The 922,746-nt window shown below is 35.2% G+C and carries 891 protein-coding genes, 7 tRNA genes, 1 other RNA gene, 5 pseudogenes and 1 riboswitch (2 of these 905 cut by a window edge); of the genes and pseudogenes, 477 read left to right on the forward strand and 427 right to left on the reverse strand.

Features of this window, described 5'->3' with window-relative positions; all coding sequences use genetic code 11:
- Positions 1-202 carry the 3' portion of an RNA recognition motif domain-containing protein gene (locus tag CEY12_RS02350; RefSeq protein WP_089026162.1) on the forward strand. The gene continues 164 nt to the left of window position 1, outside the view, so only the last 202 of its 366 coding nucleotides appear in the window; its start codon lies off the left edge, out of view; its stop codon occupies positions 200-202.
- Between the two features lie 97 nt (positions 203-299).
- Here CEY12_RS02350 and CEY12_RS02355 read toward each other — a convergent pair whose 3' ends face one another.
- Both CEY12_RS02355 and CEY12_RS02360 read right to left on the reverse strand, forming a co-directional pair.
- Positions 300-767 carry a BlaI/MecI/CopY family transcriptional regulator gene (locus tag CEY12_RS02355; protein ID WP_089026163.1) on the reverse strand — a complete coding sequence of 156 codons (468 nt, stop codon included), beginning with the start codon at positions 765-767 and terminating at the stop codon, positions 300-302.
- Between the two features lie 8 nt (positions 768-775).
- Entirely contained in the window at positions 776-1,378 is a 603-nt protein-coding gene (locus CEY12_RS02360; RefSeq protein ID WP_089026164.1) for a phosphatase PAP2 family protein, read from the reverse strand.
- Between the two features lie 125 nt (positions 1,379-1,503).
- On the opposite strand from CEY12_RS02360, the gene pdhA reads away from it, so the two are divergent.
- The 11 genes from pdhA (at position 1,504) to CEY12_RS02415 (ending at position 13,661) form a co-directional block, all read left to right on the forward strand.
- Complete coding sequence (gene pdhA, locus CEY12_RS02365; RefSeq protein WP_089026165.1) at positions 1,504-2,505, forward strand: pyruvate dehydrogenase (acetyl-transferring) E1 component subunit alpha; 1,002 nt, start codon at positions 1,504-1,506, stop codon at positions 2,503-2,505.
- A 94-nt stretch (positions 2,506-2,599) separates the two neighbouring features.
- Positions 2,600-4,216, forward strand: a complete 1,617-nt coding sequence (locus CEY12_RS02370; RefSeq protein WP_089026166.1) for a pyruvate dehydrogenase complex dihydrolipoamide acetyltransferase — start codon at positions 2,600-2,602, stop codon at positions 4,214-4,216.
- Positions 4,217-4,356: 140 nt separating this feature from the next.
- Positions 4,357-5,025, forward strand: coding sequence for an ABC transporter ATP-binding protein (locus tag CEY12_RS02375; RefSeq protein ID WP_089026167.1), 669 nt, complete (start codon positions 4,357-4,359; stop codon positions 5,023-5,025).
- Between the two features lie 14 nt (positions 5,026-5,039).
- Positions 5,040-5,609, forward strand: a complete 570-nt coding sequence (locus CEY12_RS02380; RefSeq protein WP_089026168.1) for a murein L,D-transpeptidase catalytic domain-containing protein — start codon at positions 5,040-5,042, stop codon at positions 5,607-5,609.
- Between the two features lie 37 nt (positions 5,610-5,646).
- Positions 5,647-6,324 carry a RadC family protein gene (radC, locus tag CEY12_RS02385; protein WP_089026169.1) on the forward strand — a complete coding sequence of 226 codons (678 nt, stop codon included), beginning with the start codon at positions 5,647-5,649 and terminating at the stop codon, positions 6,322-6,324.
- Positions 6,321-7,241: a hypothetical protein gene (locus CEY12_RS02390; RefSeq protein ID WP_089026170.1), complete on the forward strand. Its 921-nt coding sequence runs from the start codon at positions 6,321-6,323 to the stop codon at positions 7,239-7,241. The genes radC and CEY12_RS02390 overlap by 4 nt, the downstream gene beginning before the upstream one ends.
- Positions 7,242-7,406: 165 nt before the next feature.
- Positions 7,407-8,255: a phytanoyl-CoA dioxygenase family protein gene (locus tag CEY12_RS02395; RefSeq protein WP_228409773.1), complete on the forward strand. Its 849-nt coding sequence runs from the start codon at positions 7,407-7,409 to the stop codon at positions 8,253-8,255.
- Between the two features lie 95 nt (positions 8,256-8,350).
- Positions 8,351-9,526, forward strand: coding sequence for a hypothetical protein (locus CEY12_RS02400; RefSeq protein ID WP_089026172.1), 1,176 nt, complete (start codon positions 8,351-8,353; stop codon positions 9,524-9,526).
- Positions 9,527-9,549: 23 nt separating this feature from the next.
- Positions 9,550-10,062, forward strand: a complete 513-nt coding sequence (locus tag CEY12_RS02405) for a hypothetical protein (RefSeq protein ID WP_089026173.1) — start codon at positions 9,550-9,552, stop codon at positions 10,060-10,062.
- Positions 10,063-10,084: 22 nt separating this feature from the next.
- Positions 10,085-10,696: an inorganic pyrophosphatase gene (locus tag CEY12_RS02410; protein WP_089026174.1), complete on the forward strand. Its 612-nt coding sequence runs from the start codon at positions 10,085-10,087 to the stop codon at positions 10,694-10,696.
- Between the two features lie 235 nt (positions 10,697-10,931).
- On the forward strand, positions 10,932-13,661 hold the full coding sequence (locus CEY12_RS02415) for a sodium-translocating pyrophosphatase (protein WP_089026175.1): 2,730 nt from the start codon (positions 10,932-10,934) through the stop codon (positions 13,659-13,661).
- Positions 13,662-13,727: 66 nt separating this feature from the next.
- Here the strand turns inward: CEY12_RS02415 and CEY12_RS02420 are convergent, their stop codons facing one another.
- A complete protein-coding gene (locus CEY12_RS02420) occupies positions 13,728-14,867 on the reverse strand; it encodes an aminotransferase class I/II-fold pyridoxal phosphate-dependent enzyme (RefSeq protein ID WP_089026176.1) in 1,140 nt (379 codons plus the stop codon).
- 88 nt (positions 14,868-14,955) lie between these two features.
- Here CEY12_RS02420 and CEY12_RS02425 point away from each other — a divergent pair, with 88 nt between their 5' ends.
- The 4 genes from CEY12_RS02425 to CEY12_RS02440 all read left to right on the forward strand — a co-directional run bounded on the left by CEY12_RS02425 (position 14,956) and on the right by CEY12_RS02440 (position 17,426).
- The gene (locus tag CEY12_RS02425; protein ID WP_089026177.1) at positions 14,956-16,011 is read left to right on the forward strand and encodes a M28 family metallopeptidase; all 1,056 of its coding nucleotides are present in this window, start codon (positions 14,956-14,958) and stop codon (positions 16,009-16,011) included.
- 204 nt (positions 16,012-16,215) lie between these two features.
- Positions 16,216-16,551: a GNAT family N-acetyltransferase gene (locus CEY12_RS02430; protein WP_228409774.1), complete on the forward strand. Its 336-nt coding sequence runs from the start codon at positions 16,216-16,218 to the stop codon at positions 16,549-16,551.
- A complete protein-coding gene (locus CEY12_RS02435) occupies positions 16,548-16,916 on the forward strand; it encodes a VOC family protein (protein ID WP_089026178.1) in 369 nt (122 codons plus the stop codon). The genes CEY12_RS02430 and CEY12_RS02435 overlap by 4 nt, the downstream gene beginning before the upstream one ends.
- A 60-nt stretch (positions 16,917-16,976) precedes the next feature.
- Positions 16,977-17,426, forward strand: coding sequence for an endonuclease V (locus CEY12_RS02440; RefSeq protein ID WP_410493965.1), 450 nt, complete (start codon positions 16,977-16,979; stop codon positions 17,424-17,426).
- A gap of 136 nt (positions 17,427-17,562) precedes the next feature.
- Here the strand turns inward: CEY12_RS02440 and CEY12_RS02445 are convergent, their stop codons facing one another.
- From CEY12_RS02445 to CEY12_RS02455, 3 genes are read right to left on the reverse strand one after another with little or no spacing between them, the layout of a single operon-like run.
- Positions 17,563-19,152, reverse strand: coding sequence for an MFS transporter (locus CEY12_RS02445; RefSeq protein WP_089026179.1), 1,590 nt, complete (start codon positions 19,150-19,152; stop codon positions 17,563-17,565).
- Positions 19,153-19,157: 5 nt separating this feature from the next.
- Positions 19,158-20,201: an HlyD family secretion protein gene (locus CEY12_RS02450; RefSeq protein WP_089026180.1), complete on the reverse strand. Its 1,044-nt coding sequence runs from the start codon at positions 20,199-20,201 to the stop codon at positions 19,158-19,160.
- Between the two features lie 9 nt (positions 20,202-20,210).
- Entirely contained in the window at positions 20,211-21,530 is a 1,320-nt protein-coding gene (locus CEY12_RS02455; RefSeq protein WP_089026181.1) for a TolC family protein, read from the reverse strand.
- A 167-nt stretch (positions 21,531-21,697) separates the two neighbouring features.
- Here CEY12_RS02455 and CEY12_RS02460 point away from each other — a divergent pair, with 167 nt between their 5' ends.
- The 10 genes from CEY12_RS02460 (at position 21,698) to CEY12_RS02500 (ending at position 32,300) form a co-directional block, all read left to right on the forward strand.
- Entirely contained in the window at positions 21,698-22,486 is a 789-nt protein-coding gene (locus CEY12_RS02460) for an AraC family transcriptional regulator (protein WP_089026182.1), read from the forward strand.
- A gap of 329 nt (positions 22,487-22,815) precedes the next feature.
- Positions 22,816-22,959: a hypothetical protein gene (locus CEY12_RS22185; RefSeq protein WP_157676741.1), complete on the forward strand. Its 144-nt coding sequence runs from the start codon at positions 22,816-22,818 to the stop codon at positions 22,957-22,959.
- A gap of 299 nt (positions 22,960-23,258) precedes the next feature.
- On the forward strand, positions 23,259-24,158 hold the full coding sequence (locus CEY12_RS02465) for an aminotransferase class IV (RefSeq protein ID WP_089026183.1): 900 nt from the start codon (positions 23,259-23,261) through the stop codon (positions 24,156-24,158).
- Positions 24,151-25,833: a dihydroxy-acid dehydratase gene (gene ilvD / locus CEY12_RS02470; protein WP_089026184.1), complete on the forward strand. Its 1,683-nt coding sequence runs from the start codon at positions 24,151-24,153 to the stop codon at positions 25,831-25,833. The genes CEY12_RS02465 and ilvD overlap by 8 nt, the downstream gene beginning before the upstream one ends.
- Positions 25,834-25,843: 10 nt before the next feature.
- Positions 25,844-27,583, forward strand: coding sequence for a biosynthetic-type acetolactate synthase large subunit (gene ilvB, locus CEY12_RS02475; protein ID WP_089026185.1), 1,740 nt, complete (start codon positions 25,844-25,846; stop codon positions 27,581-27,583).
- Positions 27,584-27,592: 9 nt separating this feature from the next.
- On the forward strand, positions 27,593-28,132 hold the full coding sequence (gene ilvN / locus CEY12_RS02480; RefSeq protein WP_228409775.1) for an acetolactate synthase small subunit: 540 nt from the start codon (positions 27,593-27,595) through the stop codon (positions 28,130-28,132).
- A gap of 70 nt (positions 28,133-28,202) precedes the next feature.
- Positions 28,203-29,264: a ketol-acid reductoisomerase gene (ilvC, locus tag CEY12_RS02485; protein ID WP_089026187.1), complete on the forward strand. Its 1,062-nt coding sequence runs from the start codon at positions 28,203-28,205 to the stop codon at positions 29,262-29,264.
- The gene (gene ilvA, locus CEY12_RS02490; protein ID WP_089026188.1) at positions 29,248-30,519 is read left to right on the forward strand and encodes a threonine ammonia-lyase IlvA; all 1,272 of its coding nucleotides are present in this window, start codon (positions 29,248-29,250) and stop codon (positions 30,517-30,519) included. The genes ilvC and ilvA overlap by 17 nt, the downstream gene beginning before the upstream one ends.
- A gap of 193 nt (positions 30,520-30,712) precedes the next feature.
- Positions 30,713-31,522 (forward strand): T9SS type A sorting domain-containing protein, encoded by an 810-nt coding sequence (locus CEY12_RS02495; RefSeq protein WP_089026189.1) that lies wholly within the window; start codon positions 30,713-30,715, stop codon positions 31,520-31,522.
- Between the two features lie 340 nt (positions 31,523-31,862).
- A complete protein-coding gene (locus tag CEY12_RS02500; RefSeq protein WP_089026190.1) occupies positions 31,863-32,300 on the forward strand; it encodes a GNAT family N-acetyltransferase in 438 nt (145 codons plus the stop codon).
- A 56-nt stretch (positions 32,301-32,356) separates the two neighbouring features.
- Here CEY12_RS02500 and CEY12_RS02505 read toward each other — a convergent pair whose 3' ends face one another.
- Positions 32,357-32,929, reverse strand: coding sequence for a 5' nucleotidase, NT5C type (locus CEY12_RS02505; protein WP_089026191.1), 573 nt, complete (start codon positions 32,927-32,929; stop codon positions 32,357-32,359).
- A gap of 82 nt (positions 32,930-33,011) precedes the next feature.
- Between CEY12_RS02505 and CEY12_RS02510 the strand changes: the two genes are divergently transcribed.
- A complete protein-coding gene (locus tag CEY12_RS02510; RefSeq protein ID WP_089026192.1) occupies positions 33,012-33,761 on the forward strand; it encodes a DeoR/GlpR family DNA-binding transcription regulator in 750 nt (249 codons plus the stop codon).
- Positions 33,762-33,816: 55 nt separating this feature from the next.
- On the opposite strand, the gene CEY12_RS22190 is transcribed toward CEY12_RS02510, so the two are convergent.
- Positions 33,817-33,993, reverse strand: a complete 177-nt coding sequence (locus tag CEY12_RS22190) for a hypothetical protein (protein ID WP_157676742.1) — start codon at positions 33,991-33,993, stop codon at positions 33,817-33,819.
- An 85-nt stretch (positions 33,994-34,078) separates the two neighbouring features.
- Positions 34,079-35,026: an MBL fold metallo-hydrolase gene (locus CEY12_RS02515; RefSeq protein ID WP_089026193.1), complete on the reverse strand. Its 948-nt coding sequence runs from the start codon at positions 35,024-35,026 to the stop codon at positions 34,079-34,081.
- A 267-nt stretch (positions 35,027-35,293) separates the two neighbouring features.
- Between CEY12_RS02515 and CEY12_RS02520 the strand changes: the two genes are divergently transcribed.
- From CEY12_RS02520 to CEY12_RS02535, 4 genes are all read left to right on the forward strand, one after another.
- Complete coding sequence (locus CEY12_RS02520; RefSeq protein ID WP_089026194.1) at positions 35,294-36,292, forward strand: WG repeat-containing protein; 999 nt, start codon at positions 35,294-35,296, stop codon at positions 36,290-36,292.
- A gap of 418 nt (positions 36,293-36,710) precedes the next feature.
- Positions 36,711-37,685, forward strand: a complete 975-nt coding sequence (locus tag CEY12_RS02525) for an NAD-dependent epimerase/dehydratase family protein (protein WP_157676743.1) — start codon at positions 36,711-36,713, stop codon at positions 37,683-37,685.
- Positions 37,648-38,157, forward strand: coding sequence for a YdcF family protein (locus CEY12_RS02530; protein ID WP_157676744.1), 510 nt, complete (start codon positions 37,648-37,650; stop codon positions 38,155-38,157). Before CEY12_RS02525 ends, CEY12_RS02530 begins: the two co-directional genes overlap by 38 nt.
- 168 nt (positions 38,158-38,325) lie before the next feature.
- Entirely contained in the window at positions 38,326-38,850 is a 525-nt protein-coding gene (locus tag CEY12_RS02535; RefSeq protein ID WP_089026197.1) for a hypothetical protein, read from the forward strand.
- A gap of 69 nt (positions 38,851-38,919) precedes the next feature.
- On the opposite strand, the gene CEY12_RS02540 is transcribed toward CEY12_RS02535, so the two are convergent.
- Positions 38,920-38,991 (reverse strand) — tRNA-Arg (locus CEY12_RS02540).
- Positions 38,992-39,156: 165 nt separating this feature from the next.
- Between CEY12_RS02540 and CEY12_RS02545 the strand changes: the two genes are divergently transcribed.
- Positions 39,157-39,954, forward strand: coding sequence for an SDR family oxidoreductase (locus tag CEY12_RS02545; protein WP_089026198.1), 798 nt, complete (start codon positions 39,157-39,159; stop codon positions 39,952-39,954).
- A gap of 75 nt (positions 39,955-40,029) precedes the next feature.
- Positions 40,030-40,944 carry a helix-turn-helix domain-containing protein gene (locus CEY12_RS02550; RefSeq protein ID WP_089026199.1) on the forward strand — a complete coding sequence of 305 codons (915 nt, stop codon included), beginning with the start codon at positions 40,030-40,032 and terminating at the stop codon, positions 40,942-40,944.
- Positions 40,945-40,981: 37 nt separating this feature from the next.
- Here the strand turns inward: CEY12_RS02550 and CEY12_RS02555 are convergent, their stop codons facing one another.
- Positions 40,982-41,548, reverse strand: a complete 567-nt coding sequence (locus tag CEY12_RS02555) for an AAA family ATPase (protein ID WP_089029758.1) — start codon at positions 41,546-41,548, stop codon at positions 40,982-40,984.
- 33 nt (positions 41,549-41,581) lie between these two features.
- Positions 41,582-42,568 (reverse strand): GlxA family transcriptional regulator, encoded by a 987-nt coding sequence (locus CEY12_RS02560; RefSeq protein ID WP_089026200.1) that lies wholly within the window; start codon positions 42,566-42,568, stop codon positions 41,582-41,584.
- Between the two features lie 118 nt (positions 42,569-42,686).
- Here CEY12_RS02560 and CEY12_RS02565 point away from each other — a divergent pair, with 118 nt between their 5' ends.
- Positions 42,687-43,136 carry a DUF1569 domain-containing protein gene (locus CEY12_RS02565; RefSeq protein WP_089026201.1) on the forward strand — a complete coding sequence of 150 codons (450 nt, stop codon included), beginning with the start codon at positions 42,687-42,689 and terminating at the stop codon, positions 43,134-43,136.
- Between the two features lie 72 nt (positions 43,137-43,208).
- Positions 43,209-44,357: a hypothetical protein gene (locus CEY12_RS02570; protein ID WP_089026202.1), complete on the forward strand. Its 1,149-nt coding sequence runs from the start codon at positions 43,209-43,211 to the stop codon at positions 44,355-44,357.
- 33 nt (positions 44,358-44,390) lie between these two features.
- Here CEY12_RS02570 and CEY12_RS02575 read toward each other — a convergent pair whose 3' ends face one another.
- Positions 44,391-46,247 (reverse strand): helix-turn-helix transcriptional regulator, encoded by a 1,857-nt coding sequence (locus CEY12_RS02575; protein ID WP_089029759.1) that lies wholly within the window; start codon positions 46,245-46,247, stop codon positions 44,391-44,393.
- 232 nt (positions 46,248-46,479) lie between these two features.
- On the opposite strand from CEY12_RS02575, the gene CEY12_RS02580 reads away from it, so the two are divergent.
- The 5 genes from CEY12_RS02580 to CEY12_RS02600 are packed head-to-tail and all read left to right on the forward strand — an operon-like array spanning position 46,480 to position 49,561.
- Positions 46,480-46,803: an import component protein gene (locus CEY12_RS02580; protein WP_089029760.1), complete on the forward strand. Its 324-nt coding sequence runs from the start codon at positions 46,480-46,482 to the stop codon at positions 46,801-46,803.
- Positions 46,804-46,826: 23 nt separating this feature from the next.
- Positions 46,827-47,300 carry a hypothetical protein gene (locus CEY12_RS02585; RefSeq protein ID WP_089026203.1) on the forward strand — a complete coding sequence of 158 codons (474 nt, stop codon included), beginning with the start codon at positions 46,827-46,829 and terminating at the stop codon, positions 47,298-47,300.
- A gap of 12 nt (positions 47,301-47,312) precedes the next feature.
- Entirely contained in the window at positions 47,313-47,804 is a 492-nt protein-coding gene (locus CEY12_RS02590; protein ID WP_172821002.1) for a hypothetical protein, read from the forward strand.
- Positions 47,805-47,847: 43 nt separating this feature from the next.
- Entirely contained in the window at positions 47,848-48,831 is a 984-nt protein-coding gene (locus CEY12_RS02595) for a hypothetical protein (protein WP_089029761.1), read from the forward strand.
- Positions 48,832-48,835: 4 nt separating this feature from the next.
- Positions 48,836-49,561 carry a hypothetical protein gene (locus tag CEY12_RS02600; protein WP_089026205.1) on the forward strand — a complete coding sequence of 242 codons (726 nt, stop codon included), beginning with the start codon at positions 48,836-48,838 and terminating at the stop codon, positions 49,559-49,561.
- Between the two features lie 321 nt (positions 49,562-49,882).
- Here the strand turns inward: CEY12_RS02600 and CEY12_RS02605 are convergent, their stop codons facing one another.
- Positions 49,883-50,992, reverse strand: a complete 1,110-nt coding sequence (locus tag CEY12_RS02605; protein WP_089026206.1) for an epoxide hydrolase family protein — start codon at positions 50,990-50,992, stop codon at positions 49,883-49,885.
- A 362-nt stretch (positions 50,993-51,354) separates the two neighbouring features.
- On the opposite strand from CEY12_RS02605, the gene CEY12_RS02610 reads away from it, so the two are divergent.
- A complete protein-coding gene (locus CEY12_RS02610) occupies positions 51,355-51,993 on the forward strand; it encodes an NAD(P)-dependent oxidoreductase (RefSeq protein ID WP_089026207.1) in 639 nt (212 codons plus the stop codon).
- Positions 51,994-52,071: 78 nt separating this feature from the next.
- On the opposite strand, the gene uvrA (CEY12_RS02615) is transcribed toward CEY12_RS02610, so the two are convergent.
- A complete protein-coding gene (gene uvrA / locus CEY12_RS02615) occupies positions 52,072-54,864 on the reverse strand; it encodes an excinuclease ABC subunit UvrA (protein ID WP_089026208.1) in 2,793 nt (930 codons plus the stop codon).
- Between the two features lie 639 nt (positions 54,865-55,503).
- Between uvrA (CEY12_RS02615) and CEY12_RS02620 the strand changes: the two genes are divergently transcribed.
- Entirely contained in the window at positions 55,504-57,312 is a 1,809-nt protein-coding gene (locus CEY12_RS02620; protein WP_228409776.1) for a TonB-dependent receptor plug domain-containing protein, read from the forward strand.
- A gap of 52 nt (positions 57,313-57,364) precedes the next feature.
- Complete coding sequence (locus CEY12_RS02625) at positions 57,365-58,081, forward strand: DUF2490 domain-containing protein (protein ID WP_089026210.1); 717 nt, start codon at positions 57,365-57,367, stop codon at positions 58,079-58,081.
- Here CEY12_RS02625 and CEY12_RS02630 read toward each other — a convergent pair.
- The 10 genes from CEY12_RS02630 to CEY12_RS02675 form a co-directional block, all read right to left on the reverse strand.
- Positions 58,078-58,524, reverse strand: a complete 447-nt coding sequence (locus CEY12_RS02630) for a phosphohydrolase (RefSeq protein WP_089026211.1) — start codon at positions 58,522-58,524, stop codon at positions 58,078-58,080. The genes CEY12_RS02625 and CEY12_RS02630 overlap by 4 nt on opposite strands.
- Positions 58,525-58,604: 80 nt before the next feature.
- Entirely contained in the window at positions 58,605-58,940 is a 336-nt protein-coding gene (locus CEY12_RS02635; protein WP_089026212.1) for a YegP family protein, read from the reverse strand.
- A gap of 110 nt (positions 58,941-59,050) precedes the next feature.
- Entirely contained in the window at positions 59,051-60,832 is a 1,782-nt protein-coding gene (locus CEY12_RS02640) for an acyl-CoA dehydrogenase family protein (protein ID WP_089026213.1), read from the reverse strand.
- Between the two features lie 113 nt (positions 60,833-60,945).
- Entirely contained in the window at positions 60,946-62,124 is a 1,179-nt protein-coding gene (locus CEY12_RS02645; RefSeq protein ID WP_089026214.1) for a thiolase family protein, read from the reverse strand.
- Positions 62,125-62,170: 46 nt separating this feature from the next.
- Complete coding sequence (locus CEY12_RS02650) at positions 62,171-62,533, reverse strand: four helix bundle protein (RefSeq protein ID WP_089026215.1); 363 nt, start codon at positions 62,531-62,533, stop codon at positions 62,171-62,173.
- 52 nt (positions 62,534-62,585) lie between these two features.
- Positions 62,586-64,991: a 3-hydroxyacyl-CoA dehydrogenase/enoyl-CoA hydratase family protein gene (locus CEY12_RS02655; RefSeq protein WP_089026216.1), complete on the reverse strand. Its 2,406-nt coding sequence runs from the start codon at positions 64,989-64,991 to the stop codon at positions 62,586-62,588.
- A gap of 60 nt (positions 64,992-65,051) precedes the next feature.
- Entirely contained in the window at positions 65,052-65,501 is a 450-nt protein-coding gene (locus CEY12_RS02660) for a MarR family winged helix-turn-helix transcriptional regulator (RefSeq protein WP_089029762.1), read from the reverse strand.
- Positions 65,502-65,667: 166 nt separating this feature from the next.
- Positions 65,668-66,591 (reverse strand): ABC transporter ATP-binding protein, encoded by a 924-nt coding sequence (locus tag CEY12_RS02665; RefSeq protein ID WP_089026217.1) that lies wholly within the window; start codon positions 66,589-66,591, stop codon positions 65,668-65,670.
- Positions 66,592-66,767: 176 nt separating this feature from the next.
- Positions 66,768-67,739: a FecCD family ABC transporter permease gene (locus CEY12_RS02670; protein ID WP_089026218.1), complete on the reverse strand. Its 972-nt coding sequence runs from the start codon at positions 67,737-67,739 to the stop codon at positions 66,768-66,770.
- Between the two features lie 26 nt (positions 67,740-67,765).
- The gene (locus tag CEY12_RS02675; RefSeq protein WP_089026219.1) at positions 67,766-68,329 is read right to left on the reverse strand and encodes a TlpA family protein disulfide reductase; all 564 of its coding nucleotides are present in this window, start codon (positions 68,327-68,329) and stop codon (positions 67,766-67,768) included.
- A 29-nt stretch (positions 68,330-68,358) separates the two neighbouring features.
- Here CEY12_RS02675 and CEY12_RS02680 point away from each other — a divergent pair, with 29 nt between their 5' ends.
- Positions 68,359-69,483, forward strand: coding sequence for a ferredoxin--NADP reductase (locus CEY12_RS02680; protein WP_089026220.1), 1,125 nt, complete (start codon positions 68,359-68,361; stop codon positions 69,481-69,483).
- A 14-nt stretch (positions 69,484-69,497) separates the two neighbouring features.
- Entirely contained in the window at positions 69,498-70,097 is a 600-nt protein-coding gene (locus CEY12_RS02685; RefSeq protein ID WP_410493966.1) for a vancomycin high temperature exclusion protein, read from the forward strand.
- On the opposite strand, the gene CEY12_RS02690 is transcribed toward CEY12_RS02685, so the two are convergent.
- Entirely contained in the window at positions 70,094-72,706 is a 2,613-nt protein-coding gene (locus tag CEY12_RS02690) for a BamA/TamA family outer membrane protein (RefSeq protein WP_089026222.1), read from the reverse strand. The two genes, CEY12_RS02685 and CEY12_RS02690, sit on opposite strands and share 4 nt — an antisense overlap.
- On the opposite strand from CEY12_RS02690, the gene CEY12_RS02695 reads away from it, so the two are divergent.
- Positions 72,692-73,423, forward strand: a complete 732-nt coding sequence (locus CEY12_RS02695) for a TrmH family RNA methyltransferase (protein WP_089026223.1) — start codon at positions 72,692-72,694, stop codon at positions 73,421-73,423. The genes CEY12_RS02690 and CEY12_RS02695 overlap by 15 nt on opposite strands.
- 25 nt (positions 73,424-73,448) lie before the next feature.
- Here the strand turns inward: CEY12_RS02695 and CEY12_RS02700 are convergent, their stop codons facing one another.
- The 5 genes from CEY12_RS02700 to porQ all read right to left on the reverse strand — a co-directional run bounded on the left by CEY12_RS02700 (position 73,449) and on the right by porQ (position 76,510).
- Positions 73,449-73,946, reverse strand: a complete 498-nt coding sequence (locus CEY12_RS02700) for a phosphoribosyl-ATP pyrophosphatase (RefSeq protein WP_089026224.1) — start codon at positions 73,944-73,946, stop codon at positions 73,449-73,451.
- 3 nt (positions 73,947-73,949) lie between these two features.
- A complete protein-coding gene (locus tag CEY12_RS02705) occupies positions 73,950-74,258 on the reverse strand; it encodes a phage holin family protein (RefSeq protein ID WP_089026225.1) in 309 nt (102 codons plus the stop codon).
- 80 nt (positions 74,259-74,338) lie between these two features.
- Positions 74,339-74,686 carry a YtxH domain-containing protein gene (locus CEY12_RS02710; RefSeq protein WP_089026226.1) on the reverse strand — a complete coding sequence of 116 codons (348 nt, stop codon included), beginning with the start codon at positions 74,684-74,686 and terminating at the stop codon, positions 74,339-74,341.
- A gap of 95 nt (positions 74,687-74,781) precedes the next feature.
- On the reverse strand, positions 74,782-75,456 hold the full coding sequence (cmk, locus tag CEY12_RS02715; RefSeq protein WP_089026227.1) for a (d)CMP kinase: 675 nt from the start codon (positions 75,454-75,456) through the stop codon (positions 74,782-74,784).
- 64 nt (positions 75,457-75,520) lie between these two features.
- The gene (porQ, locus tag CEY12_RS02720; protein WP_089026228.1) at positions 75,521-76,510 is read right to left on the reverse strand and encodes a type IX secretion system protein PorQ; all 990 of its coding nucleotides are present in this window, start codon (positions 76,508-76,510) and stop codon (positions 75,521-75,523) included.
- A gap of 167 nt (positions 76,511-76,677) precedes the next feature.
- Here porQ and pyrH point away from each other — a divergent pair, with 167 nt between their 5' ends.
- Positions 76,678-77,385, forward strand: coding sequence for a UMP kinase (gene pyrH / locus CEY12_RS02725; RefSeq protein WP_089026229.1), 708 nt, complete (start codon positions 76,678-76,680; stop codon positions 77,383-77,385).
- 124 nt (positions 77,386-77,509) lie between these two features.
- Complete coding sequence (frr, locus tag CEY12_RS02730; protein ID WP_089026230.1) at positions 77,510-78,064, forward strand: ribosome recycling factor; 555 nt, start codon at positions 77,510-77,512, stop codon at positions 78,062-78,064.
- A gap of 205 nt (positions 78,065-78,269) precedes the next feature.
- Here the strand turns inward: frr and CEY12_RS02735 are convergent, their stop codons facing one another.
- The 3 genes from CEY12_RS02735 to CEY12_RS02745 form a co-directional block, all read right to left on the reverse strand.
- Entirely contained in the window at positions 78,270-79,727 is a 1,458-nt protein-coding gene (locus tag CEY12_RS02735) for an LptF/LptG family permease (protein ID WP_089026231.1), read from the reverse strand.
- 66 nt (positions 79,728-79,793) lie between these two features.
- On the reverse strand, positions 79,794-80,441 hold the full coding sequence (locus CEY12_RS02740; protein WP_089026232.1) for a LolA family protein: 648 nt from the start codon (positions 80,439-80,441) through the stop codon (positions 79,794-79,796).
- A gap of 66 nt (positions 80,442-80,507) precedes the next feature.
- A complete protein-coding gene (locus CEY12_RS02745) occupies positions 80,508-83,003 on the reverse strand; it encodes an FtsK/SpoIIIE family DNA translocase (RefSeq protein ID WP_089026233.1) in 2,496 nt (831 codons plus the stop codon).
- Positions 83,004-83,428: 425 nt separating this feature from the next.
- Here CEY12_RS02745 and CEY12_RS22720 point away from each other — a divergent pair, with 425 nt between their 5' ends.
- The 9 genes from CEY12_RS22720 to CEY12_RS02785 all read left to right on the forward strand — a co-directional run bounded on the left by CEY12_RS22720 (position 83,429) and on the right by CEY12_RS02785 (position 95,080).
- Positions 83,429-83,560 carry a hypothetical protein gene (locus CEY12_RS22720; protein ID WP_262484914.1) on the forward strand — a complete coding sequence of 44 codons (132 nt, stop codon included), beginning with the start codon at positions 83,429-83,431 and terminating at the stop codon, positions 83,558-83,560.
- Between the two features lie 254 nt (positions 83,561-83,814).
- A complete protein-coding gene (locus tag CEY12_RS02750; RefSeq protein WP_157676745.1) occupies positions 83,815-86,874 on the forward strand; it encodes a hypothetical protein in 3,060 nt (1,019 codons plus the stop codon).
- Between the two features lie 14 nt (positions 86,875-86,888).
- Entirely contained in the window at positions 86,889-87,389 is a 501-nt protein-coding gene (locus tag CEY12_RS02755) for a hypothetical protein (RefSeq protein ID WP_089026235.1), read from the forward strand.
- 212 nt (positions 87,390-87,601) lie between these two features.
- Positions 87,602-88,249, forward strand: a complete 648-nt coding sequence (locus CEY12_RS02760) for a cysteine hydrolase family protein (RefSeq protein WP_089029763.1) — start codon at positions 87,602-87,604, stop codon at positions 88,247-88,249.
- Positions 88,250-88,320: 71 nt separating this feature from the next.
- Entirely contained in the window at positions 88,321-88,902 is a 582-nt protein-coding gene (locus CEY12_RS02765) for a Crp/Fnr family transcriptional regulator (RefSeq protein WP_089026236.1), read from the forward strand.
- A gap of 196 nt (positions 88,903-89,098) precedes the next feature.
- Entirely contained in the window at positions 89,099-92,368 is a 3,270-nt protein-coding gene (ccsA, locus tag CEY12_RS02770; RefSeq protein WP_089026237.1) for a cytochrome c biogenesis protein CcsA, read from the forward strand.
- A gap of 152 nt (positions 92,369-92,520) precedes the next feature.
- The gene (locus CEY12_RS02775; protein WP_089026238.1) at positions 92,521-93,387 is read left to right on the forward strand and encodes an SPFH domain-containing protein; all 867 of its coding nucleotides are present in this window, start codon (positions 92,521-92,523) and stop codon (positions 93,385-93,387) included.
- Positions 93,388-93,463: 76 nt separating this feature from the next.
- On the forward strand, positions 93,464-93,658 hold the full coding sequence (locus tag CEY12_RS02780) for an Arc family DNA binding domain-containing protein (protein ID WP_089026239.1): 195 nt from the start codon (positions 93,464-93,466) through the stop codon (positions 93,656-93,658).
- Positions 93,659-93,910: 252 nt separating this feature from the next.
- The gene (locus CEY12_RS02785) at positions 93,911-95,080 is read left to right on the forward strand and encodes a hypothetical protein (RefSeq protein ID WP_157676746.1); all 1,170 of its coding nucleotides are present in this window, start codon (positions 93,911-93,913) and stop codon (positions 95,078-95,080) included.
- Between the two features lie 102 nt (positions 95,081-95,182).
- Here the strand turns inward: CEY12_RS02785 and CEY12_RS02790 are convergent, their stop codons facing one another.
- The gene (locus tag CEY12_RS02790; RefSeq protein WP_089026241.1) at positions 95,183-95,377 is read right to left on the reverse strand and encodes a hypothetical protein; all 195 of its coding nucleotides are present in this window, start codon (positions 95,375-95,377) and stop codon (positions 95,183-95,185) included.
- A 133-nt stretch (positions 95,378-95,510) separates the two neighbouring features.
- On the opposite strand from CEY12_RS02790, the gene CEY12_RS02795 reads away from it, so the two are divergent.
- From CEY12_RS02795 to CEY12_RS02850, 12 genes are all read left to right on the forward strand, one after another.
- A complete protein-coding gene (locus CEY12_RS02795; RefSeq protein ID WP_089026242.1) occupies positions 95,511-97,061 on the forward strand; it encodes an aldehyde dehydrogenase family protein in 1,551 nt (516 codons plus the stop codon).
- Between the two features lie 101 nt (positions 97,062-97,162).
- A complete protein-coding gene (gene lat, locus CEY12_RS02800) occupies positions 97,163-98,488 on the forward strand; it encodes an L-lysine 6-transaminase (protein WP_089026243.1) in 1,326 nt (441 codons plus the stop codon).
- 62 nt (positions 98,489-98,550) lie between these two features.
- Complete coding sequence (locus tag CEY12_RS02805; protein WP_089026244.1) at positions 98,551-98,781, forward strand: DUF2007 domain-containing protein; 231 nt, start codon at positions 98,551-98,553, stop codon at positions 98,779-98,781.
- 154 nt (positions 98,782-98,935) lie between these two features.
- Positions 98,936-99,448: a GNAT family N-acetyltransferase gene (locus CEY12_RS02810; protein WP_089026245.1), complete on the forward strand. Its 513-nt coding sequence runs from the start codon at positions 98,936-98,938 to the stop codon at positions 99,446-99,448.
- A gap of 116 nt (positions 99,449-99,564) precedes the next feature.
- Positions 99,565-100,020, forward strand: coding sequence for a transcriptional regulator (locus tag CEY12_RS02815; RefSeq protein WP_089026246.1), 456 nt, complete (start codon positions 99,565-99,567; stop codon positions 100,018-100,020).
- Position 100,021: 1 nt separating this feature from the next.
- A complete protein-coding gene (locus CEY12_RS02820; RefSeq protein WP_089026247.1) occupies positions 100,022-101,206 on the forward strand; it encodes an efflux RND transporter periplasmic adaptor subunit in 1,185 nt (394 codons plus the stop codon).
- Complete coding sequence (locus tag CEY12_RS02825; RefSeq protein WP_089026248.1) at positions 101,206-104,352, forward strand: efflux RND transporter permease subunit; 3,147 nt, start codon at positions 101,206-101,208, stop codon at positions 104,350-104,352. Before CEY12_RS02820 ends, CEY12_RS02825 begins: the two co-directional genes overlap by 1 nt.
- Positions 104,353-104,429: 77 nt before the next feature.
- Positions 104,430-105,845 carry a TolC family protein gene (locus CEY12_RS02830; protein ID WP_089026249.1) on the forward strand — a complete coding sequence of 472 codons (1,416 nt, stop codon included), beginning with the start codon at positions 104,430-104,432 and terminating at the stop codon, positions 105,843-105,845.
- A 145-nt stretch (positions 105,846-105,990) separates the two neighbouring features.
- Positions 105,991-106,488, forward strand: coding sequence for a GNAT family N-acetyltransferase (locus CEY12_RS02835; protein ID WP_089026250.1), 498 nt, complete (start codon positions 105,991-105,993; stop codon positions 106,486-106,488).
- Positions 106,485-106,964, forward strand: coding sequence for a MarR family winged helix-turn-helix transcriptional regulator (locus CEY12_RS02840; RefSeq protein ID WP_089026251.1), 480 nt, complete (start codon positions 106,485-106,487; stop codon positions 106,962-106,964). Before CEY12_RS02835 ends, CEY12_RS02840 begins: the two co-directional genes overlap by 4 nt.
- Positions 106,965-107,530: 566 nt before the next feature.
- Positions 107,531-107,604 (forward strand) — tRNA-Ala (locus tag CEY12_RS02845).
- Positions 107,605-107,630: 26 nt separating this feature from the next.
- Positions 107,631-108,005, forward strand: a complete 375-nt coding sequence (locus tag CEY12_RS02850; protein WP_089026252.1) for a membrane lipoprotein lipid attachment site-containing protein — start codon at positions 107,631-107,633, stop codon at positions 108,003-108,005.
- A gap of 67 nt (positions 108,006-108,072) precedes the next feature.
- Here the strand turns inward: CEY12_RS02850 and CEY12_RS02855 are convergent, their stop codons facing one another.
- Positions 108,073-108,723 carry a hypothetical protein gene (locus tag CEY12_RS02855; RefSeq protein ID WP_089026253.1) on the reverse strand — a complete coding sequence of 217 codons (651 nt, stop codon included), beginning with the start codon at positions 108,721-108,723 and terminating at the stop codon, positions 108,073-108,075.
- A 153-nt stretch (positions 108,724-108,876) separates the two neighbouring features.
- On the opposite strand from CEY12_RS02855, the gene CEY12_RS02860 reads away from it, so the two are divergent.
- The 14 genes from CEY12_RS02860 to hisIE all read left to right on the forward strand — a co-directional run bounded on the left by CEY12_RS02860 (position 108,877) and on the right by hisIE (position 121,868).
- Positions 108,877-109,446, forward strand: a complete 570-nt coding sequence (locus tag CEY12_RS02860) for a C40 family peptidase (RefSeq protein WP_089026254.1) — start codon at positions 108,877-108,879, stop codon at positions 109,444-109,446.
- Between the two features lie 456 nt (positions 109,447-109,902).
- The gene (locus CEY12_RS02865) at positions 109,903-110,715 is read left to right on the forward strand and encodes a 2,3,4,5-tetrahydropyridine-2,6-dicarboxylate N-succinyltransferase (RefSeq protein ID WP_089026255.1); all 813 of its coding nucleotides are present in this window, start codon (positions 109,903-109,905) and stop codon (positions 110,713-110,715) included.
- A gap of 21 nt (positions 110,716-110,736) precedes the next feature.
- Positions 110,737-111,912 carry a glycosyltransferase family 87 protein gene (locus tag CEY12_RS02870; protein WP_089026256.1) on the forward strand — a complete coding sequence of 392 codons (1,176 nt, stop codon included), beginning with the start codon at positions 110,737-110,739 and terminating at the stop codon, positions 111,910-111,912.
- Between the two features lie 4 nt (positions 111,913-111,916).
- A complete protein-coding gene (locus tag CEY12_RS02875) occupies positions 111,917-112,846 on the forward strand; it encodes a glycosyltransferase family 2 protein (protein WP_089026257.1) in 930 nt (309 codons plus the stop codon).
- On the forward strand, positions 112,847-113,623 hold the full coding sequence (locus CEY12_RS02880; RefSeq protein ID WP_089026258.1) for a polysaccharide deacetylase family protein: 777 nt from the start codon (positions 112,847-112,849) through the stop codon (positions 113,621-113,623).
- A complete protein-coding gene (locus CEY12_RS02885; protein WP_089026259.1) occupies positions 113,620-114,717 on the forward strand; it encodes a glycosyltransferase family 4 protein in 1,098 nt (365 codons plus the stop codon). The genes CEY12_RS02880 and CEY12_RS02885 overlap by 4 nt, the downstream gene beginning before the upstream one ends.
- A 249-nt stretch (positions 114,718-114,966) precedes the next feature.
- On the forward strand, positions 114,967-115,824 hold the full coding sequence (gene hisG / locus CEY12_RS02890; protein WP_089026260.1) for an ATP phosphoribosyltransferase: 858 nt from the start codon (positions 114,967-114,969) through the stop codon (positions 115,822-115,824).
- Position 115,825: 1 nt separating this feature from the next.
- Entirely contained in the window at positions 115,826-117,109 is a 1,284-nt protein-coding gene (gene hisD / locus CEY12_RS02895) for a histidinol dehydrogenase (protein WP_089026261.1), read from the forward strand.
- A complete protein-coding gene (hisC, locus tag CEY12_RS02900; RefSeq protein WP_089026262.1) occupies positions 117,109-118,140 on the forward strand; it encodes a histidinol-phosphate transaminase in 1,032 nt (343 codons plus the stop codon). The genes hisD and hisC overlap by 1 nt, the downstream gene beginning before the upstream one ends.
- Positions 118,137-119,231 carry a bifunctional histidinol-phosphatase/imidazoleglycerol-phosphate dehydratase HisB gene (gene hisB / locus CEY12_RS02905; RefSeq protein WP_089026263.1) on the forward strand — a complete coding sequence of 365 codons (1,095 nt, stop codon included), beginning with the start codon at positions 118,137-118,139 and terminating at the stop codon, positions 119,229-119,231. Before hisC ends, hisB begins: the two co-directional genes overlap by 4 nt.
- Before the next feature lies 1 nt (position 119,232).
- Positions 119,233-119,811, forward strand: coding sequence for an imidazole glycerol phosphate synthase subunit HisH (gene hisH, locus CEY12_RS02910; RefSeq protein WP_089026264.1), 579 nt, complete (start codon positions 119,233-119,235; stop codon positions 119,809-119,811).
- 2 nt (positions 119,812-119,813) lie between these two features.
- Positions 119,814-120,536 (forward strand): 1-(5-phosphoribosyl)-5-[(5-phosphoribosylamino)methylideneamino]imidazole-4-carboxamide isomerase, encoded by a 723-nt coding sequence (gene hisA / locus CEY12_RS02915; protein ID WP_089026265.1) that lies wholly within the window; start codon positions 119,814-119,816, stop codon positions 120,534-120,536.
- Entirely contained in the window at positions 120,529-121,284 is a 756-nt protein-coding gene (gene hisF / locus CEY12_RS02920; protein WP_089026266.1) for an imidazole glycerol phosphate synthase subunit HisF, read from the forward strand. Before hisA ends, hisF begins: the two co-directional genes overlap by 8 nt.
- On the forward strand, positions 121,281-121,868 hold the full coding sequence (gene hisIE, locus CEY12_RS02925) for a bifunctional phosphoribosyl-AMP cyclohydrolase/phosphoribosyl-ATP diphosphatase HisIE (RefSeq protein ID WP_089026267.1): 588 nt from the start codon (positions 121,281-121,283) through the stop codon (positions 121,866-121,868). Before hisF ends, hisIE begins: the two co-directional genes overlap by 4 nt.
- Before the next feature lie 102 nt (positions 121,869-121,970).
- On the opposite strand, the gene CEY12_RS02930 is transcribed toward hisIE, so the two are convergent.
- From CEY12_RS02930 to thrS, 9 genes are all read right to left on the reverse strand, one after another.
- The gene (locus CEY12_RS02930) at positions 121,971-123,149 is read right to left on the reverse strand and encodes a M28 family peptidase (RefSeq protein ID WP_089026268.1); all 1,179 of its coding nucleotides are present in this window, start codon (positions 123,147-123,149) and stop codon (positions 121,971-121,973) included.
- A 142-nt stretch (positions 123,150-123,291) separates the two neighbouring features.
- Entirely contained in the window at positions 123,292-124,476 is a 1,185-nt protein-coding gene (locus CEY12_RS02935) for a M28 family peptidase (RefSeq protein ID WP_089029764.1), read from the reverse strand.
- 142 nt (positions 124,477-124,618) lie between these two features.
- A complete protein-coding gene (locus tag CEY12_RS02940; protein ID WP_089026269.1) occupies positions 124,619-125,794 on the reverse strand; it encodes a M28 family peptidase in 1,176 nt (391 codons plus the stop codon).
- A 109-nt stretch (positions 125,795-125,903) separates the two neighbouring features.
- Entirely contained in the window at positions 125,904-126,248 is a 345-nt protein-coding gene (rplT, locus tag CEY12_RS02945) for a 50S ribosomal protein L20 (protein WP_089026270.1), read from the reverse strand.
- Positions 126,249-126,369: 121 nt separating this feature from the next.
- Positions 126,370-126,567: a 50S ribosomal protein L35 gene (gene rpmI / locus CEY12_RS02950; protein ID WP_089026271.1), complete on the reverse strand. Its 198-nt coding sequence runs from the start codon at positions 126,565-126,567 to the stop codon at positions 126,370-126,372.
- Positions 126,568-126,751: 184 nt separating this feature from the next.
- Positions 126,752-127,315: a hypothetical protein gene (locus tag CEY12_RS02955; protein ID WP_089026272.1), complete on the reverse strand. Its 564-nt coding sequence runs from the start codon at positions 127,313-127,315 to the stop codon at positions 126,752-126,754.
- A 192-nt stretch (positions 127,316-127,507) separates the two neighbouring features.
- Entirely contained in the window at positions 127,508-128,329 is an 822-nt protein-coding gene (locus tag CEY12_RS02960) for an alpha/beta fold hydrolase (protein WP_089026273.1), read from the reverse strand.
- Between the two features lie 202 nt (positions 128,330-128,531).
- Positions 128,532-129,062, reverse strand: coding sequence for a translation initiation factor IF-3 (infC, locus tag CEY12_RS02965; protein WP_089026274.1), 531 nt, complete (start codon positions 129,060-129,062; stop codon positions 128,532-128,534).
- Positions 129,063-129,133: 71 nt separating this feature from the next.
- The gene (gene thrS, locus CEY12_RS02970) at positions 129,134-131,053 is read right to left on the reverse strand and encodes a threonine--tRNA ligase (protein ID WP_089026275.1); all 1,920 of its coding nucleotides are present in this window, start codon (positions 131,051-131,053) and stop codon (positions 129,134-129,136) included.
- Positions 131,054-131,146: 93 nt separating this feature from the next.
- Here thrS and CEY12_RS02975 point away from each other — a divergent pair, with 93 nt between their 5' ends.
- Both CEY12_RS02975 and CEY12_RS02980 read left to right on the forward strand, forming a co-directional pair.
- Entirely contained in the window at positions 131,147-132,337 is a 1,191-nt protein-coding gene (locus tag CEY12_RS02975) for a DUF4932 domain-containing protein (RefSeq protein WP_089026276.1), read from the forward strand.
- A gap of 19 nt (positions 132,338-132,356) precedes the next feature.
- The gene (locus CEY12_RS02980; RefSeq protein ID WP_089029765.1) at positions 132,357-133,325 is read left to right on the forward strand and encodes a dipeptidase; all 969 of its coding nucleotides are present in this window, start codon (positions 132,357-132,359) and stop codon (positions 133,323-133,325) included.
- A gap of 61 nt (positions 133,326-133,386) precedes the next feature.
- Here the strand turns inward: CEY12_RS02980 and CEY12_RS02985 are convergent, their stop codons facing one another.
- Complete coding sequence (locus CEY12_RS02985) at positions 133,387-134,931, reverse strand: hypothetical protein (protein WP_089026277.1); 1,545 nt, start codon at positions 134,929-134,931, stop codon at positions 133,387-133,389.
- Between the two features lie 146 nt (positions 134,932-135,077).
- Here CEY12_RS02985 and CEY12_RS02990 point away from each other — a divergent pair, with 146 nt between their 5' ends.
- The 4 genes from CEY12_RS02990 (at position 135,078) to leuB (ending at position 139,504) form a co-directional block, all read left to right on the forward strand.
- Positions 135,078-136,241, forward strand: a complete 1,164-nt coding sequence (locus tag CEY12_RS02990) for a 2-isopropylmalate synthase (protein ID WP_089026278.1) — start codon at positions 135,078-135,080, stop codon at positions 136,239-136,241.
- A gap of 34 nt (positions 136,242-136,275) precedes the next feature.
- Positions 136,276-137,664 carry a 3-isopropylmalate dehydratase large subunit gene (leuC, locus tag CEY12_RS02995; protein WP_089026279.1) on the forward strand — a complete coding sequence of 463 codons (1,389 nt, stop codon included), beginning with the start codon at positions 136,276-136,278 and terminating at the stop codon, positions 137,662-137,664.
- 126 nt (positions 137,665-137,790) lie between these two features.
- Positions 137,791-138,390 carry a 3-isopropylmalate dehydratase small subunit gene (gene leuD / locus CEY12_RS03000; RefSeq protein WP_089026280.1) on the forward strand — a complete coding sequence of 200 codons (600 nt, stop codon included), beginning with the start codon at positions 137,791-137,793 and terminating at the stop codon, positions 138,388-138,390.
- The gene (gene leuB, locus CEY12_RS03005) at positions 138,380-139,504 is read left to right on the forward strand and encodes a 3-isopropylmalate dehydrogenase (protein ID WP_089026281.1); all 1,125 of its coding nucleotides are present in this window, start codon (positions 138,380-138,382) and stop codon (positions 139,502-139,504) included. Before leuD ends, leuB begins: the two co-directional genes overlap by 11 nt.
- A 68-nt stretch (positions 139,505-139,572) precedes the next feature.
- Here the strand turns inward: leuB and CEY12_RS03010 are convergent, their stop codons facing one another.
- The 9 genes from CEY12_RS03010 to CEY12_RS03050 form a co-directional block, all read right to left on the reverse strand.
- Entirely contained in the window at positions 139,573-139,758 is a 186-nt protein-coding gene (locus tag CEY12_RS03010) for a hypothetical protein (RefSeq protein WP_089026282.1), read from the reverse strand.
- An 11-nt stretch (positions 139,759-139,769) separates the two neighbouring features.
- Positions 139,770-140,375, reverse strand: a complete 606-nt coding sequence (locus CEY12_RS03015; RefSeq protein ID WP_089026283.1) for a DUF4230 domain-containing protein — start codon at positions 140,373-140,375, stop codon at positions 139,770-139,772.
- A gap of 3 nt (positions 140,376-140,378) precedes the next feature.
- Positions 140,379-140,945 carry a TlpA family protein disulfide reductase gene (locus tag CEY12_RS03020; protein ID WP_089026284.1) on the reverse strand — a complete coding sequence of 189 codons (567 nt, stop codon included), beginning with the start codon at positions 140,943-140,945 and terminating at the stop codon, positions 140,379-140,381.
- Between the two features lie 3 nt (positions 140,946-140,948).
- A complete protein-coding gene (locus tag CEY12_RS03025; protein WP_089026285.1) occupies positions 140,949-141,416 on the reverse strand; it encodes a nucleoside triphosphate pyrophosphohydrolase family protein in 468 nt (155 codons plus the stop codon).
- Positions 141,417-141,649: 233 nt separating this feature from the next.
- The gene (locus CEY12_RS03030) at positions 141,650-142,069 is read right to left on the reverse strand and encodes a hypothetical protein (RefSeq protein WP_089026286.1); all 420 of its coding nucleotides are present in this window, start codon (positions 142,067-142,069) and stop codon (positions 141,650-141,652) included.
- Positions 142,070-142,078: 9 nt separating this feature from the next.
- Entirely contained in the window at positions 142,079-142,789 is a 711-nt protein-coding gene (locus CEY12_RS03035; RefSeq protein ID WP_089026287.1) for a glycohydrolase toxin TNT-related protein, read from the reverse strand.
- A 497-nt stretch (positions 142,790-143,286) separates the two neighbouring features.
- Positions 143,287-145,482 carry a reprolysin-like metallopeptidase gene (locus CEY12_RS03040; RefSeq protein ID WP_089026288.1) on the reverse strand — a complete coding sequence of 732 codons (2,196 nt, stop codon included), beginning with the start codon at positions 145,480-145,482 and terminating at the stop codon, positions 143,287-143,289.
- A 250-nt stretch (positions 145,483-145,732) separates the two neighbouring features.
- Positions 145,733-148,663: a reprolysin-like metallopeptidase gene (locus CEY12_RS03045; RefSeq protein WP_089026289.1), complete on the reverse strand. Its 2,931-nt coding sequence runs from the start codon at positions 148,661-148,663 to the stop codon at positions 145,733-145,735.
- A 276-nt stretch (positions 148,664-148,939) separates the two neighbouring features.
- A complete protein-coding gene (locus CEY12_RS03050; RefSeq protein WP_089026290.1) occupies positions 148,940-150,079 on the reverse strand; it encodes an acyl-CoA dehydrogenase family protein in 1,140 nt (379 codons plus the stop codon).
- 193 nt (positions 150,080-150,272) lie between these two features.
- Here CEY12_RS03050 and CEY12_RS03055 point away from each other — a divergent pair, with 193 nt between their 5' ends.
- From CEY12_RS03055 to CEY12_RS03080, 6 genes are all read left to right on the forward strand, one after another.
- On the forward strand, positions 150,273-152,156 hold the full coding sequence (locus tag CEY12_RS03055) for an endonuclease (protein ID WP_089026291.1): 1,884 nt from the start codon (positions 150,273-150,275) through the stop codon (positions 152,154-152,156).
- Between the two features lie 203 nt (positions 152,157-152,359).
- Positions 152,360-152,965 (forward strand): SatD family protein, encoded by a 606-nt coding sequence (locus tag CEY12_RS03060; protein WP_089026292.1) that lies wholly within the window; start codon positions 152,360-152,362, stop codon positions 152,963-152,965.
- Between the two features lies 1 nt (position 152,966).
- Entirely contained in the window at positions 152,967-153,662 is a 696-nt protein-coding gene (locus tag CEY12_RS03065; protein ID WP_089026293.1) for a DUF3307 domain-containing protein, read from the forward strand.
- A gap of 33 nt (positions 153,663-153,695) precedes the next feature.
- Positions 153,696-154,415, forward strand: a complete 720-nt coding sequence (purC, locus tag CEY12_RS03070; RefSeq protein ID WP_089026294.1) for a phosphoribosylaminoimidazolesuccinocarboxamide synthase — start codon at positions 153,696-153,698, stop codon at positions 154,413-154,415.
- Positions 154,416-154,520: 105 nt separating this feature from the next.
- The gene (purF, locus tag CEY12_RS03075; protein ID WP_089026295.1) at positions 154,521-156,014 is read left to right on the forward strand and encodes an amidophosphoribosyltransferase; all 1,494 of its coding nucleotides are present in this window, start codon (positions 154,521-154,523) and stop codon (positions 156,012-156,014) included.
- Positions 156,015-156,173: 159 nt separating this feature from the next.
- A complete protein-coding gene (locus tag CEY12_RS03080; RefSeq protein WP_089026296.1) occupies positions 156,174-157,121 on the forward strand; it encodes a glycerophosphodiester phosphodiesterase family protein in 948 nt (315 codons plus the stop codon).
- A gap of 110 nt (positions 157,122-157,231) precedes the next feature.
- On the opposite strand, the gene CEY12_RS03085 is transcribed toward CEY12_RS03080, so the two are convergent.
- From CEY12_RS03085 to aroB, 4 genes are all read right to left on the reverse strand, one after another.
- On the reverse strand, positions 157,232-157,939 hold the full coding sequence (locus CEY12_RS03085) for a porin family protein (protein WP_089029766.1): 708 nt from the start codon (positions 157,937-157,939) through the stop codon (positions 157,232-157,234).
- Positions 157,940-158,401: 462 nt separating this feature from the next.
- Positions 158,402-158,965, reverse strand: a complete 564-nt coding sequence (locus CEY12_RS03090; protein ID WP_089026297.1) for a porin family protein — start codon at positions 158,963-158,965, stop codon at positions 158,402-158,404.
- Between the two features lie 249 nt (positions 158,966-159,214).
- Positions 159,215-159,871, reverse strand: coding sequence for a porin family protein (locus tag CEY12_RS03095; RefSeq protein WP_089026298.1), 657 nt, complete (start codon positions 159,869-159,871; stop codon positions 159,215-159,217).
- A gap of 379 nt (positions 159,872-160,250) precedes the next feature.
- Positions 160,251-161,297, reverse strand: coding sequence for a 3-dehydroquinate synthase (gene aroB, locus CEY12_RS03100; RefSeq protein ID WP_089026299.1), 1,047 nt, complete (start codon positions 161,295-161,297; stop codon positions 160,251-160,253).
- Between the two features lie 365 nt (positions 161,298-161,662).
- Here aroB and CEY12_RS03105 point away from each other — a divergent pair, with 365 nt between their 5' ends.
- Positions 161,663-162,583: a pseudouridine synthase gene (locus CEY12_RS03105; protein WP_089029767.1), complete on the forward strand. Its 921-nt coding sequence runs from the start codon at positions 161,663-161,665 to the stop codon at positions 162,581-162,583.
- A gap of 364 nt (positions 162,584-162,947) precedes the next feature.
- Here CEY12_RS03105 and CEY12_RS03110 read toward each other — a convergent pair whose 3' ends face one another.
- Together CEY12_RS03110 and pncA are read right to left on the reverse strand one after the other, a co-directional pair.
- Complete coding sequence (locus CEY12_RS03110) at positions 162,948-164,513, reverse strand: amidase (RefSeq protein ID WP_089026300.1); 1,566 nt, start codon at positions 164,511-164,513, stop codon at positions 162,948-162,950.
- A gap of 351 nt (positions 164,514-164,864) precedes the next feature.
- The gene (pncA, locus tag CEY12_RS03115; RefSeq protein ID WP_089026301.1) at positions 164,865-165,470 is read right to left on the reverse strand and encodes a bifunctional nicotinamidase/pyrazinamidase; all 606 of its coding nucleotides are present in this window, start codon (positions 165,468-165,470) and stop codon (positions 164,865-164,867) included.
- A 266-nt stretch (positions 165,471-165,736) separates the two neighbouring features.
- Between pncA and CEY12_RS03120 the strand changes: the two genes are divergently transcribed.
- The 5 genes from CEY12_RS03120 to CEY12_RS03140 all read left to right on the forward strand — a co-directional run bounded on the left by CEY12_RS03120 (position 165,737) and on the right by CEY12_RS03140 (position 169,079).
- Positions 165,737-166,879, forward strand: a complete 1,143-nt coding sequence (locus CEY12_RS03120; RefSeq protein WP_089026302.1) for a DEAD/DEAH box helicase — start codon at positions 165,737-165,739, stop codon at positions 166,877-166,879.
- 244 nt (positions 166,880-167,123) lie between these two features.
- Positions 167,124-167,660, forward strand: coding sequence for a YfiT family bacillithiol transferase (locus tag CEY12_RS03125; RefSeq protein ID WP_089026303.1), 537 nt, complete (start codon positions 167,124-167,126; stop codon positions 167,658-167,660).
- A complete protein-coding gene (locus CEY12_RS03130; protein WP_228409778.1) occupies positions 167,654-168,115 on the forward strand; it encodes a DUF1569 domain-containing protein in 462 nt (153 codons plus the stop codon). Before CEY12_RS03125 ends, CEY12_RS03130 begins: the two co-directional genes overlap by 7 nt.
- A complete protein-coding gene (gene ytxJ / locus CEY12_RS03135) occupies positions 168,112-168,492 on the forward strand; it encodes a bacillithiol system redox-active protein YtxJ (RefSeq protein ID WP_089026305.1) in 381 nt (126 codons plus the stop codon). The genes CEY12_RS03130 and ytxJ overlap by 4 nt, the downstream gene beginning before the upstream one ends.
- Positions 168,489-169,079, forward strand: coding sequence for a Crp/Fnr family transcriptional regulator (locus CEY12_RS03140; protein ID WP_089026306.1), 591 nt, complete (start codon positions 168,489-168,491; stop codon positions 169,077-169,079). The genes ytxJ and CEY12_RS03140 overlap by 4 nt, the downstream gene beginning before the upstream one ends.
- Here CEY12_RS03140 and CEY12_RS03145 read toward each other — a convergent pair.
- The gene (locus tag CEY12_RS03145) at positions 169,076-170,500 is read right to left on the reverse strand and encodes a PLP-dependent aminotransferase family protein (RefSeq protein WP_089026307.1); all 1,425 of its coding nucleotides are present in this window, start codon (positions 170,498-170,500) and stop codon (positions 169,076-169,078) included. The genes CEY12_RS03140 and CEY12_RS03145 overlap by 4 nt on opposite strands.
- Before the next feature lie 93 nt (positions 170,501-170,593).
- Between CEY12_RS03145 and CEY12_RS03150 the strand changes: the two genes are divergently transcribed.
- The 16 genes from CEY12_RS03150 to CEY12_RS03225 all read left to right on the forward strand — a co-directional run bounded on the left by CEY12_RS03150 (position 170,594) and on the right by CEY12_RS03225 (position 183,912).
- The gene (locus CEY12_RS03150) at positions 170,594-171,478 is read left to right on the forward strand and encodes a DMT family transporter (protein WP_089026308.1); all 885 of its coding nucleotides are present in this window, start codon (positions 170,594-170,596) and stop codon (positions 171,476-171,478) included.
- A gap of 234 nt (positions 171,479-171,712) precedes the next feature.
- Positions 171,713-171,952, forward strand: coding sequence for a hypothetical protein (locus CEY12_RS03155; RefSeq protein WP_089026309.1), 240 nt, complete (start codon positions 171,713-171,715; stop codon positions 171,950-171,952).
- Positions 171,953-172,205: 253 nt separating this feature from the next.
- On the forward strand, positions 172,206-172,802 hold the full coding sequence (locus CEY12_RS03160; protein ID WP_089026310.1) for a Crp/Fnr family transcriptional regulator: 597 nt from the start codon (positions 172,206-172,208) through the stop codon (positions 172,800-172,802).
- A 41-nt stretch (positions 172,803-172,843) separates the two neighbouring features.
- Positions 172,844-173,458 (forward strand): Crp/Fnr family transcriptional regulator, encoded by a 615-nt coding sequence (locus tag CEY12_RS03165; protein WP_228409779.1) that lies wholly within the window; start codon positions 172,844-172,846, stop codon positions 173,456-173,458.
- Positions 173,459-173,752: 294 nt separating this feature from the next.
- Positions 173,753-174,055 carry a hypothetical protein gene (locus tag CEY12_RS03170; RefSeq protein WP_089026312.1) on the forward strand — a complete coding sequence of 101 codons (303 nt, stop codon included), beginning with the start codon at positions 173,753-173,755 and terminating at the stop codon, positions 174,053-174,055.
- A gap of 11 nt (positions 174,056-174,066) precedes the next feature.
- A complete protein-coding gene (locus tag CEY12_RS03175; RefSeq protein ID WP_089026313.1) occupies positions 174,067-174,453 on the forward strand; it encodes a hypothetical protein in 387 nt (128 codons plus the stop codon).
- 40 nt (positions 174,454-174,493) lie between these two features.
- The gene (locus tag CEY12_RS03180) at positions 174,494-174,994 is read left to right on the forward strand and encodes a CinA family protein (protein ID WP_089026314.1); all 501 of its coding nucleotides are present in this window, start codon (positions 174,494-174,496) and stop codon (positions 174,992-174,994) included.
- 27 nt (positions 174,995-175,021) lie between these two features.
- Positions 175,022-175,774, forward strand: a complete 753-nt coding sequence (locus CEY12_RS03185) for an SDR family oxidoreductase (RefSeq protein ID WP_089029768.1) — start codon at positions 175,022-175,024, stop codon at positions 175,772-175,774.
- A 24-nt stretch (positions 175,775-175,798) separates the two neighbouring features.
- A complete protein-coding gene (locus tag CEY12_RS03190) occupies positions 175,799-176,455 on the forward strand; it encodes a DUF6766 family protein (protein ID WP_089026315.1) in 657 nt (218 codons plus the stop codon).
- Between the two features lie 102 nt (positions 176,456-176,557).
- On the forward strand, positions 176,558-177,235 hold the full coding sequence (locus tag CEY12_RS03195) for a response regulator transcription factor (protein ID WP_089026316.1): 678 nt from the start codon (positions 176,558-176,560) through the stop codon (positions 177,233-177,235).
- 147 nt (positions 177,236-177,382) lie between these two features.
- Positions 177,383-178,669, forward strand: a complete 1,287-nt coding sequence (locus CEY12_RS03200) for a sensor histidine kinase (protein ID WP_089026317.1) — start codon at positions 177,383-177,385, stop codon at positions 178,667-178,669.
- A 141-nt stretch (positions 178,670-178,810) separates the two neighbouring features.
- Positions 178,811-179,554, forward strand: a complete 744-nt coding sequence (locus CEY12_RS03205; RefSeq protein ID WP_089029769.1) for a hypothetical protein — start codon at positions 178,811-178,813, stop codon at positions 179,552-179,554.
- A 67-nt stretch (positions 179,555-179,621) separates the two neighbouring features.
- Entirely contained in the window at positions 179,622-180,050 is a 429-nt protein-coding gene (locus CEY12_RS03210) for a PepSY-like domain-containing protein (protein ID WP_089026318.1), read from the forward strand.
- Between the two features lie 4 nt (positions 180,051-180,054).
- On the forward strand, positions 180,055-182,478 hold the full coding sequence (locus CEY12_RS03215; protein WP_089026319.1) for a TonB-dependent receptor domain-containing protein: 2,424 nt from the start codon (positions 180,055-180,057) through the stop codon (positions 182,476-182,478).
- Positions 182,479-182,489: 11 nt separating this feature from the next.
- Positions 182,490-183,083 (forward strand): HD domain-containing protein, encoded by a 594-nt coding sequence (locus CEY12_RS03220; protein WP_089026320.1) that lies wholly within the window; start codon positions 182,490-182,492, stop codon positions 183,081-183,083.
- Between the two features lie 16 nt (positions 183,084-183,099).
- A complete protein-coding gene (locus CEY12_RS03225) occupies positions 183,100-183,912 on the forward strand; it encodes a phosphatase PAP2 family protein (protein WP_089026321.1) in 813 nt (270 codons plus the stop codon).
- A gap of 53 nt (positions 183,913-183,965) precedes the next feature.
- Here CEY12_RS03225 and CEY12_RS03230 read toward each other — a convergent pair whose 3' ends face one another.
- A complete protein-coding gene (locus CEY12_RS03230; RefSeq protein WP_089026322.1) occupies positions 183,966-185,399 on the reverse strand; it encodes a PLP-dependent aminotransferase family protein in 1,434 nt (477 codons plus the stop codon).
- 101 nt (positions 185,400-185,500) lie between these two features.
- On the opposite strand from CEY12_RS03230, the gene CEY12_RS03235 reads away from it, so the two are divergent.
- From CEY12_RS03235 to CEY12_RS03245, 3 genes are all read left to right on the forward strand, one after another.
- The gene (locus CEY12_RS03235; protein ID WP_089026323.1) at positions 185,501-185,956 is read left to right on the forward strand and encodes a cupin domain-containing protein; all 456 of its coding nucleotides are present in this window, start codon (positions 185,501-185,503) and stop codon (positions 185,954-185,956) included.
- A 492-nt stretch (positions 185,957-186,448) separates the two neighbouring features.
- Positions 186,449-187,333 (forward strand): dihydrodipicolinate synthase family protein, encoded by an 885-nt coding sequence (locus CEY12_RS03240; RefSeq protein WP_089026324.1) that lies wholly within the window; start codon positions 186,449-186,451, stop codon positions 187,331-187,333.
- 4 nt (positions 187,334-187,337) lie between these two features.
- Entirely contained in the window at positions 187,338-187,571 is a 234-nt protein-coding gene (locus tag CEY12_RS03245; RefSeq protein ID WP_089026325.1) for a thioredoxin family protein, read from the forward strand.
- A 639-nt stretch (positions 187,572-188,210) separates the two neighbouring features.
- Here the strand turns inward: CEY12_RS03245 and CEY12_RS03250 are convergent.
- On the reverse strand, positions 188,211-188,717 hold the full coding sequence (locus CEY12_RS03250; RefSeq protein WP_089026326.1) for a pyridoxamine 5'-phosphate oxidase family protein: 507 nt from the start codon (positions 188,715-188,717) through the stop codon (positions 188,211-188,213).
- A 270-nt stretch (positions 188,718-188,987) separates the two neighbouring features.
- Between CEY12_RS03250 and CEY12_RS03255 the strand changes: the two genes are divergently transcribed.
- Positions 188,988-190,226, forward strand: a complete 1,239-nt coding sequence (locus tag CEY12_RS03255) for a Na+/H+ antiporter (RefSeq protein WP_089026327.1) — start codon at positions 188,988-188,990, stop codon at positions 190,224-190,226.
- 5 nt (positions 190,227-190,231) lie between these two features.
- Here CEY12_RS03255 and CEY12_RS03260 read toward each other — a convergent pair whose 3' ends face one another.
- Positions 190,232-191,389, reverse strand: a complete 1,158-nt coding sequence (locus CEY12_RS03260) for a helix-turn-helix domain-containing protein (protein ID WP_089026328.1) — start codon at positions 191,387-191,389, stop codon at positions 190,232-190,234.
- 252 nt (positions 191,390-191,641) lie between these two features.
- Here CEY12_RS03260 and CEY12_RS03265 point away from each other — a divergent pair, with 252 nt between their 5' ends.
- From CEY12_RS03265 to CEY12_RS03300, 7 genes are all read left to right on the forward strand, one after another.
- On the forward strand, positions 191,642-194,554 hold the full coding sequence (locus tag CEY12_RS03265) for a TonB-dependent receptor (RefSeq protein ID WP_089026329.1): 2,913 nt from the start codon (positions 191,642-191,644) through the stop codon (positions 194,552-194,554).
- A gap of 16 nt (positions 194,555-194,570) precedes the next feature.
- Entirely contained in the window at positions 194,571-195,398 is an 828-nt protein-coding gene (locus CEY12_RS03270) for a tyrosine-protein phosphatase (RefSeq protein ID WP_089026330.1), read from the forward strand.
- Between the two features lie 81 nt (positions 195,399-195,479).
- On the forward strand, positions 195,480-196,274 hold the full coding sequence (locus CEY12_RS03275; protein WP_089026331.1) for a helix-turn-helix domain-containing protein: 795 nt from the start codon (positions 195,480-195,482) through the stop codon (positions 196,272-196,274).
- Between the two features lie 494 nt (positions 196,275-196,768).
- Complete coding sequence (locus CEY12_RS03285; RefSeq protein ID WP_089026333.1) at positions 196,769-197,725, forward strand: nitrilase family protein; 957 nt, start codon at positions 196,769-196,771, stop codon at positions 197,723-197,725.
- A 74-nt stretch (positions 197,726-197,799) separates the two neighbouring features.
- Positions 197,800-199,227, forward strand: coding sequence for an amino acid racemase (locus tag CEY12_RS03290; protein WP_089026334.1), 1,428 nt, complete (start codon positions 197,800-197,802; stop codon positions 199,225-199,227).
- Positions 199,228-199,310: 83 nt separating this feature from the next.
- Positions 199,311-199,919 carry a Crp/Fnr family transcriptional regulator gene (locus tag CEY12_RS03295; protein WP_089026335.1) on the forward strand — a complete coding sequence of 203 codons (609 nt, stop codon included), beginning with the start codon at positions 199,311-199,313 and terminating at the stop codon, positions 199,917-199,919.
- A gap of 90 nt (positions 199,920-200,009) precedes the next feature.
- On the forward strand, positions 200,010-200,654 hold the full coding sequence (locus tag CEY12_RS03300) for an NADPH-dependent F420 reductase (protein ID WP_089026336.1): 645 nt from the start codon (positions 200,010-200,012) through the stop codon (positions 200,652-200,654).
- Positions 200,655-200,830: 176 nt separating this feature from the next.
- Here CEY12_RS03300 and CEY12_RS03305 read toward each other — a convergent pair whose 3' ends face one another.
- From CEY12_RS03305 to CEY12_RS03320, 4 genes are all read right to left on the reverse strand, one after another.
- Complete coding sequence (locus CEY12_RS03305; protein WP_089026337.1) at positions 200,831-201,187, reverse strand: rhodanese-like domain-containing protein; 357 nt, start codon at positions 201,185-201,187, stop codon at positions 200,831-200,833.
- A complete protein-coding gene (locus tag CEY12_RS03310) occupies positions 201,184-201,486 on the reverse strand; it encodes a DUF3817 domain-containing protein (protein ID WP_089026338.1) in 303 nt (100 codons plus the stop codon). The genes CEY12_RS03305 and CEY12_RS03310 overlap by 4 nt, the downstream gene beginning before the upstream one ends.
- Positions 201,487-201,488: 2 nt before the next feature.
- Positions 201,489-201,947, reverse strand: a complete 459-nt coding sequence (locus CEY12_RS03315; protein WP_089026339.1) for a hypothetical protein — start codon at positions 201,945-201,947, stop codon at positions 201,489-201,491.
- Between the two features lie 68 nt (positions 201,948-202,015).
- A complete protein-coding gene (locus tag CEY12_RS03320; RefSeq protein WP_089026340.1) occupies positions 202,016-202,609 on the reverse strand; it encodes a TetR/AcrR family transcriptional regulator in 594 nt (197 codons plus the stop codon).
- Positions 202,610-202,806: 197 nt separating this feature from the next.
- Between CEY12_RS03320 and CEY12_RS03325 the strand changes: the two genes are divergently transcribed.
- The 3 genes from CEY12_RS03325 (at position 202,807) to CEY12_RS03335 (ending at position 206,050) form a co-directional block, all read left to right on the forward strand.
- The gene (locus tag CEY12_RS03325; protein ID WP_089026341.1) at positions 202,807-204,039 is read left to right on the forward strand and encodes an MFS transporter; all 1,233 of its coding nucleotides are present in this window, start codon (positions 202,807-202,809) and stop codon (positions 204,037-204,039) included.
- 362 nt (positions 204,040-204,401) lie between these two features.
- The gene (locus CEY12_RS03330; RefSeq protein WP_089029770.1) at positions 204,402-204,980 is read left to right on the forward strand and encodes a nucleosidase; all 579 of its coding nucleotides are present in this window, start codon (positions 204,402-204,404) and stop codon (positions 204,978-204,980) included.
- Positions 204,981-205,159: 179 nt separating this feature from the next.
- Positions 205,160-206,050 carry an MBL fold metallo-hydrolase gene (locus CEY12_RS03335; protein WP_089026342.1) on the forward strand — a complete coding sequence of 297 codons (891 nt, stop codon included), beginning with the start codon at positions 205,160-205,162 and terminating at the stop codon, positions 206,048-206,050.
- 20 nt (positions 206,051-206,070) lie between these two features.
- On the opposite strand, the gene CEY12_RS03340 is transcribed toward CEY12_RS03335, so the two are convergent.
- Both CEY12_RS03340 and CEY12_RS03345 read right to left on the reverse strand, forming a co-directional pair.
- Complete coding sequence (locus tag CEY12_RS03340) at positions 206,071-206,526, reverse strand: PPC domain-containing DNA-binding protein (RefSeq protein WP_089026343.1); 456 nt, start codon at positions 206,524-206,526, stop codon at positions 206,071-206,073.
- 21 nt (positions 206,527-206,547) lie between these two features.
- Positions 206,548-207,141, reverse strand: coding sequence for a Crp/Fnr family transcriptional regulator (locus CEY12_RS03345; RefSeq protein ID WP_089026344.1), 594 nt, complete (start codon positions 207,139-207,141; stop codon positions 206,548-206,550).
- 507 nt (positions 207,142-207,648) lie between these two features.
- On the opposite strand from CEY12_RS03345, the gene CEY12_RS03350 reads away from it, so the two are divergent.
- Complete coding sequence (locus CEY12_RS03350; protein WP_089026345.1) at positions 207,649-207,990, forward strand: helix-turn-helix transcriptional regulator; 342 nt, start codon at positions 207,649-207,651, stop codon at positions 207,988-207,990.
- Between the two features lie 6 nt (positions 207,991-207,996).
- On the opposite strand, the gene CEY12_RS03355 is transcribed toward CEY12_RS03350, so the two are convergent.
- Both CEY12_RS03355 and CEY12_RS22790 read right to left on the reverse strand, forming a co-directional pair.
- Positions 207,997-208,578: an MBL fold metallo-hydrolase gene (locus CEY12_RS03355; RefSeq protein WP_317043951.1), complete on the reverse strand. Its 582-nt coding sequence runs from the start codon at positions 208,576-208,578 to the stop codon at positions 207,997-207,999.
- Positions 208,526-208,714: a hypothetical protein gene (locus CEY12_RS22790; protein WP_317043952.1), complete on the reverse strand. Its 189-nt coding sequence runs from the start codon at positions 208,712-208,714 to the stop codon at positions 208,526-208,528. The genes CEY12_RS03355 and CEY12_RS22790 overlap by 53 nt, the downstream gene beginning before the upstream one ends.
- 159 nt (positions 208,715-208,873) lie before the next feature.
- Here CEY12_RS22790 and CEY12_RS03360 point away from each other — a divergent pair, with 159 nt between their 5' ends.
- Positions 208,874-209,395 (forward strand): GNAT family N-acetyltransferase, encoded by a 522-nt coding sequence (locus tag CEY12_RS03360; RefSeq protein ID WP_089029771.1) that lies wholly within the window; start codon positions 208,874-208,876, stop codon positions 209,393-209,395.
- 7 nt (positions 209,396-209,402) lie between these two features.
- On the opposite strand, the gene pdeM is transcribed toward CEY12_RS03360, so the two are convergent.
- The 4 genes and pseudogenes from pdeM to CEY12_RS03380 form a co-directional block, all read right to left on the reverse strand.
- The gene (gene pdeM, locus CEY12_RS03365; protein ID WP_089026346.1) at positions 209,403-210,047 is read right to left on the reverse strand and encodes a ligase-associated DNA damage response endonuclease PdeM; all 645 of its coding nucleotides are present in this window, start codon (positions 210,045-210,047) and stop codon (positions 209,403-209,405) included.
- 162 nt (positions 210,048-210,209) lie between these two features.
- The gene (locus CEY12_RS03370; protein WP_172821062.1) at positions 210,210-212,615 is read right to left on the reverse strand and encodes a ligase-associated DNA damage response DEXH box helicase; all 2,406 of its coding nucleotides are present in this window, start codon (positions 212,613-212,615) and stop codon (positions 210,210-210,212) included.
- 49 nt (positions 212,616-212,664) lie between these two features.
- Positions 212,665-214,244: pseudogene (locus tag CEY12_RS03375) on the reverse strand (ATP-dependent DNA ligase).
- Positions 214,245-214,380: 136 nt separating this feature from the next.
- On the reverse strand, positions 214,381-215,397 hold the full coding sequence (locus CEY12_RS03380; RefSeq protein WP_089026348.1) for a ligase-associated DNA damage response exonuclease: 1,017 nt from the start codon (positions 215,395-215,397) through the stop codon (positions 214,381-214,383).
- Positions 215,398-215,612: 215 nt separating this feature from the next.
- On the opposite strand from CEY12_RS03380, the gene CEY12_RS03385 reads away from it, so the two are divergent.
- From CEY12_RS03385 to CEY12_RS22555, 4 genes and pseudogenes are all read left to right on the forward strand, one after another.
- Complete coding sequence (locus CEY12_RS03385) at positions 215,613-216,401, forward strand: SDR family oxidoreductase (protein ID WP_089026349.1); 789 nt, start codon at positions 215,613-215,615, stop codon at positions 216,399-216,401.
- A 70-nt stretch (positions 216,402-216,471) separates the two neighbouring features.
- Positions 216,472-216,873 (forward strand): GlcG/HbpS family heme-binding protein, encoded by a 402-nt coding sequence (locus tag CEY12_RS03390; RefSeq protein WP_089026350.1) that lies wholly within the window; start codon positions 216,472-216,474, stop codon positions 216,871-216,873.
- 18 nt (positions 216,874-216,891) lie between these two features.
- Positions 216,892-217,491: pseudogene (locus CEY12_RS22825) on the forward strand (AraC family transcriptional regulator); the annotation flags it as partial.
- 65 nt (positions 217,492-217,556) lie between these two features.
- A complete protein-coding gene (locus CEY12_RS22555) occupies positions 217,557-217,694 on the forward strand; it encodes a helix-turn-helix domain-containing protein (protein WP_228409780.1) in 138 nt (45 codons plus the stop codon).
- Between the two features lie 149 nt (positions 217,695-217,843).
- Here the strand turns inward: CEY12_RS22555 and CEY12_RS03400 are convergent, their stop codons facing one another.
- Positions 217,844-218,299 (reverse strand): PPC domain-containing DNA-binding protein, encoded by a 456-nt coding sequence (locus tag CEY12_RS03400; RefSeq protein ID WP_089026351.1) that lies wholly within the window; start codon positions 218,297-218,299, stop codon positions 217,844-217,846.
- Between the two features lie 177 nt (positions 218,300-218,476).
- Positions 218,477-219,322, reverse strand: coding sequence for an NAD(P)-dependent oxidoreductase (locus CEY12_RS03405; protein ID WP_089026352.1), 846 nt, complete (start codon positions 219,320-219,322; stop codon positions 218,477-218,479).
- A 393-nt stretch (positions 219,323-219,715) separates the two neighbouring features.
- Here CEY12_RS03405 and CEY12_RS03410 point away from each other — a divergent pair, with 393 nt between their 5' ends.
- The 5 genes from CEY12_RS03410 (at position 219,716) to CEY12_RS03430 (ending at position 224,440) form a co-directional block, all read left to right on the forward strand.
- Positions 219,716-220,342 (forward strand): chloramphenicol acetyltransferase, encoded by a 627-nt coding sequence (locus tag CEY12_RS03410; RefSeq protein WP_089026353.1) that lies wholly within the window; start codon positions 219,716-219,718, stop codon positions 220,340-220,342.
- Positions 220,343-220,454: 112 nt separating this feature from the next.
- Positions 220,455-221,636: an MFS transporter gene (locus CEY12_RS03415; RefSeq protein ID WP_228409781.1), complete on the forward strand. Its 1,182-nt coding sequence runs from the start codon at positions 220,455-220,457 to the stop codon at positions 221,634-221,636.
- Between the two features lie 124 nt (positions 221,637-221,760).
- Positions 221,761-222,459, forward strand: a complete 699-nt coding sequence (locus CEY12_RS03420) for a DsbA family protein (RefSeq protein ID WP_089026355.1) — start codon at positions 221,761-221,763, stop codon at positions 222,457-222,459.
- A gap of 117 nt (positions 222,460-222,576) precedes the next feature.
- Positions 222,577-223,371 carry a helix-turn-helix domain-containing protein gene (locus CEY12_RS03425; RefSeq protein WP_089026356.1) on the forward strand — a complete coding sequence of 265 codons (795 nt, stop codon included), beginning with the start codon at positions 222,577-222,579 and terminating at the stop codon, positions 223,369-223,371.
- Positions 223,372-223,441: 70 nt separating this feature from the next.
- Positions 223,442-224,440 carry a S41 family peptidase gene (locus tag CEY12_RS03430; protein ID WP_089026357.1) on the forward strand — a complete coding sequence of 333 codons (999 nt, stop codon included), beginning with the start codon at positions 223,442-223,444 and terminating at the stop codon, positions 224,438-224,440.
- Positions 224,441-224,518: 78 nt separating this feature from the next.
- Here CEY12_RS03430 and CEY12_RS03435 read toward each other — a convergent pair whose 3' ends face one another.
- Complete coding sequence (locus tag CEY12_RS03435) at positions 224,519-225,616, reverse strand: TauD/TfdA family dioxygenase (RefSeq protein ID WP_089026358.1); 1,098 nt, start codon at positions 225,614-225,616, stop codon at positions 224,519-224,521.
- Between the two features lie 213 nt (positions 225,617-225,829).
- Between CEY12_RS03435 and CEY12_RS03440 the strand changes: the two genes are divergently transcribed.
- Genes CEY12_RS03440 through CEY12_RS03480 form a run of 9 tightly spaced genes read left to right on the forward strand, consistent with a single transcriptional unit; the run spans position 225,830 to position 239,553 of the window.
- Positions 225,830-227,356 carry a pyridoxal phosphate-dependent decarboxylase family protein gene (locus CEY12_RS03440; protein ID WP_089026359.1) on the forward strand — a complete coding sequence of 509 codons (1,527 nt, stop codon included), beginning with the start codon at positions 225,830-225,832 and terminating at the stop codon, positions 227,354-227,356.
- Positions 227,328-229,754 carry a GNAT family N-acetyltransferase gene (locus CEY12_RS03445; RefSeq protein WP_089026360.1) on the forward strand — a complete coding sequence of 809 codons (2,427 nt, stop codon included), beginning with the start codon at positions 227,328-227,330 and terminating at the stop codon, positions 229,752-229,754. Before CEY12_RS03440 ends, CEY12_RS03445 begins: the two co-directional genes overlap by 29 nt.
- Positions 229,747-231,066 carry a lysine N(6)-hydroxylase/L-ornithine N(5)-oxygenase family protein gene (locus CEY12_RS03450; RefSeq protein ID WP_089026361.1) on the forward strand — a complete coding sequence of 440 codons (1,320 nt, stop codon included), beginning with the start codon at positions 229,747-229,749 and terminating at the stop codon, positions 231,064-231,066. The genes CEY12_RS03445 and CEY12_RS03450 overlap by 8 nt, the downstream gene beginning before the upstream one ends.
- Before the next feature lie 8 nt (positions 231,067-231,074).
- Entirely contained in the window at positions 231,075-232,889 is a 1,815-nt protein-coding gene (locus CEY12_RS03455) for an IucA/IucC family protein (RefSeq protein ID WP_089026362.1), read from the forward strand.
- Positions 232,886-234,289 (forward strand): MATE family efflux transporter, encoded by a 1,404-nt coding sequence (locus CEY12_RS03460; RefSeq protein ID WP_089026363.1) that lies wholly within the window; start codon positions 232,886-232,888, stop codon positions 234,287-234,289. The genes CEY12_RS03455 and CEY12_RS03460 overlap by 4 nt, the downstream gene beginning before the upstream one ends.
- Position 234,290: 1 nt before the next feature.
- Complete coding sequence (locus CEY12_RS03465) at positions 234,291-234,536, forward strand: acyl carrier protein (RefSeq protein ID WP_089026364.1); 246 nt, start codon at positions 234,291-234,293, stop codon at positions 234,534-234,536.
- Between the two features lie 4 nt (positions 234,537-234,540).
- Positions 234,541-235,929 (forward strand): AMP-binding protein, encoded by a 1,389-nt coding sequence (locus CEY12_RS03470; RefSeq protein WP_089026365.1) that lies wholly within the window; start codon positions 234,541-234,543, stop codon positions 235,927-235,929.
- Complete coding sequence (locus tag CEY12_RS03475) at positions 235,916-238,354, forward strand: TonB-dependent receptor (protein ID WP_172821003.1); 2,439 nt, start codon at positions 235,916-235,918, stop codon at positions 238,352-238,354. Before CEY12_RS03470 ends, CEY12_RS03475 begins: the two co-directional genes overlap by 14 nt.
- Positions 238,355-238,356: 2 nt before the next feature.
- Positions 238,357-239,553: a PepSY-associated TM helix domain-containing protein gene (locus CEY12_RS03480; RefSeq protein WP_089026366.1), complete on the forward strand. Its 1,197-nt coding sequence runs from the start codon at positions 238,357-238,359 to the stop codon at positions 239,551-239,553.
- 459 nt (positions 239,554-240,012) lie between these two features.
- On the opposite strand, the gene CEY12_RS03485 is transcribed toward CEY12_RS03480, so the two are convergent.
- Positions 240,013-241,500 (reverse strand): PLP-dependent aminotransferase family protein, encoded by a 1,488-nt coding sequence (locus tag CEY12_RS03485; protein WP_089029773.1) that lies wholly within the window; start codon positions 241,498-241,500, stop codon positions 240,013-240,015.
- A gap of 65 nt (positions 241,501-241,565) precedes the next feature.
- Here CEY12_RS03485 and CEY12_RS03490 point away from each other — a divergent pair, with 65 nt between their 5' ends.
- The 21 genes from CEY12_RS03490 (at position 241,566) to CEY12_RS03590 (ending at position 268,074) form a co-directional block, all read left to right on the forward strand.
- Positions 241,566-242,183, forward strand: coding sequence for a hypothetical protein (locus tag CEY12_RS03490; RefSeq protein ID WP_089026367.1), 618 nt, complete (start codon positions 241,566-241,568; stop codon positions 242,181-242,183).
- Positions 242,184-243,299 carry an aminotransferase class I/II-fold pyridoxal phosphate-dependent enzyme gene (locus CEY12_RS03495; RefSeq protein WP_089026368.1) on the forward strand — a complete coding sequence of 372 codons (1,116 nt, stop codon included), beginning with the start codon at positions 242,184-242,186 and terminating at the stop codon, positions 243,297-243,299.
- A 204-nt stretch (positions 243,300-243,503) separates the two neighbouring features.
- Positions 243,504-244,121, forward strand: a complete 618-nt coding sequence (gene bioD, locus CEY12_RS03500; protein WP_089026369.1) for a dethiobiotin synthase — start codon at positions 243,504-243,506, stop codon at positions 244,119-244,121.
- A complete protein-coding gene (gene bioB, locus CEY12_RS03505; protein ID WP_089026370.1) occupies positions 244,114-245,112 on the forward strand; it encodes a biotin synthase BioB in 999 nt (332 codons plus the stop codon). The genes bioD and bioB overlap by 8 nt, the downstream gene beginning before the upstream one ends.
- Positions 245,113-245,310: 198 nt before the next feature.
- Positions 245,311-246,594 (forward strand): adenosylmethionine--8-amino-7-oxononanoate transaminase, encoded by a 1,284-nt coding sequence (bioA, locus tag CEY12_RS03510; protein ID WP_089026371.1) that lies wholly within the window; start codon positions 245,311-245,313, stop codon positions 246,592-246,594.
- Positions 246,595-246,849: 255 nt separating this feature from the next.
- Positions 246,850-247,776: a helix-turn-helix domain-containing protein gene (locus CEY12_RS03515; protein ID WP_089026372.1), complete on the forward strand. Its 927-nt coding sequence runs from the start codon at positions 246,850-246,852 to the stop codon at positions 247,774-247,776.
- Between the two features lie 113 nt (positions 247,777-247,889).
- Positions 247,890-248,630: an SDR family oxidoreductase gene (locus CEY12_RS03520; RefSeq protein WP_089026373.1), complete on the forward strand. Its 741-nt coding sequence runs from the start codon at positions 247,890-247,892 to the stop codon at positions 248,628-248,630.
- Between the two features lie 221 nt (positions 248,631-248,851).
- On the forward strand, positions 248,852-249,607 hold the full coding sequence (locus CEY12_RS03525; protein ID WP_089026374.1) for an SDR family oxidoreductase: 756 nt from the start codon (positions 248,852-248,854) through the stop codon (positions 249,605-249,607).
- A gap of 108 nt (positions 249,608-249,715) precedes the next feature.
- Positions 249,716-250,555, forward strand: coding sequence for an SDR family oxidoreductase (locus CEY12_RS03530; RefSeq protein WP_089026375.1), 840 nt, complete (start codon positions 249,716-249,718; stop codon positions 250,553-250,555).
- Between the two features lie 136 nt (positions 250,556-250,691).
- On the forward strand, positions 250,692-251,612 hold the full coding sequence (locus CEY12_RS03535; RefSeq protein WP_089026376.1) for a helix-turn-helix domain-containing protein: 921 nt from the start codon (positions 250,692-250,694) through the stop codon (positions 251,610-251,612).
- 39 nt (positions 251,613-251,651) lie between these two features.
- Positions 251,652-252,767, forward strand: a complete 1,116-nt coding sequence (locus tag CEY12_RS03540; protein WP_089026377.1) for a serine hydrolase domain-containing protein — start codon at positions 251,652-251,654, stop codon at positions 252,765-252,767.
- A gap of 86 nt (positions 252,768-252,853) precedes the next feature.
- The gene (locus tag CEY12_RS03545; RefSeq protein ID WP_089026378.1) at positions 252,854-253,561 is read left to right on the forward strand and encodes a DUF421 domain-containing protein; all 708 of its coding nucleotides are present in this window, start codon (positions 252,854-252,856) and stop codon (positions 253,559-253,561) included.
- A 562-nt stretch (positions 253,562-254,123) separates the two neighbouring features.
- Complete coding sequence (locus CEY12_RS03550) at positions 254,124-255,971, forward strand: chloride channel protein (RefSeq protein WP_089026379.1); 1,848 nt, start codon at positions 254,124-254,126, stop codon at positions 255,969-255,971.
- A gap of 44 nt (positions 255,972-256,015) precedes the next feature.
- A complete protein-coding gene (locus CEY12_RS03555; protein ID WP_089026380.1) occupies positions 256,016-256,696 on the forward strand; it encodes a response regulator transcription factor in 681 nt (226 codons plus the stop codon).
- A complete protein-coding gene (locus CEY12_RS03560; RefSeq protein WP_089026381.1) occupies positions 256,696-258,063 on the forward strand; it encodes a sensor histidine kinase in 1,368 nt (455 codons plus the stop codon). The genes CEY12_RS03555 and CEY12_RS03560 overlap by 1 nt, the downstream gene beginning before the upstream one ends.
- A 73-nt stretch (positions 258,064-258,136) precedes the next feature.
- Positions 258,137-258,862, forward strand: coding sequence for an MgtC/SapB family protein (locus CEY12_RS03565; protein WP_228409782.1), 726 nt, complete (start codon positions 258,137-258,139; stop codon positions 258,860-258,862).
- 120 nt (positions 258,863-258,982) lie between these two features.
- Entirely contained in the window at positions 258,983-261,688 is a 2,706-nt protein-coding gene (gene mgtA, locus CEY12_RS03570) for a magnesium-translocating P-type ATPase (protein WP_089026383.1), read from the forward strand.
- Positions 261,689-261,755: 67 nt separating this feature from the next.
- The gene (locus CEY12_RS03575) at positions 261,756-262,895 is read left to right on the forward strand and encodes an efflux RND transporter periplasmic adaptor subunit (protein ID WP_228409783.1); all 1,140 of its coding nucleotides are present in this window, start codon (positions 261,756-261,758) and stop codon (positions 262,893-262,895) included.
- Between the two features lie 8 nt (positions 262,896-262,903).
- Entirely contained in the window at positions 262,904-266,002 is a 3,099-nt protein-coding gene (locus CEY12_RS03580; protein WP_172821004.1) for an efflux RND transporter permease subunit, read from the forward strand.
- 1 nt (position 266,003) lies between these two features.
- Positions 266,004-267,302: a TolC family protein gene (locus tag CEY12_RS03585; protein ID WP_089026386.1), complete on the forward strand. Its 1,299-nt coding sequence runs from the start codon at positions 266,004-266,006 to the stop codon at positions 267,300-267,302.
- Between the two features lie 10 nt (positions 267,303-267,312).
- Entirely contained in the window at positions 267,313-268,074 is a 762-nt protein-coding gene (locus tag CEY12_RS03590; protein WP_089026387.1) for a porin family protein, read from the forward strand.
- Positions 268,075-268,600: 526 nt separating this feature from the next.
- On the opposite strand, the gene CEY12_RS03595 is transcribed toward CEY12_RS03590, so the two are convergent.
- The 8 genes from CEY12_RS03595 to CEY12_RS03630 all read right to left on the reverse strand — a co-directional run bounded on the left by CEY12_RS03595 (position 268,601) and on the right by CEY12_RS03630 (position 274,767).
- Positions 268,601-269,677 carry an NAD(P)H-dependent flavin oxidoreductase gene (locus tag CEY12_RS03595; protein WP_089026388.1) on the reverse strand — a complete coding sequence of 359 codons (1,077 nt, stop codon included), beginning with the start codon at positions 269,675-269,677 and terminating at the stop codon, positions 268,601-268,603.
- A 30-nt stretch (positions 269,678-269,707) separates the two neighbouring features.
- Positions 269,708-270,082, reverse strand: coding sequence for a nuclear transport factor 2 family protein (locus CEY12_RS03600; RefSeq protein WP_228409784.1), 375 nt, complete (start codon positions 270,080-270,082; stop codon positions 269,708-269,710).
- A gap of 68 nt (positions 270,083-270,150) precedes the next feature.
- Positions 270,151-270,885, reverse strand: coding sequence for an SDR family NAD(P)-dependent oxidoreductase (locus tag CEY12_RS03605; RefSeq protein WP_089026390.1), 735 nt, complete (start codon positions 270,883-270,885; stop codon positions 270,151-270,153).
- 4 nt (positions 270,886-270,889) lie between these two features.
- Entirely contained in the window at positions 270,890-271,108 is a 219-nt protein-coding gene (locus CEY12_RS03610; protein ID WP_089026391.1) for a tautomerase family protein, read from the reverse strand.
- A gap of 18 nt (positions 271,109-271,126) precedes the next feature.
- Complete coding sequence (locus CEY12_RS03615; RefSeq protein ID WP_089026392.1) at positions 271,127-271,672, reverse strand: YceI family protein; 546 nt, start codon at positions 271,670-271,672, stop codon at positions 271,127-271,129.
- Between the two features lie 82 nt (positions 271,673-271,754).
- A complete protein-coding gene (locus CEY12_RS03620) occupies positions 271,755-272,330 on the reverse strand; it encodes a Crp/Fnr family transcriptional regulator (protein WP_089026393.1) in 576 nt (191 codons plus the stop codon).
- A 103-nt stretch (positions 272,331-272,433) separates the two neighbouring features.
- Positions 272,434-273,210 (reverse strand): class I SAM-dependent methyltransferase, encoded by a 777-nt coding sequence (locus tag CEY12_RS03625; RefSeq protein ID WP_228409785.1) that lies wholly within the window; start codon positions 273,208-273,210, stop codon positions 272,434-272,436.
- 9 nt (positions 273,211-273,219) lie between these two features.
- The gene (locus CEY12_RS03630) at positions 273,220-274,767 is read right to left on the reverse strand and encodes an MFS transporter (protein ID WP_089026394.1); all 1,548 of its coding nucleotides are present in this window, start codon (positions 274,765-274,767) and stop codon (positions 273,220-273,222) included.
- A gap of 92 nt (positions 274,768-274,859) precedes the next feature.
- Here CEY12_RS03630 and CEY12_RS03635 point away from each other — a divergent pair, with 92 nt between their 5' ends.
- The 3 genes from CEY12_RS03635 to CEY12_RS03645 all read left to right on the forward strand — a co-directional run bounded on the left by CEY12_RS03635 (position 274,860) and on the right by CEY12_RS03645 (position 278,177).
- Positions 274,860-275,201: a winged helix-turn-helix transcriptional regulator gene (locus CEY12_RS03635; RefSeq protein ID WP_089026395.1), complete on the forward strand. Its 342-nt coding sequence runs from the start codon at positions 274,860-274,862 to the stop codon at positions 275,199-275,201.
- A 220-nt stretch (positions 275,202-275,421) separates the two neighbouring features.
- Positions 275,422-276,963, forward strand: coding sequence for a DHA2 family efflux MFS transporter permease subunit (locus CEY12_RS03640; RefSeq protein ID WP_089026396.1), 1,542 nt, complete (start codon positions 275,422-275,424; stop codon positions 276,961-276,963).
- A gap of 35 nt (positions 276,964-276,998) precedes the next feature.
- Positions 276,999-278,177, forward strand: a complete 1,179-nt coding sequence (locus tag CEY12_RS03645) for an acetyl-CoA C-acyltransferase (protein ID WP_089029775.1) — start codon at positions 276,999-277,001, stop codon at positions 278,175-278,177.
- A gap of 86 nt (positions 278,178-278,263) precedes the next feature.
- On the opposite strand, the gene CEY12_RS03650 is transcribed toward CEY12_RS03645, so the two are convergent.
- Positions 278,264-279,130, reverse strand: coding sequence for an alpha/beta fold hydrolase (locus CEY12_RS03650; RefSeq protein WP_089026397.1), 867 nt, complete (start codon positions 279,128-279,130; stop codon positions 278,264-278,266).
- Between the two features lie 94 nt (positions 279,131-279,224).
- On the opposite strand from CEY12_RS03650, the gene CEY12_RS03655 reads away from it, so the two are divergent.
- The gene (locus CEY12_RS03655; RefSeq protein ID WP_089026398.1) at positions 279,225-280,091 is read left to right on the forward strand and encodes a LysR family transcriptional regulator; all 867 of its coding nucleotides are present in this window, start codon (positions 279,225-279,227) and stop codon (positions 280,089-280,091) included.
- Positions 280,092-280,155: 64 nt separating this feature from the next.
- Here the strand turns inward: CEY12_RS03655 and CEY12_RS03660 are convergent, their stop codons facing one another.
- Complete coding sequence (locus CEY12_RS03660) at positions 280,156-280,689, reverse strand: carboxymuconolactone decarboxylase family protein (RefSeq protein WP_089026399.1); 534 nt, start codon at positions 280,687-280,689, stop codon at positions 280,156-280,158.
- A gap of 156 nt (positions 280,690-280,845) precedes the next feature.
- Between CEY12_RS03660 and CEY12_RS03665 the strand changes: the two genes are divergently transcribed.
- Positions 280,846-281,703, forward strand: coding sequence for a helix-turn-helix domain-containing protein (locus CEY12_RS03665; protein ID WP_089026400.1), 858 nt, complete (start codon positions 280,846-280,848; stop codon positions 281,701-281,703).
- A gap of 282 nt (positions 281,704-281,985) precedes the next feature.
- On the opposite strand, the gene CEY12_RS03670 is transcribed toward CEY12_RS03665, so the two are convergent.
- A complete protein-coding gene (locus CEY12_RS03670) occupies positions 281,986-282,330 on the reverse strand; it encodes a mannan-binding lectin (protein WP_089026401.1) in 345 nt (114 codons plus the stop codon).
- A 372-nt stretch (positions 282,331-282,702) separates the two neighbouring features.
- Positions 282,703-284,115, reverse strand: coding sequence for a PLP-dependent aminotransferase family protein (locus tag CEY12_RS03675; protein WP_089026402.1), 1,413 nt, complete (start codon positions 284,113-284,115; stop codon positions 282,703-282,705).
- A gap of 312 nt (positions 284,116-284,427) precedes the next feature.
- On the opposite strand from CEY12_RS03675, the gene CEY12_RS03680 reads away from it, so the two are divergent.
- Complete coding sequence (locus CEY12_RS03680; protein WP_089026403.1) at positions 284,428-285,351, forward strand: DUF3078 domain-containing protein; 924 nt, start codon at positions 284,428-284,430, stop codon at positions 285,349-285,351.
- 89 nt (positions 285,352-285,440) lie between these two features.
- Here the strand turns inward: CEY12_RS03680 and CEY12_RS03685 are convergent, their stop codons facing one another.
- Together CEY12_RS03685 and CEY12_RS03690 are read right to left on the reverse strand one after the other, a co-directional pair.
- Positions 285,441-286,661, reverse strand: coding sequence for an MFS transporter (locus CEY12_RS03685; RefSeq protein WP_089026404.1), 1,221 nt, complete (start codon positions 286,659-286,661; stop codon positions 285,441-285,443).
- Between the two features lie 77 nt (positions 286,662-286,738).
- Positions 286,739-287,629 (reverse strand): helix-turn-helix domain-containing protein, encoded by an 891-nt coding sequence (locus CEY12_RS03690; protein WP_089026405.1) that lies wholly within the window; start codon positions 287,627-287,629, stop codon positions 286,739-286,741.
- Positions 287,630-287,878: 249 nt separating this feature from the next.
- On the opposite strand from CEY12_RS03690, the gene CEY12_RS03695 reads away from it, so the two are divergent.
- The 6 genes from CEY12_RS03695 (at position 287,879) to CEY12_RS03715 (ending at position 295,766) form a co-directional block, all read left to right on the forward strand.
- The gene (locus CEY12_RS03695) at positions 287,879-288,919 is read left to right on the forward strand and encodes a sensor histidine kinase (protein ID WP_228409786.1); all 1,041 of its coding nucleotides are present in this window, start codon (positions 287,879-287,881) and stop codon (positions 288,917-288,919) included.
- Positions 288,916-289,680 (forward strand): LytR/AlgR family response regulator transcription factor, encoded by a 765-nt coding sequence (locus tag CEY12_RS03700; RefSeq protein ID WP_089026407.1) that lies wholly within the window; start codon positions 288,916-288,918, stop codon positions 289,678-289,680. The genes CEY12_RS03695 and CEY12_RS03700 overlap by 4 nt, the downstream gene beginning before the upstream one ends.
- Positions 289,681-290,044: 364 nt before the next feature.
- Positions 290,045-290,353: a biotin/lipoyl-binding protein gene (locus CEY12_RS22560; RefSeq protein ID WP_228409787.1), complete on the forward strand. Its 309-nt coding sequence runs from the start codon at positions 290,045-290,047 to the stop codon at positions 290,351-290,353.
- The gene (locus CEY12_RS03705) at positions 290,335-291,165 is read left to right on the forward strand and encodes an efflux RND transporter periplasmic adaptor subunit (RefSeq protein ID WP_262484919.1); all 831 of its coding nucleotides are present in this window, start codon (positions 290,335-290,337) and stop codon (positions 291,163-291,165) included. The genes CEY12_RS22560 and CEY12_RS03705 overlap by 19 nt, the downstream gene beginning before the upstream one ends.
- A 38-nt stretch (positions 291,166-291,203) precedes the next feature.
- Positions 291,204-294,344 carry an efflux RND transporter permease subunit gene (locus CEY12_RS03710; RefSeq protein WP_089026408.1) on the forward strand — a complete coding sequence of 1,047 codons (3,141 nt, stop codon included), beginning with the start codon at positions 291,204-291,206 and terminating at the stop codon, positions 294,342-294,344.
- A 6-nt stretch (positions 294,345-294,350) separates the two neighbouring features.
- Positions 294,351-295,766, forward strand: coding sequence for an efflux transporter outer membrane subunit (locus CEY12_RS03715; RefSeq protein WP_089026409.1), 1,416 nt, complete (start codon positions 294,351-294,353; stop codon positions 295,764-295,766).
- 45 nt (positions 295,767-295,811) lie between these two features.
- Here the strand turns inward: CEY12_RS03715 and CEY12_RS03720 are convergent, their stop codons facing one another.
- Complete coding sequence (locus CEY12_RS03720) at positions 295,812-296,276, reverse strand: SRPBCC family protein (RefSeq protein ID WP_089026410.1); 465 nt, start codon at positions 296,274-296,276, stop codon at positions 295,812-295,814.
- A gap of 216 nt (positions 296,277-296,492) precedes the next feature.
- Between CEY12_RS03720 and CEY12_RS03725 the strand changes: the two genes are divergently transcribed.
- Positions 296,493-298,298 (forward strand): hypothetical protein, encoded by a 1,806-nt coding sequence (locus CEY12_RS03725; RefSeq protein ID WP_089026411.1) that lies wholly within the window; start codon positions 296,493-296,495, stop codon positions 298,296-298,298.
- A 281-nt stretch (positions 298,299-298,579) separates the two neighbouring features.
- On the opposite strand, the gene CEY12_RS03730 is transcribed toward CEY12_RS03725, so the two are convergent.
- The gene (locus CEY12_RS03730) at positions 298,580-299,182 is read right to left on the reverse strand and encodes an FMN-dependent NADH-azoreductase (RefSeq protein WP_089026412.1); all 603 of its coding nucleotides are present in this window, start codon (positions 299,180-299,182) and stop codon (positions 298,580-298,582) included.
- A 174-nt stretch (positions 299,183-299,356) separates the two neighbouring features.
- On the opposite strand from CEY12_RS03730, the gene CEY12_RS03735 reads away from it, so the two are divergent.
- The 4 genes from CEY12_RS03735 to CEY12_RS03750 all read left to right on the forward strand — a co-directional run bounded on the left by CEY12_RS03735 (position 299,357) and on the right by CEY12_RS03750 (position 303,466).
- Positions 299,357-299,737, forward strand: coding sequence for a winged helix-turn-helix transcriptional regulator (locus CEY12_RS03735; RefSeq protein WP_089026413.1), 381 nt, complete (start codon positions 299,357-299,359; stop codon positions 299,735-299,737).
- A gap of 324 nt (positions 299,738-300,061) precedes the next feature.
- Entirely contained in the window at positions 300,062-301,006 is a 945-nt protein-coding gene (locus CEY12_RS03740; RefSeq protein ID WP_089026414.1) for an aldo/keto reductase, read from the forward strand.
- 536 nt (positions 301,007-301,542) lie between these two features.
- On the forward strand, positions 301,543-302,547 hold the full coding sequence (locus tag CEY12_RS03745; protein ID WP_089026415.1) for an aldo/keto reductase: 1,005 nt from the start codon (positions 301,543-301,545) through the stop codon (positions 302,545-302,547).
- Between the two features lie 16 nt (positions 302,548-302,563).
- On the forward strand, positions 302,564-303,466 hold the full coding sequence (locus CEY12_RS03750; protein ID WP_089026416.1) for a helix-turn-helix domain-containing protein: 903 nt from the start codon (positions 302,564-302,566) through the stop codon (positions 303,464-303,466).
- A gap of 66 nt (positions 303,467-303,532) precedes the next feature.
- Here CEY12_RS03750 and CEY12_RS03755 read toward each other — a convergent pair whose 3' ends face one another.
- A complete protein-coding gene (locus CEY12_RS03755) occupies positions 303,533-304,147 on the reverse strand; it encodes a ferritin-like domain-containing protein (protein ID WP_089026417.1) in 615 nt (204 codons plus the stop codon).
- Between the two features lie 287 nt (positions 304,148-304,434).
- Between CEY12_RS03755 and CEY12_RS03760 the strand changes: the two genes are divergently transcribed.
- Positions 304,435-304,866, forward strand: coding sequence for a low affinity iron permease family protein (locus CEY12_RS03760; RefSeq protein ID WP_172821005.1), 432 nt, complete (start codon positions 304,435-304,437; stop codon positions 304,864-304,866).
- A gap of 4 nt (positions 304,867-304,870) precedes the next feature.
- Here the strand turns inward: CEY12_RS03760 and CEY12_RS03765 are convergent, their stop codons facing one another.
- A complete protein-coding gene (locus CEY12_RS03765) occupies positions 304,871-306,136 on the reverse strand; it encodes an NAD(P)/FAD-dependent oxidoreductase (RefSeq protein ID WP_089026418.1) in 1,266 nt (421 codons plus the stop codon).
- A 217-nt stretch (positions 306,137-306,353) separates the two neighbouring features.
- On the opposite strand from CEY12_RS03765, the gene CEY12_RS03770 reads away from it, so the two are divergent.
- Positions 306,354-307,349, forward strand: coding sequence for an aldo/keto reductase (locus CEY12_RS03770; protein WP_089026419.1), 996 nt, complete (start codon positions 306,354-306,356; stop codon positions 307,347-307,349).
- A gap of 54 nt (positions 307,350-307,403) precedes the next feature.
- On the opposite strand, the gene CEY12_RS03775 is transcribed toward CEY12_RS03770, so the two are convergent.
- On the reverse strand, positions 307,404-308,876 hold the full coding sequence (locus CEY12_RS03775; protein ID WP_089026420.1) for a PLP-dependent aminotransferase family protein: 1,473 nt from the start codon (positions 308,874-308,876) through the stop codon (positions 307,404-307,406).
- Positions 308,877-309,055: 179 nt separating this feature from the next.
- Between CEY12_RS03775 and CEY12_RS03780 the strand changes: the two genes are divergently transcribed.
- The 8 genes from CEY12_RS03780 to CEY12_RS03815 all read left to right on the forward strand — a co-directional run bounded on the left by CEY12_RS03780 (position 309,056) and on the right by CEY12_RS03815 (position 315,737).
- Complete coding sequence (locus tag CEY12_RS03780; protein ID WP_228409788.1) at positions 309,056-309,487, forward strand: carboxymuconolactone decarboxylase family protein; 432 nt, start codon at positions 309,056-309,058, stop codon at positions 309,485-309,487.
- Between the two features lie 4 nt (positions 309,488-309,491).
- On the forward strand, positions 309,492-309,923 hold the full coding sequence (locus CEY12_RS03785) for a GNAT family N-acetyltransferase (RefSeq protein WP_089026422.1): 432 nt from the start codon (positions 309,492-309,494) through the stop codon (positions 309,921-309,923).
- Between the two features lie 27 nt (positions 309,924-309,950).
- Entirely contained in the window at positions 309,951-310,358 is a 408-nt protein-coding gene (locus CEY12_RS03790) for a GNAT family N-acetyltransferase (RefSeq protein ID WP_089026423.1), read from the forward strand.
- A gap of 98 nt (positions 310,359-310,456) precedes the next feature.
- A complete protein-coding gene (locus tag CEY12_RS03795; RefSeq protein WP_157676747.1) occupies positions 310,457-311,035 on the forward strand; it encodes a TetR/AcrR family transcriptional regulator in 579 nt (192 codons plus the stop codon).
- 56 nt (positions 311,036-311,091) lie between these two features.
- Complete coding sequence (locus CEY12_RS03800; RefSeq protein ID WP_089026425.1) at positions 311,092-311,928, forward strand: oxidoreductase; 837 nt, start codon at positions 311,092-311,094, stop codon at positions 311,926-311,928.
- 10 nt (positions 311,929-311,938) lie between these two features.
- Positions 311,939-312,349 (forward strand): DoxX family protein, encoded by a 411-nt coding sequence (locus CEY12_RS03805; protein WP_157676748.1) that lies wholly within the window; start codon positions 311,939-311,941, stop codon positions 312,347-312,349.
- 131 nt (positions 312,350-312,480) lie between these two features.
- Positions 312,481-315,252, forward strand: coding sequence for an aconitate hydratase AcnA (acnA, locus tag CEY12_RS03810; protein ID WP_089026427.1), 2,772 nt, complete (start codon positions 312,481-312,483; stop codon positions 315,250-315,252).
- Positions 315,253-315,278: 26 nt separating this feature from the next.
- Positions 315,279-315,737, forward strand: a complete 459-nt coding sequence (locus CEY12_RS03815; RefSeq protein WP_089026428.1) for an NUDIX hydrolase — start codon at positions 315,279-315,281, stop codon at positions 315,735-315,737.
- 5 nt (positions 315,738-315,742) lie between these two features.
- On the opposite strand, the gene CEY12_RS03820 is transcribed toward CEY12_RS03815, so the two are convergent.
- From CEY12_RS03820 to CEY12_RS03825, 3 genes are all read right to left on the reverse strand, one after another.
- Complete coding sequence (locus CEY12_RS03820) at positions 315,743-316,354, reverse strand: alpha-ketoglutarate-dependent dioxygenase AlkB family protein (protein WP_089026429.1); 612 nt, start codon at positions 316,352-316,354, stop codon at positions 315,743-315,745.
- Between the two features lie 74 nt (positions 316,355-316,428).
- Entirely contained in the window at positions 316,429-316,599 is a 171-nt protein-coding gene (locus tag CEY12_RS22195) for a lmo0937 family membrane protein (protein WP_034684968.1), read from the reverse strand.
- Between the two features lie 70 nt (positions 316,600-316,669).
- A complete protein-coding gene (locus tag CEY12_RS03825; protein WP_089026430.1) occupies positions 316,670-317,440 on the reverse strand; it encodes an XRE family transcriptional regulator in 771 nt (256 codons plus the stop codon).
- Between the two features lie 61 nt (positions 317,441-317,501).
- On the opposite strand from CEY12_RS03825, the gene dinB reads away from it, so the two are divergent.
- Both dinB and CEY12_RS03835 read left to right on the forward strand, forming a co-directional pair.
- Positions 317,502-318,665 carry a DNA polymerase IV gene (gene dinB, locus CEY12_RS03830; protein WP_089026431.1) on the forward strand — a complete coding sequence of 388 codons (1,164 nt, stop codon included), beginning with the start codon at positions 317,502-317,504 and terminating at the stop codon, positions 318,663-318,665.
- Positions 318,666-318,670: 5 nt separating this feature from the next.
- Complete coding sequence (locus CEY12_RS03835; RefSeq protein ID WP_089026432.1) at positions 318,671-321,727, forward strand: DNA polymerase III subunit alpha; 3,057 nt, start codon at positions 318,671-318,673, stop codon at positions 321,725-321,727.
- 8 nt (positions 321,728-321,735) lie between these two features.
- Here the strand turns inward: CEY12_RS03835 and CEY12_RS03840 are convergent, their stop codons facing one another.
- A complete protein-coding gene (locus tag CEY12_RS03840; RefSeq protein ID WP_089026433.1) occupies positions 321,736-322,551 on the reverse strand; it encodes a DUF2490 domain-containing protein in 816 nt (271 codons plus the stop codon).
- Positions 322,552-322,776: 225 nt separating this feature from the next.
- On the opposite strand from CEY12_RS03840, the gene CEY12_RS22200 reads away from it, so the two are divergent.
- The 7 genes from CEY12_RS22200 (at position 322,777) to CEY12_RS03875 (ending at position 331,466) form a co-directional block, all read left to right on the forward strand.
- Positions 322,777-322,935, forward strand: coding sequence for a hypothetical protein (locus CEY12_RS22200; protein ID WP_157676749.1), 159 nt, complete (start codon positions 322,777-322,779; stop codon positions 322,933-322,935).
- Between the two features lie 188 nt (positions 322,936-323,123).
- Positions 323,124-326,081 carry a SusC/RagA family TonB-linked outer membrane protein gene (locus CEY12_RS03845; protein WP_089026434.1) on the forward strand — a complete coding sequence of 986 codons (2,958 nt, stop codon included), beginning with the start codon at positions 323,124-323,126 and terminating at the stop codon, positions 326,079-326,081.
- A gap of 6 nt (positions 326,082-326,087) precedes the next feature.
- Positions 326,088-327,551: a RagB/SusD family nutrient uptake outer membrane protein gene (locus CEY12_RS03850; RefSeq protein ID WP_089026435.1), complete on the forward strand. Its 1,464-nt coding sequence runs from the start codon at positions 326,088-326,090 to the stop codon at positions 327,549-327,551.
- A gap of 240 nt (positions 327,552-327,791) precedes the next feature.
- Positions 327,792-328,448, forward strand: coding sequence for a phosphatase PAP2 family protein (locus tag CEY12_RS03855; protein WP_089026436.1), 657 nt, complete (start codon positions 327,792-327,794; stop codon positions 328,446-328,448).
- A 246-nt stretch (positions 328,449-328,694) separates the two neighbouring features.
- Positions 328,695-329,387 (forward strand): MgtC/SapB family protein, encoded by a 693-nt coding sequence (locus tag CEY12_RS03865; protein WP_089026438.1) that lies wholly within the window; start codon positions 328,695-328,697, stop codon positions 329,385-329,387.
- Between the two features lie 148 nt (positions 329,388-329,535).
- A complete protein-coding gene (locus tag CEY12_RS03870; RefSeq protein ID WP_089026439.1) occupies positions 329,536-330,723 on the forward strand; it encodes an MFS transporter in 1,188 nt (395 codons plus the stop codon).
- On the forward strand, positions 330,717-331,466 hold the full coding sequence (locus CEY12_RS03875; protein ID WP_089026440.1) for a DeoR/GlpR family DNA-binding transcription regulator: 750 nt from the start codon (positions 330,717-330,719) through the stop codon (positions 331,464-331,466). The genes CEY12_RS03870 and CEY12_RS03875 overlap by 7 nt, the downstream gene beginning before the upstream one ends.
- Before the next feature lie 29 nt (positions 331,467-331,495).
- On the opposite strand, the gene CEY12_RS03880 is transcribed toward CEY12_RS03875, so the two are convergent.
- The 3 genes from CEY12_RS03880 to CEY12_RS03890 form a co-directional block, all read right to left on the reverse strand.
- On the reverse strand, positions 331,496-332,170 hold the full coding sequence (locus CEY12_RS03880) for a succinate dehydrogenase cytochrome b subunit (protein ID WP_089026441.1): 675 nt from the start codon (positions 332,168-332,170) through the stop codon (positions 331,496-331,498).
- Positions 332,171-332,426: 256 nt separating this feature from the next.
- On the reverse strand, positions 332,427-332,714 hold the full coding sequence (locus tag CEY12_RS03885; RefSeq protein WP_089026442.1) for a DUF6150 family protein: 288 nt from the start codon (positions 332,712-332,714) through the stop codon (positions 332,427-332,429).
- A gap of 112 nt (positions 332,715-332,826) precedes the next feature.
- Positions 332,827-333,675 carry an AraC family transcriptional regulator gene (locus CEY12_RS03890; RefSeq protein ID WP_172821006.1) on the reverse strand — a complete coding sequence of 283 codons (849 nt, stop codon included), beginning with the start codon at positions 333,673-333,675 and terminating at the stop codon, positions 332,827-332,829.
- A gap of 87 nt (positions 333,676-333,762) precedes the next feature.
- Here CEY12_RS03890 and CEY12_RS03895 point away from each other — a divergent pair, with 87 nt between their 5' ends.
- Positions 333,763-334,953, forward strand: coding sequence for an MFS transporter (locus CEY12_RS03895; RefSeq protein ID WP_089026443.1), 1,191 nt, complete (start codon positions 333,763-333,765; stop codon positions 334,951-334,953).
- A 116-nt stretch (positions 334,954-335,069) separates the two neighbouring features.
- Here the strand turns inward: CEY12_RS03895 and CEY12_RS03900 are convergent, their stop codons facing one another.
- On the reverse strand, positions 335,070-335,336 hold the full coding sequence (locus CEY12_RS03900; RefSeq protein ID WP_089026444.1) for a hypothetical protein: 267 nt from the start codon (positions 335,334-335,336) through the stop codon (positions 335,070-335,072).
- Positions 335,337-335,462: 126 nt separating this feature from the next.
- Between CEY12_RS03900 and CEY12_RS03905 the strand changes: the two genes are divergently transcribed.
- Positions 335,463-336,296 carry a helix-turn-helix domain-containing protein gene (locus CEY12_RS03905; RefSeq protein WP_228409789.1) on the forward strand — a complete coding sequence of 278 codons (834 nt, stop codon included), beginning with the start codon at positions 335,463-335,465 and terminating at the stop codon, positions 336,294-336,296.
- Positions 336,297-336,349: 53 nt separating this feature from the next.
- Positions 336,350-337,483 (forward strand): FAD-dependent oxidoreductase, encoded by a 1,134-nt coding sequence (locus CEY12_RS03910; RefSeq protein ID WP_089026445.1) that lies wholly within the window; start codon positions 336,350-336,352, stop codon positions 337,481-337,483.
- 85 nt (positions 337,484-337,568) lie between these two features.
- Here the strand turns inward: CEY12_RS03910 and CEY12_RS03915 are convergent, their stop codons facing one another.
- Positions 337,569-338,894, reverse strand: coding sequence for a hypothetical protein (locus tag CEY12_RS03915; protein WP_089026446.1), 1,326 nt, complete (start codon positions 338,892-338,894; stop codon positions 337,569-337,571).
- Between the two features lie 312 nt (positions 338,895-339,206).
- On the opposite strand from CEY12_RS03915, the gene CEY12_RS03920 reads away from it, so the two are divergent.
- The 20 genes from CEY12_RS03920 (at position 339,207) to CEY12_RS04020 (ending at position 361,175) form a co-directional block, all read left to right on the forward strand.
- Positions 339,207-339,833 (forward strand): TetR/AcrR family transcriptional regulator, encoded by a 627-nt coding sequence (locus CEY12_RS03920; protein ID WP_172821007.1) that lies wholly within the window; start codon positions 339,207-339,209, stop codon positions 339,831-339,833.
- A 102-nt stretch (positions 339,834-339,935) separates the two neighbouring features.
- Positions 339,936-341,222, forward strand: coding sequence for a TolC family protein (locus CEY12_RS03925; RefSeq protein WP_089026448.1), 1,287 nt, complete (start codon positions 339,936-339,938; stop codon positions 341,220-341,222).
- A 14-nt stretch (positions 341,223-341,236) separates the two neighbouring features.
- Complete coding sequence (locus CEY12_RS03930; protein WP_089026449.1) at positions 341,237-342,166, forward strand: HlyD family secretion protein; 930 nt, start codon at positions 341,237-341,239, stop codon at positions 342,164-342,166.
- Positions 342,167-342,404: 238 nt separating this feature from the next.
- The gene (locus tag CEY12_RS03935; protein ID WP_089026450.1) at positions 342,405-343,346 is read left to right on the forward strand and encodes an ABC transporter ATP-binding protein; all 942 of its coding nucleotides are present in this window, start codon (positions 342,405-342,407) and stop codon (positions 343,344-343,346) included.
- Positions 343,336-344,079, forward strand: coding sequence for an ABC transporter ATP-binding protein (locus CEY12_RS03940; protein WP_089026451.1), 744 nt, complete (start codon positions 343,336-343,338; stop codon positions 344,077-344,079). Before CEY12_RS03935 ends, CEY12_RS03940 begins: the two co-directional genes overlap by 11 nt.
- Positions 344,080-344,204: 125 nt before the next feature.
- Positions 344,205-345,311, forward strand: a complete 1,107-nt coding sequence (locus CEY12_RS03945) for an ABC transporter permease (protein WP_089029779.1) — start codon at positions 344,205-344,207, stop codon at positions 345,309-345,311.
- The gene (locus tag CEY12_RS03950; RefSeq protein WP_089026452.1) at positions 345,308-346,432 is read left to right on the forward strand and encodes an ABC transporter permease; all 1,125 of its coding nucleotides are present in this window, start codon (positions 345,308-345,310) and stop codon (positions 346,430-346,432) included. The genes CEY12_RS03945 and CEY12_RS03950 overlap by 4 nt, the downstream gene beginning before the upstream one ends.
- Before the next feature lie 117 nt (positions 346,433-346,549).
- Positions 346,550-346,876: an ArsR/SmtB family transcription factor gene (locus CEY12_RS03955; RefSeq protein WP_089026453.1), complete on the forward strand. Its 327-nt coding sequence runs from the start codon at positions 346,550-346,552 to the stop codon at positions 346,874-346,876.
- Between the two features lie 54 nt (positions 346,877-346,930).
- The gene (locus CEY12_RS03960; RefSeq protein ID WP_089026454.1) at positions 346,931-347,404 is read left to right on the forward strand and encodes a DUF6428 family protein; all 474 of its coding nucleotides are present in this window, start codon (positions 346,931-346,933) and stop codon (positions 347,402-347,404) included.
- A gap of 32 nt (positions 347,405-347,436) precedes the next feature.
- The gene (locus tag CEY12_RS03965) at positions 347,437-348,051 is read left to right on the forward strand and encodes a protein-tyrosine-phosphatase (protein ID WP_089029780.1); all 615 of its coding nucleotides are present in this window, start codon (positions 347,437-347,439) and stop codon (positions 348,049-348,051) included.
- A gap of 1 nt (position 348,052) precedes the next feature.
- Positions 348,053-349,081: an ACR3 family arsenite efflux transporter gene (gene arsB, locus CEY12_RS03970; protein WP_089026455.1), complete on the forward strand. Its 1,029-nt coding sequence runs from the start codon at positions 348,053-348,055 to the stop codon at positions 349,079-349,081.
- A gap of 84 nt (positions 349,082-349,165) precedes the next feature.
- Positions 349,166-349,555, forward strand: a complete 390-nt coding sequence (locus CEY12_RS03975; RefSeq protein ID WP_089026456.1) for a DoxX family protein — start codon at positions 349,166-349,168, stop codon at positions 349,553-349,555.
- Between the two features lie 87 nt (positions 349,556-349,642).
- Entirely contained in the window at positions 349,643-350,716 is a 1,074-nt protein-coding gene (locus CEY12_RS03980) for a sensor histidine kinase (protein ID WP_089026457.1), read from the forward strand.
- Complete coding sequence (locus CEY12_RS03985) at positions 350,697-351,398, forward strand: LytR/AlgR family response regulator transcription factor (RefSeq protein WP_172821008.1); 702 nt, start codon at positions 350,697-350,699, stop codon at positions 351,396-351,398. The genes CEY12_RS03980 and CEY12_RS03985 overlap by 20 nt, the downstream gene beginning before the upstream one ends.
- A 136-nt stretch (positions 351,399-351,534) precedes the next feature.
- Positions 351,535-354,552, forward strand: a complete 3,018-nt coding sequence (locus CEY12_RS03990) for a SusC/RagA family TonB-linked outer membrane protein (protein ID WP_089026458.1) — start codon at positions 351,535-351,537, stop codon at positions 354,550-354,552.
- A 10-nt stretch (positions 354,553-354,562) separates the two neighbouring features.
- Complete coding sequence (locus CEY12_RS03995) at positions 354,563-356,002, forward strand: SusD/RagB family nutrient-binding outer membrane lipoprotein (RefSeq protein ID WP_089026459.1); 1,440 nt, start codon at positions 354,563-354,565, stop codon at positions 356,000-356,002.
- A gap of 814 nt (positions 356,003-356,816) precedes the next feature.
- Positions 356,817-357,692, forward strand: coding sequence for a DUF3347 domain-containing protein (locus CEY12_RS04005; RefSeq protein ID WP_089026461.1), 876 nt, complete (start codon positions 356,817-356,819; stop codon positions 357,690-357,692).
- 63 nt (positions 357,693-357,755) lie between these two features.
- Positions 357,756-358,400, forward strand: coding sequence for a DUF3347 domain-containing protein (locus CEY12_RS04010; protein WP_089026462.1), 645 nt, complete (start codon positions 357,756-357,758; stop codon positions 358,398-358,400).
- 1 nt (position 358,401) lies between these two features.
- On the forward strand, positions 358,402-358,851 hold the full coding sequence (locus tag CEY12_RS04015; RefSeq protein WP_089026463.1) for a heme-binding domain-containing protein: 450 nt from the start codon (positions 358,402-358,404) through the stop codon (positions 358,849-358,851).
- Between the two features lie 23 nt (positions 358,852-358,874).
- Positions 358,875-361,175 carry a multicopper oxidase domain-containing protein gene (locus CEY12_RS04020; protein WP_089029782.1) on the forward strand — a complete coding sequence of 767 codons (2,301 nt, stop codon included), beginning with the start codon at positions 358,875-358,877 and terminating at the stop codon, positions 361,173-361,175.
- Between the two features lie 89 nt (positions 361,176-361,264).
- Here CEY12_RS04020 and CEY12_RS04025 read toward each other — a convergent pair whose 3' ends face one another.
- Both CEY12_RS04025 and CEY12_RS04030 read right to left on the reverse strand, forming a co-directional pair.
- On the reverse strand, positions 361,265-361,528 hold the full coding sequence (locus tag CEY12_RS04025) for a hypothetical protein (RefSeq protein ID WP_089026464.1): 264 nt from the start codon (positions 361,526-361,528) through the stop codon (positions 361,265-361,267).
- Positions 361,529-361,542: 14 nt separating this feature from the next.
- The gene (locus CEY12_RS04030) at positions 361,543-362,388 is read right to left on the reverse strand and encodes a glycosyltransferase family 2 protein (protein WP_089029783.1); all 846 of its coding nucleotides are present in this window, start codon (positions 362,386-362,388) and stop codon (positions 361,543-361,545) included.
- A gap of 274 nt (positions 362,389-362,662) precedes the next feature.
- On the opposite strand from CEY12_RS04030, the gene xth reads away from it, so the two are divergent.
- Positions 362,663-363,442, forward strand: coding sequence for an exodeoxyribonuclease III (gene xth / locus CEY12_RS04035; protein ID WP_089026465.1), 780 nt, complete (start codon positions 362,663-362,665; stop codon positions 363,440-363,442).
- Positions 363,443-363,507: 65 nt separating this feature from the next.
- Positions 363,508-363,927, forward strand: coding sequence for a hypothetical protein (locus CEY12_RS04040; protein ID WP_228409790.1), 420 nt, complete (start codon positions 363,508-363,510; stop codon positions 363,925-363,927).
- Positions 363,928-363,994: 67 nt separating this feature from the next.
- Here CEY12_RS04040 and CEY12_RS04045 read toward each other — a convergent pair whose 3' ends face one another.
- The 3 genes from CEY12_RS04045 to CEY12_RS04055 form a co-directional block, all read right to left on the reverse strand.
- Positions 363,995-366,862, reverse strand: coding sequence for an AsmA-like C-terminal region-containing protein (locus CEY12_RS04045; protein ID WP_228409791.1), 2,868 nt, complete (start codon positions 366,860-366,862; stop codon positions 363,995-363,997).
- Between the two features lie 219 nt (positions 366,863-367,081).
- Positions 367,082-367,309: a glutathione synthase gene (locus tag CEY12_RS04050; protein WP_089026467.1), complete on the reverse strand. Its 228-nt coding sequence runs from the start codon at positions 367,307-367,309 to the stop codon at positions 367,082-367,084.
- Between the two features lie 131 nt (positions 367,310-367,440).
- Positions 367,441-367,758, reverse strand: a complete 318-nt coding sequence (locus CEY12_RS04055; protein ID WP_089026468.1) for a DMT family transporter — start codon at positions 367,756-367,758, stop codon at positions 367,441-367,443.
- A gap of 384 nt (positions 367,759-368,142) precedes the next feature.
- Between CEY12_RS04055 and CEY12_RS04060 the strand changes: the two genes are divergently transcribed.
- The 3 genes from CEY12_RS04060 to mug all read left to right on the forward strand — a co-directional run bounded on the left by CEY12_RS04060 (position 368,143) and on the right by mug (position 370,627).
- Entirely contained in the window at positions 368,143-369,048 is a 906-nt protein-coding gene (locus tag CEY12_RS04060) for a helix-turn-helix domain-containing protein (RefSeq protein WP_089026469.1), read from the forward strand.
- A gap of 74 nt (positions 369,049-369,122) precedes the next feature.
- Positions 369,123-369,959, forward strand: coding sequence for an SDR family NAD(P)-dependent oxidoreductase (locus tag CEY12_RS04065; protein ID WP_089029785.1), 837 nt, complete (start codon positions 369,123-369,125; stop codon positions 369,957-369,959).
- A 164-nt stretch (positions 369,960-370,123) separates the two neighbouring features.
- Positions 370,124-370,627, forward strand: a complete 504-nt coding sequence (gene mug / locus CEY12_RS04070) for a G/U mismatch-specific DNA glycosylase (RefSeq protein ID WP_089026470.1) — start codon at positions 370,124-370,126, stop codon at positions 370,625-370,627.
- 20 nt (positions 370,628-370,647) lie between these two features.
- Here the strand turns inward: mug and CEY12_RS04075 are convergent, their stop codons facing one another.
- On the reverse strand, positions 370,648-371,253 hold the full coding sequence (locus tag CEY12_RS04075; RefSeq protein WP_089026471.1) for a DNA-3-methyladenine glycosylase: 606 nt from the start codon (positions 371,251-371,253) through the stop codon (positions 370,648-370,650).
- A 144-nt stretch (positions 371,254-371,397) separates the two neighbouring features.
- Between CEY12_RS04075 and CEY12_RS04080 the strand changes: the two genes are divergently transcribed.
- Positions 371,398-372,003, forward strand: coding sequence for a hypothetical protein (locus tag CEY12_RS04080; protein WP_157676750.1), 606 nt, complete (start codon positions 371,398-371,400; stop codon positions 372,001-372,003).
- A 27-nt stretch (positions 372,004-372,030) separates the two neighbouring features.
- On the opposite strand, the gene CEY12_RS04085 is transcribed toward CEY12_RS04080, so the two are convergent.
- The 3 genes from CEY12_RS04085 to CEY12_RS04095 form a co-directional block, all read right to left on the reverse strand.
- The gene (locus CEY12_RS04085) at positions 372,031-373,494 is read right to left on the reverse strand and encodes a PLP-dependent aminotransferase family protein (protein ID WP_172821009.1); all 1,464 of its coding nucleotides are present in this window, start codon (positions 373,492-373,494) and stop codon (positions 372,031-372,033) included.
- Positions 373,495-373,593: 99 nt separating this feature from the next.
- The gene (locus CEY12_RS04090; RefSeq protein ID WP_089026474.1) at positions 373,594-374,028 is read right to left on the reverse strand and encodes a carboxymuconolactone decarboxylase family protein; all 435 of its coding nucleotides are present in this window, start codon (positions 374,026-374,028) and stop codon (positions 373,594-373,596) included.
- Positions 374,029-374,172: 144 nt separating this feature from the next.
- A complete protein-coding gene (locus CEY12_RS04095; RefSeq protein ID WP_089026475.1) occupies positions 374,173-374,619 on the reverse strand; it encodes a DoxX family membrane protein in 447 nt (148 codons plus the stop codon).
- A gap of 192 nt (positions 374,620-374,811) precedes the next feature.
- Here CEY12_RS04095 and CEY12_RS04100 point away from each other — a divergent pair, with 192 nt between their 5' ends.
- Together CEY12_RS04100 and CEY12_RS04105 are read left to right on the forward strand one after the other, a co-directional pair.
- Positions 374,812-375,360 (forward strand): TIGR00730 family Rossman fold protein, encoded by a 549-nt coding sequence (locus CEY12_RS04100; RefSeq protein ID WP_089029786.1) that lies wholly within the window; start codon positions 374,812-374,814, stop codon positions 375,358-375,360.
- A 54-nt stretch (positions 375,361-375,414) separates the two neighbouring features.
- A complete protein-coding gene (locus CEY12_RS04105; RefSeq protein WP_089026476.1) occupies positions 375,415-375,837 on the forward strand; it encodes a lipocalin family protein in 423 nt (140 codons plus the stop codon).
- A gap of 66 nt (positions 375,838-375,903) precedes the next feature.
- On the opposite strand, the gene CEY12_RS04110 is transcribed toward CEY12_RS04105, so the two are convergent.
- The 4 genes from CEY12_RS04110 to CEY12_RS04120 are packed head-to-tail and all read right to left on the reverse strand — an operon-like array spanning position 375,904 to position 380,109.
- Positions 375,904-376,338, reverse strand: coding sequence for a carboxymuconolactone decarboxylase family protein (locus tag CEY12_RS04110; RefSeq protein ID WP_089026477.1), 435 nt, complete (start codon positions 376,336-376,338; stop codon positions 375,904-375,906).
- Between the two features lie 49 nt (positions 376,339-376,387).
- Positions 376,388-376,525 carry a hypothetical protein gene (locus CEY12_RS22205; RefSeq protein ID WP_157676751.1) on the reverse strand — a complete coding sequence of 46 codons (138 nt, stop codon included), beginning with the start codon at positions 376,523-376,525 and terminating at the stop codon, positions 376,388-376,390.
- A 5-nt stretch (positions 376,526-376,530) separates the two neighbouring features.
- Complete coding sequence (locus CEY12_RS04115; protein WP_089026478.1) at positions 376,531-378,702, reverse strand: S9 family peptidase; 2,172 nt, start codon at positions 378,700-378,702, stop codon at positions 376,531-376,533.
- Positions 378,703-378,720: 18 nt separating this feature from the next.
- Entirely contained in the window at positions 378,721-380,109 is a 1,389-nt protein-coding gene (locus CEY12_RS04120; RefSeq protein WP_089026479.1) for an aminopeptidase P family protein, read from the reverse strand.
- A 187-nt stretch (positions 380,110-380,296) separates the two neighbouring features.
- On the opposite strand from CEY12_RS04120, the gene CEY12_RS04125 reads away from it, so the two are divergent.
- From CEY12_RS04125 to CEY12_RS04155, 7 genes are all read left to right on the forward strand, one after another.
- Positions 380,297-381,175: an AraC family transcriptional regulator gene (locus CEY12_RS04125; RefSeq protein WP_089026480.1), complete on the forward strand. Its 879-nt coding sequence runs from the start codon at positions 380,297-380,299 to the stop codon at positions 381,173-381,175.
- Positions 381,176-381,268: 93 nt separating this feature from the next.
- The gene (locus CEY12_RS04130) at positions 381,269-382,174 is read left to right on the forward strand and encodes a dihydrodipicolinate synthase family protein (protein WP_089026481.1); all 906 of its coding nucleotides are present in this window, start codon (positions 381,269-381,271) and stop codon (positions 382,172-382,174) included.
- 15 nt (positions 382,175-382,189) lie between these two features.
- A complete protein-coding gene (locus CEY12_RS04135) occupies positions 382,190-383,671 on the forward strand; it encodes an aldehyde dehydrogenase (NADP(+)) (RefSeq protein ID WP_089026482.1) in 1,482 nt (493 codons plus the stop codon).
- 4 nt (positions 383,672-383,675) lie between these two features.
- Entirely contained in the window at positions 383,676-384,674 is a 999-nt protein-coding gene (locus tag CEY12_RS04140; RefSeq protein WP_089026483.1) for a 4-hydroxyproline epimerase, read from the forward strand.
- Positions 384,675-384,682: 8 nt separating this feature from the next.
- On the forward strand, positions 384,683-385,948 hold the full coding sequence (locus CEY12_RS04145) for an NAD(P)/FAD-dependent oxidoreductase (RefSeq protein ID WP_089026484.1): 1,266 nt from the start codon (positions 384,683-384,685) through the stop codon (positions 385,946-385,948).
- A gap of 28 nt (positions 385,949-385,976) precedes the next feature.
- On the forward strand, positions 385,977-386,957 hold the full coding sequence (locus tag CEY12_RS04150; protein ID WP_089026485.1) for an alpha/beta hydrolase family esterase: 981 nt from the start codon (positions 385,977-385,979) through the stop codon (positions 386,955-386,957).
- A 257-nt stretch (positions 386,958-387,214) separates the two neighbouring features.
- A complete protein-coding gene (locus CEY12_RS04155) occupies positions 387,215-387,709 on the forward strand; it encodes a GNAT family N-acetyltransferase (RefSeq protein ID WP_089029787.1) in 495 nt (164 codons plus the stop codon).
- 625 nt (positions 387,710-388,334) lie between these two features.
- On the opposite strand, the gene CEY12_RS04160 is transcribed toward CEY12_RS04155, so the two are convergent.
- The gene (locus tag CEY12_RS04160) at positions 388,335-389,666 is read right to left on the reverse strand and encodes a hypothetical protein (RefSeq protein WP_089026486.1); all 1,332 of its coding nucleotides are present in this window, start codon (positions 389,664-389,666) and stop codon (positions 388,335-388,337) included.
- Between the two features lie 589 nt (positions 389,667-390,255).
- Between CEY12_RS04160 and CEY12_RS04165 the strand changes: the two genes are divergently transcribed.
- The 12 genes from CEY12_RS04165 to CEY12_RS04220 all read left to right on the forward strand — a co-directional run bounded on the left by CEY12_RS04165 (position 390,256) and on the right by CEY12_RS04220 (position 405,273).
- Positions 390,256-390,672 (forward strand): RrF2 family transcriptional regulator, encoded by a 417-nt coding sequence (locus tag CEY12_RS04165; protein ID WP_089026487.1) that lies wholly within the window; start codon positions 390,256-390,258, stop codon positions 390,670-390,672.
- Between the two features lie 79 nt (positions 390,673-390,751).
- The gene (locus CEY12_RS04170; protein ID WP_089026488.1) at positions 390,752-391,465 is read left to right on the forward strand and encodes a phosphoadenylyl-sulfate reductase; all 714 of its coding nucleotides are present in this window, start codon (positions 390,752-390,754) and stop codon (positions 391,463-391,465) included.
- A 10-nt stretch (positions 391,466-391,475) separates the two neighbouring features.
- Positions 391,476-392,384, forward strand: coding sequence for a sulfate adenylyltransferase subunit CysD (gene cysD / locus CEY12_RS04175; protein ID WP_089029788.1), 909 nt, complete (start codon positions 391,476-391,478; stop codon positions 392,382-392,384).
- 97 nt (positions 392,385-392,481) lie between these two features.
- Positions 392,482-393,720 carry a sulfate adenylyltransferase subunit 1 gene (locus CEY12_RS04180; RefSeq protein WP_089026489.1) on the forward strand — a complete coding sequence of 413 codons (1,239 nt, stop codon included), beginning with the start codon at positions 392,482-392,484 and terminating at the stop codon, positions 393,718-393,720.
- 3 nt (positions 393,721-393,723) lie between these two features.
- Positions 393,724-394,554 carry a serine O-acetyltransferase EpsC gene (gene epsC, locus CEY12_RS04185; RefSeq protein ID WP_089026490.1) on the forward strand — a complete coding sequence of 277 codons (831 nt, stop codon included), beginning with the start codon at positions 393,724-393,726 and terminating at the stop codon, positions 394,552-394,554.
- A gap of 26 nt (positions 394,555-394,580) precedes the next feature.
- On the forward strand, positions 394,581-395,492 hold the full coding sequence (cysK, locus tag CEY12_RS04190; RefSeq protein ID WP_089026491.1) for a cysteine synthase A: 912 nt from the start codon (positions 394,581-394,583) through the stop codon (positions 395,490-395,492).
- Positions 395,493-395,517: 25 nt separating this feature from the next.
- On the forward strand, positions 395,518-396,363 hold the full coding sequence (gene cobA, locus CEY12_RS04195) for a uroporphyrinogen-III C-methyltransferase (RefSeq protein ID WP_089026492.1): 846 nt from the start codon (positions 395,518-395,520) through the stop codon (positions 396,361-396,363).
- A complete protein-coding gene (locus CEY12_RS04200) occupies positions 396,353-398,062 on the forward strand; it encodes a sulfite reductase flavoprotein subunit alpha (protein ID WP_089029789.1) in 1,710 nt (569 codons plus the stop codon). The genes cobA and CEY12_RS04200 overlap by 11 nt, the downstream gene beginning before the upstream one ends.
- 37 nt (positions 398,063-398,099) lie before the next feature.
- On the forward strand, positions 398,100-399,773 hold the full coding sequence (locus tag CEY12_RS04205; RefSeq protein WP_089026493.1) for an NADPH-dependent assimilatory sulfite reductase hemoprotein subunit: 1,674 nt from the start codon (positions 398,100-398,102) through the stop codon (positions 399,771-399,773).
- A 794-nt stretch (positions 399,774-400,567) separates the two neighbouring features.
- Positions 400,568-403,444, forward strand: coding sequence for a TonB-dependent receptor (locus CEY12_RS04210; RefSeq protein WP_089026494.1), 2,877 nt, complete (start codon positions 400,568-400,570; stop codon positions 403,442-403,444).
- Between the two features lie 4 nt (positions 403,445-403,448).
- Positions 403,449-404,969 (forward strand): TSUP family transporter, encoded by a 1,521-nt coding sequence (locus tag CEY12_RS04215; protein ID WP_089026495.1) that lies wholly within the window; start codon positions 403,449-403,451, stop codon positions 404,967-404,969.
- A 115-nt stretch (positions 404,970-405,084) separates the two neighbouring features.
- Positions 405,085-405,273, forward strand: coding sequence for a hypothetical protein (locus tag CEY12_RS04220; protein WP_089026496.1), 189 nt, complete (start codon positions 405,085-405,087; stop codon positions 405,271-405,273).
- 117 nt (positions 405,274-405,390) lie between these two features.
- Here the strand turns inward: CEY12_RS04220 and CEY12_RS04225 are convergent.
- The 3 genes and pseudogenes from CEY12_RS04225 to CEY12_RS04235 form a co-directional block, all read right to left on the reverse strand.
- Positions 405,391-406,181 (reverse strand): annotated as a pseudogene (locus tag CEY12_RS04225) (PhzF family phenazine biosynthesis protein).
- 102 nt (positions 406,182-406,283) lie between these two features.
- Positions 406,284-406,769: a DoxX family protein gene (locus tag CEY12_RS04230; RefSeq protein ID WP_089026497.1), complete on the reverse strand. Its 486-nt coding sequence runs from the start codon at positions 406,767-406,769 to the stop codon at positions 406,284-406,286.
- Between the two features lie 137 nt (positions 406,770-406,906).
- A complete protein-coding gene (locus CEY12_RS04235) occupies positions 406,907-407,278 on the reverse strand; it encodes a hypothetical protein (RefSeq protein WP_089026498.1) in 372 nt (123 codons plus the stop codon).
- A 168-nt stretch (positions 407,279-407,446) separates the two neighbouring features.
- Between CEY12_RS04235 and CEY12_RS04240 the strand changes: the two genes are divergently transcribed.
- From CEY12_RS04240 to CEY12_RS22725, 3 genes are all read left to right on the forward strand, one after another.
- Positions 407,447-408,244 (forward strand): hypothetical protein, encoded by a 798-nt coding sequence (locus CEY12_RS04240; protein WP_089026499.1) that lies wholly within the window; start codon positions 407,447-407,449, stop codon positions 408,242-408,244.
- A gap of 149 nt (positions 408,245-408,393) precedes the next feature.
- Positions 408,394-408,894 carry a hypothetical protein gene (locus CEY12_RS04245; protein ID WP_089026500.1) on the forward strand — a complete coding sequence of 167 codons (501 nt, stop codon included), beginning with the start codon at positions 408,394-408,396 and terminating at the stop codon, positions 408,892-408,894.
- A 105-nt stretch (positions 408,895-408,999) separates the two neighbouring features.
- The gene (locus tag CEY12_RS22725; protein WP_262484922.1) at positions 409,000-409,134 is read left to right on the forward strand and encodes a bacteriocin-like protein; all 135 of its coding nucleotides are present in this window, start codon (positions 409,000-409,002) and stop codon (positions 409,132-409,134) included.
- Between the two features lie 87 nt (positions 409,135-409,221).
- Here the strand turns inward: CEY12_RS22725 and CEY12_RS04250 are convergent, their stop codons facing one another.
- Complete coding sequence (locus CEY12_RS04250) at positions 409,222-410,397, reverse strand: MFS transporter (RefSeq protein ID WP_228409792.1); 1,176 nt, start codon at positions 410,395-410,397, stop codon at positions 409,222-409,224.
- Positions 410,398-410,487: 90 nt separating this feature from the next.
- Between CEY12_RS04250 and CEY12_RS04255 the strand changes: the two genes are divergently transcribed.
- A complete protein-coding gene (locus CEY12_RS04255) occupies positions 410,488-410,865 on the forward strand; it encodes a winged helix-turn-helix transcriptional regulator (RefSeq protein ID WP_089026502.1) in 378 nt (125 codons plus the stop codon).
- A 22-nt stretch (positions 410,866-410,887) separates the two neighbouring features.
- Here the strand turns inward: CEY12_RS04255 and CEY12_RS04260 are convergent, their stop codons facing one another.
- On the reverse strand, positions 410,888-411,355 hold the full coding sequence (locus CEY12_RS04260) for a hypothetical protein (protein WP_089026503.1): 468 nt from the start codon (positions 411,353-411,355) through the stop codon (positions 410,888-410,890).
- Between the two features lie 267 nt (positions 411,356-411,622).
- Between CEY12_RS04260 and CEY12_RS04265 the strand changes: the two genes are divergently transcribed.
- Positions 411,623-412,945 (forward strand): phosphatidylserine decarboxylase family protein, encoded by a 1,323-nt coding sequence (locus CEY12_RS04265; protein ID WP_089026504.1) that lies wholly within the window; start codon positions 411,623-411,625, stop codon positions 412,943-412,945.
- A gap of 211 nt (positions 412,946-413,156) precedes the next feature.
- Here CEY12_RS04265 and CEY12_RS04270 read toward each other — a convergent pair whose 3' ends face one another.
- The 6 genes from CEY12_RS04270 to CEY12_RS04295 all read right to left on the reverse strand — a co-directional run bounded on the left by CEY12_RS04270 (position 413,157) and on the right by CEY12_RS04295 (position 418,093).
- Positions 413,157-414,311 (reverse strand): T9SS type A sorting domain-containing protein, encoded by a 1,155-nt coding sequence (locus CEY12_RS04270; RefSeq protein ID WP_089026505.1) that lies wholly within the window; start codon positions 414,309-414,311, stop codon positions 413,157-413,159.
- An 83-nt stretch (positions 414,312-414,394) separates the two neighbouring features.
- The gene (locus CEY12_RS04275; RefSeq protein ID WP_089026506.1) at positions 414,395-415,000 is read right to left on the reverse strand and encodes a Crp/Fnr family transcriptional regulator; all 606 of its coding nucleotides are present in this window, start codon (positions 414,998-415,000) and stop codon (positions 414,395-414,397) included.
- Between the two features lie 117 nt (positions 415,001-415,117).
- Entirely contained in the window at positions 415,118-415,849 is a 732-nt protein-coding gene (locus CEY12_RS04280; protein ID WP_089026507.1) for an alpha/beta hydrolase, read from the reverse strand.
- Between the two features lie 4 nt (positions 415,850-415,853).
- Positions 415,854-416,405 (reverse strand): TetR/AcrR family transcriptional regulator, encoded by a 552-nt coding sequence (locus CEY12_RS04285; RefSeq protein ID WP_157676752.1) that lies wholly within the window; start codon positions 416,403-416,405, stop codon positions 415,854-415,856.
- A 215-nt stretch (positions 416,406-416,620) separates the two neighbouring features.
- On the reverse strand, positions 416,621-417,505 hold the full coding sequence (locus tag CEY12_RS04290; protein ID WP_089026509.1) for an alpha/beta fold hydrolase: 885 nt from the start codon (positions 417,503-417,505) through the stop codon (positions 416,621-416,623).
- Between the two features lie 30 nt (positions 417,506-417,535).
- Positions 417,536-418,093 carry a TetR/AcrR family transcriptional regulator gene (locus CEY12_RS04295; RefSeq protein WP_089026510.1) on the reverse strand — a complete coding sequence of 186 codons (558 nt, stop codon included), beginning with the start codon at positions 418,091-418,093 and terminating at the stop codon, positions 417,536-417,538.
- 415 nt (positions 418,094-418,508) lie between these two features.
- On the opposite strand from CEY12_RS04295, the gene CEY12_RS04300 reads away from it, so the two are divergent.
- On the forward strand, positions 418,509-418,778 hold the full coding sequence (locus CEY12_RS04300; RefSeq protein WP_089026511.1) for a bacteriocin-like protein: 270 nt from the start codon (positions 418,509-418,511) through the stop codon (positions 418,776-418,778).
- A gap of 67 nt (positions 418,779-418,845) precedes the next feature.
- On the opposite strand, the gene CEY12_RS04305 is transcribed toward CEY12_RS04300, so the two are convergent.
- Together CEY12_RS04305 and CEY12_RS04310 are read right to left on the reverse strand one after the other, a co-directional pair.
- The gene (locus tag CEY12_RS04305; protein WP_089026512.1) at positions 418,846-419,640 is read right to left on the reverse strand and encodes a CPBP family intramembrane glutamic endopeptidase; all 795 of its coding nucleotides are present in this window, start codon (positions 419,638-419,640) and stop codon (positions 418,846-418,848) included.
- 204 nt (positions 419,641-419,844) lie between these two features.
- Positions 419,845-420,624: a T9SS type A sorting domain-containing protein gene (locus CEY12_RS04310; protein WP_089026513.1), complete on the reverse strand. Its 780-nt coding sequence runs from the start codon at positions 420,622-420,624 to the stop codon at positions 419,845-419,847.
- A gap of 235 nt (positions 420,625-420,859) precedes the next feature.
- On the opposite strand from CEY12_RS04310, the gene CEY12_RS04315 reads away from it, so the two are divergent.
- Positions 420,860-421,354 (forward strand): cupin domain-containing protein, encoded by a 495-nt coding sequence (locus CEY12_RS04315; RefSeq protein WP_089026514.1) that lies wholly within the window; start codon positions 420,860-420,862, stop codon positions 421,352-421,354.
- Between the two features lie 67 nt (positions 421,355-421,421).
- On the opposite strand, the gene CEY12_RS04320 is transcribed toward CEY12_RS04315, so the two are convergent.
- Positions 421,422-421,814, reverse strand: a complete 393-nt coding sequence (locus CEY12_RS04320; RefSeq protein ID WP_089026515.1) for a RidA family protein — start codon at positions 421,812-421,814, stop codon at positions 421,422-421,424.
- A gap of 75 nt (positions 421,815-421,889) precedes the next feature.
- On the reverse strand, positions 421,890-422,579 hold the full coding sequence (locus CEY12_RS04325) for a helix-turn-helix transcriptional regulator (protein ID WP_089026516.1): 690 nt from the start codon (positions 422,577-422,579) through the stop codon (positions 421,890-421,892).
- A gap of 160 nt (positions 422,580-422,739) precedes the next feature.
- Between CEY12_RS04325 and CEY12_RS04330 the strand changes: the two genes are divergently transcribed.
- Together CEY12_RS04330 and CEY12_RS04335 are read left to right on the forward strand one after the other, a co-directional pair.
- Positions 422,740-423,456: a hypothetical protein gene (locus tag CEY12_RS04330; RefSeq protein WP_089026517.1), complete on the forward strand. Its 717-nt coding sequence runs from the start codon at positions 422,740-422,742 to the stop codon at positions 423,454-423,456.
- Between the two features lie 249 nt (positions 423,457-423,705).
- Positions 423,706-424,110, forward strand: a complete 405-nt coding sequence (locus CEY12_RS04335) for a GNAT family N-acetyltransferase (protein ID WP_089026518.1) — start codon at positions 423,706-423,708, stop codon at positions 424,108-424,110.
- Positions 424,111-424,180: 70 nt separating this feature from the next.
- On the opposite strand, the gene CEY12_RS04340 is transcribed toward CEY12_RS04335, so the two are convergent.
- Together CEY12_RS04340 and CEY12_RS04345 are read right to left on the reverse strand one after the other, a co-directional pair.
- Positions 424,181-425,158, reverse strand: a complete 978-nt coding sequence (locus CEY12_RS04340; RefSeq protein ID WP_089026519.1) for a zinc-dependent alcohol dehydrogenase family protein — start codon at positions 425,156-425,158, stop codon at positions 424,181-424,183.
- A 57-nt stretch (positions 425,159-425,215) separates the two neighbouring features.
- Complete coding sequence (locus CEY12_RS04345; RefSeq protein ID WP_089026520.1) at positions 425,216-425,521, reverse strand: ArsR/SmtB family transcription factor; 306 nt, start codon at positions 425,519-425,521, stop codon at positions 425,216-425,218.
- A gap of 139 nt (positions 425,522-425,660) precedes the next feature.
- Here CEY12_RS04345 and CEY12_RS04350 point away from each other — a divergent pair, with 139 nt between their 5' ends.
- From CEY12_RS04350 to CEY12_RS04370, 5 genes are all read left to right on the forward strand, one after another.
- A complete protein-coding gene (locus tag CEY12_RS04350; RefSeq protein ID WP_089026521.1) occupies positions 425,661-426,515 on the forward strand; it encodes a helix-turn-helix domain-containing protein in 855 nt (284 codons plus the stop codon).
- Between the two features lie 88 nt (positions 426,516-426,603).
- Positions 426,604-426,825 carry a hypothetical protein gene (locus CEY12_RS04355; protein ID WP_089026522.1) on the forward strand — a complete coding sequence of 74 codons (222 nt, stop codon included), beginning with the start codon at positions 426,604-426,606 and terminating at the stop codon, positions 426,823-426,825.
- 50 nt (positions 426,826-426,875) lie between these two features.
- Positions 426,876-427,784 carry an NAD(P)/FAD-dependent oxidoreductase gene (locus tag CEY12_RS04360; RefSeq protein WP_089026523.1) on the forward strand — a complete coding sequence of 303 codons (909 nt, stop codon included), beginning with the start codon at positions 426,876-426,878 and terminating at the stop codon, positions 427,782-427,784.
- A gap of 28 nt (positions 427,785-427,812) precedes the next feature.
- Entirely contained in the window at positions 427,813-428,406 is a 594-nt protein-coding gene (locus CEY12_RS04365; RefSeq protein ID WP_089026524.1) for a short chain dehydrogenase, read from the forward strand.
- Between the two features lie 131 nt (positions 428,407-428,537).
- Positions 428,538-429,209, forward strand: a complete 672-nt coding sequence (locus CEY12_RS04370; RefSeq protein WP_089026525.1) for a hypothetical protein — start codon at positions 428,538-428,540, stop codon at positions 429,207-429,209.
- Between the two features lie 117 nt (positions 429,210-429,326).
- Here the strand turns inward: CEY12_RS04370 and CEY12_RS04375 are convergent, their stop codons facing one another.
- The 5 genes from CEY12_RS04375 to CEY12_RS04395 all read right to left on the reverse strand — a co-directional run bounded on the left by CEY12_RS04375 (position 429,327) and on the right by CEY12_RS04395 (position 434,119).
- The gene (locus CEY12_RS04375; protein WP_089026526.1) at positions 429,327-430,391 is read right to left on the reverse strand and encodes a hypothetical protein; all 1,065 of its coding nucleotides are present in this window, start codon (positions 430,389-430,391) and stop codon (positions 429,327-429,329) included.
- Positions 430,384-432,078, reverse strand: coding sequence for an AAA family ATPase (locus tag CEY12_RS04380; protein WP_089026527.1), 1,695 nt, complete (start codon positions 432,076-432,078; stop codon positions 430,384-430,386). Before CEY12_RS04380 ends, CEY12_RS04375 begins: the two co-directional genes overlap by 8 nt.
- 57 nt (positions 432,079-432,135) lie before the next feature.
- The gene (locus CEY12_RS04385; protein WP_157676754.1) at positions 432,136-432,936 is read right to left on the reverse strand and encodes a hypothetical protein; all 801 of its coding nucleotides are present in this window, start codon (positions 432,934-432,936) and stop codon (positions 432,136-432,138) included.
- A 116-nt stretch (positions 432,937-433,052) separates the two neighbouring features.
- Positions 433,053-433,610, reverse strand: coding sequence for a DUF6932 family protein (locus CEY12_RS04390; protein WP_089026529.1), 558 nt, complete (start codon positions 433,608-433,610; stop codon positions 433,053-433,055).
- Between the two features lie 260 nt (positions 433,611-433,870).
- On the reverse strand, positions 433,871-434,119 hold the full coding sequence (locus CEY12_RS04395; RefSeq protein ID WP_089026530.1) for a helix-turn-helix domain-containing protein: 249 nt from the start codon (positions 434,117-434,119) through the stop codon (positions 433,871-433,873).
- Between the two features lie 487 nt (positions 434,120-434,606).
- On the opposite strand from CEY12_RS04395, the gene CEY12_RS04400 reads away from it, so the two are divergent.
- From CEY12_RS04400 to CEY12_RS04465, 14 genes are all read left to right on the forward strand, one after another.
- A complete protein-coding gene (locus CEY12_RS04400; protein WP_089026531.1) occupies positions 434,607-435,137 on the forward strand; it encodes a hypothetical protein in 531 nt (176 codons plus the stop codon).
- 498 nt (positions 435,138-435,635) lie between these two features.
- Positions 435,636-438,137, forward strand: coding sequence for a PIG-L family deacetylase (locus CEY12_RS04405; protein ID WP_089026532.1), 2,502 nt, complete (start codon positions 435,636-435,638; stop codon positions 438,135-438,137).
- A gap of 100 nt (positions 438,138-438,237) precedes the next feature.
- A complete protein-coding gene (locus CEY12_RS04410; protein ID WP_089026533.1) occupies positions 438,238-439,929 on the forward strand; it encodes a sodium:solute symporter in 1,692 nt (563 codons plus the stop codon).
- Between the two features lie 23 nt (positions 439,930-439,952).
- Complete coding sequence (locus tag CEY12_RS04415) at positions 439,953-440,471, forward strand: DUF2911 domain-containing protein (protein WP_089026534.1); 519 nt, start codon at positions 439,953-439,955, stop codon at positions 440,469-440,471.
- A 401-nt stretch (positions 440,472-440,872) separates the two neighbouring features.
- Positions 440,873-442,366, forward strand: a complete 1,494-nt coding sequence (locus CEY12_RS04420) for a BspA family leucine-rich repeat surface protein (RefSeq protein WP_089026535.1) — start codon at positions 440,873-440,875, stop codon at positions 442,364-442,366.
- Between the two features lie 291 nt (positions 442,367-442,657).
- Positions 442,658-443,053: a VOC family protein gene (locus tag CEY12_RS04425; RefSeq protein WP_089026536.1), complete on the forward strand. Its 396-nt coding sequence runs from the start codon at positions 442,658-442,660 to the stop codon at positions 443,051-443,053.
- A gap of 195 nt (positions 443,054-443,248) precedes the next feature.
- On the forward strand, positions 443,249-444,115 hold the full coding sequence (locus CEY12_RS04430; RefSeq protein ID WP_089026537.1) for a DMT family transporter: 867 nt from the start codon (positions 443,249-443,251) through the stop codon (positions 444,113-444,115).
- A gap of 298 nt (positions 444,116-444,413) precedes the next feature.
- Positions 444,414-445,292, forward strand: a complete 879-nt coding sequence (locus tag CEY12_RS04435; protein ID WP_089026538.1) for a YDG/SRA domain-containing protein — start codon at positions 444,414-444,416, stop codon at positions 445,290-445,292.
- Between the two features lie 108 nt (positions 445,293-445,400).
- The gene (locus CEY12_RS04440; RefSeq protein ID WP_089026539.1) at positions 445,401-445,718 is read left to right on the forward strand and encodes an ArsR/SmtB family transcription factor; all 318 of its coding nucleotides are present in this window, start codon (positions 445,401-445,403) and stop codon (positions 445,716-445,718) included.
- Between the two features lie 191 nt (positions 445,719-445,909).
- Positions 445,910-446,386 carry an SRPBCC domain-containing protein gene (locus tag CEY12_RS04445; RefSeq protein ID WP_089026540.1) on the forward strand — a complete coding sequence of 159 codons (477 nt, stop codon included), beginning with the start codon at positions 445,910-445,912 and terminating at the stop codon, positions 446,384-446,386.
- A gap of 167 nt (positions 446,387-446,553) precedes the next feature.
- The gene (locus tag CEY12_RS04450) at positions 446,554-447,132 is read left to right on the forward strand and encodes a YdeI/OmpD-associated family protein (RefSeq protein ID WP_089026541.1); all 579 of its coding nucleotides are present in this window, start codon (positions 446,554-446,556) and stop codon (positions 447,130-447,132) included.
- 26 nt (positions 447,133-447,158) lie between these two features.
- Positions 447,159-447,587 carry a DoxX family protein gene (locus CEY12_RS04455; RefSeq protein ID WP_172821010.1) on the forward strand — a complete coding sequence of 143 codons (429 nt, stop codon included), beginning with the start codon at positions 447,159-447,161 and terminating at the stop codon, positions 447,585-447,587.
- A 240-nt stretch (positions 447,588-447,827) separates the two neighbouring features.
- Positions 447,828-448,385: a GNAT family N-acetyltransferase gene (locus CEY12_RS04460; RefSeq protein ID WP_089026542.1), complete on the forward strand. Its 558-nt coding sequence runs from the start codon at positions 447,828-447,830 to the stop codon at positions 448,383-448,385.
- 17 nt (positions 448,386-448,402) lie between these two features.
- Positions 448,403-448,960, forward strand: a complete 558-nt coding sequence (locus CEY12_RS04465) for a DUF4256 domain-containing protein (protein WP_089026543.1) — start codon at positions 448,403-448,405, stop codon at positions 448,958-448,960.
- A 266-nt stretch (positions 448,961-449,226) separates the two neighbouring features.
- On the opposite strand, the gene CEY12_RS04470 is transcribed toward CEY12_RS04465, so the two are convergent.
- Positions 449,227-450,198 carry a hypothetical protein gene (locus CEY12_RS04470; protein WP_228409793.1) on the reverse strand — a complete coding sequence of 324 codons (972 nt, stop codon included), beginning with the start codon at positions 450,196-450,198 and terminating at the stop codon, positions 449,227-449,229.
- Between the two features lie 239 nt (positions 450,199-450,437).
- On the opposite strand from CEY12_RS04470, the gene CEY12_RS04475 reads away from it, so the two are divergent.
- Both CEY12_RS04475 and CEY12_RS04480 read left to right on the forward strand, forming a co-directional pair.
- Positions 450,438-450,938 carry a hypothetical protein gene (locus CEY12_RS04475; RefSeq protein WP_089026544.1) on the forward strand — a complete coding sequence of 167 codons (501 nt, stop codon included), beginning with the start codon at positions 450,438-450,440 and terminating at the stop codon, positions 450,936-450,938.
- Positions 450,939-451,036: 98 nt separating this feature from the next.
- Positions 451,037-451,366: a hypothetical protein gene (locus tag CEY12_RS04480; RefSeq protein WP_089026545.1), complete on the forward strand. Its 330-nt coding sequence runs from the start codon at positions 451,037-451,039 to the stop codon at positions 451,364-451,366.
- Between the two features lie 49 nt (positions 451,367-451,415).
- Here the strand turns inward: CEY12_RS04480 and CEY12_RS04485 are convergent, their stop codons facing one another.
- Complete coding sequence (locus tag CEY12_RS04485) at positions 451,416-452,444, reverse strand: threonine aldolase family protein (RefSeq protein WP_089026546.1); 1,029 nt, start codon at positions 452,442-452,444, stop codon at positions 451,416-451,418.
- An 85-nt stretch (positions 452,445-452,529) separates the two neighbouring features.
- On the opposite strand from CEY12_RS04485, the gene CEY12_RS04490 reads away from it, so the two are divergent.
- Entirely contained in the window at positions 452,530-453,183 is a 654-nt protein-coding gene (locus CEY12_RS04490; RefSeq protein WP_089026547.1) for a metal-dependent transcriptional regulator, read from the forward strand.
- A 64-nt stretch (positions 453,184-453,247) separates the two neighbouring features.
- Here the strand turns inward: CEY12_RS04490 and CEY12_RS04495 are convergent, their stop codons facing one another.
- Both CEY12_RS04495 and CEY12_RS04500 read right to left on the reverse strand, forming a co-directional pair.
- Complete coding sequence (locus CEY12_RS04495) at positions 453,248-455,677, reverse strand: TonB-dependent receptor (protein ID WP_157676755.1); 2,430 nt, start codon at positions 455,675-455,677, stop codon at positions 453,248-453,250.
- 186 nt (positions 455,678-455,863) lie between these two features.
- Complete coding sequence (locus tag CEY12_RS04500; protein WP_089026549.1) at positions 455,864-456,763, reverse strand: DMT family transporter; 900 nt, start codon at positions 456,761-456,763, stop codon at positions 455,864-455,866.
- A 116-nt stretch (positions 456,764-456,879) separates the two neighbouring features.
- Between CEY12_RS04500 and CEY12_RS04505 the strand changes: the two genes are divergently transcribed.
- Both CEY12_RS04505 and blaIND read left to right on the forward strand, forming a co-directional pair.
- Positions 456,880-457,362 (forward strand): Lrp/AsnC family transcriptional regulator, encoded by a 483-nt coding sequence (locus CEY12_RS04505; protein ID WP_089026550.1) that lies wholly within the window; start codon positions 456,880-456,882, stop codon positions 457,360-457,362.
- 176 nt (positions 457,363-457,538) lie between these two features.
- Positions 457,539-458,261, forward strand: coding sequence for an IND family subclass B1 metallo-beta-lactamase (gene blaIND / locus CEY12_RS04510; RefSeq protein ID WP_089026551.1), 723 nt, complete (start codon positions 457,539-457,541; stop codon positions 458,259-458,261).
- A 146-nt stretch (positions 458,262-458,407) separates the two neighbouring features.
- Here blaIND and CEY12_RS04515 read toward each other — a convergent pair whose 3' ends face one another.
- Genes CEY12_RS04515 through CEY12_RS04525 form a run of 3 tightly spaced genes read right to left on the reverse strand, consistent with a single transcriptional unit; the run spans position 458,408 to position 461,448 of the window.
- Positions 458,408-459,547 carry a hypothetical protein gene (locus CEY12_RS04515; RefSeq protein ID WP_089026552.1) on the reverse strand — a complete coding sequence of 380 codons (1,140 nt, stop codon included), beginning with the start codon at positions 459,545-459,547 and terminating at the stop codon, positions 458,408-458,410.
- Positions 459,548-459,573: 26 nt separating this feature from the next.
- The gene (locus tag CEY12_RS04520) at positions 459,574-460,476 is read right to left on the reverse strand and encodes a TssN family type VI secretion system protein (protein ID WP_089026553.1); all 903 of its coding nucleotides are present in this window, start codon (positions 460,474-460,476) and stop codon (positions 459,574-459,576) included.
- 54 nt (positions 460,477-460,530) lie between these two features.
- The gene (locus CEY12_RS04525) at positions 460,531-461,448 is read right to left on the reverse strand and encodes a type VI secretion system baseplate subunit TssG (protein ID WP_228409794.1); all 918 of its coding nucleotides are present in this window, start codon (positions 461,446-461,448) and stop codon (positions 460,531-460,533) included.
- Positions 461,449-461,780: 332 nt separating this feature from the next.
- Between CEY12_RS04525 and CEY12_RS04530 the strand changes: the two genes are divergently transcribed.
- From CEY12_RS04530 to CEY12_RS04550, 5 genes are all read left to right on the forward strand, one after another.
- Positions 461,781-462,572, forward strand: a complete 792-nt coding sequence (locus CEY12_RS04530) for a S1/P1 nuclease (protein WP_089026555.1) — start codon at positions 461,781-461,783, stop codon at positions 462,570-462,572.
- 272 nt (positions 462,573-462,844) lie between these two features.
- Complete coding sequence (locus CEY12_RS04535; RefSeq protein ID WP_055859010.1) at positions 462,845-463,711, forward strand: RNA polymerase sigma factor RpoD/SigA; 867 nt, start codon at positions 462,845-462,847, stop codon at positions 463,709-463,711.
- Positions 463,712-463,872: 161 nt separating this feature from the next.
- Positions 463,873-464,469, forward strand: coding sequence for a hypothetical protein (locus CEY12_RS04540; protein ID WP_089026556.1), 597 nt, complete (start codon positions 463,873-463,875; stop codon positions 464,467-464,469).
- Between the two features lie 34 nt (positions 464,470-464,503).
- The gene (locus tag CEY12_RS04545; RefSeq protein WP_089026557.1) at positions 464,504-465,004 is read left to right on the forward strand and encodes a GNAT family N-acetyltransferase; all 501 of its coding nucleotides are present in this window, start codon (positions 464,504-464,506) and stop codon (positions 465,002-465,004) included.
- Positions 465,005-465,017: 13 nt separating this feature from the next.
- A complete protein-coding gene (locus CEY12_RS04550; RefSeq protein ID WP_089026558.1) occupies positions 465,018-466,136 on the forward strand; it encodes an FAD-dependent monooxygenase in 1,119 nt (372 codons plus the stop codon).
- Between the two features lie 99 nt (positions 466,137-466,235).
- Here CEY12_RS04550 and CEY12_RS04555 read toward each other — a convergent pair whose 3' ends face one another.
- The 8 genes from CEY12_RS04555 to CEY12_RS04590 all read right to left on the reverse strand — a co-directional run bounded on the left by CEY12_RS04555 (position 466,236) and on the right by CEY12_RS04590 (position 480,226).
- Positions 466,236-466,709, reverse strand: coding sequence for a DUF3347 domain-containing protein (locus CEY12_RS04555; RefSeq protein ID WP_089026559.1), 474 nt, complete (start codon positions 466,707-466,709; stop codon positions 466,236-466,238).
- Positions 466,710-466,819: 110 nt separating this feature from the next.
- Positions 466,820-467,197 carry an HYC_CC_PP family protein gene (locus CEY12_RS04560; protein ID WP_089026560.1) on the reverse strand — a complete coding sequence of 126 codons (378 nt, stop codon included), beginning with the start codon at positions 467,195-467,197 and terminating at the stop codon, positions 466,820-466,822.
- A 198-nt stretch (positions 467,198-467,395) separates the two neighbouring features.
- Positions 467,396-469,627: a TonB-dependent receptor plug domain-containing protein gene (locus tag CEY12_RS04565; RefSeq protein WP_089026561.1), complete on the reverse strand. Its 2,232-nt coding sequence runs from the start codon at positions 469,625-469,627 to the stop codon at positions 467,396-467,398.
- A gap of 44 nt (positions 469,628-469,671) precedes the next feature.
- Positions 469,672-470,481 carry a 3-deoxy-8-phosphooctulonate synthase gene (gene kdsA / locus CEY12_RS04570; protein WP_089026562.1) on the reverse strand — a complete coding sequence of 270 codons (810 nt, stop codon included), beginning with the start codon at positions 470,479-470,481 and terminating at the stop codon, positions 469,672-469,674.
- Between the two features lie 133 nt (positions 470,482-470,614).
- The gene (locus CEY12_RS04575; protein WP_089026563.1) at positions 470,615-471,145 is read right to left on the reverse strand and encodes a DUF1697 domain-containing protein; all 531 of its coding nucleotides are present in this window, start codon (positions 471,143-471,145) and stop codon (positions 470,615-470,617) included.
- A gap of 209 nt (positions 471,146-471,354) precedes the next feature.
- Entirely contained in the window at positions 471,355-472,839 is a 1,485-nt protein-coding gene (locus tag CEY12_RS04580) for a hypothetical protein (protein ID WP_089026564.1), read from the reverse strand.
- Positions 472,840-472,941: 102 nt separating this feature from the next.
- Positions 472,942-476,427, reverse strand: a complete 3,486-nt coding sequence (locus tag CEY12_RS04585) for a DUF2723 domain-containing protein (RefSeq protein WP_089026565.1) — start codon at positions 476,425-476,427, stop codon at positions 472,942-472,944.
- A 313-nt stretch (positions 476,428-476,740) separates the two neighbouring features.
- A complete protein-coding gene (locus CEY12_RS04590) occupies positions 476,741-480,226 on the reverse strand; it encodes a DUF2723 domain-containing protein (RefSeq protein ID WP_089026566.1) in 3,486 nt (1,161 codons plus the stop codon).
- 224 nt (positions 480,227-480,450) lie between these two features.
- Here CEY12_RS04590 and CEY12_RS04595 point away from each other — a divergent pair, with 224 nt between their 5' ends.
- From CEY12_RS04595 to CEY12_RS04610, 4 genes are all read left to right on the forward strand, one after another.
- Positions 480,451-481,488: a PLP-dependent cysteine synthase family protein gene (locus tag CEY12_RS04595; protein WP_089026567.1), complete on the forward strand. Its 1,038-nt coding sequence runs from the start codon at positions 480,451-480,453 to the stop codon at positions 481,486-481,488.
- A gap of 79 nt (positions 481,489-481,567) precedes the next feature.
- Positions 481,568-482,839, forward strand: a complete 1,272-nt coding sequence (locus CEY12_RS04600) for an aminotransferase class I/II-fold pyridoxal phosphate-dependent enzyme (protein ID WP_172821064.1) — start codon at positions 481,568-481,570, stop codon at positions 482,837-482,839.
- 139 nt (positions 482,840-482,978) lie between these two features.
- Positions 482,979-483,440 (forward strand): glucosaminidase domain-containing protein, encoded by a 462-nt coding sequence (locus CEY12_RS04605; protein WP_089026569.1) that lies wholly within the window; start codon positions 482,979-482,981, stop codon positions 483,438-483,440.
- Positions 483,441-483,521: 81 nt separating this feature from the next.
- Positions 483,522-485,711, forward strand: coding sequence for a B12-binding domain-containing radical SAM protein (locus CEY12_RS04610; RefSeq protein ID WP_089026570.1), 2,190 nt, complete (start codon positions 483,522-483,524; stop codon positions 485,709-485,711).
- Positions 485,712-486,646: 935 nt separating this feature from the next.
- Here CEY12_RS04610 and CEY12_RS04615 read toward each other — a convergent pair.
- The 3 genes from CEY12_RS04615 to atpD all read right to left on the reverse strand — a co-directional run bounded on the left by CEY12_RS04615 (position 486,647) and on the right by atpD (position 489,397).
- Positions 486,647-487,471, reverse strand: coding sequence for a hypothetical protein (locus CEY12_RS04615; RefSeq protein WP_089026571.1), 825 nt, complete (start codon positions 487,469-487,471; stop codon positions 486,647-486,649).
- An 80-nt stretch (positions 487,472-487,551) separates the two neighbouring features.
- Positions 487,552-487,833 carry a FoF1 ATP synthase subunit delta/epsilon gene (locus CEY12_RS04620; RefSeq protein WP_089026572.1) on the reverse strand — a complete coding sequence of 94 codons (282 nt, stop codon included), beginning with the start codon at positions 487,831-487,833 and terminating at the stop codon, positions 487,552-487,554.
- A gap of 55 nt (positions 487,834-487,888) precedes the next feature.
- Positions 487,889-489,397 (reverse strand): F0F1 ATP synthase subunit beta, encoded by a 1,509-nt coding sequence (gene atpD, locus CEY12_RS04625; RefSeq protein ID WP_089026573.1) that lies wholly within the window; start codon positions 489,395-489,397, stop codon positions 487,889-487,891.
- Positions 489,398-489,717: 320 nt separating this feature from the next.
- On the opposite strand from atpD, the gene CEY12_RS04630 reads away from it, so the two are divergent.
- Positions 489,718-490,638 (forward strand): bifunctional riboflavin kinase/FAD synthetase, encoded by a 921-nt coding sequence (locus CEY12_RS04630; RefSeq protein ID WP_089026574.1) that lies wholly within the window; start codon positions 489,718-489,720, stop codon positions 490,636-490,638.
- On the opposite strand, the gene CEY12_RS04635 is transcribed toward CEY12_RS04630, so the two are convergent.
- Both CEY12_RS04635 and CEY12_RS04640 read right to left on the reverse strand, forming a co-directional pair.
- A complete protein-coding gene (locus CEY12_RS04635) occupies positions 490,635-490,988 on the reverse strand; it encodes an MmcQ/YjbR family DNA-binding protein (protein ID WP_089026575.1) in 354 nt (117 codons plus the stop codon). The two genes, CEY12_RS04630 and CEY12_RS04635, sit on opposite strands and share 4 nt — an antisense overlap.
- A 95-nt stretch (positions 490,989-491,083) precedes the next feature.
- The gene (locus CEY12_RS04640) at positions 491,084-492,568 is read right to left on the reverse strand and encodes a carboxylesterase/lipase family protein (protein ID WP_089026576.1); all 1,485 of its coding nucleotides are present in this window, start codon (positions 492,566-492,568) and stop codon (positions 491,084-491,086) included.
- A 201-nt stretch (positions 492,569-492,769) separates the two neighbouring features.
- Here CEY12_RS04640 and CEY12_RS04645 point away from each other — a divergent pair, with 201 nt between their 5' ends.
- A complete protein-coding gene (locus tag CEY12_RS04645; RefSeq protein WP_089026577.1) occupies positions 492,770-493,426 on the forward strand; it encodes an NAD(P)H-binding protein in 657 nt (218 codons plus the stop codon).
- A gap of 178 nt (positions 493,427-493,604) precedes the next feature.
- Here the strand turns inward: CEY12_RS04645 and CEY12_RS04650 are convergent.
- The 12 genes and pseudogenes from CEY12_RS04650 to CEY12_RS04705 all read right to left on the reverse strand — a co-directional run bounded on the left by CEY12_RS04650 (position 493,605) and on the right by CEY12_RS04705 (position 503,876).
- Positions 493,605-494,029, reverse strand: a pseudogene (locus CEY12_RS04650) (VOC family protein).
- Positions 494,030-494,203: 174 nt separating this feature from the next.
- A complete protein-coding gene (locus CEY12_RS04655; protein WP_089026578.1) occupies positions 494,204-494,779 on the reverse strand; it encodes a glutathione peroxidase in 576 nt (191 codons plus the stop codon).
- A gap of 58 nt (positions 494,780-494,837) precedes the next feature.
- Positions 494,838-495,500, reverse strand: coding sequence for a histidine kinase (locus tag CEY12_RS04660; RefSeq protein ID WP_089026579.1), 663 nt, complete (start codon positions 495,498-495,500; stop codon positions 494,838-494,840).
- 146 nt (positions 495,501-495,646) lie between these two features.
- The gene (gene kdsB, locus CEY12_RS04665) at positions 495,647-496,372 is read right to left on the reverse strand and encodes a 3-deoxy-manno-octulosonate cytidylyltransferase (RefSeq protein WP_089026580.1); all 726 of its coding nucleotides are present in this window, start codon (positions 496,370-496,372) and stop codon (positions 495,647-495,649) included.
- Positions 496,373-496,429: 57 nt separating this feature from the next.
- On the reverse strand, positions 496,430-497,398 hold the full coding sequence (locus tag CEY12_RS04670; RefSeq protein WP_089026581.1) for a phosphatase PAP2 family protein: 969 nt from the start codon (positions 497,396-497,398) through the stop codon (positions 496,430-496,432).
- A 128-nt stretch (positions 497,399-497,526) separates the two neighbouring features.
- Positions 497,527-498,780 (reverse strand): pyridoxal phosphate-dependent aminotransferase, encoded by a 1,254-nt coding sequence (locus CEY12_RS04675; protein WP_089026582.1) that lies wholly within the window; start codon positions 498,778-498,780, stop codon positions 497,527-497,529.
- Positions 498,781-498,832: 52 nt separating this feature from the next.
- Entirely contained in the window at positions 498,833-499,189 is a 357-nt protein-coding gene (locus CEY12_RS04680; protein ID WP_089026583.1) for a four helix bundle protein, read from the reverse strand.
- Between the two features lie 31 nt (positions 499,190-499,220).
- Entirely contained in the window at positions 499,221-500,936 is a 1,716-nt protein-coding gene (locus CEY12_RS04685) for a phospho-sugar mutase (protein WP_089026584.1), read from the reverse strand.
- Between the two features lie 86 nt (positions 500,937-501,022).
- Entirely contained in the window at positions 501,023-501,379 is a 357-nt protein-coding gene (locus CEY12_RS04690) for a four helix bundle protein (protein ID WP_089026585.1), read from the reverse strand.
- A 174-nt stretch (positions 501,380-501,553) separates the two neighbouring features.
- Complete coding sequence (locus CEY12_RS04695) at positions 501,554-502,264, reverse strand: GIN domain-containing protein (RefSeq protein ID WP_089026586.1); 711 nt, start codon at positions 502,262-502,264, stop codon at positions 501,554-501,556.
- A gap of 65 nt (positions 502,265-502,329) precedes the next feature.
- On the reverse strand, positions 502,330-503,280 hold the full coding sequence (locus CEY12_RS04700; protein ID WP_089026587.1) for a glycosyltransferase family 2 protein: 951 nt from the start codon (positions 503,278-503,280) through the stop codon (positions 502,330-502,332).
- A gap of 17 nt (positions 503,281-503,297) precedes the next feature.
- Positions 503,298-503,876 carry a DUF4199 domain-containing protein gene (locus CEY12_RS04705; RefSeq protein WP_089026588.1) on the reverse strand — a complete coding sequence of 193 codons (579 nt, stop codon included), beginning with the start codon at positions 503,874-503,876 and terminating at the stop codon, positions 503,298-503,300.
- Between the two features lie 132 nt (positions 503,877-504,008).
- On the opposite strand from CEY12_RS04705, the gene ffs reads away from it, so the two are divergent.
- Positions 504,009-504,106: signal recognition particle sRNA small type (gene ffs, locus CEY12_RS04710), an RNA gene on the forward strand.
- A 15-nt stretch (positions 504,107-504,121) separates the two neighbouring features.
- Here the strand turns inward: ffs and CEY12_RS04715 are convergent.
- From CEY12_RS04715 to gyrA, 6 genes are all read right to left on the reverse strand, one after another.
- Entirely contained in the window at positions 504,122-504,808 is a 687-nt protein-coding gene (locus tag CEY12_RS04715) for a metal-dependent hydrolase (RefSeq protein ID WP_089026589.1), read from the reverse strand.
- A 341-nt stretch (positions 504,809-505,149) separates the two neighbouring features.
- The gene (locus CEY12_RS04725; protein ID WP_089026591.1) at positions 505,150-505,599 is read right to left on the reverse strand and encodes an SRPBCC family protein; all 450 of its coding nucleotides are present in this window, start codon (positions 505,597-505,599) and stop codon (positions 505,150-505,152) included.
- Between the two features lie 13 nt (positions 505,600-505,612).
- Positions 505,613-506,542: a 1,4-dihydroxy-2-naphthoate octaprenyltransferase gene (gene menA / locus CEY12_RS04730; protein ID WP_089026592.1), complete on the reverse strand. Its 930-nt coding sequence runs from the start codon at positions 506,540-506,542 to the stop codon at positions 505,613-505,615.
- A gap of 70 nt (positions 506,543-506,612) precedes the next feature.
- A complete protein-coding gene (locus CEY12_RS04735) occupies positions 506,613-507,449 on the reverse strand; it encodes a 1,4-dihydroxy-2-naphthoyl-CoA synthase (RefSeq protein WP_089026593.1) in 837 nt (278 codons plus the stop codon).
- 176 nt (positions 507,450-507,625) lie between these two features.
- On the reverse strand, positions 507,626-508,651 hold the full coding sequence (locus CEY12_RS04740; RefSeq protein WP_089026594.1) for a tetratricopeptide repeat protein: 1,026 nt from the start codon (positions 508,649-508,651) through the stop codon (positions 507,626-507,628).
- A gap of 23 nt (positions 508,652-508,674) precedes the next feature.
- Positions 508,675-511,275, reverse strand: coding sequence for a DNA gyrase subunit A (gyrA, locus tag CEY12_RS04745; protein ID WP_089026595.1), 2,601 nt, complete (start codon positions 511,273-511,275; stop codon positions 508,675-508,677).
- 148 nt (positions 511,276-511,423) lie between these two features.
- Between gyrA and CEY12_RS04750 the strand changes: the two genes are divergently transcribed.
- On the forward strand, positions 511,424-511,738 hold the full coding sequence (locus CEY12_RS04750; RefSeq protein ID WP_089026596.1) for a DUF4286 family protein: 315 nt from the start codon (positions 511,424-511,426) through the stop codon (positions 511,736-511,738).
- 52 nt (positions 511,739-511,790) lie between these two features.
- Here CEY12_RS04750 and CEY12_RS04755 read toward each other — a convergent pair whose 3' ends face one another.
- From CEY12_RS04755 to CEY12_RS04765, 3 genes are all read right to left on the reverse strand, one after another.
- Complete coding sequence (locus CEY12_RS04755; RefSeq protein WP_089026597.1) at positions 511,791-512,033, reverse strand: hypothetical protein; 243 nt, start codon at positions 512,031-512,033, stop codon at positions 511,791-511,793.
- Between the two features lie 167 nt (positions 512,034-512,200).
- On the reverse strand, positions 512,201-512,701 hold the full coding sequence (locus CEY12_RS04760) for a GNAT family N-acetyltransferase (protein ID WP_089026598.1): 501 nt from the start codon (positions 512,699-512,701) through the stop codon (positions 512,201-512,203).
- A 5-nt stretch (positions 512,702-512,706) separates the two neighbouring features.
- Entirely contained in the window at positions 512,707-513,219 is a 513-nt protein-coding gene (locus tag CEY12_RS04765) for a DUF421 domain-containing protein (protein ID WP_089026599.1), read from the reverse strand.
- A 165-nt stretch (positions 513,220-513,384) separates the two neighbouring features.
- On the opposite strand from CEY12_RS04765, the gene CEY12_RS04770 reads away from it, so the two are divergent.
- The gene (locus CEY12_RS04770) at positions 513,385-513,930 is read left to right on the forward strand and encodes a hypothetical protein (protein WP_089026600.1); all 546 of its coding nucleotides are present in this window, start codon (positions 513,385-513,387) and stop codon (positions 513,928-513,930) included.
- Positions 513,931-513,979: 49 nt separating this feature from the next.
- Here CEY12_RS04770 and CEY12_RS04775 read toward each other — a convergent pair whose 3' ends face one another.
- From CEY12_RS04775 to uvrA (CEY12_RS04790), 4 genes are all read right to left on the reverse strand, one after another.
- Positions 513,980-514,114, reverse strand: a complete 135-nt coding sequence (locus CEY12_RS04775) for a bacteriocin-like protein (RefSeq protein WP_089026601.1) — start codon at positions 514,112-514,114, stop codon at positions 513,980-513,982.
- Positions 514,115-514,253: 139 nt separating this feature from the next.
- The gene (locus tag CEY12_RS04780; RefSeq protein ID WP_089026602.1) at positions 514,254-514,649 is read right to left on the reverse strand and encodes a hypothetical protein; all 396 of its coding nucleotides are present in this window, start codon (positions 514,647-514,649) and stop codon (positions 514,254-514,256) included.
- A 219-nt stretch (positions 514,650-514,868) separates the two neighbouring features.
- Complete coding sequence (locus tag CEY12_RS04785; protein WP_089026603.1) at positions 514,869-515,603, reverse strand: hypothetical protein; 735 nt, start codon at positions 515,601-515,603, stop codon at positions 514,869-514,871.
- 155 nt (positions 515,604-515,758) lie between these two features.
- A complete protein-coding gene (uvrA, locus tag CEY12_RS04790; RefSeq protein ID WP_089026604.1) occupies positions 515,759-518,587 on the reverse strand; it encodes an excinuclease ABC subunit UvrA in 2,829 nt (942 codons plus the stop codon).
- 158 nt (positions 518,588-518,745) lie between these two features.
- Here uvrA (CEY12_RS04790) and CEY12_RS04795 point away from each other — a divergent pair, with 158 nt between their 5' ends.
- The 3 genes from CEY12_RS04795 to CEY12_RS04805 all read left to right on the forward strand — a co-directional run bounded on the left by CEY12_RS04795 (position 518,746) and on the right by CEY12_RS04805 (position 520,451).
- A complete protein-coding gene (locus CEY12_RS04795; RefSeq protein ID WP_089026605.1) occupies positions 518,746-519,321 on the forward strand; it encodes a Crp/Fnr family transcriptional regulator in 576 nt (191 codons plus the stop codon).
- 128 nt (positions 519,322-519,449) lie between these two features.
- A complete protein-coding gene (locus tag CEY12_RS04800) occupies positions 519,450-520,130 on the forward strand; it encodes a type 1 glutamine amidotransferase domain-containing protein (RefSeq protein WP_089026606.1) in 681 nt (226 codons plus the stop codon).
- A gap of 21 nt (positions 520,131-520,151) precedes the next feature.
- Entirely contained in the window at positions 520,152-520,451 is a 300-nt protein-coding gene (locus tag CEY12_RS04805) for a putative quinol monooxygenase (protein WP_089026607.1), read from the forward strand.
- A gap of 53 nt (positions 520,452-520,504) precedes the next feature.
- Here the strand turns inward: CEY12_RS04805 and CEY12_RS04810 are convergent, their stop codons facing one another.
- The 3 genes from CEY12_RS04810 to CEY12_RS04820 all read right to left on the reverse strand — a co-directional run bounded on the left by CEY12_RS04810 (position 520,505) and on the right by CEY12_RS04820 (position 524,485).
- On the reverse strand, positions 520,505-522,388 hold the full coding sequence (locus CEY12_RS04810; RefSeq protein WP_089026608.1) for a type VI secretion system baseplate subunit TssF: 1,884 nt from the start codon (positions 522,386-522,388) through the stop codon (positions 520,505-520,507).
- 22 nt (positions 522,389-522,410) lie between these two features.
- Positions 522,411-522,851 carry a GPW/gp25 family protein gene (locus CEY12_RS04815; protein WP_089026609.1) on the reverse strand — a complete coding sequence of 147 codons (441 nt, stop codon included), beginning with the start codon at positions 522,849-522,851 and terminating at the stop codon, positions 522,411-522,413.
- A gap of 218 nt (positions 522,852-523,069) precedes the next feature.
- Positions 523,070-524,485 carry an APC family permease gene (locus CEY12_RS04820; protein WP_089026610.1) on the reverse strand — a complete coding sequence of 472 codons (1,416 nt, stop codon included), beginning with the start codon at positions 524,483-524,485 and terminating at the stop codon, positions 523,070-523,072.
- Positions 524,486-524,628: 143 nt separating this feature from the next.
- Between CEY12_RS04820 and CEY12_RS04825 the strand changes: the two genes are divergently transcribed.
- Positions 524,629-525,144 carry a DUF4920 domain-containing protein gene (locus CEY12_RS04825; RefSeq protein WP_089026611.1) on the forward strand — a complete coding sequence of 172 codons (516 nt, stop codon included), beginning with the start codon at positions 524,629-524,631 and terminating at the stop codon, positions 525,142-525,144.
- A 59-nt stretch (positions 525,145-525,203) separates the two neighbouring features.
- On the opposite strand, the gene CEY12_RS04830 is transcribed toward CEY12_RS04825, so the two are convergent.
- On the reverse strand, positions 525,204-526,313 hold the full coding sequence (locus CEY12_RS04830) for a M14 family zinc carboxypeptidase (RefSeq protein ID WP_089026612.1): 1,110 nt from the start codon (positions 526,311-526,313) through the stop codon (positions 525,204-525,206).
- 832 nt (positions 526,314-527,145) lie between these two features.
- Between CEY12_RS04830 and CEY12_RS04835 the strand changes: the two genes are divergently transcribed.
- On the forward strand, positions 527,146-527,685 hold the full coding sequence (locus tag CEY12_RS04835; protein ID WP_089026613.1) for a helix-turn-helix transcriptional regulator: 540 nt from the start codon (positions 527,146-527,148) through the stop codon (positions 527,683-527,685).
- A 55-nt stretch (positions 527,686-527,740) separates the two neighbouring features.
- Here CEY12_RS04835 and CEY12_RS04840 read toward each other — a convergent pair whose 3' ends face one another.
- The 34 genes from CEY12_RS04840 to atpB all read right to left on the reverse strand — a co-directional run bounded on the left by CEY12_RS04840 (position 527,741) and on the right by atpB (position 562,501).
- Positions 527,741-528,760 (reverse strand): T9SS type A sorting domain-containing protein, encoded by a 1,020-nt coding sequence (locus tag CEY12_RS04840; protein ID WP_089026614.1) that lies wholly within the window; start codon positions 528,758-528,760, stop codon positions 527,741-527,743.
- Positions 528,761-528,945: 185 nt separating this feature from the next.
- A complete protein-coding gene (locus tag CEY12_RS04845; protein WP_089026615.1) occupies positions 528,946-530,118 on the reverse strand; it encodes a proline dehydrogenase family protein in 1,173 nt (390 codons plus the stop codon).
- 63 nt (positions 530,119-530,181) lie between these two features.
- Positions 530,182-531,111 carry a UbiA family prenyltransferase gene (locus CEY12_RS04850; protein ID WP_089026616.1) on the reverse strand — a complete coding sequence of 310 codons (930 nt, stop codon included), beginning with the start codon at positions 531,109-531,111 and terminating at the stop codon, positions 530,182-530,184.
- Positions 531,112-531,122: 11 nt separating this feature from the next.
- Positions 531,123-532,049, reverse strand: coding sequence for a mevalonate kinase (locus CEY12_RS04855; protein WP_089026617.1), 927 nt, complete (start codon positions 532,047-532,049; stop codon positions 531,123-531,125).
- Positions 532,050-532,227: 178 nt separating this feature from the next.
- Positions 532,228-534,396, reverse strand: a complete 2,169-nt coding sequence (locus CEY12_RS04860; RefSeq protein WP_089026618.1) for a T9SS type A sorting domain-containing protein — start codon at positions 534,394-534,396, stop codon at positions 532,228-532,230.
- Between the two features lie 212 nt (positions 534,397-534,608).
- Positions 534,609-536,099: an MFS transporter gene (locus CEY12_RS04865; protein ID WP_089026619.1), complete on the reverse strand. Its 1,491-nt coding sequence runs from the start codon at positions 536,097-536,099 to the stop codon at positions 534,609-534,611.
- Between the two features lie 170 nt (positions 536,100-536,269).
- On the reverse strand, positions 536,270-537,127 hold the full coding sequence (locus tag CEY12_RS04870) for an SDR family oxidoreductase (protein WP_089026620.1): 858 nt from the start codon (positions 537,125-537,127) through the stop codon (positions 536,270-536,272).
- Positions 537,128-537,229: 102 nt separating this feature from the next.
- A complete protein-coding gene (locus tag CEY12_RS04875) occupies positions 537,230-537,808 on the reverse strand; it encodes a Crp/Fnr family transcriptional regulator (protein ID WP_089026621.1) in 579 nt (192 codons plus the stop codon).
- Positions 537,809-537,959: 151 nt separating this feature from the next.
- On the reverse strand, positions 537,960-539,138 hold the full coding sequence (locus CEY12_RS04880) for an acetyl-CoA C-acyltransferase (protein WP_089026622.1): 1,179 nt from the start codon (positions 539,136-539,138) through the stop codon (positions 537,960-537,962).
- A gap of 64 nt (positions 539,139-539,202) precedes the next feature.
- The gene (locus CEY12_RS04885; protein ID WP_089026623.1) at positions 539,203-539,625 is read right to left on the reverse strand and encodes a hypothetical protein; all 423 of its coding nucleotides are present in this window, start codon (positions 539,623-539,625) and stop codon (positions 539,203-539,205) included.
- Complete coding sequence (locus CEY12_RS04890; RefSeq protein ID WP_089026624.1) at positions 539,612-540,007, reverse strand: hypothetical protein; 396 nt, start codon at positions 540,005-540,007, stop codon at positions 539,612-539,614. Before CEY12_RS04890 ends, CEY12_RS04885 begins: the two co-directional genes overlap by 14 nt.
- Positions 540,008-540,367: 360 nt before the next feature.
- Positions 540,368-541,750 carry a nucleoside permease gene (locus CEY12_RS04895; protein ID WP_089026625.1) on the reverse strand — a complete coding sequence of 461 codons (1,383 nt, stop codon included), beginning with the start codon at positions 541,748-541,750 and terminating at the stop codon, positions 540,368-540,370.
- 21 nt (positions 541,751-541,771) lie between these two features.
- The gene (locus CEY12_RS04900) at positions 541,772-542,371 is read right to left on the reverse strand and encodes a bifunctional nuclease family protein (RefSeq protein WP_089026626.1); all 600 of its coding nucleotides are present in this window, start codon (positions 542,369-542,371) and stop codon (positions 541,772-541,774) included.
- Between the two features lie 107 nt (positions 542,372-542,478).
- Entirely contained in the window at positions 542,479-543,426 is a 948-nt protein-coding gene (locus tag CEY12_RS04905) for an electron transfer flavoprotein subunit alpha/FixB family protein (RefSeq protein ID WP_089026627.1), read from the reverse strand.
- 44 nt (positions 543,427-543,470) lie between these two features.
- Positions 543,471-544,217, reverse strand: coding sequence for an electron transfer flavoprotein subunit beta/FixA family protein (locus tag CEY12_RS04910; protein ID WP_089026628.1), 747 nt, complete (start codon positions 544,215-544,217; stop codon positions 543,471-543,473).
- Positions 544,218-544,367: 150 nt separating this feature from the next.
- Positions 544,368-545,075, reverse strand: a complete 708-nt coding sequence (locus tag CEY12_RS04915; RefSeq protein WP_089029792.1) for an SDR family oxidoreductase — start codon at positions 545,073-545,075, stop codon at positions 544,368-544,370.
- 79 nt (positions 545,076-545,154) lie between these two features.
- The gene (locus tag CEY12_RS04920) at positions 545,155-546,162 is read right to left on the reverse strand and encodes a T9SS type A sorting domain-containing protein (RefSeq protein WP_089026629.1); all 1,008 of its coding nucleotides are present in this window, start codon (positions 546,160-546,162) and stop codon (positions 545,155-545,157) included.
- 465 nt (positions 546,163-546,627) lie between these two features.
- Entirely contained in the window at positions 546,628-547,494 is an 867-nt protein-coding gene (locus tag CEY12_RS04925; RefSeq protein WP_089026630.1) for a T9SS type A sorting domain-containing protein, read from the reverse strand.
- A gap of 295 nt (positions 547,495-547,789) precedes the next feature.
- Complete coding sequence (locus tag CEY12_RS04930) at positions 547,790-549,169, reverse strand: dipeptidase (RefSeq protein ID WP_089026631.1); 1,380 nt, start codon at positions 549,167-549,169, stop codon at positions 547,790-547,792.
- 166 nt (positions 549,170-549,335) lie between these two features.
- Positions 549,336-549,611, reverse strand: coding sequence for a hypothetical protein (locus tag CEY12_RS04935; protein ID WP_089026632.1), 276 nt, complete (start codon positions 549,609-549,611; stop codon positions 549,336-549,338).
- A gap of 140 nt (positions 549,612-549,751) precedes the next feature.
- Complete coding sequence (locus CEY12_RS04940; protein WP_089026633.1) at positions 549,752-550,900, reverse strand: THUMP-like domain-containing protein; 1,149 nt, start codon at positions 550,898-550,900, stop codon at positions 549,752-549,754.
- 5 nt (positions 550,901-550,905) lie between these two features.
- Positions 550,906-551,346, reverse strand: a complete 441-nt coding sequence (locus tag CEY12_RS04945; protein WP_089026634.1) for a DinB family protein — start codon at positions 551,344-551,346, stop codon at positions 550,906-550,908.
- Entirely contained in the window at positions 551,346-552,509 is a 1,164-nt protein-coding gene (locus tag CEY12_RS04950) for a methylmalonyl-CoA mutase family protein (RefSeq protein ID WP_089026635.1), read from the reverse strand. The genes CEY12_RS04945 and CEY12_RS04950 overlap by 1 nt, the downstream gene beginning before the upstream one ends.
- Positions 552,510-552,559: 50 nt before the next feature.
- Entirely contained in the window at positions 552,560-552,913 is a 354-nt protein-coding gene (locus CEY12_RS04955) for an FtsB family cell division protein (protein WP_089026636.1), read from the reverse strand.
- 1 nt (position 552,914) lies between these two features.
- Complete coding sequence (gene udk, locus CEY12_RS04960; RefSeq protein ID WP_089026637.1) at positions 552,915-553,529, reverse strand: uridine kinase; 615 nt, start codon at positions 553,527-553,529, stop codon at positions 552,915-552,917.
- A 136-nt stretch (positions 553,530-553,665) separates the two neighbouring features.
- A complete protein-coding gene (locus CEY12_RS04965; RefSeq protein ID WP_089026638.1) occupies positions 553,666-555,507 on the reverse strand; it encodes a T9SS type A sorting domain-containing protein in 1,842 nt (613 codons plus the stop codon).
- A 131-nt stretch (positions 555,508-555,638) separates the two neighbouring features.
- Entirely contained in the window at positions 555,639-555,944 is a 306-nt protein-coding gene (locus CEY12_RS04970; RefSeq protein ID WP_089026639.1) for an ATP-dependent Clp protease adaptor ClpS, read from the reverse strand.
- A gap of 11 nt (positions 555,945-555,955) precedes the next feature.
- Positions 555,956-557,314, reverse strand: a complete 1,359-nt coding sequence (locus tag CEY12_RS04975) for a hemolysin family protein (RefSeq protein ID WP_089026640.1) — start codon at positions 557,312-557,314, stop codon at positions 555,956-555,958.
- 104 nt (positions 557,315-557,418) lie between these two features.
- On the reverse strand, positions 557,419-558,282 hold the full coding sequence (atpG, locus tag CEY12_RS04980; protein ID WP_089026641.1) for an ATP synthase F1 subunit gamma: 864 nt from the start codon (positions 558,280-558,282) through the stop codon (positions 557,419-557,421).
- Between the two features lie 86 nt (positions 558,283-558,368).
- Positions 558,369-559,946: a F0F1 ATP synthase subunit alpha gene (atpA, locus tag CEY12_RS04985; protein WP_089026642.1), complete on the reverse strand. Its 1,578-nt coding sequence runs from the start codon at positions 559,944-559,946 to the stop codon at positions 558,369-558,371.
- Between the two features lie 18 nt (positions 559,947-559,964).
- Positions 559,965-560,504 carry an ATP synthase F1 subunit delta gene (gene atpH, locus CEY12_RS04990; protein WP_089026643.1) on the reverse strand — a complete coding sequence of 180 codons (540 nt, stop codon included), beginning with the start codon at positions 560,502-560,504 and terminating at the stop codon, positions 559,965-559,967.
- A gap of 2 nt (positions 560,505-560,506) precedes the next feature.
- Positions 560,507-561,001 carry a F0F1 ATP synthase subunit B gene (locus CEY12_RS04995; protein ID WP_089026644.1) on the reverse strand — a complete coding sequence of 165 codons (495 nt, stop codon included), beginning with the start codon at positions 560,999-561,001 and terminating at the stop codon, positions 560,507-560,509.
- A gap of 104 nt (positions 561,002-561,105) precedes the next feature.
- Positions 561,106-561,324 (reverse strand): ATP synthase F0 subunit C, encoded by a 219-nt coding sequence (locus CEY12_RS05000; RefSeq protein ID WP_007844726.1) that lies wholly within the window; start codon positions 561,322-561,324, stop codon positions 561,106-561,108.
- Positions 561,325-561,373: 49 nt separating this feature from the next.
- Positions 561,374-562,501: a F0F1 ATP synthase subunit A gene (atpB, locus tag CEY12_RS05005; protein ID WP_089026645.1), complete on the reverse strand. Its 1,128-nt coding sequence runs from the start codon at positions 562,499-562,501 to the stop codon at positions 561,374-561,376.
- A gap of 460 nt (positions 562,502-562,961) precedes the next feature.
- On the opposite strand from atpB, the gene ffh reads away from it, so the two are divergent.
- Positions 562,962-564,323: a signal recognition particle protein gene (gene ffh / locus CEY12_RS05015; protein WP_089026647.1), complete on the forward strand. Its 1,362-nt coding sequence runs from the start codon at positions 562,962-562,964 to the stop codon at positions 564,321-564,323.
- A 51-nt stretch (positions 564,324-564,374) separates the two neighbouring features.
- Here the strand turns inward: ffh and CEY12_RS05020 are convergent, their stop codons facing one another.
- The 4 genes from CEY12_RS05020 to CEY12_RS05035 form a co-directional block, all read right to left on the reverse strand.
- Entirely contained in the window at positions 564,375-565,031 is a 657-nt protein-coding gene (locus CEY12_RS05020; RefSeq protein ID WP_089026648.1) for a porin family protein, read from the reverse strand.
- An 87-nt stretch (positions 565,032-565,118) separates the two neighbouring features.
- The gene (locus CEY12_RS05025) at positions 565,119-565,775 is read right to left on the reverse strand and encodes an outer membrane protein (RefSeq protein ID WP_089026649.1); all 657 of its coding nucleotides are present in this window, start codon (positions 565,773-565,775) and stop codon (positions 565,119-565,121) included.
- Positions 565,776-565,987: 212 nt separating this feature from the next.
- A complete protein-coding gene (locus CEY12_RS05030) occupies positions 565,988-566,485 on the reverse strand; it encodes a hypothetical protein (RefSeq protein ID WP_089026650.1) in 498 nt (165 codons plus the stop codon).
- 149 nt (positions 566,486-566,634) lie between these two features.
- Positions 566,635-567,594 (reverse strand): PhoH family protein, encoded by a 960-nt coding sequence (locus tag CEY12_RS05035; RefSeq protein WP_089026651.1) that lies wholly within the window; start codon positions 567,592-567,594, stop codon positions 566,635-566,637.
- Positions 567,595-567,974: 380 nt separating this feature from the next.
- Between CEY12_RS05035 and CEY12_RS05040 the strand changes: the two genes are divergently transcribed.
- From CEY12_RS05040 to rplI, 6 genes are all read left to right on the forward strand, one after another.
- Positions 567,975-568,802: an S-adenosyl-l-methionine hydroxide adenosyltransferase family protein gene (locus CEY12_RS05040; RefSeq protein ID WP_089026652.1), complete on the forward strand. Its 828-nt coding sequence runs from the start codon at positions 567,975-567,977 to the stop codon at positions 568,800-568,802.
- 63 nt (positions 568,803-568,865) lie between these two features.
- Positions 568,866-570,176, forward strand: a complete 1,311-nt coding sequence (locus CEY12_RS05045; RefSeq protein ID WP_089026653.1) for a dihydrolipoamide acetyltransferase family protein — start codon at positions 568,866-568,868, stop codon at positions 570,174-570,176.
- Between the two features lie 600 nt (positions 570,177-570,776).
- Complete coding sequence (locus CEY12_RS05055; RefSeq protein ID WP_089026655.1) at positions 570,777-572,132, forward strand: chloride channel protein; 1,356 nt, start codon at positions 570,777-570,779, stop codon at positions 572,130-572,132.
- A 246-nt stretch (positions 572,133-572,378) separates the two neighbouring features.
- Positions 572,379-572,720, forward strand: a complete 342-nt coding sequence (rpsF, locus tag CEY12_RS05060; RefSeq protein ID WP_089026656.1) for a 30S ribosomal protein S6 — start codon at positions 572,379-572,381, stop codon at positions 572,718-572,720.
- Between the two features lie 30 nt (positions 572,721-572,750).
- On the forward strand, positions 572,751-573,053 hold the full coding sequence (gene rpsR / locus CEY12_RS05065; RefSeq protein WP_007844708.1) for a 30S ribosomal protein S18: 303 nt from the start codon (positions 572,751-572,753) through the stop codon (positions 573,051-573,053).
- A 136-nt stretch (positions 573,054-573,189) separates the two neighbouring features.
- The gene (gene rplI, locus CEY12_RS05070; RefSeq protein ID WP_089026657.1) at positions 573,190-573,708 is read left to right on the forward strand and encodes a 50S ribosomal protein L9; all 519 of its coding nucleotides are present in this window, start codon (positions 573,190-573,192) and stop codon (positions 573,706-573,708) included.
- A gap of 164 nt (positions 573,709-573,872) precedes the next feature.
- On the opposite strand, the gene CEY12_RS05075 is transcribed toward rplI, so the two are convergent.
- Positions 573,873-574,673 (reverse strand): helix-turn-helix domain-containing protein, encoded by an 801-nt coding sequence (locus CEY12_RS05075; protein ID WP_089026658.1) that lies wholly within the window; start codon positions 574,671-574,673, stop codon positions 573,873-573,875.
- Positions 574,674-574,810: 137 nt separating this feature from the next.
- On the opposite strand from CEY12_RS05075, the gene CEY12_RS05080 reads away from it, so the two are divergent.
- The 4 genes from CEY12_RS05080 to CEY12_RS05095 all read left to right on the forward strand — a co-directional run bounded on the left by CEY12_RS05080 (position 574,811) and on the right by CEY12_RS05095 (position 580,368).
- Positions 574,811-576,148, forward strand: a complete 1,338-nt coding sequence (locus CEY12_RS05080) for a TolC family protein (protein ID WP_228409795.1) — start codon at positions 574,811-574,813, stop codon at positions 576,146-576,148.
- 4 nt (positions 576,149-576,152) lie between these two features.
- Complete coding sequence (locus CEY12_RS05085; protein WP_089026660.1) at positions 576,153-577,199, forward strand: HlyD family secretion protein; 1,047 nt, start codon at positions 576,153-576,155, stop codon at positions 577,197-577,199.
- A 199-nt stretch (positions 577,200-577,398) separates the two neighbouring features.
- The gene (locus tag CEY12_RS05090; RefSeq protein WP_089026661.1) at positions 577,399-578,961 is read left to right on the forward strand and encodes a hypothetical protein; all 1,563 of its coding nucleotides are present in this window, start codon (positions 577,399-577,401) and stop codon (positions 578,959-578,961) included.
- 45 nt (positions 578,962-579,006) lie between these two features.
- Entirely contained in the window at positions 579,007-580,368 is a 1,362-nt protein-coding gene (locus tag CEY12_RS05095; RefSeq protein WP_089026662.1) for an aldehyde dehydrogenase, read from the forward strand.
- A gap of 31 nt (positions 580,369-580,399) precedes the next feature.
- Here CEY12_RS05095 and CEY12_RS05100 read toward each other — a convergent pair whose 3' ends face one another.
- Positions 580,400-580,966, reverse strand: coding sequence for a thioredoxin family protein (locus CEY12_RS05100; RefSeq protein WP_089026663.1), 567 nt, complete (start codon positions 580,964-580,966; stop codon positions 580,400-580,402).
- A 79-nt stretch (positions 580,967-581,045) separates the two neighbouring features.
- Between CEY12_RS05100 and CEY12_RS05105 the strand changes: the two genes are divergently transcribed.
- The 3 genes from CEY12_RS05105 (at position 581,046) to CEY12_RS05115 (ending at position 583,603) form a co-directional block, all read left to right on the forward strand.
- Positions 581,046-581,930: a lysophospholipid acyltransferase family protein gene (locus CEY12_RS05105; RefSeq protein WP_089026664.1), complete on the forward strand. Its 885-nt coding sequence runs from the start codon at positions 581,046-581,048 to the stop codon at positions 581,928-581,930.
- A 5-nt stretch (positions 581,931-581,935) separates the two neighbouring features.
- A complete protein-coding gene (locus CEY12_RS05110; RefSeq protein ID WP_089026665.1) occupies positions 581,936-582,913 on the forward strand; it encodes a glycosyltransferase family 2 protein in 978 nt (325 codons plus the stop codon).
- Positions 582,914-583,048: 135 nt separating this feature from the next.
- Positions 583,049-583,603: a 3'-5' exonuclease gene (locus CEY12_RS05115; RefSeq protein WP_089026666.1), complete on the forward strand. Its 555-nt coding sequence runs from the start codon at positions 583,049-583,051 to the stop codon at positions 583,601-583,603.
- Position 583,604: 1 nt separating this feature from the next.
- On the opposite strand, the gene apaG is transcribed toward CEY12_RS05115, so the two are convergent.
- The 7 genes from apaG to glgB all read right to left on the reverse strand — a co-directional run bounded on the left by apaG (position 583,605) and on the right by glgB (position 594,127).
- On the reverse strand, positions 583,605-583,991 hold the full coding sequence (gene apaG / locus CEY12_RS05120; protein WP_228409796.1) for a Co2+/Mg2+ efflux protein ApaG: 387 nt from the start codon (positions 583,989-583,991) through the stop codon (positions 583,605-583,607).
- Between the two features lie 82 nt (positions 583,992-584,073).
- Positions 584,074-585,330: a 2-oxoglutarate dehydrogenase complex dihydrolipoyllysine-residue succinyltransferase gene (gene odhB, locus CEY12_RS05125; protein ID WP_089026668.1), complete on the reverse strand. Its 1,257-nt coding sequence runs from the start codon at positions 585,328-585,330 to the stop codon at positions 584,074-584,076.
- A gap of 39 nt (positions 585,331-585,369) precedes the next feature.
- Positions 585,370-588,186 carry a 2-oxoglutarate dehydrogenase E1 component gene (locus CEY12_RS05130; RefSeq protein WP_089026669.1) on the reverse strand — a complete coding sequence of 939 codons (2,817 nt, stop codon included), beginning with the start codon at positions 588,184-588,186 and terminating at the stop codon, positions 585,370-585,372.
- A gap of 123 nt (positions 588,187-588,309) precedes the next feature.
- The gene (locus tag CEY12_RS05135; RefSeq protein ID WP_089026670.1) at positions 588,310-589,350 is read right to left on the reverse strand and encodes an SRPBCC domain-containing protein; all 1,041 of its coding nucleotides are present in this window, start codon (positions 589,348-589,350) and stop codon (positions 588,310-588,312) included.
- A gap of 69 nt (positions 589,351-589,419) precedes the next feature.
- On the reverse strand, positions 589,420-590,688 hold the full coding sequence (locus CEY12_RS05140; protein ID WP_089026671.1) for a glucose-1-phosphate adenylyltransferase: 1,269 nt from the start codon (positions 590,686-590,688) through the stop codon (positions 589,420-589,422).
- 81 nt (positions 590,689-590,769) lie between these two features.
- Positions 590,770-592,176 carry a glycogen synthase gene (locus CEY12_RS05145; protein WP_089026672.1) on the reverse strand — a complete coding sequence of 469 codons (1,407 nt, stop codon included), beginning with the start codon at positions 592,174-592,176 and terminating at the stop codon, positions 590,770-590,772.
- 1 nt (position 592,177) lies between these two features.
- Positions 592,178-594,127: a 1,4-alpha-glucan branching protein GlgB gene (gene glgB / locus CEY12_RS05150; protein WP_089026673.1), complete on the reverse strand. Its 1,950-nt coding sequence runs from the start codon at positions 594,125-594,127 to the stop codon at positions 592,178-592,180.
- Between the two features lie 213 nt (positions 594,128-594,340).
- On the opposite strand from glgB, the gene CEY12_RS05155 reads away from it, so the two are divergent.
- The 9 genes from CEY12_RS05155 (at position 594,341) to CEY12_RS05195 (ending at position 603,863) form a co-directional block, all read left to right on the forward strand.
- Positions 594,341-595,465, forward strand: a complete 1,125-nt coding sequence (locus CEY12_RS05155) for an alpha/beta hydrolase-fold protein (protein ID WP_410493888.1) — start codon at positions 594,341-594,343, stop codon at positions 595,463-595,465.
- A gap of 5 nt (positions 595,466-595,470) precedes the next feature.
- Positions 595,471-596,886, forward strand: coding sequence for a M17 family metallopeptidase (locus CEY12_RS05160; protein WP_089026675.1), 1,416 nt, complete (start codon positions 595,471-595,473; stop codon positions 596,884-596,886).
- Between the two features lie 140 nt (positions 596,887-597,026).
- A complete protein-coding gene (locus CEY12_RS05165) occupies positions 597,027-598,238 on the forward strand; it encodes an acetyl-CoA carboxylase biotin carboxylase subunit family protein (protein ID WP_089026676.1) in 1,212 nt (403 codons plus the stop codon).
- Between the two features lie 128 nt (positions 598,239-598,366).
- Positions 598,367-599,080: an alpha/beta hydrolase-fold protein gene (locus CEY12_RS05170; RefSeq protein ID WP_089026677.1), complete on the forward strand. Its 714-nt coding sequence runs from the start codon at positions 598,367-598,369 to the stop codon at positions 599,078-599,080.
- A 53-nt stretch (positions 599,081-599,133) separates the two neighbouring features.
- The gene (locus CEY12_RS05175; protein ID WP_089026678.1) at positions 599,134-600,087 is read left to right on the forward strand and encodes a RimK family alpha-L-glutamate ligase; all 954 of its coding nucleotides are present in this window, start codon (positions 599,134-599,136) and stop codon (positions 600,085-600,087) included.
- A 36-nt stretch (positions 600,088-600,123) separates the two neighbouring features.
- Positions 600,124-601,242 carry a carboxylate-amine ligase gene (locus tag CEY12_RS05180; RefSeq protein ID WP_089026679.1) on the forward strand — a complete coding sequence of 373 codons (1,119 nt, stop codon included), beginning with the start codon at positions 600,124-600,126 and terminating at the stop codon, positions 601,240-601,242.
- 31 nt (positions 601,243-601,273) lie between these two features.
- The gene (locus CEY12_RS05185; RefSeq protein WP_089026680.1) at positions 601,274-602,107 is read left to right on the forward strand and encodes a type 1 glutamine amidotransferase; all 834 of its coding nucleotides are present in this window, start codon (positions 601,274-601,276) and stop codon (positions 602,105-602,107) included.
- A gap of 76 nt (positions 602,108-602,183) precedes the next feature.
- Positions 602,184-603,368 (forward strand): hypothetical protein, encoded by a 1,185-nt coding sequence (locus CEY12_RS05190; protein ID WP_089026681.1) that lies wholly within the window; start codon positions 602,184-602,186, stop codon positions 603,366-603,368.
- Between the two features lie 3 nt (positions 603,369-603,371).
- Positions 603,372-603,863, forward strand: coding sequence for a hypothetical protein (locus tag CEY12_RS05195; protein WP_089026682.1), 492 nt, complete (start codon positions 603,372-603,374; stop codon positions 603,861-603,863).
- Between the two features lie 49 nt (positions 603,864-603,912).
- Here the strand turns inward: CEY12_RS05195 and cphA are convergent, their stop codons facing one another.
- Complete coding sequence (gene cphA, locus CEY12_RS05200) at positions 603,913-606,540, reverse strand: cyanophycin synthetase (protein WP_089029793.1); 2,628 nt, start codon at positions 606,538-606,540, stop codon at positions 603,913-603,915.
- A 202-nt stretch (positions 606,541-606,742) separates the two neighbouring features.
- Here cphA and CEY12_RS05205 point away from each other — a divergent pair, with 202 nt between their 5' ends.
- From CEY12_RS05205 to CEY12_RS05215, 3 genes are all read left to right on the forward strand, one after another.
- A complete protein-coding gene (locus CEY12_RS05205) occupies positions 606,743-607,630 on the forward strand; it encodes a cyanophycinase (RefSeq protein WP_089029794.1) in 888 nt (295 codons plus the stop codon).
- Between the two features lie 131 nt (positions 607,631-607,761).
- Positions 607,762-608,604, forward strand: coding sequence for an isoaspartyl peptidase/L-asparaginase (locus CEY12_RS05210; protein WP_089026683.1), 843 nt, complete (start codon positions 607,762-607,764; stop codon positions 608,602-608,604).
- Positions 608,605-608,702: 98 nt separating this feature from the next.
- Positions 608,703-608,939: a YtxH domain-containing protein gene (locus CEY12_RS05215; RefSeq protein ID WP_089026684.1), complete on the forward strand. Its 237-nt coding sequence runs from the start codon at positions 608,703-608,705 to the stop codon at positions 608,937-608,939.
- Between the two features lie 48 nt (positions 608,940-608,987).
- On the opposite strand, the gene CEY12_RS05220 is transcribed toward CEY12_RS05215, so the two are convergent.
- Together CEY12_RS05220 and CEY12_RS05225 are read right to left on the reverse strand one after the other, a co-directional pair.
- Positions 608,988-609,785 (reverse strand): class I SAM-dependent methyltransferase, encoded by a 798-nt coding sequence (locus CEY12_RS05220; protein ID WP_089026685.1) that lies wholly within the window; start codon positions 609,783-609,785, stop codon positions 608,988-608,990.
- A 52-nt stretch (positions 609,786-609,837) separates the two neighbouring features.
- Positions 609,838-610,500, reverse strand: a complete 663-nt coding sequence (locus CEY12_RS05225) for a GNAT family N-acetyltransferase (protein WP_089026686.1) — start codon at positions 610,498-610,500, stop codon at positions 609,838-609,840.
- Positions 610,501-610,657: 157 nt separating this feature from the next.
- Here CEY12_RS05225 and CEY12_RS05230 point away from each other — a divergent pair, with 157 nt between their 5' ends.
- Positions 610,658-611,602 carry a ketopantoate reductase family protein gene (locus tag CEY12_RS05230; RefSeq protein WP_089026687.1) on the forward strand — a complete coding sequence of 315 codons (945 nt, stop codon included), beginning with the start codon at positions 610,658-610,660 and terminating at the stop codon, positions 611,600-611,602.
- Positions 611,603-611,652: 50 nt separating this feature from the next.
- Here the strand turns inward: CEY12_RS05230 and hisS are convergent, their stop codons facing one another.
- The 4 genes from hisS to CEY12_RS05250 all read right to left on the reverse strand — a co-directional run bounded on the left by hisS (position 611,653) and on the right by CEY12_RS05250 (position 614,752).
- Positions 611,653-613,020: a histidine--tRNA ligase gene (gene hisS / locus CEY12_RS05235; RefSeq protein WP_089026688.1), complete on the reverse strand. Its 1,368-nt coding sequence runs from the start codon at positions 613,018-613,020 to the stop codon at positions 611,653-611,655.
- Positions 613,021-613,113: 93 nt separating this feature from the next.
- Complete coding sequence (locus CEY12_RS05240) at positions 613,114-613,746, reverse strand: MgtC/SapB family protein (RefSeq protein ID WP_228409797.1); 633 nt, start codon at positions 613,744-613,746, stop codon at positions 613,114-613,116.
- Between the two features lie 201 nt (positions 613,747-613,947).
- Positions 613,948-614,403: an HRDC domain-containing protein gene (locus tag CEY12_RS05245; RefSeq protein ID WP_228409798.1), complete on the reverse strand. Its 456-nt coding sequence runs from the start codon at positions 614,401-614,403 to the stop codon at positions 613,948-613,950.
- A 13-nt stretch (positions 614,404-614,416) separates the two neighbouring features.
- The gene (locus CEY12_RS05250; protein WP_089026689.1) at positions 614,417-614,752 is read right to left on the reverse strand and encodes a single-stranded DNA-binding protein; all 336 of its coding nucleotides are present in this window, start codon (positions 614,750-614,752) and stop codon (positions 614,417-614,419) included.
- 170 nt (positions 614,753-614,922) lie between these two features.
- Here CEY12_RS05250 and CEY12_RS05255 point away from each other — a divergent pair, with 170 nt between their 5' ends.
- The 12 genes from CEY12_RS05255 to CEY12_RS05310 all read left to right on the forward strand — a co-directional run bounded on the left by CEY12_RS05255 (position 614,923) and on the right by CEY12_RS05310 (position 624,195).
- Positions 614,923-615,819 (forward strand): arginase family protein, encoded by an 897-nt coding sequence (locus CEY12_RS05255; RefSeq protein WP_089026690.1) that lies wholly within the window; start codon positions 614,923-614,925, stop codon positions 615,817-615,819.
- Between the two features lie 10 nt (positions 615,820-615,829).
- Positions 615,830-616,426 carry an HPP family protein gene (locus CEY12_RS05260; RefSeq protein ID WP_089026691.1) on the forward strand — a complete coding sequence of 199 codons (597 nt, stop codon included), beginning with the start codon at positions 615,830-615,832 and terminating at the stop codon, positions 616,424-616,426.
- A 5-nt stretch (positions 616,427-616,431) separates the two neighbouring features.
- Complete coding sequence (locus tag CEY12_RS05265) at positions 616,432-616,782, forward strand: hypothetical protein (protein WP_089026692.1); 351 nt, start codon at positions 616,432-616,434, stop codon at positions 616,780-616,782.
- 9 nt (positions 616,783-616,791) lie between these two features.
- A complete protein-coding gene (locus CEY12_RS05270) occupies positions 616,792-617,697 on the forward strand; it encodes a TIGR01777 family oxidoreductase (RefSeq protein ID WP_089026693.1) in 906 nt (301 codons plus the stop codon).
- Between the two features lie 79 nt (positions 617,698-617,776).
- The gene (locus tag CEY12_RS05275) at positions 617,777-620,032 is read left to right on the forward strand and encodes an ATP-binding cassette domain-containing protein (protein WP_089026694.1); all 2,256 of its coding nucleotides are present in this window, start codon (positions 617,777-617,779) and stop codon (positions 620,030-620,032) included.
- A gap of 117 nt (positions 620,033-620,149) precedes the next feature.
- Positions 620,150-620,731, forward strand: coding sequence for a Crp/Fnr family transcriptional regulator (locus CEY12_RS05280; RefSeq protein ID WP_089026695.1), 582 nt, complete (start codon positions 620,150-620,152; stop codon positions 620,729-620,731).
- A gap of 67 nt (positions 620,732-620,798) precedes the next feature.
- Complete coding sequence (locus CEY12_RS05285) at positions 620,799-621,155, forward strand: DUF4406 domain-containing protein (RefSeq protein WP_089026696.1); 357 nt, start codon at positions 620,799-620,801, stop codon at positions 621,153-621,155.
- Positions 621,145-621,726 carry a GDP-mannose pyrophosphatase NudK gene (nudK, locus tag CEY12_RS05290; protein WP_089026697.1) on the forward strand — a complete coding sequence of 194 codons (582 nt, stop codon included), beginning with the start codon at positions 621,145-621,147 and terminating at the stop codon, positions 621,724-621,726. The genes CEY12_RS05285 and nudK overlap by 11 nt, the downstream gene beginning before the upstream one ends.
- A 136-nt stretch (positions 621,727-621,862) precedes the next feature.
- The gene (locus CEY12_RS05295) at positions 621,863-622,444 is read left to right on the forward strand and encodes a hypothetical protein (RefSeq protein ID WP_089026698.1); all 582 of its coding nucleotides are present in this window, start codon (positions 621,863-621,865) and stop codon (positions 622,442-622,444) included.
- 19 nt (positions 622,445-622,463) lie between these two features.
- A complete protein-coding gene (locus CEY12_RS05300; protein ID WP_172821011.1) occupies positions 622,464-622,952 on the forward strand; it encodes a hypothetical protein in 489 nt (162 codons plus the stop codon).
- Between the two features lie 35 nt (positions 622,953-622,987).
- Complete coding sequence (locus CEY12_RS05305) at positions 622,988-623,533, forward strand: hypothetical protein (RefSeq protein WP_089026699.1); 546 nt, start codon at positions 622,988-622,990, stop codon at positions 623,531-623,533.
- Between the two features lie 128 nt (positions 623,534-623,661).
- Positions 623,662-624,195 (forward strand): Crp/Fnr family transcriptional regulator, encoded by a 534-nt coding sequence (locus CEY12_RS05310; RefSeq protein WP_228409799.1) that lies wholly within the window; start codon positions 623,662-623,664, stop codon positions 624,193-624,195.
- Between the two features lie 11 nt (positions 624,196-624,206).
- Here the strand turns inward: CEY12_RS05310 and CEY12_RS05315 are convergent, their stop codons facing one another.
- Entirely contained in the window at positions 624,207-624,668 is a 462-nt protein-coding gene (locus CEY12_RS05315; RefSeq protein ID WP_089026700.1) for an Lrp/AsnC family transcriptional regulator, read from the reverse strand.
- Positions 624,669-624,822: 154 nt separating this feature from the next.
- Positions 624,823-625,009: riboswitch (cobalamin riboswitch) on the forward strand.
- Between the two features lie 396 nt (positions 625,010-625,405).
- On the opposite strand from CEY12_RS05315, the gene metE reads away from it, so the two are divergent.
- Both metE and CEY12_RS05325 read left to right on the forward strand, forming a co-directional pair.
- The gene (gene metE / locus CEY12_RS05320; RefSeq protein WP_089026701.1) at positions 625,406-627,727 is read left to right on the forward strand and encodes a 5-methyltetrahydropteroyltriglutamate--homocysteine S-methyltransferase; all 2,322 of its coding nucleotides are present in this window, start codon (positions 625,406-625,408) and stop codon (positions 627,725-627,727) included.
- 341 nt (positions 627,728-628,068) lie between these two features.
- Positions 628,069-628,515, forward strand: coding sequence for a KTSC domain-containing protein (locus CEY12_RS05325; RefSeq protein WP_089026702.1), 447 nt, complete (start codon positions 628,069-628,071; stop codon positions 628,513-628,515).
- 459 nt (positions 628,516-628,974) lie between these two features.
- On the opposite strand, the gene CEY12_RS05330 is transcribed toward CEY12_RS05325, so the two are convergent.
- The 4 genes from CEY12_RS05330 to CEY12_RS05345 form a co-directional block, all read right to left on the reverse strand.
- On the reverse strand, positions 628,975-632,160 hold the full coding sequence (locus CEY12_RS05330) for an efflux RND transporter permease subunit (RefSeq protein WP_089026703.1): 3,186 nt from the start codon (positions 632,158-632,160) through the stop codon (positions 628,975-628,977).
- Between the two features lie 4 nt (positions 632,161-632,164).
- Positions 632,165-633,229, reverse strand: a complete 1,065-nt coding sequence (locus CEY12_RS05335; RefSeq protein WP_089026704.1) for an efflux RND transporter periplasmic adaptor subunit — start codon at positions 633,227-633,229, stop codon at positions 632,165-632,167.
- Between the two features lie 5 nt (positions 633,230-633,234).
- Positions 633,235-634,587, reverse strand: coding sequence for a TolC family protein (locus CEY12_RS05340; RefSeq protein WP_089026705.1), 1,353 nt, complete (start codon positions 634,585-634,587; stop codon positions 633,235-633,237).
- 97 nt (positions 634,588-634,684) lie between these two features.
- The gene (locus CEY12_RS05345) at positions 634,685-635,278 is read right to left on the reverse strand and encodes a TetR/AcrR family transcriptional regulator (RefSeq protein WP_089026706.1); all 594 of its coding nucleotides are present in this window, start codon (positions 635,276-635,278) and stop codon (positions 634,685-634,687) included.
- Positions 635,279-635,525: 247 nt separating this feature from the next.
- Here CEY12_RS05345 and CEY12_RS05350 point away from each other — a divergent pair, with 247 nt between their 5' ends.
- Positions 635,526-638,783: a T9SS type B sorting domain-containing protein gene (locus CEY12_RS05350; RefSeq protein WP_157676756.1), complete on the forward strand. Its 3,258-nt coding sequence runs from the start codon at positions 635,526-635,528 to the stop codon at positions 638,781-638,783.
- 38 nt (positions 638,784-638,821) lie between these two features.
- Here the strand turns inward: CEY12_RS05350 and CEY12_RS05355 are convergent, their stop codons facing one another.
- Complete coding sequence (locus CEY12_RS05355; protein WP_089026708.1) at positions 638,822-639,646, reverse strand: S1 RNA-binding domain-containing protein; 825 nt, start codon at positions 639,644-639,646, stop codon at positions 638,822-638,824.
- Positions 639,647-639,788: 142 nt separating this feature from the next.
- On the opposite strand from CEY12_RS05355, the gene CEY12_RS05360 reads away from it, so the two are divergent.
- Positions 639,789-640,244, forward strand: coding sequence for a hypothetical protein (locus tag CEY12_RS05360; protein WP_089026709.1), 456 nt, complete (start codon positions 639,789-639,791; stop codon positions 640,242-640,244).
- 29 nt (positions 640,245-640,273) lie between these two features.
- On the opposite strand, the gene CEY12_RS05365 is transcribed toward CEY12_RS05360, so the two are convergent.
- The 7 genes from CEY12_RS05365 to recQ form a co-directional block, all read right to left on the reverse strand.
- On the reverse strand, positions 640,274-641,152 hold the full coding sequence (locus CEY12_RS05365) for a DUF4476 domain-containing protein (protein WP_089026710.1): 879 nt from the start codon (positions 641,150-641,152) through the stop codon (positions 640,274-640,276).
- A 116-nt stretch (positions 641,153-641,268) separates the two neighbouring features.
- A complete protein-coding gene (gene lpdA, locus CEY12_RS05370) occupies positions 641,269-642,672 on the reverse strand; it encodes a dihydrolipoyl dehydrogenase (RefSeq protein ID WP_089026711.1) in 1,404 nt (467 codons plus the stop codon).
- A gap of 126 nt (positions 642,673-642,798) precedes the next feature.
- Complete coding sequence (locus CEY12_RS05375; RefSeq protein WP_157676757.1) at positions 642,799-643,140, reverse strand: hypothetical protein; 342 nt, start codon at positions 643,138-643,140, stop codon at positions 642,799-642,801.
- Between the two features lie 416 nt (positions 643,141-643,556).
- Complete coding sequence (locus tag CEY12_RS05385) at positions 643,557-643,958, reverse strand: cupin domain-containing protein (protein ID WP_089026714.1); 402 nt, start codon at positions 643,956-643,958, stop codon at positions 643,557-643,559.
- A 59-nt stretch (positions 643,959-644,017) separates the two neighbouring features.
- Positions 644,018-645,100, reverse strand: a complete 1,083-nt coding sequence (locus CEY12_RS05390) for a glycosyltransferase (protein WP_089026715.1) — start codon at positions 645,098-645,100, stop codon at positions 644,018-644,020.
- Positions 645,101-645,199: 99 nt separating this feature from the next.
- Positions 645,200-645,625, reverse strand: a complete 426-nt coding sequence (locus tag CEY12_RS05395) for a hypothetical protein (RefSeq protein ID WP_089026716.1) — start codon at positions 645,623-645,625, stop codon at positions 645,200-645,202.
- A gap of 108 nt (positions 645,626-645,733) precedes the next feature.
- Positions 645,734-647,938: a DNA helicase RecQ gene (gene recQ, locus CEY12_RS05400; protein ID WP_089026717.1), complete on the reverse strand. Its 2,205-nt coding sequence runs from the start codon at positions 647,936-647,938 to the stop codon at positions 645,734-645,736.
- 161 nt (positions 647,939-648,099) lie between these two features.
- On the opposite strand from recQ, the gene CEY12_RS05405 reads away from it, so the two are divergent.
- The 5 genes from CEY12_RS05405 to CEY12_RS05425 all read left to right on the forward strand — a co-directional run bounded on the left by CEY12_RS05405 (position 648,100) and on the right by CEY12_RS05425 (position 654,969).
- Positions 648,100-649,059, forward strand: coding sequence for an SIS domain-containing protein (locus tag CEY12_RS05405; RefSeq protein ID WP_089026718.1), 960 nt, complete (start codon positions 648,100-648,102; stop codon positions 649,057-649,059).
- 189 nt (positions 649,060-649,248) lie between these two features.
- Positions 649,249-649,935 (forward strand): type 1 glutamine amidotransferase domain-containing protein, encoded by a 687-nt coding sequence (locus CEY12_RS05410; protein WP_089026719.1) that lies wholly within the window; start codon positions 649,249-649,251, stop codon positions 649,933-649,935.
- Positions 649,936-650,121: 186 nt separating this feature from the next.
- On the forward strand, positions 650,122-650,949 hold the full coding sequence (tatC, locus tag CEY12_RS05415) for a twin-arginine translocase subunit TatC (protein WP_089026720.1): 828 nt from the start codon (positions 650,122-650,124) through the stop codon (positions 650,947-650,949).
- 306 nt (positions 650,950-651,255) lie between these two features.
- The gene (locus CEY12_RS05420) at positions 651,256-652,887 is read left to right on the forward strand and encodes a M1 family metallopeptidase (RefSeq protein WP_089026721.1); all 1,632 of its coding nucleotides are present in this window, start codon (positions 651,256-651,258) and stop codon (positions 652,885-652,887) included.
- Between the two features lie 225 nt (positions 652,888-653,112).
- Entirely contained in the window at positions 653,113-654,969 is a 1,857-nt protein-coding gene (locus tag CEY12_RS05425; RefSeq protein WP_089026722.1) for a peptidase M61, read from the forward strand.
- Positions 654,970-655,108: 139 nt separating this feature from the next.
- On the opposite strand, the gene CEY12_RS05430 is transcribed toward CEY12_RS05425, so the two are convergent.
- Genes CEY12_RS05430 through pepE form a run of 4 tightly spaced genes read right to left on the reverse strand, consistent with a single transcriptional unit; the run spans position 655,109 to position 658,985 of the window.
- Positions 655,109-656,278 carry a sensor histidine kinase gene (locus CEY12_RS05430; RefSeq protein ID WP_089026723.1) on the reverse strand — a complete coding sequence of 390 codons (1,170 nt, stop codon included), beginning with the start codon at positions 656,276-656,278 and terminating at the stop codon, positions 655,109-655,111.
- Between the two features lie 7 nt (positions 656,279-656,285).
- Positions 656,286-657,668: a D-alanyl-D-alanine carboxypeptidase/D-alanyl-D-alanine-endopeptidase gene (gene dacB, locus CEY12_RS05435; protein ID WP_089026724.1), complete on the reverse strand. Its 1,383-nt coding sequence runs from the start codon at positions 657,666-657,668 to the stop codon at positions 656,286-656,288.
- 53 nt (positions 657,669-657,721) lie between these two features.
- On the reverse strand, positions 657,722-658,321 hold the full coding sequence (locus CEY12_RS05440) for a hypothetical protein (RefSeq protein ID WP_089026725.1): 600 nt from the start codon (positions 658,319-658,321) through the stop codon (positions 657,722-657,724).
- Positions 658,293-658,985: a dipeptidase PepE gene (gene pepE, locus CEY12_RS05445; RefSeq protein WP_089026726.1), complete on the reverse strand. Its 693-nt coding sequence runs from the start codon at positions 658,983-658,985 to the stop codon at positions 658,293-658,295. Before pepE ends, CEY12_RS05440 begins: the two co-directional genes overlap by 29 nt.
- A gap of 196 nt (positions 658,986-659,181) precedes the next feature.
- On the opposite strand from pepE, the gene CEY12_RS05450 reads away from it, so the two are divergent.
- A complete protein-coding gene (locus CEY12_RS05450; protein WP_089026727.1) occupies positions 659,182-659,730 on the forward strand; it encodes a tetratricopeptide repeat protein in 549 nt (182 codons plus the stop codon).
- A gap of 64 nt (positions 659,731-659,794) precedes the next feature.
- Here the strand turns inward: CEY12_RS05450 and CEY12_RS05455 are convergent, their stop codons facing one another.
- Positions 659,795-660,283, reverse strand: a complete 489-nt coding sequence (locus tag CEY12_RS05455) for a YdeI/OmpD-associated family protein (protein WP_089026728.1) — start codon at positions 660,281-660,283, stop codon at positions 659,795-659,797.
- A gap of 261 nt (positions 660,284-660,544) precedes the next feature.
- Here CEY12_RS05455 and fsa point away from each other — a divergent pair, with 261 nt between their 5' ends.
- On the forward strand, positions 660,545-661,198 hold the full coding sequence (fsa, locus tag CEY12_RS05460; protein WP_089026729.1) for a fructose-6-phosphate aldolase: 654 nt from the start codon (positions 660,545-660,547) through the stop codon (positions 661,196-661,198).
- Positions 661,199-661,283: 85 nt separating this feature from the next.
- On the opposite strand, the gene CEY12_RS05465 is transcribed toward fsa, so the two are convergent.
- The 3 genes from CEY12_RS05465 to CEY12_RS05475 all read right to left on the reverse strand — a co-directional run bounded on the left by CEY12_RS05465 (position 661,284) and on the right by CEY12_RS05475 (position 664,492).
- Positions 661,284-662,192 carry a GLPGLI family protein gene (locus tag CEY12_RS05465; RefSeq protein WP_089026730.1) on the reverse strand — a complete coding sequence of 303 codons (909 nt, stop codon included), beginning with the start codon at positions 662,190-662,192 and terminating at the stop codon, positions 661,284-661,286.
- Positions 662,193-662,256: 64 nt separating this feature from the next.
- Positions 662,257-664,125, reverse strand: a complete 1,869-nt coding sequence (locus CEY12_RS05470) for a M56 family metallopeptidase (protein WP_089026731.1) — start codon at positions 664,123-664,125, stop codon at positions 662,257-662,259.
- 1 nt (position 664,126) lies between these two features.
- Entirely contained in the window at positions 664,127-664,492 is a 366-nt protein-coding gene (locus CEY12_RS05475; RefSeq protein ID WP_089029799.1) for a BlaI/MecI/CopY family transcriptional regulator, read from the reverse strand.
- A 332-nt stretch (positions 664,493-664,824) separates the two neighbouring features.
- Here CEY12_RS05475 and CEY12_RS05480 point away from each other — a divergent pair, with 332 nt between their 5' ends.
- Complete coding sequence (locus tag CEY12_RS05480; RefSeq protein WP_089026732.1) at positions 664,825-665,406, forward strand: hypothetical protein; 582 nt, start codon at positions 664,825-664,827, stop codon at positions 665,404-665,406.
- 56 nt (positions 665,407-665,462) lie between these two features.
- Here CEY12_RS05480 and CEY12_RS05485 read toward each other — a convergent pair whose 3' ends face one another.
- Positions 665,463-666,035 carry a hypothetical protein gene (locus CEY12_RS05485; protein WP_089026733.1) on the reverse strand — a complete coding sequence of 191 codons (573 nt, stop codon included), beginning with the start codon at positions 666,033-666,035 and terminating at the stop codon, positions 665,463-665,465.
- A 146-nt stretch (positions 666,036-666,181) separates the two neighbouring features.
- Between CEY12_RS05485 and CEY12_RS05490 the strand changes: the two genes are divergently transcribed.
- Complete coding sequence (locus CEY12_RS05490) at positions 666,182-666,634, forward strand: carboxymuconolactone decarboxylase family protein (RefSeq protein WP_089026734.1); 453 nt, start codon at positions 666,182-666,184, stop codon at positions 666,632-666,634.
- A gap of 67 nt (positions 666,635-666,701) precedes the next feature.
- On the opposite strand, the gene CEY12_RS05495 is transcribed toward CEY12_RS05490, so the two are convergent.
- From CEY12_RS05495 to CEY12_RS05510, 4 genes are all read right to left on the reverse strand, one after another.
- Positions 666,702-666,774 (reverse strand) — tRNA-Met (locus CEY12_RS05495).
- 41 nt (positions 666,775-666,815) lie between these two features.
- Positions 666,816-666,888: transfer RNA gene (locus tag CEY12_RS05500), tRNA-Met, on the reverse strand.
- A 38-nt stretch (positions 666,889-666,926) separates the two neighbouring features.
- A tRNA-Met gene (locus tag CEY12_RS05505) sits at positions 666,927-666,999 on the reverse strand.
- 41 nt (positions 667,000-667,040) lie between these two features.
- A tRNA-Met gene (locus CEY12_RS05510) sits at positions 667,041-667,113 on the reverse strand.
- A 101-nt stretch (positions 667,114-667,214) separates the two neighbouring features.
- Here CEY12_RS05510 and CEY12_RS05515 point away from each other — a divergent pair.
- The 6 genes from CEY12_RS05515 to CEY12_RS05540 all read left to right on the forward strand — a co-directional run bounded on the left by CEY12_RS05515 (position 667,215) and on the right by CEY12_RS05540 (position 671,553).
- Positions 667,215-667,826: an L-threonylcarbamoyladenylate synthase gene (locus tag CEY12_RS05515; protein ID WP_089026735.1), complete on the forward strand. Its 612-nt coding sequence runs from the start codon at positions 667,215-667,217 to the stop codon at positions 667,824-667,826.
- Between the two features lie 163 nt (positions 667,827-667,989).
- Positions 667,990-668,748: a peroxide stress protein YaaA gene (gene yaaA, locus CEY12_RS05520; protein WP_089026736.1), complete on the forward strand. Its 759-nt coding sequence runs from the start codon at positions 667,990-667,992 to the stop codon at positions 668,746-668,748.
- Positions 668,749-669,597, forward strand: a complete 849-nt coding sequence (gene prmC, locus CEY12_RS05525) for a peptide chain release factor N(5)-glutamine methyltransferase (protein ID WP_089026737.1) — start codon at positions 668,749-668,751, stop codon at positions 669,595-669,597.
- A gap of 46 nt (positions 669,598-669,643) precedes the next feature.
- Entirely contained in the window at positions 669,644-670,027 is a 384-nt protein-coding gene (locus CEY12_RS05530; protein WP_089026738.1) for a 5-carboxymethyl-2-hydroxymuconate Delta-isomerase, read from the forward strand.
- A 112-nt stretch (positions 670,028-670,139) separates the two neighbouring features.
- Complete coding sequence (locus CEY12_RS05535) at positions 670,140-671,186, forward strand: serine hydrolase domain-containing protein (protein ID WP_089026739.1); 1,047 nt, start codon at positions 670,140-670,142, stop codon at positions 671,184-671,186.
- Between the two features lie 7 nt (positions 671,187-671,193).
- Complete coding sequence (locus tag CEY12_RS05540) at positions 671,194-671,553, forward strand: DUF4180 domain-containing protein (protein ID WP_089026740.1); 360 nt, start codon at positions 671,194-671,196, stop codon at positions 671,551-671,553.
- Here CEY12_RS05540 and CEY12_RS05545 read toward each other — a convergent pair.
- The 7 genes from CEY12_RS05545 to CEY12_RS05575 form a co-directional block, all read right to left on the reverse strand.
- A complete protein-coding gene (locus tag CEY12_RS05545) occupies positions 671,504-672,520 on the reverse strand; it encodes an NAD-dependent epimerase/dehydratase family protein (RefSeq protein ID WP_089026741.1) in 1,017 nt (338 codons plus the stop codon). The two genes, CEY12_RS05540 and CEY12_RS05545, sit on opposite strands and share 50 nt — an antisense overlap.
- Positions 672,517-673,302 carry an SDR family NAD(P)-dependent oxidoreductase gene (locus CEY12_RS05550; RefSeq protein WP_089026742.1) on the reverse strand — a complete coding sequence of 262 codons (786 nt, stop codon included), beginning with the start codon at positions 673,300-673,302 and terminating at the stop codon, positions 672,517-672,519. Before CEY12_RS05550 ends, CEY12_RS05545 begins: the two co-directional genes overlap by 4 nt.
- A gap of 144 nt (positions 673,303-673,446) precedes the next feature.
- Positions 673,447-674,547, reverse strand: coding sequence for a helix-turn-helix domain-containing protein (locus CEY12_RS05555; RefSeq protein ID WP_089026743.1), 1,101 nt, complete (start codon positions 674,545-674,547; stop codon positions 673,447-673,449).
- A gap of 33 nt (positions 674,548-674,580) precedes the next feature.
- Positions 674,581-675,234, reverse strand: coding sequence for a rhomboid family intramembrane serine protease (locus tag CEY12_RS05560; protein ID WP_089026744.1), 654 nt, complete (start codon positions 675,232-675,234; stop codon positions 674,581-674,583).
- 14 nt (positions 675,235-675,248) lie between these two features.
- Entirely contained in the window at positions 675,249-677,831 is a 2,583-nt protein-coding gene (locus CEY12_RS05565; protein WP_089026745.1) for a DNA gyrase/topoisomerase IV subunit A, read from the reverse strand.
- Positions 677,831-678,256 (reverse strand): hypothetical protein, encoded by a 426-nt coding sequence (locus tag CEY12_RS05570; RefSeq protein ID WP_228409800.1) that lies wholly within the window; start codon positions 678,254-678,256, stop codon positions 677,831-677,833. The genes CEY12_RS05565 and CEY12_RS05570 overlap by 1 nt, the downstream gene beginning before the upstream one ends.
- Before the next feature lie 142 nt (positions 678,257-678,398).
- Positions 678,399-680,282 (reverse strand): DNA topoisomerase IV subunit B, encoded by a 1,884-nt coding sequence (locus tag CEY12_RS05575; protein WP_089026747.1) that lies wholly within the window; start codon positions 680,280-680,282, stop codon positions 678,399-678,401.
- A 222-nt stretch (positions 680,283-680,504) separates the two neighbouring features.
- Here CEY12_RS05575 and CEY12_RS05580 point away from each other — a divergent pair, with 222 nt between their 5' ends.
- The 6 genes and pseudogenes from CEY12_RS05580 to CEY12_RS05605 all read left to right on the forward strand — a co-directional run bounded on the left by CEY12_RS05580 (position 680,505) and on the right by CEY12_RS05605 (position 688,257).
- Positions 680,505-683,354 carry a histidine kinase gene (locus tag CEY12_RS05580; protein WP_157676758.1) on the forward strand — a complete coding sequence of 950 codons (2,850 nt, stop codon included), beginning with the start codon at positions 680,505-680,507 and terminating at the stop codon, positions 683,352-683,354.
- Positions 683,323-684,051 carry a LytR/AlgR family response regulator transcription factor gene (locus tag CEY12_RS05585; protein WP_089026749.1) on the forward strand — a complete coding sequence of 243 codons (729 nt, stop codon included), beginning with the start codon at positions 683,323-683,325 and terminating at the stop codon, positions 684,049-684,051. Before CEY12_RS05580 ends, CEY12_RS05585 begins: the two co-directional genes overlap by 32 nt.
- Before the next feature lie 225 nt (positions 684,052-684,276).
- Positions 684,277-684,987: a hypothetical protein gene (locus tag CEY12_RS05590; RefSeq protein WP_089026750.1), complete on the forward strand. Its 711-nt coding sequence runs from the start codon at positions 684,277-684,279 to the stop codon at positions 684,985-684,987.
- Between the two features lie 51 nt (positions 684,988-685,038).
- Positions 685,039-685,653: a YiiX/YebB-like N1pC/P60 family cysteine hydrolase gene (locus CEY12_RS05595; RefSeq protein WP_157676759.1), complete on the forward strand. Its 615-nt coding sequence runs from the start codon at positions 685,039-685,041 to the stop codon at positions 685,651-685,653.
- A gap of 126 nt (positions 685,654-685,779) precedes the next feature.
- Positions 685,780-687,000, forward strand: a complete 1,221-nt coding sequence (locus CEY12_RS05600) for a T9SS type A sorting domain-containing protein (RefSeq protein ID WP_157676760.1) — start codon at positions 685,780-685,782, stop codon at positions 686,998-687,000.
- Positions 687,001-687,109: 109 nt separating this feature from the next.
- Positions 687,110-688,257, forward strand: a pseudogene (locus CEY12_RS05605) (methionine aminotransferase).
- Positions 688,258-688,329: 72 nt separating this feature from the next.
- Here CEY12_RS05605 and CEY12_RS05610 read toward each other — a convergent pair.
- Both CEY12_RS05610 and CEY12_RS05615 read right to left on the reverse strand, forming a co-directional pair.
- Positions 688,330-689,094 carry an SDR family NAD(P)-dependent oxidoreductase gene (locus tag CEY12_RS05610; protein WP_089026753.1) on the reverse strand — a complete coding sequence of 255 codons (765 nt, stop codon included), beginning with the start codon at positions 689,092-689,094 and terminating at the stop codon, positions 688,330-688,332.
- Between the two features lie 87 nt (positions 689,095-689,181).
- Positions 689,182-690,120 carry a helix-turn-helix domain-containing protein gene (locus CEY12_RS05615; RefSeq protein WP_089026754.1) on the reverse strand — a complete coding sequence of 313 codons (939 nt, stop codon included), beginning with the start codon at positions 690,118-690,120 and terminating at the stop codon, positions 689,182-689,184.
- 151 nt (positions 690,121-690,271) lie between these two features.
- Here CEY12_RS05615 and CEY12_RS22430 point away from each other — a divergent pair, with 151 nt between their 5' ends.
- From CEY12_RS22430 to CEY12_RS22210, 5 genes are all read left to right on the forward strand, one after another.
- On the forward strand, positions 690,272-690,427 hold the full coding sequence (locus CEY12_RS22430) for a hypothetical protein (RefSeq protein ID WP_172821012.1): 156 nt from the start codon (positions 690,272-690,274) through the stop codon (positions 690,425-690,427).
- Positions 690,428-690,609: 182 nt separating this feature from the next.
- The gene (locus tag CEY12_RS22435; protein ID WP_172821013.1) at positions 690,610-690,765 is read left to right on the forward strand and encodes a hypothetical protein; all 156 of its coding nucleotides are present in this window, start codon (positions 690,610-690,612) and stop codon (positions 690,763-690,765) included.
- Between the two features lie 703 nt (positions 690,766-691,468).
- Positions 691,469-691,639 carry a hypothetical protein gene (locus tag CEY12_RS22440; protein ID WP_172821014.1) on the forward strand — a complete coding sequence of 57 codons (171 nt, stop codon included), beginning with the start codon at positions 691,469-691,471 and terminating at the stop codon, positions 691,637-691,639.
- An 81-nt stretch (positions 691,640-691,720) separates the two neighbouring features.
- Positions 691,721-691,918, forward strand: a complete 198-nt coding sequence (locus CEY12_RS05620; protein ID WP_089026755.1) for a bacteriocin — start codon at positions 691,721-691,723, stop codon at positions 691,916-691,918.
- A gap of 65 nt (positions 691,919-691,983) precedes the next feature.
- A complete protein-coding gene (locus CEY12_RS22210; RefSeq protein ID WP_157676761.1) occupies positions 691,984-692,136 on the forward strand; it encodes a bacteriocin in 153 nt (50 codons plus the stop codon).
- Positions 692,137-692,183: 47 nt separating this feature from the next.
- Here the strand turns inward: CEY12_RS22210 and CEY12_RS05625 are convergent, their stop codons facing one another.
- From CEY12_RS05625 to CEY12_RS05660, 8 genes are all read right to left on the reverse strand, one after another.
- A complete protein-coding gene (locus CEY12_RS05625; RefSeq protein ID WP_089026756.1) occupies positions 692,184-693,263 on the reverse strand; it encodes a hypothetical protein in 1,080 nt (359 codons plus the stop codon).
- An 83-nt stretch (positions 693,264-693,346) separates the two neighbouring features.
- On the reverse strand, positions 693,347-694,438 hold the full coding sequence (gene ychF, locus CEY12_RS05630; RefSeq protein WP_089026757.1) for a redox-regulated ATPase YchF: 1,092 nt from the start codon (positions 694,436-694,438) through the stop codon (positions 693,347-693,349).
- Between the two features lie 136 nt (positions 694,439-694,574).
- Complete coding sequence (locus CEY12_RS05635; protein ID WP_089026758.1) at positions 694,575-695,126, reverse strand: ferritin; 552 nt, start codon at positions 695,124-695,126, stop codon at positions 694,575-694,577.
- Positions 695,127-695,357: 231 nt separating this feature from the next.
- Positions 695,358-696,956 carry a glycoside hydrolase family 10 protein gene (locus tag CEY12_RS05640; protein WP_089026759.1) on the reverse strand — a complete coding sequence of 533 codons (1,599 nt, stop codon included), beginning with the start codon at positions 696,954-696,956 and terminating at the stop codon, positions 695,358-695,360.
- A gap of 130 nt (positions 696,957-697,086) precedes the next feature.
- On the reverse strand, positions 697,087-698,892 hold the full coding sequence (gene typA / locus CEY12_RS05645) for a translational GTPase TypA (RefSeq protein ID WP_089026760.1): 1,806 nt from the start codon (positions 698,890-698,892) through the stop codon (positions 697,087-697,089).
- A 187-nt stretch (positions 698,893-699,079) separates the two neighbouring features.
- Positions 699,080-699,337: a DUF1294 domain-containing protein gene (locus CEY12_RS05650; RefSeq protein WP_089026761.1), complete on the reverse strand. Its 258-nt coding sequence runs from the start codon at positions 699,335-699,337 to the stop codon at positions 699,080-699,082.
- 95 nt (positions 699,338-699,432) lie between these two features.
- Positions 699,433-699,714, reverse strand: a complete 282-nt coding sequence (locus CEY12_RS05655) for a GIY-YIG nuclease family protein (RefSeq protein ID WP_228409844.1) — start codon at positions 699,712-699,714, stop codon at positions 699,433-699,435.
- Positions 699,715-699,939: 225 nt separating this feature from the next.
- Positions 699,940-700,617 (reverse strand): YceI family protein, encoded by a 678-nt coding sequence (locus tag CEY12_RS05660; protein ID WP_089026762.1) that lies wholly within the window; start codon positions 700,615-700,617, stop codon positions 699,940-699,942.
- Between the two features lie 277 nt (positions 700,618-700,894).
- On the opposite strand from CEY12_RS05660, the gene CEY12_RS05665 reads away from it, so the two are divergent.
- The 3 genes from CEY12_RS05665 (at position 700,895) to CEY12_RS05675 (ending at position 704,355) form a co-directional block, all read left to right on the forward strand.
- Positions 700,895-701,560: an O-methyltransferase gene (locus tag CEY12_RS05665; protein ID WP_089026763.1), complete on the forward strand. Its 666-nt coding sequence runs from the start codon at positions 700,895-700,897 to the stop codon at positions 701,558-701,560.
- A 79-nt stretch (positions 701,561-701,639) separates the two neighbouring features.
- Positions 701,640-703,763: a Tex family protein gene (locus tag CEY12_RS05670; RefSeq protein ID WP_089026764.1), complete on the forward strand. Its 2,124-nt coding sequence runs from the start codon at positions 701,640-701,642 to the stop codon at positions 703,761-703,763.
- A gap of 10 nt (positions 703,764-703,773) precedes the next feature.
- Positions 703,774-704,355, forward strand: a complete 582-nt coding sequence (locus CEY12_RS05675; protein WP_089026765.1) for an RDD family protein — start codon at positions 703,774-703,776, stop codon at positions 704,353-704,355.
- 43 nt (positions 704,356-704,398) lie between these two features.
- Here the strand turns inward: CEY12_RS05675 and CEY12_RS05680 are convergent, their stop codons facing one another.
- The 3 genes from CEY12_RS05680 to CEY12_RS05690 all read right to left on the reverse strand — a co-directional run bounded on the left by CEY12_RS05680 (position 704,399) and on the right by CEY12_RS05690 (position 707,666).
- Positions 704,399-705,970, reverse strand: coding sequence for a M20/M25/M40 family metallo-hydrolase (locus CEY12_RS05680; protein WP_089026766.1), 1,572 nt, complete (start codon positions 705,968-705,970; stop codon positions 704,399-704,401).
- A gap of 194 nt (positions 705,971-706,164) precedes the next feature.
- Positions 706,165-707,244, reverse strand: a complete 1,080-nt coding sequence (locus tag CEY12_RS05685; protein ID WP_157676762.1) for a hypothetical protein — start codon at positions 707,242-707,244, stop codon at positions 706,165-706,167.
- 245 nt (positions 707,245-707,489) lie between these two features.
- A complete protein-coding gene (locus CEY12_RS05690; RefSeq protein WP_089026768.1) occupies positions 707,490-707,666 on the reverse strand; it encodes a histone H1 in 177 nt (58 codons plus the stop codon).
- A gap of 329 nt (positions 707,667-707,995) precedes the next feature.
- Here CEY12_RS05690 and CEY12_RS05695 point away from each other — a divergent pair, with 329 nt between their 5' ends.
- The 6 genes from CEY12_RS05695 (at position 707,996) to CEY12_RS05720 (ending at position 716,148) form a co-directional block, all read left to right on the forward strand.
- Complete coding sequence (locus tag CEY12_RS05695) at positions 707,996-711,337, forward strand: DEAD/DEAH box helicase (protein WP_089026769.1); 3,342 nt, start codon at positions 707,996-707,998, stop codon at positions 711,335-711,337.
- An 84-nt stretch (positions 711,338-711,421) separates the two neighbouring features.
- Positions 711,422-712,336 (forward strand): helix-turn-helix domain-containing protein, encoded by a 915-nt coding sequence (locus tag CEY12_RS05700; protein ID WP_089026770.1) that lies wholly within the window; start codon positions 711,422-711,424, stop codon positions 712,334-712,336.
- Positions 712,337-712,427: 91 nt separating this feature from the next.
- Positions 712,428-713,633 (forward strand): MFS transporter, encoded by a 1,206-nt coding sequence (locus tag CEY12_RS05705; RefSeq protein ID WP_089026771.1) that lies wholly within the window; start codon positions 712,428-712,430, stop codon positions 713,631-713,633.
- 245 nt (positions 713,634-713,878) lie between these two features.
- Positions 713,879-714,937: a sensor histidine kinase gene (locus tag CEY12_RS05710; RefSeq protein ID WP_089026772.1), complete on the forward strand. Its 1,059-nt coding sequence runs from the start codon at positions 713,879-713,881 to the stop codon at positions 714,935-714,937.
- A 3-nt stretch (positions 714,938-714,940) separates the two neighbouring features.
- Positions 714,941-715,690 (forward strand): LytR/AlgR family response regulator transcription factor, encoded by a 750-nt coding sequence (locus tag CEY12_RS05715; RefSeq protein ID WP_089026773.1) that lies wholly within the window; start codon positions 714,941-714,943, stop codon positions 715,688-715,690.
- Positions 715,691-715,746: 56 nt separating this feature from the next.
- Positions 715,747-716,148, forward strand: a complete 402-nt coding sequence (locus CEY12_RS05720; RefSeq protein ID WP_089026774.1) for a hypothetical protein — start codon at positions 715,747-715,749, stop codon at positions 716,146-716,148.
- A gap of 324 nt (positions 716,149-716,472) precedes the next feature.
- On the opposite strand, the gene CEY12_RS05725 is transcribed toward CEY12_RS05720, so the two are convergent.
- The gene (locus CEY12_RS05725) at positions 716,473-718,002 is read right to left on the reverse strand and encodes a tetratricopeptide repeat protein (protein WP_089026775.1); all 1,530 of its coding nucleotides are present in this window, start codon (positions 718,000-718,002) and stop codon (positions 716,473-716,475) included.
- Positions 718,003-718,751: 749 nt separating this feature from the next.
- On the opposite strand from CEY12_RS05725, the gene CEY12_RS05730 reads away from it, so the two are divergent.
- Positions 718,752-719,276: an SRPBCC family protein gene (locus CEY12_RS05730; RefSeq protein WP_089026776.1), complete on the forward strand. Its 525-nt coding sequence runs from the start codon at positions 718,752-718,754 to the stop codon at positions 719,274-719,276.
- A 217-nt stretch (positions 719,277-719,493) separates the two neighbouring features.
- Here the strand turns inward: CEY12_RS05730 and CEY12_RS05735 are convergent, their stop codons facing one another.
- The gene (locus CEY12_RS05735) at positions 719,494-719,886 is read right to left on the reverse strand and encodes a hypothetical protein (RefSeq protein ID WP_089026777.1); all 393 of its coding nucleotides are present in this window, start codon (positions 719,884-719,886) and stop codon (positions 719,494-719,496) included.
- Complete coding sequence (locus CEY12_RS05740; RefSeq protein WP_089026778.1) at positions 719,879-721,249, reverse strand: MFS transporter; 1,371 nt, start codon at positions 721,247-721,249, stop codon at positions 719,879-719,881. Before CEY12_RS05740 ends, CEY12_RS05735 begins: the two co-directional genes overlap by 8 nt.
- An 82-nt stretch (positions 721,250-721,331) precedes the next feature.
- Between CEY12_RS05740 and CEY12_RS05745 the strand changes: the two genes are divergently transcribed.
- Entirely contained in the window at positions 721,332-722,177 is an 846-nt protein-coding gene (locus CEY12_RS05745; RefSeq protein ID WP_089026779.1) for a helix-turn-helix domain-containing protein, read from the forward strand.
- Positions 722,178-722,203: 26 nt separating this feature from the next.
- On the opposite strand, the gene CEY12_RS05750 is transcribed toward CEY12_RS05745, so the two are convergent.
- Both CEY12_RS05750 and CEY12_RS05755 read right to left on the reverse strand, forming a co-directional pair.
- Positions 722,204-723,007 (reverse strand): SDR family oxidoreductase, encoded by an 804-nt coding sequence (locus CEY12_RS05750; RefSeq protein ID WP_089026780.1) that lies wholly within the window; start codon positions 723,005-723,007, stop codon positions 722,204-722,206.
- 18 nt (positions 723,008-723,025) lie between these two features.
- Positions 723,026-724,687 (reverse strand): FAD-binding dehydrogenase, encoded by a 1,662-nt coding sequence (locus CEY12_RS05755; RefSeq protein WP_089026781.1) that lies wholly within the window; start codon positions 724,685-724,687, stop codon positions 723,026-723,028.
- A gap of 169 nt (positions 724,688-724,856) precedes the next feature.
- Between CEY12_RS05755 and CEY12_RS05760 the strand changes: the two genes are divergently transcribed.
- Positions 724,857-725,345 (forward strand): GNAT family N-acetyltransferase, encoded by a 489-nt coding sequence (locus CEY12_RS05760; protein WP_089026782.1) that lies wholly within the window; start codon positions 724,857-724,859, stop codon positions 725,343-725,345.
- A 152-nt stretch (positions 725,346-725,497) separates the two neighbouring features.
- On the opposite strand, the gene CEY12_RS05770 is transcribed toward CEY12_RS05760, so the two are convergent.
- The 3 genes from CEY12_RS05770 to CEY12_RS05780 all read right to left on the reverse strand — a co-directional run bounded on the left by CEY12_RS05770 (position 725,498) and on the right by CEY12_RS05780 (position 728,641).
- Entirely contained in the window at positions 725,498-725,902 is a 405-nt protein-coding gene (locus CEY12_RS05770) for a GNAT family N-acetyltransferase (RefSeq protein WP_089029800.1), read from the reverse strand.
- 453 nt (positions 725,903-726,355) lie between these two features.
- Positions 726,356-727,174, reverse strand: a complete 819-nt coding sequence (locus CEY12_RS05775; RefSeq protein WP_089026784.1) for a helix-turn-helix domain-containing protein — start codon at positions 727,172-727,174, stop codon at positions 726,356-726,358.
- Positions 727,175-727,225: 51 nt separating this feature from the next.
- The gene (locus tag CEY12_RS05780) at positions 727,226-728,641 is read right to left on the reverse strand and encodes an aldehyde dehydrogenase family protein (RefSeq protein WP_089026785.1); all 1,416 of its coding nucleotides are present in this window, start codon (positions 728,639-728,641) and stop codon (positions 727,226-727,228) included.
- A 488-nt stretch (positions 728,642-729,129) separates the two neighbouring features.
- Between CEY12_RS05780 and CEY12_RS05785 the strand changes: the two genes are divergently transcribed.
- Positions 729,130-729,780 (forward strand): HD domain-containing protein, encoded by a 651-nt coding sequence (locus tag CEY12_RS05785; RefSeq protein ID WP_089026786.1) that lies wholly within the window; start codon positions 729,130-729,132, stop codon positions 729,778-729,780.
- A 567-nt stretch (positions 729,781-730,347) separates the two neighbouring features.
- Positions 730,348-731,238 carry a T9SS-dependent choice-of-anchor J family protein gene (locus CEY12_RS05790; protein WP_089026787.1) on the forward strand — a complete coding sequence of 297 codons (891 nt, stop codon included), beginning with the start codon at positions 730,348-730,350 and terminating at the stop codon, positions 731,236-731,238.
- Positions 731,239-731,403: 165 nt separating this feature from the next.
- Here the strand turns inward: CEY12_RS05790 and CEY12_RS05795 are convergent, their stop codons facing one another.
- The 19 genes from CEY12_RS05795 to gndA form a co-directional block, all read right to left on the reverse strand.
- On the reverse strand, positions 731,404-731,958 hold the full coding sequence (locus CEY12_RS05795; protein ID WP_157676763.1) for a hypothetical protein: 555 nt from the start codon (positions 731,956-731,958) through the stop codon (positions 731,404-731,406).
- Positions 731,959-732,181: 223 nt separating this feature from the next.
- Positions 732,182-733,303 (reverse strand): lactonase family protein, encoded by a 1,122-nt coding sequence (locus CEY12_RS05800; protein ID WP_228409801.1) that lies wholly within the window; start codon positions 733,301-733,303, stop codon positions 732,182-732,184.
- A 310-nt stretch (positions 733,304-733,613) separates the two neighbouring features.
- Positions 733,614-733,760, reverse strand: coding sequence for a DinB family protein (locus CEY12_RS22830; protein WP_410493890.1), 147 nt, complete (start codon positions 733,758-733,760; stop codon positions 733,614-733,616).
- Positions 733,726-734,118: a DinB family protein gene (locus CEY12_RS05805; protein WP_228409802.1), complete on the reverse strand. Its 393-nt coding sequence runs from the start codon at positions 734,116-734,118 to the stop codon at positions 733,726-733,728. The genes CEY12_RS22830 and CEY12_RS05805 overlap by 35 nt, the downstream gene beginning before the upstream one ends.
- A gap of 59 nt (positions 734,119-734,177) precedes the next feature.
- Entirely contained in the window at positions 734,178-735,059 is an 882-nt protein-coding gene (locus CEY12_RS05810) for a helix-turn-helix domain-containing protein (protein WP_089026789.1), read from the reverse strand.
- Positions 735,060-735,132: 73 nt separating this feature from the next.
- Positions 735,133-736,449, reverse strand: a complete 1,317-nt coding sequence (locus CEY12_RS05815) for a M20 family metallopeptidase (RefSeq protein WP_089026790.1) — start codon at positions 736,447-736,449, stop codon at positions 735,133-735,135.
- Between the two features lie 112 nt (positions 736,450-736,561).
- Entirely contained in the window at positions 736,562-737,191 is a 630-nt protein-coding gene (locus tag CEY12_RS05820) for a hypothetical protein (protein ID WP_089026791.1), read from the reverse strand.
- Between the two features lie 3 nt (positions 737,192-737,194).
- The gene (locus CEY12_RS05825) at positions 737,195-738,100 is read right to left on the reverse strand and encodes a hypothetical protein (protein ID WP_228409803.1); all 906 of its coding nucleotides are present in this window, start codon (positions 738,098-738,100) and stop codon (positions 737,195-737,197) included.
- Between the two features lie 82 nt (positions 738,101-738,182).
- A complete protein-coding gene (locus tag CEY12_RS05830) occupies positions 738,183-741,044 on the reverse strand; it encodes a hypothetical protein (RefSeq protein WP_089026793.1) in 2,862 nt (953 codons plus the stop codon).
- Positions 741,041-741,505 carry a DUF4280 domain-containing protein gene (locus CEY12_RS05835; protein WP_089026794.1) on the reverse strand — a complete coding sequence of 155 codons (465 nt, stop codon included), beginning with the start codon at positions 741,503-741,505 and terminating at the stop codon, positions 741,041-741,043. The genes CEY12_RS05830 and CEY12_RS05835 overlap by 4 nt, the downstream gene beginning before the upstream one ends.
- A 26-nt stretch (positions 741,506-741,531) precedes the next feature.
- Positions 741,532-742,518, reverse strand: coding sequence for a hypothetical protein (locus tag CEY12_RS05840; protein ID WP_089026795.1), 987 nt, complete (start codon positions 742,516-742,518; stop codon positions 741,532-741,534).
- 28 nt (positions 742,519-742,546) lie between these two features.
- On the reverse strand, positions 742,547-743,305 hold the full coding sequence (locus CEY12_RS05845; protein ID WP_089026796.1) for a hypothetical protein: 759 nt from the start codon (positions 743,303-743,305) through the stop codon (positions 742,547-742,549).
- Between the two features lie 71 nt (positions 743,306-743,376).
- Positions 743,377-744,288, reverse strand: a complete 912-nt coding sequence (locus tag CEY12_RS05850; RefSeq protein WP_089026797.1) for a hypothetical protein — start codon at positions 744,286-744,288, stop codon at positions 743,377-743,379.
- Between the two features lie 5 nt (positions 744,289-744,293).
- Positions 744,294-746,735, reverse strand: coding sequence for an HET-C-related protein (locus CEY12_RS05855; RefSeq protein WP_089026798.1), 2,442 nt, complete (start codon positions 746,733-746,735; stop codon positions 744,294-744,296).
- Between the two features lie 11 nt (positions 746,736-746,746).
- The gene (locus tag CEY12_RS05860; RefSeq protein WP_089026799.1) at positions 746,747-748,684 is read right to left on the reverse strand and encodes a type VI secretion system Vgr family protein; all 1,938 of its coding nucleotides are present in this window, start codon (positions 748,682-748,684) and stop codon (positions 746,747-746,749) included.
- 300 nt (positions 748,685-748,984) lie between these two features.
- Positions 748,985-750,496 (reverse strand): argininosuccinate lyase, encoded by a 1,512-nt coding sequence (argH, locus tag CEY12_RS05865; protein WP_157676764.1) that lies wholly within the window; start codon positions 750,494-750,496, stop codon positions 748,985-748,987.
- A gap of 391 nt (positions 750,497-750,887) precedes the next feature.
- On the reverse strand, positions 750,888-751,598 hold the full coding sequence (gene pgl, locus CEY12_RS05870) for a 6-phosphogluconolactonase (RefSeq protein ID WP_089026801.1): 711 nt from the start codon (positions 751,596-751,598) through the stop codon (positions 750,888-750,890).
- Positions 751,599-751,624: 26 nt separating this feature from the next.
- Positions 751,625-753,106, reverse strand: a complete 1,482-nt coding sequence (gene zwf, locus CEY12_RS05875; RefSeq protein ID WP_089029802.1) for a glucose-6-phosphate dehydrogenase — start codon at positions 753,104-753,106, stop codon at positions 751,625-751,627.
- Between the two features lie 11 nt (positions 753,107-753,117).
- A complete protein-coding gene (gene gndA / locus CEY12_RS05880) occupies positions 753,118-754,536 on the reverse strand; it encodes an NADP-dependent phosphogluconate dehydrogenase (protein ID WP_089026802.1) in 1,419 nt (472 codons plus the stop codon).
- A gap of 359 nt (positions 754,537-754,895) precedes the next feature.
- On the opposite strand from gndA, the gene CEY12_RS05885 reads away from it, so the two are divergent.
- The 3 genes from CEY12_RS05885 (at position 754,896) to CEY12_RS05895 (ending at position 758,564) form a co-directional block, all read left to right on the forward strand.
- Positions 754,896-755,255: a prevent-host-death protein gene (locus tag CEY12_RS05885; RefSeq protein ID WP_089026803.1), complete on the forward strand. Its 360-nt coding sequence runs from the start codon at positions 754,896-754,898 to the stop codon at positions 755,253-755,255.
- A gap of 446 nt (positions 755,256-755,701) precedes the next feature.
- Entirely contained in the window at positions 755,702-756,790 is a 1,089-nt protein-coding gene (locus tag CEY12_RS05890; protein WP_089026804.1) for a helix-turn-helix domain-containing protein, read from the forward strand.
- A gap of 118 nt (positions 756,791-756,908) precedes the next feature.
- The gene (locus CEY12_RS05895; protein ID WP_089026805.1) at positions 756,909-758,564 is read left to right on the forward strand and encodes a serine hydrolase domain-containing protein; all 1,656 of its coding nucleotides are present in this window, start codon (positions 756,909-756,911) and stop codon (positions 758,562-758,564) included.
- A gap of 176 nt (positions 758,565-758,740) precedes the next feature.
- On the opposite strand, the gene CEY12_RS05900 is transcribed toward CEY12_RS05895, so the two are convergent.
- From CEY12_RS05900 to CEY12_RS05910, 3 genes are all read right to left on the reverse strand, one after another.
- Entirely contained in the window at positions 758,741-759,331 is a 591-nt protein-coding gene (locus CEY12_RS05900; protein ID WP_089026806.1) for a hypothetical protein, read from the reverse strand.
- Between the two features lie 107 nt (positions 759,332-759,438).
- Positions 759,439-759,843 carry a nuclear transport factor 2 family protein gene (locus CEY12_RS05905; RefSeq protein WP_157676765.1) on the reverse strand — a complete coding sequence of 135 codons (405 nt, stop codon included), beginning with the start codon at positions 759,841-759,843 and terminating at the stop codon, positions 759,439-759,441.
- Positions 759,844-759,925: 82 nt separating this feature from the next.
- Positions 759,926-760,324, reverse strand: coding sequence for a nuclear transport factor 2 family protein (locus tag CEY12_RS05910; protein ID WP_089026808.1), 399 nt, complete (start codon positions 760,322-760,324; stop codon positions 759,926-759,928).
- 149 nt (positions 760,325-760,473) lie between these two features.
- Here CEY12_RS05910 and CEY12_RS05915 point away from each other — a divergent pair, with 149 nt between their 5' ends.
- Positions 760,474-761,502 carry an AraC family transcriptional regulator gene (locus tag CEY12_RS05915; protein WP_089026809.1) on the forward strand — a complete coding sequence of 343 codons (1,029 nt, stop codon included), beginning with the start codon at positions 760,474-760,476 and terminating at the stop codon, positions 761,500-761,502.
- Positions 761,503-761,659: 157 nt separating this feature from the next.
- Complete coding sequence (locus tag CEY12_RS05920; protein WP_089026810.1) at positions 761,660-762,673, forward strand: OmpA family protein; 1,014 nt, start codon at positions 761,660-761,662, stop codon at positions 762,671-762,673.
- A gap of 182 nt (positions 762,674-762,855) precedes the next feature.
- Here CEY12_RS05920 and CEY12_RS05925 read toward each other — a convergent pair whose 3' ends face one another.
- Positions 762,856-764,655: a hypothetical protein gene (locus CEY12_RS05925; RefSeq protein WP_089026811.1), complete on the reverse strand. Its 1,800-nt coding sequence runs from the start codon at positions 764,653-764,655 to the stop codon at positions 762,856-762,858.
- Between the two features lie 326 nt (positions 764,656-764,981).
- Here CEY12_RS05925 and CEY12_RS05930 point away from each other — a divergent pair, with 326 nt between their 5' ends.
- On the forward strand, positions 764,982-765,467 hold the full coding sequence (locus CEY12_RS05930) for a hypothetical protein (RefSeq protein ID WP_089026812.1): 486 nt from the start codon (positions 764,982-764,984) through the stop codon (positions 765,465-765,467).
- Positions 765,468-765,597: 130 nt separating this feature from the next.
- Here the strand turns inward: CEY12_RS05930 and CEY12_RS22215 are convergent, their stop codons facing one another.
- Positions 765,598-765,765 (reverse strand): bacteriocin-like protein, encoded by a 168-nt coding sequence (locus tag CEY12_RS22215; RefSeq protein WP_157676766.1) that lies wholly within the window; start codon positions 765,763-765,765, stop codon positions 765,598-765,600.
- A 315-nt stretch (positions 765,766-766,080) separates the two neighbouring features.
- Here CEY12_RS22215 and CEY12_RS05935 point away from each other — a divergent pair, with 315 nt between their 5' ends.
- Complete coding sequence (locus CEY12_RS05935) at positions 766,081-767,451, forward strand: T9SS type A sorting domain-containing protein (RefSeq protein WP_089026813.1); 1,371 nt, start codon at positions 766,081-766,083, stop codon at positions 767,449-767,451.
- A gap of 101 nt (positions 767,452-767,552) precedes the next feature.
- Here CEY12_RS05935 and CEY12_RS05940 read toward each other — a convergent pair whose 3' ends face one another.
- The 3 genes from CEY12_RS05940 to CEY12_RS05950 all read right to left on the reverse strand — a co-directional run bounded on the left by CEY12_RS05940 (position 767,553) and on the right by CEY12_RS05950 (position 770,285).
- Entirely contained in the window at positions 767,553-768,284 is a 732-nt protein-coding gene (locus tag CEY12_RS05940; RefSeq protein ID WP_089026814.1) for a type 1 glutamine amidotransferase domain-containing protein, read from the reverse strand.
- A 114-nt stretch (positions 768,285-768,398) separates the two neighbouring features.
- Positions 768,399-769,310 carry a helix-turn-helix domain-containing protein gene (locus tag CEY12_RS05945; protein ID WP_089026815.1) on the reverse strand — a complete coding sequence of 304 codons (912 nt, stop codon included), beginning with the start codon at positions 769,308-769,310 and terminating at the stop codon, positions 768,399-768,401.
- 24 nt (positions 769,311-769,334) lie between these two features.
- Positions 769,335-770,285 (reverse strand): NAD-dependent epimerase/dehydratase family protein, encoded by a 951-nt coding sequence (locus tag CEY12_RS05950; protein ID WP_089026816.1) that lies wholly within the window; start codon positions 770,283-770,285, stop codon positions 769,335-769,337.
- 553 nt (positions 770,286-770,838) lie between these two features.
- Here CEY12_RS05950 and CEY12_RS05955 point away from each other — a divergent pair.
- Positions 770,839-771,801: a HEPN domain-containing protein gene (locus tag CEY12_RS05955; protein ID WP_089026817.1), complete on the forward strand. Its 963-nt coding sequence runs from the start codon at positions 770,839-770,841 to the stop codon at positions 771,799-771,801.
- 227 nt (positions 771,802-772,028) lie between these two features.
- Here CEY12_RS05955 and CEY12_RS05960 read toward each other — a convergent pair whose 3' ends face one another.
- The 4 genes from CEY12_RS05960 to CEY12_RS05970 all read right to left on the reverse strand — a co-directional run bounded on the left by CEY12_RS05960 (position 772,029) and on the right by CEY12_RS05970 (position 774,511).
- Entirely contained in the window at positions 772,029-772,433 is a 405-nt protein-coding gene (locus CEY12_RS05960; protein WP_089026818.1) for a hypothetical protein, read from the reverse strand.
- Between the two features lie 79 nt (positions 772,434-772,512).
- A complete protein-coding gene (locus CEY12_RS22835; RefSeq protein WP_410493967.1) occupies positions 772,513-772,665 on the reverse strand; it encodes an N-acetylmuramidase domain-containing protein in 153 nt (50 codons plus the stop codon).
- A 482-nt stretch (positions 772,666-773,147) separates the two neighbouring features.
- Positions 773,148-774,068 (reverse strand): energy transducer TonB, encoded by a 921-nt coding sequence (locus CEY12_RS22500; protein WP_185117049.1) that lies wholly within the window; start codon positions 774,066-774,068, stop codon positions 773,148-773,150.
- A gap of 2 nt (positions 774,069-774,070) precedes the next feature.
- Positions 774,071-774,511, reverse strand: a complete 441-nt coding sequence (locus tag CEY12_RS05970; protein WP_089026819.1) for a hypothetical protein — start codon at positions 774,509-774,511, stop codon at positions 774,071-774,073.
- 218 nt (positions 774,512-774,729) lie between these two features.
- On the opposite strand from CEY12_RS05970, the gene CEY12_RS05975 reads away from it, so the two are divergent.
- Together CEY12_RS05975 and CEY12_RS05985 are read left to right on the forward strand one after the other, a co-directional pair.
- Positions 774,730-775,011: a hypothetical protein gene (locus CEY12_RS05975; protein WP_089026820.1), complete on the forward strand. Its 282-nt coding sequence runs from the start codon at positions 774,730-774,732 to the stop codon at positions 775,009-775,011.
- A 457-nt stretch (positions 775,012-775,468) separates the two neighbouring features.
- The gene (locus CEY12_RS05985; RefSeq protein WP_157676767.1) at positions 775,469-775,711 is read left to right on the forward strand and encodes a hypothetical protein; all 243 of its coding nucleotides are present in this window, start codon (positions 775,469-775,471) and stop codon (positions 775,709-775,711) included.
- Between the two features lies 1 nt (position 775,712).
- Here the strand turns inward: CEY12_RS05985 and CEY12_RS05990 are convergent, their stop codons facing one another.
- The gene (locus tag CEY12_RS05990) at positions 775,713-776,216 is read right to left on the reverse strand and encodes a hypothetical protein (protein ID WP_089026823.1); all 504 of its coding nucleotides are present in this window, start codon (positions 776,214-776,216) and stop codon (positions 775,713-775,715) included.
- 475 nt (positions 776,217-776,691) lie between these two features.
- Here CEY12_RS05990 and CEY12_RS06000 point away from each other — a divergent pair, with 475 nt between their 5' ends.
- The 16 genes from CEY12_RS06000 to CEY12_RS06080 all read left to right on the forward strand — a co-directional run bounded on the left by CEY12_RS06000 (position 776,692) and on the right by CEY12_RS06080 (position 786,565).
- A complete protein-coding gene (locus tag CEY12_RS06000) occupies positions 776,692-777,021 on the forward strand; it encodes a hypothetical protein (RefSeq protein ID WP_089026825.1) in 330 nt (109 codons plus the stop codon).
- Between the two features lie 336 nt (positions 777,022-777,357).
- Positions 777,358-777,537, forward strand: a complete 180-nt coding sequence (locus CEY12_RS06005) for a hypothetical protein (protein WP_089026826.1) — start codon at positions 777,358-777,360, stop codon at positions 777,535-777,537.
- A 211-nt stretch (positions 777,538-777,748) separates the two neighbouring features.
- Positions 777,749-778,273, forward strand: a complete 525-nt coding sequence (locus CEY12_RS06015; RefSeq protein ID WP_089026828.1) for a Rad52/Rad22 family DNA repair protein — start codon at positions 777,749-777,751, stop codon at positions 778,271-778,273.
- Positions 778,270-778,947, forward strand: coding sequence for a YqaJ viral recombinase family protein (locus CEY12_RS06020; RefSeq protein ID WP_089026829.1), 678 nt, complete (start codon positions 778,270-778,272; stop codon positions 778,945-778,947). Before CEY12_RS06015 ends, CEY12_RS06020 begins: the two co-directional genes overlap by 4 nt.
- The gene (locus CEY12_RS22220) at positions 778,944-779,120 is read left to right on the forward strand and encodes a hypothetical protein (RefSeq protein ID WP_157676768.1); all 177 of its coding nucleotides are present in this window, start codon (positions 778,944-778,946) and stop codon (positions 779,118-779,120) included. Before CEY12_RS06020 ends, CEY12_RS22220 begins: the two co-directional genes overlap by 4 nt.
- Before the next feature lie 192 nt (positions 779,121-779,312).
- Positions 779,313-779,585, forward strand: coding sequence for an HNH endonuclease (locus CEY12_RS06030; protein WP_089026831.1), 273 nt, complete (start codon positions 779,313-779,315; stop codon positions 779,583-779,585).
- A 22-nt stretch (positions 779,586-779,607) separates the two neighbouring features.
- Entirely contained in the window at positions 779,608-780,063 is a 456-nt protein-coding gene (locus CEY12_RS06035) for a hypothetical protein (RefSeq protein ID WP_089026832.1), read from the forward strand.
- Between the two features lie 11 nt (positions 780,064-780,074).
- On the forward strand, positions 780,075-780,449 hold the full coding sequence (locus CEY12_RS06040; protein WP_089026833.1) for a hypothetical protein: 375 nt from the start codon (positions 780,075-780,077) through the stop codon (positions 780,447-780,449).
- A 211-nt stretch (positions 780,450-780,660) separates the two neighbouring features.
- Positions 780,661-781,623, forward strand: a complete 963-nt coding sequence (locus tag CEY12_RS06045; protein ID WP_089029803.1) for an RNA-directed DNA polymerase — start codon at positions 780,661-780,663, stop codon at positions 781,621-781,623.
- A complete protein-coding gene (locus CEY12_RS06050; protein ID WP_089026834.1) occupies positions 781,610-781,906 on the forward strand; it encodes a hypothetical protein in 297 nt (98 codons plus the stop codon). Before CEY12_RS06045 ends, CEY12_RS06050 begins: the two co-directional genes overlap by 14 nt.
- Positions 781,907-781,919: 13 nt before the next feature.
- A complete protein-coding gene (locus CEY12_RS06055; RefSeq protein ID WP_089026835.1) occupies positions 781,920-782,231 on the forward strand; it encodes a hypothetical protein in 312 nt (103 codons plus the stop codon).
- A gap of 163 nt (positions 782,232-782,394) precedes the next feature.
- Positions 782,395-783,675, forward strand: coding sequence for a DEAD/DEAH box helicase (locus tag CEY12_RS22445; RefSeq protein WP_172821015.1), 1,281 nt, complete (start codon positions 782,395-782,397; stop codon positions 783,673-783,675).
- Complete coding sequence (locus CEY12_RS22450) at positions 783,642-784,508, forward strand: DNA-methyltransferase (RefSeq protein ID WP_172821016.1); 867 nt, start codon at positions 783,642-783,644, stop codon at positions 784,506-784,508. Before CEY12_RS22445 ends, CEY12_RS22450 begins: the two co-directional genes overlap by 34 nt.
- A 140-nt stretch (positions 784,509-784,648) precedes the next feature.
- Complete coding sequence (locus CEY12_RS22505; RefSeq protein WP_185117050.1) at positions 784,649-785,380, forward strand: DUF6291 domain-containing protein; 732 nt, start codon at positions 784,649-784,651, stop codon at positions 785,378-785,380.
- On the forward strand, positions 785,352-786,272 hold the full coding sequence (locus tag CEY12_RS06075) for a hypothetical protein (RefSeq protein ID WP_089026837.1): 921 nt from the start codon (positions 785,352-785,354) through the stop codon (positions 786,270-786,272). The genes CEY12_RS22505 and CEY12_RS06075 overlap by 29 nt, the downstream gene beginning before the upstream one ends.
- Before the next feature lie 50 nt (positions 786,273-786,322).
- Positions 786,323-786,565 (forward strand): hypothetical protein, encoded by a 243-nt coding sequence (locus CEY12_RS06080; protein ID WP_157676769.1) that lies wholly within the window; start codon positions 786,323-786,325, stop codon positions 786,563-786,565.
- Here the strand turns inward: CEY12_RS06080 and CEY12_RS06085 are convergent.
- Positions 786,552-786,767, reverse strand: coding sequence for a hypothetical protein (locus CEY12_RS06085; RefSeq protein ID WP_089026839.1), 216 nt, complete (start codon positions 786,765-786,767; stop codon positions 786,552-786,554). The genes CEY12_RS06080 and CEY12_RS06085 overlap by 14 nt on opposite strands.
- A gap of 100 nt (positions 786,768-786,867) precedes the next feature.
- Between CEY12_RS06085 and CEY12_RS06090 the strand changes: the two genes are divergently transcribed.
- From CEY12_RS06090 to CEY12_RS06160, 15 genes are all read left to right on the forward strand, one after another.
- Positions 786,868-787,221 (forward strand): hypothetical protein, encoded by a 354-nt coding sequence (locus CEY12_RS06090; RefSeq protein ID WP_089026840.1) that lies wholly within the window; start codon positions 786,868-786,870, stop codon positions 787,219-787,221.
- Between the two features lie 71 nt (positions 787,222-787,292).
- Entirely contained in the window at positions 787,293-787,538 is a 246-nt protein-coding gene (locus tag CEY12_RS06095) for a hypothetical protein (protein ID WP_089026841.1), read from the forward strand.
- A 26-nt stretch (positions 787,539-787,564) separates the two neighbouring features.
- A complete protein-coding gene (locus CEY12_RS06100; protein WP_089026842.1) occupies positions 787,565-787,975 on the forward strand; it encodes a YopX family protein in 411 nt (136 codons plus the stop codon).
- Between the two features lie 5 nt (positions 787,976-787,980).
- A complete protein-coding gene (locus tag CEY12_RS06105; RefSeq protein ID WP_089026843.1) occupies positions 787,981-788,250 on the forward strand; it encodes a hypothetical protein in 270 nt (89 codons plus the stop codon).
- A 21-nt stretch (positions 788,251-788,271) separates the two neighbouring features.
- Complete coding sequence (locus CEY12_RS06110; RefSeq protein ID WP_089026844.1) at positions 788,272-788,643, forward strand: hypothetical protein; 372 nt, start codon at positions 788,272-788,274, stop codon at positions 788,641-788,643.
- A gap of 3 nt (positions 788,644-788,646) precedes the next feature.
- Entirely contained in the window at positions 788,647-789,150 is a 504-nt protein-coding gene (locus tag CEY12_RS06115) for a hypothetical protein (RefSeq protein ID WP_089026845.1), read from the forward strand.
- 50 nt (positions 789,151-789,200) lie between these two features.
- Positions 789,201-789,539, forward strand: coding sequence for a hypothetical protein (locus CEY12_RS06120; protein WP_089026846.1), 339 nt, complete (start codon positions 789,201-789,203; stop codon positions 789,537-789,539).
- A gap of 2 nt (positions 789,540-789,541) precedes the next feature.
- The gene (locus CEY12_RS06125) at positions 789,542-789,985 is read left to right on the forward strand and encodes a hypothetical protein (RefSeq protein WP_089026847.1); all 444 of its coding nucleotides are present in this window, start codon (positions 789,542-789,544) and stop codon (positions 789,983-789,985) included.
- The gene (locus CEY12_RS06130; protein WP_089026848.1) at positions 789,979-790,320 is read left to right on the forward strand and encodes a hypothetical protein; all 342 of its coding nucleotides are present in this window, start codon (positions 789,979-789,981) and stop codon (positions 790,318-790,320) included. The genes CEY12_RS06125 and CEY12_RS06130 overlap by 7 nt, the downstream gene beginning before the upstream one ends.
- 12 nt (positions 790,321-790,332) lie before the next feature.
- Positions 790,333-790,731, forward strand: coding sequence for a hypothetical protein (locus CEY12_RS06135; protein WP_089026849.1), 399 nt, complete (start codon positions 790,333-790,335; stop codon positions 790,729-790,731).
- Entirely contained in the window at positions 790,728-791,162 is a 435-nt protein-coding gene (locus CEY12_RS06140) for a hypothetical protein (RefSeq protein WP_089026850.1), read from the forward strand. The genes CEY12_RS06135 and CEY12_RS06140 overlap by 4 nt, the downstream gene beginning before the upstream one ends.
- Positions 791,163-791,165: 3 nt before the next feature.
- Positions 791,166-791,447 carry a hypothetical protein gene (locus tag CEY12_RS06145; RefSeq protein ID WP_089026851.1) on the forward strand — a complete coding sequence of 94 codons (282 nt, stop codon included), beginning with the start codon at positions 791,166-791,168 and terminating at the stop codon, positions 791,445-791,447.
- Positions 791,448-791,493: 46 nt separating this feature from the next.
- Positions 791,494-791,853: a hypothetical protein gene (locus tag CEY12_RS06150; RefSeq protein WP_089026852.1), complete on the forward strand. Its 360-nt coding sequence runs from the start codon at positions 791,494-791,496 to the stop codon at positions 791,851-791,853.
- Positions 791,854-791,864: 11 nt separating this feature from the next.
- Positions 791,865-792,092, forward strand: coding sequence for a hypothetical protein (locus tag CEY12_RS06155; protein WP_089026853.1), 228 nt, complete (start codon positions 791,865-791,867; stop codon positions 792,090-792,092).
- A 9-nt stretch (positions 792,093-792,101) separates the two neighbouring features.
- Positions 792,102-792,320, forward strand: a complete 219-nt coding sequence (locus CEY12_RS06160; protein ID WP_089026854.1) for a hypothetical protein — start codon at positions 792,102-792,104, stop codon at positions 792,318-792,320.
- 23 nt (positions 792,321-792,343) lie between these two features.
- On the opposite strand, the gene CEY12_RS06165 is transcribed toward CEY12_RS06160, so the two are convergent.
- Both CEY12_RS06165 and CEY12_RS06170 read right to left on the reverse strand, forming a co-directional pair.
- Positions 792,344-792,583 carry a hypothetical protein gene (locus CEY12_RS06165; RefSeq protein ID WP_089026855.1) on the reverse strand — a complete coding sequence of 80 codons (240 nt, stop codon included), beginning with the start codon at positions 792,581-792,583 and terminating at the stop codon, positions 792,344-792,346.
- Between the two features lie 87 nt (positions 792,584-792,670).
- Positions 792,671-792,964 carry a hypothetical protein gene (locus CEY12_RS06170; RefSeq protein ID WP_089026856.1) on the reverse strand — a complete coding sequence of 98 codons (294 nt, stop codon included), beginning with the start codon at positions 792,962-792,964 and terminating at the stop codon, positions 792,671-792,673.
- A 413-nt stretch (positions 792,965-793,377) separates the two neighbouring features.
- On the opposite strand from CEY12_RS06170, the gene CEY12_RS06175 reads away from it, so the two are divergent.
- Positions 793,378-793,962: a hypothetical protein gene (locus CEY12_RS06175; protein WP_089026857.1), complete on the forward strand. Its 585-nt coding sequence runs from the start codon at positions 793,378-793,380 to the stop codon at positions 793,960-793,962.
- A gap of 53 nt (positions 793,963-794,015) precedes the next feature.
- Here the strand turns inward: CEY12_RS06175 and CEY12_RS06180 are convergent, their stop codons facing one another.
- The 18 genes from CEY12_RS06180 to CEY12_RS06265 form a co-directional block, all read right to left on the reverse strand.
- Complete coding sequence (locus tag CEY12_RS06180) at positions 794,016-794,573, reverse strand: N-acetylmuramidase family protein (protein ID WP_089026858.1); 558 nt, start codon at positions 794,571-794,573, stop codon at positions 794,016-794,018.
- A gap of 103 nt (positions 794,574-794,676) precedes the next feature.
- Positions 794,677-795,372 carry a DUF6808 domain-containing protein gene (locus CEY12_RS06185; protein WP_089026859.1) on the reverse strand — a complete coding sequence of 232 codons (696 nt, stop codon included), beginning with the start codon at positions 795,370-795,372 and terminating at the stop codon, positions 794,677-794,679.
- Complete coding sequence (locus tag CEY12_RS06190) at positions 795,369-795,680, reverse strand: hypothetical protein (protein WP_089026860.1); 312 nt, start codon at positions 795,678-795,680, stop codon at positions 795,369-795,371. The genes CEY12_RS06185 and CEY12_RS06190 overlap by 4 nt, the downstream gene beginning before the upstream one ends.
- A gap of 17 nt (positions 795,681-795,697) precedes the next feature.
- Positions 795,698-798,439, reverse strand: coding sequence for a phage tail protein (locus tag CEY12_RS06195; protein ID WP_089026861.1), 2,742 nt, complete (start codon positions 798,437-798,439; stop codon positions 795,698-795,700).
- Entirely contained in the window at positions 798,439-801,429 is a 2,991-nt protein-coding gene (locus tag CEY12_RS06200; RefSeq protein ID WP_089026862.1) for a hypothetical protein, read from the reverse strand. Before CEY12_RS06200 ends, CEY12_RS06195 begins: the two co-directional genes overlap by 1 nt.
- Before the next feature lie 18 nt (positions 801,430-801,447).
- Positions 801,448-802,470, reverse strand: coding sequence for a hypothetical protein (locus CEY12_RS06205; RefSeq protein ID WP_089026863.1), 1,023 nt, complete (start codon positions 802,468-802,470; stop codon positions 801,448-801,450).
- Positions 802,467-802,958, reverse strand: coding sequence for a hypothetical protein (locus CEY12_RS06210; RefSeq protein ID WP_089026864.1), 492 nt, complete (start codon positions 802,956-802,958; stop codon positions 802,467-802,469). Before CEY12_RS06210 ends, CEY12_RS06205 begins: the two co-directional genes overlap by 4 nt.
- Positions 802,958-807,391 carry a tape measure protein gene (locus tag CEY12_RS06215; RefSeq protein ID WP_089026865.1) on the reverse strand — a complete coding sequence of 1,478 codons (4,434 nt, stop codon included), beginning with the start codon at positions 807,389-807,391 and terminating at the stop codon, positions 802,958-802,960. Before CEY12_RS06215 ends, CEY12_RS06210 begins: the two co-directional genes overlap by 1 nt.
- On the reverse strand, positions 807,391-807,588 hold the full coding sequence (locus CEY12_RS06220; RefSeq protein WP_089026866.1) for a hypothetical protein: 198 nt from the start codon (positions 807,586-807,588) through the stop codon (positions 807,391-807,393). Before CEY12_RS06220 ends, CEY12_RS06215 begins: the two co-directional genes overlap by 1 nt.
- 17 nt (positions 807,589-807,605) lie before the next feature.
- The gene (locus tag CEY12_RS06225) at positions 807,606-808,052 is read right to left on the reverse strand and encodes a hypothetical protein (protein WP_089026867.1); all 447 of its coding nucleotides are present in this window, start codon (positions 808,050-808,052) and stop codon (positions 807,606-807,608) included.
- Between the two features lie 67 nt (positions 808,053-808,119).
- A complete protein-coding gene (locus tag CEY12_RS06230) occupies positions 808,120-808,623 on the reverse strand; it encodes a hypothetical protein (RefSeq protein WP_089026868.1) in 504 nt (167 codons plus the stop codon).
- 14 nt (positions 808,624-808,637) lie between these two features.
- Positions 808,638-809,045 carry a hypothetical protein gene (locus tag CEY12_RS06235; protein WP_089026869.1) on the reverse strand — a complete coding sequence of 136 codons (408 nt, stop codon included), beginning with the start codon at positions 809,043-809,045 and terminating at the stop codon, positions 808,638-808,640.
- Complete coding sequence (locus CEY12_RS06240) at positions 809,042-809,437, reverse strand: hypothetical protein (RefSeq protein ID WP_228409804.1); 396 nt, start codon at positions 809,435-809,437, stop codon at positions 809,042-809,044. Before CEY12_RS06240 ends, CEY12_RS06235 begins: the two co-directional genes overlap by 4 nt.
- Before the next feature lie 14 nt (positions 809,438-809,451).
- On the reverse strand, positions 809,452-809,781 hold the full coding sequence (locus CEY12_RS06245; protein WP_089026871.1) for a hypothetical protein: 330 nt from the start codon (positions 809,779-809,781) through the stop codon (positions 809,452-809,454).
- Positions 809,772-810,092, reverse strand: a complete 321-nt coding sequence (locus tag CEY12_RS06250; RefSeq protein WP_089026872.1) for a DUF6706 family protein — start codon at positions 810,090-810,092, stop codon at positions 809,772-809,774. Before CEY12_RS06250 ends, CEY12_RS06245 begins: the two co-directional genes overlap by 10 nt.
- 2 nt (positions 810,093-810,094) lie before the next feature.
- A complete protein-coding gene (locus CEY12_RS06255; protein WP_089026873.1) occupies positions 810,095-811,165 on the reverse strand; it encodes a major capsid protein in 1,071 nt (356 codons plus the stop codon).
- Between the two features lie 17 nt (positions 811,166-811,182).
- Complete coding sequence (locus CEY12_RS06260; protein ID WP_089026874.1) at positions 811,183-811,551, reverse strand: hypothetical protein; 369 nt, start codon at positions 811,549-811,551, stop codon at positions 811,183-811,185.
- Entirely contained in the window at positions 811,538-812,212 is a 675-nt protein-coding gene (locus CEY12_RS06265; RefSeq protein ID WP_089026875.1) for a hypothetical protein, read from the reverse strand. The genes CEY12_RS06260 and CEY12_RS06265 overlap by 14 nt, the downstream gene beginning before the upstream one ends.
- A gap of 130 nt (positions 812,213-812,342) precedes the next feature.
- On the opposite strand from CEY12_RS06265, the gene CEY12_RS06270 reads away from it, so the two are divergent.
- The 4 genes from CEY12_RS06270 (at position 812,343) to CEY12_RS06285 (ending at position 813,966) form a co-directional block, all read left to right on the forward strand.
- Positions 812,343-812,648: a hypothetical protein gene (locus CEY12_RS06270; protein WP_089026876.1), complete on the forward strand. Its 306-nt coding sequence runs from the start codon at positions 812,343-812,345 to the stop codon at positions 812,646-812,648.
- 25 nt (positions 812,649-812,673) lie between these two features.
- Positions 812,674-812,955: a hypothetical protein gene (locus CEY12_RS06275; protein ID WP_089026877.1), complete on the forward strand. Its 282-nt coding sequence runs from the start codon at positions 812,674-812,676 to the stop codon at positions 812,953-812,955.
- 7 nt (positions 812,956-812,962) lie between these two features.
- Positions 812,963-813,532 (forward strand): hypothetical protein, encoded by a 570-nt coding sequence (locus tag CEY12_RS06280; RefSeq protein ID WP_089026878.1) that lies wholly within the window; start codon positions 812,963-812,965, stop codon positions 813,530-813,532.
- 176 nt (positions 813,533-813,708) lie between these two features.
- Positions 813,709-813,966, forward strand: a complete 258-nt coding sequence (locus CEY12_RS06285; protein WP_089026879.1) for a hypothetical protein — start codon at positions 813,709-813,711, stop codon at positions 813,964-813,966.
- 44 nt (positions 813,967-814,010) lie between these two features.
- On the opposite strand, the gene CEY12_RS06290 is transcribed toward CEY12_RS06285, so the two are convergent.
- From CEY12_RS06290 to CEY12_RS06300, 3 genes are read right to left on the reverse strand one after another with little or no spacing between them, the layout of a single operon-like run.
- Positions 814,011-814,730, reverse strand: coding sequence for a hypothetical protein (locus CEY12_RS06290; RefSeq protein WP_089026880.1), 720 nt, complete (start codon positions 814,728-814,730; stop codon positions 814,011-814,013).
- A gap of 30 nt (positions 814,731-814,760) precedes the next feature.
- Positions 814,761-815,171, reverse strand: a complete 411-nt coding sequence (locus tag CEY12_RS06295; RefSeq protein ID WP_089026881.1) for a hypothetical protein — start codon at positions 815,169-815,171, stop codon at positions 814,761-814,763.
- Between the two features lies 1 nt (position 815,172).
- On the reverse strand, positions 815,173-815,523 hold the full coding sequence (locus CEY12_RS06300; RefSeq protein WP_157676770.1) for a DUF4160 domain-containing protein: 351 nt from the start codon (positions 815,521-815,523) through the stop codon (positions 815,173-815,175).
- Between the two features lie 116 nt (positions 815,524-815,639).
- Here CEY12_RS06300 and CEY12_RS06305 point away from each other — a divergent pair, with 116 nt between their 5' ends.
- Complete coding sequence (locus tag CEY12_RS06305; protein ID WP_089026883.1) at positions 815,640-816,179, forward strand: hypothetical protein; 540 nt, start codon at positions 815,640-815,642, stop codon at positions 816,177-816,179.
- On the opposite strand, the gene CEY12_RS06310 is transcribed toward CEY12_RS06305, so the two are convergent.
- The 12 genes from CEY12_RS06310 to CEY12_RS06365 all read right to left on the reverse strand — a co-directional run bounded on the left by CEY12_RS06310 (position 816,180) and on the right by CEY12_RS06365 (position 824,541).
- Positions 816,180-817,223 carry a hypothetical protein gene (locus CEY12_RS06310; RefSeq protein ID WP_089026884.1) on the reverse strand — a complete coding sequence of 348 codons (1,044 nt, stop codon included), beginning with the start codon at positions 817,221-817,223 and terminating at the stop codon, positions 816,180-816,182.
- Positions 817,220-818,605: a phage portal protein gene (locus tag CEY12_RS06315; RefSeq protein WP_089026885.1), complete on the reverse strand. Its 1,386-nt coding sequence runs from the start codon at positions 818,603-818,605 to the stop codon at positions 817,220-817,222. Before CEY12_RS06315 ends, CEY12_RS06310 begins: the two co-directional genes overlap by 4 nt.
- Positions 818,605-819,945: a PBSX family phage terminase large subunit gene (locus CEY12_RS06320; protein ID WP_089026886.1), complete on the reverse strand. Its 1,341-nt coding sequence runs from the start codon at positions 819,943-819,945 to the stop codon at positions 818,605-818,607. Before CEY12_RS06320 ends, CEY12_RS06315 begins: the two co-directional genes overlap by 1 nt.
- Positions 819,926-820,402: a terminase gene (locus CEY12_RS06325; RefSeq protein ID WP_228409805.1), complete on the reverse strand. Its 477-nt coding sequence runs from the start codon at positions 820,400-820,402 to the stop codon at positions 819,926-819,928. The genes CEY12_RS06320 and CEY12_RS06325 overlap by 20 nt, the downstream gene beginning before the upstream one ends.
- A 4-nt stretch (positions 820,403-820,406) precedes the next feature.
- Complete coding sequence (locus tag CEY12_RS06330) at positions 820,407-820,619, reverse strand: hypothetical protein (RefSeq protein ID WP_089026887.1); 213 nt, start codon at positions 820,617-820,619, stop codon at positions 820,407-820,409.
- Between the two features lie 179 nt (positions 820,620-820,798).
- Positions 820,799-821,590 carry a DNA methylase gene (locus CEY12_RS06335; protein WP_089026888.1) on the reverse strand — a complete coding sequence of 264 codons (792 nt, stop codon included), beginning with the start codon at positions 821,588-821,590 and terminating at the stop codon, positions 820,799-820,801.
- Positions 821,574-822,287 carry a phosphoadenosine phosphosulfate reductase family protein gene (locus CEY12_RS06340; protein ID WP_089026889.1) on the reverse strand — a complete coding sequence of 238 codons (714 nt, stop codon included), beginning with the start codon at positions 822,285-822,287 and terminating at the stop codon, positions 821,574-821,576. The genes CEY12_RS06335 and CEY12_RS06340 overlap by 17 nt, the downstream gene beginning before the upstream one ends.
- A gap of 142 nt (positions 822,288-822,429) precedes the next feature.
- A complete protein-coding gene (locus tag CEY12_RS06345; RefSeq protein ID WP_089026890.1) occupies positions 822,430-822,774 on the reverse strand; it encodes a hypothetical protein in 345 nt (114 codons plus the stop codon).
- A complete protein-coding gene (locus CEY12_RS06350) occupies positions 822,761-823,180 on the reverse strand; it encodes a recombination protein NinG (RefSeq protein ID WP_089026891.1) in 420 nt (139 codons plus the stop codon). The genes CEY12_RS06345 and CEY12_RS06350 overlap by 14 nt, the downstream gene beginning before the upstream one ends.
- Positions 823,181-823,321: 141 nt before the next feature.
- On the reverse strand, positions 823,322-823,669 hold the full coding sequence (locus CEY12_RS06355) for a hypothetical protein (protein ID WP_089026892.1): 348 nt from the start codon (positions 823,667-823,669) through the stop codon (positions 823,322-823,324).
- Positions 823,670-823,671: 2 nt separating this feature from the next.
- A complete protein-coding gene (locus CEY12_RS06360) occupies positions 823,672-824,085 on the reverse strand; it encodes an SH3 beta-barrel fold-containing protein (RefSeq protein WP_089026893.1) in 414 nt (137 codons plus the stop codon).
- A gap of 204 nt (positions 824,086-824,289) precedes the next feature.
- A complete protein-coding gene (locus tag CEY12_RS06365; RefSeq protein WP_089026894.1) occupies positions 824,290-824,541 on the reverse strand; it encodes a hypothetical protein in 252 nt (83 codons plus the stop codon).
- Positions 824,542-824,718: 177 nt separating this feature from the next.
- Here CEY12_RS06365 and CEY12_RS06370 point away from each other — a divergent pair, with 177 nt between their 5' ends.
- Entirely contained in the window at positions 824,719-824,967 is a 249-nt protein-coding gene (locus tag CEY12_RS06370; RefSeq protein WP_089026895.1) for a helix-turn-helix domain-containing protein, read from the forward strand.
- A 44-nt stretch (positions 824,968-825,011) separates the two neighbouring features.
- Here CEY12_RS06370 and CEY12_RS06375 read toward each other — a convergent pair whose 3' ends face one another.
- The 4 genes from CEY12_RS06375 to CEY12_RS06390 all read right to left on the reverse strand — a co-directional run bounded on the left by CEY12_RS06375 (position 825,012) and on the right by CEY12_RS06390 (position 831,178).
- Positions 825,012-826,139, reverse strand: a complete 1,128-nt coding sequence (locus CEY12_RS06375) for a tyrosine-type recombinase/integrase (RefSeq protein WP_089026896.1) — start codon at positions 826,137-826,139, stop codon at positions 825,012-825,014.
- Between the two features lie 95 nt (positions 826,140-826,234).
- Positions 826,235-826,306, reverse strand: a tRNA-Arg gene (locus CEY12_RS06380).
- A 69-nt stretch (positions 826,307-826,375) separates the two neighbouring features.
- A complete protein-coding gene (locus CEY12_RS06385; protein ID WP_089026897.1) occupies positions 826,376-828,142 on the reverse strand; it encodes a TonB-dependent receptor in 1,767 nt (588 codons plus the stop codon).
- Between the two features lie 72 nt (positions 828,143-828,214).
- Positions 828,215-831,178, reverse strand: coding sequence for a tetratricopeptide repeat protein (locus CEY12_RS06390; protein ID WP_089026898.1), 2,964 nt, complete (start codon positions 831,176-831,178; stop codon positions 828,215-828,217).
- A 237-nt stretch (positions 831,179-831,415) separates the two neighbouring features.
- On the opposite strand from CEY12_RS06390, the gene CEY12_RS06395 reads away from it, so the two are divergent.
- The 3 genes from CEY12_RS06395 (at position 831,416) to CEY12_RS06405 (ending at position 836,652) form a co-directional block, all read left to right on the forward strand.
- A complete protein-coding gene (locus CEY12_RS06395; protein ID WP_089026899.1) occupies positions 831,416-833,656 on the forward strand; it encodes a CocE/NonD family hydrolase in 2,241 nt (746 codons plus the stop codon).
- 113 nt (positions 833,657-833,769) lie between these two features.
- A complete protein-coding gene (locus CEY12_RS06400) occupies positions 833,770-835,452 on the forward strand; it encodes an APC family permease (protein WP_089026900.1) in 1,683 nt (560 codons plus the stop codon).
- 888 nt (positions 835,453-836,340) lie between these two features.
- Entirely contained in the window at positions 836,341-836,652 is a 312-nt protein-coding gene (locus CEY12_RS06405) for a DUF962 domain-containing protein (RefSeq protein ID WP_089026901.1), read from the forward strand.
- Between the two features lie 58 nt (positions 836,653-836,710).
- On the opposite strand, the gene CEY12_RS06410 is transcribed toward CEY12_RS06405, so the two are convergent.
- Positions 836,711-837,187, reverse strand: coding sequence for a hypothetical protein (locus CEY12_RS06410; RefSeq protein ID WP_089026902.1), 477 nt, complete (start codon positions 837,185-837,187; stop codon positions 836,711-836,713).
- A 98-nt stretch (positions 837,188-837,285) separates the two neighbouring features.
- Here CEY12_RS06410 and CEY12_RS06415 point away from each other — a divergent pair, with 98 nt between their 5' ends.
- Positions 837,286-839,295 carry a M43 family zinc metalloprotease gene (locus CEY12_RS06415; protein WP_089026903.1) on the forward strand — a complete coding sequence of 670 codons (2,010 nt, stop codon included), beginning with the start codon at positions 837,286-837,288 and terminating at the stop codon, positions 839,293-839,295.
- Positions 839,296-839,464: 169 nt separating this feature from the next.
- Here CEY12_RS06415 and CEY12_RS06420 read toward each other — a convergent pair whose 3' ends face one another.
- Positions 839,465-841,486, reverse strand: coding sequence for a hypothetical protein (locus CEY12_RS06420; RefSeq protein ID WP_089026904.1), 2,022 nt, complete (start codon positions 841,484-841,486; stop codon positions 839,465-839,467).
- Between the two features lie 150 nt (positions 841,487-841,636).
- Here CEY12_RS06420 and CEY12_RS06425 point away from each other — a divergent pair, with 150 nt between their 5' ends.
- A complete protein-coding gene (locus tag CEY12_RS06425) occupies positions 841,637-841,981 on the forward strand; it encodes a DUF4377 domain-containing protein (protein ID WP_089026905.1) in 345 nt (114 codons plus the stop codon).
- A gap of 73 nt (positions 841,982-842,054) precedes the next feature.
- Here CEY12_RS06425 and CEY12_RS06430 read toward each other — a convergent pair whose 3' ends face one another.
- On the reverse strand, positions 842,055-842,987 hold the full coding sequence (locus CEY12_RS06430; RefSeq protein ID WP_089026906.1) for an SPFH domain-containing protein: 933 nt from the start codon (positions 842,985-842,987) through the stop codon (positions 842,055-842,057).
- A gap of 289 nt (positions 842,988-843,276) precedes the next feature.
- Here CEY12_RS06430 and CEY12_RS06435 point away from each other — a divergent pair, with 289 nt between their 5' ends.
- From CEY12_RS06435 to CEY12_RS06450, 4 genes are read left to right on the forward strand one after another with little or no spacing between them, the layout of a single operon-like run.
- Positions 843,277-845,478 (forward strand): peptidase domain-containing ABC transporter, encoded by a 2,202-nt coding sequence (locus tag CEY12_RS06435; protein ID WP_089026907.1) that lies wholly within the window; start codon positions 843,277-843,279, stop codon positions 845,476-845,478.
- Positions 845,479-845,488: 10 nt separating this feature from the next.
- Positions 845,489-848,143, forward strand: coding sequence for a lantibiotic dehydratase (locus CEY12_RS06440; protein WP_089026908.1), 2,655 nt, complete (start codon positions 845,489-845,491; stop codon positions 848,141-848,143).
- 5 nt (positions 848,144-848,148) lie between these two features.
- Complete coding sequence (locus CEY12_RS06445; RefSeq protein ID WP_089026909.1) at positions 848,149-849,021, forward strand: thiopeptide-type bacteriocin biosynthesis protein; 873 nt, start codon at positions 848,149-848,151, stop codon at positions 849,019-849,021.
- Positions 848,999-850,912, forward strand: coding sequence for a lanthionine synthetase LanC family protein (locus tag CEY12_RS06450; RefSeq protein ID WP_089026910.1), 1,914 nt, complete (start codon positions 848,999-849,001; stop codon positions 850,910-850,912). Before CEY12_RS06445 ends, CEY12_RS06450 begins: the two co-directional genes overlap by 23 nt.
- Positions 850,913-850,969: 57 nt before the next feature.
- Here the strand turns inward: CEY12_RS06450 and CEY12_RS06455 are convergent, their stop codons facing one another.
- From CEY12_RS06455 to CEY12_RS06480, 6 genes are all read right to left on the reverse strand, one after another.
- Positions 850,970-851,164 (reverse strand): pinensin family lanthipeptide, encoded by a 195-nt coding sequence (locus CEY12_RS06455; protein WP_089026911.1) that lies wholly within the window; start codon positions 851,162-851,164, stop codon positions 850,970-850,972.
- 99 nt (positions 851,165-851,263) lie between these two features.
- On the reverse strand, positions 851,264-853,453 hold the full coding sequence (locus CEY12_RS06460; RefSeq protein ID WP_089026912.1) for a TonB-dependent siderophore receptor: 2,190 nt from the start codon (positions 853,451-853,453) through the stop codon (positions 851,264-851,266).
- An 11-nt stretch (positions 853,454-853,464) separates the two neighbouring features.
- On the reverse strand, positions 853,465-854,913 hold the full coding sequence (locus CEY12_RS06465; protein WP_089026913.1) for an ABC transporter permease subunit: 1,449 nt from the start codon (positions 854,911-854,913) through the stop codon (positions 853,465-853,467).
- Positions 854,903-856,336: a DUF3526 domain-containing protein gene (locus CEY12_RS06470; protein ID WP_089026914.1), complete on the reverse strand. Its 1,434-nt coding sequence runs from the start codon at positions 856,334-856,336 to the stop codon at positions 854,903-854,905. The genes CEY12_RS06465 and CEY12_RS06470 overlap by 11 nt, the downstream gene beginning before the upstream one ends.
- A gap of 219 nt (positions 856,337-856,555) precedes the next feature.
- The gene (locus tag CEY12_RS06475) at positions 856,556-857,257 is read right to left on the reverse strand and encodes an ABC transporter ATP-binding protein (protein WP_089026915.1); all 702 of its coding nucleotides are present in this window, start codon (positions 857,255-857,257) and stop codon (positions 856,556-856,558) included.
- Positions 857,258-857,510: 253 nt separating this feature from the next.
- Positions 857,511-858,866 carry a deoxyguanosinetriphosphate triphosphohydrolase gene (locus CEY12_RS06480; protein WP_089026916.1) on the reverse strand — a complete coding sequence of 452 codons (1,356 nt, stop codon included), beginning with the start codon at positions 858,864-858,866 and terminating at the stop codon, positions 857,511-857,513.
- Positions 858,867-858,936: 70 nt separating this feature from the next.
- Between CEY12_RS06480 and CEY12_RS06485 the strand changes: the two genes are divergently transcribed.
- Complete coding sequence (locus CEY12_RS06485) at positions 858,937-859,671, forward strand: DNA-formamidopyrimidine glycosylase family protein (RefSeq protein WP_089026917.1); 735 nt, start codon at positions 858,937-858,939, stop codon at positions 859,669-859,671.
- 25 nt (positions 859,672-859,696) lie between these two features.
- Here CEY12_RS06485 and CEY12_RS06490 read toward each other — a convergent pair whose 3' ends face one another.
- Together CEY12_RS06490 and CEY12_RS06495 are read right to left on the reverse strand one after the other, a co-directional pair.
- The gene (locus tag CEY12_RS06490) at positions 859,697-860,422 is read right to left on the reverse strand and encodes a LytR/AlgR family response regulator transcription factor (protein ID WP_089026918.1); all 726 of its coding nucleotides are present in this window, start codon (positions 860,420-860,422) and stop codon (positions 859,697-859,699) included.
- On the reverse strand, positions 860,419-861,492 hold the full coding sequence (locus CEY12_RS06495; protein ID WP_089026919.1) for a sensor histidine kinase: 1,074 nt from the start codon (positions 861,490-861,492) through the stop codon (positions 860,419-860,421). The genes CEY12_RS06490 and CEY12_RS06495 overlap by 4 nt, the downstream gene beginning before the upstream one ends.
- Before the next feature lie 183 nt (positions 861,493-861,675).
- Between CEY12_RS06495 and CEY12_RS06500 the strand changes: the two genes are divergently transcribed.
- The 4 genes from CEY12_RS06500 to CEY12_RS06515 all read left to right on the forward strand — a co-directional run bounded on the left by CEY12_RS06500 (position 861,676) and on the right by CEY12_RS06515 (position 864,674).
- Entirely contained in the window at positions 861,676-862,104 is a 429-nt protein-coding gene (locus CEY12_RS06500; RefSeq protein ID WP_089026920.1) for a hypothetical protein, read from the forward strand.
- 3 nt (positions 862,105-862,107) lie between these two features.
- Entirely contained in the window at positions 862,108-863,073 is a 966-nt protein-coding gene (locus CEY12_RS06505) for a DUF6268 family outer membrane beta-barrel protein (protein WP_089026921.1), read from the forward strand.
- 165 nt (positions 863,074-863,238) lie between these two features.
- Complete coding sequence (locus CEY12_RS06510; protein ID WP_089026922.1) at positions 863,239-863,949, forward strand: glycosyltransferase family 32 protein; 711 nt, start codon at positions 863,239-863,241, stop codon at positions 863,947-863,949.
- A gap of 122 nt (positions 863,950-864,071) precedes the next feature.
- Positions 864,072-864,674, forward strand: coding sequence for a DapH/DapD/GlmU-related protein (locus CEY12_RS06515; protein WP_089026923.1), 603 nt, complete (start codon positions 864,072-864,074; stop codon positions 864,672-864,674).
- A gap of 222 nt (positions 864,675-864,896) precedes the next feature.
- Here CEY12_RS06515 and CEY12_RS06520 read toward each other — a convergent pair whose 3' ends face one another.
- A complete protein-coding gene (locus CEY12_RS06520) occupies positions 864,897-865,232 on the reverse strand; it encodes a DMT family transporter (RefSeq protein ID WP_089026924.1) in 336 nt (111 codons plus the stop codon).
- A gap of 663 nt (positions 865,233-865,895) precedes the next feature.
- On the opposite strand from CEY12_RS06520, the gene CEY12_RS06525 reads away from it, so the two are divergent.
- From CEY12_RS06525 to CEY12_RS06535, 3 genes are all read left to right on the forward strand, one after another.
- On the forward strand, positions 865,896-866,396 hold the full coding sequence (locus tag CEY12_RS06525) for a MepB family protein (protein ID WP_089026925.1): 501 nt from the start codon (positions 865,896-865,898) through the stop codon (positions 866,394-866,396).
- 84 nt (positions 866,397-866,480) lie between these two features.
- Positions 866,481-867,203 carry an AAA family ATPase gene (locus tag CEY12_RS06530; RefSeq protein WP_089026926.1) on the forward strand — a complete coding sequence of 241 codons (723 nt, stop codon included), beginning with the start codon at positions 866,481-866,483 and terminating at the stop codon, positions 867,201-867,203.
- Positions 867,200-867,934, forward strand: a complete 735-nt coding sequence (locus CEY12_RS06535; RefSeq protein WP_089026927.1) for a YggS family pyridoxal phosphate-dependent enzyme — start codon at positions 867,200-867,202, stop codon at positions 867,932-867,934. The genes CEY12_RS06530 and CEY12_RS06535 overlap by 4 nt, the downstream gene beginning before the upstream one ends.
- A gap of 475 nt (positions 867,935-868,409) precedes the next feature.
- Here the strand turns inward: CEY12_RS06535 and gcvP are convergent, their stop codons facing one another.
- Positions 868,410-871,268 carry an aminomethyl-transferring glycine dehydrogenase gene (gene gcvP, locus CEY12_RS06545; protein WP_089026929.1) on the reverse strand — a complete coding sequence of 953 codons (2,859 nt, stop codon included), beginning with the start codon at positions 871,266-871,268 and terminating at the stop codon, positions 868,410-868,412.
- A 458-nt stretch (positions 871,269-871,726) separates the two neighbouring features.
- On the opposite strand from gcvP, the gene CEY12_RS06550 reads away from it, so the two are divergent.
- Positions 871,727-872,914, forward strand: a complete 1,188-nt coding sequence (locus CEY12_RS06550) for a DcaP family trimeric outer membrane transporter (protein ID WP_157676771.1) — start codon at positions 871,727-871,729, stop codon at positions 872,912-872,914.
- 277 nt (positions 872,915-873,191) lie between these two features.
- Here CEY12_RS06550 and CEY12_RS06555 read toward each other — a convergent pair whose 3' ends face one another.
- The 5 genes from CEY12_RS06555 to CEY12_RS06575 form a co-directional block, all read right to left on the reverse strand.
- Complete coding sequence (locus CEY12_RS06555) at positions 873,192-873,839, reverse strand: J domain-containing protein (protein ID WP_089026931.1); 648 nt, start codon at positions 873,837-873,839, stop codon at positions 873,192-873,194.
- A 291-nt stretch (positions 873,840-874,130) separates the two neighbouring features.
- Positions 874,131-874,391: a hypothetical protein gene (locus CEY12_RS06560; protein WP_089026932.1), complete on the reverse strand. Its 261-nt coding sequence runs from the start codon at positions 874,389-874,391 to the stop codon at positions 874,131-874,133.
- Positions 874,392-874,482: 91 nt separating this feature from the next.
- On the reverse strand, positions 874,483-874,824 hold the full coding sequence (locus CEY12_RS06565) for a hypothetical protein (protein ID WP_089026933.1): 342 nt from the start codon (positions 874,822-874,824) through the stop codon (positions 874,483-874,485).
- Positions 874,825-874,842: 18 nt separating this feature from the next.
- The gene (locus CEY12_RS06570; RefSeq protein ID WP_228409806.1) at positions 874,843-875,442 is read right to left on the reverse strand and encodes an RNA polymerase sigma factor; all 600 of its coding nucleotides are present in this window, start codon (positions 875,440-875,442) and stop codon (positions 874,843-874,845) included.
- A 444-nt stretch (positions 875,443-875,886) separates the two neighbouring features.
- The gene (locus CEY12_RS06575; protein ID WP_157676772.1) at positions 875,887-876,855 is read right to left on the reverse strand and encodes a retropepsin-like aspartic protease; all 969 of its coding nucleotides are present in this window, start codon (positions 876,853-876,855) and stop codon (positions 875,887-875,889) included.
- A 147-nt stretch (positions 876,856-877,002) separates the two neighbouring features.
- Here CEY12_RS06575 and CEY12_RS06580 point away from each other — a divergent pair, with 147 nt between their 5' ends.
- Positions 877,003-878,373, forward strand: coding sequence for a sensor histidine kinase (locus CEY12_RS06580; RefSeq protein WP_089026936.1), 1,371 nt, complete (start codon positions 877,003-877,005; stop codon positions 878,371-878,373).
- Entirely contained in the window at positions 878,366-879,061 is a 696-nt protein-coding gene (locus CEY12_RS06585; RefSeq protein ID WP_089026937.1) for a response regulator transcription factor, read from the forward strand. The genes CEY12_RS06580 and CEY12_RS06585 overlap by 8 nt, the downstream gene beginning before the upstream one ends.
- A gap of 303 nt (positions 879,062-879,364) precedes the next feature.
- Here the strand turns inward: CEY12_RS06585 and CEY12_RS06590 are convergent, their stop codons facing one another.
- The 20 genes from CEY12_RS06590 to tpx (CEY12_RS06685) form a co-directional block, all read right to left on the reverse strand.
- Positions 879,365-881,368 (reverse strand): alpha/beta hydrolase family protein, encoded by a 2,004-nt coding sequence (locus CEY12_RS06590; protein WP_089026938.1) that lies wholly within the window; start codon positions 881,366-881,368, stop codon positions 879,365-879,367.
- 158 nt (positions 881,369-881,526) lie between these two features.
- Positions 881,527-881,985, reverse strand: a complete 459-nt coding sequence (locus CEY12_RS06595; protein ID WP_089026939.1) for a DoxX family protein — start codon at positions 881,983-881,985, stop codon at positions 881,527-881,529.
- An 87-nt stretch (positions 881,986-882,072) separates the two neighbouring features.
- Positions 882,073-882,513, reverse strand: coding sequence for an SRPBCC family protein (locus tag CEY12_RS06600; RefSeq protein ID WP_089026940.1), 441 nt, complete (start codon positions 882,511-882,513; stop codon positions 882,073-882,075).
- A gap of 28 nt (positions 882,514-882,541) precedes the next feature.
- A complete protein-coding gene (locus tag CEY12_RS06605) occupies positions 882,542-882,970 on the reverse strand; it encodes an SRPBCC domain-containing protein (RefSeq protein ID WP_089026941.1) in 429 nt (142 codons plus the stop codon).
- Positions 882,971-883,022: 52 nt separating this feature from the next.
- The gene (locus tag CEY12_RS06610; protein WP_089029805.1) at positions 883,023-883,856 is read right to left on the reverse strand and encodes an SDR family oxidoreductase; all 834 of its coding nucleotides are present in this window, start codon (positions 883,854-883,856) and stop codon (positions 883,023-883,025) included.
- Positions 883,857-883,902: 46 nt separating this feature from the next.
- On the reverse strand, positions 883,903-884,760 hold the full coding sequence (locus CEY12_RS06615) for a VOC family protein (protein WP_089026942.1): 858 nt from the start codon (positions 884,758-884,760) through the stop codon (positions 883,903-883,905).
- Between the two features lie 216 nt (positions 884,761-884,976).
- A complete protein-coding gene (locus tag CEY12_RS06620) occupies positions 884,977-885,216 on the reverse strand; it encodes a hypothetical protein (RefSeq protein WP_228409807.1) in 240 nt (79 codons plus the stop codon).
- Between the two features lie 33 nt (positions 885,217-885,249).
- Positions 885,250-885,663, reverse strand: a complete 414-nt coding sequence (locus CEY12_RS06625) for an SRPBCC family protein (RefSeq protein WP_089026944.1) — start codon at positions 885,661-885,663, stop codon at positions 885,250-885,252.
- Between the two features lie 79 nt (positions 885,664-885,742).
- Entirely contained in the window at positions 885,743-886,174 is a 432-nt protein-coding gene (locus tag CEY12_RS06630) for a VOC family protein (RefSeq protein WP_089026945.1), read from the reverse strand.
- Between the two features lie 73 nt (positions 886,175-886,247).
- Complete coding sequence (locus CEY12_RS06635) at positions 886,248-887,024, reverse strand: alpha/beta fold hydrolase (RefSeq protein WP_089026946.1); 777 nt, start codon at positions 887,022-887,024, stop codon at positions 886,248-886,250.
- Positions 887,024-887,548: a hypothetical protein gene (locus CEY12_RS06640; RefSeq protein ID WP_089026947.1), complete on the reverse strand. Its 525-nt coding sequence runs from the start codon at positions 887,546-887,548 to the stop codon at positions 887,024-887,026. The genes CEY12_RS06635 and CEY12_RS06640 overlap by 1 nt, the downstream gene beginning before the upstream one ends.
- Before the next feature lie 63 nt (positions 887,549-887,611).
- Positions 887,612-888,073 carry a hypothetical protein gene (locus CEY12_RS06645; RefSeq protein WP_089026948.1) on the reverse strand — a complete coding sequence of 154 codons (462 nt, stop codon included), beginning with the start codon at positions 888,071-888,073 and terminating at the stop codon, positions 887,612-887,614.
- Positions 888,074-888,096: 23 nt separating this feature from the next.
- Complete coding sequence (locus CEY12_RS06650; RefSeq protein WP_089026949.1) at positions 888,097-888,507, reverse strand: VOC family protein; 411 nt, start codon at positions 888,505-888,507, stop codon at positions 888,097-888,099.
- Between the two features lie 77 nt (positions 888,508-888,584).
- Positions 888,585-889,175: a Crp/Fnr family transcriptional regulator gene (locus CEY12_RS06655; protein WP_089026950.1), complete on the reverse strand. Its 591-nt coding sequence runs from the start codon at positions 889,173-889,175 to the stop codon at positions 888,585-888,587.
- A 385-nt stretch (positions 889,176-889,560) separates the two neighbouring features.
- Entirely contained in the window at positions 889,561-890,772 is a 1,212-nt protein-coding gene (locus CEY12_RS06660) for a DUF763 domain-containing protein (RefSeq protein WP_089026951.1), read from the reverse strand.
- A 130-nt stretch (positions 890,773-890,902) separates the two neighbouring features.
- On the reverse strand, positions 890,903-891,307 hold the full coding sequence (locus CEY12_RS06665; RefSeq protein ID WP_089026952.1) for a glyoxalase superfamily protein: 405 nt from the start codon (positions 891,305-891,307) through the stop codon (positions 890,903-890,905).
- Positions 891,308-891,319: 12 nt separating this feature from the next.
- Positions 891,320-891,667, reverse strand: a complete 348-nt coding sequence (locus CEY12_RS06670) for a VOC family protein (protein WP_089026953.1) — start codon at positions 891,665-891,667, stop codon at positions 891,320-891,322.
- 80 nt (positions 891,668-891,747) lie between these two features.
- On the reverse strand, positions 891,748-892,437 hold the full coding sequence (locus CEY12_RS06675; protein ID WP_089026954.1) for an alpha/beta hydrolase: 690 nt from the start codon (positions 892,435-892,437) through the stop codon (positions 891,748-891,750).
- Between the two features lie 66 nt (positions 892,438-892,503).
- Entirely contained in the window at positions 892,504-893,079 is a 576-nt protein-coding gene (locus tag CEY12_RS06680; protein WP_089026955.1) for a Crp/Fnr family transcriptional regulator, read from the reverse strand.
- Between the two features lie 92 nt (positions 893,080-893,171).
- Positions 893,172-893,669, reverse strand: a complete 498-nt coding sequence (tpx, locus tag CEY12_RS06685) for a thiol peroxidase (protein WP_089026956.1) — start codon at positions 893,667-893,669, stop codon at positions 893,172-893,174.
- 168 nt (positions 893,670-893,837) lie between these two features.
- Here tpx (CEY12_RS06685) and CEY12_RS06690 point away from each other — a divergent pair, with 168 nt between their 5' ends.
- Positions 893,838-896,057 (forward strand): NADP-dependent isocitrate dehydrogenase, encoded by a 2,220-nt coding sequence (locus CEY12_RS06690; RefSeq protein ID WP_089026957.1) that lies wholly within the window; start codon positions 893,838-893,840, stop codon positions 896,055-896,057.
- A 325-nt stretch (positions 896,058-896,382) separates the two neighbouring features.
- Here the strand turns inward: CEY12_RS06690 and CEY12_RS06695 are convergent, their stop codons facing one another.
- A complete protein-coding gene (locus tag CEY12_RS06695; protein WP_089026958.1) occupies positions 896,383-896,718 on the reverse strand; it encodes a winged helix-turn-helix transcriptional regulator in 336 nt (111 codons plus the stop codon).
- An 87-nt stretch (positions 896,719-896,805) separates the two neighbouring features.
- Here CEY12_RS06695 and CEY12_RS06700 point away from each other — a divergent pair, with 87 nt between their 5' ends.
- The 7 genes from CEY12_RS06700 to CEY12_RS06730 all read left to right on the forward strand — a co-directional run bounded on the left by CEY12_RS06700 (position 896,806) and on the right by CEY12_RS06730 (position 902,377).
- Positions 896,806-897,552: an SDR family oxidoreductase gene (locus CEY12_RS06700; protein WP_172821017.1), complete on the forward strand. Its 747-nt coding sequence runs from the start codon at positions 896,806-896,808 to the stop codon at positions 897,550-897,552.
- A 166-nt stretch (positions 897,553-897,718) separates the two neighbouring features.
- Entirely contained in the window at positions 897,719-898,711 is a 993-nt protein-coding gene (locus tag CEY12_RS06705; RefSeq protein WP_089026960.1) for a heme-binding domain-containing protein, read from the forward strand.
- Entirely contained in the window at positions 898,708-899,145 is a 438-nt protein-coding gene (locus tag CEY12_RS06710; RefSeq protein ID WP_089026961.1) for a hypothetical protein, read from the forward strand. Before CEY12_RS06705 ends, CEY12_RS06710 begins: the two co-directional genes overlap by 4 nt.
- Positions 899,146-899,261: 116 nt before the next feature.
- A complete protein-coding gene (locus CEY12_RS06715; protein ID WP_089026962.1) occupies positions 899,262-900,275 on the forward strand; it encodes a sensor histidine kinase in 1,014 nt (337 codons plus the stop codon).
- The gene (locus CEY12_RS06720; RefSeq protein ID WP_089026963.1) at positions 900,256-901,023 is read left to right on the forward strand and encodes a LytR/AlgR family response regulator transcription factor; all 768 of its coding nucleotides are present in this window, start codon (positions 900,256-900,258) and stop codon (positions 901,021-901,023) included. The genes CEY12_RS06715 and CEY12_RS06720 overlap by 20 nt, the downstream gene beginning before the upstream one ends.
- A gap of 117 nt (positions 901,024-901,140) precedes the next feature.
- A complete protein-coding gene (locus CEY12_RS06725) occupies positions 901,141-901,920 on the forward strand; it encodes a DUF1223 domain-containing protein (protein ID WP_089026964.1) in 780 nt (259 codons plus the stop codon).
- Between the two features lie 58 nt (positions 901,921-901,978).
- A complete protein-coding gene (locus tag CEY12_RS06730) occupies positions 901,979-902,377 on the forward strand; it encodes a DoxX family protein (protein ID WP_089026965.1) in 399 nt (132 codons plus the stop codon).
- 284 nt (positions 902,378-902,661) lie between these two features.
- On the opposite strand, the gene CEY12_RS06735 is transcribed toward CEY12_RS06730, so the two are convergent.
- The 4 genes from CEY12_RS06735 to CEY12_RS06750 form a co-directional block, all read right to left on the reverse strand.
- On the reverse strand, positions 902,662-903,657 hold the full coding sequence (locus CEY12_RS06735; RefSeq protein WP_089026966.1) for an MBL fold metallo-hydrolase: 996 nt from the start codon (positions 903,655-903,657) through the stop codon (positions 902,662-902,664).
- A gap of 2 nt (positions 903,658-903,659) precedes the next feature.
- A complete protein-coding gene (locus CEY12_RS06740; protein ID WP_089026967.1) occupies positions 903,660-904,850 on the reverse strand; it encodes an MFS transporter in 1,191 nt (396 codons plus the stop codon).
- Between the two features lie 73 nt (positions 904,851-904,923).
- Positions 904,924-905,925 carry an aldo/keto reductase gene (locus tag CEY12_RS06745; protein WP_089026968.1) on the reverse strand — a complete coding sequence of 334 codons (1,002 nt, stop codon included), beginning with the start codon at positions 905,923-905,925 and terminating at the stop codon, positions 904,924-904,926.
- A gap of 88 nt (positions 905,926-906,013) precedes the next feature.
- Entirely contained in the window at positions 906,014-906,919 is a 906-nt protein-coding gene (locus CEY12_RS06750; RefSeq protein WP_089026969.1) for a helix-turn-helix domain-containing protein, read from the reverse strand.
- A 544-nt stretch (positions 906,920-907,463) separates the two neighbouring features.
- Here CEY12_RS06750 and CEY12_RS06755 point away from each other — a divergent pair.
- On the forward strand, positions 907,464-907,751 hold the full coding sequence (locus CEY12_RS06755; RefSeq protein ID WP_089026970.1) for a GNAT family N-acetyltransferase: 288 nt from the start codon (positions 907,464-907,466) through the stop codon (positions 907,749-907,751).
- 2 nt (positions 907,752-907,753) lie between these two features.
- Here the strand turns inward: CEY12_RS06755 and CEY12_RS06760 are convergent, their stop codons facing one another.
- Positions 907,754-908,851 carry an MBL fold metallo-hydrolase gene (locus CEY12_RS06760; RefSeq protein ID WP_089026971.1) on the reverse strand — a complete coding sequence of 366 codons (1,098 nt, stop codon included), beginning with the start codon at positions 908,849-908,851 and terminating at the stop codon, positions 907,754-907,756.
- Positions 908,852-909,024: 173 nt separating this feature from the next.
- Here CEY12_RS06760 and CEY12_RS06765 point away from each other — a divergent pair, with 173 nt between their 5' ends.
- From CEY12_RS06765 to CEY12_RS06780, 4 genes are all read left to right on the forward strand, one after another.
- Positions 909,025-910,524, forward strand: a complete 1,500-nt coding sequence (locus CEY12_RS06765) for a S41 family peptidase (RefSeq protein ID WP_089026972.1) — start codon at positions 909,025-909,027, stop codon at positions 910,522-910,524.
- Between the two features lie 12 nt (positions 910,525-910,536).
- Positions 910,537-911,097, forward strand: a complete 561-nt coding sequence (locus CEY12_RS06770) for a YdcF family protein (protein WP_228409808.1) — start codon at positions 910,537-910,539, stop codon at positions 911,095-911,097.
- 301 nt (positions 911,098-911,398) lie between these two features.
- Positions 911,399-911,971 carry a helix-turn-helix domain-containing protein gene (locus CEY12_RS06775; protein ID WP_228409809.1) on the forward strand — a complete coding sequence of 191 codons (573 nt, stop codon included), beginning with the start codon at positions 911,399-911,401 and terminating at the stop codon, positions 911,969-911,971.
- 61 nt (positions 911,972-912,032) lie between these two features.
- The gene (locus tag CEY12_RS06780; RefSeq protein ID WP_089026973.1) at positions 912,033-912,596 is read left to right on the forward strand and encodes a DUF417 family protein; all 564 of its coding nucleotides are present in this window, start codon (positions 912,033-912,035) and stop codon (positions 912,594-912,596) included.
- A 37-nt stretch (positions 912,597-912,633) separates the two neighbouring features.
- On the opposite strand, the gene CEY12_RS06785 is transcribed toward CEY12_RS06780, so the two are convergent.
- Together CEY12_RS06785 and CEY12_RS06790 are read right to left on the reverse strand one after the other, a co-directional pair.
- Entirely contained in the window at positions 912,634-913,227 is a 594-nt protein-coding gene (locus CEY12_RS06785) for a hypothetical protein (protein ID WP_089026974.1), read from the reverse strand.
- Between the two features lie 16 nt (positions 913,228-913,243).
- Positions 913,244-913,744: an RNA polymerase sigma factor gene (locus CEY12_RS06790; protein ID WP_089026975.1), complete on the reverse strand. Its 501-nt coding sequence runs from the start codon at positions 913,742-913,744 to the stop codon at positions 913,244-913,246.
- 173 nt (positions 913,745-913,917) lie between these two features.
- Between CEY12_RS06790 and CEY12_RS06795 the strand changes: the two genes are divergently transcribed.
- Entirely contained in the window at positions 913,918-914,652 is a 735-nt protein-coding gene (locus CEY12_RS06795) for an SDR family oxidoreductase (protein ID WP_089026976.1), read from the forward strand.
- 134 nt (positions 914,653-914,786) lie between these two features.
- On the opposite strand, the gene CEY12_RS06800 is transcribed toward CEY12_RS06795, so the two are convergent.
- The gene (locus CEY12_RS06800) at positions 914,787-916,415 is read right to left on the reverse strand and encodes an NADP-dependent glyceraldehyde-3-phosphate dehydrogenase (RefSeq protein WP_089026977.1); all 1,629 of its coding nucleotides are present in this window, start codon (positions 916,413-916,415) and stop codon (positions 914,787-914,789) included.
- A 170-nt stretch (positions 916,416-916,585) separates the two neighbouring features.
- Here CEY12_RS06800 and tpx (CEY12_RS06805) point away from each other — a divergent pair, with 170 nt between their 5' ends.
- Positions 916,586-917,158 carry a thiol peroxidase gene (gene tpx / locus CEY12_RS06805; protein WP_089026978.1) on the forward strand — a complete coding sequence of 191 codons (573 nt, stop codon included), beginning with the start codon at positions 916,586-916,588 and terminating at the stop codon, positions 917,156-917,158.
- A gap of 85 nt (positions 917,159-917,243) precedes the next feature.
- Positions 917,244-917,420 carry a bacteriocin-like protein gene (locus tag CEY12_RS22840; protein WP_410493893.1) on the forward strand — a complete coding sequence of 59 codons (177 nt, stop codon included), beginning with the start codon at positions 917,244-917,246 and terminating at the stop codon, positions 917,418-917,420.
- Positions 917,421-917,535: 115 nt separating this feature from the next.
- On the opposite strand, the gene CEY12_RS06810 is transcribed toward CEY12_RS22840, so the two are convergent.
- The 6 genes from CEY12_RS06810 to CEY12_RS06830 all read right to left on the reverse strand — a co-directional run.
- Positions 917,536-917,973, reverse strand: a complete 438-nt coding sequence (locus tag CEY12_RS06810) for a hypothetical protein (protein WP_089026979.1) — start codon at positions 917,971-917,973, stop codon at positions 917,536-917,538.
- Between the two features lie 558 nt (positions 917,974-918,531).
- Positions 918,532-920,517, reverse strand: coding sequence for a urocanate hydratase (locus CEY12_RS06815; protein WP_089026980.1), 1,986 nt, complete (start codon positions 920,515-920,517; stop codon positions 918,532-918,534).
- A gap of 330 nt (positions 920,518-920,847) precedes the next feature.
- Positions 920,848-921,141, reverse strand: coding sequence for a hypothetical protein (locus CEY12_RS06820; RefSeq protein ID WP_089026981.1), 294 nt, complete (start codon positions 921,139-921,141; stop codon positions 920,848-920,850).
- 54 nt (positions 921,142-921,195) lie between these two features.
- On the reverse strand, positions 921,196-922,173 hold the full coding sequence (locus tag CEY12_RS06825; RefSeq protein ID WP_089029807.1) for a 2-hydroxyacid dehydrogenase: 978 nt from the start codon (positions 922,171-922,173) through the stop codon (positions 921,196-921,198).
- Positions 922,174-922,247: 74 nt separating this feature from the next.
- A complete protein-coding gene (locus CEY12_RS22225; RefSeq protein WP_157676773.1) occupies positions 922,248-922,409 on the reverse strand; it encodes a hypothetical protein in 162 nt (53 codons plus the stop codon).
- Between the two features lie 104 nt (positions 922,410-922,513).
- Positions 922,514-922,746 carry the 3' portion of a DUF1801 domain-containing protein gene (locus tag CEY12_RS06830; RefSeq protein WP_089026982.1) on the reverse strand. 163 nt of this gene lie beyond the right edge of the window, so the window shows 233 of its 396 coding nt (coding positions 164-396); the start codon falls outside the window, past its right edge — the gene reads right to left on this strand; the stop codon is at positions 922,514-922,516.

Below are 922,746 nucleotides of genomic sequence, written 5' to 3' on the forward strand. Positions count from 1 at the left end.
GCAAGCTATTGAAGCTCTTAACGAGAAAGAATTCAACGGAAAAACACTTAACGTTTCAGAAGCTAAACCAAGAGAGGAGAAGCCAAGAAGAAGTTTCGATAACAACAGAGGTGGTGGTTATGGAAACAACAGAGGTGGAAACGGTGGTGGATACGGCGGTGGTAACAACCGTGGTGGAAACGGCGGTGGAAATCGTTGGTAAAAAATATAAGCGGCTTTTAAGCCGCTTTTTTTATATCCTTTATTCTGATTATATCTTTAAATGTGTTCTTCCAAAGGGAGAATTTTTTTATTCAAGGCTAGTCTTTTTTCTTCTTTTTCTTTTTATCCCGAGATTTTTTCTCTTTTTTCGGATTAAGAATCTCGTTTGCTATTTCCAGTTTTGGTGCTTTAGCTTTTACCGGTTTCATTTCAATCTTAAGATCAAAATACTCTTTTAAATCCTCCTGGGATATTAATTTTTCATTAAATAGAAATTGTAAGATCTCTTTTCCTGAATCGTGGAAAAAATTATGTGAAAGTTCTTTTAAAAGAAACTTCTTATAATTTTCATGAGGTATTGTTACTGTGTATTTAAAAATTCTGCCTTCTTTCTGTGTAGAAAGATATCCTTTTTCAACCAGGATCTTCAAATAAGTTGATACTGTATTTTGATGGGGCTTAGGTTCCGGATGCTGCTCCATAACATCTTTCAAATAGAATGAATCGAGCTTCCAAAATAGCTTCATTAAATTTTCTTCGGCAGTAGTAAGATGATTTATTTTCATAAGATATTCTAAGGGTGAAAGTGTATATTGCAATAAAGATAGAGAAAAGAAATTAAAAATGCTATTCCTGCACCCATAAATACTTCTTTTACTGTATGCCTCTTAAGGATTACTCTTGTTATTCCTACAATAGTTGCTATACCCAACCATACAAGCCCCATTTTCCAGTTTGATGAATAAAATAAAGCTGCAACGAATACATTGAAAGAAGTATGCATCGAACTTTTAATGAAAAAGTTACTTATCTGTAAGGCAAAAAGTAGGATCAATATAAACAACATTAAGAAATCTATAGACCCATTTTTAATGTAATGGAAAAGAAGATAAACAATTACCGTGATCGCAGCAAAAATATAAAAGGTCTTTCTCTGGACTCTGTTTGAAACATCCATATTAGTATACCGCCCAGTTTTTACATTCCAGATCAGCCAGGCAATTACGGGAACTATAATGATCAGTAAAATCGGAAGAAAGTATGTAATTGATTCTTTAAGGGAATATTCTTGAGTGCTTTTATAAATGAAGAATAAAAATAAAGACACCAGAGGACTGAAAAATTCAGAGATAATTCTTGAAATTTTGTGTATAGGTGATGTTTGTTTTTCTTCCATGTTTAAATTAAAAACTCAAATATAACATTATAAGTAAAAAAACAATTGGTCGGTATACAATAAAAACAAAGTTTTTTTTATAATTTTGCTCAACTATTTCATAATAAATAAGCAAGAGCTAGCACATGAAAGAATTTTCTAAAGAGGTATACCTTAAATGGTATGAAGATATGACAATGTGGAGAAGGTTTGAAGACAAATGCCGTTCTCTTTATCTAAAACAAAAAATCAGAGGTTTTTTACATTTGTACAATGGTCAGGAAGCTATTCCTGCAGGTTTTACACATGCAATGGATTTAACCAAAGACAGTATGATTACGGCTTACAGATGTCATATTCATCCAATGGCAATGGGAGTAGACCCAAAAAGAATCATGGCGGAACTTTGTGGAAAAGCTACCGGGACGTCAGGAGGTATGGGTGGTTCTATGCATATTTTTAGTAAAGAACACCGTTTTTACGGAGGACATGGTATTGTAGGAGGACAAATTCCTTTGGGAGCAGGTATTGCTTTCGCAGATAAATACTTTGACAGAAAAGCAGTAAATATCTGTTTCTTCGGAGATGGAGCAGCTAGACAAGGTTCATTGCATGAAACATTTAATATGGCTATGAACTGGAAGCTCCCTGTAGTATTTGTTGTTGAAAATAACCAATATGCAATGGGAACTTCTGTAAAAAGAACTGCTAACCACGAAGACATCTATAAATTAGGATTAGGATATGAAATGCCTTGCCTTGCTGTAGATGCGATGGATCCTGAAAAAGTAGCTGAAGCAGCTTATGAAGCTGTAGAAAGAGCAAGAAGAGGGGATGGTCCAACTTTTATCGAAGCAAGAACTTACCGTTACAGAGGTCACTCTATGTCTGATGCTGAGCCTTACAGATCTAAAGAAGAAGTAGCTATCCACAAAAAGGATGATCCAATTGAATTGATAAAAGAGAGAATTTTAGCAAATAACTGGGCTACTGAGGCAGAATTGGAAACTATTGAAAATAAATCTAGAGATTTTGTTGACGAATGTGTAGAGTTTATGGAAAATTCTCCTTATCCAACTGAGGAAAAAATCTATGAATATGTGTATGCACAGGAAAATTACCCATTTGTAGATAAATTAGAAAACTAAAAAATAATATGAGATATGTGATAATGTACTAATTAGTTAATTATCATGTTCCCAATCAAATTATCAAATTAATTCATTATCATATTAAAAAATTATGGCAGAAGTAATTACAATGCCTCGTCTTTCCGACACGATGACGGAAGGGAAAGTGGCGAAATGGCATAAAAACGTCGGAGATAAAGTAAAAGAAGGAGATATTTTAGCTGAAATTGAAACAGATAAAGCTGTTCAGGATTTTGAGTCTGAAATTGAAGGAACCCTTTTATACATTGGTGTAGAAGAAGGCGGTGCTGCAGCTGTAGATTCTGTTCTTGCAATCATTGGTAATGAAGGTGAAGATATATCTTCATTGAAAGGAGGAGCTGCTCCCGCAGCTGGAGGTTCTGAAGAGAAAAAATCTGAAGAAGAGGCTAAAACCGAAAATAAAGAAACCAGCGTAGAACAAGCATCTGCTGAAGTTCCTGCTGGTGTAGAAGTTATTACAATGCCTAGGCTTTCTGATACCATGACAGAAGGAAAGGTAGCAAAATGGCACAAAAACGTTGGAGATACAGTAAAAGAAGGAGATCTTCTTGCTGAGATCGAAACCGATAAAGCTGTTCAGGATTTTGAATCAGAATTTAATGGAGTACTATTAAAGCAGGGTGTTGAAGAAAACGGGGCAGCTCCTGTTGATTCAGTATTAGCAATTATAGGACCTGCAGGAACTGATGTTTCAGGCGTAGGTGCTGCAAAACCAGCTGCTCAGACTTCTGAGAAACCAGCTGAACAAAAAGTGGAAACTCAATCAGAAGATAAACCTGCTGCTCAGCCGGTAAGTTCATCATCTACAGATAGAGTTGCTATTTCTCCTCTGGCTAAAAAAATAGCACAGGAAAAAGGGGTGGATATCCATGGTGTTCAGGGTTCAGGAGAAAACGGAAGAATTGTAAAGAAAGATATTGAAAATTATCAGCCTTCTCAGGCAAAACCTGCTGCTTCTGCTCCGACTGCAAGTCCAGCCGCTCAGGTAGCATTAAGTTTTGTTCAGGGGGAAGATACAGAAACTCCAAACTCTCAGGTAAGAAGTATTATTGCAAAACGTCTTGCTGAAAGTAAGTTCTCTGCTCCTCATTACTACCTTATGGTAGAGATCAACATGGATAAAGCAATTGAGGCCAGAAAAGAAATCAATTCTTTACCGGATACTAAAATTTCTTTCAATGATATGATCATTAAAGCAACTGCAGTTGCTTTAAGAAAACACCCGCAGGTAAATTCTAGTTGGGCTGGAGATAAAATCATTCACAGAGGGAATATCAATGTTGGTGTAGCAGTTGCAATTCCTGACGGATTGGTAGTTCCTGTTCTTAAGAATACAGATCAGATGAACTATACCCAGATTTCTGCAGCTGTAAAAGATATGGCTTCAAGAGCGAAATCTAAAGGTTTAAAAGCGAACGAAATGGAAGGTTCTACATTCTCGATCTCTAACTTGGGAATGTTTGGAATTGAAACATTTACTAGTATCATCAACCAACCGAACTCTGCAATCCTTTCTGTAGGAGCAATCATTGAAAAACCGATTGTTAAGAATGGAGAGATTGTTGTTGGAAACATTATGAAACTTTCATTAGCATGCGACCACAGAGTGGTAGATGGTGCTACAGGAGCTCAATTCTTACAAACTTTAAAAACATATCTGGAAAGTCCTTTGACTTTGTTACTGTAACAGATCCGGATTATGATATCATAAAACCTCTCTAAACGAGAGGTTTTTTATTTTTTAGACCTTGGAAACGAATGTATCCCTTGTGATAAAAAAAAGTATAACATTATTAGAGTTTTATTTATATTCACTATTTTTGAAGCATGATTATAGCAAGAAATATCCATAAATCTTATGGAAATTTAGAAGTATTGAAAGGCGTTGATATCCACATCAAAACAGGAGAAGTCATCTCTATTGTCGGGGAATCGGGAGCTGGAAAATCTACTCTTTTACAAATTTTAGGAACGTTGGATTCACCGACAAATTCGAAGAATTACAATACTGAAATTACACTGGCAGGAGAATCATTTATCAATATGAATGATAAACAACTTTCTAAATTCAGAAACCAGAATATTGGTTTTGTATTTCAATTTCATCAATTGTTACCCGAATTTACGGCACTGGAAAATGTTTTATTGCCTACTAAAATTGCTGGAGCCAATGAAAAAGAAGCTTTAGAAAAAGCATATGCATTATTTGAAGACTTAAAAATTGAACAAAGGCTACATCATAAACCTAATCAATTGTCTGGCGGAGAGGCTCAGAGGGTAGCTGTTGCGAGAGCATTGATCAATTCTCCTAAAACTATTTTCGCTGATGAACCTACCGGTAACCTTGATTCAAAAAATGCAGATGATCTGCACCGTTTATTTTTTGATTTAAGAGATAAATATAATCAAACCTTTGTAATCGTTACCCATAATCCAAATCTGGCAGAAATTACAGACAGGAAGTTGATCATGAAAGATGGAATGATTATAGAGTAAACCTGCTTTTAATCATGCATAAAAGTATAGTTTTTCTCCTATTGCTTTTTTTATCTTGTGGCTTTCGTTCACAGACTGCTCTTAGTTTGCCTGAATTTAGAATTAATGAGCTGAAAACTTTTTTAAAAGGGAAGAATTATAATCAGGATCTTGCTGTTTTCATTAATTTTAAAGTCCATTCTGGACAATACCGTTATTTTATTTATGACCTTAAAAAGGATAAAATAATTTTACGGGCAATCGTTTCTCATGGTTCGGGTTCAGTGAATAAAAATTCTGACGCTCTTACTTTTAGTAATAGTGAAGGATCTCATCAATCTTCTTTAGGTAAATATGAGATCAAGGAAAGCTATGTAGGAAAGTTTGGAAAAGCATACCGATTAAATGGTCTTGATATTACCAATAATAATGCAATGAACAGAGCTATCGTTCTTCATTCTTATGGGTGTGTTCCAGATAAAGAATCACAAACTCCAGCATGCTTAAGCTTAGGTTGTCCAATGCTTTCATTCAATGCTCTGCAACAAACGGCTCGCTATATTGATTCATCAAAACAGGCTGTTATTTTGTATGCCTTCTATTAAAATTTCGTATTTTGTACTTTTAATTTAAACTTTAATTATGTCCATCAAATTTCTTGCAGAAGATGACAGACCCAGAGAGAAATTTTTACAGAAAGGTAAGGATTCGCTCTCGGATTCTGAACTTTTAGCAATTGTAATGGGAAGCGGAAGTAGAGATGAGACAGCCCTTGAACTGGCGAGAAAGATTTTATCATCCGTAAATAATAACTGGCATGAGTTAAGTTTATTATCCATTAAAGAACTGATGAAATTTAAGGGAATAGGGGAGGTAAAAGCCCTTTCTATTGCTACATCTTTAGAAATAGGGCGAAGACGGAGTCGACAGGAAATTTCTGATAAACCGGTGATATCAAACAGTAATGATGCTTATGTAATTTTTAAAAATCATTTATCTGATTTAAGGACCGAGGAGTTTTGGGCGGTATTTCTTAATCAAAGTAATAAAGTTGTGCAGATTTCCCAGCTAACTCAGGGAGGCATAAGCCAGTCTATAGTTGATGTCAGAGTTTTATTTAAAATAGCACTGGATAATTTTTCTACGGGAATTATTATAGCCCATAATCATCCTTCCGGAAGTTTAAAACCTAGTCATGAAGACTTGAAAATTACTCAAAAAGTAAAAGAAGGCGGTTTGTTCTTAAATATTCAGCTTCTCGACCATTTGATCATCACCCAAAATACTTATTTTAGCTTCTCAGACGAAGGATTAATATGATTAAGAGAGTACGCTATAACGAAATCGATTTTAATAAATATACGCAGTGTTTGGATCATTCCGAACAGAGGAAATATTCAGCTTCCAAAACTTTTTTAGACGTCACTTCTAAAAAACAATGGGAAATATTGATCTATAATGATTATGAGGCAGTAATGCCGATTCCTTATGTGAAAAAATATGGGATAAAGATTGTACATAATCCTATGCTATGTCAACAGTTAGGTATATTTTCAAAAAAAGATGATGCATCTGTTAATCAAGCTTTTTTAGAATTTTTGACTAAACATTATCTGATACGGGTTTATAATTTCAATGACTGCAATCAGTTTCATTCTAAGCTTGGATTGAAAAAAAACTTCCTTATTCTGCCTGATTCTTATGAGAAGGTATATGCAAGATATTCTCCTAAAAGAAAAAGAAAATTGAGACTGGATCTTGATACCCAGAATGTTTCTGAAATTAAAATACTAAGCTTTAATGAAGCTAAAAGCTTTATAGAGGCTAATATGTTGGGGCTTAATAAAGAAGAAGATTTAGGAGGGTTTTTAAGGATCTTTGAATCATTTTATAAACTTGGCCATGTACAGTTTTCTGCTTTTTATTATCGTGATCGTATTATTAATATGATAGCTGTTTATGAAGATGCAAGTACCATGGTATTATTGGGAACATTTAATGACAAAGAGCATGTGAGAATTTCAGGTGCATCAGTTCTCATCGATAAAGCGATTAAGGACCATATAGAGACTAAATTATTTGATTTTGAAGGTGGAGAGCTTCCTAATATAGAAGAGTTTTTTAGAGGATTTCGCCCGGAATTCAGACCTTATGGCATTTTAGAGAGTTCTGTAAAAACACTTGCTAAAAATTTAATACAATTATTAATCAAAGGAAGGTTATCTGCACTAAAGTAAGGAGAAGATCAGGTATTATTTAGACTGGTTCTAGATATTATTTGTACCTTTATAAGGTTATTTTAACAACATATCTCACCTATGTTTAAACAGATTCGAAATTACAAGTTACCCTACGTTATCTATAATTTTTTCAATAAGAATAAATTAAAACATAATATTCCGTTGTACAAGAAATACGGTGTCAATAAAAGCTATTTTTCAAGTATTTCAAGTAAAGATTTTTCTCACCTTCCACCAACCAAGAGAGAGGTTTATGATGAAAAATTAAAGAATACTGAGTTCTTTAAAAATTTATCAGAAGAAAATAAGAAAAGTGTATCTGATTACAATGATAATGGATATCTTATTCTAAGGAATTACCTTTCTTCTGAAACAGTAGATCAGATCAACAATGAAATCGATAAATTAATGAACGATGGTACCCTCAAATTCCGGTATGGGGGAAAGCTAATGTTTGCTATTCATCATTCGGAGATTATCCGGCAGATAGGGAATAATAAGAATTTTCTGGACTTTCTCTCAGTATTGCTTGATGGGCAGCCTAAACTCTTTCAAAGCATTAATTTTATTAACGGAAGCCAGCAAAAAACGCATTCAGATAGTATTCATATGACAACATATCCTTTAGGGGGACTCTTAGGTGTATGGATTGCTTTAGAAGATGTAGATGAAAATAATGGAGCCCTTCACTATATTCCAGGAAGTCATCAACTCCCTTACTTTTTAAATTCAGATTATGATAATGAAGGAAATGCCTTCAAGATCGGAAAACAGAGCTATAAAGCTTATGAAGAATTTTTGGAAAAGAAGGTGCAGGAGCTGGGTTTAAAGAAAGAAATCTTTAGAGCAAAAAAGGGAGATCTTTTGGTATGGCATGCAAATATTTTACATGGCGGTGAACCTCATTTAGATAAGAACAGAACCCGTAAAAGTCTTGTCTATCATTATTTTGACGAAAATAGTGTTTGCTATCATGAAGTAACCCAAAGACCTGCCTTATTCGAATTATAATTTCAGAATAATTAAAAGTTATTTATTGCAAAACCTTCTATAGAAGACATTATCACAAGAATAGTTTTTTTACATTTGCCTTTTTATAAGTGTATATGAAAAGACAGGAAAAGATTATAGCTTTTATTTTTTCAATTTATGTAGGCTTTATGTCTTACTTTCTGTATACCCATCAATATTATAATGTTGATATGGAGGCTTATATGGGACTGATTTATAAAACAGAGTTTCCCAATATGAAGATTGAAGAGATTCATCAAAAAGTGTATAGAGAGCTCAGAGCTAAAAATCCTGATTTTTCCGGAGAGGCTCCTGTAAATCCTAATATTGAAGAAGTCGCAAAAGGAGAAAGTACCTATTATAAAACTCTGGCAGAACATCCCAAAGCTTATGAAGAGGAACTGCAATTATTCGTAGTAAAACCTTTTTATAATTTTATCAACTGGAGCTTTTTTAAGCTTGGCTTTAAGGCTTCTACTTCCACATTTCTGATTTCAATTATTTCATATGCAGCGATTCTCATGCTGGTTTTATGTTTTCTCATGAGAATTTTAAAAAATAATACACTTGCTGTTATAATTACACTTTTGTTTTCATTATTCAAGCCGCTTTTAGAAGCAAGCAGGCACGCATCTGCAGATTCTTTATCGTGTTTGTTGCTCCTTTTAAGTTTTTATGCATTTACAATTAGGAAAAGTTTTTTCTTAGCTACGATTTTTGCAATGCTATGTGTTTTGGCGAGACCTGAGTATTTTATTTTTTATTCTTTGTTATATGCTCTTATCTTTTTATACAAGACTCAGCTTCATATTAAGACACCTTTATTAATTTTATCTTATGGATACATATTTTTGTCCTTCTTTTTAGTCCAGTATTTTAATCAGGTTGCATGGTCTACACTGTTTATGAACCAATTTACACAAGTTCAGATTTATCCTGTATCACGACCTGATGCATTTGATTTTTCTGCTTATTTGCACTATATTAAAAGTAAAGTTTTGTTTGAATTCAATACTTCCTATTTTCCAATTTTATTACTGTTTTTAGTGATTTTGTTAGCCAATAACCTCTCTTTAAGCAATAAAAAGAACCAGGCACAGTATTTATTTTTTACAATAATTTATGGTTCTGTCTTTTTAAGATTTTTGGTTTTTCCGTCATTGGTGAATAGAATGATGATTGGTTTTTACCTGTTAATCATCCTTGCTATGATTTATATCCAGAACTCTAAAGTGGATATCTTTAAAAACTCTTTAGAACACGGAAAATAATTAGTAATTTTGCACATCGAATTATGACAAGTTTTTCAGAATATCTGCCGTATGCTTTTGCCCTTATTATAGCAATTCCGTTTTTGGTTTTGTTGAGACAATTTGTACACACTTATATTACCCTTAAAAATCAGGAAATAAAACTTCTGTCTGTAAAATCAAACTCTGAGAACAAGACCCATTCTTACGAAAGAATGACCCTTTTTCTTGAAAGAATAAAACCATCTAATGTTATCCAGAGGTTTGATAAAAACTTAGCAGTTCATGAATTTATATTCCTTACTGAAAAGACGATCAACGAAGAATTTGATTACAATTCATCTCAACAGCTATATTTAACAAAAAATTCATGGAAAAATATTGTTGATTGTAAAAATGCTATTATAGATTTGCTTCACAAAACTTATGAAGGTTTGAATAATAACCCGGATCTTAATGAGTTTAAGACTGTTTTTATCATGAATTATATCAATGATGAAGATTATATTGCAACTACGATAGAGGACTTAAGAAGAGAAATTTTAATAATATCATAACAAAAAAATTAAAGTATAAATAATGATTCCAAATTTTAAAGCACATCCGTGGCATGGAATTTCTGCAGGAGAAGATGCGCCAAATGTTGTAAATGTATTTGTGGAAATCGTTCCTTCAGATACTATTAAGTATGAAGTTGATAAGGAAACAGGATATTTAAAAGTAGACCGTCCTCAGAAATTTTCAAATATTATACCTGCTTTATATGGTTTTGTTCCAAGAACATATTGCCATAATGAAGTAATGAAATTAGCGATCGAAAGTGGTGCTGATGATGTAACTATGGGAGATCATGACCCGCTAGATATTTGTGTTTTAAGTTCACACAATATTCATTCAGGAGGAATGCTTATGGAAGCTATTCCAATTGGTGGTTTCAAAATGATTGACGGTGGTGAAGCTGATGATAAAATTGTGGCAGTAATGGTGGGTGACCATGCATTCGGACATTTCAGAGATATCGCTGAATTACCTGAGGCTGAAGTAAGAAGATTAATGCACTATTTCCTAACTTATAAAAACTTACCTGATGAGCCTGCAAAATGCAGAATTCAGGAAGTATATGGAGTAGAGCATGCCAGAAAAGTAATTAAAGCATCTCAAAAGGATTATGCAGAAAAATTCGGAGGATAAATAAGACCTTCTTTCGATAAATAAATAAAAGCAACTGAAATTTTCAGTTGCTTTTTTCTTTAGGTAGACTAAATTAAAAAAATCTGTAAAATATTCAAGTCAATTATAATTCATTCATAAGTGATGATTTTATTTGTAATAATATATTTAATTAGTATTGGTTTTCTAAATCATTTAGAATTTTTGTTATATTTATAAAACTAATTACAATTTTTTAATACAAAAATAATAAACTATGAATTTGTTCTATTTGGTTCCGGTTTTTGGTGTTATCGCTTTACTCTATACTTTTATCCAAAGTAATTGGGTGCGAAAACAGAATGCCGGAAATGAAAAAATGAAAATAATCAGCGGGCATATCGCTGACGGTGCTATGGCTTTTTTAAAAGCAGAGTACAAGATTCTTACTTACTTCGTAGTCGTTGTAGCGATCTTACTGGCCGTGATGGGAATGAGCAATTCTAATTCTCATTGGAGTATTGGGATAGCCTTTGCTGTTGGAGCTGTTTTTTCAGCTTCAGCTGGTTTTATAGGAATGAAAATCGCTACCAAAGCCAACGTGCGAACAGCAGAAGCTGCAAAAACTTCACTCTCGAAGGCTTTAAAAGTTTCATTTACAGGTGGTTCTGTGATGGGGATGGGAGTTGCCGGATTAGCTGTTTTAGGTTTGGGAGCTCTTTTCATCATTATAAAACAGATTTTTGCTCCTGATGCAACAGTAGATTCTCATGAAATGGAAAAAACGATTGAAATTCTTACCGGATTTTCTTTGGGAGCAGAATCTATAGCATTATTTGCAAGAGTGGGTGGAGGTATCTATACCAAAGCAGCTGATGTAGGTGCTGACCTGGTAGGAAAAGTAGAAGCCGGAATTCCTGAAGATGATCCAAGAAACCCGGCTACAATTGCTGATAACGTTGGAGATAATGTCGGTGATGTTGCGGGAATGGGAGCTGATTTATTCGGGTCTTATGTGGCAACAGTTTTAGCGACAATGGTATTGGGTAGGGAAACGGTTTCAGTTGATTCTTTTGGGGGTTTTGCACCTATTCTTCTTCCGATGCTTATTGCCGGAACAGGAATTATTTTTTCTATGATAGGAACTTTATTCGTTAGAATTAATGATAATGAAGGAGCATCGACTTCGAGTGTACAGAATGCTTTAAACCTTGGAAACTGGGGAAGTATTGTGATCACTGCGATTGCTTCTTATTTTCTGGTAACCTACGTTTTACCTGAAACCATGGTGTTAAGAGGGCACGAATTTACTAAAATGGGTGTTTTTGGAGCTATAATGGTTGGATTGGTTGTAGGAACCTTAATGAGTATTATAACCGAATTTTACACTGCAATAGGAAAGAGACCGGTTTCCAGTATTGTAAGACAATCTTCTACCGGTCATGCAACAAATATTATTGGTGGCCTTGCAGTAGGAATGGAGTCTACCTTACTCCCAATTATTGTTTTGGCAGGAGGGATTTATGGATCTTACTTATGTGCAGGTCTTTACGGCGTTGCAATTGCAGCAGCAGGAATGATGGCCACAACAGCTATGCAGCTGGCGATTGATGCTTTCGGTCCGATTGCTGATAATGCAGGGGGTATTGCAGAGATGAGTGAGCTTCCAAAAGAAGTTCGTGAGAAAACAGATATTCTTGATGCAGTAGGAAACACAACTGCAGCGACTGGAAAAGGCTTTGCTATCGCTTCGGCAGCGTTAACGGCTTTGGCATTATTTGCTGCATTTGTCGGAATTGCAGGAATTGACGGTATTGATATTTACAGGGCCGACGTTTTAGCAGGTTTGTTTATCGGAGGTATGATCCCGTTTATATTTTCATCATTGGCCATTACTGCAGTTGGACAGGCTGCGATGGCGATGGTAGAAGAGGTGAGAAGGCAGTTTCGTGAGATCCCGGGGATTTTGGAGGGTACTGCAGAACCTGAATATGAAAAATGTGTTGCCATATCGACAGATGCATCTATCAGAAAAATGATGTTACCAGGGGCAATAGCTATTATATCTCCATTGTTAATCGGGTTTATTTTTGGACCTGAAGTACTGGGAGGATTTTTAGCCGGAGCTACTGTATGTGGTGTTTTAATGGGAATGTTCCAGAATAATGCCGGTGGTGCATGGGATAATGCTAAAAAGTCCTTTGAAAAAGGAGTTGATATCAACGGGCAAATATATTATAAAGGGTCAGAACCACATAAAGCATCTGTAACTGGTGATACGGTTGGAGATCCATTTAAAGATACTTCAGGACCATCTATGAATATTTTAATTAAATTAATGTCTATCGTATCGTTGGTAATTGCGCCAACACTCGCAACGTTGCATAAAGATAAAATTGAAGCCGAAAGAAAAGCTACGATTGAAAATCTTTTGAGTAAAGAAGGAGTGCATTCTGAGTTAGGAACTGTTGGAGCAACAGCTGTAACACCAAAAGAGATTAAAGGGCATTTAAATGAAAATGGAGATTTTGTGTATGAAACCGGAAATATTCAGGAAATAAAGTTGAGTAATGGGAATACCATTAATATTGGAGAAAACAGCCGTTTATTGGAGATGTACAATAATATCAAAAATAAAAACCAGTCTGTTTTGGATCCTAGTAATTGGTATACTATTGAAAACCTTTATTTTGAGAGTGGATCAAGTGATCTAAAGGCAGGTTCTGAAGCGCAGTTGAATATTCTGGCAGAATTGTTAAACGCCTTTCCTGATCTTAAAATAAAACTGGGAGGTTATACTGATAATACCGGAAATCCAGACAGTAATAAAAAATTATCCAATTTAAGAGCTCAAACCGCTAAATTGAAACTCTTAGAGATGGGTATTTCTGGAGATAGAATAGAAGCTGAAGGCTATGGTTCCCAATTTCCAATTTGTGAAGAAAATGACACAGATGAATGTAAAGCAAAGAATAGAAGAATTGATGTGAGGGTTCTTTCCTTATAATTCAAGAATATATTAAAAAAAAAAGCACCACAATCTGTGGTGCTTTTTTTATGAAGTCTGGAAATGCTATAAATTTTTTCTCAAATGTTCCATGGCCTGAATGATTACATCATCATTTTTAACAAAGCTAAACCGTATATAATCCGAGTTTTGTTTCGAATTATAAAATGCTGATAGTGGAAGGCAGGCTACTTTTTTTTCGATCGTCAGCCATTTTGAAAATTCGACATCAGTCATGGTTGTTGATATATTTCTGAAGTTAACGATCTGAAATACACTGCCTTCGGATTGATGTTCAACTTCTAAAGGAGTGTTTTTAATTAATTCATTAAAAAGATCTCTTTTCCTTTGTATGACCATTTTGTTTTCAGAGGGGTCAAATACTTCTAAAAATTTAGCTATAGCGTACTGAGCAGGAGCATTAGCGCTGTATGAGATATATTGCTGATGGCATCTGAATCTGGAGGTTAATTGATTCGGAGTTAATAAATAGCTAACCTTCCAACCTGTGGTGTGAAACATTTTACCAAAAGAAAAAATACAGAATGTTTTGTTCTTCAACTCGGGATGAATAAATGAACTGTAATGTTCTTTATCATCATAGCAGTAAGTATCATAGATTTCTTCCGAAATTAAATAGATTTCCTGATGTTTGATCAAATCGTATAATTTATTCCAATCATTCTGTGACCATATTTTACCTGTTGGATTTTGAGGCGAATTAACGATAATTGCCTTAGTCTTTTCTGAAATACATTGTTGAAGTTCTGCCCAATTGATATTAAAATCCTTATCCAGGTTATAATAGACAGGAATACCTCCATTAAGGACTACAGATGGACCATAGGTATAATACGAAGGTTGAATAATAATAACTTCATCTCCCTGATTTAAAATGCTTTTAAGAGAGGTATGTAAAGCAAAGGTTGCGCATGGGACAATCGTGATTTCATCTTTTGTCAGGTGAATTGGATTTTTTCGTTTTACATTATAATTGATTATAGATTCTATAAGGAGTGGGCTTCCGGCAAGCGGTTCATATTGATGATGACTGAGGTCAGCAGACTCTTTAAGGTAGTATTTTAAACGTTGGTCGATATCGAAATCAGGCAATCCCAATGATAAATCAAAGCTGTTATGTTTAGACGCGAGCTCCGACATATCTGTAAAAAAAGAATAATGATTAAATCCGTATATATTTTCCATCTCATGTGCTTATAGATCAAATATAGGGAAAATTCGAATCTGAAATAAATTAAATAAATTTTGCTACTTTTAGGAAAATTATATTATTATGAGAAAAATACTCATTCCACTATTTGCCCTCGCGGTGTTTGTTAGCTGTGAGGCTACCAAAGCCGTTACTGACGCACAGAATAAAGGAGTGTCAGCTTCAAAAGCATTAACTAAATCTGAGAAAGCCTTTCAGTCTGCTTATAAGGAGATTAGCCTTGATGATTTAAAGAAAAACTTATATGTTATTGCTTCAGATGAAATGGAAGGCAGAGATACTGGAAGTCCCGGACAGAAAAAAGCCGGTGAGTATATGGTTAAGTTTTATAAGGATTTAGGGATTCCCTATCCGAAAGCTTTAGGTTCTTATTATCAGAAAGTTCCGGCTTCTTATATGCAGCAAAGAGGAGGAAGGAATCTCCCTGATTCAGAAAATATTTTGGCATTTATTGAAGGTTCTGAAAAGCCCGATGAAATTGTTGTGGTTTCAGGGCATTACGATCATGTAGGAACCCGAAATGGGGTTGTATACAATGGTGCTGATGACGATGGCAGTGGAACGGTAGCAGTTATGGAGATTGCCAAAGCTTTTCAAAGCGCTAAAAAAGCGGGTAATGGACCAAAAAGATCTGTTTTATTTTTACATGTAACAGGTGAGGAGCATGGATTATTTGGTTCCGAATATTATACGGATAACCCGGTATTTCCTTTAGCTAATACAGTAGTAGATCTTAATATTGATATGATTGGTAGGGATGATCCTGAAAACAGAGGGAAAAGCTACGTTTACGTGATTGGTTCGGAAATGTTAAGTTCACAATTGAAGGTGATTAATGAAGCAGCCAATAAAAAAACAAATAATTTAGAATTGAACTATAAATATGATGATCCAAACGATCCGGATAGATTGTATTACAGATCTGACCATTATAATTTTGCAAAAAATAATATTCCGGTGGCATTTTTCTTTGATGGGATTCATGAAGATTATCATAAACCAACGGATGATGTAGAGAAAATTGATTTCAGTTTGCTGCAAAAAAGAGCACAGTTGGTATTTACAACTGCCTGGGAAATTGCTAACAGACCGGATAGGATTATAGTAGATAATAAGTAATAGATAACAAAAAAATACTAGGTATTTTACTTTATATAAATTGTGTAAGTGTTTAGTATATAGTTTTTTATTTATTTTTTTGTTAAAGTGTCGGATTATGATAATTAGGGAGGCGGAATCAAAAGATATTTTTCAGGTTCAGATCGTAAGAAATGCAGTAAAAGAAAACAGGTTGTCAAATCCTGATCTTGTAACAGATAAAGATTGCGAAGAATTTTATTTGAAAGAGGAAAAGGTTGGGTATGTGAAGTCGACAATCAGGTTATTGGTTTTTCAATTGTTGATTTGAAAGAAAATAATATCTGGGCACTATTTGTACACCCTGATTTTGAAAGCCATGGAATAGGACAAAAGCTTCATCGTGTTATGCTGAATTGGTATTTCGGGCAAACCAAACAAAATGTCTGGCTGGGAACCGCTTTTGATACAAGAGCCGAAAGATTTTACAGAAAAATGGGATGGGAAGAAATAGGAACCCATGGAAAAAACGAAATTAAATTTGAAATGACTTATAATACCTGGAAAGAAATAGAATCATGAAACAAAAAATGAGATCAATCCGTCCATTTATTGGAGCCCAAAATTTTAATGAAAGCAGATCTTTTTACACAGATCTTGGATTTGAAGAGATTCTTCTCGAAGAAAAATTATCTTTATTTAGAAAACAAGATATTGTATTTTATCTTCAGGATGCCTATGTGAAAGACTGGATCGATAATACCATGATCTTTATGGAGGTTGAAAACGTTGATCAATATTGGCAGGAACTGTTAAGTCTAAACTTGACAGAAAAATATGACAATATAAAGCTTACACCTATTAGAACCTTAAATTGGGGAAAAGAATGTTTTGTACATGACCCTTCCGGTATTTTGTGGCATTTCGGAGAGTTTTTCACCCGTTAAGTAAAGATGATTTACGCTTTTGATACGTACTATTATGAAAGCTATGCCTAAACCATTTGTCTGGCATTTGAGAACTGGGAGGATGCTGAAGAAATAGCTGTATATAATGAGAGAACAGATATAACCGCCGACTATGAAAGCGGTGCCTTTTACAAAAGGGAGCTTCCGTGTATTTTGAGTTTATTAAAACAAATACCACTTAAGGAAGGAGATGTTATCGTAGTAGATGGCTATGTTACCCTAAATGATGAAGGTAAAATGGGATTGGGAGGATATTTGTATGAAAAACTTAATGAAAAATATCCTGTTGTTGGAATTGCAAAAAATGAGTTTGCATCACCTGACAACCTGCGTAAAAGTATATATAGGGGAGAAAGTAAGACTCCATTATTTTTGACATCCAAAGGAATTGATCCTGATCTTTTAAAAACTAAAATCAAACATATGCATGGGTTGTACAGAATGCCAACATTGCTTAAAAAACTAGATCAATTGACAAGAGTTATTTAATCCCACTGTCGTTGAAAATTCGTCTGGGAATGTTTATTGGAACTTTTTGGTTTGTGATCTGGTTATCAATAAAATAGGAAACAGGGTGATTCATTCTGCTTCCTATTTTTATTAAGATAGTATGTACATAAGATTGCTAATAAGGGACACTGCCTTTTCGAAGTTTGAGAACAATATTTTGAATTCCTGGTAAGCAGATTAAAATAAGAATTACAATCAAGATACCTGCCAGCATAATATCATAATAATCTTTAGTGGAGCGTATTAATATTTGTTGTTTGACAAAATAATTCAGATACGCATTGGAAGCTCCCTTTGAAACATATAGATCATTACCAGCGGTCAGGTAAACCTGTTGAATATTCTGTAAAGTGAGTGATAACTGAGGATTGGTTTCTGTCAGTGATTCTCTTACTCTGTCGTTTGCTTCAGCTCTGGTATATAATTGCGTATAGTTATTAATAGCCATACTGCTGCTAAATCCTAAAAATCGGGCAAAAATACCAAGAAAAGCCGCATTGAAAGCAACCTTGGGAGGTGCCGAAGAAACCATAAAGGATACAATAGGAACAAATAATACCCCTGTAGAAACACCATAGATAAACATCGGAAGTATAAAGTCTTTAGTTTCACCAGTAGAAGATACAAAATGCAGCATATAGAAATAATAACCAGCCATGATGATAAATCCAGTGATAATAATCCGTATTAAAGAAGTTCCCATTAAAATAAAACGGGAGGTAATGAACATGCTCATGGCCGTTCCCAGGATAACAGCGATCCAAATAGGAATAATATGAAGAGGATCGGTGGTAAGAATAATCTCTAAATAACCGTAGGTGAGCCCTGTTGTTCCTTTAAAAATATAAAAGACAAAAAGTAATAATAAACCGATCACAAAGTTTTTTGCTTTAAAAATCTGTAGATTGATCAAGGGATGTTTCAACTTGTTTTCTCTGATTATAAAAAGAAATAACAGGATAATAAAAAGTATTGTTAACGATACGATAACAGGACTGTCAAACCAATTGAGTTCCTGTCCGTAGATCAAAATATATCCGATCACAGAAGAAAATGTAAGGTAATATAAATATCCAAACCAGTCTACCCTGTAAAGTGGGATCTTTTTTTGAAATCTGGCTCTGGAATTCATGGTTATCAAAATCACAAAGGCCAAAATGATCAACATGATAATCAATCCGAAGAATAACCAGTTAAAATCTGAGATGTCAAGCAGAATACTGCTGTAAATAGCATATACAGGTACAGAAATCTGTATGGCTGCATAGAAGATACTATAGCCTATAACTCTCGCTCTGGTAGAGGCCAGGCGGGAAAATACCATATTGAGGATAATGCTGCAGATAAGGGCGCAGGCAATTCCCTGAACGATTCCACAGATCAGAAAAATACCCCAGTTTTTAGAATAAAAACACACGATCGAGCTTACCGCATTGATCGCTAATCCTGCAATCAGATATTTACGGGGTGCAAAAAATTTAGTAATCCGAAAATCTAAAGCTAAAAATGTTACTGCAGAAGCATACGTAAGTACCATAGCATATTGTACATCAGTGGGCTGGACTCCATAATACCCCGCCATATTTATAGGCCGCCCATATAAAGCAAAGCTGAATAATGAGATCATCAATATCATAAAAATGATGCTTCTGGCCAGCCATTCGGGGATCCAGCTTTTAAAGATGGGGATGTTGTGCGCTTGCATGGGATCTAATTTTTAATATAAACATTAGCATTCATTCCTGCAGATAATCCGGATAGTTTTTCTTTGCTTCCTGAAAGCTTGATCCTTACAGGAATACGTTGTATAACTTTAACAAAATTACCGGTCGAATTATCGGGAGGGAGTAAGGAATATCGGGAACCTGTAGTAGGAGAAAGAGACTCTATAATACCGGAGAAAGTTTCATCGGGAAAGGCATCCACTTCTATATTCACACTTTGCCCGATCCTGAATGATTTGATCTGAGTTTCTTTAAAATTGGCTACCACCCATTTCTCCACAGATTTATTAACCATGAAGGCTAGAGTTTGCCCTGGCTGGATCAACTGGCCTTCCTGAATGTTTTTTTTACCTATCTGACCGTCAAATGGAGCAGTAATTACTGTATAATGTATATCCAGATTTTGCCTTTCAATCGATGCTTGTTTTACTTTTATTTCAGCATGGATCGCTAAACGCTGAACCTTCAGGTCATTAAGTCTCGACTCAGCTACCCGGAGTGATGCGACGGTTTCATCATAATCCGATTTGCTGGTCACCAACGAAGTATGCACATTATCGAATTTCTGTTGGGTGGTCGATTCATCCGCCAGCAGGTTTTTATATCGTTCGTATTCTTTTTGCTGCTGATCCAGCTTAGCTTTAATTCCTGATATATGGGCTTTTATAACATCAATACTTCTGATTTGGGTTTCTTCATTAGCACTTAAAATGGGAAGCTTTGCCTCAGAAGTAGCTAATTCGGCTAAAGCAGTTTCTTTTTTTAGGTCATATTCATCCCGTTCAATCCGTACAAGAGTATCACCCTTATGGACTTCCTGATTATCCTGATAATATATTTTGCTGATGTATCCACCCACTTTGGAACTGATAGGCGATAAATAGGCTTCTATCTGTGCATCATTCGTCTGTTCGTATCCAAATCCTTTACGGAAATAGACGATCCCCCAGATGATAAGGACAACCAATAACAGGATTCCTAATCCTTGTGTTGCTTTTACAATAATGCGATCTGTTTTATTTGTATTCATAATTTTATTTTAAAGAGTTCCGGTGATGATCAATAATTTTATTTGGCTTAATCTTAAATTGGCTTGTGCAGAGGTAAGACTGAATTTCGCTTGTAGCAGAACATTCTCAGCATCTAAAAGATCGGTAAGGAGAGATTGTTGATTGAGATAGCTGTTTCTGATGACTCTTACGCTCTCCGTACTTTGCCTGATGGTTAGTTTTGCCGTTTCTACACTTTCCTTCGCCTGTTCTTTTTCAAGAAATGCATCCCTGACCCTGATTGATATTTCATCCTGTTTCATTTGGATTTTTTCCTGTTCCTGCTTGTTCAGATTATTTGCGTGGGCAATTGTATGTTTGCTCTTGTATAAATTATCTACAGAGTAGGTCACTTTTAAACCAACCTGCCCAAAACCCCAGAGGTCATTGGAATAGGGATAAAATGAAATTTGAGGATAGGTATAGTTGTATCTGGAGTATAAAGAAACTTTCGGTAAACGACTTGATTTCAGCTGTTTAATGTTAAGCTCACTTATTGCCTGATTGGTATTATTGATCTTGAGGTCCGGTGAATGGGTGATTGCTGCTGTCAGATAATCCTCATAATCTGATTCCTGAAGATCATTGGCTTCCAGGCTATCTTGGGAAGAAATATCCAATGGTTCTATGCTTTCCCGTCCCATCATTATATTGAGACGTTGTTTGGTAAGGTCAATTTTCTTTTTGACCTCAGAAGAGCTGAGTTCCAGTTGGGATAGTTTTACTGATATCCTTAACACATCACTTTTCAGAACAATACCATTCCGGTTAAGGTTTTCGATGGTCGAAAGCTGTTTCTTTTCGGTGGAAATTTCTGTTGAAATAAATGATTGAAATTCCTGGAATTTATACAGATCATAAAAGGAAGCAGCAATTGCATATTTTACGTTATCTTTCTGTAATTCAAATTCATATTGCTTCCTTATTTTCTCTTCTTTTTTGATTTCAATATTTCTTTTTTCTTTTCCTCCGCTGTAAATATTAAAATCCATATTATACCCTAATCCGTAACCGTAACCTTTGATTGGAACGCTTTGAGGAGCGGAAAATATGCCGTTGTCATAAAGAAGAAACTTGGTATTGAGGCGAAAATCACCCATCACAGATAATTCCGGTAATAGTTTGTCTTTCGCTTCTAAAATACCTATTTCACTTTCTTCTCTTGCCAGGTCAGCAAGTTTCAATTGTTTATTCTGTAACTCTGATAAAGCCCAGATTTCTTTCAATGTCAATACAGATGGACTGTACTGGTTTTGTCCCTTTGTGCCTGCTGAAATGACCAGGTATAAGAGGAGGATATATCTTTTCATTTTATATGATTACATTTTATAATGCAAAATTATTGACCAATACAATGAGTCTTTTTATAATATTAGCCTTATTTTTGTTTATTCTGGCCAATAGATTTTTCTTTATCACTTTATTGATAAGCCATTATCGTATCTTTTTTTTAAAATTTAATAAGTAATTTATCTCCATGAAAAACATAAAAGAAGTAAGAGAAAAAGTAGACGCCCATCCCGAATCGATATTGGTGATCCGCCAGCAGTGGGAACAAAGGCTTCCTATGCATAAACATCAGAAAGGCCAGCTGTTATTGGTTATTGGAGGGATGGCGAAGCTGAGAACAAAGGAGAAAGATCTTTATATTCCCCGTAACCACTATATCTGGATGCCGAAAATGTATTCACATAATTTGATGTTCAATTCTAAAGACCTTGATATTATTAATATTTATTTTCCGGAAGAAGAGAAGTTTGATCATCTTTTTTATGATGATTTGGGAATATATCCTGTCAGTAATTTACTTTCCGAGCTTTTGAACTTTGGAAAGGACTGGAATGGTGATTTCTTTCCCGATTCATGGGAGTATGAATTTTTGCTGACACTGAAACACCTGCTTCCTAAAGAAAATTTGAAAAAATTTACGATACAGCTGCCTACCACCACTGATGAGCGTCTCAATACAATAATTAAATTCATTAGGAGCAACCTGGAAAATCCTCTTACACTGAAAGAAGTTGCTGTAAAATTTGGATTTAGCGTAAGAAGCTTAACCCGTTTCTTTACGAATAAACTGGGGCTTTCATTTATTCAATACGTGAAAATGGTCAGGATCATTAAAGCAATGGAGTTGCTTAAGGACACGCAATTAAGTATGAGTGAGATTGCTTACGAAATTGGGTATTCCAATATTTCTGCATTTAGCAATACATTTTTACAATTGACCAATATGAGGCCAACAGAGTTTAAATCGATGCTTTAAATAAATGTTAAAATTATCTGGTCTGTAATTTCATTCTGAACCCGATGATCACTGGTTATAGATATGATTAATTAATTTCCTTTTTAATGAGATTTAATTAAAAAAATGACAAATTATTTTTTTAATTAAAAAAAGTTTATACATTTGTCACATCAAAAAATAAAAATGAATAGAACATTCAACAATATTATTACTATCGTTATTGTCATTATCGGATTCCGGTGATGAGCGATGGTATTGTTGAAACTCTATAAAAATAATAGTAAGCCATCCTCATCAGGATGGCTTTTTTTGTGCCTTAATTTTAAAATTAATCTAAAAACAAAAATATGTATCACAACAAAAAAATGACACCCCACGACAATGAGTATTTTTTGAAATCTCACCCGGTTTGTATTGACAATTATCCTCAGTTGAAGAATCACAGAACAGGAAAGACATCTTCATTTATAACCGGATTAATGATTTTATAAATGCAAATTTGAAGACTTTCTATAATTCTGCTGTTGTAGAATTAGTTAATTTAAATATTTGATTACTAGATCTTTGTATTTGTTTTTTGATTATTTGAATATTGTAATTTTAATTAAAATATGAGAGATAAAAAATATACAAGCCTTAGTTTTGAATCAAAATTAGAAAGAACTTCATGTATCGCTTTTGTAATCGGGACAGGTTAAATGTTAAACAGGTTTTGTTAACCCATATTTTACCAGACTGATGAGAATAGCTTTTTTTATGCCTAAACTTTAAAATAATTTAAAAAATAAATATGTATTACAACGAGAAAACGATGCTTTATCATGACGGAAAGTTTCAGGAAGCTTCAACAGCTTCTACCGGACTTTACGGACAATCACTTCATTATGGATATGCGGTCTTTGAAGGAATTAAATCTTATAAGACGAAGAATGGAACGAAAATTTTTAAAGCAAAAGAGCATTATGACCGTTTGAGAAAATCAGCTGAACTGATGATGATTCCCTTCGAATATTCGACAGAAGAGATGATTGATTTGACGTATAAGCTTTTAGAAATGAATAACCTGGGTAATGCATACATCAGACCATTAGTAATCTGCTCACCTAATATGAGCTTGTCAAAAGGAAACAAAAGTTCTTTAGTAATCGAAGCCTGGAGCTGGGACAATGGATACTTATCAGATCACGCCAGAATCATGACCTCATCTTTTGAACGTCCCAATCCTAAAGCATTCAGGATAGAAGCAAAAGCGAGCGGACATTATGTAAATTCTATTTTAGCGGCTCAGGAAGCAAAGGATAAAGGATTTGATGAAGCGATGCTTTTAGATGGAAATGGAAATGTAGCGGAAAGTTCAGGAGCCAATATTTTTTATGAGAAAGATTTAAAACTGTATACTCCGGCAAAAGGAAGTATTCTTCCGGGGATAACGAGAGCTACTATGTTTGAGATATGCGATCAGTTAGGGATATATTATGAAGAAAAATTCTTCAAGCCAGAAGAGATGGAAGGGGCTGATGCTGCATTCTTTTGTGGAACTGCTGCAGAAGTAGTTGCATTAAAATCGTTAAATAATACACCATTCAAACTGAAGTGGGAAGACAGTGTTTCTGCCTTGATCCAAAAGGCTTACAGACATCTGGTTTTCGAAGAGGATTATTCTTATTTAAAACAGGAACTCTATGTGTGAGACCTTAAATAAATATTCACGGGTTCTAACCCAGGATCCTACCCAGCCAGCAACTCAGGCTATGTTTTACGGAATCGGCTTTAAGAAAGAGGATTTCGAAAAAGCTCAGGTGGGAGTGGCAAGTATGGGATACGATGGAAATACCTGTAATATGCATCTCAATGGACTAGCTGAACTGGTAAAAAAAGGAGTGAACAGAGAAAATCTTGTCGGATTGATGTTTCATACCATCGGAATCAGTGATGGGATGACTAATGGTACTGATGGAATGCGATATTCTCTGGTCAGCAGGGATATTATCGCCGACAGTATAGAAACAGTGTGTGCCGGACAATATTATGATGCATTGATTACAGTACCCGGATGTGATAAAAATATGCCAGGATCACTGATCGCAATGGCAAGGCTTAACAGGCCATCCATAATGGTTTACGGGGGAAGTATAGAAGCAGGTCATTATAAGGGGAACGATCTTAATATCGTATCTGCTTTTGAAGCTTTGGGTAATAAAATTGCCGGAAAGCTTTCAGATGAAGACTATGATGGGATTATCAAAAACTCCTGTCCAAGTGCCGGAGCCTGTGGGGGAATGTATACTGCCAATACAATGGCTTCTGCTATTGAAGCATTGGGAATGAGCTTGCCTTATTCATCTTCTTATCCGGCTTTAAGTAAAGAGAAAAAAGAGGAATGTGAGTTTGCCGGGCATTATGTAAGAATATTATTAGAAAAAGATATCAAGCCATCAGATATCATGACTCCTGAAGCTTTTGAAAATGCATTGAGGATCATTATGGTTCTTGGAGGAAGTACCAATGCAGTTCTGCATTTTATTGCAATAGCGAAAAGTATAGGGCATAATCTGACTCTGGATGATTTCCAAAAAATAAGTGATACTACACCTTTATTGGCAGATCTTAAACCCAGTGGAAAATACCTGATGAAAGACCTCCACGAGGTAGGAGGCGTACCGGCGGTCATGAAATACCTTTTGGATCTTGGTCTTCTTCACGGAGATTGTCTTACGGTAACAGGGAAAACTATTGCTGAAAACCTTAGAAATGTGACCTCTATTATAGAGCGGGAGCAGGATATTATCAGAGATATTACCAATCCTATTAAAGAAACCGGTCATATCCGGATCATGTATGGTAATCTCGCTGAGAGAGGCTGTGTTGCTAAAATTACAGGAAAGGAAGGAAATTTCTTTAGAGGAAAAGCTAGAGTTTTTGATGGTGAGAAAGAATTTATAAAAGGAATTGAAGATCAGATCATCCAGGAAGGTGATGTGATCGTGATCAAAAATGAAGGCCCTAAAGGTGCGCCGGGAATGCCTGAAATGCTGAAACCAACTTCTGCTTTGATGGGATCGGGGTTAGGAAAAAATGTAGCCTTAATTACTGATGGCAGATTTTCAGGAGGAACCCATGGTTTTGTAGTAGGACATATCACTCCGGAAGCTTTTGAGGGGGGATTAATTGGTTTGGTGAAAGATAATGATGTGATCGAGCTGGATGCGGTAAAGAATACCATTAACCTCATGATATCGGATGAAGAATTAAAAGAAAGAAAATCCACATTTAAACAACCGGATTATAAAGTAAAAACAGGTGTTTTATATAAGTATGCAAAACTTGTATCGGATGCTTCTCATGGATGTATAACAGATTTTTAAATTGAATACAATGGAATCAACATTTAATGCATTAGAAACAGAAAGGTCTTCTCGGACCGCAAAGAAATTGAAAGGGGCAGAAGTTATTTTGGAAATCCTAAAAGCAGAAAACGTCAATACGGTCTTCGGATATCCTGGTGGAGCTGTCATTCCAATTTATGACGCATTATATGATTACAAAGACGATTTAAAGCATATTCTCGTAAGACATGAACAGGGAGCTATTCATGCAGCACAGGGGTTTTCAAGATCTTCAGATAGTATCGGGGTTGCCATTGCAACCAGCGGTCCCGGAGCAACGAATCTCGTAACCGGTCTTGCAGATGCGATGATCGATAGCACTCCGGTTGTATGTATTACAGGACAGGTATTTGCTTCCCTTTTAGGGTCTGATGCCTTTCAGGAAGTAGATGTAATTAATGTTACTGCTCCTGTTACCAAATGGAACTGTCAGGTAACCAATGCTGAAGATATACCAACAGCGCTCGCGAAAGCATTTTATATTGCCAGATCAGGCCGTCCAGGCCCAGTATTGGTGGATATTACTAAAAATGCCCAGCTTCAGGAAATTGATTTTAAAGGATATGAAATCTGTAATTCTATCCGGTCTTATCATCCTAAACCAAGAGTTAGAAGTGAATATATAGAGCAGGCTGCTTTATTAATTAATTCGGCCAAAAGACCGTTTTTATTATTTGGACAAGGGGTTATTATCGGACAGGCAGAAGAAGAGCTTAAGGCATTGGTTGAGAAAACAGGTATTCCGGCGGCATCTACAGCCTTAGGGCTGGGAGCCCTTTCTACAGAACATCCTTTCTATGTAGGGATGTTGGGAATGCATGGCCACTATGCCCCTAATAAACTAACCAATGATTGTGATGTGTTGATTGCGGTAGGAATGCGTTTTGATGACCGTGTGACTGGGAAATTAGATCAGTATGCCAAACAGGCTAAAGTCGTTCATCTTGATATTGATCTTGCTGAAATTGATAAAAATGTAAAAGCTGATGTTCCTGTTTTAGGAAACTGTAAAGAGACACTTCCTTTGTTAACCCAGGCATTGAATGAAAATTCACATGAAGAATGGCTTAATCAGTTCAAAGAGCTTCATCATAAAGAGCATCATGAAGTAGTACAAAAAGAGCTGAATCCAACAACTGAAGAACTCACAATGGGTGAAGTTTTGAAATATCTGAATCAATTAACCCAGGGTGAATACATCATTTGTACGGATGTAGGACAACACCAGATGATCTCCTGCAGATATGCAGAGTTCAAAAAATCAAAAAGGAATGTTACTTCAGGTGGACTGGGAACGATGGGATTTGGCCTGCCCGCAGCAATAGGTGCAAAAATGGCAAATCCTCATCAGCATGTGATCTGTATCGCCGGAGATGGTGGTTTTCAGATGAACATTCAGGAGCTTGGAACGATTTCACAATTTGGAATCGGAGTGAAGATGATTATCCTTAATAACTCTTTTCTGGGCATGGTTCGTCAATGGCAGGAACTTTTCCATGATAAGCGGTATTCTTTTGTAGACATTACCAGTCCTGACTTTTCTGCGGTTGCAGAGGCTTACGGGATAAAAGGAAAACATGTAAAGGAAAGAGCATCATTAGAATCTTCATTAAAGGAAATGCTTGACACAGAGGGAGCCTATCTGTTAGAAATAAAAGTTGGAAAAGAAAACAATGTTTTCCCTATGGTTCCACAAGGATGTAGTGTAAGTGAAATCCGTTTAAAATAAAAAACAAATATGATGAATAAACAGGAATATACCCTAAGTGTTTTCACAGAAAACCAGGTAGGGCTGCTTGCGAGAATAGCAATGGTTTTTTCAAGAAGGGGAATCAATATAGAAAGTCTGAATGTTTCTCCAACAGAGATTGAGGGCATTTCGAGGTTTACCATTGTGGTACAGGCTCCACAGGAAACGGTAAGAAAAGTATCAAGACAGATTCAAAAGCTGGTTGAGGTCATTAAAGTCTATTATAATACCAATGAGGAGATCGTTTGGCAGGAACTGGCTCTTTTTAAAATAGAGACCAATATTGTTTCTGAGAAGTTTTATGTTGAAAGGATTTTAAGACAATATGGAGCTACCATTGTAAGCGTAAGAAATGATTATACGGTTTTTACTATTGTAGGACATCATGAAGAAATCGATCGTTTTCTTGAACTTCTGGAACCTCATGGTTTGATAGAATTTATAAGAAGCGGAAGAGTAGCGGTCATTAAATCCAATGAAGCCTTTCATAAAAAACTCACAGCCCTTGAAAAAATGGCTTATCAATAAAAAATAACACAAATTCAATATATAGACGATCTAAAGAAGATCAGAAAAAATAACATTTAAAAACAAAATTATGGCATTAATTAAATTTGCAGGTGTAGAAGAAAGCGTAATAACAAGAGAAGAATTTCCTGTAGAAAAAGCTCAGGAAGTTTTAAAAGATGAAACTGTAGCGGTTTTAGGATATGGAATTCAGGGGCCTGGTCAGGCGCTTAATCTTAAAGATAATGGCATCAATGTAATTGTAGGGCAGCGAAAAAATTCTAAAAGCTGGGACAAAGCAATACAGGATGGATTCGTTCCAGGAGAAACATTATTCGAACTGGAAGAAGCTGCAGACAGAGGAACAATCATTTGTTATTTGTTGAGTGATGCTGCACAGATCGAATTTTGGCCAACTCTTGAAAAATATCTTACCCCTGGAAAAACATTATATTTCTCTCATGGTTTCGGAATTACCTATAATCATCAGACCAACATTGTTCCTTCCAAAGAAGTGGATGTTGTTCTTGTAGCTCCTAAAGGTTCAGGTACATCGTTGAGACGACTTTTTGTTGAAGGCAAAGGACTGAACAGCAGTTTTGCGATCCATCAGGATGCGACAGGAAATGCAAAAGATAAAGTGGCAGCATTGGGAATTGCGGTAGGTAGCGGGTACCTGTTTGAGACCAATTTTAAAAAAGAAGTATACAGTGACTTAGTAGGAGAGAGAGGTTCTTTGATGGGGGCTATTCAAGGGCTTTTTGCGGCTCAGTTTGAAGTATTGAGGGCTCAGGGACATTCCCCGTCAGAAGCATTTAATGAGACAGTGGAGGAACTAACCCAATCGTTAATGCCTTTGGTTGCAGAAAATGGAATGGACTGGATGTATGCCAATTGCTCTACTACTGCTCAAAGAGGAGCATTAGACTGGTGGAAGAAGTTTTATGATGCTACTAAGCCTGTGTTTGAAGAATTGTATCAGAGTGTGAAAGAAGGAAATGAATCACAGAAATCAATCTCCAGCAACAGCAAAGAAAACTACAGAGAAGGTCTTAATAAAGAGCTTGAAGAATTAAGAAACAGTGAATTGTGGCAGGCTGGTAAAGTCGTAAGATCGCTTCGCCCAGACAGACAATATGAATATGAAAAATAGAACGGTTGATTTTCCTTCATTATATGGTGTAGAAGAGGCGAGAAAGACATTGGAAAATGTTATTCATACCACTCCTTTGCAGAAGAGCTTTAGACTTTCTAAACAGTCCGGAGCGGATATTTTTCTTAAAAGGGAAGATATGCAACCTGTGCGTTCTTATAAAATAAGGGGAGCTTACAATAAGATATATAACCTATATAAGGAGGATAAAACTGGGAATGGTATTGTTTGTGCCAGTGCTGGCAATCATGCGCAGGGAGTTGCCTTTGCATGCAGGAAGCTAAAGATCAACGGGACGATCTTTATGCCTGTAACCACTCCTAAACAAAAGCTGGAGCAGGTTGCCATGTTTGGTGAAAAGTATGTAGAGATCAAGTTGATCGGTGATACTTTTGATGATTCAAAAAATGCGGCGATACAGTATAGCAAAAGTTACGGAGCTGAATTTATTCATCCTTTTGATGATGTAGAAATTATTGAAGGACAGGCCACCTTAGCCATGGAAATCCTGGAGCAGACAGAAGATCCCATAGATTTTGTATTCGTACCCCTTGGCGGTGGAGGATTAGCAGCAGGTATCATTACTGTATTTTCGGTTTTATCCCCAAAGACGAAGATTATTGTCGTAGAACCTAAAGGTGCGGCTTCAATGAAAGCTTCGCTGGAGGCAGGGGTCAACACTGAACTTTTGCATATTGATAAATTTGTGGATGGAGCTGCCGTTCAAAAGGTAGGTGATCTTACTTTTGAGATCTGTAAAGATCATATCCATGAATGCCTGGCCGTTGATGAAGGAAAAGTTTGTGAAACTTTATTAGAGGTATACAATAAAGATGCAATGGTTCTGGAACCGGCGGGTGCCCTGACAATAGCAGCTTTGGATCTGTATAAGCAACAGATTGCAGGCAAAAATATTGTCTGTATTGTAAGTGGTAGTAATAATGATATTACCAGAACAGAAGAGATCAAAGAACGAGCAATGCTTTATAAAGGACTGAAACATTACTTTATTGTTAAGTTTCCACAACGTCCCGGTGCTTTGAAAGAGTTTGTTCTGCATGTTTTGGGTACATCTGATGATATTACATTCTTTGAATACACCAAGAGAAATTCCAGGGAAACCGCTTCTGCTATCGTTGGCATTGAGGTGCCGTCATTTTCTGATTTTGAAGGATTACTTCGGAGAATGAAAGAGGCAGGGTATTACGAATCCTATCTCAATGATTCACCCAATATGATGAACATTTTAATCTAAATAATCAATTAAGCCATTTATTTATAAGTGGCTTAATTATTTTTAATATTTTATCGTGTTGATTTATAGATAAATATGGTATTTTAATTGATCGCAGATCATAAAATAGTGATAAACTGATAAATGTCATTGCTTTGTTATTTTTATTAAGTCTAAATAAATATAAATTTGTCTCAATAAAATTAACAAATAAATGAAGAAGATATCTATCCTTTTAAGTATTTCAGTTTGTTCTTTAATGAGCGCACAGTACTGCTTACCTACATTTGAATACAGTGGTAATTTGGCCATAGGTGAGGCAATTATGAATGTCACATTTGGAAATATCAATAATACTTCGCCTTCTGTTACAAATGGAACTGCTCCTCCTAACTACGAAGATTTTACATCAATATCTACAGATATTCAGGTCGGAAATGCATATCCGATTTCTGTAAAAGGTCCTTCAGGGACATTTCCTAGCGATGTTGTTGTATTTATTGATTTTAATAAAAATGGAAACTTTGATGATGCCGGAGAACGTTTTTTTATTGGACGTTTAGAATCAGCCAATCCATTCAATGCAAAGACGGTTACGGGCAGTATCAGTATTCCAGGAACTGCTTTAATAGGAGCAACCAAAATGAGGGTTTTAAAAAATACCAATATAGCGGCCTATTCCGATCCGAATGCATCTACTTCAATTAATTCGGCTTGCGCCAGCTTAAGATCAGGACAGGCGGAGGATTATTCTGTAAATATAGTAGCAGCAAACCTTTCAACCAAGGATCAGGATATTCATAAGGAAGCCCTTGCATTATATCCTAATCCAAGTACCGGAATGGTACATATAAAGGCAACCGAGCCCATTGAAAAATACGAGATGTTCAGTAGTACCGGTCAGAAAGTAATGGAAGGGAAATCTGCTTCATTGAATATGGGTCCACTGGTTCCCGGAACTTATTTAATTAAAATTCAATTAAAGAATAATAAAGTGATTACCGAAAAGATCATTAAGAAATAAACACAACTAATCATATCCATATCAATTTTTGTTTTTTAACCGGTGAGGCCATATCTCACCGGTTTTCTTTTTGATAAGTGTTCATGTCCAGCAGTTAAAAGCAAAGTTCTCACAAGGAGAACTCTGCGGTGTTAAATAAAAAGTAAATAACCTTTATCAGGCTATCTGATGAGTGTACAAAAATACCGGAAGGTGAGTGCCATTTAATGCCCCAGGTACAATAAATGATGTAGTCCAGATCAATATTTTTATTGCTCGAATCTTGGGCTATACTGAATTTTAAAAGTGGAATAGAATGTTCTCGATGGTCCTTTTTAATTTTGTATCAAATAAATAGAATATGAAGATTGAATATACGATTTCAAATATAACAACAGATTCAGAGATTCAGCAATGCTGGGAAGTGATTTCCCTGCTTCGACCTCATCTCAACAAAAACAATTGGAAAGATATCATTGGTGAAATGATGGCAAATGAAAAATATTATATTGCCGGAATTATTGAGAATACCCAGTGTGTTGCATTTGCGGGATACCGTATTATGAATTCTTTACACAGTGGGCATATTATTTACATCGATGATCTTTGTACATTGGAATCTCACAGAGGAAAAGGTTTGGGCTCCCAATTACTGAAATATGTAGAACGTATAGCCAGATCCGGTGACATGGATGCCGTAATTCTCGACACTGATTTTACAAATAATACCGCACAGAAGGTATATTTAAAATCGGGTTTTCAGCTTGCTGCACTTCATCTTGCTCATATTTTGAAATAACAAGATGTTTTTTTCAAATAAAAAAGGTAACCGAGATGTAGGTTACCTTTTTTGTATTAATTGGATTCGGTGATTAGAGTTTCTTTTGCTGTTTTAATATCGGCAAATAAAACTTTGACCTCGTCCCAGCTGTGTACCCTCTGATGATGGTCTATCTTCGAATTGTGCCCGGCATTAAACATGATGGGTCTTCCCTTACAAAAATCAAGGTTTTTGATGTGGTCATCAATAAGATAATCGGTATCTATGATACTTTTATCACCACACATGATGATATTTTTCCAGGAAATAAAAGGGAAATGTTCCTGAAGCCATTCATATTTTTCATACAATGAAAGTGGGAATTCCATAGCGGCTGTCACTATATAGATATCATAATCATTCATTAATTCTTTTACGACTTCTATTGCGTTGGGCATGACAGGCAGGGTACGGAAAAATCCGGGAGTCTGTAAAAATTCCAATACAGCCTCTCTATTTGGGAAAGCTTCCGGTTCCGGTTTACCAAGCATATCCTCTCGGGTAATCAAAACACCATAATCCCTGTGGTACCAATCGATCAGTTGTGCCTCTACATCAGCTATTACACCATCCATATCTATCGCAATCGTTTCTCTTTTATTTCTCATTTTGCAATTATTTGCAACAAAGATATATAATATTGCATAAAGTTGCATATTTTTTGCAATAAATATTTTCTATATTTGTTTTATGATTAAAGCCGAAAGACAGAATCTCATATTGGAATACCTTGCCAAGGATAAGAAAGTACTGCTGGACCAGTTAAGTAAGATCCTTAAAGTATCGGAAGATACTGTACGCAGAGATATTAAGGAATTATCAGATAAAGGATTGCTTAAAGCAGTTCGTGGCGGTGCACTTCAGCGGTCCTCGATGCCTTTACACTTTAAAGACCGGCAGAATATTGATGTTCCCTATAAAAAAATCATTGCTGAAAAAGTATTGGAATATATCAAACCGGGAATGGTATTGCTGGTAGATTCGGGAACCTCAGCATTGGCTGTAGTAGCCAATTTACCGAAGGATATCGCTTTAACAGTAGTCACAAACAGTTTTCCGGTAGCTTCCCTTTTAGAGGATCATACTGAAATTGAAGTTTTATTTATGGGCGGGATGCTTAACAAAATTTCTTTTTCAACCACTGGCTATGAGACGATTCAGAGCATAAGAAACATCAGGGCAGATATCTGTTTACTGGGTGTTTGTAGTATTGATCTGGAAGTAGGAGTCACAGGGGATGATTATGAAGACAGCCTTGTCAAAAGAGTGATGATAGAAACTTCAAAAAGCACGATTGCATTGTCTACTACTGATAAACTGGGGACATCTGAATCTTTTTATATCTGTGCAGCAAATTCACTTACTACAATTATCACAGAGGCTGATCCTACCTCTGATTATTTAAAACCCTATATCGATGCAGGGATCGAAATCAGATAATTGGAGATATAAAAAATCAGGCAAAGAGTTTATGATCTTTGCCTGATTTGAAATTTTACTCGATAGGTGGTGCCATACATAATCCATTTGGACCTGCCTGAGATCTTGGACGGCAAGCTCCATTGATGCAGCACCAGTCGTTACCACATTCCAGATTTTCAGGACATGCAGGATATCCGCCATTAATTACTTTTAACTGATTTCTTTCTAATGATTTCAAATTGTTTTTCATAGTACATTATTTAGTTGTAAAACAAATGTAATGAATTAACTTTATAGGAAATTAAGTGTTATTTTAAATTGATCATTTTATGTCCTTATAAAGTGATTTTTTCTCCTTGTACAGGGAAAATATATTTCATTTTTAAAGTATTTTTTTCTTTAAGCTGGGTTTTGATTTTTTCAATGTTATGATCCACCAGTTTTAAATGGGTAATGATTACAGGGACCTGGGCCAGTTTTCCAGGTTGACAGAAGCTATTCAGAACATTCAGCTCCTGTTCCAATAAATTCGGGGTAAGGTGGCCAAACAATGATTTATCCGGCTGTTCATTGGGAAAAGAAACTTCGATTAATATTCCTTTTAATTTTTGCTGATCTACATAAGGGGAAATCTGCTTCCACAGATTCTCCAGCTTATTGCTTTTTTCAATGCGGTCACTTCCGGTATCACCCAGATATAAGAGATAATCACCATCGTGTCTTACAAGAAATGCGGTACTCTCATAGGGATTAACATGGCTGAGCGGAAAAGCAGTCACATTCATTTCGGTATCTGAAATAGGAATTTCTTTGCCTTCATCCAGACTGATCATCTTGTATTTGTTTAAACGGGGAGCTTCACCTGAATCTGTAAAATTGGCCCAGCTTTCCCATGAGAAATATTTATCAGTAATGATCTTTCCTACAGTGGGGAGCGTGTAAACAGATTTTTTGGAATCATCCGGGCTGTTCAGGATCATTCCACTTACGTGATCCAGATGGGCATGGGAGATGAGGTAACCTTTGATATTCTGTTGTATCACCTGTAAAGGAGGACTTTGCTTGAAATTTCCTTTCTCAATGGCTTTTTCAACTCCTGAACGGATGGTTCCCGCATCCAGAGCGATATAATTTTCAGAATTGACAGGAGCAGCCATATAACTGGATAAATTACTCTCCTCTCCACCACCATAAATTCCTAAAGGAATCACCTTAAAACTATTTTGTGCTGAACAAATTGTCGCTGACAATATGATCGTCAGATTAAAAAAACGTTTTGTCATATCAAGTTAATGCTATTATATAAAAGAATTAATGAGGATACAAATTTAATTAAAAAGATCATCCGATTTTCCAACCATTAATAGTTATCCGCTGTTCGGACTTTGTAATATCAGATTGTCAGATCTTAAAAATTACTATATCAAAGGAATTGCTGTAAAAGAGATCTGATAGATGAGAAAATACTGATCCTTATCCTCATTTTTATAAAATTATTTACAGTCAGCTACTGCCAATGAATAAATGTATATTTGTTTTATTTTTTTGTTATGAAAACATATTTATTAGCATTACTGATTGGTACGGGTTCATGGGTCTCTGCTCAGGATAATTTAATACCTTATAATAAAAACGGAGTGTTTGGATTATGTGATATTAAAGGGGATATTAAAGTAAAACCTCAATATTCTAACATTTCATTTTTTAATGAACGAACTGGAGGTTACATAATACGGAATTATGAGAAATATGGACTTATTAACAAACAATTAAAAGAGGTAATTCCCCCAAATTCTAGTGAACCTATTTTTTCTGCGGGAGAAAATCGTGTGGGTGCTGTAATAGGGAACGAAATTATTTTTTACGATAAAAATAGCTTTCAAGAAGTAAAAAGACAGAAAATAGAACCGTCCAATCAGGAGCCTGGAATGCCTATTACAGCTCAGTATCCAGATAGGACAGGGCCTTCCCGAGAAGAAGTTATAGCTCTTTTCAAGAAGAAATACGGAAATAAATATAAAGCAGAACGCTTCAATGCTGTTTCAGCAAACGAAACCTATTTTGATTTAGAAGTTTTTGCAGAAGGTAAATCAAAATCGATTGGTTTGTTTTTGCCCAAGACAAATACCTTTTTATTGGATGAAGGAGATAATACCTACAGCTCAGCTGTCTGGATACCTTCAAAGAACTCTTACTATATTACTGTTATAGACACCACTAAGAGAAAATCTGTTATTACAGAAGATAAAAAAGTGATTTTCGAGCCAAAAGAATATAAGCGTCTTTACGTAATGCCTACTTATATCGGGTACAGTGAACCCAATGAATCCAGTGATAAAGCTGCAAATTACTATATTATTAATTCTGGAAAAGCAATTAAAAATCAATTTAGTGATTTCAGGTCTTCAGGTTTACTTACTGTCGATGGTAAGGGTTTTCAAGTGTTTTCTGCAGACATAGAGAATCCGGACCTTCATAAAAGTCAAAAAATATATATTGGTGAAAATGGAGAACAGTACTTTGAAGTAGATTTCAAATATGGCAATTAACCCTTTTATACAGAAAGTCTATTCCTTGTAGGCTAAGGTATATGGTTTGCGTATTATTTTGCTATGAAAATTTATAGTTCAAGATATAATCCCTCAGGTTGAGGGATTTTTTTTGCTTTGAATAGTACAGTTTTCTTTTCAGCTTTTTACAATCCTTTCAATTATACTTTTATCTATTTTCTGGATTTTGTTAATTAAAAAAACAGTAAGAAATCCCACTTGCAGTATAGTGTCTTCTTTTTATTTACCTATTGATAATCAGTATTGTAATAACTTAATAAATATTTTTTTCGGTTTTGATTTTTTGTATTAATATAATTTGTATTATTGTTTAATTATAATTCACCTACAGATGAATTATAATTTTAACTATTTAAAAACTAAAAATCATCTCATATTAATCAAAAAAACTTCAATTATGAAAAAAATCGCCATCACAGGTGGTAGTGGATTTGTTGGTTCTGCTATTTACAGAGAATGCCTTAAAAGGAATGATTCCCAAATCTTTTTATTTGACAAGACAAAGCCGGATTATATCCTTCCCAACAATGTTTCCTGGGTTGAATGTGATACGACAGATTTTAATCTGGTAAAAAAATGTTTAACCGAAATTAACCCTGATCATATTTATCTTATCGCTGGTGTTCTCGGAACAACTGAACTTAATTTTCACCCATTAAAAGCTGTACAAAATAACAGTGTTGGCATTTCCACATTTATTGAGGTTTTGCTTACCATGGAAAAGAAACCCAGATTATTCTATGTGACCAAGCCAAATGTTTGGGAGAATATGTATACCATTACAAAAGAAAACGCAGAGCGCATCATTAAACTATATATGAAAGAGTATGCGATTGAAGGATGTATTCATAAATGGTTCAATGCGTATGGACCTGGGCAGCATACACATCCTATCAGAAAGGCGGTCCCTTATTTTATTTTAAATGCCCTGCACGGTAAGCCTCTTGAAATATGGGGAAATGGAAAGCAAACCGTTGATCTTATCCATATTGAAGATATCGCATATCTTGCTGTTGAGGCCATGAATAAAGAAGTATGTACTAATGAGAATGTGGTTGACATAGGAACCGGAGTATCGGTGACCGTAGAAGATCTGGCAAAGCTGATTATTAAATTAACAGGTTCTTCTTCTGATATTGTGTATAAGAACATGAGAGCCGGTGAGGTGGAAGAAACTATTTTGGTTGCCAATACAACAGGAATTGATAATCACATTGTATCCAATTACAAGTTTAAGGATCTGGAAAAAGGAATGAAAGATACCATTGAATATTATCGAAATGTATCTGATGAACACAAAGAATCCTTCTTTACTTACTATAACAGTAATCAACATGAAAAGTATTATTCTCATTCTGGGAGCGCCCAATGATGCAAACGGAAATCTAAGCACAACAGCAATTGACCGATTGAATGCTGCTTATGAACTTTATCAAAAAGATAAAAAATTAAGTTTTTTATGCTCCGGTGGGTTTGGTGAACACTTTAATACATCACATTTGCCTCATGCCCACTATGCAAAGGAGTATCTTATTAAAAAAGGAGCCTGCGGAAATGATTTTTTGCCCCATTTGATCACTTCAAATACAGTTGATGATTTCAGAAAGGCAATTCCAATACTCACAGAAATAGATCCGGAAGTCATTTATGTGGTTACCTCTGATTTTCATGTGGCAAGGGCAAAGATGATCTTTAATATCGTGACCCAGAACAAGGAGATCAATAAAAAAACAGTCTTTATTTATGCTCAGTCATCGCATGCTTCCGGTGAACTTAAAAGGTTGGAAGAGCATGAAAATAAAGCGATTAAAGTTCTAATCAACAACAATTTTACTTTGTATTAAAATAAACGTTTTTGCTTTTTTATGATAGTTATTAGGCCTCTTGTTTGTATGAGAGGCTTTTATATAATGATATTTAGAGGATATGTATGAAAAGTATTTTATCATTAATTATAATCACTAATAAGAGATATATTTTTATATTTGCTAATTATATAAATAAATTATTTTATGAAAACAAACCTTTTATTAATTGGTGCTTTAATCGCTATCCTATTTTCTACTAGTTGTTCTAACGATTCAATAAGTACCGACGATGTTGTTGGAAAAGAAGCTAACAAATCAAAACTTATTCATGGTCAGGCAAAATTTGATTTTGAAGGAAAATTTCTGAAAGTTACACAAAATGGGACTGTGTTCTATATGTGGGGCTATAGAGGAAAGTTAAGACATATTGATTCACAAGCCACTTGGGATGGTCTATTCTCATCAAAACCATTTACATTTGAGGTTAATAGTTTTGCTGAAGCTACTGAAAGAACTGGTTATTCAATTGGCAATCCATTATTTATTGATAATGGTCTGGTTCGTTATGTACCAACAGGGAGAGTTTATTTTAGAGAAGGAAATAAACTAGTTTATATTACTAGTGAAGCTGCATTTAACAGATATCATTTTAGTTGGGATGCTGTACAAAATATCAATTCTTTTGATGGCTTAGAATATACACCTTTTGATGACTTAAGTTGGAATTAAACTTTAGTGTATTTTAACTATTTATAGCCTGTCTTCGGATAGGCTTTTTTAATTAGCAACTACCAATTGTAGCCCCACCAGGGATCGAACCTGGATCTAAAGTTTAGGAAACTTTTATTCTATCCATTGAACTATGAGGCCTCTTTCATTCAAATATATTAATATCATTTAAAAAACAGACTATATAAGGTACATTTTCTGGTTGTAAAATAACAATTCCATTTTGGCTACATCAATACCCATTTTGGCAACTCTAAGCTTTTTGGAACGACGGACATTTGTATTGTAATTTTAATACAACAAAAAATGAAAACAATTTTTATAACAGGTGCCTCTACAGGACTTGGAAAAACAACCGCTAAATTATTTCAAAGCAGAGGATGGAATGTAATTGCTACAATGAGAAATCCAGAAGCTGAAACCGAACTTCAAACATTAGACAATGTAACCTTGCTTCCATTAGATGTGACGAACCCTGAGCAGATCAAATCAACAGTAAAAAATGCCCTTGAGATTAGTGATATCGATTTAGTCTTTAATAATGCAGGCTACGGGTTAATCGGGCCTTTGGAAGCTTTAACGGATGATCAAATCGTTAAACAATTAAATACCAATTTATTAGGGGTTATCCGTGTGACCCAGGCTTTTATTCCTTATTTCAGAGAAAAAAGAGAAGGGATGTTTATCACAACGACTTCTATCGGTGGATTAATTGCTTTCCCATTAGGATCTACTTACCATGCTACCAAATGGGCATTGGAAGGATGGAGCGAAAGTCTTGCCTTTGAACTGAATACTTTTGGAGTGGATATAAAAACAGTATCTCCTGGTGGGATCAAGACCGACTTTATCAGCCGTTCCCTGGATATGGGTACACAACCGGAGTATGAACCTATGATCAATAAGATGTTCTCCAATACTGAAGTAATGATGGAAGGGGCTTCTGAACCTGAGCTGATTGCTGAAGTGGTATATGAAGCAGCAACAGACGGTAAAAAACAATTGAGATATGTTGCAGGCGCAGATGCTAATGCATTATATGCACAACGTCTTGAGTTGGGAGCAGAAGCATTCAGAGAACAATTCGGAAAGCAGTTTATCTAAAATCTATCTAAAAACAGCACAAATGTGAAAGAACTTGTGCTGTTTTTAACCTAAAATAATTCATACATTTATATTATGGAAAAGAAAGATAATGCTCCTTTTAAAATCTCATCCATATCCGAGCTGCATCAGATATTGAATGTTTCAAAACCTTTACATCCATTGATCAGTCTGGTTGATAACAGGGCAATGAGCGTTAATAAAGAAATGCTCAACCGGAATTTTGTTTTAAATTTTTATAAAATTTCCTACAAATTTTCTGAGAATGGTAAAATGGGATATGGTCAGGGTTATTATGACTTTAATGAAGGCGGAATGATGTTCACTGCTCCTAATCAGATTCTGTCTACTGAAGAGAATGCAGAATATCATGGCTATACCTTGTTTATACATCCGGATTTTATAAGAAACTATTCCCTTGCAAAGAATATTAAAAAGTATGGTTTCTTTTCCTATGATACCAATGAAGCGCTGCATTTATCTGATAAAGAAAAGAACCTTATCGTAGGGCTTTTGGATAATATTCAGGGCGAACTTAATACGGCTATCGATGAAATCAGTCAGGATGTGATCATCTCTTATATAGAAGTGTTACTGAATTACAGCAATAGATTTTATAAGCGACAGTTTATAACCCGTAAATCGGTGAACAGCGATCTGCTATCCAAAATGGAATATCTTCTGAATAATTACTTTGATGAACAGGAAACTTTGAACAAGGGTGTTCCGACAGTAGAATTTTTGGCATCAGAACTGAATCTTTCTCCACACTACTTAAGTGATATGCTTCGTAATCTTACCGGGCAAAATGCTCAGCAGCATATCCACACAAAACTGATTGAAAAAGCAAAAGAGTATCTCACTACAACGGGTCTCTCTGTTGCAGAGATAGCCTATCAGCTGGGATTTGAACATTCACAGTCTTTTAATAAATTATTCAAAAAGAAGACGAATACCACACCGTTACTCTTTAAACAGTCTTTCAATTAGCATCTAAAATAAGGAAGACATAAAAAATATTAATTAATTACGGTATGTCATTTAAATCATTAATATGATTTAAAATAAATGCTGCTCTTTTTTCAACGGAATCTAAAGGCACATCTACAACCTGATAACCATAAATAGAGTAGGTGTTTTTCATGCTGCTATAGGTTTCAAAAGCTTCTTCCCATGTTTGCTTTCTTTCTGCGTCGGTTTCATAAATTTCGGGCCATGGAGGAAGAATAAAGACAGTTGGATTATATTGATGGGTATCCACAATATTTTTCATCTCATTAGAAATTGCTAAACCTATCATATCAGCATAGCAATAGGCATCAATAATCCCGCGATCAAAGAAGATGAGGTTATTTTGATCCTGTGAAATGTTTTTAAAACTATTTACAGATGTATTGATCATAAGATGGGTGTAGAGTTCTTTATCTCTCCACGGTAGCCCTTCACCATTACTTTGCATCTGTTCTTTTATGATTTGCCTGGCATCTTCGTCTACGGTCCGATAGCCCATTTTTTCAAGTTGTTTCAGAAGTGTTGTTTTTCCAACACCAGGTCCTCCTGTAATAATATAAAAATTGTTCTTCTGATTCTTCATTACCATATTAAAAAGTTCTTTGCAGGAATTTTTTTATAACAGTTCCTGGCTTTTGTATCTGTTTCTATAATCTATAGGAGTCAGGCCCGTAATTCTTTTGAATACGGTTCTGAAAGATTTAAGATCATTGTAGCCTATACTGTAAGTGACATCAGCGATATTGGTTTCTCCGGCTTCGAGAGCCTTTTTGGCAGCTTCTACTTTTACCCGTTGTATATATTCTGTGGGATTCAGTGAGGTCGCATTTTTAAAGCGGCGGATGAAATTCCTCCTGCTCATATTCACCTGGTTGGCAATCTGCTCCACAGAGAGCTCTGTAGTAAATTCTTTTTCTATATAACTCTGTGCCTTATGAATGTCGTTATCATCATGACGGCGCTGACCTGAGAATATTGTAAAGACATTTTGGGAAGTCCTTCCATAATCTAATGCGTAATATTTGCTTAAAGATACAGATATTTCCTTACCACAGTTTTTTTCTATAAAATACAATACGGCATTCAGGGAAGAGAACCCTCCACCACCGGTAATGATTGCTTTTGAATGAGTAACCACATGATCAGGTTTAAAATCAATTAATGGATATCTCTGCTCAAGATCTTCCATTGCATCCCAATGGGAAGTGGCAGGCATATGGTCGAGAAGTCCACTTTCAGCTAAGAAATAAGCACCGGTACAAAGGCTGATGATTTCAGCTTTTTGCTTATATTTTTCTTTGATCCAGTCAACCAGTTTATAGTTCTTTAATAATAGGGTACGAATATCTTCTGATCCTGCTTTTATGGGAGGGACAATCACAACATCTGTGTCAAATTGTTCAGATAGTGTTTTGCTGCAGGTAAACTGCATATGAAGACTTGATTGTACATTGTTGAGATCTATACCGATAAGTTCGATATCGAAGGGAGGAGGAAATCCTTTTACGATGGCTGCATCATTAGCGCTGGAAAGCAATGCCGTTGTCGTAGAAATAGCTGTAGGCATTGCATCTTCATATACAAGTATTGAAATATGTTTCATGGATCGTGAGTTGGTATATCAAAATTACATAATAAATGGCACAAACTACACTGTTGATTGTCATTTATACGTTGTCTGCCTCTTTTGGAAAGTCTCTAATTTTACATAAAAATAAGTTATGAAAACAATATTTGAAACTACAACCAGAGAAGAATTGATCAGCCGGATCAATGCGCTTACAGATAAAAATACAGCCCAATGGGGAAAAATGAATCTCTATCAGATGACAAAACACTGCACAGTCTGGAACGACTGGGTTTTAGGAATCACCAAACATAGGTACAGACAGGAGTTACTTGGGAAGATATTTGGAAAAATGGCTTTGCGTAGTTTAATGAAAGAAGGAGCCATTATGGATAAAAATGTACCTGCCGGTGATTTTGCAATTAAAGAGCTTAATGGTGATACTGAATTGCAGAAAAAGATATGGTCTGAACAGATTGCTGCGTATGAACATTATTCAAATCCGGATTTTATTCATAGTTTTTTTGGTAAAATGAAAACTGATGAGCTGGGTATTTTTGTATATAAACATATGGATCATCATCTGCGCCAGTTTAATGCATGATTTCCTCAATCCGAAAGCTTACTCATTATTTATTCTTATATTGGTATTCTAATAATACAATTAATTGGAACCATGAAATATATATCTTCTATCTTTTTTTCATTTTTGATGATCGCCTGTAATGGCCAGGAGAAAATAGATTTAGCAAAACTGAACCTGAATGAACCCATCGAAAATATAATTGATTTTAAAGATAAAAATACGCTTGAAGTAAATACAGTCGAATATCCATTTTGTTTATTGACAGAAGGTCAGGATTCAGGGAAATTTACATTTGACGGAATTGATCTAAAGGGGCAGAAAATATTTTTTCAGATTAATTCTGAACGATTGAAAACAGACAGTATTACTAAGTTCGGGGGAGGACATTTTGATATGCAGGGGTTTAAAAACAAAACTGAACTTACCAGGATCCTAAAAGATTATAAAGCAGATCCGACCATCTATGGATTCAGAATGGAAATGAAAACACCCAATCTTAAAAAGGAAGTCCTGAAAAAGCTTGAAAACAAATATGGTAAAGGAATTAAAAATCCAAATACAGATCATGGATTCTATTGGAATTTGAAAAAAGAAAATAAATACATTTTCTATGCACCGGATTATGACAGACTCATTGTATTGAACAATACCAATTTATCAAAGAAATGCTATTGGGACAGTATGAATGGATTGATAGATTTTGGCGGATGTGACAATGAAGCATATACGAAGGACCTAACAAAAAATAGGACCGATTCTAAAGACATAAAGAATAAGCCGGTTTTAACCATTGATAAAAACTGGAATATCAGTGGCCTTACACTGGGAACTTCAAGTGAAGCTGATTTTGTTAAATCTTCTCTCAATAAAAATTTCGAAAGGATGATCACGACAAATCCAAAAGGAGAAATACAGGAATTGATGCAGCAAAATACCTACAATAATTTTCATTTCTATTTTACACCCGGTAAGAACGGAGAGAATGATCCTAAAAATAACATATTAAAAGGCTATGCTATCAATGATTTTGATGCAGTAGAGTTATCGTTTGAAAACCAGTTGAAAAAAGGAATGAAAGGAGCTGACGTCGTAAAGGTTTTAGGTGGAAATAATATTGAAGGGGATCCGGCATTAAGAAATTCTAATTATTTGGAGATTAAGAATGCTACCTATAAGATCAATTTAATATTCGATGACAATAAATTATTTTCAAGCATGTATGTGCTTAAAAAAGAATAGGAAAGATGGGCGGAAACTTTTTGGCTTTTTGTTTTAATTCCCTAGTTTCTGTAAAAAAAGATTAAGGTCTTCTTCTTTTTCTAACCCAAGTTTCTGTTTAACCCTGTAACGGCTCATTCGGACACTTTTAGGTTCGATATGCATTAATTGTGAAATTTGCCGGGTATCCATTTTAAGATAGAGGTAGGCACAAAGCTTCATATCCAGAAGGGTGAGCTTCTTTTGGGACTTTTCACTGATGAGGTTAAAGAAGTCCGGATGAATCTGTTGGATCTGTAATTTTGCATCTTCAAAATCATTGTCGAGAACCATTTCCTCTTTCACGATCTTTTGCATATTTAAAGAACTATCATCCGCCAGCTTGTCTTTTATGGTGTGCAGCATTCGGTTTTTATGTTCCAGCTGAAGGACGTTAGCCATTGCTTCTTTCTGCAATTGCTGTTGTTGGGCTTCCAGCAGTTGTTGCTCTGCTTTTAAACGGGCCTGTTCCTCCTTTTCTAATTTCATCTGCATTTCAGATTCCTGCTTTTCTAATTGAAGCTGCTTTTCGCGTTCTAATGACAGACGCAGTTTGAAGTGATAAGAACGGAACATAAAAAGGAGCCCAATGACACAGGCAATCACAATGCATATATATAAATAGTTCTGGACTTTACGGCTCGCTTCTCTTTCTTTTAAAATCCTGACTTCATTATTTTTTTTCTCTGTTTCAAATTGTATTTCCAGCTTTTGAGCATTGAGAGCTTGTTTTTGATTAAAATTCTTATTGCTATACTCAGTTACTTCCTCCTGGTAGCTGAAAGCTTTCTCGAAGTTACCCTGCTTTTTGTAAAAGTTGGATAAAGATTGGGCAATGTTGATCAGAGTATAGTAATAGGGGGCTTTGTCTGCCTTCATCAAATCATAGGCTTCTAATAAATAAGTTTCTGCCATGGCAGTATTCCCGTTTCTGGAAGCGTATTCGCTCAGTAAGCCCAAACTGCTTGCTTTAACCTCCGAAGAATTAGGATTGTCTTTTAAAATATTCCCAGCTGTTTGTGCATAAGAAATAGCAGTCTTTTCTGCATTTTTATCATTATTGGGAAAATATTTGAAATATACGTCGGCGATATTAATACAGGTTATTGCATAGGTATAATTTGATATTTGTGTTGGGTGTTTAAAGTAAAGAGCCTCCGATTTTTTTAGATAAAATAGAATACTGTCGAGTTCTTTTTTATCTTGAGAAGCATTGTAGTTGTATTCATGAGCTACTGACAAGGCAGCATAGGAATTACTCAGTAGGTTATAATCCTTTGTTTTTAATGCATTTTCAGTTGCTTTACGTGCATAGTTGTTGACCTGAGCCACGTTGTTCCAAGTGGAATGAGCGGCATAAAGCTGGTAATACAGTTTAGAGGCAATATAGGGATCAGGTGATTTTTCCAATTCTTTTAATCCCAGTTGGCAAAATTTGATTTTTTTTTCAGGATCATCCAGTGTTTTATAGAGAAAAGCCTTTGCGTAATAAGCAGATGCCATTGCTACAGGATTTTTAGCTTGTTGGGCGATGACAATCGCAGAATCACTTAGTGGTTTCAAAGATGCTATTTGCTGATTATTGGCTTTTATAACGGTGAGAACGGTATATGCCTTGGTTGCCTCAAGATAATTTTTATATCGTAAAGCTATGCGTGCGCTTTCTCTTGCAGTATTTTCCGCCGCAGAATAATTCCTGTTTATTCTATAAGCCTCTGCGAGACGATTTAACAAGGCTGGTTTGTACTGTTCATCCAGATTGGTATTGTTAATAACCGACTGTAAACTGTCTGTATACAAACCTTGGGAAAAACCACTGATGCTGATACTAAAACAGAGACAAATAAATAATTTATAGAATACAGATTTCATATACTTAAAATTAAGATAAATTGTTAAATCCATGTATAAAACTTCATAAATATGACAAAGTATAACTGTTTGTAAAGTGTTGGAAACCAATTTTATTCAAATCTTGTAGTCGTATTGTAGATGCTTTTTACAGGAAGGTAGATGCTTTGTAGCATGGGAAGGTTAGGAAATCACAGTGGATTAATTGAATATTTGTAACAGCAATACTGCTATACAATTAAACATCAAATTTATGAACAACAAAACTTTATCCATCATTTCCTATATTACCCCTCTAGGCTGGATCTTAGCTTATTTTTTAGGAAGAGACAATGCAGATTCACTGCTTAAATACCATTTAAGACAATCATTAGGGCTTATGCTTATTAGTATTATTTTCAATATTATCATGAGAATCCTGGTTTCTATAACACCTCTTTTATCATTTTTAGGAATTGCAGGGCTTCTGATTATTATATTCTGGATATTAGGAATGATCAACGCAGCCAATGGTGCTGAAAAACCGGTTCCTATATTGGGTAAAATGTTTGAGGACAAATTTGCTTTTATAGGGTAAGAATGTAGGCTAATAAAATTGAGATGAAAGATTATAAATATTTTATACAGGAAGGGAGCAGGTTTCATTTGAAAACCAAAATGTCAACTGCTGTTTTACGGGTGATTGCCTGCCTGATTATAGGTATTGCCTTATATTGTCTTATTCCTGCTGAAAAAAAGATTGGTCTATGGGCAGCATTACTGTTTGTATTTTTTGCTTTGGTGAATCTATTAAAGACAACAAAAAGACTGGTTATCGATACACAGGCTAAAACAATAACCCATAAAAACAACATACTCAGTGGAGAGGTTGTTTATCGTTTTGAAGATTTTATCCAGTTTTATGTATTGGTAGGAAAGTATTTATTTATCACAATGGATAGTACAGCCTTTTTTATATTCGATCAAAATGGTAAAGAAAAAAGAGTTCCAATTATTGTAGGATTATTTGGATCCAAAACAGTACAGGCTGCTATTAATGAGATCAGTGAAATCATGAATATTGAAGAAAGATAACTGAAAACTGAAATGGAAAAATATAAATTGCACATAACCCCAACAGAGCTTAGTATAAAACCCTATTTTGCCTATATGCCAAAAATTATAGTTTTTGCAGTTTTAGCGGTTTTGATATTTTGTTTTGTACCCTTTTTACATCAAGTCAATTATAATATCAGATATACCTCTTATGGTATCGGTGGGGTTATGCTTTTTTATTCCATATATGATTATATTTTCCATGCCAGTGTGGAATTTTTATTTGATAAAAAAACAAACAGCATCTACAAAGTTTATTTATTTTCAATTAAAAAAAGACTGATGGCATTGGATGAAATGACCATTATTAATACAGCAGAATATGGTGATATGACCTATGCCATAGGTAAAAAGAGAGAACAGTTTTTGAAAAACTATCCGATTAGTGATGCTTTTTCGGGAAGTAAAAGAAGTATAAAGCGGGAAACAGAATATGCAGAACATATACTCAGTCCCTTACTTCAGTTTGTAAATAGTCCGTAACTTTAAGAATAAGTAAAATTCATAATACCAGATCAATATGAATATGAAAAAAGGCTTTGGCATATTTTGGATGCTTTATATGTTGTTTTTTGCAATTCCATTTCCTATGATTTTGTATTATAACATCAAGAGTGATGGCCCAGCTAATCTGAACCTCATTAATCCATGGCTTGCTTTGGGGGTTCTGGCACTGTCTGTTGTTTTGTGGATCATTACTCTGGTCGGTTATTTTCGAAAATGGGTCTTATCTAATTTTACAGCAAAAAAAAATATTGAATATTTAAATAAAAATGGAATACACAGAAAAGCCGAAATAAAAGAAGCGGTAAAAGTATCCAAAGATGGAAGTAAATATGATTCCTACGAATTAAAGCTTTTATTTAAAAATTTAGTAGACACCGAAATCCTTCAAAAAGCATTTGTAAACGATTCGAAACCTCAACAGCGTCGTTTCGAGTCCGGAAAAAAGATAGACATCCTTATTGATAAAGAGGTGAAAAGGATACCTTACTTCATTTTTGCGGGAACAGAAGCAACAATAAATGTCCCTGTTATTTTTCTTATCTGTTTGGGATGGCTCACGCTTGTTGTTCTTGTTTCAGGCTATTATATGTACTCATATCTTACAGAAAATATGGGAATGGGATGGCGTTTTATAGCCTTTTGGCATCCTCTGGTTCTTTGCCCCGCCATACTTTTATTATACAGAGTAGGTTTGTCATTTATTTTCAAGCTCGCAGGTGGTGGTAAGAAAGGGGAAGCAGAACTTATTAAGTTTAAGGGAATCAAAACTACTGCAAATTTGCTCAGTGTCAACCAAACCGGAACCTATATCAATGAACAGCCTATGGTTCTTTTTAAAATAGAATATGTTGACTACCAAAATCGGACAAGAAGATCAGAACTGAAAAAAATTGTAAATCTCCTTGAGCTTGATGTTGTAAGGCAGCCCACCATCGATATTTTTTATTTGAAAGAAAACCCGGATCGGATTGCTTTCGCGTCAGATCTGAATGAAATAAGTTAACGCCATGAAAAAATCAATCATCATAAGTATCAGCGGTATTCTTTTAATAAGTTGCGACCAGATTTCTAAGAGTATAAAAGATACGCTTAAATCTGCTCCCGTAGACAGTACAGCCTATGTGGAAAGAGAAGAAGAAGCTCCTAAAAGTCCATTTGATCCTGCTGTAGAGCGACAGATTGATCAGGCACAGCGTCTGGTTAATACCATAATGGAAAAGAATCATCCAACCCATGTTCAGCACCCGAAAGAAGGTAAAAACACTAATTTTCTAACCAATGAACAAAAATTAAATAAAGCTGAGGAAGCATTGAAAAAACTTCCTCAGTACATGGGGAAAGAGATTTTTGTTTATTCAACAATCAGTTTTTATGATGATGGCAGGATTCACCTTATGCTTCAGCATCCTAAAAATCCTGAATATGTGGATAATTATGACTATAAAGATGGTAACTGGTCTGAACCAACACCAGAACAATTATCTGTAAAAGATGATATTAAAACCAGATTAGTCTCTTTAAATAAGATACCATTTAGCAATATAGCAAGGGCTGCAACAATCTATAAGGAGAAATCCTCAAAAATAGAGGGGGCAGAACCCATTACAAACATCTATATTTCCGTCTGGAAAAATACATTAAGGTGGTATCCTTCCAGTATCAGTGGAAGTAGGGAGCGCTATTCTATTGAATTGAACGAAAATGGAACGTTAAAGAAGTTTGAGAATAAATAAAGCTGCATTAATAAAAGAATCCGCTCTTTAGAAGCGGATTCAGTAGATAAATACATCTCATTTTTTTAATTAGACAACAATAAAAAGCACAGCCGACAATGCTGTGCTTAAATTTTTATAAATTTAATTGCAATTTCAAAGCTGAAAAAAGCAAAAAATGATTTCATTTCAGTTGTATTACATAGTAAATGTAGGAATATTTTTAATACAAAACATGAATTAAATGTTAAAATTCACAAGTTATCCACATTTTTTTGTGGATAACTCTGTGTTCCAATTTTTTAGAGGTATTTATTTATACAATTGTTTAATATTTACATATTATTTCAAAGAATAAAAGAAAGATCTTATTTCATTTGCAAAGATATCAGGGACCTCCAATGCTGCAAAATGACCTCCTTTATCCAGCTTTTTAAAAGACACGACATTTACAAAACGTTCTGCCCATTCACGAGGAAATTGAGCTTCGCGAGGAAGAACTACGATTCCTGCAGGAACATTGCTTTTTTGCAAAGGCTGAGAACCTCCCCATTGTGCAATAGCATCAGCTTTATACATTCTCATGGATGAGCCGATTGTTTGGGTGATCCAATAGATCATGATATTAGTTAGAAGTTCATCTTTTCCACCAAAAGCTGTTTCAATAAGCTCGGGTGGAGCACCGGCATTTCCAAAACTGATGATCCAGGATGCTAAGCCAACAGGGGAGTCATTGAGGGCGTAGGCCAGAGATTGAGGTTTTGTGGCATGAACCATTGCATATGCTCCTTCTGAATACCACCATTGCTGTACAAACTGTGCGAATTTTGTTTCTTCTTCGCTCATAGTAGATGGATCTTCCTGTCCCATCGGATAACCGATATCTGTGAAATGTACACCTTGAAGAATATCCGGATATTTTGAAGCCAAAGCTTTGGTAACTCCCATTCCTACATCTCCACCCGCTGCACAGAATTTTTTGTATCCTAATGTTTCTGTCATTAACTTAACCCATAAATCCGCAACAGCCTCACTGCTTACGGCAACTTTATCTGAAAAGCCAAATCCAGGAATAGAAGGGATAATGAGATCAAAACTTTGCTCTCCTTCGGTAAGCAAAGGGATAATTTTATGGAACCGGTAAAAGCTGTCCGGCCAGCCATGAGTTAATAATAAAGGGATAGAACTACTTCCTTTCCCTTTTATGTATTGGAAGTGGATATGAATTCCTTCTATTTCAGCAATGTATTGCGGATACAGATTCAATTGGTTTTCATATTTTTTCCAATCATATTCATTGATCCAATAATCAGCAAATTCTTTCAGGTATTTTTCACTTGTCCCAAAGTGCCAGTCGGAGCCTTCTGCTTCACCCGGCCAACGGGTACCTTGAATACGCTGTTTCAGATCGTTGAGAACAGCATCTGAAATATTTACAGTAAATGGTTTCATAATATTTGAGTTTTGGTTTAAAAGAATAAATACAAGCGGAAAGGGTACATTTATTTTGCTGTAATACCTACTTTAATGTTCTGCCTTCCAAGTAGTAACAAATATAATATAATTCTTCATTGATTGAATAAAACCATAATAATTTGAAGTTTAATTGCTATGCTATTTTAAATTAAATAGTTATATTTACATCATCAAAATCTCTTTATAAATATCAGATATCATTCAAATGTAATTCTATATTTGGAAACTTTGGGTTCAAACTCCTGAACCTATAATCATTTATATTTTAAATCTAAAGACAAACCGGTAATCTCATATTTTAACCTGTTTGTGTATACAATAACATTAAAGAGATTTCTATGAAAACAAATACAATAGCCATCATTGGCGGAACCGGAAAATCCGGAAAATATCTTGTACAGCAGCTTTTACAAAAAGGATATCCTATCAGTGTACTATTAAGAAATCCTGAAAATTTTAAAATTGAAAACCCGTTAATTGAAATAGTAAAGGGAGATGCGAGAGATTATAATTCGATCAATACTTTAATCAAAGATTGTGATGTTGTCATAAGTGCTTTAGGCCAACCCATTGGAGAGGCATCTATTTTCAGTGATGCGGCGAAAAATATTACTCAATCTATGATTTCACATGGTATAAAGAGGTATATCGTCATAGCAGGATTAAATGTAGATACTCCCTTTGATAAGAAAAGTATCAGAGTACAACAGGCTACGGACTGGATGTATAAGAACTATCCTGAAACAACTGCAGACAGACAGGCAGAGTACGAAATTCTTACAAAATCTGGTCTGGATTGGACGTTGGTGAGGCTTCCTTTAATAATCCAAACCAGTGAACGCTTTAATATGCAAACTAGCCTGGAAGATTGTAAAGGAGAAAATATCAGTGCAACCGATCTGGCGGAATTTTTAATTTCTCAAATTGAAGATAGAGATTATATTAAGCAAAGTCCTTTTTTGTATAATATATTTTAAGCCCCTTAAAGAAGAAAGTTTGATTCAAATTAGGGATTAAAAAAACAGAGAGTCAATTTTTGACTCTCTGTTTATATTTTAGCCTTCCAGCTTTTCTTTAATATATTTTGCTGTATGTGATTTTTTATTTTTGGCCAATTCTTCCGGTGTTCCGGCGAAAACCACTTCTCCACCGTATTTCCCGGCTTCCGGGCCAATATCGATAATATGATCGGCAGATTTAATGATATCAGGCTGATGCTCGATTACGATTACAGAATGTCCAAGGTTAATAAGAGCTTGAAGAGATTTCAGTAATTTCTGAATATCATGGAAATGAAGTCCAGTAGACGGTTCGTCAAAAATGAATAAGGTCTTATCCGTGGTCACTCCTTTTACCAGGAAAGAAGCAAGTTTCACACGCTGTGCTTCACCACCTGAAAGGGTAGAAGAGCTTTGTCCCAGTTGTAAATATCCTAAACCAACTTCCTGTAATGGTTTTAATTTGGTTACAATTTTTTCTTCGTGATTCTCTTTGAAGAACTCTAAAGCTTCATCCACTGTCATGTGAAGGATATCAGAAATGTTTTTCTCATCGAATTTCACTTCAAGGATTTCATTCTTGAAACGGGTTCCTTTACACGTTTCACATTCCAGTTCGATATCCGCCATAAACTGCATGGAAACATTGATGACCCCTTCTCCTTTACATTCATCACATCGCCCGCCATCTACGTTGAAAGAGAAGTGTTTGGGTTTATACCCCATCATTTTAGACATTTTCTGCTTAGCAAACAAATCTCTTATGTCATCATAGGCTTTAAGATAGGTAACAGGGTTTGAACGGGAAGACTTTCCAATTGGATTCTGGTCGATCAGTTCAATATTCTTAATCAACTTTTTAGGAAACTCTACGGAATCATAATCACCTTTTTTTCCACCCATGCCTAACTGTATCTGGATGTCGTTGGTCAGAATTTCTTTCATCAAAGTAGATTTACCACTTCCTGAAACCCCCGAAATCACTACAAGGCTTTCTAAAGGAACATCTACATCAATATTTTTAAGATTGTTTTGTCTCGCTCCTTTAATGTGGATCCATTCTTTGGCCTTTCTTCTTTTTTCAGGAACTTTGATTTCCAATCTTCCTGTTAAATATTTTGAAGTGAGTGTATCTGCATTTTTTAATTCTTTATAGTCACCTGCAAAAACAAGCTCTCCACCAAGATAACCAGCTTCCGGGCCAATATCAATAATATAGTCTGCCGCTCTCATTACATCTTCATCGTGTTCAACAACGATAACAGTATTGCCGAGGTCACGGAGATTTTTCAAAACACCGATTAAATTTTCAGTGTCTCTGGAATGTAATCCAATAGATGGTTCATCAAGAATATAAATAGAACCGACCAATGAACTTCCTAAACTTGTGGCAAGATTGATTCTCTGGCTTTCCCCTCCGGAAAGCGTGTTTGAAGTCCTGTTGAGGGTTAGATATCCTAATCCAACTTTTAATAAGAATTCCAGGCGGGTGGTAATCTCATATAAAAGCCTTTTAGCTACTTCCTGGTCATGCTCTGAAAGTTTTAAAGTATTGATTAAAGGGAAAAGTTCATCCAATGGTAATTCAATGGTGGATTGAATGTTATGTCCATCAATCTTTACCCAACTGGTTTCTTCACGAAGCCTGAGCCCTTCGCAAGTCGGACAGAGTGTTTTTCCACGATAACGCGAAAGCATTACACGATATTGAATCTTATATAAGTTTTCCTCAAGCATTTTGAAGAAATTATTGATCGATGGAAAGCTGTTGCTGCCATCTCCCTTCCACAAAAAACTTTTCTGTTCTTTTGTTAACTGATGATAAGGCTTATGGATCGGGAAGTCACCTGCTTTTTTTATAAATGATTTTTTCCACTCGCTCATTGTTTCTCCTCTCCATGAAACCACAGCATCTTCATAAATAGAAAGTGTTTTATTCGGAATGACAAGATCTTCATCAATTCCAATTACTTTCCCATAACCCTCACAGGTTGGACACGCTCCATATGGGTTATTAAAGCTGAAGAAATGAACATTTGGCTCAAGAAATTCTATTCCATCCAATTCAAATTTGTTGGAAAACTCTCTTACCTTGCCTGTTTCAATATTTTTAAGAGAACAATATCCGCGACCTTCATAAAAAGCCATTTGAATAGAATCTGCCAATCTTTGAAGAAAGCTTTCATCTTCTTCATAAGCAAAACGGTCGATGACTAGATTAATGACCATTCCTTTTTCCGGAGTAAAACCAAAGCTTTCTAAATCCTCAATTCCGGCTACATTCTCATTGATCTCAAGTCTTGTAAAACCTGCCAGTTTTAAGACATTTAAATTTTCAGTAAAATTGTCGATATCATATTCTAAAGGAGCCGTTAGAAGAAAAGAAGCGTCTTTCTTTGAAGCTTTAATAAAATCCACTACATCAGTAACTGAATCTTTTTTCACTTCTTCCCCCGAAACAGGAGAAAATGTTTTTCCGATCCTTGCGAATAAAAGCTTCATATAATCATAGATCTCTGTGGAAGTTCCTACTGTAGAACGGGGATTGGATGAAATTACTTTTTGCTGGATCGCAATCGAAGGAGCCAGACCTTTAATATCATCCACTTTCGGTTTCTCCAGTTTACCTAAAAACTGCCGTGCATATGAACTTAAACTCTCAACGTATCTTCTTTGTCCCTCAGCATAAATGGTGTCAAACGCTAATGAAGATTTTCCACTTCCGGATACTCCAGTAATGACGATCAGTTTATTTTTAGGAATTAATACATCGATGTGCTTCAGGTTGTTAAGATGTGCGTTTTTAACAAATACCTGTTTTTTTATATCTATTTCTGTAATTGATGCCATAGTAAAATTAAGACCAACAAAAATACGAATTTTTAACTGATTTTTTTATTATAAATGTGTCCTTTACCATTCAAAAAATCTATTAAACAGTCTGTTAATATTTTTATAATTAAATAAACAAAAGGAGTCAACAGGCTTCACATTTAACATAAAATACATTTCATCAGGCTTATGAAAAAATGTAATCGATTTTTTCAATAATTACAAAATCGCTGGCTTATTTTGTAGAGTACACTGAATATAATATTTTTAAACAATACTGAATTATCTTTAAATAAAGGATTTTTGTAAATAGAAAGAATTGAATAATTACAGCTAAAAAGATTAAAATTGTTGAATATTATTTACTTTAATTCGGAATTGTTAAGATTTTTTATGTTTTTTTAAGTTAACCTATTGTTTCGTATTTCAAAATTATTTAAAATTGCATTGTAAATATGTAATATAGTAATGGTAAAATTATTCAGAGACCTTGTTACACATTTAATGAGAAAAAGATAATTCCCCCGCACAGATGCAGTATTCACTGCATCTTTTTTTATGTGATATAATAAGACTATGATAATAATCATTTGTGAGAGTTGTTGAAGTCATCTATTTTTGGAATTCTTAAAAAAATCTTAAAAAATTAAGGATATAATGAAAAAGCTGGGAGTACTATTCTTTCTGGGAGTGATTGTAAATATGCAGGCACAGGAAAAAACAACCGATATTGATACGATAGAATTTCAGGGTAAATTCATTTCCACTCCCTATAAAAATGCCAATCAGAATATCACAATAATTTCTAAAGATGAGATTGCCAATTCTCCGGCAAAAAGTATCGATGAAATTCTACAGCAAGTTCCGGGAATGGACATCAGAAGGAGAGGAGCGAACGGGGTACAGAGTGACGTTGCTTTTCGGGGAAGTTCATTTGAGCAGGTTCTGATATTATTAAATGGAATCCGGATGAATGATTCACAAACCGGGCACAACTCCATGAATATTCCTGTGAGCCTTGAAGATGTAGAAAGGATCGAAATTGTAAAAGGTCCTGCAGCAAGAAGATTTGGACAAAATGCGTACGCAGGTGTTATTAATATCATCACCAAAATAACCCCAGGTAAAAGAGTTAAAATAAGTGCTGAAGGAGGAGATTATGAAACCTATGGATTCGGAATGAATGCACAGTTGGGAAATGAAAAGTTTTCTAACTCTTTACAGGCTAACTCTGCTGCTTCTCAAGGGTATATGTACAACACGGACTACGAAATAAGAAATGTTTTCTATCAGAGTCGATTAGGAATTAAAAATGGGGATTTAAGACTACAAGCCGGTTTTTCAGAAAAGAAATTTGGAGCCAATGGATTTTACTCATCTCCAAAAGCTACAGAACAATATGAAGAGATGCAGGCTTCTATAATCAGTTTAGCCCATCAGCAAACTTTTGGAAAGTTAAAGCTTAATTCTAATCTGTACTGGAGAAGAGGTCAGGATATGTATTTATTTAACAGACAAAATCCTGGGATATATAGAAATATGCACATTGGAAATAATGTTGGAGGTGAAGTTAATTCAAGCTATTCCTGGGGATTAGGAACAACAGGAGTTGGAGTAGAGCTAAGAAAAGAGCTCCTGGCGAGTAATAATTTAGGAAATAGAAACCGCTTTGTATCACAGGTCTTCTTTGAACATCATTTTTCATTATTGGATAAAAAACTGAATATTACTCCTGGAATTTCCTGGGCCAATTATTCTAAAGAAGGGAATTTCTTTTATCCAGGTTTAGATGTTGGATATAATTTCGATTCAAATAATAAGATCTATGGTAATATAGCGAGAGTTCACAGAGTTCCAACGTTCACAGATCTTTATTATAAAAGTCCAACGGAGCAGGGAAACCCTGATTTACTTCCAGAAAATGCAGTTTCTACAGAAATAGGATATCAATATCAGAATAAAGGTTTACTTGCTAAAGTTAGTGGGTTTATGAGAAATTCCAATAATTCTATTGACTGGGTGAAAAAATCATTAAAAGACCCTACCTGGTATGCTCAGAACGTTGGAAAAATAGATACAAAAGGTATTGAAGCAGAGCTTGATCACAGAGTATTTAACTGGTTGAAATATTCTGTTGGATATACTTATATTGATACGAAATCCAAACAGCCTAATGATGCTGTTTCAAGATTTGTTTTAGATAACTTAAAACATCAGTTTATAGCCAAATTAGAAACCCGTTTCCTGCAATATTTTACTAATGAGCTGGTATATCATTATAATGACAGGGTGAATCTGGGAAGCTATAATCTATTAGACGAGAAAATTAGTTTTGCTAAAAATGACTTTTCTGTTTATATCTTGATCAACAATATTACAAATACGAAATATACGGAAACATTTGGTGTTCAGATGCCTAACAGATGGTTTCACGTAGGATTCACTTATAATATTAATATTAAGTAAACTTAATATCAAGAGACCGTTAATAAACTTTATTTTTGCAAAAATTTTTTTCATGAAACTTTTTTTAGGTTTAAGTCTGCTTTTTAGTATTACTTTTTTTAAGGCACAAGAGCATGTTTCCAGCTTTAATGCAGTAACACTGACCTATAAATTTCATCCAAAATTTTTCCTTTATGCCGAGGGACAGCTGAGAGGCAATGCAGAATATTCATATCCTGATTATTATGAGATTAAAGGAGGAGTAGGATATAACCTGACAAAAAACCATAAACCGTTTGTCGGTTTAGGAAGGTATGTGAATTATAAAGACCATAGCCTAAGCAAAGAAGAATTCAGGGTCTGGCTTCAGGATGTAATTGACATAAAAAAAGGGATCGTTAAGTTTGAAAACCGTTTTCGGGCAGAAAAGAGCTGGTTCTATGAGCCTCAGACTGATAATACTTCACAAAGGATGCGTTATCGCTACCGTTTGAATATAAGTGTTCCTTTAAACGCTAAAACGATAGAAAAAGGGACCGTTTTCACCAATGTATACGATGAAGTATTCTTGGTAAGCCCAATGAAACCAACATTTGCCCGAAATAGGGTATATGGAGGTTTTGGTTACCAGGTGGATGAGTATTTTGGTGTTCTTTGTGGTTATCTGTGGCAGAGAGAGTTTGAAGCAAGTGGTAATAGGAATTTACATTTTATTTACCTTGCCTTGAACATTAACATAGATGGAACAGATCACCATACAAAAACCTTCGATTTCCCGGGAGCGGATTAATATTTCTCAATCAAATAATGATAAGCTTTAAGGTATTTATTGAATCTTTTAATGTCTTTAGCTGTCAATTCCCTGTTTACTCTGCGTAGATCCATGTTGTCGCGAAGATCATTTAACTTTACAGCTACAGCAAGTGGAGATCTTTCTGTTCTTTTTACGAAATCGTCATAATCCTCTTCAGGATCAAATTTGGTAAGGCAGCTTATAGCGAATAATACATATTCCGGAAAACCTTCATTTCTCAGGTAATCAAGGCTAAATTCGGACGGATGGTCCTCAACTACATCATGAAGGGCTCCTACAATTTTTTCATCTAATGTTTTGCCATATTCCATTACGCGCATTACATGGGCAATGTATGGTGCGTGGTATTTGTCTGTTTGGCCTTTATGTGCTTTATCAGCAATTTTTATCGCTTTACGTAAAAGTTCTTCCTTTGTCATTTTTTCAAGAAAAGATTCGGTGCAAAAATAGAAAATGCCTTACATAAATAAGACATTTCTTTTAATTATTTTAGAATATTTTATCCGTTGGTTTCGTCTTCGATTGTAGCGATTGGAGCATTACTTTTTACGGATTCAATTCCATTTTCCATCCCATTTTCAGACTCATACATCTGGCTGGTTCCGATGATTTGTCCGTTCCCTGCTTTTAGATTGAAATAAGATTTTTCATTGGAAGATGTTTTTCTTTCAAATTTAGAATCATCTTTAGAATTGACTCTTACGGATTCGATACCGTTTTCACAGCCAGACTTTGAATTGTACCCTTGGCTGGTTAAAATAACCTGACCATTTCCAGCTTTCAGATTAAATTGATAATCTCCGTTTGTTCTTTTAGAAATAATAAATTTTCCCATAAATTAAATGTTTTATGATTTTGTTTCTGTTCTTAAATTTAGAAAAAAATTACAAAATAAAAAAGCATCTCATTTTTGAGATGCTTTAAAATCAAATTATTTATAAAAGACTAATAAGCTCCTTTAGCAATATAGTGAGCGGCAACTTTTTCAGTTAAAGCTACTACATTAGGATTATTGGTATACTTTGTGAACCTTCTTAATCCAGAAAGCATCATTCTTTGTTCGTCACCTTCAGCAAAAGAAATAATTCCTTCTTTAGCCGCTACGATGATTTTTTCAACTGCCTTGTATAGGTTAAGCTGAGCCATAGCCGCTTCTACTGAATCAGGTGAGAAATTTTTCTCCGCTCTTAATATCGTAGATTCTGCCATGTAGATCTGATTAAGGATCTCAGAAGCATTTAACAATAAGTGTTGTTGCTTCTCAATATCCATCATGAATTTTTGAAGGGCAGCCCCGGAAACCATTAAAAATACTTTTTTAAGATTGGCAATAATTGCTTTTTCTTCACTCATGAATGCAGAATAATCAGGAACTTCAAATGAAGGAATACCCATTAATTCTTTGCTGATTGCCATTGCAGGAGATAATAGATCCAATTCTCCTTTCATCGCTCTTTTAATCAACATTCCTACGGCTAATAATCTATTGATTTCATTAGTTCCTTCATAAATCCTTGCAATTCTTGAATCTCTCCAGGCTGCTTCCATTGGCATGTCTTCAGAGAATCCCATACCTCCGTACACCTGAATTCCTTCATCAGCTGTATGCTGTGTCAGATCTGAAACAAAAACTTTCAAAATAGAAGCTTCAACAGCAAATTCTTCAACACCTTTTAATTCTGCCTGTTGGTGATTCATTCCACCGGCAACCAATTCATTAATTTTATCTTCAACATCTTTTGCCGCTCTGTAAGAACCAGCTTCAGCAACGAAAATTCCAGTTGCCATTTCTGCTAATTTCTTTCTGATAGCTCCAAAAGTAGAAATAGAAACGCCAAACTGTTTTCTTTCGTTTGAATACTGAAGAGAGTGGTTTAGGATTCTTCTTTGCCCATCAAGATTAGCAGCAGCTAATTTAATTCTTCCAACATTCAAAGCATTTAAAGCGATTTTGAAACCGTTGTTTCTTTCACCTAAAAGGTTTTCAACCGGAACTTTCATATCATTAAAGAAAACCTGTCTTGTAGAAGACGAACGGATTCCTAATTTATGTTCTTCCTCACCAAAAGTAAGGCCTGTTGTTCCTTCTTTTTCTACGATGAAACCTGTAATGTTTTTATTATCATCAATTTTAGCAAAAACAATGAAAATCTCTGCAAAGCCTGCATTGGAAATCCACATTTTCTGTCCATTGATGATATAATGTTTTCCATCCTCAGAAAGTTTAGCTCTTGTTTTCCCAGAGTTTGCATCAGAACCTGCATCCGGTTCAGTAAGGCAATATGCCCCAAACTTTGTCCCAGTAGCCAAATCCGGAAGATATTTTTTCTTTTGTTCCTCAGTTCCGTACAATAGGATAGGAAGCGTTCCGATACCTGTATGTGCTCCATAAGCAGTTGCTAAAGATCCATTAGCCCCTGAGCAATAATCACAAGCCAGCATCGTATTCACAAAGCCCATTCCAAGACCACCATATTCTTCAGGAACAGCAACTCCTAAAAGTCCCATTTCCCCTAACTGGCGCATTTTCTCTTCAGTTAAAGCATAATCCTTTTTCTCAAATCTTTCTTTTTGAGGAATTACCTCTCTGTCAATAAATTCTTTCGCAGAATCACGAAGCATTTTTTGCTCCTCTGAAAGTTCTTCTAAAGAGAAGATCTCATGAGCAGGAATTTCTTTAATTAAGAATTCACCGCCTTTTAATGTTTTATTAAGTGTATCACTCATTGTTTTTGTTTTTTAAGATTAATTGTTTGTACTAAAGTATTTAAGTACAATGTATTTATGATTTTAATGCATATTATAATGAATACATTGTACATAGATACCTGAATACATTTTTAAAGTAATTCAAAGATCGATGCTGCTCCCTGGCCTGTACCTACGCACATAGAAACCATTCCATATTTGTTTCCGCGTTTTCTCATTTCGTCAAGGAGCTGAACGGTTAATTTGGTTCCGGTACATCCCAGTGGGTGACCAAGAGCAATTGCACCTCCGTTTACATTCAGGATATCAGGATTTAAACCAAGCTCTTTTTTGATCGCAACAGACTGTGATGCGAAAGCTTCGTTTAATTCGATTAATTCGATATCTTTTAATTCTAAACCTGCTTGTTTAAGGGCTTTTGGAATTGCGTAGATAGGACCCATACCCATAATTCTTGGCTCAAGACCTGCTGCAGCATAAGCAACTAATCTTGCTTCAGGCTCTAAACCTAATTCTTTTACCATTTCTTCACTCATGACGATTACAAAGGCTGCTCCGTCACTCATCTGAGATGAATTTCCAGCTGTTACGCTTCCTCCATTTGCAAATACAGGTCTTAATTTAGCTAACCCTTCTAAAGAAGTATCTTTTCTTGGACCTTCATCCACAGAGAAGTCAAACTTTTTAGTCTGCATTTTCTGATTTTCATCCAGGAAATTATATTCAACAGGAAGAGAAACAATCTGGTTCGCAAATTTGCCTTCAGCATTTGCTTTTAAAGCTTTCATATGAGATTCAAAAGCAAACTGATCCTGTTCTTCTCTTGAAATATTATATTGTTTTGCAACTTCTTCTGCCGTGTAACCCATTCCCCAATAATAATCGGGGTTTGTTTTGGCAATATCTGTTTCAGGAACTGGTTTATAACCTCCCATTGGGATGTAAGACATCGATTCTGTTCCTCCTGCGATAATACAATCGGCCATTCCCGCCTGGATTTTAGCAGAAGCGATAGCTATAGCCTCACTTCCTGATGCACAATATCTGTTTACTGTTACCCCTGGAACTTTGTCCGTATTCAATCCCATCAAAGAGATCAAACGCGCAACGTTTAGACCTTGCTCAGCTTCAGGCATTGCATTTCCTACGATAAGATCGTCAATCCTGTTTTTATCCAATTGTGGAAGCTCGGCCATTAATTTTTCAATAACGGTAGCCGCCATGACATCGGGTCTTGTAAAACGAAGGGAGCCTTTAGGAGCTTTTCCTACTGCTGTTCTGTATCCTTTTATTATATATGCTTGTTTCATTTTAGATTAGAGATTTTTAGACAAGAGATATGAGATTCTTGTCTGTTTAAATAATTTTTTTATTAATATTTTCTTTAAAAACATAAATCATTTTTTGAACTTCATCAAGCTTACATTGTAAGGATTGATTTGTTTCCTCAGAAATAAAACTCAATTTTTCACAAAGTATTAGTTGAGTTTGAAGTTCATAAGATGAACCATATGCAATATTTAAAAAATAATAAAATTCTTTTTCTCTTTCTCTTCCAGCTCCTTCTGCTATATTGGAGGAAATTGAGACTGCGGCTCTTTTAATTTGTGAAGAAAGTCCATATTTCTCATCATTTGGCATATTAGCTAATGCTTTATAGACATCAACACACAAATTAATTGATTCATTCCAGATTTTCAATTTTTTAATATTGTGCATGATTTAATCAGATTTATTTTATCTCTTAGTCTCAAGTCTTATAGTCTCAAGTCTAATTCCTAAGCGGTTTTCCATTCTGTAACATATACTGGATTCTCTCCAAAGTCTTTCTCTCTCCACAAAGCTGTAAGAAAGTTTCTCTTTCAAGGTTCAATAAGTATTGCTCCGTAACTATGGTTGGTTCAGAAAGATTTCCACCGACCATTACGTTGGCTAACTTGTCTGCAATTTTCTTGTCGTGTTCAGAAATAAATTTCCCGGTAAGCATCTGATCTGTTCCTACATAGAACATTCCTAGTGCGTCTTTTCCTAAAACTTTTACTTTCTGTTCAATGGGTTGGGTATATCCTTGTTCTGCCAATAATTTTGCAATTTTTTTAGCTTCAGCAATTTGTCTGTTTTTACTCACGGAAACGATATCTTTTCCTTTTTCAAGGATTCCCATATCATAGGCTTCGTAAGCAGATGTTGCCACTTTACCCATAGCGATATTCATGAATGCTTCACGGAGTCTGTTATTTTTAACATCATCAGCATGGAATTCTCTGGAAGTTCTTAAAGTTAATTCTTTAGTACCACCACCACCAGGAATTACACCAACTCCGGTTTCTACCAATCCTATGTAAGTTTCAGCGGCAGCAACTACACGGTCTGCATGCATGGTCATTTCGCAACCACCACCAAGAGTCATTCCGTGAGGAGCAACGACTACTGGAATTGAAGAGTAGCGTACTCTCATCATTGATTTCTGGAAGTAAGCGATTGCCATATTCAGATCATCCCAATCCTGCTCAATCGCCATCATGAGGATCATAGCTAAATTAGCTCCAACAGAGAAGTTAGTTCCCTGGTTTCCGATAACAAGTCCGTCGTATTCTTTTTCAGCTAGATCGATGGCTCTGTTTAATCCATCAAGAACTTCGCCACCCAGAGAGTTCATTTTTGAACGGATTTCAAAGTTGATGATTCCGTCTCCTAGATCTTCAATAGCAGCTCCGGAATTACTCCAAAGTGTTTTGTTCTTTCTGATGTTATCTAAAATAATGAATGCATCCTGTCCAGGAATGTTATTATAATTTCCTGAGTTTTTGTCATAGTAAATGCTTTGTCCTTCATCATTTACTTTATAGAAAGTTCCTCCTTTTTCTGCTAAAGCTTTAGCCCAGTCAGAAACTTCATATCCTGTATCTTTTGCTAATTCCACACCTTTTTGAATACCTACAGCATCCCAAATTTCAAAAGGTCCGTTTTCCCATCCGAAACCGGCTCTCATCGCATCATCAATTTTATAGATGTCATCAGAAATTTCAGGAACTTTATGAGAAACATAAGCGAATAATGCGCCTAAAGATTTTCTGTATAATTCTCCTGCTTTATCTTTTCCACCGATCAGAACTTTAAATCTGTCGATTGGTTTATCAATGGCTTTTGTTAGTTCAAGGGTAGGGAAAGAAGATTTGCCCTGAAGCTCATATTCTAAAGTATCAAGATTTAATCCGTGAATTTCAGATTTTCCATCTGCACTTTTCACCTTTTTATAGAATCCTTGTTGAGTTTTAGAACCTAACCATTTATTATCCATCATTTTCTGGATATAGTCTGGCAAAGCAAAAACATCATTAAAGTTATTGGCTTCAGCACCGCTCTGACGAACACCATTAGCCACCATAACCAAAGTATCCAGACCTACAACATCAGCTGTTCTGAAGGTTGCAGATTTTGGTCGGCCAATTACCGGACCTGTTAATTTATCTACATCAGAAACAGTGAGACCTAATTTCTGAACATTATGAAGGAGATCCATCATCGAGAAAACTCCGATTCTGTTGGCGATAAATGCTGGGGTATCTTTTGCTAAAACAGTTGTCTTTCCTAAAAATTTAGCTCCATAGTTCATATAGAAATCTACGACTTCAGGATCACTGTCATTTGTAGGAATAACTTCTAAAAGAGGAAGGTATCTTACAGGGTTGAAGAAATGGGTTCCTGCAAAGTATTTTTTGAAATCTTCGCTTCTTCCTTCAATTAATAAATGAATAGGAATTCCAGATGTATTAGAAGAAATGAGTGTTCCCGGCTTCCTGAATTGTTCAATTTTTTCGTAAACTGATTTCTTGATGTCAAGTCTTTCAACCACCACCTCAATAATCCAGTCTGTATTTTTTATTTTCTGTAAATCATCATCAAAGTTTCCAACCTTAATTCTATCTGCAAATTTGGGAGAATAGAGTAGAGCTGGACTCGCCTTTTTCAGTTTTTCAAAGTTTTCTGCAGCAATTCTGTTTCTTACTGCTTTATCATCCTTTGTCAAACCTTTTTTTTGCTCTGTTTCAGTCAGTTCAAAAGGAACAATATCTAAAAGCAAAACTTCTACACCAATATTGGCGAAGTGAGCCGCAATACCGCTTCCCATGATTCCTGAACCAAGAACCGTTACGTGTTTGATTCTTCTTTTCATCTGTAAACTATTTATTATTTATTTTTTGGGTCACATGGAACCGAAAGGTTCCATTTTAATTTATTTTCTGTTGTTCAGGTCGTTTGCAATCTTCATGATTTCATGCATGACCTCTTTAAAGGTTTCCATTTTTTCAGGAGCAATTTTTTCCATGACCCTTTTGTTAAAGCTCACGACTACTTCTTTTGAAATATTTCTGGAGTTTAGTCCTTTATCAGTAAGTTTTATGATAACTTCTCTTTTATCAGTCGTTGTCTTTTCCTTATAGATATAACCGTTATCTTCCAGCAGTTTTATAATTCTTGTTAAAGAGGTAGGTTCAATGGCCATTTTTGGTCCTAGATTGGTACTTCTTGTCCCTTCTTTGGGATCTATTTTAAGAAGGGTGAGTGCTTGAACAGCTGTAGAATCGTGCTCCTGAGCAAGCTCTGTGTACATTTTTGACACGGCAAGCCAGGTTTGTTTTAACACCAGATCTACGTTTTCTATTTTTTCCTTGTTATTATCCATCATTTTTGTGGTAATAGGTTTTTATCAAATTTAGTAAATATTATGCATGCATAGTATTTATTAACGTTAAAATTTGTTAACAATCTGATGGTGAATGGATTAAATTGTATGACAAGCATAATACTATGCATGCATAGTATGTGAAATATCTAAAGAAAAATGAGTATTAATGAATGTTTCTGATGAAATCTATAATTTCTTCGAATGATTCGCATTGTTGTTTGATGTTGCGATGAGAAATTAACCAAATGTTGTTCTGAAACTCAAATAGAAAGGCAGACAGGTCTTTTTGAAAGTTTTTTTGAAGAAGTGAATACAGCATTTCCTTATGGATAGGGGGTGCTGAAATTTCCGGAGCTACAAAACTTTCATTTACCTGAAATAAAGAAACGTTGACTAGTTCTTCATGCTGGAGAAGTACATCTTCCACAATTCCGGAATAGAGCTGATTGTCTTTTACATACCAGATTTTATCTGCAAATTCTTTTGCCAATCGCCAGTCGTGGGAAGAAAATAAAATAAGCTTATTTTGCTCTTTTGCCAGTTTACGGAGCGTTTTAAGGATGATAATCTTATTTTTTTCGTCAAGATGAGTGGTGGGTTCATCTAAAATAATAACCGGAGAATTTTGGGTTAAAGCTCTACCTATAAATGCTTTTTGAAGATTACCGTCTGAAAGGTTTTTAAGAAGGACATGTTTATATTGATCTAGAGCCAGTTCACTTATAGTCCGTGAAACTTCCTGACGATCTTCTTTTTTTAATTCAAAATAATAAGGATAGTAAATGTACTTGCCTAAAGAAATAAGATCTTCAACCGTATAATTTTGAGGAATAACAGCTTTTGAAAATACAATAGCGATATTTTCTGCAATCTCCTTAACGGAAAGATTTTTAATGTTTTTATTATGTAACAGAATTTCTCCACCCAGTAAAGGAACCTGATGAAGAATAGATTTGATCAGAGTGGTTTTTCCTACACCATTGTTTCCAATCAGCAAGCACACATCACCTAGCTTCAAATTGGCATTGGCATTTGAAATTAGGGTTGTATTATATCCTATGTTGGCTTGCTTGATTTGTAGGTGCATATTATATTATTGATCTCAATTTTGATATTACAAATTTATTTATCTGAGATTCTTTCAGAATGACAAGTGATAGTGGTTATTGTGATATTTGTCATTCCGTGGGAATCTAACCCGTATTTTCATAGTATTTATTACATTGTAAACCCTTTACTATTCTTCTTTAATTAAATTATATCTTAAACTTTATGCTGTTTCAAAAGCATTACCAGAATCACAGGAATTCCAAAGATGGAGCTTATCACATTCAAAGGAATCTGACTTTTTTCCGCGACAATTGAAAATAGAAGCATCATTAACATTCCTAACATCATGTTTAATACCCATTGCTGCCAAAGCTTTGCCGGGTTATAAATTAATCTGCAAAAGTGGGGTACAATAATTCCTATAAACAATATAGGTCCTAAAAATGCTGTAATAGAAGCTGACAGGAGAGAAGATGCTACGATTATGAACAGTTTCAAATGATTTAAATTGACTCCCAAGCTTTGTGCATACGAATGGCCCAATGAGTTTCCTATAAGCGGCTTAATCGTCTTAAATGACATGAATAATCCAGCTAGAACCAGAACAAATAATACCAAAATCTGATTTCGGGTAACCATATTATTGGCTCCGAAGGACCATAGTATATAATTTTTTAAATTTTGATTTTCTGCATACAGCTGAAGCAAAGATACAATAGCTCCCGCTAAAGCGGAAACAAGAAAGCCAAAGATGATCAGATAGGATTTATCCTGAAATTTATTGGAAATAGATAAAAGAATCAACATTAACAATAAGCTTCCCGTAATCGCTGATAAGCTTAAAAAACTATTTTGCAGAAAATCGGGTAGGAGAAAATCGTGTGAAAAGAAAATATAAAATGAAACCGATAAACTTGCAACAGAAGTTATTCCCAATATATCTGGCCCTGCTAATGGATTTTGAAAATATTCCTGCATGAGGAAACCAGAAGTAGGAATGGAAACTCCCGCTAAAAGCATTACTAAAACCCTGTTAATCCGGATATCTGCAATTTGATTGTTGGGGGAATCATTAAAAAAGTCTTGAAGCTCTAAGCTTAAAAATCCTGTATTCATATTAATAATCGCGGTAAGAATAATTGCGATTACAAATAGTGAACACAGGATTTTAAATTTTTTTGACATTACTCAGAAATAATTCTGTGAGGTTTTTATTTTAAAAATGAATTGATCTTAGAATTTAAAAGTTCTTCACTCATCATTCCCAAATATTCATCAGTTTTAGCTCCTTTTCTCATATGAGTAAAGGGGATAGATCCGCCATCCCATTGCTTGAAATTTTTTGGATAAAAATTCTGATCCAGCTTTTGACCATCCAATAAAATGATATTTTCCGTCAGTCCATTTTCAGATGCGAATTGCTTGACTGCTTTATTCCATTCTGATTTGTTATCTAAATTCACGAAAGTAAATTTAACGGGCTTTCCTTTCAACTCCTGCATCTTTTTCTTGAAATGTGGGATTTCCTGAATACATGGTCCACACCATGTTGCAAAGAAATTGGTGACATACAAAGTGTCATTATCTTTAGCCAGATAATCTCCCATATTCTCTGGAGAAACCTCTTTGAAAGCATATGCTGTTTTGTCAGATTCAGGGGCACTGGTAACAGCAACCGAGTCTTTAGGGACTGCAGTATCAGTTGCCGTCTGATTTTCCTTTTTGCAGCTGGCAAGTGTTATGATAACAAGGGTTGATAAAATGATCTTCTTCATAATTATTTTAGTATTTTTGAATTTGAAGTATGGAACAACAAATCTATAAAGGGAAACTTACACAGTTTCATTGGTTAAAAATAGCGAAAAAGGAAGAACTAACCAAAAATACTTTTTCTCTGGAGTTCGAGATTCCAGAGAGTTTAGAGGAAAATTTTACATTTGAAGCAGGGCAATTTGTAAGCATTAAATTTCAATCTCATGGAAAAGAAGTCATTAATGATTATTCCATGACATCTGCTCCCTTTGAGAAAAAAATAAGTTTAGGAATAAAGATTAATTCTTCTGAGGGAACGCCTTCCGAGCTATTTAAAAACTATAATGAAGGAGATCATTTATTAGTAAGTGAGCCGGCCGGAAGATTTACTTTGGTTTCTAAACCGAGTGAATTCAGAACTATTATTGCATTTGCTGCAGGTATTGGTATAACTCCTATTTTGAGCCATTTTAAAAATATTCTGCATAATGAACCAAGGACCAGATTGTTTTTATTTTTCGGAAACAAAAATTCCGAAGAATTAATTTATAGAGATGTGCTGGATAATCTGGCCCGAACTTACGGCGATAGATTACAGCTGTTTTATTTTTTTTCGCAGGAAAAAACACCGGATCAATTTTTCTACGGAAGACTGGATGCAAAAAAATTAAATTTGATTATCAATCAGATTTTACATCTGGATGATACAGATGAAGAGTCTACCATTTGGGATGCTGTAGATGGGGTTCTGATCTGCGGAAAAGGAGAAATGATCAAGACCCTTGCAAATGCATGTTATCATCACGGGATTCCGAAAAAGAATATCCATTTTGAACTTTTTGAAGCGTTTAATGATGATATTTATCCAATAGAAAAAGAATTTCCATTAATTGAAAATGTGGAAATAGACTTTAAGATGTTAGGACAAAGTTATCATACAGAGCTTCCTGACAATAGAGAAAAGATTCTCCAGCAACTATTGGCTCAGAAATTCTCTGTTCCCTATTCCTGTAAATCGGGAATTTGCGGAAGCTGTGAATGTTATCTGGAGGAAGGGCAGGTTGAATTGTTGGAAAATGAATATTTGACTGAAAAAGAAGAATTGCAGGGAAAAATATTAGCATGTATGTCTATAGCTAAAACTAAGAAAATAAAGCTTAACTTTGATCTCATTTGAGAGTTGTAAGAAACATATTTAGCTTTATTGTAGCATCACTGGAAATTGGAATTCTAGTGTTATGCCTTGCTAATGCTTGGGTTTTTGCACTCACCAATGGAAGAACTTATACTAAAATTTCAAAAATACCACCCCGTGAGGTGGCCTTGGTTTTAGGAACTTCTCCAAAAATGCGGTCAGGATTGTCCAATCCCTATTTCACCAAAAGAATGGATGCGACGGCATTACTTTATCATCACGGGAAAATCAAAAAAATAATTGTAAGTGGTGAAAAAAGCAAGGGTTATAACGAACCCGAAGCCATGAAAAACTATCTGATTTATCAGGAAGGTGTACCTGAAGAAATTATCATAGAAGATCCCAAAGGTTTTAATACCTATAAAAGTATTTTACGTTGTAAAGATGTATATAAAGAAGATAATGTGATTATTGTCTCCCAGGGATTCCATAATCTGCGCGCTCTTTTTTTTGCAAGAAATAACAATATGAACGCGCTGGGTTTTGATGCACAGGATGTGAGCAAACCTGAAAGTTACTACAGAAATCAATTTAGAGAAATATTTGCCAGAATGATCGCTGTAGCCTATTTCCTGTTGGGCATTTCTCCCGATTAAAAAGGATAACCAAAGGCGACGTTTAAAGTAGGCTTAAACGGCTGAAAATCTTTAAATCTCCATCGGTCACCATTAGGTTTGTTAGGATCATAAATTTTATAGGCAAAATCAAGTCTTAAAGTAATATACGCCACATTGACCCTTAATCCGAATCCACTACCTATACCTACTTGGCCTAGAAATTTATTGAGTTTAAATTCATCACCATATCCTGTATTTCCGTTCCTAAGACTCCATGTGTTACCTATATCCGTAAAGAGTGCACCCTCATACATATCACTGAAAGGCAAACGGTATTCTATATTTGTTGTCAGTTTTAAATTGTCAGTCATATAGGTTCGAACCCTTTCATCAACCTGAGAGTCTGACGGACCTAAACCTCCGAAAGCTACCCAAGCTCTGATATCATTGGATCCCCCATTAAAATAAGACCTGATAACCGGCATAGAACTTGAATTTCCATAAGGAATTCCTAATCCAATAAACTGGCGGAGAACCAGGGTTTGATTACCATTGAATTTAAAATATTTTCTGATATCAAAGTCAAATTTTACAAACTGAGCATATGGTACTCCAAAAATAGTCCTTTGCGGGCTCGTTACAACTCCTCCGCCATCATCTCTTCTTTGGTTAAATATACTGAGTATATTACCTGCCAATTCTACTTTTCCATTAAAATAAAATGCGTTGGGATATTCTTTTTTTCCGATCTCATTATATACATAATTATAAATCATAGAAGAAATAAGAACATCCTGAGTTTGTCTGTCTTTATTAATTAATGTTCCTGTGAAGGCTGTAAAAAGATCAGCTCCTTTTTGATCAAGATTATTGAGGTACGCCTCATCAGTTACAATCTGTTTTGAAACTTCATCGATGGTGAGTTGCCCGGCCAAAAACTTAGTTTCAGTATCCTGACCTACCTGACCACTTTGAAAATAGCTGTCAAATATTTCTTTTCTTACTTCTTCATCACTGGTGAAATAGCTGTAATAGGCTGATTTATTCTTTGTTAAACTCAACTGTGTATTAAAGAGTGTAAGCCTGTGAGACACTCTGTCATTTACTGTTGCAAGATAATTAAGCCCCGTGTTAAAATTGACTCTTCCTAAACCAATATTGTTTTGGATTGCTGCTCCTAAAACAATTGAAGAAGTAGGACTGTATCTTTTAGGAATCAATTTATAATAATCAAAAGGAAGCAGAAGTCTTGGGAAATTCAAAGAAGCCTGTGCAGATAATTCATAGGCTAAAATCCGCTTGCTGAGATCCTTTGGATCTCTAATCGAACCAAATGTTCCTGCAAGACTTGTAGAAAGGTTTTCAGCTCCTTTAAAAATATTTCTTGTAGTAAGATCCACAGAGGGTGAAATCCCAAGATTTAACAGCTGGGAATAATTAACATCCGTTCCTACCTTGAGTTCATATTTTGGAAGTGGCTTTAATATATATAAAACATCAACAATACTATCGTTGGGAGAATGCTCCCCGCCTTGTCTTAAAGAGTCTTTAGCCTTCAGAATACTGAAGTTGTTCATGGATAAAATATTCCTTTTTGTAAGATCGAGTTTCTTCTGGTCATAAACCTGCTTGTTCCCGACAATAATATTTCTCCATATTGAACGTGTGGTATACTTATCATTAATTTTATGAAACCGTATTCCTCTTAAGCTATCTTTCTTGGTGTTTTTATGATATTGACCTGCTTCATTTACAATAGCAACATCTATATTACCTATGGTAGCTACCTTATAAGGACTGTTGATGGAATCCTTATGGATTTCTAATGTCAGTGGGACTTGTTTTCTGCTTTTTAATGAATCAGCAACAAAATAAATCTCATCATTAAGATTATTAAATTTATAATAGCCGTAGTCTTTCATAAACTCATTGATCCTTGTCACTTCCTTTTCGAGAATCGTCTGATCCAGTACCTGTCCGGATCTTATAAGAGTTCCCTGGATTTTTTGCTGATAAAGGTTATGGATAACAGGATCCGGAATATTGTAGTAATATTCTTTAATATAAGTAGGATCGTTATGCTTAATAAAATACGTAACAGCCGCTTTTTTTGCTGCGGAATCAATTTTTGTTTTAAACTTAACTTCTGAATCCCAATATCCTCTGTAGGTTAATCTTTTATTAATTGATTCAGCTCCTTTTTCTGCTTTCGTTTGATCCAGAATAACCGGAGGGGAGCCCCAATTATGATACAGCCTATCCAACAAAAGACTTTTTCCTACACTGCTCTTCATATTATACTTGATGAAAAGAGAATCTCTTAATTTTTGAGTTCGCATTTCACTGGGGTACGTCATATATTCGTTCAGAATTGTATCGTACTTTGGATTAGCTGCATTATAAAGCAGTAACCCCAATGGCATAAAAAGAAACTGTTTCTTATTGGGTTTTTGTTGAACGTAGCCTTTCAGTTCACTATCAAAAGGCTGTTTTTTATCTTCAAAGTTAAATTTGTTCTCTGTAAGCAAATATTCCCCATCTGGAACTTTTTTTGTCGTACTACAAGCATAAAGAAGAGTGACAAATGTTGCAAATGATATAATTTTATAATATTTTTGAGGAGAATTCTTATAATGCTTACAGCTCATACAATAAAAATTTTACAGTCTTTAGATAAAAAGAAGTTCAGGCAAAAATACAATTTGTTTTTGGTTGAAGGTAATAAAATCATTTGTGAACTTCCCAATTCTAACTTTAAAATTAAAGAAATATTATCCATAGATCCACAGAAGTTGGATTTTTCCGGGGTACCCATAACTCATATATCTGAAAATGAGTTAAAAAAAATTAGTTTTCTAAAAACACCAAAAGATTCTGTTGCCGTTTGTTATATAGAACCTGAAAAAAGGGTGGAAGATCAAAGTATTCAGCTTGTACTGGATGGGATTCAGGATCCGGGTAATTTAGGAACGATCATCCGTTTAGCTGATTGGTTTGGGATAGAGCAGATCATCTGCAGCGAAGATACTGTTGACTTCTATAATCCGAAGGTGATTCAGGCCAGTATGGGATCATTCACAAGAGTTAATATGATATACTGTGATCTGGTTGATTATCTTTCGAAAACGGAGAATATAAATATTGGAACCGATATGGAGGGAGAAAATATATACCAATTTCAGAAACCTGAAAAACTAAATTTGATTTTAGGGAACGAAGGAAATGGGATGAGAGCAGAAACGGAAAAGTTACTCCATAAAAGTTTAAGTATCCCAAGGTTCGGAAAGTCGCAGTCTACAGAGAGCCTTAATGTTTCAATGGCGGCAGGAATAATATTAGGGCAGCTGTTTTCCTCAGAAAAATAAAAACCGCTGAAACGCGGTTTTAAATTTATATAAGTTGTTCCATACTGGATACACTTTTATTCTTTTGATAGCTTTCAAGCTTCTTTCTTACAAACTTTAAAGCAATTGGAGCAAGATAAATCATTGCTGCACCCAGCAGTTTTTTCTTCCAGCTGGAACTGCGCATATTTTTCTTTGCATAGTTTCCTACCAAGGCTGTAGTCCCTAATCTGACAATACTGTCTAAAGCATTTCCGGATAATGCAGAACTTGCAATTCCCATTGCAGTATTTTTGCTAATGAGCATGTCTTTGACTTCGGAAGTCAGCTGTTTTGCGATGACATCTTTTCTCAGGACTATTTTTTCATCACCATCTGCGTCTACTTTTTCCTGTAGGTATTGGTCCGTTAAACCGTTGGTAAATGCACTTAAGCTTTCTTTTGTATTTTTAAAGGTAAGAAGGTTTTCGAGATCATTAAGTTCCTCCTTCAATAATTTCTTTTTTATCCTTAACTCTTTTAAACTCTCATAGTTTCTGCTCATAGTTTAATGATTTAAAAATTTAATAACCTGATCTGCCACGGAGTTTACAATTCGTTTTTTAAACACAATAACAAGAATCATTACCAATAAATAAAACGCAGCAACAATTAAAAAACCATAAGAATAGTTGTCTAATGCTTTGCCTATAAGAAATGCTATTCCAAAGTTGAAAAGAATAATGAAAAATGCGAAAGCAACGAGTAGTACAACCAGATAGGTAATCATACCTGCGGACAGTGATGACTTTTCGGTAGCTTCTATTTTAAGCAGATCTATTCTCTTAGATGCATATTCTTTAATAGTTTCTATCATCTGTTTTTTTTTAAAGTTACAAAAAAAGGACTTTAATGCAAAAAGTCCTTTTCATAATTTAAAATTAATTGAAATTATTACTATTTAAGATCATTTAATTCTGCTTCTACATCTTTTACTACTTCAGTAGTTTTAGAAACAATCTGATCTTTATATTTATCGTATCCATCTTTTACGGTATGAGCAACGCTATTTGCTGTTTCTTTGAATGTAGAAGATATATTACCGTACTGGTCTTTTACTTTTTCAGAAACTTCACCGTATTTGGTTTTAGCCTGATCTTTAAGATCATTAGCTTTTGTTTTGATCTTTTTTCTAGTTTCTTTTCCTTCTTCTGGCGCATAAAGCATTCCAAGTACTACACCTGCTGCTGCTCCTGCAAGAAGTCCTGCTAATATACCTGCTGTATTGTTTCCTTTTCTAGACATTTTTACGTTTTTTTAATAGTTAATAATATTAGTTTTTACTGTGTTAAATATTACAATTAATATACCAAATGGGGCTTTGTTCCTATTAAAAATTGTTAAATCTTTTGGATATAGGCCAATATAGCTTCGATTGTTTCTTTTTTAGAAAGGTTCGTATTATCAATGACAATAGCGTCTTCGGCTTGCTTTAATGGAGCAATTTCTCTTTCGCTGTCAATTTTATCCCTTTCAATAAGATTTTCTTTTACCTGCCGCTCATTAGCCTCGATATTCAGACTTAAAAGTTCATTATATCTTCTTTTGGTTCTTTCATCAATACTTGCAGTTAGGAAGAATTTAAAATCCGCATTGGGAAGGACAACGGTTCCGATGTCACGCCCATCCATTATGATACCGCCTTTTTCTGCCAAAGAACGTTGAGACTGCAATAAAAAATCCCTCACTTCTTTCTGTTTGGCAACCAGGCTCACATTATCGGAAACTTCATTACTGCGAATCTCCTTTGAAATATCGTTGTGATTGAGATAAAGAACAAGTTCTCCTTCATCATTTTTAAATTCAAGCTGAATCTTATCCAATGATGAGAAAAGTTGGTTCAGGTTAATAGAACCATTATTGTCCATACAGTTTTGTAAGGCAAACCAGGTAACTCCTCTATAAAGCGCTCCGGTATCTAGATGAATAAGTCCCAATTTATCAGCGATCACCTTTGATATTGAACTTTTTCCGGTAGACGAGTATCCATCGATAGCTATTACAGGTTTTTTCATACTGCAAAGTTCAAGATTTTTTTTAAAAAATCAATGAAATGGAAAAGTAAATATTGAAAAAAATTTAATAACGATGTCCGCTAAGGTCCATGGAGATCCCTATTTGATTCACATTGGATGAGTTATGATATCTTACATGAGCATAGTCTATACGGAATTTTGAAATTTTGATTCCAAATCCTCCAGATAAACCTGAAAAGTTTCGTTGATCTGCTACAGCAAGTTCATTTCCTCGTTTTACATTATACCCCAATCTGATATTAAAGTTCTTTTCAGGAAACAATTCGGCTCCGATAGAGAAGTGATCTGCAATTTTCCTCCCTACATTAACCTCCTGCCCATCTACATTAAACGGGGAAGAGATATCAAATTGTTGTAAGTCATGTGCTGTAATGGTAATCGCAAGAGGAATTGCTTTTAAAATTCTTGTATATCCTAAATCAATTCGGAAGGGTAGGTTCTCTCTTGTTCCATTAAAGGATTTAAATTGATATCCGAAATTTCTGGCAACGATAGAAAGAACTTCTTTATTCTTTTTATTATGATAGGTAATTCCTGCAGTACCGGAAATAGCAGAAGAAGTATAAGTATCAATTTTTGAAGTGATAAAATTAATTCCCCCTCCAATGGTCCAGTCTTCTTCAAACTGATAGGCATAGCCCGCTCCGACAGCAACATCTGATGCTTTAAACTGTCCGTTTTCGAAACCACTTTCATCTGTTCTCGGAATATCGCCATAGCTCATGTACCGGGCATTGATCGTTGCCATATGGCCGTTATCAAAATCCTTAGCAAAGGCTATGGTTCCATATTTAGAATCTGCCAGATAGGCAGCTCCATTCACAGAAAGCTGTTTGTCTGAATCTTTATTAAGTAAAGCCGGGTTTGCTATAGCAAAGGAAACATCATAATCTCTTATAGTAATTGCATCGCCACCTAATGCAGCCTGTCTGGCAGATACGGGAATGTTTAAGAAAGGATAAACATTTGTTCCCGTTTGTGCATAAGAAACAATTCCTGACAGAAATAATGAAAGAATGATAATTTTCTTCAATTCAATTTATAATTATTGCAAAAATAATCCTTTTTTGTAGTTGTCAAAATATTTCTAACATTATTTACAGGTAAATATTTTTCTTTCTCCAATATTTTTAATGATTATATTTGCAAAATCAAATTTCAGGGAAATAAGCCCTATTAAAAAAGTTATAAAAATTAAAGATGAAATATAAAAGAATCCTTCTAAAACTTAGTGGTGAAGCCTTAATGGGGAACAGACAATACGGTATTGACAATGACAGGTTACAGGAGTATGCTACTGAAATAAAGAAAGTAGTAGATAAAGGCTGTGAAGTTGCCATTGTAATTGGAGGAGGAAATATATTCCGTGGAGTAGCGGGTGCTGCAAAAGGAATGGACAGAGTTCAGGGTGATTATATGGGAATGCTGGCTACAGTGATCAACGGAATGGCTCTACAGGGGGCATTGGAAGATGCAGGAATTAAAACGAGACTTCAATCCGCTATTGAAATGGATAAAGTGGCAGAACCTTTTATTAAAAGACGTGCTGTAAGACATTTGGAAAAAGGAAGAGTAGTTATTTTTGGAGCTGGAACAGGAAATCCTTATTTTACAACCGACACTGCTGCAACATTAAGAGCAATAGAAATTGGTGCTGATGTTATTTTAAAAGGAACCCGAGTGGATGGAATTTATGACAGTGATCCGGAAAAAAATGCAGATGCCGTAAAATATAATTCTTTATCTTTCGATGAAGTTTTTGAAAAAAACCTTAAAGTAATGGATATGACTGCATTTACTTTAAGTCATGAAAATAAATTACCTATTATCGTGTTTGATATGAATAAAGACGGTAATTTGGTAAAAATTGTAGACGGAGAAAATGTAGGTACTTTAGTTGATTTATAATCGGGTAATAAACAAGTGGTAATTAAAGTATGTAAAGATTATTAATTACTATTTTAGTTATCATTTATAAACTTATCAATCATCATTTATAATTTTGTGTAACTTATCAAATTTTAGATATATAATGGAAGAATTAGATCTTATAGTAGAGACTGTAAATCAGGACATGGACGCAGCACTTAAACATTTGGAGCATGCATTTCAAAGAATCAGAGCAGGACGTGCTTCTACTTCAATGGTTCAGGATGTAATGGTGGAATATTATGGAGCTCCAACTCCTATCAACCAGGTTGCTAACGTTTCAGTTCCGGATGCAATGACGATTTCTATTCAACCTTGGGACAGAACAGCTATTGGTGCTATTGAAAAAGCTATTATTAATTCTAATTTAGGTTTTGCCCCTTCTAACAACGGAGAAAATATTATTTTGAATGTTCCGCCTTTAACAGAGGAAAGAAGAAGAGATTTGGCAAAGCAGGCTAAAGGAGAAACTGAACAGACAAAGATCGTAGTAAGAAATGCAAGACAAGAGGGTTTGAAAGAGCTTAAAAGACTTGACGGTATTTCTGAAGATGTTGTAAAAGGAATTGAAGAAGATATCCAGGCACTTACAGATAAATATGTAAAATCTTGTGATGAGCATCTTAAGACAAAAGAAGCTGAAATTATGAAAGTGTAATTTTCAGTTTTTTACATATAAAAATAGGCTTCATAAAAGAAGCCTATTTTTTTTATCTCTATTTTTAGATTGAATAACATCTTCTAATGATAGCAAAAGAGGGGAAAGTATCTTCTATTTTAGAAATGCTAATCTTGAATAATTCATCATATGAAAAGATCATTTGAATGACAAAAAAAGACCCGGATAATTCCAGGTCTTTTTATTATTGATATCTTTTATGTTCTTTATTTTTAGTGAAATATTTGGTAATTGGTTTGAGGAATGCTTTATACTTTTCAGCATCAAATAATTGAGAATCTGTAAGTGCTTTATAGGTCATAATGACTCCAAACGGGAAAAGTATAATATTGGGAAGCCAGGCAGCTAAATAAGGGTTTAAAGTTCCTGCCCAGGCTAAGTTTTCCATTCCAACATTGATTACGTAGAAAACGATGAATATAACGATCGCAATGATTACAGGAACACCCATTCCTCCTTTTCGGATAATGGATCCTAAACTCGCACCAATAAGAAAGAATATGATACAGGTAAACGAATAGGAGAGTATTCTTTGCTGATAAATAACCACTTTGCTAAAATACTTAACGTTAGGCCTGAAATCATTAGCTTTTCCATCAAGGGTAGATTTTAAATTTTCCAGTCTTGTATAAGCATTATAAATGATCTCCATTTTTTTATTTCCTTTTACGGTATCCAGTTTGAGCTGTTGCTTAACAGGGGATTTCTTTTTGTTGTTTTTATCCATGTAATTCACTGCGGAATTCGTCTGGTTTAAAACATCATCTGTGATGGTTGAAAAGAATCTTTCGTTATCTTTTTTATTGAGATCAATTGTTTTATTAAGCTGATTAAAAGTCTGGAAACGGTAATCATCTGTAATCTGCTCTTCTTCAATTGCTTTGTTGATGATTTCACTGATATCAAAGTGAGAAACTAAGGTGTCAAATTTAATCGCCTGATCGGGCTGTTTTAACCTTACATTTTCGCCCTTACCTGCAAAATTATCTTCAAATACATATCCGTTGTATAAAACAAGTTTCAAATAGTTTTTATTGGCAGCAGGGATAAATTTCCCTTTTTCCGCAACAATAGACTGTTGATTTTCAAATGTGCTTGCTTTTCTGTGGACAAAAACACCTTCAATATTTTCTCCATTATCCCCATAAATTTTGTCAAACTTTACCATATATCCAGGAATCTGATCGATAAACTGACCTGGGGTAAAGTTCAGTGCAGGCTTTGTTTGTGCAATATTGAAAAGCATATTCTTTGCTTTTCTCTGGAAATCAGGAATGATATTATTAGAGAAAAAGAAAAGCATTATTGAGAGAAGGGTCGTTACACCAAGAAGAGGAACCATTACTCTGGTTAAAGAGATCCCTGCAGCCTTCATGGCGGCAAGCTCATACCGTTCCCCGAATTCACCAAAGGACATGATACTCGCCAAAAGAATGGTAAGCGGAAGTACCATACTTATAACGCTTACTCCGAGATAAAAAAGAAGTTTAAGGATTTGCCAGTAGCTTAATCCCTTTCCCATAAATTGCCCTAATTGAACCCAGATAATGTTTACAATAAATATGAAAAACAATACACTGAATATAAAGAAAAATGGTCCGAAAAAGGTTTTTATGATATATCGGTCTAGTATTTTTAACATTCGCCAAAATTAATGAAAAAGCCACAAAGTTTACTTTGTGACTTTATAATTTATTACTTTTTAATATTACAGTTCTGTAACAACGTAATTTTTAAATTTATTTCTATCAAAAACAAACATATTAGGATCTAATTCCTGATTCTCTTTGTATTCTTTAATGGCAATTACAGCAACATCTTTGTTACTTCCATGCTGTTCTAATTTTACCATTTGTTTTTTTGCAGAATCCACAAACAGATAAACGTAGCTCAATCCGTTAGGCTTTACAGGAGTAAGTTTAATAAGATCTGCACTTACACCATTCACTGTTTTCTTACCACCATATGCTACATTATAATCATTTCTATAAGTAGAAAGATAATTGATAGGGGAGAACATGGTGCCGCTTCCGTTTGGTTTGGCAATCGTTACTTCCATATCATCAGCATTAATGTTATAAATCTTACTTCCATCGAAAATCTGTTCAGTATCCATGATTTTCAATTTATATTTATCTCCCGAAGAGTAATAGATTCCAGGTTCTGTTTTAGCAACCTGCCCATTTACGCCACTTCCAAAAGAAAATTTAAAATAGGTATTCTTTTTAGAGTTATAATTTGCCGTGATATCATCCAATATCTTTTTTGCCTTTGCATCTATTTTTTGAGCATTGGATAATCCTACTGCTCCCACTACAAATCCTCCTAATATAATTTTCGAAATAATATTTTTCATTTTTTTATTTTAATAATCTTTAGACATTTCCTTAGTTAAAAAGTTAAACACCATGAATGTTTTCCTTTATTTACGCAGGTCTTCCAAAAACTGTTCCAAAGAATGAAGATCACTGATGATCACCTCTCTTGCTTTTGCTCCGTTAAATCCACCTACAATACCACTTGCTTCCAATTGATCCATAATTCTTCCTGCTCTGTTGTATCCTAATTTAAGCTGTCTCTGAAGCATTGAAGTAGAACCTTGCTGTGTAGAAACTATAATTCTTGCAGCTTCTTCAAATAGGGCATCCTTTTCATTAGGATCGAATGAGCCTACCGTACTTGTAGAATCTTCAGAAGTATATTCAGGAAGGAGAAATGCTGAAGCATATCCTTTTTGTTCTCCAATAAACTCTGCAACTCTTTCCACTTCCGGAGTGTCTACAAATGCACATTGCAGTCTTAAAATTTCATTTCCATTAAAGTAAAGCATATCCCCTTTACCAATCAATTGATCTGCACCCGTAGAATCCAAAATCGTTCTGGAATCGACACTTGATATAACCCTGAATGCTGCTCTTGCAGGGAAGTTGGCTTTGATCATCCCTGTAATTACATTAACGGAAGGTCTTTGTGTCGCCACAATTAGGTGAATTCCTACTGCTCTTGCCAGCTGGGCCAGTCTTGCAATTGGTAATTCCACTTCTTTTCCTGCAGTCATAATTAAATCAGCAAACTCATCAACGACCAAAACGATGTATGGTAAATAGCGATGTCCATTTTCAGGATTTAATTTTCTTTCAACAAATTTTTTGTTGTATTCTTTTAAATTCTTACAGAAAGCATTTTTTAGTAAATCATATCTGTTGTCCATTTCAATACAAAGAGAATTCAGAGTATTGATCACTTTATTAGTATCAGTTATGATAGCATCATCCGTATCGGGAAGTTTAGCCAGGTAGTGTCTTTCAATCTTTGAATACAAAGAAAGCTCTACTTTTTTAGGATCCACCATTACGAATTTCAATTCGCTTGGATGTTTTTTGTATAAGAGGGAAGTGAGGATAGCATTAATACCTACTGATTTACCTTGTCCTGTTGCACCAGCCATTAGTAGGTGTGGCATTTTAGATAAATCAGCCATGAAGATTTCATTGGAAATGGTTTTTCCGAAAACTACAGGCAGATCCATATCGGTATTCTGGAACTTGTGAGAAGCAATTACAGAACGCATAGAAACCATAGTAGGGTTTTTTCTTGGAACTTCAATTCCAATAGTCCCTTTTCCTGGCATAGGAGCAATAATTCTGATCCCTAATGCGGAAAGATTTAAGGCAATATCATCCTGCAACTTCTTAATTGCCGATACTCTGATCCCTGCTTCAGGTACAATTTCATACAACGTAACTGTGGGTCCGATAGTCGCTTTAATTTCAGCAATCCCAACATTAAAGTTCTTTAAAAGTCCAACAATTTTATTTTTATTTTCTTCTAATTCCTCTTTGTTAATGGAAATTTCTTCATTTCCATAGTCTTTTAATAATTCCACCGTCGGCATCTGGAAATTGGCAAGATCAAGCTTATGATCATAAAGACCATGTTTCTCAATAAGCTCCTGAGATTTTTTTTCAGTGTCGTCTAAAACATCAATAACCGGAGCGATCTCCACATTAAATTTAATGTCTCCCTGTGGAGGAGTAGATGGAGTCAGATCAAAAGCCTGTTCTGGCGTTGATACCGGAATCGTAGGCTTAGTATTAAGATTTAGATTGATTGATTTATTTTCTTCACTATCTTCAAATGACGTATGATTTGGAGTTGTAATTGTTTCCAGATTTGATGATACAGGAACTTCAGGAAAACCTTTAGGGGCTTTAACAGGTTCGGTTGTATCAGTAACCGAAATATTTGGATGATCTTCATGTTCCTCCGCCTCCAGTTCTTCGTCAGATTCAAAATTCTCATCTGAACTAGGCATCATCGATTTTACTTTTCCAATGGTATTTTCATTGATGTTATTCAATTTAGCCTTGATAGAACTTGGGCGCAGATTGAATTCAAGGATAAAATACAAAGCTATACTTGAAGCCAATACGAGCCAAAGACCAACCGTTCCAATGATTGCATTAAGAGAGTCCATAATTTGGTAGCCATAAACTCCTCCTAAAACACCTTGACCTTTTGTAACAGCTCCCATAAAAATGGGAACCCAGCAAATGAAAAACAAAGAGTGACCAATGGTTTTCCAAGGCTTAAATATTTTCTTTTTTAAGATCAATGTTCCAACAACCAGGAATAGAAATGCAATAATAAAAGAAGCAACACCTATACTTTCAAATATAAAGATGTTTCCAAGCCAGTCACCAACCTTGCCAAAAATATTAGAGGATTGAATACTTTTGTCCAACATCGTACCCGCCTGGCTTTGGTCTGCTTTCCAGTTCATCAGATAAGAAATGAAAGAGAAAATCAGGACGACGGAAAAAAGGATGAAAGTAAGCCCGAAAAATATACGGGGTTTAGATAGGATTTTGCCTTTTTCAGATATGTCTTGCTGCTTTGTTTGTGTCTTTTTGTCCATAATGTCAATGAGGGCAAATTTAGTGTTTTTTCAATACTAAAGAATATTTTTTAACTAACTTTTCAAAATTAGCTTTAATTAAAATAAGTGTTTTTATAAGCTAAGAATAATGATTGTTATGTGATCGTAAATAAATGTTTTTAACAGGGAGTTTTATCAATTCAGGTTAAACAAAAGGATATTTCTTACAACAAATTTATAATCTTTCTTAAAATAGAACAAACATAAAGCTACCTTAGGTGATGAGTTGATTTTTTATTGAGATCACTAATTCAAATTTAATAAATTTCCGTACTTGCATTGTATTGCTAAAATCTTATGCATATCCTGTTTAATTAATTCTTTGTATTATTGCAATCTACTTACGTTTAGACGTTATTTCAATAAACAGTGATCGCTGATCAATGAACTTTAAACACACAAATATGAAAACAAACACAAGTATTTCCCAAAAATTAGAACTCAACCCTATTTTAGGTCTGGGTCTTCTAAAAAGATTTCTGATTACACTAAAAACTTACTTTACAACAGGGTCAATAAGTTTAATTACCACTTAAAAGCAAAATCTCAAAGAGAAAGGATTATTGAATAACTAATCCATTTTTTAGAAGATTATTCGATTATTACATGCGTATATAGGGATTAGAACTGTAGGCGCAATACATTGTTTTTATCGTCAATAAAAGCAATAGGATGGTATGCACTTTTTTTACTGTTTTATTACTTCTTAAACGCATTCATTCTATATACAAGGGCACTTTATAAGATACTCAAATGATCTAATTATACATACAATTAAAACTACACAAAAATGAAAAAAGTATTTATTTTTATCTTCTCTGTACTATGTTGTTACATGGTATGGGGACAATCACCGGGTGGTGTTAATAATGGTTTAAGAATCTGGCTTAAAGCTAATGACGGATTTTCACCAAGTTCCTGGACGGACCACTCTGGTTCGGGTAATCATTTCACGCAATCAAATGGTAGCAGACGACCATCTTTAATTACAGCATCTCCAAAACAAAATTTCAATTCATTTGCTGATTTTGGAAGTAGTACCCGTTCTGATGGCAGATTTATGGTGGTTCCGGATGGCAGACCTTATACGAATATAACAGCCAATACCGTATTGATAGCAGTTAGTGCCAAAAATCTTAGAGGTTATCACGATTACCTGGGGTTTGGAGCTACTACTACAGGAAGTGCAGTTAGGCAAGCTAATAGACCAGTCATTACAAATAACAACCAGAGTGATACCTCAGTAAGACTTTACCCATCAAAAGCCTATACATCAAGGAGAACGCTGAATAAAACTCATTTAGCTGATTTTTCTTATACTGTAGGAGGAACTATAAGAGGTGGGTTAGATGGGCAAAATACTTCAGGGGGTAGCGAACGTTTATCAGCTAGTAGAAGCAGGCTTAGCCGTGGTGCTATTCTTGGTTCTCAACGTGAAGTAGCTGCTGCTGATATAGGAGAAGTGATCGGTTTTCAGCGTGAGTTAACACAACCAGAAAAAGACAGGGTACGTTCATATTTAGCGGTTAAATATGGTGTTACTTTGTCTCAACCTCAAAATTATATTGCATCCGATGGATCTTCGATAATTTGGAACTCTTCACGAAATTCAAGTTTTAATAACAACGTGTTTGGTTTGGTTAAAGATGATAATAGTGCATTGGATCAAAAGATATCAAATAGTATTAATAACGGGGCAATTCTTACAGTTGCAACGGACAATGATTTTACTTCTGCAAATTCTACCAGAAACAGAAGGTCTTTTACAGTAGATAAAACTTTCCTGATGTTTGGAGATAATAACGCTACAACAACGAGTCTTACTAATGTTCCTGCGGCAGTGAACCCTACCGGTGAACGAAAGAGAATTCAAAGGGTGTGGCAGGTAGAGAGAACCAATGATAGCGGTTCCGTCTGGCTTCAGGCAGACCTCTCCACCTATGCGATAAATACGAATATTTTTATGATGGTTGCAGATGATGCAAATTTTCAGACGAATTTAGTTCTTGTTCCTGGAGTAATTAATAATGATGGGAAAGTTGTATTTAATTATAATTTCCCCCAAAACAAATACATTACTTTTGGAGGGGAGATAACTGAGGGGAATTGTGTACAGTGTACAGGTGGAAAAACTTTTAAATTCAGAACAGGATTCTCCTGGCGACAAGCTGGTGCGTCTGGCAGAAATACCAATATGATCTCTGATATTTTATTAGGGAACACAACACAGGGGCCTCTTAAAGTGGTAAGAATGGTTTCTGATTACACAGAGAACCCTTCTATGGAATATCGACCAAGAGTATTTCCTAGTATATACAGGGGGACCTGGGTAAGAACAAGAAGATATGATAATACGGATGCTGTAGCAAGGCATTTTGTTGAGTTTAATCAATCGGTAAAAGCCAGATTTCAGATATCCAATATTAATACGTATTTGCGAAACGGTAATTTATTTACAGTAAAAGGATATTGTGACGGCAAAGTTGTGTATCCTAAAGTTACCTATGCTTATCCTGTAAACAATAGAACAACGTTTAAGATTGATGCAAATTTACTTACAGGTATACGACCATTTAGAGGTTTTACCTATCTGTATTCTACTGCTAATATTGTATTTGACCGCCCTGTACAAAAAATTGAAATTGAATGTAGAGTAAACAGAGTAAATGCCAGAAGAACCCTGAGGTCTCTTACGTGGGGAGACATGGCTATTGAATGTGCCGCAAATCCTGAACCATCGGCCGATAATATGCACGTGTATCAATCCTTTACCACGAATCCTGTTTATTCTTGTAATGAAACTACAATGATCATGAAAATTGTTAATAGTAATTCATCTGATAAAACAATTAATATTGTAAATAATCTTCCTGCAGGACTACATTATATTCCGGATAGCTATAACGATGTGGAATTGCCTGGAAATCCACAGCCAACCTACGGAGGGCAGGCATTTACATTAAATAATCTGGTTGTTCCTCCAGGAGAGCATACACTTTATATTAATGTGAAATCCTCTAATAACATTGCTAATACTTACGAGACACAAGCTGATTTTACCGTCCTGGACAGTGGAAATGCCTATAAAAGTGATGGAGATGCATCAGTGCCGGGTTATCAGACTTCTCCTTTGGAAGTTTTAGAAGGACAGGGAGTAGATGTTTCAAAATTCAAATTGAAAAAAACAGTCAATGCATCATGTGGGACAAATAATAAGAAAGTAACCTATACATTAACAGTAGAAAACAACTCGGGAGCAGCTATTACAGGAGCTAATTTAGAAGAAAACCTGGAAGACGGTCAGACAATAGACAGTTACACCCTTAACGGAATTACTGGGACCCCTGCTGTGGATCCTATCGGATCAACAATATTTCATTTATATGATGTTAATATACCAGTGGGCATCAGTACTATTGATATGGTAGTGGATTTACAAGATTCATACACTACTAATAATAACTCAGAGATTGCGAGTCAGTTTATTGTTGAAATAGATCCTGAGAGCCCTTGTAGTGAAAGTTCTACAATCTCTTCAAATCTATTGATTTTACCTTTCTGTGGAGACGGAGGTGTATGTACCAAAGATCCTGCAACAGGAACACCAAATGATATCACAAGAATAGGAATAAGTGGACATACTAATTTACAAACAAACTGGCCTGCAACTGTGCCCAATGGATTTATAGCATTGGAATCTAAAGATAAAGGTTTCGTCATTACCAGAACAACTTCAGATAAGATTGTCCGGCCTGTGGAAGGAATGTTGATTTTCGATACTGCAGATAAATGTTTTAAACTGTACAATGGTACGTCCTGGAAATGTATATCCAGAAGCTGTAATGATTAATAAAAAATACAAATATGAAATCAATAATAATGATAATAGCATTGTCCTGCATGGGATCAGTGCACGCACAAATAGCAATAAATAAAGAAATGGCTGATGGTGATGGTCTTTTAGATTTTGCCGCCAATACCACCAATGGAATTCTGTTACCTATTGTAGAGACTCTTCCCAATAACGCTGTAGGAGGAACTCTTTTGATGGACAAGAATGATAAGATTTTAAAAATGCACACCGGGTCCGATTGGGTTCAGTTGAGTGATCCCGGATCAATCAGTAATGTTACTTTTAATACAAACCCTGAATTGCCGGGGCCCAACAGAATAATTATGGGAGCTTCCAGTACTGATGCCCCAGGGGTATTGGTTCTGGAGTCTACTAATAAATCATTGATATTGCCTAAAATAGCAACCCCGCATACTTCTGTAAAAAGTCCTTATCCAGGAATGATATGCTATGATACTACCAGTAAAACTCTGGCAGTATTTGATGGACTGAAATGGAGCTATTGGAAATAAAATAGCTTTAATAAAAACCAAAGAAGGCGATCTAAAAGCCGGTTTTGAGTATTGGATAATTTATGCCCCTATCCTTTATCATTACCTGGCTTTGGATCGTTTTTTTTTAACCTGAAAGAAAAAATAAACTGAACTCGATTTCATTTTTTGAACTAGTTCAAATGTCAGCAATTGAGGGTGCTTTAATTTTGTACTATAAATTTTTACAGAAAATGAAAAACACTTACAAAAACACTTTGGCTATATGTCTGACTTTTATAGCAACTTTATTTACAAACGCACAACAAAATTATAAAACAATGGAAAACACCGCATTATTAATCATTGACATACAAAACGATTATTTTCCCGGAGGAAAAATGATATTGCAAGGAGCAGAGCCGGCAGGAAACAATGCAAAACAAATAATAGAGTATTTCAGGAGAAATAAGCTTCCTGTTGTTCATATCAAACATATTGCAGTGAATGAAGGGGCTGATTTTTTTCTTCCCGATACCCAAGGAGCAGAAATTAATAATCTGGTATTTCCAAAAAGTGATGAAAAAATAATTGTTAAGCATTTTCCTAATAGTTTCAGAGAAACGGAACTATTAGAATATTTAAAAACTAAAAACATTAGAAACCTAGTTATTACCGGAATGATGACAGATGTATGTGTAGAATCAACAACAAGGGCCGCTTTTGATTTAGGCTTTAAAAATACAATTATCGGAGATGCCACAGCGACAAGAGATCGGGAACTGAACGGAAAGGTGATCAGTGCAGTGGAAATCCAAGGATCATTCTTAGCAGGAATATCTGCCTTAGGAAATTTATATGCTGCGGTCATAAATACCAGTGAGTTTTTAAACAGAAAATAATTTCAATATCATAGTCAGTGTAAGGATACCAATACTAATATTGGTATCTTTATATTGTTAAAATTTAAATAGTGTTTGATCTGCTTTACCAAAACATCAACAGACATGTTGATATTTCTACTGATGAATTTAGACAATTCACCGAATTGTTTAAATTATGCCGGTTTCAGAAAAATGATCTTGTTCTAAAAGAAGGAAGTTATTGTCTTTTTGAAGGCTTTGTTTTGAACGGTTGCTTTAAAGTATATTATCTGAATGAAAAAGGCTGGGAGCAAACTTTATACTTTGCAGTAGAAGGATGGTGGATTACAGATATAGATAGCCTCGTTAATAATGTTCCGAGTATATTGAATATTGAAGCACTTGAAGATAGTGAGGTATTGATGATTTCAAAAGAAGATAAAGAGCATCTCTACAAAACGATACTTTGGGTAGAAAAGCTTTTTAGAATGATGAATCAAAGATCATCCATCGCTTTACAGAGACGAATTCTTTCATTAACGGGTAAAACAGCAGATAAACGGTATCTTGAATTTCTTGAAAAATATCCGGGATTGGAACAGAGGCTTACCCAACAGCAGGTTGCTTCTTATCTGGGAATAACTCATGAATTCTTAAGCAAAATAAGAAAGAAAATGACACTTGGGAAATAGATGAGCTCAATGATATATATAGCTATTTTTCATTCTTATTATTGAGGTTTTTGGTTTTAAATTTTCTTCAATATTTCCCGGCTTATTAAGAATAATTCAAAATAACTAATATAGGCTTTAAAATGATAAAAAACATCTTTTTTTATCGACCTTTTACTTAATCATGCTTATTTTTGCATGTCAAGTAAAATAAATCATGAAGAAGATCCAAGATATTCTTATTTCAACCAGAACAATGGCTGTGTTGCTGCTGGTGTTTGCATTCTCTATGGCTTATGCAACGTTTCTCGAAAACGATTATGGAACCCCTACAGCAAAGGCATTAATTTATGAAGCATGGTGGTTTGAACTGATCATGGTGTTGCTGATCTTAAATTTTATCGGAAATATCGGAAGATATAGACTTTGGAAAAGAGAGAAGTGGCCCGTTTTAGTTTTTCACCTCGCTTTTGTTTTTATCTTTATTGGGGGTGCAATTACAAGATATGTAAGCTTTGAAGGGACAATGCATATCAGAGAAGGTGAAACTTCCAACGAAATTGTCACTGATAAAAACTTCTTTAAAATTCAGATCGAAGAAAAAGGAGATGTTTTGAACTATCAGGATATTCCTTATCTGATGTCCCCTTTACATAAGGATTTCAGCGCAACTTACGATTTCCATGGAAAGGAAGTAAAGATTTTTGCCAAAGAATATATTCAAAGAAAAAAAGACAGTCTGGTGGCTGATCCCAATGGTGCTGAATATTTGCATCTGGTTTCAACAGGGCAGACCGGAAGACAGAACATCTACATCAAACCGGGAGAAACAAAATCAATCAACGGAACTCTTGTTACTTTTAACAGGGCTATTGAGGGGGCTGTAGAATTTAAAAATGAGGGAGGAAAGCTATTCGTTAAAACTCCGGTTGATGCAACCTATATGACGATGGCAACTCAAGCGACCGGAAATACGAAGAAAGATGAATTTCAACCATTAGCGTTAAGAAGCTTATACAGTATTAATGATTTAAAACTGGTTGTTCCTGAAGGGTTAAGAAAAGGAAAATTATTAGCTATCGAAGGGGACAGAAAGAAAGATCAGGCTGTTCCTGATATGTTGAAAATAGAAATACAAGGCCCTAAAACTAAACAATTGGTTGAACTGTCTGTAGAAAAAGGAAATCCAAATGCCTATAAGCAAATCACCATGGATGGCCTGAATATTATGGCTGGCTTTGGTCCTAAAGTATACAATACTCCTTTTGCATTAAAACTGGACGACTTCATCATGGAAACTTATCCTGGAAGTTCTTCACCAAGTGCTTATGAGAGTCATGTGAAAATCATCGATGGAGGTAAACAAATTCCTTATAAAATCTATATGAACCACGTTCTTAATCATGGTGGATACCGTTTCTTCCAGGCAAGTTTTGATCCGGATAGGATGGGTACAGTATTATCTGTAAATCATGACTTCTGGGGAACATTGGTTTCTTATATTGGATATACCCTTTTATTTGGAGGACTATTTGTGATTTTCTTCTGGAAAGGGACTCACTTTTGGAAATTAAATAAAATGTTGACTGATGTTAACAAGAAAAGAGCAGCAACCATTGTTTTATTACTATTAAGTTTAGGGTTAAATGCTCAAAAAATTGAAACTCACGGAACTACTGACGGAAGCAGGGAACATATTCATGTAGAAGGGGATGACCACACTCATGCACAGCCCTCTCAAATGGGACCGACAGAAACTGCTCCACAAAAACAAAATTCTCTGGCAGCTCCGTTTTCTAAAATGAGATTAATTTCTGCTGATGAAATCATTGCCAGAAACAAAATAAGCGCAGAACATGCAGATAAATTTGGATATCTTTTAGTTCAGAATTTTGAAGGAAGAATTGTTCCGATCAATACAGAAGCTCTGGATGTATTAAGAAAACTATATAAGAAAGATGAGTTCAAAGGAACGGATGGAAAATCCCTTACAGCTAATCAGTGGTTTCTTTCTGTAAATACAGATACGCCAAGCTGGACAATGGTTCCTATTATTAAAGTAGGTACCAAAGGAGGAGATGAACTAAAAAATAAGACAAAAGCAGATGATGAAGGGTATACTTCATTAATGAATCTTTTCCCTGCAGATGCAAACGGAAATCTTACCTATATTCTGGAACACGATTATAACATTGCTTTCCGTAAAAAACCATCTGAACAAACGAATTATGATAAAGAAGTTATTTCCGTAAATGAAAGAGTTCAGATCTTCAATGAGTTTTTTAGTGGACAGTTTATGAGAATTGTTCCTGTGAAAAATGATCCCAACCATACTTGGCATTCTTGGTTAGACCAAAAATTCGAACCGGATATGGAATCTCAACAGGTAATGGGACCTTATTTTGCTGAAGCTTTAGCGGCTCAGAAATCAGGAGACTGGAGAAAAGCAGATACTCAATTGGCAAGACTTTCAGAATACCAGCAAAAATGGGGTAAAAGTGTTGTTCCTTCTCAATCTAAAGTTGATCTTGAGGTCTTCATGAATAAAGTGAACTTAAACTTTAAATTATTAATTTTCTATACAATAATCGGAGGTTTATTACTGATTTTAGGTTTTGTTGAGTTATTCAAGCCAAATAAAATGTTAAACAAGATCATCAAGGTGATTATTGTATTAGGTTTAGTAGGATATATCTTTCACTTCCTTGGATTAGTTGCAAGATGGTATATTTCAGGTCACGCTCCTTGGAGTAACGGATATGAGGCTATTATCTTTATCTCTTGGGTGGGTATTTCTGCCGGATTATTATTATATAGAAATGCCAATGCACTGATTCCTGCAGCCGGATTTATGGTAGCAGTTATTATGATGGGATTTGCTCACGGTGGATCTGCACTTGATCCACAGATTACACCATTGGTACCTGTTTTAAAATCATATTGGTTGATTGTTCACGTAGCTATTATTACTTCAAGTTACGGGTTCTTCGCTCTATCTATGATCATAGCGGTGATATCACTCGTGTTTTATATTATTTCAAGTAAAAAGACTTATAAAACTCATCACGATACCACTTTGAAAGAATTAGTGATTGTTTCAGAAATGTCTCTTACTATCGGGTTGTTTGCTTTAACAGTTGGAAACTTTTTAGGAGGAATCTGGGCAAATGAATCATGGGGTAGATATTGGAGCTGGGATCCAAAAGAAACATGGGCCTTTATCTCTATTATGGTGTACGCTTTTGTATTACACATGAGATTGGTTCCTGGATTGAGAAGCAAATGGGCTTTCCATGTAGCAACGATGTTTGCCTTCTGCTCAATGGTAATGACGTATTTTGGAGTTAATTATTATTTAACAGGACTTCACTCTTATGCTGCAGGAGATCCTGTTCCGGTTCCGGCTTGGGTTTATATAGGACTTTCAGCGATGATATTATTGGCAGCAGCTTCTTTCTATAAGTTTAAAATATTGAACAAGAAATAAAGTTTTATTTTAACATAAATTGAAATCCCGGAAATTATATTTCCGGGATTTTTTTATTTGACAGTAAAAACTCAAAACTTATAACTAATAATTCAAAACTTATTCATAGCTTTATGATATCAAAATAATATCATTTTAAAATTTAAATTTATATGGAAAAAATCTTAAAACCCATGTCCGGCTACATAACACTGGTTATTTGTCTTGTGTTGTTTGCAGCTGCTGTTTATTTTTTTGTAAGCGGAGTAGACCAGAGTATTACCTATGTTGTTTTAGCCATGTTGTGCTTTCTTATCTCTTGTTTCTTTCTGAAAGGACTGATGATCATTCAGCCAAATCACTCAAGAGTATTGAATTTCTTCGGAAAATATGTAGGAACAGTAAAGGATAACGGATTGTTCTTTATCAATCCATTATATTCATCACAAAAAATATCACTTCGTTCTGAAAACCTGCAAGGACAAACTTTGAAAGTAAATGACAAGATGGGTAATCCTATTGAGATCGCAGTCGTTATTGTGTGGAAGGTAGGAGACACCTATAGAGCTGCTTTTGATGTTGAGCGCTATTCTGATTTTGTAAGAATGCAAAGTGAAGCAGCTGTACGCCATTTAGCAATGAGCTTCCCTTATGATAATCTTGAAGATGATCATGCACCGATTACTTTAAGAGAAGGAGGAGATAAGATCAATTCGATCTTAGAACAGGAATTAACAGACCGTCTTTCAAAAGCAGGAATTGTGATTCAGGAAGCAAGAATATCGCACCTGGCTTATGCCTCAGAAATTGCAGGAGCCATGCTTCAGAGACAGCAGGCTACTGCTATCGTAGCGGCAAGAACCAAAATTGTAGAAGGTGCAGTAGGAATGGTTGATCTGGCATTGAAAAAATTGTCTGAAGAAAACATCGTTGAACTGGATGATGAGAGAAAAGCTGCAATGGTAAGCAATCTTATGGTGGTCCTTTGTGGTGAAAAAGCAGCGCAGCCAATTTTGAATGCGGGAACTTTATATAATTAAAATTCCTGACTTTTTTAAATAATGAGACTTTGAAATTAAATGAAAAGTCCCTGTTTGAAATTTTTAAAAATAGAAAATGAAACCTCAAAAATCTCAAAATTCTTCCGAAAACACTCCAAAAGGCAAAAAATCCTTTGTGATAAGGATCGAAGAATCTACTTACAAACTTCTTGAAAAATGGGCGAATGATGAGTTCAGAAGTGTAAATGGACAAATTGAGTATTTGCTTCATCAGAACCTTATTGAGTCGGGGAGAAAGAAAAAAGAATAGTTTAATGGGCAAAAGGGCTAAAATGCGGAAAAGAGAATTGAAAATGGAAAGTTGAAAGTTGAAAGTTTGAAAATCTTTGATTTTCTCGCACTGAAAAAAAGCATCGGTCTACAGAAAGTAAAATAGGGTAAAGAATACATATGTCTAAATTGTAAAATATAAATCTTGCAGACGTATAAAAATACTATCTTAGACTGATAAACAGCTTAAAAATAACAAGACCTATTTTATTCTAATACAGAAAGCAACATGGTGAAAAAAGCATTTTTCTTATTCATAGTGATATTTTCAACAAAAACTTTTGCCCAGGAGCAATATAAATTTTCAAATGATATTGAAAATGAAATCAATAATGATAAAAACGGAAATGATTACAAATATCAATTAGGAGCAATGAAATATTCCGTTTCAAACTATTATTTTAAGGGTTTGCAAACCTGGGATAAACTTGGTCGGAAAAGAAAAAAAATATCTAAGGATGACAGTTTGAAATTAGTAAAGCATAAACTTGTAAATGCTAAAGATTATATTTTAGATCAATCAAAAAAAAATGAAATAGTGATTCTTAATGAAGCACACCATTATTCAAGTCATCGAACATTTGCAACGTCTCTGTTAAAAGGACTTTATGAAAATGGTTACCGTTATTTAGGTTTGGAGGCTATTGGTGATGATTCAATAAATGTTAGAAAATTTCCCACAACGCAAAGTGGTTTTTACACCTCAGAGCCACAATTTGGTAGTTTTATAAAAACAGCTTTGGATCTAGGCTTTACTATATTTAAATATGAAGCAATACAAGGAGAAAACGGAAAAGAGAGAGAGATAAAACAAGCTGATAACATCTATAAATTTATGCAGGAAAATAAAAAGGGAAAATATTTTATTTACTGTGGATATGGGCACGCGTATGAAGGGAAAGACCCGCATTGGGAAAAAACTATGGCCGGAAGACTTTCAGACTTAACAAAGATCAACCCCTTTACCATTGACCAAACAGAGTTTTCTGAAAAAAGTAATACCGAACTTAATAGTCCATTATTACGAATTATAAAAGGGAAGTATCCTGTTGTTTTATTGGACGAAAATAATATGGAATCCAAAGGAGATCCAAAGGAACCTTTTACTGATATAAAAATTGTACATCCAATTACAACATCTATTAAAGGAAGACCTAGTTGGATGCTTAGTGAAGGTCGAAAGCTTTATGAAGTACCAAAATCGAAAATTAAAAGCTATCCATCTTTAATTTTTGCCTACAGAAAAGGAGAGTCTGACAATAAAGGTGTTCCAGCGGATATGATAGAATTGCAGACTGAAAAGGACTCTGGATATCTTATTTTGGATAAAGGAAGTTATGATATAATAGTAAAAGATAAAACATATACCATAGCCAACAAGTTTGAAAAATCTATAGAATAAGTGCTGATTGGATTAAGTTTCCGGGTTCTAGCTAAACATTATAAAAAATAAAGCAGAGAAAATTTCTCTGCTTTATTTTTTATTGTAAATACTAATTTTGTTTTAGTCAAATAAAGTGGTAAAATAAGTGCTGATAACACTCCAGAAATTTTTCCCGAGGAAATAGATAAGCGTGGAAGTGATAATACCTTTTACGGTAAAGAATATAATTCCTCCGATCCCAAAACGCTTCACCCATTGTCTCCACTTTGAAGTATTTTCTTTTACCGGTTCGTTTACTGGTTTATTATTTTCCATTTCTGAAATTAAAATATTGATTCTACAAAGATAACCATGTTTATAATTAGTCCAAATAAAAAGATAACGAAAATTAAAATTTTGCGTTTCGCATAATATTTTTATCTTTAGAGAAAACGAAAAGGAATATTTTATGTCTAAAAAAGTCAAGGATTTCGGTATCGAGAAATCCCTTAAAAATCTAGGTATTAAAGAGGATAACAAAGGAACTTCTGTAGGAGGAAAATACTTTGCATCAGGAAAGGTAATTGAAAGTTATTCTCCTGTTGATGGAAAATTAATTGCTAAAATAAAAACTTCTAATGAAGCTGATTATGAAAAGGTAATTCAATCTGCTCAAAAGGCATTTCAGGAATTCAGAATGATCCCTGCACCAAAAAGAGGGGAAATTGTGAGACAACTAGGTCTAAAACTAAGAGAATATAAAGATGATTTAGGGAAACTTGTTTCTTATGAAATGGGAAAATCCCTTCAAGAAGGTCTTGGTGAAGTTCAGGAGATGATCGATATCTGTGACTTTGCTGTTGGATTATCAAGACAACTTCATGGATATACAATGCATTCTGAAAGACCAGGTCACAGAATGTACGAACAATATCACCCACTAGGGATTGTAGGAATTATCACTGCATTTAACTTCCCGGTTGCAGTTTGGGCATGGAATACTGCTTTATCATGGATCTGTGGAAATGTAACGATTTGGAAACCTTCTGAAAAAACACCTTTCTGTGCAATTGCTTGTCAGAACATTTTAGTAGAAGTGCTTAAAGAAAATAACCTTTCCGAAGGAATTTCAAGTGTTATGGTTTCAGATCATGAGATCGGACAGAAATTAGTAGAAGATAAACGTGTATCTCTTATTTCTTTTACAGGTTCTACGAGAGTAGGAAGATTAGTTTCTACGAAAGTTGCTGAAAGATTTGGTAAATCGATCCTTGAATTAGGTGGAAATAATGCCATCATTATCTCTAAAGATGCTGATCTTGACATGTCGATCATTGGAGCTGTATTTGGAGCTGTAGGAACTGCCGGACAAAGATGTACATCAACGAGAAGATTGATCATTCATGAAAGCGTTTATGATGAAGTGAAGAACAGATTGGTTAAAGCTTACGGTCAGTTGAAAATAGGAAATCCTTTAGATGAGAATAACCACGTTGGACCGCTAATTGATACCGGAGCTGTTACTCAATATGAAGAATCAATCAAAAAATGTAAAAAAGAAGGAGGTAAATTCATTGTTGAAGGAGGTGTTTTAAGTGGTAAAGAATATGAATCCGGATGTTATGTAAAACCATGTATCGCTGAAGTGAAAAATTCGTATGAAATTGTACAGCACGAAACTTTTGCTCCGATTTTATACTTAATAAAATACAAAACGCTTGATGAAGCTATTGCTATCCAGAATGATGTTCCTCAGGGATTATCTTCAGCAATTATGACTCAAAACTTAAGAGAAGCAGAGTTATTCCTTTCTCATTCCGGTTCAGACTGTGGAATTGCAAACGTAAATATTGGAACTTCAGGAGCTGAGATCGGTGGTGCTTTCGGTGGTGAAAAAGAAACCGGTGGGGGTAGAGAGTCTGGCTCAGATGTGTGGAAATACTATATGAGAAGACAAACAAATACAATCAACTATACCACAAGCCTTCCATTGGCACAGGGAATCAAGTTTGATATCTAAAAAACATTTAAATCATTTAAAGATTTAAGAATTGAAAAATTAATATCCATGAATGCTTAAATCTTTTAATCATTCAATTTTTAAATCACATCAAAAATATTATGGAACAAACAATTGATATAAAAGCAAATAAAGTTAAAGAAACAGTAGGAAGACATGTACTTGCAGATGGTTTCGATTTCGTAATGGACATCGAAAAGTCTCATGGTTCATGGTTGTATGACAGACTTACTGATAAAGAATTTTTAGACATGTTTTCGATGTTCGGTTCAGCATCTATCGGATACAATCACCCTTACCTGGTTGGTAAATCAGACTGGTTGGGGAAAATGGCTGTAAACAAACCAACGCTGGCTGACGTATATTCAGAAGAGTATGCTCATTTTTTAGAAGTCTTTGAAAGAGTAGTTATTCCAGAAGAATTACAATTGGCTTTCTTTATTGAAGGAGGAAGTTTAGGAGTTGAAAATGCAATGAAAGCATGTTTTGACTGGAAAACCCGTAAGAATTTTGAAAAAGGTCTTCAGGTAGAAGCAGGAATGTGTATTCATTTCAGACAGGCGTTCCACGGAAGAAGTGGTTATACTTTAAGCTTAACCAACACTTCTGATCCTAGAAAATATCAGTATTTCCCAATGTTTGAATGGCCAAGGATTCTTAATCCTAAACTGACTTTCCCAATTACGGAAGACAATTTAGCAGAAACGATCAAAAACGAAAAATTAGCATTAATACATATTGAAGAAGCTATTATTTCTAATCCTGATAAAGTAGCTTGTATCATTATTGAGCCAATTCAGGCTGAAGGAGGTGATAATCATTTCAGAGATGAGTTTTTTGTGGAATTAAGAAAGATCTGTGATCAAAATGAAATCTTACTAATTTTTGATGAAGTACAAACAGGAATCGGAATTACAGGGGAAATGTGGGCTTTCCAGCATTTCACAGCAAAGCCGGACATTATTTCTTTTGGTAAAAAAGCACAGGTTTGTGGGGTTTTAGCAAACAAAGAAAAATTTGACGAGATTCCAAACAATGTATTCAGAGAGAGTTCAAGAATCAATTCTACGTTTGGAGGGAATTTTATTGATATGCTTCGTTTCCAATTGGTAATGGAAGTTATCGAAAAAGAGAACCTTGTTGAAAACGCTAAAATCGTTGGCGAATATCTCTTAGAAGGTCTTCAAAAATTAGCTCAGAAATATCCTGAAAAAATTTCCAATGCAAGAGGAAGAGGATTAATGTGTGCAATAGACTTGCCTTCTGGAGAACAAAGAAATCAGCTGATCAACGAGCTTTTCAAAGATGGCTTGATCATTTTGTCATGTGGTGATCAATCTGTTCGTTTTAGACCACACTTGAATGTTTCAAGAGAAGAAATTCAATTGGCTTTAGACAAAATTGAAAATAATATTAACAAAATTTAAAACCGCGGATTTGTGATTTAGGAAAAATCTTACTATATTTAGATATTCAAAAAGGATAAAATATGGAAAGAAGTACGCGAGTATCAGTTTTTGAAAGTGATAATCCTTCAGAAATTCAATTGATCAAGTCTAAATTAGACGACGCCCAAATCACAAATACGGTTGAAAATAATTATCTCACTTTTACAACAACACCAACGGCAACATCGTTAAAAGTTATGGTGGATTTAGAGGATGAGAAAAAAGCATTTGAAATTATTGACACTTTTATACAACAAAGTGCAAACCAATAAAACAATTTCATAATTTTAAATTTTACTACTTCAAACCGAAAATTAATTTAATTAGTTTTCGGTTTTTTTATTTAAATTTAATGCTAAAGAAATATAAAAGATTTAAAATAATACTAATTTCCATCTTTTAATTCTTTTCAATAATTAAAGACATATGACGCAGCAAATTAAGTTCAGAAAGGCCGAAATTAAAGACAGAAATATTATCTGGGAAATTATTCAACAGGCTATTGAACGGAGAAGAGCAGATGGAAGTACGCAATGGCAGAATGGATATCCTAATGCTGATACCGTAGAAAGTGATATCGCCAAAGGTTTTGGTTTTGTCCTTACCATAGATAATGTTGTTGCTGTGTATGTCGCTTTAATATTCAATGATGAACCTGCTTATAGTACCATTGAAGGTGCCTGGTTAAGTGACGGAGAGTTTGTCGTTGTCCATCGGGTAGCTGTTTCTGAAGATTTTGCAGGGCAGGGTCTGGTAAAAAAGCTATTTGATTATATTGAAGAATATACAAAATCTCAGGGAGTGCAAAGTGTAAAAGTAGACACTAATTATGATAATATTGCGATGTTAAAAATTCTTGAAAAGCAAGGATATTCCTATTGCGGTGAAGTAGTACTGGCAGGAGGTGTCCGCAAAGCCTTTGAGAAGATTATAATTTGAGTAAAAAGTTAAATCCTTTTTCATTGAATTTTTAAAACGCTATATATTTATAAACTCTATTGGGTTTGTTCGTTTAGTTCTGAACTAATTTATACTTTTGCTCAAATTTGTATATTATGCATAAAAGTATAGAAGTTGATGAAAAAATTTTTCAGGATGCCGTAAAATTCTATGGTACAAACCTGAATATACCACCATTAGCTTCAAAAATCTATGCTTATCTTATTTTCGATTTTGATAAAGTAGGAATTACTTTTGACGAATTTGTAGAAGTGCTTTCAGCCAGTAAAAGTTCCGTTTCCACCAGTATTTCATTATTGCTAAACTCACAGCTTATTATTGATCATAATAAGATGGATGAGAGGAAGAGGTATTTCTTTATCAATGATGAGCACATAAAGATAAGATTTAAAAAAATAGTCCAAAGACTACAGGATGAATTAAAATTATTAGACGATTTAAATAACTTTAGAAAAGTACACGATGAACAATACAAAGAAAAGCTTACCATTTATAAGGCGCTGTTAAACAAAAATATTTCAAATATTCAAGAATCTCTTAATAAACTTTAAAATGACAAATAAACTAATCATACTTTCTGTTGCAGCTCTTTCATTAACAGCCTGCAAAAAAGAAGCTCCGAAACAGGATGGTGCAAAGCCTTATCCAGTGATTTCGGTAGAACAAAAAAATATCATCGGATATCAAACATTTCCAGCCAGTATCCAGGGTAGAGTGAACAATGATGTGAGAGCTAAAATTCAAGGGTATATTACTCAGCTTTTAGTAGATGAAGGACAATATGTGACAAAGGGACAGCCTTTATTCCGTTTGGAAACCAACATATTGACTGAAAATGCAGCTGCAGCAAAAGCAGGAATCGGCGCTGCCGAATCTACCATTGCAGCAGCACAGGCTTCGGTAAATGCCGCACAGGTAGAAGTGAACAAATTGAAACCTCTTGTAGCAAAGAATATCATCAGTAACGTTCAGCTTCAAACAGCACAGGCTAATTTAGCCCAAGCTCAAGCTCAGTTACAACAGGCAGTTGCCTCAAAACATCAGGCAACAGCTAATTATAAAGGAGTAGAAGCGAATATTGAATATTCTATTATTCGTGCCCCAATCTCTGGGGTTGTCGGAAAACTTCCTTTAAAAGTAGGGAGCTTGGTGGGACCAACGGATCAGACTCCATTAACGACGATTTCGGATACTTCTCAGGTATTTGCTTACTTCTCAATGAACGAAAAAGAGTACTTCAACTTCTTGGAAAAATCTGTAGGAGCTACCATGCCGGAGAAAATTAAAAATCTTCCAATGGTTGATTTACAATTGGCTAATGGAAGTATCTATCCTGAAAAAGGAAAAATCGAAGCTATTACAGGGCAAATTGATCCTACGACAGGAACCATTCAGTTCCGAGTAGCATTCTCAAACGCTCAAAAATTATTAAGCAATGGGAACAGTGGAACAATAAGATTACCGAAAGCATATGATAATGTTTTAGTAGTTCCTGAAAGTGCAACATACGAACAACAAGGAATTGTTTATGTATATAAAGTTGAAAAGGATACTGCTAAGAATGTAGTAGTGAATGTAATTGACAGAATTGATAACATGGCGTTATTAAAATCAGGAATAAATAAAGGTGAAACTATAGTTGCAGCGGGTATCGGTGGATTGAAATCCGGAACTCCTGTAAAACCAAAACCTATAAAAATGGATAGCCTGGTTCAATCTATAAAACCGAAATTCTAATGATAAAAAACTTTATTAACAGACCGGTTTTATCCACTGTTATATCAATATTAATTGTTATACTCGGTGTTTTAGGCCTTATTTCATTGCCTGTCACCCAATATCCGGATATTGCGCCCCCAACAGTAAGTGTTACAGCAAACTATACGGGAGCCAATGCGGAGACAGTAATGAAAAGTGTAGTTGTTCCTTTGGAAGAACAGATCAACGGGGTAGAAGGAATGGATTATATCACTTCTTCTGCAGGAAATGACGGTTCTGCCAATATTCAGGTTTTCTTTAAACAAGGAATTGATCCTGATATTGCAGCCGTAAACGTGCAGAACCGTGTAACGAGAGCAACTCCATTACTTCCAAGTGAAGTAACCCGTTCAGGGGTTGTTACTCAGAAACAGCAGACCAGTGCTTTGATGTATATGTCTTTCTATTCTGAAAATAAGGATCTTGATGACGTATACCTTCAAAACTTCCTGAATATTAATATTATTCCTAACATTAAAAGGATTAACGGTGTTGGGGATGCTCAGGTTTTTGGTGGGAAAAACTATTCGATGAGAGTATGGTTGGATCCTGCGAAAATGGCAGCTTACGGAGTAACACCGGATGACGTTACAGGAGCTATTAATGAGCAGAGTAGAGAAGCAGCAGCTGGGTCTATCGGACAAAACAGCGGTAGTTCTTTTGAATACATCATTAAATATGTAGGGAAGTTCAACGAAAAATCTCAATACGACAACATCATTATCAAGTCCCTGAAAGACGGACAGAATTTGATGCTGAAAGATGTTGCTAAAGTTGAACTAGCTGGACAATCTTATACAGGAATCGGGGAGAATGGAAACAATCCTTCTATCAGTATGGGATTCTTCCAGACACCAGGTTCTAACGCTCAGGACATTATTAAAAATATTAAAGCTTATTTAAAGGCATCAGAAGGAAGTTTTCCTAAAGGGATAAAATATACTTTTAACTTTGATACCAATGAATTCTTAGATGCCTCTATTGATAAGGTTGTTCATACCTTAATCGAAGCATTTATCCTGGTATTTATTGTGGTATATATTTTCTTACAGGATTTCAGATCTACTTTGATTCCGGCCATTGCGGTTCCGGTATCGATTGTAGGAGCATTCTTCTTCCTGAATTTATTTGGATACTCACTCAACCTTTTAACCTTATTCGCATTAGTACTTGCCATCGGTATTGTGGTGGATGATGCTATTGTCGTCGTCGAGGCCGTTCACGCCAAAATGGAGCATGGTATTTCCGATGCTAAAAAGGCTACTGTAGAAGCTATGGATGAGATTACAGGAGCGATTATTTCAATTACATTGGTAATGGCATCTGTATTTATTCCGGTAACTTTTATTACTGGTCCTACAGGGGTATTCTATCAGCAGTTTGGTATTACGCTTATTGTAGCAATCATCATTTCTGCGATCAATGCATTAACGTTAAGTCCTGTTTTATGTTCATTATTCCTTAAGCCTCATTCTGAGCATCATAAGGAATATAAAAACATGAATATCCTTAACAAGTTTTTCTACAAATTCAATATTGCTTTCAGAACAACTACTGAACGTTACGGAAGAGGGTTTGTTTTCTTATTAAGACATAAATGGGTTACCCTGATCATCTTTGCCGTTACCGGAGGAATTTTATTCTGGGCAAGTTCAACGATGAAAAAAGGGTTCGTTCCTACTGAAGACCGTGGAATTATCTTTACCGATGTACAGCTTCCTCCTGGATCTTCTATGGAAAGAACATATAATGCATTGAAAACACTACAGGCTAACGCAATGAAAATTCCGGGAGTACAGAACGTTACCATTTCTACAGGTAGAGGTTTCTTGTCAGGAAACGGAAGTAACAATGGTCTTGCCTTTATTAAATTAAAACCTTTCGACGAAAGGAAAAAAGACAATTTAACATCTGAAGATATTACGAAAAAGCTATTTGGTATTTCAGGGAAAGTACCGGATGCTAAAGTGGTATTCTTCCAGCCTCCAAGTGTACCAGGTTTTGGTAACAGTGCCGGGTTTGAGATGGTATTACTGGATAAATCCGGAGGTGAATATACAGCACTTGACGACAAAACAAATGAGTTTATTGGTAAGCTTGTTGAAAGACCTGAAATAGAATTTGCACAGACTTCGTTCAATACAAAATATCCGCAGTATCAGATGGAAATTAATGTTCCTCTGGCTAAGCAATTGGGAGTTTCTGTAAGTGATATCTTGAGTACAATGCAAGGGTATATCGGAGGTATTTATACCGCTGACTTTACGAAATATGGGAAACAGTTTAGGGTAATGGTTCAGGCTCTTCCTGAAAACAGAAAGAACATAGATAACTTAAATGACCTCTATGTAAAAACAGGTTCAGGTATAATGTCTCCTATTTCACAATTTGTAACCTTAGACAAAACATACGGACCACAGTCTGTAAGTCGTTATAACCTATTTACATCAGTAAAAATTACCGGTGGTAATTCCCAGGGATACAGTTCCGGGGATGCTATTACTGCAGTACAGCAGGTAGCGAAAGAAACGCTGAATCAGAATTATGATGTTGAGTTTACCGGATTAACAAGAGAGGAATTAAACTCAGGATCTCAAACACTGTTGATCTTCGGATTAAGTTTGATCTTCGTTTACTTTATCCTTTCTGCACAATACGAAAGTTATATTCTTCCGTTAATTGTTGTGATCTCACTTCCACTAGGGGTAATGGGAGCTTATTTCGGACAGAAGATTATGGGCTTGGAAAACAATATCTATTTCCAGATTGCCTTGATCATGTTGGTCGGATTGTTGGCGAAAAATGCCATCCTGATCGTTGAATTTGCGGTCCAGAGAAGACATCATGGTGAAACTATAGTAATGTCTGCGATCAATGCTGCAAAAGCAAGATTAAGACCTATCCTGATGACCTCATTTGCCTTTATCTTTGGTTTATTGCCATTGGTACTTGCAAGTGGAATTGGAGCAGTAGGTAACAGATCTATTGCGACAGGTGCAGCAATCGGGTTATTAATAGGAACTGTATTGGGACTTATTGTAATTCCGGTATTGTATGTGATTTTCGAAACACTGCAGGAAAAGATCAAACCTATTAAGAGAGAAGACATCAATTTAGCTGAATAAAAATAAAGATCAGAGAGTTAGAAGTTAAAATTGTAAATCTAGCTTCTAACCTCTGATTTCTAACTTCCAATTTTAAAATGAAAAGTTTATTAAACATCATAAAAGGAGTAACTTTTTCAGTTTTCATACTGGCTGCCATTTCATCTTGTATGGCAAGAAAAGATTATGAAAGACCGAAGAACGTTGTCGACGAAAAGCTTTTCCGTACGGATATGCTTCCTAAGGATAGTGCAAATATTGCCAACATTTCCTGGAAAGAAATTTTCACGGATCCTATATTACAGGGACATATCTCAAAAGCTTTAGAGAATAATTTAGATATCAGAATTGCTTTGCAGAGTATTGCATCAGCCGAAGCTTATTTAAAGCAAAGTAAGGCAGCATATCAGCCGACAGTATCCATAGGACCTAACTATACGTTTCAGACACAGTCTATCAATACACAGTTTGGTCAGATCATTGGAGAAAGACGTTATGTCAATCAATTTGATATTACGGCAAGCATCGGTTGGGAAGCTGATATCTGGGGTAAACTGAAAGCTCAGGAGAAAGCCCAGTTAGCTACTTATTTAGGAACTGTTGCTGCTCATAAAGCAGTAAAGAGCAGCCTGGTTGCTTCTGTGGCTTCTGCTTATTATCAGTTGCTGACATTTGATTCACAGAAAAGAATTATCCAGGAGACAATCGATGTACGTGAAAAGAATTTAGAAACAACAAAAGCTTTAAAAGTAGCGGGAACTGTTACTGAAGTTGCCGTTCAGCAAAGTGAAGCACTTGTTTTTAATGCAAAATCATTGCTTATTGATATTGACACTCAGATCCAATCTCTTGAAAATACAATGAGCCTACTAATGGGTGAGCCATCTCATGCTATTGAAAGATCAACATTGGAAAATCAAAATCTTCCGACCGACATAAAGCTTGGATATCCTGCACAGTTGCTGGCCAACCGTCCTGATGTAATGCGTGCTGAATATAACCTGATGAACGCTTTTGAATTGACAAATTCTGCAAAAGCACAGTTTTATCCTACCCTAAAATTAACGGGAACAGGTGGAGTTCAATCGGTAGATATTGACCATTTATTCAGTGTCAATTCACTATTTGCGAATGTTGTTACAGGTTTGGCACAACCGATCTTAAATAGAAGAACGATCAAAACAAACTACGATGTAAGTTTGGCGAATCAGGAAACTGCTTATTTGAACTTTAGAAAAACGGTGCTTACAGCTGGTAAAGAAGTTTCAGATGCCATCCGTGTTTATAGTGTTCAGGATTCTTTTATTGATTTAAAGAGAAAAGAACTGGATGCTTACAAGAAATCAGTAGATTTCTCTCAGGAATTGGTTAACTATGGTATGGCCAATTATCTTGAAGTATTGAATGCAAGCGTCAACTCATTGAATGCTGAATTGAACATTTCAAATGCTCAGTACAATAAGATGAAGGCAAGTGTAGATTTATATCAGGCTCTCGGAGGAGGCTGGAAATAAGTATAATATAGACCAAAGATATGAGGCGTATGTAAATTTTACATGCGTCTTTTTTTATTAATAGATAGAACAAGTAGTATCGATAGTATAAATAGATTTGCATATATGTAGTTAACTACGTAGTTTTGTACATTAAATAAAAGTTATGACATTAGAAATTCGGCCTATTGGTAATACGTATTCAGATCAGGTAATAGATTTGATTTTGAATATTCAGCAGAAAGAGTTTAATATTCCCATCACCATTGAAGATCAGCCAGATCTTTTGAAGATTGAAAGTTTTTATAGGGAAGGAGGTGGAGACTTTTGGGGAGCCTTCATCAATGATGAGTTGGTCGGAACGATTGCTTTGGTTAAATTTGACGAAAAGGCAGCAGCTATCCGAAAAATGTTTGTTAAAAAAGAATTCAGAGGAAAGGAACATCAGATTGCACAAAAATTACTGGAGGTGCTTATCTCGTATTGCCGGAAAACTGGAATTAACGAAATTATGTTGGGTACAGTTTCCGTTCTGAATGCAGCAATGCGTTTCTATGAGCGTAATCAATTTCAAAAAATTGAGAAAGAAAAGCTGCCATCTAAATTTCCTTTAATGAGTGCTGACAATGTATTCTATGTTTTAAATTTAAACCCAACTTCATGAATGTTATCAACGAATCAGGTATCCTTGCCATATCCACGAGATTACAAAGACTTAGTGAGCAACTCCGTAAAGATGGAGCTTTAATTTATAAAGCTTTCGATATTGACTTTGAGCCTAAATGGTTTCCCGTTATATTCACGCTGCATCATAAACATGTACTTAGTGTAGTAGAAATTGCCAATGAAATCGGGTATACACATCCTTCTACCATAAGCTTGCTTAAAGAACTTGAAAAGCAGAAAATGATTATCTCCAAAAAGGACAAGCAGGACGAAAGGAAGCGCCTGATTGAGCTTGCTCCCAAAGGTCTTGAACTTATCGAGAAAATGAAGCCGGTTTGGGAACTTATATCGACCGTATTAGGAGAGATTGCAGATAATGAGAATCATTTACTGAAAGCGATTGATGAAGCCGAAGAGAAATTAGCCAATCAATCATTTTTACAGCGTGCATTGCAATTGAAAAATACAAAATAATACTTTGGAGGTAACAATTACGATCTACTTTTTGAAATAATCATCAATCTCACATCAGCTGGGATTTTTTTGTCATTTACCCTCATTTTCTTTTTTTGGCTATTAATTGGCAATACCATCCATATTTTAGGCCATTGACATTGTAAATTTAATTTGTTGATACTGCATGAGTTGAAAAAAAACTTAAAATTTTATTAAAGAATTTTCTTTCTAGGGTACAGTATTTGTAGATAACAGAAACACACACGCAAAGTATGCTTTAAATACGATAAATAGTAAGATTTTCCTTACGATTGATTATATAAAAAAGCAACGCACACCACATCATTTTTTATATATTATTTAAGATAAATCTCTGGCACATGCCGGAGATTTTTTTGTCATATATAATACAACTGTGCTAAAAAAAATACAATTTGAATTGGTTATCAACTAAAAAATAATAAAATTTGTAACTATTATCCAGTTAATTGCGAATCTTATTAAATAAAATTCAACAAACTATTTGTATATGTGCGATAAATACTTACTTTTGTACCGCTTCAGAAAATAGAAGTCAATAAATAGGGGAATTAGCTCATCTGGCTAGAGCGTTAGACTGGCAGTCTAAAGGTGACGGGTTCGATCCCCGTATTCTCCACTTATACCTGTAAAACTATTAAAACTATGAAGAAACTTTTTTTTCTTTTATTAGCAACTTTTGCGCTTATAGGATGTAGTTCAGATGATGATACAATCTATGATTATATCGGAACATGGTCCGGAACTTATGATGGAAGTGACAAAGGAGTTTGGAATGTGGTAGTTGCAAGTGACGGAACTGTTAATGGAACAATGCATTCTGATGTAAATAATGAGAATTATAAGATCACAGGTCGCCTTAATGAATCAGGGGAACTAAACGCTTCCGTGGGATTACCATCAGATGGAGATTTTAGAGGAAACCTGGGTACTGATAAAAAGGGAAGTGGAAGCTGGACTAATGCGGTTCCTACTCCTACCAGATCCGGATCATGGACCGGGGAAAAAGATAAAAAGTAAATTAAATTACTTACTATATAAAAAAGGCGACCAATAGGGTCGCCTTTTTTATTGATAGTTTAGTTTGTTATACAAATCCCATTTTTAAGATCGTTTCCCCATTTTTCAACACGACAAAATAAATAAGAAGGTCGTTATCCGAAAAATGTTTCTCAAACTTAATACCTCCCATCTGTTGTTGTAAGGAAGTGGTCTCTTCAAATTTTTCAGCGGAATACATTTCAGTATCTACTTTTATAGTTAGAATAATAATTTCATTACCCTCCAGATTTTTATTAACCAAAAGGTTATTTTCCCAAAGCCCGAAAGTAACTGAAAAATCATTTTCTACATTTGGAATTTGTCCAAATTGAAACCTTCTAAGCATCTCCTTACCATGTTCTAAGGAGATCCCATTCTTTACATTACGCTTTCCTCTCACTGAGATCTGATCAAGGTCTTTTATTTCTGTCATCAGTTTTGCGAAACTTTGATAGAGTAGAGGATCTTCAGCCGCCTTTATATAAGGATCAAGAGCTAGACGAATCGTTTTACCCACTTTAGAACAGTGTCCGAACTCTGAACTGTTCTGCCTTACTTTTTCATAAGTAGGACTCTTTTTGAAAGCAGTTTTATTAAATCCACTTTTTTTCCGAACGACATTTTTTCCGTTCAGCGTGTAAAAAACAAGATCACCAACAGATCCTGTTATTTTAATTAAGCTTTCATATGTGGCCATTTGAATGAAATTAGATCCAAATATAATGATAATTAATGAAATACAAAATTTTAACATAACTTTATAATATAGTTGTAGTATAGATTATATATAATTAAAATATAAAATGTATATTTGTTGATAATTACATACATCGGTAAAAATCAGACAGATATGAAAGCAGGATTATTTATTGAAAAAATGAAAATAAAGCAGTTGGCCGCTTTACTGATTGCAACTTCATTTGTGATTTCGTGTGGAAGCAGTAAGAATGTCTCTTCAAAAAAGAATACAACGAAAACAGTAGCTAAATCTGAAAACCTGAGACGCCTGGATTCTAATTTCAATGGAAAGGTTTCAAGTTCGATCAATAACGTTCTTAAAGATGCCGAAAAATACATTGGTACTCCATACAAATTTGGGGGGAATACTTCTTCAGGATTTGACTGTTCTGGTTTTACAGTCAAAGTATTTGAAGAAAATGACCAGAAATTACCCAGAAGATCTTCGGATCAGGCAGATGCCGGACAAAAAATTGACATTAGTGACGTAAAGCCCGGAGATCTGTTATTCTTTGCAACGGCCGGTGGAAGCAGAGTATCTCACGTAGGTATCGTCCATGACATTGGAAGTGATGGGGAAATTAAATTTATCCATGCTTCTACTTCAAAAGGAGTCATGATTTCTTCTTTAAATGAAAAATACTGGAATAAAGCCTATTTACATGCAAGAAGAGTTTTGTAACGGAGATATAATCAGGAGCTAAATAATCAGCAGCCCTTACGGGAGAATAAAACCTTTGCTTTATCAAAACAGATAAAAAGCTGATTATGCTTTTATTTAATGCGATTATGGCTATAAAAGGTTAATATCAAAGTTTGTATTCCGGTTGATGACACTTCTTACTCCTTTAACTAATCTAATTAATCAGGCTTATTTGACAAGGTACAGTATTAAAAAAATATGCAAAGCTAATAACTGAGCAAAAGTATGTTGAGAAAACAATGAAGTTTATTATTTTGGAATAGAAAAATTATCTTTCAAATTATGATTAGCCCAAATGATTCACGGTGTTAATTTCATCATATTTGTCATTGTCCTTAACTTGTATACTACAACAAACTTTTGTACTTTTATCGCCGGAAATAACGTTCCAAAAGGTCGTTGTTTATATTTGAAAAATTAATTTAAATTAGAAGCATGTCATTACAACAAACTATTGAAAACATCTGGGATAATAGAGATTTATTACAAAATGAAGAAAGTAAGAAGACGATAAGAGAGGTAATTTCTTTATTAGATTCTGGAGAACTTCGTGTTGCTGAACCTACAGAAAACGGATGGCAGGTAAATGAATGGGTGAAGAAAGCTGTGGTAATGTATTTCCCAATTCAGAAAATGGAAACTATTGAAGTTGGTCCGTTTGAATTTCATGATAAAATGCCTTTAAAGAGAAATTACGCTGAAAAAGGAGTAAGAGTTGTCCCTCATGCTGTTGCAAGAGAAGGATCTTTTATTGCTTCAGGAGTAATTTTAATGCCGTCATATGTAAATATCGGAGCTTACGTTGATTCAGGAACAATGGTAGATACATGGGCAACCGTAGGAAGCTGTGCACAGATCGGTAAGAATGTTCACCTAAGTGGTGGAGTTGGTATCGGTGGTGTTTTAGAACCTTTACAGGCTGCACCGGTAATTATTGAAGATGACTGTTTCATTGGATCAAGATGTATCGTAGTAGAGGGAGTGCATGTAGAAAAAGAAGCGGTATTGGGAGCAAATGTTGTGTTGACGGCTTCAACAAAAATCATTGACGTAACAGGAGATCAACCTGTTGAAATCAAAGGAAGAGTACCTGCACGTTCAGTGGTTATTCCAGGAAGCTATACCAAGCAGTATCCTGCGGGGGAGTATCAGGTTCCATGTGCATTGATCATTGGTACAAGAAAGGAATCTACAGATAAGAAGACTTCTCTTAACGATGCTTTAAGGGAAAACAACGTAGCTGTTTAAGCCTTAACTTACCTAATACGCATAATTTTGAAAGAAAAAGTTTTAAAATTCATATTAAACCCTAAATATATATTTGGGGTTTATCTTATTATATCAGTAGTTACAGCAATTTCCAAATACTTGAGAGGAGATTATGCCATTAATAATTATCTGATTTTTAAACATGTATTTTTTAATACCATTCATCAGAAAAATTTATTTATTCACTATCCCGACCTCTATTTTGATTTGAATCATTATGGAGTTTTTTTTAGTTTACTGATCGCTCCTTTTGCTGTCATGCCAGACTGGCTAGGGATTTCCCTTTGGAACCTGATCAATACATTTGTATTTGTATTTGCCATCTATAAATTACCATTTTCAGATTCTAAAAAAGCAATTTTCGGTTTGCTCTGTCTTCAGGAGTATATTACAGCAGCGCTAAGTTTACAGTTTAATGTAGCACTGACCGGACTTTTAATACTTTCGGCAGTGTATATTTATGAAAGAAAAGAAGTACAGTCAGTTACCGCGATATTAATCGGTGTTTTTGTAAAAATATATGGTATTGTTGGACTCACTCAATTTTTCTTTATCAAGAATAAAATGAAGTTCATTCTTTCAGGAATAGTGATTGCAGGATTGTTTCTTGTAATTCCGATGATTTATTCAACCCCTCAGTTTGTTTTGCAGAGTTATGCGGACTGGTTTCATTCTATTATAGAAAAGAATAATGAAAATCAGGTGTTAGGGAATATGCAGGATATTTCATTAATGGGTTTTGTGAGGAGAATTCTTGGAGATGCTTCAATATCCAATCTGGTGTTTTTAGCTTTTGGGTTGCCTTTATTTGCTTTACCTTACATAAGAATAAAGCAATATAAAAATTATGCATTTCAACTGATGATTCTGGCTTCAACACTGTTATTTCTTGTGTTATTCAGTTCAAGTTCGGAATCTCCAACCTATATTATTGCGGTAGTAGGGGTGATGATCTGGTTCTTCCTTCAGAAGGAGAGAACGCCGTTCATTATTGGCTTGTTGGTTTTTGTTATTATTTTCACTTGTTTTTCAACCTCTGATTTATTTCCAAAGTCTGTTAAAAATGACTACATCATTAAATATTCATTAAAAGCAGTACCTTGTATCGTCGTTTGGTTGAGAGTGGTTTATGAGCTTTTAACTAAAGATTTTGAAAAGAATTATAGTCTGAACTAATCCTATGAAAAAAATTTCTATTGTAATTCCTGCCTATAACGAAGAAGGAAATGTGGCAATGATCCATCAAAAGATCAAGGAAGTTTTTTCTGGATTGAATACCTATGATTTTGAAATTATATTTGTAAATGATGGAAGCCGTGATAGTACACAACAAAAACTTGAACAACTTTCTGAACAATATGATGAAGTGAAATTTATTGAGTTTTCAAGGAATTTCGGGCATCAGCCTGCTGTAAAGGCTGGTATGGATCAGGCCCAGGGAAACGCTGTAATTTCTATGGATGGCGATCTTCAACACCCGCCGGAACTCATTCCCGAAATGATTAAAAAATGGGAGGAAGGTTATGATGTGGTATTAACCGTTCGGACCTATCCCAAAGAGATCTCTCTTTTTAAAAGAAAAACCTCAGATTTTTTCTATAAATTATTATCCAGTCTTTCAGACGTTAACCTTACCAAAGGTGGTGGATCAGATTTTAGACTATTGGACGCCAGTGCTGTGGAAGTGATGAGACAGTTCAATGAAGATGATTTGTTTCTGAGAGGGCTGACCAGCTGGATGGGCTTTAAACAAACAGCTATTGATTTTACAGCTAATGAAAGAGTGGCCGGCCAAAGCAGTTATAACCTTAAAAAAATGATTACTTTTGCCTTTACAGGGATTACGGCATTCAGTGTAAAACCTCTTTATATTGCAGCTTATCTGGGATTTTTATTCTCGGCAATTTCTGTAATCGGATATGGGATATATGTGATCCATTCTTTTGTAACCCATACCGAAATCTCTGGTTGGGCATCTTTAATTATGACCATTGTATTTTTTGGTGGTTTACAACTGATTATCCTCGGAATTATCGGAATCTATTTAGGTAAAATATTCAAACAGGTTAAAGAGAGACCTAATTATATTATTAAAAACAAAAAATTATAAATGGTTTTATTAAGTTTTGACATTGAAGAATTTGATATGCCATTAGAATACAAAGGAGAAATTCCCTTTGATAGGCAGATTTCCATTTCCCAGACCGGGTTGGAAAGGATTCTTGATCTTTTGAAAAAACACCAGGTAAAGGCTACTTTTTTTTCGACGGTAGTTTTTGCAGAGAACAGTAAACATTTAATTGAAAGATTATTGAAAGAGGGGCATGAATTAGCTTCTCATACCTGGTTTCATTCAGAGTTCGAAGAAAAGCATTTGCAGGAATCAAGAGAAAAACTTGAAGATTTATTTTCAACGAAAGTCACCGGGCTTAGAATGCCCAGAATGATGCCTGTGAATGAAACTGCCGTTGAAAAAGCAGGATATTCTTACAATTCTTCTGTTAACCCGACTTTCTTACCTGGAAGATACAACAATTTAAAAGTATCAAGAACGTATTTCAAAGAAGGAAATGTTACTCAGATTCCGGCGTCGGTTTCACCCAATTTCAGGATACCTTTATTCTGGTTGAGTTTTCACAATTTTCCTTTATCAATTTACAAAAAAATAGCTTCAGACAGCCTTAAAAAAGACGGTTATCTTAATGTTTACTTTCATCCCTGGGAGTTTGCTGAAATTAAGGATGAAGCATTTAAACTTCCCGGATTTACAGTGAAAAACTCAGGTAGCGATATGGTGGAAAGATTTGATGAATTTATAGGCTGGCTTAAAAATAAAAAATATAGCTTTGGAACATTCCAGGAATTTCAAAAAAAGATAGAATCATGAAGATTGCTTTTGACGCGAAACGTTTTTTCCATAATACTTCCGGGTTAGGAAATTATTCGAGAGATCTTGTAAGAATTCTTGCAAAATATTTTCCTCATGATCAATATCTTTTGCTGAATAAAAATAAATCTGAGAGAGGAAAAGATATTCTGGAAAATCCTAATGTTCAGTTTGTTGAAACTTCTAAAGGAAGTATGTCCCGCCAGTTTAAGATGGGAAAAGATGCACAGAAACAGGGAGCAGATATTTTTCATGGTTTATCAGGGGAGTTACCTTTAAAATGGGATAAAAGACCCATTAAAAAAGTAGTAACCATCCACGATCTTATTTTTGTAAGATACCCCCAGTATTATTCCTTTTTTGACCGTAAAATCCACTTATGGAAATTTAAAAAAGCAGCTCAAAACGCAGATAAAATAATAGCCATTTCAGAGCAGACGAAAAGTGATATTATCAAGTATTTAAAAGTACCGGAACATAAAATAAGAGTTATTTATCAGGGGTGTCATAAGGCTTTCAAAGAACAGCAATCGGAAGGGCTGATTCAGACGACCAAGGAAAAATTCAACCTTCCTCAACGGTTTATTTTGAATGTTGGGACGATCGAAGAGCGAAAGAATCTATTGAACGTCGTAAAAGCGGTAAGTGGCACGGGAATTCCTTTGGTTGTCGTGGGGCGAAAAACCAATTATTATAAAAAGGTGGAAGCTTTCATCAGGAAAAATAAATTGGAGAATCAGGTTCATTTTCTGGAAGGAGTTTCTATGGATGAATTGGCCGTTATTTATAAACTGGCAGATATTTTTATTTATCCGAGTTTGTTTGAAGGATTTGGAATTCCCATTATTGAAGCTCTTTTTTCTAAGATTGTTACGATCACAAGCAACACGAGCAGCTTACCAGAAGCGGGTGGAAAAGATTCTGTTTATATCAACCCTGAAAATCACCGGGATATTCAATCCAAAATACAATTTTTGTGGGATAATGAAGCCGAAAGAAAACGTCGTGCTGATAAGGGTTTCGAGTTTGTTCAAAAGTTTAATGACGAACCAATTGCGAATGAATTGATGAATTTATATCAAGAAATTATTTGAAAAAAATTTTGATATTTAAAAATAAGTCCTACATTTGTACCACAATTTTCAAAAATGAAACCGAATTTTTTAACACTACATCATTATTATCATCATCTCTGCTAAGACGGAATTGATTGATAATGACCTGTGTTAAAATCAAAAAATAATTAAAAACCGTCTGAGTAACAGACGGTTTTTTTGTTTCTAAATTCTTCCCGGAAATTTTTCAAAAATACTTTTTATTTACTCAGACCCAATAAATACAAAATGAGTAAATTAAAAATTGCCATCCAGAAAAGCGGCAGACTGTATGAAGATTCTTTGCAGCTTCTAAAAGATTGTGGGATTTTCGTCAATAATGGGAAAGACCAACTAAAAGTTTCGGTAGATAACTTTCCTTTTGAGATTATGTATCTCAGAAATTCTGATATCCCACAGTATCTTGAAGATGGGGTTGTAGATATCGCTATTGTTGGCGAAAACCTGTTGGTTGAAAAAGAAAAGCAGATTGAAATTGTTCAGAAACTTGGATTTTCAAAGTGTCGGGTTTCGCTGGCAGTCCCTAAAGAGATAGAAACTGATGAACTGAGTTATTTTCAGGGGAAGAAAATTGCCACTTCCTATCCTAATACACTGAAAAGATTCTTAGCTGAAAATGCTGTTTTGGCAGATATCCATGTAATCTCAGGGTCTGTAGAAATTGCGCCCAATATCGGATTGGCAGATGGGATCTGTGATATTGTGAGCTCTGGCAGTACTTTATTCAAAAATGGATTAAGGGAAACCATTACCTTGTTGACGTCTGAAGCCGTTCTGGCTAAAAATCTACAGCTGGATAGCGAAAAAGAAATTATTCTTGAGAAATTTTTATTCCGAATTAAAGCGGTATTAAAAGCTAAAAAATCCAAATATATCCTGATGAATGTTCCGAACGAGAAGATTGCAGACATTACGAATGTTCTTCCCGTTCTTAAAAGTCCTACCGTACTTCCTTTAGCAGAAGAGGGGTGGAGCAGTATTCATTCTGTAATCGCTGAAGAAAGATTCTGGGAGGTCATTGATGAGCTTAAGGATAACGGAGCCCAGGATATTTTAATAATTCCAATCGATAAAATGGTCATCTAATATGTTTGTACACAGATATCCTCAGAGAGAAACATGGGCAGAGCTTGTCAAGCGTCCCGTCCTAAAAAAAGAAGAAATTTCAGGAATAATTTCAGAGATCTTCAGGGAAGTTGAAGAAAACGGAGATAAAGCCTTGCTTGAGTTCACGAAAAAATTTGATTCTGCAGAACTGGACAATATTGAAGTTGTACAAAGTGAGATCGATCGGGCAATAATTTTGGTTACCGAAGAACTAAAAACAGCTATTCAGACAGCCAGGAATAATATTACTAAATTTCATGCTTCACAACAATCAGGAATTGAAAAGATTGAGACTACAAAAGGTGTCATCTGCTGGAGGGAAAACCGGGCTGTTGAAAAAGTAGGAATATATATTCCCGGAGGAACAGCTCCCTTGTTTTCTACAGTTCTGATGTTAGCGATTCCTGCCCAACTGGCCGGATGTAAAGAAATTATTTTATGTACACCTCCAGATAAAAATGGGAATGTAAATCCTGCTATTCTTTATGCTGCAATGCTTTGCGGAGTAACCAGAATATTTAAAACAGGAGGGGCACAGGCGGTCGCTGCAATGGCTATAGGTACAGAAAGCATCCCGAATGTATATAAAATCTTCGGTCCTGGAAACCAGTTTGTAGTTGCGGCGAAAGAATATGCACAAAACTATGGCGTTGCTATCGATATGCCCGCCGGGCCCAGTGAGGTTTTGGTTATCGCAGATCAGCAGGCAATTCCTTCTTTCTGTGCTGCAGATCTCCTTTCCCAGGCCGAACACGGAAGTGACAGTCAGGTGGTTTTTATTTCCACGGATTTGGAGGTTTTTAGTGATACTATGGAGGAAATAGACAATCAGCTTAAAAAACTTCCGAGAAATCAATTTGCTCAGGAATCATTGGATAACAGCCACTTTATTTTGCTCAATACTGTAGAGGATGCTATAGAATTTAGCAATGCATATGCTCCTGAACACCTTATTCTGGCAGTGGAAGATTTTACAAAATATATTCCTTCTGTTCAAAATGCGGGTTCGGTGTTTCTGGGGAATTATTCATGTGAGAGTGCCGGAGATTATGCAAGCGGAACCAACCACACGCTTCCCACCAATGGATATGCCCGAAACTACAGCGGAGTATCATTAGACAGCTTTGTTAAGAAAATCACTTTTCAGGAGCTTTCGGTAAAAGGATTACAAAATTTAGGAAAAACAATAGAATTAATGGCAGAGGCAGAAGGATTATTCGCTCATAAGAATGCCGTTTCAATACGATTAAAAAATAAAAGATAATGGAGCAATTAACAATTACACAGTTTGTACGAAAGAATATTTTGGAATTACAGCCTTATATCAGCTTTAGGGATCATAATGAATTTGAAGCGCCCGTTTTAATGGATGCTAATGAAAGTCCTTTTGGAACGTTTAACCGATATCCGGATTCTACCCAAAAAAAGCTTAAGAGAAAAATAGCTGATCTGAAAAATCTGTCTCCTGGCCAAATTGTTGTGGGAAATGGAAGCGACGAGCTTATTGATCTGATCATTAAAATCTTTTGTGAACCGAAAAAAGATGCGATAATGATGATGAATCCTTCTTTTGCCATGTATGCCTTTTATGCTGCCATCAATGAAAATAAAGTTATTAAGGTAGATCTTGATGAAAATTTTGAGATGGTAAAAGAAAATTTCTTAAAAATGTCTGAAGAGAACCAGCCTAAGATTTTTTTCCTTTGTTCGCCCAATAATCCTACAGGAAACAGTGTAGATGACATTGAATTTTACCTTCAGAATTTTAATGGAATTGTAGTGGTAGATGAAGCGTATATTGAATTTTCTGATAAGAAATCAAGCCTGGAGCTGCTCATAAAATATCCTAATCTTATTGTACTGCAAACCTTTTCTAAAGCCTGGGGGAAAGCAGGAGCAAGGGTAGGAATTGCTTGTGCAACGGAGGAGATCATCAAGCTGATTAATACAGTAAAAGCTCCTTACAATGTCAATTCTTTAAGCCAGGAGCTTATTATAAAGAGTATTGACCAACTGGATGAATTTCAAGAGAATGTAGAAAATATTTTAATTGAAAGAGATTGGCTGGAAAGTGAGCTTAGACAAATGGAATGTGTTTCTAAAATTTTCCCTACGGATGCTAACTTCTTTCTCGTTAAATTCAATAATGTGGATCAGGTATACCAAAAGTTGCTTGAAGAAGAAGTGCTTACGAATAAGAGATCTCCGGCAATTCCTGATTGTATAAGAATCAACATTGGAACAAGAGAAGAAAACAAAAGTTTAATTGCTGTTTTAAACAAATTAAAATCATGAAAAAAGTACTTTTTATAGACCGTGATGGAACTCTGATTATCGAACCACCCACTGATTTTCAGGTTGATTCTCTTGAAAAGCTGGAATTCTATCCTGGTATTTTCCAAAATCTTTCTAAAATTGTAAAAGAACTGGATTATGAATTGGTGATGGTAACCAATCAGGATGGATTAGGAACTGAAAGTTTTCCTTTTGAAGATTTCATCAAACCCCAGGAAAAAATGCTCAATGCATTTAAAAATGAGGGAATTATTTTCACTGATATTTTGATTGATAAAAGCTTTGAAAGTGAAAATTTACCCACCAGAAAACCTGGCGTAGGAATGCTTGGAAAATATATGTATGGAAATTATGATCTTGAAAATTCATATGTTATCGGAGACCGGATCACAGATATTCAGTTAGCGGAAAACTTAGGATCAAAAGCAATCTTCATCAATGAAAAAGCCAATGAAAGGGCTGAACTAATCACAAAAGACTGGTCAGAGATCTACCAGTTTTTAAAGAAAAAGCCAAGACGGGCAAAAGTGTCGAGAAAAACAAATGAAACAGATATTGAAATTGAGGTGAATCTTGATGGTAAAGGGAACTCTGAGATTTCAACAGGTCTCAATTTCTTTGATCACATGTTGGAACAAATCTCAAAGCACGGAAATTTAGATTTGAATATAAAGGTGAACGGAGATTTGCAGGTGGATGAACACCACACCATTGAAGATACTGCCATTGTTTTAGGTCAGGCTATTTTAAAAGCCTTAGGAAGCAAAAAGGGGATAGAAAGATATGGTTTTTTACTGCCGATGGATGATTGTTTGGCTCAGGTTGCCTTAGACTTTGGCGGAAGACCTTGGCTGGTTTGGGATGCTGATTTTAAAAGAGAAAGAATAGGGGATGTTCCAACTGAATTATTTTCACATTTTTTTAAATCATTTACGGATTCATCTCAATCCAATTTGAATATTAAAGTGGAAGGAAACAATGAGCACCACAAGATCGAATCTGTTTTCAAGGCTTTTGCAAAAGCTTTAAAAATGGCAGTGAACCAGACCGATCAGAGTTTTAATGTACCCTCAACTAAAGGAAGTTTATAAGATGGTTACTATTATAAAATACAATGGAGGAAATGTTCAATCCGTTCAGAATGCGCTTAGTAGATTAAACGTAGAATCTATTATTACAGATGATTTTGATCTCATTAAAAATGCAGAAAAAGTTATTTTTCCGGGGGTTGGTGAAGCATCTTCAACAATGAAGTTATTGAAAGAAAAAGGGCTGGATCAGTTTATTCCAACTTTAGAACAACCGGTATTGGGTATTTGTCTGGGAATGCAGCTGATGTGTAAGAATAATGAAGAAGGAGATACTGTGGGAATGGGAATTTTTGATATCAATGTTAAAAAGTTTCCATCGAGAGAAATAGTTCCTCATATGGGATGGAATACAGTTGCCGAGACACAATCACCTATTTTTTTAGATATTGAAAAAGAAAGCGATGTCTATTTTGTTCATAGCTATTATTGTGAATTATCAAAGTATACGACATCGATATGTGATTATATATTGCCATTTAGTGCGTCCTTGCAAAAGGATAATTTCTTCGCTACTCAGTTTCACCCTGAAAAATCAGGAAAGGCTGGAGAGCAGTTACTTCGAAACTTTTTAAACCTTTAATTATGAAGATTATTCCTGCTATTGATATTATTGATGGGAAATGCGTCCGTCTTTCAAAAGGAGATTATAACACCCAAAAGATATACAATGAAAATCCTCTGGAAGTTGCTAAAGAATTTGAGGATTTTGGAATTCAATTTCTACATGTAGTAGATCTGGATGGGGCTAAATCCAAACATATTGTCAATCAGAAAGTATTAGAATCCATTGCTACAGGAACTTCTTTGCATATTGATTTTGGAGGAGGATTGAAAACACCAGAAGATATTGAAATCGCTTTTAATGCGGGAGCCAGGCAAATAACAATAGGAAGCATTGCAGTTCAGGATCCGGATTTTTGTTATCGTCTGATTGAAAAATATGGTACTGAAAAGATTATTCTTGGTGCAGACTGTGAAAACAGGAAAATAAAAACTTCGGGATGGTTGGAAGAAAGTGATAAAGATGTTATTGATTTCATCCTTCAATATAGGAATAGAGGAATACAACAGGTAATCTGTACAGATATTTCCAAAGATGGAATGCTGGAAGGTCCTTCAACAGAATTATATAAAGATATCCTGGCAAATACTTCGGTTCAACTTGTTGCCAGTGGTGGAATTTCAGGAATTGAGGATGTGTATAAGATGAGAGAGATTGGTTGCGAAGGAACGATTATAGGAAAAGCCATTTATGAGGGGAAGATAGACTTAAGAGAACTTCAAAAATTTATTGAAAATGCTTAAAAAGAGAATTATTCCATGTTTGGATATTAAAGATGGAACAACGGTAAAGGGGGTTAATTTTGAAGGGTTGCGAAATGCCGGAGATCCCATAAGTCTGGCAAAAAAGTATGAGAAGGAGGGTGCGGACGAATTGGTTTTCCTTGATATTACAGCAACTATTGAACAAAGAAAAACCTTTGTGACGCTTGTGAAAGATATTGCTAAGGAACTGAGCATTCCCTTCACGGTAGGAGGTGGAATTTCATCTGTTGAAGACGTTAGAAAGTTGTTGGAAGCCGGAGCTGATAAGATCAGTATTAATTCTTCAGCGGTTAAAAATCCTCAGTTGATTTCAGATCTGGCTTATGAATTTGGAAGTCAGTGCATTGTAGTTGCTGTTGACACAAAATCTGTGAATAATGAAGACTGGGTACACATTAAAGGAGGAAGAGAAATTACAGGATTGAGAACCTTGGAATGGGCGAAGAGAGCTGAGTTGCTAGGAGCAGGGGAAATTTTACTGACATCTATGGATGGTGACGGAACAAAAAAAGGATTTGATCTCAGGATTACAAAAGCGGTATCTGAGGCCATTAATATTCCTGTGATTGCTTCAGGAGGAGCGGGAGCTATAGGGGACTTTGAAAGCGTATTTCAAAAAACAAAGGCAACAGGTGCATTAGCTGCAAGCGTATTTCATTTCGGAGAAATTCATATTCAGGATTTAAAACAGAATCTATTAATTAATAAAATTCAGGTAAGACAATGATTGATTTTAATAAAACAAATGGCTTGGTTCCTGTAATTATTCAGGATGACATCACCCTGCAGGTTCTGATGCTTGGGTATATGAATGAAGAGGCTTTTAATAAAACTAAAAATGAAGGCATCGTTACTTTTTTCAGCCGGTCTAAAAATAGATTATGGACAAAAGGAGAGGAGTCCGGTAACTTTTTAACGGTTAGAAATATCGATATTGATTGTGATCAGGATACCATTCTTATTAAAGTAATTCCTACAAATGTAGTGTGCCATACCGGAAGTTTCAGCTGTTTTGGAGAAAAAGACTCTAAAGGATTTATATATGAGCTGGAAGGAAAGATTTCTCAGAGGATCGATGAAAAAATAGAAGGATCTTATACCTATTCACTTTATCAGAAAGGAATCAATAAAGTGGCACAGAAAGTAGGAGAGGAAGCAGTAGAAGTCGTTATAGAAGCTAAAGATGATAATGCTGATTTATTTAAAAATGAGGCTGCTGATCTTTTATATCATTTCTTAATTCTTCTGAAGGCAAAAGGCTTTTCTTTTACAGAAATTGAGGAAATTTTAGAGATGAGAAATCAAAAATAGAATCCAGGCTTCTTAATTTCAATTATTAATGAATTGAACTGATAAAACAACAAAAGCTTTCTATTTCCAGAAAGCTTTTGCATTGATATATAGTATAAGTGATTATTCAATCATAATTTTTCTTACAACTGTATGTTCATCAGCTTTAAGGTTTCCTAAATAAACTCCTTTTGGTAAAGAAGAAACATTGATTCTTGTTTGATTTTCCTGTTTAAGTAAAGAACGGCCAAGCAGATCTGTAATTTCAAAACTGAAATTTTTCACAGAAGATGGTACTTCTAATGTAAGGATATCTTTTGCCGGATTAGGGTACATTTTTACAGATTCTAAAGCATTAATAGAGGTTTCCTTCGTATTTAAAACAATAGATGATGTTGTTGATGCCACTGCAAAATGCTGAAGGGCTCCAACGGTTGCTTTTCCTACATTGAAAATATATACCGGATCAGTGTTGGCAAAAGTATCATTTGCAGTATGTGGGTAATTACTTCTCTTGTATTCAAAATATCCTGTAATTACTTCTCCTTTTTGCTCGAAAGGGATATAGTCTGTGTCTTCTGCCGGATCAATACCTGTAAGAAGCGGGGAATACAGTGTCGTGCAGTTTACCAATTGCTGAGTAACAGCGGTGGATGCAGCATTATTACTGCTAAGACCTCCCTGATCTTCATCACAATAAATCCTATTATTGGTATTACCCATTTTACCCCCTACCTGGTCAAGATTGAAAACGAGTTTTATATCTAGCTTGCGAACTCCATTTTGATAAGCTACATTATTAGCATAATGGGAACTGCCTCTCAGTCCCTGTTCTTCTCCTGAAAAATGGATAAACTTTATTGAATATTCTGTAGGAACATTTTTAAGAATTCTGGCTGCTTCCAGAATAATGGATGTTCCGCTGCCATTATCATTGGTACCGGGACCAACTATACTATCGAAATGCCCACAAATAATAACAAATTTGTTAGGATATACTGTTCCTGTCTTTGTAATTACTAAATTTTTTGAGCTCGTACTTCCAAAAGTAAAAGGATCTTCTACGATCTGGCTTGCTGTATAGCCATATCCCAAATATTTATTCTTAATCCATGTGAGGGCATTGGCATTGTTGGTGGAGCCAGTTGTTTTTACTCCAAGATTCTGAAACTGTTGTAAGTTGGTAGTAATATTGGTTTGAGTAACCTGATTAGCTCTATCCTGATAAGCTTGAATAAACGATTGTGATTGTAATTGCTGGCTTAGAAAGCCACAAAGAAGAAAAGTAATTATATTTTTCATTAGTGGGTGATTTTTGTAAAAGTAATAATAAAATCACAATGAAAGAAGAAAAATTTTATGTTATAAATAAAAAATGCTCTTATATTCAGTAATAAAAGCATTTTTTAAGGCTATCTATGTTTATTTTTTAATATAAATTAAATTATTTTTCAATAACAACTTTTCTTACCGCAGTATGATCCTTGGTTTTTATAATGACTAAATAAGCCCCTTCTTTCAAACCTGAAACATTTATTTTTGTTTGGTTTTCTTTTTTAATCAGAACATTTCCAAGAAGATCTGTCAACTCAAAATTGAAATCCTTAGTGCCGTCTGGCAAATCAATAGTCAGGACATCTTTTGCGGGGTTAGGGAAAACCCTCACTGATTCTAATGATGCCTGTTCCTTAGTTTCTTTAGTATTTAAAACTAATTGAGCCGTTGTACTGGCAACAGCAAAATGTTGAAGTGCTCCTACTGCTGCTTTACCTACATTGAAAACATATACAGGATCTATATTGGCAAAAGTATCATTCACCGTATGTTCATTATTGCTTTTGATGTTTTCATAGAAACCAGTGATAATATCTCCGTTCTCTTCAAAAGGAATATAATCTGAAGCATAAGCGGTAGCCATTACTGTCTGAAGCGGTGAATACAAACTTGTACAGGTAGCCAGCTGTTGAGTAAAAGAGCTCGATGCAGCATTATTGGCGGAACTCCCGTTCACTCCCTTTTCGCATTTTATCTTATTGTTATTATTTCCCAACTTGCCACCTACCTGATCGAGATTGAAGACCAATCTTATATTGAGTTTACGAACTCCGTTTTGAAAAACTACATTATCAGCATAGTGATAGCTCCCATAAAGTCCCTGTTCTTCTCCAGAAAAATGAATGAATTTTATTGAATATTGAGTAGGGATATCTTTTAAAATTCTCGCAGCCTCTAATAAAATTGAAGTTCCACTTCCGTTATCACTTACCCCAGGGCCTGTTATAGTATCATAATGTCCGCAAATGATTACGTAAATATTGGGATATGTAGTACCTGTTTTTGTAATGATCAGGTTTTTGGAGCTCTTATTTCCAAATGTAAAAGGGTCTTCAACGATCTGGCTCGCTGTATAACCATATGAAAGGTATTTATTTTTGATCCACGTAAGGGTATTCGCATTATTAGTGGAGCCAGTTGTTTTTACCCCAAGGTTTTCAAATTGCTGTAAATTTGTTGTAATATTAGTTTGGGTAACCTGGTTGGCCCTGTTCTGATAGGCCTGAATAAATGATTGAGATTGTAATTGCTGGCTTAGCAGGCAAAAAAGTAGAAGATTAATTATATTTTTCATTGGTCGGTGATTTTTTGTAAAAGTAATAATAAAATCATAATGAAGTAATAATAATTTTATGATATGAATAAAAAATGCTTTTATTACATGTAATAAAAGCATTTTTTAAAATAAGAAGATTTATTTTTTAATATAGATTAAATCATTTATCAATTACAATTTTCCGTACAGCAGTGTGATCTGCTGTCTTTATAATAGCTAAGTAAGCACCCTCTGATAAAGAAGAAACATTAATTGTTTTCTTATTATCCTGCTTTATTAAGGTATGACCCAAAAGATCCGTTAATTCAAAATTGAAATTATTAATCGTATCGGGTAGATCAATGGTCAAAAGATCCTTCGCTGGGTTTGGATAAATTTTTACAGACTCGAGTGAATGCTGTGCTTCGGTTTCTTTAGTTCCCAAATTTAAAGAGGTGGCAACAGCAAAATGCTGAAGAGCTCCAACGGCTGCCTTACATACATTATAAACATATGTAGGATCTATATTAGCAAAAGTATCATTCACCGTATGTTCATTATTACTTTTTATATATTCATAGAATCCTGTGATAATATCTCCGTTTTCTTCAAAAGGAATGTAATCTGAAGAATAGGCTGTAGTAGTTGCTGTCTGAAGTGGCGAATACAGGCCTGTACAAGTAGCCAGCTGTTGGGTAAATGCACTGGAAGCAGCATTATTGGCAAAACTTCCGTTGACTCCTTTCTCACATTTTATCGTATTGTTATTATTTCCCAGCTTTCCGCCTACCTGATCAATATTAAATACCAATCTTACATTCATCTTTCGAATATCATTTTGAAATACCACATTGTCTGCATAATGATAACTTCCATACAGTCCCTGTTCTTCTCCGGAAAAATGGATAAATTTAATAGAATACTCAGTGGGAATATCTTTTAAAATTCTGGCAGCTTCCAGAAGAATTGAAGTTCCACTTCCGTTATCACTAACCCCAGGCCCCGTAATGGTATCATAGTGTCCACAAATAATCACATAGGTGTCTGGATAAACAGTTCCTGTTTTTGTAACGATAAGGTTCTTTGAGCTGGTATTTCCAAATGTAAAAGGATCTTCAACCATTTGGCTTGCGGTGTATCCATACGATGTGTATTGATCCTTAAGCCAGTTTAAAGCAGTGGTATTATTCACAGAACCTGTTGTTTTTACACCCATATTTTCAAACGTATGGAGATTTGCTGTGATATTGGTTTGCGAAACCTGAGATGCCCTGTTTTGATAAGCCTGAATGAAACTCTGTGCCTGTATGTTATAAGAGGCTATAGAGAGGAGAAGTAGAGTAGTTTTTTTTTTCACTTTGTAAAAGAATTACAGAATTATTATATTTTTAATAAAACAAATGTATATAATAAAAAAATCCTGAGCAAAAAACTCAGGATTTATATTGATAACAAAAAATTTTACATTATTTTACTTGATCTACAACTGCTTTGAAAGCTTCAGGGTGATTCATTGCTAAATCTGCTAAAACTTTTCTGTTAAGTTCGATCTCATTCTTTTTAAGAGCTCCCATAAATTGAGAGTAAGACATTCCATGTTCTCTAGTTCCCGCGTTGATACGAGTGATCCAAAGTGATCTGAAGTTTCTCTTTTTCTCTTTTCTTCCACGGTAAGCATATTGCATTGCTTTATCTACCGCGTTTTTAGCTACAGTCCAAACGTTCTTTCTTCTACCGAAAAAACCTTTAGCTTGCTTCATAATTTTCTTTCTGCGAGCTCTTGAAGCTACTGCATTTACTGATCTAGGCATAATTTAAATTGTTTTTTTGAAAAGGGCGGTAAACTGTTTCATTACACTTATTTGCTCCATTTCAGGGTTAAAAATTCTGAATTGTTTTAATTCCTATAAACCGAATATAGATTTATAAAAACTACTTAATTGCTAATTGACGTTGAACGCTTTTTACATCCACTTTAGCTACGTAAGAAGTAGTAGTAAGATTTCTCTTCTGCTTAGTTTCTTTCTTAGTTAAGATGTGGCTTTTGTAAGCGTTTTTTCTTTTGATCTTACCAGTACCAGTAAGAGCAAAACGTTTCTTAGCACCTGATTTCGTTTTTAATTTTGGCATTGTCTTGCTTTTTTATTATTTTGTTATCAATATCTGATTTGCTTTTATTCCTAAAGACACTTAAGAATAATAGTGTGCAAAGATACAAAAAATATCAATTCGAACTTTCAAAAATTGTGATTTTATCGTATTTTCAAAAAAACCGCTCCTGTAAAGAAGCGGTTATAATTCATTAAAGTGTTTACTAGATATCTTTATAAGTTATTTCTCTCCTTTCTTCATTATTTCCACCCAGAATAACTTTAACTCTAAAGCCATTACCTATTAAATAGCCAGTTCTTGAATAAAGCTGAAGTTTAATATGTGGATTGGACACGTTGCCTGTAACTGCACTGTCTGAATTCCAAAGAGCATCGTTGTTATTATAGATAACAAGATTTCCATCATTTTGTGCAATAAGTCTTGGAGTGCCTCCGCTTCTCACGGTATTAGATGCCCATAATACTCTGTAACTGCCTGGTGTTTCAGCATATAGAACGAGATTGCTATCTCCTTGCATTACAAGTCGGTAAATCACACCATTATTTTCTAAACTAATTGATTCACCAGCATTTAGTACCTGAGGATGATTAGTCGTTTCCGAAATAAACTTTAAAGTGGTAAGACCACCACCAGGAATTGATTTACTTGCATTTGTAGTTGTCTGCACTTTTCCATTTTCTACAGTTACATTGTCAAGGGTATCATCCTGACCACAAGATGCTAAAAGCATCGAAAGACTTACAAAAGTCAATAATTTTATCTTCATAACTTATTTTTGAGCTGCAAATATAAATATTTCCATATTAAGTCACAATTTAAAGACTTAATAAAATAAGTTAATCTCTTTATTAATCGCATTTTCAGTTGATTAAAATGACACTGTTAAGTGAATTTAATATTAAAACCCCAATTGTTAAAATTGGGGTTTTGTTATAGTATCTATTATATTATATAGGATTTAGGATTGAAAAAATGCAAGAAGATCTTTATTAATAGTTTCCGCTTCAGTCGTAGGCATACCATGAGGGAATCCAGGGTAGGTAATTAATTTACTGTTTTTGGCCAATTGAGCAGCCACCACACCCGTAATTTCATAAGGTACAATCTGATCATCCTCTCCATGCAATACCAATACAGGGACTTCTACACTTTTTAGGTCTTCCGTGAAATCAGTTTCAGAAAATGCTTTAATACAGTCATAATGCGCTTTAATTGATCCCATCATTCCTTGTCTCCACCAATTATCACGAATACCCTGAGAAACTTTTGCTCCCTCTCTGTTATATCCATAAAATGCTAATGAAAAATCTACAAAATACTGTTGTCTCTGCGTAGCAGTATTATGACGGATTTCATCAAAAATGGACATAGGAACTCCATTGGGGTTATTTTCTGTCTTCAGCATGATAGGAGTAACAGCACTAATTAAAACGGCCTTAGCAGCTCTGCCTTTACTGTGTTGAGCCACATATCTGATCACTTCACCACCGCCAGTAGAGTGGCCTACATGAATGACATCTTTTAAGTCAAGGGCAGTAACAATTTCTTCTACATCGGATGCATATGTATCCATATTATGTCCCTCAGCAGTTTGTGTAGATCTCCCATGTCCTCTTCTGTCATGAGCAATTACTCGGTATCCTTTTTCTAAAAAGAATAACATTTGTGCATCCCAGTCATCACTTGATAAAGGCCAGCCATGATGAAAGAATACAGGTTGTCCTTTTCCCCAGTCTTTGTAATAAATTTCTGTTCCGTCTTTTAATTGAATAGTGCTCATTGTTTTTGTTTTTTAATATGATTAATAATTGAACTATTGTCTGAAATAATAGATTATTTATCTATTATTTCCATGTCAAAGTTAAATTTAATAATAAATATGACTCTTAACATAGGATATTTTATTACAAAAATGAACATAAAAAAAACCTCAAATTTCTTTGAGGTTTATATTGATGAATTAAATACGAAATTTAATTAAATTATTTTGCTGGTTTTTTAGGACTCATCATCATAATCATCCTTTTACCTTCCAGTTTAGGAAGCTGATCTACTTTACCTACATGCTCAAGTTCCTGTGCAAGTTTCAAAAGTAAAATTTCTCCCTGATCTTTGAAGATAATTGAACGTCCTTTAAAAAATACGTAAGTTTTAAGTTTCGAACCTTCTTCAAGGAATTTCTCAGCGTGTTTCTTCTTAAACTCATAATCGTGGTCATCAGTCTGAGGTCCGAAACGGATCTCTTTTACAACTACTTTTATTTGTTTCGCCTTAAGTTCCTTTTGTTTTTTCTTTTGCTCGTATAGAAACTTCTTATAGTCTAATACTCTTGCAATAAAAGGTTCTGCTTTGTCTGAAATCACAACCAAGTCTAATTCCTGATCCTTGGCTATCTGCAAAGCCTTATCTAATGGGTAAACACCAGGCTCCAGATTGTCACCTACTAAACGAACCTCTCTGGCTCTGATTTTACCATTAATTTGATGCAAATCCTCCTGTACTGGACGACGCATTGGGCCTCTGTTGTTAAATCTTTGTGCTATTGTCTTAAATTTTATTGGTTAACTTTCTATTGGCAGCCTTCTTATATAGCTGCTTCTTTTTTAAAATAATTGACGAAATCCTCCATGTTCATTACGCCAAGATCTCCTTCTCCACGTCTTCTCACTGAAATAGTTCCATCTTTTTCTTCATTTTCTCCGATCACGATCATGAAAGGAATCTTCTTTAATTCTGCATCACGGATTTTTTTCCCGGTCTTCTCATTTCGGTCATCAATCAGACCGCTAATATCGTGATTTTCTAAAAATTGTGAAACTTTTTTTGCATAATCTACATATTTTTCACTAATCGGTAGAATTATATACTGATCAGGGCTTAGCCATAAAGGAAAATCTCCGGCAGTATTCTCTAATAAAATAGCGATAAAACGCTCCATAGAACCAAACGGTGCTCTGTGGATCATTACCGGTCTATGTTTCTCATTATCGTTTCCGATATAATGAAGATCGAATCTTTCCGGTAAATTATAATCTACCTGAATAGTACCTAACTGCCATTTTCTACCTAATGCATCCTTCACCATGAAATCCAGTTTAGGACCGTAGAATGCAGCTTCACCGTATTCTACAACTGTTTTCAATCCCTTTTTCTCTGCAGCATTGATAATTGCACTTTCTGCTTTCTCCCAATTCTCATCGGATCCGATATATTTTTCTTTGTTATCAGGATCTCTTAAAGAAACCTGAGTTACAAAATCTTCAAATCCTAAAGATTTAAATACATATAAAGTTAAGTCTATAACTTTTTCGAATTCTTCTAAAAGCTGATCCGGAGTACAGAACAGGTGAGCATCATCCTGAGTAAATCCACGAACTCTTGTTAAGCCGTGAAGTTCTCCACTTTGCTCATATCTGTAAACAGTTCCGAATTCTGCATATCTTTTTGGAAGATCTCTGTAGCTCCATTGTGATGTCTTGTAGATCTCACAGTGGTGTGGACAGTTCATCGGCTTTAATAAAAACTCTTCACCTTCATTTGGTGTTTTTATAGGCTGAAAGCTGTCTGCGCCATATTTATCCCAGTGTCCCGAAGTTACATACAATTCTTTTGAACCGATGTGAGGGGACATTACGAATTCATAACCTCCTTTTTTCTGAGCATCACTAAGAAAATTTTCTAACTTTCTTCTCAAAGCAGTCCCTTTTGGAAGCCATAATGGAAGGCCGGCACCTACTTTTTCAGAAAATGCAAAAATTCCTAATTCCTTTCCAAGTTTTCTGTGATCTCTTCTTTTTGCCTCTTCTAATCTTTCCAGATATTCAGTAAGTTCCTTTTGTTTTGGGAAAGAAATACCATATACTCTTGTTAACTGAGGATTTTTTTCATTTCCTCTCCAGTAAGCTCCAGCTGCGTTTAATATTTTTACAGCTTTTACAATTCCTGTATTTGGAATGTGTCCTCCACGACATAAGTCTGTGAAATTATCGTGAGTTACGAAAGTAATTTCTCCATCATTCAGATTAGAGATCAATTCTACTTTATATGGGTTGTCTGCGTACGTTTTTAAAGCCTCTTCTTTGGAAACAGGGTATAATGAGAACGTAGAGCCTTTTTTGGCGTTCTCTAAAACTTTCTTTTCAATCTTCTCAAAATCCTTTTCAGATAAACTTTCGCCTCCAAAATCTACATCATAATAAAACCCATTTTCTATGGCCGGGCCGATAGTAAGTTTAGCATCAGGATAAAATTCCAGGATTGCCTGCGCCAAAAGGTGTGCAGAAGAATGCCAAAAAGCTTTCTTTCCAAGATCATCATTCCAGGTCAATAGCTGTACTGTAGAATCCGTCGTTATAGGTGTGGTAATCTCTACTTGTTTGCCGTTAACAATTGCGGAAATGGTATTTCTAGCCAATCCTTCGCTTATAGATTTTGCCACATCTAGAGAAGTTACTTCTCCTTCGAATTCTTTGACACTATTGTCTGGAAGTGTAATTTTTATCATTGTTTACTATGAAATTTTAAGATGCAAAAATACGCATTTTTTATTTAAAATAGTATATTAACGTATATTTGAATAAAGAAATAATCCAAATTAATGAAAAACATATTGACGCTTTTTAGCATTTTATTTTTCATCCAATCATTTTCTCAAAAAAACACCTCGAAATTTCAGGTTACTTATAACAGGAATATAGAAACATATTTTCTTGCAGAAATCCTTTCGGCTGAGCATAGGAAGATAAATAAGGATTTTGAACTTTTTAAGATTAAAGAATGTTCAACCTATCAGCCCATTGTAAAAAGAGCATTAGCGGAGTATGGAAAATTAAATAATTCAAAAATTGCATTATTAACAGCGGAACTGAACGATAGATTGATTCAAAAATATGGTATCGGAAATGATGTGATGATGAAACCTCTTTTATATCACAGCGAATTTCCGTCAAATGAATGGATTAATGATTATACATTTACCAGCAGTACCTTAACATCAGAACAGGAAAAAGAGGTGACTGTCCTGATAAAGACCTATATGGCAGAATTGCGGCAATTTTATATCAGTGAAAATATTGGTTCCTTTTTTAGCCAAAACAAGAGTTTTTATGAAGGAGGGACAAAAGAATATTATGAACAGATTCCAGCCAATTTCACAGAAGCTATGGAACAATTTTATGGAGAACATTTCAGTAGCTATACTGTTCTTATTTCACCTATGATGATGTGGCCAATTGACGGTAATGAAGGCCGGGGGATAGGAACAGATATAATAAATCCATCAGGAAATAAAAGTATTTACGAAATTACCAGTCCTTTTGTAGAAGTAGAAGATCATTCAGGTTTTGGATATAACAATACATTTCAGGCTCAGTTTCTTACGGTACATGAATTTGGACATTCTTTCGTAAATAAAGAAGTGTATAAACAAAAGGATAAGCTGGGAAAATTTAAAGAGCTATTTGAAAAATCAAAATTAAAGGAAATTATGATTAAGACAGGGGGATATGGTGATTATCAAACCTGTGTTGCGGAACATCTTGTCAGATTGGGTGAAATTCAAACGACGAAAATTCAAAAAGATTTTACAAGAGCAAAAAGACTGGAGGATTATCATCTTAAAAATAACTTTATTTTTCTCCCACAACTGGAAAAAAAGATATCTGAGTATAATTTGAACAGAGCAAAATATAAAACATTCGGAGATTTTGTTCCTCAACTTTTAGAGGTCTTTGAAAACAGTAATATCGAATTCATTAATCATGAATTAAGTGAAACCAAAAAAGACTAAAAATATAAATTCAATTTTTATGAATAGATTCAATATCGATTTACATTGTGATCTACTATATTATTTATTGCGGCCTGATGCAAGGGCTGACGATAAACAATTAGGTTGTTCGTTGCCCTATTTAAAAGAAGGAAACGTAAAGCTCCAGACTATGGCTATCTATACTGCTACCGGCAAAAACAGTATAAGTGAAGGTCTAAAACAAAGTGAGTTATTTAAAGGATTATTAAATAGCGATGATTTTTTTCTGTTTGATGTAGAGGATAGAGTAGCAATGGATGATCCGAACAGAGTAGGAATACTTGCTTCTATAGAAAATGCTTCATCATTCTGTGAAGAGGATACCCATCTGGATGTTGGCTTTAAAAATCTGGAAACGATTATTGAGAATGTTGAGAAAGTCTTTTATATAGGAATTACACATCATACTGAAAATCGATTTGGAGGAGGAAACAATTCTGAAGCAGGATTGAAAGAAGATGGAAAAGTTTTAATCGATTATATTTCAGATAAAAAAATTGCCATTGACTTCTCGCACACCAGTGATCAGTTAGCTTACGGGATTCTTAATTATATAGATCAAAAAAGTTATACCATTCCTATTCTGGCAAGTCATTCCAATTATCGGAATATTTATGAAAAAAACAGAAACCTTCCTGATGAGTTAGCAAAGGAAATTATTAAAAGAAAAGGTTTGATAGGACTTAACTTTATAAGGAATTGTGTTGATGAAAAAAATCCCGAAAAACTTTTCGAGCATATCCAATATGGACTGGATTTAGGGGCAGAAGATGCTGTTGCGTACGGTGCTGATTTTTATTATTGTAAAGATTACCCTGATAAATCACGTTTGCCCATTTTCTTTGAAGGATATGATGATGCATCAGCGTTTAATTCCATTAACGATAGGTTTGAAAAAGATTTTTCTAAGGAGATTATGGAGAAGATCAGCCATAAAAATGCGTTGAATTTTATAAAAAGATTATAAAATAACAGGATAATAGGATAGTAGGAAGGTGGCTTCGAGAGCCTCAGCCACCTTCCTATCATTATTTCAATCTCTTATACTTTACTTTTTTCTTTATAATTTCAATAACATCCACATGTTGAACCTTCGATTGTATCCAACCGTGGATATCTATATAAAATAAGGATCTTCTGTAATATTCATTGGTTTCATATTGCTCAAGTTTTTCGTCAAACGTTTCAAAAGCTTTTTGCCTTTCATCCAAAACCAGATTGTTGAGATTTTTAAAGAATTCAATGCTTTCAAAGTGGAATTCCTCTGGCTTTTTCATTTTTAATGCAAACTTGAGAGTTGCTTTTATAAATTCGTCATAATCTTCATCATCGCCGGATTCGTGCTTTGACATCAGAATAAGAATTCTTGTATGAAACAAAAGATCTTCCTGTACATTCCCTTTAGATTCAATAATCTTCATAGAGTAGTACATGGATTCCTTGTATTTCTTACTTCCAAAAAGCATTGCTGCCATCTTAAGATACAGGATCATAAAATGGTGTTCATCAATTTTGTCCCGTAGCTTATCCATCTTCATTTCTATTTCGGGAATAAGCTTTGTTCCACTGAAAAACTCTCCTTTTACAAAATGGATATTCATTAAAGTATTAGAATAAGTAAGGAAGGTAAGTGCCTGTAAATTTTCATTTTGAGCAAAACTTGGTGAATAAACAGTTTTACTGAAATTTTCGAATTGCTTTTCTAAAATATCAATATTACCATACAGGAAAAGAATCTTTAATAAATAAGTATTTCCTTTGATATACCATACAGGATGACTAAAGATCATCTCCGGTTTCTGGTGAAATAATTCGACCCATTGATAAGCATATTTTAAGGTATATTTATAATCCTGTAACAACTGATTTTTCCAGACATGGGCTTTATAATACCATAATTTTTCTGTGAAATTAAGTTTTGAGGGTTGTATATTTTTAATCTGAGAATTGAAAATTTCCAAAACTTCCTGTCGATCCGTATCATTTTTTACATATCCATGGGTTAGCATTTCACTGTATAGCTTTAATGATAGATTTGAAAGGACTGTCGTATACTGATTTTGTGTGCTGATCGCTTTGGACTCCCTAATAAGTTCTTCAGCTCTGCCATCTATACTCCGGGTTATAAACTGTGACTCGATTACTTTTTCAAGGTCTATGATCTCGGAGGCAATACTCTTTTCATCCAATTCCAATGCTGACTGTTTTGTTTTGTCGAGTATTTTCAGGGCCTGTTTATACAATCCTTTCTGGTAAAGGATATTGGCAAAATCCAACTGCTCACGAAGTTGGATTCTATAATTTTGATGACTTGGGTTCATCCGGAGACTTACCAAAATCTGTTTATAAAGATGTGCTTTCAGATTCGAAAGCTGTTGCTTCGTGGAAATTTTTTTCTCTATGATAACAGACTCATTATATTCACTCATTTTGTCAAGCTCTGAAAAAAGCAAGAGAAATTTAGCATCAACATTAATTCCCAGTCGATTGACATACAGCTTAAACTGTCGCTTTTCGGAAGTGGTTAATGATTTAATGAGTACAAATAAGAAGTCTTTCTGCAATTCAGCCATTGTAAAATTTAGTCATTTAAATATTTGATTTTCATTGTATTATATTCGTTTTTTTATTATTTGAATATTGTAATTTTCATTAAAGCTGGAAATATAAAAAATATGCAAGTCTTAGTTTTGGATCAAAATTAAGTAAAAACTTCATTATGAATTCCGAAAAAATTGAAATTTTTGATACCACTTTGCGAGATGGGGAACAGGTTCCGGGATGTAAGCTGAATACAGAACAAAAATTAATTATCGCCGAAAGGCTTGATAAGCTAGGGATTGATGTAATTGAAGCCGGATTTCCTGTATCAAGTCCTGGGGATTTCCATTCTGTTTCTGAAATTTCGAAGCTCGTGAGAAATGCAAAGGTTTGCGGACTAACCAGAGCGAATAGAAAAGATATAGAAATAGCAGCTGAAGCATTACAGTATGCAAGAAGACCTAGAATTCATACAGGAATAGGAACTTCTGATTCTCATATTAAATATAAGTTCAATTCTACCAGAGAAGATATTATAGAACGAGCTGCCGATGCTGTAAAATATGCAAAACGTTATGTTGAAGATGTAGAGTTCTATGCAGAAGATGCCGGAAGAACCGATAATGAGTTTCTTGCCCGGGTTTGCGAAGCGGTTATTAAAGCAGGAGCTACTGTTTTAAATATTCCTGATACAACGGGTTATTGCCTGCCAGAAGAATATGGACAGAAAATTAAGTATCTGAAAGAAAATGTCAAGGGAATTGATAAAGCTATTTTATCATGTCACTGTCATAATGATCTAGGATTGGCCACAGCCAATTCTATTGCGGGAGTTATGAATGGAGCGAGACAAATTGAATGTACCATCAACGGACTTGGAGAAAGGGCTGGAAATACAGCATTGGAGGAAGTGGTAATGATTTTAAAACAACATAAAGATTTAAATCTGTACACGGATGTTAATTCAAAGATGCTGAATACAATGAGTTCTTTAGTATCAGACCTGATGGGAATGCCGGTGCAGCCTAACAAAGCAATTATTGGAGCTAATGCTTTCGCGCACAGCTCTGGAATTCATCAGGACGGGGTTATTAAAAACAGGGAAACCTATGAGATTATGAACCCTGAGGATGTCGGGGTCAATGAATCGTCCATCATCCTTACAGCACGAAGCGGTAGATCAGCTCTTGCTTATCGTTTCAAACACATTGGTTTTGATGTTACTAAAAATGAGTTAGATTTTTTATACGGAGAGTTTTTAAAAGTGGCAGATCTTAAAAAAGAAGTAAATAATGAGGATCTTAATCTGATGATGACAACGTTAACGAGAAAGATCAGTTAAGGAACTTATTATTTTCAAATCAAATCAAACTAAAATGGACAATAATAAAAAAACGCTTTTTGATAAGGTCTGGGATGCTCATGTTGTTGAAACTATTCCTGATGGACCACAAATTATTTATATAGATAAACATCTTATTCATGAGGTAACAAGCCCACAGGCTTTCGCAGAACTGGAATCCAGGAATCTTGAAATATTCAGACCTGAACAGATTGTTGCTACGGCAGATCATAATGTTCCAACATTGAGTCAGGAATTACCCATTCGTGATGAATCATCTAGAAATCAGGTAGAACAGCTAACAGAAAACTGTAAGAAAAATAATATTGAATTGTATGGATTAGGTCATCAATATCAGGGGATCGTTCATATTATTGCTCCTGAACTGGGAGTGACCCAACCCGGGATGAGTATTGTTTGTGGGGATAGCCATACTTCCACTCATGGTGCTTTTGGAACAATTGCTTTTGGAATAGGAACCAGCCAGGTTGCGCAGGTTTTTGCCAGCCAATGTTTATTACTCAACAAACCAAAGTCAATGCGGATAACCGTAAGTGGAAAACTTCACAATCATGTTCAACCCAAGGATGTTATTCTCTTTATTATTTCTAAAGTGGGAACCAATGGGGGAACCGGATATTTCTGCGAATATGCTGGAAATGTTTTTGAGGAAATGTCCATGGAAGGAAGAATGACGGTTTGTAATATGAGTATTGAAATGGGAGCCAGGGGAGGAATGATCGCTCCCGATGAAACAACTTTTGAGTATGTGAAAGGAAAACCTTTTGCTCCGAAAGGAGAGGAATGGGAAGAGAAATTAGCTTATTGGAAGACCTTAAAGACCGAGGAGGATGCTGTTTTTGATGCTGAATTTACGTTTGATGCTTCAGAAATAAAACCGATGATCACCTATGGAACCAATCCCGGAATGGGTATTCCACTGGATGATGTGATTCCTGTTCCGCAAAGTGAATCTGAAGAAAAAGCGTTGCAGTATATGGGGCTAAAAGCAGGACAGTCTCCTTCGGATATCAAAGTGAATTATGTATTCATAGGAAGCTGTACCAATGCCAGAATCGAAGATTTTCGTTCGGCAGCGCAATATATTAAGGGAAAAAATAAGTCTCAGAATGTTGTAGCATTAATTGTCCCGGGATCTCAGCTTGTCGTTAAACAAATCTATGAAGAAGGCCTTGACAAGATATTTAACGATGCCGGTTTTCAAATCAGACAACCAGGATGTTCAGCCTGTCTTGCTATGAATGACGATAAGATCCCTGATGGAGAATATTGTGTATCCACATCAAACAGAAATTTTGAAGGGAGACAGGGCCAGGGCGCAAGGACTATTTTAGCAAGTCCTCTTACCGCAGCTAAAGTGGCTATAGAAGGAAGAATTACGGTCTTTGAAAATTTAAATTGAAATAAAAAAGATATAAATACAATAAATCATGTTAAGACGGCTGCTTTTGTTAGAATTGATTAACCGTCATACTCTCAAAGGCAGTTTTTAAAGAAAGCATATTATAAAATGTACTAAATCAAACAAATGCAAAAGCTAACAATTATAAAATCCAGCGCAATTCCATTGCCTGTAGAAAATATAGATACAGATCAGATTATTCCTGCAAGGTTTCTGAAAAGTATAGACAAAAAAGGGTTTGGAAATAACCTGTTCAGGGATTGGAGGTATGACGTTCATACTGATCAGCCCAACAGTGATTTTATTTTAAATAAATCCCAGTACCACGGTGAGATCCTGGTAGCAGGTAACAATTTTGGTTGTGGAAGTAGCCGTGAACATGCTGCCTGGTCTCTAACCGATTATGGTTTTAAAGTAATTGTATCGAGTTATTTCGCAGATATTTTCAAAGGAAACGCTTTGAATAATGGGTTGCTGCCCGTAAAAGTATCTGAAGTATTTCTAAAAGAGATTCTAACTGATATCACAGAAAACCCTGAAAAAGAAATTACAATTGATGTAGAGAAGCAGACAATAAGCTTTAATGATAAGACAGAGCATTTTGAACTGGATTCTTATAAAAAAATATGCCTTCTAAACGGATATGATGATATTGATTTTTTAATCAGTAGGAAAGATGCAATAAAAGAATTTGAATTAAAAACACAAAAAGTATATGAGCAATAATTATTTCAAAATAGCAGTACTTCCCGGTGACGGAATCGGTCCGGAAGTAGTCGATGAAAGTGTAAAAATTCTTAAAGTAATTGGAGAAGTTTTTCAATACAACTTCCAGTTCACTTATGGATTGATGGGTGCAGAAGCTATTTATCAGACAGGTGAGCCATTACCGGAAAAAACATTGGAAATCTGTAAAGATTCTGATGCCGTTCTTTTTGGGGCAATTGGAGACCCTTCATTTGATAATAACCCTGATGCAAAAGTAAGACCTGAGCAGGGATTGCTAAAACTACGTAAGGAACTGGGGCTATTCGCTAATATCAGGCCTTTAAAAACTTATTCTTCCCTTATTGAGAAGAGTCCTTTGAAAAAGGATATCATAGAAGGTACAGACATTCAGATATTCAGGGAGCTGGTAAGTGGAATCTATTTTGGAGAAAAATTTACAGATGAAGAGGGAGCTTATGCTTATGATGTATGTAAATATAGCAGGGAAGATATTGTACCTATTGTCCATATGGCTTTTCAGGAAGCACAAAAACGGAAAAAGAAAGTTACCCTTATTGATAAGGCTAATGTCCTTGACACTTCAAGACTATGGAGAAAGATCTGTAAAGAAATTGCACAGGAATATCCTGATGTCCAGTTGGATTTTATGTTTGTAGATAATGCTGCGATGCAGCTAATTCTTAATCCTAAGCAATTTGATGTGATTGTAACAGAGAATATGTTTGGAGATATTATTTCTGATGAAGCAAGTGTGATCGGAGGTTCTATTGGCTTACTCCCTTCAGCTTCAATTGGTAATGAGAATGCATTATTCGAGCCTATTCACGGGTCCTATCCACAGGCAAAAGGAAAGGGGATTGCCAATCCGATAGCATCCATTTTGAGTACAGCAATGATGCTGGATCATTTGCAGTTAGAAAAGGCTGCCAAAAAATTAAGAGAATCCGTGGAGCATGCTATTGAAAATAAGTATGTAACCATTGATCTTAATGCCAATCAACCTTATTCTACAAGTGAAGTAGGGGATTTTATTGCCGACTATATTAAGTTTTCTGAAAAATCATATTATAATTTTGAGAATATCAAAATCGGAAAATCCACTATTGTCTAACTAAGCGTTTGATTTTATTTTTTTTATATTGAAATAGTCTGCTTCAAATGAGGCAGACTATTCTTATTTTAAGGCTTCGTATTATCTGTTTTTCCAGTTTTATTTTTAGAAGATTTTTCAATATCCTCCTTGTCAATATCTGGTGGATTCGTCTTTTTTGACGCTGCAGGAATATCAGGGAAATCCTGATTTTGTTTTTTTGATTCCGCTGCGTTTGTAGATTCTGTTTTTTTGTTAGTGTCTTTTGAATTCATAGCTTTAAATTTTAAAGTGTCAAAATACCGAGTTGACCTGTTTTGTCTTCTATAGTATAATTCAAAGCCTTTGCCAAAACAAAAATATTATTAAGATTATCCATTAATTGTTTATGCCCCTCATTTCTTAATCTGTTTTCATCAATTCCCTTAATCGCTGTTTCTTTAGCTTTCTGGGTAACGTTTTTGATGTCTTTCTCAGAAATTCTGTTAAAAAAGGAATCATCCAGGGATTGTATTTCTACACTGGGAGTAATTCGGATATCAGCATTGGGTAGCTCGGTAATGATCAGTTTTTTGCGGGTAGAATCTACTTCGATCTTCATTTTGTTCAGATCATAAGAAACCTGGGCATTGGTTTTCGTATAGGTGATGATACTATTACTGGAGACTTCGTTTCCCAAAACCTCATAGCCCATTTTCGTTTTCTGCATGCTTGAGATATTTTGCTCTAAAACCACCATTTTATTCATCTTGGAAATCTGGTTGGTCAGAATATAATAATCTGATTTTTCCGTTTTACCACCAAGGTTAAAACATGATTTAAGACCAAAAAACAGAAGCAGCATTACAAGGATTCCTGCTGCAAAAGACAGTATGAGTTTATTATTTTTCAATATTTATTTTTTAAATATTTCCTGAAGTACCGATTTATCATCCTTTTTTAAAATGTCTACCAGATCTCTTTCAACATAACCTGTTTTGGGCATTTCTATCATTCTTCCAATCTCTTTTCCATATTTTTCAACAATAATTGTTGGAACTTTTTGGATATTATAAAGACCTTCTTCTCCGGATGGAGATTCTTTTTTACGATTAACTGCAATGATAGTTAGTTTATTGTCCGGAAACTTTACTTCCTCCAGAATTCTCATTAATCTTGGAAAATCCCTGTGGCTGTCCTCGCACCATGTTCCCATGAAAACGGTAATATTATAAGAGGTAATCTTGGCTTTTTTCAGTTCGGCAATAGCCTTTTGATCCAAAGCATACTCGTCATGTTCTTTTACATACCAATTAGCGTAAGGTTCTTTTAAAAACTGATCTTTTAGCTGATTTCCCAAAAGCATTTTACCATCATTTTTGGTTTCTACCTCACGGTTCATTACCACTTTCTGGGCACTGAACTGTTGGGAAGCCAGAAATAGACTTGAAACGGCAACAATATTTGTAATAAATTTTTTCATATGTTATTTCTCAATGATCGTTTTTAAATCAGCAGGAGAGTAGTATTTGTTTTTTAATACTTTATGATCTGCCTGTCTGTAAACATTGAATTTTTCACCTGATTTTTCATAGAAGGATTCTACTTCTTTTTCTTTGTAAAATTCAACAGTTTCATTGGCCTGTTCTTCATTATCACATGCTTTCGACATATTAGAACGCTGAACTTCGTTGAATAGCTCTACAAATTTGTTGCCAAGTCCAAATTCCAAAACAGCACCGCTAAGGACATACTGTAAGTCGCATAAAGCATCTGCAATTTCTACAATATTGTTATCAGCAATTGCTTGTTTCAACTCATTTAATTCTTCCTGTAAAAGCTCAACTCTAAGATTACATCTTTCTTGTGAAGGGATTTGTGGTGTTTCTAAAATAGGGGCTTTAAAAGTAGTATGGAATTCTGCTACTTGGTTCAAACTATCAATTTTATCCATGAATTTTTTTATTTAAAGCAAAGATAGAAAACGAATTGTAAATTGTAAAATGTATAATATAAAATGTATTAATAAAGGGAAGGATTTACCTATTACTATTGAATATGATTTTATCACAGATTTTGCCGATAGTGCAGATTTTTTTTCTTTTAAACATAATTATTTGTTCAATCTGCAAAATCTGCGAGAGAATAAATGATCAATCTATTTTATCAATAACTTTAGAAGATAAATTATTCCAGTTCTTCATATTTCCAAACACCCGAAATAGTCAGAATTGTTAATCCAGGTTGCTTTTCTCCATAGCTGAATACACAAATGTATTTTGAATGACATGAGGAACAGTCTGTCCCAAAATATAAGGTGGGTAAGTTATTAACGGTTAATTCTCCAAAATGCGACATTCCCTGCGAAGTTTCAGTAACGGCAGCATTAATCAATAATTCATTTTTTGAGAGGACTTTGTTATTCTCATAAATCTGAAGGATAGGAAATCCTGATTGATAGGGAACAATTTCAATAGCATTCTCATGACTGCAGTCACAACAGGTAAATGCTGTGACTGCAGATGGAATGATTTCGTCATTGGTAAAAGTAGTTTTTGCTACAAGAGCTTTTTTACGAATGTTTATTTTCTTTGATATCGAATACATTTGAATTATTTATTGCTGGATTACTGTACCCACAAGGTTATTGTAATGGCCACTTGGACTTTTTTTAATGGTGATTTTTACATATCCTTCCTCTGCCAGCTTATTCCATGTTTTCTGAAAACCGGTTGCCGGGTCAATTGGGATTTTCCACATCGTTTGTTTACCATTACCTGACTGGTTGAACCAGGGAATTACATCAGCCGTTTGGGACTTGAAAGGTAATGAATTATTCAAAACATCGATCTCGTAATAAAAATCATAAGCATTTTCAGGTTGATTAAGTGCTCTTTGTGTGAAAGTGTAAACATATCCATTAATTATGGGACTAGTAAAACTTCCTCCCAGAGTAGGTATCCCTGTTCCGCTATAGTTAATAGCCCCGCTATATCTGTCAAATTTTTGCCCGGCCTGAAAAGGAACGTCATCAACGATATTGTATCCGCCATTAGCTGGTGGCCATCCACCATTCAGATTATTAGCTTTGAAAAGAGCCTCAAGCTCACTCCATTTCCCTTGTTTGTACAGATCGAAAGCCTGATTTCTGATGGTTTGATTCACCAACCCTGCTGTATCATAGGTTAAAGCAAACTCGTCCGCATTTTTGTAAAATACGTGGGTGACACCGTTTGTGTTGTCAATTTCATCATCCCTGTCTGAACTACAGGCAATTGAAAAGAGAGAAATTGTTACAATAAAAATGTACTTAAATAAATGTTTCATAATAATTAGTTTTTATATAAAAATTGAGTCAGTAATATCAGGTGTAATCATTTTCCAGAAATGATCTGTTTCGTTGTCCTTTCAGCTTTTCTTAAAGGTTTTGGTACCGGATAATGGTTGGACCATATTTTTTGGTGAAACCTGGATTGCAAATTATTATTGCCGATTTTCCAAAGAAATAGGACCAAAAGAAACAATACACGATCAATCGCTGATAACGATGGATGGTGTATCTCGAATACACATTCGACAAACAGTACAATAGAGCGATAAATTTAAATTAAAAAACTTAAATACTAGTAATATTTATTTAAATAATATATTATATGTGAATTATATACTTTTATAATTTGTTATTGATAAAAAATAATTAGATGATTTATTGCTTTTATGAAAATTATAAAATCAAATTTTCTGATTTATCATGTTTTCAGGATGTACGATAAAAAAAGACCGCTTATTTCTAAGCAGCCTTTCTAAATCTGAACGATGTGTAACTAAATCTTGATGAATTTTTTAGTGATTTGTCCAATCTGTATCATATAAGTACCTTTTACAAGATGATTTACATTCACAGAACCTCTATCAAGTTTTCCTGAACTGATTACTTTTCCACTCATATCAAAGATTTTGTATTCTTCTGAGGTAGTGCCTGAAATATTCAAGACATCCTTTACAGGGTTAGGGAATAATTTAATCTCTGAAATCGGGTCTTTTGTAATATCTTTCTCTTTTGCCTTAGATGCGGTAACTTTTATATTAGCATTATTGACGTCAAAAAAGATATGATTAGAGCCTTTAACCATGATTCTTCCTGTTGTAGTTGCTGCATTAGGAATGGTTACTGCCTGAGTACCATCATTTGGAGTTCCGGCTAATAGAGTAGTCCAGGTCGCTCCGCTATTCGTTGACCATAAGATATCTACATTTGCAGCATTTACATTATTTGCAGTAGTTCCCGCGACATCCCATGTTATTGTTTGAGAACTTCCTCCCATATATGTTGTTGCAGAGTTTTGGGAACTTACTTTAAATGGTCCTGCTGTTTTGTTTACAGTGATTACTGCATCATCCGAATTGTTTCCCGACCCTCCGGCTCTGTTATCGCGAACGGTAAACCTGAAGTTTAAGGTTCTTGCAACATTAGATAATGCCTCTACTGTTATATCGGTGCCTGCAGTGGTAGTTGCACCAGCGAGAATAGAAGCCATCCTGGGGAAATATCTCGTCGGTGAAGTAGTTGGTGTCCATGATCTGAAAGTAGGGCCGGAAGCTTTTGTTGCACTGGCCGCAGAACTTGCACCTGTTTGAGAGGAAGAAGCTTTATCCATTTGTTCCCAGATGTACGTTAAAGAATCTCCATCGGCATCAGTACCTGTTCCTGTTAACATAAATGGCGTGCCTTTTGGGATGGTATAGTCAAGACCTGCATTAGCTGTAGGTATTGAATTCCCTGTATTCGTATTTACTGAGCAGGTCTTGTTTTTAATGTTATTAGTGATTTGCTGAATACTTATAGCGTGAAAAAAAGCATCGGAATGGGGCTGTACATCCTGGCCTGTAATTCCAGCATATCCCATAATTGTAGATCCAGACCCTGGCTCCATATTTACATTATAAGATTCTACTTTGTGGGAGAACGTGTGATTTCCTCCAAATTGATGTCCCATTTCATGTGCAACAAAATCAATATCAAAATTATCTCCTGATGGAATTCCATCTAAAGGAGAAGTATAGCCACTTCCTTTTGATCCATTTGTACATACACAACCGATACATCCCGCATTTCCACCACCTCCATCATCTCCAAATAAATGTCCTATATCATAATTTGCCTCCCCGATTACAGAAGTTAATGTGTTTTGAAGCTGAGAGTTCCAGTTATCCAAATTCGTAGAATCGGAGTAAGGGTCGGTAGAAGCATTCGTGTAAATCACGTCATCATTATTAGAAATCAGCACCATTCTTGCAGCAAAATCCTTTTCAAATACTCCATTTACGCGAGTCATTGTATTGTTCATAGCTGCCAATGCATTTGCTTTCGTTCCACCAAAATAAGAGGTATACTCACCTGTGCAGGAAAGGGCTAACCTAAAGGTTCTTAATTTTGCATCGTCAGCATTAGGTTTAGCAGAGCTATTATTAATCCCTTTCTGTGCAACATCAATCACTTTACATTCAAATTTGTTAAGGTCAGCCTTCTTATCTGATTTCTTATAAACAACATAAGTAGACAAGTCTTTTGTATAAGGTTCAATGAATACTGCAGATTTGTCGCCATAGATTTCCATTGAAGAAAGTCCTAGTGAGGAAATACTAAAATACACTGTTGAACTTGAGTTTTCAGAACCTTGGCCTACATAAGATTTGATATCGGGATATCTTGTAGCCAATTGAGGATCAAAGTTAGAGTTCTCTCTTACTCTAAAGTTTTCCATTTCCCCCTCAGAATTAGGAAAAGAGATAATGACTTCTGATTTCTCTCCGTTAATCAGTCTTTTCGGAGCTTTTGAAAGTACATTTTTTAAGGTATTAATATCCAACTTGTACAATTTTGGATCATTAATGTTTGTTTTGTTTTCAAAAACATTTTTTACTTGTTTTTGTGAACTTTGAGACCATAGACGATCGGTCTGCGCGAAAGAGATGCCCGAAATCAAAAGCACCCCAATCAGGACTAATTGTTTTTTCATATAAAATATTGTTTAATTGTGGTATTCCAAAGCTAATATTTTTTTTATTACGAAAAATGTATTTTTTGTATATTTTCAATATGTATTAATTATTAATTTACTTTGTATGTTGTAATATTGTTAATTGAATTAATTAAGGAGAATAAAATAAATTAAAATATGAAAAATGTATAATACTTTTCTTATTTCACTAATAGAAAAAGCTACCTGTTGTAAGGTAGCTTTTCCATTAAATTTTAAATTAAGGTTATTAATTTTTAATGAACCTCTTGGCTGTTTCACCAATCTGTATCATATAGGCACCTTTTATAAGATGATTAACATTTACCGCTCCTCTTTCAAGTTTTCCTGAACTGATCAGCTTTCCACCCATATCGAAGATCTTATAGTCCTCAGATGTTGTATTTGAAATATGCAGCATATCTTTTACTGGGTTAGGGTAGATCTTAACATCCGTCAATAAGTTGTTTGTGTTAAGTACATCTCCTTTTGCAGTAGAACCGATATTAAGGGTATAATCCTCAACTTGACCGTAGGTATAAGTTCCACAAGATGATGATGGTATTGAGCTGTACTGCATCATTACTCTCATTCTTGTTGATCCTAGTGTTGCAGAAGCAGGAATGGTAATACTTCCTGTTACCGGAGTTGTGGTAGAACCTGATTTAGTCCAAACTAACTCTCCGCTATCTGTAAAGTCACCATCCTGGTTATAGTCAATATACACAGCGTAAGCCTCACTATACACTGTTGAAGTCCATACAGGAGTTATAGAGATTGTATAAGCGTTTCCTCTTGTTACATTAGTAGAAACAGATGTGAAATTCTCATATCCGGCGGTTCCTGTAGAAGTATTATTAATCGTTCCGAATTTTACATTTCCGATTCTCTCATCAGCGGTGTTATTTGCGCTTGCTGAGCAATAAGTTACAGTGCCTCCGGCAAGAGTAGTTACACTTACTGAATTGCTCGAAACGGATGTGTTTCCTGCGGCATCTTTTGCTTTAACTGTAAAGCTGTAGGTTGTTGATGGACTTAAACTTGTTACGGTATAGGTGGTAGATGCTGTAGAACCTATCAATGAAGCTCCCTGATATACGTCATATCCTGTAACGCCTACATTATCTGTAGCTCCGCTCCATGATAAATTAGTACTTGTAGCTGTTGTTCCTGAAGCAGCAAGGGTAGGTGCTGTTGGAGCTATAACGTCTGTTCCTCCTGATCCAGCATTTACTGTGATGTTGGCGTTATTGACATCAAAGAAGATGTGACCGGAACCTTTAACCATAATTCTTCCGGTTGTAGTAGAAGCATTCGGAATCGTTACAGCCTGAGTACCGTCGTTTGGTGTTCCTGCTAATAAGGTTGTCCATGTGTTGCCGCTATCTGTAGACCAAAGGATATCCACATTGGCTGCGTTAACATTATTTGCGGTAGTTCCGGCAACATTCCATGTTACAGTCTGAGAAGTCCCTCCTGTATATGTTGTCGCTGAATTCTGAGAAGAAACTGTGAATGGTCCTGCGGTTGCATTAACCGTGATGACAGCATCGTCAGAATTATTTCCTGAACCTCCGGCTCTGTTATCACGAACAGTAAATCTGAAATTAAGTGCTCTTGCAACATTAGACAAGGCTTCAACAGTGATATCCGTGCCAGCTGTTGTAGTTGCTCCGGTTAGGATAGAAGCCATTCTTGGGAAATATCTTGTTGGCGAAGCAGTTGGAGTCCATGATCTGAAAGTTGGTCCGGAAGCTTTTGTTGCACTTGCTGCAGAACTTGCTCCTGTTTGAGAAGAAGAAGCATTGTCCATTTGCTCCCATACATAGGTTAATGAATCACCATTAGCATCGGTTCCTGTCCCCGTCAGCATAAATGGTGTGCCTTTAGGAATGGTATAGTCCAGACCTGCATTTGCAGTAGGAATAGAGTTTCCTGTTGCAGTGCTGACCGGACAAGTTTTAGCTTTAATATTGTTGGTGATCTGTTGGATGCTTATGGCATGGAAAAATGCATCAGAGTGGGGTTGTACATCCTGGGACGTGATTCCTGCATACCCCATAATAGTTGATCCTGATCCAGGTTCCATATTAGCGCCTGTTCCTTCATTACTCATAGAGAAAGTATGATTCCCTCCGAATTGATGTCCCATTTCATGGGCAACATAATCAATATCAAAGTTATCACCTGAAGGAATTGCATCTGCAGGAGAGGTGTATCCACTTCCTTTTGAACCATTTGTACATACACAGCCAATACAGCCAGCATTACCACCCCCTCCGGTAGCTCCAAATAAGTGTCCGATATCATAATTAGCCTCACCAATCACAGATGTCAGAGTGCTTTGAAGTTCTGAATTCCAGTTGTTCATACTTCCGGAAGGAGAATAAGGATCCGAAGAAGCACTGGTGTAAATTACGGCGTCGTTGTTAGAGATCAGAACCATTCTTGCTGCAAAGTCCTTTTCAAAAACACCGTTTACACGGGTCATTGTATTGTTCATTGCTGCTAAAGCATTGGCTTTTGTTCCTCCGAAATAAGTTGTGTATTCTCCTGTACAAGAAAGAGCTAGTCTGAAAGTTCTTAATTTTGCGTCATCTGCATTGGGTCTTGCTGCAAGGTTGGTGTTATCAATCCCTTTTTGGGCAACATCAATGACAGTACATTCAAATTTGTTTAGGTTATCTTTCTTATCGGATTTTTTGTAAACCACATATGTAGAAAGATCTTTTGTGTAAGGTTCGATGAAAACAGCAGATTTGTCACCGTAGATTTCCATAGAAGAAAGTCCAAGTGAAGAAATACTGAAGTACACGGTAGAACTGGAATCTCCTAAGCCTTCTCCCACATAAGATTTAATGTCAGGATATTTGGCAGCCAGTTGAGGATCAAAATTTGAATTTTCTTTTACCTTAAAGTTTTCCATCTTTCCTTCGGAATTAGGAAATGAAATAATGACTTGTGATTTTTCGCCAGCAGCCAGTCTTTTGGGAGCTCTTGAAAGTACATTTTTTAAACCATTAATATCCAGTGTATAAACCTTTGGATTATTGATCGTGGTTTTGTTTTCAAAAACATTTTCGGATGTTTTTTGTGAACTTTGAGACCAAAGACGATCGGTCTGCGCGAAAGAAATGCCCGTCATAAAAAGCACTCCGATCAGAGTTAATTGTTTTTTCATAAAAATATTTATTTGATTGTGGAATATCAAAGCTAATAAAAAATTTATAATGAAAAATAAAATTTTTTAAGAAAAATTCTGACTATATTTTTATCATATCAATGAATATGTTGAAAAAATACTAATTTTCATTGTATCAAAAAAAGAAAATAGCATACGTAAAACACGTATGCTATTCACTTGTAGATGATATAATTCTAAAATTATCTTATTTCTGGTATTGGCAGTTTATTGCCAAAAGTTTTTATATGCTAAGAATAATAAAATTATTTATAACTATTGAGTAATATCTCTTCCGATAACTAATCTTTGAATCTCAGAAGTTCCTTCTCCAATTGTGCAAAGTTTTGCATCTCTATAGTATTTTTCGGCAGGGAAGTCTTTTGTATACCCGTAGCCTCCAAAGATCTGAACCGCATTGTTGGCAATTCTTACACAAGCTTCAGAAGCAAACAATTTAGCCATTGCTCCCTCTTTAGTCATCTTCTGTTTTGCATTCTTTAATGTACAAGCTCTTTGAATAAGAAGTTCAGCAGCATCAATTTCCGTTGCCATATCAGCCAACATAAAGTTGATCGCCTGGAAATTAGAAATAGACTTTCCAAACTGATGTCTTTCTTTAGCGTACTTTAAAGCAGCTTTATAAGCACCTCTGGCTGTTCCTAAACTTAAAGCGGCAATTGATATTCTTCCTCCGTCAAGAATTTTCATCGCTTGTTTAAAGCCTTCTCCAACTTCTCCTAAACGGTGAGAATCGGGTACACGAACATTATCAAAGATTAATTCTGCGGTTTCAGATGCACGCATTCCTAATTTATTTTCTTTTTTTCCTGAAGTAAAACCAGGCATTCCTTTTTCTAAAACAAAAGCTGTAGAATTGTTTTTAGCTCCTTTTTCTCCGGTTCTTGTCATTACAACCGCAATGTCTCCAGAAATAGCGTGAGTTATAAAGTTTTTAGCTCCGTTGATAATCCATTCGTCACCATCTTTTACTGCTGTAGTAGACATTCCTCCTGAATCAGAACCTGTATTATGTTCTGTTAATCCCCAAGCACCAAGTACTTTTCCAGTTGCTAACTGAGGAAGCCACTTGTGTCTCTGCTCTTCATTTCCAAATTCATAAATATGATTGGTACAAAGTGAATTGTGCGCTGCTAAAGAAAGTCCGATAGAAGGATCCACTTGAGAAATTTCATCAAGAATGGTAACATATTCATGATAACCAAGGCCAGAACCGCCATACTGCTCAGGAACAACAATTCCCATAAAGCCCATTTCTCCAAGCTGATGAAATAATTCTTTTGGAAAAGTTTGGCTCTCATCCCACTCCATAATATTTGGTCTGATGTTTTTCTCAGCAAATTCTTTAGCTGTTTCTGCTATCATTTTAATGTTGTCAACAATCTCGGTATTCATATAAGTAAAATAGTTAGTGCTCAAAGATACTTAAATTGTGGAAATACGAAAAAAAATTATCCCCGGTGCCATGTTACATTTACAATAATTTAAGTATCAGTTTTTTACAAGTTAGAATTTAATAATTTTTTAATGATCATTGTAAAGAGATGAGTAAATAATTTCTCTACTTTACATCACCAATTTTTAAAATATGAAAAAAGTTTTACTTCCTGTCATTTTAATTTCGTCTTTTATTTTTTCCCAGGCACCAGCGGGATATTATGACGGAACAACGGGACTTACGGGATATGCGCTTAAGTCTAAATTGCACGATATTATTTCAGTAAAGAATATCAGCTGGCATTATGGTGATCTTCCTGCTTATTATAACCAGACTGATCTCGATATTTATTATGATCATGATGCAAGTAACACGACCTTACTGTTGGATATGTATTCTGAAATTCCAACAGGACCTGACGCTTATGAATACACTTCAGCTCAGTTAATATCCAGTGCTGCCACAGAAGGATTGGGGTACAACAGAGAGCATATGATGCCCCAAAGTACTTTCTATAGCAACTATCCTATGTATTCTGATTTGTTTTACGTGATCCCTACAGATGCAAAGATTAATCAGCTGCGAAGTAATTATCCATACGGAATTTCTTCTACAACTCCTTCTAATGTATATAACATATTTACGAATTCGTCCAAAATAGGAAAGAGTGCTATTCCTAATTACGTATATACAGGTCGTGTTTACGAGCCAATAGATGAGTTTAAAGGAGATATAGCAAGGAGTTTATTGTATTTTGCAGTTCGGTATGAGGGTAAACTAGGGACATTTAAATACAACAATAATACGAATCCGGTATCGGATTCCAATCCTTTAGATGGAACAGAAGAAAAAGCTTTTGATGATGCTTATATTGCAATGCTTCTTCAGTGGAATGCACAGGACCCTGTTTCACAGAAGGAAATCGACAGAAATAATTCGGTGTATTCTATACAGAAAAATAGAAATCCGTTTATTGATCATCCACAGTGGGTAAGTGATATCTGGGGGCAGGTTCCTGATAATATCGCTCCTCAGACACCAGGCAATTTAACCGCAGTACAAACCAGTGCTTATTTTACGACATTAAGCTGGTCTCCAAGTTCCAGTTCTGATGTCATAGGCTATAAAATTTATCAAAATGGAATATGGATAGCATCTACAAGAAATACTTCGATAAGTATTGACCATCTTTCTCCTTCTACCAATTATACATATACTGTTAAAGCATACGATAATGGATATTTGCTTTCTCCCGATAGTAACATTATTTCAGTAAACACCCTTGCTTCCGATATCTATGCTAAAGATCTTTTTGTTTCTAAATATTTAGAAGGAACATCCGATAACAAAGCAATAGAAATTACCAACAGGACGGGACATGAAGTGAATTTAAACGACTACAGGTTATCGATCCAGTTCTATTCCAGTACAGGTCAGGGGTATTATTACTTTCCTGCACCTTATGAGCTGGAGGGTTCTGTTGCGAATAATCAAACTTTTATTATTGTAAATCCAAATGCAAATTTCTCCTGTTTTACGAATAATGAAGCTAAATTTGTTACGGCAGCTCCTCAAATGACTTATACAGGAAGTCAGTATATTGAACTTAGATATAAACAGGCAACTGTTGATGCAATAGGAGAAAAATCTCAATTTAATTCTTCACAACTAAGTAATGTTTCTCTTTATCGAAAAACAGGAATTAACCAACCGACTTCTACTTTTAATATCAACGAATGGAATACTTATTCTGCTGATTATTGTGAAGATGTTGGAGTTTTATCTGTTCCTGATGTCCACTATGTAGATCATGAAGGATCTAAAATTTATCCTAATCCTGTTGATGAAAATATTTTTGTCAGTGGAAGAGCGGAAGATATTGAAGTTGCAAAAATCATAGATTGGTCGGGTAGGCTTTTGAGAACTGAGAAAATTCCGTTTAAAAACAAAAGAAGTATCCCTGTACAAGACTTGCAGCCCGGACAGTATCTATTACAGTTAGATCATAAAACCTATAAGTTTATCAAAAAGTAGGTGTAGATAATTCTTAAAAATTAGCTTTTTTGACAAAAAATATTTTATTTTAAGGGAATGTAAGTTTTTTTTGTAAGCTCCACCTCTTGTCAAATCTTCTGTTTAAGAGGTAATTGATATAAGCAGATTCACTAATAATTAATATCTATAAGTGTTTCTGCTTATATCTTTTATTTATAAGTAATTATGCTTATATTTGCAAAATGATAGCGGTCATTACCGGTGATATTATAAATTCGCAACATGCAGACACAGAAGTTTGGATCACCAAACTCAAGAATCTCCTGGAGAATTGGGGGAGCTCACCCCTCACATGGGAAATTTACAGAGGCGATGAATTTCAATTTAAATGTACTATCGATGAAGTTTTCTGGCGCTTTCTAGCCATAAAATCTATTATAAAAAGTCAGGAAAATTTAGATGTAAGAATGGCCATTGGCATTGGAGAAGAAAATTTTTCGTCTGAAAAAATTACTGAATCCAACGGAACCGCCTATGTGAATTCCGGAAGATTATTGAATGGATTAAAGAGTGACGGAGATACCGTTGCTATTAAAACATCCAATGAAACTGTGGATAGAGACCTTAATATTCTCTTGAAATGGTCTTCAAAAGACTTTGATAACTGGACGATGGCAACAGCCGAAATTATTCATGAGATGATCATGAATAAGGATATCACCCAGGAAGATCTCGCCAGGAAGTTTGCCATATCGCAATCCTCGGTAAGCCAGAGACTGAAGCGTGCAAACTATGATCTTATCATAGAAACTAATCAATATTTTAGAAAGAAAATTTCAGAATTATAAAATGATCTTCACTAAACTCATATTGGCACATCTACTCGGAGATTTTATTCTTCAGCCAAATTCATGGGTTGCTGATAAGGAAAATCGTAAACTGAAAAGTAAATATCTATACCTGCATGTTCTCATACACACTGTTTTAACTTTTATTTTCCTGTGGGATATACAGCTTTGGTGGGTCGCAGCACTGGTAGGAGTATCTCATTTTATTATCGACGCATGTAAACTCACTTTCCAAAAAATAAAAACAAAAAAGAGATGGTTTTTTATTGATCAAGTTCTCCATGTTTCAGTAATTTTGGGAATAGCATTTTATTTTAAAGAATTTGACTTTAAGATTTTAGAAAATCCAGATTTCTTAAAGGTTTTGATGGCTGTATTATTTTTAACGACACCATCATCTATTATTATAAAAATACTATTGTCTTCATGGACTCCGGTTGCTGAAGCACAAAATAATATACAAACCGAATCTTTAACTAGTGCAGGAAAATATATAGGAATCCTAGAGCGTTTACTGGTATTTATTTTTATTCTGGTAAACCACTGGGAGGGTGTAGGTTTTATGGTGGCTGCCAAATCTGTTTTCAGATTCAGCGACCTGGCACAGGCCAAACAACGAAAGTTAACCGAATATGTACTTGTCGGGACACTTTTAAGTTTTGGAATGGCTGTATTAATTGGAATTTTAATAAAATAATTATAAATCTAACTATAAAAGACAATTTAGAAAATGGAAAAGAAAGAAATGTTGTACGAAGGTAAAGCTAAACAAGTGTTTGCTACCGATAATCCTGACCAAGTAGTAGTACGTTTCAAAGATGATGCTACCGCTTTTAATGCTCAGAAAAGAGGACAGGTTGATTTGAAAGGCGAAATGAACAACGCGATCACTACTTTGATTTTCGAGTATTTAAATGAAAAAGGGATTAAAACTCATTTCATTAAGCAATTGGACGAAAGAGAACAATTGGTAAAAAAAGTATCCATTATTCCTTTAGAGATGGTTGTAAGAAACTATTCTGCTGGAAGTATGGCTCAAAGATTAGGGGTAGAAGAAGGAATTAAGTCTCCTGTAACGATCTTTGATATTTGTTATAAAAAAGACGAATTAGGAGATCCTCTAATCAATGATCATCACGCAGTTTTCTTAGGAGCAGCTACTTATGAAGAACTTGATGAGATGTATGAGTTAACTTCAGATATCAATGAAATTCTGATCGACTTATTCGATAAAATGAACATTATCTTAGTCGATTTCAAAATCGAATTAGGTAAAACTTCTGATGGTGAAATCATCTTAGCAGATGAAATTTCTCCTGATACTTGTAGATTATGGGATAAGGATACAATGAAAAAGTTAGATAAAGACAGATTCAGAAGAGACTTAGGTGAAGTAACTGAAGCGTATGTTGAGATCTACAACAGACTGAAAACATTACTTAATAAGTAGTAGTATAGATGAATAATTAGAGGTGATTTGTATTTAACATAATATGTAATTTACCATCTAATATAGGAATCTACCAAAATAAAATCTAGATTAGAAAAAATAGAAATGAAAAGTTTAGACATTCATAAAAGTGAATATTTAAAACAGTTTAAAAGCCAGACATACGGCAGAAATCTTTTCAGAACACAAGAAGAGGAAAGACTTGACGCTCCTAATGAAGAGTGTGGTATTTTCGGATTATATTCTGATAATGATCTGGATACATTCTCTCTTTCTCAGTTCGGGCTTTTTGCATTACAGCACAGGGGCCAGGAAGCTTGTGGTATTTCCGTTCTTAAAGATGGAAAAATCAACAATCTGAAAGACGAAGGACTGGTTTTAGACGTTTATAAAGATATTGAGAATCCTGAAGCTTTTATGGGAAATTCTGCAATTGGGCATACTCGTTATACCACTGCAGGAGACAAAAAGAAGTACAATTTTCAGCCGTTTTTTGCGAAAAACGAATATGATCAGATAATACTTTCGATTGCACATAATGGTAACTTAACCAATGCTAAAGAATTGAAGGCTGAATTGGAAGCAGAAGGCGTGGTTTTCAGGGCTACATCTGATTCTGAGGTAATATTGAGATTAATTCAAAAAAATCTTGATTTAGGCTTAAGAGGAGCAATTAAAGCAACTATGGAAAAGATCGAAGGAGCTTATTCTGTAGTAGGAATGACAAGAAATAAATTCTTTGCATTCAGAGATTTCAACGGAATCAGACCTTTGGTTCTAGGTGCTATAGATGAGAAATCATATGTGGTAGCTTCTGAATCTGTAGCTTTAGATGCTGTAGGAGCTCAGTATGTACGTGATATCTTACCTGGTGAGATCGTTTACACCAATGAAAGTGAAACAGGATTACATTCTTATATGGTAAATGACAAAGGCAGACAAAGAATCTGTTCTTTTGAATATATTTATTTTGCAAGACCTGACTCAACTTTAGAAAACATTAATGTTTACGAAATCAGAGAAAAGTCGGGTGAAAAAATTTGGGAACAAGCTCCGGTAGAAGCTGATTTGGTAATTGGAGTTCCGGATTCCGGTGTACCTGCCGCTATTGGGTTCTCAAAAGCATCAGGAATCCCTTTCCGTCCTGTTTTAATTAAAAACAGATACATTGGAAGAAGTTTCATTGTTCCTACTCAGGAAATGAGAGAAAGGATCGTTAATTTAAAACTGAACCCTATCATTTCTGAGATCAAAGGAAAAAGAGTAGTGATCATTGATGATTCTATTGTACGTGGAACTACTTCAAAAAGATTGGTGAAGATATTAAAAGAGGCAGGTGTAAAAGAAATTCACTTCAGAAGTGTTTCTCCGCCGATTATTGCACCTTGCTATTTGGGTATCGACACTCCTTCAAAAGATGATCTGATCTCTGCAAATATGACGACAGAAGAACTTAGAGAGTACTTAGGAGTTGATTCTTTGGAATTTCTGAGTACGGATAACCTGAAAGAAATTTTAGGATCTTCTAATCACTGCTTTGGATGTTTTACAGAAGAATATCCTGTAGCTAAAGGAGAAGAAGTAGAGTTATTTAGTTAATATTAAATAAATTGATAAACAAAAGGTCAGGTATATTATTATATCTGACTTTTTGTTTTACAGCTTTCCGGAAATTATGAAATGTAGCAAAAGCTTAATATTCCTTTATTATACTCTATTTCAGTAAACTTTAATTTTGTAGGATTAAAATTTACATCTATGAAAAATGTATTTTTCACCGGGATCTTTTTTGTAGTTACCCAGCTTTATTTTGCACAGTCTTTTGACAAGCAGGCGCATCGGGGAGGAAAATCTTTATACCCGGAGAATACAATTCCGGCAATGAAGAATGCTTTAAAAATGAATATCACGACGCTGGAGATGGATTTAGCGATAACAAAGGACAAAAAAGTAATTCTTTCCCACGATTCTTTTCTTTCACCGGAATTGGTCACAAAACCTGATGGGACTTATATTCCTAAAGACTCTGGCTTTTACTATAAGATTTATGAGATGCCTTATTCGAAGATCCAAAAATTTGATGTAGGCTTAAAGGAACTTAGTCACTATCCTGATCAGAAGAAGATGAAGGTTCAGAAACCACTTTTCTCAGAGGTTATAGATGCTTGTGAAAGCTATTCCCGAGAACTGAAAAGACCATTACCTTTTTATAATATTGAAACGAAAACACGTCCTTTTTCGGATCATATCTTTCATCCGGAACCAAAGGAGTTTGTAGATCTGATGATGAAGATTATTTTGGACAAGAAAATTCAGGATCGGGTTATTATTCAGTCATTTGATCCTAGGACGTTAGAAATTATTCATAAAGAATATCCTAAAATAATGACCGCTTTACTGGTCGAAAAAGTGGATGATAAAAAGCTTGCTCAACAACAGACTTATTTCAAAAATATACCTGTAGAGAAATTCAGGCTGTATCCTAATCATCTTAATGGAGTAGCAGGAGATATGAAATTTCTTAGCTTTACGCCAACCATTTACAGCCCTGAACATACTCTTGTAACGCCAGATCTTGTAAAAGAATGTCATAGATTGGGAATGAAAGTTATACCATGGACGGTTAATAGTAAAGAACGATTACAAGAATTAAAAGAAATAGGAATAGATGGGGTCATTAGTGATGATCCCAGAATATTTGAATAAATCCTTGCATAATTTTAATTTATTGGTTCAAAAGAAATGGCTGGGAGAAATTCTCCCAGCCATTTAATAATGCAAAAATGCATTTATGGTTAAAAAATTGGTTGTGGTTATTAAAACTTATAGTTCAAACCTAACTGAAATACTCTGTTGTTATTATCAGCTGCTGGTCTGCTTTTTTCAATTTTAGTCAAGCTATTCACATATCTTGCATTGATCCCTAAGTGAGGCGTAAAGTAATATCCTAAACCAAGACCTAATCCAAAGTTGAATCTGTTGATATCATCTTTATTGATCGTTTCAGAAACTGATGTTTTCTGAGTAGTTGCGATACTATTGGTAGTACTTGTAACCGTCGTTTCACCTTTGTTTTTTCCATCGATGAAATAACTGAATTCAGGACCTGCTTCAATGTAGAAATTATCCACTGGCTTAAATTGAACCATCACCGGTACTGAAATATAATTCAACGTTGTTTTAAAGTCACGTTGAGTTTTTACAGTGGTAGCACCTGTTGTTACCTCACTAGAAGAAAGAACGCTTTTTGCTCCCAATTGGTTGTATAATACTTCAGGCTGTACGCTGAATTGTTTAGAAAGTGGGATATTTACAAAAGCACCCGCGTTAAATCCTATTTTCTGATTGTTTGCACTTAATTGCTGCTCACTAAATTGAGCGGAGTTAGCACCACCTTTAATACCAAATGTAATTGGATCCTTTTCCTTATTAACCGGAGTAATAGTAGCAGTTGTTGTTTGTGTTTCCTGAGCAAAAGCTAATGAACCAGCAACTATCGCTAGTCCTAGAAATAACTTATTCATAATTTTATTTTTTAATTGTACTATTTCTTTGTCTGAATTATTCATTCGGACTTGATGTATTTTGCAAAAGGCTTGCCACAATTACAATTTCATGATTTGCAGAAAGATAAGCTAGGAGGCACTTATTTAAAAGAAACATTGATATTCCACTTGTGTGGGATTTTATTAGTTAAATTTAAACATATGCTTAAATTTTTAAGTTAAATTGAATAAAAAAAAATGTGCATTTTTTTGATTTTTAATTTTAAAATTATCAGTATTCATGGCAAATCAGGATCCTTTTTTATTAACACTTCCCTGATTATCTCTTATAAACCTGCGGTGCCAACTTTCTAATTTTGATATTTTTCTGCTTTTTAAGAATAAAATGGGTGAAATTGAAGTGTTTTTATGTGCAGAAAATAAGACAAAAAAAAGGTTAGATCTATTGAATCTAACCTTTATATTACATTAAGTATACTATTATTTGTTGAATTTGTAAGCTAAACCAACCTGGAATACATTGTTTTTTCCGTCTGCCTGAATTCCTCCAATTTCTTTGAAAACATTAACCACACCAGCAACATATCTTACATTAACACCAATATTCTTTGTAAAGAAATATCCGGCACCCAAGCCAACACCAAAATCAAAACCTTTTATAAGATCTTTGGCATCTACTGATACTGAATTTCTTTTGAGTGTAGAATCAATCAGAAAACTGAATTGAGGTCCAGCTTCCAGATAAAATTGTGGAGTTGCATTATATTGAAACATTACTGGAACTGAAATATAACTTAAATTTAATTTTCCGCCATTATTTCTGTCTTCTTTAACTCCTACACCATTATACAAGATCTCAGGTTGTATACTAAAGCTTGATGCAACAGGTACATTCATTAATACACCACCATAGAATCCTGCTTTTGCTTTAGTGTCTCCACCTCCAGAAATGGTTGAAATGTTAAGACCTGCTTTTACCCCAAATGTTTGAGCAAACGTTAATGAACTTGCAATGACTGCTAAGCCTAATAATAATTTTTTCATAGTTTAGTTTGTTTTTTGATTTTAACTGTTTGTACAAATTTCTTGCCAAAATATGTTAAAATTGTTAAAATATTCATAAAACCAGTTCGTGGAATATTGAATATTAACAGTATGTTTGGTTTTAAAGAATAGGAGTAAGATTCCAGCATGAACAATTTATTATTCAGAACAAGAAAAAGGCTAGATTTAATTACTAAATCTAGCCTTTCATTGAAATCAAAATTTGTTTATCTGAATGTGTTCTTACGCTTATTTGAATTTATAAGCTAAACCTACCTGGAATACATTATTTCTTACTGCATCACCATTATTGTTTTTGTAGATATCTGTTAATCCTGCAGTATATCTAGCTGTAACTCCAAGGTTTTGAGTGAAGTAATATCCAGCTCCAATACCTATCCCAAAGTTAAATGTATTAAAGTTGTCTTTGTTAAGGCTTGTAGTTCGTGTACTTGTATTGTTATTGGTTGAGCTTTTAAATTTATCTTTAGCACTAACAAGGAATCCAAATTCCGGACCTGCTTCTAAGAAAAATTCAGGTGTTGCGTTATACTGGAACATTACCGGTACAGCAATATATCCTAAATTTCTAGAAGATTCATCTTTGAAGTTGTTTCCTAGTACTGAATATTCTCTGGTTACTTTTGAACCTAAGTCGTTATACAATACCTCTGGTTGAATACTAAATGAACTTGCTAAAGGGATGTTTGCAAAAACACCTGCATTAAAACCGATCTTAGATTTAGAATCACTTAGATCAGCTCCTTTTGAAAGAGATGAAACGTTCATACCACCTTTTACCCCAAATGTAACCGGGTTAGAAGATGAAGTAGAATTTGAAGTTGTTTGTTGAGCAAATGCTAATGAACTCGCAGTTACTGCTAATCCTAAAATTAACTTTTTCATAACTTAATTTTTTAATATTTTACTTTCTTAATTTTAAATTTTACTACTTGTCAACTTTCGTTTGACGCAGAGTATCTTTCAAATTGAATGCCAAAAATTGAAATATGATAAAAATCAGGTGTCTTGAAATCAAAAGAATTATTTTTAAATCACTGTAATTGAGTATATTGTGATAAATAAACAAACATTTGTTTAACACATCTTAAAAATATCTTAAATTAAGTTAAGGCCATATTTTGATGATAAAATATTATTGATTATCAAAATTGGTTGCAAATTTACAGCGGTGGTGTGCTAGAAATCACAGGGAATTTTTTAATTCAAAAAAAATCCTGACTTTGGAAAATCAGGATTCTTATTTTATACGTTCAGAATAGATTTAAGCATCATTCAATTTTCTGTAAAAATGCAATGATTTTTCTATATTTTCCTGGCTGCATTGATGATCAAAAACACATGATCCTATTGCGGAAAGTAACGAAAAATTAATTTTCTTTTCGGTATTCTTTTTATCATTTAATAATAATGCCAATAGATTTTCGTCTTTAAAGTCACTGATATCTAAATAAGGATAATACCTTCTCACATTATCGATGATCATTTCTGAATCCTCTTTTGAAATTAAACCTTCAAGATGAGAAAGATGGGCTTCACAAATCATTCCTGCAGCAACAGCTTCACCATGAAGGATCGGATTACCCTGTTCCAGGCAGGAACTTTCAATAGCATGACCAATAGTATGTCCAAAGTTCAGAGTTTTTCTGATATTTTTTTCATGGAAGTCCTGATCCACCACATCTTGCTTTATAGCCATTGAAGTCTGAATATGGGGAAGAAGTGATTCTACATCCAGCTTTTGGATCTTTATTAAATTATCCCAATGGAGCTTATCTGCAATTAATCCATGCTTTAGCATTTCTGCAAATCCGCTTCTTAACTCTTTAAAGGGAAGGGTTTCTAAAAACTGAGGATATACAAAAATCTGTTCCGGAAAAGTGAATGTTCCTACCATATTTTTATAATGCATCAAATCGATTCCTGTTTTTCCTCCAATAGAAGCGTCGCACATGGATAAAAGAGTAGTCGGTATATTGATAAACTGAATTCCTCTTTTATAAGTGGAAGCTACAAATCCACCCATGTCTGTAATAACACCACCACCAAGATTAATGACTAATGCTTTTCTGTCGGCCTGCATCTCTGTAAGAATCTCCCAAAGCTGATTAGCGGTTTGGATATTTTTCATTTCTTCACCAGCTTCTATTTCTAAAATTTCGAAGGCAAGATCCGTTTCCATATTGCCTAAAAGAACAGGAAGGCAGTATTCGTGTGTGTTTTCGTCAACTAAAATAAAAATTTTACTGAAAGATCTTTCATGTAAAAAGGTATTTAACTGAGAAAACTGATTATTTAATAGTGTTATCATTTCCTGAATAATATATAATTAAGTATACAACAATATTGCAAAGTTATGATTCTTAATTTTTAACTCGTAACTAAATTACTATCTTTGCAAAAATATTTAGAATGAGCAGAGATAATAATAATTCAGGAAAACCACAAAGACCAAGAATTTCAACAAGGAAAAATTCTGATGATTCTCGTGCTTCTAAATCTGGAAATTCTTCAGGATCAAATTCTTTCAAGAAATCTTTCCCTAAAGCAGGAGAAAGAAATAGTGACCATAAAGGGAGTAATTCGAAGTTTGAGAAGAAACCTTTTAATAGAAGTGAGAGAAGTTTTGAAAGTCGTGATGAAAACGGCGGTTCAAAATCAGAAAGAACACCCTATATCACTAATGCAAGTGAAGGGAGAGAAAGAAAAACTTTTGGAAAATCAGCCCCCAAAAGAGGCGGGAAAAGTTTTGATACGAGAGATAAATATGAAAGAGGAAGCTTAAAGTACGGCAGAAGACCTTCTTCCGGAAATGAGAAAGCTGAAGATAAGACCAGATCTTTTGTACAAAAAAGAAGACTGAACAAAATAGATAAAGATATCCATAAGGATACGATCCGCCTTAATAAATATATTGCCAATTCAGGAATATGCAGCAGGAGAGAAGCAGATGAACTGATCACACAAGGATTGGTGGAAGTAAACGGAAAAGTAGTTACAGAAATGGGCTATCAGGTTCAGAAAAGTGATAAAGTAATTTTTGACGGACAAAATATTACTCCGGAAAAACCTGTTTATGTACTTTTAAATAAACCGAAAGGATATATTTCTACAACAAAAGATGATAAAGCGAGAAAAACAGTAATGGATCTTGTTTCCAATGCTTCACCTTATCGTGTTTTCCCAGTGGGAAGATTAGACCGTTCTACAACTGGTGTTATTCTTTTGACAAATGATGGACATATGACAAAGAAATTGACTCATCCATCTTTTGATGCCAAAAAAATCTATCATGTCACTTTAGATAAAAAATTAACTGGTGAAGATATGAAACTGATTGCCGAAGGGATCCGTCTTGACGAAGGAGTGGCTACTGTAGATCAGATTTCATACATCGAAGGAAAACCTAAGAATGAGATTGGTATTGAAATTCATATCGGATGGAACCGTGTGATCAGAAGAATCTTCCAGAGATTAGGATATGAAGTAGAAGCTCTGGACAGAGTAATGTTTGCAGGATTAACGAAGAAGAATATTAAGAGAGGACACTGGAGAATTCTTTCGGAATTGGAAGTGAATAACTTGAAAATGCTTTAAGAGTTATAAGTTTTGAGTGATGAATGATGAGTTTTTAAATCACTCGAAAACAATTTTAGCATTTAAAAATATAAAGCGTGATAATTTGATTATCACGCTTTTTTTATATGATCATTTTGCTTTTTGACTGATAGAGTTAGGCTTTACCTTGAATGCATCAATAAAATTCTCCTAGGCTTTATAAAACCATTTGTATCTAAATCTTTTTTTGTTTTTGTCATTCCGTAGGAATCTCAATTTATCCTATGAAAGCTATAACCTACATTTCTACGGTTAAGTAAGTTTTGGCTGAAGCCAATAGTAGATCGTATTTTATGTAACGGGCTAAAGCCCGTTTCTATTGATAGGCTTGATTAGTTGATATCTATTTTCCACTTAAGAACTGAGGTACTTTCCTCTGTGGATTCATTTGTTCAAAGGTATAGGCCATTGTAATCAGTTTTCCTTCCTGCCATTTTTCAGCAAAAAATGAAATACCAACGGGTAATTCATCAATGTATCCCATTGGTAAAGTGATGCTTGGGTATCCTGCAATAGCAGCAGCATCTGCACTTCCAAAGGTATAGTGGTCACCATTTTTCAGATCTGTTTTCCAGGCTTCTGTAGTTGTGGGAGCAATGATGGCATCAAGATTATATTTTTTCATAGCTAAATCAATTCCTTTTTCCTGACTTCCTTCCTGTGCTGTTTTTACGGCTTTTACATAGTTTTCATCTTTGGTCCCTTTACTTTTAGCTGAAAGTTCTAAAAATTCCTGCCCGAAATATTGAAGCTCTTCTTTACTGTTTTTATTGAAAGCAATCAGTTCATCAATATTTTTTATGGCTGCATTTGGACCTAAAGAAGCAAAGTAATCGTTGAGACCGTCTTTATATTCATCAACCATTAGTTTAAAAGAACTCTCATGTACGTCATCGGAAAGTAATTCATTCTCTATTTCAACAAGTATAGCACCATGATCTTTTAAAACCTGTAATGTCTGCAAAAATAGCTGATCCACTTTTTTGCTTGCTCCATTGGTGATACTTTTCACATATCCGAATCTTTTGCCTTTGAGTCCATTTAATGTTAGAAATTGGGTGTAATCTTTATGTAAAAAATGAGTAGAGCCTACCGTTTTAATGTCATTTTTATCTTCACCAACCATTGTTCCAAGACTGATGGCAATATCTTTTACTGTTCTGGCCATTGGTCCGGCCGTATCCTGTGTGCTTGAGATGGGAATAATTCCTTTTCTGGAAATTAATCCAACCGTAGGTTTCAAACCTACAACTCCATTAAGACTTGAAGGACAAACGATAGAACCATTGGTTTCTGTGCCAATTGCTATAATTCCAAGATTGGCAGAAATAGCAGCTCCTGAACCAGCACTTGAACCACACGTATTCCTATCCAGGATATAAGGGTTTTTAGTTAATCCGCCTAAACCGCTCCATCCACTGGTTGATTTTTTACCCCGGAAATTAGCCCATTCACTCAGATTGGTTTTCCCAATAATTACTGCACCTGCTTCTCTTAATTTTTTGGCAAGATAACTATCCTGTAACGGAAAAGAATTTTTCAAAGCAAGGGAACCCGCAGTATTAGGCATTTTGTCATGGGTGTCAATATTGTCTTTCAACAAAACAGGAATTCCAAACAAAGGCTTATCCTTCAATTTTGCTTTGAGATGATCGAGAGAATCTGCAATTTTCAGAGCATCAGGATTAATGGTAATGATCGAATTTAATTGAACTCCATTTTTGTCAACCTCGTTAATACGTTTCAAATAAGCTTCAACAACTTCTTTTACGGAAGTTTTATTGCTTTTGTATAAGCTTTGAATCTTTTGAATATCATATTCCAGATATTTGAACTCATTAGCCGATTTGTTTTGGGCCTTCCCAAAAAATGCATAGAGAAAAGCAGCTGATAGAATGATTTTTTTCATTGAGGAGTTTTTTTCAAATGTAGATAATTATCTTAAAATGAGAGTGCTTTAAAAGTTATAAGTTTTGAATGATGAGTGATGGGTCTTTTGGATAACCTAGAATTAAAATTCAAGGATGAAATTTAGGAGGTATTTGTTTGAGATTTCTGAGGAATGACAAAGTTTAGAAAAAGTGTCGATGCAAGTTTTGTATTTTAAGTTTTGGCTAAAGCCAATTGTGTATTGTATTTTATTTAACGGGCTAAAGCCCGTTCGTATTGATTGATTGCATACCAATTTAATCTAAGCTACAACAAAAAAGCACAGTAAATGATGTACTGTGCTTGTCTTATATTTTTTGAGATTAGAAAACTATCCTAAAATAGTCACTCCCTTCTGAATCATTTCATAAATAGCATCCCTGCCGTTATCGGGCTTTACATTAACAGCTCTTGTCCCGTTAAAATGCAGGCAAGTGACATATCCATTAGCCACAGCATCTGTACAGGTAAATTTCACGCAATAATCCATTGCTAAGCCTACGATTTCCAGTAATTGGATGTCGTGGTATTTCAAGAAATCATCGAGTCCTGTTTTCATAAAATGATTGTTATCCTGAAAACCGCTGTATGCATCGATCTCGGTATTTTTACCTTTTTGAATAATGTGTGTTACCTTATCTCTGTTAAGATCTTTGTGAAATTCTGCTCCAAAAGTTCCCTGAATACAATGATCTGGCCACATAAATTGTGGAACGCCTCCTAAAATAATACTTTCTCCTACCTTTTTCCCATTATTGCTGGCAAAGCTTTTATGATCCGCAGGATGCCAGTCTTGTGTCAGAACAATTTGATCATATTCATTTTCTTCCATCAGAAGGTTGATATAAGGAATAATTTCATTAGCTCCCGGAACAGCTAAGGCTCCGCCTTCACAAAAATCATTCTGTACATCTACTATTATTAATGCTTTTTTCATATTTAGATTTCTCGAATTTTGATAAATTTACGAAAACTAATCCTCAAAAAACCGTCCAAAAACGAATTATCGGACAAAACGACACTTTATGAAAAAATTCATAACTGTTCTCGGATTGTTTGATCTCTTATCCGGGATTATTCAAATAAACAGGTAAGATATCCTACAATAAATTAAAAGCGCCAAAATTCGGTGGCTGGCTCTAATTGTGTTACCTGCTACCTTATCAACTCAATAGCGTATCTTTGCCATAAATAAATATTTTTATGTCATTTGAGTCTTTAGGATTATCACACAATATTATTCGTTCCGTTAATAAATTGGGCTATTTGAAGCCGTTTCCCATTCAGGAGCAGGCAATCCCTGTTATTCTTCAGGGAAAGGATCTGATGGGAATTGCGCAAACAGGTTCGGGGAAAACAGCTTGTTTTGTGATGCCTATTTTAGAAAAACTTCAAAATCAGGAAGTTAAAAAAGACCGTAATATTCAGGTTTTAATATTGGTTCCTACGCGTGAGTTAGCGATTCAGATTGATGAAGTTTTCAGGACTTTTACAGAGAATTTAAAACGAGATATCCGTACCATGGCAGTTTATGGTGGAGTTTCTATCAATCCACAGATGAAAGGAATGTTTGGCGTGGAAGTTCTTATAGCGACACCAGGACGTTTATTAGATTTAATTGATCACAAGGCATTAAGTATTTCAGGAATCAAACATTTAGTGATTGATGAGGCCGATAAAATGTTTCAGTTGGGTTTTGGGGAAGAAATGAATAAGCTTTTTGCCCTCATGCCTGTAATGAAACAGACAACCTTGTTTTCAGCGACTTTAGATGATAAAGTTTCCGAGATGAAGAAACGTCTGTCAATTAATCCTGTATTTATTGAAATCAAAAAAGAGGAAGTTGAAATTGATCATATTGAACAATTAGCCTATCATGTTTCTCCGGAAGATAAAGGACCTTTTTTACGTTACTTAATTAAAGAAAAAAAAGTTGAAAAAGCTTTGATCTTTGTTTCCTCCACGAAATCCGCAGATAATTTAGTTCAGAAACTTAAGAAAAATAAGATTAAGGCGGTCGCTATTCATAGTCAGAAATCACAAGGTGCCCGTAGAAATAATCTGGAGGAATTTAAAGTTAATGGCGCCCAGATCCTTGTGGCTACAGATTTAATTGGTCGTGGTATTCATATCGATTCTTTACCTTGTGTGATCAATTACGAATTGCCACGTTCTCCATTGGATTATATTCATCGTATAGGAAGAACGGGTCGTGCCAATGAAAAAGGAACTGCGATTAGCATTCTTACAGATGATGAATTGCAACATTTTAGAGTCATTCAAAAAAAGATGGGAAAAAAAGTGACCTTACAAAGAACAGAGGGAATAGATCTTCATGGATATTAAATAGGTCAATTAAAATTATAAAAACTTCAATTCTTTTAAAATTGAAGTTTTTTTTATCATAAACTCCTCGAAGGAAGTGAATTACAAATACAATGGCCTAAGGAAGTGATATAAATATCTGATTGATATTTTTTATTGGTTTGTTGATTTTCTTGTAGTAATTTTAGAACGGGTTTTCAGAACAACGAAAACTTCTGTTACTTCCTTACAAATACACAGGACACTAAAAACAAGATAACTAATAATGAGTAATTTAGAACAAAAGAAATATCCAATTGGACAGTTTGATAAGCCTGATCACATCTGTGATATTGAACTGGATAAATATATGAAGGTGATTAAAAATTTTCCCGACAAGTTAAAAGACCTCATTGAAAATTTCACCGACGATCAGTTGGATACTCCTTATAGAGAAGGAGGGTGGACTGTAAGGCAGCTTGTTAATCATATTGCAGATAGTCATGCCAATAGCTACATCCGTTTTAAATTAGCTTTAACTGAAGATAATCCAACCATAAAACCATATGAAGAAGCAAAATGGGCGGAACTTCAGGATAGTATCAATATCCCTATAAAACCGGCTATGAGAATGATCAAGGGAACTCACCAGAGATGGCATGTTTTACTGAAAACCCTTACGAATAAGCAATTTGAGAGAACATTTCATCATCCTGAAAACCATACGGATTATGATCTGAGGTATTACCTCGCATTCTATTGCTGGCATTGTCACCATCATTTCGCCCACATTGACAACCTGAAGAAAGAAAAAGGTTGGTAAAAAAGAGTCTCCATAATCCCATTTATTTTGGTGAAATCATTACCAGGATTTCAATGCTTACCGAAAGTTCCGTACGGAAGTGGGGGAAAATGGATGTTGCTCAGATGCTCAGGCATTGCGATCTGGTTCTGGGTATTGCGTTAAAAAAAACAGAGCTCGACCCTGTCAATCCTCTTTTTGGGACAATAGGTGTTCTCACAAAAATAGAAATGCAGGTTTTTAATAATGGAATTCCCCGGAATATGCCTACTTTTAAAAAACTAATCGTTAATTTTGAATGTGATTTTAACGAGGCCAGAGTAGGGCTTTTAAAAACAATGAATGAGTATTGGGAAAGCTTCACCAGTCATAATCTGCCGGAAAAACATGTGCTTTTCGGTAAAATGGATGACAAAGACTGGGGTTTTTTAGAGTATAAGCATCTCAATCATCATCTTAAACAATTTAGTGTATGAGTTTTTTTGATAAAATATTTGGTGGAAAAGAAGAAAAACCAGAACAGAAGTCTTTCTGGAAAAAGATTGAATCTGAAGAAGATTTAGCAGCGGCTATTGAAAAGTCATACAAAAATAGAATTGCAATATTCAAGCACTCTACGAGCTGTTTTATCAGCAAAACAGTATTGAGGAATTTTGAATCAGAAATCAATGATCTGGGTACCGATGTAGACCTTTATTTTTTAGATCTACTTGCATACAGGTCAATTTCCAATAAAATCGCTGATGATCTGGATGTCAACCATCAGAGTCCTCAGTTAATTGTCATAGAAAACGGAAAAGCGATTAATAACGCTTCACACCAAAATATATCCGTAACCCAAATCACACAATGAAGAATATTAATAACTATTTAGCTCAGGTTTTAAATGTCCCCACGGAACAGGTGAATAACTGTAGTTTGCATTACGAAGTGAAAAAGATCCCAAAGAATCAGTTTCTTTTGCAATACGGTGAAATTTGCCGTTATGTTTTTTTTGTAGAAAAAGGACTTTTGAAGATGTATTCCATTGATAAAAATGGGAAAGAGCATATCATCCAATTTGCTCCTGAAAACTGGCTGATTTCTGATAGAACCAGTATTTATTTTAATGAACAGTCGGTATATTATATTGAAGCTGTTGAAGATTCAGAAGTTTTGTTTTTACATCCGGATTTCTTTAATAAGCTGGTTTCCCAGTTTCCGGACAGTCTGGAAAGAAGAGATATTCTGCTGCAGAAACATGTAAAAAGTCTTCAGGACAGAATCAACTCTTTATTGGGAGAAACTGCTGAAGAAAGATACCTGAAGTTCATTAAAATGTATCCGGATCTGTTATTAAGGGTTCCTCAATGGATGATCGCCTCTTATTTAGGAATAACACCCGAAAGTTTAAGCCGTGTACGAAAAGAATTAGCAAGAAAAAACTTTGTAGTAGACTAGGATTCCCTTTCAATCATTTTTGCAAGTCTTCCAACCTCTATCAGTTTCTTTTGGGTTTCTTCTGACCAGGGAAGCCCAATACATAAGCGCATGCAATTTTCAAACTGATCCTGAAGACTAAACATTCTTCCGGGTGCAATACTGATATTCTGTTTAATAGCCAGATCATATAACTTCCGGGTCTGTATTTTTTTATCAAATTCTACCCACAGGGAAAGCCCTCCCTGGGGTCTGCTGGTTTTTGTTCCCTCAGGGAAATATTCTACAATGGTTTGTACGTAATTCTGATAATTGCTCTGTAGCGTACGGCGCAGCTCCTGAAGGTGTTTTTCATATCTTCCTGTCTTTAAAAAATTGGCAACAGCTTCATTTACAATAGAAATAGATGAAGTAGAATGAAGAAGCTTCAGTTTCAATATTTTATCCTTATACTTTCCCGGAGCAATCCATCCAACGCGATACCCTGGAGCCAGCGTTTTTGATACGGAACTGCAATAGACAACATTTCCTTCTTTATCAAAGGATTTGCAGCATTTAGGACGATGGGAACCGAAATAAATGTCTCCATAAACATCATCTTCAATAAGCGGAATATTATTCTCTGAAAGAAGCTTTACTACTTCTTTTTTATTTTCATCTGACATGCAGCTTCCCAGAGGAGTATTGAAATTTGGGATCAATAAACAGATGTCAATTTTAGGGATTGCTTTTTTAAGGGCCTCAATTTCAATTCCATGAGCCGGGTGGGTGGGTAATTCCAATACCTTTAATCCAAAACCAGTTGCCAGCTGTAGTATTCCCGGATAACAAGGGCTTTCTATTGCAATGGTATCCCCGGGCTTACCTAAAGCCATTAAGCAAAAAGATAAAGCATTCATTCCTCCGTTTGTGGTTACGAGATCATTTTCGTTAAAATTTCCTCCCCATGCTAATGATCTTTGGGCAATTACTCTCCTTAATTTTAGGTTTCCCTGAAGTTCTTCATATCCTGCGCCTCCGTCTTTCAGTTCACGTGTTGCAGTAATAATTTCTTTTTTGAGCTTGGCCTGAGGAAGCAAATCGCCGGATGGAATAGCAATTGAAAAAAGGGTAAGATCATCTTTACCCATATTTTCATATACTTTACTGATCAGTTCATCAGGTTCATTATTATTGGCGATTAAAGAGGGACGACTTACCTCGGGAAGTGGCAATTTTACAGAAAGCAGTTGGCTGACAAAATATCCTGATTGTGGTTTAGACTGAATCAGCGACTGGGATTCTAATTCGAGAAACACCCGTTTAGCTGTATTCATACTTATTTGGTGTTCCAGGCAAAGCTTTCTCACTGATGGAAGTTTATCTCCAGGCTTTAAAACCCCGTTTCTAATCTGCGAAGCTAATCCGTTGGTAATCTCTGTGTATATAAATTCTTTATTCATATTTCTAAACTGTGCTCATGCAAATATACAAAACTGAGACTGTGTTTATTTGTTTTTCCTTTCTAATTTTGACCTATTAAAAAAAAATATAAGATGATTACAAATACAATTTCAAAAGATCAGGCTCTTAGCGGATGGATCAATGGCTTCATTGGGGTGTTGTTGTTCAGTGGATCTTTGCCAGCGACCAAGTTAGCTGTAATGGATATGAGTCCTATTTTTGTAACAATAGCAAGAGCGGCAATAGCAGGGGTACTTGCTTTAGCGGTTCTATTAATTTATAAAGAAAAACGTCCTGTAAAAGAACAGATATTTCCTTTAGTTTTAGTTTCTGTAGGTTGTGTTATTGGCTTTCCTTTACTTTCTTCTTTAGCGCTTCAATATATTACTTCAGCACATTCTATTGTATTTTTAGGTATGCTTCCTATGGTTACAGCGGTATTTGGTGTATTGAGAGGAGGCGAGCGTCCTCATCCGGTTTTCTGGTTCTTTTCGATTGTTGGTAGTCTTTTGGTAATAGGTTTTGCAGTTTCCCAGGGAATTTCAGCTTCTCCTATTGGCGATATATTGATGCTGGCTGCTGTGATCTTATGTGGATTGGGCTATGCTGAAGGGGCTAAATTATCCAAAACATTAGGCGGATGGCAGGTGATTTCCTGGGCATTGATCCTGGCTCTACCATTAATGATCCCATTATTCTTCATTTATTTCCCTGCTCATGTTGAAACTGTGAGTACTCAGGGATGGCTTGGTTTAGCCTATATTTCTTTATTTAGCATGTTTATCGGATTTATCTTCTGGTATAAAGGATTAGCACAGGGAGGGATTACAAGTGTGGGTCAGTTACAGCTTTTACAACCGTTTTTTGGGTTGGCACTCGCTGCGTATTTACTTCATGAGCCGGTAAGTATCGGAATGGTTGGTATAACGATTGGGGTTATTCTGTGTGTTGCCGGTACAAAAAAGTTTGCAAAATAATTACTTTTTCTCAATAAAGATAAGACCATCGCAAGATGGTCTTTTTGTATTAAATACTCTATAATGTAAGTTACTCTTTAAAAGCACAAAACTTATGACCTCGGTCATAAACTTACCAATATTTTATCTGTAGATTTGAAATATAATTATGGAATATTCGTTTAAATAATAATATGAATGTTATTTAAATAAAATAAATTCATAAAAACCACACACACCACAAAATAAAATCATATGAAAATCATCTTATCACTAAGTCTTTTAGGATTACTTGTCCTGAGCTGTAAAAAAGAAAAGGAAAATCAGATTAATACCAATGTAGACACCATTGCTCCAGTTGATACCATGGCGGTACCACCTGTGACATCTGATACGATGACTACGGCAATTCCTCCAAAAGACAGCAACAGTACATCAAGAGGTACTAATATGCCTGCAGCTTCAAAAAAAGATTCTGTTGCAAAGAAAAAATAAAATTTAATTTCATTTTAAAGATTGTTTCTGATAAGATAGGTATTCGTGACATTATACGGATACCTATCGCTATTATAATTACGTGAATTAACTGAGTGTAAAAAATTGAAATTCAACAAGTTAATTAACTAAGTTTAACATCTCATCTACCAAAGACGGTGTAATTATTGCACTAGTACCGTACCAATATTTTTACTTAGATCTGTTTTTGTGATTTTTTGTTTGACATTTTCAACACCAAAAAACTATTATTATGGTAATTAGCGAAAATATACTATACAATATGGGAGCAGAAATAAAGCAGTATGCCCCCACTGAACTTATTTTTAATGAAGGAGATCCTGCCCAGTATTATTATCAGATTATAACGGGAGAAGTAAAACTCAATAATTACGGGGAGGATGGAAAAGAATTTATACAGAATATCCTTACAGAAGGGCAGTGCTGTGGAGAATCAATTCTTTTTATCGATAAGGCGTATCCCATGAATGCACAGGCAATTACAGAATGTCAAATTGTAAGACTGTCTAAAAACCTGTTTTTTGAATTACTGGCACAATCTCCTGAATTGTATTTTGAAATCAGCAGTTTTCTGTCTCAGCGTTTGTATTATAAATACATTATGATGCAAAACATATCTTCACTGAATCCTATTATACGACTTACAGGACTGATGGATTATCTGAAAAGTTTTCAGATTGAAAAGAGTAAGTTTTCTTTTTCTATTCCTTTGACCCGTCAGCAAATGGCTAACCTTACCGGATTATGCGTAGAGACGGTAATCAGATCCTTTAAAAAAATGGAAAAAGAAGATATCGTCCAGATTGAAAACAGAAAAATTTTGTATTAAGACTTGGTTTTAGTAATTTTCTGCTTGCAAAGACCAGAATAATGAAAACAATTAGTTGTATGAATATTGATCAGGAGCTTTTATATGCTTTTGGTGCAGAAAATAAAACCTACAAAAGAGGGGAATTAGTTTTTAAAGAAGGAGATCATGCACTTTATTATTTTCAGATTGCAGAAGGAAAGGTAAAACTGAACAATTACAATGAAGAAGGTAAGGAATTTATCCAGAACATATTAGGTAAAAACCAAAGTTTCGGAGATTCATTGCTTTTTTTAGATAAGGCTTATCCTACAGATGCAACAGCTTTGACCTCTTTAGAAATTATCAGAATTACAAAAGATAATTTCCTGAAACTGTTAGAAAAAAAACCGGATGTTTCTTTAACGATGAATGCCTGTCTTTCCCAAAGATTATATTATAAAATTTTAATGACTCAATATATGGCCTATCAAAACCCTGTATTCAGGTTAAAAGGTTTAATGGAGTATCTGAAGAGCTATTCCGAAAATGACTGCCAGTTTGGGTTTCCTATTGAGCTCACCAGACAGCAGATTGCCAACCTTACCGGACTGCGTGTGGAAACGGTTATCAGGACTTTGAAGAAAATGGAAAAAGACAAGACTATTAAAATAGAAAACAGACGAATCTTATTTTAGAAACATGATCGAGGTCATAAGAATTTGGGATTTCTTATTCTATATTTGAGATAACCAATTTACAATCCACTTAGATACATAAAGCTTTAGGAATAAGCGAAATACACTTTTATTTTTACTGTCCAATTTGCCTTAAGACATCAAATTGATTATTTGTTGTTCTATATCATGTATTTGTAATTATTCATTTAACATAATAATTGCATAATACTCCGACTATAAAACTTATTAACCATCTACATAAATAGATACTAGTAAATAAAGAATTTATTAGGACCACTAAAAAATGATAAAATGAACTACCAGACAATAATCAAGTTAATACAATGTGATCAATTCACAAAAGTCACCAATGAAGGAAAGTGCTTCGAGGATGCGACTTCGATTTACGCAAAAGAAATAGGACAGAATATTTTTCTGGTATTCATTACCTTACAAAATGACACAACGGAAAATATAAGGGCTATGATCGCACATTTTGAAGATTTAAATAGTATAGGATTAAGGGAACCGAAACAGATCATGTTTTACCTGTCTATTAAAGATAAGAACGATCTTCATTATTTTGATAAATATTTAAAAGTTCCTGAACTCTAAAAATTTTGATTATGATATTTGAAAATGACACTTTAAAATTTTCAGGCTTATATAGCAAAAACAATGTTCTTGAAAATGAGTCTTTATTTCCAAGTATAATTAATTCTTATGGAGTTTCAGCGCTTTTAATGAAATCTTTGGAGAAAATAAAAGATAATGCAACCAATAATCAGATGAAACAAATATTGGATCACCATACCAAAGATTATCTTTTTTCCATTACTGAATATCTTCATGATGGTTCAGAAAAAATGGAGAAAACAATTTCTGAAGATCCAGCCTTAGATCTGAACTTTACATTATATGCAAAAACGGCTTATTATAAAGTATTAAAAGAGCAAGAATATTTAAAAAAACTAATAAACACTCTTGAAGTAGAAAGAAATTATACAGAATAATTTTTTACGATCAATTTACCAATCACTAAAATATACACTCATGAAATTTCAACAAAATTTACTCAAATATATTAGTCAGTCTCTGCTTACAACTGGTGAGACCATCTCTGTCGCTGAAAGTGTGACTTCAGGATTGATACAACTTGCATTTTCTCAAATGCCTAATGCTTCTCTATTCTATAATGGTGGTATTACAGCTTATACAATGTCCGAAAAGATCATTTTTTTGAATGTAGATAAAGAGGAGGCCGATTTATGTGACTCTGTTTCAGAAAATATAGCAGAAACGATGGCATTAAACGTTGCAAAATTATTTGACACTGACTGGTCAATTGCTACAACCGGTTATTGCACGCCGGTGAAAAAGTCATTGTATAAAATCTTTGCTTATTTTTCATTTTCATATAAAGGAGAAATTATTCTCTCCAAAAGGTTAGAATTGCACCACAAAACCCAGGCATTAGATGCTCAGCTTTATTATACAGAATTTATTTTAGGATGTTTTAAAAGTGAATTGAATCAAATATTAATTCTAAAATAAGCATAATCAGGAAAAACAATGATCACCATGGGAGAATTAAGATTAAATAATAAATCAGTTCTCATTACGGGTGCTGACAGTGGAATTGGTAAAGCAGTAGCTTTATTATTTGCACAGGAAGGAGCCAATATTGCCATTGTGTACCATACGGATGATGAGGATGCTGAACAGACTAAAAATGAGATCATGCTTACAGGCAGGAAATCAATTATCCTGAAAGGGGATATTAATGATTATGAATTCTGTGAAAAGGCGGTTGCAGAGGTTGTAGAAGAATTCGGGGATATAGATGTTTTAGTCAATAATGCGGGAGTACAGTTCCCCTCAGACAATATTGAGCAATTGGAGGAAAAAAATATCAGGAAGACCTTTGATTCCAATATTATAGGAATGATCTTACTGACAAAAGTTGCTTTTCCTTATTTAAAAGAAGGAAGCAGTATTATTAATACAACTTCTGCTGTAGCTTATCAGGGGCATGAAGAGCTTTTGGATTATTCTGCAACAAAAGGTGCCATTGTATCATTTACCCGATCTCTGGCATTGCAATCGAAATCTAAAGGAATCCGCGTAAACGCCGTAGCACCGGGACCGGTGGCCACTCCATTAACCAAAGAAACTTTTGGAGAAGAGGAAGATGACTCCACTAAGCCTCCATTTGAGCGTAATGCAACTCCTGAAGAAGTAGCTGCCTGTTTTTTATTCCTTGCAAGTACTGATTCAGCACAAATTACAGGACAAGTATTACATCCAAACGGAGGACTGATCGTAAATGGATAATAGAAACTTTAATCCTTAATTGAAATGAATAAACAAAGTTTCATGTACCGTAATAGTTTAAGCATCGTTTTAATTACGTTAATGCTTATCTGTCTTTTAGGTCAGTTTCTAACAGGTTGGAATACCCAGAATAAAGAACTGCTTGAAAATGGTGAAACCGCCCTCAGTGTAGGTGAATATGTCTACAGCGGGCATTTTATCCAGGCTACCTTTGAAAACTGGGAGAGTGAGTTTTTACAAATGATGATTTATGTTTTACTTACTATTTCACTAAGACAAAAGGGTTCAAGTGAATCTAAATCGTTGGAAGAAAAAGAAGATGTTGATAGAGAACCTGTGCCTCATCCAAATGCACCATGGCCGGTAAAGAAAGGAGGAATATGGCTGAAAATTTACAAACATTCGCTGTCTATTGCTTTTGCTATTTTATTTCTCTTAAGCTTTATGCTTCATTTTTATGGAAGTCTGAAAGAATATAATACGGAACAGATTTCTAAAGAAAAACCTACTATTACGGCATTGGAATATATATCAGAATCCAGATTCTGGTTTGAGTCATTTCAGAATTGGCAGAGTGAATTCCTTGCAGTTTTTTCCCTTGTGATACTCTCCATCTGGCTCAGGGAAAAAGGTTCTCCGGAATCTAAACCGGTGGATATGCCACATGATAATACACCTTAACTATTTGTACTATTTCTATTATTCTAATAAATATTTTTCAGATTTAAAAGCTATTTTAGTGTATTCAAAATTTCTTCAAAATTGGATATATAAATTTGCCTGATGAAAATATTGATCATAGAAGACGAAGCAGAACTTGCCAAAAGCATCTCCGAATATCTTTCGGAAGAAGATTATCTGTGTGAATTTGCGTCCTCATTTCTTGAAGCAACCAATAAAATAGAAATGTTTCAATACGATTGTATCTTATTAGACATTATGCTTCCTGATGGAAACGGACTTAAAATTTTAGAGGAATTAAAAAAGCAGAATAAACAGGATGGTGTAATTATCATTTCGGCGAAAAATGCATTAGATGATAAGATCAATGGGTTACAAATGGGAGCAGATGATTATCTTACAAAACCATTTCACCTTTCTGAACTTTTGGCTAGAATCTATTCTGTGATCCGTAGAAAACAATTTAATAATTCAAATACGGTACAACAGGGTGAACTGCAAATTGATCTTTTGGCTAAAAAAGTATCTATCAATCACCAAACAGTAGCGCTTACCAAAAAAGAATTTGATCTTCTTATATATTTCATCGGAAATAAAAATAAAGTAATTTCCAAAAGCACATTAGCAGAACATCTTTCTGGAGATTTTGCTGACATGCTGGATAATCACGATTTTGTATATGCTCATGTAAAGAATTTGAAAAAGAAGTTATATGATGCGGGATGTGATCATTATTTAAAAACGGTTTATGGGACAGGATATAAATGGGAAGGGAGTTAAAAGTTGAAAGTTGAAAATGGAAAATTAAAATTTTGTGTAGAAAGAATAAAGAAAAAAGAGAAAAGACCGATGTAGTCAATAATCTGTAATTTTGTCCTGTAAACCCGTAACCCGTAACCCGTAACCCGTAACCCGTAACCCGTAACTTTGAAACCTCTATTAAGCAAAACAACGAAACCTTTTCTGATCTATGTTCTTATCATATTGATCATCAGTATCCCTGTCTATTATTGGGTAGTGGATGCCATTTGGAAAGGAGAGTTGGATGAGCATAATAGGACCATTGTGGAGAAAACAGCATATGAGTTTGGGCGGTTAAAGCTTTCAGAGGAAGAGTTTGAAAAGAGTATTCTTTTGTGGAATAAAATTCAGCCTGGGACAAATATTGAAAAAATTCCCTTTAATTCTTTGAAAGGAGATCAGGCTTTTACTGTTGAGAAACAAAAAACCTATGCTCATCCACCAGAACTAGAGCGTTACAGATGTCTGAAAAAAGTAGTTTATATTAATCAGAAACCTTATCTTTTTACTGTAGAAACGAATATTGAGGAATCTCATGAGACCATTGCTGTTATTGCAGTTATTACAATTTTCTTCTTTTTATTGATTGTATTAGGATTATTATTTTTAAACAGAAAGCTTTCTGCTTCTATTTGGGAACCGTTTAGAAATACATTAGGAAAATTAAAGACCTTTAATCTTAACAGTCAGCATAACATTGATTTTACCCCTACTGATATCACTGAATTTGAGGAACTCAATCAGTCTTTGAAAAAATTGATAGAGCACAATATTTCTGTATACAAAACTCAAAAAGAATTTACTGAAAATGCCTCACATGAGTTACAGACTCCATTAGCTATTATTAAAAATAAACTAGATGTTCTATTGCAAAATAAAGATCTTACGGAAAAGCAATATCAAATTGTGGAAGAAATAAACCGGGCTCTAACAAGAAGCTCAAGAATTAATCAAAATCTCTTACTCCTCGCCAAAATCGAAAACCAACAATTTGCTCAAAATGAAGTTTTACCAATGAGTGAACTTCTTCATCAGAGTTTAGAGGTGTTTCAGGAACATTTTAATCAAAAACAGATTCTTGTTGAAACCCAAATTGCTGAAGGAATTTATATTAATGGCAACAAAGTATTAACAGAAACCCTGATTAATAATTTATTGGTCAATATTGTAAGACATACCATGAACAATGGAACTGCACACATTGAGCTTTCTCAAAAGCAAATGATCATTTCTAATTCAGGATCCACGATTTTAAAAGAAGAAACGCTGTTCAAAAGATTTTCAAAAGCTTCCACAGACACCAATGGAAGTGGACTGGGACTATCTATTGTCAAAGAGATCTGCATCCACCAACATTGGAATTTGTCCTATCATTTTCATAATAATCATCATGTTTTTTCTATTAATTTTTAATCATTAAACTTTTCTGAACTACTCTTTTTATAAGAAAGATCTACTTTCTATATCCATTTTACAGATGATACAGGCTTTGTATATTGAGCGTTTTTTCATTCTAAATTTCTACCAAATTGATGAGGAACTTTGAATGAAAAAATGAAAGCAATCAATAAAGTAGCTTCTGTTACTCTTCTTTTCTGGTTAATGAAAATAACTGCAACAACCTTGGGAGAAACCTTAGGAGATTTCATTTCTATGACTCTTAATCTTGGATATACAATAGGTATTTTGGTTACTTTATTGTTTTTTATCCTTTCCATATCTATTCAATTAAAAGTAAAAAAATACATTCCTGTTGTATACTGGCTTGTGATTGTGGGAACAACAACATTAGGGACAGAGATTTCAGACTTTATAGACAGAACATTAAAAGCAGGATACCTGTTGGGAAGTTTACTCTTAATTACAGGACTTCTGACAACGCTGCTTCTGTGGTACAGAAAATATAAAAATCTTGAAGTTTATCCTATTTTTGAAAGAAATAAAGAAGTGTATTACTGGGTTGCTATCCTTTTTTCTAATAGCCTCGGAACAGCATTTGGTGATTTTTTGAGTGATAATCTGGGATTAGATTATCTGACCGGAGCATCTGTTACCGGAATTATTATACTTATTGTTATTCTTCTGCATTACCTTACAAAGATTAACCATGTCCTTTTATTTTGGATTGCTTTTGTTTTTACAAGACCTTTTGGAGCAACCTTCGGAGATTTTCTTACTAAACCTGTTGTAAAGGGTGGTCTTGATCTCGGGACTCTAAATGCATCATTAGTATCATGTGGATTATTACTTTTTATGATTCTCATTTCCCATAAAAAAATCAAAAATTTAAGCTCTTAGAGTTTCATCTTCTAAATTTCTTCTAAATCGTACCCGATCATTGTACTATAAATTAAAATATAATACAATGAAAAAATTAGCAGTATTAGTAATAATGATTTCAGGTGCAACTATAGTACACGCACAAAAAATCCAACAGGCAAAAGTTCCTGCCTCAGTTCAAACTACTTTCAAAACTCAATTTCCTGAAGCAAAAAAGGTAAAATGGGAAAAGGAGAAAGATAATTTCGAAGCTGAATTTCAATCAAATGGGATTGCTTACTCTGTCTTATTTGGTGGCGGAGGAGACATCATTGAAAAAGAGGTTCCTATAAAAGTTAATACTCTTTCTACCTCGATCAAGCAGTTTATTACTGATAAATACCCAGATCAGAAAATAAAAGAAGCTGCTAAAATAACAGATTCAAAAGGAGTGATGACTTACGAAGCAGAAGTAGATGGGAAAGATTTGATCTTTGACATGAATGGAAAATTCTTAAAGGAAATTAAAGACTAACATAATGATCAGATTCAAGCTATTACTATTCTCACTAACTCTGTTTTTCACCTCTTTGGTTGTGGCTCAGGTTTCATCCGTGACCGTTTCGGGGATGGTAACTAATACCAGTAAATCTGCATTACCTTACACTAACATCGTTTTAAAATCAACTAAAGACAATGCATTTATCTTCGGAACCATCAGCAATGAAGAAGGCAGATATTCCCTTACAGAAGTGAAACCTGGAAATTACCTTGTAGAAGTTTCTATTTCCGGATATGATACCCACATAGAAAATCTTTTTGTAGGAAGTCTTTCTGAATTCCTGGATATTCCACCAATAGAACTGGGAATAAATAATAGCCCAAAAGAAACAAAAATTGAAGAAGTTATTCTTACAGGTTCTAAAAAGAATGAAGTAAGCAATCAACTTGATAAGAAAACTTATGCGTTGTCTGATAATATCAGCCAAAGTGGAGGATCAGTTCTTCAGAGCATGCAAAATCTTCCAGGAATTACAGTACAGGATGGCAAGGTTCAGCTCCGGGGAAATGATAAAGTAACTGTTTTAATCGATGGAAAACAAACAGCATTAACAGGTTTTGGAAGTCAGACAGGATTAGATAATATCCCAGCTTCAGCGATTGATAAAATTGAAATTATTAATAATCCATCTTCAAAATATGATGCCAACGGAAATGCAGGGATCATCAATATTATCATGAAGAAAAACAAACAGAATGGCTGGAACGGAAAAGTAGGATTAACACTGGGATTAGGATCTCTTTGGGAAAGAAAACAAAACCTGCCTACCATACGACCACAGTATACTGCTACTCCAAAAGTAAATCCTTCCGTTTCCCTGAATTACAGAAAGAATAAAATAAATGTCTTTTTGCAGGCGGATGACCTGTATACAGAAACTCTGAATAAAAATGAATATGTTACCAGAACTTATGATGATGGAACAGTAATCAATTCTCAGTTAAAAAGAAACAGGAATACCAATTTTCTCACTACAAAAGGAGGAGTAGACTGGAATATTGACAGCCAGAATACCTTGACTGTTTCGGGTCTTTACGGAAGTGAAAAAATTACGGATCATGGGGATCAGCCATTTTTCAATGGAGATCTTTCTCAACGTCTTCGTTTATGGCAGTTTTTAGAAGATGAATTGAAAACAACGGTGATGGCTACAGCCTCTTATCAGCATAAATTTAAAGAAGCCGGACATTTATTAAATGTTGGTTTTAATTATACATTCCATAGAGAAGATGAAAAGTATTTCTATGACAATTTCTTACCAACAGCCGCTGGTACTGATGCTTTTAAACTTCTATCTGATGAACAGGTGTATGATTTTACTGTTGATTATGTAAAACCCCTTAAATATGGCAGAATTGAAGCAGGAATTAAACTGAGAAACAGGAGTATTCCTACCAATATGAACTTTATACCAGGAATAAATTCTGTAATCGATGCTAATGCAGGTGGTTGGGCAAATTATAAAGAACTCATTCCTGCAGTATATGGAAACTATATTTTTGAAAATGAAAAATGGGAAGCAGAATTAGGATTAAGAATGGAATATGTAAAGATCCAATATGATGTAAATCCTAATCATCCGACTTACTCAAGCAGTGGATACAATTATACCCAGCCATTTCCTAACCTGAGAGTGGGTTATAAATTAAATGACCATAATAAGTTCTCTATATTTTACAACAGAAGGGTAGATCGTCCTAATGAAGTAGATATTAGAATATTTCCTAAATATGATGATGCAGAAATCATTAAAGTGGGTAATCCCGGATTACGCCCTCAGTTTACCAACTCTATAGAACTTGGACATAAATACAATTGGAACAATGGTTATTTATATTCTTCTCTTTATCATCGCTTTTCGAATGGAACCATTACCAGGATCTCAAGCATCGTTCCCGAAAGCACATTGATCTATGCCATATTTCAGAACGCGGGAAAAAGCTATAATTCAGGAATTGAGGCCATCTGGAATCAGAAAATATCATCGGTTTATTCATTGAATATCAATGGAAATATGTACAGAAATCAGATTAATGCATTCGCCGTCGAAAACCTATATCCACAACCCAATACTTTTTCAGCAGATCAACAAACAGCCATATCCGGAAATATAAAAATGAATAACATTTTCAAATTCTCAAAGGGAATCAATGCCCAACTTACCGCAGTATATCTAGCTCCGGACATTATTCCTCAGGGAAGGATTGGCAGTCGTTTTTCAGTGGATCTGGGAGTAAAAAAATCAATTCAAAATGGTAAGGGCGAAATATTTTTGAATGCCTCTGATCTACTCAATACAATGGTGATCAAAAAACAAATCCAGGGCTCTGGATTCAGATATACAAGTGACGATTATTATGAAACCCAGGTCATAAGATTAGGGTACAGTTATAAGTTCTAAAAACAATAACAATGAACAATTTATTGGAAACCGTAAGCAATTACATCCTATCGTATCTTACAGAAAACCTTTCAGTTCAACTTTCCTTTCACCATATTCAGCATACGCGTGAAGTCGTAAATGCAGCAAAAGAAATTGGGGAACAAAGTAATCTTTCTGAAGATGAAATGCTCGTTCTTCAAACTGCAGCCTGGTTTCATGACTGTGGATATGCAACTACATATATTGGTCATGAAGAGGAAAGTAAAAAGATTGCAAATAGCTTTCTCATTAATTATGGATGTGAAGAAAGTTTTATACAATCAGTTTTACATTGTATTGAGTCTACCAAATATCCTCAAAAACCAACTTCTCTGGTTGATAAAATACTTTGCGATGCCGATTTATATCACCTGGCATTACCCAGCTATCCTAAGTATGGAAAAGCGATAAGAAAAGAATTTGAAATATATCTTGGCCAATACTATACAGATGAAGAATGGCTGATAAATAATTGTCAGTTCCTTACTAACCACTCTTATTATACCGATTATGGTAAACAAATACTGGAAGAGTTTAAAAAGGTGAATATCCAGCTCATGAATTGTAAACAGAATAAATTTTAAATAAAAAATAAATAAAATGTTTAATTACCATCGAAAAACATTCATTTATCTTATCGTTTTACTGTCAGCTTCAGGCAAATTTATTGCCCAGAATAATAACGATAGCATTTACATTCAAAAAGATATAAAACAAGATAGTGTAGTGGTTCCCCATGTAGAAACTGATGATCATACACACCAGTTCAATTATAAAAAACTTATTATTCCGACAGCACTTATTTCATATGGAGTCGCCAGTTTAAGTATAAAAAGTTTAAAAGAACTGAATTCTTCTACCCAATATGAAATCAGCGAGCATAAGCCAGATCAGATTAAACTGGACAACTATGCCCAATTTGCACCTGCAGTACTGGTTTATGGTCTTAATGCTGCCGGAATTAAGGGAAAGCATAATTTCAGGGACAGAAGTATTATTTATGGTACCTCTATGTTAATCACTTCCGCTATAACGCTTCCTTTAAAACATATTGTTAAAGAGGAAAGACCTGATGGCTCAAATAATCTGTCTTTTCCTTCTGGCCATACAGCAATTGCTTTTGCTTCTGCCCAGTTTATGTTTAGAGAATATAAAGACACTAATTTCTTGCTGGGAATTTCAGGGTATTCGTTTGCTGTTTTTACCGGGGTTTACAGGATGCTGAATAATAAACACTGGTTTGGAGATGTAGTAGGAGGTGCTGGTTTTGGGATCTTATCTACTGAATTAGCATACTGGTTGTATCCTAAAATCAACAAACTTTTGGGAGGTAAAAATGAAAAATCACAAACGATGGTAATGCCTTTTTATCAGCAGGGAAATGTAGGAATTGGTTTGGTAAAAAACTTTTAACAGCATATTTTTAATGACTACAATAATTAAAAGCTTTCCATAAAAGAAGGCTTTTATTGTTGATGACTCAGGATTTCTCCAATTACTTTTATACTCTGCTCCAGGTGTTCTTCTGAGAGTGAACCATAACTTAACCTAAATCCATTGACAGTTGCATTAAAACTATAGTGCTCCGGATGAATTATATTAACTTTGTTAATTAATAATAAACCTGTTACTGTATCCCAATTCAATTTTACTTTAGGTACGATCCAAAAAGCCAATCCACCCTCAGGTAAAATAAAATCAGCCCAATCGTTCAAATGTTCCTTTAGAAGTTCATGAACAAAATCCCTTTTATTTCTGTAATGAATTGTTGCTTTTTTAATGTGCTTCTTAACAGCTCCTTCTTTTATCAATTGCAGAACCGCCTGTTCCATGATTACATCACCCTGGACATCAATGATTTTTCTCAAAGCTCCAATCTTATCGAGTAAAGAAAGGTTTTTAGTGGCCAGATAACCAATCCTTAAAGCAGGAGCAACTACTTTACTCATCGTTCCGATATACACATAATTTTGCAGTTCAGCGAAACTGGAAAGGGGAAGTATAGGGCGATATCCAAAATGAAACTCATTATCATAATCATCTTCAATAATGGTAATGCCGTAAGTATTTGAAATTTCAATCAATTTTAACCTTCGGGCTAAACTTAAAGTAACGGTTGTAGGATACTGTCTATGAGGCGTTACATAGATTGCTTTTATCTTTTTATTTGTATCTAAAAGTTGAATAAGATTTTCGATAATAAGACCTTCATGATCCACAGATATTGGAAGCAATTGAGCTCCTGTATGTTCGATGGCTTTCCATGCCGGTTTATAACCAGGATTTTCAACCACTACATAATCGCCGGGTTTTAACAGGCTTTTTGCAGTCAGGAACATCGCCATCTGGCTTCCGCGAGTGATTGATATTTCATTTTCATTGGTATCCATTCCTCTTTGATGATTGAGCATCTGAGAAATAGCTTTTCGAAATTCGACATCTCCATGAACATCTGTATATCCCATCATTTGCCATTTGGCTTTGCGGTCAAATATTTGTCGGTAAGCTCTGGCTAATTGTGTGATGGGAGCAATTTTACTATCAGGATGACCATCATCAAAATTGATTAGAAATGGATCTGCTGAATGACTATTTTTCTGCGCTTCTGATTGATTATTCTTTGATCTGATTTCTAATGGCGGTAATTTCTCTGAGACAAAAATACCCTTTCTTTCTTTAGAGATTACCCATTCTTCATTAATCAAAACCTGATAAGCTTCGACTACCGTATTCCTGTTGATGCCTAACATTGAAGCAAGAATACGGCCTCCCGGAAGGGCATCTCCGGATTTTAATCTTCCGGATTGTATATCAGAAATAATGGTATCAGCAATTTGCAGATATACCGCTTTTGATAATTTTTTGTCGATTTTGAATTCTAATTTCCAAGGACGCAACATCTGGACTAGCTATTTTTATTAAAACTGCATCAGTTAACTAGTCCAAATATAAAATAATTTTGTCATGCAATAAAGCAAAAAACATTTAAATTTTTACAATCATGGACAATGAAAAATTCAGTTCAAAAGACTTTCACAAAACTTTTGCAAGACCCGAGTACCAAAAGCCAAGTCATCTAATTCATAAAAATGTAGAAAGGGCAGGTGAGCATAATCAATTTTCAACGGAAAGAAAGCATCCGGTATTCTTTGTTGATTTACCCAGTAAAAATGTGAGTATGACTATTGGAGGTTTATTACCTGGACAACAAACCAACAAACACCGTCATACCTATGAAACCGTATTGTATGTAATAGAAGGGAAAGGATGGACGGAAATAGAAGGTGAAAAAGTAGAATGGCAGGCAGGTGATGCTGTTTATATTCCTTCCTGGGGATGGCATAAACATCAAAACTTAAGCGACACAGAGCCTGCAAAATACATTGCTTGTGAAAATGCACCGCAATTACAAAATTTGGGAGTAGCATTAAGAGAAGAAGAGGGTAGAGATTCGTAAAATATCGTCAGTTCGAGTGAAATTATTTGGAATGAAATGGAAAATAATTTTGTATCGAGAACGTGTGTTCAAAACTTCTCGATACGACTTTCTTCAAAAGTCTACTCGAAGTGACGGATACACAATGATAAGTCACTTTGCAACTAATAGTCGTCAGTTCGAGTGGAATTATTTGGAATGAAGTGGAAAATAATTTTGTATCGAGAACTTGTGTTCAAAACTTCTCGATACGACTTTCTTCAAAAGTCTACTCGAAGTGACGGATACACAATGATAAGCCACTTTGCAATTAACCCCCGTCAGTTCGAGTGGAATTATTTGGAATGAAATGGAAAATAATTTTGTATCGAGAACTTGTGTTCAAAACTTCTCGATACGACTTTCTTCAAAAGCCTACTCGAAGTGACGGATACACAATGATAAGCCGGTTTGTGCTTAATACTTTAAAAAAGCGATTGATCAAATCGTATTATAATTAAAAAAAGAAAACACATGAAAAATGTACCATTTAAAGGGATCATTGCTTATCCCATAACCCCTTTTGATCAAAATGAAAAAGTAAATATCCCTCTTTTCAAGAAATTGGTCGAGAGACTGGTTGCATCGGGAAGTCATGGTATTGCTCCTTTAGGAAGTACAGGAGTCTTACCCTATTTGTCCGACGAAGAGAAAGAAGAGGTTATTGAATCAACGATAAAGCAGATCAACGGAAGAATTCCAACACTTGTTGGGGTTTCTAATTTAACCACAGAAAAAACAGTACACCACGCAAAATTTGCCGAAAATGCTGGTGCAGACGCTGTCATGATCATACCGATGAGCTACTGGAAATTGACAGATGATGAAATCGTCACACATTACGATACCGTAGCTAGTAAAATATCCATCCCGATTATGGCTTATAATAATCCTGCAACAGGAGGGATAGATATGTCTCCGACATTATTGAAAAGGTTATTGGAAATACCTAATGTTACCATGATCAAAGAAAGTACAGGAGATGTTCAGAGGATGCATTATCTGAGAAAAGAGCTGGGGGAAGATGTTGCTTTTTACAATGGATCTAATCCTCTGGCACTCGCTGCATTTACTGCCGGAGCAAAAGGATGGTGTACTGCGGCACCTAATTTAATTCCTGAGCTGAACATCAGTTTATACAAAGCCATTGAAAATAACCAACTGAAAGAAGCTCAGGATATTTTTTACAAACAGGTAGAATTATTGAAATTCATTGTCGCTAAAGGGCTGCCAAGAACCGTTAAAGCCGGTTTAAATATTCTTGGTGAGGATGGCGGAAATTTAAGAAGTCCTCTAAAACCTTTGCAACAAAGTGATATTGAAGAATTAAAAACAATTATTAATCATCTTAAAAATTAATCTAATGAAAAAGTCCGTTTTTTATCATGCAGGATGTCCTGTATGCATCAGTGCAGAGCACGATATTATTAATCTTATCGGAGCTGAAAATGTAGAAATAATTCATCTCGGTGAAGATAAAAGTAAAATTGCGGCTGCTGAAAAGGCAGGAGTTCAATCGGTTCCTGCTTTACTAACACCTAATGGAAATGTATTACACATTAATTTTGGAGCGTCTCTGGAAGATGTGAAAAATTAATTTAGGTTTTCATTATCAATAGAGCCGGGTTTCAACCCGGCTTACTGTAATATAAAAATCCCTTGGCTTTAGCCGAAACTTATTTCATTTTTAGTTTTTGGCTAAAGCCATTTGGAAGGGATATTGATTAGAAAACGGGCTAAAGCCCGTTCCTATTGATATAATCATCGGATGTCTAAATTTGCCATGACAAATTCAATTTTTAATCATTAAATAAATCAAAAAACACAAAAGCCTGTTTCTCGCAGATTTTGCAGATGACGCAGATTTTATTTTGTATAAGCTGGAAAATGAGTGTATAATTCTGATGTTACAGATTTAACCATAGAGTTTATCATTTCATTCTAATTTTTTAAGGTGTATTGAGATTCCTACCGGAATGACAAATACTATAAACCTATATTTCTACTTTCCATTATCAATAGAGCCCGGTTTTAACCCGGCTTACTGTAATACAAAAATTCCTTGGCTTTAGCCGAAACTTGTTTCATTTTTAGCTTTTGGCTAAAGCCATTTGGAAGGGATATTAATTAGAAAACGGGCTAAAGCCCGTTTCTATTGATATAATAATCTGATCTGTAATTTACCACGATCAATTCAAATCTTTAAATCAATTCAATTTTTAAATTTTTAAATCTTTCAAACACTCGCATTTCCCTCTACACCATCACTGTTATTAGTTTTGATTCCGGTAACTGCGGAAGCTACAAAGCTTAACAGGCTAATGAGCTTTCCTGCTTTGGTATCCCAATAATAGGTTTCTTTCGGTTCTACGCGGATAATCGTTACATTCGGGTCATTTTTACCATCAAACCATGCTTTTGCCATTGCTGACCATTTTTCTTCTATCGTTGCTTTATCTTTGTAAACAGATGCTTCACCATATACGGAAAGATATTGGGAATCTCCGTTATTCATAAAGAAAAGCTGAACCCTGCGATCCTCTTTAATTTCAAAGTTTTTGTTGCTGGTTTCACTGCTGATGAACCATAAATTTCCGCTGTCATCCGTTTCCTGTAAAGTCATAGGACGGGAATTCACCGGAACCGTTTCCAGTTCGGTACAAAACATACATATCCTTGCTTTCGTTGAAAGTTCCTGAATCTTTTTGATTGCCTCTGTGTGGTTGAGATTTTGTGTTGACATGATATAATATTTTAAGTGATTGATTGAGAATGTAGAATAAAATTAATTATCTGTAAGGTATCCTTCAAAAACCTGACCAAGCTAAGCCATTCTTCCAATATTCAATTTATTAAAAATCATTATTTTATAGTCTTGTTTCCAATATGCGAAGGGCTGTTTATTGATAAAAATGCAGGAAAAAAATGAAGGTATTTCCCGTTTATGAATAATTATTTTTGTTACTTTTATGCGTTCAACAAGTATACAATTCTCTGAAATATAATTTGCCTGATGGAAAACTATGCTGTCATTTTAGTGATTATGGCCTTAATGATCGGAGTTTCCGGTTTAGCAGGTAAGATTAAAATCCCGGTACCAATGCTGCTGTTAATTGTGGGTGTTATGATTGGTTTTGTTCCCGCGATGCCTGAAATTGAGCTCAACCCGGAAATTATCATGTTGCTTTTTCTACCTCCTTTATTGTATGACGCGGCTTTTAATATTTCATTTCAACAGTTTAAAACCAATCTCAATACAATAGGTACTTTAGCAATAGGGTTGGTATTCTTAACAACAATAGGGATTGCTGTTATTGCCCATTATTTAATTCCCGGTATGACGTGGCCATTAGCTTTTGTTTTAGGAGCTATTCTTTCTGCAACTGATGCAGTAGCGGCATTAGGGGTAACCAAAGGATTGGGCTTATCTCATAAAACAATGACCATACTGGAGGGAGAGAGTCTTATTAATGATGCTTCCGCATTGGTAGCTTATCGCTTTGCAGTCGCTGCTGTGACAGGTATTGCTTTTGTAACCTGGAAAGCTTCTATTGAGTTTTTATGTGTCTTGGGAGGTGGCTTTCTTGTAGGCTGGGTTATTTTCACTGCATTACGGCTTACTATAGGCTTTTTCCGTAAGGATGCAATGGTTGTCAATAGCTTAATTCTTTTAATGCCTTTTGTCACCTACCTTATTGCGGAACACTTCAAAGTATCCGGAGTTATTGCGGTAGTTTGCTTAGGCTTAGGAATGTCTAAACTGAGCAGAACCAAATTTCCTGATCATGTCAAGGAGCAATCCCGGAATTTCTGGGATATCATTATTTTTCTTCTAAATGGGCTGATTTTTTTATTGATTGGTCTGGAGTTTCCAATTATTTTAAAGAAAATGCCTCAGTTTCAGGTGTGGACGTATGCAGGTTATGCAGGAATCATCGTTCTGGTGACCTTGTTGATCAGGATGGCAAGGGTCTATTTGCAACAATTTAATCTTCAAAAAGCCTTTCAAGGTAAAAGGAGAATCAGCGAAGATGCCTTGTTTGACTCTAAAACAAGTTTTATCATTACCTGGTCCGGAATGCGGGGGATTGTTTCCTTAGCGATTGCATTAGGTCTACCAACTCATATTAATGGAGGAGAAGCTTTTCCCATGCGTAATGAAATTATCTTTCTGTCTGTAGTTGTAGTATTGATTTCATTGTTGGGGCAAGGCCTTACTTTGCCTTGGATCGTAAAGAAATTTAAGTTATAAAACAATTAAGCACTTCCCCTGTACAAATTTTCAAATCTCTCTTCTTTGTTTTCCTGGGTAAGACTTTTATAATAAGCTGAAGGTGTTTGGCCAATGATTTCTTTAAAATAACGATTAAAAGAAGATTTTGATTTAAATCCTGCTTCGTATGCAAAGGATAAAAAATTAATATTCTCATTTTTCTCGATAGCTTTTTCTACGATATTTTTAAAATAATCAATCCTGTATTCATTGATATAACGATAAAAGGGTTTGTTTTTATACCCATTCAGCATTTCGCTGATCTGATACTTATTGATCTCCGTTTTATGAGCCAGTTCATCAAGATTTAAATCACAATTTCTGAATAATTCCTGTCTTTTCATCGAAGAATCCATTTTATGCCACAACTCATTGAATTTCAATTCATAATCAATTGTATTTAAAACAGTATTAGTTTGATGTACAGAAATTTTCACTCTATTATCGGAGTGGATCTCTTGAACATTCATCATTTCAGTTTTGAGACTTTTTCTTATGATTAAAAGACAAATCATTAACAATAAAAAGTAAGCGATGCATCGTATCGAAATATTAATAATATGGGCATCTTCCGGTCTGATATAGAGCAGGGTTTTAGAAATAATCACCCCGGATTCCATCAATAAAAGGCAGTACGAGATCCTCGTAATAATATCATATTCAATACTGTCAAGGGTTTTAGATTTGCTTTTTCTTGCAATAAGAATGCTTTTTACAGGATAATACAAATTCACCATAAAAATTAGATCCAGACTGAAATCATTGTAAAGATCCAATAAATTCTGATCAACATGATTGAGAATAACAAAAACACACGAAATGGTAAAATAAGCGATCATCAGCAAAAAGAGAGGTATAAAAATATACCACTTACTGGCGATGGAAAATCCTTTTTTTGTTTTGCTTAACATATATAAATAAACCAAAGGACCATAACACACACCAATAAACGTATTCATCTGCTGTCTGATACTTTCATCGGGAATAAAATTGAAGATCACAAATTTTATGATCAAATGAACCGCAATGGCTGAAAGCAGAAAAATAAACAGATAATTCGAAGGTGATTTCCTTTCTTTAAACTGTAAAAGCCAAAGTGCTACAAGTGCCTGAAAGGCTCCAATAATGATAATGTATTGCATTCCTTAGGTTTTTTACAAAAATAAATACAAAAAGAAGACTTATTCATTGTGGAGTTATTATATATCTATTACAATTTTTGCATGCTTATTAATATACGGTTCATAAATAAATAACAATTAGTTAAATCAATGTAATCAACTGTTAATCAGACAGTGTAGAGTATCAATCCAACGAGTGATACGTTTGTGATGATGATTTTTTTTGAAGGACGATAAAGAATAACAATCTGTCCAATTTTGTCAAAAAAAACGATGAACAACTCTATTGGTTTTTCAAAGCATAAGTCACGAATCATTCAGGTATCTGCTTTTTTCTTATTGGCTTCTTTTGGAACCATTCATGCACAAACTATTAAGGGAACTGTTGTAGGTAAAACAAACGGTGCCCTTCCCGGAGCTAATATTTCTATTGTAGATGCAGAAGCTAAAACCGTTTCATCTTTAGATGGAGATTTCAATATCCTGTCACCTAAATTGGGTGAGGTCAGCCTTAAAGTAGAATATATTGGCTACGAAACGAAACTCTTCCCGATTATCATTAAAGAAGGAACGAATGACATCGGATATATAACAATATCCCCTGAAGAAAAATCTGCTAAAGATAAGGTGGGAAATATACAGGAAGTTGTATTTACCAGATCCAATGCTTTAACGCAAGCCAAAGCCTATGAAATAAAAAAGAATAACAATGCCATTATGGAAGTTATTGCAGCAGATGCTATCGGAAAACTTCCGGATCGAAATGCTGCAGAAGCAGTACAAAGAGTTCAGGGAGTTGCAGTAGCAAGGTATCATGGGGAAGCAGATCAGGCAACAGTAAGAGGAACTCCTTTTGCATGGACTTCGGCATTATTCAACGGAAATCGTTTACCGAGTGCCAATGTTTTAGGAAATCGTTCTTTCGTCCTGGATGTTGTCCCTTCTGAATTGATCCAATTCGTTCAGGTTTCAAAGGCTATTACTCCTGATATGGATGGTGATGCGATTGGTGGAAGCATTAATTTTATAACAAGAACTGCCCCAGCAAAGAAAACCCTGAGTGTAAGTGGTGCTGGGGGTTATAATACATTTTCCCAGGATGGAACTTATAATGGATCCATTGTATATGGTGATCGTTTTTTCAAGAATAAACTTGGAGTCCTTTTATCGGGAGCTATTTGGGACAGACAGTGGGGAGCGGATTCATTTGATGTTACTTATAATACGGGTGCAGCCAGTGATGTTGAGAAAAAATCTATCAGTACCATTATGATGAAAAGATATATGGGAACTCGAAGAACGATAGGATTGAATGGAGGGCTGGAATATAAGTTCAATGCCAATAACAAAGTTTATTTCCGAGGGATGTTTAATAAATTTGATGATATCCGTCCTGTTTACGAATCGTATGTAGACTACACAAACACACGGTATCAGTATAATTTCAGATATTCTCACTATCAGACTGAATTGTATGGAATGGAGCTTGGAGGTGAACACAGTCTTTCCTCTAAATTAAGTCTGGATTGGATGCTAAGTGATTACCAGGCTAAATACTTCCTGGATACCCCGCCCACAAATGAAATTAAAGGGCTTCCGATCTCTACTTTCAGACAGAAAATAAACAGTGGATTCAATAATCTTTCCAGCGATGGAAAACGATATTGGGGATTTGATTCACCGAATGGAATAGGAGGTGAGTACCTGGATTACGGATCAGATGTAAAAGACCCTAATGAGCAGATGAATCCGAATAAATTATTGTTATCTCAGCTGGTCATTTCAAAACTGGATAATAATGAAAGGGATAAGATTGCAAGGGTGAACTTAAAATATGATGTTAATTCTAACATAACGTTGAAAGTTGGTGCTAAATACCGTGATAAAGACCGTACAAGTACATTCGGCTACAATGCTGTTTTTCTTCCCGGAGCTTCTTTAGGAATCCCAAATTCCCCTGCATTATTAAGCCTTTCTCAATTGACCACGACAGATCCGCCAACAGGAACTACTTTTCTGAATGGAATGAATGGAAATTACAATGCCTATGTGATGAGTCCGCCAACGAAAGATCAACTTTTCCAGATGTTTTCACCTGAGTTTATGCAACAGTTTGGATTCAAGGATTTCTCAAGTGCAGAATCCAATGCTACAAGTGTTTACACGGGAGAAGAATCTGTCTTTGCCACGTACGCTATGGCAGAAATTAAAGCCAGTGATAAATTTAAAATTGTAGGAGGGTTCAGAAATGAAACAACAAGATTAACCCTAAATGGTGCAAAAGCTACAAAAGAAGGAACGCCTGCAACGACAGTGATCAGTCCATCGGTTGTAGAAAGCAACTATAATGCGTTTTTGCCTATGCTTCATTTGCGGTATAATCTGTCACCAAAAGCAAGTCTGAGATTCGCCTATACGAGATCATTTATCCGTCCCAATTTTGGAGATATGTCACCAGGGTCAAGTATTGACAATACTTCAAATCCCTTTACCATTACAAGAGGAAATCCTGATTTGAAGCCTACATTCAGTCATAATTTTGACATGATGGGTGAATACTATTTCAATAATATTGGGATTCTTTCAGGCGGGGTATTTTATAAAAAGATTTCAAATATCGTTTTTTCAGATACTTCCATGCTGAATATCGGAGGAACAGATTATATGGTTACCCAATCTAAAAACCTTCAGTACTCCAATCTTTTCGGTTTTGAAGCGGGAATCAATAAACGTCTTGACTTCTTACCAGGATTCTGGAATGGCTTTGGGGTAGAATTTAATTATACATTCATCGACTCAAAAGTAGAGGTTCCAAGAACTATAAATGGTATTCAATACTTTGATAAAACGACCCTTCCTAACCAGTCCAGGAATCTCTTTAACGCGATTCTGTATTATGAAAGTAAAAAGCTAATGATTCGTCTTGCTGGAAATTACAGAGGCAAATCAGTGGAAACCATCAATCAGAAATTAGGTCCTGATTACTATATCTGGTCGGATAAGAATTTTACTGTTGATTTCTCTGCAAGTTATGATATCAGTAAAAAAGTGAAGATTTTCATAGAGCTGAATAATTTAAGCAATGAAAGCCTCAGGTTATACATGGGTGATAACAAAAAAAGGGTGACTTCAAACGAATGGTATGGAAGCAGAGGACAAATGGGGGTTCGTTGGCAAATATTTTAAAATTAAAATAAGATAAATGAAAAAATTAATAGTAACAATGACCATGATGGTTGCATTGGGAGCAACAGCAAATGCACAGATCAGCGACAGTCTTCGTCGTGTTGTAAAAATGGAAGGCGCTTATAATTTCAGAGATACAGGAGGCTACAAAACAGCAGATGGTAAAGAAGTGGTATTGGGGAAAGTATACCGAAGTGACGCCATTGATAAATTGTCAGATAAGGATTTAAAAACATTTAAAGATAAAAAGATTGTAACTGTAGTAGATTTCAGAGGAATTGAAGAAGCTAAAAAAGCTCCGGACAGACTTCCGCAAAATACAGCATACCTTCTTTGCCCGGCAGGAAGTAATAATCTTCCGACAGCTCAGGATATGGCAAAGTTTCTAAAGGATAAAAATTTCCTTTTCGATATGTATGGAGAGGGTGGACTACCTTACTTTGGAGAGCGATACAGACCTTTGTTCGTAAAACTGCTTACTTTACAGCCAAACGAAGCTCTTTTGTACCATTGCACGGGGGGAAGGGATCGAACGGGAATGGCTTCTGCCTTATTTTTAAAGATATTAGGAGTTCCTCAGGAGGTCATTGAAAGCGATTATGTAGCCTCCAATTTTTATCTGGCGAAAAATCCTACTATGAAGCAAATGTATTCCGGACTTTCTAAAATGGCAGGAATGAGTGAGAATGAAATCAAAAAGCAGATGGAACTAAGACCCGAATTGATCAGAAATTTCTTCGCAGCGATCAATAAAAAATATGGAAGTGTTGAAAATTTCTTTCAGGTAGAAATGGGAATCGGACCTAATGAAATAGCTGTTTTAAAGCAAAAATATACCCACTAAAACAATACTCAGTTAGATTTAAATAGAATAAGCTGTCTCCAATGTGAGGCAGCTTATTTGTTTATTTTTAACTAATTTTGAATGATGCAAATTTCTCCGCCAAAGCAATTAGCCTGCTATATCAAACATTATATCTTTTTAGAAAATCCTGAAAATGATAGTAAAAATATGCGCTTATTTGCGGACGGAAATACAGGTCTAATCATTTCTGCGGATATGAATATGCATGACAGTAGAAACAAAAATCTACCATTATCCTTTTTTTACGGACAGCCTACACACTATAAAGATCTCATAACGAAAGGTTCATTCTCGTTACTTGCTGTCGTTTTTCAACCTTATTTTTTTAATCTGCTTTTTAATGTTGCGGCAAAAGAAATCAAAAATGAGATCATTTCAAGTACAGATATTTTAAAGGATCAATTAATTCCGTTCCAGGAACGTCTTTATCAAAAAACTGATCCTTTATCTATTATTAATGATTTAAATGCATTCTTTTTGCAATTGATTTCTAAAAAAGAAACTTCAGATTTATGGCTTATAAAAGCTCAGCAATATCTTCTACAAAATAAAGGAACAGCATCCCTAAAGGATTTGGAGCATTTCACAGGATATTCTGAACGCCATCTTGAACGAAAATTCGAAAGTCATATTGGAATATCTCCCAAGAAATACAATACGATTATACGGCTGCATCACTTTCTAAGTCTGATGAAGAATGACACTAATAAAACAAATATGACCAGCCTTTCCTATGAAGCAGGATATTCCGATCAATCTCACCTGATCAAGGATTTTAAAAATACAATAGGGCTGACACCAAGTCAATATCTTAAAACGAAAAATAAGCTTGCTGTTAACTTTATAGAGCTGTAATGAGTTTTTTTGCTTGCAGATGAGGCAGATTTTTTATGATGCGGATTATTATTTTGAATTTTAAAATATTATCAAACATCTGCTCTATCTGCCAGATCCGCGAGAAAAGAGAAATCAAAAATCTGTGTAAATCTGAGTTATTTGTGGGAAATAAAACTAAACTACAAAAGTCACGAAAGTTTTTTAACACTTTAGTAATTTTAAGTTTCATACATGCTGCATAAAAAGTACACTTAAGTTCCTTAAAAATCAAAGATTTTAAAAATATTTAACGCTCATTAAATTGATAATAATAGTTTGGATTCCTACGGAATGACAACTTTGCGCATAAGCCAAAAGTCCATATTTGTCATTCCGTAGGAATCTAAACACTCTAAATTATTAAAATGGATAACCATCTGTTTGATCTGCGAGAAACAAAATCATAACCAATAAATGGCGGTTTTTTACAATTTCCGATTCTTCAGTCCATCTACTTTTGCTTAAAAAAAAATATGAACAATCTTAAAATTGCAACCGCACAATTCGAAAATAAAAGTGGGGACAAAGCTTATAATCTTTCAGTAATAGAAAAACTAAGTAAAGAAGCCGCTGCTAAAGGCTCACACATTATCGCATTTCATGAATGCTCCATTACCGGATATACTTTTGCAAGAAAGCTCAACAGAGAACAAATGCTTGAGATTGCCGAAATAATTCCTGATGGTAAAAGTATTCAAAGATTACAAAAAATAGCATCCGAAAATAATATTACCATATTAGCGGGCCTTTTTGAAAAAGACGAACATGATAACCTGTTCAAAGCGTATGTATGCGTTGATAAAAATGGACTCGTAGCGAAGTACCGGAAATTACATCCTTTTATTAATCCTCATCTTAGACCGGGAGAACAATATTGCATTTTTGAGATCCATGGATGGAAGTTTGGAATTTTAATCTGCTACGATAACAATATTATTGAAAACGTAAGAGCAACCAAACTCCTGGGTGCAGAGGTTATTTTCATGCCTCATGTTACTATGTGTACGCCTTCTTCCAGACCTGGAGCAGGATTTGTAGACCCGATACTTTGGGAGAACAGGGAGACTGATCCTACTTCATTACGTCTTGAATTTGATGGCATGAAGGGAAGGGACTGGCTGATGAAGTGGCTTCCATCAAGAGCTTATGATAATGGAATCTATGTTGTTTTTTCAAATCCTATTGGAATGGATGATGATCAGCTTAAAAATGGATGTTCTATGGTCATTGATCCTTTTGGAGATGTTCTGTCGGAATGCCGTTCATTCGAAGACAGCTTTGTGACTGCAACGATTCATCCTGAAAAGCTAACACAAGCCGGCGGATCCCGTTATGTCAAAGCGAGAAGACCTGAGCTATATCGGGATATCATCGGGCAGGAACATCAATCTGAACAAAAAGTAGTATGGCTTCCATCAGAAAATGATTAAATGAAACCCAAAATTCCCAGGATATGACTACTTTTATTACCTAAATTTGTGCTTTCATTACCAAAAAAGATGTCATGGAAATTAAAGAGAGATTAGCAATAATAGGAGGTCTGGGCACACTGGCTGGAGGGGATTTATTTTTTAAACTTTTGAAATCTCCAAAAGTTCTGGCAAATCAGTTGAACTATCATTTTACATTTGAGCAAAAGCCCTATCAACAGATGGATGTGCCTTTGCATCACAAAGAAGATATCCAGTCGAGAAAGTTTTATGCCTATAATATCTGCAAGAGATTTGAAGAACAGAATATGACTAAAATTCTCTTACCGTGTTTTGCCAGTCATTCTTTTTTAAATGAACTTCAGACAGAAATAACGATTCCCATTATTAGTCTCTATGATGCAATACTTGAGCATCTGAAGACGACCTTACAAAAAGGGGCAAGGATCGGGATTTTGACCTCTAATTTTATTAAAGATTCGTCTGTCCTTCATACTTATTTTAAAGACTATGAATTGATATTTCCAAAGCAACAGGATCAGTTAATGGATGCCATATATGATGAAAAAGGAATTAAAAATGGGGTTCTGAACGGGTTTCCTTTAGAACACATTTACGATATATGCTCTGAATTGGAACATCAGTGCGAGGTCATTTTGCCATGCATTACAGAGATCTCACTGGTAACAGATTCGTTAAGAAAAAGAGGAATAAAGGTCATTGATATCAATCAGGTCTATGCTGATTATGCCTTAAATAATAAGGATAAAAAACATTCAAGACCTTTTAAACTTGGGATTTTAGGCGGAGTAGGCCCTTCAGCAACCGTTGACTTCATGAATAAGGTTGTTAAAAATACTTCAGCAAAAAAAGATCAGGATCACATCAAAATGATTGTAGAGCAGAACCCTCAAATTCCTGACAGAACGGCTCATCTCATCCATAATGATACAGATCCTACCATTGCGATGTTCTCTACCTGCAAACAGTTGGAAGCAGAAGGAGCGGATGCCATTGCTATTCCATGTAATACTGCACATGCTTTTGTTAACAGCATCCAATCGCATCTTAGTGTTCCTATTATCAATATGCTGGATACAACCGCTAAGCATATTGTAAACCTGTTTGGGAGTAAAGTTAATGTAGGACTCCTGGCAACTACCGGAACTATTGAAAGTAAAGTGTATCACAATGTTCTGACGAGCTATGGTATTCATGTAAAGATTCCTGACCAGGAACATCAGCATCTTGTTATGAAGAGTATCTATGGCAGAGAAGGCATTAAGGCCGGCTATAATAATGGAGCCTGTAAAGAATATGTTTTGAAAGCAATACAACACTTGATTGATTCAAATGCTGACGTAATTATCCTTGGATGCACTGAGCTTCCATTGTTGTTTCAGGATCAGGAATTTCTGGTTAGTGGACATAAAAAGGTCCCCTTAATAGATCCCACACTCATTCTTGCAAAAGAATGTGTAAGAATCGCAGAACAGGTGTAAAAATATAATTTATTTAAAAAGGAGACAAAACAAACACCTATAATTGAACAAGGAATAGTAAATTTGTTACCAGAAAACCCAGTATGAAAGAAAATCCTGTACAAGCTTCCGTAGAGCCCTTAATCAATTATTTTAATAAACTGATTCCTTTAAATGAGCAGGAGCGTGAACTTGTTACAGAACTTTTCAAACCAAGATTGTACAGGAAAAAACAATATGTATTGCAGGAAGGAGATATATGTAATCAATTCAACTTTGTGGTTCGTGGATGTTTGCGTTTATACAAAGTAGATGAAAAAGGGAATACCCATATTATTCAGTTTGCTCCTGAAAATTGGTGGATCAATGATATCCGGAGTTTTCATAAAAAACTACCTTCAGAACTCAATATTGATGCTTTAGAAGATACGATGATCCTGCAGATCAACCATGAGAATTTAATTACACTGTATAAAAATGCCCCGAAATTTGACAGGATATTCAGGGTGTTGCTTGAAAATAGTTTTGTAACCATACAAAACCGCTTATTACAAAATATAAGTTCAACCGCTGAAGAACGCTATATCTCCTTTATACAAACCTATTCTCAGCTGTCTAACCGATTGTCACAGACACAAATTGCTTCTTTTTTGGGAATTACTCCCGAATTTCTCAGCAGAATGAGAGCAAGACTTGTTAAGCCGAAATCTTAAACCAGATCAAGACTCTTTCTTGACATAGTTTATTGGAAAAGAGGCTTCTTCCTGATGATATTTGTATTATAAATTTTAAAAAAAAATAATATGACAACATCATCAAAAGTAGCCGTGATCGGATTGGGAAATATCGGTCAGGCAGTAGCAGGAAACCTTGCAAAATCAAATACCCCATTTATTGCTGCTGATCGCAATACAGAAAAAGCAAAAGAACTTTCTGAAAAATGGAATGCACAGGCAAGTGATATTCCGGGAGCTGTAAAAAATGCAGACATTATTGTTTTGGCAATTCCTTTTGGGACAATTGGTGGGTTTATGAAAGATTATGCCGCGGATCTGGAAGGTAAAATCATTGTTGATCCATCTAATCCAATAGCTCCGGAAGAAGGGGGAGGATTCAAAAAAATTATCGGAGAAAAGGAATCAGCCGGAGAAATTAATGCAACATTTCTTCCTCAGCATGCCAAATTGGTTAAGGTATTAGGTACTTTGGGTGCCGGAACTTTGTCCCAGGCGGCGTTTCAGACTCCTGAAAAAGCAGTTTTATTCTATGCTACAGATGATACGAGCATTGATCCTCAGGTAGAAAAGTTAATTAATGATAGTGGTTTTGATGCTTTACGAATAGGAGGGATCAATCAGTCGATCAGGATTGAAGTTTTTGGTGATCTTCATGAATTCGGAGCATTGGGAAAACCAGTGACTTTATCAGAAGCAAAACAAAAAATTTAAAAGAGAGTGGAAAGTTGAGAGTTGAAAATTGAAAGTTACGAGATGCGGGTTTGAATGTTTTGGTGTTTTATAATCTTAGGATTTTAAATACATAAACAATTTTATCTTTAACCCATAATTTACAAATCTGACATCTAATATCTGATATCTAATTTTCAACTTTCCACTTTCCATTTTCAACTACCTAAACTTTTCTTCAAATCACTCCACGCTCCTCCATTATACACTTTTTTAAATCCTTTTTCTTTTAGGATCGTTTCAACTTTCACGCTTCTAAGCCCATGCGAACAAACCGTAATGTACGTTTTATCAGGATCCAGTTCGATATACCGTTCCCTGATTTCTCCTAAAGAAATATTCACTGAGCCTTTAATGTGCCCTGTTTTATATTCTTTTTCCGTTCGTACATCGAGAATTACCGCACCATTTTTCACCAATTGAGGCAACCCTTCATCGAGTGTTTGGTACTTATAAACCCGGTAAACGATATAAATACAGAGAATTATACCACATAAAGTCAATACATCTTTCATAATTTACTCAGGATTTTTTTATCAATATAAAAGGTTCCAAAAGGAACAAAGCATGCCAATAAAACCTTCCATGTTATTTCTTTGAATTTCCAATGCTGTTCTACACCCACACTCAGGGTATTAAAAAGAAACAGGAGGAATAATGTTCCGTGAACAGGTCCCATCATTTTTACAAGAGATGGGTTTCCCATCCAATATTTCATTGGAATGGCAATGAACACCAGGGTTAATAATGAAATTCCTTCTAAAATAGCAATGATGCGTAAGCGTCCGATTTTGGTTTTAAATAAATCTGTCATAATTATCTGAAATAAGGTCTGTTTGCAAGAGGAGAGAAGGGCCATGGAATGGCTATAAAAATGATGAATAGTCCAAAGCCAAACCATATCAACATTGTTTTAAATTTTTCTTTATCAGTCTGTTTACGTTTTGCCAATGCAGAGCCGATCGTTATAATAATAATGGAGACCAGCATCAGGAAAATATGGATCAATCCAAAAAATAACAGGTCAAAATTTTCTTTAGCGGTATTAAAGTTTTTCCAGAAGTAAGAAACAATCGGACTTTGAGAATAGAGCGTAATCCCTAAAACAAGCTGAATATGTGCAATGGTTGCGGTCCAATGCCTGACCGAGTCATCGGTTTTGGAAAATAAAGTATTTGAAGAATAGCCTTTGTAAGCCCGGAAGATGGCGGAAATAAGACTTAATAGAACCAGCCATCTGAAGATAGAATGAAGGAAAGTAAGTGTCTGATACATATACTGTTTTTAATACGCAGACAAAGATATAATAAAACATACTAATTAGTATGTTTTTTAGGAAAAAATTATTTGAGTGTTGTTAAATAAGACTTAAGTTGCTTTAAATAAGTCAGATAAACCGATTTGCTATTCTCTAATTTTCCTAAATTTCTAAGTCCCCAATACCCGGACATTACAAAAACAGCGACCCCTTTGGAGTTTGTTTCTTTATTTACCTGCCCATTTTCCTTCCCTTTTTCAATAGCAGAAATCATTGCGCTTTCCCATTGCTTTGAAAGATCATTAAGCGCTTTTGTAAATTCAATATTCCAGGGAGCCATTTCCTGTGTAAAGTTTGATGCCGGGCAGCCATATTCAACCTTTAAGAATTCGTCTTTCATTAAGAGAGAGTTCATCAGTTCGTAAATGGCTTCCAACGGATCGTCTGTATTTTGAAAAGGGGTAATAAAGGTATTTTTAAAGGAGGCGGACTTTAATAATTCATTGATGATGGCCAATCCCATTTCATCTTTTGTTTTAAAATGATAGAAAAAGGCTCCTTTTGTTACCTGTGTTGTTGCAATGATCTCATCTATACTCGTCGTCTGATAGCCTTTAGAATAGATCAATTCAAATGCTTTTTGAAGAATATTCAATCGGGTAGCTTCAGATTTTTTCATTGAGATACTGGTTGGTATTTTTTACAAATAAACAATTTTTTTTATTCATTTCAAATTCATTTCAAATACAATACGACAATTTTAAAATATCGAAAGTATTATTATTCTGATAATAAACTACTATTTAAGTAATTTTTATAATACAATAATTCATCGGAACTTTGTCCTGTTAAAATAACAAACAAAAACATAATACAATGAACGAACAAAACGAACTTTCGGTTTCCTATAAAACAGAAACCAAAAAGATAAAAAAGGGGCTTCCCACTGCACTTTGGGCATTAACGATCAGTGCATTTGGTATAGGAACTACAGAATTTGTAATTGTAGGTCTTTTACCTACAGTAGCCGGAGATCTGGGAATATCCATTCCATCTGCAGGATTGCTGGTAAGTCTGTACGCAATAGGAGTCGCAATCGGAGCGCCTGTACTGACCGCATTAACAGGAAAAGTTCCGCGTAAGATACTTCTGGTTTCTATCATGATATTATTTGTCATTGGGAACGGTTTAGCTTCCATAGCACCAGGATTTATCACCTTGATTTTAGCCCGAATTTTAACTGGTTTTGCACACGGTGTGTATTTTTCTATAGGATCAACGATTGCGGCATCTTTGGTTCCTGAAGAAAAAAGGGCAACTGCTATTTCCATTATGTTTGCAGGACTTACGTTGGCTATTGTTACGGGCGTTCCTCTTGGAACATTTATCGGACAGCATTTCGGATGGCGTGCCACCTTCATCGGTGTTGCTATTTTAGGAATTATTGGCTTACTTGCCAGTATGATTCTTGTCCCTAATCATCTACAAAACGGGAAGACTGCTTCTTTGAAACAGCAATTAAAAGTATTGGGCAATAAACGCTTGATTTTTGCCTTTTTAATGACAACAATGGGATATGGAGGAACATTTGTAGTTTTCACTTATTTATCGCCAATCTTACAGGAAATAACAGGGTTAAAAGAATCTGTTGTAACCCTGATCTTATTGATCTATGGTATAGCGATCGCTTTGGGTAATTTGATTGGTGGAAGACTAGCCAATAAAAATCCGTTAAAAGCATTATTATGGATGTTTATTGCTCAAGGTCTGGTTCTGTTTGCTTTTTATTTCACAGTACACAGTCCGATATTCAGTATCATTACATTATTCCTTCTTGGTGCATTATCTTTTGCAAGTGTTCCGGGATTACAATTATTAGTGGTTCAGATTGCTGAAAAAGAACTTCCGGGAACTGAAGATGTGGCATCAGGAATTAATATCGCAGCATTCAATATCGGTATTGCTATTGGATCTTATGCCGGTGGACTGATTGTTACATCATCCTTAGGAATAGGAAGTACACCATGGATTGGAGGTTTATTCCTGGTAATTACGGTTTTCATAACATTGTATAGTATCCGTCTTGGAAAAAAGCTTTTGAGAAAATAAAATCGAAATAAAATCTTATTTATTAATATAAAACTCACTCCAAAAGGAATGAGTTTTTTTAATACGCTTTTTAGCTAAGCTTTGCACAATGTGAACATAATGGTTTTCCACCAGTTCCAGATCTTCTGTTTCTTGTTTCAATGTTATTCCCTTCTGTACAACTAGTGTTGTTGTGATGCACAGTTGCATGAATTTCACTGCTGTGCCATGGTGATGTTTTTGCCATAATAATAAATATTTAAATTCAAATAGCAATGTACATACAAGGTATTGTAAATAATTACGGGAAACCATTTGCATAGATTTTTTTTATGCTTTTTAATAGATACATTTGCAGTCATTATTTCTAAATGCAATCACCTATGATAACAATCAATTCTGAACACATATATGACATATCAGATGCTCTTTTTGTTTTTGCCCTGGAATCTGAAGCCGCAGATTTGTTTGAGCACACTCACACACTCATTACAGGTATAGGAAAAGTAAATGCAGCATCAGCACTAACCAGAGAAATTCTTTTGAAAAGGCCGAAACTGATTATCAATCTTGGTTCTGCAGGAAGTCAAAGTTTTACGAAAGGAGAGGTGATTTGCTGTACAAAGTTTATTCAGCGTGATATGGATGTACGGGGACTTGGTTTTAAAATGTACGAAACACCATTATCCGGAATACCCCCATTGTTAGAATATGGATTAAAAATGGACGGATTAAAGGAAGGAACTTGCGGAAGTGGAGATAGCTTTGAGATGGATCATATAGAAACAGACTATAATATTGTAGATATGGAAGCGTACCCTTTAGCCTTGATCGCCATGAAGGAACAAATCCCTTTTCTCAGCCTGAAATATATTTCCGATGATGCAGGAAGTGATGCTGCGGATGACTGGGCCGTACAGGTACATCTGGCTGCCGAAGCATTTAGCAAATTATTATTCTAAAATACTGGCAGGACATCCAAAAATTTCAGGGATAATCGATATAATTTTCTTACAAAGTAGATTTTTTATTTATAAAATTATTTAATTTTGTAACCTATCAATCAAATGACCACCAGTTCTTATGATCTGGTGGTTCTTATTTGAATCAAATGATCTGATCAATTAAATTCAGAAAGCCCATGCAGCCAAAAAACAGTGCATCCATCAGAATCCCTATGGGAGATTTTGATGTTTATCTCTTATCAGACGGATATTTTGGAATCGGAGATCCACAACCGATTTTAGCCCCGGAAATTGCAAAAGAAAACGTTCATAATGCGCTGAAAGAATTATACTTACCCGCATCGGATTATGAAATACCTATTACGACACTTTTCATTAAAAAAGAGAGTCAGAATATTCTTGTAGATACAGGTGAGGGGTATCATGATCCTTTAAATGCAGGATGGCTTCAGAATAGCCTGTTCGAAATAGGGATTTCCCCGGAAGATATTACAGATATACTGATCACTCATGCTCACCGTGATCACATTGGTGGAATCCTGCTTCAGGATGGAAAAAGAAGATATCCCAATGCTCAATATTATATTTCTGCACCCGAATATAATTTCTGGACTTCTGAAGAAAGAGATTTTTCCGAAAGTAAACTATCTTCTTTTCCGACCGGAGAGATACAAATACAAACGCTGGAAGCTATTAAAAATGACCTGACTATTTTTGAGCCTGGTGAAGTATTGTTTTCATGCATCAGGACAGAAGCTGCACCGGGACATACCCCAGGACATATTATTTTCCATGTATTTTCCGGAGATCAATCCATTACACATCTGGTGGATCTGGTTCATTCTTCCTTATTGGTTGCTTACCCCGAGTGGGGAACACAGTGGGATGTTAACTTTGAAGAAGGAATAGCAACAAGGAAGCGTATTTTAGAGCGTTGTTACCTTAATACTACTTTAGTAACCACCTGCCATCTTCCATGGCCTGGAATAGGCTATATTGGAAAAACAGAACAGGGCTGGCAATGGATCCCAAAAGCACAATCAGACCCTTATTCAATAAGGATCTGATAGATTGTAAGTTTATTGTATTAATTAAAGCTCCAGAAACTGGTCCTGCAAAGGTTTAAGAAATTTTCATCAATGCTTTGATTGTTTTGTGAGTAGAATAAAAATTCTGTACACCCATACACTTTAGCATTCATTATTTGGCCGGATAAGGTCGTTTCATTTTTCCATTCCAGGGTAGCATTCAAAGACAGGGAGATCTTTCCTTCATGGTCAGAAATAGCACCTGAGATGTTCTGTACTTCAACCGGGCTATTCAGGTGGGTATATAAATATTTTTTTACAGAAGGATCTAAAAAGCGTAACGTCATATCTCTGACAATGCCTACTCCTGAAAAATTCCCGGATCTGATCCGTTCGTAGGCTATAAAGTCATTTAATGCATCTACAATATTTGCTCTGTCCTGAAGCTTTACAATATAGTAATCTTCTATTTTATGAGCAGTCCATAGATTACCGGTAACAATTTGTGAATTCATGATGGTTAGTTTTGTTTAAATTTAATAGAAAATTTTCCCACTCACAATTTTTAATTCATTTTCTTTTTCCATATTTTTTATAACACGGATAACAGTTTCCACACGAAGTCCTGTCAAAGAAGCCAATTGCTGCCTGGTTAAAGGGATCTGGAAAGAAAAAGGAGTCTTATTCTCATCATAGCTTTTAAGGTAATCCATCAATAATTTAAGTTTGGAAGTTGGATTTTGAAAGGAAAGATTATAAAGCATAATGTATTTATAATACATCCGTTCTGCCAGACATTGATAGATGTTATTTGAAATATCAGGATTTTCCTTCATTAAAAGTAAAAAATCAGATTTCGATAATTTCAGAATCTCAGAGGGATTCAATGTTTCTGCATTCATAGGGTAGGGCTTATCTACAAATAATATAGATTCGCCAAAGCTCTGCCCATCGGAAAAGATGTTCTGAATGAATTCTTTTCCATCCTCTGTATAATTGTTAAGTTTAATCTTACCCTTAAGAATCTGATAATAATATATAGAAAACTCTCCTTCTCGAAATATCATTTCGTTCGCTTTGTAATTTTTAATTTCGGCCCCATAAGAAAGCAATAGATCTTCATTTATCATATTAATGGTACTCTATAGATTAAAAATTAAACATAAGGTTACGTACAAACCTTCTTTATTTTAGTAAAGAGAACGTAATTTTTACTCATTTCCTAAAAATACCATACCACATCAATACCACATTTTTGTTGAAAAGCAGATTTTATGATGATAGATTTACCTATACTAAAACATTGCGTATGATCATAAAAAGTAGAGAAAACATCGTTGTAAATTTGAATCCACAGTAAAAAACATTGAATTGTAGCAGAAAGATAGGGATAGGGATCCACGTGGTATCTATGTGGTATTTCAATTCAGGAAAAATTTAATCATTTTTTCTTTCTTTGCCTTTATTAAGGCAAACTTTACTTTTTAGTTTTTTTGATATATTTTTTAATAATCAAATTAGACGAACGAGTCAAGAGTGATGATCCTGCTAAAATAATAGTGAGAAAAAGAATTTGATTCTTTAACAATGTTATAGACCACAGTGTTATTGAATTTAGTAGAGATGAGAAACATATTATGAAAAACGAAAAACCTGGATTTAATTTAGAAGATTTAAACGAAAAATTTTTTGCACAAGATGAGATCATAGCATTAGCTAAAGAAAACTCACCACGCCTATTGAATAAATTCAGACTAGTTTACCCCAATTTCCTTGAAAAAATATCTCTTATACAACCAGATCTTAAAAATTCAGAATTGATTTTCTGTGTGTATTTAAAACTGAACTTATCGACCAAAGAGATTGCTACCTATACGTTTGTAACCCCAAAAGCGATTCAAAATCGAAAAAACCGGCTTAGAAAAAAGCTCTTCATCCCATCCGAAATGGATATTTACAAATGGTTCAATAATTTATAACAAGATCTAAAACTGTACAGATGTTTTTTTGAGATCATGATACAGCAATATATTCCAATGATTTTCTTCTGCTTGTTTTTGCCATATTTGCCGTAATTCCATTGCTTTTCTGCCATCAAAATCACTTTTGTAGGCAAGGTGGTAATGTAAGTAGGCTTCCTGCGGGAGGTCATCAGCTCCATAAAAAGCAGTTTCTCCACCTTCGGTAATCCAGAATACCTGCATAAAAGGGGTATGCCCGCCAACAACCTCATAAGAAATTTCATTGGTAAGCTGTCCCTTATCATCATCCATCCACACGATATTAGGTAATTGTATCAGCCTTTCCAGCACCTCAAAATCGAATGAGGGGTTTCCTTTATTTTGAAGGGCAAAGGATAGTTCTCTTCTCTGGATATATAGTTTTGCATTAGGAAAAGTAGCTTCAAATCCATTTTCTGTCTGCTGCAAAGCTCCTTCAATATGATCTTTATGAAGATGCGAAAAAAGGACCTTGGTAATCTGTTTAGGATCAACATTTTCTTTTTTTAAAATCTCAAAAACAACAGGATTTCCATCCCAGACCTGCATCCAAAAGGATATGATCACTTTCAGTAACAATCAGGAAAGGTTGAACGGCCATTTTTATTCCTTGCGCCAGATCTATTTTTTCTGTCGTTAACAGGCTGAAGTCTTTGGTTGGACTGGCTACAAAATTACCTTCTTTTAAAGGGATGATTTTCATGCTACAAATTTCCTGATTATTTCTAAGAAGTAAAAACTTTATTTTTCGATGCCAACCATCGGTAAAACCGATGATAGATTAAGATTGTCTGGTTTTTCTTCTGCTGCAATGTCCTTTTTAAATGATCTATTCGTAATTTTGTGTAGTAAGAATAAAAATATGAGCTCAATAATAGTAAACAAGGCTTTCCTTGAAGATATGGAGACGATACAGGAGATTGGAAAAGAAACTTTTTCTGAAACTTTTTCAGGAAGTAACTCAAAAGAAGAAATGGATCTGTATCTGGAAGAGAGTTTTAATAAAAATAGACTGACCCGTGAATTGAGTAATCCGGAATCCTTTTTCTTTATTGCCTGGGAGGAAGATCATCCGATCGGATATCTGAAACTGAATTCAGGATCTGCCCAAACAGAATTGCAGGATGAAATTTCTCTTGAAATTGAACGGATCTACGTAAAAAGCAGTCATTATGGAAAAAAGGTAGGTCAGTTACTTTATGATAAAGCTCTGGAAATAGCAAAAGAGAAGAAAAAAACATATATCTGGCTAGGGGTGTGGGAGGAAAACCCGAGAGCCATCAATTTTTATAAAAAGAATGGGTTTATAGAATTTGACAAACATATCTTCCGACTTGGAAATGAAGAACAGACCGATCTTATGATGAAAAAAATCCTGGAATAATGCATTTCTAAATTTCATAAATCTCAGCATCGGTAAAAACAAAAAATTGCCCTCCTTTAGGCAGGTTTTTTGTATCCAATCCGGTAAACTCACTATACGCAGGAAGCAACAACTGATTAGTGGTTTGTACAAAACACGGAAGGCGGATATTTTTTACAGGGGAATTAATTACAAATCCAGGATGAATATGCCCGGTAATTTGAAATTTTGGATTCGATTTGTCGAAATCGTGAACAAATATGATATCATTTAACTCTAAGATATCTGCTTTAAAATCCAGACACAGTTTTTCTTCCAACACCTTTGAAATCCGGTCGTGGTTTCCTTCAATCAGATAGAACTTTAAATCAGCGTATTGATTTTTCCACACGCAAAATTCATCCACATCCGAATTGTTTCCGGCATGGAGAAGGTCCCCAACAATAATGAACTTCTCAGGTTGGAAATAAGCAATTAATACGGATAGCCTCTCGAGATCACTTTTCATCACATGATTAGCCAGTGCAATTCCATTCTTCCTGAAATGGGCGGTCTTGCCAATATGAAGATCTGATAAAATCAACGCCTTTTCCTTTTTCCAAAATACAGCACGCTGGTTGGTGAGGGTGAGGGTTTCAGTTTGGATGGTGATGTTCTTTGTTGTAATATTCATGGAGCGTGAAAGTTTGAGAGTGCTAGAGTTACAGGTTACGAGTTACGGGTTACGGGTTTACAGGACAAAATTATAGATTATTGATTAAAGCAATCTTTTCTCTTTATTCTTTTTTCTACACTTAAGTTCAACTTTCCATTTTCAATTTTCAATTTTCAACTTTCAACTTTTTTTCCCTTTACGCGCCTGTTCTATCAGTTTTTGTATCCTTACATCTAAACCTTCACTTGAAAGAGTCTGGCGGAGACTATCCACTTTGATCGGGAAACTTAAAGGAGTAAAAGTATTGGAATATTTTAAAATGACTTTGGATTTCTCTATTCTTTTAAAAGCCTCTACAAGTCTTTGCTCCTGGAGCTGCATATTAAAAACTTCTGTATACGCCTGCCGAACTAGAAAATGATTGGGATCATAATCTTCCAGTACTTTAAAAATGAGGCCTGCTGAACTTTGTAAGGCTTTATTGGAACGTTGCTGTCCCGGAAAATTCTGGATAACCATTCCTGAAATAACAGCAATATCACGGAACTTTCTGCGTGCCATTTCAGCGGAGTTAATGCTTGAAATAACATCTACCATCAGATTATCTCGGGTTAAAATTTTCTGTAGATTTTCCTCATTAATAGGAATTTCTTTATCACTGAACAGTTCAAACCCATAATCATTCATTGCCATAGAGAAAGAGATAGGAGCAAGCTTAGAAATTCTGAATGCAATTAATGCAGCCATAACCTCATGAACCAGGCGTCCCTCAAAAGGATACATAAATAAATGATAACCTTCTCTGTTTTTTATTAATTCTACCAGAAACTCATTTTCTTTTGGAATATGCGAGGTCTTTTCCTGATTAGTGAGCAGAGGATGTAAAAACTGAAGCTCCTTTTCTGAAGAAGCAGGATTCAAAGCGCCTGACAATTTTTCTCTTAGAAATGTACTTAAATTAGAACTTAGAGGCAATCTTCCCCCAAGATAACTCGGCACCAATGCTTTCCCCTTCGCCAAACGCACATAGGCAGTCATATCTTTAACCATTGCCACTTCAAGTACTCTTCCTGCCAGAATAAATTTTTCTTCTTTTTTAAGCTTTGAAATAAAGTATTCTTCAACCATCCCAATATAGCCTCCGGAGATAAATTTTACTTTAAGCATTGCATCACTTACAATAGCTCCCATATTCATTCGATGGAGCATAGCTATTTTACGGGAGGTCACTTTAAATAATCCGTCCTCCATAATAACTACCTTATGAAATTCTTCATAGCTTTTCAAAGCACTCCCTCCAATGGTTAGAAAATCAATAATCCCTTTCCATTCTTCATCTCTGATTTCCTGAAAAGAATAGACTTTTTTTATTCTTTCGTAAGCTTCATCAGGATAGAAGCCGTCACCAACAGCCAGAGTCATCAGAAACTGAACAAGAACATCAAAACACAGCACCTGTGGTTCGCGGGGTTCAATCACTTTTTGCTTTACAGCTTCTTTTAACGCTGCAACTTCAATCAGCTCCAGAGAGTGAGTGGGAACACAATATATTTTAGAGGTTTCGAAAGGGGAGTGCCCGCTTCTTCCTGCCCGTTGTAGAAATCTGGCGACTCCTTTTGCCGACCCTATTTGAATCACAGTATCAACAGGTTTAAAGTCAATACCTAAATCTAAAGATGAAGTAGAGACCACTGCTTTTAATTTACCACTGCTTAGATTTTCTTCGATCCATATTCTTAAATGGGCATCAATAGAACTGTGGTGTATAGCAATTTGTCCTGCGAAATCCGGATAGGCATTCAACAACAACTGATACCACATTTCACTCTGGCTTCTCGTATTGGTAAAAACGATTGTAGATTTGGATTCTAAGATAATGGGGACAATCTTATCAGCAAGCTTGGCACCCAAATGTCCCGCCCAGGGTAAGATTTCTACTTCATCCGGAAATACCGGAATGATATCAATTTTTTTATGTTGTTTTGCTGTAATTTTTACCTTTTTAACAGCATAAGGAATTAATACTTCCAATGCTTCATCGAGATTACCTATAGTTGCTGTAATTCCCCATATTTTTACTTTTGGAACGTATTTTCTAATCTGGGAAATACCGAGTTCTACCATGACCCCTCTTTTAGAACCAAGCAGTTCATGCCATTCATCAACCGCAATACAGTGCATATTTTTGAAGAATCGCGAATGTTCCTTCTGAGCCAGAAGCAAATGAAGACTTTCAGGGGTTAAAACCAGGATTTCAGGCATGTTTTTCACCTGCTTCTGTCTTGTTTTAGGATCGGTATCTCCATTTCTTACACCAACGGCCCAATCTAAGCCAATCTCACTGATGGCTTCTTCCATGGCTTTGGCAATATCCTTTGAAAGAGAGCGGAGAGGAGTGATACAGATCATTTTAAGCCCTTTTTTATATTTTTCAGGGTGATTAAGAAAATCGGTGATCAGGGCTAAAAAAACAGAATAAGTCTTCCCAAAACCGGTAGGAGCAATGACCATTCCACTGTATCCATTTCCAAACTTCCACCAGGTATCCGTCTGGAACTTAAATGGAGCATTCCCTTTTTGGGCCATCCATTGCTGAATGACCTTAAATCCGTTGGTATTTTCAAAAGCAGTCAAATTATTGTATCAGTTTTTTTATTTCTTCGAGATCGTCTATTTCATCCACCGTTTTGTCTTTCCGCCATCTTACAATTCTTGGAAAACGTAGGGCAACACCACTTTTATGACGGCTGCTGAAACCTATTCCTTCAAAAGCAATTTCAAAAACAAGCTCAGCTTTCACGGTTCTCACAGGACCGAATTTTTCGATAGCATTCTTATTGACATAGCGGCTGACCTCCATGATTTCCTTATCAGTTAAGCCTGAATAAGCTTTAGCAATCGTCACTAAGGAATCTCCGTTTTTAACAGCAAAACTATAATCAGTATAGTAAGCACTTCGCCTTCCGCTTCCTTTCTGTGCATAAATTAACACTGCATCAATGGTCATTGGGCTTATTTTCCATTTCCACCAATCTCCTTTTTTTCGTCCTGAATGATAAGGGGAATCTTTTTTCTTGAGCATTAAACCTTCACTATTGATATCCCGGGAATTTTCCCGGATCTGATCCAGTTCTTCCCATTTTTCAAAGTTTATGATCTCGGACAGCTGAATTTTCTCAGGATGTTCATTCAGAAAAAGTTCTTCAAGCATCGCCCTCCTTCCCCCAATCGGTTTTTCCCTCAGGTCATTTCCTTCAAGTTCAATAAGATCATAAACAAATATCTCAATGGGAATATCAGCAAGCATCTTTTTCGTTACATTTTTGCGGTTTAATCTTTTCTGCAATTCATTAAAATTTAAAACCTTACCCTCCTTTACCGCAAGTATTTCTCCATCTAAAACAAAATTCCCTTTCATAGCCTGAACAGCTTCTTTAATCTCCGGAAATTGCTCTGTAACAAGTTCCTCTCCCCGGGACCAGATAAAGACTTCATCATTTCTCCTGATGATCTGTCCGCGGATTCCATCCCATTTATATTCGACTATCCAGTCATCCGGTTTACCTAATTCCTGAAGTTCTTTTTCTAAAGGATAGGCAAGGCAGAATGGATATGGCCGTGAATTATCAGCATTTACTTTCTCCGCAGAGATCAGTTCCTGAAAAGATACTTCATTAGGATTCCATTTTCCCATCATGCTGTGCATCAAGGTACTTGCTTCCTGTCCTGAATATTTTGTCAAAGCATTTATCAATGTCTTATCCGAGACTCCTATACGAAAACTTCCACCGAGTAATTTATTGAAAATCAACCGTTCGGTGTAATCCAATCCATTCCATGATTGCAAAACAAATTCTTTTTTTCAGTCTCTGTTCTATTTTTTAAGTCCTGGATATCATTCATCCATTGTGAAAGTGTCCGGTCTATTGTTTGAGCAGGAGTTGGAAGAATCAAGGAAAGTGTTTCTCCAAGGTCACCCACTGAAGAATAGCTTTCCTGAAAAAGCCAGAAAGGCAGTTTAGTAATTTCCAGAGCCCAATCTTTCATATAATTCGTATTGACATTTCTTTTCGGTCTTTTCCCTGTAAACAAGGCAATGAACCAGACTTTATCTTCATCAGGAGCACGTTCAAGATAATCGATGATGGCATCGATCTTAGCATTCGTTTTATTGGTGCTTTCTAAGGCGTTGATCAGTTCTGCAAAATGTCTCATGGGTTCGAGTTACGGGGTTATGGGGTTCGAGGGGGTTAGACTGGGTTAAAAGTTGCGAGGTTCGGTATCGTAGTTCATAATTATTATTTTTGCACTAACTTCTAACTTCTAACTTCTAACTTCTAACTTCTAACTTTCAATTTTCAACTTTCAATTCATTATCGTTCTCTTGCTCATCATCTCCAAACTGCGTTTGTACAACATCAGCTTTAATCCCTATTTCATTTAAATATTTTGAAAACACTTCTGTTTGTCCATGGGTAACATGTACAATTTCTGCTTCAGTAGCTTTTACAGCCTGTAATAACCCGGTCCAATCCGCATGATCACTCATCGCAAACCCTGCATCAGCGCTGCGCCATCTTCTGGCTCCCCGAACTTGCATCCATCCTGAACAGATTGCTGTTGCAGCTTCTGGTATGGTACGTATGATATTACTGTCCAGTAATGCAGGTGGGACAATCACAATTTCACCCAGTAAATGTTTTGTATTTTCTCTAAAATCAGGGATTTCATATTCCGGAAGAACAATTCCTGCACTTTCAAAAGCTTCATTCAGCTTTCCTATAGAGTAGTGAACATGGAGTTTCCCTAGTCCTTCCACCGCTTTCATTATACGCTGGGCTTTTCCCAGTGAGTACCCTACAAAAACAGATGTTTTCCCATTTTCTTTGTTTCGTAATACCCAATTCTGTAGTTTTTTATTAAGCTCGTCAATTTCTAACCAGTTATAAATAGGAAGTCCAAAGGTACTTTCCGTAACAAATTCATTACATCTTACCAGTTCAAAGGGCGTACTCAGTCCATCATCCTGTACTTTATAATCTCCTGAAATAACACTTACATAGCCTTTATATTCCAGTCTTATCTGCGCGGAACCGATGATGTGGCCGGCAGGATGAAGAGAGACTTTAACCCCGTTGATGGTCGTTACTTCACCATATTCAACACTTTGACACTCAATATCAGGAGCAATTCTCTGATATAAAATAGGTTTGGTAAAGTGATGACAGAAATATTTTTTCATTCCCCAGCGGGCATGATCGGCGTGTCCATGTGTAATAATTGCAAGGTCAACAGGCCTCCAGGGGTCAATGTAAAATTTTCCCTGCGGACAATAAATCCCTTTTGATGTGAATGTAATTAGTTTCAAATGAATCGTATTTTGTTATCTATAAAGAATTTAATGCTTTTATAGTACTTTGGTTTAATTTATCATTCAAAAAGCTGACCAATCACCCATAAATGATAAAAAATAATATTTTTTACGTTTGAGCTTTCCAGCAATAAAACATTGGACCTCCTGCCAATAGTTAGAGCCTCAATAAATCTGAAATTTGCTTTCATATTAACCCAATAAAATACAAAATGAGCAAAACAATTTTAATTACAGGAGCAGCAAGTGGATTTGGTAAAATAGCAGCTTTTGATTTAGCAAAAAAGGGTCATCATGTAATTGCAACAACGCAAGTATATCCCCAAATGAGTGATCTGATAAGAGAGGCTAAAGAACAAGGGGTAGAAATGACCGTGGATAAGTTAGACGTCACCAACCCCAGAGATATTGCCTATATCTTAAAGAAATATGAAATTGATATTTTGATCAGTAACGCAGGCATTATGGAAGGTGGTCCTATCGCTGAACAACCTTTAGATCTGATCCGGTCGATGTTCGATGTGAATGTCTTCGGAGCTTTGGAACTTGCACAGGGATTCATCAAAAAATTTGTTCAGAAGAAAGCCGGAAAGATTGTATTCACTTCTTCAATGGGAGGCTTATGGACGGTTCCTTATGTTGCTGCATACTGTGCTTCAAAACACGCATTGGAATCAATAGCTGAAGGTCTAAAAACAGAACTGGAACCTTTTAATATCAAAATAGCAACCTGTAATCCGGGGGTATTCGGAACCGGATTTAATGACAGGGGAGTAGATTCTATCAGCCGTTGGCATGATTCCAAACTAAACTTTACGCCGGAATCTGCTTTTGCGGGAGCAACAGAATCACTGGCCCATCAGTTAGATCCTCAGTCTATGGCTGATGTCATCGTCAATGTAACTTTAGATGAGGATAGTAATTTTAGAAATTTACACCCTAAAGAAACGGAAGATTTTGTAAAGCAGTTACAAACTGAAGCCTGGTATGTAAAAAGTTAAAAAACACAGTCTACTCATAGAATGCGTGAATACTTTTTTTCACGCATTCATTTAATTTAAATAAAAAAATATGAATATTACTTATCATGAAGCAACCAAGGTTTTAAATGCATCTATTGAAAAAGCAAAACTTCTTGGGATTCCCGTAAGTCTGGCTGTTGTAGATACGGGAGGGCATCTGATTTCTTTTGCCCGATTAGACAGTGTATACGGAGTGATTGATTTTGCTCTTAAAAAAGCAAAAACAGCAGTGATGTTTGGTGTTGACAGTGATGTAATGGGATCCATTGTATCCGGTGCAGAAGTCCATGGATATGGCATGCTGAATTCAAATGATGGCCTTCTTACCATTGCCGGAGGTGTTGTGATCAGGAATACTGAAGGAAATATTATCGGTGCTGTTGCTTCTTCAGGCGGTACACCGGAACAGGACAAGGAAATTGCAAAAGAAGGTGCTTCTGTTATTTTTTAAATTTTGCATATTTGTATAATGGCTGCACAATCTGAAATATTATTTGATCAACTGGTGTATTCATGTGCCTTTGAAAAGCATAGAGGCCATGAAGAATTTATACCGGATCATTTTCTAGGGATTCAACTTTCAGGTGAAACCCATGCTTTTCATGATCAGGGGAAGACTGTTATTAAGGCGAATACGGTGGTTTTGGTTAAAAAGAATCAACTGATCAGAACGATAAAGTATCCTTCTGAGAATGCCCCATACCAATTTATTTCTATTACCCTGGATCAGGAAGTCCTGCAACAATATGCTGCAGAAAATAATATCGCAGCAGATGGAATATTTCAGCCTAAACAGAAAATATTTTTTGAATCGGATGCTTTCTTTTCGAATTATTTTATCTCGTTGATCCCGTATGTTGACAAAACAAAGATCATCAGCTCCAACCTTGCCATCTTAAAAGTTAAAGAAGCTATTGAATTGATTTTACAGAGCAAACCTCATTTCAAAAACCTACTTTTTGATTTTTCTGATCCTCATAAAATAGATCTAAAAGAATTCATGAATAAAAATTTTATTTTCAATCTATCAATAGAGACTTTTGCCAAACTTACAGGAAGGAGTCTTTCAGGATTTAAACGGGATTTTAAGAAAACGTTCAATATGTCACCCAAAAGATGGCTTAAAGAAAAAGATTGGAGGAAGCTTATTACCTTATTAAACATCAGGATAAAAAGCCTACTGATATTTATCTTGACTTGGGATTTGAAAATCTTTCTCATTTTTACTCTTCATTCAAGGAAAAATTCAGGGTTACAACTTCTGAAGTATAATAGGAATTTATCTTTTATGATTTTAGAACCACTCTGTAAAGCAAAACTTTGAAACCCAAAACAAAAAGACAAGATGAACTGCTTATTACAGTTGATCTTGTCTTTATTATAAATTGAGGAATGATTTTCTGTTTTATAAATCTAAGTATCTATTTTTCAAAATCATAAAAATTGATTCCCACTTCTTCATCCCTTACTTTCACCATTTTTGTCGCCAAAGGATAAAAAATAAATTCTCCGGCGCCACGGATCTTAGCATCCAAAAGATGTCCGGCTAATGCCGTATAGTCTTGTCTTCCTAAAGTGATATGCAAATGGAGTAGTGGCTTATCATTTAATACAGAAACATTTCCGGAAATATTGGAAACTTCCATTTGTTCATGAAACGTTTTATCAACGTAGTTTTTGGTAGAAGGTACAAAAAACCGGAGCGTTGCTTCACTTACAGCACCTATTCCTGTTATCTCGCCGGATTGGATTTTTTGCTCATTCACAAAATCTGTCAATGCATCAATGATGCCCGACCTGTCTTTTACACTGACTACATAGATCGTATCAACTTTTTTTGCCGTCCAGTTTTTTCCTTTAAATATCTCTGTTTCCATATGATTTGATTAATAAGTGAATCTTCTAATCGGCGAAAAAGCAAAATTGCTAAAGGGCGAAACTGTTAAACTGTTAATTTGTAAAATCGTCAATAAAGTACTCGTTAACAGCTGATTCTACGGTTTTACAAATTAGCGATTTTGCAATTTTGCTTTTTCGCCTACCCAGGACTTCTGCTATTTCTTCAGATAATTGATAATCCCAATGACATCATCTTTCCCAAATCCTTCATCATGAGCTGATTGATAGGTGTCAATTAATGTTTTCGATAGCGGATAATCTGCCCCCGCTTTATTAGCCAGAAGAATATCTTTTAACATCAGATCCAAAGCAAATGCCGGTTCATAATTATCGTTTACCAATAAAGGTGTTTTTACTTTTGTAGCACCACTTCCGCTGGCGCTCTCATTAATGATATCCAGCATATCTTTACGATCGATTCCTAGTTTATCTGAAAACAATATAGTCTCAGCGAGACCTTGGTAAAGCGCAGATATAAAATAGTTTACTGATAATTTTGCAGCAATTCCTTTTCCATTTTCTCCCAAATGTCTGATCGTTTTTCCTAGTTTTTGCAGGTAAGGTTCGGCACGCAACAGGTCTTTTTCACTCCCTCCGGCCATAATAATTAATGTTCCTTCTGCTGCAGGCTTGGTACTTCCGGCAACTGGGGCATCAATAAAGCCTGCTTCTTTTATTTTAACTGCAGAAGCAATATCATTGCTCGCTTCGGGGGAGATCGTACTCATATCTACGAATAGTTTTCCATGAATATTTACCATGAAGATCTCCTCATATACTTCCCGTACTGCTGTATCGTTAGTCAGCATGGTAAAAACAATATCACTGTTTTCTACGAGTTCTGAAACCTTGGTATATACCGTTGATTTCTCTTTAAAATCATTAGCCTTTTCTACAGATCTATTGTATACCGAAAGAAAAAATCCTGCTTTTTCTAAATTCTTTGCCATAGGATGCCCCATATTTCCCAATCCTATAAATCCTATTTTTGTATTTTCCATGCTTATCTAAATATTTGTATTAATAGTTGATAGTTGAAAGTTGAAAGTGGAGAATTGAAAATTAAAAATTAGATATTAGAAATAAATTTTTTACTCCTAAACCCGCACCCCGAATCTCGAAACTCGGAACTTAGAACTTCTCACTTTCCACTTTCAATTTTCAATTTTTCATTTATCTATCAAATTTACGAATTATAAAATACAGAACATCATCTCGATCCCCAAAGCGGTAATTTTGGTTGTTAATACAGTAATCTGTATAAATGATTTAAACCATTTTCTAAAAGCTATTAAAATCTTTCTAAACTACTGCATATTTTAACTTTCTTATCCCGCAATTTTTTATAACCAAAAAACTTACTGAACTTTGCAAAAAAGATAAGCATAGATAAAATGAAGATCGTAAACGTTGAAAAATGGAACAGGAAAGAGCACTTTGAATTTTTCTCAAAAATGGCGAGCCCATACTTTGGTTTCACTGCTGAAGTAGATTGTACAAAAGCATATGAAACAGCAAAAGCAAAAGGCTGTTCTTTTTTTGCTTATTACCTTCATAAGTCGATGGTTGCGGTAAATTCTGTAGAAGAGCTGAAAATGAGGATCGTTGACGATCAGATTGTAGTTTTTGATGTCATTGATGCAGGAAGTACAATTGCAAGAGCAGACGGAACTTTTGGCTTTTCTTATATCCCTTTTTCAGAAAGCTTTGATGCTTTTAGTACTGAATTACAAAAGGAAGTTCAGGCTGTACAGAATTCCTCAGGATTAAGATTAAATACGGACACCGTAACTAAAGCCCTGATCAGACATTCTACGATTCCATGGAATTCTTTCAGTGCATTGCTCCATCCTACCAATTTTGATAAAACTGAATCTATTCCCAAAATTACTTTTGGAAAATACAGCATTCGTGAAGGAAAAAAACATTTACCCGTTTCTATCGAAGCTCACCATGGTCTGGCGGACGGTCTTCACCTTGCGAGATATTTTGAAGAATTTCAAAGACAGTTAGATCTTTAAAAAATATATTTCCTTATTGATTCCATAAATTATAGATTTAGTTCTAACAACTGGAAATACACTTAACTTCATTAATTCTATCATTAAATTTGAAACAAAACTTAGTCTGCAGATGAACACTTCTCCTGGCATTTCACGAACTGTAATCTGGCTGATGGCCATTATTTCCGGACTGGTAGTCGCCAATAACTATTATAATCAGCCTTTATTAGCCCTTATTTCTGACGATCTCCATATTTCTGAAGGGGCAGCAAGTAAAATTTCCGTTCTTACTCAGGTCGGATATGCTTTAGGTCTTTTATTAATAGTACCACTGGGAGATAAATTTCTTCGCAAAAAACTGATCCTGATAGATTTATTTCTCGTCTTTGGTTCTTTGTTATGGATGACCTTTGCAACTCAGTTATGGATGTTATATGCAGCCAGCTTATTGATTGGAATGACTTCTGTGATTCCACAACTTTTTGTGCCTATTGCAGCAGAACTTTCGTCCGATGAGGATCGATCTTCTAATATCGGAGTGGTTATGTCCGGTTTATTGATGGGAATTCTGCTATCCCGTTTTGTCGGAGGGATTGTTGGAGAAATTTGGGGCTGGCGGGCGATGTTTGGTATCGCTGCTTGTGTCATGATTTTGGTTTGGATGGCCGTTTACAAAATGCTGCCGGATCTATTGCCTAATTTTAAAGGAACATATAAGGAGCTCATGCAGTCTGTATTTCATTTAGCTAAAACACAACCTGTTTTACAGCTCGCCTCTTTTCGTGGTGCGATGGCTTTCGGATCGATGTGTGCTTTGTTTACCACATTAGCCTTCCACATGGAAAAGCCTCCCTTCAATGCAGGTTCATCTGTTGTAGGAAGCTTTGGACTTGCAGGAGCTGTAGGTGCATTGGCCGCTGCTAAAGTTGGAAAGTTTCAAAAGTTCATGGACATTAACCGGATCATATTGTATTCACTTTTGATTGTTTTGGGAAGCTGGGCATTTACCTATTTCGCAGGGGAAACTTACTGGGGATTGATTGTGGGGGTCATTCTTGTTGATTTGGGAGTACAGTCCAGCCATATTATGAATCAGACGAATTATTTTCTGATTAAAACGAATGCGGTAAATCGGCTGAATACCGTATACATGGTTTGTTACTTCATTGGAGGCTCACTGGGAACATGGCTTGCTTCCATTGCCTGGCATTATGCACAGTGGAATGGAGTATGTTTTGTGGGAGTTAGCTTCGGACTTCTTGCTTTAATTGCTCATCTATTATTCAATAAAAAAGTGAATTCTGAATCCTAGCTTTGTCATTCATCAATCACATAAGAGGTATTGATCAATGCTATCATTTATAAGTGTAATAAATTTTATTACATTAAAAATATGTAGTAACTTTGTATCATTAAAATACATCAACAGAAATACAATGAAAATAGAAATTTGGTCGGATGTTATGTGTCCGTTTTGCTATATAGGAAAGAATAATTTTGAACAGGCACTTGAAAAATTGCCTTTCAAAGACCAGGTAGAAGTAGAGTGGAAGAGTTTCCAGTTGGATCCTACATTAGATCCTGCTGAAACTAAGAACACAATGACTTATTTTAAAGAGAAAAAAGGATTTCCAGATGCTCAGGCTGCGCAAATGATGAACCAGGTAACGCAAATGGGTAAAAATGCCGGAATTGATTTTAATTTTCAAACGGCCTTAATCACCAATACCTTTGCTGCTCATAAACTTCTGCACTTATCAAAAAAATATAATAAATCCAATGAAATGGAGGAGGCATTGTTTATCGCTCATTTCATTGATGGGAAAAATGTAGGAGATCCTGATACTTTGGCTGCGATTGCAGACTCTGTGGGTATTAATAAAGAAGAAGCAAAAGAGGCTGTAACTTCTGAGGAATTTACTCCTGAAGTCAATGAAGATATTCAGCAGGCAAGAAACAACGGGATTACGGGTGTTCCTTTCTTTGTTTTAAATGGTAAATATGCCGTTTCAGGAGCTCAGCCTGTTGACGTTTTTGAAAATGCGCTTCAGCAAACCTACAAGGAAACAGTTTCTCCATTTCAGAATCTTTCCAATGGAGAGAATGCTTGTGGAGAGGATGGATGCAGTATTTAGTACTTAGAAAATAATTGAATTGCATTATATGGGAAAACCCTGAAGAATTTCTTCAGGGTTTTCTTTTGTATTTGTAATTTTATGAAATCATTCTTTATGGTGATTATATAATAGTCAATGCAAATTCAGTTTTATCAGCCTGTCAATCCTATTCTCAGAAAATATATTCAGGGATATTATTTTATGTCCAAAGATGAATCTGATCATGCTTTAAGATATCTTACATTTCCCAATAACTTTTTTATTCTATCAGCTTGTCAAAATGCTACCGTAATTCAATACGAGAATAAATTAGAAATTTTCCAATCTTCTGAGGAAAACTTAGATATTGATCTTGTTTCACGTTGTATCAGTTCAACTGAAATATATTATGAGCAGCCTATCAATGAAATTACAGTTTACTTCAAGCCTTTAGGTATATATCATTTCTTTAATCATGAAAACAGTGCACTTCTTCAAAATGAAATAATCTCCTCTGATTTCCCGGGAGTAATGACCTCTATTCTCAACGAATCAGATACAGCCATTCAAATAGAAAACCTGGAAAATTACTGGCTTTCAAAGTTTAAAGAAAAGAACTTAGATTCCGTACAAAATATCATTCATGATCTTGAAGCTGATTGTAGTATTGAAGAGATTGCTGAAAAAAATGGGATAACCCGCCAATACGTTAACAAGCTTTCTAAACGCTATCTGGCTAAATCTGCTTCTGAATACCGAAAAGTCTATCGTTTTCGAAAAGCATTAATTCAGAATAAAGAAATGAAAAATTTCACCGAATTGTCTTATGAAAATCTGTTCTATGACCAGTCTCATTTTATCAAAGATTTTAAAGAGCTAACCAAAATAACTCCCACCCACTTTTTTAAGAAAGTGAATACTGATCAAAATAATATCTGGCTGTTTATTTAGATGAGTTTCCTTTTTTACAATTCTCACTTTGCATTCAAAGGTATTTTTGTAATAAATTAAATTTTAACTCATGAATAAAATACTCATTCTTGTCCTCTCATTATATTCTTTATCTTCTTTTTGTCAGAACACAAATGGTCCGGTCATAAAAGAAATGGTAGAAAAAATCAAAGACCATTATGTAGATAAAGATCTTTATAAAAAACTGGATGCTGAATTTCAATTAAAAGATTTTGAATCTCTCAATGGAAAAAATCTTGCCGAAGAACTTACAAAACAATTAACAAAGATTTCTCAAGACCAACATTTTTTTGTAAAATACCTTGAGAATTATACACCTGAAAAGCAAAAAAATGCACAGGAAACATTAGAATCTAACAATTTTCATAATAGTCTTGAGAATTTTGGCTTTGAAAATGTTCAAAGATTAGACGGAAATATTGGTTATATTAATTTTAAAGGATTTGCTGAGCCCAACTCAAGTTCGAAAACATTAGAATCTGCCATGAATTTTGTTGCGAATACCAATTCTCTGATTATTGACCTGAGAGAAAACAGAGGTGGAGATAATGGGATGCTTCTATTATTTTGCAGTTATTTCTTTAAGGAGAAAACCAATTTATATTCCACCTATTTCAGAGATAAAGGAAAAACAGTAGAAAATAATACAGAATCGAAAGTTTCCGGTCAAAAATACCTTAATAAGAAAGTCTATATTCTCACCAGTAAATACTCTTTTTCAGCTGCTGAAGGATTAGCTTATTTTCTAAAAGCATATCAATTGGCACAAGTTATCGGTGAAAATACCGGCGGAGCAGCCAATCCTGTAGATGAATTTATAATTGCAAATAAGTATCTCTTAGTAGTTCCTGTCGGTAAAATAACGGCAAAGATAACTGGAGGGAATTGGGAACATGTAGGTGTGAGTCCGGATATAAAAACAACTTCTAAAAAAGCTTTCGAGGCAGCACATCTTTTGGCTCTTAAAGATATTTTAAAAAATAAAATTCAAACAGAATTAAGTGAAAATGAACTGGAAAATCTTATTCGTCAATTAGAAAAAGAATGATAGCAAATATTATTTAAAATAAAAATCCTTCCTGAATTTTCAGGAAGGATTTTCTATAAAAATTTAAATCTAGACTACCTAGAAGTGGTTAAAGTTTTTCCCCAAATGCTCTTCTATAACAAAGAAAGGGTCCTCTTTAAGGGTATGGCCCCTCATATCGATAAGGCTTACTTTGCTCATCATTCGAAGCATGATTCTTCGTTCACATTGATGCTCCACACCATTAATATTCCTCACTCCGGCACGGAAAGCTGACCTTCCATGCGCACATAAATGATTATTAACAATAATAACATCTCCTGATTGGGGAGTAAAATCTGAATAAATCAAATCTTTTGCTTCCTGCCAGAATTTGCTCAATGCATGATGGGCAATATCCGTCTGCTTGATATCAGGATTAAATAATTGCTCGGCAGCATCAAACCTCATAAATGGCAACTCTTTATTTCCATATAGAATAGCATCTAAAGTATCTATTTCATCTGCTTCATTTTGCAAGTTGGCATCTTTAGGAATTTTAAAGATCGGATCAAACAAAGGCCTGTACTCGTCATGAATCGTTTCGTGTGAACGAATCGAATATAGGGTAGAAGGTACCTGCTCTTCGTTACGGATGTACATAAAGCTTAAATAATCTGCCTGATGTTTTAGAAAGGCATCTTCTGTATGTACATATAAATCGGTTGCTGATCCAGACCCAGTCTGGGTTTCACGCATTTTCTCATCAGGAATGATCGCATGGATCAAACCACCTCCTTTACGCTGCGAATAATATTGTACAGGCTTAGAGGGAAGAGCTCCATGTAATAATGCACATGCAAACCCATATTGGTTAAATTTTGAATAATCTGCCGATTGCCAATTGGCAGGAGTAGTACCAATTTTTTCCTGATCGATATCGAAAAGACCTTGAAATATAAGGGCTCCATATTGATCTTTGGAAAAATCGCTGGCAAACGATGCTAAGACTTTTAATAGTCTTTCCGGTAGAAAATATGATGCAAGTTGATGAACCTGCATTACAAACTCCCTATTTTCGAAAGTTTCATATTTTCTTTCAAGATGATCTACAGCATCCTTGATCATCTTACGCTCACTATCTGTAATTTCAATGGCTACAGGAAGTACTCTTTCCATAGTCAAACTGCTTTCTTCAAGAATTTTTAGAGAATTCATTAAAAAAAATTTTGTGTTAGGATTAAATTATTATATTTGTTTTTAATTATTCTAAATAACAATTGCGTTGTCAAATTTATGAATTTTTAATTAAGTACCAAATAAAAAATGCAAAAAAATAAAACTTAACGTATTGATTACGAGATAGATGAACTATGTCTTTTAGAAAACTAAAACTCCACAATTTTTTCAATCAACGTTATAAATAAATATATGAACAACGAAATTTTGCCTCACGAGGAAGTGATAAATGACACTTTGAATCACTTTTCGGGGAAATTTGAAAATATTTTTCATCAAGATAATTATGATCATTATCGTTCCGCAATTCATGATACTTTAGATCTTGTAGGAACATTTCTTCATAGAAACGACAAACCATTTAGCGGTATAGAAGCTAAAACAATGAAAAAGAAGGTTGAGCACATCGATCTTAACCAAAAACTCTCTTCTTATGAAGAGTTATTAAATGAAGTAGATGATATCTACGTACAGCATGCAACAGCTTTTCATCTTCCTCAATATGTTGCCCATCTCAATTGCCCTATCGTAATTCCTGCACTTGCAGGAGAAATCCTTGTCAGCGCGATCAACTCTTCACAGGATACTTATGACCAAAGTGCCGGTGGTACTTTTATGGAAAGAAAACTGATCGACTGGACTGCAGAAAGATTAGGGTATAATACCAATGATAGTGACGGAGTTTTCACAGCAGGAGGATCACAAAGTAACCTGATGGGATTAGTAATGATGAGAGACTGTTTTTCTCAGAAAAAATTAAACCATAATATTAAGCAGGATGGTCTTCCCCCTGAAGCCAGCCGTTTTAAAATTTTCATCTCGGATAAAGCCCATTTCAGCAACTCTAAAAATGCTTCGATCATGGGACTTGGTGAAAAATCAATTGTAAAAGTTCCTGCCGATAATGAGTTCCGTATGGATATTACTTTGCTTCAAAAATATATGAAGCGGGAAATTGAAATGGGAAATATTCCTATCGGAATTATAGCAACTGCGGGAACAACAGATTTTGGTAATGTAGATCCTTTAGAGGACATTGCCAATATAGCAGAACAACACAACATTTGGATGCACGTGGATGCAGCATATGGATGTGCATTGCTTTTAAGTGCTAAATACCGCCATTTATTAAATGGTATCGAAAAAGCCGATTCCGTAACTATTGATTATCATAAATCATTCTTCCAGCCAATCAGCAGCAGTGCTTTTATCGTTAAAAATAAAAGAGAATTGCGAATCCTTAAACACCACGCAGATTATTTGAATCCTGCAGAAATGGATGAGGAGGAAATTCCTGCGCAAATTAATAAATCCATTATACAAAGTACCCGCAGATTTGATGCATTAAAACTATGGTTCACTTTAAGAATGATGGGACAAGAGCAATTGGCAGAATATACTGATCGAGTGATTGATCTTACAAAAGATGTAGCCGAAATGATCACTGAAGATCAGGAATTTGAATTATTATCTCATACAGATCTAAGTGTATTGGTATTCCGTTATTTAAGATCTGATATCGAAGATTTAAACGCAATGAATTTACACATCAAAATGAAACTCTTCTACAGTGGAGAAATTCTTGTGGCAAGCACTAAAGTTGATGGTCAGTTCTATCTCAAATTTACTTTCCTGAATCCTATTACAACAACAGAGGACGTTCACCAAATTTTAAATACAATAAAGAAACATGGAGAAGACTTTGGAACAACAAACTAAGTTGACGGAAAAAGCACACAAAATTACAAGCAGAATTCTGTTAAACGGTATGCTTCGGGAACTTGGGAATGGTAAATTTTATGAAGGGACTCCAAAATATGATGTACTAACTGCTAAAGCACTGGAAAACAGTGATTATTCTTTACACCTAAGATTTGAATTAAAGAAGAGTGAACTCTTTTTATTTGCTCCTGTTTCTTATCGCTCCGAAAGTGCATTTCATGATTATGGAACGTCTTTATGGGCAGTTGATCATAAAAACCGAACTGTTTTTGAGGTAGACATCGATCAGCTGATCGTATTTGTTTATACAGAGTTTTCTGAACAATTTTCTGAGCAGGGGCTTGTATTGTTTGCTACAAGAATTCAAAGCAGCTGTAGAAACCTTGAATTGATAATGGAGGCAGGATCACAGGAAAATGATGCTTTAACGTATTCTTTTTTGGAATCTGAGCAGAGACTTCCTGTAGGACATAATCTCCATCCTTTTACAAAAGCAAGAATGGGATTCTCAAAAGAAGAGCAGCTTCTCTATGGTCCGGAATTCAATAAAGGAATTCAGCTGGAATATTTTCTGGTACACAAAAGTTGTGTTAAAGAAAACTCTGTTTTAGAAATTCCATATCATGAATTCTTGAAGAGCGTTGTTTCCCTACCTGAAGATCTGGAACAAAAATATCTTAAAGAAGACGAAAAAATCTCTGACTTTTATACCGTTCCATGTCATCCGTGGGAATCAAGTTATCTGCTATCTACTGAAGATGGTGCTGAAATGCTAAAAAACCGAACCCTGATCCACATTGGAGTATTGGGTGAAGATTTTTATTCTACCTCTTCTATCAGAAGCATGTACAGCCAGAATATTCCCTGGATGCCTAAGTTCTCTCTCAATGTTCTTTTAACGAGTTCGATAAGAATAAATACGGAGAAAGATTTAAAAAGAGGATATGCGTCGGCTTTATGGCGCCAACATGCAGCTTCTGCATTTGAAAAAGAGTTTGATCAATTCAAACTTCTTCTGGAACCGATAACATTAGGAGTCTATCATCATCATAAAAATATAGATAGCCTTAACCTGTTGATTCGTGAAAATCCATTCTTACCAGAAGATAAAATAGTATTGTTAGCAAGATTATGCCAGGATGAACCGGCGGATACGCAAACTTTCCTGCAAAGATTTTTTAAAGACGTTTCAGATCATTTAGAAGTAAGTCTGGAAGAGTCGATCATTATTTGGTTTGAGAAGTATATTGAATTACTGATTGATCCTTTAAATCATTTATTCGCTCAGTACGGAATGGCTCCGGAGGCACATCAGCAGAATCTTCTTATTCAATTGGATGATCAGCTACTTCCACAGACACTTTTTGTAAGAGACGCGCAAGGATATCTATTGAGAGAAAGCACAAGAGAACAGTATGCTGATCTTTCAAAAACTTATCCGGAAATTACTGATCTTTTCATTAAAGATGAACGTCTTTTGGATATTATTTCACATCATCTTTTGGTAAGTAATCTGGCAGCATTGATCGCTTCACTAGGTAAAACGGGATGGATACATGAAAGAAAACTGATCAATATTCTATATAAAGAATTTGAATATCTTCATAATACCAACCCTTCTGATCTTACAACGTATGCTTTAAAGAACCGTTATTGGTTAACAAAATCAAACCTTCAGTCAGCGATTCTAGATGTAAATGGTGGAGTGAATGCTTCTGCTATTTCTTATGCTAAAGTTCCGAATCTTCTTCACAAATATTTCTTCTCAGACCAACTGATCAATCCGAAAGGAGAGGAGATCGTACTCAGACGCTATTTTGAGAAAGAAGATGTTACCATTACAATGCGTCCGATCAATCTTGATGAAGATCTTGAAATGCTTCATGAGTGGTTTAACAGGGAGCATGCTGTAAAAGTGTGGCAAATGAACTGGCCGATTGATGAACTGGAAACCTACTATCGCTTAATGCTACCAAATGATGAAGGACATAGTTATATCATATTAAGCAATGATGAACCTTCATGTAATATTGAAGTCTATTGGCCGTGCAAAGATATCGTAGGAGACTACTATGATGTACTGCCTACCGATTATGGAACACATCAATTCATCGCTCCGACAGATCCTAAGAAAAAATATGTTTCTCCATCCACACAATCGATGGTAGATTATGTATTTGCTCAGCCACAGGTTGGAAAAATGGTTGGTGAAGGCTCTGTGGATTCTCGCGCATCAATGATGAACAAAGCACACGTCGGTTTCAAAGTAGACAAGGTAATTGAAATGCCACACAAAACAGCCAATCTTAATTTCTGCTACAGAGAATGGTATTGGGAAAAATTCCCGCAAAACAAAGATGTACAAATCACTGCAAAAATTGCTAAACATGACTAATGAAACAATATATAATGTAATTGGAATAGGTATCGGACCTTTCAACTTAGGGCTGGCTGCTTTATCTAATCCGATTTCTGAATTAAAAACACTTTTTCTTGATCAAAGAGATGGCTTCGATTGGCATCCGGGTTTAATGATCGACCATGTGACATTACAGACACCATTTTTGTGTGACTGTGTGTCAATGGCAGATCCAACAAGCCCTTTGAGCCTTTTGAATTATTTAAAAGAAACAAACAGGTTGTATAAATTCTTTATCAGAGAGGATTTCTTTATCCCCCGTAAAGAATATAACCGTTATTGCCAATGGGTAGTAAGCCAGCTGCCACAGTGTCGTTTCTCCACTCAGGTGGTAGATATCATCTATGAAGATGGTCTTTATCTGATTACCACACTTCATACCAAAACAAAGGAAGCAGTAGTTTATAAAGCGGAAAGACTGATTCTGGGAACAGGAACTCAGCCTCATATTCCTTCTTTTATACCGAAGGAAGATTCTCGTATTCTTCATACTAGTTCTTATTTATACAGAAAAGAAGAACTTTTGGCTAAAGGAAAAAAAATAGCAGTGATTGGTTCAGGGCAAAGTGCTGCAGAGGTATTTTATGACTTGCTTCAAAGTCGTAACGAAAATACTGAATTAGGCTGGTATTCCCGTCCGGATCGATTCTTCCCGATGGAATATGCAAAACTGACTTTAGAACTTACTTCTCCTGATTATGTAGATTATTTTTATAGCAGAGATGAATCGGCTCGTAAAACCATTTTAAGCAAGCAACAAGCTCAGTTTAAAGGAATCAATTATGATTTGATCAACCAGATCTATGATTTTATTTATGATCTGAATATTGATAATGCTGATCCAAAGCTTACGATTATTCCAAACAGTCAGCTGGATCGAGTAGACAATACGAATCCTGATCGTCTGACCCTGGAATTCACACAGAAAGAACAGGAAATTCCTTATGAGCAGGAAGCCGATTATCTGGTGATAGGCACTGGATACCGTTATCATGAACCGTCTTTTTTAAAGAACATAGAATCAAGAATTAAAAGAGATTCGAATGGTTTGTATTCTGTTAACAGAAATTATTCCATAGATCATAATGGTGGTGAAATTTATGTACTCCACGCAGAAGTACATACCCACAGCTATATCTCTACCGATTTAGGAATGGCGGCTTACCGTAATTCTTACATCATCAACGATATTCTGGGAAGGGAGCATTACAAAATTGAAAAGAAAATTGCTTTCCAGGATTTTGACGTCGAAAAATATTCTTCTATACCAACAACTGCCCACATTTAATACCTATTATGAACAACACATTAAACAATACTATAATTAGCCAGGAAAACTGGAAACAAGCTAACATCGATCTAATGGCTAAAAGCATTGCAGAATTAATGCATGAAGAGCTATTGAAACCAATCGCTGATTTTGAAGATGACAAAGGATATACTGTATTCAGACTGGAAACAGGAAATGAAAATATCACATATAGTTTCCGTGGTCAGAAAAGATTGATGGACTATTGGCATATTGATAAAAACAGTATCAAAAGACATGAAAATGGGAATATAAGCTCATCCATTGATGTTCCTCAATTCTTTTTGGAAATGCAATCGGTTTTTGACCTTGATTCCAATACATTAGCCCGATATACAGAGGAACTTTTGCATACATTATACTGTGATGCGCTAATTTTATCTTCCGGGACTATGTCTTCAAAAGATCTGGCATCAAGTAATTACCAGACCGTAGAACATCAAATGACAGGACATCCATGGGTGATCGTTAATAAAAGCAGATTAGGATTTTCTCCAACTGATCTTGAAAAATTTGCTCCGGAAGCGAATGAAAATTTAAAAGTTCTTTGGCTTGCCGCACACAAAGACAGATCTTCTTTCCATTCGTTAGAACATATTGATCAGGAAGCGTTCTACAATTCTGAAATTGGTACTGAATTATATCAGAGTTTTAAACAAAAACTGAGTGATGAAGGGAAATCTATTCAGGATTATAATCTCATTCCAGTACATCCTTGGCAGTGGGAACATAAGCTGAAAATTCATTTTGCAGGGGATATCGTTTCAGGAATTCTTATTCTATTGGGAGAAGGAAATGATGTTTACAGTCCACAGCAAAGCATCCGTACTTTATTTAATACTGAGCATCCTGAAAAAAGATATTTAAAAACTGCAGTTTCTATTTTAAGTACAGGAAACATTAGAGGACTATCTCCTAAACAAATGCAAATTGCCCCATCGATTACGGATTGGGTAAAAGGATTGATAAAAGGAGATTCATATCTTGAGAACAAAGGAACGATCTTCTTAGGAGAAGAAGCTTCAATTGCTTATTTACATCCTCAATACGGATCGATCGCCAATGTACCTTATCAGTATAATGAATTCTTAGGAGCTCTATGGCGTGAAAGTGCTGATTCTTACTTAAAAGAAGATGAGGAAATGTTCACCATGGCTTCATTGCTTTATGTAGATAAAGAGGGTGTTCCATTAGTTCAGGCTTTTGCAGAAAAAGCAGGGATCAGCATCACAGAATGGATCACTAACTATCTTGAAGCATACCTTACTCCTTTACTTCATATCTATTATACACACTCTCTTTGTGTAACACCTCACGGAGAAAATATTATGGTAGTACTGAAAAACGGCGTACCACAGAGAATCGTTATTAAAGATTTTGTGGATGATATTGTTTTAACTGCAGAAGCAAGAGAGAACCTTCCGGATCACCTGGCAGATGGATTGATACAGTCTTCAAACAAAGAAAATGTACCATTATCAATTCTTTTGGGAGTCTTTGATGCATTTTTCAGATACCTGTCTAATGTTCTGCATACACACTCAAACTTTAATGAAGAAGCATTCTGGACTCTTGTTCATGATTGTGTAGAAAATTATAAACAACAAAACACCCATTTACAGGAGCGATATGAAAAATATGACTTGTATGTTCCTACATTCAAGAGATTCTATATCAACAGCCTGCGTTTGAAAAACAACGGGTACAGCGAAAACAAAGCATTTGCTATTCCAAGAAAAGATGGGGCATTACCGAATCCTTTATATCAGATAGCCAATAAAAATTCGGTCGCGACAGTATGAGAAAGTTTCTGCATCTTGTAAAAGAAGGCTCCGTATTTGCGTACGGAGCTTTAGCCGGAAAAAAAATCGAACTGACTACTGGAAGTATCAACCGTTCTATCTTCAGCCTGGCCATTCCAATGGTGATGGAGCTTGTGATGGAATCTGTTTTTGTGAGTATTAATCTTTTAATTATTGCAAAGCTTGGAGATAAGGTTCTTGGACTTGTAGGGATTACTGATAATTACATCACTTTTGCTAATGCTATTGCCATTGGATTGGGGATAGCTGCCGCAACATTGATTGCAAGGAGAGCAGGGGAAAAAGATAAAGAAGGGATGAGCCGGACTGCCCATTATATCATATTGCTGGCTGCAGGCTTTGCTCTATTAATAGGTGGCCTGTCATTTATTTTCGCCTCTGAGATCATCAGTTTCCTTGGTATCAAACCGGATATTGTGACTCATGGATTGCTTTTTTCCAAACTGGTATTTTTAAGTATCGGATTGGTTATCCTTCGTCTTTCTATTAATGGATTGTTCAGGGGAGCAGGAGATGCAGCACTAGCCATGCAATCCCTTTGGTTATGCCATATTTCGAGTATGGTTTTTGCCGTGATTTTTGTATTCGGAATTGGTTTTATTCCTGCTTATGGATTAATGGGACTAGCTTATGCTACTGTATTATCCCGATTACTGGCAGTATTATATCAGTTCTTTATTCTCCTTTCAGGTAAGACCAGCATCAATATTCTGGTGAAATTTCATTATGATCTGCCTTTAATCAAGAAAATACTGAAAATTACTTTTGGGGGATTGGTTCAGTATATTATTCCGGCGTCAAGCTGGCTGATTATGGTTAAAATTATTGCAACCTTTGGTACTACTGCATTGGCAGGATATATTATTGCACAAAGGATCGCTTCGGTAGCAACCATGCCTGCCTGGGGAATAGGAAATGCTGCTGGAGTTCTTACCGGGCAGAATTTAGGAGCAGGAAACCCTGACCGGGCAGAAAAAACAGTATGGAGAGCCGGAGGTATCAATATGACCTATCTTGTAGCAGTTGCGCTATTCTGGCAGCTGGCAGCAGAACATGTGGTCACTTTTTTCACCAAAGAATCAGAGGTTGCCAGATATGCAGTACAATACATTCATGTGGTATCTATGGCCTATCTCTTATTAGGATTTACAATGGTGATCAGCCGTGCCCTTAATGCAGCCGGAAATATTATGCAGGTAACCCTGCTGTATATGATCATGTTCTATGTGATTCAGCTTCCTTTAGCTTATCTCCTTGGGGTAAGGTTTCACTGGGAACTGAAAGGAATATTTACAGCTATTGTTTCTTCGGAAATAGTACTGGCTGTCTTATTTCTAATGATTTTCAAAAATGGTAAATGGAAAACTATAAAAATTTAAAATGAACACAACAGAAGAATTTTATGAAATAATTGCTTCCGCAATTGCTATAAAAAAAGAAATGGTAGACGAAAATCTTACGTATCAGGAAATCCCTGAATGGGATTCTATGTCTCACCTTCTTATTGTAGAGGCATTGGAGCAGTTCTATCAGATAAAGTTTGATTTTAATGATATCCTTGAAATGGGAACTGTCGGCAAAATCCGCGCAAAAATGAAAAAATACGATGTACTCGTAGAAAACTAAGTATATGAAAATTTTAGAAAATGTAATTGCTAACAGAAGCCTCTCTTTCACAGAGGCTTCCAGCGGCAAAAGTGTACCGATCGGAACACTGTACCGGTCATTAGGCCTGAATCCTGTAGAAAAAGGATTGATATTTTTATACAACGACAATCAATTGTCCAGTATTGAAGTACTCCTGAATTTTTATGGAACAGCCCATGCTATTGCAGTTTTAGGACAAAAGTTACATACGGACTTCAAAGAGCGTATTGAAGCTGAATACCGTCCTAAATATATTTTTGATCCTTCCAGAGAAGAAGTTCAGGGATATTTTTTAAAGGAATTCTCGGAAACGGTTAAAATCTTTGTTAAAGAAGATTACAAACCCGAAGTTACGATTCATCCGGAAATTAAGATCCTTTTAAGTACTTCAGGAACGACAGGAGTTCCGAAGCTGGTCAAACTTTCTGATGAAAACCTTTATCAGAATGCCATAAGTATTCTTCAATACATGCCCATTCTGGAAACAGATGTTGTCCCGCTGAACGTACCGATTAATTTCGTGTACGGATTTTCTATTTTTACCACCAACTGTATGAAGGCCGGTAAAATAGTTTGTACAGACAAGGACATTATGCAGAAGGCATTCTGGGATGAAATGGAAGAATATGGATATAGCACCTTAGGAGGTGTTCCCTATCTGTATGAAAATCTGAACAGGATAGGATTCTTCAGAAAAGACAGCAAAAGCCTAAGATATATGACTCATACAGGAGGTGTTATCAATGGTGAATTGAGAAAAACGATCTTCAATTACTGTCATGAATTTGAAAAACAATTCTTTGCCCAATATGGACAGACAGAAGCGGGAGGAAGAATGGCTTACCTGACTACAGAAGGACTTCTTGAAGAAGAAACTTCTATCGGCACCCCTGTACAGGGCGGAAGTTTTCAGATAGACCCTGAAACAGATGAATTGTTATTCTTACATCCAAGTATCTGTGGTGGTTATGCTAATAAGCTGGAAGATCTTTCTACCTACGAACCGTCTTCAGTTCTTCATACAGGAGATACAGGAAGGAGAGGAGAAAACGGATTATATTACATCACAGGAAGAATAAAACGAATTATGAAACTTTTCGGAATTCGTCTCAACCTGGATGAGGTTGAATTTATCCTTAAGAATGAGCTGGAGGGAAATACGTTTGTGTGTCTTAATTCCAATGATAAAAAGATCATTGTTCTTTATGATAACAACGAAATCGATCCTCAGATCCTTAAAGATACCATTAAAAATAAACTTCGTATCAATCCACAATACGTACATACTGAATATATAGAATCATTTCCTCTATCTCAAAACGGAAAAATAAATTATCCCCTGTTACAAAACTTACAGCATGAAAAAATCTAGAACCCTTATATTATTTTTATTTCTTACCAGCTTTCCAATGATTGTTTCTGCTCAGCAGAGTGAACGTGTCAATGGTAAGATCATGCTATCTGATAAAGCGCCTATAAAAAATGCACTTTTAAGATTAGTGAACACACCATATCAGGCAAAAACCAATAATTCAGGAGAATATTATTTTGAAAATGTGCCACCCGGAGAATATACGCTTCAGGTGGTTTTGAACGATATTGAACTTACGCGAGAAACCATCCGCATTGAGAAAGATGTCTATGAAATCCCTGTTATTTATGCAGCCGTAGAGAACAACGTCATTGAAGGAATTACAGTATATGCAGTAAGTAGAAATAAATTCCTTGATAAGGACAGTACTTCAGTTGCTAAAATGCCATTGAAAAATTTAGAAAACCCTCAGATGTATACAAGCATCAATCAGCAAATACTGAAAGAACAGCTTGTATATGATGTTTCTGAGGCATTAAAAAATGTTGCAGGTGTTGCAAAAATGCAGGGAAGTCCGGGAAGAGCTGGAGATGGAAGTTTTTATTATAATTTGAGAGGATTTCCTACCAGAATTTCTATGGTAGATGGAGTTCCTGCTACGACCAACACAGAAATTGATCCTGCAGATATCGAGCGTATCGATGTGATCAAAGGTCCTTCCGGAACATTGTATGGTGGTGCAGTTAATTCCTTTGGAGGATTAATTAATGTGGTAACAAAAAAGCCAAAAGACTATTTCGGGGGTGAAGCATCTTATCTTTTGGGCAGCTATAACCTTAACCGTGTAACAGCTGATGTATATGGGCCGATCACAGATTCCAGGAAAACTTTATTCCGTTTGAATGCTGCCTACCAATACCAAAATGGATTCAGGGATTCAGAATTCAGAAAATCGATGTTTGTAGCTCCAACATTCAGTTATCAGGTGAATGACCGATTAAAGTTCAATTTAGGTGCACAGATTTACACCTATGAAGGAACAAATACTCCGATCATCTTTTTGCCAAGAAACAGAGCATTCATTGCAAGAACTCCGGATGAGCTTGGATACGACTGGAAAAAGTCATATTCAAATAACGATATGAGTTTAAAAGCACCTTCAATCAATGTAAAAGCTGAGATCAATTATAAAATTTCTGATAACTGGAGTTCACAAACTTTAATTTCAAGAAACTATAGAAAAACAGAAGGATTGTACCAGTATCAATTCATGAGAGGAGATACTGATAATATTTTAGAGCGTAATGTACAGTGGCAGAATGGAGAAGGAGCGTCTACCAGCTTTCAACAGAACTTTAATGGGGAATTTAAAATAGGAGAAATCAAAAATAAACTTCTTATCGGATTAGATTATTTAAACCAATCTTTAAATAATAACCTTTCTCCAATCGTTGTATATGACAGGATTGATGGTAAGAATCTTAGTGCACCAGTGGGAGGAGCTGTGACAGGGACATATGGCAATATTTCCAGAGATTTGGCATTACAAAAAATTCAAACTTCTACAGCCCCTTTAGTAAGAAATACAGCATCCTCTAATATTTATGGAGCATATGTTTCTGATGCGGTTTATATTACGGACCGTTTGGTTGCCTTGTTAAGTTTACGTTTTGATCATTATGAAAGTAATGGACAGCTTGACCTGAACAAAAATATTAATTCGGGAGAATTCAATCAGAATGCATTGTCTCCAAAATTTGGTTTATCATATCAAATCCTTAAAAATCATCTATCAGCATACGGTAACTATATGAATGGTTTCAGCAATGTAGCTCCGGTTGCACAGCCACTTGCAGATTATAGCGGAGATTTCAAACCGCAGAGATCTAATCAGTGGGAAGTAGGATTCAAAGGAAATCTTTGGAGAAATAAAGTCAATTTTACAGTAGGATATTATGACATCTTGGTTAATAATATGTTAAGAGCAGACGTTGTAAGTATTAATGGACAAAACTATAATATCACGATCCAGGACGGTGAACAGAGAAGTAAAGGTCTCGAAATCGAAACAATCCTGAATCCGATTCAAGGACTGAATATTATGGCTGGATATTCCTACAACGACAGTAAGTTTGTAAAAGCTGCTGCTTCCGTAGATGGTCGTCGTCCATCATCTTCAGGTCCGGCTAATGTGTTTAATTCATGGATCAGCTATATACTTCCAATCAATGGACTTCAGGGATTAGGTGTAGGTTTTGGAGTGAACCGTGTGGGTGAACAGATCACAGTAGATAATGCAACTACCGGACAGTTTATATTCCCTGCATATACTTTAATTAACGCTTCTGTTTCTCTTGAAAAAGAAAGATACAGATTAGGATTTAAAATGAATAATTTAGGAAATGCTCAGTATTTTTCAGGGCAGGGTGTTGTAGTAGCCCAAATGCCTCGTAACTTTGTTGCTGAGGTTACGCTTAAGTTTTAATAATGAATTCTAGATTTAGAAAAATTACATATCAAATACATCTATGGCTCGGACTAACGTCCGGGCTTATAGTTGTAATAATGGCAGTAACAGGCTGTATTCTGGCCTTTGAAAAAGAATTAAAACACACATTTTATCCGGAAAAATATTTTGTGAAAAATATCGGAAAGGAAAAGCTTCAGCTTTCTGATCTTAAATTAAAAGCAGAACAGGCATTACCTGACAGCCTTAAAGTAAGTAGAGTAGAGATATCTTCCGATCCATCCCGAAGTTATGCATTTCGTTCTCTAAAAATGAATAATGAGGCACTGACCTTCTGGGGTTCCTATATTTACTACTACAGAGTATATATAGATCCTTACACCGGAAAAGTTCTTGAAGTTGAAAATGCAAAAACCGAGTTTTTTGAAATTGTTATGGATCTTCACCGAAGATTATTGTTGGGAGAAAAAATAGGGAAGACTATCACGGGGTATTCAACGCTCATATTAGCCATTATGCTTTTTTCAGGATTGGTGATCTGGTTTCCCCGCAAACTCAATAAAAATGCAATAAAGGGAATGTTTTTCATTAAAACATCCGCCAACTGGAAAAGAATTAATTACGATAGCCATAATGTTCTTGGTTTTTATGCGGTCATTCCACTGCTTCTTATTTCATATGCCGCAGTAATCTGGAATTTTGAAGATATTGACAAATGGATAAAAAATACTCTGAACGGAAATGTAAAAACAGAAAAAGCTAAAAGTACCATACCTTCAGAAGAATTTACAGATAAAAAAAGTATTATAAATTTAGTAGGAAATACAGTTGGAAAAAGCCTCGTTAATAAAGAATCAGCACTCATCAATTTTCCCAAGACAGAGGAAGGGATTTACTATGCAGAAGTAACCTACGGAAATAAACAGTATCAGAATGAACAGTTTAATTTTGATCAGTATTCAGGAAAAGTTTTAAAACACCAATCCTACAAAGACAAAAATATTGGAAATGGAACCGCATTAAGAGAAAGAAATTATGATCTGCACACCGGAAGTCTCTTTGGAATAATTGGCAGATTCATCTATCTTTTTGCAGGTATGATTGCGGCTTCTCTTCCTATCACAGGATTTATTATTTATTTGAATAGAAAAAAGAAGAAACCAAAAAAGAAAGTACATACAAAAATTCATAAGAAAAGATATGCTCTCTCAAAATAAAAATAATAAGGCTGCCTTTTAGGTAGCCTTTATTATTTATCAATAGGAGTGGCTTTAGCCCATTCATTTTAGCAACAATGCAAAATGGCTTTAGCCAAAACCCACAATATTATAATTCATAATACACAAGTATAAGTTTTGGCTAAAGCCAATGCATTTGGTATTTAATTAACCGGGCTAAAGCCCGGTTCTATTGATGAGATTGTATAGATTTTAATTTTTTTAAGTAAGGCTGTTTAGATTCTTTCAGAAACCGAATGTTCGACGGAGTCAATGACAAAGTCATGTATAATAATGTGCATATAGCCTCCCTTAAATTTGATTGTTTCAGATCTTTTTAATTTGTTGTTTTTGTCATTCTGAAATGAAGCAAAGCGTAATGAGGAATCTAAACCTGGTACAACAGCTAAATCAATAATTATTTATAAAATATGACGAAACATCTCATATGACGGATTATTAAATCAGTTTCTTCACATTTTCAGCCAAGATTCTTATACTCTGCTCCATTTCTTCAAAACTGAAATTTCCAAAACCCAATCTCATTGCAGTAAGTCCCTTACTTTGATAAAGCAGTGTTTTAGGAATAAAAAGATTATTTTGAGCGCAATTCCGGCTAAGCTGCATCAGATTGATCGGAATATTCCATTCAATCCAAATAGCAAGTCCTCCGCTTGGGATTTGAAAACGAATCAGATCTCCTAAGTATTCATTGAGTAAAAGAGCAAACTGATCTCTTCTTTCCTGATAAATTTTAACAGATTTCTTGAGGTAACGATGAATTTCACCTTCAGCAATCATTTCCCCTAATACCTGTTCCATGAGAATATCTCCCTGACGGTCTATAATTCCTAAGTACTTTCGTAATTCTGCCATAAGATTTTCAGGAGCAACAATGAATCCCGTTCTGAATCCGGGAGCTAGTGATTTTCCAAATGATCCGATATATACGACCATTCCGTTGGTGTCAGCACTTGCTAAAGGGAGGATAGGACTTTTATCGTAATGGAAATCGTAATCATAATCATCTTCAAGAATTATAAATCCAAACTCATTGGCCAGATTTAACAATTCAAGCCTTCTCTGTGCGCTTAATGTTACAGTGGTAGGATAGTGGTGGTGGGGAGTAAGATACAGCATGCGTATCTTTTTCTTTCTGCATATTTCTCTCACATGCTCTACCATAATACCTTCTTCATCAATCGGCATTAATTCAACCTGTACCCCGGCTTTCTGAAAGATCATATTCACAGAAAAATAACTTAATGCTCCAACCAATACGGTGTCACCTTCTGATAATAGCACTTCAGAAACAATATAGATACTCATTTCGGTACTGCGGGTGATCAAAAGATTACTTTTAGAAATGGGAAGGCCTCGTGAAAGATTGAGGTATCGCGAGAGGTTCTTTTTAAAAAACTCACTGCCATCATGATTGTAGTGCCCCAACATTTTGTGGTGGGCTTTTCGTTTAAGAATGGCACTGTAGATTTTAGAATGTTGATCGATCTGTGTTAATCTGATATCCGGAACTCCATCATTAAACAGGTACTCACATGCCGAATGCTCAAAAGGATTATCCAGAATATTGGATGTTTTGAAAGAAAAACCTGTCTTTTTAGGATAATGCTCAAGATCATTCGTTTCAAAATTTATAAACTTTAGAGGTTCATCCTGGTTTTTTCCAATGATAAAAGTTCCTTTATTGGGAATACTTTCTACCCAACCCTGAGCAAAAAGCTCATCATAGACAGATACAATGGTATTTCTATGTACTTCAAGTGTCTGACTTAGAGCCCTTGTACCGGGAAGCTTGGTTCCGAAAGGAAGATATCCACGCTGAATTGCATTGATTAACTGATTGGCAATCTGCATGTATATTGAAGCATCTGATGTTCTGTTGATTTTTACAAAACTTTGATAAGGAATTTCAACCGGACTATCCATAATATTAAAACTGGCACCATTCAACCATCCGGCAATATACTACATTTGAATCAAAATAAAAATACATGGAATTTTACAATCTATTAGAGCGTATTGTAAAGAATAATGAGATTCATGCAAAATGGCTGAATACATTATCTTTTATGGAAAATGCAGGCGCCAGAAAGATCTCCAGTTGCGAGCATCCTACACAGGTCAGCCAGATACAATTAAAACATGCAGCAGAAGAACACCGTCACGCTTATTACCTGAAAAAACAAATTGGAAAACTCAATCCTGATTTTTGTAAGACCTATGAAAAAGAAGAGCTATTGGCTTCATTGGCAACTAAACAGTATCTCCATTCTTTAGATATCAAAGCATGTAAATATTTACAGAAAGTCTTCACTCTTAATAAAGAAGAACTCAAATATGCTGCTTATCTCTTTGTCACTTATGCCATTGAAGTACGTGCGGACGAGCTGTATCCGGTATACCAGGATATCCTTACTAAAGAATCTTCTAAAATAATGGTAAAATCTATTATCCTGGAAGAAGAAGGACATTTAGAAGAAATGATCAACCAACTGAATGAATTTTCAGCAGACTGGCAATTTCATGCCGATGAAATCCTGAAAATTGAACATCAATTGCATGATCAATGGATCAATTCTATTACAAAGGAAGTAATACAGCTTAACTAAATGATTTCTTCCAATCAGCTTGATCACTTGCAGCAATCCTTAGATCAAAGAAAAGAAAAAGGAATATTCAGGTCTTTACAACAAAAATCTGAGGGAATCGATTTTTACTCCAATGATTATCTGGGTTTAGCACAAAATAAGAATCTCCACCAGATGATTCTTAAAGAAATTATTGATAATCCCGGACTATTAGCAGGAAGTACCGGATCAAGGCTTATTAGTGGGAATAGTGTAGTAGCTGCAGAAACAGAAGAATATATTGCAGGCAAACATCAATATCCATCTGCTTTACTTTTTCCATCAGGATATAATGCGAATCTGGCTTTGCTTTCAACGCTTCCAGGAAGACTGGATACGATTATTGTGGATGAGCAGATTCACCGGTCAGTTCATGATGCCTGTATGATGTCGCATGCAAAAAAGATCAAGTTTAAACATAATGATCTCATTAATCTGGAAGAAAAACTTCAGAGGACAGAAGGAAATTGTTACATTGCCATAGAGAGCTTGTATTCTATGGAAGGTGATTTTGCTCCACTTCAACAGATTGTGGAGCTGGCTGAAAAATATGCTGCAAACCTATTAGTAGATGAAGCTCATGCTTTTGGAGCGTTAGGATATGGATTAGTGTCGGAAAATCGACTACAGAAGAAGGTATTGGCTACTGTTATTACTTATGGCAAAGCTATGGGTGCTCATGGAGCAGCAATACTTACGAATGAATTGATCAAAGACTATCTTATCAATTTTGCTTCTCCGTTCATTTATACTACGGCTGCTCAGGATGTACAATGGACGTCCATTAAAACAGGCTATGATTTCCTTAAAGCTCATCCTGAATTAACAGAAAAGCTACAGAATAATATTCGACTTTTCAGAGAGAAGGGGCTTCAGACTCCCTCTGCTGAAAAAAGCCCTGTACAAGCTATTATAATTCCAGACAACAAAAAATTGAAAATAGTACAACAAGCCTTATATAAAAAAGGAATAATAACCTATGCAGTATACAGTCCAACGGTAAAAGAGGGAACGGAAAGACTGCGTATTTGTCTGCATAGCTTTAATACGGAAGAGGAAATTTTGGAGCTGACTAGAACGATTAAGGAATTTATTTAGTAAAAGGCGGAAAGGCGAATAAGCAAAAAGGCTAAAATGCAAAATCGTGAAATCGTGAACTGAGTCCGTCAAAGGAAAAGTGACAATCAAATTGAAAATTATTAAAAAAATAGAAAAAGTGAATAAAAGATACAGAGTTGAGCTTTACCCTTATCTAAGCTATTTTGCAATTCTGCAATTTTGCGATTTCGCCAAAAAAAGAACATGAAATTATTTATCACCGGAATAGGAACCGAAATTGGCAAAACAGTTTGTTCAGCCATTTTAACCCAATATTTTAAAGCTGATTATTGGAAACCTGTACAATCTGGGGATCTCCATTATACAGACAGCATGAAAATCAAGGATTGGGTAGAAAATGAAATCACCTATTATCCTGAAGCCTATCGTTTACAATTAGCTGCATCACCCCATCAATCAGCAGCAGAGGAGGGAAAATTGATTAGAGTTGATGACTTTCAATTACCGGAAACTTCTAATCCGCTCATCGTAGAAGGGGCAGGAGGATTAATGGTTCCTCTATCGGATCAAGAACTAATGATCGACTTGATGGAAAAATTAAAGCTTCCAGTGGTTCTGGTTGTCAGAAATTATTTAGGATGTATTAATCATACTTTATTATCCATTATGGCATTGAAAGAAAGAGGACTTACATTAGAATATTTAATACTCAATGGAGTGTTTCCCACTGATACAGAGCGGGTAATTATTAATTATATAGAAAAAAGAACAAAAATAATCAGAATCCCGGATGTAGATTCTATTACAAAAGAAAGTATTACAACAATCGCAAATAATTTAAAAATTGAATATAATGGATAAAAAAACAAAACTCAGGAATGACTGGACCAAAGAACAGATAGAAGAAATATTTAATCAACCTTTATTAGAATTAATATACCAGGCAGCAACTGTTCACCGTGAATGGCATAATCCTGAAGAGATACAGATTTCTACTTTACTATCTATAAAAACAGGAGGATGCGTTGAAGACTGTTCTTATTGCGGACAGGCAGCGCGTTACCACACTAATATCAAAGTACAGGCTTTATTACCAACAGAAAAAGTTATTGAACATGCTCAAAAAGCAAAAGATTCGGGATCTTCAAGATTCTGTATGGCTGCTGCATGGCGTGAAGTAAGAAATAATCGTGATTTTGACCGTGTCATTGATATGGTAAAAGGAGTGAACAAATTAGGACTTGAAGTATGTTGTACATTGGGAATGTTAACAGAAGAGCAAGCTGTAAGACTTCAGGAGGCGGGACTGTATGCTTACAATCACAACCTGGATACTTCAGAACAATACTATGAAGAAATTATTTCCACCCGTACATTTGATAACAGAATCAACACGATCAATAATGTAAGAAATGCCGGAATCACTGTTTGCTCCGGAGGAATTATCGGACTTGGAGAAACCAATGGAGACCGTATTTCTATGCTATTAACGTTAGCAACAATGCCAAAACATCCGGAATCAGTTCCGATTAATGCATTAGCCAGAGTACCAGGAACACCGCTTGAAAATAATCCAAAAGTAGACACCTGGGAGATGGTAAGAATGATTGCCACTGCAAGAATTGTGATGCCTTCATCAATGGTTCGATTGAGTGCCGGAAGAATTGAAATGGACGAGACAGAACAGGCATGGTGCTTTATGGCCGGAGCCAATTCCATCTTCACAGGAGAAAGAGAAACTTTATTAGTTACCCCAAATCCAGGAGTTTCTGAAGATATGCAAATGCTGAATACTTTAGGACTGAAGCCAAAGAAAAGGGCAGAAGAAGCTTGGATGGAGAGCATACAATAATTGAATTGAAAGTTGAAAGTGGAGAATTAGATACTAGATGTCAGACCTCAGATTTCAGATTCACAAATTAGAGATCAGGCCATTTATTGTCAAAACTCTAAGACTCTCGGACTCTCGGACACTCGAACCCCGAAGCTCGGAACTTTCAACTTTCAATTTTCCATTTTCAACTAATGAATTACATTTTACAAATATTTAATGAACAACGAATTAAAAAAAAGAGATCGCGCCGTAAACTGGCATCCATATACCCAGATGAAAACAGCTGATGATGCGATTCCTATTGTGAAAGGAAAAGGAGTATATCTTTACGATAATGAAGGTAAAAAGTATATTGATGCTGTTTCGTCGTGGTGGGTTACTTTACATGGTCACGCTAATGAATATATTGCTCAAAGAGTTTTCAATCAATTGAACACGCTGGAGCAGGTTATTTTTGCTGGATTTACCCATGAACCAGCAATACAGCTTTCAGAAAATTTGCTGAAATTACTTCCTGAAAATCAGGATAAGGTTTTTTACTCAGACAATGGCTCAACGGCGGTAGAAGTTGCTTTAAAAATGTGCATTCAATATGCTTACAATCAAGGAAAAGCAAAAACAAAAATACTTGCTTTTAAAGACGCTTATCATGGAGATACATTCGGTGCCATGTCGGTGAGTGGAAGAAGCGTCTGGACTCAGCCTTTTGGAGAAATGCTCTTTGAAGTCGTTTTTATTGATACTCCTAATTCCGAAAATCTAACAGATTTAAAAACTCAAATCAGTTATCTTGCTGATGAAGTAGCCTGTTTTATCTATGAGCCTCTTGTACAGGGTGCAGCGGGAATGCTAATGTATCAATCGGAAGACCTCAGTGAACTGATGAAATTTTGCAGAGCTAAGCAAATTGTTATGATTCAGGATGAAGTTTTCACTGGATTCGGAAGGACCGGAAAACTTTTCGCAGCCGATTACCTGACGGAAAAACCAGATATCATGTGTTTTTCAAAGGGCTTGACAGGGGGAACTATGCCGATGGGTATTACGACCTGTTCTCAGGAAATTTTCAATGCTTTTTTGTCAGATGATAAGTATAAAACGTTGTTTCATGGTCATTCATTTACAGCCAACCCTTTGGCGTGTGCAGCCGCATTAGCGAGTATGGAGCTTTTATTACAGGAAGACACACAAGCTGCTATACAAAGGATCTGCAAACAGCATGCTGGTTTCACAAAAGTTCTCAGTGAACATCATGGTGTAAAAAACGTACGCCAAATGGGTACTATCATTGCATGGGAATTAAAAACTGATGCAGAAACTTCCTATTTTAATGAAATAGGAAAAAAAACATACGATGAATTTTTATCACGCGGAATAATCATGCGTCCTCTTGGAAATGTGATGTATTTAGTTCCACCTTATTGTATTACCTCTGAAGAACTTGATTTTATTTACAAAAATATCATAGAAGTTATTAACCTATTTCTACAAGAGAAATAGTCCATTACTCTCGCCATTAACGAAAAATAAAGCAGATCAAAAAGCACAAAACCACAATCTACTGAATCCGTTTCACTGGCGAGAGTATATTTTCATTAAACTAAAATTACATTATTTCAATTCTCCCACAGATTTTACAGATCAGACAGATCTAACTCGAACCCCGAATCCCGAAACTCATAACTCTTAACTCTCCACTTTCCATTTTCAATTTTCAATTTTAAACCCTAACTTAGGCTTCCAGACAAATTTTCTATGGAAAATCTCAACTTTGAATCCAATTCATTATTAGAATTATACAATCATCTCAACCTTTCAGTAAATCTTATTGATGCTGCTGAGGGATTTTCTATTTTTAATTTAAAGGATATTGGTTTTAAACTTCCTTATCAATCGACGTCTTACAGACCTAACTTTTTTTCTTTCCTTTTTGTCAAAGATGGAATAGGACACTATACCATTGACGAACATACATTTGAAGTAAAACCACATTCAGTTTATTTTACCAATCCAAGTAACTATAGAACCTTCGGTTGGGATAAGATTGAAGAGATCTACCTGATCACCTTTGATGAAACTTTTTTAAAGAAATACATCAGCAAAGAAATTTTCGTTGACTTTCCTTTTTTATTAACGGAGAAGATTAAACCTAAAATGGTAACCGATGAGTTTTATCAAAAGGCAGAATATATTTATCTTCAGATTCAATCCGAATACACCAGCAATTCTCCTGAAAAATATAAGATCATTGGTCATCTGCTGGCAGTTTTATTTTATAAAATCAAAGAATATTTCTGGCAGGATTATGATCCTATTTATGAAGGAAACAGAAGTTCACAAATCGTAAAGTCCTTTAAACAACTTTTGGAAAAACATTACCGTGAACTTAGCACAGGCTATACAGATATCGTTTTTAGAGTACAGGATTACGCTGATGCACAAAACCTCCATCCTAACTATCTAAGTTCTGTTATTAAATCTAAAACAGGAAAACCTATCGCAACCTGGATTGCTGAAAAAACAATTTCTGAAGCGAAGTCTTTATTAAAAAACTCTTCCATCTCTATTAAGGAAATCACCTATAAACTTGGATTTTCTGAGGCTGCACACTTCAGTAATTACTTTAAGAAACATACTCAGACTACACCTGCCCAATATCGCAAAGATCTGAAAGAAAATTAATACTGCTTTATCCAACATATTTGAAATTTGCAAATAATGCTTTAGTTTTTGCAACAAATACCCCTTGTCCTCATTCTACCTTTGTCCTATAAAATTTAAACATCCAAAAAGACATGAACAATTTATCAGGAAAAGTAGTATTAGTTACAGGAGCTTCAAAAGGAATAGGAGCTGAAGTAGCAAAAAGATTAGGAGAAGCCAATGCCAAAGTAATAGTAAACTTTGCAGGAAGCAAAGCTGAAGCAGATGACGTGGTAAACTCAATTAAAGAAAAAGGAGGAGATGCTATCGCTGTTCAGGCAGACGTAAGCAAAACCGAAGATGTACAGTCACTTTTCGATCAGGCTATTGCTCATTACGGAAGAGTAGATGTACTGATCAACAACGCAGGAGTGATGATCACAAAAACAATTCAGGAAACTACCGACGAAGAATTTGACCGTCAATTCAACATCAATGTAAAAGGAGTATTCAATACCCTGCGTGAAGCAGCCACCAAATTAGCGGATAATGGAACTATTATCAATTTTTCAACCTCTGTTAACCGTTTAATGTTACCTGGATACGCAACGTATGTGGCAACAAAATCAGCTGTAGAACAACTCACCAGAGTTTTCTCAAGGGAGGTCGGGAACAGAGGAATTAATGTCAATTCTGTTTCGCCTGGTCCAACAGCAACAGCTCTTTTTCTTAATGGAAAACCGAAAGAAGTAATTGACAGACTTGCATCATTAAATCCTTTTGGAAGAATCGCAGAAACCGATGATATTGCAAATGTAGTCGTATTTCTTGCCAGCGATGAAGCTAAATGGATCAATGCTCAGAATATTGGAGTGAACGGAGGAATGGCTTAAGTAAGTTGAAAGTGGAAAATTGAAAATGGAAAGTGGGGAGGTTCGGGGTTCGAGTTTCCGAGAGTCTTAGAGTTCTGACAATAGATAATCTGATCTCTAATTTGTGAATCTGACATCTGATATCTAGTATCTAATTCTCCACTTTCAACTTTCAACTTTCAACTTTCAACTTTCAATTATCATAAATACATTTTACATTAATACACAAATACAATAAAAACATGAACAACAATTTACATGGCAAAACAGCCTTAATTACAGGCTCAGCCAGAGGTTTAGGTAAAGCTATTGCAGAGCGTTATGCTGCTCTGGGAGCAAATATCATCATCAATTATTCAAAGGACAAATCTTCAGCGGATGAAGTAGTTTCTAATATCAAAGCTATGAATGTAGGCGTAATTGCTGTACAAGCAGATGTGAGTAAAGTTGCTGATATAGAAAAACTTTTCGACGAAGCTAAAAAAGCCTTCGGAAAGATTGATATTGTAGTTGCCAACGCAGGAATAGAAATGGTAGAAACTCCTGTGACAGCATTTACGGAAGAACAGTTTGACCGGTTATTCAGTATCAACACCAAAGGAGCTTATTTTACAATGCAGCAGGCCGCTAAAAACATTGAAGATAATGGCCGTATCATTTACATAGCTTCCAGTACTACGGCGTTTCCGGTTCAGGGAATGGCAGTATATGGTGGAAGTAAAACAACACCAAGATATATGGTAGATGTGCTCTCAAAAGAAATTGGACACCGTGGAGTTACCGTTAATTCCATTATCCCTTTTGCCGTTGATCATTCCGGTATTTTTACTGAAGCAAACAGCTATCCTGAATTAAGGAAATCGCTAATCGACAGCTGCCCGATGGGAAGACTTGCAGAAGTAGAGGATGTTGCCAATGCAGCAGAGTTTTTTGCCAGTGATTTGTCATCGTTTGTCAATGGACAACACCTTTTGGTGAATGGCGGAGCCAACCAATAATTCCGTATTCTTTTAGTCAATCCCCGTTTCGGCTTGTTTTTCTCCCCATTTCGGTTTATTCAAATGCTCCAAAAGCATAGAAATTTGCAGTGTACTAAAAAAAGAAAAATGAATAAAACCGTATTAATTACCGGAGCATCATCCGGTATTGGGAAAGCAACGGCACTGTACTTTGCAAAGAATAAATGGAATGTTATTGCCACTATGCGAAATCCTGAAAAAGAAAAGGAACTGAATCAATATGAAAATGTATTAGTTACCGAATTGGAGGTAACGGATAATGATTCTATTCAGAAGGCAATCCATCATGGAATAGAACAGTTTGGAAAAATTGATGCTGTGATTAACAATGCAGGGTATGGACAACAGGGAATTTTCGAGGCGGTAACTCCTGAAAAGATCAGAGCACAATTTGACGTGAATGTTTTTGGGGTTATGAATGTTACCAGAGCCATATTACCTCATTTCAGAGCCAATAATTCAGGAACTGTTCTTAATATAACATCTGGAGCGGGTAGGGTAACCACTCCTTTATTATCTGTTTACAGCGCTTCAAAATTCGCTATAGAAGGCTTTTCAGAGTCATTAGCATTCGAATTGAATTCTCAGAATATTAAAGTAAAGATCGTAGAACCCGGATACATTGCCACCTCTTTTTATGAAAGAGCTAATCAAGAATTTGCATTTGATCCGTCATTAGAAGATTACAAAAGTTTTTCTGAAGAAATGGCTTTATTCTTCAAATCTTTTGAGGGTGGAAGCAATCTTTATTCTTCTGACGATGTAGCGCATGTAATTTATACAGCAGTAACAGATAATACGAACCAGCTTCGTTATATTGCTGGTCCAGATATTGAACCCTTATTCGAAATCCGAAATAGCAAACCGGATCAGGAATATGTGAATACTCTTAGACACCTATTTATGCCGGATGGGTTTAAAAATTAAAATGAATTTTAAAGTCTGCAAGCTATTCTATTGCAGACTTTTTACATGTTTACATATCTTATTTCCTTATTTTTGTACCTACAGCCATAATGGAAATGAGATCATTTATATTAATTAATCATTAAAACAGATCAAAATGATCGATCAGTCTATAAAAAAGAACAATCTGAGTTATTTTGACTCCGTTTCAGAATTGACCAAAGCATTTGGTACTAGCCAACCGTTACATCCTTTAATTGTTTTATTTAATCATGATACAATTGCTTCAGGATCCGAAGTACAGCAGTTGGTGACCAATTTTTATATGCTCTCTTATAAAAGTAATCTGAAAGGAAAATTAAAATACGGACAGGGGTATTATGATTTTGATGAAGGAGGTTTAATTTTTGTTGCTCCAAATCAGGCATTATCTGTGGTTGACGGAAATGACAGATGTGAGGGAATGAGCCTGTTTTTTCATCCAGATTTCCTTTTATCATATCCGCTGGGAAAAACAATTTCCAAATATGGTTTTTTCTCATACAATATCAATGAAGCGCTGCATTTATCAGAGCGTGAAAAGAAGAAGATCATCAGTATTTTTGAAGATATAAAGCAGGAGCTTGATGCATCAATAGATGATGTAAGTCAGGATCTTATTGTATCCTACCTGGAAGTCCTTCTTAATTACAGCAACCGGTTCTATAAACGTCAGTTTATCACCCGAAAAGTAATCAATCACACCATTATTGGAAAATTTGAAGCTCTTTTATCAGAGTATTTTAATGATGAAATTTCTTTAAACAAAGGCTTACCAAGTGTAAAATATTTTTCAGACCAACTTCTTCTTTCCTCAAACTATTTAAGTGATCTCCTTAGAAATTACACAGGAATGAATACCCAGCAACATATTCATTTAAAGCTCATTGATAAGGCCAAAGAAAAATTAACTTCAACTGATCTCAGCATTTCCGAAATTGCTTACGACTTAGGTTTTGAGCATCCCCAGTCTTTCAATAAACTGTTCAAGGCAAAAACAAAACAATCTCCTTTGCAGTACAGACAATCGTTGAATTAAAGAATATCGTTTACTCCTTTTTATATAATCCACAATTCTATGCGTTTACTATTTTTATCAGTTTTAATCCTTATTTTACCTTCTAATGGATATGCTCAAAACACAGAATTGGCATTCCAAAAGATCGTCGATTCTTCTTTTCTTGCCCATCCTGAAACAATTGGACTTCTTGTACATATAGAATCTCCTCACCAGAATATTTCATGGAGCTATACCACTGGTAAAAATGGCATAAATAATAATGAAAAATTGAATTCCGGACAACCTCTTCTTATAGCCAGTAATACAAAACCATACATAGCAGCAACAATCCTGAAATTGATTGAAAAGAAGAAAATGAACCTCCGACAGCCTCTTAAAGATCTATTAACATCCAAAACATCCCACCTTCTTTCTGCAGCAGGTTATGATCTAAATACGATCACCTTGTTTCATTTAATGTCTCATACATCAGGAATCAGAGATTATGTGACAGAAAGCTATTTTAGTTTTATCAGTACACATAAAAACTATAACTGGACAAGAGATGAACAGATTATTTTAGCTACAAAAGAAGGGAAACCATTGGCACAACCGGGATCTATATTTAAATATGCAGATATCAATTACGTTTTATTGTCAGAAATTATTGAGCAAAAAACTGGGAAACCATTTTATGAAGCAGTTCATTCATTGCTTGAATTAAAAAAACATCATCTCACAAACACATGGTTTGTCCAGCTTGAAAAAAAACCTGAAAATTCTCTTCTATTGGTTAACCAGTATTGGAGCAGTTTTCAATGGGAAATCAAAGATATCAATCCGTCGTGGGATCTCTATGGAGGAGGAGGGATGGCTTCTAATGTATATGAAATGGCAAAATTCTTCCAATTACTTTTTAACGGACAAATCATAAAAGATCAGGAGATACTAAAGCTAATGTATACAGATGTTTCTCCTGATCTTGATATCAACTATTGTCTGGGTATCAGAAAGATAAAGGCAGGCAATATGACTGAATTTAATCATGGAGGTGGATTGGGAACTGATGTTTCTTATATCCCGGAATTAAATGCAACCATTTCGATAGCTTCTGTAGATGCAGCCAAAAGAAATATTGCAGTAGACATAAGTAAAATTTTAGCCCTTAAGTTGAAATCAATTTCTACAAAATGATTTTCTTTTGTGAAACAAATAAATAAGGAAATGAGCCACTGTATGATGGCTCATTTTTTGAATATTCCTTTCCAAAATGAATTCCTATGTTATCCATATTTCTCTTAGAGCTTAACTGGAAAGAATTACTAATGGGACACGAAGAATGGTCATTTATTCTGGAAATTATTCTTCGTACAGCCATTATGTTTTTGACAATCATTATAGGGCTTCGGATTTTGGGGAAAAGGGGAGTTAAACAACTTTCTATTTTTGAACTTGTAGTTATCATTGGCTTAGGCTCAGCTGCAGGTGATCCTATGTTCAATAAAGATGTCGGAATTGTTTCTTCAGTCATTGTTTTTATTGTTATCATCTTACTTTACAGCGTTGTTACCTATCTGATAGGAAAATACAAAAAAATAGAAAAACTCATTGAAGGTACTTCAATCTGCCTGATCGAAAACGGACAATTCTCCATTGAAAATTTCAAAAAAGAAAACCTTGGGAGTGACGAATTCTTCGCAGAGTTACGATTAAAAGGGATTTCACAGCTAGGACAAATTGAAATGGCCATTGAAGAAATTTCCGGTGAAATCAGTGTATTTTATTTTGAAGATTCTCAAGTGAAATATGGGCTCCCAATAATGCCTAATTCTCTTCAAAAACCTCTTAAATATCTTGATGAAGAAGCCCATTATTCCTGTACATTCTGCGGTCATACAGAAATGAAATCACCCGGAAATGCAGGAAGTTGTCGTATTTGTAAAAAGGATGAATGGGTCTTAGCCAGTAATAAAAAAAGGATAACCTAGATTTCAAACTGCGAGAATTTAAATTAAACCACAAACCGAAGGTTCGACGTAGACAAAAGTCACAAAAGTTTTTAAACACTCTGTCATTACGAACGAATGTGAAGCAATCTCAACTCACAAAAGTCTTAACACTTAAGTTACTTTAAGTTTAATATATCCTGCACAAAAAGTACACATAAGTTAAGATAAAATCGAAGATTTTTTAATATTACATAAACTTCATCAGCGAAGCTACTCTTTGCAAACCTCAATAATAAACGGAATCATAATAAATCTTTGCGTTAAAATAAATCTGTGTCATCTGCTAGATCTGCAATAAAATAAACAACTTTAGCCAATGCCATAATGCATAAATTAAATAGGCAAGCGTAAAATCTGACTCCGTTGAAGTTGTATTCTTTTTTCCTTATATTTGGTTATTCTTTTGGATCAGCCTTTGAAAAGCTGTGAAAAATTCGTTAATCATTAACCCTTTTTTAGCATTATTTCACTCTTTAATATAGTTTTCTGTATTCATTAGTGAAGGATTCGTATAAAACAGTAAAATACCAAATAATTACCCGTGAAGATTCACAATAAAAGAAAATACCTCAGTTTTCTTAAGTTTAAAAGAGATTTTCAGAAATATGGTCTCGAAAAAGTTCGCAGTTATGAGCTTATTCTTCATTGGCTGAGCAACAGACTCAGCCGTAGCCAGTTTCTTATTCTTTCGGGTATTCTGGTAGGGTGTACTGCAGGGTTGGCAGGGGTAATTCTTAAAACACTGGTTCATACCATTCATTACTTCATTGTAAACAAAGTTCATTTTGAATATCAGATCCTTTTTTACATTGTTTTTCCGTTTTTAGGAATTGTGCTAACGACAAGTATTGTTCTAACCCTATTCAAGGGACAGGACAGAAAAGGGATAGGGGCTATTCTTTATGAAATTGCCCAAAACTCCAGTGTCGTTTCTTCCGTGAAAATGTATTCACAGATCGTTCAAAGTGCCATTACGGTAGGACTTGGGGGATCTGCCGGACTGGAAAGTCCTATAGCTGTTACAGGTGCTGCCATTGGATCCAATTACGCACAAACGTATCGATTAGGATATAAAGAAAGGACTCTGCTTCTGGCAGCAGGTGCTACAGCAGGTATAGCCTCTGCATTCAATGCTCCTATAGCAGGAGTAATGTTTGCCTTTGAAATATTATTAACAGGAGTTGTTTTTTCAGACTTTATTCCTTTGGTTGTTGCAGCAGTCTGCGGAAGTCTTTTATCGAGAATATTACTTCAGGAGGATATCCTGTTCAGGTTTCATGCCAGAGAATCTTTTAATTATCATAATGTTCCCTATTATCTGATACTGGGGATTGTTACCGGTTTATATGCCCGTTATTTTGTCGTTATTTCTCAAAAGGTAGAACATTTCATCAAAGAACTTAAAGTCTCCAGAATACGTAAAGCAATGATAGGTGGAGCAGCATTATCTTTACTTTGTGTATTATTTCCACCATTATTTGGAGAGGGATATGAAACCGTAAAAGATTTCACCAACGGTAACGCTCATTTTATTATTGAAAACAGTCTTTTCAGGTATTTTGAAATTGGAAACTGGACCGTTATTATTTTTCTGGTTCTTATATGTCTTCTAAAAGCATTTGCCACGTCCATTACTATTTTTAGTGGCGGAAATGGGGGAAATTTTGCACCATCCCTTTTTGCTGGAGGTACGGTAGGTTTTCTTTTTGCTATGATCTGTAAACAAATCGGTTTTGAAGATGTACCGGTGACCAATCTTGTTCTTGTAGGGATGGCTGGAGCAATGAGCGGCGTATTGTATGCACCTCTTACTGCGATTTTCCTTATTGCTGAATCGAGTTTCGGATATGATTTATTTATTCCTCTGATGATCGTTTCTGTAATGTCATACCTAATGGCAAAATGGTTTTCGCCGATCTCCCCGGAATTAAAAAATATGGCCGATGAGGGAAAAATATTTACGCATGAACATGATAAGAATCTGATGTCTTCACTCCGAACAAAAGAGTTGATCGATTGGGATTCTCAAACCATTAATCATGATGCACCCCTCAATGATCTGTATGAATTAATCAAAAACGGGAAAAAGAATGTTTTTGCGATCGTAGATGATGAAAAGATGTTGAAAGGAATTTTAACATTGGATGATATCCGTCCGCTTCTTTTTAATAGAGATAAAGATGTATCATTAACTATCCAACAGTTGATGAAAGCTCCACCAGCCGTTATTCATCCTGAAGATGAGCCCTTAAAGATCATTCAAATATTTGATGAAACCGGTGTCTGGAATTTGCCTGTCGTTGATATACATAACCGATTTATAGGATTTATTTCTAAATCTACTGTATTAATGAGTTACAGGGAATTATTGAAGAAATATTCCGACTAGATCGGGTTTATTTTACCGAAACAATATTTGATACCTTTGCAGATATGAACATCCTAATCATAGAAGACGACCTAAGAGTAGCACAACTTACCCAAAGAGGTTTGGAAGAACAGGGTTTTACGGTAACGTTAGCATATGACGGGCTTTCCGGAAAGAAATTGGCATTACAGAATGATTATGATCTTGTGATCACAGATATTGTTCTTCCTAAAATGGATGGTATTGACCTTTGCAGGGAAGTACGCCAGATCAAACCGGATTTAGCGATCATTATGCTTACTGCATTGGGAACAACGGATGATAAAGTAGAAGGTTTTGATGCCGGCGCAGATGATTATCTCGTAAAGCCTTTTGAAATGAGGGAATTATTGGTACGAATCAGGGCTTTATTAAAAAGAAATACCAAGACTGCCCAAAACACGGGATTTATTCTGCGGTATGCTGATCTGGAAATGAACCTTCATACCAAGATCGTTAAACGCAGTACAAAAGATATTAATCTCACTCCTAAAGAGTTCAAGCTGCTTGAATATATGCTGCAAAATACAGAGAGGGTTTTGTCGCGTGTAGAAATTGCAGAAAAAGTCTGGGATACCCACTTTGATACCGGAACAAACTTTATAGACGTGTATATCAACTATCTGCGAAAGAAAATTGATAAAGATTTTGATCAAAAATTGATTCATACCAAGTCCGGTATGGGATTTATCCTTAAATTGGAGTAATGCAAATCAAAACACGGCTCACTATATTATTCACAATCATTACTGCAACTATACTACTGGTATTTGCATGTGTGATCTATTTTTCTGCTACCAAAAGCCGTGAAACAGAGTTTTATGCTCTCTTGAAAAAAGAAGCATATACAAAAGCCAATCTATTTCTAAATGCAAAAGTAGACAAGCGTACCTTACAGGAAATCTATCACAACAACCGCAAAACATTAAATGAAGTAGAAGTAGCTATTTACAATACTAATCATAAGCTTTTGTACCATGATGCCGTGGATATAGATTTCGTAAAAGAGACCTCAAAAATGCTCAATGATATTAATTCCAAAGGCAGCATAAAATTTTATCAGGATAGCTGGCAGGTAATTGGAGTTGTCTATGAATATGAGGGGCAAAAATATCTTGTAACAGCTGCTTCGTATGATCAATATGGATATAGTAAGATCAATAATTTATTGAAAACAATTGTTATCGTATTCGTATTTTCAATCATTATCATCTTTCTGGCTGGAAGGATATTTTCAAGAAAAGCATTTCAACCGGTAAATGAAATGACAGAAAAAGCAAGAAGTATTTCGGCAACCAATCTTGATCTACGCCTTGAAACAACTGAAAGTAAGGATGAATTATCTGAACTTGCAAATACATTCAATGATATGCTCAATCGTCTGGAAAGTTCTTTTGATGCACAAAAAAGCTTTGTTTCCAATATATCCCATGAATTGAGAACGCCTTTAGCAGCTATTATTACCGAACTTGAACTCTCTGTCAATAAAGACAGAACCAATGACGAATACAAAATTGTCATCAATAATGTATTGGACGATTCTAAAAAACTGGTCCGCTTATCCAATAGCTTATTAGATTTTGCCAAAGCAAGTTATGATCCTACTGAAATTTCATTTAAACCGGTGCGGATCGATGAGATCTTATTAGATGCCCGTCAGCAGGTTCAGAATTATAATTATGATTATAAAATTGATCTTAATTTTAAAGCTGATATTGATGATGAAAATCAAATTTCTGTCATTGGTAATGAATACCTGCTAAAAGTAGCCTTCGTAAACCTTCTTGAAAATGGCTGTAAATTTTCAGATGATCATAAAAGTACAGTTTCCATTATATTCAGCCACGATATGATTATTCTGACATTTTCTGATGATGGAATTGGAATATCTGAAAAAGATATGAACTTTATTTTTGCTCCGTTCCATAGAGGAGAAAATAAAGAATTTGCTGATGGTAACGGAATAGGACTTCCTCTCACCAAAAAAATAGTTGATCTCCATAAAGGGACGATCAATGTCTCTTCACGAGTAGATGCCGGAACTACTTTCACTGTGGAATTACCCCATTTATAATTTTTTCTAATAAAATTCTAATTTTTTTCTACTGGTTCTCTAACCGCGTTTATGGCAGATTGTAAAGACCTTTGTGCCATCAAATAAAAGAAGAGGAATTATGGGACTATTGGAATTTACTATCAGACTTTTAAGCGGAATGTTATTAGGTTCCGCCATCGGTATCGAAAGACATTGGCGTCAGAAAAGTGCAGGTTTACGTACCAATGCATTGGTTTCACTTGGAGCAACAGCTTTTATCCTTCTTTCTATTAAAATCGGTGGCGATGCGACCGGAAGAATTGCTTCCTATATTGTGAGCGGTATAGGATTTCTCGGTGCCGGAGTGATCATGAAAGATGGACTCAATGTACAGGGATTGAATACCGCTGCAACAATATGGTGTTCCGCTGCTGTAGGTGCTTTAAGCGGAATGGGACTACAATTGGAAGCTGCGGTGGTAACCCTTACAGTAATGTTCACCCACATTATTCTCCGTCCGATAGGTATCCGGTTAAACAGATTTACTTTCGTAAAATCAGGTAATGTACAAACCGATTATCTTTTTACCATAAAATGTACGGCAGATGTAGAAAACCATATCCGTGTATTACTGATGCAAATGTTGGGAAATGATGAAAAGCTATTATTAAAATCATTATCAAGTGATGACATTGAAGACAAAGTCGTTATAACTGCCGTTATCGTCACTGCAACACCTCAGGACAGCCTTATAGAACGAACTGCCAGTCGTCTTACGATCGAAGAAAAAGTTCATAAGGTCAGTTGGGAGATTATTGGTACTCAATCAGAGCTATAGTCTTCGTAGGTACAATATTCAGAATCTATTCAACAGATTTTTTTCAATTAAAATAACGCATCAGCTTCCATGATGCAGGTTATTACGATCCTATACAATAAATAAACAAAAAACGGTGTCATGATTAAGCTAAAAGAAAAAATCAAAAACCCGTTCCATTCAATCATTAATTCCGATGGAATGAATGTAGGAACCATCACCAAACTGCATAATGCATCCAGCCAGGATGATAAGTTTGTATACGCAATGCTGGAAACCAGTGAAGAAGGTATAACCAATATAACGGCGGACGAACGTAAAGACAGATTTGGCCTTAATGAAATTCAACATCAGAAAGCTCCTAAATGGTATATACAACTTTTAAAGGCTTTTGCTAATCCATTCATCTATATACTTCTCGCTATTGCCTCAGTATCATTTCTTATTGACGTATGGCTTCCTCCTGTAGAAGAGCGGGATTTTAAGACCGTAATTGTTGTTTCGATTATGATTCTGATAAGTACTTTATTGCGGTTTATCCAGGAATACAGGAGTAATAACGCAGCAGAAAAGCTGAAAAGTATGGTCAAAACAACCGCTACTGTACTTAGAAAATTTCAAAGCAAACAGGAAATTTCTATTAGCGAGCTTGTTCCCGGGGATATCATTTACCTGTCTGCTGGTGATATGATTCCTGCAGATTGTAGAATTCTAATAAGTAAGGATTTATTTATCAGTGAAAGTATGCTTACAGGAGAAGCATTACCGGTAGAGAAAAATCACCTTCCTGTACGGGATGCAGAAAAAAGACAGGTTATTGAACTGAATAACCTATGTTTTATGGGAACCAATGTGGTAAGTGGTTCTGCCACAGCAGTCATTGTCGTTACCGGAGGCTATACTTATTTTGGAAGCATCAGTAAATCGATCACAGGGGAACGACCTGAAACAAGCTTTGATAAAGGAATCAACAAGGTAAGTTTTCTTCTGATCCGCTTTATGCTGGTTATGGTTCCTATCATATTTTTAGTCAATGGTCTCCTCAAAGGAAACTGGTGGGAAGCTCTGTTATTTGCCATCGCAGTAGCTGTAGGATTAACTCCTGAAATGCTTCCTATGATCGTTACCGCCAATCTGGCTAAAGGGGCTGTAAACATGAGTAAACGCAAAGTAATTGTAAAAAGATTGAATTCCATCCAGAATATCGGGGCAATGGATATTCTTTGCACAGACAAGACCGGAACCCTTACGTTAGATAAAATTGTTCTTGAAAAACACCTGAATGTCCATGGAATAGAGGATGACGAGGTATTGAAATGGGCTTATCTGAACAGCTATCATCAGACTGGATTAAAAAATCTTTTAGACAAAGCTGTTTTGGAGCATGTTGAACTTCATGATTATCTTAAAGTAGAGGAACAGTATCTTAAAATAGATGAAATTCCTTTTGATTTTCAACGCCGTAGAATGTCGGTCATTCTTAAAATGCACAATGGAAATCACCTTCTTATCTGTAAAGGAGCTGTAGAGGAAATGCTTGAATTATGCAGTAAGGCTTTTGATCCGGGAGACAACAGAAACATTCATATTGAAAATGATAAAGCGGTTCCTATGGATGATGCCATGCGTAAGATCGTTTTGAAAACTTCAAAAAAAATGAATGAAGAGGGATTGCGTGTAATTCTTGTGGCTATCAGGGAATTTGATGCTTCTCATCCGCTTACGTATACCTTAGAAAGTGAAAAAGACCTTACCCTAACCGGTTTCATTGGTTTTCTTGATCCGGCAAAACCATCTGCTAAACCAGCCATAGAAGCCTTACATAAATTGGGGGTTGGTGTAAAAGTATTAACTGGAGATAATGAAATTGTTACCCGGAAAATATGTAAAGATGTAGGAATTCCTGTGCACAATATCATTAATGGGAGAGATCTCGACGAAATATCTGACGAAGTATTGGCAGAACGTATGGACTCTGTTTCTGTATTTGCCAAACTGAATCCTTTACAAAAGGTGCGCGTCGTAAAAGTGTTACGCAGTCAGGGACACACGGTAGGTTTTATGGGGGATGGAATTAATGATGCAGCAGCACTCAAAGAATCTGATGTAGGGATCAGTGTAGATACAGCAGTGGATGTGGCTAAAGAAAGTGCAGATATCATCCTTCTTGAAAAAGACCTAATGGTACTCAGAAAAGGGGTGATCTATGGAAGAAGAACCTTTGGAAATATTATTAAATATATTAAAATGACGGCGAGCAGCAACTTTGGAAATATGTTCAGCATGTTGGGAGCCAGCGCATTTTTACCATTTCTTCCTATGCTTCCTGTTCATTTACTGATTCAGAATCTGTTATATGACATTTCGCAAATTTCTATTCCCTGGGACAGAATGGATGAAGAGTTCTTAGAAACCCCTAAAAAATGGGATGCCGGAGGAGTTGCCAGATTTATGTTCTTCATAGGCCCTATCAGCTCCATTTTTGATTTTGCAACGTTTGCGGTAATGTATTATGTATTTAAAGCCAATACGGCTGAGCATCAGACTTTATTCCAAAGTGGATGGTTCGTTGAAGGATTGCTTTCTCAAACACTGATCATCCATATGATCAGAACAAGAAAAATTCCTTTCATACAAAGTTGGGCTACTGCTCCGGTAGTTGCTTTAACGACATTAATCATGATTATCGGGATTGCATTACCATTCTCACCATTTGCTTCAGTATTAAAAATGCAGCCTTTACCACTGAGCTATTTCCCATGGTTATTGGGGATACTCACTTGCTATTGTCTGCTAACGCAATGGGTTAAAAACTGGTTTATTAAAAAATTCAATACCTGGTTGTAAGCAACCTAATGCCTTTTTACAGACAACACGATTAACCTTATAAAAACAATTAAAAATATTAAACGTAATGACTATCAAAGCAACACGATTGAGAGGCAGTATGCCCATACTGCTATGGTTTACTACAGCCTCAATTATCCTTTATTCCTGCAACGGTAAAAAAGAACATTCTGAAAATACGGTTCCTTATCTTACTAAGGGAGATACTATTATTGTACAAAAAAACTCACCTGTTATTTCTAAACTAGCCGTTTACACTGTAAAAGAAGAAGAATATAGCCCTAATCTTTTGACGGTAGGAACCGTAAAAGCTATTCCCAACACTTATTCCGAAATAGCATCCCCATTTGCGGGAAGAATCTTAAAATCATATGTTAAACTAGGACAAAAAGTAGCACCCGGGTCTCCTTTGTTTTCAGTAAGTTCTAAAGATTATTTCGCAGCACAAAAAGATTATCGTGATGCTCAGCAGGAATACCGTCAGTCGGAATTGAATATGAAGCGTCAGCAGGATCTATTACAACATGGAGTAGGAATACAACGTGAAACTGAAGAAGCTGCTACAGAATTTCAAATTAAAAAAACAGCACTGGCTAATGCTTCAGCAGCCTTGAAAATCTATAAGAATGGAGATAAAATGTCTATGAATACACCTTTGGTAGTAGTATCTCCTATAAAAGGAGAGGTCGTAACGAACGATATTGTTATGGGTCAATATTTAAAAGAAGATGCCCTTCCTATGGTTGTAATCGCCGAATTATCAAAAGTCTGGATCGCGGGTCAGGTAAAAGAGAATGATCTTCGTTTTCTTCAGAACCTTACAGGTGTAGAAGTGAATGTCAGCGCATTCCCTGATAGGAAAATGACAGGAAAAATATACCATATCAATGAAATTGTAAATGAAGCAACACGAAGTGTAGAAGTACTTGTAGAATGTGAAAATAATGATCGCCTTTTAAAACCGGGAATGTTTGTGAATGTAAAATTCAGCAACACAGCTGAAAAGAAAATATTCGTTCCGGCTAAAGCTGTTCTTCAGTTTAATGATAAAAATTATGTTCTGGTACAGACTTCAAAAAATGAATATGTAAAGAAGTATGTAGAAACAGGTGTAACAGAAAATAACAGAATTCAAATTCTAGGCGGATTAAAATCAGGCGAAACCATTATCAGTGATGGCGCTTTTTATCTTCTGGACGCTAAATAACAGATATCATGAAAAATATACTGAACAACATCATTGCAAAACGATGGTTAATACTGGCATTGTTTGCATTGCTTGCCTTATTTGGCTATTACTCGTGGAAACAACTTTCTATAGAAGCATATCCTGATATTGGAGATGTTACGTCTCAGGTTGTCACTCAGGTACCCGGTTTAGCTGCTGAAGAAATAGAGCAACAGATTACGATTCCTATTGAACAGGCAATCAATGGACTTCCCGGAATGCATGTGATGCGAAGCAAGAGTACTTTTGGATTATCCATGGTGACAATTGTTTTCAACGACGGAGTAGATGATTATTGGGCGAGAACGAGAATTAAAGAAAGACTGGGAGATCTCGAGCTTCCCTATGGAGTGACTCCTGGGCTTGATCCTTTGACATCGCCTACCGGAGAGATATACCGGTATATTATTGAAAGTAAAAACCATGATCTTCGGGAGCTTACCGATCTTCAGAATTTCATGATCATTCCTAAAATAAAACAGGTTTCAGGAGTTGCTGATGTTACCAATTTTGGTGGAATTACCACACAGTTTCAAGTAGAACTGGATCCTGTAAAACTGGAGCAGTATAATATTTCCCTTAAAGAAGTAGCAGAGAAACTGGAAGCCAATAATGCCAACTCAGGAGGAAGTGTCATGAACAGAGGTGATCAATCCTATGTTATCCGTGGTATTGGCTTGGTTAAATCTTTGGAAGACATGGGAAGAGTTGTGGTAAAATCAGTCAATGGTACTCCTGTGTACATGAATGATATTGGCAAGATAAAATATGGGAATCTGGAACGTAAAGGCGCATTAGGTTATTCTGATCAGCGCGGAGCTAATTACTCTGATAACATAGAAGGTATTGTTTTATTACTTAAAGGAGAAAATCCATCTGTTGTATTAAAAGGAGTAAATGAAGCAGTCGATGATCTGAATAAAAACGTTCTTCCAAAAGGAGTTCAGATTCACGTTGTATTAGACCGTACAAATCTTGTTGACAATACCTTACATACCGTTTCGAAAACTTTACTTGAAGGAATGACATTAGTGATCATTGTATTAATTGTCTTTCTGGGAAGCTGGCGTGGTGCTTTACTGGTAGCGGTTACAATTCCATTATCGCTGTTAATTGCATTTATATTAATGCATTTCACCAATATCCCAGCTAACCTGTTATCACTTGGTGCGATCGATTTCGGAATTATTGTAGATGGCGCTATTGTCATGCTAGAAACGATTTTAAAGAAACGGGAAGATCATCCTGATGAAGAACTTGATGAAAAAACAATTACCCAAAAAGTAAAAGAAATCGCCAAACCCGTATTTTTTGCTACGATCATTATTATCACGGCCTATTTACCATTGTTCGCTTTTGAAAGAGTGGAAAAGAAACTATTTACACCAATGGCTTTTACCGTAGGATATGCACTCCTTGGCGCATTGGCTGTAGCCCTATTTCTTATTCCAGGATTGGCTTTTGTGATCTATAGAAAACCCCGTAAGATCTATCATAACCGTTGGCTGGAGAAAATAGGAGCTGCCTATCACAGCAGGGTTCAGAAAATTATGAGCCGACCTAAACGAATATTCATCCCGTTAATTGCTATTCTTTTAACTACCGGTATTTTAACAGCTCTCGTAGGAAAAGACTTTTTACCACCATTGGATGAAGGCTCAATATGGCTGCAGGTTTCATTGCCACCAGGCATTACGGTTGAGAAATCCAGAGAAATGAGTGATACCCTTCGGGCACGTACCCTCAAACATAAAGAAGTAACCTATGTAATGGTACAGGCAGGGAGAAATGATGATGGAACTGATGCATGGACACCTTCCCATTTTGAGGTTAGCGTAGGTCTAAAACCATACAGTGAATGGAAATGGGGCAGAAGTAAAGCAGATCTCATTAAAGAGCTGGAAGCTGAATATGCAACGATGCCCGGATATAATATTGCTTTTACCCAACCGATGATCGATGGGGTAATGGATAAAATTTCAGGGGCACACAGCGAGCTTGTGGTTAAAGTTTATGGAAATGATTTTAAAGAAACAAGACGAATAGCAGAAGAAGTCATGACGACTTTAAAAAAAGTAAAAGGAGCTGTCGATCTTGCCATAGACCAGGAGCCTCCATTACCTCAGTTGCAGATCAAAGTAGACCGTGAAAAAATAGCTCAGTATGGACTAAACGTATCGGATGTTTCAGATCTCATAGAGGTAGCTATCGGTGGAAAAGCGGTTTCAAAAGTATATCAGGGAATCAAGGTGTATGACATCATTACACGATATAACGAGATAAGCAGGAATACTCCCGAAAAGATAGGAAGCCTAATGTTGACCAATGAATCCGGAGCAAAGATTCCACTTTCCCAGGTTGCAGATATACAAATGAACACCGGAGAAAGTATGATCGCCCGTGAAATGAACAAGCGCCATCTCACAGTACGTCTCAATCTTCGTGGTACCGATCTTACTTCTTTTTTAGCACAAGCTGAAAAGGCTATTGACAAAGAGGTAAAATATGATCATGAAAAGTACAGTGTAAAATGGGGTGGACAGTTTGAAAACCAAAATCGTGCTTATGGAAGACTTTCAATAATTGTCCCGCTAGCACTTTCCATCATGTTTATTTTACTTTATGGAGCTTTCCAATCATTCCGTCAGGCCGGACTTTTAATAAGTATTGTTCCGCTCGCTCTTTTTGGAGGAATGCTGGCACTTAATCTTCGCGGAATGACCTTGAATATTTCTTCTGCAGTAGGCTTTATAGCTTTGTTTGGAGTCGCTATACAAAATGGAGTGATCATGATCTCCCATATTAATGATCTGCGAAAAAAAGGATATAATCTGAGGAAAGCGGTTATTGAAGGAGCATCACATCGTTTCCGTCCTGTTCTGATGACTGCAACAGTAGCGATATTAGGATTATTCCCAGCTTCATTAGCAACAGGTATCGGTTCAGATGTACAAAGGCCTTTAGCTACTGTTATTGTTTATGGACTCTTGTTTTCAACCATCATTACATTATTTGCCCTTCCTGCACTTTATTATTTAATAGAAAATAAATGGGGAAAGAGTTATAACGCCGTAAAAGAAAATTAAAATGATTACAACAAAAAAATACATAAAATCCTTTTTAGCGTTAGTCCTTCTGAGTATATCATTTGTGGTAAAAGCTCAGAAGATAGACACTGCATTTGCTAAAAAACCGATTGACTACGCAACTTATATCAATCTTGTAGGGAAAAATAATTTAGCGTATTCTGCAGAAAAATTTAATGTTAATATAGCTGATGCAGCGATACAAACTGCCAGAATATTTCCTGACCCCCAATTAGGTTTCGGATGGTTTGATAATGGACAGAAAAGAATGAAATTGGGTTACGGCTTCAACTCTGAAGTAAGCTGGACATTGGAAATGGGCGGAAAAAGAAAAGCCCGTATAGAGGTAGCCCGTAATCAGGCACAGCTTAGCCGTCTTCTTCTGGATGATTACTTCCGTAATCTTCGTGCAGATGCAACATTAGCTTATCTGGCAGCCATTCAAAACAGAATTGTGCTCGATGTAGAATCAAATTCTTATCTCCAGATGAAAAAGCTGGCAGAATCAGACAGTATTCGTTTTAAATTAGGGGTAATTACTCAGGTAGATGCCCGACAATCTAAACTGGAAGCTGGAACAATGCTTAATGATGTATTTTCTGCAGAAGCAGATTGGAAAACTTCGTTAGCGAACCTTTCTCTTTTGTCCGGAAAAACTAAAAATGACTCTCTATTATATCCAAAAGGTGACTTCTCTGGCTTTGAGCGGCAGTTTTCTCTACAAGATCTCGTCATCGAAGCACAAAATAACAGGGCAGATTTAAAAGCAGCTTTACAAAGTAAGCATGTTTCTCAAAGCTTATTAAAGCAAGCTAAAGCTGATCGGGCAATTGATCTTGGATTATCATTCGGGGTAAACAATGCTGCTTATGTCAGGAATACTATTGCTCCTACACCAGGCATGACCACTGTAAATGCCGGAATCAGTATCCCATTAAAGTTTTCCAATAACAGATCCGGGGATCTCCGGGCTGCACAATATGGTACCTTACAGGCAGAAACTACCTACAAACAAACAGAGCTCCAGATTCAAACTGAAGTTACACAGGCATATTTTACGTATATCGCAGCTCAAAAGCAGGCTGACCAGTTCAAATCTGGTTTGCTTACAGAGGCACAAGCCATCCTTGAAGGTAAAATTTACAGTTATAAAAGAGGGCAGTCTTCTTTATTAGAAGTCCTGAATGCACAACGTACTTATAACGATGTACAACATGATTATTATAATGCCCTTTACAGCTATGCTGTTTCATTAGTAGAACTGGAAAGAGCGGCCGGAATATGGGATATTAATTTTTAATTAAAAAACAATGAAAAAGACACTCATTATATTGATCTTACTATTAGAAGGGCATTTTCTATATGCACAGACCACACATGAAAATACTGATACCTTAAAAATTAATACCCAGGAATTAAATCCGAACAGAGTGACCTGGGGAGTGAAAGCAGGTATCAACACCTATAATCTCTATGGTAAGGAAAGAGATTTTATTTTTGCGAATTCAGACACAAGATTCAAACTAGGATTTTTTGCAGGTATCTTTGTTAATACAAACATTACCAGAAATATAGGTCTTACCCATGAATTGATTTTCAATCAAAGAAGAGTAGGTGTTACCTATAAAGATGCAGCTGATAACACCTATAGTTCAACAATCAATAGTTCTTATATTGACATTGTTCCTGCTAACATCAACTATCAGCTATCCGGATTCAGATTCTATGCAGGTCCTTATGTAAGTATGTTATTAGCAGCTAGCACAAAACGAAAGGATGAAAATGGCATTTTTTTCAAGGATAAAAGCATTTTTGGTGACGCTACCAACGATGAAAGTAAGGGATATTATCTTCAGAAATTTGATTTCGGTATGAACCTCGGAGTTGATTATCAATTAAAAGACCGCTGGTCTGTTGGGATTAGATACACTCATGGTTTTACAGATCTCTTTCAGAATGCTAATAGTTCAGCAAATGGAAATGCCAAAAAGGATAAAATTAAAATATATAACAGAGGATTGATGCTTTCACTGGCTTATGATCTCAGCTCGAAACGTTCTTCAAATGAATAATTTGATAATGCATTCAAATCATATTGCAATTGAAACAATCAATAGAGCCGGGTTTTAACCCGGCTTATTTAATGCCATACATATTGGCTTTAGCCAAAACATACAATAATATAAGTTTTGGCTAAAGCCTTTTCGGAGGGCTTATTTTTTTTAACAGGCTAAAGCCCGTTTCTATTGATTGTTCTTTCTCTCGCAGATCAAGCAAATGATGCAGATTTGTTTTAACGCAAAGATTTATTATCACTCTGTTTATTAGTAAGGTTTGCAAAGAGTAGCTTCGCTGATGAAGCTTATGTAATCTTAAAAAATCTTCGATTTTTTTTAAACTTATGTGTAATTATTATACAGCATGTATTAAACTTAAAGTAGCTTAAGTGTTAAGACTATTTGTGAGTGAGATTGCTTCACATTCGTTCGCAATGACAAAGTGTTTAAAAACTTTTGTGACTTTTGACTACGTCGAACCTTCGGTTTGTGGTTATTTTAGATTATATAGATTTCAATAAATTACCGATCAGCTTTTCATTTATCCCCGAAGTATTTTCGAGGTTTCTTCAACTAAGCTTTCCATTAATATTGTCGCATTTCTATGTTTCAAGACAGGAGCAATCTGACCAGCCCAAAAGAAAACCATATCATTTTTTCCTTGTTCTAATGCAGCTTTTCGTAATGGCGACATAAAAGTAGTCTGCAATGGAAAGGGCAGATGTGCAATGGATTTTTCAGAAAGCTCTTCTAGGATTTCTGTGGTAATTCCTCTTCCAAGTCGTCCTGTGTAGGCTCTTGATAGCCTGGTATTTTTAGAGGCATCAGAAAAGAGAGCCTCTCTGTGAACGGGTACAGCACCAGACTCCTCACAAGCAAGAAAAGCAGTTCCAATCTGCGCTGCTTCTGCACCTAATGTTAATGCGGCGGCAATTCCGGTTCCGTTGGCAATTCCTCCGGCAGCAATTACGGGTATTTTTACTTTATCCTTTATCAGTTGGATCAGGACAAAAGTACCTGTTGTCGAAAATTCCGCTTTGTCCAGAAAAGAAGGCCTGTGTCCGCCACTTTCAAATCCTGATGCTACAATAAAATCAACCCCGGTATTTTCTAAAGCAAGAGCTTCATCTAAAGTGGTAGCATTTCCGGCAACTAAAATTCCTCTTTTGTGACATTCTTCAATAACATCGGGATCCAGTAATCCAAACATAAAACTGAAAACCTTCGGCTTAATGTCAAGAACAGTTTGAAGCTGATTCTGAAATCTGGATTCAAAAGAGGGTGAAAGCTTTGGAATTTCGATATCCAATTTTTCAAAATAGGGTTTGAATATCTCCACTGTTTCTTTATATTGTCTTTCAGTATCGTCCTGACTGAGATAGTCTGTATCGGAAACCCAAAGATTTAGATTATAAGGATTGGCTGTTTTTGACCTAATCTTCTGATCTGTATCATAGATCTCCTGTGGACTAAGTGTGTATGCTCCAAATCCACCCAGTCCGCCCATATTGCTGACAGTAGATGTCAATTCAACTGTAGATAAACCACCTCCAAAAGGTCCTTGCCATATTGGGTATTCTATTCCCAATAGATCTGTTATTCTGTTTTTATTCCACATAAATACGTCTTGTTGATTTGGTTCAAATGGTTACTCTACATCCGTTAATGTCTTATTAACGATCAGCCATTTACCGTTTATTTTATGAAAAGTAATAAAATTATAGTAATTAAAATCGTACATCTTTACATTTAATTTTACGGCAGCAATAGAATTGATCACGTCAATAGAAATAATCTCCGGTTGAAATGGTGCACCTGCTTTTTCAGGACTTACACGACTTCCCACTCCTTCAATATACTGAGTTGCTGTTTTATAATAAGGAACTCCTTTTATATCTCCAAAGAGAAGAGCGTCCTTAAAAAAAACTTCTTTCAGAAGCGTTGTATTGCCTTCAAAGATCCCTTTGAAGTAATATTCCTCAAGCGCTATTTTTATAGCAGTTTCTTCTGTACCATTTTTCATAGTGTTGATTTTTTGAGCATGACTGTTTATTGGAAAAATAAACAGCCATGCGATTAATAATAGAATTTTCATGACAGATAATGTCCGGCTCCCATACCGCCGTCCACATTAATTATGGCTCCGGTTACCAACTTATTGGTAGCAATACTGTGAACCATCTGGGCTACTTCTTCAGATTCCCCAATACGGTTCAATAAATGAAGCCCTGCAGCTTTATCAATATTTTCATCATGCATTGGGGTTCTGATAAGCCCTGCCGCAACGGTATTCACCCTGATATTATCTTTTCCAAATTCCGCAGCCAACTGAATGGTTAATGCGTGTACTGCACCTTTACTGGATATTGGCGCAGCGGATGGAGATCCTGCCAGTGCGTGGTATACTAAAGGAGAACCAATATTAATGATCACTCCATCTTTCTGTTTTTGCATCTGAGGAATAACCGATTGGCTTGTGAAGAAAGTTCCTTTAAGATTTGTTCTCAGAAATCGATCCAGGTGATCTTCCGTCACTTCTAAAAAGGGTTTATTCTCATAAATCCCTGCATTATTGACCAAAACATCTGCAGATCCAAATCTGTCAACAGCTGTTTTTACCAACAGATCTCCAATAGATTTTTCAGCAACGTCACCAGCAACCATGGCCAAACGATCACCACCTCCCAATTCATTGAAAACCTGCTCCAACTTTGATTCTGTTTTTGAATTGATGACTACATTATTGCCTCTTTCCAGAAAGTATCTTGCAATTTCCAATCCTATTCCTGATGAAGCGCCTGTTACAATAACTGTTTGTTTACTCATCTTCTTATTTTTTTTCAGTGGAAAATCCTTGTTCTTTTAACACAGATACCTGATCTCCGGCATATCCCCAGTTGTCATCTTCTATCTCATCGATCACAACATGGGTAAGATGAGGATCTTTATTCAGTACTGATGTTACTAATTCTGTTACTCCTTTTATTAAAAGCTGTTTTTGTTCTCTGGTAACTCCGTCACGTAGAACTTCTATTTTTATGTAAGGCATGATCTTTAATTTTAAATGTTAAAAATTGTTTTCAGCAGCTTCTGCTGTCAAATTGATAGTAAGGTCAAAGTTGTTGTATATCAGGGTGTCACCAAGGTCGGTAAAGAAATTGCCTGATCTGAATTTCATATTGTACTTGGTTCGGTCAAGAACAATTTTACTCTGTATTGTCGCTGTATTTTGTTGGGTTTCGATCTTCAAAACAGCATCGACAGGGTGGGTGATTCCTTTGATCGTAAGATCTCCGGTCACATAATATACATGATCAGCTCCCGGCTCTGCATGTTTGATTTCAAATGTAGATTCAGGGTATTGATCAGAATTAAAAAAATCATCAGAAGCTAGATGACCGGCAAATTGAGCATTCGTTTCAGCATCTTCAATGTCAAGAATTTTGATAGAACGGGTATCGATCTTAAACGTTCCTGAGGTAAGCTGGTTGTCTTTGAAAGAAAATGTTCCTTCTTTGATTCCTATTGTTCCGTTGTGAGAACCCGTTACTTTTCTTCCGGTCCATTCTACAATGCTTTTATCATTGTTTACTTTAAAATTTTGTGTATTCATTTTTTCTATGTTTAAATGTTGACACAAAGTTGCGTTGATCGGATCAAAAAGATACGTGACCTGGGTCACTATTTACCATAGATTAGGGTTGATATAATCTGCTGAGGGTTTCTCTGGAAACCCCAAGATAAGCTGCAATTAAATGCTTAGGAACAAGATTGTACAACTGCGGATACATAGATAAAAGTTCTTCATACCTGAATTTAACATCATTATTCATAAAAGAAAGAAGTCGTTTTTGTACAGCAACATAACCTTTGTTGGTTCTCCATCTGAAGAAATGTTCCACTTCATGAATTTCATTACAGATTTTTTCCCGGTTTTCATTGGATATCGCCAAAACTGTTGCATTGGTAATACAGTCAATATTTACCGTCGCTTTTTGGTGGCTGTATAATGCATTATAATCTGAAACCCACCAGTTAGGCATGGCAAACTGAAGGATAAACATTTTCATGGCATCATTCAGGTAAAAGGCTTTCAAACAGCCATCGAGTACAAAAAATTCCTGATCTATAGAATCCCCTTCAGATAAAAGCATTTGTCCTTTTTTTAGACTGATCATTCGAAAATGGGAAAATACATAATCTAACTGTTCCTCGCTGAGTGAAACAAATTGTGATAAATGCTGCTGTAATATCTCTTTAGGATTGGTCATTGTTCTTGGTAATACTATTACAAATATACAATGTAATCGGTTTCGAGAAGAGGGTTTAGTTTACATCTGTTTTTTATTTTCCAGGATATATGGCAGATTTGATTTACTGATGATAAGAAAGCATTTTATTTAAAACAGCAGAAAGATGATTGGGTGTACAGTCCTTTTCATTTTTTACAGTATCATCTTTACTATCCTTTCTGCAAATGATCATAATAAATTTAAATGCAGCCTGTTTCGTAACAGCATTTATCTGTTCATCGATTTCAAAAAAATCCAGGAGTCCATATTCTTTAAATTCCCTCTGTACAGCATCCATATCGTAGAAATAGAGCTGTCCTCCTTTTCCAATTTCAAAAGTATCTTTTCCGATCTCTTTGCCTTTTCCATAGTTAGGAGAATTTTTAGAGATCACGGAAAAAATCATCCAACCTCCTTCCTGTAATTGATTAAAACAATCATCAATCATTTTCTTCCTTTGATTGTGGTTAAATAAATACAAAAGGCCGTAACAGAAAATGCCATCATACAAATGTTTATCAAAAGGCATTTCCGTCACTGATCCCTGAAAAATCTGCATTTCACTTCCATAATGATCTTTAGCCAGTTCAATAGCTGTTTCAGAAACTTCTATTCCTGTTACCTTCATATCATTTTCTATAAAGATCTGGCCGTTTCTACCATATCCGATTCCCGGAATGAGAATATCTTTTAATCCCCGGTCTACAAAAAGATCTTTTGCTAATATCGCGGAATGAGAGGGGGAAAAACCCCACATCGTTTGATGTTCAATAAAACTATTATCCCAGAATTCTTTCATATCTTCAGCCTGATTGGTATCACCAACAACCATTTTACTTGATACTTTTTTATTTTTCATAAACTCTTTTTAATTTAAAACATGCTTCTCTTTATTCTTTTTTGGACCATAAATAAGAACATAAACAAACAGAATCAACATCGCAGTAACACCTGCCCACATCGCCTGTTTCCATCCATAAATAAAGGATTCACGGGCAATATATAGTAAAGTATCAGATTGATGTCCTGCTTTTGGAGCAATAGCTATCGCATTAGAAATTCCCTCGCGGGCAGAAGAAGCGATAGAGAAAGGAATGTCATCTAATTTTTCATCCATCTTATTTCGATAACCTGCACTTACCAAAGATCCAAGTAAAGCAACACCAAGAGCAGTTCCAAGTTCACGTGTAATATCATTAAGTGCCGAAGCAACTCCTTGTCGATCAGCAGGCAGAGCAGAAGTTATAGCTTCAGTAGAAGGTGTCATGCTCAATCCCATTCCAATTCCCATAGCAAGCATTCCTGGAAGTACTGATAAATAACCTCCATCTGCAGACACCAGTATTGCCATAAGTGCAGCTCCTAAACTCCCCAATAAAATACCCGATGCCATAGTGAAACGCCTTCCTATCTGTGCAGCAATTTTAGGTGCCAGGCCTGAAGAAAACATCATAAGTAAGGCCATAGGCATCATAGCAAGTGTAGAACGGAGACCTGACCAACCTAAAACTCCCTGAAAATAAGGAAACAATACAATAAATATTCCTGCCTGCACCCCAAAAATCATTAACAGTGATACAGATCCACTCGATAAACCACGCTTCATAAAAAGTGAAACATCAAGGAGTGGTGCTTTCTGCCTCAATTCCCAAACCACAAAAAGAACAGCCGATATAAGTCCTGTAATGAGAGATCCTATTACAATAGGTTCACTTAAGCCTTTAACAGGAGCTTCATGCAGCGTGTATACCACTCCAACTATCGCTATTATTGATAGGAGAGTACCAACAGTATCAAAACGATACTCTGTTCTTTCCGCTGAATTTGGAATATATCTTACTGTCAGAGCAATTGCAATTAAAGCAAGTATTACGGGAAAAACAAAAAGCAGTCGCCAGGTGTAAAGATCGACCAAAACAGCAGAAAGGTACATTCCCAGAATCCCTCCACCTCCTGCAACACCCGTCCAGATACCAATGGCTTTTGAACGCTCTTCATCAGGAAACGTAGAAGTAATTACAGAGAGCGTAACAGGCATGATCATTGCTGCTCCAATCCCACACAAAAACCTTGATACAATCATCATGGTAGAAGAAACTGCCCAACCCGACATCATGCTGGCTATTCCAAAAATAAATAGCCCGACAAGCAACACTGGTTTCCGACCAATCCGATCACCCAGAGCACCAAGAGGTAAAAGTAAAGCTGCTAAACTTATTGTATATATATTGATCATCCACAAAATACTACTTTGAGAAGCATTGAAATCGATGGCTAATTTTGGTTGTGCTACATTGAGCCCGCTTACGGAGGCAATGACGGCCATCAATGCAATGCAAACTGTTATTAATATCATTCTCCTTTGACGCTTACCGGCATTTAAAACTACCTGATTGCTAAGATCTTTTTCTTTCATACAGCAAAATTACTTATCTTTACTATCCAAATGATATTACTTCCCCTTTGGATAGCACTATCCAAAATGACAGTAAGTTTAAAAGTGTAACTATGATACCAGAAAAGGACTGTTCAAAAGCAATGTTATCTATAAAGGACGCGCTTGATGCTGTAGAAGGAAGATGGAAGCTATTAATCCTCTATTCACTATGCAGCGGGTCTAAGCGTTTTAAGGAACTTTCAAGAGAAGTTACAGGAATAACAGACAAAACGTTGTCGAAAGAGTTAAAGAACCTGCAAGCTAATAAGCTGATCAACCGGGAAGTGTTTGATACCTCGCCACCCACAGTTGAATACACCATGACTGCTCACGGCATGTCATTGAAAAATGTATTGTTTGAACTTTGGAATTGGGGATTGATTCATCGTGAAGAGGTGATTGGAAAATACTAATTACACTACATATAAGTTTTCTATTCTTGAACTTTAATAATCTTCAATATAATTTATTATTTAAAATATACCAATTGGTATATTTATTTTATATCTTTGCTTTCTCAAAATTTAGTATACACATAAGCAGTTGAAAAGAGCTGCCTTGATTGATTAAACTTTTTTTTGATTTAAAATATACCGATTGGTATATTTTATTAAATTAATAAAGATTAAAAACATGAAAAGAATAATCCTGATCATCACAGTGATCTCCGCAGCGATTATGGAACTGATAGATACTTCCATTGTGAATGTAGCCCTTAATTATATGAGTGGAAATCTGGGTGCAACGCTGGAAGATATTTCCTGGGTTGTAACTGCGTATGGCATTGCCAATGTGATCATCATTCCTATGACCAGCTTTTTAGTAAATAATTTAGGACGGAGAAATTACTATATCGGTTCAATTATCTTATTTACTTTCTGTTCCTTTATGTGTGGAAATTCAACCAATCTTTGGGAGTTGGTCATGTTCCGGTTTCTCCAGGGTATTGGTGGTGGGGCATTGCTTTCTGTATCAGCAATGGTAGTTTATGAATGTTTCCCAAAAGAAAAACAGAATATTGCCAGTGCATTATTTGGAATTGGTGTCTTTATTGGACCAACAATCGGTCCTACGTTAGGTGGATTTATTACGGATAATTTTTCATGGAGATGGATATTCTATATCAACATTCCTTTGGGTATTTTAGCCGCAATTTTATGTTTCAAATTATTACCGGAATCCCCAACAAGACAAAAGGTCAAAAAAATCGACTGGCTTGGAATCATCTTGCTTATTATAGGAATTGGATCATTACAAACGGTATTGGAACGGGGAGAAACGGAGGATTGGTTTGCCACCAGATATATCATTCTTCTCACCGTTGCTGCTGTTTTATCACTCATCTTATTTGTTCACAGGGAACTTACGATACCCCATCCTGTTGTCAAATTATCAGTTCTTAAACATCCTTCCCTCAGTATTTCTGCTATACTTACTTTCATAACAGGGATCGGCATGTTTACGTCCATCTATCTTACTCCGGTACTGGCACAACGGTTTCTAGGATTCAATCCTGCACAGGCAGGACTCTTGCTATTACCAGGTTCTATTATCGCTGTCTTCGCATTGATTATTACAGGTAAGGTATTGCAGAAAGGAGTTCCACCAGCTCTAGTCGTGTTATTAGGATTTTGCTGCTTCATTTATTTCAACTGGTCTATGGCGCAGGTTAATTTAGATGTTTCATTTGCTACGATTTCTATCAATTTAATTTTCAGAGCACTCGGCATGGCCTTACTTACCGTTCCGCTGGCCTCCCTCGCTGTTTCTTCTCTAAAAGCTGAAGATATGCCACAGGGAACTGCGATTAATAATATGATGCGGCAGCTTGGAGGATCATTCGGGATATCCATAATCAACACCTATATCGCCCGGAGAGTTGCCTTGCACAGAACCGATTTAATATCCAATCTTACTCCTGACAATAGATCTGTAATGGACCGCTTGCAAGCCTATACATCTGTTTTTCAAAGTAAGGGATCTGGCTTTCCTGAAGCACAGCAAAAAGCAATAGCATTAATGGAAAAAATTGTTGTAAAACAATCCTTTTTTTTAAGCTATATAGATGCGTATATGGTTATTGGTCTGGCATTTATATTTGTATTACCTTTATTATTATTTTTTCTGAAGAGAAATAAGAATAAAAAAGTAGTGATCGTTTCAGCAGATCATTAAAAATGAATTATATAAAATTTAATAAAATCAACATCATGAAAGAAGTATTCATCGTATCAGCAAAACGTACTCCCGTCGGAGGTTTACTGGGGAATCTATCTACTTTTACGGCAACCCAACTGGGAGCTTTGGTTATTCGTGAAGCTTATAAAAGCATTTCGTTAGAGCCTGAATTATTAGACAGTGTTTACATGGGAAATGTATTAAGTGCAGGTGTAGGACAGGCTCCGGCAAGACAAGCAGCTATTTTTGCTGATATCCCTTATGATAAAGATGCTACTACCATCAATAAAGTATGTGCTTCAGGAATGAAAGCAACCTCATTGGGTGCACAACAAATCCAGTTGGGTCTTGAACATCTCATTGTAACAGGAGGAATGGAAAGCATGAGCAATACCCCCCACTATGCATTTATCAGAAATGGGAAAAAGCTGGGCGATCTTACCCTTACTGATGGAATGACCAAAGACGGACTCTGGGATGTGTACCATAATTTTCATATGGGAAGTGCTGCAGAACTGGGTATCAAGAAATATGGACATACGAGACAGGAGCTGGATGATTATGCATTGTCATCTTATAAAAAATCACAAAATGCTACTGCACAGGGAAAATTTAAAAATGAGATTGTTCCCGTTGAAGTTACCAAAGGAAAAGAAACCATTGTAATAGATAAAGACGAAGATATTGACAAACTTATTCCTGAAAAAGTAGCGCAGCTAAAACCTGTTTTTGAAAAAGATGGAGTACTTACCGCTGCCAATTCCAGTAATTTGAATGACGGAGCAGCTGCTTTGATTCTTGCTTCAGCAGAGGCTGTAGAAAAATATCAGTTAAAACCTCTAGCTAAAATCATAGGATATGCAGATGCTGCTCAGGCTCCTGAATGGTTTACTACATCGCCCGCATTAGCTATTCCAAAGGCTCTTATGCATGCTAATCTGGATCTTTCTGCAATTGATTATTTTGAAATTAATGAAGCTTATGCTTCAGTTGTGCTTTCTAACCAGAAAATCTTAGGCTTTGATCCTGAAAAAGTCAATATCTATGGTGGAGCTGTTGCGATTGGTCATCCGATAGGAGCTTCCGGAGCCCGGATCTTGGTGACTCTTCTTAATGTATTGCAACAGGAAAAAGGAAAATATGGAGTTGCCGCTATTTGTAATGGTGGTGGTGGAGCTTCTGCAATGGTAATTGAAAATCTGAATTTATAAATATTAAAATCAATAACGAATTAACTTCATAAAAATGTCTGACCTTATTTTAGTCAGACATTTTTTATTGAATATAATAGGATGTATTATGCAGGTAATTGTTCTAAAAATACTCTAATATCTTTACTTATTTCCTCTACATGGGTTTCCAATGCAAAATGTCCCGTTTCATAAAATTTCACGGTCGCATCGGGAATATCTTTTTTGTAGCCTTCAGCTCCGGGAGGGAGGAAGAAAGGATCATATTTACCCCACGCAGCTAATAATTTAGGTTGATATGTTCTGAAATATTCCTGAAATTTAGGATACAAGGCAACATTGGTACGGTAGTCCAGCATCAGATCAATCTGAATATCATTCATTCCGGGGCGATCGAGAAAATATTGGTCCAGTGTATAAGATTCAGGAGCAATTAATGAGAGATCTTTTACACCTTCCTGATATTGAAATAGGGTCATTTTTTGAGACGTAAAATCACTTAACAGCTGGCGATTCTCCGGGGTAGGATCTTCCCAGTATTTTCTTATTGGATTCCAGTTATCACTCAATCCTTCTTCGTAAGCATTCCCATTTTGAGAGATAATACCGGTTATTTTTTCCGGATTAGCCAAAGCAAGTCTTAAACCTGTTGGAGCACCATAGTCAAAAATGTATAAGGCAAATCTTTTTAATCCTAATGTATCAATAAATCCCTGCATTGCCTGAGCCAGATTATCAAAGGTATAATCGAATTCAGAAGAATCCGGAGCATCACTAAATCCGAAGCCTGGCAAATCAGGGGCGATAATATGGTATTGATCATTTAATTCCGGAATCAGATCCCGAAACATATGAGAGGAGGTAGGAAATCCATGAAGAAGTAATAGGGTTGGAGCATCTTTTGGTCCTGACTCACGATAAAAGATATTCAGGCCGTTAACGTCTGCATTTTTGTAATAAATGGTTGGGTTCATAATTGTTTTTATTTTTTGTTATTTCAAAATTACTCCATATATTTGATTCCATAAAACGATTAATTATGATCTAAACTATCATAAAAAATGATATATGAATTTAAATGATCTCAAAATATTTGAAGCAGTTGCGGTTCACGGGAGCTTTACAAAAGCTGCAGAAGTGATGTTTACTGTGCAATCTAATGTTACAGCCAGAATAAAAACATTGGAAGAAGAACTGGAAGCCCAACTGTTCACCCGTACTTCCAGAAAAGTCTCTTTAACGACCTCCGGACATGCATTTATTCAATATGCCCGAAAGATCACGCACATTATAGAAGAGGCCAAGAACGAAATTAAAAAATCTGATCAGATAGGAGGAAACTTATGCATTGGGTGCATAGAGACCACTTTGGTGTTTAAAGCCCCTCAAATTCTATCTGATTTCATGAAAGTGTATCCACATGTAGCATTGGAATTCAAATCAGATACACGGGAAAAGCTCATTGATGACGTATTAAATTATAAGCTGGATGCGGCATTTGTTTCAGCTCCTATCCACTCTTCACAATTGGAACAGATTCATATTAAACAGGATGAATTGGTTATTATTACTTCTCTGGATGAAAAATCAATTAATCATGTTCTCAAAAAAGACCACCTGAATATTGTTGTGTTTGAACAGGGTTGTGTGTACAGGGCACGACTTGAAACATTACTTAATGCCAGAGGAGTGATCCAGTATAAAAGTATGGTGATGAATTCTATTGAAGGGATCATTAACTTCGTGGAAGCTGGTTTAGGAATTACGCTGTTACCTCTGGAACTTGTAGAACAGTACTATGGAGGTCGGAAGCTGAAAACATTTAAGCTAAGCAAAGAGATCAATACCATATCCACTTCACTCATCTATTTAAAAAGCATTCCAAAATCACAGGCTTTGGAATCATTTATACAAATGTATGCGATGAGTAACTAATGTTATATAAAAACAAAAAAGGCTGTAGTATTCATTACAGCCTTTTATTTTTCTATTAAAATAATTATAATTCAGCAGCTATTGGCCAATCTACCGGGATCTTTGTAGCTGCATATAAATAATTGGTAATGGTTTTATCTCCAATAGCGATAATAACATCGACTAAATTTCCTTCAGTATATCCTTCATTAAAAAAGTTTGCTTTTGTTGCTTCAGAAATTTCTCCTTTTTTACTTACTGCCTCCTGAACAAGATTGGCTAAAGAGCTGAATTTTGAGTCAAAAGAAATATCCGATTTTCTGATCTCGATAATCTGTTCATCACTAAATCCATTTAACTTAGCAATTGCAGTGTGCGCACTTAAACAATACAGACATTTATTATACTGACTTACCACTAGATTAATGACTTCTTTTTCTTTTGCTTTTAAAGATGATTTTGCATTTTGCAATCCTAAATAAGTGCTTAGCCCATTTTCGGAATGAGCGAAAGTAGCATAAAGGTTAGGTACAAACCCAACTCCTTTTTCTAATTGAGCAAAAATACTTTGGTTAGTTTCTGACAGTTGTTCTTTTTGAGGAATCTTAAAATTGTTCATTGTAATTGTTGTATTAAATTAATAGGACAAAGTTGCGTCATCCCCGGCCAGAAAGAAATAGAATAATTTCCCGAAAGCTTATGCTTTTTTCCCTTTGGAGATTATCATACATTTGCTCAGCAAAGACTTTCACAAAAAATCAACAGGAAAGAAAAGATGATCTATAATTATCACAATAAGCAAACTAAAGCTGCCTGCAGACTACTCATTAATGAAGAAAAATTCGACAGAGCTTTTTATGGAAAAGACCGCAAGGATAAATTCCTGACATTAGCATGGAATCAGGGTCCGGATATCCTGATTACGATTGATAAGGTTTCTTACCTTTTTACGTCGGGCAGTATACTTTGTCTGATGGTCAACCAGTCTTTTGATTTCCCGGAAAACTCGCAGGTAGTTGTATGGCAGTTCAACAAAGACTTTTACTGTATCGAAAGCCATGATTCAGAGGTTGGGTGCGTTGGATTTCTTTTTTATGGATTATCACAGAGTATGTTTGTCACCATTGAAGATAAAGTACACGATAAACTGACTTTGCTGCTCCGTATTTTCATTGAGGAATTCCAGGACATCGATGATATACAGGAAGATATGCTTAGAATGCTTTTGAAACGATTGATCATTCTGATTACCAGATCAGCAAAAAGACAATTTGTAAATGAAAAGCTTCCGGAACAGAAGCTGGATATCATCCGGCAATTCAGTCTTCTTGTTGAAAAAAACTACAAATCGGAACATTCGGTAAAGTTTTACGCAGACCAATTACATAAATCCCCTAAAACACTTTCTAATCTTTTCAACCTGTACAACAATGGAACTCCTTCTGAAATAATCCAGCAGCGAATTATACTTGAGGCTAAAAGACTGTTACTGTATACCCACAAGTCGGCAAAAGAAATTGCCTATGAATTAGGGTTTGAAGAGGTCGCATATTTCAGCAGCTTTTTCAAGAGGTCCACTGGTGTTTCTCCTGTCTTGTTTAAAAAGCAGTCAGCAGACATTTTTATCCCATAAAAAAAGCCTCCCGAGGGAGGCCTTAAAAAACACAAATGATGAAAAAAAATTATTTCGAAGTGCAAATATAATAAATATATTATGTAACACATTGTAATTTTATTAATATTTTAATTTATTTTTCAATAACATATTAATATTATGCATACATATAATTAAAATAATTTCAAATATACATTTTTATTCTTTAATGAAGCCTTTCTTGTTTATCTGTTGGCAAAAAAGTCTTACATAACAAAAAAACCTCCGGGAAATCCTGGAGGTTTGGGAACTTTTTATTGACTAAAATTTAAATACACAGCCGCAAACGCTCATCTTGCCTTCTACAACTGTTGTCCATTGTCCGTTCCAGGTACCTCCGTAAGAAGCACAGATGGAAGGGCATATTTCTTTAGCATCATCATTGCTCCAGATCGGACCAGCAAGAACATCCATTGTATATTCTGTACTTCCTGATGGGGCAGTATCATACTCAACTTCGATTACACTCATTTCTCCTTCAACAATGGTAGACCACTGTCCGGTAAATTTTCCTAAATGGGCCGCAGCAATACGACCACCTAATTTTTGAGCCTGATCATTGCTCCAAAGTGGACCTGCAACGATGTTAATTTTGAATTTTGACATGATATTTGTTTTTTATGGTTAACAAGTCAAAGTTGCGATTATAAAGAAACAAATAGTAGAGTAGAAAGCACCATTTTTTTCGTTCAGTAATTCTACCTAGCATTCCCATCACAAGCATCATACCGCGATCACTACAAAGAAAAACACGTATTATTATTTCTCTTCAAATGGATATAATAGTATTTTTATATTAAAAAAATGATCTTAAAAACTGAATTGAATCAAAGGTAAAGGAAGGTAAAAAAAAGACGAAGCTATAATTATTCCTTATAGCCTCGTCAAATTTTTAATCATTTGGTTTTGTGATTACAAATTTAGATCAATCTGTATCACAGGTACAGATACAGTTGTTGTTTTTTATTAGGGCACAGATTACCATTTGGTAATAATTTTACCCAATGTTTTAAGATCATTATTGACCTTATCATTCCAGTCCATTGCGAAATTGAGCCGCATACAATTATTATATTGGTTGTATTGGGTAAACATTCTTCCCGGTGCAAAAGTGATATTCTGCCTTATGGAAATATCAAAAAGCTGAACTGTATCTATTTTTTTATCCAGTTCTACCCATAGCATAAAACCACCTTCGGGCTGAGAAACTTTAGTGTTTTCAGGAAAATAATCCTCTATCCCTTTTAGAAGCTTTAAACAGTTTTGATGTATGGTTTTCCTGAAAGTACGCAGATGATGATCATACCTTCCATTTTCTAAAAAGTGGGAGAGCGCCTCCTGATAAAGCGCAGGAGTCGAAATCGTCTGTATCAGCTTTTGCTGAATGATCTTATCTTTATATTTTCCGGGAATAATCCATCCGATACGATATCCGGGAGCCAATGTTTTAGAAACAGAATTAACAAGCATCACAATACCTGATTCATCAAATGCCTTACAGGGTTTAGGCCTTTCTGCTCCATAATACACATTCCTGAACATATCATTTTCCACCAATGGAATATCCCATTCGGTAAGCATTCGAACAAGTTCCTTTTTATGGGTGTCCGGCATCAGAGTGCCTAAAGGATTATTAAAATTAACAATAAAACAGCAGGCACTTATGGTTGGTAAAACTTTTTTAAGTGCTTCGAGATCCAAACCCGTTGATGGATCAGAAGGAATTTCAACAGCCTCCAGCCCCATTGCATTGAGCATTTTAATGATTCCAAAATACGCCGGACTCTCAATAGCCACTTTATCGCCAGGTTTGGTAACGGCCATCAGACAGGTAAACATTCCGTTCATCCCCCCTGATGTCACAATCACATCATCTTCTGTAATTTTGCCCTCCAGCATAAATGCCCATCTTGCAACTGTTCTTCTAAAATTAATATTTCCTTGGACAGATTCATACGTTACCCCACCATTAGCTAAACTCCGCATAACAGTTGTTACACTTTTATTAAGCTGTGCAATGGGTAGTAAGCTTTTTTCCGGCAGTCCCATAGAGAAATGTGTAATATCCTGATTTTCTGATGAAGCAAATGTTTTATGAAAAAGATCTTCCGGATGCTGTTCTTTTTGCAGCGATTCCAATATAATAACGGAAGGTAATGAGAATTTTCTCTGAGAGGCTTTGCTCACATAATAGCCGGATTTAGGTTTCGGCTCGATCAGTGATTTACTTTCTAATTCTAAAAATGCCTGACGGACTGTATTGATGCTTACATTATACACTTTCTGTACAGTACGTATAGAAGGTATTTTGTCACCTAATCGTAATGTTCCATTGAGAATTTGCTTTTCAATGATTCCGGCAATTTTCAGATAAAGAATCTCTTTTTTCATTCAGTCATTTTCTGTGTCTTTCAAAAGTAAGGAATTTAATAATGCTTCATATGATATCGGATAAGAATCATAAAACCCGTGAATTCAATACTATACCTTGATTGGATTAATTAAAAAAAGACAAAATGATTTTTATCAAAAATCGCGATCAATACGATATATTTCATACAAAAGTGAATGATTTATGAAATTTTGTTCTATCACATTGTAAAATAGTAAGATAAAAAACCTTAATTTTAAGTGAATTTAGGTTTTTTTAATATTTTTTAACAAAAATTATATTTCTATTTTTGCAACCAAATCTTATAAATTATGAAAAAAATTTTATTAACCCTTTCCCTTTCATTGGGAATTTTTGCTGCAGCACAAGAAGCAAAAACAGAAGCTCCCGTTGTAGATACTACAAAAGCATGGAGCATTCAAGGTCAGAACACATTAATGCTTAACCAGGCCGCATTCTCGAACTGGGTAGGGGGTGGAGCGAACAACGTAGGTTGGCTTGCCGGTGTGAATTATAACCTTACTTATGAAAAAGGAAAGGACCTTTGGGAAAATATTATTATTCTGGGTTATGGACAAAATAATACCCAGGGAGTAGGAACCAGAAAAACACAGGATGTGATCAATCTTTCAAGCAACTATGGTAGAGAAATTGCAAAAAGCTGGTATGTATCAGGGGGAGTAAGTTTACAAACTCAGTTTGCGCCAGGATATGAAGATGGAAATAATCCTGACGCCAAAAAGATCTCCAATTTTATGGCTCCGGGATACCTGAATGTAGGTGCTGGTTTCACCTACCGCCCAAATGACAATTTTACAATGACATTACGTCCTGCGAATGCAAGGGTAACATTTGTATTGGATAAAGATCTTCAATACGCCGGAACGTACGGATTAAAAAATGATGGCGATTCTTCATTATTCCAGTTCGGTTTCCTGGGAACAGCTATTTATAAAATAAAAATTATGGAAAACATCAACCTGACCAATACAGGATCTGTATTTTCCAATTACCTTGACCATCCTGAAAGATTGGTTCTTTCCTACAGTGGAATTTTAAATATGAAGATCAACAAATTCATTTCTACGAATATTACTTTGGATCTTTTATATGATCACAACCAGATCCGAAGAACACAGTTGAAACAAACGTTAGGAGTTGGTTTCGCTTATAATATCGACAACGGTAAAAAACGTTCCGATAAAAAAGACAATCAATCCTGGATGAAAAAATAACACGTCCTTAAAAATAAAAAAAAGCCAATCCGAAAGATTGGCTTTTTTATTTCAAGACTTTTATACTATATATTTTATTGACCATTTATTTACTGATGGCCACTTTTTCTTACCGTCAAAATAAGTATAGCCAGGAGACCGCTTATCGCACCGAAGAAATAAATCGACTGATACCCGAACCAACCTGCGATAATCCCCGCTATCGGGCCGGCCAAGCCGAGTGAAAGATCAAAGAATGCTGAATACGCTCCCAACGCAGTTCCTCTCATTTGATGACTAACTTTCTTAATAGCCAGTACCCCAAGAGACGGAAATACCAGGGAAAAACCAATTCCCGTAAGTGCACATCCTACAATAGCCATCCATCCGGAATGAGAAAAACCAATGAACAGCTGGCCCACAATCTCAATAGCAAATGAAACTAAAGCAACCTTATACCCCCCATATTTATCCGGAAGTGAAGCAAATAATATACGGGTAAGAATATAAAACCCTCCAAAACAGACAAACGCTAAAGAAGCGTTCTCCCAGCTTTTTTCAGCAAAAAGCAAGGCGATAAAGGAAGCAATACAGGCAAATCCTATAGAAGAAAAAGCAAGTGCCAGTCCCTGATCGGAAACTTTTGCGATTACTTTATAAAATGGAGTTCTTACATGTGCAGGATCCACTTCAAGAGTTGGTAATTTAGCCGTTGACAGCCAACTTACTACGGATAGTAAAAGAATTAATGTAAAAGGGGCAATAACCCCAAACTGACTTCCCATCCACATGCTTAACGGTGCACCTAAGGCGATCCCTCCATACATTGATATTCCGTTCCAGGTCATTACTTTACCTGAGTTGTGTGCCCCAACAAGACCAATTCCCCAAGTTAAGGCTCCTGTTACCATCATACTTTCTGAAATACCGTGGATGATCCTTGAGAGAATCAGTAAGCCCAATGCTAAAAGTGGGAAATGCACAAAAGAGCTTCCTGCGATATAGAGGATCCCAGCCGCTGACACCAGGAATATCCCTCTATGATTACTGATTTTAGCCCCTAATGTATCCGTCAGTTTTCCGGCATATGCTCTGGTTAATAAAGTAGCTAAAAATTGAAGCCCCATTACGATCCCTACAGTGAAAGAGTCGAATTTCAATTCATTTTTAATGAGTGTGGGTAAAGCACCCAATGTGATTCCGATGGTAAGATATACCGCAAACACCGAAATTACGATAGGAGCCAGAACTTTTCTTAATGGTATATTTTTTTTGTGATGATGGTCATCTCTAATTTCCGGAGTAACCATATTTGTACTTTTTACTGCCATATTGCATCGTTTTTTTAGTTATTTTTCGAGTACAAAAGTAGGCAGGCAGCCTTCATGGAACGATAGCCATTCAATGGCTATAATTGGACAAATAATGGTTTACTTTTTCGAAATTCAGATGCAGTATGTCCGGTATTCTTTTTAAAAAAGCGGGAAAAGTAAGCGTAATCATCATATCCCAATTCAAAAGCAATCTGCTTAATATCCATATCTGTATAATACAATAGCCGTTGAGATTCAAGGATAATTTCCTGCTGAATCCAATGGCTGGCTGAAAAACCGGTAATTTCTTTTACCACTTCATTAAGATAAAGAGGAGTAATATGAAGCTCAAGAGCATATTCCTTTACCTGCTTCAATTTTTTATAATTTATCTGAACGAGTTGTTTGAAATGAAGAACAGTTTTATATTTCTGTCCGCCGATGGTTTTTTCAGAATGTCTGTTTTTGATGAGAGCCCGTACCACAAGCCCCATCAAACTATCCGTAAACGAATTGATAAGGTTATTTTGGAAAGGGGATGCCCAATTGGCCAATACAGAATCAAAAACCGGGATAAATGAAAACAGATCATCATTCTTCTCAATTGAAACCGCCTGATTCGAATTAAGGTAAGTATTGAAAATTTCAAGATAAGTTTTGGGAATCAAAGCCGTTTCTACAAATACAAACCAGCCTTTACAATCTTCATTCTTTATATACCTGTGAACCTGACCGGGAGCCACATACAAAACCGAGGTTCCGGATAATTCAACTGTACGGAAATCCAGTTCCAGTGAGGAATATCCATCCTCCAGAATAACAAACATAAAATGCTCATCCCGATGGACTTTTTGCACCGATTCATCAAGTTCACCCATCGGACAAATTTCAATGCCCGTACTATCAAGTTCGTTTTTATGGAGTAGTATTGTTGATTTTGCCATTACTGAAACATTAGGCCATTTAAAAAGGATAAATTTAGTCATATTATAGGATATTTCAGTAAAAAGAAAAATCCCTGCATAGGACTATTGAGAGAAAATATGATCCTTCATTTTAAACCATCGATTTTACATTTCATCTCAAGTTTTTCCCGCTTGACTTAAAAAACAGAAGCACTTTTAGAGAATCAATATTTATATTTACAAAATGAATGGTTTCAAAACCTATGCACATTTATAATGAGAAGAACCCAAATAAGGAAAAAAAAATTATTATCCGTCACAAAGAAACGAATGGTTATATGGACTGTAGCTATCATTTCATTTTATCTATTTTCCTATCTCATAGACCCATTTGACCCGATTTGGGAAGAGTACATTCACGATCCACTAAAGTTTTTAGTTAGTGATTTTTTATGGGTTCTATTATTTTCAGTTATCATTAGTGAAGTAAGTATATTTATTGACAACCAGCTCAATAAACGGCTCCCCTGGAGCAATCGAAGTATAAAAAGATTATTTATACAAAGCGTACTCCAGATTGCTGCAAGTATAATTTTTGTTGCTATTATTGTTAATATTTTCTCTAATGAGGGTCTTCCTAAAATGGATTACCGCAAAGAAATGACTTTACTGGGACAGTGGGTAGCTACCAATATTATCATCTCCCTCCTTATCAGTGCTGTAAATACTGGTGATTATTTATTGGAGAACTGGAAAAAATCTGCCATAGAAGTAACCCAGCATAAACTAAGAGCATCAAGACATAAACAGGCAGCTATGTCAGCTGAACTGCAGGCTTTAAAGTTGCAAATTGATCCGCATTTTATTTTTAACAACCTCAGTGTTTTATCAGAACTTATTTTAGAAAACCAACAATTGGGTTATGAATACTCGGAAAATTTCTCCAAAGTATACCGGTACCTTGTGGTCAACTCAAAAAAGGATGTGATCTCTTTAGATGAGGAACTGAAATTTTTAGATTCTTATATTTTCCTGATCACAAAAAGAATTGGCGAAGGCGTTTCCTTTGAAATCTCCATCAATCCCGAGCTGAGAAGTATGATGATCCCTCCGCTAACACTGCAGTTTTTAGTTGAAAATGCTATTAAACACAATCAGACCCTCAAGTCTAATCCGCTCCAAATAAAAATCTATACTTTAACCAGCAAAAATCTTGTGGTCTGCAACACTTTAATTCCCCTGATCAATAAAAGCGAATCCTCTAAGGTCGGTATCCGAAATATTATGAACCGATTTGAATTGCTTGGAGAAAAGAAACCGTTGATCCTGAAAACAGAAAAAGATTTCATTGCAAAAATTCCATTATTATGAAGCTTAATAAGATCTTAATCGTAGAAGATGAAAAACCTAACGCAGACCGTTTAAAAAGATTACTATTAAAATTACGGCCCCATGCTGAAGTTCTATCCGTAGAAGATTCTGTAGCATCTGCGGTAAAATGGCTGGAGGAAAATCCATCTCCCGATATCATTATGCTGGATATACAGCTAGCTGACGGGTTAAGTTTTGAAATTTTTAATCAAATTGAAATCAAATGTCCTGTCATATTTACCACGGCATATGATGAATATGCTGTAAAAGCATTTAAATACAACAGCATCGACTACCTGTTAAAGCCTGTCGAAGAAGAGGAACTTGAAACAGCACTCAAAAATTATGAAACCTTTATGGAAACTATTCCTTATGTAGGAACAGCCATCGAGGGATTACTGAATTATATCCAACCTAAGGATTACAGAAAGCGTTTTCTTTTAGCGCATCGTGATGGGTATAAAACATTATTATCCGAAGATATTCTTTATTTCTTTACCGAGCTGGGCGTGAGCAGAGCAGTATTGAAAAATGGCGGAACAGATATAGTTCCCCAAACCCTTGAGGAACTTGAAAAACAACTGGATCCCAAAATGTTTTTCAGAGCTAACAGACAATTTATCATCAATATAGATTCTGTACAGCAGATTTCCAATTATTTTAACGGAAAGCTAAAGCTCGAACTGATCAAACATCCTGATGTTGAAGTTATTGTAAGCAGAGAGAAAGCTTCGGCATTGAAGTCCTGGATGGATTACTGAATCATACTATATAAATAATAATAATAATAATAATAAAATTCCTTATCAATATTTATTGCTTAAAATTAATTATTGAGATTCTTCACTACACTACGTTTCGTTCTGAATGACAGGTTGAGTAAACACTCAATTTGTTATTTCAACGGCAGACAAGAAGTCTTTGAATAATCAGTATCCAAATATTTCTTCTTTTATTTTTTAATCTACGATTACACAACATCAAACATATCTTAAAAATTCATTTTCCTTTCATTTTAAATATTAAACACTTCATCCCTGATTAATTCCGTTTCACTAAAGTTCTCCTTATAAATGACCTGCTTTTGCGATTATTTTGTAGTCAATAAATAGTAAATCGCATCTTATGAATCGTAAAAAAGGTTATTTCGTACTGTTATTGACAGCTGCTGTTTTTCTACAGTCTTGCAACTCTGGAAAGAGCCAGGAAACAGGTGAACAAATGTCTGCATTACCTACAGACTTCATTCAGCTTCAATCAGGGAATGCTGATATTTCTTTAGGATATCCGGGAAGTATCGAAGGTCAGGACAATGTTGATATTAAAGCCCAAATCACCGGTTACCTGGAGACGGTCTATGTAAAAGAAGGACAATATGTACAAAAGGACAGACCCTTTTCAGGATCAATCCTTCAGTGTATAACGAACAGGTAAATAATAGTGATGCTGCATTAAAAATAGCCCTGGCTAACCAGGCTAGTGCCAAACTTGAAGTAGAGAAACTGAAACCACTGGTTGAAGGGAATGTAGTTTCCGATATGCAACTCAAAACAGCGCAGGCAAGTTATGCTGCAGCTGCCGCACAGGTAGCACAGGCTAAATCTACACTGGGCTCATCAAAGATCAATGCTGGTTTTGCCTATATAAAAGCTCCGGTATCCGGATATATTGGCAGAATTCTCAACAGAACCGGAAATCTTATTACACCGTCCGATGCCTCTCCGCTGACCACCCTTTCCGACATCAATACGGTAAACGTATACTTTGCCATGAACGAAGCAGATTTTCTACGATATACAAAAGCAAAAATGGCTTCTGAGGACCATACAGGAAATGTGGAACTTATTCTTCCGGATGGCTCTACCTATGCATACAAAGGAAAACTGGAAAATGCCAGTGGAAATTTTGACCGGACGACCGGAAGTATGCAGTTGAAAGCCATATTTCAAAACCCAGATAAACTATTACGTGCCGGAGGTACAGCAAGGGTAAAGATCCATCAGTATGTAGATGATGTAATTAAATTACCTAAAACAGCGGTAAAAGATATCCAGGATAAATTTTTTGTCTATAAGCTGAATGCTCAGAACAAAGTGGTTATGTCTCCAATTGAAATTTCAGGAGGAACTGTTTCCGACTATTTTGTTTCATCAGGAGTTCAGCAGGGCGATAAAATAGCCATCAACAGGATTGATGTCCTTACCGAAGGAGCTGTTGTGCTTCCTAAAATTATTCCTGCAAAATAGATTTTAAACACAATGTATTCATTCAAAGAAATTAAATCATGCTAAAAAAGATCATAGACCGCCCGGTATTGGCCACTGTAATCTCCCTTATTATCGTAATATTGGGAATCATAGGCCTGAGTAAACTTGCGGTAACCAGATTTCCGGATATCTCACCACCTACCATTATGGTTTCAGGATCTTATCCCGGAGGAAACAGTGAAACCGTTATCCGATCAGTAGTTACCCCCTTGGAAGAACAGATCAATGGAGTGGAAGATATGCAGTATATTAAATCCAACGCCAGTAATGACGGAACATTTTCCATTTCCATCATATTCAAACAAGGAGTAAATCCTGATCAGGCTGCTGTAAATGTTCAGAACCGGGTACAACAGGCAACCCCCATCTTGCCTCAGGAAGTAGTAAGAATGGGACTGACAACTTCCAAACAGCAAAACAGTATGATCATGTTGTTCAACATATATACTGACGATAATAAAAAATACGATGAAACCTTCCTGCAGAATTATGCGAATATTAATCTTATTCCACAGGTAAAGAGAGTAAAAGGGGTGGGACAGGCGCAGGTTTTCGGAGCTAAAGATTACTCGATGAGAATCTGGCTTAATCCACAGAAGATGTCCTCTTACGGACTTGAGCCTGCTGATATTTCTAATGCTGTAGCAGATCACAGTTTGGAATCCGCACCTGGGAAACTGGGAGAAGAATCCAATGCCTCACTGGAATATGTAATCCGTTATAAAGGAAAAAAGAATAAACCTGAACAGTTTGAAAATATCGTAGTAAAAAATGACGGCACTAAACTGATCCGTCTTAAAGATGTGGCAAGAGTGGAATTTGGATCTATTTCTTACAGCGGCGACAACCTATCGAATGGGAAAAATGCGGTTACTGTTGCCATCATGCAAACTACAGGATCCAATGCCAATGAAATTGAAATAGGTATTAATAAATCTATAGAACAGCTTTCAAAATCTTTCCCTCCAGGAATTAAATACTCGAAGGTAATCAGTACCAAAGAAAGGCTGGACGAGGCAACAGGTCAGGTAAAGTCGACTTTGATAGAAGCTTTCATCCTTGTTTTTATTGTTGTATTTATATTTTTACAGGATTTCAGATCTACTATTATTCCTGCTATTGCAGTTCCGGTAGCGATTGTTGGAACCTTCTTTTTCCTCATGGTATTAGGCTTTACCATTAATGTACTGACCCTTTTCGCATTGGTTTTAGCCATCGGGATTGTAGTCGATGACGCTATTGTGGTCGTTGAGGCAGTGCATAGCAATATGGAAGGAACAAATCTTACAGGTAAGGAGGCAACACACAAAGCCATGAACGAAATTACAGGAGCCGTAATTTCCATTACCCTGGTGATGTCTGCTGTATTTATTCCTATTGGATTTATGTCTGGTTCAGCAGGGTTATTTTACAAACAGTTTGCTTATACACTCGCAATTGCCATTATTATTTCAGCAATCAATGCATTAACACTGACTCCGGCTTTATGTGCTGTTTTCCTTAAGAATAATCATGCTCATGATGAACATGGTAAGAAAAACGGATTTGGAAAAAGATTCTCTACAGCATTCAATGCAAGCTTTAATAATTTAACTAATCGATATGTAAAAGGAGTAAAATTCCTGATCAATAAAAAATGGATCGCCGGAGGTTTGGTCGTAGGAATTATAAGTGTTGCCGCATGGCTGATGACTACTACTTCAAAGAGTTTCGTTCCTATGGAAGACGACGGGCTGTTTATGTATACTTTAAGCATGCCACCGGGAACAGGCTTAACAAAAACGACTGAAGTATCTGGTAAAATGAACGCGATGTTAAAAAAATTGGATGCAGTTCAGGAAAATACTTCTATTACAGGATATAATTTATTAAGTAATAGTGCCGGACCAGCTTATGCGATGGGCTTCGTAAAGTTAAAACCTAAAAAAGAAAGAGGCAATACCAAAGACATTGATGAGATAATGGCCCTTGTGAATGAACAATTTTCCACCATCAAAGAAGGAAGTGTTATGACTTTCAGAATGCCTCCTGTGGAAGGATACGGAATGACCAATGACGCTGAAATTGTTCTTCAGGATCGTATGGGACGTGATCCACAGGTTTTAAAGGCTAAGGCTGATGAACTGATTGGACAGCTGATGCAAAATCCTAACGTCGCTTTTGCGTATACGATGTTCCGGGCAGATTACCCACAGATGGAACTGGAAGTGGATGAAGACAAAGCAAAGCAGCTTGGCGTAAGTATTTCAGGACTTTTAGGAAGTATCCAGACTTATTTCTCAGGGGATCAGTCACAAAACTTTTCAAGATTTGGAAAATTCTACAGGGTCAATATAAAAGCGGATGGTGTTTTCAGAATGGACGCAGAGGCTTTTAACGATATCTTTGTGAAGAATAATAAAGGGGAAATGGTTCCGGCTAACACCCTGATCACTTTAAAGAAAGTATATGGTCCTGAGTCAGTTGGACGTTACAATCTATACAATTCATTGAACATCAACGTGACACCAAAACCAGGAGTAAGTAATGGTGCATTAATGACCTCATTGGAAAAAAATCTGGATAAACTTCCGTCAGACTACAGCTATGAATGGACAGGATTAAGTTTAGAGGAAAAATCATCAGGAAATCAAACGATTGCCATTTTCGGCCTTTGTTTGTTGTTTGTTTACCTTCTTCTTGCTGCTCAGTATGAAAGTTATATTCTTCCATTAGCGGTAATGCTTTCCATTCCAACTGGAATTATAGGTGCATTCCTTGGAATAAAAGCTATCGGTTTCGATAACAACATTTATGTACAGGTTGGATTGATCATGCTAATTGGACTTTTAGCCAAAAATGCCATTCTGATTGTTGAGTTTGCCATTCAGCGGAGAAAGTCAGGAATGTCGCTTCTCGAATCAGCACTGGAGGGAGCTAAAGCAAGGTTAAGACCTATTATTATGACCTCACTGGCATTTATTGTAGGAATGATTCCTTTAATGCTGTCATCAGGAGGTATGGCTTCAGGAAATAAATCCATAAGTGTAAGTGCTGCAATGGGAATGCTAAGCGGAGTCGTTCTGGGGGTATTTGTTATTCCTGTATTGTATATGTTCTTTCAGTATATCGATGAAAAAATTTCATCAAAGACACCCAACGTTACATCATCAAAATAAACAAAAATGAAAACAGTTTATATAAAAAACATCTTTGCCACAGGTCTTATAGCAACGTTTCTGCTATCATGTGCCGTAGGAAAAGAATATACACGGCCAGCCTTAGATGTACCTGTAGCTTACAAAGAATCCACTAAGGTAACAGGGGATACTATTATCCTTCCCTGGAAAACATTCTTTAAAGACCCTCAGCTTATCACTCTTATTGATAAGGCACTTTTAAAGAATAATGAGATCCATACCGCTCTTAAAAATATGGAACAACTGGATCTCGCATTTAAACAGGCAAAAAACAACATCATGCCTACGGTAGATTTCAGTGCTGGTGCCAATAGATCATGGGCTTCAAAAAACAGTCTGAACGGATCTCTCAACGAACAGTTTACAGGGACGAAATATATTGATGATTTCAGTGCTACCCTAAGATTATCATGGGAAGTGGATATCTGGGGTAAGACGAAAATGCAGAAAGAATCGGCTGCTGCAGATTATTTTGCCCAAAAGGAAAATATGAATGCGCTTAAAACACGTATTATTGTACAGGTAGCACAGGCCTATTACAATCTGATCAGCCTGGATGAACAACTCAAGATCGCCGAGAAAAATATTGAGCTGAGTAACAATACCCTGAAGATGATGCAATTGCAATATACGGCCGGACAGATCAATTCACTTGCTATACAGCAATCGGAGGCTCAGAAGAAAACAGCAGAACTTCTGATCCCTTTGGCCAATCAGAATATTTCAATACAGGAAAACGCTTTAAGTATTTTATGTGGGGAATATCCGGGAAAAGTTTCCAGAGGAAATTCCATGAAGAATATGATCCCTGAAAATACTTTATCTGAAGGAGTTCCTGCCCAACTTTTAAGCCGGCGTCCCGATCTTAAGGCAGCAGAACTGGCTGTTATAAGTCTTAATGCTAAAACAGGACTTTCCAAAGCAGCCATGTACCCAAGCATAAGCCTTAGTCCACAGATTGGGATCAACTCTAATAAATTCAATACATGGTTTGATCTTCCGGGATCGATAACAAAAACCCTGGCTGCTAATTTAGCAATGCCACTGTTACAGAAAAGACAGCTGAAAACAGCCTATGAAACAGCCATTATCGAACAGGAAAAAGCAGTCATTACATTCAGACAGTCAATGATGACTGCGGTAGGTGAGGTATCTGATGCCATGGCCAAGTCAAAAGGAACTTCAGAAAGACTTACACTTCTGGAGCAAAGGACAGCTATTCTGGATAAAGGGATCAACGATGCGCTTAAATTATATAAAAGCGGTATGGCCACTTATCTGGAAGTGATCACTGCCCAAAACAACAAGCTCCAGAATGATTTGGAATATGTGAATATCAGTCTGGAAAAACTCAATGCAGAAGTAGACCTCTACAGATCTTTGGGAGGAGGGATCAATTAGTAATCTAAGATGTGATTTTAAAAATAGGATAGAGGGTTCTCTGTCCTATTTTTTATTATTAAACAACTTTTCCAAAACCTGATACCGGTAATTAAAAATATGTTCAAGTTTCTTTTTAACAAAAAGTCCGTGGGCAATTTCCCCTAAAAACCCCATTGGTAATTCATAATTAATCGTATCCTTTATTAAAACACCTTTTTCATTGGGAATGAATTCATGAAAATGATTCCACAGTTTATAAGGTCCTTTTTTCTGAAAATCTGTAAAATTTTTCTGAAAAGAAACCTGGGTAATTTCTGTTTGCCATTTCATTTTAATACTTAATAAGGGAGAAACATAATAATCAATGATCATTCCCTCATAAATTTCATCATTCTCCAATTGGGTAAGGACAATAAAATTCATGTCTTTTGGGGTAATCTCAGAAAGGTTATTGGCCGAAGAAAAAAATTTCCACGCCGTTTCCAGATTACAGTATAGTTGCTGTTCACGCTGAAGCTGATGTATCATCTTGTTTAAAAAATTTATAGGATTTCATCCGTTTCAAACAAGATAGACTATTCCATTTTAAAATCCATATTCTTTTTTATATTTTTCATCATAGAGTTTGATTTTATATAAAAATCATCCATTTTCTTATACCCTATCCGTATGCTTTAGTAGAAAAGGGTATAAGATAGCCAGAGATTTCAGGCTACCTTTCCCTCCAAATTTTATCAAATTAAAATGACAAATAAACCTTTACACAATTTCCATATTCCCGTGATGGGATTGGCATATACCATAGACAGTCCGATACGGGTAGCACATTATGGAATTTCCTCTGTTATTTCTATCATAGATGACGAGATTATAGAAAAAATAAAAGTCTTTTATAATAAAAAATTCAGTCTGAATTACCTCCGTATTTCTACAATGACAGAAGATTACCGTGCTAAGAGAATCACCGATTATCTTGATATGGTGAATGATATTGTAAATGAAAAATTTGAATCTTTCAAAGAGGAAATCAGCAAAAATACGGAAACCCTAAAAAGCTTTATAGGAATGCTTCCGAATACTTCTGATCTTAAAAATGGATTACAGAATTTTTTAAATCAAAATGAATATCTGGGGACAGGTTTCAAACAGTTTATCGAAACCCATTTGAAGCCTGGAAACATTGATGTGAACATCATGACCAAAGTAGATAAAGATAATTTTAAGAAAAATGAACAACTTCCTGTAATTTATAATGATGCCCATGCTTCATTACGGGGATTTGCTAATAGCAAATTATCTTCTTCAATGGTTCTATCTGCCGGGATGAATCCACGTTTATACAGCTATATCGAAGAATTTGATGACTTTTTTCCGGACGAGAATGGAGTTTTAAAAAAGAAGATCATTCTCAAGGTCAGTGATTTCCGTTCTGCCATGATTCAGGGAAATTTCTTGGCAAAAAAGGGATTATGGATTTCAGAATACAGAATTGAATCAGGCTTAAACTGTGGCGGACATGCTTTTGCTACCGAAGGTTTACTATTAGGGCCTATCATGGAAGAATTCAAACAAAAAAAGAGCGAATTGATACAATCTGCTCACGCGTTAATGACTACTGCATTAGAACAAAAAGGGAGATATGCTGTCAATCAACCACTGGAAATGAAAATTACGGTTCAAGGAGGAGTGGGGACGTCGGAAGAACATGAGTTTTTGCTGGAAAACTATAAAGTAGACAGTGTCGGATGGGGGTCACCATTTCTTCTGGTTCCGGAAGCTACCTCTGTGGATACTGCTACCCGCGAACTTTTAATAAAATCAAAAGCAGAAGATTTCTATCTCAGTAACATTTCCCCGCTCGGAGTTCCTTTTAATACCGTGCGTGGAACCTCTAATGAACATCTTCAGCATCAGAAAGAAGTGCTTGAAAAGTATGGAAGCTCATGCCCGAAAAAACTATTGGCTTTAAGCAAAGAATATTCCCCTAAAGGAACTTGTACAGCCTCAAAAAAACACCAAACCCTAAAGCTAAAAGAACTTCAGGAAGAAAAAAGTACACTGACTGTAGAACAGTTTAATAAAAGGAAAAAAGAAATAACAGACAAAGCCTGTCTGTGTGTAGGTTTGGTCAATGCAGCTTATATGGAACAAAAGATAGAAATAAAAGGGGAAAAACAAGGTGTTGTTATTTGTCCGGGACCTAATCTGGCTTATTTCAATAAAGAGGTTTCATTATCAGAAATGATTCAGCATATTTATGGAAACAACAACATCCTACCACATAGTGAAAGACCCAATATGTTTATCAGTGAGCTTAAAATGTATGTGGATCATCTGAAAAAGGAAATTACCGAATCATCACCAATTACCCACTCTCAGACAAAAAAGTGGAATACATTTAAAAAGAATATTTTAGAGGGTATTGCTTATTATAATGACCTATTTAATAATTCCAGGTTTTTTAAGAATAGAATAGAAATGATAACCCTTCAGTTAGAGGAATACAAATCAATGATTGCAGGAATTGAAATTCCACAGGTTGAAAAATAAGATTCATTAATTGGTTAAACGCAAAGACGCAATTTATTGTACAAACTTTATGCTGTTAAAGTGCAAGGATTTTATCTCCGATAAAAGAAAATCTGTGTAATCTGCTTGATCTGCGAGATAAAAGAAGATTAAAGAATCATTCCTTTAAGATCTTTTAAATTAAGACAGCTTCCCGATACGGTTTTTCCAAAACCTCAGAGTAAATTTTACTGAAAATATATGATATTTCTGCCCCTTAAAAATGGTATTATAATCTTTGCGACTTTGCGTTTACCTAAAATTTAGTCGATCACAATGCTTTCGACTGCCTTCTCCATTGCATATTCCTGAACCCCGGGCACTTTTAAACCTTCAGCACGGAAGACACTAAGATCTGTCATTCCTAAAAAACCAAGAAAAGCAGTCAGATAAGGAGCAACAAAGTCATTCGCTTTCCCCGGTCCTTCAGAATAAATACCTCCTGAAGACATTGCAACATATACTTTTTTTCCTGTCACTTTTCCAATCGGACCATTTTCTCCATAACCAAAAGTTATTCCCGCTCTTGTTATGTGATCAATCAACGCTTTCAGAGAAGAGTGAATGGTAAAGTTAATCAGGGGTGCACCAATAACAATAATATCAGTAGCCAATAACTGTTTCACCAGCTCGTCAGAAAGACGGATAGATTCTTTTTGTTCTGCCGATAACTTATCACCGGGTGTAAAGAATGTACGGAGAAGTTGAGGACTTAAATGTGGAATTTCAATATCCACCAGATTTAATTCTTCCAATCTATTCTCAGGATATTTTTCCTGGACTTTCTCAACGATACTGTTACCTAATTGAATACTATAAGAGTCTTTACCCTGAAGGCTCGACTTTAGATGAAGGATGTTTTTCATAGAAGTTTACTTATTAACTATTTTTTTATCACATGACGAGCCCGTTCGATTTCATTTGAATACATGATTTCTTGCCCGAATTATTAAACAAATGTATCCAGACCTAATGTTGAAAAAAATAGACTTACCTAAAGGAAAGCGCTTACATTCAGGTAAGTCATTTATCTTTGTGCTATGAAAGACACAGAAAATGAGCTTCTTCCAAACAGAGAAGAATGTGCAGGCTCACTCAAAAACATTCTTGATGCACTGTATGTATTGAATGGAAAGTGGAAGTTAGCTTTAATACTTTCTTTGGTTCGATCTTCCAAACGATTCAATGAGATCCAGCATGAAGTTACAGGCATATCCTCAAAGGTATTGGATAAAGAACTGAAAACTTTGGAACTGAATGGTTTTATTACCCGAAACGTATTCCCAACCAAACCTATAACCATTATTTATGAAGCAACCGAGTATAGTAGAACTTTAAAAGGAGTTATGTCTGAATTAAGTGCGTGGGGCTATCAGCATAGGGAAAAAATTAAAGAAAGCATGAGAAAGCAAGCTAGTTGAGTCAAGTTAATATTCTCTGATCTTCTTAGCTTTAAAAACAGTATAATAATTAAAATCTTTGTGCCTTCGCGTTTAACTAAAATCTGTACATCATCGACAAAAAAGGATACAAAAACAATTAACCTGATTATATTAATATTATCTTAAATACCCAGTTCTTCTGCCTTCTTCAGAAAATTTTTCTTTAAATTTATACTACTGAAGGGGATTCTCTATCTTCAAGCAATTCAGAAAACAGACAGATCAATTATCTTATACGTTTTCATTTGTAAAGTCAGGTGACTTTGCAACAACAAGTAATACTGAAAAATTATTTTTTAATTTATGGAAAAAAGAATCATAAAAAACACAGATCTATCGATCGCACCGATCAATTTTGGAGGTAACGTTTTTGGATGGACATTGGATGAACAGCAGTCATTTAATATACTGGACCAATTTGTCGCAGGAGGCTTCAATTTTATTGATACCGCTGATACTTATTCATGGTGGGTAAACGGAAAAGGAGGACAATCTGAAGAGATTATCGGAAAATGGTTAAAGAGCCGTGGTAACAGAAATGACCTCGTTATTGCAACCAAAGTAGGATCAGAAACCAAAGAACACGATTTTGATATCAGTAAAAAACATATCCTCAAATCCGTTGATGAATCCTTAAAAAGACTTCAGATTGATCATATCGATCTTTATTACACGCATTTTGACGATCATAAAACACCGGTTGAGGAAACCCTGGCAGCGTATGATGAAATCATTAAGGCCGGAAAAGTTCGCTACATTGCCGCTTCCAATTTATCTCCGGAACGGTTGACTGCATCTTTCGAAGCTTCAGAAAAAAATGGTCTACCCAAATACGTGGCTTTGCAGCCCCATTATAATCTATTGGAACGTGAAAATTTTGAAAAAAACTATGCTCCAATAGTTGAAAAACATGATCTGAGTGTTTTCCCATACTGGTCTTTAGCAGCAGGTTTCTTAACCGGAAAATACCGCAGTGAAGCAGATCTTTCTAAAAGCGCAAGGGGAGAAGGTGCCCGCAAATATCTGAATGAAAAAGGGGAGCGTGTACTAAAAGCATTGGATCAGATAAGCGAAAAGCATCAGGCAAATCCTGCTTCCGTAGCATTAGCTTGGTTGTTAGCCAACCCACTTATTACCGCACCTATCGTAAGTGCTACCACTGAGTCTCAATTGCAGACCTTATTTAAATCCACTGAACTACAGTTGAATAATGATGATATCAGTCTTTTGAACGAAGCAAGTAAGTAATTAGACAAATAGTTCTTATAATTGAAAATTGAAAGTGGAAAGTGGAAAGTTAGAAACGAAACAAATAGAGTAAGAGCAGGAATTTGTGATCACCATCCTACAACCCCGAATCTCGCATCTCTTATCTCGCAAACTCCCCATTTTCAACTTTCAATTTTCAATTTTCAACTTTCAGTTAAGCGAAAAGTTAGAAACGATATATATAGAGTAAGAACGGTAATTTGAGATCACCATCCTACAAACCCGAATCTCGCATCCCGTAACTCGCAAACTCCCCACTTTCAATTTTCAATTTTCAACTTTCAACTTTCAGTTAAGCGAAAAGTTAGAAACGAAACATATAGAGTAAGAACAGTAATTTAAGGTCACCATCCTACAAACCCAAATCTCGCATCTCGCATCTCGCAAACTCCCCACTTTCAATTTTCCACTTTCCACTTTCAATTAATAACCCTTGATTCACATACATTGTTCAGTGTTTTGCATACGTGCCCTTCCTTATTTCTTCCGAATTTTGAATCATTAAAATAAACAGTATGAAAATGAATACAAAACCATTAGGAAGTCAGGGACTGGTAGTTCCGGCTATAGGATTAGGATGTATGGGAATGACAGGCTTTGAAGAAGGCAATATGTATGGTGAAGCAGATGAAAAAGAAGCGATTGCCACCATTCACAGGTCTCTGGAATTAGGGGGTAATTTTCTTGATACAGCAGATCTCTACGGTCCTTTTAAAAATGAACAGCTTATTGCCAAAGCCATAGAAAATAATCGGGATCAATATATCATCGCTACTAAATTTGGTTGGGAGATTGATGACCAGAATAGGGTTACCTGGGCAATCAATGGGAAAAAGGATTATGTGAAAAAATCGGTTGAACGCTCATTAAAAAACTTAAAGACGGACTATATTGATCTTTATTATATGCACCGACTGGATAAAAATACACCGATAGAGGAAACGGTTGGAGCGATGAGCGAATTGGTACAGGAGGGAAAAGTAAAATATATTGGACTATCAGAAGTATCTTCAGAAACCGTAAAAAGAGCCCACACCGTTCATCCCATTACAGCTGTACAAAGTGAATATTCATTATTTGAGCGTACGGTAGAAGAAAGAGGAGTGATTAAAACATTACAGGAGCTGGAAGTAGGGTTTGTACCTTATTCCCCTTTAGGACGTGGCTTTTTATCCGGACAAATCCGGACCATTGATGATTTGCCTGAAAATGACTTCCGACGTGGGATTCCTCGTTTTCAGGAAGCCTATTTTTATAAAAACATTGAACTGGTCGATGCTATTGAAGCAATGTCAAAAGAAAAAAAAATTACGTCTTCCCAATTGGCATTGGCCTGGATCATCAGTAAAGGATTTATACCTATTCCAGGAACAAAACGTAGAAAATATCTGGAACAGAATATGGATGCTGCTCATATCCAATTGACCGAATCAGAGGTTTTAAAGCTGGAAAGCATCATCCCTTTAGGCACCGATACAGGCGCTCAATATGATGAATTCAGTATGGGGCTTTTAGATTAATTCTTACATTTGTTTTATGAATGCTATTCAATCGGTTTCAGCTTTTCATCACTTATTATCCTTACCGGAACCTAAACATCCACTGGTAAGTGTTATTAATCTGTCTCACACCATCTTTCTGGAGGACGAAATATGGAAAGGCTTTGTGAACAGGTTCTATTGTGTCGCCTTAAAAAGAGAAGCAAAAGGTAAGATCAAATATGGTCAACAGCATTATGATTACGATAAGGGAGTACTAAGCTTTACTGCACCTAACCAGGTGCAGTACTTAGACTTACAGAACATGGAATGTGGATCGGGATATTTGCTTATTTTTCATCCGGACTTTTTATTAAAACATCCTTTAGCATCTACGATCACCGGTTATGGTTTTTTCTCTTATGCTGTGAATGAAGCTTTACATTTATCTGCAGATGAGGAAAATGATCTGATTGAGATACTCCAAAAAATAGATAAAGAATGTCAGCATATTGATCGACACACCCAGGAGATCATTTTATCTCAGATCGATCTTTTGCTTAATTACTCCAACCGTTTTTACGAACGACAGTTTATTACCCGTAGAAACAGCAATCATCAGCTTCTTATCAAATTCGAACGTTTCGTGAATGATTATTTTGATCATGAGCAATCTGCAGATCAGGGTTTATTAACGGTTCATCTTATTGCTGAAGCAATGAATCTGTCTCCCAATTATCTCAGTGATCTCCTTAGAATCCATACCGGGCAGAACACCCAACAGCATATCCATGAAAAACTAATCGCAAAAGCTAAAGAAAAGCTGTCGACCACCAATCTGTCGGTCAGTGAAATTGCCTATACATTAGGCTTTGAACATCCACAGTCTTTCAGTACCCTTTTTAAAAAGAAAACAAATATGGCTCCGATGGAATTCAGAACTTCTTTTGGAATGGGATAATACTTAAATTTTAATTCAAAAAAAGTCCCCAGTTAAACTGAGGACTTTATGCTATATTAATTCATATTATTTCATGGCTCTTTTATTCAGAGCAGTATCCGCAATGCCCGTCAAAAGATCATTACATTTTTTCTCTTCTTCCAACGTTTTCAATAGGATTTTAAGACACTGGTTTTGTTTCAGCACTTTAGCGTAAGCAGCTAATGTGCCATAAGTCGCTATTTCATAATGTTCTACCTTTTGAGAAGCTGCAATAATACCTGCGTCACGTACAGCACCTGGCTGGGTTTCTTCCATAATACTTTTGCCTTCGTCCAGTAATCCCTGCATCGCATCACATTTTTTAGCCTGGGCTTTTTTGCCTAAAGCCGAAAAACATTGTTCAAGCCTTGTTACATGATTTTGGGTTTCAGCAAGATGATTTGCGATGGCACTTTTTAACTTCTTATCTTCTGCATTTTTCTCCATTTTTGGCAATGCTTTTGTCAGTGCCTTTTCTGCCCAATAAATATCTTTTAATCCATCTTCAAAAAGGTCGATAAGCTCTTTGGCTGCATCTTTTTTAGCAAGAACTTTTCTTGCCGGAGTCTTAGTCGCAGAAGTTTTCTTAACCGGACTTGAAGTTGATTTAGCTTTAGGAGAAGTTGTTTTTCTTCCTGTCGATTTTGTACTCGTTGCCATAATAATATTTTTTGGTGGTTAGTGATTATTTGTTTACAATAATAACGTCAACATAGCAAAATAAATAGATGAATTTTAAATAATTAATGCCATATCGACGCTTATTGCAACTTAAATAAAATAATAATTTAATTCTACTGAAAATTATATAATTAAAACTATTTATTTTATGATTTGACTCATAATCATCCGCTATTTAATTACTTACATTCGGAATACTTATATCGGAAGCATGTGGACTCTATAATAATAGGGTTATCAATTTAAATCAAAAGACTTTCAAAATTATGATTAACAAAAAGAATTTTTTTGACCAATTTGCAGATAAAGCAGTTTGGTTTACTGGTAGTGGAGGCGCATTTATTGGAGCAAGTGTACTCGTCATTATATGGGCTGCAGTGGGTCCCATATTCAATTTTTCTGAAGTATGGCAAATGGTTATCAATACCGGAACAACAATTATCACCTTTTTAATGGTTTTTTTAATTCAGAAAGCTCAGAATAAAGATTCAAAAGCGATTCAGATAAAATTAAACGAATTGATTGCCGCTCATGAACACGCCAGCAACAGAATTGTAGATATAGAAGACCTTACAGAGGATGAATTAGATCAACTGCATACATTTTATGAGAAACTGGGAAAATTACCAAGGAAAGAAGCAATATCAGAAAGTCCCCGTTCTATTGACAAAAACCCATGTAATCATCGGTATAAATAATTCATTATTTATCCGCACTTCTTTTAGGATAAAGGATCAATCTTATTGATGGGTTATTTGTAATAAACAAACGCAGCCAATCAAAAGCTAAACGAAATTTACTTCCGAAGCCAATTAATGGGATAATATGAATAAACAACCAAGTAAGCCAGGCTATAAATCCATTGAACGAAAATTTAGGCAAATCAACTACTGCATTAAATTTTGAAATAATAGCCATCGTTCCTTTATCATTATACTCAAAAGCCTTAAGAGGTTTACCTTGCGAAATATATTGGAGGTTTTTAGCCAGATTATTAGCCTGCTGTATAGCAACCTGAGCCAACTGTGGGTGCCCGTTGGGATACTTTTCCTCTGTCAATTGAAGACAAATATCACCCACTGCGAATATATTTCGTGTTCCTTCTACCTGATTGTAAGGATCCACCAATATTCTTCTTCCGCGTCCAATCGCTTCTTTTGCAATACCCTGAACTTCACGGCCTATGACCCCGGAAGTCCATATCAGAGTTTCTGTTTCGATCGATTTTCCATCAGACAAAATGACCTTATTGTCCACGTAATCTTTTACGGAGACATCCAGCAGAATCTTTACTCCCAGTTTTTCGAGTTTATCATAAGCTGTCTTCTGTGCCATTTTGCTCATAGGGGAAAGAAGAGAAGGTAACGCATCAATAAGATAAAGACTGGAAAGACTGAGTTTAATTTCCGGATATTCTTTTTCAGCAATGTATCTTCCCATTTCAGCCAGCATTCCCGCCAATTCCACTCCTGTTGGCCCACCTCCGGCAATAACGATATTCTGAAGTCGTTCTGCTGCTTTTATATCTTTATTTCTGGCAGCTTCTTCGAGATTAAGAAGGATATGGTTTCGTAAAAAAAGTGCTTCCTCAATACTTTTCATGGGAAGCGCACATTTCCGTACATTTTCCATTCCAAAAAAATTCGATTCCGTTCCTACAGCAAGAACCAGGTAATCATAATTCAGATTTCCGGTTTCTGTCTCTACAGTATTAGTTTCAGGTACCACTTTCAGCAAACTTCCCATATGAAAACGGACATTCTTAAATTTTGAAATCATTCTCCTGAAAGGATAACTGATATTCGATGCCTGAATAAAAGAAGTAGCCACCTGGTAAATAAGTGGTGGAAAAAAATGATAATTATTTTTATCGATCAAAGTGATCTGGAATCTGCTGTCATTCTTGAGAGATTTCATCAGATTGATTCCTGCAAATCCACCGCCTACAATGATAATATGCTTTTTCATACAATAGGTATTGAAGTGATAATAATCTGTAGTTCAATAATAAGACCAAATAGGACAGATGAATATATATTAACATTATTGATTTTTTTTTAATTTTTTAATCATAAATCAATTACACCCATTTTGCTGTCTAAAAAATTATATAATTTTTAAATTCTTTACAAATGCATGATGTTTGCTTATTAAAGAGTATCCAAAATTTTAAAAATAGTATAATATGAAAACAGACATTCTAACAGAAAAACATAAATTGGGATTAGGAGGAGTAGCCATAGGAACTGCTTTCGCCAACATTACTGATGAAGAAGCGCATGATGTTCTACAGAAAGCCTGGGATCTTGGAATACGGTATTACGATACATCTCCCTGGTATGGACTGACTAAAAGTGAAAGAAGATTCGGTCAGTTTCTACAGGATAAAGAGAGGGATGACTTTGTATTTTCCACTAAAGTAGGGCGACTGTTTAAAGAAGTTCCAAAATCCGAAGTTCCTCCAACCATGTGGAAAAATCCACTGAATTATGATTTCAGACACGATTACACTGCAGATGCTATCAAAAAATCGATTGATGACAGTCTTGAAAGAACGGGATTAGACAGTATTGATATTGTTTATATTCATGACTTATCTGAAGATCAGGTAGGAGATCGCTATCCTTACTTTCTGAAACAAGCTAAAGAAGGAGCATTTAAAGTTCTTTCGGATCTTCGCGATCAAGGCATCATCAAAGCTTGGGGAATGGGCGTGAATAAGATTGAGCCTATTTTAGACTGTATAGAAGCCGCAGATCCCGATATTTGTCTTTCCGCTACACAATATTCGATTCTAGAACATGAGGATGCGGTAGACAGATTGCTTCCTGCGGTGAGGAAAGCAGGAGTACGTTTAGTTTCCGGAGCCGGATATAATTCCGGTTTTATAGCTGGAAGAGATCGGTATAATTACAAAGATGTTATCCCGAAAGGAATGACCGAAAAAAGAGACAGAATTGCAGAGCTTGCCAAAAAATACGATACAGACATTATTCATGCAGGTTTGCAGTTCGTTTTGGCTGCCGATGAATTTGCTGCTATTATTCCCGGAGCAAGTAAGCAAGATCAGGTACAGGATAATGTGGACGCATTAAATGCAGTGATTCCACCTGATTTCTGGAAAGAATTAAGATCCGAAGGATTAATTTATGAGAAAGCCCAGATTCCGGATTACAGATAATTAAAATTATAAAATAAAAAAGCCTTTCAATGATGAAAGGCTTTTTCATATGCCTTATGATATATAATGCACTGCATTTTTTACAATTTCAATCGCTTCAGTCAATTGTTTTTCATCAAGTGAAGCAAATCCAAATCTACAGGCATTAAAATTTGCATCTTTTCCTGTACAATAAATACTTCCGGAAAAAGTGACCCCATTTTTATGTGCTTCCTTTATGATAGCTGATAAATCCAATTCAGGTATGAACTTGAGCCATAATGCCATTCCACCTGTAGGTTTTGTAAAAGAAACCGCACCTTCCAATTCCTTGTTGATAAGAGCCGAAGCCATATCACATCGTTGAGAGTATAACCGGTTGGATTTTTGGATATGACGGGTAAGATCTCCATTACGAATAAGACCTGCTGCCGCTTCCTCAATAATGATATCACTTCTGATGTCAATAAGCCTTCTCATTTTACGGGCAGCTTCCAGGAAATCGGTTGTTGCAATCATATACCCCAAACGAAATGGAGTCCCCAATACTTTGGTAAGAGAACCTATATAAATAATTTTCCCGCCATGATCTTCACTCGCCAATGGCAAATAAGGATCATATTTAAACTGGAAATCATAGTCATAATCATCTTCAATTACTGCCACATCATATGCGTTGATAAGTCTAAGCATATGCTGACGTCTTTCAACACTCATTGTTACCGTGGTAGGATGGTGGTGGTGAGGAATGATATAGATCATTTTTATGGTGTGATTCTGAAGAACTTCTTCGATAGCCTGAGTAGATACTCCGTCACTATCCACAGGAACACGGATAAGCTGGGCCCCCAATCGTTCAAAAACCAGGTCAGCGATAAAATAGCTCGGATCGCTTACAATAACTTTATCTCCCGGTTTAATAATAAGAGATGCTGCTATATAAATGGCCATCTGAGCGCCACGGGTTGTAAAAATATTTTCAACGCCCATATCAAGTCCCCGGGTTTGCTTTAAGAAGGAACATAATTCTACCGACAGATTCGATTGGTCTGAGACCTGATGCCTCAAGCTCACTTTATAGGTAATATCATCTAATGACTTTTTAAATTGTTTTGCAATAGCATTAACAGGGAGAAGAGAAATATCCGGAAACCCATCGTTCACCATAATCCGTCCATGATCAATAGGAACAACAGGATTTAATATTGTTTCCAGTTTCTCAAAACTAATGACGTTTTTATGAGCGAAAGCACCAATCTTATTTTTTTTATAGGATCTGGGCTTAACCAAAGGCAGATCGGAGGAAACAATATAACCTTTCCTTGGTAAATTATCCGCCCAGTCTTCTGACACCAGAATATCATATGCTGCTGTAATGGTTTTCCGATGAAGCTGGAGATCAAATGCCAGAACCCGGGTGCTGGGCAACAGTGTTCCCGGGAGAAGCTTACCTTCCTGAATCAACGAAATAAACTGAACAGCAATTTGCCGGTATACAGGAATATGAGCTTCAGGATTAATAATGATCAGATTTTTATAGGGAAGCATATAAAAGTATTTATCTACACAAATATAACAATAATCTGGACTACCAATGTAAATAAATCTGGTTCCAATTATCACCTTTTCTGTGATCTAATTTTGTACCATCAAAACAATATAAAGTAGTTAAAGATAACTACTCACATTAATTAAATTAAAAATCTTGTTATGAAAAAAGACTCGCATTGCAGAAATACCTGCCACAAGCTTATCAATTGATGAAAGAAATGGATGATCTGATCAAAGAAGGAATTGATCCTTTACATCTTGAAATGATTAAAATCCGTGGTTCCCAATTAAACGGCTGTGCTTATTGCCTGAATAAACATATTACAGATGCTATACAACTGGGGGAAGATCCTCAGCGAATTCATGTTCTGAGTGCATGGCATGAAGCTAAAAACTGGTTTACCAATGAGGAACAGATTATTTTACAGCTTACTGAAGAGATCACCTTAATAGGGGAGCATGGAATAAGTGATGATGTATATGATCGGGCTATAGAAGCTTTTGGTGAAGAAAAAACATCGCATTTAATATTGGCTGCTATCAGCATCAATAGCTGGAACCGAATCGGAGTAGGCCTTCAAATGCATCCAATAAAATATAAAGATTAATCCCATGGAAGTAAAAGAAGCCAAAACAAGAGCAGAAATTGAGTTCTGTAAAGAAGTAATTCTTCAGTTCCGAACCAATTTAAGTGAAGACAACTATGTAGATCAGACTTTGGAAATGATGGCTGAAGAAGGATTTAAACTCCTTTATATTGCCAATGATCAGGATACAAAAGCAGTCGCATTTATCGGATACCGCCCATTACAGATGTTAAGAACCGGTAAGATTATCTATATTGATGACCTGTTTACTTCTGAGGAATGCCGTGGTAAAGGATATGCTGGTATATTGCTTGATGAAGTTGCAAAAGAAGCAGAGATCACGAATATACAATCGATTCACCTGGATAGCGGATATATGCTTCATACAGCCCATCGTTTGTATTTGAATAAAGGCTATGTCCTTGCTTGTAACCATTTTGCTAAAAAAATATCTTAAGAGATTGTATCTCATCAATAGAAAACAATGATTACGTATCAGATAGAAGAAAAAATAAGCGTAGATGAGTTTACCCATGTTCTGATCAATTCCACTTTGGGAGAAAGACGCCCGGTAGATGAACCTGAAAGAATAGCTAAAATGCTCGAGCACGGCAACCTTATTGCTACAGCAAGGGATAATGGGAAACTGGTGGGAATAGCCCGTTCCCTGACAGATTTCGTGTATTGTACCTATTTGTCTGATCTCGCTGTAGATGAGGCTTATCAGAAAATGGGAATTGGAAAAAAACTGATCCGGCTCACTAAAAAAGAAACCCCAAAAGCTAAATTGATTTTATTGTCCGCGCCCAAAGCAGTACAGTATTATCCTAAAATAGGGATGACCCAATGGGAACAATGCTATGTTTTAGATGATATTGATGCTTTACCATAATCCTGAACAAGCCTATTGATAGGGTATTAATAAATAATTGTAAAAAAATCATATACATTTCTTGAATAATCATTCAAGAAATGTATCTTTGCATTGTTATGGCAAGAAATAAAGAATTTATATTAGAGGAAAAGCTTGAAAAAGCCAAAAATGTATTCTGGAAAAAAGGCTATGCTTCAACTTCAATGCAGGATCTGGTAGAAAATATCGGATTAAATCCTGGTAGTATTTACGGAACTTTTGGGAATAAGCATGAATTGTTTCTTGATAGTCTGAAAGTGTATTGTAACGAATTGCTTATAGAATATAAAATGGCAGCCGACAGTGCACCAGATTCGCCGTTGGCATCCCTAAAAGCCATTATTAAAAAAGCCATCGACTATTCTTTTACGTCTAATAAAGCCTGTATGGTTGTGAAAACATCATTTGAGCTGGCACCTGATGATGAAAAAGCTTTGGCTATTATCAAGCATCAGACAGATGGCCTGACTGGTATGATGACTGATATCATCAAAGCAGCACAGGAAGCCGGAGAAATCAATCCTGACAAAAATCCGGAGATCACTGCCGATTTTATCATCAGTAGCTTTGCCGGCTTCTGGCATTTACAAAACCTTTATAACAATAAAGAAAGAATCATACAGTTAAGCGAATTTTTGATCGAAAGCATTCAATAAAAAAATTTGTTCAATTATTGAACGATCATTCAATAAAAATATTTTAAATAAAATTTATGGAAAACAAACAAAAAGTATGGCTGGTTACCGGCGTATCGGGAGGGTTAGGTAAAGCGTTAGCTAATGCCATTCATCATTCAGGGGACATTATCATTGGAAGTGTCCGAAAAGAAGAGGATAAAATTGCTTTTGAACAGGCTTTTCCTGATAGAAGTAAAGTCTTTATGCTGGATGTATCCGATAGCACACGTGTTGAAGCAATGGTAAAACAAGTCATTAATGAATATGGCCGTATTGATGTTTTAGTCAATAATGCAGGGTATGGTCTTTTCGGCCTGGTAGAAGAAGTAGATGAGATAGAGCTCCGTAAACAACTGGATGTCAATTTAGTTGCTGTATGGAAAATGACACAAACTGTATTACCCTATATGCGAAAACAAAAGGCTGGTCACATCATTCAGATTTCCTCCAGGGTAGGTATTCTGGCCGGAACAGGAAACGGCGCTTATACTGCAACTAAATTTGCCATAGAAGGAATGAGTGAGTCATTAGCCGCTGAAGTAGCTCCGTTTGGCATCAAGGTAACTTTAACTGAGCCAGGTCCTTTGCGTACTGATTTTTTTGGACGTTCTGTTCTATTTTCTGAAAAAGAAGTAGAAGATTATAAAGAACCTTTGGGAGATCTGCGGGAAAAATATAAATCCGTAAACGGAAACCAACCCGGAGATCCTTCAAAAGTAGCTGAAGCCATTGTACAAATAGCAGCACTTGAAAACCCTCCATTCCGTTTGCCTCTTACAGCATCAACAATCGATGCTATCCAGCAAAAAATAAATGAATATCAAAAAGTTATCACCGATTGGAAAGAACTTGCTTTAAGTATTGAATTTTAAAAAACAGACTATGAAATTAAATTTAAACCGGATATTCTATTGGATATCATTTGCATGGTACATATATATTATCGGACCTGCAGCCGTAAAAAAAATTATTCAATGGCAACCGATGATGGACAGCATGCAATCTCTGGGCTTTGATAAAAACTGGACCATTGGAATTGGAGTGTTGGAAACCATTGGAGTTCTCATTGTATTGGCTGGACTTCTTAAACCATCTTTGCGTACTCTGGGTGTTCTATTTCTTTTCCCGTTTGCAATTGGAGCATTTACAGCGCATATGGCACATCAGGAATACCATCATTTTTATAATTCATTAATCATGTGCATATTATCTGCTGTACTATTGCTATTAGATAAAAGAATAAAAATAAACACTTCTGAAAATGAAAACACCATAGTATCATCCTCCAACTAATCCCATAGCAATTTCTAAAATAGAATCAGACTAAAAAAAAACTATGTTTCTTATAGTGTTAATATATCGTAATGTTCTTTTAGTATTTCTTTTTTTGGGGTAACTTAGTGTATATAATAAAAATATTGGCAATGAGTACCCAAAACGCAAAATCTGTACAAGAACTTATTATTAATGGAAAAACTTATCATTATAGTTCTTTAAAAAATCTTCCGCAAACTGTGGATCACCTCCCATTCAGCATTCGTATTCTCTTGGAGAATGTACTCAGGAATTATGATGGCTTTGGTATTACTGATGAACATATAGATACCTTATTACAATGGACACCCGCTCCTAATGATAAGGATATTCCATTCAAACCTGCGAGGATTCTGATGCAGGATTTTACAGGAGTCCCTGCGGTGGTAGATATGGCTTCTTTAAGAGCTGAATTTGTACGGCAGGGGAAGGACGGTCAGAAGATCAATCCGGCGATTCCTGTAGATCTGGTTATAGACCATTCTGTGCAGGTCGATTATTTTGGGACCGATTACGCTTATGACAGAAATGTAGAATTAGAATTTGACAGGAATAAAGAACGATATGAAGTTTTAAAATGGGCACAACACGGCCTGAATAATTTTACCGTGGTTCCTCCCGGAATGGGAATATGCCATCAGGTCAATCTGGAATATTTAGCAAAAGGAGTGGTCAGCAAAGACGGGTGGCTCTTCCCGGATACATTGGTAGGAACCGATTCACACACGCCAATGGTGAACGGAATCGGTGTAATTGCCTGGGGTGTCGGAGGTATAGAGGCTGAAGCTGCCATGCTGGGACAGCCTATTTTCTTTACATGTCCTGAAGTAGTAGGCTTAAAACTGACAGGGAAGATTCCTGATCACTGTACTGCTACAGATATGGTGCTTTCAATTACCAAAATTTTAAGAGATAAAGGGGTAGTAGGGAAGTTTGTAGAAGTTTTTGGTGATGGATTGGATCATTTAACGGTAACAGACCGTGCAACGATTTCCAATATGTCACCGGAGTTTGGATGTACCGTTACCTATTTCCCTATTGATGCACGAACGCTGGAGTATATGCATTCCACCAATCGTTCTCCTGAACAGATCAAAATTGTTGAAGAATATTGCAAAGAAAATCTTCTTTGGAGAACAGGAAAAGAAGAAATCATATACTCTTCCGTAGCAGAGCTTGATTTATCAACTCTGGAACCTACACTATCCGGTCCTAAACGTCCGCAAGATAAAATTTTAGTTAAAGACCTTAGCCAGAGATTTTCAGAAGTGTTAAAGGATGAGCATCACCGTACCTATGAACCCATTTCTAAAAGAACAGAATATGCCTGGTTATCTGATGGCGGATCCGGAACAGAATTTACTTTTGGGAAAGTCCCTATTGAAGGGGAGCTGCATTCAGAAGTCGTTCAGGATTCTTTACGAACCGTGAGAATTAAACAAAATAATTCAGAATATGTTTTAAGCGACGGAAGTATTGTGATCGCAGCCATTACAAGCTGCACCAATACCTCTAATCCTGCTGTTATGGTAGGTGCAGGACTCTTAGCCCGAAATGCTATAGAAAAAGGGTTAAGAACAAAAAGCTGGGTAAAAACCTCTCTCGCTCCGGGTTCTAAAGTCGTTACCAAATATCTGGAGAGATCAGGTCTTAATACAGACCTTGAAGCACTTCGCTTTCATACGGTAGGATATGGCTGTACTTCCTGTATCGGAAATTCTGGACCTCTTCCTCCTGCGATTGCAACAGCCGTTGATAACGGAGAATTAGTAGTAGCTTCAGTACTATCCGGAAACAGAAATTTTGAGGCCCGTGTACATCCGCAAGTGAAAATGAATTTCTTAATGTCTCCTATGCTGGTCGTAGCTTATGCTTTGGTAGGACATGTGGACATTAATTTAATTACAGACCCTCTGGATTATGATCCAAATGGACAGCCTGTTTATTTAAAAGACATCTGGCCTTCAAGAGACGAGATCCAAAACACAATTAATGAATGCATGAAGCAGGATGATTTTGAAGAAGTGTATAATGTTATTTTTGATGGTTCTGAGGACTGGCAGGACTTAGAAGTCAATTTAGATCAGAATTTTGAATGGAATAAAGATTCAACCTACATCAAAGAAGCTCCGTTTTTTGAAAATATCAAAGCTGAGCCGGATGCGGTAACCGATATAAAAAATGCAAAAGTTCTTTTATATCTTGGAGATTCTGTAACGACCGATCACATTTCGCCTGCCGGATCATTTAAAGAAGATTCTGCCGCAGGAAGCTATTTAAAAAATAACAATGTGAACAAAATGGACTTTAACTCTTACGGATCCAGAAGAGGAAATCATGAAGTGATGATGCGTGGAACTTTTGCCAACGTAAGGATAAAAAATAAAATTGCGGATAAAGAAGGAGGGTATAGCCGTTACTTACCAACCGGAGAAGTGAAAACAGTTTTTGATACGGCTATGCAGTACCGTGATGATCAGACTCCATTGATTGTTCTGGCAGGTAAAGAATATGGTTCCGGATCTTCCCGTGACTGGGCGGCAAAAGGTACTTTTCTATTGGGCGTAAGAGCTGTCATTGCCGAAAGCTTCGAACGGATCCACAGAAGTAATCTGGTGGGAATGGGTGTTGTTCCTTTGGTTTTCAATGACGGGGAAAGTGCCTTACTATTAGGATTAGATGGTACGGAAACCTATACCATTACCGGTTTGGAAGAGAATTTAGTTCCGCATAAAATGCTGAATGTAACAGCGGTTCACCCATCCGGAAAAGAAACGGTATTTACGGTTAAAGCCAGACTGGATTCCGCAATAGAAATCGAATACTATAAAAATCAGGGGATTTTACAATATGTTCTACGGGACTATCTGAAAAACAATTAATTTTTTAGGATCAGGACTACACGTTTATGAAAATAAGTGCAGGCATCTTACTGTTTAAAAAAGAAAAAAATAATCTGTTTTATTTTTTGGTTCACCCGGGAGGTCCCTTCTGGAAGAACAAGGACAGTGGTGCCTGGTCCATTCCTAAAGGAGAAATAGAACCTGATGAAGATCCGTTGAAACGTGCGCTCATAGAATTTACAGAAGAAACCGGACAAACCCTTAAAGGAGAATTTATTGAATTATCTCCGATCCTGCAGAAAGGAGGCAAAACAGTATATGCCTGGGCCGTAGAAGGGGATATTGAAACCTCACAGCTTTTCAGCAATTCTGTACAGATAGAATGGCCACCCAGATCAGGAAAACTGATTGAAATACCCGAAGTGGATCAATGGGAATGGTTTGATGCTGATGAAGCAAAAATCCGTATTAATACAGCGCAAATAGCCTTGTTATCCGAACTGGAAGATCTGTTGCGAAAATAGATATATCACAATTCTTTAATTAAACGAAAAGTAAGATTAATCCGCGGCTGCATTGGCTTTACCGATTTAGCGATCCGATGTTCCCAATGAAGCTGAAGATTACCTTTCATAATTAAAAGAGAACCATGGGAAAGAGGTAAGCTGTACTTCAGTTGATGATCATCCACTTTCCGGAAATCAAAATTTCTTACCTGCCCTAAACTTACAGAAGCAATCACAGGTCTGTTACCAAATCTACTGTCTCTGTCCCGATGCCACGCAACAGAATCATTGCCGTTTCGGTATAAGTTTAATAATACTGAATTAAATGCATACCCTGAAGTTTCTTCTAAACGCTTCTTTAATGCCAGCAGTTCAGGAATCCATGGGTTCACCACAACCCGGGTGCCGCTCAACTGATAGGATTTATCTTCATCCCCATACCATGCAGTCAGGCGTGGTGTCAAAACTTCTTTGTCGTACATTTTCTGAGTGGTCTGTATCCATGGAGCAGTTTCCATCAAAAACTCTTTAAGCGCTGTTGCTTCCTGTTCTGACAGAAAACCATCTGTATATTCCAATAACTCGTGTGGAAACTGATAAGATTCGTCTGCATCAAATAAACTAAGCTGATCCATTATAAGAAATCAAAAAAAATATCCTTTACTTATCTATTGTATTTTCAGTAAAGGATATTCATTATTTTAAAACGTTAATCAAGAGGTTTTCTCCCTGAAATAATATTGTAAAGAACCACAATAATCGCAATAACCAATAAAACATGCACCAAATAACCAGTGCTTATTCCCGGTATAATGTTTAACATTCCTAAAAGCCAAACAACGATACAAATGACTGCTACTAACCATAATAAACTTCTCATAATTGTATATTTTTAAGTGATTTATATAAATACTAGCATATTTTATGCCTTTTAAATCAAAAAAGAACGTTTATTTTTTTGAAAATTTATAATCCAGTGCTTTTATTTCCTTGCGTAACTCTAAAAACATCTCTTTCACATTCTGAGTATCTCCCTCATTTTCAAACTCCTGCATAGAGACACTGCAAGCATATTCCCAGATCTCCAGCAGGTCATTGGCAAGGATATCATAAGGCTCATAAAAAGAGTTATCCGCAGCTACATGAATTGTATTTTCTTTTCTGGATTTAAACCTTTTGTAGGTAATACCATCATTCAGTGTTACGAAAACATACGTTTTATCAGCTTTGAGATCCTCTGTTTTTTCAATATACTTTCCGACAATATAGGAACCATCTTTAAAGGGCGGCATAGAATCTCCTTCTACAGGAAAAGCCCGGTATTTCCCATTTGTAAGAAAGGGAAGTGAGATATTCTGAAGACTTTCAATATAGCCGGGATCAGTATATCCTGACAGATATCCCATCGATGCTTTCTGAGGAATAATTTCAATGCTGTTATTTCCTGTCTGATCTACCACAACAGGAAGTACAATCCGGTTGTCCGGAAGATTAACGATATCATCTAAAGGATATTTTCTGAGATCTATAGTGACCATCAGATCAATACTTATCCTGTAATACCGGGACATTTTAATCAATAACTCTATCGGAGGCTGGGAAGCACCATCCTCATATTTGGCATATCGGCCACGGGTAATCAACAATTGATCCGCTACCGCTTGTTGAGATAATTTTAATTGATATCTCAGATACCTTATATTTTCTGCTAAAATTGACATTGATATAAATTATATCAACAAAGGTAATCATTTTGATACAAATCGTAACTAATTTTGTTCCGTGGAACGATCGATTGTACATATGGACCTGGATACATTTTTTGTATCCTGTGAGCGTCTTAATAATTCAGAACTCAACGGAATCCCTCTGATCATCGGAGGTGGAGACCGTGGAGTAGTAGCCTCATGTTCCTATGAAGCAAGAAAATTCGGAGTTCGTTCCGCGATGCCTATAAGAATGGCTCTTAAACTCTGTCCTGATGCTAAAGTGATCCGGGGAGATCACGAATTGTATTCCAATTTATCCCATCTGGTCACCGAGGTGATACAAAGTAAAGTTCCGGTCATGGAGAAAGCGAGTGTTGATGAGTTCTACCTTGATTTGTCCGGAATGGATCAGTTTTTCGGATGCTATCAATGGACCAAAGAAATTGCTGCTGCAGTAACTAAAGAAACGGGACTTCCCATTAGTTTTGCATTATCAGGCAACAAAACCGTTTCAAAAATAGGAACCGGAGAATCTAAGCCCACCGGAATGCGTGAAATAAAACAGCATGAAGTAAAAAAATTCCTTGATCCTTTATCCATCAGGAAGATCCCCATGGTAGGCAATGCTACCTTTCAGCTTCTTTCAAGAATAGGAATCCGTACCATTCATACCTTATCGGATATGCCTGTCCTGGTCCTGCAACAGATGATCGGAAAAAATGGAATTGAATTATGGAAAAAAGCCAATGGAATTGATGAAAATCCGGTGATTCCTTATTCGGAAAGAAAATCGATTTCAACGGAAAGAACTTTTTCAAATGACACCATGGATATCGTCTCTTTAAAAGGATTGATATCAGGAATGGCAGAACAGTTAGCTTACCAGTTGCGGAAAGAGCGATGGCTGACATCAACGGTAACCATTAAGATCCGGTATTCCAATTTTGATACAGAAACCAAACAATGTAAAGTATCCTACACCTCTGCAGATCACACGCTTTCAAGGGTTGCTCTGGAATTGTTTCAAAAAGCTTATACCAGAAGAATGCGTCTTCGTCTGGTAGGTTTACGTTTCACAGGATTGGTTCATGGAAACCATCAGATGGATCTTTTTGAAGACACCGAAGAACTGATGAACCTTTATCAGTCCATGGATTACATTAAAAATCGTTTTGGGGCTCAGGCTGTCGGCAGGGCTTCCGGATTTGATTTAGAAAATAAAAACAGATTAATCTAAAAGCTATGTTTCTCAATTGTCACTCTTTTCACAGCCTTCGTTATGGCACATTATCCATTAAAGAACTGGTACAACAGGCTCAGGAATCAGGGGCCCGGGAATTGGTTTTAACAGATATCAATACCATTACCGGAATCTACGAATTTAAAACGCTATGTGACCAATGTGGTATAAAACCCATCGCAGGAGTTGAAATAAGGAAAGAGGGCAGGCTTCTGTATGTTGCTATCGCAAAAGAATTCAGTGGGATTGGAGAGATTAATCAAATGATTACGGATTATAACTGCAACGGAAAGAATCTAACAGAAACGGCTCCGCAATTTGCCAATGTATTTGTGATTTATCCCAAAGAAAATATTCCTGAAACATTAAAAGAAAACGAATTTGTAGGCATCCGGGAAGAAGAACTGACATTGCTTGTCCGTACGGAATACCAGAACCTCATCCATAAAATGGTGGTTCTGCATCCGATAACATTTGCCACAAGAAAAGATTATAACCTGCACTGTATTCTTCGGGCCATAGATAACAATACACTCCTCAGTAAGCTGACTGAAGATGAAACCTGCCATAAAACGGAATATTTCAAACGGGCACAAAGTCTCCGTGATGCTTTTTATCAGTATCCTGAAATTATTAAGAATACACAGCATATTCTGAATGTCTGCCATTTTGAATTTTCCTACAGAAATCAGATCAAAAATAAACAACACTACACCCGTTCTAAAGAAGGTGATCTTCGAATGCTGACCAAACTGGCTTATCTGGGATTAAAAAAGCGTTATGGTTTAGATCATGAAATTGCCAGAGCAAGGGTTGAAAAAGAGCTCCAAGTAATTGATCATTTAAATTTCAGTTCTTATTTTCTGATCGTCTGGGATATTATAAGATACAGCAACAGAATGGGGTTTATGCATGTAGGACGGGGAAGCGGTGCCAACAGTATCGTAAGTTTCTGTTTGGAAATTACGGATATCTGCCCGCTGGAACTGGATCTGTATTTCGAACGCTTCCTTAATCTTAACCGGCAGACCCCTCCGGACTTTGATATCGACTGGAGCTGGCAGGAAAGGGATGCTATTCTGCAATATATTTTTGATCGCTATGGAAAAGAACATGTCGCCTTCTGCGGAACCAATGTTGAGTTTAAATACAAATCGATATTCCGAGAAGTCGGAAAGGTTTTCGGTTTACCGAAAGAAGAACTGGATGAATTGACCAGCCAACGGATGGAACTGCATGATAAAAACCTGGTTGTAGAACATGTTCATAAATATGGTAAATTATTAGAAAAATTCCCCAATCAAAGGAGCATGCATGCTTGCGGAATTCTAATTTCGGAAGAACCTATTACCCATTTTACGGCACTTGAAATGCCTCCTAAAGGATTTCCCATTGTTCAGTTTGATATGAACGTTGCTGAAGATATAGGTTTTGAAAAATTTGATATTCTTTCCCAAAGAGGCTTGGGAACCATCAATGACACCGTTAAGCTGATCAAAAAAACCAGGAATATTGAAATAGATATCCGGGATACTTCCATTTCTAAAGATGAAGAGGTGTGCAATGAATACCTGGCACAAGGCAGAACAATAGGTTGTTTCTATATTGAAAGTCCTGCCATGCGTGGACTTTTGCGAAGGCTGAAATGTGATAATTATAAAATTTTAGTGGCTGCCTCTTCCATTATCAGGCCGGGTGTTGCCCAAAGCGGAATGATGCGTGAGTATATCTTCAGGCACAATCATCCTGATCAGTTTGAATACTTTCATGACGTTTTCAAAGAGCATCTGGGAGAAACCTACGGGATTATGGTTTATCAAGAGGACGTCATCAAGATTTCCCAGTATTTTGGAGGGTTATCATTAGCAGACGGAGATATCCTCCGAAGAGCAATGAGTGGAAAAGGCCGTTCCATCGAAAAGCTTCAGGAGGTAAAAGCAAATTTCTTTAAATCTTGTAAAGACAAAGGACATTCATTGGAACTGACTGCTGAAGCCTATCGGCAGATCGAATCATTTGCCGGTTATTCTTTCTGCAAAGCCCATTCCGCTTCCTATGCGGTAGAAAGTTATCAGAGTTTATATCTGAAAGTATATTACCCATTGGAATTTATGGTGTCTGTTATTAATAATATGGGTGGGTTTTACCGTACAGAGGTATACATTCATGAAACCAAAATGTCCGGTGGAATCGTCTGCAATCCTTGTGTCAACGCCAGTGATTTTCAGACTACTTTGCATGGAAAGGAAATCTATCTCGGATTCATGCATTTACAGGGGCTTGAAACCAGAATTGCTCATTTTATCATTGAAGAAAGAATCAGAAACGGGAATTACCAATCTTTAGAAGACTTTATCCGCAGAGTGCCTATCGGAATAGAAACGGTACAGATTCTTATTTTCATCGGAGCTTTCCGGTTTACCGGAAAACAAAAAAATGAATTGCTTGTAGAAGCCAGAATGCTTTTGGTGAATTTCAAACCGGAGAATAGGGGACTGATGCTGATTGAAGAACCCATTAAGGAATATAAGCTTCCTCAATTGAAACGGGAAACTTTTGAAGATGCCTTTGATGAAATTGAACTTCTCGGATTCACTGTTTCGTGCAGCCCTTTTGATCTGTTGCAAATCAAATACAGGGGTTCTGTTTTTGTAAAAGACCTTTTGCAGTATCATAAAAAAGAGGTAAAGATGCTGGCTTATCTGATCTCCAGAAAACATGTTCCTACCAAAAAAGGAACCATGTATTTCGGAACCTGGATTGATGTGAACGGAGATTATTTCGATACCGCTCATTTTCCGGACAGCCTTGAAAAGTATTCGTTTCAGGGAGGAGGATGTTACCTGCTGTTAGGAACTGTAGAAGTTGATTTTCATTTTCCAACCATCACCGTTACTAAAATGGCTAAAATGCCTTTCATTCCCGATCCAAGATACGCGTATGATAAGGACAGACAATACGATATTCATCGCCAGATCAAAGAAGATGTAAGCATGACCAACAGACCTCCTTATCCGCAGGCTCATGAAATCGGACTGCCCAGAAACAAGATCATATAAATTAAATTTTACTTCTTTTTATAAGGTAGGTTCCAGATCAGGTCAGCTGCCAGATAATGAACTCCTCCTTTGTGGATGCTGTGGCTGCCCCTTATAAGATCATCCATATACCCAATATCCACAGTGAAAGGTGAATTCGGAATATTGAACATATAATAGGCAGCAATACGCATTTCCCTATATCCAAAAGGAGTCCACTCATGTTCCGGTTCATTCAGGTAGCTTGTAGAAAACAATCCTTCTACACTTAATGCCAGTTTCTGATTATTTTCTGATGGCAAATTATAGGTGATCTGGCTTTTAATCCGGGTTCTTAATTGAAAGTTCTCTTCCACGCTATGAAAATCAGGATCAAAAAATTTTCTGAACTCCTGTCGAACCGTATTTTTCAATTTCCATCTTTCTCCTAAGTTAAAAGTATATGCATATCTCCCGTAAATCCTGAATTCCTGTTCTGTACCTTCTTTCTCATAAGGTGAAACCTCATCATATTGAGGCTGACGACGGTAACTGATCGCATAACTGTACTGTTGATGGGGAGCAAAAGAATGATAGACCTCGTGGTTTAATACAAAAATAGCTTGTTTGGAAAACGGGTTATCCTGATCCGGCTGGCTTTTCCGTCCTATAGCCACATAGCTTAAAGCTTGTTTCGTTCCTGAAGAGTCCAGTTGGCGCCGGACTCCAAATGCTCCCCAGAAAGCGGTATTAGCTTCGCCCAATCCTGGTGGGCTTATCTGGGCTTGTAAAAAACCTCCCAACAACAATAAGACTCCGGTTATTTTTCCTAATCCAAATGATCGTACATACAAAACATTCTCCATTGTTCCAAATTTAAAAGCTTTTCAGCTTTGATTATTATGTAAATATTTTTTAAAGTGTCGAAAATCGGGACAAATTCTGGAAGAATTCTGGAATCAATTACCATACATTTCTACTAGTCTACTAAATTAATAGACTTATATGATTTATTTCATGTCATCCGTTGATTAGGATTTATAAATAATTAAATACTTTTGACCCAGTTAAAAAAAATAAACTTTATTCTCATGAATAAAACTTCATCACATTCTTACTTACGCACTATTACAGCAACTGCATCTGTTCAAAATGAATATGGTACAGAGGCTTGTTTTTCACAACATGATCTTACTTTACAGTATATGTGTTTTGATTTTATGATGTGCCATATGATGATGAAGGCATAACTCTCCATTACTGTAGAAATTAAATCCTGCTCATTAAAGGTTTTTAAAACAGGAATATCCTCCTGTACATTTCAATTTTTTCCTCCGGTAAACCTTCCTGAAAAAGGAGGGAAGGGGATTATTATTTCTTAACCGGAAATAACAGTAAGCTCATATTTCATTTTAAACTCTACTAAAATTAATATATAATGAAGAAAAACCAATGTAAAATTGGTGCATTGGCCATGATCTTAATAGCAGAATTTGGCTTTGCACAAAACAGGGACAGCCTTGCCACCAAAGAGCAGTCCATCAAAGAAGTGGTGGTGGTTGCCTTTGGTAAACAAAAAAAAGAAGAAATAACAGGATCCGTACAGTCTTTAAAAACAAAAGACATCGCCAATCTTCAAAACGGAAATATCCTTCAGGGAATTGGAGGTAAGGTAGCGGGAGTGCAGGTCGTATCTTCAGGCCAGCCAGGTTCTCAGCCTATCATCAGAATGAGAGGAATCGGTTCCATCAATGCTTCAAGTGATCCTTTAATTGTACTGGATGGTATCCCTTATAATGGAAACCTCAACAGTATTCCCGGATCGGATATCGAAAGTATTTCTTTCCTTGAAGACGCTTCTTCCAATGCTTTATACGGATCCAGAGGAGCTAATGGTGTGATTATCGTTAATACCAAGAGAGGGAAGTCAAAGGGTCTTCATATAGAAGCAGACATCAGAACGGGAGTAAACTTCAGGTCTATTGAAGATTATTCCGTTTACACTTCACCACAAGATTATTACACCGCCTATTACAACCGGGCAAGAATTGGTGAAATCGCCAAACTAACACAACCAGGAGCGGTCCCTTCAGGTGCCAGCCCTCATGAAGTTGGAATAACAGCTCTGACCAGCTTGAGATATAATGCTTATAATGTACCTTTCAGTCAACTGATAGGGCAGGATGGAACTTTCAATAAGAATGCACAGCTCGTATATCAGGATAACTGGAAAAAACTGCTTTTCAAACCCGGGCTAAGAAGAGAGGGCAATGTAGGAATCAGTGCTAATAATGATCAGGTAAAATCTTATACTTCATTGAACTATCTCGATGATAAAGGATATCTTATTTCTTCCGGTTTTGAAAGATTCGGAATAAGGTCCAATCTTGATTACACCATTACCTCAAAATTAAAATTGATCAGTAGTCTTTCCTATACTTATAGTCAGCAGGATTTTGGTGAAACCGGAGGGTTTTCCAATCCTTTTCAGTTTGCCAGAAATATTGCTCCTTTTTATCCTGTTTTCCTGAGAAACGATAATTATCAGGTAGTTTATGATGGCAATGGAAATCCACTGTATGATTATGGGGATTCAACCGGTCCTAATGGAGCAGGAAGATCTTATGCCGTTTATGAGAATCCGGTAGCTAACCTTCAGCAAGACAAATTCAGGACAACCAGCAATCTTACGAATATCAATCTGGGGCTTAATTATGAAATTATTAAAGGACTGGATTTTACCTATAACTTTGGGGCATATCTGGAAAACCAGAAAAATCTTCAGTATGGTAATACTGTAGGAGGCACCTCTTCATCCGTTGGGGGAACCATCAATATGGGTTCTCTATTTAAACATACGCTCAACCATCAGCAACTCCTTACGTATCAGAAAAAACTAGGTAAACATAATTTCAACCTCCTCATTGGTCATGAATTAAATAAAATAAAAAGTGAAGGGTTTTCAGGATCAAAACAACAGCTTGTATTGCCCAACTCTTTATCCTTTGACAATGCTGTAAAAATAACTGATCTATCCGGAAACGGGTATGAATATGCTGTAGAAGGCTACTTCTCAAGATTGCTTTACAACTACGATGGTAAATACTTCTTTAATGCCAATATCCGTAGAGATGGTTCTTCAGTATTTTCTCCTGACAGCAGATGGGGTACCTTTTATGGTCTAGGAGCAGCATGGAATGTAGCTAAAGAAGATTTCCTTAAAGACAATACGGTGATCAATTCATTGAGGTTAAAAGCTTCTTACGGACAGCAGGGTAATGACAACATTTTACTGAATGATGGTACAAGAGATTATTTTGCCTATCAGGATATGTATGGGATCAACAATTTTGGTAATGACAAACCTGTACTTTCCCTTAAAAAGCAAGGAAATAAGGATTTAAAATGGGAAACCTCCAAAAACCTGAACGCAGGTTTTGAACTCTCCATTCTTAAAAACAGAATCAATCTGAATGCAGATTATTTTGAAAGAAAGGTATCCGATATGATTTATACCCTCCCGTTACCTCCTTCCAATGCAGGTTCCTACATAAAGTATGGTAATATTGGGGATATGATTAACAGAGGAGTTCAGGCTAACATCAGTGCTGAGATCCTTCGGTCTGATCAGTTTCAATGGAATGTATATGCCAATGCTACCCATTATAAAAATAAAATCACCAAACTACCGGCAGAGCAAAGAAATACAGGTCTTGTTTCCGGCCTGTTTATTCTTACTGAAGGAGGTGACCGGTATACGTATTACCTTAAGGAGTTTGCAGGGATAGATCCTTCCAACGGAGATGCCTTATGGTACCGTACTGCAATAAACCCGACCACCCAAAAAGAAGAAAGAACCATTACACGGAATTATAAAGATGCAACAGATTACAATACCGGAAAATCTGCGATTCCTAAAGTATATGGTGGTTTTGGAACCGATTTTACCTATAAAGGATTTAATCTTGCAGTTAATTTTTCCTATCAGTTAGGCGGATATGGCTATGATGATATCTACAGATCTTTATTCCATTCGGATAGCTATGCTTCCAATTATTCTACTGATCTGAGTAAGACATGGACTCCGGAAAATCCAAATGCAGAGCTTCCAAGGGTAGATCTTACCTCTACCAATCAGAATGGAAATTCTACACTTTACCTTATAAAATCAGATTACATCAGCCTTCAGGATGTTACCCTGTCTTATCAGCTGCCGGACGGGTTCGCCCAACAGGCAGGATTGTCAGGTCTGAAAATTTATGTAACAGGAAATAATCTATATCTGTGGTCTAAGAGAAAAGGGTACGATCCGAGAGCTTCACTGACAGGGGTATCCGATCCATATAAATACTCTTTATTATCCAGTGTTTCTTTAGGCTTTAAATTAACGTTTTAGAAAAATATGAAAACAATACAATACTTTATAGCAGCCCTGTCAATAGGCTTTGTGATGACAAGTTGTGCTAATGATCTCAATACAGTCCCGGACGGAGATATATCCGGTGAACAATTAAATAATGACCAGTCATCCCCAGAGAAAATACTAGGTGGAATATATCTTGACCTCCGCAGTAATGGAGCTGGAGGTACTACCTTGCATTCTGACTTTGGGATCATGGCCATAAAAGCGGGATCTGACCTGATGTCAAACGATGTTATCCAGATGAAAAATCAGCATTTAGGAATGTTTTATAACTATGATGCAACGAATGCCAGTAATTCTGCATCAGAATTTGTATGGACTACTTTTTATGCGAGAATATTTATCATTAATAAGCTTCTGGGCGATCTAAATAAAAGTGGAAATACCAGTAATAAAGCGATTAAAGGACAGCTACTTGCTTTGAGAGCCTATTCCTATTTTTACCTGATCCGTTTCTATGCCAACGACTACAAAGGCCATCAATCTGAACCGGGGGTGCCTTTAGTCTTGACAAGCAATAATCAGAGTCAGGGACTTCCCAGAGCTAGTATATCTGATGTATACAAACAGATTGCCAGTGATATTGAAGAATCTATTATACTTCTGGACAGCTATGCACGTCCCACCAGAGCGCAGATCGATCAGAGAACAGCAAAAGCTATTGCTGCAGAAGTCTATCTGGAAACAGGTGATTATGTGAAAGCCGGTAAATATGCGGAAGAAAGCAAACAGGGAATTGCACTGATGACTGAAAACGATTATACTACAACAGGATTCTCTAATATCAACAATCCTGAAGTATTATGGGGTTTCCACAATACAACTTCTACCATGAGTATTGGAAATTCCTATGCTTCTTTCTTCTCTATGTTTGACAATACCAATAAAGGATATGCTGGTGCAGCAGGGATCTACAAGCTAATAGACAAGCGGCTTTACGAAGCTATTCCTCAGACTGACTATCGTAAAAAAGTATTCAATGGAGCACAAAGCACAGCCTATACCTTTAATGGAGAAACAAGAAATTATCCTGCATATGTAAGCTGGAAATTTAAAGATCCAAGCTTTTTTGAAGGCGATTACATTTACATCAGAGCCTCATCGCTTTATTATATACAAGCAGAGGCATTGGCCAGACAGGGAAGGGAAGCAGAAGCCAGACAGGTTTTATATGAAATTACTTCAAAAAGAAACACTGCATACACTTTGTCTACCCAAACCGGAAATGGGCTGATCAATGAAATTATCCTGCAAAAAAGAATAGAGCTTTGGGGCGAAGGTTATGACTGGTTCGACATGAAAAGATTGAACGTTCCTTTGGAAAGAATATATCCGGGAACCAACCATACGTTTGGAAGATTCAATCTGTCACCAGATAAATTCAAGTTTCAAATCCCTAATAAGGAAATCAATAACAACCCACAGATCACACAGAACGATTAATAAAAACACACAGTTCATTCATATTAGCAAATTTTTAAGCAATTTGTACCCGGAGTATTATTTTCAATACTCCGGTTTTTTTATTTAAGTTGATCAATAGCATACATTTTGTTGTGAAAGAGTCTTTAGCGTTTTAATTATAAAAATAATTGTAATGATAGCCCAAGTGGTTTACCACGCAATCCATTCCAAATTAATTCGAAATCTAACCGCTATTTTGTACTGATTAATTAAAAAAACATGAAATTCATCTCATTTTTGGAAGCCAATAAAAAGCTTTTACTTAAGGCGACACTCATTAGCCTTGTTGTTATCTTTATCCTGTTGAGCCTTTTTGTTACTTTTATTTCTCCGGAGTATCTGGATCTTCATATTTCCAAGGAGATTCAGGAGAATCAAACTCAGAACCTCGATACACTGATGATAGGAATCAGCTGGTTGGGAAGAACGCCTGTATCTGTTGTAATGGTTTTCTTAACCTCACTTGTTTTTGTGTTATTTAAGTATAAAAAAGAAGCCCTATTTATTTTGTCTACATTACTCTCCGGCATCGTTGGATTGATTTTGAAGATACTCATCAACAGACCTCGTCCTTCTCAGGATCTGGTGGTTCTTTTAGAAAAAACACAATACCAAAGTTTCCCGAGTGGACATGTTTTATTTTACACTACTTTTTTCGGGGCACTGATTCTTATTTTTCTTCACATGAGCAAAATAAAGTATAGCATTAGAATACTGCTTATAACGTTGTGCCTTTTAATGATCTTTTTTGGAGCATTTTCCCGTATCTATTTAGGTGCTCATTGGTTTACGGATGTTCTGGGAGGATTTATTGTAGGAATAATATGTCTGTTTGCCATAGGATCGGTATATGTGAAAAATATAAAAGTCGTATAATGGCTAAAAAGCAAAAAGGCAAAATTGCATAAAAGTAGCTTCGCAATCAACAAATTTACAATTTATCAAATCTGCAATTCCGCGATTTTGCCTTTTTACAATTTTACGATTCAACGATTTAACAATTCCTCCCTTCTTTAAAAATGGTATTATTTTTGCGAATATATCACCACGAGTTGTTTTACTTCTGCTCATTAGAGTACATAAACACTCAAAAATATTCGTCAAACTTTAATTCTAAAGAATATGCTTAATTATACCTTACCTAATCAGGAGATAGCTATCCGCCTGCTTGTTGCTGCTGTATTTGGTGGTCTTGTTGGTTGGGACAGACAGCGAAAAGAAGGAGTGGCAGGCTTAAGAACTCATATGTTAGTTTGTGTAGGTTCATCTTTAATTATGATTGTTTCTGCCTTTGGTTTTAATGATATTATGGGGAAACCCTCAATTGTTCTTGATCCTTCCAGAATGGCAGCTCAGGTGATCAGTGGAATTGGTTTTTTAGGTGCCGGTACGATTCTTTTTTTAAGGCCTCAGGTTATAACCGGGCTTACCACTGCTGCTGGTTTATGGGCTGTTGCCGGTATAGGATTAGCTATTGGTGGAGGTTTATATTTTCCAGCTTTTATTGCAACACTGATTATCCTCATTATTCTGGCTCTTCTTAAACCATTTGAAAAAAGATTTTTTAAAAGCACCAGGGGCAAGACCATGGTATTATCTTATAATTCTAAGTTGGTCAGTTTAGCACAAATTGAAAGTATATTTACTAAATATGAATTGGTAGCCAGTGAAATATTTATTCACACAAATAAGAACCATACCTCCGATGAACTGAAAATAACTTTTGATTATAATTCAGCTCCCTCTAAAATATTGTCTGCACTGGATGAATTTAAAACAATTGAAGGCATTCAGGAAATCAATTCCCATATTTAGATAATGTGAAAATTCCCTTTAATGGTATCTGATTTCAACAGAGTGAATTTGATCAGACTTCATTTTTATCTTTAAATTTTAAATAGTTCCGCCAAACAACTTGCAATATTATGCAATTTTGCATAATATTGCAGTGTAAATTATTCAAATGGAGATTGACAAAAAAATAAAGAAGGCAAAAACAGCCACTCAACTTATATTTCTTGTTTGTGGATTGGGAATAGCAAGTTGGGCCCCTATGGTTCCGCTTGCCAAAGACAGATTAGGATTAGATGAAGCTGATTTAGGTTTATTACTTCTCTTATTAGGTGGCGGGGCATTGTTGATGATGCCATTATCGGGAATGATGATCAATAAAGTGGGGAGCCGGAAAGTAATTGCCGCAAGTGTTTTACTGAGTGCTTTGCTTCTTCCCTGGTTATTGATTATATCTGATGTTTACATCATGGGTGCTGTTCTTTTTGCATTCGGATGCAGCATAGGAACCATTGATGTTGCCATGAATGCTCATGGGGTACAGGTACAGAATGAATATGGAAAACCTATTATGTCCTCTTTGCATGGACTTTTTAGTGTAGGTGGACTATTCGGCTCTTTGGGGTTGGGATTTTTGATGAAGTTAGGATTAAATCCTATTTATGCTGCAGTGAGTATATCCCTTTTACTTGTTTTTCTTTTGGTCATTCAGTTTCGTTTTCTATTCGATTATGAAACAGAAAGAAAGAGTATTATTACCTTTTCCCATGTTGATCCTGTAAATAAAAATACTTCTCGTTTTCAATGGCTCGACTCCCGGGTCATGGTTTTAGGGATTATGTGTTTTATCGTTTTCCTCTCCGAAGGAGCCATGCTGGATTGGAGTGCTGTATTTCTAAGGGATGATAAAGGAGTTGAATACGAATTTTCAGGAATAGGATACGCGGCCTTCTCTGTAGCAATGGCTGTAATGAGATTATCAGGAGATTCTTTGATCAGTAAATTAAACAGCAGGATCGTAGTTATTGGCGGAAGTATTATTGCTTCCATCGGTGTTATTATTTTAACATTCAGTCCATGGATTCCTTTATCCCTTATAGGGTTTATACTGCTTGGAGTAGGAGCAGCGAATATCGTTCCTGTATTTTTCAGTGAAGGAGGAAGGATTTCCGGAATTTCTTCAACCGTTGCCATTCCCGCAATTACGACAATAGGTTATGCAGGATCATTGGCAGGGCCGGCTTTATTAGGTTTTATTGCCCATCATTTCTCTTTGACTGTTGCATTCGAAATCATAGCTTTGCTGTTTATAGTGGTCGCTATTATCTATAAATTCAGAAATAATCCATCATCATGTTAAAAGAAGAGCGTTTTGAGGTCATATTGACTCAGCTAAAGCAAAAGAATAAAGTAAAGTTTGAAGACTTAGCTGATGATCTTAATGTCTCTGAAGATACCATAAGGAGGGATATAGATCACCTTCACCGCAATGGACTTTTATCTAAGGTTCGTGGTGGTGCAATCTTAAGAGAAAAAGATCCGCTTTCCTTCCACGACAGACAATCTTTCTTAGCTGATGAGAAAAATGTAATTGCTTTGAAAGTCCAACAATTTATAAAAGATGGAATGACCGTATTTATGGATGGCGGAACCACCACCTGTGCAGTGGCCAATTACATGCCTAAGGATATTAGCATCCGTATCATTACTAATAATACCTCACTTATTCCCATACTGAGTAATTTCAAAAGGGTAGAGTTGGTTATTTTAGGTGGAATATATGATGATAATTTAGCCGTTACCACAGGAAACACAACCTGTAATGAAGCCTCTCAGTTCATTGCAGATCTTTTTATTATGGGAACCTGTGCTATAGACGCCAATTTTGGTGCATCAGCAACATCCATTACCGATGTTGAAACTAAAAGAACGATGATCAAATCTTCGAAAAAAACCATTGCACTGGCCAATCAAAGTAAGCTCCGACGTACAGAGCCTCTTAAGATTTGTGATATTGCAGATCTTGATGTATTGATTACGGATTTATCGGCGGATGATGGAGAATTGGAGGATTTCAGAGGGTTGAATGTGCAGATTGTCTAGTTAGCAACATCATAATCCCATATTTCCACTCACTTTATCCATCCAAAATAAATCGATATAGGCATCATCGCCAGTGTTAATGGTATTATTACAGCAAAGGCATAACCAAAATTAAGAATCAGAGAATTGAATTTATTGGGATTACCACCCAGAGAACGGAATGCACTTTGGAAACCATGTGCTAAATGCCACGCAAGAGAGGAACATCCAATAAGGTATATGATCACTTCAAAGGGATTACTGAATTTTTCAATCATCATTTTATATAGTGGAAGTTCTTCGCCGAATTGAAACTGATGGATCCGGTTGGGAATCCAAAAATTCCGGGTGTGAATGACTAGGAACAGCAAGAGTAATGTCCCTAATAAGGTCATACTTTTGCTATACCATGTAACCGAAGATAGATTTTTATTAACCGCATAGCCAATTGGCCTCGCTTTTTTATTTCTGTACCAAAGCCTGTATCCCTGAATAATATGAATAATAAATCCAATAACTAAAAAAACTTCTATTGTTCTGATTATTGGATTGGTGGCCATAAAATGAGCTCCTATCCCAAATGTTTCACCATTATCATTATAAAAAATAAGTGCATTAATCGAAGCGTGCACAATAAGAAAACTGATTAAGAATAAACCACTTAATGCCATTACAATTTTTCTTCCTATAGAAGTGGTAACCAATGTTTTTGTTTGATAAGCCATAACTAATTTTTTTTGAATTACACTCTAAAAATTCTTTTAGCTGCAATGATTACAATTTTTTTTGCTTTGATTATTAATAAGACAAAGCTGGAAATAAATACGTTATATATTCTTAAACTGGTTTAAGAAATATCAATTTTAAATTTATCCAAATAAATTTTGTTCAACATAGAATTACCATCATAATAACAGAGAACCACTGCAATGCAATGGTTCTCTGTTATAAAAATATAATTTCTATTACGCTGTAAATCGATCAGCTTTTCAATTTACCTTTCAGCGGATGCTCACCCTGCCAGCGGGCACTTGCATCATCATTTACATAATGAATTGATAAATCAGCTGCTGCTTTAGAGTTGGAGAAACAGATCGAACGATCTGAACTGTTTTCAAATTTTTCAAAATACCAGAAAGCTTCATTTTCCAGAGCTTTCAGTTTAGAATCTGTTTTATAAACCAGTAAATCAGCTGCGCTTTCAACATCAGTTTCATATACTACCAGATCATTCTTGGATTGAAAATTTTTAATACTAATACTTGGCATGTGTTCGGTGTTTTGGTGTTATTATATTTCGATATTGAATTGTATCAATTCCGTAGGCCTAAAGATAGTAAAATATAATTTAATGGATTACAATGCTTTATATCTCCTTCTATTAAACCATTTCTTTAAGCTTATGTTTGGATTTTCTAAACTCCGTTAAACTGATTTTGTGACGCTTTTTAAAAAATTTATTTAAATGACTTTCATCGGCAAAACCAAATTCACTCACAATTTCATTGATCCGCATATCACTGAACATAAGCCTGTGTTCAATTAATCTCATTTTGTAATTATAGATATAGTTCTGAATGGTCTCTCCACATTGGTTTTTAAAATAACTTCCCAAATAGGTTTCGGACAATCCAAATTTCTGGCTGATCACAGAAGCTTTTAACTGTTGTGGATCATAGATATGGGTCTGAATATGGCCAATGATCGACAGCATCCTCTTATCTGAATTGACAGCAGCATTCACAGGTCTCATCTTGGATATATTTCTTGCTGCAATCACAATTAATGCATTTACATAATGCAGGGTTAAATCTTCATGATAAAGATCCTGATGTTTCATATTATGCAGAAGCGAATCAACAATTGACTTCACTAAAACTTCATCCGGTTTATTTTTCAAAACACAGCCAGATAAATGAGAAGCATGATATAATAGACATTCTATGCAATTGATGCTTTTCCAGTTGTACTCCCGCACATAATTTTCACTGAACTTGACAAATAAAAATTCTGAGATTTCTGAGATCTCAAAATAATGCTGATCATTAGGCGTCAGCATGATCAGACTTCCTTTATTATAAGTTACTTTATTATCATTTATTTCTAAAAATCCTGATCCTGAAATCACATACACCATCTGAAAAAAAGAAAATTGCAGGTTCCTTACAGGGCATTTTTCCGTTTTACAGTACTCAACATCTACCAATCGGTCTATATTTTCTTTATTCATCTTGCAAAATTACTCATTTATCATTAAAATATACCGAAATACTAAAAAAAATCTGTCTAATTTTGTGGAATAATTTTAAGACTCATCATGAAACGATCGATTTATATCTTAGCCCTGGGTGCTTTTGGGATCATCACTACAGAATTTGGAGTGATTGGCATTTTACCGAACATCAGCAGGGAATTTAACGTATCCATAGATACGGCAGGGTGGTTGCTGAGTGCTTTTGCACTTACTGTAGCGGTTTCTTCACCCTTCATAACTGCATTTACCACTAAAATAAACCGTAAACTTTTACTGTGTATGGTGCTTGGGGTATTTGTATTATCAAACCTTCTTTCTTCTATTTCAACTAATTTTACCATGTTGATGGTAGCACGTGTATTACCAGCCTTTCTCCACCCGTTATTCTGGAACATATCAATGGCAATCGCATTTAAACAGGGTGGTGCTAAAGCGGTATCCATAGTCATGGCCGGACTGAGTTTAGCCACTGTATTAGGGGTTCCCCTCACCACTTACGCTGCTGATTTCTTCCACAACTGGCAGGCCTCCTTTTATATGGGAAGTTTTGTAAGCCTGATCGCATTTTTGGGATTATTATTTTTTGTTCCATCAATGCCAGCCAATAAAGATAAAACATCACAAAATCAGTTATATGTATTGAAAAATCCACAACTTTGGGTGAATCTGGTTTCAACTATTCTTACATTGGCTGCCATGTTTTCAAGTTACACGTATCTGGCTGCCTATCTGGAGAAAATTACGCAAATGAATGGGGCAGAAATCAGTTTAATGCTGCTTTTATTCGGAGGTATGGGAATCCTGGGAAACTGGCTTATGGGTATTGCATTAAACAGAAATTTACAGTTAACGGTCCGCCTGTTTTTCGTTTCTCTAATTGCAGTTCAGATATTGGCCTATTATTTTGGAGGAATCTTTGTCGCAATGGTTCTAATTCTTTCCCTATGGGGAATGATTCATACAGGTGGTTTTCTGGTTCCAAATATCAGAACTACCCAGGCTGTCCCTCACAATGCCCTTGAATTTGTCAACAGTCTCTTAACCTCGTGTTATAATATCGGGATATCATTAGGAGCTCTTGTTGGTGGATTGATCATAGCAAAATACGGAATTCATCAGATTGTCTGGATCAGCATTGCATTGCTTGCTGTTACTCTTGCCATCAGCTTTATTACTTTTCCGAAAAAAGCAGAGACAGAGATTGAAACAGAAGAAAAAGAGGAAATTACAATCCCTCCTGTGATCTGCGAATAACCCTGAACTGACTTAAATAATAAAATAAATTTTTTCTTTTGATCCCAATAGGGTTTGATTCTGAATATTTTTCAAAATCAAACTCTATTGGGATTATTTTTTTATATCCGTTAAGTTTACTTATTTTTCTTTGGTGTAATATGAATAACGTTGGCCGCCCCAGGTTCTATTACAAATTGTACCCCTGATCCTCTTTCGTGATGTCTTCCTTCAATAGCAGATCCTGTGGATAATGTAAGCTTTCCCTGCCAGACAGGATGTGAAGGGATAAGAGTAATTTCAATTTCTTCTTCAAGCTGTATGATAATGGATTTTGCATCGATCTTTGTCCTGGTTCCGTCTTCTGATACGGCATAGGCTGTATATTGCTTATTTTCATTCATGTCTTAATAATTTTAATGGGGTTAAGTTAAAAAATCTTATTCTGTTGTGGTTGATCCTGATCATTTTATTTATAAATTAGTGTCTCTTTTATAAATAGGTTTTACTTTACAAATATCCAATCCGCTATGCTGCCTCCCGAAATGTATCACCAGGAATTTGATGTCCCTGAAGAATTACAGGATACCATAAAATGCTTTTGGTACAATAGGAGGGACTCGGAAGAGACACAATCCATCTTTGAAGTAACCCCTGACGGATATGCTGAAATCATTTTTTATTTCAGTGGTGAATGCAGTGTTATTCAAAATGGAGTTCTCCAGCCATTACCTTCTCCATTTATGATGGGATTGCTTAATCAGCCTGTTCATTTCCATATGGTCAACCGGTTGGAAATTATCGCCATAAGATGTTTTCCATGGACGGTTTTTGATTTATTGGAACTCCCATCCGGTAAAGCGGGAGTGCATACTTTTGAACACCCTATTGCACAGCTCCACTCCAAGCTGGATGCTTTGATTCAGCAAGGTCAAGTAAAGGAAGCCATAGAACAGGTAAAACAATATTTCCTTGAAATACGGTCAAATATCTCTACCGATACAATGCTATTTAAAGCAGGAGTGGCCATGCGACAAGCTAAAGGCACTTTACCTGTCAGCCAGGTTGCTGAAGCAGCGCATGCAACGGTTCGTACCCTGGAAAGAAAATTCAAAGAATCTTCAGGTCATACTGTTAAAGATGTATCCGGCCTGATGAGGTTTGAGCAGGCAAGAAATCATTTATGGCTTCATCCGGATGTTAATCTGGCAGGGCTGGCCATTGATCTTGGCTACACCGATCAATCCCATTTAAGTAAAGAATTTAAACGATATACTGGTATTACTCCTGCCGCATTCGCCAGGAAAGCAAAAAAAGGACGCCAGATGGTAAGCAGTGATTTTGTCGCATTTGTACAATCCTGAGCTAAGTGCATTTCTGAAATTTGTATTGAAATTAACATACAAAATTAAAAGACATGCAATATTTATTACAAGACAAAAGAGTAGCAATCATTGGTGGTGGACCAGTAGGTTTAACAATGGCAAAATTACTTCAACAAAAAGGAGTAGATGTAACCGTTTATGAAAGAGACTATGATGCACAAACCAGAATCTGGGGCGGCACGCTGGATCTTCATAAAATCTCCGGACAAAAATCTCTTGAAAAAGCAGGATTACTGGAGAATTATTATGCTACTGCCATTCCTATGGGAATCATCTTTGCCGATGAACAAGGCAATACACTACACACCAGAAAACCCACACCAGAAAACCGACATGATAATCCTGAAATCAACAGAAATCAATTAAGAAAGATATTATTGGATAGTTTAGCACCTGATACTGTGGTTTGGAACCGAAAATTAACCAATCTTGAAGAGCACAATGGTGAATGGGTATTACAATTCGACAATCAATCCGATGCTACAGCAGATTTTGTGATCGTTGCAAACGGAGGAATGTCCAAAGTGAGAAGCTATGTCACCGATACTGAAATCGAGGAGACCGGTAGTTTTATCATACAAGGTGATATTCCACAACCTGAAATCAACTGCCCTGAAATGTATCATCTATGTGATGGCAGCAGATTAATGACCTCCAGTCACGGTAATTTATTTGTTGCGAATCCTTATAATAACGGTTCACTGACCTATGGCTTAATTATACAAAAACCTGAAGAATGGGATCATGATCATGCATTAGACTTTCAAGATAAAGAAAGTGTTATTGAGTTCCTATCCAATAGATTGGCTAATTGGGGTAAACCCTTCCAACAGGTATTTCAGTCAACATCCTTCTTCGTTGGATTACCTACAAGAAAACTTCCATTACATCCATGGAAACAAAACAGACCACTACCTATAACACTTATAGGTGACGCAGCTCATCTTATGCCTCCTTTTGCAGGCCAGGGAGTGAATATCGGATTGGTTGATACACTCACTTTATCAGAAAACCTTACAGAAGGTAAGTTTGACACCATAGATGCTGCGATTAAAGATTATGAAGATAAAATGATGGCTTATGCTTCAGAAGCACAACAAGAATCCGCTACCAATGAAGCAGAAATGCACGATCCTGAGTTTTCATTTCTACAGTTTTTTGAATAAAAATATGCAACGAGCTTCAAAAATTGAAGCTCGTTGATTTTATAAAGAAAATTGCAAATAAATTATACCTGCAACTAGTTCGTTATTATTCTACAATTGAAAAATCATATTTAGTCCAGTTTCCTTTGAAATCTCCACAGTTTCTTGGAGAAACATTCCATGCAAAGCTTTCATTAAAGAAGGGCTGTGCCATTCCCCAAAGATGAGCAGGGTTAGCAGTAGAAGCAGTTATGCCGGGAATATTTAAAGCGGAAGAACTGGCACCTATTTTAGAAGCTGTAGCAAATGTAAATCCATGTGACTGTACATTAGTAAAACTATAATCTGCAAGATTCACGGATGCTCCACTTATCGTTTCTAGCAATATTCCTATTGGATAACCTGTGATTACAGTATTTTCTAAGCTCAACTTCCCATTTCTTCTTACATGGACACCATTCTCATACAATCCACTCTTCAGAGGACTTTTAGCTCCAATAATAGTAAAATTTTTAAGGATGGGTTGAGTAAAAGGAAAAGCTGAAGAGCCAGTTCCATCATTGTCCAGCTCAATACCGTTGGAATCGGGAGACGAGCCTCCCTGACTATAGCTGTGGCCGGAATTATAATCCGCAAGTGCAAGTGCACATGAAATAGTTCCTTTGTAGCCATATTCAAAATCATAATTATCATCCTGTGCACCAAAAGAAATCAGATTGGTGGCATTAACTGTTCCTCCAAAAAACTCAAAAGAATCATCAAGACTATAGGATACCTGAATATGATCTAAAGTGGTTCCATGACCAACTCCTCCGAGGCTAAGCCCATTAATTTCGTTCCCAGAGTTAGGTCCAAGCAGATCATACCCTGCAAATTCTATCCTTACATATTTTAATATTCCAGCATTCTGACCTGCATTAGTACCCCCATATTGATAGTCAGCGCCGGTTAATCCTTCAATAACAGTAGTGGATGGCTTATTCGTCGGAGCATCTCCAAGCAGAATAACTCCTCCGAAATCACCAGGTCTCGCCGTTGTATCCTCATTTCCATCCAATAAGTTTGAACTGGTAAATATAATAGGCTGTGTTTCTGTTCCTGTTGCGTTGATCCTGCCTGTTTTAGTAATAACCAAAACTCCATTGGGATTATAATTAAAATTTATTTTTCCCTTAATGAAAGTACCAGGTCGGATAGTCAGAGTGGCTCCGTTTTTTACAGTAACAACGCCATCTAATTCAATAACACCACTCCAGGTAGTATTTGTTGTAATCGAACCGCTTACTGTCGTAACAGGAAGTGATGATGCAGTAATATACTCTGCTGCTGCACTTTTCATTTCAAATGGAGTAGAAGCATCCGTTACACTGTCATTCTGGCGGCATCCAGTTAATGACATCATTGCGAATAGTATTAGACTTAATTTTCTCATGGTTTTATTTTTTTAAATTGGTCACCTGATTATAAAGCTTTATTATAATACTTATCATAGAAGTAAAATTCCCGAGCCTGTCATTAACATTATTTTAATATAAAACATGAATTATGAATATTATTAACTGATTATCAATAATTTATAAACAATTCATATGGATAACCCTTATTTACAGAATGTTGTTCATCATTTTCTTTCCTTAAAATTCACATAAAAATAATCTTATTTAAAAAATTTAATCAAATGATTAAAATATTTGTTTAATCTAAAAAATTATTTTATATCTTTGCTGCAGAAGAATGAATTCCTATGAAAGAAGAATCTAAAAAAAAGGATACTACCACAGAAGACAAAATAAAAGAAGCAGCAAGAATCGTATTTTATAAAAAGGGATTTGCCGCGACCAGAACCAGGGATATTGCAGAAGAAGCAGATATCAATCTGGCTTTGCTTAATTATTATTTCCGGAGTAAGGCCAAATTATTTGAGATCATCATGCTGGAAACGATGTCAGGTTTTTTCCAAAGCTTGCTGGTCGCATTAAATACTGAACAAACTACACTTGAAGAAAAAGTAGAGCATGTGGTCGGAAGGTATATTGATCTGATTATTATAGAGCCGGAAATCCCCACTTTTATCATCAGTGAGCTTCGGAACAATCCAAATTTGTTGCTGCAAAAAATTCCCTTAAAAGAAGTTGTACAGTCTTCTGTCTTTTTAAAACAACATCAGGAAGCCGTAAAAAAAGGCGAAATTATTGAACCTAACCCTTTGCACTTTCTAATCAATCTGCTGGGATTAACTGTATTTCCTTTCATAGCAAAACCTATGTTGATGGGAAGTAGCGAACTTAATAATAAAGAGTTTAACACTTTAATGTTGCAGCGTAAAAAGCTTATTCCTATGTGGATAAAAGCGATGATGGCTGCAGGCTAATTTTTTTTGCCCCTAATTTAATCAAATGATTAAATCGAAATTTTAAACAGAAATTAAGAAAACGAAAAATGATTTTTTTTAACCTATAAACGATGAGTTGTTATGTATAAAAATGCTCAAAAACTCCTGCTGATTCTTTTACTGAGTTGTACTTCTGCAACAACCCTGAAGGCACAGCTTGAAAACATCAGCCTGGAAGACTGTTACCAGTTGGCAAAGGAAAATTATCCAATGATCAGGAAAAAAGGAATGATTGCAAAAACAGCTGACTACAATATAGAAAATGCCAATAAAAAGTACCTTCCGCAGGTTTCTTTTTCCGGTCAGGCCACTTATCAGTCTCAGACTATTAATTTTTCTGATGCTTTGGGAGCACTTCCGATCAATGCTGCACTTCCTTCACTGAGCAAGGATCAGTATAAAATTCAGGGAGAAATCGATCAGGTATTATATGATGGAGGCATCACCCACAACCAAAAGGACCTGATAAAGGCCAATACAGAATTACAGCAACAAAATATTGAAGCCAGTCTGTATGCATTGAAACAGAGAATTAATAATCTTTTTTTCTCGATCCTCCTCATGGATGCTCAACTGAAACAAAATGATATCAACAAATCCAATCTGCAGACGCAGATCCAGAAAACAGAGGCGGCATTAAGATATGGTGTTGCTTACCGCAGTAATGTAGACGAACTAAAGGCTGAGGTCATCAATATTGATATGATGGCTACAGAATATACAGCCAACAGGAATGCCTATCTTAAAATGCTTTCAATCTTCATTAGTAAAGAGCTTTCTGATTCTACAAAACTTGAAGTCCCCGAAACTGAAAACTTTCAAACTGAAATCGTAAGGCCCGAACTTAAAGCCTTTGATCTTCAAAAGTCTGTGTATGAGCTCCAGAAAAAACAACTGAAATCTGATTTTTTACCAAAAGTGAGCGCATTTTTCCAGGGAGCATATGGCAGGCCGACCCTTAATATTATTGAAAATAAATTCGGCCCCTGGTTTATTACAGGTGTAAGGTTTAACTGGTCTTTAGACAGCTTATACACTTCTTCCAATAAAAAGGAAATTTTAGAACTGAACCGAAAGACAGCAGACGTAGACAAAGAAACATTCCTTTTCAACACAAAACTTGATCTGACACAGCAGGACGAACAGGTAAAAAAATACACCCAGCTTATTGTACAGGATGAAAACATTATCAGCCTTAGACAATCTGTAAAGCAGTCTGCCGATGCTCAGCTCGACAATGGTGTGATTACCATTCATGAATATATTCAAAAACTCAATGCCGAACATCTTGCCAGGCAAACCCTGGTTCTTCATCAGGTCCAATTATTACAGGCTAAATACAATCAGAAATTTATAACCGGAAATTAATAATCCATTGTCAAATGAAAAAAATAATCATATCCTCAGTCTTTGCTTTACTCACGAGTGCATGCCAGCAAAAAGACAATTTTGATGCTTCTGGAAATTTTGAAGCCGATGAAGTTATTGTTTCTGCCCAACAAAATGGTGAATTGATCACCTATTCTGTTCAGGAAGGATCACAACTTCAGGCGGGAAGCAAAGTAGGCCAGATAGATGTAAAAATAGCTGCTCTCCAGAAAGAACAGGCCGAAGCAAGCATCGGTGCTTTAAGCCAGAAAACAAATAATGTAGATGAACAGAATCTCTTGATCAAAAAGCAACTGGCTGTGCAGGAAGCTCAGCTCGCTCAACAACTCCGGGAACGGACACGCACAGCTAACCTTTTGAAAGCAGATGCGGCTACCCGCAAACAGCTAGATGATATTGATGCAACTATTGACCAACTGAAAAAACAGATTGAAGCAACCCGTCAGCAGCTTTCAGTGAATAACTCAAATGTCAACACCCAAAACAGAAGTATCCTAAGTGAAAAGGCACCTCTCGAAAAGACAGCGGCGCAGTTTCAGGAACAAATCAATAAAGGGCAGATCATTAATCCTATTGATGGAGTTGTACTTGTTAATTATGCTCTTCAGGGAGAAATGCAGACAATTGGTAAGCCATTATACAAAATTGCCAACACCAATACGCTCGATTTACGTGCTTATATTACGGGAACACAACTTCCACAGATCAAAATAGGTCAGATCGTGAAAGTAAGAATTGATCAGGGCAAAAAAGGATTTAAAGAATATCAGGGAACCATCCGATGGATTTCAGACAAATCTGAATTTTCTCCCAAAAGCATTCAAACCAAAGATGAAAGAGCCAATCTCGTTTATGCCATAAAAGTGCGCGTAAAAAACGATGGATATTTGAAAATTGGAATGTATGGGGAAGTAGTTTTTTGAGTGGAAAATTGAAAGTTGAAAATTATGAATTATAGATTTTAGATTTTAGATTATAGATTTTAAATGATCAGATATTTCCTGCCAACTCAAAAAAAGACCAAAATAAAAATTGAAAACCTCCATTAATTTCCACTTTCCACTTTCCATTTTCAACCCGAAACCCGAAACCCGCACCCGCAACTCATAACTCATAACTCATAACTCATAACTCATAACTCATAACTCATAACTCCCAACCATGCATTCAATTATCGTAAAAAACCTAACCAAATCCTACGGAAACATAAAAGCTGTTGACGATGTGTCATTTGAAGTAAAAAAAGGCGAACTCTTTGGATTAATAGGACCCGATGGCGCCGGAAAAACTTCAATCTTCAGGATTCTTACCACGCTTTTACTTGCCGACAGCGGAACCGCAATTGTGGAAGGTCATGATGTGGTCAACGAGTATCAGACCATTCGTAATAAAGTGGGTTATATGCCTGGAAAGTTTTCCCTTTACCAGGATCTGACTGTAGCAGAAAATCTGGATTTCTTTGCCACATTATTTGGAACAACCATTGAAGAAAATTATAGCCTTATCAAAGATATTTATGAACAGATCAAACCCTTCAATGATCGCAGGGCAGGGAAACTTTCCGGCGGGATGAAGCAGAAGCTTGCTTTATGTTGTGCCTTGATCCATAAACCCGAAGTGCTGTTTCTGGATGAACCTACTACAGGTGTGGATGTCGTTTCCCGGAAAGAGTTCTGGGACATGCTTGGGAAATTAAAAGAACAGAATATCAGTATTATAGTTTCCACTCCTTATATGGACGAAGCCAGGCTTTGTGATCGGATTGCATTAATTCAGGGTGGAAAAATCATGTCCGTGGACCAACCGGAAATAATTGTAAAGAACTTTCCCAAACCGCTTTTTGCAGTAAAAGCTAAAAATATCTATCAGTTACTGGAAAATTTAAGGTCAGATCAAGCTATTGAAAGTTGCTATGCATTTGGAGAATACCTTCACCTCACTTTAGTATCTGAAACAGGCTCTGAGGAGGATATCATAGAATTAGCCAAGGGATATCATCCTGAAGATTTTGAAGTCATAAAAATTACCCCCACCATAGAAGACAGTTTTATCCGACTGATGCGTGAACAAAAGAATATAAAAGAAACAGCTGATGGAAAATAAGGCAATAATCTGTAAAGACCTGACTAAACAGTTTGGTGATTTTAAAGCAGTGGATGGTATTTCCTTCGATGTGAATCAGGGGGAGATCTTTGGTTTTTTAGGAGCCAATGGAGCCGGAAAAACTACCGCAATGCGCATCTTGTGCGGACTGTCTTTTCCAACTTCCGGAACAGTAATCGTGGCCGGGTATAATGTGTATAAGCAACAGGAACTGATCAAGAAAAACATTGGGTATATGAGCCAAAAATTTTCTCTCTATGACAACCTTACCATATTGGAGAATATTGAATTTTATGGTGGAGTATATGGGGTTTCCCGAGCCGATATAAAAACACGGAGTAATGAGCTGATTTCTACTCTAGGGTTAGAAAATGAAGCAAAAAAGCTCGTGGGCTCTTTGCCTCTAGGCTGGAAACAAAAACTTGCCTTTTCAGTAGCAGTTTTCCATAAACCTAAAATTGTATTTCTGGACGAACCGACAGGAGGAGTAGATCCTATTACAAGAAGACAGTTTTGGGATATGATCTACCAGGCAGCTGCAGACGGAATCACTGTATTTGTCACCACCCATTATATGGATGAAGCAGAATACTGTAACCGGATTACCGTCATGGTAGATGGAAGAGTAGAAGCAATGGATTCCCCGGCCAATTTGAAAAAACAGTTTGGAACCCACTCGATGGATGAGGTCTTTTATCAACTTGCGAGGGGGGCAAAAAGAAGCGACGGGTAGTTGAAAATTGAAAATGGAAAATTGAGAGTTGAAAAATTTTGAATTTTGAATTAGAGATAAACAATACTATTAAGGCAAAGAATGATGAACTAAAAGCTATAACCATCAGCCAACAGCTAAAAACAATGAAACAGTTACTCGTATTTATAAAAAAGGAATTTTACCATGTATTCAGGGACCGGAGGACCTTGCTGATCCTTTTCGGCCTGCCCATGGTACAGATCATATTGTTTGGATATGCATTGAGCAGTGAGGTGAAGAATATTGGCATTGCAGTACAGGATAATGCCCACGACATTCATTCACAGCAGATTATTTCAAAGATACAGGCAAGTCCTTATTTTAAAATGCAGGATCCTATCCTTAATTATCCGGATGTTGAAAAAAGATTTAAAGAAGGAAGCATAAAATGTGCAGTTATTTTTCCGGTACATTTCGGGGAAGACCTCTACCGCACCGGTGGAGCACAGATACAGGTCATCGCAGATGCTTCAGATCCCAATACAGCGACTATACTGACCAATTATCTTAACACCATCATTAATGACTATCAGCAACAGCTTAATCCCAATATCAGGACTCCTTATAAAATAATTCCGGAAGTAAGGTTGCTGTACAATGAAGAACAAAACGGATCCCTGAATTTTATTCCCGGTGTTATTGCCTTAATCTTTATGATCGTAAGCACAGCGTTAACGTCCGTATCGGTAGTCCGGGAAAAAGAAATGGGAACTATGGAAATTCTACTGGTTTCTCCTTTTAAGCCTGTTATGGTTCTGATGGCTAAAGCGATCCCTTATCTTGTTTTATCTCTGGTGAATTTCGTTATTATTCTACTGCTCTCTGTCTACTTATTGGACGTAGAGATCCGTGGAAGTCTTCTATTATTATTTGGGGAGAGCATCATATTTATTATTACCTGTCTTTCCCTTGGACTGCTTATCTCCAACGTCACCAATTCCCAGCAGACGGCGATGCTGATCTCTATGATGGGAATGATGCTGCCTACATTATTGCTCACAGGCTTTATGTTTCCTATTGAAAATATGCCCTGGATATTCCGGGTCGTATCCCACATTCTTCCATCCCGATATTACTATGATATCGTAAAGGCGGTCATGCTGAAAGGTCTTGGGTTCAGTTATGTCTGGAAGGAGACCCTTATTTTACTAGGTATGGCGGCTGGACTGTTAACGCTTGCCTTAAAGAAATTTAAAATCCGTTTGTCATGAAAGTACTCAGCTTTATATTAAGAAAAGAATTCCGTCAGATCTTCAGGGACAAGATTATCCTGGCTATGATGTTTCTGATGCCCACCATCCAGTTGATCATCATGCCCTGGGCGGCTAATTTTGAGGTAAAAAATATTAATATTGCATACATTGACCATGACCACAGCAGTTATTCTCAAAAGCTGATTCATAAAATTGCTTCATCAGGATATTTTAAAATAGCAGGAAGCCCGGATTCCTATCAGAAAGGGTTACAAATGATTGAACATGGTGATGCAGATCTTGTTTTGGAAATCCCGGCCCATTTTGAACGCAATTTAGTTCGTGAAAAAAAACAGAAGCTTAATCTCTCTGTAGACGCAATTAACGGAACAAAATCATCATTAGGAGGAAGCTACCTGGTATCGGTTATCGGGGATTTTAACAGCAACCTGGATATTAATATCAAATCACCGGATAATACCCTGAATGCTGCTCAAGCCAATATCAAAGTAGCAAATTCCAACTGGTATAATCCAAGAGCTGAATACAAATACTATATGGTTCCCGGTATATTGGTACTTCTTCTAACCCTGATCGGAGGTTTTATTACTGCTCTAAATATTGTCAGGGAGAAAGAAATCGGAACGATTGAACAGATCAACGTTACTCCCATCAAAAAATGGCAGTTTATTTTGGGAAAACTGATTCCTTTCTGGATCGTCGGAATGACTGTTTTTACAATAGGCCTGATCGTCATGTATATTATCTACGGAATATTTCCAGAGGGAAGCCTGTTAACGCTTTATCTCTTTGCTGCGGTTTATCTTATTGCATTGCTGGGTTTAGGATTGTTGATCTCCACTTTCGCAGATACTCAGCTTCAGGCTATGTTCATTGCATTTTTCTTTATGATGATCTTTATGCTGATGAGTGGATTTTTCACCAATACTGAAAGTATGCCCAATTGGGCAAGGCAAATATCAAACTTCACTCCGGTTACTCATTTTATTAAAGTGGTACGACTTATTGTATTAAAAGGAAGTGGATTCAATGAGATTAAAACAGAATTTTTCTACCTGATAGGATTTGCAATACTGTTGAACACTCTGGCCATTTTTAATTATAGAAAAACAAGTTAAGAGAGCGATATTTAATCAGCATTTAATAAACATACAATGATAATATCTATTAAAAATTACAAAATTGTAATGGTATTTAAATTATTAATCGTAATATTGCGATATAAAATAGAATCTATGGGAGCAACTAAAACAGACCATTTTACCGATGAGCAAAATAAAATAGCCATTATTGCAAAAGCCTTAGGACATCCGGCAAGAATTGCTATTATAGAATATCTATTGAAAGTGAACACTTGTATCTGTGGAGATATTGTTAATGAACTTCCTCTGGCTCAGGCAACAATCTCTCAGCATTTAAAAGAACTAAAAAATGCGGAATTAATTAAAGGAAATATTGAAGGAACCGCAATTTGTTACTGTATTGATGAAAAAACTTTTGAAGTTCTCAAAGAATATTTTTCAAAAATAATATCAACGGTAACCACCCAAAAATGCTGTTAATGCATTTTTTTTGATTACATGTATCGTAATATTGCAATAAACAAATATAATACAATGAAATTATCAGAAATCAAAAAAATCTTACCAACATTAGAGAATGTTGAGTTTCAGTTAGAAAACGGAAATTTTGTTCCGGAACATTTCCATGTAACGGAAGTTGGAACGACTATAAAGCATTTTATAGATTGCGGGGGTGTCATCCGAAGAGAAAAACTAGTCAATTTCCAGCTATGGAATGCCAATGATTTTGAGCACAGACTAAAACCCGGCAAACTTTTGAACATTATCAAGTTGTCAGAAGAAAAATTAGGAATAGAAGACCATGAAATTGAAGTGGAATATCAAAGTACCACCATAGGCAGATATGATCTGGATTTTAATGGAAAAATCTTTATCCTAAAAAATAAATCAACCGCCTGCCTGGCCCAGGAATCTTGTGGTATTCCTATTGAAAAGCAAAATCTCATTCTATCCGACCTTTCTTCAAAATCAACCATTTCCTGCAATCCTCAATCTGGATGCTGCTAAATAATGCAAACAATATAAAAATCATAGAGACGATGTATCCAAAACTTTTACAAACAATCGAACTACTACAAAACCGCGAGATCACAGAAGAAAGAAAAGCCACACTAAGACCATTAACAGAATTTATTCAAAGAAAATGGCAGGATCACAAACCCATATATCTCAATTTTATTTGTACCCACAATTCAAGGAGGAGCCATTTATCTCAAGTGTGGGCACAAGTAGCGGGCTCTTATTTTGGGATCACTGAACTAATATCATACTCAGGGGGAACAGAAGAAACCTCTTTATTTCCTAAAGTGGCAGAGACTTTGATGGCACAGGGATTTTTGATTCAGAAGCTTTCCGACTCTGAAAATCCTGTTTATATGATAAAGTATGATCAGGATTTACACCCGATTATAGGCTTTTCTAAAAAATATGACCATCCTTTCAATCCTGTTTCTGGTTTTGCGGCTGTCATGACATGCTCACAGGCAGATGGAGGATGTCCTTTTATTCCAGGTGCGGATCAACGTATTCCCATTACTTTTGAAGATCCGAAAATTTCGGATCATACTCCTGAACAGACAGAAGTTTATCATGAGAGAAGTTTGGAAATAGGCGCAGAGATCTTTTATATTTTTTCACAGGTAATACAACATTAAAATGCAGCCCAAATTAAAATTTCTTGACAGGTTTCTTACCCTGTGGATATTTTTTGCCATGTTCTTAGGGATTATATTAGGCTATTTATTCCCGGACATTCCCTCTGCCATTGGTAAGTTATCGATCGGGGCCACTAATATCCCCTTAGCTATGGGTTTGATAATAATGATGTACCCACCATTGGCAAAGGTTGATTATTCGCTATTGCCAAAAGTTCTTCTGGATAAGAAATCGATAGGCATTTCCTTGATATTAAACTGGATTATCGGTCCTGTTTTAATGTTCATTTTAGCGGTTGCATTTTTGAGAAATGAACCAGATTATATGATTGGCTTGATTCTTATCGGGCTTGCAAGATGTATCGCTATGGTCCTGGTTTGGAATGGCCTTGCTAGGGGCAATAGTGAATATGCTGCACTGTTGGTGGCATTAAACAGCATCTTTCAGATATTTACTTATAGCTTTATGATTTGGCTGTTTATCAATATACTTCCTCAAAAGTTAGGTCTTGCCCATTTTAATATAGATGTATCTATAAAAGAGGTTACCCAAAGTGTTTTCATTTATTTAGGCCTTCCATTCATCGCAGGTTTTCTAAGCCGTTATTTCCTTATAAAATTAAAAGGGGAGAACTGGTACAACCGAAGCTTTATTGCCGTGATATCCCCACTCACTTTATACGCTTTACTCTTTACCATTGTATTGATGTTCAGTCTTAAAGGAGATCAGATAGTACAGCTTCCCATAAATGTTGTTAAAGTAGCTGTTTCCCTCGTTATCTATTTTATTCTGATGTTTCTTATAAGCTTTTTTACTAATAGAATATTTAACATTTCATACGATAAAAATGCCTCAATAGCATTTACAGCCACAGGAAATAATTTTGAACTGGCAATAGCAGTATCTATTTCTGTATTTGGTATTCACTCTGCACAGGCTTTCGTAGGGGTCATTGGCCCTCTTGTAGAGGTACCTGTCCTGATAGTATTGGTTAAAATAAGCCTATGGCTTAGGAAAAAGTACTATTAATACAGAATATCATTGGTATACCATTCAGTGCTGTTGCTATACGCTATAGAATAAGTCTTTTTCTCAATCAATATTTTTGGTTTCATGAAAAAGAATTTCTTCTTACGTATAGCTTTATCAGTTATTTTACTGATGCACAGTGTGTTTTCTATTTTTAGTGGAGACGTCAATAATTTTGGTCTCCACTTTTTAAATAACGTTGGATTCAGCCCGTTGGGACTTTACCTCGCATGGTCTGTGAAGCTCACTCATCTTTTATCAGTTCCTTTGCTGTGGATGGATAAATATTTAAAAACTGTGGCAACGGCAAATATCTCTATTTTCATTCTTGGGATTTACTTTGTTCACTTGCAGAATGGATGGTATGTAGTTGGAGGAGGCACCAATGGTGTTGAATTTAATTTCCTGTTGATTTTCTGTTTTCTGAATCTTCTGTTTCCTGAATTTTCATTCCATTCCCAAAAAAACAAGTAGTTGGTATACCGGTGGATTGATTTCGTAGCTTTTCTCTTTTTATATTTAATTGAAAGACATTACTTTGTACTTTTAAATCGTATATCATTGAAATCGGCTGTACAATCAAAACTATACATTCATTTGCTCTTTTGGATATTGTATTATATCCTTGAAGTTTACCTTGATTTTTACTGGTCCAGATATCAGTTTCCTTCCTTCCAATGGTCCCTTAGACTTCAAAATACCCTTCTTCTTGAACTGGGCTATTTTATGGTTAAAATCCCGCTGGCTTATGCCTTATTGTTCGTTTATGAAAAAGCAGGACTCAACAAGATCTACAAATATATTCTCTCAATAGGTATTGTCGTTATAGCGGTATTATGTCACCGGCTTTTTACCCATTATATTATTTATCCGTACATCTATGGCGTTATAGAAACACAGGATGGCAAACAACCGTCGGGTTTTATCAATGGTCTGGTAGCATTTAATTCCTTCATGGATCTTATTTTTATGGTAGGGCTTGTATTTGGAATTGAAATCACAAGACAGAAGAATGTCCTCAAAGATCAGATATCTATGCTGAAAGCTGAAAAGCTGGACCAGGAACTGACCATGCTAAAGGCTCAGATTAATCCTCATTTCCTTTTTAATACCCTCAATAACATTTATGGAATGGCAATTAAAAAAGCCGACGAAACTCCCGATGCGATACTTCAACTTTCAAAAGTTATGCGATATAATATTTATGAAGCCGCAGAAAAGAATATTTCTCTGGAAAAAGATGTTGAAAACATCAAAGACTTTATCCAGATCCAGAAGATACGCCACCATCATCTTTCGGTCATTTTTAATGAAGATATAGACAGGCCTTCTCAGGAAATTTCCCCTTTAATATTGATCCAGTTCGTTGAAAATGCATTTAAACATGGGGTTTCTGAAAGTATTGGAAATTCATTTATTACCATCAGTATTAAATTGAAAAACGGAATTCTTAATTATACCATAGAAAATTCCAAAGAGAAAAAAACAAGTGGAAATTCAACCAGAATAGGGCTGAAAAACATTCACCGGCAACTGGAACTCCTTTATCCCAAACACAGCCTTATTGTTGAGGATAAAAATGACCGGTATATTGTACAACTAACCATCGATCTCAATGATACATTCAATCCCTAAAAAATACAATTGCCTTATTGTAGAAGATGAGCCCATTGCAGCAGAAATCCTTGAAAATTTTATTTCCAGGGATGTCCAGCTCCATTTAGTGGGAAAATGTGCAGATGCCGTTCATGCCAGCAATCTTCTGAATATCCATCAGGTAGACCTTATGTTTCTGGATCTTAATCTTCCGGTCATTAAAGGATTTGAGTTTCTTAAAAAGTTAAAGAACCCGCCATTCGTAATTGTAACGACCGCATATCATCAATATGCCGTAGAAGGATATGAACTGGATGTTACCGACTATCTGATGAAACCTATTCCTTATGATCGGTTCCTTACAGCAACCGCGAAATTTAAACATCTAATGGAAGCTGAAGATGCTTTACTGGAAATTGCGGATCGTGATTTTATCTTTTTCAATAGTGGAAAAAAACAGATTAAAATAACCTTACAGGACATTTATTACATTGAGAGTTTAAGAGAATACATCAATGTTCATACAAAAACAGAAACCTTTACTTTTAAAATGCCCATCAGCAAAGTAGAGGAGAATCTGAGTTCAAAGATGTTCGTCCGCATTCATAAATCCTATATTGTATCTAAATCAAAAATTGAAATAAAGTCGGCCAACATGATACAAATCAATGGTAAAAAACTTCCTATCGGAAGAACTTATAAACCGTCCATTGAGCTATAATCCAACATAACATTACTGATCCTTACTCATTTATTATTTTAGTAGACTTTAGCCCGCTGTTGATATATACATTTCATTAAAGTATTCACCAATTCTTGAATTTTGACTGAACAACCAGTTAAAAAAATTAATACTTATGAAATACGGATTAAAACTCTTCAGTGCAGGTGTCGCTTTTTTTATGGGATCTGAGCTTTTCAGTCAGCAGAAGCAGGATACTTTAAAAACACAGGACATCGAAGGGGTAGTGGTTACTGCCCTGGGAATAAAAAGAGAAAAGAAGTCGCTGGGATATTCTACACAGGAAATAAAAGGTGAGGAGCTCACTAAAAATCCAACCACGAATTTTCTTAATAATCTTTCCGGGAAAGTAGCTGGCCTTGAGATCAGACAATCTACCAATTTCGGAGGTTCGATTAATGCAGTCTCCCGTGGATACAAATCTATTCTGGGAGATAACCAGGCTCTGTTTGTTGTGGACGGAGTTCCCATCATCAACAGGAACATCAATTCCCCATTGCAGGTAAATGGATTTAGCGGTTATGATTATGGAAGCCCGGTATCCGATATCAACCCCAATGATATAGAAACCCTCAATGTATTGAAAGGAGCGGCTGCAACTGCCCTGTATGGTTCCAGAGCCCAAAACGGAGCCATCATCATTACCACAAAAAAAGGAAAGAAAAATAAACAGGGAATCGGGCTGGAATATAGTGGAAGCCTTTCTGTTTCTACTGTAGATCAATCCACTTTTCCAAAATATCAGACGGAATATGGGCAAGGATATCAGGGAAATGTTTTTGATTCCTATCAGGGGCATCCTATCTCATCTTTTTCAGATGCTTCCTACGGAGCACCGTTCGATCCTAATCTAATGGTGTGGCAGTATGATGCATTCATTCCGGGTTCAAAGAATTTTGGAAAGACAAGCCCCTGGGTGATGGCTGAGAACGGTCCTATTACCTTTTTCGAAAAAGCAATCAATCAGACCAATAATATTGCACTTAGTGGTGGAGACGATCGTGCTACATTCAGGTTAAGCTATTCCAACACCAATGCTACAGATATTCTTCCCAATTCGTCTTTGATCAAGAATAATTTTGGAGGAAATGCATCTTATAAGATTACAGACCATCTTACGGCCAGTATTTTTGCCAACTATGTCACTCAAAACACCAAAGGAAGAAATTCAACGGGTTACGGAGATAATATTATGGGAAATTTCAGACAGTGGTGGCCTACCAATGTCGACATCCAATACCAAAAATATCTTTATGAAACCTTTAATAAAAATTATACCTGGAATATCCTTTCTCCCGATGACTTACGTCCGGGTTATTGGGATAATCCTTATTTTACACGCTATAAAAATTATCAGAACGATAAAAGAGACCGTTTTGCCGGAAACTTCAGCTTAAGTTATGATCTTTCCAACAGCATCAATATACTGGGAAGGGTAGGTATTGACGGATATAATATGATCACTGAAGAAAGAAGAGCCAAGGGTTCTATTCCTGCTTTTTTTAGTTTTAATCCTATTGAGCAGCCATCGGGATACGCAATTACCAATCTCCGGTTTACCGAAACCAATTATGATCTGATCGCTACCTATAAAAAGAATATTGGTGAAAATTTTAGCATTCAGGCCCTCGTCGGTGGGAATATTAATGTGCAGACCAATTATTCCAACGCACAGACGACGTCGGGAGGATTATATATTGATGATCTTTATACCATTTCCAATTCTGCGGCTACTCCTGCAAAACCTCTGATCACAGACACTTCAAAATATGTTTACGGAGCTTTTGTCCAGGCTTCATTAGGATATAAAAATACCTATTATGTAGAGGGTACTTTTAGAAGAGATCAATCCAGCTCGCTTCCAAAAGAAAAAGAAGCCTACTATTACCCTTCTGTTTCAGCAAGTTTTATCTTTTCTAATCTACTTCAGCAAAAATGGTTAAGTTTTGGAAAACTAAGAGCCGCCTATGCTGAAGTAGGCTCTGACACGAATGCAGACCAGTTACGAAACAGATTTATTGTACAGTCGTCTTTTGGAAATAATCCTGTCTACTCCTACAATACGATTTTAAGAAATTCCGATCTGCTTCCCCAAAAGCTTAAAAACCTGGAATTAGGTACGAACATGCAATTCTTTAAAAACAGAATAGGTTTTGATCTGGCTTGGTTCAGAAACATTGCGTTTGATCAGATTCTACCACTTCCTATCTCACTTGCTAACGGATCGGGAAGTAAGATCCAGAACACGGGAGAGCTTACCACAAAGGGATTTGAGTTTTCTTTAAATGCAACTCCTTTAAAATTCAATCAATTCAGCTGGGATATGACCATCAACTGGTCCAATCCCAAAACTAAAGTTACCGCTTTAAGAGAGGGCACAGAAAATATTTCGATAGGAGTACTTCCCGGAGGAATTTCCGTTAATGCCCCTCTTAACGAAGAATATGGAAGTATTTGGGGGGCTGATTACGTGTATGATCCCAATGGAAATAAAATTATAGGGAAAAATGGTGCTTATCTGCATACAGACGATACCAATCATAATTTTGGAAGCTTCCAGGCGGACTTTATTGCCGGATTCAACAATTCTTTTACTTATAAAAATTTTAATCTGAGTTTTCAGATCGACTGGAAAAAAGGTGGAAAGATTTTTTCTCTGGATCAATATTATGGATACGGAACAGGATTGTACCCTGATTCTGTAGGGCTGAATGATTTAGGAAATCCCATCAGAAACACACTGGCTAATGGCGGAGGAATGGTACTCCCCGGAGTAATGGAAGATCCTAATAATCCCGGACATTACATTCCCAATACCATTCGTCTGGACCGCTCTGCTTCCAGCCAGATCATGGAAACAGATCCTCCTACTTCTGCATTTGTTTATGATGCCAGTTTTATAAAACTCCGTCAGGTTTCTGTCTCGTATACATTTGATAAAAAAAACCTGGGGAATATTGGAATTCAAAGCCTCACCCTCGGGATTGTAGGAAGCAATCTGTGGATCATCCATAAAAATCTTCCTTATGCAGATCCGGAAGCCGGGCTTTCCTCAGGAAATATTCAGGGGTACCAATCCGGAGTAATGCCTGCTACCAGAAATTTTGCATTTAATCTGAAAGTTAATTTTTAAAACCGCACCAATGAAAAATAATATAGTGATAAGCTCTTTATTCGCATTTCTATTAATGAGCTGTACATCAGACGATGTGAACAATGATCCTCATGCCACTTATACAACGATACCGGAAACTCTGATAACCTACTCAGAAAAGGAACTGAGTGATTATATGACCACCCCTAATGTCAACGAAAATAATTTTCGCCTTACCATGCAATACTGGCAGGAAACCGTGTACGTAAATGAAAGTAATTACAACTTCACTGCAAGAAATGTCTCCAATAACGTTTGGGGTGACAATTATGTAAATGTCCTCAACAATCTTAATAAAGCGAAAGAACTGATCGAGCAATACCAGCCTGTCCCTTCAGAAATAGGCAGCTGGCCGGCCAAAAGACAGAATCAACTCGCTATTATTGATATTTTATCCGTCTACACATTTCAAACCCTGACTGATACTTTTGGAGACATTCCTTACACTCAGGCTCTTGATAACGAAAAATTCCCTCTTCCTGTTTATGATGACGACCAACAGATCTATGAAAGTCTTATTACCCGTCTTAAGCTCGATATTAATCATTTACAGAATGGAGAAGGAACTTTTGGATCAGGGGATATTATTTACGGAGGAGATATTGAAAAATGGAAACGGTTTGGAAATTCGCTGCTGCTAAAATTAGGGATTGCCCTATCTGACATCAATCCAAATCTTGCCCAATCTGCAATCAATTCAGCGGTAACAGGGGGAGTGATGACGGATGAGTCTCAAAATGCAATCTTCAGGTATATGGCAGAAACACCTAATTTCAACCCATTGTTTGAGAATCTGGCCAATAATGGGCGTAATGATTTCATTGGAGGAAAGCCTTTTGTCGATTTTCTCAATTCAACCTCAGATCAAAGGGTGTCTAAATATTTCCGGGATGTAAACGGAGTTTATATTGGACAAACTATTGGAGCTCCCGGGAACTTCTTCGCCTTTTCGGCACCGGGAATCTTTGCTTATATTCCCGTAACTCCCGGAAATCTGATGACCTATACAGAAGTGGCTTTTTATCTGGCTGAAGCTTCCGCAAGATTTGGAATTGGTGGAAACCCTGAAGTACGATATAAAAATGCCGTTCAGGCGTCCTTTCTTGAATGGGGATTTTCATTGCAGAATGCCCAGGACTATCTTACGGATCATCCTTATGATGCTTCCAATTGGAAAAAATCTATAGGAGAACAGGCTTGGGTAGCCATGTATAACCATCCGGTAATATCATGGAATTTTTATCGCAGGTTAGATTACCCGGTCCTACAGGCCCCTCCAACCGCCATTAACAACGCTGAAGGAAAGGTTCCTGTACGTTTACAGTATCCTACATTAGAAGCAACCACAAACGGAACCAATTACGCCAAGGCCGCTGCGGCGATTGGAGGGGATAAACTGACCACAAAAGTATTTTGGGACGTCAACTAGAACAAACTAAAACATCATAGTCTTTTCTTCATATAAACCTGTTTTCAACTGTGATTTTTTTGCCTGCCCGTAAAGCAGGCTTTTATAGCAATTAAAACAATAATGGTGAGCACCCAAAAAACTTCAGAAACCGATAAAATATACCTTTTCCAGGGCACTAAACAATAAACAATATGTAAGTTAGTTTTCACATCATGGATCGTTAAGGCCTAATGAGTATCAAACTCTTAGGCCTTTTTCATACTTATATAATTTCATCATTTTTTAGAATAAAAATTAAAGATCTCATTCATAAATTAATGTTCAATTAAAAAAAAACACTAATTTTGTCCATAATGTTTCAACGTAAGTACATATTGATTTTTATTCTCCTGGGATTCTTATTCATGCCCAAGCAAATGTATGCCTGTGCTTTAAAAATTTCTTCAGTAGAAAAATCACGTTGTGAAGTCAACATTTCAAAATCTATCAAAAAAGATAAATGTGAATCATGCGGTTCGAAAAAGTGTCCCGGAAAATGCAATAATCCTTTGTGCAAATGCCCGACATCCAATGTAAACCCATCTTTACCAAGCAGACATGATTTTAATTTTTTCAAATTAGAGGTCTTCAGTCCTGTTTCTTTTTTATCTTATGAAAGTGCTGTTTCTAAAGGCTTTCAGTCCATTTGGTTAATTCCTAAAATAGGTTAATTTCTGTATTTTATAGCCTAAAGTGTGCTTTTTTTTAAAAACTCACTTCGTTTTTTATTCAATTTAAATTTATAACTAGAAACAATAGGAAATATCCCTGTTGTTCCTGAAAATAATCTACAATGAAATCAATATCAAAAATATGGTTTGCATGTACGTTGCTATTTTCATTAGCAATCTATGCTCAATCCAAAAATATAACCACAGAAACCGTAAAGATCTTCGGGAATTGTGACATCTGCAAAAGCACTATAGAAAAAGCAGGTAATCTAAAAAAGGTAGCCACAGTCAATTGGAATAAAGATACCAAGATAGCCACCTTAACTTATGACTCACAAAAGACCAGTCAGGATGAGGTCCTCAAGCGAATAGCTCTTGCAGGATATGACAGCGAAAAATTCCTGGCTCCGGATAACGCTTATGCAGCCCTGCCGGAATGTTGTCGCTATAAAAGAGAACTCAAGCCTACAGCTAAAAAAATGGAAATGGACATGAAAGCTGACCACAGTAATCATGCTTCAGATAAAATGGCAGAAACCAAGGAAGCAACATCTCAGAATACCTCTCAATTACAACCTGTTTTTGCTCACTATTTTTCCTTAAAAGATGCATTGGTAAAAACAGATGCGAATACCGCATCCGCAAAAGCCTCAGAATTGTCAAAAGCGATTAAAGCTGTAGAAATGACTCAACTTTCTAATGAAGAACATATGGTTTGGATGAAAGTAATGAAGGACCTTAGCACCAATGCTGAGAAAATCTCCACCATCAAAGATATTGTCAAACAACGGGAAACATTTGCCATACTATCAAAAGGGATGTATGACCTGGCAAAAGTATCCAAACAGGATACCCCAGTTTACTATCAACATTGTCCAATGTACAATAATGGTAAAGGAGCCGATTGGCTGAGCCTGGAAAATGAAATTAAGAATCCTTATTTCGGTGCTCAGATGCTTACCTGTGGGAGTACTGTAGAAACACTTGGCAATCCGTAATCATCGTAAATATATACAACAACTGTAATGACAACAGACCACTTAAACAACAATACTCACATCATGAAAAATATATTCTTATCCATCTCTGTAATGGCAATAGTAGCTCTTACCCTATTTTCCTGTAAAAAATCAACCAACAGGACACAGGAAGTTCCTGCTTCCGCCACAACAGAGGAACAATCAACGCAGCAACAGAAACTTAGTGATACAGCATTATCAGCAGGAATCAACAATAAGCAGGATGAAAAATTATCTTCAAAAGAAACTCCAAAAAGTTTTTCTATAGATCCTGTTATCAAAGATTATTTAATTTTAAAAAATGCTCTTGTAGCAGATAACGACCAAGCGGTAGCTCATGCAGGAAAACAATTACTGACAACGCTGAAAAGCATTGATATGAAAATTGTTCCTGCTGACAAACATAAAGAATATATGGATATTGCAGACGACGCAAAAGAAAATGCTGAACATATTGGTGATAATGCCGGAAAAATTGATCACCAGAGAGAACATATGGCGTCATTAAGTAAAGACATGTCCGACCTGATCGAATTATTTGGAACGACTCAGAAATTGTATCAGGATTATTGTCCGATGTACAATGACGGAAAAGGAGCGATATGGATCAGTGAAGCAAAAGCCATTAAAAACCCTTATTATGGTAATAAAATGCTTACCTGTGGTTCAGTAAAAAAGGAATATTAAAATGAAGAAAGTATTAAAGATTTTCGTGGCAATTGCGCTGCTGATTTTTATTGCTATTCAATTGTATCAGCCTGCTCTCAATATAGATAAAGGGCAGGTTGGTAAAACCGATTTTACCCAGACCTATAAAGTACCTGCTGAAGTGAAAACAATATTACAGACATCATGTTACGACTGTCACAGTAATACAACAAACTACGAATGGTACGATTATGTGCAGCCCGCAAGAAGTCTGGTAGACGGCCATATAAGGGATGCAAAGGAGGACCTGAATTTTAATGAATGGGCAACTTATTCCCATCGTAAGCAGGAAAGATTAATAAACTCAATAAAAAAACAGATTGAAACTAAAGAAATGCCAATACCTTCATATACGTTGATGCATAAAAAAGCAAAACTGAGTGATGATCAGATAAAGCTGGTAACCAATTGGCTGAAAGAACAAAAATAGGTTTCATGAAAAAGAAATATAAAATGAATATATCTAAAAATATTCCGGTAAAAGTACTTCTGACTGTATTTATACTCCTGTGTTCGAAAACAGTTTTCGCACAAAAAGTAGTACGTTACGAACTCTATGTAAAAGATACGATAGTCAGTTATGCCGGTAAAGAGAAAAGAGCGATTGCAGTAAACGGACAAATACCAATGCCCACATTAACGTTCACGGAAGGTGATATTGCAGAAATCGTTGTCCACAACCAGCTCAAAGAAAATACTTCTCTGCACTGGCATGGGATCTTTTTACCCAATAAAGAAGACGGGGTTCCGTTTCTGACACAAAATCCTATAAAACCTGGTGAATCCTATACCTACCGTTTTCCCGTCATTCAAAACGGAACACATTGGTACCACTCGCATTCAGGATTACAGGAGCAGATCGGAATGTACGGAAGCCTTATACTAAAGAAACGGGAGGATGATACAAAGTTTAGAAAAGGGATTGACGACTTACCAACTGTTCCCGTTATTTTAAGTGAATGGACCAATCTTAATCCTAACAATGTAGATAGAATGCTGCATAATGCCAATGATTGGGCAGCAATTAAGAAAAATTCTACACAGTCTTATGTTGAAGCCATCAGAGAAGGATACTTTAAAACCAAAATTGCCAATGAATGGAAGCGTATGCTGGCAATGGATGTAAGTGATGTGTACTATGATAAAGTATTAATGAATGGAAAAAATATTACAGACCTCAAGAGCGTTGATGGTAAAACACTGAAAGCAGGGGATAAGGTAAGATTACGCATCTCAAACGGAGGAGCTTCATCTTATTTCTGGCTTCGTTATGCAGGAGGCAAAATGACCGTTGTTGCCAATGATGGAAATGATGTAAAACCGGTGGATGTAGACCGGTTGATCATTTCGGTTTCAGAAACTTACGATGTAGTCCTAACAATTCCTGAAAACGGAATAGCCTATGAATTTTTAGCCACTACTGAAGACAGAACACAATCGACCAGCTATTATATTGGTGATGGTGTAAAACAGCTTATCTCTCCGCTTCCCCGCTTAAAATATTTTGAAGGAATGAAGATGATGAACGGCATGATGAAAATGAATGGAGACCTGAATGATATGGGAATGAAAATGAGTCTGAATAAAATGGATATGAATGTAGTCATGTATCCTGAAATTACCGGAGAAGCCAGGAAAAAAAGAAAACAAGAGGAAAAACCAAAAGAGGACCACAGCAAACACGCGATGGATATGAATATGGATAACAATCCTGACCGATACAATGCCAATGCTCTGGGTGATATTACCACGCTCAATTATGCCATGCTGGAATCCCCTTATAATACCACACTTCCTAAAGATGCTCCTGTAAAGGAACTTCAATTTACCCTGACAGGGAATATGAACCGGTATGTATGGAGTATGGATAATAAAGTACTTTCCGAAAGTGATAAAATACCCGTTAAAAAAGGGGAAATATTGCGCATTACCATCTACAACAATTCTATGATGAGGCATCCGATGCATCTTCATGGATTTGATTTCAGGGTCATTAACGGCAAAGGGGAAAGATCACCTCTAAAGAATGTATTGGATATTATGCCAATGGAAACCGATACCATCGAGTTCCTTGCGAATGAAGAAGGGGACTGGTTTTTCCACTGTCATATTCTTTACCATATGATGGCAGGAATGGACCGGGTTTTCGCTGTGGGTGATTATAAAAACCCTTTATTAGCGGATAAAGAAAAATCATATATGGCTTTACAAATGGAAAGTAATATGCCTCATTTTATGGCACAAAATGATTTTGCCACTAATGGGAACGATGGTCAGGCTATGCTTCAAAATGCAAGATGGTCTTTAGGTACCGAATGGCGTTTAGGATACAACAGTATGCACGGTTATGAGGTAGAAACGCATCTGGGAAGATATATTGGTAAAATGCAATGGTTTATGCCATTTATAGGTTTTGATTACAGGTATCGTAAAATGGGAATAGATGAACATGAAACCAATCTATTCGGACAAAAAAACGAAAAAGATACACGTAGAGCGGTTAGTTTAGGTTTTATGTATACGTTACCGATGTTGGTCAATTTCCAGGCGGAAGTCTACCACGACGGTATTGTCCGTCTCCAGTTAATGCGTGAAGATATTCCGATTTCCAAAAGACTGAGAGGAGGCTTTATGGTAAATACCGACAGGGAGTATATGGCAGAGCTAAGTTATATTATTAATAAAAATATTAATATACGTACTCACTATGACAGTGATATGGGCTTTGGAGCAGGGATTACCTTAAACTACTAAACCATAGTATAACTGGTTAAATAGTATTCTTTATTATAAAAATGGCTTAAGGGTAGTAATCCTTAAGCCATTTTTTAGTCATTTAGTTGTTAAGCACTTTTTTCAGACCCTGTGCTATTATCAGCTTTCTTCACATTCTCTGTGCTTATTGAGTAAAGATTCCCTTCACCCTTAATCTGTGTTCCAAATGCAAAGGTGGCAATAAGAACTTCCCAATCTTCTGTAATACCACCGGCATCAATATAATATACTTCATATGATTTAATTACATGAAGAACCTCAGAGTACTTTTCACTGAGTTCCCTTGCTTCATTCAAAGCTTCGTGCTTTGAAAAAAATTCAATTTCATTCATTTTATAATCCCTAGCTAATCTAATTTTTGTAATAATAATCTGATCTTCTTTTTTATTCTAAAAAATATGCCTGTCTGATATTTTAGTAAATCATAAATTTCGTTCGAGGTAGTGTACTCAACCGGAATTGATCGTCCGTTTATTTCTTTTAATCCTCTGCGCTTCATCGCATTATAAATTACCTTCGCAAATTCCTCGCGTGTTGCAGATGCATTTTCGAATTGAGAAATTCCTCCCAAATGACTACGGTACAGATAATTAGGTTCTTTAATAAAGTAGGCTTTTCCTTTTTCATACAGTTTCAAATACAGATCCTGATCTTCCGCAGTATTCAAAGAAGGATCTATTTTTTCGGTTCTTTCATAGAGTGATTTTTTAAAAGTTACAAAGTGACTAATATGCAATGGACTATTAAAAAAATAAGGATCGTCGTTCAAAACCTGCATTAAATTCCTGGGTATTCCAATAGGACAAAGATTTTCATCACATTTCACATATTGAGAATAGGTAAGTGCTACATTTCTCTTCAGGTAATACGTAAAAATAGCGCTGTGTATCGCATACGGCATCAAGGCGTCATCAGGATCTACAAAACCGCATATTTCTCCGGCCGCAAGTTCTATAAGTTTTGATTTCGTAGCACTTACGCCAGAATTGCAAGCATTTTTATACAGTCTGAATCTTTTATCATTTCCGATTAATTTCTCAATTATTTCAACTGAACCATCAGTGGAGCCATCATCTACAATAACAGCTTCCCAATTACTGTATTTTTGTTTTACAATTGAATCATAACAATTTCTAAAAAAATACCCGTTATTATAGTTTGCAATTAAAAGAGAGAATTTTAATTTTAGCATTTCCATCTTCTTTTTTTGCAAATTTAGACAGATGGGAATATTATTTTTTGAAGATATCTTAAAATAACACCTCATTCTAAATTAATTTTACAAGACCTGAAAAAACAAAATAAATTCAATTCCTCATTGAATAAAAGATGAATCAAATCGAAAATAAATAATATACAATTATCTATTTAACCCAAAACAGGATATTATTTTGAATATAATTGAGTACTATTTCTATGGAATAGGTTTTGCTCTCATCAATACAACTTTTTAACCGATATAACACATGAAAATAGCAACCTATAATGTAAATGGAATCAGAGCCCGTTTATCAGTTTTACTTCAATGGTTAAAGGAATCTCAACCCGATATTGTCTGCCTTCAGGAACTTAAAGCTCCACAAGAAAGTTTTCCTTTAGAGGAAATACATGCAGCAGGATATCAAGCCATATGGCATGGCCAGAAAAGCTGGAATGGGGTAGCCATCCTTTCAAAAGGATATGAAATTAAGGAAGTCCAGAATGTTTTACCCGGAGATCCTGATGATGTTCAGAGCCGTTATATTGAGGCTATTATTAATCAAACAGTCATTTGTTGCCTGTATCTTCCTAATGGAAATCCTTATCCGGGGCCAAAATTCGATTATAAATTATCTTGGATCAAACGGCTGCAAAAACGAACCGATGAATTTATTAAAATGGATCTTCCTGCTGTCATTATCGGAGACTTTAATATTATCCCCACAGAAATAGACGTTTACAAACCAGAACGTTGGGAGAATGATGCACTGTACCGGATTGAGGTAAGGAAAGCCTATCAGGAATTGTTAAAGAAAGGCTGGCTGGATTCCATCCGTTCTTTATTTCCCAATGAAACCATCTATACTTTTTGGGATTACCTTTATAAAGCTTATGACCGTAATGCGGGAATCAGGCTTGATCATATTCTGTTAAGTCCTTATTTAATTTCAGGATTAAAATCAGGGGGTGTGGATCAACATGTCCGGGGATGGGAAAAGAGCAGTGATCACGCTCCCACGTGGATAGAACTGGAAAGAGATAAATAACATTGTTAAGCTTAAATCAAAAGATTTTTCGTAATATTATAAGACATTTTTAAAAATACAAACACATGAAAAATACAAAACTATTACTGGCAGTGATAATGACGGCTACTTTCGCTATTGCCGGATCAGCACAGAAAATGACTCCAAAAGGAGGGGATAAAGACAAGCATGGATGTATAGCCTCAGCGGGATATACTTATTCGGTTATAAAAGATGACTGTATAAAGCTTTTTGACGAAAAAATCCAGTTGAGAGAGGCAAATCCTCAAAAATCTTATGTGTCAAGTGTTGTTGTCATTCTAAGCAAAGACAAGAAAAAAGCGGAACTGTTTCTTCCTGATGTGAAAGGAAGTATTATACTCAACAGGACCATGGAATACATGAATACATCCGTTTATAAGAGTAAAAAAGGAAGCTATAATCTTAACAAAGAAAAAGACAACTATACTTTAAAAAAAGGGAAGAAAATTATTTACAGTATTTAAGAAATATAATCACCATCAGGTATTTAATGAATAGAGATTGTTATATATTCATAACAATCTCTATTTTTTATTTTTCTTTAAGTTCTTTATTAATTTGCTTTTCGGCATTTTCAGCTTTCTTTTCCTGAGCTTCTTTTTCTTTACGCTGCTGAACTCTTGATTTCTTTTCTGCCCGTCTTTCCTGACGAATCACTTTATTGGATTTCCTGTTGTACAGGGCATCTACAATTCCCTGTCCGGTTTTGCTGAATATTTTTATCTTAGGCTTATCATGGGTTCCGGTAACCACAACCGGAAAACCGATCCATCCACCAGGAGGAAGACCTATCCTGACCCTTAGGTCAAGCAATCCGTTAAAACTCGTAGTTCCACTGATAGAAGGTCTTAAGACAGATACTTTAAAGGTAAATTTATCTACATGGATCAGATTATTTTTAATGACCGTTTCTATATTTACTCCCTTCATATCTGGATTATTAAAAGCATTAGCTCCTACATTGTCTCCAATTACAGATAGCATTTTAAGGTTTTTTACTTCTACATCCCGAAGATTTACAATCCCCCCACCTTCAAGAGACGGATAGATAGGTCTCATATTTTTATCAAAATCACCTTTTAACTTATAGTCCAGGGATACAATTCCTTTTACATTTTTAGCAGCGGTTACCATTTCACGAACCATATCAATTTCTTTATATGCCCGCTGTACATCAAAATCTTTCACCTTAAGAGCTATATCATAATTAGCCGTTAGCGGAGATTCGTCCATATACCGCGCATCAATATCCATACGGCTTCCGATAATATCAAAAGAAGTATTTTTAAGGTATACCTGGCCTGCATTGACAGAAGCAAGCCCCTGAAGATGGTTAAGATCCAAACCTTTAAATTCCACTTTCCTGGCACGGGCTTCTAAAGAAACATCCAGGTTTTTAGGAATAATTACAACACCGCTGCTTTTTGGATTTTCAACCTTTGCATATTCAACCTCTATAGATTTATCGATATTGTCCCCATCTTTGAGTGCCATGAATTCATCAATCAGAATATAATTCGAATTAAGATCGAATTTCCCATGCAGCGTTCCTTTTCTTTCAATAAAATAATTAATGGTATTCAGCAAATATCCGTTTAATGCAAAATCAGATTTTCCATACGTTGCAAGAAACTTCCTGAACCACATTTTCTCATTTTCAAATTGGAAATTTCCTTCTTTAATATAAAATGACTTTGGCAAATAAGCTGTTGTCGCTTTTATATTTTTAAGGATTAAAGTCCCTTTATTATCAAGTTTACTGTATTGTCCGGTTGTCGCGTAACTTTGCCTGCCATTCAGTGACAGATCAGCCATGATCAGTCCACTTACGTCAAATCCTTTTTTAGCAAACACTTTATAAATTCTTCCGACATTTAAAACTCCTTTCGCTTTCACCTTATACAGTAAATCTTCAAAATCATGCAGGTCGGCACTTACATAAACGGGATTCCCCTCAAAATCAAAACTGAAAGGATCCAGTTTTACCCCAAGACTCCTAAAAGTACCATCTGTATTATTAATATTAGCCACCAGATTGATATTTTGTATCGCATTTGGATAATATTTTGTTTTAAGCCATCCGTTTTTTAAATGAAGATATCCGTCCGTTTTTGGAAATAATTTCTTATCGAGGCTGAAAATCCCGTTAGCTTTGATGTTGGTATCCATAAGTCCACGGACATCAATATTTTTCAAGCCTAATGCCTGATCCAGCGTCTGAAGGTCAACCGCTCCTTTTACATTTGCATTGACCTGCATTTCTTTTAGTCCCTTTGTCCTTACAACAGCTCTGAAAGTATTGTTTCTTCCCAAATCAAAACTCAGATTTCTGAGATTAAGATTCAGCTGTTCTGTATCTAATGAGGGAAGGTCCACATTCAGGTCCATATTGAGGTTATTCATGGGAACCGGAGCTTTCCCGTTGGATACAAAACCATCTTTTACAAGCAGTCTTGCCTTCAATCTGGGTTTTAGCTTTTTAGGTTCACTGAACCGTCCTTTCAGGCTGAAAAAAAGATCACTGTTGCCTTCGATTTTAGTATCTTTCGCCCAATCCAGATATTGAGGAGGCAATACAGAGATCATGTCCCTTATCGTTGTTTTTTCTGAAGCGGCATTGATATCAAGATTGTATCCGTCTTTGAGAATACTCAGGGACCCCGTAAATTTTAAAGGAAGGTCATTGATCTTTAATTCATTTTTTCTTAACACAAAAGTCAATGCATTGGTATTAATTCTTGTAATTAAATCGGCTCTGAGGCTTTTTTGTTTGGCATAGTAAATTCTGTTAAGGGCAAAATCAACCTTATTGATCTCCAGATTGGTTTTCAGGTCAAAAATATCTTTACTGAATCCTCCTTTTCCGGTATAATTCAACCCTTTGGCATCCACCAGGATCCGGGCAGCATGATCATTATATTTGATATTCCAGTTTCTGAATTTAATAAGATCCAGTTTTATAGAGGCCCCCTGTTCAGTGGTATCTTTTGGTTTACCTGAAGGTTTGGAAACATAAACGTTATAGTTGGCTTCTCCTTTACTATTAACAAAAACATTGGCATCTGCATCCGTTACATATATTTCATCGATCTTGACTTCACGGTCAAAGATCAGGTTTTTAAGGTTGATTCCTACCGCAACTTCTTTAGCAGCAAGTAATGTATCTTCCTGAAATGGCTTTGAACCTTTTAAAACAAGCTGATCCACAGAAACTGTAAGGGAAGGGAAGTGTTTAAAAAAAGAAAGATGTGTTTTTTTATAATCCAGCTTTCCCGCAAGGTGCTTATTCGCAAATATTTTAACCTGCTGAGAAATGGTTCCCGGAAATAGGATAGGGATAATAAACATCAGGAACAAGATCGATACGATCGAAATTCCTGACCATTTTAAAATCTTCAAAATTATTTTTTTTAGCCGTTCCATACATTGATAATTTTGAGTTAAACGAATGAGGATAATAAACAAGAACAGTTAATTATAATCTAAAATCAAGCCATTTATCATAATATTTTCCAGCACATCCGATTCATACATCATGAATAAAGCCTTTAGATCCCAAAAAATAAAAGCATCTCATTGAGATGCTTTTACATAATACAGAGTAATCTGTTTTATATTTTATCCTTCAAAAATAAGCCGGCCATCGAATGGCTCACTCCATAATATGAAGATATTATCTTCGAATCTATTGATTTCAGCCTGAACAATTTCAAACTCTCCTTTGTCGTTTTTTCTTTCTATCGTAAGATTAGATCCCTCACCAATATCTGAAACCTGATAGGTCAGCTCATATTTTCCATCGTTGTTTTTTACAAAATCTTCTTTTTTAAAATTTCTTTGTGACATGATATAAAGTTTTGAATTTCTTTTACAACAGAATATATTATGCCAAATCATTGTTTAATATTATTTTTTTATAAAAAATAACAACTTTAAGATATTAAATTCACAAAAAATACAATATGAAATAAATACCTTTAGAATAGTTTAAGTCCTACAATTCCCACAACAATTAATAATGCTGAAAGCAATCTGAAAACATTAGCAGAATCATGGAAAAAAAAGATTCCAACCAACAATGTTCCTACCGCACCAATTCCCGTCCATACTGCATAAGCGGTTCCAATAGGAATGATTTTCTGTGCATACCAAAGCAAAAAACCACTGATGCTCATACAAACAACAGAAAAAAATATCCATCCGAATTTATTGCCATCAGGTTGTTGCGACATTTTGATGCCCAGTGGCCATCCAATTTCGAAAATTCCGGCTATAATTAATGCAATCCAATTCATATTTTTTAATTTTATATTATTTCAAAAAAGTAGGATTGGAATATACCAACCCTACCTAACATGATTAAGGTTAGAGAATTAACCTTTCCGGCAAAAAAGGAACTTACTGTAGATTTTTATTGATTCTTAACCATGTTTTTACCACATCATAAAAACTGAAAACTTTGAGTCATTAAGCGTACAGCATTTTTACGTTGTAAAAGTACTGGTAAATGCTAATTTTCAACAGATTAAATAAAGTGACATCGCAAAAATCAAAGTTGAAGTGTCTTTTTTACAGGATGAAACGTCAAGTACGTTTACTTAATGATATTTCTCTCTAATACCCTAAATCCACTTAGAATATCCTATATTTAGGGTGATATTTTCACTGCGATCATCATTATGGGAAAATCAATAGAATCACTTGAAGAGTTTTACCAACACAAGCTTACTTCTGCCACAGAAGGGGTAAGAAAGGATAATGACCAGTTCAATATTTTTAATATTGAAGAGAATATCATTACAGGAACAACTTCCCCCAGCTATATCAGAAGGAATTTTTACAAGATCATGCTTTTTAAAGGGAAAAATGTATTCCATTACAGTGATAAAAGCATTCCTATTGAAGGTGATACTTTACTGTTTTTTGATCCTAAAACACCTTATACTTATGATTCTTTAGAACCGGACAGCAAAGGATGGTTTTGTGTATTTAAACAGGAATTTTTCCAAACCAGCCTTCGCATCAATCTCAATGAACTTCCATTGTTTTCAAAGGAAAACCATCCTGTGTTTAAAGTTAATTCAGAAGAGTCAGAAGAGATCGAGGCAATTTTCAAAAAGATCAGCAAAACGGCTGATAAAGACTATGTGTATAAATATGAGTTAATTAAAAGCTATGTGAGTGAACTGATCTATCTGGCCATGCAGCTTCACCCCAGTGAAGAGGTGTCGGGCCAATCTGATTCAAGCTCACGTATTACAGCTATTTTCAATGAATTACTGGATAGACAATTCCCTATAGATTCTAAAACACAAAGGTTTGAACTGAGATCCCCAAAACTGATTGCGGATCAACTTTCTATACACGTCAATTCTCTTAACAGAGCCATTAAAAATACAACGGGCCTTACCACTACCGATCATATTTTTGAGAAACTTACCGCAGAAGCTAAGGCACTTTTAAAACATACCGACTGGAATATCGCAGAAATCAGTTATGCCCTGGGATTCGAAGATCAGGCTCATTTTAATCATTTTTTTAAAAAACATACCCATATCAATCCATCAGCATTCCGACAGGTTTGAATCTGACAAAAAATGGTTTTTATATCACAAAGTACACCCTGATGCTCTCATCTACCTTTGTAGAAAAAGAAATTATGACTAATACAAAGGTTTGGTATATCACCGGAGCATCGAAAGGAATGGGATTTTCAATAGCTAAGCAATTGCTGATGAAAGGACATTGTGTGGCTGCAACTTCAAGATCTATAGGTGCTTTTGATCCACTTCTACAATATGGCGAAAAATTCCTTCCATTAGAGGCTGATCTGAAAGATGAAAACTCCATCGCACAATCAATGAAAAATACTTATGATCAATTTGGACAATTGGATATCATTATCAACAATGCCGGTTATGGCCTTGGTGGAGCACTTGAAGAACTTAGCTCAGATGAAATAAACGAGAATTTTGAGGTCAACTTTTTTGCAGTGGTTAAAGTCATACAGCAAGCTTTACCCTATCTGAGAAAACAAAGATCAGGACACATTATTAATATTTCATCGATTGCCGGGTTTGCTCCAGGTTTAGGCTGGTCGATGTATTGCGCGGCCAAATTTGCCGTTAGTGGTTTGTCTGAAGCACTTGCTAATGATCTGAAACCATTGGGAATCAATGTAACCAATGTTTTGCCGGGTTGGTTCAGAACAAATTTTGCCAACACAGATTCAATAGCTTATAATAAAAACAGGATAGAGGATTACAACTACCTTCGTGAATACCATGATAAGATGAACAATATGAGTGGAACTCAATTGGGTGATCCTGAAAAAATAGCGGATGTATTTTTAAAACTGATCAACAGTAATTCACCAGCCATCAATTTGTTTTTAGGCAGCGATTCTTTTACCAGGGCCAAAAGCAAAATAGAACAGCTGAATGAAGAAATAAACATCTGGAAAGATCTCTCTTTTTCTACAGATTTCCCCTCTTAATAAAAGCTTTACCAATCAATATCCTCTATAATGCATATAGAGGATTTTTTATGAAAGCCGAATGACGAATGAATTAAAATTATTTAAATTGCCTGACTAAATTACAGTGAAAAGTTTTTAAAACTGATCGCTGTAATACATCAATTTATAATCAAGATCCAGCGATGCTAACAGATATTATCAGCAACAATCTCACTGTTATTTTTTGTGGAATTAATCCAGGCTTAAAATCAGCAAATGATGGCTATCATTTCTCAGGAAGGAGCAACCAGTTTTGGAAAGTCCTGCATCAGTCGGGTTTTACTCCTTATCAGATTGAAGCGGTACACGACCGGACCATTCTGAATTTTGGATTAGGTCTTACTACCGCTGTAGCAAGGGCGACATCTCGGGCAGATGAACTTTCAAAAGAAGAATTTGACAATTCTCTCGAATCTTTTAAAGCCAAAATAACAGAGTTTCAACCCAGGTATATTGCTTTTCTTGGTAAAGCAGCTTACAAAGCTTTTTCAAAGAAAAAAGAAATTCCCTGGGGATTACAGCCTGAAGATTTTTGTGGCTCCAGGGTTTGGGTTGTTCCTAATCCAAGTGGTTTAAACCGAGGATTTACGCTCGATGATCTTGTTACCTCTTATGGAGAACTATATGCAGAAATCCAATCCATTTAGCAACTCATCTAATTTTAAAGTTAAACCTTATTCGGTTTGCTAACATATTTATTTCCTTTAACGAAGAAACGCCATGGCAAAAGTGCATCTTCCTGTGCATAAGCAACTCCTACACGTGGGGTTGCTATAATTTCATCGTCAGAATATCGGATCTTTTGATCTTCAATCCAGATTTCTTCTCCTGCTATATCTTTTTTATTCAATGAGCGGTCAATTCCTAAAGCCTTTGCAGCAGACCCCGGACCAGATGAAATAGCAGCTTTTGTAGCAGGCATATTCCGTCTTAATTCCATAATCTCTTTACCTATCAATGGTTCAATCGCCCTGATCAGCACAGCATGAGGCTCATCCATAACAGAGGTAACAATATTAAAAAGATGATGAATGCCATAGCATAAATACACATAAGAAATACCTCCTTCATGATAAAGAATTTCAGTTCTGTCTGTTCGTCGCCCACCATAGGCATGAGAAGCTTTATCCACAACTCCGAAATAGGCCTCTGTTTCTACAATAATACCTGCGGTGATCTCATCATTAATCTGTGTGAAAAGCATTTTCCCTAAAAGGTCTTTTGCTAAAAACAGGACATCGGGATTTTGATAATAGGAGTGAGGTAGTTTCAAATCAACTCATTTTATTAATTACATCATCAAAGTTAAAGAAAAACTACTATTTTCATACTCTTTGGATCAGCAGTTTTCTTCAATCTGGGATGGAATATCACCTAATCGGTGAACTAATTTCGCATCATAAAGCAGTCAATATTTATGAACATCTCAAATACAATATCATCTTATTTTCCTTTGATCCTAACGAAGTCTTTTATACAAATAGCAGCATTTTTTGTAATGACAGGTATTCCTACATTGACTCATGCCCAACTGGAACTATACACTAAATTCAACCAGGACGGATCCTTAAATCCTGTCATTAACTACAATGGAAGCAAAAAGATCAATGATCAATTTGCGCTTACTTTTTTCGGACTGATCCGGGAACAGTGGAGCCAGGCTCTGATTGGAATATCTTATTCACCCACCCATTCGGTTAGTTTTTCCGCAAGCGCAGGGATAGAACATGGCCAAAGTTCCCCCAGATATTCCGCAAGTATATGGCTGAGGAACAATAAAACTTCATTCCTGATCCTTGGAGAACTGGGAAGCGGTCATGAAAATTATTTGTATAAGATCAATATGTTTCATGAATTTTCAGAAAAATTCAGCCTTGGAATCATGGATTGGCGCTACCATGGACTGGGACCTAATATACGGTATACCATTCCCAAACTTCAGTCTACCATTTGGCTTATGCCCGCCTATGATCATGAGCAAAAGATATTCAGAAATATGCTTGGAATAAGTGTTCGGATGTAAATGGCTTTATCTTCGGAAAAAAAATCATTATATATTTTTTCTTAATATTTCAAGGGATTGCTCGATTTCCTGCGGAGTAAGCGATGCAAAGCCTAAGCGAAGTCCATTGGGGCTGAAGACCTCATTATTATAAAATGAGCCATCTGCAATTTTCAATCCTTTTTTTGCAACTTTCTGTGACAGATCAGATAAACTGATGCTTTTGTCGAAAATCGACCAGATGGCGAGTCCACCTTCAGGAATCTTAAACGTTATGATATCATTAAAATCAGTCTTCAGTATTTCGCAAAACAGATCGCGCCGCTGTCTGTAAATCTTGAGGGATTTACGGAAATGTCTTTCCATTTCTCCATTATTGAATAAAGATGAAAATGCTTCTTCAAGCAATGAGTCACCCTGTTTATCTATAAGCTGTCTTAATGAAGAGGCCGCTTCTATAAAGGATGGATCGGCAATCATAAAGCCTATTCTGAGTGCAGGTGCAAAAGTTTTGGTTACAGAACCTATATAAATAACATTCCTGTTGTGGTCTATACTGGCTAATGGAATATAAGGTTTATTGTTATAATGAAAATCGAAATCATAATCATCTTCAATAATGGCAAAACGGTATTCTTTAGCCAATTTCATTAATTTCAATCTCCTTTCCATACTCATCGTTACCGTAGTTGGAAAATGGTGATGTGGAATAATATACACCGCTTTAATGGTCTTATGTTTCAGTACCACTTCTAAGAAATCGATATCCATTCCATACTCATCTACCGGAATCCTCAACAGATGAGCTCCTGAATATCTGAAGATTTCATCTGCCGAATGATAATTTGAAGTTCCTACAGCAATATAATCAGAAGGTTTTAACAAAAGTTGTGTGGAAAGATAAATACCCATCTGACTTCCTTTTGTAATGAGTAAATTCTGAGGATCAACAGCTAAGCCTCTGGTTGTAGCCAGGTATCGGCAAAGCGCGACCCGAAGGTGTTCTGACCCATTTGGATATCCATATTTGAGGAAGTTTTTTCCATAAAACTTTTTTGAAATGCTCCTGTATTCCCGCATCAACAGATCTATCGGTGTCAATCGTACATCAGGAAATCCATCATCAATTGTCAGAACAGACTGTTGAAAGTTATCACTTCCTTTGCGATCCAGAAAAGGATTGGTCCAGAGAAATGATTTCTCAGGAATCTCCGAACTTTTCATAGAAAGATCTTTATGGACTTTTTCAAGAACCGGTAGTTTTGAAAACACAAATATTCCTTTACGCTCAACAGATTCAGCCCAACCCTGACTTATCAATTCTTCATAAGCCAGTTTTACAGTATTACGGTTCAGACCAATAAGTTCAGAAAGAATCCTGGTGCTGGGCAACACATCTTTAGGCTGTAATGTTCCATCGGTAATCAGGCTTATAAAGCTATTACACAGTTGCACATACAGGGACACATCAGAATCCCTGTTTAATTGTATCAGTGATTTGTAGGGTAACATTTGATTTTTTCTGATTTTTTTGACAATACAATATAATAAAAAAAGCTGCTCCATAATTTTTACAGGAACAGCAATGATTGAAGTAAAACGGACAAAAGCCTAAGAAGGAATAAGTTGAGTCGTAATTCCAATTCTATTCCATGCATTAATTGTGATGATTGCAAGAATTACCTGAGCAAGATAGCTTTCCCCTAAAGCGTTCAAAGCTTCCTCATAAGTCCCGTCCTTAACATGATTGCCAATTAATGTAACTTCTTCAGTCAATGCTAATATAGCACGCTCTTCATCAGTAAAAAAAGGAGTATCGCGCCATGCATTAAGGGCATAAATACGCTGTTCCGTCTCACCTGTTTTCCGGGCTTCTTTTGTATGCATATCTATACAGAATGCACAGCCATTGATCTGGGAAGCTCTGATTTTGATCAGGTCTTTATGGATCTTCGTTAATGGAGTGCTTTCAATGAATTTCTCAAGGCCCAGGATCGCCTGGTATCCGGCAGGTTCTACCTGATCGATTTTAATACGTGTTGACATTATATTATTTAATTTATTTTAAAAGTATTGAATTGTACAGGACAAAGGTAAAAGGGTTGTGGATCATCTTTACAGACCAGATAAAAAAATAGACATGGCCCAGATAAACAAGTAACAAGAACATTGTTCCCTCTATATGAGCTTCTAAGCTTCTTTTTTCTTTAAGAAATTATCCAGACTCCAATGATAAGTGGGTATAAAAGAGAGGAGAAGGCTTGCAGTAGTTGCTGTGAAAACTCCAAAATTGATCGGTTTTTGTATTCCTACTGAAAAAATCATAAATAAAATAAATGTAAACGTAAGCAATGAGGCTCCAAGTGCTGCATATTTTGTTTTAAAACCGATGATCAGGAGAATACCAATAAGCAATTCAGATAGGGTGGCAACAGTTCCCATAACATTAACCATAGGTCGGTCAAAAAATGGCATCAGGGTAGTGGTATAGTTGATGAAATTTTCCCAATTTCCCCATTCTATATTTCCGGTACCTGGAGCTCCCAAAAGTCCCAGCCTGTCTGAAACAGGAGTTAAAAATGTAATTCCCAGTGCACATCTTAAAAGAAGTTGTGGGATTCTGAATGATTCTTTCATAATAATGTATTAATATTGGTACAAAAGTATCACCAATCTGAACCTCTTTACGCACCCAGATTGATCAAAATAGATGGCCCAGAAATCTCACTTTATATTTTTTTAAAGCCTGGGCTGGTGATTATCTTTGATCTGGTATATGATTTAAGGCTAGCATTATACGATCTTCGGCATAAAGAAATATGTTCAATTATGCTAAGAAAGGTGGCTGTTTTTTGTGGTTCAAGTTTAAGTAATAAAGAAATATACCATGAGAACGCAATTCAACTGGGTCAACTGCTTGCCAGTAATAATATAGAGTTGGTTTATGGAGGTTCAGATACCGGACTGATGGGAATATTAGCCAGTGCAGTCATTGACAATGGTGGAACAGTTATTGGTGTTTTGCCAGATTTCCTGAAAAAAAGGGAAATAGCCCATAATAAACTCAGTCAGTTGATTGTAGTCAATACGATGCATGAACGAAAAGCAATGATGAATGAACTATCGGATGCTTTTATTGCATTACCAGGTGGGCTGGGAACGCTGGACGAATTATTTGAGATGCTGACATGGTTGCAACTCGGACTCCATCAAAAACAGATTATCCTTCTTAACATCGATGGTTTTTATGATCCTCTTTTAGCATTCTTGCAAACAATGTCTGACCAGAAATTCCTGAAACCTTTGGATCCATCCCGCTTTTTAGTTTGTAATTCGACGGAGGATGGAATTAAAGCATTAAAAAACAGAATGCCATAATTCAAAAGATTGTCAGTACATTTGAAAAATCCAATTCCTAATAAATGTAAAAATATGATGAAGTCATTTAGCTACCTGTTTATTTTCTTTTTGACGGCGATTTCCTCCAATGCCTTTTCACAACAAATCCAGAAAGAGATGATCGTAGGGAAATGGCAGCCTTATCTTTCAACATTGGAAGCGTACGATTTTACAGGAAAAAAAGAGGTGAAAACTGATTCAAAATTTTCGGCTAATGATATTATGCAGTTTAACGCGGATGGTTCAATTAATGATGGTGGACAGAGATATTATTCTTATTCGATAGAGCCTGATACCAAAACTTTATATTTATTTGACGAACTTCATTACGAGAAGAAATTCGAAATCAGCCAATTGGATAAAACGACGATGAAACTTATCATGCGTGTTGCTGAAACCCATAACGAACGGACAAGCCGTGGGATCTGGACATTGATACTTAAACGAAAAAAATAACCCTCTCTATTAGAAACGCTTTGCTTAAAATGATAGAAGCAGCTTATAAATTAGCATACACCGAAACTAGACAGGAACCATCTGAGTTGTAATTCCTATTCTGTTCCATGCATTGATCGTTATTATAGCGAGAATCGTTTGCGCCAGGTAACTTTCTCCTAAGGCTTCCAACGCTTCGTGATAGGTCTCGTCCTTTACATGATTTCCAATCAGAGTTACTTCTTCTGTAAGCGCTAATATAACGCGCTCTTCATGCGTGAAAAATGAGGTATCCCGCCATATGCCCAAAGCGTATATACGCTGCTCTGTTTCACCTTCAAGATAGGCTTCTTTCGTATGTTTGTCTAAACAGAATGCACAACCATTGATTTGTGAAGCTCTGATTTTAATCAATCCTTTATGGATCTGCGACAATGGAAATGTTTCAATAAATTTTTCAAGACCTACAATTGCTTCATAGCCTCCCGGTTCTACCTGATCGATTTTGATACGTGTTGACATTACTATTTTATTATTAATTCGTCAGCCTTATCTCTTATACTATTAAGAATCATAGCGCTGATTTTGAGAGATCAAAACTAAAGGTTTCAGGATCGATGATGAGTGACCAGAAAGAGAAAGATGAATAGTCCAGATCAATACGATCCATTTTGTACATAAAAAAATCCCACATTGCTGTGGGATTCATTTATTTTATCTTCCTCCTGGAGGACAATGTTCTTTTAAGTATTTGGTAAATAGGGTAGCCAGGTGGAGTGAAGTCCCTTCTCCTTCGCTAATTGAATGCGTTCGGTTAGGGTAAGACATCAACTGGAATTGTTTGTTGTATTTTACCAGTTCATTAACGTACACTTCTGTATTCTGGTAATGAACGTTATCATCGCCTGTTCCGTGAACCAATAAAAGATTCCCTTTTAAATTTTTAGCATAGGCTAAAGGAGAACCATTGACAAAATCTTCCCTGTTTTCCTGTGGAAGTCCCATATATCTTTCCTGATAGATATTATCATAAAATAATTGATTAGCCACCGGAGCAATCGCAATTCCTGTCTGGTAAATATCCGGATACTGCCCTAAAAGGTTTAAGGTAGAAGAACCTCCACCGCTCCAGCCCCATACGGCAACTCTGGATGTATCTATATAAGGCCATTTTGCAAATAAAGCTTTTGCCCCCATTGCCTGATCACGGATATTCAATTGTCCTATTTTACGGTAAACAGATTTTCTCCATTCACGTCCTCTTGGTGCCGGTGTACCACGGTTCTCAAGAGAGACGTATAAATATCCGTCCTGAGCCATATCACCGACATATAAACCATTCCAGCCGGTGTAGAAACTATCCGTTACGGTTTGTGCTCCAGGTTCTCCATATACTGTGAACACAATCGGATATTTTTTATTTGGGTCAAAATTCTTAGGCTTTACCACCCAACCATCCATAGTAACTCCGTCCTCCGTTGTGATCTGGAAAAACTCTGCTTTAGCTTTCGAAGGATCTGCTTTTGAAGAATTTTTTGCAGCAACCAATTCTTTATGATCCGGAAGCGATATTACCATCCCCGCTGAGCGTGCATTCACACTGCTATTATTAAACATCGCCAATTTTCCATTGGGCGAAATTGTATATTTATTCGTTCCTGGATAAGTTTCAGGCGTTATTCGTTCTGCCTTTCCTCCGTTCATGCTCACTTTGTACAAATATTCCTGAGTGGCATTCTTTGGTGAGGCTAAAAAATAAATCAGTTTGTTCGGAACATCAAAAAACTCTGGCTTTATCACATCAAAAGCATCTTTTGTAATCAGCGTTTCTTTCCCGTTTAAATCTATTTTATAGATATGTCTCCAGCCATCTTTTTCAGATAACCATAAAAATTCTTTACCGTTATTGATCCAGTCCCAGCCACTAGGATCATTATCATTCCAACGGGATTTGATGTCAATCCATGCAGGATCTGTTTCAGTATAAATGGTTTTACTGTTCCCGGAATTAGCATCCGCAACAATTACTTTACTTTGATTTTGTTTCCTATTCAGCTGTTGAAGAATAACAGATTTAGAATCCTGTACCCATTCCATTCTCGGAATATAGTTTTGCACTTCATCACCTGCTATATTCGCCTTTTTTGAAGATTTGGAAGCCAGATCATAAAACCAGATACTGCAACCTGAAGGATTCTCTCCAACTTTAGGATATTCTACAGGAATGGTAAATGAATATAAGCTATCCGTATTATTGATCATCAGGAAATTTTTGGTGCTGCGTGCATCCAGTTTCCAATACGCGATCTTACTTCCATCAGGAGACCATCTGAACCCATCTTGCGTTCCAAATTCTTCCTCATAAGCCCAGTCGAAAGTACCATTAATCATCCGGTCAGTACCATCATTCGTGATCTTGCTGTATTGGTTGTTGGTAAGATCTTCAATGTAGATATTGTGCTTTGATACGTAAGCCACCTTTTTCCCGTCCGGAGAGAACTTTGCAAACATAAGAGAAGATTCCGGTAAACCTTTTCCAAGCTGGGTAAGCTTCTTATTGTTTTTATCAAAAATCCAGTAATCCCCACGGGTATTGTCCCGCCATACTTTTCGGGTATTGGCAAAAAGTAGTAGGCTTTTCCCGTCCGGAGACACATCAAAACTCTGGACTTCCAAAGCCGCTGAACTTCCCGAAGGAATGAGTTCACTGGTATTTAAAAATGTTTGATTTTTCCCCGGATTTAGTACGTTAACGATTTCGATCCCGTTTTTAGTGAATGCATAATAAGCATTGCCATCAGGTGTCCATTGTATCTTTTGTGCCGCCAAAGGAGACAAAGACAGGATACATAACGCAATATTAATTAGTCTTTTAATATCTATCATATAAAGTATTTAATTAAGCTAAATGTTCTTTCTGTAATTTTCAATTTCCTCAACCGTTTTGATCAGCCCGCTTCCTAAAAGTCTGTATCCATCATCTGTGATCAGGAAATCATCTTCAATACGTATTCCCCCAAAATTCCGGTACTCATTTACCTTATCATAATTGATAAATTCAGCATTTTTATTTTCAGCCTGCCAGATATCGATCAGCTCAGGAATCATATAAATACCCGGTTCAACCGTTACTACAAATCCGGATTCCAGAGATTTCCCTAAACGTAAAGATTTAAGCCCGAATGTCTGAGTATCTTTGGGTTCAGCTTCCATATATCCTACATATTGTTCTCCAAGATCTTCCATATCATGAACGTCTAGTCCCATCATATGTCCTAATCCACATTGGAAAAATAGAGTATGGGCATGATTTTTAACGGCCTCCTCAGGGTTTCCTTTCATTAATCCTAAATCAACGAGACCTTCCACCAGATACTGAGAGGCTTTCAGATGGATATCCTTGAATCTCATCCCCGGTTTCAGAAGTTGTTGAGCATTATTAAAAGCATTCAGGACTATTTCATACATTTCCTTTTGCTTCGTTGTAAAAGTTGGATCCGCAGGGAATGTCCGTGTTAAATCACCTGCATATCCCATCGCCGTTTCAGCTCCTGAATCATTGAGAAAAAGATCACCGCTTTTTAGTGTATTAAGACGGTAATGATTATGAAGGATCCCTCCATTTATAGTAACAATAGGAGGATAAGACATTTGACATTCTTTATTGGCTGCAAGGTATTGAATTGCATTCGCTATTTCATATTCTTTAATACCTGGCCTTGCGATACGCATCGCCAGCAAGTGCATTTCGTTGGATACATTAACAGCCTGTTCTATTTGTACAATTTCCTGTGCTTCTTTTATAGAACGTTGCTTTACGATCGCCTTGATCATTTCTGTTGAAGGTTCCAGCGCTGTTATTTTAATTCCCAGAAGATCACTCAATAAGATTTTATTGAAAGACTGATAAGGCGGAAGATAGTGTACCTTTCTGCCGGAAGACTGAGCTTTTTGAATGTATTTAGAAAGTTCTGCATAAGGCAATGTTTCCTGCACACCGGATTTTAAACTTTTCTCTTCTAGAGTTTCCTGTCTGCCCATCCATACAATATCATCTATGCTTAATTCATCTCCGAAAATAATCGTCTTATCTTCGTCAATGTCTATAATGGCTGCAATCCGGGGTTCCTGAATCCCAAAATAGTATAAATAAGTACTATCCTGACGAAAATAATAAGGATTATGTTCAAAGTTCACTGGGTTTTCTATATTTCCCAAAAACAATAGAATTCCACTGGCTACATTGCCTTTTAATACGGTTCTTCTATCCTGGTAAGTTTGTGCTGAAAACATATTTTAAATGCTTTTTAATTAAACGGTTAATTTACGATTTTATCCAATTTGTAAGTGGTCTGCCTACTAAAAATAAACAATAGGTAAAGTTTGGATTTTAATATGATATATAGTGTTTATATTTTGCTTAAATTCGGCAATATTTTAACACCATATATTCCTCGTCATCACAAACTATTAATTTGATATGAAAAGTCTTCAGTTTTCAGTTCCCGCCGATACCAATAAGAGTATCCGTATTCAGGAAGATATCATGACTAATTTCTATCCTCATTTTCACCGTCATACGGAGATACAGATCATGTGGATCATTAAAGGACATGGAGTATTGGCTATAGAACAGAATCTTTTTAATTTCAAAGCTGGCGATATTTTTTATTTAGGTGCCAATCAATCCCATGTCTTTAAAGGTGATTTTAATAAAAATGAAAAGCATAAAGTTCATGCGGTATCTATTTTCTTTCATGGGCAGAAAAAAATTTCAGCCATCTTTGACTTACCTGAATTTGAAGAACTGAAACATTTTATTGCGAATTCTGAAGTAGGTTTCCAGGTTGCTCCAACATTAAAAGCTGATATAGCCGTCAGTATAGCTGAATTGCAAAAGGCAAAAAGTATGGATCAGATCCTGAATTTTGTAAAGATTTTAACTCTTCTCATGCAAAACCGGCATCTGCATATCCCTTTATCCACGGAGAAAAACCTGCCCAATCACATCTCTGACAATGACAAAAGGATTATAGATGCACAAAACTTTATTAAGAAGAATTTTGCCCAGAATAAAATGACCCTGGATACAATAGCCAAAGAAGCCTGTATGACGCCTCAGGCTTTTTGCAGGTCCTTTAAAAAGCGTACAGGTATCACCTATATTGAATACCTCAACGAACTTCGTGTGCAGCGAGCATGTAAATTGCTGACCTCTTCTACCATGTATAATATCTCTTCTGTAGCCTTTAATAGTGGATTTAACAGTTTAACCAATTTTAATCGCGTTTTTCGACTTATTATGAAATACTCACCAAAAGAGTATTTAAAGCATTATAAGGAAACCATTTTGGAGTAAAAAACAACCCTGTTAAAATATGGTTAGAATCCATTAAAATATTAACATTTATAGATTTGAATTTCCGGTAGTTTTGAAGAAATATAATTTTATATGAGTACAAAACTTAACTGGGAAGGTATTTATCCTGCAGTATTAACTCCATTCACAAAAGAAGGAGAAATAGATTTTGAGATGTTTGCTAAAAATACTGAAGCTCAGATTAAAGCTCAGGTCCACGGAATTATCCTTGCAGGAACATTAGGGGAGGCAAGTGTGTTGGAAGCAGAGGAGAAATTTGAGCTGCTGAAATATGCAAAAAAGATTACAGATGGTAGAATACCTGTTATTTTAAACCTTTCCGAAAGTACAACCAAGAATGCTGTTAATTTTGCGAAAAAAGCGAAGGAATTAGGTGCAGATGGATTGATGTTACTTCCACCCATGCGTTACAAAGCAGATGACCGTGAAGTAGTAGAATACTTTAAGGCAGTAGCTACAGCAACGGATCTTCCTATTCTTATCTATAATAATCCGGTGGATTACGGAATTTATGTAACCCTTGAAATGTTCAGTGAACTGATCGATTACCCAACTATACAAGCTGTTAAAGAATCAACAAGAGATCTGGCCAATGTTACCCGCATGATCAACCGTTTTGGTAAAAGGATCAAAATCCTGGGTGGTGTGGATACCATTTGTCTGGAAACCTTAATGCTTGGAGCAGATGGGCTTGTCGCAGGTCTGGTAGATGCATTTCCTAATGAAACAATAGCAATGTACAACCATGCTAAAGCAGGGAATTATGATAAAGCAGTAGCGATCTACAGATGGTTTATGCCTTTGCTGGAGCTCGATATCCATCCGAAATTGATCCAATATATAAAGCTTGCAGCAACAGCAGAAGGAATCAGTAATCCTTATGTAAGAGCTCCAAGACTTGAATTACAGGGCAATGAAGCTGAAAAGATCAATAAGATTATTGCTGAAGGTATTGCCAATCGTCCGGCATTAGATTAATTCAGAAAGAAAACTATGATTGAAGAAACATCAAAAGAAGTGATTGATCAGCGAATTCAGATGGCGGCTGAAGCGTATCAGTTTCTGAAAAATACGACGATAAGGGAGCGTGCCGCATTTATGAATGCTGTAGCTGACAAAATTGAAAGTTTAGGAGATGGGCTTTTAACCACAGCCCATCAGGAGACATCATTACCCTTAGCCAGACTTGCAGGTGAAAAAGCAAGAACAACAGGGCAATGGAGAAGCTATGCGAATGCTGTGGCCACAGGAATTTATGCAGAACCAAGAATTAATCTTCCACAACCTGATCAACAAAAAGGAGATCTGAGAAAATACAATGTAGGTATAGGGCCAGTGGTTGTTTTCGGAGCCAGTAACTTTCCGTTTGCTTTTTCCACTGCCGGAGGAGATACAGCAAGTGCCATTGGTGCAGGAAATCCTGTTATTGTAAAAGCTCATCCTGCACATCCTGAAACTTCAAAAATCATGGCGGATGCAATAACAACAGTTGTCCATGAATTCAAATGGCCGGAAGGGATCTTTAGTCATGTAACAGGAACCTCTAATGATATCGGGGCTTATTTAGCTAAACATAAAGAAATAAAAGCAGTAGCCTTTACCGGTTCGTTTGGCGGTGGAAAAGCACTCTTTAATATAGCCAATCAACGTGAAGAACCTATTCCTGTATTTGCAGAAATGGGAAGTATAAATCCTGTATTTGCTTTTCAGAACGTGCTTCAAAACAGAGCAGAAGAATTGGCAAAGGAATATGCAGCTTCTCTAACATTAGGAGTCGGGCAGTTCTGCACCAATCCCGGCGTATTTATAGCGTTGAAAGGAGAGGGACTTAATAAGTTCATCAACACGTTGAAAAATGAAATCCCTGGTATCACTCCTGTGAATATGCTTCACAAAGGTATTTTTGAAAATTTCGAAAAGCTTAAAACGACTGCTATCGAACAACCGGAAGTTAACGTTATAGCTCATGTAAGTTCTGAAGCCAATGAATGGCAGGGACGTGCAACAGTTGTAGAAACAACGGGAAAAAACTTTATCCAAAATAGTATTTTAAGCGAAGAAGTTTTTGGTCCTTTCGGTATTGTGGTAGCCTGTGAAACTCCTGAGGAAATGATACAGATCGCAAAACAATTAAAAGGACAATTAACGATCACCGTTGCGGGTACAGATCCCGATGTGCGGGAAAATCAAAACCTGATCAACTTTTTAAAAGATAAATGCGGCAGGCTCTTATTCAATGGAATGCCTACAGGTGTAGAAGTAGTGTATGCAATGCAGCATGGCGGGCCTTTTCCCTCAACAACTGATGCCCGATTTACATCTGTAGGACCTGACGCAGTGAAACGATTTGTTCGTCCCATCTCTTTTCAGAACTGGCCGGATGAATTTTTGCCTCAGGAATTAAAGAATGAAAATCCACTACAGATCAGCAGAGTTGTGGATGGTGAAGTGAATTCAGGATCATTAAAATTGTAAACAGATGAACAGAAAATTTTTTTGTATCGATTCCCATACTTGTGGCTGCCCCGTACGCCTTGTTGCAGGTGGTGGGCCTATCCTGAAAGGAAATTCGATGATGGAACGCCGGCTTCATTTTATGAAAGAATACGACTGGATCCGTAAAGGACTGATGTTTGAGCCAAGGGGGCACGATATGATGAGTGGCAGTATCCTTTATCCACCTATTGATGAGGCGAATGATATCGGGGTTTTATATATTGAAACCAGCGGATGCCTTCCTATGTGCGGACATGGAACTATTGGAACTGTCACGATTGCGATAGAAGAAGGGCTGGTTGTTCCAAAAGTTCCCGGAAAATTACGACTGGAAACTCCTGCTGGCTTAATCCTTATAGATTATGTTCAGGAAGGAAAGAAAGTAAAGTCTGTAAAACTCACGAATGTAAAATCTTTTCTCTATGCTGAAGATCTGGTGGTAGACTGCCCGGATCTGGGATCTATAAAAGCAGATGTGGCCTATGGTGGAAACTTTTATGGTATTATTGATCCTCAGGAAAATTTTGGAGATATTTCAGATTTTACAGCCAGTCAGCTGATTCATTATGGAAAAATAATCAGAAGGTTATTAAACGAAAAATACAGCTTTATTCATCCTGAAGACGAAAACATTAAAGGGTTAAGCCACATCCAATGGACCGGTAAGCCTACAGATCCTAAAGCAAGTGGACGTAATGCCGTTTTGGTTGGTGAAAATGCTTTGGACCGTTCACCTTGCGGTACCGGAACCTCAGCAAGAATGGCCCAATGGTACGCGAAAGGGAAATTAAAAGAAGGTGAGACTTTCATCCATGAAAGCTACATCGGTTCCCAGTTTATAGGAAGAATTGAAGGAACAGGAACAGTCGCAGGAAAATCAGCGATCATTCCGTCTGTAGAAGGTTGGGCAAGAATTACAGGGTATAATCATATTATTATCGACGATGAAGATCCTTACTGGTTAGGATTTCAGGTTATGTAAAAAACAAAATGGCACAAAATAAAGGAAAAGCACTTATTATCGGTGCAGGAATTGCAGGACTAAGCTCCGCATATTATCTCTTACAAAAAGGCTGGGAGGTAGAAGTAGTAGAACAATCTGATCTTACTAATAATTGCTCCTATGGCAATGCCGGTATGATCGTCCCCAGTCATTTTACCCCATTGGCAGCACCGGGAGTGGTGGCACAGGGAATCCGATGGATGCTGAACAGTAAGAGTCCCTTTTATGTAAAACCTTCATTAAGCCCTCAATTGATATCCTGGGGAATGAAATTTTTAAAACATTCCAATCAAAAACATGTTGATCGCTCTGCCTCGGCAATCAGAGATCTCAATTTAGCAAGCAGCCAGCTTTATAATGAAATTGCTCAAAAGGAAGAATTTGATTTTGAGCTCAACCAGAATGGTATTCTGATGTTATATAAAACAGAAAAAGTAGCTGAGGAAGAGACAGAACTGGCTCATACAGCCACTAAATTAGGTTTGTCGGTTGATATTCTTGACCAAAAAGGAATCAGAGAACTGGAACCGAATATTAAACTGGATATTTTGGGTGGCATCAATTACAAATGCGATGGTCATATGAATCCGGTGAAACTGATGAAACAATTGATCTCTTATCTTAAAAATAATGGTGTTGTTTTCCATACCCAGCATAGGATAACAGGATTTGAGACCTACGGAAAAACAATTAGGGCGGTTATTGCCAATGGTGAAAGATTTACAGCAGATCAATTTGTGATGACAGGAGGATCTTTTCTTCCTGAGCTGGCAGAAAAAGCGGGAATAAAAATCCATTTAATGCCGGGTAAAGGATATTCATTTATGCATAAACCGGAAGATCCGGCAAATAGGATAGAACGGGCCGCACTTTTATTGGAAGCAAGGGTGGCCGTAACTCCTATGGGAGGTCATATTCGATTTGGAGGAACCATGGAATTGGCACCACATCGCAATAAAATTAATATGAGCAGGGTAGAAGGAATTGTACAATCTATTCCGAAATATATGCCCGAATTTCAGATTGAAACGCCTAAGGAATCCGACATATGGTTTGGGTACAGACCCTGTGCTCCTGATGGACTTCCTTATTTGGGACAAGCCTCCAGGCTTGAAAATTTAATCATCGCAGGCGGTGGTGGAATGATGGGGTTGAGTCTGGGACCTGTTTTTGGAAGAACAGTTTCCGAAATTGCCAGTGGCCAAAAACCAACTGTGAATATCAGCTTGTTTAATCCTGAAAGATTTAGCTGATGCATATCGACACACCAATTTTTTTTATATGAAAACAAAAAATGTACTTACAGGTTATCTGTTAAAATTAGCCTGTTTAATGAGCTTTGCGTTCTTTTATGCCTGCGAAAGTAGGGATGTAACACTTACTACAGATGATCCGCCAAAAGCGAAGAACACAGCTGCTGTTACGACTTATACCAGCGGACAAAAGGAACATGACTTTTCTTCCAATGCTGGAGGAACAAGAAGTTACTACTTATCGGTCCCTGACAATTATGTGAATACAAAAAAATACCGTCTTGTTTTTGTTTTCGCAGGAACCGATACTACAGGTCATGAGATGCAGCAATGGATGGGGCAGGGATGGAATTCCAGTACTCCTGGTCTTGAAAAATTAATGGATAATACCATATTTGTTTATCCTGATCAGAAATACATCTGGGGATCAGATAAAGGTTGGGCAATGGGAGATTACGCCTCACCTTATGAAGGAATGCACGATATTCAGTTTACTAAGGAACTTTTGAATCTTATCAAATCTACTTACTCAATTGATGAGGACCTCATTTTTGCAACAGGACATTCCTGGGGTGGAGATATGACTAATGTTACTGCTTATTTCTTAAATGGAGTATTTAAGGCTGTGGCTCCAATTGCTTCCAACAGACCCTTCTGGTTTGAAGATAGTAATGGAAACTATGTCGCCAATTCCAGTTATCACGGAAATACAGCCGTATGGGTCTTCTTTGGTCTCAATGATGATCATTTTGGTAATACCAGTCCTAATGGAGCCTTCGGAATAGAGCAGGCTGATTTCTGGAGATTGAAAAACGGAACCACCGGTCAACCCACTTCTACTCAAATTGGAGGTGGTACCGATGTTACAAAGAACTATAGCGGTGGTACAGCAGCCGTAAAACTTACTCTTTATAAAACCGGGCAATACTCGGGTAGCGGTAGTCTTCCTGGTCATCAGCCACCAGATTATTATTTTCAGGCTGTAACCGATTGGTTCAAGAGTTTTTAAATCATTAATTATATTATCCGGAACACCATTACTGAAAAAACTAACATTCCTTTCTCAGGGAAAGGTATCAAATCAAGGATTTGAATAGGTGGTTCCCAGGAAATGAACAGAAAGATAATTTTGAATGTTGGATGATGTTTTGGGCTTAATGATCAGCAATGATCTTAAGCCCTTTTTAATATTCATTGCTGAAATTTGTCACATAATTCTCAGTTTTTTGATGTATTTTTATGGTCTTGAAAAACTTCATTACTCCCATGCAACATAAAGACGATTCGATTATCATACGTGAATTTACAGCCCAGGAATTACCCTTGTTCTTGTCACTCTTTGAAAACCCAAATGTTACTCAATTTCTTCCCAATAAAAGCCACGAAGAATATGTGGAAATGTTTCAAAAAGCATTGTCAGATTATCAAGAACAATCATTCAGCAGATGGGGAATTTTTAATGCCCAGGATAATGACTTTGTAGGGATGTGTGTTGTAAGAGCTCTTGTTGATCATCCTGAGCAGACAGAAATAGGATATGTTTTAGGTGAAAATTATTGGGGAAAGGGCGTAGCTACTAAAGTCTGTAAAGCCCTTGTCGATTATTGTCTTTCATTACCTGATCATAGAGATATTGTTGCTGTGACGGATCTTGATAATGTAGGGTCACAAAAAGTTCTTGCAAAAAATGGATTCAACCGAATAGAAAATTTAGTGAGAGAAGACGAGGAGGTAGCTTACTTTATATTTCAGAAAAATTAAACCACAAACCGAAGGTTCGACGTAGTCAAAAGTCACAAAAGTTTTTAACACTTTAGAGCACTTAAGAAAGTTTAAAGTTTTATTGCATAAGAAGTACACATAAGTTTCTTAAAAATCTCCGATTTTTTATTTGTCACATTTTAATTTACCGTCTTTGTCATTCAGAAATGAAGCGAAGCGAAATGAAGGAATCTAAACATATTAAAACCGTAGCATTTCTAAATCGCAATCATTTTTAAAAATTCAAAAAAATCGGCCCGATCTGCGAGAGAACAATGGAAAGTTTTTTTAACCATAAAGACACAAAAGTTTTTAAACACTTTAGAACACTTAAGCTTTCTTAAGATCAATGAATAGCGTTGTAAAGATCACATAAGACGAAAATCAAAGATTTTCAAAAAACTAAAGTGTTCTTCCTATACCCAAAGCTTGTCACTTAAAAATAACTTAAGTGTTTTTAAATAGAAACAACTTCTCGATACAAAACCTACTCGAAGGACGACTCGCTATCGCCATGGCAAACTCTTCCGAAAATCTTCGATTTTCTTACGCCTTAAAAACAGCAACATCTATAAACCTTTGCGATTAACAAAGAACTCACTATAACAAAATATGGAACTTATCTTTACTTTAAACCATCAGCCAAATCTCTTTTATTAGAATAATAATTCCTGATACCAATCGAAATTTGTAATGAGTAATCTGTCGTTGTATATTCTTCCTCTTTGAATTGTATCACATTAGCACCTGATGGAACATCCATAAAAAATTGTTTGAATGATTCAGGAGAATAATTAAACCTTGTTGTGTTAGCCTTAAAATCACCTAAGGGTAAAGTGAGACCATTCCTACTAACCGCTGCATTCCCATGACAAGAAATACATGACGATATTGAGTTATCAATAGGACCGTTTAATCTTCCTCCTAATCCATGATATTTAAGATAAGCTACTGTATTATTTTTCCTCTCCGAATGGATTAATGAGGCATTAATAAAAGACTCTTTAAGTTCTTCATTGATAAATGCACCATCACGATGTATATCTTTTGTTACTTCGGAATCATTCCCCCAGCTTAATCCCACGGGAACCATTCTATCCCAAACCGTTTTCCCTTTACCTGATCCATCATATATAAATGTTCCGTATACCCAACCTGTTTTCAAAGCTCTTTTGTCTTTCACAGCAATATCAATCTGAAGAAGTCTAACAGTTCGATCAGTTCTTGTTTTATCTGCACACTCTGTATTAGGATTACACCGATAGATATTAGCTTTCCATTCAAGTGTATTTTTTAGAAAAGGAATCTTATGCGAAGTCCCATCAGTAAATAGTAATTTAAAACTTACCGTTCCTTCCGGAAAGTTAGATTTTGCAGGATCCGGGTTTTGGTTGGGAGCAGACCAAACTTGTCCTAATGTATAGCCACCCGGAGCATTATACATTCCCACTGCCCAATTTTCCAATTCGTTGTCCTGCTGATCGTGTATTTTATATTTTGGTGTGGCAAACTCCCTTGTCAGGCCGTGGATATATTCACGTCCATTTCCTATATATTCTTTATTCACATATTTTCCGTCATCGTGCAGCCACGGAGCATGATACCATTTCCTGATTTTATTTTCCTGCCCCCTGAAATCAACTTCTATATTGCCTTCCAGGCAATACTTTAAAACAGCCTGCATATACAGTTCAGGATCTTTGGTGAAATCTATATTTTGCCATGGATAACTTTCAACAATCACTGTCTTTGGATAATCCTGACTCAGTTCAAAGGTTTTTATGCCCGATGGGGGAGTATAATTCGAATTATAACTGGGAAACAAAGATTCAGTATAGATGATCTTTTTGGTTATTATACCTTTTCTGGAAGAAATCCTATTTTGAATAGATTGTTGACAGCACATCAGAATAATAAGCATAGTTAAAGTACTTAAAAATCTTAATCTTTGTTTCATATCAATAGTTTGATGGTAAAGATAATAGGTTAACCTTAACGCTGCTAAAGTCTTTTAAAACATTTAATTTTAGCGTGCAACATTTGCTTAACCTGCGAGAGAAAAAATCCAAATTTTCTTTAACCACAAAAGGCACAAAAGTTTTTAAACACTTTAGAACACTTAAGCATTTTTAAGCTAAATGAATAACGCTGTAAAGATCACATAAGATGAAAATCAAAGATTTTTAAAAAACTAAAGTGTTCTTCCTATACCCAAAGCTTGTCACTTACAATAACTTAAGTGTTTTTAAAGTAGAAACGACTTCTCGATGCGGTTTTTTCAAAACCTACTCGAAGTGACGAGTCGCTGTCGCTAGGGCAAACTCTGCCGAAAATATTTGATTTTCTTGCGCCTTCAAAACAACATCCTAAAGAAAACGTTGCGTCTTTGCGATTAATAAAGAACTCAATATTAATATCACAATTGAAGCGGTCAAAATTCCCCTCCCTTGGAGGGGTAGCAAATCAAAGATTTGGCGTGTTGGTATGAAACACTCTCAACTCAAAACATTTCATTAATAAAAAAAATATCATAACTTGCAGTCATTATGATGTCCAAACGTTGCAAATATGCTTTAAAAGCAATGGTCAGATTAGCAAGAAACTATAACCAGGGCTTTCTGCCTACCTCTGTTATTGCACAAGATGAACATATCCCTAAAAAATTTTTAGAACAGATTCTTTTAGAACTGAAAAGAGTAAGGCTTGTCAATAGTAAGCAAGGTAAAGCTGGTGGTTATTATCTGCTAAAATCTCCGGATGAAGTTTCATTGGCAGATATTTACCGTATTTTCGAAGGACCGATAGCACTAACGCCTTGTGTGTCCTTAAACTTCTATGAACCTTGCGATGATTGTGTGGATGAAGCATCCTGCTATCTTAGAAATGAATTGATGATCGTAAGGGAAAAAACAAGAAAAAGCATGATGGAGGCCACTCTGACTACGTTTATGAAAAAAAATTAGTTTTTTTTAATTTTAAACTCTACTAATTTGGTAGGATTAATAGGATTATATATATTTGCAGGAATAATTTCAATCCCAAATGGAAAATAATCTTAAAATAGAATTCGAAAAACTACTGGAAAAAGCTTCTGAAAGTCCTTTTCAGCCTGATTTTTTGCAGACATTGGTTGAGCGGTTTCCTAATAAGCTTATCTTTTCGACAAGCTTTAGTTATGAAGATCAGGTGATCACTCATTTAATCAAAGATCTCAATATTGATATTTTTACGCTTGATACGGGTAGGCTTTTTGAACAAACGTATGAAACCTGGACGGCCACCAGAGCGTTTTTTAAAAAAGATATTAAAGCTTATTATCCGGATACAGAAGAAATACAGAAATTCATTGTAGAGAACGGACCCGATTCTTTTTACCAGTCGGTAGAGCAGAGGAAAGCATGCTGTACAATCCGTAAAGTCCATCCTTTGAAAAAGGCTTTGGCCGGCTATAAGGTTTGGATCACAGGTCTGAGATCGGAACATTCTGCGAACCGGCAAAATATGCCCCAGCTGGAATGGGACGAGGATAATCAGATCATCAAATTTCACCCTATCCTTCATTGGACTACCGAACAGGTAACAGATTATGTAAAAGCCTACCATTTACCTTACAATTATCTGCATAAAAAAGGATTTGTCAGTATTGGATGCGAACCCTGTACCAGAGCGATAAAAGAGGGGGAAGACTTTAGAGCAGGCCGCTGGTGGTGGGAAGATGCCAACAAAAAAGAATGCGGATTACATATTCATCAATAAAAAAGAAAACATGTCAACATATCATTTAGATTACTTAGATCAGTTAGAAGCTGAATCCATTTATATTTTAAGGGAAGTAGCAGGACAATTTGAACGTCCCGCACTTTTATTCAGTGGAGGAAAAGACAGTATTGTACTGGCTCATCTGGCTTCAAAAGCATTCCGTCATGGAAAAATCCCTTTTAAGTTCGTTCATGTGGATACAGGACATAACTTTCCGGAAGTTCTAGATTTCAGAGATCAGCTCGTGAATGAACTGGAAGTAGAATTGGTTGTACGTAAAGTTGAAGACACCATAAAAACAAAAAGCTTAACAGAGCCTAAAGGGAAGTTCCCAAGCAGAAACTGGCTGCAAACCTATACCTTACTGGATACGATTGAAGAGTTTGAGTTCGATGCATGTATTGGAGGTGCCCGAAGAGATGAAGAAAAAGCCCGTGCGAAGGAGAGAATATTTTCTGTCAGAGATGAGTTTGGACAATGGGATCCTAAACTTCAGCGTCCTGAGCTATGGAATATTTTCAACGGAAAAATTCATAAAGGAGAAAATGTAAGGATTTTCCCGATTAGCAACTGGACTGAGCTTGATGTGTGGAACTACATACGTAGAGAAAAAATTGAGCTGCCTTCCATTTATTTCTCTCATGACAGAGAAGTGGTAGATCTCAACGGACAGTGGATTGCCAATTCGCAGCACGCATCTTTAGACAGTACCGATTTCGTCGCCACAAAAAAGATCCGTTACCGCACTGTGGGGGATATGACCTGCACCGCAGCTGTCGAATCCCATGCAGTGACAATAGATGCAGTGATCGAAGAAATTGTAGCAACACGGATTTCAGAACGCGGAGAGACCAGAATTGATGACCGGGTAACGGAAGCCGCGATGGAAGACCGAAAAAAAGGAGGATACTTTTAATACACGATAAATGATAAAAGATAATTGATCAATGATTAAGACGGAATGTCCATCAATTATCACTCATAATTCATAACTCATACTTCATAATTCAAAAATGGATATATTAAGATTTATAACAGCAGGAAGTGTAGATGACGGTAAAAGTACCCTTATCGGAAGACTGCTTTACGATAGCAAAAGTATTTTACAGGATCAGCTGGAAGTACTTGAAAAACATTCTAAAAATAAAAATGAAGACGGTGTAGATCTGGCACTTTTAACAGATGGTCTTCGTTCTGAAAGAGAGCAGGGAATTACCATTGATGTAGCCTATCGATATTTTTCAACACCTAAAAGAAAATTTATTATTGCCGACGCTCCCGGCCATGTACAGTATACCCGAAATATGATTACCGGATCCTCCAATTCTGACCTGATGGTTATTCTTATCGATGCTCGTAAAGGAGTAATCGAACAAACAAGAAGGCATTCCATTATCGCTTCATTATTGAAACTTAAAAAAGTAGTGGTCGCCATTAATAAAATGGATATGGTGGATTATTCGGAAGAAGTTTTTGAAACCATCAAGTCAGAGTATGCAACAATTGCTGACAATCTTGAGTTAAAAGATGTGGCTTATTTCCCTATTTCAGCACTTAAAGGCGATAATATTGTCAGTCTATCTTCCAAAACAGAATGGTATAAAGGAAATGCTCTTTTAGAATTTCTGGAGGAAGTAACCCTTACTGAAGAATTGAACAGCGGAAGCCGTTTTCAGGTTCAGTATGTAATACGTCCACAGACAGAAGAATTACATGATTACAGGGGCTATGCCGGACAGATACTAAGCGGTAGATTTCAAAAAGGAGACAAGATTCAGATATTTCCGGCTGGTTCGACAAGTGAAATTACAGCAATTGAAATCAATGGGAATGAAGTAGAGGAGGCATTTGAAGGGCAACCTGCAGTTATCCACATTGCCGATGATCTGGATATCAGCAGAGGTGATCTTTTCGCTCCTGAAAAGGAACTTCCCGTTGTCGAAAAAGACCTTGAAGTTCTCTTATGCTGGCTGGATCAGAAATCTTTGCAACCGGGAAATAAATACCTGTTGCAACAAAATAGCAGATTGGTAAAAGCAGTAGTAAAAGCAGTGGATTATAAGATCAATGTTAATACTCTTGTACAGGAACAGGCAGAGGGAGAGATTAAGCTTAATGAAATTGTTAAAGTCACTCTTAGAACGGCGCAACCTCTTGCTTACGACAGTTTTATCCATAATAAAAGAACAGGGTCTGCTATTTTAGTAGATGAGACCTCCAATTCAACAGTAGCAGCATGCATAATTCAATAGAAAATGACAGTTTCCAATAATTTAATTGACAGAATCCGTAACAGCAAACAATGCAATGCTCATCGTTTTTTTGATAAGGCAAAAGCTAAATATTTTGTTACCGGTTTGTACGAGGTCCTTTTTCTTCCTGAAAAAGAAAATACAACGGATCAGCTGGAAAGAAATTTCGCCAAATTATATGGTGCTCTTTTTAGCTTAATAAACTGCATTACCGCAGACGAAGATCTTGCAGAAGTTCAAACGGATACCTTTTTTGATGCATTGCCTGACATCTATAATCAGCTGATTCTGGATTCTGTTGCTATTCTTGAATTTGACCCTGCAGCAGGCTCTCTGGAGGAAATACTTCTGGCATATCCGGGATATTTTGCAACCTATGTTTATAGAATTTCCCACCAGTTGTGGAAGCAGGAAGTAAAAATATTACCACGTGTCATTTCAGAGTATGCCCATAGTAAAACAGGAATTGATATCCATCCCGGAGCAGTGATCGGAGAATATTTCTTTATCGATCATGGAACCGGAATCGTTATTGGCGAAACGGCAGTCATTGGGAATCATGTGAAAATATATCAGGGTGTTACCCTTGGAGCTTTAAATGTCTCAAAGGAAAAAGCCAATCAGAAAAGACATCCCAATATTGAGGATCATGTTACTATATATTCAGGAGCTACCATTCTTGGAGGAAATACAACAGTTGGCAAAGACAGTATTATCGGAGGAAATGTATGGATCACACAAAGTGTTCCTCCCAATTCTCTGGTCTATCATAAAAGTGAAATAAAAATAAAGGATAACAACTCATTACCAGAATCTTTAACCTTTGTTATTTAAAATAGAAAAATAAAAATTGTATTGGTATGAAATTTCAGAACACATTAGAAACGATTGGGAATACGCCAGTCGTAAAAATTAACAAGCTTTTTAATTCAGATCATGAAGTCTGGATCAAATTAGAAAAAAGCAATCCAGGAGGAAGCATCAAAGACAGAATAGCATTAGCCATGATTGAAGATGCAGAAGCCAAAGGTTTATTAAACAAAGACAGCACAATCATAGAGCCTACCAGTGGAAATACCGGAATTGGACTTTCATTGGTTGCTGCCGTTAAAGGATACAAACTTATTCTGGTAATGCCTGATAGCATGAGTATAGAACGCCGTAAAATTATGGAAGCTTACGGAGCTGAATTTGTACTGACGCCTAGAGAAAAAGGAATGAAGGGCGCTATTGAAAAAGCAAATGAACTCGCGCAGGAAACCCCTAACTCATGGATACCAAGGCAGTTTGATAATCCTGCTAACGTAAAGATTCACACAGAAACAACCGCACAGGAAATAATAAAAGATTTTCCTGATGGTTTGGATTACATTATTACAGGAGTAGGAACAGGAGGTCATATTACAGGAATCGCAAAAGTCTTAAAAGAGAAATATCCTAATGTTAGGGTAATTGCTGTAGAACCGGAACTTTCTCCGGTATTAAGCGGTGGAAGTCCGGCACCTCATCCTTTACAGGGCTTGGGAGCAGGATTTATACCTTCCATTTTAGATATAACACTTCTGGATGGTGTAATTACAGTAGGTAAAGAGGAGGCTTTTCAATATACATTGGATGCCGCTAAAAAAGAAGGTCTCTTTGTAGGAATTTCTACAGGTGCTGCTTTAGCTGCCATTGCTAAACATTTACCGGAAATCAAGACTGACGCTAAAATTCTAACCATCAATTACGATACTGGTGAACGGTATCTCTCCATTGAAGGGCTCTTCTAAACTCTTTAACTAACACAGACTTTAAATGAATACAAACATAAAAGCACCCAAGGTTTATCTTATTGGTGCAGGACCCGGCAACCCAGATCTCATCACCGTAAAAGCAGTAAAAGCTATTGCTAAGGCGGATGTTATCTTATGTGACCGTCTTGTAAGTCCCGAAATACTGGAAACATACGTCAATAAAAATGCAGAAGTTATTTATGTCGGTAAAGAGTGCAGTAAAAACGCGTCCACACCTCAATCACTCATTAATACTTTAATGGTTGATTATGCTCTTCAGAACAAAACTGTTGCAAGACTTAAAGGAGGTGATGTATCTATATTTTCTAATATTCTGGATGAATTACAAGCTTTAAAAGAAAATCATATCCCATTTGAAATTATTCCGGGAATTACAGCTGCTTTAGGAGCTGCAGCGTATGCAGGCATGCCTTTAACCGCCAGAGGATATGCTACATCTGTCCGGTTTCTTACGTATTATAAGTCTGAAATTCTTAGCAATGAGTATTGGAAAGAACTGGCTGTAACCAATGATACTCTTGTATTTTATATGTCTAAGGGTAACCTTATAGCTCTTGTAGAAAAATTTATACAGCTAGGGGTTTCAAGGGATAAAAAGATTGCTGTGATTGAACAGGCGACTACACCTTATCAAAAGGTGTATACCTCATCTTTTGATGATTTTGCGATAAAGTTTGCAGATAAAACTTTTGCCTCTCCATCATTAGTTGTGATTGGTAAAGTAGTCAATCTGCATGAAGAATTTTCATGGCTTCAAAATTCTGAAAACGAAGGCCTTTATTTTAAATCAGTTGAAAATGGAAGCCTCATCCAAAAAACTCAAAATTTCTTCGAATATGCTGTCTGAAAATAAATTAAAAATATTAAAACAAATATCTGATAATTTCTCCAGAGATGAATCCATCTGGGCAAGCGGATATTTAGCAGGTCTTGTAGGATCATCTTTACCGGCTGTTCAGGCTCCTCAACAGATTGAGTCCACAGATCAGGTTGCTGTGAAAAAAATTACCCTTGCTTATGGGACAGAAACGGGGAACAGTAAAAAACTGGCGACAAGCCTGGCAGGAATTATTAAGAAAAAAGGAATCCAGGTTAAGTTAGCTGATCTTTCACAATATAAACCAAAAGACCTGGGTAAGGAAGAGTACTTCTTTGTTATCATAAGTACCCAGGGCGAAGGTGATCCTCCGGTTCTCGCTAAGAAATTCTATGACTATATTCATGAGAATGAAATCGATCTCAGCAAACTAAAATTCGGAGTTTTAGCTTTAGGAGATACAAGTTATCCGCTATTCTGTAAAACAGGAGAGGATGTGGATTACCGTCTGGAAATATTAGGAGCTCAGCGAATCATTCCATTAAAAAAATGCGATATTGATTATGAACAGGATGCAAGCCAATGGATCGAACATGTTTTCGAAACAGTAAACAAAACATCTGAGAATAGTTCAAAAAACATTTCAGCTCCAAAAGTTTCAAAGGGAAGGAAAAAGTATCAGGGAACGGTTTCCAACATTATTAATCTGAACGATATTACTTCTGATAAGGAAACCTATCACATAGAAATAGAAACAGAAGAAACTCTTGTTTACAGTCCTGGTGCAGCTCTGGGTATTATTCCTTTCAATTCAAAACCTGTAGTCGATGAAATTATTGAATTAACAGGAATTGACCCTAAGAAGGAAGTTGAAACAGCTCGAGTAACGGCCAGTGTAGAAGAGCTTTTATCTCAACATCTTAATATCAGTTATCTATTAAAAACAGTTGTTGCTCAATATGCTGCGATTACAGGACATTCAATTCCAGAAGTTCGTTTAGGCCTTCTTGATCTCCTTCGGATTTATCCGGTGAAAAATGCTGATGAATTTGAACAGATCATCACTGTATTAACTGGACAGTCTCCACGATTGTATTCCATCTCTTCCTCTTTGGAGGCTCATGGAGATACTGAAATTCACATTACTGTTGCCAAATCTGAATTCCTGATCGACGACCAGAAACAGAATGGATTATGCAGTGGTTTTCTTAGTGAATTCGCTGAGGGAGAAAGCATTGAGTTTTATATTCAGGAAGCAGGTCATTTTAAACTACCGGAGCAGGATAAAGATATTATCATGATCGGACCGGGAACAGGAATTGCACCATTCAGGTCATTTCTTTGGGAGCGGGATGCAACAGGAGCAGAGGGCAGGAATTGGTTATTTTTTGGGGACCGGAATTTTGTATCAGATTTCCTTTATCAATCAGAACTTCAGGATTTTCTTAAAACAGGCGGGCTCACTCATTTAGACCTTGCTTTCTCCAGAGATACAGCAGAAAAAATATATGTCCAGCACAAACTGGAACAAAAGGCCCAGGAAGTTTTTTACTGGCTTGAAGGGGGAGCATCTATCTATGTATGTGGTGCAAAAGAGCCCATGAGCCGTGATGTTGAAGAAACCCTTTTGAATATTATTCAAACTCAGGGGAAACGCAGCAAGGAGGATGCTCTTAGCTATCTGGAAGAAATGGAGCTTAATGGCAGATATGCTAAAGATGTTTATTAAACCCCATTTGAAGTAATTGTTAAATAAAAAGAAAATAATGAGCAATAAAGATAACCTTTCACCCGTAGAAAGAATTAAAACCGGCAGTAACGGACTCAGAGGAACCTTAAAGGAAAGTCTTTCCGATGATTTCACCGGAGCCATAAGAGAAGATGATCAAACCCTGATCAAGTTCCACGGAATGTATCAGCAGGATGATAGAGACAGACGAGAAGAACGAGTAAGCAAAAAGTTAGAATGGCTTTATTCATATATGATCCGGCTAAGACTTCCCGGAGGTTTTTTAACCTCTGAACAATGGTCAGGATTGAATGAAATTGCAGAAGATCATTCTACAGGAACGATAAAAATAACCACAAGACAGACTATTCAGCTGCATGGTATTTTAAAATCCCACTTAAAACCTACCATTCAAAGTTTTAATATTCAACATCTCGATTCTATTGCAGCATGTGGAGATGTTAATAGAAATGTAACCTGTACCGCTAATCCTTCTGAATCACCACTGCATCAGGAGGCTTATGAACTGGCTGGTAAGATCAGTGAAATGTGTCTTCCAAAGACCAAGTCATACTACGACATCTGGATCGATGATGAATTAATTGTTGACAGAAAAGTGGAAGAAGATCCTCTTTATCAGGAAAGGTATCTGCCAAGAAAGCTGAAAATCGGAATCGCAGTTCCCCCCAATAATGATGTGGATGTATTTATCAATGATATTGCACTGATTGCAATTATTGAGAACAATAAGATCGCTGGTTATAATATTGCTGCAGGAGGAGGGCTAGGTGCCACCCATGGAAATGAGTCAACGTATGCCCGTCTGGCTTCCGTGCTTGGATTTGTAGATAGTGAAGAAAAAGTATTAAAAGCTGTATACGAAATTATAACCGTACAGCGTGATTTCGGAAACAGAAGCGATCGAAAACTTTCAAGGTTAAAGTATACGATCGATCAATTGGGCATTGATGGATATAGAGCTGAAGTTGAAAAAAGGACTGGTTTTGCTTTCGAGCCAGCCAGAGAATTTAAATTTGAACAAAGAAAAGACCGTTATGGCTGGACAAAAAATCATGAAGGAAAATGGTTTTACACTGTTTTTGTAGAACATGGAAGAGTCCTGGACACTGATGAATATCCTTTAAAATCAGGACTATTAAAGATTGCAGAATTAGATAAAGTTAACTTCCGTTTTACTTGTAACCAGAACCTTATTATTTCTGATATTGAAGAAGCAGACAAGCCTCAAATTGAATCTCTTCTAAAAGAATTTGGAATTTCTGAATATACTGAAAATGCAAGTGCATTACGCAAAAATTCTGTTGCCTGTGTCGCATTAAATACCTGTTCATTAGCGTTAGCGGAAGCACAGCGCTATCTGCCTTCTCTGGTGACTAAAATTGAACCTGTCCTTGAAAAGTATGGTCTTTTAGAGGAAGATATAACGATTAGAATGACCGGATGTCCAAATGGTTGCGGAAGATCTCCTAATGCTGAAATCGGCTTTGTAGGAACAGCATATGGCAAATATAACCTTCACATCGGTGGAGACAGATTAGGAATGCGCCTTAATACAAAATTCAAAGAAAATATTGGTGAAGAAGAAATTCTTGAAACCTTGGATCAGCTTTTCGGCATATATGTACAGGAAAAACTGACTGAGGAAACGTTTGGTGATTTTTCATACCGCTATTTACAAAGCTTGAATTAAAATTGCTTAACCACAAACCGAAGGTTCGACGTAGTCAAAAGTCACAAAAGCTTTATTTATAAACACTTTAGAGCACTTAAGCTAAGTTTATAATTAGATTGTGAAAAAAGTTCACATAAGATAAAAGTCTTAGATTTTCTAAAAACTTAAGTGCTCTTGATATGCATAAAGCTGGGAACTTAAATCAACTTAAGTGTTAAGTGAGATTGCTTCACATTCGTTCGCAATGACATAGTGTTTAAAAACTTTTGTCCCTTTTGTGGTAAAAAAATAACATGCTTGAAACTTTTAATTAAAATTAAACCACAAAAGTCACAAAAGCTTTGTTTATAAACACTTAAGAACACTTAAGTTAAAGTTTATAATTAGATTGTGAAAAAGTGCACATAAGATGAAAATCTTAGATTTTCAGAAGACTTAAGTGATCTTGATATACGTAAAGCTGGAAACTTAAATCAACTTAAATGTTAAGTGAGATTGCTTCACATTCGTTCGCAATGACATAGTGTTTAAAAGCTTTTGTCGCTTTTGACTATGTCGAACCTTCGGTTTGTGGTTAAAAAAATATTACTTCTCCAGTCATTAAAAACTTAAATTGAAAATATGGCACAACTACTTTATCATCAGAAAAAAACTAACAAACAAAACCATCATCTTTTAGGTTTACGAATGTATATGTGCTGTTGATTTTATACAACAGACAACATTAAAACTGTTTAAAAATACATCATGGTCCTAATCTCCCTTATTAAAAGTTTAAACAGATTTATTCGTATAACGTAAAAAAATGAAAAATGAAAAACAAAAGGCAGGGACTTTTTCTGCAGAAAGTGGGTATACTATTATTTGTCCTTTTATTCTTTAACCTGGCGGAAGCACAACAGCAGCTGATAGAATTAAGTGGAATCATCAAAAACACAGACACCCAAAAAGGGATTACCGCTGTAAAAGTTCAGGTTGAACATACAGAGGATACTTCATTAACAGATCAACAGGGAAATTTTAAAATAAGAACGAGGGTTAAAATACCCTTTCGAATCGTTATTAGTAAAGAAGGATTCATCAGTCAAACAGTTGAAATACTTTCCCTTTCCAATAAAATAGCGATAGAGCTAAATCCTCAGAATGCCATTATCGATGAAGTGGTTATTTCGGCTTCCAGAGTTCCGGAAAAGGTTCTAAGATCTCCTATAGCGATTGAAAAGATTGACATCAGAGCCATCCGGGAGAGCCCTGCTGCTTCATTTTATGAAACCCTTGAAAACGTGAAAGGTTTGCAACTTTTAACCTCTAGTCTTACGTTAAAAATCCCTAATTCCCGAGGTTTTAATTCGCCTAATAATTTTCGCTTCATGCAATTGGTGGATGGGGTTGATGTGCAATCTGCTACTTTGGGAGTTCCATTAGGAAATGCCATAGGCCCCACAGAACTGGATATCCAATCTATGGAGGTAACTCCGGGAGCGGCATCTGCTCTTTATGGGATGAATGCTATTAATGGATTGGCAAGTCTTCAGACAAAAGATCCTTTTACCTCACAGGGATTGAGTGTCTATTTTCGGGGAGGAGTTAATCATGTTGATAATGTAAACCATAAAATATCTTCTTTGGGAGAAAGTGCCATCAGGTTTGCAAAAGCTTTAAATAAGAACCTCGCTATTAAAGTCAATGCATCTTATTTTAGTGGAGTAGACTGGATCTCAAATAATCAAACCGATCAGAATGCCAATCCATTAATTACTGCTAATCCTAATTTTTCATTGGGTAATAATCCTGCAGAAGATCTTTGGAATAAATACGGAGATGAAAGAAACAACCGGGTTGCCGTAAAGGTAGATTATAATGGGAAGCCTACCACATTCAATGTGTCACGAACAGGATATCTTGAAAAGGATCTCGTAAGCCCGGAAGTTAAAAATGTAAAATTTGATGCCGGGTTGTATTATCGTTTTGGGGATCAATGGAGAACATCTTATGTATATCGATATGGATTGCTTGACGGAACTTTTCAGAGAGGAAATAAGATCAGGCTTCAAAATGCAACAGTCCAAAACCATAAAGTAGAGCTTACCGGTAAAGAGTTGACGTTTAGGGCTTATGTATCAATAGAAAATACAGGTGATTCTTACAATCTGAAACCTTTGGCTGATAACCTGGATCTGACCAATCTTTCTAATAGCAATTGGAAAAACATCTTTCAGTCAGCTTTGCAAAATAATATCAATGCAGGAGTAAGCTTAAATGATGCTTTCATCCGTGCAAGACAGGAAGCAGATAAAAACAGAGCAGTTCCCGGGACCTATGCTTTTGAACAACTAAAAAATACCATTATTGGAATCAATAACTGGGATTCAGCCAATGGGGGAGTTGCCGGAGCTCCCGCTACAGGAGGGGCTAAACTTGAACAAAAATCACGCTTTTACCAGGGTGAACTGACCTATGACTTAAGCAGGTTTGTAAAAATATTCAACTTGCTTGCAGGTATCGACTATCGCCTGTACAGCATAACCCCGGATGGAAATAATTTTGTTGATTTTGACAGACCGGTTAAAGAAAGAAATACCCCTTTATCCAATGGCACTTTTGGTAAGGATGTTATTTATCAGAAATATGGGGCTTTTGCCCAGATCACCAAACTTTTCTTTGATGATAAATTAAAACTTAATGCAGCCTTACGCGTTGACCGGAATCCTGAATTCGAAGCAAAAATAAATCCGAGAATAAGTATTGTCTATTCTCCTGTGAATCAACATAATTTCAGGGCCTCTTTTCAAAATGGGTACCGTTTTCCCTCATTGTTTGAAGCTCTTTCCTTCGTCAACAACGGAAACGTAAGAAGGGTGGGCGGACTTTCAAAAGTGAATGAAGGGCTGGGTTATCTTGAAAATTCATATACGCTTGCTTCCCTTGACAGATTCACTTCTGCAGTAAATGCTGATGTAGATGGAGGGAAAAGTCCAAACCAGGCAGCGTTGGATAACAAAAATCTTTTAGCAGTTGCCAATCTCCAAAAGCTGCAACCCGAAAAAATCAATTCATTTGAAGTAGGGTATAAGTCCGTTTTCTTTAATAGTAAACTGGTGCTGGATTGGGATTTTTACTACAACATCTATGAAGGATTTCTTGGACAGGTAGAAGTGGCTGTACCTAAAAATGGTAAAGTGGGAAGCGAAAGCGCTGTCCTGGATATGATCGATCGAAGTAAGCAGGACCGTTACAGGGTGTATACTAATAGCAACAGTACATACAAAAGCTATGGAACTTCATTAGGTATCCGGTATAATATTGTGAAAAACTATAACATCAATGCCAATATTTCTTACAATGATCTGGCGTCCAATAACAATTCAGATTTGTTTATTACCTCTTTTAACACCCCGAAATGGATGGTGAATGTGAGTATAGGAAACAGGGAGATCATCAAGAATATTGGCTTTACACTTGTTGCAAGGTGGCAGAATAAGTTTTTATGGGAAAGCCCTCTGGCTTCAGGACAAATCCCGGCTTATTATACAATAGATGCGCAGGCAACCTGGAAGCTTCCTGAAATCAATGCAAATGTAAAAATCGGAGCTACCAACCTGTTTAACCGCCGTTATTTTCAATACGCTGCAGGTCCTGAAATTGGTGGGTTGTATTACCTCGCTTTTACCTATGATTTAAAACTGTAATCAAATGAGTAATTCTTTATATCCCATATTCTTAAAACTTGAAACCTTATCACTACTGATCATCGGTGGTGGTAAGGTTGCTCTCGAAAAATTAGAATCCATCCTCGGCAATTCTCCTAATACCTTTATTAAACTGGTGGCCAAGGAAATTATTCCAGAAATTAAGTCATTGCAGTCTCAATTTCCCAGTTTAACGTTATATGAAAGATCTTATAACCCTTATGATTTTAAAGATGTAGATCTTGCCATTATAGCGGTTAATGATATCATAGTAGCCGAAGAAATCAGAAATCAAGCCTATCAAAATAATGTGCTGGTTAATGTTGCTGATAAACCAGATCTATGTGATTTCTATTTAGGCTCTATTGTAAAAAAGGGAAGTCTTAAAATTGCCATTTCAACCAATGGGAAATCCCCAACTATTGCTAAAAGATTGCGGGAAACTTTCACAGAAACGATTCCTGATGAAATGGATGATGTATTGGAAAATATGCAAAACATCCGCAATCAGTTAAAAGGAGATTTCAATTACAAAGTCCAGGAGCTAAACAGAGTAACCACAGAGTATCTGGATGTAGGAAAAGGCAATCCCACAAAATCAGATCTGGAAATAGAAAAACTTATCAATATTACTAAAATAGCTCAAAGAAGAGCGAATATCTATTTAGCAATCATTGGTGTTTTAATTCTTTTTGGAGTATTGGGAATTATTATTTACCAGTTCAATCTGTCAGATGATATTCAGGTTTTTCTTAGCAAAGACGGTCATATTTTTTACTGGATGCTGCTTGCTGGCTTCCTGGCAGAAATCGTTGCCGGATCCATGGGAATGGGTTATGGAGTCATATGTACTACGATACTTTTACTACTTAATGTTCCATCACCGGTAGTAAGTGCCAGCATTCATTCCGCAGAATCATTTACAACGGCAGCGGGAAGTTTTAGCCATTATAAATTGGGGAATGTCAATAAAAAAATGGTCTGGGTATTATTTCCATTAGCAATCGTTGGTTCTGTGATCGGTGCATTAACGCTGTCCCATTACGGCGAATATTATGCACATATTGTAAAGCCCATTATTGCGTGCTACACTTTGTATCTGGGATTGAATATCCTAAAAAATGCGTTCAAAGAAAAGAAAACCAATCAGGTTAAAACAAAAAAGAGGACCAACCTTAGAGTCTTAGGACTTGTTGGTGGCTTTATAGATTCTTTTGCAGGGGGAGGCTGGGGACCATTGGTAACCGGAACGTTGATCAAAGAAGGTAGAATTCCCCGTTATGTTGTGGGAAGCTCAACCGTGGCTAAATTCCTGCTTACCATCACCAGTGCGGTCACTTTTATTTTTACCATTGGTATTCATCATTGGAATATTGTATTAGGGCTTTTGCTGGGTGGTGTTTTTACAGCTCCTTTTTCAGCGATGCTTACTTCAAAGCTTCCAACTAAAAAGATGTTTGTCGTCGTGGGTGTTGTTGTTATTGTAATGAGTCTTATCACCATTATAAAATCCTTTTCATCATAAGGGTCTGGTGTTCGGCAAATAAATATAAGTATCTATTAATTAGTATTTTATTTTACATTTTAATTAAAAATTAGTAATCTTTTATTATATTTGATTAATAACAAAAAAAACTAATATGAAATCAAACCTTAAAAATCTAAGTTCATTAGACAGAAAACAACTGAAATCAATCAATGGAGGCCGAATTCCATGTCCTGCTAATAATGACTGTGGAGCAGGTAACTGTTGCATAGCCGGAGCATGTCACCCCATCTCCGATGCAGGACCTAAATATGGCTTATGTACTGCTATAATTTGGGATTAAAATAAACAATCAGCACATCATTTTTCCCTCCATTCTAACAACTTTGTATTGTTAAAATGGAGGGAAATTTATTTTATGATTACCCTAATTAGATTTAAAGTACTTTATACAAATATTTTACTCTGTCCAAAGATGACCTGCAGCATATGTCTTTGCTTTTCCTGCAATAATGACCCGCTCATCCTGATCTTCACAATATAACTTTCCAAGTCTTTCGGAGATCTGCATAGCAAACAGGTCTTTTTTTCCAAGTCTTTCAGACCAGAAAGGAATTAAGGAACAATGAGCAGAACCCGTTACCGGATCTTCCAGAATACTCGACTGTGAAGTAAAAAATACCTGGAAACAAAATCACTTTCACTTCCTTTCGCTGTTACAATGACACCTCCCGGATCTAAATTGATCTGATCAAAAGTCTGTCTGTCAATTTTGATGTTTTTTATTTCATCTTCTGTATCATACACCAACACATAATCCCTTGCTTGAAATACCTCTTTTGGCTGAATATTCAATGCTTTAGAAATAATATCCGGCAAAACAGAGGGTATGGGCATCCTTGAAGGAAAATCAAGATAGTACAGTCCATCCTTAAAAATTACCTTCAATTCACCACTTCTTGTTTCAAAAATAATTTCATTGCTTTCATAATTTAAAATTGAAATCAGACAATGCGCTGTTGCCAAAGTAGCATGTCCGCATAGATCCATTTCAATTTCAGGGGTAAACCATCGAAGATGTATTTTTGAGCCATTGTTGATAAAAAATGCGGTCTCAGCAACTGCATTCTCCATGGCAATCTTTAAAAGTATTTCATCGGGAAGCCATTCTTTTAAAGGAACAACACAAGCAGGATTCCCTCTGAAAAGCTCATCTGTGAATGCATCGATCTGATATAATTCTAATTTCATAGTCGAGGATATAAATTGTCTTCAGTAAAAGTAAAAATTTCTTTTCATCTTCAGCTTTATACTGAAGACAATAATCATATTAAAAAGGAGCTTATTTATAGGTTAGGCACTGATCTTTTTGGAAGTACCAATACCAAATCCCACACATCCCTGCGACAGAAACATCATTAAAAACAGCAAATACAGTGTCTGTGGCAGATACAGAAAATAACTCAGCCACGTAAAAGGATCCATTTCATATACTCCGGTCTCCGGTTTAATGGGAATAAGTTCTTTAGGAATGCTAGCAAGATCATGGGTAAATAACGCAACAAGTATGATGATGATTAAAAAAACAGAGCTTATTCGCGTCCATAAGCCGATCATTAAAAACAGTCCGAATATACATTCACAAAAAGCAGTAAAATTGGCCGTAAATCCGGGAAACGGAAAGCCAATATTGCTAATGGTGTTGAACATATATCCTTGAAAAATAGGATGAAATAATTTATTAAAACCGGCAATAAAGAAGAACAGGCCGATTAAGATCCTGCATATGATGTATATATTTTTGCTGTTTTTTTCGAATTTTGATATCGTTGTATTCATAATAATTTTAATTCATTTTAGGTTAAATAACAAGTCCATGAAAGATACCCATTCATGTTATGTAAGATTAGAAATAGTGGAATAACTTTATTCCATTTTGTAAGCTCAGCGTACAATTAAGGCTGAAACTTTGAGAATTAAACTTTTATTTTAGGAGGAATCCAGATGGAATTAAAAAAAGAAGAATAGGGTGGATCATCATATAAAAAGAAACGGTCTTTGATGTTCCTGTCCATTAACTTACCTAATCTAAAATATGAAAAGGAAGCCGTAAAAAATGATGAAAAACTATTGCAATAATTGTTATTGCATTTTATAGGCGTCTTATTGTTTTCTTCAAGATACTTTTTACTGCATTCTTTATGAGAATCCACAGAGGAACTGCGATAAGCATTGAATAATGATTTGGAAAAATGAGTATAATCCGCTTTAAAAATAAACAAATGGGTAAGCAGTAAAAATACACTGAGTACTTTTGTATGATGCAATAAACCAATTTGTTTTACCATAGACTTTCTATAAACAGTCACAAATATAGTAAAATATTAATGGTCTTTTTTGGGATGTATTTTCTACAGATCACTATTAAATTGATATTGGTCACCCCAATAACCATTCCTATTCAATAGCTTTGTAAAAAAGAAAAAACATTCATCATTAAAGCAATTTCACCAATTATGAAAAAGGAATTATTATATATAATATTGTTTTTATTCAGCTGTATTCTATCCGCACAAGGTGCTGACAATTCTCTCCAGGGATATTACAAAGCTGTGAACGATCAAACACTTTACGGCAGTTTTAACTTTGATGGGAATGGAAAAGTTTTGATATCTGACATGGATTATGGGGACTATTTTACGAGAAATGATAGTCTGATCATTTATCCCGATAAAAGTATATTCATCTTCAAAATAAAAAAAGGAAAACTCAGTGGAATATCAGATTGGGTAGAGAAAGGAGTATGGAATCTTAAAAAAGACAGTTCAGAAATCAATAACAGACGTAATCCCGTAGATGCCGTAAAAAAAGCTCAGCTACTTGCCGAGTATTATGATAAAACCAAAAGCCCTTCCAAATCAGATCTCGATTTCGAAGCATTAGTCTCCGGAAAAACCTCTGTAATCAATGAAGAACTTTGCAATAAAGGATTAGCTAAAGCCTGTATGAATCTTTTCGGGTTAAAGATGATGGAGTACACTCCGGGACTTTTTGGTGATCCTGCAAAAATTGCTGCTAAAAAATTAAAACCTCATCCTGAACTGATTGCATTGTCTAAAAAAATAGTAGACCTGGGAGAACCTGAAGGTTATACGGTATTAGGAAGCTATTACTATACAATAGGTCTCAAAGATAAAGCTTTTAAAACCTGGGACGAAGGGGAGAAAAACGGGAGTTTAAAATCCGGTACCACAAAAGCAATGATTGAATTTCAGGAAGAATTGGAAAAAGAAGAAACGGCAGACAAAAAATAAGCAGCATAAAAAAACATGTCCTAACCTTATTTATTCTAAGAAAAAATACCGGGAAAGACTGAATTCTCAGGTGTTGTGAGCGTTATCAATTTAAGGAAACTTGTATATTTGCCACAAAATTAAACTCATTTACAACACAAAAATTATTAATGGTTCCAGCCGATGCTTCCCATAAGCTTATTCCGATGACAACTTTCGTTCTTGAATATTATTCACACGAAGGATATGCCGATCTTCAGACCTTAAATTTGATGAATAATTATGCCAATCTTCTGAAGCATCCTTTAACGCTTGGAATGTTTATTCCTGTAGATACAGACGGAAATGTACTGAAGGAACCAAAAAATTATGCGAGTTGGAAGTCGCTTGAACATAATACTAAAAAAACGAATGAAAACTCTGCGGTTCCTGGATTTAAAGAAAACAGCATATACCAAACAGCAGAACAAAAATGTTTTTTTGAAGGTTTTCAGGTAGCCTATAATGGCTATTCCGTGGTGAGAATTGTGGCTTCTTATGATGATTCTATCGAATTGTCCTTTAACAAAGTTGATCTGAAATTTCAGACATTTGAAGACATTGAATCTCTTACTGTTTTCGATGAAATATATCTAAGTTCCACTGCTTTACATCTTATCGGCATCAAGTGATCTTATTTTTAAATTTAAGATCTTTAAATAATATTTTTAAATGATTTACAGTTAGTTAGAAAAATATTGACCATATTTACATCACAAACCACTAAATTATTTACAATGAAAAATCTTAGACAAATCTCAAAAGAAGATTTAAAAACAATCAGAGGTGCCGCTTCGGTATGCTCAAAAGGGTATTACTGGTGTACACCATCAGGAGGCTGTATTCCTGAAGCACAGACCTGTTGTTTATAAACCAGAAGACAATTGATAACGATCTTTAAATTTCAAGCCCCTCGCTCTGCGAGGGGCTTAATATATCAAAGCAAAGCATAGATGTTTCTAAATACGCTGTGATTTCACCATTTGTACTTTTTTAAGAATAAGGATTAAAAATGAAATGAGTAGACATAAGATACTTGACCAAACAATTTGATGAATGCCAAAATGAGTAATCCAAAAACCACCGATACCCGTACCTAAAGTAACTGCAATATTTCCACAGGAAGTAAAAACGCTGTTAATAAATTCACGTGACTCTGGTGCTGAAGAGGTTACATTAATATTACTGATAAGAAAACCACCTGAATGTACTAATCCCCATACACCCATCATTACTGCAATCGATATAAACTGAGTTCCTAAATTATAAAGTAAAATATGCACCAATACCAAGGACAGAATAAATAAGAGTGTTGTCGTATAAATATTTTTGGATAAAAACTTCCCTGCTAACTGATTGCCAAAGATTCCGGTTACTCCGAAAATAAATAGTAAAACACTTATTTCTTTACCATTCATTTTGTTTACTTTCCCTAAATAATCAGCCATATATCCATATGTAGCATACATTGCAGCAACTATAAAACAGGCTACGAAAAGATTTATCCATAAAATTTTGCTCTTAAAAATACTAAGATTTGAATTCCTTTTCTTTTTATCTGGCATTGGAATATCCGGTAAAAAAAGTAATATCCCAACAAAGGAAATGATATTTATAGCAGCATAGAGAATGAAAGACGATTGCCAATTAAACACATCAGCCATGAGTGTTGCAATTGGAATACCCAGAATACTAGCAATGGTAAAGCCACCAAATACAATGCTTACAGCCTTAGGAGCTTCTTTTTCAGAGACAATGTTGGCTGCAGAAGATAAAGCAACAGCCCAATAAACAGGATGAAAGAATGCAGGCAAAATCCGTGCAGCTAAAAGAAATCCAAAATTTGGAGCAATGATAGAAAGTAAATTGGATAAAGCAAAAATCCCTAAAACAAATGCCATTAAACCTTTTCTTTTAAAGGAAGATAAAAGCATCATCATAAAAGGTCCGGAAATAGCAACAGCAAGGGCAAAACCACTCAATAGCCAGCCTGCCTTCTCAATACTTACATTAAAAGCATGGGCTAGCTGCGGTAATATACCAATGACACCAAACTCGGTTGTACCAATTCCAAAAATGCCTAATGCCAAAATGTAAAGTGTTCTTTTCGATTTCATGTAAAATATTTTTTGCAAATTTGCAAAAAGCACTTTCAAAAAATCATATACTTACTAAATGGTCATATACTTACCTTTTAGAAAGTGTAAGTAAAATATAACGTTTTTATGCCTGAATTTTTCCACGATAAGAGGCTGTATTATACGCCTATCGAGTTTGCATTAAGCCATATAGGTGGAACCTGGAAAATGCCAATTTTATGGCGTTTACAAGAGAAAGCATTACGCTTTAACGAACTAAAAAAAGATATTCCACACATTACTGATAAGATGCTTACAAGTCAGCTAAGAGAATTGGAAAGCAAAGGATTGGTTAACCGGAAAGTCTTCCCCGTTGTTCCTCCTAAAGTAGAGTATAGCCTGACTGAGAAAGGAGAAAAAGCAATTCCTGTCATAGAAACCATTATGAAATACGGTTTCGACCTGATCATTGATGCAGGAATTGAATATCCACCAAAAAAAAATAATAATTCCGAAAATTCCTGATTTGAAGAAATAGTCTATTGCCTTATTTAGCAGAAATTTTGCTGTGAGAATCATCCATATTTTTCTTCAATATTTCTTTAAAATGATTGAAAGCATCCACTTCATCCTGAGTATTGCTTAATGGCTTGGAGGGACGAGGATGACTTATCACCCAATGACATGATCGCTTACCTATCAAACGAAGAGTAAAACCCGGATAGAGAAGATACCATGGAGACTCTATTTCAATCATATTTTTATAAGGAATTTTTCCATAAAGCGCTGATTCAAGATAATCCGGGTAGAATACAAGACGCTCTTTTCTCCACATCCATTTTATCAATATAACAGCTAGAACAAGAAATTCAGTAATACCGACACCTAACAGCCAGTTAATAGGAATATCCATCATTTTCCCTGACAGTATCGTTATAAAAAGAAGTACAGGAATCATTATCGCTCCTGTTATCGCACGTCTGTTATCTGGTAAAACAAATTCAAAAGTTCGCATCACTCCTCATCAAAATATAAAAGCAAATATACTAACCTTTACTGTTACATAAAATATTTCAAATCTCACCAATAGTATAACAAAAGCCTTATCAGTAATACTACCTATATCCCATTGAGTAGAAATACTCTTGCCATTCTCTGTTTCCCATTGTAACTTTATCGTATCCTATTTATTTATAAGAACAATAACCATGGAGACCAGAGACCATCACAAAACGGGGCGTCATCCGAAAAGCCAGATGAGTAGGAACAAAAAACTAATATTATGAATCACGTAAAGTACAGAGTTGGAAAATGGCTTCCATCCGACAGAAATTTTTTAAATAGCTGGATCACTAAAAAGATCGATCAGGCCAAACGATCCAACCTTCCTTTAAATCCGGCTATTGCTGATCTGAGAGATGCAATATATAACGATCCTATTCTATGGATGAGCTTTACAAGCATGTATGATGAGATTCCTCAAGGTTACAACGAACCTGTGAAAAATTTTGAAACCATGCTTCTCATCATGAATCAAATTTTACAGGAGGCTCCCTGCTACAGTACCATAGAAAATTCAATAGGATTGGTTGGTTTCCCGATCAATGCTATCCTCGATTGGGCAATGGGTACCAGCGGCGGATATCTGGCCTTTACCAATGAGCTAGTGAACGAAAAATTAAATGTGATCCTGAATGAATGGAAAACATTCCTGGCATCTGAAGCTTCAAAATACGTTTTGGTCGATGGTCCTATATTTCAGCCACAACCGGATTACACCAATCCTGTGGGATGGTTTTCACCTGCTGCCCTGGAAGCAATTGCAGCTATGGATCCATTAAGAGGACAGGGTAGTGATCCTGAGGAAGCATTGGCAAATTTTATATATAATTATCAGTGCAATCCTAATGAACCTAACTTCGGATATAACAGCTGGGATGATTTTTTCACCCGTGAATTCAATCCTGGTGTGAGAGAAGTAAGCGATGTAGACAAAGATCCTTCGGTTATCGTAAGTGCCTGCGAATCGGCTCCTTATAATTGTGTTACAAACGCTATGATGCGGGACAAATTCTGGATGAAGGGACAGCCTTATTCTTTGCTTGATATTATGAACAACCATCCGTTATCACAGCAATTTGGAGATAACAGTACTGTATATCAGGCATTCCTTTGTGCCAAAACCTACCACAGATGGAACAGCCCGGTAGATGGAACAGTAGTCGCTATAGAAAATGTTCCGGGAACCTACTATGCGGAAGCACCGGTTGAAGGCTATGACCCTGCAGGTCCAAATGATTCACAGGGATATATCGCTGAATTGGCAGCCCGTGCACTGATTTTTATCCAGTCGGATAATGAAAAAATAGGGTTGATGTGTTTTGTAGCCATCGGTATGGCAGAGGTTTCCAGCTGTGAGATCACCGTAAAAGTAGGAGACAGGATCAAAAAAGGAGATCCTACTGGAACGTTCCACTTTGGAGGATCAACACACTGTCTTATTTTCAGACCGGGAGTGAATATTGATTTTGATTTCCATGGACAGACTCCGAGTTTAAATACCTATAATATTCCAGTGAAAGCAAGGATTGGTACAGTTTCTTAATGAGTTGAAAATGGAAAGTTGAAGGTTGAAAATTATCAAAGGATAGTATCTTGATTGTAAATCTTAGTTCTATAAATTAGAAAATTTATGGAACAGAATATATTTTAAATTTTAGAAAAAAAGACCTCAATTTTTTTTGAGGTCTTCTTTACTAATAGGTTTGTATATGGAATCTGAAATTACTCTTATTACTTGAATTTCATGGTTATTATTAATTGATAATGACCTTTTTATTGATCACAGTGTTTTCATCTTTTATTTTGATTGATAAGATAAAGGTTCCTGTGGCATGTCTGAAAGAATTCAGATTTAGCTGATATTGATTATTTCTTACTTCAGCTTTTTCAGTCCAGATACTTCGGCCACTTAAGTCAACAATTTCTAATTCTACATTAGTGTAATTTTTAGGGAATGTAATGATAATGTGATCTTTTGCAGGAATCGGATAAAAAGAAAGTTTTATATTCGACTGTACATCAGAGACAGATAGAAAATCACTGTTTTGATTAAAAAATTCCCAAATCTTCTGAGTATAAGAAATGTCGTTTTGAGATGTCAGCCAGGTATGGGATGCATTATTAACCTTAAACAGCTCAATCACTGAATTATTGTTGGGACTTGTGTATTTATAATGGTCTACTGTATATCCGTCATTTACGGTATCAGGAAGCAGGGTATGTATAGGACTCGATACAGACTGATTATTTGTTTTCCAATAACTGATCAGCTGATCCACTGAGTTTCCGTAATTATTATTTGTATATCCGATGGTGGAATCAGCTGTTCCATGAAAATGAGCAATAGATACAGGCCGACCAGGAGTTCCGGCCGCCACGGGTAAAATTCCATTTCCAAATGTTCCTGCCACAGAGGCAAAAACTTTAATTTTATTATTCAGAACCAATGCCAGACGTTCGGTCATAAATCCTCCCATAGAAAAGCCACACGCAAAAACTTTGTTGGGGTTAATACTGTAGTCTTGTTTCACTTTATCAATTAAAGCGCTTATAAAACCTACATCATCCACATTTGAATTCGGAATATAGAAAGATAATCCTGCTCCTGAATTCCATGCCGTACTACCCGTTAAAGGATCTGTTAAGGCTTGCGGACATACTATAATGGCATTATCAGATTCCGCGATAGCAGCAAAACCGATGTTTCTGAAATTGGTCATATTATCTCCCAATCCGTGTAAAGTAAAAACCAATGATGCCGGATTTTGAGGATTGTAATTGGAAGGAACATAAATGGAGTATTCCCTCAATCCTGAAGAGTGCTGTAAAGTTCCTGTTTGCCATTGCTGACTGCAAACAATATTTGAAATAAAAAGGAATAAAAATAAAAGGGTTGTTTTCTGTCTCATATCTTTTTTTCCAAAGATATTGAGGGAGACAGGTTAATCAATTTGATAAAAATCAAAATGGTAAACCAATATTTTGACATTGATCAAATCCTGCTTTTTGCTCTTATCCTGCTTAATGTTTCCTGTGTTATTCCTAAAAATGAAGCAATCATTCCCAAAGTAAGAAGTTCATTGGCTCTGGGATGAGATTTTACAAAATCATCATATCTTTCTTCTGCTGTCTGAAATAGCATCCTGTCTATTCTGTTTTGTGTCATGATCAGGACGCTACTCATGATCATCCGATATAAATACTGAATATCAGGATGATTATGGGATAATTCTTCCAGATCTTTATAGCTAAGTTTCCATAATACGCATTCATCAAGAAGCTCAATCCCTCTTTTATCAGGCTTTTGACGGATAAAACTAATGATCGACAGCAAAAGAGTTTCGTCTCCTCTGAAACCATCCGTAACATCTTTTTCATCCTTATAATAAAAAATCCTGGCCGCTCCCTTTTCAACAAAGTAAATATGTTCACATACCTGTCCGGGTTTTACTAATAATGTATTTTTTGGCAATTCCTCTCTCTGCAATTTCATAAAAACAGCCATCATACTCTCTAAAGATAAATTGACCGGTGACTGATCTTTTTCATCAATCATAGAACTGATATACGAATTGATTGCCGTGAAGATATTCAGCATTTTATTTATTTAATTTATACAAAGAAAAAAATTATTTCATTAAAAAATAATTCTGCAATAAAAATTATAACCAAAAGATCACACCTTCAACCTCGAAATTGGAAATAAATCCACTCATTACAACTTTGAAATAAATCTTTTAAAATGAAGTGGATATTCTTCTCTGCCTTTTAAATCTCCGTGTCCGCCGTTAGAAATAATAATCAGTTCTTTTTCCTGAGTCTGAAGATTGGCCCATATTCTTTCCGCATGGTCAGGGGTTATAATATCATCCAGCTCACCATGAATCAACAAAACTGGAATCTTAATTTCAGCAGCTCTTTTTGCGGTGTTCAACTGGTAGGCAGGTGCCTGGTCTCCGAAAATACTGATTTCAGCAATAGAGGAGTAGGGACTTTCCAAAATAACCGCCCTGGCTCTTTTTGCAGTTGCCAGATAAGCAGCCATAGATGTCCCCATAGAATAGCCGTAAAGAATAATATCTTCTGGCTGGTATCCTAACTGAAGTGCATGCTCATATACTTTTTCTGCATCATGATACATATTCTGTTCGCCATCAATGGATCCCGTTGATTTTCCAAAACCACGGTAATCGGTAACTAAAACATTATATCCCCAGTCCAGTATCATCGCATGATGATCAAAAAAATTCTGCATATTTTTCGCGTTTCCCTGAAAATAGACCAAAAGCAACGGGCTTTTTGTAGTTTTATAATGTAGACCGTGCAGGATTACTTCAGGAGTAACATGAATAAAGACTTCTTCTACATTTTCAGGTAATTCAAATTGATAATCCTGAGACAAAGGAATAGGCTCAAAAATAAGCTCTGTTTGTTTTGTAATATCCATTGGTTTATTGATTATTAGGTATTTTATTTTGTTTTAAGACCTGTTCCGCATTTTTACGGGCCAGTTGAATAGGCCACTGGTCTTTGAAAATTTTGCTTTCTACACTTGCAGCTTCATACAATAGGTAAATAGTATCAGAAACTTCAATGGCCTGCTCGGTATCAGGAAAGATCTTCAATGTAAGCTGATATAAAAATTCTCTGAATTTTTGTTTGTGCGCTACGGCCATTGTGGTGATCTGTTCTTCCTGATCTCCAACTTCTGTAAGAATGTTGATCAGCCGACATCCATTAAAATAATTGATCCGTGCATACTTTTCCAGAAAAGAAAAAACAGCAATCAGCTTCTCAGCCGGATCAGTCCAAAGATTTAATTCTTCTTCCAGGCCCTTAAACCATCTCTCACTTGATTCTTTTACATACGCTTGCCCAAGTTCACTTTTTGATGGAAAATGATTGTATAGACTTCCTTTGGCCACCTTAGCCTCTTCGATGATCTGATTGATCCCCGTCGACTGATAACCCTGAAAATAGAAAAGCTGATCAGCCGTTTCCATAATACGATTTTTTGTATCCATGCCACAAATGTAACAATTTATTTCACAAATTAGACAAGTCTGTATATTTTTTTTTAACAAAGAATATATTTATCCTAAAAAGGCATTATTTAAATGATAATAAACAACCTGATAAAACAAAATCATCTCTGTGACAGAGATGATCATTCAAGAGAATAATTCTTATATAAATTGGAAGAAGCTTTATAGCACTCCTACTTATTCATAAACTTTAAAATTGACTGAACCGTTTCTTCGGGCCTTTCCTCCATTAAAAAATGACCAGCCTTATCAATTTCTTCCATATCCAGATTCTTAACATAGGGAGATAAGTTAAGTTTGAGCATTTCATAACTATCACTACCCGCAATCCCCAGAGTAGGCGCCTCAATAATATCCATTGTTCTAATGTCCTGAATATCCTCGGCAAATGATTGATACCATGCATTAGAAGCCCTTACCGAAGCTCTGTCATGATAGGCATCTGCGTACACTTTTCTGTCGAAATCACTTATGGAAGACCGATCCTTCAACAACTGATCAAAGATCCAGTCCTGAATCATATAAAACCGTCCTTCAATCAATTTTTCAGGCAGTTCCTTAACCTGATTAAAGGCTACCCACCAGGGATATACAGGAAGTCCTACGGGCAGCATGGGAAGTTTATACATATTTTCATCAGGATGTGGAGTATCCAGAACAATAAGCTTCTCTGTATTTTTCGGAAAGTTCCCGGCAAAACTTATCGCAACAGCAGCTCCAATATCATGCCCTGCAATACTTATTTTCTCATACCCAAGCTTCTTCACCAAACTCAATAGATCAGCTGCCATATTTTTCTTTGAATACCCTTCATCTGGCTTATCTGAACTTCCCATTCCTCTGATATCGACGGCGATCACGCGATACTTCTCAGCCAGAGCCGGCATTATTTTATGAAAGCTCCACCAGGTCTGCGGCCATCCTGGAATAAGCAGAAGGGGAGCACCTTGCCCGCCGGTGACATAATGTAATTGAATATCTTCCAGTTCTTCGAAACAGCTGTTAAAACCGGGTAATAAATCAACAAGTTGACTGTCCTTGGATGTTGTTGAATGCATATTATTCAGGATATATTTAAAATTGATTACTTATTCTTTCAAACCTATGCTTCCCTTAAAAGAATGCCAGGCAAACTTATTCATGTCATTCTCTGCAATATCTCCATTTCGAAATGCATTGACCGCAATATCTACAATTCCTCCAAAAAGGTTATAGATCCATGCAACACTAAAATCACCGGTAATCATTTGATTCGCCTGAAGTTCTTCTACAATTCGGAACCACTTTACCTTTACATCATCGTATACTTCTTTATCATTGCTTATTACTTCGGAATAACCACTTCTTTCAAAACGTTTTTTTACAAAAGAAAATTCATTTCCAATACTCAATGCTGCATATAGCATATTTTCCATTTGTACCACTGGTAGATGACTGCTGTTATAAGCGGCCATCATCGTTGCATTACAGGTCGTCATCATTTTGAGCTTACAACGTTCTATAAGATCATTTTTATCTTTGAAATATCTGTGGATGGTACGTCGTGTAATACCGATATGATTGGCAATTTCATCTACAGTAGCAGCATCATTACCATTCAAGACATATACTGCCGCTTTGATAATTTTATCTTCTGTATTTTTCATGTCACAAATATAAAACAAATGTCTCAATAATGTGACATTAATTAAAAATTTAATTGACAAAGACCTCTTTTTCTTTGTTAATCCCCTCGTAATCCCTCATACAGCAGCTATTGAAGTCAAACAAATGTTTAGAAAAAAGAGCCTACTATCTGCAATAATTAAGTAAATATTAAAATAAAATAATTCCGTACAAAAGGTTATCACTAAAAATATCTAATCCGGAATAAAAAACACAAAATACACGTCAGAATGCATTTGGGAAAGGGATTTTTATAAAAATGATATCATTACTAAATAGCATATATATTAATCGAATATTAAATTATAAGAATATTTAATTATTTTTTTCAAAAAAAATTGATCGTATTGTAATTTTTCCTATCTTAGTGATGTATTAATCATAAAAATTTATATCATGAAAAATTTCAAAAAATTAGACAGAGAGCAGTTAAAAACTATTTCAGGAGACGGATTTCTTGATCCAATCTTAGGATTAGTAGGCGGAGTTTTAGGTGGAGTAGGAACTATTGTTGGTGGTACTGTTGGTGCTATTGGCGGTGCAGTTGGTGGAACTGTAGTTCAAGTGATCAAAAACCTAGAAAACGGATTATGCCAAGTGCAGTGTGGAATCAACAATGTGGTTCATATCACTGTAGTTAGCTGTGGAGCTAATACTTGCCACTAAGAAAATTAAAAAAAACTACTACCGCTCTGAAAAGAGCGGTTTTTTTATGGAAAAAAATAATAATTTTTTACTTTAAAAACGGGTAGGTAAAGAATATGATATGGATCAGATTTAAAACAAAGTGACTTATAATATTCAGTGCAATATTCTTTGACCTCTGATAGATCCAACCATACATCACGCCAGCGATCGAAGCATACACCACATAAAGCAATCCTCCCAGCCAGTGCAAAGCTCCAAAACTTAAAGCAGCAACAAAAACAGCAATGATTCCACTGTTTTTTATGTTCAGTAATGACAAATGTCTCTGAAAAAATCCCCTAAATAAAACCTCTTCAGCCATCACAACGAACAATAGGTTATTTATAGCCCAAATAATAAAATATTGATGAAACTTAACATCTATTTTTACAAAATTGAACAGTAAAGTTAATCCCATCAGTAAAAGAATAGCCATGACAACAAGGGAGCCACTTTTCTTCAATGCAGATTTGAAACGATCTCCCTGAGGTACGACAAATAAAAGCAGAATTAATCCCGCTAGTGTTTTGTCTATATTAAAATACATGGTAAAGGGGACAGCGTCTTTGGAGACCTGTATCTTATCGAAAATAAGCACATTATTAAATCCAGGCAGCAAATGTTGAAAAATAACAACCGAGAACGCCAGAATAACCAAAGCTAATGTATGATATAAAAACCTGCTGTACTTCTCATTTTTTTCCAGCATATCATACAAATACACCAAAGCGGTAAAAGCCAATATAATCAGAAACCCTATAATTGATATAAGATGGCTAATAAGGCAAACAATTAAAATAGAAAATAATATCAGTAGTTTGACAGATTCTTTTCTTTTCATAGGATCAGTTTTAATATAACAGCTAAAGAATTATAGCTTTTAAAGAAGGACAAAAATAATAAAAAAAGCCTGAACAAGTCCTTATATCACTTTAACTAAACATTTACATGATTAGCATTCCGTTTAATTATTTAAGAATCATAATTAAACATAAAAAACTCCTGCAATTGCAGGAGTTGGGAATAAGGATATGATTGGTATCAATTATTTTTTCATCAGTTTCAAGCTTCCGCTTTTACCTGTGCTGGACTTCCATTGAACGAGATAACTGCCACTTAAATGATTTTGAATATCAATTGGTATTTTGTTTAATCCAGCTTCAACATCTTTGGTATAAATTTTTATTATTTTGCCATTGATATCCGTAACGTTCACTGAAAGAGTTTCTCTGCCTTCAGCTGTATAATAAAGTTCGGATTCTCCCATGCTTGGATTTGGGACCAGGGCGATATCTTTCTGAGGACCTGCCATTTTTGAAACCGGAGGGCGAACACATATATAGCATAAAAATTTGGTAACTCTAATCGTATACTGGTTAGGTGACACACAATAAATATCGACTCCGTATCCATATCTGCCAGGATATGGGTCATATACCACAAGGTTAGGATCTGAAATGGTTGTGTGACTTCCAACTACCGTTGAAAGTGGATAATATCCACTAAACAATGAAGGATTAGGATACACCAAATCATTAAAAGTCACTCTAACATAGGTAACTTGAGAAGCTGAAGTCAGTGAAGGAAAAGCGTAATTTTTCGGGGTGAAATTATTAGCCGGAAATGAATTGAACTGGGGACTGGTAACTCCAGTTTTGACTTCAAGTGTAAGGGTGGTATTAGCATAGGCAATATCACCGGGAGAGTAATCATCATGCCGGGTAAAAGCAACATTATGGGTTTCTACAGGACCAATAATTATTTGTGCAGCCAATTGATTCTGGCATATAAACACAAAGCAAAGTAAAAGGATAATTTTTTTCATTTTAATAAAATTTAATAGTTAGTTGTTATAGACTGGTGTCTTAATTAATCTACATAGTAAAATTGGTATTTGCTATACTTGGAACAAAGAGGAAACGAGCAAAGGCGGAATATTAATTAGTATCTGTTTATATTTGATTAGTAAATGTAAACGACCTAACAGGTAAAGACTTAATGTTATGAAGACAAGAATTTCTAAAAAATCAGATCTAATCTCAAAATCAATATAAAATATAATGACGAATTCAAATATCAGTATTATCGGTAAAAGTGAAGGAAAGCTGTTAGCGGTTGCGGGTGGTAATTACAGGATTGTTATTTCCGGTGCACAAACCGGGGGTAATTATGCCGTAATAGAAATGCTGGTACCTCCGGGAGGAGGTCCGCCGCCACACTCACATCCGGATATTCAGGAAATGTTTCATGTTCTGGAAGGGGAAGTAGAATTTAAAACTGAACTGGGTAAGCAAATTGTGGGTCAGGATGGCTTCGTTAACATCCCTTTTGGCGACGCAGTCCATTGTTTTAAAAACATTTCAGAAAAAAATGCACGTCTGCTATGTACTGTTATTCCAGCAGGATTAGAAGATTTATTTGCAGAGGTCGGCGTTCCCGTATCACCTGGTGAAATTTTACCCGTCCCGGAAATGACCGAAGCGCGTAAAGAATTCTTAAAGGAATTAAATCAAAAATATGGACAGAAAACATATCCTATTGATTTTCTTGGATAACGCCTAAACAGCTCGGTAAAGAAATAAAGACCCTGAAAAAAAATTTCCGGGTCTTTATATTCACGGTTTATTTTACAACAGTAGCTTCAAGTTCTACAGTTAAAGTGGCAAAAAGCCCTTTGACTTCAAGTAGAGTCGTAGCCTGTTCAATACCATTCGTTTTAAGAAAAGGCACATAGACATCCATACAGGTACTGAAAAAATCATTGACTGATGTTGTATACACATTCAATCTGACGATATTTTTAGATTCATATCCTGATTCGGAAATCAGCTTTTCAAGATTTTTGATGGTCTGAATGAGCTGGCTTCTCATATCCTCATTACTTGGTACTCCGTTTTCATCTATTGCAACCTGTCCTGAGCAATAAAGAGTTCCTTTAACATCGGTTACTTCTACTGCCTGTGCAGAATTTGTGCTTTTACCCCATACCCAGGGATCGAAAGATTGTTTTTGCATTTTTGATTTGTTTAATGATTACAATGCAAAGATGAAATGCTGTAATGACAGCCTTATGTCAGGGGTCAAAAAAAATTATGACTGATCGAAAAATTCCTGCAGGGTAAGGGTATGGGGAGTGAATTTTTCATGCAAAAGTATGAGGCTTTCCATTCTGTCTAAGCGAAAATATCTGAACTCATTCCGTAATTTACACCACGCAATAAGAAGCCAGTTTTCATAGGTACTCACCAGTGCAAAAGGTTCTATCTCGCTGGTTGATCTTATACCCGATTCATTGGTGTACTCAATTTTCACCACGAAATTATTCGTTAGGGCGTATTGAAGCTCAGAAAGATTATTGCTATTCCGATCCTGATTGATGTTTTGGCTAAAACGCGTCCGAGCAGATAGAAGGTTAACTTTTTCCTTATCACCATATCTCAGAACAGCCTTTATTTTATCCATCGCCTGTATGTAGTCTTTGATAAATGAAGAATCTTTATTTTTTAAAACCAGCTGCTCTGCCAGTATCAAGGCATTAACTTCTTTTTCCGAAAACATAATAGGTGGAATCCTGAAACCTTCCATAAGGGTATAGCCTTTCCCTTCTTCTGTCAGAACAGGAACACCGGAATCCTCCAGGGCTCTTATATCTCTGTACACTGTACGGATACTAACCGAAAATTTTTCAGAAATCTCCTTTGCCGTCAACAATTTTTTGGTCTGCAATAAAGTCAATATAGCGGTTAGTCTTGAAAGCCTTTTCATATCATTATCTCCCATAACATTCAAATGGTATTAGATCCTACCGGCAATAATACTTCTTTTTATTTAATTCATTCTGGGAATCCGTCTTATGATTGTTCTCATAAAAAAAACTGGCTGTAATGGAATTTCGTAGAAGATTTCCAATGTAACTTTGCAAAAAAATTTCAAATAAGAAATGAATAATTATTCTAATATATACCGCATTATTTTTGTGCTTCTGTTAGGCAGTTCACTGAACCTGTTTTCTCAAAAACATGATATGAAAGACCATCCGGGAATTCATGGTATGGTTTTATTAGGAGATGACACCCAATATGCTTCTCATCTTCCGCTTTTTTATTCACCCCATGATTATCAGGTGATCTTAAAAATTAAATTAGATGAGCTTTCTGCAGTCACTTATCAAAAAGATAAGCTGGCACATCCTGAAAATAAACTCTATACAATAGAACCTGAAAAATTTGTATTACCGGGAATTATTAATGATATAAAAACCTTTAAAACTAATATCTACAGAGGTCATTTTGAGCGTGGGGGAGAACTTATCATAAAAGATGCACAGGTGGAAATAACCAAAGTATTGTATTTCCATAAATTGAACAAGGATAAAAGCGAAGGAAACCCGTGTGATTATATTGTATTTGGAGATCAAAAGGAGCAATTTCTAGCCCACCAGATTTTAAATCGTCCGGATTTTGATGAACTTTCAAAAATCGATATCAATAATAAAAAAGTTGCCTTATCATTACAAAACGGAGAAATAGTAATTGTTCCGGGTACAACAAAAAAAACCGGATCTTTAAGTGAAAAGTGCAAAGGTCCTGAAGAATATAAAAAGCTCAATTTTAATAATCCGGAGAGAATATATCTGGAATTTGATGATTTAAAATAAATCTTTCAAAATAACTGTCAATATTTTTTATGTTTTAAGTATCAAAACGCCAAATACAAATCAGTATTATTTGTGGTAAAAACTGAATTACATATATATAATGAAGCATAGAAAATAAATAGGGAAGAACAGGAAGATCGAAACAGGGAATGGATACAACAATAATATTTACGATCCATTACCCATCTCGTACTATATTATTTACTACATTTATCAAAATGCATCGATCACCAAATTCAAAAGCTAAAAATGAATATTATTTATAAAACTGAAGTCATTCCTGAAATTGAAGACATCATAGATTTATATCATTCTTCCGATTACTTTCCCATTGCCAATAAAGAAGATCTTGAAAGAATAAAAAAGATGCATCATAATGCCAATATTGTTGCAACAGCATGGGATCATGATAAACTGATAGGATTAGCAAGATCTATTTCCGATTTTTGCTATTGCTGTTATCTTTCCGATTTGTGCGTGAGGGATGAATATAAGGGAAATGGTATTGGAAAAGAGTTGGTAAAAATTACAAAAGAAATGGCTGGAGATGAATGCAAATTAATCCTTCATTCCTCTCCAAATGCCATCGGTTTTTATTCAAATATCGGGATGGAACAGATTGATTCAGCTTTTATCATAAAACGCGATTATTAAGCATACCTATCTGTAAAAGCGCTGTGCAATTCATTTTACACCAGCGCTTTATTAAACCCGTTTCAGTACATTAGCGTACTTCTTTTTCAATCTCTATTCCGATTTTACCATAAAAATTTTCATTTCCAGCTTTAGTTTCCAACAGGCTATGGGCTTTACCTATTTCCGAAAGAGGAAAGACTTTATTTAAAATTGGCTTCAGCTTCTTTCTTTCTACCAGTTGAGTCAGTTCATCCAGTTTATTTCTGTTCTGTCGGGTAAAAACAAAATGATAGGTAGCATTTTTTCCCCAGGCCTCAATAAGGTTCTGTGGCTGATCGATATCAACTAATGTAACGACCTGACCCATCTGACTGAGTATCTTCCCACTTTCAGAAAGGGTATTCCCCCCAATGGTATCAATAATCACATCAACTCCTTTATGATCTGTTAATTGCTGAATAGCATCGATATAGTTTTCATTTTTGTAGTCGATGATATAATCAGCACCTAGTTCAGTCAGGAATTGATGGTGGACTTTTCTTGCTGTAGTAAAAACAATTGCTCCCATAGCCTTAGCTATTTGAATGGTTGGAATTCCCACACCGCCGGCACCCCCGTGAATTAAAACTGTTTGATTGACCTTGAGCTGTGCCCGGGTTACCAGCATTTCCCATGCCGTACCTGCTGCCAGGGGAAGGGTTGCTGCCTCGAGATGCGTGAGGCTTTTCGGTTTCAGGCCGATGATAGATTCATGGGCACAGTGATATTCTGCATAACTTCCTTGTCCTTTAAAAATCTCAGGAGTATAATAAACCTCATCACCTATCTTGAAATTTTCCACACCCGGACCAACTTCTACAATTTCACCGGAAATATCGTGACCTGTGATCACCGGTAAGTCCAGTTCATTTTTATAATCTCCACGGCGAACCTGATAATCCAGAGGATTCACCGAAGTGGCAAAAACCTTGACTAAAACTTCCCTTAATCCGGGCTTAGGAGTTGGTATTTCTTCAATTGTAAAATTCTCAACAGAGCCAAACTCTTTTAATACAGCTGCTTTCATTATATAATTATATATTTAGTTAATTAGGTAAATACCTAAATTATAGGTTAAATTTTTTTAAAGTTCATTTTTGATATGCATTGCCAGATCCTGGATTGATTGTTCGTTTCTCTTATAATACGTCCATTGACCTTTTCTTGTCGCAGTTAAAATATTTGAGGCCGACATTGTTTTTAAATAATCAGAAACAGTAGGTACGGACATTCCGGCTTTTTTAGCGATATCAGATACACATACCCCTAATTCAGGCGTATATTCACTCAATTCCTCCTCGGGAAAATGAGCAAAAGGATCCTTTAACCATGTAAGGATGTTCAGACGTGTTTCGTTAGATAGAGACTTAATGACTTCTAATAATTGCATGGGACAAATTTAGGCAATTACCTAAATACCTACAAGGTTTTATTATTTAAATTATAAATCACCCCCATAAACCGATCATATGGGAAACCCTACATATTAGTAAACTTTCTTACATTTGAATCCAGAAGTCAATACAATCATGAAAGACATTCCTATACGACATATTTCCAGGGTACAGGAAGAACCCTATATTTTGGGTGGCTTTACTATAAAAGAGGTTAATCCTGTAGAAGATATGATCCAACCTCTTCACCGTCATGATTTTTATTACATTCTGGCATTAGAAAAGGGGATAGGCGAGCATGAAATAGATTTTGTACGCTATACTATTGATGATTATACTGTATTTATTATGCGTCCCGGACAAGTTCATCAGCTTGTATTAAAAACAGGAAGTACAGGTTATTTAATACAATGTAAAGCTGATTTTCTGTATTCTCATAATAATGCATCAAAAAATCACCTGAATAAAGTCAGTGCTACCAACTTTTATCCTTTAAATCGCGAAGGATTTGAAAAAATTCAAACTCTCTTACAACAGTCCTTCAAAGAATTTACCACAAAAGACAAGGGGTATCAGGAAGTTCTCAAGGCAAATCTAAGCGTATTCCTTATCGAAATTTTGCGGCAGCGTGACATCAAAAGCGGGCCACAGACCACACAGAATTTTTACGCACAGGAAAAACTGGAAAAGTTTTTAGATTTGATAGCACAGCATCATGTCGACCATAAACATGTTTCCTATTATACAGATGTACTTAATTTATCTTCCTATCAATTAAGTTCTATAACAAAAAGTCTGCTCAGCAAAACACCTTCCGAAGTGATCAATGATTACATTATTCTGGAAGCAAAGCGTCAGCTATTAGCTACGTCGAACCAGGTCAGTCAGATTGCTCTCAATTTAGGATATGAGGATGTTTCCTATTTTATCCGATTCTTTAAAAGACATTTAAAATGTTCCCCCGCAATATTCCGCCAAAACTTTAAATAAGTCCTACATTATCTAAAATTCGTCCTATCATAGGGGTTTCCAGCTGAATTAATTTTGCAGTATAAATTATTCAAAAAAAGAAATCAATATGAGAACTAAAATGAAACTAATGGCTTCCCTGAAGATCTGGTTAGCTATTTATCCATCCATCACATTTTTTTACTTCATACTCGGATCACTCTTGTCCGATATGCCCTTATACCAAAGAACATTTATTCTTACTGTTATTTTGGTACCATGGGTTGTTTTTGCAGGAGTCCCGTTTATCGATTTTATTGTGCGCCTGCTTATCGCAAAAAAGGAAAAATAGGATTTACTGATGGTCTCTTATCCTCTTGTAAAATTTAATACCTAAAAATAATGACAGCTAAAAAAACATTTGACGTAATTATCATTGGCGGAAGCTATTCGGGACTTGCAGCAGCAATGGCTTTAGGAAGAGCTTTGAAAGATGTTCTGGTCATCGACAGTAGCAAACCTTGTAATGCACCAACTCCTTATTCCCATAATTTCCTGACCCAGGATGGCGAAATTCCAGCGGTTATCGCAGGAATGGCCAGGAATGAGGTAAAAGCATACAATACCGTAACGTTCACGGATGATCTCGCAGTGAAAGGAACAAAAATAAAAGATGGTTTTGAAATAGAAACCGCTTCCGGAGAAAAGTTCACCGCCCAAAAACTGATATTTGCTACAGGAATCAAAGATATAATGCCCGACATTCCGGGATTTGCAGAATGCTGGGGAATTTCAGTCCTGCACTGTCCTTATTGCCATGGATATGAAGTGCGTAATGAAAAAACTGGAATTATAGCGCATGGTGAAAGAGCATTTGAACTTGCACAAATGATTTCCAACTGGACCACCGATTTAACGCTATTTACTCATGGAAAAGCTGGTTTTACAGATGAACAGGTACAAAAACTGCAGGAACGCAATATTGACATCATCAGCAAAGAAATCAAAGCTATTGAGCATGATAGGGGATATGTACAAAATATTGTTTTTAAAGACAATTCCACTTCGAAAGTCACTGCCATTTATTCGCCTAGACCTTTTGAGCAGCATTCACTGATTCCTGAATCCTTAGGCTGTGAGCTAACTGAGGAAGGATATCTGAAAATAGATGCAGGACACGAAACTACAGTGAAAGGTGTATTTGCATGTGGAGACAATGTCAACCGCATCAGAACAGTGGCCAATGCCGTAGCAACGGGAACCACAACAGGCATCATCGTCAGCAAAAATTTAATTCTTCAAAATTTTTAATTCAACTTTAATTTTAAACAATAAAAAAATGAAAATTATAATCGTTGGTGCTACTGGCACTATGGGAAAATACTTAACATCCGTTCTGGAAAATGAGCACGAAATCATTAAGGTAGCATCCAAAGATTCGGATATCAATACCGATATTACTTCTGTTGAATCCATTGAGCAGATGTTTAAGCAGGTAGGACCATTTGATGCATTACTATCTACGGCAGGTCCCACTTATGTAGGTCCCTGGAAAATGTTGACTGATAAAGAATTCAGAAAAGGAATGGAGGGAAAGATGATGGGCCAGATCAATCTTGTCCTTATTGGTCAGCATTATATCAACCCTAAAGGTTCTTTCACCCTGATTACTGGCGCTTTAACAAATGAACCTCAGATCAATTTTGCGAATGCATCAGCGGCCAATGGAGCAGTAGAAGGTTTCGTTCGGGGTGCCGCAATTGAACTTCAAAACGGAATAAGGATCAATGCAGTGAGTCCCACAGTAATTGAAGATTCACCACAATACTTCCCTTATTTTCCAGGGGAAATCCCTACCACAATGAGACAGCTGGAGTATATGTTCCGTAAGAGTATCTTTGGAGCATCGACTGGACATATTATAACTCCGTAATATCTTTTTCTATTAAAACGTTTTTCAAAGGTCGATGTAAGAAATACAATTGATCTTTGAAAGGCGTTTTTTTAAAATCAATTTTATATATTTAGAGAAGTAAATAACTATGAACCAATATAAAAAGGACAATGCCGATACATCAATTACCTCCGGACGGAGGTATGCTATATAAGGAAACAGATATGGCTCACTTTTTTCCTGAGCCGTTAAATGCAATCACTGCCGTATTTTTTTTAGCCATAGCTATTTTTTGGACCCTTAAGATGAAAGATCATTTTAAAGAATATCCTTTTTTAACCTACTGCCTGGTTTTATTATACATTGGTGCCATAGGGGGAACTATTTATCATTCATTCAGACAATGGCCGGTATTTATTATGATGGATTGGTTGCCTATCATGTTGCTCTGTTTATCTGCCGGGTTTTATTTTATAGCACAGAGTACCAAATGGTATTATGCCGTTGTAATGGTTCTCGTATATGTACTGATCCTGTTTGCTTTGAGAAATTGGATTTTGATTGATAACCCTTCTCTTTTTATCAACATCAATTATGCAATCATGGCTTCGTTTGTAGTTTTCTCGGTATTGAGGTATTTGATCTATACCCAATGGAAAGCTGGCAAGTGGGTAGGCTTTGCTATATTGTCATTTGTTTTTGCATTGACCTTTCGTATCGCTGATAAGTGGGGACTGTTTAGTTTCGGAACACACTTTTTATGGCATACTTTCGGAGCGATAGCGACGTTTTGTATGTTTAATTATATCTTTCTTACACGGAATACCACTAGAAAAACATAAGTAGTTTCTATTTCTCTGCTAAACAAAGCATCCTGACTTTGAGCTGGTAAATAAGATCATTTCCTTTAAAATTGTTTCGAAGTCGGGAAGACTATGGAGACGGGTTAATTATTGTATTTAATCAATATTTAAAAATGAATGTATGTCAACTTGCTTTAGAATATCTCTATTCATTTTTGCTCGTTCAAATCTTAAAATATTATGCTTTAATGGAGGTACGTCTTTTAATATGGAGTCTTTAAATATACTTTCATTTACTGTTCCAATATTATGTTTATATTTTGTGAAAAAATCTATTAAATTATTTGCCTTTTCAAAGTTATTTGCATACCTCTCAGGCAACTTAATATCCCTAATCGTATTATCCCCTATTCTTTTATTTTGACTAATTATCTTTAGTTCATCAACTGTATCTCCTAGCAATGCCACTAAGGAAATTTTAAATGTATAATGATCATCAAATGAGTCAACATATGGATGTATGTGGGTATTAATATTAAATTCTAAATCCCTTTTATCGGAAGAATTACAATCATGACAACTCGGGATAAGATTAAAAAAAGATATTCCAAAATATGGATAATATACTTTGGAAAAGAAATGATCAATATCAAGGTAAGCTTTATTCAAGGTATCTTGAGTTGAATTTGATCTTATTTTGGTTATTTTTAATAGGTTTTCGTTGCAATATGGGCAGGTTGAATTAAAAAAATCTAATTCTAAGAATATTTCTTTACAAAAATTGTCAGATCTGAACTTTTTATAATTAAATACTTTATCTAATAATAAATTTCCAAATTTAGTTAAAGTTGGCTTTCCACCAATGATATTATATATATCATTATTATTTAATATTTGTGATATTTCGGATTTTAATGAATTGAGTTCATTGGGCATTCCTATTATCAATTGCTTAAGTTTTTTATTCTTTTCTTTTATTAAATACTTGAAAAATTTTCTATGACGTTTTGCTTCTGTCTTGCTACCATTAGCGAAATCCTGAATGTATTCATGTTGATTGGTCAAAGAGTAATACTTATTACATTTTTTTATTAATGAAATTTCTCTATAATCTCTTCTATTTTTTAGTTTTGGATTTTGATTTTCCCAATGCTTTTTTGCAAGATTTAAGACAAATCGATCTGGATTTGGCTTAGATATATGTTCCTGGATTTTAATCATTCTTTTCTAAAATGTTTTTTAATCTTAGACTAATTATTTCATCACCAATAATATTTACAAGTTTTAAAATTTCTTCTTTTGAATAATTTGTATTATTGGATTCAAGTTTCAAGATCAAATCTTTAATTTGTTTATAAGCAAATTCACTGGTTTTCTTTTCTTTTAAGAAAAAAGGTTCTGAATATAAATCGTATAGATTACCACCAAAAGTTTTTATATTTAAGTCTGTACCATTTAAAGAACCACTTGTATTGTGTAGTATTGTAATGTTCTGATTAGGTAAATCTGATAAAATAAATGGAGAGTGGGATGTAAGTAATAGCTGTATCTTGCCAGAATATATATTAGGCAAAACATTTATCAGTCTATCAAAGAATTCTATTTGCCATTTTGGATGTAAATACAAATCCCCTTCATCTATACATAAAAAAAGATTTGGTTGCTTGGTAAATTTTAATTCATCGAAAAGAGTCGCAAATAAATTTAAATATGCTTTATGACCAGAACTTATACCAATCCAATTAATATTAAAAAAATTTTCCTTATCAAATAATTTCGTAAAATCATTAATAATTTTTGAACTTTTAGATGAGCTATATTCAAAAACGAAATCTTCATAACTATTTGTTCTTAAACCTTCTAAATAGTATTCTATCGGAACTTCAACAATTAATAGTTTTAGTTTAAAAAGAAATTCAATTTTTAAATGATGACTTTTAACTTCATCTGGAGTAAATAGATTATTTTGAATTTCTGGTTGAAATAATTCACCTATGAAATAAAGAATGTTTTCTGAAATTTCTTCAGTTCTAAGATCAAATTGATCATTTAAGAATGTTCCTAATTTATCTGAAAACTTATCGTAATCAGGATAATAATTATTATTTCTTATATACCTATACCTGTTACCTCTAAGATAATCCTCAATATATTCAAAGAAAAAACCAAATCTTACAGAATACAAAAATTTTTTATCAGTCTTAGAATCAGTCAAACGCTTTCCTATAAAACTTTTAAATTCTTTGTAAATATTATAGTTTTGCCTATAGAGACTCTGTTCCATTGAGCTATTCATTCTGGCGGAAAATATCCTAGTAGATATAACCACTTTATTAGGATACTCAATATTTAAATTTTTAAATGTTGAAGAGTTAATTAATTTAAGTTGTTTTAAAAAATCAGAAGTTTCTCTTTTTCTAGAAATTGTGTTTCTATATTTATTGTTAACTGAAACATCTGAAATCTCTTTACCAAAGTTATTTCTTCTATCATCAAAGACATTTGAAAAAAAAACAACTTTTAATGGATTTAAAGGTGTTTCAAAATGGTCTATACTGATATCAAAGTTTGCTTTAGGAGCTATATCGTCACTGAAATTATATCTACATTCTAAGTAACCATTTTCTTCATAGATTACCAAATAATTTGTATTAATTGTAGATTTATAATTTTTTAAAACTTTACAAATTAATTCTAAAGCATTACTCTTTCCCGATCCATTTTTACCTACAAAGGCTGTTACTTCCTTGATATTTTTTCCAAAGAAGTCTTTTGGTAAATCATTTACTACTTCTTTCTTAATAGTCTTCAATTCATGGTTGTAGTCAAATTTATTTTGAGAAGATAAATTAAAACCAGTATTAGAAAAATTTCTAAATTTTTCAATCCATATATAGCAAATTGTCATTGTGAGTCTTGTATGTTGGTTAATAGTTAAATATAAAAAGTGTAATATAAGAAATGATTATTTTTCTTTAATTTCTAACAGTTCGTATTCTATTTTTTCATTTTGGGATGCATATTTAATATTATAAGCTTTTAAATATATTAAACAATTCTTATTTAGGAATAAACGATCATATTCAATTAAAGCTTCCTCTTCTAATTCATTACTAATATATCCGGAAATTGGGTTCCCATTGTGGTCTAATATTTCAAATCTGTTTGAATCTAATAACATTCCTCTAAAAATTCCATCAATTAATAGTTCATATTCATCTTCTACAGCATATGAGACTCTTTTTGCAGCAGCATCAACTTGCTCACTGGTTAATTCTATATGAACTTCACCACAATCCATTTTCAATATGGATCTTTCATTAGATATTTCTTGTAGTAATTTTTTTAAATTACTCAAATTTCTTTTTGGTGTAGTTTCTATTATTGATTGAAAAGCTTCATCACTTTCGGCTGTATCCTTGATTAAATAGATAACATCTTTCATTGCTTCAGAAGAATCAACTAAATCAAATAGATCCTCATCACTACCTTCAATCCTCGTTAGTTCTATGCCGAATGATCCTCTAGGAAGAGCCGTTAGATAAAGCTCATTGTTTGCTTTTTTTCTAGTCCGCCCTCTACTTCCAACCTTACCATATTTTTTAATTGCTAGCTGTGTTTTTACCAGTCCTTGAATAGGCGGTGTTATTTTACTGACAAATGTTGATTTGATCCCTTCAGATCCAGAAACAGCATCACCACTAAATAACATCTGAATAACAGCCTCAAAGGACTCTTGTGGAATAGAGTCAAGTTCTTCTTTCAAAATTTTTAACCTTTGCTTCATATTGATTGACATAAGCGGATGGTCAATCACCATGTTAAGCAGTTTTTCTGTTTCAGCAATTTGAATCTTTAAATATTGTATTTTAGAAAATAGACTCATGATCTTAATGATTGTAAGTAATTTAGTGCTAATAAGTCAATTTCAGGTGTGTTTAATTCTATCCGTAAAATGCCTTTCCACACTTGTCTCCTATTATGTGAAAATAATTGAAACCAATAGCTTGTTTTTTTTATGGTGACATCTGGAGAATAATAATAATCTACAACATAATGATCTATTAAATAATTTTTCTTTGATTTTTCAGGATCAATAAATTCAGTAAAATCACTCATAATAGTTGGTATTATATCATTATTAATTCCACCATAAAAAGTTACTATGTCCAAATCATTAGGGTGCCTGCTTTCTACAGATTCAATATCTTCACAAAAGCTTCCATCTAACCATTGAAAACCATTAATTATGCCATATTTATCTAATTTTTGTCTGAATAATATATAATTAGATAATATCGTTATTCTAACAGAGTTTGTAGCAAAACGTTTACATAGTTCTAATGTATTGCAATCGTAAGGAGATGCGTGTCCCGGAAAAGAAGGGTTTCCTAAATGAGGAGGTAAGACGTAATTATGATCGAATTCAGGTATAGGCATTTATAAAGGTTATTGTTTAGAACAAATATACACTTATTTACAAAATGCAAAATTACGGGTTCCCATAAAGCTATGTTTAAAATCTAAATGAGTTTCTATCTCTAATATTGTAATATACAAATAATAAAAAATGTTAGATTTAAAGATTATTCTTATGAAAAAAACTTTTGGGTGGTATTGTTGTTTTTAGAAGGATAAGATTCGTTTAGTAGCGTGATGTACTCAGTTTCGCACAGAAAATCCTAATTCTTGTCAGGATTTTATCTGTTTATTTTCCTAAAAAATTCCTCTAAAGTAATTTCCTTCTTTCGACAAATTTTCGCCAATGTTTTTATAGACATATTGTATTCTGTCTTTGCCGTTCCTAAGGCAATGTTTTTAATTTTTCTAACAGTGCTTTCTTCAATATCACATTTAGATGCAAAGTCTCTCTGAGATTTTGCTTTTGAAACCCAGTTTGTGTAAATGTATTTACAGATTGCAATAGTTACTTCGTTTTCATCGTCCATTAAAACAAATTACGAGAAAGGTTAAAAAAATAATGCGGTTTTCTGTGCGCAATAATCAAAATATTTTTTTACATTTGTCCAATAAGCTACAATAAAGTAGCTTTGCGATACTTCAAAGAATATTAGAAGCTATTGCTTAGAATCTCAAACTGAAAACTGGTAATTTAAAGCAACGAGACGATAAGCAGGAAGCTCACGACCTAGGCGTGGGCTCTCTTATCTGTTGCCAGGTATACCAGTACCTCAGTTTAGATATTGTAGAGTCCCATGCCGTTTTTATTTCATGCTGTTCTGCTTTTCTGCAATCATCTTTTTCTAAGCTGTTTCATCACATAAAGTATCATGATAGGATACAATGGAGTGTACAATCCATTGCGGCTTCAGGGCTTTCACGGGAACACAGATTTTATTTCTATTCATCATTTACAATACAACTCAGCGTACATCAGTAGGCTGGTGGTTTGATGCATTCTAAAAATACAAACACATGAAAAAAATAAAAACAGATTTTAATAACCCGTTATGGGCAGGCGGGAAATGCTCAGGATTACAGCTGATAGAAACTTTCTTTCAGTTCAATGAACTGGATGTTTCCAAAAAAAGACTCAGCAATATTATGAATTATGCGGTAAAGAGGAATAGTTGGATCAATGAAGATCCGTCAGTCATCTTTCAGTTTCATCAGTCGATGCGGGCATTGATCCGGGCAGGGTATCTCATCATACAGAAAGAAAGGAAATGGACTGTTGATAGCCAGCCGGAAAAGATTTCCCCTTTGGTTCTTGGTCTGCTTTCAGAGAAGGAATACCGGAACCCTATGCTGGTTTTCAAAAGGGCATTCAAAGAATACAGCATCAAAGAATTTGATTATTTTATGTCTGGAATCGTCTATTTTTCAATGGGCGTCTATGAAAATCTACCGGAAAGAAATATAGTGATGCCTTACATCCATACGGTTAAAATGCTGGATGCCGCACACCTTATTCTTCAAAGAAGGAGGGGAGAGGATAGGAGATGACTGACACCAATTCAGGATAAAGGGTGAAACGTAAATAAAAGGTTGTTAGTTGTTGATGCAGGTGATCAATGTACAGGTGTATTTTTTTCTGACGCAAAGTTTTCATTTTTGATACTGCTGATTGTAAGAAAGCAAAGGATAGAATCAACTTCGTTGATTTGTCGAAGCATAGCTATTAAGCTTTTATCAATGGAAAACATTGATAATAAAATGTATAGAAAGTTAAAAAAATACCCGATAATTAAATTCACATACAATGAAAATCTTTGATTTTCAACAAAAACTTAAGTGTCATTATTATACACAAAGTATGGAACTTAAATAGCTTAAGTGTTTAAAAAGCTTTTGCACCTCCTTTGTGGTTTAATAAAAAAGTTTGAACAGCCTTATAGATAATAAGCAGTAATATTTATTTTATATTGTGAAATTCAGAGTCTAATTCTTTTAACGTTGAAAGAAAGAAGATTTATTTATATTTGCGTCGCAAAGCAAATTAAAATGTTCAAAAAAGTAATCCTTGTATCTGTCCTTGGCTTTAATACGGCTTTTTGTTTGGCCCAGCAGGTTCGGCCTTCAAAATCATCTGAAATTTACCGCGAACTCAAAACCCTTAAACATCTGCCTAAAGTTTTATACTTTGCAGCTCATCCCGATGATGAAAATACGGGATTGCTCTCCTGGTTAATCAACGACCAGAATGTAGAAACGGGCTATTTGTCTTTAACGAGAGGGGATGGTGGTCAGAATTTATTAGGTACAGAACAGGGTGCTGCATTGGGTTTAATCAGAACGCATGAGCTTTTAGAGGCAAGAAAATTAGATGGCGCCCAACAGTTTTTTACCCGGGCGATTGATTTCGGGTTCTCTAAAAATACAACTGATACTTTTAAACAATGGGACGAAAACAGCCTTATAGCTGATGCCGTTTGGGTAATCCGTAAATTCCGTCCTGATGTTATCATTTGTCGTTTTCCTCCTACAGCTGCGGCAGGCCACGGACAACATGCAGCTTCGGCTGTGGTAGCGGAAAAAGCTTTTAAGCTGGCGGGTGATAAAACAGCTTTCCCAGAGCAACTAAAATATGTTAATGTATGGCAACCCAAACGTGTATTGTGGAATACTTTCCGCTTTGGTGGGGTCAATACAACGGCTGAAGACCAACTGAAAGTTACAGTTGGCCAATATGACGCACAACTGGGAATGGGCTACGGCGAACTGGCGGGATTAAGCAGAAGCTTACATAAAAGCCAGGGTGCAGGAACACAGTCTGTCGCCGGGATCAGAACTGAATATTTTTCTCATGTGATCGGTGAACCTGCCAAAACAACACTTTTTGATGGAGTAGTGAACACCTGGACCGCAAAAGGAAACACTGATATTGACCAATCATTAGATAAAATTATTTCAGCCTTTAATTTCAATAATCCGGACCTTAGCTTACCTGCTTTGCTTGCTTTGCGAAAAAAGATAATGGCGTTACCTGATGGAGACCTAAAAAAGGATAAAGTTAAATCTATTGACAATATCATTTTAAGCTGCGCCGGATTTATGGGCGAGGTAGTGACCAATCAGGCTGAAGCTGTTGCCGGAGATCATTATAATTTCAGGTTAAATCTGATTTCAAGAGCTGAAAATCCTGTCGTTTTAGACCATGTAAATTGGTTAAATAAGTCAGAAAGCATCAACAGAAAACTTTCAAAAGATTCTTTAATTACCATTGAGCACGAAATTCAGATTCCTGCTGATGCAGCACTTACAGAACCTTACTGGTTGGCAAAACCAGCTACGAACCCAGGCATTTTCTCCGTTCCCAACGATACTTTAATCGGTTTACCTGAAGCAGAATCACCACTGAATGTTTTATTAGATTTAAAAATCGGTTCGGAAAAATTTCAGGTTAAACTTCCTTTATCGTTCAAAAAATTAGACCCGGTGCGTGGTGATGTAGTGGAAGCCTTGCGTATTGTTCCTGCATTGGAACTGAAGTTTACGCAACCCCTTTATCTGGTCAAAGAAAATGAAGATTTACATTTGAGCTTAAATTTTAAGGTTAATTCTAACAAACCATACAACAACGGTATTCTAAACCTGATGTATAACGGAGAACGATTAGGTGGTACTAATGTAAGTTCGCTCAATGGAAAAGATACAACCATCGATTATGTTATTCCAAAAACCAAGCTTGCTTCAATACATTCGCCTCGTTTGCAATTGGATGCCAATTTTGTTGCAGATGGAGTCACTTATAATAAAAAACAGATATTAATTCAATATCCGCATTTACCTTCTTTACAATATTTTGCGCCTGCAACAGTAACCGTAATGAAAGGGGATATCCAGGTGAAAGCTAAAAAAGTGGGTTATATAGAAGGTGCAGGCGATTTCATTCCTGAGTTCCTACGTATCGCAGGTGTACAGGTAGATGTCCTGAAAGACGAAGATTTTTATGGCAACCTGGATGAATCCAGAAACGGCACCCCAAACAAGCTATCACAATATGATGCCATCGTACTTGGTGTCCGTACCAATAACACAGAGAAAAAGCTGGGTCGTTGGATGCCTTTCTTATGGTCTTATGCAAAAGCAGGCGGGAATGTAGTGATGCAGTACAACACCAACCAGGATACCACCGTTGACAAATTGGGAATCTACAATTTCAGCATTGCCAATAAGCGGGTTACCGAGGAAAATGCCGCAGTTACGTTTTTAAACCCCAATCATAAATTACTGAACTTTCCGAACAAAATTACAGCAGATGATTTTAAAGGCTGGGTGCAGGAGCGTGGCGCTTATTTCCCTGCGCAATGGGATGCAGCGTATGAACCGCTTTTTGAAATGCACGATACCGGTGAAGAACCTTTGCAGGGATCAACTTTATATGCTAAATACGGCAAGGGTAATTTTATTTATACACCGTTGGCATTTTTCAGACAGCTTCCTGCGGGGAATGTTGGAGCGGCACGTTTATTTTTAAACTTTTTATCTGCACAGAAAAACTGATGAACAAGCAACTTAAAAATTGGAATACCTGGTACATACTATTAGCAGCTGCATTAGTATGTCAGATCGCATTTTATTATTTGTTTACTAAATTCTGGGCATGAGTACTATAGATTGGACAGTTCTTATTTTTACACTTGTTGTAGTGGTTGTTTACGGCGTATTTATCGGTCGTGGCCAAAAAAGCAACGAATCCTACCTGAAAGCAGATAATAAAATGCCCTGGTACATCGTGCTTATCGGTATTATGGCTACGCAGGCGAGTGCCATTACATTTCTTTCAGCGCCGGGCCAGGCTTATACGGACGGGATGCGTTTCGTTCAGTATTACTTTGGTTTGCCTTTGGCGATGATTGTTATCTGTATCACTTTCATCCCGATTTTTCAGCGCTTAAATGTGTACACCGCTTATGAATATTTAGAAAACCGTTTTGATAAAAAAACTAGGGTACTCACTTCACTGCTATTTCTTTTTTCCCGAGGCTTATCAACGGGAATCAGCATTTATGCTCCGAGTATCATCTTGTCGAGCGTTTTAAACTGGAATATTTATTTAACGAATGTTTTAACGGGTGGTATTCTGTTGATTTACACCTATGTTGGTGGAGCAAAAGCGATCGCTCACACCCAAAAATTACAGTTTCTTATTATTCTGGGAACAATGGCATTTGCAGGTTTCCTGCTTATTCAGAATATGCCGAATGGAATTGGTTTTACAGATGCGCTATATCTGGCGGGGAAATCCGGAAAGCTCAATGTAATCACTACAGAATTCGATTGGAAAGATAAATACAATATCTGGAGCGGGCTGATTGGCGGTTTCTTCCTGGCACTTTCTTACTTCGGTACGGACCAAAGTCAGGTGGGGAGGTATATTACTGCGAAAGACAATACCAATGCAAAAATGGGCTTGCTGTTGAACGGATTGGTTAAAATTCCGATGCAATTTGCTATTCTCCTGATCGGTGCTTTACTTTTCGCTTTCTTTTCTTTAAAACCGGCTCCGATTTATTTTAACGAACGATCTTATCAATATCTAAAGGAAGCACAACCTGAACAGGCTGCGGTGTTTGAAAAAGAGCATCAGGATCTGCAATTAAAATTCAATGCAGAATCAAAAGAAATTCTAAAGTTGAAAGAACATAATTCTCCCCAATTAAAAAAGACAATTCAGGATTTTAAAAACACACAGACCCAGGTAAAAGCACTTCATGGAAGGGTAGAAGAGGCGATCAATCATTCAAACTATAATGCGGAGAAAACGGATACCAATTACATTTTCCTTTATTTCGTGAAAAATACCCTGCCTGTAGGAATGATCGGTTTACTGTTTGCCGTCATCTTTCTGGCCAGCTGGGGTTCAATTTCTGCAGCGCTGAATTCTCTTGCTGCGTGTTCATTAAAAGATGTTCATTTGATATTTAGCAAAGAAGTTCCTGACCAGGAAACCGAATTGAAGTATAGCCGTCTGCACACGTTAGCGTGGGGCATATTTTCGATCGGCGTAGCCATGTTTGCCACTCAAATGGGTTCTCTTATTGAAGCAGTTAATGTATTAGGATCTCTTTTCTACGGTCCGATATTGGGGATTTTTCTTGTGGCATTTTACTATAAAAAAATCAATGGTGCGAATGTATTTATTTCTGCAATTTTAGCAGAAATTGCGGTTATTGCCGTTTATCAGTTCGACATTATTTCTTTTCTTTGGCTTAATGTAATCGGGGCTGCGGCGGTAATTATATTTTCGACAATCGGTTTATTGTTTTATAAGCCAAAAGCAGTAAATTCGTAAACGAACAACAAACATAAAATATTATGAAAACAATGATTAAATCTGCTACCGTACTTTTTGCTGCACTGACGATTTCAGTGAACGCATTTGCACAGGACACTAAAAAGCCTGCAAGCCCTCCGGCTACAGCAACAGGAAAAATTAAAGATGCAACCATTACAATAGCCTATAGCAGCCCATCTGTTAAAGGACGTGCCATCTGGGGTGGTTTAGAAGCTTATGATAAAGTTTGGCGTGCAGGAGCTAATGAAGCAACTACTTTTGAAACGGATAAAAACATTACCGTTCAGGGAAAACCACTGCCAGCAGGAAAATACAGCTTTTTTTTAATTCCTAAAGCAAGCGGAACGTGGACTGCGATTTTTAACAAAGAGCCAAAACAATGGGGCGCTTATAAATACGAAGAATCTAAAGATGCTTTACGCGTTGATGTTAAGACAAAAGCTTTACCAGCAACACAGGAAACTTTAGTTTATAAAATAAACAGCAATGGATTTACAATGGATTGGGATAAAATCTCAGTTCCTGTAGAGATAAAATAAATTTAAATTTGAAAAATTAAAATCCCGTTCGTTAGTGCGGGATTTTTTTTGTTTAAAAACTATAGGGTAGCGTTCATATTTCATTTCTGTTCATTTTTGAGGTTTATATTTCTCAAAAATTTTCTGTGAAAATAATCATCTAAAAGTGTTGTTAAGTTTACATACAAAGTAGGAGAATTCGATCAATTTTCTTTTCACTCTTTCCATTCAGTTGGGTATTCTTTCACCCTGATTTAATAGTATAATTTTCATCAAAAAAATAAAAAAAATAAGCTATTAAATTATAATACGACATGGTTTGACGCTGTGCGTCAGTACTTTTGTATTAGAGATAAGATAAAGAATCCCGGGAAATTAATTGTCTTACTAAAATGTTAACCTTAAAATAATTCTTTTAAATTATGTGTAAAAAACAACTAATAATCATTTTTCTTTTTTCATTTTTCATTTCCTACGCGCAGAATGAATTTGTTACGTTGTGGAAACCAAATGCAAATGGTATTATTGACCATTCAATAACGTTCGGCGGCACCGGAACCGATTACACCATTTATTGGGAAGAAGTAGGATACCCTCAGCATAACGGACTCATGAACTCTGTAACCTCTGACAGCAACAATCCCATAACCATAACATTTGGGCCATCATTACATACGGATCCCCTGGAGGCAACCTACCAATTGAAAGTATCCAGGGGTAACGGTTTATTTTATGGGTTCAGGGCAAATACCGGCATTATGCCTCCCAGTGGAAATCAGGAACTCATAGAAGTCAGCCAGTGGGGGAATACTACATGGCTTCAGCAATTCGACAGCGCATTTGCAAACTGTCCCAATCTTGATGTAACCGCTGCAGATACTCCGGATCTGACACAGATAAACAGTTTATCGCAAATGTTCCTCAACTGTTCATCTCTGATAGGGCATACTTCATTTTCTTACTGGAATCCATACAATATTACAGATATGAGCAGTATGTTCAGCGGAGCATCTCTGTTTAATCAAAATATTGGAAACTGGGATACATCAAAAGTCACAAATTTTAGCGGCATGTTTTCTTCTGCCTCTTCTTTCAATCAAGATATTTCTGCCTGGAACACGATATCCGGAACTGATTTCTCTTCTATGTTTTCGAATGCAACAACTTTCAACCAGCCATTAAATTCATGGAATACAGAAAATGGCACCAATTTCCGCTATACATTCTATAATGCAGCAGCATTTAATCAGCCTCTTAATAACTGGAATACTGGTAAAGCAAAAGATTTTGAGCATATGTTTGAAAATGCAGTATCATTCAATCAGCCTATCGGAAACTGGGATGTAAGTCAGATTGACTATTTTGCAGGATTCAATATGTTTGCGGGTGCTTTACATTTTAACCAGGATATTTCTGCATGGAATATCAAGCTTCAAAACTTCACATGGAATTCAATCTATTTCGGATTTAAAAATGCTGGCTTATCATGTACGAATTACAGTAATTTTCTGATTGCTCTGAATAACAATCCGACGTGGACGAGCTCAACAATAACATCTGGAACTATAGATGCAACAGGGCTTGTTTATTCTTCACCGCAAGCCATGCTGGCCAGAGCCCAACTGATCAACAAAGGGTTTAATATTATTGGAGATTCCTATATTTCCGGCTGCTTTCTGTCGGCAACAGAAGTTTCTGCAAAAACAAAAATTTCGGCTTATCCTAATCCAACAACAGGAGTGATCAATGTGGAATCCACAGCGGATGAAAATGTTCATTTATATGACATCAATGGTAAACTCCTTAAAAATGTGATGTTTAGAAAAGGGAAAAACACAATCGATCTTACTGGATATCCATCAGGAAGTTATTTCTTAACAGGTAATACTATTTTAACTAAAATAATCAAGGAATAGTAGGCCAGCTGAAAAGCTATCTATTTAAATCAGCTCCAAAGTCATTGTACTTTGGAGCTTTTTTTAAGCGTTATTGAAAATGAGCAAAACAAGCATTATATAAAATTTAACATAATATAAATTATAGGACTTTTTATAATCCAATTATAATAGGGTAATTAGCCCTCAATTCTGACCAAAGCTAATAAAATCTCCTACAGCCGATTCTCAGCGATTATAAATTCTTGTCTTATGGCAAGGCTTGTTGTGTATAAACCTGCTACCTTTATCCTAATCAAAAAATAAAATAATATGAAACCTAAAATGATCTGGTCAAATCTGGCCGTAGCTAATCTGGAACGCACATACCAATTTTATACGGACTTAGGATTTAAACCCAACGGTCCGCATACCTCTGATCAGTTGGTAAGTTTTTTCTTCGGTGAAAATGATTTTGTTATTCATTTCTTTCTGAAAAATATTCTGGAAACCAATCTAAAGCCCTTAGAATTCTGTGATACCCAAAAAGTTCATGAAATTGTTTTTACGCTATCCGCTGAAAGCAAAGATCAGGCAGACAGCTGGGCTCAGGAAGTTGAAAAAGCCGGCGGGAAAATTATTTCAGCTCCTCAAACCTTTGGAGATAATTATTATGGATTTACTTTTACTGATCCTGATGGACATGCCTACAATGTTTTCCATATGTAGAATAACCGAATATTATCCCTATATTTGATATAATATAATAAAAATATGAACCACTCGAGCTGTTTGCCTCCTCCAAGATTCTAGTATTTTCAAATTTATTTGAAGTATCTATCTGTACCGTTACATTTTTATCGGTTAGTTATTAGTGCTTCACATTCAATAAAATAACAAAGAATCTTATACAGCTTATTCTCAATGAAAAATTCATATGTATTATTACATCTGGCCGTTATTCTGGCTGGATTCACAGGTATATTCGGCAAATTAATCTCCCTTAATGAAGGCCTGCTGGTTTGGTATCGGCTTTTGTTTTCAGCCATCATTTTATTCCTGATCTTAAAACTGCTGAAAATCCGTTATATGGTTTCCAGCCGGGAAAAATTCAATATAGCCAAAGTTGGATTGCTTATTACCTTCCATTGGCTGTTCTTCTATGCCAGTATTAAATATGCCAATATCTCCATCGGTGTGGTTTGTTATTGCCTGACCAGCTTTTTTACGGCAATATTTAAACCGTTGATCGACAGGCAAAAATTTAAAATTTCAGAACTGGTTCTCAGTGCTTTTACACTCCTGGGAATCAGTCTGATCTTTCATTTTGATACTTCCTATCAGTTAGGAATTGCTTTAGGAGTTATTTCATCAGCAATTGGTGCATTATATACTATCTATAATCAACGATTGGCTCAAAATTATGATTCCAAAGTCATCAATTATTATCAAATGATTGGAGGAACTGTTTTTTTAGGGGCTCTCCTACCGGCCTACCTCTATTTTTTCCCTGTGGAAAGCATTATTCCAGGGATGAAAGATATGGGTTATCTACTTGTCCTGGCGCTTTTCTGCACCGTGGGATTATATGTTATTTTTGCTGAAGTTTTAAGGAAAATCCCTGCATTTACAGTGAACCTTACGTTCAATTTAGAACCTGTTTATGCTATTATAATGGCATTTTTATTCTTTAATGAAAGCAAACAGGTTAGTATCGCTTTTTATATAGGACTTTTACTGATCATCATTTCAGTGATATTGCAGACATGGATATCCATTAGAAAAAAATAAAATATCAAACCCTCTTTTAAAAAATTAAAAGAGGGTTTTTAATTTATGTTTAATAGACAGAAAGAATTCATGTATGAAGATTGTAACTGAATCCCGAATTTGTGGATTATGCTTAGCACCTAAAAACTATTTGTCATTATAAAAAACAGCCACTGTTTTTATGTTTATTTTTTTAACTTAAAATTTTATATTTGTTATTTATATACCATACAAACGTGCTAATATAAAATTCAGCAATATAAAATAAAGAAAGGATATTAATAATATAAAGGCCTTTTGAAAACCAGAACTAATAACAATGAGCAAACCAATTATATTTGGAGAAATAGATGATATTAAAGAGGGATATCAATTTGAAAAACGTAGCGAAATGCTACCTACAAGCTTTCATAGAAGTCTGCAAGCAGGTATCGATGGTAATGGAAAAGAAGGCGCAGCTGCAATTGTTTTATCTGGAGGATATGAAGATGATAAAGATTATGGTGATGAAATTATCTATACAGGAGCTGGTGGCAATGATCCTAATACAAAAAGGCAAATCAAAGATCAATCTTGGGAAACTAGTGGTAATGCGGGATTATTGACAAGTATGGATCAAGGCTTGCCTGTTAGAGTAATTAGAGGATTTAATCATAAATCTGAATTTTCGCCCGATAAGGGATATGTATATGGGGGATTATATAGTGTAACAGATGCCTGGCAAGAAGTAGGAAAAAGTGGTTTTAAAATTTGTAGATTTCATTTAAAATATTCTGGTGATAATTACAATCACAAAACACAAGAACAGTCAGAAATACAATTTATTAAATTAAATAAGGAAAGGAAGGAAACTATTGTATTACGAATAATCAGAGATACCAAAATTGCCTTAGAAATAAAAAAATTATACAATTTTAAATGTCAAGTTTGCCAAATAAGTATTCCAACAAAGCTTGGTCATTATGCGGAGGGTGCACATATAAAACCATTAGGAATGCCACATGATGGAGATGATCATAAGAATAATATTCTATGCCTGTGCCCTAATCATCATGTAATGCTTGATAAAGGTTCCTTTTCAATACAAGATGACTTCCAATTAATAGGTGCAGAAAATGGTAAATTGATTATGCATCCTGAACACAAACTTAATGTTTCAAACTTACAATATCATAGAAAAACATATGGTCACAATTAGAATAAAGATACGCTAATAACTTAATTATTCTAAAAATCAACAATTTATCATAAAAACATTTGCGTAGTTAAATAACTTCATATATATTTGTAGTCAAATAACTACACGATGAATTTAAGAAGAGATGTATTTCAAGCCATAGCAGATCCCACCCGAAGATCTATCCTCATGTTGGTAGCAGCTCAATCGATGACTGCGGGAGCTATTGCTTCCAATTTTGACACCGCCCGCCCCACTGTTTCCAAACATTTACAGATCCTTACAGAATGTGAACTTCTCACTCAGGAACAAAACGGCCGAGAAATGATATACCATCTAAATCCAAATAAAATGAAAGAAATCGCAGAATTTATAGAACCCTTCCGCAAAATGTGGGATGAGAGATTTAATAAATTGGAGGAAGTAATGAAGAACTATCAGGCTTAGAGATGTGAGATATGAGATACGAGGTACGGGATGCGAGGTGAGAGATACTGAACTCCCCTTTCAACCTCACCCGCAAACTCATAACTCATAACTCATGACTCATAACTCATAACTCATAACTCATAACTCTAGTACCCTCCCACTCTAAAACTCTCAAACCCGAACCTCGAACCTCGTAACACCCTAACCCCATGGAACCAAAAACAAAAATTAAAGCCAAAGACGGCAAACAGGAAATCTTTATCACCAGGGAATTTGATCTTCCTGTGCATCTGCTTTTTAAAGCGTACACTGAACCCGAATTGGTAGAACAATGGATGGGAACCAAAGTCGTAAAAATGGAAAACAAACAACATGGCGGTTACCGTTTTGAAACCTCCAACTCGCAAGGAGATGTGGTTTTCAGTGCCAACGGAACTATTCATGAAATTATTCCTGATCAGAAAATAACCCGGACATTCCAAATGGAAAACACTCCTTTTCCAGTTCAGATCGAGTATTTAGAATTTGAAAAATTAACGGATACTACAAGTAAAATTACGATCCAGACCATTTATAAATCTGTAGACTTCAGAGATCAACACCTGAAATTACCATTTGCTCAGGGGATCAATATGGCACATAATCGACTGCAGGAAACGGTTCAAAAGTTGAAAATTGAGAATTGAAAGTGGAAAGTTGGAAGTTAGAAGTTAGAAGTTAGAAGTTAGAAGTTAGAAGTTAGGCAAAAATAATAACTTGATCTACAGCCTCAAACTTCACAACGCCAAAACCCGAATCTCGCACCCCGTAACGCTAAAACCCTCAAATTCTCCCACTCTAAAACCCAACCACCATGAATCCAAAAACCGACTTTTTCTTCAACGACGCCGGCCAATGGCAGGAAGAATTTAAAAAATTAAGAACGATTGCCCTGAGTACAGAACTTGTAGAGGATTTAAAATGGGGATGTCCCTGTTATACCTATGAAGGGAAAAATATCTTTTTAATCCACGGATTTAAAGAATATTGTGCATTGCTTTTCTTTAAAGGAGCTTTGATGAAAGACCCGGACAACATTTTAATCCAACAATCAGAAAATGTACAGGCAGCAAGACAAATCCGTTTTACAGATCTGGAACAGATTAATGACCTGGAAAAAGTTCTTCAAGCTTATATGTTTGAAGCAGTTGAGATCGAAGAATCGGGAGTAAAAGTTGAAATGAAGAAAACCCGAGAATTTGAAATGGCTGAGGAGTTCCAACAGCAGTTGGATAAAAATCCTGCTTTGAAAGAAGCTTTTGAAGCATTAACTCCGGGACGTCAGAGAGGATATCTACTCCACTTTTCTTCACCCAAACAATCTAAAACCCGGGAATCAAGAATTGAAAAATGTATTCCACAAATTCTTGAAGGTAAAGGACTTAATGACTAAATACTAAACACCAAAACTATTATATTATGGAAACACAGACACAAACAACACAGATTCAAACACCAACACAATCTCAAAAAAGAAATAAGATCATTTATTGGATATTCACGCTATGGCTAGCATTGGGAATGGTATCCACTGCTGCAGTTCAGCTATTGAAAAATAAAGATGAAGTAGAAAACTTTACCAGTTTAGGATTCCCGGTCTACCTTATGACCATTATTGGAGTATGGAAAATTCTGGGTGTAATTGCCATATTGATTCCCAAATATCCATTATTAAAAGAATGGGCATACGCCGGATTTTTCTTTGTAATGTCCGGAGCGATTATTTCGCATCTTGCATCAGATCATAATTTTAGCAAAATATTTGCTTCATTGCTGCTTCTTGTTCTTACTATTATTTCATGGTATTTCAGACCATCAGATAGAAAAACTTTTTCATCAAATAATTAAATAAACTGTTCGTATTTTATTTAGTTCCTACAGATTTCAGGGATTATCCAGATTCTTCTTTATATTATTCATTAAAAAAGTCTGCTTAATCTGCATGGTCTGTGAGAAACAAAAAAATAATATCTTCACCTGCAGATTTAGCGGATTAAGCAGATCTTTATATGATACTTGCTATTTTAAAAAATCTGCTGAATCTGCAGGAAATAAAAAAATACTAAAAAGTATAAAGAAACATCACCAATGACCACAAAAGAAACAGAACAAAAAAACTATATTTTTCAATCTACCCGGCTGGGATTCAGGGATTGGCTGCCTTCAGATGTTCCAATAATGTCAAAAATCAATGCTGATCCAAGAGTAATGGAATTCTTCCCCGCCCTTCAATCCGAAAAAGAAACCATCGACTTTATTGAAAGAATGCAAAATCAATTGAAAGCAAAAGGATTCTGTTATTTCGCTGTCGACAAATTGGACACCAATGAATTCATCGGTTTTATAGGTCTTTCAGAACAAAACTTTGAATCAGATTTTACACCCTGTATTGACATTGGCTGGAGATTGCGAACAGAAGAATGGAATAAAGGTTATGCTACAGAAGGAGCAAAAAGATGTTTGGAGTATGCATTTAACGACCTTGCAATCAAAACAGTTAATTCTATTACTCCTTTGATTAATATAAAATCTGAAGCAGTTATGAAAAAAATAGGAATGGATAAGGTCAAAAATTTTATCCATCCCCGACTTCAGGATGCTCCGCATCTACAGGAATGCGTACTATATGAAATTCATCAAAATTAAATATCAACACTATTAATATGAATAAGAAAAAACTAACAGCTGAACAAACTCAGGAACTTTTAAAAGTTCTGAAAACCCGATTCGACAAAAATATGAATCGTCATAAAGATCTCAATTGGAATAAAATCCAAACAAAACTGGAAGCCCAACCTGAAAAGCTTTGGTCTCTGAACGAAATGGAAGAAACCGAGGGTGAACCTGATGTCGTAGGTCACAACAAAAAAACAGATGAATATATTTTCTTCGACTGCTCTCCTGAAAGTCCAAAACGAAGAAGCCTATGCTATGACTACCAGGCCTGGGAATCCAGAAAAGCCAATAAACCGGAAAGCAACGTCATTGACAAAGCTTCAGAAATGGGAATTGATCTTTTAACAGAGGATGAATACCGCCAGCTTCAGGAATTGGGAAAATTCGATCTGAAAACTTCAAGTTGGGTAAAAACACCATCTGATATCCGCGAAAGAGGTGGTGCCATTTTCTGTGACCGCCGTTATAACAGAGTTTTCATGTATCACAACGGTGCTGATTCCTATTATGCAGCAAGAGGGTTTAGAGGGAGTTTGAGAGTTTGAGAGTTGCGGGGTTCGGGTTACGAGATACGAGATACGCGATGCGGGTTTTGGTTTCGGGACGCGAGTTAGAAGTTAGAAGTTAGAAGTTAGAACAAAAGTAACAACTTGGATTACAACCATGAACACAACATATCAAAATATCAAAATCCCATAATTTTATAAATCTGGAACTCGAATCTACACCGAAATCAAGATCTCGAACCCTATAACTCTCCCACTCTAGAACCCTCAAACCTCGCATCTCGGAACTACCAAACTCTCTACTTTCAATTTTCAACTTTCAACTCCTTTAACCACGGTGATTCCACACTCCAGAAAATAATCTCCACTCCCAGATAATTCTCTGCATATTCTACAAATTCCTCTTTTGTAAAAGGTTTTTTTGTTTTAGGATTTTTATAAGTAAGTGTGGGTTCCTGTACTGCCATTGCGACTAATGGAAGCTTCCCTTTATACTGATTAAAGAAGGGATAAGAGTTTTTCATTTGAGCATTTTTATTCGGAACAATATCCGGGCCTCCCAGACCGATATTATTTTCTTTAGCAAATTTAAACAGCCTCGACATATACTGATGGTCATTCTCCCATTCACAAGGGAAAAAATTAACGTATTGCAAAACGTATGATTTTTTAAAAGCATTTCTTGCAAACTTCAGATTATCCAGTTCGGCTTGAAAATACCGGTCGCAGCTAAAACCTGTTTTATCTTTTTTCATATCGATATCTATAGAAGTTTCCGGCAGATTGATTCCCTGAACTTTTCCATCAAACTTTTGGGCCAATGCTTCTATTAACTTTTGAAATCTATTTCGAACCTCAGGGTTCCACTGTTGCGTAACCCACCCGTTTCCAACAGGCTTATTTTCACCGGGGTTATCATATTGGGGAACCAGTCCTTTATTATATTCCTTATCTTTTAAAATATAATCAGGAACATATCTCGCTTCCGGTTCAAAAAATCTATCCTGAAGCTGAATAAATAATTTTCTATCCAATGTGGTCAAATAATCGAGATCTTTTTCAATTCGTGAAAAATCGTAAACATCTTTTTCAGTCTCCAAAGATTTCCAATTATATACAATTTGCACTCCTCCGATATCTTTTCGTGTGATCAGTTTTTCAATATCATGGAGATCACCAGATGACGTATAAATATAATTTTGTGGTTTTTGGGATTGAAATAAATGAATTCCAAAGAAAATTAAAATAAGACAAAAGATTTTAAAACTTTTTTTCATAACAGATTTTTATTATCCTTTTATAAGCACTTTTTATGCCTAAATATATTTCCGCTGTACGATAAAATATTCACGGAAATATTTTTTAAGCGATTCTCAGTAATTAGAAAAAATATGATATACACAAGTATTTTGAAGACTTTTTTAATGAAATTTTATTTACATTAAATGTATCTTTGATTTAAATAGTTTGGTTATTTTAGCCAAATTGAAATTTGATTTAATATAATACTAAGGATATGAAAAAATTAATTGTATTGGGTTCATTATCATTTTTTTTAATGAATTGCAATAAAAAAGCAGAAACTGTAACTCCAAAAGTGGAAACAGATTCCACTGCGATCTCAGAACCGGTTGTCGACACTTTAGGAACTAAATCACTTTGTTACTTAGGAGTTATTGGGAAGGATAGTGTTTTCGCCTCTATTGATGATAACCTGGGAACAATTTCTGGTAAATTGACTTACAAAAATAATGAAAAAGACAGCTCAACGGGGGATATAACTGGCTTTAAATCAGGTGACACCTTAAAATTGACTTATGAATTCCAATCGGAAGGCTCCAAAAGCAAACGTGATATATTCTTCATTCAGAAAGGCAATACTTTGATCGAGGGAATTGGTGATCATAAAGAAGAAGGCAGTGAAAGTAAATATGCTGATGAAAAAAAGATCACCTATAAAGAAGGTCCAAAAATGGAGACAGCAGATTGTGCCGTCGTCTCAAAAGGGTTAAAATAAGCAGCCTGACCTATTATTCATAGGTTAATGAAATATTCTTGCATAGTATTTGCTATACAACCAGTCTATTTCAAAAAATTATTATAACCATAACAATTATGCAGACATTAATGTTCAGTCCATTTTCTAAGGACAAATTTATTGAAGACCTTAGAAGAATATTTCCTCAATATAAAATTCAGACCAGCTTTGGGACGTTACAGGTTCGTACCAGTGGTTTTACCATTACCGGAAACGTAAAAATAAATGCAGATCCTGAAACTGGTATGGTAAGTACCCAGACCAATAGTGATATAGCTATGATCTATTTCATTTTCAATTTCCCAATGGCTATTTATATCCGGATGAAAAAGGATAAGATCAAACGTCTTGAAGATGAAGTTGTTGCAGGAATAAAAACCATATTAAATCCGCATCATCAGGATTAATATTAAAAATAAAAACAGCTTATTAAAAGGCTGTTTTTTTTATAATTCTTTAATTCGTTTTTATGATTTGAATAAAATCATTCACTCCCTGATCAGGAGTATTCCAGGAAGTAATTAACCTGATCGCAGAATATTGATCGTCTATCTTCTTCCAGACATAAAATTCAAATTTCTCAGATAAAACCTCAATCAGTTCATTACTTAAAATCGGAAATATCTGGTTGGTATACGTCACAGAGAGAAAAGCAACTCCTCTTTCCTGTAAAGCATTTTTTATTTTCATCGCCTGTTGATTGGCATGTCTAGCAAGGTCAAAATAAAGATTATTTTTCATCAGTTCCAAAAACTGAATTCCGAGAAGTCGCCCTTTCGCCAGCAAGGCTCCTTTTTGTTTGATGTTAAAGCCAAAATCTTCCTGAAGAATAGGATTATTTATGACAATAGCCTCTCCTATTAAAGCTCCGTTTTTAGTTCCTCCCAAATAAAAAACATCTGTTAGCTGAGCGACTTTTTCTAAAGTCAAATCACTTATTTCAGCTGTTAAACCATGCCCTAATCTTGCGCCATCCATAAAAAGATATAAATTTCTCTCTTTACAAAATGCAGACAATTCCTCAAGATCCCGTGCTGTATAAATTGTTCCTAACTCTGTCGAATTAGAAATATATACCAATTTTGGCATTACCTGATGGGGAACATTCGTGTGACTTTCCAGAACTGGGATGATATCTGACGGCCTTAATTTTCCATCCGCTGTTTCAATACTTAAAACCTTATGGCCTGTTGCTTCAATGGCGCCGGTCTCATTATTCAAAACATGTCCGGTAGAAGCGGAAATTGCTGCCTGATAAGGTTTTAGGATCGACGAGATAACAATAAGATTGGCCTGTGTTCCGCCTGAAACAAAATAGATAGCACAGTTTTTATTTCCTGTTTTCTCTCTGATCAGTTCCTTAGCCTGTAAAGAATATTGATCTTCTCCATAACCTGCTTCCTGTTCAAGATTTGATTGTAAAAGTGCTTGTAATATATTAGGGTGACACCCCTCTGAGTAATCGTTTTTGAATGAAAATTTCATAGAACAAAATTAAAAAAAATGAAAACAACAAGCATAAAATTTCAATAATATTTTGTTAGATTTGTAGTTAAAATCATCTAACATTTTGAAAACAACATTAACAGAAGAAAATTATCTGAAAGCTTTGTTTCATTTGGTTGATAATGAAGGGAAAGTAACGATTAACGAGTTGAGCAAATTTTTAAATGTAAAAATGCCGAGCGTTAATAACATGATGAAAAAATTTGCAGAAAAGAACTGGGTCATTTATGAAACATACAAGCCTTTAAGGGTCACTGAAAAAGGTAAGCGGGAAGCTGCTTTGGTAGTGCGTAAACACAGGCTTACAGAAATGTTCCTGGTTAAAAAAATGAACTTCGGCTGGGAAAATGTGCATGAAATTGCAGAGCAGCTGGAACATGTACATTCACAGGTATTTTTTGACAAAATGGACGAAATTCTGGATTATCCGAAATTCGATCCCCACGGGGAGCCCATTCCTGATAAAGACGGTAATATCATCGCACAGGATCTGCAAAAATTAAGCAGTTGTGAGGTGGGTGAAACGGTAGTTTTTGCTTCTGTCACTCTATCTGACGATGCTTTTCTAAGCTATCTCACCGAAAGAAAGCTCCTCCTGAACACTAAAATCAAGATCATTAAAATTGAAAGTTTCGACAAGTCCATCACAATAGAAATTGAAGGAAAAAAAGAAGTTCTCAGCAAAAAGGCAACTGAGAAAATACTTGTAAAAAAATAGATACAAAAGGTGGCTCAGATTCTCTAAGCCACCTTTTTTTAAAAAAAATAATCAATACTTAAGATTAAAAAGGAACAATAAGCTTTAAGGATATGTTCCTTCCCATATTATACATATTTCCTAAATACTTTAACCTGCTAAGATGCGACTGGTAGGCACGATCAAATACATTACTGACCTGAAGTAAAAGAGTCGCGGAATGGTTTTCAGAATAATTGAGAGCAACTGAGGTCCCAATATTAAATAATGTATAATCCCTTGTTGCCGTTTCTGTATCATTCAGCCCTAAATATCTGTTTTGTGCTCCCGAAAACTCGACTTCTGCTGTAGGAGTAACTGATGAAATAAATTTTGATTGCGTAGATATTTTCTGAGAAATGGTACTGGATACTTTTACAGGAGAAATCAATGGAAGGTATTCACCATTATTCCCTTGATTTTTAAACATTTTTTCACGGTTGAATCCATAAATAAGGGATAGACTTGTCTCAAAATTAAATCCCTTCCACTTTTCAGGATGCAGGGACAACCAGGCCTCCATTCCATACAGCTGGGCCGAAGACTGCTGGTACTGATATGTTTTGTTTCCCTGTGGATCTACAATTGGATTTCCATTCCCATCCAAAAGTAATGACAGATAGATATAATTCTGAATATTATTGTTAAATAAGCTTACATCTGCTGAGAAATCCTTGAATCGGGTACTGATTCCCAGATCTTCCTGTAATGAAAACTCAGGATTAAAATCCCTGTTTCCTTTATAAATAATATGAGCCCCCGGATCCAATCCATTGGAGCCGATCTCTGTGATATTGGGCGCCCTGTAACTTCTTCCGATATTGGCTTTAAGGCTTATTTGTTTTGATAATTGAAACGTAGAACCTATACTGGCAGACAATCCTCCGAAAGTTTTGTTATAGGAAGGGAATCTAAGTTCTGTATTTGAAGATGCCTGTGCTGCATGTTCTTCAAACTGCGTCAGCGGATTGGTCTGTACGTAGAAATTATTCCAACTGATATTTCGGATATCATAACGCACACCACCGCTTACATTGAGTCTTTTATATTTCCATTTAGCATAAACGTATGCACCACCTTCACTCAGATCATAATCAGGGATAGGAAAGTCTGTAGCTGATTTATTGGTATTATTTTGAACCATTCCGTTAACGCCTGTGGAAATTTCAACAGATGAAAATTTTGGAAAATTATAACGTACTCCATAATTTAACGTATTCAGTCTTACATACATCCCTGGCTGTGAAGGTAAAGTTGGATGATTGTATTCTCTACGGATATTTTGCTGTAAAGCCAGTTGGACATCCAGGTCTCCTTTTCCGATCTGCTGACTGTGTTGCGCATAAAGACGATAATGCTGAATTCGCTGGTGTAAGGGAGAAAGTGCATATGAATTAAGTTCCCTATCTGAAACAACAGGTCTTTTTTCAATATCATCATCATCGCCCTCTCCTACCTGATACGTAAATTTTCCGGTCTTTGGATCACGGCTGCCATCTGGTATTCCCTGTAGATTATCATACAGGGTAAAGTTGATCTTTGAAAAGCTGGTATTTGTTTTACGTCCTAAAAGAAAAGAAAGATTCTTTTCCTCAAAATTAGTATTATATACCCTGCCATCCACGGAGTTTCTATAGTTTTTTGCCATTCTGTAAGACCCGTTAAATGCCGCTATGAAAGCATTTTTTTTGTAGCCCAACTGCATTCCATTTCCTATGAGGTTATTATTTCCCTGGTATTCACTTGTTATTTTTCCATGAACAGTACCATCATCCTGACTTGGGATATAAGGAAAAAGGCTAACTACTCCCGCCAGTGCATCGGATCCATACATTAAACTTGCAGGCCCTTTTATCACTTCAGCACGTTCAACAATATAGGGAGCGACTTCTATTCCATGCTCATCTCCCCACTGCTGCCCTTCCTGGCGCACTCCATCATAAAGTGTCAGGACACGGTTATAGCCCAGTCCTCTGATAAAGGGTTTGGAAATATTGGGTCCCGTTTCCACCACACTCAGGCCTGGAGCTGATTTCACCAAAGAGCTGATAATGTTGGTTGCCACTGCTTTTTCGATCTGCTTGGAAGAAATACTGACGATTGCAACAGGGTTTTCTTTAATTAAAGTTTCCTTTGAAACTCCTGTTATAACGACTTCATCAATTTTATTACTATCTCGGATGAGTACAATATTAGGAACTACGATATTCTTTTTCTCTACGGAAATTTCCTCTTCAAATTCTTCATATCCTTTAGCTTTAACTAAAAGTCTGTAGTTTCCCGGAACCAGATTTTTGATTATATAATGACCATTTTTATTAATGGTCGTTTTCGTCGGTGTATCTTTAAGCATTACTTCTGCACCCGGGCTGCCTCCATTTTCAAAAAGTACCATTCCTGTTACTTCTGCGTTTTGACCGTTTACCATTGAAATCATAAAAATAGCAAATGCTGATAGCATCAATCTCAATTTCATATACATTAAGGTTTTTATTAAGCTGTATTAAATTTTAAAAAGTGAGTATTAGTAATTACTAAAGCAAAAGTATTAAAAAAAACAAAACTAATGCAACTTTGTTGCATTAGTTTTGTTTTAATTTATTGATGTAAAATTTAGAGCTTAAGAAAAGAGGTTTGCAGAAACTCAGTCTCTCTGTCTCACTTAATGATTTGCACTTTTAGAGCTACTTTTACTCAATAGGAATACAGTGGAAACAATAAGCAAACTGCCTACCCAATCCATGGCTGAAAATGAAACATGCAGCCATGCTACCGCTAAAACGGCTGCAGAAAGAGGTTCTACCGAAGCTAGAAGACTGGTTTTCTGACCTCCGATCATCTGTACTGCAGTGAGATAGGCATAAAAAGCAATTAAAGTTCCAAATATTACAATAAAAGCGGTATACCAGAATGCCTGTGCATCCCAGGTCCCTTCAATACTCCATGGAGCCTTCACAAAACTGAAAACAATTCCACCGCACAGCATTCCCCAGCCTATTACGACAGAAGATTTGTATCTGGTCAATAACCGTACCGGCTGCAAAGTATAAATAGCAAGAGCTACCGCAGACGCCAGCCCAAAAAATAATGCAGTTCCAGAGATCGATAAACGGTCGATATTCCCGTGAGTCACCAATAAAGAAGTTCCCAGAATAGCCAAAACAATAGCCAGAAACTCTAATAAAATAGGAATCTTTTTATTTTTAAAAGCAAGATAAATAGCAATAACCACAGGACCTGCGTATTGAAGAACCGTGGCTGTGGCTGCATTCGAATGTTTTATCGCTGCGAAATAAGTGTACTGCACCGCAAGCATTCCTGTGATGCTAAATATGGCTAACTGTAAAGCATCTTTTCTATTTTTCCAGATTTCAAACAGATCCGACTTTTCTCCAAATTTCGCAAATAAAAGAAGAAAAATACCCGATACAAGCATTCGTATGGTAATGAGCCATTCAATATTAATCCCACGCTGCTGAAAAAGGAACTGCCCAAATGTCCCTGAAACACCCCAAAGTAAAGCTGCCAGAACTGCCAAAAAGAAACCTCTGAAAATATTCATCCTGATATAAAAATATGAGTTGTATTAAAATGCAAAAATGCATTAAAAAACCATTGTTTTTGTATGAAATTTCATAGGTTATTTGCAATTTTGTTTCATAAAATATATTTTACATTTTGAAAAATCTAGATCGCTTTGATATATCCATTTTAGAGATTTTACAGAAAGATAATTTAACACCCCAGCGGGATATTGGTGATCATATTGGTTTATCCGCAGCTGCGGTTCAAAGGCGTATTAAAAGAATGCGGGAATCAGGTATCATTAAAGCGGATGTTTCCGTCATCGATATTGAAAAACTGAATCATTCCGTTACTCTCATAGTAGAGGTATTTCTGGAAAGTGATAAAATTGATCTGATTGATCAGATGAAAACAACTTTTAAAGCTACTCCAGAGGTACAGCAATGTTATTATGTAACGGGTGAGGCAGATTTTGTATTAGTTATAGTGATTCCTTCAATGAAGCATTATGAGCTGCTTACCCGAAAAATCTTCTACAGTAATGATAATATTAAACATTTCAAAACTTTAGTATCCATGGATTCCGTCAAATCTAATTTAGAAGTGCCCGCAAGTATCTTATATCAAACTGATTAAATATTTTTAATCAATACAAGCTATGATGCGGGGTCCTTATATTCGTTAAAAAACGGTTAAAGTCTGCTTGTAAAAACACATGGTTGTAGAATTTTAATTAGGTTTGCAAAACATTCTGCTCAGACTTTGTCTTTCTGAAAAAAAGCACTAAAATTTTAATTATACCCAAGAAAATTATGAAGAAGATTACGCAATTTTTTGTCATTTCCATTTTATTTTTAAGCCCTTTTATTAAAGCACAAGTAAAAGATTTTGTTATTGAACCTCCCATCAAACCTAATTTGTATATCTATAAAACATTTGGCGTATTCGGAGGAAAGGAATATTCTACAAATGCAATGTATTTGATTACAAAAAAAGGGGTAGTTCTCTTTGACGTTCCCTGGCAGAAAACACAGTACCAAAGCTTGATGGATACCATAAAAAAGCGGCATAACCTTCCTATTATAGCTGTATTTGCTACCCACTCCCATGAAGACAGAGCGGGAGATTTAAGTTTTTATAATAAGAAAGGAATAAAGACCTATGCAACAGCAAAAACCAATGAACTGCTGAAAAAAGAGGGAAAAGCTACATCTACTGAAATTACAAAAACAGGAAAACCTTACCGTATCGGAGGTGAAGAGTTTATCGTTGATTTTCTTGGTGAAGGACATACAGCGGACAATGTAGTGGTATGGTTTCCAAAATACAATATCCTTGATGGTGGATGTCTGGTAAAAAGCAGAAATGCAGCAGATCTGGGCTACACTGGAGAAGCCAATGTAAAACAATGGCCGGAAACAATGACAAAACTGAAAACCAAATATGCAACAGCAACCATGGTAGTACCAGGCCACGACGAATGGAAAGGCGGTGGACATGTAGAACACACATTGGAACTTTTAAACAAAAAATAAAAGATAGAATAAAAACAGATTGACAATTACATCAAAAGCAAATTGTTTTTCCGTGAAATTTTAATTTTTTGTACGAAATTTTGTTTCATTATAAAATAAAAAAATCCCGTTTTTCGGGATTTTTTTATTTTAAATTTTGTCAATGATTAATCTAATACACTCCAACCTCTTTTCGGATTGGCATTATTAGAAACTTCCTGTTCATTAACAATGATATTTTCTTTTCTTTGACCTATGTAATCAAGTTCACTTAATTTAGAGAAAATTATTTCCAAACTTCTCAACATCTGCTGGATATACAATAATGGCTCTCCACAGTTATGATGATCATAGTTCGTTTCCGCTACAATTGAAAGCTGATTCAGCAAGGTATGAGGAGCAATTTCACTCCATTCTAAGCTGTAGTTCAGCATTTCTTCCAATTCCGCAGGAACTAAAACCTGAGTGGAATTATATAGACGTAATGCCAACTTAGCAAAAGACTCGATTAAAAATATAGGTGGCTGCGAAGGAATAACATTTCTAAATTGGAAATACATATCTCCAAATGTATTAATCAGAGTACTGCACAAAAACTTAACGTTTTGTGCCAATGCCGTATTTTGATTTTTATGAGAAGCTTTCTGAACAATCTTAAAAGCATATTGTTGTAAGTTTCCAATAGACTTGGCAAAGCTTCCATAATATTCGATCAAGGCAGGATGACTTTGAATTGAAGTACACGGTGGGATAAAATTAGAATTGACCTGCGCTATGTTTCCTTTTAAATCAACCTTTCCAACGATCAGGTAATTCCCCCCTGAATAACTGCTGTTCAATGATGTTACAGGAAGCAGCTCAATATGATAATTAGGCTGCGCGTTTGGATGTCTCGGTGGAATTTCTTCCGGATCGATATCACCAAAAGGCATCTTATCAAAAGGATTAACCGAAATTAAAATATAATATTCTCCATCTGCCTGTTCTTCATTCATAGATTTAGCCAGTGACTTTACACTTACTCTTCTATCGCTCAGCTCCATTCTGTATCCGGCTAAAGTTATGGCGCTGCAACGTTTGATGACCAACTGTACATCATTCGTAGCGGTATTGTGAACGTCAAAAATAGTTTTATCCGTGAATTCATTCGATATAGGAAGAAGCCCGTAATTATAAGGAGTGATTCCTATAGAATTGGAATCTCTGATGGTATCAATCAAAAAGTTGTCCTGATCATTAAGGTGTCTCTGGGAAACTTTCATCCCATCTACCCAATTGATTGCAAAATGTTTAATAGGCTGTATCATATTAAATACTTTTAAATTTTGTGTGGTTATGATTTTCTTGTTATTCCTTCTTCTTCATGTTGAATAACTCTCTTACAAATAACGACTTCATTTTCTGAAATACTATTTGCTGTAATATCCTGATTAAAATCAATATATTTTCTAAAACTGAAAAAAGATTTTTTAGTGTAGAAGATCCAATAGTAAGATTCTCTTTCTTCATCTACAAGATGAATGATCGACTTTGGATTTTTATGGTTATAATCATCTACTACTCTATAGAACCAATCTCCAAAAGTGACTCCTGTGGGTAGCGTTTTAGCCTTAATTCTAAATCTATTTGAATCTTCCAGATTTTTACTTAATTCTACATTCAATACCATAAGTCTATCAAAATCCGCGCCTTCAAAATCCGGAAGTCTCTGATCCGGAGAATAACGCCAGGTTTTATATATATCAACAGGAATGCTGATAAACTGAACGTAACAGTAGTGGAATACCATCGGTACAAGAAATATAATTACACTTGTTGCTGCCATCACAGCATTTCCTGTTCCTAAACTCATCCATTTGAACAACAGGACAAAAAGATATCCCCCAAAAGCAATACACGTTAATGAAAGTATAGATTCAAATAAAATACTCATTACCGCAGAGTCAATATGTTTTTTAAAATATTTATCCAACAGATTAACATGGATGATCCCCAAAATAAGGTAGACAATCTGTGCGATAAGATACCAGTAGGGGTTAAATAAATTTCCGGCAAATCCAAAGAAACCGGGTAATGCCAAACATAAACTGCATAAGAGTACATAAATGATGATGACCTTAATTTTTATAGCAGGCTTATTTCGTCTGATTACACCTAGTATAATCATCATGATCACTGCTATTAAAGGCATTAAAATATATCTTAAAAAGATTCCTTTTACTGAAGAAATTTCCATTGGTCGTTTTTCAAATTTATAATGTATTGGTGCTTGTAAATATAGTAAATTATTTTACAGAAAGGTAGAGTATCCAAGGCGGTTTGCATTTCTTTCGTCATCCTCCAGCTTAAATGAATATTCCTGCTTCTCAGTGATAAAATTTTCCTCTACATCTACCGTTACAGGAAGAAAACAGTCATATAAAGCCTGAAGTACTTTTCTGAAAGGATTTCCAGGAATATACATTTTCATATTCTCATAAGGAATCGGACCTATATTGACTACCCAGTTTCGCTGTCCGTCCATATGTCGGCCACTGGGAATATATGTTACACCCAGTCTGGAATTTCCTAATAACATAGAATCATCATTTTCCTCTATATCATCGATCACATTGGGAGTAAAGGTTACTTCTACCGGTACCTGAAGAAAAGCCGTAAGGCATCTTTCAAACCATCTTTTATCTCCACGTATGTTGTGGAAAAATGGTAAAATGTGCATAAAAATATAGGCATTTTTCTGATCCAGCTGTTTTACGATCGGCCAAAGTTCAGTAATCGTTTCAAGTAAAGTATCGGTATCACTGGAAACATCAAAATCAAATTCTTTTGACAAAGCGCTGATCTCTGTAAAAAAGATTTCCAGTTCAAAGGGACGGAAAAACTTCCGTGCATCATCTTCTACCCTTTTCTGTTTACGGATTTCCTTAACTACACTTTCTACATTTTTTCTTGTAGTGCTTAGTGAAGGAGGATGAAATAAACCTTCCGGAAGATAATCATAAATACCTTCTCTGTAAGTTTCTATCGTGAATACTTCTTCATCAAATCCCAAATAATTGCTCGAAATACTTTTGATATCTTTCAAATAGGCTCTGTCATTGATACCAATCCGATCAATGAAGATATTACTGACGCTCCTGTGATATTTCAAAAGATTCACTGCTACTGATTCAGCTTTAAAATCAGTTTGCAGTTTATTGTAATGCATATCTACAATATTATTCTCATACATAGTGTTTCCTGTGATTATTGGCTTGTAAAGATAATATATCTAATGGTATAGAAAAAAAATACGATTTAATTTTTATATGCCAAAGATAATATGATCATTTAAGAAAGTAAAAGTATAAAATTTTTGTAAAATTAAAAGGAGTTCTGCATAAAAACTAAGAAATAAACTGAGCTTATTTTCAAAATGAATAAAATTTAACGATAGGCTGAAGCTTAAATAGATTAAGTCTTTATTACAAGAAATTAATCTTTTTTTTCCCTACTTAGAAAAAGCTAGTTTATCTTTGTCAACTGAAAATGTTATTTACAATGAAAAGTATTTATTCTAAAATTTTAATTTTAGTATTCATCTCCTCCTCTCTTTATTCATTTGCGTGGGGATTAACGGGGCACAGAATTATTGCAGAGATCGCACAAAATCACCTTTCCGGAAAAGCCAGAAGGGAAATCAGAAAAATAATGGGTCAGGAACGTCTTGCATACTGGGCCAATTGGCCGGATTTCATTAAATCCGATACAACAGGTGTATGGAAGGAGGCTTCAGCATGGCATTATGTAAATATTGATCCACAGGCTGATTTCAAAACCTTTGAACAGAATTTAAAAGCTCAGGCTGGACCTAGCCTTTATTCTCAGGTTAAAACTTTATCTGCACAGGTAAAAGATGAAAAGACTTCTGAAAAAGACAGAAAAATTGCTTTAATTTTCCTTATCCACATTATGGGGGATCTTGCACAGCCATTGCATGTTGGAAGAGCAGAAGATTTGGGAGGTAATAAAATCAACGTAACATATTTCGGGGAAAAAACAAATCTGCATTCAGTTTGGGATGGGAAACTGGTTGATTCACAAAAATACAGCTACACAGAATATTCAAGATTATTGGATATTAAAACCAAGGATGAAGTAAAACAGATCCAGTATGGAACATTGGAAGACTGGTTGTATGATTCGCATAAAATTGCTAACAAAATTTATGCACAGACTCCCGATGGTTCAAAATTATCTTTTGACTACCAGTATAAGTTCAATGATACTATGGAAAGACAGCTTCTTTATGGAGGACTGAGATTAGCCAAGTTATTGAATGACCTGTTTTAAATAGTTGAAAATTGAAAGTTGAAAATGGAGATTGAAAAGAGTTTAGAGGTTTCGAGAATCGGGATGCGGGGTCGTCATTCAACTTCCCATTTTTGTCCTAAATTCTAACTTCTCATTTTCAACTTTCAACTGAAAACAAAAAAGCGAAACTTAGTTTCGCTTTTTTGTTTTTATAAAATTCAGCTTAAGTTTAAAAAAAATTAAAACTGGTGTAACCTTTTGACCTCTTCAAGCGTATAATATATAGTAACTCTAGTTTGAGGATAAAATAAATGAGACAGTTAAAAATTACTAAGCAGGTAACCAACAGGGAAACTGCTTCATTAGACAAGTATTTGCAGGAAATTGGTAAGGTAGAATTGATTACTGCAGACGAAGAAGTAGATTTGGCACAAAAGATTCGTGCAGGCGACAGAGCCGCATTGGAAAAATTAATCAAAGCCAACCTTCGTTTCGTAGTTTCTGTATCTAAACAATACCAAAACCAGGGTCTTTCTTTACCCGATTTGATCAATGAAGGAAACTTAGGACTTATGAAAGCTGCAAAAAGATATGATGAAACCAGAGGTTTCAAATTTATCTCTTACGCAGTTTGGTGGATTCGTCAATCAATTTTACAGGCTTTGGCTGAGCAGTCAAGAATTGTAAGATTGCCACTAAACAAGATTGGCTCAATCAATAAAATCAACAAGGCATACGCTCACCTTGAGCAGGAAAATGAAAGACCTCCTTCTCCGGAAGAATTGGCTGAAGTTCTTGACATGAGCGAAGAAGATATTAAAGAATCTATGAAAAACTCCGGTAGACACTTGTCTATGGACGCTCCTTTAGTAGAAGGTGAAGATTCTAATCTTTATGATGTATTACGTTCCGGAGAATCTCCAAGTCCCGATAAGGATCTGATGCTTGAATCTCTTCAAATCGAGATTGAAAGAGCATTAAATACTTTAACACCAAGAGAGGCGGATCTTGTAAGATTGTATTTCGGATTAAACGGAAAACATCCAATGACTTTAGAAGAAATTGGTGAGACTTTTGACCTGACAAGAGAAAGAGTTCGTCAGATCAAAGAAAAAGCAATCAAGAGACTAAAACATAATACAAGAAGTAAGATCTTAAAATCTTACCTGGGTAAATAATTTAGCCTAAACAATTAATAAGCGGAGTTTGATTTTCAGACTCCGCTTTTTTTATCTTTGTATATATGATTGGAGAATACTTTATTCCCATTGCAGGAATACTTGACTATTCAACATAAACTATTTTATTTGTTTATTTTTAATACCCATAAACAGCAAATATGAAAAAACTATTTTTTACCGGATCTGTACTTCTTTTTTTATATTCTTGTACTGAAAACAAAACCGAAAACCCTCCTGTCGCTGATAATCTTATAGATAATGCTGAGTCTTCGGTATCGGGGTCTTTTAAAAGTGAAAAAAACTCGGATATGATCGATCAGATCTACTCTGAGCTGATAAAAAAAGACAACAACCTTAAGGTACTTGACGATAAAATAAATGATGCCAACCGGGAAGCAGGTAAAGTTATTTTTGAATATAAAGATATCTTCGACAAATCTGATTCTTATTATCGTGATGCACAATATCATACGGATGCAATAAGTGATTCTCTACTAAAGAAAGAAATAACAAAATCAATTAAAGCAAGCGCCGATCAATATGCTTTAAAACTTAAGACGATAAAAGATCTTATCAGTCTGCTTAATACCAATGAAAAGAAAATGAATGATCTCTATACTGCTTTTAAGATCAAAAAAACACTTCCGGAAATTGAAAAGTATCAAAATGCCCATTCCCTGAAACCGGATCATTTAAATAGTTCCATCAATAAACAGAATAAAGTATTGAATGAGTTAAAAAATTTAAAATACTAATCTTTTAATCTCTAAATCTTTTAATTTCATAATAATGCAATATACCACTCAATGGCTTACAGATAAAAGCCGTATCAAAGAACTCGTTGATTTTTTCATTACGCATAAAACAGATTCCTACATCTCCCATAGTGAAATCATGTATGGGAGAGCCTTAGATTCCGAGAACTGGAATCCCGACTTAAGAGCTGTATTTACTGAACAACTGATGTCCGATTATGATTATGACAATACTTCAAAATTAAATATCCTAATCGCCGAAAATGAAAAAGGAGAAATTGTCGGAATGCTTGTCTTCAATGTTATCAGCAGCCCTTTTAAAAAGTATGCTATTTTAGAAGATATGCTTTTAGATCAATCCATTAGAGGTCAATCTCTTGGAAGTAAACTCCTAAATGAAGTGATTCAGGAATCCAAAACCTGGAATATTAATTTCATTGTACTGGAAAGCGGGGGTAATAACCATGGAGCACATCACTTTTTCAATAAATATGGATTTAAAAAAGTATCCGAAACCTATATTTTAACCCTATAATCATACAACCCCGATGAATTCAATTTCAATCATTGGTGCAGGAATTGGTGGACTGACTCTCGGAAACGTTCTTAAGCAACACCAAGTGGATTTCAAAATTTACGAATCAGCACCGGAAATAAAACCGGTGGGATCAGGAATTATGATGGCTATGAATGCAATGCAGGTTTTTGATACACTTGGCTTACGGGAGAAAATTGAAAATGCGGGAAACAAGATCCGTCGTATTTCTATAACTGATCAGTCTTTACGCCCTATTTCCGTAACTAATGGCGAGGCGGTTGAAAAGAAGTTTAACTTATCTAATGTGGCGATTCACAGGGCAGAATTACAAAAAGTTCTTGCCGAACATCTTGGATTCGAAAATATCCAGTTGAGTCATGGCCTCCAAAAAATAGAGAAAAAGGAAAATTATTCCTTACATTTTGAAAACGGTACAGAGCTTGAAAGTGAAATTGTTTTTGGTGCTGACGGTATAAAATCTAAAATCCGAAGTCAGATTTTAAAAACAGGAACGGTTCTTAATACCGGGCAGGTATGCTGGCGTGGATTGGTCGATTATGATTTACCTGAAAAATACCACCATGAAGCACTTGAAATATGGGGAAAAGGAAAACGTTTCGGATTTGTTAAAATGACTGCTACAAAGGTGTATTGGTATGCAGTAATCAATCAGAAAAATTTTAAACCAGATATTAATTTACTTTCGGCTTTTGGTGAATTTAATTCTATCGTATTGGATCTAATTCAGGCAACTGATCCTAAAGATATTATTTTAAACGATATTACCTACCTCTCTCCGATCCCCAAATGGTATTCTGATCATTTATGTCTGATTGGTGATGCAGCTCATGCTACAACCCCTAATATGGGTCAGGGAGCCTGTCAGGCTATCGAGGATGCTTACATTATTGGAAAGCTTCTGGAAAAAGATAGAGATTACCATACAATATTTGAAAACTTCCAGAAAATCAGAAGAAAAAAAGTAGACTATGTCGTGAGTACCAGTCACAAAGTAGGAAAAATTTCAATGTGGGAATATGGTACAGAGTTCCGAAATTTTTTATTCAGACTGGTTCCAGATCGTTTCAACCAAAAAATGATCGAGAAATTGATACAACTCGAAATGTAAAAATTTTTAGAATAAGATGTATTAAAGTTGTATAGTCTCAATTAAAGCATTTTTTAATTAAAACTATACAACTTATTATTTTAAAGATTGTTACGATTTTTATTTAATCTCAGATTTAACACTTCCACAAGAAAGCATTTTACTCCCGTAATAAGGGTTCACAACCTGTTTTTCGTTGCTTAGCCAACTTGCATCAGCCATTGGGCAATACTGGACAAAGACTGGTTTCTCTGAAAGTTTAAACTGTTTTGTTAATGCAATCATTTGATTTGAAAGGTTGGGAAAATGCTCTCTTTGAGTATTGATACTTTTTGCTTCAGCAATAGTGGTTGCTTCTTTTTTAAGAGCCGCTAAAGTCCCTTCCGAAACTATTTTAGAATCAATTGTCGACGCTGTTTTAATAAATTCAACTGCTGCTTTTGAAGCTTTACCTGCATCATCAGTTGTTAAAGCTGTTTTAACAGAGATATAGTTCTGGTATAAAGCAGAAACCTTAACATCAGATTTAGATTGTGCAGATAAAGAAAGTACTGAAAATATTGAAAGTACTGCGGTAATGATATACTTTTTCATTGTCTTAAAATTTAGAATTAATAATTTTTGATAGAAATAATCTGAAATCGGACAGTACGACAAATTTTGTCGTCTATTATCACGAAATCATTCAGCGAAAAAAGTATATTCTAAATTCTGAAATTACAATGGGTAATAAAGATTGGAACAGATTTATTATCTGGAGGTGCATTGATAAGGGGCTGTCTGTATTTAGCGATTGAAAAAGAAGAATCAGCTGATACAAATTCATGTTTTTGAAATTCTGCTATTTGTTTTAAAAGATTAATCTTTAAAAAATCCGACTTCTGGGAATCATCAACTTTTACAATTTTAATCTCCGTTTTACAGCAATCCTTTTTTGTTTTTACACCACATTTAGCACATACATCATCTGTTTTTTGACTTACAGATACCAATTCCTGCATACAGTAATGAAAACTGAAGACTGCTCCGGAAGAGAATCCAAAGTAGAAAACAGAAAACAATATGGCAAGAATCTTTTTCATATGCTGAAGCAAAGGTAAAAATATCTTTTTTACAGAAGTTATAAAATTATGTAATGTTATTATAAAATTTGGAAAAACACTAAATAAAAAACTTCTGAAAAGCTCAGAAGTTTTTTATTTTTTATCTCTCGGCAGATTTTGCTGATTAGGCAGATCATTTAATTTTCAATTTTCAACGCTCCACTTTCAACTTAAACCTTACTTAATCTTAAACTCAAGTTTCACATTAAAGAATCGTCCTGTTAAACGAACCGGCACCGGATACATTAAATTCGTATTAGCATCTGTAATCCACTGGTTGGCTACCGTATTTTTGATATTAAAGGCATTGAAAACCTGTACTCCTAAAACAAGCTCTTCAAAATTCCCCCAGAACCCATAGCGCTTCTTTTTATCTTTTGAATCAATAAACACTTTGGATAACCCAAGGTCAACTCTTTTATAAGAAGGAAGAGTACTTTGATATTTATACGCTGCATTTACATCTGGTGCACCGTTCTGATCCAATATAATAGGTGCCCCTGTTGGTAATCCCATTGCATACGTTAATGTAAGGTTCACCCTCATTGAAGGGAATTGAGGCATATAATCCTGATAGAACATTGCAAACCTCAATCTTTGATCTGTTGGCCTGGCTATATTCCCTCTTCCATCGATATTCTCATACACTCTGGCATAACTTGCAGACAACCACGAGTCTATTCCCGGAACAAATTCACCAAACAACCTGGTATCAATTCCATAAGCATAACCTGTAGCATTATTTTTACCTGAATAACGGATTCTCACATTGTCCATATAATATGGGATAAGATCATCCATCTTTTTGTAATACGCCTCTGTTGTTAACTTAAATGGACGGTCATACATCTGGAACTCGTAATCATTCGCTAAAATAACCTGTAAAGAACGTTGAGACTTTATACTGTTATTAAAGTTTCCATCGAGATCCTTGATCTCTTTATAGAAAGGTGCCTGATAGTATACACCTCCAGAAACTCTGAACAACATATCTGTATCCCAGTCAGGTTTGATGGCAAACTGTACACGAGGGGAAAAAATAGTTTCTTTATTAAAGCTCCAATGAGAAACCCTGGCTCCTGCATTGACAAAAACCTTATTGGTTCCCCAATAAAATTTCTGGGAATATTGCGCATATGCTGATAACCTTGTAGGTTCAATAGCATTTTGACCGGCTATTCTGTATAATAATTTCAGGTCTCCAGGTGTTCCGAACCTAGGATCATCAATAGCATGCGGTATGCTGTATCCTGCAGAATCTATTAATTTCCATTCGTTGGTCAGATCCTTCAGGTTTTCTTTTTCATATTTAAACCCAAGCTCAATATCTGTATTGACATTCGGTGAAAAACGTCCTCTGAACTGAGCCCCATAGGTTCTTACAAACAGATCATTTCTTGCATGATCAATCTGTCCTCCCGAATCATACGTTGTCTGTGGCGCTCCGGTAATAGGATCAAAAGTTTGTAATATATATTGAGACTGGATAGAATAATACTCCCTTTCACGGTTCTGATAAGCAAAGGCATCCAATGTGAATTTCCACTGATCTGATGGTTTGAAATTCATGGAAACAGTTCCCATCATATTTTTATACTTGTCATCTTCCTTTCCTGCATACAAGACCGTAAGATTAAGGGGCCTCTGAAGCGTTCCAAAGTCTACGCTTCTCTCTTTAGGAATCATCTCATAGTCATTCTTAGAATAATACCCTACGAATGAAAGCGTTAGCTTTGGATTGATATGATAGTTGATGTAAGATTGAAAATCCCAGTATGTAGGATTGAAATTGGTATCCTCTTTCAGCGTATTTAAAACCAGGTTTGTATTCCTGTACCTCCCTGAAAATAATGCAGTTAATTTTTTATTTTTTGAGGCTAAGCCGGCAGTTAATCTTCCGCCAATTAAACTGGCCTCTCCTGAGAGTTCCGACTTTTCAGGCTCTCTGTAATAAATATTTAAAGCAGAAGACATTTTATCTCCATATCTGGGTTCAAAACCTCCTGCAGAGAAATTCACCGTTGAGACCATATCCGGATTAATGATACTTAACCCTTCCTGTTGAGAGTTTCTGATGAGGAAAGGTCTGTAAATTTCAATATCATTAATATAAATAAGGTTTTCATCATAGTTTCCACCACGAACCATATATTGAGAAGATAGCTCTGTGTTAGAGTTTACGGAAGGTAAGGTTTTAAGAATCCCTTCTATCCCTCCGGAAATACTCGCAACATTCTTAGCATCTTTTGCTGAAATTTTCACAGTACTAAGGTCAGTTGTACGTCCTACGACTTTTTTCTGGAATACAACCTCCTCAATATCTGTAACTTTGGTTGTATCCTTTCTTTTTGTCTGAGAGAATACTAACATGGGAACCATAAGGCTCAGCGGTAAAACTAGTTTTTTCAAAAGAAATGTTTTAAGAATTTCTAAAATTAAGTATTTTTTAACAACTACAAAATCGATTCTCTAATTCTTGTCAATTTTTGTAACAAATCTTCTAATAAATCTAACCTTAACATGTTGGCTCCATCAGATAATGCCGTTTCTGGTGTAGGATGTGTTTCTATGAAAAGACCATCTGCCCCTACTGCAATTCCTGCTTTTGCAATCGTTTCAATAAGATCAGGTCTCCCTCCAGTAACTCCCGAATTTTGATTAGGCTGTTGTAAAGAATGGGTAACATCCAGAATAACAGGAGCATACTGTCTCATTGTTGGAATACCTCTGTAATCAACAATCAGATCGGTGTACCCAAAAGAGTTTCCTCTTTCAATAATTGCAACTTTCTGATTATTGGAATCTGTTATTTTCTGAACAGCAAACTTCATGGATTCAGGAGAAAGGAACTGCCCTTTTTTCAGGGTTACACACTTTCCTGTTTCTGCTGCTGCAACCAACAAATCCGTCTGCCGTACCAAAAATGCAGGAATTTGTAATACATCCACATACTGAGCTGCTAAGGCTGCATGCTCATTTTCATGAATATCTGTTGTTGTTGGAATATTAAATGTTTCCCCAACTTTTTTTAGAATTTCTAAGGATTTTTCCTCCCCAATGGTTGTAAAAGAATCAACCCGGCTTCTGTTTGCCTTTTTAAAGCTTCCTTTAAAAATATAAGGAATGTTATATTTATTAGTAATTTCTATTACTTTTTCAGCAATCCTTAACGCCATATCTTCGCCTTCAATGATACAAGGACCTGCTGTAAGAAAAAAGTTTTTTGAATCTTTGTGTTGAATATTATCTAAATACTGAATCATTTTATTATTATTAAAAGTTCAGTAAAAATACTTATAAAGTTTTAGAATCGGAAATTATTTGATCCCTTAATATTCGTAAAATATCAAAGTCATTTTTTTCAATATTGACCGAAATAATGAGGAAATTAACCTGTTAAGAAGTCATCTTCTTCAGTATTTTTTCAAAAGTATTGATATTCCTGCTTGTAAATTGATCTTTCATACTTTTCTTCCCCAATATTTTACCAAAAGAAGAATCTAAAGTATCCCCTTTTGGAACTTGCCAGTAAAAAATATCATTGATAATCTGTCCTTTTTCATTTTCAGTTTTGGAAGCCGTTTCAAATTCTTTCATTAAAACATTTTCCACTCCCTGGTTTCCAACAAAAGTATAGCTGTGAAAATGATCATTCTTTTCAAAAGGGTTTCCTGTCCAGACGCTTTCTATTTCTGCTGAAGATTTTATAAATAAAAAGGCTTCATAAGAGAAATACGCTGACATCGCTTTTTCAAGAATATCTTTTAAATCAGATACCTTTTTGTCAGAAGAAAAAACAATATTCCCCGACGCAAGGATCGAACTTACATCTTCCATTCCAGCCTCTTTAAAGACTTTACAGACATCCGCCATTTTCATGTTGGTTCCTTTTACATTCACACCTCTAAGAAAAGCACAGTATTTCATAGTTTTAGGGTTTAGGGTTTAGATTTTAGGTAATTAGTTACGGGGTTCGGGGTTTGAGAGTTTGAGGGTTACGGGGTGCGAGATTCGGATTTTAAAGTTTAAAAGTTATAAAGGTCTGGTTCAAGTTATTATTTTTGCCCCAACTCCTAAATCCTAAATCCTAACTTACCACCCAATTTCCACTTTCCACTTTCAATTTTCAACTCTCTCTATTTAATCCTCACATACAAATTATAGTCTGTTCCCGAAGGTTTAAGCCTATAAATTTTTTCCAGAATTGTATTTTCACTTTTAAGGTGGTCTTTTATTCTGAATTCCTCTAACAATTTGTAGTGGGTTTTGTAATATTCAGCGTCTTTACCTTTAAATAAATCATTGTAAGAAAGCAGATACTTGGGTCTTCTATTTTTTACGGTATTGATCCAATAATTTGCTTTATCTTTTCTGATCTCACTTTGAATCTGTTTATCCACTAAGCCAACTTCATCAATTGTTTTTAAACCTGAAAAATAAGGAACATATCCGGCTGGTTCTAATAAAATCCACTGACTTTTATCTTTCTCATAAAAATTCAACGAGGTCCCTATCGATCTTCTGTAATTCCATTCTCCGTTTCCTGTTGCTATAGAGTGAATTGTCTGAAAAACCAGCATAGGTATTATGTAAATGATGATTAATAAAAACAACCATACGTTTCTTTTAATCTTCTGTTCTAATACAAATATTAAAACCGGAACAAAAAGTAAAATCTGCGGAACCCAGTAATACCAGTCAAAAAGGCTTTTTTGGGAAAGGAAAATTAATTGTTTCGCCCACCCAAAAAGAAAGATCATCCATAAAAAATAATTTCTTTTCTCTTTCTGACGGATCAGAAATATAAAACAAACCAGTTCAAAAATCAGAACAATAATGGTAAATGGATTAAAGTTTCCGGGTAACTTCAACATTCCCCAGAAATTTCCGTAATTAGACATAAAATATTCCACATCCTGGCTGAATGTAAAATTTTTATCATAAAGAAGTTTTTTAGCAACGATGGTATTATTCACCCATTCCCCAAAATAAAACCAGTTAAAGGCAAGGGCAATTGAAACGCCCAATATACCTCCCATGATATAGCTCCACCGGATCTTTTTATTCGAGAAAACATCTACCAAAAATACAATCCCTAAAAAAATAACCGTATCAATTCTTGTGAATAAGATAAGGACAGGAAGAATGAGAAGTGCCCATTTTTTATCCTTTTTGAAGCCATAATACAATAAAGCCATTTCGAGGAAGAAAAGAAGCCCATACTCCATTCCCAGAATCGAAATTTTTATTGAAGGCGGCAAAATTCCAAACAGAAAAATAAAAATAGCTTTATGCCAAGGATTTTTCAGAAGAAGATGGGATAAAAACAGACTTCCTATCGTAAAAAGTATGGAATTAAAAATAAGAATTGGTTCTATGAAATATTCTTTTCCAAAAATAATATTGAACAGATAGGAAACAAAAACATATAAATGAGTGGTCGATGCCGAAATCCTTGTATTTCCGTTAAATCCTATTACTCCATAATCCATCAGATTCTGGGCAACCCTCCAGGTGATAAATGCATCTTCCTGAATATGGTGTGTAAGTAAAAAAAGGAGCTTAAAAACGACTGTAAAAATTACAGCATAAATTGGGAGTTTATTTGTTCTTTCAGACATTGTGTATCTTTAATGGCACAAATATAACCTTAAAAATTTATGAATACAATAAGAAAAAAAGCGGAACTTCGGTTCCGCTTTTTGATATGTTTATGAAGCGTTTTACTGTGTAACTTTCATAATTGCTGTTGTAATCTGATTTTCTTTTTCCTTTGAATAGGTAGAATCAAAAGGCTCCATAATATCAAATAAGTACTGATAGAAAGGAGTGATTCTTTGTACATTCTCAGATTTGCTCATCGCCTTCTCCTTACCCATTTGTTGAAGTTCTTTAATAAAAACATCGAATTTCTTATCAATAGGTTCTATAGACTTCACCAGATAATCATAGGCTTTGTCCTTCTGTCCGATAGCTTTATAAGCTGAAGTTACAGCAGATACAACGAGAGAATATTCCATCGGTTTTGACCCCATTTGTCTTCTCAGGTATTTCTGTTCTCCCCGATCAAGACTTAAATAATAATCATACTCTTCAAAAATTCCTTTCTTAAGAGTTTCCGCAAGTTTCAATCCTTTTTGCTCCTGACCTGATACAATATATCCATAAACAAGAGAGCTTAACGATCTGGGATCGTTGTATTTTTCTGCCGGAATTTCTTTTGCTGCCAGATCTAATAGTTCATTTGCTTTTGCTTTCTCACCTATTAAGGACAACGCCCCTACAGCTCTGCTCACTGTTGACCTGTAAGCTAGAATGTTTGATGTTGCCGTTTCATCATAATGATTTTTAAGATCTTTAAAATTACCCCATTTGAAGTTTTTTACCACATTGTATAGGGAGTTGGCATCTGCTCTTCCCAAGTCACCATCAGGACTTGGCAGTGTACGAATAGGTACCAGCCTGTAACTGAAACCATCAAATTGCAGATAATCATCAAGGTAGAAGATATTTTCACTGTCATAAATCCCTCCAGAAGAGAAGTTGACCGGTCTTTTCCAATCAAAGTTGGCAAAAATATCAAACATCATCAGGTTGCCTTTAAAAAGTGTATTGGCTTTATAATCAATCATGATCTGATCTACTGTATAAGGCAAATCACTTGGATTAATAATTCCTGCTTTTATTGCATTTTCTTTATTTACCGGTAAAGTAAATTTGCTTACCGGTAAGAAGTTGTATTTTTCATATCGGGCTTCACCAAAGATCATTTTCAGAACTTCATCCTTTTCAGCAGATTTCATCTTAATGAAACTCATTGCTTCTTTTAGAGTCATTGAATCCTGGGTAAGATACTTTTTAAAAGATTGGAATTCCGTTTCAGGAGCTCCCTGCTCCTTAAGGTTATTAAAAATATTCTGCCAGTCTTCTTTTTTCATGATGTAGATCTGATCATTAACCCCATCTTTATAGTCTTCACGGGTAAGCTGCCCAGGAATAGGACTGGCATTGTAGGTTTTTCTTTTAACCTGATCGCAATACCAGGGAGTGGAAAGTAATGTAAAATTCACTGTTTTCACATCATCCCGTAACCTTTCTGTCTCCTGAATAGCCCACACCGGAAACGTATCATTATCTCCATATAAAAATATAATATCCTCTTTTGGCAGGGACTTCAGAAATGAATAAGCATAATCGTGAGCGGCCGATTTACGGCTACGGTCATGGACATTATAATTCTGGAATCCCATCATAAAAGGTACTCCAAGCAAAACTACTCCAGCTATAATATTAGCAGCATTTGATTTCACTTTAGACTGCAAGAACCATAAAATAGCACCGGCACCTAAACCTATCCAAATAGCAAATGCATAGAAGGAACCTACCATCGCATAATCTCTTTCTCTTACCTCAAATGGCTTTACTCCTGTATAGAAAACGATTCCGGCTCCAGTAAGAATAAACAAAGACAGCAAAGCATAAAACCTTCCAAAGTCCCTGTTAAGCTGAAAGAAGAATCCTATCAACCCTAAGATTAGTGGTAAGAAGAAAAATGCAACCGTACTCTCATTTTTGAACTTCGCTGGCATCTTATCCTGATTTCCCCACAACGCATTATCGATGAAAGAGAAACCGGAAATCCAGTTCCCATTGGTACTTTCCATATGTCCTTCCCTATCGTTTTGTCTTCCCACGAAGTTCCACATCAGGTATCTGGCGAAATAATATCCGTTCTGGAAAGTAAAGAAATAATCCATGTTCTGAGCGAAGGAAGGCTTTTGAACATTAATAAGATCGTAAGGCTTTACTTTCAGGTAATCTGCTGCGGTAATAGATTTGTCTTCGTATTTCTTTCTTAGCTCCTCAAAGATCTGTTTTGCCTGAGGATTATCTGCTACATCTTCATTTCCATAGTTGAAGGTAAAATCAGGTGCTCCATACATTGAAATGTAATTGGCCATTACTGATTTATCTTCATTAAACATTCTCGGCATTAAACTCACCTGAGACTTACTGAAAACATAATTAAAGCGGTCTCCTGTTTTACGGTACGTTCCTGTTTTTTCGTCTTTTTCGAAAATTTCTCCTGTTTTCTGTGTTTTAAAACTTCCGTCTTCATTCTTTTCAATTCCATTGGCATCAAGGAAAGCGGTATAGTTTTGTCCGTAAATCGTTGGCCAATCTCCATACTGCTCTCTGTTATAATAATCCAGCATACCAATAGCCGTATCCGGATCATTAAGGTTCATCGGTGGATTCGCATTGGCTCTGATAGGAATAACCATCCAACACGAAAAGCCAATCATCATATAAACAATCGACAATGCAGCAGTCTGATAAATATTCTTTTTTGTTCTTCTGGCATATTTGATCATAAAATAGCAAATTGCCACCATAAGAACGAAAGCCACAATAGTCCCTGAATGGAAAGGAAGTCCTAAACCATTCACAAAGAATATTTCAAGTTTTCCGAACATGGTCATGATCAATGGGAAGATAATTTTGAATACAATGATCAGAATCCCTAAGGTGATCAGGTTAGCCCAAATAAAATTTTTCCAAGTAAACTTATAATTTCTTGCGTAGTATACTAAACAAATTGCAGGAATAGAAAGCATACACATCATGTGTACTCCCACTGAAAGTCCTACAATAAAGAAAATCAGGATAATCCATCTTTCATTATCTGCAGCATTGTATTCATTTTCCCATTTGGTGATCAGCCACACTAAAAGTGCGATGAACATTGAAGCCATAGAATAAACCTCTCCTTCTACTGCCGAAAACCAGAAAGTATCGGAAAATGTAAAACACAAAGCTCCTATAACTCCGGCAAATAAAATAGAAATTTCCTGATGTTTGGTTATTTCCTCAAAATCTTTGTTCAAAAGCCTTCTTACAAAATGGGTAATGGTCCAGAACAAAAATAAGATCGTAAATGCACTGAAAGTTGCGGACATTGCATTGATCACAATAGCATAATTATCTGCTTTCCCCAACGCAAAAATGGCTGCCACAGCACCCGCTATCTGGAATAAAGCAGCTCCGGGAGCATGCGTTACCTCTAATTTTACTGCCGAAGAGATGTACTCACCACAGTCCCAGAAACTTAAATAATGTTCTATTGTAGATAAATAAGTAATAAATGCAATGACGAAAATCACCCATCCTAAAACGGTATTCCATTGCTTAAAAGTCCAGTTCTTCATATAAAAATTAATTTCTAATATACTTTTCGAGGTAATTTTTTATTAAATTGAGTTGTCTCTATTACTAAGGCTCCAAAGATACTTTTTTCCAACCTTTTTGGTAATAATTGTTTTAAATAATTTACCCAATGGTGAGTTTTTATTTTAGACTTGTAATTTTTTAATAATACTGCTGGCAGATATTTAATCATAATCGGTCATCCATTTTTACAACACAATCTCTATCTAAAGAGTTTTTCAATAAAATCATTTAGGTTCAAAACAAAAAAAAGCGGAACCGAAGTTCCACTTTTTGATATGTTTATGCAACCTTTTACTGAGTTGCTTTCATAATTGCTGTTGTAATCTGATTTTCTTTTTCCTTTGAATAGGTAGAATCAAAAGGCTCCATAATATCAAATAAGTACTGATAGAAAGGAGTGATTCTTTGTACATTTTCAGATTCACCCATTGCCTTTTCTTTACCCATCTGTTGCAGATCCTTAATAAATACATTGAATTTCTTATCAATAGGTTCTATAGACTTCACCAGATAATCATAAGCTTTGTCTTTCTGTCCGATAGCTTTGTAAGCTGTAGTTACAGCAGATACAACAAGAGAATATTCCATCGGCTTAGTTCCCATTTGTCTTCTCAGGTACTTCTGCTCTCCCGGACTAAGGCTTAAATAATAATCATATTCTTCAAAAATCCCTTTCTTAAGAACCTCTGCCAACTTCAATCCTTTTTGCTCCTGACCTGCTACAATATAACCATATACAATAGAACTTAATGAACGGGGATCGTTGTATTTTTCTACTGGAATTTCTTTTGCTGCAAGATCCAATAATTCAATTGCTTTAGCCTTCTCTCCTTTTAAAGAAAGTGCTGCAGCAGCTCTACTCGCTGCACTTCGATAGCTGATAATATTAGAAGTCGCTGTTTCATCAAAATGAGAATTCAAGTCTTTAAAATTACCCCATTTAAAGTTTTTCACCACATTGTATAGGGAGTTGGCATCTACTCTTCCCATATCACCATCTGAATTTGGTGGGGTGTGCACAGGGATTAATCGATAACTGAATCCATCCAACTGAAGATAATCATCAAGATAGAAGATATTTTCACTGTCATAAACCCCTCCAGAAGAGAAGTTGATCGGTCTTTTCCAATCAAAGTTGGCAAGAATATCAAACATCATCAGGTTATTCTTATAAAGTGTATTGGCTTTATAATCAATCATGATCTGATTTACCGTATTAGGCAAATCACTTGGATTAATAATTCCTGCTTTCAATGCATTTTCTTTATTTACAGGTAAAATAAATTTGCTTACCGGCAAGAAGTTGTATTTTTCATATCGGGCTTCACCAAAGATCATTTTCAGAACTTCATCCTTTTCAGGAGATTTCATCTTAATGAAATTGATAGCCTCTTTTAACGTAATAGAATCCTGGGTAAGATACTTTTTAAAAGATTGGAATTCCGTTTCAGGAGCTCCCTGCTCTTTAAGATTATTAAAAATATTCTGCCAGTCTTCTTTTTTCATCAGATAGATCTGGTCATTAACCCCATCTCTGTAATCTTCATGAGTCAATTGACTTGGAATAGCATTCGCATTATATGTCTTTCTCTTAACCTGGTCAATATTCCATGGTGTAGACAAAAGGGTAAAGTTCACCACTTTTACATCATCACGGAAGTTTTCAGTTTCCTGAATAGCCCAAACCGGGTAGGTATCATTATCTCCGTATACAAATAAAATATCTTCTTTAGGCAAAGATTTTAATACCGAATATGAATAGTCATATGCTGTATATCTGTTGCTTCTGTCATGCACGTTATAATTCTGGAATCCCATCATAAAAGGTACTCCAAGCAAAACTACTCCAGCTATAATATTAGCAGCATTGGATTTTACTTTAGACTGCAAGAACCATAAAATAGCACCGGCACCTAAACCTATCCAAATAGCAAATGCATAAAAAGAACCTACCATCGCATAATCTCTTTCTCTTGGTTCGAATGGTTTTACCCCTGTATAGAAAATAATACCAACACTTGTAATGACGAATAATGATAATATAGCATAGAATCTTCCGAAATCTCTGTTCAGCTGAAAGAAGAATCCTATCAATCCTAAGATTAAAGGCAAGAAGAAAAATGCAACCGTACTCTCATTTTTGAACTTCGCTGGCATCTTATCCTGATTCCCCCACAACGCATTATCGATGAAAGAGAAACCGGAAATCCAGTTCCCTTTCGTGTTTTCCATGTTGCCTTCTAAATCATTTTGTCTTCCTACGAAGTTCCACATCAGATATCTGACAAAATAGTATCCGTTCTGGAAAGTAATGAAATAATCCATGTTCTGAGCCAGAGAAGGTTTCTGAACAGTGATAAGATCGTAAGGTTTTACTTTCAGGTAATCTGCTGCGGTAATAGATTTGTCTTCGTATTTCTTTCTTAGCTCCTCAAAGATCTGTTTTGCCTGAGGATTATCTGCTACATCTTCATTTCCATAGTTGAAGGTAAAATCAGGTGCTCCATACATTGAAATGTAATTGGCCATTACTGATTTATCTTCATTAAACATTCTCGGCATTAAACTCACCTGAGACTTACTGAAAACATAATTAAAGCGGTCTCCTGTTTTACGGTACGTTCCTGTTTTTTCGTCTTTTTCGAAAATTTCTCCTGTTTTCTGTGTTTTAAAACTTCCGTCTTCATTCTTTTCAATTCCATTGGCATCAAGGAAAGCGGTATAGTTTTGTCCGTAAATCGTTGGCCAATCTCCATACTGCTCTCTGTTATAATAATCCAGCATACCAATAGCCGTATCCGGATCATTAAGGTTCATCGGTGGATTCGCATTGGCTCTGATAGGAATAACCATCCAACACGAAAAGCCAATCATCATATAAACAATCGACAATGCAGCAGTCTGATAAATATTCTTTTTTGTTCTTCTGGCATATTTGATCATAAAATAGCAAATTGCCACCATAAGAACGAAAGCCACAATAGTCCCTGAATGGAAAGGAAGTCCTAAACCATTCACAAAGAATATTTCAAGTTTTCCGAACATGGTCATGATCAATGGGAAGATAATTTTGAATACAATGATCAGAATCCCTAAGGTGATCAGGTTAGCCCAAATAAAATTTTTCCAAGTAAACTTATAATTTCTTGCGTAGTATACTAAACAAATTGCAGGAATAGAAAGCATACACATCATGTGTACTCCCACTGAAAGTCCTACAATAAAGAAAATCAGGATAATCCATCTTTCATTATCTGCAGCATTGTATTCATTTTCCCATTTGGTGATCAGCCACACTAAAAGTGCGATGAACATTGAAGCCATAGAATAAACCTCTCCTTCTACTGCCGAAAACCAGAAAGTATCGGAAAATGTAAAACACAAAGCTCCTATAACTCCGGCAAATAAAATAGAAATTTCCTGATGTTTGGTTATTTCCTCAAAATCCTTGTTCAAAAGCCTTCTTACAAAATGGGTAATGGTCCAGAACAAAAATAAGATCGTAAATGCACTGAATGTTGCGGACATTGCATTGATCACAATAGAATAATTTTCGCCTTTTCCTAATGCAAAAATGGCTGCCACAGCACCCACTATCTGGAATAAAGCCGCCCCGGGAGCATGCGTTACCTCTAATTTTACTGCAGAAGATATGTACTCACCACAATCCCAAAAACTAAGCTTGGGTTCTATTGTTGATAAGTACGTGAAAAATGCAATGACGAAAATCACCCATCCTAAAACGGTGTTCCATTGCCTAAAAGTCCAGTTTTTCATAGTATAAAATCAATTACGCGAAAATAGGGCTTTTATATGATTCTATGCCGATTTTAACAAATTTTAAAAATACTGGTGTGGTATTTGCGTTGATAATGGAGCAATGATTGAGGATGGAGAAATATAGATTTAGGTAATGGTAGCTTAGAAATCAAACAAAAGTTTAGAAATTATTTATTTTTTTGTATTTTTGCCCTCAGATTTTTATTGAAAAATAACAAATAATGAGTAATGTTTACGATAATATCCTTGGCCTAATAGGAAACACTCCTATGGTGAAGCTAAATACTGTAACGAAAGATATTCCTGCAACTGTTTATGCCAAGTTAGAATCATATAATCCTGGACATTCCACTAAAGATAGAATCGCACTTCACATTATAGAAAACGCTGAAAAAAAAGGTTTATTAAAAGAGGATTCTGTAATTGTAGAGACTACCTCAGGGAATACCGGATTCTCTCTTGCAATGGTTTGCATCATCAAAGGATATAAATGCATTCTAGCTGTAAGTGACAAGACAAAACCTGAAAAGATCGCCTATCTTAAAGCACTTGGTGCTGTAGTGTATGTGTGTCCTGCCAATGTCCCGGCAAATGATCCAAGATCCTATTATGAGGTCGCTAAAAGAGTGGCTTCAGAAACTCCAAATTCCGTTTATATCAATCAGTATTTTAATGAATTGAATATTGATGCCCACTACCAAACCACTGGACCGGAAATTTGGGAGCAGACACAAGGAAAGATTACCCATCTTTTTGCGTGTACAGGAACAGGTGGAACCTTATCCGGATCAGGGAAATTCCTGAAAGAAAAAAATCCAGATATTAAAATTATAGGAGTAGATGCCGACGGTTCTATTCTTAAAAGCTATCACGAAACCGGTGAAATCAATAAAGGGGATGTTCATCCTTATCAGATCGAAGGAATGGGGAAAAATCTGATCCCTGGTGCTTTACTGTTTGATAAAGTAGATGAATTTGTAAGAGTAAATGATGAAATGTCAGCCTATAGAACCCGCGAAATAGCTTTAAAGGAAGCTATTATGGGTGGGTATACTACAGGAGCTGTAACACAGGCGCTCATACAATATGCACAATCTCATGAGTTTTCAGAAGATGATATCGTTGTTTTAATTTATCCGGATCACGGATCAAGATATATCACAAAGGTATACAGTGACCAATGGATGGCTGAACAAGGTTTCGTTAATAATTGTGTACACAACTATGACGAAGTTTTTAAAACAGAATTCATTAAATAGAAATAAATTACCATACAAATAAAGCCTTTTTTGTAGATCACAAAAGGCTTTTTTACTTAAAAAATCACTTATAAAAATGTTGGATATTTTTGACAGAATAAAAGAAAATCCAGGACCTCTGGGACAATTTGCAGATTATGGAGAAGGTTATTTTATTTTTCCGAGACTTGAAGGACCTATCGGACCTAGAATGCAGTTTCAGGGGAGAGAAGTAATTTTCTGGAGTGCTAATGATTATTTAGGATTGTGTAATCATCCTGAAGTATTGGAAGCTGATGCAAAAGCTGCTGCTGAATATGGGATGTTTTATCCAATGGGAGCAAGAGCCATGTCCGGAGAAACAGAACAGCACTTACAATTAGAAAGAGAGCTTGCTGATTTTGTTCAAAAAGAATCTGCCTATTTATTGAATTTTGGTTACCAGGGAATGGTTTCCACAATTGATGCCTTAGTTAACAGAAACGACGTAATCGTATATGATGTAGATTCTCATGCATGTATCGTAGATGGTGTAAGACTGCATTCTGGAAAAAGATTTACGTACAGACATAATGATATCGAAAGTCTTGAAAAAAACCTTCAGAGAGCAACAAAAGTAGCTCAGGAAACTGGTGGTGGAATCCTGGTAATTACTGAAGGGGTCTTCGGAATGAGAGGACAACAGGGAAAAATTAAAGAAATTTGTGACCTGAAATCAAAATATAATTTCAGACTTCTTGTAGATGATGCCCACGGATTTGGAACACTTGGTGAAACCGGAGCCGGTGCTGGTGAAGAGCAAGGATGTCAGGATAAAATCGATGTATACTTTTCTACTTTCGCAAAATCAATGGCTGGTTTTGGAGCTTTTATTGCGGGAGATAAAGAAGTGATCAGATATTTAAAATTTAACTTAAGATCTCAAATTTTTGCTAAGTCTCTTACTATGCCAATGGTAATCGGAGGATTAAAAAGATTAGAGCTTTTAAGAACAAAACCTGAGATTAAAGCTAAATTATGGGAAAACACTCATAAATTACAGAATGGTCTTAAAGAAAGAGGGTTCAATATCGGAGATAGCAATACTTGCGTAACTCCTGTAATGATGCAGGGAACTCCGGTAGAAGCAACCTTATTAGTAAAAGATTTAAGAGAGATCTATGGAATCTTTACATCAGTTGTTGTATACCCTGTAATCCCTAAAGGAATGATTTTATTAAGATTAATTCCAACGGCTTCCCACACAGATTCAGAAATTAATGAAACTCTGGCTGCTTTTGAAGCTATTCACGATAAATTAGTGAGTGGATACTACAAGGAGCAGGAACAAAAATTACTGGAAGAGCAAGGTTTAAGTTTCAAACCTATTTAATTCAAAAATAAAAAAAGGCCATTTGAAATAAAATGGCCTTTTTCTCTATAGTCCCAAACGCATTTTGAAAAAACATGTTGATCATCAGCGTTTTTAAGACTCCATTTCATCTTATAAATTGGTATCAAAATAAATTTATATGAAAAAATCTAAAAATAGTACAATAGCAATTCTTAGTCTTTTTCTGACATTTTTTTTCACCACGGCTAATGCCCAGCGCTCATATATTGATAACTATAAGGATATCGCCACAGACCTTTCAAAACAGTACGGAATTCCCAGCTCAATTATATTGGCGATTGCTATTGTTGAATCCGGAGCAGGAACCAGCAAAGCGAGCAAGACGCTTAATAATCATTTTGGAATTCATGGAAAGAATAACATCAATACCTCCCGATTTAAGAGTTTTACCTCAGTTCGGGAAAGTTATGAAGCCTTCTGTCTGCTCCTTTCAAAAAAGAAGCTTTACAGCAAATTAAAGGACAATAACAACTCCAATGATTGGGTGAAAGCAATAGCTTCTTCAGGATACTCTACAAAGCCTACTGAATGGATAAAAAAAATAAATTCCACGATCACTAAATACGGCTTACAGAAATAGGTCTCTCCTATCTTTTGTACACCTTTTACTTTTTGTATGGCACACCTGTAATAATTTCAATAAATTTGTAAAAATTTTCTATTGAAAGATCTTCTTCTTATTACTCCGCCATTCACTCAACTTAATACTCCTTATCCTGCAACAGCTTATATTAAAGGTTTTTTAAACACCAAAAATATTTCCAGCTACCAGATCGATTTGGGGATTGAAGTTATTTTGGAGTTATTTTCAAAAAACGGCCTTCAAAAAATCTTTTCCAAAAAAGTTGATCTTAAAAATGTTTCAGAAAATACTCAGCGGATCTTTTCCTTAAGAGATGAATATGTAAAAACAATTGATCAGGTTATACATTTCTTACAGGGTAAAAATCCTACGTTGGCCAGACAGATCTGCAGCATGAATTTTTTACCTGAGGCTTCCAGATTCAATCAGTTGGATGATATGGAATTTGCCTTCGGAAATATGGGATTACAGGATAAAGCTAAACACTTAGCTACCTTATATTTAGAAGACTTATCTGATTATATTGTTGAAAACATAGATTCCGATTTTGGTTTCAGTCGTTACGCAGAGCGTTTGGGAAAAAGTGCCAATTCTTTTGATGAACTATATTCAAAATTATTGGATGATCAAACATTTATAGATGACATCACCCTCGAAATCCTCAGGATAAAATTAGAAGAGGTTCAGCCGAAGTTAGTTTGTTTTTCCATTCCCTTTCCTGGAAATTTGTATTCAGCTTTCAGATGTGCCAAATATATTAAAGAAAATTTCCCTCACATTAAAACCGCTATGGGAGGTGGGTTTCCCAACACTGAATTAAGGGAAATAAAAGATGCCCGGGTTTTCGAATTTTTTGATTTTATTACCTTGGATGATGGTGAGCTTCCTATTGAGCTTCTTTATGAAAATCTAAACTTCCCAACGGAAAATGCAGAGTTTAAACGTACTTTTTTAATTGAAAACCAGAAGGTAACTTATAAAAACAATTCAAAAAGACACGATTACAAGCAAGCTCAGGTAGGAACGCCAGAATACACCGACCTGCAGTTGGATAAATACATTTCAGTCATTGAAATTGCCAATCCAATGCACAGCTTATGGAGTGACGGAAGATGGAATAAGCTTACAATGGCACATGGCTGCTATTGGGGGAAATGTACTTTTTGTGATATCTCATTGGACTATATCAAAATTTACGAACCTATTTCTGCTAAAATTCTCGTGGACAGAATGGAAGAACTCATCAGGGATACGGGAGAAACAGGATTCCATTTTGTGGATGAAGCAGCACCTCCTGCATTGATGAGAGAAGTAGCCTTAGAGATTTTACGGAGAAATTTAGTGGTTACCTGGTGGACAAATATTCGATTTGAAAAAAGCTTTACCAAAGACCTATGCTTTTTACTTAAACTCTCCGGCTGCGTAGCTGTTTCCGGAGGTCTGGAAGTTGCCAGTGATCGTCTATTAAAATTAATTGATAAAGGAATCTCTGTAGAACAGGTGGCTCAGGTAACAAGAAATTTTACCGAAGCCGGAGTGATGATTCATGCATATCTGATGTATGGCTACCCTACCCAAACTATTCAGGAAACGGTAGATTCTTTAGAGATGGTCCGCCAATTATTTGAAATGGGAATTTTGCAAAGCGGATTCTGGCATCAGTTTGCGATGACTGCCCACTCTCCTGTCGGATTAAATCCTGAGGAATTTGGAGTCACTCCCATTAAGCAGGAAATTTTGTTTGCGAATAATGATATTGATTTTACAGATAAAACGGGAATTGATCACAGTAAATTTAGTTTCGGGCTTAAGAAATCCCTGTTCAATTATATGCATGGAATCAATTTTGAAATACCGCTTCAGGATTGGTTCGATTTTAAAATACCCAAAACAACAGTTCATCCGGACTATATTCACGATTGTTTATTAGAAGATGATAATTTTGTTTTCAAAGGAAATTCAAAAATTGTTTTTCTGGATAGAAATGTTATTGCCGAGAATTACATAAAAACAAAAAAACAAAATTCCTGGCCATATACCCAGCTGACATTCCATTTAAAGACCAATATTGTAAAAGTTGATATAGAACAGGAAAAAGCTGAATGGCTCATGGAAATACTGGCCGAAAACGCTCCGGAAAATGCAAAGAAAATTACGTTGCAACAGCTTAAGACTCAATTTGAAGAGAATTTTGAAGATTTTGAGTTGTTCTGGTTTTCAAAACCCATACAGCAGCTTAAAGAAAATGGAGTGATCCTGAGTCTGTAATGTGGTATTTAAAATTGTTAAGTGAGATAAAGAATCTTTAAATTTGATTTCATAGTTATTTTTTTCTCGCTGATTTAGCAGATTTAGCAGATTTAGCAAAGCTACTTAAACATAGAGCTTGTCATTCCGTAGGAATCTAGATTATGAATTTTGTAAAGTGTGCCGAGATTCTTGCAGAATGACAAAGGTTGTGGAAAATAGCTGTATACGCTTCAGATGCTAATGTTATATGTTTTGGCTAAAGCCAATTGGTACATTGTATTTTATGTAACGGGCTAAAGCCCGTTTCTATTGATCGCTCCTCATTCTCTTAAAGATAAAAACAGATTTTAATTTGTATATGGTCTAAGTTTGTAACAGAGCTCATAACAATGATTTTAAAAAAAGCTCAAACATACCGTTTGTCATTCCGTAGGAATCTAAATTATGAATTTTACAAAGTGTGCTGAGATTCCTACGGAATGACAAAGGTTGTAGAAAAATATACGCTTCAGATACTAATGTTCTATGTTTTGGCTAAAGCCAATTGGTACATTGTATTTTATATAACGGGCTAAAGCCCGTTTCTATTGATCGCTCCTCATTCTCTTAAAGATAAAAACAGATTTTATTTTGTATGGAGTCTAAGTTTGTAACTGAGTTCATAACAATGATTTTAAAAAAAAGCTCAAACATACCGTTTGTCATTCCGTAGGAATCTAGATTATGAATTTTGTAAAGTGTGCCGAGATTCTTGCAGAATGACAAAGGTTGTGGAAAATAGCTGTATACGCTTCAGATGCTAATGTTATATGTTTTGGCTAAAGCCAATTGGTACATTGTATATTATATAACGGGCTAAAGCCCGTTTCTATTGATGGCTTTATAATTCGGTTGTAGGTTTTTCAGATGACTCGGATTTGATTTCCTGTTAAATGTTTAATCTAAATAAATTTTTATTTTTCAACACCCTCTTTTACAACCTGACCGACAACAACTTTTTCCTGAGGTTTAGCAATAAAGCTTGGATCTAAAATTGCCATTCGCTCGACAATGGATTTATATGTAGGAAATTTCAGTATAGAAGCTCTTCCAGACATCTCTCTGTATAACGTAAACGTTTTTCCAGCTGCCGTTTTGATCTGTTTTGTGGTTGTAATATACTTTCCAATATATTTACTCTTGGCATCATAGATTTCAATATCAACAAAAGTCTTTTCAGCAATCCTATCATCAGATCCAAAGCTTACTGGTAAATTAGTAAAATACCCTACCGGAACTCCATTGCTTAAAATTTCGCCAACACTATTCACTTCAATTTTAAGTTTATCAATTTTACTTCTTATCGAATAAGCATCTTTGGTTTTCGCATCAAGTTTCCGTTTGGGCGTATTTGTAAAAAGTTCATCTAAATTTTTGATATTGATCCCCTTATTGTCAATGAGTTTTAATCCTTTTATGGAAGTATAGACCGCTGATCTTTCTTCACCCGAAAATGCTGATGGAGATATATAATCGAGTTCTATTGTTTTATCCCTGTTATATACTCTATTCAGGGTGATATAGCTATCTCTTACAGAATCTACAATACTTTTATCAATAAACTGAATGGTATAGATGGGAGTTTCTTTCAGATCCATAAAAGTATATTCGCTCGACTTATTAGAAATTTTTGCAACATGTATTCCATCAAGACTTACAATACCTCTTTTGGTTTTAAAATTCTGAGCATTCAGTAAAATTCCCAAAACTGTAAACAACACGATTATACTCTTTTTCATAAAATCAGATTTCTACAAGGCATAAAAAAAGTGTAACCAAAGTTACACTTTTTTGAAAATATATTTAGCTTTTCATTTAATTACTCACAAAGGATAATCCCTTTATTATGATTAAATTCTACAACACCGCTTTTGATAGGATAAGAAAAAACTGAATCCTTTTCATTCTCTCTTGTAAAGTTTTTAGTATATGTTTCATCTACAGAATTAACAAATAACTTTACCTTACCGTTAATTAAAGAAGAAACGATCCCCGCGTGGTTTTTCATGATGTGAAATTCACCATTTTTTCCAGGCAGTAATACTGAATTTACTTCACCTTCAAAAACAACGTGTTCTGGTGTTAAAATTTTTATATTCATTTTAATTGCTTTTGGCTTTTGGCTAATAGCTATTTGCTATCAGCAATTAGCAGTATTATGCGTTATCAGCTAACATTTTTTGTCCTGCTGCAATAGCTTCTTCGATAGTTCCCTTCAAGTTGAAAGCAGCTTCCGGTAAGTGATCCAATTCACCATCCATAATCATGTTGAATCCTTTAATAGTATCTTTAATATCTACCAATGATCCTGGAATACCTGTAAACTGTTCTGCAACGTGGAAAGGCTGAGATAAGAATCTCTGAACTTTTCTAGCACGGTAAACAACAGATTTATCTTCTTCAGAAAGTTCTTCCATACCAAGGATAGCAATGATATCCTGAAGTGCTTTATATCTCTGAAGAATTTCTTTTACTCTTTGAGCACAGTTATAATGCTCTTCTCCGATAATTTCCGGTGCAAGGATTCTAGAAGTAGAAGCCAATGGATCTACTGCCGGATAAATACCTAAAGAAGCAATTTTTCTATCTAATACTGTTGTAGCATCCAAGTGAGCAAACGTAGTTGCCGGAGCCGGGTCAGTTAAGTCATCCGCAGGTACATATACTGCCTGTACTGAAGTAATAGATCCGTTTTTAGTAGAAGTAATTCTTTCCTGCATCGCTCCCATCTCAGAAGCAAGTGTCGGTTGGTAACCTACCGCAGAAGGCATACGCCCAAGAAGTGCAGATACCTCAGAACCAGCTTGTGTAAAACGGAAGATATTATCTACGAAGAATAGAACGTCTCTACCTTGTCCGCTTTCTCCACCATCTCTATAGTATTCAGCTAATGTAAGACCAGAAAGTGCTACTCTAGCTCTTGCTCCTGGTGGCTCGTTCATCTGTCCGAAAACGAATGCCGCTTTAGAATCTTTCATCGCTTCTAAATCTACTTTAGAAAGATCCCAACCTCCGTTTTCCATAGAGTGCATAAAGTCATCACCATACTTGATAATTCCTGATTCAAGCATCTCTCTCAAAAGGTCATTTCCTTCTCTCGTTCTTTCACCTACTCCAGCGAAAACTGAAAGACCACCGTGTCCTTTTGCAATATTATTAATCAACTCCTGGATCAATACTGTTTTACCTACACCAGCACCACCGAACAATCCAATTTTACCTCCTTTTGCGTAAGGCTCAACTAAGTCGATTACTTTAATACCTGTAAATAAAACTTCTGCAGAAGTTGAAAGTTGATCAAATTTTGGAGCTTCTCTGTGGATTGGTAATCCACCCTCTTTAGAGATGTTTTGAAGCCCATCGATAGCATCACCAACAACGTTGAATAATCGTCCGTTTACAGCCTCACCGATTGGCATAGTAATAGGATTTCCGTATCCAGTTACTTCCTGCCCTCTTTGAAGACCATCTGTAGCATCCATTGCGATACATCTTACTGTATCTTCTCCAATATGTTGTTCTACTTCTAAGACTACTTTTTCACCGTTTCCTTTAGTAATTTCTAACGCGTCGTAAATACTTGGGATTGATTCCACATTTGTAAAAACTACGTCGATTACCGGACCAATAATTTGAGAAATTTTTCCTTTAATTTGGTTTGCCATTGCTAAATTTTTTCTTGGTGCAAATATAATGATTCTTCATAAACCCACAATTCCTAAAAAAAAGATTTTTATCATGCTTTTTGATAAGGTAAAATGAATTAGGAATTAGGTTTCAGGTTAGAAAACTTGCTGTATTAAATATGAAATTTCAGATCAATATCTGAATATTTCACAATTATTTTAATTATTAATTAGTGAATATTTAAATTATACTATTTTAAAATTAATGAGTTATCTAATTTTCTTATTGAAAATAACTCTTATGATATACTAATAGATTATTTTAAACGCTCTATATTTGCAGTCAAATTTTTTCCGTTTTGAAAGTTTTCAAGAATTTTAAAGATTATTCCTCTCAAAAGCCTCTAGCATTGTCTTTAGGAATGTTTGACGGAGTGCATCTTGGACATAAATGTATTATAGACGAATTAAAAAAAGTAGGTTCAGATAACGAATTGGAGACTGCTATCCTTACTTTTTGGCCACATCCGAGATTTGTTTTTAATCCCAATGAAGATTTAAAGCTTTTAAATACATTAGATGAAAAGAAACTTCTGATCGAAAAATATGGCATCAATACTTTATTTTTAAAGGAATTTGATGAAGAGTTCAGAAACCTTACCGGAGAAGAATTTGTTCGCCAGATCCTTGTCGATAAGCTGAATGTAAAATACCTTATCATAGGATACGATCATTCTTTCGGAAAAAATAAAAGTGGAAACTTCGAACTCCTTCAAAAGCTATCAAAGGAATTAGATTTCGAAGTGGAACAGATGGAAGCGATCAACATCCACGAAAACAATATCAGTTCTACAAAAATCAGAAATGCACTCTTAGCAGGAAATATAATAGCAGCCAACGAAATGCTGGGCTACTCCTACTCTGTTTCCGGAAAAGTAATTCATGGAAAAAAAATAGGACGTACAATTGGATATCCGACCGCTAATATTGGAACAGATTCAATTAAATTACTTCCTAAAAAAGGAGCATATATTGTTGAAGTTGAAATAAATGATCAACCATATAAAGGAATGCTTAGTGTTGGAACCAACCCCACAGTGAACGGTGATACTTTAACCGTTGAAGTTTATATCCTTGATTTTAATAAAGATATCTACGATCAGGAAATCACGGTAAGATTCAGGGATTTTCTTCACGAAGAAATCAAATTTGAAGGTCTTGAAAAATTAATTGAAAGACTGGATGAGGATAAAAGACTTACTGAAGAATTTAACTTTTAACTGTTTATAATTTCCTCCCGCCCTTTTTTCGTTAATGAAGAAAACACCAGATCATACGACTGATCAATCAGCTTAAAAATCAGATCCCTTTTCAACCCGTCCACTGAAACTGAATTCCAGTGGGTTTTATTCATATGATAAGCTCCGGTAATTTGCGGGTATTGTTCACGAAGTTCAGCACTCCATTCGGGATCTGTCTTTACATTAATACCTAAAGGTTGCCTTTCCAGTCCCATTAACAAAAACATCTTTGTTCCTACTTTCATAACAAGTGTTTCATTATCGAAAGGAAAAGTTTCTGTTACTCCTTTTTTTGCAAGACAGTAATCTAGTATTTCGTTGGCGTCCATAGTTTGTTGGTGTTAGTTGAAAGTTGAAAATGGAAAGTTGATAGCTGATAGCTGATAGCAAAATTAGTGTTTAGGAAGTTCTTTTAATCTTTTAATTACCTAATCCCATCCCAAACAGAACGCTCCTCAGCTCTATCGTCGATGGTAATTTGTGATACCGTATCAAAACGCATACATATACGATTGTTAGTGCTATAAGCACCCCAACCAGGGTTTCCATGAGTAGCAAAATTGATCCATGTCTTATGTACATTGGTAGCTAATTCCTGCGGAAGTTGATTGCCTAATATTTCAGTAAAACTGGCATCATTCAGATTATCAAATACAAAGGCAACTTCAAGACCATGGCAAGCTCCAAGTAAATGATTACATGCAGGTGATTCCCAGGAAAATTCATATACATGCGTATTACCGCCATGCATCTCTGCAACCCGCAGAGCAGGAATACGGTAAAACCAATCTGTAATAATTGCACTTAGCACGTCACCGGGAGAACTATCTACACGGTTTGTCTTATAGAGTTGAATAGCTGCAGCAGATAGCCCATAAGCAGCTGCAGCAGCATTTAAAGCAGTATCGGTAATTTTTGATATGACACCATCCGGTACAAGAAATAATCTAAATTCCTGACTATTATTACCAATTAGGATATCAATGTTTTTACTTGCACCTTTAGCAATGCATTCTATAGGAGTTGCTGTTAATAACTGACCATCAACTACCGGTTCAAAGGGCATTAAGTTGAATGCAGCCTCACCCCATAGTTTTGTTGAAGGATTAGCCATAATTTCAGATCCCAATTTTTCCTGTGCAGCAAAAAGCTTTTCAAGACTAACCTGTCCAATTGCTTCGCGTGTTGGTTCAACACCGAGTATTTCAGCAAGTCTGGTACCGATGAGCTTTGCAGAGGAAGGACTTATTACAGAATGTCCTGCTCCCGATTCAGCAATAGCCCGTCGAAATAGGCCTTCTGCTTCTTTCATTGCCAGCAAAGTACAAACACTCATTCCACCAGCGGATTCACCGAAAATAGTAACATTATCCGGATCGCCGCCAAAGTTTGCAATATTGTCCTGAACCCATTTTAGTGCAGCAATCTGGTCGAGTATACCAAGATTAGGTATTCCATCGCCAAACCATAAAAATCCCTCAATACCAATCCGATAATTTATAGTAACCAAAACAACACCATCCCGTGCAAAATTATGCCCATTATAGCCTGGAACAGCACCTGATCCCAAAGTAAAAGCACCTCCGTAAATAAAAACCATAACAGGCTTTTTTCCAACAATATCAGAAGTCCAAATATTAAGGTTTAAATAATCGTCTCCCGGAATCACCACATTAGCTAATAATTTTGCAAATGGTCCGGAGTGGGGAGTTATTTGCGGCGGAGTGGCCCCATATTGTGTTGCATCTTTGACATCCGTCCATGGCATCGGAGGTTGGGGTGGTTGAAAACGGTTTGCACCAACTGGTGGGGCAGCATAAGGAATCCCTTTAAATGTTAAAATGCCATCCTCTGTTTTAATGCCTCTAACATCTCCATACTGAGTGCTAACTGTTTTTAATGTTTCCATAATAATTGTAATAGGTTCAACACAAACTTAACAAATTTTGATAAAATTTCAGAGCATGTTTTCGCTTTATTCAATAATAATTTTTAGTGAATAATTTCACCTGTAGCGTGTTAATTTTTTAATCTTTCTTTTATTAATCAAAATTTAGTAAATTTAAAAAAGGAAAAGAAAAACTATCCAACATCACTAATTACATTTATTATGAAAGCTTTAGTAATAGGCGCTACAGGTGCTACAGGTAAAGATTTGGTCGCCCAATTATTGAATGATAAAGAGTTTGACGAAGTCGATGTCTTTGTTAGAAAACCTTTGGATATTAAGAGTGATAAACTAAATGTTCATGTGGTAAATTTTGAGAATCCTAATGAATGGAAAGATTCTGTAAAAGGCGATGTTGCTTTTTCCTGTCTGGGAACAACTTTGAAAACTGCAGGTAGCAAAGAAGCCCAGAGAAAAGTGGATTTCGATTACCAATATCAGTTTGCTAAGGCTGCTAAAGAAAATAATGTCGATGATTACATTCTTGTTTCAGCGTATGGTGCTAATCCTAAATCAAAAATTTTCTACTCTAAAATGAAAGGTGAACTTGAAGATGCGGTAAAGCAACTTCATTTTAATAAGATCACCATTTTCAAACCTGGTATGCTGGAAAGAAAAGATTCAGACAGAACTGGAGAAGTTCTGGGTAGCCGGATTATAAAATTTGCTAATAAGATAGGCCTTTTAGAAAGTCAAAAACCATTACCTACAGATATTTTAGCAAAGGCGATGATCAACTCTTCAAAGATCAAAAGCAACGGCTACTCCAGTATCAAATTGGGAAATATTTTTTGTTTTGCAGAGAAGACGAATGAATAGGAGTTGAAAATTGAGAATTGAAAGTGGAAAGTTTGCGGGATTCGAGTTACGGGATTCGGGATACAAGTTTGTGGAATAGTAATTTCACATTATAACTTTTTACTATCTACATTTTAACTTTCAATTTTCCACTCTCAACTCTTAACTCGGATCTCGCACCTCGCACCTCGCATCTCAACTATTTCGTCGTCTTACTTCCCATACTTTGTCCCAATTTTTCATATTCAACATCATTAGGTTCCCAAAGCTCAATTTTGTTTCCTTCTATATCCATTATGTGGACGAACTTTCCATATTCATAGGTTTCAATCTTATCAACGATAGTCACATTTTCTTTTTTAATTCTTCAACCAGTTTTTCAAGATTCTGAACCCGATAGTTGATCATAAATTCTTTTTCAGAAGGCTGAAAGTATTTTGTTTTTTCATTAAAGGGACTCCACTGTGAAAATCCTTTTTTAGAATTATCAGCCCCTTGGAACCATTCAAATACAGCTCCGTATTCATTAGTATTAAGGCCTAAATGGTCTTTATACCACTCTCTCATTTTTTTAGGGTCTTTACATTTAAAGAAAATTCCACCAATCCCTGTGACTCTTTTCAAATCATCAGAACTATTTTCTGTAACCGATTTAAAAGCAAACCCCAAGATAAAAGAAGCCAGGACACAAAGTGCGAAAAATATTTTTTTCATGAGTTAACGTTTTATTTGTTTAAGAATAGGTAATAAAAAAAGTGGATGAAACCATCCACTTCGTAAAAATATACTTTTTTATATTTATTTCAAATATTTTGTAATCGCCTGGTCTGTTGGTTTGGTTGTACTTACAAAACTATCTACTAATTTACCATTTTCATCTATCAGGAACTTCGTGAAATTCCACAGAATAGTAGTATTCTTTACCCCATTCAGGTCTTTCTCTGTAAGATATTTAAAAATAGGAGCTGTATCATCACCTTTTACAGAAACCTTTGCTGCCAGTGGAAAAGTCACCCCATAATTTTTCTGGCAAAATGCACCGATCTCAGTATTTGTTCCTGGCTCCTGGCCTCCAAAGTTATTGGCAGGGAATCCAACGATTACCAATTTATCCTTATACTCTTCATATACTTTCTCTAAATCAGCATATTGTGGAGTAAAACCACACTCTGAAGCTGTATTTACAATAAGAATTTTTTTTCCTTTAAAATCAGCAAAATTGATCTCTTTACCATCAAGGCTTTCCACTTTGAAATCATATATTGTTTTTCCCATAAGTTCGTTGGTTTTAGCTTTAGAAATTTCACTTTTTTGATTGGTACAACTCTGTAAAAATGCTACAAAAGAAAGCAGCAATAAGAAAATCTTTTTCATGAGTATATTGTATTAGTTGGCAGCGTTGCTGCGATTATTTTTATGGTAACTTAAAATCCTAGAATTTAAAAGTATTGGCAGGGAATACTTTATTGACATCTATCTTATTAATCTGCATCACAAAATCCCCATCCTTTTTAGAACTTGAAGATTCTATTCTGAAAGGCATCACAAGATTTCCTACTTTTTTATAATCTGAATAGATTAACGTTTCTTCCTTTTTTATTTCCTTAAGAAGCATATACGTATTGGTATCAAAATAGTAGAAATTTTTATTTACATTTTTAGTCAATTCTACTTTATGGCAATAGATATCCCCTACTTTTTCCTTTCCTAAATATTTTGCCTCAAAACCTTTATTCTCCCAATCAATAAAATCATTATCAAAACTCTCCGGAATGTAATTAGGATATTCCTGAACTTTATTGGTTGCATAATTCATTGCATATCCTTTGGTTCCATCAAAGCCTTCAATAGCAGTATCTTTATTATTAATGGTAAGAACCGTTTTAGTAAGATTCGGGCGCTGTTGGTAAATTTTTATAGGATATTCATCTTTTATTCCTAAAACTACTTTTCCTTGAAGTAATACAGAATTTAACAGCTTCCAATTCGTTAATCCGCCCGACAGTTCAATATTTTTATCTATAATTTCCTTTGCGGTTTGTGCAAAAGAAAATTGCGAATAAATCAGTACGAATACTAAAAGTAATTTCTTCATTCAATCAATTTATAATTCAAATATAAGGCGAATTTGTAGAAAAGCAAATTTGTAAAAATGTAAAATCACTAAATCTACCCATGTAACAGTTTTGCAAATCTGCGATTTTGCAATTCAACTCTTCTCCCTTTTTGCCCATTGGCAATTTAGTTTATCAATTTTCTGGCTTTTTCTAAGTCCTCCGGAGTATCAATCCCCACTCCTATAAAGTTGGTCTCTATGAGCTTGATCTTCATTCCATATTCAAGATAGCGGATACACTCGATCTTTTCCGAAATTTCCAAAGGTTTCATTTCCAGTTTTGAAAATTGCAGCAATGCATGTTTTCTGAAAGCATAGACTCCGATATGTTTAAAATAATCTACATTGTAAGACGTTTCCCTGTGAAAAGGAATTACAGAACGGCTGAAATACAGAGCAAATCCATTATTATCAGTGATTACTTTTACATTATTAGGATTCTCAATTTCTTCTTTATCTGTTAGTTTTATTTTTAAAGAGGCTAATGAAATCTCCTGATTATCATCTTGTTCAAAGACTTCTATAAGCTGTTTGAGCGGTTCTGTTTTTAAAAAAGGTTCATCTCCCTGAACATTAATAACAATATCACAGTCTATATTCTGAACAGCTTCTGCAATACGATCACTTCCTGTTTCATGCTGGCCGGTCATTACAGCTTTTCCTCCATTACGCACAATTTCCTCAAAAATAATTTCAGAATCGCTGGCGACAAAAACTTCATCAAATAATCCGGTTTCCACAACATTTTGATAAGTAGTTGTAATCACTGTCTTATCACCTAAAACCTGCATTAATTTTCCTGGAAAACGACTTGCTTCATAACGAGCGGGAATAACAGCTATGATCTTCATTGAATGATGGTAATTTTTAAAATTTTCCTTAAATATAGGCAAAATATGGTTTTCTTTTTAAAAAGAAAGTTTAACACCAATCATATTGTAGCCCAAACTGGTTGAAGCGGTAAAATTTAGCTTGTATTTTACATGTCCTGCACTAAATCCTGAAACGGTATATCTGTTTTTAGAAATAGTTTTGCCAATAAAATATCCCATCAGCAAAGCTAAAGGATAGTCTGATGCCCAATGAACCTGACTTTGCATCATCTGGAAAGCCAACGCACCTGCTAATGTATATCCCACAGGTTTAATCCATACTGCATCAGGATAATTGTCTGCAATAACTGTTATAGCAGACATAAATGTCGTCAGGTGTCCCGAAGGCATCGCATCATAACGTGAAGTATCTTTTGAGAACGCTGAAAAACTTGGAAAAGGAGTCCAATGTCCACCAGAATTACCATTTTGTATTGCTATAAATGGGCTTTCCCTACCTGTGACTCTTTTGATCGTTTGGGAAAAAACACCTGATAGTATTAAACTTTCCATCAAACCGCTTGCCGTTGCCTGAGCCCTGTAATCATCCTTTATCAAACCATAAGTGGCAAAACCTATCCCTAACAATACAACTGTAGAACCGTTACCTATCAAATAGAGCCCTGCCCCAATATCTTTTGGAACTTTTATTAATCCTGCCACTTTGGTGTAATTATTATCAGCACTCATTCCCCATTTCTCTCCCAGCTCTCTTGAATTGTCGATAAGCTTTTGATCAAAAGGTAAAAGTACTAAAGTACTCGCTACCGCACCCCCTAAATAATACGCATGATCTTTTGCAACAAAATCCTTATTGGTATCAACAAAATCTTTAGGAACTCTTGTAATAAATTCGAAAAGTTTGGGCTTGGTATATGTTCTTACCGAACCATCTTTAAGGGTATAGCTTTGGGACTTTACTGGTTTTTCAATGATGATGCTATCACTCTTTTGGGAAGATATCCATATAGACATGGGTAACAATATCAATCTAATCTTTTTCATTTTTGTATTTCATCTGAATAAGTTATAAAAAGCTTCGACTCCCATCAGCGTGACATCGCTAAATCACACAGATAAGATCACGATTGTCATGCCGATCGAAGTCGAAGCATCTATTGTTTATACTGAAATTACTTTAAATTATTCAAAGCATTTTCTAATTTCGGCATCATTGTAGAAATTTCATCAGTTGCTAATCCGCCCACAGAAGCACGGAACCAAGGTTCTGATTTTTCTTCCCCAAAGGCAGAGAAAGGAACTAAAGCCACTCCAGCTTCATTAATTAAGTAAAATCCAAGATCAGATGAATTTTCAATAACACTTCCATCTGGCTTAGTTTTTCCGATATAATCTAATTTAATAGTAAGATAAAGGGCTCCCATAGGCTCGATACTTTCTACCGCTAATCCCTTTCCTTTTAAATCCTGAATCCCTTTATGAAGAACCTTCAGACTTTCCTCCAATTTATCTTTAAAATCGTTAACGAAAGTATTTACATCATCAGGGTTTTGATAGAATTTTGCTGTTGCTTCCTGTTCAGGTTTTGGTGCCCACGCTCCCACGTGAGTAAGAAGAGCTTTCATTTTATCAATAATATGAGCAGGTCCGAATCCCCATCCTACACGAACTCCGGTAGCTGCCAGACATTTTGAGATCCCATCGATATAGATCGTATATTCTTTCATTTCAGGGAAAAGAGAAACCGGATCGTAATGTTTTGCATCAAAAGTAAGGTTAGAATAGATTTGGTCATACATTAAATATAACGGCTTTTCGTCTTCCCCTCTTTTTTTGTTTTCTTCTATGATCAATTCACAGATATCTGAAAGCTGCTCCTTTGTAAACATAGTCCCCGTAGGATTCAATGGTGAGCAAAGTGCTACTAAAACAGCACCACTTAAGTGAGGTTTAAGATCTGCAGCGGTGGGTAAGAAATTATTTTCCGGCGTTGTTTTTACTTCAATAGCATCAGCTGATGTAAGATAGGCGTAATGGTTATTGTTCCAAGAAGGAATTGGGTAAATCACTTTATCACCTTCATCTACTATTGTTTTGTAAACAGCATAAATTAAAGGTCTTGAACCCGCAGTAATTAAGATATCATTTGCTGAATAATCAAGATTCCATCTCGTTTTAAGGTCCTTAGAAACTTCATTTCTTAAAGATAAAAGTCCGTTTGCTGGCGGATAATTCGTCAGATTATTCTGATAAGCTTTCTGAATCTCTTCCTTCAACTTTGCAGGTATGGGATAGATATTAGAATTCAGGTCGCCAATGGTAAGATTGGCGATTTCCGCTCCCTTTGCCTTTAGATCATTTACTTCATTACCAATTTTTACAATTTCAGAACCAATCAGGTTCGCCGCTAATTTTGAAACTTTCACTTTATTTAAAATTTATTGTTTTTTACTTATGTTATAAGTTATTAATTATGAATTATGAGTTTTTGCTTTTAGTCGTTATTATAATACTTCTGAGTATTTTTAAAATTTCCATTGCCGGTTTTTTAAGATTTTCAAATTCTTCTCTAGAAATATAATCAGTGGCAAACAAAAGTTCAATCCAATAAATTGTCTCATCACATTCTTTTTGAGAAATCGATAATTTATGAATAAAATCCATTTTACTTTGAGCATTTAGTGCTTCTCTCACATTTGCTCCTATAGATGTTCCTGAACGTAAAATTTGTTTGGATAATATAAACTCTTTTTTTTCCGAACTAAATCTTTTATAAAAATTGACAATATGTATTGCGAATTCAAAACTCTTTTTCCCAATAATACTTTCACTCATAATTTATAACTCAAAACTCATAACTTATATTTTAATTCAACTTTAGATCATTTTTCACCTGCTCAATTTTCTCATCTAAAGATTTCAATTTATCTCTAAAATCTGCTTCAGATGTTATATTGTCTTTTACCGAGATGTAAAATTTAATTTTAGGTTCGGTACCAGAAGGTCTTACACAAACTTTAGTTCCATCCTGAGTGTAGTAAATCAGCACATTGGATTTTGGAATATCGTTCATGATTTGTTTTTCATTTTTAGAAACAACAAAATTGGTTTGCTCTTTAAAATCTTTTACTTCTTCAACTAAAGATCCAGCTATTTCTTTTGGTGGATTTTCACGGAAATTTTTCATCATATTCTGAATTTCTTCTGCACCATCTCTTCCTTTTCTCACAAGATTTACCAATCCTTCGTAATACATTCCGGTTTCCTGGTAAATTTCTATCATGTACTGATACATTGTTCTCCCGTTAGCTTTACACCATGCAGCAATTTCACAAGCTAAAAGAATACTTCCACAAGAATCTTTATCACGAACAAAATCTCCGGTCATAAAACCAAAGCTTTCTTCTCCACCACAAATAAATTTTTCTTTTCCTTCAGCCTCACGGATCATTTTTCCGATCCACTTGAATCCTGTAAGGCCTGCTTTGCAAGCTACCCCAAATTTTTGAGCAATATCAAAGAAAATATCTGAAGTTACAATCGTAGAACCAATAAATTCTTTACCTGTTATTTTACCAAGTTTTCTCCATTCATTAAGGATGTAATACGTAAGAATTGTATTGGTCTGATTACCGTTCAGTAATTGCATTTCCCCATCAAGGTTTCTCACTGCAATTCCTAATCTGTCACCATCCGGATCTGTTCCGATAACAATATCAGCATTCGTAATTTTGGCTAAATCCATCGCCATTTCTAATGCTGCCGGTTCTTCAGGATTTGGAGATTCCACTGTCGTAAAGTTTCCACTAGGAATCATCTGTTCTTTTACAAGATCTACCTTTTTAAATCCAGCTTTTTCTAAAGCTTTTGGAACCGTGGTATATGTTGTTCCGTGGATAGAAGTGAAAACAATATTCAGATTCTCTTTTCCTACGTTCTGATAAGTAGAATTTTCAATACAGGCGTCGATATATACATCATCCTGTTCAGGCCCGATCCATTCGATAAGATCATCATTCCCATTGAATTTGATCTCTTCAAATTTCACAGAATACACTTCATTAATAATAGCTTCATCATGTGGAGGAACAATCTGTGCCCCATCATTCCAATATACTTTATATCCGTTATATTCCGGTGGATTATGAGAAGCCGTTAAAACAATTCCCCCATTACATTTTTTATCACGGACCGTAAAAGATAATTCAGGAGTTGGCCTGTGATCTTTAAAAAGCAATACTTTTATTCCATTCGCCGTCAAAACATCAGCTACTAATTTTCCAAATTCTTTGGAATTATGACGAACATCATAAGCTATCGCAACTTTAATTTCCTCATTGGGAAATTGCTTTAACATATAGTTCGCAAGTCCCTGTGTAGCTTGACCTAACGTGTACTTATTTAAACGATTGGTTCCAACCCCCATAATTCCTCTCATTCCTCCGGTTCCAAACTCCAATTCTCTGTAAAAAGAATCTTCAAGATCAGTAGAATTACCATCAATTAATGCCTGTACAGCATCTCTTGTTTCCTGATCAAACGTTTCACTTAACCAAAGTTTCGCTTTTTCTAATGTTGTCATATTTGTATCTTATTTAAGCCGGAGGTTTGATGTTGGAAGCGTGAAGTCTTTATTCCTGTTTCCGCATCACTTTTCAGCATATATTATTATTCTTTAATTTGGTTTCTGAAAGCTATAATTTGATTCATAAGATTGTAGCTTTCTTTATATAGTTCATTAAAATTCTCTTCAGAAATATATTTCCTATTTTTACTTTTATAAAGACAAGTTACTACTTCTGCTAAAGAACGAATTGAGTAACCTAAAAACTTTTTAAACTCTAATTTTGATTGCAAAATACTCCCTTCAGAAATATTAAGAGCAATTGAATCAGAAGCTCTTCGAATTTGTGATGTTACATTAAAAGCTTCATCTTTTGGAAAATTTTGAGACAAATTAAAAATTTTCTCACCAAAATCCATAGATTTTTGCCATATAATTAATTTCTCAAATTTGAAACTCATATTTCTTCTTAACCAGAAAAGGGAAGCAGGAATTTATATTGTGCCGAGCTTCAAAATTCTGGCTTTGTTTTTATTTTTTTATTTTTCAAACTTGGAAAAAAGTTTTCAACCCGGAAAACAAGAGATATGAAAAACTAACATTACTCCCATCCTCCAGCTTCAAACTTCCAACCTTTATTGCAATTTCTTATTCTCAACCCTTGTCGTTTTATCAATTTTAAAAGCACGGATCGGATCGTTATAATATAAAAATTTAGCAGTATTCTGAATGTGTCCTTTCAGAGAATCTTTTACATTAACTTCTGCATAGTTTCCGTTTTTAGAATCTATCTTGAGGTTGGTAATTTTCCAATAAGGAGCAATCAAACTTGCTGTATCAGAAATTTTGATTACTGCGTTTTTAGTTTCTCCTAAAAAATTAGCTCTACTTCTGTTCAGCATTTCTACTTCTGCTCTTCTGGTATTCACTGAACCCATAAAAGTAGCGTTATTCTTTAAGTTAAGCTTAAAATTATCCGTTTTTATTTCACTGGAAATATTCATTTCTACAGAATCCGAAATTGAAACTTTTTCAAGATTATACTTGGAATAAATGGTAACATTATAAAAATCAACCCCTTTTGTCCCTCTCTTTTCTTTAATTGAAAGTGTTTTATCTTTTACATCAACATCCAGATTATTCGCTACATTGGGATAGGTTTCTATTTCAACAAAATTCTTAGGACCCCTTGCATAAAATACCCGGAATTTTCCTTCAAGATCGAGATTGACAAATTCAGAAACATCAACGTCTTTTCTCTCAATATTCCCTTTGGGGGAAACTTTACCACAAGAGGAAAGTATGATAAAAACGAAAATTAATAAATAATAATTTCTTTTAAACATTTTCAATTGAATTAAAACATATTAGCATTGCAACAATAGACACCTTCTACAATAAAAGGGTTCTACTATATCACTTCATCGATATTGTAATTTTTATGTTCCCTATTGGTTCTGATGATCATTTCGCCTAAAAATCCCGCGATAAAAAGAAGTGTCCCCATAATCATCATCGTTAAAGCAATAAAAAACCATGGATTATTGGTAATAAGATGTCCATAGATTCCTCTTGAAACATCTATTAATTTTGAAACTCCCAGCCAAAAAGCGGAAAGAAATCCAAAAATAAACATAATGGTTCCTACTGCTCCAAAGAAATGCATAGGTCTTCCTCCAAAACGGCTTACAAACCAAAGGGTTACCAAATCCAGAAATCCACGGATAAATCTTTCTGTTCCAAATTTAGAGGTTCCGTAAGGTCTCGCCTGATGCCGTACTTCTTTTTCTGTAATTCTCCTGAAACCAGCATTAGCAGCTAGAACCGGAATGTAACGGTGCATATCTCCGTATACGTCTATTGATTTTACAACCTGCTTTTTATACGCTTTCAATCCGCAATTGAAATCATGCAACTCTACTCCGGAAACTTTTCTTGCCGCAGCATTGAAAAGTTTTGAAGGAACATTTTTGGTCATTACATTATCGAAACGCTTCTTTTTCCAACCTGAAACAATATCGTAATTGTCTTCAATGACCATTTTATATAAATCAGGAATTTCTTCCGGAAAATCCTGTAAATCAGCATCCATTGTAATAACCACATCTCCATGCGCTCTTTCAAAAGCAGCATGCAGTGCCTGAGATTTCCCATAATTTCTGGAAAATTTAATCCCATGAATCTGGGGGTGCTGAACCTTCAGATTTTCAATAATGCTCCAAGACAGATCCGTACTTCCATCATCTACAAACCAAATTTCATAGGACAAGTTGTTTGTTATACAAACAGTATTGATCCTAGAAAACAGCTCTTCCAGAGAGTCTTCTTCATTAAGTAACGGAATAATTATAGATAAATTCATTTAACTTTTATAAAAATTTATTGGTGAATCGTTTTTGTTCTGAAAAACGCTCCGAAAAACAGTGACAAAACTACGTAAAATATAAGAATTGCTGCAAAATATCCTGAAAAATGACTTGCCGTAAGCATATCTTTTCCTTTAACAGCCTCCGGAGAAAAGCTTTGAATTCTCTCTTTATATTTTTGATCCAGTTCGTCGATGTCTTTTTGATGTTTTAAAATCTTTCTCGCAGACTTATATTCAGAGTCTAATTCTGATTTTTGTCTTTCAACATATTGGTAATTTAACAGCTTTTTTGCATCTGTATCAACAAAATTTAAGAATGCATAAATGCTAAATATGGAAAGAATCCCACCAATAAACATGGGCATAAAAGATCTTTTAAAAGCTTCCCTAAAACCCATTTTATGGGTATTCCAACGGGATTTTACGGACCAAAACGCAGCTCCTGCATAAATAACCGGCAAAACGAATGCATTGATTTTGAGCGAAGTATCAAAATAATGGATTCCTGAGAAGAAGTAATACGCTATAAAAAAAACGATCATTGTAGCGATAAACAGTATAATTCCTATGGTGGATGGACTTTTCGTCATATTCTTATTTTTAGAAAAATTTTAGAAAAATTATTGCCCTAAATTTCAGCAATTTAGCCTTAACAAAGCATTTTTTCATTCACTTTTCTGTAATATTATTTTCAAATTTATAATTAATTCCTATCTTTGCACCGGCAAGTCCTACACAACCAGCTCCTGAGAATCCTCCAGGGTGGGAACACAGCAAAGGTAATTGGTCGTAGCGGTGTGATGTAGGTAGCTTGCCATTTTTTATTTCTTTTATTCTAAAATTCAAACTCCTCTCCCAATTTCGGTAAAACAAGCTCAACATTTTTATCACTGAAATGTTTTAAAGCAGTTTCATGATTAATTTCAATAGCAGGGAAAGTATCAAAATGACATCCGATTACTTTAGGTGTTTTTAATAATTCTGCTGATGCAAAAGCAGCTTTTCTAGGACACATGGTATAGTGGCTTCCAATCGGCAAAATTGATAAATCAATATGTCCATATAATTTTGGAAATAATTCCATATCTGCCATCACTCCTGTATCACCAGCTAAATAAATATTCTTACCTTCAGGAAGTCTGAAAATATACCCTACAGGAACACCTCCATAGCTTCCATCCGGGAACGAACTTGTATGGTGAGCCGGAACCATTGAAATTTTAAGATCGTCGATTTTTGCCGATCCTCCTAAGTTCACATCTTCTTTATTTTTTGCTGCTTTAAAATAAGCGCATACTTCAGGTACTCCAATTACTGTTGCATCAGGATGAAATTCTAAAACTTCAGCTACATCGGCAATATGATCACCATGTGCATGCGTCAGTAAAATATAATCTATTTTCTGAGCCGAAATATCAAATCCTGATTCGGCTTTTTTATAATTATAAAAAGGATCGCTTAAAATAGTTTTATCCTTATACGTAAACAAAAAACAGTTTTGTCCTAAGAATTGTATTTTCATTTTATTTTTAATTTTATGTTTAATTATGAAACGATTTGAGAGTTTATACAAACTTCTACTGATGTATAAATTTGATATAATGCCCAAATATTTAGTATGATCATTGCAGTTTGACAAACTGCGAGAATGAATCTCCTCTTTAAAAACTTGCTTACCATTAAAACAGACAGGATAGTATTGAAAATTAATACAGATGCAACAATTAAAGCAATTGGACTGAAATCAGAGATCATCATCCCGCCCATTAATTCTTTAATAAACTCATAGAAAAATATGATTGCCAGCAAAAGTGATACATAAGATATTACCTTGTAAGCTGAAATATTCTTCATAAGCCCGCCTTATTCCTGTGGAAACTTATCTTCAATTAACCTTAGATTAATACCATGTTCCAGAAAGGCTTTACAGCCGTCTAAAACTGTCGTAAAACCACCTGTATTATCATTAATTGTTTTTAAGAGATCTTCACCTGTCTGAGTGAATCCATAGCTTTTAATCACTACAAAAGTTCCCTTCTCCATCTCCTTAAATTCATAATCTACTTTACTTGAAGGATCGCCCCATTCCGTTTTTATTAAACGATTGGGAATGATTTCATGGACAGTAACATTATTTTTCACCCCATACATCTCCCATTCCCAGGTAATTGTTTTACCTTCTTCCAGTTTTCCGCTCGATTTGGTAAACCAAAACTGAGTGGTTAATTCAGGGTTGACAAATGCCTCAAATACCTCTTGAATAGGTTTTCTGATAAGCATTTGAGCTTCAACGTATACAGGAGAATTGCTCATAATGATCATTTATTTAGTTAAAAAAATTGAGTCCGATTGCTGTTAACACAGCCATTGTAAATGTAAGAATACCTACCTGTTTCAGATACTGATCAAGTTCTTTAGGCTCTTTTACAGACATTATTTTTCTTCTTAGCTTAGCAAATGGAATCAACAGGATCATTACAATAAAAACATAATAGTTTTGTGATTGTATAAAACCATTTATTCCTAAAAAGATAAGAATCAAAATAAGAGGAAGTTGCAATAGGATCATTTCGTAGATCATGGCATTTCTGAATCCCAACCTTAAAGCAAAACTATTTTTTCCTGATAATCTATCACTTTCAATATCTCTCATATTATTCAGGTTCAAAACAGCCATACTCATCATACCAATTGCTGTCCCGGGTAATAGCATATCCCAGCTGAATGTTTTCGTAAATAGAAAATAACTGCCACAAACTGAAACCAAACCAAAAAAGATAAATACAAAAAGGTCTCCCAATCCCATATATCCATAAGGCTTTTTCCCCATTGTATAACCAATAGCTGCCAAAATACTCGCTACTCCTAAGCCTATAAAAATGTAAAATTCATTCATGTAATTAGGAATAAAAGCGGCATATAACAGTCCTACAGTGGCTATAAAAGATAATGCCGAAAGTAAAATAACAGCATTCTTCATTTGCTGAGCAGTAATTCGTCCTGAAGCTACCGCCCTTGCTTCTGCTTCGTTGATTCTTTTAGCATCTGTTCCTTTCACTCCATCACCGTAGTCATTGGCATAGTTTGACAGGACCTGATATAGCAAAGTCACCAAAAGTGCCAGTGCAAAAATTTTCCAGTCCCAAACACCACCTTCTCCATACAATTTCCATTTGGCAATGAAACTTCCCATAATAATTCCGCTTAAAGAAAGCGGTAAAGTTCTTAGCCTAGCGGCTTTTATCCAATCTTTCATACTTATAATTGATAAGCGATAATTGATAAATGATGCACCAATGATCATTTATCAATTATCATTTATATTTTTATGATATCCATTGATCTTTCCCGAAGTCCGGTTTTCTCTTTTCAAGAAATGCATTTCTACCTTCCTGTGCCTCTTCGGTCATATAAGCCAAACGAGTTGCTTCACCGGCAAAAACCTGCTGCCCAACCATTCCGTCATCTGTTAGGTTCATAGCAAATTTCAGCATTCTGATCGAAGTTGGAGATTTAGCTAAAATTTCCTGCGCCCATTCGTAAGCAGTATCCTCTAATTCTTCATGAGGAATTACAGCATTAACCATTCCCATATCTAAAGCTTCCTGAGCTGAATAATTCCTACCTAAAAAGAAGATTTCACGCGCTTTTTTCTGACCTACCATTTTTGCCAGATAAGCTGAACCATATCCACCATCAAAGCTGGTAACATCTGCATCAGTCTGTTTAAAAATAGCATGTTCTTTACTTGCTAAAGTAAGATCACAAACCACATGAAGTGAGTGCCCACCACCTACTGCCCAACCGGGAACAACAGCGATAACTACTTTAGGCATAAAACGGATCAACCGCTGAACTTCTAAAATATTCAACCTATGTCTTCCATCTTCACCTACATACCCCTGATGTCCTCTTGCTTTTTGGTCACCTCCACTACAGAATGCCCATCCTCCATCTTTGGGACTTGGACCTTCTCCGGAAAGCAAAACAACTCCTATTGAAGAATCTTCATAAGCGTCATAGAAAGCATCATATAATTCTGAAGTAGTTTTAGGTCTGAAAGCATTACGAACTTCCGGTCTGTTGAAAGCAATTCTCGCTACACCATTACATTTTTTATAGGTAATATCTTCGTATTCTTTGGCGGTTTTCCACTCAATCATTTTGTAAAAATTTTTCTCAAAGATACGGAATTGCAAAGAATTTTAACGCCAGAAAATAAGGATTATCATCTAAAAAAACATTGAAATCAATGAAGTAAATTTTTGCACTGGAAACCAAAAAAAACCGAAACAAAAGTTTCGGTTTTTTTATTATTCCGTTCTTAAAAAAGAATAAATTATTTAGCTTTTCCTGCAAGTTCAGCTTCCTTAGCTTTCATTTCAGCCATTTTAGCCTGATTCTTAGTAATGCTATAAATCTCTTTTAACATAGTAACAGCATTTACATCAGTAGGAAGAGCCTTATACCAACTTTCAGCATAAGGTAAAGCTTTGTTAAATCTTTCCTTTCTTGCTTCAATTAATTTAGTAGCATCATCCGGTTTAGTTTTTCTAAGCGTATTAATTTCCGTTACAGCTTTTTCATCTTCTCCGATTATAGCATAAACTAAATTCTGATATGCATTGGCAAAGTCAGGTTTCAGCTCAATAGCCTTCTTAAAAGAAGCCTCAGCATCTGCAGCACTGGCAGTATTTTTAGACTGCATAACCCCTAAATTATACCAGTTAGTTGCATCATTAGGATTTTTAGCTAATTGCTCCTTCAAAGTAGCAACAAATTTATCCGTATTTCCAGACTGATAATAAGCAGTACTTTGGAAATCCTTTAGTTTTGCATTGTTAGGAAATTTAGCCAATCCTTTTTCAATGATTGCTACCGCTTCATCATTCTTCTTAGCATTTAACAACAATGTAGCTAAAGTTTCATACAAATCAGCTTCTACACTTGGTGTTTGTTCTGTTTTGAAATCAATATAATCTGACGATTTTTTCAACATATCCCAAGTCCCTTTATCGTAAGTAGCAACCTGACCTGTTTTTTTATCTTTTGCAGTATAGTTGGTCTGAACTCCTGTATACCCTGAATTGATTAATTCCGTATATATCTTAACGGACTCGTCAATATTATTAGCCAAAGCATAATTAAGCCCCGCATAATACATGTATACTTTGTCATCCTGGCCGTTTGCTTTTAGCAAGTTATATACCTCTAAAAATTTAGGAGCCGCAACAGTATAGTTTTTTGCATTATATGCATCCATAGCTGCTTTGTTAGCCTCTTGTAGCTGAGCATTTGTATCTTTCTTCTGTCCGAAAACAAAAGCCGAAGAAATGATCGCTATACTTAAAATTAGCTTTTTCATAATCAGAATTTATTTTATTTACATTATTCTTCAGACTCAGAATTTTCAGCCTCTCCTGTTGGCTGATCTTCTTCTGAATTATTCTCTAATTGTGGTGTTACATTTGTCTCTTCATTGATGCTTTGTGTAGCTTCCGCTCCTTCTTCACCTTCTTCTAATTCTTCTTCTACATCTTTATCCATTGCTACTTTTGCAATCGCCGCAATCTCATCATTTTTCTTAAGGTTGATCATTCTCACTCCCTGAGTATTTCTACCCATTACTCTCATCTCATCCATATTCATACGGATTGCTACACCTGATTTATTGATAATCATTAATCCATCCTCATCAGTTACGTTTTGGATCGCAATAAGATTTCCTGTTTTCTCAGTTATATTAAGAGTGATCACTCCTTTTCCTCCTCTGTTGGTAATTCTGTAATCCTCTACAGCAGTTCTCTTACCATATCCTTTTTCAGATACCACCAAAACAGTTTCGTTTTCTACGTCGTTCACAACAATCATACCAATTACCTCATCATTATCTTCCATGGTAATCCCGCGAACACCGATAGAACCTCTACCCACTTCTCTTACTTTTTCCTCAGGGAAACGGATACATTTACCATTTTTAGTAGCGATCATAATCTGAGAAGTTCCATTTGTTAACCATGCACCCAACAGCTGATCATTATCTCTGATCTCAATAGCATTGATCCCATTAACTCTCGGTCTTGAGTATGCTTCAAGTGATGTTTTCTTGATCGTACCATTTTTGGTAATCATCACAACGCTCATCTGATTGATGTATTCTGCATCTTTCAGATCATTGGTTCTGATATATGCTTTGATCTTATCATCCGGCTCGATGTTGATCAGGTTTTGAACCGCCCTTCCTTTGGCCGTTTTAGAACCTTCAGGGATTTCAAACACCCTCAACCAGTAACATTTTCCTTTCTCGGTGAAGAACAACATATATTGGTGATTGGTTGCAGAAACAATATACTCCAAGAAATCTGAATCTCTTGTTGTAGCCGCTTTGTTTCCTACTCCACCTCTGCTTTGAATTTTATATTCTGAAAGTAATGTTCTCTTCACATATCCTGCGTGAGAAATTGTAAGAACTACCGCTTCATTAGGAATAATATCTTCAATTGACATTTCCCCTCCTGAATAATCGATTTCAGTTCTTCTTTCGTCACCATATTTTTCTTTTACTTCAAGCAATTCTTCTTTAATGATTTCAAATCTTCTGCTTTCTTTAGCTAAGATATCTTCTAGATTCAGAATTTCTTTCATGATCGCATCGTACTCATCACGGATCTTATCAAGTTCCATTCCCGTTAAACGAGCCAAACGAAGATCAAGAATTGCCTGAGCCTGAATTTCAGAAAGATCAAACTCCTGAATTAAACCTTCCTTAGCTGCCTGAGGGTTTGCACTGTGACGGATGATAGAAATAGCCTTATCCAATGAATCCTGTGTGCCGATCACTTTCATGAATCCTTCCAAGATGTGAGCTCTTTCTTTTGCTTTCTTAAGCTCAAATTGAGTTCTTCTTATAACAACATCATGTCTGTGTTCTACAAAGTGATGGATAATATCTTTTAGGTTTAATTGTTCTGGTCTACCATGTACCAAAGCAATATTATTAACGCTGAAAGATGTCTGAAGTGAAGTATATTTATATAATAAATTCAATACGACATTAGGAATTGCATCGTTCTTTAATTCATAAACGATACGAAGACCCTTTCTATCGGATTCATCTCTTATCTCATAAATTCCAGGAATTTTTTCGTCTTTAACCAGTTCAGCAGTTCTGGCGATCATTTCAGCTTTGTTGACCTGATAAGGAATTTCGCTAACGATAATCGCATTTCTGTTCCCTATTTCTTCGAAACTAACTTTTGCTCTAAGAACTACTCTTCCCCTTCCTGTATGGAAAGCATCTCTTACTCCATCATAACCATAGATAATTCCACCTGTTGGAAAATCCGGAGCAATAATGTGCTGCATCAATTCATCAATGGTAATATCTTTATTATCGATATAAGCAGCAATAGCATCTACTGACTCAGACAAGTTATGTGGCGCCATATTGGTCGCCATACCAACCGCAATACCGGAAGTTCCGTTTACTAAAAGATTTGGGATCTTGGTAGGCATTACAGTAGGTTCCTGCAAGCTGTCATCGAAGTTATTCTGAAAATCAACTGTTTCTTTGTCTAGATCAGCAAGGATATCGTCAGAGATCTTTTTCAGTCTGGCTTCAGTATAACGCATTGCTGCTGGTGGATCTCCATCCATGGAACCGAAGTTACCCTGCCCATCAACCTGGGGATAACGTAAACTCCAAGGCTGTGCCATTCTTACCATTGCATCGTATACAGAAGAATCTCCATGTGGGTGATATTTACCTAAAACATCCCCAACAATTCTTGCAGATTTTAAGTATTTTCTATTAGAAAAAACCCCTAATCCATACATACCATAAAGCACTCTTCTATGAACGGGTTTCAAGCCATCTCTTACATCAGGTAACGCTCTGGAAACGATAACCGACATCGAATAATCGATATAAGATGACTTCATTTCATCAACAATGTTGATAGGAATTAGTCTTTCTCCTTCTTTTTGCATAAACAAATTTTATTATAATGATAGTCAGACTTTTAGCTGTGAGTCCGAAAATTATTTATTTTGGTTTTTTATTAACGGGCTAATTTACGAAATTTTTACCGATTTTTGTGGTAGAATTTATCCACAAAATCTTAAAAATTCTTAAAATATGAGCGTATTAAGTATAACTTTCCACTGCACAAAAAACAATCTTGAAGAATGGGAAAATTATATGGAGGAGACTTTGGTTTTAATGACTGAAAACCTAATGGATGTCAACAAATATATTCTTTCTGAAGTGCACACCGACTATATTGACGAAGGTAAAAATTACAATCTCTTACTGATCTTTGATAATGATGATCTTCGGACAGACTTTATTGAAAGTGAACTTCTAAATATTACCGAGAGAGTAGAAAAACAGTTTGGGCAGGAAGTTATGATTTTCAACACATTTTTGAATCCAAAAAAGTCCAGATTATAATAAAATAAAAACGCCCTGAGATGCCAGGGCGTTTTTGGTTTATTATGAGATTTTAATCTCTGTGATGTTTCTTATGTTCTTTATGCCTCCCTCTTCCCCTGTCATCATATTCATAATAGTACACTCTCTTCTTAACCTGGCCTGGCGCATAATATCTGGCGCTTCCACCATAGACTTTTTTAGCTTGTCCCGGAGGTAATCTCCTCCCTCTGTGACCATGATATTCCTGAACCGTACAGCTTGTCAGCATCACAATTACAGAAGTCAAAGCCAATGTTTTAATCAACCCTTTCATATTTTCATTGTTTCGAATTTCGATATGAATATAAACAAGGTTGATGCCAACAATTAGATAAAAATGTAAAACTGTAAAATTGCAAAATAGGAAATCATTAATCTACACATATATAACAGTTTTACAGATCCGCAATTTTACGATTTAACAAAAGCTTCAACTATTAACTAGTCAAACCCAACTGTTTCACTTCTCTTTTCAAGCATCACCAGATCCTTCCATTCTCCGTTCAGTTTTCCTACTTTTTTACGGACACCTACCGTTCTGAATCCATTTTTCTGATGAAATTTGATAGATGCTTCATTTTCGGGAAATATATTAGACTGCAGAGTCCAGAATCCATGGTATTCGCTATCTAAAATCATCTTTTTAAGTAAAACCGAGCCTAAACCCTTTCCCTGATAATTAGAATCAAAATAGATACTTACCTCAGCGACTCCCTTAAAACATTCCCTTTTGCTTACCGGCTTCAAAGCAGCCCAGCCCACTACCTCATTATCTTCATTTTCCAATATCCACCTGCAATCGTTAAAAAATTCGGTATTCCACACCTCCCTATTCGGAGCCTCTGTTTCAAAAGTTGCAATTCCACCATCAATTCCCTGCTGAAATATTTCTAACACACGCACTTCATCACCCGGAAGCATTTCTCTGATCTCGTAGTTCATTTTATTTATTGATATTTTCTTTTATTCTTTCTTTTTATTCTTGAATAGTGAGTTTGTTTCGTTTGATTATCTTCTGAAACCACACTGATATTTCCATCAACCTCCAGAATAGATAACTTTACATTTTCTATCTTTTCAACTCCATGTTCCCTGATTGCTTCCTCCAGTTCATCCTTGGTAATTTTAACCTTATTAAGGGCTTTTTCATCCACTTTTCCATCTCTTATTAAAATTACAGGATCTTCTTCCATAAATGTTTCGAATGAACGGTTTGAAAACATTAATCTTTTTACTATAAAGTTAGCAGCAAAAAGGACCAATGCCGCAATAAGACCTCCCTGTAATGAAGTATCAGGACCTACCATTGCATTCTGTACTGCATTAGAAATAAGAAGCAGTAAAACCACATCTCCTGCATTAAGCTGAGAAAGCTGATTTTTCCCAAATAAACGAATTGCAATAACCATGAACAGGTAAACGCAGAGTGAGCGGACTACAACATCTAGGATAGAATTCACTGGATTTATTTATATCGACTCAAATGTATAAATTTTTCTGATTCTGTTTATCATTTTTAAAGAGACTGTCAAAATTTTAAAACAGACAAACCTGAATTATTTCACCTTTCTCAATTTATCAATGGCATAAAGTTTGAGACTTCCTTACACATCCAAACACAAATTATGAAACATCTATTTTCTTGCTTATGTATTCTATTAATTTTCAACAGCTGTGTTACAAGCAAGACAACATCTGAAGTTGAAGTTTCCTCAAAAATAGATCAATTATACAAGTATACCAGCTCATCAAATTCGATTTCATCCAAAGAATTGTTTTCTCCAGACCTAAAAAATATACTTGATGAAGCACATAGTATTTCAGTAGCTGATGCGGAAAGAATAAAGAAGAGTGATCACCCGACTGATAAACCGGCAATGGTAGAAAGTTTTATTTTCACAGGTGTACCCGATGCTACAAAACAAAAAGTAACGAAGATAAGTATAACCGGAAATACTGCTGAAGCCATTGTAGAACTTGAAATTGGTGAATACAAAGCCGATGATAAAACATATCCGGCTGTAATTTGGGAGAATACAATTCAGTTAATTAATGATAATGGTTGGAAAATCGATAACATTATTTTCACTGAACGATCTAATCTTAAAGAACAGTTAAGAGCTTTTATTACAGAAACAAAAAAAGGATTGCAGGGAACAGCTCAAAAATAAATATCATTTTTAACTAAAAAGAGCTGCCTCGTCAGGCAGCTCTTTTATTTTACGGACATTGAGCAATTGGAACTTCGCTGCAAACCGTTTGATTTAATCTTTCACAGTATACACAGTACTTTTTTGGCTGTCCACCATATACCGATTTCAATTCCTGCTTGTTAAGTTTCTTTAAATTGTTCATATTGTTTTAATTTTAATGGTTGGTTAAATTTAAAACGAAATACTTATTAATTTATTACAGTTTTCCATAGAAAATTTTCACTATTTACAGTTCAAAAACAAGAACCATAAAGAATCTGCATTATTTTTTTTGAATATTATTATCTGTTATCAATCTCAACAGTTACCGGCATCACATATGTATAAGCTACGATATTCTGATTAAAATTTTTGCGGTTTATTGTCAGGTTGGATAAAACATTTTCAATCTCTTTGCTTACATTTTTACAGTCACCTGTAGAATGGACATTTACTATTTTTCCATTTTCTGTAATATCAAATTTTACCTCTGAATTTACAACGCCTTGTTTATACTCATAATTCAGAAAATCAAAATTATTGATCAGTTCTTTTCTGATTTTACTGAACGTATCATTTTTATTCAATTGAATCTCCTGAATTACGTTAGTATCAGTAGTTTGTGCATTAAGCATATTCATTGATATCAACCCAATGGCAAAAAGCGAAGCAACAAATATTTGAATTTTATTTTTCATAACTATATGGTTTTAAATATTATAATTGAATTATTTTATATTTCTTACTCTAAGTTATTGAAAATAATTTACATTTAATTAATATTCAGTTAACATTAAATTAATATTAGAATGAAAATAACTGACTATCAATTAGTTAAAATTTAAAATTAATTGAAAATTTAATATTGGAATTCAATAAGCGCCTTGTTTTGAGGTAATTCAATACCATAATCAGTATTATTCTATAGGCTTTGAAAAGTCAATATCCTTTTTAAATCTCGGAACGCTGGACTTTTCAACCCAATTTCCATTCCATAGTTTCAATTTCTGAGGGTCTGTTGTTACCACTCTGCTTATCGGGATACATGAAAGTTGCCATTTTTTTGAAGCATTATTATAATATAAATAATTAACGCCATCTATTTCTCCTTTCAAAACATTTCCACCGTAGTTAGCATATCTGATCTCCCCATAAATTTCGTTTTTAAACTGTTTCTTAAATGCATCATACTCTTTTTTGTAACTGTCAGGACTCGGAAAATGCCACACCGTACATTTCGTTTCATTAGTTTTTTTTGTTACAATAAGAGAGCAGCCATTCATCTCTCCGGTCAGGACGTAGTGTGGATCATTAGCTGATGGAGACACCGGTATATCTACATTTCCCACTGTACCCCGGAAATTACTGGCATTAGGGCCTGTCTTATAAGGAAAATAATACGCTTTTCCCAGAGTAATTCCATTTTGGGGCTTAAAATCCGGTTTATATGCTCCTCCAAACGGTAATATGGCATCAAACGGAATGTCGGTAAAGCGTAAAATCATTACCTGCTGTCCGGACGTAAGCTCTTTAACCGGAACAGCTAATGCTTTCTTTGATGCCACGTCAAAATTTAGGGAGATTGGATCAGGATTAACCCAGATTAAATCTTCCGGATCGTTTACAAATTCGTTTTCTTTAGATTGATTCATGGTTGTTTTTTTAAGGTTATTAGTTTTTATTTAAATCACATATTTTTGAAATAAAAATAACAAAAAAAAGAGAATATTTTACTATTCTCTTTAGGTATTAATTAATTTTATAAATAAAAATGTTTATTATTAATTAAAATATAACATTTGAATGTTTAAAATTCCTTTTTCAAAAACTGTCCTGTTAAGCTTTTCTTAGATTTTATAATTTCCTCAGGAGTTCCCTGAGCTACGATTTGTCCACCATGCTTTCCTCCTTCAGGACCCACATCAATAATATGATCAGCTAATTTAATTACATCCATATTGTGTTCAATAATAATGAATGAATTTCCTAGTTCTACCAATTGATTGATTGCATCCATCAAGATCTTTACATCTTCAAAATGCAAACCTGTAGTTGGTTCATCCAGAATATAAAGTGTATTTCCGGTTTGCCTTTTAGCCAGTTCCGTAGCCAGTTTAATACGCTGAGCTTCCCCTCCGGAAAGCGTTGTAGACTGCTGTCCCATTGTGATATATCCTAAACCAACATCTTGTAAGGTCTTTACCCTGCTGAAAATTTTAGGAATAGGTTGAAAGAAATCTACTGCTTCATCAATTGTCATGTCCAATACATCAGAGATAGATTTCCCTTTGTAACGAACTTCAAGGGTTTCCCTGTTGAATCGTTTTCCGTTGCAGGTTTCGCAATGTACATAAACATCCGGCAGGAAGTTCATTTCGATCACTTTCAGTCCTCCACCCTGACATGTTTCACATCTTCCTCCTTTTACATTGAAAGAGAATCTACCTGGCTTGTAACCACGAATCTTACTTTCCGGTAATTCAGCAAAAAGATTCCTGATGTCTGTAAACATACCGGTATACGTTGCCGGATTTGATCTAGGTGTCCTACCAATCGGTGCCTGATCTACATCCACGATTTTATCTATGTTTTCCAGCCCTTCTATTTTCTTATAAGGTAAAGGCTCCTGAACCGCTCTGTAAAAATGCTTATTAAGGATTGGATATAGCGTTCCATTGATTAATGAAGACTTTCCACTTCCGGAGATCCCCGTTACTACCACCAATTTCCCTAAAGGAATATCAAGGGTTACATTTTTAAGGTTATTTCCTGTAGCACCTTTTAAAACTATGCTTTTGCCATTTCCTTTTCTTCTTTCAGCCGGAATTTCAATTTTTCTTTTTCCGTTGATATAGTCTGCTGTTATAGTGTCCGCTTTCAATAAATCCTTTGGTTTTCCCTGCCATAGAATTTCACCACCAAACTTTCCAGCTCTGGGTCCAATATCCAAAACCTCATCAGCCTCAAGGATCATATCTTTATCATGTTCCACAACCAAGACTGAATTTCCGATATCTCTCAGATTTTTAAGTGAATTGATCAGCCTTTCATTATCTCTCTGATGGAGTCCTATACTGGGTTCATCCAGGATATAAAGAACATTCACCAACTGTGATCCAATCTGTGTTGCAAGACGGATTCTTTGGGATTCTCCTCCGGAAAGTGTTTTCGAGCTTCTGCTTAAACTTAAATAATCTAAGCCTACATCTAATAAGAACTGAAGTCTAGTTTCAATTTCTTTTAGAATTTCATAAGCTATGATCTTATTCTTTTCTGAAAATTTATCTTTAACATCATGCAACCAGTCTTTTAAGTCTGATAAACTTAAACCATTGACTTCAGCAATATTTTTACCATCAATTTTAAAACTTAAGCTTGATGGCTGCAGACGGGTTCCATTGCATTCAGGACAGGTTTCTTCCGTAGTGAAATGTCTTTCCAGCAAAACACCTTCATAAGATTCCTTCTCATCAATAATTTCCTCCATAAAAGGAATCAGTCCATCAAAGCTGATCTTTATTTTCTTGGTGATTCCAGCATATTTAAGATCTTTATTAAATTCTTTATGACAGCCATAGTACATATAGTCTAGAGCTTCTGCAGGAATATCTTTCATTGGAGTCGTTAATCCCAGACCAAAGATTTCAAGAATATTTTTGATCTGTGCTAAAATCCATTTGTTAGATTTAATATCTTCCAATGGCAATAACCCTCCCTGATTGATTGATAACTTTGGATTATCCACAAAATAATCCGTATTTATTTTTTTTATAGTTCCCAGCCCCTTACAATCCGGACAGCTCCCCTTTGGAGAATTAAATGAAAAAGTATTCGGTTCCGGTAGTGCTAACGAATGCCCTGTTTCAGCATCCATTAAATTTTTTGAAAAGTACTCAATATCCGTACTTCCCAGTTTTTGAATACCTATAATCCCTTCCCCCATTTCCATTGCAGTCCTCAGCGATTTTTCCATTCTGCCTTCAGAAGCACTCTCTCCAATGATCCACCGGTCGATAACGATATCAATATCATGGGTTTTGTAACGGTCAAGTTTTAGGTCATATTCAATATCCTGCAATTCACCATCAATTCTTGCCTGCCCATATCCTTTCTTTGCCATCTGCACGAAAAGTTCATGATAGTGTCCTTTCCTCGAACGGACAACCGGAGCCATCAGCATAATCTTTTCCCCTTTATAATTCTCTTTAATCGTTTCAAGAATCTGATCTTCTGTATAGCTAACCAATCTCTTTCCTGTAGATATTGAATAGGCATCAGAAACCCTCGCATACAGCAAACGAAGATAATCATAGAGTTCAGTGACAGTTCCTACCGTGGAACGTGGGTTTTTATTCGTAGTCTTCTGCTCGATGGCAATTACTGGTGATAGCCCTTCGATCTTATCTACATCCGGACGTTCTAAACCACCTAAAAACTGACGTGCATAAGCAGAAAAAGTTTCTATATAACGACGCTGCCCTTCTGCAAAAATAGTATCAAAAGCTAATGACGATTTTCCACTACCGGAAAGCCCTGTAATCACCACCAATTCATTACGTGGAATTTTGACATTTATATTTTTAAGATTGTGCTCGCGTGCGCCGTAAATTTCTATATATTCTGTTGATTTACTCATAATTTGGCGTGACTTTACCTGAAAATCACAATGTGCAAAAATACGGAATTTTATGGAATTTTTTATGTTAAAAAATGTTAGATTAATGAACTCCAAAAAACCAATTTTTCTATTTTTTTAAAGTTTAAATTTACATTGCCTTAATAACAACCCATACCATGCAAAGATTACGAGAACATATTGAAGAAATAATACCCGTTAGTGATAAGGAGTTTGAGTATATCAAAACATTTTTCACGGTGAAAAATGTACGCAAAAATCAATTTCTGATTCATGAAAGTGATGAAGTGAAATTTGAATTCTTAGTTTTAGACGGAATCTACAAGGTTTTTTATATTGATGAAAATGGAAAAGAACATATTGTACAGTTTGCAAAAAAGAACTGGTGGATGACCGATTATATAGGATTCTTTAAACAAAAAAATGCAACAATGTTTGTGGAATGTTTAAAAGACGGTGAAGTAGTATGCCTCACACTTGAAGGAAGGGAAAAATTGGCTGCCGAGTTTCATAAAATGGAACATTTTTTCAGAGTAAAACTAACCAATGGATATATAGCTCTACAACAAAGAATCACACTTTTACTGTCCAGTACTCCACAACAGCGGTATGAAGAGTTTTCCAGATTATATCCTGATCTCATCCTCGATATCCCTAAGAAATATGTTGCGGAATATCTTGGAGTAAGCAGAGAAACATTAAGCAGGCTCTATAGCAACAGCAATAAACTTTAAGTGTGATTTCAATCACACTTTTTTTGTGACTTCAATCCTTCTCATTGACTACCCGTTCGTCATACATTTGTTACAGAAATTAAACATGTTTAGAACCAGTAAATATCTTTTAACAAATAATTTAAGTTATGAAACCAAAAATATTAATCATTGTATCCAATGCTAGCTCAATAGGATCAGGAAACAGAAGAACCGGAACTTTTTTATCAGAAGTAGCGCATCCTTATGAAGAATTTTCAAAAGCAGATTATCAGATAGATTTTGCAAGCTTAACAGGCGAAACACCCTATCTGGATGCTTTAAACTTAGCCAATGATCCTGATAATCTAAAATTCCTCACCGGAACCGGATGGTCGGATATGCAAAAAGGAGTTCAATTATCTGATGTAAACAGTGATGAATATGATGCTGTTTTTATTCCAGGAGGCTTAGCTCCCATGGTAGATATGCCAGAAGCTCCCCTTCTTAAGAAGTTGATCGCTGAAGTATATGAAAGAAATGGTGTGATCGGAGCTGTATGTCATGGTCCCGTATCCCTTCTTAATGTAAAATTAAGTGATGGAAGTTATTTGGTACATGGCAAAAATATAACTTCATTTACAACTGAAGAAGAAGATAATTACGCCCGGGAGGATGTTCCTTTTGATCTTCAGATTGCTTTAACTGAACAAGGAGCCATTTTTCATGCAGCTGAGCCTTGGTCTGCTAATAGCCTTGTTGATGAAAACCTTGTCACTGGACAGAATCCGGCCTCTGCAAAAGGTGTTGGTGAAAAAATAGTGGCAATTTTAGAATCTAAAAAAGCATAGTTTAATATTTAAATCCAAAAAATGAGTCAGAAAGAAGTGTATGTATATGCCAAATGGAAAGTAAAAGAAGGAAATTTACCTACTGTATTGAATATTATGAAAGAGGTTGCCCAGAAAAGCTCTCAGGAAGAAGGTAACTTATTTTATAAACTTCATCAGAGCCAGCCAGATGAAAACCTTTTGATTTTATTTGAAGGGTACATCAACGAAGATGCCGTAGAAATACATCGTAATTCCGAATATTTTAAAAAATTAGTTTTGGAGCAGATTGTCCCATTGCTTGACAGTAGAGAGGTTATTCTTATGAATAAAGTTTTATAACATTCCATCTAAAATAAAAATTCCGGAAAACTGATTGTTTTCCGGAACTTTATTTAGTTTTCAAAGAAATCAACATCTTCGTTGCTTATATTTACGATATATTCTATACCGTCGATCGCTTTAGAAATGATTTGATTTCGAAGCATATTGGACATATTCTCCCAATACACTCGTCCGTAAAAAGAATAGTTCTGAGGAATAATTTCAATCTCTACAGTACGCACAAAACCTTCTTTAGGTTTATTGCTGATCATAGTCCCTCTTTTCACTCTCACTTCCTTTAATTCATCTTTAAGGATCATTCTGCAATAATTTTTAACATCCTCCAGGGAAATGATTTTATCCCGTGTTGTCAATGCATATTTATAAGCCTGAATACTGTCTGTTCCTTTTTGCTCTTCTGCACCACCTATAGTCTCTGTAAGAAGAACCATAGACTGTGATTTCAATTGATTTGAAAGTTCCGTTCCCGGACGCATATGGTTGGCTAAAGTACAGTGGGTAATCCAGAAAGAAGCATACGTATGATCAGTTTTTTCAACAGGCTCCATAATAACATAGTTCAGCTCTTGTTTAATACTTCTTTTGGCATTATTTACCTTTTGAACCATTGATTTCATTTTATCAGACATTTCACTCAACACTCCTTTTACATTATCTCTGTTGAGAAGTGAAAAAGCAGCAATTTCATCTCTGGTTAATTCCAGGACATTTGCGATCATATCTACTGCATTTCTGTTGGTAAAACGCTCCATTCCTCCTTTTCTTACCGTATAAAGGCCTTTTTTGAGGTTATCAGTCGGTGTAAAAGGAATTTCGGTATATCTTCTTCCTTCTCCATCCTGAACCTCATCTACATATAAGAAATGCTCTCCTTCATCCGTTACTAAGGGAATATTATTTCCCATAATATCCAGGCTGTATTCCGTTTTCTTCCAGCCTCTGTTGTAGATTGGAAAAGCATTAAATACAAAGGAAAAATTATCCAGAATCTCTGCCGAAAACTGTGGTGGAAATTCAAAAGTCAGCCACAAATATTTCTTTCCTTCAATGTATTTTCTAATTTCTTCTCTATCTTCAAGAAAGTCCAGATTTTGGGGAAGTTTCCCTTCTTCTGAAAATAGTCGATCCGATAATCCCGTTATTTCAATAAACTTGTGATGGTAGATGCTTTTAATATCTTCTATAGTTTTGGTACGGATAGACTGTTCCCGAAACATCTGTTCATATCCTTCCGCCTGTGCATTTTTGAGATAGGATAAACCTTCTCTTATAAACAAAGGATTTCCATCACTGGTAACGGTTAGATAAGGTAAAAGCTTATAGACAAAGTCAAGATGTTCAAACGCAGGGTTCGAACAAAAAATACTAAGATATTTAGGAAAATTCTCACTTATATAGCTGGATACATTTACTCCAATCGTTACTTTCCGATAATCTTCCGGTTTTCCCTGAAATCTTGCAATAGGAATTTTATTCAGTCTGTCATCAATACTATAACAAGTATTTCCAACAAACATGATAGAAGTCTGAACTTTATTAATTCTTACATTTCCTATAGGCGTAAAAGGAATATTCACTTGTTTATCTGATTCCGATTTCACCGTAGAGGTCATCTGCTTTCTAAAGAAAAACTCTGTATGCTCAAGCAATACCTCAGAAGATTCAGAAGGCTGAGTAAATGCGATAGCATGTGAAGGTATAGGATGGGTATAAATAGAGGGAGTCAACAGTTTTGCCAGCTTCTCCAGAATACGGGCATTGACCGTTTGTATCTCGTTATTAGCTTTAAAAATCTCAGTACTGAATGCGTCTATCAGTAATTTTACAAATGGATCCAGGGACTGAGGACTTTTTAATCCCCAGACTTTAGTAGCATTTTGGAGCATTCTTGCTTTTACGGATTCTTTTGAATATATGTTCTGATCTAAATTCATAAATTTCAATTACAATAAATACTTAATCAATAGACATAGGGCTCAGAAATAATTCTGTAGAAAAACTGAATCGATCACCGGTAGCCTCCATTTTGGCATTAATGGCAATCCGTACTTTTTTCTTGATCTCCGTATGTTCTTTGGTGTCATAATTATGCTCTACGATTTGTACATGAGCGTCAATCTGAGGTTGAACAATTCTTGGTTCATATTCTAATATTTGTCTTTTGAGACTTTTAATAAAAATATTCTCCCAAACAGCACTTGTAACCCCGTTATCGAATTCAAGATTCCAAACATCATTTCCGTAATTTTCATCATATCTGTTTTCTCCTTTTTTGGTTGTTATCAGCAGCATAATGTTATGGGCGATACTCTCCCCCATGTCGCAGGTATCTATACTTCCTCCTTCGGACATTAGTGTTGATGGAACAAAAGGCATTCTGTAATTTGGTGTGTCCATATATCAACTTTTCTGTTTTTACTTTATCATTTCATTCGCATAAAACAAAATACCAATTTAAACATTTTCAGTAAATAATAGGTTATGCCTCATTAAAATATTATTTAAAAGTTAACGGCTTCCAAATAATTTGGAAGCCGTTAATATATTTCATTAATTTTTTTTCTCTTATCAAACTTAATAACGAAAAAAATTATTCAACACCCTATCGGTGCACATCAATCATTCGCCTTTTGATTTCTATTAATAAAATAATAAACCGGAAGTCCCAATAAAACCATCACAAATCCAGGCCACGTATATTGCTGTTTATAGATTAACAATAAAACACAAAATCCTGTTCCTATTAACAGGTAAATAATAGGTGTAATTGGATATAACCATGTTTTATAAGGTCTTTCAAGATTAGGTTGTTTGCCCCTTAAGTAGATCACTCCAAAAACAGTAATCATATAAAAGAGAACAATCACAAAAGAGATCATATCCAGCAGGTTTCCATATTGGCCACTCAGACATAATAATGAAGCCCAAACTCCCTGCATCCAGAGTGCATTTCCCGGAACTTCATTTTTATTATTTTTTTCAGCTGACTGGAAGAACATTCCATCTTTTGCCATTGTTTGAAAAACCCTTGCTCCGGCTAAAATTAATCCGTTATTACATCCGAAAGTAGAAATCATAACCAGCAAAGCAATAATGATTGTTCCCGCACTTCCAAAAATATTATGGGAGGCAGCAACTGCTACTCTGTCGTTTGCTGCAAAAGCAATAGAGTCTCTGTCGAGGGCATTGAGATACACATAATTTACTGCTATGTATAAAATCATGACCGCCGAAGTACCATAGATCATTGATTTAACAACATTTTTCTTCGGATTTTCGATTTCACCGGATACGAAAGTAACACTTTCCCAAGCTACAGAACTAAAAACAGAACCCACCATAGCTGCAGCAATACCCCCTAATAAAGTCATTCCCCCGATAGATTCCCATCCTTGTTTAAGAAAGTTCCCCTGTAAATCTTTTTTAAGATTATTAAAAGAATCATAGCCAAAGTTAAAATTTTCGGAAAGATGTGATACATCTATTAAAATAAAGCCTGCAGCAATCAATCCTACTATTGCAATGATTTTAGAACCTGTAAAAATATTCTGTAATATTTTTCCACTTTCGACTCCTCTGGTATTGATATACGTTAGTAAAACAATAATCGCTATGGCTAATATCTGAATCCATGTAATTTTAAACTCGCCACTTTGAAAAATAGCTTCCGCGTCGTTAAGTGCTGGGATAAGATACGCTGTAAACTTACCAAAAGCCATGGCTACAGCAGCAATAGTTCCTGTCTGGATTACTGTAAAAAGACCCCATCCATACAAGAATCCCATCTTCTTTCCAAAGATTTCCTTAAGATAGGTATACTGACCTCCTGCTTTAGGAAACAATGCTGAAAGCTCCCCATAGCTTATAGCTGCTGCTACAGTCATTATTCCAGTAATTACCCATACAATAATCAGCCAATACCCGGAACCAAGATTCCGCATCATATCTGCACTTACAATAAAGATTCCACTACCAATCATAGAACCCATTACTAACATAATGGCGTCCCAAAGTTTTAATTTTTTCTGCATAGTTGTTTAGAGTTCCCAAATATAAACAAATATGTTTTTGATTTTGAATTTTGTGTAAAATTTAGTCATACGATTACTTTTTATCAATCATATCCCACTTATTAATTCAATTTTTATTGTTATTTTTGAAAAAAATATTAAAAATGAAATTCAAAGCTATATTATTTACGATTGCTATCAGTGCTTCTACTTTAGCATTTGCACAGGAGACTTCGCAAAAAAAGTTTTCTCCACCAGCCGGAAACGCTCTTGTAGGTGACACATATGGATCAGGAGTAGGCTCATCTGTAGAATCAAAAGCCATTACTGTTGAAAAATTGGGAAAGAAGCTTAAAAAAGAAAATAAAAAACTTGAGAATGTAGCCATAAAAGGAAAAGTCACTGATGTTTGTGAAAAGAAAGGATGCTGGCTAACTATTCAGACTGAAGATAATTCTCAATTCTTTGTAAAAATGAAGGACTATGCTTTCTTTGTTCCTACTGCTTTAAAAGGAAAAAATGTTGTCCTGGAAGGAAGTGCTGAGAGAAAAGTTATTTCTATTGATGAGCAGAAACATTATGCTGAGGATGCTAAAAAACCTCAATCAGAGATCGATGCAATTACAACACCAAAAGAAGAAGTGAGATTCGTAGCAAATGGAATCAAAGTAGTAAACTAATTTATAGAATAACTCTATACGTAAAATGATAAAAAAGCGGAACAAATTGTTCCGCTTTTTTAATCTTCAATACTAAAGTTTACTTTTTCATCCAATTTCGGATACTTGGTGGGACCAACAAATTTCTTTCCTGTGCAGTCTATTTCCAGCCATCCTTTTCTTTTTTTAACATCACCTACTTCCATAACAAAAGGAATGAAAGATAGATCATCTTTCCCCTCTTCCTTGATCTCTCTGTACTGAACAGCAATATCTAAAATACAAAGGTGATCCGTATTTAGTTTAACATTTCTGTAAACTATATCATAATGCGTTTCTTTATTTTCAGGAATATCCAGATAGGTTTCCCAACCAGCTATATCAGAATTTAACTCACTGATCGCTTCTAAAGCATAATATAATGCTATGGTATAATATTTTCTCGTTCCCTTTCTGGTATAGTCGTCTATAAAATGTCCTCCTTCAAACAAAATTGTAGGCATTCCTCCCTTGATGAAATTATCACCGGTAGAAGTTGGATAAAACTCATCTGAGTACCTTCCGATCTGGTTAGGAATAAGCTCTTTCAGGTGATTGTAAATACTGGCAATAACTGCCATGCACTTTTTCCTGTTGTAGGTTACTGTCCGTTCTTCATTTTCAGAAGGCGCTAAAAAGGAAAGCGTAGCAGGATGAATTCCATCTGTAGTAAAAATGGTTCTCTGTTCATGCAAGTTCAGCGCATAGTCGTATTTATTTTCAGACACTATATCTTTAAGAAATTTAATCTCTTTACTAGCCTCATTATGGAAATCCCTATTAAGATCAATATCCGCAGCATTCAACCTTGTCCATCTTTCAGAACCATCAGGATTTAACATAAAGATAAAATCAAGCTTAATACGACTCAACAAATTTTCTTTGATCTCCGGAGCTTTATCTAAACTTATCAACAAGTCCAACATGGCATGGGTAGCGTTTGATTCATTTCCATGCATTTGCGACCATGCAAGTATCTTAATATCGCCAGTTCCAACGCTTAGTTTATAAATAGGTTTATCTAGATACGATTTTCCAATCTCCTGAATGTAATCGCTGAGATTCGCTTGTAGGTAAGAAAATAATTTTTCAGGGGAAATATAACGATTAGGGAAATTGGGATTTTGATGATAGATATGTTCAAAGTTCATCTGAATAATAGTTTACATGAGTCAAAAATAACCATTTTTAGACAGAAAAAGAAATTAACATTTGTAACCTGATTAAACAATGTAAATTGCCATTTTGTCTGTGGATAAAATTGTGGATTGCTAATAATTCAAATCTATTTATTTAAATAATTAATAATCAATAATTTACATCGTTTATATAAGACGCTTAATTAACCTTACTTTAAGTGTAAAATGCCTTATTTATCAACAATTGAGTGTAATTCTTTTAAACAAATAAAATGGGGATAACACAACATTAATTGAATTTATACAAATGTGAATTGTGGATTATTTTTCAATTTACATCATGAATTTCTTTAAAATTGATCATAAAACTATTGATGTAACTGAGCTCCATACCAGAGTAATATAGATGTTTACCGATATTCGCTATAAAGGTCTGTTATTAGACTTACAGACCTTTAACATTTCCATTTTTAAGCATCATATATGTCGTTTATCTATATAATCAGCTTCTTAGACTATCTCCCACTCTTTAACTACTCTAAATTCAGTAAATAATTACACAAATACCCGTATCACGATGTTTGGCTGAATTACTGATGAAGAATTTAATCAATAAGTCATTTATCTAATCTATTACTTTAAGTGGTTTATCAAAAATTGGAATTTGAGGATACATTGTTGACAAAAAAGCAATCGTAAATTTTATCAACATTATAAATAGTTGTTTATCAGTAAAATATGTAATTTACTTTTGTATACTTAATAACTTTAAAATCATTTACATTTGTATTTTGCATTTGTAAACTTTATCTTTACATTTGTAAAGTGATTAAAAGCTTATTATATGAGTTTAAATGAAAGAATTTCCAAAGTTATAGAGTATTCGAGACTCACTCCTTCTGAATTTGCTGATGAGATTGATGTACAGCGTTCTTCTATTTCTCATATTACCTCAGGAAGAAACAAACCTTCTTTAGAGTTTATCATTAAAATAAAATCTCACTTCCCAGAAATCCTTTGGGACTGGTTAGTGAATGGTGATGGTGAAATGTTGAAGTCCGCTCTACCTGAAACTTCCGAACCAATCGCACAGGAAACAGATGAAGAGACATTGAAACCAACCTCACTTCCTGATTTATTTACCATGATGAATAATGATGAAGATTTTGGAATGGAAGAAACTGAAACTGCCCCTCCAAAACAGGCCTTCCGAGAATCTCCTGTACCGTACAAAGTTCAATCCCAGGAAAAAATAACCGATTCTCAGCGATTAGAAAAACCTTACGATCAAAAAACAAATCAAGTCATTGAAAATCAGTCTAATAAGATAAAAAGAATTGTTTTGTTCTATGAAAATGGAAAATTCGAAAGTTTTGAGCCATAAAAACCTGACCAACTTGTTGATCAGGTTAAAAAATATTTGAAGAAGAATACTAAACTTACTCTTTTAGAAGTTTAGTCATTTTTGTTATTTCATTGCTTTTAATTTTCAGAATATAACTTCCTTTGGGAAGATCAGAAACAGTATACTCTTCGGCACCCTTTAATGTTCTCACCAATTTTCCTGACATGTCAATTATTTCGATGGTATTGATTTTTAATTTTTCAGGGTTATTAATTTTGAACTGATCTTTTACCGGATTCGGATACACCTGAATTCTATTATCATACTGCATTACTTCGCTTGTCCCCAATGTTGTTGCTGTAAATGTAATGATAAATGGCATATCCACTGTATAATCTGGAGCTGAAGCTGGGTTTCCATCATCAATTAATGGAATCCATGCATCGGTTATTGCATTATTTTGTTTTGCATTAAAGCTTGCAAGCCCTCTACTTCCGGGTATTGTCACAGAAGGTAAGAATCCAGCATTCGCTGTAACAGTATTTTGCAACTGATATTTTATCCAGTAGGTACCTGCATTTAAAGTGACAGGTGTGCTCGCTGTAATTTTCCAAATTTTCCTTGTTGTTCCCGGAGCAGACGTTGAAGTTGGAACCTGACTATTAAATATTCTATACATATTGGCGTCCACGCCAGCCGTATACCTGTTCGTTGTGTCATTTCCAAAAACACTTACAGCACCTGATACAGAAGGATCAGAGCTAAATATATTTACGCGTGCTGTGTTAAAAGGAGATGAAGTCCCTGTATAGCCCGTTTGATAAGCAAAAAAATCTATCGTCGTAATCTGCCATTGTGCACCTGCCGGAATTGTAAAATCATCCGCAAGAAAATAGCTTGTTGTAGGTGAACTGTAAGTTCCTCCATATCCGGAACTTGTATTAGATTCTGTAGTATTTCCTGTATTATTCTGAACTTCAGACCATGTGTATCCAGTAGGTGCAGCAACACCACTTTTCGAAGTAGCTCCAGTACTTAAACCTCCATTATTGTAGGTTTGTGCTAAGGTAAAGTTGGCTATTACACTAATAGCAACAAGTAAAATTTTTTTCATTTATTATTTTTTTAATGTGTTAATCAAATATATGAAAATACAATACAATTAACAATAAAAATCAAATAATAATGAATTATCCATATCACATCCTGTCTGCGTATTGGATTTACACAATATTCTATATTTTAATAATCAGAAAAAAGCCTCACAATTTGTGAGGCTTTAAAACAAATATTATTTTTTTATCTATTGCTTTTTCTTCTATCCAGCTCTTTCTTTATGAGCCCTAACTCTCTACCCGTCTGTCCGGCTACAGAAGTATTTTCCCTTGCTCTTCTCGTAAGATAAGGCACAACATCTTTTACAGGTCCATAAGGAAGGTATTTAGCCACGTTATAGCCTTTATCTGACAGATAGAAGGTAATATTATCACTCATCCCGTAAAGCTGTCCAAAATAGATATGAGGATTACCCGTTTCAAGAGATTTTACTTTCATTTTATCCATCACCAACTCAGAAGAAATTTCATTATGTGTTCCAAAGAATGCAGAAACTTTATCCAAATGATTCATTACAAAATCAATTCCTGCATTATAATTCTTATCCGTAGCTTCTTTGGTAGGCTGTATAGGATCAGCATATCCTTTCTGTTCTGCTCTCGCTCTTTCTTTTTCCATATAAGCTCCACGAACTATTTTATACCCTATAAAATAATTCTTATCTCTTGCTCTTTGCAGATGACCTTCCATATACTCTAATCTTCCAGTCCTATACATCTGAATCGTATTCCAGACAATAGGTTTTTCCTGATTATACTTTTCCATCATCTCTTCACAAAGATGATCTGCCGCATCCTGCATCCATGTCTCTTCAGCATCTACCATCACTTTTTTATCATGCTCATGGCAAAGCTTACAAACCTCATCAAATCTTTTTACAACTCTTTCCCATTCTTCTTTTTGACTGGAAGTTAATTCTGCATTTTTACCAACTGCTTCATACAGATCAATTCTTCCAAAGGCCGTAGGTTTAAAAACGATAAAAGGGATCGCCGGATTTCCTACTGAAAACCTTATGATATCTTTAATTTCCTTACAAACTGCATCAAAAGTTTCTTCATCTTCCTTTCCTTCAATTGAATAGTCGAAAATACTTCCAACTCCTCTTTTGAAAAGTTGTTTTACCACTTTCATACTTTCTTCCCTCGTTTCACCGCCACAGAATTGCTCGAATAAAGTATTCTTCACAATTCCTGTAACAAAAGGGAAATTATTATGAACCGTAAAATTTAGAATAGAAGTTCCAACACTTGTTAAAGCAGGCTGTTCAATCATTTTAAACATCCAGTACGCTTTTCTTAATTGTGCATCTGTTTTGTCTGCAAATGCAACTTTAGTATCGTTAAAAATGGGCATTCCTTTTTATTAAATTTAATTTCGCAAAGGTACTAATAACCTTAGTCTTTTAAAAAATATTTTTTATAATTTACTTTCAATTCCATTTAAAAGCATCGCAATAATTCCAATAAAGACCCAAAGCCTTAATATATTTAATGTAATGAAGATACTTTTTCTGGAGTAATTGAGCAGCAAATAGATGCATATAATCATCACAAACATTCCGCCTGTAAAGTAATAAGCCATAAATCCTGAAATTCCTGTTCTCATCACAAGCTTCATAGAAACAGCCATTGTAATCACGAGCAAAGAAACAATAATGACCTTTGTGGTTTTATTCTTAAAATAATTAGGGATTGTAGTGTATCCAAACGCTTTATCTACACTCTTTGTTAATGTATCTTTTACAATATCAATGCATAAAAGAATAAGAAAAAGAAAGATTGCCATTAAAAGAACTTTTTTAGAAAAAGTTTCATAATAAACCATCATTCCAAAAAACGGATAAAGTGTAAGACTTACAAAAGTAAGATTATTGAGGATTAAAATACGACTGAGCTTATGGCTGTAAAACCACATAAAAAACTGATAAATAAGAAAGAAAATAAAGACATTATGTGAAATAAACCAGGCCACTCCCAAAGAAATAACGCTTAATACCAGATAAGCATAGAGAAAATATTTTTGGGCAATAAAGCTTTGTATTCTTGTCCTAAATGGTTTTACAACGTGATCCTTTTCAAAATCGTAAAATTGATTGATAATACCACCCGCTAAAATAGTTAAGACAGTACAGAATATAATCCCGTGAACCTTAAAATCAAATACAAACTTCCGAAAGCTTTCCTCTTGATTAAACAAAAAAAATGTAGATACATAAAGGGCAAACGTAAGTAAAACAGCTACAAAAAACCTGGCACCTAAAAGAAAGCCCACGAACTGTGAGAATCTATAAAATAAAGATTTTGATACATAATTTTTTGATTGGAAACTTTCTTTTTCAGAATTCATTCCCAGCCTATTTAGAATCTGTAAATTACCTCTTTGTTAAAACCGTCAAGCATTTTTTCAGCTTTTTCATAGTCCTTTGTGAAGCCTAAAATATAGCCTCCACCGCCGCTTCCGCACAGTTTAAGATAATATGCATTAGAATCCAGCCCCTTTTTCCAAATATTAAAAATACTTTCAGGAATCATTGGACGAAAATGCTCATAGGCCCAGTGTGAAAGCTTCTTAAGATTTCTAAAAAAAGGATTCATATCTTTTTTAAGGAAAGACTCAATACATGCGTTATTATATCGAATAAATTCTTCTTTCAATGTTTTACGAAACCCTTCTGTTTTCATTTTTTCAAAGAAAATCTGAATCATAGGTCCTGTTTCGCCTGTCATTCCAGAGTCAATAAGGAAGATTGCTCCTTTTCCTTTTTCACCATCCGGAATGGAAACTCTATCCAAATTTTCCTTATTTTCAATAAGGATAGGAAGATTCATATAACAGATCAAAGGATCCATTCCTGAACTTTTTCCATGGAAATAGCTTTCCATTTCACCAAAGACAGCTTTTAATTTCTTAAGATTGTCTTTAGAGATATTTTCAGGGTTCAATTTATTCATTGAATAGCGCTCAAAAACGGCAGCAACCAATGCTCCGGAACTTCCTACTCCATATCCCTGTGGAATATTGGAATCAAAGAAAAGTCCGTTTGAAATATCTTTTTTAAAACTTTCAATATTAAGTTTGAAATCATCTGAAAGATCAAGTTCTGCAAGAAAATCGGAATATTTCTGTAGGTGTTGATTTGATTTTAATTCAAATTCAGAATTCAGATCAGAGAATTTTAAAGCTCCTTTGTAAAAGCTATAAGGTACAACAAGCCCCTGGGAATCTTCTATCATCCCATATTCTCCAAACAGAATTATTTTTGCGTAAAATAGAGGGTTCGTCATTTTGACAATAAATCTTTTTGCAAATTTAAAATTATTCTGCTGAATATAAGCAAAATCCAGGCCGAATTACAATATTTTTTTTGAATGGTAAAGGTTTAGCGATTATTATCTGCTCTACTTTATGAAGTTAGGAATTAAAATGAAAAAAGCCTGACTTGGTCAGGCTTTTAATAATAGATTATTGTTTTACTAATTTCTTTGTAACCGTTTGTTTTTCAGTTTCCACCGAAACCACATAATTTCCTGTCTGAATGGATGAAATATTAACCTCCTGTTTATTTCCCTTTAATGATGAAGATGACAATACTAATCGTCCTGCCTCATCATACATTTTATATGATTTCAAATTTTCTTTGGCCGAAATAACAATCATATTTTTCGCTGGATTTGGATAAATATTTACGCTGCTGTTACTATTTGTATTGACGTCTTCTACCCCTAAAACCGCGCAGGAAAAGCTTGCTTTCCAACCATTATCAGTAACTCCGGGATCTGATACAAACTTCACTGTAATTGCTCCTGTAGAATGGGTAGAAGTAAATGCTCCAGGTAAAGTACTTCCGGTTAAGGTTCCATTAGAAAATAAAGGTGCTGCCGTAGAAGGCCCATTATAAACATATAAATAGTCATAATCTTCTTCCAGTGCTAACTCCGTAAAATTCATAGTTAGAGATGAGCCTGAATTGGGATAAAAAGTTTTAACTATAGTTTCGTTATTTCCGTATTCTCCTGTTGTTCCTCCCGTATCTGTAAACAGGGTACCTCCGCACCAGTTAGCATCCGTTAAAAAAATCTGAGATCTTTGGAAAGCATTTGAAGCAGAGCAGCTTGATCCTACAAAAAGATTATAATATGTCGCCGGTTGAAGATTTGCAAAATTAAGATTCTGAGTTGTTGTATTTCCTGATGTAATAACGGTTCCATCCATTGAGGTAAGTTTGTACTTCCAGGAAGTAGAAGCCGTATCAGTAAAGGTGGCGTTCGCTGCATTTGTTGTAATATTAGAGATATTCATAGCAGTAATAGTAGTGTTACAAGCTGTTGTACAATTAGTGCCTAAACAAGCTTTAGTATCTACTGTACTTCTGATTAATGCTGAAGGCTGAGGACCAAATCCATTACTAAAGCTAATTCCTACCCCTGATACCAAATGGCAATAACTCATAATCGTCCCCTTTACAGTGGTTGCAGGAATCGGTCCTGTACATCCTTCGCTATATCCCGCCTGAGCTCCGCATCCATCAATTGCCGTCCCATTTCCGTTCCACACACAAGCATGAGTGTGTGGTGAACCTAAACTATGTCCCATTTCATGTGTCATTGCCTGGATTGTCCATGAATAGACAGGAACACTTTCATAAGTTTGAGAAATACCGGAATAGGCATATTTATATCCTGTACAAAGTGAATTTATAAAAGCGATACTTGTGGTTGCCGGCGCATTAACAAGGTGAGCCAGATCACCATTGAAAGTAGGTCTGTTTGTTCTAAAACTATTTAAGTTACCACTTGGAGATCCTGTATAAGGATCAGCAGTTGTCCATATAAAAATTTCATTGAGAGCCACTTTTATATCATCATTATTGTATAGAGTAGCTATATTGTTATGAATTGCTGTAAGCCAATTAGTAACTGTCGTTGTATTGGAACCATTATTCTGATAAGGTTTATAACAAACTTCATAATAAATTCTCACACAGTTTTCAGTCACAGCTTTCTTATTTGTATTGGGATCAAAAGCTATCTTTTGTGCCTGGTTTTCTTTCAACTCATCAACTCCGCAAATAAATGGATTTGCACCTGTTAATTTTGATTCTGAATAGCTAACAAAATCTTCAGAGTTCTTTACTTTTCCCAGTACAACATTACCTAATTCATTTGTAGAAGCCACTCCTACCACATCATTATCAAAAAAACTGAAAGCTACTATTGAGTTATTATCTCCTTTAACAATTCCTCTATAATATACTCCAGGAGTATAATTCACCGTTTCTCCTTTGTTTGTTGTAACTCTAAAATTATTAGTGAAAATTTCATTTTTATAAAGTTCAACGGTTACCGTTTTATTTCCTTCGAAGGGAAATGACATCTCTATGAATTCAGGCTGATCCTTTACTAGCTTTCTAAGTTCAGTAGCAGTAATGGTCATAGCAGTAATATCAGTCGCTGCTCTTTTATATTCCTCCATTTTTGGAGAGGATGTATTGATTTTAAAAAGATCATATTTTACAAAGCTCTTACTTTGATTATGATATTGTGATATTTTTTGAGCAACTGGTCTTAAATTCTGAGCAAAATTCAAGATAAAGCATAATGAAATACCAAGAAGTAGAATTTTTTTTATCATTGTTATTATTTTAGTAATACAAATAAACAAAAAAATTCAACACCAAGTGATTAATCACCAAAAAATCTATTAATCCATTAATTTAAATGCAATAAATAACTAATCCAGTTAACAAAACGATTCAAAACAATACAATTACTTAATATTAGCAACTATTTTAAAAATAAAAAAAGACGTCTAGAAAGACGTCTTTTTTTTATTTTCTTTTATTTTTATAAGGTATCCCTGTCTTTTAACATCTTAACTTTTAAGAATCGAATCAATATCAATCCTACTCCAAAAAACAATGTCATAGACAGTGCTGCAATACGCATATTATTAAAATGTTCAATTAATGTTGCAAAAATAAATGTTCCTATGATAATCGCTATTTTCTCCAACACATCGTAAAAACTGAAATAGGTTGTATTTTCCATAGAATCCTCTGGCAATAATTTTGAATATGTTGATCTTGACATTGCCTGAAGTCCACCCATTACCAAACCAACTACTGCAGCAACTCCATAGAACTGATATTCTACAGTAGGATTTTCTTTGTTTAAAAAATAAGCCCAAAGACATGCTACAATCCATAAAACAATAGCAATAGAGATCACACTTTTGTTCCCAATCTTTCTAGATAATCTTGAAAAAATTACAGCACCTATAATAGCTTCAATCTGAATAACCAATAAGGTTCCGATCAGTTTATCCTGAGCCAGATTGATTTCACTTTTCCCAAATAATGTTGCCATCAAGAAAATAGTCTGCATCCCTACGCTATAGAAAAAGAAACTTGACAGGAAAAATTTCAGATTCTTATCTCTGAAAAGTTCATTTCCGACTTTAAAAAGCTCATGGAAACTTTCTTTTGCAATATCTTTATAAAAGCTCATATTGTCTTTAAAAACTTCAAAAAAGCCTCCTTGTTCTTCATGTTTTTTAAAGATGTTCTTATAATTTAACAGTACCAAATCTTTAGGTAAGTTATCTTTTACATTACCAAACTGAGGCAAATGTTTAAAAGTGTATTGTGAAAAACCAAACCACCATGCTCCTGTTAACAAGAAACTGATTCTGGTGAATAGTAATTGCTGAGCAGCTCCTTTCGCAAAAACCTTAATTAAAACTAAGCAGATTACTACTAAAACTACAGAACCTAAATATCCATAAACATATCCTTTTGCAGAAAGAGCATCCTGTTTATCCTGTGTGGCAATATCCGGTAAAAATGAATTATAAAAAACTAAACTTCCCCAGAATCCAACGCTTGCCGTAACACTGAAGAGCAGCCCTAAAAACACATTGTGCATTCCCGTAAACATGGCCAGTCCCATGCAAGAAGTAGCCCCCAGATAGCAGAAAAACTGTAAAAACGATTTTTTATTTCCGATGGTATCCGCTAAAGAAGACAGAAATGGGGAAAGTAAAACCACTATAAAAAAAGATATCGTTAATGAGTACCCATAAACAGCATCCGGCTGATATTCTTTTCCAAAAATCTTTATTAAATGTCTTACGGGGACATCTATCCATTGTTTTGTTTCTACAACGTATTCTTTCTTCTCGTAAGCCGTAGTAATAATAGAATAGTAGATTGGAAAAATAGTCGAAGTAATAACCAAAGAGTATACTGAGTTGGCCCAGTCATAAACAGCCCAGGCCTTCATAATCTTTGGATTATTCTTTATATTTTTTGGTCGTTGATTCTCTGTTTCGGACATTTCAAATATATTAGATGCACAAAAATAGAAAAACCGTTGAATATTCAACGGTTTTTTTTATTAATTAGAATATTGCTAAAGATTATAAATTATTTAAATAGCTTTTATTTTCTGTAAATTCTATTCTACGCAGCAACCTATTCATTATTTTATCTATCTATACCGGTTGTCTAACCCGTATATTTCGCTACCCATTTTGCTTTTAATTCAGCTCTGGTATTTATGAATTCAATATCTGTTCCCTGCGCTATTGCATCCAAAGGATAGCGTAAAGGACGGGTTCCTTCTTCCATATTAATAAGGTCTAATACTCCATCTGCAATGACCTGTGGATCCATGTTAAACTCTGCCATTTTACCAAATAATCCAGCTCCTATGTTATTGAATATTTCTGAAGCAATAGGATCATATTCTTTGGCAATCTCAGGTTTATCAGCCTGTACACCCGCTTTGCTACCAGAATTCATTTCCGTAGGGTACACTCCCGGCTGAATAGTTACATTTTCAATATTAAATTGCGACAGTTCATCCTGAATTGCTTCAGTGATTGCCTCAACACTAAATTTAGAGGCAAGATAAGGTCCCATAAAAGGCAGTGTATGACCACTTGCTCCCGAAGTAAGATTGATAATCAGCCCTGATTTAGCTTTTCTCATACCTGGAAGAACTGCCTGATAAGTGCGAATTACCCCATAGAAATTCACTTCAAAAAGCCTTTTAATTTGCTCTATAGAATATGCTTCCACCAATCCAAATCCGGCTAATCCGGCATTATTGATTAACACATCAATTCCTGAATGTCTTGCGAACGTATCTTCAAACGCTTCTTTTACAGACTTATCATTAGTTACATCGATCTCTACTACATTCACATTAGGCAGCTTTGCAAGCTCTTCAGCAACTTCTTTATTTTTATCTTTTGTTCCACGCATACCTGCAACCACCGTATGCCCAGCTCTTGATAAGGTAATTGTCATTAATTTTCCGAATCCGGTGCTTGTTCCGGTAATGAAAATTGTTTTGCTCATAACTTTAAATTTTTATTTAAATAGTAAAGCAAAATTACCCTCGAAAACTGTCGTTTTTCATTGACATTTAAAGGAAAAAAACGTTGATAATTATCAACAGTTTTATTTTTTGGAGGCCTGTGTTCTGATACGACTAAGTGTTTCAGGAGAAACTCCAAGATATGATGCGATCATATGCTGAGGGATCCGATTGATAATATGTGGATTCTTTTTGATAAAATCCTGGTATTTTTCTTCTGCGGATAAACTGATATTGGCATGTATTCTCTTTTGTGAGAAAAGGAAACTTCTGTGTAATATTTCATTTACCATATCATTGAATTGAGGTATTGTACTGCAAAGTATACTGAAATCTTCTTTTTTAATAAGAATAACTTCTGAATTCTCTAGGGCAATGATATTAAATTCTGAGGGGTTTCCTGTGGTAAGGCTCTCTCTGTCACCAGTCCAGTAGTTTTCCGGTGAAAAGTTCATAATATGCTCCTGCCCTTTGGTATCGATGGAAAACGTTTTGACCAACCCGCTACTTATAAAAGCATTAAATTTCCATACATCACCTTCCTGCAATAAATACTGGTGTTTACGTAGCCTTTTTAATATTGCTACACTTTTTATTAACTCGATCTCATCATTAGAAAGAGTAATCTTGTCTTTTAAATAGTTAATAAAATAATCGAACATCTGATCGTCGTAAATGTATTTTAAAGATACTTATAAATGTCAAATATAAACCTATTTCATTAGTTCTATCACTCATCTAAAGGAATAATATTAATAAAAAATGGAGCCTTTATGGCTCCATTTTAATATATTCAAAATCTTATTTTAAATATTAGATATTTTCAATAACAATAGCAGAAGCACCACCACCTCCATTACAGATTGCAGCAGCACCGTATTTAGCATTGTTTTGTTTTAAAACATTAATCAAAGTAACAATTATTCTTGAACCTGAACTTCCTAGTGGATGTCCTAATGCTACAGCACCTCCGTTTACGTTTACTTTAGAAGCATCTAATCCTAGAATTTTGTTATTTGCTAAACCTACAACAGAAAACGCTTCATTAAATTCAAAGAAATCGATATCAGAAAGTTCCAAACCTGCTTTTTTTAGTGCAATAGGTAACGCTTTAGCTGGTGCAGTTGTGAAGTTTTCAGGCTCCTGTGCAGCATCAGCATAAGAAACTATTTTAGCCAGAGGCTTAAGACCCAATTCTTCCATTTTTTCTTTAGAAACAAGAATCAGGGCAGAAGCTCCATCATTTAAAGTCGAAGCATTAGCTGCTGTAACAGTTCCCGCCTCTTTTTTAAATACTGTTGGAAGCGTTGGAAGTCTATCAAAATTAACAGCTTTATATTCTTCGTCTTCAGCAAAAATTATAGGATCTCCTTTTCTCTGAGGGATCTCAACTGATACCACCTCATCATTGAATTTACCTTCACTCCATGCCTTAGCTGATCTTTTATATGATTCGATAGCGAACTGATCCTGATCTTCTCTTGAAATAGAATAGTCGGTTGCACATTTCTCTGCACAAACACCCATATGAACCTTATTATAAACGTCTGTAAGACCGTCCAGAACCATTCCGTCAAGCATTTTGACATCACCTAATTTTGTAGCCAGTCTTGCATTATAATAGTGTGGAACTGAAGACATATTTTCCATTCCGCCAGCAACGATTACATCTACATCGCCTGCTTTAATTGCTTGTGCTGCCATGGTTACAGCTTTCATTCCTGAAGCACAAACTTTGTTTACTGTAGTAGATGGAGTTTCAATAGAAAGCCCAGCTCCCAATGCTACCTGGCGAGCAGGTGCCTGTCCTTCCCCAGCCTGTAAAACGTTCCCCATGTAGATCTCCTGAACCAATTTTGGATCAAGACCAATTTTGTCCAATGCTCCTTTTACTGCAACGGTCCCTAGCTTTGTAGCCGGAACAGCTGATAAACTTCCCATAAAACTACCCATTGGTGTTCTTACTGCGGAAACGATGAATACTTCTTTCATGTGTATGATTTATTTTTTTTATATGATATTTGTAACCTTAGGGTTCCATTTTATTAATAAATATTTACTGAGGTTCTTCTACTACCTTACTCAGTATAAATTCGGAGGTTTTATTATTGTATTCTGAGGTCAACTTTATAAAGTTACGATCGGTTTCCAATATCCTGTTTACCATAACTTCACCTAACTTCACCGGATAATCCTCATTGGACTTAGCAATTATAGTTACCTTGTAGCTGCAATCATCCACAAAGTCAAGGCGTGATTTTACATAATCCTTACCATTGTTATAATATTCAGTTTGAACATTGTCCTGTACAACCATAACCCATTCATCAATAGGAGCGTCAATCCTTACAAATTTTCCAGTTTTTATATTTTGGCATTTTGCAGGTTTATCCGATGTTAAAAACATGTTTTGTTGAGATTTTACCTGAGAAAAGCTCAGACATAACAATACGAGTAATACAATGTTAAGATGCTTCATATTTTTGTTGTGTTTTTATTATCAATAATAAAAAAGCTCCCAAAAACTCAATAATCCAACCCCATTTTAGCTTTACGATACCCGCAAAGGTTTCCCTCCAGGATTTAAAAGGCAGAAAACTGAAATAATCCAAAGACTGAAGTTTAACAGCTATCAGAGTGAAGATGAATAATATAATCATTAAAACAGCTAAAACACGCACCATTTTCGGCAGGTTATTAATCACTGCAAATAAAGCACAGGCCGAAAGAATCCAACATATAATGGCTAAATAATGATCCAATTTCCAGTAATTCCAGTTTCCTATAATAGGAACATGAACCAGTGGTAAAAAGCTTCCCACCACAACCAAGAGTACTCCGATGAACTGTATATTTTTCATTTTTCTTAAAGCACCAAAATACAAAAAAAAACACACTTCGATTCAGTGTACTTTAAAAACAAACTTTTCAAATTTAAACAGTCAGAACCATAAAAATTTTGCATAAAATTTCATTATTTAATAATAGAATTTCATTTTATTTGAATAGTTAAAAACTAACACAAACTAGTTTAATTCCGATTTGTAATCCGTATTTATTGTTTAACTTAACATCATTGACAAAAACAGGAATAAAATCTTCTGATTCAATAATTAACAATAAATATCAACATGAAAGAAATAACAAAAAGTTGTTTTAAATAAAAAATGCACTTTATAAATAAAGTGCATTTTAATGTATTGATAATAAGCTACATAAATTTAATGATTTACATTAGCAACTTCTTTAGGATCATGTTTATGTTTAAATAAAATAGCAAAAAATATTGCAAGTACCAGTGCATAAGCTGCAAATGACAACCATATATTTTGCCAATCTTTTACCATAACAACGGAGGATAATGTTCCATCAGCATTAACGGCTGCATTAAAAGATTTTTTTAGAATTTCCAAAAATGTCTGATTATCAGGTGTTGTTTGCAAATAAGAAGAAAGATCTCCTACATTCGTAAATTTCCGTGTAAAGAACTTATCAATAGCCCATCCCGCCATATAGCTTCCAAAAACAGCTCCAAAGCCATTCGTCATCATCATAAATAATCCTTGTGCAGAAGAACGAATCTTTTTATCTGTTGTTGTTTCTACAAAAAGAGAACCTGAAATATTAAAGAAGTCGAAAGCCATTCCGTATACGATGCAGGAAAGAACAATGAGAGCTAATCCATATCCATCCGGAACACCATAGGCAAAAAATCCAAACCTTAATACCCAAGCCAACATAGACATCAACATTACCTTTTTAATTCCGAACTTCTTTAAAAAGAATGGAATTGCAAGGATAAATAAGGTTTCTGAAACCTGAGAAATTGACATAATGATCGTAGATCTCTGTACAACGAAAGAATCTGCATATTTTGGGAAGTGAGCAAATTCACTTAAGAAAACATCCCCGTATGCATTTGTGAGCTGTAAAGCAGCACCTAACAGCATAGAAAATAAGAAAAATAGTGCCGTTTTATAGTTACCGAAAAGCTTAAATGCATTCAAACCAAGCTGTTCCGACAAAGGTGCACTTTTATCAATTAATTTTTGTGGTGGACATTTTGGTAAAGTCAGTGCATAGATTCCGAGAAGAATCGCTACAACTCCACCAATATAAAATTGACCTTCAGTCGCTTTATTCCCTGTAAGGTTAGTGATCCACATTGCTACAATAAATCCTATTGTTCCCCAAACACGTATTGGTGGAAAGTCCTTTACAACATCTAAATTACTATTCTTTAGTATAGTATACGAAATAGAATTAGCAAGAGCAATGGTTGGCATGTAGAAACACATTGCAGCAAGCATTACATAAAAGAAAGAGTTAGGATCACCAGTGTGCGGTAAGATAAATAAAACAATTCCATAAAGAATTTGTAAAGCTGAAAAAATACGTTCCGCATTTACCCAACGGTCAGCAATAATTCCAGTTATGGTAGGCATAAAGATAGAGGCTATCCCCATTGTTCCGAAAACAGCGCCAAACTGAGTGCCATCCCAATGTTTTGTACCGAACCAAAAATTAGCCATCGTAATCAGCCATGCTCCCCAAACAAAAAACTGAAGAAAGCTGAGGATGGTAAGTCGTAATTTTAAATTCATATTTTAATTATAAAAACTCTTTTAGTCAATTTTCTTTTTTCTTCTCTTAATTTCTTCCTGAATCTCCAAAGCTGTATCATAATCTTCTTCTTTTACAGCATCTTCTAATAATTTTTGAAGCTCTTCCATGGAAAGAGATCTTAAATTATCTTCTGATTGAACTGTTTCAGAGAATGATTGTTCTTCTTTGGAAACATCTTCTAATTCTAAAAGAATTCCTGCTTCATTTAAGACTTGCTGAGTCGTAAAAATAGGTGCATCAAATCGCACTGCCATTGCAACAGCATCGGAGGTTCTGGCATCCAGAATCAGCTCTTCTTCTGTTATTTTATTTTTAAAGTTAATATTAGAAAAGAAAACGCCATCTACAATCTGATAAATAATGATTGAAACCAATTCATAATTTGCCGAAACTATAAATTTTGTAAATAAATCATGGGTAAGAGGACGAGGTGGATGAATATCTTTCTCAAGACCAAGAGAAATGGATTGTGCCTCGAAATTTCCTATAACAACGGGTAGTTTTATGTGTGTTTCTTCATGTTCCAATAACAAAGCATATGCCCCTGATTGTGTCTGACTGTATGATATTCCCCGAATAATTAGCTGTTTATAATCCATAACTACAAAGATAAATTAATTTTTTATTGTAGGTTTTACTTTTTAGACAAAAATAAAAGCTCGGAAAGCCCGAACTTTTATTTTTTTATTTATTATAAAACTAAGTTTTATCCTTTGATTGCCTTAATTTTTTCAGTTAATGCAGGAATAATCTGGAATGCATCTCCTACCACTCCATAATCAGCAGATTTAAAGAAAGGAGCTTCAGGATCACTATTAATTACAACAATAGTTTTAGAAGAGTTTACTCCAGCTAAATGCTGAATCGCTCCCGAAATACCTACTGCAATGTAAAGATTTGGTGAAATTGCCTTACCTGTTTGTCCTACGTGCTCAGTGTGAGGTCTCCAACCGATATCAGAAACAGGCTTAGAACAAGCTGTAGCAGCTCCCAATACATTTGCTAAATCTTCAATCATCCCCCAGTTTTCAGGACCTTTCATTCCTCTACCAGCTGAAACTACAACTTCAGCTTCTTTAAGGTCTAATTTACCAGAACTTTGCTCATGAGAAACCACTTTGGTATCTTCATTAGCTACCGATAGATTTTTCACTTCTTCAGAACCGGAAACTGCATTTTCTTTAACACCAAAAGCATTTTGAGAAACCGTGATGATTACTCCTGCTCCTTCTGCTTTAGCATGCATAAATCCTTTTCCTGAGAAAGCTCTTCTTTTCACCTGAAATGGAGAAAGACTTTCAGGAGCTGCCAATACATTAGTAATTAAAGAATAATTCTTCATTACAGCCAGCATAGGCGCTACTGATGAAGCATCTGTAGTGTGTGGGAAAACAATTATATTTCCATCAGCTACTTCATTCACCGCTTGTGCGAAAGCTTTTGCTGAAAAGTTTTTAAGACCTTCGTCTTTAATATTAATAACATTTGATGCTCCATATTTATATAATAAATCTGAAGAATCTGTAGGATTTACAGAAATTGCTGTAACAGTATCTCCTGCCTGATCAGCAATAGCTTTAGCATAAGAAACTGCTTCAAAAGCTGCCTTTTTGTAAACTCCGTTTATATTTTCTGCGTATACGAATACTGCCATTTTTTTTAAATTTAAAGATTAAAAAATTTAATAATTGAAAGAGATTATATTACTTTAGCCTCTTCATGAAGTAATCTTACCAATTCATCCAGATTATCCGGAGAAACCATTTTCACAGCAGCTCTTGGAGGAACACTGTCATAAGAAACTCCCTGAACTTTCACTTCATAAGACGTAGGCTCAACAACCTGCAATGGTTTTGTTCTTGCAGACATGATCCCTCTCATATTAGGTATAATCAAATCTTTCTCGTCTACTAATCCTTTTTGTCCAGCAATAACTGCAGGAAGTTTTACAGATATCGTTTCTTTACCTCCTTCAATTTCTCTTATAGCAGTTGCTTCACTCCCATTGACATCTAAACCTACAGATGCATTTACGAATGGCTGGTTTAACAGCTGAGCTACCATTCCTGGAACAGAACCTCCATTATAATCAATTGATTCTTTTCCACAAAGGATAAGATCATATCCTCCGCTTTGAGCAACAGCTGCAATTTCTTTAGCTGTTGAATAACTATCTTTTGGATCAAGATTTACTCTTACAGCATCATTTGCGCCAATCGCCAATGCTTTTCTGATTACAGGTTCTGTAGCAGTATCTCCTACATTAATTACTGTAACTGTAGCTCCCTGAGATTCCTGAAGTTTAACCGCCTTTGTTAACGCAAATTCATCTAGTGGATTGATCACCCACTGAATTCCGTTTTTGTCGAAAGCAGATTTATCTGCTGTAAAGTTAATTTTGGAAGTAGTATCCGGAACACTACTAATACAAACTAATATTTTCATGTGTACTATTTTATTTTTCTCCTTTTATCGCATAAAAGCGTTATACTCTTACGCAGAGATCTTGTTTGATTAATTTCTGTAAATATAAATAAAAAATATATTATGCATGCATAATACTTATGATTTTATTATTCAATACATTAAATGTATTTACTTCGCTGGTTTTGTCGCCCTAAACTCTATCTTACTAGGCAAAACCCGTGGATTCATTTTTAAAATATCCAATACCAGATTCCCCATATCCTCCGGCTGAATTTTCCATTCGTCTTTTTCCGAAACAACATTCCCATTGAAATTTGTTGCAACAGAACCTGGCATGATGACCGTTGTTTTAATATTGTATTTTCTAAGATCAATCATTGCAGCCTGAGTAAAGCCCACCACTCCAAATTTAGAGGCATTATATCCGGTTCCGTTTTCAAAGAAATTAGCGCCAGCAAGACTAGAAATAGTAATATAATAACCTTCGGTCTTTTTCAACTCCCCTACTGAAGCTTTTAAAGTATAAAAAGCACCTGTTAAATTAGTTTCTATCATAGAGTTCCATTCTTCAATAGTTAATTCATCTACAGGCTTAAATATCCCTAACCCGGCATTAGCGATAACAAAATCTATCTTACCAAATTTCTCTACAATGTATTTAATAGCTTCTTCTTCACTTTCCAGACTTCTAACATCAGAAACAATTCCCAAAACCTGGCTGGAATATTGTTGCAATTCATTTTCAGCTGCTACCACATCTTCTTTTTTGCGCCCCGAAAATGCAACTGATACTCCATTCTGGAGCAATATTTTAGCAATTCCAAAACCTATCCCTTTCGTTCCGCCAGTGATATAGGCCACTTTATTTTTAATCATACGTTTTACTTTAATTTCTCTAAAATAAAGAAAACGCTTCAATTGAAGCGTTTTATATATACTAAGATTTATCAGCAATTTATTTTTTAATGATTTTTTTAGAAAATTTACCCCCTTCGGTTTCAATTGTAAGGACATATGTTCCTGGGAGAAGGTTTTTCAAATCTATTTTATTGTTATCTAGTTTAGCATTTATACTTCTTCCCGCTCTATCAACAATTTCAACTTTAGTAATCTGCGACTTTGCTTGTATAGTAATAAAATCAGTTGCAGGATTAGGATAAACCAGAATATTATTTTCTTCAACAGCAGCTTCTTTTGTATTCAATACTGCATTATTAGTGGCAACTAGTGTATAATTATCAAAAGAAGTAATATGGGAAACTGTATTTCCTGAACCAACCGCTGAAACAAAATCCATTTCAAAAGGATCTATGCCTGCAGCAGCAGGTACATAATTTGCAGGAGGGCTGGAAATAAAACCTCCCGGGCTGGTCCAAGTAACCACCCCTGTAGTTTTGTTAAATGTACATTTTAATGTGATCCATGTATTTGCCGGATAAGTATAGGTACTTGGCTCCAGATAAAAAAGAATATTCCCTGTCGTTCCAGTAATAGCATTCTTATAATATGCTATGCCTACAGCTCTTTGTGAAGCAAAATCATATCCAGCTCCAAGCAGCGTTTTATGGGTTGTCTCATCATACACTAAAACAGTTCCTCTACCCGACCCCCCGGTAACGCTTCCTGTGTACAAATTAAATTCCAGCTTAAGAATATCATTTCCCGCTATTCTGGCGGCCCACGCTGCAGGAAGCCCATCCTTCCACATATACTTTGTTTGTGTTGCATTCGCACTTCCAGTAAGCTGCAAAGACTTGTCATGAGCAGCGTCTATATTTACAATCTGCGCATCTGAATTGGAACCACCGGCAAAATCTGTACGAAAACCACCTTGCCCCACAGTAGTTGGTGTAATAGTCGTACCAACATTTCCTATAATATAGGAATTAAAATTATCACCCTGTAATGATTGGGCATTTAATGTTTGAAATAAAAAGACACTAACTAGTAAAACTTTTCTCATAATATATTCTTTTTAGTTGTATAGCATTGTTTAAACTATTCATTCTTAGCATAAGATTCCTTTCCGTGAATAGCTTTATTGATAAAACAACAAAAGTTTAAGAAGAATACTTATGAAATGAAAAAATACATAGAGTGATTATCAGTAATAAATTTAAAACTCACTCTCTTTGTTTAATCCTATTTTTAATAAGTCATTTGTTTAATTTTCACACTCATTAAACGTTATGACCAGACGATTTAACAACTATAAAGATATTTTGGTATGAATAAATTACCAATACCTAAAAACGAGTAATTATTAATACCTGATCATAGGTATCTTTCTTGCTACTAGAGCAAATACAATAAAATTGAAGCGATCGATATCTTGTTTTTCAGCATTACCCAGCCTTTTTTTCACAAAATTCAAACAAAAAAAACGCTTCAATTGAAGCGTTTTTGTATATCTAAGATGTATAAGTAATTATTCTTTTATAATTTTTTGAATATATACTTTTCCATCACTTGCTTTAACTTTTAAAATGTAAGTTCCTTTTGGATAGCTTGATACATTTACTTCATTAACGTTTTTGCTATTTGCCACTGAAGTAACCACTCTTCCGGTCATATCATAAATATCGATGTTTTCAGATTTTAGAGAGCTTCCAAATTTGAATTTCAAGATGTCATGAACCGGATTTGGATAAACCTGTAAGTCTTTTGAATTGATCACTTCAGTAACCCCTAAATTATTTTGTCCAGTTACCGTCATTACCCATCTTGCTAAAGCAAAATTAGCTAAAGGCCCTGTCCCTGTTGCAATTGGAGTCGTAATAGAACAATCTCCTGAAGAAAGATATGACAAACCTGTCTGAGCCCCCGGATGAGATCCCATATAAAATGATACCCCATCAGCACTTCCATCATGAGATATCTTGACAACAAACGTACCACCTGCTGGAACAACCTGTGATAAACTCGTTCCCGTATTCACCATTAATCCAACATTTGCTGGAGCAACAGTTACGTTTGCGGTTCCTAAAAGCGTCTGAGTTCCAGCTGGAAATGTTCCTGTTAAGTTGTAAAGATCAACAGTCACTGGAAATGTATCACTTGCTGTTTGTACCCCAAATGCAATATTAGTAACATTGTAGGCATAATTTATTCCAAAATCTGATAACTTAAATACTCTGTAATAAGAATTCTGTGAAGTGTAACCTTCTGCTGAGTTACCGCATGCTACGGATCCAGTTGGCGATACCGTGTTTGGAGTTGAATTTTGTGTAATTACTTGAGCATGGTTTATACCTGCAAGCACTACAACTGCTAAAGATGTAAAGATTTTCTTCATGATATTACTTTTAGTTAATTTTGTAAATATATTTTTTTTTATTGATTAAAAAAAATTTTAACTCATAAAATATACAATCAAAAACAATCTGTATCATAAGTAATTAAATCAATAACATATTGCACCACAAAGTGAAAAATAATATTTTTTACATTTATTTTAATACATTCATATAATAAACCAAAATTATCTTTTTTAGTTTAAAATAACAGCAAAAAAAAGAGAACATCAATAATGACATTCTCTTATATATTAATTTAGTAATTTAATAACAATTACTTATCAAAAGTATTTTTTACTTTGAATAATTTTCGAAAAACAATGGTATACTTTCAATTCCTTTATAGAAATTAAACAATCCATAATGTTCATTTGGGGAATGGATCGCATCAGAATCCAGACCGAAGCCCATCAAAACTGACTTTGCTCCCAATACCTTTTCAAACATTGAGGTAATTGGAATACTTCCGCCTCCTCTGTAAGGTAGTACTTCTTTACCAAAAGCAGATTCCATTGCCTGTTTTGCGGCTGCAAATTCTTTAGTATCGGTTGGTAAAACATAAGGCATACCACCATGATGTGGAGTCACTTTTACCTTTACAGTACCGGGAGCAATTTTTTCAAAATACTTAGTGAACTTTTCAGTAATCTCTTCAGGAGTTTGATAAGGTACTAAACGCATAGAAATTTTTGCAAAAGCTTTGGAAGGAATAACTGTTTTTGCACCTTCTCCGGTATAACCACCCCAGATTCCATTACAATCCAGTGTAGGTCGGATCGATGTTCTTTCTAAGGTTGTATAGCCTTTTTCACCTTCTATATCACTTAATCCGATTGCTTTTTTAAACTCATCAGGATTATCTTTTAATTTATTCATTTCAGCTCTTTCTTCATCTGAAACGACATCTACATTATCATAGAATCCATCGATTGTAATATGCCCGTCTTCATCGATCAATTTTGCAATCATTCTTGACAGGACATGAATAGGGTTTGGAACCGCTCCTCCATAGAGTCCTGAATGCAAATCTCTGTTTGGTCCCTCAACTTCTACTTCTACATAACTCAACCCTCTTAATCCTGTAGTAACTGTAGGCTGTTCGTTACTGTAAATATGGGTGTCAGAAATCAAAATACAATCGCAAGCCAGTTTTTCCTTGTTTTCATTAACGAAATCTCCTAAACTTACTGATCCTACCTCTTCTTCTCCTTCCAGAATAAACTTAACATTACAAGGAAGAGCATTGGTTTTCATCATTGCTTCAAAAGCTTTCAGATGCATAAAAAATTGTCCCTTATCATCAGCTGAACCTCTGGCAAAGATCGCTCCATCAGGATGAAGTTCTGTCTTTTCTATATAAGGTTCAAAGGGTGGTTTTTTCCACAATTCCAATGGATCTGCAGGCTGAACATCATAATGTCCATAAACCAAAACTGTAGGAAGGTTTCCATCTAATATTTTTTCTCCAAAAACGATTGGATAACCGTTTGTTTTGCATACTTCCACATTATCTGCTCCAGCATTTTTAAGATGTGTTGCACATACTTCTGCACATTTCAATACATCTTCTTTATAAGCAGGATCCGCAGAAATAGACGGAATTCTCAATAATTCAAATAATTCATCTACGAAACGCTGTTTGTTTTCGTTGATGTAATTTAATGTCTCTTGCATTGTAAAAATTTGTTTGGTTAAAATTAAAAAAAATGGACTGCAGCAGCAAGCAAAAACAAAGAATTTTCCTGACGCCGATTACCTGCTAAAAATTCAGTTAATATCAGCCTTTAAAACAAAAATGTCCTGCAATACTGCAAGACATTTTTATATTTTTTACTAATAATTAGTGTTCAGCTTTTGCTTTTTCAGCTTCTGCAGGTTTTGCTGTGGCAGTACTATCTGCTTTCGGAGCTTCAGTTTCGTGCTTTTCAGCAACAGCATTTTCTTTATGTTCAGCTGTAGCATCATGCCCGTGAGCCTCTCCACCTCCTTGCTTATCATCAGAATATCTTTCTGCTCCTTCTTCCAGTTTTAAAGTATTTTTATTTCCACCAGCCTGTATTTTTTTGCAACTTACAGCTACACTTGCAATGGCTAAACATATAATTAATTTTTTCATATGTAAAATTTATTTTTTTTAAAGGTCATATGGAATCGCATTCTTTTAGTTTATTCTAAATCATCTAAACAACCAGCGATTTCATACTTAAATTTTAGATTGCCCAAAATTAAGAAATCTTGCATCCTTTGGCAACATTTTTATAATGATTTTAGAATAATTTTACCTTTTTTGGATTGGGTAAAAATAAGATACCGCTCACCACCATCCTTTAGACTATATTTCGTTTTAATTTCTTCGGGTTTTAACGGATAATTCTTAGAAATAATGTTGAATTGCTCTTTCTTTTTAATGTGTTTGCTTTCAATAACTTCCATTTCTAAAACCCTTCCAGGAAAATGTTCTACTTTATTCCCAGAGGTATAAATATGTGTATTGGGGTGAAGTTTCTTTAGCGCAAATTTTTCGGCAATGAGGTTAAAAACTCCAGCCTTTAACATAGAATTATTGGGTAAGTAAATGAATCTCTCGGGTTCTGAGAACTCTGACTGAGCTTTTTCTTCTTCTCCGAACCGGAATATAAAATCAGATTCATCACTTTCTAAATTCACACAGTGGCAATCAATTTTCTGTGAACCATGAGTTGATAATAAAACAACAACTTCTTTAACGTCATTTTTTACCGCAATAATATCAATCCTTGAAACATTTTTTAAAACAGATATCAGATATTTTAAATCAATTAATGGCGATAGTTTTATCACAACATCATTTGAAATGGATAGTAAATGATCCTGAATTTCCAGAATATCAGGTGATAAATCCTCTAAAAGGAAAACCTTATTCTTATGATCATCTCGTCTTGCTGGATCGAGATAGATAACATCAAAATTCTCTTTATTTTCATTAAGAAAATCCTGAAGCTTTAAATTAATGAATTCTGCTTTTTTCCCTAAAATAGCCCAATTATGCTCAACAATTTTTAAAAGCTCTGTATTTTGTTCTATTAAGGTGATTTCATTAAAATTTTGCGATAAATAGTAAGCATCAATTCCAAATCCACTGGTAAGATCGATGAATTTCCGTCCTTTTAAAAATTCTGATTTATAAAGAGCGGTCTTCTCAGAAGAGGATTGCTCCAGGTTAAGGTGCGGAGGAAAAATAATATTTTCCCGTAATAGAAAAGGAAATTTCTTAAGAGCTACCTGTTTCCCCTTTATTTGCTGAACAATTTCCGGCATCGAAACATCAGAAAATGGAGATTTTTTTAACAGTAATGAATGCAGATCCGAATGAAGATTTGCATCAATAAACTCCTGAACTTCTTTTTTTAATATATGATCAAACACTAAAATTATCTTTTATAAAAGATATAATCCGTTAATAAAGGTTCAATACCATTTTGTTTTAGTAAAGAATTAATCTGTCCCCTATGGTAAGTGGAATGATTGATCGCATGGAAAAGCATTTCAAAAATACTGTTTTCAAATTTTGTTCCCTTCGAATTCTGATAACCTATCCTGTTTTCTAAATTAAAGTTCTGAACAATCTGAATACTCGTTAAAAAATTTTTATGATTGATTTCCTGTAAGTCATCTGTCTGATTGATCTGCCATACTTCAAAAGCCTGCTCTCCTAGTATTCTTGCATTCCAAATTTGCTGAGCATTAATTGTATGATTAATTAATGCCAGCGTTTTATCATCAACTTCCGATATATGTTCTTTAATCAGCTTAATAATTTCCCGATTAAAATGGTGTGTATACTCGAATAAGTCAATTAGTTTCTCATTCATTATTCAAACATTTCTGACCAGCGAACCGGCTTTATTTCCATCTCATTATATAAGTCTTCAATGGGTCTTTTAACCTCTAATTTCGGATAGAGATTCACGCCAATCAATTTAATTTTTCCTTCTTCTACCCATTTTTGCTCCTCAACAGCATGTTCATAGATCTTTTTCTGAACAACTCCCTGTTTCATTAATTCCAGATATCCTCCTCCATCTTCTATTTCCACGAACAAAGCCCATGACCTTTCTGCAATTTGCATGGTGAGATCTTCTACATAGTAACTTCCATTAGAAGCATCCTCAAAAACATTAATTATACTTTCATAAGCCAGCACAATTTGCTGCTTAAAAGAAATTTCTTCCGAATTTTCAGTATTTCTATTAACAAGATAGTTATTGCTATAAACAGCATCAGCACCTCCTATCATAGCAGAAGCAAGTTCTAATGTAGAGCGGATAAGATTATTTTCACTGTCCGAAACAGCTTTATTCCGTAAAGAAGTTTCTGCAAAAATATATGGAATTTCATCTAAATTATACTCTCTTGAAAATTGGTTAAAGACCAACTTAAATGCTCTTATTTTAGCCATTTCAAAGAAATAATTCCCTCCAACCGCTATTCTAAAGATTAATTTATTTAAAACATCAGCACCTAAGATTTCAGTAAGTTCTTTAGTTTTTGCCAAGGCAATTCCTAATTGCTGATAGATCGCAGCACCCGCATTTTGGTGAAGTGAAACATCAATACAGATATTTCTTTTAAAATCCTTAGCTAATAATTCTTTAACAAGCTGATCATTAATAGTTCCTGCTTTTTCATCAAATACATCAATTAAAGAGAAGTATTGATCTTCATCTTTCGGACTGATATGTTCCGCAAGATCTTTATTATTAACAAAAAGAGTCTTCCCTTCAAGATTTTCTACGTTTTGGTTCAACAAAAATGCAAAAACGTCCTCCTCTAAACTTTCATGATAGTTAGCCACTAAATGGGTACTTTCTTCAACTTTTGGCAGATTGACTAAAGGCTTATGTACAGAATTATAAAAAGGCTTTACTACAATCCCTTCTAAATTTTCTTTTTTCAGGATGCTGTAAATATCTTCTGTTTTAAGTTGCTTTTTTACTAAATCTTCCCATTGAGGAAGTGTATTGATATGTGACATTTAGTTGAAAGTTAAAGATTAAAGGGCTGGCAAGTTTAAAATTAGGAATCTTATTTCTTAGAAATATGCGTACTATCTACCACCAGGATAAATATTTCCTCGTCGGGCTTTTTCATAAAATAATTTTCTCTTGCGTATTTTTCTTTTTCCGATTTGTTATTCATCAGCTTTTTATAAAACGTATCATTCTTTTCATATTCCGTTTTATAATACTGTAGTTGTTCCTGGTATTTATTAATTTCCCCATTAAGTTCATTAATTACCAAAAAAGAGGTTTTATCAAAAAAAATCATCCAGACCAGAAATAAACAGATCGTAATGAAATATCTGTTTATAATATATTTTTGAAGAACTTTTAGGACTTCAGACTTGGGCTGTATGTCTTTAATTAATTTATTTGCCATTTTAGTGTTTTCTCAACGAGTTTTTTATCACAGTAGTTAAAAAATCAATCGCTACGGAATTTTGCCTCATATTGGGGATAATTAAATCCGCCTCATTTTTTGAAGGTTCAATAAATTCCTGATGCATTGGCTTTAAAGTGGTTTGATAGCGATGTAAAACTTCACTTAAATCTCTTCCCCTCTCTTGAGTGTCTCTTCTAATTCTTCTAATCAGTCTTTCATCAGAATCTGCATGAACAAAAACTTTTAAGTCAAATTCTTTCAGTAATTCTTTATTAGTAAGAACTAAAATCCCCTCAACTACCAATACATTTTTAGGTTCTACAGTAACATGATCTCCGGTTCTGGAATGGGTAACAAAGCTATAAATAGGCTGTTCTATCGGCTCATTATTCTTTAAAGCTTTTACATGCTTTATCATCAGTTCAAAATCTATAGACTTTGGGTGGTCATAATTTAAAGCCTCGCGTTCTGTCAAAGTTAAATTATGGTTATCATGATAATAATTATCCTGAGAAAGGATGTTCATTCCTTCGATATCAAGCTGTTGAAGTATCTTATCAACAACTGTAGTTTTGCCGGATCCTGTTCCTCCTGCAATTCCTATTACAAGCATTCTTTTTGGGTTTCTATATAGTTCGTACAAATATACTATTTTAGTTTTAGTTGAGTGCAAGTAAAGTAACCGGCGTGAGTTTTCCCATAAAAAAACCGGCCTCTAAATGCCGGTTTTCTATATAGGTTTTAAATCTTTATTTTTTAATAAATTTAGTAGACAAATTCATTTCTTTTATATTCAGCATGTAATTTCCTGTTTGTAAAGCGGAAACATCAATTTTATTTTTGCCATTTCCAATCACCTTTTCTAAAACTTTTCGGCCTTCCATATTGTATATTTCTACTTTCTCTTCTTTATTCAATTTTAAAGAGACCGTAAGTATATCATTTACCGGATTTGGATAGATCGCAATTAATTCCTTTGGAGCAACATCATCGACACTCAACTGACAGCTATAAGCTGGTAAAGTATAACCTGCCGCTGTAAATTCCTGTGTCATGATTGCGATATCCCCACAATTGAATCCAAATTGTCCCAACATATCAATAGCAGCCTGTCTGACAGCAATAGCCGCTTGCTGTTGGTTAGTAGCAGCTCCTGTTGCCGCTAAACCTTCAAGAAAAGCCCTATCTGTTTTTGCTCTTCCAATTTGGTCATAAATTCTCATAAGAGCAGATGCCCAGATCTGTCCTCTTGTATGAATAGCTCCTGTTCCAGGGTATAAAACCGTATAGTTTGTAATTCTTCCTGCCCAACATGTATTATGCCCATCCCAGCTAAACATCCAGTTATATTGCGGTGCTGATGATGGCCATTGGTTAAGGCTTCTGCTGTATGATTGAGCCCAATAATCTCCACAACCTTCACTTAACCCCTGAACCTGAGATAAGTTCCCATTCGTAATCCAATCATGTACTCCATGTCCTAATTCATGTAAAATAACATCAGCATCTTCTGCATCATCTACACATCCCTCACCAAAAACCAGTCTGCCATTTGAATAATAAGAATTATCATCTCCATCTACTCCATGTGGATCGTACCATAATATTCCATCATTAGTTAATGGCTTACATACGATATTTAATGTTTCATTGATATATCTTAAACTATTATCGATATGCCAATATGCATTTACAGCTTCAAATCCTTGATCATTTCTATTAAAAAGAAACTGATTCGTTGCCTGTGTAAACAATCCAGTAGAAGGAGTTTCTAATTCTTTAATTTCAGCATAAGACCCTTTTAGCTTATACATTCCGCCTGCAAAGTCTAATTCAGGAATTGTCACCAAAGTTCTTGCTGCATCCAAACTTGCGTTGGTAGCATCATTATTATCTACATATTGCCCTCCATAAGCAACCTGCATTTTAGAAAGCGGATCCGGATTGAAAATATAACCAGAGCCTGAAACAAAAACTTTTTTATTATTTACTTCTTTTTTTGCATTTTTTTTTCCGGGTTTTGGCTCCTCATTTTTATCATGATGATATAATGCAATGTCCTCAACACTGATCACATTTCCATTTTCAGCATCTACAATTGTTTGCCAACTTCCTGGATTATCATGAGAACTCGTAAGTACTCTGTACACTAGTTTGGTATCACCTGTCGGTGTGGAATAAACAAATAATTTATTTTCCTCTAAAGTGATTTTACCTTTTGTTTTTGATGCAATGTGTGCTTTTTGAAGCGCATCGGAGGCATTAATAGAAGGAACTGTATTGATATCTTTAATATCTTTTTTTAAGTTCTCAGTAGAAGTATAAGTGATTTTCCCTTCTTTATTGAAATGAATTATTATTTCGGATTGGAATACCGGAACATCTTTAACGAATTGCTGAAAACGTAATGTTTCACCAGAATTTCCTTTTCTCACAAAACTTAGCATCATTTGATCACTCTTAATTCCTAAATTTCTTGAGTTTTCATTAATCCATTTTTGTGCTGGTACTTTTAAAGAAGATTCCTGCGCCATAAAGGTTGAACAGGAAAGTAAGCAACCAAGCACTAAAGAGTTAATTTTTAATTTCATATTATATTTTTTAGTTGTGCAACTAAAATAATAAATAAATTAACGCAAAACTTATTTTTTTAACATATATTAAAAAAATGTTAAAAAATATTTAAATTATATAAAAACCCCAGCATGATGCCAGGGTTTCTTTATACTATTTCGCTTGTTAATTCCCTTGAAATTAATTTTTCATGCATTGGCTTCAGTACTTCCAGTGAACCTGTTTTTACAGTACATTTGCCTTTATAGTGAATCAGAATTGTACATTGCTCTGCCTGTTCTAAAGTATGTTTACAAATCTCCATTAAACTATCAATAACATAATCAAAGGTATGTATATCGTCATTGTGTACAATCAGTTTATAAACATCATCCGTTTCATCCAATACAAGGACTTCTTCTTCGTATTGACGTTTTGGATTTTCATAATCTTTTATGCCGTTATAAAAATTCATTTTTGAATTATTTAAACTTCTCCTAATTTATCCGCTAAATCACTAATTACATTCGGTCCCTGATAAACCAACTCAACAAGTTCAACACTCTTATTATTCATTTTTAAAATTTTAAAATGATAATTTTCAAGGTCAAACTCCTGGTTCTCTACAGGAATATCCTCTAAGGCATGAAGAATAAAACCTGCCAACGTATTGTATTCGCTTTCTTCCGAAGGAGCAAGTCTTTTTGGTAAAAATTCATTGATTTCCTCTAAAGGTTGAGTAGCTTGTACCCAATAGATATTATCTCCGATTTTATCTACTATTTTGTCTTCATCATCTTCCTCATCCTGGATCTCTCCTACCAATTCTTCAAGGATATCTTCTAATGTAATAATACCTTCAGTACCGCCAAACTCATCAATAACAATTGCCAAATGCTGTTTCTTTTGCTGGAAAATCTTCAAAAGATCCGATATTTTTTTACTTCCGACAACGAAAAATGCATCACGCATTAAGGTTTTCAGATCATCATGATTTAATTCTCCTTTTCGTTTAACAAATTCTCTGATGATTTCTTTTGTATAAAGGATGCCTATAACATTATCAATAGAATTGATATATACTGGAATTCTGGAGTAACCACTATCCATTATCTTGTTGATAATATCACTTATATCTTCTTCAAAATCTATTGATGTAATATTTTGTCTGGGAACCATGATTTGTTTTGCAGAATGATCTGTAAAATCAAATGCATTTTTAATAATCTCATAGTTCTCTTCTTCGATCTCACCACTATCAGCACTCTGCTTTACCAACAGCTGAAGCTCTTCCGTCGAGTGGATTTCCTGCTCTGAAGCAGGGTGAATTTTCATCAGTCTTAAAACTCCATTAGACATAGAATTCATTAACCAGATAAAAGGTTTAAAAATGGTATAGAAAATTCTCAAAGGAACTGCAGTCGCCATCGTAGTTGCCTCAGATTTCCGAATCGCAATTGATTTCGGAATAAGCTCTCCAAATACAATATGCATAATCGTAATGAGTACAAAACTGATTATTAAAGATATTGAAGTCACTGAGGCAGCGCTTAATTCAAAATTAATCGAAATAAAAGCATTTTCAATAATATGATGCAGCGCGCTTTCTCCTACCCAACCAAGGGCAAGGGAAGCTAATGTAATTCCTAATTGTGTTGCAGATAAATACTCATCAAGATGTTTTATGATGTGCTCTGCTTGTTTAGCCATAGAATCACCTTCTGCGGCTTTTATTTGAATTTGCGAGTAACGAACTTTAACAATTGAAAATTCAGCGGCTACAAAAAAGCCATTAAGTAATACAAGAAACAAGGCTAACAAAAGCCTGACTATGTCCGAGTCCATTTAGAAATTTATATAAAATTTATTTTTACAAAGATATATAAAATAAAAATAATAAAAAAAGCATCGATATACTCGATGCTTTACTATTTTATTGAATATTTTTCTTACGAATTTTTCAAAGCTTCTGCTCCTGAAACAATTTCAAGGATTTCGTTCGTAATAGCAGCTTGTCTAGCCTTGTTGTAGAAAATTACTAAATCATTCTTCAGGGCCTGAGCATTATCGGTTGCTTTGTGCATTGCCGTCATTCTCGCTCCGTGTTCAGACGCTACTGAATCCAAAACAGCTTTAAAAACCTGAGTTTTAATAGATTTTGGAATAAGATTATCCAAAATTTCATTCTTGTTAGGTTCAAAAATATAATCTGTTTCTACTTGAGGTTCTGTAGTTTCAGGCATCAAGATGGGAAGAAGCTGCTCTTTAGTTACTTCTTGAGTAGCTGCATTGATGAATTTATTATAAATCAGATAAATCTCATCAAATTTTCCTTCTTTGAAGCTATCCATTACTCCTTCTGTAAGGTTAGAAACAGCATCAAAGTTTAGATTATCAAAAACGGCACTTTCATTAGCATATACAGTACGGCTTCTTCTTACAGCATCATATGCTTTTTTACCAATTGTAAGAATTTCAATCTCATATTGAGAATTATTCTGAAACTGATTGTTAAGCTCTTTTACAATAGATGAGTTAAAAGCACCAGCTAAACCTCTGTTTGAAGTAACAGCGATAAAAAGAACTCTCTTAACCTCTCTTTTTTGAGCATAAATAGAAACCTGATCAGGATCCGAACTAGAATTTACATTCTGAATGATTTCTTGTAGTTTTTCAGAATAAGGTCTTAACATCACGATTGCATCCTGTGCTTTTTTTAGTTTCGCTGCAGAAACCATTTTCATAGCACGTGTAATTTGCATCGTAGATGAAATTGAACTGATTCTTCCTCGTATTTCTTTTAAGTTTGCCATATTGGGTTAGTTGTTGGTTGTCGGTTGTTGGTTGCTAGTTTGAGAAATTTCTGTCAACTATCAACCAAAAACCATCAACTAATTTTTTAATTATATTTAGAAGCTAAATCGTTAGCAGCTTGCTTAAGAACGTCTGTAATTTCGTTATCGATTTTTCCAGATTTAATTGCAGCCATAGTTTCAGGATGCTTAGATCTTAGGAAAGCAATGTATTCCGTTTGGAATTCTTTTACTTTTCTGATTGGAACATTTCTTAATAAGTTTTCAGTACCTGCATAGATCATTGCCACCTGGCTGTCTACTGGAAGTGGAGAGTTAACCGGTTGCTTAAGAAGTTCTACGTTTCTTTCTCCTTTAGAGATTACTGCTAAAGTAGATGCATCAAGGTCAGAACCGAATTTAGCAAACGCTTCCAATTCTTTATATTGAGCCTGGTCAAGTTTTAACGTACCAGAAACTTTCTTCATAGATTTGATCTGAGCATTACCTCCTACTCTCGATACGGAGATACCTACGTTAATTGCAGGACGAACTCCAGAGTTAAATAGATCAGACTCCAAGAAGATCTGTCCATCTGTAATTGAAATTACGTTAGTAGGAATATATGCAGAAACGTCACCAGCCTGAGTTTCAATAATTGGAAGTGCAGTTAATGAACCACCACCTTTTACAAGAGGTCTAAGAGACTCAGGTAAGTCATTCATTTGGCTAGCAATCGTATCGTCAGCAATTACTTTTGCTGCTCTTTCCAATAATCTTGAGTGAAGATAGAAAACGTCTCCAGGATAAGCCTCACGACCTGGTGGTCTTCTCAATAGAAGAGAAAGCTCACGGTAAGCAACAGCTTGTTTAGATAAATCATCATAAATGATAAGCGCTGGTCTACCAGTGTCTCTGAAGAACTCTCCAATAGAAGCACCAGCCATAGCAGAATATACCTGCATTGGAACCGGATCTGATGCATTAGCAGCAACAATTACAGTATAAGCCAAAGCTCCTTTATCAGAAAGAGTTTTAACGATTTGAGCTACTGTAGAAGCTTTTTGCCCGATTGCAACATATATACAATATACAGGTTTCCCTGCATCAAAAAATTCTTTTTGGTTGATGATTGTATCAATAGCAACAGTCGTTTTACCTGTTTGTCTGTCACCAATGATAAGCTCTCTTTGTCCTCTTCCTACAGGGATCATAGAGTCGATTGCAACGATACCTGTCTGTAAAGGTTCAGTTACCGGTTGTCTAAAGATAACTCCAGGAGCTTTTCTTTCCAATGGCATTTCGTATAAATCCCCAGTAATAGGACCTTTACCATCGATAGGGTTACCAAGAGTATCTACAACTCTTCCTAACATTCCTTCTCCTACTTTAATAGAAGAAATTCTATTTGTTCTTCTTACTGTATCTCCTTCTCTAACTAATTTACTTTCTCCCAAAAGAGCAACACCAACGTTGTCTTCTTCAAGGTTAAGTACAATACCTTCTACATCACTAGAAAATTTAACCAACTCTCCGTATTGTACGTTTTCTAACCCGTATACACGAGCAATACCATCACCGATGGTTAAAACTGTACCTACTTCCTCAACGTTTGATTGAGTGTCGAAGTTGGCCAATTGCTGTTTTAAGATCGCAGATACTTCTGCCGGATTTATTTCTGCCATTGTATGGTTGTTTTTGTCTTAATTTAATTGAAAATCTTTTTTAACCTGATTTAGTTTACTTTTCACAGATGCATCGACCTGCTGGTCTCCCACTCTTAAAATGTAACCTCCTAAAATTTTAGGATCTACATTTACTTTCAAATCGAAATTTGAAGTATTCTTTACCAAGTTAGTAGATTTCAAAATTTGATCTATGTTTTCTTTTGAAAGTTCAGTTGCAGTAGTAAGAGTGATTCTTTGTACTCCATTGATATCTTCCACTTTATTGATAAATTCCTGAGCTATATTCTTCAATTGGCTTTCACGTCCCTGCTTAATAACCAATGTTATTAAATTTTGAGAAGAAAGTGATAAACCTTTAAAAATCTCTTTTGCTACTTCTGTTTTCTTTTTAGCATCAATGTAAGGAGTAAGGAAGAATTTGTTCAAATCCGCAGATTCAGACATCAACTTCACTACATCTTTCATTTCAGAAAACACAGTAGCTGTTTGCCCGGATTCATTTGTAAAATCCAGTAAACCTTGTGCATATCTTTTAGCTACTTTAGATGTAAGCATTCTTAGTTAAGATTAGATTTATTTAAATAATTTTGAACCAACTCGTTCTGAGCTTCGTTGTTCTCTAATTTCTGCTTTAAAATAGATTCAGCGATGTTTACAGATAAAGCACCAATTTGAGTTTTGATGTCTGCCATAGCAGCATTTTTCTCAGTTTCGATAGTTTGTTTAGCTGCTTCGATTAATTTATCTCCTTCAGATTTAGCAACATCTTTAGCCTCTCCTACAATTCTATCTTTAATTTCTCTTGCTTCTTTCAGGATAGCATCTCTTTCAATTTTAGCTTCACGAATAATTCTTTCGTTGTCAGCTTTAAGATCTTCCATTTCTTTTTTAGCCAATTTAGCTTGATTTAATGCATCAACAATAGAAGTTTCTCTGTCATTTACTGCATTAACAATTGGTTTCCAAGCGAATTTTGCTAAAAGAAACAACAGGATAACAAAAGTAAGCGTCATCCAAAACAAAAGTCCAATTCCAGGTTCAATAATTCCCATATCTGTAAATTCTTTTTTTAATGTGATAATTTTATGGATATCTTTTTAAAATTCTTAGCAGCAGCCAACCGCTTCACTGCTAAGAATATTTTCTTTGAGGATAATTACTTGATGAAAGCACCAAAGATGATCGCGATAAGACCAGCACCTTCAATAAGACCAGCAGCAATAAGCATTGCTCCTTGAATCTTACCAGCTTGTTCTGGCTGTCTAGCGATAGCATCCATTGCATGACCACCGATTTTACCGATACCAAGACCTACTCCTAGTACTGCTAAACCGATTCCTACGTAAATTAATCCTGCTCCAGTTGATAAATCCATAATAAATAAATTATATTAGTTAAAAATTATTTTAAAATTAAAAGCTCTTTTAGTGAGCGTGTTCTTCATGTCCGTGCTCATGCTCATGTTCCGCAACAGCGATACCAATAAACAATGCTGATAATACAGTAAAGATATAAGCTTGTAACGCAGCTACTAATAGTTCCAATACAGAAACAAATAATGCTAATGGTACAGATGCAAATCCTAAAAACGGAGATTTGAAGATAAAGATCAAAGATATAATTGCTAAGATCATAATGTGACCCGCTGTAATGTTAGCAAAAAGACGCATCATTAAAGCGAAAGGCTTTGTAAAGATCCCGATGATCTCAATTGGAACCATAATCGGATACAACAACAGAGGCACTGGTGGCATAAATATATGCTTCCAATAATCTTTATTAGCACTGAATAAAGTAATCAATAAAGTGATAACAGCTAAAACTGCAGTAATTGCAATGTTACCCGTAAGGTTTGATCCTCCAGGAAAGAAAGGAACTAATCCAAAAAGGTTATTAAACCAGATAAAGAAAAATGCAGTTAATAAATAAGGCATATATCTTTTATATTTTACTGATCCAATATTTGGGATTGCCACTTCATCTCTGATAAAAACGATTACCGGCTCCATTAATTTCCCAAAACCTTTTGGAAGTTGAGATTTTTTATAATTTCTTGCCATGCTAATAAATACAATCAACATAAAAATCACTGACAAGAACATTGATGCTGCATTCTTAGTAATAGATAGATCGAAATAAACATCACTTGATTTTTGTTTCCCACCAATCAAAGCGAATAATGTTGCTTTTTCAATTCCTTTAGTAGAAACAACTTGTCCTTCTTCTAAAGTATATCCATCATGTTCATGACCATGAGCAATATTGCTAGAAAGGAAAGTATGCCATCCTTCATTATCTTTAATAATTACCGGTAATGGAACTGAAACATGATGCTCTTCCCCATTATCATCTTTGGTAGTCCATAAATGCCATTCGTTAGAATCACCAATGTGTTCCATGATCATTTTGGTAGCATTAAAGCCCTTCTCTGCTTCTGTATGCTCTACTTTTTCAGCTGCCTTCTCACCTTCAGATTCGTGCTGTGCATTAGCTAAACCACTAATAAACACAAATAAAAATGCGAAAAATAATGAAGAAATTTTTCTGTTCATATCTCTTTTTTAATCGTGTGCAAATATATCGATTTTATTAAACTTTACCAATATTAAAAATTGATTTTTATCATCAAAAAAGTCAAGATTTGTTAATCAGTTTTATTATAGATAAATATATAAGGAATGAAGCGATGATAAAGCAGATGACAATAAACAAAAAATCAGTCTTCGTTTTATCAATGATCAGTAACGAAACAATAAGCCATACAACATCTTTAGAAAGATTAACCACAAGAAATTTCATTCCGGCATCTGGCTTTCCATATAAATATCTTTTAAACAGTATATAGACAATACTATTAAGGACTATTATTAAAAATACAATAATGAGACTATTCCAAATATTCATTTTGCAAAAATAGAATTATAATTTATTAAGCAAAACAAATCTCCATAGTCTATATAATATATATTATTAAAATTTCCTTATTTTTGCAAACTATAATTTACAATTAATATGTTTAATAGTTTACAGGATAAATTAGATAAAGCACTTCATAATATTTCCGGACGTGGAAAAATTACAGAAATCAATGTCGCGGAAACCGTAAAAGAAATTCGTAGAGCATTGGTGGATGCCGATGTTAATTATAAAGTAGCAAAAGATCTTACTAAAAGAGTTCAGGATAAAGCTTTAGGACAAAACGTTCTTACCTCTCTTACTCCGGGACAACTAATGACCAAAATCGTTCATGACGAATTGGTAGATCTAATGGGAGGATCCCAGGAAGGAATCAATCTTTCCGGAAAACCGACAGTAATTCTAATTGCAGGTCTTCAGGGTTCTGGTAAAACTACATTCTCCGGAAAACTGGCCAATTTTTTAAATACTAAGAAAAATAAAAAACCTCTATTGGTTGCTTGTGATGTTTACCGTCCTGCAGCGATAGACCAGCTTAAAGTTTTGGGTAGCCAGATTGGAGTTCCTGTTTACACGGAAGAAGGTGCTACAAACCCATCCACAATTGCCGAAAATGCAATCAAATTTGCAAAATCAAATGGTCATGACGTCGTAATCGTGGATACAGCGGGACGTCTAGCGATTGACGAGCAGATGATGAACGAAATCAAATCAGTTCATTACTTTATCAAACCTCAGGAGACTTTATTTGTTGTAGACTCCATGACAGGTCAGGATGCTGTAAATACGGCAAAAGCATTTAATGAGGCTTTGAATTTTGATGGTGTCGTTCTAACTAAATTAGATGGTGATACAAGAGGGGGTGCTGCTTTAACAATCCGTTCTGTGGTTGAAAAGCCAATCAAATTTATTTCTACAGGAGAAAAAATGGAGGCTTTAGATCTTTTCTACCCGGAAAGGATGGCCGACAGAATCTTAGGAATGGGAGACGTTGTTTCCCTGGTAGAAAGAGCTCAGGAACAATTTGATGAAGAGGAAGCTAAGAAACTTCATAAGAAAATCGCTAAAAATGAGTTTGGTTTTGATGATTTCTTAAAGCAGATTAACCAAATCAAAAAGATGGGTAACATGAAAGACTTAATGGGAATGATTCCAGGGGTTGGAAAAGCCATCAAAGATGTAGAAATCAGTGATGACGCTTTCAAGCATATTGAAGCCATCATTTATTCTATGACACCAGACGAGAGAAGAAGACCATCTATAATCAATACTCAGAGAAAACAGAGAATTGCAAGAGGTGCAGGAAGAAAAATTGAAGATGTAAATCAATTGATGAAACAGTTCGATCAGATGGGTAAAATGATGAAGATGATGCAGGGTCCTCAAGGGAAGCAAATGATGCAGATGATGAGCAAAATGCCGAATATGCCGGGAATGGGTGGAATGTTTGGAAAATAACCCAATCAAGATAAATAAAAAACTCTCAGAAATTCTGAGAGTTTTTTTTGTTTATTTGAATTTGTATCCCAATCCGATCTGGAAGAAATTCATTTTCAGTTTTTCACCTTGTACAGGATCTTTGATCATATTCGTCAACCCAAAGCTATAACGTGCATCTATAAATAATCCTTTGTATACATCATAATCAGCACCAAAGAAAAGCCCAAAATCAGTGGATTTCAAATTATCATTGAATGCTCTTTCAAGATATTCTTCGCCCTGACTGATCGCCTGAGGATTTCCCATCGCCCCACTTACTTCAATTTTTGCTGTGGTATTGGTTTTAAAGCTCACATATGGACCAGCATAAATTCCTAATTCCGGAGTTGCATAATATCTTGCTGATACAGGAATTACAATTCTGTTAAAATTTAGTTTTTCCGTTACTGTAACACCACCGGGAAATGATACTTTAGCCTTCCCTCCTAAATTTGCATATTGAACTTCTCCCTGAACAGCAAATTTATTATTGAATTTATGTTCAACCAAAGCTCCTACGTAAAATCCAGATTTTGATTTTAGGTTTCCTTCTACTCCATCAAATTCAATATTATTTTCGTTAGAATCTAACTTCGATAAAGCATACCCTGCCTTTACCCCAAATTTAGTTTGCGCATTCATACTCGCAAAAAAAGCGACAGCTGATGCTAATAAGATTTTTTTCATGATTGTTTTATATAAAAAAGTTATTTAATGTAAAAAAAAAGCCCTAAAATAAATCTTAGGGCTCTTGTCTTATAAATGCTTTGTTAATTACTTAGCAAAAACATACTTAACTCCGAAAGTTACTGAAGATAAATTCAATCCGAAGTTATAATTGTTTGTAGCATCACCATCTTTCGGCTTATAATTGCTGTAACCAAACTCTCCGATTGTAGCTTCGATAGACCAGTTTTTGTTTAAGAAATAATCTAAACCTGGTTTCACAGTAACACCGATTTTAGTGTATTTAGCTTCAGTAGAAGTTGAGTTTGAAACTGTAGTAGTACCGTTAGTAGTTACTGAATTGTTTTCAGTTTCAGTTTTTCCAAATTGCATTGGCACTGCTAATTGTCCGAAAATATATAATTTATCACCTAAAGTCCAATATTTTCTTACGAAAGGAGCAACAACAAAAGCTGGTTTTTTAACGATACTCTCTGTTACATTTGTAGCACCTGGTAATGCCAAAGTAGTTGTTTGAGTAGTTTTTTCAGTCTGGTATCCAACTCCAACTCCAACTGCCAAGTTTGTTCCTACGAAATATCCAACTGTAGGTAATACGTTGAAGTTTTCTTTTTTGTAGTTACCATTGTCGCTTTCTTCTTGAGAATAACCAACAGATCCTGATAAATATGCAGTTCCTTTTGCAATCTGAGCATTAGATAAACCGAAAAGTGCAATAGCACTCGCTAATAATAATTTTTTCATTTTAAAAAATTTTAATACTTTCTTAGAGCAAATGTACAGTGGCCTAAGCGAATATTAAAATTTGTTAATGTGATTAATATCATCCTAAAATACTCGGTTTTTCGAAGAAAAAAATGCACTTATAATAAAGTGTTAATTTTTTCACAACTTTTTGAATAAAAAAACTCCAATTATTCAATCGGAGTTCTTAAAATCTAGTATTTTTAATAATTTTATCTTAGATAAAAATTGTACCCAATGTTTACAGCACCTACCGTTAAGGTTTCTCTATACCATCCAAAATCTCTTCTGTTACTTATACTTTGATATCCTATATACAGTTCTCCTTTAGACATTTGATATCCAAATTTAGGCTGTGCGTAAAAACCTCCATCTACACCGTCTTTTACAGAAATAGCATATCCAAGGTCCAATCCCACAAAAATAGGAGCACCTGAAAACTTATACTTTCCTGAAACAGCTACAGGAATAAATCCAAAATCATCAAAGTTATCTTTTCCAAAGAAATGAGAATATCCGGAAGCAACCCCTAAATCAAGACCTTTTGTAATATTCCACATATAAGCAGCATCTACACCTAAAGTAAATGATGAAACATCGCTGGCATCAGCAACAGGAATTCCAATGTGTCCACCTAGTTTAAAACCTTCTTGTGCACTTACTGCACTACCTAAAAGCGCAAATGCGCCCAATACTAATAGTTTTTTCATTTTTTAATAGTTTTGATTAATTCACAAAATTAACATTTATTTTTCATTTCAAAACCCGTTAAAACCCGGATAAAAAAAACCACCTACGAAGTAAGTGGTTTTATATTATATTATTGAGTACATTTTTAGCTCAATTAAGATGATTAAAATTAATCGTTTCGCAATCTTTTTTCTTCATCATTATAAGCAAGGATAATTTTTCTAACGACCGGGTGTCTTACAACATCTTCTTCTGTGAGATGCACAAACCCGATTTCGTTGACACCATGTAAAATTCTCATCGCTTCTTTTAGTCCAGATTGCTGATTTCTTGGTAAATCAATCTGAGTAGGATCTCCTGTAATGATAAATTTAGCATTCATCCCCATTCTGGTGAGAAACATTTTCATCTGAGCATGCGTGGTATTCTGAGCTTCATCTAAAATAACGAAAGCATCATCCAGAGTTCTACCTCTCATAAAAGCCAATGGAGCCACTTCAATAACCTTTTTCTCCATGAAGCCTTCCAGCTTTTCATGTGGAATCATATCCCGTAAGGCGTCATATAAAGGCTGCAAATAAGGATCAAGCTTTTCTTTAAGATCTCCCGGTAAAAACCCTAAACTCTCTCCTGCTTCTACTGCAGGTCTTGTAAGGATAATTCTTTTAACCTCTTTATCCCTTAAGGCTCTTGCCGCTAAAGCTACACTAGTATAAGTTTTACCTGTACCTGCAGGTCCTATGGCAAAAACCATATCTTTTTTCTCTGTTTCTTTTACCAGCCTTTTAAGATTAGTTGTTTTAGCCTTTATAATTTTACCGTTTACCCCTTTTACGATAATATCCTGATCAAAGATCAAATGTTTTTCATTTTCATCTTTAATATTGAGGATATTTTCAACATCCTTAAGGTCGATATAATTGTTTTTTGAAATAAATTTTACAATATCATCAAGTCTTTGTCTAAATATATCTAAAGCTTCCTGATTTCCTTTTGCTAAAATAGAATGATCTCTACCAGTAATTTTAAGGGTCGGAAAGCTTGATTTTAATAAATTGAAATATTGGTTATTAACTCCATAGAAGATTTTCACATCGATATCTTCCAAATCATATGTTAATTCAAACATGTAAGCATTTTTTTATTAGTTCTAAATTTAGAGTTTTTTTTCAAACTTATATTAATTTTGTTATCCACAAGCTTAATTTATCCACCTTACAGCACAAATACCTATCCTTTAATTATATAAAATACTATTTTACATAGAATTGCATGCAAACAAGCATTTGATTCAGCCTATCATTTACATTTAGTCATGAGAAAGAAACAACTTTTCACATTCTTCACAAACTTCCGTTAATTTAGAGAAAGGTATTTTATTAGATTATAGATCGAGAGTCATATCACCTTACAGCTTGTATTTTTATTATTTTTTATGAGTTATAACCACACAATTTTCCTTTATTTTAAATAAATTTGCAAGACTAGTATTATTCCACAACTACAAAAATGTCAATTATTACGCTTACTTCGGATTTCGGAAATTTAGATTACAGGGTCTCAGCTGTGAAGGGCAAGATTCTTTCATTAAATCCTGAGGTCAATATAATTGATATTACTCACGAGATTCAGGCATACAACCTTATACAAACTTCGTATATCGTAAGAAATGCTTATAAACATTTTCCAAAAGGAAGTATTCATATTATATCCGTGGACAGCTTTTATCATAAATCCAGAAGAAATATCCTGTACAAAGCTGATGGATCCTATTTTTTAGCTGCAGATAATGGTTTATTAAGTCTTGTCTTTTTTGACATTAAACCTGAGGCTATATATGAGATCACTTTAAATAACAGATTTGATGATGTTATCAATTTCACTTCAACAGATATTTTCGTTCCGGCAGCTGTACATCTAGCAAATGGAGGATTACCTGAGGTAATTGGCAGAAAAATAAAAAATGCCAAAGAGCTTTTATTCCCAAAACCTGTTTATAATGAAGCTGAAAAGATGATCATTGGTGAGGTAATGTATATTGATAATTTCGGAAATATAATATCAAATATCAATAAAGATTTCTTTGAAGCGGCAGGCAAGGGACACGAAAATTTCACTATAAAATTCAGGAACTTAAGTCTGTCAAAAATATTCTCCAGTCATACAGAAGTTGTTTCAGAATGGAACAGGGAAACTGAATTTCACGGACAGTCCGCGGCTATCTTTAATGACAGTCAGTTTTTGGAGCTTACGATTTACAAGGGAAGTAAAAAAAATGGTGCCAGAAGTTTGTTTGGACTGAATGTAGGAGGGAATATTTATATAGAATTTCTGTAAAATTATATATTCCGTAAAAAAACCGATTTTTTTTATATATTTGTCAAAATCTAAAAAATAAAAATGGCAGAGTACAAATTATTGCTTCCTTCCATGGGAGAAGGTGTTATGGAAGCTACAATTATCACTTGGTTATTCAATGAGGGTGATCAGGTGAAGGAGGATGATTCCGTAGTAGAAATTGCAACAGATAAGGTTGATTCAGACGTTCCCACACCAGTTTCGGGAAAAATTGTGAAAATCTTAAAGCAAAAGGATGAAGTTGCGAAAGTTGGTGAAGCCATTGCTATTTTAGAAATTGAAGGAGAAGGCGGAAATACGACTACTGAAGATGCTAAAACAGAAGCTCCGGCTTCTACTCCAGACACTGAAGTCTTAAAAACGATTGAAGAACCATTAAAAACGGGGAATTCTACCGTTGAATTTTCAGGAGATTTATACTTATCCCCTCTTGTAAAATCAATTGCCCAACAAGAAAACATTTCTGAATCTGAGCTAAAGACCATTAAAGGAAGTGGTTTAGAAGGAAGAATTACTAAAGAAGATATTTTAGCATATGTAAACAACAGAGGCAATCAGCCTCAGGCTGTACCAGCTCAGCAAGTTGTTTCAGCTCCACAACCCGTAGCAACAACCCCTGTTGTTACTCCTGTATCAGTTGCAGCAGGTGACGAGATCATTCCAATGGATAGAATGAGAAAGATCATCGCTGAAAACATGGTAAAAGCAAAACACATTGCACCACATGTTACTTCTTTCATTGAAACAGACGTTACGAACGTAGTAAAATGGAGAAATAAACATAAAGATCTGTTCGAAAAAAGAGAAGGTGAAAAACTTACCTTCATGCCAATTTTCGTAAAAGCAATTGTAAAAGCAATCCAGGACTATCCAATGATTAACGTTTCTGTAAATGGTGATAACATCATTAAAAAGAAAAACATCAACATTGGTATGGCAACAGCTCTTCCTGATGGAAACCTGATTGTTCCTGTTATTAAAAATGCAGACCAGCTTTCTCTTTCAGGCTTAGCAAAAGCAATCAATGATTTAGCTTTCAGAGCAAGAAATAAGAAATTAAGACCAGAAGATACACAAGGGGCTACTTATACTATTTCTAATGTAGGAAGCTTTGGAAACTTGATGGGAACTCCTATTATTCCTCAGCCTCAGGTTGCTATTTTGGCGATCGGAGCTATTGTAAAAAAACCTGCTGTATTGGAAACTAAAGATGGTGATGTTATTGCAATCCGTCAGTTAATGTTTATGTCTCACTCTTATGATCACAGAGTAGTAGATGGCTCATTAGGAGGAATGTTCCTGAAGCACGTTCATGATTACCTTCAAAACTGGGATCTGAATACAGAAATATAATTATTGATTAGTTCTAATAATTGATCATACATATAAACCTTCGATTTATCGGAGGTTTTTTTATATCAATTAATTAAAAATTTATGCTTTAATTTTTAGCCCCTGATAATGAGATAACCCAAAATGCAAAAATTCCATAGACCATCAGAAAAATCAAAATGCAAAAGAAAAAGACAATAAGAAATATTCTGGTAATTTTTCGTTTTGAAAAAACAGTTCCCAAAAGGATTATAAACAGATTTAATGCAAGGACATAATGGTAGGTATCAAAAAACTCATTAGTCAGAAATCCATTCATTATTAAAAATAGGAGGTGAGAAATTACAAAAAAAGAACAAACAAAAATTGCAGGTAGATTCGGATTTTTTTTAAAAATTTCAAGCATATCTTTATTTATTATTTAAAAAATTTGGCACTAAATACAAATTTATATAAATCATTTATGTAATCCCTGATTTGTTGGAAGTTAAATTAAATAGTATTAATTTTAAAACAAACTTTATATGATGAAATTAAATGTTATAAAACCACCTCCCACTTTATCTTTTATCAAAATCAAAGCTTTACAGAAACTATACAAATTTCACATTCCCGGATAAAATGCGTAAAGTTTTTATTTATATTCGAACAGGCCTCAAAAAATCTTTTGACAACATCCGCAATGAACAGCTGAAAAACAATTTGCTTCAGGCTATTCCTTTTTGGGTAGGCTCGGTGATTACAGGCTTTTTTGCAGTTCTCTATGCGAAAATTTTTGCATGGGGCGAAGGCCTTCTAAACATCATTTTTAATTGGCATTCATGGATGATCTTCATTATTGCCCCTATTGGTTTTGTGCTTTCCTGGTGGTTGGTAAAAGAATTTGCCCCCAATGCTAAAGGAAGTGGAATACCCCAGGTAATGGCTGCTGTAGAACTGGCTAACCCTAAAGAACACAGAAAAATCAGGAGTCTTTTAAGCATTAAAATTATATTCTTTAAAATTATATCCTCTGTGATACTGGTTATTGGAGGAGGTGCAGTTGGTCGCGAAGGTCCCACTATTCAGATAGCGGGTTCGATATTTAGAAAAGTTAATGAATATCTTCCCGAATGGTGGCCTAAAATATCTAAAAAGAATATGATCATGACAGGTGCCGCAGCTGGGCTTGCTGCTGCTTTTAATACCCCACTTGGAGGTATTGTTTTTGCGGTGGAGGAATTATCAAAGACACATATTAATTATTTTAAAACAGCTCTCTTTACTGCTGTTATCATTGCCGGATTAACCGCTCAGACCTTGGCAGGTTCCTATTTATATTTAGGCTATCCTAAAACACATGATGTTTCTTTAATGGTTATGCTCCCTATCATTCTTGTAGCAGCTGTTTCCGGAATCCTTGCAAGTCAGCTTTCTGTCCTGATGCTTAAAATGAATGGATGGAAAAAGAAAAATCTTAAAACAGACAGAGCCAATGTATTATTCCTGGTCGTTTGCGCACTTATTATTGCCTCAATTGCTTACTTTATTAACAGAGAAATTTTAGGTTCGGGAAAAGAAATCATGGAACGGGTGCTTTTTACGAAAGATAAACACGAAGATTGGTATGTTCCTATTTTAAGAATGCTGGGTCCTGCCCTATCTTTTACTTCTGGTGGTGCCGGAGGAATATTTGCTCCTGCTCTTTCGGCTGGTGCAAGTATAGGATCGGTAATTTCAGGAGTAATCCATTTGACCCAAAACGAAACGAATGTTGTTATTTTGGCAGGAATGGTTGCCTTTCTTACCGGAATCACCAGGGCTCCTTTTACCTCTGCCATTATCGTTCTTGAGATGACAGACAGGCATTCTCTGATCTTTCATTTAATGCTGGCCGGCATGATGTCTTCAATTGCTTCAATTTTAGTAAGCCGACATTCACTTTATGATGTGATCAAAATGAATTTTCTCAAAGAAATAAGGAGTGAGAAAGAATAAGAGATGAGTTTTAGAGTTACGGGAGACGAGGTTCGAGGTTTTTAGATTAGGGGGCCGGAATCCGAGTAACAAGCTTAAAAATCAGATCAAAAAATAACAATTGGAGCTACAACTTCAAACCCGAACCTCGTATCTCGCATCTTATAACAAACTTCCATTACAAACAAATCTCCATCAACTATTGCATACTTAAAATACTTTCACTACTTTTGCACCTCGAAATAATTAATAAATTCATTTAACATTATGAACAATTACGAAACTGTTTTCATTTTAACTCCCGTTCTATCTGACGCACAGGTGGAGGAAGCAGTAAAAAAATTTGAAACTCTTTTAAAAGAGAAAAACTGCGAAATCGTTGCTAAAGAGAACTGGGGATTAAAAAAATTAGCTTATCCGATCCAATTGAAAAAGAACGGATTCTACACTTTAATCGAGTTTAAAGGAGAGGGTACTATCGTTGCTGATTTAGAATTAGCTTTCAAACGTGACGAAAGAGTAATTCGTTACCTTACTACAAAACTTGATAAGCATGCTATTGACTATGCTATTACAAGAAGAACTAAAGTAAAAGTAGCTAAAGCTTAATTATTAACCCATTATTAAAAAAGACAAGACATGGCAATAGATGAAATGGCTAAACAAGCCTCAGCTGGAGGAGAATCAGAAGTAAAATTCCTTACTCCACTTGATATCAACACAAAATCTGAAAAGAAATATTGTAGATTCAAAAAATTCGGAATTAAGCATGTAGATTATAAAGATGCTGATTTCTTATTACAGTTCGTAAACGAGCAAGGTAAAATTTTACCTAGAAGATACACTGGAACTTCTTTAAAATACCAAAGAAAAGTTTCTGCTGCTATCAAAAGAGCAAGACACCTTGCTTTAATGCCTTACGTAGCTGACTTATTAAAATAAGACTTACAAAAAATAAATAAAAGAAGAAGGCGAGCCTTCTTCTTTTGTTGCTGAATTAATTTATAAATTCTAACGAAGGAAAGAGAATCCCGGAAAATAAACTCCGGAGCTCGGAACTCTAAAACGGACAACAACAATGGAAATTATCTTAAAAAAAGACGTAGAAAACTTAGGACTTGAGTTTGACACAGTAAACGTAAAGCCTGGTTATGCTAGAAACTTCTTACTTCCTCAGGGAATTGCTCTTTTAGCTACTCCAAAAAACAAAGCAGCTTTAGAAGCTACTTTAGAAGCTAGAAAAGAAGAAGAAGCTAAATTAATCGCTACTGCTAATGCTGTAGTAGACCAATTAAAGAAAACTAACGTTACTATTCCTGCTAAAGTAGGATCTGGTGATAAATTATTCGGATCTATCAACAATTCTGATCTTTCTGCAGCTCTTGCTAAAGCTGGTGTTGAAGTAGAAAAGAAATACATCAAAATCCCAGGAAATACAATCAAAAGAACTGGTAAAGTAACTGCTATTATCAGATTACACAGAAATGTAGAGTACAACTTCGAATTTGATGTTGTTTCTGATGCTCCTGTAGTAGCTCCAGCTCCTAAAAAAGTAGAAGCTACTAAGCCCGCTGAAACTGAATCAGAAGAAGCTTAAGAATAACGAGATTTCTCGAAACATATAAAACCACTTCATCTGAAGTGGTTTTTTTCTTTTTATACAATGAATTTCAGCTACATCATAAGAGTCCCGTGGTTATACCCCAAACTAACCCCTAACCCGAATCTCGAATCCCGCACCTTTAAAGCAAATCCAATCTCCTACTCACCTCTCAATTTTTGTTGATATTCCGTTGGCGGAACTCCAATCACCTTTTTAAAGATATTGCTAAAAGAAGAAAGGCTATTATACCCTACCATCATCGCAATCTCGTACATATTATATTTTCCTTCAAGCATCAGTTCCAATGAGCGGGTAATTCTTAAAGCACGTAAAAAACGAACGTAATTCATCCCTAAAATTTCTTTAAACTTTCTCGATAGAGTTCTGGTACTCATTCCAAATTCTTTGGCTGTAGATTCAATAGTCAGGTTCTTTTCAAGATTAGCATGAATGTATTTTGCTACTTTTAATAAAGTTTCGTCTTCAGGGAAAGGGTGTTGAACAGGGAATGGCAGCTTTTTATCTCTTTTATCCGGAAGAATTCCTTTAAGAGCTTTGAGAAAGTAATATTTTGAACCATCATTTTTTGTGATTTTCCCATCCCAGTCTTTTGTGTATAAAATCATCTCTCTGAGTAAATGGCTTACAGAATAAATATTAATTTCATCAAAGAAGCCATTTTCATCGCTGTCTTTTTTAAAGTAAAAATTATATAAATCTACTTTTGGACTTGATGTAAAGATATAATGAGGGATTCCGGCAGGGATCCACATAAAGCATCTGGCAGGAAGATACCAGTGTTTAAGTTCTGTAAAAATATGGACAATACCCCCTTCTGCATATACTAGTTGTGCAGAACTGTGATTATGGATATCTGTTTTTATATTTCCGGTGAGAACATGGTATACATAAAATGCTGCATCTTCTTCCTCTACTGCTTTAAAATGACTATCATTCATGAGATAAAGGTAACAAGAATATTTTCATTTGGCACAAATGAGCAAATCTTTTTCTCCTTTAACAAATCACGTCCCCATAGAGAGCTCGTACCTTTGCAATATCAAAATCAATTTAGCAAAAAAACTTTAATTTATTTATGAAAATGATATTTAGCACACGCAGATATCACTGGATTGCGTTGTGCTTATTATTGATAAGCAGTTCTTTACATTCACAAGTGATCGATTATCAACATCTCAGTCTTCAGCAAGCGCTAGAACTAGGCTTAAAGAATAATAAAAATATTCTGATCAGTCATCTTAAACAGACCATGTCCGAGACCAAGGAAAAAGACCTTAAAATGGAAAAATTACCGGACATCGAATTTCACACCAGCTATACGCAGGTATCTAATCTTTTTCAACATGAAAATGGAGTATTTGGCAAAGCCACTAAATATGATGTAATCAACGGAATGTATGATTTTACGCTTTCTGCATCTATTCCAGTGTATATGGGAGGTAGAATTAAAAATACCGAAAAAAAAGCATCTATTTCGACTGAGATTTCAACATTACAGACCCATCTTGACGAGAGGGTTCTTAAAATGCAGATCATCACAGCTTTTCTTCAAATCCATCATTTAAAAGAACAACAGGATCTTATTAATGAAAAAATGAAAGAAGATTCTGTAAATATTAAACAGGTAAAAGCCCTGAAAGCTAATGGTGTCGTTACTTTTAATGAAGTATTGAGAACTTCTTTGCAGCTTTCCAATCATAAAATGAGCTGGACAGAACTTAATAATGATATCCAAATAGCCGAGCATCAGTTAAAAACAGTTCTTTTTATTTCTGATACCCAGGAGATGCATGCTGAAACAGAAGATCTCATTTCTGATAATGCAGAGATTCCTTACATCAACGAACTCACTGAAACAGCCTTATTAAAAAATGAGACGGTTGAAATCACAAAGAAAAATCTTTCTTTAAAAGAGCTGGATCAGAAAATAGTAAGGGCCAACTACCTTCCGAAAATCACTGCCAGTGGTGAATATTTTCTTAAATATCCCAATATGATGTTCTTTCCACCTGAGCCTTATGCGTATCGATTAAGCATGGTGGGTGTTAATCTCACGTATCCTATTGAAAGTCTGTATAAAAATAAATACAAAATGCAGGAAGCAAGGGAAAACATAGCCCTTGCAAGATTACAGATTGATGAGAAAGAAGAAAGCTTGAAGCACTCTGTTTATGAGGCTTACAAAAAATTTGAAGAAACTGATCAAAAAGTAAAAATAGCTGAAGAAGCTATTATTCAGGCTAAAGAAAACTATCGTATTGTTAAAACCAAATATGCCAATAAGCTGAGTCTTATTACAGAGCTTATCGATGCCGACAATACGTATCTGGAAACACAATCCAACCTTATCTCTGTAAAAATCAACCGACAATTAAAATACTACCAACTTCAATATACCATTGGAAATTTATAAAATTATGACTAAGAAGCAACTGACTAAAAAAGAAGAAAGAATCAATAAATCGATTACTTTATTAGCCTGGATTCTGATCATAAGCGGAATCACAGGAATGGTAAGTTTTTATCTTTTTTCAAGAAAGAATGTAACAACCAATGATGCACAGATCGAGCAATACATCACCCCAGTTTCAAGCAAAGTTTCAGGGTTTATTAAATCAATCCGATTCAATGAAAACCAGTTTGTACGTAAAGGAGACACCTTAATCATTGTTGACAACCGTGAATTTGTCAACCAGGTAAAAATGGCAGAGGCTAACCTCCATGTCAACTCTGAAAACATTACGACGATTCAAAGTAGTGTCAATACTAAAGAAAGTGACACCAAAATTATCGATGCAAAAATCGCTTCTTCCAAAATTGATATATGGAGAACAGAACAGGATTATAAAAGATATAAAAATCTGGTTGCAGAGGATGCTGCAACTGAACAGCAATTTGAAAATGTAAAAGCATCGTATGATCAGGCGAAAGCTAATCTATTAGCATTAGAACAGCAAAAAAATGCCATAAGAGCAGGGGCCAATGAACAAAAAACAAAAGTAGCACCAGCTAAAAGCCAGATCCAGCAAAGTTCTGCAAATCTTAATAATGCAAGACTATTTTTATCATATACCGTAATTACCGCACCCTACGATGGATGGGTTGGAAAAAAAACTATTCAGGAAGGACAGTTAATTAAAGAAGGACAAGCTTTGGTTCAAATTGTCAGTAAGGAAAAATGGATTATTGCCAATTATAAAGAAACCCAATTAGGACAGATTGATCAAAAACAAGAAGTCATTATTGAAGCAGACGCATTTCCTGACACTGAATTCAAAGGAAAAATAGTTTCTGTATCTCCAGCATCAGGTTCTCAGTTTTCACTGGTTAAACCAGACAATGCTACCGGAAACTTTGTAAAAATAGAGCAAAGATTCCCTGTAAGAATCATTTTAGACAATAATAAAGACAATGAAAAGCTTCTTTCCGGAATGAATGTTCTGGTAAGTGCTAAAAAGCTGTAGAAAGTTGAAAGTTGAGAATTGAAAGTGGAAAGCTGAGGATTAGTTGTGCAATACAAGGTTCAAGTTTTGTTGTTATACGCTGAATATAAACTTGAAACATATACCCACACCTCGCACCTCGTATCCCGAAACCCTCAAACCCTCAAACCCTCAAACTCTCAACCCCTACAACCTAATACCTACTCCTTAATTTCAAAATATGCAACATAATTCAGTTTATTATAAATGGGTACCACAATGGCTTAAGCTGCCTCTTCTTATTCTGGCACTTTTCCCCCACCTGATGTTACTGTCTATTCTCCATTCCAATAGCGCTTTTACCGCTTCTTTTATGGATGTAGATCCGGATGACATCCAATACTTATTGATTTTGATGTATGGGACATTTGTGGTAACCCTTTTAGTTTTACAGAGATTTATGGCCTATTTCAGTGTTAAATATTATATTTTACTGATGTCATCCATTTCTGTTATTATCCTCTATATCTTATCCGTCACCAATGACTATCATATCGTGCTTGTTATCCGGTTTCTGGAAGGGATATTCGGGTTACTGGAAGGTGCCATTTTTTTACCACTTATCATTTCAGAATTAAAAACGGTACATGCCAAAGTGATTGCCTACCTTTTCATGTACACCATCATGCTGACCGGAGGAACAGTAACTACCTCATTGCTGAAATCAAGCATTCAGGATTATGATTTCCAGCATATGATCTTAATGATTGTATACTTTCATATTTTTGTCTTAATTATTGGAATTGCCTTATTCAATAAAAACAGATTTTTTCCTAAAAAGCCGTTATATCAGCTTGATATCACCAGTTGGTTTTTATTATGGACCTGCTTACAGTCAGGAGCTTATGCTATTATTTACGGAAAACGACTTATGTGGTTTGAATCCCAGACTATTATTTTATGCTTATTTACATTTTTAATATCCGGAGGATTATTTATTTTAAAACAAAAAAACTCCAAGCGACCCATTTTCCATTTTGAAGTTTTTCATTCTAAAAATATAATTGCAGGAATGATCCTGTTTTTTATTTTTTATCTCATCCGTTCAGCGTTAAACAATGTTTACAGCATTATGGCTACTGTATGGAAATGGCCGTGGGACTACATTGTAGATGTTCAGTACTGGAATGTTGCCGGTACACTTATTGGGGTATTGTTATCAGGAATCTGTTTAATGAAAGGTGTCTCTTCAAGAATTGTATTTTTTACCGGATTTCTATTACTTGCGATCGATTGCGCCTGGTTTACCTATACCTTTTATCCGGATACTACCCTATCTACGGTCTGCCCGCCACTATTTCTGCAGGGGATAGCACAAGGATTATTATTTACACCACTTGTGTTCTTTTTAATCGCAGGGCTGCCTGAAGACTACGTGGCTAATGGTACCGCAATGGGAACAACCACCCGATTCTGGACAACAGCAATTGGATACGCCTTAATGCAGAATTTAATGCTTTTTTTAACGTTAAAACATTCTGATACGCTAAGCTACAATATGACTGATACCAATCCCATTTTCTATTCCCAGTGGAATCAGATCTTTGGAGCTAATATGTCTAAACTACCTGTTAATGAATCATTATCATTAACAGCCAGTGCTTTTAAAGCGAAAATTACCTCACAGGCTATTTTACTTTCAAATATGGAAATATTCACAGGGCTGTTCTGGCTCGCATTTATTACTGCTTTGCTCCTTTTATTATATCATCCTGCTAAAATTGCGATCAGAAATATCATGTGAAATTTTTAGGCAAAAAATTTGCATTGCTTTCTCAAATTTGAAGGCATGGATATCCAGGAAATAGTGTCAAATCAGAAAGCATTTTTCAAAACCCAAAAAACTAAAAATATAAAGTTTAGAAAAATGTATCTTGAAAAGCTGAAAGAGCTGATTACTAAAAATGAAGAGCTCTTATACAAAGCAATTGAGCAGGATTTTGGCAAATCAAGGTTCGATACTTTTACTACAGAAATTTCTTTTGTTTTAAAGGATATAGAGTATTATATAAAGAATCTGAAAAGTCTTTCAAAGCCTAAAAAAGTATCTACCAATCTTGCTAATCAAATTGGAAGAAGTCTTATTTATCCAGAGCCCTTAGGCTGTGTCCTTGTCATTGGAGCATGGAACTATCCTTATCAGTTATCTCTTTCTCCCCTCATTGCTGCTTTAGCAGCAGGCAACTGCAGTATTCTTAAGCCAAGTGAAATTGCTGAAAACACGATGAGAGCGATGTCACAGATCATCAATGAAAATTTCCCTCCCGAATATATTTACGTGTATGAAGGAGGAATTGAGGAAACAACCGATCTTCTAAAATTGAAATTTGACAAAATATTTTTTACCGGGAGCACTAAGGTTGGTAAAATCATTTACAAAGCTGCTGCAGAAAATTTAACTCCAGTGACATTAGAACTAGGAGGAAAGTCACCCGTAATTGTCACTAAAGAGGCCAATCTTGAAGTTTCAGCTAAAAGAATCATCTGGGGAAAATTTTTAAATGCCGGACAAACCTGCGTAGCACCGGATTATCTTTTAGTAGAAGAATCAGTTCAGGAACAATTCCTGGAAATGCTAAGAAAATATATTAAGGAGTTTAAATATGAACCGGATTCCCAACAATACACAAGGATTATAAACAAAAAGAATTTTCAACGTCTTGTACAACTTATCAATAAAGATAACATTTACTTCGGGGGCAATTACAATGAAGATAAGCTTTACATAGAACCCACAATCTTAACGAATGTAAACTGGCAGGATGATGTTATGCAGGAAGAAATCTTTGGACCTATTCTACCGGTCATTTCTTTTAGTAGCTTTAATCAAACCATGAATGTCATCAGTGAGCTGGAAAAGCCACTTGCTGCTTATCTGTTCAGTAATAATTCCGAAGAAAAAGAAATATTCAAACAAAAGATCTCTTTTGGAGGCGGTTGTATAAATGATGTAATCATGCATTTAAGCAACGACAACCTACCTTTTGGTGGTGTTGGAAACTCTGGTATGGGTAATTATCATGGCCGGTACGGATTTGAGACTTTTTCCCATCTGAAATCTGTCCTTGAAAAAGTAACCTGGGGCGAACCCGATATTAAATATCCTCCTTATTCTGAAAAAAAACTGAACTGGATTAAGAAACTTCTATAAAAAAACCGAGAATAGCTCTCGGTTTTTTCTTTTATGATTTAGGAGTCCATTCATTGAAAAAGGTCTTCACTTTTTCAAGACTATATCCCTTATCTTGTTCCAAAACATCACTTTTTTGGACATGGATCATTTTACCATTTTTATCTAAAACAATAAATACGGGATATCCAAATTTATCTCCCGGATTACCATATTGAGCAAAAACTTTTTCGTTCTTATTATCTGGAGAGAAATTGAGATGATAATACAAATAATTTTTATCTACGATATTCTTTAATTCAGGTGTCGTTTGTACAAACTGATTAAAACGCAAACACCAGATACACCAGTTTCCACCGGCCTGTATCATAATATTTTTATTTTCTTTTTTTGCCTGGGCAATCAGTTGGTCTATATCTTTTTGAGCATCTGCTTTTGGATTATAAGGCTTTGGTAATTTAGCCTTTTCTTCAGCTGCTTTTTTCTTAGCATCAAGTTCTGCATGGTCAGTCTTTACCAACAACGCTTTATCTCTCGAACTTTCAGGTTTTATTTTTGTTTCCTGAGAAAAAACAAAAGTACTTACAATCAGGAAAGCTGTTATTGACAATTTTTTCATAATATAAAAGTAAAAAATTAATACTTATTGCAAGCAAAAATACAACCATATTTTTATTATCACTAAATTTGCCTGTTTTATGAATTTCCTGATCAAGATATTATACCTGATTTCTAAGCTCCCGTTAAAAGTATTATATATTTTTTCGGATATTATATTCTTTTTAAACTATAACATTGTGGGTTATAGAAAAAAAGTAATTACCCAGAACTTGACCAATTCATTTCCTGAAAAGTCGGAAAAAGAAATCGCTGAAATACGAAAAAAATTCTATCTCAACTTCTCAGATTATCTTGTTGAGACTGTAAAATCCTTTAGTATTTCAGAAACGGAATCAAGAGTAAGAATGCAGCATATTAATCAGGAAGTATTTCACGAAGCCAAAGCGGAAGGAAAAAACATCATTCTTCTGGCTGGCCATGTATTCAACTGGGAATGGATCAATGCACTTGCAAAAATTATCCCACAAGATCACTGCCATCCTGTTTACAGAAAAGTCAATAGTGATTTTTGGGAGAATCAGATGAAAAAGGTTCGGAATAAGTTTGGTAATGAAGCTCTGGAAGCCAATGAAGTTATCCTCAATATTTTCAGATCTAAAAATGATGGAAGCTCAGCCTATATGTTTGTGGCAGATCAGACCCCTCACTTTGCTCATGTGACCTACGGATTGAACTTTCTTAATCAACGTACACCAGTTTTTGTAGGCTATGATAGGCTTGCTACAAGGATGGACCTGGCATTCATCTACTGTGAAATGAAAAAAGTTAAACGAGGCTTTTATCAAGTTAATTATCATAGAATTTATCCTGACGGAGAAAAATTTGTTGAACATGAAGTGGTAAAAAAGTTTCATAAACTATTGGAGAACACATTACATAAACGTCCCGATAATTATCTTTGGTCCCATAGAAAATGGAAATATCAGGATTCTATTAAAAATTTTGATTCAGAAAAAATATAGATTGAATGTCAAAAAAATTAGCGGTTGTCATCTTAAACTGGAATGGTAAAAACTGGCTTGAAAAATTTCTACCCAGTGTTGTCCAATTTTCTTCCGATGCAGATATTTATGTCATTGACAATCTTTCTACCGATGATTCAATAGACTATATAACGACTTCTTTTCCCACAGTTACAATCGTTAGAAATAATAAAAATTATGGTTTTGCAGGTGGATATAATGAAGGCCTGAAGCATATTCAAAGTGAATATTACTGTTTATTAAACTCAGATGTAGAAGTAACAGAAAACTGGATCAATCCTGTTCTCGGCCTCTTTGAAAGAAACCCAGACATTGCAGCTATTCAACCTAAAATCCTGTCTTATAACAATAAGAAGTATTTTGAATTTGCGGGTGCGGGAGGCGGTTTAATTGACAATCTTGGATATCCTTACTGCAGAGGACGTATTTTTGATGATGTAGAAGAAGATAAAGGTCAATATGATGATGAGACAGAAATTTTCTGGGCTTCAGGGTGTTGCTTTTTTATCCGTTCAAAAAATTTCTGGGAACAGAAAGGATTTGATGAAAGATTCTTTGCCCATCAGGAAGAAATAGACCTTTGCTGGAGATTAATTAATACCGGAAAGAAAATATATTACACAGGAAAATCAACAGTTTATCATGTTGGGGGTGGTACTTTAAATAAACAAAGTGCTCAAAAAACGTATTTAAATATCAGAAATAACCTTTCTATGATGCTTAAAAATTTACCTTTTCCCAATTTGATCGGACTTATTTTTTTCAGACTCTGTCTAGATGGTATTGCCGGAATCTACTTTGGTTTAAAAAATGGGTTTCCTCATTTATGGGCGGTTGTAAGGGCACACTTTGGCTTTTATGCGCAACTTCCTGAAACATGGAAACGCAGACAAAAGCACCAAAAAATAAATTTCTACCAAAGCAAATGGCTTATATTTAAGCACTTTTTAGGGAATAAATAGGACTTCATAGCTAAAATTATAAATTTTAAGGATCGCTTATGTTTACTATATTATTAAAATAATTCATACCTTACTTTAAAATACCAATTAACTCATAACTCATAACTTATAATTCACAACTTATAATTCTTAAAAATGGATTTTTGTGCAATAGATTTCGAAACTGCCACCAATGATAGAAGTTCGGCTTGTGAACTTGGGATTTGTATTGTTCAGGACTCCCGGATTGTAGAGACTAAAACCTGGCTTATTAAGCCTCCAAGCTTTCCTTATTTTAGCAGGTTTAATGTAGCTGTTCATGGCATAGAGCCTGAAGATGTAAAGGACTCCCCTACCTTTGATGAGATCTGGCACGAAGTGGAAGAAATGATGTATGGAACATTAATGATTGCACACAATGCAAGTTTTGATGCTGGAGTATTGAGAGGATGTTTAAAGCACTATGATATATTTGCTCCAAAACTAAATTACCTATGCAGTATTCAATTGGCAAAGAAATCCTGGAATTATCTCCCGAAGTATGGATTAAAACACCTGTCAGAGTATCATCAGATCAACTTTAATCATCATAGAGCTGGAGACGATGCAGAAGCCTGCGCTAAAATTTCGTTGTTAGCTTTTGAAAAGCTATTTCTAAGCAGCAATGATGAAATTCATGACTACCTGAAAGCTAAAATTAAGCAATTATAATTTAGTTGCTTAAAACTTCTGACAACAAATTAAATTTTGGAATGTCTATTTCAAAACTTTCCTGAGTTTCCATGTTTTTAACAAGGTATTTTCCACTCATATTCCCTACACCTGAACGCAGCATTACATTAGAGAAATATCCGAAATTTTCACCTGTTGAGATCTCAGGCGTTAATCCGATGACACCATCTCCTATGATTTCTGTATATCCAAAACCAACGTCGAAGATCAACCATTTTCTTTTCAAAATCTTGATAGGAAAACCGCCATCATTTTCTATGGTGATATTATACTTAAATACATACCGGTTTTCAGAAGGGTAACTATTTTTAACATCATATTCAGGAACAACTGAAACTTTGATATTGGAAGTTATTTTTGAGAACATCACTTAATATTTGTTTAAATAAATACAAAAATCTCGCCTTTTTAAAGCGAGATTGTAATTTATATTATAATTTCCTTGAAATTTATAATTCTAAAGCTTTTCTTTCGTTACCTCCCATTAATATTTCAACAGGATTGTCGATACCTTCTTTTACAGCAACAAGGAATCCTACAGATTCTTTACCGTCGATAATTCTGTGGTCATAAGACATCGCTACATACATCATTGGACGAATTACAACTTGTCCGTCAACTGCTACTGGTCTTTGGATGATATTATGCATTCCAAGGATTGCAGATTGAGGAGGGTTAATGATCGGAGTAGACATCATAGATCCGAAAGTACCACCGTTAGTAATTGTAAATGTACCACCAGTCATTTCATCAACACTGATTTTACCATCTCTTACTTTAGTAGCCAAATCCTTGATGTTAGCTTCAATACTTCTGAAAGTCATATCTTCAGCATTTCTCAATACAGGAACCATTAATCCTTTAGGTCCAGAAACGGCAATTGAAATGTCACAGAAATCATAGTTTATTTTGAAATCTCCATCGATAGATGCATTTACATCAGGATACATTTGTAATGCTCTTGTAACTGCTTTAGTAAAGAAAGACATGAAACCAAGTCCAACTCCGTGTTTTTGAGCAAACTCATCTTTATATTGCTTTCTGATTCTGAAGATTTCAGACATATCAACTTCGTTGAACGTAGTTAACATTGCTGTTTCATTCTTTACAGAAACCAATCTTGAAGCAATTTTTCTTCTTAAAACTGAAAGCTTAGTAGTGGTAGTAGATCTTGATCCATTTGTAGAAGATACGCTTCCCATTGCAGGAACAGCAGCTAATTCAGCATCAGTTTTAGTAACTCTTCCATCTCTACCAGATCCTGAAACCTGTCCGGCATCCATTCCTTTTTCATCAAGAATCTTTTTAGCAGCAGGAGACGGAGTTCCCGTTGCATACGTTTGAGTAGCCGCTGCAGGTTGCGCAGCTGGTTTCGGAGCTTCTTGAACTGGTGCAGGCGCAGCTTTAGGAGCTTCCTCTTTTTTCGGAGCTTCAGCAGCAGGAGCCGCAGCACCTTCCGGTTTAGCTGCATCCATATCAATTAAACAAACTACCTGACCTACTTGTACAACTTCACCTTCTTCTGCTTTTAAAGTAATAACACCACTTTGCTCAGCAGGAAGTTCTAGAGTTGCTTTATCTGAGTCTACCTCAGCGATTGGTTGATCTTTTTCTACATAATCACCATCTTTCACAAGCCAAGTCGCGATTTCAACTTCTGTTATTGATTCGCCCGGTGAAGGAACTTTCATTTCTAAAACTGACATATCGTATTTTTTATTTTTTAATTGATTATTATTAATTGATTAAACCGTTACAGGTCTTTTTGTCGGAGCATCATTGGTATTAAAAACCTTGTTGATTACCGCATTTTGATTTTTTTCAAACATTTTGTGACTTCCCGGAGCCGGAGCAGCGCTAGGTACAGCAGCGATTACCTGAATTCCTGTATCTCTGAAATTTCTTAAGATGTAAGACCAAGCCCCCATATTTTCAGGTTCTTCCTGAGCCCAAATTAATTCTTTTCTGTTTTCATACTTATTGAAAATTTGTTCAATAGCATCAGCTTGTAGCGGATATAATTGCTCAAATCTTACTAATGCAATATTTTCAGCATTAAGTTCTTCTTTCTTAGCCAGTAATTCGAAATAGAATTTACCTGAACAAAGAACCACTTTTTCTACTTTTTTAGGATCTGCAGTAGGATCATCCAAAATAGGCTGGAAAGCTCCGGTTGCAAAATCTTCTAATGGAGAAACCACTTTAGGATGTCTCAACAATGATTTAGGACTCATTACGATCAATGGCTTTCTGTAAGTCCATTTCAACTGTCTTCTTAGTAAGTGGAAATAGTTAGCTGGTGATGTAATATTAGCCACTACCATGTTTTCGTTGGCACAAAGAGTAAGGAATCTCTCCAATCTTGCAGAAGAGTGTTCAGCTCCTTGTCCTTCAGAACCGTGAGGCAATAACATTACTAAACCATTTTGAATTTTCCATTTTTCTTCAGCAGCAGCCAAATATTGGTCAACAATAATCTGAGCTCCGTTTACGAAATCCCCAAACTGTGCTTCCCAAATCGTTAGTGTGTTTGGAGAAACCATGGCATAACCATAATCAAAACCTAAAACACCATATTCTGAAAGATGAGAATTATAAACATCAAATCTATTTTCAGAAACATGTCTTAATGGGATATATTCTTCTTCAGTATCTTCAGTTTTTACTACCGCGTGTCTGTGAGAGAAAGTACCTCTTTCTACATCTTCTCCGGAGATTCTGATGTTATGACCTTCAGTAAGCAATGTAGCATACGCTAACCATTCTCCTAAAGCCCAATCTAAAGAGTTTCCTTCGATTGCTTTTACACGGTTTTCGAAAAGTCTTGTAATCTTATTAATGAATTTCTTATCCGCAGGAAGTGTTGACATTTTAATAGCCAATTCTTTCAACTTAGACAAATCATATTTAGTATCAACTGAAGACTGCATAGCACCTCTTGCTGCAATTGGATAATTAGTCCAGTCCTCAGACATAAACACATCCATTACATTTTTCTCTATTTCTTTGGAAGCATCAAAGTCTTTATCTAAAAGAGCTTTGAAATCAGTTTCCATTTTCTTCAGAATATCATTAGAAACGATACTGTCCTGAATCAATTTATCTTTATAGATTTCTCTTGGATTTGGATGCTTAGAAATCAGCTTATATAAATTAGGCTGTGTAAATCTTGGCTCATCCCCTTCGTTATGACCATATTTTCTATATCCTAATAAGTCGATATAAACATCTTTTCCAAACTTAGCTCTGAAATCGGCAGCAAAGTGAATAGCGTGTACTACTGCTTCAGCATCATCTGCATTCACGTGCATTACCGGAGATTCAGTAACTTTTGCGATGTCTGTACAGTATGTAGATGATCTTGCATCCGCATAATTAGTCGTAAATGAAACCTGGTTATTAACAACAATATGTACCGTACCTCCTGTTCTATATCCTTCCAAAGTCATCATTTGTGCTACTTCATACACAATTCCTTGTCCTGCAATAGCTCCATCTCCATGGATAATAATGGGTAAGATTTTAGAATAATCTCCTTTATAGGTGTCATCTACTTTAGCACGGCAGATCCCTTCTACTAAGGCAGCTACTGTTTCTAAGTGTGATGGGTTTGGAGTTAGGTTAATAGAAACTTCTTCTCCAGAAGCTGTTTTGATTCTTTTAGAAGATCCTAAGTGATATTTAACGTCACCAGAGAAAACATCTTCTTCAAATTCTTTCCCTTCGAATTCAGAGAAAATCTGCTTGTAAGATTTTCCAAAAATATTAGATAATACATTTAATCTTCCTCTGTGAGCCATCCCTAAAACAACCTCATCAACTCCAAGTTGGGAAGATCTTGAAATTAGCTGGTCTAAAGCAGGAATTAATGTTTCCCCTCCTTCCAGAGAGAATCTTTTCTGACCAACAAATTTGGTATGAAGATAGTTTTCAAAAGCTACAGCCTGATTCAACTTTAATAAAATCTCAGTTTTTTCATTAGCTGAAAGACTTGGATGGTTTTCGTTTACCTGTAACCATTTTTTGATAAAATCTTTCTCTTCAACATTGTTGATGTAAGTATATTCAACACCGATTGAATCACAATAGATGTGCTCCAAATGAGTGATAATATCCTGTAGCGTTGCAGGTTCTTTCATTCCTGTTTCAACAGCACAGTTAAATTTCGTATTTAAATCCTCCTTGCTCAGACCGAAATTTTCGATGTCCAAAGTAGGCATATAATGTCTTCTTTCTCTTACCGGGTTTGTTTTTGTAAACAAATGCCCTCTTGTTCTGTAAGCCTCAATAAGGTTTACAACCTTAAATTCTTTCTTGATGTGCTCAGGAACCTCTCCGTTTGATACCGCCTGAGATATTTGCTGTACTGCAGGGGCAGCATTAGCTGGAACTTGAATGTATTGGATGTTATCTTCATCACCGTAGTTTTCCAAGGCAAAATCGAAACCTTGAAAGAAGGCTTTCCATGATGGTTCTAAAGAATCCGGGAATTTTAAGTATTGTTGGTATAAATCCTCAATTAACTGAGAATGAGCTGCGTTTAGGAATGAAAATCTGTCCATTATTACAGTTTATCTATTATTAAAATTTGTTTGTATAATTAATCCTCAAATTTAATAAAAAAAACCGACTTGGGACAGCCCTAAAATATTAAAAAAACTATAAAAGAAATAAATTCTGTAAATTTACTTGTACACTGATAATGAAAGCTTCATATTCACATCCTGATCCTCCATAGGGCGTTCTATAAAAACCTGACGAATGTCACCAAAACGCATTTCATCTTTCTTTGCTTTTTGAATTAATTGTTGGATGACCTTTACTCTTCCGGCATAAGTTCCTTTGTAATACATCACATAATTCTGAGTAGGACTTACAGATCTGAAACTAAAATTATTATCCGTAATTCCAATCTTTTTAGACAAAGGAATTCCCATAAAATAGGAAACCTCTTTATCTTTGTAATTATCAGCATCGGTAATAAGGATCGGAAAGCCAAATTCATCCTCTTTTTTGCCCAAATCCATGCTTATGTAATTATAAACTTTATTATAATTCATAACAATATTTTTATACAATGCATCTTTCTTATTGGAAGTACTTACATTAATTCCCAACAGAAGCTTTTCTTCTTCATTTTCAACCATTAGGCTGTCATATTTTATAGCGGCCATCTGATTATCCTTCTCCACTTTGTTTCCTAATACATTTTTCAGATTGATCATACTTTTATCAATATTCTCAGCAAACCTGTCTTCTGTCCAGAAGTTTTCAACTCTCCTTAAAACAGATAACTTGGGAGTATGTACAAACCAGGTGATTTTCGTCTTTTCAGCTGATAAAGGCTTAAACTTAACATCTACAAGTGTTGGATTTTCATTTTGATCTTCAAAAAGCTGATACCTTAAGGTTTGATTAGGATTTTCATATCGAATAAACATTTCTCCATCTCTATCGTTTTTAGGATCAACATAGCTGATTGCGCTTCCCATTCCTTCATAAGGAGTATAATAATCGATATCAATAGACTGGGAATTGGTAAAGAAATTATTCCAGCGCGTAAAATTCTGTAAATTATTGAATTGATGGAACACTTTATCTACAGGATAGTCTATTTCTTTTTCAATTTTAAAGTTTTTACTATCCTCCACAAAATAGTACATGGAAAGTGCATAAGCACCTACCAGCAGAACAACAATTACACTTATTATTTTAAAAAAACGCATCGTACAAAAGTAATACAAATAAAAAAAGTGACCAATATGTTGATCACTCTAGTTGTATGTTTTTAATAATTATCCAATATGAGTCCCGGGGGATAAAACCGCTCCCTTTTTCACTACTACAATTCCATCCTGAATGGAATGGGTTTCAAAGTCTCCATCCTGCAGATGCTTACCTCCGATAATTCTGACATTATCCCCAATGTAGCAGTTTTTATCTAAAATTGCTTTTTCAATATAGCAGTACTTACCAATTCCCATATTAGGCTGCCCCTTCCTGTCATTCATTACAATCTCTGTAGTATTCTGATAGAAATCTGAACCCATTACATAAGAATTTACAATAGTACTTCCTTTATCAATTCTTGTTCTGTTTCCGATTACCGAATTTTCAATTTTATCAGCCATGATAATACAACCGTCCCCAAAAACAGCTTTGCTCACATAAGACCCATTGATTTTAGATGGGGGAAGCATTCTCGCTCTTGTATAAATAGGCGACGATGAAAACAAATTGAATTGCGGGAAATCCTGACATAGATCAAGGTTTGCCTCATAAAACGATTCAATCGTCCCTATATCTGTCCAGTACCCTTCATACTGATAACTCAGTGTTGTGTATTTCCCTATTGAATTAGGAATAATATCTTTCCCAAAATCATCTCCTGCACCTTCATCAAACATCTTTTTAAGAATACTCTTGGTAAATATATAGATTCCCATGGATGCTAAATACTCTTTTCCTTCGTGTTTGTTATTTTCTGAAACTTCAGATTTCCAGTCTCCTAGAATATCCATTCCGGGCTTCTCCGTAAAAGAAGTAATATTCCCCTCTTCATCTGATTTTAAAATTCCAAAACCTGTTGCATCCTTAGCATTCACCGGAATTGTCGCAATCGTAACATCCCCACCCTTTTCGATGTGGAAATCAAGCATTTCCCGGAAATCCATCTGGTATAACTGATCTCCTGAAAGAATTAAAATATAGTCGTAATCATATTTTTCAAGATGCTTCATCGACTGGCGAACAGCATCTGCGGTTCCCTGATACCAGCTCTCATTTTCCACATTTTGTTCAGCAGCCAAAATATCCACAAAACCTTTGCTGAAGATATCAAAATGAAAAGAATTTTTAATATGAGAATTCAAAGAAGCGGAATTAAACTGCGTTAAAACCAAAATCTTATTCAATCCCGAATTTAAACAATTGGAAATAGGAATATCTACCAGTCTGTATTTTCCGGCAATTGGAACGGCTGGTTTTGACCTTGAATAGGTTAATGGAAAAAGTCTCGTCCCTCTACCTCCTCCCAAAACAATGGAAATAACATTACGATTCATAAATATCTTGCGTTTATTTAATTAGATTTATTTCTATTCTTTATACCCATTTATACTATATAAAAGCACTCTTTTAATATCCTACTTGTTATATAATGCTATATATTTCTCCGCTGATTTCTCCCATGAAAAATCAAACTGCATGTTTGACGCGATAAGACTGTCCATTGCGCCTTTTTGATTATAAATAGCAATTCCTCTATTCATAGCATGTATAACATCATCAACTCCGGGATAAGCAAAATTCAATCCTGCACCCCCCGTTGAGATATCTTCTACCGTATCTTTTAATCCACCAGTATACCTTACAATTGGAACAGTCCCATACCTCATTGAGTACATTTGATTCAATCCACAAGGCTCCACTCTTGAAGGCATTAATAAGAAATCTGCAGACGCATATATTTTATGGGACAGATACTCTTTATATCCAAGATCTAAAGCGAAATTACTATACTGATGTTCATATTCCTTTAATTTATTTTCTATATACTTATTTCCGGAACCCAGAATGATCATATTCAAACCGCCATAACTTTGTCTTATACTTCTCCAAACAACATCAGGCAACAGATCTGCGCCTTTTTCGGTTGCAAACCTTCCGATAAAGGCAAATAAAGGAAGTTCAGGCTTTAACCCGTATTCTTTGCAGAGTTTGTCTTTGCTCTTTTTTTTCTGTTCAACTGCATTTTTAATGCTAAAATTATAATCTAACATAGGGTCTGTCTCTGGATTCCAAACCTCCGTATCAATGCCGTTGATGATCCCATATGCTTTTCCGAACTCTTCACGGACCAGACTTTCAAGTCCACGGAAGCTTATGAATAGTTCTTCCAGATATCCTTCCGAAACAGTAGTAAACGCACTTGAACATTTGATCATACAGGCTAAAGGATTAATGAATCCATTCCAATCCAAAAGTCCCCATTTATAGTTATCAAACGTAGGCATATAATGTGCCATACTCCAATTCATTATTCCCTGATACTCACCATTGTGAATTGTTCCAATTGTTTTTACCCCTTTCAAGAATTTAAATTCCGGACAGTTTTCAATCATAAAAGGAACTAATCCTGTATGATAATCATGACAATGTAGAATGTCGGGACGAATTTCCATTGCGCTTAACCAATGTAAAACACCATGTTGAAATGCTAAAAACTGAAAACTTTCATCCTGATATCCGTAAGGGTTATCCCGGTCCAGAAGTCCCGGTATTTTCACCATATACAATTCAAACCCCAGAACATCGGTTTTCTCTTTCATTACCACTACCTGAAGCATTGTACCTCCCTGATGAATAAAACCATCAAAAACAACATCAAATTCATGATCATGTACAAATGCTTTATTGTACCAGGGCATTACAACCTTTGCATTTACACCTTTTATTTTATTCTGATATTTAGGTAAAGCTCCTACAACATCTGCTAAACCGCCCACTTTTGCTATCGGATAACATTCCGTGCTGAGATGATATACAATCATTTTACTTTTTATGTAATTTAATTCTATGTAATTTATACTTTTTATCTTTTTTCTGTTTTAAAATCAATCCCGACAATGGAGGTAATTTTAAAGTAATTGATCTGGGTCTGTTCATCCATTCTTTAGGTTCCTCTTTTATAATTTCGGGATCTATTCCTCCTCCACTATATCTTTTATCATCAGAATTAAAAATAACCTCCCAATGAGTTGCTTCATTGACTCCTATTTTATATTCTAAAACCCGGGGTGTAAGATTAAGAACCACCATAAAGACATCATCTCTCCTTTTTCCTTTTCTTATATACACATAAACAGAATTATCCTGATCATCTGCTTCCACCCATTCAAAACCTTTGGGATTAAATTGGTTTTCATAAAAAGCAGATTCATATCTATAAATATGATTCAGGTCTTTTATTAAAGTTTGCAAACCTTTATGCACGGGATATTGTAATAAGTGCCAATCCAGACTTTTCTTAAAATTCCATTCACTGGTTTGCCCAAACTCATCACCCATAAAAAGAAGTTTAGCTCCCGGATGAGTATACATATATACATACAGTGTTCGAAGATTGGCAAATTTTTGCCACTCGTCACCAGGCATTTTATAAATCAGACTTGCTTTTCCGTGTACAACCTCATCATGAGAAAGGGGCATCATATAATTTTCATTATACATGTACATGGAAGCAAAAGTCAGTTTGTGATGATTATTTTTCCGGTGAATCGGATCCAGTTTAAAGTAATCCAGGGTATCATGCATCCATCCCATCATCCACTTCATTCCAAATCCCACTCCTCCATCATGTACTGGTTTTGTAAGCAAGGGAAAATCTGAACTTTCCTCAGCAATAGTAATGATCGTATCACCAAATTCTTTATATACAGCCGTATTAAATTCCTGTAGAAACTGTTTCGCTTCAAGATTCACATTTCCGCCATATTCATTAGGTTCCCATTCACCTTCGTTACGTGAGTAATCGAGGTGAAGCATAGAGGTTACTGCATCCACACGCAGTCCATCTACATGGTATCTTTCCAACCAAAACATCGCATTTGATATCAAAAATGATTTCACTTCATTTCTCCCATAATTAAAAATATAAGACTTCCAATCAGGGTGAAATCCTTTTCTGGGATCTTCATGTTCATATAAAAAAGACCCATCAAAACGATGTAAACCATTAGCATCGCCTGGAAAATGAGAAGGAACCCAATCTAAAATAACACCAATGCCATTCTTATGAAGTTCATCAATAAGGAACATTAAATCCTGAGGAGATCCAAACCGGGAAGTTGCAGCATAAAAACCTGTAATCTGATATCCCCAACTAGGATCATATGGAAATTCCATAACCGGCATAAATTCAACATGGGTAAAACCCATCTCTTTAATATAAGGCACTAGTTTTTTTGCGATATCCCGGTAATTTAAAAATTGATCTGGAGTAGCTTCTTCTCTTACCCATGATCCGAGATGCATTTCATAAACAGAAACCGGCGCTTCCAGGCGATTTACTTTCCACCGGTTATCCATCCATTCTTTATCCTGCCATTCATACCATGTGGTAGAGATTAACGAGGCGGCCTGTATATTTTGCTCCCAACTTAATGCATAAGGATCGCTTTTTTCCAAAAGATCTCCATAAGCAGTTTCTATGGCATATTTATATAAAGTTCCCCAGGTAAGCCCGGCAATAAATCCTTCCCAAACTCCAGATCCATCCCAACGGGGATACAAAATATGTTCCTTATGATTCCAGTTATTAAAATTCCCGATCACAGAAACTTTTTTTGCATTGGGCGCCCAAACAGAAAAATAAACTCCCTGAACCCCATCTTTTTCTACTGAATGTGCCCCAAACTTATCGTAGAGCTTATAATGCTTACCCTCTTTGAAAAGATAAACATCATGATCCGTAAAAAGAGTATAGGTTTTAACAGAGTTCATTAGTGTTTAATTTTATTTTCTTTGAAACTACGAAAAATACAGATAGAAACAATTAATTATAGTTCAAATAATTGTTATAAAAGTTCTTTCACCCACCGTCCTATCAAATATATAAAATTTAAAAGTCTCCGGATTTGTTTTTCATCTAAAATTTCAACGTGTATATATCGAAAGTTTTTTTATAAATTTAACCGTAATTTTTTTTAAAAACGCATGATGAAGTTTAAGCTTTACACTGACGAAAGTGATGACAGAACTGTCTATATAACAGGAAACTTTAATAATTGGAACCCTAAAGACAGTAATTACAAGCTTAATCCAATAGACGCCAGCAATTACGAAATTGATATCCCTGACGAGATCTTACCTCCCGCTATAGAGTATAAATTTACCAAAGGAGGCTGGGAAAACGTAGAACTTGATCAATATGGAAACATAACTCCCAACAGAAAAATAGAAAAATCAGCGGGCGCAACTTCTGACACAGTAAAAAAATGGAGGCTTAACTGGGGTCCTTTTAAAGATGAGTTTTTCCCGATCGTAGAAATTATATCTGAAGAATTTTACATCCCGCAGCTTGACCGATACCGTAAAGTATGGGCACTCCTTCCTTACGATTATTATATTTCAAACAAAAGTTATCCTGTCCTGTATCTTCAGGACGCTCAAAACCTGTTCAATGAAGGGAGTGAATATGGCAATTGGGAAATAGATAAAAAGCTATCTATCCTTGCCGAGTACGGTCGTGGTGATGTAATCGTAATCGCCATTGAACATGGAAGTCAGGAAAGAATAAAAGAATACATTTTCGATAATGATAATGTTGCCCACGGTTCAGAAGGCAAAAAATACATCCGTTTTATCACAGACACTCTGAAACCTTTCGTTGATGAAAATTACCGTACAAAAAAGGACCGAGAAAATACCGGGATTGGAGGGAGCTCTTTAGGAGCTCTGATCAGTATATACAGTGGGTTTCTCTATCCTGAAGTCTATTCAAAATTACTGATCTTCTCCCCGTCGCTATGGGTAGAACCCAATAATAATTTCCCCTTAATGAATTTCAGGGTGCCTTTTAAAACAAAAATCTATTTATATGGAGGTGGACAGGAGGGATCCAAAATGGTAAAGAGGATTCATATTTTTGAAGAATATCTAAGAAAATGGGAACAGAAGAATCTTTTTGATTTTGAATTTAAAACCAATATTAACCCAGAAGGGACCCATAGTGAATTCTATTGGTCTCAGGAATTTCCAAGAGCTATAGAATGGTTATTCTATGACAATATAGAAAACCCAGTAGAAGTTACTCCTCAACAAAAAAGTATCAAACAATAAGAAGTATGAAATTAATCAACAAAAAAAATAAAAACTATACCCAGACATTCCAATTATTTACAGAGGAGGAATGGACAAAAACAAATAAAAACTTCAATAAAAACATTTCAATTTTTTTCACAGGAAAGAAGTATGAAGTTTTCATAAATACTACAGAGGAAAACGTTACTTATTTCATTGGTCTTGGAAAATCTTCCCTTAAAAATTTTGAGATCCAGCAGGTCGCTATAAAGTTTGCCCAAACTTATAAGAATAGTATTAAAACTGTACAGTCTTTGGTCATAGGCGACTTTATCAATCAACAACAATTTGAAGAGTTTGTAAAAGGCCTCCTGATCGGAACATACCATTATCCTTTTGACAAAAACCATCCGTTTTGGAATCCTGCATTTGAAATTCATTTTGAAAATTTAAACCAGAAAAAGCTTGATATTATCAGTCAAAAGGCAGCAGCACTCGTTAATGGACAGACAGCTTGCCAGGAGTGGCTAAATAAACCAGCCAATCTTAAAAAACCTGATGTTTTAAGTCTGTACCTTAAAAATCTGGCAAAGAAATACCAACTAAAATATACCGCATTCAACAGGAAAAAGTGCGAAGAACTGGGACTTGGAGCCTACCTATCCGTTAACCAGGGGAGCGCTTATGATGCTGCTTTCACAATTTTAGAATATAAAACAACAGCTAAAAATGCCAAAACTATTGGTCTGATAGGAAAATGTGTGGTTTTTGACACAGGAGGTATATCATTAAAAGATCATCAGAATATGCATTATATGAAGTCTGATATGGGAGGTGCAACTGCTGTAATAGGAGCTTTGATCTATGCATCGGAAATGCAGCTTCCAGTGAATCTTGTTGTCATCTTACCCATCACCGATAATGCCATTTCTGAAAATGCTTTTCTCCCTAGTGATGTCATTACAGCTTATAACGGAAAAACGATAGAAGTTTTAAATACTGACGCGGAAGGAAGAATGATCTTAGCCGATTCCCTCTCTTATCTTGCTAAAAACTATAAAACAGACCTTCTGATCGATCTCGCTACCTTAACGGGAAGTTCAGTAAGAATGTTTGGAGATACCTGCGGTGCTTTATTTTCTAATGATGAAGACTTAAAGAATCTCTTGTTAATGACGGGTGATAAAACTAATCAAAGGTTATGGAATCTGCCTTTATGGGATATTTGGCAGGATGACATCCGGTCAGATGTGGCAGATCTCAAAAACATTTCTATGAAACCTATTGGAGATTGCATTGTTGCAGCTAAGTTCCTGGAACAGTTCATAGAGAACCATCCGAAATGGGCTCACTTGGATATAGCAGGTGTTGCCTTCGGAAATGTAGGATATGCGAAGGAAAAAGCAGCAACAGGCTTTGGAGTACAATTACTGGCCGATTTAATCGAAAATTATCATTAAAAATTAGTTTATTACAAAATTTCTCTGTATAATTGATTTAAGATTTCCAAAATCTCAGCAATGACTAATTTTTAATATTAATTAGTCAATAAAAAATTGCTTTTATTTTTGATAATTCATCAAATTTTAAAAAACACTGTATGGAGGAGAAAACTATAGTATGTATTTCGTGCTATTACAAGGGCTATGATTTCATGGACGAAATGAAGATGCTCGGTAATAAAATAATCCTGATTACATCCGAAAACATCAAAGAAAAGAATTGGCCGTGGCATGCGATCGACGAAGTGTATTATATGCCTGAGTTAAAGCCCTCCGTCTGGAATCTGGAACATCTGGTTCAGGGATTCTCACATCTGATGCAGACCCGAAAAATTGATGCCGTAGTTGCACTTGACGATTATGATGTAGAAAAAGCGGCATTGATCAGGGAGACTTTTCGTATTCCCGGAATGGGGCAAACCACCCATCGGTATTTTAGAGATAAACTTGCCATGAGGCAAAAAGCAAAGGAATCGGGGATCAATGTTCCTGAATTTACCGCAGTCTTTAACAATGATGAAATCAATACATTTATTGAAAATGTTCCAGCTCCATGGGTTTTAAAACCCCGATCAGAAGCGTCTGCCTCGGGAATAAAAAAAATTACATCAAGGGAACAGCTCTGGGAAGCATTGGATCAATTGGGAGAAGAGCGACACTTATTTTTATTGGAAAGCTTTAAACCCGGAGATGTATATCATGTAGACAGTCTAACATTTAATGGGCAGGTTGTATTTACTTCAGCTTCTCAATATCTTGCCCCACCTATGCAGGTTTCACATGAGGGTGGTGTTTTCAGAACAAAAACCCTAAGCAGACAATCTGACGAATACAAAGCCCTTGATGAGGTAAACGCAAAGCTCCTCTCAAGATTCGGATTGCTGAATGGAGCTACTCATACAGAATTTATAAGAAGTAAAGAAAACGGGCAATGGTATTTCCTTGAAACCTCTTCAAGAGTGGGCGGAGCCCATATCCCTGATTTGGTTGAGGCATCCAGCAGCATCAATATCTGGAGAGAATGGGCAAAAATTGAAGATGCCCTTTTAAGGTCAAAAAATTATGTCGTGGCAAAGCCTACAGAATACCATTCCGGATTGATCATTGCGCTAATTAAAGACCAACAGCCCGATTACAGTGCATTTGAATGTGAAGAAATCGTTAAGTACCTCCCGATAGATTACCACGTTGGGATTGTCTATAAATCCAGCAGTGCCGATACCATACAAAAGAGATTAGATACTGCTGCAGATAAGATTAACACAGGTTTATTGAATATTTTACCTCCAAAAGGCAAATCAACGTCTTAATCTATGAAAGTATGAAAGCCAATCAATATTAAAGACGCTATTATTCTTACACATAAAAGACGACCGGATTGGATGAATTGAATTTATGAAGTTCTTGTAATGCCAAATATTAACTTAAATTAGAGAAAATGCCACATATTGAACATACTGATTATTACTCAAATATATTAGGAATGAGTATTAAGGTGGAAGTAACCGGGCATTACGGCTACCCTATTATCATGTTTCCCACTTCTCAGGGATTGTATACCCAGAACCATGATTTTCATCTTAATGGAAGTATCAATTGGTTTGTGGAACAGGGAAAAGTAAAACTTTATAACCTTCAGACAATCGACAGCTGGAGTTTTTATGATGATGCTATTTCTCCCCAACAAAGAATAAAAAACTATGAAAGGTATGTACAATTCCTTATTCAGGAGTTTGTTCCCTATATTCAGAAATTGCATAAATTACATCGGGTTGCTATAGCAGGAGCCAGTTTTGGAGGCTATCATGCGGCTAATTTTGCATTCCGGTTTCCGGATGTAATATCACATTTATTCTGCCTTTCAGGCGCATTTACCATTCGAAATTTTATGGATGGATATTCAGATGACCTGGTATATTATAACTGCCCCAGAGAGTTTATAAAAAATGATGAAGCCTGGAAATATAAACATATGCATATTGTTCTAAGCACTTCCGATCAGGATATCTGTAAAGATAAAAATATTGAAATGGCCGGGATCCTTGAATCAAAAGGAATAGATTACTGGTACGACGAGAGAAAGTGGATCAACCACGACTGGGTACTTTGGAGAATGGTATTTCCTACATTTATCAGCTCATTTTTCTCCTGAGAATTTATTGTAAATAATCACTTATTAATATAAAAACACTAAAAACAACAATTATGGCAAAAAAAGTGGGAATCCTATTTGGCATGGAAGACACCTTTCCCTGGGCATTTATTGATAAAGTAAATGAACTAGGAAATGGAGAGATTATAGCAGAACCCGTACATATAGATAAGCTGGAGCAGGGTGTTGATTATGGTTATGCTGTTATTATAGACAGAATTTCTCATGATGTCCCTTTTTACAGAGCCTATCTTAAAAATGCAGCACTCAACGGAACCTATGTGATCAATAACCCTTTCTGGTGGAGTGCCGATGAAAAATTTTTCAACAATGCGCTGATGTCAAAACTTGGAATACCTTTACCAAAGACCGTGTTACTGCCATCACATGAAAGGCCAACCAATACTTCGGAAACCTCATTCAGAAATTTAAAATTCCCACATGACTGGGAATACATATTCGATTATGTAGGTTTCCCAGCTTATATGAAACCTCATGACGGTGGTGGATGGAGAAATGTTTACCGGGTAGAAAATCCAGAGGATCTATGGAATAAACTGAGCGAAACAGAACAGCTGGTGATGATGGTTCAGGAAGAGATTATTTTCGATGATTACTACAGGGTATATTGTTTAGGGAAGAAATACGTTCATATTATGCCATATGAGCCTAGAAATGAACCTCATTTAAGATATGCAACCAATCATCAGACCGATGGTGAAGAATTGGAAAAGTTGTTAAAAACCATTCATGACTATACAATTACAATGAACGAGGCATTAGGATACGATTTTAATACCGTAGAATTTGCCGTTAGAGATGGAATCCCTTATGCAATTGATTTCTGTAATCCAGCTCCGGATGCAGACAGAAATTCGGTGGGAGAAGAAAACTTTGCCTGGATTGTAGAACATGCAGCCAAATTTTCAATTGAGAAGGCTAAAGAATATATTCCAGGAAAACCAAATATTTCCTGGGGAAGTTTTGTAAAAGATTCAGTACGATAAATCATTGAAAGAGAATATAAAAAAACACGAAAGGAGATGCACCAGTTTACTATAGGAATCGAAGAAGAATATCAAATAATCGATGTTGAAAGCAGAGATCTAGTCTCTCACGTTTCCAAAATTATTGAAGGTGGAAAAGCAGTTTTAAGCGAAAATTTAAAACACGAAATGCATGAGTCCATGATTGAAATGGAAACAGGCATTTGTCAGAATATCCAGGATGCAAGAACAGAACTTACTAATCTGAGAAGACACCTGATTAATATTGCACATGAACAAAATCTTCGCGTAGCGGGAGGAGGAACGCATCCTTTTTCACATTGGTCCGACAATCCGATAAACCAAGGAGAGCGGTATGTGAAGATTGTGGATGATATGGGTGATGTAGCACGGGAAAATCTTATTTTCGGTCTTCATGTTCATATTGGAATCCCTAATCGTGAGGAAGGAGTAAGAATTCAAAATGTAATGCGTTATTTTCTTCCCCATGTGTATGCCTTGTCTACCAATTCTCCATTTTGGATAGGAAGAAACACGGGATTTAAATCGTATAGACAGGAGATTTTTGTAAAGTTTCCAAGAACAGGAATTCCCAGCTATTTTAACTCATTGGCTGAATTTGACAGCTATGTCGATCTTTTGGTAAAAACAGGAACCATAGACAATGCTAAAAAGATATGGTGGGATCTTCGCGTACATCCATTTTACCCTACCATTGAGTTTAGAATCTGCGATATGCCCTTAAGAATAGATGAAACCGTTTGTCTGGCTGCAATCATGCAAAGTCTGGTTGCAAAAATTTATAAACTTCACCAACAGAACTTAAGTTTCAGAAGTTATAGAAGATTATTACTTAATGAAAATAAGTGGCGTGCCTCTAAAAGTGGAATTGATGCCCATCTGATTGATTTTGGAAAAGAAGAATCTGTTCCTTATCCTCATCTATTAAAAGAATTACTTGAATTCATTGATGACGTTGTAGATGATCTGGGATGCCGGAACGAAGTAGAATATGCCTGGAAAATTCTTGAAAATGGAACCGGTGCTGACAGGCAGCTCCAGATCTTCAGAGAGACCGGTGATCTTACCAAAGTGGTCGATTATATGATTTCCGAGACGGAATATGGTATTACTCACGGCGAAATCATTTCATGATATTTTTGGTAACTTTGCAAAAATATGATGTATGAAAGATATTAGAATCGCATTGCTGGACATGAATAACAACCATGTGAATCAAGGATTTAGAAATATTAAAGAAATCTCTGAAACCTTTAAGCAAAATTCTGAGGAAAATGTTAGTATAACGGTATTCGACGTAAGATACAAGGATGAAATCCCAAATATTGAAGAATTTGATATTTTCATTTCGTCCGGAGGTCCGGGAAACCCACACCGGGAAGGATTTGAATGGGAAACAAGATATGCAGACTTTTTGGATTCTGTATATGCTCATAACAAACATAAAGAAGACAAAAAATATGTATTTCTGATTTGTCACTCTTTTCAATTGGCTAGTATTCACTGGAATCTGGGAAATATCTGTCCAAGAAAATCCTATTCTTTCGGAGTGATGCCTATTCATAAAACGGAAGATGGTGAAAATGAATTTTTATTCAAAAATCTTTTAAATCCTTTTTACGGAGTAGATTCAAGAGCTTACCAGTTTATTGAACCTGATCATGACCGTTTTGAAGAATTGGGAATGAAAATCGTAGCTATCGAAAAATTCCGTCCACATATTAATCTTGAAAGAGCCATAATGGCGATCCGTTTTTCAGAAGAGATATTTGGAACCCAGTTTCATCCTGAGGCAGATCCTGCAAGTATGATTGAAAATTTAAAGGATGAGAAAAACAAGGCGGCTATGATTGAAAACTTTGGAATGGAGAAATACCTTGAAACATTAGACAGAATTGATGATGAGGATAAAATTGTTTTGACAAGGGCACAAATTCTGCCAACATTTTTGCAACATGCAAAAAAGAACATATTAAAAAGAGTGGACGCTCTAGCTTAAAATGGAATAAACCAATAAACGAAACCATATAAATCGAGCAAAACTGCTCGATTTTTTAAAATCACAAAGAAAAAATATGATTCCACGATACAGAAAGCAATTTAATCAGGATTTTTCACAGGAAAAGTATAGCCAGCTTAAAGATATTCTAACCCAAAAAAGCGGTATTGAACCTGCATTCAGAATTTCTGAGAGCCCTTTTTTTCTTACAAAAGAATTTGAACACAAACTCATAGATGCGAGTGAAAGTATCATCGACCAAATAAAAGCATTACCTGCAGAAACCCTTCAAAAGGCTATTCCTGAAAACTGTAATGTTCCAAACGACACGGATCAACCACACTTTTTTACGATTGATTTTGGAGTCTGTAAAAATGCAAATGGAGAAATCGAACCTCAACTTATAGAATTACAGGCATTCCCCTCTTTATATACTTTCCAGAAAACTTTTGAAAATACATTCTGTGAGGTTTACCCTTTTCTCTCCGATATTAAGAATCCGATGTCGGCTGATCAGTTTAGAGAATATTTACGAGAACTAATCGTCGGTGATGAAAACCCGGAAAATGTAATTTTATTAGAAATTTTTCCTGAACAACAGAAAACTGCTATTGATTTTGCACTAACAGAGAAGTTGTTGGGGATTAAAACAGTTTGCCTTACTAAGGTAAAGAAAGAAGGCAAAAAATTATATTATGAAAATAACGGCCAATTAATTGAGATAAAAAGGATTTACAATCGCGTTATTTTTGATGAATTAGACCGGATTCCAGATCTTAAAACGGAATTCAATTTCCGCGAGGAAATAGAGGTCAAATGGATCACTCATCCTAATTGGTTCTTTAAAATTTCCAAATATCTTTTGCCTTTATTAAAGCATCAGTTTGTTCCTAAAAGTTATTTTCTCCATGAATTTCCTGAAAATGAGCAGCTGAAAGATTATGTCTTAAAACCCTTATTTTCATTTGCCGGAAGCGGAGTGAACCTGAACCCTACACAAGATATAACCGATGCTATTCAGGATAAAGAAAATTATATTCTCCAAAGAAAAGTACAATATGAACCAATTTTTGAAGATATCAATGGTGACTTTTCAAAAGCTGAGATCCGATTGCTGTATATTTGGAGAGAAAATGACGAACGCCCTATTCTCCTGGAAAACCTTGGAAGAATGACCAAGGCTGCAATGGTAAATGTGGATTTTAATAAGAAAGACGCGATTTGGATTGGAAGCTCTAATGTTTTCTTTGGAGAAGAATAGATTATGATATTTAAATGTACATTATTTCAGAAACTTATTTTAATCTTACTTGTCTTAAACTTCTCTTTCAAATTAAGAAGCCAACAAAAAGTATATTTTAAACAAGAAATTGGAAAATTTGAAGAAAACCAAAAACTCTACCTTGGTAAAAAAGTAAAAGATGTTTTAAAAGATCTTAAAGTAGATATTGAATTTGCTATTTTGGGTGGAGGTTCGGTTGAAGAATCAAACTTTATTTCTTTGAGATTTGATAATAAAAAAGATTATAACCTCCTGCAAGAAAAAGGAATTGATCCCGCAAGGCTTACACTTTTCATAAAAGAATCTGATAGTAAAACCAATAAACTATTTTATTCTGAAGAAAGAAAAACAATTGATAGAGATCACTTAAAAAATAAGTCTAATATCAAAATTTTAAAAGATTACGCAAATTTTACGATCATTATAATTGAGGCTAATTCTCAACAACCAAAAACAAAAGCGAACCTAAAATAAGGTATAAAATAAAAAGGCTGCCTCACTTTTTGAGACAGCCTTTTCTATTCTAAATTTTATCGTCTTCTAATAATTCCTTAGCCTGATATTCCTGTACCAGCTCTATGGCATTGGAAATAACATCGCTTAAAGCAGTAATAAACGTACCATCTTCAGCCATCCCCATCGCATGTTTCAATGCCTCAATTTCTTTAGGAATAATCTCATAGCTTACATCTCTACCCGCTTCATTAATTCCATCAATAATAAGTCCATTGATCTCCTCTTCTTTTCTTCCACGAAGATGTTTCTCATTTCTTATAATAATATAATCGAACATTCTTCCTGCAATTTTACCGCACAGCTTAATGTCTTCATCCCTCCTGTCTCCAACACCCGAAATAATTCCTATCTTCTTGGTGGATTCCACATTTTTAAGATAGTCTTCAATCGCCTCATATCCATCTGGATTGTGTGCAAAATCGATCAGTACTTTAAAGCTTTTAAACTTAAATATATTCAACCTTCCAGGTGTAAGCTGCGCACTTGGAATGAATGTTCTGAGTGAATTTGAAATATCTTCGATTCCGAAACCATACAGGTAGCAAGCTAAACTTGCAGCCAAAACATTGGCAATCATAAACCGGGCTTTTCCTTCCATAGTAATCGGAAAATCTTTTGCTTTACCAATTCTGATTTTCCAATCTCCTTTCTTGATCGTTACAAAACCTTCTTCATAGACACAGGTAATTTTTCCCTCCTTTGCAAATTTTTTGATGTATGGATTATTTTCATCCAAACTGAAAATAGCGATATTGCTATCGAGATCATTAACAATTCGCATTGAATACTCATCATCAGCATTCATTACACTCCAACCATTCTTCTTTACACTGTCAAGAACTACTCTTTTTACTTTGGTAAGATCTTTTAGATTATGAATATCATTCATTCCCAAATGATCCTCTTTAATATTAGTTAAAACACCAATATCACATTGAGAGAAACCTAAACCTGAACGTAAAATCCCTCCTCTTGCAGTTTCCAGTACTGCAAATTCAACGGTCGGATCTTTTAAAACAAATTCAGCAGAAAGCGGACCTGTTGTGTCCCCTTTTGTCAGCATGGTATTTTGAATATAAATACCGTCAGATGTCGTAAATCCTACTCTATAGCCATTATTTTTAACGATATGAGAGATCAGTCTCGTAGTCGTGGTTTTACCATTAGTTCCGGTTACGGCAATGATAGGAATCGTAAAAGGTTTCCCTTGCGGATAAAGCATATCTACAACAGGAGCTGCGACATTCCTTGGGAGCCCCTCGCTTGGGGCAAGGTGCATTCTGAATCCCGGCGCCGCATTTACTTCAATAATAGCAGCACCACTCTCTTTAAGGGGTTGAGTCAGGTTCTCTGCCATAATATCAATGCCACAAACATCAAGACCTATGATCTTAGAAATTCTTTCAGCCATGGTAATATTTTCAGGATGAACCATATCGGTTACATCAATTGAAGTACCTCCGGTTGAAAGGTTTGCGGTAGATTTCAGGAAAACAATTTCTCCTTTCTGGGGAACAGTTTCAAGTGTATATTGAAGTTTCTCGAGAAGCTCTAGCGTATCTTTATCAACTTGTATTTCTGTCAAGACATTTTCATGTCCATATCCTCTGCGTGGATCTTTATTTTCTTTTTCAATCAGCTTTTCAATATTCAACTCTCCATCTCCCACAATATGAGCTGGTACCCTTCTTGCTGCAGCAACCATCTTGTTATCAATCACTAAAACCCTAAAATCGTATCCTGTGATATATTTTTCGACAATGGTCTTTTTAGAATATTTCTGAGCATGTTCTAACCCTATTTTCGCACTTTCCCAATCATTTACATTAATAGATGATCCTTTTCCATGATTGCCATCTAAAGGTTTAAGAACAATCGGATATCCTATTTTCTTAATCACTCTTTCCAGCTCTTGCTCATCATACACAAGATCACCTATTGGGACAGGAATTGCTGCATCATGAAGCATCCTCTTCGTCAGTTCTTTATTGCATGCAATATCTACAGCAATTGAGCTTGTTTTCCCGGTAATCGTTGCCTGAAATCTCTGTTGGTTAATACCATAACCTAATTGAACTAAAGAATTAGTTCCTAATCTGATCCATGGAATTTTTCTTGAAACAGCCTCTTCTACAATACTTCCTGTAGAAGGTCCTAAGCGAACACGTTCTCTGATCTCTTTTAATTTGTGAACGCATTCATTGATGTCATATTCATTTCCTTCAATTAATGCTTCAGCGATTTTAACGGCTTCTTCCGCTGCAAAAATCCCTGCATTCTCCTCAATATAATCAAATACAACATTGTAAACCCCGGGAGTTTTGGTTTCACGGGTTCTTCCAAAACCAGTATCCATCCCGGCTAATGTTTGAATTTCCAGAGCGATATGTTCTATAACATGTCCCATCCAAGTTCCCGTTTCCACTCTATGAAAAAAGCCTCCTTGTACCCCTTCTGAACATCGATGGGTAATCAAAGATGGTATCATTTTTTCTATCCGTTCCCTAAATCCTTCTATCTTATTCGTAGGCGAATTTTCCATCTCTTCAAGATCCAACCTCATCTGTATCAGCTTTTTCCTTCTGATACTCCAGATATTTGGACCACGTAAGGCCTGTATCTTCTCAATTTTCATAGTCAGTTTGCATTTTTCTTGATTAATAATAACATCTTCTAAAATCAAAGATAATGTAAAAGGATACACAAAACCATAGGCTATTTAAAGATTTCCTGAAAAAAAATTAAATATCATTAACAATCTTAAAAACCTCAAAATCAATTTATATGTATTTGATATTTCCTCGAATATTAATAATTTTTTACATTTGCATACTATGATGAAACCCGTTGGAAAATTAATTGTTATCGGTGGTGCTGTAAATAAAGGAAGCTTTGCAGAAACCGATTATGACCAGAATATAGAAAAGAACCTTAATTTTTTTGAAAGAGGTATTTTAAGAAAGATCATTAATGAATCTAAGTTAAAAGAGAACTCTGTAATAGAAATAGTAACTACTGCTTCACAAATCCCTCAGATTGTAGGAACAGAATACAAGAAAGCTTTTGAGTTTTTAGGTGCTAAAAATGTAAATATTCTTGATATCCATAACCGTGAAGAAGCAAATTCTGATGCTATGGTTGCAAGAGCTAATGCAGCTGACGTTGTTATGTTTACAGGTGGAGATCAATTGAGACTGACCTCTATTCTTGGTGGAACAAGATTCCACGATACTATTCTATTGAAATATCAGGAGCAGGATTTTATTTATTCCGGAACTTCTGCAGGAGCAGCTGCTGCTTCTGAAAATATGATCTATCAGGGAAGCAGTTCGGAAGCACTATTAAAAGGAGAGATAAAAACCACTCAAGGTTTAGGTCTTATTGACAATGTGATCATTGATACCCATTTTGTACAGAGAGGAAGAATCGGAAGGCTTTTTCAGGCTGTTGTCAACAATCCCAGAACCTTAGGAATTGGTTTAGGAGAAGACACCGGACTTTTCATATATAATGATGTAATGACAGCCGTAGGATCAGGCCTTGTGATCATTGTGGATGGCAGGTTTATTAAAGACACCAACCTTACCAATATCAATTTGGGTGAACCTATATCTATTGATAATCTGACGGTACATGTAATGTCGATGAACGATCATTATGATCTTACCACAAAAACACTAACTATCGAAAACTCGCAGTTTAATCCTATCCCACAAGATAAATAGTTCTTTAGAGTGGAAAATTGAAAATGAGGGTTGAAAAATGCAAAACAACTTAGGAATAATTATTCATATAGTTGTAAGTTTATAACTTTCAATTTTCATCTTTCAACTTTCAACTTTCAATTAATCAAACTATGAAAATAATTATCCACGGTGGTTTCTTCTCTGAAAGTGACCAAAGCCATGAAGTAAAGGTTGCCAAACAAAACTCATTAAAAAACATTGCTCAAAAAGCATTTGATTACCTGCAATCAAATTCCTCTTTTGATACTGTAGCTTATGCAGTATCTCTTTTAGAGGATGATGACCTCTTCAATGCAGGTATTGGTTCGCAGATCCAGAGTGACGGTGTCATTCGCATGAGTGCCGCAATTATGGACGGTAATACTCAAAAGCTAAGCGGTGTTATCAATATTCAGGATGTGAAGAACCCTATTTTTGTAGCGAAGGATCTCATAAAAGAAGATGATCGTGTGTTAGGAGGAAGAGGTGCTAAAAAATATGCATCAGAACATGGTTTTGAGAATTTTTCAACAGAAATTCCGCAAAGGAGAAAGGAATACGAAGCCAAACTGAATAACGGAGGAAAAGGAACAGTAGGCTGTGTAGCGATCGATCAATACGGAAAATTAGCTGTTGCCACCTCAACCGGAGGAAAAGGATTTGAAATTCCGGGTAGGATTTCTGATTCTGCAACGGTGGCCGGTAATTATGCCAATTCATTCTGTGCAGTAAGCTGTACAGGTGTTGGAGAAGATATTGTAAGTAATGCTACAGCTACAAAAATTGTGACTAGAGTAACAGATGGTATGGATTTAAAAGTGGCATTTCAAAAAACTTTTGAAGAACTAAAAACAATTGATGGATTTGCAGGAGCAATTGCCATTGATAAAGATGGAAATATCTATCATCAAGACTCTTATCCTACTATGGTGTTTGCAAGTTTTGATGGTTACAATTTTGAAATTTTTAATTAATTTAACATTTTTTTATTAGTGCAATCTTTTTTTTGGCACGTATTTTACATGATACACTATAACAAATTTTTAATATTAATTATAAAAAAATAGAAATCATGGGAAATAAGACAAACGGATTATTAGCTTTATTAGGTTTAGGAGCTTTAGCGTATTGGAAATATAAAAAGTCTACTCCTGAAGAACAACAAGCGGTAAAAGATAAGATCAATAATGTGAAGGATAATGTAAATAAGTGGGGAAATGATCTGAAGTCAAAAGCTAATGATGTTGCTTCACAAGTTCAGGACAAAGTTGATCAGGCTAAAACAAAAGCTGAAGATTCTTTAAGTTAAAACAAGTTTTTTTAACATTCATATATAGAAAAAGTCATCGTAATAATATTACGATGACTTTTTTTGTCCAGTTAAAGCATACACAAGCGGAATTTTGTTTCCAAATCGGGATATTCTCCATTTTCCTTTTTCAAATTCTTCAACATGTTTAAAACAAGGATAAGGGGACCAATCAAATTCTTGGAATTTCTCTATTGCAATATTGTTTTTAATTAAGTTCTGAACAACTTCAGCTAAAGAATGATTCCACATTACATATTTCTGTACAATATCTGCCGAAGTATCCGCGTAGGTTCCTTCATAGGTCTCAACAATTGGTTTTTCATTAAAATAATTATAAGCCACCTCTTTGAAATCATCATCAAACATCCAAACTACAGGATGAAACTCAGCCATTACAAATTTTCCTTCCGGTTTTAAGAAATGATTGATTATTTGTGCCCATCTATCCAAATCAGGCAACCAGCCTATTGTTCCGTAACTTGTAAATACAATATCAAATTTTTCATTTAAAACATTGGGTAGGTCATAGACATCAGAACAGATAAACACTGTATCTTTCCCACATTTGTCGGCAAGATCTTTTGCCGTTTCAATGGCTTTATCAGATAGATCAATACCTGTAACTTTTGCTCCCAGTCTCGATAATGATATAGAATCCTGCCCAAAATGGCATTGTAAGTGTAAAATGCTTTTCCCTTTGATATCTCCTAAAAGATCAAGCTCAATAGAGTTGAGTGAGCTTCTTCCTTTTATAAACTCATCTACAAAGTAGAAGTCCGATTTCAAATGAGGATCTACTTTCGCATTCCATGAGTTTTTATTAATTTCTAAGTAATTGTCCATGGTTATTTATTCAATAATATTAGGTTTTGCAATATTAATCATAATTTCGCAGCTATTCCAATTGAAAATCTTCAGAAGGAACTACAATTGAGGTATAAGGGCTGTACACCTGCCACCCCAAAGACTCGTACAATGATTTGCCTTCTGGGGTAGCCACTAAAAAATTGTTCGGAACCCTTTTTGACAATGCAATTTTTTCTAACTCTTTCATTACAAAAGAACCTAAACCTCTCCTTCTGTGATTAGGATCTGTTATGATCTGATCATAAACTGCCAAATCATCGACAAGAGCAACTCTTCCTATTGCTGCCTGTTCCCCACTATCTTTAGTAACGATATTAACCACATAAGTGGAATTATACTGCTCATATTCAATTTGATAATCTTCAGGAAGCTCACGATTCAGAAAATTCATAGTATGAAAACATGACATCATATATTGATCTCCCTGCATCTGCCATTTTGAAGGTATTTTATCTTTAAATGTTTCAAAAGCTGAGGATACTTTCAAAAAAACCAATGGTTCATTGATTGATTCTGACAATTCAATAAAATCATCATTGGGCTCACAAAATAAATAACGCTTTTTTTGGGTAGGAGCATTTACATCTACTGTAAAGCCAGATTTGTATGGAACAGGTAAAGGCAATTCTCTGGATAATGACCATCCTTTCAGCCATTTTTCTATTACATCAATAGATGCTTTATTTTTCATGATATGGTTATTAAAACTTCGATATAAATATAACAATTGATTGATCTTATCTCACAAGAAATATAGATTATATGCATCTAAAAATATTAAAATAAATTACCATCTTTAATGTAGTATAATATTTCAAAGTAGATTTTATATAAATAAAAATAATTTCATGAATAAAAAACATATTACCATTATAGGCCTTGGTGGCGTGGGTGGTTATTTTGGCTTTAAAATTAGTCAAAACAATGAAACTTTTCAACAATATACCATCTCATTTGTTGCAAGAGGTGAAACCTATAAAAAATTAAAAGAAGAAGGGTTAATGTTGATTTCTCCTGAACATCGTCATAGTAAAACCCGTCCTAATGAAGTTTATGAACATATTAAAGATGTACCACATCCAGATCTGGTATTAGTATGCGTAAAAGAGTATGATTTAGAAAGAGTTTGCAATGATTTAAAAGAAGTCATTAATAAAGAGACTATTTTGCTACCCATGATGAATGGTGTTGATATTTATGAAAGAATGAGAAAAGTTCTTCCAGATGTTATTATTCTGCCTTCATGTATTTATATCGCTTCTCACATCAAAGAAAAAGGAGTTATTGAACATAAGGGAAAAGGAGGAAAGATAATTTTTGGTAAAGATCCCTTACATCCTTCTAAAGATGTTAGCTGGGTACTGAGTGTACTCGATGAAAGCCGGATTGATTTTGATTTTAAGGATAATCCTTCCAGTGACATTTGGACGAAATTTACCTTCATAGCAAGTTTTGGATTGGTTACGGCTAAATATAATTCATCGATGGGCAAGGTTTGTACAGATCCTGTACAAAAAGATGAGGCAACACAAATAATGAAAGAAATAGAATTAATTGCCCATAAAAAAGATATTTCCCTTGACAAAGATCTTATTGAAAAAACTTTTGAAAAAGCATCCACATTTCCATTTGAAACTCCAACATCTATACAGTTGGATATTAATTCTGGAAAAGAGAACAGTGAACTGGAATTATTTGCCGGAGCAATTATAAGATATGGAAAAGAACTCGGGATAGAAGTTCCCTTTACTCAAAAAATATATGAAGAGCTAAAAGCTAAAATAAACTCATAAAATAAAGCCTTCCCACAAGTGAGAAGGCTTTATTCATCTTTTATTATTCTTTATCCCAGAAACTCTTCCAGAGAAACTGTTTTTTGTTCTCCAGCTTCAAGGTTTTTAAAAGTTACTGTTCTGTTTTTAATCTCTTCCTCACCTAAAAATACAAGGTTTTTGATTCCCTTCTTCTCAGCGTAAGTAAATTGTTTATTTATTTTTGCATTTTCCGGATATAATTCTGCCGAGATCCCTTTTTCTCTTAGCTGCATAATCAGCTTTAAAGCTTCAAGAGTTTCTTCTCCTCCAAAATTAGCAAACAGATATTCCATTTTCGATGTTGCTTCTTCAGGAAAAAGCCCTAATTCTTCCATCACCAAATAGATTCTATCCAGTCCAAAAGAAATACCTATTCCAGGAATATTTTTCACTCCAAAAACCGCAGTAAGATTATCGTATCTTCCACCACCACCAATGGAACCCATCTGAGCCTCATCCGCTTTTACTTCGAAAATAGCTCCTGTGTAATAATCTAATCCTCTAGCTAAGGTAATATCAAAAACAAGGTTCTGCATATCCACACCCAGGCTTAAAGATTGTGTAAGAACAAATTCTAATTCCTCTACTCCCTTCAGCCCTATTTCATTACCTACAAATTTTTCTTTAAGCTGAAGAAGGTTTTCCAGAGCATCATTCGACTGAGAAAATAAGAAATCTAATTTATCAATCGACTTCTGAGAAATCTCTCTTTCCAGTAGTTCTTTTACAACGCCCTCTTTTCCTATTTTATCTAATTTATCCAGAGCCACTGTAAAATCAATTAGTTTATCTGTGATTCCAGCATATTCAGCTAAACCTGAAAGTATTTTTCTATTATTAACGTGGATGGTCACAGAAACTTTTAGATCTGAGAATGACTTCAGATATAATTGAATTAAATCTACTTCCTGTAAAAGGCTCTCGCTTCCTACTACATCGGCATCACACTGATAAAATTCTCTGAATCTTCCTTTCTGAGGACGGTCTGCCCTCCACACCGGCTGGATCTGGTAGCGTTTGTATGGGAAAGTTAACTGCCCATGATTCATAGCCACGAACCTTGCGAAAGGAACTGTAAGATCATAACGAAGGGCTTTATCAGTAAGACTTTCTGAACTAAAGGGCTTTTCCAAAGCTCTTTGAAAATCATTAAGCATCACTGTTTTCTTATCTTCTTTAGCTTCATTAATACTCGAATTTAAGATTTTAAAGATCAAACGATCACCTTCTTCTCCATACTTCCCCGTTAATGTAGAAAGGTTTTCAAAACTTGGTGTTTCCAATGATTGGAATCCGAACAATTCGAAATTATTCTGTAAAATATTGATAATATACTTTCTTCTTGAAACTTCCTGTGCGGTAAAATCCCTCGTCCCTTTTGCTAAGCTTGGCTTCATTTTATAATAGATAAATGATAAATAATAATTGATAAGTCATGCAAAAATAAGGAATTGAAAGGACTTTTTAAATCACGGAGTGCTCTTAATTATTTAAAATTTGAACTCATCGATCCCGCTGTCATTAAATAAAATTTTTGTGCAGGCTTCATGATTTTTTAAAGCCCCCTGTACACGCCATACAATCGTATATTTTTCACCACTCCTCATTTGTTTGCCCCTGCTCGATTTTAAATCATATTCTTTGAATATGGCTTCATACTTATCTACAACTTCATCATTATAAGGTAGAGTGATCTGGTAAGTATAGCGAGTCGTAATTCTATCAATAACATTTTGTACATATTTGAATATAATAAGAAGTAAAACTACAGATATGGAACCAATAACAGCTTCTTTATAATATTCTGCCCCTATCGTCATCCCCAATGCCGCACAAATCCATATGGTAACGGCTGTTGTAAGACCTGACACTCGGTTTTCCTCTTTAAAAATAACACCCGCTCCCACAAAGCCTATTCCGGTAATAATATTGGCTGCTATTCGGTCAGGGCTTCCCTGATCACCTAAATTAAGAGACAGCATTGTAAACATACAGGAACCCAATGTAACGAGTATCATCGTCCTTAATCCTGCTGATTTCAACTGATATTCTCTTTCAATCCCAATTATACCACCAATTATAATTGAAAATACTATTGGAATTATATCATTTATGCTAATCATCTGGCTGTTTTTTGCGTACCTCAAATTATTATTTTTTTATCTTATTTACAAGCACCTTATTAAAAACATCATTAATTTTTCATTAAATTCTAATCCTATTTTCTATATGTAGTGGAAGATATTATTTTTAAAAGCAGAGGAAAATTATTTCCCTCTGCTATCCTACTAACTAATCATTTGTGTTTATTGATCAATTAAAAATCAGATACTCTCCAGAATTTCAAGTATTTCTTCACCATAATTCTCAATTTTATGCTTACCAAAACCTTTGATATCCAGTAACTCTGCTTTTTTTGCCGGTTTATATTTTGCAACAGACAATAACTCTTTATTACTTGCTATAAAATAGATTGGCAAATTTTGTTCTCTTGCCTTTTCCGATCTCCAAAGCTTCAAAGCATCTAAAATCTTTGTTTCATCACTATTCAACGTCTCATTATCGGCAGAGTATTTTACCGTTTTCGCTTCTTTAACACTGGACAGAATGTTTTTCAATTCTTCAAAGTATAATACTACGGTCCAATAATTCTCATCCTGGATAAAAGCTGTTTCCGTTTTAATAATGTCATGATTTCCAAGGAAATCGTCTAATGCCTTTTGATCGATATATAAAAATTCTTCAGGCAATCGTATTTTAAAAACTTTCACTCTCATCATTTGTGTTTTTGTATTATTTATTACCTCCTAACAACAGAATTTCATCAACCCTAATCTCTGTGATATACCTTTTCACACCATCTTTATCATCATAAGATCTGTACGTTAATTTGCCCTCAATCGCAATTTCCTTTCCTTTTGGAACATACTTCTGCATAATTTCAGCAACTTTTCCGAAAGCGATCAGATTATGCCATTGCGTTTCTTCTACTTTTTCACCTTTTGCGTTGGTGTAGTGATCACTCGTTGCTAAAGACACACTTGCCTTTACATTTCCGCTATCGAAGTTTACCATTTCAACTTCTTTTCCTGTGTAACCAATTAATGTTACTTTGTTTCTTAGTGACATAACTATATTTTTTTTAATTAATAATTTAGATAAGAGACGTTCACTGGTTTCTCAAATCTCTGTTGCAAAGATTATCTTCTCAGCACATTAAAGTCGGTTATAAACTATTTAAATTCGTTTGTAGTCGTTTACAAACGGATAATCCGTACCTTTGAATAAATATTCATGATATGAAAAGAGCGATCAATATCTTTGAGTTTCCTTTTAATCTGGGCCTTACCAAAAAAGAACATGAAATTGAGCCCGGAGTAAAAAAACTTCCTGACTGGCTTAAGAAATTCAACTTTCATACACAACTCAATCCCAGCAATATATTCAGACTTGAGGGCCCTGAATATGCAATGGATTTTGATGAAGAAACTCAGGTCAAAAACCCTGATCAAATCATTGAATATGCTAAAAAACAATCTGATCTTATTCTGAAAAATTACAATAAAGAAATTTTCAATATTATGATCGGTGGTGACTGCAGTATTCTGATAGGAACTGCGGTCGCACTCAAAAAACTTGGAAATTTTGGTTTGTTTTATCTTGACGGGCACACTGATTTCATTCCACCTCGTCTTTCTCCCAGTGGAGGTGTTGCCGGAATGGATCTTGCCCTAATTGCAGGACTGGGACATGAAAAACTAACGAATATAAATGACCTTAAACCCTATCTTTTAGAAGAAAATATATTCTGTGTCGGAAATGCAGAAGTCGATGATCAGGAATATGTAGATCAGGTAATCAATTCTGATGTTCATTATTACGATCTGTACCAGTTAAGAGAAAATGGATTTCAAAAGACCGCTGAAGATTTCTTAAAAATAGTTCAGGATAAAAATCTTGACGGTTTTTTCATCCACTTTGATGTTGACGTCTTAAATGATAAAATAATGCCCGCTGTCGACAGCAGAATGGAGGATGGAATCGATTATCATAACCTTAAAGAAATTTTAGTTCCATTGATCGACAATGAGAAATGTTTTGGAATTGAAATTACTATATTAGATCCGGACTATGATAAAGACGGGCTTTATACAAGGGCTTTTATCGAAAATTTAGTTCAAATAATAAAAAAATAAAGAAGAATTTATGAAGCAGAAAATAAAAAGAACGATCAGAGTCTCGAAATATGTAATTTATAAAGAAACCCTTGTAGATTATAAGGAGCATTTCTGGTCATTCTTAGGAGCATTTTTTGGAATCGGAATCATCGCATTCATTCAATCACACTATCTTTTGGAGCAAGAGAATGTATTTCTCATCGGTTCGTTTGGAGCTTCGAGTGTATTGATTTATGGCGCTATCCAAAGTCCGCTGGCTCAGCCACGGAATTTAATTGGCGGACATGTTATTTCGGCTATTGCCGGTGTCACTGTTTATCAGATAGTTCCCGATATATTATGGCTCTCTGCTCCTCTCGCGGTGTCATTTTCAATTGTATTGATGCAGTATACCAAAACCCTTCATCCTCCTGGCGGAGCTACAGCACTTATTGCCGTAACTTCTTCTGGAAAAATACCTGAGTTGGGCTATTGGTACGTCCTATCTCCTGTTTTATCAGGATGTCTTATTTTGTTTCTGGTGGCTTTGTTTTTTAATAATATTACTCCCAACAGAAGCTATCCTGCCCATAATCGATTTATAAGGCTATTAAAGAAAAAACGCGAACACAAAATGAAAAAATAAAATGTATGAATTGTCTCGAATGTGGCGAAAAAATCATCGGGAGGTCTGATAAAAAGTTCTGTAATGATGCCTGCCGTAACGCCTATAACAATAAACAGAACAAAGATTCCAATAACTTTATGCGGAATGTCAACAATAAACTCCGCAAAAACTACAGGATCCTGACAGAAGTAAATATTGAAGGTAAAACTAAAATCACCCGATCGAAGCTCGATGGCTTGGGTTTTGATTTTGATTACTTTACAAATATCAAAGTATATAAAAACGGATCAGAATATAAATTCATCTATGATTACGGATATAAACTTTTGGAAGATGATTTTGTCCTGATTGTAAAAAATCAGGCTAACCCATAATTAAATACCATGAAAGAAGTTGTTTTGATTACAGGAGCCAGTGGAATGATCGCACGTGAATTATCTAAAAATATCGCTCAAACATATACCGTACGACTTTTAACACGGAAAAAACAGCAAGACAACGAATATGAATGGGATGTCCGTAAAAGAACCATCGATGAAGATGCTTTTGAGAGTGTAGCACATATTATTCACCTTGCGGGAGCTAATATTTCTGAAAAACGATGGACCGAGGAAAGAAAAAAGGAAATTATTTCCAGCCGCATTGATTCCGCAAAACTCTTATTAGACACTCTGAAAAAGAAAAATATTAAACTTAAATCTTTTATTTCAGCTTCCGCTGTTGGGATTTATGGAGTTCAGACTTCGCAGAAAATCTATACGGAAGAGGATGAAAAATCAAATGATTTTCTGGGGCATGTAGTAACACTTTGGGAATCAGCAGCAGATGAATTCCTTATAGAAAATGTGGCCGAGCGAGTGGTTAAAATACGAACATCAATTGTTCTATCTGAAAAAGAAGGAGCATTAAAAAAGATGGCAGTTCCCATCAAGCTTGGAATAGGCTCCCCCATTGGAACCGGTAAACAGTATATGCCATGGATCCATTTAAAAGACATGAGTGCTATTTATGAATTTGTCCTAAAAAATTCAGAGGTAAAAGGGGCATATAATACGGCATCTCCCCAACATACAACCAATGAAAATTTCACGCGTAAAATAGCTGAAGTTTTGCATAAGCCATTGTTTATGCCCAATGTTCCTTCTTTTATTTTGAAACTTATATTCGGTGAGCTGTCAGTTGCTTTACTAGAAGGTTCAAGAGTGGATTCTCAAAAAATTCAGGATGCTGGCTTTAAATTCCAGTTTCCGGATCTGAAAAATGCATTGGAAGATTTGCTGAAAAAGTAAATCCTCCTTTTAAAAGATACCTGTTAAGAAGTATCTGTTCCATGTTAAAGTACCTGATTTCAACTCTAAATATTACATTATGAAAGACATCATTGTTACGAATGCCAGACAGAATAATCTTAAAAATGTTTCATTAAGGATTCCCAAAAATAAAATTACGGTATTTACCGGAGTCTCAGGATCGGGGAAATCTTCTTTAGTATTTGAAACCATTGGTGCTGAAGCTCAGCGGCAGATCAATGAAACACAGAATAGTTTTATCAGAAACCGGTTACAGCATTTTGGAGTTCCTAATGTTGATAAAATTGAAAATCTGAATGTTCCTTTTATTATCAATCAGAAAAGATTAGGCGGAAATGCCCGTTCAACAGTTGGAACCGTTACAGATATTTATGCATCTCTACGATTACTTTTTTCAAGAATAGGCAAGCCTTTTGTAGGATACTCTAATGTATTTTCCTTTAATAATCCTCAGGGAATGTGTCCCGAATGTGAAGGACTTGGTTTTGTACAGACTGTAAATATCAATACGCTATTCAATAAAGAAAAGTCATTGAATGAAGGAGCTATACAATTTCCAACTTTTCAGCCCGGTGGCTGGCGGCTTACCCGCTACATTCACTCAGGGTATTTCGATAATGATAAAAAATTAAAAGACTATACATCGGAAGAATGGGATCTGCTCCTCAATGCAGAAGAGCACACACCTAAAAAACCTTCCAAGGAATGGGGAAAAACAGTAAAATATAAGGGTGTCATTCCAAGAATTGAAAATTCTTTTTTAAAAAAGGATTCCAAGGAAAATATAAACAGGAAGGAAACTTTAAAGAAGGTCATTATTACGAAAGAATGTCCCGCATGTCATGGGAAACGCCTCAACCCCAAAGTGCTTTCCTGTACCATTAAAAATAAAAACATATCCGACTGTACGGCACTTTCAATTGACGATCTCCTGGTATTTATACAGAAAATATCCTCTGAAACTTACTCCTCAATTCTCCTTGAATTGGAAAAAAAATTGCAAAATCTTATTGATATCGGATTACAGTATCTCACACTGGACCGGCAAACTGATACGCTTTCCGGAGGTGAATCCCAGCGGGTAAAAATGGTAAAACAATTAGGAAACAGTTTGGTTGACCTACTCTATATTTTTGATGAACCGAGTATTGGACTTCACCCTAAAGATATAGATCATATTGTAGACATCATTATGAAAATAAGGGATAAAGGCAATACCGTACTGATCGTTGAACATGATCCTGATCTTATCAAAATTGCAGATATGATCATAGATATGGGGCCAAGCTCCGGAAAAAATGGTGGAGAGGTAATGTACCAGGGTTCTTTTAAAAGTTTAAAAAACTCCAAAGGCAAAACAGGTAGCTATTTCAATAAAAAAAGAGGATACAATAAAAAGCCAAAGATTGCAAAAGGTTATATTGAAATTAAAAATGGGAGCCTCTTTAATGTAAAAGATATTAATGTGAAAATTCCAACAGGAATCATGACCGTAGTGACGGGTGTTGCAGGTTCCGGGAAAAGTACCCTGATCAATAAAATATTGCCTGCATTTTATCCTGAAATAACGGTTATAGATCAATCTGTGTTTACTGCCAGCGTCCGTTCCAATTTACTTACTTATCTCAATCTTTCAAATTCTGTAAGAAAACTTTTTGCCCAGGCAAATAATGTTTCAGATAAACTTTTCAGTCGTAATGGAGAAGGTGCCTGTCTTAACTGTAGAGGTCTCGGAGTAGAGAAAGTAGATCTTGCATTTATGGATGATATTGAACAGCCCTGCGAAGTGTGTCATGGCTCCGGGTTTAAACCCGAAGTCCTGCAATATAGATATCACAAGAAGAATATTGCCGAAGTAATGGATATGACCGTTCTGGAGGCTCTGCAGCTTTTTCCGAAACCTGAATTTGGAGATCAACTTAATCTATTAATCAAACTCGGGCTTGATTACTTAACCTTAGGCCAACGTCTAGACAGTTTTTCAGGAGGAGAAAGACAGCGTCTGAAACTTACAAAAGAACTCAATCAGACAGCTCAGGTTATCGTTTTAGACGAACCCAGCACGGGGCTTCATCCTATTGATAATGAAAAGCTGCTCTCATTTTTTGAAGAATTATTTCAAAAGGGAAATACATTGATCGTTATTGAACACAATCTGGATATCATAGCACATGCTGACTGGATCATAGATATTGGTCCCGGAGCAGGAAAATTAGGGGGTACAATCGTGTTTGAAGGAACTGTAGAAGACCTATTAACAGCTCCTTATTCTGAAACCTCCAAATATCTGAGGAAACACTTGCAGGGAAAATAATAAAATGGGCCTTTATTGATAAATATTCCCAATTTAAAGGGATTTTAAAGGATTTGTTGAAAAAGAAATATTAATTTAGCAATTGTATCACAGAGAAAAAAAGATCATCCGATAACCATGAATGACAGCTTAATCTTAAAGAATATATCCCAACATATTTCGCTAAGCGATGAAGAGGCCCATTATTTCATTTCTCTATTAAAAGAAAGAAAAATTCAAAAGAAAGAATTGATTCTGAAGCAGCAACAACTTTGTAAAGAGATCAGTTTTGTACATTCAGGAATTCTAAGGGCTTTTTATATGGATACTGCAGGAAAAGAATCCACAATCATGTTTGCAATGACTGATTGGTGGATCACGGATATGTACTGTTTTGTAAACCAGAAGCCTGCAATGCTGAACATTGAAGCTCTTGAGGACAGCGTGGTCTTTCAGCTGAAAAAAGATGACCTTGAAGAGCTCTATTCCAAAGTTCCGAAATTTGAAAGGTTTTTCAGGATCATGATGCAGAATGCTTATACCAGGGAGCAACTTAGAATCATTGAAAACCTCTCTCTTTCTGCTGAAGAACGTTACTATACCTTTATTCAAAAATATCCGTTAGCTGCTGAACGTATCACTCAAAAACAAATTGCTTCATATCTGGGAATCACACCGGAGTTTTTAAGTACCATAAAAACAAATAAACATAAAAAGTAAAGGGTCTTAAACTATCTTATTTTTTTTTCATGACATGTTCCGTTATTTTACTTAAAAATAAAAGATTATGCTAATACTTATTGCCGGTCCCTACCGAAGTGGCGCCAATGATGATCCCCAACTCATCCAACAAAACCTGAATAAACTTGAATCCGCAGCCTTACCCATTTTCAGAAAGGGACATGTTCCTATGATTGGAGAATGGGTGGCACTGCCTTTAATACACCTTGCCGGATCAAAACAGCTGGGCGATGAAGCCTGGCAGGAAATACAATACCCTATCGCTCATCGCATTCTGGAAAAATGTGATGCCATCTTACGTTTGGAAGGAGCCTCAAAAGGAGCCGATGAAGATGTAAGAATTGCCAAAGAAAGAGGCCTTACAATTTATTATAATATAGACGATATTCCTTATGCAGAATAAGAACATAAAAATCACAAAAACTGAAATTTTATCCGATAACTGGTACACCTTAAACAAAGTTACCTATGAAATACAAAAAAAAGACGGAACAGCAGACATCCAAAGCAGAGAAGCATATGACAGGGGAAACGGTGCGACAATCCTTCTTTATAATACCCAATCCAAAACTGTTATTTTAACACGACAATTCCGGTTACCTACTTTTATTAACGGGAACACCACCGGAATGCTTATCGAAGCCTGTGCCGGATTATTGGATAATGACAATCCCGAAGATTGCATTAAAAGAGAAACGGAAGAAGAAACCGGCTATCAAATTTCCAAAGTAGAAAAAATTTTTGAGTCGTATATGTCTCCGGGATCGGTTACTGAAATTCTCTATTTTTTCATTGCAGAATATTCGAAAGAAATGAAAATTACTGATGGTGGCGGGCTTGAGGACGAAGGTGAAGATATTGAAGTTTTAGAGTTATCCTTCGATGGAGCATTGAAAATGATCGATACAGGAGAGATCAAAGATGCAAAAACAATCATGCTTCTCCAACATATTCGCGTGAAAAACATTTTGTAGCATCATCTTTGCTGCTAAAAAAACTAATATCCATAAAACTCAATTTAAAATAAAATAAGTATTTTTTCACCCCGGTTTCTTGTCATTAGAATTTCCTGAAAAAGAAAGTGAGAAATACATTTAAACTTAAAAAAATATGAAACGGCAATTTTCATTTATAATCTTGTTATCATTATCAATAGCTACTTACGGCCAGAAAAAAGAAAGTACAGCTGCTAAAGAAAAAGCGATCACCGAACAGTTCAAAAATGACTATAAAAAGAAAACTTACAACAAATTTGAAGGAAAGATTGTTGTGAAAGATTCTCAGATTCAATTTGATGACAAAACGATCTTTTATGATAAATCAGATAAAATAACAAGCCTGATATTGCAACAGGGACTTATTTATCCCCAGCTTCTAACGGATTATCAAATGGAAAAATTCATAGACGAAAGCACCGATAAAACCCAGAAAAGATTTCTACGTCTTCAAAAAAATCCACGTGCCGGTTTCGATGTTAATAATGTAAAACTAAGCAATACTACAGCATTGACCTTCTTAGATTCAAATCCTAAAGCCAAAAGATTTAGAATTACCTGTAAGGATAATAAACTGGGTAATCTGATCCAATATCTTTTTGAGCTGACCAATAAAAATGCAAGCAAAGAAACGACTCTGGAAGAATTTATTAAAAATTCAACATTGACGTATCTGCAGCAGCAGAGATTGGACTAATTTCACGACTAATAAATCAATGAAACAAGGTACTTTTTTAATTATATTTTTCTTTTTACTTAGTAATTGTAATTCATCGTCTTCAAAAGAAAATAAAAATCCAAATAGTGACAAAATGGTAATAGATCAAGCTGAATTAATTGAAAACGTGAAATTAGCAATTAATCCAAAATTTCAGGATTGGGTTCTTTTTAAGAATGGCACTTATATTATTTTTGACAATGCTGATACGATAAAGAATATTAATGATGAAGCAATAAGTCAAATGAAAGAATTTGGACCTGTATTTGGAGGTGGTCCAGCTGGTGATTTTGGTGTTACTCATTTAAATAAAACAGAAGGTTGGATTGTTTCGGGACATGGTTATGGAATGTATACTTATGTTAGTACCTCAGAGATTGAGAATAAAACTCCAAATGACGTTGAAATAGGTATGTTTGGCAGGAATAAAAGAAATCTGGATGGTAAAAATCCTAAGATTATATATGTAAATACTCGTAAAAAGTAATATTTACATTTTTAACCCAATTCTTCTATTTGCAAATGCCAAAAAAAATCTCAAAATCTCAGATCGTTTTTTTTTCTATTTTAATTATTCTTTTTTCAATTTATAGTTTCATTTTAAAGCCAATAATTAAAGAAAGATATTTACATTCAGATCTTAAAAATTTTGAAGATGGATCTTGGAAATATACAATTATCACGTTTAGTATTCTCTTAATTATTATGTTTTTTGCTATAATTAAATCTAAAACAAAAGATCTTTCAAATCTACCTGTCGGCATTCTGGTTTTAGGATTGGTTTGTTTTGCGGGGCTTCATCACCCTGTCAATTATGTTTTACTTTTTGTAAATATTAAAACAGGAAAAGAAAAGATTGTCAGAAAATATGAGATTGTTAACCATAAGGAACAAAGTGTATTTTGGTTAGATGCAAATGAAAATTCCATTCATGATAACAGCGATTTAGATAGAATAAATAAATGTAGAGCTGAGAAAAATTTAAAGTCAGTTTTTGAAATGAAAAATAAGGACAACATTATTATTCGCTTTAAAAAAGGAATAATGGATATTAATTATCTTTATTAACATTTTAAACCACAAATATCACTAATAATAACAGTAATAATCACAAATCCGCAGTAAGTAAATAGTGTCATTTGTGTCATTTGTGTTTGAAAAAAGTCGAAATAATTACATTTAATATCCGAATGAGTATGATGCCCACTAATGAAAATGCTTTAGCCGAAATACTCAGTAATTTTGATCAAGAAGAATTACCCGCTAAAACCTTGCTAACAGAAGAAGGTAAAATGGCCCGCAGGTTTTACTATCTTGAAAAAGGCGCAGTTAGGGGATGGCTAAATAATGATGGTAAAGAAATTACTTTTCAGTTTTTATTTGAAGGAAACTTTATCTCATCCTGGGAGAGTTTATTTCATCACTTACCCAGTATTTATAACATCGAAACGATAGAACCTTGTACAGTTTACAGTACTTCAATTGAAGAATTCAGGCAAACAATGGAGCACAATCCTGATATCAAAGAGTATTATTACAGTTATTTGCAGGAACGCCTGCTTAAGTATCAGAAACTTTTCATTTCGCGTATAAAGGATAGCGCAGAAGAACGATATGCTGAACTAATAAAGCAATCCCCTGAAATTTTTCGCCGTATCCCCCAATATTATATTGCTTCCTATTTGGGGATAACATCGGTATCATTAAGCCGTATAAGAGGAAAGAAATAAGATATTCCAGTTTATATAGTTACTCCATGGTTATTCTTCACCTCTGCCATTACAAAAGTACTGTGGGTACTTCCTATGGAGTCTACAGAACCTAATTTATTAAAAACAAAATCCTGATAATGTTTCATATCCCGAACCTGAACTTTAAGTAAAAAATCGAAATCTCCTGAAATATTATAACATTCTGCAACTTCTTCAATCTGTACAATTTCTTTTACAAACTGATTTCCAACAGAACGGTCATGAATTTTTAATTTCACCTGACAGAAAACAGTAAAACCCCGATTCAGCTTTTCAGCTTCCAAAACAGCTGCATAATGTTTGATATAACCTTCCTGCTCCAGTCTCTTAACTCTTTCAAAAACAGGTGAAGGTGAGAGATTCACTTCTTTGGCCAATTCTTTTACCGTCAGTTTAGCATTCTTTTGCAGGATCCTTAACAATTGAAGATCCTTGTCATCAAGTCTTTCCACAGGATAATATTCTTTTTAACGTTGATATTTTCAAAATTACAGAATAAATATCTTTTAATATCAATTAAAATAAAATATTATGCTTAATATTTAAAATAAATCCAATTAAATCACTTTATTCAATACCTTTACACCCTATTTTGTTCTTTAACATACTTCATCAAACGGAAAAGGTTTTACTTAAGGTAGATTAATAGGGAATCGTGTGAGAATCACGAGCTGTCGCGCAACTGTAAGTAACATACCAAAGGTTTTTGTCCTTGAAGATCCACTGCCACAAGCGGGAAGGATGACAAAAACTGTTACAAGTCAGGAGACCTGCCTGTTCCGAATTGACAATGCTTTCGCGGTCTGAAGCTTTTGGTCATACAGATGATACTTTTTTGAACGTATTGGGTGGTTTAAACTTGGAATGGATATGAGTTTAAACGCAAAGATTTATTGTATTGATTCCTTAGTTTTAAGGAGCAAAGAAATGCGACGATGTCGCTGATGAAGCTTATGGATAAAACGTACGCTTCTTCAAAATCAATTTTATTGATTTCATCTTTGCCTTCTTACATAAAGAGCAATTATAAATAAACTTTGCGTTAAAAATAAACTCAGAATATTATTTCCTGACCCAAAAATTACGTCCATATTGTATCTTCTTTATTGCTAAAAAACTCTTTCCCGGTCGCATTACGAAGCATTATAAGAACTTTTAAAACCAAAATTTAATTAAAAGTTTAAAAGAAATGCAAACACACATCCTAGGCTATCCGCGAATTGGTAGCAACAGAGAACTTAAAAAAGCCTGCGAACAATATTGGGCAGGAAAAACATCTTTACAGGAACTTTTGGAAGTAGGAAAAACCATCAGAAAGCAGAACTGGGCATTGCAGCAGGAAGCTGGAATCGATCTCATTCCATCCAATGATTTTTCTTTTTATGATCAGGTTCTGGATCTTACATTATCCGTTGGAGCGATACCTCCGCGTTATCAGGAAATAGCTGCGAAAGAAACCAGTACAGAGATTGATCTGTACTTCGCAATGGCAAGAGGACATCAGAAAGATGGCCTTGATATTACGGCTATGGAAATGACAAAATGGTTCGATACCAATTACCATTATATCGTTCCTGAGTTCCAGAAAAGCCAGCAGTTCAAATTGTTTTCCAATAAGATTGTCAATGAATTTATTGAGGCAAAAGAAGCCGGAATTGATACAAAACCTGTCATCATCGGATTGGTTACTTATTTACTATTAGGAAAGGAAAAAGAAGAAGGTTTTGACAAACTGGATTTGGTTCAGAATTTACTTCCTGTATATACAGAAATTCTAAAAGAATTAGAAAACAACGGAGCAGAATGGATACAGTTTGATGAACCGTTTTTAGCATTGGATCTGGATCAAAAAGCCAAAGAGGTTTATCAGGTTGTGTATGCTGAAATTGCAAGGCAGTTCCCTAATCTTAAGTTTATTGTGACCACTTATTTCGATGGGCTAAAAGATAACCTTTCATTGGCTACTACCCTTCCTATTGATGCTTTACACATCGACTTAGTACGTGCGCCGGAACAATTGGATGAGGTGATTAATGCAATTCCCGAAACATTAATCCTATCTCTTGGAGTGGTTGATGGAAGAAATATCTGGAAAAATGATTTCAGCCAGTCTTTGGTTTTTATTAAGAAAGCAATCGCTGCATTAGGTTCTGAAAGAGTTTTTATTGCTCCATCATGTTCTTTACTACATGCACCCTTCGACCTTGACCTGGAGAAAAATGAAAACATCTTATCTCCTGAGATCAAGCAATGGATGGCTTTTGCCAAGCAGAAAGTTTCTGAAGTTGTCTCATTGAAAAAATTAGCTTCAGAAAATCCGGATTATAACACCCTACAGGAATTGGCTGAAAACAAAAAAGCGATTGAAAACCGTAAAGTTTCCACGTTAATTCATAATAAAGATGTTAAGAACCGTGTTGAGATCACGACAGAGAGTGACGCCCAAAGAAACAGTCCATTCAATGTCAGAAAAGAGACACAGCAAAATGCATTAGTACTTCCATTATTCCCTACCACAACGATTGGATCTTTCCCACAAACGAAAGAAGTAAGAAGCTGGAGAGCCCAATTCAAAAAAGGAGACCTGACTGCTGAAGAATACGATCAATTACTTAAACAAGAAACCCAAAGAACCATTATCTGGCAGGAAGAAATCGGAATTGATGTGTTAGTTCACGGAGAATTTGAGCGTAACGATATGGTTGAATATTTTGGAGAACAACTGGCAGGATTCGCCTTTACTCAAAATGGTTGGGTTCAGAGCTACGGAAGTCGTTGTGTAAAACCACCGGTAATTTATGGAGATGTGCACAGACCTCATCCAATGACGGTATACTGGTCACAATATGCTCAGTCATTAACGCAAAAATGGGTTAAAGGAATGTTGACGGGTCCTGTAACCATTCTTCAATGGTCATTTGTACGTGATGATCAACCTCGTTCTACAACATGTAAGCAAATCGCTTTGGCCATCCGTGATGAGGTTAACGATCTTGAAAAAGCAGGAATCAGAATTATCCAGATCGACGAACCAGCTATCAGAGAAGGTCTTCCTTTACGTAAAGCAGAATGGCAGAACTACCTGCAATGGGCGGTGGAAGCTTTCAGAATCTCAGCAAGCGGCGTTGAAGATGCTACACAAATCCATACCCACATGTGTTATTCCGAATTTAATGATATTATCCACAATATCGCTGATATGGATGCCGATGTAATCACCATAGAATGCTCCAGAAGCCAAATGGAATTATTGAATGCTTTCGCAGACTTTAAATACCCTAATGAGATCGGCCCAGGAGTTTATGATATCCATTCTCCAAGAGTTCCATCAAAAGAGGAAATGGTCGCATTATTGAAAAAAGCACAAGCCGTAATTCCTGCTGAACAGCTTTGGGTAAATCCGGACTGTGGTTTAAAAACCCGTCATTGGGATGAAACTGAAAAAGCATTGATCGCTATGGTAGCAGCTTCGAAAGAGGTGGCTGCGGAGTATGCGACAGAGAAAGTTTAATAGAGCTGATTATTATTTTTTATTGAGGCAGGGGTGTGAACTCCTGCTTTTGTTTTGCAATTAGCATATGCTATGTTTTGGCTAAGCCAATATCATTTACTAAAGAATAAGTGGGCTAAAGCCCACTCCTATTGATATGTATAATTGCCATCTATATACTATTAGGAAAAACCAATAACTATACCCATAAACTTATAAATAATTTTAAATATAATTAATAATGAATAAGTTATGATTTTGTAAATTTAATTGCTTAATTTTGCACCCCGAAAAAAGGACCCAAAGTATGGAATCGTCAGTAGCGATTTCATATAATCTTAAAAATCAATAAATATCTACATATGAAAAGAGTTGGTGAGCACAGAAAGCTTCTTGGAGTTGATAAAACAGTGACTTTACAAGAGTTAAAAACAATTTACAGGAATACGATGAAAGATTCGCATCCTGATAAATTTATCAATGATGAAGCCGGAAAACTGGAAGCTGAAGAAAAAAGCAAATCCGTGATTGAAGCTTACCACTTTTTGGTAAGTATCAACCCGGAAACACAGGAAAAATATAAAGAAGAATATACAGAGACAACAACTAAATCTAATATTCACGATTTTTATTTTGAAAAGCAGGTGTTGAACATTCAGCATTTGAACGGAAAGATGTATGAATATCTTGGAGTACCAAGAAATACCTATATCAAAATGGTGAATGCTGATTCGCCAAGCCGTTTTGCAAGAAGACATATTTATGGAAATTTTATCTACAGAAAGGCTGGTGAGGCTATGGCAGATTAATTTTCTCATATAAAATAAAATGAAGGCTTTCAGTTTGTTCTGGAAGCCTTTTTTATTGACATTGCATATTCTATGTTTTGGCTAAAGCCAATTGATGTTGCATTTTTTATTAAGCGGGCTAAAGCCCGCTCCTATTGATGTTTTATGCTCTCGCAAATTTTGCGGATAACGCAGATTTTTATTTTGATTCTGAGAAAGTTTTCAAAATCCAACATGTCATTCCGTAGGAATCTGAACATAAAAATTACTAGAGCCTAAAGCGACAGAATAAAACAACATACTTTTGTTCATTATTCATCTCTTTATAATATTTTTAAAATAATATATTTAGATTCCTACGGAATGACAGAGAGGATGTTTATTTTTTAAGCATCATCGTAACATTCGTTAGCATTTACTATAAAACAAAAAAGCGCATCATCACTGATACGCTTTTTCGGTTAATTAAGGTTGTTATATTTAGTCTAAATGTTTCGGAGTGAATCCGTCTTCACTTAGTTCTCTGTGCTCATAATCCGCTTTCATTTCAGCTTCATAATCTGTTTTCTTATGTTGACCCATTCTACGTAGAATTGAATCAAATAAAGAGTATACTACCGGTACGATAATTAGGGTAAGGAATAGAGATGATGTCAAACCACCGATAACTACCCATGCAAGACCTTTATTAAATTCAGCTCCTGCTCCACTTGCCAAGGCAATTGGTAACATACCGAAGATCATCGCAATCGTTGTCATTAGGATCGGACGAAGACGAGCGTGGTTAGCCTGAACCAATGCGTCATGTGTATTTGATCCCGCTGCTTTTCTTGCATTCGTAAAGTCGACGATCAGGATCGCGTTCTTGGCAACAAGACCAATCAACATGATCATCCCTAACATCGTAAAGATGTTCAATGAATTAGCTGTAAGGGCAAGAATAACCATAACCCCGATCATTGCTAATGGAATTGAGAACAATACCACAAACGGATATACAAAACTGTCATATAATGAAACCATCACTAGGTATACCAATACAATAGCTGCTAATAAAGCGATCCCTAATGTACCGAAACCTTCCTGCTGGTTTTCCATATCCCCACTCCAGATGTAATCTACTCCTGCAGGTTTATCTTTACCATCCATGAACTTAGCAGCCCATTCATTAGCAACGTCACCCACCGGTCTACCAACAACTTTTGATCTTACTTTTACAGAAGGAGATTTATCTCTACGTTCCAATAAGCTCGGTCCTGAGCCCATTTTTACTTCTGCAAACTGACTCAAACGAACCTGTTCTCCTTTAGGATTTGTAAACATCAGGTTTTTAACATCATCGATAGATTGTCTGTTGGCATCTCCAAAACGGATATTGATATCATATTCATATTCTCCAGCTCTGAATTTTCCGTCTGTATTTCCGTTAAATGCGGTTTGCATCGTTTGTCCTACACTTTGAAGATTCAAGCCTAAAGAAGACATTTTATCCCTGTCGATATTTACCTGAACTTCAGGGTTACCAGTATCTGTAGATAATTCAGCATCCACTGCTCCGGGAACTTTTTTCAACAATTCTAAAATTCTTGTTGCTTCTTTTACTGCTGCTGCATTATCCGGAGCTGTTACTACCATTTCGATTGGAGCATTTTCAGCACCAAGGATACCGATTGGAGCGGTTTTAAATTCAACCCCTGTAAATTTCTCTTCTAATGCTCTTTTTACTTTTGCAGCCTTGATATTGGTGCTTTCAGCTCTTTCAGATTTATCCGTAAGGTTTACCTGAACTTCGGACTGGTATGTTGTAGCCTGAGCTCCCCCAAAACCAGTTGACTGCTGACCTACTGTTGTGATCAAATCCACAACATCTTTATCATTTCTTAAATATTTTTCAACCTCTAAAGTTATCTGATTGGTTTTTTCAACCGTTGCATCTTTTGACAATTCCATCTGAACCAAGAACTGACCACGGTCGATTGGAGGGAAGAATTCACCACCGATAAAACCAAATGCCACCAACATGAATGAAGAGATCAAAATAACAAAAGTGATCACCACGGTTGATATTCTTCTTAATGTTGATTTCAGACACCACTCAAGGATTCCTGTGATCCAATGTGTGAACTTATCGATTAATCCTTCAAACCAAAGGATGAATTTCTCGAACCAGTTTTTTCCTGTTAAATGTTCCAATTTACCAAATCTTGATGATAACCAAGGAATGATGGTAAATGAGGCTAACAATGACAATAAGGTTGCAATAACTACCGTGACGCAAAACTGTCCAAGGATATTGGCAACAAGACCTGAACTCATCGCAATCGGAAGGAATACCACTACAATTACCAAGGTAATCGCTGCTACCGTAAATCCAATCTCCGAAGCTCCATCATAAGCCGCTCTGATCTTACTTTTACCCATCTCCATGTGACGGTAAATGTTTTCAAGTACCACAATCGCATCATCCACAAGGATACCTACCACCAGGGATAGTCCTAATAAACTCATTAAGTTCAAGGTGTATCCCATCAGGTTCATTCCAATAAATGCAGCAATTAATGAAGCCGGAATAGAAACCATTACGATAAATGCATTCCTGATACTGTGAAGGAATAACAACATCACGATCGCCACGAGAATAATCGCTAAGAATAAATCGAAGATAACGTGGTTGGCAGATTCAAGGGTAAAGTCCGTGGTATCATTTACTACTTTTACTTTTATACCCTGAGCTTTATAAGCAGTTTCTACAGTTGCAATAGTTTTCTGAACACTTTCAGATACTGCAACCGCATTCGCATCAGATTGTTTTTTAACCTGCATTAAGATCGTAGGAAACTGATTGAATCTTGCTACTTTTTCAACATCTTTTTGTGAATCGAAAACCGTCGCAATATCCGACAAACGAACCTGAGCTCCATTTTTATTGGAAACTACCAAGTTGTTCATTTCCTGAATCGACTTATATTTTCCAGATAATCTGATCGTAGATTTTGCGATTCTTGTTTTCAAACTACCTGTAGGGAAATCTAAGTTTGATGAAAGAATTGCCTGTTGAACATCCGAAATGGAAAGTCCATACCCCTGCAATTTTTTCTCATCCAGATTTACCTGAATCTCTCTTTCCTGCCCACCTACAAGATCTACCTGTGCAACACCATTCACACGGGAGAAAATAGGCTCTATTTTTTTATCTAAAAGATCATATAGTTCTTTATTGTTCAATTTATCCGATGCAACACTCATCGTAATAATTGGCAAATCATCCAAAGAAAATTTATTCAGTGAAGGTGGATCTACGTCATCCGGAAGGTCTTTAAGAACTGCATTTACCTTACGCTGAGCATCATTCAAAGCATAATTTACATCTGCTCCATCATTCAACTGAACCATGATCACGGATAAACTCTCGTAAGAGGAAGACTCCACTTTTTTCACGTTTTCCAAAGAACCTACGGCATCCTCAATTTTCCGCGTTACAGAAGTTTCTACCTCCGCAGGTGAAGCCCCCGGATAAGTGGTAGAAATGGTTACCATATTGGTTTCAAACTTCGGAATCAATTCGTATCCCATGAGCGTATAACTCAGGATACCTCCCAATGTCAGGATTGTAAATAATACAATAACTAACGATGGTCTTTTAATCGATATTTCTGCTAACTTCATAAGTCTACTTCTTTACAATATTGATTTTTGACCCGTTATCCAAGTTGATCTGTCCACTGGTAATTACCTGCTCTCCACCATTAAGACCTGTCAGGATCTGTACTTTATCTCCATATACTTTTCCGGTAGTTACTTTGATCATTTTAGCTGTTCCGTTTTGAACGATAAACATTTGACCTGAACTTACTCCATTTACGAATGCTTCAGCAGGAACCGTTAACATATTCTGAGTTTCAGCGCCATGATTTGTTTTAAATACAGCTGTAGCATACATACCTGCTTTTAAGTTCCCTCTGTTCTGAACTTCAATTTCAACCGGGAAGTTTAAAGAGGCATCACTTTTAGGAGCGATAAATGTAATTCTTCCGCTGAAAGAATCTTCAGGCAAAACATTCACATTGATTGGCACTTCCTGACCTAATTGAATTCTTCCAATCTGGCTTTCATCCACTAATACAGAAAGTTTTAAGCTATTGATATTAACAATCTCAAACATCGAAGATCCTACAGAAACAACCGTTCCAGGCTCCACCATTTTTTTATTAATTGTTCCGCTAATACCTGCACGAATGCTTGTATCACCTACTCTTACACCTTGAGCTTTTACAGCTGCCTGCATGTTTTTCAATTGTAATCTTGAATTGTCAAGCTGCTGTTTTGTAACACCGCCGGTTTTATATGCGTTTTCGTAACGCTGATTATCTATAATTGCGTTTTGTAGGTTATTTTGAGCCTGTGTTACATCAACTTCGATCGCATCTCTTTTAATCGTTGCTAAAGTCTGACCTGCAGAAACTCTTGATCCTTCTTTAACCAAAACACTAACGATACGTCCTGCAATTTCAGAAGACTGGTTCATTTCCTGTTTTGGAAGAAAAGTACCGTTCGCTGAATAATCTGTATCAATATTTTCTCTGGTCACAGTCACTACATTCACGTTGATCTTGTCAACCTGTTTCGCTACTTCTTTAACTTCCTGTGTCTGTTTTTCCTTGTTTCCGGCAATCTTATAAGCCGCTAAACCAACAAGTACTGCTGCTACGATGATATATATTAAAGTTTTTTTCATTTTAGTTATGGGTTTTGTAATGTGTTTAATTCTCCTTTAGCTTTAATTAATTTGATCTCAGCCTGCTTGTAGTCTAATAATGCATTTGAATAGTTCTGTTTTGCAGACGTTAAAGCATTTTCAGAATCCAATACTTCTGTAAGTGTTGCCAAACCATTCTGATAATTGGATTGAGTATTTTTTTGTACTCTTTCTGCAAGGCCAACATTATCTTTCATACTTTGAATATTGATGATCGAATTCTCCATATTGGAAATCGCATTTTTATAATCCAAGCTCAAATTCAGCTGCGTATTTTGAATATCCTGATCTAAATCCTGAATATCGATTTCAGCCTGCTGGATCTTAGCTTTTGTAGCCCCACCCGTAAAGATTGGAACATTAATATTCAATCCTATTGCAGAATAATCACTCCAAAGTACTCCATTACTCAAACCATTGGTAAGAGGAAATTTCTTTCCTGTTGCAGCCCATGCATAGTTTGCCTGCAAGCTTACAGTAGGATACAAATAGGCTTCTGTTGCTTTTTTATTGAACACCAAAAGTTCTCTGTTTTTATTCTTTACCTGTAACTCCAAACGGTTATCCAGATTCACATTGCTCATAATAAGCTCTGGTCTTGGCTCAATCGTCTTTTCTTCCAATTCGATTTTTGTATCGATTGGAACTCCCATATAAAACTTTAGAGAATTCTTAGAAAGTTCAACTGAGTTGATCAATTGCTGTCTATTTGACCCAATATTGGTCAACTGGACATTGGTACGATCCAGATCAATCGATTTTGCTAACCCGTTGTCTAGCAAACTTTTGATTACATTTCTTACTCTTTCCGTATTTTCATAGCTCGCCTGTACAGTTTTAAGATTTTCTTCCTGTACAAAAACCTGATAATAAGCGGTTGCCACATTTTCAATGATTTGTTCATTGGTTAATTGAGCATTCAGAATGTAAAATTCTCTGGTTGATTTTGCAGCTTTAAGACCGGTAAAAACCCTCTGGTCAAATATCGCCTGCTGAACATTGATTCCCGCATTGGTACTCCATGGCTGTCCCAGCTGAGCCGTTATCCTTTGCCCTCCAAATTCCAGCAATGATTGCTGAATAACAGGGTTATAAGTTAAAGCCGCAGTACCAGTCACCTGAGGTAGAGCCCCAGCTCTGGCTTCATCAATTTTATATTCAGCTTTTTTGATCTGTAAAGCAGCTTTTTTGGCTTCTGCTTTATTTTGGAGCGCCTGCTTGATAGCTTCCTGCAAGGAAACCTGCTGTTGTGCAGACACCGATGAATAGCCGAAAATCATAAATGCTGCAGCTATCCCAATTTTTAGCTTGATTGCAGTTATACGTTTTCTTTTCATAATTTATTACTTCGTTTATTTTTTTAATAGAATGTTGTTCTCAAAATACTTTATTCCTAATGGACGTATGATATTTAAAAATACTTTAAGCTTTTAACTAATTTTTAAATAAGATGTTTAAAATGATCTCTTTTCTCTCTGATATAATCTTATCAAATTCCTTATCACTTATCATCAGATTCTCCATTAAAAGAGGCCGTATCGCACTCGGGAAAACTAAAAGGGAAACCATATTCAAAATAAATTGAATAGGCTTCATTCTTTCGATATTTCCTAGCTCCATTTCTTTTTCAATATCCTCATACATCTTTTTCAAATCGTCCTCTTCAATATCTTTCTGGTGGCAGTTTCCCTTATTGATCTGTGAAACAATATAAGTTTCGAGGTAAGGATATTGAAGGCTTGTAGAAAGGCTTCCCTCTATAAACTGACTCATTTTTTCTTTAAATGGTAAAGAAGAATTCTGAATAATTTTGGACTTTTCCTGCTCTACTTTCTGCGCTTCATCAAAAACGATCTGCATCAGATTATCTCTGGAACGGAAATAGTAATTAATAAGCGTCCTGTTCACACCCGCTTCATCTGCAATCTCTTGCGTGGTAGCATCAAACTTCCCTTTCACAAAGAATAAGTGCTTCGCAGTTTCTTTGATCAATTCTTGTGTTTGGTCTTTTTTTGCTTGATTTGACATTTTTGTTAAACAAATTTGTGCAAATGTATAGTAAAATTTATTTTTGACAAAATTGTTAAACAAAATTATTAAACAATTATCATGATTTACATCATATTTTAAATCAAAAAGCTTTTAAAGATTAATGATCCTTAATCCCTACAAAATGAGCCGTTTTTATATATTTGCCGAAAATTAAAAATTGATGCGGAAAATTTTATTTCTTTTCTCACTTTTGTCATGTGTCTTCTTATTTTCTCAAAATTTAATGTGGCACTTTCAAACGAGAACGACAACTCATACTACCTATCATTTTGTAAATTATAGTGCAACAGATTCACAAGGAAATATTTTTGTTGCAGGTAATTACGGATTACATTTATCAATAGGTGTAAGTAATATTTCCTTTGGAAATGTATCTCTTAATACAAATAGTACGGAAATGGGAAGAGCTGTTGTAGCAAAATTAGATAAAAACAAAAATGTAATCTGGGTAAAAGAAATTAAGTCTGATTATATATCAAATGTAACCTCTATTGTTATTGACAAACTGGATAATCTTATTATTTCAGGCAGTGCTGATGGAAATAATCTTAAATTAAATCCAAATACCAATGATATTTTTGCTCAAAATAATTCAGAAGGCATAGGATTCATTACAAAATGGACAAACAATGGTAGTTTTATCTTTGGAAATGTCTATCGATATGCATCAAGTTTTACCAGTGCTGTTGACGAAAATAACGATATAATTACATTAGGACGATATGTAAATTATAATGGAATAATTACTGATTTTGATCCTGATCCTAATGTTGTTCATCCATTACCTGCACCTAATGGTTCGTTTATCATGAAAAATCTTTCAAATGGTAATTTTTCATGGGCAAAACCAATACACACAGCAGAATTAAATTGCGTTAAGGTTAATAAAAATAATGAGATAATAATTTTAGGAAACTATAATGGAACACTAACAATAAATACTAATCAAAATTTTCCGGCAAATATACCTCAGGCTACTAATAGATTTTTCTTAGCAAAATTTGATACTACCGGTAACCTCTCATGGTTTCAACATTTAGCTCATGGTCCTTCTATGAATGCCGTATCAAATTCAAAAATTGCAATTGATAATAACAACAATATTTATACTGCTGGTACATTTTATGAGCCACAATCTATTAATTTTACTAATACATCAGTTAATCTACCAGTAGGTGGAAGAAATGTAATTTATAAAATAAGTAATAGTGGGCAACATATTTGGAATTCGGTAATTAAAGCAGATGACGGTTATGATTTTCTTACAATAGCTTTAAACACGGATAATACAATCAATTTTTTTGTAAAATATTCGGATGAAATTATTAAAGTTATTAATAGCAATAATACTGAAGAGACCGTAAAGAGATTAGATCTATTTCAAAACTACATAGGTTATGGTTCACACTCTTCTAGAGCATATTATTTAAAATTCAGAAATGATGGAAAACTAATCTACAACAAAAGTGATTTTTCCACGTATTCATTAAGTCAGAATATTGATTATGAGGGAAACATCATTAATGCAGGAAATTTTGAAAGTTTTCAGGATTTTAATCCAGATCCTGATATAAAGGAAATTCTATACCCTCAAAGTTATCAGAATTCTTTTGTTCAAAAGTTCGGAAAGTGTTACAATGGAACTCCTGACGGAGATAAAATACAGGTTTTTTGTTCTGCCTTAAACCCGACCATTGCAGATTTATTCCCAAAGACATCATATACAACATGGTATGATTCATTGCTGTCAACAAATCCATTACCAGGAAATACATTATTACAAAATAATGCGATTTACTATGCCTCAGTCCAAGACGAATCATGTCCTTTAAATACTAAAAGATTGGCAGTTACAGTAATTATTAAAAACTCACCTCCCACATTGGTGGTTAATGATTTTTATTTTTGTAATGATGTAAATCAAATGACTTTAAATCAGTTAAATATAAATAATAACCAGAATATCCATTTTTATGATTCTGCTGGAAATCAGATAGGTAATTTTACAAATATTATTCCCGGAGCTCAGTATTATGTAACACAATATAATGAATGTGAAAGTACCAAGGTACCCTTTAAAGTATTTTCTATTCAAGGAACACCTCCAACGGCAAACACACAACAAACATTTTGTGCGGCCAACCAACCAAAGGCTTCTGATATCCAAATTACAGGGCAAAATATAAAATGGTATGATGCCGCAGGAAATATTTTACCCGCAACAACTTCGCTTGTAAATGGGCAAACCTATTATGCTTCACAAACGATCAATGGTTGTGAAAGTAATAAAATATCTATTCACGTAACTGTAAATAATACTCCAAAACCCGCAGCAAATACGGCTCAGGATTTCTGTGCTTCAGCCAATCCTACATTGGCAAATCTGGTCGTTACAGGAACTTCATTAGTATTCTATAGTGCGACAGGAAATGTCTTACCTCTTACGACTCCATTGGTACACGGACAGACTTATTTTGTGACTCAAACGATCAATGGCTGTGAATCTGAGAAACAGAGCATAGCAGTTACTTTATCCGTAAATAATGTTCCTGCTCAGGATGTCACAGATGCTATATGTAATACCTCTACAGGAACAACAATAAGTATTAATCTTCATTCATATGAAGGAAGTATTATTGCCAATCCAAGCAATTACACCTTTAGCTATACTGATAGCGCAGGAAATATTATTTCCAATCCTTCCAGTTATATAATGAGTATCGGCTCAACAGTTATTCATGTAAAAGTATCTACTCCGGATGGATGCTTTATAGTGATCAGATTAAGTTTAACTTTAAATCCAAAACCAAAACTTACCCTTCCCGATCAGATTGATTTCTGTCAGGGTAAAAGTGTAACGCTAGATGCTGGAAATGGATTCACTTCTTACCTGTGGAATACCGGAGTGACTACTCAAACGATTGTTGTTTCCACTCCCGGAAATTATTCTGTAAAAGTGACCAACAATTTTGGATGCGAAAGTATTGCCAATATTCAGGTCAGCTATTCTGTCCTGGCTGAGATCGTTTCAGTAACTATCACTAATAATTCTGCCACCATTCTTCTGTCAGCCAGTGGAAATTATGAATATTCATTAGATAACATCAACTGGCAGGACTCTAATGTATTCAATAACCTGAGCATGGGAGAATATATAGTTTATGTGAGAACGAAATCAGGCTGTATTATCGGTCAGAAAAAATTCTCTATTTTCAACATTCCAAATACCATCACGCCCAATGGTGATGGAGTCAATGATAAATGGAGAATTAAGGGATTGGAAAATTATACTGGAACTGAAATTGGCGTTTACGACAGAAAAGGAATTCCGGTATTTAAAGAAGTGATCAATAAAAGACCATTTGAGTGGGATGGAAAATATAATTCTACACCATTAATTACAGGAAGCTATTGGTATATTATAAAAGTATCCGATGGAAGAATATACAATGGGTGGCTACTGATTAAAAACAGAGACTAAAATAAAAAGCGAGCAGAAATTTCTGCTCGCTTTTGTTTTTATACTAACTTAATTTTATCTTCTAAAATATCGACTACTTTATCTTTATATAAACCTCCAAGAGCCTTTTTAAAATTCTTTTTACTCATCTGAAGCTCACTTTTGATCTCTTCAGGAGAAGACTTGTCCGACAGGTAAAGAAGTCCATAATTTTCTTCAAGTTTGGTAAGGATCTTTTGCTTGAATTCATCCATATTTTCAAATCCTTCAGGTTGCAAAGAAATATCTATTTTACCATCTTCACGGATCGTTTTGATATACCCTGTTTCTTCAGATAATGGATAGAGCTTTTTGAAAACATCAGATGCATAGATCAATCCAATATATTTTTTGTTGATGATCACGTTCCAGCCTAATTCACTTTCATTCATCATAATTAAATCTACTTTATCTCCTTTTTGAAATGGCAGATTCTCATATTGAGGATTTCTTTTAAATTTTGTAGTTCCTGTAATCAGATTCAAACTCTCATCTACATAAAGATAAACCAGGTATCTTTTCGCTTCAATAATTTTGGATTTTTGCTGCTTGTAGGGGATAAATAGATCTTTAATAATTCCCCAATCCATAAAAGCCCCACTTGGAAGACTTTGAACACTTGTCATTACAGCAAACTCTCCCACTTCAGCTAAAGGAATTTCAGTTGTTGCTTTCAATTTACCATCATCCTGATAAACGAAAACTTCAACTTCGTCACCAACTTCTTTATTTTCTTCAGTGAAAACTTTTGGCAAAAAAGCTTTTTCACCAGATTCATCAGTTAAGATCCATCCTGAATTATTTTTTTCTGAAATTTTTAAAGTTTGAGTTTTTCCGAGTTGCATGAATGATTAAATTAGTCTGCAAAGGTACGGAAATATAAAATGACTCACTGATAAATAATTTCTTCAACATCTATTTCCAAATAAAGAAACCAATTTTCTTTAGATAAAACCATTACATTTGACTGATGCTAAATCTCCAAATATGAAATCATATTATTTCTTACTTCTTGTACTTTCTTTTACAGCAGTACAATCACAGGTATTTGATAGAATGGCCTTCAGTACAGCCTATCGATATACTGGAAGAAATGTGATACAAGGTGGATTATCATATAAAATGAATAACTCAACAAATCAATCTTTGATTTTGGGAACATCTGTATTATATTCTTCTGTAGATGGTGAAGCTAAATTTTTGCCTGAAGCCAGTTTTTATTATACGAATAGAATGGGACATTTATTTGGAGTTTCTTTAAATCCATATTCTATAGAACCAAGAATAGGTCTTTCACTTTTTAATTTTATGAACATCAATACAGGCTTTGCCCTGCCCATTCATAAAGAAAAATATTTTAAGGGAATTACCTTCGGTATACAATTTAATATCGCTCCGGTAAAATCATCTCAATTTTATGAGAAAATGAAATTGATGCAATAAAAAAGAGAAGCAAAATGCTTCTCTTTTATTTATTTTGATTTTGATATAAAGTCCATCAATTCCCGTTTGCTGCTATCAAAATCAAATGCATCATATACAATAAAGTATTTTTCTCTATCTGCACACTTACTATACAATGATTTTGCTAAATTCAATTTGTTCTTATCGAAGCTTAGAGATTTTACGAGACTACCAATTTGTTGGGAGGTAAATGAAGTGGTTCGGCTTTGTTGATTGATGAAAGACAGTTTATCTTCATCGAAACTTGCATTTTTCTTAAGCATATCAAAAAACTGACTGAAGGTACTTGCGTTCATTACATTAAAATTGTTTCCCACCCCTAGATTATCCCAATCATTTCCATGGTTTCCGTAGGGATCATTCCAAATATCATTCCAGTCATTAAAGCCATAAGACTGACTCTTAACCGGATAGGAATCCAGCAAATACAAACCATAATTGGTGAAAAAGTCCAATACCAATCTGTTATTGTTTCGAACCACTAAAGTAGTCCTGTAAATAAGATATCCCTGATCATAAATAGCTATTGGAATTCTTCCTGATCTAAGGTCAAAAAAACGGTATTTTCCGGAACCATTAGCAATCGTCTGATCTCCAAGTTCCACTGTAAAGTATCCCTGCTCTGGGATTCTTAGAAATACCTCAGCATAGCCATAGTTCTGATTCCATTGATAATCCGGATTTCTGAAACCACTATTTTTATTATTCTGATTTCTAAAACCTGAATTATTTTGGGTATTAGTCTTATTTTCAAAACCATTCGTTCTGGAGGATTGCATTTCTGTTTTTGAAGCTTCATTCTTTAAAAGTTCACCAGCCTTCCCTGCTTCCTGAGCAAATGAATAAACTCCTCCGAATAACATTAAACCAATAAATATATTTTTCATTTATTTTTACTTTTATATGTGCATCTCTATTTCCATGCCAAAAAAAAAGAGAACCCAAAAAATTGGGTTCTCTTTTACTATTTTAATCTTGAAATTTTTTAATCTTTCAATACATATTACATATGAATAGGTCTCTTACCTGTAGCATCCAATGCAGCTTCTTTGATCGCTTCCGCATAAGTTGGGTGAGCGTGAGAACTTCTTGCAACATCTTCAGCACTTGCACGGAATTCCATCGCAATAACTCCTTCTGCAATTAAGTCAGCAGCTCTTGCTCCGATGATGTGCATTCCTAAGATCTCATCTGTTTTCTCATCAGCAATAATTTTAACCAAACCATCAATATCACCACTTGCACGGCTTCTTCCTAGTGCTCTCATCGGGAATGAACCTACTTTAATAGCAACACCTTCTTCTTTTAATTGCTCTTCAGTTTTACCAACCCCAGAAACTTCAGGCCATGTATAAACAACACCAGGAATTAAGTTATAATTGATATGTGGCTTTTGACCAGCTAAAGTTTCAGCAACAAATACTCCTTCTTCTTCAGCTTTATGAGCTAGCATAGCACCTTTGATAACGTCTCCGATTGCGTAAATATTAGCCACATTAGTCTGTAAATGATCATTTACCTTTACTCTTCCTCTTTCATCCAGTTCTACACCAGCTTTTTCAAGACCAAGACCATCTGTATAAGGTTTTCTACCAACTGATACTAAACAATAATCTCCTTCTACAACTACCTCCTCACCTTTCTTATCTTTAGCTGTAATTTTTACAGAATCTCCATTTCTTTCTACTGCAGAAACCGCTGTTGAAAGCATGAACTTCATTCCTTGTTTTTTAAGAACCTTCAATAATTCTTTACTTAAAGCTCCATCCATTCCTGGAATGATCTTATCCATAAATTCAACTACAGTTACCTGAGCTCCTAATCTTAGGTAAACGGAACCTAATTCAAGACCGATAACACCTCCTCCGATTACTACTAAATGCTTAGGAATCTCTTTAAGGTTTAATGCTTCTGTAGAAGTAATTACTCTTTCTTTATCAAGGCTTATGAATGGTAATGATGAAGGTTTAGAACCAGTAGCAATAATTGTATATTTTGATTCAATGCTTTCTGAAGAACCATCTTTCTTACTGATCTTAATCTGGGTAGCAGATTCAAAGCTTCCAACTCCTTCAAAAACAGTAATTTTATTTTTGCTCATCAGATAGTTGATACCGTCTGTATTTTGCTTTACTACTTCATTTTTACGCTCGATAATTCTTGCAATATCTACTTGAGGGTCATTAATAATGATTCCGTGGCCAGCAAAATTATGCTTTGCATTTTCGAAATGCTCAGAACTATCTAAAAGTGCTTTTGAAGGAATACATCCAACGTTAAGACAAGTTCCGCCTAAAGTTGAATATTTTTCAATAATTGCTGTTTTGAAGCCTAATTGTGCAGCACGAATTGCAGCAACATAACCACCAGGACCAGAACCGATTACGGTAACATCGAATTGACTCATGTTATTTTATGAATTTGTTATTATTATCTATCTTAAGTCTTACAAATTTAATGATAAATTACCAAGCACCAAAGTGAGTTTTATCAATTTTGAAATCAAAAAAATTCAAATACTTTAACGTAGTTATCAATCTAGCTGTAATCTCCCCTTGCCAATAGTTCCTGTGTTTTCAAAAAACGAACCTCCATAAACGTACCATTCAAGACTTTCAAGGTATTCCACAGCATTTTCCGGGGTTATTTGTAAACGGTCTTTTTTGGAAACAATTCCTTTGTACCATCTTCCTGATTTTGAATAATGCTCATATTCAACAAAATAGTGGATCCATATTCTTTGACATAACTTGCACTGTTGAATTGTTACTTCTCCATGTCTTCCTTTATTATGATCTATACCTAGTTCTGAACTTCTATATTCAGTATAATTGTGGTCAGGTCTTTCACAAATACACCCAATTTTAGGAATCATTTTCATTTTGTTCTTATTTGAAGTTCAAAAATAATAAAAACGCGTCAAGCAGAAAGTACTCTCAAAAGTATATTATCATAAGAATCTACTTTTTTTTTCCAAAAAGTATTCATTAAGTCTAATATTCTGAATGAACAAATATTACAGCGAAGCCCCTGAATAAAATGTCTGAATAGATTATTATCTCTTTTTCTTCTTAAATAATTACAATACCCTACTTTCTTCAGACGGATATAAATTTTAATATTAAAAAGTATCATTATCAACGTCAGCAAAAAAGATGGCAAAATCTGACTATAAGGTAATAATCTGAATTTTTTTTTGGAAAGCAATAATTCTACACACATTAATGCAATAACAATCGCTAAAAAACAATGCTTACCAATATCATATCCCTCGCAAGATCATTTTTTTACCTATTTTTTCAAGAATTGTATATTTTCTTCATTCCCCTCTTTTAGGTAAATAGCTGTGAAGATGAGAGCCTTTTCCTTAGATCCGTTGTCAAAATGAAGGATCGTTTTATTTTTGGGTTCATAGAATGTATCTCCTTCATGAAGAACAGTTTTTTCCTGTCCCTCAATCTGAAAAATAGCCTCCCCAGATTTTATTATTCCTAATACAGGACATGGATGAAGATGTTTTGGAGCATTTTGTCCCACGTTCATCGTTATTTCTTGCATTTGAACTGACCCAACTTTTTGGTCAAGTGAAGTATTCAACAATTCTTTTCTGGTTATCTGATTTTGCTGAGCAGTAAGTACAGCAGAATTCAACAGTAAAATAAGGATTCCTATTGTTTTAATTAAATCTTTCATTTTTTAAATTCCTTTTGAAAAGTTATTTTTTGAAAAAGAGAAATGATTATATTATAAAGCTATTTGTTCATAAGATCTAAAAGAACTTTCTCATACCGATCAAGAATAATATTTTTAGAAAATCTCGATTTAATAGAATTTTTAATAGCTTCTTTATCATAAGACTGATGAAGAACACTCATGACCTTCTGAGAGAAATCTTCGTGATTATTAATATCTGAAACTTCTCCGTTAATCTGATGTTGTATAATCTCATTAATTCCTCCCGGGCAGTTATTAGCTAAAGCATAAGTTCCACAAGCTCCGGCTTCCAATAATACATTAGGAAATCCTTCGTACCTCGAAGAAAGAATAAATAGGTCTGCATATTTTAAATATTGATAGGGATTTTCCTGCCTTCCATGAAAAATGACATGCTTTAATCCGAGAAGATCTTTCATCTGATGCAAGACTTCACGGTCTTTCCCATCTCCCAGGATATGAAGAAGAATATTTTCATTTTTAAGCCTTGAAAAAACTTTCAATAAATTATCAAATCCTTTTCTCGATGAAAGATTGCCTATCGCCACTACATTTTTGTAATTGTATTTAAAGCATTCCGGTTTTTTTGAAATCGACAATTTCTGATCGATAAAATCAAAATCTACAGGATTATTTATTTTAATGATTTTGTTGGATTTTATTTTAAAATTTTTCACCAGATCCTTCATCATATCATCACTTTGAGCGATAATTCTCTGGTAATTATTATAAAAATTATAAAAGAATTTAATTTCCTTTCGGGTAACATGTTCACTCACCACATTGGTTTCTCTGGCAATGAATTTTGTTCTTGGAAAGAGTTTTATGAATAAAGATAAATAAGCATTTACTTCCCCGAATCCTGAAAATACAATATCCGGTTTTCTCCGATAAATTTCTGATAAAATAGGTTTTAATGAATGTCTTATTCTTTCTGTATTAACATCAATAATTTCAATATCTTTTTCAAGAAACTCAAGATACCCGCCTTCTTTACGTAACAGCAAAATCTTGGGTTCAAAACGATCCCTGGAAAGATGATTTGCAATGGTGGTAATTATTCTTTCTGCGCCTCCGGTTTCTAAATCTGGCAGAATAAATATGACAGATATTTTTTTCATCAGTTAAAGTTACTAAAAAGTTTAATTACAACTCAAATATTCCATTCATCATTACGAATAATGACAAACTGATTACTGTATAAATAACAAGTTTAGAGTTTAAAAATAATTTTCAAAGAAAAAACCAGAACCAGGAATTGAATCTAATTTAGATTTAATTTCCGGATGAGCCGAAATCCATTTCTGTAATTCTGAATTACTTTTTATACTATCATTTACAGGAATGCTAACATAGATAGCATTATTATGAATATCTGTTTTTAAATACAATACTAAAAATCTTTTACCTATATTTTGGGGAGCTTGAGAAAAAGATAAGTTTCCATCACTTCGTCCTTTATATTCTTGATTGCCAATCTTAAATAAATATAAATTGTAATAACCTGTTGCTCTTCCATATTCTTTGATTCCATATATTTTCCCTATTGCATATTCCCCATTTCTTTTATAATTTTTTTTGAAACCCTGTCTTACAAAATAATCATAGCAAAAGATACCTATTATGAAAAAAAAACAAAAGTACAAGATAGTTTTTCTTTAAAAATTCCATTCAATATAAATTATTATCCTTCAACTAAACTACAATAAAAAAGCTCTTCAGATGAAGAGCTTTTTTGTTTTTTATGTTGATCCTTAATTAGCAACGTCGCTAATGAATTTTATCCTTAACATTCTAACCTCTTCATCAGAAAGTTCATCTCCAAATTCATCCAGCAGCACTTTCATACTATCACTTTCAGAATCATTCATGAATTCCATGAAACCGTCTACAATATCTTCATCAAAATTATCCTCTACATAATAATCAATGTTCAATTTTGTTCCCTGATAAACAATACTTTCCATTTCCTTCAACAATTCATTCATTGTTAAGTTCTTGGCTCTGGCGATATCTTCAAGGTCAATTTTTTTATCGGTACTCTGAATAATGAACACTTTATGGCTGGATTTATTGGCAACCTGTTTTAGAACCATATCCTGAGTACGTTCGATATTATTATCTTCTACGTAGGTCTTTATATAATCAGCAAACTCCTTTCCATATTTCTTTGCTTTTCCTTCTCCTACCCCATAAATTTTAGCTATTTCTTCTACAGTGATAGGATACTGAACAGTCATGTCCTCCAAACTTGGATCCATGAATACCGTATAAGGAGGGATTTCGTATTTCTTGGCAACTTTCTTTCTCAATTCCTTTAAAAGCCCATATAAATTCTGATCCATCGTTCCCCCAGCTTCCATCTGAACCTGATCGCTTTCAGCCTTTGCTTGGGTCAAGTCAAATTCCCTGTCTTCAGCAATTAAAAAAGAATGTTCTAATTTATTATCCAGAACCTGTAATCCCTTTTCAGAAATTTTTAAAACACCATAAGTCTCAATATCTTTCTGTAAGAAATTTTGTACCGTTGCCTGTCTTAAAATGGTTTTCCAATAATTATCATTTTCCTCTTTTCCAAAACCAAAATAAGAAGTTTGTTCTAATTTATAAGATTTAGTTACTGCATTTTCTTTTCCTGCAATGACAGAGATCAAATCTTTAGATTTAAATTTCTCTCCCGTTTCTTTAATCAGCTCAAGGGCTTTTTTCAAATCTTTTGTGGCATCTTTTAACTTTGGTGGATTTGAAGCATTATCACACATTTTGGCACCTTCTCCTGAAACAGGATCAAAGATTTCACCAAAATAATAGAGAATATATTGTCTTCTACTCATTGAAGTTTCGGCGTAACCCACCACCTCATTTAAAAGCTGCAAACCTATTTCTCTTTCAGAAACAGGTTTTTGAGCAAGAAATTTTTCTAATTTCTCAATATCTTTAGGATCGTAAAATGCCAAACAGTGGCCTTCGCCTCCATCACGTCCTGCACGCCCCGTTTCCTGATAATAACTTTCCAAAGATTTAGGAAAATCATAATGAATAACAAAACGCACATCGGGTTTATCAATTCCCATTCCGAATGCAATCGTAGCAACAATAACATCGGCATCTTCCATAAGGAATTTATCCTGATTGGCCACTCTAACTTTTTGGTCTAAACCTGCATGATACGGTAATGCATTGATCCCATTTACCTGCAATAGTTGAGCAAATTCCTCTACTTTTCTACGACTCAGGCAATATATAATTCCTGATTTACCTTTATGTTGATTGATAAATTTAACGATCTCCCGATCGACATTAACCTTCGGACGAACTTCATAATATAAATTCGCACGGTTAAAGCTTTCTTTAAATACCAATGCATTTGCCATTCCCAAAGTCTTCTGAATGTCATCCTGAACTTTAGGGGTAGCAGTGGCTGTAAGAGCAATTACAGGGACATCTGCAATTTTATCGATAATATTTTTTAAATTTCTGTATTCTGGTCTGAAATCGTGCCCCCACTCTGAAATACAGTGCGCTTCATCAATAGCAAAGAAAGAAATTTTAACTTCCTTAAGGAAATCCAGATAATCTTCTTTAATTAATGATTCAGGAGCTACATATAATAATTTTGTTTTACCTATTTTAATATCATCAAAGACCTGTTTGGTCTGGGTTTTATTTAATGATGAATTTAAAACATGTGCTACCCCATCTTCAGATGAAAGACCATTTACTGCGTCTACCTGATTTTTCATTAATGCTATTAAGGGAGAAACTACTATTGCCGTTCCCTCGGAAATGAGTGCCGGAAGTTGGTAACATAATGACTTACCTCCTCCTGTCGGCATCAAAACAAATATATCCTTCCCTTCTAACAGGTTTTCTATGATTTGTTCTTGTTGACCTTTAAAAGTAGAAAACCCGAAATACTTTTTCAATTCGCCTGATAAATTGGCTTTTTTTGCGCTCATCTAATTTTCTATTGCTAAATTTGCATCTAATCCAAAGTTATAAAATTTTTGCTTATAATAAAAGCGAACGAATTTATAAAAAATAAAATTTATATTAAATATTCTTTTTAAAGTATAAATTTATATCGGGAGAATTTTGTATACAAACTGTAAAGGTAAAAATGGAAAGAGATAATATTATTTCAATAGCAAAAAGTACATTAGAAATAGAGATTTCAGAACTTGAAAAATTAAAGAACAGAATAGGCGATGAATTTGCAAAAGCAGTAGAGATTATTCACTCAGCTCAGGGAAAATTAATCGTCGTAGGAATCGGAAAATCTGCCCATGTCGGAAATAAGATCGTAGCCACCCTCAACTCCACAGGAACTCCTTCACAGTTTCTGCATGCTTCGGAAGCCATTCATGGAGATCTTGGAGTTATCCAGAAACAAGATGTCGTTTTATGTATTTCAAATTCAGGAAATTCCCCCGAAATTGCCACTCTAGTTCCATTTTTAAAAGATTATTCTTCTGCACTGATCGGAATGACAGGTAATAAGAACAGTAAACTGGCAGAATTCTCGGAAATAATATTGGATACTCATGTCGATCTGGAAGCTTGTCCCAACAAATTGGCGCCGACAAGTTCTACAACCATACAAATGGCGCTTGGAGATGCATTAGCAATCTGTTTAATGGAACTTAATAATTTCAGAGAAAACGATTTTGCAAAGTTCCATCCTGGCGGAAGCTTAGGGAAAAATTTAACCGCAAGGGTTGAACAGTTTCTTTCTTCACAAAAGCCACAGGTTACTGAAGACTCAACCGTAAGAGATGTTATTATTTCAATCAGTGCTTCCAGTCATGGAATCACGGTAGTGACCAATGAAGAAAAAATCATTGGAGTAATTACAGATGGGGATTTAAGAAGAATGCTCCTGAAAGGCGAAGACGTTACTAAAGTTTTAGCAAAAGACATTATGTCTGCAAACCCTAAAACCATTGAAAAAAGCGTATTAGCAAAAGAAGCCATGAAAGTTTTAAAGGAAAATAACATCGGTCAGCTTATCGTAACAGAAAATGGTAAATATTTTGGAATTATAGACCTTCACAAGCTGCTTGACGAGGGAATTATCTAGTCTGACCCACCATTATTGATCTCAATAATCTGAAATATACCACCGGCCAGTTTGCACATGTAAGCTGGTCGGTTTATTTTTTTAGAAAAAGTACAGCAGAGATTTTCCACAATGGGGAGCATATATCATCTTAAAAAATGCTATCTTGTTTACAAAACTCAAGATTTATTAATTTAAAACAAAAAGACAATGAAGAAAAAAGCATTAATCGTCGTAACAAGTGTAGAGAAATACCCCAATATGGATAGGGCCACAGGTCTTTGGCTGGGGGAAGCTGTTCATTTTTATGAAAAATTGCATGAAAAAGGATATGAAATTGATTTTGTAAGTCCCAGAGGCGGATATACACCGCTCGATCCCGTTTCTTTACAAATGTCTGTACAACCCATTGACTGGAAATATTATGCAGATGGAGCGTTCAGAAAAAAATTAGCTAATACCTTGCAGCCAAAGGATGTCATACCCGAGGATTATGATGTGATCTATTATGCGGGAGGACACGGTGTTGTTTGGGATTTCCCTGAAAATAAAGAGTTACAGGAAATTTCCCGTAAAATATATGAGAATGGAGGTATTGTTTCTTCTGTCTGCCATGGAGCAGTAGGCCTGTTTAATATCAGATTATCGGATGGTGAATTACTGATTAAAGGAAAAACCCTGACAGGATTTTCAAACTCCGAGGAAGTTGCAGCAGAATTGGCCGACCATATGCCTTATCTCACAGAAGATGTCCTGAAAAGCAAAGGAGCTAATTATGTAAAAGCAGATCAGGACTTTACTTCTTTTGCAGTGGCAGACGGCAGGTTGGTGACCGGACAAAACCCTCAATCAGGAGGTGCTGTGGGCCAGAAAGTATTGGAAATATTAGAAAAATAGATTCTAAAAGAAAATATAAATAGTACCGGTTACTTTAACCGGTACTATTACAATGCATTCATCATCTTAAAACTTCCTTAAAATCCAGATTAATAATTATAATTACTAATTATAATTTCATAGTTTTGCACACTTATAAAGTCTTATCTTCGTAAGATCTTAATATTCTAGATAGATTCTATTATAATGGAAGAAAAAAACGAAATGTCCTTTCTTGGGCACATTGGAGAATTAAGAGGTCATCTTGTTCGTTCGATTATCGCTATTATCATTGCCGCTCTTATCATCGGCTTTAATATCAATTGGATCATGGATCATATCTTTTTTGGACCTACAAGAAATGATTTCCCCACTTTCAAAGTTGTCAATCATTTTTCAAGAATGATACTGGGAGATGACAGTATTCATCTTCCAAAAGAATTCCCTGTACGTGTTCAGAGGCTTTATCAACAGTTCAATGTAATGATGGCTGTTTCCATTTTCGGAGGTATCGTTTTAGCTTTTCCTTATATTGTTTGGGAATTATGGCGTTTTATCAGTCCTGCATTGCATCCTAATGAGAGAAAAAATTCAATTTTCATCATTAATGCGGTTTGGATCCTGTTTATGACGGGAGTTTTATCAGGATATTTTTTAATTTTGCCCTTCGCTGTTAACTTTGGGGTTATCTTTAAAATCTCGGATATTATCATCCCCCTCTATGATTTAAGCGATTATACTACATTATTTTTACAGGTTGTATTAGGTATGGGAGTAGTTTTTCTTTTCCCTATTCTTATCTATTTCCTGACTACGATCGGAATACTGAATCCAAAATTCATGAAGACCTATCGCAGACATGCCATTGTTCTTATCATGGTAGTAGCTGCAATTATTACTCCTGCGGATGTTTTAAGTATGATCATGGCAGCTTTACCACTGCTTCTATTGTATGAATTCAGTATTATCATGTGTTCTTATGTATATAAAAAGGTACAGAAACGTGAAGGAAATCTTCCAGCTGTTCAGAAATAATTAATAAAAAGCGAAATAGCGAAAAGACAAAATTGCAAAAGGGCTATTATCCATTAACAATATTCCCGTGGAACAATTCTACGGGATTTTTTATGCTGTCTTGTTTTGAAATAATCATCTTATTAGAAAATATTTTTTGGAGCTTGATCCCGCTTTTTGTTACAATCTTTTTTTTCAAAAAAGGATTTCCACTTCAATCGGGGCTATTATGAATGTCGTTCTATTGATATTGTAGTTAAATAACAATTTTACATCTTCTCATTAATAAATTTTCTATTTTTGATAGATTAATAATTTGATATCAAAATGAAAAAGCTTTCATATACACTTTTATTTGCATCTGCATTAGCATTTGGACAATTCTTCGAAAAGCCGGAAACTTTCACAAAACAGGATACTTTAAAGGGCTCCAATACTAAGTTTAGAAACTTTTGGGACGTTAAAAAGTATGAACTTTCCGTAGAGCCAAACTTTGAGCAAAAAAGCATCAAGGGAACGAATAAAATAAGCTTTGAAATTATCAAAGATGTCGTTAATCCAACTTTTCAGATTGATCTTCAAAAACCTATGAAAGCTGACAAGATAGAAGGCAGCTTACCCATTGCTGAATTCAAACAGGATGGGGATTTCATTTTTATAACGACCAATAAAAGTTTCAAAAAAGGTGAAAAATATACAATCGATATAACTTACTCGGGGAATCCTGTTATTGCTAAAAAAGCACCTTGGGATGGCGGCTGGGTTTTCACCAAAGATGAAAATGGCAATCCATGGATGAGTGTAGCTGATGAAGGAATCGGAGCCTCTATATGGCTTCCTACAAAAGATATCTGGAGCGATGAACCGGATAATGGGATCATTATGAAAATAATCACTCCTAACGACCTTGTAGGAGTTGGAAATGGAAAATTAATCGATAAAAAAACAGAAGGTGACAAGACAACATTCACCTGGGAGGTTAAAAATCCTATCAATGCCTATTCTATCATTCCCAATATTGGAAAATATGTCAATTTTAAAGATACTTTCAATGGAGAAAAAGGAAAACTGGATCTCGATTACTGGGTATTAGATTACAATTTAGAAAAAGCCAAAAAGCAATTCCAACAGGTAAAACCAATGCTATCAGCATTTGAATATTGGTTTGGCCCTTATCCTTTTTATGAAGATTCCTACAAATTGGTAGATTCTCCTTATTTAGGAATGGAACATCAAAGTAATGTTGCCTATGGTAACAAATATATGAATGGATATCTGGGACGGGATTTATCTGGAACCGGAGTTGGACTGAAATGGGATTTTATTATTATTCATGAAAGCGGACACGAATGGTTTGCCAATAATATTACCGCAAAAGATCAGGCTGATATGTGGATCCACGAAAGCTTTACAAACTATTCCGAGGTTCTTTTCACGGAAAAATACTTGGATAAAAAATCTGCAGATATCTATGCAATCGGAATTCGAAACATAATAAGTAATGATGTTCCGATTATCGGTAAATATGGTGTAAGAAATGAAGGCAGTGGAGATATGTATCCTAAAGGAGCAAATATGATTCACACCATCCGACAGGTCATTAATAATGATGATAAGTTCAGACAAATCTTAAGAGGATTAAATAAAGAATTCTATCATCAGACGGTTACCACCCAACAAATTGAAAATTATATTAACTCTAAATCAGGAATCGATTTTTCATCTGTATTTAATCAGTACCTAAGAACGATTAAGGTTCCGACGTTGGAGTATTCTCAAAAAGGAGAAGCTTTAAAATTCCGCTATACCAATGTGGTTAAAAACTTTAAGCTTCCTATCAGAATTGATGGCGAGCAAACCATTACTCCTACAGAAGAGTGGCAAACTGTGAAATTGAAAAAAGGAACACCGGTGGAGTTTAATAAGAATTACTATGTTAATTATAAGAAGGTACAGTAAGGGCTAAAAGGCAAAATAGCAAAATAGCAAAATAGCAAAATAGCAGAAAAGCGAAATCGCTAAATTGTAGAATCGTAAAATTGCGAAATAGATAAACAAATTAACGATTATGCGGTTTTGCAAATTCGCCTTGTCGCCATTTTATGAAAAATTTAATACTGCATTGGACTCGTATTTGTAACAAAATCACTTTTAGAACAACTACTTAACTATAAATTCTAATCAATGAAAAAAATAGCACTAAGCTTAGGTATTCTAGCCACTGTGATGGCCAATGCCCAATCTATCAAAACCAATATTGACCTGGTCAATGTGAAAGATGATAAGGTAGCAGTAACAATGGAATTTCCTAAAATGAAATCAGGAAATGTAAAGTTCCATTTTCCTAAAACAGTTCCCGGAACCTATTCCGTAGATGATTATGGAAGATTTATAGAAGGTATTAAATTCCTGGACAATAAAGGAAAAGAGCTTGCCTATACTAAAGTAGATGACAACTCATATACTCTTAAAAATGCTAAATTTTTAAGTAAAGTGACCTATCTTGTAAACGATAGTTTTGATGATGAATTGAATACCGAAAAGCACAAAGCTGTATTTTCCCCTTCCGGAACGGATATTGAAGCAGGAAAAATATTCATGATCAATACTCACGGATTTATAGGATATATAGACGATATGCAGGATGTTCCCTATCAGTTGGTCATTCAGAAACCAACAGATTTTTACGGAACTACAGCATTGGTAGATCAGGACAAATCAGAAGCTACAGATACCTTTACACTGGCTAACTATGCTAAGGTAACAGATTCTCCACTAATGTATACAAAACCCGATTACATTACCTTCAATGCGGGAGGAATGGATCTGGTATTGGGAGTATATTCTCCAACAGGAAAATATAAAGCTGCAGATTTTAAAGAAAACTTAGAAAAGATGGTCGTTGCTCAGAAGAAATTTCTGGGTGATATGAACACCAATAAAAAGTATGCGATCATGCTTTACCTTTCTGGTGGAGAAGGCCCTCACATAAAAGGGTTTGGAGCACTGGAGCATCATGAATCTACAAGCGTTGTGCTTCCGGAAGCCATGCCAAAAGATGCGATTGATCAAACAATTACAGACGTTGTTTCTCACGAATTTTTCCATACCGTAAATCCTTTGAAAACCCATTCTGAAGAAATCCATTACTTCAATTATGCAGATCCTAAGATGTCTCAACACCTTTGGATGTATGAAGGAGGAACAGAGTATTTCGCTAATTTATTCCAGATCCAGGAAGGGTTGATCAATAAAGATGAATTCCTGAAAAGAATGGGTGAGAAAATAACCAACTCTAAAAGTTTCAACGATACAATGCCATTTACTGTAATGAGTAAAAATGTACTTGTAGAGCCATACAAAGATCAATATAGAAACGTATATGAAAAAGGAGCATTAATTGCCATGTGTATGGATATTGAATTGAGAAAGCTATCCAATGGTGAAATGGGTTACCGTGATATGATCAGAAAACTGTCTCAAAGATTTGGTGAAAACAAACCATTTAAAGACGATAAGCTGATTGACGAGTTGGTAACGGTTACAGGATATCCTCAGATCAAAGATTTCTATAACAAATATATCGCTGGTAGCCAGCCGACACCTTATGCAGAATATTTAAGTCAGGTGGGTGTTGAAGTTAAAAAACAGGAAACACCTCCTATTTTCTGGATGATTAAAGATCCAAACCAAACAGGATTTAACGAGAAAAATAACACGTTTATTTTTGATGAAAATTCTCCTCTATCTCCTTTTGCAAAAAGTATTGGTTTTAAAATCACAGATGAAGTATTGGCCATAGATGGAAAAACCATTGATGTCAAAAATATACCGGCATTTATCAATTATACAAAGACCATTAAAGACGGACAAGATGTTACAGTAACTGTCTTAAGAAAAAATGGTGATAAAACTGATAAAATAGATCTTAAAGGAAAAGCAATTTTAGATAAACTGACAAAGGAAACTCTTCAGTTTAAAGCAAGTCCTACACCAGCAGAACAAAAACTGCAGGATCAGTGGTTGACAGGAAAAAAATAACAAAATATTTATAAAGAAGAAGCGAGGATATTTCCTCGCTTTTTTATTTTTCACCCAGTCATTGCGAGCGAAGCGAAGCAATCTCAGGCTTAGAACAAGATCAATTTACAATAGATTATTGATGGAGAATTTTTTTCCCTTACCCCTTTTTAATCGTTATTCTGAAAGTAGTTCCCTTTCCAATTTCAGTTTGAGAAATTTTAATATCTCCATTATGATACTCCTGTACCACTCTTTTTGCCAGGGATAAGCCTAGTCCCCATCCCCGTTTTTTTGTTGAATATCCAGGTTTAAAAGCATTTCTAGCCTGTTGTTTTGTCATCCCACTTCCGGAATCTTTTACTTCTATCAAAATATTTTTGTTCCTCTCGAAAACCGACATTTGCAGTGCCCCCTCTCCTTTCATGGCATCTACAGCATTCTTTACTAGGTTTTCAATCACCCAGCTCATCAGGATCTTATTATGAGGAACTAAAATAGTATAGGTAGGCAACTGTAAGGTAAAACTGATTTTTCTGGAAATCCGAGATTTCAGGTATTCATAATTATCCTGAATCATTTGATTAAAATTCATGTCATTCAGCTCCGGCACAGAACCTATTTTGGAAAATCGTTCTGAAATCGTCCTCAACCGTTCTATATCTTTCTCTATTTCATAGATTCCCTCCGACTCGGGACTTTCCAGCTTCATAATTTCCATCCAGCCAATCATCGATGAAAGTGGTGTTCCGATTTGGTGTGCTGTTTCCTTAGCTAATCCTGCCCACACATATCCTTCATCTGTCTTCTTGATTGTTCTCAAAAACCAGAAAGAAAATAATAAATAGGAAAGGATAAACAACCCTAAGAAATAGGGATAATAACGCAAATTATTAAGCAATGATGAGTTGTCATAGAAAACAAATTGTTTATCGCCGTTGGCAACTTCAATCTCAAATGGAGCATAATTATTCTCCATTTTTAAGATCAGCTTTCTAAGTTCCTTAGGGTTTTCAAGGACTTCCTTAGAAATATTTCGTGAGCTCCCTTCAAAAATAAAGGGTTCTTTATTTGCGTTTGTTAAAATGGATGGAATTTGATCATTTTCAGTCAGGATCGCAAATAATAACTCCTGAGTTTCTGAACTCTTCTGCTTATTATCCTGTAGAATTTTTATAGCAGTAGCAAAAACTTTGATTCTTTCCGCTTCTTTTTCCCGTAAGTTTTTAATGAGGATATTGGAAGACACAATCAAAGCAACAACAATGATCGTCAGTAATGTAAATACAAACCAGTTATTGATCCTCGAAAAAAACGGACGATTTTTCATTACACGCTTATTTTAAAATGTTCAGAATTTTCTGCAACTCTGTATTTCCGCTTCCCTGATAGTTATTAATAATAATAGAAAATACATACTTCTTTCCATCTTTCGCCGTTTGATACCCTGCAAAAGACTTGGTATCTCTCATGGTTCCGCTTTTCATTTTCATTCCATTTTCCTGGGTGGGAAACCCATCATAATAAGCATCAAACCATGATTGCTTTTTAGCATATAGAAGTGCCTGCACTTCAGCTTTGGCTGAAACATAATTTTGGGGAGAAAGTCCGCTTCCGTCGGCAAAATTGATCATATTCGGATTGATCCCGTTTGATTTCCAAAATTCCTTAAGGTAAGCAACTCCGGCCTTAAAACTGGAATTTCCTTTTTTCTCTTTCCCTAAGGTCTTAATGAGCGTTTCACCATACAGATTAATACTTTTTCTCAAAAACCAATAAACAATCTTATCTAATGATGGTGATTGGTAAGTAAGAATTATATTTTTTGGGAGGACTTCAATAGGCTGTTTCCCTTCAATTTCAAGTTGGGAATTGGTAATTACCTTCCCAGAAAAATTTATTCCTGACTCTTTAAGCCATTCTTTAACCTCAACTCCCAACTGCATAGGAGGATTTGGAGTAGATCCTGAAACCGTGACCGTTTTACCGCTTGGTAAGGTTCCGTTAATTAAAGCCACATTAGAATGAGGAGCCGTAAAAATAAGGCTTTGGTCAGAACTTCCACCAGCTTTTAAATCATTTAACCACTGAACCCCTTCCAAAGGATAGGAAAACCCCTTAAAACTGGTTCCATTAATATTGATATCAAATTGGTTTTCCCTCCAATTCACACCCCAAACTCCAGCTCCATAATAGTTTCCAAGATCATCCCAGGGCCAACCTCCAGGAATGGTCTGATGATCAAAATAAGAATCATCGATAATCAGATTCCCTGTGATTTTTGCTATCCCGAGTGTTTTGATTGACTCTATAAGCTTTTTCTTAAAACTTTCCGGCTTATATGACTCATAGCGCCAACTTCCCAAGGTAGGATCTCCATTAGAACTGATCAGAAGATCTCCGTTAAGAACATCTTTCAATACCGTTCCTGAATAACTTGATGTGGTTTTAAAAGTATAGTTTTTTCCTAATGTTTGTAATGCTGCTGCAGCTGTAAATATTTTCTGTGTAGAAGCAGTCGAAAGCCCTTTCTTACCCTGATATTCGTAAACTAAATTACCATTTTCATCTGCTACATAAAAAGATAAACTGGATGCTATACCTCCTGAGGAATTCATTAGCCCCTTCGTAGCATCATCTAATTTCTGAACGATATCCTGGGCAAAAACTATTTGTGTAGATAATATAAGAACACCAAGTGTTTTTTTTAATAACTTCATATTTATCAAATATAATAAAGATTATAATCTATACAGATTTTTATAAAAAAAAACTAATTTACAAAACCAGATAACTTTTCTTCTATTTTCCAATTTCCATTATCATTTTTTACTATAACTCTTTCTCCTTCTCCACAAAGCCCACCACAATAATGACCATAACTAATAATAGCTCTTTTTTTATCTATAGAAAACAAAGGTTTACTAACAAACATAAATGAAACCTTTCCATGTAATTTATTAAATTCAGTCCAAAAATATTGTTTATTATTTTTATAACTTAATAACTTTTCTTTATGAATTATTCTAATATTCATGATATATTTTGGATTAAGTAAAAAGTCTTTAGATTCTTCATATTGTTTCTTCATAGATATTACATCCCTTTTATTAAAAAAATCTTTTACTATTTTTATGTCTAAAAATTTATAATCCTTTTCAATATAATTTGGGTCTTCAGTAATAATCTTTATGTTTTCAACTTTATCAACTTTTATTTTAATTACATAATTTATTACTCCATACATATCATTGTCAGAAACACTCGAGTTTTGAGACTTAATATATATCGAGATTAATAATAAGTAAATAGCCAAAATATTTCTGACGATATGGCTTGACTTTTTATAATGAGCTCCCCGTTTCAATTTCATAAGGATCCTTTCCTTTTTCAAAAATCCTGGTCAACTCACTTCCTTCTACTGTTATTTTATCACCTATTCTTCTGATCCAATTTCCTTCGCGAAGCCCTATTACTTTCAGATCATTTTGAGTTAAAAACTCCAGGATTCTGGTTTCTCTCGTTTCTCCATTATGTTTTAGTTCAGGATTAGGATCTAAATAATGGGGATTCAGATTAAAAGGAACCAATCCCATACAATCAAAACTTGGTGGATATACAATCGGCATATCGTTCGTCGTTTTCATATTTTGTCCCCCGATATTACTTCCAGCACTGCATCCCAAATAAGCTTTTCCGCTCTCCACATTATTTTTTAAAACTGCCATCAAATGTTCCTCATGTAAAGTTTTAACCAACAAAAATGTATTTCCACCTCCTGTAAAATATCCTTTGGCGTTATTCAGCGCTTCAACTTTATTTTCAAATTCATGAAGTCCCTTTACACTAATATTAATTGTTGCAAAAAAAGAACGTGCTTTTGCGGTATACTCGTCATGCGAAATTCCACCGGGTCTGGCAAAAGGAACGAAAACGATCTCATCAATTCCTTTATACAATTGTATTAATTCTTCACGTAAGTATTCCAGATATTCTCCACCGAAAATAGTGGATGTTGAGGCTAATATGATATTCATATGATGAAATTATATGGATTATTTTAAAATATAGTTCTACTACAAAGATAAACTCAAAGACCAACGAATCAAAAATTAAGCTAAAAAAAAACAAGAATCCGTTAATATTTTCTAAAAAAGCCTAAAGCTTCTAAAATTTAAACCTTTGTGGAATTATTATTGAATTTTAGAATCTAGAATTTTAAAATATAAGATTATGAAAATGGTTAAAATTAATATCAAAAATCTATTTTTAGGTTTATTATTTGTAGGAAGCGCAGGTCTTGTACATGCACAAACTACTCAAGTCGACAGTACAAAAACAACAAATACAGCTCAATCGGGTAATACTACCATTGATGGTCTCAAAAAACAAATCGAGACCAATCCAAAGGATACCGAATCATTAGCAAAATTAGCAGCAGCTTATCAGGAAGCTTCAGACTGGACCAATGCAGTTGATACCTGGAAAAAAATATCTGTGTTATTACCAGATTGGGCTCCATCATATTATAGTCAGGCCTATGCATATCAGGCAGCTAAAGATGATGCCAATGCTAAAATTGCCTATGAAAAATATATTGCTACTGTAAAACCAGAAGAAGTAGAGCAAAATAAGAAAAATCTGGCCTATGCTTATTTTTATCTTGCCTTTACAGAGCAGAAAAGCGATCCTAATAAAGCAAAAGAACATATTGCTAAATCAATACAGTATGATCCTAGCAATCAGGATGCTGTAAAATTAAGTAAAGCTTTAAATTCATAAAAAATAAAATCCGGAAAAAATTTCCGGATTTTTTTTATTGTATAAATTCTTAACATGTCTCCTTTTAATTGATTTTTTTTCCAAAAAAATCAATCTCGCCTTTTAAATGCCTTATAATCTTATCAATATTTCTCTCAATACTTTCTTCTGTCTTAAGATTATTGATATACCTAACCAATTCAAGCTTTCTGGAAGGGATCAGGTTTTCGAAATTATTTAAAGTCAGAGGATCTTCCCTAATAGCCTGATCTAATTTAGGATGAATGGGAATGCTTCTGTCTGAGCTATCATAATGTATAGAAACTTCAATGATCTCCCCTATTCTTTTTGGAGAATTTTTCAGCATAATAAGATTGACATACAGTCGCCATTCTCCTAAATACTTCATTAAATTCTGTCTATACTCTACACCATTTACAGTCCCTTTTACAGGAATAGGACTTTTGTCTCTTCCTGAAGCATCGAAGATGTCCATTAAAATATCCTCAGGAACAAAAACAAAAGGATTGATCCCAATAATTTCAAGCTGAGCTGTAAACTGATTATTTTTCATGGATAACAAATTTAGAAAATAGTTTTATATGATGATGGGTAAGGGGTGATTTGTTGCAAGATTCGCGTTTCGAGGTTTTGTCTACGTAATATTACTTCCTTCTTCCTTCTTCCTTCTTCCCTTTCTAACTTCAAACTTCAAACTTCTAACTTTCCATTTTCAACTTTCAACTATTAACTAGTAACCATCAACAAAACAACAACTAAATTTCCCACTCAAAAAGTAATCATTATCTTTGTAGGAATAAATCTATTTAACAAAATGAAATTTTTTATAGACACTGCTAATTTAGAGCAAATTAAAGAAGCAAAAGACCTTGGAATTTTAGATGGAGTTACTACGAACCCATCATTAATGGCAAAAGAAGGTATTCAGGGAGCTGAAGCCATCAAAAATCATTATAAGGCTATTTGCGAGATTGTAGATGGAGATATTTCTGCAGAAGTACTTTCTACTACTTATGAAGAAATGATCAAAGAAGGTGATGAATTGGCAGCAATCCATCCTAATATTGTAGTAAAAATCCCAATGATCAAGGATGGTATCAAAGCATTAAAATACTTTTCAGATAAAGGAATCAAAACCAACTGTACATTAATTTTCTCTCCGGGACAAGCGCTTTTAGCGGCAAAAGCAGGTGCGACTTACGTTTCTCCTTTCTTAGGAAGATTAGATGATATTTCTACAGACGGATTAGGCCTTATTCAGGAGATCCGTTTGATTTTTGATAACTATATGTATGATACTGAAATTTTGGCAGCATCTATTCGTCACTCAATGCACATTATTGACTGTGCTAAAATTGGTGCTGATGTTATTACATCTCCACTTCCTCCAATCTTGAGTCTGTTAAAACATCCTTTAACGGATAGCGGATTAGCTCAGTTTATTGCAGATTCTCAGAAATTAGCTTAATTTCTTAAGATATAATACAAGTAAAAGCGTCTTAAAATTTAATTTAAGACGCTTTTTATTATCTCTAAAGTTCGTTATGTAATTATTAATTTTCTAAGTCCAGTTCTATTGGGTTATTATTTTTACTTAATGTTTCTTTAGTTTTCTTTTCAATTTCTCTGAACACCTGGTTAGGATCTGATATTTCTTTTCCGTCTGCTGTTTTGGTTTTGAATACTACCTTATTATTGGAATCGCCTCCATTTCTCATCATCATTTCCCGCATATTTTTGGTAGGATCATTTACATAAGCTTTCCAGGCTTTTCGGAACTGGTCTTTGGTTACTTCAATTTCTTTTCCGCCCATTCCTATCATTCTCATTCCTTCCGGAATCTGCATTTCTTTTTCCTTAGTAAGATCGGGCATCTTTTTATTTCCAATAAGAGTCATAGTATGGGATCCCGTTGCATCTTCTATTTTTACAATCAACCCGGGTAAACCATAAAACTTATAAGGTCCATCCTGAAACGGGATGTCGGCGGTAAACCATGCAGTCCATTCTCTTCCCCCAAGTTGAGTAGTTGCTTTTTGCGTATTGTATTCGCCTATTTTCTCTTTATCAGGAAGAATCTTCCATTCCGGTTTTTTATCCTCTTTGATCTTATATTGATCCATAGAAATACTTCTGAACAGATATGTCGTAAAATCCGGATATTTCTTGGTTACTTTATAAGACACCTGACCTGGCTTTTCCCTTTTATTAATATTGATACTTCCTGGACTGGATTTCATTTGCCTTTCAATATCAGCTTTTGTTGTAGAATCTGCTACAAATTTATCACGGCTATAGTAGTTTGAACCATTTCCGTCAATATCCAGCAGCATCATTTCCTTTTTCACATCTGTTTTATCGTTGGAATTGGGAATAAATTGATACTCATAGAAAAATCTATTTGTTGTTTGTGCATGGATCAAAGCGCTAACAAATAAAAAAAATAAAATTGTTTTTTTCATAGCTTATTAAGAATAAAGCTTTGCCAATCCACGATTGACAAAGCTAATTGGAACTTTTTAATATTTACTTTGTCTGAATTCTTATTTCACCTGAAGGATCTCCGTCTTTTGTACGTTTATTTATTTTCATACTTTTTATATCCTTTGGTAAGATGGCTTCAAATTCTTTTTTTGACACTTCTACTCCATTAAGATACAATTTCATATTTTTATAATTACTGTCAGAGCTGTTGATCCTTGGAATGATTACCCTATCGCTATCTTTAAAATCAGTGTTGAAGCTCATTGTGATTGGTCCGTTTGAATTGCTGAAAGTAGAATTATTGCTATAAAAATAAACTCTCTTATTTCCATCCAGCGCCATTCTTTCGGCATCCAGTTTCATTCTTTCGGCATCTAATTTTGCTCTCTTTTCATTAAGCTTAGCTCTCTTTCTGTCGATCTTTGCTCTTTTTGTTGCCATTTCCATGGCATCTTTTGCGTTTTCCGATGCACTTGCAAGCTCTGCGGCATTCCATTTTACGTCTTTCATATCCCCAAATTTCATCACCTTCATTCTTGGAGCATTGGGTGCATTAGGAGGCGTTGGAGGTGTTGGCACATCGTAATGATCAAAATTGATTTCCGGTATTTCAGGAATTTCAATATTCATATTTTTAAGGTCTTTTACCTTATTTTTCCATTCATCGGATTTGAAGAAATCATTGATCCTTTTTATTTCGCTTCCATTGATTGTATAGGCCATTCTAAAGTCATCAGAACTTGTAATTCTGCCCATTTCCGCAGAAAGCGTACCTAAATCATCTACATTCTTTTGAAATTCCTTACTATCTGGCTTCAGCCCTTTCAATGCAAGACTTTTCTCCTGAATCTTTTTCCCAAGATCCTTTATTTTTTCAGTTTCTCTTTTTCTCAGTATTTTTTGTTGAGATTCATCAATGCTCATTTTACCCGGATTTATGGTATCCTTTTTAGTTTCGATGATAACAGGTGAAACTTTTTCAGTTTGAGGTTTCTCTTTTTTGATTTGAGAAACAGCGTCATGGATCGCTATATTTGTTTCTTTAATTTCCTTATTCTTCGCATTGACCATATAGGCAAATGCCACTGTAAATAAAACAGGTAAGGCAAAAATTCTTCGCGCATACCCGAATTTGGTTTTGGGTGTCTGTAACATTTTTAAACGTTTTTTTAGATTTGAACTTAAAAACGGACTGGTTGCAGGTAACTGTGTTCCGGAAAAGTGACTTGCTAAAAGCATCTGCGCAAATGCTTTTGTATCCGATTGTTTGACGGCTTTTTTATCAGCCAGATATTCATGAATTAAGCCGAGTTCTTTTTTGATAAGATAAAAGAACGGATTGAACCAGAAAATGGATGTAATCACTTCGATAAAAATTTTATCAAATGAATGTTTCTGTTCAATATGTACCATTTCATGTTTTAAGATTTGTTTACCTATATCCGAGTTCAATACAATTGAACTTTTCCAGAACAGGTTCTTAAAATAAGAAAATGGTGCTTCAGTAAGATTTGTATGGTAAAAATTGATCCCATCAAAACTTTCTTTCTGAAATTGGTCTTTAAGCTTCTGGATTCTTATGATTCCAAAGATAAATCTTCCTAAAAAAAAGAGAGAAACCAATCCCAAAGCTGAAAAAATAATTCTAAAATAAATGTGGTCATTGCTTATGTTTTTATCTGAATTAAAATTCTGTAACTTATTTAACAGCAAGTACACCTCATTATTCACTTCTATTGTAAAATCGTCTACCCTAATAAGAGGCAGTAGTAATGATAGTAATATAGCCGATAACAAATAAAATCTGTTATAATGATGAAACGTCCTGTCTTTTAAAGACAACTGATAGTACAAAAATGTTACACCAGAACATATAATTACTTTTCCACAGTATAGAAGTAGCGTTTCCATATCAGTTTTTCTTTTTAAGTTCGCTTAATAACATTTCAAGATCCTCAACTGTCATTTCATTTTTTTCAACAAGAAAAGAAACTGCACTTTTATAAGAACCTTTAAAATAATTTTTCACAAGACTCTTCATTGTCTTTCCGGAATACTGTTCTTTGGTGATCAAAGGAAAATATTCATGCTGCCTTCCATAAACATTATAGTCTACAAATTCTTTGTCTTTTAATACTTTTAAAATTGTAGAAACAGTATTCGTATGAGGTTTTGGCTCAGGAAACAGATCCAGAATATCCTTAAGAAATCCTTTTTCTATCTTCCATAAATACTGCATTACCTGTTCTTCTGCTTTTGTTAGAGTCTGAATTATCATAGCCTGTTCATTTATCAATTGATGAAATAGAATCATATAATTCCATATCACTATTAAATTAGTTATACAAATGTAGAAATAATTCTGACTCCAACAACTATTTTTCTAGTGATAAAGAATATTGAAATGTAAATAACTGAAAATCAGACGAATATTTTTTATTAAAATATGTTAAATTTTTAATAGGTCTTTATTATGTGATGAATTATTAACACCAAATTACAGCATTATAATATAAATTCTTAAAACTTGTTAAATTTTATTAAATAAAATTAAAATGAATATGTTTAAAATGAGAAAATATATTTATTTTAGTGCTTTAAAAATTTCTCATGAAAAGATATAATTTATTGATTGTACTATTACTACTTATTTTTAACGTTACAACTGCTCAGAAAAAGGGTTCTCCTGCTGCAGATTTCAGTGCTTTAAAAGAAGCTAAAGCTAAAATTGAAAAAACGGTTCCAGCGGTGATCGGACACCTACAGACGATCGCAACTAAAGAAGGGGACAATAATATTCTTACCAACGGAAAAGTTGCATTAGGAAAAGAATATGGTATTTTAGAATCTGAATGGCGTTTATACAGAGGAAATATGAACAATTGTATTTTGAACAATTCTTCTAAGAAAGCAAAAAAATGCATGGAATACCATACCCAATATTTGAGAAATACTTTGATCAATTATAAAAACTACATTACTTATCTAACAAAGAAGAATGGATATTTAGGTGTGGAAGGAGATACCAAGATTGATTTCAATCCAGGAGAAATCACTACCAAGCTTAGTGAGGCTTACTTTAATGGAAATGATGCAGCGAACAGAATGAAAGGGGGACAAAAGAAAGAGTTTCTTGGTCAGAATATGGCTGAAGATATCAATTTAAGCCCTTATAATATGATCGCCCAATAGATAATAAAAAAATATTCACACCATAAAATCCTGCTCCTGAAGCAGGATTTTTATTTTTATAACAAGGAAGTATCATCTTTTATATCCTCCTGAAACTTTTCACAAATTTCCAGGATTTCCTGTGGTGATTCTTTATATTTCCCCAGACCAACCGCATAATAATTTCTTCTTGGTTCAAGGGTATCATACAGCCACTCTTCCTTATTTTTTATCATTATCAGAAGGCTATACTTTTTTACTGCAGAATAACCACCTCCTTCCACAGGCTCATTGTGCTCATATACATCTAAAAGAAATCCTGTAACCCTTGTCCAGCTGATCTCAAGATCGGGAGGTATACTGAACATTCCCTCACCATGCAAAATATCAATAATATTTCTTCCATAGCATAATCTGATTCCGGACTTGTACAAAACTATTTTCTGCTTTACATCCCAGATATACCCAGATATAACAACACAAGGAAAAACAAGCGTTACCAGCATTAAGAAAATAATAAATAGGCGGTCCTCATAGCTGGACAACATCCATTTAATAAGAAAAAATAAAGGAACAAGACCAAATATAATTAAAAGAATAACATCTGTTATTACGGATTTTTTCTTTTCCTGAATGATGAGAGTTTCCATTTGCCTAATTTTATAACTATGATAAAGATGGTATAAAAATCAATAAGTGAAACTATTAATTAAAATTTTATTTAATAAAATGATCGTATTTGTCCAAAAAGTAAAATACAATTGTCATTCATATATAACAACCAAAATTAAAATTTATGGAACCAAGAATTAATTTATTTGAAAAAGGTAAAAAAGCAATTACTCCGGTGTTTGGAATTACTCAGTATTTAAAACACTGTTCTATTGACAGAAAACTAATGGAACTTATTGATTTCAGGATTTCACAAATCAATCAATGTGCATACTGTCTCGATATGCATTCTAAAGAACTCCGTGCAATGGGGGAAACAGAACAACGCCTTTACGGATTAAGTGCCTGGAGAGAAACCCCTTATTATACCGATAAAGAAAGGGCAGCATTAGAATGGGCAGAAGCCGTGAACAGTCTTCACGTTCCGGACCAGGCATATGAAAATGTAAAAAAAGAGTTTTCTGAGGAAGAAATTATTGATCTTACTTTAATTGTCAATGCCATTAATACCTGGAATCGTTTTAATATTGCCTTCCAGCAAATTCCCGGTGATTACCAGGTAGGTATGTTTGGGTAATCTTTATAAAATTTCAGATCGATTAAATAAAAAAGAGAATCACTTAGTGATTCTCTTTTTGCCTTAGTAGCGGGAACCGGACTCGAACCGATGACCTTCGGGTTATGAGCCCGACGAGCTACCTACTGCTCCATCCCGCGGTGTATCTTTAGAGTGTTTACCGAAAACACTTTGTTCTTAGTAGCGGGAACCGGACTCGAACCGATGACCTTCGGGTTATGAGCCCGACGAGCTACCTACTGCTCCATCCCGCGGTGTATCTTTAGAGTGCTTACCGAAAGCACTTGCTTAGTAGCGGGAACCGGACTCGAACCGATGACCTTCGGGTTATGAGCCCGACGAGCTACCTACTGCTCCATCCCGCGGTGTATCTTTAGAGTGTTTACCGAAAACACTTTATTCTTAGTAGCGGGAACCGGACTCGAACCGATGACCTTCGGGTTATGAGCCCGACGAGCTACCTACTGCTCCATCCCGCGATATTGGATTGCAAATGTACGACTATTTTTTGGAATTCCTAATTTTTCTTTTAAATAAAGGAGTTTTATAAAAACTATTCATTTATTTGTATCTTTGTTTCATGGCAAAAATATTAAAAATTTACCCCGACAATCCTCAGGAAAATCTTATTAATGAGGTTGTTAAAACTTTAAACAACGGTGGATTAATTATTTATCCGTCGGATACTATTTATGCCTTAGGCTGCAATATTTTTGATATCAAAGCCATGGAAAAACTGGCTCAGATAAAGAAAATGAAGCTTGAAAAGGCTCAGTTTTCTATTATTTGTAATGATCTCAGCCACCTTTCGGATTTTACAAGACCTATAGACACTTCAGTTTTCAGGTTTTTGAAAAGTCATCTTCCCGGTCCTTTTACCTTTATCCTGGATGCAAATAAAAGTGTCCCTTTAGCCTATAAAGGACATAAAACGATTGGTATCCGTGTTCCGGATCATTCGATTCCGCAATTGATTGTAGAGAAATTAGGACACCCGATTGCTTCTACATCCATCCATGATGAGGATGAAGTCATTGAATATTCTACCGACCCAGAATTGATTGCTGAAAAGTATGATCATCTGGTAGATATTGTTATAGACTCCGGTTATGGGGATAATGTAGCTTCTACAAGCGTGGACCTTACTTCCGGAGAACCTGAGGTGATCAGACAGGGAAAAGGAGTTATTTAGTTATTATTAATTGAAAGTTGAAAAGGGAAAGTTAGAGGTTGGAAGAGGGGAAAGAAGGAAGTAGTATGACTTACACAAAAACCCGAAACCCGAATCTAGCAACTCAATACTCATTTTTTATTACACATACCTCTTATAGGTATTTTTTATTATAAATTATTTTATGAAAATCATTACATCGCCTGCCAAATTAATGAATGTAGAAAATTCAACTGATTTATTGAGATCTACGACACCTAAATTCATTGAAGATGCAGAATTTATACAATCTTTTTTAAAACATAAATCTCCCAAATATCTTTCTGAATTAATGGAGATCTCGCCTAAACTGGCAGATGAAAACTGGGAAAGAAATCAAAACTGGAAGTCTAACCCCAAGCCTAAAGAATCAGCTCCTGCAATGTTTGCATTTACGGGAGAAGTTTACAGAGGTCTGGATGCTAAAACTTTAGACAAGAAAGCCATCGATTACTTACAGAAAAACTACAGAATGCTTTCCGGATTATATGGTTTATTAAAACCCTCTGATAAAGTCATGTTGTACAGACTTGAAATGGGGCGTCACTTTGAGTTTGACCAATATAAGAATCTGTATGAATTTTGGAGAGAAAAAATCACCGAACAGCTGAACTCCGAAATGAAAAAAAATGAAGTTCTTCTTCATCTGGCAAGCAATGAGTACGGAAAAGTGATTGACCGAAAAAAATTAAATCATAAAGTCATCGATTTTGATTTTTATGAATTAAAAGAAGGAAAGCTAAAAACTATTGTTGTGTATACCAAACATGCAAGAGGACTTGTTGTAAGATTCTGTGCTGAAACCAATGCCCAAACGTTGAACGATGTAAAAGCATTTAATTACGACGGTTATTTGATCGACGAAGAAAAATCTACTGATACAAAATTGGTTTTTGTAAGATAAATGACGATCTCAGAATTTAAAATACATTTTAGAAATGAACTTCATCAGGTTTATACAGAATCTGAAAGTTCATTTTTATTTTCAATTTTCATAGAAAAAATCACAGGCCTTGACGCATTCCAGCAAAGGAGATCTTCTGATGTGGAGTTGTCATCTACTGATGAACAAAAGTTTCAGGAGATTATCATAGAATTAAAAACCCATAAACCTTATCAACATATTTTAGGGGAAACTGAGTTTTACGGAATGACGTTTTTTGTGAATGAGCACGTTTTAATACCTCGTCCTGAAACTGAAGAATTACTGGAAATAGCAATCACCCGGATTCAAAATTCAAGTCCAGTGACTGAGAATTTAAAAATCCTTGATATTGGTACGGGAAGTGGTGTTATTCCTTTAGTTTTAAAGAAACATTTCCCACAAGCAGAGGTTTCGTCCATAGATTTTTCAGAGAAGGCATTGGAAACTGCAAAAAAGAATGCTGCTCTTCATCAACTGGATATTCATTTTATTCATGGTGATTATTTGAATTATGAGCTCATTGATAATTATGACATTATTATTTCAAATCCTCCTTATATTGGAATTGAAGAAGAAGTGGAAATTGAAAACTCAGTAAAAGGATTCGAGCCCAACATGGCCCTCTTCTCTCCTACTTCTGATGCCCTTATCTTCTATCGGAAAATAGCTGAAGACTCAAAAAAACATTTAAATCAAGATGGATCATTATTCCTGGAAATTAATCAAAAACTAGGCCCGGAAACTTTGGACCTTTATTCCTTTTTCTCAGAATCTGAATTGATTAAAGATCTGTCTGGCAATGACCGATTTGTAACCGGAAAAAAATAAAATTAGGGGTATTTTTATGTATCTTTAATTAAAATTTTTAATCATCATGCCACATTTTATTATAGAATGCTCTGTAAATATTTTAAGTCAGCAATCTCCTGGTAAAATTATGCAAGCTGTATACGAAGGTGCTGAAGCATCTGACCTTTTCGCAAAAAATGACATTAAGGTTAGAATTTCACCTTTCAAATATTATAAACTTGGTGAGGGGAAAAACGGTTTCATCCATATTTTTGGGAATATCATGGAAGGAAGAAGTGCTGAACAAAAAGCAAATCTATCAAGACAGGTAATTGAACGTCTCAATCTGCTGTTTCCTGAAATTTCTTTTTTATCAATGAATATCACAGAATTTGAAGCAGCAACCTACTGTAACAAATCATTAATCAATCCTGAAAACATGAACAAAGACAGACATTTTGGTAATTAATAAGGCTTTTAACTGCTTGTAAATTTCAGGATTACAAACAGATTCAATAATTAGGTTAAATAGCACTGATAATTATGAGTACCTTTTAAGAAACAATTTAACCTTGAAATCGATGAACTATTTTTCTGCTTTACATATCAAAAAATACATTGTTTTTTTGTTTTGTTTATTCCTGCTTTCATGTGGAAAAACTCCAGAAGATATTATTACCCAATATTATAAAAACGGAGAATTGAATGGTAGCATTCTCGTTATGCAAAACAACAGAATCCTCTATGATTCTGCAGTGGGCTATGCCGATTTTAACCATAAAAGAGTTCTCACTAAGAATACTCCTTTCTATATTGCTTCATTAAGCAAACCCTTTACTGCAACAGCTATCATTCTATTGCAACAAAAAGGACTATTATCATACGATGACAAAGCTTCTCAATATCTTCCTGAGCTTCCAGATTATGCAAAGAATGTCAGTATAAGACATTTACTCAGTCACACATCAGGTATTAGGGATTATGAAAGTATTCTGACTGGAAAAAAAGGATTAAATAATCAAGACGTTCTCAATTGGTTACAGGAACAAAAAGGATTGCAATTTCCATCAGGAAGTCACTTTCAGTATAGTAACAGTGGTTATATTATCTTGTCAACTATTATTGAGAAAATTTCCGGTGATTCATATAAGATGTTTCTTGAGAAGAACATCTTCGTTCCCCTAAAAATGAACAATACAGAGGTATATGACGGATCCACATCTATTAATAAGAACAGGGCCATAGGTTATGATCGCCAAAAAAAGCCTGATGATTATTCTATTTTGACAACAGGAGACGGTGGTATTTATTCTACTCCTGAAGATCTGTACAAGTTTGATCAGGCGCTTCGCGATTTCTCACTTGTCAGTAAAGAAAATAGTAATCAAATGTATACCCCTTTTACATTATCTGATGGAAAGCCCTCCATGTACGGGTTTGGATGGTTTATAGATGATTCTGCAGGAGGAAAAACAGTAAGTCACACCGGTGGATTGGATGGGTTTCGTGCATTATTCTGGCGCGATCTTAAAAATAACAAAACCATTATTACCCTGACCAACCAGGGAGATGCATTTCCTTTGCAAAATTTCCTGAATGATATGAAACAATCAACACTAAAAAACTAAATTAAATATGGAATTTAAGGCTCATGAGATCAATGGAACTAAAATAGCGGAAATAATCTCTGACACCATCATTATACACTCAGCCCAGGACGGTTTGGATCTTTTAGGCAATATATATTATCAGGGTTTTGATAAGGTGATCATTTATGAAAAAAACATGACGCCAGATTTCTTTGATCTTAAAACTAAAATTGCCGGCGATATACTTCAGAAATTCTCGAACTATCGTGTGGGGCTAGCTATTGTAGGAAATTTTAGTAAGTATGAAAGTAAAAGTATTAAAGATTTCATTTTTGAAAGCAACAAAACCCGACATGTCAATTTTGTTGAAGCCTTACCTGAGGCTTTAGAGAGACTTTCGAAATAGCATATTCTTTATTTTCAAAGAAATTAATGGCGTCTGTAATTGCTTTCTCAATTGGCTGATATTGAATTTCCAATTCATCAATTGATTTCTGACCTGTATAATAATTATCAATTCTCAACGCTTTCATGTTGGGAGTGCTCAAACTTGTTTTGATATTTAGAAATCTCAGCAAATCACCTATTATACCAAGGAAAATTAAAATAAAACCTGGTAATGGAAGCAACAGAGGATTTTGTTTTGTAATGACATTTACTTTTTTAAAGAAATCCTTATACTTAAGATTTTCATTCGTTAAGAGATATTTCTCTCCGTTTTTCCCTTTCTTAATAGCATTGATAACTCCCTGAGCTGCATCTTCCACATGGACAAAATTCTTTCCCCCTTTCGGATAAAAGACCAGTTTCTTTTTCCACGCCCAGAAAATAATTTTTCCCGAACTGGGTTTCCGGTCATAAGCACCGATCATAAAGGTGGGATTAAGTATGACCACCTCAGTTGTTTTATTATTTCTTAAAAGAAAACTCTCGGCTTCAACTTTACTTTTCGCATACAAAGATTTTGTAAAGGGATATTTCTGTGGGGATTTTTCATTTCCCGGCTCAGCCAGATTTCCATAGCCCATTGTATTTGCCGTACTGACAAACAGGAATTTCTTAACACCCGCTTCTACAGCTTCAGAAAATAAATGAACAACAACATCATAATTCGTCTTTCTATATTCTGCATAGGAAAGTAAACTCTGACTGGTTTCAGCCGCGATATGAATGACAAAATCTGCCTCTTTCATATAAACAGAAACATCAGTAAACAGATCACCCTCAACTAATTGGAGGTTTTCATCTTCCTGACCATAATAGCGACTTTTCTGCCGCACCAAAGCAATAACAAAATAACCATCTTTTAATAATTTTATAACAACATTAGTTCCTAGAAGTCCGGTAATTCCGGTTACAAATACCTTTTTCATGCCCCTATTTCTCTTTTTATTGCATTGGTCATCAATGGTAATTTGATCCAGATTGGCAGGATTTTCATCACAAGCCAGCTTATCGGGTTTACCATGATCACTGAATCTCGTTTGAACAGTTGATTAACACAACGCGCAGCTACTTTATTAGGATCTAATAAAGTTAATTTTCCTAAAAAACCCTGTTTTTCAATTCTTTTGCAGACATCTAAATTCGTTTTCATAGCTCCAGGGTTTACAACACTTACAAAAACATTAGTATCTTTCAACTCTTCATGCAGTCCTCTCGAAAATGAATGAATAAAGGTTTTTGAGGCCGGATATACTGTTTTAAAACCAATTGGGGAGAAAGCAGCCATACTGGAAACATTTAAAATGTAGGCTTTAGGCTGTTTCAGTAAGTTCGGCAGTAACTGGTGGGTCATTAATGAAGTGGCCATAACATTGACCTGTAAAATAGTGTTGATGTAATGGGGTGTGGCATCCACAAATTTCTGAGTTCCTCCTAATCCTGCATTATTGATTAAGATATGAATATCAAAAGACCTGTTGAGCTCTTCTGTCAGATTCAGCACATTTTCATTTACAGAAAGGTCAATCTCATAATAATGTGTTTTCACATCATACATTTCAGCGATCTCCTGGCTTAGTTCCCGCACATTCTGATTGGGTAAACTGACAAGAATAACATTGATCTTCTTTTTAGCAAGATGTTCAACAAGAGCTTTTCCCAACCCCTGACTTGCTCCTGTTACAACGGCGTATGATTCTTTGGTATCCATAACAAAAATTATGGTACAAATGTATCTTCACAAAGAGGTTTTCCTGTTCCAGATTATATGAGTGAACACATTCAGGGAAAATAAACAAAACCCTTATAATCAATCAATTATAAGTAAAAAAAGTTAAAATTTATAAACCTGAACTTATTTTTTAAACTCAGAAGGTGTTTGATCAGTAAATTTTTTGAAAGTGGTATTAAAAGAGGTCTTGGAATTGAATCCTGATTCATACGCAATTCCTAAAATCGAAAGTTTATTGGCTGTGTTATCTTTTAACAACTTTTTAGCGTATTCAATTCTGTATTCATTAACAAACTGAAAAAAATTTTTTTGAAACCCGGTATTAATCACATAGGACAAGTGATGGGTAGAGACAGAAAGTTGTTCGGATAATTTAATTAAATTGAGTTCACTATCAAGATAAGGTTTTTCCTGCTCCATTAATTTTTCAAGATCTCCCTTGATCCTTAATAATTCTTCGTCAGGTATTAGTTTCCTCTTAATTTCTTCGCTCTCATTTTCTTCATTAATTGATATAAACTCATCAAGTTTCTTCTCTTCGACCGGATAAATTTCTTTCTGTTTTAAAGAATAATAAGCCACAAAATAAATAACCAATAAAAAAGCAATGTTAATAAAGGCATTTAATGAAGTAGGATCATAAAAAAGATTGTAAATAACATATATAATGTTGATGATAAAAAGAATCAGGATAATATACTCCAGCCAATTAAGATTGATTCCCTCTGTATTTGCTGAAAACTGCTGGATTCTTTTTTGATGTTTTCGTATAGTGAAATAAGAAAGTCCCGTGTAGAACAATGCCTGGAATAAAATCAACCCTATAAATGTAAATTCAAAAAAAGACTGGTCAGTAAAATTTCCGTAGCGCTGTAATACTAAATTGATCAGAAAAAAGATAGGTAGAATGGCATATTTTATATCAGACCACTTAAATTTAAAAGAAGGATTTGCAAAAAATAAAACACTGAAATAAAACATAACCGGTGTCAAAAACTGAACAAACTGAACAGAAAGAATGGAATGAATCTCTATTTGTGAACCTTTTATCAGAGACCAAATTTCATCCAGCCAATATGTAGACCACAAAAAAAGGAATAACCCAAACCACAAATTGCCCTTTCTATTTACCTTAAGAGGATTCGCCAGTTTTAACAGAGAAAGCAAAACCAATGAACCATATATAAGTATAACGATAAAACGATTTAACTCAACTGTGCTCATTGGTTTTGATTTTTTATTTAAAGATAGTTCTTTTTATCCTATTCTTTTCCTTACAAAAATCTCATAGCTTAAATACAATAACGGAACAGCCATGATCCCAATATACAGAGCATTATCCATTGCTCTTGCAGGCTGATTAATAACAGCATATACGAGACCAAAAAATGCACCTCCTAAATGAGCAGCATGCCCAATATTATCATGCTGTCTGGGATTGAGCATCATGTAAACCGAATAGCTGAAATAGAGAAGACCAAAAATAAATCCTGGAATACCAATAGGAATAAAGAATATATAGATCTTAAGGTCCGGAATCAGCGCAATTCCAGCGAATAATATTCCAGAAACTCCACCACTAGCGCCAATAGCTGAATACCAAGGCTGTTTTTGATAAATAAATAATGAAAACATATTTCCCAGCAATATAGATCCAAAATACACGATGATAAAGCCTATATTTCCAAAGCCTTCCATAACAATGGGACCAAAGAAATACAATGTCATCATATTGAATAGAAGATGCATAATATCTGCATGCAGAAATCCTGCTGAAAGTAAACGAATATACTCTTTTCTATTTTGGATAGCTCCTACGTTGAATTTATACTTCTCAAAAATACTATTGTTATTAAAAGCAATAAAGCTTATAATGCTGGTAGCTATAATAACTAATAACAGGATATTCATAATTAATTCAATATTTAATTTTCTTCACCATCTCCTTCAAACAAGTCTCCGATAATTCCTCCGTCTTCATCAATATTTTCTGTAGGCTCAGGTTCTTCGTATATTTCCGGCTCTTCTTCTTCAATTTCCGGTAAGGTAACGTTAATTGTTTTTACTTTAAACTTGGTGAACTGGTTTCCAATAGCTTTTATTCCTTTTACCGCAATAAATTCATCAATATTGATGATTTCAGGTTCACGTTCTTTTCCTTTATCTTTTGCGAAAATTATTTCTGCCGTTGATCCGTTCGTAACAATTACATTTTCCACAAATGACTTATTATGCTCGGAAGGCATAAAGCCTTGTGGGTTTACATTGTTCTCCAACAAGAATCTTTTGATAAAATAAATATCCTTTTCACCATCATAATAAATACAGGTAACAGGTTGTTGCGGACGCCATTTCTCTAAGATCAGATACTCATCATCAAAACGATTTCCAAGGTCAAAGCTTACTAATTTTGCCTCTCCATTAGAATTGATCGTTAAAATCTTATCATCTCCTTTGAAATTCCCCAATAAAGTACCTCTTCCATCAGCATTCAATCTTCTTACGGTATCATCAAACCAAATTCTCCTTGGAGCCAGTGTAGAAATACCTTCTTCTTTAAGATCTACTTTTTTAACCGAATATTTGGTTACTAAATTTCCTTTCGAATCACGTCCTTTAATAGCTAATTCAGAAAAATCGATATCCATTTTGTTTTTTCTGATCCTTGGGTTGGGTTTTAAAAGAACGGTAACCGTTTCTGCTTCTCCATTTGGATTTGCTGAAAAATAAAGTACTTCAGATCCTTTTTTATCTGAAGCTAAAGGATAGTCTGTATTTCTGGTCACAGCTGTTACAGAGAAACGCTTCATATAATACGGACCTTCTTTTCCTTCTCTATAGATCATATTATAAACCGTTCTTTTGTCATTTTTCTTCCAGACAGCAACATGGAGAAGATCTTTTCCGATAAAAGTCTTAGCTTCCACTTTTACGATCTTCATGCTTCCGTCTTTTCTGAAAGTAATGATATCATCAATATCGGAACAGTCAAATAAATATTCGTCTTTTCGTAATGATGTTCCAATGAATCCTTCTTCCCGGTTCATATAGAACTTCTCATTAGCTACAGCTACTTTTGTTGCATCAATAGTATCGAAAATTCTCAGTTCTGTTCTTCTTTGTCTGTCCTTACCATACTTCTTCTGAATATTTAAGTAATACTCAATGGCATAGGCAATCAGATTGGCTAAATTATGTTTTACAAGCTCTATTTTCCCTTCAAGAGCAGCAATATTTTCTTTAAATTTATCTAAATCGAATCTGGAAATTCTCTTGATCCTGATCTCAGTCAGTTTTAAAATATCCTCTTCAGTTACAGCTCTTAAAAGATGCTTTGTATGAGGCTTCAGACCTGCATCGATTGTTTTTATAACATCTTCCCAGGTTTCTACCTCTTCAATATCATGGTAAATCCTGTTTTCAATAAAAATCCTTTCCAATGACGAAAAATGCCAGCTTTCCTGTAATTCATGCAGTTCAATCTCAAGCTCTTTCTTTAACAATGAAACGGTGTGATCCGTATTCATTTTAAGGATCTCCGAAACATTCAGGAACATCGGTTTATCGCCCACAATGACACATGCATTTGGAGAGATCGTAACCTGACAGTCTGTAAATGCATATAAAGCATCAATCGTTTTATCAGGTGATACATCATTATGCAAATGAATAAGAATTTCTACCGTATCTGAAGTATTATCTTCGATTTTCTTGATCTTGATCTTCCCTTTTTCATTGGCCTTTAATATAGAATCTATCAGATCACTTGTTGTTTTAGAGAAAGGAAGCTCAGAAATAACCAATGTATGTTTATCAGTCTGGGTGATTCTCGCTCTAGCACGAACTTTTCCACCTCGGTGACCATCATTGTATTCCGAAACATCTAAATATCCTGCCGTTAAAAAATCCGGAAACAGCTCAAACTTCTTCCCTTTCAAATGGGCAACAGATGCATTGATTAATTCATTGAAATTATGCGGAAGTATTTTAGTAGAGAGTCCGACACCAATTCCTTCTACTCCCTGTGTTAAAAGCAGCGGAAATTTTACCGGTAAATCAATAGGCTCATTATTTCTTCCGTCATATGATTTAGACCATTCCGTAGTTTTAGGATTGAAAACTACTTCCAGAGCAAAGGGGGTTAATCGTGCCTCAATATATCTCGCTGCTGCTGCTGAATCTCCGGTATAAACGTTCCCCCAGTTTCCCTGAGTATCTATCAGAAGTTCTTTCTGCCCGATTTGCACCATTGCATCTGTAATGGAAGCATCACCGTGAGGGTGATATTTCATCGTGTTACCTACGATGTTGGCCACTTTATTATAACGTCCGTCTTCCAGCTCCCGCATGGAATGCATAATTCTTCGCTGAACGGGTTTTAATCCATCATATACTGATGGAATCGCTCTATCTAAAATCACGTAAGAAGCATAGTCCAGAAACCAGTCCTTATATAGTCCGGAAACCTTCTTCAAGCTCTCGCCTTCATGTGAATTTTCTTCTGTCATTATCTGTTGTTAACGTTTTTCTCGTTATTAGCTTTTACTACTTTATTTAATGAGAATTTTAAATCGTTTACTTCTTTCGTGGTTAAATATGATATTTCATATTTCAACATTGTGGAACCACTATTCTTACTTGAAATGGTAACATACAACCTTTTTACAAAAAATAGATTTACGATCTCATACTTTATTAATTTATATTTTGGAAATTCATCACTTAATGGTTTATCCAAAAAAGGAATGATATTTCTGTTTTTGAAATTGAGGGCCTCTCCATCACTATCATACTCAAAAATTTGCCTCCCGGTAAGATGGAAAGCAACTAACATGATTAGCGGAACAATAATCAATAAATAGCTTTCTGATCCTAAAATATTAAACTTATATTCTTCTAAAAAGAAGGATACAATTCCGCCGACTAACATCATTATTAAGAGGGTATTAATAAAGTTATAGCCCGGCGCCTTGTTGCGGTTACTTAATCTCATTATAATTTGTGTTTAAAGTTAAAGTTATCTCATTAATTACTCTTTATGGTTTAGTTTTTTAGAAAGTTTTTGAGGGATCTGTTTAACCTTCTATTTCACTTATTATTTCCCTACTATCGATATCTCCTTCTTCTACCACCAGATTTTCAAGAATGAAAACTTGTCGGTCCGGTGTATTTTTCCCCATATAAAACTCTAAAAGCTGTTCAATGGTCTGATCTTTACCTACAACTACGGGCTCTAAACGGATATCCTTCCCAATAAAATGTTTAAACTCATCAGGAGAGATTTCACCTAATCCTTTAAATCGGGTAATTTCCGGGTTCTTTCCTAATTCATTCAACGCTTTTACTCTTTCCAATTCAGTATAACAATACCTCGTCTCTTTTTTATTTCTTACTCTGAACAAAGGAGTTTGAAGAATGTAAAGATGTCCATTCTTAATCAGGTCAGGGAAAAACTGTAAAAAGAATGTGATCATTAAAAGACGGATGTGCATACCATCCACATCGGCATCTGTTGCAATAATAACCTGATTATATCTTAAATCTTCAAGACTTTCTTCTATATTTAAAGCAGCCTGCAGTAAATTAAATTCTTCATTTTCGTATACTACTTTCTTGGTTAACCCATAACAGTTCAATGGTTTACCTTTTAAAGAAAATACGGCCTGCGTTTCCACATCTCTTGACTTGGTGATCGATCCTGATGCAGAATCCCCTTCCGTAATGAAGATCTGTGTATCGCCTTTTCTTTCGGCTTTCTGATCGTTATAATGCTGTCTGCAGTCACGAAGTTTCTTATTATGAAGCGATACTTTTTTCGCTCTTTCTCTGGCTAATTTCTGAATTCCTGAAAGCTCCTTTCTTTCTCTTTCTGAAATTAGGATTTTTCTTTGAATCGCTTCTGCAATTTCAGGATTTCTATGTAAAAAGTTATCGAGTTTGCTTTTTAGAAAATCAATAATGAAAGTTCTTACTGTAGGACCATTCGGTCCCATATCATTCGATCCTAATTTTGTTTTGGTCTGCGATTCAAATACAGGTTCCTCCACGTTTATTGAAATCGCTGCGATAATAGATTTTCTAATATCTGAAGCATCAAAATTCTTATTAAAGAATTCACGGATGGTTTTCACATAAGCTTCACGAAAAGCATTTAAATGGGTTCCCCCTTGAGTGGTATTCTGACCGTTTACAAATGAAAAATAGGTTTCAGTTTGCGATTTGTCCGAATGGGTTATCGCCAGCTCTATATCATTATCCATCAAATGAACGATAGGATAAAGGATTTCACTTTCTAATTCTTCTTCTAAAAGATCTTTAAGACCATTCTCAGAATAATAAGTTTCTCCATTAAATAATATTTTTAACCCAGGGTTCAGATAAGCATAATTGCGGAGCATTCTTTCGATATACTCTTTTCTGTATTTGAAGTGAAGAAATATTTCTCCATCCGGAATAAAAGAAATTTCAGTTCCGTTTCGATCTGATGTATCCTTTTCTTCATGATTTTCAGAAATAATTCCTCGCGAAAATTCCGCCACCTTCATTTTCCCCTCACGGAAAGACCTTACTCTGAAATAATCAGAAAGAGCATTAACTGCTTTTGTACCCACTCCATTTAACCCTACAGACTTTTTAAAGGCTTTACTATCGTATTTACCTCCTGTATTCATCTTGGATACTGCATCAACTACTTTTCCCAGAGGAATCCCACGGCCAAAATCACGAATAGTTACCTTACCATCGTCTAATTTTATTTCAATTCTTTTACCCGATTTCATTCTGAACTCATCGATCGAGTTGTCCAGAATTTCTTTAAGTAGAATGTAAATACCGTCATCGGCAGAAGAACCATCTCCCAGCTTTCCGATATACATACCGGGACGCAAACGAATATGTTCCTGCCAATCTAGGGTTCTGATATTATCTTCCGAATAGATTGGATTTATTTCTTGTGACATAAGTTATTTCAGCAAACATACAAAAATACGAAAATGCTTAAAATTATCCGAATTTTTCTAATTCATTTTTTATAATATTATTGAATATGTATTGCATTATTATCAAGCAAATTTTATATTTACATTATTATTCCAGAATAAGTGAAAAACATACAAGCTTTTCCTCTATTTTTATTAATACTATTCTTCCCTTTTTCCTTTTATAGCCAAATCCCAGGGCTGGTGAATTATAATGAAGAAGATGGCTTGAACAGTTCCACCACTTACGGAATGAATCAGGATAAAGAGGGATTCATCTGGATTGGGAGCGATAATGGGTTATTCAGGTTCGACGGAAAAGAATTTAAACAATTTAATGAAAAAAACGGACTAAAAAATATTGATGTACTGTCGTGCAACTCCCTATCTAATGGTGAAAATTTCATCATGTCTTATTTAAATGATTTTGCTTATCTGAAAAATGGGAAAATTATCAATTCGGATGATAACAAAGAACTCAAAAAACTCATTCATGTGTCAGCAAATTATAGCAAAGGAGACTCTATATTCCTATTTAATTCCACTGCTCCCAGAGAAATTTTCATATATCATAATGGGAAAGTAAAAACGATCCCATTACAGTTAGGCAAAGACTTTCTATCATGGAACAAACACTATGCATTTTCTTTTGACGTTAACCTCCATCTTCTTTATCTAACCGATCATAATGGCCAGGTTGTAGCTTATGACATTTTTACCAAAAAGAAAACGATCTGTAATCTTTTTCTACCTAAAACCACGATCTATAAAGTAGGTGATTTTTTAGTTACGAAATTGGATAATAATAGAGTAGAAATTTATAAAAGATATAACAGATATTATTTCAAAAAAATCCAGTCATTTTATATCCCTGAGAAGATTTATCAGGTTGTTGTTGATAAAAATTACAGGGTATGGCTTTGTCTGGACGAAGGAGGCGTCCTTTATTACAGACAGACCTTACTGGAAGGGAATCTTTCGCATCCTATTAAGATCATGGATAACTTTATTATGAATCATATTTTAATAGACCGGGATAATAATGTATGGTTTTCAACAAGAAATAATGGGGTTTATTTTATTAATGATAAATTTTTCAATAATTACATTCATTTGCCTGTAAAAAACAATTCATCTTTCATTACGGCTATAGGAAAAAGTGGAAGAAATATTATTTTAGGATATAATGAAGCAAAAAGTGGTATTTTAAAATCCAATACCATAACAGATATCACACTTGACAAAAACAGAAGAATTCAGACTAAAGCCATATTTTCAAAGGGAAATACTATTCTATATGGATTTAATCTGAGTATTATTAAATACAATACGTTTACTCACAAAATAACCCATATAAAAGATTTCAGTTTAAAAAATATTCTACCCTATACGAGCGATTCTGTATTTCTTTGTACCTCACAGGGACTTACCGCCTACAACTTTGTGACAGATACATATTCCCTGTTGCTTAATGAAAGAACTTACAACGCTCTGTCCTACAGCAAAGACAGCATATTTGTCGGTGACTTTAAAGATTTATATAAGCTAAATGTGAGAACCAAGAAGAAAAGTTTATTTCTTGAAGGATATTATTTCACTGATATCAAAAAGCTCAAATCTAACCTATATGTCGGTGCTACAAATCTTAATGGTATTATATTTTTTACTAATAAAAAAGTAATAAGAAGAATTACTGAAAAAAATGGTTTATCGACCGATCAGATAAAGAAAATAGAAGTTCAGAATGAAAATGTATTTTGGGCAAGTACCAATTCCGGACTGAGCCGTATCGAGACAAAAGGGACTCATATTAAAATCAATAACTTCACCCAAACCGATGGACTTCCATCCAATGTAGTTGCGGGATGTGTAATAAGAGATGATACTATTTATGCGGGAACTACAAAAGGTTTAGCTATTCTTCCTATCAGCAGTTTATTGACACAGCAAAAGTTTATCAATAAAAAAGTAATCATCAATTCCGTTACCATAGGAGATAGGGAAATTTTTAATCTGGACCAAAAAATTGTAAGCGAGACCCCTGAAAACAATGTTGCTTTTGATCTCAGCTTTCCCGACTATGCTTCCCAGGGAAAAGTAAGTTATAAATATAAAGTTGAAGGTCTGAGTGACGAGTGGCAGACGAGCAGTTCCCCCAAAATCATGTTTAATTCCATTCCTCCGGGAAAATATACTTTTGAAGTTTTTGGACTTGGCTACAACGGAAAGCAGTCTTACACCTTTTCCTCAATAACATTTGAAATCAAACCTAAATTTTGGCAGACATGGTGGTTCAAGTTTTTACTGATCATGTTGGGGTGTTCAATTGCTTTTATCCTGATCACTATCTATTATCAGAGAAAACGCAACAAAAAACTAGAGACACTGTATTATGAGAAAAAAATTGCTGAACTCGAACTTCAGGCGATCAAGGCTCAAATAAACCCCCATTTCATTTACAACTGTCTTAATTCCATCCAATTCTTACTCTATAAAAAAGACTATGATGAGACTGAAAATTACCTGGATATTTTCTCTCAAATGATCAGAAAAACGCTTCATTATTCAGAAAAAACATTCATGCCCATAAAAGAGGAAACCGAGTATCTTTCCCTGTATCTGAATATGGAGAAGTTACGGCTTAAAGAGCAATTCGATTATAAAATCAAGGTCTCTAATGCTGTCAATGAAAACTGGATTATTCCATCTCTGATGATCCAACCTTTTGTTGAAAATGCTATAAAACATGGAATATCAAGCCTGAAAGACAGAAAAGGATTTATAGAGATCTCATTCGATTATATTGATTCTTTGCTCTGTATTACTATTGAAGACAATGGGATAGGAATCGGAATTAAGCCTGAATCTGTTAAAAAGGCTAATTCTTTTGGGGTAAAATTATCCCAGAAAAGAATTGAAACATTTAGACAGCTTTTTGACACTAATATAACATTAGAGCTTAATGATCTTTTGGAAAAAGAACAAAGGGCCGGCACACAAATTAAACTATATATGACTCCATATGAAAACCAAAATACAAGCCTGCATCATTGATGATGAGCAAGATGGCAGAGATTACATTGCTCTTCTGCTTCAGAATGAATTTCCGGATATTCAAATTATATTTCAGGCTTCTAGTGTAGAAGAAGCATACATTAACCTTATAAAAAATGCTCCTGATATCCTTTTTCTTGATGTTCAGCTAAAAGATGGTACTGCATTCGATCTTCTTTCAAAATTCAGAGAAATCAATTCACAAATCATTTTTATTACAGCTTTTGAACATTTTGCCATCCAGGCTATCAAGAATGGGGCAACGGATTACCTTTTGAAACCGATCAAAAAAATGGATTTTATCATCGCTGTAAATAAAGCTCTGGAAATCAACAAAAAAAACAAAACCTCCACAGCTTCTTCGAATCAGAATAAAATAAGCCTCCCTACCCTGCAAGGATTCAAATTAACCAATATTACCGATATCGTTCGTTGTGAAGCAGATTCCAGCTATACGACATTTTATATGAGCGATAAAACAAAAATAATAGTTTCTAAAACATTGCATGAATTTGAAGAGTCTCTGGCTGATTACAATTTTTTCAGAATCCACCATAAGCACCTGATCAACCTCAGTCATTTAAAGGAATACATAAAAGGAAAAGGTGGCCAGGTGATCATGACTGATAATTCGGTTCTGGATGTTTCTGTCCGAAAGAAAAATGATTTCCTGAATAGAATTGAACATTTGGAATAATCAGACGACTTCATTTGCGGTAAAACATAAAGCAATCTATCATTTATAATAAAATTTAATATAAGAGCTATCCAAATTTTGGGTAGCTCTTTTTTTAACCCGAATTACAATTAAGGTTTAAACAATGACACTTATTAGGAAAACAGATACACTTACGTGTTCACAATATTGTGATATTTAATATACTGATACATTTATCAAACTAATAAAACAAAATTTTAATCCATGAAAACAAAAACTTTTCTAGTCCTGGTTGGACTGGCAACCACACAATCCATTTTCAATTCTTGTGGTGAGGACAGCACAAACATTCAAAATGAAAGCTACCAGTCTTCTCCCTCTTCATCAAAAACAACCCCAAGCTTTACCAATGGAACTTATTTTACAGATCCGCAAGCTGTGAATGCAGGGTTTGAATTTATCCGAAGTAAATTTGCACAAAATCCCGGCTATGTATTAAATCAGCAAGATCTGAATACATTCTATGACAAAGCTCAAATTGCAAGCAATGAAAGATTGCCTTTGGATCAGGTTAATAATATCATTAACAAAACCGTAAGCCTGATGCAGGTTCCTTTTGCACAAGCTGTTCAGCAATTAAATATTTCGAGTGCGGCAAAATCGTTAGCCATAACCATCAATAATGGATCAATCATTCATTTGGAGGCCAACGCAGCCTATAACAACCTTCCTGCTAATGAAAAGTCAATGATTAAGAATATCAACGATTATAAATACAATACTGAGCAGGGAAATTATCTGATCACAGGAATTCCTACGAGTAAACAGCCTATGTGGATTACGGGTGGTATGATCGGCATGGTAGGCGGCGGTTTGATCGGATTCGCAGTTGCAGGTCCTGTTGGAGCACTTGTAGGAGCTGGAATAGGTGTCGTTGGTGGCATAGTAACCGGAGCTATCCTTGGAGCGAAATAGATTATGTTATCTGTATCTGTTCATCAAAAAATAATTTTTTTAATTGCTGTTATGAGCCCTGTGCTCATAATAGCATTTTTCTCCTTCCATAAAAGCCCCTCTTTAGAATCAAAAATAAAAAAAATTGAATTTGAAAAAGAGGCCATTTACCTCATACAAAGAGGTACTAGTGGAAAGCTGGGAAATGTCGCAAAGGATTTTAATATTAATAATAAATATGCTTCCCATTTAGGAATCGGTTATTTTGAAAACCATGTCCTTACTGTTTATCATGTTTATGTCGAAAAAAACAGCAGCGGTAACAGCTTATATATTGAACCTATTAAGAATTTCATTTCACCAAAAGACTTAAACTACCTATCGATATGGCGTTTAAAGAACATTGATTTACAAAAATTTGATGGTATCAGAAATACACTTATCCAATCCGGAAAAGAAAATATCAATTTCGATTTCAATTTTGCTGCCGATAGTAAGGCGTATTACTGTTCAGAGTATGTTGTGAAGGAACTCCAAAAGAATCACGTGGAAATCATGTCCGATCATAAAAAAAATATCACCGGAATGATCAGACAAATTCTAAAAAAGGACACCCTTACCTATTTTCCCGTAGATGGCTTTGAAAACAATGATCAGGCAATCAAAGTCTTTGAATGGATAAAGTAATCACCACTGTCACAGTAAAAATAATTACTTAGAACCAATAACGGTATAAACCAATTAACAGAGTATTAATTCATAAAGTTTTTGCTGGTTTTTGATCTACAAAACCAATCACCTATTATGATAAAAATGTATTGTTTAAGCATTTATCTGATTCTTGGATGCTTCCTGTTTAATGCACAGGCTCCATGTTCAGATTTCAACGATCCCGCTAATCCAAAAGGACATTGGGACCCGGCCCCCTACCCAAACGGCAATGTAAATTATTCTGCCGGCAGTCCTAATGCATTGGACGGTTCCCAATATATTATATTGGATGACTTATCTGGTGGATCCTGGTTTATTAATTCTACCGATTATAAAAATATCGGACAGCGGTTTTCAGGACAGTGTTTATATTTTGATTTTTACCTGGAAAAAGATGGCGGCTTAAATGCTCCGGTGCATCCAACAATCTACGTGATGTCAGGTGATAAAATAATAACATTTACCGCAAATATTACCGTAACACAAAACAGTGGATGGGTTCGTGTACGTGCACCTATAGCCAACGCTACAGCTTCTGCTTTTCCAAGTAATTCGGAAGGTACATGGAGCATGCCGGGGGGAACGTGGACAGATTTCAACAATGTTATGAATAATTCAACGGCATTGCTGATATCTCCTGATATCACTTCAAGCCCAAGTGAAAGAGTGTATTATGATAATATCTGTATTAAGTCTTGTGACGGGTGTACAGCTGATTTCAAACTTGATGCATCATTTGCCAGTGGCTCAGGAAATGCCTCAGTTAACTTAACAATCATTAATCCTATTCTGGTTTCGACTCCAAACAATCCTGGCAGTACATATACTGTGAATTGGGGCGATGGAACTTCATCACCTTACATCATTTCAACTTTATCACATAATTATACGAATGCCGGCACTTATTCAATATGTGTTACCGAAAAACAAGGGAAATTAGTCGTGTGTACCAGATGTTTCACTTTCTGTTATTCTAAATCTAATGTGCTTCCAAAAGAAGTAAATACAGTCAATGTAACCCCACAAATTGATATCAAAGCCGTTGCAAAAGAAGAACTTGCAAATGCGAATAATGATTACAAACTGGTTCCCAATCCCGCTAAAAGCTATGTAGATATTCAAACAAATCTTTTAGAAAGAGGGACTGTGTCCGTAAGAATTATCGATATGTCAGGAAAAACGGTCTTAGAAAAATCAGAAAATTTAGAAAGCGGCCGCCAAAATATAAAACTTAATACTGAACATCTTATTCAGGGAAATTATATTGTTGAAATTAAATCAGGTAATAAAACAAATTCTCAGAAATTGATTATTTCAAAATAGATTCATAACAATCTAAACAAAGGCTATCCTAATTGGGTAGCCTTTTATTTAATCAGTACCTCTCCATTGAAAAAAATAAATTAAATTAGGTGTACATAAAATATCACCTATGATACAACTTCCTTTTTCCAAGCTTTCCAATGTAGGAACGACCATTTTCAGCCAAATGACGCAACTAGCCAATGAAAACCAGGCAATCAATTTATCTCAGGGGTTTCCGGATTTTATGCCTGACTCCGAACTCTTAAATCATGTAGGTGATTTCATTAAAAAAGGTTTTAATCAATATGCTCCATTAGGCGGTATGATCGGGCTGAAAGAGGAAATAGCCCGAAAAATTGAAAACAGTCATCAGGCTATCTACCACCCTGATTCTGAAATTACTGTTACAGCCGGTGGAACTCAGGCCATTTTCACTGCTATTGCCACATTTATAAAAAAGATGATGAAGTCATTATTTTTGAACCAGCCTATGATTGCTATGAACCTACTGTAGAATTATTCGGAGGAGTTATCAGGCGTTTTGAAATGAAAGCTCCCGATTATGAAATTGACTGGACCACTGTAAAAGGACTGGTAAATGATAAGACAAAAATGATCATCCTCAACAATCCCAACAACCCTTCAGGAAAGATTTTAAAAGAAAAAGACATTCAGGAGCTTATTCAATTGGTAAAAGATACATCCATTCTTATTTTAAGTGATGAAGTATATGAAAATATTGTATTTGATGGAAAACAGCATTTAAGCATCTGCAAATACCCTGAGTTACAGGAAAGGAGTCTGATGGTCGCCTCATTTGGTAAGCTTTTCCATGTTACAGGCTGGAAAGTAGGATATTGTGCAGCGCCAAAAACACTGACAGATGAATTCAGGAAAGTTCATCAGTTTAATGTCTTTTGCGTAAATACCCCCATTCAAATGGCATTGGCAGAATACATGAAGAATGATGACCACTACAATCATCTCAGTGAATTTTTCCAAAAGAAAAGAGATTTCCTTAGACAGGGGCTTTCGGGGACTTCATTCGAATTGCTCGATTGTGAAGGAACCTATTTTCAAGCTTTAAAATACAGCAAGATATCAGATAAAAACGATTTTGAATTCGCCAGCGAATTGACTGTTACCCATAAAGTGGCAAGCGTCCCTTTCTCTTCCTTCTATAAGAATAAACTGAATGACCATGTCATTCGATTGTGTTTTGCTAAAAAAGAAGAAACCCTGGAAAAAGCGATTGAAAACCTTTCAAAAATTTAATTTAAATCAACAGATAATAAAAAAAGCAGTAGAATACCTACTGCTTTTTTTATGTTGTAATCATCTATATGCTTATAAAGCCATTCCTCCTGAAACTTCAATTCTCTGACCTGTAATCCAGGCAGCATCTTCTGAACAAAGGAAAGCGACTACTCCACCCACATCTTCAGGGAGACCGGCTCTACCTAAAGCCGTAATATTGGAAACTAATGTATTCACTTCCTTATTATCGCGTGTTCTTCCCCCTCCAAAATCAGTTTCGATGGCTCCTGGGGCAACTACATTGGCTTTAATTTTTCGTGCCCCTAATTCTTTTGCCATATACTTGGTAAGCATTTCAACTCCTGCTTTCATCGATCCATAAACAGAGGAACCTGGTAAGGCAAATCTTGCCAGCCCTGAGGAAATATTAACAATTCCTCCACCGTCGTTCATGAAAGGTAGAAATTTCTGACTAAGGAAAAAGACTCCTTTAAAATGAATATCAATCATATCATCCACCTGCTCTTCCGTAGTTTCAGTTATGGGAGAATATAAAGCCGTTCCAGCATTATTGATCAGATAATCAATATTCGAACTCCCCGTGTTTTCATGTAAATGAGTGGTTACATTCTGAATAAAAGCATCAAAACTTTTTATATTTTTTGTATCCAATTGAAAAGCAATAGCATTCCTCCCTAAAGCTTTGATTTCAGCAACGACATCGTTAGCTTCTTCTTCACTGCTTTTATAAGTGATAATAACATCAAGTCCTTTTTCCGCTATTCTAAGCGCAGAATTTTTTCCAATACCACGGCTTCCTCCTGTTACTAAAGCAATTTTTGTTTTTGTGTTCATTTTTTTGTTATTTTTAATAGGACAAAGTTCATTCTTTTAATGATCCAAATACTTGCTTCAATCAATCGAAAATTTGCAAAATTCAAATCAGGCACGAAACTGCAAAGGATTGAAAGATGTTTTTCTCTTAAAAAAGTTTGAAAAATGGGCGATTTCTTCAAAACCCAATGCATAAGATATCTCTGAAACATTCCAGGTTGTCTGTCTTAATAAAATTTTAGCTTCCTGGATAAGACGGTCTGCAATAAATTCAGTTGTGGTTTTCCCTGTATTTTCTTTAAGTTTTTTGTTCAGATAATTAACATGGACTGATAACCTGTCAGCATAATCTTTTGCTGTTTTAAGCTGTAATCTTTGATCGCCCGATTCGATCGGAAACTGCCTTTCTAATAATTCAATAAACAATGAGACCACCCTTAATGATGCATCATTTGAAGTAGACAGTTTAGTGGCTGGCTGTAATTTTTGTCCATAATGAATAAGCTCAAGCACGTAATTCCGGATCAGGTCATATTTAAAGATATAATCTGATTCAATTTCCTTTTTAATTTTTTTAAAAAGAATTTCAATTTCATCTGCTAAAATATCATCGATTTCAAATAAAGGAATTCCGCCAGGCTGAAAGATGGGAAGATCTTCAAGCGTGCTATGCGATTTATCCTTTATAAAAAAATCCTCTGTAAATACACAAAAACTACCCGACTGATCGGGATCTTCAGGAATCCAATGATAAGGAACTTTAGGAGTGGCAAAGAGTAATGCATTATTTTTTATGGCAATTATTTTATCTGCATATTCAGCCCTGTTTCGTCCCCGGATCAGACTTATCTTATAATATTTCCTCCGGTTGTAAGGCATTTCAGAAGTTGTCCTTGATTTTTCAAGAGTTTGCGCAATGTCAAAAACATTAAAATGTCCAATATCCTTATGAAGGCCCTTGGGAAAAATACTTTCCAGATCTTTCCCTAGTTTTGCGGTCATTTCCCTATAAAAATCTTCTAAAGAAGCATGTACAATCTTTTCCATAAAGAGGAATTTGTAAAATTCAAATATATAAAGTTACATAAATATTGAATTACAACCAGAAAGATTAATTTAAAATATTTTTCATAATAAAGTGACTTATAATGAATATTTTTAATAACTTAGTGTAAACTAATTTATTAAAATCAATATTATGAAAAATGTAAACCTACAAAAAGGAAAAAAATTAAACAAGAGAGAATTACGTACCATTACCGGAGGTCTTCAAATGTGTATTGACCCAGATACTAATCAATGTATCGCTTATGGACGTCAGTGTGCAGAATTTCAATGCAGATATATTCCTTAAACTTATATTATTTTATAAGACCACTCTTAAACGAGTGGTTTTTTTATTTATATAATTTAGCAATACACTAAGTATAAACACGCAATTATCACGAAATTATAAATTAAATATAAAATATCTCTAAATACATTGAATTATTTTCAATACATTTCGTCATCAACAAATTTATTAAAACCAATATTATGAAAAATTTAAACATTGAAAAAGGAAAAAAATTGAACAAAAAAGAATTAAGAATAATTACTGGTGGGCGATTCATATGTACAGACCCTGATACAGGGGCCTGTAAAAGATTTGGAAATTTTTGCCAGGAACCAGAATGCAGAATTGAGCCTTAATTCAGGCTTTATATTAATTAAAACCATTTCAACTATTTTACAAAATCAATATTATGAAAAACCAAAATTTACAAAACGGAAAAAAACTTAGCAAAAAAGAGCTAAGAGTGATTACTGGCGGATTAATGCAGTGTCGTGATCCCAAAACAAATGGCTGCAGACTATTTTCTAATGGTTGCGCAGAAATTGATTGCCGTCCAGGATTAATCCCATAGACTAAAAAATTTAATATTATCAATATCACTCTATTCACGGGTGATATTTTTTTTATTCATTAACAAACAATTAGCTTATAATATATATTTACATTAATCTCAACAAAGTGATATATTAAGTGTTTTTTTCTCAGTACTATTGATAATGGGATTTCACGTAAAATCACTATACTACAATAAGATACATTTTTAAACAATAATACAAAACCATATAAATTATTCATTACAATATGACATATATTGAATTATTTTTAATAAATTAGTCACTAACTAACATATCAAACAAATCGAAGAACGGATCAAAGTTTACCAAAAGGAGAAAAACTTGATAAGAAAGAATTGAGAATAGTTAAAGGAGTCCTAACGCAATGTCGTGACAGATTTAAGATGCTTATAGAATTTTTTTAATGGCATGTGCAAAACCCCAATGTTGTCTAAAAGTAATTCCAGAATAAAACTAATTTACTAAATAATTAAAAATCATTATCATGAAAAATCAAAACGTACAAAAAGGAAAAAAATTAAACAAAAGAGAATTGAGAACCATTACGGGTGGTCTGGAAATGTGTATCGATCCTGGAACAGGGCAATGTAGAAAAACAGGTCCTAGTTGTGCCGAATTAAGATGCAGATTAGTAGACCCAATCGAATTATTCTAATCGAAATAGTACGGAAAACAATACCACTGTAATGGATGGTACTCATTTATAAAAATTTACTGACTCAAAAAAATCATTATCATGGAAAACAAAAATCTTCTGAAAGGAAAAAAATTGAACAAAAAAGAATTGAGAACAATAACCGGAGGTATGCTTGATTGTATGCAACCCGTTTTTTGTCCAACTAATCCTTGTGACCCAAGTATTCCTCAGCCAGATATAAATGGGTGTACATTAATCTCATCCGGATGTGCCCAAAAGATATGTAGACCTCTTTGATCCTGCTTAAAAGAAACAAATACATCCTATTTTCTTACCCTTAATTTTAACTAAAAATCATTACTATGAAAAATCAAAATGGAAAAAAACTGACTAAAAAAGAATTGAGAAGTATTACCGGTGGACTACTTGACTGTATTGATCCGGCAACAGGAGGTTGTAAAAGAATATCAATCAGCTGTGCCCAATTACAGTGCAGACCGATCATAGAACCTTAGAAAAATATTTTCAAAAAAAAATACCGCTCGATGAGCGGTATTTTATCTTAAATAATATATCCTCCAATCACATTCAGAGTCCATTTTCCATTTAAATACTCAGCTGAATACTTTGAAGAACTACTATTACCCCATTCAGTAATATAGACTTTGTTTAAATCCTTTTTATCTTTTTTAATTTTGGAGATCCCTCCCCGGAAAACATCAGTCACCCGGACATAAGCTGTCTGTTTACTTTCCTCTTCAGGAACGAATAAAACTCTGAATTCAGGATTGATTTGATGAAAATAATCGCAATCACTGCTGTACACGTTAAAACTATAATGTTCTTCTCTAAGATCTTCTATGCCATAGCTGGGTAACAATAATTCATAAAGCTGGGTAAACTTATTTTTTTCAGTTTTATACATAGGATTCAGATCATCAAAATCATTAATCCCATCTCCATCTGTATCTCTATTTGTAGGATTTAAACCAAAACTTTCTTCAAAAATATCATTATACCCGTCATGGTCAGAATCTTTTGTCAGATCATTTAAATTAATTTTAAATAATTTTCCTTCTTCTATTGGTGTATAGTCATCATAACCTGGCAGTCCGTCCATTTTTACAATTTTAACAAGACTCCCTTCCGCCTGAAAAAATCCGTCTTTTACAATAGGTTCCTTCTGCGTTTTATTAAAATAATAATGGCTGAAACTTAAGCCTAAAAAATAAGCAGAAGGTTGGTTATTTTCTATCTTTAAAAGCCAATATCCCATATTGTTTTTAGCCAAAGCATATTGTATTCTTCCAATCTCCTGTTTTGAAAAATACGAAAACTGTTCTGAAATTTTTTTCGTAAAATTTTCAAATTCTCTTTCTTTTGCTTTAAATCTTCTCTCAAATTCTTCTCTAGAAATACTATTGAAAAGAGAAGAGTCTATACTATCTTGCTTAAAACTTCTATACTTTTTAAGGTTTATAATCGTAAGATATTTCGGTTTTTCTTTAAGAATCTGTTTTACGGTATATGGCTTTTTTTCTATGTATTCACCGGTTTTATCTCCTTCAATAAAACATCTATCCTCAACGGTTTTTGAACAAGAGAAAAAAAATATAAAAACAAGAAAAGAAAAATACTTCATCACTTTAAATTTGATAAATGCATACAAAAAGCGCTCCCAAATTCATGGAAGCGCCTTTTAATTACTATAACTTTATTATTTCTTTATACATTAAATCTGAAGTGCATAATATCACCATCTTTAACGATGTATTCCTTTCCTTCTACCGATAACTTTCCAGCTTCTTTTACTTTAGCTTCAGAGCCGTAGCTTACATAATCATTATATTTAATAACTTCTGCACGAATAAATCCTTTTTCAAAATCAGTATGGATTACCCCGGCAGCCTGAGGCGCTGTCCACCCCTGACCAATAGTCCATGCTCTAACTTCTTTTACACCTGCAGTAAAGTAGGTCTGTAATTTCAATAAGTCATAAGCTTTTCTGATCAAACGGTTTACACCAGGCTCTTCCAACCCTAATTCCTCCAGGAAAATTTCTCTTTCTTCAAATGTTTCAAGTTCGTTGATATCAGCCTCAATCTGTGCTGCCAATACAACGATCTCCGAACCTTCTTTCTGAGCCATCTCATCAATTTTCCCAATCCATTCATTTCCGTTTTTAATTGAATTTTCATCAACGTTACAAACGTAAAGTACCGGCTTGTTTGTTAATAACTGAACCTCATTAATGATAGATTGTGTTTGGTCATTTACAGGAAATTCTCTTGCATTCTTCCCATCTTCTAAGAACTTCTGAAGATTCTGAAGAGTTTCGTAAGTAAGGATATCTTCTTTTTTTCCTGATTTGATAAACTTCTTAGCTTTTTCAACTGCTTTTCCAACAGTTTCAAGATCTTTCAGCTGAAGTTCAATGTCAATAATTTCTTTATCCCTCATAGGATCTACAGATCCTTCTACGTGGATAATATTTCCATTATCAAAACATCTTAAAACATGGATGATCGCCTCACATTCGCGAATATTTGCCAAGAACTGGTTTCCTAAACCTTCTCCTTTGCTAGCTCCTTTTACCAAACCTGCAATGTCCACAATTTCCACAACAGCTGGTAGAACTCTTTCTGGATTTACTAATTTCTCTAACTCAAATAATCTTTGATCCGGTACGGATACGGTTCCTAAGTTAGGTTCGATGGTACAGAAGGGATAATTGGCTGACTGAGCTTTTGCATTACTCAAACAATTAAACAGAGTTGATTTACCAACGTTCGGCAATCCTACGATTCCACATTTCATAATAATTAAGCTTTTAGCAAACAGCTTTTGGCCTATTGCTTGTTAAAGGTGTGCAAAGATAGTGATTTTAAGGTGAGTTTCATAATAAAAAAAATCTGCCAGACTTTGACAGATTTTTTTTATTTAATATTTTATCTTATGGATTTGCTCCTGTCGCATTTTGAGCTAATGGAGCGTCATCTGGAGCCTTTTCCAGCGTTTTATCTAGTGTAAATAAGGATTCATCTGTAGCTCGGTCACCTCCGGCAATTTTTAATTTATCAATTAAATTCTGAGCCAATGTTTCCTCCTCTATCTGTTCCTGTACAAACCATTGCATAAAATTCCAGGTTGCCCAATCTTTTTCCTGTAGGGAAAGATCAACGATCTTATAAATAGCTGTTGTATTATCTACTTCATGTTTAAAGATTCCATCAAAACAAGCTGTTAAAGATTCAGGGTCATTAGGTGGTGCCGGAATAGCATCCACTTTAGGTTTTCCACCTCTGTTTAAAACATATTCCATAAATTTAATGGAATGATTCCTCTCTTCCTGCGCATGTCTGTACAGAAAATTAGCAATTCCCTGATATCCTTTATCATCAGCCCAAATTCCATAAGACAGAAATGTATGTGATGCATGAATTTCTTTATTCATCTGATCACTCAATGCTTTTTCAATTGCAGGGGAAAGTCTGTTCGTGTTCATAATGTAATATTTTTAGTGATTATGAATACAATCCTGCAAAAATGATTCCGATAAAGTCTCTAATGATCTTGAAAAGTCTTAAAACTCACTTATAACAATCTGAAAAACTGCATTTTAAATCAATAATTTATAGTTATTCTAAAATAAAAGCAGTCCTGCACAGAACTGCTTTTATTATATTTTGATAATCTAAATCTTTTCTTGCTTATCACGAACAAGCTCTTTTTTAAACTATTTTATCTTTTTTGCCATATAGTCACTTTCATTTCCTAATCGATCTATAGCTTTAATCGCGATAGCATTGAGGCTCCTTCCATCTTTATTCTTAGGAATATCTTTGGTAAGTGTATCCAGCGTTAAAATCTCTGTTTCCCAAACCCCATTATACTGGGTGAATAATACCCATTGAAATACGTCTTTCAGGTTCTTAGTACTCCAGTTTGCCCGTATAGAGCTTCCGTTATCAGTAACAAACAATGTTGGCGTAGCCAAAGGCACCGCTTTAATCCATGGACTTTTGGGTACCAATGCTTTTTCTTTGTAAGGTCCATTTTTCAAAGTACTTAACATAGAAGGCGTCTTGGTAAGTCCTGCAATACTCCAGTGAACTTCACCCACATCGTTTTTTAAAATCTGCCTTGAAAGTTCTATCTGATTTTTAATTTCTGTTGAACGATCCGAAGTTTTAATTTCAACTGTATTTAATCCAGGCCACAAATGACGTTTTAAAGTATTTTCTGATTCCCACCAATTTAACAAAGCTTCAAAACCCTGTCCCTTGGAATCTATCGGCCAATATAATTGCGGAGAAAAATAATCTACCCATCCCCTGTTTAACCATAATTTTGCATCAGCATACAACTCGTCATATTGAGAAGAGCCCGTAATCCCTGCCGGATAGCCAGGTTTCCAGATTCCAAATGGGCTAATCCCAAATTTCACATAACTTTTTTCGGCATGAATTTCTTTGTAGATGCGTTCTACAAATTTATTCACATTATCTCTTCTCCAGTCAGCTCTGGACAATGTACCGCCACTATTTATATAAGCAGCCCAGCTAGCATTATCCGGAAAATCTGCTCCTCTGTTGTAGGCAGCATAAGGATAGAAATAATCATCAAAATGAACCGCATCTATATCATACCGCTGCACAATATCTTTTACAACATTAGAAACGTGTCCTTGTGTTTTAGGGTTAGCAGGATCAAACCAATACATCCCGTTCTTTAATCTAACGACAATATCTGATAATTTATTAGCCATTGATAAGCTATTAACAGCTCCTCCGTTCGTATGATGTGCTCTATATGGATTTAACCATACATGAAGTTCCAATCCTCTTTTATGAGATTCTTCGATCCAGAATTGTAAAGGATCATAATTGGGAAAAGGAGACCTCCCCGTTTCTCCAGTCAAAAAATAAGACCAGGGCTCCAATGAACTTGTATATAAAGCATCGGCTGATGGACGCACCTGGAAAATAACAGCATTGAAGTTGTTATCTTTCAGCATATCCAACATACTGATTGCCTCTGCCTTTTGCTGATCAATAGACAAATCATTTCTGGAAGGCCAGTTGATATTTGCCACACTTGCCACCCAGGCACCACGAAACTCTCTATTAATAGCAGGAAGATTGACTTTTACAATCTCATCGGCCGGTGGTACCGGATTAGGTTTAACAACAGGAAGATTAGGAGCATTCTTAACAGGACTTGTTGTATTGGGATTTTTTACGGGTTTTACAGTATTATTCTGAACGGTACGGGAACTACCACAAGACGCCAAAACGCCTAAAAGTACTATCAATTTTAAATTACTAACTCTCATAGGGTGCAAAACTACATTAAATTATTTTTTTTAGATTTTAAAAATATTATAATAAATTCAATTAATTATATTTTTTAAACAAAAAAAGCCCCGAAAAATCGAGGCTTATATTTATAAAGTCGGGGTTCTATTAAGCTTTCCCAGATCTTTCCATTCTTTTTCTTTCTTCTTCAGAAAGGATTTTCTTTCTCATTCTGATGAAGTTTGGAGTTACCTCGATTGCTTCATCACCTTGGATGTATTCCATGCATTCCTCTAATGAGAATAAGATTTTCGGTGCTACACCAGTATCTTTATCTTTTCCAGAAGCTCTCATGTTATTCAACTGTTTTGCTTCTACGATATTTACAACTAAATCTCCCGGTTTGTTTTGTTCACCAATGATCATCCCAGCGTAGATTTCCTCACCCGGATCCACAAAGAACTTACCTCTATCCTGTAGTTTAGCAATAGAATATTCAGTAGCAGGACCTTGAGTTTTGCTGATCAATACACCATTGTTTCTTCCAGGAATAGCACCTTTGAATGGCTTATATTCTGTGAAACGGTGCGCCATAATAGCTTCACCGGCAGTAGCAGTAAGCATTTGAGAACGTAATCCGATTAAACCTCTTGAAGGAATTTCGAATTCCATATGCTGCATCTCTCCTTTAGTTTCCATAATGTGAAGGTCACCTTTTCTCTGAGTTGCCAAATCGATCACTCTTGAAGCATACTCTTCAGGAACGTCAACAACTAATGATTCATAAGGCTCACATTTTTCACCATCAATTTCTCTAAGGATAACCTGTGGCTGACCAATTGTCATTTCATACCCTTCTCTTCTCATCGTTTCGATCAAAACTGATAAGTGAAGAATACCTCTACCAAAGACAAGGAATGTATTTGCATCGTCAGTCTGCTGAACTCTTAATGCTAAGTTTTTCTCTAATTCTTTTGTTAATCTTTCTTTCAGGTGATTAGAAGTAACATACTTACCATCTTTTCCGAAGAAAGGTGAATTGTTGATAGAGAACGTCATGTTCAATGTAGGCTCATCAATTGCAGTTCTTGGCAATGGCTCAGGGTTTTCCATATCCACGAAAGAATCACCGATCTGGAAAGCATCGAAACCTACTACAGCACAGATATCTCCTGCCTGTACTTCAGTTACTTTTTTCTTTCCTAAACCTTCGAAAACGTATAATTCTTTTACTTTTCCTTTTACAATTTTACCATCAGCCTGAGCAAGACCAATCCACTGAGATTCTTTAATCTCACCTCTTGTTACTTTTCCGATTGCAATTCTTCCTAAGAAAGAAGAATAATCAAGAGAAGTAATCTGCATTTGAAGGTTACCTTCAGATACTTTCGGTGCAGGAACATATTGTAAAATACCATCTAATAATGGGAAAATATCTTCTGTCTGCTCTAATGAAGTATTGAACCAACCTTGTTTAGAAGAACCATAGAACGTTGGGAAATCCAATTGCTCCTCAGTAGCTTCCAGGTTGAAGAATAAATCAAATACCTGATCGTGAACTTCGTCCGGACGACAGTTTGGTTTATCCACTTTATTAATAACCACTAATGGTCTCAAACCTAATTCTAAAGCTTTCTGCAATACGAATCTTGTTTGTGGCATTGGACCTTCGAAAGCATCTACTAACAAAATTACACCATCTGCCATTTTAAGTACTCTTTCAACCTCACCACCAAAATCGGCGTGACCAGGAGTATCGATTACGTTAATTTTAACGTCTTTATAAGTAACAGAAATATTTTTAGATAGAATGGTAATCCCTCTTTCTCTTTCAAGATCGTTATTATCCATTATTAATTCTCCACTTTCCTGATTTTCTCTGAAAATGTTTGTAGCATGAATAATCTTGTCAACCAAAGTCGTCTTCCCGTGGTCAACGTGTGCGATAATCGCAATATTTCTAATGTTTTGCATGAATGATTTTTACGGGTGCAAAAATAGTGTTTTTTAATTAATTAATTAGTATGATTATGTATTATTTAACAAATTCATAATGAGAAGGTTAAAATAAAACCCAGTATAGGGGCTTTACAACATCCCCGATCCACAAACCCACATCTATCTAATCATCTTGATGTTACATCCTTTAGATCTTATAATTTTAATATACTTTTTGAAAAAAATAAATCAATACTACTTGAATAAGAACCACCAATCCAAATTTTAATAAAAAAGATTTTTTCAAAATTTTATGTCGGAAAACAAACATTCCTGACAACGCACCAATGGTTCCCCCAAAAAATGTTAATAATAAAAGTGTATTTTCAGAAATTCTGCGCTGATATTTCTTGGCTCTCTTTTTATCAACACCAAAAATAAAAAAGCAAAACACATTTATAAGTAGTAGAAAATAAATCATAGGCCCTGCAAATGTAAGAGAAATATCACTAAAATTGTGGTGGCTGAGGCACTCGAAACCACTCTGCCTTTGAAAGCCTCAGGCATCGGACCGAATCAATCCAAATTATTTCTTATATCTCTGTACGCAATTGCTAATTTTGGTAAAAGTTCTGGTACTCCATTGATCAACGCTTCTTTTTTCTTGTGGCTCCATCCTTGTATTTGTTTTTCTCTGTAAAATGCAAAATATACTTGTTCATATTCTTCGTAATAAATAAGTTTTACAGGAAGCTTTTTAGAAGTTTGATTGGCACCTCCACCCTTTTGATGTTGTAAAATCCATTTTTGAAGATTATTAGTGCTTCCAGTATAATAGCTACCATCAGGGCAGAACAGAGCACAGCAGTATGTACATCCATCCTTTCATCTTTGAATTATTTGTGTTTTATAAAGATAGGAAAATTGGTTAATGGTGGCTTCTAGTGCCTCAGCCACCCGGAAATATTTTAATGATTTTAATTATAATATCAGAGATTTGCAATAAAACTCATGGGTAGACAATGCCATATAAAAAGAGCTGCCTTATAGAAAAGCAGCTCTTTTTTACAATATTTAACAAGATTATTTTTTTGCTTTAACGTCAACAGCGATCTCAATATCTTTACTAACCATCCATTCTGCAGGATCTGCTTCTGAAGTACCAAATTTAATACCCCAATCCGCTCTGTTTACCGTAAATTTAGCCTGAATAGAAGCTGAATTATCTGTCACATCTACTTTAGCAGGGAACGTAACATTCATTGTTTTTCCTAATAAGGTAAGATTACCACTTACTGTTTTATTGGCTCCCGTAACTGCATCTTTAGGTGCTTCTTTAAGATCGGTCACACTTGTAATTTTGAAATCTGAAACCGGATTCTTCTCCACATCGAAAAAGTCAGGTGTTTTCAAATGGGTTACCAAATCTTCAGGTTTTTTATCTTTTTCAGTTACTGAAGCAGGATCCACCTTGATAGAAGTCATATCAATAACAAAGTTTCCGGCAGAAATTTTTCCTCCTTCAACGCTTAAATCTCCAGATTTCACATTAAGTGTTCCCCATCGTGGAGCAAAACCTCCTTTGTGAGTTGCTTTCCAGTTTACAATAGATCCCGCTGCATCTACAGCTAATACTTCTCCTTTACTTTCTGCAACAGTCTGCTCTTGACCAGCACTCGTTGTAGCTGCTGATTTTTCTTTATTACAAGAGGCTGCAAGCAATCCTACTCCCACTAATGCGATAACAGTAATTTTTTTCATAATTGTTTTATTCTTTAAAATTATTTTTTACTAAAATAGAATTTCAGATTTGAAATTCAAAGTTTCAAAAGTAGAAAAAGCTTATTACATATCATCTTAACCTAGATCAAGAAATAATAAGTATGATTTTTATTGCTCATAGAGAAAGAATAATGAAAATGGTTTACTTAAACTTTAAAATACATTAACTTTGAGATGCGACAAATGATTAACATACTGGCTATGTTATCTATTCACCACTTCTGAAATACAATTCAACCACTAACAATTTAAAAATATGAATCAGCAATTATTTGAAAAAGTAGATCAATACATTGGTAATTTACTGGCTCCTGAAGACCATATCCTACAGGAAACCATTCAGTCTTTAGATGACGCCTCGATGCCTCAAATCAGCGTAACAGCAACACAGGGTAAGTTTCTGCAACTGATGTTGCTAACGTCTAAAGCTAAACGTGTACTCGAATTGGGGACATTAGGCGCCTACAGTACCATTTGGATGGCAAGAGCAATCCCTGCAGATGGTAAAATAATTACCGTAGAATTTGATCCTCACCATGCACAAATCGCCAGCCAGAATATTGCAAAAGCAGGATTTTCGGATCTTATTGATCTACGCATCGGTAAGGCGATGGATGTATTAAAAGAGCTTATTGCCAAAGGTGAAGAAACTTTCGACTTTATTTTTATTGATGCTGATAAACCTCCCTATGCTGAATATTTTGAATTAGCCTTGCAGCTTTCCCATCCCGGAACGGTCATCATTTGTGATAATGTAATTCGGGAAGGTAAGGTTCTCGATGAGAATACCAGCGACGAAAGAGTAAAAGGGGTACAACGTTTCAATCAGATGTTGGCTAATAATTCAAAAGTTACCGCTACCATTATGCAAACGGTAGGAGCGAAAGAATATGACGGAATGGCCATTGCTATTGTAAACTAGGATTCTTCTTGAATTTAAGGCATTGGTACCTATCTTTTCTCATTCCAAAATCTTAATTTAGCCTGCCGAAACCAGAACAATGACGACCGTAGAATTTATAAGAAAACAACTCAACATCTCTGAAAAGAGTATTAACAATACCCTACAACTACTTGCAGAAGATTGCACGATCCCTTTCATATCCAGATACCGGAAAGATTTTACCGGAAACCTGGACGAAGTACAGATAGAGCAGATTTCAAAACTAAGCAAGCAGTTTGATGATATTGTTAAAAGAAAGGAATCTATTCTTAAATCCATTGAAGAACAAGACTCATTAAACCCTGAACTGAAACAGAGAATTGAAGAAAGTTTTGATCTTCAGGAACTTGAAGACCTGTACCTTCCTTTTAAAAAACGTAAAAAAACAAAAGCGGATGCTGCCAAAGAAAAGGGATTAGAACCTCTGGCTAAAATCATTATGAGCCAGAAAACCGGGGATCTTGATTCTTTAGCGTCTCGATATCTCAATGATAGGGTTCATTCTGAAGAAGAAGCCCTTCAGGGCGCCAGAGATATTATGGCAGAATGGATCAACGAAAATATGTATGTCCGTAAAAATCTTCGAAGATTATTTCAGCGTAAGGCAGCTATTTCGTCAAAAGTTGTCAAAGCCAAAAAAGACGAAGAAAACGCTCAGAAATTCTCCCAGTATTTCGAATGGGAAGAGAGCCTCAACCGAACCCCTTCTCATAGACTTTTAGCTATGTTAAGAGCAGAGTCTGAAGGTTTTGTAAAGATAAATATAGGTGTAGACAAAGATGAAGCAATTGATTTCATTGAGAATGCTATTATAAAGTCTAAAAATGAAAGTGCCGAACAGATTGCAATTGCCATAAAAGACAGTTATAAAAGACTGCTAGAACCTGCTATTTCGAACGAAACACTGCAGGAAGCAAAAGAAAAGGCAGATAAAAAAGCAATTGAAATTTTTTCTGAAAACTTAACCCAGTTGTTATTGGCTCCACCCTTGGGAGAAAAAAGGATTTTAGCAATTGATCCTGGGTATAAAAGTGGATGTAAAATAGTCTGCCTTGATGAGAAAGGAGATCTTTTACACAACGAAACGATCTATCCTCACGCACCTCAGAATGAATCGGGAATGGCTATGAAAAAGATCCGTTCGATGGTGAACGCCTACAATATTGAAGCAATTTCAATAGGAAATGGAACGGCAAGCCGCGAAACCGAGTTTTTCATTAAGAAAATTGCTTTTAATAAGCCATTACAGGTTTTTGTGGTTTCAGAGGCAGGGGCATCTGTGTATTCTGCAAGCAAAATCGCCAGAGAAGAATTCCCAAGTTATGATGTAACAGTTCGTGGAGCCGTATCTATCGGCAGAAGATTAGCAGACCCATTGGCCGAGCTGGTTAAAATTGATGCCAAATCTATTGGCGTCGGTCAATATCAGCACGACGTAGATCAAACTCAGTTGAAAAATGAGCTGGATTCTACAGTTATGAAATGCGTAAACTCTGTTGGAATAAACCTTAATACAGCCAGTAAGTCATTGTTGAGCTATGTTTCAGGAATTGGTGAAAAGATGGCTGAAAACATCGTTAATTACCGCGCTGAAAATGGAGCTTTTGAAGACAGGAAACAACTAAAAAAAGTTCCCAGATTAGGAGAAAAAGCCTTTCAGCAAGCTGCAGCATTCATTAGAATAAGCAATGGAAAAAATGCTTTGGATAATTCAGCCGTTCACCCGGAAGCCTATGGTATCGTAGAAAAAATGGCAAAAGATCTTGGCATTAAATCTGATGAACTTATTGCCAATAAAGAAAAAATTGCATTAATCCAGGCTGAAAAATACATTACGGAGCAAATTGGTATTCTTGGAATCAGAGATATTTTAAAAGAGCTTGAAAAACCTGGATTAGATCCAAGAAAAGCAGCTAAAGTTTTTGAGTTCGATCCAAGTGTAAAAAGTGTAAAAGATTTAAAAATAGGAATGATCCTTCCAGGAATTGTCAATAATATTACCGCATTTGGATGTTTTGTTGATTTAGGAATCAAAGAAAGCGGACTCGTTCATATCTCTCAGCTGAAAGAGGGTTTTGTTTCTGACGTGAATGAAGTCGTAAAACTACATCAACATGTCCAGGTAAAAGTAACAGAAGTAGATGAAGTCAGAAAAAGAATTCAGCTAAGCATGATCCTGTAATGAATTTAGTTTGAAAATATCTGAAATTAAAGAAAGAAAAATCATTCATAGACCCACTCAAAATTTCGATGAGTGGGGAAATAGAATATATCATTCTTATGAATATCACCTCCCTTACAATCCTGGTTATAAGGGAAATGAAACCGAAAGACTTTTTGCCAAGTGGATAGATATGTTACCTTTTTGCTTAATTTTTTATTTTGTATTTCATAAAATGATTCTTGTAAGCATTGTACTTTCTGTCCCATGCGTTTTGGTTTTAGGAACACTAACAGAATTTTACTGGGGATCGACATTGGGAAAAAAGGTATTCAAAATTAAAGTAATTGATGATAACGGAAACTATCCTGTTTTTTTAAAATCACTGCAAAGAAACCTTTTATGCCTTGCTAATTTTTATCCCGTCTTCTCCGAACGCACAACCAGAACAGTTGCTATGGGAAGACAAACAAGAATGCAGATGAATTTTAGTATGCATATGAACAATACGATTTGTAAAACCTACATAGTAAAAGAAAGTAAAATTCCTGAAATCAAAGAGCTTTTGAAATATCAGGGGAATCAGAATCTTTTACCGCAAAAACAATTTTAAATAAAAAAACCGTCACATTTCTATGGCGGTTTTTTTTATTTGTTTATTTAAAATCTTTAGAATCCCTTCTCGGTTCTTTTGCTTCCGGCCATTTTACCGTTTCTCCTTTATCATCCTGAGGCATTACTCTTTTCTCCCTGCTGGTAAATTCAGGATCCTCTGATGCCATATAAGCTAAAGTAGCCGTTAAAATCACATTATTTTTAACCTCATCAAAAACAATCTTATCATACGTATCTTTTGTAGTATGCCACGTATAACCAAAATAGCCCCAATTCAATGAGCTTAAAGAAAACCCAGGAACACCAGCCGCTACAAATGAAGCGTGATCAGATCCTCCTCCACCAGGTAATCCGGGGAAATCAGTTTTAATATTGTCCCGTACTTTTTTAGGAACCGCATTCAACCATTTTCCAATATAGTCGTAGGACTTCACAAATCCCTGACCGTTGATATTCACTACACGACCCGTACCGTTGTCCTGGTTGAAAACAGCCTGAGTTCCTTTCATAATTTCCGGGTTATCTGCAACAAATCCCCTTGACCCATTCAATCCCTGTTCTTCACTTCCCCAGAGTCCTATTACAATTGTTCTTTTATTATTCGGGTAATACTTTTTAAGAATCCTCATTGTTTCGAGCATAGTAAGTGTTCCCGTTCCATTATCTGTAGCTCCCTGAGCTCCGTCCCATGAATCCAGATGTGCAGAAAGAATAACATATTCGTTAGGCTTTTCTTTTCCTTTGATCATTCCTATGGTATTAAAACTTTTGGATTCAGGAAGTATTTTTGATTGAGCTTCAAGCTTTATTTTTGGCTGAGCTCCTTTTTCGGCCATTCTATACAGCATTCCATAGTCTTCTACATCTATATCGATCATAGGGATCTTTGATGTTTTCGCCCCAAATATCCTGTTCGCACCCATAATTCCAGTCCAGTTAGAAATAGCAATTCCAGCTGCTCCTGCTTTTTCTAATGCTTCAGGAAGTGTATTATTATCATATCCTATGTTTTTCACATAGTCACGAAAATCTTTGGAAGCCTGCTCTTTTTCAGCTTTTAGCTTTTCATATAATTCAGGAGTAGCAAATTCTTTGATCTGATCATCCGAACGACCGATCTTCTGATATTGGGCCATTAATACAATTTTACCTTTCACAGAAGGTAGCCATTGATCAAACTCAGCCTTGGAAGACACTTTAGGAAGTATAACAACTTCAGCTTCAATTGCTTTTTTCGTTGCAGGACTCCAGGCCAACTGTGTTGCAGACAATGATTTTACACGGGGATAAGTCATATCTACATGAGTAATACCTCTCTGCCATCCTTTCCAGGTTCCAAACTGTTTAAGCTCTGCATCCACACCCCAGGAGCGAAGCGTTTTAGCCGTCCATTCATTTGCTGCAAGCATTTCGGGAGTCCCCACCAAACGGGGGCCGATGCCATCAAGCAGCTCATAAGCCATATTTTCGAGTTGAGAATTATTATTGGCTTCATTGACGAAGCTTTCTACAATAGGATTAAGCTTTTCCTGAGATTTTGAGGGAGCCTGTGCCCATGACAATTGCACTGCAAGAACTACAGCTGGCACCGCAAAAAATTTATTTATCTCCATAGTACATTATTGAATGCTTAAAGATAACAGAATTTGTATGAATGAAGAAAAAAATGAAGAATTAAAAGGCTTAAAAACCATATTGAACCTATAATATTTTCCGAGACACTAAAAAATTCACCTAAAAAATAAATAGATAAAAAATGATAAAGACCATATTAAAAATAACAACTTTTAATTCTTATCAAAAGGTATTACTTTTCGTTAATAAAAGCTTGCTCCTCTGCAGAAAGGAGAATAGCATCCTCTTTCTCCGCTTTTACCGGAACATTTTCCCAGATGCTTTTGGTAAAATCTACTTTCTGGGAAAGCCCCTCTCTGCTAGACTTTTCAAAAGTATTGTAAATTATTTCCCTGCTGAATTTTCTTTCATGCTTCTTTCCAAGATAGACCGCTGAATATTTATCACCTGAAAATCTGGTTAAAGCCGGGAGGTACATTCCGTCCTTTTTATAAAAATCAAAAATAAGCGTAGCATCACCGAGCTGATAATCATATTCTACTCCTGCCATTCTTCTTCTGATTGGTGGATATCCTGTCTGTAAATAATGGACTTCAAAATAAGTAATAACCTTATCAGTCTTATTATATTTTAGCTCTCCATTAAGTTCAATACCTGTACCTGACTCGATCTTAAAAGTAATCAACTGTTCATCCCCTTCTTCAGAGATCATTCTCCCTGAATATTTTGAATTAATACTGTTGATGTGATTCAGTGTACGGCCCAGTTCAAAACTAAAGAAATAATTCCCCATATATTCATGAGCAAATTCATTACTCCCTGGTGAAAAAATACTGTCTGATTTTGTATTTTTCAGGTATTTCACATTATTCAACTGCATCTGTAGGATCTTATCATAATTTTTACTGATCCCATCTTTATAGTTGTAATGGTTATTTTTGCTCCATAATTTGGATTCAGCAATAACTAAAAAGCAAAGTTCGTCGTTGTCTGATCTTTTTTCTTTGAATATTACATCATACAGAGAAGGCCCATTATAATATCTTTTTTTATAGTTCTTTTTTATATCATTAAAAAGTTTTTTTATGTCTACACTTACTATTTTTACCTCTTCAATGTTTTTAAATGTAGGCGTCAATTTGATCGGAGAATTAAAACCACTCACTTTTCTTTTCTGATATCCAAAAGCTGACACTTCAAAATTAGCTGCATTCTGTATAACCGGGGCAAAGCCGTCCTCATTGGTATAAACAACCTGATTATTGACAATAATCCTTGCATGGAATATGGCTTTCCCATTTTCTGAATCCACAACTTTTACTTTTTGGGCAGAAAAAAGACCAAAAAAAAGAATCAAAAATAAATAAGATTGCTTCATATGATGTGTAATTAATTTTTTACTTAACTATACAAATATATACCCAGAGAAGGAAATAAGAAAGTACTCTGAAACTATTTTTAAACAATTACAGAAAGAAAAATTAATATTTGAAAGACTAATCAATGATAAAATCATGGCATAAAAAAAGCCAGCTTAATAAGCCGGCTCCAGGAAATTTATTTTTTTGATTCCTCAACAGAAACTTTTCTGAAATCTTTGAACAACTTGCTTAGTTCTAAAGCTGATTTACGAGCTCTTGTTCCAGCTGCTTTGTTCCCTTTTTCAGCTTGTTGGTTTGCTTCAGTTGCGAATGCTTCAAATTCCGCGTTGATTTTTTCAATAAGTTCTTTCATTTATTTTAAAATTTAGGCTGCAAATATAGGTTTTATGGTGATTCCAGCCTAACTGAGACAAAAAAAGTTTACAAAAATTTTAAAAAAAATCATCCCCGATAATAAGTAATAAAAATACGAATAATAAAAAGTGGATAAAATTTTTAATTTAAAGTAAATTTTTCTGTCCTTTCCTTTTTCAATTAAGGATTTTTATTATAAAACATTTAGTATAACCAAGAAACTTATATTGTCAGAAAAAGGATTTAAAATTTAAGACAAGCGCGTTCTATTCTTTTTATTGGTTTTATGTACCTTCGTTTTTTAATAATCAGCCGCCTGTCTTATCTATGGAGTTGCCAAAAGAATATATTTTAAGGGATACCAACATCAGCACACTTTCTGTTTATGAACTTTTGAAACACACCCAAACGGCAAAATTCATAGAGGAAAAAAACTTTCATGATATCGTACCCATGGTTCTTGATATCAATTCAGGAGTTTTTACCAAATCACTTTCTTTAATTGGATTTCCAAATGTTTCTGTAAGCCAGGTCGGATCTTCATTAATAACTGCATGCTCTTGTGACCATTCAAAAGAAAAGCTTTGTGAACACCAGGCAGAAATTATTTACAGCATTCTAGAACAAAAAAACTTCCGTATTTTCTTTGATGCTAATTTAAGACAAAGAACCCTGGTTTCTTTTGCCAAGAGTTTTGGGTTGGAAAATGAGCCCAACCTTGATCATTATTTTCACCTGAAACTACAGAATGGAAAACTGGATATTCAATCGAAGATAAAAGAACTTCTTCAAATTGATGACCATGCTTTCAAACAGAATTTATTGCCACAGCGACAACCCCTTTTAAAAGAATTAGGAATGCTGAATACCGATAAAAGGAAGTTCCTTATTGTCGGTAAACACCGCTATTATAATTTTTTGAATTTTTCATTAATAGAAGCTGATACTGCTCAAAATGGTAAAATCAAAAATCCAATACACGTGATCGACCCGATGCAGCTTATCTGGAAAGCTAATCAGCCACAGGAAATTAAATTCTACACTGCAATTGCTGCATTTCAAAATAAATTCAGTGAAGAACAGGGTTCAACAGACTTGGAGGCACTGAAATTAATTGTTCAAAATCCTTTAGGCCTGGAAGTATACTATCATGATCATACGATAACTGAATCAATCTCATCAAGGTCTTTGGTACCGATAGGACTCTCCTTATTAAAGGCAGAAATACAGCTTACTGTCTTTAAAAAAGATCCTTTCTATGAGATTACGGGTGAACTGAACTTTAATGATATTTCTCTTCCTTTTAAAAATGTTATCATCAGAAATGATTCTTTTATTCACCATCAGAATACATTGAGTCTGATCGACAATCCGGATCTCCTCCGGGTAATCCAATTTTTTAAATCCAATAACGAGATCCTTCTTATTCATGCTTCAAAGTATGAGAACTTTTTACAGACCGTTTTAGCATCATTGGAACCCTATGTTCATATTAATTACAGCTATATTCATTCCGCTACTCCCGTACAGCTTGAAGAAAAGAACTTTGAAGTAGAAAAGATCATCTATTTACATCAGGAAGGCAATTATATATCAATTACTCCGGTGATGAAGTACGGTTCTGTAGAAGTAGCTGTCTACTCCAGAAAACAACTTTATGATACAGATCAAAATGGAAATCTGTTTAAAATAGAACGAAATTATGAAGCTGAAACAGCACTTACTTCAGTAATCGTGCAACAGCATCCCGACTTCACAGAGCAATTGGAAGCTCATGAATATTTCTACCTGTATAAAGATAAATTTCTGGATGCAGATTGGTTTCTTAAAGCTTTTGAAATATGGAAAAATGAAGGTATAAGCATTCTTGGGTTCAATGAATTAAAAAATAACAAGCTCAATCCCAATCGGGCGAAGATCAATATTCAGGTTACAACCGGCATCGACTGGTTCAATGCAAAGTTAAGTGTCCGTTTTGGCGGCAAAGAAGCAAGTCTTAAACAGGTACACAGGGCTCTCCGTAATAAAACAAAATTTGTACAGCTGGATGATGGCACTCAGGGCATCTTACCTGATGAATGGATCAACAAAATAACAAAGTATTTCCAGATTGGTGATATTGACGAAGATCTGCTTAAAATTCCAAAGGTTAGTTTTTCGGAGGTTTCAGGTTGGTTTGAAAAAGAAGTCTTAAGTAAGGAGGTTCAAACTGAACTACTTTTATATTCAAAAGAATTTTCAATGCTGAAAAAGGCACCGGAAATTCATGTTTCTACGGAATTGAAAACTTCACTCAGAGATTATCAAAAGGAAGGTCTCAATTGGTTGGGACTGTTGGATCATTATAATTTTGGAGGATGCCTAGCGGATGATATGGGTTTAGGAAAAACAGTCCAGATCATTGCATTTATTCTATATCAAAAGGAAAAATATGGCAACAGAACCAATCTGATCGTTGTTCCGACTTCTCTATTGTTCAACTGGCAGGAAGAGATTCAAAAGTTTGCCCCTTCCCTGAAGGTATTAGTGCATTATGGTGCTGACAGGCAAAAAACCATCAGCCATTTCCAGGATTTTGAAGTGGTTCTTACCAGCTATGGAATGCTACTCTCAGACATTCGTTTCCTTAAAACATTCCACTTCGACTATATTTTCCTGGATGAATCACAGACCATTAAAAATCCTAATTCCGAAAAACATAAAGCTGCACGCCTTTTACAGGCAAGGAACAGAATTGTTCTAACAGGAACTCCTATTGAAAATAATACTTTTGACCTGTATGGACAGCTTTCATTTGCTTCTCCCGGATTGCTGGGTAGCAAACAGTATTTTAAAGATACCTATGCCATTCCAATTGATAAATTTGAATATAGCAAACGGACCATTGAACTTCAGCAAAAGATAAACCCTTTTATCTTGCGGAGAACAAAAAAACAAGTAGCAAAAGAGCTTCCTGAAAAAACAGAGATGGTCATCTATTGTGAAATGAATGCAGAACAGCGAAAAATCTATGATCTTTATGAACGGGAACTTCGTGATTTTATATCTGCATCTACAGACGATGAAACGCTAAAAAACAGCATGCATGTTTTAACGGGTCTTACTAAACTCAGACAGATCTGTAATTCTCCGGTTTTACTGAAAGAAGGACATTCGGGCGAGCATGCCGTGAAAATTCAATTATTAACGGAACAAATCGAAAATAAATCAAAGGAGCATAAAATTCTTGTATTCTCTCAATTTGTCGGAATGCTGGATCTCATTAAAAAAGAGCTTGAAGATAAAAATATTCCTTTCGAGTACCTTACCGGCCAGACTAAGGACCGTGGAACAAAAGTCCATCGTTTCCAGACAGATGAAAATGTACGGGTATTCCTTATCAGCCTAAAAGCAGGAGGAGTTGGCCTCAATCTTACAGAAGCAGATTATATTTATCTCGTGGATCCATGGTGGAATCCTGCTGCTGAGAATCAAGCTATTGACAGAAGTTACAGGATTGGACAGACAAAACATGTGGTAGCTGTCCGTATGGTATGCACCAACACCATTGAAGAGAAAATACTCAATCTTCAGAAGAAAAAGAACAAACTTGCACAGGGCCTTATCAAAACTGAAGAATCGAAATCACAGAATTACACCAAATCCGATCTATTACAAATTTTAGGATAAAATAAAGCAGCCTGAAAAACAGAAAAATTTCAACAGGAGAAGTAAAAAGGTTTTCATATCTTTGATTTTTATAATTCACAAGGGATGAGCGACCAATTAGAAACTATAGAAGACTATTACAGAAATATCAGAGAAAATCAATTGAAAATGTTTGATTCTCATGATTTTGAGTTGGGAAAATCACATTTTAATATTTCCATGCGAAGATACTGTAGTTTCAAAAGCCCATACAACCGGAGAGATTATTATAAAATAAGCTTTATCATCGGTAAAGGAACCTTTCAATATGGACAGCAGGAGCTTTATATAGACCGTCCAGCCCTGTTTTTTCCTTCGCCTAATATTCCTTATTCATGGGAATGTGACGGGGACCTGCAAGAAGGCTATTTCTGTCTTTTCAATCAGGAATTCTTTCATGGAAATTCAGAGTTCAAATTATTTAAGAAAACATCCTTATTTAAAGAATGGAGTATGCCGATAGTATTTTTAACACCGGAACAGACCCAATTGGTTTCGGTTTATTTTGAGCAGATGTACAAGCTCAACAACTCCAACTATCCATTTCGGTGTGGAAGTATTAAAAGTCATTTAGCCTCTGTCCTTCACCTGGCTCTCGAAAACCGTGTGGAAGATATTGACTTGGATGAGCTTCCGGCAAATGTCCGTTTGTACCGCCTGTTCGATGAACTTCTCAACAAACAGTTCCCTCTAGATTCTCCTGCCTACCCTCTTGCTTTAAAAACAGCCTCAGATTTCGCAGAACACCTCAACGTTCACGTCAACCACTTAAATGCTTCTGTAAAGTCTGTAACAAACCTTACCACCACTCATATTATTAAAGAAAGAATGTTTGAAGAATCTAAAAATCTTTTAAAATATACCAATTGGGATATTGCTGAAATTGGTTATACATTAGGATTCGATCAGCCTTCTCATTTCAACAATTTCTTCAAAAAATATTCAAACACCTCCCCTCTAAAATTCAAACACGCTATTTAATTCTTTGAATTTTGTAATTTTTACTTTGTCTTTTAAAATCAATATCAAAGATTCTTAGCTTATTTTTGTATTGTTAAAAAAAGAATGAATTATGTTGAGAGAAGCATCTGAACAACGAATCAGATTGATCACCATTATGGCCTTTATATCAATCCCATTATCAGGGTTTGTAACGGACATTTATTTACCCTCTTTCCCCGCAATGGCCAGAGGCATGCAGGTTTCAGAAAAAGATATCCAGATCACTCTTACGTCCTATTTACTGAGTTATGGAATTTCGCAATTATTTATAGGAGGAATTTTAGATAGTATTGGACGCTACCGTCCCAAATTAGCCGCTTTATTTTTATTGGTCATAACCAGTATCCTGATTACCATGACGGACAGTATTTTATTGATCTGCCTTCTCCGTATCCTTCAGGGAATTGCTGTTTCGGTATTAGTTGTAGCAACACGTGCTATTTTTGTAGATATTTATGATGCTGATAAAGTAAAACATTACCTCAGCTATTTCACCATTGTATGGTCATTGGGGCCTATTTTAGCACCATTCCTTGGTGGTTATTTAGAAAAATTATTTAACTGGCATGCGAATTTTTATTTCCTGGCCTTTTATGCAGGAGCTATATTGATTTTTGAATGGTTTTTCAGTGGGGAAAGTCTGCCACAGAAAAAGAAACTCAATTTTTCAGAAAATATCAGCCTGTATAAAATGATGTTGCAAAACCGGATATTCATGCTGGGAATTATTATTCTAGGGTTAAGCTATTCCATTGTGATGTTGTTTAACATTACTGGACCTTTTATTATTGAAAATACTTTTCATTTTACCCCGGTTGTGATTGGGTATTGTACCCTTATTCTGGGTTTCTCATGGATGATTGGTGGTTTTATTGGTAAAAAAAGAGTTGCATTGGGTTTCAAATCAAGAATCTTACAGCCTATTATTTTACAGTTAACCCTCATTGTGGGATTAATTGCTGTAAGCTACTATACAGAGAGTTTATATATCATGATCCCCTTTGCATTTTTTATCCATATCTGTTCCGGGATTTTGTTTACTTCTTTTTTCACCACAAGCATGTTATATTTTCCAAAAAATGCAGGAACTGCAGGAGGATTAATGGGTGGACTGGTTTATATTATTACCTCTATCACCAGTTTCATTATTTCAGTAAGTGGAACTGTAGCGCTGCAAAAAGAACTGTCCTGGCGGTATTTAATAATAGCAGTCCTTCTTCTGGGTATTATCCTCACCATGAACCACACCTTAAAAAAAGAAAAAGCAGAGAATTGATCTCTGCTTTTTTATTTGGAGACGTTAGCAATAGCTCTTCATTGTAAAATTACTCCAATCTAATTGTTGATGTCGCGAATCCAATTGTTGATGGATAATGTTTTTACTGTAAGCAGTATATAAACTAATATTGCACTGTCAAAATAAAATTATTGTAATTTAAAAAGGAATACAGAAATTTATATTTCCTATTCATCTATTCAATAAAAATTAAAATACGAAAAACTCAAAACAAAGTATTAACAATGGTAGCGTTCGTCAAAAAACAATGGAAACAGATAATGATCATTCTAATGATCTACTCCACCTGGACTGTGGCGGCTTTTCTATTTCTGATCCGACTGCAGGGTCTGGAAACTACCCTCAAACAATTTGGAACTGGCAACCAACTTTATATAAATTTTATTCATACCGTTGTAAAGGGAACTATTGTATACTATGTCCTTATCTACTATTTAGCGATTCCCTTAATAAAAACCAGGAATTGGAAGAAAGCACTCTTACAAGGCTCCCTATTTTTCATACTATTAACTGTTTATGAGTACATATGGAATTTCAAAATTCAGGATACACTACCTACAGATCCCAGTTATGTTTCACCAAACATATTTTTTCTTACTGCCGCTTTACTTGATGTAGTCATAGTTCTCATATCTATCTTTTTTGCAACAATTATAACTTCCAATGAAATGCGTAAACATAAAGAAGAACTGGAAAAAGAAAAATTAAAGGCTGAACTTGCTGCTATAAAGTATCAGATCAATCCTCATTTTCTTTTTAATTCTTTAAGCTTTATTTATACAAAGACCATTAAAGCAAGCCCTGAAGCTGCACATGCCGTACACTTGCTTTCCGAGATCATGAGCTATGCCCTTGATGACTGGGATGAGCTCGGAACGGTTCCTCTGGCATTGGAAATTGATCATATGAAAAAAGTAATAGAAATGAATCAGATCCGGTTCAATCATATGCTAAAAATTAAGTATTACGAACACATTGACACCGATGATGCCTATGTATCCTATGTCCCGACATTAGCATTTGTTACTTTGGTAGAAAATGCTTTCAAACATGGAGAATTAAATGATGAAAAAAACCAGGTGACCATTGAACTGGAGGCAACAAAAAGTAAAATCTATTTTCTGGTGAGCAATAAAAAGAAAAAAGGACCTAAAGAACCCTCAAAAGGAATAGGATTAAATAATGTGCAACAACGTTTACAGCTGATGTATGGAGTTAAGCACTCCTTCACCATCAAGGAGGATGAAAACTATTATTTAAATGAAATAACCATAAATCTTTAAATTATGATTAACTGTATTGTAGTAGATGACGAAGCCCATGCAATAGAATTACTCACATTGCATATCGAACAAACACCATTTCTGAAGCTGGCCGGTTCTGCCATGAATCCCGCCGAGGCATTACAGCTTTTGAATACCACACATGTAGATCTTATTTTCCTCGATATTCAAATGCCGGGAATGTCCGGGATTGAGTTTTTGCCTTTACTGGGAGATAAATATAAAGTTATACTTACAACTGCTTTCAGGGAATATGCACTGGATGGATTTGATCACAATGTAGTAGATTATCTGCTAAAGCCTATTTTCTTTCCACGGTTTTTAAAAGCAGTACAGCGGGCACAGGAAATTATTTCATTCCCTAAAAAAGAACTGGAAGATGACTTCATTATGGTGAAGACAGAATACAAAGGGAAACTCATCAAAATTAAAACCCAGGATATCATCTATATTGAAGGCAAAGGAAAATATGTCTGCTTTCACACCAGGGACGGAGAACAGACCATGGCACTGCTGAATATCGGAGGACTTGAAAACAAATTACCAGGGGATCATTTCCTGCGCATTCATAAATCATTCATTATTGCAGTTCCTTTTATTATGATGATCCATGGAAATCTGGTTCAACTGGAATTTACCAAAAATCAAATTCCTATCGGCCAGACTTATCGTGATATTTTCATGAACCAGATGCTTGGCAAAGTGATCTCCAATAGAAAAAGCAACAGCCCTGATCAGGATCCCGATGCTTAAAATCTATTTCAGAAATATTGTAAAAAATCAAACAATTAATTTATAAATCAAAAAAAATGAGAAAATCATTATTGATCCAATCCATTGGAATTTTAGCCCTTTCAGTGGCAACATCATGCGCACCATCTTATTTTGGGAAAAGCTATGCTCCTACTCAGAATGTTGATGTTTATTTCGCTGAAGGAGATGTAAAAAGAGAACATGAAACCATGGGAACCACAGAAATCGACCAGGGATTCAGTTCCATAGATGCTATGCAGCAAAAAGCAATTGAACTCGGCAAATCCAGAGGTGCAGACGGAGTTATTATGAAACTTACGCAAGAGGTTACCGGAAGTTCTAAAAGTGATTTTGGAAGTGTAAAAAACGGAAGTAAGAATAATACCTATAGTGGTGGATCTATTACGACCAATATGAAGGTAAAGAAAATACAGGCCACTTTCATCAAATACAAATAATGTCCGTACTCTGGGACCTCCTTTTTAGGTTGCTTTTCTGGCTTCTTTCACTGATCTTATCTTAGGATCATCTATTTTAAATTCATCTATTTTTTTAATCGTTTCAACATCAATTAATAGCTTGTAAGCAAGCTACAGGAAATTTATGTGCTGAAATTAAGCTTCCCCCAAGCGAAATAGATTTAAAATACCAGAAGGCAGTTAAGCAAACCTATCATATCAAAAACTTCACTTAGAAAAAATAGTCGTTTTCATTATAAACAATTCAGATTGTTTTTATCCGAAGCCCAAAGGGCTTCGGATTTTTTTTATTTCAGTTCAGCTTTAATTGATGGATGATAAAACCATGTACAATTCGTTCTGATTTTTCAGCTGCATCTTCTTATTGATCCTGTATCTTCTGGCCTCAGCTGCTCTTATGGTAGAATTGGTATATTGTGAGATCTCTTTAATCCCAAAGTTCATTTTCAAAAGACTGCAAAAATTAATATCAGAAATATTGAGTTCAGCATATTTGTTTTTAAGAGTTGGATAAAAGTTGGGATATATTTTTTGAAACTCTATGTAGAATGCATTGATATCTTCTTTGGCCAAAAGAATCAGTTCTTTTGTGCTTTCGGTCGTTGTGTTTAAAATAGTATTATCGGTTAGGATTTCTTCATCCGGTTTGCTGCTTATAGCAACTTTCTTTATTTCCTTTTGCGAAGAATTTACCTTTTTCTTTCTATTATTCTTAAGATAGAAGAACAAAATTAATCCTGCCGAAAAAATAGCACCAACTCCAATAATAATATCTGACGTCTGGATCGTTTCCGTTTCATTTTTGTCCGAAACTTTAAGATTTATTTTATTAATAAAATTAACATCTCCTGATTTTTTCTTGACCAGATCAACACTATCTACAATACGTTTATATTTTTTGGAAAAATAAGTAGCATTTTCAAAATCCTTCATTCCATCATAGCATTCAGCCATCATGGCATACACCTCATACTGTTCATATCTATTATGGTCTTTTTGAGAATCTACAATTGCTTTTGAAAAATAATCGATGGCAAGAGAATAATTCTTGACTTGTTTTTCAATAATTCCTTTAATAATTAAACTCCGAACCAAAAAAGTATCGTCCGCATATGATATCAGAAACTGATCAATAATTTGACTATACTTTCTGGCCTCATCTATTTTTTTAAAACGGGCTAAAGAAACTGCCAGAGATTCAAGTGTATATATTACAGTAACCTTTTTGTAGCTGTTCGAATCCTTTATTTTTAGGGATTCAGAATAAGCAAACTTTTTTAATTTTATGATTTCGTTTATTGTTTTCTCGTCAAAATACTCTCTAATCGTTAATAGTTCTGCCTTCGCCAACTGTATATAAACATCATTAATAAGCTTGTCTTCTTTGATTTTGACAGATTTATTGTAGTCCTCAGCCCTTTCTAAAATATATTTTGCCGCACTTAAATGATCCAATTGTAAAAGCACTCTTTGATACAACAACAGAATACGACAGATCATATTATCATCATTTTCTTTTTTTGCCAAATCCAGTCCTTCATTAACTTTTGAAAGAGCTGAATCAAAATCACCATTAAGATGATATAATTTAACCTCTTCAAAAATAGAATACACTTGTCCAGGGTAGAATTCTTTCTCTTTGGATAGATAATAAAGAACAGTCGCATTCTTAAGCGTAAGACCCGGGTTATTATCTCCTTTCAAATAATTCTTTTCCAGTAACTGGCCTACACTATCTATTTCCTTGGTACTGGTCTGCGCTGGGGCATCAAAATAAAAAATAATAAAAACAATAAAGAATATGGATGTTTTTAATATTTTGTTGTTATGCATGTTCTCTTAATTAATTAAAACAAATATATACAAATTGAAAGTGATTATATCTGGAAATTCACCTGATTTTTTTTCATTATTCCTCTAAAAATACAGTTTGTGTATTTTTGTGTAATTAGCTCTGCATCCAGCTGCTACAAGCCAAAAACAAAAACACACCTTCACACAAACATACATAAATAAACACATGTATTCACAATGTAAATTTGAGTACTTGTTAATTTATTTTTTCATTATACATTTGTGATAGGAAAATATGAAACATATTATATTTTGATTAAATAAAAATCAACTTTTATACTAATAATGAGGTATAAAATAATATTACAATCTTAATTCATATGATCCCGGCTTAAAAAACACAAACGATGAAAGAAAATAGCTTAAAATGAAAAAACACTTTTTATAAGAGTCTGTAAGAATCCAGCGGATAAATTTCTTTTACAAACAACACAAATGATGAGAGAAAATGATTTCAATAAAAGCTGTGATATTTTCAATTTCTTATTGATTATCTGATAAAATAGTCGTTAAATAGTGTTAGTAGTTTTAAACTATGGTTTTCAATCCGGGGCTAAATAGTCCCGGATCTTTTTTTATTGATCCTACTTCTCAAAAGCCTTCTGTTTTTTTCTTATCACTATTCTGATTATCCTGCCAGGCTTCTCAACTATTTCGTTTTCTTACAATTCTGATATTCGACAAGTCTATACCTTTACCTTATTAAAATAATTAAAAAAATAACCGTTATGAAAAAGGTTTTGTTAAGTATAGTCACTATTATAATAGCATTAATTTTAATCGTAGGAATACTGGAACTTACCAGTTCTTATAAAGTTTCAGAAGATATTAATAGGAATGCCCCAGTACAAACCCAACAACAAATCATTATCCACGCTACCCCTGAAAAAATATATCATATCATGAGTGATGTTAATCATTGGTCAGCCTGGAACAAAGACATTCAGGATCCGGTAATGACACTACCTTTTCAAAAAGGGAACAGTTTTGACTGGAAAAGTGGAGGACTTACCATTCATTCGACTTTACATACCGCTATTCCCTATCGTAAAATTGGGTGGTCCGGACCCGCTTTTGGATCCTTTGCAATCCATAATTGGACACTAATTCCTAATGGAAATGACACCAAGGTCATTGTAGATGAAAGTATGGAGGGGTGGCTTGTTTCTTTACTGGCTAATAAATTCCAATCCCATCTGGAGCTCTCCTTACAGGGATGGCTAAGAGACTTAAAAGCCCAAGCTGAAAAGTAACAATTTTTAAACAAAAAACACCCTCTTCTTTAAAAATATATTAATATTAGAGCTAAACGTAGTATTTAAAACTAAATTTTGTACTTTTATCGTCTAATAACCTGTGTTATTACAATCTCAACAGTTTATTAACCTCCCGTTTATTCGGGAGGTTTTTAAATTGCTTTCAGTTTTTACACCTGAAAAAATTAAATCTTAGAGATACAGTTCTAAGGACTTAGATCCACTCTTCCAAAAGGTGATACCAACTAACACGACCATCAGGGTTTAGTACAAAGACAGCAGATGCCTTTCTGGTATTTATCTCTCCATCAGCATTCTGAGTTTCTATATATTCTGCTAATGCGTGCATATCCGTAAGATGGATCTTTATTTCCGAAACCTCAATTTTAATCTGAGAAAATCTTTTAAAAGCTGTCGGAAGCCAATTTGAAAAACCTTCATAATCCAGTTCATTGCCTCTACTTCCTTTCATGTAAAAATGAGGATGAAAATTATCCAACATATCGGATAATAAACTTTCCTTATCATTTGTGTTCCCTTTGAACCAGTCTTCTATTTTCTGGTGAAAATCCAGAATTTCTTTTTGTACAATTTCTTTTTTATCCATTATTTCTAATTTGTTTTGAGTAATAGAACATTATGATCAGCCCTACGATCTGGGAAATACCAATTGCTGCAGTGGCCACTGACATTCCGATTCCCTCCGAAGCTGAAAAAAAGAGCGAGCCTATAACCGCGCCTCCCAACACACTTCCAATCTGAATCCCCGTACTCACTATTCCTGAGGCTTGTCCTGCTTCATTAGCCTTAATATCTGTCATTATATTTTTAAGCATAGCAGGCATCACAGTTCCATGTCCTGAACCAGCTATTAATAAGGCCAAATAAACTCCTAATCCCGGCTTTGAATCCTGATAAAATAAAAAAGCAGCCATACCCATCCCAACAATTAGTAAAACTAAGCCAGTTTTAGCAAGGGTAACACTGTCGATTCTTGTTCTTGTACTAAGCAGTGGTGCGGCAAAAAATCCAATTCCATACGGTAAAATTGCCATCCCTGTATCAATCGATGACCATAATAAATGGTTTTGAAGATAATAGGGGTAACAGATAAAAAGACCTGCTGTAAAATTATAGATCAAAATAATACCAAGCCCCTGACTAAATCTTTTATTTTTCAGAAGGCTTGTATAAATTAAAGGAGGCCTTCCTGAATGCTCCAACCGGGATTCATATTGAAGGAATAAACAGAAAATAAATAATCCTAAAACCATAGTCATAAAGATCCAAATGGGCCATCCCTCCTTATTTCCTTCAACCAAAGGATAAATAACACAAAGTAAAGACAATACGATCAGCAGAATACCTATAAAGTCGATCTTAATTTTGGATGACTTCGTTTCGTCAAGGGATCTTGATATCCCCACTATACAAATTGCAGCCACTGGAATATTAATTAAAAAAACCGACTGCCAGGTAAATCCAAACCATTGAAGTTTTAATAATGCACCACCCAATAACTGCCCCATAATCGCCGCAAAACCAAAAACAGAACCAAATATTCCCATTGCTCTTCTTTGCTCGGTAGAAGGGAATATGATCCTGATATTCGCTAATGCCTGAGGAGCAAGCATTGCTGCGCCTACCCCCTGCACAATTCTGGATCCAATCAAAAAGGAAATATTGGGAGAAAAAGCACATGCGGTAGAAGCGATCATAAACAGGTACAATCCTATAATAAACATTCTCTTTCTCCCAAAAATATCACCAAATCTACCTCCACAGACAACCAAAGCAGCATATGTTAAACCATAGGCAGCGATCACCATTTGTAATGACGCATGGGTTGCATTGAAATGGGTTTTGATATCGGGTAATGCTATATTGACAATAAAGTAATCAAGAGGGGAAAGAAATGCTCCCATCGTAAGAAATCCCAGGGCCTTCCATCTGTTTATATTGTATTCCATTGTGAAAAATTACTGCAACAAAGAAACCAAAGTAAATACATGTATATTTGTATAATTAAAGGTTTATTATGTACAATTGAATATGATGGGCAGAGAAGGAATTGATATATTTTCGGTACAAAAAAAAGAAATTGATACGACATTGTCTATTTCCTCACGACAATCATTTACTATGGTTTTTGTTAAGGAAGGAAAAGGTATTGTAAAAGTTGATCATCATCAATATGACTTCAGGACAGGAAAGTTCTTTCTGTTGAATACTTCCGCGAATTACCATTTTTATGCTGAGAAAGCCAGTTTAATTATCATTCAGTGTCCATTACATTTCATAGACCAGATCCGAACCGAGGCTGACCGTATTGAAACTTGTGAAAATCTCAATAAACTGAATTATATTGTCAATAATTATCACAGTCATGCCGGCTGTATATTTCGAAACACTGAAGACCTGCAGTTTGCTGAAGTCCTTATTGAAAATATTCTGAGAGAATATATTGTTCTATCGAATAAGGATTATCTTATTATCCGGCAATCGATCTCAATCCTCCTTAATCTTGTTGCCCGCAATCTAATATTGAGTGATACCGAAGAACTGAACGAAAACAGTACTGAATTTCTGATCATGAAAGTCATCACTTATGTACAGCAATACATCAAAGATCCCGAGAAGACAAAAGTTTCCTTTGTTGCCCAACGTTTTGGTCTCTCAAAAACTTATTTTGGTGAATTTTTCAAAAAGAATGTAGGCGTATCTTATCAGTCTTATTTACTAGCATATCGTTTGAAACTCGTTGATACCCGTTTACAATTCAGTACCATGAGACTAAAGGAAATTGCTGAGGAACTGGGTTTCAATGATGAGAGCCATTTATCTAAAACCTTTAAAAAACATAGAGGGATAAGTCCTTCTCAATATAGAAACCGCTAAATATTTAAAGCAAATACTTTATTTGGTCAAACTACTTTTGCTTTTCGGGTAATCCTGGCCAACCACGAAGGGAAAAATCTTTTAAGATAAACTCCTAAAACTTCTTTGCCTCCAATTGCTTTCTGGTATTTCTTCAGTTCAATAGCTTTAAGCATTTTCTTGGCAAAAACAGAAACAAGCATCCCGTTTTTTGTAGCATCATCCATAATTCCCTGGGATGAACCGTCTCCTGTCACGGCATTTAGAGAAATATTGGTTTGTATAAAACCAGGACAGATTATTGTGACCAGAATTTTTTCTTTATACAATTCTGCGCGCAGTGCATCAAAAAAACCATGCAGAGCATGTTTGGCTCCGGCATAGCCACTGCGCATTGGAGCTCCAAACACTCCCATCAGGCTGGACACTACAGCTATTTGCCCACCTCCATTTTTAATCATATAAGGAACTGTAGCCTTTGTTAATGCAACTGTTCCGATATAATCAACCTCTATTAAACGTTTATCTACTTCTATATCAGTGTCCATTGCTAGGGATCGTTGGGATAAGCCTGCATTATTGATCAGAATATCAACACTTCCAAATTTTTCTATAGCTTTTGCAGCCACTGAAGGCATATCTTTGTAATGGTAAAGATCTAAAGGTAATATGGCATAACGATTTTTTGGTAACCCTGCTTTTTGTGCAATTGCTATCAGCTGTTCTTCTTTTCTCGACGAAAGAATGATCCTTGCCGTTGTTTTTGTTGCCAGCTCAAGAACGAGTGCCTCTCCGATCCCGGATGATGCTCCTGTGATCCAAACTGTTTTACCGTTAAAATAAGAACCCATATATTGATTTTTTACATTCTATTTTAGTCCGCCGATATATTGCCCCGCTTTCATTCCTGAAAACAGACATCCGCCAAGAAAAGTTCCTTCCAAAGCACGATAACCATGCATACCACCGCCCCCAAATCCAGCCACCTCTCCTGCTGCATACAAGCCTTCAAGGACCGTTCCATCATTTTTTAAAACCTGACCATTAAGATTTGTTTTAATCCCTCCCAAAGTCTTTCTTGTAAGAATATTGAGCCTCACCGCGATCAATGGACCGTTATCAGAGTCCAATATTTTATGGGGAGCTGCTACCCGCCCTAATTTATCCCCAATATATTTTCTGGTACTCCGTATATAATTGACCTGGGTATCTTTTGAAAACTGATTATCCAGTTCTCTGTCTCTTGCATCAATCTGCAATTTTATTTTATCATAGTCCAGAAGATAATCTCCCGAAAGTTCATTCATTCTTTGTACGAGATCCTGAAGGTTATCTGAAACAATAAAGTCTTTTCCGTTTTCTTTAAAAGCTTCCACAGGTCCCGGAGCTTTTTTTCCAAAAATCCTTTTTAGAAAAAGAACATAATCCTTATTGGTGATATCAGGGTTTTGTTCCGATCCGGAAAGCGCAAATTCTTTTTTGATTATTTTTTGTGTCAGGATAAACCATGAATAGGAAAAACCTGTATCCTGTATATATTTTAATGTCCCTAATGTATCAAATCCCGGCAAAAACGGTGCAGGAAGTCTGTTTCCTTTAGCATCGAACCAAAGAGAGGATGGTCCAGGCAATATTCTTATCCCATGGTCCGGCCATATAGGACTCCAATTCTGAATCCCTTCAGTATAATGCCACATCCTATCCCGATTGATAATATCAGCACCTGCATTTTCTGCTATGCCAATCATTTTGCCATCCACATAAGCAGGTACTCCGCAAATCATTTTTTCAGGTGCCTTTCCTAATCTTTCCGGCCAGTTTTTACGTACCAGCTCATGATTAGCTCCTATTCCCCCTGAGGCTATAACAATGTGTGGAGCATTATATCTGAATTGTGAAACAACGGTTCTACTGGTCGGTTCGCCTCTTTCTTTATTATCATTTTCCAATACATTCCCTTCAATTCCGGTTATCTTACCATTCTCCATGATAAGATTAGTAACCCTATGTCTGAATTTCATCTGAAGCAACCCTTTTGTTTTTGCTTCGTAAGCTTTCTCCACAAAAGGTTTCACAACACCAGTCCCTGTACCCCAGCTGACATGAAAACGGGGAACCGAATTTCCATGACCACTCGCGGAACCATCCCCTCTTTCTGCCCATCCGACCATAAACATCAGCTTGATTCCCATCTTTGAAATATAATTGTACTTTTCATTGGCGGCAAACTTCAGATATGCTTCCGCCCATTGCTTTGGCCAGTAATCTTCTTCACGGTCAAAACCTGCCGTCCCCATCCAATCCTGCCTTGCCAGTTCATAAGAATCCTTGATTCCTACTCTCCGCTGTTGGGGAGAATTGATTAAAAAAAGTCCTCCAAAAGACCAGAATGCCTGACCACCTATATTTTGTTCAGTTTCCTGGTCTATTAATAATACTTTTTTTCCTGTATTGGTAATTTCCATTGCTGCAGTCAGCCCCGCTAATCCGGAACCGATGATAATAGCATCAGGTTGAAATTCTTTGTCCATGGGTTTTATGTATCAGTATGAAATTCTATAAACTAAGATAATGGATTTTAGAATTATAATAAACTGATTAATCTTTGTTTCGTTTATTTTCTTCGGTTTTTAATATGCAGTAAATATGATATTATTTAAATTCCAGTAAATTTGAATTTCTCATGCAAAATAAAATCTCATGAACATTGAATATAGATCACTGCTTCCTCATGAAAGCAGAATATACAGAACTATTCGTTTAGAAAGTCTAAAAAAATTTCCAGAATCTTTTGGAGCCAATTATGAAGAGGCCCTACAAACTGAAAAATTCAAATTAGAATATGATATTGAAAATCAAAGAAATGAAAGATTTGTTATTGGAGCTTTCAGTGATGGTGAGCTGATTGGAATTTGTGCTTTTGTAAAGGAAGAGGATAATGCCGGTCATATTTATCAGATGTATATTAAAGAAAATTTTCAAGGGAAAAATATCGGGTATGGATTGATTCAGGCTGTCGTCGAGGAAGCAAACAATAGATCAAATTCTACTGAAATTGTTTTAGAAGTCACTCATAGCAATATAAAAGCCTATCAATTATACAAGAAATTCGGATTTAAAGAAGTAGCTAAAAATACTCAGGAAAAGGAAACAGATTCCAATATTGTTATGGTATATGGCAGAAGTTAATTTTTACCACAAATTTATATATTTAAACTTCCTTTTCTTTCCAATTTATTTTAAACAAAAGGAACAACCACCAAAAGGAGCAGCTCTCCTTTTGAAGGACTTTAATTTAAAATTCCGTGAATGGCCGAATGAGTTTTATGGTAAGGAAAATATTATTTCCATTCTGCTCTATGCATGATAAAACTGTTTTCCAATTTTTCAAATCCCACTTTCGGATAGTATTCCATCGCGGTTGGAACGGATAGCAGCAAGACCATCGATTGTTCACCTACCTTTTCTTTGGTCATATTGATCAGCTTTCTGCCAATTCCTTCTTTTTTGTATTCATCCCTAATGGCAAGATCTGATAAATAACAACACCAAACCCAATCGGTTATTGAACGGGAAACTCCTACTAACAGATCTTTATACCATGCTGTAATAATAAGGTTTGAATGATCAAACATTTTTTGCATTCTCTCTTTGTCATGAGTTGGACGGGGCAACCCTGCGTTGTCATAAAGTTCAATGATCTGATCCGTTGTCGGTCTTTTATCTGTACTGTATTGTATTTCCATTTTGGGTATGAGTTTAGACATATGAAAGATACTCATACAATTTGTTTTGCACGTATGAATAGACTAAAAATAAGCAATTTTTTAATAACAATCTTATTAAAACCCCTATTAACAAAGAGGTTTCTATTTTATCTTAAGTTTTCACAAAATATTGTAGCACTTACTCCGTTTACTATACACGTAAACTCATGTTTGAGTTTCATGGTTATTAGTTTTTAATCCTCAACTTCGGTTGAGGATTTTTTATTATATTTAACACATCTTGTGATCTAATCACATTTGTGTTTTTTTAAGCCTTCTTCGGAAGGTTTTTTCATGTTCTAAAATTAGTAGAAGAATCAACTGCAAAAGCAGTAGCTACAGGAAAAAAAGTATCTGTCTCCGACTTTTTCAAGAAAAAATAAGAATAATAAGGTATTAAACTAAAAAAATAATGTGCATATTTTTGTCATTCTATTCTCCAAAATCTGATCTCTGATGAATTTTTGTGGGACTATAACCAAATTGTTTTTTAAAAGCATATGAAAAATGAGAAAGGTCCTCAAACCCAATTTCAATATAAATATCTGAGGCAGTCTTTCCCATTTCAGTGATCAGAAAATAAGCCTCATTCAATCGTTTTTGCAATATCCATTGATGGGGTGAAGCATGGAAAACTTTTTCAAAATCACGCTTAAAGGTCGCAAGGCTTCTCCCTGTGAGATATGCAAAACGCTCTAGATTGACATTATACCTGTAGTTTTGATTCATAAAGACCTCGAGATCAATTTTATGAGGCTGCGAAAAATCAAAAAGAATATTTCTCAGATCCGGCTGTGACTGCAATAAGATCAGCAAAAGTTCTTTTGCCTTCAGATCGATCAATGATTTATTATTTAGATGATCACTATCAATAATAGTTTGAAGAGAAATCAAATAATTTTGAAGCAGGGCGTTCATAGGTATAGGAACAAGTGCCTGTACGGGTACAAAATGATCAGCGGAAAGGTCATATTCACGGGCCATATTCACCAGCATTTCTTCTCCTAAATAAATATTCATGCTTTCAAAAACTCCATTTTCTGGAGGATATTTTACAAACTTCACAAGCTGATTTTTCCTGATAAGATTGAAATCACCCTCCTCTGCTCTATATTTTTCTTTACCATCAGCAAGAACAAAGCTTCCCGATAGTTGAAACGAAAGGGTATGCTGAGGAACAAAATTTTCCCCTTTTCTGCTTAGTTCGTGATAGCAGGAATAAACAATGCCTGAATTCTCTTTCTTTGCCATATAGATAAATCAGGCGTTATTTTCTGATAACGCCTGATCAAATTTACATTATTATTTCAAAATTGCTTTGGCCTCAAGATAAGCCCCTAATCCATACACTCCAAATTCACGCCCAATACCCGATTGCTTAAATCCGCCAAACGGCAACATTGGATCATGGCTAAACCCATTAATGCAAACTCTTCCTGCATCAATCCTTGAAGCAACCCTCAAAGCATGTTCCTTATCTTCTGAACTGATATAGGCAGCCAATCCGTAAGGGCTATCATTAGCAATTTCTATGGCGTCTTCTTCAGTTTTATAAGGAATAATCGATAATACGGGACCAAATATTTCTTCCTGGGCAATCCGCATATCATTTCGAACATTGGTAAAAATGGTTGCTTTCACAAAATTTCCCGCTTCTAGACCCTCGGGTTTTCCTACTCCTCCAGCAAGCAAAGTGGCCCCTTCTTCCAAGCCTAACTTAATATAGTTCTGAACCCTTTCAAACTGTTTAATACTTACCATAGGTCCTATATGCGTTTCCTGATTTTCCGGAAAGCCAACGATTACTTTTTCAGCAACAGATTTTGCTATAGCATTCACCTGATCAATTTTATGTTCAGGAACCAAGAGTCTTGTTGGCGCAATACATGCCTGCCCACTATTCATATAAGCTCCATAGACGGCCATAGGTATAGCCTTCTCCAGATCAGCATCCTCCAGAATGATGTTGGGTGATTTACCTCCCAATTCCAAAGTGACACGCTTCATCGTATCGGATCCATTTTTAATGATCATTTTACCGACTGCTGTAGAACCTGTAAAAGAGATTTTGGCTACATTCCGGTTATTGGTAAGTTCAGTTCCTACTACATTCCCCAAGCCGATTACAAAATTGATGATCCCTTTTGGCAGACCCGCATCATGAAAAGCTTCCATAAGGACCTGCGTCTGTAAACTGCTCATTTCACTGGGCTTGATAACGACGGTACATCCTGCTGCAATTGCAGTTGCCACTTTACTGCAAATTGAACTATTACTTGCATTCCATGGAGTGATGATCCCGACAACCCCTACTGGCTGAAGTCTTACAATGGAAGAATTAATATTTTTTTCAAATTCAAAGTGTTTAAGCGTTTCGATAATACTGTCGAACCAGCCCCCTGTATTTTGGTTACTTAAAGTAGAAAACTGGTAGGTCCCTCCGTATTCTTCGATCATTACATCGATAAAATCCTGTTCTCTTTTTTCGACTGCATCTTTTAATTTCTCCAGATACGCAATACGTTCTGAAACACTGCTTTGAGAAAATGCTTTAAATGCTTCTTTTGCTGCCGCAATAGCATCTTGGGTATCTTTTTCATCCCCAAGTGTCACCTCACCAATTTTGATATTAGTGGATGGATTGATCAGGTCAAAAGTTTCAGTTCCATGAGGCGTTACAAATTCGCCATTGATGTAAATTTTATTTACTTTTTTCATTTCTTATAATTTTATAAGAACAAAATTAGGGGATATATGAATCATAAACTTTGTAAAAAAGCTCAATTTATTTTGTAAAAAAGCTCACTCATGTTTAAAATTTTAAGTTGGTCACCCATGAGATATTTCTTTCCCATATTTTCATGATCAATGATTTTTACCTATCGGGAATGACCTACCACCCAATAAAGGAGCCCTTCAATAACGAAGAGCTCCAGGGGCATATAATATTAAAAAGTGTTTTAAATAAAAACTTCCCAATAAAGGGAAGCAATAATTATCCCTTGCGTTAAATAGACACTAAGTGATTACTATTAAAGGATTGTAATACAAATATATCAATAGAGCTGCTACCGTTTTATGATCGCAATCATAAATTAGTGAATTATGATATTTTTTTATGATCATTAATCCTTTGTCGTTTTCTTAAACAGGTTTAAGAAAGTATACGATAGAAGCACATAAATTTGTGTTCATAAATCAATAGTATGTCATTACAAACCCCAAAAATTGTCGCTGGTGTTTCAATTCCGGACAGCAGCTTAGCTCAACAGGCCACCCAACTTCTAATGGAACATGGTTCAGATGTTCTTTATAATCATTCATTACGGACATTTATTTTTGCTTCCCTACATGGAGAGCAAAGAAAATTGGTATATGATCCGGAACTTCTGTATGTTTGTTCTGTTTTCCATGACTTAGGACTAACTCCACACTACAGCAGCTCCAATAAACGTTTTGAAGTAGATGGAGCCGATGCGGCGCGTAATTTTTTAAAAGGGCATGGTTTACCTCAACAGACCTTACAATTGGTTTGGGATGCAATAGCACTACATACCACACCGGGTATTGTAGAGTATAAAGAAGCCGAAGCTGTACTACTGAACTCGGGAGTCGCCCTGGACGTTGTAGGAAGAGGATACGAACAATTATCGGATACTGTTCGTAAGGAAGTTACAGGATATTTTCCACGTGATCATTTTAAGAAAACAATTATCCCTACTTTTTTTGAAGGATTCAGACATAAGCTTCATACAACTTATGGCAACATGAATGCAGATATCTGTACATGCATGATCCCGGGATTCAAAAGTCCTAACTTCTGTGATGCAATTCTACAATCTCCATGGGAAGAATAAATATTAAAACAGAATACACTCCACTGTAATTTTATCTCTTCATCATATATAAATAAAGAGACTATCCGAAAGGACAGCCTCTTTTTTTGGTTATTAGTTAATACCCCTAATATTCTAAGAAAACTTACTCAATCTATTCAGCGGTTAAACTTCGGCTAAAATACAAAAATTCTTTAATTAGTGACTAATTAATATTTAAAAACACCTATTAGTAAAGAATTACAGAAGTTTATTAATTCACTTTAAAAGGAAATAAATTAAATATTATATTATTTATTTTGTCATAAATGATTTAAAAACTCTTTCCCTACTTACTATTTTCCAATTTAAATCAAGAAAACTTTAAAATGTTTTACAACTCCTATTTCCAATCAGCATTTCCACTAAAAAAATAACTGTATAATCAATGTTTAAATTATTTTAAATCACAAATACACTTACAAAAACATAAATATAAACACTTGTTTTAAAGTAGTTTAACATAATAAAAAAAGCCACAACTATATGAATTATATTACTATATTTGGTAGAATCTAAATGTATTATTAACCGTTTTAAAAATCAATTATGAAAAAACTTTCTGTTTTAGGTGCTTTTTTAGGTTTATATTCCCTACATGCACAAACTACTATTTTTGAAGATAGCTTTGAAAGCTACTCAGATTTCGCCTATACTACCGGTACAGTGGGTGCCTGGACTTTAACAGATGTAGACGGGAAAAACTCTTATGTCTTAAATGGTTCTACTTTTCCTAATCAGGGAATTCCAAAGGCCTTTATTGTTTTTAATAAAGCAGGAATTGTTCCAGCTACAGCTTCTACCCAGACTGCTGCAAGAACGGGCAATAAAGCAATGGCATGCTTTAATGTAAGTACTCCCGCCCCACTTGTTAATAATGATTGGCTGATCAGCCCTAAAGTAAATTTAGGATCTACCGGGAACAATGTAAGTTTTTGGGTAAAACCCATCCATGAATTGTATGGTGAAGAAAAGTTCAATGTGTGGATATCTACCACCAATACTAATACAACCAGCTTTACCAAAATCAACCCAAATGTAATTGTAACCCCGGCTGAAGTAGAATGGAATCAGCATACTTTCAATTTAGACGCTTATGCTGGTCAAGGTGTTTATATTGCAATACAATGTGTTTCGGATGACCAGTTCGCCTTGTTTGTTGATGACTTTAAAGTGACCACAACAGGAACTTTGGGGACTTCTGAAACAGCTAAATCCTCGGCTGGTATTTCTGTATTTCCTAATCCAGTATCCGACATCCTCACCATTAAATCTAAAGAAAAAGTGAATAATGCTGAAATTTTTGATATGAGTGGAAAAAAAGTAGAAGCCACTTTGACTAATGATAAAGTTGATGTGAGACATCTAAATTCCGGAAGTTACATCATCAATATTGAAACTAAAGAGGGTAAAAAGACCGAGAAATTTATCAAAAAATAAATGACTCACCTCCAATAATAAAAAAACACTCCAGTTGGAGTGTTTTTTTTGATAACACCAGTTCTCTGACAGATTTTTTTTACTAATAAAACAGCTATTCCATAATGGTATTTCATAAAAAAGGTTGTCTATCAATAGACAACCCAAGTATATACCTAAAAAAAATTAAAAGCCACCGATATTTACATAAAACCTAGGACCATGATATTTCCATGTATCATTTCCATACCCCAATTCATTGAAACTTGTTGTATAGAAATGAGACCCTTTTTTGGTATTATAATATTCATATACCGGAACATTAGTTCCGTTCATATTGACGGATGCTCCCAGCATTTTTATTTTTGTCCAACCATTTTTGTTCTCTATTTCTCCGGGAATTGCACTGATATATGAATCTTCAGTTTGTGTATTGTACCAAATCGTAATATAAGGATTACTGGTTACCTCAGGACCTACAGCTCCTAAAACCCTTTCCTTAAAATAAGATGGCGGAGCCGGATGATCAACTACACTATAATAATGAATCATTTTTGAGGGACTGTAAAAACCTTGGATCAGGTTGCTCATTCCAACTTTAGCTTCCCCATTCTGTATTTTTGCTTTTGGAGCAGCTCCATTCATATTAGCATCATTCTGAATATCTGAATCAGATGAGCAACTGGTCACGGCTAAAAATACGGTCAATGTCAATGCTGACATTTTAAAAAAATTCTTCATAAAATTTGTTTAATTATTTTACATTTAAGTCTCGCTAAAATATAAAAATTCTACATTTAGTGACAAATAAATGCTAAATATATGCTATTAATAAAAGAAAAAACAAATTATATAAATCACTAAAAAAAGAAATAAATAGCATTTATATGAAAATCAAGATACTAAAAAATCCCACGGGAGGAGTGGGATTTTTTTTATTTAAGTAATCGTATCGTTATTGGAGTCAGTATCTTCTGATCTTCACGGTGGAAACCCCATATATTTTCACTTTTCTTCCCACTTTTTTAAGCAAACCCGTTTTTATATCACGTTTAAAAACAAAAGCATTTCCAGTCGACGCATTGGTTACAATTAAAAAGTTACCCATTTCATCAATATCAAATACCCTTAACTGTTTACCAAATGTTGGCTGATATCCTACAATCTCTAAGGTACCATTTTCACGAATTGAAAAAATAGCAATATTATTTTCATCGCCTCGATTAGAAGCGTATAAGAATCGTCCATCAGGAGAAATATGAATATCGGAACTTTCAAAATTCTCCTTAACTTCATCTGTATGAGTATTGATCCTTTGAATAGCTTCTAATTTCCCGTCATTATATGAATAAGCATCTACTGCTCCTCCTAATTCTTCGATACAATAGGCAAATTTTCCATTAGGATGAAATGTAAAATGTCTTGGACCCGTTCCTGCAATAGTTGTTACAAAAGGTTGTTCCGCAACCTGCAGCGGTTCAGTTTCATCACTTTTAAAGTGATAAGATCTGATTTTATCAGCTCCCAGATCAGGTGCAAACAGATCCTTAAAATCCGGTGAAAAAACAGTAGAATGGATGTGCGAGCGATCCTGTCGGTCTTCATTGATGCTGCCTTCTGAAAACTGATACCTTTGAGCCCTTGGATTAATTCTTCCATTTTCTGAAATCGGATACACAGAAATACTTCCTTCGGTATAATTTCCATTCACGAGCCATCTCCCACTTTGATGGACAGTAAGATAAACAGGATTCTCACCTCCACTTTTCTGACTGTTTATAAAAGTCAGTTTTCCATCTTCGGGATTGAATTTAAAACTGCTGACGCTCCCTGCATTTTTGGTTTTGCTTTCTGTACAGGCAAAGAGGTACTTCCCATCAGGGGATAATGTTAAAAACGATGGGTTCAGGATTCCTTTAACTGAACTTATTTTTTTCAGCTTTCCACGAAGGGTATCCATTCGATAAACATAGAGTCCTTCAGTAGTTTTATCACGATTAAAAGAGCCAAAGAACACATACGTATTCTGCGCATATACTTGTCCGCTTGTCAAAATTACAAGTAACAGACCTAAGATTTTTTTCAATTTCTTTATTATTAAAAGGGAGTTGGAGCAATAGTGCCGGAAGTTGGCAAATTTAAATATTGTCTTAATTCAATGAAAAAAAAATTTAATAAAATTGACTGTAAATGGCAAATTATTTTTAGAAATCCAGCAATTACTAATTTCGATTACCCTAAAAATAGCTCCAAAGCATACTAAATAAAAACTTCCCCATTAAGAGGAAGCATAAGATAGTAAATGATGAAAATTATTATTAGATAAATTGTTGATTCAAAGGTATAAAGAGATCAACACTTTATTTATGATTGAAATCATATATTGGGGAATTATCTTATTGTAACGTATTTACTATAAAATAAGTTGCCAGATCAGTATTGGAAAATCCGGTAAAATTCATTTGACGGAGCAATGTTACGAGTTGCCCCCTATGATAAGTAGCGTGATTAATATAATGAGGAAGGGTTTGCCAGAATAGCATTTTCGCTTCTCCCCCCTCTGGGATATTTAATCGTGATGGGTTGTTTATAATCTTCTTCTGGATAGCTTTCTATAAAACTTTTCATGTCAACGGACGCTTTTTTCCAGATTTCTATCAGTTCATTTTTCGTCCCTTTGAATTCGGTCGATAAATAAATAGGATCGGGAGAACTTGTCCAAAAGTCAATCCAAATCTTTTTGGCACTGACGATATGGACAACCGTTTGTTTAATACCAGGAAAACTACTTACAACTGGCCGCTCCCATTGTTCATCATTAATTTGTTCGAGCCATTCAATTGTAATATTGTCTGCCCAATTGTTGTAATCAACTAATTCTAAAAAAAACTTTTTTGTCATTTTACTTTTTATTTAAGTTCAATGCAAAAATAAGTTGAGGGAAAGCTATAAAGCTGTCGTTAATCGTTCAAAAGCTGTTTACCAACGTTCATATTCTGTTGCTGAAATTGTTTCGGGCTCATTCCATAAATCCGTTTAAAGGATTGAGAAAAACTTGAATGATTTTCATAGCCTACTTCGTAAAATACTTCACTTGGATTTTTGTTTTGTAATAATAACAATGTCGCTGTTTCCATTTTCTTTTGTAAGAAATATTTACTGGGTACCATATGATAAATCCTTAGAAATCTTCTTTTAAAAGTAGAGATACTGGTGTGGCACAGAAAGGCTAATTCATCTAATGTAAGATTGTTGGTGAGATTTTTTTCAACTGCTTTTTTTATTTCAATATCTGAATACTCTTCCACTTTTCTTGTTTGGAATGACAGGACAGCTTTGGGATATTTTTCAAGGAGATACAGCATTAACTCTTCAAATTTTAACTGCAGCATTTGGGTTGAAATAACAGATGATTTTTGCTGAATTAATTTAAGTGATGCAATATAATAGTTAATGAATTCATCCTTTTCAAATACAAGCAGTGGCATTTCAAATTCTTCTATCCTTGTTGAAACTGCCTTAATAAGCTTAGCATACTTCGCGTAAAAATTAATCAATACCTCATCACTAAAGAAAAACAATGTACTGCGATACTCATTGTCTACCGAAAGCTTTTCTGTCATTAAACAATTATTCGAGGAAAGAATGGCAAATTGAGCGTCCGTAATTGTTGTGGCTTTATTTGCATAATGCACCACTTTCTCACCTTTTTCTAAAAAATTAATGAAATTCTCATGAAGAAGTATTTTATTCCTTTGAGCTTGTACATTAGAAAAGTAGCTATATGTCCTAAGAACATTTTTATCCTGCCCTCTATTCACCTTTTGTTTGATCGTTTCCATAAGTCATCTGATATCTTGGATGAGGATTCAGTTATATACAAATATACCAAACAGAATTTATTATAGCGAAATTTTAGTTTTTATTGATACGCTCCACAATTAATGACGAAAAGCACTTCACCCCGGTTCTTATACTTTCTTCATCAACCTGAAAATTAGGTGCGTGATTCATCGCAATCATTCCCTTTTCAAAATTGGAACCGCCCAGAAAAAAGTAGACCCCCGGAATTTTTTGTTGAAAATAGGTAAAATCATCATTAAAAAATGGAATCTGTCCATAATCTCTTGTTACTGCATCTTTTCCATAAATAGTCCGAAGTGTATTAGTTGCAATATCTGTCAATTGTTCATTATTAACAACCGTCGGGTTTTCCTGCATAAATGAAACAGAGACTAATTCATCTTTATAGCCAGTCTCTTCCACAACCTTTTTAACTTTAGGAATTATGTCTTTCACAAGAAACGGATCCGTTTCGTATACATATGCTTCGAGGAAAAACTGATTGTTTTTAAAACGGGTAGTACAATGTTCATCTACAAAAAGGTAATCTCTAAAAATCGTATTAGGATCCATTAAGCCGATTTTTGGATCAGTCATATTTTGTATTTCCCAAGGTTTACGATTGGTATTACGAGATAAAGCGTTGCTCACTCTTTTTGTTAATTCCTGTGCCTTTTCTTTTGGCAAATCATTTTTCAGTACAATTCTAATTCTTTTCTGGTAAGCAAATACTTCATTGGGCTTAACCATTATTTGCCCGGTTGGCAAAGCAGTGATGTGGAGTCCATATATTTCATCAGGATTTATTTTGGAAAACAAACCATTATCGACCATAGATCTTGCTCCAATAAAGGTTTCTTCTTCAGGTTGAAATATAAAATAAACCGTTCCTTTTAAAGATTTTTTATTTTTTGCAAGAACCTCAGCAATCCCCAGTCCAACAGCCATATGAACATCATGACCACAACCATGCTGAACACCCTTTATTTTTGACTTAAAAGAAACAGGATCCGGATAATCATTAGGCAGCGCATCCATATCACATCTCCAAGCAATTTTTTTGCCTTTCTTATCCCCTTTTAAAATTCCTACAATACCATGACCATAAATATCTGTTTCTACTTCAAGGCCTAAATCCAGTAAATATTGTTTTATAATCTTTTGGGTACGTACTTCATTACCTGCCAATTCAGGGTTTTCATGAAAATCTCTTCTAATATCGACTAGCTTCTTAAAGATACGGTCCGTTTCAAGTTGAATAGATTGGTGTATCAAAAGCTCTTTTGTCTTTTTTAAAGGAGTAGCGCCTGGTATCGTTTTATCTTTTAATTCTTGTGCAGATACCGATAAATTAATAAGGCAAATCAAGCTTAATAAGAATGTTTTCATGGGAGAATTTAAATAATTAAAGTAAGTAACCTATTGTATATAGTATAACAATTATAGTGCTTAATCTGTTACTTATTTATATAATAATTGGTGAAGAAAATTTATACATTTATCACCCATCTATATTTCTATATCTATTTGAATAATAAATTGATATCATAAAAAACACATTATATATAGCATTGATAAAATATCCATAATTATATTTTTTCATTAATAGGACATCGTCCGAAGAATAACCTGAAATATTAATTATTACAACAAGAATTAGCAGTACCAGCCAAAAGAGAATAAAGCTTATCGTGTTCCCTTTTAAATTATCCAGGGCTTTCTTATCCTGTAACCTGTATGAATATATATAATTAGGCATCCATGAACCTACAGTAAGCGCAATAGACAGATTAAAAGAGATAAAAAAAGGAAATAGGGCTAATACCGATAATGCACAGAAAAAATAAATCGCTACAAATCTGTTTTTGCTCTCTTTTTCATTTTCCTTATAGATAAATAATGGAATATTCATGAGCAACAAAAAAAATAAAACCCAGAAATTAAAAAAGGAAAATTTCTCTACGCTTTTATTTTCTAAAAACATGTACATATTAAAGCCGGCCCAAAGGAGATTGATCCCGATTTGCACAAGTGCAGACCGGGTTAAAGGACTCACTTTCTTTTTATTTTCCTGATATTGTTGCTGAACTTTTTTAAGCTCTTCCTGTAATTTTTTATTTTTGCCAAACATGGGTTATCTAATGATCTGCAGGCTGTCGGTCCCTTTTGGAATATAGAGCAGCATATCTATAAAAGTTTTTCTATTCATCCCATTTTTATCCGTATCATCATAGCCTAATAAAGATTCTCCACGACTGAAGCCATCTTTTGGTTCTAATCTGACGATTTTATTATCGGCATAAAACTTCATTACATAATTTTCTATAGGATAAACATTTTGTGAATATTGATCTGAATTCGCACGTGTTGTAGATACAGACTTCCCTTTTCTTCCTTTGGTTGACTGAAATTTTGTAATCATATCTTTAGGAAAATACTCTGACTGATACCATTCTGAGTCTGCATTTAAAAAAATAGTGTTCAAATAATCATAATCCTTTTCCTTGAAGGCTGCAACAGCTTTTTTATAGAAGCTGACAACTTTTAATTCTAAGTCTTTTTGATTTAATTTTGATAAATCTTCTCCATCCTCCCATCCTTTCATAGTGTAGGGAACGGAGGCATCAAAGCTGACGCTGGTTTTATATTCCGCTAATTTTGAATAATCAACATTACTATCACTATTTTTAAATTCCAGTACTTCTTCTGGGGTTTTTAATGATCCATCTTTATTCCATCCGGTTTTTTCTACTTTCAGAATAAAGTTTTCACCATTCTCAAGAAAGTGTTTTTGTGCTCCATTGCTATCATATCCGGGATACAGCTCAACCTGAATATTTTGTTTACCGCTCTTCAGAATAGATGAATTAATATTCACTCTTGCCATCCCTGGAATCTTATCAAAGTTAGAATAAACAGGAACTCCATTTACCATTACCTTAAAGCTAAATACAGATTGGATATCCAATTGATAAAGAGGTTCATTATTATATTTGTGAACTTTAGTGGAAAGATATTCTATTCTTTGTTCTGCTGTCATTGTTTTATTTTTTGATTCTTGTGCACAGCTAATAAGACTTGCTGTTAATAATACTGTTAATATAAATTTTGTCATTATCATATTATATTATAGGTAATTTCCAACCTGTTTTCCATGTATACGGATCTAACACTACTATTTTCCCGTCCGCGGTATAGTGAATTCCGTCTTTTTCTTTTAATGCTTTGATATCACCTGCCCCACCATCATCTGCAACAAATCCCAGACTGACGTTTGCTTCTAATAATAATCCTTCAAACTTCACCTCAGGTTCTACATAAATACTGTGCGTATCAGCTTTTGTCACAAATTCCAATGCCACACCAGTCTTTACTTCTACACTGGCTTCCAGATATGCTTTTGACTTCCAGAAAATAAAAACTTTCATACTTCCGTTTGCCTGTAAATATCCTTTAATGGCAACAGAAACCTTCCCTCCAAATTTACAAGGACTTCCTTCATCATCTTTCATAAGTCTGGTCGTAAAATTACTCCCGGAAGCTGTATTAATATTTCCCTTTAAAGATCCATAAATTTCACTACTAATAATCAAATCCAGATTAATGTCAAAGTTATCACCTAATGCTTCATCGAGCACATCAAGTATAGCAACAACAGCAAGAACCACTGGATGCTTGATTTTGTACAGCAGCTGATACAGATCGTATTTTGCTTCAATTCCAAACAAAGGATCTAAATCAATTGCTCCCTCTATTAAAGTACCCATTACAGGACTATTCAAATCTGCAGGAGCTTCAGCACACCAGCTAACAGAGAGTCCAACCTGTGGAGGAGTAAGCTCGAAACTCCAATTGCTTTTACCCTCACCGCCTCTTTTCTTTAGAAGTTCTTCAAGTTTAGCTTTACGGTTGCTTATCGTGGAATTACCGGTCGGAGAGTTTCTAGTAGTTTCGCTGTTATTTCCTTTTACAATTTTCTCAATAAGCTCCTTTAAATTTACAATTTTTTGAAGAAACTCCTTGGCTTTACCAAATTCAGAGCTAAAATCCAGCGCTGCATAAGGCCTGTCGAACTCACAAATCAAATTGAATTCTGCATCAAGCGTTCCATGCGCCTTTTTAATAAGATTCGTAGCCTGGCTTCGGACAGAATTACTTTTACGGGCCCTGCTTCTTTCCTGTGATGCCTGCTGAATTTTCCGCTTATTTTTTTTCTTTTTACCTTTCGAAATATTTCCCTCCTGTTGAGCATTGAGTTGCTTTATCCGTTCATCTGCTTCCAGCTCCTTAAGTTTCCATGTTTCGTGATATTCTTCCCTAAGTTCATTGAATTTATCCCCATCATAATTATAAGCTATTTGGAGTGTCCATTTGGTATCGGGATAGACAACAATATTTAAAGGCGTACGAAAGGCACAGGTATTGAGATTGACAGGATATTTTTGTGCTGCCCAGTCACTATTCGGCCAAATCGTGTTGACTAAACCTATTAGAGGATTCATTGTATTCCCCCAGGTGTAGTCATACCCTATCTTTAGCTTAAGTAACTCATCTGTTGGGGGCTGATACTCGAAAGGATAGTAATTCTCCAATATTTTAAAACCGGATTGCATTTTCACTTTTTTACCACCATTTACTAAGGTGATAGCCTGGGTTAAGCTGCTTTTATCACTTTCTTTTTTTGTCTGAGCTTCACCACCACTAAATAAGTCTTTGCTTTCCGCTAATCTCCACCGCCTTTTTTTTGTGGTACCATCCGGCTTCAGCAACTGCTCGATTTTCGAGATATCAATTACTTTCCCCGTATGTCGTAAATCACCTTCATATAAACAATCTTTTGAATTGACACCTTTTAATTCGACGGTCAGCTCCTTTCGCATTTTATCTACTCCTGCAACAACAGGAAATAGTAATTTTGAAGGATTGGGATTGTCTTTAAGCGGAAAAACCTGTATATCTACTTCTTCTTCATCCTTTTTATATTTCCCGTGAATTTCCGAATAACCACAAGGTAGAAAATTAGCATAGTTTGTTTCTACATCTCCTACCAGGATCACCTGATTCCCCGTAGGTTCAAGTAAAGATGTCCCGGTATGTAATTTTCTGATATTTATGCTATTTTTATCGCATTCTAATTCCTTTCCTGAAAAAAAGAAAGAGGCTTGCAGTTGAATTGAATTTTCATCAAATTTCTTATTCTCATCATTTGCATAAAGACTCCAAACAGGATCAACGTAAATATTTGTTATGCATTTCTGGTAAGTCACTCCATCTTTTGCTTCATTTTTAATGGCATTAAAAGCAGGTTTGTTCTTAGAAAGAAATACTCCTACTTCCCTGGTTATTTTGGGAAATGAGGTGGGTAATTTTTCTTTATCAATTTTGTCTAATTCTATTTTTTCACCATCTTTCTTCCATTTACCATCTTCTTTTTCATGCATAGGTAAGTCCTCAGCCCGGTAATTGTTATCAAATAATTGTATTTCTATATCTTCACCAAACAAGCCATCCGTATAGATATGCAACTGAATAGTTTCACCATATTTTACATCTCTGGTGATCTTATTACCATCATTATTTACATCATATTCTCTCCATTCATAACCCACCACTTTTGGTTTGGTTTTAACCTGTATAAATACTCCATTTTTCGTACTATTAGTTGGTTTACCTTTACCTAAAATATAAGGCTCTAGCCAGGCAACTCCACCCCAATATAGATCAATAAAATCCATGCTGTGCCCTTTTCCTTTTCCCATGCCTACATTGGTATTGTAAAAGCCATCCTGGAAATCCGGTTTATGTTTACAGATACTCCAAACCCATACTAAATTACTTTGCTCATCATTAGCCAACTGATCCCAGTTTTCAACTTCTGCTTTTAAATACGCCTTTCTTTCCTTTGGTTCCAGAAGAACATATTTATTATTGGCATTGTACTTATCACTACTTTCAGGATAGATTTTTATTTTGGGAGTGTTCATGGCAATACGTTTAATTGGATGTAATTCTGGTTATCAATAAAGAAAGGAATCATTTCAGCGATAACTTCTTTATCTGCATTAGCAACATTTTTCTGGGTTGCTTCCGCTGTCTGTCCATGATTGATGATTGTGATACAATCCGGGCTGCCAATAGGACAGGTTGCCTTACTGCTTTCCAACAAAGCTTTTCCATTATTATCCTGCAGCGTTATTTTTTCATAGAAACCACTCCATTGGGTCACAACAACCTGACACGGATTATTGTTGAGCTTTGCACAACTTCCAAAAGTATTTTTCTCGAAAGTTTTACCGATATCCATATGTGTAGCCAACAGCTTACTGCTACCATCTTTATCATTGATGTAGCGTTTACTTTGCGTTTTTACCTTAAGTTTATCTGGTGTAGTACCAAAATTACATTTACAGGTAGCGCCTTGACAGACTAAATGTTTTTCACTCATTTTGTGTTTCTTTTGGTATTTTTTATTTACTCTGGTCTATTCTGTTCATAAACCTGAAAATCAACGGTATACTCCTGCTCTTTATTAAAAGTAATGAGATAGCCGGTAATTGAAAATATTTCTTTTGTTTCCTGGTCAAACTTGTAGAGAAGTTCAACCTTTCCTTTTCTTCTGTTCTTGTTGAACAGTTCTTCTTCCTCAGTACCTGCTATTTTTAAAGCAATCCTGTTCCCCTTTGTATATTCTTTACTTAATATGTATTCAACGTCATATCCAACCTTCCGGGACAGACTTGAAAAGTAAACCTCTAATCTATCTTTCCTGAAAAAGAATGGATAGTTCTGATAAACAGGCAAAAAGAATAATTTATAAAACAGATTTCTACCAAATAAATCTTTTTTTGAGTCGATATCAGAATATGATTTATCTAGCTGGTCTAAGATCTGGTCTGTAATTTCCGACTGATAGTATTCTTTTAAATTAGGTAAACATTCTGTTTTCCAACGTTCAGCTATACTTTCATGATTCAGAATCTTGCGAATTGCTCCATTGCTATCGGTAGATATTTGCAAAGGGTACAATACTTTTTCTGCTTTTTCAAATAACTGTTCTATAATCTTATCAACTTCCTGATTGTTTACGTATGTTTTTTCCTTTATCAGTTCAATATACGCTTCTGTCCTTTTTACTTTTATTTTATAATGAATCTGCAGGTTTTTAGGCAGGAACTTTATAATGACTCCATATACTTTTTTGCTTACATTCTTTGGAATCTCTATTCCGGTGTTTTTCAGTAACCTGATATCCCTTACCTGGTATTTGTCTGAAGGAATATAAATATATTCAACATATTTAGGGAGTGAGACCGTTAGCAGTTCCGAGGCACTGCAACATTGATTATGAAAGCCAACCAGTTCTTCTGCCGTCATACCATACTCATTTGAGAGAGTTTCCAGATTAAGGATACCCTCTGTTTTTACTTTGATATATTCTTTTATGGCAGAATCTTTCATAATACTTTATTCCTCTACTCTAGCTCAGCTATTTCTTTTCCTTTCTTTCTTCAAATGAAGCTTCTGATACCTTTCTACTGTCATAATCCGATTTTGACTCATATCCAATTTTCAGATATTCCAGTTTCTTTGTTGCAGTGTAGGTTAATTCATAATATTGCAGTCTTCCATCTTTACATTCTGCTCCCGGTGCGCGGTAATCACCACCAAAAGTCTCGGTAGTTGTTCCCGAATCATTTACACCATCAATATCCTCATCTACATATCCGAATTTCCCAGAATAAGGAAGGTCAGCCCGGTAAGAATTGATTTCTTCCACTTTCATTCCAGCCTTTACGGGGAAACCATTCAGGTTGACAACATCCTTATACACTTTGAAAGGATAGATATAATTTTTCTTCTTTAGTTCATTTTCAGCATTAAACTTTTTAACCTGATCATCTGTTATCAATGATTTTCCGCCTTCCATATTTCTTGCAGCTATATTTTCTCCTGATTCAAAATCTCTGGCATGATTGAGCTGTTGTGATTTACCTTCCGGGCTATCCAGGTTAAGAAAGAAAATATATACTCCGGCAACCTCTTTATTATTGTTTTGCCAGTCATCAACAGCAATTCCCAAATCATCCCATACATAGGCAAGATCCGTATCCCGGCTTGGCTTTCCCAATACTTTTATCCAATCTTCAATCGGAGTTCCCAATTCTAATTTTTTCCCTTTATAGGTTAACCCACAAGAGTCTATTTTTACAATGGCTTGGGACACATCTATGGTTTCTTTTTTCATATTTTGACATTGAAAATTTATTATTGAAAATAAGAGTACTGAAAATATTATTTTTATTTTATTTCTCATATTTATGTATTACTAACAAGGTATATTGTTGAACGGCTATTGTCATAATATCGTCGTAATATTATTTTATTATTAAATGGATTTTTCCACTGCATTAAATTCCTTTGGTCAAGATTATTATTATAATATTTAAAATCCATACTATTTTTACCAGTTTTCAGCCGATAATAAGCATAACCATATGGATAGAATGAGAAAAAAAAGTGGTTTCCAGAACTGCCATTTCCTAAAACGGCTTTATCATTTAACTTTAAATTAGTCTCTGTTTGGGCTATATTCTTTGCCCAAAAAGGCTTAAGTCCTTTTTTATTCTCATAATATTTTTTCAATTCATAATCATACAGACCATATTCTTTACCTTTATAACTAAACAAAATGTAGCCTGAATCTTCAAAACTATAACAAGATATATAATTTGAACGAATTTTTCTATCCAGAATCTCTAATTTTATATTTTCTATTCTTTTTTCTTTTATACTGTCATGAGTAAGGTCGTCCTGCAAATTTCCTAATGTTGCCCTTATTGAATCAGCAATTTTATATCCATTTATGACCTCAACTTTTTCTCTTCTAGACCATGGGAATGCATATTTATAAACTTCTTCATTGTTGTATACATAAATATTCTTCTTTTCATCTACCTCAACATTATAGAGGTCACTTTTTTCTTTCCATACCCTTTTAAAATCCCTATTGTAGACAAAAAGAAATTTGCCGTTGGCCGCATAATAATAGTCTGAATCATATTTTAAGTTTAAAATACTATCATTAATAGAGTCCATTTTAAATCCGGAGCCAGCAAGTTTAGGAAAAGAGTCCCAATCGGGATGCTTATCTTTTTCAGTCATAGAATAATTACAATTCAAAAGAAGCATCATAAAAAGTATTCCGGTAAGATATTTTATGAAAGACATCAACCTCATTTGGTGAGCTTTTCAAAATACCCCATGATTTCCTTTATTTTCTTTACACTCTCACTATTCATTTCCAGTAACTCATGTTCTGCATGTTCGTAAATGGTCCCATATTTCAGATTCTTTACTATGGCAGGATTTCTTGCCACCCAATCAGTAAGGTAGGAATCACTCCATCTCGCATTGGGAGATGACGGATGAACAAAATAGGTTTTGGTTGTGTAGTCAGCCAATGCAGCACCATCCATCCCATTTTTAAACCTTGTTGTTACCTCTTTTACCGCTATTTTTGCCAACTCTGCGCTGATCTTATTAAGAGGATGGGAATAGCTGTCTTTTGCAATCTGAGAGTGAGAAGGGTTAACCCCATAATTGGTATTCATATGAGATTGCGCTTCGGGAATAACCTCATCAAAAGAACCCAGCACCAGATTAAAAACAAGTTTTGGAAAAAAGGCCATAATTTGTCCTGTATATCCCATTCCTTTTTGAAGGTTCTCAGCACTGCGAGCCCCTAATTTCTCAAAGAAATCTCTTGACATCCACTCTTTGTTATCTGCATTCTGATATTCCTGAGCAAGAAAATCCTGAAATTTCAGAAATTGATTAAACCATGATAACCAGGTAGCATAATCCACCCCTAAATAACTGGCACTTTTCTCTGCCTTGTCAGATTTTTGTCCTTTACCAAGATCTTCCAGTACACTGATAATAAATTTTTCAGCGAGAGACCTCTGTCCCGGCACCCGTCTTTTATACTCTTTAATGGTAGGATCAAACAGGAGATCACCCATTTTAGGACCGACACTGGCCATCGTATCATCTGTTAAAAACCTGCCGCTAACTACCGGAATTTCAGTATATGGTTTTCCTTTGTAATAAGACACCCACGGATAGGCATCGACTCCTAATCTCCTCAAAGAGATTTCTACAAAATTAGTATGTGAAAAATAATCTTCTAAAACATGCAGTGCCCCTCCAAGATGTCTGAAGCCTTCCGGTGTTCCTCTTTTAGAAGCGGCCAGCTTAAGTTGCTCTTTTACATAGCTAACAGAAGACGGACGTTCCGGAAAATCTTTCCAAAAGAAAGAGGACATATTTTTAGTGGCATCTATTTTCCAGGATTGGCCATTATCTCCGGCATAAAGTTTTTTCTCCCTACCCGTTCCATCATACATAAAAGAAATCACTTTTCCTTTATCATCTGTAGCATCAGATTCATCAGCCAGCCCATAGGGATTATCAATATGTTCCTCGGGACGATAAATTCCCAGAATATCTTTGGTAAGGCCTCCAAATTCTTTGTTAAATTTTTCTTCCAGGGTTTTATAATCGTCTGCAGGATTTTTTCCTGAATCTTTCAATGGATCAAAAACAAATTCTCTGATGGCTAAAATCTTGATCAATTGCACCCATCCTTCATGAGAAAGCTGCATCGGACTGACCTCTTTGATCACCTTATTTTTCTGGGCCTTAATTGCAGCATTAGTACCCCTCACTGTAATTTTTACAATGACCTGGGAAAAATCCCTTAACCAGTTTCCAAAATAAATTTTACGAACCTGATCTTCTGTATACAGTTCCTTTGAAACCAACGCTTCAAACTCTATATCTCCATGGGCAAATGCCGCATTTTTATTATGTTTACGATTCCTTCCCGCTCCGTAATTGGAGATATCATCCGTCGGATCTTCATCATACTGCCTGTCTTCTTCTACATACGCTGTCACCTTGGAGTGTAGAGTTGAAAAATCGATAATAAGATCACCTTTAAAAGTCGGAAGCTCAGCTTTAGCAAATTTCAGTTGTGATTCTTTAAAAATATCGAATCTGAACAGATAGTAAGCAAATTTTGCTCCTTCGTCTATAACATCTGTATCAGGAATTCCGTTCGAAGTCAGTTCTGTACGGAGAAGATTGTCAATATGATGTCCATATTCCTCAACAAGAGCTGCCATCAGCTCTGCCCTTTTATCATTGTCCTTTGTTGCGTCTTCTACAAACTTTTCGTTAACAATGATTACTTTTCTTTTATTGCTGTAGCCGGCAGGACCTCCTCTTCTTCCTACCAACCCTTTAGAAACAATAATTTCCGGAGCTTTGATCTTGTTGTCACTTAAATCTCTATAAAGCCTGCTTAATGCCTCTGCATCAATCTCATATCCAAAAATCTGTGTCATAAAGAGCATAAATGTGATCTCTCCAAGTTCTTTTGCGAGACTCATCAGTTGCTCATGAGCATAGGTACTTTCCAGTTTATATTCACTTTTCTGAATATCTATCGGAGGAGGTATAAATTTTTCAGGATCTCCATAAACCACTCCGCCCTCTTTTCCGATCTGAATGACTTTGCTTCCTATATTTTCAATATTATCTTTAGAGTATCTTTTATAATCTCCGCCAACAATTTTGGTAATATTCCCTTTAACAATTCTTGTTCTGCTCATGGTGTAATGATTTAAAAATTATTACCTTTCTCTGAGCTGTTATTCTTTACCGTTTTATCAGAATGCTGTTCATTGGTGCCCGAACTATGTGTTGTGATCTTTCCGTCACTTACTTCACTTCTCTCTTTCTTTGTCTCACTGTGCACGTCCCCGTCTATAATTTCTGTAAGTTTCCCAGTAATCATCATACTTGCATCACCCACAACAGAAGTTATTTTCATAGCACCAACACTCTGTGTGTCGTTCATGGTAACAGATTCTGTTTTGTTCATACCCACTATATTACTCTGGTCAGCACCTACGGTAGTACTCATATTCTGGCCTACACTGATCGTAAGGTTTTCTCCTGCTATAAAGTTCATATTTTTGGGGGCGCTTACGGTAATATTTCCTTTACCATCCATAAAGTAGGAATTTCCACTTGGATCTTCGATGAAGATACTTCCTTCCGTATCATTGAAGATCACTTTATTTCCGCTTCTCGTCTGGATAGATTTAATATGATTTTCTATTCCGCCACCTAAAGCTACCTGCCCATGAAACATTCCTCCCATAGCGAAAGGAAAGTCCGGATGATGGTATTCAAAGCCAACCATGACCTGATCCCCAACCTCGGGAACTGCTACAAACCCTCTGTTTTGAGTGATTTGATCCGTACCCCCGGCATCGGGACTCATCATTCTTATATAGTGAGTGGTATTATTCTGCTGCCAGTCAAACTGTACTTTTATACGCCCTTGATTTAATGGATCGGTATTTGAGATAACCGTTGCAATCTGAGGGACTGCATTGGGGATTTCAAAATCGGGTTTAGGCATAAAACCGGTTCCTTCTGCAATTGCTTCAAACGATCCTGTATAATATCCTCTGGCATCCACTTCATGACACGTTTCGGTGATCATTAATTTAGTAAAATGTGAGGTTTGGTTGGTGTCCGGCTTCCTCATTTCAATATCTGCAGTACATCCGGGATATAAAAAGGGAACTGTGGTATCACCTGAAACAGTAAAAACCTGAACAGCGGCACTTCCGGCAGCACTTTTCTGCGATTGGTCTACGTCTATGGAAATATTTGCATTAATAGGAGCCGGAGTTAATGACCGGCTTGTAAAAATACTGTCATTAAGCTGATAAGCGTTTGAGGCGAGCTCTCCAAGATGTTTAATGTTTGTGGCAGTACTTAACATCTTTGTATGTCCGGCACTGTCATATCCAAAAAACTCAGGTTTGGTATGCACCGCACTCATCTCCACCTGTACATTGCTTACATTACTGCCATAAATAAGCTGTACTGCTTTTTCTGCCGGAGGAAGATTCCCGAAACGAAGAACATATCCATCATAATAAAACTGTTCTCCATATGCTTCTGCTATTCTGGCCAGATAATTATAATGGGTTTCATTGTACTGGGCACTGTAATTTATATAACTTTTATTACGGCTGTCTACTTTATAGTCAAACTTCCCTGAAGATGAACCTAAAGTCTCTTTGATCACATTTTCAGCAATAATTCCTGTATTTACAGATTGATCACCTCCGAAACTTTGTGTATGAGGAGCAGAATCCATCAGTATTGTAGGACTTTTACCTTTTAGAATAATATTTCCCAGGCTCATTTTATCCTGGCTAAAGGCTACTTTTGTAATAATCCCGACAAAACTCCTTTCCGGGCTCTCATTTTCTGCATCTTTATACCTGAATGTTACCGTTAAACGCTGTCCTAAGAATTTTTGACTCTCCAAAAGATTATGATTTTGAGCTTTCCCCAAAGAATCATGAGCCAATGTGAGTTCAAAATTATGGTGTGTTTTTGCGCTTTGCTCTAGTTTGAAATGTTTAAAATGCTTGATTATATGGCCATCTATCACAATATCCAACTTTATCACACGGTTAATGCCTGCAATATTATTCTCTGAAATTTTTTCTGAGTTGGAAATACTTTTTTTCATGAGTGCTATTTCACGAAATATAGAAAGATTTTATCTTTTCAAATAATTTTACTGTAAAAATCTAAAAAATTGTAGTAGAAGTACGATTTTATTAATCAATTATGTTAAATTGATTAAAATTATTCTAACCATCATTATAACAAAGAATTTTTGCTTACGATTAATATTTAAGAAAAATACTCCATTTTTTTTAAAATATTTTTATCCCAAAAGGAAAACTTATATTAAAAAGAAAAAACTCCCTCTAGCAGGAGTTTTCTTAATCAAACAATTTATGCTCATTTCATTTTTCCCTTTGCGTTAATTAGTGTAATTGAGAATCAATTTTCTAAGAGAATCATTACTTTTTTGTAAATCGGACTGTTTCTTTTCCAACCAGGCTTTTTTACTACTGATATCTTTTAATCCGTTATCGATCATACTTTGTACAGCAGTTGGCGCAGGCATTCCAAGACCTACTTTACGGGTTACGATTTGTACAGGATCCAAAGCCTCCTGAAGTTCACCGTTTGTAATATTGAGCTTCTGATTTCTTTTCGCTGCCACATTTTTTATCATGTCTATCGTAATTTTATCAGCGGTTTTCTTTTCTGTAATAGCAAGATTGACCACATCTGCTATGATTTCGTGCGCATCTCTAAAATCTATATCGTTTTTTCTAACAAGAAGATCCGCAAGGTCAGTCATCGTAGAAAAATTTTCTCTTGCATATTTCAGCATCTGCTCTTTATTGACCTGAAGTGTTTTAGTAAGTCCTGTCATTGCATGTGTAGCTGCCAAAACAGCATCCAGTGATTTTGGTTCCAGCGGTGATCGTGTACCACTATGCTGATATTCTACCGCATTAACCGAAGTAAGAATTGACATCAGCTGTCCCACCGAATTAGCCGCTGCTTTTCTGCTGCGCTCCAGGGCATCAGGATTTTTTTTCTGTGGCATCATACTGCTGATTCCTGCAAATGCATCATTAAGCTCTACAGATCTGTATTCATCAGTGCTCCAAAGTTGTATTTCCGATGCAAAACGACTTAAGGAACTCATATAGATCGCATTATCGGAAGCAAATTCCGAAATATGATCCCATCCTGCTACTCCTTCTATCGTATTAGATACAAGACCTTTAAAGCCTAACAATTCTCCAACACGTGCTCGGTTTATAGGCCAGCTTGTCCCTCCGGTCGCTCCTGCACCTAAAGGACATTCATCCATTCTTGTATAAAGTTCAATATAGCGATCCAGGGATTTTGAAAAACTTTCATCAATGGCTGTAAGGTAATGCGCAAACGTTATAGGCTGTGCTTCCTTACGATGAGTATAAGCTACCATAACAGTATTCAGATGGCCTGAAGCCTTAGATAAAAGTTCAATCCGGAACTGTATCAATGAGCTGATAATATCCAATAGCCTATCCCGTAAAAACATTCTGTTGGTCGTATTATCCATATCATTTCTACTTCTCCCTATATGCATTTTACCCCCTAAGTTTCCTATTTCTTTTATTAAAGCTGATTCATAGGGCAGATAAAGACGGAGAGCAGGATCATTTTCAGCAAGTTCATCAACATTTTGTAATCCCTTAAGTATTTTTTTTGCTTCATCTTTAGAAATAATGTTTTGCTCAGCGAGCATAATGACATAGCCTTTATGAAGGTAACTTTGATAGGGAAACATAGCATCAGCTAAGGTTTCATTTTTTGTTTCGTAATCATATAGTTCCTGAAACTCTGGTGCTTTAGCAACCGAAGTTCTTCCGATGCGGCTTGCATCCTGTAAGGAATTGTTTCCATTGGGATTTGTTTCTGCTTTCTTCACTAGCTGAGCATTCGTATTTTTTGAGAATAAAAGGAAGATTCCTATTGTTACTATCTTTAAGGGGGCATGATGCATAAAGTGTTTATATATTTTAATTATTATTTTGAGTCTATTATAATTAGAAACTTCTATTATCAACACTTTCAATACAAGTTCCTGGTACAGTTAAAACTAAAAGCTCTATCACAAAAGTAAAAAGAAAAACCTAAATAAAGCAACATTGTTGCGTTAAAATATTACAAACTGACCGCATTATATAAGGAAGACCCTTACAAATTTTGTAAGGGTCTTCTTTTATCATTGCCAGATTCAGCTAGTCGGGAAAAAGTAAAATCATTTTTCCGGAAAATTCTTTTTTTATATCTCAACAGTAAGCATATTCCTCTTTAATTTACCCTCTCGCTTTTTCATCTGTAAAGAACTGAAATCCATCTTTTTTCTCAATAAGCTGCATTGGATATAACTTTGGATTATATGCTCCATTCAATATTTCATTCAGTGCATGTTTTTTTGACTCCCCAAAGGCAACTACCAATATATTTTCAGCTTTATTGATCAACGGTGCGGTCAAAGTAATTCTGAACATTTCCTGAGGCTTCAGATAATAGGCAGAAACCCACTTCTCATTTTCATCAAGGACTTCTTCTCCTGGAAATAAAGAAGCCGTATGCCCATCATCTCCCATTCCTAAAAGAATAAAATCAAAAATACCTTTATCACCAAGGACATTTCGTATCTCTTTTTCATATAATACAGCATAATTTTCGGGAGATATTCCATCCTGATACATTGGGAAAATATGGTCTTTACTCACCGGAACTTTATCCAACAGTGTTTCAAAAGTCATCCGTGCATTGCTTTTGTCATCATGTAAAGGAACCCAACGCTCATCCACCCAAAAGAAATACACCTTATTCCATTCGATTTTTTCTGCATATTCCTGGGTGGCCAACAAACTGAAAATGGCTTTTGGAGAAGAACCTCCGCTTAATGCAACTACAAAACGGTTATTTTTTTCAATAGACTTCTTTGAAAGATCAACAAAAGTATCAGCTGCTTTTTTATAGAGCTTCTCTAGATCTTCAAATACGGTAATATTCATCTTTATTCTATTTAAATTATATTGTATTATACCCAATTATGCCCTTGTCTTTCAACCAAAGAAATACTGTCATCTGGTCCCCAGCTTTCGGCCTTGTAATTAGGGAAAGACAAATCTTTATTATTTTCCCAGGCTTCCTGTATGGTGGTGACCACATCCCAGGCTTCTTCCACCTGATCAGAACGCATAAATAAGGTAAGATCTCCTATAAGAGCATCCAACAGTAAAGTTTCATAAGCTTCAGGGGTATCTTCCTGGCAGACAAAATAATCAAAGATCATTTCAACGGGTTGTAAAACCAATGAAAGACCCGGTTTTTTCGTCATAAACTGCAGTCTGATATCCATCAATGGCTGAATATTGATGATGAGCCTGTTGGCAGATAAAAGATGCGGGGTATCTGAAAAAGTAGAATGAGGAAGCGCTTTAAACTGAATAGTAATATAAGAATGCTTTTCTTTCATTTTCTTCCCTGTACGAACGTAAAAAGGAACATCCTGCCATCTTTCGTTATCCAGATAAAATTTTACAGCGGCAAAGGTTTCCGTATTGGAATCTTTAGCAATCCCATCTTCCTGGCGATAACCTTTCGTCTCCACTCCGTTCACTATATTTTTCCCATACTGACCTCTTACCGCATAATGGTCAACCTGATCAGATGAAATTCTACGAATCGATTTAAGGACATCTACTTTGCGATCCCTTATCTCTCCTGATTCCAATGACGCAGGGGGTTCCATAGCCACCATACACAGAATCTGCAATAAGTGATTCTGAACCATATCCCGCAATGCTCCGGTCTGCTCATAAAAAGCTCCCCTCGTTTCAACTCCTACCTCCTCGGCAACTGTAATCTGCACTGATTCTATGTATTTGCGATCCCATAAAGGTTCAAAAATAGAATTTCCAAATCTAAATGCCAGGATATTCTGCACCGTTTCTTTTCCCAGATAATGGTCGATACGATAGATCTGTTCTTCTTCAAACGTTTGTGCCAGAAGGCTGTTGAGTTCGATTGCAGATTGCTTATTGTAACCAAAAGGTTTTTCAATAATGATACGGTCCTTTTTGGCATCAGCTGCCAATGACGTATTTTTAATATGATTGGAAATCGTAGAAATGAAATTAGGGCCAATTGACAGGTAAAATAACCTGTTTGCTCTCACTCCATATACTTTGTCGAAAACCTGTAATTTTTGATGCAGAGCCTCATACGAAGCTTCTTCATCCAATTGATGCTGAAAATAGGTAATATGAGCCTGAAAACCTGCCCAATCTTCAGAAGTTACTTTCTTTCTGGAGAAATGCTCAAGGTTTTCTTTGATATAAGCTCTAAAATGCTCATCGGTATTTTCTGCTCTTCCCAATGCTATAATATTAAAGCCTTTGGGCATTCTGCCATCAATATATAAATTATAAAACGCAGGAAAAAGTTTTCTTTTTGCCAGATCTCCTGTAGCACCAAAAATAATGATTGTCGTTGGCTGCAAGATTTTATTGTCGTTCATTTTTCCCAATTTTATTGATTTACATTTTGCCATGAAGTATGAAAAACACCTTCTCTATCGATTCGCTGATAGGTATGTGCTCCAAAATAGTCACGTTGAGCCTGGATGAGATTTACCGGCAGGGATTCCGTTGTATACGCATCGAAATATCCTAAAGCAGTTTGAAGTCCCAGGCTTGGAATTCCATTTGAAACAGCAAAGGCAGCCACTTTCCGTAATGATGCGATTTTTCCTTTAACGATCACAGAAATATCCTTGTCAAGTAAGATATTAGAAAGATCAGGATCCCTGGTATATGCCGAATAAAATTTTTCCAATAACACAGAACGAATAATACAACCGCCTCTCCAAATTTTCACCACATCCTTTAATGGAATTTCAAAACCGTATTCTTGAGACGCTTTAACCAATAAAGCCAATCCTTGTGCGTAGCTGATCAGGGTTGCTAAATAAAGAGCATCCCCAACTTCGCGGATGAATCCATCAATATCTTCCGGGCTCATCATTTCCTTTCCGGAATACAGCTGAGAAGCCTGAACCCGCTCTTCCTTATAAGCAGATAAAATCCTTGATGTAACTGCAATATCGATCGTTGGAATAGAAACACCAATTTCCATAGCCTGCTCAGAAGTCCATTTTCCGGTTCCTTTTGCTCCGGCTTTATCCAGGATCTGATCCACAAGATAACCTTCCGTCAGTGAATCTTTCTGTTGGAAAATGTCTCGGGTGATCTCAATTAAAAAAGAGTTCATTTCACCATTATTCCATTCTTTAAAAACTTCATATAGCTGATCATTATTCAGATTCGCTCCTTTTTTCAGCAAATCATAAGCTTCACTGATGAGTTGCATAATGGCATATTCAATTCCGTTGTGCACCATTTTCACATAGTTTCCGGCAGAACCTTTTCCCATATATGCTGTGCAGGCTTCGTTATCCACCTTTGCAGAAATGGCTTCAAGCATTGGTTTAAGAAGATGAAAAGCTTCTAAATCTCCACCCGGCATAATACTCGGTCCTGTTCTTGCTCCTTTTTCGCCCCCGGAAACCCCCATTCCCATAAAATGCAGACCATTTGAGGCCAGATCAGCAATACGCCTGTTTGTATCTTCAAAATAAGAATTACCCGCATCAATAACGATATCACCTTTACTTAAAAGTGGTTTAATGCTTTCAAGAACAGCATCTACAGGTTTACCTGCAGGTACCATAAGAATAATTTTTCTTGGTGTTTCTAATGCAGATACAAAATCTTCTAATGAGCCTGTACCTTTTATTTTCATTTTTGAGTTTGCTCCTTCGTGCAGATCTTTTACCTTCTCTTCATCAAGGTCAAATCCTGCAATTGAAAAACCATTATCAGCAATATTATAAAGAAGATTTCTCCCCATTACGCCAAGGCCAACCATCCCGTAACTATATCCTTCCATTGTATTGGTATTAATATGAATTTTATTATACAAAGAATAAATTTACGCAAAGCCCATGAAGAAAAAAATAAAAGTCAAAAAAAATTCCCCTGATTTAATACATGTCACTCATTTGTTCTTGATATTCAGTCTATCTTTTTTTTAAATAAAAAAAAATGACTCAATTCAGAATTTTATACAATCACGATCCAGACTATTTAATTACCCCGTATGTAATTCAGTACATGGTGAATAAGTATAAAATTCCGCTGTATTATATTGGTAATAACTGAATAATCGCTTATAATTATGAAAATAATCTATCAAAAAATAACTGCTATTTTGTACAATTAAGTATATATTTGCCAAAATTTAAATTCATGAACTATAAACTTGCGCTTAATACGCAGGAGCCTAACTCTAATATTGTATTTAATACAATTGTATTTGATGCCTTCAAGATCAATATAGTTGAGAGGTATGCTGGATCAATGAATTCTAGACCAAAACTATGTGAGGTTTTGTTTAAAGTAAGAACTTTAGATGATGACATCATTAAAAGAAGAGATGGTAATATAAGGGTAAAAATTAAAGGTGATGAGTTTGATGCCTATTTAAAGCTAACCCTGAAATTGAATTCTTATGAATACAAAAACAAACTAATCAACAGAAAAGATGCTGAACAGGATTATGTTCATTTTATTCTGAGTTTGGTAATTGCTAATTATAATCTCAATTAGTTTACTTTTTTTAATTAAAAGTTTCCCGGAATTTCTGGTAAACGCGAACTGAAATACAAGTATTAAAGTTCCTAAAATTAAATAAAGTTCTGAAAGTCCGGAATTCTTAAGTCCCAATTTGCGTTGTTAATTATATTCGATTCCCCAATCGATTACTGTTTCATATATATGACAACAAAAAAAGAATCAAAATCTTTAAATTATTATCAAACAGGTTTTGCTTCTGGTTTTCGCCTGCCTATGTTTTTTCATTAGTGGGTAACGATTCTTCTTATCTTTAATCTAACAGGTTTCTCCTCAAAATATTTATGACCTTCGAAGATCATTTCACCGTTTTTATGTATATAGAAGTCGATCTAAAACCATAGTAAACCTTCTTTTCCGGCTCATTTGATTTTAACAAACCATCTGTTTCCTTACATTTGTTAAATCATAAATAAAAATAAGTGGAAAAAAATATTGATTTGATTGCCAACTTTGGAAAATTAGTCGTTTTTCTAATGGTACTATTTTCTGTTTTTCTCTTTACAGTTAAAAGCAATAAGAGACTAGCCAATCAATTGTTTGCTTTGTTTATTCTGTTGACAGCATTTGACTTTACCGGTTTTTTTCTGGGCAAAGCGCTGGACGACTACCCCACTATTCAGATCTTAAAAACGTCATCCTCTTTATTACAAATGCCTTTATTCTATCTGTATGTACTGGCGACTTGTTATTCTGATTTTAAGCTAAGCCCTAAACATCTTATCCACGCTGTATTATTCTTTTTGTTTGTCATCATTTTCAGTGTTACTTATATTTCTGATAAAAGTTTATCGTTATTTACCATCATAGGGGAAATACAGTATTACGTGTATATTATTTTTATATTTTTCAGTTTAAAAAAATACAAGACAGTGTATTTGGAAAATTATTCCAATAACGATAACAGTACTTATAAATGGCTGTTCCAGATCACCTTGTTTTTTTTCTTTGCTCATCTTTTTGTATTGATAAAACTCGCTCTTTTATATTCCGGAAAAGATCAGAATCTGCTACAAAACATGTATATCGTGATCAGTACTGTTGCTTTATTTACGATATGCTGGTTTGTATTAAAAGCTTTGTACAACCCCCATCTTTTTACAGGTGTCACTACTACCCTCGAGCCTATTGAATCTGCGCTTGAAAAAACCAAAATAAAAAGTGAAAGAAAGGAAATATCCGATGAATCCGCAGTCAGACTTATTTCTTATATGGAAAACAACAAGCCTTATCTTGATTTTGACCTGACCTTACAAAAATTGGCAGCTCAGATGGATTTACCTGAAAAAGAATTGTCGATACTTATCAATCAAAAAATAGGAAAGCATTTTTTTGATTTCATCAATGAATATCGGATTGAAGATGCCAAAATACTTTTAAAGGATCAACCTGAACTAACGGTCCTTGAAATCCTGTATGAGGTAGGTTTTAATTCTAAATCATCCTTTTACACCGCCTTTAAAAAAGAAACGGGAATTACACCATCAAACTACAGAAAATCAGCCTTTTAAATAATGTCCGACTTTTAATCGGACTCTTTAATTGGCACTAATGAGTCCGACTACCGATACCCGGACTTTTATGATCTATTAAAATTTCAACTTTGTTTCAAATTAAATTTTGAATCAAATGAAACATTTATTTCAGGTTACATCAATTCTTGCTTTTACACTTTTTTATAGTTTATTTTCTGCTCAAAGCGCAGACAGGGTACAGCAATTCCATAAAGTAGATTCTTTATTAAATCACTACTATCAAAAAAGTAATCCCGGAATTGCCCTGGCCATTATTGAAAAAGGGAAAACCATTTATATGAATCAAAAAGGTATTTCAAACATGGAATATAAGATCCCTATTACTGATTCTACCGCTTTTCATATTGCTTCTGTCTCCAAACAATTTACAGCTTTTCTTGCCGTTTCATTAGAAAAAGAAGGCAAACTTTCATTAGATGATGATATAAGAAAATATTTACCGGAATTGAAAGGTTTACCCTATAAAATAAAGCTTCGCCAACTGGCCAATCATACCCACGGACTACCCAATTTATATGAATTAGCCCAACTCAGAGGTATAGAACCCGGTGATAAAATGACGCATAAAGAGGTGGTAGACATGCTATTGCACATCAAGCAGGTTAATTTTAAACCAGGTGAAAAATACGAATACAACAATACAGGCTTTGTTTTGCTTGCCGAAATTATCGAACGGGTATGTGGGAAGCCATTCCAGGAGGTATTAAAAGATAAAGTTTTTATACCATTGAAAATGAACAATAGCCTAGCCGTCAACACCCCTTCACTGATCGTTAAAAACAAAGCCTATTCTTATCGCCTAAACAAAGGAAAGTATGACAATTACGCATTTAACATCATGGCAAACGGTTCCTCGGGGGTTAGTACCACCATTAAAGACCTGAGTAAATGGGTAATCCATCATCAGTACCCATCTCCAAGAGACAAGGAAATTTTAGACGAAATGCAACAACCTACCCTACTCAATTCAGGAGAGGTCATCCCATACGGTTTGGGATTAGAATCTAAAAATTATAAAGGTCTTGGCATCGTTTTCCATGGTGGTGGAGATGCGGGCTATCGCTCCTATATTTTAAATGTCCCGAAATATAAATTTTCCATTGTAATACTGGGAAATAATAATGATTTTAAACCATTTGAATTTGTTTATGAAATTCTCGATTTATATTTAAAAGAATATGAAAAAGAACCTTCACTACCCCTAAAAACGACTTACACGACACAGGAACTCAAGGCTTTTCAAGGTACCTACGAAATGTTTCCAGGATCATTTTTTACTATACTGGCGGAAAACAATTCACTTTATTACCAGCCATTTGGTTCAGAGAATAAAATGGAGTTACCCGCCATTGGAAATGATCGTTTTGCAAATCCTCCTTTGCCAATCAGCTATTTTTCATTTGGTAAAAATACCTGCGACTTCCATATCGCCGATTTTAAATATCAAGGCAAAAAAGTACAGGTAGATCTTCCAAAGGCTAATGAAATAAATTTAGCTTCTTTTGTTGGAATTTACAAAAATGAAGAATTTAATACAGAATATGAATTGGTTTTGGAAAACGGTAAGTTGGTAGCGCACCACAGTCTTAATGAGGCTATTCTTCTACATCCGCTTACGAAGAGCAGCTTTTATTCAGACGAAGGATTTTTCGGAAAGCTTGTGTTTGCAAGTGACCCACATGGTAAGGTTACTCAATTCCTGTTATCAGGACAAAATTTAAAGGATATTACCTTTGTAAAACTTAGGTAAAATCTTCTGAACAATTCTTTTATTAAACCAGTTCTGTATTTTAAATGATACCAATCTGTTGATAAGTTTTGCTTCTATATCCTATCAGTAAATTGAGAGATCTCATATTTATTGTTAGAAAATGTAGAGGCATTACTTATAAACAATCTGAAATTGAAACTTATAAAAATCCCAATTCATTCAATTTGATTCCCTAACCTCTTAAGGTACTCATTTCCTAATGGTGAAATTTCATAACCCACCTGATGACTGATGGTTAAGCCAAGGTTCTTTAATTTGCGGATGTTCAATTTTAGCAAGTCTTTTTCAGATCCTGTCAAAGTTGCAATGCCAGCTGCGTGAAGGTGGGGATTTTCCTTTATGGCAGCTAAAACAGATTTTGTCCAGGCTCCCTGTTTACTAAACTGATCCATACGGTCCAGTTTTTTTGTCAGATCTGCAAACTGCTGTTCGGATAATTCCGCCTGTTCTCTCAATTCAATTCTAGGATCTTCGGAATGATAGCCAACCGTTATTTTAAACAGCGTTCCGGTATTGTAATCCTTCAATGATTTCATTAATTCTTTTTTGTCTGTAAAGCCTGCATTTAAAGCATCTTTATCAGTTATATCATTTTCATTTACCGCTTCAACGTTATGAATTTTAACCAAACCAATAGAAGTATGTAAAAGACTATCGCTATTTACCGTTGCCTTTTTCCAATTGCGAAATGCTAAGGTGATATCTCCTGATTTGATCCCTTTCAAATGTACTTCCTTGAATAACATATTTAATTTTATTAGGCTAAATATACTTAAATAACATTTTAAAAGTTAAGATATTTCTTCATCGTAAGAGTGCAAATGAACTTATTTAACTATTGTTATATCATAATTTAATGCTCTAAAGCTTTTACCAATCCAAGGGTATCTTCTAATAAAATGTACTTGACAATCATTCCGTCAACGACAGTGATCTGAGTAAAAAAAATTGATTTGAAATTTTTTCCGGTTTTAAGCATATGGGTTTCAAAATTTCCTGAACTAAGCACTACATTTCCTTCAATTGCAATATTATCAATCGAAGCAGAGACAGGCTCTGTACTTTGCCAAAGCAATTCAAAAAATTCTCTTACCTGACTATAGGTTTTCCGATGCCCCAGCCAGGGAGCAATTGTTTCGTTACCCGGAACATACCAATCCAGTGTTTCAGGAATCAGGTTCATTATCATTTCAATATTACGCTCTCCTAACGCAGTGTAATATTTTGAGACTGTTTCGACAGGGGTTTTGCTTTTCATATATCTATTTGTTCTTTTATTAATAATATTTTTTAAGTGTACCAGATTCAATTTTTTAACCTGGTACACTTACAAGTTCATTTTAGCTTTTCCAAAACTGATCCTCCTGTATCAGGTCGGCAGAAAAAATTTCCACTTTTGAGATTTTATTCTGCTCGATTGTATAAATATCAGTATTATAAACATCCAGTGTTTCACCGGAAACTTTCTCTCCGACCCAATGCAGCTGACATGCGATCCTGTTATTGTTGACACTTATGGAGTCAAAAGCTTTTAATTGTAAGGTATTGCCTGTAATTGCAAACATTTTGCCCACCATTTCAAATACTTCCTGCTGCGAATTCTTCTGACCAGAGATCTCATTATTTCCCGGCTGGTTCCATTGTACTTCAGGGTCCAGTAATGAACTTATTTTTTCAAGATCAATAAGTTTAACAGCTGTTAAAAATTCGGTCACGACTTGTTTTGGTTGATTTTCCATACTTTTTTTTATTTTTTTATCTACGTCAAAGTTCGCTGCTTTCCTAAAAATTTTAAATACCCCAAAACGACATTAAATGATCATTTCCCGCCAATTTTAATCCTTTACTCCCGGAATATTGATATTTTAGCGTATTGTAGTGATCTATCATGGAAAACCAGTCTAAAATTTTCAGCTCAAAACTAATTAGCTATGCGGTTCAAAGAGATGTTTCTGCTGACCAGCTGATGCTTGCTTCAAATATCACCCTAAAGGAACTGACAGACTTAAAAACGCCACTCAGCGATAAACAAATTGATGACCTTTGGTTGAATGCCATATCTATGACCAAGGATAGCATATTTGGTCTTCATCTTGGAGAATCGTTACAACTACAGGCACTTGGAATCGTAGGAGAGATCATTAAAACAAGTAAAACTGTAGGTGAAGCTTTGACGAATGCAGCACCATTCGTCCATGTGATCACCTCATCAGTGGAGCTCAGTATTTTAAAGGATGATGATCATTTTTCTATTGTCTTTATTCCCCTCAATCCTTTGTGGTATGAGCATATTGTGGATATACAAATAGTTGATCTTTTAATGGTTTTGGTTGTACATGAACTTAATGGACTATTGTTTAAAAAACTGTATCCCCGTTCAGTAAGTTTTGCCCGACCATTGGAGAACATAGAAGAGTATGAACGGGTCCTCCGGTGTCAACCGCAGGACAATGCGAAAATGAATCAAATTTCGTTTGACATTGCGTATTGGGATGAAAAAATTATAACCACCAATCATGAACATCAGAAACTGCTTCTCAGCCAGTCACATCTTTGGCAAAATAATGATACTGCCAGGAAATTATTTAAAGACAAAGTGTACAATTACATCCGTGCCAATTCTTATCTGAAAATGGTCACTCTGGACGACCTTGCAGGCAACTTCAACCTTAGTACACGTACTCTTCAGCGTAAATTAAAGAATGAAGAAATCAATTTTCAACAGCTCGCTGACGAAGCACGTAAAAACTTAGCCATCATGTATCTAAAAAATGACTCTTTCCAGATAACTGAGATATCGGGTATGCTTGGCTATAACGAGGTAAGCGCATTTATCCGGGCATTCAAACGATGGACAGGACTATCTCCTGCCAGCTATCAAAAGAATTTGAGCAAGCTTGCCATAGAGCCCGGATAAGGAATCTGAATCCTTGCTATTCTATGCATCCACATTCAATAAAAAAAGGAAAATCTGCCCTGTTAACTTTCCTGATTTTCTGTTAATAAAATTTGAAATAGTTTTTCATTAAGATCTGTCCTCTTTTGCTATATTTGATCTTAAAAAAACGAACTATATGAAATTCAAATTACTAATACTAAGCATGATAGCATCTATAGTAATAGCATGCAATTCCGAGAAAAAACAGAAAGAAGAATCAACGGGCAATACCGATTCTACCCAATCTGTAAATGCAAATCAGGAACCTCAGGCAGCAACTGCTACCAAAAAAATGGACATTAATTCGATTCCAATTTCAAACAAACCACTTGGTGCTTTTCCGTATTTTAATCTGCCTGAAAATTATCAATCTACACCCACAAATAATACCGCCGACTTTGATGTTGCCTATTTCTGGGTAAAAGATCATTTTGAAAAACCGGAGGGAAAAATTTTCTATGCAAGAGTTACAGCCAAAGAAGGAAAATCTTACAGTGATCTTGAAGTAGAAAGGAACCTGGACGAGCTCATTAAAAGTGTTGACGGCCTAAAAGTATCTCAAATGAAAATACCTGTCGATTCATCCTATGCGGTTCCGGATAATAATAAATTGAAATACATGAATGGATATGGGTTTATGTCCAGTGCAGTTACCACGACTTACGTGATTCGCCGTTCTGACAGAAATATATGGATGCAGCTTACTCCCGGGGATGATGGAGTTTCAGCCGGTTGGATGATTTTGGAAACAAAACCATTCAAAATGACCGCTTCCCTTACCCAGGCGGATGAAATGAAAAAAGAATTGGATACCAAGGGACACATTCCTTTGTATATCAATTTTGATACGGATAAAGCAACAATTAAACCTGAATCCTTACCTATTATTGAAGAAATACAAAAATTGCTGGCAGGCAATACAGCCCTAAAAATCCTCATTGAAGGCCATACCGATAACAGTGGTGTTGCCACTCATAATAAAAAACTTTCTGAAGACAGGGCTAATGCTGTGAAAATGGCATTAATTGCTAAAGGAACAAATGCTGCGAGATTGCAGTCAAAAGGAATGGGTTCTGACAAACCTATTGCAGACAATACGAGTGAGGATGGTAAAGCAAAAAACCGCCGGGTAGAAATTGTGAAAATTTAAAAACAGATATTAATACAACCATTCTTTATTATCAGTTTTGTAAGATCAATTGGAACTCAGTTCTGTCCTGTTTCATTACTTACTAAATAATAAAAAACAGCACCAATGATTTTTCATTGGTGTTGTTTTTTTAAACCTATAAAATGTCGTTTATTAAATAAATTAGGTCACAAGGATACCTATCAATTTCCAAAATTCACAAAATGAGGAACGTCTGTTCCAAAATTATTGATTGGTAAAAGGTTATTCCGGTTGCTATTGAAATCAAAAACAGAATGATTATCAAATGGAACACGGGGATAATAGGTGAAAGAGATCTGAATCCTGTTGAATACAAGGAACGGATTATTAATTAAAACACCAACCCCTATTTTTGTATTTGCTTTTGTTTTAAGTAAAGTATCATCCGGCATACCCAACCAGCCTACTGCTGCCGTTAAATATGGACTAAAATGGAAATTCTTCCAGCTTTTGTTGATAAAAAGCTGAAGCTGGTATCTTAAAACCAATTTTTTAGTTCCTATATAATCTGAATTGTAAACTGGAAATTCATCTGCAGAAGAAAGATTAATTCTATCTTTATAAGAATAATTATGCTGCGGATTTCCTAATGCTAAAGTCGGAGAAAAGAAATGCCTTACTTTGGCAAATTTCCAATCCATAAGATTAGTAAAATAAGTACCATCCAAGCGGAAAGACTCTCTATTTTTGTCATCTTCATTAAAAAATCTTCCAAACTGAGCTTTTACATTGAAATAACCCACCTTTATAAATTTACCATAGGAAGCAGAAACACCTACATAGGGTTTTACATCATTATTTCTTGATAAACCTCCTGCGGTGAAGTTCAATGAACTACCGTACGCAATATCCTCTGGCAAATCATATTGAAAAATATTCTTCTGAACCGAAAAATTCCTGTTTATAAACCCTACAGACATCAAAAAGCTGCTGTACGAATTAAAATACTGGTACTTGTCGATCTCAGGACTGTCTTTATATTGATAATTCTGAAATCTCCCTATGATGGCAATGTTACTGGAAACATTTTTAACGGGGTCAGAGGAAACCGGAATTTGATACCCACCCCATAAATCCTGACTGTACACTTTGATTTGAACTTCCGGATACGTTGTATCTGTTTCTATCGGAAGCAGAACGTTTCGCATAAAATATTCGAAAGTAAAACCACCGGCCCATTTCGTAAGCGGTGAGAAAAAATCTCTTCTGACATTAAAATTGATCCTCTCATTTCTAAAAAAATCCCGTTCCCCTAAAATCTGCGCATTGATGTAAGAGCCAAAAAGATTATATGCCGTATAGCTTCCTAAAATATAATTTTGCTTTTCCTTCGAATCATTTCTATAAAGAAAATCAAATGTATGCCCTAATCCCAAAACATTTTCATCCGTAACTCCTAGCCCTATTTTACTTCCTGAATAGCTCAATCTTGGCTTTAAACTCCAGGAATCAAGAACTTTTACCACCACATCAATAGAATCTTTAGTGGAAGCACTGTCCGAAACGCTGATGTTAACCCTGTTTATAAAAGGCATTGTTCTCAGCAAACGCTCAGATTCGTAGAGTTTCTGAGCATTATATTCTTCACCTTCTTTAAAAAGCAAATAATTATTAACTGTAGAAATCCTTGTTGTAGAGTGAAGGTGATCGGTCACCCATTCGTACCATTTTAATTTTTCTTTATTATCTTTCGAACCATATCCAAACGGGTCAATTGTTTCAACCCGGATATTTCTGATATATTTTTTATGGTAAGTCTCCTGCAGCAACTTTTCAGTTCTGGACTTTACAGAAGTCGAGTCCGCTTCCCTACGAAACAGTAAACGATGAATGAATTTGGTCACTTTTCTCTGATCTGAAAATTCTTCTATTTTGTAGTAAAGAGAATCTTTTTTTTCCTGTGCCTGTAAGAAGCAAAAACCACTTAAAAAGAAAATTAAAATTACAATTGATTTAGTCATTAGTCCTCGGAAATTCAATAAAGTTTGTAATATCAATTTATGAGCCAATAAAGATTAAAACCCTACTAATATATCGAAATATTAATGCAAAAGATAACAATTTATAATCTTTTGATGTTAAAATTTAATACTGAAAAAGTCCGGTACAAATGATCCTATTTATTCTGATTTATCAAGATGCTTCCCTTTCAACAAACCTGTATAAGCATGATGATATAAATCATAAAGAAAATCGTGTGTTAATGCCTGTTTTTTAAACAACAGCTTTCTATAACAGTCTTTTTTTAACTATTTTTACTCCATAATAAATAGAGAACTAATACGATATGAGAAAAATTATATTTGCAGGCCTAATGGGTTTAGGAGGATTTTTAACAGCAAATGCACAGTGTAAAACGGTATCTACACTTGTAGAAAATTTTGATACATGGAAAGATGTGAACAAATGCTGGACTGCTCAGTCAGGAAAAGCAATGCTTTACCCTAATGATAAAAAAATTATATTTTATTCGATGAACAGCCCTGGTGAGAACATGTATTTAATAACCCCGAAAGTTAAAGCAGGAGCGTATACACTTTCGTTTGACGTTTCAGACAATGGCGGAGAAACAACGGTGGAATTGTTCTCAATAAGCAATAGCTCAGATGCAAAATCATATACTTCTATAGCCAAACCATCAAAAATAACAGGAGATAAAAAAGTATTTACTATTTCTCTAAAAAAAGACAGCCATTTGGGAATGAAGGTGGTCCTAAATGGAGTGCATCAGGCAGTTTACCTGGATAATGTATCTCTGAGTCCAAAAAAATAAACAGAATATAAAACCTAGTAACTGGATAACTGGGTAACTATGGAGAATATCATAGGTATTTAATAAAATTCCAATGCCTAAATCTTATGGCATTGGAATTTTACTCGTTAACATGCATGAGAAAAGTCAACTAGCATGTTGGAGGAGGTGAATTTGGGCAAGTTGTATTACCACAGTAATCAGGAGCCCATGATTTGCAGCATCCTGCTACATTATCCCAGCTGTTACATCCAAGAGGCGGTCTTCCTCCAGTGATCGTTTTTAATTCTCCCTTGTTTAATTTTCTTAGATTGTTCATAATTGTTATTTTAATTTGGTTGATCAGTAAATATCGAAAATCATTTCCAATTAGACAACATTTAGTGAATTATTTTATTAATTTCCAACAAGATCACCAACCTTTCATAGAATACTTAAAACTAAGATACATCATCCATTTTCCTCATTCTACAGAGGTCAGAGGTGCTATTCGATGAACTATACAACAAGCTTAAGATCTAAGGTGAGAAAGGTATTTTCTTGTATGCTAATCATTAACCTGGAAAGATATCCTACTTGTTTTAAGCTTTAGATAATGCTTTTTATGTATATTTAAAGCAAACTTTTAGCTAAAATGAAACAACAATTATTCTTTAAGCAGATCTTTTTTCTGCTCTCCTTTGGCTTATCCTGCTTTTCATTCGGACAAAACAACAGCTGGCAGCCTCTTGGCCCTAATGATTCCAGCCAACCTTCTTTTGGAACCTCTGATGTTACCAGCCTTACTATGGCTCCAAATGGTACGGTTTACTTTGGTTATAGGGACTATGCTAATAACAGTAAAGCTTCAGTAAAGAAATTTAACGGGATAAGTTGGGAAAATGTCGGTATAGAAGGATTTTCGGATGGCATCATTTCCCAGGTCGATCTTGCTATAGCCCCGAACGGCACTCCCTATATCGGATATCAGGATTACACTAATAATAGTAAAATGACTGTAAAAAAGTTTAATGGCAGTAGTTGGGAAACAGTTGGTACAGAAGGATTTTCCACCGGTGTTCCTGTTTTTACAAGTTTAGTTGTAGCACCTGACGGAACCCCATATATCGGATATTCAGATTTCAGCAACAGTAAAAAAGCTACTGTGATGAAGTTTAATGGTACCGATTGGGTAACGGTAGGTACGACCGGGTTTTCTGCGGGTGATGCCCAATATACCAGCCTTGCAATAGCCCAAAGTGGTACACTCTATTTAGGTTACAGCGATATAGCTAGCGGCGGTAAAACCACTGTAAAAAAATTTAATGGCAACAGCTGGGATACTGTTGGAACAGCAGGATTCTCAGTAAATCCCAGTGCTTTATATGTCAGTCTTGTAATATCACCTGATGGTACTCCATATATAGGGTATTCAGATTTCTATGGCAGTGAAAAAGCCACTGTAATGAAATTCAATGGCACCAATTGGGTAACAGTAGGTACGGCTGGGTTTTCTGCGGGTACGGCAGTGTATACGAGCCTTGCAATAGCTCCTGACGGCACTCCTTATATAGCTTATTCAGATGGCACTAACAGCATGAAAACTACAGTAAAAAAATTCGATAACAACAATTGGGTTACGCTTGGGACGCCGGGATTCTCTGCAGGAGGTGTCAATTATAATGTTGACCTTGCCGTTAGTCCCGATAATAAACAAGTCATTGTAGGATACAGCTTATCAGGATCAAATGGTATTTTCGCTAAATACTACGATGCCGGCGAGTTGAATATCAAAGAAACGGAGATTCAGCATTCAGGAATATATCCCAATCCGACCAAGGGAGAACTCAATATCAAAACAGATAAGAAGATAAAATTATCAACCTTGTTTGATATGTCTGGAAGGAAAATTTTAACAACCTCATCACAGAAGATCGATGTTTCTCCATTGGCAAAAGGAATTTATATGCTTACTGTACAGTTTACAGATGGTACCTCTTTATCAGAAAAAGTGATCAAAGAATAAAATTCACAGGAAGATTCTGTGAATATATTTACAACAAAAGCCTCTTATAGAGGCTTTTTTCAATTACAGATGTTCAATTGAAGGATTTCATATTATGTTTATTACAAAGACACAGACGGTTTCATGGAAGATTTTCCAGATTTCTTTTCCAATTCATGAACTACAACTTTCGCTATCTTTTTCGAGCTGAATGGGTTTTGTCCGGTGATCAGATTCTTATCCACCACAACATAAGAAGTCATTGGAATCAAAGCTTTTTGATATCTGGATCCCCGTTTTTTCAAGGTATCTTCGAGATTGAAAGGCACTTCTTTTTTTCGACCTGCCAAGCCTTCTTCAAACCAATTATAGCCGGTTATTTTTTTATTTTTGATTAGATAATTTCCGTCCTTTGTTTTCACATTGATCAAACTGCTCACGCCATGACAAATGGCCGCTACCATTTTATTTTCTTCATATTGTTTAGCAATGATATTCTGAAGAACAGGGTTATCAGGGAAATCATACATTGTTCCATGTCCGCCTGTTACATACACCACATCATAATTTTCATTTTCAACTTCTTTTAAACTCCTGGTCTTTTTGAGTTCCTCTCTAAATGTCTTATTATTCCAATACTTTTTAGACATTCTATCTAAAGTAAAAAATTTCAAACTCTCCGGATCAACAGGGGTATCCCCTCCGTTTGGACTTGCAATGGTAATATCATATCCTCTCACCTTCGCTGCATCATACATATGGGTAAGCTCGCTTAACCATAAACCGGTGGAATATTTCCCACTCGTGTACATACTGACGTTGGTAACAATTATTAAAATTTTTATAATGCCCATATTCTTTTTGTTTAATAGGACAAAGTTGATGAGAAACCATTGAACGTGAGTAACTCAATTAAGGAAAATTGTAACTCAATCTCAGAATAACTATGCCGGGACAGATCTTTTAAATTAATTAAATGATGCTCTAAATTCAAGGGGGGATTTAGAGGTCCGGTTTTTAAACAAACGATGAAAAGATTGAGGATGCTCAAACCCCAAATGATAAGCAATTTCAGAAACCGACATTTCCGTAGTAGACAACATTTCTTTTGCTTTTTCGATTAAACGGTTCTGAATATGTTGCTGTGTGGTTTGACCTGTCTGCGACCGGAGCATATCACTTAGGTAATTGGGGCTCAGGTGAAGCTGTTCTGCAATAAAGTAAACTGTTGGAATACCATTTATCATTAGTTTTTCATTTTTAAAATAGTCATCCAACAAGGCTTCTAATTTTGAAAGTAAATCACTATTAGCCTTTTTCCTGGTCAGGAACTGCCTGTTATAATAGCGGTCACAGTATTTTAAGAGTAGATCAAGATTTGAAATTAATAAATCCTGTGTAAAAGAATCCATATTACCATTCATTTCCCGCTCTATATTATCGATAATATCTAAAATGGATCTCTCTTCCTTTTCAGAAAGATGTAATGCCTCATTAGCGGTATAGGAGAAATAACCATATTCTTTGATGGAGGACGCCAACCCATATCCATGCAGAAAGTCAGGATGTAGCACCAAAACAAATCCTTTTACTCCATTCAAAAGAACATCTTCCAGCTGAAAAACCTGATTCGGAGCCACAAAATACATGATACCCTCATCAAAATCATAATATTGCTGTCCGTACCGAAACTTCCCGCCCGCACAGTCTTTTTTCAATGCAATCATGTAAAACTCAGTAGTCACTGCATTGACAAAGGTTTCTCCTTCCAGTTTTATATTATCAAAATTAAAGACACTAATCAGGGGATTTGATGGCTTTTCCAACCCTAGAAATTTGTGGAGTGAACTGATTGATGAAACTTTTTCCGGAGTTTTCATATTGTTTTTCGGATTTAAATAATACTAATTTACTGATTTATATCTGACTAAATTCTGTTCGTCCCTTATGGTACTTATACCTTGTTCATAGGTGGTTGTCTGAAATTCAGGAAACCGCTCTCTAAACTTTGAATCATCAAATATATTATCATACTTATATCTTGAAAGAAGCTCCAGTAATTCCTTGATATTCTTATTGAATAAAGAACCTAATTTAAATGCAAGCTTAGATACCAGCGAATATTTGAGATCTCTGTTATAAATAATTGAGGCAATTCTTATAAACTCCTGATAAGTGGGATGACTTTTATCCACCGGAAGGTGCCAGGTCTGGCCATATGCGTCACGAGTATTCCCTATCAATGCCGTTGCCCGGCTAGCGTCAGGTGTCCATATCAAGCTTCTTTTTTTATGAGCACTTAAGGGTACTTTTAATTTTTTTTCTTTTTGAATATTGTTAAATATAAGGGTATTGGTGATACTCTGTGTTTTACCGGGTCCATAAAATTCAGGTGCACGGCAGATAACTGCTTCCAGCTCTCCAGACTCAATTTCTTTCAAAATCATTTCAGCCATTTTTTTTCTTACTCTACCCTTTCTTCCAACAGGAGCAAATACAGTTTTTTCTGTCAGTATCCGACCATCCTGAGGATACATATAAGTATTATCAAAGAACACAAGCCTGGTTCCATTGATCTTACAGGCAGCAATCACATTACGAAGCATGAGTGGGAAATTCTTTTCCCATAGCTCAGTATTAGCAGGAAGTCCTAATGTAAAATAGGCAATTTCACTACCTCTTACAGCTTCAATTGCTCTTTCCCGGATAGAAATATCAGCAGAAAATAATTCATCAGTATCGTTTACTTTGATGGGATTTCTACTTACAATACGTATCTCCGAAGTAAAGTTTCTTTTTAACTCCCTTGCCAATTCTTCCCCAATCTGACCGGTAGCTCCTAATATTGCTTGCATAGTATTTAATTCTTTTAATTTATTGTCAAGTATTCTTTTTTCAATGATACGTCCAATATATTCTTATTACACTGTTTTTTAATACAACAAAGTTCGGAAGAGCTGAAATAATTGGAGTAGCTTAATTAGGGAAAGTTATAACAGAATCTCTGCTATTATGAAGCGTATCCATTTACCAGCTTCCATTCGATTGGCACATCTTTATTAAGGATTTTCGGCAGGGTTATGGCTTTAATTAAAATTATAAAAGCCCGTTCGAAAACAGGCTATAAAAAACACAAACGTGAAAAAAAATCACATTATGTCTAAAGGTATAAAAATATTGTGCCAATCTACGTATTGTGATCACGATCATAAATGAACTTAAAATTTCTTTATAAGTTTACGGTAATATAATTTTTCATCGTTTTTGCTCGTAGTGCTTTCGGAAGCATTAAGAAAATTTTTAATGATCCAATAATTACAGCTTGAGGAGTCTTTCAATTGAAGGGCTCCTTTTTTGTATTGTGAGAATTTGTATATTTAAGAAAAACTAAAGGAAAATTAATATACCATGGAAATATCACACTTCTGTATTGTAGAAATAAAAGGAATGGAGTTAGATAAAGACACATCTATTCCGTTTGAAAATTATTTTATTACAAATAAAGTTAAATCTTTACTTGAGCAAACAATTCCTTTTTTTAATCCTAATGAATTTTTAAAAATTTTTGGAGCTGGTGACTTCAATAAAATAGCAGATGGAAACATATTTCTTCTTTTCAGTCTTTTCAAAAATTTTAATCAAAACCAGGCTCAGAATCATGTTTTGGGCATGTTGACTCATTTATGGCGAATAAAAGACAATAGTGTACACAGTGGACAATTTTTTTTCATACCACGTGGCCCCGAAGAAGTAGGTTATTACAGGGGCACAATGCCAATCATCTACAATTCTACTGGAAGTGTAAATAAGACGTATTTCAGTAATGATGATTTTAAAAGTTTGGTTACATATATTAAAGAGCTTCAAAGTAGAACAAGTACTATAAAAGTAGATTATAGCAAAGATATGGAGGGAGGTGAATTAGGTCTATGGCAAAAAGTCATTCATTATGAAGACTTAGGTAGGTTAGAACGAGGAATGTCTTTCATAACAAATGCGAGATCTGAAAGTCTATTACCCTTAAAAATTACTAATTATATTGCATTTTTAGAATGTCTATTTTCAACAAGTACTGACCGTATAAGTCATACTGTATCAGACAGAGTTTCAAAGTTTGTATCTAAATATAATAGTACTGACCAAAACACAAGCTACAGATTAGTAAAAGATTGTTACGATGTTAGATCTAAATACATTCATGGAACCGAGCTTGTAAGAAACAAAACATCAGCAGAACTAAAAATAATCAGTGTTAAACTTGATGAAGTATGTAGACTTGTAATTAATAATATATTAACTAAAAATTTGACAATTTTTAATGATAATAATACAAATCTTGATTTATACTTCTCCTCATTACAAGGCTCTTAATACTTAAAAATCCCCGCTTAATTGGGTGTTTTTTTTTCTTCTCATTTTGTTTAGTTAGTTTTTATACTTACTATATCATCCATCTGCTCCACGGATGCAAATTGCATAGCGGAGTATGTACAAGCGGAGATGATAAGGTAGAGTTTTCGTTTTATCAAGCTATTGTCAAAGAAAAACAACAAAAATTCCCACTTAATTACATTATAATATGATTCTTAACTTATAGATTAAGGATTAACAATTCGTTTAGATTTACCAGTAAACACTATTATTTTGTTATAGGGAATTTTTTCATCTTTCCCCAATAAATAAACTCTAATATCTGAAATTATTTCTCTCATGCCTTTAGAGCCTTCTTGCATTGATAATGTTTTACTTAATTCCAGCGCATGCTTTTTTGGCAACCATAAAAAGATTTCAAAAGTTAATTCATTTATACGCTTAAAGTCATTGGGTTGAGAAATCCAAATTGATAGCAATTCAGCTATTAATTCTGATTTTTTCTTTATTAGTACAGAATTTTTATATCTTTCTAATCTTTTAGCAAAAACAATAGCGATTATAGAAGCAGCTAAAGCGGCTATGATCGTGGAAATTGGTTGTGCAATCTTTGAAAATTCGTCAAAAGTCATAGTTTTTCTTGTAAATCTACTTAAAAAAATTAATTCAAATCCCTTTTATATGCAACAGCTATCTTCACATTATAGTTGTTTACTTTATATCTGGGAACATTGTAGCTTTAACAAATACAGCCCGGTTTTTGTTTCGCAGATGACTGGTTAATCCAAGGGCTTTAATGTATCTTACGAAAGAATAAAGGTGATCCGTTTTGGAGCGATACATTTTATTTACAAAGTCTTGAATTTAAGAATACGCCAGTGTCTTCCAATACTCCCCATAACTTGAAATGCACCTCATGAGCAAATCAATACGGCATCACGATTAACGCAACAGCTCTTTGCAGTTTAGAATGTCGTTCTGATTCTTTTCCATAGCCACATGGAGTCTTACAGGATTAGATTGAGCAAAAGTCCCCATTAGAGTCTGAAAAAGACTAAACCGATGAAGAGTTAGAAGTAAGAAAGAAATTCAATTTTGGGGATATAAAACGAAAAAGCCCCTCAATAGGGGCAATTTGTGACCGCAGAAGGATTCGAACCCTCACTGTCGGAGCCGAAATCTGCTTTATTGAATTTTTAATACGTATTAATCGTGTTTCTTCGGGGTTTTTATTATTCTTTTTTATCTAGATGTTACGGATTGTTACCGATTTTGTTACTCTTTTTATCCTTGATTTTTATCTCTATTTACGGTGTATTACCAATCATTACTTCCTTCGTGATTCCTCATCCTTCAAAATTCATTGTTAATGGCAGTCTATATAAATACCTTACTGGTATTGAACTAATTTTAGCAGGAGACCATTTAGCTTTAATTGTTTTAACTGTTCTCACAGCCTCATTATTGAAGTCCTGATTCTTTCCAGTCGCTTTAACGTCTGAGATACTTCCATCTTTTTCGACTATAAATGTAACTTCAGTTTTCACAGCACCTTCATCACCTTTCATTACAGACTCATCGAAAGCACTAGATACTTTATTTCTAAAAGCATTAACACCTCCTGGAAACTCTGCCGTTTGATCGACATCTGTGTATATATTTGAATCATTGGGAGACACATATCTCTGCTCCCTCGCCTCTTGCTTAATTTCAGAATTTTTCTGTTTATTTAATGCCAATATTAGCTTGTCATATGCCCTTTCACCTAGATACATGCCTTTATTATACTTGATTGTTCTAAATGTACCATCCATATATTGAATTTTAATAGCTGATATCTTTAGGGTTTCAACAACATCAGTAAACCAAACATAATCAAATGACCATGTTGAAACTTCTAAGTTTTCTACTGGTCCAATTCCTTTTAATGTCTTATAGAATCCTACTTTAGTTTTTACTAAGTCTCCAACCGGATTTTCTCCAGCAACAGTAAACCATATGTATTTAATAGTTTTTTTTGATGGATTAATAATTTTAAAAGTAGCACCAGTTGAAGAATATCCAGCAGTTGCATAGTATTCTATTATACCTAGACCATATTTCTTAACATCAATAAATGGCTGAATTGCTTCATGTACTTCATTGTCTATTGAAGTTGCTTCTATGTCAGTATATGGTGGTGGAGATATTGAACTCACCGAACTAGGTTCCGGCACAGATTGAGCAAATAGAATATTTGAAAATATAAGTAGTAATATTTTTTTCACCGTTATTGTTTTTGATATCTTTCTTCAAATGGAGTTTCGAATATAGACATAAAATTATTATTGAAGGTCAGTAAAAGTACTCTTTTATTAATTTTCATACCATTATCCGTATATGACAACTCTATGTAAGGATTTAATTTATTAGTAGCAGGAATTATTTTAAATAATCCGTCGATTACCTTTCCGGATTTCTTATCATGAAACGTAAAAATATCGTTTGCTTTAAAGTCGTAAATTGAATACGCATCAAGGTTAGGTACCCATTGATTACGATCAATACTAAATCTACCCCAATATTTCCACTGGCCCATTAGCTGATTTTTTATAAAATCCACATTGTTTAAACTCTTCTTTTGAGGAATGTCAAAATCATCACTGAAGCTACAGCTTGTTGAGGTAATTCCATAAAATACAAGTACTGAAATTAAAATTATTTTTTTCATGTGATTTAGTTTCTGCAAATGTATAAAATTATAAAAAATCACATTTACGGATAACCGTAGCCTCATTTGGAGTAATTCTAAATTTGAGAAAATAATTATTTTTATTTCATTGCCATATGAATTAATTTAATATATTAGCAATTCGTACATATGTATAAAATCAGCAACGAAACATATTAATATTTAGTATTTTTATTGAAGTTTATTAAATAATAATTATGAAAACACTAAAACTAATTTTTGCAGCGTTATTGGTAGCAGCTACAATGTACTCTTGTTCATCCGATAGGGATAATGAATCATCAAATCAAAATGAGACTCCAAAGGTGAACTTTAAGAAGCTAAAAACTAATAATAACCAAAGAGAAACCAGCAAAGCTGGAGATACAATTAATGTGGCACAACCACAAAGATTTGACCCGGTAACTGGCGAAGAAATTTCGAATGATCAAGAACTCATTCCTCCAGGAGATGTTAAGCCACCTAAAGGAGGTAAATAAGATAAAATACTCGACCCTTTCAGCACTGGGAACATTCTTAGTGCTGTATTCTTCTTTAATTCCTTTTTCGAATACAATAATAGAAGCATTTTATCCAGAGGTTAAAAATATAAGTGTTGAAGCCGCTAGTAACAATTTATCGGCGGTTATTTGGTCTGTGTTTATTTGCCTACAACCAGCTTTTCTCATTTTAGTTCGACATCTGAAGCCTTATGAAATTTCTTACGCATTCCCATTATTTACCTCGTTGTATTCTGCGTCTTTTTATTTTCTACCACTTCTTGGCCATACCCCAAATGAGAATTTTTGGTTTTTCTTTTGGCTAATTATAATCACATTATTTCTTTTAAGCACTATGCAAGCTATTAACGTGGTTTTCAAGATTCAAAAAGTTAAAGAAAAGGCCTATATGAACGCCATGCAAAAAAAATACTCAAACGATATTAAATAAACTGTTATGAGTAGAGATATGCATATTGTAGATGTTATAGAATCTTTGTTAGATAAAAATGAATATTTTTATGAAAAAGGAGATATTACACTTGAAAAATACCATTATAATAGCTTTTATCTGATAGGTGAGCTCGAAAAAATGCTCCGAAATAGAGAAAAAAAGTTTATTCCAGATTTTGAAGTTGATGATTATAGTTTTGCTAAATTCAATTTGAATATATTGTATTTAAAAACAGGAAACAATTAATTTATGGTTTAGTTTGATCAAGAAACTCTTCATTCAATCTTTCTCTTTCAATTTCTTCTGGCTTTATCTTGAGATACTTTACAATATTTTTCAACAGCCCCCTATTAATGATCTGTGAAATTCTAAGATCTTCATTTAATTTTCCAACAGCATCAATTAAAACTTTCTGATCGTCCTCAAGTGACACGATGCGATTTAGAAGTAATTCCATTTGCTTTCCATGAGGAAGGTCCTTAATTGACTCCTTCGAACTTACGATTTCATCTGAATCAATTAGCATGTTTCCATTACCCGATATCAACCACTCATATTTTACTTGTGGATATACAGCAATAATTTCTTTTGCCAAATCTGCACTAAGATTATTTTTTCCGTTTAAGACATTATAAACCCTATCAACCCTTACATGACCAAGTGACTCAGAAAAGGTTTTTGGTTTAGTTTTCAAATATAAAATAAGATCATACAAATAGTGATTGTATTTTCTTGTATCTGATTGTCTCATGTTGTAAATTTTACAATTTATTACTAATTCGCAAAGGTAAAATACAAAACACATTTAAAATTTAGTGTTTTCACGGTATTTATCTCTCTAAAAATAGCCCACATTCTATACACGACAAATAAATAGTGAAATTTTTCTCACTGTATATCAACACATTATAAAAAATATACAACCCTTTACAATTGAATACTTTTTTATATTGTATTTTCTTGTATATTTGTACATATAAATACGAACATAATTACACAAAGATATGAATATTTCAGAACTGATACTGTATAGAATAGAAACCGATAAAGTTTTTCGCAGAGAATTAGCAGTTAAAATCGATTTATCTGAAAGACAAGTTCAAAATCTTGTTGAAAATCACAGACAGGGCAAATCGGTAAGACTTCGAGACTCATTTGCTGTTGACTTCTATAAGTCAAAAGGGTACAACAAGAAACAAATCTTTTCAAACTAAAATTACACAATCATGCAAACATTAACATCAATATCTCAGCTTGAATCAATTGCCTTTCAAAGATTGGCTAATGAGAACTTTATCACAGGTGAAGTTGATTTTAACGCTTCTCTTGGTGCATATACAGGCTATTTACAGATAACATCAACTATATGCATTGATTTTACTGATTCAAGATTTTGCCTAACAGATGAAGGTGATGAAATTTCTAAAATCAGCCCAAATCTTGAAAAAGCGATTGAAAATTACCTTGATGTTAATTATAGGTCTAGCAATAATGATGATGAATATGACTTTGCAGACAATCAACGCAAAATGAACAGAGAAAACCAAATTCAATAACCAAAAAACACAATATGAAAACATTATTAAACATTTTGATCGCCACTACTCTACTAGTTGTCATGTATGATATAGATAGAAATACATGTGAAAACAAATTGAATCTTTCACTTTCAATTTATGCCCTATCAGGTACTTTTTTATTCGGATTCTTTAGGGTGTTTTATGATGAATTTGTTGAATATATAAATAGACCAAAATGAGATTAAAGAACAGATTTAAAAACAGGTTTATCTCTCACCAGAAATACATTGAATGGTTTACAGCGATGAATTTTAGAGCGACAGTGCTTTGTACTATCGCAAAAATAGAAGCAATCAAATTACGAAAATCAGCATGAAAAGTTTAAGCACAAAAATATTAGAGCAAATACCGATTGAACATATATATCGGTTTCTCGAACAAAAAAACGCTTCCAAAAAGCAGAATGGCGGTAGCAAGGTGGGATTATCTACCGCCAGCCGAAAGGCTAAAATCGATGCACTTGAAGCAATGGCAAGACAATTAGCAAAATAAACAAACACACAATATATGACAATAGATACATATTTCACCGAAACTATTAACAAACGAAAAGAGATTGTTAATAAAGCCGATTTGAATACTGCCCCTTTTTGGTTACGACAATTAAAGACGGCAATTACGATACACTCACCTATTGGACTTTCTTTTTTAGATAACAGATTAGGTGATGAATACTGGTTATTAATTTCTAAAAACTAAGCTCATGGAAAACAAAACAATAATGATTACGACTGCTGACATCAGTAAAACAAAAGATTTGATTTTGTCCGTTGATCAACTTAATACAGTAATCGGTAAAACACCAGCGAAAGCAAAAAAAAATAGACCCGCGAAAGGTGGTGGCACATGGACTTATGTTTCAGGTTCTTACATGAAAAAACAGCTTAATATGTTGTTTGGTTGGAATTGGGATTTCGAGATCGTTTCAGAGCAAATTTTAATTGAAGCAGGTGAAGTGATCGTAAAAGGCAAATTAACATGCAGATCAAACGGCAACACTATTGTAAAAATGCAATATGGCAACAAGGACATCATGTTTAAAAAAGGTACAACAGTACCATTATCAATTGGTAATGATATGAAAGCCGCCGCCACTGATGCATTAAAGAAATGTGCTGCTGAACTGGGTATTGCACAAGATGTTTATGCTCCTGCCGACTTTAAAGATGTTGAAGTAGTAAATGAAATTCCTTCTGGTAAATCAAACGCTGATAAAATGGCCTTATGATACGGTACGCAGTTTTTGAGACAGAAGAATTATGGCTGAATTTCAGAGCACCATATTTTACATCTAGTGAATCATCAGCGCTAATGCCAGAGCCCAAAAATAAAGCAGAAATATTATCAGTGGGTGCAAAAACTTACGTTAGAAAATGCGCTGCATCTGTTTTAGCACCGCCACCATTACCGCAATACAATCATGCAATGGAACACGGTAAAACCACCGAACCATTTGCAGTGCTTGAACTAGCAAAGCACTTGGGTAAATCAATTGAAGATGATGATTTTATCTACACTTCAAATAATGGTTTTGTCTTCTTCTATGATGACGAGTACAATTTGGGAGGAACGCCAGATGTAATAATGAAGGCGCTTAAAAAGTCTGCGGAAATAAAATGTCCGAACTCCGATACTCACTTGGAACATTTGACTTTTCTAACCCCAGAAGATGTGAAAATACATCTGCCAAAATATTACGGACAAATGCAGAGTAATATGTATTTAACTAAAACAGATGAATGTATTTTCATGAGTTACGATAATCGTTTTTACAATGATAAACTGCACGAGCATTACATCCACGTTCCAAAAGATGACGAGTACATAGAAAGGCTTTTAATCAAAGCTAAAGCCGGAAAAGACTACAAAGAACTAATACTAAAAACAATAAATGAAAAATGAAAGTCTACGACAAAGAAGATCACCAAAACTTTGCAAGCTGGTATTTAGCCAAGCTACACAAAGTCCTCACGAAGTCAGAAATGAAATCCACACGAAAGAATTTTACTTACGACATGGATTATTACATGGAGCTTCCAAACCCAAGTAAAAACATTAAAGTTTATAAGCCATGAATCTCTACCACAGAATTAAAGAAGTTAGAAATCACATTGATGATCTCCAGCAGATAGCAAACAAACATAAAGCTAACAATAAAATTCACAGTTATAATCGTGTTTGTGATACTATAAAAGAAAATAAGCTAAATCTTAAAGTATTAAATGAAGATCTAGTAAAACACAATAGAATATTATTATACAGAATCCATGCAGAAACACACTAAAAATTATCTACAGTTTTTCAAACCTCACGATGAACAAAATATTCCATGCGAGGTTTGCGCCAACAGGGCTGTAGATATACATCATATAATTCCAAGATCAAAATTTGGTAAGAAAAGAAAGGAGGAACAGGATCATGTTGAAAACTTAATTGCCTTATGTCGTGTTTGTCACGATATGGCACACGATGAGAAATTCAGCAAAGACTATCTATCTAAGATACATTTTAAAAAAATTAAATCTATAAATACACTTTAACAATAAAATTAATATTTAAAATATGGAAACATTAAAAATCGAAATTCCCAAAGGATTCGAAATCGAAAAATTTGACACAACTACAGGTGTGGTTTCATTCAAGGAAAAACCAAAAGACATCAAAGAAAGAATTAAATCATTTTCTGAAGTGCTTAATATACTTGAAATTGATGAGGATGATTTTGACGAGGAAAACGAAGATTTAAGTGCTGATGAAGTTGCTTACAGACAAATTAAATTAATTGTCAAAGCTTTAAATGAGGGATGGATTCCCGATTGGACTAATTCAAAACAATACAAATACTTTCCATGGTTCAATATGGGTTCTTCTTCGGGTTCGGGTTTCTCGTACGGCGGCTACGGTGGCTGGAATGCGCGTTCGGCTGTCGGCTCTCGCCTTTGCTTCAAGTCTCGTGAACTTGCAGAATATGCAGGAAAGCAATTTACCGAAATCTACAAACAATACATGACAATCTAAAATTTCCAAAAATGAATATCACAGAAAAAATTAAAAGCTTTGAAGACGCTTGTCAATTATTAGGTATCGAACCAACGGTACCTGAAGTTTCAATGCTTCCCGAAAACCAGCAAAAAGCGCTTGTATCACATTATAAGTTAGTGATCATTACGGAAGCTATAAATGAAGGTTGGAAACCTAACTGGAACAACTGGGAAGAAAGAAAGTATTACCCATGGTTCAATATGGGTTCTTCTTCGGGTTCGGGTTTCTCGTACTACGACTTCGTTGGCTGGTATACGGCTTCGGCTGTCTGCTCTCGCCTTTGCTTTAAAACTTACGAGTTGGCAAAGTATGTAGGTGAAACGTTCATAGATCTTTATAAAGACTACTTCTTACTAGAATAAATATTAAAGGTTGTGTGATGTTGTAGTTGTAGTTCTTCTTCAGGTTCAGGTTTCTCGTACAACGACTACGATAACTGGAATACGAATTCGAATGTCAGCTCTCGAATTTGCAAAACATTTACATCGCAGACCATACCACTTGGTAAAAAACAACAAAATTTTAAAGGCGTTGGTAATGAAATTGAAGACGACTTTACAAAAAGCAAAGGATATGAAAAGAGCCGGAAGTTTATTTCAGAAAATCACAAGTTTAGAAAACTTAATCCTAGCAGATGGAAAGGCACAAAAAGGAAAGTCTAAACAATATGGGGTTATAGCTCATAATAAGAATAAAGAAAGAAATATTGCAAGCCTTAATGATATTTTAATTAGCAAGACTTATAAAACTTCAAATTATAGTGTGTTTAAAGTATACGAACCTAAAGAAAGAGAAGTTTACAAGCTCCCATATTTCCCGGATAGAATTTGCCATCATGCAATAATGAATATTTTAGAACCAATATTTCTAAATGTTTTCACTGCTGATTCTTACAGTTGTATTAAAGGAAAGGGAATTCATGCTGCTTCATTTAATTTAAGAAAGGCGTTGAAGAATGAAGAAGAAACGACCTTTTGTTTGAAACTTGATATTAAGAAGTTTTATCCAAATGTTGACCATGACATTTTGAAATCACTTTTGAGAAGAAAATTTAAAGATCAAGATTTATTATGGTTGTTGGATGAGATTATTGATAGCTCGCCTGGATTACCAATAGGTAATTATTTAAGTCAATATTTTGCAAATTTCTATCTAACATATTTTGACCACTGGATTAAGGAAAGATTGAAGGCAAAGTATTATTTCAGGTATGCAGATGATATTGTGATCTTGAATAGAGACAAGGAAGTACTTCATCGAATTCTGTACCTAATCAAAAGCTACTTTGAAATTAACTTAAAACTTCAAGTGAAAGAGAATTGGCAAGTATTTCCAGTTAAAGTTAGAGGAATTGATTTTGTTGGATATAAACATTTTCATTCACATACTTTGCTTCGAAAATCAATAAAAAAACGATTTGCAAGAATGCTCAAGACGAATCCTAAAAGTGAATCAATAGCATCATATAAGGGGTGGACAAAGCATTGCAATTCTAAAAACTTACTTAAAAAACTAATACCTCATGAAACACTTTAAAGATTTAAATATCAAAACGATTTTAACATCATTTATTGGAGAAAAAGTTAGAATAAATAAAATATTAAACACTGAAATTATAGTTCACGATTATAAAATTAAAGAATCAGAAAAGAAACCAGGAACAAAGTATCTGACATTGCAGATAAGTCGAAAAGGAGAAAAGGAAGTGATATTCACGGGATCAAAAATATTAATGAACATGATTGAGCAGGTATCAAAAGAAAACTTTCCATTCACTACGACTATTATTCAAGAAGATCAAATGTTTCAATTCACATAAAACTAAATGAAAAATGAAAAAATTCAAAAAGAGAATAAACATAGAAAATGCTACCTCATTCAAATTGGATTATTACGAAGGTGGAACTGAATTGAAGAGCAAAGAATTTAATACTTACAAATCAATGGAACAATTCCATAATAGGCAAACTGATTTCATGTATTTAGATTTTAACAGGCACGCTTTAGTAGATGGAATTTGGTACAGATTTATAAAGCTTCGTTCTCCATTTGTTTTTCAAGAAGAATTGGATTTCATTAATAAAACATTTCATGAAAATAATGAATCTGTAAATCTTCAAAAATACAAACTTGAAGAATGTTAACATCATAATGAGATGGCATTTATATATAAGGGAATTGAATATTATATTGGGTCTTATGCTTCAAAGTTCACTATTTCTATTCCTATGATAAAAAATTACTTTAAAGAAGTAGAAGCAAAAAAAAGCGATTATGCACACAATATAGCACAAACAATTATAGAAGATGAATTATCAAGAATTTCTAAAGAAAAAAACAAAAGTCCATACACATAAAGGCTTTTCACCATTTGAGATGAATTCAAACCTATTTCCTTTTCAGCAATTTATTGTTGAAAGAAATATTGCAAAAGCAAAGCATGGAGTATTCGCAGATTGTGGATTAGGTAAAACCATAATGGAACTTGAAACAGCTACACAAACCGTGAGAAAAACTAATAAAAAAGCTTTAATCCTAGCTCCATTAGTTGTAGTTGCTCAAACGAAAAGAGAAGCTGAAAAGTTCGGATTTGATTTAGATAAAGTTGTTATAACAAATTTTGAAAATCTGCATAATATTGATCCAAGAGAATTTTCTTCTTTGATTGTAGACGAAAGCTCGATTATGAAAAATTTTGAAGGAAAAGTAAAAAAACAAATATTCGATTACTTCAAAGATTCTGATTTTAAGTTTGCTTTTACGGCAACTCCATCACCTAATGATCCTATGGAGTTAGGTAATCATTCTGAATTCTTGAACTATCAATCAAGATTAGAAATGTTGGCAACTTATTTCATAAATGATCAGGACCATACAAGCAAATGGAGATTGAAAGGTCACGCAATCGATAAGTTTTATCAATCAATTTCTTCATGGGCGTTAATGCTTACAAAACCTCAGGATATTGGATTTGAAATGGCAGGTTATGACCTGTCTGAAATTAATTACACAGAACACAAAATAGAAACTGAAAAATTAAATAACGGTTTACTTTTCAATGATCTGGCAGTATCTGCAACTGATTTTAATAGTGAATTAAGAAGAACTAAAAAACAAAGAATTGAACAAGCTGCAGAATTAGCACAAATAAAAACAAATCATATTGTTTGGGTAAAGCATAATGAAGAAAGCGCAGAAGTTACTAAAATGATTGATGGTGCAATTGAAGTTTCTGGATCTGATAATCCGGAAGCAAAAGCAGAAAAGCTTTTAGCATTTTCAAATAATGAATTTAGAGTTTTAGTGACTAAATCTAAAATAGCTCAGTATGGTTTAAATTTTCAAAATTGTGCAAGTCAAATATTCATGAGTCTAGATTTCTCATTTGAAAGTTTGTACCAATCTATAAGACGTAGTCACCGTTTCGGACAAAAAAATCAAGTTAACATTAACATCATTACAACTGATACAATGCAAAACGTTGTTGCCACAATAAAAAATAAGGAAGAACAATTTAAAGCAATGCAACAAATAATGATCAAAAATCAAAACATATGGAATACAAAGCAATTTATGGAGACTGCGTAGAAGAAGTTTCCAAGTTAGAAGATAATAGTATTGATTTTTCAATATTTAGCCCTCCTTTCGCTGAGTTATTTGTTTACTCTGATGACATTAGAGATATGGGAAATTCAAAGAATTATAAAGAATTCTTTACTCATTTCAAGTTTCTAATTGAGCAGCTAAAAAGAGTAGTAAAATCAGGAAGGCTGGTAGCAATACATTGTATGGACTTGCCAATTATGAAAGGTAAAGAGGGATTCGTAGGCCTTAGGGACTTTTCTGGAATGTTAATTCAGGCTTTCCAGGATTATGGATTTATTTATCATGATAGGATTACAATTTGGAAGGATCCAGTGGTAGAAATGACAAGAACTAAGTCAGTCGGATTACTTCATAAAACGATAAAGAAAGATGCAGTTATGAGCCGAACTGGAATCCCTGATTATATTCTAGTTTTTAGAAATTCAGGAGAAAATGAAGTCCCAATTATACATCAGGATAAAGATCATACTAAAGAAAATTATTTGCCTGTAAATCTATGGCAAAAATATGCTTCGCCTGTTTGGAATGACATCAATTATTCTGACACTCTTCAATATCGAAGTGCTAGAGATAATAAAGATGAAAAACATATTTGTCCCCTACAATTAGAAACAATCAGACGTTGTTTGCATTTATGGAGTAACGAGGGTGAAACGGTTTTAAGCCCATTCGGAGGAATAGGCAGTGAGGGCGTAGAGTCAATAGATTTAAATAGACGACCTATCCTAATTGAATTAAAAAAATCCTATTTCAATCAATTAGAAAAGAATTTAAAAATCGCATGGGATAAGAAAAATCAATTGCAATTATTCTAAGATTTTAATAAAAGAAGATTACTGACTCCGCAAAAATTGAAGAGTGTGTAAAAAGCCGGATGATCAGAAAAAATTGAAAGAAAAGAAGTGATGAATCTTTTCTATACCGTAAAAGTTTTGAAAATATATATTAAGAAGATATGGAAAGAGACGGATTTGTTTTTTACCGAAGCTTCTACGAAGGAATTAAAGATCTGCCGAGAGATATTCAGGGAGACGTACTTACAGCCATAATGGAGTATGGCTTAAATGGAGTAACAACTGATAATCTAAAGCCTGTAGCCAGAGCTATATTTACTTTAATCAAACCACAGATAGATGCTAATAATCAGAAATTTATGAATGGTAAAAGCGGGGGAAGACCTCCAAAAGAAAAACCTAACCATAACCAAGAAGAAACCAAACAAAAACCAAACCGAAACCAAACAGAAACCAAACCAGAACCTAAAGAGAATGTAAAAGAAAAAGAGAAAGTAAAAGAAGAAAGTAAAAGTAATACCCCTTTTATTCCCCAAGGGGAAAAGCAAGAAAATTTATTTCAAGAAGAGCATTTAAATTTTTCAATTCCAGTAAACTCTGAATCTGAAGAAAAAGAAAAAAGTTCCGCAAAAAAAGAAAAGGAAAATCCACCCGATCTTAACACTTTTATGCAATGGGCTAAAGAAATCTATCAGAATGAATTAAAAATTGATTTTACGCCTTTTTCCTTTGCTGTGGAATCAAAATATAATACCTGGAAGGACTCTGGATGGAAAGATGGGTACGGCAAGCCAATTAAAGGCTATAAAAACAAGTTGCGTAATGCAATTCCACATTTAAAAGCAATTAATAATTTCAACAATAATGGAAGTTCACAAGCAAGAAGAAGGTAAATTCATTCCTCCACGTAAAAGTGCTGCGATTGATGCCATTTTAAAAATTTACCCTGATCATCCTTTGGCTAAAAAGTACTTGGAAGATTTTAAAGAATACGGTGAAAGATTTACTGAATTTGTAAATAGCCGGAAGCCAGAGCAAGAAATAGTAAAACCCGAATTAAAGCCAATAGATCCCGAACACCTGTATGAAGTCTTTGTAGACAATTACAAGTTTGTGAATATTAGGGAATTTGATGAGTCTCATAATGATTTCGAAAGCAGAAAACTAGCAAGAACATTAGCGCTCTACTTTATTGGCAATAGAAATTTTTATAAATCTCCATTATTGTGTAAAAATCCAGATGGAACTTTCAAAAGCATGCCTGACTTAAATAAAGGTATTATGATTATTGGATCTTATGGTATTGGGAAGACATCAATTATCAAAACTTTTCATGAGGTTTTTAAATATGCTAGAAATAATGAATTGCATGTTAAAAATAAGCTTGGAGAATTTGAATTACTAATGTGGTATGAAATATACTTCGGTTTTTCCACTACCAATGATGTAGTAAGTGAATTTGAAGGTATCAAAAGAAACGAGCATTCTGATGAAGACTATATATGGGATCAGTTCTGGAAAAAGCATTCCAAAGGTTTTCGATATTATGATGATGTAATGACCGAGAAAGTTGCGAGTAATTTTGGAAAGGTAGAATTATTCAAATTAATATTTGAAAAAAGATACTCCAACAAGGCAAAAACAATTATCAGTCTGAATTACGAAGGTGAAACTGTTGATTCAACTCTGGAAGCATTTGCAAATAGATATGGCGAGAGGAACTACGATAGGTTATTCGAAATGTATAATATTATCGAATTAAAGGGTGAAAGTTTAAGAAAATGAGCCCAGAGTTAGAAAGCTTAATACAAGTGTTTAAATCAAACAGAGAGAACATGAAACTATCTTATAATTCAACACTGACATTTAAAGAGCAAGGCTATGAGTTTTCAATGAAAATTCCTGGTAAGAGATACAGAGGTCAAGTAGCGCTAGAAGTTCAAAAATTTTGTTTTGACAGATGGAAAGAAGGTCATACATTGGCAGAAATTGGAGACATGCTTGGATTAAAAAGTCACGCTTCTGTAAAGAATCATCTTAAGAATTTTACAGGAATTGGAAAATCTAAAGTTTCTTAATTTCATCGGCAAGTTTATTTAGAACGCGTTTAGCATCCTCGAGATCTTTATCTGTGATTCTTTGCGTTCCACTACCTGAGATTTTTTCATTGAGTTTATTATATAGCTTAATACGAGCATTTTTATTATCAGGCCACATTTCATTAGAAAGTTGCGACATGTTAATAATTGGATTGTTATCTAAAAAATCTTTCAAACTCATAAAGCAAAAGTAATAAAAAAAAATATATTACAATTGATATATATTTTATTTGGTCAATATATTACATTTGTTATATATTTGAAAAATCAAATCAAGCAAAATGAAAACAATTACAATAAAACTAAGCAGTGGACTTGAAGTCACTTTAACAGAAGAGGACAAGAAGTTAATAGATGAGAAGTTTGCGAATCTTGATGAAAACCTTTATTCGATATTAAAAGTTTCCTCACCTGATCAAATAAAAGCAGTTTTAGAAAAAATGACAAACGAAGAGCTTTTACAATTCGCAAAGTTGAATGACCAAGAGATTGAAGAAACTTATTATCCTGATCCATTTTCTCAAAAGATTTACAGTGAGATTTTCAAGAGAAACAATTTAGGATTTAAGCAATTAAGAAAGTTAAGCTCTATTCAAAGAGATTTTTTAAAGAGTCTAGGCTTAAAAGTAAAATAGATTTTATGTTAAAGCCAACCTAAGCATGTTGTAAAAAGGCTTTTTTAATAACTCTAAAAAATCAAAATATTATGGAAAACAACAATAAAAAAAGATCTGGCGCTGCAAATGCTTTTGATAGAAGATACTTAGAAGCCAATCTAGTCGGTGAAATGCATCGAGGATCTAAAGTAACCGCTGTTACAAGTAAATATATATATACAGAAACAGATCGATACGAGAAAAAAGGTTACCGAATTTCTTTCGAAGAAAAAGAGGGTACAGATAAATTTATTACACCTGATACTTCTGGCGACACTGAAGGTGACAGACTTTAACTACTTAACGAACTAAATAAACAATCATGAGAGAAATAAAATTTAGAGGACAAAAAATCAATTCAAATGAATTTGTAATAGGTGGATATTTCGGATGCTCAGAAGAGGATGGATATGTTCATTACATTTTCACTCAACCAAATGGTGCAGAAGCCGTAAAGAGTGAAACAGTAGGCCAATACACAGGCTTAAAAGACAAAAACGGAGTAGAGATATATGAGGGAGACATTCTAACAAGAACTAATGGAGAAGTCCGAATTGGAAATGATTGGCACCCCAATGTGGAGAAATCATATGTAGTTTGGGAAGATGCTGCGTTTGCTTTAAAATCACCTGGTTCCGAAGCTGTAGACTGGGCTCATTCAAGCTATTACCAAGAAACTGAGGTCATCGGCAACATCCACTCTAACCCCGAACTACTAAATAACAAAAATTAAATACAATGGCAATACTAGAAAATTTAAAAGGAGTAAAAAAATCCAGAACTGAGTTTGAATATATAAATGACTCTTCTGAAATACAAAACATACTAAGCGAAGGCAAGGCGTGTTCTGCAGCTGGTGATAATGGCGCAATTAATATTTACAAAGATGATAAAGGTGTATTCAGGTGTGAAGCAATGCGATTCCGTGTAACAATTGAAGAAAAACGCCTTAATATTATTACCGATGTCATAGAATGGGCTGACACATGGCTAGATAATATTAAATAATATACCAAATATAAATACATTATGGAGAATACATTAGAACAAAACGAAAATTATGGAAAAGCCACAATCGGATTTGGTACATCAGAGCAAAAAGAATTAAATATTGTTGATTTCCTTAAAGCGGAATATAAAGATAATAGACTAATGTCTGTGGTAATGTTGGAAGATGAAACATTTATTTTTTCCGTTGAAAATCCGGTTTCATCTGGCAGAGCACCACATCAAGCAATGCGACTTGGTAAGGAGTCAGCTATCGGAATGCTTTCAACTATTTTATTATACTTCAATACTAAATTAGGAGAAAACGGCATACAGGAAGCTATAAAAGATGCTTCTGTTAGAAATGAAATAAATTATTCCACCTCTCATAATTTCAAACTAAAGACTGAATAAATTATGGAAAAGCTAATATCAATGACTGATTTCGTCCTACAATTTGAAAAGCCCGTTGGTTATTTTGAAGATCAAAGTGATTTTCTTCATTGTCAAGTTGAATACATGCAGAATGTAATGAACTATGCTAAGTTTCTCAAACAGCCTTTAACCCTTGGAATGTTTGTTCCTTGTGACGAAGAGTGCAACGTTTTAAGTGAGCCGATTTTGGGACGCGAACCATTTAGTAATAATGAGGAAGATTTTTCAAATTGGGAGCGTCACCGAAAAAAATACATTGAAGCAAAAGAAAAGGTTCTGTTTGATGGATTTGAAATAGGATCATTAAACACAGTTTTTAATGTAGAATTAGGGTTAACCATCTATTTAGACAATTGTCAATTTTCGATTGAAGATAGTTTAGGAATAGGCGGTGGTGATTTAATGGGAAAAACAATTGAGGCTTTAGCTTACGCACCTTTGGAAATTAAGTTAACCCCTTCCACCTTAAAACAAATAGGACTTTAACCATATACCCGACATCGGCAAAATGGTAATTAACCAATAAAAACAAAACAATGACTAAAGAAGATATTTACACCACTGAGTTTGATTTTATAAATGATTTTAAATTTTTTCAAAAAGTCCAGTTAAAGCAAGTAGTTTATCGCGATGACAGAATGTATCAAAGCATCATTTTAGAGTGGAAACATTATGCTTATGGAGATGTAAGAGAAATGATTAGTGCTATTAAGTTGGATAAAGGACTTATGGATATGCTTTCTACAGCTCAGCCTTTTGCATCATACGGTTTTACCAGCAATAAACTAGCAATAACTTTCAAAAAGGATTTAAAACTTTCCAAAGATAGGGCTGAAGCGCTGATAAGATATATAATCAAAATAATTAAAAAATAGCCATGAAAACTAAAGAAGAACAACTAAAAATATACTCAGCATATCTGCCGTATGGACTGAATTTTCAAATAACAATAGGATGGGATAATTCTGTTATAAAATTGGATTCAATTAATTGTTACCCTTCAGAAAGGCTAATATTAAATAATAATCCATATTACGAGGCAAAAAAGGTTAAACCTATCCTTTATCCCTTAGACATGTTAACCCAGGAGATAGAGCATGAGGGGGAAAAGTTTATTCCACTTCGTAAAGTTTTGGAAGAATATCACTTTGATCTAACTAAAATGGATGAAAAGTATATATTAAGCTTTAAAGAAGCTTTATTTGAAGTCGACATGAGTTATAAAACAGCTCAAATGTTATTATCGTGGCACTTCAATATTTTCCAATTGCCGGAAGATCTGTATATCAACAAAGCAACTTTAAATCAGAAATCATGTTAACAGGAAAAGCTAAAGAAGATTTTGAAAAATGGTACATACCATTAATTAGAAAGAGAGAAGATATACAAGATAGATACTGGGATGAAAATTTATTGAGCATGATCTACCGATCTGGAGATATAGTTTTAAATGCTTTTTTCCTTGAATGGTTTGACTCTGTCGGTATTTATATTCAAAATTGGTGTTCCAGCGCAGGAATAGATAGGCCAGAATTTGACTCTGAGGTATTCTATAAAAAGAAACAACATACTTACAATGATTTTTTCAAGACCAGGCAAGAATCATTAAAATGGGCTATCGAAAAAGCCAATGAAATATACAATCAGCAACTTTAAAAACAAAATAAGATGATAAAGCCAGAAGAATTGAGAATAGGAAATTATGTGTGTATAAATAATGGATATAGTACGGTTGGTGACTTGTTAGAGTTAACTCAAAAGAATTTTGAAATATTAATTGTTAATAACTCATATGATAGGATATATCCCATTGAACTAACCGAAGAGTGGTTATTAAAATTAGGCTTCAATAAAGATTATAAAACTGGATACATTGGAATAGATGTAAGCAATAATGATTTTGTTTTAACCTTTCCCAGTATTTTAGGGAAATTCCAAAAATCATTTGCTTATGAATTTAAAAGCGGAGGCTGGGCAAAGTTTAAAGAATTAGAGGATGTTCATTCTCTTCAAAATCTATTTTTCGCCTTAACTGGATCTGAGCTAACTATAAAAGAAGGGAAATGAAAAGCGTAGAATTAGATTTAGAGAAAAGACTTCTTGTTGTGGAAATTGATGAAAGTCTTGAAACGTTAGATATTTACTCACGGAATAATGAACCGTTGAAAAAAATATGTTCAGGCTCAGAGCTTACAGAGGATCTTGCAAGATGCTTAATAAAGAGAATAAATCGAATTTATGGATTAACTAAAACTGAATTCTGGTTTAAGAATTATACAGGAAGCCAAACAGGATATTTTAAAAGTGCCATACAGTCTTTTATGTGTGCTATAGAATCAAAAGGGTATTATTGGGGTGAGAATCCTATTAATTATCCAAAACAAGGAAGCTACGAGGCGTTAATGACTACATCGTGGGAAGGTTTAAACAAAAGATTCGATGAAGCCGAATCCCGCACTTTCAACCCTGATAAAACTTTAATATTTGAAATACTGTAAAAGATGACAAGAAAGCAAATTGAAAATAGGATTAAGAAAAACGAAGATAGAATAAAATCTATCAATCAACAAAACCGAGATCTGTTCTTGCAATCACTACTTATTACTGATCAAGAGCAACAATATTCAGAGACTTATATTGAGATAGGAAGAGGTAAAAGTAAGGAATCAGTTTTAATGGGTAAAATTACCTGGAAAGAAAATTGTATCGATGAAGATACTGGCGAGGTTATTACAATAGAAAGATCACAATTCGTGAAGAGAAATGGAGATTGGATCGTTTAATTACGGAAACCCACAACCCCAAACACTAAAACAAAACTAAATTAGCATGAAAATAAGTTACAAAGGATTAACAAGAACTGTAATCTTAGTAGGAAGATTTGCTTTTAAGTTTCCAACTGTACAATTAAGTCATTATGAATTTCTGCGAGGATGTTGTGACAACTGGAAAGAGAGATCAAATTACAAATACATAAGAAAACATCAAAAAGAGCATTTAGAAAATATCTCGCCTTCCTATTTCTGTTTCTTATTCGGATTATTACAGATACAAGCTAGATGTGAAGAGTTTGAGTCTGAACCATCAAAAGAACAGAAAGAGTTTTTCTTTCATTATTGTAAAAATGACTGTAAAAAAGATAATCTAGGGTGGTATAATGGAAAGGTTGTTTGCTTGGATTACGCTTAATAAATTGAATTATGAAAAAGATCAGAATAAAACAACAGAACTCTTTCATTCTTGGTGTTATCGGAGCTTTAAAAACTTTAATGCTCGGAAAGGGAATAAGAGCGACTCATGACATTAATATTGTCCGAGGACAGAACGACTCTCTTATAGAATTTACTCGAAAAGACGAACAAGACATAAACCCTCTGGATTTCTTTATGTTCGGTTATTTCGTTGGAAGAGATTATGATAATCACTAACTTTACCTCATGGAAAACATAGAGGAAATAGAAGCGAAAATAATTGAGATAACCAAAGAACAATTTAAAAAGGACGGCGGGGCTAATGGAGTACATATGGGATCCTTCGATCATATTTTAAACTTGTCAATTCAGGAAAGAAATGAGTTTCTTTATAACATGGTAGCAAGGAAGAAAATATTAATATTTCAAGCCCTCAATGGTAAGAGAGTAACAATGCCTAAATAAAATAAAGCCCAATTATATGGGCTTTATTGATATCCAGTAAATGCAGTATAGTATGCTGCTACTTCGTTATTATCTTCAGGGTTTGTAACCTGAAATAATGTTACTCCGTTTATTGTTTGTACTTCCTCAATCATCCTTATTGGATGTCTCGCATAAATATCCTTGTTCATCGTATAAATTCCCTCATATACATCTTCACCTTCGACTATTTTTTCTTTTCCGTCTCTTAGCGTGAATACAAATTTTTCTTTAGGCTCCTTCATGATTTTAATTTCAGTTTACAAATAACCCACAAAAATGTGATAATTACAAGTTTTTATATTAAAACGTTACACCTTTTTCTTTTAGTTTTATTTTGCATTAGGATCTCTCCATGTACCAACACCATCACCTTTTTTACGGCTTGGAGGCAATGGTGGTCTTGGATGGATAATATCATATAACCAAACTTTTGCTAAAAAAGTTCCCTGGACCTCTACTGATTCAAATACAATATTAAATTCTACACGTTCACGAGTAACTAACTTCTTTACGAAAGGTTCGTTTCTAGCCGTATAAAATACGTCTATTTGTTGTTTCTTTTGACTTGTAATCAACTTGATTCGATCATGAAGAACTTCTTTTATTTCGCCACTTATTTGCATTCAATAAAATTGATACAATTTATAACACTTTCAAAATATTTTTAGCTACAATTTGTAACAATATGCATTTTTCTGGGATTCATCGGCATTAAAAAAGCCCATCCGAAGACAGGCTAAAAAACACAAATGCTTGTTAAAAAAATTACATTGTATTTAATATACATAAAATTCGTGCCAACTTAATACTATGATCTCGATCATAAATAAACTAAAATACACTTTATATATTTGATTATTAGTAATTCCAACTAATAATAATTTCATCATTTTTGCTTACCAAGCTTCTCTCCAACGGGAAGCTTTTTACCGAAAACACTTTTTAAAATTATCATACTTACTTGATAGGAGTCTTTCATTTGAAGGGCTCCTTTTTTATTTTGTGATAATTTGTATATTAGTGAAAACTAAGTACCATGAATGAACTAGAAACTGAATACAATAAATTTAAAAAAGATGAATCACGAGTTAAATTGAATATAGAAAAAGTTGATTCGTCAATTGAGACATATACTGCTATAGCATGGTGTCTTGTATTCATAGGCATTTTAATTGTTTTCTGGTCTTTTTATGATTTTGTGATAAATAATACTGAGGCTGGATATACTTTAAATTTATACGGGGATTTTTTGTCTGGAAGTGTTGGTTCTTTATGGGCATTGGCGGGAATTTTATTTCTTTACATTGCTTTCTTAGGACAACAGCAACAAATTTTATATCAAAAAATTGATTTATTATATAACAGTTTTGAGATGTCAAAAACTAAAATTGAGATAGCGAGACAAATCAACGAAAGGATAAATAATGAGAATAGCCAAAATTCACTTCATGGTCATTTAAATGGACTTTACAATGAAGAAATTGAAAAATTAAAGTCAGAAGTAGATAATCAAAAGCAATCAGCAGAGAATGCATTTATTGAATTGGTTGAGTTACGAGATAAATATGATAACTTAAAAAATGAGAATGATTTATTAAAAAACAATTCAGATAGAAAATAAAAATAGCCTCCTACTAAGGGGGCTTTTTAGATAATACTTCACATTTTGTTTAGTTAGTTTTTATATTTATTGTAGGCTACAGCCATCTTAACATCATAATTGTTTGCTTTATATCCCGGACCATTATATCCTTTCGCAAATGCTGCCCAGTTTTTATTTCGTAGATGTCCGGTCAATCCAAATGCTTTAATATATCTTACAAACGAATCCAGGTGATCCGCTTCTGAACGATACATTTTATTTACGAAATCTTGGATTGAAGAATAGCCAAGTGTTTTCCAATGTTCACCCATCACCTGAAAAGTACCCCAAGAACATGACATCAAAGCGGCGTCACGATTTAGTTCAACAGCTCTTTGAAGCTTAGAATGTTGCTCAGATTCTTTGCCGTAACCACCAGGTGTTCTATTACATAAATCAGGATTCGATTGTGCAAAAGCCCCGTTAGTATATTTATAAAATTTATGTCTTTCGAATAGTATTTTAGGTGCCCCATTCGCGAAGAATCCTGAACCTCTTCCCTCCACTTCTGATACTGCCTTAATCGCCGCAACTTCACAACCTAATTCTTTTGCAGCATTTATGTAGTCTTGCTCTGTTAGTGTTTTCATTTTTCTAAATATTTATCAATTATTACTTTAAAGCAGAATCCCGTACCAACACCTAACATATAAAGCATCAGACAAACTGCCATATTCAAAAGAGTTTCACTCATTAGAGTCGAATCAAGTTATAAGAAACTCCAATTCCAAACCCAGGATAAAACTGATTAGATGCAGGTATATAATAATATCCAGCTTGTATACCTATACCCCATTTTTTAGGCTTCATATCAATTCTCTTCTTGAAGTGTTCTACTCCATTTATTTTCATGTTCTTATCTGGAGACGAAATATCTATATAGGTATTCTCTTTACCAAAAAGCCATTTTTTGTCATTATACTTTACCACATCAACAACTGCATTATATTTATAATCTACAGTACTATCCTGAACATTTGAAACTATTTGGAGGTATTTGTTTTCATAGAATACACGAGCTTTCTTATTTACGTCCAATTCGGTTCTTGTTGCCTTTAATTGACCCTCAAGAGTAAATTTTGCCCGGGTTAATTCATCGATCTTCTCTTGTGCTATATTTAATGCAGGAGCAAGAGTATCGCTTACATAAGTCATGTAATTTTTGGTAATGTAGTTTTTTACTACTTCACCTTCTTCTTGCTTAAAAGTACCATGGGTTGTACTATCTTTCGGATTTATCCATTTAGGCAAATAAATAGTATCTCTTCTATTTTCAGATTCTTTTGCAATTCTGTCGTTTTTACTTAAAGTAAACCATCCGCCGATAAGATTTGCAACTAATGCAATTGTTATCAAGGCTAAAACTGCTATAAATGCATTCTTTTTCATTTTGCTTGGTTTAATAGTGTTGTTGCTTGTTCTTGAGTCTTTTCCCGCAAGGTACTGTCAGCTTGTTTTATTGTTTCTTGCTTTATGTAACCCGCTTTCATTAAAAGTTCATCTTTTAGTTTATCCTTCTCTGTTTTCTCTTTTTCGTATAATTCTTTCCATGCTTTTTCAGAACTTTCATTTTTTCTGATGTTAATGAAGTAAGTGATCCAGAACATTAAGAAAAATACCGATCCTACAAATGCAAGAGGATTTTTAGTAATAAGTTGTTGAATTTTACCGATCTCGTTTGTGTTAGGATTTGCCATTTCATTATTTATAGTTTTTAATTATGAGCCACTAAAAGTCCTTTTTCAAATTGCATTGCTCTATTGGCGCCAACTGAATCTTTATAAGTTATTACAACACTTTGTCCTGCCTGCGAACCAATCAAAATGTCTCCTGTAATAATTTCAAGTGCATTATTAACGGTTCCGCCTGATGCCTCAAGTCTTAAAGCTGTATTATTAATGTTTGAGCCTGCAGAAGAAATGTCAGCTCCGATATTACTAATATTGCCTTCATCTCTCTCACTTGTAATTCTAAATCTGTTTTTATAAGTTGGGTTGCCCGGGAAATTATCCGACGAAATTGAAACGCCACTAAGGAATATTCCAGAATTATCGAATTCTCCAAAAAGTAACTTACCCATTGAACTCGTTAAAGTTGTAGGTGTTATTTTCCACCCATTAACACCACCAATAAAACCTGAATCAGCATTAATTGTCCCCTTAATGTCCGCGTTTTCAGCAATCATTTTACCGTTGTGTTGAACTCTGAATGGGGCTGTATTTCTGTTTTCAAAATCTGAACCTGCACCAAATCGAACACTTATGCCTGTTGTATCGCCATCGTCTGTTTTTCCTGAAATAAAGGCGTTTCTTATAGTCCCCTCACCTACTTCGATAACTTCAGACATTAAAAGACCTCCGTCAATTGAAGTGAATCCATCCGAACCGTTGCCAAATTTTATTTTACCTTTAATCTCGCCAGTATCAAGGTTGAAATAATTCTGTCCGTCTAATGAAGAAATAATCCCAGTTCTGATAAGACCTCCGTTTATTGTAGTTGTACCGACGGTAACCGAAAGAACACGAACTCCATCAACTACAGAGTGCAGAAGTCCAATAAGGAAAAAATAATCATTGGCATCAGAATCGAATTTTATTTGTTCTTGTGTGAAGACAATAGATCCGGACTGATCTGTCTTGCTGCATTTACCATAAACATATCTCCAAGTATCATCAGGAATAGTTTCAATGTTTTCTGGAATATTCCATTCTTTATCCATGGTTTGAGAGTAAATAATACCAGGATTAACTTTTACTTTGTTCTTATCGTTTTCATACATTAAATAGAAAACCACAGAACAGCTAATTTGCTGGCTTCTTGCACCAACTGTAAGCATATTCGTTTCGATTGAATTTGGACGGATGTTTTCGGGATTGAAATAATCATCTGTATCAAACACAAGGTTCTTAAGTTCTTCAGTGGTTTTTAGTCCTATTTTTGAGTAGTTAATATTTCCAAGATTGACAATCGACATTACATTTTTAATCTCTTTAATATCAAGTATAACCTGGGAACTGTAATTAATCTCATAAGTATCTGCAATGACTATTTTTGTCCTATAGGGATTATAATCACCGTTCTCAATGAAACTTATAGTTTCTTGGTTAACTCTCAGAACCTTATTTATACCAAGTTCTTCATCTATGACACGGATATAATCACCTATATCAAACTTTCCTAAACCTATTTTCTCCATGTAAGCAGGATCTACGCCCAGATCATAAGAAACTTTTGCATTTTTATGCAAGTCGAATTGTTCCAAACCCTTTACTAAAAGTTCATTTTCCGCATTATCTATGTAAGATTTAGGCATAACAATATCAATGATCACGTATTCATCACCTAAAGCAAATTGAAATGCAGCTGAAGCTTCATCAGGAAAGCTTTGCCCCTGATCATTTTTGAAAGGAATTATTTCAAACGATTTTGTTGTGTGATTATAACCACCTTTTTTAATTTCAAATTCATATCCAGCAAGATTTCCGGTTTTTACACTGATCTTTGCAGATGTCCCAGCAATAAGATATTTTGTAGTAACTCCATCAGACTCTTTCTCATTCAAGTCAAAATCCATTGTGTTATCACTGAATTTGAATTTTGTATCTCCTAAAGACGTTATTTTTCCGGTTCTATGTGGGTAAATATCATCGAAAGTGATTGTACCTTCTTTAAGTCCAAATGAAGCAATGGCCTGTTCATTTTCAATGTAGTCTGAATTGGGTAGCTTTAAATGTGTACTGAAATTTCTGTATTCGTTGGGTATATTTTCGGTACCTCCGGAAACATATAGACGATTAATAATATCATTATCATCTACATTGTTTCTATTCAGATTATATAATCCTTTCCCCTTTCCATATTCAAAAGCAATTGGGACTTTTTTGCCATAATCTCCGGTATGAATAACAAACTTTCCATTTTCAACTTTAACCCAGAAATCAGTATTAAAGCCATTTTCTTTTGAGCATATTTTCTGTAAAGCAGATAAGCAGGTATCATCACCAAAAGTTAACGATTTTGTTTCTCCATTAGTAAAGTTTCCAATTTCCCAGTTTGTAGAGAAACGCTGCATATTGTTTTTAAGACACAATAAGAATGTTTCAATTGTACCGATTAACGGAAAATCTGTATCTGTTTTAAAGCCTGTAGCATCGGTATTAAAATATTTACAACGAAGCAGATCAAACATTAATCCCTGTGCTATAATATTGTATTCGTATTGAGACGAGTTGTTTTTATTTACTCCAGGTAATGCATTAATTCTATATACAGAACCGAATAGGACGAAGTAATCATTAATTCGAATATCTAATACAGAAGCAGAATTAAGCTTTATTGAGACTGAGTCATCAGACAACAGTACTCTATTTAAAGTGGCAGTTTCCACTGTGCGTTTCCCTCTCTCAATTAAATTAAAGAGAGGCGTTCCGCTTCTGTATAGTGTTATATTATTCATTATCCAAAGAATTTTATTAAGCCAGAAATTCCCATTGCAATAGATTTAGACCCTAATATTTCATCTGGATGTACTGCATTAATTTTTACAGTTTCAGTTTTTGTACTTCCTTTGCTGACAGGCCTTGTTTCTTCTGGGAAATCATAGTCGGTATCTACAGATAGATGTACCGGAATAAGATAAACTCTATTATTGTACGAAGTACTATTATCATATTCCTGATGCAACCTTTTTTGCCAGGTCACAAGTCCTGTTTTTCTGTACATTTCTGCATATTGTCCATTCGAGTAGTTTTCACCGAAAGCGTTCTGATCAGTTGGAGGGAATGTTACTACAATACCTATTCGAATTGTAGAATCATATGCATGTATACTAGAAATAATATCATTATACTTTGCAATGGCAATATCAACTCTTGTTTGCGCATCTGATAAAGTCACTGCGCTAAATATCTCATTGATTCCTATCTGAATTGCTACAGTTCCATTACTTGCAAAAGTTTGATTTGTTATACTTAAATAATACGCGAAATCAAATTTATTAGTTGATGGGTTAAAGAACTTATTTACTACAGGTTGTGTTACTGAAGAATAATTGATTATTGCATCACCGGAACCACTGACTTTATTCAAGGTCCCGGTGTTCGTTGGTCCAGTACCAGTCAATACTGCAACGGAAAAATAAGCAGTACCACCAGTGCCACCAGTGGGATTTACTTCGTCAACTCTATACGTATTTGATCCTTGAGAATAAACAGACCCTAATCCCGGCCAAACCGAAGGTGTAGCTGTAATATTTATTTTGTACAATGGCAGTCCAGCGGTATAAAAAGTGTCAACTCTAGCACCTGAAATCGCTTCATTTTTATAGCCCGCAGGACCTTGTTCGCCAATACATCGGATTTTCATGACATCATTGCCAAAAATATCGTCCATTAAAGGCCCTGTAATCTTTTTACCAGTTCCTGTACTGTCTGCAATTAATAAAAAGTCCCTTGTCACGCCATTCCCCGCATTTAAACCAACAGAAAGCAGGTTTTGAACTTTACTGGCTAAAACATCACGCCCACGCATTACATATAAAGCCATTGTTTGATTCATACTTTCTGGAACGGGATCCAAACGCCATTGTCTTTTGTATTGTTTTCCAACAGGACCATCATAGTTTAGAACATAATTATCATTATTATCTCCAAATTGAGGAACACAAACATTCTTGTTATAAATGTTTAATTGCGATCCAGGAAATACATGATACTTCGAAGTGTATAAAACATCCGGATCTCCAAAACCTCTAATTCTGTCTGATTCCTTTTTAGTAAGTTGCTTTTCAAAATGTCCTTTAATAACTTCACAGTACATGACATATTTCAGGTTTGAAACAGTCCCAGTTAAGGTATCCGTTCCTAATGCTGTAGTATATTTTACTGCTAAAACCGAATTAAAATCAGTTGCAGCTGCTCCACCATATAAGGAAAACATCCCGTTCCCTATGAAAGAGACGAAAATATCTTTATCAGCTGTGTTGATGTATGTTTCATCAAGATCAAAATAAATATTCTTAATAACATTCAGCTCTAATGATACGGGCTTAGTTTTGTTAAAGATGATTGGACCTGTGCTACTTGTTTCTCTTACGATACAAGTAACCTGGGTAGGAATCATCGTTGCATCAAATGCTTTAAACATATAACCCAATCGATTAAAATTGGTCAATTTACCTTTGATCTGTCCCCAGCCTTTGAAAATGGAATTATTTACGTTCAAGGTAATTGTTCCCTTTGTATCAAGCGAATCAGTAACAAATCCGTCTGTAATAACAGCATCATATTCAGCTATCTTTTCCGCTACTGCTTTTGATTCAACCGGGTTAGTATCAGTCAGGGAAACTTTCTTGGATATAAGAGAATCTTTAAATTTTATAGTTTCTGTAACCTTGTTAAGAACAAGATAAAATCTTTGCTTTGGACTTGCGCCATCGGCTGATTGAGTTGGAAAATCTGCATAAGTCATTGTATCTGACTTGTACTTATAAGGAACCGTTCCAGCTGTATTGCCTTTGAAAAGTCCCGTCTTTCCATTGCACCAAAACTCTACCCAAAGAACTTTATTACTTGTATTGGTAATTAGAGAGTGATCAAATGCTACATCTACAACATCACCTTCAGCGATTGAAACAGTCTTCTTAACTCTAGCAAGCTCAGTTCCTGTCATTGATTCCTCACAGATACGCATATTTACTTCTGTGACTGGCTTTGTTGTTCCTGAAATCTGACCAACTTTAATAACTGTTTGATTAAAGTCTTTATATGATGCGAAAGCAAAAGCGAAAGCTGCAAAATTATTTGAACTGGCAAAAAACTCATTTGAAGTATAAGTATCAGTTTTTACGCTTTCTGTTATGTATGTTTTTATCGAAACTGCTTCACCAATTCTCTTCCATATTAAAGAATCATCGTTGGGAATATCAGTTATTGTTGCAGACTTCCCAGGCAAAACATACCAATAAATATCATTATACAAAGTTTGTGTATCAGGACCAGCAGGAAAATCTAAATCTGCAAATTTTGCAACATTATTAGAAACATCTGGCATTTTAGTTTCTGAACGAGTCCAAACAGTACCTTTTTTATAAAACATAGTATAATATCCACGCTTTGCACGAAGATTACCCAGATTAGGATATTTCGTCCCCCAATCTGCTGTACTATTTGGATCAGTTGGTTTATCATCTTCTGAGGAAATTTCAGGCTTATATGATCCGTCTTCTGTTGGTGCTGGACTAGTTGGGTTTACTGTACCTTTAAAATCTGATTCTACCTGCTCTTTAAGAGTTTCAATTTTTTGATCAAGCTGATTTGATAAGCTTGCAAAATCAGTATTGAACTTGTCTTTTGATACAGCGTTGCCAAGCAGACCATCCTTATCAATTGTTGCAATATTTGCTGGTGGTACTAAATCCGTTACATTTATGTTAATCTGATCACTCATTTTATATAGTTTTCTTTTTTAAATTTTCTCCCAAATTGTTTGAGCTGCAGTAGAGAGTTCTTTCATTTCCTCAATATTCCCTGCAATAATTATTATCTTCTCCTTTCCTGTCATATCTTTCCATTCTCCAAGTATCTCCGCTGTTTCAATGCGTGCATCATTGTAAACTATACCAGGAATATCGTTTCCTGAAGTATCTAATATTTTGAATATGAATTTCCCGTATTGATTTACATTTAAGTCTCTGACAAAGTCGTGTGAATTTGATCCTTGAACACCTTCTATTGTGCTTGTAATTGCTGCAACTTCATAAGTGTTATCTGGTTTTCTTCCGATCACATATAGAATTACATTTTGAGCGGCTGGCAGGGTGAATTTTATACTGATAGAATATGTCTGAACGTTTTCAGGAACGGAATAGAACTCAAAAAAATCATCATTTATTGAACTCTTCTCTATTACTGATATTCCAGAACCTTGATAAGATGGAAAAGCATAATCCTTTGTTAGGCTTACATCTCCCCTACCTATTTGTTTAGTTCCATCACCAAAGAATATTTCAGTTTCAGAGTCTATTTTGTAAGAAAGTTTGAATTTATCAAGTGATGTCTTTAGAACGGTCTTTATTGGGTTGGGTTCGATGAATTTCAAAGAGAAGATTCCATACATAACCCCATCTTTAAAGGTTTTTTCTGGTTTTACTTCATCTTTTGCGAATACCTCATAGGGTAAAGTTTTAAATCCAAGCGGTTCAATATGGAGTCTTTGTGTACCTGGTTTAGAAAATTCGCCAATTACGAAGTTCATGAAGTTATCAAACATTACCTCCCAATTATCACCACGGATGAAACACTTTAACTCAATAATACGCTCTTTATATTTCGGCTTCTTTAAATCCGGGGAAATACCATGATATTCAGCCCAATCATACTGTGTGACGTTTTTACGTTCTAATAAACCAACAAGACCAATTGATTCCGAAACATATACTCCGTAATCCTTAAAATTTTTGTCGTTTAAAGAATATTTTACTTCACTCATTTCTTAAAACTTGACTTGTGAATTCTTACATCACCTATTGATTTTATATTTTGATTTCCATAACAGAAAACTTCTACTCTTGAATTGTCGAAACTTTCAATATCTAATTCCGCATTGTCCAAAAGATTTATAATGACAAAAGCATTGTCTACTACTCTGACTTTAGCTTTTGTGTTGTGTCGCAATATCAATTGTGAAACATTGAAATCTGTATAGGTCATCTGAACATTTGAATTTCCAAAAAAAGCAGCTTTTGGTAAATTGTTTGGCATTCCGGTATAGTCGGTAAACAATCCATAGACTTCACTTTGTCCTTTAAATTCACGCAAAACATTTAATGAAGGGAAATCATTTTCCATCGACCAATCATCACCCATGAAATACATTTCACACAGATTCTTTACCGATGAATCAGAAATCATCTTTTCTTGCCATGGTTTGCACAGATTTTTTTCTATTGCCTGTTTTAAAATTTCTGATGTTTCCATTATATACCTGCTAGTCCGTTTTTAGTTTTAGAATTAATTTCAGATAGTGTCTTGTCCATGTTGTGAAGCTTTCGAGTGTTTGTTTCAATTTGAGAAAGCAATACTGTTTGACTATTGGCAACTGTCTGGTTAGTTTGCATTATTTTCAGAACTGCGGCTATATTTATACGCACAGCATTAAATTGAGCCTCTAATTCACCTGCTGTTTTTTCTGTGATACCTTTTATATCTCCTTTTAATCCTTGGGCATTTTCCGCGGATTCTCCGAAAAGATCTTGATATTGCTTTAGAGCTTCCATGTACTTCTTCATAGCATCCTCGCCCATTGCTTTAATCTTCTCTCTTTCTTCTGCGGTAAGACCATCGAAACTACCACCTACCGGTGTTGCAGCCATTTGTGCTTTTAAAGCTCCGATTAAGTCTAAAACTCTTTGTTTTTCAGCTTTTAATGCTAAAACATATTTGGTGTTTTCAGGACTGTAATAACTTGCACTTTCAGCAGTTTTAATTTTATCTTCAATATCTTTTATATCTTGTTGGTACTTTGAGATCTGCGCATCATTTGCATTTGAGTTTCCATTACCAAATCCCATTGAAGAATAAAGCTTATTCACCATTTCCTCAATAGCAGGCTCAAGTATTTTTATTTTTAAGGCATTTGCTACCGCATTTCGCATAACATCATCCACGATCTTATCGAAAGAAGCTGCTGCATCCTCACCCTTACCGAAAGCATCAATCATTGCATTTGCAAGATTCTCAGATAATTCTTTAAAGTCAGTAGATGTTACGCTCTTTTTAAAATTGTCCATAACAGATTCAATCTGCTGTCCCACTTGACTTATTTGACCATTTAAACTCGTTATTTTATCTTGATCAACTTTTTTCTTCTTCTGTTCTTCATCACGCATCTGTGTAAGAAGTCTTTTTTGCTCGGTTAGGTTTTCAACTAATCCTCGTTGCATTTGGATTGCTGCTTCACCTGCTGTTTTCTCTATAGAATTTTGTAGTTCATCATAAGAAGTTTTAAGGTCTTCAACAGCTCTTTGCCATTCCTTTATATTTCTCTCATAGTGCTTATCATCCCCTAGTAACTTAACCATTGCACTAACAACCTGAACGATTCCGGAAATCATTTGCCCATAATTTCCAGAGAAATATCCAGCAACAGCATTTATAATTCCATCGATCAACTGTTGTACTTCAGCTAAAGTTTGTTTTAATTCATCTGACAGACCACCGAATGCATCTCCAATTGTTGATACAACATCTAGGGTCGCATTAGCCGCAGTTGCAGTTACTTCAATAATATTTACGAATGCTTGATTGGTTTCTTCGAGCTTCTCTTTGTATTTATCACTGCCCTTTCCTGATTTTATTTCTATATCATAAAGCTCTTTTCTTTTCTGCTTATAATTATCTACAGATATTGATATTGCTTTAAAGGGATCTCTACTTGCTGTCATTTCTCCAAGCTTTTTATAGACATCCTGATATGCTATTAAATCCTCTGTTTTTAAAGAAAGTCCAGCGCTTGATTCTAGAAATGCCTTAAACTGTAAACGCATTTTTTCAAGCGTTTTAGGTCCAATTTTTGAAAGATCACCAAAAGCTTTAACCCATAAATCAGTTTTTTGGAAAAGCTCTAACGACATATTAGAAATATCTTTAGCTTGCTTTTTATTTGCTTTTTCAGTTAAATCTGTTTTTTGTTCAGGTGTAGTTGTTTTGTCTTTTGCAATCTTATCTCGAATAAGATCATATTCTTTTTCAATTGCCAGTTTTCTTTCCTCAAAAGTCCTTTGCTCTTTCAGAAATTCTGAATAAGTATCCTGCTGAGATTGAAGAATGTTTCGTTTTTGTTCAGTGAAATATAATTTCTTTTCTAAGAAATCTTTTGAATTTCCGCCTGCTTTCTCAAAAGCTGCATCTTCTGCTTTTTCTAAAAATTCAAGTTGATCAACCAAAGAAGGTAACTTTTTCAGAGAATCGTCAATACCTCTTTTAAATCCTTCTAATGGAGTTTCTGTGCCATTTAATGATCTGATTTTTTCTTGAAGGAAAATAAGATCTTGCTTTTGTTGGTCAGAAATGATGCCTTGATCAGAAAGATTTTTTAAAGCTTCTTCCTGTTTTTCTAAAAATTGTAGATAGTTCTGAGAACCTTTAAATAATTCTTTATATTGAGCATCAGCTGTTTCTTTTCCATAATATTCAGCAATTTTATAATAGTTATTCCACTGCCTTTCGCCTTCCTCCATTCTTTCTTGAAAACTTTTATATTGACGAGCTTTTATTTCTTCATTTATTTTTTCAAGACGATCAGATGCTTCTTGAGAACTTATTACCTCGCCTGTTAAGTATGGATTACCTTTTTTATCTTTGTCGTTACCATATTTATCGACAGTTCTCAACTTTACAACACCATTTGCGGCGGTATCATAAGCTTTTTGCAATAAATTTGCACGTCTTTGAAGCTCTTCAATAGATCCTTCTGGAATTATTTCTGCAAGTTGCTTATTGTCTTTCTTCTCCTTTTTAGGATTTAATAAGTCACGATATTTTTCGATCTGGTCACGATAAGCATTCCATGCCTTTGAGCCCACAACTGCTTTTTTCTTTAGATCTTCTAATCTCTTTATCTCTTCTTCATACCATTCTTGAGTACCTTTCTTAGGTCCGGAATCTAATGCTGCATCACCTATATTACTCCAGGCGTCACGTAATTCTTTATCATTTTTTTTGGTCGCATCATTTATACCTTTAGCAACATCGTCAGCCAGAATATTAAATTGCTTATTAATTTCATCACGCGTTTTTATAGCAGCTTTAGCAGGGTTGTATGCTGAGTAATCTATACCCTCTTCGAGTTTAAATTCACGATACATACCAGCCCCAATATTTTCCTTCTTCGCATTTTCAGCTCTTTTTTTAATATTAGCTGCTCTCTGTTTTTCGTAGGCATCTTGCTTTAAAACTAAATCAAGATCTGCTTGTGCCTTTTTCTTGGAATATTCTTCAAGAAGTGCTGCTTTTCCTTTTGCGATAGCAAGTTCTTTCAAGCGTGACACTAAAGCAGTATAGGCATCTGAAAGTTTAACAGTAGCTCTGTATTCCGCATCTACCGTTCCTATAAAGGACTTATTTGTTTTTGTTAGGTTTTCATATGCTTTTTTGCGCATTTCAAGCGTCGAATAGCTCGATTTAAGTATTACAATTTCCTTTTCGACGGCACCAACAATATTTGCACTACTTCTTTTATAGGCAGCTGCAACGGAATCACTAACTTGTTGTTGAAATTCTAGGGCAGCGGTTAGTTTTTCTGCTTCTTCTTTAGCATCATAATTAGCCGTTCTAAAATAAACCATTGCGGCAACAACAGCAGCAATTCCAGATGCTAATAAAACATATGGGTTTGCATTAGCTGCAGCATTAAATAATAACTGCGCTTTAGTCATACCAGATATTCCCTGGGCGAACCTAACAGCCGCTAGAGTTCCCTCAATCCATATCTGAGCTTTTTGCAAGGCGTTAACTGTGATTAAAACAGCCTTATAAGTTCCATAAGCAGCAACTAATGTTGATATTACCTGTATAACATCTTGGTAATGCTCAACTAAATAGGTTAATCCCTGAATTCCATCAGATAGAATACCCTCGTTAGCTTCTCCAATCTTGTTTAACATTTGATCCCAAGCATCACCCAAATTGGCAACCTGACCGGAAAGAGATTTAGATTGTTTCTCCATTAGATTGAAGAACATACCTCCTTCATTTGTCATGGAGAATAAAACATCCTGAACGTCTTTGAAGCCTATTTTACCAGCTGATACCATATCAGAAATTTCAGATGTCGTTTTACCGAACTTCTTAGCGAGTTCCGCAACCATCGGAATACCTGCTTCTGTAAACTGTCGAAGGTCATCGCCCATCAGCTTACCTTTAGCTTTTACCTGGCCATAAACGAGGTTTATTCTAGCTAGCGGTACAGATAATCCAGCAGCAATATTTCCAAGCCTTGTAAGAGTGTCAACGACTTGATCGGCTGGAATTTGAAATGCTAGTAATTGTTTTGCACCTGAAGAAACGTCTTGCAATGAAAAAGGTGTTTTAGCAGCAAGATTAACCATATCACCCATTAGGGCCTTTGCCTCAATGGCATTACCCAGCATGGTGGTAAAGGCTATCTCTGTTTTCTGAAATTCACCTCTTACATTAATAAGCTCCATAACAAAGCTTTTAAGTGCTGATGCAGAAAAATAACTTGCAATACCAACAGATAGATTTTTGAAAGAAGAATCCATATTACGGGATTCTTGAGAAACTGTTTGTCCCAGTCCAACTATATCTCTACGCATAGAGTTTATGTCTCTACGCCATTGTTGCAAGTCTATTCCCGCACCGAAATATAAAGCTCCTTGACTGGTGTTCATTATTTATTAAATAGTTGTTGTAAGAAATCTTCTGATGTTTGTTCAGAGAGATTGATAACAGGTTTTTTCTTTTCTTTTTTATCTTCTTCGCTTTCGTAACTTGGAGAATCTATAAGCATTCTTTGTACGATTCGCCAGTCAACTTTCCAAAGCAGGTAATCTAGTTCCCATCCGAAATGATGACATATTTGCCCCATTACACCATAGATAGTTTTTAGACCGTTTTCTCTATCGGCATCGCTTTGGTCGGTCGATTTCCGTTCATTAATGCCATAGAGATCATAAAATTTTGATAATCTGAGAACTTTAATAGCTCAAATGCCAGGTTCTTAACTTCACTACTATTGAGAGTATTCAGGAAGTGCCATTTTAAAAACCATTTAGGAAACTTGCTGTCAACAGCTTCTGAAATTGCTTTAGCGCATAACTCAGCATTGTTTCTAACTGCTTCATATTGCGCCGGGATCTGTATTGATAAATCTTCACTTGAAATAGCTTCTTCGTCTACTTTAATTTGAATGAAAATCTTTGCAAGCCTTAACATTTTTCCCATTGGAATTTTATCTATCGACCACTTCATTTTTCTTCCAAAAAGACTGGTTTCAAAACTGTACCCCTCGCTTGTAAGAAGCTTTAATTCTTCTTTTTCTAAGTTTTCCATGTGTTTTAAGTAAAAAGAGCCTACCTAAACAAATAGGCTCTTTTATTTTTAATTGTTCAGAGTTTACTTATGCCTTGAAAGCGATAATAGGTGCTGTGCCTGCCTTTTTTGGTTGTAAAACAGTTGCTGTCACTTCAATTCCCATTAAAGCAGCTCTACCGATTTCAGAAGAAAGTTTTGCGGTAATTTTTGCTCTAGGAATTCTTAAACCGATTCCTTGTTTTGGTGTAAACTGTAATGATCTTTCTATTGATACAGTATTCGATGGGAAATTGAAAACTTCATCTGCTCCAGTTCCTGTTTTGGTCCCGCCAAAAGTTTCCACGAATGTGCTTAAATCTGGATCTGCAATTTTGAAGACAACAGATCTTTTTCCATCTGTAGTTTCAATATGAATTGGAGTGTCGATTTCTTCGACCTTAAATTCTGTTTCCGTAGGATCATCCCAGCTTAATGAAGCTGATCCATCTTCTGTATAGCCAAGAGGTGCAAGGGTTGTTCCCATTCCGCCATCTACTGCAATAGCACCAATTGCAATCTCTGCAACTCCGATGTTAATTTGTCCTGCCATTATTTGTATTATTTTTAGTTATATGCTTTTAAATTGATTCTGAAATTTATGTAGTTCGACTTCTCTTCATCTTCCTCAAATGTGTTGTGATTAACTACTGTAAGATTGAATTGCGGTCTGAATATGTCCTCAAAAATTGGATATACTGCCTTGCTTATTTCTAACATTCTATTGTTGTTAGGCATGTACTGAGTAATTCCATTTAGATTTACTGAAACCATTGGAACATAACAATTGACGTTAAAAACCCCATCTTGTAAAAAAGATCCATCCATCGAAATTGAATTAATCACAATGTCTTCTTTTATGCTTCCTGACGGTTTCTTGTCTTTATAAATATTTCCGGTGATAATGGTTCTTATGTTACTTTGTGAAAGCAGTTCAAAAATCCATTGTTTCCCTTCTAACACTGTTTTCTTCATCGTAATTGTTTTAGTAAGTTTGGAACCATAGCTTTTGCCATTTGTTCAGCACTTGTAAGAACATTTCTACCTCTACTTTCAACCTGTGACGCGTATTTCATACCCGCAACAATTACTAAGGCTATTTCAGGCTGTTGGCTAGCTAATTCGCGGGCTAATGATTTGCCTTTACCAACTCCAACACTATTACCTGAATAGTTTTCATACTCAATTTTGCCATCTATGATTATAGAATATCCAACAGAAGCACGTAAATTTCCAGTCACATCACGATAAGAGCCGTTTGCCCTAGCTTCATTTATTGCTAATTCTGCAACATATCTGAGAACACGTAACATTTTGCTGTTAATATCTTCATGAGCTTGAACAAATCGCTGATTGATTTCGTTCATATTTCCGATGAATCTTAGAGCCATAGCCTAGTGTGTAATTGTTCCTTTTTCCAGAGCATTGTGTCTCCTTCTAGCCTTACATTTCCATCCAAGTCGATTACTTTAATTCTTTCACCGACTGAGACTTTTGGACAGTTTTTAGGGAGATAAATAACAGCTCCATAAACATAGACCTCGCCGTCTGTTGTTACTATTTTACTTCCCCCTCCATTTCCTTCATCCCTGCATTTTGAGATAGACACCCACCCTTCAGTGCCAGGAATAAAACTTCCATCTTCTTCATTATATGAAGCTTCAGTTTTCTTAAATACTGTAAGCGTATAAGGAAATTGTTTTATCCCCATTTCGAAGTGATATCAGTAATTGTATTTTCAGAAAGCAAATCAGGCAATCCTAGTTTTCTCGCTAACATTGAGTAATATTTCAAAAGAGAAGGTTTATCGTAACCGATTGAAAAACCACCCTCAGAAATACTTGAAGGCATTGAAATAAGATCGGGGATTATGGTATAAAAGAACTTATCAAGATTTGTTTCTCCGGTAATGGTATCGGATGATACTAAATTCAAGCGTGATAATTCAAGCGCAATCAGATCATCGGAAAACTCAACCGACCATGTAGACAATTTTTCTTTTATGTAATCCCCGATAGTCATTTTTATGCTAACTTAGTTTTCAGGATTAGACGTTTTTTAACGTTGTTCAACACTGGCGTTGCAAATGCAGCAGCTTTAGTAAGCATTCGCATTGGTGCTGCACTACCAATAGCAGATAGCAAAATGAATTCATCAACAGTTTCTTTGGTGGACTCATTTAAGTCAATAGAAGCTTCAGGAGAAATAGTATACTGAAGATTTCCAAAGTCAGCAGTTCCGGAAAGGTGAATATTTCCTAATATCCAACCACTTTTTGACGTTAATGTTCCATCTTGATCTTCTTCGTTTACGTAGCTTTCCCAAATTTCAATTGTCGGTAGGTTTTGAGCTAGTAATGCAGAATTAATCTGAGCCAATGTTGGCGTTTGGGCTAAACCTAGTGCGTTTTGAGCGAATGATGCAGTAAACTTGATTACTTTTTCAGATGCAGCCAATTGATTGAATGTAGCTAAGTCCGTAACAGCTTTAACATATCTGTAACCTTTTGCAAGAGCTACCTTCTGTTGTTTTTGAAACTCCTTAATAGGGTCAAAAGTTGCTGCATTTGCTGGATCAAACCAATCTGAAGTAGCATTTTGTGTCGTTACTCCAAAATCTATTTTAATACCATTCATATCATATAATCCCTGCGAAAGCAATGATTTAGACATGTACTCCATTGTTGCATTAATAGAATTTCTAACAAACAAGGCGTCATCATAGATGTTATCCAAAATTTGATTGCTAATGCTTGTATTCGATCTATTTAGTGCTAGAGAATTTCTAAGATCCTGAATTCTGAAAAAATCAGTTTCCGTTTTCACACGACCTACTTCAGATTTTGGCATTTCACCTTTTAATGCTTCAGCATTGTCTCTACCTTTAAGAATTACATTTGAGTCCTTAGCAACAAGCGGAGCAATCACCTTAGCACCAGTAGTTCCTTCTAAACTTCCGAAGGTCAATCCACTTTTATATTGTGTTGGGAAATATGTTTTATAACCCAAATCATTTAGTGGATTCGTGTCCAAGTAGGCTAACAAATCAGGATTGTTGTACTCCGGAATAATTTTATTTAATAATATATCTGCCATTGTTTAATTTTTTTTGATTACCAAGCTTTTAGAGTTGGAACTTCCTTTACAATCAATGCGACACCTGCTTTTTCCTTATCAGGTAAAGCAACCGTTCTAAAAGTCCCATCTGTCACGACAGATACTTGTGTAAAATCATCTATTGGTACGCTTTTTTGAACTAGCCCAGCAGCACCTTTGATGTTTGTTGCTGTAAGATCTGCGTTAACTATCTTTCCTTTGTTTGGTGCAGTAATGACGATAATTGTACCCGCGGGAATAACCCCGTCTGTAAATCGAGCTTTAGCATCGACATTATCTACCAAAACACCTCCAGGATATGTGGATAGAACAATATCGAAAACAACGTTTTCTCTTTGTCCTCCAATTTTTTTAATGTTGTTCATTGTCTTTTGGTTTCTTTGAATCCTTGTATGCTTGCATAGCATTAGAAATATCTCCCTCCTTGGCTGTTTCTCCGAATAATGTTGGTTTAGCCATTCCGCTTAAAGCAGCATTTCCGAATTCCTGAGCAATCGCATCTGATTTGGTTTTCATTTCAGCTGCGTATGCTTTTATCGCTTCATCGTTCTCAAAAGTGAGCCCGGCAGGAATTAAAGCTTGAATAGATTTAGATACTTTTAATTCGTCTAATTCTGTTTGCAGTTTTTGAGCATTGGTTTGTGCCGTCTTTTCAGCTTGGAAGCCAGAAATCAATTGGTTTTGTTTCTCCATTTGTTCTCTTATAGCTTTAGCCCATGCTGGTTCTGGATCGCCCGTTGGTGCTGGTTTTGGATCTACTGGTTTTGGATCAGCGGGATCGACAGGTTTCGGATCTTCTCCTTTAGCCTTTTTTAAATCAGCGATTTCTTTAGCCAACGTTCTGTTTTGATCAGCAAATGATTGGAATATTGCCAGATCATCTTCAACCCCTGCAACTGCATCTGTAATTTCTTCCTCTGTTTTAACCGCCTTTTCAATTTGCTTTGCTTTGGCTTTTAAAATTGTTTCACTTAACCCGAAGTCTTTGTATTTCGTTTTAAGTTGTTGTAGGATTTTTTCAAACATTACTTGAATTGTTAATTTGTTAATTATCGAAGTCAAAAATACTTTACTTACTATTGCATAACAATATGTAATTATATAATTTAGCAGTACTTATTTAAAGTATTACTTTATAACCATAAGAAATGATGTGATGGATGAACTATTAATTAAAAGGAGTGCTGACTTACTTGTGATAGACATGTTAGAAGCAGCATATAGAATTGAATGTGTAAAAAAGATCACTCTATCATTTGACGAGTTCTGTAGGGTTGTCGGAAAAGATAGAAGCTCTATTCATAAGCTACTAAAAAACAAACTTCTTCCCGAGAATATCGTTTTAGGTGGCTATGAAAATAGGAAACAGAAGACTAAAGTATTATTTGATACAGAGAAGGTTTTAGAATGGTTGAGAAATCAGAAGGAAACAGAATTCGCTCATAAAGTGTTTAGGATTTAATTGAGTGACTTAAACAATAAAGGACATGAAAGCAAAAATCAAAAACTATACATTGTCGCAGGATTATGAGCATTTGTGGAATCTGATTAGTGAAGGTCACAGACTTGCTGCATGGCTTTTATACAGTGACAAATTTTCAGAACCAATTTATGATATTGTAGAAGTTAGGATTAATCGTTTTGGTGAACACAATATCGGAACAAGAGGTATTAGATATTCTGGTTATGAAACAGGAAAGGAAGGATTTCTGCGCACTTGCGAACACTATGATTTAAAATTTATCAACCCTATTAATTCATCAAAATAAAATACTCATGAAACTAACTAAGGTTGATAGAGAAATTCTTTTTAAAAAATATGATGGTCATTGTGCTTATTGTGGTTGTGAGCTTCCTGAGCGTTGGCATGCTGATTTGATTATTGACCCGATTAGAAATAGCCGATGGAATTTTGAATTAGAGAAATGGGAACCGTTAGGAATCTACAAAAACAATGATTTAAACTCTATTGATAATAGAAATCCATGCTGTAAGGGCTGTGATGTTCACAAGGGAAATAAAACACTTGAAGAATTTAGACATTCCCTCTATGACTTGCTGAGACTTGTAGTTGAAGATTATGGTTATTATAAAATTTTAAGTCGATTTGGAATGCTTCAAGAAACAGGGCAAAAAGTTCGTTTCTTCTTCGAAACATACGAACGTAAGGAATTGACAAAACACCCAAAGCATTCTCATTATTGGGTTGAAAATGAAATGTTTTGTGAGAGTTACCATACTATACGAGGTATGAGATATAATACAATCTGGCATGTGCAAGGGATTCCTGATTGTGAAAATTGTGGTGAAGACATGGTAAAATATATTCAACAAGAATTTTTATGAAAAAATACGGCATATTACCCAACGGCAAAAAGAATTTGAAACCTAAATACGTGAAACCTAAAAATAAAAGACGATGAAATTAGATGAAAATGAATTTAGCATTCTCATTACCCTATTTTTTATGTTAGGAGTTTATTGTCAGCATAAATTTGAAATATTAAAAAAAAGAAAAAAGGATGAGCAACTTTAATTTCTACAACTTCCTAGAAGAAAACGGATATCAAAAAGAGACTATACGAGAAGCAAACGGAACAACATTCTGTACCAACTACCAGAAAGAACTATCCGAGAACATTTGGAACTCTCTCACGGTGCACAAAGACAAAACCATAACTGGAGCATCACCAAAGAACGGAATTGAATTTAAACAGATTCCACAACCTGTAACAATTGAGGATGCTAATCTTCTTTTACAAAAAATTGAAGAATTATAAATTCATATATTGTGTTTCCCGACTGAATAATAGTAAGTCGGGCTTTATTTACTATTTTTTGAGTGTCCGAAAAAATATCCAAGAATTAACAAAAAAGCACTTTCTACAATTTTTATAGGCTCCTTTTGTAAAAACATCATTACCAATAAAGAAATACCCATTAGAAGCAAAAGTACAGAACCAACCATTGATGCGACTGACTCCCTATTTAGAAATTTGAGAAATATATCATATTTCTTTTCCATTATTTCTGTTCTATGTTTACTTAATTCAATTTGTTCTTGGAATATTTCTCTTTCTGAAGCTTTGTTTAATTCTAATTCTTCCTTTTTAGCTTCTAGCTCCTTAATTTCTATCGAAAGCCTCTCCTTTACATCATTTTCTGGTAATTCCTTAACTAATTCTTTGATTGACGTTACTTTTTCTCTTTGTTCTAAATAATTAATTCTGTCATTAAGAAGATCTATTACTTCTTGAATGTAAGTACGCATGTGATAAGGATAAATAACTCTTGATTTCGATTTATCAAATATTTCAAAGTCGTATTGTTTGTAAAAGTCCCATGTTATATTACCTAAAAACATTCTATTATTCCGAATTTCATTAAGTTTCATCACAACTTCTTTGAGTTGATTTATTGAAATATCAAAAAAGCTCCGAACATCAATATTCTTTTTAAGCAACATTTCTCCAAAATAATCATATGCAAAAAGTCTAAAATGGGCTTTCGCTTCTTCCAAATTGTTAAAGTAAAGTTTTTCCATAAAGATGGTTATAGTTTTAAGCAAATATAATTACAAAATATTTATATATTTCCTAAAACTTCCATTACGGATTAGAACTTCATCACGAATAACGACTTCACGCCAGTGGTCATAATTAAGTTGCCTGTATTCCTGATCGTTTTCTCTTACAATTGGTTCTTTTAGGTAAATAAGAAGATTAGCAAAGCCGTGAGATAGATCCGGGAATTGTTCACTGTCTATTTGCTTGAATAATCGTTCTATTCTTGCTGTTAGCTTTTGGTAAATATGGGAAAGGTATTTATCATTGTAGAAGTGAAAGCAATAATACTTAATTCCAGGTAATTCATTACCGAATATAATATCTTCACAGTACCCCATAAAGGTAGGTGTAAGAGCTATAAAGTGTAGCTCCATTTCGTAGGTGAGACGATCGTATTCGATGTATTCTTTAGAGGTCATACTATTCCCTTTTGCTCCAAATCTTTTCCATTAAAGGCTTTACTCTAGGAGATTGATAAAATGCTTTTATCCTTTTTAACTGCTTATAGGTTAATTCTCCTGTAAGTTGTTCTCCGTTTTCAATTTTAAATTTCGCATTGATTGTTTTGTCTTTATTCACTACATGGAAGTGCGGTGGATTATGGTCATTTGTATAAATCACAACTGTTAAATCATCTAATTTCTCAACAAGTTGTTTAATTTCATACCCATCAATCTGTAACATTACTTCAATGACTTCGTCTGAATACTGCCAATATCTATTTAAGAGGTCAGAAAATATCTTACCGTACACATCTTCTTGAGAATCCATGTTCATAGTTTAGTTTTTCATGATCCGAATATACAAAAGATAATTTACTATTTGTTATTACTATTATCCTCGACTATGATCGGAGATTTTTTTATTTTAGTTTTAAATAATAACCTATGATTATCAATAACGAGAAACAATTATACTTAAGCGCAACAGGCTTTTATGTATCAGGTCTTGATATGGCTGCAAAAGTTAAGAATGCAAGAAATGATGAAGCATGGAGAATAGTGCCAGTTGCAACAGTGAATTTATCTTTTGCTACGGAACTCTTTCTAAAGTTTCTTATCTATTCAACGACTCAAACAAAAGAGATTAAAAAACATGAATTCCTTGTTCTTTACGAAAAATTACCACATAAAATAGCAAGGAAAATTAAAACGAAATATGATGAATTAAGCAAATTAGAATCTGATTTGCCAATAATTCGTTTATCAAGTAATACTGATTTTGGAAATCCTGATGATCAGAAAACAAAATATAATATGCCAAGTCTAACCATAGAACAACTGCTAGAAGTTCATAATAATTCATTTCCTGAATGGAGATATGCATATGCAAAAGAAGAAAGGTATTTCGTAATCGATTATAATTTTAAATTGATGAATGACTTTATTTTATCTATGATTCATGTAATAGAAGAAGAAATTGACTGATTACTTCACAAAGTATTTATTTTCGTTCAAGAAATAAGGCTTACTTTTTCGTCTATTGAACATTTCCCTATTTTCATTTATCCAAGAATGGAAGTTTTCAGGTGCAGATCCAACAAAGTTTTGAGAAGCTTCTGGCGAAAGGTTTTGACCATTGTTTATTTCTGTGATAAGTTCTTCAGGTGATTTCATGATCATAGTCCTAAAGCATTTACATGAGACATGCCATTTGGACCAATTGAAGTCCTTTGGATAATTCCCCTTCAATTCGTCACACATATCAAATACAGTATGTTGCGGGCTTAAATTGATCTTCTGGCCAACTACATCATTATTAGCTTTAATTCTTAATTGTTCCGCCTCTCTGTAAGCAGTATTGATTTCGTTAGATGCTAAACGTAAAGCATTTTTGTGAGCCGATCTATAAACTCCTTGTCCTGGATGAAAAGCTGCAGCATTTTTACTCAATTGTAGATTTCCGTGTTTATCTCTCACTCTGCGAAACAGAGCATCTGGATTATTTAAATTTCCTTTTATCTTTCTTGCTAGATCTTGGGCACTTATCCCTTCGCTTAAAGCATCATCAAGTGCAAATTCTAAGTTTTCCCTTGCTTGCTTGGTAATATTCCAAACTCTTTCAGATGTGGTAAATTTACCCTTCTTTCTCTCTTGAAATGCTTCTAGTGCTTTTTTGTTTTGAGACTGTATTGAAATCTCTCTCATTTTAGACTCATAAGCAGCTGGTAAAACTTTGCCTTTTACTTTTTCCAGGTTAGAAATGAGTAGATCATTTACTTTTGCGTTTCCATAGTCCCATTCATATGCGGTATAAGTCTTTATAGATGATAGAATATTGTCATTGTACTTTTTGAGAGCGCCACTTGTCTGTTTGGTAATTGTAGGATAGTCTTTGAATCGAAATATTTTATTTGACACTCTCAATTTTACAACCAATAAAGCTATTTCCCTTACCAAATCATCATAAATTCCGTTGATTTTGGAAAGGTATTTGTTTATTCGTTTTAAATGTTTTTCGTCTGGGGTCATAATAGATCATTACCAGCTTTCTTTTCCATTTCAGAGTTGATTTCTGCAATTTCTTCATCTACATTCTTTACTCCAGCTCTTTCCATTGTTGATTTCTGGCTAAATAATGGTTGATTTCCATTAACAGTCATAAGCATTTCATAGAATTTAGCTTCATTGTTTATGATGTATGGGGTAATCACTGGTTCAGCATCTAAATCTGAATTTCTGAAAGAAGCATTCATGAGCTGAAGGAAAGATTTCACAATAGACATTCTACGCTTCAATGCAGGCACATAAACGCTCATTTTATCCATTACCTTCAAATGAGGAAGCATAAACAAGTAGGCTGCGTTTTCAGTTGCCAGCATGTTTCCCATTCCTTCCAAGGCTTCCGGTGAAATGTTTACAGAGTTGGTCATTTTGTATAAGATGCTTTCAAGATCTTCCTTTTCATTAGCGAGTGAATCGCTGGCATTTGGTGGTTGCACAAATTCTGCTCGTGAATTGTCTCCTTTCAGCTGTAGTACTTTTCCTGTTTTGTCTTTAGAAAAACTTCCGGTTACTTCACCATTTAATGCCAGAATAGGTGCAGAAAACTTCTTATTTACTTCTCCTGCATCACTTGAAATTTCTTCAAGCCTTTCAATGGCCTTTTGAACTTTAGACCATTCAACATTTTCAAATTGATAGAAAACGATTGGAATTTTCCCTATATTATTTGCTGTCTCAGAAACTAATTCAATTCCTCCATTTCCATCTCTTAAAATAGCAATCCTTTCAGCTGTATAGATTTCGTAATACTTGACCTTCACCCCTTCAATTCTCTTCTCATATTCCCTAAGAAAAGCAATCATATCTCCCTGTTCATTAAAATAAGGGTACATTTTATTTTTGTCTGGGGTGAGTATGTTTATCTTTAATCTAAACTGTGATGGAAACCCGTAATAATTATTCGGCTCTTCGTCTACCCACCAAAGTTCAGCACACTGAGTAAAACGGCCATTTGATTTTGCAATCTCACGATCTAAGAAGATTATTTTTTCCTTATCCAAAATTTTAAGGTAAGCATCATACATTGAAACATCTTCTAGGTTATTGGTATACTTAACAGGATTGCCATATAGGAACGTAACTGCATTTGCAACAATCTCTTTTTGATAGGCTAAAGGAATACGGTTGAGTTTCTCGATGCGTTTCCCTTCTTTCTTTTGACCTAATTCATCAGTGTATTCATACTCAACAATCCTATCCGGATAATTATATAAATCCGTCATAATCCTGTGTCTGGTTTCATCCCATTCAGCATTGTATTGCTCAATATTTGGCAAGGGAATTCCGTTATCTTTAAGATAAGCGATTTTTTCTCCGATGGTCTGTAGATTATTAAATTTTTCGTCCATTATATTAAAGATGCTATTCTGCTGAGGTTATTATTTGGTGCTTCTGTAAGTTCTAATACAACATATCTGATCGGATCAATAAGGTGATTCCAATCATCAATTGGAGTATTTGATTTCTTATCATGCCACACATAGTTATTTAATTCTTTTTTGAGGTTTTTACTCTCTGGATCTACAACAAGGGTATAATCAAGCATTCGGGCAATTCCACCACTTACGGATCCTGGTCCTTTTTCTGCTGCAATGACATTATTTCCTTTCTTTCGTAATTCTTCAATCAATCTTGGTTCAGCCGAATCAGCAACTATAAGGGTTTCACCTGCAAATTCCTTATTAAAGTCATATATCTGCGTAGTGGTCATTTTTGTTCGGTACAGATACTCTTTCAGATATATCTTCTTAAGAGACTTTTCAATACACACTTTTATTAAAGTCGTAGGATCGACGGAGAATCCATAATCTTGACCAAATATTGCTTTTCCGTTATCAACAAACTCTCCTTCTTCCCAATCTTCAAAGACAACACCTTCCGCTTTATTGAGCCATCCACCCAGTATAGTATGTAGATAATATTTAGCTTTTTTTACAAGCTTAGGATCATGGTCAGCTTTTTCCGTACCAGATAATGCTTTCCAAGTTTCAAAGATCTGCCTTAACTCTTCATATTCTTGCCAGGTATCATCAGAGATAAATTCACGTTCAATATCTCGGTATGTTGAATGTATATAAAGAACATTTCCAACTATTCCATTGAATCCTGCTTCTACTCCTTTCCCCTCAAATAACTCTTCGTGGATCCAATGTTCTTCCGTTGCTGGGTTTAATGAGAGAATAGAGAGATTTCTTACATCTAATGCTCTCATTGATTTCTTAATCTTATCCCATGTCGTGAAATCTGGCATTTCTTCAGCTTCGTCAAGAATAAATATTGAGAAATTCTTTAAAGACTTCAAGGAAGCGGTTTGATTTCCTGAACCTGTCTTTATTCCTTTGAAAACAATCTTACTATCATTGTAAATTCCCTTTATACTATCCTTTGTCACCTTAAATTCATCATGACAATTTAGTAATGATAGTTTTTCTTCAAATTCAGGTATAATAGAATCTTTTGCTGATGTTAAAGTGTAACGAGTATAGAGAATCCGATGATTAAAATCTTTGGTAGCTATTCCAGAAAACGTACCAATACCAAAAGACTTCTGGGAATATCTCCCTCCTGTTATTACAACAGTATTGACAGAATAAAGAGGATCACCCTTTTCTGCACTTAACCATTGGAATAAGGGTTCATACTTATCCGATAAGGTTAATACATCATCTTCAGTCTTTTTCTTTTGCACCTTTTGAGAACACAATTGTTGTTTTACCTTTCAATTCACCTGAATGCTCAATTTCACTTTTACTTCCCCATGTCTTACGTTGACGGTTACTCAGCCACATATTAATTGCGTTATCTGATGGAGGAAAATATTCTTCAACCTCTACAATCTCAACTTTTTCAATTTGCCTACCTTTTTCATCATATCCTTTTACTTTGAAAGCATATTGTTTTACTTGGGTATGCCCTAGAGACCTTTTATAAAGAGTGGAAGCAACATTTGCATCAGCATCTATTTTTCCCGCGCGTATGGACTCCGAAAATTCTGGATATTTCTTTTTCCAAAGGTTCAAGGTAGATTCAACAATTCCTAACACACCAGCTAACTGCTTATCTGTTAAACCAAGCAATGTGTATTTTAACACCTGTTTAGGATGTAAATTAGGATTATACTTTACTTTTCTACCTCTTGTTGCCATGATCCTATTTTATCTCTGTTACCTGCATGTAAAAACCATCATTCAACTGAAGGTTAATATCTAACCATGTTGCAATTTCCAATAAAATATTATTAAACCAGTTTACACCAGTAATGTCCGGGCTGTAAGAATCCACATCCTTCGCGTATATTTTCACAACATTGTAAGTACAACCTATGTGAGTGAATCCTTTCTCTTTTGCGGTTTTTATATTCATACTATTGAAATTTTGATTTATTCTTTTGACTTGTTACATGAAAGCCTTTGCATTCTTTACAGAAATAGAACCTTTTCGGGATTTTACTTCTTCGGCTTTTACTTTTACACTTACGAATTACTTCACGGGCTTCATTTGGTGTAGTGTAAGTATACTTATTACACTGGTCACACTCTCTTTCAATTCGCATAGGTTTCTTCTATTTTTTCCTGAAACTCTTCTCCCTTGATGAATTTATCTTCCGGATTGAAGCCCAGGTATTCAAGAAACATAACCTTTGCGTCGTAATCTGAAAAGGAAATAGTAAAATATGGATCACCTTCAAGTACTGTATTCTCCTTTACCTTTTCTTTAATCTCCTTTATTTTAGCCTTCTTTTCTTCAGGGGTTAGCTCTGTAGCTTCTTTTCGTTCCGTTTCCAAAATACTCGCTTCTGGATGATGAATTGTGTTTGAAAGATCCTGAGTAATGCTCTTTTCGTATTCAGCGTTGATCTTCTTATCCTCCTGGGGTTCAAATGATGGGATCTCTATATTAATTGAATCTGGTAGCTCTACCTCAATAAGCTGAATATCCACGTCATCCAACCCTGCTAAAGCTGCATCAATGTCCGGGAATATTTGGGCCAGCTTCTTATAATCCATTTCGCCCTGTACTGCTTTTGAGTTGAAGAAAATATTTAATTCCTTCTCCTTCTTAATATCAACATCTATTACTTCTACTTTGATCTCATAATCATTACCAGATTCATATTTATTGATCTCGTCTGCAATGTTTAATTTTTGATGGCCAGAAACTAAATTACCGGTTTGTTTGTTCCAAACCATTCCACCAATGATGCCGTTATCCTTAATGCTTTTTTTTAGAGCCTTTCTTGCATCATCTGTGATTTTACGAGGATTGTAGTCGGCTGGAGTTATTTCTGATCTCTTTAATGTGATTGTCTCACTTTGCTTAATCTTGTTCTGCATATGTTTTGTGTTTTTGTGAATGATCGTGTTCAAATAGCTTTCTTTCAGAATCTGGAAATTCTTTTATAACCTTTTTTAGGTCATCTGGATAATTTTTGCGAATCCATAGAAGAAATGAAATGTCATTAACATCTGTTCCTTGGCTTTTTGTATTTCCGGTATTGCCATACTTTAAAGGCTCTAACAATCTATTTTTACGGATATATTGAAGAACTTCTTTATTTGACCAATCAGCCAAAGGATAAAGTTTCTGTCCTACTTCGCTAGTCATTGAATCAGGATAAGAATTTAGCATCAACCTACGATTTAGCGAATCATTCTTTTTGAACCCAAAAACACTCCATTCAATACCTGTTTCTTCTTTTATCTTATCATTGATTTTTGATAGATTCCATTCAGAGTATTTTATTTGATCCGTTCCATTTACTCCATGTTTCTTATTGTTGTAGTATGCATAATGGGGAGTTTGAATAAATCTACAGTTTGAATATTTCTTTTCAGCCCAATTAATATATCGGTTGATATGCTCTAGGTCTTTGACCATATACATAAACACACATACAATTTCCTTGAAATGTGGTGCCATCATATTCAAAAGACAAATACTATCCTTTCCGGCTCCTGAATGAAATAGTATCACCCTATCAACTTTTGCTGATAGGGTTTTGATACTGTTTAATGTGGCTAGTAAATCCATTTAGGAATTATAACCCGTTTTGAACCGTTCTTACAGCTCTCAGCCTTGCTGATGCTCCTTGAACTCTTGCTCTTGCCCTAGCTCTCACAGTTGATCTTGAACCTGAACTTCCGCTTTCTGCCATCGTTTTAATTTTAAAAGGTTAAACATTAAGATTTTCACAGTTTATTTTATCTAGGATTTCACCCAAAATGATAGCGAAATTGCTATTTTCGTTCGTGAACTCTTCAACATCTTCACTATCGTACTCGATAAGGACATCTTTACATTCTACTACTATTTGCGGTGCGTTCTTAGCGTAACCCAATTGAAACCGGACCGTATCAAATTTCTTCGTATCTGTTAACTCACCGTCCTTATCCAGGACACCAAGACGAGAAACATAATACTCGGTAAAATCACGGTATTCTTCTGTTTTTTTTCCTTGTAGAATTTCGAGAAACCATTTCTTTTGAAGAACTAAATAAAGTTCTTTAGGATTTTTCATGTTTAAGTTTTTCTATTTGTTCAATTAAAAATTCGCGACTGAATTTGAAGTTATTTAGGGCCGCCTTTTCTTCTAATTGCCTTAATCGACCTTCACCGATTTTAAGCAGAAGATTAGCCCGGTATGGTATCAAATTAGCGCTCAAATACTTGTTACATCTTACGCATTGGCCGTGAATATTATCTAAATCAAAGCGAACTGCCTTATATTGCAGCGCCTCTTTTCGAAAATAGTGCCCTGCATTCATTTGATTAACTGGTTTGAGTTCTTCACATGATATGCAGATGAAAAAGCCGTCTACACTATCACGCTTTCTTACTTTCGTATTAATCAGTTCTTGTAATTTATCTTCAAGCCAGTCAATACTGCGACCTTTATATTTGATTTTTATTTCAGTCGTTAACATCACAAACAAATATACTTACCTATTTGATTTATTGCAATTTAAAATATATAAAGTAAAGTTACACTTTAATATTATTGACTTTTAAACCATAAAAAAACACCCTAAAAAATAGAGTGGTTAAATTTTTATGTTTGAAGAAATTTAGAAGTTTGTTCTTTCGAGAATTTTGCCCAGGTGAATAGTGAAGTCACGCTTTAATGTAATCTTTTCTATTTCGACTGTCATACGTTTTGCATCGCTATTGTAGCCGATTTGAAGTATTACAGTACGATAATTTTTAAAGGCTGTTTTTGCCTTGTTTAGAAGTCTTGATTGATAAAATTCGGTATTATCTCGATATTCTTCGGTTTTTTCGCCAGATTCTATTTTATCAAACCAAACCTTTTGCATGATAAGAAACAGCGGTTTTTCTTGCTCTATTTCTTCAGTAGGTAGATTTACCACTGTTCTTGATGCTTTTGTTCGGTGACGTTGGGCAATTCTTTTCATGCTTATATGCTTTTAACGAATTTAAGCCTTTTTCTAATAAGTTTAGAAGGTGACTTCTTAACTGCCTCAACCGCTTTTACTTCTGGTGTTCTGGCTTGCTCAACCATTATGAAATTTTCGATTTTCATACATCTGAACGCTTGAGCATCAACATCGAAATAAGTAAATACTTTCGGGTTTGGCTGATTCTGGGTTTTAAATTCGTAATCAATTTTAAGTGTGCCGGTGGCTTTTCGTATTTCACCGTCTTTTTTCTCGAAATAGAAGGTTACTTCACCCTGATGCATTTCTTTGTTAATTCTGTACAGCTGCCAGGCTTTTTGAAGGCATACAGCCCATTCTTTGCCAGTTGTTGACATTATATGATAAGCTCTTAGCATTACTGTTTTTCTGAAAGAAATATTTTGCGTTTTCATAATGTTGATTTTTGCTTTTACCACCAAAAGCGGGTATTACCCCGCTGATTTTACTTTCTTTTTTTTGAACGTTTTGAATTGTTTTGCTTTCTACTCTTTATCGGCTTTACTAAAGACGTTTTATTCTGTAGTTTAAATGTGATCTTGTTTGTTAGGTCTGTGATTGAAACTTTCATATTATTTTATATTTATTTAAGGTTATAATTAAAAAACTTTATCTACTTGTAAATCTGCTTCTTCTGACCATACATTAAAAACATAATCCATCGCTTCATCTTCATAATGATCGAGAGAAAATCTACCATTTACACCGTTTTCAGAATAATCAATTACAATTTGATTATTGTGTAAGAAAGCGATTGCAACACCGTTTACACCATACTCTTTTGCTTTTTTATACCAGTCGTTTAATTTTTCGTTTGTATAAGTAATTACTTCTTGTGCTGTAGCTTTCATAATGTTTGTTTTAATTGTTATTATTTCGTTTTGGTGTTACAAATATAAAACAAATAGTTTTACTAAAACAAATAGTTTTATAAAATAATCGTTATTTATAATTGTTATAAATAAAACCATTTGTTTTATTTTGTAATATTTTTTCACACAATATGTTTTATTTCATATCTTTGCTAAATGGATCTAAGACTTAAAGAAATACAGAAGAAAAAAAGTATAACTAATGTTGAACTTTCTAAGCGTTCTGGAGTAGGTATTCAGCAAATTTCCTATTATCATTCAGGAGACAGAATGCCACCTTTGAAGACATTGGAAAATTTGGCATCAGCATTGGATTGTGAAATGGCGGAACTGCTACCCGTTGGCTTAGGGTTCTATCATTCCTATAATTCTGATGGAGAATGGGAAGGAATAAGAAAGAAATAAAAAAGCCCCGAAATAATCGGAGCTTGATGTTTTTCATATAATTGCTAAAATGTTTTTATTTTGATTTGTTTCTGAGCTTCCAATCTTCTCTTTTCACGTCCTACCGTATAAATTGAAGTTGTCTGATCGTTTCTGTGTCCAGCCATTATTTGTGCGCTATAGTTCGCTTCTTCAACCATATCAAGGAAGGTATGTTTTAAAGAATAAATTGATTTGTCTATTTTCAAAGGAACCATAACTTTCTCCTTCCAGAATCGATAAATTAAATTCCTATCCATTTCATGATCTCCTGGCTGATAGAAAAACGAGAAAATGTAATCATCATCAAATATTGCATTTTCTAACTGATCTTTCCAAAATGGTAGAGCATCAGATATAATTGCTCTTTTCTCCCGGACATATAATTGTCCTTTTTTTAAGGTGATTGTAAATTCTGATCTGTTAATATCTACATCAGTCTTTTTCAGTGCTAACATTTCAGTGGTCCTACATCCGCACATAAAGAAAATTTGAAAATAATTATAAAAATGTGGGTGCTTATCCTTAATATGCTTATCAATCTTTCTTAATTCCTGAATCGTGAAAATTTCCCTTTTCTCAACAATGTGTTTTTTAGGCTTTATTCCAGTGCAGGGATTCACTTTTATACATCCTTCATCTACAAGATCGGTAAACAATGATGAAAGGTGAACTCTAAATTTATTATAAGTGTAATTGCTTAGATTAAGCGATTCTAAGGTTTGTTTGACATGAATCAGCTCAACATCTTTAATCTTAAGGTAATTTAAATTATTCTTTTCAAAAGCTACCATAAACCTATCCAAATGCAATTTAACATTCCTGGTGTGATCTAAAGTAAATTCTTTTTTGTCGAGGACTTTTTGTAGAGCTTCTCCAGTAAATAGATAAGGGTTAAGATTTCCTCTTTCAAACATGTATTCCTTTGTTCTGGGATTGTAATCTTTTTCATCCAGAAGTTCAGACATCTGTTTTAATAGAAGCTTTTCTATTTGCTTCCTTTCTTTTTCTGTTTTGAAACGGTTTAACCTACGACGATAAGTAAATGGCTTTTCCCTGTCTGGCTCGTAGAAACGACACTGAATAAACCAATCATCACTTGAATTGGTTACAAGAAAGTCGGAGCGCTTGCATCCGAAGTTTAAATTTTTCATACGTATTAATTGTTACTGTTATTGTTACTGATTAATACGCTTCCAAAAAGTTTTAAAAGCAGCAAACCCGCTGTGGGATTGGGTTTGCTACATTGTGACCGCAGAAGGATTCGAACCCTCACTGTCGGAGCCGAAATCCGAAGTTCTATCCATTAAACTATGCAGCCGAATAGGGTTTAGGCATTAGGATTTAGATATTAGGAAAAAACTAAGCCCTACATCCTGATTACTATTTCCTAAAAACTAATCTTCACACCACCCAAGATCTGGGCACCCAATACTTTATATCCTTTATAGGTTTGGTAATTGGAGTTCAGAAGATTATTTCCGGTTGCAAAAATACTGAAATTTTTGTGAAATTTATACTCTGCGGAAAGATTTAAATCAGCATAACCACCAACTTTATCATTGGTATTCTCTGTAGACTGATACATCATCGCTGGATTCGCAACGCCTTCAATCGAGTAAGAGTTTGTAGTTCTGTCACTTGAGAAGATTCCTTTAAATCCAAGTAATAGTTTTTTATCCAGCATTGCATATTTTGCTCCAATGCTTGCATTAAACAAAGGAACGTTATAAATGTTATCGTAGTTCTTCAAATTATACTTTGTGAAGCGAAGTTCTGCATCTAAAACCAGATTTGCTAAAGGAAAATACTGAACACTTCCCTTGATATCGCTTACATTTCCATCATCATAAATAGCAGAGAATGTATTGGCAAAATTATAAGCAGAACGGTTGAGTGTAAAATCGTTGTTGAACAAATCATTCGCTTTAAAGAACATGATATCCTTCATTTTTCCGAAACCTGCAGAAAAATCATACTTGATTGTTTCATCGATGTCTCCTCTTAAACCTGCATAGAAATGATATTTTGTTTCGGTTGGTTTTAGCATCTGGTCAGAAAGGATGAAAGGATTCTGTTGTAAGAGATCGCTGTAGGTATTTAATTTTAAACCACCATCTACTCCACCATAGAATTTAAATTCTTTAGAAGCAGCCACCTGGAATTCCGCTTTCGGAAACCAGTAGCTTTTATTATTTTTCACCTGCTCCATATTCAGATTTGAATTTTTACCATTCAAAAAAGCAAATGAAGAACCTATCATTAAATACGACTCCCCTTTAGCAAAAGTAACTTTAGGATCTAAGGTCGCATTAAAATAGTTGGATGAATTTTTATCCCTGATTTCAAAATCTGTTTTTACAGTTTCCAATCCTACTCCCAAATCGGCATTCATCAGGATGCCATTTTTAGACAGTTCTACTGCATGTTTCGATAAATTCACCAAAACGGACGCCTGATTTTCCTGAGCATCGAAATGGTCCTTTAAAAAGGATGATTTTACCCTTACATCATTTAAGATCTCATTAGAATAAAAATCATAATATCCGTTCACCTTAAACTGATTTACCCTTTGCTTCAAATCAACATCCGCTGCAGGTTCTAAAGCATAGATCCCATAATATCTGTTATTATCCAATCCATACTGGGCATTCAAATTGAACTTTCCTTTTTCTCCATATGAGTTTAAGAAAGCTCCAATAGATGCGGAACTCTGTTTAGAATCCCAGGCATATTCTCTTTTTAAACCCAGTGTTGAAAGAAAGTGTACATCTGCACCTACTTCCAGTTTATTATCAAGGGTTTTAGAAATGTTTGCATCGCCCAATATTTTCCCGAAATTACCCATTCCAAACTGTAAATAGTTATTCTGTGCAGTTCCTTCAAATTTCGGAGTTACATCCTGTCCCTGGATCGTCGAAGTTTTGAAGTCTGAAACTGCCGGAACATCAGTAATCCTGTATTGTACGGGATTCTGAGATTTCTCTTCCGGTGGATAGTTCTTAATGGTTTCTATTGAAGTTTTTTTCTTTTCGATCTTTTTAACTTCCGGCTCTCTCTTTTTATTAAGAATAAGCTTTTCTTCTTTGATCTGAGAAAACGCAATCTGCGAAACCCCTAAAAATAATATGGATAATATTTGAATTCTTCTGTTCATTACTTATTGTATTTATGTATTCACGTGAAATGTATTAATGCTAATACCCGTCAATACGACCGTACATTTTCTTTATTTTTTGATCTGTTTTTTTACTTCCTTAGCTTCAGCAACAATCTCTGGGAAGTCCTTATAATTGGCAATGATCTGATCACAGGTATAACTTGCCTGGTAATTATCTTTCAAGCCAATATAATTTTTCGCCATTAGTACCAATGCTTTAGCACCCCAATATTCTTCAGAAGAATAATTGTTTGCCAGTTTGAAGATGGTTTCATTGGAAGATTTAAAAGCTTTTCCTTTATTCTGATAGAATGCTTTTGCATATAATGCTTCTGCGGCAACCTCCGTATTGGATGATTTTTCAAGAGAAGCATATGCTGCCTGAGCATCTTTATCTTTCGAAGCGTTCATTAAGCTTCTCGCTTTGATTACTTTGGCTGTTTCAATGACTGCTGCAGAATTTTTGGTATTAGCAATCACATCATTAGCCAGCTTTTCAGCCTGAGTGAAGTTCTTTTCTTCAGCATACATCTTCATTAATTCTACATTTGCATAGTTCTTAATATTGATGTCTGAAGAGTTTTTAATATTCTCTAAATATTTTTTAGCCTCTGCACCATTCCCCTGTGCTACATAAATCTGTGCTAAACGGGTCTGAGCATCATCCTGGTAATCATTCTGAACATTGGCAACTTCCTGCAATACCAATAATGCTTTAGTCGTATTATTTGTTTGGTAGTAGCTTTCTCCTAACTCATATTTAGCCTGATAAAGCCCCTCACCCGTTGGATTCTGAGTCAGGTATTTCTCGTAATAAGAAATAGCATTTTTGTAGTCTTTCTTGCTGAAATACTGTTTTCCTGTAGAAAGGTTGATCTCATCAATTTCCGAAGCGTCTACATTTACTCCGATATTTTTCGCAAAGCTTTCGTATCCTGCAACATCTCCGTTTTTAGTGAAAACAGGTTTCGCTGCCTGAACGATCTTCTGTGCATAGGCTGTATTCTTATACTGCTCACCTAAAGATTTCAATTCGGCAATCGCTTTGTCATTCTGATTCTGATCAATATAATTCTGTGCCCTGTAAATAGAAGCATTAGCGATCAAATCTTTATCAGAAGATGTTTTAATCACTTTCGCAAAATAGTCATTAGAATTAGCGAAATCATCCTGTGCTGCATATGCTGTTCCGATCTCATATTGAGAATCATCGAAATATTCAGATTGCGGATATTTGGATAAAAGAGATTTTAAACTGGTGATCTTTGCCTGAGTATCTCCTTTGAATCCTAAAGCCATCCCCTTCTGATATAAGGTATAATCCGTAGAATCTTCGTTTTTATCGTAAATCGCGATTGCATCATTCAGTTCGTTATTCGCATAGTGAATATCAGCCAGACGAAGTTCTGCATCATTCTTAAATTCCGGTTTAGGATTAGTCAGATACTGCTTAAAGTAAGTTTGTGCCTGATCAAATTTTTTGGATTTAAAGTAAGCATATCCAAGATCATAAGGCAGCTGTTGTTTCTCAGGGAAAGTTGCTGTCAGTAATTTCTCATACCGTACGATTGCAGAAGGATAATTTCCTTTCTGGTAATACGTCTGCGCCAGCCAGTAAAGAGCTCTGCTATTGAATTCTTTATTGATGTTAAATGCCAAGCTTCTTAAAAAATACTTTTCAGCTTCATCATAATTCCCTTTGTTGAACTCTTCCGTTCCTAACAAATAAGAAACTTCCTGGTCTACCTTATCAATTTCCGGAGAAGAACTCTGCAACCTGTCGATTGCATTTAATGTTTCTTTATAATTGCCAGAGTATAAATAAGACTTCACCAACAGAGATCTCATCTCTGAAGCATTGTCAGCATTCTGGTTTTCATTAATATAACTTTGAATAACACCTGACGGGCTTTCGAAAGGGTTTCCGATGTCGTAGCTTAATTTCGCGTACTGCTCATGAGCCAGTTTTTTTACTTTAGCATCATAATCCATCTGATAGGAAGAACGGAATGCGGAAAGCGCTTCCTGTTTTTTATCCACTGCCAGATAAGCATTCCCTAACTGGTAATAAGCATTTTGAGCCAATGCAGAATTGCTGTTCAACAGCTGATTGTAGTAAGAAACGGCTTCATCATATTTTTTCAGCTGAGCAGCCACAAATCCCATTTCATACAAATCATTCTCAGAAGGACTTTGCTGAACACTCAGATAATCCTTCAAATGTGGATATGCTGAAGTGTAATCCTTTTTCATAAAGTAGCTCTCTCCGATGATCTTGTGCACTTCTGCTTTATAAGAATCTGAAATATTTTCGTTTAATAACAAATTTCCCTCAGAGATTGCTTTATCATAATCCTTGTCATTGTAATACATCTGAACGTAGTACGGACGGACTAACTTGGCATATTTAGGCTGATCTTTTACGGAATCAAAATACTGAAATGCTTTATCATTCTGGCTGTTTGAATAATACAAATGTCCCAGCATGTAGGCAATATCTCCTTTTTGAGATTCATCGGCCGTTTTATAGGCTTCTTCCAGAGCATCGGTAGCTCCTTTAGAATCTCCGGTCATGAATTTTGCGTATCCTAATTTCAGAATATACTGGGTATTTTCCTCTTTTGAAAGTTGATACTGATTCACATTTTTCAAAGTTTCCAGCGCCTTATCAAAATCTTTTTTAGCTAAATAATAATCCGCTAATGGCAGATTGGCCTGGGCAAAATAAGCAGAATTTGGATATTCTTTAATAAACGCAGTCAAACCCTCCTCAGCATGATTCTTCTGAAGGATAACACCGATCACATTATCAAAAAACTGTGCAGCTTCTTTTTTGGATCTCGACAAATTCTGATTGTAAAAATATTGTCGGGCGTATTCGTATTGAGAGGCGTTGTATATTTTGGTTTGGTAAAGATTTTCGGCTAGATTGAATCTGTAATTTTCTTTTTGGGTAAAGTATTGAGACTGTTGAGCATCGGAAATTCCGAAATAGATCACGGCAGCCGCTAAAAGTATTTTTCTTGATTTCATTCTTTATTTGAATAAAAAAATTAGTCTATTATATCAACGAAAATATTAAAAACTTATTGTTTAAGCAAGTTTTAAAAGGTTTAATAATCTAAAATATCATTTTAAATAGATTTCACTATTTCATGAGAAAATTGTTTAATTTCACATCATAATAATCAAAACAATGTTAAAATCAATTTTTCAAAAAAATATTTAGATTTTACCCCTTTTTTACAGCATCTAAAAACATACCAATACATGAAATTTAATATACTTTTAGCATTAATATTTGTAAATCTGCTTCACGCTCAAAAGTTTTACTTTCCGAAAACAGCTGTCACAGACTCATCAGTACTCGAAAAACAAATACCTGTCCTGGCATCGGAATTGATGACCCAAAAACCGCTGCTCAAGCTTAAAGAACAGAATAAAGCCACCTTTTTGGATAATCTTTTCCGTTTGGAGATGCTTTCAAAAGATTATAAAAAATCCATAGCCACTTTATCAGATCACCGCAATGAATTCGCTGACCATAACATGGTTGGAAATAGATTCATTGCTCACGAAGTCTATAGTTTAGCCAAATTAATTGAAAAGAAGGACAATATAACCTTCCACAATGCACTTCAAAAGGCATTTGATGAGAAATATAAAACCCTCTCCGATAAAATGCTCGTTAGATTAGGTCTCATTTTTGACGGAGATGTCGATAATTTTAGAAAATCTTTAAAAAAATCGATTGATAAGCAAAAAGATAAAGACAGTATAGACTATCCATCCGCTTTGGCTTTATGCAAAAATTATTTAAATTATAAAGTATATGCCAGCATTAAACCTCAGATCATGCAATTGCTGGCAGCAAAAGATCAGGAAAAATTCATTATTGAAACTAAAGATCTTAAAACGAAAAATGGAAACACACTTACCATTACCATTGTCAGAAAAAAAGAAAACAAAACCCCGCTTCCTGTTATTCTTAGCAATAATATCTATGCAGGACCCGTGGATGTACTTTTTGGAAAAAGAGCAGCCATTTATAATTATGTAGGTGCAGTAGTCAATACCCGTGGTAAAAGAAACAGCAACGATGAAAATAATCCGTTTGAAGATGAATCACAGGATCTTTATGAAGTCATAGATTGGGTAAGTAAACAATCCTGGAGCAATGGAAAGGTTGGAATGATTGGCGGAAGTTACCTTGGTTTTAGCCAGTGGGCAGCTGTAAAAAAATTACATCCGGCATTAAAAACAATTGTCCCTCAGGTAGCCGTAGGAATTGGAATTGATTACCCTGCACAAAACAATATATTCATGAGCTATATGCTGCAATGGATCAAGTATGTTACTAACAATAAATTTACAGATGAAGCTGACTTTAATGATTTCTCAAAATGGGATTCTATTAACACAGCATGGTACAAAAGCGGAAAATCATTCAGAGCTTTAGACACTATAAGTGGTCAACCCAATAAGATTTTTCAAAGATGGCTGGATCATCCGGGTTACGATGAATACTGGCAGAAAATGGTTCCTTACAAAGAAGATTTTGCTAATATCAATATTCCTATATTAACTACAACCGGTTATTATGATGATGATCAGATAGGGGCCTTATCTTATTTTAAATCTCATCATCTCTATAATAAAAATGCCAATCATTACGTGGTAATGGGTCCTTATGATCACGGTGGTGCACAAAGTTTTGGATATACCTCTGTGAATGGAAATCGTATCGATCCTGTAGCGAGAATCAGTATTGATGACCTTGCTTTTTCATGGTTTGACTATATTCTTAAAAATGGTAAGAAACCTGATCTTTTAAAAGATAAAATCAATTTTCAGGTGATGAATACCAATACATGGAAACACGTTCCTACTTTGGAAAAAATGCATACCTCAACTATCAAGTTTTATCTTCAGGATCATAAAGATATTCCATCCGTTTTTACTCAGTCTCCTAATAAAAGTTTCACTAAACAAACTGTTGATTTTAAAAATCGAGATCAAAAAGATTCTTATCGTGCCGTAAGCAAAATAGACAGCGTAAAAACGACTAATTCAGTTTATTTTGAAAGTGAAGTTTTAGACAAGGACCTTATCATCAGTGGAAATCCCTCCGGATATTTTAATGTTTCCATTAACAAGAAAGATTTTGATACAGATACTTATTTATACCAAATACAACCGGACGGCAAGGCTTTTTTATTATCAACACATATCGTAAGAGCCAGCTACGCAAAAAACAATGCACTACGTCAGCTGTTAGTTCCTGGTAAAGTTGAACAAATCCCAATAAACAATTCCATATTTATCAGTAAAAAAATAGAAAAAGGGAGCAAATTGGTACTACTAGTGGGTGTAAATAAAAACCCTAATTGGCAGATTAATTACGGAACCGGAAAAGATGTAAGTGATGAAACGATCAAGGATGCCAATGAGCCTTTGGAAATAAAATGGTATAATGACAGCTATGTAGAAATACCTATTTACAAAGAATAAGGGTTTTTATTTATTTAAACCACACCATTTTATCTAAAATTTGTTGTCTTCACCGACAACCAAACAAAAAATCATTACATTTGCTTTTTTTCAAACTCAAATATAGACATTGAATGAATCAACTTTTCAGAAGGAAAAACTATTCAGCAACAGATACATCGACTAACCTTTTAAGGGTTTTAGGTGTTTGGGATATCGTTTTTTTTGGCATTGCGGCTATCATAGGAGCAGGAAGTTTCAGCAGTTTAGGCGAAGCGGTTTTCAGAGGCGGGCCCGGAGTTATTTTACTATATTTGATTTGTGGCTTTGCCTGTGGTTTTACAGCACTTTGTTATGCTGAATTTGCCAGTAGGATTCCTACAGCAGGATCTGCTTATACTTATGCTTATGCCAGTTTCGGAGAATTGATTGCATGGATCATTGGTTGGGCATTAATTATGGAATATTCTTTTGGAAACATCTATGTTGCCTTTTCATGGTCCGATTATTTCACCAGCTTCTTACATCGAATTGGAATGCATATTCCCGATTATCTGACCTGTAGTTATACCGAAGCTAAAAAGGCTGTCATGAATGGTTCTGAAAATAAAGAATTACTTAACGCATGGAAATCGGCTCCATTAATAAGAAACTTAAAGGTTATTGTAGATCTTCCTGCATTAGTGATCAATGGACTCATTACATGGCTTTGCTATGTTGGGGTAAAAGAAAGTAAGAATTTCAATAACTCATTGGTGATATTAAAACTGGCTGTTATTGTTTTGGTGATATTGGTTGGTTTCTCTTATATCAATACAGAAAACTGGACTCCCCTAAATCCAGAAACACATGTTGCTTCCTTCATGCCTAATGGCTTTGCGGGAGTAATGAGTGCCGTTTCCGGAGTTTTCTTTGCTTACATTGGTTTTGATGCTTTAAGTGTACTTTCTGAAGAAACCAAAGATCCACAGAAGACGTTACCGAAAGGAATGATCATTTCCCTCGTCCTTTGTACTATAATTTATATTGCTCTGACGTTAGTTCTTACGGGAATGGTAGATTACAGAAAATTTGATGGTATCGGTGATCCGCTTTCATTTATTTTTGAAAAATCAAATGCCAATGTTGCCTGGATGGAACTGGTCGTATCTTTCGTAGCTATTGTTGCGATCACAACCGTGTTATTGGTATTTCAAATGGGGCAGCCAAGAATCTGGTATGCAATGAGCCGTGATGGACTAATGCCTGAAAAATTCAAAACTGTACATCCAAAATATAAAACACCATCATTTGCAACAATCGTTACTGGTATTGCAGTAGGTGTTCCTATCCTGTTTACAGATAAAACATTTATTCTTGATTTTACAAGTATCGGGACCATTTTCGCATTCGTTCTTGTATGTGCGGGGGTTTTAATGCTTCCTGCAAAGGAAAAGATCAAAGGGAGATTTCACCTTCCTTATATCAATGGAAAAATCATATTCCCTGTTATCTTTATTGGTGGATTAATCGCTTTCTACATGTGGCAACCGGAATTTTTTCAGAACTTAATGGACTGGAAAGATCCTAAAGAAGGCGAATTCAGGGCTTCAATTTTTGTATTTATCATCGTAAACCTTATTCTTTGTCTTTTTGCCTTTATTAAGAATTTCTCATTAATTCCTTTAATTGGTCTAAGTTCTTGCTTGTATCTTCTTACTGGAATGAGCCATGAGAACTGGTTCTGGTTCGGATTATGGTTTGCGTTAGGCTTAGTGATCTATTTCTGTTATGGATATAGAAATAGTAAGCTTGGGAAAGAATTTCAAAAGGATTAGAATGTAAAGGCTGAAAGGCCGAATCGCGAAATAGTAAAATTGCGAAACCGCAGAATCGTAAAATCGTAAAGTAGACGAGCAAATTATTGATTCTGCAGTTTCGCTTTTTTACTTTTTTTTACCCTTCTTAAAATGTAAATCGTTGAATCGTAAAAACCGTTAAATTGTAAAGTCAACGAACAAATTAACGATTCCGCTATTTTACAATTTCGCCTTTTTACAGTTTCATCGATTCTGCAGTTTCGCTTTTTTGCTTCTTTACCCTTCTTAAAATGTAAATCGTTGAATCGTAAAAACCGTTAAATTGTAAAGTCAACGAACAAATTAACGATTCCGCTATTTTACAATTTCGCCTTTATACAGTTTCATCGATTCTGCAGTTTCGCTTTTTTGCTTTTTTTTATCCTTCTTAAAATGTAAATCGTTGAATCGTAAAAACCGTTAAATTGTAAAGTCAACGAACAAATTAACGATTCCGCAATTTTACAATTTCGCCTTTATACAGTTTCATCGATTCTGCAGTTTCGCTTTTTTGCTTCTTTACCCTTCTTAAAATGTAAATCGTTGAATTGTAAAGCCGTTAAATGTAAAGTCAACGAACAAATTAACGATTCCGCTATTTTGCCTTTTCGCCTTTATACAGTTTCATCTTAAGCTCCCGCAGATTGAGCAGATTTATGGTTTTAACTTTAAACCTACCTAGAATACCCAATAGCCGACAATCATTTATATTTACAAACCGCAACGTGCAAATTTACAGTTTCACAATTCCTCAATTTTGCTTTTTTGCCTTTTCGCAATTTCGCCTTTTTGCTCTTCCTCTATTCCCTTTTAATCAAATTGGCCAACTTATTGCTCTAAACCCTAGAAACTTAAATACTAAAAACCATGTCTGACAGAATAAAAACATACAGGGAATTTTATCAATTCTATCTTACTGAGCACAGTAAAACAGGAACCCGAATCTTTCATTTCTTAGGAACTCTTCTCGTATTTGCAGTAATCGCTTATGTGATCAGTTCGGGGAAGGAAAGATTTTTGTGGTACGTCCCTATTTTCGGATATGGCTTTGCCTGGTTCAGTCATGCGGTAATAGAAAGAAATAAACCTGCTACTTTTAAATATCCGCTCTGGTCCCTGATTTCCGATTTCAGGCTTTTCTTTGAATTGTTAATTGGCAAACAGAAGTTTATAGTATAGAGAATAAGACATACTGTATATGTCTATTTTATCTTTTTTTATATGGCTGATATAGCTGTTAAGGTTTTCCTTTTGTTTTTACTGATCCTTTTTTAATTTCTGAATATAAAGCTTCCAACTCTCTAGGAGGTTTACCTGCATCAAAACTGGCCGACGTGAACGTAGTTCCATTGGCAGTAATCACAATGGTAGCGGATAAAGCCTGATCAGAATACCTTCCTGTAGTAGGAGATTGTAGATTTGCTATTTTTGATAGATCAAGCATTTCTGCCTGAGCAGATATACTCAACCAGTAAGAAGCAGAAATAGGAGATTTCGTCGTTTCGCCATTTAAGCTTGATATTATGAAGTCAGAAGTAAAGGTAGAACTTTCATTAACGCCTCTTGTTTGTTCCGTCAACTGAACCTTTTCAATTTTCTGTCTTCCTTTAGAAATAGTTAATTTATTTCCGTTATTATCATTTTTACTTTGATGAAAACAACCTACATTAGAAATAATAAAAATAATATTAATTAATAAAATTAATCTTTTCATTGTTTATTTTATATTTTATTATGATATTTTATGAGTTTTATACTTTATTTTTAAACAAATAATATATATTTGCTAATGTATAAAAAAATAATGTAAAAATGACGAAATCTATTATTTCAAAACTTCCTTTAACAATTTTAATCCTTGGTAGCATTGGATTAACAAATGCCCAAACAAAAGGAGGTTTTAAATTTTCAAAACAATCAGCAGCCGGAAATACAGATCCACGTGGTGTTGAAAGATGTGCAACCAATGAATATGAAGATGCTTTAAAAGCAAAATTTCCGGGAAGATCAACAACGGAACAATTTGAATCCTGGTTAGCCCCCTTAATTGAAAACGCCAAACTGAATAAATCGCAGAATGGAAACGTAATCACCATACCGGTAGTAGTACACGTGATTCATAGTGGACAGAATATTGGAGTCGCTCCTAATATTCCTGATGCACAGGTCATGTCCCAGATCACTGTTATGAATAATGACTTCAGAAAATTAGCCAATACTCCTGGGTTTAACTCCAGTCTTGTCGGAGCTGATACTGAGATACAATTTGTACTTGCTAAAGTAGATCCTAACGGAAACCCGACCAATGGTATCGACAGAAAAAATCTTTGTCAGGATTACTGGAGCAATGATCATATCAACAGCATTGTAAAACCCCAAACTATTTGGGATCCCACTAAATACATGAATATGTGGAGTGTTGATTTTGCAAGAAACGGGCTTTTAGGATATGCTCAGTTTCCTTCCAATTCCGGCCTTCCAGGATTAAATGCAAATGGAGGGTTAGCCAATACAGATGGTGTGGTTGCTGGCTTTAGCACTTTTGGAAGCATGGACTATAACGACGGAACATTTCTTATGCAACCTGGTTATGACAGAGGGAGAACAATGACTCATGAAGTGGGACATTTTGTGGGATTAAGACATATCTGGGGAGATTCAGCATGTGGTACAGATTACTGTGCAGACACTCCAACAGCACATGGTGAAAACTATACCTGTGATCCTGCTATTCCAAGCTGTGATGACCCGGCAGTGTTTGAAATGGTACAAAACTATATGGATTATACCAATGATACGTGTATGAATATCTACACCAATGACCAGAAAACAAGAATCAGAGCGGTAATGGATAATTCTCCAAGAAGAATGGAGCTGAAAACATCGACTACTGATCAGGCCATACCATTATTTCCAAATGATGCTGAAATAAAATTTGACGGAGGGTGTTCAATTGGTGTTACTAATTGTGGAGCGGGTGTATTACGCCTTGTTATCTATAACAGAGGAACAAGCAATTTAACATCTGCTATTGTTTCTTATTCATTTAATGGCGGGGCAGTTCAAAATTATAACTGGACCGGTAATTTAGCTCAGGATAAATCCAGTGTAATCCTTATTCCTGTAGCTAATACAGTAGCCTCTTCCCCAGTTTCTGTTTCTATTGTTTCCGCTAATGGAGCTACCGATCAAAGAGCTACAAATAACGTTTCTACAGGTAATTATGTAAAACCTGTAGCTCCTGAATATTTTGCTACAACTACTGTGACTTTCAAATTATTAAGAGACAGATATGGCAGAGAAACAAGATGGAATTTAAAAAATAGTGCAGGACAGATTGTTAAATCCGGATATTACTCTAATACTCCTGCAGGGCAACCAAACCCTTCTTTGATCAACCAAACATGGACACTACCTCTGGACTGTTATGTATTTACGATCTCTGATGATTACGGCGATGGTTTAAGTGATGGTGGATATGTAGATTTGTCTACAAGCACAGGACAGGTAATATACCATGCCAGTGATGATTTTGGTTATTATGGAACAAAGGCATTCACCACTCAAAACAATTTAGGAACCAGTGAAAACACTAAAACTCCTACATTCGGTATACACCCTAACCCTGTGAATGACATTCTTAATATTGTGAACATCTCGGGAAAAACACAATTTGAAATCCATAATATGGTAGGACAAATTGTTAAAAAAGGAGAAATAAGCAATAATCAGGTTCGAGTATCTGAACTGGCTAAAGGAACTTATATTATCACGATCAATAATGATAAAATATCTGAAAATATTAAATTCATTAAGAAGTAATAAAAACAACATAAAATAAAAAAATCCCCAGCTAGTCCGGGGATTTTTTATTTTCGGATCTCTCAAGAAAAACAGTAATCTCTAGCATTATATTAGAGAGAATCGGCGGGTTTTGCTTTGCAAAACCCGCCGATTCTTAACTTTCAATTTTCAACTTTAACCTTTCAACTTATTTAAATCTCTTTTTAAAATTGAATTTCAATCTATTCATCAACCCTGGTTCAATAATATCAACTCCAAGCCCAAAGTTACTATCCGCCACCGTATGATGTGCAGTTCTGAAAGCTTCAAACTCATCCTGAGGGATTTCCAGATTCACTAAAGGTTTATAATCAATAAAGACTGTTGCTCCGTTTTTTGCGATCTTTTTTCGGCTTGTATAATCAAAATATGGATTATTGATGGTACTTTCCTGAATTGTATATTTTTCTTCCGTATCTATTTTCTGATCAGTATACAGGTTGATCTCATATTTCTCCGTATCGAAATTATGCCAGAAAGGCAAATCCTTATGAAGAAAATCCCGGGCACTTGCCTTGATCACATTACGGTCGAAGTACATTAAAAAACGATTGTTCTGAGAATCTATATAATAAGGGTTTTCAACTGTAGCATGATATTCAATTCTGACCTCATTCAGTTTTTTATCATCACTTACAATATCTATCGAGGTATCTTTGAAGATATTTCTAACATCCGTTCCGTTTCTGTCATTGGAATAATTCAAGCTATAGAATAGGAAATTATTCCAGCTATCGACAATTTCTCTTTTGTTGGTATTTTTAAAATACCTTCTCATTGCATTCGCACGATTACCTTTATAGGTGGTTGTTAGCTTTAACGTTCCAGTTTTTTCTTTCGCATTAAACTCAACTTTTTCATCAATGCAATAATAAGGATAGCGGAACGGCTTTCTCTGTTCCAGTTCCTGCCCATGTTTTACCTCCAGATAATGCATGAAATAAATAAATCCTCTGTTTTCAAGCAATCCAAATTCATCACGAATCGTAGCATCTATAAAGTATTCTTCATTTTTGTAATTGATCTTTACGACAACATGGTTGAATGAAAGCAGAGAAGGAAGATAATATTTGATGTAATAATCCGTATGATAATTGACCAAAACAACAGAAGAATCAACTCCTATAAAATCTAAAATAACTTTTAACAGAACGCATTTAGCCTTACAATCTCCTTGTTTATTCTCATACGTTATTGCAGGCTCCTGTGGCTTATGACCATTCATTTCATCTGCATTGAAGATGTAATAAATGTTATTCTGAACGTATTCAATTGCAAACTGAAGCTTTTCATCCTGATTGGTAATCGCATCCAGCTTTTCAATAAGTTTTGGCGCGAAATCTTTTAATGAAGATTTATTATAAATCTCTTCGTAGATGGGAGCGATATAGTTGGAAAGGTCTTTCCAGTTACTTTCTGTAGCAAAATCAATAAATGGAAAGATCTCACGACTTGCATCTACGGGATTGATATAATTTTCCTCCTCAATTCTGAACCGTTCTCCTTTCTTCAAATGATGAATTTCAGGCTCTAAGACATTACCCTGCTCATCTCTGAAAAATACTTTTTTATAAGCAACGGGCTCTTCACGTTCATTAACGAAAGTGAACTGATAGCTTCCATAGGCCCAATAATTATCCGGGCTTACCCAAACATATTTAGAAAATTCCTTTCTCAGAAAATCCCGGTCTGTAAAAGCTTTTACTCTGGAGTCCTCCAGAATGAGAATATCATACAACCGAAGGTCTTTAATAGTAATATTGATCTTTTTATTACTGCTTAAAATCCCACCACTGCTTTGATTTTCACTATCTAAAACCTTTATTTTCATATCCGGTATTTTATCTATTAAAACACCTTCTCTCAAAACACTGATCCTATGAATATTATAAACTTCATTTTCCTCAACCACCACATCCATTACCGAAGCTCTCTCCAGGTTGGAAGGCTCATTTAACGTATAAGCCATGCACACATATTCATTGCTTTCTGCATTACTTGTATAATAGATCTTATCCAGAAAATAGCAATAATCCCTCCCCTCGTTGATCTGCATATTGGAGAAATCAGACTCTTTAATCTTTTCAATAAGCTGCTGATCATCCACACTTCCTGCCCATGATTCAGGTTTTTGAATTTTGTAATTTTCAATTTGCATTTGATTATCCATATTATTATTTGCTATTTTATGTGTTTTGGTTGAAATAATTAAGGAGGTTGAAATTAAATAATAAATACATAAAAAACAAGAGTAGAACAACGACGATGTTCAACATGCTTTCGGCACAGTAATTGTCAGGTAAGTTTTAAATTTAGATTTATGAAAAATATGATGACGATCCTGAAAGGAGCTTTTCCATTGCTGGCAATAGCAGTATTAACGCAATGCACAACAACGAAAATTTCTAAAGGAGATGAAAAAACTTTTATCGTAGGCCCTCAGACTGCTGATTGTACAGGAGTAGCACCCATGAAATGTCTTCAGGTAAAGGAAAATGCTTCGGAAAATTGGACTAATTTCTACAGCAATATCGAAGGATTTACATACGAGCCGGGTTATGAATATGTTTTAAAAGTAAAAACTGAAAAAATTGCGAACCCACCTGCTGATGGTTCTTCTATCAAATATACTTTGATCAGTCAGGTTTCAAAAACAAAGAAATAATACGTGTATTAAAATAAAAAATAGCCTCCCGAAATAAGGAGGCTATTTTAATTTATATAAAGATCTGCTGATCTTAGTGTTCGTGATCTTTTGGAGGCTCAGGATATTTTCCTTTCGTTGCTTCTCCAACTGTGTTGGCAGTAGTCATTGCAACTACAAGATCATTAAGCATTCCGCTTGCTGCAGTAGGTGAATTAGGAAGCAATACAAGATTACTTCTGCTGCTGGCTCCCACAGAATGAAGGGTATCATAATGTTGCGTAACCACAATAAGGGCTGAAGCTTCATGAGAGTTGATATCTACATTATTCAACATCCTTACCGACTCTTCAAGACCTTTAGCAATTTCTCTTCTCTGATCGGCAATCCCTTGTCCTTGTAGCTTTTTAGATTCAGCTTCCGCTTTAGCTACAGCAACGATTCGTATCCTTTGTGCTTCAGATTCATATTCTGCAGCTGTTTTTTCTCTTTCAGCAGCATTGATCCTATTCATGGCATGCTTTACCTGTTCATCAGGATCGATATCTGTTACCAAGGCTTTAATGATGTCATATCCATAGCTTTGCATTGCTTCCTGAAGTTCTGCTTTTACAGCCACTGCAATATCATCTTTTTTTAAGAAAACATCATCAAGTTTCAGTTTTGGAACCTCAGCTCTTACCACATCAAAAACATAAGAGGTAATTTGATCATGAGGACTTTCCAGACGGTAAAAAGCATCAGCAACCTGCGTTCTGATCACCTGAAACTGTACCGATATTTTCATTTTTACAAAAACATTATCCAGTGTTTTTGTATCAATCATTACATCTAACTGCTGAATCCTTAGATTCATTCTTTTAGAGATCTTATCTAAATAAGGTATTTTCAGTTGCAACCCTGCATGACGGACAGAATGAAACTTACCCAAACGTTCTACAATTGCTGCAGTCTCCTGCTTTACCGTAAAGAAGGACGCAAATAAAGTCACAAGCCCAATAAAAATAATAATGCCTAAATATGCCATAGTATAATAATTTTAACTGATGAGTCGCAGGAAATACAGATTTGTTATTTTTCTGCCCTAAAAAAATAACTCACCCCACAGGTAGTAGTCTACTCTTTCTTATAAATCTTCAAAATTAATCTTAGAAGCAAAGCTATATAATATTATTTTTATATATTGCAACATTATTGCATTAACAAAATTAATCATTGCACTATCAATAAATATAACTTTTAGAAATATTTATCAAATTTTAAAAAACGTACTGAAGAAAGTTAATGAACGAAAATGGTTTAAAGAAACACCTTTGATGAAGACTATATTATTTAGAAGAAACCACTATCCATTTTTCCGGCAATTAGACACCATGGACTGTGGACCTACCTGTCTCAAAATGATTGCCTCCTATTATGGAAAAGAATTATCACTCAATCATCTGCGTGATATCTGTGATGTCCGCAGTCAGGGAACCTCTGTTTCTGGTTTAAAATATGCCGCTGAAAAACTTAAGCTTAAAACATTAGCCGCTGAATTAACTCAGGAGGTCTTACTTGAAAAAGCACCACTACCCTGCATACTCCATTGGGACCATAATCACTTTGTCGTTTTATGGAATCTTACAGAAAAACATGCCTATGTCGGTAATCCTGCCCTTGGCAAGAATATGCGTTATACGATCAATGACTTTATGGAACACTGGACCATATCAGGGCATGAAAATAAAGGCATTGCAATATTTATTGAACAGACAGAATCTTTTAACGAAATAGAAGATCAACCAGATCCTTCAATCAGTTTATTTTCTTTATTAAAACGGATCAGCGATCAACGTAAGCGTATTTACTTTGTTATGACAGCTCTTTTGGCCGCTACCCTTTTAACATTAGCAATCCCATTACTGACACAGGCAGTTGTAGACAAAGCCATTTCAAAAAAAGATATTGGAATATTATCTTTAATCTGTGCAGGGCAGCTCATTCTATTTACAGGCCGGATTTTAACTGACTTTTTTCGCAGCCGGATCCTTTTCAAACTGGGAATGAACATAAGCATAAAACTGGTTTATGAGTTTGTGGATAAGCTTATGCAGTTAAGGCTCTCTTTTTTCGAATACAGAAGCAGTGGTGACAATTTACAGCGAATTTATGACAATCAACGTGTAGAGGAATTCCTTACAAAAAACTGCGTAAGCGCCGGACTCTCTCTTATAATTCTCATCGTAAATGGCGGACTTTTATGCTACTATGACTGGAAGCTCTTTCTTCTATTTCTTGCTGCAAGTATGATAAGTGTTCTTTGGACGCATCTTTTTGAAGAGAAAAGAAGACGCCTGGATCAGCGAACTTTCAGCTTGCTTTCCAATGCCCAACGCCATCAGATAGAAACATTCGAAGCCATGGCAGAAATAAGACTGACCGGAGCAGAAGAAGAAAAAAACCAGCTTTGGAAAACGATGCAGGAGGAGACCTATGCAGTAAAAATGGAAAATCTAAAACTGGACCAGCGTATACAAGGCGTAGCACTTTTCATCAATGAAACAACAGGGGTATTGACTACTTTTTTAACCGCTTCTTTAGTAATCAACGGACATTTAACACTCGGTGCAATGCTTGCCATTACATATATGTATGGTTCATTGAACGGTACTGTAAACCAACTGTCAGATTTCATCCGTTCCATGCAGACTGCGAAATTCAGTCTGCAACGGATTTCTGAAGTAGAATATGAAGAAACGGAAGATGCCCATTCAACCCTGACTCTGCCCAAAGGAAACTCTGGTTCAATAGAACTGCTTGATGTCAGCTTCCGGTATGGAAAATTATCCCCTGATGTTCTGCATAATATCTCTTTAACGATTCCTGCAGGAAAAGTAACCGCTATCGTAGGGATGAGTGGAAGTGGAAAAACAACACTTTTAAAGTTACTTCTTAAATTTTTCAATACCACCCAGGGAATCATCACTTTTGCCGGACAAGATCTGAAACTGATTAATGCAAAAAGCTTACGAAGACAGTGCGGAGCTGTTATGCAGGATTCTTTTCTATTCACAGACAGTATCGCTGGCAACATCTGGGTCGGAAGCCCTGAAAAAGATCTCTATCGGGTAAAAAATGCCTGTAAAATGGTGAACATGCAGGATTTTATTGAAAGCCTCCCCCTCTCTTATGAAACCCAGATTGGCAGCGAAGGAATTGGACTCAGCGAAGGACAGAAGCAACGCCTGCTTATCGCCCGGCTGATTTACCGTCAACCTGATTATATATTTCTCGATGAAGCCACCAATTCTCTTGATGCCAATAATGAAAAACTTATCGTTGAAAACCTGAACACTTTTTTTCTTGGCAGAACGGTCGTTATTGTTGCTCACAGACTGAGCACTGTTGTTCATGCAGATAATATTATCGTACTGGACCATGGAAACATTGTTGAACAGGGCACTCACGAAGCATTAACAATGTCAAAAGGGGCTTATTATCACTTAGTTAAAAATCAACTGGAACTCGGAAAATAAATTTTGCAAAATGAGCTTTACTAATTTACCTTATATTTTTACACGGTTTGCTGCATTGCCCGTCCAAAGTTTAAATGCTTTAATCATTCCTGAAATTGAAGGCCAGCTTAATCAATGGCAAATGGCAGCAGAGTACAAAAAGAATTGTAACGAAAAGTTGTGCAGTTCGCTTTACACCCTAATTGAACAATCTGCTGACGACCATGAACGAAAGCTTCTATTAAACCTTAAGCGCGCAGTGTATAACGGTCGGCAAAATGCGAAATCGATGGCACAAAAAATACCTTCGGACACTTTTAATATAATCGAAGATTCCTGGAAAGAGTGGTTAATCGCCGTGGAAAAGCATAAAGAATACGAACAATCCTGGGAAAAGGATTTCAATGATCACCTATTCGCACACCGAAAGAATATTCAAAAGCTTACTGGGCTATATCCGCTTAAAAATGGAGTTTTACTTTCAAGCAAAGATTTATATGAACAATTGGAAAGTTTTGAAAATGCTGATGTGAAATCTTTAAATAAAGACACCGAAAGAATTGAATTCAGTGTACTGCGCTACCTAACCCGGATGACGTATAAAACATCCCCTTTCAGCACGTTCACCTATTTAGGCCTTACCCAAATGGACGCTGCTGATCAGACAGGTGTTTCCGCCCTTTCGAAAATCCCTGATTCTAAAATACGACTTAACAATAAACTTTTGAAACGTATAAAAAAGTTGATGGAGTGCCATCCTGAACTACAAGGTCTGTTGGTCGTGAATATCAACAGTAGTGTAAGTGAGAACGACGGCCGATTCAGTTTTCTGCTCAATTGTGCAAACATTGAAGTCTTTCAGGAAATTCAGGCCTCGGGTGTGAATCAATATATTAAAGAACTGATCAACAATTCGGAGGAAAGTATCTCATTATCATCATTCATTGAACTTCTTTCAAACCACATTGAGGCCGATTTTTCAGAATTACGACATTATGTATTAAAATTGGTGGATTCAGGATTTTTAGAACTCACTTTAGAGTGTTCTGAGATTGATCCTGACTGGGACAGCCACCTTTTAACATTTCTGGGACAGCACGAAAAAAACAATGAATCTGCACAACAGCTCTACGAAATGGTTTCTCACCTTCAACAGGCAAAAAATGAATTTGCATCTGCAAAGATTTCTCAGCGGGAGATTATTTTGAAAAAGATCTCAAAGATCTTTGATACCACTATTTCAGGTCTTGAAAATCAGGCAGGTATTGTAAAACTGCCGAAAGAAGAAATTAAGGACTTGCTTGAAAATATCCTTGCACAATATAGAAATGGGGAAGGATTTGAAAAAATTCCTTATATCCCGGTTGACTACCGCCAGGAAGGATTCATTTATGAAGATACTTATACCGACCAGCTTCATACAGCTAAAGAAAATACCATTAATGAACTTGGAAAATTACTATCTGATCTTGTCAATCGACTGACCGCTTTTGATATCAGGGCTAAGGAGAAAAACAATATTAAAAACTTCTTTATCTCCAGTTATGGCGATCATCAAAAAATTCCTCTGGTTACTTTTTACCATGAATATTATCGTCACAAAAATGAATTCGAAACAGGGGAAGAACAAATATCTTACGGCAATCTCTGGGCTGATCTTTTTTGGGCTGATCTTCAGAACGAAGGGCAGATGTCCGACGAAATAAAAATTCAAAAGAAGCACCTGTTTCAGCTCCCTGTATCAAAGAAAACAGCTCCCTCCGGTTCAGCATTCCTGCAATTTTTTGATCATCAATCCAAAACAGGCACCAAAGCGGTTGTCAATGGACTCATGCCGGGCATGGGTAAAATGAGTGGTAGGTTTCTCCATCTTTTTGATCCTGAAGTTTCTAAAGCACATAGAGATTATAACAGACTTTTATTTCCAGACAAGCTGCTTATTGAGCTCAATGATGACTCCAGTTTTAATGCCAATATCCATCCTCCTTTGCTTGATCATGAGATTAAGATGCCATCGTCAAATACACAGATGAAAAAGTCTCAGCAGATCAGTTTAGACCGGATATCAGTGGGCTATAATCCAGAAAAGGATATGCTTTTTTTGACAGACAACATTTTAAAGAAAGAAATCTATGCATTTGACTTATGCCTGGAAACAATAACAAACAGATCAAACCTTTACCAGCTTATGTCTCTGTTCAACCCGTGTATCTATGTCAGCTATCATCCACTGATACAGGTTATCGACAAAAATTATTCAAAACAATTTAAAAATGAAGACATTCAGGTATTTCCACGAATTGTGTTTGAAGACAAGCTGGTGCTTCGACGCAAAGGATGGCTGATCGATCTCGCCACCATTCCCCGACAAAACAGAGATGAAAAAAACAGTGTTTACTTTCTCCGCTTTCACCAATGGTTATTAAAAAACACATTACCATCTTCTGCATTTCTTTATTTACAGTCTTCGTACATTCCTGAAAATCAATCAGCCGATAAAACTGCTGGAAACAAAGATGATTACAAACCTCAATTTATAAGTTTCGAGCAACCTTTGCTTTTCAGCCTTTTTACAAAACTTCTAAACAGGGCTGTATCCTACATTTATCTAGAGGAGGTACTACCTTCTGTACACCATTCCCAGGAAAGAGTTTCCGAGCATTTAATTCAATGGTATAATTTTTAAAAACGATGCAGAAATCCTGGAATACTTATTATATATACTATGGTGGAAGTGCAGACCAAATATTGAAAGAAATAGTACATCCATCTATCGAAGATGTACAGCAATCAATGGAAAAAGAACTGAAATTTTTCTTTATCCGATATTTTGAAAATGGCTATCATATCCGGTTACGCCTGTTCTTATCAGCTAAAGAATCTATTCTTTTTAAATCCATGCTAGCCAACCACGTCTCAGTATATGAGCACATAAATAAAGCAGCAATCGTTGTGAGAGAAACTGAATATATTCCTGAAATTGGCCGATATGGAAATGCAGATACGATCAAATATGCTGAAAGCTATTTTTATGAATCGTCACGGTTTGTTTTGCATCATTTAGTAACAAAGGAACCTTTAACGATATCTGAAAGATATCTTCTCGCCCTCAAAACTCATATGATATTTTTAAAAGGAATGGGGTTTTCTAAAAATTATAGCCAACAGCTATGTGATAAATTTATACAAAGCTGGCTTCCAGTTCCTTTTTCCCAGGATTCTAACGAATACGAACAAAACAGGAAAAGCATACGATCAGCTTTTCAGATACAGTTTGAAACATATCAGGATTTATTATGTGAGCCTCTTGCAGAATTCTGGAATTCACTGGATACCACCACAGATGTTTTTATAAAACAGTTTCTTGAAGCGAACGGTAAGATCTGGAGTAAATACAACCAGGCTCAGTTATCATCAAATGCTCTGGAAGAAGTTTTACTTAGCTTTATTCACATGACTAATAACAGGCTGGGAATAGTAAATTCTGAAGAATCCTACCTTCTTTTCTTAATCATGAAAACCATCCCATTAATAAAGGATTATGACAACAAACAAAGAACGTAAAGAATTTCAGAAAGGATTGAATGAAATAAGTGAGTTTCTTTTGTCCAAGACACAGCAAGATGAAAATGGCTTCTTTTGGGATACGATTTATCATGACAATGATACTGGAAAACTTTCTTTCACATTCAATCCCTCTCTGTGGAATGGAACGGGAGGTATCGCCTGGTTTTTTCTTGTACTTTATGAAAACTATGGCGAAAAACAATATCTCTTAACTGCCGAAGGAGCGTTTGCAAAAATATATCACCATTCAACACATCATAAAATTTTAAATCCAAGCCTTTATGATGGGATATGTGGGTCTATTTATTTAGGTTTGGAACTGTTCGGGGTTACCGGTAAGGAACTGTATCTTCAGCAGGCCTTAGATCTCTATGAAATGTACAGGTCCAAAATACTCTCAGAAGAAACGGAAGATCTGCTGATTGGTATCTCAGGAATTTTAATCACCGTCTGCACTCTCTATCATTTTACGCAGGATCAGAAATTATATGATGATATAATCATACTAATCAATACCCTTCTGGAAAAGGCATTAGTTGCGGAATCGGGTATTAAATGGGGTAAAAACCAACTTTCAATGGATTCACTTTGTGGTTTTTCACATGGTAATTCAGGTATAGCTTTCTGTCTGTTGCAGCTGGGTAAATACTTTAATAATGATGAATTTATCTGGATGGCTGAACAGGCATTCCTCTATGAAGATCTTTACTATAATTCCTCAAAAAACAATTGGATGGACTTACGATGGGAGGAATCTAAAAATCAATTACCGGACCTATTTGAGTGGAATAAAAACACCTTTCTCCCTGAAGATTTTGATCTCAATGCATGGGCACACGGCGCCTGTGGTATTGGAACAGCAAGAATTTCGGCATTCAATAGGACCCGTAATCCAGTGTATAAAAAAGATTGTATCAAAGTATTTGAACGATGCAAAAATGATATCATGACCAGAACTAAACGGAATCACATCCTCTTTAGTGGATATGGAGGACTTTCAGATTTTCTGTTGCAGTATAATCAGGTGTTTGCCAATAAAGAAGCTTTGCACCTTGCCACTGAAATTGTTCTGGAAGGTTTAAACAAAAGCAGAGAGCACAATCATTCTGCATGGGGAATCCAAAACAATGAAGATTTAGGACTTATGACAGGTACAGCCGGAATTGGACTTTCTTTACTTATGATGATAAAAGGGAAAACCGTAAATTCAATTCTTCACCCGGAATTACCCGTGAATGAACCTGGAACAGGGAGAATCCTCAAAGCGTTTAAAGTCAAAAAAACTTTTTTTAATTTGTATTATCCTAAAACGCTGAAAGCTCTAAAGACCATTATACAGCTTAAGGACTCTATTTATGACTCTGAAGTCATAGAAGAATTTGGCAACACCTTATTGAATATCATTGAAGATCTGCCTAAAAAAGATCGGGTATATATTTCAGACATTCATCAGCTTGAAACCGCCCAAATCAAAATCAGGAAAAAACATAAAGGCGCTTTGTGCTTTCAAACGCGACTAATCATATTGAAAGAGGAATTGGCTGATCTATTAAAAAATGATAAAAGTGATCTTCAGGGAAAACGATTTATCGGTACTCCCTTCATTGAGGTTTACGAATCCAAATGGAACTGGAAGGAGGAAAACCATAAAGATTCGGATGCAGGAAAATACTATAATGTTTTGTATAGCACAGATCAGGAGATGTTCCATCTTGTATTAAACTCATTTTCTGCAACAATACTTCAGCTTTTGAAGAATCCTTTAAGTATTGAGGAACTAACAGAGTATTTCTATTATCCCGAAGGAGAAAAGGAAATAATGAAAAATAAAATAACGGAACAGGTCAGGGAGCTTTTAAACAATTTCTTCATCAGGGTCAATCCTTAAAATAAAAAAAGCTGCTTTATTTACATAAAGCAGCCCTTAAATTGTTCGAGTCTATAATTAACACTGAACAGTACCACAAACGTGAAGTCTGTCCTGAGTTTTTATAGTGTGAGTCGGGTGATCATGATCTCCTGCAGGAGAAATTCCTAAACCACCTTGTAATTTTTTAGACAAATCTTTGTCTAATGCCGTTACGAAGCTTTCGATCTTAAGATCATCGATGTTAAGCTTCATCTTTTTGTTGTTTTCCATAATAAAACATTTTTTTAATTTGTGCCTACTGTTTAGGGTTTCGGCTTTCCCTCTTTTGTAAAGATACTTATTTTATCGCAACAAAGTTGCATTTAAATGTTAAAATTTGATCCCTAGCTGTAATTTAAAATTGAACGGATTACTTTCCTTGTACATCCACGTCTCTCCTACCACAGCAGTCCAGTCAGTATTATATCTGTTTGTTACATTACCATCAGTTATATATCGTTTATTGGCCAGATTATCAAATATTCCACGTATGAACCATTTCTTATATTGGTACATAATACTTGCGTCCAGTTTAATAAAATCCGGTATACGAACTCCCGGTACATCCGTCTCCCTTACCATGGCAGCCGTTTCTCCTAAAGCCAGAGAAAGACCACGCAGTGCTCCTTTTTGAAATTTATACATTACCCACATATTGAGCTGATGTCTTGGAACACTTGAAAATCTCTGCCCCACTAAATCTGATGCATAGGGATCTTTTGAGTATACAGAATTAATATATGAGTAGTTGGCTGTTAAAGTGATATTCGGGTAAATAGAACCGATCACATCAATCTCAATTCCTTTGTTCCTAACCTGATTAAGCTGGGTAAGCAAACCTGTAGCAGGATTTTGGGAGAATGAGTTATTTCTTATAATCCGATATACACTTACCGAAGTTGACAATAACCCATTAAACCAATCTTTTTTTAACCCTAACTCTGTGTTGTAGCTTTCCAAAGGTTTCCATTCCTTTCCCTGAGGGTCTGCTCCTGCCATTGGATCAAAACTTTGATCATATGAAAAGTATGCCGCAAAATCTTTTTGAATTAAATAGCTTACACCAACCCTTGGGTTGAAGGCGTGATGCCTGTAGGTATTGCTCTCTCCCGCAGGAGAACTCGGACCCTTAAGGTAACGGTCCCGTTTATTCTTACTGTACCGAAAACCTGCATCTACAAATAGTCGGTTCCAAAATTTAAAATTGTTATATACATAGGCTCCCACTGTTTTATCTTCCGACATTGTGTAATCGATCTGATCATCCGGTTCAGGCTGGATCAGGAGATCACGGTTAATGCCATAATTCAGCTGATATCGGTTAAAAACAAATTCATTAGCCCCCTGAATATGCTCAGTATCACTTTTGCTACTGTTAAAATCTACCCCTGCAAGTACGGTATGGATAATATTTGGTGTTATGTTATAACTTCCACTTACAAATAGCTGGGTATTATAGGTAAGGTATTTTTGTTTATTCCTGAAACTGGAGCGGAGTGCATTCCCTGCATCATCAAACATGGGTGGATGATAACTTGCCGTTCCTCCCAGAAGGCTCCATTGATCTAATGGTGTACTTTTAATAGATGACTGGGAAACTATTTTCCATTTATCATTAAACTGATGATGAATCACAAATCTCCCGTAATGCTCATCAAGCTTAGATGTCGGCAGGTTCGGATCCCCCTGATAATTTGCATTCCATGGATGCTTTTGAACTGTGGCTTCTGTTTCGTACTGTATGAAATTGCTTGACTCCAATGCTCTCCCCTGAATCATATTCCATTCAGCAAGCAAATAGGTATTTTTACTTATATTATACTGAATAACAGGTGCTAAAACGAACTTACGCCGTTTTGCATAATCAGCATAGTATCCCTGCGATTCATAAGCTGCATTGAATCGGAAAGAAAAACCTTTTTCCTTTACCGGACTGCCAAGGTCAACAGAAGCCCGATAGAAGTCAAAGCGTCCAATTGTTACATTAGCTTCACCAATTCTGCTTTTACCGGGAGCTTTTGTATTAATATTTAAGGATCCACCACCGGTCCCCATTGAATTAATAAAGCCTGCAGGTCCCTTGATGACATCCACCTGTTCTATCAATGCAACATCTTCCTGAGAAAGCCCACCGGCAAAAGAAGGCAATCCGTTTCTAAATGTACTTACAGGATTGAAACCCCGCAGCTGAGCATTAAACGTTCCTGCAAAGATATTACCCGCTCCGGTAGCATCTCCTATGTAGACACCACTCACGTTACGGAGTACATCCTGTACGTCAAATGCTCCCTGAAGATTTAGTAAACTACTTTTAATGCTTACAATATTCTGAGGAATTTCCAATAATTTATCATTCCTCTTCAGGTTCCCGGAAAGACTGTCTGTCTTGATTTGCCGCATAGCAGTCAATAGCACTTCGTCAATATTTTTTGTAGATATGGAATCTTTCTTTTCCTGCGCACATACTAAAGAAAACGATCCAAAAAAAGCAGTTGTCAGTAAGACGTAATTTCTCCTCATTTTCTCGATATTTATTGTTTAAATCTTCTAATTAATACAAGTCCGCCCGTAAAACATACCCAACTTATGATCCATAAAATCACGGTTTCATATACGAACTCTGATATTTTAACTTCATGATATTTAGTTTTGAATACAGGCAGCTTAGACAATTCTTCAGGTGAAAATGAAGACAATATTCTTTTGCCATTTTTCATAGAAAAAACCTTGTCGTAAAAACTAATTTGCCATACATGCTGAAAATCCTTAATACCTTGTTTATATCCTATATAATCGGCTCGGCTCGTTCTTGCTAAAAGAGTAAACAGGTGTTCTGTATTTTGAACAGGATTATATTTGATTAAATCATGAGCAGTTTCGTTAGCATGTACATCTCCCTTCCACAAAGAATCGATAATAGCTTTCATCCGTCTCTGTTTAATACAGTAATAGCCCGAAAAAAAAGCATCATTTTGATTATTAAGTGTATCTGAGAGAGTATAAGCCGATTTATATCTTGGAAAATTCTTATAGAAGCTATCGACCACGATTTTAGGTCTCATCGCCCAAACCTCATCGCTTATTAACCGGTCTTTTTCTTCAAGATCAAGGAGCTTAAGATCCGATGGATGCTTCATCTGTGCTACCTTATTAATAACAATAGGTAATAGAAACAGAAAGAAAATCCACAATGCTATACACGAGAATAGATTGGATACACTGTTTCTATCCATTGAAATGATTACAAAGCAAAGGGAGATCCAAAACACACAATAGGAAAACAATAAGAAAAACCAAAGAAATACATCCTGAAATGATGGAAGTCCCGATGGAGACAGCAATATCCCTAAGGCATTAATTAATAAAGCCGCAAAGAAAACAATCATTAAACGTGTCAGCAGTCTTATAAGCAGTATACGCCTTAATGTTCCGCCCTGAACTATTAATAGGGTACTAATTCCTGTTTCCTTTTCAGAAGAGATCATATTGTAAACCAAAACAATAATCAACAGCGGAATTAAATATAAATTGACATATACAAGATCTAAACGCCCCTCAAAGAGTATGGAAGGATTTGTCATTTCTCTGTCAACAGAAGCATAATCCGTGTAATAATTAACTTTCTCTGTAACTGGAGTGATGTCTTTTATTCCAGTAGCCAGACCAGCCAGTGGATAAGGCTGGTCATAACCAATACGCGGATATCTGTAATCGATTACATAAGGGTTTCCCGCATTTTCTGCCTGTTGTTTTTTCTCAACAGTTAAAGTGTCTGTAAAAGCTAATAGTGTATTGTGAAAGTCTTTGGCCGATTCTTTTTTTGCTTCTTGAATAGCCTTTATTTTTTTTATCGTCAGTACATTACCGGAATAGATCGAATAGCCTCCAATAGCAAAGAAGAAAAATAGCAGCAGCCATACAGCCGGTTGCCGTGAAACATGTTTCCACTCGTATAAAAACAACAACATCTTATCCTTCATATCTCAAAAAATAATTATGCTTGATAATAAACCTAAAGGACAAAATCAATACTATGATCCAGACCATCAACGATAATATTGGCATTAAATGGTGCATTATAACTGATCCAACGGATGGATACTTATATTCAAAATCCGGAAGACTGTGATAGAACTCGCGATTGCTTCCCTTATCTTTCCTGGAAATAGCAAGTCCTAATTCTCTTTTATTAAGCCTGTTCATTATATCATTTCTGTACAATTCTGCATGATTAAAAAAATCAATATGATGATATACATCCGTTCCGGCAAAAGCCATAGATAATTGACGTACGGCAATAAACGGATTAATGATTCCTATATATTCCATAAACTGCTGTTGCTTCTCAAACTTTTCTTCAACCTGTTTGGAATAAAAACGGTTCACTTTATTTTCATAAGCTTCGGCTTGTATAAGATCAAGTGCAAAATGGATGTTTTCTGGTAACTGATCGATCCGGCTGACATTGAACCAGCTCAAGTGTTTTTTCAAATAAGCTTCAGACCTTGACGTATAAGTACCATCATTACCAAGTCCTCTATCAAATCCTGTTTTTACATTATGCTCAAATTCATGATAAGAGGGTAACGGGTATTTACCGTCTGCTGCCGAACTGCTGAATTTCGGGACCAGAAGGACACAAAGTATCCATAACGTAATACTACCCATTAAAGAAGACCAGGAAGAGCGGCTGAGTGCAGATATCAACAGAACAACTCCGGATACAATAAAAAAGTAAACAGCATATACCCCAAACCAACAAATGGCTCTTACCAAATGACCAACAGGTTCATTTTCAAAAAACAATCCTGTAGTGATCACCACAAAGGGAGGAACTGTAAATATCAGGATGGCTGCATAAAGAGCAATAAACTTCCCTGTGATCAGCTGTCCAAAAGAGGCTCCCTGTACGGACAGTAATTTCAAAAAACCTTTTTCCCTTTCAGAAGAGATTGATGAAAATCCCAAACCAATAATAAATAATGGCATGAGCCACTGGAAAAAAAATGCAGTATTCAGATCAGGTCTCCTCATAAAAGCTTCAAGATCCGGCAACCTGTAAGAATGTATTTGTGGGCGCTTGTGTGCTTCGACTCTGTAATAATTTTCGGAATAAATGCTTGTTCCTGATTCCAGGAGAGAAAGATAACTCACAGGTTTGAAAAGAAAAGTTCCCCAATGTGCCGCACTATGGTTATTGCGATTTTGGTCTTTCCATTCCCGGTCTATAATTTCTTTAGCCTGATTATTTTTAATTGATGTCGCATTGAGCTGTGCATAATTGCTGGCCCAAACTCCGAGTAAAATAAGAATGTAAAACAGTACGGATACTTTAAGTCCATTTTCAAGAAATTCCCTAAACTCATGCTTTGCTACTAAAAATGTTATTTTTAAATCAGTCATTTATTCATATTTGATCATTTCAATTTCGGATAGCTTTCCTTATATGAAAATTTAAACAAGATTCCGTATGTAGTATGAAACCTGCAAAAACAATCAGCTCCACAATATTATTGCAACACTGTAGCAAAAATAATATTTATTTTTAATAACGCAATATTGTTGCGATAAAATATTTAACAAAATTTTTTATGTTAAAATAATGTGCTGCAACTCTCTGTACTAGCCCTGCATATAATCAAGGTATATTTTTTCCAATTCATTTGCGGTGATTCCGGAAGTATTCATCTCCTTAACCAGTACTCCATTTTTAAGGATTCCAATCCGGCTACAGGTCTCTCTTACTCTGAAAATATCATGCGAAGCCATCAGTATCGCAGCTCCTTCTTCGGCCAGTCTTTTAAGCAAAGCAGAAAGTTCATTACTAGCCAAAGGATCCAGGCCACTGGCAGGTTCATCTAATAAATATACTTTTGCTTTTTTCGCATAGGCTATAGCAATGCCTACCTTTTGTCTCATTCCCTTAGAATACGCCCCCGTTTTCTTGTGATGTGAATCCTCTTGCAGCCCGCAAGCAGTAAGAATATCAGAAAGTTCTTCGGGGCTGTAATTCTTTCCGGCAAGCTTGCAGAAATAATAAAGATTCTCAATACCGGTTAAATAAGGATAAAGATTTACATTTTCAGGAATATATCCTGTTATTTTCCTTGCCTCTTTTGCATCAGTACTTGTATCCACATCGTTAAGATATGTAGCTCCGGTATCCGGTTTTAAAAATCCCAGAAGCATATTCAATGTTGTTGATTTTCCCGCTCCGTTTGGCCCGAGCAATCCATATATTTCCCCTTCAGCGACTGATAAAGAAAGTCTTTTCACGGCCTCTTTACCATTATACGATTTACTGGTGTCTGCTATCTTTATCATATCCTTTTTATATCTGGTTTAATTCCTTAAAGTTTCCTTAATGCAATACAGTTTCAAAAATAAAAATAAAATTCATTAATGCAATATAATTGCGTTAAATACTTTATTTTTTTATTACAGCGTATTGTAAAGAAATAGAGCATAGTAAAAACCGAAGCCAGTACAAAAAAAATCCCCAACAGTTAATTCCTGTTGAGGTATATTTAATAGGCGAAAAATTAAATTGTATTTTAAAACATGATGTAGGACTATTCTACACCGTCATCCCTATATCAATTCCTTTTATTTTGCGGTAAAGATCAGTAGCAAAATTATCGGTCATTCCGGAAACAAAATCAATAACTCCAAGTACTTTCTGGTAATCCGTTCCATCCTCATATAAAAACTGATTGGGAAGAAGCTTCAAAGCCATTTTATCATATGATTTCCTTTCATCTTTTGATTTTAAAACCGAAGGAATAAAATGATCTAGTAGTTCGTACATTACATTATATCCCGCATTTTCAATTTCTACAACGGCTTTATGGTTGTAGATTTTTGCAATAGAGAAAGTCTCTATATCCTGCAATGTTTTATTATTTGATTTAAAGATGTCCAGCAAAGCCTTATCCAGATTCCCCTGAAGAATGGTTTGAAAATTCTCTTTATAGGTCTCAATTGATTTATTGATCAATGCATTAATCACTTTTGCCCGTAAATAAGAAATCCTTTCATTATCATTTGAAATAGAGGTAAGCTTCTGCTCTACTCTTTTAGTATCCTGACTTTCGGATTTTATTAATTCAAGAAAAAGATTCTCACAGTCGGCAGTCGAAACAATTCCTAATCGGTGGGCATCTTCCATATCAATAATATTATAGCAGATATCATCCGCAGCTTCCACCAACCATACAAATGGATGCCTCTTGAAAATATGAGGTTCATTGCTCTCAGAAATCAAATTTGTTTTCTCAGCTATTTCTAAAAAAATATCTTTTTCATTCTGAAAGAAGCCAAACTTTTTCCTGTGAATAATTCCTTTTTGTCTGGCAATAGCTTCACAAGGATATTTTGCAATACTCGCCAAAGTTGTTAAAGTAAGCTGAATCCCTCCTTCATCTTTCCCCTGCTGTTGATGCGCTAAAACTCTAATGGCATTAGCATTACCTTCAAAATTCACAAGATCTGCCCATTCTTTCTCTGAGAACTTCGGCTTTAAATCTTTCTCATTCCTTTCAAAATAGCTTGCAATAGCATCTTCTCCGGAATGCCCGAATGCAGGATTACCCACATCATGACATAAACAGGCAGCCGCAATTACGTTTCCTAAATTATGCAGATAGAAATTTTTAGAATCCTCAGTAAGATCACCGCTGAAACTCTCAGAAATGAATTCCCCAATAATACTTCCCAAACTTCTCCCTACTGATGAAACTTCCAATGAATGAGTCAGACGGTTATGAACAAAGACACTTCCCGGTAGTGGAAACACCTGTGTTTTATTTTGCAATCTCCTAAAGGCGGCTGAAAAGATAATTCTGTCAAAATCCCTCTGAAAATCGGTTCTGGATGCTATAGTATGTGGATTATTTCCGGTACGCTGATTGGTAAAAATCTGATTTAAATTCATCATTTTTCAAAATTACTTCAAATTTTACTTTTACGGAATACTATTTGGATTTTTATAAAAAATTAAAGCTATGCCAGAAGGTCCATCTATACTCATCATGAAAGAAAGTTTGCAGGAATTCACAGGCAAAAAAATTACTGAAGCCCGGGGAAATGCCAAATTTGAAAAAGAACCTCTTGTAGGAAAAATCCTTTTGGAGATTAAAACCTTTGGAAAACAAACCTATCTCGTTTTTGATACAATAAGTGTACGCATTCATCTGCTCATGTTTGGATCTTATAGCATCAATGAACAGACAAAACCAGATAAAAGTCTGCGTCTTGCCCTGCGGTTTAAAACCGGGGGAATGTATTTCTATACCTGCTCTGTAAAAATTGTAGATCCTGAATTTTTAAATACCATTGATTGGGAGGCAGATGTGATGAGTAATGAATGGAATCCTAGAAAAGCAGAAAAGAAACTGAAAACCAATCCACAAATGATGGTTTGTGATGCTTTAATGAACCAGGATATCTTTTCAGGAGTCGGAAATATTATTAAGAATGAAGTCCTTTTCAGAATTGGTGTACAGCCGGAAAGTCTGATTGGAAATCTTCCACCCAAAAAGCTCAAAGAACTTATTCAGGAAGCACGGAATTATAGTTTTGAGTTTTTAAAGTGGAAAAAAGAATTTACCCTGAAAAAACATTGGCAGGTTCATACCAAAAGCACCTGTCCGAAATGCGGACTTAAACTTATAAAGAAGCAAACCGGACTTGGAAAAAGACGTAGTTTCTATTGTGAAAAAGACCAAAAACTTTATTAAAAAACAAATTCCACGAAAGAAGATCTTAAGTATCCGTGTTCAGTAAACCTCCTGCAAACTTTGAAAAAAAATCTGATTTGTAGACTTCCCCAATAGGAATTACGGAATCTCCAATATAAATATTGTGATTATCAAATGAATCAATATAATCGATATTGACAACGTACGATTTACTCACGCGTATAAAAGAATCGGATGAAATTTTCTGATGGATCGTTTTGAGATTCATTGCTGTAATCAGTTTTTGATTTTGAGTGTGGATGACTACATAATCTTTCAGACCTTCTATATATTTGATATCTGCAAAGCCTATTTTATAAAATCTCCGTTCTGATTTAATAAATAAAAAATCTGCGGTATTAGATTCCACCGTATTTTTTATGGTTCCGGTTGATAAAAGTTCAGTGTACAGAACAGCTTTCTCAATCGCTTTCTTTAATCTTTGTTTATCTATCGGTTTTAATAAATAATCCACCGCCTCCAATTCGTAACTCTTTAAAGCATATTGTGAATATGCGGTTGTAAAAATGATCAAAGTACGCTTCGGCAGCCTTTCTACAAATTCCAGTCCGGTCATCAGCGGCATCTCTATATCTAAAAATACCAAATCAACTGCATTGTTTTTAATAAAATCCAGTGCCGACGGTGCATTAGAAAATTCTCCAAGAATATCAATTTTTGAAATTTCATTAATTAAAGAATTCATTTCTGCCCTCGCTAAAGGTTCGTCATCTATAATAATACAATTCATATGGGAATAATTAAATCAATGGTATATTCTTTTTCGGTAGAGGTTATATTTAAATGATGGGTATCATTATACAAAAGTTCTAACCTCCGCCTTATATTGGCTAGCCCTAGCCCACTATAGCTTCTATTAGAAATAGGAAAATCAGGATTTTGAGAATTACAGCAGACAAAATGAAGTTTCTGGTTCTCAATTTCAACGGTTATTTTAACCCAGGACGGTTTGCCACTAATATCTACACTATGTTTTACTGCATTTTCTACAAAAGAAGTAAATAAATTAGGCGGAATAAATGTACTGTTTAAAAGCCGCTTGTCCGTAGTACTCTCAATTTCAAACGAAAAATTTTCCCGTCTTATTTTTTCAAGATTAAGAAAGTTTGACAAAAAGTCAATCTCCGAAACCAACAGGGTCTTTTCTTCACCATTTTCATACAGCTGATATCTTAAAAACTCTGATAATTTTACAATAACTGTAGATGCTTTTTCAGGATCAGTTCTTATTAAAGCCTTCACATTATTCAGCATATTGAATAAAAAATGAGGATTCATCTGGTTGCGAAGCTCATTCAATTCCATATTCAATGTAAGATTACTGAGCTCCACAATTCTCCTGTTATCTTTCGTCCATTTCTGAAGGAGCTTTACTGTCGTGGTCGTCAGTATAATAGGAATACACATCATTACTCCCTCATAAAGGCTGCCCTTATTATTCTTAGGTGCATCAACGATTCTGTATTGTAAAAAATAATGATTAAACCCATACCCAATCACTTTCAATCCAGCTACCCCGAGTATAATCAACAAAATTAAATAGGTTATATAACGGGTTTTAAAGAAGAATAAAGGAACCAAAATGTAAATATTGACATATACCATAATTAACAGGCAGACATAAATATAACATAAAACATAAAACTGGTAGTCCTCAGCAAACATATGCCAGAAACTCGCATTGTATAGTAATCCAAAAAAGAATAACAGGAAAACCAAATGCCTCCAGAATTTATATCGATCTTCTACCAGAAAATCGATAACCAAAACATTTTTCAACTCTTGTGAACTGTATTTCATTTTATTCCAACGAATAACAAAAGTAGTATTATTAAGTACAAGGTGCAGAAAATTATACAAAATCCGGAGTTTATTATACCAATTTTCTCATCGGGATTTGGTATAAAATCTACAGGATTTCGTATAAAAAAATCAAAGCCCTTTCCTATTCTATATTTCTTTGTCCTCTCTAATTTATTATTTATGGATCTAAATGTTTTTCAAGAGCTAACAGAGCAGATAACACTGGAATGTTTCTTTATGACTGATTCGCAACAGGAGGAGAAAGTGATTCAGCTAATTGATTTACATCATTTTATAGAATGTTACAATCCGGATATAAAAATCATCAATAACATCCACCATTCAGTAAATATTATAGAAGAAAATAACATAAAAAACGGCATTCTCTTCTATGACCTCAAACATTCATCATCCCTTGATCTATACCATTGTGAAGCATTTAAGCAACAACATCAGTTACAGGAAATGTGGTTTGTTTTCGTAGAAGAAGATCATAGGATCAATACTAATCACCGTATTGATTTCATCATTGAAAATAGCCTGGAAATATTTTATGACCGCTTATTTATTTTCAATTTTTTCCAGTCAACCATCAAACAACTAAAATAAACTATGAAAAACTTTCGAAGGGCCCTTATTCCACTTGCTATGTTTCCTTTTAAAAATATTGTTTACGCTCAGAAAAAAGACAGTATTCCACACAGGGTACTTGCTTTTGTTACCGATAAATTCCCGCAAACCAGGGATTTTAATCTGGAATATACCGTTGCGACGCCTTATAAATACACTTCCTCATTACAGGGAATCAATCAGCCGGATAACAAAGTCCAAAGCTTTCAGCAGGTAAAAGCGAATGCCAATATTTATTTTATCAAACAAAAAAGATGGATTTTAAATGCTGCGCTCAATTACCGGTATACTTCCATGAATACGGAAAACAATTCTTTCTTTTTTCCTGAAGAAAATACAAAGGGGGATTTCCATTACCATTCTGAAGCCTTAAGCGTTACTCATATCTCAAAATTATTCAACAAAATAGCTTTGTATTCGGCCACCGCATCTATCGACGGAAGTGAGCAGCATTTTGAAAGGGTCCGAGGAATGCTGACAGGAGCACTGATATTAAAAGCCAACGCAAAAACTAAAATGACTTTAGGAGTTGCCATTATGATTGATCCAAGTACACAAGTCCCTGCCCTTCCCATTTTCACCTATGAACATCACTTCAACAATGGCTGGGTAGCTGATGTTATTCTCCCTAAAAAGGTGATGATGAGAAAAGATGTTTTTTCCAATGGAAGAATATCTTTGGGTACTGAAATGGATAACAATTCTTTTTATCTCTATCGTACAGACAGGAGATACGAGTTCAGGCAACTTGAAATTAATTCGGGAGTTATTTATGAACACAACCTTGGATCCAATCTTATCGGATCATTAAAAACCGGACTTAGGGTAATGCCCCGTGCCAGGATATTTGATAAAGAAGAATCATTTAAAAATTATATTTTTGAAACCACTTCAAAGCCTTCTTTTTACTTTAATGTAGGAATTTCTTACAACCCTTTTCGGAAGTAGAAAACAAAATAATAAAAATTTTAGGAGACCTCATTTAACTTAACAGGTAAATTGGTATCAAACCTCCAACGCAGCTTAATTTTCACAGTAAATATTTGAATGACCACTAAATTATAGTGGTTAGGTGAACTATTATGTATTGTCTAAACCTGTAATAATTTAATTATGTCCATTCCAAAACAGATCTTTCAAACGTTTAAGTCTAAAAAACTTCCGTTACTTACTCAATGGTATATTTGGCGGATGAAGAAAAAAAATCCGGAATACCAATATCATTTCTACGATGATAATGATATTCAAAAATTCATCACTGAAGAGTTCCCCCCCAGGTACATTGAAAATTACAATAAGCTCACTATTGGTGCCGCAAAAGCTGACTTTTTCAGATATGCGATCCTGTATAAAAAAGGAGGAATTTACTTAGATGTGGACAGTGCCGTTAAAAAACCTCTCAAATATTTAGTAAAAGACGATGACGAAGCGGTAATAAGTAAAGAAAGACATGATGGTCTATTTGTTCAATGGGCTCTTATATTTAATAAAAACCATCCTTTTCTGAAAAAAACACTGGATCTGATGCTTGACAATATCGAAACCCATCGATATCCCCATAACATTCACTCTACTACCGGCCCAACAGTATACAGCAATGCAATCAAGCAAAGCCTGGAAGAAAATCCCAATATATCACACCGGATATTTAACGGGATAGAATTTCGGGGATACCTGCAGTTCAAATACAAACTAGGAAAATTTTTCCTGTATGAAAAGAGAGCCGAACACTGGAAACTAAAGCAGACCACTCAGGATATTATTAAACAAAATCAGGTAACCCTATTCCTTATTATGCATGCCGTTATAGAATCTTTGATTTAGCAGTCTATTCATCATCATAAAAGCCAAAAATAATTCACCAATTATCACTCAGAATCCCAGATTTTGATCAGATTAATGCTTAAATTTGTTTTAGAATTTATTTTAAAACAACCTTCTCACCTATGATCAATATCACGGATTTCATTGATAATTTTTTTGATTTTAATTCCAACCCTGATCTTCTTCCCTGGGACATTATCAATAATCTGGATGATCTTCTGAAAGAGAAATTCGACCGTCTTGGCAGTGAGTATGAAATTTCCGGCGATGTTGCAATCCACAAAACAGCAACGATAGAACAGCATGTCATTTTCAAAGGCAGGATCATTATCGGTGAAAATTCTTTCATTGGTGCCAATGCGTATTTAAGAGGTCCTATATTTATTGGAAAAGATTCTAAAATAGGTCCCGGAAGTGAAATCAAACAAAGTATTATTTTCAATGATACCGCTGTAGCTCATTTTAATTATATAGGAAATAGTATTCTGGGAAACCGAATCAATTTTGAAGCGGGATCAATCTGTGCCAATCATTACAATGAAAGAAAAGACAAGGAAATTTCAGTTCTTTTTAATCATGAACTTATCAAAACCCAAACTCATAAATTTGGTTCTCTCGTTGGTGACGACTCACGGATAGGGGCAAATGCTGTATTGTCTCCCGGAACTTTACTCCCGAAGGAAAGTATTGTAAAAAGGCTGGAACTTATTGAGCAAGTGAAATAAGACCATTAATTTCACGTTTTCATATCGCTTTAATTTGCTTGCAAACAAACGTAAGCATTCTCAATTTAGAAGTATACATAAGCTCTCTAAAAATCTTTGATTTTTATATATCAAACAAACTTTATCAGCAAAGGCAATCTCACCAATCAGTAAGGCTACATTTTTGTACGTTTACTATCTAACTGTAAGAAATATTTATAAATCTTTCAAAAATCAACCCTGCTAATGTGTTCCCATCTTTGAAAAAAGATTAATGATAATTACTCCTATCACGATCAATGCAATACCAATAATAGCTGGCAAATCAGGAACCTGCTTGAATGCTACAATTCCAATGATTGAAATGCATATAATGCCTACACCCGACCAGATCGCATAAGTAATTCCGATCGGAATATGGCGAAGGGTGAGACTGAGAAAATAAAAAGCTGCGGAATATCCTGCAATAGTAACTAAAGATGGGATTAACCGCGAAAATTCTTCAGATTTCTTGAGAAATGTTGTAGCAATGATTTCAAAAACAATGGCTAAAATAAGATAGATATAACTGCGTCCCATCAAAAAGATCTTTAACACAAAAATAGTAAAAGTGACAGTATTTTTTTTCCTGAACTTCTGTCATTTATTAAATCTTCTTAATGGTCTATTTTCCATGAAGTTTGAAGAATAATTTTTATTAATATTCTATTTTCAATTTATCACTTTAAAGTGGCTTATCTGATTTTACAATTTACAGTAATATGCATTGCATTCCTTTTATCAATCTTTAAATGCAGAATAGAAATCTTTTATCAACTTAATAATTATTACGAATAAGATAATAATAATACACATATTTTTTCAAAAATATATTAAATTAATGTAAACAAATAATCACTAAAACCACACCATAACAACACCTAAATACCTGATAAACATCACGATTATTCTATTTGGCATGTCATTTGAAAGTTGTAATATTGCAATTAGAAAATTAGCAAAGAAAGTATAATTAAAATTCAAAAAAAACAAAAATGGTAACTTACGCTTTTATCGCAACATGTATAGTAGTATTCGCTTCTTATTTCACAACAGTTAGAAGAGAAAGAAATTAATAAAAAATCGCTGGACTGTAATCAGTTCATCCTATTTATATTAATTGTATTGTTTATGTTTGCCATCTGATATCAGATCGCTGCTCTTTTACTCGCACAGAGTAAAAGAGCCCAAAACATAAATTCAATGATTCAAGAACTTAGTCTTATTCAAAATTCAGTTTTCACTAAGCTGAACCACACAATTTCCAACATACATCCCGATTTAGAATGCGAAGAATACTTTGGGTATACCTTCCATCTTAATCATTATCTTATCAAATTCAGAAAGGCTAAAATCACTCCGAAGAAAATCGGACAATTTGTTACGTTATGGAAAAGAAACCACAACACGCTACAAACCGAGCCGTTCACTATTTTCGATCCTTTTGATTTTTATATCATTTATTCTGAAGACACCGGTAAATCTAGCTTTTTTCTTTTCCCAAAACATATTCTTGCGCTACAACATATTATCACGAGTCCTTTAAAAGAGGGAAAACGGGGGTTCAGAGTATATCCTCACTGGGATACTCCACAAAACAGGCAGGCAGAAAAAACAAAGAGCTGGCAGGAAAAATTTTTTATTGATCTTTCAAGTCCTGATCATCTTAAGAAGTTTGAAGAAATCTTACATCTTAAACCTTAATCCATATTTTAAAGATTCCGAAATCTTTATCTTTGTATATTCATTGATGTTCTATAAGAATCATCCTAAAAAAATTCAAAAAATATGAATCTGTACAATCTTATTATCCAGGACAAAGAAGAAGTCACCCTTAATGATGTATTCCTTGAAGATACCAATAGAAAGCATTTTGTACAGCTGATCAAAGAGCACACCTACCTCAAAGAACTTCAGGAATATGGTCTTCCTGTCAATAATAAAGTTTTGCTTCAGGGAAGTTCAGGATGCGGAAAAACGATGACTGCAAAAGCTATTGCCAACGCGCTTGGTAAAAATATTATCATTTTAAACCTCAGCAATATAGTATCATCCCGAATTGGAGAAACCTCTCAGAACATCAAAATGATCTTTGATAAAGCAAGCCGGGAAAGATCAGTTCTTTTTCTTGATGAGCTCGATCAGATCGGCAAAGCAAGGGGCAGCGATGATAAAGACGTGGGAGAAATGAGAAGACTTGTTAATACTTTACTTCAGCTTATTGACTATTACCCCGAAAATTCACTGTTGCTTTGCGCAACAAACCATCCGGAAATTATTGACACCGCATTGTTGAGACGTTTTCAATTGAAGATCAATTACGAAATGCCTTCTAAAGAATCCCTGGATCATTTCTATGACAGCCTCTTATCTAAATTTCCAGATGATTTAAAGTCTGTTGAGCGCCACTACAACATTTCTTTTGCTGAAGCTAAAGATCACGCATTTACTATTGTGAAGGGAAATTTGATAAAAAAACTGGAAATGGAAACACAATCAGCTCAATTATGAAAGAAGACCTTCTCCATAATTTAGAAATCATTCAGAACAGGATAAGAAATGCCTGTGTAAAATCAGGCAGGAACCCCAATGAGGTAAAATTATTATTAGCAACAAAAACAGTATCTGCCGATCGGATAAAAACAGCACTGGAAAACGGTCAGACCTTAATCGGTGAAAACAAAGTTCAGGAGCTCAAAGAAAAATATGAAGATCTAAAAGAAGTTCCACACACAAACCATTTTATCGGCCATCTGCAAACCAATAAAATCAAAGATATTTTAAAATATGATGTTTCCTGTATACAGTCTGTAGACCGCCTGGAACTGGCAGAAAAACTACACGAAAGACTCCTCTTTGAAAATAAAACCATAGAGGTCTTAATTCAGGTAAATACTTCTAACGAAGACAGCAAATTTGGAGTTCATCCTGATCATGCAATTGAATTGATAAAAAAGGTGTCCGGATTGAATACAATAAAAATAAAAGGACTGATGACAATCGGCCTGTTCAGTGCAGAAACGGAGAAAGTAAGACAATGCTTTAAAATCCTTAAAAACCTGCAACAGGAAATTATCCTTCAAACTATTCCACATGTTGAAATGAAAGAGCTTTCTATGGGAATGAGCGGAGATCTGGAGACTGCCATTGAAGAAGGGTCTACTATCGTCCGTGTAGGAACTGCTGTTTTTGGAACCAGGATCTATCCTGACAGCCATTACTGGAATGAAGGAACAATCTAAAAAATAAGACCTTCTCCCACTACCTGAAATTCATTTCATAAAAACAATATTTTTCTTTCCGAAATCGAGAAGGTGTTTTTTTAATTATAAAAAGTATCTGAACAGCTATAGTTTTGAGCGATGTACTATTCAAGGCATATAACTCTAAAATATTTCACGCACAATCGGCATATTTATTGCTGATAATTCACTAATAACCAAACATATATACACATGATAAAAAAACTACTCCCTATTTGCTTATTTATAGCAACGTTATTTCTGTTTTCTTGCGAAAAAAGTAATAGAAATTATCAAGTCAATGAAAGTCAAACTGCAATTGAAACCACATCAATAATCACCTTTGTTGTAGTGGCAGTCATACTTCTCATAGCATACACATCAAAAAGAAGACATTAGAGGAAATAAACCCAAACAAAAACCCACTCAGCAACTGAGTGGGTGATTATTTTATGGTATCCGGAAAAGATTCCGATTACATATAAGCTTCAATAGGCTCACAAGTACATACTAAGTTTCTATCTCCATAAGCTTCATCAACTCTTGAAACGGAAGCAAAGAACTTATGGTCTCTCACCCAATCTAATGGATAAGCTGCTTTTTCTCTGCTGTATGGTTTGTCCCAAGCATCAGAAATAACAAGCTGCTCTGTATGTGGAGCATTTTTAAGTACATTGTTCGCTGCATCAGCTTCACCATTAGCAATCTCATCGATTTCTTTTTTAATAGCAATTAATGCCTCTGCAAAACGATCGATCTCTGACTTACTTTCAGATTCTGTAGGCTCGATCATTAATGTACCTGCAACAGGGAAAGATACTGTAGGAGCATGGAAACCATAGTCCATTAATCTTTTCGCCACATCAGCCACTTCAATTCCTAATGACTTGAACTGACGGAAATCTACGATACATTCGTGAGCCACTTTTCCATTTTCATTTGAATATAAAATAGGGAAATGCTCTGCTAAGATTTCTTTCAGGTAATTCGCATTTAAAATAGCGTGCTCTGTAGCCTTTTTCAATCCTGATGTTCCCAACATTTTAATATATGCATAAGAAATATTCAAAATCAATCCTGAACCGTAAGGAGCTGCAGAAATACCTTCAATAGCTTCTTTAGAACCTATTTTAATATTAGCATTGGTAGGCAGGAATGGTACCAGGTGTTTAGCAACACAGATCGGACCCACTCCAGGACCTCCTCCTCCATGAGGAATAGCAAAAGTTTTATGAAGGTTTAAGTGGCAAACATCTGCTCCGATGTTTCCAGGACTTGTATATCCTACCTGAGCATTCATGTTGGCTCCGTCCATATACACCTGTCCACCGTGCTGGTGAATCAAATTGGTAATCTCAATGATATTCGCATCAAAGAATCCGTAAGTAGACGGATAAGTGATCATTACACAAGATAGGTTTTCAGAATGCTGCTCTGTTTTTGCTTTTAAATCTTCGAAATCGATTTCTCCGTTTTCAAGATTTTTAACAACTACAATTTTCATCCCGGCCATCGCTGCAGAAGCTGGATTGGTTCCGTGTGCAGACTGAGGAATCAATACTACATTTCTGTGGCCTTCACCTCTCGAAATATGGTATTCTCTGATCACCATTAATCCTGCATATTCTCCCTGAGCACCTGAATTAGGCTGAAGAGAGGTTCCTGCAAAGCCAGTGATTTTAGCAAGGTCTTTCTCCAGTTCACGGATCATTTCCTGATAACCTCCAGCCTGATCAACTGGTACAAATGGGTGAACACTTCCCCAATTATCCCATGAAAGTGGCAACATTTGGGTAGCAGCATTTAACTTCATCGTACAAGAACCAAGAGAGATCATTGAATGCGTTAATGATAAATCTTTTCTTTCCAGACGCTTGATGTAACGCATCAATTCTGTTTCCGTATGATATTTATTGAATACTTCTTCCGTAAGAATTTCATCTTTTCTTAAATTCTCTTCAGGAATACTGTATCCTTCTTTTATTTCTAATTTAAAAGTCTGCTTGTCTTTAAACTGAGCGAAAGAGGCCATTAGTGTATTCAATTTTTCTAATGTTGTACTCTCGTTGATCGCAATACTTACAATTCCTTCTGTAAAATAGTTCAGATTAAGTTTATGATCAAGCATCATTCTTGATAATCTTCCTTTTTCATCTTCACTCATGGTAATCTTTACCGTATCAAAGATCGGCTCCTCAACTGTCTGATAACCTAAAGCCTTAAGACCTCCTTTCAAAGCATTTGCTTTAAAGTGAATCTGATCAGCAATATAGTTCAATCCTTTAGGACCATGATAAACAGCATACATCCCTGCCATTACAGCCAAAAGAACCTGAGCTGTACAAATATTTGAAGTTGCTCTTTCTCTCTTGATGTGCTGCTCTCTTGTCTGCAAAGCCATTCTCAATGCACGTTTTCCGTACATATCCTGAGAAACTCCGATAATTCTTCCCGGAATATCTCTTTTATAATCTTCTTTACAAGAGAAGAATGCTGCGTGAGGGCCACCATAACCTAATGGAATACCGAATCTTTGTGAAGTTCCCACTGCACAGTCTGCACCCATTGAAGCCGGAGACTTCAGTTTAACCAAAGCCATAGGATCACAAGCAACTGCTACCTGAAGATCTAATTTTTTATATTCTACGATATCTTCAGTATAATCTAAGACGATACCATTTTTACCTGGATATTGCAATAAAACACCATAGTAAGAACCATCAAATTCGTGAGTTTTATGATCACCTACTACAATCTCTATTTCCAGACCTTCTGCCTTTGTTTTTAATACGGAAATAGTTTGAGGTAAAACAAGGTCAGAAATAAAGAATTTATTAGCATTTACTTTTTTCTGATCTTTTGTTCTGTTATTAAAGAACATATGCATCGCCTCTGCTGCTGCTGTAGATTCATCCAACAATGAAGCATTAGCCAGTGCAAAACCGGTAAGATCACACACAACAGTCTGGAAATTCAGAAGAGCTTCTAATCTTCCCTGTGCGATTTCCGCCTGATAAGGAGTGTAAGCTGTATACCAGCTTGGATTTTCAAAAATATTTCTTTGAATCGCCGATGGTAAAAGCGTATTATGATACCCAAAACCAATATAACTGGTATAATCAGTATTTTTCGATGCCAATTCTTTAGAATGAATAAGCATCTGATATTCTGAAAGTGGTTCTGAGATATCAAGGTCTTTTTCTAAACGGATAGAAGAAGGAATGGTTTGAGAAATTAACTCTTCGATACTTGAAACGCCGACTCTTTCTAACATCGCCTGTTTATCGGCTTCATTTAGAGAAATGTGACGGCTCACAAACTGTTCTGTATTCATTTTTTTTATTAGATTTTGTTTGTAAAAAAGATGGGTAAAATTACATTTTTTTAAGGGATTCTACAACAGTCAAAAATTAGTGATCAATATTGACAAATACTATAATTCAATAAACAGGTGTTTAAAATAAATTGGCATGAAATTTAAAAAATGTAAAAAATATTTATACCCTCAATTTTCTGATTTTTATTTCATATTTCCCAAAGAATATTGAACTTTTAATTAGTCATCTCCCATTTTATACCTTATTTATTCTTTTCGTTTTCTTATAAAATTAAATTTTTAAAGAAATAACCTCAGAAAATAATTCTGTAGTTTCATAAAAAAATAAAAGTTAGGTAGCAGGCGCTGCTGTGAAGTAACAGCTACAAAATGATTATTTGAAAGACACAAATAAATCCTACCTCTATTCAATTCAGGAGGAGATAGGTTCTAAATGATATTAAAGAACACAGCACATGATGAAAAAACCCCAAAAAGGGCTTATGTCCTTATGCACTCTTGCATGCCTGCTTGCAATTAATAATGTACAAGCACAGACCAAGCCAATAAGTCAATATTCAGACACAACAAACGATACATGGTCGGTATACATTAAAGGTTTTATCCAGACCGATGCAATGCTTGATTTCCAGAAAATGAAATTTAAAGACGGATTTAGAACTCCCTCTATTCTTATTCCGCAAGAAAATTCCATGAACAGCAATTTTAGCGTTAAACAGTCTCAAATCAGACTGAGTATAAAACAGACTGATTCTGAGGGAAATTCAGATTTATCAGCCTATGTAGAAGTTGATTTTTTAGGATCCAACGGAACAACAGCTCCCAGATTCAGACAGGGCTATCTCAAATGGAAAAACCTTCTGGTAGGACAAACATGGAGTAATTTCAGTGATTTTGATTTTTTCCCTAATATCATTGATTTTGTAGGTCCTAATGGCAGCATGCTGATAAGAACCATCCAGGTCCGTTACTCAATACCCATTTCTAAAAAAGAGGTTTTGTCCCTATCATTAGAAGATCCGAATACAACAAACATTTTCCTTCGTGAAGGAAATACAAACTGGATCAAAAAATCCATTATCCCCATTATGACAGCGGTCTACAGATATGGCAACGCTAAGGATTACGTTAAGGTAGGCGGAATATTGTCCCCTATAAGCTATGAAATAAAAGACGAAGTACTGCAACAGGCGAGCAATAAAACGGTTTTAGGATATGGAGGAATGATTTCAGCAAGGCTTTACAGCAATGAGGTAGATAACATCAGGGTTCAAAGCTCTTACGGAAAAGGTTATTCCAGCTATAACACTGTTTTGGGTGGAGAGAAATATGATGCGGTACCTGATTTGCAAAACAATAGATTAGAAACCCTTAAGCTGTTCAATATTCTTGGAGCATATGAGCATTGGTGGGCATCCCAATGGAGCTCAACAGTTTATTACAGCTACTCTGAATTAGGAAAAAAAGATTTTATTCCGGAAAACATGATCCAGAATTTCCAAAACCTGGGAGTCAATCTGATTTATCATCCTTATAAAAAGTTAAAGTTTGGTACAGAAGGAAGCTATGGGAAACTCAGTAATTTTGGCCGGCAGAAAGCAGAAGCTTTCAGGTTACAATTCTCCTCTGTTCTTTCTTTCTAACCCTCTTAAATTGGGGTATATCAAAAGGTTGTACGTATAATAGATTCAAAATTTGGTTATATGAATAAATAGATTTATGAAAAATTATTAATTATATTTATTCTAAATTAATATATTTGCACCATGAATATGATTACCCCATTTAAAGTACCTCCTCTTACACCTGTGTACTTCTTTAATAATGAAGATATGTACTGTGAAAAGAAATCTTGCTGCAAGAAATTTAAGAAAGGAAAAAGATGTAAAAAGTGTCCTGGAAGGAAAAAAATGGCTTAATCTAAGCAAAACTTTTCATCAGAAAATAAACAGCCATTATTAAAAGTAATAATGCTGCCATAATCCAGATAATTTTTGGCTGACCTTTTGGGTTTGTTGGCGTTTTTGGCTGGCTTTTAAAAAGATCTTCCGCATTACTTCTAAATTTTTCTGAGCTGCTCTCAAAGACTTCTGTAATGGTAATCCCCTGTACTACCGTTTTATGTAACAGCGAATTCGTTGCATGAAGCAAAAGTTGAAATTTACCCTCTTTAAATTCTGTGATCTTAAAAACCCTTTCCCCATATGCTTTTTCCAGACCGAAAGGAAGAACCTTTACGATGTCTGCATTGGTAGTCTGCCAGTTAATAATGATTTCCTCTCCCTTTTTTGCATGAATTTTATTAGACGTAAAAGTTTTAATCGCAGGTGGCGTATTATATCTGAAACTTTTCTGGTGATTCTCTAAATTCTGATCATAACTTTTTCTCATGCCTGAATCACTCAGCGTTTCATAAGCTTCCTGAATTTCCCGGAAACGGTCGGCAAAAAAATGGTCATTATCATTTTTATCAGGATGATATTTCAATGATAATTTTCTATAGGCCTTTTTGATGTCTTCTTCCGAAGCATCGTGAGGAACACCGAGAAAATAGTAGTAATCTTTCATGTAGAACCTTACAAAAGTAAGAATTTATTTTTCTAAATAATTGGAAACGATATAAGATTTTTATCATTGACCATCGACGACTTATCGTTCTATGGCAATAGTAGAAGCTATTAAGACCAAGCGGATTGGACATCCAATTAAAATATATGAAATCCGCCTGATCTGCAAAATCTGCGGGAAATAGCATTCGTATATCATCCAAGTTTTCAGCTTGACTTATATAAAAAATTACGGCGCGGGAAGCATAGCTTCCCGCGCCGTAATTAAACAATTTCAATTTAGTTATGAAGATTAAGCTTCAGCTGCTTCCCTTCTTCTATTATGGCATCTTGATTTGAATTCTTTTTTGAATTTCCCTTTCAATTCCTGATATTGCTCATCGTTCATTTCTCTGATTTTATCTGCAAGACCAAAAGGTGATTTTTCTTTAATTCCATACTCATCAAAAATACCTCTGATAAATCTTTTTCTTTCTGCCATTTTTTTAACAGCTAATGCTACGCCTACTACAGCTAATGCTCCCAGAGCACCTTTTAATACTGAATTTTTCATTTTTTCAAAATTTTAAATTTTACTACTTCTTGTTTTTTATATAGACGAATGAATTTTAATTTTACTTTACTACTTCTTTAAAAATTTCAAACTATTCGTTATTTCTATTGTGTCTGTTAAAGAATCCATTTTCACATTTACTTCTCCATATTTCTTTGAATTTTTCTCTTTCCTCAGGAGATAAATGCTGCATTCTTTCTCTCATTTTTCGTTCTTTAAAGTCCCTCATTCCCTTTCCAAAATGAAAACCTCCAAAAAGAATTTTACTTAGGATCAATATTCCCATTGCCTGCCAGTAGGTAATTGATTTCACCCCTAAAATATCAGGTAAAAGACAGTTCCAAAGCGACATGACAATCCATGTAACGGCTAAGAGGATTAATGGTGGACATAGTATTAAAAAAATCCAACCTTTTTTATGTTTATGATTCATAATATCTTTTTTCTATTTCTAACTGTTTAAATCTTCGTATAATGCTCTCAATCTGTTTCTCAGATGCTTTACAGCATAATTTTTTCTGCTGATAATGGTCTTTATATTTTCGCCCTGTTCATCAGCAATTTCCTGAAGGGTCTTATCATTTAATTCATTTTCCATATACACCAGTTTCTGTTTTTCAGGAAGTTCTTCTAAGGCCTCAAATAATTTCTTCCAGATTTCATCCTGAAACATCTTCACTTCAGGTCCGGCACTGTCATCCATTAATAAAATATCCTTGATTGAAAAGTCACCGTCTTCATCTTCATATACAAAATCTTCAAGATTTTCTGTTTTCTTCTTACGATAACGGTCTGTAATTTTATTAGCAGTCACCCGGTATAACCATCCCCCAACATTTACAATCTCAGATATATTGGTGATGTTACTGAACTGATACCAGACTTCCTGCAGAATATCTTCAGCATCTTCCGTATTTTTCACTTTCGGACGAATGAAAGACATCAATTTTCCTCCGTAGTTCGAAACGGTTTGTGAGATGATGTTTTCTTTCTCTTTCTGTGGCATTGTTATTTTTTCGACAACCTCCATATTACCATGACGATTGTACATTTTATTTTACTTTAATAAATTTAAAATATTTTTTATCAAATATTCATTTTTCTTTTATTAATCCTATTTGGACGCTCTTAAATTTTTATTGATGCAAGCCTCACTATACACTCATACTTCCATTCCATGCTTTCTAAGTGTTAACCACTGCTATAGAGATTAGGATTCGTCATTGCAAGCAAAGCGAAGCATCTTTTTAAAGACTTACTCCATTATCTATCACAATCTTCATACATTTTGTCATTTCGTAGGAATCCAAATTCTAACTTTTATAGAGAGTGTTTAGATTCCTACGGAATGACAAAGTCGTTATTTACATTTAGATCCGTAAAATTGAAAATCAAAAATGATCGAATGCTCGCACGAACACACAGATATTAACAGGAAGAAACGAAAAGCAAAATACTTTCCGTTTCTCTTAAATATATTGAAAATTTGTGTCTGTTATTTTTTGATCAAAAAATCATAGAACGGCGAATACATTAAATCATTAGGTTCTAAATACACAACATTTTTTTTCAAATCCAATGTCATATTAAAACGTTTTAGAAAATTATTCCCTAAAACGCCGTCCATTTCATCGCTGCCCTGAACTCCTCCAATAACAGTAGAAAATGCACCTGGAATCAGTGGTAAAGAGTACCTTCCTATATCTACTTTATCAAATCTTACATTGTATAATTTACCTATTTCCTGGGAAGAACCACTGACAGAAGATGTCGCAAAGGATTTTAATGTATGTAAAAGCGAATGTTTTTTAACAAAAGGAGTATTAAGATCCATAACACGATCTGAGCCAGTATCAATTTCGACACATACATGATATGATTTCTTGCTTACTGTAAGAGGAATATTAACCGTTGGCACCCCTAATACATACTTTATCTTGAGTGCTATACTTCTTTTTGAAGGTTTAAAATGATCAGAATAAAAAAATATTTTTTTCTTATTATAATCAATTTTAGTAATGTTTCTTTTAATAAAGTTTAATCCAATCACTCCATCCCAAAAATCAGCCGGATATGCAATCTCTAAGAAAGAGATATCATTAATTATTTGATTACCTATTTGCAGTTTGTTTTTGGAACTTACTCCTACCTCGCTCGAACCTGTTGTACCATTATTTAAAACCTTATCGTTGAACTCCATTTTAATTTTATGGAAAGAATTTGGATTAAACACCATCGAAGTTGCTCCGGTATCAAACAAAAATTTAAGGTCCTCACTATCATTAATTTTACCCTTAACATAGATCCTGCTATCAGCTCCAAGTTCAAAATCAACGGAGTCAATAGGAAAATTCAGAGATTCTTTGGTATTATTACTGTAGAGTGCTTTCGTGTTTTTATTTTGTCCCGGGATTGTCAGTAAACACACAAAAAATAGAATTGCAGTTATATTTTTTAATTTCATTGATGTCTTTTTTTTCCTGGTACAAATTTCATTAAGATCCGACAACATTTGAGTTATCCCATTGTTATCTAGTGTTAAATAGTGTTATCGAAATATTTTTGTATGTTTCTTAATTCGTAAATTCGATAAGCTTCTAATTAAAATACCATGTATAATTTCTTAATTCGCTTTGGAAAACCTTTATTTATACTCACCACGATAGTTATTCTTGTGTTTCAGGGGTATTGGATCTATAACAGCTTTCAAAGTAAAAAGAAAGAATTTCTTGAGAGAACTAAGTTTGAAATGACTCAAATTCTATTTAATAATATTGTAAGACATGGCAATGTAGATTCTAAAAAAATAGACTCGATTTTTGGACAAGGAAAAATAACCTTTGATCTATATCCTTCTCTTAATTCTAAAAATTTTGTTGCACAAACGGTACGAAAGAGCAAAAACACTAATGGTGCACTTAAAATTGAAATTAAAAAAGATACTCTTTATAAGGGTATCTCTTTTGATATCAACGGCAAAAGTATGGACAGTATATTATACAAAAATATAAAAACCTCTATTCCAGAACTTTCCGATGAAGACGTGGTCGTTTATCACGAAAATCCCACTTTTAAACGCACATATCCGGTCAAGCTTCCTATCGAAGATAAAAATACGACTGAGAAAGTGACTCCCTCCAACGACGAAAATACTTACCGCATTCATATTAATGATTTAACGCGCATCATCGTAATTCACAAAATGCCTGGCGTTATCATTTTTTCCATCCTTTATATCATCCTTTTCATTGGTACTTTCTTTATTCTTTATAGTACTTTAGTGTTTTACCAGAAGCTATTAAAAAATAAAGAAGTCTTTACCCGAAATATGACTCACGAATTAAAAATTCCTATTTCTACGCTCCTTATTACTGCTGAAGGTCTTGAAAAGTATGATATTGCCAGTGAACCTCAAGGCGCCCGAAAATATGCTCAAATTATCCAAAAGGCTACCCAGCAACTTTCATTTCTTGTAGAATCAATTCTCCAAAATGCAAGGACTGATCATAAAGAAAAACTTTCTATCAACCGCGTCAATTTATTAACTTTACTTGAAAAGGTGACAGAGGTACTTTCAAGCATCATTATTCAACAAAAAGGGAGTATTGTATTCGATGAAATTAATGGAGATATTGATATTAAAGGAAACTATGAACAGCTAAAACAAGTTTTTTTGAACATCGTTGATAATTCTTTAAAATATTCAGAAAAGGAACCTGTTGTCGTTATATCAGCAGAACAAAAAAGTCACAAAGTAATTATAAGGATAAAGGATAATGGAATTGGAATTTCAGAAAAGTATCATACCGAAGTTTTTGATCCATACTTTAGAATAAATAATGGAGACCTGCATGATGTAAAAGGTTTTGGACTAGGCTTAAGTTTTGTGAAAAAATCACTAAAAAATCAAGGCGGAAGTATAAAAATACTAAAATCAGAGGAAGGCACTCTTATTGAAATAAATATACCATCATATGAGTAATAAAATAAAATTGTTGTACCTGGAAGATGATGCGCTGTTAGGTGAGGTTACTACAGATATGCTTACAAGAGATGGGTTTGCCGTAAAATGGGTAACCAATGGCGTTGAGGGTCTGGAAATAACGAATGATGAATCTTTTGATATTGTTGTGGCAGATATTATGATGCCCAAATTAGATGGTTATACTTTTCTAAAAACTCTGAGAGACAGCGGAAATGATATACCAATAATTCTGCTTTCTGCCCGTGTTCTTACAGAAGATGTTTTAAAAGGTTTTGAAATCGGAGCAGATGATTATATCCGTAAACCATTTAGTATTGAAGAACTTATTGCAAGAATTCACAGAATCTTAAGAAACTCCTCTACAGCTTCTTCCGGTTTAAATGAAAAGAATACAATATCCATTGGTGAATATGAATACAGTCCTCATTCCTACAAATTGAAACACAAAGAAGAATCTTTCAATCTTTCTCCGAGAGCAGGGGAAATTCTTTATCTTTTAGCAACCAGTAAGGACAATCTCCTTCCACGCAAAGAAACCCTTATAAACCTTTGGGGCGACGACAACTTTTTCAATGGCAGAAGTTTAGACGTCTTTATTTCTAAATTGAGGAAACAACTTTCACGAGATCCGAGAATTAGCATCATCAATATCAGAGCTACTGGATATCGATTAGTAATCTCATAAAAAAGTAATATTTGTCAGGTGTTTTATAAATACTACTGGAGATATCATCGCCTTTTCCTCAAAACGATCAACCCTTTTTTCGTCTTTAAGTTGGGCTATAAAAGATTTAAAATTGCAGTAATAACTAATAATAAGAATAAAAATAATCTGTAGATCATAATAGATGTTTTTTGATACCGCAAAGTTCTAAAAGAAATACTCTATTCTTAGTTATTAGAAGTTACATAGTGTTAAATACTGTTATCACAAAATAAAAAGGAAGACGATGGTCTTCCTTTTTTGTATGATAGATATTTATTGAAATTATTTATTGAAATTTTCTGCGAAAAAGCCTAACATATATTTATACAATTCCAATCGGTTGGGTTCTTTTCCAAAACCATGCCCCTCATCATATTTTACCATATACGGTGTTTCAAAACCTTTAGCCCGCATTGCTTTTACAATCTGATCAGATTCATTGATATTTACTCTTGGATCATTGGCTCCCTGTACAACAAAAAGCGGTTTTTTAATCTTGTCGATCTGATAAACCGGGGAAACTTCTTTAGCAATTTTTGCCTCTTCTGGATTATCAAGATCGTACCAGATCTGTTTTACCATTTCCTTATAAGGCTTCCAATATTCCGGGAATGAATCAAAGAATGTAAAGATGTTGGAAACTCCAACATAATCCACACCACATGTATATAAATCTGGAGTTTTAATCAATCCCATGAGGGTTGCATAACCTCCGTGACTTCCTCCGTAAATGGCAATTTTATCTTTATCAATCCATCCTTGCGCTATGGCATACTTTACTCCATCTTCTACGTCATCCATTGCTTTTCTGCCAATTTGTTTGTATCCGGATTTCTGAAACTCTTTTCCATAACCCCCAGAAATCCTGAAATTCACCTGTAATGTGGCATATCCTCTACTGGCAAACAATTGTGATTCAGGGTTGAATCCCCATTGGTCTCTCACTCCTTGTGGCCCTCCGTGAGGGTTTACGACCATAGGCACTTTTTTACCTTCCAAAGCAGCTTTAGGCAAAGTAATATATCCACGAATAGTTAGCCCATCTCTGCTTTTGAATTCAATAGGCCTCATTTCAGCCATATCCTCTTCTTTCAATTGAGGCATCAGGTTGTAAAGGAGCTTTGTCTGCTTGGTTTTAGTATCATACTCATAATAGGTTCCATACAATTTATCACTGCCAACAACGACCAAAAGCTTCTCATTATGATCATCTGACGATACAACACCAAACTCCTTATCTCCAAACTGAGATTTTAATTGATCATCAACTTCTTTGTAGAATTTACTTACCGGAACAATTTCACTTTTCACCCCATTATAACTGATGTAATCTAATTCATAATTCCTGTTTTTCCCGGCAACCTGGATGGAGCTTACATCATAAACAGGGTTTGAATAGACTTCTTTTATGACTGAATTTTTCTTAAGATCATACAGCACTATTTTAGTCTTATCACTATCCAGATTGGAAACAACATAAGCCTCATCTTTGTTTTTAGAGTTGTCATTAAATCTGATAATACCAAAAGTATCAGACCAATCCGCCTTTTTAATAAGATTAAATTTACCGGTCTGCAAATCCTTATAATAGGTATGAGTGGTCAGACCATTAACGAGAACAGTATATCCTCTCAAATTACCATCCTTATCAAAAATAAAATCATCAATAGGGTTTTTAGAATCTTTATTTTCATACAGCTGAATCATTTCACCTGTGACAAAATTGATTTTATAAGGTTCAAAGATCTGCTTATTATTCTTATTCATTGTAACAACAACAAAATCTGTGTCTTTTATTAAATTTACAGAACCTAATGTTACGCCCTCAAACGGGGTAAGATCTTTCAGATTAGTTCCGTCAATGTCAGCAGCGTACAGATGTAGATTTTCATTTCCCCCTTTATCCTGAGTGAAAAACAAGCGGCTTTTGTTTAACCAGCCATAGCTTTTGATGAGATCTTCCTTCTCCTCAATAGCCTTGGTCACTTTACCTGTTTTTAAGTTTTTAACGTAGACATGATTCTTACTGTCTTTATCCTTTTCTTTGTAGGAAAGGAAACTTCCATCCGGAGAAATTTTAAATTGGGAAGCCTTAGGTCTTGCAAAATAATCTTCTACCTTATACTTATAAGTTCCTTTATCGTAGGAAAGAAGTTTATCCAAAGTGGCTTTGGTAGATGGCAGAGTGGCATCACCCGGTAATTGAGCTGTTGTGTTTTGTGCATTCATGATAATCGTTGACATGGCAACCTGAGCGGTTATTATAAATTTAGTTTTTAGATTCATAGTATTGTGTTTTGGATTGGATTAAAAACTATTACAAAAAATGCTTTTGCATATTAGACGTTTATACATTCTAAAATGTTACATTTTTCTCTCCTGAATGTGAAAAAAAAGAACGAAAAGCAATCACTAATCGTTCTTTTTATATGAAAATTTTTTTTTTAACTTAAGTAAATCCCAAAATACCAGGTCCATGCGATTAATACAATCTGCATCGGAAGTCTTTCTTTATACAAATAAACCATTCCCGGACCAGTATAGTCTCCTTTGAAAATATTAACCTTTTTTCTGGATGAATTGATATTGGCAACAAACACCAGAATAAAGAAAATGATCAGCAAAATAGCTGTCATTTCTCGCAGTGAAGGAATCATCAAACCGATCCCCGCTGCAATTTCAATAATCCCGGTGATATATACCCAAAACATTTTGCCAGGAATAAAATCTGGAATCATCATAGCCATGCCTTTTTGAAATTTAAAATGAGCAAATCCGGTAAATAAAATGAAAACGGCCATTCCAAGATTTCCTGAAAACAAAAAATTCCAATCTCCCTGAAATAGTTTTGTACCGATCAACGCCAGAATAAATGTGGCAAAAAGAATGACTAATAATTTCACAAATAATTGTATTGAGTTGAATATTAAAGTTATAATAAAAACTATGAGTATGCTTAAAATAGGTTGGAGAAAACTATTTGTTTCATATTAATTTCTTTCGGCAAGTTCTTTAACCATTTGCAGTCCTTTCGTAAATCCCATATTGATATGTTCTTCCCAACTTTTTTCCGTCTGCACCTCAGCGTGAAGCTTTGTCTTTCCATCAAAATCAATAAGAAAATATTTTTCAAAGGAGCCGCTCCATTCCTTCACTTCTTTACTCTCAGTATCTTCTACTCCATCTTTCACCATACCCAAATGTTTAAAAACAATTTCAGTTGGTTCGTTTAGGCTGTCTATGGTAGAAACCATCCCCTCACTGTCTGAACCCATAAAATAGGTTTTCCCGCCAACTTTCCAGTCAGATTTCATTTTAGACCCGGAACCGAAAAATTGAGTCCATTCACTATAGGTTTCAGGTCCCCATAAAATGTCCCACACCTTTTGTAAAGGAGCATCAATTATTATTTCATAAGATAATGTTTCCATATTTTTATATTTTGTGGTTTAAAGAAAATCAAAGTTGATTTTGGGAAAGATTTTTTACAATCTCTAAAGCTTTGGGAAACTTTTCTTCAAAAAAGCTTTTAAACTCGGAAGGAGTCTGGATCTCGCTTTTTAGAGTGGTTCCACTTTCTGTCTCTGTTAAAACATAAGATTCAGTTGCTTCACCCCAATCCATTGGAGTTTCTACACCTGCAAGAATTTCTCCTAAATGAAGAAATTTAATTTCTTTGTTGGGTATATTTTTTTCTACCCTACTAAACATCCCGTTATTATTAGGATCTAAAAATTTTACGATACTCCCTTCTTCCAGATTTCCCTGATAAAAGGAACCTTCCATGAAGGCAGCTGTCCATTGTCTGTAAGTCATTTCACTCCAAAGTACGGTCCATACTTTTTCAGGGGTGGCATTAATCTGTATTTCGTACGATAACTTTTCCATGCTATATATATTATTTAAATGATTAGTGTAATTTTTATGTAATATAAACGATCTACCCTCCAACAAAATCCCCTCCATTAATATGAATAATCTCTCCTGTAATAAAACTGGCATCCTCAGAAGCCAGAAAAACGTAAGCTGGAGCCACCTCAGAAGGTTGACCGGCCCTTTTTAAAGGATTGTCTTTTCCAAATGTTGAAAGATCATCAAAAGTTTCTTTTACCAAAGGAGTCCAAATAGGTCCCGGAGCCACTCCATTTACCAAAATTTTCTTATCTGCCAGATTGGTAGCCAGCGACCGGATAAATGTAGCAATAGCTCCCTTTGTCGCGGAATAATCGATTAAGTGATCACTTCCTCTATACGCTGTGACTGAAGTTGTGCAAATAATCCGGGAACCCTTTTGCATTAAAGGTAAAAAATCCCTGGTCAGAGCGATCATTGAAATGATGTTTACATTAAAAGTTTCCAGGATTTGTTTATCCGATATCTTTTCAATATCATTCTTTGGAAACTGTATACCTGCATTATTAACAAGGATGTCCAGGGTCTTCCATTCTTTTTTTACTGTATTCAAGCATTTTGTACGAAACACCTTTTTAGCGACATCACCTTTTAGCAAAATACACTTCTTACCTTCTTTCTCTACAAGTTTCAAGGTTTCTTTAGCATCCCTATCACTCTCTTTATAAATAATAGCGATATCTGCTCCTTCTCTGGCAAAATGTACCGCAACTGCCTGCCCAATTCCGCTGTCACCACCAGAGATCACTGCCGTTTTATTCAAAAGCTTTTTACTTCCGATATAATTTTTACGGATAATTTCTGGAAACAGCCCTTCCTTAGGAACTTTTGATTTAGATTGTGACTTGTTCTGTGTTCTCATAAGCAAATCTTTTTTAAGAACCATCAAACAATAAGCCGAAAACACTTTATGATTTATAAGCTTCTTCTAAATCCTTTATAATAATTTTCTGCATTTGCATCATTGCCTGCACTACTTTTTGAGCTTTGCCCTGATCAGAATCATTCATTAATTCAATCAGTCTTTTCGGTACGATCTGCCAGCTGACACCAAACTTATCCTTTAACCAGCCACACATACTTTCCCTTCCGCCATCTGAAGTGAGGGTATTCCACAAATGATCTGTTTGATTTTGATCATCAGTCATGATCACCATAGAAACTCCTTCATTGAAATCAAATTTATGATCATACGAAGAATCCATACAATACAGGTTGTATCCGTCTATGATAAAACTGGCATGCTGAATATTTTCCTGAGCTTCGTCTGCGTTACCGCCGTCTTGATATTTAGAAATATTTTTAATTTTAGAATTGGGAAACGTCTGAGTATAAAATTCCATTGCCTTCATTGCTTTTCCATTATTCCCATGTATAAACATCAAGGTTGGAACTATCTTCTGATCATCATCTTTTTCTCCAAAAAATAACTGCCAATTGACACCATAACGGTCACTTACCCATCCGAATTTTCTGCTCCACGGGTAAGAATCCAGCTCCATTAATGCTGATCCACCATCTATTAAATGATCCCAGTATCTTTGCACCTCATCTTCTGTATCACAGATTACCATAAAAGAAATGGAAGGATTTTTTTCAAATTGAGGTCCTCCATTGAGAAGCATCAGCTTTTGTCCAAACAGCTCAATATTCATGACAACAGGAGTGTCTGCAGTAATTCGTCCATTAAAGACTTTAGAATAGAATTCTGAAGCCTGTTTTGCATCTCCGTCACACCAGAGACAAGGAAAAATATTATTATTCATGACTTATTTTTTTAGGTGAGAAATATCGTTTTATTAGTCTGATTATACATCAATTGAACCCAATCAGGTTGGGGAGTTGTATACCAATTGATGTTTATAATTCAAAATGTGGTAGTAAGATTGTAGATGATAAAAGCAATTGATTTTTAACATGAATCTGCTGCTTTTTTATCCAATACGGAATACAAGGCATACAGCGCCTGAACCCTTTAAATTCTAATTTTTAAAAGAAATCTGGTGCTCTTTCATATGGATCTTAAGTTTTTCCATTGCATTTTTTCCTATGCCATGAAGCTGTCTGATTTCATCTTCAGAATAGTCCGACAGTTTTTCAAGAGAGTCAATTTTTTCTTTTTGTAAAGCACGCCTTGCAGGCATAGCAATAACACCCTGCAAAAAAGTTCCGTGAACAACAACATGATTAACAGCACAAATGGAACTTAAACATTTTGCCATTATTAATAGATTGATCATGATTGTAAAAATAGTTTAGTGTTTTTCTACATATTTATGGAAATTATCCAAAATGGCATACCATCCATCTCTTTGCATTTCCACAGAATTTTGTTTTTCAGGATCGAATATTTCTGTAACTTTTGTTGTATTAGAATCAATACGGTCAAAAATCACTTCCACATTCCTGCCATCTTCCAGGTGATATTTTATTCTTTGGTTGGGAATAACGGCATCATAAACGCCTTCAAAATCGAACCCGAAACTTTTATCTTTAGCTTCCATCCTGTTTTTGAATTTCCCTCCTACTCTCAGATCATTTTCGGAACTTGGACATTGCCAGCTTTCATGAGCAAAATTCCATTTTGTAATATGATTTGGGGTATTAAAATAATCCCACACCTTCTCAACCGGAGCTAAAATTGTAATATCTATTTTGATCGGATCCATAGTTTTTAATTTCTGTGATTGGTTAAAACAAGGGCAACCAATCTGCAGCTGCCCTTTAATAATTGAGTTAAATATAAGATTATTTTGCAGATTCTTCGTTATAGTTTACCATCCAATGCACACCATATTTGTCCTGAAAGCTTCCAAAGTAATCGCCCCAGAACTGATCTTCAATGGGCATTTCCACATTTCCGCCAGCGGAAAGTCCCTTGAAAAGCCGGTCTGCTTCTTCTTTTGATTCCGGAAATATAGAAACATAATTATTGTTTCCAACCGTCAGAGTCTGACCAAATCCGGGAACAATATCAGATGCCATCAGTAAGTCATCTCCAATAGGCAGTGCAATATGCATTACCCTGTTTTTCTCTTCTTCAGAGAGATTTTCTGTCCCGGGAGCATTTCCCATTTTATGAACCTCCCCGCGGAATTCTCCACCAAAAACTGATTTGTAAAAGTTGAATGCTTCTTCAGCTGTACCATTAAAATTAAGGTACGGATTTAATTTTGCCATGATATTCGGGTTTTAAAGTTATTATTAATTGTTATCGAGTAGCTGCTTACGGGTTTTGAATTTTCGTAGAGCCTTAATTATTTAAAAATTTTACAACTTCATTCATAGTCAGATCTATTAAGTTTTTATCTACATTTCCTTCGAAATCGGCCATCAAATAAGAGCCATGAGTCGCCGGAAGGATCATTACCTGGGATTTTGGAGCCAGACGCCACATTTCAATAACATGTTCTGGTTTCATGACATCCTTATCTCCGGAAATAAATAATGTAGGAAAATGCAGCGATCTTATAACATCTTCGTCCCAATCTTTAAAAGTCTGCATCCTTTTGCTGTCTTTCTCAAACATATTTTCAAGTTTTGAAAAATCAGGATTCAATTCTAAAAAATTAATTTTAAGAGGTTCTGGCATGGAATCTAAGGTAGCTTCATCCATAGCTTCAAAAAAACCATCTATCATCCCGGTTCTTTTGAAAAATGATGATGCTATAATCAGTTTTTCTACCATTCCCGGATAAAGATGTCCGATCTGCATTACGGTATTTCCCCCGTTACTGAATCCAAGAAAGAAAGCTTTTTCAATTTTTAATTCTTTTAAAAGAGCAGCTACATCATGAGCATCCTGTTCGAAAGTTTCAGGAGTATCCCGGTGTTCACTCAGTCCATGATTCTGTAAATCAATTCCTATAAGCTGAAATTGGGATTCCAGTCTTGAAATAACTTCCTTGAAATCAAATAAAATTGAAGATCCGCCACCATGGATTAAAACCAGAGGTTTTCCGGAACCATAAATCTCATAATACATCTCGATTCCATTGACTGTTTTATAGCCTTTTTCTCTAGGATTCATCAGTATTCCAAATTTTCGTGAGTATCATATTTCATTCCTGGGTACCCCAATATTTTCCGCATCAGTCCCATTTGTCCACATAAATAGTCTTCCCTTCCCATGCACATTCCTGTGAAGTTGAGTTTATTTTCAATAAAATAAGGTGCATTCATTCCAATTTCAAAGATCTCATCAAGCTCTTCGTCTTTCGCTTCCAAAAGCTTTTGATATACTTTTGGTGAGATCGCATGAAAATTTTTCTTAAGTTCTTCCAGGCTTGGATAATTAAAGCTTTCATCTAATGCCTTTCCCTGAAAGAAAAGTTCAGTGTAAGGATCTTCTTCCTGAAGTCCTAACACCCATCCCAGACCGTAACGCATATTGAGAAAGTTACCAGCCATCCAAACCACATGGTTTGTCTTACCGTCAATTCTTTTCATTGCATCTTCTTCCGAAATACCATCCAAAACATTTAAAAAGCTTTGGGAATGCATTCTGTAGGCAGGAATAATGACGTCTAATTTTTTTGATTTTGGTGTGTCCATTTTAAATGGTTTTAATTTTAATTTTTTTGAGATCCCTATACCGGCGAAGTCTTTGAAACAGTATTATTTTATTACTCCCGGTTTTCCAAGGATTCTCCTGAGATAGCCGAACTGGCCACTATGATAAATTTCATGAAGACATAAAGTGGCAATGTCATCAATGTTCTCAGGATTTATTTTTTCGAGAGCATCAATTTTCTTTTCAAGTTTCTCCTGAGTTTTATTCAAATAGGATTTCAGGTCTTCGAAGTCTATGAATTCATCTTTCCGGTTTAAAGGAATTTCCCCTCTGTTGTAACACGAGAATTTCTCTGCGTCCCAAACCGATTCTTCCCCAAGAATATTTAAAAAGGCATTTCTGATATAGATCAGGTGACCTAAAATCCAGTTCATACAGTTGGCATCACCATTTGGAAAAATCATAGATTCCTCATGACTAATTCCTTCGATATTCATTGAAATAACTTTGTAGTTGCTGACAACTTGTAGTTTTATAATTTCAATGTCATTTGATTTTCTTTCCATAATAGTATATCTAGGGTGATCAACTATTCCGTTGGAAATTTGGACATGTCTGCAAACATAACTTCCCATTGATGACCGTTCAGATCAGCAAAAGCACTCTGATACATCCATCCGTGATCCATAGAATCGCTGTACTTTGAACCTCCGTTGGCCAGTGCTGTGTTCACCATATGGTCTACCTCTTCCCGGCTATTGACACCTATTGCAAGAAGCACCTGGGTGGTATCACCTTTTGCAACCGGTCTGTCGGTAAAGGTTTTTAAAAATTCTTCGGCTAAGAACATAACATAGATATTATCTTCTTTCATCACCACACAAACTGCTTTTTCATCTGTAAACTGCTCGTTGATTTCAAAACCCAGTTTGGTCCAGAATGCTCTTGTCTCTTCAACGTTTTTTACCGGAAGGTTGACATAAATTTGATTGACTTTCATTTTTTGTAATTTTAGTGTTAAACTTTAAACCAAAATTACAGAGTCGATATCAGAATCATCTTGCCATAAGGCAAGATTTAATTTTTCTTTGAATGGGAAACCAATTCTTTACGAATTCTGCTTAAGGAAGTGTCTGTTACTCCCAGATAGGAAGCAATCTGTTTTAGGGGGGCATATTGTATAACCTGGCATTTTTCTTCAAGAAGATTAAGGTATCTTCTAGTCGCGGATAGGGTAAACATCTCTACAGAACGCTGTTTATAAGCAAAAAGCTGCTGAGACATCCATGATCTTCCCCATTCCCTCAGATTGGGAATTTTATGAAACAGATCCTGAAAAGTATCATAATCTAATTTCCAACATTCACAATCTGTAATACAAATGATATTTTCCTGAGAGGAAATTCTTTGAAAAAGAGAAAGTACTTCTATAATTATTTCATTTTCTGTGAAAAAATGAGTGGTTACTTCATTACCATTAAAATCATTAACAAATGATCTTGCAAGGCCTTTATCTAAAATATAATATTCATTGGCCATTTTTCCTTCTTCAAGAATAAAATCTCCTTTTTGAAAACTTACTTTTTCATGCGCCTGAAAGATCTCATCCAGTTCTTCATGCATAAAAAACGGGAAATCATATGAAATTTCTAAAGATTTACTGCCCATGATATGAATATTTTTTTAGAATTCTAAAATTAGAATTTTTATTGGAATTGGTTTAATAAGTTTTTAAAAATATAAAACACTCATCATATTATTGATTATAAATAAGCTCTATCCTTCACTTGAGTAGGCTTTCCGAAGAAAGGCGTATCGAGAAGTTTCAGCACGGGTTCTCGATACAAAATTATTTTCCACTACGCTGCAAATGATTTCACTCGAACTAACGACCTTTAAACGATTAGCTAAAGTGACAAAAAACAATTCTCATCCATCATTTCGAGTAGGCTTTCGAAGAAAGACGTATCGAGAAGTTTCAGCACAGGTTCTCGATACAAAATCATTTTCCACTACATTGCAAATGATTTCACTCGAACTGACGACTATTACTCTAGAACAGCGAAAGTTGAATATCGTTAGGTTTTGTCGGTTTTTTAGCGTCTCCAAAAACCGTTTTACCCCCATACTTCCATGAATTATTTCTTTCCTCTTCAATAACCTGTTGAATATCAAAATCCGGTGTAAAATCTTTTTCAGTAGTGGTTACGATCTGATGTAACTTATTTAACGTTTTAAGTTTATCAGAATTTCCTAATTTGGATTTTTCGATCCCTTTTCTAAGAATACTGATACTTTCATCATATACTTTAGTTGGAACCGGAAAAGGATGGCCATCCTTACCTCCATGAGCAAAAGAAAATCTTGCTGGATCCGAAAATCTGGATGGCGCTCCGTGAATCACTTCGCTTACCAAAGCCAGAGACTGCATAGTCCTTGGCCCTACTCCCTCTAACATCAGCAGATCTTCAAAATTTTGTGGCTGCTGTTCGCGGGTAACATATAAGAGAGCCCCTAATCTTTTCAGATCTACATCAGAAGCCCGGACATCATGATGATCAGGAAGGATCAATCTCGAAAAGTCATTCATTATTTCAGCGGAGTCCGTATGTGAAATTTCCAGAATACCTTTTCTATTTTCTGAAGCATGTGCATCGGTAAGATTAAGAATCTTTCCTCTGTGAACGCCATTAATCCCCGTGTGCGGTTCTTCAATAAAAGATTTTATATTTCCGGAATGCCAATGATAACGCCTGGCAGTTCCGTCTGATTCATGCATTCCCTGCTGAACAACACTCCAGCTTCCATTATCAGCCAGAATAAAATTATGCAGATACAATTGATAACCATCATGGATAGCTGTATTATCCACTTTAGCGGAGAGTTTACTTGCCTTTACCAGCTCGCTACCGTCCAAGCCCGTTTTATCAGCAATTTCGATTAGTTCTGAAGGTGTATTCCTCGAAAATTTACCTTTCCCGCCACAAATATAAATTCCAAGAGATTGAGAATTGGGATTAATAGAACGTTTTAAAGCCCCCATAACGGAAGTTGTAATCCCTGATGAATGCCAATCCATTCCCATAACAGCTCCAAAACTTTGAAACCAAAACGGGTCTGCTAACCGGCGAAGTACCTCATCTTTACCATAATCCATCAGTATAACTTCAATCATTGAAAGTCCAAGTATAGACATCCGTTCGTATAACCATGGCGGTACTTTGCCATAGTGTAAAGGTAGATCTGCTGTTCCTGAACGTTTCATGTTGAAATTAAAAATGTAAAGTTAAGGGTTATATAATAAGATTTTGATGATCAGGATCATTATTGAACGACTCATCATCTAAATGTTTAATATTAGTTTTCCCAAATAGAATTAGCCAAGGCTATTGGTTTCAATCAACTGAATAAAATTCAATGTCCCTATGTCTTTCTTCATTATATTTCTCATTAAAAATAATCTTATTTCCAAAAGGATCATTAACAGTGAATGACACGGCGTCATAAAATGTCTTTTCCAGCCCGGGTCTGTTGTACTTGTATTTCTTATCAATCAGTTCTTTATGATATTCTGCTACTCCTTCTCCCCAGATGAAAACACTACTTCCAGGGGTTGAGTCTCCATGATGTTCATTTAAATGAAGAATAATATTTTCTTTTTTCACTTCCATATAAACAGGAGTATGATCTTCAAAACGATGTTCAAATGTGATCTCAAAGCCCAGCCAATCGACATAAAATTCTATGGTTTTCCGATAATCAAAAATTCTCAGAATGGGTATAATTTGTTCTGCTTTCATTATTTAATTTAATTATTGGTGTGAAAGGATATTAATTAATTTTCCAAATGGATCTCTGACAAAGAACCTGCGTACCCCCCAGTCTTCATCCTTTAGGTCATAAGTAATTTCAAATCCGGATTTTTTGATTTTCTCATAGATAGTATCCACATCATCTACCTCAATAGAAAGATCTGGAACCGGAGTATCATTTCCGCCCTGTACTGCAAAACTGATCTGAACTTTCGACTCTTCATCATTTCCAAATGTTTTGATCCAGCCATGATCCATGATAATCTCAAGACCTAAAATATCATGATAAAAATGATCTGCGTGAGACAGATCTTCTGTTTTGATGTTAGCGACAATTCTTCTGACCATATGACATTATTATAAGCAAAAAGCCTTGTGAAGATACGTAGAATCATCACAAGGCATACAAGTATTTTTTACAATTTATGTTAAAGTGCTGCCGCAGCCTCTAAGATCAATTGTGTAACTTCATTTGGATGGGATGCTAATGAAGCATGTCCCGCATCTAAAGAAATTATTTTTTTTGGATTCATGCGTTCTGCCATTTCCTTTTCTGTTTCAGCAGGTATCATCCGATCCTGTTGTGAAATCTGATACCAGCTGGGTTTTGTTTTCCAGGCAGGCTCACCCGCTGTATCTCCGAAACATTGACTATGAATTGGCTTTTGAGACAATGACATTACCAAAGCTTTTTCATCATCTAAATCCTGACAAAAAGCAGATTGGAATTCATCATACTTAATCCATAAAAAGCCTTTGCTGTCTGGATAGATACTTGCTCCTCCCGGGGATTCCCTTCTTCCTAACAAAGAACCTAAACTGTCTCCGGCATCTGGCGCAAAAGCCGCAATATAAACCAACCCTACAACTTTATCATGATTTCCAGCTCCTGAAATTACAGCGCCTCCATAGGAATGTCCTACCAATAACACTTTCCCTTCCTGGGCATCTATTAAATCTTTTGTTTTATCAATATCATCCTGGAGGGTAGTCAGCGGATTTTGAACACTTCTTACTTTATATCCCGCTTTCGCAAGAGAAGGGATAACATACTGCCAATGAGAACCGTCTCCCCAGGCTCCGTGTACCAAAATAATGGTTAAATCTTTTTGATCCATAATTGTAATTTTAAGTTTGACATGAGTAAAACTACATCGTTAAAATCCAAAAGACGTTAACTTAAGTTAATTAATAATTCTGCTTCTTATCCGGCTCAAAGATTGTTCAGTAACCCCAAGATAACTTGCAATATGTTTCTGTGCTATTTTCTGTACTAAAAAAGGTTCTCTCTTAATAAGGTTCAGGTATCTGTTTTCCGGTGAATAGCATATCAGATCGTCAATTCTTTTTTTGGCATCGAGATAGATCTTTTCAGTCATCACCCGTCCAAACTTTTGCCAGTATGCATCTTTTTCATATAATCCCTGTAAATCCTCCTTACTCAAAAGCAAAATTTCACAGTTTCCTATCGCCTGGATATTCATGTTCGATACGGTATCACACAGAATACTTTCATAGTCTGTGAAAAATTCATTTTCAAAGTAAAAACCAAAGTTGATCTCACGTCCCTGATCATTGATGTAAAAGCATCTTATCGTTCCACTTTTAATAAAACCAAGGTACTTGCATTTATCGCCCTGTTTAAGAAAAAAATCAGATTTTAGAAGTTGGGTATCCTTAAGTAGAGAATAAAATTCGTCAAAATGTTCCTGATCTACCTGGAACTGCTCACCATACTTATTATAATTATTGGACATCATTTTTTTTCATTTTTGTTATTTGTGTATTTTGAATTCAAAAAAGCCTTGCAAAAAAAATTCCACAAGGCTTATAAAAAAAATTTATTTCGAAATTATTTTAATGCCTCCAGAGCAGCATTATAATTTGGTTCATCAACAATTTCAGAAACCTGTTCCGTGTATATTACTTTATTATTTTCATCCGCAACGATTACCGCGCGACTTAAAAGACCTTTCAAAGGAGAATCTGTAATGGTTACTTCATAATCATCTCCAAAACTGCTTCTGAAGTCAGAAAGTGTCTCTACATTATTTAAACCTTCTGCAGCACAAAACCTTCCTAATGCAAATGGTAGATCTTTAGAAACATTGATCACAACCGTATTGTCTAAATTGGATGCCTCTTCATTGAATTTTCTTGCTGAGGCAGCACAGGTACCCGTATCAATACTAGGAAAAATATTAAATACTTTTTTCTTTCCTTCAAAATCTGACAATGTTTTAATACCCAACCCTGAATCCACTAAAGCAAAATCTTTGATGGTATTTCCAACTGCCGGTAAATTACCTAATGTATGAACTTCGTTTCCTTTTAATGTTATATTTGACATAATCTATTTTTTATGGTTTTTCAAATTTACTGAAATCAAGTATTTTTTGGTTCAAATAAAGGTTAAATAATTCTTAAAGTGCAAAAACTTATTTAGGTTTAATCTAAAAAAATTAAATTTTAACTAAATTTGTGGGAGTTAAAAAATCAAATAATAAATAACAGTATAATGTCAGAAAAATCAAAAATCTATTACACATTGACGGATGAGGCTCCAATGTTGGCTACACATTCATTTTTACCTATCGTAAAGGCATTTACAAAATCAGCAAATATTGAAATTGCTGTTCCGGATATTTCTTTAGCAGGAAGAATTCTCGCTAACTTCCCGGAATTCTTAAAAGAAGATCAAAGAATTGGTGATGCATTGACCGAATTAGGTCAATTAGCAACTACACCAGATGCTAATATTATCAAATTACCTAATATCTCTGCTTCAGCACCTCAGCTTGATGAAGCTATTGCAGAATTACAGTCAAAAGGTTTTGCGGTTCCAAACTATCCTGCTGAACCGAAAAATGACGAAGAAAAAGCAATTAAAGCTAAATATGCTAAAGTTTTAGGAAGTGCTGTAAATCCTGTGTTAAGAGAAGGAAATTCTGACAGACGTGCTCCAAAAGCTGTTAAAAATTATGCAAAAGCTAACCCACACAGAATGGGTGACTGGGCATCAGACAGCAAAACTGATGTAGCACACATGAACAACGGAGATTTCTACGGTACTGAAACTTCTACAACTCTTGAAAATGCAACAAAATATAAAATCGTTTTCAAAGGAAATGATGGTTCTGAAAAATTATTGAAGGATTTCGCAGGTCTTGAGGCTGGAGAAGTTATAGATTCTTCTGTAATGAACCTGAACGCTTTGAAATCTTTTGTACAGGAAGCTATTGAAGAGGCTAAAAAAAGAAATATTCTTCTTTCTGCTCACCTTAAAGCGACGATGATGAAGATTTCTGACCCTATTATTTTCGGAGCAATCGTAGAAACATTCTTTAAAGATGTATTTACTAAATATGCAGATACTTTCAAATCTTTAGATATCAATCCAAATAATGGTCTTGCTGACCTTTTTGAAAAAATCAAAGGAAACGCTCAGGAAGCTGAAATTAAAGCAGCTATTGAAACTGCTTTAGCTAACGGACCAAGAGTAGCGATGGTAAATTCCGACAAAGGAATCACCAATTTCCATGTTCCTTCTGATATCATCGTTGATGCATCAATGGCTGCATTAGTAAGAGGGGGAGGAAAAATGTGGAATAAAGAAGGTAAAGAAGAAGATACAGTAGCAATCATTCCAGACCGTTCTTATGCTGGTTTTTATCAGGCTGTAATCGATGATATGAGAGCTCACGGTAAACTGGATCCAACAACAATGGGTTCTGTTCCTAACGTTGGTTTAATGGCTCAGAAAGCTGAAGAATATGGTTCTCACGATAAAACTTTCCAGGCTACAGCTGATGGAACAATTGAAGTTCAGGATGAAGCTGGAAACATTCTTCTATCTCAGAAAGTAGAAAAAAGTGATATCTTCAGAATGTGTCAGACTAAAGATGCTCCTATTCAGGACTGGGTAAAACTGGCTGTAAACAGATCAAGACTTTCTGATACTCCAGCTATTTTCTGGTTGGATAAAGGGAGAGCTCATGATAGAGAAATCATTAAAAAAGTAGAAAAATATTTAAAAGATCACAATACTACAGGATTAGATATCAGAATCCTTGATGTAAAAGATGCAATGACTGAAACTCTTAAAAGAGCAAGAGAAGGTAAAGATACCATTTCTGTTTCAGGAAATGTATTGAGAGATTACTTAACAGATCTTTTCCCAATCCTTGAACTAGGTACTTCTGCAAAAATGCTTTCTATTGTTCCACTAATGAATGGAGGAGGTTTGTTTGAAACAGGTGCCGGAGGTTCTGCTCCTAAGCACGTTGAACAATTCCTTGAAGAAGGATACCTAAGATGGGATTCTTTAGGAGAATTCTTAGCACTACAGGCTTCTTTGGAACATTTAGCTCAAACTCAAGGAAATACTAAATCTCAGGTTTTAGCGGATGCATTAGATGAAGCAAATGCTAAATTCTTAGCTACCGATAAATCACCTGCAAGAAAAGTAGGACAGATCGATAACAGAGGTTCTCACTTCTACTTAGCAATGTATTGGGCTGAAGCTTTAGCAAACCAGACTGCTGATGCAGAGATCGCTCAGAAATTCAAGCCGGTGGCTGCCAGTATGCAAGAGAATGAAGAAGTAATCAATCATGAATTAATTGCTGCTCAAGGTAAGCCTCAGAATATTGACGGTTATTACAAAACAGATACTTATAAGACGTACGCGGCAATGAGACCAAGTACTGTTTTAAATGAAATTATTGATGGAATATAATTTCCACAATTGATTATAATTAAAAGCTCCTTTTTTTAAGGAGCTTTTTTATTGGGGAAAAAATAATTTATGTTTTGGCTAAAGCCAATTGAAGATATCTTAAATTAAAGACGGGCTAAAGCCCGTCCCTATTGATCGTAATTAATAGACAAATACGCTCAACCAATTCAAATCATTTAATTTTTGATTTTTTTAATTTCCAGATAAAACACGTTGAAATTTTTCACTTCGCCTGCGCTTTGTTCTGAATGACTAGGGAAGATTCGCTCAACCAATTCCCATCTTTCAATTTTTTAATCCTTAAATCTTTTAATCAATTCTTAAATCAATCACCTTCCACAATCACCTTCCTATGTTCCCTACCCCAATTGATCATCTCCATAATAATCTTACCAAACGTTCTGCAGTAATCTGTCGGTATATATTCTATTAAAACCGGAGTATCCGGATATACATTTCTGGTCACCAGCTTATTCATCTCCATATCTTTTAGTTCTTTTGAAAGCATTCTTGTCGTTATACCCGGAATACTTCGTTCAATTTCACGGAAACGCCTGTTACCATTACAAATGGCATTGATAATCGGAATCCGCCATTTTCCGCCTATAAAATACAAGGTATCCTGTAATGCCCTAAGTTCTTCTGTCTGATCTCTTTCCATGTTGTCAAAATTAAGTTGATATACTCTGTGATACTGATTACAAAAGTATATCATTTTCACTATAACTTTGTCAAAAATTTTAAGAAAATGAATAAATTTAACAACAAACTGGCGATCGTAACCGGTGGAAATAGCGGGATCGGATATGCCACAGCAAAGGAATTAATTTCGGAAGGAGCACAGGTAATTATTACAGGAAGAAGAAAAGAAGCCATAGAAAAAGCAGCAGCAGAACTGGGTGCAATACCTTTTACAGCTGATCAGGGGAAACTGGAGGATATTGATTTATTGAAAAAAGAAATTGAAGATCAGTACGGAAAAGTTGATATTTTATTTATCAATGCCGGAATTACCGGAACACTTACTTCTATTGAAAATATGAATGCTGACAATTTTGACAGTGTTATGGATATTAATTTCAGAGGAGCCTACTTCACACTTAGTAAGTTGATCCCATTATTGAATGATGGGGCATCAGTGGTATTTTTATCATCTAATGTTGCAACTACCTACAAACCTAACAGCTCAGTTTACCAAGCAAGTAAAGCCGCTTTAAATTCCATTGCTAAAACCGCTGCTGCAGAGTTAGCTCCAAGAAAAATCAGGGTAAATATGGTAAGTCCGGGACCAACCAAAACAGAAATTATGACCAAGGCAGGTCTCGATGAAGATACATTAAAAGGTATTAATGAATGGTTAATTGATGCCATCCCTTTAAAGAAAATGGGAACCGCAGAGGATGTTGCTAAATTAGTCGTTTATCTATCTGATAGCAATGTTGCCAGCTTTATGACAGGTACTGAAATTATTGTTGATGGCGGGATGATCCTGTAGTACCCCATCTTTTAAACTTAAAATACCGGAATAGCTTCCGGTATTTTGCATTTTCATATTCACGAGTTAAAATTCTATTTCAACCTTTAAATTGTCCGGTTCAACCTTTTTTACATTTTATTCCTCCTAGCCGCTCTCTATTTTTGAACCATAAAAATAATTGATTATGGATTCAGTAAAGAAAAAGAGAACAGTAAAACCCCTGGCAATACTACTTATAGCCATTCTGGGAACCTTTGCAGGGTTACAGCTTTATAACCCACCAATTGAAGGCAAACCGGTAACCGGTACTATAGAAGCACCTCATGAGGTCGTCGAAATTCTGGAAAGATCTTGCTTCAACTGTCATTCTAATGAGCAAAAATTAAGCTGGTATGATCAGCTGGCTCCTCTATCATGGGCAGTGAAAAAAGACGTTGACAGAGCAAGAGAAGTAATGAATTTTTCAGAGTGGTCACAAGTATCTCCCGGAGAGCATAAAGGCAGAATGTATTCGATATTGAATATGATGCAGGCCGGTAAAATGCCTCTGCATGAGTATACTTTACTGCACGCATCAGCAAAAATTTCAGCGAAAGATATTGAAGTTATCAGAAAATATACGCTATCACTTTCAGGAAAGGGCCCGGCTTCTGTAAATAAAGAAATAAAAGATGCCCATCAGGAAATAAAGTTTGCTTCTTCAGCTTCTAAAACTTTTCCTGTATCACCTAATGGAGTGCAATACACCCCGGAATTTAAAAACTGGAAAGTGATCAGCATGAGTACATTATTTGACAATTCTATCCGTGTAATTTACGGAAATGATACAGCTGTAAAAGCTGTTGAAACCGAAAATTTTCATCCGTGGCCTGATGGCAGTATTGTAGTAAAAGCAGTATGGAAACAAAGCGAATCTCCTGATGGAGAAATCAGACCGGGTGAATTTATCAATGCCCAGTTTATGGTAAAAGATTCAAAAAAATATACAGATACCGAAGGTTGGGGATTTGCTAAATTTTCCGGTAAGGATCTTCATCCCACAGGAAAAACCGCATCATTTGCAAAAGAATCATGCATTGCCTGTCATCGTCAGCTGGCAGAGCCTACCGGATATTTATTTGATGTCCCAATGAAAGTAAACACAAAAAGTCTAATCGAAAAATTACAGAAAAAATGAGCAAAATAATTGTAGCCATTATAGCAAGCTTCCTCTTTTTAACTTCATGCAGTAATGAAAATTCTAAAAATCAGGACACGGTTCGCTTAGTATTTGATGCCGGCCAGCTGAAATTCATTGCCTCATCATTAAATAAGAAAAAACAGACAATGTCTGCCCTTTATGGAAATAATCAGGCCTTGCAATCCTTATCAAAGAAAAATGATCAGCCAGAATCGGGAACACAAATGAAACTTGTCACCTGGAAATATCATGAAAACCCTCAATATGTTGGTGGTACCATTACTGGCGAGTTACTTAGCATAGAAACTATTGAAACCAATATGAATGGAGCAACATCTTACAGCGTAAATAGCAGTTCTGCCAATACATATAAAAATAAGGAAGAAAGAATACAGTATATGCTCGGTTACCAACCGGTAGTAATGCCATAGTAAAAAATAAAAGTTATCTTGTAATCTGGGGCTGAAATATCAGTCTCAGATTACATTTATTAAAATATTATCATTAAAAAATATTAATTTAACATTTTTAAATTCCTCCCTTCTTAATGCAACAAAAAAAAATAAAAATATCGCAGGCTGTCATCTGGGTAAGCTCTATTGTATTAGGCGTATTATCCTCAGTACCCCAGCTTGCCTCCCATGATTTTAACGTCATGGAAGCTGTCGTTAATGCAGCGATTACTTCAGCCTTTGCAGTCGTCATGTGGTATCTCAATATCTTTTTACTGAACCGTAACACCAAAAGGCGTCAGGGAATTTCATATTCCAGACTTTTAGTCATACTTGCTTTGGGTATGCTGGTGATGTTTGTACTGGCCTGGGTTCAACAGCTCATTTTATCCCATATCAATTTTGGACCTGTCATGCTGATGGTGGAAGTAAGAGGAATTCTGATCAACCTGATCTTTTATATGTTTTTAAATTTGGTTCAACATAATTATACTGGTCAGCAGGTTCATTTAGAGTTGGAAAAGGTCAAAAGTGATAACCTCGGAGCTCAATATGAATTACTGAAACAGCAGGTAAATCCTCATTTTCTTTTTAACAGTTTAAATACTCTTAAGTCCATGGTGGAAACACATGATGAAGAAACTGTTGATTTTATTATCAAGCTTTCCGATTTTTATCGATTCACCTTGGAAAGTAGAAAACTTGACCTCATCACTGTAGAAGAAGAAATGAAAATACTCAATTCGTATTTATTTTTGCAGAAAGCGCGTTTTGGTGATGGTTTTACTTTTACCGATACCCTGAACCCGGAAACTTTAAAAACATTAATTCCTCCTTTTACGTTACAATTATTGGTAGAAAACTGTATAAAACATAATGTGGTATCACAGAGTAAACCTTTACATATTAAAATCTATGAGGCTAACCATAAGATCATTGTAGAAAATCCTATTCAGCGCAAAATGATTCCTGAAGATTCTTTAGGAGTGGGCCTCAATAATGTCAATATGCGTTACAAACATCTACTGGAACAGGAAATTGACATCTCCGACAACAATCAAATTTTCCAAATAAAACTACCCTTTATCCATGAATATCATCATCATTGAAGACGAATTCAGAGCAGCAAAATCATTGCAGAATTTAATTAAAGAACTAAAACCTGAATCTATTATAACCGGAGTTTATGACAGTATAGAAGCCAGTGTAGAAGCCTTAAACAAAGATAATAAACCCGATCTTATCTTTATGGATATCCATTTGTCTGACGGTTTATCTTTTGAAATTTTCAAGCAGGTCGAAATTACCTGTCCGGTAGTTTTCTGTACGGCATTTGACCAATATATGCTGGATGCTTTTAAAAGTAAGGGGGTAGATTATGTTTTGAAACCTTTTTCACGTGAAGACATTGGTGAGGCCTTAAGAAAGGTAGATGAGCTCAAAAAGTTTTTCCAGAAAACGGAAATTCCGGAATTAGAAGCCCTCTTACAAAAAATAGCCCAACCTCAGGCCGCTACAAAAAGCAGCTTCCTTGTTTTTAAAAATCAAAAATACACGACAGTCCTCACGGAAAATATTGCGTATTTCTACATTCACAATGAAATGACCCACCTTGTTACTTTTGATAAACAACAGTTTTCACTCACCCAGTCATTAGGACAGGTAGCAGAACTTGTAGATCCTAAACAGTTTTTCAGAGTCAACAGGCAGTATATAGTCAATTTCTCCGCTATTAAAGAAATGGAGCATTATTTCCAGCGTAAAATATATGTAAAACTAGTGATTGACACTCCGGAAAAGCTTTTAATTAATAAAGAAAAAACTCATAGTTTCTTCTCCTGGCTGGAAGAACGTTAGGAGTTGATTTTTTAAACTTATATTTTTCAGGGTTCACCTTTCGATTTGTCTGGTTGAGCCCTTTTTTCATTTTTTAGCATCCCTCAGGTATCTACTTTTGAATAAAAATTAAAAGAAATGATATCTAAAAAACTTCTTATAGTAACAGCATTTGTAGCATTACTATTTACAGTTTCTGCCTTTGTGCAGAAAGACAAAACCGACGAAAGTCTTACCACGATACCAACCGGTACAAACAATGGCTTTGCAGTTCTCGAACTCTTTACCTCTGAAGGATGCTCCAGCTGCCCGCCAGCAGATGCTTTGATGGGGCAAATTAAAGAAAGCAGTAAAGATCAGCCTGTCTACATCCTTGCTTATCATGTTGACTATTGGAACCGTCTTGGTTGGAGAGACCGCTTTAGCACTCCCGAAAACTCAGAACGTCAGCAACAGTATAGCAGAACACTCGGATCTCAGGTTTATACACCACAACTTGTGGTAAACGGAAAACAACAGTTTGTAGGATCAGACAAAGAAGCTGTAGAAAACTCTGTTATCAGCTCTTTAAGCCATGAAGCTAAAAGTACAGTGGATCTGAAAGCACAGTCTAATTCTAAACAAATTACCGTCAACTATAAGGTTACAGGAAATGATACTCAAAATAAACTTTTAATCACACTGGTACAGAAAAAAGCTTCTACCAACGTAGCTAAAGGAGAAAATGAAGGCCGCCATTTACAACATTGGCAAATCGTTCACAAGCAGGTTCAGGTCTCTTTAAAAAACAGTCTGGAAGGCAGTACAAGCTTTTCAATCCCTGAAAACTTTACTACTACTGATTGGGAAATTATAGGATTTATTCAGAATGTAAAAACCGGACAGATCACCGGAGCATCAAAAGCAATATTCAATTAAATAAACAGTTACACATCAACTTCAAACAATTACAACAACAATTTAAAACAATAAAAAAATGAAAACAAAAACAACAAAAATCATCTATTGGTCAGGCGTTATCTTTATGTCATTATGGTTCGGAGCAAGCGGCTTCTTTGAATTGACAAAAAATCCTGTAGTGTGGGACATCACCCAACAGTTAGGCTACCCACCGCACTTTATCTATATACTGGGTGTCTTTAAACTTGCGGGAGTTCTTGTGCTTTTACTTCCAAATAAACTCTTACGATTGAAAGAATGGGTGTTTGCAGGCATGTTTTTCGATATTACTTTTGCCTTCTTCTCCAAGGTCGCAGTTCTCGGACTTCCATCAACAATTGATGCGGTTGTAGCATTTACAGTACTTTCCGTTACCTATTTTATGTTCAGAAAAAGATACACTCCAGAGCTGATCTTTGATGAAGAATCATTTTAATTAAATAGTAAACAGTTCTTATTAAGCATAAATCCTCTCATTTTTGAGAGGATTTATTATTGAAAATTGATCGTTTCACTAATTGAGATTCTTCGCTCCGTTAGAAATTTAAGACTGGAAGAAGCAATAACAAAGACTGTAAATTAAAAATGAGATAAATAAAAAATTCTTCGATTATTAAAGAACTTAAGTGTACTTCTTAATTGAAATTGCTTCATATTCGTTCGCAATGACAAAGTGTTTAAAAACTTTTGTGCCTTTTGTGGTTTAAATCTCATTCCATTTTAATTCATAAAAGCTTCCGGGATCCATTCAAATGCATCTGCTTTCTCTTTTGTAAATCCCAAACCCGGCCATGGGAGATGGTATGCAAAAGCCCGAGTTCTTGTTTCAGCCAATTGCTTAAGTATTTTTTTTCGGGAAGCAATTGCAATATCCAGATCAGTATCTCCGAAATATCCCCAATCAGGATGAGGAAATAAGATCACATCAGAATGCATCAGGTCTGCAATATACAGAAGCTTCTCATTTCCCGATGAAATTGTAACCAGTGTAAGCCCTGGTGTATGTCCGGGTGCAAGCTGGAAATTAAAATTCCCATATAAGCTTTTATCCAGGTCATAGAATTTCAATTTTGGCTTTATCACTTTCAAAATATTCTGAATTCCAGGAATAACCTGGTTAAGAAATTCCGGTTGATTCTTTAATGCACTGTTGCTGAAATCCTTAATCGTTGCTTTCATCCAAAAATCATGTTCAACTTTTGAGATAAATAACTGAGCATTCGGAAAAACAAGCTGATTCTGCTTATCTACTACGCCTCCGATATGATCCGGATGGGCATGGGAAAGGAATACATCCGTAATATCGGAAGCTGAGAAGCCTGCTCTTTTCAAGCTCTTCAGTAAAAATCCAGTTCTGGAATCTGCAAAAATGCCCATTCCACTATCCATTAAAATCAACCTGTCTTTTGTTTTAACGAGTAAAACATTCATGCCCATATCGATCGAGTTTTCGGCACGGAAATTATCTTTAAGAATCGTTTTTAATTCTGATGTGTCTCCCCTCGGAGCAAAAGAGTCAAGGTTTTCTTCATGAATAAATCCATCACTAAGAATATACAGATCCAGATCACCCAGTTTTATTTTTTTAACACCAGAAAGATCATCCTCTGTAGTTGTGCTGAACACCGTTCTTTCATTTGCCAACAAGCCGGAAAAAGGGATCATCGTTAAAGTTCCGGCTAAAATTCCATTTTTTAAAAGTTCTCTTCTATTCATAATTATATATGTGCTTTTCTTATTTTGATCATATTTAAGATAAACAAACCCAGAATTCCCAATACAAAATAACCTTCCGCCACCTGTAGTTGGAACTGAGGTTTTATCAGGCTTGCAATACCATAGCTTATCGCTGAAGTGATAATGAATGCAACACCTCCTGTTAACCCGCCGGCAATTCCGGCAGAATCAGGAAATCTTCCGATACAATAAGAGAAATAATTATTGAAAATAAATCCTGCTGTTACATGAATCGCGAAGGCAAAAACAACCAAACTGTAAAGGTTACTTACGTAGTAAGAAAAAATGAACATCAAAATAATCAGAATGAGCTGGATAAAATTAGCATAGCGAATTTTAGGCAGGAATGCTTTGTTGATCAAAGCTTTTCCTAAAAAGCCACCTGTCATCCATGCTAATCCAAGGATAAGCGAGACATATCCTGCAACGACTTCTGAATAGCCCATTTTGTGTTCGATAATGAATGCCCCACAGAGGTTGAAAAATATCACCATTGCATAACTCAGCCCACACATCAGCATTCCATAGAAAAAGTCTTTGGCTTTAAACATAGAATTGTATTCTTTGATCAGGAAACTGATACGAAACGGATTTCTTCTCTTTAAAGTTTCTCCCGAAAATAGCAGCTCAAAAATGAGAAGGAGTAAACTGTAGCCAGCTAAAACATAGAAATTGGACTGCCATCCAAAACTCTTTTGCAGATAACCACCAATAAATGGTGCCACAATAGGACCTACCGACCATACAATCGTCATAATACTTAAATAGTGCTTCCTTCTCTCCCCTTCATAGACATCCACAAAAAAGGCACGTTTTGAAACTACCGCAAAACCGGACAGCATCCCATGGAGAACACGCATCGCATAGATAACCATAATATTTTCTGTGGTTGCGGTAATCAGAAAAGTAACGACGAACAACGCCAAAGAAAAAACAGATACCGGGTACCGCCCAAATGAGTCTACAACACTTCCGGCAAAAAACTGTGTGACTCCATAGCTTATTAAAAATATAGACAGGGTTAGCTGTATACTACTTTCAGGCAAATGAAGCTCAGTAGCCATACTTGGCATTGAGGGTAAATAAATATCCGTTGCCAGGCCTGACATCGGAATTACTGCAAAAGCTAAAATGGTAGCTATAAATTGATTCTTTTCTTTAAGAGCCTTCATTTCCTCTCCTTATTTTCTTTCATAAAAAAATCTGGATTTCTGAGTATTTCAGAAATCCAAACTTAAATTTTCATTAATTATTGACCAGTTTCATTGATCCTTCACTATATCTTTCTCCCACATTAGGATATTTCTTCAAGATAGCATCTACTGCATCGAGATCAGATTGGGAAAGCTCGACATTAATGGCTGCGATATTTTCTTCGAGATACTTAATCCGTTTTGTTCCGGGAATAGGAATTATATCATCACCCTGATTAAGTACCCAGGCTAATGCCAACTGTGTTCCTTTAATTCCCTTAGAACTTGCAAGTTCATTAAATTCCTGAACCAGCTTTCGGTTGTTTTCAAGGCTTTCCTCCTGATAACGTGGTAATGATTTTCTGAAATCATCATCTCCAAAATTCTGAACTTCATTGATGTTGGCAAAAAGTCCTCTGGCTAATGGAGAATATGGAACTAAAGAGATGCCTAATTCTCTTATCGTAGGTAAGATCTCTTTTTCAACATCTTTTGTCAGAATAGAGTATTCCGATTGTAAAGCAGTAATAGGATGGATTTTATTTGCTTTTTTAATAGATTCTGCGGAAGCTTCTGATAACCCTATATATTTTACCTTCCCCGCTTTTACAAGATCGGCCATTGCTCCTACAGTCTCTTCAACAGGAATGTTCGGGTCAACTCTATGTGCATAATACAAATCTATTGTATCAATTTTCAAGCGTTGAAGACTCAGATCTACAGCCTGCTTTATCCATTCCGGAGAACCGTCAAAATATGTTCCGGGAGCACCACTGTGGCTCGCTTTACCATCCTTAAACCTGAATCCGAATTTTGTAGCGATAAAGATTTTATCACGGTTCGGAACCAGTACTTTGGAAATCAGTTTCTCATTTTCACCATTGGCATACATATCGGCAGTGTCCCAGAAATTAACCCCCAGGTCCAAAGCTTTGTGTAGTGTATTGATGCTTTCCTGCTCATCAGCGGGTCCGTAGGCAAAGCTCATTCCCATACATCCTAAACCAATAGCAGATAACTGCTCTCCTGTGTTTCCTAATTTTCTAAATTTCATGATTGCTTGTGATTTTAAATTATAAGAACAAAATTATAACAACCTGAATGATTACTTTATATAGAATTCAAACTAAGAATTATAAAATTCAAACAAGATCACTTCTTAAAGCGTTGGGCGTATTTCCGGTTTGTTTTTTAAAATAATTGGTAAAATACGCCGGTTCTTCAAATCCAAGCCCGTAAGCTATTTCAGAAATATTCCAATCGGTGTGTTTTAATAAGGCATTAGCCTCCTGAATAATTCTCGAAGTAATCTGCTGACTGGTGGTTTTCCCTGTAACCTCTTTTACAGATCTGTTAAGGGAGTTAACATGAATAGAAAGGCTTTCAGCATAATCATTAGGCGATCTTAGCTTCAGATAGGCATCCGGGCTGTCTATGGGAAACTGTCTCTCTAAAAGCTCCATGAATAATGAAGCCACTCTTTGAGAAGCATTCTGATAATGTTCAAAATTCTCAGCAGGATGCATCTTCATCGTTTCATGAATTAAAAGATGAAGATAATTTCTGAGCATATCATATTTGTGGATATAATCAGATTCAATTTCTGCCATCATCTTCTCAAAGATGCCGGAAACTGTTTTTTGCTGCTCGTCATTAACAAAGAATACCGGTGTTCCTCCTATCCTGAATAGGGGTGAATCCTGGAGATTTCCTAAGCGGGTGCCATTTTGCAAAAACTGATCCGTAAACAAACAGAACCATCCTTTCTGATCATCATCATCGGCTTCCCATGAATAAGGTACGACAGGATTGGAAAATAATAGGGCTGGTTTATCTACGCGGATCCATTTATCAGCATAATGAAGCTTTCCTTTTCCAACAATTAGTGATACTTTATAAAAATCTCTTCTGCTGTATGGAGTAACCAATGCACAGTTATCCCGGGAAAACACATTAAAGTGCCCCAAACCTGAATCGGAATGGCAGGAAGGAAAGACTCTAACCTGAGTACGACGATAAAATTCTTGTAATGATTCTGATGATTCCATAACACAAAGTTATAAAATTCAAACACAATTAAGAATATATAATTTCAAATAACCATTGGAACAAAAAAAAATGACTGATCTTACGAACAGCCATCAAAAAAAATTTGAATATATAGTGAAATGTGATTCATTACGGTGCTCATGTCCTTTCAATTAAAATGCCAAATTACAGGAGTCGATTATTAATCTTTATTAAACTTTTGTAAGGAGTTGAAAATGTAGGGAATAAATTATTGGGGGAGAGAGGGGTTCGGGATTCGAGTTGCGAGTTATGGGTTATGAGTTATGAGTTATGAGACAATAATACCCTTATCTCTTTTTCACACCCTCATACTCTCATACTCTCTTACTCTCTTACTTTCACACCCTCTAACCCTCTAACTTCTATCCTCAAATCCCAATAATTGCTTAATTTAAAAGAATATAAATTACGGACAACTTCTTAAAATTAACTCATTGTATGATTTTAATTTGTAATTTTAAAGAAGAGATCTGATTATAAGCTCTCGAAAATCATTTATCATCCAACCTAATCTCAATAATTATGGAAAATATAAAATTTGAAATATCTCCATATCAAGATGAATTGCAGATATTAATCGATGAAAAGAAAGCCGGATACATGTCCATGGCAATTGATGGCAGACAATTAATTGTATACTACACAAAACTCAACGAAGAACTTGAAGGGCATGGATATGCTAAAATGCTTTTAGACGAACTGGTACGGTATGCAGAGGAAAAAGATTTACTGATAGACCCTGAATGCGATTTTGTAAGACAGCAATTTGAAAATCATCCGAAAAGATACAAAGACATCTGGCACGCCTAAGGCTAATCCTCCCACCACGTCTTGAATTGAGTATCCGATTGATTCAAATCAACTATTTCGCCAATCATAGGAGTAAGAATATGTAATTTTTTCTCTTTACCCAAACTTGATATTTTTTTAAGCGGCTCATTCCAGGGATGAAGAGCCAGAGCAAATTTTGAGGAATGAACAGGAATTATGTTTTGGGCATTAACTTCTATACTTGCCTGTATAACCTCCTGAGGAAGTGCATGAATATATTTCCAGGCTTCATTATATTGCCCGTTCTCCATAATAGCATAATCAAAAGGACCATACTTTTCACCAATCATTTTAAAATGAGTATCATAACCACTGTCACCACCTAGGAAGAGCTTTTTCGTAGGCGTTTCCAGAACATACGAGGTCCATAATGTTCCGTTTCTTTTTATTTTTCTTCCTGAAAAATGCCTTGCCGGAGTAAAGGTTATTTTAATATTATTTTTTAAATCAGCAATACCACCCCATTCTTCTTCAATAAGCTGATCTTCCCTGTAGCCCCATTTTTCAAAATGTGCACCCACTCCCAGAGGTAAAATAACAGTTCCTACCCTATCTTTTATATTTTTAACCGTAGGATAGTCTAAATGGTCAAAATGATCATGAGTAATAATAAGATAATCAAGATTGGGAACATCTTCAGGTTTGAAAATATCAGAACCCGTAAATGCTTTATTGAAAAATTTGAACGGAGATCCGTAAGTACTTAGAACAGGGTCTATTAAAAAAGAAACTCCATCCGTCTGTATAAAATAGGAAGAATGCCCCAACCAGATAAAAACATCCTGATCTTTTGGAATATCTTTTAAACTGGTATGTATGGAAGGAATCCTCTTTAATGGCTTTAAAAGGGGATCTTTTTTAGCCAGAAAAAAATTATAGAGAACTTCAGACATGCTATGTCCTTCGGCAAGTGACGGAGTGTGACTAATATTCTGAAACTGCCCATCCCTATAATGTTTTGACTGTTTCATTCGCTCCAATCTTTTCCCTGCAGGATCAGAACCAAAAACATCCTGACTCATTATTAAATAATACGCCAACACCAACAGAATAACAACTGCAATAAGTAAATACATCATTTGATAAAAATAAGCATCAAATGTATTAACTTTTGCCCTTAAATGGTATACCAAACCGGGAAATAAGCAATTTATTTAACGAAATATTATAACACTTATTTAAAAAATTATCATTATTTTAATATTCTGATCATTTTAAACAATTAAATTTGTAGGTTTTAAACACAAAGACATTGAAAATTTCATTAATTCTATTTGGATTCTTTTTTTTATGGTCCTGCTCTTCGGTCGCCAATAGCGAACAGCAGGATGCGGCGCTTATAGAACCTGATCAACTTAAAAAAGATGTGGATTATGCCTACAGTAAATTAAAAGAGATGCATCCTCAGCTTTACAGGTACACCACAAGAAAAGATCTGGATTATAGAATCGACAGCCTTAAACAGACCATTAACAAACCTCTTACCCCCATTGAGTTTTATTTCAAATTACAACCAGTAATTACAACGATTCGGGAAGGGCATCTCTCACTGATGATCCCTTTTGAGAAACTAAAAAAGGAGTATGGCGGAAGAAAATTATTCAACTATTTTAAATATGCGATAAAGGATAACCATTTATATATTATAGAAAATAAAGATTCTATTTATAATATAAAACCGGGTACCGAAATAGTAAGCATTGATGATGTCCCTGTTATTTCCTATATCAACAGATACAAAAACCTGATCAGCAGTGACGGCCGGAATAAAACTTTTATCCCTTACTATCTTAAAGACATGATTTTCATCTTTTTTTGTATGGAAAATGGCTTCCTGGATCATGTGAGAATTGAAACATTATATAATAATGAAAAGAAAAGTTATACGCTTGAGAGACAAAAGCAGAGCGATCAGGAAAGAGAAAAGCTTAAAGGCCTGACCGCCTCAAAAAGCAGTCGTTCTCAATGTTCAGGCACCCGTAATTTTCAGTTTTTAGATGATGATAATTCCATTGCTTATATCAATATAAAAAGATTTTCAGACAACCATTCAGATAAATTTTACCGGGATACTTTTGAAAGAATTAAAGAAGCAAAATCATCTTATCTTATACTGGATATAAGGGATAACTATGGAGGTTCCCTGCAGGAAATCAATACTCTTTATTCGTATCTTGTGTCCGAGCCTTTTACCTTGATAAAACCCTCAAGACTTAATTCAGGCTTTACTCCATTAAAGACCAATTATTTTAAAAAAAGCAGCCCTCTGGAATATGCATTGAAAGGGATTACTTATCCTACTTATTTTTTCCTTAAAACCTTCCATACATACAAAGGAACTGATGGTAAATTCTATTATAAAATAAAAGCAGATAATGTAACCAAGCCCAGTAAAAATGCTTTTCAGGGGAAAATTTTTGTACTGGTAAATGGAGGAAGTTATTCAGCATCTTCTATTATCAGTTCTAAATTAAAGTTTGATAAAAAGGCGCTGTTAGTAGGTGAAGAAACCGGAGGAGCAAATGATGGAACTGTAGCAGGTTTTTATTCTTATCAGGTGTTGCCAAATTCCAAACTCACTTTACCGATTGGATTGTTATTGGTAAACCCAAATATTACACTCACCAACTCGCAAAGAGGAGTAATTCCTGATGTAGCCATCCCTGAAACTTTACAAGATATCATTAATAAAAATGATGTTCAATTAAATTGGGTGAAGAGCGAGATTGAAAAAGAGAAAAAAAAGCCATAAAAAAACATTATAATGAAAAAAATTCTATTTTTTTTAAAAGCCATTTTCTATGTTTTCATCCTATGGTTTGTGATACATTCATTGTACATTATTGCAGATGGCTTATACGATACTAAACAAAAATCTGATCTAGCTGTTATTCTGGGAAATAAAGTTAATGAAGATGGTACATTATCCAAAAGACTGGAAAAGCGATTAGAAACAGGAATTGAGCTTTATAAGAACCATAGAATCAAAAAAATTCTAGTAAGTGGGGGCTTTGGAAAAGAAGGTTATTTTGAAGGAGACAAAATGAAAGATTTTTTAATTTCGAATGGAATTCCCGACTCTCTGATAATTGTCGATAATCATGGTGATAATACAAGAGCAACTGTTGAAAATACTTTACAATTGAAAAAGCAATTGGATTTCAATAGCGTGATTGTTATTTCACAATACTTTCATGTTACAAGAACAAAAAAACTTTTTAAAGATAGCGGTTTCACGAATGTGACAAGTGCAAGCCCCCGGTATTTTGAAGTAAGAGATTTATATTCGATTATCAGGGAATTTCCAGCTTATTACACCCAGTAATAATTTTTAGCTAAAATAAAACCATAAACTTAACTTTGGTAATGGAGAAGACATTTTTTTCAGTCCGGAAACGAGATTCGGAATATTATAAAAGTATTCTCAGTGATTCTTTTTATCATATCTTTTATTTGAAGGAAGTGGAAAAATTATAGTTGATTTTACTGAATATAATTTCGATGGTAGAATTGTTTTTTTCTCATCACCATTTCAGAACATCCAGATCATATGTGATTCAACTATCGATATTGAAGACTTAAGCTTTCACAGCGATTTTTACTGTATAGAATTTCACAAAAAAGAAGTGGCTTGTAACGGGTTGCTTTTTAATAATATTTACCTCTTCCCCTATTTTAAATTAGATCAGGAAGTTTTCAACGAGATAGCGGAATATTTTTCAAAAATCCAAAGAGTAAATCTCCAGGAAGATTTCTCACAAGCCATTTCACAATCCTACCTTCAGCTTATTCTGGCTATTTGCAGTAAAGAAAAAAATAAAATACTTCCCGATAAGGAACTCATTCAGGATGATTTTAAAGAATTAAAATCTTTTCAGAATCTTGTGGAAATTCATTTTCTCACAGAAAAAAATCTATCATTTTATGCGGATCTTTTACATATTGCACCAAATACTTTAAGTAAAAAGATCAAGTCCCGTTTTAATAAAACACCTTCTCAGATCATTCAGGAAAGAGTGATCCTTGAATCGAAAAAACAAATTCACCTCACCCGAAAATCAATTAAAGAGATTGCTGTAGCGCTTAATTTTAGTGACGAGTTTTACTTTAGCAAATATTTTAAAAAACACACAGGGATCTCTCCAAGTCATTTTAGAAGAGAAGCCGGAATTTCGATTGTTGCAGATTTGTACAAGTAAAGTCCATAATTCTCCATTCTATTGAGTAAGCATTCATTCTAATTTTGTAAAAAAAAATAATATGATTGAATTCTTAGCACACTCCCAGAAAAACTTTATTCATATTTTAAGGATAAGTGTTTTTATCGTTATGGCATGGATTGGTGGATTAAAAGCTTTTCACTACGAAGCTGAAGGCATTATCCCTTTTGTTGCCAATTCCCCTTTTATGAGCTTTTTCCTCAATAAGAAAGCCTCAGATACGGATAGTTATAAAGTCCATAAAAACAAGGAAGGCGAAGTTATTCCTAACAATATAAAGTGGCATGAAGCCAACGGCACTTACGTTTTTTCCTATGCATTGGGAAGTTTCATCGTCGGAATTGGTATTCTCGTGATTCTTGGAATTTTCTATCCAAAGATTGGACTATTATCCGGAATTTTAACTGCCGGAATGTCCTTTGTGACACTTTCTTTTCTAATAACGACCTCTGAAGCATGGGTCCCCGATTTGGGCGGCACTGAACATGGATTCCCTTATCTTTCGGGAGCAGGAAGATTGGTGATCAAAGATATTATTATGTTTGGAGCAGGTTTGGTTATCGCTTCAGACTCAGCAAAAAGCATTTTAAACAAAGCTTCATAATGGAATAATTTCGGCGGGCATTCTGCCCGCCGAAATATTATTTTTGAAATTCCATAACAAGTGTTTCTATTGTTGTTATGTATTTGCCATAAAATTTTTGAAACCAGTATTTTCCTAAAAGATATAAAAAGAACAATCCAATTAAAACTGCACTTATTAGAATGGTAGCGATCCTAAGATCACTTAACGGTTCTGGTCTCGGAATAAATTCTAAGACAATAATGATCTCACAAACCAAAAAGGGAATAAAACTGAGGTAAAATGAGAGGTAATATTGTTTATTCAGCTCAAACTGGTGAAGCAAATCCTTTAATCCATCATACGTTTTCATCCCCGGATCACTCATATCTTTATAAAGCTTAAAGAATTTTTTAAAAAAGAAAAAGGTTACTATAGCCATAGAGGCTAAAAGTATGGTGAGATAAAATTTAAATTTAAAAGGGGCTCCACAAAGCCAGACAACAGCAAACCCAAAAATGAAAATTCCAATAGTAGAAAGGAATTCATGCTTCATATTTCTGCGAATCCTTTCTAAAGGAAGGTTGATCTTATTTTTATTTTCAATACTGATTTCAGGTGTCTTTTCAAAGACATCTTCATTCCATGTATTTTTTAGTTCATCTATATTCATTGTTATTGATTTAAAATTAGTATTTATTTGAGTTTAAGATATCTTTCAACTTATTTTTAGCACGATTCATTTTCACCCTTACATTTCCCTCTGAAATCCCCATTTGATCAGCAATCTCACGACCCGAAACATCTTCGAGATAATAAAATATAAAAGCTTTATCTATTGAATTGAGTTGATGAATAGCCAGATACATAGCAGAGAGTTTTTCCTCTTTTCCACTGTCATACTCCTCCTGGGAAATTTTATAATTGGAAATATCTTCATTCGCTATAAAACTTCTTTTCTTTTCAGATTTTAAAAAAATAATCGCTGTATTAAGGGCTATTCTATATAACCATGTAGAAAATTCGCTTTCTCCTTTAAATCCGGGATATGCCCTCCAAACCTGATAGGTAATTTCCTGAAAGAGATCATCGCGGTCATCCTTATTATCCATGTACATCTTAGAAATCTTGAAAATGATTCCTTTGTGTTTTTCAATTTTATCTAAAAATTCTTTTTCTAATGTGCTCATGGTTCTTGGCTCTGAAGAGTTAGTGACAATTCATAGAAAATGTTACAATACTTTGTAAAAAATAATAAAAATTTAATTATATCATTAAAAAAACAGGCTCATTTTTCTTTTTACCATTTGGTAAATCGAATGAAATAGACTTGTAAGAAATTTGCATCATAAAATAAATAGTAATGATACCAACAGCAAATTCTTTAGAAGGAAAAAAAGTAATCGTCATGGGTGGAAGTGCAGGAATAGGCCTTGCAACAGCAAAAGCTGCCGCTAAAAAAGGAGCAATACTTACCATTGTGGCATCTAATCAGCAACGTATAGATTCTGCATTAGGACAGCTCCCTGAAAATGCTACTGGCCAGTCAGTAGACCTCAGTAAAGAAGAAAACATTCGAAACTTCTTTACCAACCAGTCTTCATTTGACCACCTGGTATATACCGCGGGTGAAAATCTCCAATTAACGGATATCAGTGAAACTTCTATCTCAGAAGCTCAAAAATTCTTTACCATAAGGTATTGGGGTGCCCTTGCGGCCGTAAAATATGGGGCATCAAAAATCAATGCGGGAGGATCTATTGTCTTAACCAGTGGTATAGCCGGAAACCGCCCGGGAAAAGGATGGGGAATTGGAGCCAGTATTACCTCAGCTATGGAAGGATTTACCAGAGCAATGGCTGTTGAACTCGCCCCTACAAGAGTTAATATTGTATCTCCTGGTATTGTAAAAACAGATCTGTGGGGTGATATTCCGGAAAAAGCCCGTGAGGAAATGTATCAACAATATTCCGATACATTACTGGTCAAAAAAATAGCCAGCCCAGAGGATATCGCTCTTGCTTATATTTATCTCATGGAGCAGAGTTTTAGTACAGGTAATACGATTGTAGCTGATGGGGGTGGGTTGTTAATTTGAACTACTGGGTCCGGGTTTTAGGGTTTTAGAGTTTTAGAGTTTTAGAGTTTTAGAGTTTTAGAGTAAGTTAAAAGAAAAACCGTACTCATTTTAGATGCAGTACGGTTTTTTATTTTGAAGTGATTGCTTTAATCTTAGAAGATATAATCTGTACTTAAGAAATTAGAATCATGTTCTCTGACAATGGTATTTAAAAGCTCTTTATTGGACTCCGTCAATTTTGCTGCTACCAAAGATCTTATAGAAAAAGAACGAAGAGCATCAAATACAGAAAGAGTCCCTTCCGCACTGTCTTTTCTTCCGGTAAATGGGAAAACATCCGGACCTCTCTGTGCCTGACAGTTAATATTCACTCGGCTTACAAGATTAACAAATGAATCAATAAGTTTTGAAACTTCATGTGGATCTTCACTAAAAATACTTACCTGCATTCCATGGGAAGCATTTACCTGATAATCGATCGGCTCATCAATACTGTCAAAAGGAACGACAGGTATTACAGGCCCAAATTGTTCTTCATGATACAATTTCATTTCGCTGGTAACAGGGTAAACTACTGCAGGAAATACGAAAGAGGCATCATTGTATCCTCCGTTCTCATTCAATATCTTAGCTCCATGCGCAATCGCATCATCAATACACTCTTTCAGATATGGAGGCTTATTCACTTCAGGAAGCGGGGTTATTTTCACATCCTTTTCCCAGGGAAGTCCCGGCTTCAAAGCAGATACAGCCTTATTTAATTTTTCTGTGAATTCTGCAGCAACTTCTTTTTGTACAAACAGTAATTTTAATGCTGTGCATCGCTGCCCGTTAAAAGAAAGCGCTCCTAAAATACATTCATTGACGGCTACATCAAGATCAGCATTTTTTGTAATGATCGCTGCATTTTTTGCATCAAGACTTAAAATCGCACGTAAACGGTTTACTTTTGGATGCAGCTTTTTCAATCCATTAGCCACTTTACTGGATCCGATAAATGCCAACACATTTACTTTCCCACTTTCCATAATGGGAGTAATGATTTCAGAACCTTTTCCATACAGTGTATTTACCGTCCCTTTTGGAAATGCTTCTTTAAATGCATTTAATAATGGATAATGAGCCAAGACCCCATGTTTAGGGAGTTTAAATAAAATAGTATTTCCCATAATCAATGCCGGAATCAATGTGGTAAATATCTCATTTAAAGGATAATTAAAAGGTCCCATACTTAAAACAACACCCAACGGAGCTCTACGAATTTGGGCAATCGTTCCTTCTGCCTGCTGGAAACGTGAGGATTCACGATCAAGATCCTTTAATGCATCAATGGTCTGATTGATATAATCCACGGTGCGGTCGAATTCTTTGGTAGAATCAGCAAGCGTTTTTCCAATCTCCCACATCAAAAGTTTGATAACAAGATCACGCTGCTGGATCATTAGATAAACAAATTTCTGCATACATTTTATGCGTCCCTCTACAGACATTGTCGGCCATTCTCCAAGACCATTATCATAAGCTTGTACACATGCTTCAAGAACTTCCATAGCATCTTCAGGGCTTATATTGGGAATACTACCCAATAGTTTTCTTTCAAGTCCGTTTTCTGTAGGAATACAAACCGGTGAATAAATATTTGTAACCTCGCCCTTCCACTCTACCAGTTCACCATTCAGCAAGTAGGTGCGCTGATGAATTTCCTGAACTTTAAATTCTTCAGGGATTTCATTCTCACTTTTAAAGATTCCTTGAAATGACGAATTATGTACTGAATCCATATTTTTTATCTTTTTAATAATTAAGTGTCCACTTTTTATTAGAATAAAGGTAGACGTTAGAATTGATTATAAAAATAGGCAGTTAATAGATTCGGTCTATTTAAAGACTGTTTGAATTAAAATTAATATTCAATCCAAAAAAAGAATAATTTTGTTAAAAAATAAATTCAATGTTTTCAAAATTAATTTTCACCACACTATTGTCTTTCTCTGTATCTCTTTTTGCCCAAAATTCAAAAACGGCCAATACAGTTATGATGGGAGGAAAACCAGTAAGTACTTATTCCAAATTACCGGCTGTCAATAAAGCTGCGCCAAAGTTCACTCTTACAGATGTTGGAATGAAAGATCAGACCTTAGATTCTTACAAAGGGAAATTTTTGATTCTTAATATTTTTCCAAGTGTAGATACGGGGGTTTGCTCAGCTTCAGTGCGTCACTTCAATGAAGATGCGGCCAACCTTCCCAATACGGTTGTTCTTTGTATTTCCAAAGATCTGCCTTTTGCACAAAAAAGATTTTGTGGAGCTGAGGGGATCAAAAATGTGGTAATGCTTTCCGATTTCCGTTCTGATTTCGGAAAAATGTACGGTGTAGAACTCACAGACTCTGTTATGAAAGGTCTTTTAAGCAGGGCTGTGGTTGTAATTGACCCTTCAGGGAAGATTGTTTACGAAGAGCAGGTTGCTGACATTTCACATGAACCGAATTATGAAGCAGCAATTAAGGCTGTGAAAAATTAAGTTTAGTTTAAAAATAATTTGTTCGCTAATGCTTTAAATGGAGAATATTCCTATATTTAAAACTTAAACGAATTAATAATTTACTATGAAAAATTTTAAAAAGATCTCAAGAGAACAATTAAAAAATGTACAAGGAGCAGGTTCTTTACCACAATGTCCGGTTGGATATATCTACAGATGCGAAGCCGTAGGTGTATGTGATGAAATAAGTGGTCAAGATGACTGTGCATGTGGATGTGTAGTTAAACCTGTGAGACCATAAAAATTCAAACCCTCTTTCCAGAGGGTTTTTTATTGTTTATAAATAAGCTATCGATTATGATCAGGAAAAAGCATTATTTTATCTAAAAATCTATTGACTATATTTTAGTCATCTCCTATTCCATAAAACTAGCTGTGGAATAATACAGAAATAGTAAAGCCAAGGCATCGTCTACAGAATCATCAAGTTCAATACTAAAGGTAGGATCTTTAAACCACTTCCTATGGGTCTGGATATCTATCAGTAACTTTTTCTGTTCGTAAAGCTGCATTCCTTTACCGAATTTAAAATGGCAGATCTTCACTTCTTTACCAGTTTTAATGATCCTGTCTTTACCAAAGTCTGTATAGTAAAGTACTTTTCTTCCATCTGAAAGTTCAATATCATTCCATAAAAAGCCTACATTTTTAATGTCGTAGCGCTTAGAATCACATAAAATAAATTTTTTCCACGAAATTAATTTACTTGTTTCGACAATTTTTCCAATTTCAGAATTATTTTCTGAAAATAAGGTTAACTGTCTTTTTCCGAATTTTGCTGTATATCTTTTCAATAATTTAATTTTTAAATTAAAAACGGTTAAAGCTTCATAAAAAATTTAGTCATCCTTAGTGATCTCTTTTTTTACTCTCTATAACAATTACTCCATATTCTCCAGCATTTCCATACAACTTTTTCGCTTCCTAATGAAAGCACCCTTACAATTTGTATTTTATCGGGATCATTTTTTTCATTTTATCTTCTGAAATCTTTTTATTATCTAATAAAATCAAAGGTTTTGTAGATTCAATATGTTCTTTTGTAGATATCCCTAGCCAGTCAGTTTTTCACAATCTACCTCTAATTACTAGCCTATCAATATTTCTTTTTAATCAACTGTTCCACTATATCTTTTTTCATTTGTATCAAAGAATAACAAACTCTTTATCAGAAAATCCACTAAATTATACCCCCTTTTTTCTGGAAACTCCATAAAACCACATTTTCCATACGGGTTTCATTTCATTCCAACTTTCACGGCACATCCAATTTTTATTTTTTTCATTATTTTGTATAAAAATAAAAAAACTTTGCAATAAGCAAAGTTTTTTATTAAATATTTTTTCAAAAATTATAATAAATTATCATCAACCATATTAGGAAGAGTAACTTTTAAATTCGGTTCTACTTCCATTGCTCTTTTGATTGCAAAGATGGCACCTTCATTTCTAGCCCAACTCCTTCTTGAAATTCCGTTATTGACATCCCAGAAAAGCATAGATTTCAATCTTCTGTCTGCTTCAGCACTTCCGTCTAGTAACATTCCAAAACCTCCGTTGATCACTTCTCCCCATCCAACACCACCGCCATTGTGAATAGACACCCAGGTTGCCCCACGGAAACTGTCACCAATCACATTATGGATAGCCATATCCGCAGTAAATCTTGAACCGTCATAAATATTTGAAGTTTCTCTGTAAGGAGAATCTGTTCCTGATACATCATGGTGATCTCTTCCTAAAACTACCGGACCAATTTCTCCGCTTTTTATCGCTTTATTGAATGCCTCCGCAATTTTCATTCTTCCCTCTGCATCAGCATAAAGAATTCTTGCCTGAGAACCTACGACAAGTTTGTTCTCCTGCGCTCCTTTGATCCATTGAATATTATCTTTCATTTGCTGCTGAATCTCTTCAGGAGAGTTCTTCTGAATCTCTTCTAAGATCTGACAAGCAATTTCATCTGTCTTTTGAAGATCTTCCGGTTTTCCACTTGTACAAACCCAACGGAAAGGTCCAAATCCATAGTCAAAACACATAGGTCCCATAATATCCTGAACATAGCTCGGAAATTTAAATTCTCTGCCTAAGGTAGGATTATCCGCCATGACATCCGCTCCTGCTCTGGATGCCTCTAATAAAAAGGCATTTCCATAATCAAAGAAATAGGTTCCCTTTTCTGTATGTTTATTAATTGCAGCAGCATGTCTCCTTAAAGTTTCCTGAACTTTCTCTTTAAATAATTCAGGATCTTCAGCCATCATCGTATTCGATTCTTCAAAACTTTGTCCCACAGGATAATATCCTCCAGCCCATGGATTATGAAGAGAAGTCTGATCAGAACCTATATCGATTCTTAAATCTTCTTCATCAAATTTTTCCCAAACCTCAACAATATTTCCAAGGTATGCCAACGAAACCGTTTCTTTATTTTCCTGCGCTTTTTTTACTCTTGTTACCAGTTCGTCTACATTGTCATGGATTTCATTCACCCATTTCTGATCGTGGCGGATCTTTGTGATCTTAGGGTTTACCTCAGCACAGACGGTAATACACCCTGCAATATTTCCTGCTTTTGGTTGTGCACCACTCATTCCTCCTAACCCAGAGGTTACAAATAGGCCTCCCTTCGTTTCCTTTTTTATCTTCCTGAAAGCATTAAGAACGGTAATGGTTGTACCATGAACAATCCCCTGTGGCCCGATATACATATAACTTCCCGCAGTCATCTGTCCATACTGAGAAACCCCTAATGCATTGAACTTTTCCCAATCGTCCGGTTTTGAATAATTTGGAATCACCATTCCATTGGTTACCACTACTCTAGGTGCATCTTTATGTGAAGGAAATAATCCCATCGGATGCCCTGAGTACATCGTCAGGGTCTGCTCATCTGTCATCTCAGACAAATACTTCATCGTTAAAAGGTATTGTGCCCAATTTTGGAAAACAGCTCCGTTTCCGCCATATGTGATGAGTTCGTGTGGATGCTGTGCAACTGCATAATCAAGATTATTCTGAATCATCAGCATAATCGATTTAGCCTGTTCAGATTTTCCTGGATAATCAGTAATCGGCCTTGCCTTCATTTCATAATCCGGACGGAAACGATACATGTAAATTCTACCATATTTTTCTAATTCTTCTTTAAATTCCGGTAGTAATTCAGCGTGAAATTGGGGATCGAAATATCGTAAAGCATTTTTCAACGCTAGCTTTTTCTCCTCCTCACCTAAAATTTCTTTACGCTTGGGAGCATGATTAATATTCGTTTCGTATGGTTTTGGTTGTGGCAACTGATTAGGTATACCCTGTTGTATCTGTTCTTGAAAAGTCATAACTATATTGAAGTTCTACGTTTAAAATTCAAAGTTTTAAAGATATTCAAAATAGAAAATATAATGCAAAGAAAACATGAAAAATTCCCCTCTCAGGGATGGCTAATTATTGTAATTAGCCTAAATTACAATAACCACTTTGTTTAAAAATGATAATTTCCGCCGATAAAGCCTTCCAATCCCAACCACTCCTCTTGTAACCAAAGCCCCCTTAAAAAAAAGAATGATAGATTCTTAAAAAAATGTGATTGCATCTTATTTTCACAAACTGATAATAAAAAACCTTACTCGCTTGAGTAAGGTCTGATCTATATCGTTTCATTGAATACTTTATGTAAGAACATCATCATTTTCTTCTTCATGATCGTCATTGTTATCACTGGTACTCCAATAATTATTTTCTTCATCTTCTGATCCTACTTCTTCCATATCATCATCTTCCTCAGAACCCGGAACATCCAGATCCATTTCCATCTCATAATCATCTTCATTTTCATTCAGAATAGGATTTCCATCGCCATCTAAAGGAATATGTTTTTCTTTATTGAAGAAATCTTCGTTGGGATTATAATCCATTTCTCTTAATCTTCTATTTTGCTCGTTGATGTTATCTTCTGGTATCATACTATTAGTATTTAGTGTTGACTCATATAAAACAAAAATAATTCCAAGTTGTATTTAATTGCCTGAATAAATGTCAGGATTAACACAATGAGGCATTCTTTCTCCTTTTGAAAATGCAATTATATTTTCAGCTGCTAATTTTGCCATTCCATTTCTTGCTTCAACCGTAGCTGATCCAATATGCGGAAGGACACAAACACTTGAAAGTTCCAATATAGGATCATCTTTTACAATAGGTTCCGGATTGGTAACATCTAAACCGGCACCCCATATTTCCCTGGAAACCAATGCCTCATACAAATCATTTTGATGGTGAAATCCACCTCTCGCCGTATTGATAAAAATCGCATTGGGTTTCATGTTTTTAAAAACAGAACCATTGAAAAGATCTTTATTTTCAGGTTTGAAATTAGCATGAATACTTAAAACATCAGAACGTTCGATTAACTCCTCAAAGGAAACATACTTTGCATCGAGTTCTTTTTCAGCTTCCTCATTACGATGCCTGTTGTGATAAATAATATTCATATCAAAAGCCTTCGATGATTTTTTTGCCATTTCAAAACCGATCCTTCCCAGCCCAAAAATACCTAAAGTCTTTCCATAGAGTTCCTGTCCTAATGCATGAAGAGGATCAAAATCCCCCCAATTGCCATCTTTCACTTTCTGGTAATTATAACTGGCTCTTCTTGCTACGGACTGCATTAATAAAAAAGCTACATCAGATGTTGCTTTACTCAGCACATCCGGTGTATTTCCAATCGGTATACTTTTATGAGTAGCCGCTTTAACATCCACATGATCAAAACCAACTGAATACAATGCAATAGCCTTTACATTAGGGCACTGTTCAAAAAAGTCCTTATCAAAGGAATGAACTCCAACATTTAAAATTGCATCTGTATTTTTACAATAGCTCAACCACTCTTCCTTAGAAAGATTTTCATTTTCCGGTATGATCACTTCTACACCTGCTTCTTCAAGCAATTTTATTCCTATTTCAGGAATCCTTTTATTGAGGAATACTTTCATTATACACAATTTATTTTTTTCCAATAAAAAAACCTCACTCATTGTATAAGTGAGGCTTAACTTTAATATAAAAATTACTTCTTCTCTTCTGATCTTTTTTTATTCTCCCTAACTTCGAAAAACATTTCCTGAGTATCTCCCGAAACATCTTTTACAGATTTTTGTGCATAGCTCATAAATTCATGTTTTGTTTCTTCATTATTAAGAGATCTCGTTATAAATACTTCAATATTCATTCCGAAAATCATTCAGAAAGTGATTCCAGATGATCTCCTTTTTTCAATCCTCCATTACAAAAAGGATAGAAGCTATAATAGATTTTTTGAATGATAAACAAAATTTATATTAACCGTATCAATTCTCCTTTTCTTTTGACAATGTTTTTATAGTCCCACTGAATGCGTTGCGATTTTTCAAGCCATCTTTTCAGATCAGCTTCATCAATTTGCTCTGGTGATGTATATCTGATCTCCGCAGCCTTAAAAGAACCTTCTACTTTCAGGTCGCTTTCCTCAAAAGATTGTCCACTCCAAAATAATAAGCGTACAGAATCTTTCAACTTACTATACCCAA

Source organism: Chryseobacterium sp. T16E-39, assembly GCF_002216065.1.
In the GTDB taxonomy this organism is placed as follows: domain Bacteria; phylum Bacteroidota; class Bacteroidia; order Flavobacteriales; family Weeksellaceae; genus Chryseobacterium.

Bases quoted from the DNA above. Each gene is read 5' to 3' on its own strand.
- CEY12_RS05385 (WP_089026714.1), bottom strand. From the start codon at position 643,958: ATGAAAGATTTAATTAAAACAATAGGAATCCTTATTTTACTGTTGAAT.
- CEY12_RS06590 (WP_089026938.1), bottom strand. From the start codon at position 881,368: ATGAATCTAAAAACTAAATTTATAATAACCGCTCAGGTTGCCATGTCA.
- CEY12_RS05085 (WP_089026660.1), top strand. From the start codon at position 576,153: ATGACTAAGAAGCAACTGACTAAAAAAGAAGAAAGAATCAATAAATCG.
- purF (WP_089026295.1), top strand. From the start codon at position 154,521: ATGAAAAGTTTAGACATTCATAAAAGTGAATATTTAAAACAGTTTAAA.
- CEY12_RS04580 (WP_089026564.1), bottom strand. From the start codon at position 472,839: ATGTCTGAAAGAACAAATAAACTCCCAATTTATGCTGTAATTTTTACA.
- CEY12_RS04365 (WP_089026524.1), top strand. From the start codon at position 427,813: ATGAAAATTATAATCGTTGGTGCTACTGGCACTATGGGAAAATACTTA.
- CEY12_RS05020 (WP_089026648.1), bottom strand. From the start codon at position 565,031: ATGAAAAAAATCTTATTAGCATCAGCTGTCGCTTTTTTTGCGAGTATG.
- CEY12_RS04975 (WP_089026640.1), bottom strand. From the start codon at position 557,314: ATGGACTCGGACATAGTCAGGCTTTTGTTAGCCTTGTTTCTTGTATTA.
- CEY12_RS22220 (WP_157676768.1), top strand. From the start codon at position 778,944: ATGAAAGTCTACGACAAAGAAGATCACCAAAACTTTGCAAGCTGGTAT.
- CEY12_RS04160 (WP_089026486.1), bottom strand. From the start codon at position 389,666: ATGAAACAAAGATTAAGATTTTTAAGTACTTTAACTATGCTTATTATT.
- CEY12_RS06090 (WP_089026840.1), top strand. From the start codon at position 786,868: ATGAAAACAATTACAATAAAACTAAGCAGTGGACTTGAAGTCACTTTA.
- CEY12_RS04865 (WP_089026619.1), bottom strand. From the start codon at position 536,099: ATGTCCGAAACAGAGAATCAACGACCAAAAAATATAAAGAATAATCCA.
- CEY12_RS04835 (WP_089026613.1), top strand. From the start codon at position 527,146: ATGAGTTTAAATGAAAGAATTTCCAAAGTTATAGAGTATTCGAGACTC.
- CEY12_RS05330 (WP_089026703.1), bottom strand. From the start codon at position 632,160: ATGAAGTTAGCAGAAATATCGATTAAAAGACCATCGTTAGTTATTGTA.
- CEY12_RS02515 (WP_089026193.1), bottom strand. From the start codon at position 35,026: ATGACAAAACGTTTTTTTAATCTGACGATCATATTGTCAGCGACAATT.
- CEY12_RS06330 (WP_089026887.1), bottom strand. From the start codon at position 820,619: ATGAATATAAAAACCGCAAAAGAGAAAGGATTCACTCACATAGGTTGT.
- CEY12_RS06535 (WP_089026927.1), top strand. From the start codon at position 867,200: ATGAAAGAAGACCTTCTCCATAATTTAGAAATCATTCAGAACAGGATA.
- CEY12_RS05450 (WP_089026727.1), top strand. From the start codon at position 659,182: ATGAAAATGGTTAAAATTAATATCAAAAATCTATTTTTAGGTTTATTA.
- CEY12_RS02835 (WP_089026250.1), top strand. From the start codon at position 105,991: ATGACATTAGAAATTCGGCCTATTGGTAATACGTATTCAGATCAGGTA.
- CEY12_RS02935 (WP_089029764.1), bottom strand. From the start codon at position 124,476: ATGAAAAATATAATTAATCTTCTACTTTTTTGCCTGCTAAGCCAGCAA.
- CEY12_RS05705 (WP_089026771.1), top strand. From the start codon at position 712,428: ATGTTGAGAGAAGCATCTGAACAACGAATCAGATTGATCACCATTATG.
- CEY12_RS03690 (WP_089026405.1), bottom strand. From the start codon at position 287,629: ATGACTAAATTTATCCTTTTTAAATGGCCTAATGTTTCAGTAATGGCA.
- CEY12_RS05640 (WP_089026759.1), bottom strand. From the start codon at position 696,956: ATGAGAGTTAGTAATTTAAAATTGATAGTACTTTTAGGCGTTTTGGCG.
- CEY12_RS03265 (WP_089026329.1), top strand. From the start codon at position 191,642: ATGAACAACTCTATTGGTTTTTCAAAGCATAAGTCACGAATCATTCAG.
- CEY12_RS22830 (WP_410493890.1), bottom strand. From the start codon at position 733,760: ATGCTATTCTGGCAAACCCTTCCTCATTATATTAATCACGCTACTTAT.
- CEY12_RS02460 (WP_089026182.1), top strand. From the start codon at position 21,698: ATGAAAAACATAAAAGAAGTAAGAGAAAAAGTAGACGCCCATCCCGAA.
- CEY12_RS04590 (WP_089026566.1), bottom strand. From the start codon at position 480,226: ATGAAAAACTGGACTTTTAGGCAATGGAACACCGTTTTAGGATGGGTG.
- CEY12_RS06055 (WP_089026835.1), top strand. From the start codon at position 781,920: ATGAAAAAATTCAAAAAGAGAATAAACATAGAAAATGCTACCTCATTC.
- CEY12_RS03940 (WP_089026451.1), top strand. From the start codon at position 343,336: ATGGAAAATAAGGCAATAATCTGTAAAGACCTGACTAAACAGTTTGGT.
- ilvD (WP_089026184.1), top strand. From the start codon at position 24,151: ATGTGTGAGACCTTAAATAAATATTCACGGGTTCTAACCCAGGATCCT.
- CEY12_RS03205 (WP_089029769.1), top strand. From the start codon at position 178,811: ATGAAAGCAATCAATAAAGTAGCTTCTGTTACTCTTCTTTTCTGGTTA.
- CEY12_RS02810 (WP_089026245.1), top strand. From the start codon at position 98,936: ATGACGCAGCAAATTAAGTTCAGAAAGGCCGAAATTAAAGACAGAAAT.
- CEY12_RS04695 (WP_089026586.1), bottom strand. From the start codon at position 502,264: ATGTTTAAAAGAAATTATTATTTATTAATTTTCGTTTTTATCATACTT.
- CEY12_RS06100 (WP_089026842.1), top strand. From the start codon at position 787,565: ATGAGAGAAATAAAATTTAGAGGACAAAAAATCAATTCAAATGAATTT.
- CEY12_RS02815 (WP_089026246.1), top strand. From the start codon at position 99,565: ATGCATAAAAGTATAGAAGTTGATGAAAAAATTTTTCAGGATGCCGTA.
- CEY12_RS05550 (WP_089026742.1), bottom strand. From the start codon at position 673,302: ATGGATACCAAAGAATCATACGCCGTTGTAACAGGAGCAAGTCAGGGG.
- CEY12_RS02670 (WP_089026218.1), bottom strand. From the start codon at position 67,739: ATGTCAAAAAAATTTAAAATCCTGTGTTCACTATTTGTAATCGCAATT.
- CEY12_RS06780 (WP_089026973.1), top strand. From the start codon at position 912,033: ATGATTGAATTCTTAGCACACTCCCAGAAAAACTTTATTCATATTTTA.
- CEY12_RS06040 (WP_089026833.1), top strand. From the start codon at position 780,075: ATGAATATCACAGAAAAAATTAAAAGCTTTGAAGACGCTTGTCAATTA.
- ilvA (WP_089026188.1), top strand. From the start codon at position 29,248: ATGAATATGAAAAATAGAACGGTTGATTTTCCTTCATTATATGGTGTA.
- CEY12_RS03825 (WP_089026430.1), bottom strand. From the start codon at position 317,440: ATGTCAATTTTAGCAGAAAATATAAGGTATCTGAGATATCAATTAAAA.
- CEY12_RS03020 (WP_089026284.1), bottom strand. From the start codon at position 140,945: ATGAAAAAATTTATTACAAATATTGTTGCCGTTTCAAGTCTATTTCTG.
- CEY12_RS04445 (WP_089026540.1), top strand. From the start codon at position 445,910: ATGGAACCAAAAACAAAAATTAAAGCCAAAGACGGCAAACAGGAAATC.
- CEY12_RS05420 (WP_089026721.1), top strand. From the start codon at position 651,256: ATGAAAAAGCTTTCATATACACTTTTATTTGCATCTGCATTAGCATTT.
- CEY12_RS05095 (WP_089026662.1), top strand. From the start codon at position 579,007: ATGGATATCCAGGAAATAGTGTCAAATCAGAAAGCATTTTTCAAAACC.
- CEY12_RS02625 (WP_089026210.1), top strand. From the start codon at position 57,365: ATGAAACTTTTTTTAGGTTTAAGTCTGCTTTTTAGTATTACTTTTTTT.
- CEY12_RS03255 (WP_089026327.1), top strand. From the start codon at position 188,988: ATGGAAAACTATGCTGTCATTTTAGTGATTATGGCCTTAATGATCGGA.
- CEY12_RS04915 (WP_089029792.1), bottom strand. From the start codon at position 545,075: ATGATTAAAAATAAAGTGGCCTATATCACTGGCGGAACGAAAGGGATA.
- hisH (WP_089026264.1), top strand. From the start codon at position 119,233: ATGGTTACTATTATAAAATACAATGGAGGAAATGTTCAATCCGTTCAG.
- CEY12_RS02555 (WP_089029758.1), bottom strand. From the start codon at position 41,548: ATGAAGAATCAGAAGAACAATTTTTATATTATTACAGGAGGACCTGGT.
- CEY12_RS06815 (WP_089026980.1), bottom strand. From the start codon at position 920,517: ATGACTTTTCAAGAACAGATACAACAGGGTATACCTAATCAGTTGCCA.
- CEY12_RS06560 (WP_089026932.1), bottom strand. From the start codon at position 874,391: ATGAAAAATTCAGTATTAAAAGGTGCTCTGGGAGCATTAGCTGTAGTA.
- CEY12_RS06095 (WP_089026841.1), top strand. From the start codon at position 787,293: ATGGAAAACAACAATAAAAAAAGATCTGGCGCTGCAAATGCTTTTGAT.
- CEY12_RS04945 (WP_089026634.1), bottom strand. From the start codon at position 551,346: ATGAATGAGAAACTAATTGACTTATTCGAGTATACACACCATTTTAAT.
- ccsA (WP_089026237.1), top strand. From the start codon at position 89,099: ATGAAGAAGATCCAAGATATTCTTATTTCAACCAGAACAATGGCTGTG.
- CEY12_RS06500 (WP_089026920.1), top strand. From the start codon at position 861,676: ATGGATCTAAATGTTTTTCAAGAGCTAACAGAGCAGATAACACTGGAA.
- rpmI (WP_089026271.1), bottom strand. From the start codon at position 126,567: ATGCCAAAATTAAAAACGAAATCAGGTGCTAAGAAACGTTTTGCTCTT.
- CEY12_RS03880 (WP_089026441.1), bottom strand. From the start codon at position 332,170: ATGGCTTATCAAACAAAAACATTGGTTACCACTTCTATAGGAAGAAAA.
- CEY12_RS05535 (WP_089026739.1), top strand. From the start codon at position 670,140: ATGAACTATTTTTCTGCTTTACATATCAAAAAATACATTGTTTTTTTG.
- CEY12_RS05425 (WP_089026722.1), top strand. From the start codon at position 653,113: ATGAAAAAAATAGCACTAAGCTTAGGTATTCTAGCCACTGTGATGGCC.
- CEY12_RS04620 (WP_089026572.1), bottom strand. From the start codon at position 487,833: ATGAATATAAAAATTTTAACACCAGAACACGTTGTTTTTGAAGGTGAA.
- CEY12_RS02405 (WP_089026173.1), top strand. From the start codon at position 9,550: ATGACAAGTTTTTCAGAATATCTGCCGTATGCTTTTGCCCTTATTATA.
- CEY12_RS04890 (WP_089026624.1), bottom strand. From the start codon at position 540,007: ATGAAAAATATACAGTTCATCGGAGTACTCTTGGTTGTGGTGGGAAGC.
- CEY12_RS06125 (WP_089026847.1), top strand. From the start codon at position 789,542: ATGAAAACTAAAGAAGAACAACTAAAAATATACTCAGCATATCTGCCG.
- CEY12_RS06670 (WP_089026953.1), bottom strand. From the start codon at position 891,667: ATGGTCAGAAGAATTGTCGCTAACATCAAAACAGAAGATCTGTCTCAC.
- CEY12_RS04170 (WP_089026488.1), top strand. From the start codon at position 390,752: ATGGAAAATAATCTTAAAATAGAATTCGAAAAACTACTGGAAAAAGCT.
- CEY12_RS05390 (WP_089026715.1), bottom strand. From the start codon at position 645,100: ATGAAAAAAATATCTGTCATATTTATTCTGCCAGATTTAGAAACCGGA.
- CEY12_RS03585 (WP_089026386.1), top strand. From the start codon at position 266,004: ATGATTACAACAAAAAAATACATAAAATCCTTTTTAGCGTTAGTCCTT.
- CEY12_RS05920 (WP_089026810.1), top strand. From the start codon at position 761,660: ATGAAATTCAAATTACTAATACTAAGCATGATAGCATCTATAGTAATA.
- CEY12_RS04805 (WP_089026607.1), top strand. From the start codon at position 520,152: ATGAGTCAGAAAGAAGTGTATGTATATGCCAAATGGAAAGTAAAAGAA.
- CEY12_RS05940 (WP_089026814.1), bottom strand. From the start codon at position 768,284: ATGGGCATTATAAAAATTTTAATAATTGTTACCAACGTCAGTATGTAC.
- CEY12_RS04930 (WP_089026631.1), bottom strand. From the start codon at position 549,169: ATGCAAGAGACATTAAATTACATCAACGAAAACAAACAGCGTTTCGTA.
- CEY12_RS03620 (WP_089026393.1), bottom strand. From the start codon at position 272,330: ATGACCAATCCTAAAGAGATATTACAGCAGCATTTATCACAATTTGTT.
- CEY12_RS04775 (WP_089026601.1), bottom strand. From the start codon at position 514,114: ATGAACAATTTAAAGAAACTTAACAAGCAGGAATTGAAATCGGTATAT.
- CEY12_RS03275 (WP_089026331.1), top strand. From the start codon at position 195,480: ATGATGCAAATTTCTCCGCCAAAGCAATTAGCCTGCTATATCAAACAT.
- CEY12_RS05860 (WP_089026799.1), bottom strand. From the start codon at position 748,684: ATGAAAAAAAGTATTTCCAACTCAGAAAAAATTTCAGAGAATAATATT.
- CEY12_RS06385 (WP_089026897.1), bottom strand. From the start codon at position 828,142: ATGAACAGAAGAATTCAAATATTATCCATATTATTTTTAGGGGTTTCG.
- CEY12_RS06240 (WP_228409804.1), bottom strand. From the start codon at position 809,437: ATGAACGAAATCAATCAGCGATTTGTTCAAGCTCATGAAGATATTAAC.
- CEY12_RS03425 (WP_089026356.1), top strand. From the start codon at position 222,577: ATGCAAATTCAGTTTTATCAGCCTGTCAATCCTATTCTCAGAAAATAT.
- CEY12_RS05660 (WP_089026762.1), bottom strand. From the start codon at position 700,617: ATGAAAAAAATTACTGTTATCGCATTAGTGGGAGTAGGATTGCTTGCA.
- CEY12_RS02410 (WP_089026174.1), top strand. From the start codon at position 10,085: ATGATTCCAAATTTTAAAGCACATCCGTGGCATGGAATTTCTGCAGGA.
- CEY12_RS04260 (WP_089026503.1), bottom strand. From the start codon at position 411,355: ATGCGAACTTTTGAATTTGTTTTACCAGATAACAGACGTGCGATAACA.
- CEY12_RS06695 (WP_089026958.1), bottom strand. From the start codon at position 896,718: ATGGAAAGAGATCAGACAGAAGAACTTAGGGCATTACAGGATACCTTG.
- CEY12_RS04640 (WP_089026576.1), bottom strand. From the start codon at position 492,568: ATGGAAACATTAAAAACAGTTAGCACTCAGTATGGAGATGTTAGAGGC.
- CEY12_RS02695 (WP_089026223.1), top strand. From the start codon at position 72,692: ATGCTTACAGCTCATACAATAAAAATTTTACAGTCTTTAGATAAAAAG.
- CEY12_RS05025 (WP_089026649.1), bottom strand. From the start codon at position 565,775: ATGAAAAAATTATTATTAGCGAGTGCTATTGCACTTTTCGGTTTATCT.
- CEY12_RS04055 (WP_089026468.1), bottom strand. From the start codon at position 367,758: ATGAATTGGATTGCATTAATTATAGCCGGAATTTTCGAAATTGGATGG.
- CEY12_RS06280 (WP_089026878.1), top strand. From the start codon at position 812,963: ATGAAACTAACTAAGGTTGATAGAGAAATTCTTTTTAAAAAATATGAT.
- CEY12_RS02745 (WP_089026233.1), bottom strand. From the start codon at position 83,003: ATGGACAAAAAGACACAAACAAAGCAGCAAGACATATCTGAAAAAGGC.
- CEY12_RS06615 (WP_089026942.1), bottom strand. From the start codon at position 884,760: ATGAATAATAATATTTTTCCTTGTCTCTGGTGTGACGGAGATGCAAAA.
- CEY12_RS06610 (WP_089029805.1), bottom strand. From the start codon at position 883,856: ATGAGAACACAGAACAAGTCACAATCTAAATCAAAAGTTCCTAAGGAA.
- CEY12_RS04095 (WP_089026475.1), bottom strand. From the start codon at position 374,619: ATGAAAGAATCATTCAGAATCCCACAACTTCTTTTAAGATGTGCACTG.
- atpH (WP_089026643.1), bottom strand. From the start codon at position 560,504: ATGCTTACATCTAAAGTAGCTAAAAGATATGCACAAGGTTTACTGGAT.
- CEY12_RS05000 (WP_007844726.1), bottom strand. From the start codon at position 561,324: ATGGATTTATCAACTGGAGCAGGATTAATTTACGTAGGAATCGGTTTA.
- CEY12_RS06175 (WP_089026857.1), top strand. From the start codon at position 793,378: ATGAATGAACTAGAAACTGAATACAATAAATTTAAAAAAGATGAATCA.
- CEY12_RS02630 (WP_089026211.1), bottom strand. From the start codon at position 58,524: ATGACAAAGGAAGAACTTTTACGTAAAGCGATAAAAATTGCTGATAAA.
- CEY12_RS06515 (WP_089026923.1), top strand. From the start codon at position 864,072: ATGATCAATATCACGGATTTCATTGATAATTTTTTTGATTTTAATTCC.
- CEY12_RS04470 (WP_228409793.1), bottom strand. From the start codon at position 450,198: ATGAAAAAAAGTTTTAAAATCTTTTGTCTTATTTTAATTTTCTTTGGA.
- CEY12_RS03230 (WP_089026322.1), bottom strand. From the start codon at position 185,399: ATGTTGCGTCCTTGGAAATTAGAATTCAAAATCGACAAAAAATTATCA.
- rplI (WP_089026657.1), top strand. From the start codon at position 573,190: ATGGAAATTATCTTAAAAAAAGACGTAGAAAACTTAGGACTTGAGTTT.
- CEY12_RS02620 (WP_228409776.1), top strand. From the start codon at position 55,504: ATGAAAAAGCTGGGAGTACTATTCTTTCTGGGAGTGATTGTAAATATG.
- rpsR (WP_007844708.1), top strand. From the start codon at position 572,751: ATGGCAATAGATGAAATGGCTAAACAAGCCTCAGCTGGAGGAGAATCA.
- CEY12_RS06005 (WP_089026826.1), top strand. From the start codon at position 777,358: ATGAAAAGTTTAAGCACAAAAATATTAGAGCAAATACCGATTGAACAT.
- CEY12_RS02690 (WP_089026222.1), bottom strand. From the start codon at position 72,706: ATGAGCTGTAAGCATTATAAGAATTCTCCTCAAAAATATTATAAAATT.
- CEY12_RS05945 (WP_089026815.1), bottom strand. From the start codon at position 769,310: ATGAAAACTCCGGAAAAAGTTTCATCAATCAGTTCACTCCACAAATTT.
- CEY12_RS03745 (WP_089026415.1), top strand. From the start codon at position 301,543: ATGAAAATGAATACAAAACCATTAGGAAGTCAGGGACTGGTAGTTCCG.
- CEY12_RS04545 (WP_089026557.1), top strand. From the start codon at position 464,504: ATGCAATATACCACTCAATGGCTTACAGATAAAAGCCGTATCAAAGAA.
- CEY12_RS04370 (WP_089026525.1), top strand. From the start codon at position 428,538: ATGCCGATACATCAATTACCTCCGGACGGAGGTATGCTATATAAGGAA.
- cphA (WP_089029793.1), bottom strand. From the start codon at position 606,540: ATGAAAATTGAGAAGATACAGGCCTTACGTGGTCCAAATATCTGGAGT.
- CEY12_RS02955 (WP_089026272.1), bottom strand. From the start codon at position 127,315: ATGAAGATAAAATTATTGACTTTTGTAAGTCTTTCGATGCTTTTAGCA.
- CEY12_RS02450 (WP_089026180.1), bottom strand. From the start codon at position 20,201: ATGAATACAAATAAAACAGATCGCATTATTGTAAAAGCAACACAAGGA.
- CEY12_RS03990 (WP_089026458.1), top strand. From the start codon at position 351,535: ATGAAATACGGATTAAAACTCTTCAGTGCAGGTGTCGCTTTTTTTATG.
- CEY12_RS06075 (WP_089026837.1), top strand. From the start codon at position 785,352: ATGGAAGTTCACAAGCAAGAAGAAGGTAAATTCATTCCTCCACGTAAA.
- CEY12_RS06245 (WP_089026871.1), bottom strand. From the start codon at position 809,781: ATGGGGATAAAACAATTTCCTTATACGCTTACAGTATTTAAGAAAACT.
- CEY12_RS05770 (WP_089029800.1), bottom strand. From the start codon at position 725,902: ATGGAAATACAATACAGTACAGATAAAAGACCGACAACGGATCAGATC.
- CEY12_RS03040 (WP_089026288.1), bottom strand. From the start codon at position 145,482: ATGAAAAAACAATTAGTCCTGATTGGGGTGCTTTTGATTTCGGGCATC.
- atpA (WP_089026642.1), bottom strand. From the start codon at position 559,946: ATGGCAGAAATAAATCCGGCAGAAGTATCTGCGATCTTAAAACAGCAA.
- CEY12_RS05480 (WP_089026732.1), top strand. From the start codon at position 664,825: ATGAAAAGATATAATTTATTGATTGTACTATTACTACTTATTTTTAAC.
- CEY12_RS06655 (WP_089026950.1), bottom strand. From the start codon at position 889,175: ATGGGCAGTAAATCTTTAGAAATTTCATATGATTTCCCGTTTTTTATG.
- CEY12_RS02880 (WP_089026258.1), top strand. From the start codon at position 112,847: ATGGTTTTATTAAGTTTTGACATTGAAGAATTTGATATGCCATTAGAA.
- CEY12_RS06225 (WP_089026867.1), bottom strand. From the start codon at position 808,052: ATGGAAAACTTAGAAAAAGAAGAATTAAAGCTTCTTACAAGCGAGGGG.
- CEY12_RS03835 (WP_089026432.1), top strand. From the start codon at position 318,671: ATGTTTCTCAATTGTCACTCTTTTCACAGCCTTCGTTATGGCACATTA.
- CEY12_RS05670 (WP_089026764.1), top strand. From the start codon at position 701,640: ATGACGACCGTAGAATTTATAAGAAAACAACTCAACATCTCTGAAAAG.
- CEY12_RS04215 (WP_089026495.1), top strand. From the start codon at position 403,449: ATGAGTAATTCTTTATATCCCATATTCTTAAAACTTGAAACCTTATCA.
- arsB (WP_089026455.1), top strand. From the start codon at position 348,053: ATGCAGCCCAAATTAAAATTTCTTGACAGGTTTCTTACCCTGTGGATA.
- CEY12_RS05900 (WP_089026806.1), bottom strand. From the start codon at position 759,331: ATGTTATTCAAGGAAGTACATTTGAAAGGGATCAAATCAGGAGATATC.
- CEY12_RS03220 (WP_089026320.1), top strand. From the start codon at position 182,490: ATGAACAATTTATTGGAAACCGTAAGCAATTACATCCTATCGTATCTT.
- CEY12_RS05230 (WP_089026687.1), top strand. From the start codon at position 610,658: ATGAATAAAAAACATATTACCATTATAGGCCTTGGTGGCGTGGGTGGT.
- CEY12_RS04735 (WP_089026593.1), bottom strand. From the start codon at position 507,449: ATGATTGAGTGGAAAACCGCCAAAGAATACGAAGATATTACCTATAAA.
- CEY12_RS02500 (WP_089026190.1), top strand. From the start codon at position 31,863: ATGAAGATTGAATATACGATTTCAAATATAACAACAGATTCAGAGATT.
- CEY12_RS05650 (WP_089026761.1), bottom strand. From the start codon at position 699,337: ATGATTTATTTTCTACTACTTATAAATGTGTTTTGCTTTTTTATTTTT.
- CEY12_RS03165 (WP_228409779.1), top strand. From the start codon at position 172,844: ATGAAAACAATTAGTTGTATGAATATTGATCAGGAGCTTTTATATGCT.
- hisIE (WP_089026267.1), top strand. From the start codon at position 121,281: ATGATTGATTTTAATAAAACAAATGGCTTGGTTCCTGTAATTATTCAG.
- CEY12_RS04015 (WP_089026463.1), top strand. From the start codon at position 358,402: ATGAAGAAAGTATTAAAGATTTTCGTGGCAATTGCGCTGCTGATTTTT.
- CEY12_RS03595 (WP_089026388.1), bottom strand. From the start codon at position 269,677: ATGTGGAATAAAAACAGAATAACAGATCTATTGGGAATAGAATACCCA.
- CEY12_RS05845 (WP_089026796.1), bottom strand. From the start codon at position 743,305: ATGAAAAAAGAAACCATAGATGTGTCCCAAGCCATTGTAAAAATAGAC.
- CEY12_RS05490 (WP_089026734.1), top strand. From the start codon at position 666,182: ATGGAACCAAGAATTAATTTATTTGAAAAAGGTAAAAAAGCAATTACT.
- CEY12_RS04200 (WP_089029789.1), top strand. From the start codon at position 396,353: ATGCTGTCTGAAAATAAATTAAAAATATTAAAACAAATATCTGATAAT.
- CEY12_RS02735 (WP_089026231.1), bottom strand. From the start codon at position 79,727: ATGTTAAAAATACTAGACCGATATATCATAAAAACCTTTTTCGGACCA.
- CEY12_RS03460 (WP_089026363.1), top strand. From the start codon at position 232,886: ATGAGAAAGTTTCTGCATCTTGTAAAAGAAGGCTCCGTATTTGCGTAC.
- CEY12_RS04100 (WP_089029786.1), top strand. From the start codon at position 374,812: ATGCTAAGAAAGGTGGCTGTTTTTTGTGGTTCAAGTTTAAGTAATAAA.
- CEY12_RS05745 (WP_089026779.1), top strand. From the start codon at position 721,332: ATGATGGGCAGAGAAGGAATTGATATATTTTCGGTACAAAAAAAAGAA.
- CEY12_RS03805 (WP_157676748.1), top strand. From the start codon at position 311,939: ATGAAATTAAATTTAAACCGGATATTCTATTGGATATCATTTGCATGG.
- CEY12_RS06675 (WP_089026954.1), bottom strand. From the start codon at position 892,437: ATGGATCAAAAAGATTTAACCATTATTTTGGTACACGGAGCCTGGGGA.
- CEY12_RS03390 (WP_089026350.1), top strand. From the start codon at position 216,472: ATGAATATTACTTATCATGAAGCAACCAAGGTTTTAAATGCATCTATT.
- CEY12_RS05180 (WP_089026679.1), top strand. From the start codon at position 600,124: ATGCACCAGTTTACTATAGGAATCGAAGAAGAATATCAAATAATCGAT.
- CEY12_RS05815 (WP_089026790.1), bottom strand. From the start codon at position 736,449: ATGAAAACATTCTTATTAAGCTTGATTTGCCTTATTAATTTATCGGTA.
- CEY12_RS06465 (WP_089026913.1), bottom strand. From the start codon at position 854,913: ATGAAGGATAAGATGTTGTTGTTTTTATACGAGTGGAAACATGTTTCA.
- CEY12_RS05795 (WP_157676763.1), bottom strand. From the start codon at position 731,958: ATGAAGAATTTTTTTAAAATGTCAGCATTGACATTGACCGTATTTTTA.
- CEY12_RS22720 (WP_262484914.1), top strand. From the start codon at position 83,429: ATGAAAACAAACACAAGTATTTCCCAAAAATTAGAACTCAACCCTATT.
- CEY12_RS04825 (WP_089026611.1), top strand. From the start codon at position 524,629: ATGAAATTCAAAGCTATATTATTTACGATTGCTATCAGTGCTTCTACT.
- CEY12_RS05635 (WP_089026758.1), bottom strand. From the start codon at position 695,126: ATGAACACGAACAGACTTTCCCCTGCAATTGAAAAAGCATTGAGTGAT.
- CEY12_RS04115 (WP_089026478.1), bottom strand. From the start codon at position 378,702: ATGATAGATATTAAAAGACTAATTAATATTGCGTTATGTATCCTGTCT.
- CEY12_RS02795 (WP_089026242.1), top strand. From the start codon at position 95,511: ATGTCTAAAAAAGTCAAGGATTTCGGTATCGAGAAATCCCTTAAAAAT.
- CEY12_RS04150 (WP_089026485.1), top strand. From the start codon at position 385,977: ATGAAAACAAAAAATGTACTTACAGGTTATCTGTTAAAATTAGCCTGT.
- CEY12_RS03630 (WP_089026394.1), bottom strand. From the start codon at position 274,767: ATGAAAGAAAAAGATCTTAGCAATCAGGTAGTTTTAAATGCCGGTAAG.
- CEY12_RS04705 (WP_089026588.1), bottom strand. From the start codon at position 503,876: ATGACGAAAAGTCCATCCACCATAGGAATTATACTGTTTATCGCTACA.
- CEY12_RS03575 (WP_228409783.1), top strand. From the start codon at position 261,756: ATGACTATCAAAGCAACACGATTGAGAGGCAGTATGCCCATACTGCTA.
- blaIND (WP_089026551.1), top strand. From the start codon at position 457,539: ATGAAGAAGATTACGCAATTTTTTGTCATTTCCATTTTATTTTTAAGC.
- thrS (WP_089026275.1), bottom strand. From the start codon at position 131,053: ATGATAAAAATTACACTTCCAGACAATAGTGTCAAAGAATTCGAAGGA.
- CEY12_RS04810 (WP_089026608.1), bottom strand. From the start codon at position 522,388: ATGAATTTAGATCAGAACATATATTCAAAAGAATCCGTAAAAGCAAGA.
- CEY12_RS06265 (WP_089026875.1), bottom strand. From the start codon at position 812,212: ATGTTTGAAAAAATCCTACAACAACTTAAAACGAAATACAAAGACTTC.
- CEY12_RS05275 (WP_089026694.1), top strand. From the start codon at position 617,777: ATGAAAGACATCATTGTTACGAATGCCAGACAGAATAATCTTAAAAAT.
- CEY12_RS06505 (WP_089026921.1), top strand. From the start codon at position 862,108: ATGAAAAACTTTCGAAGGGCCCTTATTCCACTTGCTATGTTTCCTTTT.
- kdsA (WP_089026562.1), bottom strand. From the start codon at position 470,481: ATGATTCAGTATTTAGATAATATTCAACACAAAGATTCAAAAAACTTT.
- CEY12_RS02825 (WP_089026248.1), top strand. From the start codon at position 101,206: ATGATAAAAAACTTTATTAACAGACCGGTTTTATCCACTGTTATATCA.
- CEY12_RS02585 (WP_089026203.1), top strand. From the start codon at position 46,827: ATGAAAGATTATAAATATTTTATACAGGAAGGGAGCAGGTTTCATTTG.
- CEY12_RS05955 (WP_089026817.1), top strand. From the start codon at position 770,839: ATGGAAATATCACACTTCTGTATTGTAGAAATAAAAGGAATGGAGTTA.
- CEY12_RS03465 (WP_089026364.1), top strand. From the start codon at position 234,291: ATGAACACAACAGAAGAATTTTATGAAATAATTGCTTCCGCAATTGCT.
- CEY12_RS04305 (WP_089026512.1), bottom strand. From the start codon at position 419,640: ATGAAAAGAAAAGAATCTGTCAAACTACTGATATTATTTTCTATTTTA.
- xth (WP_089026465.1), top strand. From the start codon at position 362,663: ATGAAAATAGCAACCTATAATGTAAATGGAATCAGAGCCCGTTTATCA.
- CEY12_RS04005 (WP_089026461.1), top strand. From the start codon at position 356,817: ATGAAATCAATATCAAAAATATGGTTTGCATGTACGTTGCTATTTTCA.
- CEY12_RS02990 (WP_089026278.1), top strand. From the start codon at position 135,078: ATGAATTCCGAAAAAATTGAAATTTTTGATACCACTTTGCGAGATGGG.
- CEY12_RS03335 (WP_089026342.1), top strand. From the start codon at position 205,160: ATGCAGCCAAAAAACAGTGCATCCATCAGAATCCCTATGGGAGATTTT.
- CEY12_RS04615 (WP_089026571.1), bottom strand. From the start codon at position 487,471: ATGAAAAAGAGTATAATCGTGTTGTTTACAGTTTTGGGAATTTTACTG.
- CEY12_RS03645 (WP_089029775.1), top strand. From the start codon at position 276,999: ATGAAAGAAGTATTCATCGTATCAGCAAAACGTACTCCCGTCGGAGGT.
- CEY12_RS06420 (WP_089026904.1), bottom strand. From the start codon at position 841,486: ATGGATAATCAAATGCAAATTGAAAATTACAAAATTCAAAAACCTGAA.
- lat (WP_089026243.1), top strand. From the start codon at position 97,163: ATGGAACAAACAATTGATATAAAAGCAAATAAAGTTAAAGAAACAGTA.
- CEY12_RS05710 (WP_089026772.1), top strand. From the start codon at position 713,879: ATGGTAGCGTTCGTCAAAAAACAATGGAAACAGATAATGATCATTCTA.
- pncA (WP_089026301.1), bottom strand. From the start codon at position 165,470: ATGAAAAAAGCATTAATAATAGTAGATGTACAGAATGATTTTTGTGAA.
- CEY12_RS05135 (WP_089026670.1), bottom strand. From the start codon at position 589,350: ATGCGTTTTTTTAAAATAATAAGTGTAATTGTTGTTCTGCTGGTAGGT.
- hisS (WP_089026688.1), bottom strand. From the start codon at position 613,020: ATGAAGCCAAGCTTAGCAAAAGGGACGAGGGATTTTACCGCACAGGAA.
- CEY12_RS04885 (WP_089026623.1), bottom strand. From the start codon at position 539,625: ATGAAGCATCTTAACATTGTATTACTCGTATTGTTATGTCTGAGCTTT.
- CEY12_RS05775 (WP_089026784.1), bottom strand. From the start codon at position 727,174: ATGGCAAAGAAAGAGAATTCAGGCATTGTTTATTCCTGCTATCACGAA.
- CEY12_RS22790 (WP_317043952.1), bottom strand. From the start codon at position 208,714: ATGAAAATCATCCCTTTAAAAGAAGGTAATTTTGTAGCCAGTCCAACC.
- zwf (WP_089029802.1), bottom strand. From the start codon at position 753,106: ATGAACGACAATAAAATCTTGCAGCCAACGACAATCATTATTTTTGGT.
- CEY12_RS06575 (WP_157676772.1), bottom strand. From the start codon at position 876,855: ATGAAATTAAAAAATATAACTGCAATTCTATTTTTTGTGTGTTTACTG.
- CEY12_RS04090 (WP_089026474.1), bottom strand. From the start codon at position 374,028: ATGTCAACACGTATTAAAATCGATCAGGTAGAACCTGCCGGATACCAG.
- CEY12_RS05805 (WP_228409802.1), bottom strand. From the start codon at position 734,118: ATGACAAAAAAGTTTTTTTTAGAATTAGTTGATTACAACAATTGGGCA.
- CEY12_RS04405 (WP_089026532.1), top strand. From the start codon at position 435,636: ATGTTCAAAAAAGTAATCCTTGTATCTGTCCTTGGCTTTAATACGGCT.
- CEY12_RS04880 (WP_089026622.1), bottom strand. From the start codon at position 539,138: ATGAAAGAAGTATTCATCGTTTCCGCAGTAAGAACACCAATGGGTAGT.
- CEY12_RS06110 (WP_089026844.1), top strand. From the start codon at position 788,272: ATGGAGAATACATTAGAACAAAACGAAAATTATGGAAAAGCCACAATC.
- CEY12_RS03985 (WP_172821008.1), top strand. From the start codon at position 350,697: ATGATACATTCAATCCCTAAAAAATACAATTGCCTTATTGTAGAAGAT.
- CEY12_RS04400 (WP_089026531.1), top strand. From the start codon at position 434,607: ATGAAAAAAATAAAAACAGATTTTAATAACCCGTTATGGGCAGGCGGG.
- CEY12_RS06690 (WP_089026957.1), top strand. From the start codon at position 893,838: ATGTCAGAAAAATCAAAAATCTATTACACATTGACGGATGAGGCTCCA.
- CEY12_RS02550 (WP_089026199.1), top strand. From the start codon at position 40,030: ATGGAAAAGAAAGATAATGCTCCTTTTAAAATCTCATCCATATCCGAG.
- CEY12_RS06580 (WP_089026936.1), top strand. From the start codon at position 877,003: ATGTATAATTTCTTAATTCGCTTTGGAAAACCTTTATTTATACTCACC.
- CEY12_RS05560 (WP_089026744.1), bottom strand. From the start codon at position 675,234: ATGAATATCCTGTTATTAGTTATTATAGCTACCAGCATTATAAGCTTT.
- CEY12_RS03840 (WP_089026433.1), bottom strand. From the start codon at position 322,551: ATGGAGAATGTTTTGTATGTACGATCATTTGGATTAGGAAAAATAACC.
- CEY12_RS05090 (WP_089026661.1), top strand. From the start codon at position 577,399: ATGCAACATAATTCAGTTTATTATAAATGGGTACCACAATGGCTTAAG.
- CEY12_RS06570 (WP_228409806.1), bottom strand. From the start codon at position 875,442: ATGTACAATCGTCATGGTAATATGGAGGTTGTCGAAAAAATAACAATG.
- CEY12_RS02975 (WP_089026276.1), top strand. From the start codon at position 131,147: ATGAAAAACATATTGACGCTTTTTAGCATTTTATTTTTCATCCAATCA.
- CEY12_RS04770 (WP_089026600.1), top strand. From the start codon at position 513,385: ATGAAACATCTATTTTCTTGCTTATGTATTCTATTAATTTTCAACAGC.
- hisD (WP_089026261.1), top strand. From the start codon at position 115,826: ATGTTTGTACACAGATATCCTCAGAGAGAAACATGGGCAGAGCTTGTC.
- CEY12_RS05700 (WP_089026770.1), top strand. From the start codon at position 711,422: ATGAGCGACCAATTAGAAACTATAGAAGACTATTACAGAAATATCAGA.
- CEY12_RS03675 (WP_089026402.1), bottom strand. From the start codon at position 284,115: ATGAAAAAAGAGATTCTTTATCTGAAAATTGCCGGAATCATTGAAAAG.
- CEY12_RS06115 (WP_089026845.1), top strand. From the start codon at position 788,647: ATGGAAAAGCTAATATCAATGACTGATTTCGTCCTACAATTTGAAAAG.
- CEY12_RS06160 (WP_089026854.1), top strand. From the start codon at position 792,102: ATGGAAAACATAGAGGAAATAGAAGCGAAAATAATTGAGATAACCAAA.
- CEY12_RS06550 (WP_157676771.1), top strand. From the start codon at position 871,727: ATGATGAAAAAACCCCAAAAAGGGCTTATGTCCTTATGCACTCTTGCA.
- CEY12_RS06700 (WP_172821017.1), top strand. From the start codon at position 896,806: ATGAATAAATTTAACAACAAACTGGCGATCGTAACCGGTGGAAATAGC.
- CEY12_RS05595 (WP_157676759.1), top strand. From the start codon at position 685,039: ATGAGCCCTGTGCTCATAATAGCATTTTTCTCCTTCCATAAAAGCCCC.
- CEY12_RS06490 (WP_089026918.1), bottom strand. From the start codon at position 860,422: ATGAATTGTATTATTATAGATGACGAACCTTTAGCGAGGGCAGAAATG.
- CEY12_RS04795 (WP_089026605.1), top strand. From the start codon at position 518,746: ATGCAAAGATTACGAGAACATATTGAAGAAATAATACCCGTTAGTGAT.
- CEY12_RS05170 (WP_089026677.1), top strand. From the start codon at position 598,367: ATGCCACATATTGAACATACTGATTATTACTCAAATATATTAGGAATG.
- CEY12_RS02700 (WP_089026224.1), bottom strand. From the start codon at position 73,946: ATGAGCAGAAACTATGAGAGTTTAAAAGAGTTAAGGATAAAAAAGAAA.
- CEY12_RS05835 (WP_089026794.1), bottom strand. From the start codon at position 741,505: ATGAGTGAAAAACATTTAGTCTGTCAAGGCGCTACCTGTAAATGTAAT.
- CEY12_RS04450 (WP_089026541.1), top strand. From the start codon at position 446,554: ATGAATCCAAAAACCGACTTTTTCTTCAACGACGCCGGCCAATGGCAG.
- CEY12_RS03900 (WP_089026444.1), bottom strand. From the start codon at position 335,336: ATGAATGAAAATAAGCAATATACAGCCTATGCCGTATCAGAAGACGGA.
- CEY12_RS06415 (WP_089026903.1), top strand. From the start codon at position 837,286: ATGACGAAATCTATTATTTCAAAACTTCCTTTAACAATTTTAATCCTT.
- CEY12_RS03800 (WP_089026425.1), top strand. From the start codon at position 311,092: ATGGAAAACAAACAAAAAGTATGGCTGGTTACCGGCGTATCGGGAGGG.
- CEY12_RS04540 (WP_089026556.1), top strand. From the start codon at position 463,873: ATGAAAAAACTATTTTTTACCGGATCTGTACTTCTTTTTTTATATTCT.
- bioD (WP_089026369.1), top strand. From the start codon at position 243,504: ATGAAATTATTTATCACCGGAATAGGAACCGAAATTGGCAAAACAGTT.
- CEY12_RS06255 (WP_089026873.1), bottom strand. From the start codon at position 811,165: ATGGCAGATATATTATTAAATAAAATTATTCCGGAGTACAACAATCCT.
- hisB (WP_089026263.1), top strand. From the start codon at position 118,137: ATGAAAAAAGTACTTTTTATAGACCGTGATGGAACTCTGATTATCGAA.
- CEY12_RS05970 (WP_089026819.1), bottom strand. From the start codon at position 774,511: ATGAAAAAAATAATTTTAATTTCAGTACTTGTATTTTATGGAATTACC.
- CEY12_RS03455 (WP_089026362.1), top strand. From the start codon at position 231,075: ATGAACAACACATTAAACAATACTATAATTAGCCAGGAAAACTGGAAA.
- CEY12_RS03030 (WP_089026286.1), bottom strand. From the start codon at position 142,069: ATGTATTCGATATCAAAGAAAATAAACATTCGTAAAAAAGCTCTTGTA.
- CEY12_RS02755 (WP_089026235.1), top strand. From the start codon at position 86,889: ATGAAATCAATAATAATGATAATAGCATTGTCCTGCATGGGATCAGTG.
- CEY12_RS06345 (WP_089026890.1), bottom strand. From the start codon at position 822,774: ATGAAAAATCCTAAAGAACTTTATTTAGTTCTTCAAAAGAAATGGTTT.
- ffh (WP_089026647.1), top strand. From the start codon at position 562,962: ATGTTTAATAGTTTACAGGATAAATTAGATAAAGCACTTCATAATATT.
- CEY12_RS22440 (WP_172821014.1), top strand. From the start codon at position 691,469: ATGAAAAATCAAAACGTACAAAAAGGAAAAAAATTAAACAAAAGAGAA.
- CEY12_RS05545 (WP_089026741.1), bottom strand. From the start codon at position 672,520: ATGAAAAAGGTATTTGTAACCGGAATTACCGGACTTCTAGGAACTAAT.
- CEY12_RS04345 (WP_089026520.1), bottom strand. From the start codon at position 425,521: ATGCAATTATTAGAAGTCATTAAGTCTCTATCTAACGAAACACGTCTG.
- CEY12_RS02445 (WP_089026179.1), bottom strand. From the start codon at position 19,152: ATGCAAGCGCACAACATCCCCATCTTTAAAAGCTGGATCCCCGAATGG.
- CEY12_RS04840 (WP_089026614.1), bottom strand. From the start codon at position 528,760: ATGAAAAAAATTTTACTTGTTGCTATTAGTGTAATAGCCAACTTTACC.
- CEY12_RS04255 (WP_089026502.1), top strand. From the start codon at position 410,488: ATGCCTGAATTTTTCCACGATAAGAGGCTGTATTATACGCCTATCGAG.
- CEY12_RS04780 (WP_089026602.1), bottom strand. From the start codon at position 514,649: ATGAAAAATAAAATTCAAATATTTGTTGCTTCGCTTTTTGCCATTGGG.
- CEY12_RS03440 (WP_089026359.1), top strand. From the start codon at position 225,830: ATGAACAACGAAATTTTGCCTCACGAGGAAGTGATAAATGACACTTTG.
- CEY12_RS03190 (WP_089026315.1), top strand. From the start codon at position 175,799: ATGAATAAACAAAGTTTCATGTACCGTAATAGTTTAAGCATCGTTTTA.
- CEY12_RS04280 (WP_089026507.1), bottom strand. From the start codon at position 415,849: ATGGATATTACAAAACAAACAGAGCTTATTTTTGAGCCTATTCCTTTG.
- CEY12_RS06450 (WP_089026910.1), top strand. From the start codon at position 848,999: ATGACAACAAACAAAGAACGTAAAGAATTTCAGAAAGGATTGAATGAA.
- CEY12_RS22450 (WP_172821016.1), top strand. From the start codon at position 783,642: ATGGAATACAAAGCAATTTATGGAGACTGCGTAGAAGAAGTTTCCAAG.
- CEY12_RS04500 (WP_089026549.1), bottom strand. From the start codon at position 456,763: ATGAATATTTTCAGAGGTTTCTTTTTGGCAGTTCTGGCAGCTTTACTT.
- CEY12_RS03915 (WP_089026446.1), bottom strand. From the start codon at position 338,894: ATGAGAAAATTAAGTCTAATACTATTCGCAATGATGTCATTAACTGGA.
- CEY12_RS03010 (WP_089026282.1), bottom strand. From the start codon at position 139,758: ATGAATTCAAAAGACACTAACAAAAAAACAGAATCTACAAACGCAGCG.
- CEY12_RS03765 (WP_089026418.1), bottom strand. From the start codon at position 306,136: ATGAAAAAGCATATTATCATTGTAGGCGGTGGATTTGCAGGAATCAAT.
- CEY12_RS05625 (WP_089026756.1), bottom strand. From the start codon at position 693,263: ATGAAGTATTTTTCTTTTCTTGTTTTTATATTTTTTTTCTCTTGTTCA.
- acnA (WP_089026427.1), top strand. From the start codon at position 312,481: ATGAGTACCCAAAACGCAAAATCTGTACAAGAACTTATTATTAATGGA.
- CEY12_RS02830 (WP_089026249.1), top strand. From the start codon at position 104,430: ATGAAAAGTTTATTAAACATCATAAAAGGAGTAACTTTTTCAGTTTTC.
- CEY12_RS02665 (WP_089026217.1), bottom strand. From the start codon at position 66,591: ATGCACCTACAAATCAAGCAAGCCAACATAGGATATAATACAACCCTA.
- ychF (WP_089026757.1), bottom strand. From the start codon at position 694,438: ATGAAATGTGGAATCGTAGGATTGCCGAACGTTGGTAAATCAACTCTG.
- CEY12_RS06725 (WP_089026964.1), top strand. From the start codon at position 901,141: ATGATATCTAAAAAACTTCTTATAGTAACAGCATTTGTAGCATTACTA.
- CEY12_RS06430 (WP_089026906.1), bottom strand. From the start codon at position 842,987: ATGGCATATTTAGGCATTATTATTTTTATTGGGCTTGTGACTTTATTT.
- CEY12_RS03920 (WP_172821007.1), top strand. From the start codon at position 339,207: ATGAAAGAAGAATCTAAAAAAAAGGATACTACCACAGAAGACAAAATA.
- CEY12_RS04935 (WP_089026632.1), bottom strand. From the start codon at position 549,611: ATGAAAAAATTAATTATATGTTTAGCCATTGCAAGTGTAGCTGTAAGT.
- CEY12_RS03855 (WP_089026436.1), top strand. From the start codon at position 327,792: ATGAAATTCATCTCATTTTTGGAAGCCAATAAAAAGCTTTTACTTAAG.
- CEY12_RS06350 (WP_089026891.1), bottom strand. From the start codon at position 823,180: ATGTTAACGACTGAAATAAAAATCAAATATAAAGGTCGCAGTATTGAC.
- CEY12_RS05455 (WP_089026728.1), bottom strand. From the start codon at position 660,283: ATGAAAAATAATCAGTTTACAGCTCAGCTTGAAATTATTGGGATCAAT.
- CEY12_RS06470 (WP_089026914.1), bottom strand. From the start codon at position 856,336: ATGACTGATTTAAAAATAACATTTTTAGTAGCAAAGCATGAGTTTAGG.
- CEY12_RS04585 (WP_089026565.1), bottom strand. From the start codon at position 476,427: ATGAAGAACTGGACTTTTAAGCAATGGAATACCGTTTTAGGATGGGTG.
- CEY12_RS02465 (WP_089026183.1), top strand. From the start codon at position 23,259: ATGTATTACAACGAGAAAACGATGCTTTATCATGACGGAAAGTTTCAG.
- CEY12_RS05570 (WP_228409800.1), bottom strand. From the start codon at position 678,256: ATGATGTTAGTCGGCGGAATTGTATCCTTCTTTTTAGAAGAATATAAG.
- CEY12_RS05035 (WP_089026651.1), bottom strand. From the start codon at position 567,594: ATGTTTGAATTAACATATGATTTGGAAGATATCGATGTGAAAATCTTC.
- CEY12_RS05850 (WP_089026797.1), bottom strand. From the start codon at position 744,288: ATGTCTTTCATAAAATATCTTACCGGAATACTTTTTATGATGCTTCTT.
- CEY12_RS03870 (WP_089026439.1), top strand. From the start codon at position 329,536: ATGGAGATTGACAAAAAAATAAAGAAGGCAAAAACAGCCACTCAACTT.
- CEY12_RS03085 (WP_089029766.1), bottom strand. From the start codon at position 157,939: ATGAATAAGTTATTTCTAGGACTAGCGATAGTTGCTGGTTCATTAGCT.
- CEY12_RS04350 (WP_089026521.1), top strand. From the start codon at position 425,661: ATGAAAGACATTCCTATACGACATATTTCCAGGGTACAGGAAGAACCC.
- CEY12_RS03965 (WP_089029780.1), top strand. From the start codon at position 347,437: ATGTATCCAAAACTTTTACAAACAATCGAACTACTACAAAACCGCGAG.
- CEY12_RS04525 (WP_228409794.1), bottom strand. From the start codon at position 461,448: ATGCATTACAATAAACTGCAAACTGATTTTAAAGCTGAATCAGTAGCA.
- lpdA (WP_089026711.1), bottom strand. From the start codon at position 642,672: ATGAGTCAATTCGATGTTACCGTAATCGGTTCTGGTCCTGGTGGTTAT.
- glgB (WP_089026673.1), bottom strand. From the start codon at position 594,127: ATGAACTCTGTTAAAACCTATACTCTTTTTACGGATCATGATGTTTAT.
- CEY12_RS03430 (WP_089026357.1), top strand. From the start codon at position 223,442: ATGAATAAAATACTCATTCTTGTCCTCTCATTATATTCTTTATCTTCT.
- CEY12_RS05040 (WP_089026652.1), top strand. From the start codon at position 567,975: ATGTCAATTATTACGCTTACTTCGGATTTCGGAAATTTAGATTACAGG.
- CEY12_RS22505 (WP_185117050.1), top strand. From the start codon at position 784,649: ATGGAAAGAGACGGATTTGTTTTTTACCGAAGCTTCTACGAAGGAATT.
- CEY12_RS04875 (WP_089026621.1), bottom strand. From the start codon at position 537,808: ATGTTCGATTATTTTATTAACTATTTAAAAGACAAGATTACTCTTTCT.
- CEY12_RS05165 (WP_089026676.1), top strand. From the start codon at position 597,027: ATGGAGGAGAAAACTATAGTATGTATTTCGTGCTATTACAAGGGCTAT.
- CEY12_RS05665 (WP_089026763.1), top strand. From the start codon at position 700,895: ATGAATCAGCAATTATTTGAAAAAGTAGATCAATACATTGGTAATTTA.
- CEY12_RS06165 (WP_089026855.1), bottom strand. From the start codon at position 792,583: ATGAAGGAGCCTAAAGAAAAATTTGTATTCACGCTAAGAGACGGAAAA.
- CEY12_RS05730 (WP_089026776.1), top strand. From the start codon at position 718,752: ATGAAAAAGGTTTTGTTAAGTATAGTCACTATTATAATAGCATTAATT.
- CEY12_RS22445 (WP_172821015.1), top strand. From the start codon at position 782,395: ATGAATTATCAAGAATTTCTAAAGAAAAAAACAAAAGTCCATACACAT.
- infC (WP_089026274.1), bottom strand. From the start codon at position 129,062: ATGCGTCGTCCAGTACAGGAGGATTTGCATCAAATTAATGGTAAAATC.
- CEY12_RS04180 (WP_089026489.1), top strand. From the start codon at position 392,482: ATGGATATATTAAGATTTATAACAGCAGGAAGTGTAGATGACGGTAAA.
- CEY12_RS06290 (WP_089026880.1), bottom strand. From the start codon at position 814,730: ATGGAAAAACTTTACTTTAACAATTTGGAAGAAGCGAAAGCCCATTTT.
- radC (WP_089026169.1), top strand. From the start codon at position 5,647: ATGTCCATCAAATTTCTTGCAGAAGATGACAGACCCAGAGAGAAATTT.
- CEY12_RS06785 (WP_089026974.1), bottom strand. From the start codon at position 913,227: ATGAATATAGATGAACTAAAAAATACATGGAATGAAGATGTCTTTGAA.
- CEY12_RS04495 (WP_157676755.1), bottom strand. From the start codon at position 455,677: ATGAAATTGAGATTGATGCTATCAGCATTTGCTATTTTTATGATTTCA.
- CEY12_RS03735 (WP_089026413.1), top strand. From the start codon at position 299,357: ATGAAAGACACAGAAAATGAGCTTCTTCCAAACAGAGAAGAATGTGCA.
- CEY12_RS03235 (WP_089026323.1), top strand. From the start codon at position 185,501: ATGGACAATGAAAAATTCAGTTCAAAAGACTTTCACAAAACTTTTGCA.
- CEY12_RS06395 (WP_089026899.1), top strand. From the start codon at position 831,416: ATGAAATTTAATATACTTTTAGCATTAATATTTGTAAATCTGCTTCAC.
- CEY12_RS03320 (WP_089026340.1), bottom strand. From the start codon at position 202,609: ATGAAAAAATCTGAAGCTACCCGATTGAATATTCTTCAAAAAGCATTT.
- CEY12_RS06400 (WP_089026900.1), top strand. From the start codon at position 833,770: ATGAATCAACTTTTCAGAAGGAAAAACTATTCAGCAACAGATACATCG.
- CEY12_RS03665 (WP_089026400.1), top strand. From the start codon at position 280,846: ATGATCTATAATTATCACAATAAGCAAACTAAAGCTGCCTGCAGACTA.
- CEY12_RS06800 (WP_089026977.1), bottom strand. From the start codon at position 916,415: ATGGATTCAGTACATAATTCGTCATTTCAAGGAATCTTTAAAAGTGAG.
- CEY12_RS04425 (WP_089026536.1), top strand. From the start codon at position 442,658: ATGAAACCTAAAATGATCTGGTCAAATCTGGCCGTAGCTAATCTGGAA.
- CEY12_RS06410 (WP_089026902.1), bottom strand. From the start codon at position 837,187: ATGAAAAGATTAATTTTATTAATTAATATTATTTTTATTATTTCTAAT.
- CEY12_RS06190 (WP_089026860.1), bottom strand. From the start codon at position 795,680: ATGGCAAATCCTAACACAAACGAGATCGGTAAAATTCAACAACTTATT.
- CEY12_RS03740 (WP_089026414.1), top strand. From the start codon at position 300,062: ATGGAAAAAAGAATCATAAAAAACACAGATCTATCGATCGCACCGATC.
- CEY12_RS04700 (WP_089026587.1), bottom strand. From the start codon at position 503,280: ATGAATTTATCTATAATTATTCCGTTACTTAATGAAGAAGACTCTCTG.
- CEY12_RS02520 (WP_089026194.1), top strand. From the start codon at position 35,294: ATGAAAACATATTTATTAGCATTACTGATTGGTACGGGTTCATGGGTC.
- CEY12_RS03050 (WP_089026290.1), bottom strand. From the start codon at position 150,079: ATGAATACCGAGATTGTTGACAACATTAAAATGATAGCAGAAACAGCT.
- CEY12_RS05950 (WP_089026816.1), bottom strand. From the start codon at position 770,285: ATGCAAGCAATATTAGGAGCTACCGGTCAGATTGGGGAAGAATTGGCA.
- CEY12_RS03720 (WP_089026410.1), bottom strand. From the start codon at position 296,276: ATGATACATCAGCTTCAGCGTGAACAGCAACTATACTGTAATCTGGAA.
- CEY12_RS05265 (WP_089026692.1), top strand. From the start codon at position 616,432: ATGAATTGTCTCGAATGTGGCGAAAAAATCATCGGGAGGTCTGATAAA.
- CEY12_RS03725 (WP_089026411.1), top strand. From the start codon at position 296,493: ATGACAAATAAACCTTTACACAATTTCCATATTCCCGTGATGGGATTG.
- CEY12_RS03975 (WP_089026456.1), top strand. From the start codon at position 349,166: ATGAAAAAGAATTTCTTCTTACGTATAGCTTTATCAGTTATTTTACTG.
- CEY12_RS02535 (WP_089026197.1), top strand. From the start codon at position 38,326: ATGAAAACAAACCTTTTATTAATTGGTGCTTTAATCGCTATCCTATTT.
- CEY12_RS05905 (WP_157676765.1), bottom strand. From the start codon at position 759,843: ATGAAAAGCAAAACCCCTGTCGAAACAGTCTCAAAATATTACACTGCG.
- CEY12_RS06705 (WP_089026960.1), top strand. From the start codon at position 897,719: ATGGATTCAGTAAAGAAAAAGAGAACAGTAAAACCCCTGGCAATACTA.
- CEY12_RS05895 (WP_089026805.1), top strand. From the start codon at position 756,909: ATGAAACATTTATTTCAGGTTACATCAATTCTTGCTTTTACACTTTTT.
- CEY12_RS04605 (WP_089026569.1), top strand. From the start codon at position 482,979: ATGAAAAAATCTAAAAATAGTACAATAGCAATTCTTAGTCTTTTTCTG.
- CEY12_RS04870 (WP_089026620.1), bottom strand. From the start codon at position 537,127: ATGAGCAAAACAATTTTCATTACCGGAACAAGCACCGGATTCGGAAAA.
- CEY12_RS02455 (WP_089026181.1), bottom strand. From the start codon at position 21,530: ATGAAAAGATATATCCTCCTCTTATACCTGGTCATTTCAGCAGGCACA.
- CEY12_RS03710 (WP_089026408.1), top strand. From the start codon at position 291,204: ATGCTAAAAAAGATCATAGACCGCCCGGTATTGGCCACTGTAATCTCC.
- CEY12_RS05045 (WP_089026653.1), top strand. From the start codon at position 568,866: ATGGCAGAGTACAAATTATTGCTTCCTTCCATGGGAGAAGGTGTTATG.
- CEY12_RS03910 (WP_089026445.1), top strand. From the start codon at position 336,350: ATGCAATATTTATTACAAGACAAAAGAGTAGCAATCATTGGTGGTGGA.
- epsC (WP_089026490.1), top strand. From the start codon at position 393,724: ATGACAGTTTCCAATAATTTAATTGACAGAATCCGTAACAGCAAACAA.
- CEY12_RS03490 (WP_089026367.1), top strand. From the start codon at position 241,566: ATGGAATTTTACAATCTATTAGAGCGTATTGTAAAGAATAATGAGATT.
- gcvP (WP_089026929.1), bottom strand. From the start codon at position 871,268: ATGAATACAGAACAGTTTGTGAGCCGTCACATTTCTCTAAATGAAGCC.
- CEY12_RS03875 (WP_089026440.1), top strand. From the start codon at position 330,717: ATGTTAAAAGAAGAGCGTTTTGAGGTCATATTGACTCAGCTAAAGCAA.
- CEY12_RS03210 (WP_089026318.1), top strand. From the start codon at position 179,622: ATGAAAAAATTAGCAGTATTAGTAATAATGATTTCAGGTGCAACTATA.
- CEY12_RS06750 (WP_089026969.1), bottom strand. From the start codon at position 906,919: ATGGAATCATCAGAATCATTACAAGAATTTTATCGTCGTACTCAGGTT.
- CEY12_RS02590 (WP_172821002.1), top strand. From the start codon at position 47,313: ATGGAAAAATATAAATTGCACATAACCCCAACAGAGCTTAGTATAAAA.
- pgl (WP_089026801.1), bottom strand. From the start codon at position 751,598: ATGAATATTACCGTATTTGAAGATCTAGAGAAGCTCTATAAAAAAGCA.
- CEY12_RS03660 (WP_089026399.1), bottom strand. From the start codon at position 280,689: ATGAACAATTTTAAGATTCCTCAAAAAGAACAACTGTCAGAAACTAAC.
- CEY12_RS05540 (WP_089026740.1), top strand. From the start codon at position 671,194: ATGGAATTTAAGGCTCATGAGATCAATGGAACTAAAATAGCGGAAATA.
- CEY12_RS06745 (WP_089026968.1), bottom strand. From the start codon at position 905,925: ATGAAATTTAGAAAATTAGGAAACACAGGAGAGCAGTTATCTGCTATT.
- CEY12_RS06215 (WP_089026865.1), bottom strand. From the start codon at position 807,391: ATGAACACCAGTCAAGGAGCTTTATATTTCGGTGCGGGAATAGACTTG.
- CEY12_RS05825 (WP_228409803.1), bottom strand. From the start codon at position 738,100: ATGACAGCAGAACAAAGAATAGAATATCTTTCCACTAAAGTTCACAAA.
- CEY12_RS05680 (WP_089026766.1), bottom strand. From the start codon at position 705,970: ATGGAGATAAATAAATTTTTTGCGGTGCCAGCTGTAGTTCTTGCAGTG.
- CEY12_RS02680 (WP_089026220.1), top strand. From the start codon at position 68,359: ATGGAACAACAAATCTATAAAGGGAAACTTACACAGTTTCATTGGTTA.
- CEY12_RS03670 (WP_089026401.1), bottom strand. From the start codon at position 282,330: ATGTCAAAATTCAAAATTAACATCGTTGCAGGTCCACTTTGGAGCAAT.
- CEY12_RS06525 (WP_089026925.1), top strand. From the start codon at position 865,896: ATGATTCAAGAACTTAGTCTTATTCAAAATTCAGTTTTCACTAAGCTG.
- CEY12_RS04815 (WP_089026609.1), bottom strand. From the start codon at position 522,851: ATGGACACACCAAATTACAGAATGCCTTTTGTTCCATCAACACTAATG.
- CEY12_RS05690 (WP_089026768.1), bottom strand. From the start codon at position 707,666: ATGAAAGAACTTATTGAAAAAATCAACGCGGAATTTGAAGCATTCGCA.
- CEY12_RS03270 (WP_089026330.1), top strand. From the start codon at position 194,571: ATGAAAAAATTAATAGTAACAATGACCATGATGGTTGCATTGGGAGCA.
- CEY12_RS05195 (WP_089026682.1), top strand. From the start codon at position 603,372: ATGATATTTAAATGTACATTATTTCAGAAACTTATTTTAATCTTACTT.
- CEY12_RS02610 (WP_089026207.1), top strand. From the start codon at position 51,355: ATGAAAACAAATACAATAGCCATCATTGGCGGAACCGGAAAATCCGGA.
- CEY12_RS05855 (WP_089026798.1), bottom strand. From the start codon at position 746,735: ATGAGCAGAACAAGAATTGTTAAAGGGAATATTACCAAAATTGTTGGC.
- CEY12_RS05515 (WP_089026735.1), top strand. From the start codon at position 667,215: ATGGCAAAAATATTAAAAATTTACCCCGACAATCCTCAGGAAAATCTT.
- CEY12_RS03055 (WP_089026291.1), top strand. From the start codon at position 150,273: ATGAAAAAAGTTTTACTTCCTGTCATTTTAATTTCGTCTTTTATTTTT.
- CEY12_RS03305 (WP_089026337.1), bottom strand. From the start codon at position 201,187: ATGAAAGATGTATTGACTTTATGTGGTATAATTCTCTGTATTTATATC.
- CEY12_RS04295 (WP_089026510.1), bottom strand. From the start codon at position 418,093: ATGAAAAATACAGAAGATAAAATTATCAAAGCGGCAGTATATGTCTTG.
- CEY12_RS03610 (WP_089026391.1), bottom strand. From the start codon at position 271,108: ATGCCTTACATAAAAATAGAAGTTCTACGTGACGGAGTTACCAGAGAA.
- CEY12_RS06455 (WP_089026911.1), bottom strand. From the start codon at position 851,164: ATGGAAAACAACAAAAAGATGAAGCTTAACATCGATGATCTTAAGATC.
- CEY12_RS02605 (WP_089026206.1), bottom strand. From the start codon at position 50,992: ATGAAACCATTTACTGTAAATATTTCAGATGCTGTTCTCAACGATCTG.
- CEY12_RS02355 (WP_089026163.1), bottom strand. From the start codon at position 767: ATGAAAATAAATCATCTTACTACTGCCGAAGAAAATTTAATGAAGCTA.
- CEY12_RS02775 (WP_089026238.1), top strand. From the start codon at position 92,521: ATGGAAAAAATCTTAAAACCCATGTCCGGCTACATAACACTGGTTATT.
- CEY12_RS05405 (WP_089026718.1), top strand. From the start codon at position 648,100: ATGGAAAGAGATAATATTATTTCAATAGCAAAAAGTACATTAGAAATA.
- CEY12_RS06720 (WP_089026963.1), top strand. From the start codon at position 900,256: ATGAATATCATCATCATTGAAGACGAATTCAGAGCAGCAAAATCATTG.
- CEY12_RS06565 (WP_089026933.1), bottom strand. From the start codon at position 874,824: ATGAATCATAAACATAAAAAAGGTTGGATTTTTTTAATACTATGTCCA.
- CEY12_RS03895 (WP_089026443.1), top strand. From the start codon at position 333,763: ATGAAACGATCGATTTATATCTTAGCCCTGGGTGCTTTTGGGATCATC.
- CEY12_RS22430 (WP_172821012.1), top strand. From the start codon at position 690,272: ATGAAAAATGTAAACCTACAAAAAGGAAAAAAATTAAACAAGAGAGAA.
- CEY12_RS03960 (WP_089026454.1), top strand. From the start codon at position 346,931: ATGAAATTATCAGAAATCAAAAAAATCTTACCAACATTAGAGAATGTT.
- CEY12_RS06220 (WP_089026866.1), bottom strand. From the start codon at position 807,588: ATGGGGCAAATATGTCATCATTTCGGATGGGAACTAGATTACCTGCTT.
- CEY12_RS06155 (WP_089026853.1), top strand. From the start codon at position 791,865: ATGAAAAAGATCAGAATAAAACAACAGAACTCTTTCATTCTTGGTGTT.
- CEY12_RS05075 (WP_089026658.1), bottom strand. From the start codon at position 574,673: ATGAATGATAGTCATTTTAAAGCAGTAGAGGAAGAAGATGCAGCATTT.
- CEY12_RS03140 (WP_089026306.1), top strand. From the start codon at position 168,489: ATGAAGAATATTAATAACTATTTAGCTCAGGTTTTAAATGTCCCCACG.
- CEY12_RS04285 (WP_157676752.1), bottom strand. From the start codon at position 416,405: ATGGAAACGGCTGATCAGCTTTTCTATTTTCAGGGTTATCAGTCGACG.
- CEY12_RS04670 (WP_089026581.1), bottom strand. From the start codon at position 497,398: ATGAAAAAGATTAGATTGATATTGTTACCCATGTCTATATGGATATCT.
- CEY12_RS06020 (WP_089026829.1), top strand. From the start codon at position 778,270: ATGATACGGTACGCAGTTTTTGAGACAGAAGAATTATGGCTGAATTTC.
- CEY12_RS04025 (WP_089026464.1), bottom strand. From the start codon at position 361,528: ATGAATGAAATTGAATTTTTTTCAAAGCACGAAGCTTTGAATGAAGCA.
- CEY12_RS03300 (WP_089026336.1), top strand. From the start codon at position 200,010: ATGACAACATCATCAAAAGTAGCCGTGATCGGATTGGGAAATATCGGT.
- CEY12_RS04440 (WP_089026539.1), top strand. From the start codon at position 445,401: ATGAATTTAAGAAGAGATGTATTTCAAGCCATAGCAGATCCCACCCGA.
- CEY12_RS05295 (WP_089026698.1), top strand. From the start codon at position 621,863: ATGAAACGGCAATTTTCATTTATAATCTTGTTATCATTATCAATAGCT.
- CEY12_RS05960 (WP_089026818.1), bottom strand. From the start codon at position 772,433: ATGACTTTTGACGAATTTTCAAAGATTGCACAACCAATTTCCACGATC.
- CEY12_RS05410 (WP_089026719.1), top strand. From the start codon at position 649,249: ATGAAGAAAAAAGCATTAATCGTCGTAACAAGTGTAGAGAAATACCCC.
- CEY12_RS02860 (WP_089026254.1), top strand. From the start codon at position 108,877: ATGAAAGCAGGATTATTTATTGAAAAAATGAAAATAAAGCAGTTGGCC.
- CEY12_RS02360 (WP_089026164.1), bottom strand. From the start codon at position 1,378: ATGGAAGAAAAACAAACATCACCTATACACAAAATTTCAAGAATTATC.
- CEY12_RS05360 (WP_089026709.1), top strand. From the start codon at position 639,789: ATGAAATCATATTATTTCTTACTTCTTGTACTTTCTTTTACAGCAGTA.
- CEY12_RS03545 (WP_089026378.1), top strand. From the start codon at position 252,854: ATGTTATCCATATTTCTCTTAGAGCTTAACTGGAAAGAATTACTAATG.
- CEY12_RS03445 (WP_089026360.1), top strand. From the start codon at position 227,328: ATGGAGAAGACTTTGGAACAACAAACTAAGTTGACGGAAAAAGCACAC.
- CEY12_RS02740 (WP_089026232.1), bottom strand. From the start codon at position 80,441: ATGAAAAATATTATTTCGAAAATTATATTAGGAGGATTTGTAGTGGGA.
- CEY12_RS04235 (WP_089026498.1), bottom strand. From the start codon at position 407,278: ATGGTAAAACAAATTGGTTTATTGCATCATACAAAAGTACTCAGTGTA.
- CEY12_RS03180 (WP_089026314.1), top strand. From the start codon at position 174,494: ATGAAATTTCAACAAAATTTACTCAAATATATTAGTCAGTCTCTGCTT.
- CEY12_RS04145 (WP_089026484.1), top strand. From the start codon at position 384,683: ATGGCACAAAATAAAGGAAAAGCACTTATTATCGGTGCAGGAATTGCA.
- CEY12_RS05215 (WP_089026684.1), top strand. From the start codon at position 608,703: ATGGGAAATAAGACAAACGGATTATTAGCTTTATTAGGTTTAGGAGCT.
- CEY12_RS06235 (WP_089026869.1), bottom strand. From the start codon at position 809,045: ATGAAGAAAACAGTGTTAGAAGGGAAACAATGGATTTTTGAACTGCTT.
- fsa (WP_089026729.1), top strand. From the start codon at position 660,545: ATGAAATTTTTTATAGACACTGCTAATTTAGAGCAAATTAAAGAAGCA.
- CEY12_RS05100 (WP_089026663.1), bottom strand. From the start codon at position 580,966: ATGAAAAAATTGTCAATAACAGCTTTCCTGATTGTAAGTACTTTTGTT.
- CEY12_RS02875 (WP_089026257.1), top strand. From the start codon at position 111,917: ATGAAAAAAATTTCTATTGTAATTCCTGCCTATAACGAAGAAGGAAAT.
- CEY12_RS03845 (WP_089026434.1), top strand. From the start codon at position 323,124: ATGAAGAAAAACCAATGTAAAATTGGTGCATTGGCCATGATCTTAATA.
- CEY12_RS03540 (WP_089026377.1), top strand. From the start codon at position 251,652: ATGCGTTTACTATTTTTATCAGTTTTAATCCTTATTTTACCTTCTAAT.
- CEY12_RS05465 (WP_089026730.1), bottom strand. From the start codon at position 662,192: ATGAAAAAAACAATTTTATTTTTTTTATTTGTTAGCGCTTTGATCCAT.
- CEY12_RS03370 (WP_172821062.1), bottom strand. From the start codon at position 212,615: ATGGCCCAAAAAGGGAATGCTCCATTTAAGTTCCAGACGGATACCTGG.
- rpsF (WP_089026656.1), top strand. From the start codon at position 572,379: ATGAACAATTACGAAACTGTTTTCATTTTAACTCCCGTTCTATCTGAC.
- CEY12_RS04240 (WP_089026499.1), top strand. From the start codon at position 407,447: ATGAAAAAGGAATTATTATATATAATATTGTTTTTATTCAGCTGTATT.
- CEY12_RS04755 (WP_089026597.1), bottom strand. From the start codon at position 512,033: ATGAAAGGGTTGATTAAAACATTGGCTTTGACTTCTGTAATTGTGATG.
- CEY12_RS04685 (WP_089026584.1), bottom strand. From the start codon at position 500,936: ATGACAACATTAGAAAAAGCGAAACTTTGGTTAAGTGAAACGTTTGAT.
- CEY12_RS03820 (WP_089026429.1), bottom strand. From the start codon at position 316,354: ATGGATCAGCTTAGTTTATTTGATGCAGACGAATCTTATCAGTTTCCA.
- CEY12_RS05990 (WP_089026823.1), bottom strand. From the start codon at position 776,216: ATGAGACAATCAGATACAAGAAAATACAATCACTATTTGTATGATCTT.
- frr (WP_089026230.1), top strand. From the start codon at position 77,510: ATGGAAGAATTAGATCTTATAGTAGAGACTGTAAATCAGGACATGGAC.
- rplT (WP_089026270.1), bottom strand. From the start codon at position 126,248: ATGCCTAGATCAGTAAATGCAGTAGCTTCAAGAGCTCGCAGAAAGAAA.
- CEY12_RS05030 (WP_089026650.1), bottom strand. From the start codon at position 566,485: ATGAAAAAACTATTAGTATTGGGCGCATTTGCGCTTTTAGGTAGTGCA.
- CEY12_RS03930 (WP_089026449.1), top strand. From the start codon at position 341,237: ATGAAAAAAATAATCATATCCTCAGTCTTTGCTTTACTCACGAGTGCA.
- CEY12_RS06715 (WP_089026962.1), top strand. From the start codon at position 899,262: ATGCAACAAAAAAAAATAAAAATATCGCAGGCTGTCATCTGGGTAAGC.
- CEY12_RS06185 (WP_089026859.1), bottom strand. From the start codon at position 795,372: ATGAAAAAGAATGCATTTATAGCAGTTTTAGCCTTGATAACAATTGCA.
- CEY12_RS04725 (WP_089026591.1), bottom strand. From the start codon at position 505,599: ATGAGCAATTCTCCTGTATACGTTGAAGCTCAAATGCTTATCAGAAAA.
- CEY12_RS04320 (WP_089026515.1), bottom strand. From the start codon at position 421,814: ATGCAAAAACAATCTTTCGATCCCTGGGTATGGGGTAAAAGCACAAAT.
- CEY12_RS03240 (WP_089026324.1), top strand. From the start codon at position 186,449: ATGAAAAATGTACCATTTAAAGGGATCATTGCTTATCCCATAACCCCT.
- CEY12_RS05740 (WP_089026778.1), bottom strand. From the start codon at position 721,249: ATGGAATACAATATAAACAGATGGAAGGCCCTGGGATTTCTTACGATG.
- CEY12_RS03775 (WP_089026420.1), bottom strand. From the start codon at position 308,876: ATGCTTCCCTATAAAAATCTGATCATTATTAATCCTGAAGCTCATATT.
- CEY12_RS06660 (WP_089026951.1), bottom strand. From the start codon at position 890,772: ATGAAACGTTCAGGAACAGCAGATCTACCTTTACACTATGGCAAAGTA.
- CEY12_RS05600 (WP_157676760.1), top strand. From the start codon at position 685,780: ATGTATTGTTTAAGCATTTATCTGATTCTTGGATGCTTCCTGTTTAAT.
- dacB (WP_089026724.1), bottom strand. From the start codon at position 657,668: ATGAAGTTATTAAAAAAAACACTTGGTGTTCTTATATTATCTACACAA.
- CEY12_RS05220 (WP_089026685.1), bottom strand. From the start codon at position 609,785: ATGGACAATTACTTAGAAATTAATAAAAACTCATGGAATGCGAAAGTA.
- CEY12_RS03450 (WP_089026361.1), top strand. From the start codon at position 229,747: ATGACTAATGAAACAATATATAATGTAATTGGAATAGGTATCGGACCT.
- CEY12_RS05210 (WP_089026683.1), top strand. From the start codon at position 607,762: ATGAAAATAATTATCCACGGTGGTTTCTTCTCTGAAAGTGACCAAAGC.
- udk (WP_089026637.1), bottom strand. From the start codon at position 553,529: ATGCTTGTAATAGGAATTGCAGGAGGAACAGGATCCGGCAAAACTACA.
- CEY12_RS05335 (WP_089026704.1), bottom strand. From the start codon at position 633,229: ATGAAAAAAACTTTAATATATATCATCGTAGCAGCAGTACTTGTTGGT.
- CEY12_RS06275 (WP_089026877.1), top strand. From the start codon at position 812,674: ATGAAAGCAAAAATCAAAAACTATACATTGTCGCAGGATTATGAGCAT.
- CEY12_RS06015 (WP_089026828.1), top strand. From the start codon at position 777,749: ATGGAAAACAAAACAATAATGATTACGACTGCTGACATCAGTAAAACA.
- CEY12_RS04690 (WP_089026585.1), bottom strand. From the start codon at position 501,379: ATGAGTTTCAAATTTGAGAAATTAATTATATGGCAAAAATCTATGGAT.
- CEY12_RS22840 (WP_410493893.1), top strand. From the start codon at position 917,244: ATGAAAAATTTTAAAAAGATCTCAAGAGAACAATTAAAAAATGTACAA.
- CEY12_RS04270 (WP_089026505.1), bottom strand. From the start codon at position 414,311: ATGAGACAGAAAACAACCCTTTTATTTTTATTCCTTTTTATTTCAAAT.
- CEY12_RS03685 (WP_089026404.1), bottom strand. From the start codon at position 286,661: ATGGCAGTAAAAAGTACAAATATGGTTACTCCGGAAATTAGAGATGAC.
- CEY12_RS02760 (WP_089029763.1), top strand. From the start codon at position 87,602: ATGAAAAACACTTACAAAAACACTTTGGCTATATGTCTGACTTTTATA.
- CEY12_RS03340 (WP_089026343.1), bottom strand. From the start codon at position 206,526: ATGAATTCACAAATTGTTACCGGTAATCTATGGACTGCTCATAAAATA.
- CEY12_RS06650 (WP_089026949.1), bottom strand. From the start codon at position 888,507: ATGAAAGTCAATCAAATTTATGTCAACCTTCCGGTAAAAAACGTTGAA.
- cysK (WP_089026491.1), top strand. From the start codon at position 394,581: ATGAAATTTCAGAACACATTAGAAACGATTGGGAATACGCCAGTCGTA.
- CEY12_RS03715 (WP_089026409.1), top strand. From the start codon at position 294,351: ATGAAAACAGTTTATATAAAAAACATCTTTGCCACAGGTCTTATAGCA.
- CEY12_RS04030 (WP_089029783.1), bottom strand. From the start codon at position 362,388: ATGCTAAAATTAAAATTCTCTCTTTTAATTGCAAACTATAATAACGGG.
- CEY12_RS04065 (WP_089029785.1), top strand. From the start codon at position 369,123: ATGACTAATACAAAGGTTTGGTATATCACCGGAGCATCGAAAGGAATG.
- CEY12_RS03360 (WP_089029771.1), top strand. From the start codon at position 208,874: ATGAGCTCAATAATAGTAAACAAGGCTTTCCTTGAAGATATGGAGACG.
- CEY12_RS04340 (WP_089026519.1), bottom strand. From the start codon at position 425,158: ATGAAAGCAGCTGTATTAAAAGAGTTTGGCTCTGTTGAGAATTTTACA.
- CEY12_RS06605 (WP_089026941.1), bottom strand. From the start codon at position 882,970: ATGGAAAAGTTATCGTACGAAATACAGATTAATGCCACCCCTGAAAAA.
- CEY12_RS03475 (WP_172821003.1), top strand. From the start codon at position 235,916: ATGAAAAAATCTAGAACCCTTATATTATTTTTATTTCTTACCAGCTTT.
- CEY12_RS05735 (WP_089026777.1), bottom strand. From the start codon at position 719,886: ATGGATAAAAAAGAAATTGTACAAAAAGAAATTCTGGATTTTCACCAG.
- CEY12_RS04680 (WP_089026583.1), bottom strand. From the start codon at position 499,189: ATGAGTGAAAGTATTATTGGGAAAAAGAGTTTTGAATTCGCAATACAT.
- CEY12_RS06710 (WP_089026961.1), top strand. From the start codon at position 898,708: ATGAGCAAAATAATTGTAGCCATTATAGCAAGCTTCCTCTTTTTAACT.
- CEY12_RS04560 (WP_089026560.1), bottom strand. From the start codon at position 467,197: ATGAAAAAGATTCTTGCCATATTGTTTTCTGTTTTCTACTTTGGATTC.
- CEY12_RS04520 (WP_089026553.1), bottom strand. From the start codon at position 460,476: ATGGAAATTTCTTCAGTAAAAGGAATCTTTTTAAGATATATTTTAATG.
- CEY12_RS02530 (WP_157676744.1), top strand. From the start codon at position 37,648: ATGAAAAGTATTATTCTCATTCTGGGAGCGCCCAATGATGCAAACGGA.
- CEY12_RS06250 (WP_089026872.1), bottom strand. From the start codon at position 810,092: ATGACTATCGGGGATTACATAAAAGAAAAATTGTCTACATGGTCGGTT.
- atpB (WP_089026645.1), bottom strand. From the start codon at position 562,501: ATGAACAGAAAAATTTCTTCATTATTTTTCGCATTTTTATTTGTGTTT.
- CEY12_RS05145 (WP_089026672.1), bottom strand. From the start codon at position 592,176: ATGATTGTATATCATCTCAGCACGGAATGTTATCCGATAGCAAAAGTG.
- CEY12_RS22205 (WP_157676751.1), bottom strand. From the start codon at position 376,525: ATGAATCCCACAGCAATGTGGGATTTTTTTATGTACAAAATGGATCGT.
- CEY12_RS04855 (WP_089026617.1), bottom strand. From the start codon at position 532,049: ATGACGAACCCTCTATTTTACGCAAAAATAATTCTGTTTGGAGAATAT.
- CEY12_RS03290 (WP_089026334.1), top strand. From the start codon at position 197,800: ATGGAAATTAAAGAGAGATTAGCAATAATAGGAGGTCTGGGCACACTG.
- CEY12_RS04415 (WP_089026534.1), top strand. From the start codon at position 439,953: ATGAAAACAATGATTAAATCTGCTACCGTACTTTTTGCTGCACTGACG.
- CEY12_RS05255 (WP_089026690.1), top strand. From the start codon at position 614,923: ATGAAAAGAGCGATCAATATCTTTGAGTTTCCTTTTAATCTGGGCCTT.
- CEY12_RS03045 (WP_089026289.1), bottom strand. From the start codon at position 148,663: ATGAAAAAACAATTAACTCTGATCGGAGTGCTTTTTATGACGGGCATT.
- CEY12_RS05140 (WP_089026671.1), bottom strand. From the start codon at position 590,688: ATGAATCGTAATGTTATTTCCATTGTTTTGGGAGGAGGTAGAGGGACG.
- CEY12_RS03170 (WP_089026312.1), top strand. From the start codon at position 173,753: ATGAACTACCAGACAATAATCAAGTTAATACAATGTGATCAATTCACA.
- CEY12_RS03785 (WP_089026422.1), top strand. From the start codon at position 309,492: ATGGAAGTAAAAGAAGCCAAAACAAGAGCAGAAATTGAGTTCTGTAAA.
- pdhA (WP_089026165.1), top strand. From the start codon at position 1,504: ATGAAAGAATTTTCTAAAGAGGTATACCTTAAATGGTATGAAGATATG.
- CEY12_RS06035 (WP_089026832.1), top strand. From the start codon at position 779,608: ATGGAAACATTAAAAATCGAAATTCCCAAAGGATTCGAAATCGAAAAA.
- CEY12_RS03110 (WP_089026300.1), bottom strand. From the start codon at position 164,513: ATGAAAAAAATCATTCTATCAGCTGCTTTTCTCTATGCATTTTTTGGG.
- CEY12_RS05755 (WP_089026781.1), bottom strand. From the start codon at position 724,687: ATGGACAAAGAATTTCAACCTGATGCTATTATCATCGGTTCCGGATTA.
- CEY12_RS02640 (WP_089026213.1), bottom strand. From the start codon at position 60,832: ATGAGTGATACACTTAATAAAACATTAAAAGGCGGTGAATTCTTAATT.
- CEY12_RS03435 (WP_089026358.1), bottom strand. From the start codon at position 225,616: ATGAATTCTCTAAAAATTCTTGAAGAAAGCAGTTTGACTATGGAAAGA.
- CEY12_RS04480 (WP_089026545.1), top strand. From the start codon at position 451,037: ATGCAGACATTAATGTTCAGTCCATTTTCTAAGGACAAATTTATTGAA.
- CEY12_RS22225 (WP_157676773.1), bottom strand. From the start codon at position 922,409: ATGAATATTGAAGTATTTATAACGAGATCTCTTAATAATGAAGAAACA.
- CEY12_RS05105 (WP_089026664.1), top strand. From the start codon at position 581,046: ATGAATTTCCTGATCAAGATATTATACCTGATTTCTAAGCTCCCGTTA.
- apaG (WP_228409796.1), bottom strand. From the start codon at position 583,991: ATGTTCTCAAAAATAACTTCCAATATCAAAGTTTCAGTTGTTCCTGAA.
- CEY12_RS04020 (WP_089029782.1), top strand. From the start codon at position 358,875: ATGAATATATCTAAAAATATTCCGGTAAAAGTACTTCTGACTGTATTT.
- CEY12_RS06050 (WP_089026834.1), top strand. From the start codon at position 781,610: ATGAAACACTTTAAAGATTTAAATATCAAAACGATTTTAACATCATTT.
- CEY12_RS06200 (WP_089026862.1), bottom strand. From the start codon at position 801,429: ATGAGTGATCAGATTAACATAAATGTAACGGATTTAGTACCACCAGCA.
- CEY12_RS06740 (WP_089026967.1), bottom strand. From the start codon at position 904,850: ATGAAGGCTCTTAAAGAAAAGAATCAATTTATAGCTACCATTTTAGCT.
- CEY12_RS05055 (WP_089026655.1), top strand. From the start codon at position 570,777: ATGCGTAAAGTTTTTATTTATATTCGAACAGGCCTCAAAAAATCTTTT.
- CEY12_RS04635 (WP_089026575.1), bottom strand. From the start codon at position 490,988: ATGGACGCCAACGAAATACTAGATTACTGTCTTGCAAAAAAAGGAGTA.
- CEY12_RS06730 (WP_089026965.1), top strand. From the start codon at position 901,979: ATGAAAACAAAAACAACAAAAATCATCTATTGGTCAGGCGTTATCTTT.
- CEY12_RS03580 (WP_172821004.1), top strand. From the start codon at position 262,904: ATGAAAAATATACTGAACAACATCATTGCAAAACGATGGTTAATACTG.
- CEY12_RS06295 (WP_089026881.1), bottom strand. From the start codon at position 815,171: ATGACCTCTAAAGAATACATCGAATACGATCGTCTCACCTACGAAATG.
- CEY12_RS04430 (WP_089026537.1), top strand. From the start codon at position 443,249: ATGAAAAATTCATATGTATTATTACATCTGGCCGTTATTCTGGCTGGA.
- CEY12_RS05110 (WP_089026665.1), top strand. From the start codon at position 581,936: ATGTCAAAAAAATTAGCGGTTGTCATCTTAAACTGGAATGGTAAAAAC.
- CEY12_RS05785 (WP_089026786.1), top strand. From the start codon at position 729,130: ATGTCATTACAAACCCCAAAAATTGTCGCTGGTGTTTCAATTCCGGAC.
- CEY12_RS04900 (WP_089026626.1), bottom strand. From the start codon at position 542,371: ATGGATTATAAACAGCTAATTATTCGGGGAATATCATACAGTCAGACA.
- CEY12_RS04850 (WP_089026616.1), bottom strand. From the start codon at position 531,111: ATGAATTCTGAAAAAGAAAGTTTCCAATCAAAAAATTATGTATCAAAA.
- CEY12_RS05830 (WP_089026793.1), bottom strand. From the start codon at position 741,044: ATGAACACTCCCAAAATAAAAATCTATCCTGAAAGTAGTGATAAGTAC.
- CEY12_RS05470 (WP_089026731.1), bottom strand. From the start codon at position 664,125: ATGGAAACGCTACTTCTATACTGTGGAAAAGTAATTATATGTTCTGGT.
- CEY12_RS03125 (WP_089026303.1), top strand. From the start codon at position 167,124: ATGAGTAATTTAGAACAAAAGAAATATCCAATTGGACAGTTTGATAAG.
- CEY12_RS02390 (WP_089026170.1), top strand. From the start codon at position 6,321: ATGATTAAGAGAGTACGCTATAACGAAATCGATTTTAATAAATATACG.
- CEY12_RS06600 (WP_089026940.1), bottom strand. From the start codon at position 882,513: ATGGAAACATTATCTTATGAAATAATAATTGATGCTCCTTTACAAAAG.
- CEY12_RS03850 (WP_089026435.1), top strand. From the start codon at position 326,088: ATGAAAACAATACAATACTTTATAGCAGCCCTGTCAATAGGCTTTGTG.
- typA (WP_089026760.1), bottom strand. From the start codon at position 698,892: ATGCAAAACATTAGAAATATTGCGATTATCGCACACGTTGACCACGGG.
- CEY12_RS06770 (WP_228409808.1), top strand. From the start codon at position 910,537: ATGAAAAAAATTCTATTTTTTTTAAAAGCCATTTTCTATGTTTTCATC.
- CEY12_RS04925 (WP_089026630.1), bottom strand. From the start codon at position 547,494: ATGAAGAAAATCTTTACATCTTTAGCAGTTGTAGTGCTTGCAGGTATA.
- CEY12_RS02505 (WP_089026191.1), bottom strand. From the start codon at position 32,929: ATGAGAAATAAAAGAGAAACGATTGCGATAGATATGGATGGTGTAATA.
- CEY12_RS02805 (WP_089026244.1), top strand. From the start codon at position 98,551: ATGGAAAGAAGTACGCGAGTATCAGTTTTTGAAAGTGATAATCCTTCA.
- CEY12_RS05160 (WP_089026675.1), top strand. From the start codon at position 595,471: ATGAAATTAATCAACAAAAAAAATAAAAACTATACCCAGACATTCCAA.
- CEY12_RS06530 (WP_089026926.1), top strand. From the start codon at position 866,481: ATGAATCTGTACAATCTTATTATCCAGGACAAAGAAGAAGTCACCCTT.
- CEY12_RS22195 (WP_034684968.1), bottom strand. From the start codon at position 316,599: ATGAGAAGTTTATTATGGTTAGTAGCAGTCATTTGTATCGTTGTTTGG.
- CEY12_RS03700 (WP_089026407.1), top strand. From the start codon at position 288,916: ATGAAGCTTAATAAGATCTTAATCGTAGAAGATGAAAAACCTAACGCA.
- CEY12_RS04360 (WP_089026523.1), top strand. From the start codon at position 426,876: ATGACAGCTAAAAAAACATTTGACGTAATTATCATTGGCGGAAGCTAT.
- leuD (WP_089026280.1), top strand. From the start codon at position 137,791: ATGCAAAAGCTAACAATTATAAAATCCAGCGCAATTCCATTGCCTGTA.
- CEY12_RS22725 (WP_262484922.1), top strand. From the start codon at position 409,000: ATGAAAAATCTTAGACAAATCTCAAAAGAAGATTTAAAAACAATCAGA.
- CEY12_RS04125 (WP_089026480.1), top strand. From the start codon at position 380,297: ATGAAAAGTCTTCAGTTTTCAGTTCCCGCCGATACCAATAAGAGTATC.
- CEY12_RS04760 (WP_089026598.1), bottom strand. From the start codon at position 512,701: ATGAACTACGAGATCAGAGAAATGCTTCCGGGTGATGAAGTGCGTGTG.
- CEY12_RS06480 (WP_089026916.1), bottom strand. From the start codon at position 858,866: ATGAATTTAAATCAGATTTTTACCAATCAGCGTACCGGAAATAATCCA.
- CEY12_RS04395 (WP_089026530.1), bottom strand. From the start codon at position 434,119: ATGGACGATGAAAACGAAGTAACTATTGCAATCTGTAAATACATTTAC.
- CEY12_RS04655 (WP_089026578.1), bottom strand. From the start codon at position 494,779: ATGAAAAAGATTTTCTTATTGCTGCTTTCTTTTGTAGCATTTTTACAG.
- leuC (WP_089026279.1), top strand. From the start codon at position 136,276: ATGGACAATAATAAAAAAACGCTTTTTGATAAGGTCTGGGATGCTCAT.
- CEY12_RS02370 (WP_089026166.1), top strand. From the start codon at position 2,600: ATGGCAGAAGTAATTACAATGCCTCGTCTTTCCGACACGATGACGGAA.
- CEY12_RS05270 (WP_089026693.1), top strand. From the start codon at position 616,792: ATGAAAGAAGTTGTTTTGATTACAGGAGCCAGTGGAATGATCGCACGT.
- CEY12_RS02885 (WP_089026259.1), top strand. From the start codon at position 113,620: ATGAAGATTGCTTTTGACGCGAAACGTTTTTTCCATAATACTTCCGGG.
- leuB (WP_089026281.1), top strand. From the start codon at position 138,380: ATGAGCAATAATTATTTCAAAATAGCAGTACTTCCCGGTGACGGAATC.
- gndA (WP_089026802.1), bottom strand. From the start codon at position 754,536: ATGGAAGGATATAGTTACGGGATGGTTGGCCTTGGCGTAATGGGGAGA.
- CEY12_RS03950 (WP_089026452.1), top strand. From the start codon at position 345,308: ATGAAAGTACTCAGCTTTATATTAAGAAAAGAATTCCGTCAGATCTTC.
- CEY12_RS06475 (WP_089026915.1), bottom strand. From the start codon at position 857,257: ATGATAAAGATAGCAGACACCAGTAAATCGTATAATGGTAAAGAGGCC.
- CEY12_RS06435 (WP_089026907.1), top strand. From the start codon at position 843,277: ATGAAGACTATATTATTTAGAAGAAACCACTATCCATTTTTCCGGCAA.
- CEY12_RS05430 (WP_089026723.1), bottom strand. From the start codon at position 656,278: ATGAAAAATCGTCCGTTTTTTTCGAGGATCAATAACTGGTTTGTATTT.
- CEY12_RS02705 (WP_089026225.1), bottom strand. From the start codon at position 74,258: ATGATAGAAACTATTAAAGAATATGCATCTAAGAGAATAGATCTGCTT.
- CEY12_RS02420 (WP_089026176.1), bottom strand. From the start codon at position 14,867: ATGGAAAATATATACGGATTTAATCATTATTCTTTTTTTACAGATATG.
- CEY12_RS03865 (WP_089026438.1), top strand. From the start codon at position 328,695: ATGCTTAATTATACCTTACCTAATCAGGAGATAGCTATCCGCCTGCTT.
- CEY12_RS06170 (WP_089026856.1), bottom strand. From the start codon at position 792,964: ATGCAAATAAGTGGCGAAATAAAAGAAGTTCTTCATGATCGAATCAAG.
- CEY12_RS02560 (WP_089026200.1), bottom strand. From the start codon at position 42,568: ATGAAACATATTTCAATACTTGTATATGAAGATGCAATGCCTACAGCT.
- CEY12_RS06585 (WP_089026937.1), top strand. From the start codon at position 878,366: ATGAGTAATAAAATAAAATTGTTGTACCTGGAAGATGATGCGCTGTTA.
- CEY12_RS02790 (WP_089026241.1), bottom strand. From the start codon at position 95,377: ATGGAAAATAATAAACCAGTAAACGAACCGGTAAAAGAAAATACTTCA.
- CEY12_RS06825 (WP_089029807.1), bottom strand. From the start codon at position 922,173: ATGAAAGTATTCCTCAATAAAAGGATTCCTGAAATAGGAATAAAATTG.
- mug (WP_089026470.1), top strand. From the start codon at position 370,124: ATGCTAACAGATATTATCAGCAACAATCTCACTGTTATTTTTTGTGGA.
- CEY12_RS03635 (WP_089026395.1), top strand. From the start codon at position 274,860: ATGATACCAGAAAAGGACTGTTCAAAAGCAATGTTATCTATAAAGGAC.
- CEY12_RS03330 (WP_089029770.1), top strand. From the start codon at position 204,402: ATGATAACAATCAATTCTGAACACATATATGACATATCAGATGCTCTT.
- cmk (WP_089026227.1), bottom strand. From the start codon at position 75,456: ATGAAAAAACCTGTAATAGCTATCGATGGATACTCGTCTACCGGAAAA.
- CEY12_RS06375 (WP_089026896.1), bottom strand. From the start codon at position 826,139: ATGAAAAATTTAAACTTCGGATGCAAGCGCTCCGACTTTCTTGTAACC.
- CEY12_RS06085 (WP_089026839.1), bottom strand. From the start codon at position 786,767: ATGAGTTTGAAAGATTTTTTAGATAACAATCCAATTATTAACATGTCG.
- CEY12_RS02495 (WP_089026189.1), top strand. From the start codon at position 30,713: ATGAAGAAGATATCTATCCTTTTAAGTATTTCAGTTTGTTCTTTAATG.
- CEY12_RS05225 (WP_089026686.1), bottom strand. From the start codon at position 610,500: ATGAAAAATAAAGCATCTATTGATGTAATAGAAAAATGGCTGAAAGGA.
- CEY12_RS04210 (WP_089026494.1), top strand. From the start codon at position 400,568: ATGAAAAACAAAAGGCAGGGACTTTTTCTGCAGAAAGTGGGTATACTA.
- mgtA (WP_089026383.1), top strand. From the start codon at position 258,983: ATGATTAAGCTAAAAGAAAAAATCAAAAACCCGTTCCATTCAATCATT.
- CEY12_RS05300 (WP_172821011.1), top strand. From the start codon at position 622,464: ATGAAACAAGGTACTTTTTTAATTATATTTTTCTTTTTACTTAGTAAT.
- CEY12_RS04800 (WP_089026606.1), top strand. From the start codon at position 519,450: ATGAAACCAAAAATATTAATCATTGTATCCAATGCTAGCTCAATAGGA.
- CEY12_RS03095 (WP_089026298.1), bottom strand. From the start codon at position 159,871: ATGAAAAAGTTAATTTTAGGATTAGCAGTAACTGCGAGTTCATTAGCA.
- CEY12_RS02435 (WP_089026178.1), top strand. From the start codon at position 16,548: ATGAAACAAAAAATGAGATCAATCCGTCCATTTATTGGAGCCCAAAAT.
- CEY12_RS04965 (WP_089026638.1), bottom strand. From the start codon at position 555,507: ATGAAATTAAAAATTAACTCTTTAGTGCTTGGTTGCTTACTTTCCTGT.
- CEY12_RS03730 (WP_089026412.1), bottom strand. From the start codon at position 299,182: ATGAAAAACATCCTTCATCTAAAGTCGAGCCTTCAGGGTAAAGACTCT.
- CEY12_RS04040 (WP_228409790.1), top strand. From the start codon at position 363,508: ATGAAAAATACAAAACTATTACTGGCAGTGATAATGACGGCTACTTTC.
- CEY12_RS06440 (WP_089026908.1), top strand. From the start codon at position 845,489: ATGAGCTTTACTAATTTACCTTATATTTTTACACGGTTTGCTGCATTG.
- CEY12_RS02375 (WP_089026167.1), top strand. From the start codon at position 4,357: ATGATTATAGCAAGAAATATCCATAAATCTTATGGAAATTTAGAAGTA.
- CEY12_RS05780 (WP_089026785.1), bottom strand. From the start codon at position 728,641: ATGAAAAAAGTAAATAAAATTTACATCAATGGCGAATTTGTAACGCCT.
- CEY12_RS03695 (WP_228409786.1), top strand. From the start codon at position 287,879: ATGGTTATATGGACTGTAGCTATCATTTCATTTTATCTATTTTCCTAT.
- CEY12_RS03150 (WP_089026308.1), top strand. From the start codon at position 170,594: ATGATTACAAATACAATTTCAAAAGATCAGGCTCTTAGCGGATGGATC.
- menA (WP_089026592.1), bottom strand. From the start codon at position 506,542: ATGAAAGATTGGATAAAAGCCGCTAGGCTAAGAACTTTACCGCTTTCT.
- CEY12_RS03065 (WP_089026293.1), top strand. From the start codon at position 152,967: ATGATCTTCACTAAACTCATATTGGCACATCTACTCGGAGATTTTATT.
- CEY12_RS06325 (WP_228409805.1), bottom strand. From the start codon at position 820,402: ATGGCAACAAGAGGTAGAAAAGTAAAGTATAATCCTAATTTACATCCT.
- CEY12_RS04820 (WP_089026610.1), bottom strand. From the start codon at position 524,485: ATGCAGAAAAAATTAAAACTTTGGGACGCCATTATGTTAGTAATGGGT.
- CEY12_RS04140 (WP_089026483.1), top strand. From the start codon at position 383,676: ATGAACAGAAAATTTTTTTGTATCGATTCCCATACTTGTGGCTGCCCC.
- CEY12_RS02930 (WP_089026268.1), bottom strand. From the start codon at position 123,149: ATGAAAAATATAATTACTTTTCTTCTTTGTGGCTTTCTAAGCCAGCAA.
- CEY12_RS06135 (WP_089026849.1), top strand. From the start codon at position 790,333: ATGATAAAGCCAGAAGAATTGAGAATAGGAAATTATGTGTGTATAAAT.
- CEY12_RS02545 (WP_089026198.1), top strand. From the start codon at position 39,157: ATGAAAACAATTTTTATAACAGGTGCCTCTACAGGACTTGGAAAAACA.
- CEY12_RS02855 (WP_089026253.1), bottom strand. From the start codon at position 108,723: ATGGCCACATATGAAAGCTTAATTAAAATAACAGGATCTGTTGGTGAT.
- CEY12_RS06795 (WP_089026976.1), top strand. From the start codon at position 913,918: ATGATACCAACAGCAAATTCTTTAGAAGGAAAAAAAGTAATCGTCATG.
- CEY12_RS02525 (WP_157676743.1), top strand. From the start codon at position 36,711: ATGAAAAAAATCGCCATCACAGGTGGTAGTGGATTTGTTGGTTCTGCT.
- recQ (WP_089026717.1), bottom strand. From the start codon at position 647,938: ATGAGCGCAAAAAAAGCCAATTTATCAGGCGAATTGAAAAAGTATTTC.
- CEY12_RS03285 (WP_089026333.1), top strand. From the start codon at position 196,769: ATGAACAATCTTAAAATTGCAACCGCACAATTCGAAAATAAAAGTGGG.
- CEY12_RS04970 (WP_089026639.1), bottom strand. From the start codon at position 555,944: ATGAATTTTTATAACGGCATAAAAGATTATGAAAATCCAAAACGTCAA.
- CEY12_RS04220 (WP_089026496.1), top strand. From the start codon at position 405,085: ATGAAATCAAACCTTAAAAATCTAAGTTCATTAGACAGAAAACAACTG.
- CEY12_RS03530 (WP_089026375.1), top strand. From the start codon at position 249,716: ATGAATAAAACCGTATTAATTACCGGAGCATCATCCGGTATTGGGAAA.
- CEY12_RS04310 (WP_089026513.1), bottom strand. From the start codon at position 420,624: ATGAAAAAAATTATCCTTTTACTTTGCTTTGTGTTTATATGCCAGAAT.
- CEY12_RS03925 (WP_089026448.1), top strand. From the start codon at position 339,936: ATGTATAAAAATGCTCAAAAACTCCTGCTGATTCTTTTACTGAGTTGT.
- CEY12_RS02650 (WP_089026215.1), bottom strand. From the start codon at position 62,533: ATGCACAATATTAAAAAATTGAAAATCTGGAATGAATCAATTAATTTG.
- CEY12_RS22200 (WP_157676749.1), top strand. From the start codon at position 322,777: ATGAATAAAACTTCATCACATTCTTACTTACGCACTATTACAGCAACT.
- CEY12_RS03225 (WP_089026321.1), top strand. From the start codon at position 183,100: ATGTTTAATTACCATCGAAAAACATTCATTTATCTTATCGTTTTACTG.
- CEY12_RS06195 (WP_089026861.1), bottom strand. From the start codon at position 798,439: ATGAATAATATAACACTATACAGAAGCGGAACGCCTCTCTTTAATTTA.
- atpG (WP_089026641.1), bottom strand. From the start codon at position 558,282: ATGGCAAACTTAAAAGAAATACGAGGAAGAATCAGTTCAATTTCATCT.
- CEY12_RS05365 (WP_089026710.1), bottom strand. From the start codon at position 641,152: ATGAAAAATATATTTATTGGTTTAATGTTATTCGGAGGAGTTTATTCA.
- ilvC (WP_089026187.1), top strand. From the start codon at position 28,203: ATGGCATTAATTAAATTTGCAGGTGTAGAAGAAAGCGTAATAACAAGA.
- prmC (WP_089026737.1), top strand. From the start codon at position 668,749: ATGACGATCTCAGAATTTAAAATACATTTTAGAAATGAACTTCATCAG.
- CEY12_RS04515 (WP_089026552.1), bottom strand. From the start codon at position 459,547: ATGATACAGCCTATTAAACATTTTGCAATCAATTGGGTAGATGGGATG.
- CEY12_RS02595 (WP_089029761.1), top strand. From the start codon at position 47,848: ATGAAAAAAGGCTTTGGCATATTTTGGATGCTTTATATGTTGTTTTTT.
- CEY12_RS03420 (WP_089026355.1), top strand. From the start codon at position 221,761: ATGAAAATAGAAATTTGGTCGGATGTTATGTGTCCGTTTTGCTATATA.
- metE (WP_089026701.1), top strand. From the start codon at position 625,406: ATGCAAACACACATCCTAGGCTATCCGCGAATTGGTAGCAACAGAGAA.
- CEY12_RS02635 (WP_089026212.1), bottom strand. From the start codon at position 58,940: ATGGGAAAATTTATTATTTCTAAAAGAACAAACGGAGATTATCAATTT.
- CEY12_RS06335 (WP_089026888.1), bottom strand. From the start codon at position 821,590: ATGCAGAACAAGATTAAGCAAAGTGAGACAATCACATTAAAGAGATCA.
- CEY12_RS03410 (WP_089026353.1), top strand. From the start codon at position 219,716: ATGAAGATCGTAAACGTTGAAAAATGGAACAGGAAAGAGCACTTTGAA.
- CEY12_RS06080 (WP_157676769.1), top strand. From the start codon at position 786,323: ATGAAACTATCTTATAATTCAACACTGACATTTAAAGAGCAAGGCTAT.
- CEY12_RS04530 (WP_089026555.1), top strand. From the start codon at position 461,781: ATGAAAAGTATTTATTCTAAAATTTTAATTTTAGTATTCATCTCCTCC.
- CEY12_RS05115 (WP_089026666.1), top strand. From the start codon at position 583,049: ATGGATTTTTGTGCAATAGATTTCGAAACTGCCACCAATGATAGAAGT.
- CEY12_RS04455 (WP_172821010.1), top strand. From the start codon at position 447,159: ATGGAAACACAGACACAAACAACACAGATTCAAACACCAACACAATCT.
- CEY12_RS03755 (WP_089026417.1), bottom strand. From the start codon at position 304,147: ATGGCAACGAGTACAAAATCGACAGGAAGAAAAACAACTTCTCCTAAA.
- CEY12_RS05575 (WP_089026747.1), bottom strand. From the start codon at position 680,282: ATGTCACAAGAAATAAATCCAATCTATTCGGAAGATAATATCAGAACC.
- CEY12_RS06205 (WP_089026863.1), bottom strand. From the start codon at position 802,470: ATGAGTGAAGTAAAATATTCTTTAAACGACAAAAATTTTAAGGATTAC.
- CEY12_RS06210 (WP_089026864.1), bottom strand. From the start codon at position 802,958: ATGGAAACATCAGAAATTTTAAAACAGGCAATAGAAAAAAATCTGTGC.
- CEY12_RS05280 (WP_089026695.1), top strand. From the start codon at position 620,150: ATGAATGACAGCTTAATCTTAAAGAATATATCCCAACATATTTCGCTA.
- CEY12_RS03405 (WP_089026352.1), bottom strand. From the start codon at position 219,322: ATGGAAAATACAAAAATAGGATTTATAGGATTGGGAAATATGGGGCAT.
- CEY12_RS06315 (WP_089026885.1), bottom strand. From the start codon at position 818,605: ATGGACGAAAAATTTAATAATCTACAGACCATCGGAGAAAAAATCGCT.
- CEY12_RS05555 (WP_089026743.1), bottom strand. From the start codon at position 674,547: ATGAGCACAGTTGAGTTAAATCGTTTTATCGTTATACTTATATATGGT.
- CEY12_RS05565 (WP_089026745.1), bottom strand. From the start codon at position 677,831: ATGACAGAAGAAAATTCACATGAAGGCGAGAGCTTGAAGAAGGTTTCC.
- CEY12_RS06460 (WP_089026912.1), bottom strand. From the start codon at position 853,453: ATGAGGAGAAATTACGTCTTACTGACAACTGCTTTTTTTGGATCGTTT.
- CEY12_RS04920 (WP_089026629.1), bottom strand. From the start codon at position 546,162: ATGAGAAAAGTTTTACTAGTTAGTGTCTTTTTATTTCAAACATTAAAT.
- CEY12_RS04375 (WP_089026526.1), bottom strand. From the start codon at position 430,391: ATGATTAAAATCCAGGAACATATATCTAAGCCAAATCCAGATCGATTT.
- bioA (WP_089026371.1), top strand. From the start codon at position 245,311: ATGAACAACGAATTAAAAAAAAGAGATCGCGCCGTAAACTGGCATCCA.
- CEY12_RS06755 (WP_089026970.1), top strand. From the start codon at position 907,464: ATGGAAAATATAAAATTTGAAATATCTCCATATCAAGATGAATTGCAG.
- CEY12_RS05820 (WP_089026791.1), bottom strand. From the start codon at position 737,191: ATGTTTGGCAAAAATAAAAAATTACAGGAAGAGCTTAAAAAAGTTCAG.
- CEY12_RS06300 (WP_157676770.1), bottom strand. From the start codon at position 815,523: ATGGATTCTCAAGAAGATGTGTACGGTAAGATATTTTCTGACCTCTTA.
- ilvN (WP_228409775.1), top strand. From the start codon at position 27,593: ATGATGAATAAACAGGAATATACCCTAAGTGTTTTCACAGAAAACCAG.
- CEY12_RS02865 (WP_089026255.1), top strand. From the start codon at position 109,903: ATGTCATTACAACAAACTATTGAAAACATCTGGGATAATAGAGATTTA.
- CEY12_RS22190 (WP_157676742.1), bottom strand. From the start codon at position 33,993: ATGAAAAACAATTTGAAATCATTAGAAAGAAATCAGTTAAAAGTAATT.
- ytxJ (WP_089026305.1), top strand. From the start codon at position 168,112: ATGAGTTTTTTTGATAAAATATTTGGTGGAAAAGAAGAAAAACCAGAA.
- CEY12_RS03090 (WP_089026297.1), bottom strand. From the start codon at position 158,965: ATGAAAAAATTATTATTAGGCTTAGCAGTCATTGCAAGTTCATTAACG.
- CEY12_RS05325 (WP_089026702.1), top strand. From the start codon at position 628,069: ATGAAAAGAGTTGGTGAGCACAGAAAGCTTCTTGGAGTTGATAAAACA.
- CEY12_RS03195 (WP_089026316.1), top strand. From the start codon at position 176,558: ATGAAAATATTGATCATAGAAGACGAAGCAGAACTTGCCAAAAGCATC.
- CEY12_RS05750 (WP_089026780.1), bottom strand. From the start codon at position 723,007: ATGGGTTCTTATTTTAACGGTAAAACAGTTTGGATCACAGGAGCATCA.
- CEY12_RS04645 (WP_089026577.1), top strand. From the start codon at position 492,770: ATGAAAGCTTTAGTAATAGGCGCTACAGGTGCTACAGGTAAAGATTTG.
- CEY12_RS05840 (WP_089026795.1), bottom strand. From the start codon at position 742,518: ATGAAAGATTCTGCCATAAAAGAATATATCAAAGTAAAAACAGAGGGT.
- CEY12_RS03770 (WP_089026419.1), top strand. From the start codon at position 306,354: ATGAAAACAGACATTCTAACAGAAAAACATAAATTGGGATTAGGAGGA.
- CEY12_RS03655 (WP_089026398.1), top strand. From the start codon at position 279,225: ATGAATTTAAATGATCTCAAAATATTTGAAGCAGTTGCGGTTCACGGG.
- CEY12_RS05475 (WP_089029799.1), bottom strand. From the start codon at position 664,492: ATGATAATTCAGACTCTAACAAAAGCAGAAGAACAGGTAATGCAGTAT.
- CEY12_RS06495 (WP_089026919.1), bottom strand. From the start codon at position 861,492: ATGAAATACAGTTCACAAGAGTTGAAAAATGTTTTGGTTATCGATTTT.
- CEY12_RS03815 (WP_089026428.1), top strand. From the start codon at position 315,279: ATGAAAATAAGTGCAGGCATCTTACTGTTTAAAAAAGAAAAAAATAAT.
- CEY12_RS03215 (WP_089026319.1), top strand. From the start codon at position 180,055: ATGATCAGATTCAAGCTATTACTATTCTCACTAACTCTGTTTTTCACC.
- CEY12_RS02750 (WP_157676745.1), top strand. From the start codon at position 83,815: ATGAAAAAAGTATTTATTTTTATCTTCTCTGTACTATGTTGTTACATG.
- CEY12_RS03525 (WP_089026374.1), top strand. From the start codon at position 248,852: ATGAACAACAATTTACATGGCAAAACAGCCTTAATTACAGGCTCAGCC.
- CEY12_RS05925 (WP_089026811.1), bottom strand. From the start codon at position 764,655: ATGACTAAATCAATTGTAATTTTAATTTTCTTTTTAAGTGGTTTTTGC.
- CEY12_RS04535 (WP_055859010.1), top strand. From the start codon at position 462,845: ATGAGACAGTTAAAAATTACTAAGCAGGTAACCAACAGGGAAACTGCT.
- CEY12_RS03605 (WP_089026390.1), bottom strand. From the start codon at position 270,885: ATGAGTAAACAAACAGTTATTGTAACAGGCGCTTCATCAGGAATAGGA.
- CEY12_RS06045 (WP_089029803.1), top strand. From the start codon at position 780,661: ATGAAAAGAGCCGGAAGTTTATTTCAGAAAATCACAAGTTTAGAAAAC.
- CEY12_RS04120 (WP_089026479.1), bottom strand. From the start codon at position 380,109: ATGTTTTCAGCACAAACTTACCAGGATAGAAGAACCGTATTAAAAGGC.
- CEY12_RS02645 (WP_089026214.1), bottom strand. From the start codon at position 62,124: ATGAAACAAGCATATATAATAAAAGGATACAGAACAGCAGTAGGAAAA.
- bioB (WP_089026370.1), top strand. From the start codon at position 244,114: ATGGATAAAAAAACAAAACTCAGGAATGACTGGACCAAAGAACAGATA.
- CEY12_RS04860 (WP_089026618.1), bottom strand. From the start codon at position 534,396: ATGATAAAAAAAATTCTACTTCTTGGTATTTCATTATGCTTTATCTTG.
- CEY12_RS06820 (WP_089026981.1), bottom strand. From the start codon at position 921,141: ATGATACCAGAAGATAACATCAACGAGCAAAATAGAAGATTAAGAGAA.
- CEY12_RS22435 (WP_172821013.1), top strand. From the start codon at position 690,610: ATGAAAAATTTAAACATTGAAAAAGGAAAAAAATTGAACAAAAAAGAA.
- CEY12_RS02380 (WP_089026168.1), top strand. From the start codon at position 5,040: ATGCATAAAAGTATAGTTTTTCTCCTATTGCTTTTTTTATCTTGTGGC.
- CEY12_RS05985 (WP_157676767.1), top strand. From the start codon at position 775,469: ATGAGTAGAGATATGCATATTGTAGATGTTATAGAATCTTTGTTAGAT.
- pyrH (WP_089026229.1), top strand. From the start codon at position 76,678: ATGAAATATAAAAGAATCCTTCTAAAACTTAGTGGTGAAGCCTTAATG.
- CEY12_RS04555 (WP_089026559.1), bottom strand. From the start codon at position 466,709: ATGAAAAAGTATATCATTACCGCAGTACTTTCAATATTTTCAGTACTT.
- CEY12_RS03600 (WP_228409784.1), bottom strand. From the start codon at position 270,082: ATGAAAAATGGTACAGAAGAAACTGCTATAAAAATAGCGCTTGAGGAA.
- CEY12_RS02600 (WP_089026205.1), top strand. From the start codon at position 48,836: ATGAAAAAATCAATCATCATAAGTATCAGCGGTATTCTTTTAATAAGT.
- CEY12_RS04165 (WP_089026487.1), top strand. From the start codon at position 390,256: ATGATGTCCAAACGTTGCAAATATGCTTTAAAAGCAATGGTCAGATTA.
- CEY12_RS04575 (WP_089026563.1), bottom strand. From the start codon at position 471,145: ATGAAATACTGTGCTTTTCTTAGAGGTGTGAATGTAAAAGGAACCAAC.
- CEY12_RS02425 (WP_089026177.1), top strand. From the start codon at position 14,956: ATGAGAAAAATACTCATTCCACTATTTGCCCTCGCGGTGTTTGTTAGC.
- CEY12_RS04130 (WP_089026481.1), top strand. From the start codon at position 381,269: ATGAGTACAAAACTTAACTGGGAAGGTATTTATCCTGCAGTATTAACT.
- CEY12_RS03350 (WP_089026345.1), top strand. From the start codon at position 207,649: ATGAAAAACGAAAAACCTGGATTTAATTTAGAAGATTTAAACGAAAAA.
- CEY12_RS03480 (WP_089026366.1), top strand. From the start codon at position 238,357: ATGAATTCTAGATTTAGAAAAATTACATATCAAATACATCTATGGCTC.
- cysD (WP_089029788.1), top strand. From the start codon at position 391,476: ATGTCAACATATCATTTAGATTACTTAGATCAGTTAGAAGCTGAATCC.
- CEY12_RS02985 (WP_089026277.1), bottom strand. From the start codon at position 134,931: ATGGCTGAATTGCAGAAAGACTTCTTATTTGTACTCATTAAATCATTA.
- CEY12_RS06130 (WP_089026848.1), top strand. From the start codon at position 789,979: ATGTTAACAGGAAAAGCTAAAGAAGATTTTGAAAAATGGTACATACCA.
- CEY12_RS05175 (WP_089026678.1), top strand. From the start codon at position 599,134: ATGGCAAAAAAAGTGGGAATCCTATTTGGCATGGAAGACACCTTTCCC.
- CEY12_RS05155 (WP_410493888.1), top strand. From the start codon at position 594,341: ATGATGAAGTTTAAGCTTTACACTGACGAAAGTGATGACAGAACTGTC.
- CEY12_RS06365 (WP_089026894.1), bottom strand. From the start codon at position 824,541: ATGAAAGCTACAGCACAAGAAGTAATTACTTATACAAACGAAAAATTA.
- CEY12_RS06360 (WP_089026893.1), bottom strand. From the start codon at position 824,085: ATGAAAACGCAAAATATTTCTTTCAGAAAAACAGTAATGCTAAGAGCT.
- CEY12_RS06310 (WP_089026884.1), bottom strand. From the start codon at position 817,223: ATGACCCCAGACGAAAAACATTTAAAACGAATAAACAAATACCTTTCC.
- CEY12_RS03175 (WP_089026313.1), top strand. From the start codon at position 174,067: ATGATATTTGAAAATGACACTTTAAAATTTTCAGGCTTATATAGCAAA.
- CEY12_RS02840 (WP_089026251.1), top strand. From the start codon at position 106,485: ATGAATGTTATCAACGAATCAGGTATCCTTGCCATATCCACGAGATTA.
- hisC (WP_089026262.1), top strand. From the start codon at position 117,109: ATGGAGCAATTAACAATTACACAGTTTGTACGAAAGAATATTTTGGAA.
- CEY12_RS05240 (WP_228409797.1), bottom strand. From the start codon at position 613,746: ATGATTAGCATAAATGATATAATTCCAATAGTATTTTCAATTATAATT.
- CEY12_RS05440 (WP_089026725.1), bottom strand. From the start codon at position 658,321: ATGAAATTGAAACGGGGAGCTCATTATAAAAAGTCAAGCCATATCGTC.
- CEY12_RS03680 (WP_089026403.1), top strand. From the start codon at position 284,428: ATGAAAAAAATTTTATTAACCCTTTCCCTTTCATTGGGAATTTTTGCT.
- CEY12_RS04460 (WP_089026542.1), top strand. From the start codon at position 447,828: ATGACCACAAAAGAAACAGAACAAAAAAACTATATTTTTCAATCTACC.
- CEY12_RS05205 (WP_089029794.1), top strand. From the start codon at position 606,743: ATGAAACCCGTTGGAAAATTAATTGTTATCGGTGGTGCTGTAAATAAA.
- CEY12_RS03995 (WP_089026459.1), top strand. From the start codon at position 354,563: ATGAAAAATAATATAGTGATAAGCTCTTTATTCGCATTTCTATTAATG.
- CEY12_RS02660 (WP_089029762.1), bottom strand. From the start codon at position 65,501: ATGGATAATAACAAGGAAAAAATAGAAAACGTAGATCTGGTGTTAAAA.
- CEY12_RS05715 (WP_089026773.1), top strand. From the start codon at position 714,941: ATGATTAACTGTATTGTAGTAGATGACGAAGCCCATGCAATAGAATTA.
- CEY12_RS05935 (WP_089026813.1), top strand. From the start codon at position 766,081: ATGAAACAACAATTATTCTTTAAGCAGATCTTTTTTCTGCTCTCCTTT.
- CEY12_RS06390 (WP_089026898.1), bottom strand. From the start codon at position 831,178: ATGAAATCAAGAAAAATACTTTTAGCGGCTGCCGTGATCTATTTCGGA.
- CEY12_RS04485 (WP_089026546.1), bottom strand. From the start codon at position 452,444: ATGAAATTTTCATTCAAAAACGATTACTCAGAGGGGTGTCACCCTAAT.
- CEY12_RS05585 (WP_089026749.1), top strand. From the start codon at position 683,323: ATGAAAACCAAAATACAAGCCTGCATCATTGATGATGAGCAAGATGGC.
- CEY12_RS03750 (WP_089026416.1), top strand. From the start codon at position 302,564: ATGAATGCTATTCAATCGGTTTCAGCTTTTCATCACTTATTATCCTTA.
- CEY12_RS06270 (WP_089026876.1), top strand. From the start codon at position 812,343: ATGGATGAACTATTAATTAAAAGGAGTGCTGACTTACTTGTGATAGAC.
- CEY12_RS03035 (WP_089026287.1), bottom strand. From the start codon at position 142,789: ATGAAACATTTATTTAAGTACATTTTTATTGTAACAATTTCTCTCTTT.
- CEY12_RS04740 (WP_089026594.1), bottom strand. From the start codon at position 508,651: ATGAAAAAGCTAATTTTAAGTATAGCGATCATTTCTTCGGCTTTTGTT.
- purC (WP_089026294.1), top strand. From the start codon at position 153,696: ATGGAAAAGAAAGAAATGTTGTACGAAGGTAAAGCTAAACAAGTGTTT.
- ilvB (WP_089026185.1), top strand. From the start codon at position 25,844: ATGGAATCAACATTTAATGCATTAGAAACAGAAAGGTCTTCTCGGACC.
- CEY12_RS03245 (WP_089026325.1), top strand. From the start codon at position 187,338: ATGAAAAAGTCCGTTTTTTATCATGCAGGATGTCCTGTATGCATCAGT.
- CEY12_RS06510 (WP_089026922.1), top strand. From the start codon at position 863,239: ATGTCCATTCCAAAACAGATCTTTCAAACGTTTAAGTCTAAAAAACTT.
- CEY12_RS03615 (WP_089026392.1), bottom strand. From the start codon at position 271,672: ATGAATACACAAAATTTTAAAGTAAACAATGATAAAAGCATTGTAGAA.
- CEY12_RS03640 (WP_089026396.1), top strand. From the start codon at position 275,422: ATGAAAAGAATAATCCTGATCATCACAGTGATCTCCGCAGCGATTATG.
- CEY12_RS05975 (WP_089026820.1), top strand. From the start codon at position 774,730: ATGAAAACACTAAAACTAATTTTTGCAGCGTTATTGGTAGCAGCTACA.
- CEY12_RS03955 (WP_089026453.1), top strand. From the start codon at position 346,550: ATGGGAGCAACTAAAACAGACCATTTTACCGATGAGCAAAATAAAATA.
- CEY12_RS05760 (WP_089026782.1), top strand. From the start codon at position 724,857: ATGAACATTGAATATAGATCACTGCTTCCTCATGAAAGCAGAATATAC.
- CEY12_RS02510 (WP_089026192.1), top strand. From the start codon at position 33,012: ATGATTAAAGCCGAAAGACAGAATCTCATATTGGAATACCTTGCCAAG.
- CEY12_RS05910 (WP_089026808.1), bottom strand. From the start codon at position 760,324: ATGGAAAATCAACCAAAACAAGTCGTGACCGAATTTTTAACAGCTGTT.
- CEY12_RS04105 (WP_089026476.1), top strand. From the start codon at position 375,415: ATGATGAAGTCATTTAGCTACCTGTTTATTTTCTTTTTGACGGCGATT.
- CEY12_RS05305 (WP_089026699.1), top strand. From the start codon at position 622,988: ATGCCAAAAAAAATCTCAAAATCTCAGATCGTTTTTTTTTCTATTTTA.
- CEY12_RS04995 (WP_089026644.1), bottom strand. From the start codon at position 561,001: ATGGGAATTATTGAACCTGGAATTGGACTTTTGTTTTGGATGACGCTT.
- CEY12_RS03025 (WP_089026285.1), bottom strand. From the start codon at position 141,416: ATGGATAAAATTGATAGTTTGAACCAAGTAGCAGAATTCCATACTACT.
- CEY12_RS05620 (WP_089026755.1), top strand. From the start codon at position 691,721: ATGGAAAACAAAAATCTTCTGAAAGGAAAAAAATTGAACAAAAAAGAA.
- CEY12_RS05185 (WP_089026680.1), top strand. From the start codon at position 601,274: ATGAAAGATATTAGAATCGCATTGCTGGACATGAATAACAACCATGTG.
- CEY12_RS06555 (WP_089026931.1), bottom strand. From the start codon at position 873,839: ATGAAAGATTACTACTATTTTCTCGGTGTTCCTCACGATGCTTCGGAA.
- CEY12_RS03760 (WP_172821005.1), top strand. From the start codon at position 304,435: ATGATTAACAAAAAGAATTTTTTTGACCAATTTGCAGATAAAGCAGTT.
- CEY12_RS04245 (WP_089026500.1), top strand. From the start codon at position 408,394: ATGGTTCCAGCCGATGCTTCCCATAAGCTTATTCCGATGACAACTTTC.
- CEY12_RS02980 (WP_089029765.1), top strand. From the start codon at position 132,357: ATGAATAGATTCAATATCGATTTACATTGTGATCTACTATATTATTTA.
- CEY12_RS06790 (WP_089026975.1), bottom strand. From the start codon at position 913,744: ATGAGCACATTAGAAAAAGAATTTTTAGATAAAATTGAAAAACACAAA.
- CEY12_RS05885 (WP_089026803.1), top strand. From the start codon at position 754,896: ATGAACTATAAACTTGCGCTTAATACGCAGGAGCCTAACTCTAATATT.
- CEY12_RS03120 (WP_089026302.1), top strand. From the start codon at position 165,737: ATGTCATTTGAGTCTTTAGGATTATCACACAATATTATTCGTTCCGTT.
- CEY12_RS04465 (WP_089026543.1), top strand. From the start codon at position 448,403: ATGAATAAGAAAAAACTAACAGCTGAACAAACTCAGGAACTTTTAAAA.
- CEY12_RS03515 (WP_089026372.1), top strand. From the start codon at position 246,850: ATGGAAAATCTCAACTTTGAATCCAATTCATTATTAGAATTATACAAT.
- CEY12_RS02675 (WP_089026219.1), bottom strand. From the start codon at position 68,329: ATGAAGAAGATCATTTTATCAACCCTTGTTATCATAACACTTGCCAGC.
- CEY12_RS05790 (WP_089026787.1), top strand. From the start codon at position 730,348: ATGAAAAAACTTTCTGTTTTAGGTGCTTTTTTAGGTTTATATTCCCTA.
- CEY12_RS06635 (WP_089026946.1), bottom strand. From the start codon at position 887,024: ATGAATCCTAGAGAAAAAGGCTATAAAACAGTCAATGGAATCGAGATG.
- uvrA (WP_089026604.1), bottom strand. From the start codon at position 518,587: ATGAGTAAATCAACAGAATATATAGAAATTTACGGCGCACGCGAGCAC.
- CEY12_RS03555 (WP_089026380.1), top strand. From the start codon at position 256,016: ATGAACATCCTAATCATAGAAGACGACCTAAGAGTAGCACAACTTACC.
- CEY12_RS03485 (WP_089029773.1), bottom strand. From the start codon at position 241,500: ATGGATAGTCCGGTTGAAATTCCTTATCAAAGTTTTGTAAAAATCAAC.
- CEY12_RS04060 (WP_089026469.1), top strand. From the start codon at position 368,143: ATGGGAAAATCAATAGAATCACTTGAAGAGTTTTACCAACACAAGCTT.
- CEY12_RS06735 (WP_089026966.1), bottom strand. From the start codon at position 903,657: ATGAATAGAAGAGAACTTTTAAAAAATGGAATTTTAGCCGGAACTTTA.
- aroB (WP_089026299.1), bottom strand. From the start codon at position 161,297: ATGATAACACTATTAAATAATCAGTTTTCTCAGTTAAATACCTTTTTA.
- CEY12_RS05310 (WP_228409799.1), top strand. From the start codon at position 623,662: ATGATGCCCACTAATGAAAATGCTTTAGCCGAAATACTCAGTAATTTT.
- CEY12_RS06285 (WP_089026879.1), top strand. From the start codon at position 813,709: ATGAGCAACTTTAATTTCTACAACTTCCTAGAAGAAAACGGATATCAA.
- CEY12_RS04230 (WP_089026497.1), bottom strand. From the start codon at position 406,769: ATGAATACAACGATATCAAAATTCGAAAAAAACAGCAAAAATATATAC.
- CEY12_RS04785 (WP_089026603.1), bottom strand. From the start codon at position 515,603: ATGAATCAATCTAAAGAAAACGAATTTGTAAACGATCCGGAAGATTTA.
- CEY12_RS02820 (WP_089026247.1), top strand. From the start codon at position 100,022: ATGACAAATAAACTAATCATACTTTCTGTTGCAGCTCTTTCATTAACA.
- CEY12_RS06180 (WP_089026858.1), bottom strand. From the start codon at position 794,573: ATGAAAACACTAACAGAGCAAGACTACATAAATGCTGCAAAAGAATTA.
- CEY12_RS06405 (WP_089026901.1), top strand. From the start codon at position 836,341: ATGTCTGACAGAATAAAAACATACAGGGAATTTTATCAATTCTATCTT.
- CEY12_RS05245 (WP_228409798.1), bottom strand. From the start codon at position 614,403: ATGATGAGAGTGAAAGTTTTTAAAATACGATTGCCTGAAGAATTTTTA.
- CEY12_RS03590 (WP_089026387.1), top strand. From the start codon at position 267,313: ATGAAAAAGACACTCATTATATTGATCTTACTATTAGAAGGGCATTTT.
- CEY12_RS06760 (WP_089026971.1), bottom strand. From the start codon at position 908,851: ATGATGTATTTACTTATTGCAGTTGTTATTCTGTTGGTGTTGGCGTAT.
- CEY12_RS04420 (WP_089026535.1), top strand. From the start codon at position 440,873: ATGTGTAAAAAACAACTAATAATCATTTTTCTTTTTTCATTTTTCATT.
- CEY12_RS04715 (WP_089026589.1), bottom strand. From the start codon at position 504,808: ATGAAAATACAATTCTTAGGACAAAACTGTTTTTTGTTTACGTATAAG.
- CEY12_RS06355 (WP_089026892.1), bottom strand. From the start codon at position 823,669: ATGAAAAGAATTGCCCAACGTCACCGAACAAAAGCATCAAGAACAGTG.
- CEY12_RS03345 (WP_089026344.1), bottom strand. From the start codon at position 207,141: ATGATAAATGAAGATCTATTGCTTTCTTATGGGGCCGAAATTAAAAAT.
- CEY12_RS03295 (WP_089026335.1), top strand. From the start codon at position 199,311: ATGAAAGAAAATCCTGTACAAGCTTCCGTAGAGCCCTTAATCAATTAT.
- pdeM (WP_089026346.1), bottom strand. From the start codon at position 210,047: ATGAATATTACAACAAAGAACATCACCATCCAAACTGAAACCCTCACC.
- CEY12_RS06305 (WP_089026883.1), top strand. From the start codon at position 815,640: ATGATTATCAATAACGAGAAACAATTATACTTAAGCGCAACAGGCTTT.
- CEY12_RS05375 (WP_157676757.1), bottom strand. From the start codon at position 643,140: ATGATTCCTAAAATTGGGTGTATTTGTGAAAGACCTGACCACAATTAT.
- CEY12_RS06625 (WP_089026944.1), bottom strand. From the start codon at position 885,663: ATGGATCCGATCAAAATAGATATTACAATTTTAGCTCCGGTTGAGAAG.
- cobA (WP_089026492.1), top strand. From the start codon at position 395,518: ATGAATACAAACATAAAAGCACCCAAGGTTTATCTTATTGGTGCAGGA.
- CEY12_RS04085 (WP_172821009.1), bottom strand. From the start codon at position 373,494: ATGTTACCCTACAAATCACTGATACAATTAAACAGGGATTCTGATGTG.
- CEY12_RS02850 (WP_089026252.1), top strand. From the start codon at position 107,631: ATGAAGAAACTTTTTTTTCTTTTATTAGCAACTTTTGCGCTTATAGGA.
- tpx (WP_089026956.1), bottom strand. From the start codon at position 893,669: ATGTCAAATATAACATTAAAAGGAAACGAAGTTCATACATTAGGTAAT.
- CEY12_RS06645 (WP_089026948.1), bottom strand. From the start codon at position 888,073: ATGGAAAGAAAATCAAATGACATTGAAATTATAAAACTACAAGTTGTC.
- CEY12_RS03520 (WP_089026373.1), top strand. From the start codon at position 247,890: ATGAACAATTTATCAGGAAAAGTAGTATTAGTTACAGGAGCTTCAAAA.
- CEY12_RS03060 (WP_089026292.1), top strand. From the start codon at position 152,360: ATGATAGCGGTCATTACCGGTGATATTATAAATTCGCAACATGCAGAC.
- CEY12_RS04390 (WP_089026529.1), bottom strand. From the start codon at position 433,610: ATGCCTATACCTGAATTCGATCATAATTACGTCTTACCTCCTCATTTA.
- CEY12_RS03260 (WP_089026328.1), bottom strand. From the start codon at position 191,389: ATGCAATACATTATCATTATTGGAGCCTTTCAGGCACTTGTAGCACTT.
- CEY12_RS05930 (WP_089026812.1), top strand. From the start codon at position 764,982: ATGAGAAAAATTATATTTGCAGGCCTAATGGGTTTAGGAGGATTTTTA.
- CEY12_RS03625 (WP_228409785.1), bottom strand. From the start codon at position 273,210: ATGAAAAATAAAAAAGTATCAAGTAAAATGGTTGTTGGTGATACCAAT.
- CEY12_RS22215 (WP_157676766.1), bottom strand. From the start codon at position 765,765: ATGAACAATCTAAGAAAATTAAACAAGGGAGAATTAAAAACGATCACT.
- CEY12_RS04950 (WP_089026635.1), bottom strand. From the start codon at position 552,509: ATGTCACATATCAATACACTTCCTCAATGGGAAGATTTAGTAAAAAAG.
- CEY12_RS03160 (WP_089026310.1), top strand. From the start codon at position 172,206: ATGGTAATTAGCGAAAATATACTATACAATATGGGAGCAGAAATAAAG.
- CEY12_RS03890 (WP_172821006.1), bottom strand. From the start codon at position 333,675: ATGAATAAAGAAAATATAGACCGATTGGTAGATGTTGAGTACTGTAAA.
- CEY12_RS05915 (WP_089026809.1), top strand. From the start codon at position 760,474: ATGGAAAACCAGTCTAAAATTTTCAGCTCAAAACTAATTAGCTATGCG.
- CEY12_RS06230 (WP_089026868.1), bottom strand. From the start codon at position 808,623: ATGGCAGGACAAATTAACATCGGAGTTGCAGAGATTGCAATTGGTGCT.
- CEY12_RS05590 (WP_089026750.1), top strand. From the start codon at position 684,277: ATGAAAACAAAAACTTTTCTAGTCCTGGTTGGACTGGCAACCACACAA.
- CEY12_RS05720 (WP_089026774.1), top strand. From the start codon at position 715,747: ATGAGAAAATCATTATTGATCCAATCCATTGGAATTTTAGCCCTTTCA.
- CEY12_RS06630 (WP_089026945.1), bottom strand. From the start codon at position 886,174: ATGGCAAAATTAAATCCGTACCTTAATTTTAATGGTACAGCTGAAGAA.
- CEY12_RS22560 (WP_228409787.1), top strand. From the start codon at position 290,045: ATGAATCGTAAAAAAGGTTATTTCGTACTGTTATTGACAGCTGCTGTT.
- CEY12_RS06485 (WP_089026917.1), top strand. From the start codon at position 858,937: ATGCCAGAAGGTCCATCTATACTCATCATGAAAGAAAGTTTGCAGGAA.
- CEY12_RS02575 (WP_089029759.1), bottom strand. From the start codon at position 46,247: ATGAAATCTGTATTCTATAAATTATTTATTTGTCTCTGTTTTAGTATC.
- CEY12_RS05340 (WP_089026705.1), bottom strand. From the start codon at position 634,587: ATGAAAAGAAAACGTATAACTGCAATCAAGCTAAAAATTGGGATAGCT.
- CEY12_RS06120 (WP_089026846.1), top strand. From the start codon at position 789,201: ATGACTAAAGAAGATATTTACACCACTGAGTTTGATTTTATAAATGAT.
- CEY12_RS04155 (WP_089029787.1), top strand. From the start codon at position 387,215: ATGCAACATAAAGACGATTCGATTATCATACGTGAATTTACAGCCCAG.
- CEY12_RS03945 (WP_089029779.1), top strand. From the start codon at position 344,205: ATGAAACAGTTACTCGTATTTATAAAAAAGGAATTTTACCATGTATTC.
- CEY12_RS05130 (WP_089026669.1), bottom strand. From the start codon at position 588,186: ATGGACAGATTTTCATTCCTAAACGCAGCTCATTCTCAGTTAATTGAG.
- CEY12_RS03790 (WP_089026423.1), top strand. From the start codon at position 309,951: ATGATTACGTATCAGATAGAAGAAAAAATAAGCGTAGATGAGTTTACC.
- CEY12_RS05355 (WP_089026708.1), bottom strand. From the start codon at position 639,646: ATGCAACTCGGAAAAACTCAAACTTTAAAAATTTCAGAAAAAAATAAT.
- CEY12_RS04660 (WP_089026579.1), bottom strand. From the start codon at position 495,500: ATGAAGAAATTACTTTTAGTATTCGTACTGATTTATTCGCAATTTTCT.
- CEY12_RS04110 (WP_089026477.1), bottom strand. From the start codon at position 376,338: ATGTCAACACGTATCAAAATCGATCAGGTAGAACCGGGAGGCTATGAA.
- CEY12_RS04205 (WP_089026493.1), top strand. From the start codon at position 398,100: ATGAGCAATAAAGATAACCTTTCACCCGTAGAAAGAATTAAAACCGGC.
- CEY12_RS03885 (WP_089026442.1), bottom strand. From the start codon at position 332,714: ATGCCAAGTATTAGTATTAAAAATTTTCAATCCAAGAATGATCTGGTA.
- CEY12_RS03415 (WP_228409781.1), top strand. From the start codon at position 220,455: ATGAACACTTCTCCTGGCATTTCACGAACTGTAATCTGGCTGATGGCC.
- CEY12_RS03310 (WP_089026338.1), bottom strand. From the start codon at position 201,486: ATGACAGATTTATTTAAAACCAAAATCGGACGCTTACGCATCATTGCT.
- CEY12_RS05615 (WP_089026754.1), bottom strand. From the start codon at position 690,120: ATGGAAAAGATTGTACATGCTTCTTTAGAAGATTTTTATAGGGAAATG.
- CEY12_RS05485 (WP_089026733.1), bottom strand. From the start codon at position 666,035: ATGGAAACTCTCATCATTCAGGAAAAGAAAAAATCCGTAATAACAGAT.
- CEY12_RS03315 (WP_089026339.1), bottom strand. From the start codon at position 201,947: ATGTATCAGACACTTACTTTCCTTCATTCTATCTTCAGATGGCTGGTT.
- CEY12_RS04080 (WP_157676750.1), top strand. From the start codon at position 371,398: ATGAACATCTCAAATACAATATCATCTTATTTTCCTTTGATCCTAACG.
- hisF (WP_089026266.1), top strand. From the start codon at position 120,529: ATGCTTAAAAAGAGAATTATTCCATGTTTGGATATTAAAGATGGAACA.
- CEY12_RS06140 (WP_089026850.1), top strand. From the start codon at position 790,728: ATGAAAAGCGTAGAATTAGATTTAGAGAAAAGACTTCTTGTTGTGGAA.
- CEY12_RS03250 (WP_089026326.1), bottom strand. From the start codon at position 188,717: ATGTCAACACAAAATCTCAACCACACAGAGGCAATCAAAAAGATTCAG.
- atpD (WP_089026573.1), bottom strand. From the start codon at position 489,397: ATGGCAAACCAAATTAAAGGAAAAATTTCTCAAATTATTGGTCCGGTA.
- CEY12_RS03535 (WP_089026376.1), top strand. From the start codon at position 250,692: ATGATCGATCAGTCTATAAAAAAGAACAATCTGAGTTATTTTGACTCC.
- CEY12_RS04845 (WP_089026615.1), bottom strand. From the start codon at position 530,118: ATGCCCATTTTTAACGATACTAAAGTTGCATTTGCAGACAAAACAGAT.
- CEY12_RS04355 (WP_089026522.1), top strand. From the start codon at position 426,604: ATGAGAACTAAAATGAAACTAATGGCTTCCCTGAAGATCTGGTTAGCT.
- nudK (WP_089026697.1), top strand. From the start codon at position 621,145: ATGCAGAATAAGAACATAAAAATCACAAAAACTGAAATTTTATCCGAT.
- CEY12_RS03185 (WP_089029768.1), top strand. From the start codon at position 175,022: ATGGGAGAATTAAGATTAAATAATAAATCAGTTCTCATTACGGGTGCT.
- kdsB (WP_089026580.1), bottom strand. From the start codon at position 496,372: ATGAAGATCATAGCTGTTATTCCCGCTCGTTATGAAGCAAGTCGTTTT.
- CEY12_RS04330 (WP_089026517.1), top strand. From the start codon at position 422,740: ATGAATAATTATTCTAATATATACCGCATTATTTTTGTGCTTCTGTTA.
- pepE (WP_089026726.1), bottom strand. From the start codon at position 658,985: ATGAATATCATATTAGCCTCAACATCCACTATTTTCGGTGGAGAATAT.
- CEY12_RS04135 (WP_089026482.1), top strand. From the start codon at position 382,190: ATGATTGAAGAAACATCAAAAGAAGTGATTGATCAGCGAATTCAGATG.
- CEY12_RS03495 (WP_089026368.1), top strand. From the start codon at position 242,184: ATGATTTCTTCCAATCAGCTTGATCACTTGCAGCAATCCTTAGATCAA.
- CEY12_RS04910 (WP_089026628.1), bottom strand. From the start codon at position 544,217: ATGAAAATATTAGTTTGTATTAGTAGTGTTCCGGATACTACTTCCAAA.
- uvrA (WP_089026208.1), bottom strand. From the start codon at position 54,864: ATGGCATCAATTACAGAAATAGATATAAAAAAACAGGTATTTGTTAAA.
- CEY12_RS06260 (WP_089026874.1), bottom strand. From the start codon at position 811,551: ATGAACAACATTAAAAAAATTGGAGGACAAAGAGAAAACGTTGTTTTC.
- CEY12_RS03385 (WP_089026349.1), top strand. From the start codon at position 215,613: ATGAGCAAAACAATTTTAATTACAGGAGCAGCAAGTGGATTTGGTAAA.
- hisA (WP_089026265.1), top strand. From the start codon at position 119,814: ATGAAGATTATTCCTGCTATTGATATTATTGATGGGAAATGCGTCCGT.
- CEY12_RS04895 (WP_089026625.1), bottom strand. From the start codon at position 541,750: ATGAATTTAAAATTACGACTTACCATCCTCAGCTTTCTTCAGTTTTTT.
- tatC (WP_089026720.1), top strand. From the start codon at position 650,122: ATGGAAGAAAAAAACGAAATGTCCTTTCTTGGGCACATTGGAGAATTA.
- CEY12_RS06665 (WP_089026952.1), bottom strand. From the start codon at position 891,307: ATGAAAGCAGAACAAATTATACCCATTCTGAGAATTTTTGATTATCGG.
- CEY12_RS04050 (WP_089026467.1), bottom strand. From the start codon at position 367,309: ATGTCACAAAGAAATTTTAAAAAAGAAGATTTTGTAAAAAACAACGAT.
- CEY12_RS04750 (WP_089026596.1), top strand. From the start codon at position 511,424: ATGAGCGTATTAAGTATAACTTTCCACTGCACAAAAAACAATCTTGAA.
- CEY12_RS04315 (WP_089026514.1), top strand. From the start codon at position 420,860: ATGACGAATTCAAATATCAGTATTATCGGTAAAAGTGAAGGAAAGCTG.
- CEY12_RS02580 (WP_089029760.1), top strand. From the start codon at position 46,480: ATGAACAACAAAACTTTATCCATCATTTCCTATATTACCCCTCTAGGC.
- CEY12_RS02710 (WP_089026226.1), bottom strand. From the start codon at position 74,686: ATGTCTAGAAAAGGAAACAATACAGCAGGTATATTAGCAGGACTTCTT.
- CEY12_RS06445 (WP_089026909.1), top strand. From the start codon at position 848,149: ATGCAGAAATCCTGGAATACTTATTATATATACTATGGTGGAAGTGCA.
- CEY12_RS05260 (WP_089026691.1), top strand. From the start codon at position 615,830: ATGAAGCAGAAAATAAAAAGAACGATCAGAGTCTCGAAATATGTAATT.
- CEY12_RS03650 (WP_089026397.1), bottom strand. From the start codon at position 279,130: ATGAACCCAACCATTTATTACAAAAATGCAGACGTTAACGGCCTGAAT.
- CEY12_RS02655 (WP_089026216.1), bottom strand. From the start codon at position 64,991: ATGAAAAGAAGAATCAAACACGTAACGGTTCTTGGTTCAGGAATCATG.
- CEY12_RS02960 (WP_089026273.1), bottom strand. From the start codon at position 128,329: ATGAGCACTATTCAATTAAAAGACGGAACAGAAATTTATTACAAAGAC.
- CEY12_RS04010 (WP_089026462.1), top strand. From the start codon at position 357,756: ATGAAAAATATATTCTTATCCATCTCTGTAATGGCAATAGTAGCTCTT.
- CEY12_RS03155 (WP_089026309.1), top strand. From the start codon at position 171,713: ATGAAAATCATCTTATCACTAAGTCTTTTAGGATTACTTGTCCTGAGC.
- CEY12_RS06150 (WP_089026852.1), top strand. From the start codon at position 791,494: ATGAAAATAAGTTACAAAGGATTAACAAGAACTGTAATCTTAGTAGGA.
- CEY12_RS03795 (WP_157676747.1), top strand. From the start codon at position 310,457: ATGGCAAGAAATAAAGAATTTATATTAGAGGAAAAGCTTGAAAAAGCC.
- CEY12_RS06520 (WP_089026924.1), bottom strand. From the start codon at position 865,232: ATGGGACGCAGTTATATCTATCTTATTTTAGCCATTGTTTTTGAAATC.
- CEY12_RS04435 (WP_089026538.1), top strand. From the start codon at position 444,414: ATGAGCAAACCAATTATATTTGGAGAAATAGATGATATTAAAGAGGGA.
- CEY12_RS06370 (WP_089026895.1), top strand. From the start codon at position 824,719: ATGGATCTAAGACTTAAAGAAATACAGAAGAAAAAAAGTATAACTAAT.
- CEY12_RS04335 (WP_089026518.1), top strand. From the start codon at position 423,706: ATGAATATTATTTATAAAACTGAAGTCATTCCTGAAATTGAAGACATC.
- odhB (WP_089026668.1), bottom strand. From the start codon at position 585,330: ATGTCAGTTTTAGAAATGAAAGTTCCTTCACCGGGCGAATCAATAACA.
- CEY12_RS05190 (WP_089026681.1), top strand. From the start codon at position 602,184: ATGATTCCACGATACAGAAAGCAATTTAATCAGGATTTTTCACAGGAA.
- CEY12_RS06680 (WP_089026955.1), bottom strand. From the start codon at position 893,079: ATGATGTCCAATAATTATAATAAGTATGGTGAGCAGTTCCAGGTAGAT.
- CEY12_RS05725 (WP_089026775.1), bottom strand. From the start codon at position 718,002: ATGCATAACAACAAAATATTAAAAACATCCATATTCTTTATTGTTTTT.
- CEY12_RS04265 (WP_089026504.1), top strand. From the start codon at position 411,623: ATGAATCACGTAAAGTACAGAGTTGGAAAATGGCTTCCATCCGACAGA.
- CEY12_RS04595 (WP_089026567.1), top strand. From the start codon at position 480,451: ATGAGTAATGTTTACGATAATATCCTTGGCCTAATAGGAAACACTCCT.
- CEY12_RS05345 (WP_089026706.1), bottom strand. From the start codon at position 635,278: ATGTCAAATCAAGCAAAAAAAGACCAAACACAAGAATTGATCAAAGAA.
- CEY12_RS05350 (WP_157676756.1), top strand. From the start codon at position 635,526: ATGTGGCACTTTCAAACGAGAACGACAACTCATACTACCTATCATTTT.
- CEY12_RS04325 (WP_089026516.1), bottom strand. From the start codon at position 422,579: ATGGGAGATAATGATATGAAAAGGCTTTCAAGACTAACCGCTATATTG.
- CEY12_RS03560 (WP_089026381.1), top strand. From the start codon at position 256,696: ATGCAAATCAAAACACGGCTCACTATATTATTCACAATCATTACTGCA.
- CEY12_RS04905 (WP_089026627.1), bottom strand. From the start codon at position 543,426: ATGGCAGTATTCGTATACGCAGAAAATATAAACGGAGTTTACAAAAAG.
- CEY12_RS22185 (WP_157676741.1), top strand. From the start codon at position 22,816: ATGTATCACAACAAAAAAATGACACCCCACGACAATGAGTATTTTTTG.
- CEY12_RS03470 (WP_089026365.1), top strand. From the start codon at position 234,541: ATGAAAATTTTAGAAAATGTAATTGCTAACAGAAGCCTCTCTTTCACA.
- CEY12_RS02565 (WP_089026201.1), top strand. From the start codon at position 42,687: ATGAAAACAATATTTGAAACTACAACCAGAGAAGAATTGATCAGCCGG.
- hisG (WP_089026260.1), top strand. From the start codon at position 114,967: ATGAGTAAATTAAAAATTGCCATCCAGAAAAGCGGCAGACTGTATGAA.
- CEY12_RS02570 (WP_089026202.1), top strand. From the start codon at position 43,209: ATGAAATATATATCTTCTATCTTTTTTTCATTTTTGATGATCGCCTGT.
- CEY12_RS05810 (WP_089026789.1), bottom strand. From the start codon at position 735,059: ATGGAAACGATCAAACAAAAGGTGAATAGAGGGCAGGATAAAAATGTT.
- CEY12_RS22210 (WP_157676761.1), top strand. From the start codon at position 691,984: ATGAAAAATCAAAATGGAAAAAAACTGACTAAAAAAGAATTGAGAAGT.
- CEY12_RS06425 (WP_089026905.1), top strand. From the start codon at position 841,637: ATGAAAAATATGATGACGATCCTGAAAGGAGCTTTTCCATTGCTGGCA.
- CEY12_RS06640 (WP_089026947.1), bottom strand. From the start codon at position 887,548: ATGGACACACCAAAATCAAAAAAATTAGACGTCATTATTCCTGCCTAC.
- CEY12_RS04290 (WP_089026509.1), bottom strand. From the start codon at position 417,505: ATGCATTCAACAACATCCAAGGACAGTCAACTTGTTGATTTATTACCC.
- CEY12_RS03905 (WP_228409789.1), top strand. From the start codon at position 335,463: ATGCTGCCTCCCGAAATGTATCACCAGGAATTTGATGTCCCTGAAGAA.
- CEY12_RS02415 (WP_089026175.1), top strand. From the start codon at position 10,932: ATGAATTTGTTCTATTTGGTTCCGGTTTTTGGTGTTATCGCTTTACTC.
- CEY12_RS03145 (WP_089026307.1), bottom strand. From the start codon at position 170,500: ATGAATAAAGAATTTATATACACAGAGATTACCAACGGATTAGCTTCG.
- CEY12_RS06030 (WP_089026831.1), top strand. From the start codon at position 779,313: ATGCAGAAACACACTAAAAATTATCTACAGTTTTTCAAACCTCACGAT.
- CEY12_RS04475 (WP_089026544.1), top strand. From the start codon at position 450,438: ATGAAAAAATTAATTGTATTGGGTTCATTATCATTTTTTTTAATGAAT.
- CEY12_RS06145 (WP_089026851.1), top strand. From the start codon at position 791,166: ATGACAAGAAAGCAAATTGAAAATAGGATTAAGAAAAACGAAGATAGA.
- CEY12_RS04275 (WP_089026506.1), bottom strand. From the start codon at position 415,000: ATGCTGAATATCTTCACGGCAATCAATTCGTATATCAGTTCTATGATT.
- CEY12_RS05080 (WP_228409795.1), top strand. From the start codon at position 574,811: ATGAAAATGATATTTAGCACACGCAGATATCACTGGATTGCGTTGTGC.
- CEY12_RS02780 (WP_089026239.1), top strand. From the start codon at position 93,464: ATGAAACCTCAAAAATCTCAAAATTCTTCCGAAAACACTCCAAAAGGC.
- CEY12_RS05610 (WP_089026753.1), bottom strand. From the start codon at position 689,094: ATGAACACAAAAACAAAAATTGCTTTAGTAACAGGAGGAAGCCGTGGT.
- CEY12_RS05695 (WP_089026769.1), top strand. From the start codon at position 707,996: ATGGAGTTGCCAAAAGAATATATTTTAAGGGATACCAACATCAGCACA.
- CEY12_RS03935 (WP_089026450.1), top strand. From the start codon at position 342,405: ATGCATTCAATTATCGTAAAAAACCTAACCAAATCCTACGGAAACATA.
- CEY12_RS02400 (WP_089026172.1), top strand. From the start codon at position 8,351: ATGAAAAGACAGGAAAAGATTATAGCTTTTATTTTTTCAATTTATGTA.
- CEY12_RS03080 (WP_089026296.1), top strand. From the start codon at position 156,174: ATGAAAAATGTATTTTTCACCGGGATCTTTTTTGTAGTTACCCAGCTT.
- CEY12_RS06105 (WP_089026843.1), top strand. From the start codon at position 787,981: ATGGCAATACTAGAAAATTTAAAAGGAGTAAAAAAATCCAGAACTGAG.
- CEY12_RS06620 (WP_228409807.1), bottom strand. From the start codon at position 885,216: ATGGCAAAATGTTTAAGTTCCATTTGTGCTGTTAATCATGTTGTTGTT.
- CEY12_RS05285 (WP_089026696.1), top strand. From the start codon at position 620,799: ATGCTAATACTTATTGCCGGTCCCTACCGAAGTGGCGCCAATGATGAT.
- CEY12_RS05250 (WP_089026689.1), bottom strand. From the start codon at position 614,752: ATGTCACTAAGAAACAAAGTAACATTAATTGGTTACACAGGAAAAGAA.
- CEY12_RS04955 (WP_089026636.1), bottom strand. From the start codon at position 552,913: ATGGCAAATAAATTAATTAAAGACATACAGCCCAAGTCTGAAGTCCTA.
- CEY12_RS04380 (WP_089026527.1), bottom strand. From the start codon at position 432,078: ATGACAATTTGCTATATATGGATTGAAAAATTTAGAAATTTTTCTAAT.
- CEY12_RS04410 (WP_089026533.1), top strand. From the start codon at position 438,238: ATGAGTACTATAGATTGGACAGTTCTTATTTTTACACTTGTTGTAGTG.
- CEY12_RS04550 (WP_089026558.1), top strand. From the start codon at position 465,018: ATGAATTCAATTTCAATCATTGGTGCAGGAATTGGTGGACTGACTCTC.
- CEY12_RS05530 (WP_089026738.1), top strand. From the start codon at position 669,644: ATGCCACATTTTATTATAGAATGCTCTGTAAATATTTTAAGTCAGCAA.
- CEY12_RS04300 (WP_089026511.1), top strand. From the start codon at position 418,509: ATGAAAAATTTCAAAAAATTAGACAGAGAGCAGTTAAAAACTATTTCA.
- yaaA (WP_089026736.1), top strand. From the start codon at position 667,990: ATGAAAATCATTACATCGCCTGCCAAATTAATGAATGTAGAAAATTCA.
- CEY12_RS03325 (WP_089026341.1), top strand. From the start codon at position 202,807: ATGAACGAACAAAACGAACTTTCGGTTTCCTATAAAACAGAAACCAAA.
- CEY12_RS04830 (WP_089026612.1), bottom strand. From the start codon at position 526,313: ATGAACTTTGAACATATCTATCATCAAAATCCCAATTTCCCTAATCGT.
- CEY12_RS03400 (WP_089026351.1), bottom strand. From the start codon at position 218,299: ATGGAAACAGAGATATTTAAAGGAAAAAACTGGACGGCAAAAAAAGTT.
- gyrA (WP_089026595.1), bottom strand. From the start codon at position 511,275: ATGCAAAAAGAAGGAGAAAGACTAATTCCTATCAACATTGTTGATGAA.
- CEY12_RS06340 (WP_089026889.1), bottom strand. From the start codon at position 822,287: ATGGATTTACTAGCCACATTAAACAGTATCAAAACCCTATCAGCAAAA.
- CEY12_RS06000 (WP_089026825.1), top strand. From the start codon at position 776,692: ATGCAAACATTAACATCAATATCTCAGCTTGAATCAATTGCCTTTCAA.
- tpx (WP_089026978.1), top strand. From the start codon at position 916,586: ATGTTTTCAAAATTAATTTTCACCACACTATTGTCTTTCTCTGTATCT.